Genomic DNA, 922746 nt, shown 5'->3' on the forward strand with positions numbered 1-922746 from the left:
GGTGGCGCGCTTCGGTGACTTCGGCGGCGACGTCTCGCACCTCAACCTGCACAAGACCTTCTGCATCCCGCACGGTGGGGGCGGTCCGGGCGTGGGTCCGGTCGCGGCCAAGGCCCACCTCGCGCCCTTCCTGCCCGGTCACCCGATGGCCCAGCAGGCCGACCGTCGCCCGGGTTCGGCCCCCGCGGCCGAGGGGGACCGTCTCGCCCACGCCGGCGTGCCCGTCTCGAGTGCTCCGTACGGGTCGCCGAGCATCCTGCCGATCAGCTGGGCCTACGTGCGCATGATGGGCACCGAGGGCCTCACCCGGGCGACCGGGGCGGCCGTCCTGGCGGCCAACTACGTCGCCGCCCGCCTCCGCGAGCACTTCCCCGTGCTGTACGCGGGCGAGAACGGCCTCGTCGCGCACGAGTGCATCCTCGACCTGCGGCCGTTGCGCGACGCGACCGGGGTCACCGTCGACGACGTGGCCAAGCGCCTCATCGACTACGGCTTCCACGCCCCGACCATGTCGTTCCCCGTCGCGGGAACCCTCATGGTCGAGCCGACCGAGAGCGAGGACCTCGCCGAGATCGACCGCTTCGTCGACGCGATGATCGCGATCAAGGGCGAAGCCGACGCCGTGGCGGCCGGTCGGTACACCGCCGAGTCGAGCCCGTTGCGCGGTGCGCCCCACACGGCCGAGTCGGTCGTCGTGGGCGAATGGACCGCCGAGTACGGCCGCGAAGAGGCCGTGTACCCGGTCCGCTCGCTCGTGCGCAGCAAGTACTGGCCGCCGGTGCGTCGCATCGACCAGGCCTACGGTGACCGCAACCTGTTCTGCAACTGCCCGCCGGCCGAGGCGTTCGCCTAGATCGCGTCGGGCGCCGACCGCGCCTCGGACGGGAAACCGCCAGCACCCGATCCCGTCGAGTGCTGGCGGTTCCCTCTGGGTCCCTCGGGCGTCGGCCGCCGAGTGTCGCGGAGGGCGTTCACGTAGCGGCGACCGTCCCGATCGACGCCCGGGGGACAGCTCACGCTGTGTGGCTAGCTCGGGGTGCTCCGACCCGTGGGTCCATCAGACTCGCCCCCCGAACGAGTGTCAAGACCCAGTTCCGCCCGCGAGCGTCCCCGGCGTTCCGTCCCGGTGCGTCAGGACGGCAGCCCGAAGAGGGTGGGGAAGGTCGTGGCGGCCCACGGGTAGCCCACGAAGACGGCCGCGTCCATCAGGACGTGAGCGACGACGAGCGGCAGCACCCGGCCGAACCGTACGTAGAGCCAGCCGAAGGCGACGCCCATGACCACGTTGCCGACGAAGGCGCCGAACCCCTGGTAGAGGTGGTAGCTGCCGCGAAGCAGGGCCGCCGTCACGATGATCGACCACGTGCGCCAACCGAGGTCGCGGAGGCGCGCGAAGAGGTACGCGACGACGATCACCTCCTCGGTCACCCCCGCCCGCAACGCCGACAGCAGCAGCACGGGGACGGTCCACCAGTGCTCGCCGAGGTTCGTCGGCACGACGGTGACCGTCAGGTCGAGCGCCTTGCCCACGAGGTAGAGGCCGATGCCGGGGATGCCGATGGCGAGGGCCAGCCCGACGCCGCCGAGGGTGTCCCGTCCGGCACGCGAGAAGTCGACGCCGAGACGTCCCAGGTGGGGTCGTTCCTCGCGCCACAACAGGAAAGCCACGAGCGCCACCGGCACGAGGTCCACCGCGACGCCGAGCACCTGGTAGGCGAGGTCGAAGAACTCCCGACTGCTCAGTGGTGAGTTCAGCGTGGCGGTCTGCTGCGAGAGGGCGGTCTGCTGGGTGAGCCGGTTGACGATCGAGAGCACCGAGTACACGGCCGACGCGCCGAGCGAGAGGCCGAGGACGATCGCGATCTCGACCCGGAGGCGCGCACGGGTCATCGGGGCCGGGCGCGGTGCGAGGGCATCGCGTGGTGTCACGGCGGAGGCGGGGTCCTGGGGGCGGCTCACGGGGGCGATCGTACGGGACCGGCGTGGGTGGGCCGACCCGCGCCTCCTGCCGTGGCGGAGAACAATACCTGCCAGGTGGCGGATTTCTCGCAGCCGATTCATGCGAACTTCAGGCCCCACGCGCAACGAACCGGGTGCCGACGCAACGATCCGGCGAGTTGGTTTCCGTCGTGTAACCGTTGACGTCGGGGTTTGGTGATGCCCGAACGGGGTGCCTAGGCTCACACCATCCAACGCGGCACGGCCCCTGGGCACAGTGCTGCGTCCTTTCCCGCATCAGGAGGAACATTGAAGAAGACGCGCATGGGCCTGTCGGCCGTCGCCGTCGTGGGGACGGCAGCACTCGTCCTCACCGGTTGCGCCAGCGGCAGCGGGGACGACGACACGTCGTCCGGTGACGCTACCGCGATCATCAAGACGAACGGCACCGAGCCCGAGAACCCGCTCGTCCCGTCGAACACCACCGAGACCGGTGGTGGCCGCATCGTCACCTCGATCTTCGCCGGTCTCGTCAGCTACAACGCCGACGGCACCACCAAGAACGAGGTGGCCGACAGCATCGAGAGCGACGACGCCACCGTGTGGACCGTCACGCTCAAGGACGGCTGGAAGTTCACCGACGGCACCGACGTCACGAGCGAGTCGTTCACGAAGGCCTGGAACTGGGCGGCGAGCTTCGACAACGTCGCGAACTCGTCCGGCAGCTCGTTCTTCGAGAACTTCAAGGGCTACAGCGACACCGAGCAGAGCGACCTCGACCTCACCGTCGAGAGCCCGACCGAGTTCACGGTCACGCTCAACACCCCCGAGGCCGACTTCCCGCTGCGCCTCGGCTACTCGGCCTACTCGCCGCTGCCCGAGTCGTTCTACGCCGACCCCGCCGCGTTCGGCGAGAACCCGGTCGGCAACGGCCCGTACATGCTCGACGGTGAAGGCGCCTGGACGCACAACCAGGGCATCAAGCTCAAGACGAACCCCGACTACGACGGCAACCGCAAGCCGAAGAACGGCGGGCTCGACATCAACTTCTACACCTCGCTCGACTCGGCCTACGCCGACGTGCAGGGTGGCAACCTCGACGTGCTCGACCAGATCGGCCCGGCGGCGTTCCAGACGTACCAGAGCGACTTCCCCGACACGAACGTCAACCAGCCCGCCGCGGTCTTCCAGGGCATGACGATCCCGCAGTACCTCGCTCACTTCGGTGACGACGAAGAGGGCGACCTGCGTCGTCAGGCCATCTCGATGTCCATCAACCGCGACGACGTCACGAAGGTCATCTTCCAGGGCACGCGGACGCCGGCCAAGGACTTCACCTCGCCCGTCATCCCCGGTTACACCGACGAGCTCGAGGGTGAGAGCGTCCTCTCGTTCGACGCCGACAAGGCCAAGGACCTCTGGGACCAGGCCGACGCGATCTCGCCCTACGGCGACACCACGTTCACCATCGGCTACAACTCCGACGGTGGACACCAGGAGTGGGTGGACGCGGTCACCGCGAACATCTCGAAGACGCTGGGCATCAAGGCCGAGGGCAAGCCCTACCCGACCTTCGCCGAGTTCCGCACCGACGCCTCGGGTGGTGCCATGACCGGTGCCTTCCGTTCGGGATGGCAGGCCGACTACCCGTCGCTGTACAACTTCCTGTACCCGACGATGGCCACCGACGGCAGCTCGAACGACGGCAAGTACTCGAACCCCGAGTTCGACGACCTGCTCGCCGAGGGCAGCGCCGCGAGCGACGTGGACGACGCGAACGCCTCGTACCAGAAGGCCCAGGAGGTCCTGCTCAAGGACCTGCCGATCATCCCGCTGTGGTACGCGAACGTCAACGGCGTCTGGGCCGACACGGTGAGCAACGTCGAGTACGGCTGGGACTCCGTGCCGATCTACGAGAACATCACCAAGTAACCAAGTAAGGTCGTCGCTCACGCGCTCGACCGACGCTCGACGGGGTCCGGGCAGTGTTCGCACTGTTCGGACCCCTTCGGCGGGCCCACCCACCTCTCCCTCCACACGATTGCGATAACGATGCACGCGCAGACGTCCGAGGAAGCCTGATGCTCTGGTACACCGGACGCCGGCTCCTCCAACTGATCCCCGTCTTCTTCGGGGCGACGTTCCTCATCTACTTCATGGTCTTCGCGCTGCCCGGTGACCCCGTGGCGGCGCTGTTCGGCGACAAGACCCCGTCGCCGGCCGTCATCGAGGCCATCCGCGCCGAGTACAACCTCGACCAACCGTTCATCGTGCAGTACCTGCTGTACATCGGCGGCCTGTTCACCGGCGACCTCGGCACGACCTTCTCCGGGCGCCCCGTGGTCGACGAGCTGATCCGCGCGTTCCCGATCACGTTCCGGCTCGCGATGCTCGCCCTGCTCTTCGAGGCCGTCGCCGGCATCGTCGTGGGCCTGATCGCCGGGCTCCGCAAGGGCAAGCTCTTCGACACGAGCGCCCTCGTCGTCAGCCTGCTGCTCATCTCGGTGCCGACGTTCGTCATCGGCTTCCTGCTGCAGTACGTCTTCGGCATCCAGCTCGGCCTGTTCCGCACGACGGTCAGCTCGCAGGCGCCCTGGGACGAACTCGTCCTGCCGGCCATCGTGCTCGCCTCGGTGTCGTTCGCGTACATCGTCCGCCTGACCCGCGCCTCCGTGTCCGAGAACTCGAGCGCGGACTTCGTGCGCACCGCGTCGGCGAAGGGCCTCACCCGTGGCCGCGTCGTCACGGTGCACATCCTGCGCAACTCGCTCGTCCCCGTGGTCACCTACCTCGGCGTCGACATCGGTTCGCTGATGGTCGGTGCCATCGTCACCGAGGGAATCTTCAACATCCAGGGCGTCGGCGGAACCGTCTACCGGGCGATCACGCTCGGCGAGGGCCCCACCGTCGTCTCGTTCGTCGCCGTGATGGTGATCATCTTCATGATCGCCAACCTCCTCGTCGACCTGCTGTACGCCCTTCTCGACCCGAGGATCCGCTATGCCAAGTAACGACTCGTCGGCGTTGTCCGCCGACCACTTCGTCGCCGATCTCGACGAGACGCCCGTCAAGGCCGTCGACGCGATCGACGAGTCCGAGAAGCCCCGCAGCAGCTGGAACGACGCGTGGGACGCCATGAAGCGTCGCCCGACGTTCTGGATCGCGGCGTTCCTCATCGTCGTCGTCATCATGGTGGCGCTCTTCCCCGGGCTGTTCACCAGCGTCTCGCCGACGGCCGCCGACCTGCCCCGCAGCAACGAGGGCCCGTCGGCCGGTCACCTGCTCGGTTTCACCTTCCAGGGAACCGACGTGTTCGCCCGCATCGTCTGGGGCACCCGTGCCTCGTTGACCGTCGGACTGCTGGCGACGATCATCGTCACGATCGTCGGCATCGTCATCGGGTCGCTCGCCGGGTTCTACGGCGGATGGCTCGACGCGATCGTCTCGCGCCTGGGCGACATCTTCTTCGCGATCCCCACCGTCCTCGGTGCCATCGTGTTGATGTCCATCCTGCCGACCAGGACGCCCCTCACCGTGGCCCTCGTGCTGTCGGTGTTCGCCTGGCCCCAGATCGCGCGCGTCATGCGTGGTTCGGTCCTCAGCGCCCGGGCCGCCGACTACGTCACGGCCTCCGCGGCGCTCGGCGTGTCCCGCTTCCGCATCCTGGTCCGACACGTCGTGCCGAACGCCATCACCCCGGTCATCGTCGTGGCGACCGTCTCACTCGGCACGTTCATCGTGGCCGAGGCGACGCTGTCGTTCCTCGGCATCGGGCTGCCGCCGAGCACCATGTCCTGGGGCAACGACATCAACGCCGCACGCAACTCGCTCCGCGTCGCGCCGATGCCCCTCTTCTGGCCCGCAGCGGCGTTGTCCGTGACGGTGCTGTCGTTCCTCCTCATGGGCGACGTCGTGCGCGACGCCCTCGACCCGAAGGCGAGGGCACGTCGATGACCGACACCTCAACCCGACCCGAGACGGCGGGCACCGCGTCGTCCTCGACGCCCCTGCTCGAGATCAAGGGCCTGAAGATCGGCTTCAAGACGCAGGCCGGGTACGTCGACGCCGTGCGCGGGGTCGACCTGACGATCCGCCAGGGCGAGAGCCTCGCGATCGTGGGCGAGTCCGGCTCGGGCAAGTCGACGACCGCCACGTCGATCATCGACCTGCTGCCCGGCACGGGAGAGGTCACCGGCGGCCAGATCCTCTTCGAGGGCAAGGACCTCACGAAGGTCAGCGCGTCCGAGATGCAGGCCATCCGTGGTCGCGACATCGGCTACGTGCCGCAGGACCCCATGTCGAACCTCAACCCCGTCTGGAGCATCGGCTTCCAGGTCGAGGAGGCCATCCGGGCGAACGGCGTCGCGACCGGCAAGCAGGCCGTGCGCCAGCGAGCCATCGACGTCCTGAAGGAGGCCGGGCTCAACGACGCGGGCGACCGCCTCAAGCAGTTCCCCCACCAGTTCTCGGGCGGCATGCGCCAGCGTGTGCTGATCGGCATCGGCCTGTCGTCGCGGCCCAAGCTCCTAATCGCCGACGAGCCCACCTCGGCCCTCGACGTGACCGTCCAGCGCCGCATCCTCGACCACCTCGAGACCCTGACCCGCGACTACGGCACCTCGGTGCTCTTCATCACGCACGACCTCGGCCTCGCCGCCGAACGGGCCGAGAAGCTCGTCGTCATGTACAAGGGTCGCGTCGTCGAGTCGGGGCCGTCCAAAGAGATCCTCGCCAATCCTCAGCACCCCTACACGCAGCGACTCGTCGCCGCCGCTCCTTCGCTGGCCAGCCAGCGCATCCAGTCGAGCATCGCACCCACGCACTCCCACGGGCTCGCGATCTCCGACGAAGGCGCCGACGACGCCGAGCTCATCGCTCGCGCCCGTCAGCGGGAGGAGGCCGGCAAGAAGGACTCCGAGTACATCTCGGTGACGAACCTGTCCAAGGTCTACAAGATCCGCCAGGGCGGCTTCAAGACGACCGAACTCCGGGCCGTCGACGACGTGTCCTTCTCGATCCCGCGGGGCACGACGATGGCACTCGTGGGCGAGTCCGGTTCGGGCAAGTCGACCGTGGCCAAGCTCGTGCTCCAGCTCGAGTCGATCACCTCGGGCACCGTCGCGGTCGGCGGCCAGAGCGTCGGGGCGCTGAAGGGCCGCGAGCTCTTCGACTTCCGTCGTCGCGTCCAGCCGGTCTTCCAGGACCCCTACGGTTCGCTCGACCCGATGTACAGCGTGGGCAACACCATCGCCGAACCGCTCGTCACGCACGGCATCGGCGACCGGGCCAGCCGTCAAGCCCGCGTCCGCGAGTTGCTCGACCAGGTGTCCCTGCCCGCGTCGACGGTCAACCGGTACCCGAACGAGCTCTCCGGTGGTCAGCGCCAGCGCATCGCCGTCGCTCGGGCGCTCGCCCTCAAGCCCGACGTCATCGTCCTCGACGAGGCGGTCTCGGCACTGGACGTCCTCGTCCAGGGGCAGATCCTCGACCTGCTCACCGACCTGCAGACCGAACTCGGGCTGACCTACCTCTTCATCACGCACGACCTCGCCGTCGTCCGCCTCATCGCGGACAACGTCAGCGTCATGCAGAAGGGTCGCGTCGTCGAGGCCGGCACCACGGACGACATCTTCGCGAACCCGGCGCAGCAGTACACCCGCGAACTGCTCGAGGCGATCCCCGGCGCGAACTTCGAGTTCGGCCGGTAGTCGACCCGCGCCTCCTGGTGTCGAAGGGGCCCCTCCGCCGTGCCGAGAGCACGGCGGAGGGGCCCCTTTACCACGTGCCGTAGACTGTTCTGGCCGGGCTCCGACCCGTCCACTTCCCCCTCTCTCTTCTCGTAAGGAATACATCCATGGCGACTGCCATCCGCAGCGACCTGCGCAACGTGGCGATCGTGGCCCACGTCGACCACGGCAAGACGACCCTCGTCGACGCCATGCTCAAGCAGACCAACTCGTTCGACGCGCACTTCGACACCGAAGACCGCATGATGGACGGCAACGAGCTCGAGCGCGAGAAGGGCATCACGATCCTCGCGAAGAACACCTCGGTGCTCTACAACGGTGCCCACGCGACCGACGGCCCCATCACCATCAACGTCATCGACACCCCCGGCCACGCCGACTTCGGCGGCGAGGTCGAGCGCGGCCTGTCGATGGTCGACGGCGTCGTGCTGCTCGTCGACGCGTCCGAGGGCCCTCTGCCCCAGACGCGCTTCGTGCTGCGCAAGGCCCTCGCGGCCAAACTGCCCGTCATCCTGCTGGTCAACAAGACCGACCGCCCCGACGCGCGCATCGACGAGGTCGTCGCCGAGAGCCAGGACCTCCTCCTCGGTCTCGCCAGCGACCTGAGCGAAGAGGTCGACGACCTCGACCTCGACGCCATCCTCAACGTCCCCGTGGTCTACGCCTCGGGTCGCAACGGCGCCGCGTCGACGAACAAGCCCGACGACGGCTCGCTCCCCGACAACCCCGACCTCGAGCCCCTCTTCGAGGCGATCCTCACGCACGTGCCGGCGCCGCGCTACGACGACGAGCACCCCCTGCAGGCGCACGTCACCAACCTCGACGCCTCGCCGTTCCTCGGTCGTCTCGCGCTCCTCCGCGTCTTCCACGGCACGCTGCAGAAGGGCCAGACGGTCGCCTGGGTCAAGTCCGACGGCTCCGTCCAGAACGCACGCATCACCGAGCTGCTGATCACGAAGGCGCTCAGCCGCTACCCCGCCGAGAGCGCGGGCCCCGGCGACATCGTCGCCGTCGCCGGCTTCGACACCATCACCATCGGCGAGACGCTGTCCGACCCCGACGACGTGCGCCCGCTGCCGACCATCACGGTCGACGACCCGGCCATCTCGATGACCATCGGCACGAACACCTCGCCGATCATCGGCAAGGTCAAGGGCCACAAGCTGACCGCCCGCATGGTCAAGGACCGCCTCGACCGCGAACTGGTCGGCAACGTCTCGCTCAAGGTCCTCGACGTCGGTCGTCCCGACGCGTGGGAGGTCCAGGGTCGCGGCGAGCTCGCACTGGCCATCCTCGTCGAGCAGATGCGCCGTGAGGGCTTCGAGCTCACCGTCGGCAAGCCGCAGGTCGTCACGCGTCGTGACGAGAACGGCAAGCTCCAGGAGCCGTTCGAGCACATGACCATCGACGTGCCCGACGAGTACCTCGGCGCCGTGACGCAGCTCATGGCCGCCCGCAAGGGCCGCATGGAGAACATGGCGAACCACGGCTCGGGCTGGGTCCGCATGGAGTTCATCGTCCCCTCGCGCGGCCTGATCGGCTTCCGCACGCAGTTCCTCACCGACACGCGCGGCACCGGCATCGCCAACGGCATCAGCCACGGCTACGGCCCCTGGGCCGGCGAGATCTCGACCCGCACCAACGGCTCGATCATCGCCGACCGCTCCGGCGTCGTCACCCCCTTCGCGATCATCAACCTGCAGGAGCGCATGTCGTTCTTCGTGCAGCCGACCGAAGAGGTCTACGAGGGCATGGTCGTGGGCGAGAACTCGCGCGCCGACGACATGGACGTCAACATCACCAAAGAGAAGAAGCTGACCAACATGCGTCAGTCGACGGCCGACAACTTCGAGTCGATGACGCCCTCCAAGGTGCTCTCGCTCGAAGAGGCCCTCGAGTTCGCCGGTGACGACGAGTGCGTCGAGGTCACCCCCGACGCGATCCGCATCCGCAAGGTCGAGCTCGACGCGAGCGCCCGCCAGCGCAGCACCGCTCGCCTGAAGAAGCAGAACGCGTAAGCAGCACCGCTCCACCGCACCACCCATCGAGGAGGCGGTCCGCACCACTGCGGGCCGCCTCCTTCGTGCATCGTCGGCACGTTCCACGCCCACCCTCAGCGACCGCGGTTAGCCTCGCGAGGTGCTGATCCAGAAGACGACCCTCGCCCGCTCCGCCGCCACGCTCGCGCTGGCGGCCGGCCTCGTGACCGGCCTCACCGCCTGCGGCGCGGGCTCGCCCGTCGACAACATCGTGGGTGGCGCGGTCGACAGCGGCATCGAGAGCCTCAAGGGCACGGCGCAGAAGGCCGTCGAGGACGCCGCCGGGGAGGCGCTGAACGGTGCCGGCATCACGACCGACGGCACCCTGCCCGCGAGCTTCCCGACCGAGGTCCCGCTCGTCCCCGGGACGACTCGCGGTGGGGGAGCCGGTCCCGACGGCACCGGCTGGGTGGCCCAGATCGCCGTCTCGGGTGCCGACCAGTTCACCGTCGCCCAACAGCAACTCGAGGCCGCCGGGTTCACGGCCTCCGGTGTCGACACCGACGCGGAGAGCGGCTTCGGCACGTTCACGGGTACCGCCTACCGCGTCGTGCTCACCGTCTCGACCGACAGCGAGGGCAAGGCGATCGCCACCTACGTCGTCACGTCCGTCTGAGCGACCGCGGCGCATCCCGACGGACTGCGCGGGTCCCGCGGGTCTCGGCGAGTCCCGGGGCCCGACGGTCGCGTCAGGCGAAGAGGGTCTCGCCCACCCAGCCGTCCTGGGACGCCCCCGGTGGAACGGCGAAGATGCCCGATCCGACGTGCTTCACGTACTCGTTCATCCGGTCGTTCCGCGACAGCGCCTGCTGGATGGGCACGTACTGCCGCCGCGGGTCCCGGTTGAAGGCGATGAAGAACAGCCCGGCGTTGAGGCGGCCGAGCTCGTCGTTGCCGTCGACGAAGTTGTAGCCGCGACGCAGCAGCGTGGCCCCGTCGTTGTTCTGGGGGTGCGCCAGGGCGACGTGCGAGTCGGGTGCGATGGCCGGCCCGCCACCGGTCGGGCCGGCGACGGCGAAGTCGGGGGCCGTGAACTCGGTGCCGCCCGAGAGCGGAGCCCCTTCGCCCTTGTCCCGACCCACGACCGTCTGCTGCTCGGCCAGCGAGGCGTGGTCCCACGTCTCGATCGTCATGCGGATCTTGCGCGCGACGAGGTACGAGCCGCCGCTCATCCACCCGGCGCCGTCGGACGCGGTCGCCCAGACGCCGTCCTCCACCGCGGTGACGTCCTCGGCCTTGACGTTGGCCGTGCCGTCCTTGAAGCCGAAGAGGTTGCGGGGCGTCGTCTGGCCGCGGGTCGTCGACGAGGTCCGACCGAATCCCAGCTGCGACCACCGCAGGGAGGCGCGGCCGAAGGCGATCCGCGAGAGGTTGCGGATCGCGTGCACCGCGACCTGCGGGTCGTCGCTGCAGGCCTGTACGCACAGGTCGCCGCCGCTCGCGGCCGCCACGAGCTGGTCGCCCGAGAAGTGGGGCAGGTCGACGAGGGCCGGAGGCCGCTTCGAGGCGAGCCCGAAACGGTCGGTGCCGTCGCTCGTGGTGAACAGCGACGGACCGAACCCGATCGTCACGGTCAGCCCGGCCGCGGGCAGACCCGTGGCCTCGCCCGTGTCGTCCGGCGGCGCCAGGGGGCTGCCGCCCGTGGCGCCCGTCGGGCTGACGTCGAGGCCGGCCGTCAGCCTCGACGCGGCGTAGCTCCAGTCCTTCAGCAGCTCGACGAGTTCGGCGCGGGAGACCCCGTCCGCGACGTCGAACGAGGCGAAGTGCAGGCGGTCCTGCGCGGCGGTGACGATGCCCGACTGGTGCCGACCGAAGAACGGGTACGACGCCGAGGCCCCGGAGGACCCGTCGGCATGGGCCTGCACGGCTCGGTCCGTGCCGATTCCGACCCCGAGGCCGAGGACGCCGGCTCCGACGCCCGTCCCGACGAGCCCCAGCAGACCGCGTCGCGAGAGGCCGCCTCCCTCCGTCACTGTCAGGCGACCAGCGCGGAGGTCAGCTCGCTGAGCGGCTCGCTGAGGGCGTTGACGGCATCCGACAGCTTCTTCTTGTCGGCGTCGGTAAGGTCGGTGTACGACGGGTACCCCGTGTCGAGGCTGCCGTACCCCGCGAGCAGCGTCTCGACCTTCGTCAGCCGGTCGTCGATGGAGGTCGCCAGCTCGGGGTCCTTCTGGTCGACGATGTCGCGCACGCCGTCGAACGCAACCCGGGCGCCCTCGAGGTTGCCCTGGAAGTCGTAGAGGTCGGTGTGCGACCAGATCTCTTCCTCGCCGGTGATCTTGCCGGTGGCCACCTCGTCCATCAGGCCGACCGCACCGTTGGCGATCGCGTCGATCCCGACCGTGAAGTCGTCCGCGGTGACCTCGTCGTAGAGGTCCTTCGTGTCGCTCGTCAGCAGGCCGGCGTAGTGGGCACGTTCGTCGGCCGTCAGGGGGACGTACGCCGCGCCTCCGTTCTCGGACGCCGCGGGCTGCCAGAGGTCCTTCTCGATGCGGTGCCATCCGGTCCACTCGGTGCCGGCTTCGACGTCGGCCTCGCGGAAGTCGATCTTCGGGTCGAGGTCGCCGAACGACTCGGCCACCGGCTCGATGCGCTCGTAGTGCGCCCGCGCCGACGGGTAGAGCGACCGGGCCTTCTCGTCGTCGCCGGCGGTGTACGCGGCGAGGAACTCGTCGGTCGCCGTGACGAGCTGCCCGGTCTGGTCCTTCACGTAGCCCACGTACGCCGTCGCCGCGGCGTCGATCTGCTGCTTCTCGCTGCCCGTCGCCTCGACGGCCGCGCCCGAGTCGGTCACCGTGAAGGAGGCGCGGACGCCTTCTCCGACGAGTCCCGGGACGCAGGCGGTGTAGTAGTCGCCGGCCGGCACCGAGACCGTCATCGAGCCCGTCGTGCCGGGGCCGATGTTCTCCTTCTCGCTGATGATGCGGAGACCGTCGTCGGCGAGCAGTTCGAACTCGCTGTTGTCGCTGCCGGTGTTCGTCATGGTGAACGTGACGGGGCCGCTCGGGACCGAGGTGGTCGAGAGCGAACACGTGTCGTCGGAGCCGTCGACGGTCACGGCGGTGGCCGCGGAGGAGCCGGCGGGAGCGTTCGCGACGCAGCCGGTCAGGGCCAGCGCGAGGGCGGCGACGCCCGAGGCGACGGCGAGGGGGCGGAGGGGGCTGGCGATCATCGTGATGCTCCTGCGGTGCGGGGTGACGGGGTGGTCGAGGGGGCGGACGTGCCGAGGGTCGCGGACGAGCCGGACGGGGTCGTGGTACCGGGTCGACGTCGGCGGGTCGCCCGCACGAAGAGGGGGACGACGACGGCGAGGTAGGCGAGCCAGACGACGACCTGCAGCCAGCTCGGCGTCGGGGTGAAGTTCACGAGCCCCTGGAGCAGGGTGCCGTACCAGCTGGTCGGCGGAACGGCAGCGCTCACGTCGAAGGCCAGGGAGGCGCGGCCCGGCAGCACGGACGCCTCCTGCAGGTCGCCCACCCCGTAGGCGAGGACGCCCGCCGCGACGACGACGAGGAAGTAGCCGGTCACCCGGAAGAACCGGGCGACGTCGAGGCGGACCACGCCACGGTAGATCGCCACCTGGACGGCGACCGCCGTGACGATGCCGAGGAGCGCGCCCACCAGCGGCGTCGCGCCGCCACCGGTCGACTGCACGGTGGCCCAGACGAAGAGAGCGGTCTCGATGCCCTCGCGACCGACCGAGAGGAAGGCCAGCGCGACGACCGCCCAGGCGCCACCGCCGAGGGCTCGCCTGAGGCCCGACTCGAGTTCGCCGCGCAGGCCGCGCGCGGTGCGGGCCATCCAGAAGACCATCCAGGTCACGAAGCCCACCGCCACGATCGAGAGACCGCCACCGATGATCTCCTGGGCCTGGAAGGTCAGCCCGTAGGTGCCGAAGGTGAGCACGGCGCCGAGGCCGAGCGAGAGGACGACCGCGGCGCCCACGCCCAGCCAGAGGCGGGGGAGGACGTCGCGTCGGCCGACCTTGACCACGTAGGCGATGAGGATGCCGACCACGAGAGCGGCCTCGAGGCCCTCTCGGAGTCCGATGAGGTAGTTGGCGAGCACGGGGACGGCTTTCTCGGGGGAGTGGAGCTCGTCGTCGAGCAGGATGAGGATCAGGGACGCGGGCGACCGGTCGGACCGTCGAGGGACCGAACGGGCTGGTATGGTTAGGCTAACCTCACTTAGGGCGCCCTGAGCCAGACCGACAGTAGTGCGGCGCGGCATATCCTGTCCAGTGATGAACTCCTCCGCCTCGCCGACGCCCGCGTCGCCCTCGACCGCCGGCGACCCTCGGCTCGAGCGCGTGCTCTTCGTCCACGCCCACCCCGACGACGAGACCATCACCACGGGTGGCACGATCGCCGCGATGGTCGAGGCCGGTGCCGCGGTCACCGTCGTGACCTGCACCCGAGGCGAACTGGGCGAGGTGATCCCCGACGACCTCGCCGCCCTCCGGGCCGACCAGGCCGCCCTCGCCGTCCACCGCGAGGGCGAGATCGCCGCCGCCATGCGAGACCTCGGCGTCGACGACCACCGGTTCCTCGGTTCGGCCGGTGCCCGCACGCCGGGGCTCCCCGAACGGGTCTATCGCGACAGCGGCATGGTCTGGCGGTCGGACGGCGTGGCCGGGCCGACGCCCGACCTGCACCCCGCGGCGTTCTGCGCCGCCGAGTTCGGCGAGGTCGTGAGCGACCTGTCGGCCGTCGTCCAGTCCGTGCGCCCGACCGCGATCATCAGCTACGACGAGGACGGCGGGTACCACCACCCCGACCACGTCCGGGCCAACCGGGTCGCCGTGCGTGCCGCCCGCCTCGTCGGCGTGCCGTTCTTCGCGATCGTGGCCGGTGCCGAGTCGGCCGTGGGGGCGGAGGCCGAGGCCCTCGCCACCGACGACACCGTGCTGACGACCGACACGCGTCACGTGGCTCCTCGCAAGCTCGCCGCACTCCGCGACCACCGCAGTCAGGTCGAGGTCGTCGACCTCCCGGGTGGCCGGGCCGGCATCCGGTTCCCCCACGGCGCCGTCGAGCCCGTGACGGTCCGCGAGTCGTTCCGCTTCGTGCCCGAGCCGACGGTGGACGAGGGCGATTCCGAGATGGCCCGGATGACGACGGGCGGACGCGTCGTCGCGCTCGTCCTGGCGCTCGCCGCCGGGGCCGTGTTCGGCACCATCGGCACCGTCATGCACCAGTCGACGATCACCGTCGCCGGCTCGCCGTTCTGGTCCGGGCTCGTGCTCGCGTTGCTCATGAGCCTCACGCTCCTCGCCGGTCTCCGCTCGGTCTTCGGCTCGCGGGCGATGGCCGGGGCCGCCGCCGTCGGTCTCATCGGGGCGCTCGTCGTCCTGTGGCAGGCGAGTCCCGGGGGGTCGATCCTCGTGCCCGACAACACGCCCGCCCTGGTCTGGCTCGGCGGAGTGTTCCTGATCTGCCTCGTGGTGCTCGGGTGGCCGCGATTGCGGGGCCCGGCCGCCGGGGGAGCGACGCCGCCCCGCGACGCGGCCCGCGCCTCCTCGGTCGAGGCACAGCCGGCAGACGATAAGCTGGACGCCCTGCCCGACGCGAAGGGAACCCCCCAGACGTGACGTACGTGATCGCACTTCCCTGTGTCGATGTCAAAGACCGTGCCTGCATCGACGAGTGCCCCGTCGACTGCATCTACGAGGGCGAACGCTCGCTCTACATCCACCCCGACGAATGCGTCGACTGCGGTGCGTGCGAGCCCGTCTGCCCGGTCGAGGCCATCTACTACGAAGACGACCTGCCCGACAAGTGGGCCGAGTACTACAAGGCCAACGTCGAGTTCTTCGACGAGATCGGTTCACCCGGCGGCGCGGCCAAGGTCGGCGTCATCGCCAAGGACCACCCCGTGATCTCGGCGCTGCCCCCTCAGGGCGCCGGCGCCTAGGACGGCCCCCGTGGCGCTCGACCTGCCCGAGTTCCCCTGGGACGCCCTGGTGCCGTACGCGGCCACCGCCCGGCGCCACCCCGGAGGCATCGTCGACCTCAGCGTCGGTTCGCCCGTCGATCCGACGCCCGAGGTCGTCCGTGAGGCCCTCGCCGTCGCGACCGACGCGCACTCCTACCCGCAGGTCGCCGGCACCCCGGCTCTGCGGTCGGCCATCTCGGAGTGGTACGCGCGCCGCCGAAGGGTGACCGGACTCGACGACTCGAACGTCCTGCCGACCATCGGCTCGAAAGAACTCATCGCCGGCATGGCGCTCTGGCTGGGCATCGGTCCGGGCGACACGGTGGTCTACCCGACGAACGCCTACCCGACCTACGCGCTCGGCGCCGCCCTCGTCGGCGCGACGGCCCTCGCCTCCGACGACCCGGCCGAGTGGCCCGTCTCGACGAAGCTGGTCTGGTTGAACAGCCCGGGCAACCCCGACGGGGCCGTGCTGGGCTTCGAGGCGCTCCGCGCCGCCGTGGCCCGCGCGCGCGAACTCGGTGCCGTGATCGCCGGCGACGAGTGCTATGCCGAACTCGGGTGGACGGGCGAGTGGGCCGACCGCCCCACGCCCTGCATCCTCGACCCACGCGTGGTCGGCGACGACCTCCGCGGCGTCGTCTCGGTCTACTCGCTCAGCAAGCAGTCGAACCTCGCCGGGTACCGCGCGGGCTTCGTCGCGGGCTGCGACCACGTGCTCGGGCAGCTCCTCGCCGTGCGCAAGCACGCGGGCCTCATGCCGCCGGCCCCGGTGCAGCAGGCCATGGTCGTCGCCTTGGCCGACGAGGCCCACGTGGTCGAGCAGAAGGCGCGGTACGCGGCCCGCCGAGCGCACCTCCTGCCCGCTCTCGAGGCAGCGGGGTTCCGCATCGACCGCAGCGAGGCCGGCCTCTACCTCTGGGCCACGCGGGACGAGGACGCCTGGGCCTCGGTGTCCTGGCTCGCCGAGCGTGGCGTGCTCGTCGCCCCGGGGTCGTTCTACGGGCCCGCCGGTGATCGCCACGTCCGCGTGGCACTCACGACGACCGACGAGCGCATCGACGCCGCCGTGGGGCGACTCGGCGGCTGACCGCTAGGCTGACCGGGTGACTGACACTGCCAACGACGCCCAGAAGGCCACGCTGCAGTTCCCGGGGGGAACAGCCGAGTTCCCGATCGTCGCGAGCACCGAGGGTGCCTCGGCGATCGACATCTCGACGTTCACCAAGCAGACCGGTTACACGACCCTCGACACGGGTTTCGTGAACACCTCCAACGCCCGAAGCACGATCACCTACATCGACGGTGATCAGGGCATCCTGCGCTACCGGGGCTATCCGATCGAACAAGTCGCCGAGAACTCGACCTACCTCGAGACGGCCTGGCTGTTGATCTACGGCGAACTGCCCACCCCCGACCAGCTCGCCGACTTCGACGCGCGCATCCGGCGGCACACGCTGCTGCACGAAGACCTGCGCCGTTTCTTCGACGCCCTGCCGCACAACGCCCACCCGATGTCGGTGCTGTCGAGCGCCGTCGGTGCACTGTCGACGTTCTACGAAGACAGCATGAGCGTGCACGATCCCGAGCAGGTCGAGCTCCAGACCGTCCGACTGCTGGCGAAGCTGCCGGTCATCGCGGCGTACGCGCACAAGAAGAGCCTCGGCCAGGCGTTCCTCTACCCCGACAACTCGCTCAGCTTCGTCGACAACTTCCTCAAGCTGAACTTCGGCACGATGGCCGAGCCGTACGAGGTGAACCCCGTCCTGTCGAAGGCGCTCGAACGCCTGCTCATCCTCCACGAGGACCACGAACAGAACGCGTCGACCTCGACCGTGCGTCTCGTCGGCTCGACGCAGGCCAACATGTTCTCGTCGATCTCGGCCGGCATCAGCGCCCTCTACGGGCCGCTGCACGGCGGGGCCAACGAGGCCGTCCTCAAGATGCTCGCCGAGATCCGCGACAGCGGCCAGGGTGTCGAGCGCTTCGTCGAGCGGGTCAAGAACAAAGAGGCCGGCGTCAAGTTGATGGGCTTCGGCCACCGGGTCTACAAGAACTACGACCCGCGCGCCAAGCTCGTCAAGGAGAGCGCCACCGAGGTGCTCGAGTCGCTCGGCGTGAAGGACGACCTGCTCGACATCGCGATGGAGCTCGAGGGCATCGCCCTGGCCGACGACTACTTCGTCGAGCGCAAGCTCTACCCGAACGTCGACTTCTACACGGGCGTCATCTACAAGGCGATGGGGTTCCCGCCCCGCATGTTCACGGTGCTCTTCGCCATCGGTCGCCTTCCCGGCTGGATCGCCCACTGGCGCGAGATGAACACCGACCCGACGACCAAGATCGGCCGCCCCCAGCAGTTGTACCTGGGCGCGACCGAACGCGATTGGCCGCAGCGCTAGTCCGCCGGAACGATCGGCACGACGCGAAGGGGTGGGCACGACGCCAGGTTCAGACCTGGAGTCGTGCCCACCCCTTTCGGTCGTGGTGCTCGTCGAAGACCTATGCGTGCAACTGCGAGTTGAGCGTGATGCCGTGGCCCTTGCGGGGCAGCACCTCGACGGCGCCGGTCAGCGAGTTGCGGCGGAAGAGCAAGCCCGGCTGGCCCGAGAGCTCGACGGCCTTGACCGTCTGCGGCGAACCGTCGTTGGTCGGGGTGCCGCCCACGACGACGACCTTGGTGCCCGCCGTCACGTAGAGCCCGGCCTCGACGACGGTGTCGTCGCCGATCGCGATGCCGATGCCGGCGTTGGCGCCGAGCAGGGCGCGGGCGCCGATCGTCACCCGCTGGGTGCCGCCGCCCGACAGCGTGCCCATGATCGAGGCTCCGCCGCCGATGTCGGACCCGTCACCCACGACGACGCCCTGGGAGATGCGGCCCTCGACCATCGACGACCCGAGCGTGCCCGCGTTGAAGTTCACGAACCCCTCGTGCATGACCGTGGTGCCGGGGGCCAGGTGGGCACCGAGCCTCACCCGCGACGCGTCGGCGATGCGGACGCGGTCGGGCGAGACGTAGTCGAGCATGCGGGGGAACTTGTCGATGCCGGTCGCGACGATGCCGGCACGCTGCAGCATCGGACGGAGCCGTGCGAAGTCGTCGGGGTGGACCGGCCCCGCGTTCGTCCAGGTGACGATGGGCAGGTGCGCGAACACGCCGTCGAGGTTGACCGTGTTGGGCTCGACGAGGAGGTGGCTCAGCAGGTGCAGTCGCAGATACGCGTCGGGCGTGGATGCAGGAGGCGCGCTCAGGTCGATCTCGACGGTCACCGGGACGAGGTCGACCGCGCGGCGCTCGTCGGGTCCGGCCGCGTCGGCCAGCTCGGCCGGGACGATCTCGGGGTCGCGGTCGGCCGGGAGGGTGCCGAGCCGGGGGGAGGGGAACCAGGTGTCGAGCGTGGTGCCGTCGTGCGAGACGGTCGCGAGGCCGTACCCGTAGGCGTGGGTCGGGGCGGTGGCGGTGGCGTCGGAAGTCATGGACCCGAGCGTATCGGCAGCCGCCGACGGACCGCTTCGGAGGTGACCCGTGCCCTGGCCCCGTAAACTCGCCCGCATGGCACCGATCGACCTCTCCGTCTCGCCCGTCGACGTCACCAGGCAGCTCTGCGACATCCGGTCGGAGTCGGGTGACGAACGCCTCGTCGCCGACGAGATCTGGGCCACGCTCGACGGTTGCGACCACCTCGAGTTGTTCCGCGACGGCGACGCGATCGTCGCCCGGACCCGGCTCGGCCGGGCCTCGCGGGTCGTCATCGCCGGTCACATCGACACGGTGCCGATCAACGACAACGTGCCCACGCGCTACGAGACCGAGGACGGGGTCGACTACCTCTGGGGTCGCGGCACCGTCGACATGAAGGCCGGCTGTGCCGTCCACCTGAGGCTCGCGGTCGAGTTGACCGAGCCCGGCGTCGACGTCACCTGGGTCTGGTACGACCACGAAGAGGTCTCCGACGCCCTGAACGGCCTGGGCCGCCTCGCGCGCGTCCGACCCGACCTGTTGGCCGGCGACTTCGCCGTCCTGGGAGAACCGAGCAACAGCGGGGTCGAAGGGGGCTGCAACGGCAACCTGCGCGCCGAGATCCGCACCTTCGGCGCCCGCTCGCACAGCGCCCGCTCGTGGGTCGGCGACAACGCCATCCACAAGGCCGCGCCGATCCTCGACGTGCTGGCGGCCTACGAGGCGCGAGAGGTCGAGGTCGACGGGCTCGTCTACCGCGAGGGCCTCAACGCCGTGGGCATCACGGGCGGCGTGGCCGGCAACGTCATCCCCGACGAGTGCATGGTGCACGTCAACTACCGGTTCGCCCCGAGCCGCAGCGGCGACGAGGCCGTCGCCCACGTCCGCGAGCTCTTCGAGGGCTTCGACGTCACGATCGTCGACCTCGCCCCCGGGGCCCGGCCCGGTCTGGACGCCCCGCTGGCACAGCAGTTCCTGCGTGCCGTGGGCGGCGAGGCCAAGCCCAAGTACGGGTGGACGGACGTCGCGCGGTTCTCCGCGCTCGGCGTCCCCGCGGTCAACTACGGTCCCGGTGACCCGATGCTGGCCCACCACGACGACGAGCGGGTGCCCGTGCAGCAGATCCTCGACAACGAGCGCGGACTGCGGGCGTGGCTGACGGCCTGACCGTCGACGACGCGAGTCGCGCCTCCTCGTCCCCGTCGACGCGGCACGATCCCCGACGACCGACCTCGGCGTCGAGGCCCCTCTTGCTGCGCTACCGGCTCACGCCGTGGTGGGCCCGGGTGCTCGTGGTGTTCGTCCTGTCGCGCGTCGTCAGCACGATCGCGCTGCTCACCTTCGCCGGTGCCCAGCAGGCCAACGCCTGGACGCTCGCGAGCCCTGATTACGGCAGCTTCGCCACGATCTGGGACGGTCACTGGTACAACATCATCGCCGTGGTGGGGTACCCGCGCGACCTCCCCATCACCGGGGACGGCCACGTCGGAGAGAACGCCTGGGCGTTCATGCCCGCCTACCCGTTCGTCGTCCGTGGGCTGATGGGCCTGATGGGCCTGCCGTTCGCGACGCTGGCCGTCGTCGTGTCGGTCGCCTGCGCCGCGGGGGCGGCCCTGTTGTTCTACCGCCTCATGCGGCACGCGCTGCCCGAGTCGACCTCGTTGTTCGCGGTCGTCCTGTTCTGCGTGGCGCCCCTGTCGCCGCTGCTGCAGGTGGCCTACGCCGAGTCGATGTTCCTGCTGCTGCTCTGCGCGAGCCTGCTCATGCTGGTGCGGCGGCAGTACCTGGCGATGCTGCCGGTCGTGCTCATCATGTCCTTCACGCGGCCTGGAGCCCTTCCGCTCGCCCTGGCGATCGGTCTCCACGGGGTGCTGCGCTGGTGGCGCCGGCACGACGATCCCTTCCCGGTGCGCGAGCGCGTCCGGGTGGCGGTGTCGGCGGCGGCCACGGGCGTGTTCGGCGTCGCCTGGCTCGTCGTCGCCGGCGCTGTCACGGGCGTGCCGGGTGCGTACACCGAGACCGAACTCGCCTGGCGGGCGCCCTACATCGGCTACGGACCGCTCGTGCCGTTCACCCCGTGGGTCGACGGGGCGAACTGGTGGTTTCCGGGTGGTTCCGGCATCGCCCTCCTCGTGGTCACGCTCGTGGCGTTCGGAGCCCTGCTGCTGTCGCCGTGGGCACGCCGGACGAGCACCGACCTGAGGCTGTGGGGCGTCGCCTACGGGCTCTACCTGCTGGCGGTGTTCTTCCCGCAGTCCAGCACCTTCCGGCTCCTGATGCCGCTCTTCCCCCTGCTGGGCGTCCTCGCGGTGCCGCGCTCGAAGGTCTACCGGGCGCTGCTCGTCGCCGTGTTCGTGGCGGCACAGTGGGTGTGGCTCTACTACTGCTGGTGGGTGAACGGGTACGACTGGACGCCGCCGTGATCGGCCGGGGAACGGCGTCGTTTAGGTCGGGGGCCCGAAATCACGGATAATGGGACCAGCAACTTGCGAAAGGGGACTATCTGATGGCAGCCATGAAGCCGAGGACCGGCGACGGGCCTATGGAAGCCGTTAAGGAGGGCCGTCTCATCATCGTGCGTGTTCCGCTCGAGGGTGGGGGACGCCTCGTGGTGTCGGTCAACGACGACGAAGCCAAAGAGTTGCACGACGCCCTCGCCGGCGTCGTCAGCGCCTAGTCGGCCGCCTCCTTAATAACCCCGGACGCCCCGCCCGCCGCACCTGCGGCGCGCGGGGCGTCCGTGCGCGTGCCCGCCTCCGTGCGCTGGCTACCGCGCCGGTTGCCTGCTGCACGGGCAGGGAGCCCGGCGGGGGAGCGTCACCGCTTGATCAGCGAGAGCAGCCCGTCGCCCGCCGTCGAGAGCGAGCTGATCACGGCCGGTGAGGTGGACACCTCGGTCAGCAAGGTGCGGAAGCCCGTGGTCGTGCTGTCGCGGACGGCGGGATTGGCCACCCGTCCGTGCCAGAGTGCGTGCGCGACGAGGACGAGTCCGCCCGGGCGGGCGAGGCGCAGGCCGTGCTCGACGTACTCGATGACCGAGCCGGGGTCGGCGTCGACGAAGACGATGTCGTACGAGTTCTCGTTCATCCGGGGCAACACGTCGGCGGCACGGCCGGCGATCATGCGGAAGCGGCTGGCAGGGATGCCCGCCTGCAGGTAGGCGTCCCGGGCGGCCTGCTGGTGCTCGATCTCGCGGTCGATGGTCGTCAGGACGGCCGCGGGGGCGCCCGAGAGCAACCAGAGCCCGCTGACGCCCAGGCCCGTACCGACCTCGATGATCGACGAGGCGTTCGAGGCGGCGGCGACGACCGCGAGCTGGGCGCCGACCGCCGGCGAGACGGCCTCGACCCCGACCTCCAACGAATGCTGTCGAGCCTCGGCGATCGCGTCGCTCTCGGTGACGAGTTCTTCCGCGAACTTCCAACTTGACTCTATCTGCGACACACCCACTCCTCGAAAGGCCAACTCTAGGGGGTTCCCCGAGTCGTCACCGGTTAGTCTGCTTGCGTGTCCATGTTCGGTCTGACGTTCGACAAGCTGCTCATCATCGGTGTGCTCGCGGTCTTCCTGCTCGGTCCCGAACGACTGCCCGGCTACGCGGCGAAGCTCGCCCAGCTCGTCCGGACGGTGCGCGACATGGCCAACGGTGCGAAGACGCGCATGCGCGACGAGATGGGCCCCGAGTTCGACGACGTCGAGTGGCAGAAGCTCGACCCCCGTCAGTACGACCCGCGGCGCATCATCCGCGACGCCTTGCTCGACGGCACGGATGGCGCTCCCAAGCCCTCGGCGCCGAGCATGGCGACGGCCGGTGCCGCCGCCGCGGCTGTGTCCGCAGGATTGCCGGGGGGTCGTTCCCCCGCACAGGTGGTGCCGCTCGCGACGGGCGAGGTGCCGCCGTACGACTCCGAGGCGACCTGACCCGCCTGCGGCACCGCACCGCCTGACCTCGTCGCCCGCCTCGTGGTCTGCCGCGTGGCTCCTCGCCTCCAGCCCCTCACTCGGTCTCCACGCGGCCCGTGGGCGGCGTGATGGTCAGACGCCTCCGTGCAGTGCCGCCACGCGTGAGGCCTCGGCCCTGAGCGCGTCGACGACCCGTCGCACCGAGGGACGCTCGGCCCGGTCGCGCCGCATCACGGCGGACACCCAGCGCACGGCCCGGATGCTCTCGAGCGGCACGAGCACCATGTCGTCCCGGGCGTCCTTGGCGGTGAAGCGCGGCAGCACGGCGATGCCGAGGCCGGCCCCGACGAGCGACTCGGTCACCTTGGTGTCGCTGAAGCGCTGGGCGACGCGGACGGGGCTGCCGGTCACCCGCTCGATCTCGCGGTAGACCCACTCGAACGGGAAGTCGTGTGGGACGCCGATCCAGTTCTCGCCCTCGAGGTCGCCGGGTGCGAGCGAGGCGCGACCGGCGAGACGGTGGTCGGCGGGCAGGGCGATGTCGAGGGGCTCGGTCAGCAGGGGGACGGTGACGAGTCCGCGTCCGGGCCACGGCTTGTCGTCGGACGAGTGCGCGACGACGACGTCGTGGTCGGCGGCCAGCTCGGGGAACTCGCGGATCGACGGGTCGTGGTCGCTCGCGACGACCACCAGGCCGGGGGTCTCGGCCACCGTGCGCAGCAGCCCCGGCAGCAGCATCTGCCCGCCCGTGGGGAAGGTGGCCAGCGTGACCTCGCCCTGGGGGGTGGCGACGAAGTCGTCCCAGACCGCCTGGGCTCGTTCCAGTGCCACGGCGACGTCGGTGGCCGTCTGGGCCAGCACGCGCCCGGAGCCGGTGAGCACGATGCCGCGTCCCACCCGCTCGGTCAACGCCACGCCCGCCTCGCGCTCGAGCACCTTGAGCTGCTGCGAGACGGCACTCGGGGTGCGGTGGGTGGCTCGGGCGACGGCGGCCACGCTGCCTCGTTCGGCGAGTTCGCGGAGCAGTTCGAGACGCTTGACATCCATGTAGCAAATCTACGCTGTTTCGGTAGAAACGTGAGATTGATCTACCGCTTCTCGGGGCGCATCATTGAGGAGTCCCCGGAGCGCGTCGTAGCGCTCCCGAGCTCCGGTCGACCTGGTCCCGGGCTCGGTGGCGAATCCATCCCACCACGCAGAATCGCGCGTCGAACCGCGCCAGAAAAGAGTCCCCCATGCTCACCGGAATCATCGTCCTCGCCATCGCCGCAGTCGTCGGAATCGCCGGCTCGCTCGTCTCGGTCGCCCGAGACGGTTTCCGCGCCATCCCGACCAAGACCTACAACCGCTGGTCCTAGTCCACTTCGCGGTGGTCGGCGCGTCTCCCTCCTGAGCGTACCGCCACCGCGTGTGCCGCCTCCGTGCTGGGGTGCGGCACGAGCACGTCGCCGCCCCCCGGGCGAGACGCTGTGACGAAAGGGCACCTCGCCACGCGAGGTGCCCTTTCTGCACATCCGGGGTGCTCGACCCCGGTCAGGTGACGCTGAGTCCGAGCTTCCGGCCGGCCAACCCCCGGGCCCGCACCGACAGTCGACCCGCCAACTCGTCGATGGCCGTGGCCGCAGGATCGTCGGGAGCGGCGAGCACGACCGGTACGCCGTCGTCGCCCCCCTGGCGCAGGCCCAGACTGAGCGGCACGCTGGCGAGCAACGGCACCTCGGCTTCTTGACCGGACGACAGTCGGCGGGCCGTCTCGACGCCACCACCGGAGCCGAAGAGCTCGAGGACGCTGCCGTCGGCCTGGGGCAGACCCGCCATGTTCTCGACGACCCCGAGCAACCGCTGACCCGTCTGGCGTGCCACGAGCCCGCTGCGCTCGGCGACGTCGGCGGCGGCCGGTTGAGGGGTCGTGACGACCAGCACCTCGGCGTGCGGCAGCAACTGCCCCACCGAGATGGCGACGTCGCCCGTCCCGGGCGGCAGGTCGAGCAACAACACGTCGAGGTCGCCGAAGTACACGTCGGTCAGGAACTGCTGGATCGTCCGGTGCAGCATCGGCCCGCGCCAGGCGACGGCGGTCGAGGCGTCGTCGACGAACATGCCGATCGAGATGACCTTCACGCCGTGGGCGACGGGCGGCAGGATCATGTCGTCGACGCGGGTGGGCTTCACCGAGGCGCCGTCGGGGCCGACGAGGCCGAGGAGTCCGGGGATGCTGAAGCCGTACACGTCGGCGTCGACGATGCCGACGGCGAGGCCCCGGGCCGCGAGGGCGACCGCGAGGTTGGCGGTCACGGTGGACTTCCCCACGCCGCCCTTGCCGCTCGTGACGGCGTACACGCGGGTCAGCGTGTCGGGGCCGAACTGCATGCCGCGCGCCGCCCGGCCCGCCCGCAGCTTCTCGGTGAGGGCGTGTCGTTCGTCCTTGGTCATGACGGTCACGTCGACGGTGACGTCGGTGACGCCGGTCACCGAGCCCGTGGCCTCGCGGACGTCGCGTTCGATCGTGTCGGCTGCCGGGCACCCCACGATCGTGAGCTTGACGGCCACCGTGGCCGCGCCTCCTGCGTCGACGACGACGTCACCGATCATGTCGAGTTCGGTGACGGGCTTGCGGATCTCGGGGTCGAGCACCCGCGCGAGCGCGCGACGGACGTCGTCCGGCGTCGCGGGGCGGGTGGCGGCGACCGGCTCAGCCACGGTGGTGGCCGTCGCGCCGGGCATCGCGTCGTGACGACGAGGAGGTGCGGGTCGGCTCGACCGCGGGACTCTCGTCGTCGTCACGCCGGTCGAGCTCGTCGAGCAGCGAGCGGAGCTCGGCTCGGATGAAGTCCTTGCTGGCCATGTCGCGGATCGCGATCCGGAGCGCGACGACCTCACGGGCCAGGTACTCGGTGTCGGCCAGGTTGCGTTCGGCGCGCTGACGGTCCTGTTCGAACTGCACGCGGTCGCGGTCGTCCTGCCGGTTCTGCGCGAGCAGGATGAGGGGAGCGGCGTACGACGCCTGCAGCGACAGGATCAGCGTCAGGGCCGTGAAGCCGATGGCGGCGCTGTCGAAGCGGATGTCGATCGGGGCGACCGTGTTGTAGATCATCCAGACGACGCAGAACAGGGTGAGGGCGATCAGGAAGTAGGGCGTGCCCATGCCCCGGGCGATGGACTCGGTCGCCCGACCGAAGCGGTCGCTGCTGACCCGCTTGCGCCCGGGCAGCACGCGGGGGCGCAGACCCTTGGGGGCGTCGAGGCGGACGTCGTTGCGGTTATCGCGGGCCATCGTCGCTCCTCGTGCTCTGGCCGATCGCGGGGCGACGGGCGCGGCCACGCGGTCGGCTCGGGGTCAGCGGTTGGTCGGGGTCCTGACTGCGCCAGTCGTCCGGCAGGACGTGGTCGAGGACGTCGTCGATGGTGACGACGCCGACGAGGCGGTGCGCCGAGTCGACGACGGGGACCGAGACGAGGTTGTAGGTCGCCATGACCCGCGTGACCTCGAGGGCCGTGGCGTCGACGCGGACCGGTTCGGTGGTCTGGTCGAGGATCGTGCCCAGGCGCTCGTTCGGCGGGTAACGGAGCATCCGCTGGAAGTGCACCATGCCGAGGAACCGGCCGGTGGGCGGTTCGTAGGGTGGCAGGACGACGCAGACCGCCGCGCCGAGCGCCGGGGCCAGTTCGTGACGACGGATGAGGGCGAGGCCCTCGGCGACCGTGGCGTCGGCCGAGACGATGACGGGCTCGGTCGTCATCAGTCCGCCGGCGGTGTCGGAGTCGTAGCTGAGCAGCATGCGCACGTCGTCGGCCTCGTCGGGCTCCATCAGCGTGAGCAGCTGCTCGGTGCGTTCGTCGGGCAGCTGGGCGATGAGGTCGGCCGCGTCGTCGGGCTGCATCTGGTCGAGGACGCTCGCCGCACGGTGGTCGTCGAGGCCCGTGAAGATCTCGACCTGCTCGGCCTCGGGCAGCTCTTCGAGCACGTCCGCGAGTCGGTCGTCGGACAGTTCGCCGGCGACCTCGAGCCGCCGCTCGGGCGTGAGGTCGAGCAGGGTGTTCGCGAGGTCCGCGGGCACGAGGTCGGAGTACGCGGCGATCAGGTGCTCGGCGCTCTGCGCCTCGCCCGGTCCGGCCTCCTCGACGACGTCGTCCCACGCCGCGAACGCCGTCGGCGCCTTGACGAACGGCGACGGCGACGTCTTGGGCTTGCGCAGGAAGAGCTGGCCGACCTCCCAGTCGCCCTCGCTCACCTCGTCGATCGCCACGTCCTCCATGGTGGCGTGGCCGCCACCGTGCCGGAACGACACGCGACGACCGAGCAGGTCGGCGATGACCCGGGTCTCGCCGCCACGCTGCTCGAAGCGGCGGAGCGTGATGACGCCGTTCGTGATGATCTGGCCCGAGCCGATGCTCGTGACGCGTCCGATCCCCACGAAGACCCGGCGCTTGCCGGGGACCTCGACCACGAGGCCCACCACGCGCGGCGCCCCGGTGCGGCGGTAGACCACCAGCACGTCGCGCACCTTGCCGACCTTGTCGCCCGCAGGGTCGAAGACGGAGCAACCGGCCAGCCGGGCGACGAAGACTCTGGTTGCACTCACGCGTCCAATTTAGTCGCTCGCGGGGTCGCCGCCGACGGGTGCCCGGCAGGGGCACCGTGTTTAATGCAGGGATGACGAACCCGGGCCCCGTGGGCCGCCGCCCGCCGATGGTGCCCACCCTGCCGCGGGGCGACGTCCTCGGCACCTACGACACGTATCCCGAGGCGCAGCGCGTGGTCGACCGGCTGTCACAGGCCGAGTTCCCGATCAAGCGGCTGGCGATCATCGGCAACGACCTCAAGACCGTCGAACGCGTCACCGGTCGCCTGAGCTACGGGCGCGCCGCGCTGGCCGGGGCCGTGACCGGACTCTGGCTCGGCGTCTTCTTCGGGCTCGTCATGCTCGTCTTCGCGACCGAGACCGCCACCGCGGCCACCGTCGGGGCGGCCGCCCTGCTCGGAGCCGGCTTCGGCATGCTCTACGGAATCGTCAGCTTCGCGATCACCCGTCGCCGCCGTGACTTCACCTCGACCCACCAGGTGCTCGCGTCGAACTACCAGATCGTGGTCGACCCCGAGGTCTCCGGGCGGGCGCACGAGATCCTCGCGCGTCCCGAGACCCCGCGCCGCTGACGTACCCTGGTGTCGACATGGCACCCCGCGACCCCTCCTCGACGGCCACCCGGGCCGAGCGCTTCGCGCGTGGTTGGCTGACCGCCGGTGCGTCGACCCTGGTCGCGGCCTTCTCCCACGTGGCCGGCGGTGGCATGGAGCCCGGACTGCTCGGCGTCGTCCTCGCCCTGTCCGTGGCCGTGCCCGTCTCGATCGCCCTGGCGGGCGTGCACCTCTCGACCGTGAGGCTCGCCGTCGCGGTCGCGCTCAGCCAGGTCGCGTTCCACCTGCTGTTCTCCCTCGGAGCCTCGGACGGCGGGGGCGCCTCGGCGACGGGCGGGCACCACTCCGCACTCGTGATCTCGACGATCGCCGACGGGGCCGCGTCCGGTGGCGGCGTCGGCCAGGCCATGGTCATGGGGGGCCCCGCCATGTGGCTGGCCCACGCGCTCGCGGCCGTGGTCACGATCGTCGCCCTCCGGCGTGGCGAGGGCGCCGCGTGGGCCCTCGTCCGACTGGCCGTCCGCGGTCTGGCCGTCGCGCGCCTCCTGACCGCCGGGCACCGGCCCGAGGCGCCCGTCGTCCGGCGCCCGCCGGCTCCGGTCGGCGTCCTTCCGTGCCCGCCCGGCCGACGACACCTCACGGCCCGACCCCGTCGCGGTCCGCCCTGCCCTGCCTGACCCCGCACACCGCCGACCTCCGTCGCCGGTGACCCCGTCGGACGCGCCCGTCGCGCCGTCGGGCCCCATCGTCATGCACCGCAGACCGATCGCGCTCGCGATCGAGAGGACCAGATCCATGAACCGCAGCACCAACCCCATTTCCGTCGCGTCCCGCCGTCCCCGGTCGTCCGCCGTCGTCGCCCGTTCGGCAGCGGCCCTCGGCGCCGCCGCCCTGCTCGCGTTGGCCGCGCCCCTCGCGGCCTCGGCCCACGTCCACGTCGAGCCCGGTCAGGCCGAGGCCGGTTCGTACGAGACGTTGACCTTCAAGGTGCCGAACGAGTCGGCGACCGCGGGCACCGTCGGGCTCGTCGTCGACCTGCCCATCGACACCCCGTTCACCTCGGTGTCGTACGAGCCCCTCCCGGGGTGGACCACCGAGGTCACCACCAGCACGTTGCCCGAGCCGGTCGAGCTCGACGGCACGACGATCACCGAGGCGCCGACGCAGGTGACCTGGACGGCCGAGGGCGACACGCAGATCGCACCCGGACAGTTCCAGCAGTTCGTCATCTCGGCCGGTGCGGTGCCCGACACCGGGTCGATCGCGCTGCCGGCCCACCAGCGCTACTCGGACGGCACGGTCGTCGACTGGGCCGACGCGACTCCCGCCTCGGGAGAAGAGCCCGAGCACCCCGCACCGACCCTCTACGTCAACGACGCGCCGCCGGCCGACGAACACGCCGGCCACGCGACGGACGACGACGCGACGACCGCGGGCGTCGGCACCTCCGGCGACTCGGCGTCGGGCTCCGGCGACGGCGCGGTCGGACCGCTCTCGATCGGCCTGGGCATCGGTGGTCTCGCCCTGGGTGCGCTGGCGCTCGTCGTCTCGGTCGTGGCGCTGACCCGTCGGCCCCGGGCGACCGCGTCCCGCACCTCGACGAACGGCGGGGTGGACGCGTGACGGCCGCGCGCTCGCGGACACCGCGCCTCCTCGGCGTCCTCGTGACGGCCGGGCTGGGTACCGCGGTCGGTGCCCTCGCCCTCGTACCGGCGGGATCGGCCGCAGCGCACGACTACGTCGTGAGCAGCACGCCGGCCGCGGGCTCGACCGTCGACTCGTCCCCGGCGACCGTGTCGATCACGTTCAACGACGTGATCCTCGACCTCTCGGGCACCGGCAGCTCGAACGTGCTCGAGGTGACGGACGCCGCCGGTCTGCACTACGAGGACGGCTGCTCGACGACCTCGGGACCGACGCTGACGACCGGTGTCGCGCTCGGGTCGCCCGGCGCCTACACGATGACCTACCAGGCCGTCTCGGCCGACGGCCACACGGTCTCGGACGCCGTCCCGTTCACCTACGCCCCCGCCGCGGGCACCGCGGAGGGGGCAGGCTCGCCGACCCGTCCGAGCTGCGGCAGCGCAGGAGGCGCGGCTGGCGGTGCCGGCGCCCCCACCGGTGACGAGACCGGGGCGGCCTCGCCCTCGGCCTCGTCCGAGCCCGAGATGACGACCATGGCGACCCCGGGTGACGACACCGTGGCGACGCCGTCGGCTGCGCCCGAGTCGGGCTCGGTGAACGCCGGACTCGTCATCGGCATCGCGGTCGCGATCGTCGTGCTGGCCGCCGCCGGTGTGGTCGTGGCCATCGTCACCGGCCGGCGACGTGACGGGACACCGTCCGAGACCGACGACACGTCGGCCCCGGACGGCGACTCGTCGTCCGACGGTCGATGACCCTGCCTCGCTGATCGGGGTGTGAACGGGCGAAGGGCCCCGGGTGCGACGCACCCGGGGCCCTTCGGTGTCGGACCTCAGTCGCGGGAGATCCACGCCTCGACGTCGGCGACCGTGCGGGGGATGCCCACCGAGAGGTTCTCGGCCCCGTCGGCGGTCACGAGGATGTCGTCCTCGATGCGCACGCCGATGCCGCGGAACTCCTCGGGCACGGTGAGGTCGTCGGGCTGGAAGTACAGGCCGGGTTCGATCGTGAACACCATGCCGGGCTCGAGCACGCCGTCGAGGTAGAGGTCGCGACGGGCGGCGGCGCAGTCGTGCACGTCGATGCCGAGGTGGTGGCTCGTGCCGTGCACCATGTAGCGGCGGTGGTACTGGTGGTCGGGCTGCAGCGACTCCTCGGCGGACACCGGCAGGAAGCCCCATTCGGCGGTGCGTTCGGCGATGACCTTCATGGCCGTCGCGTGGATCTCGCGGAACGCGATGCCCGGACGCACGATCGCGAACGCCGCGTCGGCCGCCTCGAGAACGGCTTCGTACACGAGACGTTGCACGTCGGTGAACCGGCCCGAGACGGGCAGCGTGCGGGTGATGTCGGCCGTGTAGAGGCTGTCGAGTTCGATGCCCGCATCGATGAGGATGAGGTCGCCGTCGCGGACGACGCCGTCGTTGCGGGTCCAGTGCAGGACGCAGGCGTGGTCGCCCGACGCGGCGATCGTGTCGTAGCCGACCGTGTTGCCGTCGGCGCGGGCCCGACGGTTGAAGGTGCCCTCGACGAGCCGCTCGCCGCGCGGGTGCGCGACGATGTCGTCGAAGTCGGCGATCACGTCGGTGAACCCCTTGCCCGTCACCGTCACGGCCTGACGCATCTGCGCGACCTCGTACGCGTCCTTGACGAGACGCAGCTCGCTCAGGTCACGGGCCAGGTCGGCGGAGGTCGCCCGCTCGCGGGGGCGGTCGTCGTCGGAGATCACGACGGCCGTAGTCCCCGCCGAGACGGGGGACTGCTCGGCGGCGGCCTCGACGACGGCGTCGAGACGGCGGGTCAGGTCGGGGTCGGCTTCGCGGACGACGAGGGTGCCGGCGTCGATGGTGCCGACCACGGCCTCGAAGTCGGCCAGGTCACGCGTGGCGAGACCCAGGTCGGCGGCGACCTGCGTCAACGACGGGCGCGGGCCGATCCAGAACTCGCCGATCTCGGGGTTGGCGTAGAACTCGTCCGAGTCACGCCCGGCGCTCGCCCTCAGGTACAGGGTGGCGTCGTGGCCCTCGGCCGTGGGCTCGAGCACGAGCACCGAACCGGGCACGGTGTCGGAACCCCAGCCCGTCAGGTGCGAGAACGCCGAGTGCGCACGGAAGGGGTAGTCGCAGTCGTTGGACCGGACCTTGGCGGAGCCGGCCGGCACGACCAGGCGGGTGCCCGGGTGCAGCGCGGACAGCCGCGCGCGACGGTCGGCGGCGAACGGCGCCTGCTCACGCGGCTCGGGGAGGACGTCGGGGCGGTCGGCCCACTGCGACGAGATGTAGTCCTTGAACGTGTCCGACCCGGGGGTGGTGGAGCGGTTGGTGGTCGCGCGCGGCGCCTTCTGATCTGCCATGCCCACCATTGTCCCGCCAATCGGGCCGGACGCCCAGTCGGTGGGCTCAGGCTCCCGTGCGACTGAGCTGGGCGACGACCGCCCGGTGGTCGCTGCCGGCGTCGTCGAGCTCGGTCACGACCCGGAAGCCGGTCGGCAGCCACTGCTCGGTGGCCATGACGTGGTCGATCGGCGCACCGAGGAGGGGAGGGACGTCGGTCGGCCAGGTCCCGACGCCGGCGTTCGCGGTCGCCTCGGCGGCATCGCGGCAGGCGCCGAGCGCTCCACCGTCGCTGCCGAGCCCGGCCATGTGGTCGAGGGTGGCGTTGAAGTCACCCGCCATGATCACGTCCCCCGACCGGCAGACGTCGGCGAGGTACCCCAGGCCGGCACGCCACTGCCCCATGTGCTCGGGCGTCGGCGACACGGGATGGGCGGCGACGATCGTGGGGCCCTCGCCCGACACGGGTGTCGCGACGACCGTCGGGAGGACGGGCGTCGTCCGTGCGTCGGTGGTGCCGTCGTCACCGATCGCGACCTGGTAGTCGCCCAGCGCGGCACTGATCAGGAGGGTCGTCGAGCGGCCGCTCGCGATCTGGTCGTAGGCCACCGTGTGCACCCACATGGGCTTGCCGGCGGCGGCCATGGCCTCGGCGACGGCGACGCCGACCTCCTGGCGGGTCTCGGGCAGGGCGATCACGTCGGCACCGACCTCGGTCGCGAGGGCGACGACGGCGTCGGCCCCGGTCGCCGCGCCGAGGGTGTTCCACGACAGGACGGTGACGTCGGTGGGCGTCTTCTCGACGAAGTCGGTGCGGCCCAGGCCGCGAGCCGTCACGACGCCCGCCGAGAGGACGCCGAACACGAGCAGCAGCACGGCCGCGCTCGCCGTGAGCGACCGGATCGGCCTCGCGACCAGGCCCAGCACGAGCAGCAGCACCATCAGGACGATCGCGACGGCCCCGGCGACGAGGCGGAACGACACCACCTGACCGACCGGGAAGACGCGCTGCAGCCCGACGGTCTGGGGCCAGAGGGCGGCCAGGAGCACGGCGGCGACGGCGAGGACGAAGACGAGGGCGACGAGACGACGGATCATGGCCCCTGGAGCCTAGGGGAACCCCCGACCGCACGTCGGGCGCCGCACGGACGGCTCGGATGCGCGCCGCCTACGATGGGGGGATGCCCACGCGCCTGGTCGACCTGCACACTCACTCGAGCGTGTCGGACGGCACCGAGGCGCCCGCCGCGCTGGTCGCGTCGGCCGTGCGCGCGGGGCTCGACACCGTCGCCCTGACCGACCACGACAGCACGGCCGGGTGGTCCGAGGCCACGGCCGCCGTCGCCGGTACCGGTCTCACCCTCCTCCCCGGCATGGAGCTCAGCACCCGGCTCGGACTGAACAGCGTCCACATGCTCGGCTACCTCTTCGACCCCGCCCACCCGGGCCTCGTCGCCGAGACGGCCCGCCTGCGCGACAGCCGTCTGCACCGGGCCGAGCGCATCGTCGAACGCATCGCCGCCGACTACGACCTCACCTGGGGCGACGTCCTCGCCCAGGCCAGCTCGGGGGCGACCCTGGGACGGCCGCACATCGCCGACGCCCTCGTCGCCAAGGGCTACGCGCCCGACCGCAGCGCCGCCTTCGCGGGCATCCTGCACTGGCGGTCCGGGTACTACGAGCCGCACGAGGCACCCAGCCCCCTGATCGGCGTCCGCCTGATCCGGGAGGCCGGGGGCGTCCCCGTCATCGCCCACCCGGCGACGCGGGGTCGCGAGCCGAACGTCTCCAGCGAGGGTTTCGAGGCCCTCGTCGACGCCGGCCTGCTCGGCGTCGAGATCGACCACCGCGAGAACACCTCGGCCGGTAAGGTGCGGTTGCTCGAGCTCGCCCGACGGTACGACCTCATCGTGACCGGGTCGAGCGACTACCACGGCGACGGCAAGCCCAACCGGTTGGGTGAGAACACCACGGCTCCCGGACAACTCGACCGGATCGTCGACGCGGCGACCGGGTGGGTGCCCGTCCGGGGTTGAACCGGCCCGCGCCTCCTCGTCCGGACGGCTCCCTGCCGGGCGATGACGTGCCGGACGGCGGCGTTCCGGACGGTGACGTGCCGGACGGCGACGTGCCGGACGCACGAGACCCCCTCGCCGCGGACGGTCGAGGGGGTCTCGTGCTAAATCGGTCGTCAGCCCTGCGGCTGTGACGACGAGTCGCCGGCGGGACGACGGCGACGGTTGCGGCTGCGCTTGCGCGGGGCCTCACCCGTGCCCTCGCCGGCCGGAGCCGCCGCGTCGGGCGCCTGTGCGGCGCCGCGGCCCGTGGTCGAGGGCTCACCAGAGGCCCGCACGGGAGCGTCGCCACGACCGCGACCGCGACCCCTGTCACGATCGCCCTGGGGGCCGCCGGTGCGCTCGCGCGAGCCGACCGAACCCGCCTTGACAGCCGACAAGGAGCTCGCGCGCAGGCGTCCCTTCGTCCCGGCGGGGATGTCGAGGTCGGCGAAGAGGTGCGGGCTCGACGAGTAGGTCTCGACCGGCTCGGGCTGGCCCATGTCGAGGGCCCGGTTGATCAGGGCCCACTTGTGCAGGTCGTCCCAGTCGACGAACGTCACGGCGATGCCGGTCTTGCCGGCGCGGCCGGTACGGCCGGCGCGGTGCAGGTAGGTGTCGTGGTCGTCGGGCACGGTGTGGTTGATCACGTGCGTGACGTCGTTCACGTCGATGCCTCGGGCCGCGACGTCGGTCGCGATCAGGATGTCTTTCTTGCCCGCCTTGAACGCGGCCATCGCGCGCTCGCGCTGCTCCTGGTTGAGGTCACCGTGGACGGCCGCCGCGTTGAAGCCGCGGTCGTTCAGCTCTTCGACGAGCTTGGCGGCCGCGCGCTTGGTCCGGGTGAAGACGACGGTCTTGCCACGCCCCTCGGCCTGGAGGATGCGCGCGATCACCTCGTCCTTGTCGAGCGAGTGGGCCCGGTAGACGACGTGCTTGATGTTCGCCTGCGTGAGGCCCTCGTCGGGGTCGGTCGCGCGGATGTGGATCGGCTTCGACATGAACCGGCGTGCCAAGGCCACGATCGGGCCGGGCATGGTCGCCGAGAACAGCATGGTGTGACGGGTGGCCGGCACCTGCTGGAAGATCTTCTCGATGTCGCTGAGGAAGCCCAGGTCGAGCATCTTGTCGGCCTCGTCCAGCACGACCTCTTGCACCTCTTTGAGGTTCAGGAGGCGCTGGCCGGCCAGGTCGAGGAGGCGCCCGGGGGTGCCCACGACGATCTGCGCGCCGGCCTTGAGTTGCTCGACCTGGCCCTCGTAGGCCTTGCCGCCGTAGATGCTGACGATCTTGGTCGCCCGGTTCGAGGTGGCGAGCTCGAGGTCGTCGGCCACCTGGACGCAGAGTTCGCGGGTCGGGACGACGACGAGCACCTTGACGCCGGGGGCCGGGTCGAGGCCGATGCGCTGGATGATCGGGAGGCCGAAGCCGAAGGTCTTGCCGGTGCCCGTCTTGGCCTGGCCGATGATGTCCTGCCCGGCGAGGGCGAGGGGGATGGTCTGCGTCTGGATGGGGAAAGGTTCGAGGATCCCCTTCGACGCCAGAGCGTCGACCATGTCGGGGTCGATCGCGAGGTCAGTGAATGTCAAAGTGTTGCCCTGTCTCATATAGGGGGATGCGTCGAGTTTAGCCCGTCGCGACGGGCGGCCCCTCGGACCCCGTAAGATGTGGGCGTGGTGTCCTGGCCCGGTCGAGGTGCGAAACGCGGCGTCCCGTCCCTGCAGTGGCCGCGGCCCGCGGCGAAGCCGACCCCCGCGGCCCGGGTCGAGCTCGACCAGTTCACCCCCGACCTGTTGGTCTTCCTGGGGCACGCGGCCTACCTCGAACTCGCGCTCTTCGAGACGCTGGGCCGCTCGTCGGCCTTCGCCCCCGACGTCCGTGCGAAAGAGACCACCGGCCGCATCGCCGAGACGACCTTGGCCCGACACCGCGGCCTGGTGGCCGAGATCGAACGGTCCGGCCACGACGCCACCGAGTCGATGGAGCCCCACATCGCCGCCATCGACGAGTTCCGGGCCCGGACCGGAGGCACGGACTGGTACGAGGCGATCGTCGCGGACTACGTCGCGGCCGGCCTGCTCAACGACGTCTTCGTGCGGTTGGCGGCCGGACTGCCGGCGGACCACCACAAGCGGATCGTGGCGGTGCTCGAGGCCCACGACGACGCACCGCTCGTGGTGCGAGAACTCTCCGCGGCCATCGAGGCCGACCCGCGGCTCGCGTCACGGCTGGCCCTCTGGGGGCGCAGGTTGGTGGGAGACACCCTGTTGGTCGCTCGCGCCGCGGTGTCCGCGTCGCACGTGTCCGCCGACGACGAGCGTCTCGAACCCGTCTTCACAGAACTCATCGCCGCCCACACGCGCCGCATGGACGCCCTCGGACTCACCGCCTGAGCGCTGACCGCTGGTAGTCCTCCGGCTGGCGGGACTGTTCTCGGCGACCTGGCGTGGCCGCCCTGGGCGACCGGCCGTGCATCGAGGGCATGGCGGAGGCGCGGCGTCAGGAGGCGGAGCGCACCAGGCGGGCGAAGTGCTCGCTGTCGTGAGCCCGGCGGCGAGCCGCCGCGACACGGCAGACCACGAATGCGACGACGGCGGGAAGGACGAGTGCTGCCACCCAGATCCATCCGCCGTCGGCGGGCCATCCGGCCCAGGTCAGGACCTCCCACACGATCGCCGCCACGACGGCGCCGGACGCGGGCGCGAGCAGGACGCCGCGGGTGTCGCCGTCGGGCAGCGCGTAGTGGAGGACGAACCCGAGGATGGCGCCACCCAGGACGACGAAGAGGAGTTCCACGACTAGCTGACGAACCCGACCTTGCGGCTCTCTTCGCTGCCGACCTCGACGTAGGCGAGCGATGCGGTGGGGACCAGGTAGGTCTTGCCCTTGGAGTCGGCGAGGGTGACGTACGACTTGCCGCCGTCGAGCGCGTCGCCGACGACCTTCTCGACCTCGTCGGCGGTCTGGGCCGTCTCGAAGCTGATCTCACGGGGGCTGTTGGTGATGCCGATGCGAATGTCCACGAGGTCACGATATCCGACCTCGCCGTCCCGACTCTGCACGTTCTCTGTCGGCGCACACGGGGTGGCCCGTCGGGCCGTCGAGGGTCCACGCGACCGACCTCGATGTCGGTGCCAGCCGGTAGCGTCGGGACATGGCCTCGACCGTCTCACCGCCCCTCTCGAGTCCGGCCCGAGCCTCGGTGTCGCCGGTGCTCGACGACTCGCAGCGGGCCGTGCTCGACCTGGCCGACGGGCGATCGGCCGCGGTCCTGGGTGCCCCGGGCTCGGGCAAGACCCGGACGCTCGTCGAGTTCGTGGTGGACCGCGTCGAAGGGCGCGGTTGGGGTCCGGCCGCCGTCATGGTGCTCGCACCGACGCGCTCGACGGCGACGACGCTCCGTGACGTCATCGCGTCGAGGCTCACCGTGCCGACTCCGGGGCCCCTGGCCCGCACCGTCTCGTCCCTGGCGTTCGACGTGGTCGGCCATGCGGCGCGGCTCGTCGGCCTGCCCGCGCCGACCCTGCTGACGGGCGGTGACCAGGACAGCATCGTCCGTTTCCTCCTCGAGGGGCACGAGGTCGACGGCACGGGTCCGTCCTGGCCCGAGGGGCTCGGCCCGACCGTTCGTCGACTCCGCGGCTTCCGCACCGAACTGCGCGAAGTCCTCATGCGGTCGACCGAGCATCGCATCGGGTCCGAGGGGCTCCGACGAGCCGCCGAACGGGCCGACCGGCCCGAATGGGCGGCGGTGGCCGACTTCCGCGACGAGTACCTGAGCGTCCTCGACGCGGCGCGGGGGCAGCACCTCGACTCGGCGGACCTGGTCGACTACGCCGTCGCCGCCCTCGACCGCGGCGAGACCTCCCCGGTCGTCGAGGGGCTGCGGGTCGTCCTCGTCGACGACGCGCAAGAAGCGACCGAGTCGACCCTGGCGCTGCTCCGCGCCCTGACGCGGCGGGGTGTCGCCGTGGTCGCGTTCGGCGACCCCGACCTGTCCACCAGCGCGTTCCGCGGGGGCACGCCCGACGTGCTCGGTCGTCTCGGCCCTCGGCTCGGCCTGTCCGACGTCGAGACCCTGTACCTCTCCACGGCCCACCGGCACCAGCCTCCGTTGCGCGATCTCGTGCAGCGGGTCACCTCGCGCATCGGGACGGCCGGCGCCGGTCGCCAGCACGCCGCGGTGGCGGCTCCGGCGATCGAGCCCTCCGAGGCCGGGGGAGCGGCGGACCCGGTGGCGGTCCCGATCGTGACCGTCCGGGCCGACAGCCCGAGCCACGAAGTGGCGTCGGTGGCCCGCCTGCTGCGCGAGCACCACCTGGTCCGCAGGGTGCCGTGGTCGCGCATGATGGTCGTCGTCCGCAGCGGTGGGCAGGTGGCCGGAGTCGCCCGGGGGCTGCAGCTCGCCGAGGTCCCGACCCGCACCTCCGTCGCCGGACGCGCCGTGCGCGACGAACACGCGGCCCGCCACCTGTTGCTCGCCGCCGCCGTCGCCGTCGGTCGCGACGAGCTCACCGTCGAGCTCGCGACCGAGCTGCTGCTGGGGCCGCTCGCCGGCTTCGACGCGTTGTCGCTCCGACGCCTGAGGCTCGCCCTGCGAGCCGACGAGCTCGGCACGGGCGGCGTCCGCTCGGCCGACGACCTGCTCGTCGAGGCGCTCGAGGGGGCCGGTCGCTTCGTCACGATCGACTCGAGGTTCGCGGCCCGAGCCGGGCGTTTCTCCACCAGTCTCGACGCGGCCCGTCGTGCAGCCGCGACCGGCGCCAGCATCGAAGAGGTGCTCTGGGGCCTCTGGGAGCGCAGCGGACTCGCGGCCGAGTGGTCGGCCCAGAGCGACGGTCGCGGCATCGTGGCCGCCGAGGCGGACCGTCACCTCGACGGTGTCGTCGCCCTGTTCACGGCCGCCAAGCGCTTCGTCGAACGCACCCCCGAGGCACCCGCCGGTGCCTTCCTCGACTCGCTTCTCGGGGCCGAGGTGCCCGAGGACACCCTCTCGCCGCAGGCGACGGCCGAGACCGTGTTGGTGTGCTCGCCGTCGAACGCCGTGGGCATCGAGGTCGACGTGGTCGTCGCCGCTCGGCTGCAGGACGGCGTGTGGCCGAACCTCCGGGTCCGGGGCGGGCTGCTCGCCCCCGACGAGCTGGTCGACCTCGCCGAGCGCGGCCTGCTCCGCGGCGGTCCGATGGACGACCACGACCACGACGACGAGCCGGCAGCCCCCTCCGACGCGCGGGCCACGGTGCTCTCCGACGAGCTGCGCATGTTCGCCCTCACCGTGTCGCGGGCCACCCGACAGGTCGTGCTCTCCTGCACCTCGAACGACGACGAGGGGCCCTCGCCGTTCTTCCGGCTGCTGCCCGACGGCTGCCCCGAGGCACCCGCCGGGCACCCCCTGTCGCTTCGAGGACTCGTGGGGCACCTCCGTCACGTGCTCGTCTCGGCGCCTCACGGACCACGGGCCGACGACGCGGTCGAGGCGTTGGCCCGACTCGCCGGCGAAGGCGTGGCGGGGGCGTCGCCGGACGACTGGTACGGGTTGCTCGACCCCAGCACCGTCGAGCCGCTCATCGACCTGGAGGCTCCCGAGGCCCACGTGCCGGTCTCGCCGTCGCAACTCGGGTCGTTCGAGGAGTGCCCCCTGCACTGGTTCGTCGACCGGTTCGGCGGGTCCCCTCCCAACGCGGCGATGGGTCTCGGCACGGTGCTGCACGACGTGATGGAGCACGCCGAGGGCACCGACGTCGACTCGCTCTGGCAGTCGGTCGAGGGGCGCTGGCCCGAGCTCGAGTTCGAGTCGGCCTGGATCGCTGAGGCCGAGAAACGCCGGGCGCGCGACATGACCGAGAGCCTCTCCTCCTACCTGCGGGACTTCGAGGCGTCGGGCGGGAGCCTGCTCGGCGCCGAGTCCACCTTCAGCCTCGACATCGGGCCGGCACGTCTGCGCGGGTCCATCGACAGGGTGGAGCGCACCCGCGAGGGCGCCGCCGTGATCGTCGACCTCAAGACGGGCCGGTCGGCCCCGACGTCGCCCCAGGCCGTCGCCGAACACCCCCAGCTGGGCAGCTACCAGGTCGCCCTCGCCGACGGTGCCGTCGAGGCCGTGCCCGAGGGCACACCTCCCGGCGGGGCGAAGCTCGTGATCGTGTCGTCGGGCGTCCGGGGCAAGCTCTACCGGGAGCCCGCCCAGGGGGCGTTCGACGACGACCGACTCGCGGCCTTCCGTGCCCGGGTCGTCGACGCGGCCGAGCACATGGCGGGCCGGGTGTTCGTGGCCCGCCTCGACGACCACTGCGAAGGGCGGCACGGCGGATCGTGCCGCATCCACGTGGTGGGCGAGGTGAGCGGCTCGTGACGGCCGGAGGCCGCGCCGCCGACGGGGGTGGCGCCGCGGGCACGCGTGACGGGGTGGACGGTCGTGGCGTCGACGGCACGACGCGCGCCTCCTCGTCCCGGCTCGGAGCAGCCGAGATCTCCGAGGCGCTCGGGCTTCCCACGCCGACCCCCGAGCAGCAAGCCGTCATCGAGGCCCCTCTCGAACCCGCCCTGGTCGTCGCGGGCGCCGGCAGCGGCAAGACCGAGACCATGGCCAACCGCGTGGTGTGGCTGCTGGCCAACCGTCTCGTCGGCGTCTCGCAGGTGCTCGGCCTGACGTTCACCCGCAAGGCCGCCGGCGAACTCGGTGAGCGGATCGAGCGGCGCATCGGCCAGCTCGCCGCCGTCGGACTGCTCGGCGACGAGGCCGATCCCTTCGACGTGCCCACCGTCTCGACCTACAACGCGTTCGCCAACGCGATCTTCCGCGACAACGCCCTGCGGGTCGGTCGAGAGAGCGAGTCGCAGGTGCTCGGCGATGCGTCCGCCTGGCAGCTGGCACGCTCACTCGTCGTGGGCAGCCACGACGAGCGCCTCGCCGGGCTCGGTCGAAGCGTCGACGGCATCACCGAGGCCGTCCTCCGCCTGAGCCACGCCCTCAGCGAGAACGTCACCGGGCCCGAGCCCGTGGCACACCTGGCCGACCGGTTCCTCGACCTCGCGAGTCTTCCGTCGACCAAGGGCAGCGCCTACAAGTCGGTCGTCGACGCCGTCGGCGCGGTGTCGGCGCTCCCGCCGCTGCTCGACCTAGCCGTGGCCTTCGCCGACGAGAAGGCCCGTCGGGGCCTCGTCGAGTACTCCGACCAGGTGGCCCTGGCCCTCGAGGTGTGCGACACGGCGCCGAACGTCGTGGCCGAGTTGCGCGACCGCTACCGCGTCGTGTTGCTCGACGAGTACCAGGACACCAGCGTCGTGCAGACCACCTTGTTGTCCCGCCTCTTCGAGGGCACCGGGGTGATGGCGGTCGGGGACCCCCACCAGTCCATCTACGGGTTCCGGGGTGCCAGCGCCGCGAACCTCGGACGGTTCCCGGTGGACTTCGGAGCCCGGCCCGATGCGGTGTTCAGCCTCTCGACCAGCTGGCGCAACGCGTCACGAGTGCTCGACGCCGCGAACACCGTCGTGGCCGAACTCGCGCGGTCCTCCGGGGCGGTCGTGGGCGAGCTGCGAGCCCGGCCGGGTGCGCCCGAGGGGCGCGTCGAACTGCTCTTCGACCAGACGCTGCCGGGCGAGGCCGACCAGGTCGCGGCCTGGCTGCAGAGCGAGCTGGCCGTGCCCACGATCGTCGACGGCGAGCCCGCCCGCCGAACGGCGGCGTTGCTCTTCCGATCGAAGAAGACCATGCCCGTCTTCGTCGAGGCCCTCGCCGCTCGCGGCGTCAGGTACCACGTGCTCGGCGTCGGTGGTCTCCTGCAGCGGCCCGAGGTCGTCGACCTCGTGTCCTGCCTCCGGGTGCTGCACGACCCGTCGGCCGGTTCCGAGGCGATCCGTCTGATGGCCGGTGCCCGATGGCGGATCGGCGTTCGAGACATCGCCCGGCTGCGCGACGTCGCCTCGTGGCTCTTCTCGCACGACCACGCCCAACAGCGCCTCGACGACGAGGTCGCCGCCGGGTTCCGGGCGTCGGTCGCCGCGGGTGAGCACGGGTCGATCGTCGACGCCCTCGACTTCGTGGCCACGGCGCCCGTCACGCATCGGCAGCTCTCCGAGTTCAGTGACGAGGGGCTCGTCCGCCTGAGGCGGCTGGGCTCGCAGCTCGCCTTCCTCCGCGCCCGCACCGGTCTCGATCTCGTCGACCTGGTCACGCTTGTCGAGCACGAGATGCTGCTCGACGTCGAGGTGGCGGCGGCTACCGGCGCGCCGTCGGGGGGCGCGTGGCTGCAAGCCTTCGAAGACGAACTGGCGGGGTACGTCGCGACCGACGAGAACGCCGGCCTCGGGGGCTTCCTGTCGTGGCTGGCAGCAGCCGAGCGGCGGGACGACATGGGTCCGCGGTCCGAGCAGGCCGAGCGGGGCACCGTCCAGCTCCTGACCATCCACGGCTCCAAGGGGCTCGAGTGGGACGTCGTCGCGGTGCCACGACTCGTCGAGGGCGAGTTGCCCGGCACCTCCCGCGAAGGCGTGGGGTGGCTCGGTTTCGGCGAACTGCCGTACGAGTTCCGCGGCGATGCCGCCGAGCTGCCCGTGCTCGGCTGGCGGGGCGTGGCCGACCAGAAGGAGTTCGACCAAGCGCTGAAGGCGTTCAAGGACGAGTTGATCGTCCGGCACCAGGCCGAGGAGCGGCGTCTGGCCTACGTCGCACTCACCCGGGCCCGTGACGCCCTGCTCGTGAGCGGCTCCTTCTGGACGAGTGCCGTCCGCCCCCGCCCTGCCAGCCGGTTCGTCGTCGAATTGGCCGAGCGTGGGCTCGTACCGACCGGAGACCTCCCCGAACGACCCGACGACGACGAGAACCCCCTGGCCGCCGCGTCCCGAGAGCTCAGCTGGCCGCTCGACCCCTTGGGGCAACGCCGCGCGGTGGTCGAGGACGCCGCTGCACGGGTCACCACGGCCGTCGACCGGCGCTCACGAGACGAGCCCGCCGACACGCAGCAGCCAGGCACCGCGTCGAGATGGTCGTCCGACATCGACCTGCTGCTGCTCGAGCGCGACGCCGCGCGAGCGGGCGCCGGGGCGGTCCCCCTTCCCCAGCGCATCCCGGCCTCGAGGTTCAAGGACTACGTCGACGACCCCGCCGCGGTCGCCGCCGCGCTCCGTCGTCCCCTGCCCGAACGGCCCTACCGGGCGACCCGCCTCGGCACGCTGTTCCACGAGTGGGTCGAAGAGCGCTTCCGGCCGACGGGTCGTGCCGAGACCCTCGACGCCTGGGGTGACGAGAGCGATCTCGACGACGAGCGGGTCGGCTCACCCGGGTCGGGGCCGATCGATCCCGACGACGCGAGGCGGTTCGAGCAGCTGGTGACGACCTTCGAGCGCTCGGCCTGGGCATCTCTCGAACCGACGGACGTCGAGCTCGAGATCCACCTCCCCTTCGGCAGTCGCACCGTCATCTGCAAGATCGATGCCGTCTTCGAACGCGACGGCCGGTTCGAGGTCGTCGACTGGAAGACGGGCAAGGCACCCACCGACGACGCCGACCTCGAGCTCAAGCAGCTCCAGCTGGCGCTCTACCGCGAGGCCTACGCGCGATTCAGGGGTGTCCCGGCGGACACGATCGACGCGGTCTTCTACTTCGTCGCCGACGACGTGGTGCTGCGGCCCCGGCACGTGGCCGACCGCGACGAGCTCGTCGAACTCTGGCAGCGGGTCGAGGCGTCGACTCAGACGTGACGGCGCTCGGTGGCCTCGAGCAGGTCCTCGACGCCGTCCACGTCCAAGGCCGCGGTCGAGCCCGAGCCGATGCCGGCCCGTCGGTCACCGGGCAAGGAGTCGACCAGCTTCGTCATCATCTCGACGGCGTCGTCGACCACCGACGTGTTCTTGGTGCCGGTGCCGTGCAGCAGCCACTTCGCCAGGTCGAGTTCGCGGTAGAGGGTCGCCCGGTGCCGCAGCTGGTGGTCGCTCGTGCCGCGAGCGGTGTTGTAGGCGTCGAACGCCGTGTCGACCGCCGTCGGGCTCGGGGCACCCAGCAACCAGGCGAGGTCACGGGCGGGGTCACCGACCTGGAGGTCGTGCCAGCCGAGCACACCGCTGACCGTGTCGCCGAGGACGAGCACCGAACCGGCGTCGAGGGAGCCGTTGACGACCGTGGGCTGGAACTGCCACAGCACCGAGTCCTGGATCGCGGCTTCCCATCGCTCGAGCAGCGCGGCCGGCAGGAGGCGGGTCGAGGCCGCACGATCGACCAAGGCCGCCGACGAGCGCATGGCCTCGAACGGGGTGTGACTGATCAGCCCGGCGTCGGTCACGAAGCTCGTCGGCAGCGAGTGGATCGCCGCCACGGCACGGCCGAGTGCCGTCGGGAGGTCGCTGGTGGCGGTCAGTCGCGAGATCGACAGGTGCTCGCCGGGGACGACGTCGTAGACGATGCCGCGTGTGCGGCCGATCGGGGCCTGACCCCGGTAGGCCGGCACGTCGAACGAGAGCCGCCCTCGGACGCCTGCGCTCAGGGCACGGAGGGCGACGAGATCGGCCGACTGCTCGGCCTCGGCCCGTTGCGAGCGAGGGACGCGGACGATGCAGTGCTCTCCGCCACGGCCGTCGACGAGTGCGGAGTCGAAGTCGCCGCCCGTCTCGCTGCCGTGGCGTGACGCACGCGTGACGTCCAGGTCCGCGACGGCGGCCGTGGCCAGCGCGGCTAGAGTGAGATGAGATCTGGCCATGCCCTCAGGGTAGGCCGCCGCACGCGATGCCCTGCCGTGCGCCACGCTGTCAACTCGCGATGATTGGTCGTCCGATGTCCTCGCCTCTCACGTCCCGGCTCCCGCTGTCCCGACACCAGGTCGACCGGGACTACCTCACCCGTGAGCGTGACGGAGTCGTCGACGAACTGCTCGCGTCGGAGGTGACCCGTGTGCTCCCGGTCTGGCGGGGGCGGACGTTGATGGCCTCCCCGGATTCCCTCGCGCTCCTGCCGGCTGCCGCGGTGCCGGCCGCCGACGACTACGTCTACCTCGGTGTCTCGAAGGACCCCTCCGCCGTCGAGCCGGTGGGCACACCCGTCCTCGCGGCGCTGCTCGACGACGAGCGCGCGCGGTCGCTCTCGTCCGACGACTCCGCCTGGGGCAGCCCGCGGGTCTCGGGAACGGCGTTGAGTGCCCGGGACGCGGGCCTCGCCGTCGAGGCCGTCGCCGTGGCGAACTGGCACGACTCGCACCGGTTCTCGCCGCGCACCGGCCGCCGCCTGGTCACCGACAAGGCGGGCTGGGTCCGTCGCGACCCGGATGACGGCCACGAGGTCTTCCCCCGGACCGATCCTGCGATCATCGTCGGCGTCACCGACGCGGACGACCGACTCCTGCTCGGCTCGAACGCCCTGTGGGAGCAGAACCGGTACTCGTTGCTCGCCGGCTTCGTCGAGCCCGGCGAGTCCCTCGAGCACGCGGTGCAGCGCGAGATCTTCGAGGAGTCCGGCATCAACGTCGTGTCGCCTCGATACGTCGGCTCGCAACCGTGGCCCTTCCCGGCGAGCCTCATGCTCGGCTTCCGGGCCGAGGTCGACGCCGACGACCCGGGGACGCTCACGCCTGACGGAGCCGAGATCCTCGACCTGCGCTGGTTCAGTCGTGACGACCTGGTCGCCGGCCTGGGCGAGATCGTCCTGCCCGGACGGACGTCCATCGCCCGGGCGATCATCGAGGACTGGTTCGGCGGCGAGATCGACCAGTGACCGAGGCCGCCGACCTGATCGCGGGGCTCGACGAACAGCAGCGCCGTGCGGCGTCGAAACTGCTCGGCCCCGTGTGCCTCCTCGCGGGTGCCGGTACGGGCAAGACCCGTGCCATCACCCATCGCATCGCCTACGGGGTCGCCACCGGCGTGTACGCCCCGAAGCGCGTCATGGCGCTCACATTCACCTCACGCGCGGCCGCCGAACTGCGCGGCCGTCTGCGTCACCTGGGCGCCGGGGGAGTCTCTGCACGGACCTTCCACGCCTCGGCCCTGTCCCAGCTGTCGTACTTCTGGCCGCAGACGATGGGTGGTCAGATGCCGCGCCTCCTCGACAGCAAGGCCAAGGCGCTCGCCCACGCCGCCGAGTCCCTGAGGCTCAAGATCGACACGGCGGCGCTGCGCGACCTCGCGGCCGAGATCGAGTGGCGGAAGGTCTCTCGGCTCACCCTCGAGGACTATGCCGAGGCGTTGCCGAGCAGGTCGTTGCCGCCGGCCATCAGCGTCGAGAAAGCCGTCGACCTGCACCGTGCCTACGAGGCCGTCAAGGACGAACGGCGACAGCTCGACTTCGAGGACGTCCTGCTCGCGACGGTCGGCATGCTCGAGCTCGAGCCGCGGGTGGCCCAACAGGTGCACGAGCAGTACCGCTTCTTCGTCGTCGACGAGTACCAGGACGTCTCGCCCCTCCAGCAGGACCTGCTCGACCTGTGGCTCGGCGGCCGGAACGACCTCTGCGTGGTCGGCGACGCCAGTCAGACCATCTACTCGTTCGCGGGTGCGTCCTCGGACTACCTGCTCGGGTTCGGTTCACGGTACGACGACGCCACGGTCGTCCGTCTCGAGCAGAACTACCGCTCGTCGCGGCAGATCGTCGACACGGCGAACCAACTCATGCGGGGCCGTCCGGGTGCCCTGCACCTCCACCCGGCCGTCGAGACGACGGGCCCGGTGCCGCCCGTGACCGAGTACGCCAGCGATTCGGCCGAGGCCAGGGGCATCGCCGAGACCATCGCCGACGAGATCCGGTCGGGCGTCGCGCCGGAGGAGATCGCGGTGCTGTACCGGGTCAACGTCCAGGCGGCGGCGATCGAGCGTGCACTCGCCGACGTCGGCGTGTCGACCCGCATCCACGGCGCGACGCGCTTCTTCGAGCTCCGTGAGGTGAAAGAGGCCCTGATGATGATGAAGGGCGCGGCGGTGAGCATCGTGGGCGAGCCGCTCTTCAAGACCGTCAGCGACGTCCTCCGGTCGCTCGGCTGGACCCAGGACGCACCCGACCAGAGAGGCGCGATCCGCGACCGCTGGGAGTCCTTGAACACGATCATGGGCCTGGCCGAGGCATCACCCCCCGGGACGACCCTCCGCCAGTTCGTCGACGAGCTCTTCGCCCGCCAGGCCGGTCAGCACGAGCCGACCATGGCCGCGGTCACCCTGGCGACGTTGCACTCCGCGAAGGGCCTCGAATGGCGCAGCGTCTACCTGATCGGCCTCAGCGAGGGCCTCGTCCCGATCAGCTACGCGAAGGACGACGCGGCGATCGACGAGGAGCGCCGCCTCTTGTACGTCGGCGTCACGAGGGCGCGTGAGCGGCTCCGGTTGTCGTGGAGTCGCTCGGGGCAGGGGCGCGGCGGCGAACGGCGGGTGAGCCGGTTCGTGGAAGAGCTGCGCACCCGCACTCCGGGTGCGGCGGCACGTCCGCGCGAGTGACCAGCCCGTCGGCGATCGAGATCGACTCGACCTCGGAGTCCTCGGGGGCGCCGTCCGCGCCGGTCAGACGGGACCACAGCCGGCGGGCGGTTCTCGTGGCGACCTCGTGGACGGACAGCAGCGGAGGCGCGGTGAGGGGACGGGCGCTCAGCTGACCGGCGATCGCGGGCCAGGCACGGTCGGCCTCGCCGGCGTGGAGGTCGAGACATCGGGCGCAGGCCGTCGAACCGGGCACCGTCACGGGGCCGATCCGCGCGTGACGATCGCCCACGCGTACGACGAGGTGCGTCAGGTCGGACCTCACCCACTCTCGGACGACCCCGGGGTCGAGCACGTGCCCGCCGACCAGGACGCCCGTGGCGTGCCGCGGCGGAGCCAGGTCGGCGTCGGCCCGTCGGACGTCGGCACCGCAGGAGCCGAGGAGGCGCGCGACGGCATCGGCGACGGGGCCCGGCCCGCCGACGACGACGGTCGGCGGGACGACCGACCGGGTGTCGCCGCCCAGCGCGGGTCGCAGGCGCTCGACGGAGGCTTCGACCGCGGCGCGATCCAGGCCGAGGTGGGCGACGAGGGTGGGCAGGCCCCCGCGCCGTGCCCCGAGGCGAGGGCCGCGACCACCCGCTCGTCGAGCCTGCTGACCGGACTCAGGACGAGCGTGGGGCGGTCGACGCCGACCTGGAGGGTCGACGGATCGCGCCAGACGACGGGGATGCGGGGATCGAGGACGAGGGGCATCGTCCGATCATGTCGTGGGGCCGGGCGGATGAGGAGTTGTCCACAGGTCCGCCCGGGCCCCGGTGACGGTGTCCGTCAGGACCGGGGGGCGTCCTGGTCGGGCCCGGACTCGCCGGGCTCGGTCGCCGAGCCGTCGTCCCCCTCGCGGGGGCGGTCGTCGGTCGTGTCGTCGAGCAGGTCCTGGATCGCCTGGTCGACGTCGTCGAAGGTGGGCACGTCCGACGTCAGGCGGGCCACGAGGGCCTGCGGGTCGTCGACGTCGGCGCTGGTGGGCACGATGTCCGGGTGCGACCAGAGGTCGTCTCGGCGCTCGGCACCGACGGCGTCGGTCACGGTCTGCCAGAGGACGGCCGCCTCGCGGAGGCGCCGCGGCCGCAGTTCGAGGCCGACCAGGGTGGAGAAGGCCGACTCGGCAGGTCCGCCGGCGGCCCGGCGGCGGCGGACCGTCTCGGCGATCGCCGCGGACTTCGGGAGGCGCGCCGTGGCCTGGGCGGTCACCACGTCGACCCAGCCCTCGATCAGGGCCAGGGTGGTCTCGAGCCGGGCGAGGGCGGCGAGCTGCTCGTCGGTCTTCGGGGGGATGAGGGCCCCGCTCTTCATGGCCTCCTGCAGGTCGCCGGGGTTCGAGGGATCGAAGTCCACCGCGAGTTCTTCGAGCCGGGAGGTGTCGATGCGGATGCCCTGGGCGAACTCGCGGATGGACGAGATGAGGTGCAGGCGCAGCCATCGGGCGTGCCGGAACAGGCGGGCGTGCGCGAGTTCGCGGACCGCCAGGTAGAGCTGTACCTGGTCGGCCTCGATGTCGAGGCCCTCGCCGAAGGCGGCGACGTTCTGGGGGAGCAGCGCCGCCTGCTGCTCGTCGAGGAGCGGGATGCTGACGTCGCCGCCGGACACGACCTCGGTCGAGAGCTGGCCGACGACCTGTCCGAGCTGCATGGCGAAGAGCGTGCCGCCGACGCTGCGCATGACCTGGCTGGCCCCGGCGAGCATCGAGCGCATCTCTTCGGGAGCCTGCTCGCTGAGCACGCCGGTCAGGGAGTCGGCGATCGACGTGGCCACGGGCTCGGCGAGCTGGCTCCACACGGGCATGGTGAGCCGGGCCCACTCGGCGCGGGTCACGAGGCGGGGCGTGGCGGTGAGCTCGGCCACGAACGTGACGTCGTCGAGCCACAGTGCGGCGACGTGAAAGGCCTGCTCGAGGGCGGCGGTCTCGGCCGCGGTCGGCACGACGGCGCTCTGGGCGCCCACGGCGGTCGCCTGTTCGGTGGCGATCGACCAGTCGATGCCGTCACCGCTGCTGTTGACGGCGTTCTGCAGCTGACTCATGAGTCGCGCCACGAAGGCCGGGTCGTCGGGCAGCCCGGCGGCCCCGGCGAGCTGCGACGGATCGATCTCGGAACCGCCGGACAGGAACTGCCGCAGCATGTCACGGAACTCGTCCTCAGGCCCGCGCGGCGAATCATCGGTCATGCTGACTACGCTAGCTGCTGGCCGCACGAAGATCCTGGGATTCGGCCACCGCTCCGGGGGCGTCGCTCCGCTCGTGGCGAACGCGACCCGCGCCTCCCCGGCCGATCCCGAAAGGACCCTCCGTGGCCTTCTTCACGCCCCCGCGCACCGCCCCCTCGTCAGCACGCCGAGCGAGTAGGTTCGGCTGGCCCCTCCTGGGTGTCGCCGTCGTCTCGGCCGTGGTCCTGAGCCTCCTCCCGGGGCCCTACCTGATCGAACAGCCCGGCCCCGTGTTCGACACCCTGGGCAGTGCCGAGTACGAGGGTTCGTCCCAACCCCTGATCACCGTGTCGGGCCACGAGACCTACCCCACCGCGGGCACCCTCGACCTGCTGACCGTGAGCGTGCAGGGCAACCAGGACGTCCGGCCGGGCTGGGTCGACGTCGTCCGCGCGTGGTCGGACCGTAGCCGTTCGGTCATCCCGGTCGAGGCCGTGTACCCGTCGGGGGTGTCGAACGACCAGGTCGACGAACAGAACGCCGTCGACATGCAGAACTCCCAGAAGTCCGCGATCGCCGCGGCGCTGATCCACGAGGGATACGCCGTCCCCAGCGCCGTGACCGTCAGCCAGGTCTCCGAGGGGAGCCCTGCCGAGGGCGTCCTGCGCGAGGGAGACGTCCTGGTCAGCGTCAACGGCACCAGTCTCGCCACCGATGCGGACGTGGACGTCCTCCGCGGCCTGGTGGCGGCGAACGGGGCGTCGACGCCGGCGGAGGTGGTCCTCGAACGCGCGGGGACGAGCATGACCGAGCAGGTCACCCCGCAAGAAGTCGACGGCACGCCGCTCCTCGGCGTCGGGGTCAGCGTGGACTACACGTATCCCTTCGACGTCACGCTCAAGCTCGACCAGGTCGGTGGACCGAGTGCCGGCATGATGTTCGCGCTCGGCATCATCGACAAGACGACACCCGGCGAGCTCACCGGCGGCGCGAAGGTCGCGGGCACGGGCACGATCACGGCCTCGGGCGAGGTGGGTGCCATCGGCGGCATCCGACAGAAGCTCTACGGTGCTCGCGACGCCGGGGCGACCGTCTTCCTGGCGCCGTCCACGAACTGCTCCGAGGTCGTCGGGAACGTGCCCTCCGGGCTGGACGTCTACTCGGTCGCCACGTTGGACGATGCGGTCACGGCGCTCGAGACGGTCGCGGACGGCGGCGACACGTCGTCCCTGGCCACCTGCACGGCCGGTCGATAGCGTTCGTGCAGCCCGCGCAAAGCTGAGAAGGGGACGCTGAGTCGGCCAGGCTCGACACGTAGGATGGCCGTCCACGTCCCCGTCAGCCAGGAGTCCACCCTTGACGTCACCCGCATCGTCGCGAACCGCACGACGCTCGCCCCGATTGCCCGTCCTGGTCACGGTGGCCGTCCTCGCCGCCCTGGTCATCGCCTTCTTCATCTTCTCGTCGCTGCTGACCGACTACCTCTGGTACCAGCAGCTCGGGTTCACGGGAGTGCTCACGACACAGTGGATCTCCCGCCTCGTGATGTTCGCGGTGGGCTTCGTGGCCATGGCGGTGCCGGTGTACGTCAGCATCGAGGTGGCCTTCCGGTTCCGGCCGGTGTACGCCAAGTTGAACTCCCAGCTCGACCGCTACCAGCAGGTCATCGAGCCCCTGCGCCGGGCCGTCGTCATCGGCGTCCCCGCCGTCCTCGGCCTCTTCGCCGGCATCGCCACGTCGACGCAGTGGCAGACCGTCCTCGAGTGGATCAACCGCACCCCCTTCGGTCAGACAGACGCGCAGTTCGGGCTCGACATCGGGTTCTACGTCTTCGAGCTGCCGCTCTACCAGGCCGTGGTCGGCTTCGCCTCGGCCGTCGTGCTCATCGCCGGCATCGCCGCCGTCGCGACCAGCTACCTCTACGGTGCCCTGCGCTTCACCGGTCGCGAGGTGCGCATCTCGAAGGTCGCGCGCATCCAGTTGGCCGTCACGGCCGCCGTCTACCTGCTCCTCCAGGGCGTGAGCCTCTGGCTCGACCAGTACGCGACCCTGTCCGACGGAACGAACAAGCTCCTCACGGGTGCCACGTACACCGACGTCAACGCGGGCATCCCCGGCAAGCAGATCCTGGCCGGGATCGCGGTGGTCGTGGCCGTCCTGTTCATCGTGACCGCGATCGTCGGCCGCTGGCGCCTCCCGGTCATCGGTACGGCCGCGCTCATCATCATCAGCATCATCGTCGGGGGCATCTACCCCTGGATCGTCCAGCGCTTCACGGTCGAGCCCAGCGAGCGGACCGTCGAGTCGCCGTACATCGAGCGAAACATCCAGGCGACGCGTGAGGCGTACGGCGTGGCCGACGTCGAAGAGCAGACCTACGATGCGAAGTCCGACGCCGAGGCCGGTGCCCTGGCCGGTGACGCCGTCACCACCGCGAACATCCGCATCATCGACCCCGCTCTCGTGACCGACGCCTTCGCCCAGCTGCAGCAGTACCGCCAGTACTACAGCTTCCCCGAGCAGCTCGCGGTCGACCGGTACACGATCGACGGCAACGTGCAGGACACCGTCATCGCCGTGCGCGAGCTGAACACCTCGCAGCTCGGCAACTCGGCGACCCCCTACAACACGACCTTCGTCTACACGCACGGCTACGGCGTGGTGGCGGCCTACGGCAACCAGCGGTCGGCGGACGGCCAGCCGGTCTTCCTCGAGTCCGGCATCCCGGTGACGGGTGCCCTCGGCGACGCCGGCGACTACGAACCGCGAATCTACTTCGGCCAGGAGTCGCCCACCTACTCGATCGTGGGTGGCGACGGCGGCAACGACATCGAGCTCGACTACCCGTCGGGCAGCAACGACAACGGCACCAACGAGACGACGACCTTCGAGGGCGACGGTGGGCCCAAGCTCGACAACGTCTTCAAGAAGCTCATCTACGCCATCAAGTTCCAGTCCGAGCAGATCTTCCTGTCCGACGCGGTGAACGACCAGTCGCAGATCCTCTACGACCGTGACCCCACCGAGCGCGTCCAGAAGGTCGCTCCCTACCTCACCATCGACAGCGCGCCGTACCCCTCCGTCGTCGACGGCAAGGTCGTCTGGATCGTCGACGGCTACACCACGACCAACGAGTACCCGTACTCGAAGCCGCAGGCGTTGTCCGACGCGATCGCCGACACGTACAACGACCGCCCGGTGTACGCCTCGAACAACATCAACTACATCCGCAACTCGGTCAAGGCCACGGTCGACGCGTACGACGGTTCGGTCAAGCTCTACGCGTGGGACACCAGCGACCCCATCCTGCAGACCTACGACAAGATCTTCCCCTCCACGCTGTCGCCGCTGAGCGACATGTCGGCCGAACTGCTCCAGCACGTCCGCTATCCGCAGGACATGTTCAAGGTGCAGCGGGCGATCCTCGGCACGTACCACGTGACGGACGCCGACTCGTTCTACTCGAGCGACGACGCGTGGGTCACGCCCAACGAGCCGACGAGCAACGCCCAGAACCCGCCGTTGCAGCCTCCGTACTACCTGACGCTGCAGCTGCCCGATCAAGACCCTGCGTTCTCGATCTACTCGACGTACATCCCGCAACAGTCGGGTGAGAACGCCCGGAACGTGCTGACGGGCTATCTCGCGGCGAATGCCGATGCCGGGTCGACGCCGGGCGAGATCTCGTCGGACTACGGCAAGCTGACGCTGCTGGCCCTGCCGCGCACCGACACGCTGCCCGGTCCCGGACAGGTGCAGAACAACTTCAACACCGACACGGCCGTGGCCAACCAGCTCGCTCTCCTCACCCGGGGTGACACGAGCGTCGTCCGAGGCAACCTGCTGACCCTGCCGGTCGGCGGTGGTCTGCTCTACGTCCAGCCGATCTACGTGAAGTCGAACTCCGAGACGTCGTACCCGGTCCTGCAGCGCATCCTGGTCTCGTTCGGAGACAAGATCGCCTTCGAGGACACCCTCGACGGCGCCCTCGACTCGCTGTTCGGCGGCAACTCGGGTGCGACCGCCGGAGACAACGGCGTGCCGACCACGGGTGACGGGACCGACGGCACGGGCACCGGCACCGGCGACGGAGCGACCGACGGTGGCACGGCGACCCCCGACACCGGCGGCACCGGATCGGGTACCGACAACGCGGCGCTCGACCAGGCCCTGGCCGACGCTCAGCAGGCCCTGACCGACCGTGCCGCGGCCTACGCCGACAACGACCTGGTCGCGGCGGCGGAAGCCGACACGCGCCTCCAGACCGCGCTCGAGGACGCGGTCGCCGCCAGCGGTCAGTAGGCCCGAGCGGTGATCGTCGACCCCCCTTCCGGCATGCCGGGAGGGGGGTTCGTCGTCGATCCAGCGTGGTGGGTGCCTCTTCCGGTGGCTCGATTGGACGGGGGCCGAACGGCGTGCTAGAGTCATTTCTTGTGCCGCGGGGTGGAGCAGTTCGGTAGCTCGCTGGGCTCATAACCCAGAGGTCGTAGGTTCAAATCCTGCCCCCGCAACAAGAACGATGAAGGCCCCGGTCGAATGACCGGGGCCTTCTTCGTGTCCTCGTGCGCGTGATCGGGTCTGTGCCCCGGCCGCCGATCATGCCAAGGTTGAGGCATGTCGAGACTCCGGGTGGTCATCGCGCCCGATTCGTTCAAGGGATCCCTCGGCGCACCAGAGGTGGCGGCGGCCCTCGCTGCCGGCTGGTCACGATCACGGCCGGACGACGTCGTCGTCACCCTGCCCTTGGCGGACGGCGGCGAGGGCACCCTCGACGCGTTCGAGCGGGCGTGCCCCGGGAGCGTCCGCCACGAGAGCGTCGTGGAGGGCCCTGACGGCCGCCCGGTCGACGCCCCCTGGCTCACGCTGCCCGACGGTACGGCCGTCGTCGAGCTCGCCTCGTCCTGCGGGCTCGGCCTGCTGAGCTCACCTGCGCCGCACGACGCGAACACCCGCGGCCTGGGTGACGTCATCCGTGCGGCCGTCGACGCCGGAGCCACCCGACTCGTCGTCGGCCTCGGAGGCAGCGCGTCGACGGACGGGGGAGCGGGCGCTCTGACGGTCCTCGGTGCCCGCATCGTGGATTCCCTGGGGGAGCCCGTCGCCTCGGGCAACCACGGCCTCACGACAGCCGCCCGGGTCGATCTGTCGGGTCTCATCGCCCTCCCGCCCGACGGCGTCACGCTGTTGGTCGACGTCGACAGCCCCCTGCTCGGTCCCGACGGTGCCGCGGCCGTGTTCGGGCCGCAGAAGGGTGCCTCCGTCGACGACGTCCTCGCACTCGAGCAGGGTCTCGAGCGTTTCGCGAGCCTCGTCGACGTCGATCCCACGACGCCCGGGGCCGGGGCCGCAGGAGGAACGGGTTTCGGTCTGCTCGCCTGGGGTGCCCGTCTGCAACCCGGAGCGGTCGCCGTCGCCGAGACGGTCCGTCTCGCCGAGGCCCTGGCCCACGGTGACGTCGTCGTCACCGGAGAAGGATCGTTCGACGGTCAGACCGCCGCCGGGAAGACCGTGTCGCTCGTGCGTCGGATGGCCGACGCCGTCGGAGTACCGGTCGTCCTCGTCGCCGGTGCGGTCGACGCGCCTGCGGACGGCTTCGCGGACGCCGTCTCGACCACGCAGGTGGCCGGGGGCGTCGCCGAGTCCACGACCCGCGCCTCCTACTGGGTGGGCGAGGCCGCCGCCCAGGTGGCGGGGCGGTGGGCGCGATGAGCGCCGGCAGGACACCCGAGGTCGTCGTCGCGGTCGTGCAGACCGCACCCGGCGACGACCCGGCGAGCAACCGGCGGACCATCACGGACCTCACCGAGGAGGCGGTCCGCCGCGGAGCACAGGTGGCGGTCTTCCCTGAGTACTCGTCGTATTTTTCCCCCGACCTGGGCCCGGCGTACCTCGAGGCCGCGGAACCCACGGACGGGCCCTTCGTGCGCCATCTGACCGCGCTGGCCGACCGGCTCGGCGTCGTGGTCGTCGCCGGCCTCGTCGCCGTCTCGCCCGACCCGGCCCGGTTCGAGAACCTGCTCGTGGCCGTGGCGCCCGGTCGGGGCGTCGTCGCCCGCTACTCGAAGCAGCACCTCTACGACGCGTTCGGTGGGCAGGAGTCCCGGTGGATCGTGCCGGGCCCGTTGGCCGTCGCCGCGACCTTCGAGGTCGGCGGGCTCGTCTTCGGTCTGCAGACCTGCTACGACCTGCGGTTCCCCGAGGTCACGCGGACGCTCGTCGACGCCGGGGCCGACGTCGTCCTGATGCCGGCCGAATGGGTGCGCGGGCCGCTCAAGCAGCACCACTGGACGACCCTCCTGACCGCTCGTGCGCTCGAGAACACCGTGTACGTCGCCGCCGCGGACCACGCACCGCCGATCGGCGTGGGCTGCAGCACGATCGTCGACCCGACGGGCGTGGCCGTCGCCTCGGTCGGGGACGAGGTCGACGTCATGGCAGTGGCCGGGGTCTCGGCCGACCGGATCGCCGCCGTGCGGCGCCTGAACCCGTCCCTGGCCCTGCGTCGGTACGACGTGGTCCCGCGCCGCGTGGGGGCCGGCGAGACCTCCACGGAGCGCTCAGACCGAGAGTGACGCGAGTCGGGCCGCGGCCTGCTCGAGCACCTCGACGCGCTTGCAGAAGGCGAAGCGGACGAGGGACGACTGCTCGGCGGCGAGCGCCGGGTGGCAGAAGGCGCTGATCGGCAACCCGACGACTCCGACCGATTCCGGGAGGCGCCGGCAGAGCTCGGCCGCGTCGTCGAACCCCAGCGGAGCGGCGTCGGCGACCACGAAGTACGAGCCGCGGCTCGCGCGCACCGCGAAGCCGGCCCGACGCAGCCCGTCCGACAGCACGTCTCGCTTGTGGGCCAGCGTGCGAGCGATCCCGTCGAAGTAGGCGTCGGGAAGTCCGAGTCCGACGGCGATCGCGGGCTGGAAGACCGAGCCGTTCACGAAGGTCAGGTACTGCTTGACGGCGACGATGCGGTCGACGAGTTCGGCCGGACCGGTCAGCCAGCCGATCTTCCACCCCGTCGTGTTGAAGGTCTTGCCTCCCGACGAGATGCTGATCGTCCGGGCCGCCGCTCCGGGCAGAGTGGCGAACGGCACGTGTGCCGCTCCGTCGAAGAGCAGGTGCTCGTAGACCTCGTCGGTGACGACGAGCGCGTCGTGCTCGACGGCGAGTTCGAGCAGGAGGCGCCTGGTCGCGTCGTCGAGGACGCTGCCCGTGGGGTTGTGCGGGTCGTTCAGCACGACGAGGCGGGTGCGCGGTCCGAAGGCCCGCCGCAGTTCGTCCGGGTCGACGACCGAGTCCGGACCCCGGAGCGGGACGGTGACGTGGACGCCGCCCGCGAGCCCGATGACGGCTCCGTAGGCATCGTAGAAGGGCTCGAGCGTCACCACCTCGTCACCGCGGTCGACGAAGGCCAGGATCGTGGCCGCCAGCGCCTCGGTCGCCCCCGCGGTCACGAGCACCTCGCGTCGCGGATCGAGGTCGATGCCGTAGAACCGCCTCTGGTGGGCGGCGACGGCGTCGAGGAGGACGGGCATGCCCCGGCCCGGCGGGTACTGGTTGAGGCCCGAGCGCAGTGCCTCGTGCGCCGCCTCGAGGACCTCGACCGGGCCGTCCTCGTCGGGGTACCCCTGCCCGAGGTTGATGCTGTCCGTCGCCGTGGCGAGCGCCGACATCTCGGCGAATATGGTCGGGGCGAGTCGACCGGCGCCGTCGAGGAGCATGGCGCCGCTCGCCGCGCGTTGCCAGGGTGCTTGAGGAGTCATGATCCCGTCACCGTAGCCGCGCTGGAGGGGCTCGGGGGAGGTCCCGTCCAGCCGCCGCATAAGCTGGGCGCAGTCCGCTCACAGGCTCGCCGTATGATCCGCCCAGCTTGGGCGACCAGGCTGTCAGGGCTTGGAAGGAGCACCATGACCGACACCCCCCGCCACGACGACGCCGACGACGGCGCACCGCGCACGCCCGAGGGCACCGCCGCCGGTTCGCAGGGCGTCCCGGGCGACGACCGGGCCACGAACGACGGTGCCCAGCCCACGACGCCGTACCCGGCGGACCAGGGCGTCACCTACGGTGCTCCGCCTCTCCCCGGCAGCACGCCGCGAGCGGGCGAGTTCGAGTCCGGCCCCGACGGGCGCCGGAACGACGACTCGCAGCCTCGACCCGGCTCGTTCCCGCATCCGTCGTCTCACCAGCAGGCGGGTCCCTACCAGCAGCCCGCTTCGTACCAGCAGATGGGTTCGTACCAGCAGTCCGGGGACCCTCAGCAACCCGGTTCCTACCAGCAGCCCGGTTCGTACCAGCAGCCGTCCTCCTACCAGCAACCCGGGTCGTACCAGCAGCCGTCCTCCTACCAGCAGGCCGGGACCGACCCCTATCGGCAGCCGGACTCCGACCCGTCGGCGTTCGCGTACGACACGACGAACTCGTACGCAGCGGCTGGTTGGCGGGCGCCTGCGGAGAAACCGAAGAAGAGCCGGCGTGGTGCGGGGTCCGTCGCGGCGGCCCTCCTGGTCGGCGTCCTCGTCGGAGGCGCGGCGGGCGGCGGCGTCGCCGCGGTGCTGTCCCGCGACTCCGGGGCCGGCGTCTCGGCCACGGGTCAGTCGCGAGACCTGACGGTCAACGACTACGACGACGCGACGGTCGTCACGGCGGTGGCGGCGAAGGCCACGAAGTCGGTCGTCACGATCAACGTGACGGCGGGCGAGTCCGGCGGCACCGGCTCGGGCGTCATCCTGAGCGACGACGGCTACATCGTCACGAACACGCACGTCGTCACCCTCGACGGGGCGAGTGCGTCGGGTTCCGTCACCGTCACGCTCAGCGACGGCAGCATCCTGCCGGCCGAGGTCGTGGGCCTCGACCCCACCGTCGACCTCGCCGTGCTGAAGGTCGACGCGACCGGGCTCACCCCCATCGCCTTCGCCGACTCGTCGGAGCTGAACGTCGGCGACACCGCCGTGGCCATCGGCGCACCGCTCGGTCTGTCGAACACGGTGACCGACGGCATCGTCTCGACCCTCAACCGCAGCATCACCGTGCAGTCCTCGGCCGCCCCGACGGACGGCAGCGACCAGGGCCAGCAGAACGACAACAACGGCCAGGGGCCCTTCTCCTTCAACAACGGGGACGGCGGCACGCAGAACCAGGCCAGCTCGGTCATCTCGCTGCCGGTCATCCAGACCGACGCGTCCATCAACCCGGGCAACTCGGGCGGTGCGCTGCTCGACTCGCAAGGAGAGCTGATCGGCCTCAACGTCGCCATCGCCAGTTCCGGAGAATCGTCCGGCAGCATCGGCGTCGGGTTCTCGGTGCCGTCGAACCTCGTGCAGCGCGTCGCCAAAGAGATCATGGCGAACGGGAAGGCCAGCCACGGCCTCCTCGGCGCCAGCGTGAACGACGCCACGAGCGACGCGGCCGCCACCCGGGTCGGGGCGCTCATCGTCCAGCTGAGCCCTGGTGGTGCGGCGCAGAACGCCGGCCTGCGGCAGGGCGACGTCGTGACCGAGTTCAACGGCGTGCCGATCAGCGACCGGACGGACCTCACGGCGCAGGTCCGGTTCCTCGCCGGTGGCGCGACGGCCGACCTCACCTACGTCCGGGACGGGAAGACCGACACCACGAAGGTGACCCTCGACACCTTGACCTCCTGAGGCTCTGCCCGGTCGGTGCGGCGGGGGTCGGGACGCGACGGCGTCCCGACCCCCGTTGGGGTGTTGCTAAGCTCGCCACGATCCCTGCGGCCGTCCGCAGTCCCGACCCGCGCCTCCCCGGCGCTCACGAGCCCGAGGAACGCGATCCATGCAAGCAGGCGACGCCACCCGACCCGGTGTCTCGTACGTCATGCCCGTCCTCAACGAAGAGCACGAGATCCGGGCGGCGGTCGAGAGCCTGCTCGACCAGGACTACGAAGGCCCGTTCGAGGTGATCCTGGCCCTGGGTCCGAGCGTCGACCGCACGAACGAGGTCGTGGCCGAGATGTCGACTGCCGACCCGCGTGTCCGCAGCATCCCCAACCCCGTCGGTTCGACGCCTGCCGGGCTCAACGTGGCCATCCGGGCTTCGGTCCACCCCGTCACGGTCCGCGTCGACGCCCACTCGGTGCTGCCTCGCGACTACACGCGCATCGCGGTCGAGACCCTCGAACGCAGCGGGGCCGACAACGTGGGCGGCATCATGGCCGCCGTCGGGCGCACCCCCTTCGAAAAGGCCGTCGCCCGCGCCTACGGCAGTCGGGTCGGCCTCGGTGGGACGCCGCACCACGTCGGTGGGGCCGAGGGGCCGACCGACACGGCCTACCTGGGGGTGTTCCTGCGGCACCGTCTGATCGAGGTCGGCCTCTTCGACGAGGGCGTCAAGCGCGGTCAGGACTGGGAGCTCAACCGCCGGCTCCGGGCCACGGGCGGCATTGTCTGGTTCACCCCGCGGCTCGTGGTGACCTACCGTCCGCGACCGAGCCTGCGCAAGCTGGCGCGCCAGTTCGTCGCCACCGGGCTCTGGCGGGGCGAACTGGCCCGACGCTTCCCCAAGGCGAACACCGTGCGGTACCTGGTCCCTCCCGCCATGGTGCTCGGCGTGGCGCTCGGCCTGGTGGTCGGCCTGACCGGCCTGGTCGGCCTCGCCCTCGGCACCGCCCTCGGGTGGGCCACGCTCGCCCTCGTCGTACCCGGTGTCTACGTCGTCTTCGTGCTCGCGGCCGCTCTGCTCGCCGCCCGCGGCGACGACCTCCGCACCCGGCTCTGGTTTCTCGTAGTCTTGCCTTCCATCCACTTCGGGTGGGGCGTCGGCTTCGTGCTCGGCTTCCTCGACCTCACGAAGAACATCACCGCCCAGACCGGAAGGTAGCCGCCGATGACCGCGCTGCCCACCAGACCGAGCTCGATCGCCGAGCTGCGACGCGTCGCCCAGCCGCCCGAGGTGCGCAGCCGCGCGAACGCCGAGCACTGGACGGCCTCGCTGTACCTGCGCGACGTCTCGCCCTACCTGACCTGGTGGCTGCTCAAGACCAGCGTCTCGGCGAACGGCGTGACCGGGTTGATGATCCTCGTCGGCTGGTGCACCGCCCTGTCGCTGCTCGTGCCGGGCATCACCGGTGCCCTGCTCGCCCTCGTGCTGGGCCAGCTGCAGATGCTCGTCGACTGCTGTGACGGCGAGGTGGCCCGCTGGCGCGGAACGAGTTCGCCGGCCGGGGTCTTCCTCGACAAGGTCGGCCACTACTCGACCGAGGCGCTCATCCCGATCGTGCTGGGCGTCCGTGCCGCCGGATTCCCCTTCGAGACCCCGGACGACTTCCTCTGGACGACCGCCGGCTTCGCCCTGGCCCTCGTGATCGTGCTCAACAAGGCCCTCAACGACATGGTCCACGTCGCCCGGGCGAACGCGGGCCTCGCCCGGCTCGAAGACAAACGAGGAGGCGCGACCCAACCGAGCGGGCGCCTCCTGTCCCGACTGCGCAGCGCCGCGCGCTTCGTGCCGTTCCATCGGCTGTACCACTCGGTCGAGCTGACGATGCTCGTCTTCCTGGCCGCGATCGTCGGCCTCGTCGTGGGCGGTGTCACCGCCGACCGCGTCCTGCTCGTCGCCCTGCTCCCGCTGTCGGTGCTGGCGTTGGTCGGCCACTTCGTCGCCATCATGGCGTCGAAGCGGGTGCGCTCCTGAGCGAGGTCCGGCCCCGGGTCGGAGTCGTGAGCCTGACCCAGGGGCGACGTCCGCGCGACCTGGCTCGGGGATTGGCCACGATGCTGGCCCAGCGCGACGTCGAGCTGGACGTCGTCTGCGTGGTGAACGGACGAGACGCCGCGACCGCCGAGGTCGAGGTCCCGACCGGGGTCCGTCTGCTCGAACTCGCCGAGAACGTGGGCATCCCCGCCGGCCGCAACCGAGGAGCCGAAGCGGTCTCGGGCGAGTGGATCTTCTTCCTCGACGACGACGCGAGCCTGCCCTCCGAGCGGTTCCTCGCCGACGCCGTCGCGTTGATGCGGGCCCGACCCGAGATCGGGCTCCTGCAGCCGCGGGTCGTGGACCCCGACGGCGCCGCGAACCCCCGCCGCTGGACGCCTCGACTGCGCAAGGGCGACCCTCGCCGCTCGAGCGACGTGTTCTCCGTCTGGGAGGGGGCCACCCTGCTGCCCCGCGACGTCTTCGACGCCTGCACCGGCTGGGGGGAGCCGTACTTCTACGCGCACGAGGGCATCGAGCTGGCGTGGCGGGTCTGGGCCCAGGGCAGGCGCACCTGGTACGAGGGCTCGCTCGTGGCGAACCACCCGGCCATCGACCCGGCGCGCCACGCGGACTACTACCGTCTGAACGCCCGGAACCGGGTCTGGCTCGCCAAGCGCAACCTGCCCTGGCCGTTGGTCCCCGTCTACGTCGCGTCCTGGACCGGGGTCCAGCTGCTGCGCTGGGCACGCACCCCGCAGCGCCTGCGGCCCTGGTTCGCGGGCTGGGTGGAGGGGTGGCGAGAGGCGCCGGGCGGTCGACGGTCCATCGGTTGGGTAACGGTCCTCCGCATGTCCAGGGCCGGTCGACCTCCGGTCCTCTAGGCTTTCCGGGGTCCGGCGCCGATCGGGTGACGGACCGACCCGAGGAGGGCATGTGCCGCTGACCCGAGACCTGGGGCTCGCCTGGAGCCTCGCCCGCCGTGCCGTCCGTTCACGCAGCAGTCGACGTCGGCTCGAGCGCGACCCGCGGGTCGCGGTGACGCCGGCTCCGGGCACCGTGCGCGTCGCCGTGTACTTCGCCGACACGGCCGTCAACATGTACCAGATCCGCCAGTGGTACGCGCCTCTCGCCCACCTGGCCGAGACCTTCCCCGTCGCCATCGTCGTCCGTTCGCCGGGCACCATGGTGACCATGCTCGACGAGAGCCCGGTGCCGCTGGTCTACGCCCGCAAGGTGGCCGACCTCGAGGACTTCGTCGCCGCTCAGCCGCTGGCCCTGACCCTGTACGTCAACCAGAACGCCAAGAACTTCCAGATGATGCGGTACGGCCGCATGTGGCACGTCTTCGTCAACCACGGCGAGAGCGACAAGATGTACATGACGACGAACCAGTTCAAGGCCTACGACTACGCCTTCGTCGCGGGCGACGCCGCCAAGGACCGCCTCGCCGCCAAGCTCTGGGACTACGACCTCGAGAAGCGCGCCGTGCCCATCGGCCGCCCGCAGGCCGACCACTTCTCGGGCGAGGTGCCGTACCCCGACGACGACCGCCTCGTCGTGCTCTACGCCCCGACCTGGGAGGGTGACCGTCCCGCGGCCGCGTACGGGTCGATCGCGACGCACGGCCTCGCCCTCGTCAGGGCTCTGCTGGCGTCGGGGCGTCACCGGGTCGTCTACCGGGCGCATCCGCGGAGCGGCGTGCTCGATCCCGAGTACCGGCGGGCGCACGAGGCGATCATCCGGGCCCTCGGCGAGGCGAACGCGCGTGATCCCGACGCCCACCACGTCCACGACGTGGGGCCCGAGCTCGGCTGGCAACTGGCCGCGGCCGACGTCGCCGTGACCGACATCTCGGCGATGGTCTACGACCGCCTGGCCACGGGCCGTCCCCTCGTCGTGACCCGTCCGGTCGCCGTCGAGGCCGACGTCGACGAATCGGGCTACCTCGGTGACGCCGAGTGGTTGACGGCCGACGGTGCGGGCGACATCGTCGCCCTCGTCGATCGGGTCGTCGACGATCCGGAGGCGCGGGGTCGCCTCGAGCACTGGGTCCGTCGTCACTTCGGTGACACGTCGCCCGGAGCGGCCACGCATCGGTTCGAGAGCGCGGTGGCGCGCCTCGTGCAGCTGCGTGACGACTACGCGGCGCGCCGGCCGTCGACCGATGACCCACGTTCGACCGGTTCGGCGGGCGACGCCGAGCAGGAGGCCGGCGACGCGGAGGCGTCCGACCTCTGACCCCCGGCACCGCACGCGAGGGGTCTGAGGCACCAGGGCTTTCATGTCTCGGTGCCGTGGACTCTGGATGTCAGACGCTGAGCAGCGTATCCATGAGGCATGCCTGAACCGACGTCCGCCGCCGCCCGCCTCTTCGGAGAACGCATCCGTGACGAGCGTCTGCGCCTCGGGCTGAGCCAGGACGAGGTGGCGCACCTGGCGGGCATGAACGTGTCCAACTACGGAAAGATCGAGCGCGGCATCGGCAACCCCGTGTTGCACACGATCGTCCGTCTCGCCGTCGTGCTCGGGGTCGACCCGGGCGTGCTGGTCACCGACCTCGGGGCCGATCACCTGCCGCCCGTCCTCGAGGCCTTCACGGCTGCGGACTACGTCGCCGAGAGACGCGCTCGGCTCAGCAGCTGACCCGCCACCTCACGGGAAGGGCTCGTCGGCCAGGGTTCCGTCGACCAGGCTCAGAAACTGAACCGCCAGAGGTACTCGTCGCCGCCGGGCCGGAACCATCGCACGACGGCGATCGCACTCCGGCTCAGTTCGACGCCTAGCACGCAGAGGTCGACGGACTGGGCGGGGTCGAGTCGGGTGGTCGCGACGGGGACGAGGAGCCCGGTGCCCACGAGGGTGACCCTGACGCCCGTCACGGTCTCGGGGGAGTCGTTGACCAGCCGGTAGACGCGGGGTGCGCGGGAGCGGTCGAGGCTGAAGGGGACGGTGTAGGCAAGGGTCGACGTCGTCATGTCGTCGACCCTAGGAGCGACCGACGCGGGTCGACGCGCGTTCTTGTGGACGACGGCTGACTGGGGAGGACCCGTCGCGGGACGGGTCGCCGCCTCGCGCGAGGCCCGCGTGGCCGCCTCGCGGACGCCGGGTCGCCCTGGCGAGGGGAACGGTCAGAGCGACAGGTCGAGGGGGAATTCGGCAGGGGCCGCACCGAACGCCGTGCGGGCCGTCGTGACGACCTTGCGTCCGAGGAGGTGGTTGCCCGTCCCTCCCACGACGGCACCGATGCCGAACGGAAGGGCCCTGCCGAGGACCGAAGCCCCCTGCGACGCCGCGAACCGTCGGATGAACTGCTTGCGGATCGTGTCGGTCAGGCCACTCATGGCCGCCTTGGGGAGTTTCGAGGTCACGAGCTCACCCCAGAACGCGGTCCTGGCCGGGGCCGTCCCCATGGCCTCGCCCGCGAACTGTCGGACGAGGCTGGCACCCGGGCCGCCAAGCAGCATCGCCATGACGAGGGCCCGGGCGCGGTCGGGGTCCGAGACGGCGATGCCGTGGACCTCGGTCACGGACTGCGCGAAGAGGGCGCTCGCCTCGAGGAAGCCCGCGGTCTCGACACCCGAGAGGGCCAACGACACGCCCCAGCCGACACCGGGGATCACGGCGCTGGCCCCGACGGCGGCCCCGCCGGTCGTCACCGCGGCGAGGTACTCGCGTTCGAGGATGGTGATCAGCTTCTGTGGCGTCGCCTTCTTGTGCCGACGGCGCAGCGTGGCGACGTGCTTGACGACCACCGGACGTTGGACGGCCAGCAGCTTGTCGAGACGGCGCACCCAGGCGGTGTCCTCGGACCTGTCGGGCGCGGACGTCTGGTAGTGGTACTCGGTCGAGTTCCCGGCGTCACGGGCGACGAGTCGTCCGTCCGCCGTCGAGGCGTCGTGGTCGGGGCTGTGGGACTGACTGCGTTCGGGCACGCCTCGACCCTACGCCGAGGGGCGGGGAGGGTGATCGGTGGCGTACCGGGCCAGGGCGTCGTCGAGGGGGCCGTCGAACACCAGGGCGCCCTTGTCGAGGTAGAGGCCCCGTCGGCAGAACCGTTTGAGGTCGCGTTCGTTGTGCGACACGAGGAAGAGCGTCCGACCGTCGGCGAGCATCTCGCCGATCCGGGCGTAGCACTTCTCACGGAACGCCTTGTCGCCCACGGCGAGCACCTCGTCGACCAGCACGACGGGCTCCTCGAGCCGAGAGATGACGGCGAAGGCGATGCGGACCTTCATGCCGCTCGAGAGGTGTTTGTAGGGCGTGTCGACGAAGTCGCCGATCTCGGCGAACTCGATGATCTCGTCGAATCGCCGGTCGATCTCGGGGCGGGACATGCCGTGCAGGCCGGCGGTCAGGTACACGTTCTCCCGGACGGTGAGGTCGGCGACGAAGCCACCGGTGATCTCGATGAGCGGCGCGACGCCGCCCGTCACCTCGACGGTGCCGGTGTCGGGCAGGATCACCTCGGCCACCAGCTTCAGCAACGTGGACTTGCCCTGGCCGTTGCGTCCCACGACGCCGATGGCCTCGCCCGGCTGCACCTCGAAGCTGATGTCGCGCAACGCCCAGAACTCGCCCGGCCGCGACCGCCTGCCGCTGTCGGCGAAGAGGTCCTTGAACGACCGTCGGCCACGTCGGTTGCGGCGGAAGCGGATTCCGACCCCGTCGACGCGGATCACGGGGCGAGGTCCGGTGACGGTCATCAGATCTCCTTCAGGACGGCACGTTCGCTGGCTCGGAAGACGAGCAGCCCGACCGCCAGGACCACGACGCACACGCCTCCACCGACGAGCACCTCGGTGAGGTCGAACTGCTCCGGGAAGAACGCCGACCGGTAGAGGCCGAAGATGCCGCTCAGCGGGTTGAACGCCGCCAGCAGGTGGAGGCTCTCGGGGAGGTCCTGGGTGCCGTAGATGATGGGCGAGGCGTAGAAGGCGAACCGGAGGGCGAGCTTCGTGGCGCGCTCCAGGTCGCGGAAGAACACGACGAGCGGCGCGACGATCAGCCCCACCCCGGCGACGAGCACGGTCTGCATGACCATGGCCAAGGGGAAGAACACCACCTGCCACTGCAGGTGCGCGCCGCCTACGACGGCGAACAAGGCCAGGACGGGAAGGCTGAGGGCGAACTCGATGCCCTTCGAGCCGACGAGCCGGAACACCCAGATCGTCCGGGGGATCTTGGTCGACCGGACGAGCTTCGCCTCGCGGATGAACGCCCGGGTGCTGTCGGACACCGCACCGTTGAACCACATCCAGGGCAGGAGGCCCGAGAGCAGGAAGACGATGTACGGCTCGTCGCCGACCGACCGCTTGAAGACGACCGAGAAGACGAAGAAGTAGATGCCCGACATGACGAGCGGGTCGAGGATCGACCAGAAGTAGCCGAGTTTCGACGTCGAGTACCGGACCTTGAGGTCGCGGCTCGTCAGCAGCCACAGCGTCTGTCGGTACCGCGCGAAGCCGCTACGACGGGGCCGTTCGGCCAGGTCAGTGCTCACGGACGTCCTTCTCGTTCAGGACACCAGGCACCGGCGCGCAGCCGTCGGGAGACGGCTCGGTTCAGACGAACAGGTTCGCGCGCTCGAGGTCTTCGGCGAAGTCGACCTCGACGGCGTAGAGGTCGGAGATGTCCACGGGCTCAAAGCGTAGCCCGTCCTGGCCGATGGCCAGTTCGATGCCACGCTCGAAGTAGTCCTGGTTGTCGACCTTCGAGAGCTGGTGCATGAGCGTCGCCTTGTCGGCCTTCGACACGAAGTTGATGCCGACGGCCTCGCCCAGACCACCCTTGACCTGCTTGGACAACTCGGCGATGTAGCCCTCGGCATCGGTCGTGTACTTGACCTCTTCGTCGGACACCTTCGAGGTGTTGACGGTGACGAACGACTGGTCGTCGCGGACCAGGCGGGCCGCGCGAGTCAGGGCCGTGGGGTCGAAGACGACGTCGCCGTTCATCCACAGGACGCCACCGGAGGCGCTGGCCCGCAGGGCGCGGAGCAGGCTCTTCGACGTGTTGGTCTGGTCGTACATCTCGTTGTAGACGAACGAGGCCGACGGGAACGCCTCGACGATGTGCTCGAACTTGTAGCCCACGACGACGGTCACCCGGGCGTCGGGCCCGAAGGCGTCCCGGATGTTGTCGAACTGTTGCTGCATGATGGTGCGGCCGTCGTTGAGCTCGGTCAGTGCCTTGGGCAACGAGCGGCCGAGGCGGCTGCCGAGCCCGGCGGCCAGGATGACGATCTGCTGGCGGTGGTTCGTGTCGTTCTTGCTCACGCTGGTCTCCTCACAAGGGGCGAGCCCATGCGGGACGGGCTCTGCGGTGGCCCCGGCGGTGCGGACCGGACCCGTCTCTGGGTGCGATTCGCCTCGTGTTCGAGCGGTGTTCACCGCGGAGCATCGATCTGGACACGTCGTCGTGCTGTTGCAGACTACCCGATGGGGCCAGGAGCGGCCAGGGACCGTGCCCGAAGCGTGTCCGTTTCGTGATATGAGTCACCCGTCGACCGGTCGGCGTCGCGGCCTTGGTACGGTGGGGCGATGGCTGGACGGCGCGAGGACGAATTGGGTGACATCGCCCCCGACTCGACACCGGGTGACGACACGGTCGGGGCGGTGGGCGCGTCCGACCAGGGGGAGAAAACAGTGGACGACGACTCGACGACCGCGGGGGACGTGGCCGAGGGGACGGCTGAGTCGACGGAGGCCGCGACGCCCCGCGTCCCGGTGACGAAGTCGTCGACCGCGCGCAAGCCCCCGGCACCCCGGAAGCCCTCGTCGCCCCGCAAACCCTCGCAGCGCACCGCCGCCGACCGGTCGGCGGCGGCCAAGAAGGCAGCAGCAACCCGTGCCGCGAACGCGCGCGCCCGGGCCGAGGCGGCGGCGAAGGCCGCGGAAGAAGAGGTCGTCGCCGAACTCGCCGACGCGGGTGCCACGACGGACGGTACGGTCGTCGTCCCCGTCTCGGCCGACGACTACTTCGGCGACGCCCTGACGGCCGAGGAGGAATCGGCGGTCGCCCCGGACGACACGCTCGCCGCCGACGCACCGACGACCGCCGGCGCGACCGCCCCGGCCGACGAGGCCACCGTCGAGGTCCCCGAGGCCGACGGCGGCGACGTCGAGGCCCTCGACAGCGAGGGCGACGTCCGACCGACCCGCCAGGTCGACGTCGAGGCGCCCGTCGTGCTGTCGATCTCGGGGCTCATGAAGCGCTACGGCGGCACGGTCGCCGTCGAGAACGTCGACCTCGAGGTGCGGGCCGGGTCGTTCTACGGCATCGTCGGTCCGAACGGGGCCGGCAAGACGACGACCCTGTCGATCGTGACCGGCCTCCTGCGTCCCGACGCCGGCACCGTGACCGTCCTCGGGGCCGACGTCTGGCGAGACCCGGCCGCGGCGAAGCGAAGCCTCGGCGTCCTCCCCGACCGCCTGCGGCTCTTCGACCGGCTGACGGGTGCCCAGCTCCTCTACTATTCCGCGACCCTGCGGGGGCTCGACGGCGTCACGGCGCGCAAGCGCTCCTCCGACCTCGCCACCGCGTTCGGGCTCCACGACGCGCTCGGCCGTCTCGTCAGCGACTACTCCGTGGGCATGACGAAGAAGATCGCCCTGGCCGCCGCGATCATCCACTCGCCCCGGGTCCTCGTCCTCGACGAGCCCTTCGAATCGGTCGACCCCGTCTCGGCCGCGACCGTGACGGACGTCCTGCAGCGCTACGTGGCCGGGGGCGGGACGGTGCTGCTCTCGAGCCACAGCATGGACCTGGTCGAGCGCATCTGCGACAGCGTCGCGGTGATCGTCGACGGCCACGTGCTCGCCAGCGGCACGGTCGACGAGGTTCGGGCCGGACGCTCCCTCGAGCAGCGGTTCGTCGAGCTCGCCGGCGGGCGCGCGGTCACGGAGGGCATGGAATGGTTGCAGAACTTCTCCGACTGAGGCTCCAGACGATCGGCAACACGGTCCGCTTCGGGCCCCGCCGACTGACCGTCGCCGTGGCGTCCGTGCTGGCCGTGCTGATCGTGACCATCGCGGTCGCGAGCCTCGTGAGCGGCCTGCGTGATGCGCCCCTCGACGACGTGCGCGCCCTCGCGGTCGGCGGGGGAGCCCTCTTGCTGGTCGGATTCGCCGTCGTCCCCTTCGCGACGGTCCGTCCTGCCTGGAGCGACCCCCGCCGCCTCGCCGTCCTCGGCGTGCCCGAGGGGCGGGCGGCGATCGGACTCGCGCTCGGTGCCGCGGTCGGACTCCCCACGCTGGCCCTGCTGGTCCTCTCGACCGGGTACGTCCGGGCCTGGGGCGAGGGCACCGGCGTCGCCGCCGTCGCGGTCGTGGGGGCACTCGTCGCCGGCGTCACCGCGCTGTTGTTGGCCCTCGTGGCCTCGACGCTGAACAGCGTCGTCCTGACCTCCCGTCGCGGTCGCGAACTCGCACTCGTCGGTGCCGTGCTCGTCGTGCTGCTCGCCGTGCCCGTGGTCGTCGACCTCGTCCGTCTCTCGCTGCCCGGCCGTTCGGGCACCGGCGTGGTCGCGGACGCCCTCGCCTGGACGCCCTTCGGAGCCGCGCTGGCGCTCCCCGGTCACGTCGCCGCAGGTCAGACCGGTCGCGTCGTGGCCGACGTCGCCATCGCCGCCGTCACGCTCGTGGCGCTCTGGCTCGCCTGGCGGGCACTCGTCGCGCGCGCGTTCGTCGACCGACCCGAGCCCGAGGAGGTCGACGACGGCGACGGACTCGGGTGGTTCGAGTACGTCAGGGCCTCGCCGACCGGAGCCGTGGCGGGCCGCAGCCTCACCTACTGGATGCGCGACGCCCGCTACCGCATGTCGCTCGTCATCATCCCGTTCCTCCCGTTGCTCGTCGTCCCCCTCGGCATCGCGGGTGTCAGCTGGAACTGGCTGGCCCTCGTCCCGGTGCCGATCATGTGCCTGATCCTGGGGTTCCTGCCGCACAACGACGTGGCCTACGACAGCACGGCGCTCTGGATGCACGTGGCGTCCGACACGCGGGGTCTGGCGGACCGGGTGGGTCGACTCGCGCCTCCTCTGCTGATCGGCGTCCCGCTCGTGGTGCTCGGCTCGGTCGTCGCCACCTGGTTGTTCGGCGACTGGCAGGCCCTGCCGTCCGAGCTGGGGGTCAGCGCCGGCTTCCTCCTCAGCGGCCTCGGTCTCTCGAGCCTGGTGTCGGCCCTCCTGCCGTACGCCACGGTCCGACCGCACGACGACCCGTTCCAGCAGCCGCAGTCGAACGGCGCGACCGCGGCCTGGGCCCAGACCGTCATGATCGGGGGAGCCGTCCTCGCCACCGCACCCGCCCTCTGGTTCGCCGGTCGCGGGCTCATCACGGGCTACCCCGCGGGTGGCACGTGGGCGCTGGTCCTCGGCGTCGGCATCGGACTCGTCGTGCTGGTCGCGGGTGTCGCCCTGGGTGCCCGGGTCTTCTCGCGGCGGGCTCCCGAGCTGCTGGCGTTCGCCCTCCGCAGCTGAGCCGAGGTCGACGTACGATGTCTGCATGACTGACACGCAGACGGGCGGCGGCCTCGACGTCATGGACCGCGAGCTCGAGAAGCTCCTGAACGACGAGGCGATCGACCCGGGCGACCACGAGCGCTTCTCGCACTACGTGAAGAAGGACAAGATCATGGAGTCCGCGTTGAGCGGCAAGCCCGTCAAGGCGCTCTGCGGCAAGAAATGGACGCCCGGTCGCGACCCCGAGAAGTTCCCGGTGTGCCCGACCTGCAAAGAGATCTACGAGAAGATGACGTCCGAGTGAGCTCGGCGCCTGATCACGCGTAGACGGTCGGCACGACCGGCTCGCCACGACCGAGCCGCAGCGCCTGGTCGGGTAGCTCGGCCACGGCCGCGGCTCGGTGGAGGCGCGCGCGAGCGACACCCTCCGGCCCGGTGTGCCGGGCGTCGATCTCGCCGGCCGTGACGAGCGGGACGTGCAGCGACCGTTCACCGGACGCCGTCTCCGACGACCCGACGCGGATGAGTTCGCGGGTGGCGACCCCGTCCACGATGACGCGCACGGGGGACTTCCGTCCACCCACGGAGGCCTTGTCGGCCGACTTCTTCGCCACGGAGACCCACTCGCCGTCGTCGCCGCGACGGGCGACCAGTTTGAAGACCATGCCGGCGGCCGGGTGGCCCGATCCCGAGACGACCGAGGTGCCGACGCCGAACGAGTCGACCGGGGCCGCGCGCAGGGCGGCGATCGTGTACTCGTCCAGGTCGTTCGTGACGGTGATCTTCGCCGCCGTCGCGCCGAGCTCGTCGAGCTGAGTGCGGACCTGGCCCACCAGCGACGGCAGGTCGCCGCTGTCGATGCGCACGGCCCCGAGCGACGGCCCGGCGACCCGGACGGCCGTGGCCACGGCTTCGGGGATGTCGTAGGTGTCGACGAGCAGGGTGGTGCCCGGCCCCAAGGTGTCGACCTGGGCGCGGAAGGCGTCCTCTTCGGTGTCGTGCAACAGGGTGAACGCGTGGGCGGCGGTGCCCATCGTCGGGACGCCCCACGACCGGCCGGCCTCGAGGTTGCTCGTGGCACCGAAGCCCGCGATGTAGGCGGCCCGGGCAGCGGCCACGGCGCTGCGTTCGCCCGTCCGCCGTGAGCCCATCTCGGCGAGCGGGCGACCGTCGGCGGCCGAGACCATGCGTGCCGCCGCGCTGGCCACGGCCGAGTCGTAGTTGAAGACGCTCAGCGCCAGGGTCTCGAGCAGCACGGCCTCGGCGAAGGTCGACTGGATGACCAGCAGCGGCGACCCCGGCAGGTAGACCTCGCCCTCGGCGTAACCCCAGATGTCGCCCGAGAACCGGTAGTCGGCCAGCCAGTCGGCGGTCGTCGCGTCCACGACCCCCGCCTCGCGCAGCCAGGCCACCTCGTCGTCGCCGAACCGGAAGTCGGCGAGCAGCTCGAGGAACCGACCGGTGCCCGCGACGATGCCGTAGCGCCGCCCCTCGGGCAGACGTCGCGCGAACACCTCGAACACGCTGTCGCGGTGGGCCGTGCCCGCCTTGAGGGCGGCCTCCACCATGGTGAGCTCGTACCGGTCGGTCAACAGCGCGCTGGTCACCCCGCCAGCCTAGGCTCGCCCGGTCGTCGAGGGGGTCGCGGCTCGCGCCGGGTAGGCTTCGTGGTCGTGACGGACGCACCCATCGGAGTCTTCGACAGCGGCGTCGGCGGGCTGACCGTGTCGAGGGCGATCATCGACCAGCTGCCCCACGAGTCGATCCGGTACGTCGGCGACACGGCCCATTCGCCGTACGGGCCGAAGCCGATCGCCCAGGTGCGCGGCTACGCCCTCGCCGTGATGGACGACCTCGTCGCCCAGGGTGTCAAGTTGCTGGTCATCGCCTGCAACACCGCCTCGTCCGCGGTGCTGCGCGACGCCCGGGAGCGGTACACGATCGGCGCGGGCATCCCCGTCGTCGAGGTGATCCAGCCCGCCGTGCGCGCGGCGGTGCAGCAGACGCGCAACGGCCGCATCGGCGTCATCGGCACCGAGGGCACGATCAACTCGCGCGCCTACGAGGACGCGTTCGCGGCGGCCGCGGGTCTCGAGCTGATCACGCAGGCCTGTCCCCGCTTCGTCGAGTTCGTCGAGGCGGGCGACACGTCGAGCCCCGAGCTGCGGGCAGTCGCCGAGGGGTACCTCGCCCCGCTGCGCGACGCCGGCATCGACACCCTCGTCCTGGGCTGCACGCACTACCCCCTCATGTCGGCGGCCGTCCAGTACGTCGTGGGCCCCGACGTCCGTCTCGTGTCCAGCGCGGAAGAGACGGCAGCCGACGTCTACCGCACCCTCGTCCAGCACGGGCTCGAGCGCACCGACCGGGGCGAGCCGCACCACGAGTTCGAGGCGACCGGGCCCGACGAGAAGTCGTTCCTGCGCCTGGCCCGCCGGTTCCTGGGTCCCGAGGTCTCGCGCGTCGGGCACCTCGAGACGGGGGCGATCGAGTTGCCCCCGGGCCTCCGCACCGTCGAGCGGACCTGACCCGCGCCTCCTGCGCCCGCGGGGTCGACGACCCCGCCCGCCACCCGTCCATCCCCAGCCGAGAGAAGGCACCATGACCGACACCACGAGCACGACCGTCCGCGCCGACGGGCGCAGCACGACCGACCTGCGCCCCGTCACGATCGAGACCGGGTGGAGCGCCCACGCCGAGGGCAGCGCCCTCATCACCTTCGGCGGCACGAAGGTGCTCTGCACGGCGTCCTTCACGAACGGCGTGCCCCGCTGGCTGACCGGCAAGGGCAAGGGCTGGGTCACGGCCGAGTACGCGATGCTGCCCCGGGCCACCAACTCGCGCAACGACCGCGAGAGCGTCAAGGGCAAGATCGGCGGTCGCACGCACGAGATCTCGCGCCTGATCGGCCGCAGCCTCCGCGCCGTGGTCGACACCAAGGCCCTCGGAGAGAACACGATCGTCCTCGACTGCGACGTCCTGCAGGCGGACGGCGGCACCCGCACCGCCGCCATCACGGGTGCCTACGTCGCCCTCGCCCAGGCGATCGAGTGGGGGCGCGAGAAGAAGTTCGTCGGGCAGAAGGCCACGCCCCTGACCGACAGCGTCTCCGCCGTCTCGGTGGGCATCATCGACGGCGAGCCGATGCTCGACCTCGCCTACGTCGAGGACGTCCGGGCCGAGACCGACATGAACGTCGTCGTCACGGGCAGCGGATCGTTCGTCGAGGTGCAGGGCACGGCCGAGGGCGCGCCGTTCGACCGTCGCGAGCTCGACTCGTTGCTCGACCTCGCCGTCGCCGGCGCCGTCGACCTGAGTCGCTTCCAGCGCGAGGCCCTCGGCCGATGACCCGTGTCGTCATCGCCACGCACAACCAGGGCAAGGTGGCCGAGCTCCGGCTGCTGCTCGCCGAGACGGCGCCGGGCGTCGAGCTGGTCGCCTACGACGGCCCCGAGCCGGTCGAGGACGGTGACTCGTTCGCGGCCAACGCCCTGATCAAGGCGCGTGCGGCAGCACGTCACACCGGGCTGCCCGCCCTCGCCGACGACAGCGGGATCTCGGCGGCGGCCCTGGGCGGGGCTCCCGGCATCCACTCGGCGCGCTACGCCGGTACCCGCGACGCGGACGACAACATCGACAAGCTGCTGACCGAGCTCGACGGTGCCGACGACCGCTCGGCCTGGTTCTCGTGCGCCGCCGCCCTCGTCGTGCCGTCGGCCGTCGGTGTCGAGGGCTCCGACGGGCCGCCCGACGCGAGCGCGTGGGTCGAGCACGTCGAGTACGGCGAATGGCACGGCGAGGTGCTGGAGGCGCGGGTCGGCTCGAACGGGCACGGTTACGACCCCGTGTTCCGCCCCGAGGGCGAGAGCCGCAGCGCGGCCGAGCTCACGGCGGACGAGAAGAACGCCGTCAGTCACCGCGCCCGGGCGTTCCGGGCGATCGCGCCCCGGGTGGCCGCGCTCGCGGACTGAGCCGCGCGCGCCTCCTCGGGGCCTCGGCCATCGGCCGACGGGCGCCTGGGTGCCCGCGGTGGTCAGGCGTCGTGCGGCGCGGACGACACCTGCGGCGTCTCGACCTCGCCCGAGGCCTCGGCCTTCTTGGCCTGGTGCACCCCGTGGAAGTAGTGGATCGCGATGGGGATCACCGTCGCCAGCACGGCCCCGAGCAGGATGAGGTCGATGTACGAGCTGACGAAGTCCGCGACGGGCGGGATGTGTCCGATGCCGAAGCCCGCCAACGTGATGCCCATGCCCCAGACGACGGCGCCGACGGCGTTGAACAGCGAGTACCGCCGGTAGCTCATGTGGCCGACTCCGGCCATGATCGGCGCGAAGGTGCGGATCACCGGGACGAACCGGGCGATGATGACGGCCATCGGGCCGAACCGCTCGAAGAAGGCGTTCGTGCGGTTGACGTTCGCGACGCTGAACAGCCCGCTCTCCTTCCGCTCGAAGATGCGGGGGCCGACCTTGTGGCCGATGAGGTAGCCGAGCTCGCCGCCGGCGAACGCGGCGATGCTGATGAAGATCGCGATCAGCCAGATCGGCAGGCCGAGGGCGCCGGGGTTCGTCGCGGCGAGGATGCCCGTGATGATCAACAGCGTGTCACCCGGGAACAGGAAGCCGATCAGCAGGCCCGTCTCGGCGAAGACGAGCAGGCAGACGCCGAGCACGGCCCACGGTCCGAAGGACGTGAGCAGGTACTCGGGGTTCAACCAGGGGATGGAGACGAGGGGCAGCATCGGGTGTTCTCCGGTCGTGGTGGCCGGCCTGCCGGTCTCGCTCAGGGTACCCGTGCGGGTGGAGGGACGTGAACCCTGGCGGGAGGGAGCACGTCGAAGTCGTCATCTGTGCGGGAGAAGGGACGTGAACCCTGGCGGGAGGGGGCACGTCGTGACGGCGCTCTGTGTGCGGGAGAAGGGACGTGAACCTTGGCGGGAGGGGGCACGTCGTTACGGCGCTCTGTGTGCGGGAGAAGGGACTTGAACCCTCACGCTCGAAAGCACAGGAACCTAAATCCTGCGTGTCTGCCAATTCCACCACTCCCGCGGCAGCACCGAGTGTACCGACGGCGACCCTCGGCGGGAACGGGGACGAGGAGGCGCTAGCGCTGCGAGCGGGGCACGTGCGGTGAGTAGCGGGGCACGTAGCGCACGAGGATCGCCGCACCCACGAGGCCGAGGACGCCCATCACCCCGCTGGCGAGCGAGATCGACACGACCGCGGTCACCCCGGAGATGAGCAGGGGCGCCGCAGCGCTGCCCGCGTCGCCGGTGAAGCGCCAGGCGCCGAGGAAGGGTGCGGGGTCGCCTTTGTCGGCCAGGTCGGCACCGAGCGTCATGAGGATGCCGCTGCCGACGCCGTTGGCCAGGGACATCAGGATCGCGACGGCGACGAACCATCCGACCCTGGCGTCGAGGTCGTGCGTGAACGACAGGGCGAGGTACGAGAGCCCGAGGCCCACCATGCAGGGGACGGCGCTCCAGAGGCGCCCGAAGCGGTCCATGATCTGTCCGCTCGTGTAGAAGAGCGCGAAGTCCACGGCGCCGGCGATGCCGATGATGATCGCGGTCTCGGACGCCCCGAGGCCGATGCTGACGGCCCAGAGGGGCAGCATGACCTGGCGACCGGAACGCATGGCGCCGATCAGGGCCGCCCCGCTGCCGAGCTTCAGCAGCACGCCTCGATGACGCCAGAGGGTCGCGAAGAGGCCGTGTGCCTCCCGGGCGACGAGGTCGGCGCCGTCCTCCGTGCCGCTGCCCGGCCGGACGCCGAAGGCAGCCGACGGGTCGCGCAGGACGAGCAGCGCGATCGCCGCGCCGAGGCAGCCGACGATGTGGACGACGAACGCCGATTGCACGGACCCGGTCAACTCGATGACCCCGGCCGAGAGGAACGGGCCGACGAAGTAGCCGAGTCGGAAGACTCCGCCGAGGCTCGACAGCGCCCTGGCGCGGATCTCGACGGGCACGAAGCTGGTCATGAAGGCGTGCCGTGCGAGGGCGAAGACCGCGGTCGCGAGGCCGATCACCAGCACGCCGACGGCGAGGACGATCTCGTTCGGCGCCAGCAGACAGGTGACGAGTCCGCCGATGCTCACGAGCGAGGCACCGATCATCGCGGTGCGCTCGCCGATGCGGCTGACGAGCCATCCGCTCGGGATGTCGCCGATCAGCTCGCCCACGAGGATGAGCGCGGCGACGAAGCCGGCGAAGGGGAGCGAGGCACCGAGCTCGCTCGCCACGACGGGGATGATCGGGATGATGGCCCCCTCGCCGATGGCGAAGAGCGCCGCGGGCAGGAACGCCGCGAGGGCCACCGACCGCATGCTGAAGGCGGGGGAGGAGGAAGACATGTCGCTCGCCACCCTAGGCCCGCTGCGTACACTTGTCGGATGAAGGTCTTGGCAGCGATGAGTGGTGGAGTCGACTCGGCGGTGGCCGCGGCGAGGGCGGTCGAGGCCGGCCACGACGTGGTGGGCGTGCACCTGGCCCTCAGCCGGATGCCGGGAACGCTCCGAACGGGCAGCCGTGGCTGCTGCACGATCGAGGACTCGATGGACGCCCAGCGCGCCGCCAACAAGATCGGCATCCCCTACTACGTGTGGGACTTCTCCGAGCGCTTCAAGCTCGATGTCGTCGACGACTTCGTCGCCGAGTACACCGCAGGCCGCACGCCCAATCCCTGCATGCGCTGCAACGAGCGCATCAAGTTCGCCGCCCTGCTCGAGAAGGCGCTCGCGCTCGGCTTCGACGCGGTCTGCACGGGTCACTACGCGACCGTCGTCACCGACGACCGGGGCAACCGAGAGCTGCACCGCGCCTCCGCCTGGGCGAAGGACCAGTCGTACGTTCTGGGCGTGCTCACCGCCGAGCAGCTCGCGCACTCGATGTTCCCGCTCGGGGCGACGCCCTCCAAGGCCGAGGTGCGGGCCGAGGCCGCCGAGCGCGGCTTCAGCGTGGCGTCCAAGCCCGACAGCCACGACATCTGCTTCATCCCCGACGGCGACACCCGCGGGTGGCTCGCCGAGCGGGTCGGTGCCGAGACGGGTGAGATCCTCGATCGCAGCGGTGCCGTGGTCGGGTCGCACGAGGGGGCGCACGCCTTCACGGTCGGCCAGCGCAAGGGCCTCAACATCGGCTTCCCGTCCGACGACGGGAAGCCGCGCTTCGTGCTCGAGGTGCGACCGGTCGACAACACGGTCGTCGTCGGACCGAAGGAGGCCCTCGACATCGCCGAGATCGCCGGCGGCTCGTACACCTGGGCCGGGCTCGCCCCGGTCGACCCGACGGTCGCGTTCGACTGCGACGTGCAGATCCGTGCCCACGCCGACCCCGTACCCGCCGTCGCGCGGGTGTCGGAGGTCGAGGGTAAGAAAGAACTCGTGATCACACCTCGCGAACCCCTCAACGGCGTCGCCCCCGGGCAGACCGCCGTCGTCTACGTCGGCACCCGCGTCCTCGGTCAGTGCACGATCGACCGCACGGTCAGCGCCGTGCCCGTGCCCGCAGACGTCACCGTCTGAGGCGACCACGATGAGCGAGACCGGCGACGACGCCTCCGCCTCCGGGCCCGCGGTCGAGACCGACGGCGTCCCCGACGACCTGTCCCAGGCGCGAGACGAGGCCGAACGTCTGACGACCCGCATCCTCGAGCTGCGTGACCAGTACTACGAGGGCAACGGCTCGACCGTCTCCGACGCCGACTACGACGGCCTCGTGCGACGCCTCGACTCCCTCGAGCGGGCTCACCCCGAGCTGCAGAAGCCCGACAGCCCCACGCAGACGGTCGGTGGCCGGGCCGAGACCACGCAGTTCGCCCCGGTCGAGCACGCCGAGCGCATGCTCAGCCTCGACAACGTGTTCAGCGACGACGAGCTCGCCGAGTGGGCGGGCAAGGTCCAGCGCGACGCCGGGGCCGAACGCGTGCGGTTCCTCACCGAACTGAAGATCGACGGCCTGGCGATCAACCTGCGGTACGAGGACGGCGTGCTCGTCACCGCCGCCACCCGTGGCGACGGCGTCGTCGGCGAGGACGTGACCGGCAACGTGCTCGCCATGGGCACGATCCCCGAACGGCTCGAGGGCACCGGCCACCCGCCGCTGGTCGAGGTGCGAGGCGAGATCTTCTTCCCGGTCAGCGAGTTCGACGAACTGAACGCCCAGCAGCGCGAGGCGGGAGAACGCGTCTTCGCGAACCCCCGCAACGCCGCCGCCGGCTCGCTGCGTCAGAAAGAAGAGGGCAAGAGCCCCGAGAAGCGCGAGTTGATGCACGCACGCCTGCGCCGCCTGCGGATGCTCGTGCACGGCATCGGCGCGTGGCCGGTCCGCGAACTCGAGCGTGCGACCGAGGTCCGGTCGCAATCCGAGGTCTACGACCTGCTGGGCGGGTGGGGCCTGCCCATCTCGACCCACTACCGCGTCTTCGACACCGTCGACGAGGTCGAGGCCTTCATCCACGACTACGGGGTGCGGCGCTCGTCGGTCGAGCACCAGATCGACGGCATCGTGGTCAAGGTCGACGACCTCGCCCTGCACGAAGAGCTCGGGGCCACGAGCCGGGCTCCCCGGTGGGCGACGGCGTTCAAGTACCCGCCCGAAGAGGTCAACACGACGCTGCTCGACATCGTCGTCAGCGTCGGACGCACGGGCCGAGCGACGCCCTTCGCCGTCATGGAGAAGGTCGAGGTCGCCGGCAGCGAGGTGCGCCAGGCGACCCTGCACAACCAGCAGGTCGTCAAGGCGAAGGGCGTGCTGATCGGCGACACCGTCGTGCTGCGCAAGGCGGGCGACGTCATCCCCGAGGTGCTCGGCCCGGTCATCGAGCTGCGCGACGGCACCGAACGCGAGTTCGTCATGCCCGTCGACTGCCCCGAGTGCGGCACCCCGCTCAAGCCCGCCAAAGAGGGCGACATCGACCTGCGCTGTCCCAACGCCGAGAGCTGCCCTGCCCAGGTCCGCGGACGCGTCGAGCACATCGCGTCCCGCGGCTCGCTCGACGTCGAAGGTCTCGGCGAGGTCGCGGCGGCCGCGCTGACGCAGCCCGTCGAGCCGGCCACGCCGCCCCTGCGCACCGAGGCCGGCCTCTTCAGCCTGACGATGGCCGACATCTTCCCCGTACGGGTCGTCGTCCGCGACACCGAGACCGGCATGCAGAAGCTCGAGGCCGACGGGCAGCCGAAACTCGTCACCCCGTTCCGCCGGAAGCGCGCCAAGCGCGACGGCGCCTTCGACCCCTCGGCCACCGAGTTCTCGGGTGACGAGACCTCGGTGCCGTCCAAGACGGCGATCGAGATGCTCGCGAACCTCGAGAAGGCGAAGACCAGCCCGCTGTGGCGGTTCCTGGTCGGTCTGAGCATCCGACACGTCGGGCCGGTCGCGGCCCGGGCGCTGGCCAACCACTTCGGCTCGCTCGACGCCATCCGAGCCGCCTCGCGGGACGAGCTCGCGGCCGTCGACGGCGTGGGCGGCATCATCGCCGATGCGCTGCTCGCCTGGTTCGACGTCGACTGGCACGTCGAGATCATCGATCGGTGGACGGCGGCGGGAGTGCAGTTCGCCACACCCGGTCATCCCGGACCGGGTGCCGCCGAGGCGGCGGGTGGCGTGCTCTCGGGCGTGACGGTCGTGGCGACAGGGAGCCTCGAGGGGTTCACGCGCGAGGGCGCACTCGAGGCCATCGTCGAGGCCGGCGGCAAGGCGGCGAGCAGCGTCAGCAAGAAGACGGACTTCGTCGCGGCCGGACCCGGCGCCGGATCGAAGTTGTCGAAGGCCGAGCAACTCGGGGTACGGATCATCGACGCGGAGCAATTCGCTGTCCTCCTTAAGGAGGGCCCGGCGGCTCTCGTTGTCCCCCAGGTGGGGGACGAGGAGGCGCCTGAATCATGATTTCCCTGGTCAGGGGCACTTTCGTTTCCTAGGATGTGAGGACGTGTCGTTCTCCAGCAGTAGGGAGCCGGGGTACAGGCACGTGACTAGGGGGAAGACCCGACGTGCTGTTCCTCGCTGCAGCAATGCTCTCTGCCTCGGTGCACCTTGCCGGGGTGGCCGACGCTCCGACCGTGCCGTCGGCGACCGCCGTGACGCTCGACCGCCCGGCGACCGGACCACTCGTCGTGGCGTCGCCGGACGGCGTCCCGGGGATCGCACCGGTACGGGACGGGCGTGCCGTGCCCGAGCTCGACGGCTGCCGGGAGGTCGAGGCGACCGCCTTCTCGGCCGAGGCCTGCCTCGACCAGCTGGCCCGCGCCTCCTCGGCCGGAGTCGAGCGCTTCGCCGACACCCTCGACGCCGACGGTGACGACGCGACGGCGCTGACGGCGGTGCTCGGTGAGCAGGTCGCACCCGAGGTGACGGCCGCCTGGTGGACCGGGCTGGGCGACGGTCGGCAGGCGGTCCTCGCGCGCAGCGTGCCGGGCGTCGTCGGCAACCTCGAGGGCGTCCCGTACTCGGTGCGCGACACCGCCAACCGGCAGCTCCTGCGGTACGCGACGGTCGCCGTCTCGCAGCGGATCGGTTCGGACGACGAGGAGCCGGGTGACGCCCGTCGTCTGGCCATGCTCCAGCAGGTGCGGGCGACGCTCGACGGGGCGACGAACGACGTCCCCTTCGCCGGGGCGGCCGATCGACACCTCGTGGCGCTCGACACGGTCCTGTCCGGACGCGCGGCCGTCACCGTCGGGGACCTCGACACCGCCGACGACGTCAGCGTGCTCGTCCCCGGCATGCTGTTCACGGTGTCGGACCAGCTCGTGGACTGGACCAACACCGCCGGCGCCCTCCACGACGAGCAGGCCACCTGGGCGACGTTGCTGGGCCGCGGTGGCCCCGGCCCCGTGCCGACCGTCGCCGTCGTGGCCTGGATGGGCTACCAGACGCCCGACCTGACCAACTTCTACGACCTCGGCCTCGCTCGGCAGGGTGCGTCCCACCTCGTGGACGCGCTCGACGGGCTCGACGCGGCCCGGGCGGACGACGAGCCGCGGGTGTCGGTCATGGCGCACTCGTACGGCTCGACGACGGCGACGATCGCCCTGTCGTCCGGACGCGTGTCGGTCGACTCGCTGGTGCTGCTCGGATCGCCCGGCAGCGTCGTCTCCGACGCCGGGGAGCTCGCGGTCCGCGGTCACGACGTGTACGCCGCAGCCGGCAGCTTCGACCCCGTGGCCGGGAGCGGCTTCTTCGGGGCCGACCCGGCGACGGGCGCCTTCGGCGCCGTCGTGCTGCACCTGAGCGGTGGAGCCGACGCGGTGACGGGACACGCCCTGGCCTCCGCCCTCGGGCACAACGACTACTTCCGGGCCGGCACCGAGTCGATGCGCAGCCTGGCCCTCATCGGGCTCGGGCACGGCGCACTCGTCGACGGTCGCACCGGCCAACCGGGCGAGGGCGGTCCGGAGGCGCCCGCCCTCACGCTCGTGCGGCCGCAGGACGTCTACTTCCGCGACTGAGGGTCCGACGCCGCGACCCCCCCCACGACCCCGCGCGTCGGTGCCGCCCCGTAGAATCGTGCGGTACCGCCGCCGCGGTACCCCCGCACGACCACGTGAGAGAGAAGCATGTCCGAAATCACGCGCGAGCAGGTGCAGCACCTCGCCGGTCTCGCCCGCATCGCCCTCACCGAGGCCGAGATCGACACGATGACCGCCGAGCTCGGCCACATCGTCGACAGCGTCGCCAAGGTCCGAGAGGTCGCGACCGACGACGTCCCGGCGACCAGCCACCCGATCCCGCTCGAGAACGTGTTCCGGCCCGACGTCGTGGGCGAGACGCTCACGGCCGAGCAGGCCCTGTCCGGCGCCCCCGACCACGACGGCTCGCGCTTCCGGGTGAGCGCGATCCTGGGAGAAGAGCAGTAGCCATGACCGACACCACCTCGCTCGTCCACCTGTCCGCCGCCGAGCTGTCGACCCGCCTCGCCGCCGGCGACGTGTCGTCGGTCGACGTCACGCGCGCCCACCTCGATCGCATCGAGGCGGTCGACGGGGACGTCCACGCCTTCCTGCACGTCAGCACGGCCGCACTCGACACGGCGGCCGACGTCGACCGCCGCCGCGCCGCGGGCGAGGCCCTCGGCCCGCTCGCCGGCGTCCCGATCGCCATCAAGGACGTCCTCTGCACGATCGACATGCCGTCGACCTCCGGCAGCAAGATCCTCGAGGGTTGGGTGCCGCCGTACGACGCCACCGTCGTCGCCAAGCTGCGCGCGGCCGACCTCGTCCCCCTCGGCAAGACCAACATGGACGAGTTCGCGATGGGCTCGTCGACCGAGTTCTCGGCCTACGGACCCACGCACAACCCCTGGTCGCTCGACCGCATCCCCGGTGGCTCGGGTGGTGGCTCCGCGGCCGCCGTCGCCGCCTTCGAGGCGCCCCTCGCCCTCGGCAGCGACACCGGCGGGTCCATCCGCCAGCCCGGTGCCGTCACCGGCACCGTCGGGGTCAAGCCGACCTACGGGTGTCAGCCGCTACGGCGCGATCGCCCTGGCCAGCTCGCTCGACCAGGTCGGCCCGGTCAGCCGCACGGTGCTCGACAGCGCCATGCTGCACGACGTCATCACGGGGCACGACCCCCGCGACTCCACCTCGCTGCGCGACGCCTGGCCCTCGTTCACCGAGGCGGCCCGCACCGGTCTCGCCGGCGGTGCCCTGCAGGGCGTCCGCATCGGAGTCGTCCGCGAGCTGAACGGCGAGGGCTTCCAGGCCGGCGTCAAGACCCGCTTCGCCGAGGCCCTCGAGCTCATGAGCGCGGCCGGTGCCGAGATCGTCGAGATCTCGGCCCCCAGCTTCGAGCACGCGATCAGCGCCTACTACCTGATCCTGCCGGCCGAGGCGTCGAGCAACCTCGCCAAGTTCGACTCGGTGCGCTTCGGCCTGCGGGTCGTCCCCGAGGGAGGCGGCACCGTCGAGGACGTCATGGCCGCCACCCGCGAGGCCGGCTTCGGCCCCGAGGTGAAGCGCCGCATCATCCTCGGCACCTACGCGCTGAGCGCGGGCTACTACGACGCCTACTACGGCAGCGCGCAGAAGGTGCGCACCCTCGTGCAGCGCGACTTCGCGGCGGCGTTCGACCAGGTCGACGTCCTCGTCTCGCCGTCCGCGCCCACCACGGCGTTCCGGCTCGGCGAGAAGATCGACGATCCGCTGGCCATGTACCTCAACGACATCACGACGATCCCGGCCAACCTGGCCGGCATCCCCGGCATCACGGTGCCGATGGGCCTGGCCGCCGAGGACGGGCTGCCGACGGGGTTGCAGTTCATGGCCCCCGCGCGCGGCGACGCCCGCCTCTACACCTACGGTGCCGCCCTCGAGCAGCTGCTCGAGCAGGGCTGGGGCCACACGCTCATCTCGCGCGCGCCCGACCTGAGCGCGACCGAGCAGACCGCCGCCACCGAGGGAGTCATCTGATGGCCAAGGCAGACCTGATGGACTACGAGAAGGCCCTCGAGCAGTTCGAGGTCGTCCTCGGCTTCGAGGTCCACGTCGAGCTCGCGACCAAGACCAAGATGTTCTCGGACGCCCCGAACTTCTTCGGTGGCGAGCCCAACACCAACGTCACCCCGGTCGACCTGGGTCTGCCCGGGTCGCTGCCGGTGGTCAACGAGCAGGCCGTGCGCTACTCGATCAGCCTCGGCTTGGCCCTGGGCTGCTCGATCGCCGAGAGCTCGCGCTTCGCCCGCAAGAACTACTTCTACCCCGACAACCCCAAGAACTACCAGGTCAGCCAGTTCGACGAACCCATCGCGTTCGAGGGCGAGGTCGAGGTCGAGCTGCCGGACGGGACCGTCTTCGCGATCCCGATCGAGCGCGCCCACATGGAAGAGGACGCCGGCAAGCTGACGCACGTCGGCGGGTCGACCGGTCGCATCCAGGGCGCCGAGTACTCCCTCGTCGACTACAACCGCGCCGGCATCCCGCTCGTCGAGATCGTCACCAAGCCGATCATCGGCGCGGGCGCCAAGGGTCCCGAGCTGGGTGCGGCCTACGTGTCGACCATCCGTGACATCGTGCGGGCCCTCGGCGTCAGCGAGGCCCGCATGGAGCGCGGCAACCTGCGCTGCGACGCCAACGTTTCCCTGCGTCCGCACGGGCAGGAGAAGCTCGGCACCCGCACCGAGACCAAGAACGTCAACTCGTTCCGTTCGGTCGAGCGCGCGGTCCGCTACGAGATCCAGCGTCAGGCCGCGATCCTCGCCGCGGGCGGCACCATCACGCAAGAGACGCGCCACTGGCACGAAGACACCGGTCGCACCTCGGCGGGCCGCCCCAAGAGCGACGCCGACGACTACCGGTACTTCCCCGAGCCCGACCTGCTGCCCGTCGTCCCTCCTCGCGAGCTCGTCGAAGAACTGCGTCTGGCCCTTCCCGAGGCGCCGGTCGCCCAGCGTCGCCGGCTCAAGTCCGAGTGGGGGTTCGCCGACCTCGAGTTCCAGGACGTCGTGAACTCCGGCCTGCTCACCGAGCTCGTCGAGACCGTCGCCGCGGGTGCCTCACCCCAGGCCGCACGCAAGTGGTGGACCGGCGAGATCGCCCGCCTCGCCAACGCGCAGGGCGTCGAGGCCTCGAGCCTCGTGTCACCCCTGCACGTCAGTGAGCTCATCGCGCTCGTCGAGAGCGGCGAGCTGACCGACCGACTGGCCCGTCAGGTGCTCGAAGGCGTCGTCGCCGGCGAGGGCAGCCCGTCCGAGGTCGTCGAGGCCCGCGGGCTGAAGGTCGTCTCGGACGACGGCGCGCTCATCGCCGCCATCGACGAGGCCCTGGCCGGTCAGCCCGACGTGCTGGCGAAGATCCGCGACGGCAAGGTCCAGGCCGCCGGTGCCGTCATCGGCGCCGTCATGAAGGCCATGAAGGGGCAGGCGGACGCCGCGCGCGTCCGCGAGCTGGTGCTCGAGCGGGCGCAGGCCTGATCGACGTGACCACGGCCGCGGCAGGGAGCGGCGCACGATGAACCTCGTCGCGCGTCTGCGCCCCGCCGTGCCCGTGGCCGTCGCCCTCGTCGGCGTGCTCGTGACGCTCGCGGTGGCCTCGCGCGTCCTGCCCGGCCGGGTCGTGATGGTCCACCTCAGCGAGACGGGTGGGTCGGCGTTCGCGGCGAGCCGTGACGACCTCGTCCTCCTCGGCGCCGTGCTCGTGGTCGGCATCGTCGTGACCTGGTCGGTGTCGGCTCTGTTCCTCGCGGTCACGCCCGCCCGCCACGTGCTCGTCCCGCACGCCGCCTTCTGGAAGAACCCGGCCAACCGGGCCGAGATGAGGCGCCGGTACCAGCGCTACCTCGCGGTGGCGACCAGCGCCTCCCTGTGGTTCGTCGCGGCGCTGTTCGTCCTGGCCCTCGTCTCGCAGGGTGGGCCCCTCGCGGCCTGGTGGCTGCCCGCGGCCGTGTCGGCCGCGTTCGTGCTCTTCGTCCTGGGTGGTCTGATCTGGGTGTTCACGGTCGGCTTCACGCCGACCCCGGCGGGCGTCGCGGTCCGCACGGCCGCATCCGACCGCGAGGCGCGGGTCGCGTCGTCACCGTCCTCCACCCGCGTCGCTCTCCCGAAGCCCGACGCGTCGGCGGCGCGTCCGCCGAAGGTGAGCCAGCGCCCGACCGAGGCGACTCCACGGAGCGGCACCGCGCCTCCTGCTCCGTCCCCCCGGCCGGGCCGCACGTCCGGGCGTCCCGAGACCGCACCCGCCGACGGCCCGCGAAAGGGCCCACCCCGCCCCTACCAACCCCGACCACGCTCCGGAGGCCCCCGTGGATGACGACCGGTACGGTGCCGACGTGCTCGCCGGCGACTGGAAGCGCTCGACGAAGCCGGCGCCGACGCCGACCGACGCGGTCCGCGACCTCGTGGTGGAAGAGGTCCGGTCGGGCTTCACGGGCGCGATCGTCCGCGTCGAGGCCGGCACCGTCGAGCTCGAGGACTGGAAGGGCCGGGTGCGGGCCTTCCCGATGTCGGGCTCGTTCTCGATCGACGGCGCCCCCGTGGCGCTGCGGGTGCCGCGGGCGGCGCCTCAGGGTCGGGCGCGCACGGCGTCCGGCTCGTTCGCCGTCGAGGGGGCCAAGGCCCGGGTCGCCCGTCAGAGTCGCATCTTCGTCGAGGGGCGGCACGACGCCGAGCTGGTCGAGAAGGTCTGGGGCTCCGACCTGCGGGTCGAGGGCGTCGTCGTCGAGTACCTCGAGGGCGTCGACCACCTGGCCGACGTGCTCCGCGACTTCCGGCCGGGGCCCGAGCGACGCGTCGGCGTGCTCGTCGACCACCTGGTGCCGGGCTCGAAAGAGAGCCGGGTCGCCGAGGGCATCGCCCGAAGTCCGCTCGGCCGCCACGTGTTGGTGGTCGGGCACCCGTTCGTCGACGTCTGGCAGGCCGTCAAGCCGGGGCGGCTCGGTGTCGAGGCCTGGCCGGTCGTGCCCCGATCGGTCGAGTGGAAGCACGGCGTGTGCGAGGCCATGGGCTGGCCGCACGAGGACCAGGCGGACATCGCGCGGGCCTGGCAGCACATCCTGTCGCGCGTGCGGAGCTATGCCGACCTCGAGCCGTCGGTGCTGGGCCGGGTCGAAGAACTCATCGACTTCGTCACGTCGGGCTGAGTCCCGGCGTCGACGCCAGGGACGCGGCCCGACTCGCGCACCGCCGTCGGCTCCGCCGGGCTGCTCGGACACCTCGATCCCCGGGAATCGCCCGGGCGTGTCGGCGTCCCGGCCGCTTTTCGCCCTAGATTCGAGGCATGGCCGAGCAGATCGAGGGACGTGTGAGCTCTGCCGTCGACGCCTGGCTGCGCTGGCTGCCCCGGTGGCACATCGGCACCGCCCGCGGTCGCACGCGACCGTGTCGGATGTGCCTCGGCTCGCCCGTCGCCACCGCCGCCGGATTCGATCACGACGTGCCGCACGCCGTCCAGCACGCGCTGCTGAACCGGATGCGGCAGATCGTCGACGACGACGTCGACGAGTACACGGCCCGCAACCTCCCGCTCGTCACGCGCGAGCTGCGACTGGCCGAGGCCCAGGAGGCGCGGGGCTACCGACCCGAGCAGGGTCTCGACCCCGAGTTCCAGGGTCTCGATCTCGACCCCGAACCCGAACCGGGCCAGCCGTTCCTCTTCACGCTCGCCGGGCTCGCGGGGATGCCGGCGGACGCCGGCATCGTCCCGCCCGACCCGACCGTCGTGGGCGGGTCCACCGGAGCCACCTCCACGACCGAGCCCGACGTCGCGGCCGCGTCGTTCGACCCCGACGACCTTGACGGCTGGCTGCTGCCGCCGGACGCGGTGACGCCGACCGACGCGCCCGTGCCGGACGTGCCTCGCCCGGCCGCAGGATCGGAACACCGACCGGGTCCGACCCCACGACCCGAGCCCGAGCCCCAGCCCGAGTACTCGGACGAGGCCAAGGCCGCGCTGCGACACGAGATCACCTTGGCGGGCGACCACGCCGAGTCCGTCGGAACGAGCCTGTGCCTGGCCCTGGTGCAGCACCGTCCGCGCATCGCCGAGGCCCTCGACCGCCTCGTGGCCCCCCAGGTCGACGAACTGCTGGCAGAGTTGTCGCGCGCACTCGAGCAGCCGCGGTCGCGCTGAACCCGAGCGACCCGGTCCGCGGCGCGTGCCGACGTCACGAGAGGACACCGAGATGACCCGCACCAGCCCGACCTCGTCCCCGACGACCCGGCGGCGGGAGGTCGGCCCGGCCTGGTGGCCGATCGTCGTCGACCTCGTCGCGGTCCTGGCCTTCGTCGTCATCGGCCGTCGCAGCCACGCCGAAGGCCTTGACCTGCCCGGCCTGCACGGCACGCTGTGGCCGTTCGTGGTCGGCTCGGTCGTCGGCTGGGCGAGCGTGACCGGCGTCCGCTGGCCGCTGTCGGCCGTCCGCTCGGGAGCGGTCGTCTGGGTCTCCACCGCCGTGATCGGCGTGCTGCTCCGTGTGGTGAGCGGTCAGGGTGTGCAGGTCAGCTTCGTCGTCGTGACGGTCGTCGTGCTCGGCGTGTTCGTCGTGGGGTGGCGAGCGGTCGCCGCCCTCGTCCGCCGCTGACGCGGAGACGTCAGACGACGCGGACCGAGCGGGCCTCGATGCCCACGTTTCCCCGGCCGTCGAGCGCGTAGACGTAGATCTTCCACACCCCGGGGCGGGGCGGGGCCTGTACCGTCATGGTCCCCGGCCCCGTGGTGGTCGCCGGCAACGGCCGGAGGGACTCGTCCCCGTCGACGTACCGGCTCGTGGCGTAGACCCGGTAGGTCACGGGGTCGCCGTCGGGGTCGGTCACCGAGGTCGTCAGCGTGACGGGTGCGCCCGGGCGCACTCCCGAGGCCGGGGACAGCGTCATGGAGCGCACGACGGGCGACGTGTTGGTGGGCGCTTCCCCGCCGTAGGCGCGTTGGACCGCGAAGTACGACAGCCGACGGAGGCCGTCGGTCCGGAGGTTCAACCAGACGCCGGGCTCGTCGTTCTCGAGGCCGTAGTTGAAGACGGTGGCCCCGAGGGCGACGCCGGGATGGGACAGGACGGCCTGCCACGCGGCGGTGTAGGCCCGGGCCTTGGCCTCGTCGCCGGGTTCGAGCGGGATGCCGTTCGCGTCGTCGGGGACCTCCCACGAGCCGGCCGGACCGGTCTCGGTCACCAGGTAGGGCTTGGTGTAGCCGCCGGAGATCCACCCGTCCTCGAGGTACCCGACACCGCCGTACGAGTTGACCGAGTAGAAGTCGAGCGACGGAGCGTGCTCCTCGTAGTACGAGAGGGCGCCGATCCAGGCGTCGGTCGAGGTGACGGGGTGGCCCGGGTCGATCGAGTGGATCGTCCGGGCGACCTCGTCGACGAAGCGGGCGTAGGCGACACGTTGGCTCTCGCCCTGCCCCAGCATCACCTCGTTGCCCACGTCCCATGCCAGGAGGCTCGGCCGATCCCGGTAGGCGGCCACGGTCGAGCGGATGGTCGCCAGGGTGGCCGTCTTGTACGCGGTGTCGCCGACGTAGTCGACGCCGTGGTCGAGCCACAGGCCGGCGACGACGTGGAGACCGGACGCCGACGCGGCGTCGAAGAGGCGCCCCGAGCCCGTGTCGGTGCCCCAGGTGCGGACCGTGTTGGCGCCCATCGAGGCGATGTCGGGGAAGTGGGTGGCCGCCTCGGCGACCGGGGCGCCGTAGGTGACCCCCTCGACCATGAAGGGCCGCCCGTCGACCTCGAGGCGCCACGAGCCGGCACCACCGGCGAGCCGGACGCCCGGAGTGGTGGACGGCGACCCGGTCCGGGACCCACGCACCGTCAGCTCGGACAGCGAGTACCCCGTGCCCGTGGCCGAGACCGTCGCGAGCACCCGGACGTGCCTCCCCGTCCCCGCCACGTCGTACGTGTCCGTGCCGCCGTCACCCCGGGTCGTCGACGCCAGCGTGCGCCAGGTCTTGCCGGTCGACGAGATCTGGACCTCGTAGGCCGTCGCCGGGGCGTCACCCCACTGCAGCGAGACCTGCGACACGTCGACCTGCGGCCCGATGCTGACCTGCAACCACTGCGAGCCCGCCCGCGCGCTCCTCCAGCCCGTCCGCCCGTCGCCGTCCACCGCGGCCGCTGCCGGGGTGGACCGCGAAGCGACCGACGAGGCCCCCGCACTGCGTCCCTGCGAGAGGACGGCGTCCGAGGCCCGGGCCGCGACGGAGGCCTGGGCCGTCACGAGGGCCGCGACCAGGGCGACCGTCATCATCGTGGCGATCGCCAGACGGCCCGCGCTCGCGCGCCTGGCACCCTGCATGACCGCCCCCTCCGTCGCCGTCGGGCCCACGGTACGGAACGGACCCGAACCGGGTCAACGCCTCGAAAGGGGGGAGGCGCGGGTCAGCCGCGTCGCTTGGCGCTGTTGTCGAGACTGGGCTCGTCGGTGAGGACGAGGCCGGACGAGCTGTTCGACGAGGCCGTCAGCTCGGTGAGCCAGTCACGGTTGATCGACGGCACCCGGCCGCCGGAGTACTTGAAGTAGAGCGGGATGCCGGCGTCCAGCCAGATGCTGCTGCGACCGTCACCGACCTTCTGCGTGTCGCGCCACGAGAAGAAGAACGACTCGCGGCGACGCAGCTTGGTGGCGATGACGATCTGGAGGTGTTCGAGCACGCGGTCCTCGAACTCGACCTCGATGCCCGAGGTTCCGTAGATGAGCGATCCCATTGGGGTCCTGTTTCGTGAGTGTGTCCGGCGTCGGAAACCAAGCCGACACAGGTCAATGTAGCAAGCGATGCGGTGTTCCCCGTCAGGCGCAGCCCACCCGGGCGTTGTGGGCGGACGCGCAGGCTGCCCCGCCATACTCGGGGCTGCCGATCCGTTGCGCCCCCGAGCGCCCGACCGACCACCTGGGACCCATGACCTCGACAGCCCTCGTCCTCCGCGCCTCCTCGTCCTCGAGCCAGGACGTCGTCGCCGACCTCGACGGCCTCGTCGGGTTCGCCGCCCGCGTCATCGACGCCCTCGGCGAGTGGGGCGTCGCCCTGCTGACCTTCGTCGAGACCGTGTTCCCGCCGATCCCCAGCGAGGTCATCCTGCCGCTGGCCGGGTTCCTGGCCGGCGCCGGGTCGATGAACATCGTGCTGTTGATCGCGCTGAGCACCCTCGGCGCCTACCTGGGCGCCCTGGTCCTCTACGGGCTCGGGGCCGGTCTCGGCCTCGACCGCAGCATCCGGTGGCTGGCCAAGCTGCCGCTGGTCGACCGCCACGACTTCGAGAAGGCGGCCGGCTGGTTCGAGCGCCACGGACGGTCCGCGGTGTTCTTCGGCCGGTTCATCCCGGGCGTGCGCAGCCTCATCTCGCTTCCCGCCGGTGCCGAGCGCATGCCCCTGCTGGTCTTCTCGGTCTTCACGATCGTGGGCAGCGGCCTCTGGAACGGGCTGTTGATCGGGTTGGGCGCCGCCCTCGGCACCCAGTACGAGCTCATCGACCGGTACGCGAAGTACCTGGACTACGTCGTGTACGCCGCCATCGCGGGCGTCGTGGTGTTCCTCGTCGTCCGGTCGGTGCGCCGCCGTCGAGCCGGCGTCGACGACGCGTCGCGTGACGCCGTCGATCAGGACGTTCGCGGCTGACGTTCCGTCGCCGTCCAGGCGGCGGGCCGGGACGATCCGTACCGTGGTGGGCAGACCGACGTCGCGCCCCGCGTGCGGCACCGAGCACACGATCCGACAGGACACCACCATGGGAATCCTCGACCGCCTCCTCGGCCGCGAGCCGCAGCAGGGCCAGCCGCAGCAGCCCTCCGCTCCGCAGGGCTACCGGTACGGGCAGCAGAGCTACGAGCAGCCCGCCGCCCCGCAGCAGGGGTACGGCCAGCAGGGGTACGACCAGCAGGGCTACGGCCAGCAGTCGCCGGTCCCGGCCTCGTCGGCCGGCACCGGCCCGGCCCGCAGCGACGACGAGATCGCCGTCGAGCGGTATCGCTACCTGCTGAAGACCGCCCCGCCCGAGACCATCGAGCAGGTGCACGCCGAGGCGTTCGCGAAGCTCAGCCCCGAACAACGCCGTCTCGTCTTCGACCAGCTGACGGCCGAGTCGAGCCCCGGCGAGGCACCGCGCGGCGACGACGCCGGCTCGCTCGCCCAGGCCGCCACCCGGTCCGAGCTGCGTCGACCCGGGACCCTCGAGCGCACCCTCGGCGGCGGCCCGGACGGACGGCAGCAGATCGGGCCGAACGGCCAGCCCCTCCGTCAGGGCCCCGGCATGGGTTCGATCATCGGCGGATCGATCCTGGGCACGGTGGCCGGTTACGTCATCGGGTCGACCCTGATGAGCGCGTTCCTGCCCGACGCCGGGGCGACGGCGGACGGCGGCGAGGGTGACGACGCCGGCGGCGACCAGGGCTCCGAGGGCGAGGGCGGTGCGGACGGCGGTGCCGACGCCGGCACCGAGACGGCCAGCGACGGCGGCGGCGACTTCGGTGCCGACGGGGCCGGCGACTCCGGCGGGGGTTTCGGGGACTTCGGGGGAGGCGACTTCGGGGGAGGGGACTTCGGCGGAGGCGACTTCGGCGGAGGCTTCGACATCTGACACCTGGGCATCACCCCCGGGACGGACCTCCGGTCGCGGACTAGCGTCGGGGGTCCGTCCACGATCCGCCGAGAGGCCCGAGGGAGCACCATGACCAGCACGAGAACCGCCGTCGTCACCGGAGGGTCCGCGGGACTCGGCCGGGCCACCGTCCGAGAGCTCGCCGCGCGCGGATGGGACGTCGCGATCCTCGCTCGGGGACAGGACGGGCTCGACGGGGCCGTCCGCGACGTCGAGGCCGCCGGTCGCCGTGCGCTGGGCATCTCGACCGACGTGGCCGATCGCGCCCAGGTCGAGTCGGCCGCCGATCGCGTCGAGGCTGAGCTCGGGCCGATCGACCTCTGGGTCAACGACGCCATGGTCGGTGTGTTCGGCGAGTTCCTCGAGACGGACCCCGACGACTTCGAGCGGGCCACGGCCGTCAACTACTTCGGCTTCGTCAACGGCACTCGTGCGGCCCTGTCGCGCATGGTGCCCCGCGACCGCGGGCAGGTCATCCAGGTGGGATCGGCGCTCGCCCACCGAGGCATCCCGCTCCAGGCCTCGTACTGCGGCGCGAAGCACGCCGTCCAGGGCTTCACCGAGTCGGTGACGACCGAGTTGATCCACAACAAGAGCTCGGTGCGGATCAGCACGGTCGACATGCCGGCCCTCAACACCATCCAGTTCAACTGGGTGCGCTCGACCCTGCCCGAGCACCCCCAGCCCGTGCCGCCCATCTTCGAACCCGAGGTCGGGGCCCGGGCGATCGCCGACGTCGCCGACAAGCCGCGTCGCCGGACCTGGCTTGGCGAGCCCACCGTCATGACGGTGCTCGGCAACCGGTTCGTCGCGAACTTTCTCGACGTCTACCTCGCCAAGAGCGGGTACTCCGGCCAGCAGGCTCCCGACAAGAGCGAGCCCATGCTGCCCGACAACCTCTACGAGCCCACGGCCGGTGACCACGGGGCTCGCGGCATCTTCAGCGACCGCGCGCGCACCACGAGTCCGCAGGTCTGGTACACCCGCAACCGCGCCCTGACCGTGGGGGCCGTGGTGGGGGCGTCCGCGGCCGCCACCGCCGCCGTGGTGGGTCGGGTGACCCGCGGGCGTCGGGCATGAGCGCCGCGCCCGAGGTGGACGCGGTCGTCGTCGGTGCGGGGCCCAACGGTCTCGCGGCGGCCGTGGTGCTCGCTCGGGCCGGTCTCCGCGTCGAGGTCGTCGAACGGGCCGACACGATCGGTGGGGGAGCGCGCACCCAGGAGGCGACCCTGCCGGGCTTCCGCCACGACATCTGTTCGGCCGTGCACCCCATGGCCCTCGCGTCGGGGTTCTTCCAGCGGTTCCAACTCGACCGCCGGATCGAGCTGACGGTCCCCGACATCTCGTACGCCCACCCGCTCGACGGCGGACGTGCCGGCATCGCCTACCGGGACCTCGACCGGACGGCGGACGGGCTCGGTGTCGACGGGGCCGCCTGGGCGCGCCTCCTGCGGGGTCTGGTCGAGACCGAGCCCCGCATGGCGAAGTTCACGATGCGCGAGCTCGTCCGGGTGCCGGACGACCCGGTGACCCTCGCACGCTTCGGTCTGGCCGCCCTGTCACAGAGCGGCCCCTGGTGGAACGCCGGGTTCTCGGGTGACGAGGCCCCGGCCATGCTCGCCGGGGTGATGGCCCACGCGATCCGCCCGATGCCGAGCCTGTCGACCTCGGCCGCCGGACTCGTCCTGGCCGTCCACGCGCACGCCCGGGGCTGGCCGGTGCCGACCGGTGGCAGCCAGTCGATCGTCGACGCCATGGCCGACGACGTCCTGGCCCACGGAGGCACCATCACGACGGGCGTGGACGTCACGTCGATCGACGAGCTGCCGAGGGCGAAGGCCACGATCTTCGACACGAGCGCCCGTGCCCTGGCCGACATCGCGGGCAGTCGTCTGCCCGACCGGTACGAGCGCGCCCTGCGGCGCTTCCGGTACGGGAACGCGGCGGCCAAGGTCGACTTCGCGCTGTCGGGGCCGGTGCCCTGGGCGAACGACGAGGCCCGGCGCAGCCCCACGCTGCACCTCGGGGGGACGCGGGCCGAGATCGCCTCGGGCGAGCACGACGTCGCCTCGGGTCGACACGCCCGCACGCCGTACGTCCTGGTGGCCCAGGCGGGCGTGGTCGACGGCACGCGCGCCCCCGACGGTGAGCAGGCCCTGTGGGCGTACACGCACGTGCCGCGCGGGTCCACGGTCGACCAGACCGAGACCGTCATCGCCGGCATCGAGCGCTTCGCGCCGGGGTTCCGTGACACGATCCTGGCCACGAACAGCCGCACAGCGGTCGACCTCGAAGCGCACGACCCCAACTACATCGGCGGCGACATCGCCGCCGGGGCCCCGAGCGTCTGGCAGCTGGCGGCACGGCCGACGCTGTCGACCGAACCGTGGCGCACGCCGACGCCTGGCCTCTACCTGTGTTCGTCCTCGACCCCGCCGGGCCCCTCGGTGCACGGGCTGGGTGGCGCCTACGCCGCGCGCAGCGCCCTGAAGCACGAGTTCGGCATCGACCGGCTGCCGTACCTCGGAGTCGACTCCTGATCGCGTCGACTCCCGACGGGGGAGGCGCCCGACGCCCGATCTGATCCACGGCGGCAGGGGCGCGTCAACGGGGTGCGCCGCGCGCGGGGACCGTGCCAGGATCGACGGATGAGCACCACGCACCGCTTCATCGAGGCCTCACCCCACGACGTCTTCGACGTGCTGAGCGACGGGTGGCTCTTCACGAGCTGGGTCGTCGGGTCGGCGCGCATCCGCGAGGTCGAACTGACCTGGCCGAGCGTCGAGGCCAGGGTCCACCACTCGTTCGGAGTCTGGCCGTTGGTCATCGACGACGAGACGACCATCCTCGAGTGGGACCCTCCGGTCCGGGCCGTGTTCCACGCCAGGGGCTGGCCGATGGGCGAGGCCCGGGTCGAGATCGACGTGCGCAACCGCATGGGCGGCTGCTTCGTCACGATGACCGAGTACGCCGTCGCGGGCCCCGGTCGGCTGGTGCCGAAGGCCCTGATGGACCCGCCGCTGCACTGGCGCAACAGAGAAGCGCTGCAGCGACTGGCCTGGTTGGCCGAGGGTCGCATGACGGATCGCGTCTCGCCCAGCTGAGCCGCGCCTCCTGAACCGCGGCCGCGGGTGGACCGACCCGCACCTGCCGACCGTCGTCCGGTCGAGGAGGCGCGGGTCCGGTCTCAGCGCTCGGCCAGCGAGTCGCGTACCTTGCGGCGCAACACCTTGCCGATGAGCGACCGGGGGAGGTCGTCGACGACGACGATGCGCCGCGGCACCTTGTACGGCGTGAGGTGCTTGCGCGCGAACGAGCGCAGGGCCGCGACGTCGACGTGGGCGCCCGGCTTCACGACGATCGCGGCGGCCACCTGTTCGCCGCCGGGGGTGGGCAGACCCACGACCGCGGCTTCGGCGACGCCCTCGAACCGGGTCAGGACCTCTTCGACCTCGGACGGCGAGACGTTGAAGCCGCCGGTGATGATGAGCTCCTTGATGCGGTCGACGATGCGGACGAACCCGTCGTCGTCGATGGTGACGATGTCCCCGGTGCGGAACCAGTCGCCGTCGACGAAGACCTCGCCCGATTCTTTCGGCTTGCGGTAGTACCCGCTGAAGACCTGCGGGCCACGGACGATCAGCTCGCCGCGTTCACCGGCCGCCACGTCGACCGTGGGGTTCTCGGGGTCGACGACGCGCACCTCGGTGCCCGGCAGGGGCAGACCGACCGTGCCGGCGCGGCGCGTCGGACCGACGGGGTTGGCCATGAGGACGGGCGAGCACTCGGAGAGCCCGTAGCCCTCGACCAACCAGCCGCCGGACTCGGCCTCCCACGGCTCGACGACGTCGGCCGAGAGCGGCATGGCCCCCGAGATCGCGACGTCGACGCCCTTCAGTGAGACGCCGGCGTCGTCGGCGGCCTTCTGCAGACGGGCGTAGATCGGGGGGACCGCGGGCAGGAAGGTCGGCGGGTGCTTCTTCATGACCTTGAGCACCAGCGCCGGGTCGAAGGCCGGGAAGAGCACGAGTCGGGCGCCCATGCTCATCGCGAAGGTGAGGCAGAGCGTCAGGCCGTACGCGTGGAACATCGGCAGCACCGCGTAGACGACGCAGGTGCCGCGCTCGATCGTCGGCACCCAGGCCTGGGCCTGCGCGGCGTTCGACAGGAGGTTGTGGTGCGTCAGCTGGGCACCCTTGGGCGCGCCCGTGGTGCCGCTCGTGTACTGGATGACCGCCAGGTCGTCGGTGGCCGGTCGCGGGTGCCTCGCCTTGATGCGGGACGAGCCGACGACCTTCTCCCACGGCGTGGTGCCCGTCACGGTCGTCGTGAGGCGCTCACGGGACTGGCGGGCCTTCTTGATCGGCAGGGCCAGGGCCGCCCGCGTGGTGAACGGCATCGCCCGGGTGACGTCGACCGAGACGAGGTGATCGACGGCCACGTCGTCGGGGAAGGCCTGGATGGTCTCGACCACCTTGTTCCAGGCGATGGCCACCTTGGCGCCGTGGTCCTCGAACTGGTGACGCAGCTCGCGCGGCGTGTAGAGCGGGTTGTGCTCGACGACGATCGCGCCGAGGCGCAGCACCGCGTAGAACGCGACGACGTGCTGCGGACCGTTCGGCAACACGATCGCGACGGTGTCGCCGTGGCCGACCCCGAGCTTGCGCAGCCCCTCGGCCGCCCGCGCGATCTGGTCGACGAGCTCGGAATAGGTGGTCGTCGCCCCGAAGAACTCGAGCGCCACCGCCCTGGGGTACCGCGCCGCGGAGGCCTCGACCAGGTCGAGCAGCGAGCCGTCGACCGGTTCGAGGTCGTGCGGCACGCCGGGTGCGTAGGAGTCGAGCCAGGGACGAGCGCTGTCGGTGGTCACCGGGCCACTCTATCGACCGCCGGGCGTACCCCGTGGGCTCGGTGCCGGCTGGCAACCTGACCGCGGACGAGGAGGCGCGGCGCAGCATGGTCCTCGACATCACGAAGAGAGGAACGACACATCGTGAGCAAGGTCTGGTTCATCACCGGTGCATCCAAGGGCTTCGGCCGCGAGTGGGCCGAGGCGGCCATCGAACGCGGCGACAAGGTCGCGGGCACCGCACGGAAGATCGACGACGTCACGCCCCTCGTGGACGCGTACGGCGACTCCTTCCTGCCCCTCCAGCTCGACGTCAACGACCGTGCGGCCGACGTCGCCGCGGTGCAGAAGGCCGCCGAGCACTTCGGACGACTGGACGTCGTCGTGAACAACGCCGGCTTCGGCCATTTCGGCATGATCGAGGAGATCACCGAGGACGAGGCCCGTGCCCAGCTCGAGACGAACCTGTTCGGCGCCCTCTGGGTGTCACAGGCGGCGCTCCCGATCATGCGCGAGCAGGGCTCGGGTCACATCGTCCAGGTGTCGAGCATCGGCGGCATCAGCGCCTTCCCGACGGTCGGCATCTACCACGCCTCGAAATGGGGGCTCGAGGGCTTCAGCCAGTCGCTGGCCCAGGAGGTCGCGGGCTTCGGCATCAAGGTGACCCTCGTCGAGCCCGGCGGCTACTCGACCGACTGGTCGGGCCCCTCCGCCTCGCGCAGCGACGAACTCGAGGCCTACGCCGACGTCCGTGAGGCCGCGTCGAAGCGTCCCTCGGCCGCCGACCCCGGCGACCCCACGGCCACCCGTTCCGCGATCCTCACGGTCGTCGACGCCGACGAGCCGCCGCTGCGCGTCTTCTTCGGCAAGGCGCCGCTCGAGATCGCCACGAAGGACTACGAGTCGCGTCTGAAGACGTGGAACGAGTGGCAGCCCGTCTCGATCGAGGCTCACGGGAACTGAGACCCACCCCGAGTCGCACGCCGCGCCTCCTGCCCCTCCCCGGGACGCAAGAGGCGCGGCGTGCGTCCGGCGGGACCGCAGACGGCGTCCGCCGCGAGCGTCCAGCCACCGCGGCGCATGATCGAGGCATGCCCGCACTGACCGAACCGCTCCGCGCCCGCCTGCAGTACACCTTCAACGGGCAGTACACGGGCACGCCCGAGTGGGTCACCGACCTCGAGAAGGGCGACGACGAGGGGTTCTTCCTGCCGGGCTCGGCGGTGTGGGCCGTGCACGGCGCCATGTCGACCATCCCCGCCGGCGTGCGGGCACTGCTCGTCCAGGCGCTGCACCCGGGGGCGCTCGCCGGCGTCCACGACCACTCGCGTTTCCGCGAGGACCCGCTCGGCCGTCTCGCCGGCACCATCCGCTGGATCTACACCGTCTCGTACGGCAGCCGCGAGGCCGCCACCCACGCGTCGAACTGGGTGTCACGCCTGCACACGAAGGTCGTCGGCACGTACGACGACCGGAACGGCGTGACCCACGACTACGCCGCCAACGACCCGGAGCTGCTCAGCTGGGTGCACATGGCCTTCGCCGACTCGTTCCTCGCCGCCTACCTCGAGTGGGGCCACGAGCCGATCCCCGGGGGACCCGACGCCTACATCCGCGAGTGGGCGACGGCCGGCGAGCTGATGGGCGTGCCGAACCCGCCGCGCAGCGTCGCCGAGATGCAGTCACAGCTGATGGACTTCGACCGCCGGGGCGTGCTCGAGCGCACCGCGCGCACCGACGACGTCGTGAAGTTCATCAAGCGGCCCCCGCTCTTCCCCGCCCTGAAGGTCGGCTATCCCGTGCTCTTCAACGGCGCGGTGGGCACGCTGCAGCCGCGCTTCCGCGAGTTGCTCGGGCTGCGCGCGCCGCACGTCGGCCCGATCGGCATCCCGACCCGGGCGCCGGCGCAGGCCATGCTCGCGGGCGTCGGGGGAGTCCTCGGCAAGCGACCCGTCGCCGAGGAGCACGCCCTCGCCCGGCTCGACCGCATCGGATGGACGGCCGCCTGACGGACGACCCGGGGCACCGGGACCGTGGCCCCACGGCCCCCTGACCGGGGAGGGCGGACGCGGGCACGCGCTGACAGGATGAGCCGGTGACCGACAGCAGCCCCCTCGCGGACGCGACCGACGAGGGCGAGGGGACCCGCGCCTCCGGGATCCGCCGGAACCCCACGGGCCGGTGGCTGCTCGAGTTGCTCGCGATCGTCCTGGTGGGGCTGTTGCTGTCGTGGGGCGTGCGGACCTTCCTCGTGCGCAGCTTCTCCATCCCGTCGGGATCGATGGAACGGACGCTGATGATCGGCGACCGGATCATCGTCAACGAACTGGCACCCGGACTCCTGCCGTTGCACCGCGGCGACATCGTCGTCTTCGAGGACCCGGGCGGGTGGCTCGGCTACGGCGACGACGCCGGTCAGGACCTCGTCAAGCGCGTCATCGGCCTGCCGGGCGACCACGTCAGCTGCTGCGACGCGGACGGCCACGTGCTCGTCAACGGCCGGGCCCTCGACGAGCCGTACCTCACGCTCGCCGACGGCGGACCCCGCGCCTCGGCGACCGACTTCGACGTGACCGTGCCCGAGGGGGCGCTCTGGGTGCTCGGCGACAACCGCGACCGGTCGGCGGACTCGCGCGCACACCAGACCGGGCCCTACGCGGGCTTCGTTCCCGTCGACGACGTGATCGGGCGGGCGTTCGTGATCAGCTGGCCGGTCGACCGGTGGCAGGGCCTCTGACCACGCCGACCGGACACGCCGACGGGTCCTGCCGACGGGGCCCCGTCGGCAGGACCCGCCCGGAGGGTCAGCCCGCAGCGATGAGCCGGTCGCGCACCTCGCGCCGCAGCACCTTGCCGATCAGCGACTTGGGCAACTCGTCGAGCCGGACGACCCGCCGCGGCACCTTGTAGGCCGCCAGCTGGCCGCGTGAGGCGTCGCGGATGGCCTCGGCGTCGAACTCGGCACCCGGCTCGAGCACGACGGCCGCCACCACGTCCTCGCCGCCGCCCGACCGGGGCAGGCCGACCACGGCCACCTCGGCCACGCCGGGGGCGTTGCGGACCGCCTCCTCGACCTCGGAGGGGGCGACGTTGAAGCCACCCGTGACGATGAGCTCCTTGATGCGGTCGACGATCGTGACGTACCCGTCGGCGCTCATCGTGACGATGTCGCCGGTACGGAACCAGCCGCCCTCGAGGAAGGCCTCGGCGGTCTCGTCGGGTCGGTTCCAGTAGCCGCGGAACACCTGGGGGCCCCGCAGCAGCAGTTCTCCGGCGGCCCCGGCGACGACCGGGCGGCTCGGATCGGGGTCGTCGCGGTCGACGACCAGGGCCTCGGTCGACGGGAACGGCACGCCCACGGTGCCGACGCGACGGGTCGGGCCGATCGGGTTGCCGAGGGCGACGGGCGAGGTCTCGGTCAGTCCGAACCCCTCGACCAGCATGCCGCCCGTGACGCCCTCCCAGGCCTGGACGACGGCGCTCGGCAGGTTCATCGCGCCCGAGATCGCGAACCGTGCCGACGACAGGTCGACGCCGCGCTCGCGGGCCGCGTCGGCGAGGCGCTGGTAGATCGGCGGCACGGCCGGCAGGAAGGTCGGCGGGTGCTTCTTCGCGGCCTTCAGCACGAGGTCGACGTCGAACTTGGGGAAGAGGACGAGGCGCGCCCCGATGCTCATCGCGAACGTCAGGCAGAGCGTGAGGCCGTAGGCGTGGAAGAAGGGCAGCACGCCGTAGACCGTCTCGTCGCCGTCGACGAGGCCCGGCACCCAGGCGCGTCCCTGCGCAGCGTTGCTGCGGAGGTTGCGGTGGGTGAGGATCGCGCCCTTGGGCGAGCCCGTGGTGCCGCTGGTGTACTGCAGCAGGGCGATGTCGTCGACGTCGGGTCGGGGGTGCTTCTTGCGCAGCGGACGGTTCGCGAGCAGCCCCTGCCAGGTGACGTCGCCCTCGGCTCCGTCGGTGAGGGCCGCGCGGCTCTTCTTCGCGGCGGGCACCGGCAGCTTGAGGGCGAGGCGCGTGCCGAGGGGCATGCCCTTCGTCACGTCGACCGAGACCACGGTCGAGAAGCCGATGTCGGCGGGCAGGGAGCGCAGTCGGTCGACCAACTTGTCCCAGGCGATGGCGATCGTGGCGCCGTGGTCCTCGAAGAGGTGGCGCAGCTCACGGTCGGTGTAGAGCGGGTTGTGCTCGACCACGACCGCGCCCAGGCGCAGCACCGCGTAGAACGCCACCACGTGCTGCGGGCTGTTCGGCAGGATCAGGGCGACCCGGTCGCCGCGACCCACGCCGAGCCTCCTGAGGCCCTCGGCCGCGCGGGCGACCTGGTCGCCCAGGTCGCGGTAGCTCGTCTCGCGGCCGAAGAACTCGAGGGCCGGCTTCTGCCGGTACGTCGACACGGCGTCGTCGATGAGGTCGACGAGGCTGCCCGTCACGGGCTCGATGTCGGCGGGGACGTCGGGGGCGTAGCTGTGCAGCCACGGGCGATCGATCGGGGCGGTCATGCCACCACCTTGGCAGGGCCGGGTGATGAACCCCCGGGAGGCGCGGGTCGCGTCGCCGAGGACGCCCACCCGGGTGGGCGGACGGCTCAGCGGGCGTCGCGACCGGTGAGGGCGAGCAGGCGGATGCGAAGCGGCGCGTCGTCGTCGACCGGGACGGGGGACGCGAAGAGGCCCGAGGCCTCGAGAGCGTCCTTCTGAGGCGCGAACACGCCCCAGACGGCCTCGACGAGCGCGTCGTCCAGCTCTTCGTCGGTCCCCACGGCACGGGCGAGGTCCCAGGTGTGGATCGTCACGTCGGCGACCTGCTCGGCGAGGTACTCGTGGACGGGCACGACGTCGGCGCTCAACCGCACCTCGGCGTGGGGGTCGGCCGCGCTCCAGGCGGCGGTGGCGGCACCGGACCACCGGTGCCAGGCCTCGACGAGGTCGTCGCCGAGCGGCTCGATGGAGTTCTCCGCCTCGGAGGGGTCGCCGCCCTCGAGCAGCAGCGGCACCCACTGCTGCTCGCGCGTGACGTGACGCACGAGGTCGCGCACCTTCCACTCGGTGTCCGGCGTCGGGGCGTCCCAGTCGGCCACGGCCTCGACGCGACGGGCGAACTCGTCGTGGGCGGTCTTCTGCAGGGTGATCCAGTCGACGGTCATCGGGAGTCCTCTCGGGGCGGGGCGGTGGCTCTCGGCGTCAACCGCGTGGGACGGCACGGTGTTCCCGAGGGCACTGCCCCGATGGTAGGACCGTCGGCTAGGGTCGTCGGCATGACCCTCGGCCTCTCGATGCTGGCGCCCCTCGCGGCGTTCGTCGAGGCCGTGCTCTCGTCCGGCGGGGCGCCGCTGTCCGCGGTCGTGCTCGTCGGCCTGCTCGGTGCCGCCACCGCGGTGGCCGCGCTCGGCGTCGCCCGCGTCGTGCTCACGCTCTGCGGGCTGGCCGGGGCGGTGCCCGAAGTGACGCTCCGTGAAGAAGCCGGCACGCGCCTCCTCGTCTGGCGACGCGACCCCGACGCCCGCGGGCACGTGCGGTCCCGGGCTCCCGGGCGGGCCGTCCCGGCCGCCTGAGCGCACCCGCGCCCGCGTCGACCCGACGCCCCTCGGCGGCCAGAAGACACCCACCGTCTCTCTGACCGAGGAGTCCGCATGGACCTGTCCACCTTCCCCCCGATCGCCGTCGTCCTCGGCGGTCTGCAGTCGCTCGTCACCACCCTCGGCGTGCTCGTCGAACCGGTGGCCGGGTCGTCCGCCGCCGCCCTCGGCGTCGTGCTGCTCACCCTGCTCGTCCGGCTCGTGCTCGTGCCCGTGGGCGTCTCGCAGGTGCGCGCCGAGGTCGCCCGTCGCCGCCTGGCCCCCGCGATCGCCGACCTGAACCGCCGGATCACCGACCCCGCGGCCCGCAGCAAGGCGCTGATGGCGCTGTACGCGTCCGAGAAGGCGTCCCCGCTGGCCGGCTGCCTGCCGACGCTCGCGCAGGCACCCGTGCTCACGGCGGTCTACTCGCTGTTCGCGCACTCCGAGATCGCCGGGCACGCCAACGCCCTCTTGACGGACACCCTCGGCGGAGCCGCCCTCGGCGCCAACCTGTTCGCGTCTCTCGCGGTGGGACTCCCGGCGATCTGGCCGTACCTGGTGCTGCTCGCGCTGCTCGCCGTCGTGGTCGAGACGAGCCGGCGCGCCACGCTGCGCTTCACCGGCACGGTCACCGTCCCGACGGCCGGGCCGGGGCAGGAGGCGCTCCCGGGCATGGCGGGCCTGGTGCGCTGGCTGCCGTTCGTCAGCGTGTTGTTCGCGGCGTTCGCCCCGCTCGCGGCCGCTCTCTACCTCGTGACGAGCGCGGCCTGGACGCTGGGGGAGCGCGCCGTGCTGCGGCGCGTCCTCGCGGGATGACGCGGAAGGGCCCGCCCTCGCCGAGCGAGAGCGGGCCCTTCGTGGTGCCGGTGCCTACGCGGCGAGCGTGAACTGGATCTCGAGCGTGACGGTGACGTCGTTGCCCAGCGTGAAGCCGCCGGCCTCGAGGGCCGCGTTCCAGGTGACGCCGAACTCGGTGCGGTCGATCTTGGTGGTCGCCGAGAAGCCGAGCTTGGTCTGGCCGTAGCCGTCGACGACGAGGCCGCCGAACTCGCTCTTCAGGGTGACGGGCTTGGTGACGCCGCGGAGGGTGAGGTCGCCGTGCACGAGGAACGCGTCGTCGCCCTTCTCCTCGATGCTGGTCGACACGAAGGTCATCTTGGGGTGCTCTTCGGCGAGGAAGAAGTCACCGGTCTGCAGGTGGCCGTCGCGGTCCTTCTGGTTGGTGTTGACCGAGGCCACGTCGATCGAGGCGGTGACCTTCGAGGCGGTGTGGTCCTCGGCCGTGACCAGCGAGGCGTCGAAGGACTCGAACGAGCCCTTGACCTTGCTGATGGCCAGGTGGCGGACGCTGAACGAGACCTCGCTGTGGGTGGGGTCGAGGTTCCAGGTGCCGGCGGGGATCTTCTCTGCGGTGATGGTCATGGTGTTCTCCTGAATCTGTGAGGTCGAGGTCGATGACGTGTCATCGAAGCTGGTACGAGTATATGCAAGCGCATCCAGCGGGACAACATTCCCGGGGTGTCCGGACGATGTCCAGGGGATGTCCTGCGGACCGGCCCGGGTCGGGCCGGTCGGGCGTCGGGCCGGACGGGCGTCAGGCCGGACGGGCGTCAGGCCGGGTGGCGCTCGGGGGAGACGGTCTTGCCGGGGTCCTTCTCGGCGAGGTCGCCGAGCGCCTCGTCGATGCGGGCCATGACGTCGGCGGGCACCGTGACGCCCGCCGCCTTGACGTTGTCGGCCACCTGCTCGGGACGCGAGGCCCCGATGATCGCGGAGGCGACGTTGTCGTTCTGCAGCACCCATGCGATGGCCAGCTGGGCCATCGAGAGGCCGAGGTCGGCGGCGATCGGCTCGAGCTTCGCGACGCCGGTGAGCACCTCGTCGGTGAGGAAGCGCTTGATGGTGTCCGCGCCTCCCTTGTCGTCCGTCGCGCGGCTGCCCGCGGGCAGCTCGGCTCCGGGCTTGTACTTGCCGGTCAGGACGCCCTGGGCGACGGGCGACCAGACGATCTGGCCGAGGCCGTGCTGCTTGCTCGCCGGCACGACGTCGGACTCGATGACGCGCCAGAGCATCGAGTACTGGGGCTGGTTCGAGATCAGCTGCACGCCGTGCTTCACGGCGAGCTCGTGGCCCGCCCGGATCTGCTCGGCGGTCCACTCGCTGACGCCGATGTAGAGCGCCTTGCCGGCGCGGACCACGTCGGCGAACGCCTGCATGGTCTCTTCGAGCGGGGTCTCGTGGTCGTAGCGGTGGGCCTGGTAGAGGTCGACGTAGTCCGTGCCGAGGCGGCGGAGCGACCCGTCGATCGACTCGAGCACGTGCTTGCGGCTGAGGCCGACGTCGTTGTGCCCGCGGGGGCCGGTGGGCCAGTAGACCTTCGTGAAGATCTCGAGTCCCTCGCGACGCTCACCCTTGAGGGCGTCGCCGAGGACCTGCTCGGCCGCGGTGTTCGCGTAGGCGTCGGCGGTGTCGAAGGTCGAGATGCCGGCGTCGAGGGCCGCACGGACGCATTGCGTCGCCACGTCGTTCTCGACCTGGGACGCGTGCGTCAGCCAGTTGCCGTAGGTGATCTCCGAGATCTTGAGTCCGCTGTCGCCGAGGTGTCTGAATTCCATGACCCCACGCTACGCGTCGCAGGGGACGCGGCGAAGGCCCTTGCGGTCGACTGAGGAGGCGTACAGTGACGATTCATCAGATCATGTCCCCCGGCTGGGGGACACGATCCGTCGGACGTCGCGGTCCCCTGGGGGACCGGACGTCCGAGGCTCCCGCTGCCCCGACCCGACTGGATCATCACCGTGACCTCCGCACCCGCCTTCGCGGCGCCCGGCCCCGTCCTGACGCCGACGCTGCCCGCGACGCCGACACCGTTCGTGCCGAACCGGGGCGGCCTGCCCTCCGTCCCGGGGGAGGACGTCTCGGCCGCCCTGCCGTGGGCGGACTGGTCGAGCCTGCAGTGGGCCGGCACGGCGCTGCTGGTCGTGCTCGTCGCGCTGGTCCTGACCGTCACCATCGGTCGCATCGTGCGCAGGCTCTACCTCGTCCGCGAGCAGGAGGAGCTCGGCCACGGCGACCTCGACGGCCCGGTGCTGCCCCCGGCGCACGCGTTCACGGCCCTGGTGCCCGCGCACGGGCCGGCCGGCCTGGCCGTGACGCTGGACCTGCTGGCCCGGCAGCGACACCCCGACGTGCGCGTCCTCGTGGCCGTCGACGCCGATGACCCCCTGACCCTCGACGTCGCCACCTCCGCCGTCCGGCGTCATCCGGAGCGGGTCCGGATCGTCAGGACCGGCCCGCTCGCCGGGCGGACGCCCGTGGCCGCCTCCGCCCTCGCGGACGAACTCGTCCCCGACGGTGACGGCATCGTCGGCGTCTTCTCCGCGGGCGACCGACCGCACCCCCGCCTCTTCGCCCTGGTCGACTCGGTGCTGACCCGCACGGACGCCGACGCGGTCCAGCACGCCAGCCGCCCGGCGTTCTGTCCGACCCCCTGGTGGACGCCCCGGTCGACCGTCGACCGCTGGTGGTGGTCCCGGTCGGTGGTCCGCTCCCACGGTCGCGCCGGCTTCGTGCCGCTGTCGGACAGCACGCTCTTCGTGCGTCACGCGTGGCTCGCCTGGGCGGGGGGCTGGGACGCCTCCCGCGTCGAGGCGGGCCTGGCCCTCGGCGTGCGCATGACGGCGGCCGGTGCCCGGATCGTCATCGCGACCTCGGCCGAGGCGACCACGGTGGAGCGGTCGCCGGGTGGGCTCCGCGACCTGGCCCGCGCCCGGGCGACGTGGGTCCGCGGCTGCCTGCAGGTGCTGGGGCAGGGCGACTGGCGTCGGCTCCGGCCGGGCGCGCGGCGCCGCGCCCTCGGCGTCCTCACCGAGCCGCTGGTCGACGCCGCCGTGACGGTCCTCACGGCCACGACGGTCGCCTCGACGGTCCTGGTCGGTGCACCCGTCCTCGTCGTCGCACTCGCGGCGCTCCCGGTGCTGCCCTGGATGCTCTCGCAGCTCCTGGACGTCGGGGCCACGACGGAGGCGGCTGCGGAACAGGGGCGGCGCGCGACGAGCCGGGAGCGCCTCCTGGTCGTCGTCGGTTCGGTGCCGGACCGGCTGGTCACCCTCTGCGCGGTCGTCACGGCGGTCGCGGCCGAACTCGCGATCGTCCGCCCGCGGGTCGTCGGCCCGTCGACGAGCGCCCCGGTCCTCGCCGGGCAACCCGTCGGGCTGGACGAATCCGCCGTCGGATGACCGGCAGATGTCGCCTGTCTGGCAGTTGGCCCAGATCTGCGTACCCCGACCAAACCGATCCGGCGACGTCCCCCGAACCGGTGTCATGCCCGAACCAGAGTCCCCCGTCCAGGGGGCACGTCCCGACCGTGCCGCCACGACGAACCCGACGCCACCCCTGCGCCTCGTCGCACGGGTGAAGGAGCTCGCGACGTTCGGCGCCGTGGGCGGGATCGCCTTCGTCGTCGACGTCGGCGTGTACAACCTGCTGCGCGCCACCCTGCTCGACGACAAGCCCATCGGAGCCAAGGTCGTCTCGGTGATCGTCGCGACGGCCGTCGCCTGGCTCGGCAACCGGTACCTGACCTTCCGGGAAGGACGCAACCAGGCCGTCGTCCGTGAGGCCGTCACCTTCGGCCTCGTCAACGTGGGCGGCTTGCTGATCGCCTCGGCCTGCCTCTTCGTCTCGCACTACCTGCTGGGCTTCACGAGCCAGCTCGCCGACAACGTCGCGGCCAACGGGGTCGGTCTCGTCCTCGGGACCGCCTTCCGCTACCTGGCCTACCGCCACCTCGTCTTCCGCGGCTCGCCCGCGGTCACCACCACGGCCGACACCCCCGACCCGTCGGCCGCGCTCGCCACCGTCATCAGCCCCCGGCCGACCGACGACCCCATCCCGAAGACCACCTCGCAGGCCCACCTGCACCCGACCCCCTGACTGGAGAGTGATCCTGTGTCGACTGACCCGACCCAGATCCCGACATCACATCTCGCAGCGGGCGAACCCGCCCCGTTGCTCACCCCGCAAGCCCCCGCCGACCCGTCGCAGTTCGTCCCGAACCGTGGCTCGACCGGTGCCGCCGACTCGATGATCGGCTTCCAGCTACCCGACTGGTCGCCCCTCGAGTGGATCGGCTACTCGTCGCTGATCGTCGTGACGATCCTGCTGACCGCGGTCGCCGTGTCGACCCTCTGGTGGATGCTGCACGCCTGGCGGTCGAAGGACAACCTCGACGACAGCCAGTTCAGCGAGAACCCCCTCGACGCCGCCCACTCGTTCACCCTGCTCGTGCCCGGCCGGCACGAGGAGGAGGTCATGGGCCAGACCCTCGACCGCCTCGCCCAGCAGGACCACCCCGACTTCGAGATCATCGCGATCGTCGGCCACGACGACCCCGGCACCGAGCGGGTCGCCCGTGAGGCGGCCGCCCGTCACCCCGAGCTGATCCGCGTGGTGGTCGACTCGAGCGTGCCGAAGAACAAGCCCAAGGCGCTGAACCTGGCCCTCCAGTCGTCGCGCGGTGAGATCGTCGGCGTGTTCGACGCCGAGGACGAGGTGCACCCCCGCCTCCTGACGCTCGTCGACTCCCGGTTCACCGAGACCGACGCCGACGTGGTGCAGGGCGGCGTCCAGCTGATGAACTTCCAGAGCAGCTGGTGGAGCCTGCGGAACGTGCTCGAGTACTACTTCTGGTTCCGGTCGCGCCTGCACTTCCACGCCAAGGAGAAGTTCATCCCGCTCGGCGGCAACACCGTCTTCGTGCGCAAGGACTGGCTCGACTGGTCCGAGGGCTGGGACGCCGAGTGCCTCGCCGAGGACTGCGAGCTCGGCGTCCGCCTCTCGAGCGCCGGGGCCAAGGTCGTCGTGGCCTACAGCCCCGAGGTCGTCACCCGCGAGGAGACCCCCGGCACCTTCGTCTCGCTGCTCAAGCAGCGCACCCGCTGGAACCAGGGCTTCATGCAGGTCTACGGCAAGGGCGAGTGGAAGAAGCTGCCCCGCCTGCGCCAGCGCCTCATGGCCCGCTACCTGCTGACCATGCCGTTCATCCAGGCCGCCACCGGTCTGCTCATCCCCGTCTCGATCGTCCTGATCCTGACCACGAAGGTGCCGACCGCCATCGCACTCGTGTCGTTCGTGCCCCTGGCGCCGACGCTCGTGCTGTTGGCCGTCGAGTTCACCGGCCTGCGCGAGTTCGGGCGGGTCTACGGCCAGAAGGTCCGGGCCCGCGACTACTTCCGCCTCGTCTGGGGACTGCTGCCGTACCAGATCTTCCTCGCGCTCGCCGCGGTCCGGGCGGTCTTCCGTCAGCTGCGCGGCCTCAACGCCTGGGAGAAGACCGAGCACACCGGCGCGCACCGCGACGAGGTCGCGACCGAACCGCAGGAGGCGCCCCGCGCCTCCTCGACGGAGCCCGCCCTGGCCATGACCGGAGGTGACCGATGACCAGCACGCTGAACCGCCCCCGCGCGGCCGGCACCACGGTGTCGAACGGACCGGGAACCCCCGTGGTCCCCACGAAGGATCCGAGGGGTGCCCGGCCCGCGTCGTGGTTGCGTCGACACGGCGCGAGCCTCGCCTGGCTGCTGCCCGTCCTCGCCATCGCCGCGGTCGTCATGGCCTTCAACATGGACGGCTCGCCGCAACGCATCGACGACGAGGGCACCTACGCCGCCCAGGCCTGGGCCATCCAGAACCTCGGCGAGATCACCCACTACACCTACTGGTACGACCACCCGCCGGTCGGTTGGCTGCAGATCTCGGCCTACACGGCCCTGACCGGCGCCTTCTCGCGGTACGACGTCGCCGTGCTCGCCGCTCGCGAGGCGATGCTGTTCTTCACGGTCGTCTCGGTGGCCCTCGTCTGGCTGCTCGGCCGCAAGCTCGGCCTCAGCCGTCCCGCGGCCGCCGTGGCCGGTCTCGTGTTCGCCGTGTCGCCGCTGGCCCTGCAGTTCCACCGCACGGTCTACCTCGACAACGTCGCCACCCCGTGGCTGCTGGCCGCGTTCGTCTTCGCCCTGAGCAAGCGCTACCAGCTCGCCGGCTTCGCGGCGGCGTCCCTCTCGTTCGGCATCGCGGTGCTCTCGAAGGAGACGTACCTGCTGGCGCTGCCCTTCCTGGCCTGGATCATGTGGCGCGGGGCCGACAAGTCGACCCGTCGGTACACGTTGTCGATCGCGGGCAGCCTGCTCGTGCTCGTCGGCCTCGGCTACGTCGCGCTCGCCGCGGTGAAGGGCGAGCTGCTGCCCGGTGCCGGCAGGGTGAGCCTGCTCGAGGGCATCCAGTTCCAGCTCGCGACCCGTGAGGCGAGCGGCTCGGTGTTCGACACCGGCAGCCTCTTCTTCGCGACCGTGTCGCAGTGGTGGCAGCTCGACCAGGTGCTCATCGTGCTCGGCACGCTGGCCTCGGTCGTCGCGGTCTTCGTCAAGAGGCTGCGCCCGCTCGGCGTGATGATGGTGTTCCTGATCGCCTTCATGTTCCGTCCCGGCGGCTACCTGCCGGTGCCCTACGTGATCATGCTGCTGCCGTTCGCGGCGCTGCTCGTCGCGGCCGTCACCGACCACGCGGTCCGGGCGTTCCGTGCCCGTCGGGCCGGCGCGCTCTCGACCGCGGCGTCCCGCACCGGTTCGGTGGCCTGGCTCGCCCTGACCCTCGCGGCCGTCGTGGCGATCGTCCCGCTCTGGGCCGTGCAGTTGCGCGGCTTCCTGGACAGCGACCTCGACGCGCCCATGCGCAACGCCGAGAGCTGGGTCGAGACGAACGTGCCGAAGGACAGCCGCCTGCTGGTCGACGACGCGGTCTGGGTCGACCTGGTCAAGGCCGGCTTCGCCCGCGACAACGTGATCTGGTTCTACAAGATCGACACCGACGGTGCCGTCCAGGCGCAGTCGCCGAACGGCTGGCGCGACTCGGACTACCTCTTCGAGACCGAGTCGGTCCGCACCTCGGGGCCGACCTCGCCCGAGATCCGCGAGGCCCTCGCGAACTCGACCGTGATCGCCTCGTTCGGCGACGGCGACCAGCAGGTCAACGTCCGGCAGATCGACAGCCAGGGGGCCGCGCAGGCGCAGACCGAGGCGGACGACTCCGCGTCGGCCCGTTCGCAGGCCGGTGCCGAACTCGCCCAGAACCCGAACCTGCAGATCTCGTCGACCCTGTCGACGGCGCTCTCGGACGGTCGCCTCGACCCGCGCGCGATCATCGTGCTCGGTCAGCTCGCCGCCCTCGGGCCGATCTCGGTCGCCGACCCCGCGGCCCTGCCGGGTGAACAGGACGCCCTGTTCCGGCAGTTCGACGTCACCCCGCAGGGCGGTCAGTCCGTCGACGAGGTGCAGACCACGCTCGAGGGCCTGGGCAGCGTCTACGTCCCCGAGTCGGTCGTCCCCTCGGGTGACGGACTGCGCGTCACCTTCTCGGCCGTCGCACCGACGGGCGTCCTCTCGAACTGATCGCCACGCCGGCGTCCGTCCTCCCACGGGCGCCGGCACCTCCTCACCGCGTCCCACCCGTCCCGGGTGGGACACCCGACCGGAAAGGACCAGCCATCGTGGCTTCCCTCTCACGCACCACCACCGCACCCGCCGCCGTCACCGGCGTCCCGTCCCGACGCCGCCGTCTCGCGACGGTGCTCGCCCTCACCGCCGCCACCGGGGTCGCCCTCGCCGGCGCCCTCGTGGGCACGTCGCCCGCGCACGCCGCCGACGGGGACGGCTGGGTCCGCGTCGGCCACCTCTCGCCCGACACGAAGGCCGTCGACGTGACGCTGACCTCGCTGAAGGGCGGGCAGGTCGTCATGGACCTCGACGACGTCACCTACGGCCAGGTCAGCCCCTACCAGGCGCTGGCCGCGGGCACCTACGTGGTCTCGATGACGGCCGCGGACGCACCCACCAGTGCCAAGCCGGTCATCACGTCGAACATCACGGTCGACAGCGGCCAGCCGATCACCGCCGTCGCCTACGGCCCGAACGACGACCTGAAGACCCAGGTCTTCACGGACGACCTGACGGCCCCGGCCGACGGCCAGGCCAAGGTCCGCCTCGTGCAGGCCGCGAACGTCAGCAAGACCGTGACGGTCGCGACGAGCACGGGCACCACCATCGCCGAGGACGCGCCCTTCGGCAGCGCCAGCGGCTACGCGCAGGTGGCGGCCGGCCCCTGGACCCTCGACCTGACCGGCAAGAAGGTGACCGGCACGAGCGACGTCGACCTCGCGGCGGGCAGCATCAACACGCTGTTCGTGCTCGACAACTCGACCGGCGGTCTGACCGTCGTCCCGGTCGTCGACAGCGCGGCCACGGCGCAGGCGCCCGTCGGTGGTGTCCAGACCGGTGGCGGCTACCTCGCCGAGCACCCGCAGAAGAGCGAGACCAAGGGCCTCTGGGCCACCGTGCTCGGCTGGTTCGGGGCCTGACGCCCGGCACCACCCGACAGGACGAGGAGGCGCGGTGAGCGACCCGTCGCACCGCGCCTCCCCGGCACCGATCGCGTCCCGTGCGTCGACCGGGTCGACCGACCGCAGCACCGAGCAGGAGAAGAGAACGACATGACGAAGAAGACGAAGGCGCTGCTCGCAGCGGCCGTCGTGGTGGCCCTCGCCATCACCGCCGGCATCGCCTCCCTCGTCGTCGGAGGGGCCGGCGGCCCCTCGACGGACCAGGCAGGCGCGGACGCGACCGGCACCCCCGGGACGGGTACGGCCACTCCTCAGCCACGGACGGCCGCCGAGATCGGCAAGGACTTCCTCGACGGGTACGTCGACGACGACGGCCGCGTCGTGCGTCGCGACCAGGGCGACGACACCGTCAGCGAAGGGCAGGCCTACGGGATGCTCGTCGCCGTCGGAGTGGGCGACGAGGACCGTTTCGACGCGATCTGGGACTGGACGAAGAGCAACCTGGTGCGCCCGGACGGCCTGCTGGCCTGGCAGTGGAAGGACGGCGAGGTCGTCGACGACATGCCGGCCAGCGACGCCGACGTCGACGCGGCGCGGGCCCTCGTGCTCGCCGGCTCGACCTTCGACCGCTCCGACCTCACGATCGAGGGCGTCGACCTCGGCACCGACGTGCTCGACGAGATGACGGTCTCGACCGACGTCGGCCGCATCCTGCTGCCCGGACCGTGGGCGATGGGCTCCGGCCCGTGGTCGTACAACCCCTCGTACGCGTCGCCCGCGACCTTCGCGCAGCTCGGCGAGGCCAGCGGCGACCCCCGATGGGCCGAGCTCGAGACCGGCTCGCGAGCCGTGACCACGAACATCCTCGCCTCGACCGCCCTCCCGAGCGACTGGGCCCAGGTGCAGCAGGACGGCACGACGGTCCCGCTGCCGAGCGCCGACGGGTCGTCGGGCACCGTGCAGTACAGCTACGACGCCGGTCGACTCGCCCTGCGCTACGCCGAGTCGTGCCAGCCCGAGGACGTGGCACTGGCCTCGAAGATGGCCGGCGTGCTGCAGCGCTACGACGAACTGCCCATGCAGCTCGACCTCGGCGGGCAGTCGGTCGGTTCGGACCAGAGCCCCCTCGCCTACGCCGCCCGTGCCGCCGCCGAGGCCAGCGACGGCCAGCACGAGCGGGCGACGGCCGACCTGCGGACCGCCGACTCGCTGTCACAGTCGACGCCGACCTACTACGGCAGCGCCTGGGCGGCGCTCGCCGCCCTGCAACTCGAGGGTTCGAGCCTCGGCGCCTGCACCCCCCTGGTGGTGAACGGATGAGCCTCTCGACCTTCGTCGCCGGTCACCGCGCGGCGGTCCTCGCCGCGGTCGCCGCCGTCGTCCTCGTGGCCGGTGGCGTGACGGTGGCCGCGGTCGCCGCCCGGCCCGACGCGGACGCACCCGGCCCCGTCGCCACGGCCCCCGCCACCACCGGTGCGACGCCGGATGCGGCGAGCGGAGCGGCCGGTGCCTTCCAGGACCCGGCGGCCCCGTCGTACACCTCGCCCCCGGCCGACGCGACGCCGGTCCGCCTGCAGATCCCCTCGATCGGGGTCGACTCCGGCCTCGAAGACCTCGGCCTCGGCGCCCAGGGCGAGCTCGACCCGCCGAAGGAGTGGCTGTCGGCCGGGTGGTACCAGGACGGCGTCGTGCCCGGCGCGGTCGGGCCGGCCGTGATCGCCGGACACGTCGACTCGGGTGACGCCCCCGCGGTGTTCGTCGACCTCGCGAAGCTCGTGCCCGGCGACGAGGTGCAGGTGACGCTGTCGACCGGCTCGGTCGAGACCTTCCGCGTCACCGGCAGCGAGCGCACCCCGAAGGCGACGTTCCCGACGAGCGACGTCTACGGGGCCAGTCCGACACCCGGCCTCCGGCTGATCACCTGCGACGGCACCTTCGACCGGTCGACCGGGCACTACGTCGACAACCTCATCGTGTTCGCGGACCTCGTGGCCTCGTGAGCTGACGCCCGACCGACGCCTCCGACACCCGATACACGACACCCGACACCCGACACCTCCGACTCCCACCCGACGGGAAAGGACCCCACCATGAACGACGCCCTCGTCATCATCCCGACCTTCAACGAGCGCGAGAACCTCGACTGGATCGTGGGGCGCACCCTCGCCTCCGGCGCCGCGGTCGACGTGCTCGTCGTCGACGACGGCTCGCCCGACGGCACCGGAGAGCTGGCCGACGCCTACGCCGACCGCGATCCCCGCGTGCACGTGATGCACCGCACCGAGAAGGCCGGCCTCGGCGCCGCCTACCTCGCCGGCTTCGCCTGGGGGCTGGAGCGAGGCTACGACGCCCTCGTCGAGATGGACGCCGACGGCTCGCACCACCCCGAGTACCTGCCCGGCATGCTCGAGCTGCTGCGCGAGAACGACCTCGTGCTCGGCTCACGGTGGGTGCCCGGCGGCGCCGTCGAGAACTGGCCCCTCCGCCGGGAGCTGCTCAGCCGTGGCGGCAGCTGGTACACGCGGGGAGCCCTGGGCATCCGCGTGGCCGACACGACCGGTGGGTTCCGGGTGTTCCGCTCGTCCGCGCTGCGCCGGATCGACCTCGACCGGGTCGAGTCGCGGGGGTACTGCTTCCAGGTCGACCTGCTCTGGCGCGCGCTGCAGGCGGGCTTGCGGGTCGTCGAGACTCCGATCACGTTCACCGAGCGCATCCACGGCGCCTCGAAGATGAGCGGCTCGATCGTCCGGGAGTCGCTGACCAAGGTGACCCTGTGGGGTCTGCGTCGACGGTCCCGCGCCGTCGTCGAGTTGGTCGTGCGACACCGTCGCCTGCCGAGCGTCCGCGCGACCTCGCACCGGGTCGGGCCCGTGCGTGGCGGCGTGTCGACGCGCTAGCAGGGAGGCGGCACGCGCGCGCCCGGGGTGGTCAGCCCCGGGCGCGCGTCATCTGTCGTGGCCCCGGTCGGGCCCGCGTCGGCCGTGCCCGCGTCAGCGGACGATCGCGACCGAGTGCGCCGGGAGCAGCAGGCTCGACCCCGCGGCGATCGAGGCGTCGCTGGCGAACAGGACGGTCTCGGCGCTCACCGCGACCCGCGCCTCCTGGTCGGCGAGGTTGATCGCGATCCTCAGGTCACCGCGCGTCAGCACGAGCCAGCGGGCGTCGCCGTCGTACTCGACGCCCGTCTCGCCGAAGCGGGGGTCGGTCAGGGCGGGCTCGCTGCGGCGCAGCGCCCCCAGACGGCGGTACGCGTCGAGCAGCACCGCGTGGCGGCCGGTCTCGAGCTCGGACCAGTCGAGCTTGCTGTCCTCGAACGTCGAGGGCTCCTGCGGGTCGGGCACGGACGACTCGTCCCAGCCCATCTTCGCGAACTCCTCGATGCGGCCCTTCGCCGTCGCCTCGCCGAGGTCGTGCTCGGGGTGCGAGGTGAAGAACTGCCACGGGGTCGAGGCGCCCCACTCCTCGCCCATGAAGAGCATCGGCGTGTACGGACCGGCCAGGGTCAGCGCCGCGGCGATGATCAGCTGCCCGTCGTCGAGCGTCGCGGCCAGGCGGTCGCCGATCGCCCGGTTGCCGATCTGGTCGTGGTTCTGGTTGGCCACGACGAGGCGCCAGGTCGGCATGTGCTCGGTGTCGACCGGGTACCCGTGCGTCGCCTCGCGGAACGACGACCAGGTGCCGTCGTGGAAGAAGCCCTTGGTCAGCACCTTGGCCAGGGCGCCGAGCGGCTCGAAGTCGGCGTAGTAGCCGGTCGTCTCGCCGGTGAGCGCGACGTGCACGGCGTGGTGGAAGTCGTCGCTCCACTGCGCGTCGAGGCCGTAGCCCTGGCGGTGGTCGGGGCCGAAGCCGCCGCCGTCGCGCGGGGTGACGAGGCGCGGGTCGTTCAGGTCGCTCTCGGCGATCAGCGAGAGCGGCCGGCGCAGGTGGCTGCTGAGGGCGGCGGTCCGCTCGGCGAGCTCTTGCAGCAGGTGGACCTCGCTGTCGTCCTTGAGGGCGTGCACGGCGTCGAGGCGCAGGCCGTCGACGTGGTAGTCGTCGAGCCACATCGCCGTGTTGTCGAGGATGAACTCGCGCACCTCGTGGGCGCCGTCGTCGTCGAGGTTGACGTTGTCGCCCCAGGTGTTCGCGTGCTTGCTCGACAGGTACGGCCCGAACAGCGGCAGGTAGTTGCCCGACGGGCCGAGGTGGTTGTACACGACGTCCTGCACGACGCCGAGACCTGCCGCGTGCGCGGCGTCCACGAAGCGCTGGTACGCCTCGGGACCGCCGTAGTTGTCGGTCACCGTGAACCAGTCCACGCCGTCGTAGCCCCAGTTCCAGCGGCCGTTGACGCCGTTCACCGGCAGCAGTTCGACCAGGTCGACGCCGAGGTCGACCAGGTGGGGCAGCTTCTCGATCGCCGAGTCGAGCGTGCCCCCGGGCGTGAAGGTGCCGACGTGCAGCTCGTAGACGACCGATCCCGCCAGCTGGCGGCCGGTCCACGCGTCGTCGGTCCACGCGAAGGCGCCCGGGTCGTAGGTCTCGCTCAGGCCGTGCACGCCGTCGGGCTGGCGACGCGAGCGGGGGTCGGGCAGCGGCGTCTCGCCCTCGGGGGAGTCGCCGCCGTCGAGCACGAAGCCGTAGCGGTGCCCCGGGCCCCGGTCGAGGTCGGCGGGGGCGCGCCACCAGCCGGTGTCGGGCTCGGCGGACAGCGGCAGCAGCTCGCCGTCGAGGTGCAGGTGGACGGTGGTCGCTTTCGGGGCCCAGACGTCGTAGACGCTCATCGGTCTCCTCGGGTTCGGAAGGGGCGGGGGAGGGGGCCGAGAAGGCACGACATGCCGCTCACGTCGAGAGGTGAGCGGCATGTCGTGACGTCTCGCCCGGGGGCGACGGTAGTCGGGCGCGACGGGGCGCGACCCGACGGGGTCAGTCCTCTGCGGGGATCAGCAGGGCGACGGGGTACGTGTCGAGCACGTCGGCCAGCCGGAGGCGACCGCCTTCGTGCCGACGGCCGGTGAGCACGTCGCGGTACGCGCCTCCTGCGGTCAGGACCACGGTGTCGTCCCAGCCGCCGGCCTGCTCGAGGGCCACGGGCAGGCGGGTCGCGATCGCGAGCGCCCCGCCGCGGTCCACGGCGACGGCCGACGCGGCCTGCTCGCCGAAGACCGGCAACGCGGCGTAGCGCGTGAACAGGTCGGGTCGGTCGCGGCGCAGCGTCAGGGCGTGGTGCGTCACCACGAGCTTGGCGGCACCGGTGTCGTCGATCGCCGGCGTCGCGCCGCCGCGGACCTCGTCCAGGAGGCGCCGGCGGAGGGCGAAGTCGACCTCGCGTCGGTTGTCGGGGTCGACGAGCGAGAAGTCCCACAGCTCGCCGCCCTGGTAGACGTCGGGGCTGCCGGGGCCGGTCAGCTGCATCAGCGCGACGCCGAGGGAGTTGCTGTAACCGGGTGCACGCAGCACGTCGACGATGCGCTCGACCTCGTGACGCACCTCGTCGTCGTCGAACGCGGAGTCGACGGCGGCGTGCATCCGTCCTTCGAAGGCCTCGGCCTCGTCGGTGCGGTCGGTCCACGTGGTCGACGTGCTCGCCTCGCGGGACGCCTTCTCGGCGTAGGCGTGCAGGCGCTCGCGCGACGCGGGCCACGAGCCGACGATCGTCTGCCAGAGGATGTTCTCGAACGGGCCGTCGCCGACCGGGGCCAGCTCGCGCAGGCGTTCGAGGGTCGCCGCCCACTCGGTGGCGACCTCGGCCAGCACCGAGACGCGGGCGCGGACGTCGGCGCTGCGCTTGGTGTCGTGCGTGGAGAGGGTCGTCATGCCGAAGGGACGCTCGGCGAGGCGGACCTGCTGACGCGCGTGGAACTCGTCAGGCGTGACGGAGAACTCGCTCGGATCGGCGCCCACCTCGGTCAGCGTGGCCAGGCGGCTGTAGCGGTAGAAGGCGGTGTCCTCCACGCCCTTGGCCATGACCATGCCGCTCGTCTGCTGGAAGCGCACGGAGGCGGGGTGCGACTCGTCGCGCAGCACGGCGACGACGCGTCCGACGGCGTCGGCCAGGTCGGGGCGGTGGGTCGTGGCGACCTCGGCGGCCTCGGTCAGCCATTCGGCACCCTGCGGCAGGTAGCTGCGGTACACCGGGAAGGCGGCGGCGAGCTCGGCCAGCGCGTCGACCACGGACGGGTCGACGGTGTCGCCCTCGGCGATCAGCCGGGCGAGGCGGTTGATCTCGCTGCCGAGGATGCCGTCGGCGATGCCGCGCTTCGTTCCGAGGATCATCTCGTGCCAGTCGACGGGCTCGTCGCCGGTGGTCTCGTCCGCCCCGGCGGCGTGCTCGTCGGCGTCTACGCCGCGGGCCCGGCGCAGGCGCGCGTCGAGGGCGTCGAGGGCGGGTGCGCCGTTCGGGTCGACGAAGAGGCGGTCGAGGTCGGCGAGGGCGTCGTAGCCCGTCGTGCCGGCCGTCGCCCAGTCCTCGGGGAGGCGCTCGTCCCCCTCGAGGATCTTCTCGACGAGCACGTGGGCGTCACCCGTCAGGGCCGCGAGCAGGTCGAGGTAGCGCTTCGGGTCGGCCAGTCCGTCCGGGTGGTCGACGCGGAGGCCGTCGACCAGGCCCTCCGAGAACCAGCGGCCGATCTCGGCGTGGGACTCGGCGAAGACTCCCTCGTCCTCGACGCGGATGCCCGCGAGGGTGTTGACCGCGAAGAAGCGGCGGTAGTTCAGGTCGGTGTCGGCGCGCTTCCAGTGCACGAGCTCGTAGTGCTGCCGCGAGTGCACGGTGGCGGCGTCGTCGCCGGGAGAGCTCGTGCCCGGGGCGATCGGGTACACGTTGTCGTAGTAGTGCAGCTCGTCACCGTCGACCGTGAGGCCCTCGATCGAGCCGTCCGCCGCGGCGGGCTCGCCGAGCACCGGCAGCAGCACCTTGTCGCCGCCGGCGGCCCAGTCGACGTCGAACGCGTCGGCGTAACGGGACGCGCGGCCGTGGGTCAGGAGGTCCCACCACCAGACGCTCGCCTTCGGGGTGGCGACGCCGACGTGGTTCGGCACGATGTCGACCAGGACGCCGAGTCCTGCCGCGTGGGCGCGGGTCGACAGCTCGTCGAGCCCCTCGGCGCCGCCCCGCTCGGGGTCGACCTGGCTGTGGTCGACGACGTCGTACCCGTGGTCGCTGCCCGGTTCGGCGGCGAGGATCGGGGACAGGTAGACCCAGTCGGCACCGAGGTCGCGCAGGTAGGGCACCAGCTCGGCTGCCGCGTCGAGATCGAAGGAGGCGCGCACCTGCAGGCGGTACGTCGAGCGCGGGTGCATGGTCGGTTCGTGTCGGGTCACAGTTCTTCCTCGGCCGTGGCACGCAGGACGACGAGCGAGCGACCCGCCACGGGGAGTCGATCGCCGGCCCGCAGGGCCGCGGGGGCCTGCGGGGTCGAGGGCGGTTGGGTGGTGGTGGCGGCGCGGGTGGCCGTCGGGGTGCGGGGTGCGGCGCTGGCGGGCGGCGGAGGCGCCGTCACGGTGCTGTCGACCACGACCTCCCAGCCCTGGGCGTACTCGTCGGGCGGGAGGACGAAGGTGACCGTCTCGGCGCTGGCGTTGAAGTACAGGACGAAGTTGACGTCGGTGATGCGACCGCCTCGGGCGTCACGGCCACGGATGCCGTTGCCGTTGAGGAACATGCCGATCGCCTTGGCGTAGGACTCGTTCCACTCGCCCTCTTGCATGGCGTCGCCCTCGGTCGTCAACCAGACGATGTCGGGCAGGGGCTCGCCCTCGCCACGGGTGACGGGACGGCCGTTGAAGTACCGCTGGCGGCGGAAGGTCGGGTGGTCGTGGCGCAGCTTGATGACCTCGGCGACGAACTCGATCAGCTCGCGGTCGGCGTTGGGCCAGTCGATCCAGCTGATCTGGTTGTCCTGTGCGTACGTGTTGTTGTTGCCGCCCTGCGTGCGACCGAGCTCGTCGCCGTGCAGCAGCATCGGCACGCCCTGGCTGAGCAGCAAGGTGGCGAGGAAGCTGCGCTGACGCTGCTCGCGCAGGGCGCGGATCTCTCCGTCGTCGGTCTCGCCCTCGACCCCGGAGTTCCACGAACGGTTGTGGCTCTCGCCGTCGTTGCCGTTCTCGCCGTTGGCGTCGTTGCGCTTGTCGTTGTAGCTGACGAGGTCGCGCATCGTGAAGCCGTCGTGAGCGGTGACGAAGTTGATGCTCGCGACCGGGCGTCGCCCGTCGCGTTCGTACAGGTCGGCGGAGCCGGTGATCCGGCTGGCGAACTCGCCGAGCGTCGAGGGCTCGCCGCGCCAGAAGTCGCGGACGGTGTCGCGGTACTTGCCGTTCCACTCGGTCCACTGGGGCGGGAAGTTGCCGACCTGGTAGCCACCGGGGCCGACGTCCCAGGGCTCGGCGATCAGCTTGACCTGCGAGACGATCGGGTCCTGCTGCACGAGCTCGAAGAAGGTCGAGAGACGGTCGACCTCGTAGAACTCGCGGGCGAGCGACGCGGCGAGGTCGAAGCGGAAGCCGTCGACGTGCATCTCGGTGACCCAGTAGCGCAGGCTGTCCATGATGAGCTGCAGCGAGTGCGGGTGACGGACGTTCAGGCTGTTGCCGGTGCCCGTGTAGTCCATGTAGTGCTGCTGGTCGCCGTCCATCAGCCGGTAGTAGGCGGCGTTGTCGATGCCCTTGAACGAGAGGGTCGGACCCAGGTGGTTGCCCTCGGCCGTGTGGTTGTACACGACGTCGATGATGACCTCGATGCCGGCGTCGTGCAGCACCCGCACCATCGTCTTGAACTCCTGCACCTGCTGGCCGATGTCGCCGGTGGCCGAGTAGGCGGCGTGCGGGGCGAAGAACCCGATGGTGTTGTAGCCCCAGTAGTTGCTGAGGCCCTTCTCGAGCAGGGTGTTGTCCTGCACGAACTGGTGCACGGGCATCAGCTCGAGGGTCGTGATGCCGAGCTTCTTCAGGTGGTCGATGATCGCCGGGTTCGCGACGCCGGCGTACGTGCCGCGTTCTTCCTCGGGGATGTCGGGGTGCGTCTCGGTGAGGCCCTTGACGTGCGCCTCGTAGATGACGGTCTCGTCGTAGCTGTACTTGGGGGCGCGGTCGCCCTGCCAGTCGAAGAACGGGTTGATGACGACGCCCAGCATCATGTGCGGGCCGCTGTCCTTGTCGTTGCGCGAGTCGGGGTCGCCGAACGTGTAGGCGAACAGCGCCTCGTCCCAGTCGATCTCGCCGCAGGTGGCCTTGGCGTAGGGGTCGAGGAGGAGCTTGTTCGGGTTGGCACGCGAGCCGTTCGCGGGGTCGTACTCGCCGTGCACGCGGTAGCCGTAGCGCTGACCGGGTTGCACGGTGGGCAGGTAGGCGTGCCAGACGTAGGCGTCGACCTCGGTGAACTCGACCCTCGTCTCGGTGCCGTCGTCGTCGAACAGGCACAACTCGACCTTGCTGGCGGCTTCGCTGAAGATCGCGAAGTTGGTGCCGCTGCCGTCGTAGGTCGCGCCGAGGGGGTAGGGGTTGCCGGGCCAGGTGTGCATCGAACCTCCGATTGGGACTCGCTCAGCCTAGGGGCGAACGGGCGCCCCGTCCGCGCGAGGACGGGGCGCCCGCCGGGCCGCACGGGCCGGGCGGGCGCCCCGTCGGGGCGGTGCTCGCTCTGTGGTGCTCCTCCTGCTGGGTCGGCTACTTCGTCACGGCGGCGAGGGCGTCGACGATCCCCTCACCGAACCAGCCGTTGTCGGCCGGCGTGCCGGTGCAGGTGGTCGTGCCGGTCGGACACGGGGTGTCGGTCGCCTGTCGCTCGAGCAACCCGACGAGGTCCGTGCCGCCGAGACGCGGGTGGGTCGACTTCAGCAGGGCCAGCACGCCGGCGACGTGCGGCGAGGCCATCGAGGTGCCCGACTTGGTCCCGTAGCCCCCGCCGGTCACGGTCGAGAGGATGGCCGAACCGGGGGCCGCGACGTCGACGACGCCCTCGCCGTAGTTCGAGAAGCCCGACTTCGCCCCGGCCGAGGTGGTCGACGACACGGTGACCACGCCGTCGAGCTCGGTCGGGATGTCGAGGCAGCGTGAGTCGATCGGGCGGGTCGTCGGCGTGGTGTCGTTCGGGCTGTCCGTGTCGACCGTCTTGTTCGCGAGGTCGATCGACGAGTTGCCGGCCGCCGCGACGTTGACGATGCCCTTCTTCTGGGTGAACTGCACGGCGCGGTCGACGGCGGTCAGCACGGCCGCCTGGTCGACGTCCGAGCCGCACCAGAACTGCCACGGGTCGACGTAGTAGCTGTTGTTCGTGATGTCGGCACCGGTCGCAGCGGCCTGCATGAAGCCGCAGATCGCGGCCTCGGGGTAGATGAAGCCGTCGTCGCTGACGACCTTGACGGCCGACATCGTCACGCCTGGGGCGACGCCCACGATGCCGACGCCGTTGCGGGCCGCGGCGATCGTGCCGGCCACGTGGGTGCCGTGGTCGCTCGTCGTGGGCTGCCAGGCGGCGTAGCTCGAGTCGGGCGTCCCGGTCAGGCAGCTCGCCGAGGCGGCCACGTCGATGTTCGGCTGCAGGTCGGGGTGGTCGCCCTCGATGCCCGAGTCGAGCACGGCCACGAGCACGTCGCGGCTGCCGTCGGTGACCTGGTGCGCCTGGTCGGCCCCGATGGCCGTGAGGTCCCACTGCTGCGCCTCGAGGGGGTCGGCGACGACGGTCGTGGCCTCTTCGAGCCGCTGCTCGGGCGAGGTCGCGGCCTTCGGCTTGCCGGGGTGTCCGGGACCACCGGGCTTGCCTGGACCGCCCGGGTGGCCGGGCCTGACGGGCTTGCCCGGGCCCGGGGCGGTCGTGCCGACGCCGTAGGTCGGGTCGGTCTCGGCGACCGCGGCGGTGCGGGTGGCACCGGCCGACGAGACGGCCTTGTCGCTCCGCACCGAGGGGGCGAAGTTCGCGTTGCTCGACTGCGCGACGACCACGCCGAGCTCGGCGTACGCGGCGATGACGCTGCCGCCGGCCGCGGCGACCGCCCGCTCGACCTGCTTGGTCGCGCCGGGGTTGGCCTTGCCCGCGTTGACGACGTAGTTCATCACCGGCCCCTCGACGACCGGCAGCGTCGGGGCGGGACCCGGCTTGCCGGGTGCGGCGGGTGCACCGGGCGCGGCCGTGGGAGGCGCGGCGACGGCGGCGCCGGAGCCCACGGCGACGAGTCCCAGGGTCAGGGACGCCGCGAGACAGACGGTCGTGACGCGGCGGCGGGTGCCGCGGGCGCGGGGGTCGGTGAAGGTCATGGTTCTCCTCGTCGGGTCGCGCGTGCCGGATGGGACGCGCGGAGCGGATGGCTCGTCGCGGGCCGTGCCCGATGATCCGACGAGCCGCCGTGCTCCTCAGAGGAAGTCTGGAGAATCCGGGGCCACGGCGCAGTGGGCACTTGAGGGGACGCCGCGTGACCCCCGTGTGGGGTACACCGCTGTCGGGGGTGCCGGGTAGCGTCGAGCCATGTCCTCCGATGCCGTGCGCAGAGCTGCCACCCTTCGTCCCCGCCGTCCGTTCCCGGCCCTCTCGATCGTGTCGGGGGTCGCGTCGTGAAGATCGTCGTCATCGGGTCCACCGGCCACGTGGGCGGATTCCTCGTCCCGCGACTCGTCGAGGCCGGCCACGAGGTGGTCGCCGTCAGCCGGGGGGAGTCCGAGCCCTACCGGTCGCACGCGGTGTGGTCACGCGTGACGCGCCTCCTGCTCGACCGCGAGGCGGGCGACGCCGACGGCACGTTCGCGGGCGAGATCGCCGCGCTCGGGGCCGACGTCGTGATCGACATGATCTGCTTCACGGTCGCGTCGGCGCGGCAGATGGTCGACGCCTTGCAGGGCACGGGCACCGTGCTGGTGCACTGCGGCACGGTCTGGGTGCACGGTCCGTCGCGTGAGGTGCCGATCACCGAAGAGGACGAGCGCACCCCGTTCGGCGAGTACGGCACGCAGAAGGCCGCCATCGAAGAGTTGCTGCTCCGCGAGTCACGGCGCCCGGGCGGAGTGCAGAGCATCGTGCTGCACCCCGGGCACATCACCGGCCCGGGTTGGCCGATGATCAACGCCGTCGGCAACCTCGACCTCTCCGTCTGGGAGGCCCTCGCCGCCGGGCGCGAGATCGCGATGCCGGGCCTCGGGCTCGAGACCGTCCACCACGTCCACGCCGACGACGTCGCGCAGGCGTTCCAGCTCGCGGCCGAGCGGCACTCGCAGGTGGTCGGTGAGGCCTTCCACGTCGTCAGCGAGCGGGCGATCACGCTGCGCGGTCTCGCCGAGGCGATCGCGCGGCACCACGGGCAGGAGGCGCGGCTGCGGTTCGTCTCGTGGGCCGAGTTCCGAGACCAGACGTCCGACGAGAACGCGGACGCGTCCTGGCAGCACGCGTCGCGCAGCCACTCGATGAGCATCGCCAAGGCGCGCCGTCTGCTCGGCTACTCGCCGCGCTACACCTCGGTCCAGGCCGTCGTCGAGGGCCTCGAGTGGCTCGAGGCCGACGGGCAGCTGACGCTGGGCTGAGCCGGGTGGTGATGGTCTGCCGTCATGGCGGACGGGGCCGCTCCGATCGCCGACACCCGGGCCCTCCGCCGGGGTTTCCCGGGCGGCACCACACGTGCGGCCGTGGTCAGCCGCGGCGGAGCAGGTGGGCGGTGACGGCGGCCTGCCACGAGTGGCCGTAGCGGGTGGTGCCGGCCGCGGTGCGGACGACGAACGCGCCGGCGCGGTAGGCCAGTCGCCCGTGGCTGACGAGCTGCTCGCCGAAGCGCTCGGCGATCGACCACGTGTCCGACGACTCGAAACTGATCGCCACGGGGAACCGCGAGCGGGGCAGGTGCACCTCGACGGGCGCGGCGTGGGGATGCGTCGGGAGGCGCCCGAGGAGCATCGGGGGAGTCAGGGGGGAGGCGGTGGGGACCATGGGGCTCCGTTCGTCGGTCGGCCGCGTGGCCAGGGCAGAGGAAACCCCCTCGCGCAGGGGAGCGCGAGGGGGGCCACCGGGATGACCGGTCCTCGACGAAAGGTGAGGGCCGGTGCGTCGCCATGGAGACGACCCGGAAGCCTGCCGACCCGGAGGTCGGCAGGCGGGGGTGTTACTCCGTGGCGGCGGTGATCTTCGCGACGCCGACGAGCATCTCGTCCTGGACGGCGTCGGTCTTGAAGGTCTGGTTCAGCAGGGCGGCGGCGTCGGGGCTGACGTGGACCGTGGTGCCCTCGAGGACCGCGTTCGAGCCCTCCATCTGGATGGGCTTGAGCGTGCCACCGTAGAGGTTGAACAGGTAGGCGTCCTCGGCGGCAACGGTGCCGTTGGCGGTCACGGTGCCGTAGAGCTTCGACTCGCCCGGGTCGATGCGGAAGTCGGTGAGTTCGACGACGGTGCCGTCGGCGGCGGTCAGCGACAGGCCGGAGCCGTCGTGGTCGATCTCGCCCTGGACGTAGGGGCGCACGTCGCTGTCGGGGCCGTAGTAGTCGACGTTGCCGCCCGTGATCGGGAACGCGAACGTGCCGTCGGTGAAGGTCGCGGTGCCCACGACGCCGGGGGTCAGGCCCAGGCTCGTGAGGGCGTCGACGAAGGACGCGTCCACGGCGACCTGGGTGTCGACGCCGTTGCTGAGGTCGGCGATCGACGCGGCGGGCGTCGACGCGGCGCTGGGCTCGGAGGACGACGAGCTCGACGAGGAGGACGTGCCGGTCGAGGTGCCGGAGTCCATCGAGCACGCGGCGAGGGAGAAGAGCAGGGCGCCCGAGGCGACGAGGCCGAGGGTGGTCTTGGTGATGTTCTTGCGAGTGAAAGCGTTCATGGTGAAGCTCCTTGTCAGTTGGTCCCGGTGGGGATGTACTGGGTTCGCCACCGGGCCCGAAAAGGATTGGAACGCATCTACTTCGTTACCCCGCCGTGACCTCCACCGCCTCGTCGGCTTCACCCGGCGAGGAACTCGTCGGTGTCGTCGGCGATCCGAGTCGACTGCGTGTGGTGCAGGTAGTGGTCTCCGTCGAGCTGAACGACCTGACCGCGGTCGACGCTCGCCGCCTGCTTCTCGTGCAGCTCGAGCCAGCCGTCGTCGTCGGTGCCGTCCTGCACCACGAAGAGAAGGACCGGCAGGTCCGCCGGGAACGTCCGTCCGCTGACCGAGGCGACGTTGCTCGCGGTGTGGTCCATCTCGTCGAGCAGGGTCGGGGCGGTCGCGTTCTTCGTGATGAGGAAGCGCATCTGTTCTTTCGTGCCCTCGTCGTAGGGCAGTCCGGCGTAGGCGTCGCCGGCGAGTGCGCTCGCCACGCGGAGCAGACCCAGGCCGCGAAGCGTGGTCAGTCCGTCGGTCGGCACGGGGTCGTCCGTGCCGGGCTGGTCGGGGACGCTGCTGTCGATCCCGATGAACGCCGTGAGTTCGTCCCCGAAGAGCCTGCTGTACTCGAGGGCGTAGACGCCCGAGATCGAGTGCCCCATGAGCGCGTAGCGGTCGATGCCCAGTCGGCGGAGCGCCTCGTGCACCTCGCCCGCGATGTTCTCCGCCGTGCGGGGGGAGTCGGTCTGGTCGCTCAGCCCGGTGCCGAACGGCTCCACGGCGACGACGCGATGGGTGTCGTCGAGCTCGGAGATCAGTGGCTGGAAGTCCAGGCCGGGTGCCGCCGTCCCGAGGCCCGGAAGCAGGACGATCGTGTCCGCGCCGGACCCGCTGACGACGACGTTCATCTCCCTCCCGTCGACGGACACGAGCTCGCCGTACGAGGTGATGGCGGCCAGCTCCGACCCCGTGGCGACGACGTCGACGATCGACGTGGTCGCCAGCGTCAGGACGGGCAGGGCCACGAGGGCGCCGACGGTCCGCAGGATCACCTTGAGGGATGTACGCACGGGGTCCTCTCTCCGGGCGTCCGGGTCGGGTCCGGACGCTCCTCCGGAAGCACACCAGAAGGTGACGTCCTCGAGAAGTGCCGAGGCGTCACCACATCGTGTGACGGATGTCATCACCGGCCGTTCCCGCCCTCGCGGGTCGTCGCCCTCCGTTATTTTCGTGGGGTGATGAACTCTCGTGGCTCCCGTTCCCCCGACGGTCGCGGACGGACGGGCCTCGACCTCACCGGCCGCGACCTCGCCCGCAACCCCGACGTCGTGGTCCGCGACGTCGAGGTGACCTCGGACGGCTGGCACGTGCTCCGCCGCACCACCTTCGACGTGCGCGGTCGCGACGGGCGGTGGTCGACCCAGCAGCGCGAGACGTACGACCGCGGCAACGGGGCGACGATCCTCCTGTTCGACCCGCGGCGGGCGACGGTGCTCCTGACCCGGCAGTTCCGGTTCCCCGCCTACGTGAACGACCATCCCGACGGGATGCTGGTCGAGACCGCCGCGGGACTCCTCGACGAGGACGATCCCGAGACCGCGATCCGCCGAGAGACGCGCGAAGAACTCGGGGTCGAGGTGGGCGGGTTGATCCACGTTTTCGACGCCTACATGAGCCCGGGGTCGGTGACCGAGCGCGTGCACTTCTACGCCGCCACGTACTCGGTGGCCGACCGCACCGGTGACGGGGGTGGCGTCGAGGAGGAAGGAGAGGACATCGAGGTCCTCGAGCTGCCGTTCCGGGACGCCCTCGAGATGATCGCCGACGGGCGCATCGTGGACGGCAAAACGATCATGCTGTTGCAGTGGGCCGCCCTGAACCCGGGCCGCCTCGACCTCCCGTCCTGACCCGCGATGGTCAGGCGTCGGCCTCGGCGCCCGTCGTCGAGCTGAGCACGGGCGCGAGCACGATGATGCCGGCGCCGAGGAGGCTCACGGCCGAACCGACGAAGTCCCACGTCGTGGGCTTGAACCCGTCGACCACGATGCCCCAGGCGAGCGAGCCCGCGACGAACACGCCGCCGTAGGCCGCCAGCACCCGCCCGAAGTCCGCGTCGGGTTGGAACGCGGCGACGAAGCCGTAGGCACCCAGCGAGACGATGCCGAGCAGGGCGAAGAGCCAGCCCCGGTTCTCCCGGACGGCCTGCCAGATCAGCCAGGCGCCACCGATCTCGGCGACGGCCGCGAGGGCGAAGAGCAGGAGGATCCGGGCGACGGTCATGCTGCATCTTGACAGGCGGACCGGGGCGGCACGGTGGACCGACCGAGCGCGCCTCCTCGGGGCCGCGCGGCGTAGCGTCGTCCCGGTGGATGCTCCGGCCCTCGGCGCATCCCTCGATCGGGGGAGCGCGTCATGAAGGTCGTCATCACGGGATCACGAGGCAAGGTCGGCCGTGCCGCCGTCCGCCGGTTCGTCGAGGCCGGGCACGACGTCCTCGGCGTCGACCTCGTCCGACCCGTCTTCGACGCGGGCGTCGACGTGCCCGGCCGGTACGTGATGGGCGACCTGACCGACGCGGGGACCGCCTTCTCGGTCGTCGCGGGGGCCGACGTCGTCGTCCACGTCGCGGCCATCCCGCAGCCCACCGCGAACCCGGCCCACGTCGTGTTCCACACCAACCTGATGTCCACGTTCAACCTGGTCGAGGCGGCCGTGCGGTTCGGCGTGCCCCGCTTCGTCAACGTGTCGAGCGAGAGCATCGTGGGCAACTTCTTCCCCGAACGACCCTTCCTGCCCGACTACGTGCCGGTCGACGAGGAGCACCCCCTCCACCCGCAGGACCCCTACGCCCTCTCGAAGGCGTTCGGCGAACAGCTGATGGACGCCGCCGTCCGCCGCTCCGACCTGCGCGCGATCTCGATCCGCCCGAGCACCGTCCACGACGCCAGCAACTACGAGGCCAACCTCGGCCCTCAGGTGCGCGAGGCCGACCCCGACAGTGCGAACTTCGGCAGCTACGTCGACGCCGACGACCTCGCCGACGCCCTCCTGCTCGCCGCAGAGTCCGACCTGCCGGGTCACGAGGTCTTCTACATCGCAGCAGCCGACAACGCCGGCGGCCACGACTTCGCCGCCACGCTCCGTCAGCACCACGGCGACCGGGTCGAGTTGCGCGAACTCGCCCGGGCCGACGCGTCGGGCATCTCGACCGCCAAGGCGGCCCGCATGCTCGGCTGGAGGGCGAAGCGCTCCTGGCGAGACCACCTCGACACCGAGGGTCACGCCCTGCCGAAGGCCTGATCGGCCGCCGAGCGTCAGAACAGCTCGGCCAGCAGGGCGAAGGTCCGGTCGGGTGCCTCGAGGTGCCTGTCGTGGTGGACGCAGGGCGGACGACGGATTCGCCAGGCATGTCACCATGGGGCGTACGCCGACCCGACCGAGCCGACGCACGCACGCACGCACGAGAAGGGCACGATCATGGCCGACGCCGGGTTCAGCAAAGAAGAGAAGGCCGCCATGAAGCAGCGCGCCGCCGAACTGCGGGCCGAGGCGAAGCGTCAGAAGCTGGCCGACAAGTCGGCCGCCGAGGCGCAGGACGCCGCGGACGCCATCGCGGCCATGACCGATGTCGAGCGGCCCATCGCCCAGATGGTGCACGAGGTCGTCGCCGAGCACGCCCCGAACCTCGCCCCCAAGACCTGGTACGGCTTCCCCGCCTACGCCCGGGAGGACGGCAAGGCCGTCGTGTTCTTCCAGCCCGGCGCCAAGTTCGGCACGCGCTACTCGACCCTCGGGTTCCAGGACGGTGCCCGGCTCGACGACGGCACGCTCTGGGCCACCTCGTACGCGGTGACCGGCGCCGACGACGCGACCCGCGCCTCCGTCGCCGCCCTCGTCCGGAAGGCCGCCGGACTCTGACGCGTCAGTACGCGTCGGCCGAGAGGGCGATCAGCAGGTAGGCGACCGGCCCGGCGACGGCGAGGAGCACCGCCAGGGTGACGGCGGTGATCGGCAACCCCATCAGGCGCTGTCGGAGGGCGAGGGAGACCACGCCGACGACGACCGTCACGACCGCGAGGACCCAGCACAGCACCGATGCCACCGTCGCGACGCCGAAGGCGTGGATGCCGTACGCCGCCGCCTCACCGCGGTAGGAGTGGATCATCGGCTGGAGGACGACGAAGGGGACGACCCCGGTGACGACCACGAGCACCACCGAGGTGATCGGCAGGACGAGCCGGGCGGGGTGGCGTGGCCGAGGGCGGGCCGGGCCCGGCGGCGGAGCCGGAGGCGCGGGCGGTGCGACGGGAGGCCAACTCATGCCGCCACCCTAGGCGGACCGTTCGGTCGACGCCGTCGCGGACGCGTCCCTCGGCCCGGCGCTATGATCGTCCCCACAACACACGGGAGTCCGGTGAGCCGGGCTGAGAGGAAGCGAACCACGCTTCGACCGTCGAACCTGATCTGGGTCATGCCAGCGCAGGGAGGAGAAGAACAGATGTCCACGTCCACGCCCGAAAACCGTTCCACGGCGGCTCGCGACGGGTCGACCGTCTTCACGCCGAAGGCTCGCACCACCCCCACCCGGCGTTGGCGCGTCGTCGACATCGTGGTGGCCAGCGTCATCGGCGTGGCCGCCGGTGTCGTCTTCTGGGCCTGGGGCCTGGCCTATACCCCCATCGACAGCGTCCTGAGCTTCTCGGGCGGCTTCGAGGGCATCCTCAACGGCGGCTGGCTCTTCGCCGGCGTCCTGGGCGGCATCGTCATCCGCAAGCCCGGGGCCGCCGTCTACACCGAGGTCGTCGCGGCGGTCGTCTCGATGCTGATCGGCACCCAGTGGGGCTTCTCGGTGCTCATCTGGGGCATCGTCCAGGGCTTGGGCGCCGAGATCGTGCTCGCGGTCTTCCTCTACAAGTCGTGGCGGATCGGCACGGTTCTGCTCGCGGGTGCCGTCGCCGGCCTCGCCGTCGGCCTGATGGACACGAGCTTCGCCTCGGCCGCCGCCTACGCCGCCGGTTCGAAGACGATCTACGTCGTGACCTCGGTCGTCTCGGGCACCGTCATCGCCGGCCTGCTCTCGTGGCTCGCGGCCCGCGGCCTCGCCCGCACGGGCGCACTCTCGCGGTTCGCCTCGGGACGCTCGGCGGACGCCCGGATCTAGGCGCGCCTCCTCGTGGTCCTTCCCGTGAGCGGAACGAGCGGCGGACGACCGGCGGTGGACGCGGGTGCCCGCGTCACCGCCCGGGGCTGGGGGTGGCGGCACGCCGGTCGTCGCCTGCCCGCCGTCTCGCAGCTCGACCTCGACGTCGCCCCCGGTGAGCGCGTGCTGCTGCTCGGCGCGTCCGGCGCCGGCAAGTCGACGCTGCTCGCCGGCCTCGCCGGGGTGCTGGGCGGAGACGACGAGGGCGACGAGGCCGGCGACCTGCTGGTGGACGGTCGCACGCCCGCCGAGCAGCGCGGCCGGGTCGGCCTCGTCCTGCAGGACCCCGACTCGCAGGTCGTCCTCGCCCGCTTGGGCGACGACGTCGCGTTCGGCTGCGAGAACCTCGGCGTGCCCCGCGACGAGATCTGGCGTCGCGTCGGGCACGCCCTCGACGCCGTCGGGCTCGACCTGCCGCCGTCCGCGTCCACGTCCGAGCTGAGCGGTGGCCAGAAGCAGAGACTGGCGCTGGCCGGGGCCCTCGCCATGCGTCCTGGCCTGCTGCTCCTCGACGAGCCGACGGCCAACCTCGACCCCGAGGGCGTCGTGGAGGTGCGCGACGCCGTGGCCCGCGTCGTCGCCGACACGCAGGCGACGCTCGTCGTCGTCGAGCACCGCGTGTCGGTCTGGCTGCCCGTCGTCGACCGCGTCGTCGTGCTCGACTCCGGTGGAGGAGTCCTGGCCGACGGTCGCCCCGACGACGTCCTGCGTGCCGAACGCGACCGCCTCGTCGCCGCCGGGGTCTGGGTGCCCGGCGCCGCGCCTCCTGCGCCCGTCCGGTCGCGCACGACCGGTGACCGGTTGGTGACGGCGTCGGGTCTCGACGTGGGGCACAAGGGGCCCAAGGGCCGCGCGGTCGCCACGGGCATCGACCTCACGGTCGTCGAGGGGCGGGCGCTCGCGGTGACCGGCACGAACGGCTCGGGCAAGTCCACGCTCGCCCTCACCGTCGCGGGGCTGCTCGCCCCCGTCGCCGGAGTCCTCGAGGCGACGCCGTCGTTCGCCGACGGCGCCGGTCCGTCTCCGATCCGATGGAAGCCCCGACAGCTGCTCACCCGCGTCGGCACCGTCTTCCAGGACCCGGAGCACCAGTTCCTGACGGCGACCGTCCGTCGTGAGCTGGCGGTGGGTCCGGAGGCGCTGGGCGCGTCCCCGACCGAGGTCGCGTCGCGCGTCGACCACCTCCTCGACCGCCTGCGGCTCGACCACCTGGCCGGTGCGAACCCGTTCACGCTCTCGGGCGGCGAGAAGCGCCGGCTCTCGGTCGCGACCGTGCTCGCCTCGCGCCCGTCGGTGCTCGTGCTCGACGAACCGACCTTCGGGCAGGACGCCCGCACCTGGCACGAGCTCGTGGTCCTGCTGGCCGACCTGCTCGACGAGGGCCGCGCGGTCGTCGCCGTGACCCACGACGCCGAGTTCGTGGCCGCCCTAGCCGACGACGTGCTCGACCTGAGCGCCCACGCCCGCCGCGCCGACCCCGTCGAGGCGCGTCGATGAGCGTGCTCACCCCGGTCGCGGCGACCGGCGTGGTCGGGCGCGTCAACCCGGTCGCGAAGCTGCTCGCCGCCGTCGTCCTCGCGCTCGCCCTCCTGCTGTCGATCGACTGGGTCTCGGCCGGCACCGCTCTGCTGCTCGAGGGGCTGTTGCTGCCCTTCGCCGGTCTGTCGGCCCGGCAGCTGCTCGCCCGCACGGCGCCGCTCTGGATCGCCGCCCCGACGTCGGTCGTCGCCATCGCCCTCTACGGACGCGACGGCGGGGCGTCGGTGGTCGAGTGGGGGTTCCTCTCGGTGACCGAGGGGTCGCTGGCCCTCGCGGGTGCGATCGGCCTGCGCATCCTCGCCGTCGGCGTGCCGGGCATCGTGCTGTTCGCGACGACCGACCCGACCGACCTGGCCGACGGTCTCGGGCAGGTGTTGCGGCTGCCGGCGCGTTTCGTGCTCGGGGGACTCGCCGGGTTGCGTCTGGTCGGGCTGTTCATGGACGACTGGCGCCAGCTCGCGTTGGCCCGACGGGCCCGGGGCGTCGCCGACTCGGGCGGTCCGATCGGTGCGCTGCGGCGATTCGGGCAGCAGGCGTTCGCGTTGCTCGTGCTGTCGGTCCGACGCGGCAGCAAGCTCGCCACCGCCATGGAGGCCAAGGGCTTCGGCAGCGACGCCCCGCGCACCTGGGCGCGTCCGTCGTCGTTCGGCCTGCGGGACGTCGTCCTCGTCGCCATCGGCGTCGTCATCGCCGCCACCTCGGTGACCGCGGCCGTCCTGGCCGGTACGTGGGAGTTCGTCCTTGCCTGAGCACGTCGCCGTCGACGAGGCCGTCGACGTCCTGCTCCGCCGAGCCGAGGAGGCGCGGGTCGGCTCGCGTCGCCTGGTCCTGTTGATCGACGGCCGCTCCGGTTCGGGCAAGACCACGCTCGGCCGTGCGGTGGCCGCCGCGTGGCCCGACGACCGACTGGGCCCTGCACGGCTCGTGCACCTTGACGACGTCTACCCGGGCTGGTACGGGCTCGAGGCGGCGTCCCGGGCGCTCGGGACGTCCATCCTGTCGCCGGTCGCTCCGGGATGGCAGCGGTGGGACTGGGAGCACGACCGCGCGGGGGCGTGGGAGGTGCTCGACCCGGCCGTCTCGCTGATCGTCGAAGGGGCCGGGGCGGTGACCCGCGCCTCCTCGTCGCTCGCCGACGTCCGCGTCTGGCTGGAGCTCGACGCCGACACCCGTCGGCGACGGGCCCTCGACCGCGACGGTGCCGCCTTCGAACCGTGGTGGGACGTCTGGGCCGCTCAGGAGGATCGGCACCTCGCGCGCTCGTCGCCCCGGGAGCTCGCCGACGTGGTCGTCTCGGCCGGGTGGTCGCCGACCTCAGAGCACGCCCCGGGCTCGGAGCAGGTCGCCCAGGACGGGTGACACGGCGAGTGCGAACGCGGTCGTGAGGTGGACGCGATCCTCTTTCACGGGGACGTCGCCGACGAACGCCGGACAGAGGTCGCTGACGCAGGTCAGCACACGCAGGTCGACCAGCACGCCGCCGATCGACTCGAGCACGTCCTGATCGGCGGCCGCGCGGTCGATCCAGGTACGGGACGTCCGGGAGATGCAGTCGACGGGGCTGCCGCCGCGCCGGAAGCACGACGCGATGTCGGCGTCGTCCGGCGGCGGCGTGAGGACGGCGACGGACCCCGCGGCCTCGGCCAGGCGCCGGGCGTAGGCGCCGAAGCCCTCGGACCACCGATCGGGCGTGATCGTGCCGCCTCCGTCCTCGGAGAGCGTCTGGTACGAGTTGGTCACGAGGACGACGTCGGGGTGGGTCTCGTCGATCAGGGCGAGGGTCTCGTCGTTGTGCGCCCGGCAGGACTCGAGGATGCCGGTGACGTCGTTCTGGACGCGGATGTCGACGAACGGGCAGGCGAACTTGGCCCGGTTGACGAGGGTGAACCCGTTCTCGGCCGACTCGGCCAGGGGGACGAGCGCGTCGAGGTGATGCATCGCCGTCGAGTCCCCGACGAGCACGACGGTGGTGCTCGCCGAGGGAGAGGTCCACGAGCAGTCGTCCGGGGTGAGGCCCTGGGCCTCGGCGTCGCCGCAGGTGAGGTGCGGGCTGCCGGTCCGCGTCCCGTCGAGGACCGACTCGATGCTCGGGTCGAGCTCGGGCCACGAGGTCGCCGACAGCGCCCTGCCCACCTCGCCGGACCACTCGTCGACCGACGGGACGTCGAGGCCGTCGAGGCCGTCCGTCCCGCCGGGCTCGCCGGGCCCGCCGGTCTCGCCGGTCGTCCCCCCTTCGGCGCCGTCGGGGCCCCCGTCGGTCGCCGCGGAGGGCAGGACGGGTGGAGCGGCGGCGGGGCGGACGGCGTCCACGGCGAGGACGGTGGCCGTGAGGGCGGCCACCGCGAGCAGCGCAGCACCTCCGCGCCGGTAGGTCGATCGATGGTCTCGTCTCCACCGTCGCCAGGCGTGCCCGGGTGGTCCCGGCTCGAGCAGGGGCGAGGTGATGAGCGGCCGTTCGACCAAGTGGTAGGTCAGGGCGGACAGGACGAGGGTGGACACGAGGACGGCCGGCCAGAGCCGGGTCGGTTCGTCGCCGAGCAACGACCTGCCGACGACCAGGGCGACGAAGTGCCAGAGGTAGATCGAGTACGAGAGGTCTCCCACGATCATCACGGGCCGGCCGGCGAGGGGCCCGAGCCACGGTGTGCCGGCGCACCCCGTGCCCGAGGCGAGGACGAGCAGCGTGGCCGCCACGGGCAGCAGGGCGCCGGGGGCCGGGAACGGGACGGTGCTCGTCGTGACCCAGGCCGAGGCCACGACGCCGACGATTCCGACCCACGCCAGGGCCGGACGGAGGACGGCGGGGAGCCGGGTCATCGCGGGGGCCGCCGTCGCGAGGAGCGCTCCGAGCGCGAGCTCCCATGCGCGGGTCAGGCTCGAGAAGTAGGCGACGGTCGGCGACGTCGTGGACTGGTGCCAGGCCCACGCCAGCGATCCGAGCACGAGCACCAGCAGCAGGACCCCCAGGGCGACCCTCGGGACGGTCGGCCCCTTCCGTCGCCGGGCGACGGCGACCGCGGCGACGACCACGACGGGCCAGACCAGGTAGAACTGCTCCTCGACGGCGAGGGACCAGTAGTGCTGGAAGGGCGACTCGGGGCCCTGGGCGGCGAAGTAGTCGGTCCCGGTGGCGGCGAAGTGCCAGTTCGCGAGGGACGCGACGGACCAGAGCGCGTCGATCGCCGCCGACGCCCCGCGGGACGAGCCGACGACGAGCCAGGTGGCCGCCGTGCCCAGGACGAGCACCAGGACGCTCGCCGGCACGATGCGGCGGATGCGTCGTCGCCAGAAGGCCGCGATCGAGATCCGTCCGTGACGATCGGCCTCGCGCAGCAGGAGCCCCGTGATCAAGAACCCCGACACGACGAAGAACACGTCGACCCCGACGAATCCACCGGCGGGCCGCCCCGTGACGTGTTCGAGGACCACCATCGTCACGGCGAGGGCCCGGAGGGCCTGGACGTCGAGACGGTGGGCGGGGGCGGGACGGCGAGAGGCGATGTTCTGGTCGATGGTGTGCACCCGATCTTCTGACGACATGTGGTGAGGCATATATTACCCACGCTCGTGTACCCTGCCGTCATGACCGATCCACTCGACCAGACGCCGATCCGATCGCGTCGCGGTTTCCTGCTCGTCGGTGCGGCGGGCATCGCGGCGGCCGGTGCCGCGGCCGTCGCCCCCGGCGCCCGTGCCGCTCGCGCCGACGACGGGCCGGCCTCCGACGGGCCGCCTGCCGACGGTTCCGGGGCGGCGCCGGCTGCGGAGGTCGGGACGTCGGACGACCGCACGGGGGTCGACGTCCGTGACCACGGTGCCGTCGGCGACGGTCTGACGGACGACACCGCCGCCTTCGCCGCGGCCGTCGAGGCGGCCAGGGTGGTCCGGGGGCGTGTGCTCGTCCCGGCGGGCACCTACGTCGTCGACTCCGTCACGGTGCCCCTGTTGGTCTCGATCCAGGGCACGGGGGCCGATGTCAGTCGCTACGGGGCCTCGACCGACGGTGGCGTCACCATCCGGCACCTCGCCCGTTCGACGAGGCCGATGGTCGTCGTCGACGGGAACGGTGTCACGCTCGAGGGGCTGACCCTGCAGGGCAACGGCTCGGCGGCACCCCTCGTCCAGGTCGTGAACGGGTTCGAGTCGCGCTTCGACAGGGTGCAGTTGGCCGGCGTGGCCGGAACGGCCCTCCTCGTCGAGCGCGTCAACAACAACCTCTGGTCGGACCTCTTCGTCAACAACTGCGGGTCGGCCGACGCGGCCGCGGTCGTCGTGCGGTCACCGGCGTCGGGTGGGTCGAACACGAACACGTTCACCTGCGTGAACCTGCACATCGAGGGCAGTGCGAACGTCGCCCTCGATCTCGCCTGGGGTTCGACCGCCGAGTACTTCGTCGAGTTCGTGAGGCTGATCGCCCCGCACATCGAGACGTTGCAGCGGGCTGGATCGGGCGGTGACGCGACCGTGCGCATCGGCAACGTCCGGCAGATCGAGTTCGTCGCCCCGACGATCTACGGTGGCCCGGGTCCCCTGATCGAGCACGACGAGAGGCGACGTCGTGGCGTCGACATCGACGGCGGCATCCGACTGCTCGGCGGTGCCCTGCTCGGCGCGGACCCTGCCCAGGTCGGAGCGTCGACCGTGCTGGTGCGGCTGACCAAGGGCGACGACTTCGCCCTGGTGGGCACCCGTCTCGGTCGCTTCACGCAGGCAGGGGTCGAGTTGGGGGAGGGGTACGGCTCGCGGTTCGCCGTCGATCCGACGACACGGATCGCCACGACCGGCTCGGCCGTCGACGTCGTCGACCGACGAGAGGTCGAGGCTCGGCCGCTCTGGGCCTGGGGTGGCGACCTCGCGGTCGGACGTCGGTTGCTGGGTGCCCTCGGTGGCCCCTCGCCCGTGGCGTCGGCCATGGGGCGGAACGGCGACGGCGCCCCGGTTCCCACCCTGTCGGGTTCCGATCTGAGGGGAACGGTCGGCTTCGGTTCGGGTCGGGCCCGTCGTCCCGGCACGCAGGTGCGGGTCCGCTATTCGAAGCCCTTCACCACGGCGCCGGTGGTCTCGATCTGTCCGGCGTCGAACACGGCTGCGTCGGCCCAGTTCTTCGTCGTCTCGCGACCCGACGCCTTCGACGTCGAGATGGTCGGTGACCTCGAGGAGGGCCTCCCGGCCGACGCCTACCGGTTCACCTACCAGATCATCGGCTGACGGCGGCCTCCGTCAGGCCCAGCCGAGTTCGTGCAGTTGGTGGTCGTCGATCCCGTAGAAGTGGGCGATCTCGTGGACGAGCGTGACGTGGATCTCGTCGGCGAGCTGGTCGAGGTCGTCCACGGCGGCGAGGTGCGGTTCGCGGTAGAGGATGATCCGGTCGGGTAGTTCGCCGAAGCCGTACTGTCCACGCTCGGTCAGGGCGACGCCGTCGTAGAGGCCGAGCAGGTCGAGCGTGCCGTCCTCGGGGCGGTCTTCCGTGACGAACACGACGTTGTCGAGCCCGTCGACCATGTCGTCGGGCAGCAGATCGAGTTGGTCGACCACCATCGCGTCGAACGCCTCCGCGCTCACCTCCGCCGGGTCGATGCCTGCTGCCGGTCGTTCGTCGTCCACGTCACGACCCTCCCACGCCGACGTCCTGGCCCCCTGAGCCGACGAGTGAAGCTGAGTCGCCATCGCACCGCCCTGAACGTGACGAGCGCAGCGAAGTCCTGACCCTCGACGTCTCGGATGCGCTCGCGCATCCGAGACCAGAAGGCCCCAGAACCCAAAAAATCCCCTGCCCATCGGAGGGCAGGGGATTTCATTTGGGTGAGTAACGGGGCTTGAACCCGCGGCCTCCTAGACCACAACCAGGCGCTCTACCAGCTGAGCTATACCCACCATGTGTCGTTTCCGACGATGCTGTCGACTGCCGAGGCGATCGCAACGAGAAGACTCTACTACAGCCGGGGGGCCCATTCGTCCACGACGGCCTTCGAGATCGCCTGGACGTCCTCGGTGGTGGGACCCGGGTCGGCGACGAATCCGGCACGGCGGTAGTACTCGAGTTCGCGGATGGATTCGAGGATGTCGGCCAGGGCCCGGTGTCCGCCGTGTTTCTGCGGAGCGTTGAAGTACACGCGGGGGAACCAGCGGCGGGCCAGCTCCTTGATCGAGGACACGTCGACGCTGCGGTAGTGCAGGTGGCCGTCGACGCGCGGCATGTACTTGGCGAGGAAGGCGCGGTCCGTGCCGATGGTGTTGCCGGCGAGGGGCGCGTGCTGCTCGGTGGGCACGTACTTCAGGATGTACTCGAGCACCTCGAACTCGGCCTCGGCGAGGCTGACGCCGTCCGGGATCTCGTCGATGAGGCCGGACGAGCGGTGCATCTCGGTGACGAACTCGCCCATGTTGTCGAGGGCGGACTGGTCCGGCTTGATGACGATGGCGAAGCCGGGGTGCACGGGCTTCAGGTCGAAGTCGGTCACGACCACGGCCACCTCGACCAGTTCGTCGACCGAGAGGTCGAGCCCGGTCATCTCGCAGTCGATCCAGACCAGTCGGTCGTTGCTCGTAGCCATTCCGCGAGTCTAGTCCGGTGCCCTTCCGGCACCGCGCCTCCTGCACGGGACCAGGGCAGGAGGCGCGGTGCGGTCCGGTCAGATCGCCTCGCCGGCTCCGATGGCCTCGGCTTCGACACGAGCCGGTTCGGGGCCGTCGTCGACGCGGCGCAGGGCCCCGCGGGCGGCGACCACGACGACGAAGGCGACGGCGACGCTCGCGGCGGCGAACACGTAGGCGGCACTCGGATCGATGGTGTCGGCGAGCAGCGTCGCGACGGGCGGGGCCACGGCGCCGCCGAGGAAGCGCACGCCCGAGTAGGCGCTGGACGCCACCGAGCGGGGCAGGTCGGTCGCCTCCATGACGGACTCGGTCAGCACCGTGTTGAGCACGCCGAGCACCAGGCCGCCGACCACCACGCAGACCACGAGGGCGGCCGGCGTCCGGACGACGACCGCGGCGGCGACGAGGTCGAGCGCGAGCAGGGGGAGTGCGATGCGCAGCACGGTCGTCCGACGCAGGCGTGCGGTCAGCAGCGGGGCGACCCAGACCGAGGTGATCGCGAGGCCGACGCCCCAGCCGAAGAAGGTGAACCCGATGCCGAGAGCCCCGAAGCCCAGCGGATACGGCGTGTACGCGAGCAGGACGAAGAATCCGATGTTGTAGAAGAGGGCGGTCGCCGCGAGGGCGCCGAGGGCCGGGCGACCCAGGGCGCGGAACGGGGCCGACAGCGTCGTGGGCGTGGGTTTCTCCATGGCGTCGCCCTTGAGGAACAGCACGATCGCGATGAAGGCGATCGCCATCAGGGTGGTGACGCCGAAGAACGGGCCGCGCCAGCTGACCGAGCCGAGCAGGCCGCCGATCAGGGGGCCGATGGCGATGCCGAGTCCGAGGGCCGCCTCGTAGAGGATGATCGCCGAGGCCGTGCCGCCGGATGCCGCGCCCACGATCGTCGCGAGGGCGGTCGAGATGAACAGGGCGTTGCCGAGCCCCCAGCCGGCACGGAAGCCGATGATCGACCAGACGTCGCCACTGGTGGCGGCGAGCAGGGCGAAGAGCACGATCAGGGCGAGCCCGATCAGCAGGGTGCGCTTGGCGCCGAGTCGACTCGACACCCAGCTGGTGAAGAACATCGCCACGCCCGTGACGGCGAGGTAGCTCGTGAAGAGCAGTTCGGTCTGGGTCGGGCTGGCCTTCAGCGACTCGGCGATGGCGGGGAGGATCGGGTCGACGAGCCCGATGCCCATGAAGGCGACGACGCAGGCGAAGGCGATGGCCCACACGGCGGTCGGCTGCTTCAGGATGCTCGGCCCGGCACCGTGCGCGGCGCCGGACGAGGAAGAAGGGCTCGAGGCAGAGGCGCTCACGCGAACACCGCCTCGGCGTCGGAGTGGACGTCGGCGTGGCCGGCGGCGCGATGGCCGACCCGTGACGCCAGGAGGCGGGTGGCGTGCTCGAGCACGGCCCACTCGTCGTCGTCCAGGTCGGCGAAGAGGCCGCCGAGCGAGTCGGCGAGTTGCCCCCGCCACTCGACGAGCGCCGCCGTGCCCTTGTCGGTGATGGCGATGAGCCACGCCCGGGAGTCGTCGGTGTCGGCGATGCGCTTGACGAGCTCGTCCTCGGCGAGGCCCCGGAGGAGCTTGGTCATGGTGGGCTGCGACACGCGGCTGGCCCGGGCGAGGTCTCCGACGCGGAGCTCGCCGTCGGTCGTCAGGATCGAGAGCGTGCGCCACACGGCGGGTGAGGTGGTGCGGCCGGTCTCCTGCGCGGCGATGCGCGTCAGGCGATGGGTCGACGTCAGGAGGGACTCCAAGATGTCTGTCGGCTGGGGAGTCATCCCTCAAGTGTATAGCCAAGCTATATAGCTTGGCTATGCGGTTTCGCCTAACGAAGCTGGGCGCCGACTCCGTGCCTCCTGGTAGACCTGTGGACATGACAGACAGCAAGCCCACCGTGGCCGAGGGTTCCGAGTACGTCGTCTTCTTCGACGGCGGTCCGAGCGACGGCTCCACCGACACCCGCATCAGCACCGACGGCTCGTACGACGAGCAGATCACCGATTTCGTGTTGGTCGACGGCATGGAGACCGGCATCGTCTACACCGCCACCGAGGCCAAGATGGTCGGCGAACAACTGCAGGTCCACTACTCGCTCGACGCGAAGGACAGCGACCCCGTCGTCGACCCGGAAGACCGAAACGACGACCGCGACAACTGACGTCGGCGGCCTCGGCCGCACCGACTCACCAGACCGCAGGAGGCGCGGGGGAAGATTCCCCCGCGCCTCCTCGTTGTCCCCGGCATGATGCTCGAGCTCTACACGTCGGCCTTCTGCGGTCCCTGCCACGCGGCCAGGGCGGTCGTCGCCGAGGCGAAAGGCCTCGTGCCCTCGCTCGTCGTCGACGAGGCCGACGTCGCCGCCCGGCCCGCCGACGCCGAACGGCGCGACGTCCGCAGCACGCCCACCATCGTGGTCACGCGGGACGACGGCGAGGTGGTCTTCCGCTCACCGGGCGTGCCGACGTTGGACCGCCTGCTCGGGGCCCTGTCCCTCGCGATCTGATCGCGGGACCCCCGTCATGGGAGGCTCATAGGATCTCCGCGGCGTCGCCATCGACTGATGCGAGGCCGCTGATGGCGTGGCGACCGATCGTGGTCCCATGCCTGACACCGACATCCTGCGTCTCGACATCGTGGTGCCCGTCTTCGACGAGGCTGCCACCCTCGAGGCCAGCATCACGAGCCTCCATGACCATCTGACCCGCCACGTCACCGAGACCTGGCGCATCACCGTGGCCGACAACGCCAGCACCGACGGCACGCCGGCCCTCGCCGACGACCTCGCCCGACGCCTGCGGTGCGTGACCGCCGTCCACCTCGCCGAGAAGGGCCGAGGCCGTGCCCTCAAGCAGGTCTGGGCGGCCTCGCCCGCCGACGTGCTGGTCTACCTCGACGAAGACCTCTCCACCGACCTCTCTGCGCTCGGTCCGCTCGTCGCACCGTTGCTCTCCGGCCACTCCGACCTCGCGATCGGCACCCGGTTGAGCCGGTCGTCGCGGGTCGTGCGCGGCGGCACGCGGGAATTCGTCTCGCGCAGCTACAACTTCCTGCTGCGTCGCACGATGGGGGTCGGGTTCAGCGACGCCCAGTGCGGCTTCAAGGCGATCCGGCGCGAGGCCGCCGAGCGACTGCTGCCCCTCGTCGAGGACACCGGGTGGTTCTTCGACACCGAACTGCTGATCCTCGCCGAGCGCTCGGGCCTGCGCATCCACGAGGTGCCGGTCGACTGGGTCGACGACCCCGACAGCTCGGTCGACATCGTCTCCACGGCCGCCGCCGACCTCAAGGGGATGCTGCGCGTGGGCACGGGCATCGCCCGGGGCGCGATCCCGGTCCAGGCGGTGTACGACGCGATCGGGAGGCGTCCGTTCGAGCCGCCCGCGCCTCCGACGTTCTTCTCGCAGGTCGTGCGGTTCGGCGTCGTCGGGGTCGCCTCGACCGCCGCGTACGCGCTGCTCTACCTCGGCGCGCAGCAGGTGATGCCGGCCCAGGCGGCGAATTTCGTGTCGTTGCTCGTCACGGCCGTGGTCAACACGGCCGCCAACCGGCGGTTCACGTTCGGGGTACGGGGGGCGTCGGGCGTGGCGCGACACCAACTGCAAGGGCTGATGGTCTTCGTCCTCGCCTGGGCGCTGACCTCGGGGTCGCTCGTCGTGCTGCACGCCGCGGCTCCCGCGGCCGACGCGCAGGCCGAGCTGCTGGTCTTGACGGCCGCGAACCTCGTCGCGACCGTCCTGCGCTTCGTGCTCCTGCGCGTCTGGGTGTTCCGGTCGGAGGCGACGCACGTGACGCCGGGACCGGCCGACGAGCGGGTCGGTGTCGCCGACCCCGTGTCCGACCTCGCCACCCGCGTCGCCGCCGTGGCCGGCGACGACGACGTCACGGTGGTCGGTCGATGAGCGCCGGGACGACGCCGGTGCCGCTGACCGATCGACGCTCGCCGTCCGGGTCGGCCGGCCCGCGCCTCCGTCCGCTCGCTCGTCGCCTGGTGCGCGGGCGTGAGGACGCGGCACGGTGGGAGCGACCGGCGTTCCTCGCGCTGCTGGTCGCCACGGGGGCTCTCTACCTGGTGAACCTGTCGGCGAACGGCTGGGCGAATTCGTTCTACTCGGCCGCGGTGCAGGCCGGTTCGCAGAACTGGGAGGCGTTCCTCTACGGCTCGTCCGACGCCGCGAACTCGATCACGGTCGACAAGCCGCCCGCGAGCCTGTGGGTCATGGCGTTGTCGGTCCGGGTGTTCGGACTGTCGTCGTTCAGCATCCTGCTGCCCGAGGCCCTGATGGGCGTCGCGACCGTCGGACTCGTCTGGGCCACGGTGCGGCGGCACTTCTCGGGCGTCGCCGCGTTCGTCGCCGGTGGAGTCCTCGCCCTGACCCCGGTCGCCGTGTTGATGTTCCGCTTCAACAACCCCGACGCGCTGCTCGTGCTGCTGCTGACCCTCGCCACGTACCTGACGCTGCGCGGCGTCGAGACGGGCCGCGTCCGCTGGGTCGTCTGGGCCGGCGTGGCGATCGGCTTCGGCTTCCTGACCAAGCAACTGCAGGCGTTCGTCATCCTGCCCGTACTGGCCGGGGTGTACCTCGTCGCGGCGCCCGTCCTGCTGCGCAAGCGGGTGCTGCACCTGCTGGCCGCGCTCGGTGCGGTCGTGGTGTCGGCCGGCTGGTGGGTCGCCCTCGTCGAGCTGGTGCCCGCGCGCATGCGGCCGTACGTCGGCGGCTCGCAGACCAACTCGTTCCTCGAGTTGACCTTCGGCTACAACGGCCTCGGACGGCTCACGGGTGACGAGACCGGCAGCGTGACGGGCGGGGGCGGCGGCACCGGTGCCGCCACGACAGGCATGTGGGGCGAGACCGGCATCACCCGGCTCTTCACGGGCGAGTTCGGGGGCCAGATCACCTGGTTGCTTCCCGCCGCCCTCGTGATCGGCGTCTCGGCACTCGTGCTGCTCGGCTGGCGACACCGGACCTCGGCCCGTCGGGCGACCCTGCTGCTGTTCGGGGGCTGGACGGTGCTGACCGCCCTCGTCTTCAGCTTCATGTCGGGCATCTTCCACGCGTACTACACGGTGGCGCTCGCCCCGGCCATCGCGGTCACCCTCGGGGCTGCGGCCGACGTGTTGTGGCGACGACGGGCCCGGTCGTGGGTGCGGATCGTGCTGGCGGCGTCGGCTCTGCTCACGGGCGTCTGGGCCTGGGTGCTGCTCGGTCGGGCGGAGTCCTGGCAGCCGTGGCTCCGGTACGTCGTCGTCACGCTCGCCGTCGTGGGCGCCGTGCTCGTGCTGCTGCCGCGACGGGGCCGAGCGCTCACGGCGGCGACCCTCGCCGTGCTGCTCACGGGCGGCCTGCTGGCTCCGGCGGCCTACTCGGTCGAGACCGTGTCGACGGCCCACACCGGTTCGATCGTCACGGCCGGGCCGACCGTGTCGGGCGGCACGGGCGGGTTCGGCGGTGGTGGCGCGGGCGGCGCGGGCGGCTTCGGCGGTCGCGGCGGGGCCGCTGGTGGCGGGCCCGGTGGCGCGGCTGGCGGAACGCCCCCGCAGCTGCCGGGCGGCACCGGCGGGGGAGCGGGCACCGGCACCGGCACCGGGGCCGGAACCGCAGGAGGCGCGGGTACGGCCACGCGCGGACTCCCCGGTGGCGGGGGCGGAGCCGGCTCGCTGCTCGGCTCGGGCTCGGTCAGCGACGAGCTCGCTGCCGTGGTCGGTGCGGACGCGGACCGGTACACCTGGGTCGCCGCGGCCGTCGGGTCGAACAGCGCGGCGGGCTACCAGCTCGCGACGGGCGACCCGGTCATGGCGGTCGGGGGGTTCAACGGCAGCGACCCGTCACCGACCCTCGCGCAGTTCGAGCAGTACGTCGCCGACGGGCAGATCCACTGGTTCGTCGGAGGTACCGTCGGGCAGTCGAACGGCGGCAGCTCCTCCTCGAGCGAGATCGCGGCCTGGGTCGAGGCGAACTTCTCCTCGACCGAGGTCGACGGGGTCACGCTGTACGACCTGACCAGCTGACCGACCGGACGTCGCCACCGCTCCGCCCGGCCGTCCCGCACCTCCGGGGCGCGCGAGACACCGCGTTTCGTGCACCGCACCGCGACTAGTCGGGGCGCGGTGCACGAAACGCGGTGCGGAGCGTGGCTGGACCGCTACCGGGACGGAGGAGCGGGCACGGTATCGTGGTCGGGTTCGCCCCCGTAGCTCAGCGGATAGAGCAGGAGCCTTCTAATCTCTTGGTCGCAGGTTCGATTCCTGCCGGGGGCACCACGCCACCCATGATCTACGCGGTGCTTCTCGTCTCTTGGTCGCAGGTTCGATTCCTGCCGGGGGCACCACGCAGCCCATGATCTACGCGGTGCTTCTCATCTCTTGGTCGCAGGTTCACGGTGTTGATGACGCTGGCTGCCGGGGGCACCACGCGACACCCCCCCCGCACGACGACGCGCCCCCGACCGAGGTCGGGGGCGCGTGGTCGTTCGTTCGCCGGGTCAGTCGTCCGCGCGTTCGGGTGTCGTCCGGCGTCGGACCTGGCTCGCACTGACCGGCTGCTCGAAACGCTCGTCGTCCATCGCATCGTCGCGGGTGTCGTCGTGGCTCGCGTCACCCGGCGTGACCGCCGGTGCCTCGGGCGCGGACACCGGCGATGGTCCGGCCAGCGGGGCGGGAGCCGTCGGTGCCCGGTAGGCCTCGTCGCCACCGCGAATCGGGGCATCGTCGAGGGCCGCGGGGCGGAGCGCTGCCGAGGGTGCGGCACCCGAAGGCGCGGAGGCCTCGGCACGACGCTGCTCGGTCGCCGCCGCAGCCCGCTGCTCGGCCTCCCAGGCCTTCTGCTTCGCGGCCGTGTCTCGGTCGACGTCGGCTTCTTCGTACTTCCAGCGGGCGAGATCGTCGCGGAAGAGCTTCTTGGCCCGCCCGGGGCGGTTCTGCCACTCGACGAGGCGGTCGCGGAGTTCACCCAGCGTCTGCTCGGACTGGAAGCTGAAGGACGCCGAATTGCGCTTGATCTCGGCCAGTTCGTGAGCCGCCCAGTCGGCGGCGAGGGTGCTGCCGGTCGCGGGCGACAGCCGCAGTCGGACGTCGGCTTCGTGGCCGAGGTGATCGGCATAGGCGCGCTCCTCGACTCCGAGCGAGCTGTAGACGGCACCCTTGCGGGCCGCCGAGACGAGGGCCGCGACCGCCGCCGCTTTCGCCTCGTCCTCGTGCAACGACACGACCCGCCGCGTGCTCGCCCGGCCGATGAGGGCTGCGACGATGCCTGCCACGACGATGGCGACGAAGGGGATCACCGCATCGGTGACGACACGCCACCCGTTGTCCGAAGAGAGCCATTCGACGAGATCGTTCCACCACTGCATGGGGCGAACACTACAGCCGAGGTCGAAGGTTGCATGGCTGCGACATGCTGTCGAGCCCGCCGTCGGGGACGCCGTCACGGTGCTCCGGCGGAGGCGTCGGGATCAGGCGAACCGGAAGCAGTCGGTGGCGTCGTCGCGACTCCAGAACTCGCCGATCTCGACGAACCGACGCTGACGGGGCAGGAACCGCTTGGCGCGGTAGCGATCACCCTGCGGGTCGTCGAAGCGCTCGACGTAGCCCACGATCTCGCCACCGGGTCGGGTCACCCGGGCGAGGTCGTCGTGCACCTGGACGAGCTGTAGGCCGCCCCGGGTCGAGCGCAGGGAGGGGAGGGGAACGCCCGCGTGAGCGTGCGGCGCAGGCGGGACGATCGCGTGGTCGAGGGTGCTGCTGGTCATGAGGTGCTCCTGAGGTCATCCGGCCGATGCTGTCGAGAACACCCCTGACGCTAGGGGCGACCACCGACATCGACGTCGGACACCTCGGACACCTCGGACACGTCGGACGCGTCGGACGCCTGGAGGGCGCGGTGCCCCGTCGGCACCGCGCCGTCCGGTCAGCGGCCGGTGCCGTCGACCGCCAGCGGCTCGATCGCCGCGAGCTCGTCCTCGGTCAGCTCGGCACCGTCGAGCGCGTCGAGGCTGTCGTCCAGCTGGGCCACCGACGAGGCGCCGATGAGGGCGCTGGTCACGGCGGGTTGGCGCAGCACCCAGGTGAGCGAGAGCTGCGCGAGCGACTGGCCCCGCGCCTCCGCGATCTCGTTCAGGCCGCGGACGCGGGAGAGGTAGGTCTCGTCGAGGGCGTTCTCGGAGAACCACCGGCCCTCGGCAGCGCGCGAACCCGCGGGAGCACTGCCCGAGAGGTAGCGGTTCGTCAGGAGGCCCCCGGCCAGGGGCGAGAACACGATCGAACCGACGCCGCGGGTCAGGAGGGTGTCGAAGAGCCCTCGCTCGGGCCGGCGGTCGAACATGTTGTACCGCGGCTGGTGGATCAGCAGGGGCACGCCCTCGGCGGCCAGGGCGTCGATCGCGGCCTCGGTCTGCGCCGGGTCGTAGTTGGAGATGCCGGCGTAGAGCGCCTTGCCCTGCCGGACGGCCGTCGCGAGCGCCCCCATCGTCTCGTCGATCGGGGTCTCGGGGTCGGGGCGGTGCGAGTAGAAGATGTCGACGTGGTCCATGCCGAGCCGCCCGAGGCTGGCCTCGAGCGAGTTGAGCAGGTACTTGCGCGACCCCCCGTCGCCGTACGGCCCGGGGGTCATGTCGTAGCCCGCCTTCGACGAGACCACGATCTCGTCGCGGTAGGGGCGCAGGTTCGCCGCGGCGATGCGACCGAACTGTTCTTCGGCCGAGCCGTAGGGCGGGCCGTAGTTGTTCGCCAGGTCGAAGTGGGTGACCCCCCGGTCGAACGCGCGCAGCACGATGTCGCGCTGCGTCTCGAGGCCCCGGTCCGAGCCGAAGTTGTTCCAGAAGCCGAGGGAGATGCGGGGCAGCCGGAGTCCGCTGCGGCCGGTACGGACGTAGTCGAGTCGTGAGTACCGTGCGTCGTCGGCGACGTAGGGCGTGAAAGGTGATCTCATGCGGTCAGCCTAGGGCGGGCCCTCGGCTCGGGAGTAGGTTCACGGGCATGACGACGTTCGTTCTGGCCGGTGGGTGCTTCTGGTGCCTCGACGCGGTCTACCGCACCCTCGACGGCGTCACCGAGGTGGTCTCGGGTTACACCGGCGGAGACACCGAGCGGCCGAGCTACGACGACGTCTGCACGGGCCGCACGGGTCACGCCGAGGCCGTCGCGGTCGGCTTCGACCCCGAGAAGCTCCCCGCCGACGTCGTCCTCGACGTCTTCTTCACCCTGCACGACCCGCGTCAGCTGAACCGGCAGGGCGCCGACGTCGGCACCCAGTACCGCTCGGCGATGTTCGCCGCCGACCACGACCAGGAGGCGCTCTTCCAGGCGGCCCGTGACCGCGCCTCCGAGGCCTGGGGCGGCGGTGTCGTCACGACGATCGAGCCGCTGTCCACCTGGTACGACGCCGAGGAGCACCACCAGGACTTCTTCGCCAAGAACCCCGGCCAGGGCTACTGCACCGCCGTCGCGCTGCCGAAGGTCACCAAGATCCGCAAGTCGTACGCGAAGTACGTGCTCGCCTCGTAGACGGGTCACGCCGCCCGGTGTGACCGACCGAGAAAGAGGAAAGGGGCGCTCGACGATGAGTGACCAGAACACCTTGCACCGACAGACCTGGGTGGCCGTGGGCCCGGCAGGCGCGGTCGGGACCATCCTGCGGACAGACGACGGCTTCACGGTGCGTCTGTCCGCGAAGGGAGCCGACGGCGGCGTCTACCCGAGCCTGGCCGTGGCCAAGAGCGCCCTGTTCGCGGCGTTGGGGCCCGGCGCCGACTACCCGGAGTTCCACGAACACTGAGGCCCGATCGTCCCCGGTCGTCCCCGGACGACCTGTCGTCGTGTCGTCCCCCGGGCGGCCCCCGCGCCTCCTTCTCCACAAGGAGGCGCGGGTGCCGTCCCGGGGGTCCCTCGCCCCCGCGAGACTCCCGTCATGACAGACACCATCACCCTCACAGGGATCATCGCGACCGACCCCCGGGCCCTCGTCACGCAGACCGGCCTCTCCATCACGAGCTTCCGACTCGCCTCGACGCAGCGACGGTACGACCGCGTCAAGGGCGAGTGGGTCGACGGCGAGACCAACTGGTACACCGTGACGTGCTTCCGTCAGCTCGCCGACAACGTGCTGGCCAGCCTCCGCAAGGGGCAGCGGGTCGTGGTCACGGGGCGCGTCCGCATCCGCGCGTGGGAGTCGGGCGAGCGCAGCGGCATGACGGTGGAGGTCGACGCGGACGCGGTCGGTCACGACCTCGTCTGGGGCAGGTCGACCTTCGAACGGCGGGTGGCGTCCGCTTCGTCCGCCACGGCGGGCTCCTCCCCGGCCGCGGGCGGGGGCGATCCGACCGTCGCCTCCGACGAGAGCGGCTCGGCACCCGAGACGGAGGCGGACCACGGAACCGGTCACGGAGGCCCCTCGGACGGTGCGGCGACGGATGCGTCGTCGGACCCCGACCGGGTGGCGGTCCCCGACGACGGCGCGGACTGGGGTGCTCCCGCGGCCGTCGGCGCGGACGAGGTGGCGGCCCCGTTCTGACCACCCCGGTGACGCCCGTGTCCCGGGCCCGTGGGTCGGCACGCCGTAGACTCCTCACGGCTCGCCGACCCGCGGCCGCCGCCAGCGACGAAGGGCCCCCGTGACCGGTTCGAGACCTCCACGCGGCCTGGCGATCGCCGCGATCGTGCTGGCCGTGGCGATCCCCCTCGTGGGGTGCACCTCGTCGCCCGAGCCGTCACCGACGACGTCGTCCGTCGCCCCGTCGACGGACGCCCCGCCGTTCTCCTCCACGTCCACGACGGCCGAGGCGCTGGCCCACTTCGACGAGGTGAACGCCGCGACCGTCGCGGCGAACGCCCGCCCGGGTGGGCGCGCCGTCGTCGACGCGCTGGTGGCCGCAGGCTTCGACAAGTCGACGATGCAGGTCACCGCCGACACGACCTCGATCGGCCGCGACGCCGACAGCGTGCAGTTCTCGGTGCTCTGGGGTCAGGACTGCCTGATCGGGCAGGTCTCGGGCGCGGGCTACAGCAGCCAGACGGCGCCGGTCCTCGGCACGGGCGCCTGCCTCGTCGGGTCGACCCGAGCCATCGACTGGTGACGTCGGGGGCGGGGCCCCGCCCGATAGACTCGCTGCCATGGCCGAATACATTTACTCGATGGTGCGCGCCCGCAAGGCGGTCGGCGACAAGCTGATCCTCGACGACGTCACCATGTCGTTCATCCCGGGGGCGAAGATCGGTGTCGTGGGGCCGAACGGCGCCGGCAAGTCGACGATCCTCAAGATCATGGCGGGGCTCGACACCCCCAGCAACGGCGAGGCGAAGCTCAGCCCCGGCTACTCGGTCGGCATCCTGATGCAAGAGCCCGAACTCGACGAGACCAAGACCGTCCTCGAGAACGTGCAAGAGGGCGTGGGGCCGATCAAGCAGAAGCTCGACCGCTTCAACGAGGTCTCGGCCGCCATGGCCGAGCCCGACGCCGACTTCGACGCGTTGCTCGCCGAGATGGGCACCCTCCAAGAAGAGATCGACGCCGCCGACGCCTGGGACCTCGACTCCCAGCTCGAGCAGGCCATGTCGGCCCTGCGCACGCCTCCGGGCGATGCCGAGGTCGCGAACCTCTCCGGTGGTGAGAAGCGTCGCGTCGCGCTGTGCAAGCTGCTGCTGCAGAAGCCCGACCTGCTGCTCCTCGACGAGCCCACCAACCACCTCGACGCCGAGAGCGTGCTCTGGCTCGAGCAGCACCTCAGCAAGTACCCCGGCGCCGTGCTCGCCGTGACCCACGACCGGTACTTCCTCGACCACGTCGCCGAGTGGATCGCCGAGGTCGACCGCGGCCGCCTCTACCCCTACGAGGGCAACTACTCGACCTACCTCGAGAAGAAGGGCGAGCGCCTCCAGGTCCAGGGCAAGAAGGACGCCAAGCTCGCCAAGCGCCTCGCGTCCGAGCTCGAGTGGGTCCGGAGCAACGCCAAGGGCCGTCAGGCGAAGTCGAAGGCACGTCTGGCGCGCTACGAAGAGATGGCGAACGAGGCCGAGCGCACGCGCACCTTGGACTTCGAAGAGATCGTGATCCCCGTGGGCCCGCGTCTCGGCTCACAGGTCATCGACGCCAAGAAGCTCCACAAGTCGTTCGGCGAGCGTGTGCTCATCGACGACCTGTCGTTCACGCTGCCCCGCAACGGCATCGTCGGCGTCATCGGGCCGAACGGCGTCGGCAAGACCACCCTCTTCAAGACGGTCGTCGGGCTCGAGCCGCTCGACGGTGGCGAGCTCAAGGTCGGCGAGACGGTCGACATCTCGTACGTCGACCAGAGCCGTGGCGGCATCGACCCCAACAAGAACCTGTGGGAGGTCGTCTCCGAGGGGCACGACTACATCCAGGTCGGCAAGACCGAGATCCCGTCGCGGGCCTACGTGTCGCAGTTCGGCTTCAAGGGTCCCGACCAGCAGAAGAAGGCCGGCGTGCTGTCGGGTGGTGAGCGCAACCGCCTCAACCTGGCGCTGACGCTCAAGCAGGGCGGCAACCTCCTCCTGCTCGACGAGCCCACCAACGACCTCGACGTCGAGACGCTGGGCAGCCTCGAGAACGCGCTCCTCGAGTTCCCCGGCTGCGCCGTGGTCATCACACACGACCGGTGGTTCCTCGATCGGATCGCCACGCACATCCTCTCGTGGGAGGGCCTGAACGACGACGGCACGCCCAACTGGTACTGGTTCGAGGGCAACTTCGAGGCGTACGAAGAGAACAAGGTCGAGCGCCTCGGCGCCGACGCGGCGAAGCCGAGTTCGGCCACGTACCGCAAGCTCACGCGCGACTGACCGGCACCGCACCGTCATGACCCGCCTGCACGTGCCGACCCGAGTCCGCTGGAGCGATCTCGACGGGTACCGTCACGTGAACAACGCGTCGATGCTGCGCCTCCTCGAGGAGGCGCGCATCGACGCGTTCTGGTCTGCCGACGGGGCGATCGACGAACGGTCCTCGGCCGCCGTCCTCGACGGCAGTCCGAACGCCGCGACGATGACGCTCATCGCCCGGCAGGAGCTCGAGTACCTCGTCCCCATCCCGTACCTGCGGGCCCCGCTCGACGTGCAGATCTGGGTCGGGCGACTCGGCGGGGCGAGCCTCGAGGTCTGCTACGAGGTCTGGTCGCCCGAGGGCGTCGAGCCCCGGACGCTGTTCACGAAGGCCGCCACCACCATCGTGCTGGTCGACTCGGCGACGAATCAGCCCCGGCGCATCTCCGACGTCGAGCGCGACGCCTGGTCGCCGTTCGTCGAAGAACCCCTGGCCTTCCGCCGGCGCTGACCAGGAACGTGGCGGGTCAGCCTCGCGGCACCCGCACCATGCCCTCTTGTGCGACGCTCGCCACGAGAGTGCCCGCGCGGTCGTAGATGCGCCCGAGCGAGAGGCCACGTCCGCCCACCGCATTGGGGCTCTCTTGCACGTAGAGAAGCCATTCGTCGACGCGGGCGGGACGGTGCCACCACATGGCGTGGTCGAGGCTCGCGGCCTTGAGCCCGGGGGTGACGAACGCGACGCCGTGACGGCGGTAGATCGGTTCGAGGAGCGTGTAGTCGCTCGCGTACAGCAGGGCGGCGCGGTGCAGGTCGGCGTCGTCGGGCAGAGGGCCGGTGGCCTTGAGCCAGACGGCCTGGTGCGCGACGTGGTCGCCCTCGACGCTGAAGAAGACCGGCGACGGCACGTGGCGCATGTCGAACGGCCGCCGGGCCCACGACTGGGCGACGGGGTTGTCGACCGCGGACAGCAACTCGGCGTCGCTCGGTACGTCCTCGGGATCGGGCAGGCCGGAGGGCATGTCGACCTGGTGGTCGAGCCCCTCGTCGGGGGTCTGGAAGGACGCGATCATCGAGAAGATCGGCACGCCGTCCTGCGACGCCTGGGTGCGACGGGTCGCGAACGACCGGCCGTCGTGGATGCGGTCGACCGTGAACGTGATGGGGATGGTGAGGTCGCCGGGCCGCAGGAAGTACGAATGCAGCGAGTGGACGTCGCGTCCGCCGCCGACGGTGCGCTGGGCGGCGACGAGGGCCTGCGCGGCGACCTGGCCGCCGAACACGCGACCGAGCGGCTCGGGCTGTGACCCACCCGTGAAGACGTCCTGACCACCGACGTTGCCCGCCGGCGAGAGGTCGAGGGTGGACAGCAGGCTCTGCAGCGGATCGTCGGTCACGCGATGTAGTTTAGGGGGCCGATGAACGACGCATTCACCCTCCCCGACTCCCTGTCCCTCAGCGATCTCGCGACCTATCTCGGGCGTGCGGGCCGGGTGGAGGACGGCTCGGTCCGGCTCATCGCCGGCTCCGGTGTCCTGGCCGTCTACGTCGCCGTGTTCTACCCGATGGGTCTGCTCGACTCGAGCCCTACCGTGCTGGGGCTCCGCACCTTTCAACTCGACGACCGCCCCGAGTTCGACGCCGTGGTCCCGGTCCGGTCGCTGAAGGAGCGCCTCGTACGCCTGCAGAACGACGTCGTCGACCCGACCGCTGCGGTCACCGTGTCCGTGCCCGCCACGGTCAACACCGTGACCTGGGCAGCGATCTCGCCGCCGCGCGGGGGCTGGACGCGACTCGGCCCGATCGAGGCCGACCGCCTCCGATCGACCGCCGAGGCCGGAATCGCCCGCGTCGCCGAGGCGATCCCTACGGGCACCGGTGAGCAGATCGTGCACCGGGTGCGAGCCGACGTGTGGTCGGCCCCCGTCGAGGGTGCCGAGGGGGTTCCCGCCGGAGCCGGCTTCGGTGCCCTCAGCCTGGGATTCCTCGACGGCGAGGACGAGGTCGCCGTGTTCGAGACCGGCACCTGGACCCGCCTCACGACGCCCAAGGGCCACGTGCTCGTCAAGCGGCGATCGTCCCTGCTCTGACGATCGGCCCGGCGGTGGGCGGTCCGAGGCGGGCAGCCCGGCGGTGGGCGGTCAGCGCTCGAACGTGTTGACCATGGCCTGCGCGGCGCGATCCAGGTAGCCCCAGAGCATCGCGTCGTCGAGCGGAGCGAGTTCGAGTTCGTCGACGGCCACCCGCATGTGCTGCAGCCAGTGGTCACGTGCCTCGGGCGTCACCCGGAACGGCATGTGCCGCATGCGCAGGCGGGGGTGCCCGCGCTCCTGGCTGTAGGTGGTGGGGCCGCCCCAGTACTGCTCGAGGAACCCCGTCAAGCGTTGGATCGCGCCCTCGAGATCCGCTTCCGGGTACATCGGCCAGAGCACCTCGTCGGTCCGGACGCCCTCGTAGAAGCGGCGGACCAACTTCTCGAAGGTCGGCCGCCCACCGATCTGCTCCCAGAAGTTGCCCTGGGCGGCGTCGTCACCGAGGCCCCGCCGGACGGTGACCGGCACGGCCGACGGCGGGGGAGTCACGGGCTGAGCGGTGGACGGGCGCGGCGTCAGCGGCAGGTCGGTCATTTGCGCTTGCTCCGCGGCACGTGGGGCGTCGGCGCCGTGCGGGGCGCCCGGGCGCCCTGGACCGAGGAGGCGCTGTCGAAGCCGGTGAGGACGACGCTCGTCAGCGAGGGCAGCACGATGTCCATGGCATCCAGGGTCTTCTTGAGACGGGACCGCAGCTCCCGGTCGACGTTGTCACGGTCGGCGGACCGTGTCTTGGCGACGATGCGGATGACCACGTGCTCCTCGGCGATCGACTGGATTCCCCAGACCTCGGGCTGGTCGATGATGGCGCGCCTCCACTTCGGGATCGCGGCGAGCTCGTTCGCGGTGTTCAACATGGCGTCCTGCACCTGGTCGACGTCGGCGGAGTACGGCACGGCGAGGTCGATGACCACGCGCGTCCAGCCTTGCGACATGTTGCCCACGCGCAGGATCTCGCCGTTGCGGACGAACCACAGCACGCCGTTCACGTCGCGGATCTGCGTGACGCGGATGCCGACGGCCTCGACGACGCCGGCCGCGGGCCCGACGTCGACGACGTCGCCCACCCCCAGCTGGTCTTCGGCGACCATGAAGATGCCATTGAGCATGTCCTTGACGATGTTCTGGGCGCCGAACGCGAGTCCGGCACCGACCACGCCCGCCGCGCTGACGATCGCGACGGCGTTGAAGTTCAGTTCGCCGAGGATCAACACGAGCGCGATGCCCGCGACGACGACCGTCACCACGTTGTTCAGCACGCTGCCGAGCGTGCGGGTGCGCTGGACGACCCGGACGGCCTGCAGCGGCGAGGCCATGAGGGCCTGCGTGTCGTCGACGTTCTGCTTCCGCTTGATTCCGTTCACGACCTGGTCGACGACCCGCCGGATGGTGAAGTGCAGGGCGACGCGCAACAGCACCGCGACGAGCAGGATCGCCACGATGCGGATGGGAACGCGCCACATCGTCCAGAAGGCGTCCCAGTCGAAGGCGATCGGGGCGGCGGGGTCGGTGGCGGCAGCGAGGAGGAGGTCCATATGAGCGACAAGTCAAGCACGCCACCGCAACCCCACCCGGGAGGTGCCTGGACGCCGGAACGGCGGGCCCTGTGAGAGGGCCCGCCGTCCGGGTCGGTCGTCGGGTCGTCGCGCGACCCGGGGCACGACTACTGCTGGTCGACCGCCTGCACCCGCAGGGCCCGCTCGACGCCCGCGACGCTCTCGCTCACGATGCGGCGCAGGGCCGGCGTCTCGGGGTTCGCCTCGAGCCACGCGTACGACGCGTCGACGAGGGCCTGGTCGGCGAGGCCGGCCGGGTACAGCCCCGAGACGAGGGTGTCGGCGATGTGGTAGCTGCGCGACTCCCAGATGCCGGTGAGGGACGAGAAGTAGCGCTCGACGAGCGGCTGCAGGATCGCCGGGTCGTTCGTGTGCTGGAACCCGAGGGTCGTCGCCCGGACGATGGCGTTGGGCTGCTCGGCGCTGTCGACGACCGACGCGAAGGCGGCGAGCTTGCCCTCGGTGGTCGCGATCGTCGCGCGGGCCCGCGCGGCGGCCTGGGCGCCGTTCGCCGTGTTGTCCTCGGCGAGGGCGGCGTCGATCTCGGCCTCACCGGCACCGCCGACGAGCACGAGGCCCTCGAGCAGCTGCCAGCGCAGGTCGGTGTCGACGGTGAGGCCCTTGAGAGCGAGCGATCCGTCGAGCAGGCCGGCCAGCGCCTCCCGGTGGGTCTCGGTCGACGCGATCGCGGCGAAGAAGGTGACGAACTGGAACTGGGCGTCCGACCCGGCCTCGGCACCCTGGGCGAGGGCCCAGAGGCCGTCGCCGACCTCGGTGATCGTGGAGGTGCGGCGCGCGGGGGCGACGTAGCTGCGGGCGGTCTGCAGCAGCTGTGAGAGCGTGGTGCGGATCGTCGTCGACTCGGTCTCGGTCGCGATGTTGTCGAGCACGAGACGCACGTAGTCCGAGGCCGAGGTCTCGGCGTCGCGCGTCGCGTCCCAGACCGAGCCCCAGACGAGGGCGCGGGCCAGCGGGTTCGAGATCTTCGAGAGGTGGGCGATGGCCGTGGCGAGCGACACCTCGTCGAGTCGGATCTTCGCGTAGGCGAGGTCGTCGTCGTTGATCAGCACGAGGTCGCCGCGGTTCAGGCCGACCAGCTCGGGGACCTCGGTACGGGTGCCGTCCACGTCGATCTCGACGCGGTCGGTGCGGACCAGGGCGTCGCCCTGCAGGGCGTAGAGGCCGATGGCGAGGCGGTGCGGGCGGATGGTGGGGTGGTCGGCGGCTGCCTCCTGGAGCACGGCGAACGAGGTGATCACGCCGTTCTCGTCGACCTCGAGCTCGGGACGCAACGTGTTGACGCCCGCGGTCTCGAGCCAGAGCTTCGACCAGCTGGTCAACTCGCGGCCCGAGGTGGCCTCGAGTTCGACGAGCAGGTCGCTCAGCTCGGTGTTCGAGTGGTGGTGCTTCTTGAAGTACGCGGCCACGCCGGCGTAGAAGGCGTCGATGCCCACCCAGGCGACGAGCTGCTTGAGCACCGACCCGCCCTTGGCGTAGGTGATGCCGTCGAAGTTGACCTGGACGTCCTCGAGGTCGTTGATCGTGGCGACGACGGGGTGCGTCGACGGCAGCTGGTCCTGGCGGTAGGCCCAGCTCTTCTCCATCGCCTGGAAGGTGGTCCAGGCCTCGGTCCACTCGGTCGCCTCGGCGGTCGAGATGGTCGAGGCCCACTCGGCGAACGACTCGTTCAGCCAGAGGTCGTTCCACCACTTCATCGTGACGAGGTCGCCGAACCACATGTGCGCGAGCTCGTGGAGGATCGTGACGACGCGGCGTTCCTTGATGGCGTCGGTCACCTTGCTGCGGAAGACGTAGGTCTCGACGAAGGTGACGGCACCCGCGTTCTCCATGGCACCGGCGTTGAACTCGGGCACGAAGAGCTGGTCGTACTTGTCGAAGGGGTACGCGTAGTCGAACTTCTCTTCGTAGTAGGCGAAGCCCTGACGGGTCTTCTCGAAGATGTAGTCGGCGTCGAGGTACTCGGTGAGGGATCGGCGCGTGAAGATGCCGAGCGGGATCGTGCGGCCGTCGGAACTGGTGAGGTCGCTGCGGACCACGTCGTACGGGCCGGCGATGATCGCCGTGACGTAGCTGGAGAGCACGGGCGTGGGCGAGAAGGTCCAGGTGCCGGTCTCACCGTCGACGACGGGTTCGGGCGTGGGCTGGTTGCTGACGACCTGCCAGCGTGTGGGTGCGGTGACCGCGAATTGGAACGTCGCCTTGAGGTCGGGCTGCTCGAAGACCGCGAAGACGCGGCGGCTGTCGGGCACCTCGAACTGCGAGTAGAGGTAGACCTCGCCGTCGACCGGGTCGACGAACCGGTGCAGGCCCTCGCCGGTGTTGGTGTACTCGGCATCGGCGACGACCTCGAGCACGTTCTCGGCGGCCAGCTCGGCCAGCTGGATGCGCACGCCGTCGGAGACCGCGTCGACGTCGAGCGCGGTGCCGTTGAGGGTCACCGAGTGCACGGTGCGGGTGAGCGCGTCGATGAAGGTCGACGCTCCGGGGGTGGCGGTGAAGCGCACGGTGGTCGAGCTGCCGAACACCTCGTCGCCGCGGGTCAGGTCGAGGGCGATCTCGTACGACTGCACGTCGACGACGTTCTTGCGCTCTTGCGCCTCGACGCGGGTGAGGTTCTCTCCGGGCACGCTGGCTCCATCCGTCTTGGGGGTGAGGGGGGACTCGTGGTCCGCTGAAAGCCTAGACCGGCTGTACGACGCCGGGGTGTTGACTGAGGGCATGACCGACACCCCCGCTCCCGCGTCCCACACCGTCGTCGACTTCTGGTTCGACCCGTCATGCCCTTGGGCCTGGATGACCAGCCGCTGGGTCGACGAGGTCGCGAAGCACCGTGACCTCGACGTCACCTTCCACGTGATGAGCCTCGCGGTGCTCAACGAGGACGCCGAGGTCAGCGACGAGTACAAGGCGAACTTCGCCCGCATGCTGCGCTACACGCGGCTCGTCACGGCCGCAGGTGAACTCCACGGTCAGCAGATCGTCAAGCCGCTCTACGACGCCCTCGGCACCCGCATCCACCACGAGGGCGAGAAGGACGGCGACGTCGTCATCGCCGGTGCCGTGGCCGAGGTCGGACTGCCCGCCGACTTCGCGCGGTACGCGGACGGCGACGAGTACGACGAGCAGATGCGTGCCAGCCACTTCGACGGCATCGGCCGAGTCGGCCAGGACGTCGGCACGCCCGTCATCTCGGTCGACGGCGTCGCCTTCTTCGGCCCCGTCATCTCTCCGGCGCCGAAGGGCGAGGAGGCGCTGCGGCTGTGGGACGGAGTCGTCGCCGTGGCCTCGTACCCCGGCTTCTTCGAGATCAAGCGCACGCGCACGGTCGGGCCGATCTTCGACTGAGCCGGTCGTAGGATCGTCTCCATGCGCATCCACGTGGCGACCGATCACGCCGGCCTCGACTTCAGCACGACCGTCATCCAGCACCTCACCGACGCGGGCCACGACGTGACCGACCACGGTCCGACGAGCTACGAGCCCCTCGACGACTACCCGTCGTTCTGCATCGCGGCGGCCCGGGCGACCGTGCGCGACCAGCGTGCCGGCCACGAGGCGCTGGGCGTCGTCTTCGGCGGCTCGGGCAACGGCGAGCAGATCGCCGCGAACAAGGTCGAGGGCGTCCGTGCCGCCCTGGTCTGGAACGACTCGACCGCCAAGCTCGCCCGCCAGCACAACGACGCGAACGTCATCGCGATCGGGGCGCGCCAGCACACCGAGGCCGAGGCCCTGGCGTTCATCGACGCCTTCGTCGCCGAGCCGTTCAGCCACGACGAACGCCACGTGCGCCGCATCGCGCAGGTCGGCGAGTACGAGACCACGGGCGCCATCGCCGGTCACCCGGTCGACTGACGACGTAACGTCGAGAGCGGCGGGACCCCGACCGGGGCCTCGCCGCTCCGTCGTCTCCGGCGTCACGCCCGAGACCGTTCCATCGACCACCGAGAGAGGTGTCGCCGTGCCCGAGGGCCATTCCGTCCACCGCATCGCCAACCAGTTCGAGCAGAGCTTCGTCGGCCACCGAGTCCGGGTGAGTTCGCCCCAGGGTCGGTTCGCCGACGGGGCGACCAGGCTCGACGGCGCCACGATGGTCGACTCCAAGGCCGTCGGCAAGCAGATGTTCCTCGAGTTCGACAACGGCCTGTGGCTGCACGTGCACCTCGGGCTCTACGGTGCGTGGGACTTCGCGGGCGCCATCGCCACGGGCCATTCGATGGCCGAGTCCCGGACTCGCCGGGCGGCCACCCGCAAGGCCGAGAACGCCCCCGACGACGACGGCGAGGACTCGATGGCCAGCATCGGGGCGCCACGCCGGTCTCGCGTGCGCATGGCCGAGCAGGAGAAGACCGAGGACGACATCGACTCGTTCCCGCCCGAGCCCGTCGGGCAGGTGCGCGTGCGGCTGTTGACCGACACCGCGGTCGGCGACCTCCGTGGCCCGACGAAGTGCGAGGTGCTCGACGCGGCCGGGGTCGACCTGGCGATCTCCAAGCTCGGTCCCGACCCCCTCGTCGACTCGCCGAAGAAGGGCGCCGACCGCTTCGTGTCGATCGCGGGCAAGAAGCGCACCCCGATCGGCCTGTTGCTGATGGACCAGAGCGTGGTCAGCGGCATCGGCAACATCTACCGGGCCGAGCTGCTGTTCCGGGCCCGGCTCGACCCGCACACTCCCGGCAACCAGGTCCCCGAAGAGGTGCTGCGCGCCCTCTACAAAGACTGGACGAAGCTGCTCAAGAGCGGCGTGGAGCTCGGCCAGATGATGACCATGGACGGTCTCACCAAGTCCCAGCACGCCAAGGCCCTGCGCAGCCGGGCCGACCGGCACTGGGTCTACCACCGCGAGGGTCTGCCCTGCCGGGTCTGCGGGACGAACGTCGTGATGGAGATGGCCGCGGGTCGCAAGCTGTACTGGTGCCCGACCGACCAGACTTGATCGCATGCGGCACACCCCCACGTTCGTCCTGTCCGACGTCGACGAGGTCAAGAGGCTGATCCACGAGAACCCGTGGGCGACGATCGTGTCGCACACGGCGGCCGGTCTCGTCGCGTCGCACTACCCCGTCGTGCTCGAGCAGGACGACGCCGACCCGGGGGCCATCGTGCTCGTCAGCCACGTCGGTCGTCCGGACGAGCGCTCGCACGAACTGGGCGAGCACGAGGTCATGGTGATCGTCCAGGGCCCGCACGGCTACGTCTCACCCGGCTGGTACCCGGCCGAGCAGATCATCCCCACCTGGAACCACGTCACGGCGCACCTCTGGGGCACCCCCGAGATCCTCTCGGACGACGAGAACTTCCGCGTGCTGGGCGAGCTCGTCGACCACTTCGAGCGCGTCATGCCCGAGCCCTCGACCCTCACCCTCGACGACGAGGGCTCTCGCCGGGTCGCGAAGGGCACCGTCGGCATCCGGCTGCGCGTGACCCGGTTCGACGCCCGCGCCAAGCTGAGCCAGAACAAGGCACCCGAGGTCGTCGACCGCATCGTGGACGAGCTCGAGCACGGCGAGCACTACGCGCAGCCGGCGCTCGCCGCCGAGATGCGCCGGGTGCGCGACCGATGACGGTCGGCGCAGGAACCCGGGCCGAGGAGGCGCGGCGCACGCTCCTGACGGGCGCCCGCCTGGTCGGCGGCGGACCCGCTCCCGTGGACGTCCTGCTCGACGGCGGCCGGGTCGTCGCCCTCGCGTCCGGCCCCGCCCCCGTCGGTGCCGAGGTGGTCGACCTCGACGGCCGCTGGCTCGCCCCGGGCCTCTGGGACTCCCACGTCCACATGGACCAGTGGGCGTTGGTGCGCCGACGACTCGACCTGTCGCGGGCACGGTCCGCCGCCGAGGCGGCCTCGATCGTGGGGGAGCGCCTCCGCGTCAAGCCGGTCGAGGCGGGCGGGACCCTCGTCGGCTACGGCTTCCAGGACGCCCTCTGGCCCGATGCTCCGAGCCGCGCGCTCCTCGACTCGGTGGCCGGTGACGTGCCGGTCGTCCTCGTGAGCAACGACCTGCACTCCGTCTGGCTCGACTCGTCCGCCCTGGCCCGTCACGGTCACGCCGACCACCCGACCGGCCTGCTGCGCGAGCAGCCGGCCTTCGACGTCAGCGCCGCGGTGAGCGTCGTACCGGACGAACAGCTCGACGGGTGGGTCGCCGAGGCCGTCGACGCGGCCGCCGCACGGGGGGTCGTCGGCGTCGTCGACCTCGAGATGACGCTGTCGCTCGACCGCTGGACACGTCGGGTGGCCGGAGGCACGCGGGGCCTCCGCATCCGTCCCGGGGTCTACCCCCGCGACCTCGACGCCGTCGTCGCCCGCGGGCTGCGCACCGGCGACGTGGTCCCGGGCACCGAGGGCCTCGTCACCATGGGGCCGTTCAAGATCATCACCGACGGCTCCCTCGGCACCCGCACCGCGTGGTGCCACGACCCGTACCCCGGGCTCGAGGGCGACCCGGCTGCTCGGGGGGTGCGCATCTACGAGACCGACGAACTCGTCGGGTGGCTGCGCCGCGCCTCCTCGGCGGGACTCGTCCCGGCCGTGCACGCGATCGGCGACGCCGCGAACGCCCAGGCGCTGGACGCCCTCGAGCTGGTCGGCTGCGGGGGCAGCATCGAGCACGCCCAACTGCTCGACCTGCACGACGTCGACCGGTTCGCGCGCCTCGGCATCGTGGCCAGCGTGCAGCCCGAACACGCCATGGACGACCGCGACGTCGTCGATCGGCTCTGGGTGGGCCGCTCCGAGCGTGCCTACGTCTTCGAGAGCCTCGTCGCCGCCGGCGTCCGCCTGCAGCTCGGTTCGGATGCGCCGGTCGCCCCGCTCGATCCCTGGGTGGCGATGGCCGCGGCGATCTCGCGCTCGCGCGACGGACGCGAGGCGTGGCACCCCGAACAGCGACTGGTCGCCTCGGCGGCGCTCGCCGCCTCGACGGGCGGTCGAGCCACGGTCGAGGTCGGCTCCGTCGCCGATCTCGTGGTCACCGAGGTCGATCCGCTCGCCGCGTCGGACGACCAGCTGCGCCGGATGCCCGTCGTCGGCACGGTCCTGGCGGGTCGGTGGACGCACCGCACGCTCTGACGAGGCGGCGTCGACCCGACACGGCGAAGGCCGCCACCCCGTGCGGGGTGGCGGCCTTCGTCCGTCCGGCGGGACGGGTCAGCCGGCGACGTGCGCGGCGAGGAACCAGCGGTCCTTCTCGAGGCCCCGCGAGATCTCGATGGCGACGTCCTGGCTCGAGGCGTCGAGCTCGCCGAGCTCGTCGATGGCCTCGCGGACGGCGACGAGCGAGGCGTCGATCTGGGCGACCAGCTCGGCGATCGTGACGTCGATCTGGTTGAAGCCGGGGGAGGTGGGGGGGATGACCGTCTTGGCGGCGACGGTCTCGATGCGTCCGTCGACCGGCAGGCCGAGGGCGACGACGCGCTCGGCGGCGAGGTCGGCCCACTCGCGGGCGTGGTCGACGACCACGTCGATGAGTTCGTGGACGGCGACGAACGCGATGCCGCGCACGTGCCAGTGGGCCTGCTTGCCGTTGACCGACAGGGCCGTCATGTCGGTGACGATCTGGCTGAGGAACTGGGCGACGCCGGCGGCGACGTCGGGGTCGACGGAACCCTGGGGGACGGTGCGGGTGATGTCGGTCATGACGTGGTCCTTTCCTAGACGATGGAGGCAACGCTAGACGTCTGGGAGAATTCCGCAAGCAAGCTGAGGCTCGGCTCACCTAGGCCAGCCTCACCTCACCACGGGTCGTGAGGGGGGATAACCCCACCGGCGGTCCGGGCGCTGGCACCATGGGGTGGACGCCCCGTCCGGACCAGGCTCGAAGGCATGATCCAGGAGACCACCATCACCGCCGCCAACCCCTACCTCTCGCCCCCGCCCCCACCCGGTGGCTACCGACGCCGTTGGCGCGAACTGCCCCGTGAACTCGGCTACGTCGCCCTGTCGGCCGTCCTCGTCGTCATCGTGACGGTGGCCGCCTCGTTGTTCCTGCACACGGTCAGCGGGTCGAGCGACTCGCTGTTCACCCTCGTCTTCCTCGCGATCGTCGTCTTCGGCGCGCTCTGGATCGCCCGGTGGTTCGGCACCTTCGAGGTGCTCCGCCTGCGGTGGGCCAGCGACCGACCCATCCGCCCCGTCGACTGGACTCCCAACACCGCATGGGGTCGGTCCACGAACCGCTTCGTGCGGGCGGTCTCCGTCTTCGCCAACCCGCACTACTGGCTGTACCTGCTCTACGGCGTCGTGGTGTTCCCGATCGTGGCGGGCTTCACGTCCTTCGTCCTCGTGGGTCTCCTGGCCGGCCCGGTGCTCGCCGTCCTGGGGGTCGTGCTCGTCTTCCAGGCGTTGCCGCCGTTCGACACCTTCAACTGGGCGTCCGCGATCGGCAACGGCGGAGGCGCGGTGCTCGTCGTCCTCGCCCTCGCGCTCTTCGCGGGCGTCGTGCTCGTCTATCCCTACGTCGTGCACGGGTTCGTCGTCATGCACCAGGCGATCGCCGCCGTCATGCTCGGGGGGTTCCGCAGCGAGCAGCTCGAGGTCGAGCTCGCCGACCGTGAGATCTCGCGCACGGCCGCCCTGTCGGCCGAGGGCACGGCCCTCCGCCGGCTCGAGCGCGACATCCACGACGGACCGCAACAGCGTCTGGTGCGTCTGCAGATGGACCTCGCCGCGGCGTCCCGCGCCGTCGACACCGACCCCGAGAAGAGCAAGACCCTCATCGAGGAGGCGCGGGTCCAGTCCCGCGAGGCCCTCGAGGAGCTGCGTGCCCTGTCCCGCGGTTTCGCGCCTCCGTTGTTGATGGACCGGGGCCTCGTGGCGGCGCTCGAGTCGCTCGTCGACCGCTCGGTGGTGCCCACCACGATGCTCGACCGGGTGCCCGCGCACGTCGTGATCCCGAGCGACATCGAGCGCAACGCGTACTTCATCGCGTCCGAACTGGTGACGAACACGGGCAAGCACGCCGGGGCGGCCAGCGCCGACCTCGTGCTGCGCACGAGGCAGGCTCCCGACGGCATCGGCACCCTGCTCGAGCTCGTCGTGACCGACGACGGGCGCGGCGGCGCCGGCCTGCGCGACGGCCACGGTCTCGCCGGGGTGCAGGAGCGACTGGTGGGCCTCGGCGGCTTCCTCGACATCAGCAGCCCGCAGGGCGGGCCGACCATCGTCACGGTGAGCATCCCGATGACGATCGAGGTGCCGAGCAACCCGACGCTGCCGCTGCCGACCGAGCCGCTGTCGCCGTTCTCGTCGACGGCCGTGACCGAGCCGCTGTCCGACGCCGCGCTGCCCGACGGGCCGCTCGACCCGCCGGCCGGGCCGCCCGCGCGACCGTAGTCCGTGGGCCGCGCCCGTAGTCTGGACGCGTGAGTCTCGAGAGCCCCTCCCGTCAGCCCCTCCGTGTCGTCGTCGCCGACGACTCGGTGCTGCTGCGGGAGGGGCTCGTCCGACTGCTCGACGAGATCGGGGTCGACGTCGTGGGGGCGTACGGCGACGCCGACGCCTTGCTGGCCGACCTCGACGAGGTCCGTCCCGACATCGCCGTGCTCGACGTCCGCATGCCGCCCACGCACACCGACGAGGGCGTCCGGGCCGCGATCGAGGCGCGACGCCGTCGGCCCGACCTCGGCATCCTGCTGCTGTCGCAGTACGTCGAGGTGGCCTACGCCCGCGACCTGCTCGAAGCGGGCTCGGGCGGGGTCGGCTACCTGCTCAAGGACCGCATCGCCTCGTTCGACGAGTTCCGTGACGCGCTCGGGCGGGTGTCCGACGGCGGCACGGTCCTCGACCCGCAGGTCGTCTCGCAGTTGCTGGGCCGTCGCAGCGATCCGCTCGCCGCGCTCACGCCGCGGGAGCGGGAGGTCCTGACGCTGATGGCCGAGGGTCGCACGAACGCCGCCATCGCGGCCGAACTGGTCATCGGAACGGGCGCGGTGGAGAAGAACGTCACCTCGATCTTCCAGAAGCTCCTGCTGGAGGACAGCGGCACCGACCACCGCCGGGTGCTCGCCGTGCTGGCCTTCCTGCAGCACTGAGTCGACGCGTCCCCCGCGTCGGCATCGCGCCCCTGACCGGGCGGCCGAGGTCGAGGACGGGCGTCGTCAGCTGGTCGTGCCCGGAGGGGTGTCGGCCGGGTCGGCGGGGAGTCCGCCTGGGGGGCGACGACCCGGGAGCCGGCGACGTCGAGGACGACGTCGCGCAAGGCGTGGCCGACGGCTTCGTACCCGGCCGTCGTGGGGTGGATGCCGTCGACGGTCGTGCCGGCGGCGAAGACGTCGCCCGCCCGCGCGAACCCCCAGGGGTCGGTGAAGGTCCACCCCTTGTCGGCGACGTAGCGTTCGAGCTGTGCCTCGTACCGGGCCGCGGCCCGGGGGGCACGGTCGTAGGGCGGGATCGCGGCCACGACGACGTGCTCCGGCCGGATCGTGTCGACGATGGCGTCGTACGACGAGGCGGACTCGGCGAAGCTCGTGCCGAGGCGCACGTCGTTCGTGCCCGACATCAGGACCAGGACGTCGACGTCGGCGACGGGCCGCACCGCGGCGGCCTGTTCCTGCACGGTCGAGCCGCCCTTCGCGTAGCCGCCGACGTAGTCGACGCCGTCGCCCTGGGCGTAGGTCATCCAGGTGTCGGCGGTGAGCCCCTCGCTCAGCAGGCGACCTCCGCCGGCCGTGAGCGAGTCGCCGACGATCGCGACCCGCACCCCGCCCGAGGTGGGTGCCACGGCCACGCCGGGCCCGGCCGCGGCCTGCGCGATCGCGCCGGACCCGGACCCGGACCCGGACCCGGAGGCGCTGGTCGCCTCGGTCGGTGGGGCGGCGCACCCGGCCGCCAGGGTGGCCACGACCGCACCGACCAGCGCGACCCGTGCGAACGTCGCGCGTCTCATGTGGCCATCTTGGGTCACGTCGCGCCGGGAAAAATCATCCGCCAGCACGACTTCCCCCCGAGCTGGCCGAGAGACCCCTGAAGAGCGCCTGCGCCGACGCCTGCATGCGAGGCCCGGAGAACATCTCATCGAAGGCGCCTGCCGGCGTCGACGCCTGCGTGCAAGGCGCGGAGAAGATTTCATTCGAGGCGCCCCCGGCGCCGGACGCCAGAGGCGTCGAACAAACACAGAGGGGATGACGGGAATCGAACCCGCGTGATCAGTTTGGAAGACTGAGGCTCTACCATTGAGCTACATCCCCGTGAGCGGCCTGGCCGCACGGGTGAGACCAGCATAAGGCATCCGACGAGGTCGCTCAGTCACGGCCCCTCGGTGTCGGCTAGACTCGACGCGGCCTTCACGTACCCGACCTCAACGGGGATCACGCGTGCCGGCCGGTTCCAGGCTGATACACGGGGCGTAGCGTAGTGGCTAGCGCGTCCGTTTTGGGGGCGGAAGATCGCAGGTTCGAGTCCTGTCGCCCCGACGATCGTCTACCTGCTGTCTCGGATGTGAGTTCAGCGCCACCAACACAGGAGAAGCCCCACATTGGTCCAGACCACGGTTGAGAAGCTCAGCCCCACGCGCGTCAAGCTCAACATCGTCGTCACCCCCGACGAGCTCAAGCCCAGCGTCACGCACGCCTACGGTCACATCGCCGAGTCGGTCAACATCCCCGGGTTCCGCAAGGGCAAGGTGCCGCCGCCCATCATCGACCAGCGCGTCGGTCGTGAAGAGGTGTTGAACCACGCCGTCAGCGAGAGCCTCGACAAGTTCTACCGCGAGGCCGTGACCGAGACCGAGATCCGCGTCCTCGGCCGTCCCGAGGCCGACGTGGTCGAGTGGCCGAACGTCAAGGACTTCTCCGGCGACCTGAAGATCGCCGTCGAGGTCGACGTGCGTCCCGACTTCGACCTGCCCGAGTACGACGGCCTCGAGCTGACGGTCGACACGGTCGACATCACCGACGACGAGATCGCCGAAGAGCTGACGAACCTGCGTACCCGTTTCGGCACGCTGGTCACCGTCGATCGCCCCGCCACCACGGGTGACTTCGCGCAGATCGACCTGACGGCCACCATCGGCGACGACGTCGTCGACACCGCCAAGGGCATCTCGTACGAGCTCGGCTCGGGCGAGCTGATCGAGGGCATCGACGAGGCCCTCGAGTCCCTCACCGCCGGTGAGAGCACCACCTTCGAGTCGAAGCTGCTCGGCGGGGACCGCGAGGGCGAGACCGCCCTCATCGCCGTCGACGTCACGGCCGTCAAGGAGCGCGAGCTGCCCGAGGCCGACGACGACTTCGCCCAGATCGCCAGCCAGTTCGACACGATCGACGAGCTCAAGGGCGACCTGAAAGAGCAGCTCGCCAAGTCGAAGACCTTCGGTCAGGGTGCCCAGGCACGCGACCAGGTCGTCGAGAAGCTGCTCGAGGCCGTCGAGATCCCCGTCCCCGAGAAGCTCGTCGAGGACGAGGTGCACCGTCACCTCGAGCAGGAGAACCGCCTCGAGGACGACGAGCACCGCGCCGAGGTGAAGGAGAGCAGCGAGAAGGCCTTCCGCAACCAGATCCTCCTCGACGCCATCGCCGAGAAAGAGGCCGTCAAGGTCGAGCAGGACGAACTGACGCAGTACCTCATCCAGGGTGCGGCGCAGTACGGCATGGAGCCCGGCGAGTTCATCAAGGTCCTCGACCAGAACGGCCAGATCCCCGCCATGGTCGGCGAGGTCGCCCGCAGCAAGGCCCTCGCGGTCGTGCTCAGCAAGGCCAAGGTCGTCGACGGCAAGGGCGACTCGGTCGACCTGTCCGCCTTCACGGCGACCGCCGGCGTCGGCGGCGACGACGACGACCACGCGGGTCACGACCACGCGTAAGCGAGAGCGGTGGGTCGGCTGACCCGTCACGTCCGAGAGGGCCGGGTGCGAGTGCGCACCCGGCCCTCCGTCGTTCCCGGCCCTCCGTCGTTCCCGGCACCGCGCCTCCCGGGCTCGTGGACGGGCCCCCGACGAGGCCGGGGAGGCGCGGTATCTGCCGTGGGCGAACAGCCCGGAACCCGTGCGTTGGCTCCGATAGATTCGACGACAAGCGACAACGAATGGGAGCTCCACCATGGCCGACGTGACACTGCCCAACAGTGTTTTTGACCGACTGCTCAAAGACCGGATCATCTGGCTCGGCTCTGAGGTCCGCGACGAGAACGCCAACGAGATCGCCGCGAAACTGCTGCTGCTCGCTGCGGAAGACAGCGAGAAGGACATCTACCTCTACATCAACTCGCCCGGCGGGTCGATCACGGCGGGCATGGCGATCTACGACGCCATGGAGTTCGTTCCGAACGACATCGTCACCGTCGGCATCGGCATGGCCGCCTCGATGGGCCAGCTGCTCCTGACGGCCGGCACCAAGGGCAAGCGCTACATCACGCCGAACGCGCGTGTCCTGCTGCACCAGCCGCACGGCGGGTTCGGCGGCACCTCGTCGGACATCCAGACGCAGGCGCAGCTCATCCTCTCGATGAAGCGTCGACTGGCCGAGATCACGGCCGCACAGACGGGCAAGACCGTCGAGCAGATCAACGAAGACGGCGACCGCGACCGCTGGTTCACCGCCGAGGAGGCCCTCGAGTACGGCTTCGTCGACCACATCCGCGGCTCGGCCACCGACGTCGTCGGCGGCGCCGGCACCGACCAGGCCTAGGCCCTCCGCCCCTTCGTCAGAACGAGAAAGAGAAGAACTCATGGAACTCCCGATGATGGGTGGCGCGGGTCGAGTGCAGACCCCCAGCTCCCGGTACATCCTGCCCAGCTTCGAAGAGCGGACGGCCTACGGCTACAAGCGTCAGGACCCGTACGCGAAGCTGTTCGAAGACCGCATCGTCTTCCTCGGCGTGCAGGTCGACGACGCCTCGGCCGACGACATCATGGCCCAGCTGCTCGTGCTCGAGAGCATGGACCCCGACCGCGACATCACGCTGTACATCAACTCGCCCGGTGGCTCGTTCACGGCCATGACGGCCATCTACGACACGATGCAGTACATCCGTCCCGAGATCCAGACGGTCTGCCTCGGTCAGGCCGCCTCGGCCGCGGCCGTCCTGCTCGCCGCGGGTCAGCCCGGCAAGCGTCTCGCCCTGCCCAACGCCCGCGTGCTGATCCACCAGCCCGCGACCGGTGGCAGCAGCGGCGGCCAGGCCTCGGACATCGAGATCCAGGCCGCCGAGGTGCTCCGCATGCGCACCTGGCTCGAAGAGACCCTGTCGAAGCACTCGAACAAGACGCCCGAGCAGGTGAACCGCGACATCGAGCGCGACAACATCCTCGGTGCGCAGGAGGCCCTCGACTACGGTCTCGTCGACCAGGTCCTCGGTTCGCGCAAGAACCAGCCGGCGGCGCTCACGCGCTGATCACGGCACGACGACGACGGCCCCGGGCACCCGCCCGGGGCCGTCGTCGTGTCGACGGGCGGAGGGACGCCCCGGCGTCCGTCCGCCACCACCGCGGATGTGCTCGAACCCCCCGGGTCGGTCCGTGAGTGTCGGCGGATCGGGTTAGGCTCGTCCCACACGACGACCGGTCCCGGTCGATGACCTCAGCCAATCAGGGAGGCCGAGCATGGCGCGCATAGGTGAGAGTGCCGATCTGCTCAAATGCTCGTTCTGCGGCAAGAGCCAGAAGCAGGTCCAGCAGCTGATCGCCGGTCCCGGCGTCTACATCTGCGACGAATGCGTCGAGCTCTGCAACGAGATCATCGAAGAGCGCCTCGCCGAGGCCGGCGACGAACCCGCGAGCGAGTTCGACCTGCCCAAGCCCCGCGAGATCTACTCGTTCCTCGAAGAGTACGTGATCGGTCAGGACGCGGCGAAGCGTGCGCTGTCCGTGGCCGTCTACAACCACTACAAGCGGATCCGTGCCGCCTCCACCCTCACGGCCGCCGAGTCGCTGGCCGACGAGGTCGAGATCTCGAAGTCGAACATCCTCTTGATCGGCCCGACCGGCTGCGGCAAGACCTACCTGGCCCAGACCCTCGCCAAGCGACTCAACGTGCCGTTCGCCGTCGCCGACGCCACGGCCCTGACCGAGGCGGGTTACGTCGGCGAAGACGTCGAGAACATCCTGCTGAAGCTGATCCAGGCTGCGGACTACGACGTCAAGCGGGCCGAGACCGGGATCATCTACATCGACGAGATCGACAAGATCGCCCGCAAGGCCGAGAACCCGTCCATCACGCGAGACGTCTCGGGCGAGGGCGTGCAACAGGCACTCCTCAAGATCCTCGAGGGCACCGTGGCCTCGGTGCCGCCGCAGGGTGGCCGCAAGCACCCCCACCAAGAATTCATCCAGGTCGACACGACCAATGTGCTGTTCATCGTCGCCGGGGCGTTCGCCGGACTCGAGGACATCATCTCGAACCGCGCCGGCAAGCGCGGCATCGGCTTCGGCGCCCCGCTGCACAGCAAAGAGGACGAGGCGGCCCTCTTCAGCGAGGTCCTGCCCGAAGACCTGCACAAGTTCGGTCTGATCCCCGAGTTCATCGGCCGTCTGCCCGTGGTGACCACGGTGACGCAGCTCGACCAGCCGGCCTTGATGCAGATCCTCACCGAGCCCAAGAACGCCCTCGTGCGGCAGTACCAGCGCATGTTCGAGATCGACGGGGTCGAGCTCGAGTTCGATCGCGGCGCCCTCGAGGCGATCGCCGACCTGGCCGTCCTGCGCCAGACCGGTGCCCGTGGTCTCCGCGCCATCCTCGAAGAGGTGCTCGGGCCGATCATGTTCGACGTCCCGTCCGACGACACCGTCGGGCGCGTCGTCATCACGCGGGCGTCGGTGCTCGAGAACGCCGCGCCCACGATCGTGCCGCGCCTCGTCGAGCAGCGCACCGAGAAGTCCGCCTAGCAGCGACGTCAGAACGCCCCGGCCGGTTCGGCCGGGGCGTTCTCGTGTCAGGCGAGGCCGCGCCGCGCGAGCAGCGGCTCGACCCGGGCGTCCCGCCCGCGGAAGTCGCGGTAGGCCTCGAGGGGGTCCTTCGAGCCGCCGACGCCCAGCAGGCGTGCGCGGAACCGGTCGCCGTTCTCGCGGGTCAGCCCGCCGTTCTGCTCGAACCACTCGACCGTGTCGGCGTCGAGCACCTCGCTCCAGATGTACGAGTAGTAGCCGGCGTCGTAGCCCCCCGAGAAGGTGTGCGCGAAGTACGTGCTCGAGTAGCGGGTGGGGACCGACGCGAGGTCGAGGCCGACCGCGGCCAGCGCCTCCTGCTCGAACGCCTCGACGTCGGTGACCGCCGCGGCCTCGGCCGACGAGAGGGCGTGCCAGGCCTGGTCGAGCAGGGCCGCCGCGAGGTACTCGCTCGTCTCGAAACCCTGGTTGAAGCCCTGGGAGGCGAGGAGGGCGTCCACCAGTCGTTGCGGCAGCCGGTCGCCGGTCTCGTGGTGAACGGCGTAGTTCGCGAGCACCTCCGGCCAGAGCATCCACATCTCGTTCACCTGGCTGGGGAACTCGACGAAGTCGCGGAAGACGTTGGTGCCCGAGAAGCTCGGGTAGGTCACCCGGGCGACGAGACCGTGCAGGGCATGCCCGAACTCGTGGAAGAACGTGGTCACCTCGTCGAGCGTGAGGAGGGTCGGCTGGTCGGCCGGCGGCTTCGGGACGTTGAGGTTGTTCACCACGACGGTGGGCAGCCCGGTGAGCGACGACTGCGAGACGAGCGGGTTCATCCAGGCGCCGCCGCGCTTGCTGTCGCGCGTGTAGAGGTCGAGGACGTAGAGGCCGACGTCGCCGCCGTCGGCGTCGGTCACCTCGAAGACCCGCGCGTCGGGGTGGTAGCCCGTCAGGTCGGCGCGTTCGGCGAACCGCAGGCCGTAGAGCAGCCCCGCGGCGAAGAAGACGCCGTCCTGCAGCACGCGCTCGGCCTCGAAGTACGGGCGCATCGCGGCCGTGTCGACGTCGTGCTCCTCGGCGCGCACCCGTTCGGTGTAGAAGGCCCAGTCCGAGGCCCGGATCGTCCGGCCGGCGACGCGCTCGAGTTCGGCCTGCTCGGCGCGGGCGTTCCGGGCGGCAGGAGGCGCCAGTCGCCCGAGCAGGTCGGCCACCGCCCCGGGGGTGCCCGCGGTCTCGCCCGCCGTGACGTAGGCGGCGTGCGACGCAAAGCCGAGCAGTTCGGCCCGCTCGGCGCGCAGCCGGGCGATCTCGAGGACGAGTTCGCGGTTGTCGTGGTCGCCTCCGCGCCGTCCACGCGAGAGCGACGCCTGCATGATCCGATCGCGGAGTCCCTCGTCGGTCAGGCTCGCCAGGTAGGGGTGCCCGCTGAAGAGGACGAGCGTGATGACGTAGCGGCCCTCGAGCCCTCGCTCTCGGGCCGCCTCGGCGGCGGCCGCGATCGCCCCGGCGTCGAGTCCGTCGAGTTCGGCGACGTCGTCGACCACGACGGCGAGGTCGTTCGTGTCGGCCAGCAGGTTCTTCTCGAACCTCGTGGACAGGGTGGAGAGCCGGCCGTTGAGGTCGCGGAGGCGGACCTTGTCGTCGTCGGCGAGGGCGGCTCCCGAGCGGGTGGCCTCGGCGACGAGCCGCTCGACGAGGTAGCGCTGCTCGGCGGTCAGGTCGAGGGCGTCGCGGCGCTCGTGCACGCTGCGGAGACGGGCGAAGAGCCGCGGGTCGAGTCGGATCGCGTCGGCGTGCGCCGCGAGCCGCGGGGCGAGTTCGAGTTCGAGGGCGTCGGTGGCCTCGGTCGAGTCCGACGAGGTCTTGTTGAAGAAGACGTGCTGGACACGGGTGAGGATGGCGCCGCTGCGTTCGAGGGCGGCGACCGTGTTCTCGAAGGTCGGCTCGGCCGGGTCGGTCGCGATCGCCTCGACCTCGGCCAGCTGTTCGGCGAACCCGGCGTCGAACGCGGGGCCGTAGTCGTCGTCGGTGATGCTCGCGAACGGCGGCAGGGAGTACGGCAGCGTGCTGGGGGAGAGGAACGGGTTCGTCATCAGCCCACACTAGGAGGCGCGCTAGGGTCGCCGCATGAGCGAACGCCCCGAGACGCCCGCCCGGTACACCCATGGCCACCACGAGAGCGTGCTACGGAGCCACGCGTGGCGGACGGTCGAGAACTCCGCCGCGTACCTCGAGCCGCACCTCGTGCCCGGGGTCAGCGTCCTCGACGTCGGGTCGGGGCCGGGGACCATCACCGTCGACATCGCCGGCCGCGTCGCGCCCGGTCGCGTGATCGGCATCGACGCCGCCGCCGGCATCGTCGAGCAGGCGACGTCGCTCGCGGTCGGGGCCGGGCTCCACAACGTCCACTTCGAGACCGCCGACCTGTTCGCCCTGCCGTTCGACGACGACGCCTTCGACGTGGTGCACGCGCACCAGGTCTTGCAGCACGTCGGCGACCCGGTCGCCGCCCTGCGCGAGATGCGCCGGGTGGCGCGGCCCGGGGGAGTCGTCGCCGTCCGCGACGTCGACTACCACGGCTGCGTCTGGGCACCCGAGAACCCGGGTCTCGACCGGTGGATGGACGTCTACCAGACCGTGCACCGGGGCAACGGCGGTGAACCCGACGCCGGGAGGCGCCTCAAGGGGTGGGCGCTCGAGGCGGGCTTCGTCGACGTGGCGAGCAGCGCCTCCGTGTGGTGCTTCGCGTCCGACGAGGACCGCACGTGGTGGGGCGACAGCTGGGCGGCCCGCGCGACGGAGTCGGCGTTCTACGCCGACGCGATCGAGAAGGACGCCGCCACGCACGACGAACTGCACGCGATCGCCGACGCCTGGCGCTCCTGGCGTGACGCCCCCGACGGCTGGTTGATCATGCCGCACGGCGAGCTGCTCGCCCGCGCCTGACGGCTCACGACGTCCCCGGTGGACGCGACGTGCCGCTCACCTCGAGAGGTGAGCGGCACGTCGTGGCTCCGAGGACGGGCCGGTTCAGTCGTCGTCGCCCTCGGCGTCGACGGGCTCGTGGATGCGGGCCTCGCCGGTGACGGCGTCGACCCGGATGACCGTGCCGTCGTCGAGCTCGACGACGGGGCGACGCTCGAGCCAGGTCAGCGTCCAGCGCCACGACGTGGCGTCGACGCCCTGGTCGGACAGTTCCCGCTCGACCTGGGCGACCGCCCCGAGGACCGCGGTGGGCAGCTCGGCCGGAGCCGCGCCTCCGACGCTCCACCGCGTACCGAGCTGCATCAGGCACCCGCCGTCGGGGCCGGAGCGGCCGTAGTGCCGGCACCGGAGGCGGACGCGCCGGCGTCGGCCGGCACCTCGGCGAACACGATGTCGCCGACCGCCAACTCGTCACCCTCGGCGAAGGACAGCTCGGCGATCTTGCCGACCGCGGCGAGGTCGCCCGCCGCGAGCTTCACGAGGTCGAGCTGGGCCGAGGGGCCCGTGATGACGGCCGAGGCCACCGGGGTCTTCTGCGAGGCCTTGGCGTCCGACTTCGCCCGCCGGACGAAGATCAGTGCCTGCCCGACGAGCCCGACGAGGCCGGACGAGGTCTCGCCCTCGGAGAGTCCGAGCTCGTCGACCGTCGGCCACGCGGCCCGGTGCACCGAGTCGTCGTGCGTCCAGGACCAGACCTCTTCGGTCGCGAACGGCAGGTAGGGCGCGAGCAGACGCAGCAGGCCCTCGAGCACCGTGCGCAGCGCGAGCACGGCCGAGGCCTGCTCGGCCGGCGTGGTGGCGCCGTAGGCGCGCTCCTTCACGAGTTCGAGGTAGTCGTCGCAGAACGTCCAGAAGAACTTCTCGGTCGTCTCGAGCGCTCGGGCGTGGTCGTAGCCCTCGAGCGCCTCGGTCGCGGTCTCGATCACGGCGGCGAACGATGCGAGGAGGTCGCGGTCGAGCGGCTGGGTGATCTCGAACTCACCCGACGGCAGTTCGAACGAGTACACGAACTTGGCGGCGTTGAGCACCTTGATCGCCAGACGGCGACCGATCTTGATCTGCTTGGGGTTCTGGGGGTCGAACGCCGCGTCGGTGCCCAGGCGGCTCGACGCCGCCCAGTAGCGCACCGAGTCCGAGCCGTGGTCGTCGAGCATGGCGGCCGGGGTCACCACGTTGCCCTTCGACTTCGACATCTTCTTGCGGTCGGGGTCGACGATGAAGCCCGAGATCGACGCGTTCTTCCACGGCACGGTGCCCGACTCGAGCTGCGACCGCAGCATCGTCGAGAAGAGCCAGGTGCGGATGATGTCCTGCCCCTGGGGGCGCACGTCGTACGGGAACACGAGGTCGAACAGCTCGGGGTCGCGCTCCCACCCGCCGGCCAGCTGCGGGGTGAGCGACGAGGTCGCCCAGGTGTCCATGACGTCGACCTCGCCGACGAATCCGCCGGGCACGCCCCGCTGCGACTCGTCGTATCCGGGGGCGGCCTGGGACGCCGGGTCGATGGGGAGCTGCGCCTCGGTGGGAACGATCACCTGGTCGAAGACGGGGTTGCCGTCGCCGTCGAGCGGGTACCAGACCGGGATGGGCACGCCGAAGAAGCGCTGGCGCGAGATCAGCCAGTCGCCGTTGAGGCCGTTGACCCAGTTGTCGTAGCGGACGCGCATGAAGTCGGGGTGGAAGGCCACCTCACCGCCGCGCTCGAGGAGCGAACCCTTCAGCTGCTCGTCTCGGGCGCCGTTGACGATGTACCACTGACGCGTCGACACGATCTCGAGCGGCTTGTCACCCTTCTCGAAGAACTTGACCGGGTGCGAGATCTTGCGGATCTCGCCCACGAGCTCACCCGACGCGGTCAACTGCTCGACCACGGACTGCTTGGCGCTGAAGACCGTCTTGCCGGCCAGCTGCGCATAGGAGGCGCGCCCCGCCTCGGACGTGATCGCCTCGGGGGCCTCGCTGACGAAGCGGCCGTCGAAGCCGATCACGGCACGGTTCGGCAGCTGCAGCTCGCGCCACCAGACCACGTCGTTGGTGTCGCCGAAGGTGCAGACCATGGCGATGCCCGATCCCTTGTCGGGCTGTGCGAGGTGGTGGGCCACCACCGGCACCTCGACGTCGAACAACGGCGACCGGACGGTCGTGCCGAACAGCGCCTGGTAGCGCTCGTCGTCGGGGTGCGCGACGAGGGCCACGCAGGCCGGCAGCAGCTCGGGCCGCGTGGTGTCGATCAGCACGTCGCCCTGACCGTCGGTGCGGTGGAACGCGAGCTTGTGGTAGGCCCCGGGCATCTCTTTGTCCTCGAGCTCGGCCTGCGCCACGGCCGTGCGGAACGTGACGTCCCAGAGCGTGGGGGCGTCGGCCTGGTAGGCCTCGCCGCGGGCCAGGTTGCGGAGGAACGCCTTCTGGGCGATGGCCTGCGAGTCGTCGTCGATGGTGCGGTAGCTCTGGGTCCAGTCGACCGAGAGGCCGAGCTTCCGCCAGACGTCCTCGAACTGCTTCTCGTCCTCGACGGTGAGCCGCTCGCACAGCTCGATGAAGTTGCGGCGCGAGATCGGCACCTGGTCGGCGGCCTTCGACGACTTGTTGTCGCCCCCCTCGAAGGGCGGGGTGAAGTCGGCGTCGTAGGGCAGCGACGGGTCGCAGCGCACGCCGTAGAAGTTCTGCACGCGACGCTCGGTCGGCAGGCCGTTGTCGTCCCATCCCATCGGGTAGAACACGCGCTTGCCGCGCATGCGCTCGAACCGGGCCTTGACGTCGGTGTGCGTGTAGCTGAACACGTGGCCGATGTGCAGGCTGCCCGAGGCGGTCGGCGGCGGGGTGTCGACCGAGAACACGGAGGCGCGGGTCGCGTCGGTGCGGTCGAAGCGGTAGGTGCCGTCGGCCTCCCAGACCTGACCCCAACGGGCCTCGAGTCCTTCGAGGGCGGGCTTCTCGGGCATCGCTGACGGCATGGTCTTCTCCGGTTCTGTGGACGGCACCGTGTCGGTGGGGAGGTGCCTGGTTGTGGGACTCCGACCAGTGTACGCACCCCCGCGAGGGCTCCTCGTGGACCGCCACCCTGCCTCCTGCGCGCTGCGGTGGCTGCACGCCTGCACACCCTGCACTGGTACTGACATGGCGGTTCTGTTAGGCTCGACGGGTTTTTTGCCGACGCTGGGGTCGACTGCCACCGCCCGACGACCTGGAGGCCTCACCCGATGTCAGCCAAGAAGAACGACAGCACGAAGCCCGCCCGCCGCAGCCTGACCACCGACGACGTCACCGTCGTCGAAGAGGGTCTGCTCAAGCGCGCGGTCAGCGCCGCAGCCCTCGGAAACGCCATGGAGTGGTTCGACTTCGGCGTCTACGCCTACATCACGACGACCATCGCCCAGGTGTTCTTCCCGCCGGGCAACGACGCGCTCAACATCCTGTTCACCTTCGGCACGTTCACCGCCGCGTTCATCGTGCGGCCGATCGGCGGCGCGTTCTTCGGCCCGCTCGGCGACCGCATCGGACGCCAGAAGGTGCTCGCCCTCACGATGATCCTGATGGCAGCGGGGACGCTCGCCATCGGCCTGATCCCGTCGTACGCGACCATCGGCCTCTGGGCGCCCGTCCTGCTGCTGTTGGCGCGCCTCCTGCAGGGCTTCTCGACCGGCGGCGAGTACGGAGGCGCGGCCACGTTCATCGCCGAGTACTCGCCCGACAAGCGCCGCGGCTTCATGGGCTCGTGGCTCGAGTTCGGCACGCTCGCCGGCTACGTGCTCGGCGCCTCGCTGGTCACCGGCCTCCAGCTCGGCATGAGCGAGGAGGCGCTGCTCGCCTGGGGCTGGCGCATCCCGTTCCTGATCGCCGGACCGCTCGGCCTGATCGGGCTCTACCTGCGCCTCAAGCTCGAAGAGACGCCGGCCTTCCAGAAGCAGCAAGAAGAAGCCGCCGGTCGCGAACACGTGAAGGTGCCGCTCGTGAAGCTCTTCGCCGAGAACTGGCGGGCGTTGATCGTCTGCATCGGTCTGGTGCTCGTCTTCAACGTGACCGACTACATGCTGCTGTCGTACATGCCGACCTACCTCACCAACACGCTGGGCCGCAGTGCGACCTCGGGGCTGTTGCTCGTCATCGTCGTGATGGTGCTGATGATGATCGTCATCACGTTCAGCGGGCGCCTGAGCGACCGGTTCGGCCGTCGACCGGTGCTGTTCGCCGGCTGCATCGGATTCCTCGTGCTGTCGTGGCCGGCACTCAAGCTCGTGCAGTCCGAGAGCACGCCGCTCGTCTTCGTCGGCCTGCTGGTGCTCGGCCTGGTGCTCGTCACGTTCACGTCGACCATGCCGTCGACGCTGCCCGCGCTGTTCCCGACGATCATCCGCTACGGCGCGCTCGCCATCGCGTTCAACGTGTCCGTCTCGCTCTTCGGCGGCACCACGCCCCTGGCCACCGAGGCGTTGGTCGTCTGGGCCGAGGGCGAGGGCTTCTCCTGGGCCCACGACATCCCCGCCTTCTACCTCATGGCCGCGGCCGTCATCGGCCTCGTCGCCGTGTGGTTCACGAAGGAGACCGCCAACGAGCCGCTGCTCGGCTCGGGCCCCTCGGTCGCGACCGACGACGAGGCGCGCGAGCTGGTCGAGGCCTACGCCGACGAGTCGAGCGAGGTCGCGAAGTCGGACTGGGCGCTCGAGTGGGCGCAGTCCGGCCTCATCGACGTGGTCGACCCGAAGGCCGCCGAGGCCGACGCCACCCGCCGCGGCTGAGGCGGCTGCCCGCCCCGGCGGGCCGGGCCGCGTTCGCCCCGGGGCAGGGGCAGGCTAGGGTCGGGCGGCGAGCAGGGCGCGGGTGTGGGCGTGCTGCGGGGCGGAGAACACGTCGGCCGTGCGGCCTTGCTCGACGACCCGGCCCTCGTGCATCACGGCGACGCGATCGGACATGTGCTCGACGACGTCCAGGTCGTGCGAGATGAAGACGTAGGCGAGCCCGTCCTGTCGCTGCAACTCGTCGAGGAGGTCGAGCACCTGGGCCTGGACCGAGACGTCGAGGGCCGAGACCGGCTCGTCGCAGACGATCACGCGGGGCCTCGGGGCCAGGGCGCGGGCGATCGCCACCCGCTGCCGCTGTCCGCCCGACAGGGTGTCGGGCCGCCGCGTCACCGTGTCGGCGTCGAGTCCGACCCGTGCCAGCAGGGCGACGACGTCGGGCTCGACGGGACCGAGGCGCGTGCTGCGGCCCGACGTCAGCGCGTCGGCCAGCAGACGGCCGACCGTGAACCGGGGGTCGAACGAGCTCGCGGGGTCCTGGTAGACGGCGCCGAGGTCGCCGCGGCGGGGACGACGGTCGCGCTCGCGGGCCGGGGCCCAGGACGTGCCGAGCAGGTCGACCGTCCCGGCGTCGGGGTCGTCGAGGCCGAGCAGCAGGCGGGCCGTCGTCGTCTTGCCCGAACCCGACGCACCGACGAGGCCGGGCGTCTCGCCGGCCCCGAGCGAGAGCGAGACGTCGTCCACGGCGACCCGGTCGGGCCCCCGGCGCCCCGGGAAGACCCGGCGCAGGCCCGTCGCCACGAGGACGGGGCCGGACGGGGGCGTCGTCGCCGCGACCGGCGTCGACGGGCCGGGAGCGCCTCCTGGGCCGGGCGCGTCGGAGGCGACCGGCGTCGTCGACGCGGGCGCGCCTCCTGCGTCCGGGCCGTCGGAGTTCGCGGGGGCGGAGAGGCGGCGACCCCGCGGGGCCCCTCCCGGCAGGGCGGCGATGAGCATGCGCGTGTAGTCGGCCTGCGGCGAGTCGAGCACGGTCGCCGTGTCACCCTGCTCGACGACGTGCCCGTCGCGCATCACGACCACGCGGTCGGCCAGGCGCCGGACGACCCCGAGGTCGTGACTGATCGCGAGGACGGCCGTGCCCGTGTCGCGCAGGGCGGCGAGTCGGTCGACGACGAGACGCTGCACCTCGGCGTCGAGGGCGGTGGTGGGCTCGTCGGCGACGATCACGCCGGGTCGCAGGGCGAGGGCCGCGGCGATGAGCGCCCGCTGCCGCAGTCCGCCCGACAGCTCGCCCGACCGCAGGCCCCGGCGCACCTCGGGGTCGGGCATGCCGACCTCGGTGAGGGCCTCCCGCACGCGGGCTCGGCGGGCGGCCGGCGAGAGTCGGGTGTGCAGTCGCAGGGCGTCGTCGATCTCGCGGCCGACCGGGCGCAGGGGGTCGAGCGAGACCAGGGCGTCCTGCAGCACGAGTCCGATGCGCGGTCCCCGCAGCCGACGCCAGCCCCGTTCGGACAGGGTGAGCAGGTCGTCGTCACCGAGTCGCAGGGCGTCGGCCGTCACGGTGCCACCGGTCAGCCCGAGCAGGGCCCGCGCGGTCACGCTCTTGCCCGAGCCGGACTCGCCGACCAGGGCCACGCACTCGCCGCGACCCATCGAGAACGACACGTCGTCGACGGCCGTCACCCCACCGAAGGTGACGTGCAGGCTGTCGACGACGAGGTCGTCCGAGGAGGCGCGGTGCCGGTCGTGGGGAGCGGCACCGGTCGCCAGCGGGTCCGTGGTCATCGCCGTCCTCCTCGTCCGCGTCGTGCGAGACCTCGCCCCAGCACCGTGGCCGAGGCAGCGGTCACCACGACGGCGAGCCCCGGGAAGACGGTCATCCACCAGGCGACCGCGAGGTACGTGCGCCCGGCCGAGAGCATCGCGCCCCACTCGGGTGCCGGGGGCGGTGACCCCAGCCCGAGGTAGCTCAGCGACGATGCCCAGACCACGGCCTGACCGAGACCCAGCGTGGCGAGCACGACCACGGGGGCGAGGGCGTTCGGCAGCACGTGACGCACGAGGACGAGCCCGGGGCGACGGCCGAGCACGGTCGCGGCCTCGACCATCGGCGACCGGCGGACGGCCGCCACCTGGCTGCGGACGATCCGCGCGTACCCCGGCGCGGTCGCGAGGCCGACGGCGATCGTCGCCGGCACGGCCCCCGGCCCGGTGAAGGCGATGACGACGAGCGCCAGCAGGAGGCCGGGCAGGGCGAAGAGCACCTCGAGGACGCGGCTCACGCCGGCGTCGGTCGCGCGGCCGACGAGGCCGCGACCGCCGAGGCCCGCCAGGACGCCGAGGACCACGCCGAGTCCCGTCCCGATCATCGTGGCGACCAGGCCGATCGTCAGCGAGGCACCGGCTCCGTGGACGACGCGGGTCCACACGCCTCGCCCCGACTCGTCGGTGCCGAACGGGTGCGTGAGCGACGGACCGGCGAACGCGTCGGTCGGCGATACGGCGAGCGGGTCGGCGGGGGCCAACAGGCCCGGTGCGACCGCCATCACGACCAGCAGCGAGAGCAGTGCGGCCGCCACGAGTTCGGTCGGGCCGAGCGGCAGGCGCCGCCGGGGGGTGCGGGACGAGGAGGCGCGGGCCGGGTCGGCACCCCGGGGCAGGTCGGGCAGCGCCGTCATGCCGCGCGTCCTCTCGGGTCGACCGCGCGTTCGGCCAGGTCGCCGAGCGCGACCACGACGACGTAGGCGAGCGCGGAGACCAGGGCGACGCCGGTCACGAGCGGGATGTCGCGCAGCGTGACCGCGCCGAGCAGGGTGCGACCGAGACCCGGGCGGGCGAAGACCGACTCGACCACGACGGCGCCGCTGAGCAACGAGCCGAAGGCCCAGCCCGACAGGGCGAGCCCGGGCAGCGCCGCGTGTCGGAGCAGGTGGCGGACGAAGAGTCCCGACGGGCCCTCGCCCCGGGCACGTGCCGAGAGGGCGAACGGGGTGGCCGCCGCGTCGAGCAGCGAGTCGCGGGTGACCTGCCCGAGGAACCCGGCGACGGGGATCGCCAGGGTGACGACCGGCAGGACGAGTCCCGCGGGGGTTCCCGTGCTCACCGGGGGCAGCAGCCCGAGCCGGGTGCTGAAGACGAGGATGAGCAGACTCGCCAGCCAGAAGTGCGGCACGGCCGAGGCGACGACCTCGAGACCCGACGACACCGCGGAGGCGATCCGGCCGGCGAGGGTCGCCCACCAGGCCGTCGCGATCGCGATCGACCAGGCCACCACCAGGGCGAGGAGCGCGAGACCGATCGTGCCCGGCAACTGGTCGAGCAGCAACCGGCCGACGTCGGTCCGCAGCGAGTACGACGTCCCGAGGTCGCCCGTGGCGAGCCGTCCGAGCTGCGCGAGGTACTGCACGAACAACGGCTGGTCCAGGCCGTACTGCCGACGGACGGAGTCGAGGGCCTCGGCCGAGGCCTGCGACCCCGGACCGCCGAGGATCGCCTCGGCCGGGTCGCCCGGGACGAGCCGGATGGCGAAGAAGATCAGGGTCGCGACGGCCCAGAGCACGAAGACCGCGCCGAGCAGGCGGCCGACGAGCCACCGACCCGCCCGTCGCCACCGCCCCGGACGCACTCGATCAGCTCGTCTTGTAGGCGTCGTACATCGTCGGTGCCTGGACCGTCGGCAGGGCCCGGACGCCCTGGACGGCCGAGCGCACCAGGTAGTGGTTCTGCTGGTCGTACAGCGGCAGGACGTGCCATCCCTCGAGGATGGTCTGCTGGGCCTGCTGGTAGAGGTCGGCGCGCTCGTCGGCGTCGCTCGTCCGGGAGGCGCGGGTCAACAGGTCGTCGAGAGCCGGGTCGCTCGTCTGCGAGAGGTTGGCGAAGTAGCCGCTCGGGGCGGGGGTGATGCCGTCGCTGTCGTAGAGGATGCGCAGCACGTCGGGGCCGACCTTCGTGTAGGGCGCGCTCACCAGGTCGTACTCGTTCGCCGCGAGGGCGCCGTACCAGCTCGAGAGGTCGAGGGGTTCGAGGGTGACGTCGAAGCCCAGGTCTTTCGCGCCGGCCTGGACCTGCTCGAACAGCGACTGCTCGGCGGGGATCGACTGGTTCGTGCTCACGGGGAAGGCCGCGGCGAGTCGCACGCCGTCCTTCGTGCGGTACCCGTCCGCGTCGCGGGTGCTCCACCCGGCCTCGTCGAGCAGGTCGTTCGCCGCGTCGGTGTCGACGTCGAAGAGCGACTCGTCGGAGAACGCCAGCGGCTCGACGCTCGACAGTGGACTGTACGACCGCTTCGCCGTGCCGAAGAACAGCGAGTCGATGCCCGAGTCGACGTCGACACCGCGGATGAACGCCTCGCGGACGCTCGCGTCGTCGAAGGGCGCCTTGCCGGCGTTGAGCTCGATGCGGTTGGAGGCGCCGGGGCGCGGGGCGTCGATCTCGTCGAGCGAGTCGTCCTTCGCCGCGGCGACGAGGGTGTCGGGCTGGGCGTTGTCGATCACGTCGACCTGGCCGGCCTGCAGCGCGGCGTAGCGGGACGCCGAGTCGGGGATGAAGCGCCAGACGATCTCGTCGAGGTGGGCGGGCCCCTGGTGCCCGGCATCGGCCGGCGGCGAGCTGTAATCGTCGTTGCGGGTGAGCACGACCTGTTGCTGCTTGGTCCACGACTCGACCGCGAACGGACCGGTGCCGACCGGTGACTCGCAGTTGACCTCCTGGCTCCGGGTCAGGGCCTCGGGTGACTCCATCGCGAGCCAGGGCTGTGAGAGGGACTCGAGCAGGGCGCTGTCGGGCTCGCTCAGGTCGAAGCGTGCCGTGCGCGCGTCGACCGCCTCGACGCCGGTGACCTTCCCGAGGGCGAGGTACCCGGTCGACGACAGCGTCGCGGGGTCCTGGAGATGGGCGACGTTGGCCGCCACGGCGGTGGCGTCGAAGGGGGTGCCGTCGGTGAACGAGACGCCGTCCTTGAGCGTGAAGGTCCAGCTGAGGCCGTCGGAGCCCTCTTGCCACGAGTCGGCCAGCCACGGGACGATGTCGCCGTTGGCGTCCTTCGAGACGAGCGACTCGAGGTACTGCGTCGACACGAGTGCCTGCGGGTAGTTGCCGCCGACGTGGGGGTCGAGGCAGGTCGGCTCGGCGTCGCCCGAGGCGTAGGTCAACGTCCCCCCGGCGACCGGGGTGGACGAGGTGTCCGGGTCGCCCCCGCTCGTGCAGCCGGCGAGCACGAGGCTCGCAACGGCGGTGGCGGCGATCAGGACGGGCAGGCGGCTGCGCATGGGGCTCCGGGGGAGTGACGGGACGTCGGATGGGATCCGACGACGCCGAGACGAGGCGGCATTCGTGGACCGGGTGCAACAAGTGCGCCGTCGAGTCTAGCGGCATGATGGTGGCCATGTCAGATGGACCAGACGCCACCCGCCCTCGGCGGCCGGTCGGCCGACCTCGCCGCTCGTCCGCCGAGATGCTGGCGGACGCCGCGGCCGAGTTGTTCCTCGAGAACGGCTACGCCGGGACGACCGTCGACGACATCGCCCGTCGGGCCGGCGTCAGCCGTGGCACGTTCTTCAACTACTTCGAGGCCAAGTCCGACCTCTTCTGGCTCGACCTCGACCAGAGCCTCGCCGATCTCGGCGACCTCCTGCGCGCCTCCTCCGAGCTGTCGCCGGTCCGCGCGGTCGAGGCCGCACTCGTCGCGCTCGCCGAGGCCCACGACCCCGAGCGCGTGCCCTGGGCCCTGACCCAGTCCGAGGCGATGGCCCTCGGCGACGACCTCGTCGCCTCGGCCGCGGTCCGGTTCGTGCGTCAGCAGGGGGCGGTCGCATCGTACGTGGCCGAGCGGTCGGGGCGGGATCGGTCGGATCTCGCGGCACAGGTGATCGGGTTGACGTTGATCGCGGCGGCGGCGGCCGCCATCGCGAACTGGGCGCGTGCCGGGGTGTCGCGCGGCCCCCTCGGGCCGGTGGTCGCGGCGGCCGTGGGCCCCGTCGCGGACGGACTCGACGCCCGGGAGGCGCGCTCGGCCTAGACCGTCGGCGTCGGTGACGTCGACGGGGACGTCGGCGAGAGGACGTCCACGAGCTCGGCGCGCTTCGGGAAGACCCACTTGTTCATCGCCCAGTACCGGAACACCATGGCGAGCATGGTGCCGATGATCGGCCCGCTGACGAAGTCGGCGATCTCTTGCGTGGTGCGCGAGACGTTCGGCACCTCGAGGCCGAATCCGTAGCGCGAGAGGTAGAGCGGCGCGGAGTTGAGGCCGACCCCGATGACGCTGACGATGACGAAGAGCAACATCTCGTGGGCGGTGTGACGCTCGCCCCGGTCGTCGAACGACCACTTCTTGTTCATCCAGTACGAGAAGACCGTCGCGACGATGATGCCCAACGCGAGGGCGGTGACGGGGTGCTGAGGGATGACGAACAGCTTGAGCCCGTAGTTGATCACCATGGTGATCACGAAGCCGATGCCCCCGACGACGAGGAACCTCGCCGCGGAAGGGTGCTCTCTGATGAGCTTGATGACTGCTTGCACTGCATCACGGTAGCCGAGGGCGCGCGGAATCGGCTGAAAGCGACCACGGGATGCGTCACAAATCACCCCCCGAACGAGAGGGTGAGCCCGCTCGGCGCCGGAGGATTGAGGACGGCTCAACCTTGCGGATGACTTCTCGTCACGGCCTGGTCACGGCGTGAGGATCCGTCGCCCCCGGTGGCTAACGTCGTGCTCGTCGGACCGGATCACCGGGACGGCGACCGGTCGCCCCGGGGTGGGTCAGGGCGACCGGTCCACCCTGACTCACTGAAGAGGACACCACTCATGAAGAAGACCGTGTCGACCGCCACCGTGCTGTCGACGGCCATCGTCATCGCCCTGGGGGGCATCGCGCTGAACGGACAGGCGGCTTCTGCCGAGCCTGCGCCGCTGGATCGGACGGCGACGGCGTCCGAGGTCGAGCCCGAGGTCGGGGGCCCGGCCGTGCTCGAGGACGTCGAGGACGCGCCGGCGGTGACGCCGACGCCCGAGATCGACGACGAGGCGGGGCCGGCCGCGCCCGCCGTCGGGCCCGGGGCCGACGCCACGACCGGCCCGTCGGACGAGTCGGGGGACGGCTCCGGGGTGACCGACGACGGCGCGACGGCCCCGTCGGCGCAGCCGTCCGCGGCGGCCCCCAGTGCGGCCGAGGGTGCTGCTGCACCGGCGGCACGGTTCACGGTCGCGAGCCCCCTGGACGGTGCGGTCTACGCGACCCTGGGCTACGAGCTCGTGATCGAGGCACCCGATGCCCGGTTCTCGTACGAGGTGTTCGACTCCGCGGGACAGTCGGTCCGGGGCGAAGCGGACGTGGCCGGTCCGCGGGCCGTCCGGTACGTGCACCTGCCCCAGGACGCAGCGCCCGAACAGTCGATGACCGTCGTCGTGTCGAACGCGGACGGTTTCGTCCTCGGTTCCGAGACGCGGTCCTTCCGGGTGGAGGTCCCGACCTCTCCTGCCGTCACCATCGGGTCGCCGCGGCAGGGGGAGACGCTGCGAACCCCCGCGACCACGTGGCCGGGGGGCGGCTCGTTCGTGCTCGAGGGCACCGGCCAAGCGGGCTCGTGGCTGCACTACTCGTACGAGGCGCTCTCGGAGCAGACCGGGTGGGGCAGCGACTACGACTCACCGATCGTGCGTGCCGACGGCACGTGGGCCATCGGCGACGGCCTGCCGTACGGCTCGTGGCGTGCCACGGTCCAGCAGTACGCGGGCGCGGGCGACCCGAGCCTGGGGGGAGTCCAGCAGCCCTCGCGGAGTCGGCTGTCGGCACCGGTGACCGTCGACTTCACGTTGGCCGCACCGGTCGTCGTCGCCGCTCCGTCCGAGCCGGCCGTGGTGTCCGTCGCCGTGCCCCCCGCGGCTCGACCGTCCGTGCCGATGCCCGCACGGGTCGTCCCCGTGGCGCACCGCTCCGACCTCGCCTACACGGGCTCCTCCGAGACGACTCCGTGGGCGGGTCTCGCCGGCATGGTCCTCGTGGGGCTCGGGGCGGCGACCGTCCTCGTCACGCGGCGCCGCGCCTCCCGGGGCTGAACCGCAGCGCGGCCGTCAGCGACGAGCCGGGTCGGACGCCCTCCGTGGCGTCAGGCTCGGCTCGTCCGGCGTCGAGAGTGTGAGCACGGCCTCCTCGACGGCGTCGTGGTCCTCGAGCTGCCGCTCGACGCGGCGCAGGGCGACGGCGACGTGCTCTTCGCGGTCGTCGCCCGTCATGTCGACGGCGGCGACGAGGTAGAACCGACCCGGACCGACGAACTCGGTGTGCAGGTAGGTGACCCGCTCGATCTCGGGGCGCGCGAGCAGACGTTCGAGCACGGTCGACTCGAGCTCGTCCGAGGGGCTCTCGCCGACGAGGAACCGCCGGTTGCGGTCGATCAGCACCAACGCGACCACCCCCAGGAGCACGCCGACGGCGATGGACCCGATCGCGTCGAACACCGCCGAGCCGGTGACCTGGTGCAGGAAGATCCCGAGGAAGGCGATCAGCAGGCCGATCAGGGCCGCCGCGTCCTCAGCGAACACCGCCCGCAGGGTCGAGTTCGAGCTGCGCAGCACGTGCCGCAGCGTCGGCACCTGCCGTTCGGCCGCCGATCCGCGGGCCTGACGGAACGCCTGCAGGAAGGACGTGCCCTCGAGCACGAAGGCGATGGCCAGCACGACGTAGTTGATCAGGTAGTTCTCGGCCTCCTCGTCGGCGGTCAGCTGGGAGATGCCGTGCTGGATGGACACGACGGCGCCGACGGTGAACAGGCCGAACGCGGCGAACATCGACCAGACGTAGGTCTCCTTCCCGTAGCCGAGGGGGTGCGCGTCGTCCCGTCGCTTGACGCCCCGCTTGTCGGCGACGAAGAGGAAGATCTCGTTGCCCGTGTCCGCCCACGAGTGCGCGGACTCCGCCACCATCGACGCGGAGCCGGTGAGGAAGGCGGCGACCGTCTTGGCGACGGCGATCAGCAGGTTGGCGACGAACGCCACGATCACGGTGACCGTGCTCTCGGGCTTGACCGGGGGGTCGGACGGGGTGGAGGACATGGCCTCGATCCTGCTCCTCGGGACGGCCTCGCGCCTCCTCGGCTCTGACGGTAGGATCGAGCACGCATCGATCCGGCCATCACCGGGGAGCACCCGGAAGAAAGCGAGCGGCGGGCCCAGGCCCGGTGGTCGTCGGTAGAACCGGGCGGGGCAGGCCCGTCACAGCCGCAGCAGAGCGGTCGCGGTCGCCGTCCGAGAGGACGACGACGGCGGCAAGCGGGGTGGTACCGCGCCACCCGGGTCAGGCACCCGGACGGCGTCCTCGTGGTCAGAAGGTCCCTCGGCCAGCGCAGCGGGGGCGACCCACCGCACGACCTGGAGAACCGATGACCTACCCCAAGGGTTCCGACGCCACCGGCGTCCCCGCCTCCCCGCGATTCCCCGAGATCGAGACCGGCGTCCTCGCCTTCTGGAAGCGCGACGACACCTTCGCCGAGTCGATCCGTGCACGCGAGGGTTGCGACGAGTGGGTCTTCTACGACGGCCCGCCGTTCGCCAACGGCCTGCCGCACTACGGACACCTCCTGACGGGTTACGCCAAGGACGTCTTCCCGCGGTACCAGACCATGCGCGGCAAGCAGGTGCACCGCCGCTTCGGCTGGGACACCCACGGCCTGCCCGCCGAGCTCGAGGCGATGCGTCAGCTCGGGCTGACCGAGAAGCACGAGATCGACGACATGGGCATCGACGTGTTCAACGCCGCCGCCCGCCGATCGGTGCTGCAGTACACCGACGAGTGGCAGCGGTACGTCACCCGCCAGGCGCGCTGGGTCGACTTCGACCACGACTACAAGACCCTCGACGTCGACTACATGGAGAGCGTCGTCTGGGCCTTCAAGCAGTTGCACGACAAGGGACTCGCCTACGAGGGCTTCCGTGTGCTGCCCTACTGCTGGCACGACCAGACCCCCCTGTCCAACCACGAACTGCGCATGGACGACGACGTCTACAAGAACCGTCAGGACCAGACGGTCACCGTCGCCTTCCCCCTCGTCGGCGCCAAGGCCGAGGCGCTCGGCCTGACCGGCGTCGAGGCGCTGGCCTGGACGACCACCCCGTGGACCCTCCCGACCAACATGGCGCTGGCCGTGGGGCCGGGCATCGACTACGTCACCGTGCCCCACGCCCTCCTGCCGGGCGAGCGCACCGGCGACCAAGAGCTGTTGACCGGCAGCGTGTTCCTGCTCGCGGCCGACACGCTCGGCGCCTACGCGCGCGACCTGGGCTACGAGTCCGCCGAGTCCGCCCAGGCCGCCGTCACCGCGACCTTCACCGGTGCCGAGCTCGAGGGCGTCGAGTACGACCGCATCTGGGACGTCTACGCCGACACCGAGGCCTGGGGCACCGAGAACGCCTGGCGCGTGCTGGTCGCCGACTACGTCGCCACCGGCGAGGGCACCGGCATCGTGCACCAGGCCCCGGCCTACGGCGAGGACGACCAGCTGGTCTGCGCCGCCGCGGGCATCCCCGTGATCGTCTCGGTCGACGACGGTGGGCGCTTCCTGCCGATGTTCGACGAGCTGGGGGTCGCCGGTCTCCAGGTCTTCGAGGCCAACAAGCCGTTGGTGCAGCGCCTCCGCGCCGACGGTCGCCTGGTGCGCCTCGCCAGCTACGAGCACAGCTACCCGCACTGCTGGCGCTGCCGCAACCCCCTGATCTACAAGGCGGTGTCGAGCTGGTTCGTGCGCGTCACCGAGTTCCGCGACCGCATGGGCGAGCTGAACCAGCAGATCACCTGGGTGCCCGACAACGTCAAGGACGGCCAGTTCGGCAAGTGGGTCGGCAACGCCCGCGACTGGTCGATCTCGCGCAACCGCTACTGGGGTTCACCGATCCCGGTGTGGAAGAGCGACGACCCCGCCTACCCGCGCGTCGACGTCTACGGCTCGCTGGCCGAGATGGAGGCCGACTTCGGCCGCCTGCCGCTCAACGCCGACGGCGAGCCCGACCTGCACCGCCCCTACATCGACGAGCTCACCCGACCGAACCCCGACGACCCGACCGGGCAGAGCACGATGCGCCGCATCGAGGACGTCCTCGACGTCTGGTTCGACAGCGGCTCGATGCCGTTCGCACAGGTGCACTACCCGTTCGAGAACCAGCAGTGGTTCGACGAGCACAGCCCTGCCGACTTCATCGTCGAGTACATCGGCCAGACCCGTGGCTGGTTCTACACGCTGCACACGCTCTCCACCGCGTTGTTCGACCGCCCGGCCTTCTCGAACGTGGTCAGCCACGGCATCGTGCTCGGCTCCGACGGTCAGAAGATGTCGAAGAGCCTGCGCAACTACCCCGACGTCAGCGAGGTCTTCGACCGCGACGGGGCCGACGCCATGCGCTGGTTCCTCATGTCGAGTTCGGTGATCCGCGGCGGCAACCTCGTCGTCACCGAAGAGGGCATCCGCGAGGGCGTCCGGCAGTTCCTGCTGCCGCTCTGGAGCACCTGGTACTTCTTCTCGCTCTACGCCAACGCGGCGTCCGGAGGCGCGGGTCGTCACGCCGCCCCCGGTCACGACGCGCAGTGGCGAACCGACTCGGGCGACGTCCTCGACCGCTACCTGCTGGCGAAGACGCGCCTCCTGGTCACGGACGTCGGGGCGGCCCTCGACGCCCTCGACACGCCGCGGGCCACCGCGACGCTGCGCGACTTCGCCGACGTCCTGACCAACTGGTACGTCCGACGCTCGCGTGACCGGTTCTGGTCGGGCGACGACGTCGACGCCTTCGACACCCTCTTCACGGTGCTCGAGACCCTCACCCGGGTCGCGGCCCCGCTCGCGCCCCTCGTCGCGGACGAGATCTACAAGGGACTCACCGGGGGTCGCTCGGTGCACCTGACCGACTGGCCCGACGCCTCGGCGTTCCCGGCCGACGACGCCCTCGTGGCCGCGATGGACGCCGTTCGCGCGGTCGCGTCGAGCGGCCTGGCGCTGCGCAAGGCCCAGGGGCTGCGCGTCCGCCTGCCGTTGGCCCGTCTGACCGTCGTCACGCCCGACCCCGCGGGCCTCGAGGCGTTCGCCGACATCGTGCGCGACGAGCTCAACGTCAAGCAGGTCGTCGTGACCCGCCTGACCGAGGAGAGCCTCGGAGAATACGGCGTCACCCGCAAGCTCACCGTCAACGCCCGGGCGGCCGGTCCGCGCATCGGCAAGCAGGTGCAACAGGTCATCCCGGCGGCGAAGAGGGGCGACTGGCAGCCCGCGGGCGAGAACGTCGTCGTCGGCGGCGTCGAGTTGCTGGCCGGCGAATTCACGCTCGAGCTGGCCGTCGCCGACGCGTCGAGCGCTCTCGCCTTCGTCGGCGACGGCGGCTTCGTGCTGCTCGACACCGCGACCACGCCCGAGCTCGAGGCCGAGGGCCTGGCCCGCGACGTCGTGCGTGCCGTGCAGCAGGCCCGGAAGACCGCCGACCTCGACGTGTCCGACCGCATCGTGACGACGCTCACGACCGACGCCGTCGCGGCGGCCGCCGTCGAGGCCCACCGTGAGCTGATCTCCCGCGAGACCCTGACCACCGAGCTGATCGTCGACGTCCAGGAGGGCGTCGGCGAGCGGCCCGAGAAGACCGTCGTCGGATCGGGCTCCGGCTCGGCCGTCGTCGTGGAGGTACGACGCGCATGACCCCGAAGAAGAACGACCGTCAGGGCGATCCCGCCGACGAGCAGGGAGGCGAGTTCGCGGCCGGCGCGCAGCGCGTCCACGACGAGCTGCTGGCACGCATCGGCGAGCAGGCCCCGCAGCCGCGGCTCGAGCCGACCCGGCGAGCCGTCGAGCTGCTGGGCGACCCGCAGCGGGCCTATCCGGTGATCCACCTCACCGGCACGAACGGCAAGACGTCGACCAGCCGGATGATCGAGAGCATCCTGCGGGCGCACGGCCTGCGCACCGGGCTCATGACGAGCCCGCACCTCGTGCACCTCAACGAGCGCATCGTGGTCGACGGCGAGCCGATCAGCGACGAGCGCCTGGTCGCCAACTGGGACGACATCCAGCCCTACCTGACCATGGTCGACACCGATCTCGAAGCGGCGGGGGAGCCCACCCTGACCTTCTTCGAGGCCCTGACGGTGCTCGCCTTCGCCTGCTTCGCCGACGCTCCCGCCGACGTGGTCGTGCTGGAGGTCGGCATGGGGGGCGAATGGGACAGCACGAACGTGGCCGACGGCCAGGTCGCCGTCTTCACCCCCATCGCCCTCGACCACCAGAACCGTCTCGGCTCGACCGTGGCCGAGATCGCCCGCACCAAGGCCGGGATCGTCAAGCCCACGGCCGCCGTGGTCTCGGCGTCGCAGACCCCCGAGGCCCTGGTCGAACTCGAACGCGCCGTCGAGTTGAGCGAGGGGTCGCTCGCGGTCGAGGGCACCGCCTTCGGCGTCGAGTCCACCACCGTCGCCGTCGGCGGCCAGGTCGTCACGATCCGCGGGCTCGCGGGCCGGTACGACGACCTGCTCCTGCCGCAGTTCGGTGACCACCAGGCCCAGAACGCCGCCGTCGCGGTCGCGGCCGTCGAGTCCTTCCTCGGCGGTGGGTCGCAGCCGCTCGACCACGAGGTGCTCGCCGAGGGACTCGCGAGTGCGACGTCGCCCGGCCGCCTGCAGATCGTCGCCAACGAGCCGACGATCCTGGTCGACGCGGCGCACAACCCGCACGGCGCCCGCGCCCTGGCCAAGGCCCTCGACGACTACTTCCAGTTCGGCGGCGTCGTCGCGGTGCTCAGCGTGTTGGCCGACAAGGACGCCGCGGGCATCGTCCGCGCCCTGGCGCCCACGGTCACCCAGTTCGTCGTGACGAGCTCGAAGTCCGACCGGGCGATCGACGCCGACGAGCTCGCCGCCATCGCGGTGGGCGTCGTGGGTGCCGACCGCGTCGTCGTCGAGACCGACCTCGTGGCGGCCCTGCGCACGGCGCGCGACCTGGCCGACGAGGTCGAGGGCGACGAGCCCGGCGGCGTCGTCGTGACGGGGTCGATCACGCTGGTCGGCGACGTCATCGCCCTCTCGCAGCAGCCCGAGGGGCTCTCGTGACGACGCCACCGCCTCCCGGCGGAGCCGGAGCCGGAGCCGGCGGGCGCGCGCCGCGCCCCCGTCGACGTCGTGGGGCGGCCGAGAGCCTGCTCTCGATCGTCCTCGTGCTCGAGGCCATGACGCTGTTCTTCGTCACCCTCGTGGTCTTCGGGCGGCAGTTGCTGCCGGCCGGCGTCGCCTGGGGCGCAGGCCTCGCCGCGATCGTCCTGACGCTGCTGATCTCGCAGACCCTGCGCTGGCGGTGGGGCGTCGCCCTCGGCTGGCTCGTCCAGCTGGGTCTCGTGGCCTGTGGGTTCCTCGATCCGGTCATGTTCGTCGTGGCCGCCCTGTTCGTGGCCATCTGGACCTACTGCCTCGTCAAGGGCACACAGCTCGACCGCATGAACGCCGCGCGGCTGCGCGACGCGCCCGGTGACGTGGCCTGAGCCGACACCCACCGACCCGTCCTCCGGGCGCCCGCCCGCGAGCCATCCGCCACCCACCGAGCCATCCGCCACCCACCGAAAGAGGAGCAATGTCCGATCTCGAAGAAACCCTCGTCCTCGTCAAGCCCGACGGCGTCGCCCGCGGCCTGACCGGCGAGATCCTGCGCCGCATCGAGGCCAAGGGGTACTCGCTCGTCGACGTCCGCCTCGTGCAGGCCGACCGCGACCTGCTCGCGAAGCACTACGAGGAGCACGTGGGCAAGCCGTTCTACGAGCCCCTCGTCGAGTTCATGCAGAGCGGCCCGACCGTCGCGCTGCGCATCGCGGGCGACGCCGTCATCGCGGGCTTCCGCTCGCTCGCCGGCACGACCGACCCGACGACCGCGGCCCCTGGAACGATCCGTGGCGACCTCGGCCGCGACTGGGGCCTGAAGGTCCAGCAGAACCTGGTGCACGGCAGCGACAGCCCCGAGAGCGCCACGCGCGAGCTGGCCCTCTGGTTCTGAGCCGCCGACCGGCGTGACGCCGGAGACCACCGAGCCCGCGCCTCCTGAGTCCATCAGGAGGCGCGGGCTCGGTCGTGTCGACGGGTCGCGTCGTCAGGGGGTCGGCGTCGCCGTCGAGCCCTCGGTGTCGCCCGTGCTGGTGTCACCGGTCGGGGCGCCGTTCTGCACCTCGGCGACGAACTGCGCGAAGGTGCTCGCGTCGGTCAACGAGCCCTGGTACTGCTGGCCGTTCACCAGGACGAGCGGGGTGCTCGCGAGCTTGTCGAGCGACGAGTTCGGGATCGGGTCGTTCAACGCCCGCTGGGTGGCCGAGGCGACCCAGTCCTCGAAGTCGCCCGCCTTGATGCACGACGGGATCTGGTCGTCGGTCGCCCCGGCACCCTGCACCAGGGTGACGAGCTCGTCGTTCGTCAGGCCCCGGGTGTTCTCCTCGGGTTGCTGCGCGAACAGGGCGGTGTTGACGTCGAGCGCCTTGTCGGGCTCGTGGTTCGCGACGCAGGCGAAGGCGTTGGCGGCCCGCGTCGAGTACCGGCTGCCCTGCGAGGCGTTGTCGAGGAACCCGATGGGGTGGATCGCCAAGGTGGCGGCACCGCTCGAGACGGCTTCCTCGAGCTGCTGGGCGTTCGTCGTGTCGAACTGGCCGCAGAACGGGCACATGTAGTCGAGGTAGACCACGATCGACGGCACGTCGCCCGAGGCGCTCGGGGCCGGGGTCGGGGTCGCGTCGGCGGCGAGGGCGCCACTCGGCACGGCGGTCACCGCCCCGTTCGAGCCCTCGAGCACCAGGCCGTCGCTCGCCATGTTCGCAGGGCCGGGACCGGCCGGCTTGATCGACTGCGTGATGACGAGCGCGACGATCGCGAGCACCGCCACGATGCCCACGACCAGGCCGCCCTGCAGGAGCCACTTGTTGCGTCGTCGACGTCGGGCCTCGGCCTCGCGCGTGACGCGGGCCTTCTCGCGGGCTGCTTCTCGGCGTTCCTTCTTGCTGGCGGGGGAGTCGGTGGGTGGCGTCATCAGTCCTCGTCGTGGCTCGGGGGTCGTCGGTCAAGACTGGCGAGGCCGACCCTGATTCGGCTGGGAGCGACCTGAGTGCGACTGACGGGGCGGGTGGGCCCGAGCCGGGGACGCGAGGAGGCGCGGCTCACCCGAACAGCGTCGGCAGCAGCAACGGGAACACGACGACGATGGTCGTGGCGACGACGATGTAGTTGAGCACCGGCAGCACCCACGAGTAGGGGAGGAAGCGTGCCGCCGCACGTCGGAGCGGCCCGTCCGGGACGGTGACGCCGCGAGCCGCGCCCCACACCGTGAAGACCCAGAACAGCGGGATGGTGAAGAGCCAGACGAGCATGCACCACGGGCAGAGCGCGCCGATGACGAACACGGTCTGGGTGAAGAGCCAGGTGATGAAGATCCAGGCGAGCAGCAGCCCGAGGTTGAAGGCCAGCCAGAACCACCGGGCGAAGCGCGCACCGGCGAGCAGGCCCAGGCCCACCGCCACGGGGGCCGCGAAGCCGATCAGGCCGAGGATCGGGTTGGGGAAGCCGAAGAGCGAGGCCTGCCAGCTGTTGATGACGGGTGAGCAGCCCACGAACGGGTTGACGTCGCACCCGAGCGCCGCGCCCGGGTTCTCGAGCAGCCGGAACTTGTCGAGGGTCAGGGCGAAGGCCCCCACGAGTCCGCCGAGACCGGCGACGACGAGCAGCACGGCCGCGACGAACGGGGTGCGGCCGGTGGGCAGGGTCACGGCCCGAGGCGTCTCGACGGTCACGTCCAGCAGTATCGCACGGGCCGTCGGGGCGTCCGCTTTGACCCCGGACCGACGTGGGCGTGCGATAATCGAGCCAGTCGTGGGGCCCAGGCCCCGAGATCCAGGCTTACCGGGCAGTGCCGGCCGTCGTCGTCACGCGAGAGATCGCGTGGTCGACCAGGTCGAGCGGAATCCGGGCCAGAGCGCAGGCGCTCATCGTCGGATGGCCAGTTCCGAACCAGCAAGGCGACACGAAGAACAGCACGTCGACGAACGACATCGAGGGCGACGACCGCAGGTCGGTCGACACCCCGGGTGACCGAACGTGACGTGTCCGACAAGGCGCGCCGTGAGAGGGCGCGGTGGTCAGGGGCAGGTGCCACGTCACCGCCCGGCCACGACACGAGAATTCCTGCCGACGGCATGGCCTCGGCGGGGCGAGGAGCGCACCGCAAGTGGTGAACGACAACACAGACAACGACGGACGTCCGAAGAAGAGAAGGGGATTGTTCGCAGGCCTCAGGGCTCGCCAGGCGGCGGTCGACGCCGCCCCGGCGACGGCCCCCGCCAGGCAGCAGGCAGCACTCCCTTCACCCGTCCGGACGACAGACGACGCCCAGGAGGCATCACCCGTGACCCACGAGACCGAGACCACCGACGAGCAGGTCGCGGCCCAGGCCCCGACCTCCCAGCAGAGCGAGACCGACGCCGTCGCCGAGGCGTTCGTCGCCGCGGCGACCCAGCCGTCACGGGCCGCCGACGCGGCGGCCGACGACGAGACGACCGACGGGGCGTCGCCGATCCCGGCGAACCTCACGACGACGTCGTTGATCTTCCACGCACCCGAGATCACCGTCCTGCCGGCCCGCCCCGGTCGACGACAGCGCGACGACCGTGACGACCGGTACGACCGCGACGACTCGTGGGACGACGACCGCGAGGGCGACGACGACGACCGCGACGACCGTGACGAGCGCGACGACCGCGAGCAGCAGCCCGCCTCGCGTCGCCGCCAGCGCGGCCGCTCGCAGGACCGCGAGGAGCGCGACTCCGAGCCCCGTGGTCGCGACCGCGACCGTGCCCCGCGTCAGGCCGAGCTCATCACCGAGCCGCAGCGCATCAAGGGCTCCACGCGTCTCGAGGCGAAGAAGCAGCGTCGTCGCGACGGCCGGGACGCCGGACGCCGTCGCACCGTCATCACCGAGGCCGAGTTCCTCGCCCGTCGCGAGAGCGTCGACCGCAAGATGATCGTCCGCTCGTCGGGCGACCGCATCGAGATCGGCGTCATGGAGGACGGCACCCTGGCCGAGCACTACGTCGCCAAGGCGCAGAACGTCTCGTTGATCGGCAACGTCTACCTCGGCCGCGTCCAGAACGTGCTGCCCAGCATGGAGGCCGCCTTCGTCGACATCGGACGCGGTCGCAACGCCGTGCTCTACTCGGGCGAGGTCGACTGGGACTCCCTGTCGACGGGCAACCAGCCCCGTCGCATCGAGCTGGCCCTCAAGCCCGGCGACCGCGTGCTCGTCCAGGTCACCAAGGACCCCGTCGGCCACAAGGGCGCCCGTCTCACGAGCCAGATCTCGCTGCCGGGCCGCTACCTCGTCTACGTGCCCAACGGCTCGATGAACGGCATCAGCCGCAAGCTGCCCGACACCGAGCGCGCGCGTCTGAAGAAGATCCTCAAAGAGGCCCTGCCGGAGAACACCGGCGTCATCGTGCGCACGGCGGCCGAGGGCGCGACCGAAGAGCAGCTGACCCTCGACGTCAAGCGCCTCACCAACCAGTGGGCCGACATCGAGAAGAAGGTCGCGGCGGGCAACGCCCCGAACCAGCTGCACTCCGAGCCCGACCTGCTGATCAAGATCGTGCGCGACGTCTTCAACGAGGACTTCCACGAGATGGTCATCGACGGCGACGAGGCGTTCGAGACGCTGCAGTCGTACCTCTCGGCCGTGGCGCCCGACCTCATGGACCGCGTCAAGCGCTACGAGGGTGACAAGGACGCATTCGACGAGTACCGCCTCAACGAGCAGATCGAGAAGGCTCTCGACCGCAAGGTATGGCTGCCCTCGGGCGGTTCCCTCGTCATCGACCGCACCGAGGCGATGACCGTCGTCGACGTCAACACCGGCAAGTTCGTCGGTTCCGGCGGAAACCTCGAGGAGACGGTCACGAAGAACAACCTCGAGGCCGCCGAAGAGATCGTCCGGCAGCTGCGCCTCCGCGACATCGGCGGCATCATCGTCGTCGACTTCATCGACATGGTGCTCGAGTCCAACCGTGACCTCGTGCTGCGTCGCCTGGTCGAGTGCCTCAGCCGCGACCGCACCAAGCACCAGGTGGCCGAGGTCACGTCGCTCGGGCTCGTCCAGATGACGCGCAAGAAGCTGGGTCTCGGCCTGGCCGAGTCGTTCTCCGAGGCCGGCAGCGCCGCGCGCGTCCAAGAACAGCAGCCCCGCAAGGGCGGCCAGCAGGGCGACCGCCGACGTGGCGGCCAGGCCGGCGGGTCCGGCAAGTCGGGCGGCAACGGCCACAACACGGGCGCCGGTGCCGGCACCGCGCCGCAGTCCGGTCGCGGCGGCCCCTCGGCGCCGACCGGCGGGGCTCACCCCACGACGGGTACGCACGCCATCACCGACGACGTGAAGAACGCCCTCTCGCGCATCGCGGCGAGCACCATCGCCCATGCCGAAGAAGGCGGCACCAAGGACGGCGACGCGGCCAGCCAGGCAGCCGCGGCGGTCGAGGCCGCCATCGACGCCGCCGCCGCGAGTGCCACGAAGGCCGAGCCGGCCGCCGAGGCAGCCGGTGACCAGGCCGACGAAGGCCGTCGCGGGCGTTCGGGCCGCAAGGGCCGCCGTGGATCGTCACGTGCCGCGCGCGAGACCGGCGAGGACGCCGCCGAGTCGGCTCCTGCCGTGTCGTCGCCCGCCGAGTCCGCTCCCGCCGACTCGAGCGCCGGTGTGATCGAGGTCCCCACGGCCGCCCCGGCCGAGCGGTCGGCTCCGGCCGCCGCCGTGGCCGCACCCGTCGACGAGCCCACGGAGGCGCCGGTCGCCAAGGCCACGGAGCGTCGCCGGTCGTCGGCCACGGTCTCGACCCCGGACGCCACGGTCGCGATCCTCGACATCCCCGTCGCGACCACGCGTCGCGAGCCGCGTCGCATCAGCAGCCAGGACGCCGAGCAGCTGCTCGACTCGGTGCTGGGTGCGCTGCCCGAGCCGAAGCAGCCCGGGCAGGGGCGTTCGCGTTCGCGCCGCGCCTCCAGCCAGGGCACGACCGCAGCGGCTCCGGCCGAGCCGACGACGACCGGCGAGTCCGGTCCGTTCATCCTCGGCGTGGGGGTCAGCTCCGACGATCTGTAGGTCGTCTAGGGTGACTGCGTGCCTCTGACCCAGCCCGGACCCCCGACCGTCAGGTCGAGGCTCCGGGCTGCGTCCGTCTCGGCCTCGGGGCCGGAGGGACGCGAGCGCCTGCTCGTGGCGGCCACGGCCCTGGTCGTCGTGCTGGTGGCGCGTTTCGCCCTCGGCCTCGTCGCGCTCGTCGGTTCGGCGGTCGGCTTCTCGGTGACGGCGTTCCCCAGCGGGTTCGTCGCGACGCCGGTCGGGCAGTTCCTCGGCAGCTTCGTGCTCTACCCGTTCCCGTTCTACCTCGCCTCGTTCGTCGTGCTCGCCACGATCAGGCCGCTGACGCCGCGGTCCGACCTCCGGACGGTCGTGCGCCACGCCGTGGTCGCGGGCGGAGCGGGAACCCTCGCGCTGGCCGTCGTCGGGATCGTCCCGGGCATCGTGCTCTCGATCGACGGCGGTACGTGGGTGAACCTCGCGCTCTACCTGACGACCATCCCGCTGTCGGCGGGCATCGTCGACACGGCCCTGCTCGTGGCCGGGGCCGTGCTCGCCCGGTTGTGGCTGGGCGGCGGCCACGGCGACGAGGTCTGGGCGGTCGAGCCCGCGCCCCGGGTCGCCGAGGCCGGGGAGGGTGACGACGCGGGCGACGTCGAGGACGACGTCGCGCCTCCTGCCGTCCGGGGCGATCGCTCCACCCGCCTCCCGACGACCGTCGCCGCGGCGCCGTCGGCCCCCGTCGTCCCGCCCGAGCGCCCCGTCGTGCCGTCGCACCCGGCCCCCGCACCGGACGACTGGTCGCGCTTCGCGCCCCCGGCCGGTCCGAACGAGGACGAGCGGTGAGCGCTCCCGTCCGGGAGCGCACCGACCACGCCGGGCACGGCGCGGGACGGCGTGCGCGTCGGGCACCGTCGCGCGTCCCGCTGCTCGTGGCCGGTGGGCTCGTGCTCGCCGTGCTCGTGGCGGTCCGCCTGGCCTCGCCCCTCCTCGGCCCGGGCCTGCTGCCGAACGCGCTGCAGGACTTCGTCACGCTGACCATCAGCGTCATCGTCGAGTCGATGCCGTTCGTCCTGCTCGGCATCGTCCTGTCGATCATCGTGCAGGAGTGGCTGCCGCAGGCGTTCTTCTCGTCGTGGCTGCCGAAGCGGGGGCTGCCCCGTCGCGCGGTCATCTCGTTCCTCGGCATGTTCCTGCCCGTCTGCGAGTGCGGCAACGTGCCCTTGGCGCGGGGGCTCGTGCTCAAGGGCTTCACGGTGTCCGAGTCGATGACCTTCCTGCTCGCGGCGCCGATCCTCAACCCGATCACCATCATCACCACGCACCAGGCGTTCGGGTGGGACGACGGCATCCTCGTGGCCCGGTTGATCGGCGGGTTCGTCATCGCGAACCTGATCGGCTGGCTGTTCAGCAAGCACCCGAACCAGCAGAGCCTGCTGACCTCCTCGTTCGCGGCCGAGTGCCGGGTCGACGACGGCCATGCGCACGGCCGGGGCCGCACGGCGAAGAGCGTCGACCTGTTCCGCCGCGAGATGTCGACCATGATGCCCGCGCTCTTCATCGGCGCGGCCATCGCGGGCGCGATCCAGACGATCGTTCCGCGGTCGGTGCTCGTCACGCTCGGCAGCAACCCGGTCTGGTCGGTGCTGGCGATGATGGTGCTGGCCTTCGTCATCTCGATCTGCTCGAACGTCGACGCGTTCTTCGTGCTGCCGTTCGCCTCGACGTTCATGCCCGGCGGCATCGCCGCCTTCCTCGTCTTCGGCCCCATCATCGACGTCAAGATGCTGGCCCTGCTGCGGACGACCTACACACCCAAGGTGCTCGGGCAGGTCACCCTCGTGGTGGCCCTGACCAGTGCCGCGATCGGACTGGTGGTCAACTATGTCGCCTAGCCCTGCTCCTCGCCCCTGGCGCCGACTGCTCGACCGGTGGCAAGGGGTGCTGCTGACGCTCGTCGTCGGCGTCGCCACCCTCTGGCTCGCCGCGACCGGGCAGCTCGTGCTGTACATCCACCCCCGGTACGACGTCTTCACAGTCGTGATGATCCTCATCGGCATGACGCTGTCGTTGGCCACGCTGGCGTTCTCACCGGTCCGGGGCGACGACGCGCACGACGGCCACGACCACGATCCCGGGGCCGGGCACGGCCACGACGGCCGCCTCGACGCGGCCGAGGTGCCCGCGGTCGAGGACGGCCTCCGGCCGCGCCGGCGTCGGCCGGTCGCCACCGGCGCCCGACGTCTCGCCTTCTCGGCGGGCGTCGCCGTCACCGCCGCCATCGCGATCGCCGTCGTCGCCCTGCCCCCGGCCACCCTCACCAGCGCCACGGCCGGCCAGCGCGACGTCAACTCGTCCACCGCGGCGCTCGACCGTACGACCGTGGCCGACGCGACCAGCGCCTCCTCGGACGCCTACCGGTCGTTCAGCGTCCTCGACTGGGCCGGCTTGCTGAGGCAGACGACCGACCTCGCCTTCTACGAGGGCAAGACCGCCGACGTCGTCGGGTTCGTCACGCCGTCCGACACCGACCCCGACGACGTGTTCTACGTGTCGCGCTTCGTGATCACGTGCTGCGCGGTCGACGCCCAGCCCGTCGGCGTGCCCGTCTACCTGCCGGGGTGGCAGGACCAGGTAGCCGCCGACGACTGGGTCGAGGTCACGGGCGGCTTCGACACCAACCGCAGCAGCTCGAGCCAGGACCCCGTCGCCCTCGTGCCCGACGACGTCACCACCGTGGGACAGCCCAGTGACCCGTACCTCTACTGAGGGCGGACGGGGCCGGGGCGCGACGGGAGGGGCTGCCACGCCCGATCCGTTCGCGTCCGACCCCGTGTTCCTCACCGAGCAGGACGCCCGTGAGGCCGGTGCCCGCTGGCGCACGCGATGGGTCGCCGTCGTCACCGTCCTCGCGGTGGTCTGTGCCGCCTTCGTGGGCCTGACCTACTTCCAGGGCCCCAAGGCCGGCGAGACGCAGGTCGACACGACGGCCGTGGTCGAGCGTCCCGGTCAGCAGCTGCGGGTGTTCGCCAACCAGGCGCTCGCGCACGTCGACGCCTCGCAGGTGGTCGTGACGCCCGCGGCCGCCTTCACGGTGCAGACGTCGGGTGACGTGGTCGCCGTGACCTTCACCGGCCGGCTCGCGTACGACACCGACTACCACGTCCGCGTCGACGGGGTCTCGAGCGTCTACCAGCGACAGACCTCGACCCTGGAGGCGCGGTTCAGCACGCCCCCGGCGACGGCGTACCGGCTCGTGCGCGGCACGTCCGGGGCCGACGACCGCATCGAACGGGCCGGGCTCCGGGGCTCGGACAGGACGACCGTCTGGTCCGCGCCGCGCATCCAGGCCTACGAGGTGTTCGACTCGGCCGTCGCGGTCGTGACGGACGACGGGACGCAGAGCAGCCTCAGCCTCGTGTCGCTCGACGGGGCCGCCGTCGAGACCCTGCCCGTGCCCGAGGCCCCCGGCCTGATCACCCGCTTCGCGGCCGACCGTGCCACGACCACGCTGGCGTTCTCGTTCCGTCCGACCGGTTCGGACGTCGAGACGTTGTACACGCTGCCGCTGCAGGGGGAGCGGGCGGTGGCCCCGGTCCTCGGCCTGTCCGGGCAGCCCGTCGAACCCACCGACTGGGCCTTCGTGCCGGGTGAGGACGACGTCGTCGTCCAGGCCGTCGACGACTCGGTGAGCGTCATCGACCTCTCGGGAGTGGACCCCGTGCGGCCCGTGGGGACGTACTCGCTCTTGCAGGGGGTGTCGCTCGACGGCACCACGCTGATCGCCGCGTCGGCGATCGCCTCCATGGTCGTCGACCTCGCCACGGGGGACGAGCGCCCCCGTGCCCCCGCCCCGGTCGACGGCGTCCTCCCGTTCGCCGGACCGCTGGTGGCCCTCGACCCAGGCCACGTCGTGCAGCAGGTGTCGGTCCCGTCCGACGACGGGCTCACGTACCGGACGCTCGTCGTCGCCGACGACGGTGCCACGTCACGGACGCTCTGGCAGCCCCCGAGCGCATCCGGTGTGATCGAGGGCTTCGACGTCTCCCCGAACGGGCAGTACCTGGCTGTCCAGTCGGTCGGGGACGCGACGACGCCGACCGACTACTCGTACACGATCGACCCCGTGGCCGACGGGGTCACGACCACCATCGTCGAGATCGCCTCGGGCGCGGTCGTGGCCAGCTACGAGGGCTTCGACACGAGTTGGTGACCGCGCGGCTGCGGCCGGGGCGGACGGAACCGGTCAGGCCGTGAGGCCGCGTTTCACCCGCTGGGACACCCTCAGCCCGCTGCGTTCGAGACGGCGGGCGAGGTCGAGGCCGGTCACGGCGACGGCCCCACCGGCGATCAACTCCGCCCGTCGGGACTCGGGCACGTCGTAGTGGTCGTGGTCGAACCCTCGGCGGGGGATGCCGTGACGGGCGGCGAAAGCGTGCAACTCGTCGTACGAGTCGTCGCTCACCAGGTGTGCCCACAACGTGTCGTGGGCCGGCCACACGGCCTCGTCGATCAGGATCACGCCCTGGATGCTAGTCGTCGGTCCGCCTGCCGGTGCGGGGGTCGTGGACGGAGGAGGCGCGGCGCCCGTCGGAGGACGCGTTGACGGCCCTAGCGGCCCCCTGTACGATGGGCGGTTGGTGCGCGCTGGCTGGAGGCCGCGTCGTGCCGGACACCCCAACTCTTAAGGAACAGACATGGTCTACGCAGTCGTGCGCGCCGGTGGTCGGCAGGAGAAGGTCGAGGTCGGCACGATCGTCACCCTCGACCGCCTCAAGGCCGCCGAAGGCGACTCCATCACCCTCCCCGCCGTGCTGCACGTCGACGGTGACACCGTCACCTCCGCCGCCGACGCCCTGGCAGGGATCACCGTGACCGCCGAGGTGCTGAACGACCTGCGCGGCCCGAAGATCGTCATCCAGAACTACAAGAACAAGACCGGTTACAAGCGTCGCATGGGCTTCCGTGCCGACCTGACCCGCGTCAAGATCACCTCGATCAACTGAACCAGGGGCTGAGAACACATGGCACACAAAAAGGGCGCATCGTCCACCCGAAACGGTCGTGACTCGAACGCACAGCGCCTCGGCGTGAAGCGCTTCGGCGGCCAGGTCGTCCTCGCCGGCGAGATCATCGTCCGCCAGCGCGGCACCCACTTCCACCCCGGCGTCAACGTCGGCCGCGGCGGAGACGACACCCTCTTCGCCCTCGCCCCCGGCTCGGTCGAGTTCGGCGCCAAGGGCGGCCGCAAGGTCGTCAACATCGTCGCCTCCGCGACGGCGACGGTCTAGCACCACCACGCGGCGTCGGCACACGACCCGCATCGGCGGCCCCTCGCGGGTCGCACCGTCTGGGGCGAGCATCCTGCTCGCCCCAGACGTGTTTGACCCGGGCAGCTCGCACCGGCACGCACAGACAAAGAGATCAAGCACCTCATGGCCACATTCGTCGACCAAGTGACCCTCCACCTCCGCGCCGGCAACGGCGGCAACGGCTGCGTGTCCGTCAAGCGCGAGAAGTTCAAGCCGCTGGCCGGCCCCGACGGCGGCAACGGCGGTCACGGCGGAGACGTCGTCATCGTCAGCGACAGCGGCGTCACGACGCTGCTCGGGTTCCACCGCGCACCGCACCGCTCGAGCGACAACGGCGGCTTCGGCATGGGCGACCACCGGGCCGGCACCAACGGCGAGACCCTCGAGCTCGTCGTGCCGGTCGGCACCGTCGTGAAGTCCGCCGACGGCGTCGAGTTGATCGACATGGTCGAACCGGGCATGCGCTACGTCGCCGCCGAGGGCGGCATCGGGGGCCTCGGCAACGCGGCCCTCTCGTCGACCAAGCGCAAGGCGCCCGGCTTCGCCCTGCTGGGCACCCCCGGCTGGGCCGGAGACGTCCTGCTCGAACTCAAGGTCGTCGCCGACATCGCGCTCGTGGGCTACCCGTCGGCCGGCAAGTCGAGCCTCGTCGCCGCCCTCTCGGCCGCCAAGCCGAAGATCGCCGACTACCCCTTCACGACGCTGCACCCCAACCTCGGCGTCGTCGAGTCGGGTGACACGCGCTACACGGTCGCCGACGTCCCCGGGCTCATCGAGGGGGCCAGCGAGGGCAAGGGCCTCGGGCTCGAGTTCCTCCGGCACGTCGAGCGCTGCTCGGCCCTGCTGCACGTGCTCGACTGCGCGACGCTCGACCCGGGCCGCGACCCGTTGACCGACCTCGACGTCATCCTCCGCGAGCTCGAGGCGTACCCCGTCCCGGACGGCCAGAAGCCGCTGCTCGACCGCCCGCAGCTGATCGCGCTCAACAAGGTCGACGTGCCCGACGGTCGCGAGCTGGCCGACTTCGTCACGCCCGAGCTCGAGGCCCGCGGCTACCGCGTCTTCGAGATCTCCGCCGTGAGCCACGAGGGCTTGCGCAACCTGTCCTTCGCCCTGGCCGAGGTCGTCGAGGCCAGCCGCGCCGAGATCGCGGCGCGACCCGCGCCTCCTCGCATCGTCATGCGCCCCCGCGCCGTCAACGAGAAGCCCTTCGTCATCAGGGTCGAGGGCGGTACCTACGGCAACGTGTACCGCATCCTGGGCCAGAAGCCCGAGCGGTGGGTCGTGCAGACCGACTTCAACAACGAGGAGGCCGTGGGCTACCTCGCCGACCGGCTCAACGCCATCGGCGTCGAGGACGCGCTGTTCAAGGCCGGTGCGCAGGCCGGTTCGACGGTCGTCATCGGCCCCGAGGGCGGCATCGTCTTCGACTGGGAGCCCACCCTCACCTCGACGGCCGAGCTGATGACCAGTGCCCGCGGCACCGACCCGCGCCTGATCCAGAACGACCGCCCGACCCGCAACCAGCGCCGCGAGGAGTACTTCGAGCGCATGGACGCCAAGGCCGAGGCCCGCGCCGAGCTGCAGCGCGAACGCGCCGCCGGCCTGTGGACCGACGACGAAGGGTTCCTCGTGAAAGAGGGCGACGACGTCGAAGGCGACGAGCGGGCGTGACCGGGGGCGTCGTCGACCGTGCCGGCCTCGGCACGGCCCGCCGCATCGTGGTCAAGGTCGGCTCGTCGTCGATCAGCGGTGAGAACGCCGGACAGATCGAGCCGCTGGTCGACGCCCTCGCCGCGACCTACGGGCGGGGTGCCCAGGTCGTGCTCGTCTCGTCCGGGGCCATCGCCACGGGCCTGCCGCACCTGCGCGTCGACTCCCGCCCGACCGACCTCGCGACCCAGCAGGCGGCCGCCGCCGTCGGGCAGAACGTCCTGATCTACCGGTACCAGCAGAGCCTGCGCCGCTTCGGCATCGTGGCGGGGCAGGTGTTGCTGACCGCCGGGGACATGCAGAACCCGACGCACCGCAGCAACGCCCAGCGCGCCATGGAGCGCCTGCTCGAGCTGCGCATCCTGCCGATCGTCAACGAGAACGACACGGTCGCCACCCACGAGATCCGCTTCGGCGACAACGACCGGCTCGCGGCGCTGGTGTCGCAGCTGGTCGGTGCCGACGCGCTCGTCCTGCTCAGCGACGTCGATGCCCTGTACACCCGCCCGCCGCACGAACCCGGCGCCGTCGCCCTCGTCGACGTGCCCTTCGGCGACGACCTCGCCGGGGTCACCTTCGGCGCGGCCGGTGCGGCCGGCGTCGGCACCGGAGGCGCGGGCACGAAGGTCGCGGCCGCCCGGTTCGCGGCCGAGGCCGGCACCCCCGTCCTCGTGACGAGCGCCGCCAACGTCGCCCGGGCCCTCGCGGGCGAGCAGGTCGGCACCTTCTTCGAGGCGGCGGGAGCCGCGGGGTCGGGACCTGCGGCGGGGGACTCCGGGAGCGCGGGCGGGCGACCGGACTGACCCGCGCCTCCTCGGGGGCGTCCGCGCCGCCGCGGTGACCGCCGGAGCGGTCTCGCGGGACGGGGAGCGGCGCATAGGCTTCGTGCATGTCGCTCATCGATGCCCCGGCCCCGTCGCTCACCGACAAGCTGACCGCCGCGAAGGCCGCCTCCCGCGTGCTCGCCACCGCGACGGCCGACCGCAAGGACGCGGGTCTGCGCGCCGTCGCCGCCGCCCTGCTCGCCAACGTCGACCGGATCGTCGCGGCGAACGAGCTCGACCTGGCGAACGCGCGCGAGAACGGCATCGGCGCATCGCTCCAGGACCGCCTGAGGCTCGACTCCGGACGACTGGCCGGGCTCGCGGCCGCCACCGAGCTGGTGGCCTCTCTGGTCGACCCGGTCGGCGAGTCGGTGCGGGGCAAGGTGCTGCCGAACGGGCTGCGCCTCGACCAGGTCCGCGTGCCGTTCGGCGTGGTGGGAGCCATCTACGAGGCCCGGCCCAACGTGACGGTCGACATCGCCGCGCTCGCCCTGAAGAGCGGCAACGCGGCCGTCCTGCGCGGCGGCAGCGCGGCGCAGCAGTCCAACCGCGTGCTGATCGAGGTGATGCGCGAGGCCCTCGCCGAGGTGGGACTGCCGGCCGACGCCGTCGTCACCATCGACGAGTTCGGCCGCGACGGGGCGGCCGACCTCATGCGGGCCCGCGGGCTGGTCGACGTCCTGATCCCCCGGGGCAGCGCCGAGCTGATCGACACCGTGGTCCGCGAGTCGACGGTCCCCGTCATCGAGACCGGTGCCGGGGTCGTGCACGTCTTCCTCGACGCGAGCGCCGACGAGGGCTGGGCCGTCGACATCGTCCAGAACGCCAAGGTGCAGCGTCCGAGCGTGTGCAATGCCCTCGAGACGTTGCTCGTCCACCGCGAGGCGGCGGAACGCCTGCTGCCGCCGGTGTTGGGTGCCCTGCGCGCCTCCGGGGTGACGATCCACGGCGACGAACGGACGCTCGAGGTCTTCCCCGACGGGGTCCCGGCGACCGAGGACGACTGGGCGACCGAGTACATGGGTCTCGACCTCGCCGTCCGGGTGGTGGCCGACGTCGACGAGGCCATGGCGCACATCGCCCGGTGGTCGACGCACCACACCGAGTCGATCGTGACCAACGACCTGGTGACCGCCGAGCGGTTCCTGGCCGAGGTGGACAGCGCCGTCGTCATGGTCAACGCCTCGACCCGCTTCACCGACGGCGGCGAGTTCGGCTTCGGGGCCGAGGTCGGCATCTCGACCCAGAAGCTCCACGCCCGCGGACCGATGGGGCTCGCCGAACTCACGAGCACCAAATGGGTCGTGCGGGGTCAGGGCCAGGTCCGCGGGTAGACTGACCGACGATCGTCACCGCCTGAACGGGAGAACCCATGCTCGACGCCTCGCTGCTGCTCGCCGAAGCCCACGAAGAACTCGCACCGCTGATCGCGCCGGCACCCGTCATCGCCGGTGTCTTCGCCGTCGCGTTCCTCGTCCTCGGCTACGTGGTGTTCAGCTACCGCGACGTCGCCAACCGTTCGCTGCGCAAGGCGAACAAGCTCGACCACCACGACGGTCCGATCGACGAGTTCGGTCACCCCGAGAACCACTGACCGCCGAGGTCGGCGAGATGGTCGTGGCGGGCGCCACCGTGCCCGACGGCGAGGGCGTCAGGCGACCCCGCGTCGGCATCATGGGCGGCACGTTCGACCCGATCCACCACGGGCACCTGGTCGCGGCCAGCGAGGTCGCGCAGTCGTTCCACCTCGACGAGGTCGTCTTCGTGCCGACTGGCCAACCGTGGATGAAACCCGAGGTCAGCGAGGCGGAGCACCGCTACCTCATGACGGTCATCGCCACGGCGTCCAACCCGACGTTCACGGTCAGCCGCGTCGACGTCGACCGCGAAGGGCCGACCTACACGATCGACACCCTGCGCGACATCCGACGCCTCCGTCCGACGGCCGAGCTCTTCTTCATCACCGGCGCCGACGCCGTCGCCCAGATCCTCGACTGGAAAGACGTCCAAGAGCTCTGGGACCTCGCCCACTTCGTCGCCGTGTCCCGGCCGGGGCACGACCTCAGCGTTAGCGGTTTGCCCGAGAGCGACGTAAGCTTGCTCGAAGTCCCCGCACTGGCCATCTCGTCGACCGATTGCCGCGCCCGGGTGGGTCGAGACTTTCCGGTGTGGTACTTGGTCCCCGACGGCGTCGTCCAGTACATCTCCAAGCACCATCTGTATCGGAGCGTTTCATGAGCACGTCCGACGGTCAGCCGCCCCTCACCCGGCGACAGATCCGCGACCTCGAGCGAGCCCGCGAGGCCGGTCAGGCCATCACCGGCGCCGTGCCCGTGGTGCCGGCCTCGACGTCCGCTCCCGCCCCGCGGCCCGCGACCACCCCCACGGGTGACGTGCCGATGCCGACTCCCGTGCCGTCGGCTGCCGCCCTGCGCGACGTGCCGCCCCCCGCACCCGGCTCGGTCGTCGACCCCGGCACCGGCCTGACCCGCCGCCAGATGCGCGCCCTGCGCGACGCGAGCCAGAGCCGCGACGCCTCCCCGGTGCCTCTGCAGGCACCGGCTCCCGAACCCCGTCGTCCGTTGGCCGACGCGCTCAACACCGTCGACGAGATCGCCCCGGCCGCCGACCGACCGGCCTCTGCGCCCGGTGCGTCCGCGCCGGCCTCGGCGGCCCTCCGTCCCGCCTCGGCCCCCGTGCCGTCCGCCGTGTCGGACGTCGACCCGTCGGACGACGACGACTCGTCGGACGACGTCCCCGGGCCCCGACGCACGGGTGCGACCGGCGCGGCGACCCCGGTGTCCTCGACCCCCACCCCGACGTCGACGCCGACGGTGTTCCCGTTCGCCCTGTCCGACGAGCAGGACCGCAGCGGACAGGACTCGCCGAGTGCGCCTCCTGCCCCGTCCCGTCCCGTGTCGTCGGCGCCGCGACCGTCCGGCGTCGGTCCGTCACGCGACCAGCGCGACGACTCGTCCGACGCCGCGCCGGTCGTCCCGTCCGGCCACTGGTCCACCCAGTCCGACGAGCCCGACGCGGAGTCCGTCCCGGGCCGCCAGCTCGGCACCAGCACCGGTCAGCAGAACGCCTTGATCCTCACCGACGCGCAGGTCGCCGACGTGACCGGTGCGCTGAACGCGACCGGCGAGATCATCATCACGGGCTCGATCGACCTGCCGCGCAGCCTGGCGTCGACCGGCTCGCAGGCACGCATCGACAACTCCGACATGGACCGCATCCTCGAACAGGGCGACGCCGAGCAGGCGTCGAGCGACGCCGAGCCCGTGCGCGCCAGCCGGGCCATCAGCACGCACACGTCCACCCGTGCGGTCGTGCTGGCCGCGTCGCAGCCCAAGGGCAACCACCTGCCGCTGATCCTCGGCATCTCGGGCGGCGTCGTGGGCCTCGGTATCATCGGCTTGATCATCGGTGGCTTCGCCACCGGGGTGCTGGGCTGAGGCCCGACCCACCCGAACCGACCCCGGTCGGCCCGCATCACCACCTACCCCCTAAGGAACACGTGACAGCCACCCCTCGTGCCATCGAGCTGCTGCAGATCGCCGCACGCGCGGCCGACGACAAGCAGGCCGACGACCTCGTCGCCCTCGACGTGTCCGGCCCCCTGCCCCTGACCGACGTGTTCCTGCTGGCCACCGGCCGCAGCGAACGCAACGTGGTCGCCATCGCCGGCGAGATCGAGGACAAGATGCTCGAGGCCGGCGTCAAGACCCTCCGTCGTGAGGGTCGTGCCGAGGGCCGCTGGGTCCTCCTCGACTTCGGTGACGTCGTCGCCCACGTCTTCCACGACGAGGACCGTCAGTACTACGCGCTCGAGCGCCTCTGGAGCGATTGCCCGACCATCCCGCTCGACGTGCTGACCGAGTCGGCCACCGCTCCGGCCGAGGTCGGAGCCGACGCACCGGCCGAGGCCTAGCCTCCCCGCGCCTCCTGGGCCCCGCCGTGTCGGCGGGGCCTCATGACATGCCGCTCACCTCCCGAGGTGAGCGGCATGTCGTGTCTTCTCGGCCGCGCTCGAGCAGGGTCGAGGGCGGGTGAACGTGCGCGGTCGAAAAGTGTAGTAATGTAGACGAGTTGCTTCCGACGGGGTGAAAACCTCCGAAGGGCAGCAGTTCTGGGTCTGTGGCGCAGCTGGTAGCGCACCTGCATGGCATGCAGGGGGTCAGGGGTTCGAGTCCCCTCAGATCCACCAGAACCACCGAAAGCCCCTCCTCGTGAGGGGCTTTCGTCGTTGTCGGGCCGTCTGTTCGAAGGCCATGGCCCCGAAGACGCCACGAAGTGGACACCCCGCCACGACATTGCGTGGCGGGGTGTCCACTTCGTGGCGCGAAAGCGGGCCGGGTGGATCGGGCGGCCACGGGACCCACGCCGAGAGGCGCAAGGAGGCGCGGGTCGCGTCAGACGCGGGCGCGCAGCTCCGCCGACGCCCGGGCCGCGCCCTCGGCGAGCAGACCCTGGTCCGCGTGGACGAGCTCGCCGTCCGCCACGACCGCGTCGCCGCCGACCCAGAGCCGGGCCAGCGGCGGCATCGAGGCGAGCCCCAGGGCGGCCACCGGGTCGGCGATGCCCGCGAACTCGACCCCGTCGACGCGCCAGAGGGCGAGGTCGGCGAGCTTCCCGACCTCGATCGAGCCGAGGTCCGCGTCGCGTCCGAGCACGCGGGCACCGCCGATCGTCGCCAGGCGCAGGCCCTGCCGGACCGAGAACGCGTCCGCCCCGGAGCGCAGGCGCCCGAAGAGCACCGCCTGCCGGATCTCGGTGCCGAGCTGGCCGGACTCGTTGGACGCGGCACCGTCGACCCCGAGCCCCACGGGCGCCCCCGCGCGCAGCAACGACGCGATCGGGGCGATGCCCGCGGCGAGACGACCGTTCGACGAGGGGCAGTGCGCCACACCGGTCCCGGTCGCGGCGAACCGTCCGACCGCGTGGTCGTCGAGGTGGACGCAGTGGGCCATCCAGACGTCGTCGCCGAGCCAGCCGAGGTCCTCCAGGTACTGGGTCGGCGTGCGGCCGAACCGCTCGAGGCAGAACGCGTCCTCCTCCACGGTCTCGGAGCCGTGGGTGTGCAGCCGGACTCCGAGCTGCCGCCCGAGGACGGCGGCCTCGCGCAGCAGGTCGGGCGTCACCGAGAACGGCGAGCAGGGCGCGATCGCGATCTGGACCCGCGCGTCGCCGGACGGGTCGTGGAACCGCGCCACCGCCTCCTGGCTGGCGCGCAGCGCGGCGTCCGTGGTCTCGACGGCGAAGTCCGGGGGCAGGCCGCCCTGCGACCGACCGAGGTCCATCGAGCCGCGCGTGGCGTGCAGACGGACGCCGACGGTCCCGGCGGCCCGGACGATGCCGCCCAGCAGATCGCCGGCACCGGCCGGGAAGACGTAGTGGTGGTCGCCGACGGTCGTGCACCCCGACCGGGCGAGCACGGCGATCGCGGCGGCGGCCCCGGCCTCGACGAGCGGCTCGTCGATGCGCGCCCAGGTCGGGTAGAGCGCGACGAGCCAGTCGAACAGGATGGAGTCCTGCGCGACGCCACGGGTCAGCCATTGGTAGAGGTGGTGGTGCGTGTTGACCAGGCCGGGGGTCAGCAGGTGTCCCCGGCCGTCGACGCGCTCGACCGCGATCGGTGCGGCATCCGGCCCGGCTGGCTCAGAAGCAGGCCCGCCCGACCCGGGAACCGACCCGGCCGCCCAGCCGGGCGGGGCCAGCCCGGCGGTGCACCACGCGGGGGCGGGTCCCGGCCCGACGGCGACGATGCGCGATCCGTCGACGACGACGTGCCCGCCGGCGTGCTCGGTGTCGTGGGCGTCGACCGTCGCGACGTGGGCGCCCTCGACGACCAGGCGCCGGATGGGCGGGGTCACGCCGCCAGCCACGCCGCGATCTCGCCGGCCGCCCGCTCCTTGAGCCCGTCGCTCGCCCCCGAGCACTCGATCGAGCTCAGCGCGCACGCGGCGAGCTGCTCGTCGGAGAGGCCGAGGGTGGTCCGGGCCAACTCGTACTCGGCGAGCACGCCCGGCCCGAACAGGATGGGGTCGTCGGCGTTGATCGAGCACCGCACGCCGGCCTCGACGAGGCGCTTCAGCGGGTGGTCCTCGATCGTCGGGATCACCGAGAGCAACACGTTCGAGGTGAGGCACACGTCGAGGCAGACGCCCTCGGCGGCCAGCCGGGCCATCAGCGGTGCGCTCCGCACGGCCGTCACGCCGTGCAGCACACGGTCGGCACCGAGGACGTCCAGCGCCTCCTCGATCTGGTCCGGGCCGGCGAGCTCGCCGGCGTGCGGCGTCGAGAGCAGGCCCGCGTCCTTGGCGATGCGGAACGCCTCCTCGTAGCGCGCCGCCGGGTTGCCGCGCTCGTCGTTGGCGAGGCCGAGCGAGACGACGCCGCGGTCGGCATAGGCGGAGGCCAGGTGGGCCAGCTCGTTCGCGGCCTCGACGCTCTCGGTGCGGTCGACCGTGATCATCAGGCCGACCTCGACGCCCCATCGCTCGCCGCTCTCGGCGCAGGCCGCGAGCATCGCCCGCAGCGAGTCGTCGAGGGACCCGAAGGTGGCGACGTAGAACTGCGGGCTCGCCCCGAACTCGACGTAGGCGACGCCCTCGACGGCGCAGTCCTCGATCGCCTCGTCGATCAGGCGGAAGAGGTTCTCCCTCTCCGCCACGACCACGAGCATGCCCTGGTACGTCGCACTGAACTCGCTGAAGTCGCCGAAGCTGGTCGGCATCGGCACGACGACGCCCGACGCCGCCGCCATGTCGGCCAGCGAGTCGGGGCGGATCGCCGCCTCCATGTGCAGGTGCAGGTGGCCCTTGGGCAGGGCGCGCAGGTCGCGCACGACGGCGCCGGCGGGTGAGGGGGTGGCAGCCGAGGAGGCGCGGGTCGCGTCGGCGGGGGAGGTGGTGGTCACGAGCGGGCTCCGTGGATCAGGGCGTCGACGAACGACGGGAGGAAGAGGTCGGTGTGGACGGCGGTGACCGCCGTCGTGGGGGTCGACGGGCCGCCGGTCGGCACGGGGCCGTCCGGGTGCCAGTCGACCCCGGCGCCGTCGGCCGTGCGCAGCACCCGGCCGCGGGTCGCGAAGCCGTCGTTCGTGATGCCGACGGGGCCGGTGACGCTGTCGGCGATCCACTCGGGGTGGACCATCAGCGCGGCGGCGAGTCCGTCGTGCACGGGGCTGACGCGGCGGCCCCAGGCGTTCCGGTAGAAGTCCAGGTAGGTCGCCAGGACGTCGGCGGCGAACGTGCCGGTCGGCGTGCCCGAGCCCCGGAGCGCCGCGACGTGCGACTCGTCGGTGATCACCTGCGACGTCGCGTTCACGCCGACCATGAGGCGGGAGGTCGCCGGGGCGGCGAAGACCTCCCGCGCGGCCACGCCGTCGTTCTGCACGTTCGCGTCGACCATGTCCGTGCGGCCGAGGGGAGGGAACGGCCCGCTGCCGCCCATGACCGTCACCGACCGGAAGAGGGTCAGGAGGCGCGGCTCGGCCCTCAGCGCCAGGGCCACGTTGGTGAGCGGCCCGAGGGTGAGCAGGTCGATCTCGCCCGGGGACTCCCGGGCGACCTCGACGAGGCGTCCGGCCGCCGGGGTGTCGAGCAGCACGCGCGGGAGCGGCCGGTCGGCGACGACGTCACCGAGACCGTCGTGACCGTGGACGTAGTGCGCGATGTGCGCCTCCGCCTCGAGGGGGCCCTCCGCGCCCCGGGCGACCGGGACGTCCTCGAGTCCGACGAGCCGCAGCACGTGTCCGACGTTCCGCAGGGCGTCGTCGACGGCGCAGTTGCCGTAGACGACGGTGATGCCGACGATCTCGACGTCGGGCTGCGCGGCGAGCCAGAGCAGCGCGAGGGCGTCGTCGATGCCGGTGTCGGTGTCGACCAGCACGCGGCGCGTCACGAGGCGGTCGCCTTGCCGGCGTTGGGGCCCCACTTCGCGAGCACCGCCGTCTCGACGAACGTCGTGACCGTGTAGAGCACGATCGAGACGAGGGTGATCAGCACGACGATCGCCCAGATCTCGCCGTACTGCGACTGCGACTTGGCGGCCGTGATGGCGGCGCCGAGGCCCTCGTAGGTGAACAGCCACTCGTAGAGCATCGCGCCGGTGATGGCTCCCGGCACGGCGATGCGCATCGAGGCGAAGAAGTACGGCAGGGCGGTGGGGAACGCGACCTTGCGCATGATCGTCCACCGGCTCCCGCCGTAGACCCGGATGAGGTCGACCGACTGGGCGCTGACCGAGCGGAAGCCGAGGGTCAGGTTCACCAACAACGGGAAGAACACGACCACCCCGCCGATGAAGCCGGCGGTGACGATGCCGTTGCCCAGCACGAGGTAGATCACGGGCGCCATCGCGAGCAGCGGGACGGTGCGCAGCAGCATGGCGATCGGCATGAACATGAACTCGACCGGGCGGATCAGGGTGAACACGATCGCCACGACGAGGGACCCGCCGACGCCGAAGACGAAGCCGATCGCGGCGTGCCACAGGGTCACGCCGAGCAGGCCTGCGATGTGCACGCGGTTCTCGGCGGCCGTGGTCCGACTGAGTTCGGAGTCGACGAAGAACCAACGGAACACGTCGGCCGGGGTCTTCGCGATGAACGCGTTGGCCTGCAGCACGACGATGGCGAGGTTCCACAGGATGCCGAGGATGACCGCCGAGATCGCGATCGTCAGCACGGTGCGGCCGATGCGCCGCAGGACGAACCGGGCGGTCGAGGAGGCGCTGGTCGAGACCGCGGGGGCGGTGACGCGGGTGCCGGTGCCCGTGGGCAGGGTCGTGGCCATCAGAACCCCTCTCCGGCGCGGCTGTCGCCCGCCGACCAGGGCGTGACCAGTCGGCTGATCCGCCCGATGACGAAGTAGGCGATCCCGGCGATGCCGCCCGAGATCAGGGCCAGCGCCCAGAGCTTGACCGACGCCGCCGTGGCCTGCGCCGCGAGCAGCAGGATGCCGAGGCCCTGGTCGACGCCGATGAGGAAGTACTCGCCGAGCACCGCCCCGAGGAACGCCGCGGGGGCCGCCAGCTTCAGTGCCGCGAGGATGCTGGGCAGGGCGGCGATCAGACGGACCTTGACCAGCTGCGTCCAGCGCGAGCCACCGTAGGCCGTGATGACGTCGAGCTGGGTCTCGCTCGCGGCCCGCAGGCCGAGCAGGGTGCCGATGACGGTGGTGAAGATCACGCTGAGCGCGGCCAGGAAGATCGACGTCGTCCGGCCGCCGGCGGGCGACATGAGCGTGACGATCGGGGCGATCGCGGTCAGCGGGATGCACGAGCAGACCACTGCGAGCTGGGTCGAGAGGCCCTCGAACCACGGCACGAGCAGCACGGCGAAGGCCAGCGCGAACGCGATGAGGTTGCCCCAGAGGAAGCCCCACGCCGCGCTGCCGGCGGTCGCGCCGATGGCACGCCAGTAGACGAGGTCGCTGAGGTCGGTGACGAGCTGGACGAGCACCTGGCCGGGTGGGGGCACCGAGCCCGTCACCGAGAAGAGCGTGACGGCCACGACCTGCCAGATCGCGACGATGAGCACGATCCCGACGAGGGCGCCGACCCACGGCGGGGCAGCCGCCATCGAGCCGAGCACCGACCGTCGCTCGCGACCCCGGACGGTCTCGGCCTGGAGCGCCACGCTCTGGCCCAGCTCCGCCTCGACCTCGACCTCGCGCTCGGCCGTCTCGCGGGGCGACGTGTGCAGGTCAGTCATCGGCGGCCGCCCCGTGCGAGCCGAACAGGATCTCGGAGATGCGGTCGACGTACGCGTGGAACTCCGGGGTGCGGGTCAGCTCGGGCAGACGCGGTCGGGGCAGGTCGATCTCGACCACCTCGGCGATGCGGCCGGGCCGGGCGCTCATCACGGCGACGACGTCGGACAGGAACACGGCCTCGGCGATGCCGTGCGTCACCATGAGCGTCGTGGCGGGCTTCTCGCCCCAGATGCGCAGCAGCTCCACGTTCATGCGCTGCCGCGTCATGTCGTCGAGCGCGCCGAAGGGCTCGTCGAGCAGCATGATGGTCGGCTGCACGGCGAGGCAGCGGGCGATCGAGACGCGCTGGCGCATGCCGCCCGACAGCTGCGCCGGCTTGGCCTTCTCGAAGCCCTTCAGGCCGACGAGGTCGATCAGGTCGTCGATCAGGCCGGCCGGGGGAGTCAGCCCGGCGACTTCGAGCGGCAACCGGATGTTGTTCTCCACGCTGCGCCAGGGCAGCAGGGCCGAGTCCTGGAACGCGATGCCCGTCTCGTGCCCGCGCTGCACCTCGGCCGCGGTCTTGCCGTTGATCACGACGCTGCCCGAGGTGGGCGTCTCGAGCCCCGCCAGGATGCGCAGGATGGTCGACTTGCCGCAGCCCGAGGGGCCGAGCAGGCTGAGGAACGAGTCCTTCTTCGTGCCCAGGTCGATCTGCGTCAGGGCCTGCACGCTCTTCCGACCGAGCTGGAACGACTTGGTCAGCCCCTGGATGTTGATGCCCGTGGCGAGTTCGGGTCGGTCGGCGGGGTCGCCCGTGGCCGTCGTGAGCGGCAGCGTGGTGCGCGCGGTCGTGGTGCCGTCCGTCATGGTCATGCCGTGGGGATCTCGAAGGTCGTGACGAGGTCGGGGTTCTCCTCGTAGACCTCCTTGATGATGCTGAGGTCGAAGAGGTCGTCGGCCGACACGTCGGTGCCCATGGCCTTGAGCGAGGCGATGTTCTCGGCGACCAGCTCGTCGGTCATCGTGAACAGGCCGTTGGCGTTGACGTCCTCGGTGAGGATCAGCGTGTTCTGCGCCTCGGCCTCGGCCGTCTGCTCCTCGACGTCGAGGTCCTGGTCCTTGCCGTACTTCTCGGCGGCGTACTTCGCGCTCTGCTCCGGGTCCTTCACCGCGTCGGTCCAGCCCTTGATCTCGGCGACCAGGAAGGCCTTGAGCATGTCGCGCTCGTTGTCGATGGTGTCCTGCGTGACGGTGAAGGTCTCGGCGACGAAGGGAAGTCCGTTGTCGGCGAAGCCGAGCACGACCGGGGTGAAGCCGTCCATCTCGGCGAGGATCGGCTCGTTCGTGATGTACGACATGTGCGCGTCGTAGGCGTTCGTCTCGAGCGGGGCGATGTCGTACTGCGTGGCGACGAGCTCGACGTCGTCCAGCGTCATGTCGTTGGCCTTGAGGAAGCCCTCGAAGATCGTCTGGTTGCCGCCGGACTGCACGCCGATCTTCTTGCCCTTGAGGTCGGCCAGGGTGCGGATCGGCTCTCCCTCCTCGAGCGAGAGCAGGCAGAACGGGTTCTTCTGGAACGTCGTGCCGATGATCTTGAGGGCGGCGCCCTGAGCGACCGAGGGGCCGGTGAGCGAGGCCGACGACAACCCGACCTTGGCCTGCCCGGCGAGCAGCGCCTCCTCGGCTCCGGTCTGCCCGCCGCCCGCGAGCAGCGTGACCTCGCTGAAGCCGGCGTCGGTGTAGTAGCCCTTCTCCGTGGCGAAGTACTCGCCCGCGAACTCGATGTTCTTGATCCACGAGAGCTGGACGGCGATGGTGCCGAACGACCCGCCGGACGCGGCCCCGCCGGTCGCCGCGCCCGTCCCGGCCGACGAGTCGGTGCAGGCGGCGAGCAGGGCGGTCGTGCCGACGACGAGGGCGGCCGACCCGCCCAGGCGCAGGAACCCGCGGCGGTCGAGGGAGGTGGAGCGGAACGCGGGAGGAACGGAGAGAGGGCTCATGGGGGAACTCCTGAGGTTCGTTCGGGTGAGGTGTCGAAAAGCTAGACCCGGACTGTTTCATCGTCGTTTCGGTCGTGTTGCCGTCGTCGCCGACCTCGCGAGACGTTAGTTTCGGGGTCATGGCCACGCGTGAGTCGTCCGACAAGAGGGCCGAACTGCTCGAGCGCGTCGTCGACCACGTGCTCGAGAACGGCGTCGGCCAGCTCACCCTGCGCGCCCTCGCGACGGCGGTCGGCTCGAACAACCGCATGCTGCTGTACTACTTCGGCAACCGCGAAGAACTGGTCGTCACGGCGCTGCACGGAGCCGAACGGCGGTTCCCGGGCATCGTCGGGGTCGTGGACCACCTGGCCGGGCCGGACCTGCCCCTCGACCAGCGCCTCCTCGCCGTCTGGCGGACGGTGTCCGATCCCGTCAACCAGCCCTTCAACCGCCTGTTCTTCGAGGTGTTCGGCCTCGCGAGCTTCGATCGCGAGCGCTACGCCTCGCTGCTCGGCGACATCGGCTCCGAGTGGGTGGGTCAGGTGGCGGCCGCGTACCGCGCCGAGGGCGTCGAGGAGGCGCGGGCCGAGTCGCTCGCGCACGAGACGGTCGCGCTCTGGCGCGGTCTCCAGGCGACGCTGCTCAGCGCCGGGGCGAGCGCGGCCGTCGACCGCGCGGCCGTCGACGCGACCGCGGCGCTCGTCGCCCGCGTCCGCGCCGCCGCCGTCCCCGCCTGAGGGGAGTCCCGTGTTAAGACCTTGTTTCGGGGCTGGACTCTGGGTGAACCATCCGGTTCACTGACGTCATGAAGCAGATCCGTCTCGGTGTGTTCGAAGTCGCCGGCCCCCAGGTCGGCGGCACCCTCAGCTGGTCCCACCCGCGCAGCGACTCGCTCGGCTACCACGGGCTCGACCTGTGGATCGGCATGGCGAAGCTGCTCGACGCGGCCGGCTTCGACTTCCTGTTCTTCGCCGACGGGTTCGGTTACCCGTCGGTCGACGGCGACCTGCCCGAGACCGCGGCGCGGGGCGGCATCAACTTCCCCGGCATGGACCCGGCCCTGCTGATCCCGACCCTGGCCCGCGAGACCGAACGGCTCGGCTTCGTCGTCACCTCGTCGACCGGCCTCGACCACCCCGTGCAGTCGGCCCGCCGCTTCGCCACGCTCGACCACCTGACGGGCGGCCGCATCGGCTGGAACATCGTCACGGGCGCCTCGCAGAACACCGTCGCCGAGCTGTTCGGCCACGACCAGATGCGCGGCCACGACGCCCGCTACGACCAGGCCGACGAGTACGTCGACCTGGCGATCACGCTCTGGGAGGGCTGCTGGGAGGACGGCGCGTTCCGCGGCGACGCCGAGGCGGGCGTCCTCGCCGACCGAGACCGGATCCACCGGGTCGAGTTCGCCGGCGAGCACTTCCGGTCGTCCGGCTACTTCACGGTCGCCCCGTCGCCGCAGCGGACGCCCGTCCTGTTCCAGGCCGGCACGTCCGACCGGGGGCGCGCCTACGCCGCGCGCAACGCCGAGTGCGTCTTCGTGCAGGGCACGACGGTGCCGAAGACGGCCGCGAACGTCGCCGACATCCGCGCGAAGGCGGCCGCCCTCGGCCGCGACCCCGAGTCGGTCAAGATCATGGTCGGGCTCACCGTCACGGTGGCCCCGACCCACGACGAGGCCGTCGCGCTGCGGAAGGAGTTCGACGACCTGCAGACCGACGAGGTCGTCGCCGTCCTCTACGCGGGCAACACGGGCATCGACCTGCTCTCGCTCGACCCGTCCCGCGACCTGACGCAGCTGCAGGACGACGGAGGCCCCGTCGGGCAGATGGGTCAGAGCAACATCGACCGGTTCCTGCCGAAGGACGGTTCGCCGGCCCCGACCGTGCGCGAGATCCTCGACGACCTGCGAGGCAAGGGCACCCGGGGGCTCCAGCTGGTCGGCGACCCCGTCGAGGTCGCGGACGAGCTCGAGCGGCTCGTCGACGAGACCGACCTCGACGGATTCCTGATCGAGCCGATCTTCGGCACGGCCGACCTGGCCGACTTCGCCGACCTCGTCGTGCCCGAACTGCGTCGCCGCGGCCGGATGCCGGCCGAGCCGGCCACGGGCACGCTGCGGGAGCAGATGCTCGGCCGTCCCGGCGCACACCTCTCGGCCGACCACCCGGGTGCCCGCTTCGCGGTGGTGCGGGCGACGGTCTGACGCCGACGCCGACGCCGCCGGGTGGTGCGCCTCCCCGGGGACCGTGTCCCGGCGGCGCGGGCGGCTCAGGGCGTGCGGCTGGTCCGGGGAGGCGCGGCTCGGCTCAGGAGGCGCGTCCCGCCCAGGCGCGGATCGCCGGGTACAGCTCGGGCAGCGTCCCCGCGCGATGCGTCGGCCGGGCGTCCGCGGAGGGGAACCGCTCGACCAACGCGGTCGGCGAACCCTGGGCGGCGGCCGGTTCGAGGTCGTTCGGCCAGATGTCGCCCACGCTGAGCAGGCGGTCGGGGTGGCCGGCGAGACCCGCGTCGGCGCGGAGCCGGTCGAGCACGGCGGGCAGCCCGGACGGTTTGCGCGCGTCGGTGACGATCTCGTCGACGCGGTCGGCGAGGCCCAGTCGTTCGAGGGGCTGGACGACGCCGTGCTCGGGGGAGTTCGTCACGAGCACGACGCGCACGCCGTCGGGCAGCGAGTCGAGCAGTTCGGCGAGCCCGTCCGGAGCCTCGATCTCGAGGCGGCCGTCCGCGAGGGCCGCCCGGGCCCCGGCGTACGCGGCCGAGCGGGCCGCGTCGGCGACGCCGAGGGCGCGTGAGACCCGCTCGGCGACGACGTACCCGTCGGGCGACCCGTCGGCCTCGGCCAGGGCGGCGTCGACCCCGGCGGGTTCGTCGGCGAGCGGGCTGCCGACGAACCGGGCCAGCACCGCTTCGACCAGCCGGGGTGGGTGCCGCTCGTCGGTCGCTGTGAGGGCCTCGTCCAGGAGGCGCGCGTAGGTCAGGACGGCGCCATCGCCCAGGCAGACGGTCCCGTCGAAGTCGAGCACGAGGACGTGGGTGGTGGTCATCCGTCGATCCTGCCCCACGTGACCGACACCCGAGCGTGGGAGGGGCCGTGGTGCGGCCGATGGGTCTGGGAGCGGGCCAAGGAATGCTGTGGGCCGTCTGTGCATTCCCTCCGCGTCGACGCGGGCGCGATAGAACGGGAGCATGAGCAACGAGCAGGACACCACGCCCACCCCCGACGACCGCCCCCGCCCCGCGTACGGCGAGTACGCACCGCAGTCCGCCGGGCAGCAGCCGGCAGGCGACCAGGGTCGGCAGGCCGGGCAGGCCCCGGGCCCGTCGGGCACCGTGCCGGGTCAGGGCGACCAGTCGGGTGCGCCGTACGGCCAGCCCGGCTACGGCCAGCCCGGGCCGCAGGCCACACCGACGACGGGCACCCCGGGCCCCGGCGGCATCGGCGCCTTCGCGGGTGCGGGTTACCCCCAGGTGCTCGCCTCGTTCACGAAGTACGAGGACGCCCAGTCGGCCGTCGACCTCTTGTCGGACGAGGGCTTCCCCGTCGAGAGCGTGTCGATCGTCGGGCACGACATCCGGACCGTCGAGAACGTGTCGGGTCGGTTGACCTCGGGCAAGGCCGCGGGACGCGGCGCCGGTGGCGGAGCGTGGTTCGGCCTGTTGCTCGGCTTGCTCTTCGGCATCTTCGCCCCGTCGGGTGCCTGGATCGGCGTGCTGCTCGTCGCCGTCGGCCTCGGTGCGCTGTGGGGGGCGCTGTGGGGCTTCGTCGGCCACAAGATGCTGCGTGGTCGTCGCGACTTCTCGTCGGTCCGCACCATGGAGGCCGGCCGGTACGAGGTGCTGGTCCGCGGCGAACTCGCCGCCCGGGCGCACCAGACGCTGGCGCAGGGTCGCAAGGTCGCCTGAGCGACGCCACCCGCGCCTCCTCGGTTCCGCCGTTCCGCGCCCGCCCCGTTCGTCGGGGCGGGCGCGGTCGCGTCTCCACCGGCCGTGGCCCTGTCGTTGGGGCACCAATCGTTGGTAGGCTCACCATCATGACGAGACCCGAGCGGCACCACGACCACGGCAGCAGGTTCGGCGACCTGGTCGAGCGCATGAACGCCCGACTGCGTCCCTACATCGGCGGCGCGCAGCTGGGGCTGAAGAACGAGGCGCCGGCGGTGGCCCCCCAGCACGGTGGCGCCTGCCCGCTCTGCGGCGCCCCGATGGACGAGCACGTCGTCGACCGCACGGGCGTCCGCACCATGGTGCACTGCCCGGCGCCGCGGGCATGAGCGCCGCCGGCGCCGATCCGCTCGAACTCGAGAGCCAGATCTGCTTCGCGCTCTCGGTCGCCTCGCGGGGCGTCGTGGCGGCCTACCGTCCGGTGCTCGAGCCGCTGGGGCTGACGCACCCGCAGTACCTCGTCATGCTGGCCCTCTGGCAGCACGCACCGCTGTCGGGTCGTGAGCTCAGCCGTCTGCTGCGGCTCGACCCGGGTACGCTCAGTCCGCTGCTCAAGCGGCTCGAGGCCCAGGGCATGCTCACCCGAGCGCGCCGGGCCGACGACGAGCGCGCGCTGTCGATCGAGCTGACCCCGGCCGGTGCCGCGTCGAGGCGTGAGGCCGAGAGCATCCCCGCCCGCATGATGGCGCGGCTCGGGGTGACGCCCGACGAGCTCGTCGTGCTGCACCGCACGATGACGAAGCTCATCGCGGCCGCCGACGCCGAGGGGGACTGACCCCCTCGGCTCCGCCGTGCCTCAGCGCAGCGGCGCGGGGACGCTCGCCGAGCGCGACCACACGACGTCGACGGTGCGCCCGAGGACGCGGGTCGCGATCTCGCCCGCCAGCGCCTCGCGGAAGTGCGACGCGGCCCGCTCGTCCGAGACCACGACGTCGACCCGCAGACCCGCGAGCTCGTCGGTCACCAGGGCGGGACCGTCGGCGAAGCGCACGAGGTACTGGTGGTCCGTGACGGGGACGTTCTCGTAGTGGTCGCGGAGGCTCTTCTCGAGCAGGCGGACCGAGTGGATTCCGTCCTTCGGCTTGACGAGGGCGCTGAGCGAGATCATGCGTCGATGCTCCACCCTGGGGGCGACCGGTGCGTGAACGGGACGTGACGGGCGCCTGTGCGTCCACCGCGCCTCCTCGGTGAGTCGGCCGTACGCGCCGATGGCGCGGCCGGGACGAGGCGGGCGGCTGTGGCCGAGCAACGGCCACGGCCGGACGGGCGGCCGGGCCGATCAGGCGGCGGGGGAGCCGCCCGACTCGGCCACGAACTCGTCGACGGTCGTGTCGATCAGCCGCCACGAGCGGGAGAAGGCCTCGTCGGCGTCGCCGGCCCGGATCGCGAGGGCGAGGTCGAGGTGCAGTCCGGCCGCCGCGGGCGTGTACTCGGTGATGGTGAAGCGGCGCTCTTCGGTCCGGGTGCGCAGCAGGGCCTCGACGGTGGACGCGAAATGGCCGATGACGTCGTTGCCCGAGCCGCGCAGCACGGCGGTGTGGAACGCGACGTCGGCCTCGAGGTAGGCGCGGCCGTCACCGGACGCGGCGGCGGCGACCATCGTGCGGGCGGCGTCCTCGACGGCGGAGGCCTGGTCGGGGGTGAACGCGAGCGCGCTCAGTCGGGCCGCGACCGGCTCGAGGCCGAGCCGCAGCTCGAGCAGTTCGCGCATCTGGACGAAGTACTCGGGACTGCGACCGCGCCAGAGGATGATCTGCGGGTTCATGAGGTCCCACGAGGTGCGGGGGAGCACCTGCGTGCCGATGCGCTGACGCGGCTCGACCATGCCGAGCGACTGCAGCACGCGGAGGGCCTCGCGCAGCACCGAGCGGGACACCGTGAAGCGGACGGCCAGGTCGTCGAGGTTCAGGATGGAGCCCACGGCCAGTCGACCGTCGACGATCTCGCTTCCGAGGACGTCGACCACCCGGGCGTGCAGGCCGCGTTCTCGTGATGCTGCGAGGCCGGGGGTCATCGACGACTCCTTGATCGAGGGGGGGTGGGCAGGCAGGTGGCGGGGTGGTGCCGACTGTGGCACACTCCATAAGTCTGATTATTCACACTAATCAGATTCGTTCGTGGGACAAGACTGCCAGACATCCGTTCGGCGCCGACGGACGACAACCCCCCGGGCTCCGGCCCACGACGAAGAGGTCGCAGTGAAGCGTCCTCGGAAGGACGCGACGGAATGCACCTCCTCGCAGCGGCCACGGCCGCCCCCACGCCCTCGGGCACCGACGCGCAGTTGATCATCGCGGCCCTCGTGGGCATCGTCGTGATCGTCGGCCTCATCACCTGGCTCAAGGTCCACCCCTTCCTGGCGCTGCTGCTCGGCGCCGTCGGGGTCGGCATCGGCGCCGGCCTCGCCCCGGGCGACGCCGTCACGAGCTTCGGCACGGGCTTCGGATCGACCATGACGAGCGTCGGCATCCTGATCGGGCTCGGCGCGATGTTCGGCAAGCTGCTCAGCGACTCGGGCGGAGCGGACCGCATCGTCGACACCCTCATCTCGCGCTCGTCGCAGAAGGCGCTGCCCTGGGTGATGGCCCTGATCGGCGCGCTGATCGGCCTGCCGATGTTCTTCGAGGTCGGCCTCGTGCTGCTGATCCCCGTGATCGTGCTCGTCGCCCGCCGGTCGGGCCTGCCGCTCATGCGCATCGCGATCCCGGCGCTCGCCGGCCTCTCGGCGATGCACGCCCTCGTGCCCCCGCACCCCGGCCCGCTGCTCGCCGTCTCGACCGTGGGCGCCGACCTCGGCCTGACGCTCGGCCTCGGCGTGCTCGTCGCGATCCCCACGGTGATCGTCGCCGGCCCGCTGTTCTCGACGCTCGCCGCCAAGTGGGCGCCCGTGCCGGTCCCCGACCTCTTCGTCTCGAAGGAAGAGGACGGCGGCGAGGGCTCGGCCCGCAAGCGCCCGAGCTTCGTCAACGCCCTGATCGGCATCCTGTTGCCCGTCGTGCTCATGCTCGCGCGCTCGATCCGCGAGGCTGCGCTGCCCACGGCGACCGGCTCCTGGGTCGACCTGCTCGAGTTCCTCGGGACGCCGATGGTCGCGTTGACCGTCGCCGTGCTCTACGCGATGGTCTTCTACGCCCGCGCCGGGGGCATGGACAAGGCCGCCGTGTCGAAGACGCTCGGTTCGTCGCTGCCCGACGTCGCCGGCATCCTGCTCATCGTCGGCGCCGGTGGCGGGTTCAAGCAGGTCCTGATCGACACGGGCATCGGGACCGTGATCGGTGACGCGGTGTCGGAGTCGGGCGTGAGCGTCCTGCTCGTCGCCTGGGTGGTCGCGGCGCTCGTCCGCGTCGCCACCGGGTCGGCCACCGTCGCCACGGTCACGGCCGCCGGCATCATGGCCCCGCTCGCCGCCGACATGTCGACCCCCGAGGCGTCGCTGCTGGTGCTCGCCATCGGTGCGGGTTCGGTCTTCCTGTCGCACGTGAACGACGCCGGCTTCTGGCTGATCAAGGAGTACCTCGGCACCACGGTCGGCCAGAACTTCAGGACCTGGAGCCTGATGGAGTGCGTCCTCAGCCTCACGGCCCTCGCCGGGGTCATGCTCGCGAGCGTGTTCATCTGATGACCGTCCTCGAGAACGCGGACCCCGCCTCCTCGGCTGCCGCGCCGGATGCGGGAGGCGCGGTGCCGGCGGGCGGTCCGTACGCCGCCGACCCCGTGCTCGTCGTCATGGGCGTGTCGGGTTCGGGCAAGTCGACCGTCGCGGCCCTGCTCGCCGAGCGGCTCGGCTGGGACTCGTACGAGGGCGACGACCTGCATCCCGACGAGAACGTCGAGAAGATGGCGGCCGGCACCCCGCTCGACGACGACGACCGGGCACCCTGGCTCGACACGGTCTCGTCCTGGATCGTCGAACACGCCCTGGCGGGCGTGCCCGGCGTGATCACCTGCTCGGCGCTGAAACGGAAGTACCGCGACGTGCTGCGCGAGCACAACGTCGTCTTCGTCTACCTGCGCGGCAGCCGCGACCTGCTCGGCGACCGCATGGCCGCCCGCGAGGGCCACTTCATGCCGACCGCCCTGCTCGACTCGCAGGTCGCGACGCTCGAACCGCCCGAGGCCGACGAGCGGCACGTCGTGGTCGACGCCGGCCGGTCGCCCGAGGACGAGGCCGACGACGTGATCCGGGCGCTGGGGCTGACGCCGGTCGCCTGACCCGGGCCGCGCCTCCGTCGCTCCTGCCGGTGCTCGTGACCGGGGCCCGAGCGGGCAGGAGATGCTGGTCACGGGGTGGGCGACGGCATCTTCCGCCCACTCGACGGTGCGGCGCGTTCACCGGGTGGACGCCCGCCGTTCGCCGGACCGCCACCCGCCCTGCCTAGGGTCGTGGCGTGCACCGGAGGCCGGGTGCGAGGGGTGGGGGACGATGTCGAGGGCGACGCAGGCGGGGCGGCCGCGGGTCGACCCGATGCGTCCCGTGCTCGACGGCCACGACGTGTGCCTCGACCCGCCGGCGTCGGCACAGGTCTGGCTCGGCGCCGGGGTCGCAAGCGGACACGGCTTCAGCGAGATCGCCGTGCCCGGGGTGCGCCTCGCGCGCGGGGACGCCCTGGTCGCCGTCGAGCTCACGGCCGTCCGCCTCGACGTGGTGCGCTCCCTCGGCGATCGGGGGCGGCCTGCCTGCCCGTGGTGCCGGGCGGCTCGGCGGTCGGGCAGGTCGTCGAGGCCGACGAGCACGCCCGCGCCCACGACGGCCGACGGCTGCGGCCCGGCATGCGCGTCGTCTGGTCCGGCACGGTGGCGTGCGGTCGGTGCGTCCCGTGTCATCGGGGTCTGACCTCGGCCTGCGTCTCGGGGGAGCGGTACGGCGAGGAGCGCACGCGGCGCAGCTGGCAGTTGTCCGGCACGGTCGCGAGCCACGTGCACCTGCGCCGGGGGACCACCGTGGTGGTCGTCGCCGACGACGTGCCCGCGGCCGTGCTCGCCCCGGTGGCGGGCGTGACCGCGACGGCCGCGGAGGTGCTGCACCGCGCCTCCTCGGTGCTCGGACTCTCGGGGGTGCCGTCACTCGCGGGCCAGGTCGTCGTCGTGTCGGGAGCGGGTGCCGTCGGACTGGTCGCGACGGCGATGGCCACGGACGCCGGGGCGCGCGTCGTGGTCGTCGACCCTGAGGAGGCGCGGCGCGAGCGGTCGCGCGCGTTCGGCGCCGTCGCCGTGGCCGACCCCGGGGCGGAGACCGGGCCGCACGCCCTCTCTCGCGTGATCGCGTCGGTCGACCGGTCGGGGCGTCACCGCACGGTGGGGCTCGCCTTCGACGGGGTCGCGGCGGCGTCGGCCCTGGTCGAGCGGGTGGCCGTCGGGGGAGTCGTGGTGCTGGCGGGGGCGGCAGCGCGCGGCGGGGAGGTCGGCGTGAGCGGTGCCCGGCTGGTCGAGGGGCTCGTCACGGTCGGCGGCGTGCGCGACGCGGAGCCGGAGCGGCTCGACTCGTCCGTGGCGTGGGCGACCGAGGCGTGGCGGCGGTGGCCGCTGGGGTCGCTCGTGGGCGGGACGATCCCGCTGGCGGAGGTGGGCACGGTGCTCGCCGCGGCGGACGTGGACGACCGCCTGGTCGGGGTCGAGCCCGGGTAGGCCACAGGGTGGGGCCGGTCGCGTCTCGCGTGCCCCCTGCCTCGGCGGTCCGTCGCCCGGAGCGGCGTCGCCGGTGGCGCGGGTCAGGAGGCGCGGCTCAGGCGGTACAGCACGTGCGGTCGGAGAGCGTGGCCCGGCGGGAGGGCGGGGTGCTCGAAGTCGTCGGCGGGGTCGTGCGTCATGCCGAGGCGGCGCATCACGCGGCGGGACGGTTCGTTGGTCGCCGTCGTGAAGCTGACCAGGGCGGGCAGGTCGGCGCCGGCCGGGTCGAACGCGAACCGGACGACCTCCCGGGCGGCCTCGGTGGCGACGCCCTGACCCCAGGCCTCGCGGGCGAGTCGCCACCCGATCTCGACCTGCCCCACGAGCGCGGGGTCGAACGAGGGACGGGACAGCCCGACGAAGCCGACGAACGCACCCGAGTCGCGACGCTCGACGGCCCACAGCCCGAAGCCGTCCGCCTCGATCGCGGCGTCGAGCCGGTCGACCAGGGCGTCGCTCTCGGCACGGGTGCGGGTCGAGGGGAAGTACCTCATCACCTCGGGGTCGGCGTTGAGGGCCGTGAACGGCGCACGGTCGGACTCGTGCCAGCGGCGCAGCAGCAGGCGGTCGGTGGTGAGCACCCCGTGACGCTAGCAGCGGCTGCGCTCAGGTGACGCAGCGCCGATGCGACGACGAACCCCGTTCCGAACGATGCACCCGGAGGAAGCGGGGTGCGTCGTTCGACACGGGGTTCGTGGAGGAGGCGCGGTGCGGCGGGGCCCGTCAGCCGCGGTCGCGAGTCCGACGCAGCCGCAGGGCGACCCCGAGCGCCACGATCAGGAACGCCGCGAGGGCGATGCCGATCCACTCGCCCGAGCCGGTCCAGGCGAGCCCGACCGGCGACGCCACGACGGTGCCGCCCGAGCCCGAGCCCGTGCCCGACCCGCCGCCACCCGGCGTGCCCGGCGTGCCCGTGCCCGGCGTCCCGCCACCCGGCGTCCCCGGGTCGCCCGGCACCGCCGCGGCGAGCACCGTCAGGGTGGCCCGGGCGATCTGTCCCGTCCCCTCGAGCTCGACGACGTGCGTCCCGGGTTCGAGGTCGGCCGGCACGACGAACCGCAGCACGCCGACCCCGGCCGCCGTGGCCGTCGTGGCACCGATCGACTGCGGCTCCGAGAACACGGTGCCCGCGAGGTCCTCCCCGGCGACGAACCCGGTCGCCGTGATCGACACCGTGTCGCCCGGGCGGGCGGTCGCGGGGTCGAGCGTGCCGGGCACGACGACCTTCGTCGGCTCGACGACGTCCAGGTCGATGCCGAGCACCGTCGCGAACCCGGCCAGCGCCACGTCCGGCAGACCGCGCTGCAGCGCGTTCTCGGCGTCGGCCGTCAGGGCCGCCGACCCGTCGACCGCCGTGCCGTCCACCATCGCCTGCTGGGCGAGGTCGCGGGCGACCGACACGAGGGCGTCCGCCGTGGACATCGCACCGAGGTCGGTCCCGCCGACCGGGGCGACGGCGGCGAGCAGGAGGCGCAGCGCGGCGGCGGCGTCCGTCACGGCACCGTCGCCGTCCCACACGTCGGCGTCGAGCACGGCCTGCACCGCCGCTCGGGAGGCGCCCTCGGGCAGGGAGGCGACCAGCGCCTCCAGACGCTCGCGGGCACCGTCGGTGCGCAGGCCCCAGCCGTACGGGTAGAGCGGCTCGTAGTCGGCGTCGCCCACGTTGATCGGCACCTGGTCGGCACGGGCCGCCCAGGTCACGGGCAGGCGCCCGGTGAACGGTCGATCGCCGAACAGCACGTCGGCGACGCCGGCGCCCTCGGAGCCCGGCAGCGACGACGCGACGACCGCGTCCGCGACGCTCACGACGTCGCCGAGCAGTTGCGGTCGGCCCGAGACCACGAGCACCACGCACGATGCGGCAGCGGCGCAGACCGTGTCGACGATCGCCTGGTCGGAGGCCGTCAGCGACAGGCTCGAGCCGTTGTTCGGCACGTCGCCCTGACCCTCGGCGTACGGACGCTCGCCGACCACGACGACACCGGTCTGACCGGCGCCGATCGGTGCCGAGGCGTCGGGGCTGAGGGTGACCGAAGCGCCGGGAGCGACCTCACGGATGCCCTCGGCGATGCTCGTGCCCGTCGTCGTGTCGCCCGATCCGCCCTGCCAGCTGATCGTCCAGCCGCCCATCTGGCGGCCGAGGTCGTCCGCGCTGGAGCCGGCCACGTACAGGTCGGCGTCCGCGGCCAACGGCAGCGCGCCTCCGGCGTTCTTCAGCAGCACCTGCGACTCGCCGGCGGCCTGACGGGCGACGGCGCGGTTCTCGGCCGAGCCGACGCCGTCGACGTTGGTGCGGTCGGCGAACGGCTGCTCGAACAGGTTGAGGTCGAACTTCTGCGTGAGGATGCGACGCACGGCGTCGTCGACCCGCGACTCGGCCACGTCACCGGAGCGGACGGCCGCCACGATCGCGTCGATGAACGCGCCGTAGTTGTACGGCGCCATCGCCATGTCGAGCCCGGCGTTCACCGAGCGCACGGCCTTGTCGGCGTAGCTGCCGCCGGGCAGCTTGTCGATGCCCTCCCAGTCGCTGATCAGGAAGCCCTGGAACCCCAGGTCGCCCTTCAACAGATCGTCGTTCAGTGCCGCGTTCTCGTGCATGCGCACGGGCCCGTCGCCCAGGTCGACCGCCGAGTACGACGGCATGATCGTGCCCACGCCCGCCTCGAGTGCCGGCAGGTACGGGTCGACGTGCAGCCGGGTGAAGTCCTCGAGCGAGTCGGCGTGCGTGACGCCCTGGTCGATCGGGTACGCACCCGTGCCGGCCACGGATTCGTCGTAGCTCGTGCCGCCGTCTCCGGCCCAGTGCTTGGCCGTGGCCAGCACCTCGTCGGCGCCGCCGATGTCGGTCGGGTCCTCACCCTGCAGGCCGATCACCGACGGGGCGGCGAAGGTGCGAACCAGGTCGGGGTCCTCGCCGAACGACTCGTAGCTGCGGCCCCACCGCTCGTCGCGGGACACGCAGAGGCAGGGGGCGAAGGTCCACGGCACGCCCGTCGCGCGCACCTCGGTCGCCGTGACCTCGGCGATCCGCTCGACGAGGGCCGGGTCGCGGGTCGCGCCGAGGCCGGTGTTGTGCGGGAAGATCGTCGCGCCCACCACGTTGCTGTGGCCGTGGACGGCGTCCACGCCGTAGACCATCGGGATCTGCAGGCGAGTCGACAGCGCCTCGCGCTGGTACGCGTCGACCATGTCGGCCCAGGCCACCGCGGTGTTGCCCTCGGGCACCGAGCCGCCACCGCTCAGCAGCGAGCCGAGCGCGCGTCCGCTGACGTCCTGCGGCGACGACAGGCCGAGCCGCTCGGCCTGCGCCATCTGGCCCACCTTCTCGTCGAGCGTCATGCGGCCGAGCAGGTCGGCGACGCGGTCGGCCGTCGGCAGCGACGGGTCGAGGTACGGCAGGTCGTGCGCGCCGATCACGACGCGCGGACCGTCACCGACCTTCGCCGTGGTCGAGGCCAGCGTGACCGCGAACTCCTTCGACTCGGCGGCCCCCGAGGAGGCGCGGGTCGACACGGTCACGGGTTGCGCCGTCCCCGAGGCGGTCCCCGCCGCGAAGGTCACGGTGCCCGAGGCCGCGTCGTAGTCGGTGCCCTCGACGGCCGTGCCGTCGGCGGTCGACCAGTCGACCGACACGTCCGACGCCAACGGCTCGTCGCCCGCCGTCGTCACGGTCAGCGGGATCTCGACCGAGCCGCCGGCGTCCACCAGGTAGACGTCCTGCGACGGGTCGACCGTGACGGACGCGGCGCTCGCCGGGGTGCCGTAGAGCTGCGTGTCGTCGAGGGCGTAGCCGACCGGGGCGGGCGTGCCCGGGGTGAAGGTGAACGAGTAGCCGAACGCGCTCGTCAGGTCGAGGGTGCCGTTCGTCGTCGCGGCGTCACCCGGCTGGTAGCCGGACGGCGTGAACGCCGAGAAGGGCAGCTCGACGAGCTTCCAGCGGTTGGTGCTGCTGCCCCAGTTGTCCTTGAAGGTCGTCGCCCACAGCTCGCTGGTCTCGGCGCTGTCGCCGCCGGCCGGGTCGCCGTCCTTGAGCTCGACCTTGATGTCGGCGCCCGCCGTCGGGGAGGCCGGGTTGTTCGCCTGCGAGGCGTACCACCAGAAGCGCAGGCCCTGGTAGCTCGACCAGTCCTGGCTGTCGGCGAGGTTGTGGCTGAGGCCGCCGTAGCCGCCGGCCGGGATCGACGAGGTGCCGCTCAGCACGTGGTTGTCGGCGCGGCCGTCGCGCTCCTGCACGGTGACGTCGCGGCTGATGGTGGGCTCGAGCGGCGCGGGTGAACCCCAGGTGAAGAAGCCGAGCGGGTCGGCCGTCGTGCCGAGCGGGACGTCGCCTTCGAAGTCCTCGATCATCGTCGCGCGCTCGAAGAGGGCGACGTCGTCGACCTGCCAGGTGCCCGCGCCGAGGCCGGTCAGGGTCACGGCGAAGCCGGTCGACGCCGACGGGTCGAAGCGCAGGTCGCTGGACGGCTGGCCCTTCTGACGGAGGTCGGCGAACAGCACGCTGACCTGCTTCCAGTCCGCGCTGTCGTCGACGACGGTCTGCTCGAAGAGGGCGCCGTCGCCGTTCTTCAGCTCGTAGCGCAGGGGCAGGCCCGAGGCGGCGCCCTTGAACCAGAACGAGAAGCCGTCGTGGTCGCTCCAGTCCGTGGCGGGGACGTCGTGCGAGAAGCCGAACCAGCTCTCGGCGGTGGTCGGGCCGACGACGGTGACGCGCAGGGCCTGGACGCCGGTCGCTCCCTCGCGCTGCGCCTCCCCGGTCTCGAGGGTCGGGGTGACGGCAGGGCTCTGGCCCCAGCCGAAGTAGCCGCTCGGCACGCCGCCCTCGAAGTCGTCGAGCACCGTGGTCGCGCCGACGTTCGGCAGGGTGCCCGTCGGGGTGAGCGCCACGGTGAGCGTGGCCCGCGTGCCGACGACCGTCGGGTCGCTCGGCTCGGACGCGGTCAGCTCGATCGACCTGCGGGGCGTGAGGGCGCCCGTCGAGGTCGTGACGAGGTCCACGGAGGCGCTGGTCTCGCCGGGCGCGAACGTGACGGTCTCGTCGAGCGCCGTGTAGTCGGTGCCCGCCACCGCCGTGCCGCCGGTGGAGCGCACCCGGACGGTGACCGGCTCGTCGCTCGGACCGGTCAAGCTGAGGCCCGCGGTCAGGGTCTGGCCGGCCGCGACGGTCGCGGTCGACCGGTCGAAGGTGACCGAGCGCGTCTCGGCCTCACCGAAGACCTGCAGGCCGAAGGCCGAGTAGCCGTAGAAGTGGGGGCGCGCCGGGTCCCAGGTCGCAGCCGACCGGTGCAGCATGCTGACGCGCACGTACCGGGCCTCGGTGGGCGTCGACAGGGTCACGTCGTCGCGGCCGCCGTCGCTCGCGACGGTCTGCGCGGTGGTCCAGCTCGCCGGCAGGGTCGGGTCGCCCGACGTGACGTCGACCGTGTAGTCGGTCGCGTACGAGGCCTCCCAGTCGAGGCCGATCGCGTCGACGCGGGCGGTGCCGCCGAGGTCGACGATCACCGACGCGGTGAACTCGACGTCCTCGTCGGGCCCGTTGCCGCTCGCCCAGCGGGTCGCCGGATCGCCGTCGATCAGGGCCTCGGCCGGGAACGTGCCGTCGCCGTCGGCCTGGCTCGCCGAGGCGGTCACCGTGCCGAAGCGGGCGAGGTCGACCGGTGCGGCCTGCGCGGCGATCGCGGGCAGGCCGCTGAGCAGCAGCGCCGCGGCGGCGGTCCCGGCGGCGAGCGCGAGACCGCGACGCGGACGGCGCGGGGCTCGCGACCGAGGGGTCGAGGAAGAGCGGGCAGGGGCAGCGGACACGATTACTCCCTTGTAATCACGGCTGTCTCACGACATAGCTGGAGCCACCCCCGAACGAGGGCGGCTCACGTCTGGCTCATCGTAGGGTCACAGGCGACTCGAGGGCAATGGGGCCCGTGGGGGCTTGACGCGACCGGCCGACAGCGCACCGCGTCCCGTGCACGGCACCTCGTCTCGACCGGGTGCGGTGCACGACACGCGGTGCGGTGACGGACGCGGCGCGGCGGGGCGGCACGCGGCGTCAGGCCGACGCGGTGCCGGGGGTCCGGCCGCTCGCGGCCCGGGCCCGCGCGGTGTCGCTGCGCGGACCGACCGGCACCGACCTGGTCGCCCGGGCCAGCCCCGACGGCGCCATGCCGACGTACATGCTCTCGGCGCGCTCGACCACGAAGGTCTCGTGCCAGATGCCGACGGCCCCCGGGGCCGTGCGTGCCCGACGGTTGAACGCCATCCAGGCCGGCCGGTGCGCCTGCTGCGGCGAGCTGGCATAGGCGTAGAGCTTCTCGAGCGAGGTCCAGTACTGCACGAGCACCGGCCCGCCACGTCCGAGCGTCAGCCTCATGCCCGCGAGCCCGCTCTCGGGATCACGGAACAACTCGGTGAGCATCGGTCCCATCGCCGCGAACACCGGCCCCCACTGGTCGGGCCGCCACCAGCGGTTGACGGTCATGCCGATCAGGAAGACGACGAGTTCGCCGTCGTGCTCGTGCGTGGTGCGGCCCGGGTTGACTCTCGACATGATGTCTCCTTAGATGGATAGTGGCGCTCTCCAATATTGGAGAGTCGCGCTATCCAATGTCAAGGGGCAGTCCGTGCGCATCTCCCAGCTCGCCGAGACGACCGGGGTGCCGGTCGCCACGATCAAGTACTACCTGCGCGAGGGGCTGCTGCCCGAGGGCGAGCGCACCAGCGCCACCCAGGCCCGGTACGGGGACGACCACGTGCGCCGCCTGCGGCTCGTCCGGGCGTTGCTCGGCGCGGGCGGGCTCAGCGTCGCCGGCGCGCGCGCCGTCCTCGGGCAGCTCGACGGTGAGCACGAGACGGTCGCCGAGGTGCTCGGCGTCGCCCAGTCGGCCGTCACGACGACGGCCCCCGAGGGCGTCGACCTGTCGCGGGCCGAAGCGCTCGTGGCCGGGTGGGGGTGGACGATCGATCCGGGGTCGGCCGACGTGCTCGCCGCCCTCGAGGTCGCGGTCGACGGACTCGAGGCCGCAGGGTTCGAGCTGCCCGACGCGACGCTCGACGGCTACGCGCGGTCGATGGCCGAGGTCGCCGAGGCCGAGATCGCGGGCATCCCGGTCGATTCGGTGGACGCCGCGGTGCAGTACGTCGTGCTCGGCACCGTGTTGGTCGAGCCGCTCCTGCTCGCCCTGCGCCGCCTGGCCCAGCAGGACGCGTCCTGGCGCCGCTTCGGGCCCTGACGCCGCGCCTCCTGCTGGTCGCGTGCGGCTGGTCGCCTCGCGCCGGCGCCCTCAGGAGGCGCGGGTGCGGTCGCGCAGACCGACGAACGACACCAGCGCGCTCACCCCGAGCAGCACGGCGACCACGATCACGACGCGATGGAACCCGCCCACCGTGAGCGCGCCTCCGGCGATGACCCCGAGGAACGCGACCGCGACGAGCCCGGCCACGCGCGAGATGGCGTTGTTGACGGCGGAGGCGATGCCCGACTGGCCGGCCGGGATCTGCGACAGCACCGTCGAGGTGAGCGGAGCCACGGTCACCGACAGGCCGAAGCCGAAGAGGACCACGCCGGGCACGACCTGCCACCAGACGTCGATCGGATCGGCGACCATCAGCATCCAGAGGAACCCGCTCGCCGTGATCAGCGGCCCGGCCGTCATGAACGGGCGCGGGCCGTGGGTGGCGGCGAGCGTGCCGAACAGGGTCGAGAACAGCAGCGACACGATCGTCGTCGGCAGGGTGACGAGCCCGGCCAGGGTCGCCGTCAGACCCGCCAGTTCTTGCACCACCAGGGGGATGGTCAGGGTGCCGAGGCTGAGGGCCGCGTAGATGCCGACGGTGGCCAGGTTGCCGACGGTGAAGGTACGGGTCCGGAACAGCGTCAGCGGCATCATCGGAGCGGGTGAGCGGCGCTCCCACCAGACGAAGGCGGCGAGCGCGGCGAGGCCGACCACGAGCGGCGTGACGACGAACCAGGTGCCGAACCCGACGCGCTGCCCCTCGATGAGCGCGAAGACCGGTCCGGCGAGGCCCACCGCGGCCAGCACGGCGCCCACGACGTCGACCCGCGGGGGAGCACCGTCGCGCCCCCGGTGGGCGTCGCCGGGCAACCGGGTCATCAGCACGAGGGTGAGGACGACGGGCACGACGACGACGGCGAAGACCCAGCGCCAGCCGAGCGTGTCGACGAGCGCGCCCCCGGTCAGCGGACCGATCAGGAACGCGACGCCGGTCCAGGCCGTCCAGCTGCCGATGGCCTTGCCCTGTGCCGGGCCGCTGAAGGTCGAGGTGATGAGGGCGAGGCTGCTCGGCACGAGGAGGGCCGCGGTCACGCCCTGCAGGGCCCGGGCGGCGATCAGCAGGCCCGGGTCGGGGGCGAGGGCGGCGAGCACGCTCGTCACGGCGAAGCCGATCAGGCCCGCGCGCAGCACCCGCACCCGGCCGAACGTGTCGCTGAGCGAGCCGGCGACGAGCATGAGCGATCCGAGCGTCAGCAGGTAGGCGTCGACGACCCATTGCTGCAGGGCGAGGCCCGCGCCGTCGTCGGCCGTCGCGCCGCCTCCCGTGCCGGTGCCGAGTTCGCGGGCGATCGCGGGCAGCGCCACGGTGACGATCGAGCCGTCGAGGAACGCCACGAACGAGGCCAGCACGGCAACCACGAGGACGACCCGCCTGCCGCGCAGGGTCGCGGCGTCGCTCGGGGCGGGGGAGGTGTGCTCATGCTGCACTCAACACCCGCCGGGCGCCGATCGATGCCCCGTCGTCCGACGGCCCGGCCTCACCCCTCGCGGACGACGTCGTCCGGCGACTTGTCGGGCCGCCACCCGCGCCAGCTCGGCTGCCGCAGCCGCCCGGTCGAGGTCCACTCGGCGATCGACACCTCGACCACCCGCGACGGGGTGACCCAGTGGGCGCCGCGGGCGTCCACGGCGGGCACGCCCACCAAGGGGCTGGTCTTCCGCTCGGCGGCGCGCAACGCCGGCAACAGCTCGTCGAGCTCGCGGTCGGTGAACCCCGTGCCGACCCGGCCGACGTAATGCAGCCCGTCCTCGCCCGGCACGCCCATCAGGAGCGAGCCGACGCCGTCGGCCCTCCGGCCGGCACCGGCGCGCCAGCCCGCGATCACGACCTCCTGCGTCTGGTGGTGCTTCATCTTGATCCAGGCGCGGGACCGTCGACCGGCGCTGTACGTCGCGTCGCGCCGCTTGGCGACCACGCCCTCGAGGCGCAGGCGCTTCGAGGTGGCGACCGCCGCCTCCAGGTCCCCGTCGAACGCCGGGGGCACGTCGACGGCCCCGCCGCTCTCGACGATCCGCTCGAGCACCTCACGCCGGTCGTCGTACTCGTCCTTCACGAGCGAGCGCCCTTCGGCCCGCATGACGTCGAACAGCAGCAGCTTCACCGGCGCGCCCGCGGCGGCTCGCGCCACGTCGCGCGACCGCGTCAACCCCATGCGCGTCTGGAGCAGGCCGAAGTCGGGGCGACCCTTCTCGTCGACGGCCACGATCTCGCCGTCGAGCACCGCGCCTCCTTCGCTGTCGACCCGCTCCGCCAGCACCTGCAGCTCGGGGTAGGCCGGGGTGAGGTCGTTGCCGTTGCGGCTGGTCAGCGTGACCGCGCCGTCGTGGACGACCGCCACGGCGCGGATGCCGTCCCACTTCATCTCGAACGCCCACCCGCCCTCGGACACGTCGTGCGCGTCGCCCGTCGTCGCCAGCATCGGCGCGACCGGGTCGGGTGCCGGGAACTCCTGCTTCCCGTCGCGAGCCGAGGAGGCGCGGCCCGAGGTCTCGGGGGAGCCGCCGGTCGCGTGCGGCGTGCGTGAGGAGTTACGGGCGTCGCCTCGTCGATTCGCCCGCGCGGACGGCGGCAACTCAGGGGATCGCGCGTCTTCGGTCGTCTTCCGGGCTCGATGCGGTCGTCCTCCTGAGTTGCCGACGGAAGCGCCGTCGTGCGAGCCGACGTCGCCCGCGTCGTCCTTCATGCGGTGGATCAGCCAGTTCGATTCCGCCCGCCCACCGCCGTGGCCGGTGTGGATCAACGCGACGCGTCGGGTGCCGCGCTGCTCGCCGTGCAGCACGACGATCACCTCCTTGCCCTCCCGCCACTTCTCGAGCTCGTACTCGCCGGAGTCCCAGATGGTCACCTCGCCGGCGCCGTACTCGCCCTTGGCGATCGTGCCCTCGAAGGTGCCGTACTCGAGCGGGTGGTCCTCGGTCTGGACGGCGAGGTGGTTCGTGCCCGGGTCGTCGGGCTCGCCCTTCGGCAACGCCCAGCTGACCAGCACGCCGTCGTGCTCGAGGCGGAAGTCCCAGTGCAGCGAGCTGGCGTGGTGCTCCTGGATGACGAAGCTCGTGCCGTCGGTCGAGGCAGGGGCCTCGGCGGGCACGGGCTCGGCGGTCTTCGACGCGTCGCGCTTCGAGCGGTAGACCTCGAGGCGGTCGCGCACCTTCTCGGTGGGGTCGTGGTCGGGGGCCTCGGTGTTGCGGAAGTCCTCGCCCAGCTCGCCCGAGGGCACCGGCACGTGCGCCGAGACGTCGGCCAGGGGGTCGCCGCGCCGCTTCAGGCGCGAGAGCACGTCGGTGTACTCGAGCTGCGCCAGGGTCTTCGACGCGAGTTCGCGCCAGGTGCGAGGCATCGCCACGGTCGGCCGGGACCGACCCCGCAGCGAGTACGGGGCGACCGTCGTCTTGTTGCCGTTGTTCTGCGACCAGTCGAGCAGCACCTTGCCCCGGCGGTCGGCCTTGCCCATGGTGCTGAGCACGAGGTCGGGGTGGTCGGCCTCCATCGCACGGGCCAGTTCGTGGGCGACCTCGCCGACCTGGGCACTGGTCTGCCTCCCGTCGAGCCGGGCGTACAGGTGCACGCCCTTGCTGCCGCTCGTCACGGGCATCAGCTCGAGGCCCATGCCCTCGACGATCGGCTTGAGCAGCTGCGCCACGGCGACGCACTCGGCGAGGCCGACGCCTTCGCCCGGGTCGAGGTCGAGCACCAGCCGGTCGGGGTTGCGCTGCGCCCCCTTCGGGCCGAACCGCCACTGCGGCACGTGCACCTCGAGCGCGGCGACCTGCGCCAGCCAGGTGAGCGTCGCGACGTCGTTCACCATCGGGTAGACGTTGGCGTGGTCCTTGTGCTCGAGGGTGTGCCGGGCGACCCAGTCGGGCGCGGAGTCGGGCAGGTTCTTCTCGAAGAACACCTCGCCGTCGACGCCGTTCACCCAGCGCTTGCGGGTGGCCGGCCGACCCTCGACGTGCGGCAGCATCCACTCCGCGACGGCGGCGTAGTAGCCCAGGACGTCGGCCTTGGTCGTGCCGGCGTCCGGGTAGAGGACCTTGTCGAGGTTCGTCAACTGCAACCGGTGCCCGCCGACCTCGACCGTCTCGCCGCGTCCCTTGCCCGCCATCGCGCGCCTCCCTGTCTCGTGTGGTTCTCGTTCTACCCGGCTGTGGGTCCGTGTCGTCGGCGACGGGTCGGCGCCGACCCGCCGCCGACGACGGGGACCCGCCGGATCGACCACGGCCCGCCTCCCCGCGGGGCGGGACGACGGGCCGTGGCGTCGTCGGGACGACGGAGCCGAGGAGGCGCGGATCAGACCGCGGGCATCGCTCCGGCGATCGTGATGGTCGCGCCCGAGGTGTAGCTCGACTCCGGGCTCACCAGGTGCACGTACGCGGCGGCGAGCTCGGCGGGCTGGCCGGGGCGACCGAACGGCGCCTGGCCGCCGAACTGCGACACCGTCTCGGCGTCGTCGGAGCCGGGCTGCAGGGGCGTCCAGACCGGGCCGGGGGAGACCTGGTTGACGCGGATTCCCTTGGGCGCGAGCTGCTGCGCGAGGCCCGAGGTGAAGACGCCGATCGCACCCTTGGTGAGCGCGTAGTCGATCTTGTCCGGGCTCGGCTGCGTGCCCTGCACCGAGCCGGTCGTCACGATCGACGAACCGGGCTCGAGGTGGGGGATGGCGGCCTGGGTCAGCCAGAACAGCGAGTAGACGTTGGTCTTGATGGTCGAGTCGATGTCCTCGGTGGTGAGCGTGAGGATGTCGTCGTTGCTCTTCATCCGACCAGCCACCATGACGAGGGTGTCGAGCCCGCCGAACTCGTCGACGGCCTTCTGCACGAGGTCCTTGCAGTACTGCTCGTCCGAGATGTCGCCGGGGACGAGGACGGCCTTGCGCCCCTCGCCCTCGAGCAGGTCGCGCACCTCCTCGGCGTCCTTCTGCTCGCTGGGAAGGTAGCTGAGCACGAGGTCGGCGCCCTCGCGGCTGAGCGCGATCGCGGCGGCGCGACCGATGCCCGAGTCCGCGCCGGTGACGACGCCGCGGAAGCCGGTGAGGCGCTCCTTGCCGACGTAGCTGGTCTCGCCGTGGTCGGGCTTGGGGTCCATCTTCCAGGCCTCGCCCGGCAGCGACTGCTCCTGCTTCGGGAACGGCGGCGCGGGGTAGAGGTCGACCGGGTTCTTCTTGTCGTATTGGCTCATGACGTCCACGGTGCCCTCGCCGCGCCTCCGCCGCTCGGGGGTCTGTACCCCACCGGTGGTCATTCGGATCGCACGCGGAGAAAGATGAGCGTCATGCGATCGATCTGGAAGGGCGCGATCACGTTCGGGCTCGTCAACGTCCCCGTCAAGTTGTACAGCGCCACCGAGGACCACGACGTGTCCCTGCACCAGGTGCACGACGCCGACGGCGGCCGCATCCGGTACCAGCGGAAGTGCGAGATCTGCGGCAAGGTCGTCGACTACGAGCACATCGACAAGGCGTACGACGACGGCGACCGCACCGTGGTGATCACGGGTGACGACCTGAAGTCGCTCCCCGAGGAGCGCTCGCGCGAGATCGACGTGCTCGAGTTCGTCCCGAGCGACCAGGTCGACCCGATCATGCTCGACCGCAGTTACTTCCTCGAGCCGGACGGCACCTCGCCCAAGGCCTACGTGCTGCTGCGCCGGACCCTCGAGGAGACCGACCGCACGGCCATCGTCCACTTCTCGCTGCGGCAGAAGACCCGGCTCGCGGCCCTGCGCGTCCGCGGCGACGTGCTGATGCTGCAGACCCTGCTCTGGGACGACGAGGTGCGCGAGGCACGGTTCCCGGCGCTCGAGAAGCAGACGCGCGTCAGCGACAAGGAGCTCGACATGTCGTCGTCGCTCGTGGACTCGTTGAGCGACGACTTCGAGCCCGCGGACTTCAGCGACGACTACCAGGAGCAATTGCGACAGCTGATCGACGCGAAGCTGGAGGAAGGTGAGTCGCTCGACACGGACGCCACCTTCGGCGAGAAGCCCGAGGACGACGACGAGGGCGGCGAGGTCATCGACCTGATGGAGGCGCTGCGTCGGTCGGTCGAGAAGAACCGGTCGGGCGGACATCCGAAGCCGACCAAGAAGGCCGCGTCGACGTCGGCGACGAAACCCGCCGCGAAGAAGTCGCCTGCGAAGAAGGAGCCCTCGAAGCAGGAGTCCTCGCGGTCGACGTCCGGAGGGTCGGGTTCCGCGGCGAGGAAGAAGCCCGCCTCGTCCGCCTCCGGCAAGAAGGCGGCCCCGAAGAAGAAGGCCGGCTGACCGCGACGGTCAGTGTTCGCGGAGCGCCTCGATCAGGTCGGCCTTCTTCAGGTCGGAGTAGCCGGTCACGCCGAATTCCTTCGCGCGTGCCTTGAGTTCCTCCACCGTCCAGTCGTCGTACGACCCGGACTTCCCGCCCTTGGCGGCCACCTTCTTCTCGCTGTTGCCCTTCTGGGCGGCGGCGTTCGAGATGCGCGCGGCCTTCTCCTTCGACGCCCCCTCGTCGCGGAGTGCCTCGTACATGTCGGGGTTCTTCAGCTGCGGGGGAGTCTCGTCCTTCGGTGTCATGCGCCCGACCGTACGCCCGGCGCGGCGGCTTGTCGCACCCCTAGGCGCCGAACTGCCAGCCGGTGACGTCGGGGTGGTCCTCGCCGTGCTCGTAGGCGTACGCCCGGGCCGCCTCGCGCCGCGACTCGACGTCCGCCACCAGCTCGGGGTGCTCGTCGGCCAGGCCCGGTACGCGGTGGAGCACGTCGAGCACCAACCGGTAGCGGTCGATGTCGTTGAGCATGGCCATGTCGAACGGCGTCGTGGTGGTGCCCTTCTCCTGGAAGCCGCGCACGTGCAGGTTCGCGTGGTTCGTGCGGCGGTAGGTGAGCCGGTGGACGAGCGACGGGTAGCCGTGGAAGTCGAAGACGATCGGCTTCGAGGTCGTGAAGAGTGCGTCGAAGTCGTCGTCCGTGAGGCCGTGCGAGTGCTCCCTCGCGTCCTGCAGCCGCATCAGGTCGACCACGTTGACGACGCGCGTGGTCAGGGACGGCAGCACCTGACGGAGCAGGTCGGCGGCCGCCACGGTCTCGAGGGTCGGCACGTCGCCCGCGCAGGCCAGCACCACGTCGGGGTCGACCCCGTCGACGGGAGTCCCCTCGGTGCCTGCCCACTCCCAGATGCCGACGCCGCGTCGGACGTGCTCCTCGGCCTCGGGCAGCGACAGCCAGGCGGGGGATTCCTGTTTGCCGGCGACGATCACGTTGACCGTGTCGGTCGTGCGGAACGCGTGGTCGGCGACGGCGAGCAGCGTGTTGGCGTCGGGGGCCAGGTAGATGCGCACGAGGTGCGCCTGCTTGTTGACGACGACGTCGAGGAACCCGGGATCCTGGTGCGAGAAGCCGTTGTGGTCCTGCCGCCAGACGTGCGACGACAACAGGTAGGTGAACGACGAGATCGGCGCGCGCCAGTCGATCTCGTCGGCACTCTCGAGCCACTTCGCATGCTGGTTGAACATCGAGTCCACGATGTGCACGAAGGCCTCGTAGGTGTTGAGCAGCCCGTGGCGCCCGGTCAGCAGGTAGCCCTCCATGAGTCCCTGCAGCAGGTGCTCGCTCAGCACCTCCATCACGCGGCCGCTTCGGGCCACGTGCTCGTCGTCGGGCCAGATGTCGGCCGCCCACACCCGCTCGGTCACGTCGAACACCGGGTCGAGTCGGTTGGACACCGTCTCGTCGGGCCCGAAGAGACGGAAGGTCGACGGGTTGTCGCGCACGATCTCGGCGAGCCACCGGCCGAGGACGCGTGTGGCCTCGGCCTGGGTGCGGCGATCGTCGGAGGTCTCGACCGCGTGCGCACGGTAGTCCGTGAGGTGCAGGTCACGACGCACGAGACCACCGTTGGACGCCGGGATCGCGCTCATGCGCTTCGCTCCCCGCGGGCGGAGTCCGTCGAGCCAGGCCACCGGCCGACCCGTCTCGTCGAAGAGCTCGTCGGCGCCGTACGACCGCATCCAGTCGTCGAGCTGCGCCCGGTGACCGTCGTCCTCGCGCACGCCGCTGAGCGGCACCTGGTGTGCGCGCCAGGTGCCCTCGACGCGCTCGCCGTCGACGACCTTCGGGCCCGTCCACCCCTTGGGGGTCCGCAGCACGATCATGGGCCACCGCGGGCGTGCGGTGCCGTCGCCGTCGCGGGCCTCCCGCTGCAGCTCGTCGATGCGGAGGAAGGCGTGGTCGAGGGCGGCGGCCATGCGCTCGTGCACCCGCATCGGGTCCTCGCCGTCGAAACCGCCCGCGACGACGAGCGGCTCGTATCCGTAGCCCCGCATCAGCTCGAGCAGTTCGCCCTCGGGGATGCGCGAGAGCACCGTCGGGTTGGCGATCTTGTAGCCGTTGAGGTTGAGGATCGGCAGCACGGCCCCGTCGTGTCGGGCGTCGAGCAGCTTGTTCGCGTGCCAGCTCGTCGCCAATGGCCCGGTCTCGGCCTCGCCGTCGCCGATGACGCAGACGGCCACCAGGTCGGGGTCGTCGAGCACCGCACCGTAGGCGTGGCTCAACGAGTACCCGAGTTCACCGCCCTCGTTGATCGACCCCGGGGTCTCGGGTGCCGCGTGCGACGGGATGCCGCCCGGGAACGAGAACTGCGTGAAGAGCTTCTGCAGTCCCGCCGCGTCTTGCGTCACCTCGGGGAACAGCTCGCTGTAGGTGCCCTCGAGGTACGTGTTGGCGACCATGGCCGGCCCGCCGTGCCCCGGGCCGCAGACGTACAAGAGGTCGCGGTCGTCGCGCCGGATCACGCGGTTGAGGTGCGCGTAGACGAAGCTCAGCGCGGGCGACGTGCCCCAGTGGCCGAGGAGGCGCGGTTTGATGTCGTCGCGCGCGATCGGCCGCGTGAGCAGCGCGTTGTCCATCAGGTAGATCTGCCCGACGGTCAGGTAGTTGGCGGCCCGCCACCACGCGTCGACGAGAGCGAGGTCGTCGGGGGTCGCCGGTGGCATCGGCGTCGAGTGGTCGTTCGTCACTGGCCCTCCATGTCGTCGGTGGTGCCCTCACGGCTCATCTCGTCGATGGTGATCGCCGCGTTGACGAGGGCGAGGTGGCTGAGGCCCTGCGGCACGTTGCCGAGGAACTGCCCGTCGTCGGCGCTGATCATCTCTGTCAGCAGGCCCACGTCGTTCGGCTGCTGCACGAGCTGGTCCATCAGCTCGACCGCTTCCTCCTGACGGCCCACGCACGCCAGGGCGCTGGCGAGCCAGAAGGCACAGGCCACGAACGTGCCTTCCTCCTGATCGACCTCGCTGTAGCGGAACAGCAGGGGGCCGGCCGAGAGCCCGCGCTGCATCGCGTCGATGGTGCGGGACATGCGCTCGCCGCGGTCGAAACCGCTGGGGGCGTGCAGCAGCACCGACGCGTCGAGCTTCTCGCTGCCCGGGTACATGACGTACGAGCCGATCTTCTCGTTCCAGCCGTGCTCGGCGACCCAGTCCTCGATCAGGTCGCGGTTCTTCCGCCAGAAGACGACGTCCTCGGGGTCGGGGTGCATCTGGCCGACCTCGGTGAGGTGCAGGGCGGCGTCGATGGCCTGCCAGCAGCCCATCTTGCTGCTCACGTAGTGCTGCTCGTCCGGCAGCTCCCACATGCCCGAGTCCTTCTCCTGCCAGCGGCGGCAGGCGTCGTCGGCGAAACCGGCGAGCAGGTCGCCGGTGGACTCGTCGAGGATGTTGCCGTCGGCCGCGTACTGGCTCATGATCGCCAGGATGTCGGCGTAGGTGCCGAGCTGCAGCTGCTCGCCCGCCGGATTGCCCTTGTAGACCGGGCCGATGCCGCGCCAGCCCTCGGACCCCGTCTCGTGGGTGCCGTCCGGCACCGAGCCGTCGAGGTTGAGGAAGATGTGCATCGTGCGGCCGTTGGCCTTGAGCGCCGAGAGCAACCACGAGACGGCTGCCTGGGTCTCTTCTCGCAGGCCGAAGCGGACGAGCGCGTTCACCGTGTAGGCCAGGTCGCGTACCCAGGCGAAGCGGTAGTCCCAGTTCTTGTCCCCGGTGAAGTTCTCGGGCAGGGCCGCCGTGGCGGCTGCCGCGATCGCGCCGGTGGGGCTGAAGATCAGCAGCTTGAGCGCGAGGGCGCTGCGCTGCACGGCGTCGGACCACGGGCCGACCCAGTTGAACTCGTCCGACCAGGTCTGCCAGTTGCGGACCGTGCGGTCGATGCCCTGGTCGACCACGTGCGGGTCGGGCAGGTGCAGGGGTTCGTCCTCGACGCCGCAGAGACAGATCAACGAGCGCGACCCCTCGTGGGTGGTGAACTCGCCCCAGAACCGGTGCGGCCCGCCGTGGGCCTCGCCGTCGCCGGGTTCGACCGAGTCGAGGCGGCCGTGCTCGAAGCCGACGAGCGCCAGGTTGATGTCGGCGGCGCGCAGGACCGGCCCGTGCAACGTGTCGACCCGGCGAATCGGGTGCGTGCCGAACGTGTTGCCCGGGATCACCGCCCAGCGCATGGCGACCGACCCCGTCACGCCCTCGATGCGGCGGGCGAGCTCGGCCCAGGGCAGGCGCCCCGCGATGCCGGTGACCAGCGCGTCGGTGATCTGGACGACACCCGTGGAGGTGCGGAAGCGGGTCACGAGGACGTTCGTGTTCTCGACGTACTCGCGCTGCACCTCGAAGTCGTCGTCGACGGGACGCAGCTCGATGCGTCCGCCCTTGCCGGCGTCGACGATGCCGGAGAACACCGGGTCGCTGTCCATGTCGGGCATCGGCAGCCAGTCGATCTGGCCGTCGCGGGCGATGAGGGCGACGGTCCGACCGTCGCCGATCGCCCCGTAGGAGCGCAGCGGCACGTAGCCGTCGTCCCGGGGGTCGGGGCGGTGCCATTCGCCGGCGGCGGCCGTCGTCGCGCCGAAGTGGTCGGCCTGGATGTCGTCGGTGGTCTCGAGGGTGTCCGTCACGCCTCCTACGGTGGCCCAGCGCGCCTCCTCGTGCCCGTCCCTCGCAGTGTTCTGTGTGCCAACAACGGCCTCCGTACCCCTGGGGGCGAGAAAAGGAGCCGGTGGACATGTCGGGCGGGTAGACCGGTCGGATGCCTCTTCCGACCGGAACCACGTCCGAGCCCCGCTTGTTCTTCGACGCGAAGGCCACGCTCGGCGAGAGTCCCGTCTGGGACGTCGACGCCCACGAGCTGGTCTGGACCGACATCACGAACGGCCTCCTGCACCGCACGTCGGCCGACGGCACGAGGGACACGACCGTCGTCGTCGACCCGCCCCTGCCGAGCTTCCAGCGTCGGCGCGGCGGTGGCCTGATCGCGGCCCTCGACGACACCGTCGTCGTCATGCGGGACGACGGGACCGAGCAGCGGACGATCGCGACCGTCGACCACGCCGACGAGCGCCTGCGCCTCAACGAGGGCAAGTGCGACCCGTTCGGCGCCTTCGTCGTCGGTGCGACCGACCCCGAGGGCAGCCCCGTGGCCGGTCTCTACCGCGTGGCCCCGGACGGCACGCTCACGCAGCTCCGCGACGACTTCGCCACGACCAACGGGTTCGAGTGGAACGACGACGGCAGCGAGATCTACCTCACCGACACCGGCGACGACACGATCTACCGAGCCTCGTGGGATGCCGACGGCACCCTGGGCGAGCTCGTCCCGTTCTCGTCCCAGGGCGCCCACGACGGCCTGGCCCGCGACGAGCGGGGAGAGTTCTGGGGTGCCATCTACGGCGAGGGCAAGGTGGTGCACCTGGACGTCGACGGTGGTCTCGTCGACGAGATCACCCTCCCGGTGCCGAACGTCACCGGCATCGGCTTCGGTGGTGACGACCTGCGGACGTTGTTCGTGCTGTCGGCCCGCGAGGGGCTGAGCGACGAACAGCTCGAGGAGTTCCCGCTGAGCGGCGGCATCTTCGCGCTGGACCTCGACCGGGCGGCTCGCCCGCCGTTCCTGTTCGGCTGAGACCGCCGCCCGTGCGGGCGGGCCCCCCGGGGACGCCCGGCCCGTCGCCCCTGCGACGACCCTCCGACGCGACGACGCCCGCCCGGTCAGCCGATCGGGCGGGCGTCGTCGTGCCGACGGCGCGTCCTCAGATGCGCCCCACGAGCTCGTCGCGCGGCACGACGCCCGCCGCGATGACGGTGCGGGCCGCGTCACGCGCCTCCTCGACGTTCCAGAGCAGCACGCCCTCGACCGCGCCGTCGTCGCCCAGGTAGTACGCCACGGCCTCGCCCTCGCCCTTGTCGTCGACGATCGTCTCGAGCGACGCGTCGAGCGTGCCGACGGCCTCGTACGAGAGGTCGAAGACCTTCGAGTAGTAGTACGGCGTGTGGTCGTAGACCTCGTCGGCGCCGGTCATGTTGCGACCGACGACGGGGCCCTGCGACTTCGCGTTGTCGACGTGCTCGACGCGGCGGCGCCCGAGGATCGCGTCCGGGTACGAGGCCACGTCGCCGGCGGCGAACACGTTCGGGTCGCTCGTCCGCAGGTGCTCGTCGACCACGATGCCGTCGTCCACGGCCAGACCCGCGTCGGCCGCGAGCTGGTCGTCGACCGAGATGCCGAGCCCCACGACGACCGTGTCGGCGTCGAGGGTCGAGCCGTCGTCGAGCCGGAGGTGGACGCCGGCGTCGTCGGCCGTGCCGCTCTCGACGCGACGTCCGCGCGCCAGCTCGACCCGCGCCTCCTCGAATCTCTTCTCGAACGACGAGGCGAGGGACGCGGGGAACACCGATCCGCCGAGCACGTCGTCGGGGAAGACCAGCGTCACGCGGGTGTCGTTCTGCACGAGGGCCGCGGCGAGCTCGGTGCCGATGTAGCTGCCGCCCACGACGACGACGTGCCGGCCGCCGCCCGAGAGCGAGCGGAGTCGGCGGTAGTCCTCGGCGGTCCGGAAGTACACGACGCGGTCGTCGTCCGGCAGGTCGAGGGCGACGGGGCTGCCTCCGGTGGCGAGCAGCAGGGCCCCGTAGCCGATCACGTCGCCGCGGTCGGTGGTCACGGTGCGGGCCTCGCGGTCGATCGACTCGACGAGCGTGCGCAGCCGGATCTCGGCACCCGAGTCGGCGACGGTGCCGAGAGCGTTGTCGGCCTCGGTGTAGTCGGGGTCGGTCCAGAGCTTCTTCGACAGCGCCGGGCGCGTGTACGGCGCGTCGACGTCGGCGCTGACGATCAGCACCGACGCGTCCGGGGTGGTGTCGTGGATGGCCTTCGCGGCGGCGTCGGCGGTCATGCCGCCGCCCACGATGACGTGGTCGAACGATTCGGTCATGGGGTCGTCCTCTCGACGAGAGAGGGCACCGCCCGGGAGGCGCGGGTGGCGCGCTCCCGGACGGTGCCCTCGTGAGGTGGTCGGGTCAGTTGGCGACGGCGCCGACGCGGTCGAGGCCCTCGGCCGCGGCGTCCTCGTCACGCTGACGCGTGTCGTCCTGGCGGGCGTCCTTCTCGGGGTGGCGGTTCTCGGCGCCGGTCATCCAGGCGAGCTGCTCGAGGCGCTCGAGGATGCTGTGCAGCACGTCGGCCGTCGTGGGGTCCTCGTCGTCGACGTCGTCGTGGACCGTGCGCATCGTGCCGGTGACGGCGTACATGCGGTCGACGATGAGGTCGACCACCGCGGTGGTCTCGACGGGGCCCGCGGGGAACTCGGGCAGGCTCGTGCCGCGGGTGACGGTCGAGGTGCGGCCGTCGGGGATCAGGTAGACGGCGCGCATGCGCTCGGCCACCTCGTCGCTGAACTCGCGGGCCGCGTCGACGATCTCGTCGAGCTGCAGGTGGAGGTCGCGGAAGTTCGAGCCGAGCAGGTTCCAGTGCGCCTGCTTGCCCTGGACGTGCAGCTCGATGAGGTCGACGAGGACCTTCTGCATGTTGTCGCGGAGTTGGTCGGATCCCTGGAACATGATGTCTCCCGTTCGTCGTGGGTTCGTGCGGAGTCGTCGCACCGGTGGGTGCGACGTGGACGGTAGACCGTCGGCCCGGGCGACGGCTCAGCCTTCGGGGGACAGCTCGACCGACGACGGGTGGGGACGCCGGGGCGCGTCGGCCCGAGGGGTCGCCGGCGCCTGCCGTCCCGAGCCGGTCCAGGGGGTCGCTCGCCGCCGTGATCCACTCGTGATCGAGGGTGCTGGAGCCCGGACCGTACTGGATGGTATGTTCGCCTGCATCGGCACCGAAGCCGACGCCCGGCCGTGGGTACCCGATCCGTGGCCATGCTCTGAGGGGGGCTGACATGGCACGAGCGGTACCCGGACGCGCCGACCGTCACGGTTTCGACGCGGTCGAGATCACGAGGCTGCGACGAGAGATCGAGAGCGCCTGGGGGGCGTTCGACGACATCGAGCAGATGGACTTCGCCCACCGGGTGAGGGTCGTCCACGGGCTGACCGACTCCCTGCCGGACGCGGCGAGCGCGGCGGCCCGCGCGGGGCTCGGGCGACTCGCCCTGGCGCTGCTCGACGACGCGTCGGAGTTCCCGCCGCCGTGGGCGTCGATCTGCGGCCGCTGGGACGTCACGCTCGAGATCGCCCGGGCCGCGGTCGAGTCGATCGCCTGGCCGGAGGGCGAGCCCTGGGGCGAGCTGCCCCTGGTGGGCACCGCCGCCTGACGTCGCCTAGCGTGGCGGCATGAGCTCCACACCGTCGCGTGGCCACGGACGTCGCCGGGTCGGCCTCTGGCGCTTCGTCCGCACGGTCGTGCTCGACTACCGGTACGTCTGGTGGGTGCACCTCGTCCCGCGGTCGGGCCGGGTGGTGCCGCGTCGCTACCGTGACGGCGACCGTGAGCCCGTCCTGCTGCTGCCCGGCGTCTACGAGACCTGGCGCTTCCTCCGACCCGTGGCCGACCGGCTGAACGATCGGGGTCACCCGATCGTCGTGGTGCCCGGCATGGGCCACAACCGTCGTCCGATCGCGGCCACCGCCGAGGTGGCCCAACGCATCCTCGACGCCCACGACCTGCGGGACGTCGTCGTGCTGGCCCACAGCAAGGGCGGGCTCGTCGGCAAGACCATGATGGTCTCGACCGACGCCGAGCGACGCATCACCCGCATGGTGACGGTCAACAGTCCCTTCTCGGGGTCGCGCTGGGCGAGGGTGCTGCCGGTCAGGGCGCTGAGGCCCTTCTCGCCCCGGGACGCCGACCTGTTGCGGCTCGCCGGACAGCGTGAGGCGAACGGGACCATCACGTCGATGGCGTCGCGGTTCGACGCCCACGTCACCGAGGGCAGCGTGCTGCCGGGGGCCGTCAACCTCGAGTTCCCGGTCGACGGCCACTTCCGGCCGCTGGGCCACGCGCGGTGCGTCGCGATGATCGTGCGCGAGGTCGAGGCCGGAGCGGGCTCGGCGGCGTCGGCCGAGGCGTCCTAGCCCTCCACCCAGCCGAGCGCCCGCAAGGTCTCGTGGGGCCGTTCGACGTGGGCGAAGTGCCCGCAGTCGGCGAGCAGGGTCGTCCGGGCGTGCCGCACGACGCCGGCCAGGCGGTCGAGGTCGGACGACCGGGCGAAGACGTCGTCGGCTCCGCTGACGGCGGCGACGTCGCAGTCGATGCCTCGCCACCGGGTCGCGTCGTACCCCTGCCCCGACCTCGAGGCCGCCAGGAAGCCCCGGGGCCTGAGCTCGGCCACGAACGCCTCGAGCACCGAGCGCGGGACGCGGTCGACGTGGCGGAACACGGGCGACGACAGCGCTCGCAGCAGTCCGATGCGGGCCGCGCCGCGCAAGAGGGACGCGGAGGCGCGGGGCAGCACCCCGAACGCCGCACGCAGCAGCGTGAAGGCCGGCAACCGAACGAGGCCCCGCACCGGGTGCGTCACGGCGTCGATCGCCGAGAAGGACGTGGCCGACACGACCGAGACGCTGAGCACCAGGTCGGGTCGGACGGCGGCCAGGTGCAGGGCGACGAACGCGCCCATCGAGTGTCCGACGAGGTCGAACTCGGTGACGCCCAGCGCCTCGGCGACCTCGACCACCACGGCGGCGGCCGACTCGACGTCGAGGCCCGGGTCCGGCTCGGGCGAGGCGCCCCACCCCGGCAGGTCGATCAGCACCGGGCGGGAGACGACCGCGTCCACCTCGCGGGCGGCCTGCAGCAGGGGGGTCCACGTCGTCCACGAACCAGCCGCCCCGTGCAGCAGGACGGTCGCCCGGCGGCGCGAGGACCGGTCGGCCGACGCCGTCGCGTGGTGCACGACCGTCCGGCCGTGTGCCGTCTCGATCGTCGAGCGGGTGAGCCCGAGGGCACCGGGCTCGGTGACCAGCGCGAACGGGGCGTAGCGGTCGAGGGTCGGGTCGGCCACCCCTGTCGCCCGGCCCCGTCGCATCGTCGGATGCTACCCGATGATCTCCTCGCGCACGCGGCGCAGGTCCTCGAGCAGCGACCCGACCAGCACCCAGTTGGCCGGGTCGGGGCGCAGCACGCTCACCGGCGACGTGAGCGCCGGGCCGTCGTCGTGCCCGGTGCCCGTCGCGGGACCGCCCGTGGCGTCGGGGAGGCGGGAGGCGCGCCCGGCCGGCAGCGCCTCCTCGGTGGTCCGCGCCAGCAGGCGCACGTCGTGGGCGGCTCGTCGGAGGTCTTCGGCGATGCTCTGCACCACGGGGTCGTCTGACAGCCCGGGGTCGTAGTTGTCGTGGACCGACCGCACCATGCCCACCACCCGGTTGACGAGCACGCTGAGGCGCCGCAGCAGCGCCGCGTCGGCCTCGAGGACGCTGCGGTTGCGGCTCGCACGGGGGTTGAGCTGGAGGCTCTCCTCGCCCGCGGTGACCGCGTCGACCGCCCGGGCCTGGGCCACCCTGAGCTCGCGGGCCCTGGTCAGGCCCGTGGCGAGCCGCGACCCGTCGACCGGGTCGTCGAGCACGGCGGCGGTCTCGTCGAGCACGGACGCGATGTCGCGCGCGAGCCGTCCGACGGCGAGGTGCGCGGGGGCGAGGGCGACGGGAGGCACGATCAACGCGTTGATCGCGAGCGCGATGGCCGCACCGATGATCGTCTCGAGCACCCGGTCGAGCGCGTAGTCGGGGGTCTGGGCGCCGATCGCCAACACGAGCATCGCCGAGATCGGCACCTGGTTCGCCGAGCTCGGCGTGAGCCGGAAGGCCCAGGCCACGAGCAGGCTCACCACGACGATCGCCAGCACGATCCAGGTCGCGTCGCCGAACAGCTGGCCGGCCGCGAAGGCGATGAGCACGCCGGCGATGACGCCGACGCTGCGCTCGAGGCCGCGCACGAACGACTGGTTGACGCTCGGCAGCACCACGAGCAGGGCCGCGATCGCGGCGAAGAGCGGCAGGGGCTGCTGCAACAGGGCCACCGAGGCGAACCAGGCCGCCATCACCGCGACGCTCGTCTTCACCACCTGGAGCAGGGGCGTGCGCTTCGTCTGCCGGATGCGCGAGACGACCTTCACGCCCTCCAGGGTAGACGGGGAGGCGCCGCCCGCGTCGCGACGTCGCGACAGGTCACGAAACGGTCACCCCGCCCGCGCCTCCCCACCGATCGGTCCGGCTGCTGGTTGACTGCCTCCTCGTGTGGCCCAACTCCGCCGAGGTGCTCCCCGCCGCGTTCGCGAACTCGGGGCTGACCGTCGTCGCCTTCCGACCCCACTCGGTCGAGCCCTCGGGCGCCGGGTTCCTCTACGGCTACGAGGTCGACACGGTCGACCCGGTCGGCGCGACCTCGACCGTGCTGACCTTCATCGACACCGACACCCGGGCCGCCGACGAGTCCTCGGTGCTCACCCGCGACCCGACCACCGGTCAGCCGCTCGCCGTCTGGGCCTACCCGGCCGACCCGATGCTGCCGGCGCTCGCCGGGGCCACGTATCCCGACCGGGTGGCCGACGCGCTCGCGGCGCTCGGCGTCGTCGTCACCGAACCGCGGCTGAGCGTCGCGGCGTACCGACCCGGCAAGCGCGCCGTCATCCGACTCGACGCCGCCGAGACCACCGTCTTCCTCAAGGTGGTCCGCCCCGACCGGGTGGCACCGATCGTCGCCCTGCACGAGGCGTTCCGGGCGCAGGGGCTGCCGGTGCCCGCCGTGCTCGCCTCGCGGGCGGACGGCCTGCTCGTCCTCGAACGCGTCCCGGGGGTGCCGGCCGGGCAGCGCGTCGTCGAGCTCGTCGACGACCCGCGGTTCGTCGAGCAGATGGTCGACCTCGGGACGCGCATCGCCCGCGTCGACGTGGTGGCGCGGGCGCAGTCCGACGCCCTCGACCACGGAGCCTGGCACCGCTCGACGCTGCGCGCCGCGCTGCCCGACCGGGCGACCGAGATCGACGGCCTCTACGACGAGATCGACCGGCGCCGCGCCTCCTCCGCCTCGGACGCCCTCGCCGTGATCCACGGCGACCTGCACCTCGAGCAGCTCTTCGTGCACCCGTCCGAGCCGTGGCGGGTCACCGGTCTGCTCGACGTCGACACCGCGGGGCTCGGGCACCCGGCGCGCGACGCGGCGGCCCTCGTCGCCCATCTGGTCGTGACGGGACAGTGGCACCGGGGCAACGGCGACGAGGCCGAGGCCCGGGCCTGCGAACGCCTCGCCGACGACGTGACGCGCGCCTGGGTCGAACGCCTGCCCGGCCTGGCCGACCGGCTCGCGCCGGGCGTCGCGTCGCAGCTGCTCGCCCACGCCGGCGGACAGGCCACGCTCGGCACCGACACGGGCCGCCGCAAGGCCGTCCAGCTGATCGGTGCCGCCGCGGGCACCCTCGCCCGCCCCGCCTGACCGCCCGCCCCTCCGCCGCCCACCCACGGACGGGTCCGCCGCGCACCCACGGACGGGCCGACGGGCCTACCGTGGCGCGCAGCACCCACCCGCGCACCCGGAGGCCCCCATGCCGTCACCCTGGCTCGACGCCGCTCCCGACGTCACCACCGACAGGATCGACCCCGAGACCGTCTACGACGACGTGATCGTCGGCGGGGGCCTGACCGGACTCGTCACCGCCTTGTTGTTCGCGCGTCGCGGTCACCGGGTCGCCGTCCTGGAGGCGCGCACGGTGGGCAACGTCGCGAGCGGCAGCGGGTCCGCGTCGATGTCGCTGCTGCAGGGCAGGCAGCTCCAGCGCATCCGCACGAACACGTACCAGAGCGTCGTCGACGCCTACGTCGCGGCCAACCGGGCGGGCTTCGACTGGATGGTCGACTACCTCGACGAGGCCGGCGTCGAGGTCGAGCGCCGGGACGCCTTCAGCTACGCGACGACCCGGGCCGGGATCGCCACGGTCGACGACGAGTACCTCGTCGCGAGGAAGGCCGGCCTCCCCGTCGTCAAGGAGTTCGGCCTCGACCTCCCGTTCGGCACGACCGGCGGACTCCGGTTGCCCGACCAGGCGCAGTTCGACCCCGTGCAGGCGATCGTCGCGCTCGTGGCGGACGTCCGGGCGCTCGGTGGCGTCGTCGTCGAGGGGGTGCGCGTCACCGGCATCGACGCGACGAACCCGACGGTGACCCACAGCGACGGTCCCGACGTCCGCGGCCGCCGCGTGCACGTCACGACGGGCAGCCCCGTGCTCGACCGCGGCCTCTACTTCGCCAAGCTCCGCAGCGAGCGCTCCTACGGCCTGGCCTTCGAGGGCGTCGACGACCTGCCGGACGGCATGTACCAGGCGGTCGACGGTCCCACCCGGTCGTTCTCCGCGGTGGGCGACCGCCTCGTGACCGGCGGCAACCGGCACCCGGTGGGTCGCGCCTCCTCGACGATCGCGATGGTCGACGACCTCGCCGAGTGGACGACGCGCCACTGGCCGGGTGCGCGGCCGACCCACTCGTGGAGCGGTCAGGACTACGGCACGCCGCACCACGTGCCGTTCGTCGGCTGGCTGCCGCGGGGTCGGGGTCGGATCTACCTCGCGACCGGGTACGAGCACTGGGGGCTGACGAACGCGGTCCAGGCCGCGATGACCCTCGTGTCGGACGTGCTCGGCGACCCGCAGCCCTGGATGACCACGCTGCACGGGCGGGTCACGACGCCGATCGCCATCGCGTCGGGGATCGGCATCAACGCGGCCGACGCGTGGTGGGCGGCCAAGGGCTGGGCCGGGGCGATGACCCGCCGTCTGGTCGCCGTCGCACCCGCCGAGGGCCAGGGCGAGGTGGGCCGGTCGGGCGGCTTCGCCCCCGTCGCGCGCTCGACCGTCGACGGCGAGGTGTGCACCGTCTCGGCGATCTGCCCGCACCTCGTCGGGATCGTCACCTGGAACGACTCCGAACGGTCGTGGGATTGCCCGCTGCACGGGTCGCGGTTCGCCGCCGACGGCAGCGTGCTCGAGGGGCCGGCGACCCGCGGCCTGCGTCGTCGCGGCTGACGCGCCGCCGGCCCGTCGCCACCTGGCCCCGAGACACGAGGAGGCGCTGGTGGCGTACCGGCGCGTCGTACGCGTAAACTGTCCCCAGCTTCACCGCCCGGGTGTTCTCCGGTCCGCGCCTCCTCCGGTGCGAGTCGACACCTCGGCGTGACGGGGCTTCGGGGCACGTGCCGTCGTCGGACTGCCCGCCACGAAGGTCGCCCGTCGCGAAGCCGGTACAGCTGTCCATCGCGCGGCACCCCGCCCCGCACGCATCCGGCGCGACCCTCTCGGTCGTCGTCCGTCCGGGTCGCCGAGCCTCTCGGCGTCTCGCGCAGCACCCTCCGCCGACACGGCGGCACAGCACCGTCGACGTCCCGCGTCGACCACGAGGAGGAGCCTTGGCTCGACCAGGCCAGCGTCAATCGGGTGGTACCCGCACCGCCCAGCGTCCGAACCGTCGCCGCGAGGTCGACAACGACGGGCTGATCCCCGTCCTCGCCCGTGCGGTGCGTGAGGTCGAGGCCGCCGCGCAACGCGGTCAGGTGAAGCCCTCGAGCCGCACCAAGTTCCAGGTCATCGCCCTGCTCATGCGCGAGGAACGCGCCCGGGTCAAGGTCGACAAGGCCATCAGCGAGTCCGAGCGCGCCGAGCAGATGAAGCGCCTCGACGGCGTCGCCCAGATCCTGGCCAAGACCGCCGCCCGCGACACGTCGCTGATCACCCTGCTGGGCGACGCGGCCACGGTCAGCGAGGCCGCCAAGACGCTCAAGCGCGACATGCAGATGTCGGCCGGGCTCGAGCTCGAGCCCGAGCAGCAGATCATCGTCACCGAGGCGGCGCCGGTCGCGCCGACCTCGGAGCGACAGGTCGTCCCGCAGTCGGTCATCTCGCGGCAGCTGGCGAACCCGTTCCTGCCGCCCGACTTCGCGCTCGCCGAGGTCGCCCGCGAGGCGCACCCGCGCCGGCTCGCGAACTGGGAGCTCTTCGGCCCCCTGTTCAAGTCCTTCGAGTACGGCGCCGGGGGAGGCTCGGCCTGCATGCCGCTGCCCGAGCCCACCACGGTCGATGCCCCCGCGGGCGCCACCCTGATGCACCACCAGGCGCAGCTCGTCGAGTCCGCCCGCCAGGGCCACCGCACCTACCTGCTCGCCGACGAGCCCGGCCTCGGCAAGACCGCCCAGGCCCTGCTCGCCGCCCAGGCGGCCGCGGCGTACCCGCTGCTCGTGGTCGTGCCGAACGTCGTCAAGACGAACTGGGCCCGCGAGGTCCAGCTGTGGACGCCGACGCGCACGGCGACCGTCATCCACGGCGACGGCGAGAAGCTCGACGCCTTCGCCGACGTGGTCATCGTCAACTACGAGGTGCTCGACCGTCACGTCGGCTGGCTCGGCGAGCTCGGCTTCAAGGGCATGATCGTCGACGAGGCCCACTTCATCAAGAACAAAGAATCGCAGCGGTCGCGGCACGTGCTGCAGCTCGCCCAGCGCATCCGCTCGCGCACCGCCCACCCGCTGCTCATGGCGCTGACCGGCACCCCGTTGATCAACGACATCGAGGACTTCCGCGCCATCTGGGAGTTCCTCGGCTGGATCGGCGACAAGAAGCCCGCCGCCGAGTTGATGGAGCGCCTCGAAGAGGTCGGCCTGACCCCCGCCGACCCCGGGTTCTTCTCGTCGGCGCGCGAGATCGTGATCGACCTCGGCATCGTCCGTCGCAAGAAGGTCGACGTCGCCTCCGACATCCCCGCCCGCCGCATCGCCGACCTTCCGGTCGAGCTCGACGACGAGGTGGGCCGGTCCATCCGCGACGCCGAACGCGAGCTGGCCCGCCGCATGGTGCAGAAGTACCGCACCGCGCTCACCACCCGCACGTCCGGCGTCCGCGTCGAGGGCATCGATCACGACCTCGTCCGCCAGGTCGCCAAGTGGGAGCTCGAGGACGCCAGCGCGTCGAGCACGGGTGAGAACGTCTTCAGCATGGTGCGCCGCATCGGTCAGGCCAAGGCCGGCCTGGCCGCCGACTACACCGCCCAGCTCGCCCGCAACGTCGGCAAGGTGGTGTTCTTCGCCAAGCACATCGACGTCATGGACGTCGCCGAGGCCACCTTCGCCAAGCGGGGCATCAAGTACTCCTCGATCCGCGGCGACCAGACCCCGGCCGTCCGTCAGCGCCAGATCGACGCCTTCGTGAACGACCCCGAGGTCGAGGTCGTCGTCTGTTCGCTGACCGCGGCCGGCGTGGGGCTCAACCTGCAGGTCGCCTCGAACGTCGTGCTGGCCGAGTTGTCGTGGACGGACGCCGAGCAGACGCAGGCCATCGACCGCGTGCACCGCATCGGCCAGGCCGAGCCGGTCACGGCGTGGCGCGTCATCGCGGCGCAGACGATCGACACGAAGATCGCCGAGCTGATCGACAGCAAGGCCGGCCTCGCCGCCCGGGCACTCGACGGCGACGACTCCGAGGTCGTCGACTCCGTCGACGTGCAGCTCTCGGCCCTCGTCGCCCTGCTCACCGAGGCCCTCGAAGCCTGACCCGCCCTCACCGCGCTGCACCTCGACGCACCGCGCCGCACCGTGCCGCACCGTGCCGCGCCGCGCCGCGCCGCACCGCGCCGCACCGCGTTTCGTGCACGGCCCCCCGACTAGTCACGGTGCCGTGCACGATTCGCGGTGTGGACGCGCGGGAGGCCGGCTCGCTCGAGCCGTGTGACGATCCGCTGCGGACGCGCGAGATCGCGCCAGACGGTTCGTGTCACCCGGTTCACGTAGGGCAGCCCCCTCAGCCGGTCTTCACGGACCTTCTCGAGGACCACGATCTCCTCCGCCGTCAGCCCGTGCCGCATCTCGCGGTCGAGGTACTTCACGAAGCCGTCGAACTCGTCGTACACGCCGTAGGCCTCCCACCCGAAATCGGTGAACCCGATGAGCCCTTCGTCGTCGACGTGCCGTTCCTGGAGACGGGGTGCCGGGAATCCGAGACCGTCCAGGGCGACCCGGTAGACCGATTCACCGGCGGAACCGGCCAGGGGGCTGGCGAACTCGGCGACCCAGGAGGCGCGGGTCGAGCCCCGGACACGGTCTCGTCCCAGCAGGCACGCCTGGTACTCGGCCAGCGTGCACAACCGACGTCGCAGGCAGTGGTCGAGGACGGCCACGGCCTGGCTGCGTGTCCCGCTCAGAGCGACGTCCACGGCCGTCCGGGCCGGCGTGGTCACGAGGAGACCCCGATGAGGGGTGATCTCGTCCGAGAGCAGCGGTGCCGCATGTCTGGTCACGTGCGCACCCGTGTGGGTCCGGGCGCGCGCCGGGTCGGTCGTCGAGACGCGGGCGAGCGGCGGGCCGAGCACAGGCATGCCCCACACCGCGGCCGCCGAGGTGTGGGAGACGACGACCGCGTCACGCATCCGGCCGACCGCGGCCGCCGTTCGGACGGCGTGGCGTTCCTCGCGGCGCAGGCCCCGCCAGGCCGCCGACTCGACGTAGCGTCCGGGCGCGACGCGCACGAGTTCGCCACGCGCGTGGGCTCGGCGTTCCGACGGATCGTCGAACCGCGAGCGGATGAGGAGGGAACGAAGGTCTCGTTCGTGGGTGGTCACGCGTCGATCGTCTCGGGCTCGAGCGGACTCCGGGATCGGATCTCGCCACCCTGTGGAGGGATGCGGGGGACGGCGGAGCGCGGGACGAGAGGCCGTTCTCAGTCGAGGCGAGTTCGGTGGGTCGGAGAACACCCGACCACCGAAGGAGCACCCCATGCCCGAACTCTCCGGCTACGCCCACGTCGCCATCACCGTCTCCGACCTCGACACGAGCCTCGCCTTCTACGAGAAGCTGCTCGGCGCCGGCCCCGTCGGCCGCATCGAACTCGACGGCCTCGATCGCCGCATCTTCTCCGTCGGCAACGGGCAGATCCTCGGGGTGACGGCCTACACCGGGGGATCGAGCGCGGCCTTCGACCCGACCGTCCCCGGGCTCGACCACATCGGCCTGGCCGTGACCGATCGTGACGGCGTCGTCGCCTGGCAGGAGCACGCCACGTCGGTCGGCATCGAGTCCGACCTGCAGGACGCGGACTTCGGCCACGCCCTCATGATCAAGGACCCCGATGGCAACCAGATCGAGTTCTTCGCCCCGACCGCACAGAGCTGACACGGGCCGCCTGCCGCGACGGCACCGCGTTTCGTGCACTGCACCGCGACTAGACGGTGTGTGGCGCACGAAACGGGGTGCGGAGGCGCGGGGGCCTTTCACCCAGGACGCGCCGGACCGGGCCGCCTGCCGGCATCGCACCGCGTTTCGTTCACCGCACCGCGACTAGAGGGAGCGTGCTGCACGAAACGCGGTGCACTGCATGGCGGCGGGTGGCGTGCGACGAGCGCTGCGTGGCTTGCAGAGACCGGCAGAGCGCGGGTCGGTCTCAGCGGTCGCGGGCGGCGGTGAGCAGCTCGCGTTCGTCGGCGGGCTCGAGCCCCGCGCCGTGGGAGCCCGCCGGGCCGGGACGCGAGAGTTCCCACGCGAGGACGTCGCGCAGCGTCTCGTCCACGGGGCGCGGCACGAGCCCGGCGGCCCGGCCCGCGCCTCCTGACCGGGCGCCGAAGCCCGCGTGCGTGGCGACGGGCACCCAGAGGGGCATCGACCGGGGCCCGGCCCACGGCCCGACCCCGTGTGCGTCGAGCCAGGGCTCGTCGACCGGTACGACCTCGCCCGTGTGGCCGGCGACCCGGCGCGCCACCGCGAGGTGGTCGGCCAGCGACTGCCGATCACCCACCGCGTCGAACGTCCCCGAGAGACCTCGCTCGACGGACGCGACGATCCAGCTCGCCAGGTCCCGGACGTCGACCGGCTGCACGTCGAGGCCGGGCACGTCGGGCACGAGCACGGGATCGGGCTCCGAGGACGCGGCGGCCAGGGCGAAGCGCAGCGGCCACCAGCCCGTGCGGCCCGTGTGGTCGCCCGGTCCGCCGATGAGGCCCGCCCGGACGAGCAGTGACCGGTCGGCACCGAACGCCTCGACGACGGCGCGCTCGCCCGCGACCTTCGACCCGCCGTAGTCCGACTCGTCGGCGTCGACGAGGGCCGCCGTCTCGTCCGCGCCGGTGGTCGCGGTGTCGGCGTAGACGCTGACGCTCGAGACGAAGACGAAGGAGGCGCTGGCGGGTTCGAGCACCGAGACGGCGTCACGCACGTGCGACGCGTCGCGGCTCAGGTCGACGACCGCGTCCCAGCGTCGTCCGCCCTCGAGCACGGCGTCGTACGCCCCGGGCGTGCGACGGTCGGCCCGGACGAACGCCGCGCCCTCGGGGACGTCGCCGGACGACCCGCGGGCGAGACACGTGACGTCGTGGCCGCCGGCGAGGGCGGCCTCGACGATCGTCCGACCGAGCCAGGCGGTGCCGCCGAGGATCAGCAGCCGCAGGGGGCGACGTGCCGAGGAGGTCGTGCCGGTCGGGCCCACGACGGCGTCAGAGACCGAGCTTGGCCTGGACGTCGGCGAGCGAGGGGTTCGTGGCCGTCGAGCCGTCGGGGTAGACGATCGTCGGCACGGTCTGGTTGCCGCCGTTGGCCTTCTCGACGATCTCGGCCGTGCCGGGGACCTCTTCGATGTTGACCTCGGTGAAGGCGATGCCCTGCTTGCCGAGTTGCTGCTTGAGGCGGGCGCAGTAGCCGCACCACGAGGTGCTGAACATGGTGATGGTGCCGGACTCGGGGACGTACGTGCTCGCGATGTCGCTCATGACCCCAGGTTAAGCCCGGTCGGCGGTGAGCGCCGGGGGAGTTGTCTGGGAGGCGTACCAGCACGCACCACGAAGGGAACACCATGGCAGACACGGTCGCCGACCAGATCATCGCCCAGCTCGTCACCGCCGGCGTCCGCCGGATCTACGGCATCGTCGGCGACAGCCTGAACCCGATCGTCGACGCCGTGCGTCGCACGGGCGGCTCGGCGAAGGGCGGGATCGACTGGATCCACGTCCGCAACGAGGAGGCCGCGGCGTTCATGGCCTCGGGCGACGCCCAGATGAGCGGCGAGCTCGCCGTCTGCGCCGGGTCGTGCGGCCCGGGCAACCTGCACCTCATCAACGGGCTCTACGACGCCAACCGCAGCCGTGCCAAGGTCCTGGCCATCGCCAGCCACATCCCGAGCACGATGATCGGCTCGGACTACTTCCAGGAGACCCACCCCGACCGCCTCTTCGTCGAGTGCTCGGGCTACAGCGAGATGATCTCGTCGGCCGAGCAGTCGCCGATGGTCGTCGCCAGCGCGATCCGGCACACCCTGGCGGGCGAGGGCGTCAGCGTGATCACGCTGCCGGGCGACATCGCCGAACTCGACGCGGGCGGCAAGGTGCCCGCCTACGTCAGCGTCCGCCCGCCCGAGCTCGTGCCCGACCGGCACGACGTGCAGGCCCTGGCCGATGCCGTGAACCAGGCCGACACCGTCGCGTTCTTCGTCGGCGAGGGCGGTCGTGGGTCGCACGACGAGATCATCGCCCTGGCCGACCTCGTCGGTGCCCCGATCGGGCACAGCCTGCGGGGCAAGGACGTCATCCAGTACGACAACCCGTTCGACGTCGGCATGACCGGCCTGCTCGGCTACGGTGCCGCCCACGCGGGCATCCACGACGCCGACCTGCTCGTGCTGCTCGGCACCGACTTCCCGTACCCGCAGTTCCTGCCGGACGCCTCGACGGTCACCATCGCCCAGGTCGACGTCGACGCCGCCGTGATCGGTCGTCGCGCCGACGTGCAGGTGCCCGTCCACGGGGCGATCGCCCCGACGCTCCGGGCGCTCATGCCGCTCGTGAAGCGCAAGAAGAACCGCAGGTTCCTCGAGAAGACCCTCAAGAAGCACGAGAAGTTGATGACCGGTGCGGTCGGGGCCTACACGAAGAACGTCGAGAAGATGCGGCCGATCCACCCCGAGTACGCGGCCTCGCTGCTCGACGAGGTCGCCGCCGACAACGCCATCTTCACGGCCGACACGGGCATGGGCAACGTCTGGGCCGCGCGCTACGTCACCCCGACCCCGCGGCGGCGCATCTTCGGCTCGTACCTACACGGCTCGATGGCCAACGCCCTGCCGCACGCCCTAGGCGCGCAGATGGCCTACCCCGATCGCCAGGTCGTCTCGATCTCGGGCGACGGCGGGCTGTCCATGTTGATGGGCGAACTCGTCACGGCGCAGATGTACCAGCTGCCGGTGAAGATCGTCGTGTTCAACAACTCGACGCTCGGCCTCGTCAAGCTCGAGATGCTCGTCGACGGGTTCCCCGACTTCGGCGTCGACGTGCCCTACACGGACTACGCCGCCGTGGCACGCGCCATCGGCATCCACGCCGTCCACGTCGACGACCCCCGCGACCTCCTGGCGGCCTACGAGGCAGCCTTCGAACACGACGGTCCGGCGCTCGTCGACATCGCGACCGACCCGAAGGCGCTCTCGCTGCCCCCGACGATCACGGGCGCCCAGGTGAAGGGCTTCTCGCTCGCCATGTCGAAGATCGTCATGAACGGCGGCGCGGGCGAGGCCGTGGCCATGGCGCGGTCGAACCTGCGCAACGTGCCGCGTCCCTGAGGTCGGCGCCGCGCCTCCTGCCCCCTCGCTGTCGAGGGGTCAGGAGGCGCGGGGCGCACGCGGGGGACGCCTCGCGACCCTGCCCGTCCGGCTCAGCCGGCGGCGGGGGCGCTGCGTGCGGCGAGCCGGGCGACGGCCGCCAGCGGGATGTCGATCCAGTCCGGCCGGTTGCGGCTCTCGTAGATCGCCTCGTACACGGCCTTGTCGATCTCGAACGCGTCGAGCAGGGCCCGGGCGGCCCGGACGTCGACGCCGGACGAGGCGACGTACCCGTCGACGAACGCGCGGCGGGCGTCGTGCGCCCAGGCCGCGGCGTCCACCGGGACGGCCTCCTGCGCCAGCGAACCGGCCACGTAGTCGAACGACCGCAGCATGCCCGCGATGTCGCGGATCGGCAGGTCGGGGCGCGAGCGCTCGGGCATCGGCCGCAGGGGCTCGCCCTCGAAGTCGATGAGCATCCAGCCGCGCTCGGGCGAGAGCAGGGCCTGACCGAGGTGGAGGTCGCCGTGGATGCGCTGCAGGTCGGGCCAGTGCAGGTGCTCGGCCGCGTCGTAGACGGCTCCGATCGCGGCGGCGTGCTCGGCGATCTGCGGCACCTCGCGCGACGCGGTCGAGATGCGTCGACGCATGCTCGTCAGGGCCCCTGCGATCTCGTCGTCGCCCGCGGGGACCGTGCCCAGGTCGGCGGCGAGGGTCGCGTGCACCTCGGCGACGGCGACGCCGAGCGCGTGGGCCTCGGCGGTGAAGTCGGTGCCGTCGGCCGCCGCCGTCAGGGCCACGCGCCAGGCGTCCTCGAGGCCGGGGAGGAACTCCTGCGAGAAGGCGAGGTGGCCGGTGGCCGTCCCGCCCTCGCGCCCGACGTCGGGCCAGGTCGCGCGCAACGAGCCGAACGACGAGGGGACGTGCGTCGACCCGCCACGGGTCAGGGCGGCCTGGGTGGTGACGTCCGGGTTGTCGCCGTGGTGCAGCACCCGGAAGACCTTCGCGATGACCTGGTCGACGGGGCCGCCCTCGACGTCGTAGACGATCGAGGTGTTCGACTGTTCGCCCGAGAGCACGCGCGAGCGACGCACCTGCCCGGGGTCGACGATCCGCGTGCCGTCGACCGTGACGTCGGCACCCACCACGTGCGCCTCGGCGGACATGGTGCGCAGCAACTCCCGGGCGTAGGCCGGGTCGTGGGGACCGTCGTAGAGGTAGCGTCCGTCGGCCGAGCCGATGAAGGCCGCGTCGCCGCCGGGCAGGGGGGTCGCGCGGCTGACGAGGGGCACCTGGTAGAGGACGGGGACGTCCGCCGCCTCGTCGATGATCAGCAGCGTCATGGTGAGGGCGTCGTCCACCTCGGCCTCGAACGATCCGATCACCCGCAGGGCGGGCGTTCGTCCCTTGGTCGCGTACCAGCGCTGACGCGCCATCCATCCGGCAAGAATCGGTGCCACATCGCTCATGCGACGACCCTACGCCGGGCCGCCCCGCGGGGTCCGGAGGGCCGGCCACCAGGCCTCCCGACTAGAACGGAGGCATGAGCACCGCATCACCGCGCCGCACCGAACAGACCGAGATCGAACGCAAGTACGACGTCCACGAGACCGCCGGGGTGCCCGACCTGGTCGGGGTGGGGGGCGGCGCCGCCGAGGCGCTCGTCGTCGACGGCGTGGGGCACGACGACCCCGTCGAGCTCGCCGCGACCTACTGGGACACCGTCGACCACACGCTGCTCGGGGCCCGGACCACCCTGAGGAGGCGCGAGGGCGGTGGCGACGCCGGATGGCACCTCAAGCTGCCGCCGTCGGCCGGCACGACCGGGCGCCGCGAGGTCCACTGGCCGCTCGGCGACCCCGGCGAGCCCGTGCCGGACGCCCTGCGCCGGCTGGTCGAGGCGCGGCTGCGGGGCCGACCGGTGCACCCTGTGCTCCGACTCGAGACGACGCGCACCGTGACCCGCCTGCTCGACGGCTCGGACCGCGAGCTGGCCGAGCTCGCCGACGACGTCGTGCGGGCGTCGAACCCCGACACGGGCGTGCTGCGCACCTGGCGCGAGTGGGAGGTCGAGCTCGCGCCGGGCGTCGACGGCGACGAGGGCGAGCGGCTGCTCGACGCGGTCGCGGAGCGGCTGGAGGCGGCCGGCGCGTCGCTCTCGTCGTCGAAGTCGAAGCTGGCCCGAGGGCTGGGTTCGGAACTCGCGGTGCCGGCGGCGTCGGGTGACGGCGCCGGCGGGGCCGCCTCGACGGTCGTGCCTGCCCCGGCCACCCCGGCCCCGAAGAAGAAGTCGGCCGCGGCTTTCGTGGCGTCCGCTGCGTCGGGACTCCGTGACGAGCTGCTCGCGGTCGACGCCGCCGTGCGCGACGGCCGGCCCGATGCGGTCCATCGGCTGCGGACCACGACCCGGCGGCTGCGCGCCCTGCTGACCGTGTGGGACGGCGTCCTCGACCCCGGGCTCGCCGCCGCCGTCGTGGCGGGTGCCCGCCACGTCGGCCACGTCTCGGGTGCCGCTCGGGACGTCGAGGTGGCGCGAGGCCGGGTGGCGACCCGCGCCTCCTCGGCTCCGGAGGGCTTCGTGGCCGCCCAGGTCACGGGGCGGATCGACGCCCGGCTCGGCGAACGACTCGACGAGGCCGTCGGTGACGTGCGTCGCCTGCTCGACTCGGGCGCCTGGTTCGACCTGCTGGACGCGGTCGACGCGCTCGTGGCGGCCCCGGCGACGGGGGACCACGCCACCGACCCGGCCGCCGACCTCTCGGCCGCGCGGCTGCGGGCTGAGCGGAAGCGGACGAGGCGGGCGGTCCGGGCAGGGCTGGCGGCCGTGGACGCGACGGACCGCGCAGGCGCCGTGGACGCGCTCCCGGTCCTGCACGACGCGCGGAAGGCCGCCCGACGACTGCGGTACGCCCTCGAGGCCGACCGGGCCCGCAGCGGATCGGGCCGCGGCCGGGCCCGCCGGGCCGAGGCCGTCCAGGACGCCCTCGGCGAGCACCGCGACGCCCTCGCGGCGGTGCGGACGATGCGCGAGGTCGCGACGCTCGCCCACCGGTCGGGCGAGGACGCCTTCGGCTACGGCGTGCTGGCCACCCTCGAGTCCGCCCGTGCCGACGACGCCCTCCGCCGCTTCCGCCGCGCCGCCGCCGACCTCTGACGTCGGGACGTCGACCTCTGCCGTCGGACCTCGGGCGCGGAAGGGGTCAGACGGAGCGGCGGGCGAGCAGCGCCTCGAGCTTGCGCACGGTCGCGTCGTTCCGGGCCGTGACCGGAGTCGGCAGCCCCCGCCACCAGGCCGCCGGCACCCGCGAGGCGAGCACGCCTGCCGGCAGCCACTGGCGGACGGCGTCGGGCGAGACCACGATCTCTTCGTCGCCCAGGTCGACGTCGGGAGGCGCCACCCCGTCGAGCGTGCCCGGCACCTCGGCGAACGCGACCGACAGCAGCTTCGGCTCGCGCTCCTCGCGTCGGAGGGGGTTCGCCACGGCCAGCCGCGTGAAGCGCTCGGCGTCGAGCAGCACCAGGTCGGCGTCGACGCCGGTGGCCCGGGCGATCGCCGCCCGGAGCCCGGCGGCGTCGTCGGCACCGAGCCGCGACGACGCCCCGAACACCAGGTTGCCGCTGTTGAGCAGCGTCTCGGGGCGCTCGAAGCCGAGGTCGGCGGCCACGCGTCGCAGGTCGGCCATGGCCACCCGCTTGGCCGTGCCGACGTTGACGCCCCGCAGCAGCGCGACGTGGTCCACGCTCGTCAGGCCCGCCCGAGGACGTCGAGGATCCACGCGATCTCGAACGCCCGCTCGCGCCAGGACTCGTACCGTCCGCTGACGCCGCCGTGCCCGGCCGACATCTCGGTCTTGAGCAGCACGGGGGCGTCGACCTCGCGCAGCCGCGCCACCCACTTGGCGGGTTCGACGTAGAGCACCCGGGTGTCGTTGATCGAGGTCACGGCGAGGATGCGCGGGTAGGTCACGTCGTCGCGCACGTTCTCGTACGGGCTGTAACCGCGCATGTACTCGTAGACCTCGGCGTCGTGCAGGGGGTCGCCCCACTCGTCCCACTCGATCACGGTGAGCGGCAGGTCGGGGTCGAGGATGCTCGTCAGGGCGTCGACGAACGGGACGGCCGCGACGATGCCGGCGAACCGGTCGGGGGCGATGTTCGCCACCGCCCCCATCAGCAGGCCGCCCGCGCTGCCGCCCTCGGCCACCATCAGCTCGGGGGTCGTGCGACCCTCGGCGATCAGGTGGTCGGCGACGGCGACGAAGTCGGTGAAGGTGTTCTTCTTGGTGAGCGTCTTGCCGTCCTCGTACCAGGAGCGTCCCAGCTCGCCGCCGCCGCGGACGTGGGCGACCGCGAAGACGACGCCGCGGTCGAGCAGCGACAGGCGGGCGACGCTGAAGCCCGGGTCGATGCTGTGCTCGTACGAGCCGTAGCCGTAGAGGTGCACGGGCGAGGGCCCCTCGGCGGGGACGGCGTCACGGCGCCAGACGAGCGAGACGGGCACGCGGGTGCCGTCGGTCGCCGTGGCCCACTCGCGGGCCTGGTCGTAGTCGGCCGGGTCGTAGCCGCCGAGCACGTTCTGACGCTTGAGGAGGTGACGTTCGCCCGTGCGGACGTCCAGGTCGTAGACCGTCGACGGCGTGACGAACGAGGTGTACCCGAAGCGGACGGTCGGCTGGTGGAACTCCGGGTTGCCGCCCGCGCCGGCGGCGAACAGCGGCTCGTCGAAGCCGACCTCGGAGACCTCGCCGTAGCCGTCGGGACCGAGCGGCACGACCGCGAAGCGCGGCAGCGCGTCGCGGCGGTACTCGACCACCAGGTGGCCGGAGAACGCGTCGACGGACTCGAGCCGGACGGAGGCGCGGTGCTCGACGATCACGCGGCGGTCGGTCGTCGAGGTGGGGTCGTCGGCCGGCACGTCGACGAGCTCGAAGTTCTCGGCGCCGTCGTTGTGGACGATGAGCAGGCGGTCGCTGCCCGCGACGATCGCGTGCTCGACGTCGTACTCGACGCCCTCGCGGCGCGGCCAGACGACCCGGAACTCGCCGGTCGGGTCGGCCGCGTCGAGCAGCCAGGTCTCGCTCGTGATCTTCGACCCGACGTCGACGACGAGGTACTGGCGGCTGCGCGTGAGGCCCACCCCGATCCAGTAGCGGTCGTCGGTCTCGGTGAACACCGTGACGTCGTCGCCGGGGTGCCCGACCTCGTGACGCCAGATGGTGTCGGGCCGCCAGGACTCGTCGACGGTGGGGTAGAAGACGTACCGGCCGGTGGCGTCGAACAGGGCGCCGGCGGCCGTGCCGGTGACCACGTCGTCGAGGTCGCGGCCGGTCGCCAGGTCGCGGATGCGCAGCGTGTAGCGCTCGTCGCCCTCGACGTCGACCGCGTAGGCGAGCAGGGAGCCGTCGGGCGAGACGTCGAAGCTGCCGATCGAGAAGAAGTCGTGTCCCTCGGCCTCGGCGTTGCCGTCGAGCAGCACCTGCTCGCCCTCGGCGGCCTCGCCCGCCTCGATCGACGGGGGAGTCCAGTCGTCGGGCCCGGCGATCGGGGCACGGCAGTGGATGCCGTACTGCTGCCCCTCGGCCGTGCGCGAGTAGTACCACCACGAGCCCTCACGGACCGGGACGCCCAGGTCGGTCTCTTGCACCCGGCCCTTGATCTCGTCGAAGACCGTCTGCCGCAGACCGGCGAGGTGGGCCGTCTCGGCCTCGGTGTGCGCGTTCTCGGCCTCGAGGTGCGCGACGACCTCGGGGTCGTCCTTGGCACGGAGCCACTCGTAGTCGTCGACGAAGTCGTGGCCGTGGTGCGACCGGGTGACGGGCTTCTGGGGGGCACGGGGAGCGGGAACGGAGGCCATCACCCGAGCCTAACGGCGGCTCAGACGGAGCGGTCGCTGGCCGTGATGCCGTTGAAGGCCGGCACCTCGGGGTACTCGTCCGAGGCGACGTGGACGTCGGCCGGGTCGGGCGCCTCGCCCTCGCGGGCCTCGTCGATCGCCTGCTCGGGGGTGCCGGCCTTCTCGGCGGCCGACTCGGAGTGCGTCCCGGGGACGGTGTACGTCGCGTCGACGTCGTGCCCGGCCGGGTCGACCGTCTCGCTCGCGCCGGACGCGTCGTCGCGGGGGGTGGTGTCGGGGGCCGGGGTCTGGTCGCGGTCGCTCATGCGGGGGACGGTACCCGCGCCTCCTCGGTGACGTCCGGCCAGGCCGTCGGTCGTCGGCCGGCCCTGACGGGGGTCGACGTCCGACCCGGCGGCGGTCAGTCGTCGACGGGCAGGGCCGTGGTCGGCGCGGCCAACCCCTGGACGGTGGCCCCGAGGTGTGCCTCGCCGGGTTCGAGGTCGGAGATGGACCGGCGGTCGGACCTCAGTCGTCGGACCGAGGCGTTGAGCCGGGCGTGCAGCTGCATGAGGTGCAGCCGGTAGCGCTCGGGGGCGTCGTCGCTGTCGTCGAGGAAGGTGTTGCACGCCAGCGTCATCTCGTTGAGCACGGGCAGGGCCGACGAACGGGGACGGAGCGCCCGTCGCGCCCGCCGGATCTCACCCCGCAGGGCCGAGATTGAATGACGCGCCTGCTCGTAGACGGGGTCGAGGGCGCGGGGGTTGGGGCTGAGCCTCGGCGCCACCCGGCGCAGCACGCGCCGGAAGTGGATCTCGGTGATCAGCTCGTTGAGCGCCGACGCCTCGCGTCGGCGCGACTCGATCAGCCGCACGAGCAGGTTCGACGCGAACGCCGCCCCGGCACCCACGAAGGCACCCACGGTCACGGTCACGACGTCCCACCAGCTCATGGGGCCACGCTACGGCGGACCACCGACAGCCGGGTCGGGCGAGGCGCGGTCAGCGAGAGGCGTCGTCGAGCCGCCCCATGAGCGACCAGACGGCCCGTGACAGCTCGGGGTGCCACAACGCGATGGTGCGCAGGTAGCCGAGCTCGTCGGCGAGACCGAGCCCCGTCGCGGTCGGCACGCCGTCGGTTCCCAGGGCGTCGGCCCGCAGCGAGATGACGACCTGCTCGTCGACGGTGGGGAGCCCGGGGATGACGTCCCAGGGGTCCTCGCCGTTGCGGCAGCGCAGTTCGATCAGGGCGGAGAGCTCGTCGTGGGCCTCGGCGCGCAGCACCTCGAGGCTCCGGCCGGCACCGCGGAACTCGGGCCCGGGGCGTCGCCTCCCGCTCGATCGTGCTTCGGACATGCCGACGAGCCTACGCGCGAGGCGTCGAGCGGTTCCCGGGGACGCGGCCCGCGCCTCCTGCCGTCCGCCCTCCTGCCGTCCGCCCTCCCGCCGTCGGCCCTGTGGGCGGGACGACAGCCGGTACCCTTCCGGCATGCCGGTCTACCGCGTCTGCGTCGCCTACCTGTTGCGGGAGCACGAGGGGCGTCAGCAGGTCCTGCTGGGACGCAAGAAGCGCGGACTCGGCACGGGGCACTGGGTGGGCCTCGGGGGCAAGCTCGAGCCGGGGGAGGGCGTGCAGGAGGCGATGGTCCGCGAGATCGCGGAAGAGAGCGGCGTCGAGGTGCTCGCGTCGGACCTCGACCGGAGGGGCGACCTGCTCTACCTCTTCCCGCACCGTGAGAGCTGGAGCCAGCGGTCGACGGTCTTCGTCGTCACCGCGTGGCGCGGCGACCCCGCCGAGAGCGACGAGCTGGTGCCCCGGTGGTTCGACCTCGACGAGCTGCCCCTGGACGAGATGTGGGACGACGCGTCGCACTGGCTGCCCGGTGTGCTCGCCGGGGGACGGGTCGCCCGGACGTTCGTCTTCGCGGCCGACCTCTCGACGGTGGCCTCCGACGCTCCGCTGCCGGCGGAAGACGCCGGCCCCTGAGGCGTTCCGGTCCGGACGCCTGGCCCTCGCAGAGGGGGGCGCGGTGGCGCCCGTGCTCCACCTAGGGTCGGTTCCGAGACGGATCACGGGGAGATCCCCGCCGTCGGACGGATCTCACGGGGAGCGACATGACCAGCTACGACGGCCTGACCACGACCACGCTCCGGAGCCCGGCCCGCACCGCCGTGGCGCCCCGCCAGCTGTCGTTGCCGCTCTGGCTGCCCGCGGTGGCCTGGGCCCTCGGCCTCGTCGTCGTCGTGGTGGGGGCCGCCTTCGGCGGCGTCCTGCTGGCGCTCTCGAGCCTCGGCGTGGTCGCCCTCGTCGCGGGCATGGCCGCCACGGCCGCGCGGTGGCAGCGCATCGAACGCCTCGCGGCGATCGAGCTGGCCGAGCGACGTGCCTCGACCGCCGAGGCACGACTCGTCTGAGCCCGACACCCCGTCCGGGCGGGGTCAGCGTCCCCGTCGGGTCCCGGTGCGCGACAGACCCGCGCGTACGAAGAAGTCGACGACGCCGGTGAGCACGGCACCGACGACCGCGAACCAGGCGTAGCCGACGAAGCGCGCCGCCACGTCGGGACCGCCCTGTGGTGCCAGCGTCACCGAGAGGACGTAGAGGGCCCCGGCCGCGACGAGCAGCAGGACGGCGAGGGCGACGAGCAGGCGGTGCAGGGTGGTCGTGGTCACGAGCGTCGAGGGTACCGCCTCAGCGCGCGACGCCGTCCTCGCGCCCGGGGTGCCCCGACCCTGTGCGGTCGCTCGGGACGACGCGCACGGGTCGCGTCGCGAGCTCGTCGTTCTCGAGCCCGCCGGGTGCACCGAGGAACATGTCGCCCCGCTCGCCGGGGTCACCGAGGTCGTCGCGTTCGTCCGCCGGGATCGTGTTGATCGTGCCCGTGTCCGTCGCCACGAGGCCGTGGCGGGCGAGCACCTCGTCGCGCTCGGCGACGAGGAACTCGCGGTTCGCGTTCTGGGCGTCGGCGAACATCGTCGTGCGGCCGGACACGATGCGGGCGATGCGGCGGCTCTCCCACCAGCGCTTGCCGACGAGCATCAGCACGATGCCGAGAGCGGCGTAGCAGAGCATCATCGTCACGCCGCGGCCGTAGCCGGGGCCCACGCCGTAGAGCACGCGCTTGAGCATCTCGGTGATGCCGCTCCCGACCACGACGGCGTTGAGCCACGCGAACGGTTGGGGCATGAACCATGCGGGGTAGGCGGCGCCCGAGGACGGCATGGACAGGAAGACGAACACGATCATCGCGGGCAGGGCGACGAACCGTCCGACGAAGTAGCTGATGCCGTTGACCGCGAGGCCGATCGCGATGATCCAGGCCCAGGCGATGAAGAAGAGCGGCACGAAGTGCCCGTCGACGGCCCCGATCACCGGCCCGGCGAGGACGTTCGTCACGAGCGAGATCACGCCGCCGCCGACGCCGATCACCGTCATCCGGGTGCGGTGGCGGAGCGGGGCGCCCATCAGCCCGATGAACATCGCCACCATGTAGCCACCGATGCACCACGAGAGCATGAGGTACATCGACACGGTGCCGTACTCGTCGTTCGCGGGCAGCGGTGCCAGGTCCGTGACGGTGGGCGTGACCCCCTGGGCCTCGAGCACGGGGGTGATCGTCGCCGGGATGAGGGCGGCGACCTGGTACTGGTGGGCGCTCGCGGTGTAGATCGTGGTCTCGGCCGGGTCGTAGGCCACGGCGACGCGTCCGGCGAGCACCGCCTCCTCGGCCTCGTCGGCGGAGCCGTAGGCGCGGACGTCGATCACGCCGGGGCGGGCGTCGTCGAGGCCCGTCTGCAGGTCGGCGGCGGCCGACGAGGACCCGACGACCGCGACGGGGACGTCGTGCGGGTGGGGGGCGTGGAAGGCCGCGATGTAGCAGAGGCAGAAGCCGACGATGAAGAACAGCGGCAGCCAGAGCTGCAGGCCGATCAGCTGCAGCGACGGGTGGAGGGTCGAGTACCAGCGACGGTACCGTCCGAATTCGGGCTTGGGCGGCCCTCCCGCGTCGTCCGTGGTCGTTTGGTTCGTCGTGGTCGCCACGGTGCCGCGCCCTCCTGCTCTCGGTCGTGTTCCCGTCTCGTCGCCGGTCCCGCTCACGATACGCCGCGGCGGCGTCACGACCTCGTGCTCGTGAAGGCCGAGGTGTCCATGGCGAGCTCCTCGGCGTCGAGCCCGAGCAGCACGCGCCTCATGACCTCCTCGTCGAGGGCCCCGGCGTCGCGCTCGCGCAGCACCACCTCGCGGCGTTTGGCGAGCAGCTCGCGTCGGATCGAGCCGAGCGCCTGGGGCGCCGCTCGACGGCGGGCGCGCTGGGCGGCCGTCGCCCCCGAGACGTCCCGTTCGTCGGCGTCGTCGACGGCCGTGCGCTGCAGCGCCTCGTTCTGCCGCAGCAGCCGCGTCGTCGCGAGCAGGACGGCGCGTTCGGTGAGCTCGGGACCCCAGCGCTTCTCCCAGTCGGCACGCCGTTCCGCGACGTAGGCCATGGTCTCGTCCGTGCTCGTCGCGAAGACCGCCAGCTCGGCGGCGAGGTCACGGTCGCGCTGCGTGTCGTCCCGGACGCCGAGCACCCTGATGACGACCGGCAGCGTGAGCCCCTGCAGCAGCAGGGTGCCGACCGTGACGATGAACGCGATGAGGAACATGGTGTCGCGCGCCGGCACGGGGATGCTCGACTCGGTGACGGCCGGGATCGACACGGCGGCGGCGAGGGTCACCACGCCCCGCATGCCGGTCCACGAGATGACGCTCAGCTGTCGCCAGTCCATGCGGGGTTGCGGGTGGTAGCGCAGCGTCCGCAGAGCCGGCGCCCGCCGCAGCCGGCGGAGCGCGGGCACCCGGCGGAGCTTCCGCAGCACCGTCGAGAGGAAGAGGTACCGGCCGGCGCGGGCCGCGTGGTAGGTGCCGAACACGAAGACCGGGCGCACGAGGACGACCACGGCGAGGACGGCGAGGGCGACGCCGACGCTCTGTCCGAGGCCGCGCTCGCTCTCGCTGACGTCGAGCACGACGGCACGCAGCTGGAGGCCGATCAGGGCGAACACGAACCCTTCGAGCAGGACGTCGGCGGCGGACCAGAACGGGCGCTCCTGCAGCCTGGTCGCGTAGCCCGTGCGGGGCGAGTTGAAGCCGACGTAGAGGCCCGCGGCCACGACCGCCAGCACGCCGGAGCCGCTCAGCTCCTCGGCGGCGATGTACGCGATGAACGGCAGCAGCAGGCCGATGACGTTCTCGACCACGGGGTCGTCGATCCGCATGCGCACGCGGTGGGCGACGAAGCCGAGGACCAGACCGACCGCGACGCCGACGCCGATCGCGAGGCCGAAGATGCCGAGGTCGTCCCAGAGCGTGAGGCTGGCACCGCCCACGATCGCCAGGAACACCTTGACCAGGGTGAGCGACGCGGCGTCGTTGATCAGGCTCTCGCCCGACAGCACGGTCATCACCTTGCGCGGCAGGCCGAGCTTCCGGCCGATGGCGGCCGCCGACACGGCGTCGGGAGGCGCGACCACCGCCCCGACGAGGAGGGCGGCCGGAAGGGTCATGTCGGGGATCATCACGTAGGCGACGCCCCCTACGGCGAAGGCCGTCACGATCACGGCACCGACCCCCAGTCGGGCGATCTGCACGCGGCTCTCCCGGAAGTTCAGCAGCGAGACGTCGAGGGCGGCCGAGTAGAGCAGCGGCGGCAGGACCACGGTCAGGATGACCTCGGAGTCGATCTCGATGTCGGGCACGCCGGGGATCAACGACACGAGCAGGGCGACGCCCACCGTCAGCAGGGGAGCGGGCAGGCCCCGCCAGCGGGCGAAGGCGGTCACGACGAGCGACCCGGTCAAGATGATCAGCAGCTCGCCGAGTTCCATGTGAGCCGGGCTCCGTCCAGTCGTCGGGGCAGCCGTGCGATGTGCATCGACTGCAAAGTCCCGACCATCCTCCCAGGCACCCCCTAGGAGAACGTCGGGTGAACGGCCCCGGTCGACCGTCCGACCACCCGTAGCATCGCTCCGTGACCGCACAGCCCCGGGCGACCGTCCCGGCCCCCGACCTCGTCCGCACCACCCGCTCGGGCGAGGTCCGCGGCGTGCGGGAGCGCGGCGTGCTCGCCTGGCGCGGCATCCCCTTCGCCGCACCACCCGTGGGGCGCCTCCGTTTCCGGGCCCCCGAGTCCCCGGCTGCGTGGACGGGCGTCCGCGACGCCGGCCGGTTCGGACCCGCAGCCCCGCAGGACCGCGTGCAGTTCGTGGGCGTCGACGCCACCACCCCGCTCAGCGAGGACTGCCTGACGGTCAACGTGGTCGCACCGGAGGGCACGGCATCGGGCGACGGGCTGCCCGTCCTCGTGTTCGTCCACGGAGGCGCGTACAGCGTGGGGTCGTCGCGAGAGTTCCCGAGACAGGGCGAGACGCTCGTCCGTGAGGGCGGCATCGTCTACGTGAGCCTGAACTACCGGCTGGGCGCCTTCGGCTACCTGGACTTCAGCCACTGGGCGACCGAGGACCGCCCGTTCGACTCGAACCTCGGGCTGCGCGACCAGGTCGCCGCCCTCGAGTGGGTCCGCGACAACGTCGCCGCGTTCGGCGGCGACCCCGGCCGGGTCACCGTGTCGGGCGAGAGCTCCGGCGGCAACGCCGTGACGACCCTCATGACGGTGCCGCGCGCTCGCGGCCTCTTCCGGGGGTCGTCGCCCAGAGCGCACCGCCGAACGCCATCTACCCGCCGGACGTGACGCGGCGCTGGGCGGGCGAGTTCCTCGAGCTGCTCGCCCACGACCTGCGCGACGACGACCTCGAGGCCACGAGCGTCGACGACGCGGCGACGATGCTCGCCGAGGCACCGACGACGGCGATCGTCCGGGCCGCCAGCCGGTTGCAGTTGCGCACCCCGGACGAGGACCCGGGGACGATCTGCTTCAGTCCGGTCATCGACGGCGACTTCCTGCCCGAACGCCCGCTCGACGCCTTCAAGGCGGGCCGCGCCCACCCGGTGCCGCTGATCATCGGCACGAACGACCGCGAGGGGTCGGTGTTCACCGGCCGCCGCGACATCCTCGCCACGACGAAGCCCCGCATCCGGGCCATCTTCGCCGCGACCGAGAAGAAGGCCCGGAAGGCGATCAAGAAGCACTACCCGGGGCTGCCCGCCCGCCCGGCCGCCCTCGACTTCGGCGGTGACTACGCGTTCTGGTTCCCGAGCGTCAAGGTGGCCGAGCGGCACGCGGTCCACCAGCCGGTCCGGTTCTACCGCTTCGACGCCACGACGCGAATCCTCCGCACGGTCGGGGTCGACGCGTTCCACGGTCTCGAGCTCTGGGCGATCTACGACCGGATGGGCTCCGCCTTCGGGTGGGCGATGAGCCTCCTGGGCGGTCGTCGGGCGTTCCTGCGCACGGCGGCGCGGACGCGTTCCCGCTGGCTCGAGTTCGTCCGCACCGGGGCGGTCGCCGACTGGCCGACCTACGACCCGCACCGCCGACGCACCCTCATCATCGACGCCCGCGACCGCGTCGAGCACGATCCGCGGGGCGAACGGCGACGGGCCTGGCAGGACTTCGTCCCGCACGTGTGAGGCGCGCCCCGGCCGCGCGACGGTCCGCGTCACCCGCCGTTCACCGGGATGTACCCCGCAGGTCACCACCGAGTTGACCCGCGTCCACCCACCTGTGACACTCAGGCCGGTGGACATCACACTCATCGTCGTCCTGGTCATCGCGCTGGCTCTCTTCTTCGACTTCACGAACGGGTTCCACGACACGGCCAACGCCATGGCGACCCCGATCGCGACCGGCGCGATGAAGCCCAAGGTCGCCGTCACGGTGGCCGCGATCCTCAACCTCGTCGGCGCCTTCCTCAGCACCGAGGTCGCGAAGACCGTCTCCGGCGGCATCATCCGCGAAGGGGACGGCGGGGTGCAGATCACCCCCGAGATGATCTTCGCGGGCCTCATCGGCGCCGTCGTCTGGAACATGTTCACGTGGTTGCGGGGGTTGCCCTCGAGCTCCTCGCACGCCTTGTTCGGCGGGTTGATCGGTGCGGCGATCGTCGGTGCCGGCATGGGGTCGGTGGACTTCGGCGTCGTGCTGTCGAAGGTCGTGCTGCCCGCCCTGCTCGCGCCGTTGATCGCCGGCGTCGTGGGGTACACCGCCACACGGCTCGCCTACACGATCACCCGACGCCGTGACGACAAGAGCGAGCGCGGCGGGTTCCGCTACGGCCAGATCTTCACGTCGTCGCTGGTCGCCCTCGCGCACGGCACGAACGACGCGCAGAAGACCATGGGCGTCATCACGCTCACGTTGATCGCGGGCGGGCTGCTCACGCCCGACTCCGGCCCGCCGTTCTGGGTGGTCGTCGTCTGCGCGTTCGCCATCGCCCTGGGCACCTACACCGGCGGCTGGCGCATCATCCAGACCATGGGCGGCGGTCTGACCGAGGTCAAGCCCACCCAGGGCTTCTCCGCCGAGGCGTCGACGACCGCGACCGTGCTGGCCTCCAGCCACCTGGGCTTCGCGCTGTCGACGACGCAGGTCGCGAGCGGATCGATCATCGGTGCCGGCCTCGGACGCCGCGGCTCGAAGATCCAGTGGGGCACCGCCGGCAAGATCGTCGTCGCCTGGTTCATCACGTTGCCCGCCTCGGCGGCGGTCGGCGCCGTCGCGGCCCTGATCGCCACGCTCGGCGTCGCGGGGCTCGTGATCGACGCCGCCGTCGGTGCCGTCGTCATCGCGGGGATCTTCGTCATCTCCCGCCGCCGGCCGCACGACCAGGGCTCGGCCATCGAGGTCGACGTCGCCGCCACCTCGGTGCTCTCGCGTCGCCGTGCCCGACGAGCGGTCCGCAAGGGCCGCGTCGACACGCCCGCGTCCGGGGTCGAGGCCCCGTTCGTCCGGATGGACGACCCACCCGAGCCCGTCTCCGCCCCCCGGGGTCCGGTCCCGACCGACGACGAGGTGCGCTGATGATCGACTGGTCCGCCTTCCTCGTGGTCGCGCTCGTCGCGCTCTTCTCCGCGGCCGCCCTCGTCTCGCTCTACTCGCTGGGCCTGCGCCTCCTGACCGTCGAGGGCCGCACGCCCGTCCGCACCGCCGCGGGGTACGCCTGCTTCGTCGTCTGCGCCCTCGGCGTGCTGTACGGCATCTACCTCATCGTCCCGGGCTTCCACCGCTGACCCCCGGCCACCCCGGCTCGTCTCGTCCCCAGGTCGGGACCCTCTCGGACGGCCGCCCCGCGCCTCCTCGGGCACGACCCGTCCGCGGTCCCGCCGGTAGGCTCGACGGAAGCGTCCGGTCGACGACGACCGGGCCCCGACTGACGACGGAGGCTCACCACACGTGACGACCGAGACAGCAGCACCGACCCGCACCGAGACCGATTCGTTGGGCAGCCGCGAGGTGCCCGCCGACGTCTACTGGGGCATCCACACCGCCCGGGCGCTCGAGAACTTCCCGATCTCGCAGCGGCCGATCTCGGTCTATCCCGACCTCGTCACGGCCCTCGCCCTCGTGAAGCAGGCGGCGGCCCGCGCCAACGTCGAGATCGGCGTGCTCGACCCGGTCAAGGCCGAGGCCATCGAACGCGCCTGCGAAGAGATCCGCGGGGGCGCGCTGCACGACCAGTTCGCCGTCGGGGTCATCCAGGGCGGCGCCGGCACGTCCACCAACATGAACAGCAACGAGGTCATCGCCAACCGCGCCCTCGAGCTGCTCGGCCACGCCAAGGGCGAGTACCGCCACCTGCACCCGATCGACGACGTCAACCGCAGCCAGAGCACCAACGACACCTACCCCACCTCGATCAAGATCGCGATGGTGCTCACCCTGCGCCGCCTCCTGGTCGAGCTCGACCTGCTCGCCGACTCGTTCGCCGCCAAGGGCGCCGAGTTCCACGACGTGCTCAAGGTCGGCCGCACCCAGTTGCAGGACGCCGTGCCCATGACCCTCGGGCAGGAGTTCACGGGCTTCGCGCACACCCTGGCCGAGGACGTCCAGCGTCTGCGCGACGTCGTGCCGCTGCTCGGTGAGATCAACCTCGGCGCCACGGCCATCGGCACGGGCATCACGGCGGACCCGCTCTACGCCGACGCCGTCCGGCGACACCTCAGCACGCTCTCGGGCATGGACCTCGTCACGGCCCCCGACCTCATCGAGGCGACGAGCGACACCGGCGTCTTCATGACGCTGAGCGGCGCCCTCAAGCGCAGCGCGATCAAGCTGTCGAAGATCTGCAACGACCTGCGGCTGCTCTCGTCCGGTCCGCAGGCCGGCATCAGCGAGATCACGTTGCCGCCGCGCCAGGCGGGGTCCTCGATCATGCCGGGCAAGGTGAACCCGGTGATCCCCGAGGTGGTCAACCAGGTCGCGTTCTCGGTGGCCGGGGCCGACGTGACGGTCACGATGGCCGCCGAGGCCGGCCAGCTCCAGCTCAACGCGTTCGAGCCCGTGATCACCCACTCGGTCATGCAGAGCCTGCAGTGGATGACCTACGCCTGCCAGACCCTGCGGATCAACTGCGTCGACGGGATCGAGGCGAACCGCGCCCGCCTGACCCAGCAGGTCGAGACGAACGTCGGCAGCGTCACGGCGCTCACGCCCTACATCGGCTACACGGCGGCGGCGGCCATCGCCCACACGGCGCTGACGACCAACGCGGCGATCGCGCCGCTCGTCGTCGCGGCCGGCCTCATGACCGACGAGCAGGTGCGCAAGGTGCTCTCGCCCGCCCGACTCTCGGGGCTCGCGCCGATCACGAGCGCCATCACCGTCATCGACGTCGAGGACCCTGCCGCGGCGGTGGCCCGGGCGGCCAACACGACGGGCGCCCGCAACCCGGGCGACGAGACCGCCGGCTGACGCGACCACGTCGAGGAGGCGCGGTGACGGTCGACCGGCACCGCGCCTCCTCGAGGCGCGGCCTCTACGACGTCGAGGGGGCGTGGGTGGTCGGGTCGACCTGGTCGGCGCGCTGAGCGGCCTGCGGCCGTTCGTCGGCCGGCCGGTCTCGATCACCCCGGAGGTGGACGCGCCGGAGTTCGTCGGGTTCGAGCACGCCGCCGTTCTCGCGCAGGGCACGCTCGCGGATCGCCCGGCCCACCCGGACGTCCCAGGCGAGGTTGCGAGCCAGGATGTGGTTGCGCGCGGTGTCACGGAGCGGCAGGGGGATGACCTCTTCGGCCTGCACCCCGCGACGGAGCTGGCGCATCCGCAGGATCTCGCTGTCGAGCTCCCCGCCGAGGACGAGCACGAAGTTGCTGATGTACGCGTAGAGCAACACGACCACGACGCCGCCCACCCAGCCGTAGAAGCGGTCGTAGTTCGACACCGTCGCGACGTAGACCGCGAAGCCGACCGTGGCGAGCGCCCAACCGCCGAGGGCGACCATGGCGCCGTACGACACCCAGCGCAGCCGCGGTGGCCGCACGTTGGGCGTGAAGAAGTAGAGCATCGCGACCGACAGCACGGCCAGGGCGACGAGCACCGGCCACTTGACGACGTCGTAGAGGTCGGTCCAGGGGCGGCCGATGCCGAACCGTGCGGCCACCGCGTCGCTCAACGTGGGCGTCACCAGCAGGATGACGGCGATGACGGCGAACGACACCATCAGGACGAGCGTGACGATCATCATGTGGCCGCGGAACTTCCAGATGCGGCGCCCCTCCTCGACCTCGTAGGCGGTGTTCATGGCCCGGCCGAACGCCGTCGTGTAGGCCGACAGTGACCACAGCGTGAGCCAGAGGCCGATGCCGAACGCGACGCCGGGGTTCGACAGGCTGAGCATCTGTTCGAGCGGCCAGCGCAGGGTGTCGATCGCGTCGGGGGTGAGGACGTACCGGGCCACGGAGAGGATCTCGTCCACGGCGTCTCCGTCGTCGACGAACAGGGCGACCCCCGAGACGAGGGCGAGCGCGCCGGGCACCAGGGCGAGCATCGAGAAGAAGGTGAGCGACCCGGCCGCGTCGATGGTGCGATGGCGCAGGAAATCGTGCCAGACCCGCATCACCACGTACCGGACCAGCGACGGGTCCTCGGGCAGGGAACGCGTCGAGGCCATCCTGCGAGATTACCGGGCCGTCCGGCTCGTCGCGGCCCGCCCGCAGGCTGCGCCGACCCCGGCGGCAGGCTGCGCCCGCAGGCTGCGCCGACCCCGGCGTCAGCCCGTAGGGTCGGGGGATGACCTGGTCCGATCCCCGCGGCGTCGGACACGACGCGTACGGCCGCCCGCTGACGCCGTACGCCGACCCCTCCTCCGTCACCCCGGGGGCCGCTCCTGGCTGGTCGGCGCATGCTCCCGCGGTCAACCCCGAGCCGGTCTGGTACCCCGTGCAGCCGGTCTTCGTCCAGCCGACGCCTCGTCGCCGAGTGGCCAGTGCTGTGGCGCTCGCCGTCGGGTTCACCGTGATCGGCACCTTCGCCCTGGCCGTCGGCCTGTACTTCCTGGTCTTCGTCCAGCCCGCTGTCCTGCTGGCCGGGAGCCTGCTCGCCTTCGTCCCGTTGGCCATCGTCCTGGTCGGCATCTGGTTGGTCGACCGCTGGGAGCCCGAGCCACGGGTGGCCCTGCTGTTCGCGTTCCTCTGGGGCGCTGCGGTCGCGGTGGGGACCGCTCTGATCGTCGACTACGCCCTCGAGACGGCTCGGGCCGTGCTCGGCGTCAGGTCCGGCGAGCTGGGGGACGTGCTCGGGGCGGTGGTCCAGGCCCCGCTCGTCGAAGAGGGTGCGAAGGGACTCGGGGTGCTGCTCGTCCTGTGGATCTTCAGACGGCACTTCGACGGCCCGGTCGACGGCATCGTCTACGCGGCGACGGTCGCGGCGGGCTTCGCCTTCGTCGAGAACATCCAGTACTTCGCCCTGCAGGTCGGGGAGGACCTGGCCACGGGCAGCCAGGGCCTCGCCTACGTCTTCTTCGTGCGGGCCCTGATGTCGCCGTTCGCCCACGTGATGTACACGGCCTGCACGGGCTTCGCCCTCGGTCTCGCGGCACGGCGGACGGGCCCGTACGGCGCGATCGGCTGGTTCTTCGTCGGCCTCGTCCCCGCGGCGGGACTGCACGCGCTCTGGAACGGTGCCCTCTTCGTGGTCGGCGACGGCTTCTTCGTCTACTACCTGCTCGTGCAGGTGCCGATCTTCGTGGCCATGGTGTTGCTCGTGGTGTTCCTGCGACGCAACGAGCGGAGGGTCACCCACGACCGGCTCGCGGAGTACGCCGCGGTCGGCTGGTTCAGCGCCGACGAGGTCGGCATGCTCTCGTCGAGCGCCGGTCGCCGCCGCGCGCGGTCGTGGGCCGCGTCACGGGGCATCCGACCCGCCATGAAGGTCTTCATCTCGAATGCGACGCGCCTCGCCTTCACCCGCCAGCGGCTGGTGAAGGGCCGCCGCGCGCTCGACGAGGCCGTCCAACGCGACGAGGCCGAGCTGCTGCAGGCCTTGACCGCGAGTCGCGTCGCCCTGCAGGCTCCACCGACGGCCTTCGTCGGGTACCCGCAGCACCCGGGGTGGCCGTCGCAGGTGACCGGGCCGCCGCACTCGGGCCCCGGGTGGTGACGCGCTCGCGACGGCGACGGCGACGGCGGTGACGGCGGCAGCGGCGACCGTGGCCGCCGCCGCGGGTCAGGGCGTCGGCGCCTCCGCGTCGTAGCGCCCGAACGCGGGCGTCAGCCGGGCCACGAGCGCGACGAGGGCGACGACCACCAGACCGCCGAGCAGCGGCGGCCAGAAGACGGCGATGCCCGCGACGAGTCCGACGAACAGGTCGCCGACTCGCGGCCCGCCCGTGACCACCACGATGAAGATCCCCTGCAGGCGGCCCCGCATCGCGTCCGGCGCGGCCGACTGGAGGATGGTCGAGCGGAAGATCGAGCTGACGTTGTCGCTCGCACCCGCTCCGGCCAGCGCGAGGGCGGCCCCGCCGAGGGCGGCCAGGTTCGCCTGGTCGAGTCCGGCCGTGACGCCGCCGCCGTGGGCCGGCGTCACGAGCAGCACGACGCCGAAGGCGGCGATGCAGAGACCGTAGGCGGTGATAGCCCACCGCACGGCGACACCCTGTCGGCGCACGTGGCCGAGGCGTCCCGAGAACACGCTGCTCAGCAGGGCGCCCACCGCGAACGAGGCGGAGAGGACGCCGACCGTCACCGCGCCTCCTCCGATCACGAGCGTGCCGACCACCGGGTAGAGGACGCGGGGCATCCCGAACGTCATCGCGACTATGTCCATGACGAAGGTCGTCCGGATGTTCGGCGACCGCTTCAGGAACGCCAGGCCGAAGCGCAGCGACTCGAGCCCCGGACGTTGGGTCTCGCCCTCGGGACGGATCGGGGGCAGCGTGACGATCCCGAGGAACGCCGTCGAGAACAACACGACGTCGACCGTGTACGTCAGCGGGAACCCCACGCCCGCCACGAGCACGCCGGCCAGGGCGGGTCCGACGGTGAGCATCAGACCCATGCTGATGCCGCTCAGTGCGGAGGCGGCGGGCAGCAGCTCGCGGGGCAGGAGGCGCGGCACGATCGAGGCGCGCGAGGTCGCGATCATCGTGCCCGCCACGGCGTTGACCGTGGTCAACAGGTAGAGCAGCCACACCTCGTGCAGCCCGAGGTACGCGTGCAGCGCGATGGCCGCGGTCGAGAGCCAGGCGAAGACGGCGGCGACGAGCGCGACCTTCCGACGGTCGAAGGCGTCGGCGAGCATGCCGCCGTAGAGGCCGGCCAGGATCATCGGGACGAGCGAGACGACGCCGACGAGCGCGACGGCGAAGGTCGACCGGGTGATCTCGAAGATCTCGAGCCCGACGGCGACGAGCGTGAGCTGCGTCCCGATGCCACTGATCGCGCTGCCCGCGAAGAGGCGGGCGAAGGCCGGGCTCGTCCGCAGCGGGGTGACGTCGACGAACAGCGGGCGACGGGCGGGCGCGGCGGGGCCGGACGGCGGAGGCGGGGTGGCGGACAAGCTGCCATTCTTGCCGATCGTGCAGGTTTCCGCAGGCCGACGGCGGCCGCGGCGGCAGCCGGTGCGGCTCCCGGCGCCGACCGGCCCCCTGCCCCGGCGCCGCCCGGGCCCCCGCCCCCAGCCGCGGCGCAGCCCGATCGATTTGGCGTCCCGTCACCGTCGGAGTAGCGTCCATGTGTTCGCATCGATGACGTCATCTCGGTGCGGATGTCGGGTCGGCTCCTCGAGCCTCGCAGGGAGGACGCGAGTGGCCGACCCGCCCCCTCGGCCCGTCGGTGGTTGGATGGTCGGCATGACTCACGATCCCCAGACCAAGCCCGAGATCGACGCCCCGACCGGCCCCGCCCCCACCGAGCTGACGATCACCGACATCACCGTCGGCGACGGAGCCGAGGCGCAGTCCGGCTCGACCGTCAACGTCCACTACCTCGGCGTCGAGCACGACTCCGGCGAGGAGTTCGACTCGTCCTGGAGCCGTGGCGAGGCCATCAACTTCCCGCTGCAGGCCCTGGTCCGCGGGTGGCAGGAGGGCATCCCCGGCATGAAGGTCGGCGGACGCCGCGAGCTCGTCGTGCCGCCCCACCTGGCCTACGGCCCCGCCGGCGGCGGGCACCCGCTCTCGGGCAAGACGCTCATCTTCGTCATCGACCTGCTCGGCGTCAGCTGATGACGGTCGCCCCCTCGGTCGGCCTCAACGACGGGCGCACCCTGCCGCAGCTCGGCCTCGGCACCTACGGGCTGAACGGCGACGAGGGTACGGCGCAGGTCGTCCAGGCGATCTCGTCGGGCTACCGTCTGCTCGACACGGCGCTGAACTACGGCAACGAGGCGGCCGTCGGGGCGGCCATCCGCGAGACCGACGTGGCCCGTGACGACCTGGTCGTCACGACGAAGCTGCCCGGCCGACACCACGGGTTCGACGAGACCCTGGCGAGCTTCGACGAGAGCCGGGCGAACCTCGGCCTCGACTTCGTCGACCTCTACCTGATCCACTGGCCCCTCCCGCGGATCGACAAGTACGTCGAGGCCTTCAAGGCCTTCGTCCGGTTGCAAGAAGACGGCCTCGTCGGCTCGGTCGGCGTCTCGAACTTCACGGCCGAGCACCTGCAGCGCGTCGCCGACGAGACGGGTGTGGTGCCCGCGGTCAACCAGATCGAGCTGCACCCGTACTTCCCCCAGGCCGAGCTGCGTGCCGTGCACGAGAGCATGGGCATCGTCACCGAGAGCTGGAGCCCGCTCGCGAAGCAGAGCGAACTCCTCACGGAGGCGCGGGTCACCGACATCGCGCGGGCCCACGGCAAGACGCCCACGCAGGTCGTCCTGCGCTGGCACGTCCAGCTCGGCGCGGTCCCCGTCCCGAAGTCGGCCGACGCCGGTCGTCAGCGCGAGAACCTCGACGTCTTCGACTTCGAGCTCACGCCCGACGAGGTCGAGTCGATCAGCGGCCTCGAGCGGGGCCGGCTGTGGGACGGCGACCCGCTGACCCACGAGGAGTTCTAGGCCCGGCTCCACCGCGGCCACCCCAGGAGGCGCGCTCGTCCCCCGAGGACGAGCGCGCCTCCTGCGTCCCGGGTCGGATTCCCGGGCCTCGCCGTCGGTGGTCGGAAGCTAGACTGGCGTGCCGACTTTTCCCGAAGGGTACGAACACCTGTTGTCATCCGAGATCGACCGCGAACGCGCCTATGTGGGCACCCTCTACGAACGCCTCGACGAGCTGAAGGCCGACGCCCGCGTCCGTCTCGAACGGACCCGCCGCGAGACCGTCGGCGGCAACCACCAGAGCCGCAGCGAGCGCGACGCCTACGCGCGCCTGTACGAAGACACCATCGTCCAGCTCGGCTCGGTCGACGAACGGCTCGCGTTCGGTCGCCTCGAGCTCGAGACGCCCGACCTGCTCGGCCAGACCGGCGACGTCGACCGCCCGGCCGAACCGGGCGAGGGCGGGCGGTACCGCTACATCGGCCGCATCGGCCTGCGCGACGAGGCCCACCACCCGATCCTGCTCGACTGGCGCGTCCCCGGGGCCAGCGCGTTCTACCAGGCGACGGCCGCAACGCCCATGGGCGCCCGGGCCCGTCGTCACCTGACCCTCGACGGCCGCACGGTCACCCGCCTCGAGGACGAGGTCTTCGACCCCGACCTGCTCGATCGCGACGACGTGCAGCTGCAGGGCGAGGGGGCGCTCATGGCCGCCCTGACCGCCCAGCGCACCGGCCGCATGACCGACATCGTCGCCACCATCCAGGGCGAGCAGGACCGGATCATCCGCTCTCAGCTCGACGGCGTGCTCGTCGTCCAGGGCGGCCCCGGCACGGGCAAGACGGCCGTCGCGCTGCACCGGGCCGCGTACCTGCTCTACTCGCACCGCGACCGGCTCAAGGGTTCGGGCGTGCTCGTCGTCGGGCCGTCGCGGTCGTTCCTGCGCTACATCGAACAGGTGCTCCCGTCCCTCGGCGAGAGCGGCGTCGTCCTGTCGAGCCTCGGCGGCCTGTACCCGGGCGTCGAGGCCCAGACCGACGATGCGCCCGACGTCGCCGCCCTCAAGGGGTCGGCCGAGATGGCCGAGCTCATGCGTCGCGCCGTCCGGTCGCGGCAGGTCCGCCCGGCCGAGCCGACGACCATCGACATCAACGGCGAACGACTCGTGGTGCGACCGGAGCTCGTCGGCGAGGCCATGCGCAAGGCCCAGGAGCGCGGCAAGCCCCACAACGTGGCCCGGGTCACCTTCAACAAGGCGGCCCTCTCGGCCCTGACGCGCCAGCTGGTCGACCAGATGCGCGAGCACGGCACGACCGTCGACGAGTCCGACGAGGCCGTCCTCCGGGAAGACATCCGGCAGTCGTACGACGTGCGCGTGCTGCTCAACACGGCCTGGCTGCCGCTCAGTGCCGAGAAGCTCGTCGAGGACCTCTTCGCCCGGCCGAACTGGCTCGCGTCGATCACCCCGCGCTGGACGCCCGAGCAGCGCGCCCTGTTGCGGCGTGAACGCGGAGCGGGCTTCACGGTGTCCGACGTGCCGCTGCTCGACGAGGCCGCCGAGTTGCTCGGCGAGTTCCAGACCGGTGTCGACCCCGAGCGCCTGGCCCGCAAGGCCCAGCGCAAGCGCGACATCGAGAACGCCGAGCGGGCAATCGAGAACATGGGCGTCGAGGGCATGGTCAGCGCCGAACAGATCGCCGGCGGCTTCGCCGAGCGGGCGGCGTCGATGACCACGGCCGAGCGGGCCGCTGGCGACCGTACCTGGGCGTTCGGCCATGTGGTGGTCGACGAGGCGCAAGAACTCTCGCCCATGCAGTGGCGACTGCTCTCCCGGCGCTGCCCGCTGCGGTCGTTCACCGTCGTCGGCGACATCGCCCAGGCGTCGAGCCCGGCGTCGGCGACCTCGTGAGACCGCGCCCTCCAGGCCCTGCTCGGCCGTCGTCGCGGCGGAGGCGCCCAGGGCACGTCGGCTCCGTGGCGGCTCGAAGAACTGACCGTCAACTACCGCACGCCGGCGCAGATCGTCACCTACGCCGAGGGCGTCGCGACGGCGAGCGGTCTGCAGATCACCCCGAGCCGATCGGTGCGCTCGAGCGAATGGCCGGTGCGCGAGGTGACCGGCGCCTCCTCGAAGGACGACTTCGTCCGTGCCACCGTCGACGCCGTCCGGGCCGACCGCGCGATCGACTCCGAGGGCACGCTCGCGGTGATCGCCCCCGAGCAGGCCGTCTCGACCCTCGTCGAGGCCCTGTCGGCCGAGTTCGACGGTCTCGTGGCCGCCGGCACGGCGTCGTTGACCAAGCCGATCTCGGTCTTGAGCCCGGCGACGTCGAAGGGTCTCGAGTTCGACTCGGTCGTCGTGGTCGACCCCGAGCGCGTCCGACTGGCGAGCCGACGCGGCAACGCCAGTCTCTACGTGGCGATGACCCGGCCCACGCAACGCCTCACGGTCGTCTCGTAGGCCGGGCCGTCTCGCAGGCCGGGTCGGGGCGCCGGGGCCGGCCGGCTCGGCCTGTGCCGGCTCGGCCTGTGCCGGCTCGGCCCCCGCGCCGGCTCGGCCTGTGCCGGCTCGGCCCCCGCGCCGTCTCGGCCCCTGACCGGGTCAGGCCCCGGCCACCCCGAACTCGTCGTCGAGGGCCGCCAACTCCCGGTCGACGCGTGCCCTCAGGGCGTCTTTCTCGACGGCGGGCAGCCAGCTGGCGTCGACGCCCGCGGAGGCCATCGAGCGCACCTGGTCGGCGGTGGCCCCGATCTGTTCGTGCACGATGCGGTACTCGGCGGCGAGGGTCGTCGGGAACATGCCCGGGTCGTCGGAGGCCGGCACGACGTTCAGGCCCGCCTCGAGCATGGCCTCGATGGAGGCGCGGCGCCAGGGACGCCACGACCGTCGGGAGGTCGTCGACACGACGGTGAACGCCACCTGCTCGTCGCGCACGCGCGCGACGACCTCGTCGTCCTCGAGCACGTAGTACCCGTGGTCGATGCGGTCGCAGCCGAGCTGGTCGAGGCACGTGATCGTGTTGACCGCCGTGGGGGAGTGCTCGGACGAGTGGGCCGTCCGGCCCAGCCCGGCCTCGCCCGCCAGCCGGTAGGCGTCGACGAAGCGCTCGGGTGGCCCGCTCGTCTCGAGGTTGTCGAGGCCGATCCCGGCCACGTACTCGTGCGGGTGGTCCACCACCTGACGGACGAGTTCGAGGGCGTGCTCGCCGCTCCTGCTGCGGTCGATGCCCTGGATCATGCGCCCGGTCATGCCGAAGTCGCGCTCGGCGAGCCGGATGCCCTCGGCGTAGGCCTCCACCGAGCCGGTGTAGCCGAGCGACGCGAGGTGCGGCGGGACGGCGTCGAAGAACAGCTCGAGATGCCGCGTCGCACTCGCGTGGTGCGCGTCCTCGAAGGCCTCGTAGACGATCCGGGTGAGGTCGTCCGCGTCGCGGAGCACCTCGACGACCCAGTTCGAGGCCTGGAACAACGAGTACGACACCTCGGGCTCGTCGACGCTGCGCCCCTGCGGCACGGGGATGCGCGTGTCGCGGTAGAGAGCCGGGTCGGGCGGGAGCGAGTTGATGTCGGCGAAGATCCGCTCGGGCTCGTCGGGCAGGTCGAGACCCTCGCGGCGGGCCAACTCGGCGAAGGTGCTCGCGCGGACCGTCCCGATCAGGTGGCAGTGCAGGTCGACCTTGGGCATGCGGTCCAGGTAGGCCGGGGGCAGGGTGGTGTCCGTCACCGCGAGGTCACCTCGCGGGCGAAGCGGTCGACCCAGTCCGAGCGGGTGGGGACGAGTTCGGTCGGGTCGAGGGTCGAGTAGCCCGCCGCGACCGGGTCGGCGGCGATGTCGCCCACGACGGCCTCGATCGTGTCGGGCACCGTGGCGCCCGGGGCGACCGGCAGGTCGCCGACGATCTCGGCGGACGAGGTCTGCGCCTCGACCGAGAGCAGGTAGTCGATGAACTGGTTCGCACCGTCGACGTTCTCGGCGCCGGTCGGGATCATCGCGCGGTTGGTGGCCATGTAGCGGCCCGTCGCGGGGGCCGTCCAGGCGATCGGTTCGCCGGACTCGACGAGGTCGGTCGCGAAGCCGCTCAGGGAGTCCGCGGCGACGATCTCGCCCTGCGTCAGCAGGTTGGTCACCTCGGTGGAGGAGCTGTAGAACTGCAGCACGCCGGGGGCCCACTCGCCGAGCCGGTCGAGGGCCGCGTCGATGTCGTAGGGTCCGTCGCCGTACTCCTCCGCGACGCCCGAGACCATCAGCTGGCCGGCCGTCACCGAGATGTCCGGCAGGGCGACCTTGCCCGAGAGGTCCTCCTCGCCGTACAGGCTCCACTGCGCGGCCTCGTCGGCGGTCAGTTCGTCGGTCGAGTACATCGTCCCGTTGAGCTGGTAGCTGTAGGCCGGGCCGAGGTACGAGTCCTCCTTCGCGAAGTCGGCGATCTCGTCGAGCGACGGCACGGCCGAGGCGTCCACCTGCTGGAAGAGGTCGTCCTCCTGGCCGAGTGCCGCGTAGTAGTCCGAGATCAGCATGACGTCCACGTCGGGCTGCCCGCCCGCGACCTGCAGCTGGGACAGGCGGTCGGAGTTCGATCCGGTGTCGACGACCACCTCGATGCCGGTCTTCTCGGTGAACGGGTCGATGACGGCTTCCTGGAACTCCTCGACGCCGAACGGGAAGGTGCTCACGGTGATCGTGTCGGCGTCGGACTCGCCGCCGCCGTCGGCGGAGCAGCCGGCGAGCACGAGGGTCGTCGCGGCGACGCCGGCGACGATCGCCAGGCGGGTGCGGAGGGTGGAGGTCATGGTCGTGTCCTTTCGGGGCGGTCTCGGCGAGACCGGGCGGTGTGGAACGCGGGCGGGTGGGACGGTGGAGGGGAGACCCGAGGAGGCGCGCGCGGCTCCGCGCACCGGGCGGGTCAGTCGGCGAGGGCCACGAGCCGCGACGCCGGCGCCGAGACGGTCACCCGGTCGCCGATCGCGACCGTCTCGGAGCCCGTGCTGCGGACGTCCGACAGCAGGCGCACTTCGGCACCGGCGGCGTCGACGGCCTGCACGGTGACGAGCAGGTCGACCCCGCGGTACGCGACGTCGGTGACGACCCCGGCGAGATGCAGGCCGTCGGGCACCGCGCCTCCTGCGGGGGGCTCGGGGACGACCCCGAGGTGCTCGGGGCGGATCGCGAGCAGCGTGCCGTCGGCCGCCGTGACGAAGTTCTCGTAGCCGAGGAAGTCGGCGACGAAGCGGTTCGCCGGGTTCGGGAACACGTGCTGGGGCGAGCCCTGCTGCATGATCCGGCCGGCCCGCATGAGCACCATGTCGTCGCTCATCTCGAGCGCTTCGTCCTGGTCGTGCGTGACCAACACGACGGTGAGGCCCGTCTCGCCCTGGATGCGGCGGATCTCGGCGCGCATCTGGACGCGAAGGCGCGCGTCGAGGTTCGACAGGGGTTCGTCGAGCAGCAACAGCTTCGGCCGGATGGCGATGGCGCGGGCCAGCGCGACGCGCTGTTGCTGGCCGCCCGAGAGCTTCTTCGGCTTGCTGCCGGCGAGGTGGGCCAGGCCGACCAGGTCGAGGGTCTCCATCACGCGACGGCGGCGCTCGGCGGTGTCGACGCCGCGCAGCTTCAGTCCGTAGCCGACGTTGTCGGCGACGCTCAGGTGCGGGAACAGCGCGTAGGACTGGAACACCATGCCCAGGTCGCGCTTCTCGGGTGGGGTGCGCGTGCTGTCGACGCCGGCGATGCGGATCGTCCCCGACGTCGGGGCGGCGTAGCCGGCGAGCATGCGCAGGCTCGTCGTCTTGCCACATCCGCTCGGGCCGAGCAGCGTCGTGAGCTTGCCCTCGGCGATCGACAGGTCGATCGAGTCGACGGCGGTGAAGTCGCCGAAGACCTGGCTGACGGCGACGAATTCTGCTGCGGTGCTCATCTGTTGATGCCTCCGAAGATCTTGGCGAAGCCGACGGTGCGTTCGGCGATGACGGCGATGACGACGGTGCCCGCGAGGATCAGCGTGGCCATCGCCGCGACCATGGGGTCGTAGCTCTGCTGCACGTAGTCGAGCATCGTGACGGGCAGGGTGCGGAAGTCGCGGCTCTGCAGCAGCAGCGACAGGGGCACGTTGTTGAACGAGGTGACGAAGCTGAGCAGCGCCGCCGAGAAGATGCCGGGCCGCAGCAGGGGCAGGGTCACCGTGACGAAGGCCCGCAGGGGAGACGCGCCGAGACCGCGGGCGGCCTCCTCGAGGGCGGGGTCGGCCAGTGCCAGGGAGGCGCCGGTCACGCGGACCGCGTAGGGCAGCATCAACACGGTGTGCCCGATCAACAGCACGGGGAAGGCGTCGAGCCGGAACCCGATGACGAGCTGCTGGTAGAGCGCGAGCCCCACCACGAGCTCGGGGACGATCAGGGGCGACAGGAACAGGGCCTCGACGAGGCCCTTGCCCGGCAGCCTGCCGCGATGGATCGCCAGGGTCGCGGGGATGCCGACGAGCAGGGCGAGCACGGTGGCGATCAGGGCCAGCTGGAGGCTCGAGACCAGGGCCTGGGTGAACGGGTCGTAGCCGAAGGCGGCCTCGAACCAGCGCAGCGAGAACCCCTGGGGCGGGAAGCGCAGAGTGCGTTCACTCGTGAACGCGGTGGCGACGACGAAGAGGATCGGGACGATCATCACGACGTAGCCGGCGACGGCGAGCGTGCCGGCGACCGGGCGGCGGGTGGTCACGAGGTGGCTCCCTTCCGGGCGACGAGCGACGACAAGCCGGAGACGACGAAGACCAACACGGTCATGATCAGGGCGGTGGCCGAGGCCCCGGCCCAGTCGATCGTCACGCTCGAGTACGAGAAGAGCTGGGTGGCGAGCATGCGTTGGCCCGAGCCGCCGAGCAGGTACGGGGTCGTGTAGGCGGTGACCGAGCCCGCGAAGACGAGGGTGGCCGCGACGACGACGCCGGGCAGAGAGAGGGGCACGACGATGCTCCAGAAGGTTCGCGTGCGGCTCGCGCCGAGTCCGCGGGCGGCGTCGTCGAGGCCCGGGTCGACCTGGGCCACGGCCGAGTAGCACGAGATGATCGCGAGCGGCAGGAACAACTGGGTCAGACCCAGCACGATCGCCAGCTCGGTGTAGAGCAGCTGCGGGGCCTCGTCGACCAGGCCGAGCGTCGTGAGCAGTTGACCGATGGCGCCGTTCTTGCCGAGCACCACGAGCCACCCGAAGGTGCGGACGACGTTGCTGAGCAGCAGCGGGAAGATCGCCAGGGCGAGCAGGACGCCCGACCAGCGCGAGGTCGAACGGGCCAGCAGGTAGGCGATGGGGAAGCCGAGGGCCACGCAGATGACCGTGACGACCAGGCCGAGCCCCACGGTGCGACCGATGATGCGCAGGTCGAACGGGTCGGTGAGCATCTGGCCGAGGCGGCCGACGATCTCGCCGGCGGTCACGCCGGGTGGGGCGAACAGCATCGCGAGCGACGGCACCGCGAATCCGATCAGCAGGAAGGCGAGGCCCGGCAGCAGCAACAGCAGCGCGGGTGTGCGGGACGTCACGGGTTGTCCTCCGATCGGTGTGGCCTCTGGGGGGATGCCGACCCCACCTCGGGTGAAACCGGTTACATCGACCCTAAGGGCGCTGGTCGCCTGCGTCGGCCCCGCAGTGTAAACACCTTGTTACAAGCGTCGGACCACCGCGCGGGACCGGTTTCACGGAGGCCCTAGGGTGGTGGGCATGACTGGGGCAGGGCGGCTCGCGACGCTGGCGGACGTGGCGACGCTGGCGGGCGTGTCGAAGGCCACCGCCTCTCGCGTCCTCAGCCGCCCCGAGCTGGTGTCGCCCGACACGGCCGGACGCGTGCTCGCCGCCGCCGAGAAGCTCGGCTTCGTGCCCAACCGGGCGGCCCGTCAACTGGCGAGGGGGCGCACGGGCGTGGTCGCGCTCGTCGTGCCGACCCTCGACAACGCGTTCTTCACGCCGATCATCGCCGGGGCCCAGGCCGCGGCGGGCGAGGCCGACCTCCAGCTGACGGTCGCCGTCCACCCGCTGGCCGAGGCGGGTGAGCTGGCGGCGTTCGAGCGGCTGTCGCACCAGGTCGACGGGTTCATCGTCGTCGCCCCGCGCGGGGCCGACGACGTCGTGCGGGCCGCGACCGGCCACAAGCCGACCGTGCTCGTCGACCGCGAGGTGGCCGGGGTGTCGTCGGTCGTCGCCGACACGGCTGCCGCCTTCGGCTCGCTCGTGTCGCGCTTCGTCGCCGAGGGGCACGAGCGCGTCGTCTACCTCGGCGGGCCCGACGGCTCGTGGCAGAACACCCAACGCACGGCCGCGGTGGTCGACGCGGCGGCCGGCCGGGCCGAGCTCACGGTGCTGGGTCCCTACCCGTCGACCTTCGAAGCCGGCGTCCGGGCGAGCGACCACGTCCTCGCCTCCGGGGCGACGGCTGTCGTGCCCTACGCGACGGCCATCGGGCTCGGCCTGATGTTCGTCCTCCGGGCCGACGAGCACCGCGACCGCTCCGTCACGGTCAGCTCGGAGCGCATGGTCGTCGACGCCCTCGGTCTGGTCGGCGTCCCGGCGATCGACGTCGACGGCGAGCACCTGGGGCGGGTCGCGGCCGGCCGCCTGCTCGAGCTGCTGGCACCGGGTGGGCCGTCCGAGCCGACCTCCACGCGCCTCCCGGTGCCGGTCCGCTGGCCCTGACCTCGCCGACGGGCTGCGGAGCCCGACGCGGCTCGGCGGGAGGCGGCCGGGCCGGAGGAGGCTCGGCGGTGGGCGCCGGGCGTCGGGCGTCAGGCGTCGGGCGTCGGGCGCCTCAGCGGGAGGCGCCTCAGCGGTAGTCGGCGGGCCAGGCGAAGGCCGGAGGCGCGGTGACGGTGTCGCCGATCGGCGCGAGCACGAGGTCGATGCGTTCGAAGTCCCGCAGCGGGATGCCGGCCGGGTCGGACGTGTAGGGGCTGCCGCCGACGAAGGTGTGCAGTTCGAGCCCGTCGTCGTGCCCGAGCGACCCGACCCCGCGTCCGTCGAGGGCGACGTCCCACTCGCTGAACAGTTGGCCCAGCACGAACGTCTCGCGGGTGGGGGACTCGACGTGCACGATGCCGCTCGTGTCGTGCGTGTGGATCTCGGCGGCGAACTTCGCGTCCGAGTCGTGCCCGATGTCGCCGGGGACGGTCACCGCCTGCCCGTCGACGGTGATCGAGAGGTGCGTGTGCACGTGCATGGCGAGGTCCTGGCCCCAGACGTTCTCGAGACCGGCGGCGGCGGCCCGGGTCTCGAGCCGGTCGGTGGCGGGTCGACCCCACGGAGGCGCGGTGACGGCCCCTCGGACGTTCAGCGGGTTGCCGCTCTGCACCACGGCCACCCCGACCCCGCCCGCCACGAGGACGACGAGGGCGAGCAGCCCCGCGAGCACCTCGCCCGAGAGACGCCGACGAGGTCGGCGCGCGCGGTCGCTCATCGGGTCGGACCGGCCTCGGCCTCGGAGGTGCTGCGGACGCTGTCCACGAGCTCGCGCCACGGGCCCGTGACCTGCTGCTCGGGCAGTTTGGCCTTGCGGGTGGGCCGGGTCTCGGCCGTGATGACCCAGACGAAGCGATCGGGCTGCACGGCCTGCGCGGCGGCCGGGGCCTGCGACCAGGGCACCTGGTCGATGAGGACGAGCCACGACTCGGTGTCGGGCTCGGAGTCGACGTCGACCGTCCAACTGCGGGTGAGACCGGCGAAGCCACCGGAGCGCGACACGGTGACCTTCATGGGCGCGATGCTACCCCGGCCGTGTCCGGGGCAGCAGGGTCTCGTGCCGGTCGGCGTCAGCTGGCCGGGGTGACCCCGACGCCCGCCCACCCGGCCGACGTCGCGCGGGTCTCGTCGGAGTCCGCTCCGTACCGTGTGGTCGCCGCCTCGACGGTGGCCGCCGCGAACTGCGCGAAGGTCGCCTCGGTCGACAGCGTGCCGCCGGTGAGCGTGTCGTACCAGATCTGCCCGGCCCGCAACCAGGCCTCGCCGCCGAGCGCCTCGGCGACGAGGTAGAAGGCCCGGTTGGGGATGCCCGAGTTGAGGTGCACCCCGCCGTTGTCGTCGGTGGTCTCGACGTAGTCGTCCAGGTGGGCGGGTTGGGGGTCCTTCCCGAGGACGTCGTCGTCGTACGCGGTGCCCGGGGCCTTCATCGACCGCAGCGCCCGCCCCTGCACCTCGGCGGTGAAGAGCCCTTCGCCGATGAGCCACGTCGCGTCGTCGGCGGTCTGCCCGAACAGGTGCTGCTCGACGAGCGCCCCGAACACGTCGCTGACCGACTCGTTGAGCGCACCCGACTGCCCCTGGTAGGTGAGGTTTGCGGTGTACTGCGTGACGCCGTGGGTGAGCTCGTGCCCGATGACGCTGACCGAGGCCGTGAAGCGCCCGAAGACTTCGCCGTCGCCGTCGCCGAACACCATCCGCTCGCCGTTCCAGAAGGCGTTGTCGTAGTCCTGGCCGTAGTGGACGGTCGCGTCGAGCGGCAGCCCGGCGCCGTCGATCGACGAGCGCCCGTAGACCTCGTGGAACAGCGCGTAGGTCGCGCCGAGGGCGTCGTACGCCTCGGTGGCGGCGACGTCGTCGGTGGCGGGTTCACCCTCGCCGCGGACGCGGACGCCCGGCAGCTCTTCGGTGCCCTGCGCGTCGAACACCGAGCGCTCGAGCACGGACTCTGCGCCGAGCGCCCCCGGACGACCGGGGGAGTCGCGTTGCGGTCGACGGCCTCCATCGCGAGCAGGCCGTTGCGCGCGGCCTGCGGTGCCCGGTGCAGGCGGGGCGAATCGGCTTCGGCGAGGTGGGCGAGCAGGTACGGGGGGACGATGAACCGCGACATGCGTGCACTCTCGCACGCGCCTCCGACATCGGGCCCGACTGTTCACACGATCGTGACGTACCGGTCGGTCGCGCGTCGCGGGGACGGACGCAGCAGGCCTCGAGGGGCGGGGGGCGCCGTCCGCCCGACTACCGTTGAGGGCATGACCGTCACCGATGCCTCCTCGTTCGTCGACAGCAAGATCGCCGTCGTCCCCGACTTCCCGAAGCCCGGCATCCTCTTCCGCGACGTCACCCCGCTCTTCTCCGACGCCGACGCCTTCGCCACCGTGACCACGGCGCTCTCCGAGCCGTTCGACGGCGGGTTCGTCGCCGTCGCCGGCATCGAGGCGCGCGGCTTCGCGCTCGCCGGGGCCATCGCGATCGAGCAGGGCGTCGGCGTCCTCACGGTGCGCAAGGCGGGCAAGCTGCCCGGCGAGGTCCTCAGCGAGAGCTACGCCCTCGAGTACGGCGAGGCCACGCTCGAACTGCGTCCGAACCAGATCCCGGCGGGGTCGAGCGTCCTGATCGTCGACGACGTGCTGGCGACCGGCGGCACGGTCGAGGCGACCGTCACCCTGCTCGAACGAGCGGGTTACGTCGTGGCCGGCGTCGCCGTGCTGCTCGAGCTCGACGGTCTCGGTGGCCGGGCCCGCCTCGAGGGCCACGTCCCCGTTCACGCCCTGTCGTCCGCCCCCGCCTGACCTCTCGCGTCGGCCGCCGGGCGCCGGTGGCCGTCCGACCTCAGGCGAACGACCGAGCGACCTCGAGCGCACCGGGGAAGAGCAACCCCGCCCCGCCCAGCAGGCAGCCCAGGGCGACGAGCACGAAGACCCCGACCCAGACGACGCCCGGCACCCGGGTCAGCCCGGCGAGCTGGTCGGCGTCCGACGCGGTCGAGCGTGAGCGCCGCCGGCTCCGTTGCAATTCGAGCGACGCCCGCAGCGCGCCGAAGCCGAGGACCGACGTCACGACGAGTCCGAACACCGCCTGCCAGGTCGGCGACGCGAAGAACGTCACGGCGACGACGAGGGCGGCGCCGAGCAGCACCACCCAGAGCCCGAACCAGTTGCGGATCTGCACGAGCATCAGCGCGAGCAACAGCAGCAGGGCCCAGAGCAGCCCGGCCGCGTAGCCGGCCGACAGCAGCCACGCGGCGCCCAGGGCGGCGATCGCGGGTGCGGTGTAGCCGGCGAGCAACGTGACGACCATGCCCGCCCCGGTCCGCGGCCCTTTCGACACGGTCAGGCCCGAGGTGTCCGAGTGCAGTCGGATGCCCGTCAGCCGACGACCGGTCAGCACCGCGGCGAGGCCGTGCCCGCCTTCGTGCACGACGGTGACGGCGTGCCGCACCGTGTGCCAGGTGCCCGGCAGCAGCACGAGCAGGAGGCCGGTGGCGACGCTGCCGAGCAGCCACGAGCCGGGCAGAGGGGCGGCGAGCTGGCTGATCCGGGCCCAGAAGTCGGTGAGTGCGTCCACCCGACGAGCCTAGGAGGCGCGGTGCGCGGGGTCGCGCACCGCGCCTCCTCGGCCTTGCCGCGGTCGCCCCCGGGGCGGGTCGTCCTCCAGGCTGATCTTCGGCCGTTCCGGGCGTCCTCCCACCGACCGGTGCCGCACCATGGACGGATGCGTCGCGCCGTCCTCCTCCTGCTCACCCTCGTCTACCTCGCCGGGGTCGCCTGGATGACCCTGCGACCGAGCGTCTACGACGCGGACACCGGGGCGTTGCTCTGGCGGGCGCTCGACGTCTTCGCCCGGCACGACGAGACCTCGTGGATCACCTTCGCCCGGGTCGAGGCCGCGGCGAACGTGGCGATGTTCGTCCCGATGGGCATGTTCCCGGCGCTCCTGCTGCCGAAGCGCTTCTGGTGGGTCGGCATCGTGGTCGGGTTCGCCGCGACGGTGGGCATCGAGACCTTCCAGGCGACGTACCTGTCGGCCACGCGCTTCTCCGACCCGCAGGACCTCGTCATGAACACCCTCGGGGCCGCGATCGGCGCGGCGTTCGTCGGACTCGTCCTGCCCCGGCGGCGTCGGGGTCGGGGACGGGGCCGATCGCGACAGGGGTCGGCGGCGCCCGTCTGGTAGGCTCCTCAGGTTGCCGTCTGAACGGCCGCGGAGAAAGAGAGCTCGCACATCCGGTGACGAGCACCGCGCAACGAACTGAAAGGGGATCCCTCCATGGCACTCGCACCTGACGTCAAGACCCGGATCATCGAAGAATACGCGACCCACCCCGGCGACACCGGATCCCCCGAGGTCCAGGTCGCCGTGATGACGCAGCGCATCCTCGACCTGACCGAGCACCTCAAAGAGCACAAGCACGACCACCACTCGCGTCGTGGCCTGCTGCTGCTCGTCGGCCAGCGCCGTCGCCTCCTGGGCTACCTGTCCAAGGTCGACATCGAGCGCTACCGCACGCTCATCGGTCGTCTCGGCCTGCGCCGCTAGTCCTCGCGCTCCGGACGTCTCGACGACGGCCCCCTCGGCACCCAGCTCCGGCTGCACGCCGAGGGGGCCGTTCTCTCGTTCCGGGGGAGGGGCGGTGCCCGTGCCCGAGGGCAGGTGCGGCGCTCAGTACCAGTTGTTCGCGACCGAGTGCGCCCACGCGGCGCACATCGTGCCGTAGCGGCCCTGGATGTACCCGATGCCCCAGTCCACCTGGGTGCGGTAGTTCGTCTGCCAGTCCAGTCCACTCGAGGCCATCTTGTTGCCGGGCAGGGCCTGGGGGATGCCGTAGGCACCGCCCGACGGGTTGGTCGCGTTGGTGCGCCAGCCCGATTCTTTGTTCCAGAGCTGGACGAGGCAGGTGTACTCGGCCCCGGACCCGACCTTCGTGGCCGCGTAGGCCTTGGCGCCCGCCGGGTCGTTCACCGCTCCGGTCGGGGGAGGCGTCGCTCCGCCGGGACGTCCCGTGCCGGGGACGGTCGCCCCGCCCCCGGACGATCCACCACCCCCGGACGATCCGCCACCTCCGGACGATCCGCCACGTGACGGCGCCCTCGCGGCGGCGGCGGCCTGGGCCTTCGCCGCGGCCTCCTGCGCCGCGTACGCCTGCTGCGCGGCGACCCCGGCCCGGTACTGCTGTTCGAGCTCCGCCGTCGAGTCCTTCAGGGCGGCGAGCTGGGCGTAGAGGTCGGACGACCTCTGGGTGGCGCTGGCCACCTCGGCGTCCGCGGTCGCCTGCGCCGCGGCGGCCTGGTCGGCCGCGGCCCGGGCGTCGCGCGCGAGCGAGTCGCGCCGGTCGGCCGCGGTCGTCGCCTGCTCGCTGAGGGACGACACCGTGTTGCTCGCGGTCGTGGCGTCGGCGAGCACCGTCTGCCACCGGTCGCCGAGCTGCGTGAGCGAGCCCAACTGGTACAGCGCGGCCCCGGGGTCGGGCGACGTGAAGAGGTCGGTGCCCAGGGTCTGCGTGCCGCCGGTGCGGAACAGGCTGCCGGCGAGCTGGCCGGCCTCCCGCTCCGCCGTGTGGGCGGTGGCCCGCGCACGCTCGGCGTCGGCCGAGAGCTCGTCCGCTCGCTGCGACGCCGCCGCGAGGTCGGACTGCGCCGCCGCGTCGGCCTGGTCGGCGAGGACCGCCTCGTCGCTGCGGTCGGACGCGGCCTTCTCGAGGCTGTCGAGCGACGCGTCGATCAGGTCGACCTGCGCCTGGGTCGCCGCGGCGTTCCCCTCCGCGGCCTCGACCTGGGCCCAGGTCGGGTACCCCGCGGCGGACGCGGCGGACGGCGCCACGAGCGTCGTCAACACGAGAGCCAAGGAGGCGCCGGTCGCCACCGCGAGGCGGCTCGCGCGACGATCCCGGCCGGACCTGTCGTGAGCACGCATGGAGACGACCCTAACGCCGTCCCCCCGGCACCGCGCCTCCCCGTCCGGGCGACACCCGCGTCGCGGACCCCGGCCGGACGGGTCCGAGTGCTAGGATCGCGCTCGGAGCAGGCCGGTACGGCTGCTGGTCACCGGTGGTGACAGGCGGAATGCCCCGACCGACGCCGAGCGTCCGGGTCGGGTGCGGGGTCCGACCGTTTCTACTGTTGGCCAGACGTGCCACCGCCTCCGTCGCGTTGTTGCACGTGCATGTCGCCATGCCGTCCACGCCGCCCGCTCCGGTACACATCGATGCCCACACGGGGCCTCGATGCAAAACAAAGAGGAGTAGCCCCCACATGGAGGGTCCAGAGATCAAGTTCGGCGAAGCCGTCCTCGACAACGGCAAGTTCGGCAAGCGCACCATCCGATTCGAGACCGGTCGTCTCGCCCAGCAGGCTCAGGGAGCCGTCGCTGCCTACCTCGACGAAGACACCATGCTCCTGTCGGCCACGAGCGCCAGCAAGAAGCCGAAGGACAACTTCGACTTCTTCCCGCTCACCATCGACGTCGAAGAGCGTTCGTACGCCGCGGGCAAGATCCCCGGCTCGTTCTTCCGCCGCGAGGGTCGCCCCTCGACCGAGGCCATCCTGGTCTGCCGCCTCATCGACCGGCCGCTGCGTCCCTCGTTCGTCGAGGGTCTGCGCAACGAGGTCCAGGTCGTCATCACGGTGCTGAGCATCGCTCCCGACGAGTTCTACGACGCCCTCGCGATCAACGCGGCCAGCGCCTCCACCCAGATCTCGGGTCTGCCGTTCTCCGGCCCCATCGCCGGTGTGCGTCTCGCCCTGATCGGTGACCAGTGGGTCGCCTTCCCCAAGGCCAGCCAGCTCGCGGACGCCGTCTTCGACCTGACCGTCGCGGGCCGTGTCGTCACCGACGCCGCCGGCAACGAGGACGTCGCGATCATGATGGTCGAGGCCGAGGCCACCGAGCACGCCTGGGGTCTCATCCAGGGCGGCGCCACGAAGCCCGACGAGGCGATCGTGGCCCAGGGCCTCGAGGCCGCCAAGCCCTTCCTCAAGCAGCTCGTCGACGCCCAGGCGACGATGGCCGCCCAGGCCGCGAAGGAGATCGCCGACTACCCGGTGTTCCTCCCCTACACCGACGAGGTGCTCGAGGCCGTCACGGCCGCCGCCGGCACCGAGCTCGCCGAGGTCTACAAGATCGCCGGCAAGATCGAGCGCCAGGACGCCGACGACGCCCTCAAGTCGCGTGTCAAGGACGCGATCGCCGCGAAGGTCGACGCGGGCGAGTTGCCCGACACGGCCCTCGGCCAGGTCGGTGCCGCCTACAAGTCGGCCACGAAGAAGGTCGTCCGCGACCGCATCCTCACCGAGCAGATCCGCATGGACGGCCGCGGCCTCGCCGACATCCGTCCGCTCGACGCCGAGGTGCAGGTCATCCCGCGCGTCCACGGCTCCGCCATCTTCCAGCGCGGCGAGACCCAGATCATGGGCGTCACCACGCTGAACATGCTCAAGATGGAGCAGCAGATCGACTCGCTGAGCCCGGTCACCAAGAAGCGCTACCTGCACCACTACAACTTCCCGCCCTACTCGACCGGTGAGACCGGCCGCGTCGGGTCGCCGAAGCGTCGCGAGATCGGGCACGGCTTCCTCGCCGAGCGCGCCCTCGTGCCGGTGCTGCCCAGCCGCGAAGAGTTCCCCTACGCGATCCGTCAGGTGTCCGAGGCCCTCGGCTCCAACGGTTCGACGTCGATGGGTTCGGTCTGCGCGTCGACCCTGTCGCTGCTCAACGCCGGTGTGCCCCTCAAGGCCCCGGTCGCCGGCATCGCCATGGGACTCGTCTCCGACACCGTCGACGGTCAGACCCGCTACGCGGCTCTGACCGACATCCTCGGTGCCGAAGACGCTCTGGGCGACATGGACTTCAAGGTCGCCGGCACGAGCGAGTTCGTCACGGCGATCCAGCTCGACACCAAGCTCGACGGTCTGCCGACCGCCGTGCTCGACGCCGCCCTCAAGCAGGCGAAGGAGGCGCGCACCGCCATCCTCGGCGTGCTCAACTCGGCGATCGACGCCCCCGACGAGATGGCCCCGACCGCGCCCCGCGTGATCTCGGTCCAGATCCCGCAGGACAAGATCGGCGAGCTGATCGGCCCCAAGGGCAAGACGATCAACGCCATCCAGGACGAGACCGGCGCCGACATCAGCATCGAAGAAGACGGAACCGTCTACATCGGTGCCGTCGACGGCCCCTCGGCCGAGGCCGCCCGCGCCCAGGTCAACGCGATCGCCAACCCGACCAACCCCGAGATCGGCGAGCAGTTCCTCGGCACGGTCGTCAAGATCGCGTCCTTCGGTGCGTTCGTCTCGCTCCTCCCCGGCAAGGACGGCCTGCTGCACATCAGCGAGGTCCGCAAGCTCGCCGGCGGCAAGCGCGTCGAGAACGTCGAGGACGTCCTCGGCGTCGGCCAGAAGATCCTCGTCGAGATCACGAAGATCGACGACCGCGGCAAGCTCTCGCTCGCCCCGGTCGTGGCGGAAGAAGCCGACACCGACTCGAGCGGAGCGACCGAGCAGTCGACCGACGAGTCCGTCGACGCGTAGTCACCGCACCACGAAGGGCCCGCCCCGACCTCGGTCGGGGCGGGCCCTTCGCCGTCCCGGCGGGGCTCCCTGGTCGCTGCCGGAGCAGGAGGCGCGTCCCCCGGATCGGGGCGGCGACACGGCGTAACGATTGGGTGCGGCGGCGGCGGAAACCGGGCGCGTGGCCGTATTCTTGATCGTGGAGGGCGAACCATACCCCATGCGATCGCACAGAGTCGCATCGGGAGTTCGCGACGAGGAAGGAACGGCGTGACCGAGACGACGGCCGAGCTCGCCCGTTCTGCCACGTCCGACTTCGCCGCCGCGGCCGCCATCGCGGCCGCCGCCGCCCGGGCCTCCGCCGCCCAGCCCACCGTTCCCGTCGATCTCGGCATCATCCAGCCGCGCCGCCGTCTGGGCCTCTCCGACCTCAAGGTCTTCCCCCTGGCCCTCGGCGGCAACGTGTTCGGGTGGACGGCCGACCAGGCCGAGACGACCTCCGTGCTCGATGCCTACTTCGATCTCGGCGGCAACTTCGTCGACACGGCCGACTCCTACGCCGGGGGTCGCAGCGAGATCATGATCGGATCGTGGATGCGCTCCCGTCGATCACGCGACGACATGGTCGTGTCCACCAAGGTGGGCAAGAGCGCCGACAACCCCGGTCTGACCCCCCGCGCGATCGAGCGGGCCGTCGACGCGTCCCTCGAGCGGCTCGGAACCGACCACATCGACCTGCTCTACTTGCACGTGGACGACACCGAGGTGGCGTTCGAGCGCACCCTGCTGGCCGTCGACCACCTCATCCGGGTGGGCAAGGTCCGATGGTTCGGCGGTTCCCACCACTCGGGCAACCGCCTCTACGAGGCCCGCATCGCGGCGGGGATGCTCGGAATCGCCCCGATGGTGGCCCTGCAGAACCAGTACAACCTCCTCGACCGGTCCGAGTACGAGAAGGGCCTGGCGCACGTCGCCGCGCAGCAGCGACTCGCCGTCATGCCGCGCTTCGCCCTCGCCAGTGGGTTCCTCACGGGCAAGTACCGTTCGCGCTCCGACTTCGCCCACAGCCCCCGTCGCCGGGCGCTCGCGAAGTACTTGTCCAAGAGGGGCCTCAAGGTCGTGCACGAGCTGGACCGCATCGCGTCCGTCCACGAGGTCTCGAGTGCTGCGATCGCGCTGGCCTGGTTGCTCGCCAAGCCGAACGTCGTGGCACCGGTGGCCAGTGCGACGAACGCCAAGCAGGTCTACGAACTCGCCCAGGCCGCGCGGGTGCAGCTCACACGCAACCAGGTCCTCGACCTCGACCGCGCCTCGGCCTGACCGCCAGGCGACGTGGTCGGCCCGTACCTGGGGGTACCCGACGACGACGTCCGCGGGGACGGCGCCACGGTGACGCGTTGCGGGGGACAGCGCCCATGGTGACGTCGATGTGCGGCGTCGTCCGCCGATGACCTAGGCGGCGACGAGGAGCCGCTCCGCCGTGCGGCGCAGGGAAGCCGCCGCGGCGATGGCGTCGCCGGCGTAGGCGCCCACCTGGGCGCCGTCGAGGGCGAGGACGAGATCGTCTGCTGCGTCGCCCGGCAGGGGGTGGCCCGCGACCTTGAAGAGGGAGACCATCTCGGCCGTCAGCCACTCGCGGTGCTCGGCGATGGCGAGACGGACGGGGTGGGTCGGATCGCTGAACTCGGACGCCGCGTTGGCGAAGGCCGAGCCTCGGAACGAGACGGTCTGGAGTCGGGCGCCGACCGCCTCGAGGTACGCCTCGAGGGTCGCGCGGCCCCCGTCGTGGGCCTCGACCAGGGCGGACAGCTCGGCTGCCTCGAGGTCGTGACGACCGGCGAGGTACTCGAGCACGAGGGTGTCCTTCGCGCCGAAGTGCTTGTAGAACGTCGCCTTGGTCACCGACGACTCGGCGATGAGGCGGTCGACGCCGACGACGCGGACGCCCTCGTCGTAGAACAGGCGGTCGGCGGTCGTCAGGACGCGGGATCGGGCACCGGGGACGGGGGAGTCGGCGCGAGGGCGACCAGGGAGACGCTGGACGGCCGGTTGGGGGGAATCGACCGTCACAGCGTGGCTCCTTGGGACGTCTCGGCTAGAAGCCGCGTGGGGGACGCGCGCTCCGGACCTTCTGACGACGTCCGACCAGCCGCCGACGACGACCATCAGGGGGGATGGGGTCGTCGTCGGTGGTCTGACTCTAGCACCGATGAGGACAAACAGAGTTGTCTGTTTGTCCCCAGAATCGTCCCCCAGTTCGGGTGCCAGCCGTCCCGTGGGGCTCACGGACTACCGCAGGGAGGGTCGCCTAGGCTCGACATGATGAACGGCCCTGTCTCCTTCCCGCTCGACGAGGTCGAGATCTCCTTCCGCGCCACGGGCGACGCGCTGGTGAGGCGCACGGTGCTGCCCTCGGGCGTCCGGGTGCTCAGCGAGCGCATGCCCGGGGCGCGCAGCACGACCATCGGTCTTTGGGTGGCGGTCGGGTCCCGTGACGAGTCGGACGCCGAACGGGGGTCGACCCACTTCCTCGAGCACCTCCTCTTCAAGGGCACCCCGACCCGTTCCGCCCTCGACATCGCGGTGTCGTTCGAGTCGGTGGGTGGCGAGCACAACGCCGCGACGGCCAAGGAGTACACCTGCTACTACGCCCGGGTGCGCGACGTCGACCTCGACGACGCGATCGACGTGCTCACCGACATGGTGACCTCGTCGACCCTCGACCCGGCCGAATTCGAGACCGAACGAGGGGTGATCCTCGAAGAACTCGCCATGGCGGAGGACGATCCCGCCGACATGGCCGGTGAGCGGCTCTTCGAGTCGGTCTTCGGCGACCACCCGCTCGGTCGTCCGATCGGGGGTTCGCCCGAGAGCATCCGTGCTGCGGCCCGCGACGACGTGGACCGGCACTACCGAGCGAACTACCGTCCGCAGGATCTCGTCGTGTCCATCGCCGGGGCGGTCGACCACGACCGAGCACTCGAACGGTTGACGGCGGCGCTCGACCGGGCCGGGTGGCCCACCGAGGCGGCGTCGCCCGTGCCCCGTCGCGACGACGCGCCCGTCGGGCTCGTCGCGGGCGAACCGCTCCAGGTGATCCGGCGTCCCCTCGAGCAGGCCACCGTCCTGCTGGGGCTGCCGGGCATCTCCGTCGGGGACGACCGTCGACCCGCCCTGGCCGTGCTGAACTCGGTGCTCGGCGGGGGCATGTCGTCTCGACTGTTCCAAGAGATCCGTGAGCGCCGGGGACTCGCCTACTCGGTCTACTCGTTCGCCCCGAGCTACTCCGACGCCGGTCTCTTCGGGCTCTATGCCGGGTGCACGCCCGCCAATGCCGGAGAGGTCGCCCGGCTCATGCTCGGCGAGCTCGAAGGCCTCGCCACCGACGGCATCACCGACGACGAGCGCCGACGAGCCCTCGGCCAACTCGGAGGGGCGGCGGCCCTCGCCCTCGAGGACAGCGACACCCGGATGAACCGCCTCGGTCGGGCCGAGATCTCGACGGGTGAGTTCGTCGACCTCGACACGTCCCTCGCCCGGGTCGAGGCCGTGACGTCCGACGACGTCCGGACGTTGGCGGACCGTCTCCTCTCCGGCCCCTTGTCGACCGTGCTGGTGGGCGAGGTCGACGAGACGTCCTTCCCGATCCCGATCCCGACGACGACGTCGGGAGCGACCCCTCGATGAACCAGGAGACGACGGTGTCCCATTACCTCTACCTCGTCCGGCACGGCGAACAGCAGGACGCCGAGCACGGACTGCCCGACGGTCCACTGAGCGAACGGGGCAAACGCCAGGTGCGCCTCCTCGCCGAGCGCCTCGGGGGAGTCCCCTTCGACGCAGCGTGGCACTCCCCGCTCGAGCGTGCCGAAGAGACGGCCGCGATCATGACCGAGCGCATGCCGGCACTCGAGTCACAGCCGTCGACCCTCCTCTTCGACTGCGTGCCGTCCGGTCCGACGGCCGACATGCCGTCGTCCTACAAGCCGTTCTTCGGCGGGGTCACGGACGAGCAGATCGAGGCCGGGCAGGCCCAGATGTCCGACGCGGTCGCCGAGTGGCTCACCCCGGCCCGAGAGGATCGCCATGATCTCCTGATCACGCACAACTTCGTGATTGGGTGGTTCGTCCGCGAGGTGTTCGGAGCACCCGACTGGCGGTGGATGGGCGTCAACCAGGCCAACGCCGGGTTGACGATCATCCGGGTGCGATCGGCGAAGCCGCCGGAGCTCGTGACGCACAACGACCTCGGGCACCTGCCCGTCGAGCTGCGCACCGGCCTTCCGGTCGAACAACCCTTCTGAGCTCTTCGTCCGCCGGTGGCACCCCCCTCAGGCGGTCCCGCGCGGGTCCTCTGCCCGGACGGCCTTGCCGTACCACGTCGTGGCGTTCGGGTTCGCGTTGTAGGGCTCGATCGTCGTGTACCCCGCGCTGCGGTAGAGCCCTCCGGCAGCCGCCAGGCTGTCGTTCGTGTCGAGCACGATCTCGTCGGCCCCGAATGCGGACGCCCGACGTTCGAGTTCGTCCAGCAAGGCCCGACCGAGACCCAGTCCCCGGCCCGCGGGACGCACGTAGAGGTGCTTGACCTCGTACCGCACGGCCCCCGAGGCCGAGGGGGCGATGAGTCGGATGCCGCCGCACGCGGTCGGCTCGGAGGCCCGACCCGCGTCCGGGTCGGCCGCTTCTCCCTCGACGACGACGAACACGCCGCCCGGCGGCACGAAGGCCGTGGCGTCGGGCAGGGTCGTCGTGTACGTGCCCTGTGCCGAGGGGAAGGTGCTCTCGCGCTCGGTGAAGTACTCGGTCAGGAGGGCGGCGGCATCGGGGGAGGAGACGCTCGTCTCGCGGAACCTGGGCATGCCGTCCATGCTAGGTCGCGGCGCGGCCCGGTCCGTCGTGGTGCCCCCGGTAAGTTGGACGGCATGACTTCGCGCATCGCCGTGGTGGGAGCCACCGGCACCCTCGGTTCGTTCATCGTCGACCTCGTCGAGCGCACCCCGGGGCTCGAGCTCCACGCCGGTCTCTCGTCCCGCGACGATCTCGACGACGTCCTCGGGGCCGACCTCGTCGTCGACGTCACGCACCCTGCCGTCAGTCCGGGGATCGTCGAGCACGTCGTCCGCGCGGGCATCCCGGTGCTCGTCGGAACCTCGGGCTACAACGCCGAACGCCTGGCCCGTCTCTCGACGGTCGTCTCCGACGCGGACGGCCCCGGCGTCCTGGTGGTGCCGAACTTCTCGATCGGTTCGGTGCTCGCGACGCGGTTCGCCACCCTCGCGGCGCGCTTCTACGAATCCGTCGAGATCGTCGAGGCGCACCATCAGGGCAAGGTCGACTCGCCGTCGGGCACGGCCGTGCGCACGGCGGAACTCATCGCCGAGGCTCGTCGGGACCTCGGCCCGGTGTCGGCGCCGCACGCGGACCAACGGGCCAGGGGTCAGCAGGTGGCGAGTGTGCCGGTGCACAGCATGCGCCTGCGCGGCGTCGTCGCGAGGCAGGAGGTCGTCTTCGGCGGTGACGGCGAGACCCTCACTCTCACGCACGACACGCTCTCGCAGCGCGCGTACGAGAAGGGGCTCCTCGTCGCCATCGAGGCCACCCCGGGCGTGACCGGGGTCGTCGTGGGGCTCGACGCCGTCCTGCCCCTCGAATCGTGAAGGGGCGTGCGGCCGCGCTCCTGATGGCGCTGCTCCTGCTCCTCTACGTCGTGCTGGTCGGTCAGCGGGCCGTCCTCTTCCTGTCGACGGGCGAACCGGTCGCCATCGCGCTCGGCGTCGCCCTGCTCGTCCTCCCCCTCCTGGGATTGTTCGCCTTGGTGGTCGAACTGCGCTTCGGTCTGCGCACACAGCAGATCGTCGCGCAACTCGCGGCCGAGGGCGGATTGCCGGTCGACGACGTGCCACGGCGTACCTCCGGTCGGTACGAGCGCGAGGCGGCCGACGCGGCGTTCCCCGCCTACAAGACGGCCGTCGAGGCGGCACCCGACGACTGGCGCGCGTGGTTCCGCCTGGGCCTGGCCTACGACGCCTGCGGTGACCGCCGACGAGCTCGTCAGGCCCTGCGCTGGGCCATCAAGCTCCGGCGCGAGACGGCCGGCTGAACCCGCCCGCCCGAGTCGTGCCCGTGCTCAGAGCGCGTCGACGAACGCGGTCAGCGCGTCCTCGACCGTGCGGTGCCTGAAGGTGAAGCCGTCGCGCTCGAGCACCTCGGGCACGACCTGCTGGCTCGGCAGCAGCATCTCCCGCCCGGCCTCCTGCATGGCGGTCGAGATGACGGCCTCGGGAACGCCCAGCAGGTAGGGACGGTGCAGGTCGGCCGCCAGGGTGCGCGTCACGAGGTCGCTCGTCGCCGGCGTGGGGCCGACCAGGTTCACGGGTCCCGAGACGGACGACGTGAGGAGGTGCACGATCGCGGCGGCCTCGTCGTGCAGGCTGATCCAGGGCCAGAACTGGTCGCCGGTGCCGAGTCGCGAGCCGAGCCCCAGCTTGGTGAGCGGCAGCAGGGGCTTGAGCGCGCCTCCTCCGGGGCCGATGACGATGCCGGTCCGCAGCATCACGACGCGCGTGGTTTCGGGGGCCTTCCGGGCGGCGGCCTCCCAGGCGACGACGACGTCGCTCAGGAACCCCTCACCCCGGCCGCTCGACTCGGTGAGTCGTTCGCCGGGCCGATCGCCGTAGACGCCGACGGCCGAGCCGCTGAGGAACGTCGAGGGCGCCGTGGACGCCGCCGCCATGCCGTCGACGAGCGTCGACGTCGCGGCCAGACGTGACTCGAGGATCTCGCGCTTGTACCCGGCCGTCCAGGGCAGACGACCCAAGGAGGCGCCGGCCAGGTTCACGACGGCGTCCGCGCGGGCGATCAGGTCGTGGTCGACGATGCCGGCGCTGGGCACCCAGGTGTACTCGTCGTCGGCCCGGGGTTCGCGACGCACCAGCGAGAGCGGACGGTGGCCTGCCTCGCGCAGCTGGCGGGTGAGTTCGGTGCCGATCATGCCGCTGGCGCCGGAGATCAGGACGGTGAGTGCGTCGGTCATGGGGACACCGTATTCCGGCCCGCTGGGGGAGCGTCCGCCGGTGGCGCGGGCGCTTCCCGTCGGGAGCGCCCTGCGAGGTAGAGTCGACGCCGTGCCCGAGACCGAAGCCACCCCCGCCGTGCCCGCCGACAAGACCCCCGAGTTCCGTTCCGACGTCACCGTCGAGCTGGTCCGCTCGAGTGCCCACGACTCCGACGTGCTGTTCGCGGCCCGGGTCTCCACCATGGGCGAGCTCACACTCGACGGCGCGCAGGCGTCGGCCGACGGGGCCCAGGCGACCAAGGGTGCCGGCCTGATCAACTACCTGATGCGCGACCGTCACGGCTCGCCGTTCGAGCACAACTCGATGACCTTCTACGTGCAGGCGCCGATCTTCGTCTTCCGCGAGTTCATGCGTCACCGCATGGCCAGCTACAACGAAGAGAGCGGTCGTTACCGCGAGCTGAACCCGGTCTTCTACGTCCCCGCTCCCACGCGCAACCTGCAGCAGGTCGGCAAGCCCGGCGCCTACGACTTCCTGCCCGGCACACCCGAGCAGTCCGCGCTGGTCGACGAGGCCACCCGCGCCGCGTCGGTGCAGGCGTTCGAGGCCTACCAGCGCATGCTGGACGCCGGCATCGCCCGCGAGGTCGCGCGGATCGTGTTGCCGTTGAACATCTACTCGTCGATGTACGTGACCGTGAACGCACGGTCCCTGATGAACTTCCTGAGCCTCCGGACGAAGCGCGAGGGCACCCACTTCCCGTCGTTCCCGCAGCGCGAGATCGAGATGTGCGCCGAGAAGATGGAAGACCTCTGGGCCGAGCTCATGCCCCTCACCTACGCGGCGTTCGGGGCGAACGGGCGCGTCGCCCCCTGACGGCCGTCCTCGCCGACGCGACCGGCGCCTCCTGACCGGGGCGTCCGACGCCTCACGAGGAGGTCGGGCCCGACGCGAGCCAGTACGCTGGAGGGCGTGTCGAACATCAGCAACCCCTTCGGTCAGGTCCTCGTCGCCCTCGTGACGCCGTTCACCGCTGACGGCGAGGTCGATTGGCCTGCTGTCGAGAAGCACATCGACGACTGCATCAGCGCCGGGGCCGACGGCATCGTCGTCACGGGCACGACGGGCGAGACCAGCACGCTGACCGACCCCGAGAAGCTCCGACTCGTCGAGGTGGGCAAGTCGGTCGCCGCAGGCCGGGCCAAGATCATCACGGGTGGCGGGTCGAACGAGACGGCGCACGCCATCCAGCTCTACAAGGCCAGCGAGAAGGCCGGCGCCGACGGCGTCATGATCGTCACGCCTTACTACAACAAACCCACGCAGGCCGGTGTGCTCACGCACTTCCGCATGATCGCCGACGCGACCGACCTGCCGGTCATCCTGTACGACATCCCGGGCCGCACCGGCATCCCGATCAAGTACGAGACCCTGCTCCGGGCCGCCAAGCACCCGAACATCGTCGCCGTGAAGGACGCCAAGGGCGACTTCGCCGAAGTCAGTCGCGTCCTCAACCAGACCGACCTCCTCTACTTCTCGGGCGACGACGCCAACGTGCTGCCCCACCTCGCCATCGGCGCGTCGGGCCTCATCGGCGTCACCGCGAACATCGCCGCGGCGCCGTACCGCACCATCGTCGACGCCGTGAACGCCGGCGACCTGCACACCGCGACCGAGGCCCACCAGATGCTCGAGCCGCTCGTCCGCGCCGTCATGACGCACGTGCCGGGCACCGTCGCGGCGAAGTACATCCTGCACGGCCTCGGGCGCATCTCGAGCCCCCGCGTGCGCCTCCCCCTGGTCGGCCCGGAAGACAGCGAGGCCGCCCTGATCGAGGACGAGCTGTCGCACGTGGGCTCGATCCCCGGCCTCGACCTCAGCCGCTTCCGGCCCGACCGCAACGCGGCGGCCGGCGGTGCGCTGCCCAAGGTGCACGGCACCACGCGCTGACCTCCTGATCCCCGCCGACGACGACGTCGGCCGCAGACCTCCCGCACAGAGGGGCACGAGCCCCACGCCAACCGAAGGAACAGATGCCCACGACAATCCACGCCCCCCGAGAACTCGCCAAGGGCACGCTCCGCGTGATCCCGGTCGGCGGGCTCGGCGAGATCGGCCGCAACATGACGGTCTACGAGATCGACGGCAAGCTGCTCATCGTCGACTGCGGAGTGCTCTTCCCCGAAGAGCACCAGCCCGGCGTCGACCTGATCCTGCCCGACTTCTCGCCCATCCGTGATCGCCTCGACGACATCCTCGCCGTCGTGCTGACGCACGGCCACGAGGACCACATCGGCGCCGTGCCCTACCTCCTGCGTCTCCGCAAGGACATCCCGCTGATCGGTTCGCAGCTGACGCTCGCGCTGATCGAGGCGAAGCTCAAAGAGCACCGCATCACGCCTTACACCCTGGCCGTCAAAGAGGGTGGGCGCGAGTCGCTCGGGCCGTACGACCTCGAGTTCATCGCGGTCAACCACTCGATCCCGGACGCTCTCGCCGTCGCCATCCGCACGTCGGCCGGCACCGTGCTGCACACCGGCGACTTCAAGATGGACCAACTGCCGCTCGACGACCGCATCACCGACCTCCGGGCGTTCGCCCGCCTCGGTGAAGAGGGCGTGGACCTCTTCCTGCCCGACTCGACGAACGCCGACGTGCCCGGGTTCACCGCGCTCGAGCGGGACATCGGGCCCGTGCTCGACGACGTGATCCGCCGGGCTCCGCGTCGCGTGGTCGTCGCGAGCTTCTCCAGCCACGTGCACCGCGTCCAGCAGGTGCTCGACGCGGCTCACGCCAACGGTCGCCGCGTGGCCTTCATGGGCCGCTCGATGGTCCGCAACATGGGCATCGCGGCCGACCTGGGGTACCTCAAGGTGCCGGACGGCGTCCTGATCGACGCCAAGAAGGCCAAAGACCTTCCCGACGACCGCATCGTCTACATGAGCACCGGGTCACAGGGCGAGCCGATGGCCGTCCTCGCCCGCATGGCGAACCTCGAGCACCAGATCGAGATCGGCGCGGACGACACGATCATCCTCGCGTCGAGCCTGATCCCCGGCAACGAGAACGCGGTCTACCGCGTCATCGACGGCCTCACCAAACTCGGGGCCAAGGTCGTCCACAAGGGCAACGCCAAGGTCCACGTCTCGGGGCACGCCTCCGCCGGCGAGCTGTTGTACTGCTACAACATCCTGCGGCCGAAGAACGTCATGCCCGTCCACGGCGAGCACCGGCACCTGTACGCGAACGCGGCGTTGGCGGTCCGGACCGGCGTGCCGCAGAAGAACACCATCCTCGGCGAGGACGGCATCGTCGTCGACCTGCGCGACGGAGTCGCCGAGGTCGTCGGCCAGCTCGACATCGGTTACGTCTACGTCGACGGCTCGACCGTCGGCGAGATCACCGACGCCGATCTCAAGGACCGCCGCATCCTGAGCGAAGAGGGCTTCATCTCGGTCTTCATCGCGATGGACGCGTCCACGGGCCGTGTCGTGGTCGGACCCGAGATCCAGTCGCGTGGCTTCGCAGAAGACGAGCGGGTCTTCGACGACGTCAAGCCCAAGATCATCGCGGCCCTCACCGAGGCGGCGGAGAACGGCACGCGCGACACGCATGCCTTCAGCCAGGTCGTGCGGCGCACGGTCGGTCGCTGGGTGAACACGCAGCACCGTCGTCGTCCGATGATCGTGCCGGTGGTCATCAGCGCCTGACGCGCAGGCACACGACGACGGCCCACGGGAGACCCCGTGGGCCGTCGTCGTACCCCGGGCGCGAGGCCGGCACTCTGATGGTCCTCGAGGAGGGCATCGCGGGCCCGCAGTCATCCTCGGGGGTGAGGCGGCGACACCCGGCGCGTCGATACGGTGACGTCTGACACGTCAGTACATCGACCGGGGGTAGCCGTGCGCATCGCCAAAGTCTGGGTCTTCCCGATCCTGCGCATCCTGATCTTCATCGCCATCGCGGCGGCACTCGTCAAGCTCGCGTTCTTCGCGGCGCCGGCCGTCGGCGACGACACCGTCGCCGTGCCGACCGGCGAGCTCGTCGAACCACAGGTCGCCGTGGCCGTCGGCACCATCACGAACGACGTGGTGGTGGACGCGAGCGTCGTCGCCGACCCCGCGGCTCCCGTGCCCGCGACGCTGGCGGGCACGGTCACCGGCGTCGACGTCGCCAAGGGACAGGCGGTCGCGGCGGGGGACCGACTCGCGACGCTCCGGTCCGAGACGCCGCAGGAGCCCCTGGTGGCCGCCGACGGCACCGTGACCGAGCGCAAGCCGATCGTCAAGACGGCCGTCATCACGGCACCCGTGGCCGGGACGATCTCGGCCGTCGCGGTGATCAAGGACCAGACGGTCGTCGTGGGTGACGCGGTCGCGCAGGTCGCGCCTCCCACCTTCCACGTGACGGGGTCGCTCGCCGCGGACCAGCTGTACCGTCTCGTCAGCCGCCCGACCGAGGGTTCCGTCGCGATCACCGGGGGACCGGCACCGTTCCCGTGCACGGCGCTCACCGTCGGGGGGAGCACCTCGTCGTCCGCCGGGCCGGACGACGGCGGGGACGCCGGGGCGCCGACGGGGGACTCGTCGGGCCAGAGCGTCTCCTGCGTCGTGCCGGGCGACGTCACCGTGTTCAGCGGACTCGCCGCCAGGCTGACCATCCCTGCCGGTGTCGCCACCGACGTCCTGACCGTGCCCCTCACGGCCGTGGAGGGCGCGGCGGGCAAGGGCGTCGTCTCGGTCGTCGGAGCGGACGGTTCCACCGAGGAGCGCGACATCACGCTCGGCATCAACGACGGCACGATCGTCGAGGTCACGGGTGGCCTCGCCGAGGGCGACCAGGTGCTCGAGTTCGTCCCGGGTGCCGCCGCCGCACCACAGGGCGACTGCGTCGACCCGGCCACGGGCGCGGACCTCTGCGGCTGATGGCGCTGATCAGGCTCGAGGCGGTCACCAAGACGGTGCCCCTCTCCGACGACCGGACGCTGGACATCCTGACCGGCGTCGACCTCGAGGTCGACGCCGGCGAGCACGTGAGCATCGTGGGTCGTTCGGGGTCGGGCAAGTCCACGCTGCTCAACATCCTCGGGCTCATCGACGAGCCCACCACGGGGACGCACTGGTTCGACGACGTCGACGTACGCTCGATCCGGCGCGGACGGCGCGACCGGCTGAGGGGTGCCCAGGTCGGGTTCATCTTCCAGCAGTTCAACCTGCTCCAGGGGCGCTCGGCCCTCGAGAACGTCATGACCCCCCTGCTCTACTCGTCGGGTTCCGAGTTCTGGCGTCGCCGGTCCATCGCGGGCGAGATGCTCGAGCGCGTGGGTCTCGGTCACCGGGCCGACTCCATGCCCCATCGCCTGTCGGGTGGCGAACAACAGCGCGTGGCGATCGCCCGGTCGCTCGTGCGACGGCCGCGCGTCATCCTCGCCGACGAACCCACCGGTGCCCTCGACGTCGAGACGGGCGCCGGGGTGATGACGCTGCTCGACGGCATCGCGACCGAGAACGAGGCCGCCCTGGTCACCATCACCCACGACCTCGCCGTCGCCGCCCGGGCCTCGAGGCACTACCAGCTCGACACCGGTGTCCTCTCGGCGTCGGTCGACGGAGCTCTCGGAACACCGACGCCGACGTCGTCGTCTCCCGCGTCGACGTCGTCCCTGCGGGACGAGGTCGACGCGTGAGGCGTGTGGTGGCCGACGTGGTGGGGGCTTTCGCCGAGGCCTGGGCCGAACTGCGCGTCAACAAGCTCCGCGTGCTGCTCAGCCTGATCGGGGTCGCAGTCGCCGTCGCGGCCCTGACCGGCGTGGTCGCCCTCGGCGGGCTCGCCGAGCAGTCCTCCCGCGAGAACGCGGAGCGGTTCGGTGGCCGTCCCGCGAACTACTACGTCAACGCCTATTCCAACGGCGCCACGTCGCCGAGCACCGAGGCGATCGCGGACGCCTTCGCCACGACGACGGCACGCTACGGCATCGAGCAGACCAGCCGCGTCGTGTACGGCAATCGAGCCGTCCAGCTGCCCGACGGGGTGACCGAGGTCGGGGCCGTCACGGTCGACGTCCCCTACGGCGAGATGCACCGGGTCGTCATGACGGAGGGGGCGTGGTTCACCGACGGGGACGCGTCACGTCTCGCGCCGCCCGTCATCGTCAACGAGGTGCTCTGGCGGCAGCTCGGCTCCCCACCGTTGTCGTCGCATCCGACCCTGCTGGTCCGAGGGGCGGATTCGGCGACGCTCGTCGTCACCGGAGTCTCGGCCGCGACCGAGTACGACGGTCCGCAGATGTACCTTCTGCCGATCACCGACCACGACCTCGCCCTGGCGAGCTACGGCGCCGAGACCCCGCAGTACGAGATGTGGCTGCCGCCCGAGACCAGCGATGCCCTGAGCGCTCAGGTGGCGTCCGACATGGGGGCCAGCCTCGGCGACGACGTGCAGGTCGACGTGTCGCGACAGGACTACGCCGCAGGCGGCGACGCCGACCCCTTCGGTCCCATCAAGCTGATCATCACCGGGGTCGGTGTGCTCGTGTTGTTGCTGGGCGGTCTCGGCCTCGTCAACATCGCGCTCGTGACCGTCCGTCAGCGCATCCGCGAGATCGGCGTGCGCCGGTCCTTCGGGGCCACGGCTCCTCGGGTCTTCTTCTCGGTCATGCTCGAGAGCGTCGTCGGCACGGTCGTCGCGGGAGCCGTCGGCGTGATGGTGGCCGTCCTGGTCGTCGAGAACCCGACGGTCCAGGGCTTCATCGCGCAGGGCGCCGTCAGCGATCTCCCGCCGTTCCCGGTCGAGGCGGCCCTGATCGGTCTGGCGTCGGCCACGGCGATCGGAGCGGTGGCCGGTCTCCTGCCTGCTCTCGTGGCGATCCGCGTCAAGGTGATCGACGCCATCCGCTACTGACACACACCGGAGCACCTCCGGCCGCTGTCGGTGCCGAGAGGTACCTTGGAGCCCATGGCCACGCCCACCAAGTCGACCGCGCGCGCTCGCTCGTCGTCGCGAGCGTCGCAGACCTCCGGCGTCACGAAGGCGACCAAGAAGCTGCCCGCGTCCCGTCAGCCCGACCCGGTCCCGGACGGTCCAGGGCCGTTGGTGACGGCGTGGATGGGGCTCGCGCACCTGACCGGGGGCGCGTTCCGGCTCCTGGGCAAGGAGTCCCTGGCGAAAGACGAGCGGCGAGACGGCGTGCCGTTCCTGCTCGTGCTGCTCGCGATCGCCGGGGCTGTCGTCGAGTGGCTCAACCCGACCAGCCCCCTCGCAGTCGGCTTCGACGCCTACACCTTCGGCGGGCTCGTGGGGCGGGTGGCCTACGCCCTGCCGGTCATCATGATCCTTTTCGCGGGCTGGCTCTTCCGGCACCCGGCGTCCGTCCACGACAACACCCGCATCGGCATCGGACTGGGCCTGTCCATCGTCTCGATCAGCGCTCTGTGCCACATCTTCGGAGGGCAACCCGAGGCCGCGGCCGGGCTCCGGGCCCTCGCCACCGGTGGCGGCGTGCTGGGTTGGGTCGTGGCGTCCTGGCTCGTCGCTCTCGCCACCGAGTGGGTCGCGGTCCCTCTCGTCGTGATCCTCCTGGCGTTCTCGCTGCTCATCATCACCAAGACGCCGCCGAACCGCATCCACCGCCGTCTGGGCGAGCTCTACTCCTACCTCTTCGGCGAGACGACCTCGGCTGCGGACGGGGCCGACGCCGATCCCGACCTCGTCGACCTGGCAGAGTCCGAGTCGTTGCCCTGGTGGCGGCGGAACAAGGACCAGCGCGAGGACGACCCCGCATACGACACCCCACTCGTGAAGGCGGACGAGTCGTCCGCCACCGAGCCGTCAGGACGACGTCGACGGAAGAAGCCCGTCTTCGAGCCGAGCGTGGACGACGCGGGCAGCGCCGCCGCGGCGGGTGCGGCAGGCTCCGCCGCGCCGACGACGGCTCCGACCGACGTCTTCTCCGCCGACCTCCTCGGCGACCTCGATCGGGCAGAGGACGCCGTCCGTGCCCAGGGGTTCGACGTCCCGTCCGTTCAGCCCACCGCGTCGACCACGGTGCTCCCGGTCGTCCCGGTCGTCCCGGCCGAGCCCGTCGGCGAGAGCGACGCAGCGGCCGACTTCCTGGCGGTCGACCCCGACGAGGCGGCACCGCCCTCTCTCGACGAGGTCGACGACGGTGCCGAGAGCGCCCCGTATCGCCTCCCCGCCGCCTCGAGCCTGTCGGTCGGCGAGCCCGCGAAGGCCCGCAGCGAGGCGAACGACGCGATCGTGGCCGCCATCAGCCAGGTGCTCGACCAGTTCAACGTCGACGCCAAGGTGACCGGCCTCAAGCGCGGTCCGACCGTCACGCGGTACGAGATCGAACTCGGTCCCGGCGTCAAGGTCGAGCGGGTCACCGCCCTGACCAAGAACCTCGCCTACGCGGTGGCCTCCAACGAGGTCCGCATCCTGTCGCCGATCCCCGGCAAGAGTGCGATCGGCGTCGAGATCCCCAACACCGACAAAGAGATCGTCGCCCTCGGCGACGTCCTGCGGTCCTCAACGGCGAGCAAGAGCGTCCACCCGCTCACGATCGGCGTCGGCAAGGACGTCGAGGGCGGCTACGTCGTGGCCAACCTGGCCAAGATGCCGCACCTGCTCGTGGCCGGCGCCACCGGGTCGGGCAAGTCCAGCTTCATCAACTCGATGATCACCTCGTTGTTGATGCGCGCCAAGCCGACCGACGTCCGCATGGTGCTGATCGACCCCAAGCGGGTCGAGCTCTCGATCTACGCCGGTGTGCCGCACCTGATCACGCCCATCATCACGAACCCCAAGAAGGCCGCCGAGGCCTTGCAATGGGTCGTCAAAGAGATGGACATGAGGTACGACGACCTCGCCAGCTTCGGCTTCCGGCACATCGACGACTTCAACCGTGCCGTCGTCGGTGGCGAGATCGTCCTCCCCGTCGGCAGTCAGCGCAAGCTCAAGCCGTACCCCTACCTCCTCGTGGTCGTCGACGAGTTGGCCGACCTCATGATGGTGGCTCCGCGCGACGTCGAGGACAGCATCGTCCGCATCACCCAGCTGGCCCGTGCGTCCGGAATCCACCTCGTTCTCGCGACGCAACGCCCCTCGGTCGACGTCGTGACCGGACTCATCAAGGCGAACGTCCCCTCGCGCTTCGCGTTCGCCGTCTCGAGCGTCACCGACTCGCGGGTGATCCTCGACCAGCCCGGGGCCGACAAGCTCATCGGTCAGGGCGACGGGCTGTTCCTCCCCATGGGTGCTTCCAAGGCCATGCGCGTCCAGGGCGCCTGGGTGCAAGAGAACGAGATCGCCCAGGTCGTGGCCCACGTCACCCGCCAGGCGCGACCCGACTACCGCCCCGACGTCGCCGCGGTGGTCGAGAAGCGCGAGATCGACGGTGACATCGGCGACGACCTCGAGTTGCTCCTCGCGGCTGCCGAGCTCGTGGTCAGCACGCAGTTCGGTTCGACGTCGATGCTCCAGCGCAAGCTGCGCGTCGGGTTCGCCAAGGCCGGCCGCTTGATGGACCTCATGGAGTCGCGAGACATCGTCGGTCCGTCCGAAGGGTCGAAGGCTCGCGACGTGCTCGTCACCACCGAGCAGCTCCCCGGTGTGCTCGCGAAGCTGCGCGGGGGCGACGCGGCCTCCGACGCCGGCGCCGGCCGCGCCTCCTCGGGGTCCTCTTCCGCCGCGCGCGCCGACGCCGGTGACTACGACGGCGATCCGGTCGAGGCCATGACCCGTGGGTACACCGAGGACGACGACGCCGGCAGCGAAGACGCCTGGCACCTGACCGGCAGGGAGTAGACCATGAGCCACGACGACGCCTCCCGCCCGACGGCACCACGCTCGGCCTTCTCGTTCCGAGGGCGGGTGGCCTCGAGAGGGCCCGGGCCCGCCAGCACCGGCAACATCGCGAACGTGATCACCGTCGTGCGCATACTCATGGCGCCGCTGTTCATCGCCTGGTTGCTGATCGACGACGGGGCCGACGGCTCACTCCGCGTCTGGGCCGCTGCCCTGTTCGTCGTCGCGATCCTCACCGACAGCCTCGACGGCATGCTGGCCCGTGGCCTCGACCTCGTGACCGACTTCGGCAAGATCGTCGATCCGATCGCCGACAAGGTGTTGATCGGTGGCGCACTCGTCTCGCTCACCATCCTCGGTGAGCTGCCGTGGTGGGTCACCGCCCTCATCCTCGTCCGCGAGGTCGGCATCACCGTCTACCGCTTCGCCGTCCTGCGGGACCGGGTGATCCCGGCCTCCCGCGGCGGCAAGGTCAAGACCGTGCTGCAAGCCGTCGCGGTGACGCTGGCGCTCTTCCCCCTCTGGAACGTCGTCGGAGAAGGCATGCACTGGGTCAACGGCGTGCTCATGACGGCGGCCACGGTCGCCACCCTCGTCTCCGGGGCGGACTACCTGCGCGTGGCGATGAAGCACGGACGGACCGCCGCATGACCGTGGCTGCCGACCTCGTGGCCGAGTTGACGAGCAGGGGGCTGACGGTCGCCGTAGCCGAGTCCCTCACCGGCGGTGCCCTGGTCGCCGAACTCGTGTCCGTGCCCGGAGCCTCGGCCGTCGTCCTGGGCGGGGTGGTCGCTTACCAGACAGAGCTCAAGCACACGCTCCTCGGAGTCGATCCAGGACTGCTCGCGCGACACGGACCCGTGCATCCCGACGTCGCCGCGTCCATGGCCGTCGGGGTTCGGGATCGGTTGGCCGCAGGCGGTCACCCGGCCGACATCGGTCTCGCGACCACCGGCGTCGCCGGTCCCGACCCCCAGGGCGGTCACGCACCCGGAACGGTCTTCGTCGGTCTGGCGGTGCCCGGTGACGTCCGCGTCGCCGAGCTCTCGCTCGCGGGCGACCGGCAGGCCATCCGAAACGCCACCGTCTCCGAATCCCTCGCAGCACTCGATCGATGGCTGGTCGAGACGAGGGAATAGCCGGCGTTTCGGTCTCGTTACATCTCTCGAGTTCACAACAGGTGCACAGTCCCCGATGGCTACAGTCGTGGTCAGTCGGTCCGAGCACCACCCGCCGTCCCCCATCTGCAACCATCCCGGCAGATGGGTCGTCCCCGAAGGAGGGTCCCATGGTCCTGGTACGTCAAGAAATCGGCGACGTCCTTCGCGACTTCCGTCTGCAGAAGGGTCGCACGCTCCGTCAGGTCGCGAGCAAGGCCAGCGTCGCCCTCGGTTACCTCAGCGAGGTCGAGCGGGGTCAGAAAGAAGCGAGTTCCGAGATCCTCGCGTCCGTCGCGGACGCCCTCGAGACGCCCATCTCGGTCATCATGCGCGAGGTCGGTGACCGCATGGCCGTCATCGAGGGGCTGAACCGGATCCCCGACACGCTTCCGGACGACCTCGTCGCCGAGTTCGACTCCGACCTCGCGGTCCGCTGACCGTCCTTCGTCGCCACGAACGCCCCCGGCTCCCGCCGGGGGCGTTCGTCGTCCGGGGTACCCTCGTCTGATGCGCAAGAGCGAGTTCGCCCGGGCCGTCGAGGACGAGTTCGGAGAAGCCTACGGTCGGGTGGTCACCCGGGATCTCGTGATCCAGTCGCTCGGTGACAGGACCGCCGACCAGGCGATCGCGCAGGGCGAGTCACCCCGCGACGTGTGGCTCGCCCTCTGCGACGCCGAGGGCGTCCCCATGGGCCGTCGCCACGGTGTGGGGTTGCCCGAACCGACGGACTGAGGCGCAGTCCGGTCGGGCGTGTGTTCGACACGCCGAGGCCGATGGGTCGAACACCTGTTCGGACGGGTGGTAGCGTCCTCCACAAGGACGTGGACGAGCGAGTTCTGTACGTCGGGCCCCCACCGCCACTGCGATGTCGGAGGTGGCCCGTAGCGTTTCTCGCATCGACGTCCCGCGTCACCGGCACATGCCGGCGACACCAGCCTTGTCGTAGCGACGACGACCTTGCACTACCGGTCGGCGTCGACGCGACAGCCTACAGGCGCACGGACGACCACCACGAAGGAGAACGACATGCCCTCAGTTGAAAACCGCGAGAAAGCACTCGAGACGGCTCTCGCCCAGATCGACCGCCAGTTCGGCAAGGGCGCCGTCATGCGCCTCGGCAGCGACGAGCGTGCTCCCGTGGCGGTGATCCCCACCGGCTCGATCGCCCTCGACGTCGCTCTCGGCATCGGTGGCATCCCTCGTGGCCGCATCGTCGAGATCTACGGTCCCGAGTCGTCCGGTAAGACGACCCTGACCCTGCACGCCATCGCGAATGCCCAACGCAACGGCGGCATCGCTGCGTTCATCGACGCCGAGCACGCTCTCGACCCCGAGTACGCCAAGAAGCTCGGCGTCGACATCGACGCGCTGCTGGTCTCGCAGCCCGACACGGGTGAGCAGGCTCTCGAGATCGCCGACATGCTCGTCCGTTCGGGGTCGATCGACCTCGTCGTCATCGACTCGGTCGCCGCGCTCGTGCCGCGTGCCGAGATCGAGGGTGAGATGGGCGACTCGCACGTCGGTCTGCAGGCTCGACTCATGTCACAGGCATTGCGCAAGTTGACCGGTGGGCTCAGCCAGACCGGCACCACGATGATCTTCATCAACCAGCTGCGCGAGAAGATCGGTGTCTTCTTCGGCAGCCCCGAGACGACGGCCGGCGGAAAGGCGCTCAAGTTCTACGCGTCCGTACGTCTCGACATCCGCCGCATCGAGACGTTGAAGGACGGTACCGACGCGGTCGGCAACCGCACCCGCGTCAAGGTCGTCAAGAACAAGATGGCTCCGCCCTTCAAGCAGGCCGAGTTCGACATCCTCTACGGTGTAGGCATCTCGCGCGAGGGCAGCCTCATCGACTTCGGTGTCGAGCACGGCATCGTCCGCAAGTCGGGTGCCTGGTACACGTACGAAGGCGACCAGCTCGGTCAGGGTAAAGAGAACTCGCGCAACTTCCTCATCAAGAACGCCGCCATCGCTCAAGAGATCGAGCAGAAGATCCTCGCCAAGCTCGGAGTCGGTGGTGCCAAGCCCGTCGAAGCGCCCGTCGAGTCGATCGAGGCCAAGATCGCCGCTCGCAAGGGCGCATGACCACGCGCGACGACGACGCCACGGGGGCGGGTCCCGCTGTCGACGGCGTCGACAGCGGGCGGCTCGCGCCGGTCACGCCCCTCTTCGGTGTTGCAACCGGATCGTCGACGTCCGGCGAGAGGGTCGCTCCAGCGGCTTCGGACGCTCCGTCCCACGATTTCGAAGCCGGCCTGACGGCCATCAGCGCCCACTGGGTCGGCGACGCGTCCCCGCTGGCCTCGGAGGCCGACCACCCGTCCGCGCGAGGTTCTCGGGCGGGCGCGGCCGGTCGGCCCAAGGCCACCGGGTTCGACGATCAGCCCGATGACGGGCCGGAGGACCTCGAAGCGCAGAAGCGACGGGCGGAGAACGTCAGCCTGCACGCCCTCTCGCGCCGTGGTGTGTCCTCTCACGAGATGGAGAAGCTGCTTCTCTCGCGTGACCTCGATGAATCGGTCGTCGCCGACGAGATCGCTCGGCTCGAGCGGGTGGGCCTGCTCGACGACAGCGAACTGGCCGCGACCCTGGTCCGGTCGAAGCAAGAGCGCAAGGGGCTGGGCCGCGGGGCCGTCACGTCCGAACTCCGCGCCCGTGGAATCGATCCGTCGATCATCGACGAGGCGCTGTCCGACACGGACGACGACGAAGAGCAAGAACGTGCCGACGAATGGGCTCGCAAACGGGCCGGTTCGTTGCGCGGGCTCGACCGCGAGACGGCGGAGCGTCGTCTCAACGGGTACCTGATGCGCCGCGGGTACCGGTCCGAGGTCGTGCGTCGTGCCATCGAGAAGGCCCTGCCTCGGGGTGGCAGCGGTCGTGGCGGCGTCCGCTTCGAGTGATCGGCTCGGGGGTGGCGGCGATCTACACTGAGTCACCATGACGACGGTCGCCACCACCAGCATCCCCTCGCCCGTCGACGGCCCGGCCCGCACGTACGAGGTCCGTACCTTCGGGTGCCAGATGAACGTGCACGATTCGGAGCGGTTGAGTGGTTCACTCGAGGCGGCCGGCTACGTGGCCGCCGACGGAGCCGAGGCCGACATCGTCGTCATCAACACCTGCGCAGTACGCGAGAACGCCGACAAGAAGCTCTACGGGACCCTGGGGACCCTCGCCGGCCTGAAGAAGAAGCACGAAGGCATGCAGATCGCCGTCGGCGGGTGCCTGGCCCAGAAAGACAAGGACGTCATCCTCGACAGGGCGCCGTGGGTCGACGTCGTCTTCGGTACGCACAACATGGGTGCCCTGCCCACGCTGCTCGAACGCGCGCGGCACAACGACGAGGCCCAGCTCGAGATCCTCGAAGCGCTCGACGTCTTCCCTTCGACCTTGCCGACCAAGCGCGAGTCCACGTACAGCGGCTGGGTCTCGATCTCGGTCGGCTGCAACAACACCTGCACCTTCTGCATCGTCCCTTCGCTCCGAGGCAAGGAGAAGGACCGCCGCCCCGGCGACATCCTCGCCGAGGTCGGGGCGCTCGTCGACGACGGGGCCGTCGAGGTGACGCTGCTCGGGCAGAACGTGAACTCGTACGGTGTCGAGTTCGGCGATCGACTCGCCTTCGGCAAGTTGCTGCGGGCCGTCGGCGCGATCCCCGGGCTCGAGCGGGTGCGCTTCACCAGCCCGCACCCGGCGTCCTTCACCGACGACGTCATCGCCGCCATGGCCGAGACGCCCGCTGTGATGCCCCAGTTGCACATGCCCCTGCAATCGGGGTCCGACCGGGTGTTGCGGGCCATGCGACGCAGCTACCGCAGCGAGAAGTTCCTCGGCATCATCGATCGTGTGCGCGCGGCCATGCCCGACGCCGCGATCAGCACCGACATCATCGTCGGGTTCCCCGGCGAGACCGAGGACGACTTCGCCGAGACCCTCCGGGTCGTCGAACGATCCCGGTTCGCCTCGGCGTTCACGTTCCAGTACTCGGTGCGCCCCGGGACGCCCGCGGGCGAGATGGCCGACCAGATCCCGAAGGCCGTCGTCCAAGAACGGTTCGAGCGGTTGACGGCGGTTCAGGACCGCATCTCGGCCGAAGAGAACCGTCGCCAGGTCGGGCGTCCCGTCGAGGTCCTCGTGGCCACCGGCGAGGGGCGGAAGGACGCCTCCACCCACCGTCTCTCGGGTCGCGCCGAAGACAGCCGTCTCGTCCACTTCGAGGTGCCGACGGGTGCTGCCGTTCCACGACCCGGCGACGTCGTCAGCGTGAGGATCACCGACGCCGCGCCGTTCTACCTGCTCGCCGATGCGGTCGAGGGTCCCGAATCCCTCTACGAGGTCCGTCGCACGCGGGCGGGCGATGCCTGGGACGCCGCGCAGGCCGCCTCGTGCGGGGTGCCGTCCGGGGGTGACGCGACCCGCCCCTCCTCGGCTCGGCCGGCGAGGGTGAGCCTCGGTCTGCCCACGCTGCGGGTGGCGACGACGCCGATCTACAGCACGACCGACGACCTCCGCTGACGTGCTGGTCGCGATCGTCGGGGCGACCGGCACGGGGAAGTCCGCCTTCTCGCTGGACCTCGCCGAGGCACTGTCCGCCCGGGGCGAGGCGGTCGAGATCGTCAACGCGGACGCCATGCAGCTCTACCGGGGCATGGACGTCGGCACGGCCAAACTGCCGGTCGCCGAACGGCGAGGCTTCGCGCATCATCTCCTCGACGTCCTCGACGTCACCGACGAGGCGAGCGTCGAATGGTATCAACGCGAAGCCAGGGACCTCATCGACGGCATCGTCGCGCGCGGGGCGGTGCCGGTCCTCGTCGGTGGGTCCGGGCTCTACGTCTCGAGCGTGTTGTTCGACTTCCGGTTCCCCGGCACCGACCCTGCGATCCGGAGTCGCTACGAGGCGATCGCCCACGAGCAGGGGCCAGGGGCGCTGTACGACTTGTTGAGAGAGCGCGATCCGGCGTCCGCCACGTCGATCGGGCCCTCCAACGCCCGACGTCTCGTCCGGGCGCTCGAGGTCGGGGACCTCACCGGCCGTCCCCTCTCGGGAACGCTGCCCGAGAAGTCGTCACCGTGGCGGCCGTCGATCGTCTTCGGCGTGGCCGAGGAGCGCCCCGTGCTCGTCGAACGTCTCGACCGACGCGTCGACCAGATGTGGCGAGACGGCCTCGTCGACGAGGTGCGGGGTCTGCTTCCCCTCGGGCTCGAGCGAGGGGTCACGGCGAGCCGGGCGATCGGTTACGCGCAGGCCGTCGCCCAGATCCGGGGTGAGCTCGGCGAGGGGGACGCCATCGATGCCACGGCAGCCCTCACCCGTCGCTACGCCCGCCGCCAGGCGAGCTGGTTCCGCCGGTACGACGACGTCGAGTGGTCCCGCTCGGGCGACGCCCAGGCGGTCGACCGGGCCGTGGCTAGAATCCTGGGGTGACCACCACGCTGCAGTTCACCAAGGGGCACGGCACGGGCAACGACTTCGTCTTGTTCACCGATCCCGATGCGGGCACCGACCTGAGCCCTGCCATGATCCGGGCCCTGGCGGACCGGAGGTTCGGGGTGGGCGGGGACGGGGTCATCCGTGCGGTCCGCACGGCGGCGTTGTCCACCGAGGCGGGCCTGCTCGAGACCGAGCCCCGCGCCGAGTGGTTCATGGACTACCACAACGCCGACGGCAGCCCGGCCGAGATGTGCGGCAACGGCATCCGTGTCTTCGCGCGCTACCTCCTCGAGCGGGGGCTGGTGCAGCTGGGCGAGGACGACGTGCTCGTCGTCGGCACACGGGCCGGCGCGCGTGAGGTGCGTCGTGACGGCACGGGCTTCCGCGTCGACCTGGGGCCGTGGAGGCTCGGCGACGACGATCCGGTCGTGCGGGCGCGCGAGCTGCACGCGGCGCGTCCCGGCCTGCCGATCTCGGTGGGCAACCCCCACGTGGTGGTGGCACTCGCCGGCGACGACGAACTGGACGGTCTCGACCTGACCTACGTGCCGATCGTCGACCCGGCCCCGGCCGACGGGGCGAACGTCGAGTTCGTGGTCCCGGCGGACCCGCTCGTGGTCGACGGGCTGGGTCGCATCCGCATGCGTGTCCACGAGCGGGGCAGCGGCGAGACCCTGTCGTGCGGCACCGGTGCGGCAGCGGCCGCCCTGGCGACGCGGTACTGGGCAGGAGCCTCGGCACCCGAGGCCTGGTTGGTCGAGGTCCCCGGCGGCGTCGTGGGCGTGTCGGTGAGTCATCACGCCGATGGTGAGCACGTCTCGCTCAGTGGGCCGGCCGAACTGGTCTTCACCGGCGCGCTCGAGCTCTGAGCCGCGCCGGGGGCGGCGTCCAGACCTCGGCGAGAAGTCCGATCAGTCGGCGTCGGTGAGTCGCTCGGCGCGCAGTATCCGGTATCCCTTGCTGGTGGAGGCGCGGGTCACGTCCACGACGCCGGTCATGGTCTCGTTCATCCAGCGCTGCAGGGAGTCGGCCCCCAGGTTCTTCTGCACGACCAGCCACGCGTCCGACCCCGCGTCGAGGCGGGGGAGCCACCGTTCGAGCAGGGAGTGCAGCTCGGCCTTGCCGACCCGGATCGGCGGGTTCGACCAGATCGTCGCGAAGCGCAGATCGTCGGGAACACCGTCGGGGGTCACGGCGTTGACGTTCTCGAGGCCGACCGACCGCGCGTTCTCGCGCACGAGGTCGAGCACTCTCTCGTTCACGTCGACGGCCCAGACCGTCGCGTCGGGTGACGACAACGCGAGGCTCAGTGTGATGGGGCCCCACCCGCACCCGACGTCCAACAGATGGCCCGCCCTCGGCGGCGTCGGCGTGCCCCCCAGCAGGACCGAGGTGCCCGGGTCGACGCGGCCGGGGCTGAAGACGCCGGCAGCCGTGGTCAGGGTCAGCTCCCGGCCCGCGAGGACGACCTCGATCGTCCGGGGCTTGGCCGCGCTGCCGGGCTGGGGGGAGAAGTAGTGCTCGCTGGCCATGGTCGCCAACCTACCGAACATCGGGCAGGGCCTCGCTCCCTGCTCTCCGCACACCGAAAGGGTTAGTATCACCCCGATGACAGACCACACCACGACCCCGCTCGATCCGGAGCGGAACGACCAGCCCGACGACGTCGTCGCGCGCGTGCTCGATCGTGCGGCCCAGAGGGCATCCGGCTACACCGTCTTCTCGCCGGCTCAGGCCATCCAGACCCGCTCGTTGCACCACGACGGCGACTCCGACGGCGATCAGTCCGAGCGCGACGACCGCCAGGCCCTCCGCCGCGTGGCGGGCCTGTCGACCGAACTGCAGGACGTCACCGAGGTCGAGTACCGCCAGTTGCGCCTCGAGAACGTCGTCCTGATCGGCGTCTACTCGCAGGGGTCGATGGCGGATGCCGAGAACTCCCTCCGCGAGCTCGCTGCCCTGGCCGAGACGGCGGGGGCGGTCGTGCTCGACGGACTGCTGCAGCGACGGCCGAACCCGGACCCGAGCACCTACCTGGGCAAGGGCAAGGCCGAAGAACTGCGCGGAACGGTCGCGGCCCTCGGCGCCGACACCGTCATCGCCGACACCGAGCTGGCCCCCAGCCAGCGACGGGCCCTCGAGGACGTGGTCAAGGTCAAGGTGATCGACCGCACGGCCGTCATCCTCGACATCTTCAGCCAGCACGCCAAGAGCCGGGAGGGCAAGGCGCAGGTCGAACTGGCCCAACTCGAGTACCTCCTGCCCCGTCTCCGCGGTTGGGGCGAGTCGATGTCCCGCCAGGCCGGTGGACAAGTCGGAGGCGCGGGTGCCGGAATGGGCAGCCGCGGGCCCGGTGAGACCAAGATCGAGCTCGACCGGCGCCGCATCCACACCCGCATGGCCCGGCTCCGCAAGCAGATCAAAGAGATGAAGCCTGCCCGCGACGCCAAGCGGGCCAACCGTGACCGCAACGAGGTGCCCACCGTCGCCATCGCCGGATACACGAACGCCGGGAAGTCCAGCCTCCTGAACCGGTTGACGAGCGCGGGCGTCCTCGTCGAGAACGCGCTGTTCGCGACCCTGGACGCGACGGTCCGCAAGAGCGTGACGGCCGACGGTCGTCCCTTCACGTACGCGGACAACCGTCGGATTCGTGCGGAACCTCCCTCACCAGCTGGTCGAGGCATTCCGATCGACGCTCGAGGAGGTCGAGGCGTCCGACGTCATCGTGCACGTCGTCGACGGGTCGCACCCCGACCCCGCCGCCCAGCTCGCCACCGTCCGTGACGTCATCGCCGAGGTCGACGGTCGTGACATCGCCGAGATCGTCGTCTACAACAAGAGCGACCTCGTCGACGACGACCAGCGTCTCGTCCTGCTCGGGCTCGAGCCGACGGCGGTCTTCGTCTCGGCACGGACGGGTGAGGGCATCGACGAGCTGCTGGCCCGCATCGCAGCCGTCCTGCCCGAACCCGAGATCGAGCTCGACCTGTTGGTGCCGTACGACCGCGGCGACGTCGTCTCCCACCTCCACGACTCGGGCCGCATCGTCAGCACGGACTACGAAGAAGAGGGCACCCGCGTCCACGCGCGTGTCTACCCGAGTGACGTCGCCGGGCTCACGCCCTACGTGGCTCCCGTGGGCGTGGGGCGCTGACGCCGAGCCGCACGTCCTCGAACGACGAAGCGCCGACCACCTGTGGTGGTCGGCGCTTCGTCGTTCGCGGGGCGGGTCGCCACCGTCGAGAAGAGATCAGACGGAGCGCAACACGGCGACGACCTTGCCGACGATCTGCGCATGGTCGCCGACGATTGGTTCGAACGCGCTGTTCCGGGGAAGCAGCCAGGTGTGGCCGTCTCGCTGGCGGAACACCTTGACGGTCGCTTCGTCGTCGAGCATGGCCGCGACGATGTCGCCGTTCTCGGCGTCCTGCTGCTGCCGCACGACGACCCAGTCCCCGTCGCAGATGGCCGCGTCGATCATCGAGTCGCCGACCACCCGCAACATGAACAGTTCGCCCTTGCCGACGAGTTGACGCGGCAGGGGCATCACGTCCTCGATCTGCTGCTCGGCCGTGATGGGGATGCCGGCGGCGATCCGTCCGACCATGGGGACGTGAGCCGTGTCGCCGTCGTCACTCGTCGTGAAGACGGTGGCCGGGGCGACCGCCGGCGCCGTCGCGTCCACGAGGACCTCGAGGGCTCGGGGTCGGTTCGGGTCACGGCGGATCTTGCCGGCGAGTTCGAGCTGGTTCAGCTGGTGCGTGACGCTCGACAGGGACTTGAGGCCGACGGCGTCGCCGATCTCGCGCATGCTCGGGGGATAGCCGCGGTGTCCGATGCTCTCGGTGATCGCGGCGAGGATCGACGCCTGCTTCGCCGTCAACTCCTTGCGGGGGAGGACGCCCGGATCGAGCTGACGGGGGGCGTCGGTGGCCGCCTGCGGGGTGCGCTTCGGGTCGCTCATGGGTCTCCTGCCGTCGATGTCGGTGGTCCCTGTTTGACTCCTACCACCGATCGAAACCGTATCCGATCGGGCGGTGTCGACAAAACACATGTTCGAGTGTGTCGCGTTATCGCTTCCCGATCCACAGCGATTCCGTCCTGCGATACCCGTCGCGGGGGTTGAAAGCCTCGGCAATCGAATGTATGTTCGGAACACGTCTTCGTGCCCGGCATTCCCGGCCGAGTGCCGGGCACGAACTCGTCCCCTGTCTTCCACGGTGAAAGGACCACCTCATGAGCGTCACCTCAGCATCAGCAGTTGCGTCCCCCGTCGACTCGACCCGAGTCGTGCGCACGCGTCTGCGCATCACCCGGCGGGGCCGCGCGGTCGTCGCCGCGCTCGTCGCGGTCCCGCTCGTCGTCGTGGCGGGTGCGCTCGTCCTCAACGGTGGCGGCGCCGTCGCGTCCGACACGACGGGTCGCGCGGACTTCCAGCACGTGACCGTCGACGGTGGCGAGACGCTCTGGCAGGTCGCGTCCGAGATCGACCCCGACGCCGATCCTCGCGACGTCATCGCCGACCTCGTCTCGCTCAACAACCTGCCGAGCGCCGAGGTCTCCGCCGGGCAGAGCCTCGCCGTCCCCGCTCAGTACGCTCGCTGAACTGCCGTCGCCGACGAGGTGGGTGGCCCGGCCCACTGACATCGTGTTCGTTCGGTGGCGACCGACCCGACACACCGTCGGCCCGCCCGTACGATGGTGGGGTGTCCTTCAGTCTCGACGACCTGCCCATCCGTGACGACCTCCGGGGGCTGACGCCCTACGGCGCTCCCCAGAAAAAGGTCCCGGTCGCTCTCAACGTCAACGAGAACACGCATCCCATCCCCGAGGACGTCGCTCGCGACATCGTCGAGTCGGTGGCCCGGGCGGTCCTCGACGTCAACAGGTACCCCGATCGTGAGTTCACGACGCTGCGCGATTCGCTGGCGGCCTACCTCGGGCACGATCTGACCCGCGACAACATCTGGGCGGCGAACGGCTCCAACGAGGTCATCCAGCAGCTCCTCCAGGCCTTCGGAGGCCCGGGCCGCTCCGTCCTGGGGTTCCCCCCCACGTATTCGATGCACTCGATCATCGCCACGGGCACCGGCAGCCGGTGGATCGAGGGTCGTCGTGACGAGGGGTTCCGCATCTCGCCCGAGACCGCGATCTCCGAGATCGAGCGCACCCGTCCCGACATCGTCTTCTTCTGCGGACCGAACAACCCCACGGGCACCCCTCTCGATCTCGCCACGATCGAGGCTGCCTACGACGCGACGGACGGCATCGTCTTCGTCGACGAGGCCTACGCCGAGTTCATGCCGGCCGACCAGCCGACGGCACTGACCCTCCTGGCCGGCCGCGAACGTCTGGTCGTGTCCCGCACGATGAGCAAGGCGTTCGCGTTCGCCGGTGCCCGGGTCGGCTACCTGGCCGCGCACCCGGCCGTGGCCGACGCGCTGCGTCTGGTGCGCCTCCCGTACCACCTCTCGTCCCTGACGCAGGCGGCGGCCGTCGCAGCGCTCTCGCACGCCAGCGAGATGCTCGCCATGGTCGACGACATCAAGGCCCAGCGTGATCGCATCGTGCACGAGTTGACCGAGCTCGGGTACGAGCCGTGGCCCACCTGGTCGAACTTCGTCCTCTTCGGCGGGGTCGACGATCCGACCGACGTCTTCGAGCGCCTGCTCGAGCGGGGCGTCATCGTCCGCAACCTGGGCATCCCGAACCACCTGAGGGTCAGTGCGGGCACCGAGGCCGAGACCACCGCGTTCCTCGAGGCGCTCCGCGACATTAGGCTCTCTTCGTGACCGAGACGACCCGCGCCGCCCGTACCGCTTCCCTCTCGCGCGAGACGAGCGAGTCCAGCATCGCCCTCGCCCTCGACCTCGACGGTTCGGGCCGATCGACGATCGACTCGTCGGTGCCGTTCTTCGACCACCTCCTGACGGCGTTGTCGAAGCACTCCCTGATCGACCTCGAGGTCACCGCGAAGGGCGACACGCACATCGACGTCCACCACACCGTCGAAGACATCGGCATCACGTTCGGCACCGCGCTGAAGCAGGCGCTCGGCGACAAGTCGGGCATCTCGCGCTACGGTGACGCGCTCGTCCCGCTCGACGAGGCCCTCGTGCAGGCGGTCGTCGACGTGTCGGGGCGTCCGTACCTCGTCCACACGGGCGAGCCGGAGGGGTTCGAGTACCACCTCATCGGCGGGCACTTCACCGGCTCGATGGTCCGCCACGTCTTCGAGGCGATCACCTTCCACGCCGGCATCACCGTGCACGTCCGCGTGCTGGGCGGGCGTGATCCGCACCACATCGCCGAGGCCGAGTTCAAGGCGTTCGCCCGGGCGCTCCGCCAGGCGGTCCAGCCCGACCCGCGCGTCAGTGGCATCCCGTCGACGAAGGGTGCCCTGTGACCGGCGCGCGTCCCTCCGTCGTCGTCCTCGACTACGGCAGCGGCAACGTCCACTCGGCCGTCAAGGCCCTCGAGTTGGCGGGTGCCGACGTCGAGCTGACGTCCGATCGCGCCCGGGTGCAGGCGGCCGACGGCCTCTTCGTCCCCGGCGTCGGTGCGTTCGCAGCCGTCATGAGCCAGCTCGAGTCCGTCCGCGGTGGTGAGCTGATCGACCGACGGTTGGCCGGCGGGCGTCCGGTCATGGGCATCTGCGTCGGCATGCAGGTCTTCTTCGAGGGCGGCGTCGAACGCGGCAACAGCACCGGTGGCCTCGGGGCGTGGCCCGGCGTGGTCGACGAACTGAAGGCCGACGTCCTGCCGCACATGGGCTGGAACACCGTCGACGTTCCCGAGGGCAGCGTGCTCTTCGACGGGGTGGCCGACGAGCGGTTCTACTTCGTCCACTCGTTCGCCGCACAAGAGTGGTCCCTCGACGTGATCCGACCCTTCGCCGAACCGCACGTCACGTGGGCCGACCACGGCGGCCGTTTCGTCGCCGCCGTCGAGAACGGCCCGCTCTGGGCGACGCAGTTCCACCCCGAGAAGTCGGGCCGGCCGGGCATCCGGCTGCTCTCGAACTGGCTCGGCACCCTCTGACCCCGGCGCGACCGACCCGATCGCGCCTCCTGACCCTGCGGTGCCCGGCGCCGTGAGAGAGACGACATGAGCGAGTTCTGCACCACCCCCGCCCTGACCCTGTTCCCCGCCGTCGACGTGGCGGGCGGTCAGGCCGTGCGCCTGACCCAGGGTGAGGCCGGCAGCGAGACGAACTACGGCGACCCGGTCTCGGCAGCCGACGACTGGGCGAGCCAGGGCGCCGAATGGCTGCACCTGGTCGACCTCGACGCCGCCTTCGGGCGCGGAGACAACCGCGCCGTCATCAAGAGGGTCATCAAGCAGGTCAAGGGCGTCAACGTCGAGCTCAGCGGTGGCATCCGCGACGACAAGTCCCTCGAGGACGCGTTGAGCACCGGCGTGAAGCGCATCAACCTCGGCACCGCGGCCCTCGAGAACCCCGAATGGGCCGCCCACGTCATCGCCGAGTACGGCGAGGCGGTGGCCGTCGGGCTCGACGTCCGGGGCACCACGCTGGCGGCGCGGGGTTGGACCGAAGAGGGCGGCGATCTCTGGACCGTCCTCGCGCGGCTCGAAGAGGCCGGCTGTGCGCGCTACGTCGTGACCGACGTGACTAAGGACGGCACGCTCCAGGGTCCCAACGTCGACCTGTTGCGTCAGGTGATGGAGCACACCGATCGTCCGGTGATCGCCTCGGGGGGCATCTCGAGCCTCGACGACCTCGTGGCTCTGCGTGAGCTCGTGCCGCAGGGGCTCGAGGGCGCCATCGTCGGCAAGGCGCTCTACTCGGGAGCCTTCACCCTCGGCGCAGCCCTCGACGTCGCGTCGAACTGATGACGACCGCGCCGGGCGGACCGGGGCACGCACACGACGATCCCGGTCCCGGCGGAGACAGCGCCGGGCGTCCGTGGGCCGGGCGAACCTTCGACCATCACGACACGGCGCACGCCGGAGACGACGGGTCCGCCGACCCGGACCTGCTCGACGCCCTCCTCGGGTTCCGCGAGGGGCGGCTCGGAGAGAGCGACGTCGTCGACGCCCTCCGTCCGGCGCGCCTGCTCGTGCCTCTGGTCGCCGTGGCGGGGGACGAAGGTCTCGACGACCACGATCGCCGCGTCGACAAGACGCAGGAGCTCTCCATCGTCACGGTCTCCGGTCCGGACGGCCGGGACGTGTTGCCGGCATTCACCTCGGTCGAGACCTTGACGCGGTGGCGCCCCGCTGCCCGACCGGTGCCGGTGGAGGCTCGGCGCGTGGCCCTCGCGGCCGCCTCGGAGTCGACCGACCGCATCGTGGTCGACCCCGGATCGATCACCGAGTTCGGTCTGCGTCGTCCGGCCGTCTGGGCCGTCGCGCAAGACCTCCCGTGGGTGCCGAGCCACCACGACGAAGACGTCCTGCGCGCGTTCCTCGACGCGTCACGTGACGAGGAGGCGCTGGTCAGCCTGGTCGTCGCGCCCGGCTATCGAGACGCCCGGCTCGGTGCCCCCGAGATCGTCGTCCAGCTGGGCGTGGCGCCGGGTCTGGACCGCGACGCCCTGCACGCGTTGCTGCAGCGACTGCAGGCGGCCTGGGCCGCCGATCCGGTGATCGCCGACCGGGTCGACAGCATGTCGGTGAAGGTCGTCCCGGGCTGAGGACGAGCCGTCCGTCAGGGTGCGGGAGCCGGACGCGCGGTACGGGGGACGCGCCGTTCAGTTGACGGGGCCGGTGTACTTCTCGCCGGGGCCCTGGCCGATCGCGTCGGGGATGGCCGACGCTTCACGGAAGGCGAGTTGCAGCGATCGCAGGCCGTCGCGGAGCGCCCGGGCGTGCTGGTCGCCGATCTCGGGTGCGCTGGCGGTCACGAGTCCGGCGAGGGAGGTGATGAGCTTGCGGGCCTCGTCGAGGTCGGTCTGTCGCTGCGGATCGTCGGCCAGGCCGACCTTCACCGCGGCGGCGCTCATCAGGTGGACGCAGACGGTGTTGATGACCTCGACCGCGTTGACGTCGGCGATGTCACGGGCGGCGTCGTCACCGAAGTGCAGATCGTCCTCGAACCGCGCCGTCGCGGGGGAGGTGTCGGGCGACGTGGCCGGTGCCGGATCGCCGAAGCGGGCGTCGGGAATGGGTGCGTCGTCGGGGGAGTGGCTCACGAACTGATCCTCTGCTAAACTCGTCCAGGCTCGGAGCGTCTGCTCCGTGCGAAAGTGGAGATTCTCCCACCCGCGCTTGACCGTTAGACAAGGTTACCGGGTTGTTGGCACCCCGTTCGATCAGCACCACCGTTCCACCTCGTTCCTCGTCAGAGGCATCGGGCAGACGGTGATCGAGCAGCCAGGGTGCGGTGTGATGCGTCGTCAGACGGTGCCCGCACGAAACTCCTCTTTCTCTGGCGAGGCCGTCCGGCCCCGCCAGATGCAGAAATGACGACAGAGGAGTTCCGCATCAGCGATCCCCGTACGAACGACCGTATCCGCGTCCCCGAGGTCCGCCTCGTCGGGCCCGCAGGTGAGCAGATCGGCGTCGTTCCCATCGCCATGGCCCTGCGTCTCGCCGCAGAGGCCGAGCTCGACCTGGTCGAGGTGGCCCCCAACTCGAAGCCTCCCGTGGCCAAGATCATGGATCACGGAAAGTTCAAGTACGAGGCTGCGCAGAAGGCGAAAGAAGCCCGTCGCAACCAGGCGAACACGATCCTCAAAGAGGTCCGTTTCCGCCTGAAGATCGACAAGCACGACTACGAGACGAAGCGCAAGCGCGCCGAGGGCTTCCTCCAGGGCGGCGACAAGGTCAAGGCCATGATCCTGTTCCGTGGTCGCGAGCAGTCGCGTCCCGACCAGGGTGTCCGCCTGCTCCAGCGCTTCGCCGAAGACGTCTCCGAGTGGGGCAGCGTCGAGTCGACGCCCACCATCGACGGCCGCAACATGGTGATGGTCATCGGCCCGCACAAGAACAAGTCCGAGGCCAAGGCCGAGGCAGAAGCTCGCAAGGCGGCCAACAAGCCGCCGAAGCACCCGACGTCCGACGAGGTCCCGGCCGATGCACCGGCCGAGCGACCGACAGAAGAAAGTAAGTAAGACATGCCCAAGCAGAAGACCCACTCCGGCGCCAAGAAGCGCTTCAAGGTCACCGGTTCCGGCAAGATCATGAAGCAGCAGGCTGGCATGCGCCACAACCTCGAGGTGAAGAGCGCCAAGCGCAAGGCTCGCCTGAACCAGGACCAGGTGCTCGCTCCCGCCGACGCCAAGGTCGCCAAGAAGCTTCTCGGTCACTGACCGCTGACACGAACGTAGAGGAACAAGAAAATGGCAAGAGTCAAGAGAGCGGTCAACGCCGCCAAGAAGCGTCGCGTCATCCTCGAGCGTGCCGAGGGTTACCGCGGTCAGCGTTCGCGCCTGTACCGCAAGGCCAAAGAGCAGGTCACGCACTCGCTCGTCTACTCGTACCGTGACCGTCGTGCGCGCAAGGGCGAGTTCCGTCGTCTGTGGATCCAGCGCATCAACGCCGCGTCGCGTGCGAACGGCCTGACCTACAACCGCCTCATCCAGGGTCTGTCCCTGGCCGGCGTCGAGGTCGACCGTCGCATCCTGGCCGAGCTGGCCGTCAACGAGCCCGCCACGTTCGCGTCGCTCGTCGCCACCGCCAAGGCCGCGCTGCCCGCCGACACCTCGGCCCCCAAGGTCGCCGCGTAGTCGCACCCGCACCACCCTCGAGGCCCGACGGCCCGACACCCACCCCGGTGTCGCCGTCGGGTCTCGTGCGTCCGCGGCAGGCGGTGGTCCTCGTGCGGCATCATGGACGGGTGCCCCACGACTCCCTGCTCGACAATCCCCGTTCACCCCGAGTCCGGGCGGTGGCCAAGCTCTCGAAGCGCGACGCTCGCACCGAGACCCGCACGTTCCTGCTCGAAGGGCCGCAGTCCGTCGGTGAGGCCCTGGCCTTCCGGCCCGAGCTGATCGTCGAACTCTTCGGCACCCCGACGGCTCTCGAGCGTTACCCCGAGGTGGCGGTCGCCGCCGGGGCGGAGGGCATCGACGTCCAGTTCGTCACCGAGCCGGTGCTCGAGGCCATGGCCGACACGGTCACGCCACAGGGCATCGTCGCCGTCTGTCGGCAGTTCCCCACGTCGGTCAAGGACGTCTTCGCCGCCGAGCCGAAGCTCGTCGTGATCCTCGAGGAAGTCCGCGACCCCGGCAACGCGGGCACCATCATCCGGGCCGCGGACGCCGCGGGTGCCGACGCCGTCATCATGACCGGTCGCAGCGTCGACCTCTACAACCCCAAGGTCGTCCGGTCCACGACGGGTTCGCTGTTCCACGTGCCGGTCGCCGTGGGCGTCGAGTTGCCGGCGATCGTCGACCGGTGTCGTGAGATCGGCCTCCAGGTGCTCGCCGCCGACGTCAAGGGAGACGACCTGCTCGCCGCCCGCACCGAGGGCGTGCTCGCCGAGCCGACCGCCTGGCTCTTCGGCAACGAGGCCCGGGGTCTCACCGACGCCGACCTCGCGCGTGCCGACCGCACCTTGGTCGTGCCCATCTACGGTCACGCCGAATCGATGAACCTCGCGACGGCGGCCTCGGTGTGCCTCTACGAGAGCGCCTTCGCCCACCGCGGCTAGCGCCTCCTCGTCTCGCAGGAGGCGCGGGTCGGGTCGGGCACTCTGGTCGCGGTGGGACGCGTCGTTTCGTTTTCATTAAGAATCCACTGTGAATTTGACCCCGACCTGGGGGTCTGTTTGTGTGGGCGCATGGAACCCCTCGTCGTGGTCGACCACGTCAACAAGCACTTCGGTGACCTCCACGTCCTGAAGGACATCACCACGACGGTGGGCAAGGGTGAGGTGGTCGTCGTGATCGGCCCGAGCGGTTCGGGCAAGTCGACCCTCTGCCGGGCGATCAACCGCCTCGAGACCATCGACGACGGCGTCATCACGATCGACGGCACGCGTCTGCCCGAAGAAGGTGCGGCTCTCGCCCGCCTGCGCGCCGACGTCGGCATGGTGTTCCAGAGCTTCAACCTCTTCTCGCACAAGACCATCCTCGAGAACGTCATGCTGGGCCAGCTCAAGGTGCGGAAGCGCACCAAGGCCGAGGCGCGCGAGCGGGCGATGCAGTTGCTCGAGCGGGTCGGCGTCGCGAACCAGGCCGACAAGATGCCGTCCCAGCTCTCGGGCGGGCAGCAGCAGCGTGTCGCGATCGCCCGGGCACTGGCGATGGACCCCAAGGTGATGCTCCTGGACGAGCCCACCAGCGCACTCGACCCCGAGATGATCACCGAGGTGCTCGACGTCATGGTGCAGCTCGCGAAGGACGGCATGACGATGATCGTCGTCACCCACGAGATGGGGTTCGCGCGCAAGGCCGCCGATCGCGTCGTCTTCATGGCCGACGGTCAGATCGTCGAAGAGGCGACGCCCGAGAAGTTCTTCACCGACCCCCAGTCGACCCGCGCCCAGGACTTCCTCGCGAAGATCCTCACGCACTGAGCGGGCGCGGCCGAGTCCGCGACCCGTTCCCCGGCACCCGAACAGCCGGCCCACGACACCCGATCGCCGCCCGGCGTCCGGGTCACCCAGCAAGGAGATCAGAATGCGACTCAGCAAGGGATTCGTCGCCGTAGCCGCAGCAGCCGCCGTGGTCCTCGGCCTCTCGGCCTGCACCGACTCGTCGGCCCCGGCCGTCGACGTCGAGACGCCGGCCGACTTCGCCGAAGGCAGCACCATGGCCCGCCTCGCCGACGCCGGTGAGATCACCATCGGCACCAAGTTCGACCAGCCGCTGTTCGGCCTGGCCAACCCCGACGGCGTGCCCGAGGGCTTCGACGCCGAGATCGGCAAGCTCGTCGCCGCGAAGCTCGGCATCGAAGCCGACAAGATCACGTGGGTCGAGACCGTCTCGGCCAACCGCGAGCCGTTCATCCAGAACGGCCAGGTCGACCTCGTCATCGCGACCTACACGATCAACGACGATCGCAAGAAGGTCGTCTCGTTCGCCGGCCCGTACTACACGGCCGGTCAAGACCTGCTGGTGCTCGACGGCAACCCCGAGGGGATCGAGTCCGCCGACGACCTGGCCGGCAAGAAGGTCTGCACCGTCAGCGGCTCGACCAGCGAGAAGAACGTGGCCGAGTACACCACCGACATCCTCGCCACCGACACGTACTCGAACTGCCTCGAGCCCCTCCGCACCGGTGCGGTGTCGGCCGTGACGACCGACAACGTCATCCTGGCCGGCCTCGCCGACCAGAACGAGGGCGAGTTCGAGGTCGTGGGGGAGACCTTCACCGAGGAGCCCTACGGCATCGGTCTGGCCCTCGACGACACCGACTTCCGCATGTTCGTCAACGACACGCTCCAGGACGCCGAGGACGACGGCACCTGGGACGAGCTGTGGGAGAAGACCGCGGGCAAGGTGCTCGACACCCCGACGCCCCCCACGATCGACCGCTACTGACACCGCGCGGGCACCCGGGGCGACCAGCCCCGGGTGCCCGCGTCCTGCCCCGACCGAAGGACCCTGTTGAACCCCTTGGACGTCATCCCCGGCTTCGACGCCGTGACCGACAACTGGCCCCGCTTCTGGGACGGCTTCGTCACGACGCTCCAGCTGCTCGTTCTGTCGGGCCTCGGGGCCCTCGTGATCGGTTTCTTCGTCGCGGCTCTGCGCATCTCGCCCGTGGCGTCCTTCCGCACGTTCGCGACGGTCTACACCGAGGCGCTGCGCAACATCCCGCTCACGCTCGTGCTCTTCTTCTGCGCCTTCGTCCTGCCGTACCTCGGAGTCGACTTCGGCACGTACTTCCCGTTGGCCGTCATCGGCTTGACGGCGTACACCTCGCCGTTCGTCGCGGAGGCCATCCGGTCGGGCATCAACGGCGTCCCCGTCGGGCAGGCCGAGGCGGCCCGCAGCATCGGCCTCGGCTTCGGCCAGACGCTCGGCCACGTGATCCTCCCGCAGGCCATGCGCATGGTCGTGCCCCCACTGATCAACGTCTTCATCGCCCTCACCAAGAACACCTCGGTGGCCGGTGGTTTCTTCGTGGCCGAACTCTTCGCCGCGGGGCGCTACATCGCGAACGATCGTGGTGACGCCGTCATCACGACGCTGCTCGCCGTGGCGTCCTTCTACCTGCTCGTCACCATCACGCTCGGCCGTCTCGCCGCCGTGGTCGAGAAGAAGGTCGCAGTCCTCCGATGAGCACCTCCGTCCTCTACGACGCCCCGGGGCCGAGGGCCCGCCGCACCTCGCGGATCATCTCGGTGGTCGGCGTCGTGCTCGTCCTGGCCCTGGTCGCCTACCTCGTCTACCTCCTCGGCCGCCCCCGCATCAGCGCGAACGGTGCCGAGAGTCCCGGCGTGCTCGACGCGTCGCGGTGGGACATCCTCGGTGACCTCGCGCTCTGGCGGGCGATCGGTCGGGGCTGGTTGGCGACCATCCAGGCTGCGGCCGTCGCGTCGGTCCTCGCGGTGGTCATCGGCGTCCTCTTCTCGTTCCTCCGGACGGCGCGGTCCGCCTGGGTGCGCGTTCCCACGACGGTGCTGCTCGAGTTCTTCCGCGGCATGCCCGTCCTGCTGATGATGCTGTTCATCCTGTTGGTCTTCTCGACCGGCGCCTTCTGGGCCGTGGTCGCGGCGCTGGCGGTCTACAACGGGGCGCTCATCGGCGAGGCGCTGCGCGCGGGCATCGCCTCGCTGCCGAGGGGACAACGCGAGGCCGGCCTCGCGATCGGGCTCACCCCGATCCGTACGCGCTTCGCCATCGAGTTCCCGCAGGCCTTCCGTCAGATGCTGCCGATCATCCTGGCCCAGCTCGTCGTCCTGTTGAAGGACACCTCGCTCGGCTACATCGTCGGCTACGTCGAACTGACCCGGAGCGGTCTCACGCGTCTGGGCACCTATTACGGCAGCACGTACACGTTCACCCTCTTCGCGGTCGTCCTCGTCGTCTACCTCGCCACGAACCTCCTGCTCTCGTGGGTCGTCCGCGTCGTCGACCGACGGACGGGGCGGCGTGCGGTCGTCGCCAAGCGCCCGGGCACGCCGAAGGACCCGGGCATGTTCGGACGCGGTGGTCGCTACGAGTCCGACCACGTGTCGGGCCGCGCGACCTGACCCGGTCCGTCCACCCGATCCCAGCCCGCGCCTCCTCGTCCGTCACGACCAGGAGGCGCGGGTCGCCTCCCAACGATCGCTAAGCTTGGTTCTCGTGTCAGACTCCGTCCCCCTCTCCGAAGACGCCGTCGCGTCGGCGGTCGACGCCGCCCTCGCGGCGATCGCCACGGCGGCCACCGTCGCCGAGCTCAAGACCGCCCGTGCCCAGCACGTCGGCGAGGCCTCGGTGCTGGCCCGCCTGAACGCCGGTCTGCGCGATCTGCCGAACGACCAGAAGGCGGCGGCGGGCAAGCTCGTCGGTCAGGCCCGGGGCCGGGTCGGTCAGGCCGTCGCCACGCGCGAGGCCGAGCTGGCCGTGATCGAGGAGTCCGCGCGGCTCGAGGCCGAGGCCGTCGACGTCACGGCTCTGCCGTCGCGCCGTCGCGCCGGGGCCCGCCATCCCCTGACCTTGCTGCAAGAGCGCATGGCCGACCTGTTCGTCGGCATGGGGTGGGAGGTCAACGAGGGCCCCGAACTCGAGCACGAGTGGTTCAACTTCGACGCCCTGAACTTCGACGCCGACCACCCGGCCCGGGCCATGCAGGACACGTTCTTCGTCGACCCCGTCGACCGTCACCTGGTGTTGCGCACGCATACGTCGCCGGTGCAGATCCGCACGCTCCTCTCGAAAGAGCTGCCGGTCTACAACGTCGCGCTGGGCCGGGTGTTCCGCACCGACGAGCTCGATGCGACGCACACGCCCGTCTTCACCCAGCTCGAGGGCATCGCCGTCGACGAGGGCCTCACCATGGCGCACCTGCGCGGAACCCTCGAGCATCTCGCCCGCTCGATGTTCGGCGCCGAGGCGCAGATCCGGCTGCGCCCCAACTACTTCCCCTTCACCGAGCCCAGCGCCGAGATGGACGTCTGGCAGCCGAACGCCAAGGGCGGCGCACGGTGGGTCGAGTGGGGCGGTTGCGGGATGGTCAACCCGAACGTGCTGCGGGCGGCCGGCATCGACCCCGAGCGCTACCAGGGTTTCGCCTTCGGCATGGGCATCGAGCGCACCCTCCAGTTCCGCAACGACCTCAACGACATGCGCGACATGGTCGAGGGTGACGTCAGGTTCAGCGAGCAGTTCGGGATGGTGGTCTGATGCGGGTTCCGCTGAGTTGGCTCGGTGAGTTCGTCGAGCTGCCGGGCGATGTGTCGCTCGAGAGCGTCCACGCCGCCCTCGTGTCGGTCGGGTTCGAAGAAGAAGACGTCCACGTCGGCGACGTGACCGGGCCCCTCGTGGTCGGTCAGGTGCTCGAGTTCACGCCCGAGCCGCAGAAGAACGGCAAGACGATCAACTGGTGCCAGGTCGCCGTGGGCCCGAACGCCTCGACCGAGCCCGATGACGTCCGCGGCATCGTCTGCGGTGCCCACAACTTCGTCGTCGGCGACAAGGTCGTCGTGTCGTTGCCCGGTGCGGTGCTGCCCGGGCCGTTCCCGATCGCCGCCCGCAAGACCTACGGGCACGTCTCCGACGGCATGATCGCCTCGTCCCGCGAGCTCGGCCTCGGCGACGAGCACGACGGCATCCTCGTCCTCTCGTCGCTCGGCCTCGATCCCGAGGTCGGCACGGACGCGATCGAGCTGCTCGGCCTCGACGAGGCCGCGGTCGAGATCAACGTGACGCCCGACCGGGGCTACGCCTTCAGCATCCGGGGGGTGGCCCGCGAGTACTCGCACGCCACCGGGGCGACCTTCCGCGACCCCGCGTCGCTCGTCTCTCCGACCCCGTCGTCCGGCTTCCCGGTCGTCGTGGACGACCAGGCCCCCGTGCGCGACCGGGTCGGCGTGCAGACCTTCACCACCAAGGTGGTCCGCGGCATCGACGCGACCCGTCCGACCCCTCCGTGGCTCGCGTCGCGCTTGCGACTGGCGGGGGTCCGCAGCATCTCGCTGCCGGTCGACGTCACGAACTACGTCATGTTCGAGCTCGGCCAGCCGATCCACGGCTACGACCTCGACAAGGTCAGTGGTGGCCTCTCGGTCCGCCGGGCCGCACCGGGCGAGCGCCTCGAGACCCTCGACGGCCAGGTGCGCGACCTGCACGCCGAGGACCTCGTGATCGCCGACGAGTCGGGTGCCGTCGGCCTGGCCGGCGTCATGGGCGGCGCCTCGACCGAGATCGGCGCCAGCACGACCGACGTCCTCGTCGAGGCCGCGACCTTCGACCCCACGTCGATCGCCCGCACCGCCCGCCGCCACAAGCTGCCGAGCGAGGCGTCCAAGCGCTTCGAGCGCGGTGTCGACCCGCAGGTGGCCGAGGCAGCCGCCCAGCGCGTGGTCGACCTGCTCGTCGAGCTCGCCGGCGGCACGTCCGACGCGCTCGGGTCACGGTGGGACGCCTCCACCCCTCCCGACACGATCACCCTGCCGGTCGATCGAGCCGCCCGCCTCATGGGCGTCGACTACACGGACGACGAGGTCTCCGGTGCCCTCACGGCCATCGGGGCGAGCGTCGAGCGAGCTGGTGACGACTGGCTCGTGACCCCGCCGACCTGGCGCAGCGACCTGGTCGACTCCGCGTCGCTCGTCGAAGAAGTCGCTCGCATCACGGGTTACGACCGCATCCCCTCCGTCCTGCCCGTCGCCCCGGCCGGTCGTGGGTTGTCGCGCGAGCAGCAGCTGCGTCGGCAGGTGTCGAACGGGCTCGCCGCGGCCGGCTCGACCGAGGTCGCCGCGTACCCGTTCGTCTCCTCGGCCCAGAACCTCGCCTTCGGCTCGGCCGACGGCACCGGGCTGCCCGCCGTCCGACTCGCCAACCCCCTCGACTCGGCAGCGCCCGAACTCCGTCGGTCACTGGTGCCGGGGCTGCTCGAGGTCGCCCGTCGCAACCTCGGTCGCGGTCTCGTCGACCTCTCGGTGTTCGAGGTGGGCACGGTCTTCCTGCCTGACGAGGGCGTCGTCTACGGCAGCGACGAGGTCCCCTTCGGGGCCGCCCGCCCCGACGACGCCACGCTGGGCGCCCTTGCCGACGCCCTGCCGCTCCAGCCGCGACACCTCGGCCTCCTGACGGTCGGCACGGTCGTCGATCGCGCCCCCGGGCAATCCGCCGTCCCGGCGTCCCTCGCCGACGTGCTCGACGCCGTGCGCGTCGCGGCGTCGGCCGTGGCCGCCGAGGTCACCTTCCGACAGGCCCGGCACGTCTCGCTGCACCCGGGCCGCACGGCCGAGGTGCTCGTCGGCGACGAGGTCGTGGGCATCGCGGGCGAGCTGCTGCCCAGCGTGGCTGCCGAGCTCGACCTGCCTCGGGTGGTCGCCGTGGCCGAGCTCGACCTCGACCGCCTCATCGACCTCGCCGTCGCCGAGCCGGCCACCTCGGCCCTCTCGTCCTACCCCGCGGCGACCCAAGACCTCTCCCTCGTGGTGGGCGTCGACGTCCCCGCGGGCGACGTGCTCGCGACCGTGCGCGAGGGTGCGGGCCCCCTGCTCGAGACGGTCCGGCTGGTCGACGACTACCGAGGTGCCGGGTTGCCCGACGCGTCGAAGTCGCTCACCTTCGCCCTGCGCTTCCGGGCCGGAGACCGCACCCTCACCGCGGCCGAGGCCTCCGAGGCCAAGTCCGGCTCCGTCCGCCTGGCCGGCGAGCGATTCGGGGCGGCGCTCCGCGACTGACACTCGCCCGGCGCCGCCGCCCCTGATCCCAGGCCGAATTCGAACATTAGGGTGGACGCATGCCTTTCTCCGTTGCCGTGGCCGGCGCGAGTGGTTACGCCGGTGGTGAGCTCCTGCGCTTGCTGGCCGAGCATCCCGACTTCGAGGTGCAGACCGTCACCGCGTTCCAGAACGCCGGTCAGCCACTCCTCGCGGTCCAGCCGCACCTGCGCTCGTTGGCGCACCTGACCCTGGTCGACACGACCCCCGAAGCCCTCTCGGGGCACGACGTCGTGTTCCTCGCCCTGCCCCACGGCAAGTCGGGGGCGATCACCGCCCAGTTGCCCGACGACACGCTCGTCGTCGACTGTGGTGCCGACCACCGGTTGACCGACGAGTCCGCCTGGCAGTCGTTCTACGGTGGCGAGTTCTACGGAGCCTGGTCGTACGGCCTGCCCGAACTCGTCCTCGGTGACACCCCGGGTCGCCAGCGCGACGTCCTGGTCGGGGCCAAGCGCATCGCGGTGCCCGGCTGCAACGTCACCGCGGTGACCCTGGGGCTGGCCCCCGGCGTCCAGGCGGGCGTCGTCGAGACCGCCGACATCGTGACCGTGCTGGCCGTCGGTCCGTCCGGGGCGGGCAAGGCGCTCAAGACCCACCTGTTGGCCAGCGAGTTGATGGGGTCGGCGTCGGCCTACGGGGTGGGCGGCAGCCACCGGCACATCCCCGAGATCCAGCAGAACCTCCGGGTGGCCGGCGCGACGGAGGTGAACGTCTCGTTCACCCCGGTGCTCGTGCCGATGGCGCGGGGCATCCTCGCCACGACGACGGCGCGTCTCGCCCCGGGCGTCACCGCCCACGACGTGCGATCCGCCTGGCAGCAGGCCTACGCGAACGAGCCCTTCGTGCACCTGCTGCCGGACGGCGAGTTCCCGCGGACGGCCGACACGATCGGTGCCAACACCGCCCTGATCGGACTCGCCGTCGATGAGGCCGCCGACCGCGTCGTCGTGGTCACCGCCCTCGACAACCTCGTGAAGGGCACGGCCGGTGCCGCCGTCCAGTCCGCCAACATCGCGCTCGGCCTGGCCGAGACCACCGGCCTCGGCCAGAACGGAGTCGCCCCGTGAGCGTCACCGCAGCAGCCGGTTTCGAGGCCTCCGGCGTCGTCGCCGGCCTCAAGAGCTCGGGCGCGCCGGACGTCGCCCTGGTCGTCAATCGAGGTCGCAGCACGGCTGCAGCGGCCGTCTTCACCAGCAACAGGGCCAAGGCGAACCCCGTCCTGTGGTCCCAGCAGGTCATAGCCGACGGTCGCGTCGACGCCGTCGTCCTCAATTCCGGAGGCGCGAACTGCTTCACGGGAGCCTTCGGCTTCCAGACGACGCACTCCACGGCCGAGACCGTGGCCGCCGCCCTCGGAGTGTCGGCGACGGACGTCCTCGTCTGCTCGACGGGCCTCATCGGCGTCGGCGACCAGACCTTCCGCGACAAGGTGCTGAGCGGCTCCACGGCCGCGGCCGACGCCCTGTCGGTCGACGGCGGCCTCGATGCCGCCACGGCCATCATGACGACCGACACCAAGCCCAAGCAGGCCGTCGTCTCGGGTGACGGCTGGGTCGTCGGCGGAATGGCCAAGGGTGCGGGCATGCTCGCCCCCGGACTCGCCACGATGCTCGTCGTGCTCACGACGGACGCCGACGTCGACGCGTCCGGTCTCGATTCCGCACTCCGCGAGGCGACCCGGGTCACCTTCGACCGTCTCGACTCGGACGGCTGCATGTCGACGAACGACACCGTCGTGTTGTTGGCCAGCGCCGAGTCCGGTGTCGCGCCTCCTGCCGGCGACTTCGCGGCGGCGGTCACGGCGCTCTGTGCCGACCTCGCCGAGCAGTTGCAGGCCGACGCCGAGGGTGCCTCGCACGACATCCGCATCGAGATCGTGGGGGCGGCATCCGACGACGACGCCGTCGAGGTGGGCCGTTCGATCGCTCGCAACAACCTCTTCAAGGCAGCCGTCTTCGGCAACGACCCCAACTGGGGCCGCGTGCTCGCCGCCATCGGCACCACGTCGGCCGAGTTCGACCCCTACGACGTCGACGTGACCATCAACGGCGTCCGCGTCTGCCACGCCGGGGCACCCGATCGGCCGAGCGACGACGTCGACCTGACGCCGCGAGCGGTCCACGTGCTCGTCGACCTGAAGACGGGGCCGGTCGAGGCGACCATCCTGACGAACGATCTCACGCACGACTACGTGCACGAGAACAGCGCGTACTCCAGCTGATGGGCGTCCACACGAGCACCGGTGCGACGGCGGCCGACGAGCAAGAGCTCGCGGCGGTCAAGGCCTCGACCCTGATCGAGTCCCTGCCCTGGCTGAAGCGCTTCTCGGGCAAGGTCGTCGTCGTCAAGTTCGGCGGCAACGCCATGGTCGACGACGCCCTCAAGCAGGCGTTCGCCGAGGACATGGTCTACCTGCGGTACGCCGGGTTGCACCCGGTGGTCGTCCACGGCGGGGGGCCACAGATCTCCGCCGCCCTCGACGCCGCCGGCATCGAGAGCGAGTTCCGGGGCGGCTACCGCTACACGTCGACCGAGGCGATCTCGGTCGTGCGCGACGTCCTGGCCGGCGAGGTCAACCGCGAGATCGTCGACCTGATCAACGAGCACGGCGACCTGGCCCGCGGTGTCTCCGGCGAGGGCTCGACCTTGTTCGAGGGTCGCAAGCGCGGTGTGGTGGTCGACGGCGAGACCTTCGACCTGGGACACGTGGGCGACGTGACACACGTCGACCCGTCGTCGGTGCTGGCCGAGATCGAGGCGGGGCGCATTCCCGTGGTGTCGTCGATCGCGACGAACACGATCGACCCGGAACACGCCCTCAACGTCAACGCCGATGCGGCGGCGGGGGCCCTGGCCATCGCCCTCGGTGCGGCCAAGCTCGTCGTCCTGACCGACGTCGCCGGGCTCTACGCCGACTGGCCGAACCGCGACTCGCTCGTCGAGGCCATCACGGTGTCGGCCCTCACCGACATGCTCCCGACCCTCGAGTCGGGCATGATCCCCAAGATGCGCGCCTGCCTCGACTCGGTCGTCGGTGGCGTCGGAGGAGCGACCATCATCGACGGTCGCATCCCGCACTCGATCCTCCTCGAGGTGTTCACCCAACGCGGGTCGGGCACCGAGGTGGTTCCCGACGACCGGGCGGCGTCGACCGGCGCCCCCGTCGTCACCTCGTTCGGCACCCCCGCCGGCGAGATCGTCACCACCGGGGGCACCGCTCCGGGTGGCCCTGCCGTGAGCGGCACCGACACGAAAGGACAGTCGTGACCATGATCCAGACCCAAGGCGGTACCTGGCAGCGCCGATTCGGCGACTCGATGATGCGTTCGCTGTCCACTCCGAAGGTGATGCTCGACCGCGGCGAGGGCTGCCAGGTCTGGGACGTCGACGGCAAGCGTTACCTCGACTTCCTGGCGGGCATCGCCGTGAACGCCCTCGGACACGCCCACCCGGTGCTCGTCGAGGCGCTCACCGAGCAGGCGAGCAAGCTGATCCACGTCTCCAACTACTTCGCGACGGCCCCGCAGGTCGAGCTCGCCGAACGGCTGACCCGCATCAGCGGTGCCGGCGAGCGTGGGCGCGTCTACTTCGGCAACAGCGGAGCCGAAGCCAACGAGGCCGCGGTCAAACTGGCCCGCCTCAACCGCGGTGACGGCTCGCGCACCCGCATCCTCGCCCTGCAGAACTCGTTCCACGGGCGCACCATGGGCTCGCTCGCGCTGACCGGCAAGCCGGCGCTGCGCGAACCGTTCGAGCCGATGATGCCCGGGGTCGAGCACATCGACACGACCGTCGAGGCACTCGAAGCGGCCCTCGACGGTACGGTGGCCGCCCTGTTCGTCGAGCCGATCAAGGGCGAGGCCGGCGTCGTCGACCTGCCCGAGGGCTACCTCGAGCGTGCCCGCGAACTCACCACGAAGCACGGGGCCCTGCTGATCCTCGACGAGATCCAGACCGGCATCGGCCGGACCGGCTCGTGGTTCGCCTTCCAGCAGCACGACATCGTCCCTGACGCCATCACCGTCGCCAAGGGCATCGCCGGGGGAGTCCCCATCGGTGCGCTCATCACCTTCGGCGACACGTCCGACCTGTTCGAGGCCGGTCAGCACGGCAGCACCTTCGGCGGCAACCCGCTCGCGACCGCCGCGGCCAACGCCGTGCTCGGCGAGATCGAGTCGAGCCAGCTCGTGCTCAACGCGATCGTCCGGGGCGACCAGCTCCGCGCGGCCGTCGAGTCGATCGGTTCGCCGCTCGTCCGCGAGATCCGCGGCAACGGCCTCCTGATCGGCCTGGGGCTGGCGCAGCCCGTCGCGGCCCAGGTCGCCGCCGACGCCCTCGAGGCCGGCCTCATCGTCAACGCCCCCAACGACTCGAGCATCCGTCTCGCGCCTCCCCTGATCGTCGGTGACGACGAGATCGCCGAGTTCACCCAGATCATGACCACCGTCCTGAAAGGCCTCGAATGACCCGCCACTTCCTCCGGGACGACGACCTGACCACCGCCGAGCAGCTCGAGGTGCTCGATCTCGCCGACGAACTCAAGCGCGACCGCTGGTCCCAGCGCCCGCTGGCCGGTCCGCAGACCGTCGCCGTGATCTTCGACAAGTCGTCGACCCGTACCCGGGTCTCCTTCGCGGTCGGCATCGCCGACCTCGGCGGCAGCCCGCTGATCATCGCCACCGCGAACAGCCAGCTCGGCGGCAAGGAGACCCCGTCCGACACGGCGCGCGTGCTCGAGCGCATGGTGTCCGCCATCGTCTGGCGCACCTACGCGCAGTCCGGCCTCGAAGAGATGGCGGCGGGGACGACCGTGCCCGTCGTCAACGCGTTGAGCGACGACTTCCACCCGTGTCAGCTGCTCGCCGACCTGCAGACCATCCGCGAGAAGAAGGGCACGCTCGCCGGCCTCTCGGTGGCCTTCGTCGGTGACGGGCGCTGCAACATGGGCCAGTCGTACCTGCTGGCCTGCGCGACCGCGGGCATGCACGTCCGCATCGGTGCCCCCGAGGGCTTCCTGCCCGACCCGACCGTCGTGGCCGACGCCGAGGCGATCGCCGCGCGGACGGGCGGCTCCGTGCTCGTCACGACCGACGCGGTCGAGGCCGTCGCCGGGGTCGACGTCGTCGTGACCGACACCTGGGTCTCGATGGGCAAGGAGGACGAGAAAGACGAACGGGTCGCCGTCTTCGGATCGTTCAAGGTCGACCAGGCCTTGATGGCCCAGGCCGACCCCGACGCGATCTTCCTGCACTGTCTCCCCGCCGACCGCGGGTACGAGGTCACGGCCGACGTCATCGACGGCCCGACCAGCGTCATCTGGGACGAGGCCGAGAACCGGCTGCACGCCCAGAAGGCGCTGCTCACCTGGCTGCTGGCCCGCTGAGCACCCCCACCACCTCACACACACGTAGCCACACCCACACCACTCAAGGAGAACCATGGCGGAACGCGTCGTCCTCGCATACTCAGGAGGCCTCGACACCTCGGTCGGCATCGGCTGGTTGGCCGATGCCACCGGAAAAGAGGTGGTCGCCCTCGCCGTCGACGTCGGACAGGGCGGAGAGGACATGGAAGACATCCGACAGCGTGCCCTCGACTGCGGTGCGGTCGAATCGGTCGTCGTCGACGCCAAAGAAGAGTTCGGCACCGATTACCTGATGCCGGCCCTCAAGGCCAACGCGCTGTACCAGAAGACCTACCCGCTGGTGTCCGCCCTCAGCCGTCCGCTGATCGCCCGCCACCTGGCGTCGGTCGCGAAGGAACTGGGTGCGAACAGCGTGGCCCACGGGTGCACCGGCAAGGGCAACGACCAGGTCCGCTTCGAGGCGGCCGTCGCGGCCCTCGCCCCCGACCTGACGAGCATCGCCCCGGTCCGTGACCTGGCCCTCACCCGCGACAAGGCGATCCTCTACGCGGAAGAGCACGCCCTTCCCATCCGCCAGAGCGCCAAGAACCCCTACTCGATCGACAAGAACGTCTGGGGCCGTGCCGTCGAGACCGGGTTCCTCGAGGACCCCTGGAACGCTCCCATCGAGGACCTGTACGAGTACACGCAAGACCCGGCCGTCGTCAAGGACGCCGACGAGGTCGTCATCAGCTTCGAGGCCGGAGTCCCGACGGCGATCGACGGCGTGGCGTTCACCCCGCTGGGCATCGTCGAGCGCATGAACGAGCTCGCCGGCAAGCACGGCGTCGGCCGCATCGACGTCGTCGAGGACCGGCTCGTCGGCATCAAGAGCCGCGAGGTCTACGAGGCCCCCGGCGCGATGGCGCTGATCGCCGCGCACGAGGCGTTGGAGGCCCTGACCATCGAGCGCGACCTCGGCCGGTACAAGCGTGGCGTCGAGGCCGAGTGGTCCAACCTCGTCTACGACGGCCTGTGGTTCTCGGGTCTCAAGCGGTCGCTCGACGTCTTCATCGACGACACGCAGAAGTACGTGTCGGGCGAGATCCGTCTCAAGCTGCAGGGCGGGCGCGCGGTCGTCACCGGTCAGAAGAGCGACGCGAGCCTCTACGACTTCGACCTCGCGACCTACGACACGGGAGACACCTTCGACCAGTCCCTGTCGAAGGGCTTCATCGAGATCTGGTCGCTGCCCAGCAAGATCTCGGCTCGTCGCGACCTGGCCCACGGGGCGTGACCGACGCGAGCGGGCTCGGCGAAGGGTCGGGCAAGAACGAGCGAGCAGGCGAGGCGGGCGCCCTCTGGGGCGGCCGCTTCGCCTCCGGGCCGTCCGCCGAGCTCGCCGCGCTCAGCAAGTCCACGCAGTTCGACTGGCAGCTGGCCTCGTACGACATCGCCGGGTCGCGGGCACACGCCAGGGCTCTGGCGGCGGCGGGATACCTCGACGCGTCCGAGCTCGAGGCCATGCTGTCGGCGCTCGACCGGCTCGAGTCGGACGTGCTCGACGGCACGTTCACCGCGGCCGAGACCGACGAGGACGTGCACTCCGCCCTCGAGCGGGGCCTCATCGGCATCGCCGGCGCCGAGCTCGGCGGCAAGCTCCGGGCGGGGCGTAGCCGCAACGACCAGATCGCGACGCTGGTGCGCTTGTACCTGCGCGACCACGCCCGCGTCATCGGCCGGCAGGTCGTCGACCTGGTCGACGCGATCGCCGGTCAGGCGACGGCCCACCCGTCGGCCGTGATGCCCGGCCGGACGCACCTCCAGCACGCCCAGCCGGTGCTGTTGGCGCACCACCTCCTCGCCCACGCCTGGCCTCTGGTCCGCGACCTCGAGCGCCTGCGCGACTGGTCGCGTCGGGCCGGTGCCTCGCCGTACGGAGCGGGTGCCCTCGCGGGTAGCTCGCTGGGGCTCGACCCGCTCCTCGTGGCGACCGATCTGGGCTTCGACCGCACGACCGAGAACTCGATCGACGCGACGGCCAGTCGTGACGTCGTGTCGGAGTTCGCGTTCGTCACGGCGTCCATCGGCATCGACCTCTCGCGGCTGGCCGAAGAGATCATCCTCTGGAACACCCGCGAATTCGGCTTCGTCCGTCTGCACGACGCGTTCTCGACCGGGTCGAGCATCATGCCGCAGAAGAAGAACCCCGACATCGCCGAGCTCGCGCGCGGCAAGTCGGGGCGGCTCATCGGCAACCTGACGGGTCTGCTCGCGACGCTCAAAGGGCTGCCGCTGGCCTACAACCGAGATCTCCAGGAAGACAAAGAGCCGGTGTTCGACTCGGTCAGCCAGCTCGAGGTGCTGCTCCCGGCGTTCACGGGCATGGTGGCGACCCTCGATTTCGACGAGGTCCGCATGGCCGAGCTCGCGCCGCAAGGATTCTCACTCGCGACCGACGTCGCCGAGTGGCTGGTCCGTCAGGGGGTCACGTTCCGCGACGCACACGAGATCAGCGGCGAGCTGGTGCGGTTCTGTGAACAGCACGACCTCGAGCTGCACGAGCCCACCGACGAGCAGTACCGGTTCGTCTCGGCGCATCTCACACCCGAGATCCGCCCCGTCCTGACGGTCGAGGGCTCGATCGCCAGCCGTCGAGGGGCCGGCGGCACGGCTCCCGAGCGGGTCGCCGAGCAGCTCGCGCAGCTGACCGAGCAGATGCGCCACCTGGTCCGGTCCCTCGCCCCGGCGGCAGCGTGACCCGTCGACGACCGGGCGCTCGTGACGACCGGCCGGTCCGTGCCTGGGTGGTCCCCGTCGTCGTCGCGATCGCCGTGGCGGTGCTCGTCGCCGTCGCGGTGATCGCGGTCGCCAGTGGTCAGCGCTTCTTCTGAACGAGACGATCGCGGTGAGCACGGGGGAGCGGTGACGACGACACCCGACGACGACGTGCTCGAGGCACTGCTGGCCGAACCGGCGCTGGCCGTCGCGCCGCGCCTCCTGGGCTCGGTCTTCTGGTCGGGCGGCGTCGGCATCCGCCTGACCGAGGTCGAGGCGTACCACGGTCAGGGGCAGGACCCCGGCTCGCATGCGCACCGGGGCCGGTCGGCGCGCAACGACAGCATGTTCGAACGCGGCGGAACGCTCTACGTGTACCTGTCCTACGGCATCCACCGCTGCGTCAACATCGTGTGCGGGCCCGAGGGCTTCGCGTCCGGTGTCCTCTTGCGTTCGGGCGAAGTGGTGGCCGGCGTCGACGAGGTCCGGGCGCGCCGGACCACGTCGCGGACGTCGGCCGACCTCGCCCGAGGTCCCGGCCGTATCGGCTCCGCACTCGGCATGGAGCTCGGCGACGACGGCTCACGCCTCGTCGCCGACACCCCCGGTCAGGAGGCGCGGTTCCGCCTTCGCCTCCCGTCCGCACCGGTCGGTCCGATCGCCGCCGGCCCGCGTGTCGGTGTGTCGGGTCACGCCGGTGGCGACGCGTTCCCGTGGCGCTTCTCGCTCGAGGGTGATCCCTCGGTCTCCCCGTACCGCGCCGCCGTCTCGCGACGACGCGGTGGGGCGTGAAGACGGTGACGGAGGCCGCTGGTACCGTTTCCGACGTGACCAGTGAAACGACTGCAGACGTCCTGGCCGCCCAGAGCAACGACCCCTCGTTCGACGACGTGTGGGACGAGATGCAGTGGCGCGGCCTGGTGCACGTGTCGACCGATGCCGACGCCCTCAAGACCCTTCTCGCCGGTGCGCCGATCACGTACTACTGCGGTTTCGACCCGACGGCCCCCAGCCTCCACCTCGGCAACCTCGTGCAGTTGCTCACCATGCGCCGCCTGCAGCTCGCCGGTCACCGGCCCCTGGGACTCGTGGGCGGGTCCACCGGCCTCATCGGCGATCCACGCCCCACCGCCGAGCGGGTGCTCAAGACGCCCGAGCAGACGGCCGAGTGGGTCGACCGCATCCGCGTCCACGTCGAGAAGTTCCTCTCGCCCGACGGTGACAACGGTCTCCGAGTGGTGAACAACCTCGACTGGACGTCTCCGCTCAGCGCCATCGAGTTCCTGCGCGACATCGGCAAGAACTTCCGCGTCAACACCATGCTCAAGAAAGACGCCGTGGCCGCGCGTCTCAACTCCGACGCCGGCATCAGCTACACCGAGTTCAGCTACCAGATCCTCCAGGGCCTCGACTTCCGCGAGCTCTACCGCAGCTACGACTGCGTCCTGCAGACCGGCGGCAGCGACCAGTGGGGCAACCTCACCAGTGGCACCGAACTCATCCGCCGCACCGAAGGCGTCTCGGTCCACGCGATCGGCACGCCGCTGATCACCAACACCGACGGCACCAAGTTCGGCAAGAGCGAGGGCAACGCGGTCTGGCTCGACGCCGAGTTGACCAGCCCGTACGCGATGTACCAGTTCTGGCTCAACACCGACGACGCCGACGTCGTCCCTCGGCTCAAGGTCTTCACGTTCCTCTCGCGTTCCGAGATCGAGCGGCTCGAGAGCGCCGTCGCCGACGAACCGTTCCGTCGGGAGGCGCAGCGAGCGTTGGCCTGGAACGTCACGTCCCTGGTCCACGGCACCTCGGCCACGCAGTCGGCCATCGACGCAGCCGCCGCCCTCTTCGGGCAAGGAGACCTCGCGGTCCTCGACCCGCGGACTCTCGCCAGTGCCATCGCCGAGTTGCCGGCGGCCGAGGCCGATGCGTCGACCACGATCGCTCAGGCGTTGGTCGACACCGGACTCGTCGTGTCGTTGGGTGCCGCCCGCCGGGCGACGGCGGAGGGTGGCGTCTACGTGAACAACACCCGGGTCGAGAACGGTGATGCTCTGGTCGCCGACTCGAGCCTCGACGGGGGAGTCGTCGTGCTCCGACGCGGTAAGAAGACGCTGGCCGGCGTCACCGTCAAGGTCTGACCCCGAATCGACCTCCGGACGACGGAAGCCCGTTCCCTCGTCGAGGGGGCGGGCTTGACGTCATCCCACGGCAGGGGACGCACGCGGTTGGCCGTACTTTCAGGGATTCAGTCACGCGACACGCCCGGGATGCCTCGACATTTGGAGGTGCGACCGGTGAGCTGTGTAAAGTAATCCGAGTCAGCCCAAAGGTGCGGCGGAACGGCTAGGACAGCGACCAGCAATGGTTCTGCTCCGGAGTTCCCCGGCCTCAAGTGGTGACATCCTCCCCGAAGCCAAGCCGTTTACGGCTTGCGATTCGTGTGGTAGGGTTTCAAATCCATCCTCTGGTCAAAGCCAGGTGCTGGTCCTCACCGCGTGGGGGCTGGAAATCGAGTCGTTCCGACTTGGTCCATCAGGATGGTACGGTTCCACAGCAGCTTCGAGCGAAGGTCTTTCCGGCCGGGCCTCGAGTGCGTTTGGTCCTTGAGAACTCAACAGCGTGCACATTGTCAAATGCCAAATTATACCCTGGCATTGCTTGTGGCTTCATCTTTGGTGGGGTTGTGAGTGGTGTTTAGGTTTCTTTGAGATTGATGGACAACAACAATCGTCAGATTGTTTTGTTCTTTAGTCAGCATCAAATTCAGCAGTCATGGCCTATTCCGGTTGTGCTGTTTTTTCTTTTACGGAGAGTTTGATCCTGGCTCAGGACGAACGCTGGCGGCGTGCTTAACACATGCAAGTCGAACGATGAACTGGAGCTTGCTCCAGGGATTAGTGGCGAACGGGTGAGTAACACGTGAGTAACCTGCCCTTGACTCTGGGATAAGCGCTAGAAATGGCGTCTAATACCGGATACGAGCTTCAGCCGCATGGCTAGGAGTTGGAAAGAATTTTGGTCAAGGATGGACTCGCGGCCTATCAGCTAGTTGGTGAGGTAATGGCTCACCAAGGCGACGACGGGTAGCCGGCCTGAGAGGGTGACCGGCCACACTGGGACTGAGACACGGCCCAGACTCCTACGGGAGGCAGCAGTGGGGAATATTGCACAATGGGCGAAAGCCTGATGCAGCAACGCCGCGTGAGGGATGACGGCCTTCGGGTTGTAAACCTCTTTTAGTAGGGAAGAAGCGAAAGTGACGGTACCTGCAGAAAAAGCACCGGCTAACTACGTGCCAGCAGCCGCGGTAATACGTAGGGTGCAAGCGTTGTCCGGAATTATTGGGCGTAAAGAGCTCGTAGGCGGTTTGTCGCGTCTGCTGTGAAATCTGGGGGCTCAACCCCCAGCCTGCAGTGGGTACGGGCAGACTAGAGTGCGGTAGGGGAGATTGGAATTCCTGGTGTAGCGGTGGAATGCGCAGATATCAGGAGGAACACCGATGGCGAAGGCAGATCTCTGGGCCGTAACTGACGCTGAGGAGCGAAAGCATGGGGAGCGAACAGGATTAGATACCCTGGTAGTCCATGCCGTAAACGTTGGGAACTAGATGTGGGGGCCATTCCACGGTCTCCGTGTCGCAGCTAACGCATTAAGTTCCCCGCCTGGGGAGTACGGCCGCAAGGCTAAAACTCAAAGGAATTGACGGGGGCCCGCACAAGCGGCGGAGCATGCGGATTAATTCGATGCAACGCGAAGAACCTTACCAAGGCTTGACATATACCGGAAACGTCCAGAGATGGTCGCCCCGCAAGGTCGGTATACAGGTGGTGCATGGTTGTCGTCAGCTCGTGTCGTGAGATGTTGGGTTAAGTCCCGCAACGAGCGCAACCCTCGTTCTATGTTGCCAGCACGTTATGGTGGGAACTCATAGGAGACTGCCGGGGTCAACTCGGAGGAAGGTGGGGATGACGTCAAATCATCATGCCCCTTATGTCTTGGGCTTCACGCATGCTACAATGGCCGGTACAAAGGGCTGCGATACCGTAAGGTGGAGCGAATCCCAAAAAGCCGGTCTCAGTTCGGATTGAGGTCTGCAACTCGACCTCATGAAGTCGGAGTCGCTAGTAATCGCAGATCAGCAACGCTGCGGTGAATACGTTCCCGGGCCTTGTACACACCGCCCGTCAAGTCATGAAAGTCGGTAACACCCGAAGCCAGTGGCCTAACCCTTGTGGATGGAGCTGTCGAAGGTGGGATCGGTGATTAGGACTAAGTCGTAACAAGGTAGCCGTACCGGAAGGTGCGGCTGGATCACCTCCTTTCTAAGGAGCATGTACTCGCCCCGCGGTATACACGGGGGTCAACGAGTCAAGTCGGTTTCGAAGCGAATGTCTTCGGCCGGCGCTCATGGGTGGAACATTGACAATGGCTCTTCGCGGAGAGCATCAGCGCTAGTACGGCACCTTCGGGTGTCTGGAAGGTGAGGGTGTTCGAGGTGGGGGGCGTGCACGCTGTTGGGTCCTGAGGGACCAAGCACCCATGCTTTGAGTGTGGGGGTTTTTCCTCTGGGCCATGAAAGTCCTGCATCAATCGCAGGGTGATCATGGTGCCGCCCGTATTTTGAGAACTACACAGTGGACGCGAGCATCTTAGTCGCAAGCAGGGCCGGCCTTCGGGTTGGTTGTTGTTTGTGATACTAAGTGCAATTTCTTAGACCAATCCGCCCTTTGGGTGTGGTTGGCGAATGAGATAACACTGAGCTGTCAGTCTTTGGCTGGCAGCAACTTTGTGGTCAAGTTTCTAAGAGCAAACGGTGGATGCCTTGGCATCTGGAGCCGAAGAAGGACGTAGAAATCTGCGATAAGCCTCGGGGAGCTGATAATCGAGCCCTGATCCGAGGATTTCCGAATGGGGAAACCCCGCCAGGCGTTATGTCTGGTGACTCCCGCCTGAATATATAGGGCGGGTAGAGGGAACGTGGGGAAGTGAAACATCTCAGTACCCACAGGAAGAGAAAACAACAGTGATTCCGTCAGTAGTGGCGAGCGAAATCGGAAGAGGCTAAACCGGTCATGTGTGATAGACGGCGGTCGTTGCATGGTCGGGGTTGTGGGACCCGTTGTCCTGTTCTGCCGGACAGGAACAGTTACAGCGCAGTATAGGCGAACAGCTTTGAATGGCTGGTCATAGAGGGTGCGAACCCCGTAGCCGAAATGCTGGCGCTGGCTGAATGGGGATCCCAAGTAGCTCGGGGCCCGAGAAATCCCGTGTGAATCTGTCAGGACCACCTGATAAGCCTAAATACTCCCAGATGACCGATAGCGGACAAGTACCGTGAGGGAAAGGTGAAAAGTACCCCGGGAGGGGAGTGAAATAGTACCTGAAACCGTTTGCTTACAAACCGTTGGAGCCTCCTTGTAGGGGTGACAGCGTGCCTTTTGAAGAATGAGCCTGCGAGTTAGCGATATGTGGCGAGGTTAACCCGTGTGGGGTAGCCGTAGCGAAAGCGAGTCTTAATAGGGCGATCCAGTCGCATGTCCTAGACCCGAAGCGAAGTGATCTATCCATGGCCAGGTTGAAGCGACGGTAAGACGTCGTGGAGGACCGAACCCACTTAGGTTGAAAACTGAGGGGATGAGCTGTGGATAGGGGTGAAAGGCCAATCAAACTTCGTGATAGCTGGTTCTCTCCGAAATGCATTTAGGTGCAGCGTTGCGTGTTTTCTTGCCGGAGGTAGAGCTACTGGATGGCCGATGGGGCCCAAAAGCTTACTGACGTCAGCCAAACTCCGAATGCCGGTAAGTGAGAGCGCAGCAGTGAGACGGTGGGGGATAAGCTTCATCGTCGAGAGGGAAACAACCCAGACTACCAACTAAGGTCCCTAAGCGTGTGCTAAGTGGGAAAGGATGTGGAGTTGCATAGACAACCAGGAGGTTGGCTTAGAAGCAGCCACCCTTGAAAGAGTGCGTAATAGCTCACTGGTCAAGTGATTCCGCGCCGACAATGTAACGGGGCTCAAGCACACCACCGAAGTTGTAGATTTCGTATTATAGACAAGCCTTCGTGGTTCAGTCGTACGGAGTGGTAGGAGAGCGTCGTGTGGCCAGTGAAGCGGCGGTGTAAACCAGCCGTGGAGGCCACACGAGTGAGAATGCAGGCATGAGTAGCGAAAGACGGGTGAGAAACCCGTCCTCCGAAAGACCAAGGGTTCCAGGGCCAGGTTAATCCGCCCTGGGTAAGTCGGGACCTAAGGCGAGGCCGACAGGCGTAGTCGATGGACAACGGGTTGATATTCCCGTACCGGCGAAGAACCGCCCAAGCTAATCCAGTGGTGCTAAGAGTCCTAACCCGGCTGAGTGGATCCCTTCGGGGTGATGCCGGCCGGTCTAACGCTCGACCCCATGCTGGTGCGGTTAACGTATTAACAGGTGTGACGCAGGAAGGTAGCTGAGCCAGGCGATGGTATCCGTAAGGTGAACCTGGTGTAAGGATGTAGGGCTGACGATAGGCAAATCCGTCGTCAATGCGCCTGAGATCCGATGCGTACCCCGATTGGGGGAAATCAGTGATCCTATGCTGCCGAGAAAAGCATCGACGTGAGGTTCAAGCCGCCCGTACCCCAAACCGACTCAGGTGGTCAGGTAGAGAATACCAAGGAGATCGAGAGAATCGTGGTTAAGGAACTCGGCAAAATGCCCCCGTAACTTCGGGAGAAGGGGGGCCGGAACCGTGATGGGATTTACTCCCGGAGCGGGAAAGGCCGCAGAGACCAGTGGGAAGCGACTGTTTACTAAAAACACAGGTCCGTGCCAAGTCGCAAGACGATGTATACGGACTGACGCCTGCCCGGTGCTGGAAGGTTAAGAGGAAGGGTTAGCGCAAGCGAAGCTCAGAATTTAAGCCCCAGTAAACGGCGGTGGTAACTATAACCATCCTAAGGTAGCGAAATTCCTTGTCGGGTAAGTTCCGACCTGCACGAATGGCGTAACGACTTCCCAGCTGTCTCAACCGCGAACTCGGCGAAATTGCACTACGAGTAAAGATGCTCGTTACGCGCAGCAGGACGGAAAGACCCCGTGACCTTTACTACAGCTTGGTATTGGTGTTCGGAGTGGCTTGTGTAGGATAGGTGGGAGACTGTGAAGCTTGGACGCTAGTTCAGGTGGAGTCATTGTTGAAATACCACTCTGGTCACTTTGGATATCTAACTACGAACCGTGATCCGGTTCTGGGACAGTGCCTGGTGGGTAGTTTAACTGGGGCGGTTGCCTCCCAAAAAGTAACGGAGGCGCCCAAAGGTTCCCTCAACCTGGTTGGCAATCAGGTGTCGAGTGTAAGTGCACAAGGGAGCTTGACTGTGAGACTGACAAGTCGAGCAGGGACGAAAGTCGGGACTAGTGATCCGGCAGTGGCTTGTGGAAGCGCTGTCGCTCAACGGATAAAAGGTACCTCGGGGATAACAGGCTGATCTTGCCCAAGAGTCCATATCGACGGCATGGTTTGGCACCTCGATGTCGGCTCGTCGCATCCTGGGGCTGGAGTAGGTCCCAAGGGTTGGGCTGTTCGCCCATTAAAGCGGTACGCGAGCTGGGTTTAGAACGTCGTGAGACAGTTCGGTCCCTATCCGCTGCGCGCGTAGGAAATTTGAGAAGATCTATCCCTAGTACGAGAGGACCGGGATGGACGAACCTCTGGTGTGTCAGTTGTTCTGCCAAGGGCACCGCTGATTAGCTACGTTCGGAACGGATAACCGCTGAAAGCATCTAAGCGGGAAGCCGGCTTCGAGATGAGATTTCCATACCCTTAGGGGTGAGAGGCTCCCAGCTAGACTACTGGGTTGATAGGCCGGATGTGGAAGTGGGGACTAACGACCCATGGAGCTGACCGGTACTAATAAGCCGATAACTTGACAACACTCCCTCCCTGTAGAGGTGGGGGAAAGCTGCTTGCGTCCACTATGTGGTTCCCGAAATACGGTCGGGAACAACTCAACAGACAAGTCGCCACATCTGTAACGGATGGGGTGCATGGTCTGAAACAGACTTCACCACCAGTGATGGTGTGTGGTAAATGTTTCGGCGGCCATAGCGAGAGGGAAACGCCCGGTCACATTCCGAACCCGGAAGCTAAGACTCTCAGCGCCGATGGTACTGCAAGGGGGACCTTGTGGGAGAGTAGGACACCGCCGGACTCCTTTTAGTGCGAACAGCACACGAAACACCAGAAGAGCCGCCCCAGTTGGGGCGGCTTTTCTGCGTTACGGGACGAATCTCGCCCAGCCGAACCGCGCCTCCTGCAGTCGTGGTCGCTTTGGTAGAGTCGACCCTTCACAACTCGACAGCTGGCAGAGAACAACAGAGGAGCACTTCGGTGACTGATCGCGACGACGACGACCGCAAGGACGGCCCACGCCGTCCCTCCTCGGGCTCTGGCAGCAGTGGGGCGAACCGCGGTGGGGGCACAGGCCGGCCCTCATTCGGTGACCGGGGCCGATCGTCGAGCGATCGCCCGGCCGGCGGGCGTTCTCCGCGCGGCGAGCGTCCGTCCGAGGGACGTCCCTCCAACGGACGCCCCAGCGGGGGGCGACCCTCGAGCGGCGGGCCACAGCGCGGGGATCGTCCGTCCTACGGTGATCGGCCCCAGCGAGGGGATCGTCCCTCGCATGGTGACCGGCCTCAGCGGGGAGATCGTCCGTCGTCGGGCGACCGTCCGCAGCGCGGTGGTCGCCCGGGTGGCGACGATCGTCGCGGAGCAGGGCCTCGTACCGGTTCGACGGGACGTGGTGATCGTCGAGAGGGCTGGACGCCCCGCGAGACCCCGGAAGACCGTGACCCGTTCGGCATCAAGTCGGTCCGTCCGGCGCAAGAGGTCGCGCACGTCCCGGATGACGTCGAGCCCCGTGATCTGGACAAGGTCGCCCGTGGTGAGCTCAAGACGCTCAGCAAGGAGAACGCGGACTGGGTGGCCAAGCACCTGGTCATGGCTGGTCGTCTGATCGACGAGGACCCGGAGGAGGCCCACAAGCACGCCCTCTCGGCAGGACGTCGGGCCGGGCGCATCTCCGTCGTCCGCGAGACGATCGCCATCACGGCCTACCAGGTGGGGGACTACGCCCTCACCCTCCGCGAACTACGCACCTACCGTCGCATCTCGGGCCGTGATGACCAGTTGCCTCTCATGGTCGACAGTGAACGAGGTCTGGGTCGTCCCGAGCGGGCGCTCGAGCTCGGGCGGTCCGTCGACGTGTCGACACTCGACGTCCAGGTGCGCGTCTCACTGGCCATCGCGATGTCGGGTGCCCGTCTCGACCTCGGCCAACCCCAAGCTGCTCTGGGCGAGCTCGAGATCCCCCAACTCGACCGGATGACAGCTTTCAGCTACAGCCCGGCCCTCTTCGCCGCCTACGGCACGGTCCTCGAGGATCTGGGTCGCCCCGACGAGGGGGAGAAGTGGCTCGAACTCGCCGACCGGGCCGAGGACGCTCTCGCGGCCCTCGAACACGGTGGCGCCGACGGCGAGACCGTGGAGATCGTCGAGGAGGACGTCGAATTCTCCGACGAACGACCCGTCGCCCTCGACGAGCCCGGTGAGCTGACCATCGAAGAGTCGGATGAACCGATGTCTGACGAGCCCGGTGAGCTGGCGCTCGGCGAGCCCGACGGCGTGCCAGGGGAGTCCCACGGCGGCGCCGACGACCTCGACGGACCCGAGCATCGTCCGGACGACCGCGCGGACGAGCAGCACGACGAGGAGCAGGGCCACCACGATGAGACTGCCGATCCCGAGACGACCCCGCAGGGCACGGACCACGTCGACGACCACCGTGCCTGACGCGGTGACGCCTCTCGACGGCGTCGACACCGTCCTCGCCGACCTCGACGGGGTCGTCTACCGGGGGCGGCACGCCATCGACCACGCGGTCGAGAGCCTGACGGACCTGGCTCGTACCCGTCGCGTCGGGTACGTCACGAACAACGCGTCGCGGACCGCCGAGACGGTGGCCGGTCAACTGGCCGGTTACGGACTCGAGGTGGACGCGGACGACGTGGTGACGTCCCCGCAGGCCGCCGTGCGCCTCCTCGTCGATGCCGTGCCCGCCGGCTCGACGGTGCTGGTCGTCGGCGGCGAGGGCCTGACGTCGGTGCTCGAGGCCGAGGGCTTCGTCGTCACCCGTTCGGCCGACGACGCGCCCGCGGCGGTCGTGCAGGGTTTCAGCCCTGACGTCGGATGGGCGCAGCTCGCCGAGGCGTCCTTCGCCTTGCACACGGGCATCCCGTGGATCGCGACGAACACGGACTGGACGATCCCGCAGGAGCGTGGTGTCGCGCCCGGCAACGGAACGCTGGTGTCCGCGGTCCACACGGCCGTCGGGCGCCTGCCCGTGACCGCCGGCAAGCCCGAGACCCCGATCTTCACCGCGGCCGTCGAGAGGTTCGGGGCGACGAAGGCCGCGTTCATCGGGGACCGGCTCGACACCGACATCGTCGGCGCGAATGCCGCGGGACTCGTCTCGATCCTGGTGCTGACCGGCATCGACGGCGCGAAGCAGGTGCTCGCCGCCGACGCGAAGTCCCGGCCGGACTTCATCGTCGGCGACCTCCGTGAGTTGGACCAGCCGTATCCCGACACCGTCGAACACGACGAAGAGGACGTGCACGTCGTCACGGTCCGTGGGGCGAGCGTCGCCGTCCGCGGTCACGTGGTGCGGGTGTTGTCCGACGGAGGCGACCCCGTCGACCTGCTGCGCGCGGGGGCCGCCGCGGTGTGGGGGACAGGCAAGGCCATCTACGGGCTCGACGTCGACCCGAAGCTGCACGCCGACGGCTGATCGCTCCCGACCCGACCGTCAGGGGCGGCGGCTAGTCTGGTCGGCACCATGAGCGACCATCCCGACGCGACCGTCCGCGGCGACACCGACCTCGACGTCGTGGACGCCGCAGACCGTCAGGAGGCGCAGGTGGCGTCTGCCGAGCAGCTGTCGGGCATCGAGTCCCTCCCCTTGTCCTCGCGGGCCGAGGCCTTCGCCGCGATCCACGACGAGCTCCGCGCCGTGCTCGAGGGCACCACCGACGACATCGGTCAGGGCGGTCGATGACGGCCGCCGAAGCGCCGGGGGATCGACTCGACTCGGTCCTCGCCCGGCGTGGTCTCGCCCGGTCACGGACGCATGCCGCCCGCTTGTTGTCGGACGGATTGGTGACCGTCAACGGCGTGGGAGTGGTCAAGGCGTCCGCTCGGGTGGGCGAGTCGGACGACGTCGCCGTCGCCGGCCTCGACCACTACGTGAGTCGTGCGGCACACAAACTCCTGGGTGCGCTCGACGCGTTCCGGGTCGACCCCACGGGCCGGACGGCCCTCGACGTCGGAGCGTCCACGGGCGGGTTCACGCAGGTCCTCCTCGAGCGCGGGGCCGAGCACGTGGTCGCCCTCGACGTCGGCCACGGTCAGTTGGCCAACCCGGTTCGTTTCGACCCGCGAGTCATGATCGTCGAGGGCGAGAACGCGCGCTACCTGACGGCCGAGCGGTTCGCGGCGTTGACGACCCGTGCCTCCTCGGTGTCGCTCGTGGTGGCCGACGTGTCGTTCATCTCCCTGACGATGGTGCTGCCCGCACTCGTGGCGAGCGTGGGTGTGGACAACGACTTCGTCCTGCTGATCAAGCCGCAGTTCGAGGTCGGCCGACAGGGCGTCCGGGAGGGTCTCGTGCTCGACCCCGTGCTGCGGAACGAGGCCGTCACCACGGTGTTGTGGGCCGCCCACGACCTGGGGCTCGGCACGGCCGGGCTCATCTCGTCCCCGATCGTCGGCGGCTCGGGCAACCGCGAGTACTGTGTGCACTTCTCGGCCTCGGTCGGGACGAATCCGACAGAATGGCTCAGCACGGCCGACAGCTTGACGAGAGGGTGAACGACATCTCTTCGACACGACACATCCTGGTCGTCTCGCACACGGGGCGTCCCGACTCCATCGACGCCGCCCTCGAGGTCTGCGGGTTGTTGGGCGACGCCGGTGTGGTTCCCGTCCTTCCCCGCGACGAGTGGGACGACATCCGTCGGGCCCAGCCCACGGCCGCCATCGACGACGTCGAGATCCTGTTCGACGGCGTGGCCTGCGACGACCTCGAATGCGTCATCGTCCTGGGTGGCGACGGCACGATCCTCCGTGCCGCCGAGTTGATCCGCGGTACCCGCGCTCCCATCGTCGGGGTCAACCTCGGCCACGTCGGGTTCCTGGCCGAGAGCGAGCGCGACGAGATGGCCGACACCGTCGCCCGCGTCCTCGCGGCCGACTACGAGGTCGAGGAGCGGTTCGCGCTCGACGTCAAGGTCACCAACGGTGACGAGGTCGTCTACGAGACCTGGGCCATGAACGAGGCCACGGTCGAGAAGGCCTCACGCGAGCGCATGCTCGAGGTCGTCATCGAGGTCGACGGTCGTCCTCTGTCGTCCTTCGGTTGCGACGGCGTGGTCATGTCCACGCCGACCGGCTCGACGGCCTACTCGTTCTCGGCCGGCGGCCCGGTGGTGTGGCCTGCCGTGCAGGCGTTGCTGCTCGTGCCGCTCAGTGCCCACGCGCTCTTCGCCCGACCACTCGTCGTCGGGCCCGACTCGGTGCTCGCCGTCGAGGTGCTGAGCCGCACGGACGCTCGCGGCATCCTGTGGTGTGACGGTCGCCGCGAGCACGACCTGCCCCCGGGGGCCCGGGTCGAGTGCAGCCGCTCCGACCAGCCCGTGCGACTGGCCCGCCTGCGGACGGGCCCGTTCACCGATCGCCTCGTGGCCAAGTTCCAGCTCCCCGTCACGGGCTGGCGCGGACCGGCCACCGTCGAGGACGTCGCCGTCGGGGCCACCATCAGCCCGACCACGTCCGATCCGGCCCGCGAGGGCGACCGATGATCGAAGAGATCTCGATCCGCGACCTCGGCGTGATCGGTCGCGCGACCCTGCCGCTCGGCCCCGGCTTCACGGCCGTCACCGGCGAGACGGGGGCGGGCAAGACCATGGTCGTCTCGGCGCTCGGCCTGCTGCTCGGTCAGCGTGCCGAGAGCGGTGTCGTCCGCTCGGGCAGCCCCCAGGCCGTCGTGGACGGGCGCTGGCTGGTCCCTGCCGAGGGGGCCATCGTCGAGCGCGTCCGGGACGCGGGCGGCGACGTCGACGACGGCGAGCTCTTCCTCAGTCGCGTGGTCTCGGCCGAGGGACGTAGCCGTGCGGTGGTCGGCGGACGCACGGCCCCGATCGGCGTGCTCGGCGACCTCGCCGACCACCTCGTGGTGGTCCACGGCCAGTCCGAGCAGATCCGACTGAAGTCCGCTGCCGCCCAACGCGCGGCCGTCGACGCGCACGGCGGGGCCGCCCTCGCCGAGGCCGCCGCACACTACCGTGGCGCGTACGACGCCTGGCTGGCCGCCCGAGCCGAACTCGACGAGATCACCCGCGACCGCGACGCCCGACGTGACGAGGCCGACACCCTGCGGGCCGCGATCGACGAGATCGAGGGCCTCGCCCCCGTGGCCGGCGAACTCGACGAGCTCGATGCCGCGGCCGAGCGACTCAGCAACGCCGAAGACCTCAGGCTGGCAGCCGGCCTCGCCCACGAGGTGCTCTCGACCGACGCGGTCGACGGGACCCGCGACGTCGTCTCCCTCGTGGAGGAGGCACGCCGTCAGATCGAACGCGTCGCCCCGCACGACCCGGCGCTCGAGCCCATCGCCGACCTGCTGGCCGAGGTCAGCGTGCAGGTCGGCGAATCCGCCTCCCGACTGTCGAGCTACCTCGGCACCCTCGACGCCGACGTGGCCGTCGAACTCGAGTCGGTGCAGACCCGGCGCGCGGACCTCGCCGGGCTCGTCCGCAAGTACGGCCCCACCCTCGACGACGTCATCCGCCTCCTCGACGACGGCAGCCGACGCCTGGTCGAGCTCGACGGCGACGACGACCGCCTCGCGCACCTCGACGACGAGGTCGCCGAGCTGCGGGCCGAGGCCGAACGACGGGCGGGCGTCCTCGGGGACCTGCGCCGCGCCTCCGGGGCCGACCTCTCGACGCGGGTCAGCGCCGAGCTGAGCGCCCTCGCCATGACCGGTGCCGAGATCGTCGTCGAGGTCTCGCCTCGGGACGAGCTCGGGACGAGCGGCGGCGACGTCGTCTCGCTCCTGCTGAGGCCGCACCCCGGCAGCGAGCCCCGCCCCCTCGGCAAGGGCGCGTCCGGCGGCGAACTCTCGCGCGTCATGCTCGCGCTCGAGGTCGTCATGGCCGGGTCGAGCGACGTGCCCACCTTCGTCTTCGACGAGGTCGACGCCGGCGTCGGCGGTTCGGCCGCGATCGAGATCGGCCGACGCCTGGCGGCGCTCGCCGAACGGGCACAGGTCATCGTGGTGACGCACCTGGCCCAGGTCGCCGCGTTCGCCACCAACCACCTCCGCGTCGTCAAGGACGCCTCGGGCGAGGTGACGGCGAGCAGCGTGCACCAGCTCGAGGGCGACGAGCGAGTCGCCGAGATGGCCCGCCTGCTCTCAGGGCTGCCCGACAGCTCCAGCGGTCTCGAACACGCCCGTGAACTGCTCGAACTCGCCTCGTCGGCCCGCCGACCGGCCACGGCCGACACACGTTCGTAACAGGCGTGGCCTGTCGGAACGGCTCGGTGTGACATAGGATGGAATCCCGTGGTGAACGTTGAGAACTCGGGTCCAGATGCCAGCACGACGAAGCACATCTTCGTCACCGGAGGCGTCGTCTCCTCCCTCGGAAAAGGCCTGACGGCCGCCAGCCTGGGCAATCTGCTCACGGCCCGCGGGTTGCGGGTCGTCATGCAGAAGCTCGATCCGTACCTGAACGTCGATCCGGGCACCATGAACCCGTTCCAGCACGGTGAGGTCTTCGTCACCGACGACGGCGCCGAGACCGACCTCGACATCGGGCACTACGAGCGGTTCCTCGACATCGACCTCGGTCAGTCAGCGAACGTCACGACGGGGCAGATCTACTCGACCGTCATCGCGAAGGAACGACGCGGCGAGTACCTCGGTGACACCGTGCAGGTCATCCCGCACATCACCGACGAGATCAAGCGGCGCATGCGCCAGCAGGCCGACGACGACCCCAAGCCCGACGTGATCATCACCGAGGTCGGCGGCACGGTCGGCGACATCGAGAGCCAGCCGTTCATCGAGGCCGCCCGTCAGGTGCGCCACGAGCTCGGTCGCAAGAACGTCTTCTTCGTGCACGTCTCCCTCGTGCCCTACATGGGCGCGTCGGGCGAGCAGAAGACCAAGCCGACCCAGCACAGCGTCGCGGCCCTGCGCTCGATCGGCATCCAGCCCGACGCCCTCGTGCTGCGCAGCGACCGTCCGGTCAGCGAGAGCAACAAGAAGAAGATCGCCCTGATGTGCGACGTCGACGAGGACGCCGTGGTCAACGCGAAGGACGTCGCGAGCATCTACGACATCCCGGCCATGCTGAACGACCAGGGGCTCGACGCGTACATCATCGACCACCTGGGCCTCGGCGAGAAGGCCGGCGAGGTCGACTGGTCGGGCTGGCAGCCCGTCTTGACCGCCGTCCACGAGCCGAAGCACGAGGTCACGATCGGCCTGGTCGGCAAGTACATCGACCTGCCCGACGCCTACCTCTCGGTCACCGAGGCCCTCAAGGCCGGCGGGTTCGCACACCAGACCAAGGTGTCACTGACCTGGATACCCTCCGACGACTGCGAGACCGCCGAGGGCGCCGCGAAGGCCCTCAGCAAGGTCGACGGCATCTGCGTGCCCGGTGGCTTCGGCATCCGCGGCATCGAGGGCAAGCTCGGCGCGCTGCGCTTCGCGCGCGAGAACGGCCTGCCGGCGCTCGGCCTGTGCCTCGGCCTGCAGTGCATGGTCATCGAGTACGCGCGCAACGAGGCCGGCCTGACCGGCGCCTCCTCGTCCGAGTTCGACCCCGACACCGAGTACGCGGTAGTCGCGACCATGGCCGAGCAGGTCGACATCATCGCCGACGGTGACCTGGGCGGCACCATGCGCCTCGGCCTCTACCCGGCCGCGTTGACGCCGGGCTCGCTCGCCGCCGACCTCTACGGGTCCGAGCTGGTGTCCGAGCGTCACCGCCACCGCTACGAGGTCTCGAACCAGTACCGTCAGCAGATCGCCGACGCGGGCCTGCGCTTCTCGGGCACCTCACCCGACGGCACGCTCGTCGAGTACGTCGAACTCGACCGCGACGTCCACCCGTTCTACATCGGGACGCAGGCCCACCCCGAACTGCGGTCCCGCCCCAACGACGCGCACCCGCTGTTCGCCGGGCTCGTGGCGGCGTCGCTCGAGCGCCACGATGCGAGCAAGCTGTTCGCCGACGAAGCCGACGCCGCCGAGGTCGTGGCGTGACCGACACGACCGGTGAGCCGCTCGCCGACGAACCAGCGTCGCCGACGATCACGAAGTCCGAGGTCGTCTTCGAAGGCGCGGTCTGGAACGTCAAGCGCGACACCGTCGACTACAACGGCTCGCCGATGGTGCGCGAGTACGTCGCGCACACCGGTGCCGTGGCGGTGCTGGCCGTCGACGACCAGCAGCGCGTGCTCGTCATCAAGCAGTACCGGCACCCGATCCGCTCCCGCGACTGGGAACTGCCCGCCGGCCTGCTCGACGCCGAGGGTGAGAGCAAGCTCGACGCCGCGAAGCGCGAGCTCGCCGAAGAGGCCGACCTGCAGGCGACGAACTGGGACGAGCTCGTCTCGTTCCACACCACACCCGGCGGCAACGACGAGATGGTCACGGTCTTCCGGGCGACCGGCGTCGGCGCCACGGCGGACGCGTTCGAGCGGAGCGACGAAGAAGCCGACATCGAGAAGCGCTGGGTCTCGCTCGACGAGATCGTCGACGGAGTGCTGGCCGGCCGGCTGCACAACTCGATCCTCAGCATCGCGGCGCTCGCCGCGGTCGCGTCCCGCTGAGGCGTGCGTCGCCGAGGTGGCACGGCGGTCCCGGCCGTAGCCTGACCTCGTGACGATCGAGGAGGCGCTGGACAGGTACCTGAGGCACGTCTCGGTCGAGCGTGGTCTCAGCCCGAACACGACCGCCGCGTACCGCCGCGACCTCGTCCTCTGGCGAGCGCACCTGGCGGAGGCCGGACGGCGCACCCTGGACGAGGTCGAGGCCGCGGACGTCGCGACGTTCCCCGCGGCTCTGGTGACCCGCGTCGAGAAGCCGCTCGGCGCCTCCTCGGTGGCCCGGGTGTTGTCGTCGGTGCGCGGTTTCCACCGCTTCGCGCTCGAGGAGGGGCTGGTCGCGGTGGACGTGGCGGCCACCACCCGCCCGCCCAAGCTGCCGAGTCGCCTGCCCAAGGCGATCTCGGTGGGTCAGGTCGAGGCGCTGCTCGCCGCGACGGACGGTGACGAACCGACCCGGCTGCGCGACAAGGCCCTGCTCGAGCTGCTCTACGCGACGGGGGCACGCGTGAGCGAGGCCGTGTCGCTCAACGTCGACGACGTGATCGAGGGCGACGTCGTGCGCCTGTTCGGCAAGGGGAACAAGCAGCGCGTCGTCCCGCTCGGCAGCTACGCGCGCCGGGCTCTCGACGCCTACCTGGTGAGGGCCCGACCGGTGTTCTCTCCGCGGGGAGACCCGACGCCCGCGCTGTTCCTCGGCACGCGCGGGGCCCGGGTGTCCCGGCAGAACGCGTGGCTGATCATCCAGGCGGCGGCCGACCGGGCGCAGCTCGGCGTCGAGGTGTCGCCGCACACGTTGCGGCACTCGTTCGCGACGCACCTGCTCGAGGGCGGGGCCGACGTCCGGGTCGTGCAGGAGTTGCTCGGGCACTCGTCGGTCGCGACGACGCAGATCTACACGCTGGTGACGGCGGACGCGCTGCGGGACGTCTACTCGACGGCGCACCCGCGTGCCCGGTGGGCGTCGTCACCCGCGTGACGACCCGGCGACGACCCGACGACGACCCGGCGCCCACCAGGCGGGGACCCGAGGCCGACCCGGCCCCGACCCGGCCCCGACCAGGCGCTGACCAGGCAAAACCCTCAAGCAAGGCATGAGGCTTCCTGGTGACGGGCCGGGCGCGGCAGCCCGTCGGCGTCGGGGGGCGCCGGTACTCTCGTACCCGTGAGCACCAAGCCGACCTCGAGCACCCCCGCCCTCTTCGAGAGCGCTCCGGCGACCGTCCCCGCGAACGGCCCCACCGGGCGCCCGCGCACCGAGTTCCCGACTCCCGCGCCCCTGTCGAGCCACGGCCCGGCCCGCATCATCACCCTCTGCAACCAGAAGGGCGGCGTCGGCAAGACCACCACGACGATCAACCTCGGTGCCGCGTTCGCCGAGTACGGCCGTCGCGTGTTGGCCATCGACTTCGATCCGCAGGGTGCGCTGACGGCCGGCCTCGGCGTGCAGTCGCACGACCAGGCCACGATCTACGATCTGATGATCGGTGCCGTGAAGGACGCGCACGACGTCATCGTGCCCACCCGCGTCGACAACCTCGACGTCATGCCGGCCAACATCGACCTCTCCGCCGCCGAGGTGCACCTCGTCAACGAGGTCGCCCGCGAGCAGATCCTCGCGCGCATCCTGCGCCAGGTCAGCGACGAGTACGACGTCGTCCTGATCGACTGCCAGCCCTCGCTCGGCCTGCTGACCGTCAACGCCCTCACCGCGGCGCACGGCGTGCTCATCCCGCTCGAGTGCGAGTTCTTCGCCCTCCGCGGCGTCGCCCTGCTCGTCGAGACCATCGAGAAGGTGCGCGACCGGCTCAACCCCGCGATCACCCTCGACGGCATCCTGCCGACCATGTTCGACTCGCGCACGCTGCACAGCCGCGAGGTGCTCGAACGCGTCGTCGAGGCGTTCGACGACCAGGTGCTCGAGACCGTCATCGGCCGCACCGTGAAGTTCCCCGACGCCTCGGTCGCCGGCACCCCGATCACCAAGTTCGCCCCCGAGCACCCGGCGGCGCAGGCCTACCGCCAGCTGGCCCGAGAGCTGATCGCGCGTGGTGCCGCGGCCTGAGTCGGCGACCGCCGAGGCCGGCACCGACGAGACCGCCCTCGCGGGCCCGGAGGTCTCGCCGGGCTTCGAGGTGCGGCTCGAGAACTTCAGCGGGCCGTTCGACCTGCTGCTCTCGCTGATCAGCAGGCGCGAGATGGACATCACCGAGGTCGCCCTCAGCGCCGTGACCGACGAGTTCCTGTCGTTCCTCCGTCGCATCGACACCGACGAGAACCTCGACCAGGCCAGCGAGTTCATCGTCGTCGCGGCGACGCTGCTCGACCTCAAGGTGGCGGGGCTGCTGCCCCAGGGCGAGCTCGTCGACGCCGAGGACGTCGCCCTGCTCGAGGCGCGCGACCTGCTCTTCGCCCGGCTGCTGCAGTACCGGGCCTTCAAGCAGGCCGCCGAGTGGTTCGCCCAGCACGGCGCTGCCGAGGCGGCGCGTCACGCCCGCTCGGTGCGGCTCGAACAGAAGTACCGCGTCACGACCCCGGAGCTCGTCTGGACGCTCTCGCCCGACGACTTCGCGGCGCTCGCCACCCTCGCGCTGGCGCCGCGCGAGACACCCACGGTCGGCCTGGACCACCTCCACGCCCCCCTGGTCAGCATCCGCGAGCAGGCGGCCGTCGTCGTGGCGCTGCTCCGTCGTGGGTCGGTCCTCACCTTTCGCCAGCTCGTCGCGGGAATCGACGAGAAGGGCGTCGTCGTCGCCCGGTTCCTCGCGCTGCTCGAGTTGTACCGCCACGCGTCCATCTCGTTCGAGCAGGTCGAGCCGCTCGGTGAACTCAGCGTGCGCTGGGTGGCCGAGACCTGGACCGAAGAGAACCTCGCGGCGCTGGGGGCCGACTATGAGGGCTGACGCGACCCGCGCCTCCTCGGCCGTCGACACGGCCGACGACGACGTCGTCCAGGACGTCGACGAGTCGCCGTCGTCACCCGATGCCGTCGCACGTCGTCTCGAGGCGTTGTTGATGGTGGCCGACGAGCCGCAGTCGCTCGTCGACCTGGCGACCGCCGTCGGCGCCCCCGTCGCCGCGGTGCGGCAGGCGATCACGACGCTCGTGGCCGATTTCGACGGTGTCGACGGCACGATCCGACGGGGTTTCGAGCTGCGTGAGGTCGGTGGCGGCTGGCGATTCTACGTCCGTGACGAGCACGATCCGGTCGTGCGCGATTTCGTGCTGACGCAGAACCCGACGAAACTGTCCTCAGCGGCTCTCGAGACGCTGGCGGTCATCGCCTACAAGCAACCCATCACCCGCAGCAGCATCGCCCAGATCCGGGCGGTCAACGTCGACTCGGTCGTCCGTACGCTGTTGGGTCGCGGTCTGATCACGGAGTCGTCCACCGACCCCGAGACAGGCGCCATCAACTACGAAACGACAGGCCTCCTCTTGACCCATCTCGGCATCAACTCGCTCGATGAGCTGCCGCTCATCTCGCCCCTGCTCTCGGACGGCCAGGGGGGGTTCGACGATGTCGCGTAGTCAGTTCTCCTCCGACGACTCCGAGCTGGCCTCGGGCGAGCGCCTGCAGAAGGTCATGGCGGCCGCGGGCGTGGCCTCGCGCCGGGTCAGCGAAGACATGATCGCCGCCGGGCGGGTGACGGTGAACGGCAAGGTCGTCACCGAACCCGGCCGCCGCATCGACCCGACCAAAGACAAGATCGTCGTCGACGGCAGCGCCGTGCAGCTCGACGCCACGCGTCGTTACGTCATGCTCAACAAGCCGGTCGGCATCGTCAGCACCCTGAGCGACGAGAACGGCCGGCCCGACCTGCGTCAGTTCACCGAGCAGTACGAAGAGCGCCTCTTCAACGTCGGCCGCCTCGACGTCGAGACGAGCGGCCTCCTCGTGTTGACCAACGACGGCGAGCTCGCGCACGTTCTCGCGCACCCGTCGTTCGGCGTCACCAAGACGTACATCGCGAAGGTCAAGGGCGTCGTCACGCCCGCCGTGCTGAACGAGCTGATGACCGGCGTCGAACTCGACGACGGCCCGATCGCGGCGGACAAGGCGACGCTCGTCGCCGGTGGCGCGGGTCTCTCGCGTTCGTCCGACTCGTCGCTGATCGAGATCACCCTGCACTCCGGGCGCAACCGCATCGTCCGTCGCATGCTCGAGGCCGTCGGCCACCCGGTCATCGACCTCGTGCGCCGGTCGTTCGGCCCGCTGCACCTCGGCACGCTCAAGGTCGGCCACATGCGCTCGCTGACCAAGGTCGAGCTCGGGGCCATCCTCACCATCTCGCGCGACGCCACGGCCGACTCGACGGTCGACGCCGCCCCGATCACCGAGAGCCCCGACGCCCCCGTCGACGAGGCCGACGTCGTCGAGCTGGCCCTCGCCGACGACGAGGTCGAGAAGGACTACTACGACGAGGACGACGAAGAGTACGACCCCGCGACCGATGCCCGTGCCGAGCGTCGCCGTGCCGCGGCCCGTGACCAGGCCGAGTCGACCTCGCGCCGGGCGCAGGTCCGGCGAGAGCAGGAGGCGCGCCGCGGTCAACGCGACGAGAGCCCGACCCGAGGTGGGTACCAGGGCAACCGGCACGACGGACGCTCGGGCGATGAGCGTCCCGTGCGCGGCTACCAGGGCAACAACGACGACGGTCGCGGACGCGAGGGACGACCGGCTCGCACCGGTTACCACGGCAGTGACGCGCGTCCCGCTCGCGGCGGGTACCAGGGACGCGACGACCGCGCTGGATCTCGTGGTGGCTACCAGGGCCGCAACGACGACGGCCGCGGCGAGTCTCGTGGTGGCTACCAGGGGCGGAACGACGACGGCCGCGGGCGCGACGAGCGTCCGGCCCGTGGCGGGTACCAGGGACGTGACGACCGCGGTGGAGCACGACCGGGGTACCAGGGCCGCAACGACGACGGCCGCGGTCGTGACGATCGCGGTGGGTTCGTGTCACGCGACGATCGCGGCTCGCGCGGCGGGTTCGTCTCGCGCGACGACCGTGCGCCGCGAGGTGGCGGAGACCGTCCGCTGAGCCCTGGTGAAGAGCGCGCGGCGGGGTACCCGAACCGTGACGCCAACCGCGACCCGCGCACCGGACGCCCCTCGGGCATCCGTGCCGGCGGCAAGGCGACCAACCGCGGATGGGTCGACCGCGGCGCAGCGGAGCGGGGCGAAGACGACCGTGGCGCGCGTGACGACCGTCGTGCCGGTGCCGGTGCCGGTGCCGGTGCCGGTGGCTACACGGGTGGGCGCGATTCGCGCGACGACCGTGGGGGCTCGCGTGGCGGGTACCAGGGCCGCGACGACCGGAGTGGACGTGACGATCGTGCCGGTCGTGCCGGTCGTGACGACCGTGGTGGTTCGCGCGGTGGGTACCAGGGTCGCGACGACCGTGGTGCGTCGCGTGGCGGCTACCAGGGACGAGAACAGCGTGACGACCGCGGAGACTCGCGCGGTGGCTACCAGGGTCGTGACGACCGCGGTGGCTCGCGCGGTGCCGGCTACCAAGGTCGTGACGACCGCGGAGACTCGCGCGGTGGCTACCAGGGTCGCGACGACCGTGGAGGCCGCGACGGGGCGCGCAGCGGCGGCTACCAGGGCCGTGAGCAACGCGACGACCGCGGGGGTTCGCGCGGCGGACCCGCCCGTGGCCCGCGCGACGACCGCGGAGGCCGCGACGACCGCGGAGGCCGCGACGACCGTGGCGGTCGCGACGACCGCGGCGGCGACCGTCCGTACCGTGGCCGACCCGACGCCGGGGGACGTGGTCCCCGAGGGGGCGGACGGTCGTGACCGACGCGCACCGCGCCTCCTCGTCCGACGACGCCTTCGGGTCTGACGCGCTCCTCGCTCACGCACCGTCGGCCGACCCTTCGACGGTCGGCGTGCTGACGGCGGGCAGCCGCCGGCTGGCAGGCCAGGTGCGCATCGTCGGTTCGGGTCTGCTCGGTGCCAGCATCGGTCTGCGTCTGCGCCAGCACGGCGTCGACGTGATCCTCGACGACGTGTCACCGGCGGCGCGCAGCCTCGCCGTCGACTACGGCGCCGGGCGGCCCCCGGCCGACGGCGACGCCCCCGGGCTCGTCGTCGTCGCCGTGCCGCCCGACGTCACCAGCGACATCGTCGCGCGCGAACTCGACGCCTGGCCCGAGGCGCTCGTGACCGACGTCGCATCGGTCAAGGTCGCCCCGCTCGCCGAGTTGCGTGCGCGCGGCGCCGACGTGTCGCGGTACATCGGATCGCATCCCATGGCCGGCCGCGAACGCGGGGGAGCCGTCTCGGCTCGCGCCGACCTCTTCGTCGGCCGCCCGTGGGTCATCGCGGGGCACGACGACATCACGTACCGTCGGGCGGCCGCCGTCGAAGACCTGGCGCTCGACCTCGGAGCGACCCCGATCGAGATGACGCCGGAGGAACACGACGCCGGCGTCGCCCTCGTCAGCCACGCGCCGCAGGTCGTCGCCTCCCTCATGGCGACGCGTCTGCGCGACGCACCCGACGCCTCGCTCGGCCTCGCCGGTCAGGGCGTCCGGGACGTCACGCGGGTCGCGAGCAGCGACCCGGCGCTCTGGACGCAGATCCTGGGGGCGAACGCCTCCCGCGTGGCCGTCGTGTTGCGCGACCTGCGCGCCGACCTCGACCGCGTCGTCGAGGCCCTCGAGGCACCCGACGCGCCGGGCAGTCGCCGCGCCGTCGCCGAGAGCATCGGCGCCGGCAACGTCGGCGTCGCCCGTCTGCCCGGCAAGCACGGGCAACAGACCCAGTTCAGCTCGGTGATCGTCATGGTCGACGACACTCCCGGGCAACTGGCCCGCCTGCTCACCGAGATCGGTGAGATCGGCGTCAACCTGGAAGATCTGCGGCTCGAGCACTCGCCGGGCGCGCAGGTAGGACTCGCGGAGGTATCGATCGTGCCCGAACAAGAAGACCGACTCGTCACCGAACTCGAAACCCGGGGTTGGACCGTCGTGGGGGCGTTCGCGTGAGCGGCGACCAGGGCGGCACGAGCCCCGTCGGCTCGTCGGACGTCGACCCCGAGCGCTCGCCGGGTGAGCACGGCGTCGGAGGTCCCGCCGGCGAGGCCCACGTCGAAGAGTTGCGGGCCGAGACCGCCGAGGCCGTGCACCGCCACGTGGTCGTGGCCGTCGACGGGCCGGCCGGGAGCGGCAAGTCGAGCGTCAGCCGCGCCTCCGCAGCTTCCCTCGGCTTCGACTACCAAGACACAGGGGCGGCCTACCGGGCCTTCGCCCTGCACGCGCTCGACAGCGGCGTCGACCTCGACGACGCCGAGGCCGTCATCGCGACGCTGCCGACGTTCCACTACGCGATCGGGATCGACCCGGCCCGCGCCTCCTCGGTGACGATCGGTGGTCGCGACGTCACCGACGAGATCCGCACGCCACGCGTGACGAACGCCGTCAGCCACGTGGCCAAGCTGCCCGAGGTCCGTCGGTTCATGGTCGACCTGTTCCGCCGCATCATCGCGTCGACCGACAAGCCGGGCATCGTCACTGAGGGGCGCGACATCACGACCGTCGTCGCACCGGATGCCCAGGTCAGAATCCTGTTGACCGCGAGCGAAGCCGCTAGAATGGCCAGGCGTTCGGCCGAGGTGACCGGGCAGAGTGCCGAAGAGACAGCTCGGCAGCTCTCGACCCGCGACCGGCTCGACAGCAAGGTCGTCGACTTCATGACCGCCGCACCCGGCGTCTCCACCGTCGACTCCACCCAACTCGACTTCGACCAGACCGTGCAGGCCGTGGTCGAGCTCGTGCGAGCGAGCACCCCCATTTCTTAAGGAAGTCCCCATGGCAGACGACGACAAGTACCCCGAGCTCGACGAGCAGATGGTCGACCGCATCCAGACGATGCCCGACGAGGACGCCGACCAGCGCGCCCGAGCCCTCCGCGCCGGCCTGACCGACTACGACCTCGACGAGGGCGACATCGACGTCCTCGAGGGGGCCGACTGGGACCCCGACGCACTCACCTACGCCCCGGCCCTGCCGGTGCTGGCGATCGTCGGCCGACCCAACGTCGGCAAGAGCGCCATGGTCAACCGCATCCTCGGGAGGCGCGAGGCCGTCGTCGAGGACAAGCCCGGCGTCACGCGCGACCGCGTCTCGTACAAGGCCGAATGGGGCGGACGCCGCTTCACGCTCGTCGACACCGGCGGATGGGAGCCCGACGCGATCGGCATCGACCGCTCGGTCGCGATGCAGGCCGAGATCGCGGTCGACCTGGCCGACGCCGTGCTGTTCGTCGTCGACGTCAACGTCGGGGCGACGGCCACCGACGAGGCCGTCGTGCGCATGCTCCGTGCCTCGCACAAGCCGGTCATCCTCGTCGCCAACAAGAGCGACGACGCCCGGAAAGACCTCGAAGCCGCGTCACTGTGGTCGCTGGGGCTGGGCGAGCCCTTCCCCGCGTCGGCGCTGCACGGTCGCAACGTCGCCGACCTGCTCGACCTGTGCATGACCAAGCTGCCCGCGGTCTCGACCGTGGCCAAGCAAGAGATCGGCGGCCCTCGTCGCGTCGCGATCCTCGGTCGACCGAACGTCGGCAAGAGCTCGCTGCTGAACAAGACCGCGGGCGAAGAGCGCGTCGTCGTCAACGAGCTCGCCGGCACGACCCGTGACCCCGTCGACGAGCAGGTCGAGATCGCCGGTCGCGTGTGGACCTTCGTCGACACCGCAGGCATCCGCAAGCGCGTCCACCTGCAGCAGGGCGCCGACTTCTACGCGTCGCTGCGCACCTCGGCCGCGCTCGAGAAGGCCGAGGTCGCGGTCGTCGTGATCGACGTCACCGAGCAGATCTCGACGCAGGACCTGCGCATCATCGACCTCGTGCTCGAGTCGGGTCGCGCGCTCGTGCTCGCCTTCAACAAGTGGGACCTCCTGGACGACGACCGTCGTCGCTACCTCGAGCGCGAGATCGAGCAGGACCTCGACCACGTGTCGTGGGCCCCGCGCGTGAACATCTCGGCCCGCACGGGTCGTCACCTCGAGAAGCTCGTGCCCGCCCTCGAGCTCGCGCTCGAGTCGTGGGACACCCGCATCCCGACCGGCAAGTTCAACGCCCTGCTCGCCGAGCTCGTCGCCGAGCACCCGCACCCGCTGCGGTCCGGCAAGCAGCCGCGCATCCTGTTCGGGACCCAGGCCGCGAACCGCCCGCCGACCTTCGTGCTCTTCACGACCGGGTTCCTCGACCCGCAGTACCGTCGCTTCATCACGCGACGCCTGCGCGAGATCTTCGGCTTCGAGGGCACGCCCATCACGGTCAACATGCGCGTCCGCGAGAAGCGCAAGCGCCCGTAGTCCTTCTCCCGTGCCCGTCCCGTCGACGGATCGGTACCGCCCTCAGGCCCGCCTGTGGACTGAACGCCCGGTTGTGGATCGTTTCCACACCGGGCGTTCTGCATTGCTAGGGTGGCTCCCATCGACAGCGATATGTGAATGTCGCATGATGGAGGGCGAGGGTGCATGGCAGACCTGGTGGTGGACGAGAAGACGCTGACGTCGGTTGCGTGGCGGGTGTCGACGGCGGCCGTCGACGCCGAGGTGTCGGCGACGCTGACGCTCGGGTCGGTGGCCGACGTCGGCTCACCGAGCGTGGCGGGGGTCCTCGACGAGGCGACGGGGCAGCTGGTGAGACGGGCGGGGTTGGCCGTCGAGGCGATCCAGGCGGTGGGCGACTTCACGACGACGTTCGTGCGCGAGTTCGAACAGGTGGAGTCGCGGCTCGCCGCCGGCTTGCCGGTGGACGACCTGGCCGGGGTGGGGTCCAAGTGAGTGCCGACGCCGACCCGGGGGTCGGGTCGGTCGAGGGCATCCGGCAGCTCGCGACGACGAGGCGGACCGAGGTCGACGATCTCGAGGTGGCGGCTTACCGGTTGGCCGAGGCGGCGAGCTGGGGTGCCGAGTGCTGGCGGGGACGCTCGGGCGAACAGTTCGTCGCGTCCATGACGGACGTGTCCGCCGAGGTGACTGCTGTGGCTCGGGGCCTCGAGCACCACGCGGCGGCGCTCGAGGCGTACGCGGTCGACGTGTCGTTGATCCAGGGGTCGCAGCAGACCCTGGAGGCGCGGCGCGCGATGGCCGAGCAGGACATCCTCTCGACGGGGGTCGCCTTGAAGACGATCATGCGTGAGGCGCAGGAGGCGGCGCGGGACGACCTGATCGGCATCGTCGTGGAGTCCGAGTACCGCTCGGGTGAACGGTCGACCTTGCAGCGTCGCATCGACGACGAGCAACGCGAGCTCGAGGTCGTCGCGGGCTTGTGGGCCGACCTGGTCGAAGAGCGGGCTGCGGCCGATCGTCGGTGCATCGCCGCGCTGCAGAGCCCCGAGGCGATGGGGCCCCTGCCGCAGGTCACCGGGGAGGCCCTGGCCGCGGGGTCGTCCGAAGAATTGCTGGCGCTGCTGGCAGGGCTCTCGGCCACCGAGCTGACGATGTTGCTCGAGCAGCACCCCGAACTGGTCGACGAGGCGTTCCTGGCCGATCCCGAGCTGGTGCGGGCCTGGTGGGACGAGCTCGGCCAGCAGGGTGCGCGGAACGCTGATGGGCTGACCGCGGTGCAGGTGGCTCTGGTGCGAGGGGCTCCGGCGATCATCGGGGCCCTCGACGGTCTGCCGCCGTCGGTACGGGTCGCGGCGAACGTGTTCAACGCGAAGCGGCGGATGGCCGAGATCGACGAGATGGTGGGGCCGATCGGGCGGCGGGGGCTGCACGGCGACGATGAGCTGCTGGCCGCACTGGCGCGCGAACGAGCGTACCTCGGGCGAGCGGTGGCGGAGCCGCCGACGGTTCAGTTGTACCTCTTCGACCCGACGAAGAGTCGCATCATCGAGATGATCGGCGACTGGAACGAATCGACCAGGACGGTGCTGACCTACGTGCCGGGGACGCTGACGAACATGGACTCGTTCTACGGGAAGAACGGAAGTCTGCAGCAGATGGCGAAGTGGCTGGAGGCGAACGATCCGGATGGAACGTCCGTGGCGTTCGTCTTCAAGGACGGAGTCTTCCCGGGTGGCGCCGAAGGCAGCAAGAACCCGGCCGAATTCGTCGGGGCTTTCGCGCAAGCCAACGACCCCGAATTCGCGCGCGGGACGAGCAAGGCGCTGTACGACTTCCAGCGGGGGCTGGCCGTGGATCCGATCAGAACGGAACCCGGATACCGCGACGTGGCCATCGGGCACAGTTGGGGGTTGGCGAACATCACGTCCGCCGAGGTCCACGGGGCCACGTACGACAAGGTGATCTCCCTCGCGGGTGCCGGGATGCCGCCGGAGTGGGAGCCGCGAGCGGGCACGACCTACACCGACTACAGCTACTGGGACTTCCTGATGGAGGCTCAGTCAACCGGTGGTGTCTGGGGCGGGCGGAACCCGAACCGGTCCGACGACTTCGACTCGCGTGGGTACTACCAGAGTCCGCATGACGTAGAACTCGAGCAGACCGGGGCAAGCTACACCCCGGTCTGGAAGCTGGACGACAACCATGCGCTCGTCGCTGAATCGAGTGACGACAATGCGCCGGTGCGCGATGCGCTCACGGACGAGATCTATGAGGAACAGCATGACTAGGCGACGCGGAGTCTGTGTGGCAGCTGCCCTCGTCTTTGGATTGATCGGCCTATCGGGCTGCAACAGCGAAATGCATGACAACGCGAAAAGGACGCTCTACATGGACGAAGAGACCGATCGAGTCGACCTGCCGGCCCTGAGACGGGACATCATGGATGTCCAGCGACGTTTCGCGTCGATGGGTCCTGAGGATCAGATAGTCGGAATCCTCGAACCGCCGGACGGCGTCCTGATGTCGTGTTCGGACGGTCGATTCCAGTGGACGGGCTCGACCACTGTCGAGTACTCGACCGTTCCGGAGGAACAGGGCTACTTCGAGGGACTGGAGGCGGAGCTTGCTGACGACGAGGCGTTCAGTACCAATCGCCAACTTTCCCCCGATGGCGAGAGCGAGCGCCTCATTGTCATGAGCGAGGACGGCACTCGTTACTCGGTCAGGGTATGGACGGGCCGCTCGAAGGTCCAGGTGTCCTCGAGTTCATGGTGCTTCACGCTGCAGCCCGGGCAGGCAGAGGGTGGTCAGTTCTGAGGGCGGAGTAGGGCACCATTGGTGTTCGTGAGACGAGCGGACGGGGTGCGAGGGTGACGGGCACTGGGCTGTGGCACCGCGCCTCCTCGGGGTTGGGCTTGTCGGCCGCGGCCGACCGGGTGTGGCAGCGGCTGCAGCTCGACCGGCTGGCCGGGGGGCGACACTCGGGCTACGTCATCCACGAGGACATGCAGCGGCACCCGCGCACGGTCCGTAGCTTCGTCGGCATCCGGTGGCTCCTGTTCGGCGAGACCGTCGTCGGGCTCACCGCCATCTTCATCGCCGCCGTCCTCACCAGCCGAGGCGAACACGTCCCGTGGGCCGTGTGGTTCCGCTCCACGGTCGTCCTCTTCATCACCGCCTCGCTGTACGTCTTCGCGTGGCGCGCCCAGCTCGGCTACTACTGGGCCTACTCGCGCCTCCGCCTGTTCAGCCGCATCTTCCCGATCGTGACGCTGATCATCGCGACCATCCCCGGGCTCTACCCCGGGTGGATGGTCGTCGAACAGATCGTCTTCTCGCTGCTGATGATCGGCATCGGCGACCTGCTCACCAGCGACCACATGCGCGCGGCCTTCCCGCGACCGGCCAAGCCCGACGCGGTCGACAGCACGGGCTGAGAGTCCGGACTCCTGTCACCACGCCACGCCACGCCACGCCACGCCACGCCACGCCACGCCACGAGATAAACACCCCGCCATTCGATTCTGTAGCGGGGTGTTTAGTTCGTGGCCGGCAGGCGGGCAGGCGGCAGGCGGCAGGCGGCAGGCGGGCGCGGCGGAGGGCTGGGAGCCGGGTGGCGGGCTGGCAGACGGGCCGGCGGGGCTGAGGGCTCGCTGCCGGGTGGCGGGTTCGGAGGTGGGCGGAGGGGCGGCTGCCCGACGGGCGACCGGCGCGCTGCCGGGCGGGCTTCCGCGCTGACAGGCGGGGCGGCCGCAGGCCCGAGGAGGCGCGGCCTAGGCGCCCGCGCTCAGCACCATCTCGACGTCGGCGGGTTCGACCTCGCGGCCGTCGCCCGTGACGAACGCGACCCGCACGGGCTCGCCCGAGCCGGCGACGCTGAACCGGCGTGCGGCGCCGTCGGGGTGCGGATCGTGCTCGTCGCCCCAGACGGCGAGGGCGGCCAGCACGGGGGAGAGGTCGCGGCCGGCGTCGGTCAGCAGGTACTCGACGCGCTCACGGGCCCCGTCTTCCCGGTAGGTCGAGCGCTCGAGCACGCCGGCGGCCACGAGCGACTCGAGCCGGGCCGTCAGCACGTCGGGCGACAGGCCGAGCCGCGCCCGGAACTGCGAGAACCGGGTGTGCCCGAGCAGCGCCTCCCGCACCACGAGCAGGGCCCAGCGCTCGCCGAGCAGGTCGAGGCTGCGCGCGATGCCGCAGCGCGGGTCCAGGGGTCCACGAGAAGCCATGCCGACAGCCTACCTCGATAGGCTTTTCGTATCCAGAGTGCTAGCGTCGCCGTCATGCCCCGCGACCTCGCTGCCTCCGTCCGTCCCGACGGGCCGGACCGGCTCGCGTTCTGGACCTGCGCCTCCGTCCTCGCCCTCGCCTTGTGGACGAGCGGCGCCGCGACGCCGGTCTACCCGCTCTACGCGACCGACTGGCAGCTGACGCCGTTCGTCACGACCGCGATCTTCGCCGTCTACCCGCTCGTCCTCGTCGTCGTGCTGCTCGTCTTCGGCAGCCTCAGCGACACGATCGGTCGGCGGATGAGCATCCTGCTCGGCGTGAGTGCCTCGATCGTCGGTGTGCTGCTGTTCGCGCTGGCGCCGGACGTCGGTTGGGTGCTGGTCGGCCGCGGGTTCATGGGCCTCGGCGTCGGCCTGTCGCTCAGCCCCGCCACCGCCGCGATGATCGACATCGCCGGTCCGGTCAACTCGGCGCGCACCGGAGCCATCAGCACCGCCTCCACCGCCGTGGGCCTCGTCTTCGCGACACTGCTCGGCGGAGCGCTCGTCCAGTACGCGCCCGAACCGCTGCACCTCACGTACTGGGTTCTCCTCGTCGTCGAGGTGGGCGTGCTCGTCCTCGTCTGGCGGCTGCCGCGGGACCGGGACGCGCTGGCCGGGCGCTGGAGGCCACGGTGGCCGAGCGTGCCGCGTGCGCTCCTCGGGGCGGTGGGCGCCGCGGCCGTCTGCGTCAGCGCCTCCTACGCTCTCGGGGCCGTGGTGCTCTCGCTCGGTGCCGAGATCGGCGTGACGCTGATCGGCAGCGACAACGCCTTCGTGACCGGCGCGGTGATCGCCCTGTCGATGGTGGTCATCGCGGTCGTGGCGCTGGCGTCACGACGCGTCCCGGTGGTCGTCGCCGTCGTCGTGGCGGCGGTGGCGACGGCGCTCAGCTTCACGGCGCTGGTGCTGGCCGCGGCACAGCAGTCGTTGGGGCTGTTCCTGGCGTTCTGTGTGCTGTCGGGAGTCGGCTACAGCCTCTTCTTCGCGTCGGGGCTGGGGATCGTGTCGCGATTCGCTCCGGAACACCACCGGGCGGGGACGCTGTCGGCCGTGTACCTCGTCGCCTACCTGGTGCAGGGGGCGACCGCCCTGTGGCTCGGGGCGCAGGCGACCCGCGGAGGGCTCGAGAGCGCCGTCGACGTCGGAGCCCCGGTGATCGTGGGGCTGGCGCTCGCGGCGATGGTGGCGGTCGTCGTGGTGATGCGCGGGCGGGAGCGGCGGCGGGTCGCGGCGTAAGGGCAACATGCGGCCACCGGTCAGCGGCCAGCGGCGGCGGGCGGCGGGCGGCCGGCGGCACAGCTCGCGGCGGGCAGCAGAGCCCGCGGGCCGCGACCCGCGGGCGGCATTCAGCACAGCTTGCGGTGGTCGGCACAGCCTCCCCGGGTAGGTCCGCCTACAGGGCGGCAAGGAGCGGAGTGCAGGAGGCGCGGGCCGGGCAGGACGCGCGGCGTGCGGATGGGGCGAGTGCAGGAGGCGCGGGGTGGACAGGACGCGCGGCGTGCGGATGGGGCGAACGTCGGAGGCGCGGGCCGGGCAGGGTGCGCGGCGTGCCGACGGCAGGTGCTCGGCTTGCATCACGCCACGAGGTACACACGCCGCCACGCGATGTCGTGGCGGCGTGTGTACTTCGTGGCGGGGCGGGCCACGGCGCCAGGAAGTGGTCACCGCGCCAGGCTTAGTCCTGGCGCAGTGACCACTTCCTGGCGTCATGCCCGGGCGGCACGGCAGACCGCCCGCCGCCCGCCGCCCGCCGCCCGCCGGCCGCCGCCCGCCGCCCGCCGGCCGCCGGCCGCCGGCCGCCGGCCGCGGCGGCCTACCGCCAGCGCCGCAGCGCCACGCGCTGCACGACGTTCAGCACGGTGTCGCTCAGCGTCCCGAGCAGCGCCAGCAGGACGATGGCGAGGAAGATCCGGTCGACGCGTCCGTTCGACTGCGACTCGGTCAGCAGGAAGCCGAGGCCCATCGACGACGCGATCAGCTCGGCCGCGACCAAGAACAGCCACGCCTGCGCCAGCGCCAGCCGCAGCCCCGACACGAGCGAGGGCAGCACGGCCGGCAGCTGCACCCGGGTGAAGAGCGACACCCGCCGCAGGCCGTAGGCGCGCCCCGCCTCGACGAGCTGCGGGTCGACGTGCCGCAGCGACCCCGCGACCGTGGTGAAGACGGGGAACGCCGCACCGATCGCGATCAACGTCACCTTGGAGTCCTCGCCGATGCCGAGGTACAGGATCAGCAACGGCACCCAGGCCAGCGACGGCACCGCGCGCACGGCCGCGATCGACGGCGCGAGCAACGCCTCGCCCACCCGCGACAACCCGACGACGGCGCCGACGACCAGCCCGATCACGGACCCGACCACGAACCCGATCAGCACCCGCTGCACCGAGATGGCGACGTAGAGGCCGAGCTGACCCGTGGCGGCGAGGTCGACTCCTGCCCGCGCCACGTCCGCGGGGGACGGCAGGCGGTACGAGGGCACTCCGCCGACGGTGGTGGCGAGCACCCAGGCGGCGAGCACGGCGGCCGGCAGGAGCACCCCGAGCAGTGCCAGGCGGCGGGGAGGGGTCGCGCCCGGGGTGCCCGGGCGTCGCGGGGCGGGCGACCCGGACGAGGAGGCGCGGCGTCCGTCGTCGGCGACCCGCGCCTCCTCGGCTCGGGGGTGGCGGTCAGGGTGCTGCTCACGAGGTGGACGCGGCCGTCGCGTACGAGTCGTCGAAGAGCGAGTCGAGGGCGGCGTCGACGTCGTCCTGCGAGGGGACGTCGCCCGACTCGACCAGGATCGGGCCGACGGTCTCGAGGACGGCGCGCTGGTCGGCTCCGGGGGCGGGGTCGATGTCGAGGTGGGTGCGGTCGATCACCGTGGTGGCGACGGCGGGGTCGATCGCTGCGGCCTTCGCGAGGATCGCGGCGGTCTCGTCCGGGTTGTCGAGTGCCCAGGCGCGGGCCTTCTCGTACGAGTCGACGACGACCTGCGCGACGTCGGGCGACGCCTCGAGGAACGACTCGGTGGCGTTGAGGAACCCGTAGCTGAGGAAGTCCACGTTGCGGTAGAGCAGCTTCGTGCCCGACTCGGCCTCGCTCGCGGCCATGATCGGGTCGAGCCCGGACCAGGCGTCGACGCTGCCGTTCTCGAGGGCGGCGCGTCCGTCGGCGTGCTGCAGGTTCTGGATCGTCACGTCGGAGGCGCTGAGGCCGGCCTGGTCGAGCGCCTGCAGAAGGAAGAAGTACGGGTCGGTGCCGCTGGTGGCGGCGATCGTCTTGCCGCGGAGGCCCTCGACGTCGGTGATGGTCGAGTCGCCGGGGACGACAAGCGCGGACCACTCGGGCTGCGAGTACACGTCGATGGTCTTGATGGGGGAGCCGTTCGAGCGGGCGAGCAGCGCGGCCGAGCCAGCGGTCGAACCGACGTCGACCGCTCCGGCGCGCAGCAGCTCGTTGGCCTTGTTCGAGCCGGCCGACTGGGTCCAATTGACGGTGACGTCGTCGCCGAGGGCGTCCTCGAGGTACCCCTGGTCCTTCACGACGAGGCTGAGCGGGTTGTAGGTCGCGAAGTCGATGTCGAGCGTGTCGGTCGACCACTCGCCGTCGCTCGACCCGGCGCCGCCTGCCGCGTCGGCCGCGCCGGTGCCGGCGTCCTCACCCGCGACGCAGCCGGTGAGGAGCAGGGCGCTCGCCGCGGCGAGGGCGAGACCGCCGGCCCAGGAGGCGCGGGTGCGGGTGGTGGGGGAGGGGCGGAAGGTCATCGGTTCGTCTCCGTGCTGTCGGGGGCGGTGCGGTGGTCTGCGGGGGTCGGTGCGGGTGCGGTCTCGGTCCGGGTGCGTCCGGCGGTGGCCGTCGCGGTCAGCGTTCTGGTGGTCGTGTTGCCGGCGTGCACGCGGTGGACGCCGAGGTCGGCGAGCAGCTGGAGGCGCAGTTCGGCCAGGGCGGGGTCGTCGCGGTCGCGGGGGCGGTCGCCGGGCACGATGACGATGCGCTGGATGCTGGGAGCGCCTCCTGCGGTGTCGGCGTGCGCCGCGCCTCCTGCGGTGACGTAGGCCGTGCCCGTGGCGCCGGCGGGCGGCTGCTGCGAGAGGTCGGAGAGGACGACGATGCGGTCGGCGAGGTAGAGCGCTTCGTCGACGTCGTGGGTGACGAGCAGGACGGTGGTGGGTTCGGCGCGGTGGATGTCGAGCAGCAGGTCGTGCATGCGGAGGCGGGTGAGGGCGTCGAGGGCTCCGAACGGTTCGTCGAGCAGCAGCACCTTGGGGGCCCGGGCGAGGGCGCGGGCGAGGGAGGTGCGTTGGGCCATGCCTCCGGACACCTGGCGGGGGCGGAGGCCGGCCGAGCTGCCGAGTCCGACGAGGTCGAGTAGTTCGGTGATGCGGGCCCGGCCGGTGGCCTTGTCCGGTTTGCTGCCTCGGTCGCCCTTCGGCAGGCCGAGTTCGACGTTCTGGCGGAGGGTGCGCCAGGGCAGGAGGCGCGGCTCCTGGAACGCGATGGCGCAGCGTTGGTCGGTGGGCCGGGTGGGGGAGTCGTCGATGTCGACGGTGCCGGCGTCGGGCTGGTCGAGGCCGCCCACCTGGCGCAGCAGGGTCGACTTGCCGCAGCCGGAGGGGCCGACGATGGCGATGATCTCGCCGGCCGTCACGTCCAGGTCGAGGGCGTGGAGGACGGGGCGCTCGCCGAAGCGCCTCCCGACGCCGCGCAGACGGATCGGCAGGGCCGAGGAGGCGCGGGTCGTCGAGGTGGGCATGTCACGACGGTAGGTGGGCGGCGTGCCTGCCGTCCCGTGGGGTGTAACGGGACGAAACACTCCGTTCGGTCCGCCCTGCCCCGGCTCTGTCTCAGGCACACCGATTCATCGGCTATAGTTGTGGGGTTGCCTCGGTCGGGGCAACACCAAGACCTGGGTTGCTTTTTGGAACCCGGATCTCGGGCTGTGGCGCAGCTTGGTAGCGCACTTGACTGGGGGTCAAGGGGTCGCAGGTTCAAATCCTGTCAGCCCGACCATGAAATGCGCAGGATGTCCAACGCCGGCAGCTTTGCCGGTTGTCCTGACTAGGTCTTAGACACGCGCCATGATCTCCACGCGTTGGTGCCGGAAATTAAGGCCGTGGATTTGAAGGCTGTTCGAGATGGAGAGCCTGTCAAGCCCAAACGTGGCGGTATCGTCGAGTACCCCTCCGTTCCCAGAAGAGATTAACGCGGTGCCGCGGTGACAAATGCTTCGAAGGCGCCCCAGCAACTCTGTTACGGGCAGGTGAGCCCACGAAGGATGTCGGTGGGCTGTCGCTTGCTCGGTTCCAGGGCTACCCATTCCTTATGCCGAGGACACACGATCCTTCTGTGTATCAATAACACACCGCGCCCCAACGGGCAGCTCACGGCATCTGAGCCCATAGGATTCCGTCAGCAACCATTGGTTGGAGCCACACTGCATAAGGGGTTGCGCTCTCAGTTTTGAAAGGAACTCACCGTATGACCTACGGGGTAAAGTTGCGCAGATCACCGCCGCAAAGTCACGGACGCCACCCCGACGCGGTCACGTCATCTTCATTTAAGGAATGGTGCCTGCGCGAAAGTAAGAATCGACCTCTCGCCCTTGACCTGTTCTCAGGGGCTGGTGGTCTCGGGCTGGGCGCGGAGGCTGCGGGTTGGACGGTCGTGACAGCCGTGGATCACAATGAAAGAGCTCTCGCTACCCACGATGCAAACTTCCGCGGCGAGTCTCTACTCATGGATCTATCCCAGCCCTCTAGCGCGGACGTTCTGCGGACAAAACTTGAGGGAATACCTATCGACCTCATCGTCGGGGGGCCTCCGTGCCAACCGTTCAGCCGAGCCGGCATGTCAAAGATTCGGCATCTGGTCCAGGCTGGCATTCGAAGCCACTTTGATGCTCGTCGAGAGCTGTGGCGCACATTTGTAGAGGTCGCTACAACTATTAGACCACGCGTCCTTTTACTCGAGAATGTTCCTGATATGGCTCTCGGGGATGAGCTAGGGGTGGTCCGGTTAATTGACAGCCTGCTCAACGAGGCGGGCTACACCGTTGACTACAGGTTGTTAGACGCATGGCGACACGGCGTTCCGCAACATAGAAAACGATTTATAATGCAAGCACGGCGCGACGGTCACCAAATAACATGGCCAGTCGATGCCGGCGACCGTGCCTCGGTTCGAGATGCCATATTCGATCTCCCGCGGTTAGGCGAGACTCAAGGCAGTTCAGAAATGGCCTATGCCGAATCGCCAGAAAGTGAGCTTGGTAAAGCCCTTCGGGGCAATCAGCGAGACGTCCCCCTCTACGACCATGTCACGCGACCGGTTCGGGCTGACGATCGGGAAGCATTTGAGCTGATGGACTCGACCACGCTCTACTCGGATCTTCCCGAGCGACTCAAGCGGTACCGATCAGACACGTTCGACGATAAGTACAAGCGACTGGGATGGGACTCCCTGAGTCGTACGATCACTGCTCACATGGCAAAAGACGGCTACTGGTATATCCATCCTGAGGAGTCCCGTTCTTTGACCGTTCGAGAAGCTGCTCGTTTGCAAACCTTTCCCGATTCCTTCCGCTTCTCGGGAACTCGAAGCGATGCCTTCCGACAAATTGGCAACGCTGTCCCTCCTCTGCTTGGGCAAGTCGTGGCGCAACAGCTTCGACCAAGTTCAGAGTTGCCGGAAGACTTTACGGCTCCTGATGCTGCTGCGGTGCGAGATCGACTGTCCGCTTGGGGTGAGGAGGCAAGACGCGAGCGTTGGTGGCTTTTTCCGGGTGACAAAATGACAGGTGATCGCGCAATCTTGGTTGCTCTTCTGCGCCTGCATGTGATGGCTACCGGTCGGGCCAGAGCAGTGGCGGACTTGGTCGAGTCCAGGGGAGACGATCTTCTGCATCAACTGGCGGATCTGTCGTCTTCGCCACTAAGCGATTCGCAGAAGAGGCGATTAGCGCAAATGTCAGCTGCAACAACCGGTGCCGCGGACGAGCTGCACCTCGTGCCGAGACTGTCTTCTCTCGAGGAGAAAACCGTTCGTTTGCTTAGCGGGGAAAATGTTCTCTTGCAGAGCAGTCGCGTTGGAATGAACGTATCTGTTCTTCGCGACTTGCCTAGAGAAGAATTCGGTCTACACGGTGGGTTAAAAGTCGGTCTTGCGCAGCTAGTTGGAGTGGGCCCACGAGCAGCATTGAGGATGTCTGCTTTGAGAGCCATGACTTCTTCCGAAGCCTACAAACTGAAGGCGTAATCCTTCGGTGTAACCGCGGCCTAGGCTATGAAGACCCGACATGCCGAAGCTTGGCACAACCGGGCTGACAACTGTTTCGACGAGATGGGGATCGAATATGACAGTTCAGAGCGTCGAGTCTTTTTTTCGACCGCGAGCTAGGCTGTTGCAACTCCTTGGTGATCAACTTATCGGTAGCGCTCGACTTGCCATCTTCGAACTAGTGAAGAATTCCTACGATGCGGATGCAAGCGAGGCCATCGTCACCATGTCGGGGCTTCGCTCTGACTCGCCCCAGATTGAGGTACGCGATGACGGCTCGGGGATGTCTTTAGCGACCTTGCGCGACATTTGGCTTGTACCTGGCCACGACCATAAGGCCCTTGACCGAGCTTTTGGCAGACGCAGCCCAGGAGGCCGTCTTCCCCTTGGGGAAAAAGGTGTTGGTCGTTTCGCAGTCCACAAGTTAGGAGCCCGAGTAGAAGTCGTCAGCAAGCGCGCTGGTCACGCCGAGTGCATCATGTCTATCGACTGGGACGTAATCGCCGATTCTGAATTCTTGGACGAAGCCGAAGTAACAATTCGCGAGAGACCTTCGGAGGTCTTTGTCGGAGACGGCGAGACCGGGACGGTCGTAACCGTTGCGTCACTCAAGGGTGATGAGTGGACCCGAGGCGAGATTCGGAAGCTCTATCGACAAATAACGTCGATATCGTCCCCATTTACGGAACGAACTGACAAATTTACTGCTCAATTGAGACTTCCAGATGAGCACCAGTGGCTTGACGAGATGCCCAATACTGCCACGTTGCTCGAGAGTGCTCCCTGGAAATTCACATTCACTCTAGATGGCAACCAATTCACGTGGGAGTTTAGTTTTCTAGGTTTCTCCGGCGTTAGCCTTGAGCCACGAACCGTAGCTGGATCGGACTACGGAGTGCTTCTCGACCCCAAGGACCTGCCAGAACGAGATCAAGCCAGGCTTGGAGTCGATGGTGCCAAGCTCCCGAAGGTTAGCCGAAGCAGTTCTGTGAATCAGACCGGCATCGGCCCAATTTCGGGGACATTTTACGTCTTTGACCGAGACCGCGACGTCTTGGCAAAGATCGGTCATAGCGCGTCAGTGCAGGAATTCCTCAACGAAAGCGGGGGAGTTCGGGTCTACAGAGATGGTATACGCGTATACAACTACGGCGAGCCAGGCGATGACTGGCTAGGGCTGGATATTCGTCGCGTAAACGCCCCAAGCAAAAGAATCAGCAATAATATTATTGTCGCCGCTGTCGACTTGTCATTGGCCGAAAGTTACCGCCTCGCGGAGAAGACTAATCGGGAGGGCTTCGTCGAGGGACCTTCCCTCTCGCGACTGCGGGCCTTCATACGTGGCGCTCTTGCAGTATTGGAAGCGGAGAGAAATAAAGATAAAACAAACCTTCGACGTCTGCTCGGGAAGCAGCGATCAAGCCTGAAGGGTGGCATTGAAAGGCCTCTGAAGCAGATCCGCACTTTGGCTAAGAAAAACAGTCTTTCTGACCAAATAGACCCCCTGATCGATCGGGCACAAAAAGCCTACGACGATATGCGCGAGATCATGCTGAGGTCGGGAATATCTGGTATGTCTCTAGTTATCGTTTATCACGAGATTGACCATGGTGTCCGTCTCCTGCACAAGGCTTTGAGGGCTGGCAGCGACGTGGAGAAGGCGGTCGAACAGGCCAGGGATCTGGTTGGAGTACTCGACAGTTTCGGGGACCTGCTCCGGCGCGGTGAATCCCGAGAGCAAGATTTACGCAAGCTTGCCGAGCGGGCTGCTGCGCTGAATTCGGTTCGATTTCAACAGCACGGGATCGATTTCGCGATCGACATTGATCGGGGGTCTGAGTCCGAGCCTGTCATGTCGTTCTTTCCTTTCGGGTTGGTTCTCGGCGCCTTGACGAACCTCATTGACAACAGCATTTACTGGCTGGGAGCGCGGTGGCCGGATGCGGTCAGCAGCGGGAGCAAGCGGCTTCTTCTCCGTGTCGACATTGATAGTTTTGCGGGGCCTGCGATCGTCATTGCAGACAACGGTCCAGGGTTCAGCGACAGCTTTGGGGACTCATTGGAGCCGTTCTTCACCAGGCGACCTGATGGTATCGGGGTTGGTCTTTACTACGTGAATCTCATTATGAACACAATCGGGGGTCAGCTTCTTGAGGGTGTCGACCTGGCAGGTGTCGATGTTAACAAATATGGCGGTGCGGCCTTAGTTCTTGTCTTTCCTAGGGGGAAATAATGTTTTCTGCTCCGCGATTTGTAGTAGTCGACGATAATGCTCTACACATGCATGCCATTGGTGACGCTATTCAAGGACTTGGTTCGGCGTGTGCTCGAGTTCTTTACTCGGCCGAGCAAGACCCCGATCCGATCCTTTTTCTAGGAGTTCGTGGTCTTTTCATGGACCTGCAGCTCCAGGATCGCGCAATGACGAGTGACTTCAACCGTCACTACGCAGAGATTGCACGCATTCTGAGTCATGTGATTAGCGAACAGGGCGGTCCCTACGTCCTCGTGGTCTGGACCGACAACCCTCAGCACGTAGACGACCTCCAGCCCTATCTCTCAGAGCTATTCGACGCTAAGCCATATCTAAGACCCGTTGCCATTCTGCCCCTTTCCAAGACGGATTATATTGATACAGATTCTGGTGAGGCGGCTGGTGCATCCCTTCGCGAAGAAATCCTTTCCATCTTGCGAAGGGACGGGGGTGTTAGCGCCCTCGTCCAGTGGGAAACAGAAGTGCTGGAGGGCGCGGCTCGCGTAACTGCTGACTTACAGAAGCTGGCCCGTGGCTGGACCGATGAAAAGAGCGTTGCGACTTTGTTACGACGTCTGGCAGATGAAGCAGTTGGTGCAGGTAATGTGGAGGAGGATCACAGGTCTGCCATCCACCTGGCGTTGACGCCTCTTCTTCAGGATCATCTTCAAGCCCCACTTCCTACGTCTGATGGGGCTTTTCCTTGGGCGGACATCTTTGCTGAAGTGCCTGATGTGCTGCCGGCCCTAATCAAGACGCAAGTCGCGGCCCTAAACGCTAGTTTGCACTGGATTCAGAAAACTAACGAATATGGTGTCTTGCCGACGGCATGGGGTGCCGTCTCCAAACTGGAGGACGCTTTCGACTGGACAGAATTTGGGTTAGATGACGAAGCAGACTACTTTGCGAATGTTGTCCAGAAGAATGTCAAGGGTTGCCCCGACAGGCAAGCTGTCGCCTTCCAAGTCCTGCAAATTCGTATCGGCGCTGCTTGCGATTATGCGCAAAAAGCGTCAGGACCTATTCCCGTCGCTCTGGTTGGTGTTCTAAAGGCACGGGACGAGCCCAGGCCGCGAGAACTGAACCCAAGATCGACGAGCTGGCTATCTCCAGTTCTCAACATATCTAAAGAGCAACCGGTCCAATTTTTTATCGATCCGAGATTTGTACGCGTACGAGGGTCTTCAGCTGTGGCGTCCTTTGAGGTCCTGGGTCGACTACGTGAGCAATTGCTTCTCGAACTTGTGGCGACCGTCTCGCAGCATGGTTCGCGACCTGGGATCGTGAGGTTCGTGGAGAAGTGACCGCTGACTCGGCAGCAACATTGAGCTCAATGTTGTATATAAATTTGATTTGGGTCTAGTGGGTGGATGTCTCAGGCTTCCATAGCTGAGGTTGGAGACATTCCCCCTGGTAAGCGATGACAGGTGTGCTTTGTCCGATCGCGCTTTCCAACGGACGAGCATTTCTAGGCCTTGGGCCGGTGCATAGAAGACTTCGATTTCTGACTCGAATGACGTGTTCACGCCCGCGCGACTCAGAGTAGGCGACTTGGGCCTAGCGCGAGCTTGTGCTAGACGTGAGCTGCGGAAAGGTTTGCCGCTTCACTGTTCCCTTTTAGGCCCGCAGGCAAGCGCCACGGCCGAAAACTGCATCAAGAAAGCGCAAGCTGCGGCACTTGATTCGCAGCTTGGGAGTTGCCTGCCTCATCTACGTTGCCGCCCTGTTCGCCAATCGCATCGACTCGGCTGTCTGCCGGCGAGGTATGCCAGCGCCCTCGGCGCGTTTGGCGTCATCGGGTGGTCACCATTCAGCGGCTCCAACATGTTCGAACAGAGCAGGCGTTGATTTGGGAGAGCCGGATCTGCATTCTCCCCCGTTGCTGCTGCCACGCCGGAGTAGGACTGCGACGAAGCTGACGCATGGCTGCATCGGATCGAATCGACTGTGTCTCAGGATGGAGCGATCGAAGAAAACAGTCGTGATGTAAGTGCCAGTGCCAGTGCCAGTGCCAGTCCCAGCGCCGGCGTCGAGTTCAAAAGCCTAGCGACAACGCCGACCGCGAGGCACGGCAGCGGTTTTGAGGAAGCTGTGCCCTCCTGTGCTCGTGGCCGCGCTGTAGAAAGGGTGGCGGGGCGTAATAAGCGAGGGCCTCCTCGGGGCGCGGCTCTTGATGCAGCAGACTATGTCTCCGAGCATTGGGCCGCTTCCACAATTTTTCCTAGTATGGCCTCTCCGGTCATCACTCGTACGCGCGGAGTGGGCCAAGAAGGTGCCGGCGATAGATGCCCTTCGGCATGCCCTAAAGTCCATTCATGGGAATAAAGCGAGGGCTACTCGAGCAACACATCGCGGTCTTCGGCGAGAGCGGCAGCGGCAAGACCGTGCTGCTTTCCTCGTTCTACGGTGGAGCGCAGGAGCCCGCATTTCGCGAGGAAAGTATATTCGGCATTGTGGCGGACGACAGCGGTCAGGGCACACGCTTGCACCAGAATTATCTAGGCATGAGAGACGCAGGTCGTAGGCCCTCCACGACGAGGTTCTCTTCGACGAGTTATACCTTTTCATTCCGTCGGCGGGATCGCATGGCCGCGGAAATGAAGAAGAGAAAGCCTTCGGGTGACCTCAGACTCGTATGGCACGACTATCCAGGTGACTGGTTCATCGAGGAGCCTAGTAGTGCACAGGAGGCAGAGCGTCGCGTTCAGACGTTTCGAGCTCTTCTTAGCTCGAACGTCGCCCTCCTGCTTGTGGATGGACAGCGTCTTGCTGAGAACTCGGGGGAAGAGGAGCGCTATCTCAAGGTGCTCTTCTCGAACGTTCGTAATGGCATCCACAGGCTTGAGGCGGAACTCCTCCGAGGCCGTAAGCCATTTGCGCAGTTCCCTCGAATTTGGATCATCGCCTTATCGAAGGCTGACTTGCTGCCAGATCTTGACGTTGTGGCTTTCCGCGACCTTGTTATCGGAAAGGCAGGCGGCGAGTTAAGTGACCTACGTGGGGCTCTGCAGGGACTTATTCAGAGTCCCGAGGCACTGTCTGTTGGCGAAGATTTTGTCCTCCTATCCTCTGCCAAGTTCGAGCCGGATGGCATTCATTTTGCCAAACGTGTAGGCCTCGATTTGATCTTGCCCATCGCTGCAGTCCTCCCTTTCATTCGAAACGAGCGTTGGGCCCGGGGGCTGGAGAAGGGTGGAGAGGCAGCGTCCATCTTCTCGCGTCGAGCAAAGGAATTTGCCGCTTTCATAGGCAACAAGTCGAACTTTCGCGGACCCATCGGGCAGGTCCTAAATGTGTTCGCAGAACCTGCCGCAGAAATTGCGGCCAAGCTTGCGACGGATAAGCTTGCGGATCTCAACCATGCTGCCATCGCGAGGCACGACTTCATGGCCGCTGTTCTGACTGGATTCAAGATGGATCTTGACCGCGGTGAGCACGACCGGGTTCTGATTCAAAGCCTTAGATGAGATTCATTTGGGCGTCCCGAGGAGCAAAGTGGGGATTCCGCTTTCTCAGCAGTGCTGGCCTTGCTGACCCATTGCCTGTGTACGAGGCAGCCTTTGGCGCTGTGGGCGACAATCCGGACGTAATACGCAAATCCATCAATTCTGTGGCACTCCGTTTTGACGATCCCCTCCAAAGGCGCGATCAAGCCGGACGAGTCATTCCACACGAATTTGTTCTCTTCGTCGATCCGAACCTTGGTCCGCTCCCTTGACGACGGTCGTCGCCTCATCTGGCCAGAGGTTGCCGGACGCTTTGCCAGGATTTGGAACGAGAAAGAGCCGTCAGGCTGTGACTTGTAAGCTCCCGAATTCCGTTCCTGATCAGACCAGCCCCTAAAGTGGGCGATTCGTCGTCGCTGCCAACCCGCATGGATCGGTGTGCGCCTCCTTGTCTCATTTTGGGTCAGGCTCCAGTTGTCGTCCTAGGGGCGCAGGGCCGGTACGTCGTCGCGACAGCGCCGGAGGCGAGGGCGTGGCGGGCGGTCGGGGTGAGGTCGAGGGGGTGGGGGAGGCCGGCGAGCAGGTAGGGGCCGTGGCCGGCGACCCAGGGGTAGACGGTGAACTCGTACTCGTCGACCAGGCCCCAGCCGACGACGTCGGTGGCGAAGGTGGAACCTCCGAGACGGAGCGGGCCCCCGGGACGGCTCTTCAGCTCGAGCACCGCCTCACGCACGTCGCCGCCGAGCAACTCGGCGTTCCAGTCGACGCTCTCGAGCGTCGTCGACGCCACGTACTTAGGGATCTTGTGGATGGTCCGCGCGAAGGGCTGCATCCAGTCCGGGAAAGCATCGGAGGCGGGCGGCCGCCAGGCCTGCTCCATCAGCTCGTAGGTGACCCGCCCCAACAGCAGACCGTCGGCCTGCTCGAGAGCCTCCGTGGCCAACTGGTGGACCTCGGCGTCCGGCCGGCCCTCACGGTGATCGATGCAGCCGTCGAGCATGACGTTGATGGAGTACGTGAGCGTCCTCATGTCGGGGAGGCTAGCCCCGCGACGGAGGCGCCGCCAGAGGCACGAAAGCTAGCGCCCGCCTGCCCAGTGCGTCGGCCGCGCGAAGCCCTCGGGCAGGCGCGTCGCCCCATCGCCCCGGGCGCTGTTCACCTGCATCTGCGTCAGGTAGATCGCCCCCGACAGGTCCGCCCCACCGAGCTCGGCGTCGCGCAGATCGACACCGAGTAGATCGCACCGGCCGAGATCGGCCCCGCGCAGGTCCGCCGCGATCGCGATGCTGCCGCGGAGCGTCCGACCCCGCAGATCCGCCCCGGCCAGAGCCGCACCCATCAGGTCGCTCCCCGGCTCGAGCCTCGGCCCCTTGTCCCTCGACCGCCGAGGAGGCGCGGGCACGGACGCCCGGGCGACCTCGCTCGCCTGCACCAACAGCGGGCGCGCCGCGTCGTACTCGGCGTCGACGTCGAGGGCGGCGAGCTCGTCGGGGGAGCCGTCGGTCAGGCGCCGGACGTGCTCGAAGGCGGCGAGCCACGGGGTCGGGTCTGGGGTGGTGGCGGTGCGGCGGCGGCCGTGCTCGGCCGCCTGTGCGCGCTCGCCTTCGCGTGCGCGCTCGCGCTCGACCAGCGTGATCGCCTCGTCGAGGTACCAGAGCAGCTCGTGCAGCCGCCTCACGAGCGGGAACGTCGAGAACATCGCCTCACGCGTCGCGGGGTCGTCACGCCACGATCGCCCGGCGAACGTCTGCCGGCTGACCTTCTGCCCCGCCCCGAAACAGTCGAACACCGTGCAGCCCTTGAACCCACGCTCACGCAACTGCGGGTGGATGCGGCAGCCGTCGTGCTCGTCGAGGTTCGTGCACGGGTCGCCGGCCGGCTTGTCGAACGGGAAGTCGGCGCTCTTCGTGAACGCCAGCGCGACGCAGCAGAGGCCGAAGCAGTTGGCGCAGTCGGCTCCGAGGTCGGCGCGGCGGCCCAGCTCGATCCGGGTGCGGGTGCTCATCGCGGGCAAGGCTAGCGGGCGTCACGTCCGGGGGTGGTGGAACAGGGGTGGCTCACTTGTCCCACACCGGGGCCGCAGGGAGGCCACGAGCCGTCCGCTCGTCGGTGACGAGGTCGGCGATCAGATCCGTCTTGGCGGCTGTGTAGGCGCGTCCGTCGGCGAGGCCGGCCAGCGCCTCCTTGAGGGTCGCGTAGCGCCGTCGCGCGACCGGGTCGCGCAGCAGGCGGTCGCGGAACAGCCGCTGGTGGCAGTCGTCCCACTGGTCGGGGCGGAAGACGTGGAGGATGTGCGTGCGTCGCGCTCCGTCCAGCCGGACGTAGACCGCGTGGGTCTTCGGGCCCGCTGCGTGTCGTTCGTAGCCGAGGTCTACCAGGTCGGCGCCCAGGGCGAACGAGTCGGTGCCGGGAGACGTCCGGGCGGCGACGTCGATGATCGGCTTCGCGAGGAGGCCGGGGACGGCCGTGCTGCCGATGTGCTCGACGGCGTCGACCCGGGTGCCGAGGGCGACCGCGAGACGCTCGGCCTCACGGCGGTAGTCGTCGGCCCAGGTGGGGGAGTGCGGCTGCAGATCGACCATCGGGGCGATCGTACGGGGTGTCACTCTCGGCGGGTCGGGGTCGAGTGGTCCTGGATCGTCGTTCTCGGGGAGGGGAAGGACGATACGGGACCATTCGATGACCGGTGGGGCGAGCGTGGACCGACCCGCGCCTCCTAGGGGGTGGGCGGGCGGAGGTCGTCGAGGGGGCGTGACCAGGCGACCTCGCGGGCGAGTTGGCCGGAGGCGCGGAAGAGCTGCACCTGGTGCGTGTCGGGGAGGGCCGCGGCGAGGGCGTCGCGGTCGGCGGGGGCGAAGCCGAGCGTCTGCCAGAACGGTCCGGAGCGGCGGGAGAAGAGCCAGGCGTGGCGGGCTCCGTGCGTGGCGGCGTCGGCCAGGGCGTGGCGGGCGAGCCGGGAGCCCGCGCCGCGCGCGCGGGCGGCGGGGGCGACGGCGACGCTGCGGATGAGGGCGTGCTCGCCGTCGGCGCTGAGCTCGTAGCCGGTGCTGCCGACGACGGTGCCGGTGGCGTCGCGGTCGACCCAGAGCCGGAGGCGCGGCGAGGGGGAGTCGAGACCGGCGAGCGTGAGGTCGGCGGCGGCGAGGAAGGCGCGGAGGTCGGCTCGGGCGTCGGCATCGGCATCGGTCGGGGCGATGGGGACGAGGGGCATGGGGCCATTCTTCCTGGGGCGCGTCGCGCTCGTCGGGCTCGAGTGGGCAGAAAGTGTCCTTCGGGGGCGGCGGAAGGACACTTTCTGCCCACTCGATGATGCCGGGGTGGGTTACGGCGGCTCAGAACGGGCCGCGCGGGGGAGTCGCGTCCGGAGGCGCCGACCTAGCCTGGTGGGATGCTCGTCGTCGTTCCGCTCATCGTGTTAGCCGGGTGCACCGTCGTCTTCTGGACGACGCTCGCCGCCGCCCGGGGACGGCTCGGCGTGAACCACCTCGCCGGCATCCGCTTCCGGCACGTGATGGCATCGCCCGAGGCGTGGCGGGCCGGGCACCGGGCAGCACTCGTGCCGGTGACGGTGGGATGCGCGCTCGCCGTGGGGTCGATCGTGGTGCCGCTCGTCATGGGCCCGTCGGAGGACGCGATGGCCATCTGGGCGATCGGGAGCATGGTCGCGCTGCTGTTCGGCACGCTCGTCGGGGCGTGGCGGGCGGATCAGGCGGCCACAGACGTGCTCGGCTCGCCGTAGGCGCCCGTGACCCCGTGCTGGTGCTGGAGCCGCTGCTGCTGATCGGGTCGTCGAGTGGTCAGAAACTGTCCTTCCCGCGCGGCGGAAGGACAGTTTCTGACCACTCGATCGAGCCCTCCGACCCGGGCGCGGGCTGACCTCCCCAACGGGGGCTCGTCTGCGCGTCACGTGTCGCCCTACCGTGTGGGCAAGGGGGAAACATGAGCGAGACCGTGGCGCGCGGAAGCGTGGCGATGACGTTGAAGGCCCGGCGGCCGGCCTACTCGGTGATGCAGGAGTGCCTGCGCGTCCAGGCCGAGGCGCCCGCACTGACCCGGCGGCAGCGCCTCTTCGGGCACACGCCCCTGAGCGCCGACGCCCAGAGTTGGTACCAGGGCGCCCTCGGTGAGATCGAGGTCGCGCGCGTGCTCGCCGAGCTCGGGCCCGAGTGGACCGTGCTGCACTCCGTCCCGGTCGGCTCGGGCGAGTCCGACATCGACCACGTCGTCATCGGGCCGACGGGCGTCTTCACCGTCAACACGAAGCACCACGCCGGCAAGAAGGTCTGGGTCGGCGGCGGCTTGGTGACGGTCGGCGGACACCGGACCGACCACTCTCGCAACTCCCTTCACGAGGCGGCCCGCGCCTCCCGGTTGATGTCGAGGGCGGCCGACTTCGAGGTCGTCGTCACGCCCGTCATCGTGCTCGTGGGCGAGGCCTCGCTGTCCGTCGGCAAGAAGGCGCCGACGGTGCCGGTGGTCGTGGTTGCCCGCCTGCGCAAGTGGCTGATGAACGGGCCACGGGTGCACTCACCCGAGGCGCTGGCCTACCTGGCCATGGTCGCCGAAGAACGCGGTACCTGGCACACGGAGGCGCTGGTGCTGACGGACACGCTCCGTCACGAACACCGCTTCGAACGCCTGCGCCGCGACATCGACGACGCGGCTCGGCGGCGTCGGCGGTGGCGGGTGGGCACGGCGCTCGGCGTTCTCGGGACGAGCGGGGGAGTCGCGATCGCGGTGGTGGCGACGGTCACGAGCACGGTCGTCTCGACCTTCGGGTAGGTGCCCTGCGCCGTGGGCCCTCAGCCGCGGGCCCTGAGGCCTTGGCCCAGAGACGGCAAGGCCGCCCGTGGTGATCCGGTACGTACCGGATCACCGCACGAGCGATGACACCACGCGGGCGGCCGCCGCGGTCACGGCGGCAAGAGCTGCGGCGATCAGTGCGAACGCCGACCAGACGGCGAGGTCGGCGTGCTGCAGGTGCAGGCCGACGAGGAACGCGGCGAGCGCGACCACGGCGACGGCTGCCCAGACCGCCAGAGCGCGGGCACTCCACCGGCGCGCCCGGGTCGTCGTTCCGCCCCCTGCCGACCAGGCCACTGCGAGAGCGGCCACGGTGAACAATGCGGGGATGAGGGCGACGAGGTTGATCACGGGAATCCGATCAGGAGGGTCGAGGCGGTCAGTCGACGAACATCCACCGCACGAGAACGATGAGCCCGAGCACGAGCGCCGTCGGCAGGGCGATGACTGAGAGCCCCCACAGCAGGCCGCCGACGGTCAGCATGATCGTGAACCAGTCGATCGCCGGGGCGGTGGAATAGCGGGCGGCACCGCTCATGCCGGGCGCCACCTCGTTGATCACCATCAACCCGACGGCGGCGGCGACGCCCACGATGCCGAAGACGAGGGCGAGACGGCCGAGGCGGCGACGACGCCTGGCGGGAGACGAAGCATCCATCTGCTGAGGCTAGGTGCTCGTTCGTGGCTCCACCAGACCGGACGATCAGGAGGCGCGACCACCGCGGCCGGGACGCGCACTGACCAGCCGGTGCACGAGCGTCACCACCAGCAGCGCGACCGCGAACCCGATCGAGAGGACCGCGATGAGCAGCAACGGTCCGCCAATCGTCTGCACCACGTCGAACCCCTCGAAGCCGTCCGCCGACGAGACCACGACGTACCTGACCGGAGCGGACGGACGGGTGAACGTCCACCATTTGAAGGCCGTATCCGAGAGGAAGGCGAACACCCCGAGAAGCCCGAAGGCGAGAGCGGGTCGCCCCAGCGCGAGGCGGGGCGTGGTCGGGGTGGCCATGAGCCGAGACTAGGGCGCGGCTCGGCTCCGGACGGAGTCCCGCTTCGAGGGGCACGCCGGTCCTCCGGGCCGACCGAACCGGGCGAGTGGGCAGAAGATGCTGCCCGGCGGTCCTCGACGAGCAGGTTCTGCCCACTCGAGCCGTCGCGAGGGTGACGGGCGCGGGCGGGCCGACCCGCGCCTCCTGCTCGGACGTCGCCTCGGCGAGTCGATCGAGTGGTCCGACAACGTTCTTCGTGGGGCGGGGGGGACGTTTGGGGACCACTCGACCGAGACGAGCGGGCGAAGCCGAGGAGGCGCGGGTCGCGTCGGCGAGGCGCCCTCGTGTAACGAGTGGGTGAAGACTGCAGCCCGTGCACGCTGCCGCACGAGCACGACCGCATCCGCGGCGGGGCGCGGAGAACGGGGGCTGCGGGGGAGTCCCGAGCCGCGCCTCCGGGGCTCCGGCGAGCTGGCCGCCGCCGCGAACCTCCCTTATCGTTCACCCGAACGATAAACGGAAGGCCATCCCCGCATGACACCGATCGTCCCCGAACACCGACACGCGCTCCGCCCGGCGCGAGACGCCGGCAGCGGCACCGACAGCCGCGCAGACCGCAGCACCGGCCCGAGCCGCCGCACGGTCCTCGCCGGCGCCGCAGGGCTCGCCGGCCTCGGCCTGCTCACCCTCGCCGGCTGCACCCCCGCCCGCAGCACCCCGACCATCCCCGAGGCCGCCGCCACCGGCACCCCCGCCCGCGGCGGACGCCTGCGCATCGCGCGCCCGGCCGCCTCCGCCGCAGAGACCCTCGACTCCGCCAGCTCGCTCTCGGCCTACGAGTACCTCGGCGCCCTCTACAACCGGCTCGTCAAGCTCGACGACGCCGGCGTCACCGTGCCCGACCTCGCCGACGACTGGTCCGCCAACGCCGACGGCACGAGCTGGACCTTCCGCCTGCGCGAAGGCGTCCGCTTCCACGACGGCCGCCGCTTCACCGCCGCCGACGCCATCTACTCGATCGAGCACATCCTCGACCCCGACACCGCCTCACCCCAGGGCGAGGTGCTCGCCGCGATGATCGGCCCCGGCGGCATGACCGCCGTCGACCCGCTCACCCTGCGCTTCGACCTGCTGACGCCGAACGCCGAGTTCCCCTCGCTGCTCACCGCGTACCAGTGCTACATCGTCCCCGAGGGCAGCGCCGACCCGAGCCAGGGCGGCGGCATCGGCCGCACGGGCATCGGCACCGGACCGTTCCGCCTGTCGAGCTTCGAGCCCGCGGGCACCGGCAGCGTCGAGGCCTTCGAGGACCACTTCGCCGGCCGCCCGGTGCTCGACGGCATCGACTTCTTCTCGATCCAGGACACCACCGCCCGCGTCAACGCCCTCCTCGCCGGCCAGATCGACCTGATCAGCCAGACCAACCTCGACTTCGCCACCGCCCAGGTCGTCAGCGCTTCGGCCGGCGCCACCGTCGCCCGCGCCCCCGACGCCCAGTGGTACACGATCCCGATGCTCGCCACGAGCGCCGAGTTCAGCGACCCGCTCGTCCGCCAGGCGATGAAGCTCGCCTACGACCCGCAGGCCATCGTCGCCACCGCCCTGCAGGGCACCGGCTCGCCCGGCTGGGACAACCCCGTGCCTCCCTCGCAGGCCGTCTGGCTCGACGACCAACGCGCCTACGACCCCGACCAGGCCCGCGCCCTGCTCAAGCAGGCCGGACGCGAGGGGCTGAAGACCGAGATCTACACCTCCAGCTACGAATCCGTCTTCACCCCGATGGCGGTCGCCTACCGCGACGCCGTCCGCGACGCGGGCATCGACCTGACCGTCCGCAACGCCTCGTCGGACTCGTACTACACGCAGATCTGGATGCAGAAGCCGCTCATGGTCAGCTACTGGTTCACCGGTCGCCCGATCGACCAGCTGCTCAACCAGATCTTCCGCACCGGCTCGTCGTACAACGAGAGCGCCTGGTCGAACCCGACCTTCGACGGGCTGCTCGACGACGCCCGCGCCGAGATGGACGACACGCGCCGCATGACGCTCTACCAGGATGCCCAGCGCATCGTCGTCGAGGACTCCGCCGACATGACCCCCATGTTCGGCGACCGCCTCGTCGGCCTGTCCCGGAACGTCCTGAACTACCGCGAGTTCGGCTTCGAGTTCGACTACCTGCAGATCGGACTCCGCGCATGAGCCCCACACCGACCGCCAGCCGCCCGAGCACCGGCGGCCCGACCGCCGACGGCACGACCGCCAGCGGCCCGGGCGCCGGCGGCCCGCACCCCACGTCCGCGGTCGCCGCGACCCTGATCGTCGTCGCCCGCCGCGTCGGCACGGCCCTCCTCACCGTGCTGCTCGCCTCGTTCTTCGTGTTCTTCGCCGTGCAGGCCCTGCCCGGCGACGTCGCGCAGCAACTGCTCGGTCAGGACGCCACCCCCGACGCCGTCGCGGCCCTGCGCGAGACGCTCGGCCTCGACCAGAACGTCTGGGTCCGCTACGGCCAGTGGCTGCTCGGTGCGGCGCACGGCGACTTCGGCGTCTCGCTGGTCAGCGGCCTGCCGGTCGGTCCCGACCTGCTGATCGCCTTCCGCAACAGCATGCTGATCGCGCTGCCCGCCATGATCGTCGGCGTCACCCTGTCGCTGACCCTCGGCGTCATCGCCGGCGTCCGCCGCGGACGCCCGAGCGACCACGCGATCTCGCTGATCAGCCTGGTCGTCATGAGCGTGCCCGAGTTCATGGTCGCCACCGTGCTCGTGCTGCTGTTCGCCATCGCGCTGCCGATCTTCCCGGCGGTCGTCCTGCGTGGCCAGGACGCGACGGTCGCCGAACTGCTGCCGAGCATCTGGCTGCCCGTCATCGTGCTGACCCTCGCCATGGCCGCCTACATCGTGCGGACGGCGCGCTCGTCGACGATCGACGTGATGGCGAGCGAGTTCGTCACGACGGCCGAGCTCAAGGGCCTGTCGACGCGCCAGGTCGTCTGGCGTCACGCCGTGCCGAGCGCGCTGCTGCCGACGCTCAACGTCGTCGCTTTGAACGTCGCCTGGCTCCTCGGCGGCGTCGTGGTCGTCGAGAACGTCTTCAACTACCCGGGCATGGGCAAGCTCATGCTCGAGTCCGTCTTCAACCGCGACCTGCCGACGATCCAGGCGATCGCCGTCGTCAGCGCCCTCGTCTACGTGGTGTGCAACCTCGCCGCCGACCTCATCGCGCTGGCCCTCGACCCGAGGCTGCGCACCCGACGGAAGGCCCGCTCATGAGCCCCGCACACGACCGGACCCCGCCCGCCGACAGCGGCCAGGGCATCACCGGACACCGCACCGCCGAGGAGGCGCGGGTCGCCACGACCGCGGACCCCGCCACCCCGGGCGCGCAGGTCGGCGGCCCGGCATCGGCCGGCCCCGAGGCCGCGGGCGGCTGGCCGAGGCGACTGCGCGCGAGCGCGACGTCCCTGACCAGCAGCCTCAGCGCCTCCTCGGCCTTGAGCATCGGGCTCGGCCTGATCGCGCTGCACGTCCTGCTGGCGCTGCTCGCCCCGGTGCTGACCGGCCACGACCCGGTCGCCACCGACTCGGGAGCCGCCCTGACCGGCACCAGCTGGGCCCACTGGCTCGGCACCGACCAGTACGGTCGCGACATCCTGTCGCGCACGCTGAACGGCGGCCGGTACGCACTCGTCGTCACCTTCCTCGCCACGACGATCGCGGTCGGCATCGGCACCGTGCTCGGTTGCGTCACCGCCTACGCCGACAACTGGTTCGACGAGGTCGTCATGCGCATCGTCGACGCCCTGCTCAGCGTGCCGTCGATCCTGGCGCTGCTCGTCGTCGTGACCGTGTTCGACTCGGGCCTCTGGGTGATCGTGCTCGCCGTCACCGTGATCTACGCGCCGGCCGTGACCCGCGTCGTCCGCGGTGCCGCCCGCACCGTGATCACGCAGGACTACGTGACCGCCGCCCGCGCCCGCGGCGAGAAGCCGCTGAGCATCGTGTTCCGCGAGATCGTGCCCAACGTCACCGACGTGGTGCTCGTCGAGTACGCGATGCGCGCCTCCTGGATCGTGCTGCTCATCTCGACCCTGTCGTTCCTCGGGTTCGGCGCCAACCCGCCGACGCCCGACTGGGGCCTCATGGTGCAGGAGAACCGCACCGCCCTCACCGTCGTCCCGTGGGGCACGCTCGCCCCCGTCGTCGCCCTCGCCACGCTCGTCATCGGGCTCAACCTCAGCGCGGACGGGCTCAGCAAGTCGCTGGGCGTCGACCGCGCACAGAAGGGGGCGGTCTCGTGAACGAGCCCCTCACCACCGCCGGTACGACCGCAGGAGGCGCGGGTCGCCTCGTCGACGTCGCCCCCGATCCCGTCGTCCGCGTCGACGACCTCTCCATCTCGTACGCCGCCGGTCGCCGCGAGGTGCCGGTCGTGCGGGGCGTGAGCTTCGACGTCGCCGCCGGACGCGCGCTCGGCCTGGTCGGCGAGAGCGGCAGCGGCAAGTCCACCGTCGCCCGCACCCTGCTCGCGCACCTGCGGCGTGGGTCGCGGGTCGTGTCGGGCAGCGTCCGCGTCGCCGGGGACGACGTCTTCGCCCTCGACGAGCGGGCGCGCCGGGCCCTGCGCGGTGGCACGGCGGCCCTGGTCGCCCAGAACGCCGGTCAGGCGCTCACCCCGTCGATGCGCGTCGGACGCCAGCTGCGCGAGGCGCTCGAGAGCCACGGCCTGCCCGGAGGCGACGACCGCGTGCTCGAACTCGTGCGCCACGTCCGCCTGCCCGACCCCGAGACGATCGTGCGGCGCTACCCGCACCAGCTGTCGGGTGGGCAGCAGCAGCGCGTCGCGATCGCGATGGCCATCGCCGCGCGGCCGAAGCTGTTGGTGCTCGACGAGCCGACCACCGCACTGGACGTCGTGACGCAGTCGGCCGTCCTCGAGCTGATCCGCGACCTGGCCGTCGAACTCGGCATGGCGATCGTGCTGGTCAGCCACGACCTCGGCGTCGTGTCGACCATGGCCGACGAGATCGCCGTCATGCACGAGGGCCGGATCGTCGAGCACGCGCCGACCGCGTCGCTCTTCGCGGACCCGCAGCACGAGTACACCCGCGAGCTGCTCGCGAGCATCCCGCGCGTGCACGCCGACGCCAGCGCACCGCGTTCCGTGCACGGCACCGCGACCAGTCGGGGTGTGCAGCACGAAACGCGGCGCGACGGGCGTGCGGCACCGGCGGCACCCGACGCACCCGCCGCACCGCGTTCCGTGCACGACACCGCGACTAGTCACGGTGTGCAGCACGAAACGCGGCGCGACGCGGAGGACGCAGCAGCAGGAGGCGCGGCGCAGGAACCGGGGACAGCACCCGGCACCGCGCTCGGCGAGGTGGTGACCGACGTCACCGCACCGCGTTCCGTGCACGGCACCGCGACCAGTCGAGGTGTGCAGCACGAAACGCGGCGCGACGATCCCGCGGCACCCGCGGCATCCGCCACGGGGCCGGTCGTCACGGCGAGCGACCTCGTCGTCCGGTACGGGCGCGGCCTGCCCGCCGCGGTCGACGGCGTCTCGTTCACCATCGGCCGCCGCGAGACCCTCGCCGTCGTGGGGGAGTCCGGCAGCGGCAAGTCCACGCTCGCCACGGCCCTCGCCGGGCTGATCCCCGCCGAGTCGGGTCGGTTCGCCTTCCACGGAGCCGACGGGGTCGAGAGCGACCTGACGCGGCCCGTCGCCGGGCGCACGGCGACGCTGCGCCGATCGATCCAGCTGATCTTCCAGAACGCCGACACCTCGCTCAACCCCCGCCGCACCGTCGGCGCCGCGATCGCCCGACCGCTGAAGCTATTCACAGGCGAGTCCAGCCCTGAACGCGTCGGCGAACTGCTCGTCGAGGTCGGCCTGCCGCCCGAGTTCGCCTCACGCCTGCCCGCCCAGCTCTCGGGCGGCCAGCGCCAGCGCGTCGGCATCGCCCGGGCGCTCGCCGCCGGACCCGAGCTGATCATCGCCGACGAGATCACGACGGCGCTCGACGTCCGCGTGCAGGCCGGGGTGCTCGACCTGCTCGCGGGGCTCCGCGACGAGAAGGGGCTCAGCTGCCTCTTCATCAGCCACGACCTCGCGGTCGTCCGCGGCGTCGCCGACCGGGTCGCCGTCATGACCGGTGGCCGCATCGTCGAGGTGGGCCCGACCGAACGTGTCTTCCAGGGGCCGAACCACCCGTACACGCGCACCCTGCTCGACGCGACGCTCGACCCGGGCACGACCGAGCTCCCCGACGTCGGCGACGCGCGGCCCCGCTGGCGGGACGCCACCGGCTGGGACGACCACGGCGGCGGACACCACGTGAAGCGCTGGGAGGCGATGTGAGCACGAGCGGCCGACCCGACCCGGGCCCCCGAGGCGACGAGCGGGGGGACGGCGCACGCGACCCGCGCCTCCTCGGCGACCCGCGCCTCCTGCAGGAGCCCGCGTGGGCCGGGGGAGTCCGCACCCTCGGAGCCCCGCGCGCCGACCTCGCCGACGCCCCCGGGCGGCAGGATTCCGACCGCCCGCACGGCAGCGGCCCACTCGAGGTCGAGGTGCGCGACGAATGGGTGCCGATGCCCGACGGGACGCGACTGCACGCCCGCATCTGGGCCCCCGTGGTCGACGAGCCCGTGCCGGTGCTGCTCGAGTACCTGCCCTACCGGCTCGACGACTGGACGGCTCCGCGCGACAGCGAGCGGCACCCCTGGTACGCCGCGCACGGCTACGCGTCGGTGCGGGTCGACATCCGCGGCACGGGGTCGAGCGACGGCCTCTTCGACGACGAGTACTCGGTGCAGGAGCTCGACGACGGCATCGCCCTGATCGAGTGGCTCGCCGCCCGGCCCTGGTCGACCGGCGCGGTCGGCGCGTTCGGCATCTCGTGGGGCGGGTTCAACGCGCTGCAGCTCGCCGGGCGGGCTCCGGCGGCCCTCAAGGCGATCGTCACCGTCTGCTCGACCGACGACCGCTACGACAACGACGTGCACTACATGGGCGGCGCCGTGCTCGGCATCGACATGGCGTCGTGGGGCGGCACGATGTTCGCATTCAACTCGCGCCCGCCGCGACCTGAGGTCGTCGGCGCCGACTGGGTAGCCCGCTGGCGCGAACGCCTCGAACACAACCGACCGATGACGACGACGTGGCTCTCGCACCAGGAACGCGACGACTACTGGCGGCACGGCAGCGTCTGCGAGGACTACTCGTCGATCACGGCCGCCGTCCTCGCCGTGGGCGGCTGGGCCGACCCGTACCGCGACGCCGTGCTGCGCCTGGTCGAGAACGTCGACGCACCGGTCAAGGGCATCATCGGGCCGTGGTCGCACCAGTACCCGGACCGCGGGCTGGCGCCCGGCCCGGGCATCGGGTTCCTGCAGGAGACCCTGCGCTGGTGGGACCGCTGGCTGCTCGACTGCCCCAACGGCGTCGACGCGGAGCCCGCGCTGCGCGCCTGGATCAACGACTCCGAGCCGCCGGCGACGTACTACGCCGAGCGGACCGGGCGCTGGGTCGCGGCCTCGACCTGGCCCGCTCGCGAGACCGAGGACCGGGTCGTGCCGCTGGACTCGCTGCGTGGCGGGGCGGACGGCCCCGTCGTCGTGCGCTCGCCGCAGAGCACCGGCCTCGACGCGGGGCGGTTCTTCCCGTTCGGCAACGCGACCGACCTGCCGCCCGACCAGCGCGCCGAGGACGGCCGCTCGGTCTGCTTCGACCTGCCGGTCGACTCGCCGCTGGACGTCCTGGGCAGCGTCGTCGCCGACCTCGCCGTGGCGAGCGACGTGCCCGACGGCACGGTCGTCGTGCGCCTCTGCGACGTCGCCCCCGACGGTTCGTCGACGCTCGTCACCCGCGGCGTGCTCAACCTCAACAAGCGGAACGGACGCGACCGCGCCGACGACCCGATGGAGGCGCGGGTCGAGCAGGTCGTGCGCGTCGCCCTGGTCTCGACCGGGCACTCCTTCCCGGCCGGCCACCGCCTCCGGATCGCCGTGTCGAGCGCCTACTGGCCGTGGGTCTGGCCGCACCCGGTCGAGGCGACCCTCACGCTCGACCCGACGCGCAGCAGCGTGACGCTGCCCGTGTGGACGCGCGGGCCCGGCGACGGGTCGGCGGAGCACCCGGTCGACGACGGCGTCGCGTTCGAGGCGCCCGAGCGGGCCGAGCCCCTCGCGATCCGCGCCCTGCCGCCGGCCACGGACCTGCCGCAGCGCAGCGTCTCGCACGACGTCGGCACGGGCGAGTGGCTGCTCGACGTCGACCCCGGCTACGGCGGCGGACGCGAGTACCCCGACGGCCTGGTCTTCACCGAGGACAGCCGCGAGACCTACCGCATCGTCGACGGCGACCCGCTGTCGGCGTCGGCCGAGTCGCGCTGGGCGATCGGGCTCGAGAAGCCGACCTGGAAGGCGTGGCTCGAGACCACGTCCCGCGTCACGGCCTCGGCGGAGGCCTTTCGCGTCGAGAACACCGTGCGCGCCTGGGCCCGGGACGGCGGTCCCGAGGCCGAGACGGTGCTCGTCGCCGACCGGACCTTCGACGAGCTCGTGCCCCGGACGTCGGCGTGAGCGGCGCGGGCGGCGCGGGCACCGGCCGCCCGGGCACCGGCGGCGCGGGCGGCGGGGGCACCGGCGGCGCGGGCGTGCGGCAGAAGCCGGTCGTCCGGCGGGCGTCGATCGTCGAGGCCGCCCGCGAGGTGATCGTCCGCGAGGGCATGGGGGCGACCCGGCTGCGCGACATCGCCGCGGCGGCCGGGGTCTCGGTCGGCACCGTGACCTACCACTTCGACGGCGTCGCCGAGATCCTCAACGAGGTCGTCGTGCTCGAGACCGCCCGGTTCTACTCGTCGATCATCGAGGCGGTCGACGTCGAGCCCGACCCGGTCGTCGGGGTGCGGATGCTCGTCGAGCCCCTGTTCGCCGACACCGACGCGACCGACGAGCACTGGCGGCTCTGGTCCGACTACTGGACGGCCGTGGCGCGCAAGCCCGCGGTCGCCGCCGAGTACGTCGAGCGCATCCGCGTGTGGGAGGCCTGCCTGACCCGCACCCTGCGCCGCGGGGTCGAGCAGGGCCGGTTCGCGACGGCCGACCCGTCGGCGCTCGCCCTCAAGCTCGCCGCCTACAGCGACGGCCTCGCGACCCAGCTCGCCCAGAAGGCGCCCGGCCTCACCCCCGGCCTCGCGCTCGACTGGATGTGGACGCTGCTGGAGCACGAGACCGGGGCGTCCTTCCGGGGCTGACCCGCGCCTCCTCGGCCTCACTCGTAGCGCAGCGACTCCACCGGGTCGGCCTTCGCGGCGCGCGCGGCGGGCAGCGTGCCGGCCAGGAACGCGATCACCATCACCACGACGATGATCAGCGCGATCGACACGGGGTCGAACGCGATCAGCGTCAGCCCGGGCAGGTTCGACAGCAGCGACCCGGCCAGGGTGGCGCTGACGACGCTGCCTGCGATCATCGCGACGCCCACGCCGATCGCGCTGCCGAGGAACCCGATGAACGCGGCCTCGAGGCTGAACAGGCCGAACACCTTGCCGCTGCCCATGCCCATGGCCTTCATCAGGCCGATCTCGCGGGTGCGCTCCTGCACGCTCATCAGCAGCGTGTTGACGATGCCGAAGCTCGCCGCGAGCAGGGCGATGATCGCGAAGGCGTTGAGCACGAGCACGATGCCGTCGATCACCGTGGTGAACGTGCCCAGCTGGTCGGCGACGGTGGTGCCGGTGTAGCCGGCGGAGGCGAGACGGTCCTTGATGTCGCTCACCTGCCGGTCGGACGCGTCCGCGGCGAACCGCACCGTGGCCTGCGCGTAGCGGTCGACCTGGTCGGCGGGCAGCCCGACGTTCTGCGCGTCGAACAGGGCCGTGCCGAGGGCCGCGTTCGGGGTGACCGCCGCTCCGGCGGGCGAGGCGATGCTCTCCTCCGCGACGCCGACGACGGTCGCGGTGACCGTGTGCTGCGTGCGCGTGGCGTCGGTCACGGCCAGCGTGACGGACCGACCGACGGCCGCCTCGTCGTCGCGGTACCCCAGGGGACCGACGTACTACGTCGGGACGACCACCTGCAGGTCGGTCGCGTCGTCGTCGGGCTGGGCGCCCGCCGTCAGGGTGAGCTGCTGCCCGGGCACGAGGGCGCTCGCCGAGACGACGTATTTCGTCCCGCTCTCGCCCTCGACGTAGTCGGTCGCGAGCGCCTCGGTCGGCTGCACGGCCAGCACGCCGTCGACGCCCTCGAGGGTCGTCACGTCGTCCGGGGTCAGGGCGACGACGGTCGCCCCGGGGGCACCGAACCCGCCCGCGGCGACGGTGTCGGGGTCGTACTCGGCCGGGCCCGGGTTCGCCCCGCCGAGACCCTGCGCGTCGTCGGAGGCCTTCGTGACCGTCATCGTGTCGGACGAGCCCACGGCCGAGACCGTGTCGTCGATGTAGGCGTTGATGCCGGTGCCCAGCCCGCTCGTCAGCGTCAGCGTGAAGGCGCCGACGAAGATCGCCAGGACGGTCAGGATCGTCCGCGTCTTCGACCGGAACGTGTTCGAGACGGCGGTCAGCAGCAGGTCGAGGGTCGTCATGCCGCCACCTCGGTCTCGTCGTCGACGATCAACCCATCGCGGATCACGATGCGCCGGTCACAGCGCGCCGCGAGCTCCTCGTCGTGGGTCACCACGATCAGCGTGATGCCGCTCTCGCGGTTCAGCGAGAACAGGATGTCCTCGACGACCGCCCCGGTCGCCGTGTCGAGGTTGCCGGTGGGCTCGTCGGCGAAGATGATGCGCGGGTCGTTGACCAGCGCGCGCGCGATCACCGTGCGCTGCTTCTGACCACCCGACAGGTTCAGGGCCTTGTTCTTCGCCTTGTCGGCGAGCTCGAGCTGCTCGAGGGCCGCCAGGCCGCGGCGACGGCGTTCGCCGCGGGGCACGCCCGCGATCTTCATGGGCAGCACGACGTTCTCGAGCACCGACGAGCTCGACGTGAGGAAGAACTGCTGGAACACGAAGCCGAACGTCTTGTTGCGCGTCCGGTTGAGGCGCCCTCCCTTGAGCGTGCTCGTGTCGATGCCCTCGAGCTCGACGGTGCCGGTCGTCGGGGCGTCGAGCAGGGCGAGCACGTGCATCAGGGTCGACTTGCCCGAGCCGCTCTTGCCGACGATCGCGACGCTCTCGCCCTCGGCGATGTCGAAGCTCACCCCCTTCAGGGCCTCGAACCGGTTCGGGCCGCGCCCGTACGAACGGTGGACGTCTCGGACCGAGATGATCGGCGCCATGGTGCTCCTGTCGCTGACGGCCCCGGTGTCTCCGGGGCCGAGACCCACCCTCGCGGGCCGCGCCGACCGGGTCGTCCCCCCACCGCGGACACCTGCCGGCCGTCGAGTACCGCACCTGCGGTACGCGACGTCGGGCCAGAGGGGGACTCGGCCACCGCCGTTCCAGGGCACGATGGGGTCATGACGACGACGGACGGCAGGAGGCGCGAGCCCGCCTACCCGCGTCCTCGCGTCCCCTGGTGGCTGGGCGACACGATCGCCGCGGTGCTCGTCGTCGGTGCGGCGTTCGCCCCCTTCCCCGTCGCGGGGTTCCGGCCGACCGGCGGGCTGGCCGTCGCGGTCGTGGTCGCCCCCGTCGTCCTGCTGCCGTTCCGTCGTCGACGCCCCGTCCCGGTGCTCGCCGCGATCGTCGGCCTGTTCGGCATCGCCGCCCTGCTCGGCACGCTCGCACCGGGCGTCGTCCTCGCCACCGGCATCGCCGTCTTCGCCGTGGCCGCGCGGACCCCGCGCCGCCGCACCATCGTCGTGACGGTCGCCACGGTCCTGGCCGTCGCCCTGCTCGGCCTGCTGGGCGTGGGGGGACGCGTCGTCGACCTGCCCGTGGTCCAGTTCACGCTCCTGGTCGCCTTCGCCGCCGCGGCGGGCGACGCCAGCCGCTCCCGACGGGAGTACATCGAGGCCGTCACCGAACGCGCCGAACGAGCCGAACGCACCCGTGAGGCCGAGGCCTCGCGCCGGGTGGCCGAGGAGCGGTTGCGCATCGCCCGCGACCTGCACGACGCCGTCGCCCACCAGATCTCGGTGATCAGCCTCAACGCGGGCGTCGCGTCGTCGGCGATCGAGACGCGACCCGAGAAGGCGGTGACGGCCCTCGCGACCATCCGCCGCGCCTCCCGGACCGTCCTCGGCGAGATCGGCGACCTGCTCGAGGTGCTGCGCGCCGGGGACTCCGAGCGGGTCGCGTCGCCGCAACCGGGCCTCGCACGACTCGACGAGCTCGTGGCCGGGTTCGCCGACGCGGGCCTCGTCGTGAGCACGCGGGTCGAGGGCCCGCTCGCCGCGGTCACGGGCGCGGTCGACCTCGTCGCGTACCGGGTCGTGCAGGAGGGGCTGACGAACGCCGGCAAGCACGGTGCCGAACACCGTGCGCACGTGCTCGTCGCGGTCGACGAGCACGAGGTGTCGGTCGTGGTGACGAACCCCGTGCCGGCGTCGAAGGACGCGCCCGAAGCGGTGGACGTCCGTGGCGGGTACGGGCTGCTCGGTCTGTGCGAACGCGTCGCCTCGGTTCGGGGCGTCGTCGAGACCGGGCCGACGCCGGGCGGCTACCGGTTGGCGGCCGTGCTGCCGGTGACGCGTGGGGTCGACGTGGCCGGTTCGTCGGGCTCGTCGGGCTCGGCCGGCTCGTCCGGCTCGTCCGGTGGGAGCGGGGGAGCCTCGTGACGACCGTGCTCGTCGTCGACGACCAGCCGCTGATCCGTCAGGCCGTGACCGACATCCTCGACGGTGAGGACGGGGTAGAGGTCGTGGGCGACGCCGTGAACGGCCGGGAGGCGGTGATGCGGGCGTCGGCGCTGAGGCCGGATGTGGTCGTGATGGACATCCGCATGCCCGAACTCGACGGCATCGGCGCGACGGCCGAGATCTGCGCCGACCCGCTGCTCGCCGGGACGAAGGTGCTGATCCTCACCACGTTCGAGGAGGACGAGTACCTCGTCGGGGCCCTGCGCGCCGGGGCGAGCGGGTTCATCGGCAAGGGCGCGGAGCCCGACGAGATCGTCCGGGCGGTGCGGGCCGTCCACGCGGGGGAGTCGCTGCTGTCACCCGTCGCGACCCGCAGCCTCATCGAGAAGTACGTGCTGCCGAATAGCGGCGGGGCGGGATCGGTCCCGGGGACGACGTCGTCAGGGGAGTCGTCGTCGGGGGCGTCGTCGCCGGCCGTGCCGGCCGGGCTCGCCCACCTGACCGACCGTGAGCGCGAGGTGCTGCTGCTCGTCGCCCGGGGTCGCGCCAACGCCGAGATCGCCGGCGACCTGGTCATCTCGCCGCACACCGCGAAGACCCACGTCAACCGCATCATGACCAAGCTCGACGCCCACGACCGGGCGCAGCTGGTGATCCTGGCCTACGAGACGGGCTTCCTCGCGCCGGGCGCCGCGTAGCGCCCCCTCCCTGCCCACTCGGACGGAGGGGGACGAGGAGGCGCGGGTCAGGCGAGCGCGGCGGGGTCGAGTCCGTGCTGCTCGACCTGGATCGCCTGCCGGATGGTCAGGGGGTAGATGCGCGAGAGCTCGGGGTTCGACGGATCGCTCGAGATGTACGCCACGCTCTCGACGTGCTGCTCGAAGGCGTTGACCTTGTCGCGCGGCGCGCCCACCACGAGCTGGAAGCCCAGGGAGGTCAGCGCCGCCAGGGCCCGGCCGGTGTACTCGGCGTCGGCCTTGACGAAGCCCTCGTCGAGGACGATCGGCGCGTAGGTCGGCACCCGGTCGGTGCCGTCTCCCAGCCGGAACCGCAGGGCGGCCCCCAGCACGAACGCGATGAGCTCCTGCCCCTCGCCGCCGGACTTGCCTGCCACGCCCTCGTGCACGATCTGCGTCCCGTCGGCGCGGGTCTCGATCGCCCGGAACTGGTAGTGCTCGCGGGCGTCGAGCACCCGGCGGCGCCAGGCGTCACCGACCTTCGACTTCTCCTCGAGGTGGGCGAGGTCGCGGCGGAGCCTCAGGAACCGGCGCTCGACCTCGGACGCGTCCCGCGCCTCCGGGGCCCGTCCGTCCGCGGAGCGTGCCTCGGACGTGCCCCCGCTCCCGGCCCCGCCGGTGTGCTCGCGCAGCGTCCGCTTGAACTCGAGCAGGTCGCCGTTCGACACCGGCCGCGGCTCGATGTCGAGCGTCGAGCCCTGTCGGAACTCGATCGACCGCAGGGCCTGCGAGATGGGGCGGACGCCGCGGCGGATGACGTGGCCGTCCTCCTCGATCTGGACGAGCAGCGCCCGCAGGCTGTCGCCCACGTCGCTGCCGGCCCTCTCGAGCCAGCGCTGTCTCGCGTGCGGCAGGTCGTCCTCGACGAGCTGCCGGTGGATCGCCCGGACCGCCGGCAGGCTCTCGATCGTGGCGTCGATGCCCGCGGTGCGGTCGAGTTCGAGGTACCGCTCGAAGACGACGACGAGCGTCGACTCGGCGTTCGCCCGGTCGCGGTCGTGCGCGTCGACCTGGGCCCGCAGCTGGGACGCCGCGTCCCGGTACAGCCGCACGACGTCGGTCGCCTCACGCGGTGCCGCGAACGGCAGCGGGGCGAGGAGTGCCCGCTCGTCGTCGGTCAGGGGGTCGGCGTCGGCGGCGTCCGCGAACTCGTCCTCGATGTCGACGAGCGTCGCGTGCTTCTCGTCGAGCTGCGCGAGCACCTGGTCGATCTCGGCCAGGCGGCGCGTCGCGGCCGAGCGGTCGTCGTCGTGCTGCGCGGCCTCGGCCTGCAACGTGGCCAGTTCGGGACGCTCGACGGCGATGCGGTCCAGCTGGGCGCGCAGGTCGTCGAGCCTCGCCTGCGCGGGGGCGGTGTCGAGCTCGTCCCAGGTGAACTCCTTCGCGCGGGCGACGGCGTCGGCGACGCGGCGGCGTTCGACCGCCTCGGCCTCGATCGCGTCGTACTCGCCGCGGACCCGGGCCAGCACGGCCTCGAGGTCGACGATCTCGTCGCCGAGCTCGGCGATCCGGGCCGCGTTGTCGAGCCCGATCCACGAACGGGTCGACCGGTCGTCCTTGATCACGCGGTCGCGCGAGCCGGTGCGGAGGCCGCGCCGGGTCACGGCACCGCGGGTGCCGGACGGGCGCGGGCCGCCGAGGTCGTCGGGACCCTCGACGCAGAGCACGCTGCGGTCGGCGACGAGCTCGTCGTGCAGCCAGCCACGGAACGGGCTGGCCGGGTCGAGCCGCACCATGGCGGGCACGGTGCGGTCGACCGGGGTGAGCGTCGGATCGGCCCCGGTGGTCGCCGGCACGAGCGTGACGCGTCCCCGCACGTCGTTCTCGTCCACCCAGCGGCGCACGGCGTCGAAGTGCGCGCGGTCCACGAGGAGGTGCGTGGCGAGGTCGCCGAGCACGCGCTCGATCGCGACGGCCCACCCGGCGTGCTCGGGCGCGACCTCGAACAGCTCGCCGGCGTAGGGCAGCTCCGACACCGGCACGCCCGCCCCCTCGGCGATGCGCCGGCGTCGCTCGATCGCGTCGTCGGGCACGTTGCTGCGGCGCTGTTCGAACGACCGCTTCTGCTTCTCGAGGGCGGCCAGCGAGCGCTTCGTCTCGCCGATGCGGGCGGCGAGGTCGCTGCGGGCGTCGGCGGTCGCGGCCCGGGCGGCCGCGTCGTCGGCCGCGAGGCGGTCGGCACGTTGCCCGAGCGCGGCGAGTTGTTCGTCGTCGCGGGGGAGGGACGCGCCGGTCCCGTCGAGCGCGGTGGCGAGCCGGCCGCGGGTGCGCTCGACGGCGGCGAGCTCGGCCTCGGCGGCGGCCACGTGCTCGCGGAGCGACTGCGTGGGGTCGCCCCCGAGCTCGCTGATCCGCGCCAGGGCCTGTTCACGGGACCGGAACGCGAGCTGCTCGTCCGCCTGGGCGCGCCTCCGGCGTTCGCCCTGCTCGCGCTTCTCGGTCGTGACGCGGTCGACCTCGCCGCTGACCCAGCTGCCGACGCGTTCGGCCAACCAGACGCGGAGGCGGCTGGGCCCGTCGTCGTCGACCAGCAGGCGGCGCTTGGCCGAGCCGTCGCGTCCGGCGAGCTCGTACCGGTCGGCGAGCGTCGGCACGGCCTCGAGCACGTCGAGCTTCTTGCGGGTCGTCTCGAACACGTCGTAGAGCGCCGAGGCCTCGCGGTAGGTGGCGAGCGTGGTCTCCCAGCGGCTGAGCGCCTGCGGCTGCACGAGAACGAACTGCTTGAACAGGTCGTCGATCGAGAACACGCCCTTGGACGCCTGCGCCCGACGCAGCAGGGTCAGGGCCTTGAGCTGCGACTCGTCGCTGCCGCCGATGCCGAGCTGACCGCACAACCGCACCCGCAGCTCGGGCTGCGACGAGGTCGCGAGGTCGTGGGCGGGGTCGAGCAGGCGGGCGAGGGAGCCACGGGTCAGGGGGTTCTGGCTCGTGCCCTCGCGCGTCACCTCGGCCAGGCGGCTGAGGTCGAAGCGACCCTGCACGAGGAGGTAGACGCTCGCCTGGGTGACGTCGTCCTGGCTGGCGGTGTCCTCGCCGATCCAGGCGACGCGGACGGCCGTGACCGTCTGGCCGAGCTCGGTGGACCAGGTGATGGCCGCACCGCTCGGGAACGCCTGGCCGAGCGGACGCAGGAACCGCGTCGTCGTGCGGTCGGAGGCGGCGTCGCGGACCTCGTCGGTCTTGCCGCGCGCGTAGCTGTAGACGGTGCGCTCGGACCGCTGCCGGCTGTCGTCGCGGGCGGCGCGGTTGAACTCCTGCGGGTTGGGCATGATGACCGCGGCCATCGCGTCGAGCACGGTCGACTTGCCGCGGCCGGTCGGGCCGAGGATGGCGATGCCGCCGCGACCCACGGGCATGCGGTGCAGGCCGGCGTAGCTGCCCCAGTTGAGCAGCTGCACCTGCTCGATGCGGTACTGGCCCGAGTGGAACATGCCGAGGTCGGGCGGGGTGTCGGCGATGCTCATGCCTGGGGTGCTTCCGGGTCGGTGTCGGTGCCGGCGTCGTGCGCGGGCGCGGGCGCGAGGTCGAGGTCGAGGTCGAGGTCGAGGTCGAGCGGGACGGCGGTCGGGTCGGGTTCGGCGTCGGGGGTGTCCTCCACCGTGTCGGCGGGGTCGTCGTCGGTGGGATCGGGTTCGGGCTCGACCTCGACCTCGGGCTCGACGACGTCGGCGTCGGCGTCGACCTCCGCTTCGGCCGCGTCGACGTCAGCGGGGGTGCCGACCTCGTCCCCGTCGGTCGGGTCGCCCTCGACGCCTGCCGCCTCGAGGTACACCCGCTCGAGGTGCGCGAGTCGGTCGGCGGTCATCAGCGGCACGATCGCGGGCGAGACCACGAACAGTTCGGGGTCGTCGGGCTCGGCCGTCAGCAGGTCTCGGGCGACGAGCGCGGCGATCGCGGCGTCGACCCGGCGGCGGGCGCGCACCTCGTCGGAGCCCGAGTCGTCGTGGTACCGACCGAGGAACTCGGCCACGGCGTCCTTCGAGATCACGACCGCCTCGTCTTGCCCGTCCGTGAAGGCGTGCTCCCGGCGGGCGAAGACCATCAGCAGCGAGGCGTCCCGCGACAGCGGCTTCTCGCGGCGCAGCAGCACGGGCACGTCGTCCTCGCCGCCCTGTCGCTTGAAGGCGACCTCGTGGTCGTGGTCGACGACCAGCACCAGGAACAGCTCCTCGAGCCGCGCCCGGATCTCGGGTTCGTGCGCGAGTAGGCCCGCCCAGGCCTCCTGCTGCCGCGCGCGGGACACGAACCGGTGGGTCAGCAGCGTGACGAGCGCCTTGCGTCCGGCCAGCGGTAGCGCGTCCGGGACGCCACCGGCCGCCGCGTCGTCGGCGTCGCCGTCGTCGAAGGCATCGCGGGAGGCGCGCGCCGACTCGTCGGGGGAGGTGGCGGTCGCCTCGGCCGAGGAGGCGCGGGTCGCCTCGTCGACGCCGGTCTCGTCCCAGGGGGCTGCGGGGCTCATGCGAGGTCCTTCGTGCTGGTCGTGCCGGTCGTGGGGTCGGGGGCGTCGGGCTCGACGCCCGGCTCGGCCCCGGGCGGACCCGCGGGACCGCGTCGGAAGACGAGGCGGGGCAGCGTGACCTGCCGACCCGCGCCTCCTGACGTCGTGGGGTCGGCGGGATCGCCGACGAGCTCGACGGTCTCGGTGTCGTCGCCGACGACGCCGCGCTCGAGCGCGAGGTCGAGCATGCTGAGGACGAGCGCGAGGCGGCGGAACCCGGGCTCGGTCGCCTGGTAGACGTCGACGCTCGTGACCTCGTCGCGGTCGACGAGCAGCCGGTCGATCGTCGCCGACACGGCCGCCGTGCTCGTGCCCGAGGTGAGGCGGAGGGCGGCCCGGTCGGCCTCCGGCAGGGACGCGTCGCCGATGGTCACCTGCACGTCGACCGTCGGCCGCGCACGGTCGGTGTGCAGCTGCACCTGGCTGACGTCACGGACGTCGAGCGCCCCGAGGCCGAGCCCGTCGCCGTGCTCGACGGGCAGCATGGCGTGGCCCGGCCGGCGCTCGGCCCAGACGCCGCCCGCGTGAAGCGCCCGGTCGGCGAGGGTGAGCAGGCGCTGCTGCTGGTCGGAGCCCGACCGGCTGAGGAAGCGCCGCAGCGAGGACGTCCACCGGCCGTACGTCTCTTGCACGCTCTGCTCTTCGGCGAGCAGCGACGAGATGAGCGACTCGAGCTGCGTGCGCTGCCGCTCGGTGAGCTGTGCGGCCGCGTCGGGCTGCGCGAGGACCTTCTCGATGTCGGCGCGCATGACGTCGATCCCGCGCGACGACAGCATCTGGGCGAAGCCGCGGTAGGCGCGTCCCTCGGGGGTCTGCTCGAGCAGGTCGTTGTCGCGCAAGTACTGGTCGACGAGCGCGCCCTTGCCGACGTGTTCGGACGAGGCCCGGCGCGCGACCTCGCGGTGCCGCTGCTCGACCATGGCGCCGAGCTGGCGGAAGTCCTCGGGCAGCGACGCGGTCAGACGCACCACCTCGCGGACCTGACGGCGCAGCACGTCGGGAGCGGTGGGTTCGGTGCCGTGCCGCTCGATCTCGGCCTTGCGGCGCTCGAGCTCGGCGATCTGCTCGTCGAGCCGGGAGAGCTGCGACTCGCGGCTGGGGTCGGCGAGGCCCGCGAGCTGCCCGACGGCGTGGGCGATGCTGCCGAGGCGGGCCTCGCTGACGGCGTTGTCGCGCTCGACGAGGTCGCGCACGAGGCGCAGCGCCTTGAGCGCGTGCGGCGACAGGCGGTACTCGGCACGGGCGTCCGGTCCGGAGGCGCGGGTGCGGGTGCGGACGAGCCAACGGCTCTCGACCCAGCTGCGGCAGTACTCGGCCGGGGTGGTCTTCTGCTCGGCGGGGGCCGGCGTGGCGACGGGCGTCGGGGACGCGGGCGGCGCCTCCTCGGGGTCCCGCTCGGTCGTCGCCCGCTCGGACGCCGGGTGCTCGGGGGCGGCCTGCTCGGACGCCGCCTGCTCGAGCGCGACCTGCTCGGACGCGGCCTGCTCGGCGGCGTTCTGCTCGAGGGCGTCGGCGACCTGCCGGTGGAACCAGTCGGCCGACACCGGACCCTCGGCGTGCTCGAGGTGGCGGGAGAAGAGCGGCAGCATCCAGCGGGCGTTGTAGCCGCGGAGCAGGGCCCAGGTGGGGTCGTCTTCGTACGCCGCGCGCACGTCGTCGCGGCTCAGGGCGTCGTCGTGCCCCGACGGGTGGTTCACCAAGCAAGACCTCCGGCAGTCGTCGGACGACGATACCAACTGGTGACGCTCCGCTCGGCGACGGTGTCGCTCCTCGTCCGCAGCGGCCAGGATGGGGGGATGGGGATGGGGATGGGAATGGGAATGGGGATGGGCATCAGGTCGAGGCGGGGCGTCGTGGCGACCGTCGTCGTGGCCGTCCTCGCGCTCGCCGCCGGATGTGCCAGCTCGAGTGACCTGCTCCAACGGTTCGAGTCGCTCATGGACGGTGTCGGTGGCGTGGTCGAGATCGAGACGGCCGGGACCGACTCTCCCCTCGGCGTCGCGGAGGCCCAGGCCACGGTCGTGGTCGAGGACGACCTCTCCGACGACGACCTCGAAGCCGTCGCCGAGCGCATCAGGCCGTTCGTGGCCCGCAACGTCGGTGACTCCTCCGGCTGGCGGTTCGTCGACGTCCGGCGAGGCACCGTCTCGTTCGAGGTGCTCGCCGACGAGGGCGACACGGCGGCCCAGCTCGACCTCGCCCGTCGCGTCGCGGACGACCCGGTCTTCGCCGAGGTGTCCCTCGCCACGCACGCGTTCGGCGAGGACGGGGCGACCGGGGACGACTCCCCTCGGCGAGGGTTCGGGATCACGGTGGTCCCGTCGGAGTCGTCGGACGTCCTCTCGGCCTGGCAGCGGGCACGCTCCCTTCGGGACGCCGCGGCCCAGCTGACCGACGTCGACGTGACGGCGTGGAGCCCGGACACCCGCCGGTTCGTGACCGAGAACGTCTCCGGGTTCCCCTCGGTCCTCGACGATCCCGCGACGTCCGACGTCGTCCTCGACGCCGCCGACCAGGCCCGTCTGCTCGACGCCGTGGTGGCTGCGGATCTCGGGGGCGGGCGGGTCGAGGTCCTGCCGGAGGGCATCCGGGTCGACCTCGACACACCGAGCGTCACGGGTCACCACTCGCGCGACGAGGTGGCGGAGGCGTCCCCGCGAGCGGCACGGATCGCCGGCGTCCTCGTCGGGATGTCCGAGGTACCCGGCACCTCGATCGGCTTCGTCTCGTCACCGGACGAACGGCGAGAGCTCGACGGCGACCTGTCCGCCGCCGAGTCGCTGGTGGACGTCGTCGCGTCCGACACGGTCACCTACTCGGCGATCAGCGCCCGGTCGGTCGAGGTATGGACGTCGGGGCTCGAGGGCGTCGTGCCCGCGATGCAGGCCATCGGTGGTTCCGCGGCCGTGTCCGGGATGGACGAGATCCGCGTCTCGTCCGGTGCAGCCGACCGCAGGGGTCTCTCGTTCTCGGGTCGGCCCGAGGCACTCGCCGTGCTCGCCACCGTCACGGGCGCCATCGTGGCCGCACCCCGGATCGAGGGCGTGGCCGTGACCGCCACGGAAGGCCGCATCAGCATCGAGCTCGACGACGACGACGACGCCGCCGCCACCGACGCCGCCGTGGCGGACGTCGTCGGCGCGGTTCGGACGGCACCGGCCGGGACCGTCGTGACGTTCCGGCGAGACGTGCGCGGGGCGGCCGACCTCGCCACCGAGACGGTCGGCCAGGCCGCGACGGGCGAGTGCTCGACGCTCGCCGACGACGATGCAGCACTGTGCGCGATCGTCCGGTCCGCATGGGGCGTGTGATGGTCGGTGCTGGCACCCCGGGCCCGATGGGTGCACGATCGAACGATGACCTCGCCGATCGACCACGCCGACCCGACACCCGTCGTGCACGTGCTGCACGACAACGCCGGGTGGCTGCCGCCGCTCGTCGCCGCGCTCGACGCCGCGGGGGTGCCCCACCGCGAGCACCTGCTGGACGGGACGTCCTTCGACCTCGCGGCCGCGCCTCCTGAAGGGGTGTTCTGGTCGCGGCTGAGCGGCTCGGCCCACACGCGCGGCCGGGGGACGGCCAAGGAGGTCGCGCGAGCGACCCTGCGCTGGGCCGAACGGCACGGGCGCCGGACCATCAACGGCAGCGGTGTCGTCGAACTCGAGGTGAGCAAGGTGGCGCAGTACCTCGCGCTGGCGTCCGCCGGGTTCGACGTCCCCGCGACGACCGCCGTGTTCGGCACCGCCGACCTCAAGGCCCGGGCACGCGAGCAGAGACTGCCGTTCATCACGAAGCACAACCAGGGCGGCAAGGGCCTCGGTGTGCGGCGCTTCGACGATCTCGACTCGTTCGACGCGTACGTCGACGGCCCCGACTTCGAGGTGCCGGTCGACGGGATCACCTTGCTGCAGGAGTTCCTGCAGGCCGAGGAGCCCTTCAACACGCGCGTCGAGTTCGTCGGCGGGCGCTTCGTCTACGCGGTGCGCGTCGACACCTCGGCCGGCAGCTTCGAGTTGTGCCCCGCCGACGCGTGCGTCGTGCCCGACGGTGCCGACCCGGCCACGTTCGCGCCGTTCGCGGTGCGCCCGTCGGTCACCGCGGAGCACCCGCTCGTACGGGGACTCGAGGCTTTCGTCGCCGAGCACGGCATCGAGGTCGCCGGCATCGAGTTCATCGAGACCGTCGACGGCCGCTTCGTGCCCTACGACGTCAACACGAACACCAACTACAACCCGGACGTCGAGCGGTCGTCGTCGGTGTCGGCCGCCGCGACGCTCGCCGCGTGGCTGGGCGAGGTGTTGGCGGCGGAGTACGCCGCGACCCCGGCCTAGCGCCGTTCACGTCGACACCGCCGGGCTCCGTCGACGACGTCATCCAGCCACGGTACCGACCCGGGGCCGCGCGTCACCCCGGGCCGTGGGTGAGCCGTCCCTGGTGCCCGCCCGGGGTGAGCACCGATCGAGTGGGCAGAAATGGTCCTTCGTCGGGCCGGGAAGGACCGTTTCTGCCCACTCGACGAGCACGACCCGAGCGGACGTCGAACGGGGTCAGCGGCGTGCAGGAGGCGCAGGAGGCGCGGGCGGCGCCGGCGACGTCGCGAACGCGACGGCCGCGAGGCCGGTCAGCACGACCGCACCGATCGTCACGGGTGCGAGCGGCCCGGCGAACGCCGCCGCGAGCCCCTGCGTCGTGCCGAGGCCGACGACGAGCTGGCCGATCACCAGCAGCACGAGGCCGAACGCGGCACCCAGCAGGCTCACCCGGGCCAGGTCGTGCAGTCGGCGGGAGTCGTCGGCGAGGCGGCGCGTTCCCGGCGTTCCCGGCAGGCCGGCCGAGAGCCGACGTCTCATCCGGACGAAGAGCACGAGCGCGACGACCGACAGCAGCAACGGGATCGCGCTGCCGATCGTGAGGGCGGTCTGCACGACGCCGAACAGCGCGTCGGTGCCACCGGGGGAGGGCGGGGTGCTCATCGGACTCCGTTCGGCGGGGACGGTGGGTTCACGGGCGAGTCCGTGGTGGACGGGCGACTTAGGCTGACCGGGGTCGACGAACTCGCCCGTGCGCGACCGCTGGTCGCCGACGAACCGCCCGGACACGACGACGCCGACCAGGCGGAAGGCGAGGTCGGCGTCGTGGGCCGTGCGGCCGGGTGTCTAGTAGCGGGGCTTGCGGGCGGGCCGCTCGCCACCCTGCGACCGGTCGGGGCGGTCGTCGCGGCGGGGCGCGCCTCCTCGGCGGTCGGGCTTGATCTCGATGAGCTTGCCGCTGATGCGGGTGTCGCTCAGGCGGTCGAGCATGTCGCTCGAGACGTCCGAGGCGAGCTCGACGACCGAGAAGTCGGGGCGGATCTGGATCGCCCCGAAGTCGTCGCGGCTCAGGCCGCCCTCGTTCGCCAGGGCACCCACGATCTGACGCGGCTCGACACGGTGACGACGACCGACCTCGATTCGGTAGGCGGTCATCGGCTTCGACGTCCGCGGGCCACGCTCACGGCGCTCGCCCCGGTCGTCGTCGCGACCAGCGCGCGGGGCACGGTCGTCGCGCTCGCGCAGCGGACGCTCGTCGCGCTGCGGGCGCTCGTCCTTCGGGTCGAGCAGCAGGGGCGTCTCGCCCTGGGCGACCACGGCGAGTGCGGCGGCGACGTCGGCCTCGGGCACGTCGTGGTGCTCGACGTAGTGGCTGATGATGTCGCGGAACGCCGAGATGCGGCTGTCCTGCGACAGGGCCTCGGTGATCGCGTCGTCGAAGCGGGTGAGGCGCGTGCTGTTGACGTCCTCGACCGTCGGCAGCTGCATCTGCGTGAGCGGCTGGCGGGTGGCCTTCTCGATCGCACCCAGCAGACGACGCTCGCGCGGCGTGACGAAGCTGATCGCGGCACCGCTCCGGCCGGCACGGCCGGTGCGGCCGATGCGGTGCACGTACGACTCGGTGTCGATCGGGATGTCGTAGTTGACGACGTGGCTGATGCGGTCGACGTCGAGACCGCGGGCCGCGACGTCGGTCGCCACGAGGATGTCGAGCTTGCCGCTCTTCAGCTGGTTGACCGTGCGCTCGCGCTGGGCCTGGGCGACGTCACCGCTGATCGCCGCGGCCGAGTAGCCGCGGGCACGCAGCTTCTCGGCGAGGGTCTCGGTCTCGCTCTTCGTGCGGACGAAGATGATCATGCCCTCGAAGTTCTCGACCTCGAGGATGCGCGTCAGAGCGTCGACCTTCTGCGGGTACGACACCATCAGGTAGCGCTGGGTCGTGTTGACCGAGGTCGTGGTCTTGGCCTTGACCGTGATCTCTTCGGCGTCGTTGAGGTACTGCTTCGAGATGCGACGGATCTGGGGCGGCATGGTGGCCGAGAACAGGGCCACCTGCTTGTCGTCGGGGGTGTCGGCGAGGATCGTCTCGACGTCCTCCGCGAAGCCCATCTTCAGCATCTCGTCGGCCTCGTCGAGCACGAGGTACTTGAGTTCGCTGAGGTCGAGGGTGCCCTTGGCGAGGTGGTCCATGATGCGACCGGGCGTGCCGACGACGACGTGGACGCCGCGGCGGAGCGCGCTCAGCTGGACGCCGTACGCCTGGCCGCCGTAGACGGGCAGGACGTGGACGCCGCGCATGCCGGAGGCGAACTGCTCGAACGCCTCGCAGACCTGCAACGCGAGTTCGCGCGTCGGCGACAGCACGAGGGCCTGCGGCTTCTTGGCCGACACGTCGAGGCGCGAGAGGATGGGCAGGGCGAAGGCCGCGGTCTTGCCGGTGCCGGTCTGCGCGAGTCCGACGACGTCGCGGCCGTCGAGCAGGGTGGGGATCGTGGCGGCCTGGATGGCCGAAGGGGTCTCGTAGCCGATCTCGCGGATGGCCTTCAGGACCTGGTCGCTCAAGCCCAGATCGGCGAACGTCGGCGTCGTGTCGGCTTGCTCTGTGGCGTCGCTCGGGGCTTGCTCGGTGGTGTCACTCATGGTGCAACGGTAGCTTGTCCGGGCCCTCTGCTGTTGCTCCCGCCCGCGAGGCGGGCCGAGTCAGGTCGGTGCGAGGGGCAGCACCGTCGCGACGAGCGTGGTCACGACGACCACCGTGGTCAGCGCGGAGGTCGCGACGGCGAGTCGGCGCAGGGCCCGGGACCGGCCCGGCCGTCGCCCGACCGTGGCCGACACGAGGGCCGTCACGGCGAAGGCCGCCGAGGTCAGGCCGAGCACGGGCGTCGACGCTCGGCGACCTCGAGCGAGGTCCAGCGGCAACCCGGTTGCTCCCTCGTCCAGCTCGCCCCAGCCCCACGCGACGTACCCGGCGGCGGCGACCGCCGACAGGGCCAGCGCGAGTGCGGGCTGGTGGGGGATCGGCTCGCGGTGGACGGAGACGCTCGGCGGGCCTCGTCGAGGGGGACGCCGGGGGCGGAGGATCGGGTCGCCGGGGTCGAGGGTGTCGTCGAGCAGGAGTCGGCCCCGACGGCGGAGCACGATCACCTCGTCGACCGGACGGGGTTGCCACGAGTCCGGTTTCTGCTCCTTCGCAGGGGGCGACACGGTCGTTAGCCTACCGGTCGTCAGCCGAACGGACGGGCCTCCGTGTCGGCGGCCCGAAGTAGTCTTCTCGACGACCGATCCCGCCCCGCGACACCCCGAAGGACGATGTGCAACCGACGTACCGCACCGCCAGCGGTCGACTCTTCCAGGCCGACTGCCTCGAGGTCCTCGCCGAGCTCGACGACGAGTCCGTCGACCTCGTGTTCGCCGATCCGCCGTTCAACCTGGGCAAGGTCTACGGCGCGGGCATCGACGACTCGCTCGACGAAGACGCCTACCTGGCCTGGTGCGGTCGGTGGATCGCCGAATGCGTCCGCGTGCTCCGGCCGGGCGGTTCCTTCTACCTGTTCAACCTCCCTCGCTGGAACATCGAACTGGGCCACGTGCTGAACGGCGAGGGCATGACCTTCCGTCACTGGGTCGCGGTCGACATCAAGTACGGTCTGCCGATCCCCAACAAGCTCTACCCGTCGCACTACTCGCTGCTCTACTACAGCAAGGGCAAGCCGTCGCGCTTCGTCCGTCCCCGCCTGCCGATCCAGGTCTGCCGGCACTGCGGCCGGGACATCAAGGACTACGGCGGTCACCGCAGCAAGCTGCACCCGGACGGCATCAACCTGACCGACGTCTGGCTCGACATCCCGCCCGTGCGACACCGGGCGACGAAGACCCGCGGGGCGAACGAGCTCAGCGAGAAGCTGCTCGAGCGCGTGTTGACCATCAGTTCCGAGCCCGGCGACCTCGTCCTCGACCCCTTCGGCGGGTCGGGCACCACCTACGCCGTGGCCGAGAAGATGCACCGACACTGGGTCGGCGCCGAGATCGGCGACGTCCAGCCGATCATCCGCCGCCTCGAGGGCGAGGACGCCCAGGTCGAGCTGCCGGGGCGCGGCGACACGGGGCGCGGCGACACGGGCCGCGGGGACGCCGGGCGCGGGGTGACCGCCGGGGCCGAGCGCTAGCCGTTCGAGGTCGCCGCGTCTGCCGGGGGCTCTGCGGATCGGACCGGAGTCGAGAGAGCGACCCCGGGCAGGCGGGGGGCCGTGGGGTCCGCGAGGCGCGGGCGTTCAGGGGTGGGGCTCGGCTTCGAGACCGTCTCGGTGGCCGACGGCACCACGGGGATCGGTGCGGTGGGCGTGGGCGCGGGCGACGCGACCGACGGCTCCGCGACGCGGGGCGACGCGACCGACGGCTCCGCGACGGGTGCCTCCGCGGCGACCGTCGGGACGATGATGCTGATCGGCGTCGTGTCCGTGTGGAGCGACTGCACCCGCACGCGCTTGGCCCGGCGCAACCACCGGCGCGCGCCCGGGGTCGCGAGCAGGCTGCCGAGCACGAGTCCCGCGCCGATCGCGAGGGTCGTCAGCATCGAGAACACGAAGTCGACCTCGGCGCCGTCGTTGCCGGCCATGAAGTTGAGCAGCGACGACGCGACGGCGAGCGACGGCAGCAGCGACCCGCAGAACGCCGGCACGGCGATGACCGTCGCCGCCGTCCGCAGACGAGCCGCGGCCACGGTCGAGAGCGCTCCGAGCAGGGTCGCCGCGACGAACGTGGCCCCCATGAGCGGCAGGCCGAGCTGGCGCAGGGTGAAGAGCGAGAGGTTGCCGACCAGGGCGACGCCGATCGTGATCGGGATCATGCGTGCGGTCGACCCCTGCGCGATCGAGTTGGCCGACGCGGCGGCGAAGCTCGAGATGAGCGAGAGCCAGAGCGGCAGAGCCTGCAGGGTGATGTTCGTCGGGTCGACCTCGATGTCCGCGAACCGTGCGGTCACGGCGAGTCCGGCCGGGATGCCGCACACGACCCCGGCGACGATCAGCCCGATCACCAGGGCGCGCCCGACCGCCATCGACCGGAAGCCCGAGATCGCGTCCTGGGCCCAGGTGACGATCGTGGGGTGCGGCAGGACGAGGACGACCACGGCCGCGACCAACGCCGCCGCGCCTCCCGGGGTCAGCAGCCCCGCCCAGATGCCGAGCGTGCCGAGTGCGGCGGTGGATGCGGCCTGCAGGCCGATGACGAAGAACTGGGGGATGCCGCGGGCGGTCAGCCCCCGGCCGGACGTCATGATGCCGATCATCACCACGAAGGCGCCGACGGCGGCCTGCCACGTGCCGCCGGCCTGCAGCGTCACGGAGACGCCCAGCAGGCCCATCGCCAGGTCGGTCATCCATGAGGGCCACCTGGGCGGGGACTTCAAGACCTCGACGAGGCCGGCCACCGCCTCGGTCATGTCGCGGTCGTCGTGCAGCAGGTCGTCGACGATCTGGTAGACCCTCGACAGCCGGTGCAGGTTCGAGCCCTCGGCGTAGATGACCCGGGTCTTGACCAACGGGTTGACGCCGGCCGGGGCGTACTGGATGGTGATCGCCGTGCCCGTGATGTCGAGCTCGAGCGGGGCCAGGTTCCACTTGGTGCTCACGGCCACGATCGCGACCTCGGTGCTGCGGACGTCGGCACCCGACGACAGCATGACGTCGCCCAGGTCGAGGCAGAAGTCGACGATCTGACGGGGCGAGTAGAGGTCGCCGCCGATGCCGTGCTCGGGCGTCGTGCCCTCGTAGATGGTGCCGCGCAGTCGCGCCCGGACGTCGCGCAGTTCGTGCTGGTTGACCAGTCGTGACTGGGCGGGCCCCTTCGGCCTGCCCTTCGGGGCCTTGGGCACCCGCGGCGGTCGGGGCTTGACCGGGGTGGGCCGCTCAGGGCGCCTGGTGTCCGACACGCTGACCTCTTCCTCGCTCACGACCGTCGGGCCGGGGCACCGCCGAGGCGGTCCCCGCGGACCCGTCCGTCGAGTCTAGGAGGCGCGGTGCCGGACGTCCGATCCCGTCGCGTCGAGCAGGTCGTCGCCCCTAGGACGCGTGGTCGGCGTCGTCGTCGTCGCCGCGCTCGGCCCGCGCCTCGCCCGCCTCGCCCCGCTCGCGTCCGGCGTCGGCCATGTCGCGGCGACCGTGGTCCGCACGCGTGGGGGCGTCGTCGCCGTCCCGCTCGGCGGCGTGCGCCCGGGCGTCGCGTTCGGCCTGCGCGACGAGCTCGGGGTCGTCGTCCATGTCGTCCTGCCCGCCGGCGAACGGCGACTGCGTCTGGGCCACGATGGCCTGCGAGGTCGAGCCGAGGATCACTCCCGGGTCGACTCCCTTCTCGTGGGCGAGGGCGGCGGTGAGGCCGGCCGCAAGGCTGCCGCCGGCGGTGCCGAGGGTCGCCATGACGTCCTCCTGTCGAGGCGTCAGCGGTTCGTCGGTCAGCTCGGCGACGACCCCGCGGAGGTTCTCGTCGCTGGCCTCGACGGCCTCGGGGTCGCCCTGCGTGATGGCCGCGGCCTGGGACACGATGGCGAGCGCGAGGGCCGCCGCCTCGTCTTCGGGCGTGCGACCGGCGGGCTCGTTCGTGTCCTGATCCATGGGCCGACCGTACGCCCGGGCCTCGTGCGGCCTGTCAGGCGGGAGGGGCGGGGTACGTCGGTGTGGACGCGCCGGCCGGGAATGCCGGGAGGCGCGATCGGCTTGGACCACGGATGAGCACCACCGAGACCCCCCAGACCGACAGCACCCGGCCCGCCGCCCCGACGGTTCCGGGCACCGCCCTCGTGGTGGGCGCCAGCGGCATCACCGGCACCGCCCTCGTCGAGCAGTTGACGCGCGAGGGGTGGGACGTCCTGGCCCTCTCGCGCCGCGCCTCCTCGTCCGACGGGGTGACGGGCATCGCCGCCGACCTGACGAGTGCCGAGAGCCTGCGCACGGCGCTGGCGGACGCGAAGCCGACCCACGTGTTCTTCGCCGCCTGGCAGAAGCGCGACACCGAGGCGGAGAACATCGCGGTGAACGGCGCCATGGTCCGCGACCTGCTGGCCGCCCTCGACCACGCCCCCGTGCGACACGTGTCGCTCGTCACCGGGCTGAAGCACTACCTCGGCCCGTTCGAGGCCTACGGCACGGGCGACATGCCCGACACGCCCTTCCACGAGGACGAGGAGCGCCTGCCCTACCCGAACTTCTACTACGCGCAGGAGGACGAACTCTTCGCCGCCGCCGAGCGCCAGGGGTTCACCTGGTCGGTGCACCGCTCGCACACCGTCATCGGGTTCGCCGTCGGCAACGCCATGAACATGGGGCTGACCATCGCCGTGCAGGCCGCGCTGAGCAAGCGCCTCGGCCGCCCGTTCACGTTCCCGGGCAGCGAGACGCAGTGGAACTCGCTCGTCGACGTCACCGACGCGGGCGTCCTCGCCGAGCAGATGATCTGGGCCGCGACCGACCCCGCCGGTGCCGACGAGCCGTTCAACATCGTCAACGGCGACGTGTTCCGCTGGCGCTGGCTGTGGCCCCGCCTGGCCGGCCACCTCGGCATCGACCCGGCCCTCGTCGAGGGCTTCGAGGGCGAGCCGCGTCCGCTCGAGCAGCAGATGGCCGGCCTCGAGCAGGAGTGGCGCGACCTCGTCGCCGAGCACGACCTCGCCGAGCCCGACCTGTCGCGCGTCGCCTCGTGGTGGCACACCGACGGCGACCTCGGTCGCGACATCGAGGTCGTCACCGACATGGGCAAGGCCCGCGACGCCGGGTTCACCCGGTACCGCCGCACCGAGCAGGCGTTCGTCGACCTGTTCGAGCGCTACCGCGCCGCCCGCCTGATCCCGTAGGCCTCGATCCGCCGAGGAGGCGCGGTGCCGGTGGCGAGACCGGCGCCGCGCCTCCTGCCGTCTACGCCCGGGGGTCGGCGCGCTCGGCGTCGGCGATCGCGTCGCTCGGCACCGGCTTCCCCCGCCGCGACACGAAGGTCACGAGCCAGAGGACGACGCCGATCGCGAGCAGGCCGCCGGCGATCGTGTACTGCTCGGCGCCGCGACCGGAAGACACCGGCAGCACCAGCCAGAGGCAGGCCACGACGCCGACGATCGGCAGGACCGTGCCCGCCCGGAAGTGTCCGTGCGACACCGTGTCGCGACGCAACACGAGGACGACGACGTTGACCAGGGCGAACACCGTCAGCAGCAGCAGGGACGTCGTGCCTCCGAGCACGGCCACGATCGGGGACTCGGGCGAGAGCGAAACGTAGCCGATCAGCACCAGGCTGAGCGCCGTCGTGAAGACGATCGACGCCCACGGGGTCTGCCGCTTCCGGTGCACCCTGCCGAGGAAGCCCGGCAGCACGCCCTGCTTGCTCATGCCGTAGAGCAACCGGCTCGCCATCATCATGTTGATCAGGGCGCTGTTGGCGACGGCGAACATCGAGATGAACGGCAGCAGCCCGCCGATCGGGAAGTCCGGGGCGGCGGTGTTCACCACGGTGACCAGGGGGGTCTCGTTGTCGGCCAGGTCGCCGATCGGCACGATCGCCACGGCGCAGATCGAGACGAGCACGTAGATCACGGCGGTGATGCCGAGGCCGGTCAGCATGACCCTGGGGAAGACGCGGCTCGGGTCCTTGGTCTCCTCCGCCATGTTGACCGAGTCCTCGAAGCCGACCATGGCGAAGAAGGCGAGCGACGTCGCGGTGCTGACGCTCAGCAGCAGCGACTTGTCGCCCGGCGTCTCGAAGAGCACCACCTGGCCCCAGTCCGCGTTGCCGCCGGCGATGAACCAGAACCCGATCAGGATCACCATGACGAGGCCCGACAGCTCGATCAGGGTGAGGACGACGTTCGCCTTGACGCTCTCGCTGACCCCGCGGAAGTTCACGGCCATCACGAGCAGCATGAACGCCATCGCGATCAGCATCACCGCCGAGTTCGACAGGTCGACGCCGATGCCCGCCGCCAGGTTGGCCGCGAACGCCCGTGACGCCGTCGACGCGCTCGTGATGCCCGAACACATCACCACGAAGCACACGATGAACGTCACGAAGTGGATGCCGAACGCCTTGTGCACGTAGAGGGCCGCGCCGGCGGTCTGCGGGTACTTCGTCACGAGCTCGAGGTACGAGAACGCCGTCACGAGGGCCACGGCGAACGCGATCAGGAACGGCAACCACGCCGCACCGCCGACCTCGGCCGCGACCTGCCCGGTCAGGGCGTAGACGCCCGTGCCGAGGATGTCGCCGACGATGAACAACAACAGCAGCTTCGGGCCGATCGCCCGCTTCAGCTCGGTGGGGCTCTCGCCCGTGTCGGTCGTGGGCGGCTGCGCCTGGTTCGCGGACCGGGGGTTCGGGGGCTGCTGGTTCGTCGTCGACATGCTGACCTCCGGGGCGCATCGGTGTGTCTCGGGCGTTCCGGTCATCCTGCTCCCGCCGGAGCGGCAGCGGAAGAGGCGGCCGGACATCGTCACACCCCCGACACAGAGGCGGCGTCCGCCCGACACCAGGAGGCGCGTCCCCGGTTGCCGGGACGCAGGCGGTTCCCGAGCCACGCGTCGTACCCTGAGCCCATGTCGGTCCGCCTGTCCCCACCCGAGTCGTCGACGTCCGGCCCCGCACCGACGCCCGGCCCCACCGACCCGATGACCCCCCGCGCCGCCGGGCTGTGGGCCACCCTCGCCGGCATCGTGTCGATGGCCGCGTTCCTCGCCGCCGCCGAGGTCGTCGCCCTCGTCACCGGGCCCACCGGCAGCCCGCTCTTCGCCGTCGGCTCGGCCGTCGTCGACCTCGCCCCCGCCGGCGTGAAGGACGTCATGGTTTCCCTGTTCGGCACCGGCGACAAGGTCGCCCTCTTCGTGCTGATGGGCGTGCTGCTCGTCGTCATCACCGGCGCGGCCGGCTACGGCGAGTACCGCCGCCAGCCGATCGGCAAGATCGCCTTCGTGGCGGGCGGGGCGCTCGCCGTGATCGCGGTCCTGACCCGCGCGGACGCCGGCCAGGTCGACGCCATCCCGAGCCTCGTCGGCACCTTCGCCGCCGTGCTGCTGGTCGACAAGCTCGCCTCGCGCCTCCGTCGGTGGGTCCGTTCGACGTCGGCCGGGTGGGCGGAGCAGACCCAGCCCGTCCCGCCGTTGCGCGGGCCCGGTCTCGAACGCCGGTCGTTCCTCACGTACACGGTCGTGACCGGCGTGGCCGCCGTCGTCGTCGGCACGGGGGCCCGCGTCGTGAACGCCGGCCGGGCGAACGCCGCGGCCCTGCGGCGCGCCCTGACGCTGCCCCGCGCGAGCGTGACCGAGGCCGCGGTCCCGGCCGGCGCCTCCTTGGACGTCGAGGGCATCACGCCCTACGTCACGCCCGCCGCCGACTTCTACCGCATCGACACGGCCCTGCAGGTGCCGTCGATCGACCCGGCCGACTGGAGTCTGCGCATCCACGGCCTGGTCGATCGCGAGGTGACGATCTCGTTCGACGAGCTGCTCGCCCTGCCGCTCGAGGAGCACATGGCGACCCTCAGCTGCGTCTCGAACGACGTCGGCGGCGACCTGATCGGCAACGCGCTCTGGCTCGGCTACCCGATCCGCTCGCTGCTCGAGCGCGCGGGGCCGAACGGCGGCGCCGACATGGTGCTGTCGCGCAGCATCGACGGCTTCTCGGCCGGTACGCCGCTCGACGTGCTGCAGGACGACGGCACGGACGCCCTGCTCGCGGTCGGCATGAACGGCCAGCCGCTGCCGATCGAGCACGGCTTCCCGGTGCGGATGGTCGTGCCCGGCCTGTTCGGCTACGTGTCGGCGACCAAGTGGGTCGTCGAGATGGAGGTCACGCGGTTCTCCGACGCCCAGGGCTACTGGACGCCTCGCGGCTGGGACGCCCTGGGGCCGGTCAAGCTCGAGTCGCGCATCGACGTGCCCCGCGACGGGGCATCCGTCGACGCCGGGACGGTCTCGATCGCGGGGGTCGCCTGGCAGCCGCACACGGGCGTCGAGGCGGTCCAGGTGCGGATCGACGGCGGCTCGTGGCTCGACGCGACCCTGGCCGACTCGGTCTCGGCCGACACGTGGCGCCAGTGGGTCCATCGCTGGGACGCCGGGGCCGCGGGCTCGGGGTCGCACACGATCGACGTGCGGGCGCAGGGCGCGGACGGCACCTGGCAGCGCGAGCAGTACGTCCAGCCGGCTCCGAACGGGGCCGAGGGCTGGCACCGCGTGACCGTCGAGGTCGCCTGACCCGGCGGACGAGGAGGCGCGGGTGCCAGGGTGGGAGGTCGCGGCCCGTCCGCCGCGCGGCCCGCTCCCGGGGCCGCCGCCCGATCGAAGGGACCACCATGTCCACCATGTCCACCACCGTCCACCTCGAACTGCACGTCGACCCCGCCCGGCTCGACCTCGCCCACGAGATCGCCCGCGAGACCCTCGTCGCCACGCGCGCCTGGCCCGGCTGCCAGGGGCTCGAGGTGCTGATCGACGACGCCGACCCGTCGGTCATGATCGTCGTCGAGACGTGGGCCTCGTCGGCCGACCACGACGCCTACGTCGCCTGGCGCGCCACGCCCGAGGGGGCCAACCGCCTGCCCGAGGTCTTGCTCGCGCCGCCGACCACGCGGACCTTCGCCGAGACGGTGTCGCTGGCCTGACGCCCGCCTCGGCCCGGCCCGGCTCGGGTCAGGCGTCGAGCAGGCCGCGGATGTCGTCGGCGGTGAGCGCCGCGCTGAACACGGCGTCGTCGTCCATCACGGCGTCGAACAGCTGGGACTTCTGGGCCTGGAGGGCCAGGACCTTCTCCTCGATGGTGTCGTTCGCGATCATCCGGTAGACCATCACGTTGTCGGTCTGCCCGATGCGGTGCGTGCGGTCGACCGCCTGGGCCTCGGTGGCCGGGTTCCACCACGGGTCGAGGATGAACACGTAGTCCGCCTCGGTCAGGTTGAGCCCGAACCCGCCCGCCTTCAGGCTGATGAGGAACGCGGGTGCGTCGCCGGTCTTGAACCGGTCGATCACCTCGGCCCGACGTCGGGTCGACCCGTCGAGGTACTCGAACGCGACGCCACGCTGTTCGAGCCGGGCGGCGACCTTGTGCAAGAACGTCGTGAACTGGCTGAAGATCAAGGCGCGGTGCCCCTCGGCGACCACGTCCTCGAGTTCGTCGAGCAACTGGTCGAGCTTCGCCGAGGGGATGTCGACGTAGGCCTCGTCGACGAGTGAGGCGTCGAGCGAGAGCAGGCGCAGCAGGGTGAGCGACCGGAAGACGATGAACCGGTTGCGGTCGAGGTCGTCCATCAGGCCGAGCAGCTTCTGTCGTTCACGCTGCAGGAAGGCGTCGTAGAGGTCGCGGTGCGCGGGGTCGAGGTCGACGCGGAGGACCTGCTCCTGCTTGGCGGGCAGGTCGGACGCGACCTGTTCTTTCGTCCGGCGCATCATCAGGGGTCGGATGCGCCGGCGGAGCTTCTGGAGCAGGTCGGGTGCCTCGCCCGTGGCGATGGGCTTGACGTAGTCGTCGGCGAAGCGGACGCTGCTGCCGAGCAGTCCGGGCGCCACCACGTGCAGCAAGGACCACAGGTCGGTCAGGCTGTTCTCGAGCGGCGTGCCGGTGATGGCGAGCTTGAACGGCACGTCGAGGTCGACCGCGCACCGGTGGGCCTGCGAGGCACGGTTCTTGACGAACTGTGCCTCGTCGAGGATCAGCCCCGCCCACCCTTCGGCCTGGTAGGCGGCGAAGTCGAGGCGGAACAGGGCGTACGAGGTGACGACGACGTCGGCACCCCGGGCGAGGTCGTGCACCGAACCGCGTCCGCCCTTGGCCTGCGTGGCGGTCACGGCGCGGACGGTCAGCCCTGGTGTGAAGCGGGCGGCCTCGGCCACCCAGTTCGACACGACCGACGTCGGGGCCACGACGAGGAAGGGCGCGGGAGGAGCGCCGGGACCGTCGGCCGCGGCCGGGGCCGGGGCCGCCTCGGCCGGGGCCGCCTCGGCCGTGGCCGCTAGCGGGTCCGGGGCCGCTGCCGGGTCCGCGGCGGCTGCCGGGCCGCCCACCCGCATCCGTTCGGTCTCGCGCACGTGCGCGACGAGGGCGAGCGTCTGCAGGGTCTTGCCGAGGCCCATGTCGTCGGCCAGCACCCCGCCGAGCCCCTGCTCGTGGAGGAAGGCGAGCCAGGCGAACCCCTCGTGCTGGTACGGGCGCAGGGTCGCGTCGACCGTGGCCGGCACGGGGGTCGCCGTGGCGGCTGCGAGGCCGCCGGCGTCGGCCAGGGCGAGCAGTCCGCCGACCGACCGCTGCCACTCGGCGGCGGGCACCGTCTCGTCGGCGAGTTCGTCGAGCTCGGACCAGAGGCTGGCCTGGTAGCGGTTGATGCGCGGCGCGACCTCCCATTCGTCGAGTGCCGACGCCTCGTCGATGAGCCTCTTGAGCTCGTCGAAGGCCGGGTGGTCGAGGGACAGGTACGAGTGGTCGACCAGCAGCAGCTTCTTGCGCCCCTTCGCGAGGGCGGTGATGAGCGGCGTGAAGGGCACGGTCCGTCCCTCGACGGTGACCAGCACGCCGAGGTCGAACCAGTCGCGCTTGTCGGTCGGCATCGTGGTGATGGTCAGTCGGGGCTCGTCGGTCAGCTCGTGGTAGTCGGGCCGCGTGCCGACGAGGTCGACCTGTACGTCGGGTCGCGCCTCGAGTGCCGGCAGCGTGCCGGTCGCGAACTCGGCTGCCGTCACCCCCTTCAGCACCTGGTCGCGGGGGACGGCGTCGAGCTCGACCAGGTCGGGGACGGGGGAGTGGGCCGTCAAAGGTCGGGGTGCCCCGTCGATCGTCCACCGCCAGGTCAGGCGGATCGTCTGCCCCTTCTCGAACCCGACGGTGAGCGTCAGCACGGGCGGCACGATCGTCGGGAACTCGATCGACGCGTCCGAGCTGACGACGTCGACGCGCCGGCGCAGGGTGGGGTAGTAGTCGCGGAGGAACTCGTCGGAGTCGGCGGCCGGGACCACGACCTCGGGCGTGATGGTCAGCAACCGCCGTTGCTCGTCGTCGAGCGGCCCCGCGGTCGGCGCGAGCGTGAAGGTCGGTGCGGGTTCGTGGGCGACGCACCACACCCCGTGGTCGGCGATGACGCCGGTCGACTCCGCGCGACGGGCCACGCCGTCGACGGTGACCCCGGCGGTCAGCAGCATCGAGCCGTCGTCGCCCCGCACCGCGTCGACCGTGACGCGGGCCTCGTCGCCGACGACGACGTCGGTCGCGCGCTTGCCCGTCACGAGCGAGATGCCCAGGCGACCGGCCTCGGCCAGCAGCGGCCACAGCAACGGGCTGGCGAAGTCGTCGACGAACAACCAGTCGGCGTCGCCCGGCGTGTAGGTCGAGACCGCCGACCGGTGGAGCGCCGCGAACTGGCCGAACCAGGCGTGCTGATCGGGCTCGATGGCCAGCCGGTTGAGCTGGTACGGCAGCGACGTCCAGGTCAGGTTGCCGCGCACCCAGTTGCCCGTGCCGCTCAGGGTGACCGGCCGCACGCCGAGTCGCTGCACCGTCGGTCCGCCCTGCCGCCGGGCCGAGGGCGCGACCGCGCGCCCCCGGGTCGAGTGCGCCCGGTCGCGCAGTTCGAAGAGCAGACCCATGCGCGTCGTCCGGACCGAGGAGGCGCGGGTCGGCTGCCCGATCGCCCCCACCGTCGACCGCCAGTCGCTCGCTCCCGTGCCGGACCGGGCCGCCCCGAGCGCGGTCACGCCCCCGGTCGTCAGTTCGTCGACGGTGGGGGCCGGGGCGCTGCGATCGGCCACGGCCCGGGAGTTGCTCTGCAACAGCGTCGCCGCGACGTGCTTGCAGTCGCTGCCGATCGGGCAGGTGCAGCGGCTGCGGACCGGGCGGCTGTACTCGCCGCGAGTCGCCCGCAGGTCGACGACGACCTGGTAGGGCGTCGACTCGGCCCCTCGGACGGTGCCCTCGAGGCGCTCGTCCGCCGGGTGCCAGGCGGTGTCGAGCACGGCTCCGTCGCGGACGTATTCTTTCGCCCGGTTGAAGGCGCGCGGCCCGACGAGCCGGATGACGTCGACGGCGTCGACCATCGGCACGGCCGTCGAGTGGACGGGGCCGTCGGCGTCGCCGTCACCGGCCGGGAAGCCGTCGTGCACGTCGAACTCGTCGCCCAGGTCCATGCCGCCCATGATGTCAGCCGCCGCCGACACCTCCGGCTCGCTCCCCAGGTGTCGTGGTCCTCCCCGGGATCGTCCGCCGGCCCCCGTCGTCCCGCCCACAGGGCGTGCGTCGTCCACACCCCCGGACGTGTGGCTAGGTGTCGGGGCGCAGCGGTGCCACACTTGACCCGTGGGGCCCACCCCGCACCACCCCGTCGGCACAGCAGCTGGCCCGCACCACCCGCTCGTCCCGTCGCCCCGCGTCATCGTCCTGCCCGAAACGTTCCCGCCTCACCGGCACCGAGCCGTCGTCGCCCCGGTGCCTCTCACCCTGCCCGCACGCTCGAAGGGATCGGCACCCCGTGTCCATCGCCACGCCCCGCGACGCCTCGCGCCTCTCGCACCTCCGCGCCCTGCTCTTCGACCTGGACGGCGTCCTGACGCCGACCGCCGAGGTCCACATGCGCGCGTGGGCCCGCCTCTTCGGCGACTACTTCGCCGCGCACGACCTCGCGCCCTACACCGAGGCCGACTACTTCGAGCACGTCGACGGTCGGCCCCGTTACGACGGCGTCCGGGCGATGCTCGCGGCCCGCGACGTCGTCCTGCCCGAGGGGTCACCCGACGACGACCCCGAGGCCGAGACGGTGTGCGGTCTCGGCAACCGCAAGAACGCGGCCTTCGCCGCCGAGCTCGCCGAGAACGGCGTCACGCCGTACCCGGGGTCGGTGGCCTTCCTCGACCGGGCCCTCGCCGAGGGCGTCCGGGTCGCCGTGGTCTCCAGCTCGCGCAACGCCGTGCCGGTGCTCGAGGCCGCGGGCCTCCGCGACCGCTTCGACGTGATCGTCGACGGCGTCGTGGCCGCGGCCGAGGGCATCGCCGGCAAGCCCGCCCCCGACACGTACCTCGAGGGCGCCCGCCGCCTCGGCCTCACCGCCGACGACTGCGTCGTCGTCGAGGACGCGCAGTCCGGCGTCGAGGCCGGTCGCCGCGGTTCCTTCGGCCTCGTGCTCGGGGTCGACCGCGGCACGGGCGCGCAGACCCTGCTCGACTTCGGGGCCGACCTGGTGGTCGACGACCTCGGCGAGTTGGTCGAGGCGCTCGACCGAACCCGCGCCTCCTCGGCTCCGAATCCCGACCAGGCGACACCGGGCACCCCCTCGACCAGCAGCAGCACCACCGGCACCACGGAGGCACAGTCGTGAACCACATCACGTCCGACCCGCTCGACCGCTCGCGGTTCCCCGTCGACGAGTGGGCATTCGTCGAGGACGAGTACATCCAGGGCGACGAGGGCCTCACCGAGACCGTCTTCGCGGTCGGCAACGGGTACCTCGGCCTTCGCGGCAACCCCGACGAGGGGCGCGGCGGTCACTCGTTCGGCACCTTCGTCAACGGCTTCCACGAGACCTGGCCCATCCGGCACGCCGAAGAGGCCTTCGGGTTCGCCCGGGTCGGCCAGACGATCGTCAACGTGCCCGACGCGAAGGTCATCCGCCTCTACGTCGACGACGAACCGTTCGTGCTCTTCGAGGCCGACATCCTCCGCCACACGCGACGCCTCGACTTCCGCGACGGCGTCCTCACCCGCGAGATCGACTGGCGCACGCCCTCGGGCAAGCGCGTCCTGGTGACCAGTCGCCGCCTGGTGAGCTTCGAGGACCGCCACCTGGTCGTCATCGAGTACGAGGTCACGATGCTCGACTCGTCGGCGTCGCTGCTGATCTCGAGCCAGATCCTCAACCGTCAGGACATGGGCGACCAGTACCACGCCGGCATGCGGGCCGCGGCCGAGGCGTTCGACCCGCGCAAGGCCGAGTCGTTCGACGACCGGGTGCTGCAGCCCGTGCTCAACCGCAACGGCGGCACGCGGGCCGTGCTCGGCTACCGCACCACGAACTCGGGCATGACGATCGCGGTCGGAGCCGAGCACCGCATCGAGACCGACGCCGAGTGGGACCAGTCCTCGCAGATCGACGACGACATCGCCAAGCACGTCTACCGCGTGAAGGCGCAGGCCGGCCAGAAGGTCCGCCTGACCAAGACGATCACCTACCACACGAGTCGCGGCGTGCCGCCTCGCGAACTGGCCGACCGGTGCGACCGCACCCTCGACCGGGCCGCCGAGACGCCCACGGCCGAGATCTTCGAGCACCAGCGCGCCTGGCTCGACGACTTCTGGCAGCGCAGCGACGTCCAGGTCGCCGGCCAACCCGAGATCCAGCAGGCCGTCCGCTGGAACCTCTTCCAGCTCGCGCAGGCGACGGCCCGGACCGACGGTCAGGGGATCGCGGCCAAGGGCGTGACGGGGTCGGGCTACGGCGGACACTACTTCTGGGACACCGAGATCTACGTCCTGCCGTTCCTGACGTACACCTCGCCCAACGTGGCCCGCAACGCCCTGCGGTTCCGTCTCGGCATGCTCGACGCCGCCCGTGACCGGGCCGTCGAGTTGAACCAGCGCGGCGCGCTGTTCCCGTGGCGCACCATCAACGGGCTCGAGTCGAGCGCGTACTACGCCGCCGGCACGGCCCAGTACCACATCGACGCCGACATCAGCCACGCCCTCAGCCAGTACGTCCAGGCGACCGGCGACGAGGACTTCCTGCAGAGAGGTGCCGTCGACATCCTCGTCGAGACGGCGCGACTGTGGGCCGACCTCGGCTTCTGGCGCTCGAACGGCGACCAGCGGTTCCACATCGACGGCGTCACCGGGCCCGACGAGTACACGACCGTCGTCGACGACAACCTCTACACGAACGTCATGGCGCGCGCGAACCTGCGGGCGGCCGTCCGGGCGGTCACCCGCCTGAAGGACGACTCTCCCGTCGCGTTCGACCGGATGGTCGACCGCCTCGGCCTCGAGGAGCACGAGATCACGGGGTGGCAGCTCGCCGCCGAGGCGATGCACATCCCGTACGACGACCACCGGGGCATCCACCCGCAGGACGCCCAGTTCCTCGACAAAGAGCTCTGGGACCTCGAGGCCACCCCGGCGAACAAGCGACCGCTGTTGTTGCACTACCACCCGCTGGTGATCTACCGCTTCCAGGTGCTCAAGCAGGCGGACGTCGTGCTCGCGCTCTACCTGCAGGGCGACGAGTTCACGCCCGAGCAGAAGCTGCGCAACTTCGAGTACTACGACGCGCTGACGACGGGCGACTCGACCCTGTCCGGCGTCGTGCAGTCGATCATCGCGGCCGAGGTGGGCCACCACCAGTTGTCGCAGCAGTACTTCCTGTCGTCCCTGTACGTCGACCTGGCCGACCTGCACAAGAACACGTCCGACGGCGTCCACGTGGCGTCGACCGGCGGCATCTGGAGCGCGCTGGTCAACGGGTACGGCGGCATGCGCGACTGGCTCGGCTCGATCACCTTCGACCCGCGCCTGCCGGCCGACTGGGACGAGCTCTCGTTCCGCGTCGCGATCAAGGGCAGCCGGGTGCGCGTCGACCTCGCCCAGCACGAGATCGTCTTCACCGTCGAGACGGGCGACGCCGTGACGTTGTCCGTCCGCGGCGACGAGTTCCGGGTCACCCCCGAGGCTCCGGTGCGGGTGGCCCTCGAGGGTCAGGGGCCGCGCATCACCACGCGCGTCCCCACGACGAGCGACCTCCGAGGGCTGATGCGAGCCGACGGTTCCGTCATCACGGCGTCGATCCCGACGATCAGCGTCGACCGCTACGACGAGGACGAAGCCGCGTCCTGACCGACGCGACGTCCGTCGCCCGGACGACCCGCGCCTCCCCGGCCCCTAGGGGTGAGGAGGCGCGGGTTGTCCGGGCTAGGGGGTCGCGTCAGTGCACCGGGACCGGTGCGTCCACGGCGGGCGAGGCCGACGCGTCCACGTCGTCCGACTGCGGGACGCGGCGACGGAACAGCAGGGCCGCGATGACCGCGCCGACCGCGAAGAACCCTGCTCCCCACCAATACGCCGTGGCGTAGCCGGTCACGGCGGCCTCGGCCGCGACGGCTCCGGTCGCGGGCAGGTGGTCGGCCACGTAGTTCGCGGCCGCGGTCGCCGCCAGGGTGTTGAGCAGTGCCGTGCCGATCGACCCGCCGACCTGCTGGCTCGTGTTGACCATGGCCGAGGCGACGCCCGCGTGTCCGCGGTCGACGCCGAGCGTGGCGGTCTGGATCGACGCGGGCATGATCGAGCCCATGCCGAAGCCCAACACCATCAACGCCGGCAGGACGTTGGCGGCGTACATGCTCTCGAGGTCGAGCCGGGTGAGCAGCAGCATGCCGACCACGCCGAGGGTCATGCCGAACGGCACCATGATCTTGGGCCCGAAGCGCGGCACGAAGATGTTCGTCGACAGCTGGGCCGCGAGGACGAGCATCGCAATCATGGGCAGGAAGGCCAGGCCGGTCTTGGTCGGCGTGTACCCGAGCGAGGTCTGCAGGTAGTACGTCACGAACAGGAAGATGCCGAACATGCCCGCACCCGCGATGGTCACCGACGCGTAGGCGGCACCCCGGTTGCGGTCGAGCACGATCGACAGGGGCAGCAGGGGGTGCTCGGCCCGGCGCTGCCACGCGACGAACGAGGTGAGCAGCACGACGGCCGCCGCCAGGAAGCCCCAGGTCAGCGGCGAGTCCCAGCCCTGTGTCTCGGCGTTCGAGAAGCCGTAGACGAGCGAGAAGAGCGCGCCGGAGACGAGCAGCGTGCCGGGCACGTCGAGCTTGGGTCGCGGTCCGGTGCGGGTGACGTGCGACACGAAGATCGCGGCCCCGACGATCGCGACGGCGGCGATGACGACGTTGATGTAGAGGTTCCAGCGCCACGAGGCGTACTGGGTCAGGAACCCGCCGAGGAGCAGGCCGATGGCCCCGCCGGCACCGGCGATCGCCCCGAACACGCCGAACGCGCGGGCGCGCTCCTTCGGGATCGTGAAGGTGGTGGTCAAGACGGCGAGGGCGGTGGGGGCGAGCAGGGCGCCGAACGCGCCCTGCAGGGCGCGGGCGAAGACGAGCAGCCCGAAGGTGCCGGCCGCACCGCCGAGGGCCGAGGCGAGGGCGAAGCCGATCAGGCCGATGATGAACGTGCGCTTGCGGCCGATCAGGTCGCTGACGCGACCGCCGACGAGCAGCAGGCTGCCGAAGGCGAGCGAGTAGGCGGTGATGATCCACTGCCGGTCACCGTCCGAGAAGCCGAGGTCGGTCTGGGCGGCGGGCAGCGCGATGTTCACGACGGTCGAGTCGAGGACGACCATCAGTTGGGCGAGGGCGACGGTGGTGAGGGTCCACCAGCGCCGGGACGGCGGCGGGGTGGCAGAGGACGAGGAGGCGCGGGTCGCGCCGTCAGGGGAGGTGGAGGCCTGAGACATGAGCGCGAGCATATACGAGTCTCGCGAGTTTCGGATACAGGCAGTTTCGTAAACATCCGAGGTAGAGTCGCCCCCATGACCGACAGGGAAGGCGTGGCGACGACGCCCGCCGAGACCGACCCCGCGACCCCCTCGCGACCGGGTCGCAAGCGCGACCACAGCCGCGACCCCGAGATCCTCCGGTGCACCATCGACGTGCTCGCCGAGACCGGTTTCGAGGGCATGACCATCGAGATGGTGGCCGCGCGCGCCAAGGCCGGCAAGGCCACGCTCTACCGTCGCTGGGCCTCGAAGGGCGAGCTCGTCGTCGACGCGGTGGCCTGCCTCAAGCAGGGGGCCGTCGACCTCGACGGCCTGCCCGACACCGGCACGCTGCGCGGAGACCTCCTGGCGATGATCAAGCCGCACAGCATTGACGACGCCGAGAAGAAGATGCGGGTCATGGCGGGCGTCGTGACGATGCTCTCGACCACGCCCGAGCTGGCCGAGGCCGTCGACGCCGCGATCGTCCAACCCCGTGCCGAGGCCAACCGCCTGCTGCTGCGCCGCGCCCTCGAGCGAGGCGAGATCGCGGCCGACACCGACATCGAGGCACTCGCCCTCGTCACCCCGTCGATGGTGTCGTACCGGGTGCTCGTCCTCCGGAAGCCCGTCGACCGCGACTACCTCGTCGGGCTCATCGACGGCGTGCTGCTGCCCGCCGCGGGGGTGCGCCAGACCGCTCGGGTCTGACTCCGCGGCCGACGGGGCCGCGCCTCCTCGTGACCCGTTCATGTGAAATCCTCATGAAGAGGCGGGCAGAACCGGGCCACGCCCGTACTGTGCAGGCATGAGCGCAGAGCTGACGCTGGGGGCGGAAGAAGAACTGCACCTGATCGACCTCGAGACGGGGCGTCTGTCGGCCAGGGCGCCGCACCTCCTCGCCCGGCTGCCTGCCGACCGCTACGGGGCCGAACTGCAGCGCACCACGATCGAGACCAACGTCCCGGTCGTGACCACGCTCGACGACCTGCGGCGTGAGATCCTGACCCTCCGTCGGGACCTCGTCGAGGTGACGACCGCCGAGGGGCTCGCCATCGGCGCCGTCGGCACGGCCCCGCGCAGCGAGGTCGCCGACTTCGAACTGACCACGACCGGGCGCTACGGGCGCATGCACGAGCAGTACCGCCTGCTCGTCGACGAGCAGCTGATCTGCGGCCTGCAGATCCACGTGGGCGTCGCCGACCGCGACCTCGCCGTGGACGTCGCCGGGCGGATCGCCCCGGTGCTGCCCGCCCTGCTCGCCCTGAGCGCCAGCTCGCCCTACCTCAACGGGCAGGACACCGGTTACGCGAGCACCCGCTCGCTCATCTGGCAACGGTGGCCGAGCGCCGGGGCGACCGGCCCGATGGCCGACGCCGCCGAGTACGACCAGCTGCTCGCCGACCTCATCGGGTCGGGCGTGATCGCCGACAGCGGCATGGCCTACTTCGACGTCCGGCCCTCGAGCCACGCGCCCACCCTCGAGCTGCGCACCTGCGACGCCTGCCCGCTGGTCGACGACGCGGTGCTGATCGCCGGCCTCTACCGCGCCGCGGTGCGCCGGGCCGAGACGGACGTCGAGGCCGGCCGCCCCGCCCGGCACCGGGCGGCGCCGCTGCACCGGGCCGCGATGTGGCAGGCGGCGCGCAGCGGGCTCGCCGGCGAGCTGCTCGACCTCGAGCAGCACCCCTCGCGGTTGCCCGCGGCCGAGGCCGTCCGGCAGCTCGTGACCCGGCTGCGGCCACAACTCGAGGAGTTCGGCGACTGGCAGACCGTGTCCGACCTCGCCGAGGCCACGCTCGCCCGGGGCAACTCGGCCGACCGGCAGCGCGCCGCCTTCGCCGAGAGGGGACGGCTCGACGACGTGGTCGACCTGGTCGTCCGCGAGACGCACGGCCCCGCCGCCGGGCTCGACGACCCGGCGCCGACCCTCGTGGGGTACCGGTTCCGTGCCGGCGACGAGGCGATCGGCCCGGGACTCCACCCCCGCCCGGCCTACCGGGACGTCGCCGGCTTCTTCCAGCAGCTCGGCGCGACGGAGGCCCGCGCCCGCGCCGTCGCGCGGGACGCCTGGTGCGAGCGGGCCGGTCTCGGGTTCGGCGTCGGCGGCGACCACCGGGCGTTCCACTGCGACCTCGTGCCCCGCATCGTCACGCGGCACGAGTGGAGCCGCCTCGAGGCCGGCCTGACCCAGCGCGCCCGGGCGATCGAGGCGTTCCTCCGCGACGCCTACGGTGAGCGCCGGGTCGTCGCGGACGGCGTGCTGACCCACGAGCAGGTCGTCGGCGCGGCGGGGTGGCGGACCGAGGCCACCCGGCTGCCCGCGGATGCCGTGCGCGCGGCGGTGCAGGGTTTCGACCTCGTGCGCGACGAGCTCGGTGACTGGCGCGTGCTCGAGGACAACGTCCGGGCACCGAGCGGGGCCGCGTTCTCGATCGCGGTGCGACGGCTGCTCGACGAGGTGGTGCCGGACGCTCCGCGGCCGGCGGGGCTGCTCGACCCGACGAGCGTGTTCTCGGTGCTGAGGGCGAGGCTGCTGGCGCACACCGCGCCTCCTCGGGGCGGGGGCGAGCCGGTCGGCGCGCTCCTCAGCGAGGGCCCCGCGAGCCCGGCCTGGTACGAGCACCGTACCCTCGCCGAGGGCGCGGGGCTGCTGCTGCTGCAGGCCGACGACGTCGAGGTCCGGGAGGCGCGGGTCGTCGACCGCAGGACCGGCGCCGTCGTCGACGCGCTCTACCTGCGGCTCGACCGCGAGCTGGTCGACGTGCACGCGCCGCACGACCCGTTGCTCGGCGAGCACCTGATGGACGTGGCGGCGGCGGGCGGCGTCGTGCTCGCCAACGCCCCCGGCAACGGGCTGGTCGACGACAAGGCGATGTACTGCGCGGTACCCGACCTCATCTGGTACTACCTGGGCGAGCGTCCGCTGCTCGAGTCGGTGCCGACCTACCGGACGGGCGACCCGGCCGAGCGGCTCGCGGTGCTCGACCGGGTGGGCGAGCTCGTCACGAAGCCGGTCGACGGCGAGGGGGGTCGCGGCGTCCTGATCGGCCCCTCGGCCAGCGCGGCGGTCGTGGCCGAGCGTCGGGCCGAGATCGCCCGGGACCCGTCCGGCTGGGTCGCGCAGGAGGTGGTGACGTTGTCGTCGCACCCGACCCTGACCCCGACCGGGCTGCAGCCCCGGCACGTCGACCTCCGCTGCTTCGTGTACCTCACCGGCACCGGGGCGGGTGAGAGCGTGCTCGCCGACCTGGCTCTGACCCGCGTGGCGCCCGAGGGCAGCATGATCGTCAACTCGTCGCAGGGCGGGGGCGCGAAGGACACCTGGATCGTGGGCGTCTGACCCGTCGGCGCCCCCGAGGGAGGCGCGGTGTCGGCCCGTGCCCCGTCACCGGTCAGAAGGGCCCGGCGGCCTTCGCGATCGCCTCGAACAGGGCGGTCGTGTCGTCGTCGCGGCGCTTGACCGACGTGCCGATCGTGCCGCCGGGGGAGTGGACCTCGGCCGAGACCCGGCTGCCCTTGTCGGACGCCGCGAAGTCGAGCCTCACGGTGTCCGTGCCGCTGGCCGACGCCGACCGACGCAGAAGCGTGGCCCCCGTCTCGTCGGCGTCGCCCAACGAGAACGTGGGGCTCGCCTGCAGTGCTCGACGCACGAGGCCGGGCAGCATCGCCACCGGCAGCTTCAGGTCGAGCGTCGCCCGGGTCACCTCGGGGTCGCCTCGGACGATCTGGGGTCCACGCGTGTCGGCCATGGTCGGAGCGTAGTGCCGACGGACGGCTCCGTCGATCACCTGGGGCGCGCGACGCCGTCGCTGCCACCGCGGAGCCGCGGCGGGGTCGCAGCGGGCACCGCTGCCGCACCCGGGCCTCACCCGGCCGGCCGCCCTACGCTGGACCGATGCCGAGCCCCGACCCCTCCGACCCCCGCCGTCCGTCGAGCCGTCGCGGCCCGTCGGGCACCGCAGCACTCACCTGGGGAGTCGTGCTGCTCGCGATCGCCGTCGTCGGGTCGCCGATCGGCGCGTCGGTGCTGCTCGTCGGGCTCGTGGCGCCCGGTCGGCAGTCGTCCGTCGACGTCGTGGTCGCCCTCGCCGTGGTCGCCGTCCTCGTCGCCGGCGGCATCGTGCTCGTGAGGATCGGTCTGGGACAGCGCCGTCGAGCCCGGCTCGAGAAGGTCGTCGACCGGGCGGCCCCGCCGGCGGGACCGACGCCGGTGACGCGGCCCGCGCCTCCTCGGGTGGCTCCCGGCAGCGCGGCACCGGTCGTCGTGCCGCCCCCTGTGGTCGACGCGACGCCGGTGCGGACCACGGCCGTCGTGGTCGACGACCCGGTCGCCCTGTGGCGCTCGGCGTTCCGACTCGAGGCCTGGTGGTTCGTGGACCGCGGCACGGCCGGGGCCTCGAGGCCCTTCGCCGTCGTGGACGAGGGCACCCCGACCCTGCTCGCCTTCACCTCGCCCGAGCGTGCCCGGGACGCCGCCCTCGCCCGCGGCCTCGACGCGTCGTCGGCCGACCGGCTGGTCTGGCGCGCGCCCGCCGACTTCGTGGCCGACGTCGGCACCTACACGCGTGCCGGGTTGAGGCGTCTCGCCCTCGACCCCGACCAGCACGGGGCATCCGGCACCCTCGCGGCGCTGCCCGAGATCGCGCGGCTCGTCCGGCGCTGACCCGCAGGACAGGCCGTCCGCTCAGTTCCAGCGGTAGCCGTGCTCGGGTCGGCCCGGGCTGCCGTACCGGGGCTCGCGGGTCGCCGCCCCCGTGTCGGCGAGGTGCTCGAGGTACCGGCGGGCGGTCACCCGCGACACCCCGGCGGCGTCCGCCACCTCGCCCGCGGACGGCGATCCGCCGCGACGCAGCACCGCCACGACCTGCTCGAGCGTGGCCGGTGCGAGGCCCTTGGCCAGCGTCGGTGCCGATGCCCGGCGCAGGGTGGCGAACCCCGAGTCGACGTCCGACTGGGTCACTTGTCCCTGCCCGGTCGCCAGCGACTCGCGGAACGCCCGGTAGGCCCCGAGCCGGTCGGCGAACGTCGCGAAGGTGAACGGCTTGATCAGGTACTGGACGATGCCGAGCGACACCGCGGTCCGCACGACGGAGGCGTCCCGCACGGCCGTGATCGCGATGACGTCGACGCTCGACCCCGCCGCCCGCAGGGCCCGGCAGAGCTGCAGACCGTGCGTGTCGGGCAGGTTCATGTCGAGCAGCACGAGGTCGAGACCGCGCCCGTGGGGGCCGCCGAGCGCGCGGACCGCGTCGAGGGTCTCGCGTCCGTCCCGCGCCCGGCCGACCACCTCGAAGCCGTCCAGCCGGTCGAGGTACGCGACGTGCGCCTCCGCGGTCAGGGGCTCGTCCTCGACGACGAGCACGCGGACCGGGTCGACGGACGAGGAGGCGCCGGTCACGACCGCACCCCACCCCGACGTCGGGCGGTGGTGTCGACGTCGTCCGGCCGCCGGTCGGGCAGCAGCACCGAGAAGGTGGTCCCGTCGGGTCCCGTGGAGACGTCGAGCCGACCGCCGACCCGACCCACGGCCTGGCGGACGAGCGCGAGGCCGATGCCCCGTCCGCCCGCCGACGTCGGCTTGGTGCTGAACCCCCGCCGGAAGGCGAGCTCGACGTCGTCGAGCCCCGGACCGTCGTCCTCGACGTCGAGCTGGACGCCGCCCTCGACCCGGGCGACGGTCACCTCGACCCGGGGCGGACGGGCCGGGCGGCCGGTGGGATCGGGGGAGGGGGCCGGGGCGTCGAGGGTCGGGGCGACCGCGTCGAAAGCGTTGTCGACGAGGTTGCCCAGGATCGTGACGAGGTCCCCGGGCTCGACGTCGATCGTCCCCAGGTCGGGCTCGACGTCGACGCGCAGGTCGATCGACCGTTCGCGGGCCTGCGCCGCCTTCCCGAGCAGCAGGGCGGCGAGCGTCGGCTCGTCGATCGAGGCCACGACCCGGTCGGCGAGCCGCTGGCCGAGGTCGAGCTCGTCGGCCGCGAACCGGAGGGCCTCGTCGCCACGCCCGAGCTCGATCAGCGACACGATCGTGTGCAACCGGTTCGAGAACTCGTGGGTCTGCGAGCGCAGCGCGTCCGAGAGGGTGCGCATGGTCTCGACCTCGCCGGTGAGGTGGGTGAGCTCGGTGTGGTCGCGCAGGGTCGTCACGGTCCCGAGCGTGCGGCGGGAGCGCGGGCGGGTGGCGCCGGTGACCGGTGCCGCGCCTCCTGACGGTGTCGCGCCTCCTCGTCCGGTCGAGGGCGACGGGTGGGACGGGCCCTCGGTGGGTTCGGTGACCTCCTGGTTCACGACCAGCACGCGGTCGTCGGTCACGTGCACCTCGTCGGAGGCGCGGCGTCCGGAGGCGAGCAGCTCGCGGAGCGAGTCGGGCAGCTGCAGGTCGGTCAGCGGGACGGGAGCGGCGATGCCCCCGGGCGGCAGGTCGAGCAGCTCGGCCGCCTGGTCGTTGTAGAGCGTCAGTCGGCCGCGGTCGTCGACGAGCACGAGACCCTCGCGCACGGAGTGCAGCACGCCCTCGTAGTACGCGAACATCCGGGCGAGTTCCTCCGGACCGCGGCCCCAGGTCACCCGCCGCAGGTACCGGCTGAGCAGCCACGAGACGACGCCGCCGAGCACCACGGTCGCCCCGGCGGCCGCGAACACGAGCGGCAGCCGCTCACCGACCGACTGCGTGATGGTGTCGACCGTGACCCCGGCCGACACGAGGGCGACGACCTCGCCGTCGCCCTCGATCGGCACGACCGCGCGCACCGACGGGCCGAGGGTGCCGGCGTAGGTCTCGGTGAACGACTCCCCGCGGAGGGCCGGGGCGATCGTGCCGACGAACGGGCGGCCGATCTCGTCGGGGTCGGGGTGCGTCAGGCGCGTGCGGTCGGGCCGCATGATGGTGACGAAGTCGGTCGACGTGTCGCTCATCAGGGCCACGGCGTAGGGCTGCAGACGGGCGCTCGGGTCGGACGTCCCCATCGCGTCGACGACGTACGGGTTGTCGGCGATCGAGGTGGCGAGCGCCAGGCAGGCCCGTGCCGCCGAGCGATCGGCGTCGTCGCGGGCCGACCGGATCGTCCAGGCCGTCGCCAGCAGGGTCACGGCGACGACGAAGACCACGAGCAGGGCGAACAGCCGGGTGGCGATGCTCCACCGGGTGGGGTCGACGGTCATCTCGGGCGGGCTCCTCGCTGCGCTGCGGCCGGGGTCCATCATGACGCACCACCGGCGCGACCAGTATGACCACAACGTCGACGCCCACCCGGCGACCGGCGAGAGTCGCGGCGACGAACCCCGCACGACCGTCGACGACGACGCCGCCGGTCACGAGCTCGAGGAAGACCCCCATGGCAAAGACGCACAAGGGCCCGCAGACCCCCACACCCGGCGGAACGACGACGACGGGCGGCGTCCGCCCCCGGCGCCGGATCGACCGCTCGCACTGGCTCTACATCGCGGTGATCGTGGCCGTCGCGGCCGGCATCGTCGTCGGCCTCACGGCACCCGAGGTCGCCGTGCAGCTGAAACCGATCGGCACCGCCTTCGTGTCGCTCATCTCGATGATGATCGCGCCGGTGATCTTCTGCACGATCGTGCTCGGCGTCGGCTCCATCGCCAAGGCCGCGACCGTCGGCAAGGTGGGCGGGCTCGCGCTCGGCTACTTCATCGCGATGTCGACCTTCGCCCTGGCCATCGGCCTCGTGGTCGGCAACCTGATCCACCCGGGCGAGGGCCTGATGATCGGCTCGACCGGATACGAGGCGCCCGCCGCCGAGGAGGCCGGTGGCACGGCGGGCTTCCTGCTCGGCATCATCCCCGAGACGCTGGTGTCGTCGCTGACCAGCGGCTCCATCCTGCAGACGCTGTTCGTGGCCCTGCTCGTCGGCTTCGCCCTGCAGCGCATGGGCGATCGCGGCGCGACCATCCTCGAGGGCGTCCGCAACCTGCAGGTGCTGGTGTTCCGCATCCTCGCGATGATCATGTGGGTCGCCCCGATCGGTGCGTTCGGTGCGATCGCCGCGGTGGTCGGCGAGACCGGCGTCGCCGCCATCGTGGCGCTCGGCACCCTGATGGTCGCCTTCTACATCACGTGCATCCTCTTCGTCGCCGTCGTGCTCGGCACGATCCTCAAGCTCGTCACGGGCGTCAACATCTTCCGGGTGATGAAGTACCTCGGACGTGAGTACCTGCTGATCGTCTCGACCTCGTCGAGCGAGGTCGCGCTGCCCCGCCTCATCGCCAAGATGGAGCACCTCGGCGTCTCGAAGCCCGTCGTCGGCATCACCGTGCCGACCGGCTACTCGTTCAACCTCGACGGCACCGCGATCTACCTGACCATGGCGTCGCTCTTCATCGCCAACGCCATGGGCACGCCGCTCGACGTCGGCGAGCAGGTCTCGCTGCTGCTGTTCATGATGATCGCCTCGAAGGGTGCCGCCGGCGTCACGGGTGCCGGCATCGCCACCCTCGCGGGAGGCCTGCAGGCACACCGCCCCGACCTGGTCGACGGCGTCGGCGTCATCGTCGGCATCGACCGGTTCATGTCCGAGGCGCGCGCCCTGACCAACTTCACGGGCAACGCCGTCGCGACGATCCTCGTCGGCACCTGGACGAAGCAGATCGACAAGGACCGCGTCGAGACCGTGCTGTCGGGTCGCGCGCCCTTCGACGAGGCGACCATGAACGCGGACGGTCACGGCGCCTCCTCGGGGTCGGACTCGGGCTCGGGTTCGGACTCCGCTTCGGCCGGCCCGGCCGCCGCGCGCCTGCTCGACGGTCGCGCGGGTGGGCTGGGCTCGCTCGAGGGCACCTCGCCCGACCGCATCTCGACCGGCTCGTTGCACGCCATGGTCGGCACCGACGGTCGGCGGGCGGACGAGCACCTCGCCGACGCCGCCGCGGACGACGAGCCCCGTCGCGGGTAGGACCCGCCTCGGACCCCGGATCGTCGCCGAGACCCCCGTGAGTGCGCGGGGGTCTCGCCGACGTCCCGGGGTCTCGCCGTCGGCCCGCCGACCCGCGGCGGGTGCAGCGTGCAACATCCGTGTCGGAGGCGTACCGTCGCACCCGATGTGCGGTCACGCCCCACGGTCAGAGCCGACCGACCGGGCCCCGCAGGACGGAGCCACCATGCTCGCCGGACGCCTCGACGTCAGCACCCGCCACTTCTCGGTCACCGAGGTGCCCACCCCCGACGCCGGCCCGGGGCAGGTGCGCATCGCCGTCGCCGCCGCCGGCGTCTGCCTCAGCGACGTGCACCTGATCCAGGGGTCGCTCACGCCGCTGCACCTGCCGGGCGACACCGTCACCCTCGGCCACGAGGTGGCCGGCACGGTCGACCAGGTGGGCGACGGCGTCACGCACGTCGCCGTCGGCGACCGCGTCCTGCTGCAGGCCGGCGAGGAGCGCGACGGCCAGGTCTTCACCCGCGGCGTCGACTACGACGGCGGGTGGGCCGAGTTCGCCGTGGCCCGCGCCGACACGGTCGTGAAGATCCCGGACTCCCTGCCGTTCGAGCAGGCCTGCTTCATCCCCGACGCCGTGTCGACTCCCTGGGCTGCGCTCACCACGACCGCCGACACCCGGCCCGGTACGGCGGTCGGCGTCTGGGGCGTCGGCGGCCTCGGTGCCCACGCCGTCCAGCTGCTCTCCCTGCTCGGAGCCGCGCCGATCGTCGCGGTCGACCCCCTGCCCGGTGCCCGGGCCCGGGCGCTCGAGTTCGGTGCGGACCTCGCGCTCGATCCCGCCGACCCGGACTTCGCCGTGGCGCTCGGCCGGGCGACCGGTGGCCGCGGACTCGCCCGGGCCTTCGACTTCGCGGGGGTGCCCGCCGTGCGCGAGCAGGCCATCGCCTGCCTCGGATACCGGGGACGGTTGACGCTCGTCGGCCTGTCGGACCAGCCGATCACGATCACCGACGGCACGAAGTTCAGCTTCCTGCAGCAGCAGGTCCTCGGCCACTACGGCTCCGAGCCCGCCGACGTCACGACGCTCGTCGCGCTGACGGCCCGGGGGAGGCTCGAGTTCTCCCGGTCGGTGAGCGCCACCGTGCCGTTGGCCGAGGCCGAACGGGCGGTGCAGATGCTCGAACGTAAGGAAGGCGACCCGATCCGGCTCGTGCTGGTCCCGTGAGCGACGCGACCCGCGCCTCCTCGGTCCCGGGCGAAGGCGACGACCGCCCCGCCGGTGGTGACGACCGCCCCGCCGGTGGTGACGACCGCCCCGCCGGGGGAGGCGTCGAGCACGTCGACCTGCTCGTCGTCGGCGCCGGCCTGTCCGGGGTCGGCGTGGCGGCCCAGCTCCGCCGGGACTTCCCCGGTCGCAGCCTGGCCGTCGTCGAGGCGCGTGCGGCGGTCGGTGGCACCTGGGACCTCTTCCGCTACCCGGGGGTCCGGTCGGACAGCGACATGTTCACCCTCGGCTACGGGTTCCGACCCTGGCGCGACGCGCGGGCGATCGCCCCGGGCGAGGCGATCAGGGAGTACGTCCGTGACACGGCCGACGAGACGGGCGCCGCCGGGCTGATCCGGTTCGGGCACCGCGTGGTCGCCGCCGACTGGTCTTCCGCCGAGGCCCGGTGGACCGTCACGATCGAGGTCGCGAGCGCGGTGGCAGCGGACGCGTCGTCCGCCGCCGGCGAGGAGCCGAGCGCAGGAGGCGCGGGTGCCGCCCCGGCGGCTCGTCGCGTCACGATCACGTGCTCGTTCTTGTTCGTCTGCTCGGGTTACTACCGCTACGACGAGGGCTGGTCGCCCGCGTTCCCGGGGCAGGACTCGTTCGCCGGACGCGTCGTGCACCCCCAGCACTGGCCGGAGGACCTCGACGTGAGCGGCAAGCGCGTCGTCGTGATCGGATCGGGGGCGACGGCGGTGACCCTGGTGCCCGCCCTCGCCGAGAGCGCCGAGCAGGTCACCATGCTGCAACGTTCGCCGACCTACGTGCTGTCCCTTCCCTCGCGCCGGAAGGAGCCCCGTGCGTGGCGTCGACTGCTGCCGCAGGCCGTCGACGACCGGCTGATCCGGTGGCGCAGCATCGGCATGGCGCTGCTCAGCTTCCAGACGAGCCGACGTTCGCCCGAGAAGATGAAGGCGTTCCTCCGGGCCCAGGTGGCCCGGCGCCTGCCGGACGACTTCGACGTCGACCGGCACTTCCAGCCGAGCTACGACCCGTGGGACCAGCGACTCTGCATCACCCCGGACGGCGCCCTGTTCCGGGCGTTGCGCTCGGGGTCGGCGTCGATCGTGACCGACGACATCGACTCGTTCACGGCCGGCGGCGTCCGGGTCGCGGGTCGCGACGGCCAGCGGGTGCACGAGCTGCCCGCGGACGTCGTCGTCACGGCGACCGGTCTCAACCTGTTGCTGTTCGGCGGCATGCGGTTGTCGGTCGACGGGGTGGAGGTCGACCCGGCGACCCGGCTGACCTACAAGGGGTTCATGCTCTCGGGGGTGCCGAACCTGGCGTTCGCCATCGGGTACACGAACGCGTCGTGGACGCTGAAGATCGACCTCGTCGTGCACTACGTCTCCCGGCTGCTGCGTCACGCCGATCGTCACGGGTACCGGTCGGCCGTGCCGATCGCGCCGGAGCGGCCGGGACCGACGAGCCCGCTGATCGACCTGACGAGCGGGTACGTGTCGCGCGGGGTGCACCTGATGCCCCGGCAGGGATCGCGGTCACCGTGGCGGATGCACCAGAACTACCCACGCGACGTCTGGTTGATGCGGCACAGCACCCTGACCCGGGACGGCATGCGGTTCGAGCGCTGAGCGAGCCCCGGCGGTCTCGCGTCGGACGACGCGGTGGCCCGCCGGGCGACGACGCGGCGGCCCGCCGGGGACGACTCAGCCGACCACCGCGAGGGCGAAGGGCAGCACGGCGGGGGCCCCGGCGCGGCGCAGGTCGCGTCCGGCCACCGTGAGCGTCCAGCGGCTGTCGACCAGGTCGTCGACGAGCAGCACCGGCCCGGACACGTCGGCGAGGGCCGCGGCCAACTCGGGGCCGACCTCGAAGGACTGCCAGACGTCGGCCAGACGGTAGACGCTGTTGCCGCCCTGGCCGCGGCCGGCCGAGGGGCGGGCGCTGCCGAGCGTGCCGAGCAGCGGCAACCGCCCGACGGTGCTGATCGCCTCGGCCAGCGACCCGACGAGCTGCGGCCGTGACGTCGACGGCATCGCGACGACCCCCACCGGGCGTTCGGCCCACGGCCACTCCTTCAGGACGCGCACGACCCGGTCGAGCAGGTGCTTCGACAGGGGAGCGTCGGGGGCGGTCGCCGCGAAGACCTCGCGTAGGGTGTTGCCCCACCCCAGGTCGGTCAGTCGGGCGAGCGCCCGACCCGGCTCGACCCGTTCGCCCTCGGGGATCTTGCCCTTGACGGCGACCCCGGCCCGGTCGGCGCCCGTGGGCCACTGGGCCCGGGGGTCGATCTCGACGCCGACCCGGTCGAGGGTGCTCGCGGCCGAGGTCGCCGCCTCGCCGACGATGTCGGTCGGGTACCAGGTGCCCGCGCAGACGTCGCACCGCCCGCAGGGCTCGGCGGCCGGATCGTCGAGATCGACCTGCAACATCTGCATGCGGCAGGTCTGGCCGCGCTCGAACGCGAGCATGGACTCTTGTTCGGCGACCCGGGCCGCGGCGATGCGGTCGTAGCGTTCGGCGTCGTAGACCCAGGGCTGGCCCGTGCTCACCCAGCCGCCCTGGACCCGGCGGACGGCACCGTCGACGTCGAGCACCTTGAGCATCAGTTCGAGCGGGGTGCGCTTGACGTCGACCCGCGCCTCGAGGGCGGGCGTCGACAGCGGCGTCTCGCCCAGCTCGGCCAGCACGGCCGCCGCCCGCGCCTCGGAGGGCATCGAGGCCGTGGCGAAGTACTGCCAGATCTCGGCGTCCTCGGTGCCGGGCAGCAGCAGCACGTCGGCGTTGTCGGTGGCGCGACCCGCTCGGCCGATCTGCTGGTAGTACGCGACGGGCGACGACGGCGCGCCGAGGTGGATGACGAAGCCGAGGTCGGGTTTGTCGAAGCCCATGCCGAGGGCGCTCGTGGCGACCAGTGCCTTGAGGTCGTTGCCCTTGAGGCGCTGTTCGAGCTGTTCGCGTTCTTCGGGGTCGGTGCGGCCCGAGTAGGACCGCACGTCGTGCCCGGCCTCGCGCAGCAGTCGGGCGGTGTCGTCGGCCGCCGAGATCGTGAGCGTGTAGATGATGCCGCTGCCGGGCAGGTCGGCGAGGTGGCTGAGCAGCCAGCCGAGTCGGTCGCGCGAGGTCGGCAGCTGCAGCACGCCGAGACGCAAGGAGGCGCGCGCCAGCGACCCCCGGATCGTCAGCACCTCGTCGCCCGGCCCCACGGCGAGTTGCTCGGCGACGTCGGCCACGACGCGGGCGTTGGCCGTGGCCGTCGTGGCCAGGACGGGCACGCCCGAGGGCAGGGTGCGGATGAGGTCGGCGAGGCGACGGTAGTCGGGCCGGAAGTCGTGGCCCCAGTCGGAGATGCAGTGCGCCTCGTCGACGACGAGCATGCCGAGCCGGGCGATGAGCACGGGCAGCTGCTCGTCGCGGAACCGCGGGTTGTTGAGTCGTTCGGGGGAGACGAGCAGCACGTCGATCTCGTCGTCGACGAGCTGCTGCTGGACGTCGGACCACTCGTGGGCGTTCGCCGAGTTGACCGCGACGGCCCGGACCCCGGCCCGGGCGGCGGCGGCGACCTGGTCGCGCATGAGGGCGAGCAGGGGGGAGACGAGCAGCGTCGGGCCGGTGCCGCGTCGACGCAGCAGCAGGGTGGCGATGAAGTACACCGCCGACTTGCCCCAGCCGGTGCGCTGGACGACGAGGGCCCGGCGACGATCGGCGACGAGCGCCCGGATGGCCTCGAGCTGCCCGTCGTGGAAGACGGCGTCGTCGCGCCCGGTGAGCGCCCGCAGCAGGTCGAGTGCCTCGGCGTCGATGTCGGTCGCGGTGCTCGTCGGTGTCATGGCCCCATGCTCGCAGAGGCCACCGTCACCCGCCGGACGGACGGAGGGCGCGACCACCCGACGTCGGGGGTCGCGCCCTGGGGACGAGACGAGGGAGGCGGGTCAGCCCGCCGAGGAGTCCGAGCCCGGCTCGGCCGGGGGAGTGGCCCGCTTGCCGAGCTCGACCGCCACGAACGAGGCGACGACGCCGGCGACGAGCGCGAAGACCGTTCCGCCGGCACCCCACGACTTCTTGCCGAAGAGCTGGTCGACCGACGGCCCGCCGGGGCCCGAGGCCAGGGCGGCGGCGGCGGCGATCAGGACGGCGTTGTACTCGTAGCCGCCCTCGGTCACCCACGGGCCCTTGGAGAGGTGCACCTTGCGGACGGCGGTGACCATCGTGCCGACGATGCCGGCGGCGGCGAGCGGGGTCGCCGCGCCGAGGGCGAGGGCGGCACCGCCGGCGGTCTCGGTGACCGCGACCAGACGGGCGTTGCGGGCGGCGGGGTGCATCCCCGTGCCGGCCATCATCTGCTCGGTGCCGGCGAGTCCGGGACCGTCGAAGGCGCCGGTCAGCTTCTGGAGTCCGTGGCCGACGAAGAAGCCGCCGACGGTCAGGCGGAGGAGGGTGGATGCGAGGCTCATGCACCGTTCCTACCCGGTGTGGGCCGTCGCCGTCCGCGGCGGGGAGCGTCCGGTCCGCCCGCTCGTGTCAGGATCGGGGGATGCGCGCCGTCCAGTACGACCAGTTCGGGTCGATCCCGACCATCGTCGACCTCCCGGCACCCGTGCCGCCCGCCCACGGCGTCGTGGTCCGCGTCGCGGCCACGGGGGTGTGCCGGAGCGACTGTCACGCCTGGAAGGGTCACGACGACTCGGTGCGCCTTCCCCACGTGCCGGGCCACGAGTTCGCGGGCGTGGTGACGGCGGTGGGTGCCGACGTCGCCCGGGTCGCCGTCGGCACCCGCGTGACCGCCCCGTTCGTCTTCGCCTGTGGCACGTGCGACGAGTGCCGTGCCGGTGCCACCCAGGTGTGCTCGCGTCAGCAGCAGCCCGGCTTCACCCTTCCCGGCTCGTACGCCGAGTCGTTGGTCGTCCCGCACGCCGACGTGAACGTCATCGCCCTGCCGGACGAGGTCGGCTTCGTCGAGGCGGCGGCGCTCGGCTGCCGCTTCGGCACGGCGTACCACGCCCTGCACGCCCGGGCCCGCGTCCGGGCGGGTGAGTGGGTCGCCGTCTTCGGCTGCGGCGGAGTGGGTCTCTCGGCGGTCGCCGTGGCGGTGGCCGCCGGTGCTCGCGTCGTCGCGTCGGACATCTCGCCCGCCGCCCTCGAACGGGCCGCCGAACTGGGTGCCGAGACCGTCCCCATGGACGACCTCGCCGTCGACCGGGTCCGAGCCCTCACCGGGGGAGGCGCCGACGTCGCCCTCGACGCGTTCGGCAGCCGGGTGACGTCCGTCGCGTCCGTCGCGTCCCTCCGTCCGCGGGGTCGACACGTCCAGGTGGGCCTGCTGCTCGACGACGACGCCGCCCCGGTGATCCCGATGGGGCGGGTGATCGCCGACGAACTCGAACTGTTGGGCAGTCACGGCATCTCGGTGGGCGAGTACGCCGCGATGCTCGACGACGTCGTCGCGGGCCGACTGCGTCCGCAGGAGTCCATCGGTCGGATCATCGCCTTCGACGACCTGCCCGACGCCGTGGCCGCCATGGACCGGCCGGCGACCACCGCCGGCATGACGGTGGCCGTGTTCTGACCCGATCTACCTCAGTCCTCGAAGGTTGGTGACGCTCAGCCAGATCAGGCAGAGCATGCCGATCAGCGTGAAGTACGACCCCGACTTCCCCGGATCGAGGACGATCAGGACGATCGAGGCCGCCGCGATCGTCACGGCGACGGCGAGGAGGACGCGCCACGTGGTGCGGCCCGTCGGGGGCGGGGGATTCGAGGTCATCCTCCATGCTGTCATCCCTCCCCGGCGTCCGCGAGGGGCCCGGTACGGGGAGGATGGCCCCATGACTGCACTCCAGGGAATCGACGTCGCGGCCGAACTCCGACAGGTGACCGAGCACTGGACGCCGCGGGTCGTCGGGCAGGTGAACGACCAGTACGTGAAGGTCGCGAAGCTGCTCGGCGAGCTCGTCTGGCACGCGCACGACGCCGAGGACGAGATGTTCCTCGTCGTCTCGGGCACCTTGCGCATCCAGCTCCCCGACGACCACGAGGTGCTGCTCACCTCCGGGCAGTTCCACGTCGTGCCTCGGGGAGTGCCGCACAACCCCGTCGCCGACGACGAGGTCGAGATCGTGCTGATCGAGACCACCACGACGGCCCACACCGGTGACGTCGTCGTCGACCGCACCGTGCCCGTCGACCGTCAGGTCGGCGACTTCCGCTGACGACGACCGGCCTGGCATCCGCCCTCGCACCCGCTCGGGCACTCGGCCTCGGGACCGCACCCGGCAGGCCGCCCCGGCGTCGCCAGCGGGCGGCGACTCAGGTGAGATCGCGGGAGAAGCTCGCGATGTCGGCCGCGAGCAGCTCGGGTTCTTCGTGCGGTGCGAAGTGTCCACCCCGCGGCATCTCGGTGAAGCGGACGACGTCGTGGGTCCGTTCCGCCCAGCGGCGCGGGGGATGCACCAGGTCGCGGGGGAACACCGCGACCGCCGTCGGGACGCTCACCCGGATCACCGGGGTCGTGTGCCCGGCAGCGTGCTCCCAGTACGGGCGCAGGGCCGTGGACGCCGCGCCGGTGAACCAGTACAGCGAGGCGAGCTCGAGGAGGTAGTCGTCGCTGAAGCGCGTCGAGACGTCACCGGCGCAGTCGCTCCAGGCGCGGTGCTTCTCCAACAGCCACGAGAGCAGGCCGACCGGTGAGTCCGACAGGGCGGGTGCCAGGGTGAGCGGGCGCGTCCGTTGCTGGTGTTCGTAGGCGCCCTCGGTCGCCGACCACGAGGCGACCTCGTCGAGGTGTGCGCGTTCGTCGGATGCGAGACCGGCAGGGTCGTACTCCGGGGGACCGCCCACGGCGAGCAGGTGGATGCCGGCCACCTCCTCGGGGTGGCTCTGAGCGAGTCGGGAGGTGATGCCCGCCCCGAGATCGCCGCCGTGGGCGACGTAGCGGGAGAACCTGAGCTCGTCGGTCATGAGACGGTGCCACAGCTCGTGCGTCTGGTCGCCGAGCGTGGGTCGGGGCGGCGAGAACGGGAACCCCGGCAGCGCGGGGACGATGACCGTCATCGCGTCGTCGGGGTCGCCTCCGTGCTCGGACGGCCGTGACAACCGCCGGGCGAGCTCGACCAGTTCGAGTGCCGTGCTCGGCCAGCCGTTCGTGAGCACCACGGGCAGTCGCTTCGAGTCCTCGCCCTCGAACCGGAGGTACGACAGCGCGGTGCCGTCGAGGTCCACCGAGCCCCACGGCAGCGACGCCATGCGGCTCTCCCGGGCTCGCCAGTCGAAGCCGGTGACCCAGTGCCGCGCAAGGCGGCGCAGGACGGCTTCGTCGGTCCCCGCCTGCCAGGCGTCCACGGGCCAGCCGGTCGCCCATCGGGTCGATCCGACACGGTCGAGGAGGTCGGTCAGGTCGGCGTCCGACACGGAGAGGTCCATGGCCTCATCTTCCCGTGATCAGGCCGTCGACCCCGAGGAGGCGCGGGGCGCGTTCCCGAGGACGGCGCGAGCCACCGTGTCGACGGCGTCCTCGACGAGCGCGTCCCGGGCGTCGGCGTCGTCTCGCTCGGACTCGTGCACGACGATCGTCGCGCCTCGCCGGGCGCCGACGTAGTCCACGATCCCGTGCTCGATCTGCGTCCGCATCGCCGTCTCGTAGCCGTGCCGTTCGTACGTCCCGGCCGAGTCGCCGGCCACGGCGAGGAGGTGCACGGTCAACCTGCCGAGCCGGCGGCGCGTACCGCCCTCGGGGTCGATCTCGAACGCCCACCCGTTGACGAAGACCCTGTCGATCCAGCCCTTCATCAGGGCGGGCATCGACCACCAGTAGACGGGGAACGCCAGGACGAGGTGGTCCGCCCGGTCGATCCGCTCCTGTTCGCGCACGACGTCGGCGGGAACGGTCCGGTGGCCACGGTAGGCCGCGCGGTCCGCCGTGCCGAAACGTGGGTCGAACCCTTCCGCCGCGAGGTCGGCCAGCTCGACCGTGCCCGGCGGCAGGGCCTGCACGAGCCGTCGGGCGACACCGGAGGTCAGTGAGGCGTGATCGGGATGGGCGGTGACGATGAGCGTGTTCACGGCGACCAGTCAATCCGGTCCCGCTGGGCACCCGTCGACTGGGCAGGGCAGGGCAGGACCGGACCGGACAGGACAGGACAGGACAGGACAGGACAGGACAGGGCAGGGCAGGGCAGGTCAGCCGCCGCGGGTCCACTCCGCGACGAGCGAGACGGTGTGGGCGTACTCGGCCAGCCGGGGCCGGTTCAGGAAGGCATGGCGGGTGCCCGGCAGGACGTGGTGCCGCACGTCGACCCCCGCGTCGGCGAGCTCCCCGGCGAACACGTCGCCCGAGGCGCGCATGTTGTCGCGCTCGGCATTCACCACGAGCGTCCGGGGGAACCCCGTGAGGTCGTGACCTCCGGGGAAGGCGAGCCGGTCGGCCAGCGCGGTCCGCGAGCCGGCGTAGTTGCGGTTCATCACGTCGAGCGCCCACCTCGCGTGGCTGAGTCCCCGGTGGCCGCCCGACCGGTGGCGTGCCTCCGCCACCCGGGGGTGCGCGGGGTGGAAGAGGCCGTAGGCGAAGACGGCGCCGACCGGAGGGCGACCCTCGTCGATCGTGCGGAGGGTGGCCGCCGCGGCGAGGCACGCCCCCGCGCTCGCGCCTCCGACGATGACGCCCTCGGGCGACCGGTCGGCCACCTCGCCGTAGGCCGTCACCACGTCGTCGAGTGCCCCCGGGTACCGGCTGCGCGACGGCATCAGCCGCCCGGCCACGAGACCGAGACCCGGAGGAGGCGCGAGGCGGTAGTCCACCGTGGCGACCCTCACCCCGCGTGCGGCGAGCGACCGCGCCACGTCGTGCGCCTCCGGCTGGTCGAGCCCCCCACGGAAGAACCCACCGCCGTGCAGCCAGAGCAGCGTCGGCCCGGGCGAACCCGTCGACACCGGCCACGGCTCGTACCAGCGGACGGGCACGGGGACCCGGACGGTCCCGCCACCCGGGGCGGCGAGTAGTCGGCTCATGCCCCGTCGACCGCGTCGTCGGGCAGGACCACCAGGTCGAGGTGGTCCCGCAACTGCTGCACCACGTCGATGCGGTCCGGGTCGAGCAGCCACTGCAGCTGGATGCCGTCCCACAGGGCCACGAGCCCGGACGCCGCCCGGTCGGGGTCGACCCCGGGGCGCAACCGACCCCGCGCCTCCAGCGCTCGCAGGGCGTCGCCGTACTCGGCACGCAGACGCTCGAAGCGCTCACGCACGTAGTCGCTGCCGGGGTTGCCGGTCGTGACCGCCTCGCCCGCCAGCACCGCGTAGAGCGCGATGAGTCCGGGCACCGTCTCGTTGTGTCGCGCCTGCCCGAGGACGGTCCCGATCAGGTCACCCCGGTCGGGAGGCTCGGCCGAACGGTCCGAGACCGTGTCGCGACGTTCGAGCACCGCGAGCAGCAGCGCGCTCTTCGACGGGAAGTAGTGCAGCAGGCTCGTCTGACTCATGCCGACGACGTCCGCCACGTCACGGAGCGACCCGCCGACGTAGCCCTTGGTCGAGAACACCTCGAAGGCCGCCTCGACGATCGCGAGCCGGCGTTCGGCCGACTTCGCGTACGGGCCGCGACGCGTGGGACGAGAACCGTCGGCACCACCCGCGGGCGCGCCTCCTGGGTCGCTCGTCGTCGAGCCGGTCGTCGTCATGATCGGCCACTCTACGACCTCCCGGACACCTCGCCCGTGAAATTCGAGCGACCACTCGAATTTGTGTTAGCGTCGCTGACGCCACGGCCCCACGACGAAGTGAGATGAACATGAGCCCGATTTCCCGACGGCAGTTGCTCGGCCTGGGGGTGACCGCCGGCGCCACTGCCATGCTCGCCGGCTGCGCCACGCCCGGGACGACCTCCGTGAACTCCCTGCCGACCATCCCCGCGGCCGACGGCCCGGTCAAGCTCCAGTACTGGGCCTGGCTCAAGGGCCTCGACCAGGTCACCGCCTTGTACAACAAGAGCCAGTCGCGCGTCCAGGTCGAGACCGTCTTCATCCCCGGCGGCAACGCGGGCGGCTACCAGAAGCTGTACTCGGCGCTCGCCGCGGGGGCCGGGCCCGACATCGCCCAGGTCGAGCTGCGCTCGCTGCCCGAGTTCCTCCTCGCCAACGGCGTCGTCGACCTGAAGCGCTACGGCGCCGACCAGTACGCCGACCTCTACGACCCCACGCTGTGGAACCAGGTCAGCTACACCGACGGCGTCTACGCGATCCCGCAGGACAGCGGCCCGATGGGCATGTTCTACCAGCCCGCCGTCTTCGACACCGTCGGCGCCGGCGTCCCCGCCACGTGGGACGAATGGGCCGCGGTCGGCACCGAACTCAAGGGGGCCGGCGTGCTGATGGACTCCTTCCCGCTCGCCGACGCCTCGCTGTTCGCCGCCTACGCCACCCAGGCCGGTGCCTCGTGGCTGCGCGCCGAGGACGACGGCTGGGTCATCGACATGACCGACGAGGCGACCCTGACCGTCGCCCGGTTCTTCGACAAGGCGATCGACGACGGCATCGTCACGACCGCCTACGGCGCCTACACGCCGGCCTGGTTCTCGGCCGCCAGCGCGGGCACGATCGCCTCCGTCGCGACCGGCTCGTGGGGTGACGCCCTGATCGAGGGCGTCAGCGGCGCCGAGGGCAAGTGGAAGTGCGCCCCGCTGCCCACCTGGCAGACCGGCTACGCGTCGAGCTTCCTCGGCGGCTCGACCGCCGCGATCCTCGCGAACAGCCAGCACCCCCAGGAGGCGCTGGACTTCGCCGTCTGGATGACCACGACCCCCGAGGGCATCAACGCCCTCATCGAGTTCTGCGGCATCGGTTGGTCGCCGGCCCGCGACGTCGTCGGCTCGCTGCGCGAGCAGCCCAGCCCGTTCTTCAGCGGTCAGAACTACAACCAGGAGGTCTTCGTGCCCGCCACGAAGGAGTCCTCGCAGAACCAGGACTGGAGCTGGTGGCCCATCACCCAGCAGTCCTTCAACATCCTGAGCGACGGGTTCCGGGGCAAGGCGTCGGGCGGCACGCTCGTCGACGCCGTGGCCCAGGCCGAGAAGGACATCATGGCCGTCTTCCAGAACAAGGGCCTCACCATCCGGAAGGCGAACGCATGAGCGCCGCGACCGACACCAGGCCCGACGCGGCGACCGACTCGACCCGCGCCTCCTCGGGGCCCCGCCGCAGCAGCTCGAAGGGCGCCGTCAAGCGGGCGCCCTGGGTGCTGCTCGCGCCGTTCCTGGCGCTCTTCGCCCTGACCTTCGTGATCCCGATCGTCATCGCCCTCTTCTCGAGCTTCACGAAGGTCACCCGCAGCGGCCTGTTCGGCGAGGGCGGCGTGACCAGCGGCTTCGCCGGCTTCGACAACTACGCCCAGGTCATCGGCGACCCCAACTTCGTCGCCTCGATCGGCCGCATGTTCCTGTTCGGCATCGTCCAGGTGCCGGTCATGCTGATCCTCTGCACGGTGCTCGCGCTGCTGCTCGAGTCGGCGTCGGCGAAGTGGCCGGGCGTGTTCCGCGCCGCGTACTTCCTGCCGTACGGCGTGCCCGGCGTCATCGCGACCATCCTCTGGTCGTTCCTGTACGTGCCCGGTCTCAGCCCGATCATCGACATCGGCGAGGTCTTCGGCGTCACCCCCGACTTCCTCGGGGCGAACACCGTGCTGTGGTCGATCGCGAACATCGTGACCTGGAGCTACACCGGCTACAACATGCTGATCATCATCGCCCAGCTCAAGTCGATCCCGGTCGAGCTGTACGAGGCCGCCAAGGTCGACGGTGCGTCGTCGTTGCGCGTCGCGTTCAGCATCCAGCTGCCGCTGATCCGACCGGCCCTGCTGCTCACCGCCGTCTTCTCCATCATCGGCACCCTGCAGCTGTTCGCCGAGGCCCAGGTGCTGCAACGCGTCTCGCCGGCGATCGACAGCCAGTACACGCCCAACCTCAGCGCGTACACCACGGCCTTCGCCTACAACGACTACAACGTCGCGGCCGCCCAGTCCGTGCTGATCGCCCTCGTCGCGTTCGCGCTGTCGATCACGTTCCTCAGCATCACGAACAGGAAGCAGAAATGAGCCTCTCGACGAAGGGCGCCGAGCACGCCACCGAGACCGAGTCCATCGTGACGGCCCAGGGTCGCGGCCGCGGCGCCGAGAAGCCCGCCCGCCGCCGCGCCCGGAGCGCCGGCCCCGACCGCACGGCGGGACGCTCGAAGGCGTCCACCATCATCGTCACGGCCGTCCTGGTCGTGGTGGCGCTGTACTTCCTGGTGCCGGTCTACTGGGTCGTCGTCGCGGCGACCAAGACCACGCCCGACCTGTTCGGCACGTTCGGCTTCTGGTTCGCCCCGACCTTCTCGCTCTGGGACAACCTCGGCCAGGTGCTGACCTACGGCGACGGCATCTTCGTGCGGTGGGTGCTCAACTCGGTGCTCTACGCCGGCGTCGGAGCCCTGATCGCGACGTACTTCGCCGCGGCCGGCGGCTACGCGCTCGCCAAGTACGAGTTCCGCGGACGCAACGTCGTCTTCGGCACCATCCTCGGTGGCGTGCTCGTGCCCGGCACCGCCACGGCCCTGCCCCTCTTCCTGCTGTTCAGCCAGATGGGCATCGCCAACACCTACTGGAGCGTGCTGCTGCCGTCGCTCGTGTCGCCGTTCGGCCTGTTCCTCTGCCGCATCTACGCGCAGGCCACGGTCGACACGTCGCTCATGGAGGCCGCCCGCCTCGACGGCGCCAGCGAGCTGCGCATCTTCCACACCCTGGGACTGCGCATCCTCACCCCGGCGCTCGTCACGGTGTTCCTGTTCCAGCTCGTGGGCATCTGGAACAACTACTTCCTGCCCCTGGTCATGCTGAGCGACGTGGACAAGTTCCCCGTCACGCTCGGCCTCAACAACTGGCTCAGCCAGACCGACCGCCTGCCCGAGTTCTACCAGCTGACGACCGGCGGCGTGCTGCTGTCGATCATCCCGCTGGTCATCGCCATGGTCGTCCTCCAGCGCTTCTGGCGCGGCGGCCTCACCGAAGGAAGCGTCAAGTGACCCCCAGCACCACACCGTCCACCGTCTCCGCCGACTACCTCACCGACACCGGCCCGGGTCAGGGTGGCCGCACCCCGGCGCGGTCGTGGCTGCACACCGACGCCCCGACGCTCTCCCTCGACGGCACCTGGTCGTTCCGCCTGCTGCCCGGCGCCCCCGGCACGCTGGGCGGCCGCGGCGTGCTGCCCGAGGGCGAGCCCGTCGACGGCGTCGGCGCGGTCGACCTCGACGAGTCGTCCTGGGGCGAGATCGAGGTGCCGTCGCACTGGGTGCTCGGCGGCGACGGTTCGCGCGGCGCCCCGATCTACACCAACGTGCAGTTCCCGTTCCCGACCGAGCCGCCCTTCGTGCCCGACGCGAACCCGACCGGCGACCACCGCCGGACGTTCGAGCTGCCGTCGTCCTTCGACGGCGCCGAGCGCGTGCTGCTGCGGTTCGACGGCGTCGAGTCGCGCTACGTGGTGTGGCTGAACGGCGTCGAGATCGGCATGGGCGTCGGCAGCCGCCTCGCCCAGGAGTTCGACGTCACCGACGCCCTGCACCCGGGCGAGAACGTGATCGCGGTGCGCGTGCACCAGTGGTCGGCGTCGAGCTACGTCGAAGATCAGGACCAGTGGTGGCTGCCCGGCATCTTCCGCAGCGTCACGCTGCAGGCCCGCCCGGTCGGCGGCCTCGACGACGTCTGGCTGCAGACGCCGTTCCACGGCACGGCCGGTCAGGGCGAAGGAGGCGCGGCGATCGTCCCCGAGATCACCGCCGGCGAGGCCGCCTACCCGGTCACCCTCTCGGTGCCCGAGCTCGGCGTCGAGGTGACCTGGGCCACCCCGGCCGACGTCGCGTCGGTCGAGCTGGACGCCGTCGAGCCGTGGTCCGCCGAGACCCCGCGCCTCTACGACGCGACCGTCACGAGCGCGGGCGGCGCCGAGACCGTCTCGCTGCGCCTCGGCTTCCGCACGGTCCGCATCGTGGGCGACCAGTTCGAGGTCAACGGCCGCCGCGTGGTGTTCCACGGCGTCAACCGCCACGAGACCCACCCCGACCGTGGCCGCGTCTTCGACGAGGAGTGGTCGCGCCGCGACCTCGCCCAGATGAAGCGGTTCAACGTGAACGCGATCCGCACGTCGCACTACCCGCCGCACCCGCGCCTCCTCGACCTCGCCGACGAGCTGGGCTTCTGGGTCGTCCTCGAGTGCGACCTCGAGACCCACGCCTTCGAACGCCAGGAGTGGATCGGCAACCCCAGCGACGACCCGGACTGGCACGACGCCTACGTCGACCGCATGGTGCGCACGGTCGAGCGAGACAAGAACCACCCGAGCATCGTCCTCTGGTCGCTCGGCAACGAGGCGGGAACGGGCCACAACCTCGCGGCGATGGCGGCGTGGACCCACGCCCGTGACGGGGGCCGTCCCGTGCACTACGAGGGCGACTACACGGGCGCCTACACCGACGTCTACTCGCGCATGTACTCGTGGATCGACGAGACGCGCGCCATCGGGTCGGGCGACGAGTCCGTCCCGCTGCTGGGCTGCACGCCGGCCGAGGCCGCGCGCCAGCGCTCCAAGCCGTTCCTGCTCTGCGAGTACGTCCACGCGATGGGCAACGGCCCCGGCGCGATCGACGAGTACGAGGACCTGGTCGACGCGTACCCGCGCCTGCACGGCGGCTTCGTCTGGGAGTGGCGCGACCACGGCCTGCGCACGCACACGGCCGACGGCGTCGAGTACTTCGGCTACGGCGGCGACTTCGGCGAGGTCGTCCACGACGGCAACTTCGTCATGGACGGCATGGTGCTGAGCGACGACACCCCGTCACCGGGCCTCTACGAGTGGGCCCAGGTCGTTGCCCCGATCCGCCTGCGCTTCGAGACGCCCACCGTCGACGGTCGACCGGGGCTCGTCGTGTCGAACCTGCGGCACTCGGCGAGCGCCTCCGACGTCGTCTTCCGCTGGGTCGCGTCACACGACGGCGGGGAGGTGCGCTCGGGCACGCTCGACGTGGTCGGCCTCGACGGCGGCGCCCTGGCCGCCCACGAGACGGTCGCCGTCCCGCTGCCCGAGGTGCCCGTGTCGGGCACCGGCGAGACGTGGTTCACGGTCACCGCCGAGCTGGCCGACGCCACCGTGTGGGCGGACGCGGGTCACGTGCTCTCGACCCAGCAGCTCGACCTCACGCCGGCACCGGTGCGGGTCGCGACACCGCGCCCCGCAGTCGTGGGCGACGTGCGCGACCGCGTGGCCCGCGCCTCCTCGGGGCGCGTCGAGCTCGGTCCGGCCGTCTTCGACGACGGACGGCTGGTCTCGCTGGCCGGACGGCCGGTCGACGGCGCCCGTCTCGAGCTGTGGCGCGCGCCGACCGACAACGACCGCGGCGAGTGGCTGACGCCGAAGGACCGCGACCGCGACGTGATGCGCAACCGCCACCGCGTCGACCTGTACGAGGTCGGCGTGCTGCCCAGCTCGCAGGACACCTGGCTGCTCGCCGGGCTCGACCGGCTCACCGCGCGCGTCGAGTCGGTGAGCGTCGCGCCGGACTCGGTCCGGGTGCGGACGCGCTACGCCGCGGCCGACACGCGCAACGCCGTGACGACCGACGAGCAGTGGCAGCTCGTCGGTGACGACCTCTGGCTGTCGGTCGACATCGTCCCGACGGGGTGGTGGGACATGGTCTGGCCCCGAGTCGGCGTGCGCTTCGACCTGCCGGGCGACGTCGACCACGCCTCGTGGTTCGGCACCGGTCCGCGCGAGTCCTACCCCGACAGCCGTCACTCGGCGTTCGTCGGACGCTACGAGGCGGGCATCGACGACCTGTCGGCCGGGTACGCCCGCCCACAGGAGACGGGGCACCGCAGCGACCTGCGCACGCTCGACCTCGGCCCCGCCGGTCAGCCGTGGCTGCGCGTGGAGGCGGTGCCGAGCGCCACGGGTGGACGACCCGGCTTCACGCTGAGCCGCCACACGGCCCAGCAGATCGGCGTGGCCGAACACCCCCACGAGCTGCCCGCGAGTGACCGCACCCACCTGTACTTCGACGCCGCCCAGCACGGCGTCGGGTCGCGGGCGTGCGGGCCGGACGTCGCGTCGAGGCACGTGCTGCGTCCGGCCGCGCACCAGCTGCGCCTGAAGTTCAGCGCGCTGTAGCGGGCCGACCCCGCCGAGGACGGGCGGGTCCGTACCGGGCGGGCGTCTCAGGACGCCCGTGCCGGACGGACCCGCCCGTCCTGCGCGCGGCCGCGGCCGCGTCCGCGTGCCGCCCGGGCGGCGTCGACCTCAGCCCTCCCGGCGCGTGGCGCGGACGACCACGTCGGCCACGTGCCAGACCTCCCCGTCGGGGCCCGTCATGTCACGCGGGCGCACCTCGGCGACGTCGACCCGCCACGAATCGGGGGAGAGCCTGCCGACCACCTCGCCGACGGTGAAGAGCATGCCCGGGTCGCCGTGCTTCCCGGCGCCGCCCGGCAGGGCGTCGACGTCGTGGCCGACGATCAGCAGGGTGCCGCCCGGTGCCACGCCGTCGGCCAGTGCCGGGAACAGCCGCTCGCGGTCGGTGGGCGGCAGGTGCATGAAGTGCGCCGTGACGAGGTCGAAGGAGGCGCGGGTCGGGCTCCACTCCGTCAGGTCCGCCTGCTGCCAGGTGAGGTGGGCCGGGTCGACGTCCTCCTGCTCGCGGGCGAGCGCGGCCGCCTTGTCGAGGGCGTTCTGCGAGATGTCGACGCCCGTCACCCGCCAGCCCCGCGAGGCGAGCCAGAGGGCGTCGCCGCCCTCGCCGCTGCCGACGTAGAGTGCGCGACCGGCGCCCAGCTGTGCGACCTCGGCGACGAGGGCGGCGTTGGGGCGTCCGCTCCAGGCGCGGCCTGGCTGCCCGTAGCGGTCCTCCCAGTAGTCGCGGTCGAAGACGGGGTGGGCGTGCCCGTTCCCGTGTCGCTCCTGCTCGTGCTCGTGGTGGTGCTGCTGCTGCCCTCGCTCCGCCTCGCTCATGCGTCGATCCTCTCCCCGGTGCGCAGGGCGGCGACGGCCGCCGCGACCTCGTCCGTCACCAGGTCCATGTTGATCGCTGCGCCGGCCATCGTGCCCGCTGCGGCCGCCGCGACGACCTGCGCCATCGGTTCGGTGACGTTGCCCGCGAGCCAGACCCCCGGCACGGCCGATCGGCCGGTGAGCGGCTCGATCGTGGCGAGGTGGGTGCCGACGCCGGCGGGGTGCTCGGTCGCCTCGAGTCCGAGGGCGGCGAGGAAGTCCGCCCGCGAGCGCACCCGGGCCATGACGGCCAGGGCGCCGACGTCGACCGTGCGACCGTCGTCGAGCGTCACGCCGGTGAGGGCGTCGTCCTCGACCCGGAGGCGCGCGACCGGGCCGTCGACCACGGTGACCCCGCGGGCCCGCAACTGCTCGGCCTGCTCGTCGTCGGGGGTGAACGAGGCGTTGGTGAACAGGACGATCTCGCGGCTCCACTGCCCGAAGAGCAGGGCCTGGTGCATCGCGAACGGGCTCGTGGCCAGCACGCCGATCACGCGGTCCTGCACCTCCCAGCCGTGGCAGTACGGGCAGTGCACGGCGTCGCGGCCCCAGCGCTCGGCGAGGCCGTCGACGGCGGGCAGCTCGTCGACGAGGCCGGACGTCACCAGGAGGCGCCGGGCGCGCACCTCGGACGCGTCACCACCCCTGCCGGTGACGGTCACGACGAAGGGGGCGACGGGGTCGTCGTCGCGGCGGACGCGGGTCACGGTGCCCGACGTGATCGCGCCTCCGTACGCCCCGACCTCGGCGCGACCGAGGCGGGTGAGCTCGCGCGGGGCGACGCCGTCGCGGGTGAGGAACGCGTGGACGCCCTCGGCGGGAGCGTTGCGGGGCCGGTCGTCGTCGACGACGAGCACGGTGCGGCGGGCGCGGACGAGCGACAGGGCGCCGCTGAGTCCGGCGGGACCGCCGCCGATCACGACGACGTCGTGGACGACGTCGTGGACGGCGCCGACCGGGTGGGTGTTCTGGTTCATGGTGTGACCTCCTGACCCGATCCTGCGACCTGGGCCGTCGGGCTGGCAAGCTGTGTTGCCGAAGTGGCAAGATGACCGGCATGGACCACCCCACGAACGCCCCCGGTGCCGACGCCCCGAGCACCGACGACGTCCTCGCCGCGGTCGGCCCGCGCCTCCGTGCCCTGCGCGCGCGGCGCGGCGTGACCCTCGCCGAACTGGGGGAGCGGACCGGCATCTCGGTCAGCACCCTGTCTAGGCTCGAGTCCGGGCTCCGGCGGCCGACCCTCGAACAGCTGTTGCCGCTCGCCCGCGAGCACGGGGTGCCGCTCGACGACCTCGTCGGCGCGCCCGAGACCGGCGACCCCCGCGTGCACCTCACGCCGCGGCAACAGCACGGCATGACGGTCGTTCCGCTCTCGCGCGGCGGCGGCGCGATCCAGGCCTTCAAGATGGTGATTCCTGCGGACTCGCCTCGAAGCGAACCCGTGCTCCGCACGCACGAGGGCTACGACTGGCTGTACGTGTTGCGTGGACGCATCCGGCTCGTGCTGGGCGACCTCGACCTCGTGCTGCCCGCCGGCGAGGCGGCCGAGTTCGACACGCGCACGCCGCACTGGTTCGGCCGGGCCGACGACCGGGCCGTCGAGGTGCTCAGCCTGTTCGGTCGGCAGGGCGAGCGGCTGCACCTGCGGACCGCGCCCGGCTCGCCCGCGTGAGGCGTCCCGGGGTGTCGGTGGCGCCTCCTAGGCTCGGGGCGGGCGTCCAGGCCGCGTCCCGACAGAAGGAGTCCGCGTGTACCTCGACGACGACCGGGTGGTCACCAGCCCGTCCGACCTGACGACCTGGGCCGCGTGCGAGTGGTCGTTCCTCCGACGGCTCGACGCGAAGCTCGGCCGGTTCGACGCCGTCGCCGACGCGTCCGACGACATGCTCGACCGCACGGCCCGGCTCGGCGACGCGCACGAGCTGCGGTACCTCGAGGCGCTGCGGGCGACCCGTGACGTCGTCGAGTTCGACCGTCCGGCCCCGTCGGGCTACGCGGCGGCCGCCGAGGAGGCGCGGCTCGCCATGGCCTCCGGGGCCGACGTGCTCTTCCAGGCGACGTTCTTCGACGGATCGTTCATCGGCTTCAGCGACTTCGTGGTGCGCACCGACGACGGCACCTACGAGGTCTACGACACCAAGCTCGCCCGCCACGCGAAGATCCCCGCCCTGCTGCAGGTCGCGGCCTACACCGACCAGATCCGGGCGCTCGGGCTGCCGTCGGCCGACACCGTGCGCCTCGTGCTCGGCGACGGCAGCGAGAGCGTGCACGACGTCGCCGACGTGCTGCCGGTCTACCGGGTCCAGCGTGACCGGCTGCGGGCCGCCCTCGCCGAGCGGCTCGCCGCCGAGGGGCCGCTCGCCTGGGGTGACCCGGGCGTCACCGCCTGCGGGCGCTGCACGGCTTGCCAGGCCCAGGTCGACGAGCACCGCGACCTCGTGCTCGTCGCCGGCCTGCGCGGCGAGCAACGTCAGCGGCTGCACCTGGCCGGCGTCGCCACGATCGACGAGCTCGCCGAGTCGGACGGGCCCGTCGCCGGCATCGGGGCGACGGCCCTCGCCCGGCTGCGGGGGCAGGCCCGGGTGCAGCTCGCCACCGAGCGCGACCACACCGGCGCGCCCGCGGTCGAGGTCGTCGACGCCGACGCCCTGCGGACGATCCCGCGGCCCGACGCCGGCGACGTCTTCTTCGACTTCGAGGGCGACCCGCTCTACACCGAGGGCGACGGGCGGGCTTGGGGCCTCGACTACCTCTTCGGGCTGGTCGAGGCCGACGGCACCTTCCGGGCCTTCTGGGCTCATGACTTCGCGGGCGAGCGGCAGGCGCTGATCGACTTCCTCGACTACCTCGCCGAGCGCCGCCGGCGATTCCCCGACCTGCACGTGTACCACTACGCCTCGTACGAGCGCAGCCACCTGCTCTCGCTGGCGGCGCGCCACGGCGTCGGCGAGGACGCGGTCGACGACCTGCTCCGCGACGGCGTGCTCGTCGACCTCTACCCGGTCGTGCGGCAGGCGTTGCTCGTCGGGTCGCACAGCTACTCGCTCAAGAAGCTCGAGCCGCTGTACATGGGTGACGACCTCCGGCAGAGCGACGTCAAGACGGCCACCGCCAGCATCACGATGTACGTCGACGCCATCGCCGAACGCACGACCGGCGACGCGTCGCGGGGTGACCAGATGCTCGACGAGGTCCGCGACTACAACGAGTACGACTGCCGGTCGACCCTGCGGCTGCGCGACTGGTTGCTCGAGCTGGCCGACCGGCACGGCACCCGGGGCGACGACCCCGACGGCCCGACCGCGCCCGACCCGCTCGAACTCGCCCGCGTGCCCCGCGAGCCGAACCCGGTCGCCGTCGGCCTCGCGGCGCACGTGGCCGATGTCGACCCGCTCGACCGCACCCCCGACCAGACGGCCATCGCCCTCGCGGCGTCGGCCATCGACTACCACCGCCGCGAGGCCAAGACGTTCTGGCAAGAGCACTTCGACCGCCTCCGCGACCCGGTCGACGACTGGGCCGACACCCGCGACGTGTTCGTGGTCGAGACGGCGTCGGTCGAGCGCGAGTGGCAGAAGCTGCCCCGGGCCCGCAAGCTCAGCCGCGAGGTGCGGCTGCGCGGCCGCCTTGCACCCGGCAGTCGCTTGAGCGAAGGAGGCGCGCCCTACGCCGTCTACGACGCCCCCGTCCCGCCCGGGGTCGCCTCGCTCGGCCCCGGGCTGCGGGGTGCCGTCGGGTCGACGGTGGTCGAGGCCGGCCCGAACGGCGACCGGCACGAGGTCGTGCTGCTCGAGCGCGTCACCGGCGACGACGACCGGCACGACGCGTTCCCGGTCGCGCTGACGCCCGCCGCGCCTCCCCGGGCCACTCCGCAGCCCGAGGCGATCGCCGAATGGGGTGGGCACGTGCTCGACGCCCTGCCCGAGATGCTGCCCGACCCGGCGTTCGACCTGCTGCGGCGGCAGCCGCCGCGTCGGCGGTCGGGTGGCGGGCCCGCACCCGTGGTCGGGAACGACACCGTCTCGGCCGTCGTCGAGACCCTGCTCGACCTCGACCGCTCGTACCTCGCCGTCCAGGGCCCTCCCGGCACGGGCAAGACCTACGTCGGTTCGCGGGTCGTCGCCCGGCTGGTGCGTGAGCACGGCTGGCGTGTCGGGGTCGTCGGGCAGTCGCACGCCGTGGTCGAGAACGTCCTGCGGGCGGCGATCACGGCCGGGGTCGATCCCGAGCGCGTGGGCAAGGTGCCGAAGTCGGGCACGACCGCCGAGCAGGCCGACGAGCAGCCCTGGCGTGCCCTGAAGTCCGGCGGTGAGGCCGCGTTCCTCGCCGAGGCCGACGGTGGCGCGGGCGGTGCCGGGGTCGACGGCGGCGGGCAGGCCGTCGGGGCCGTGTTCGGGGCCACCGCCTGGGGGTTCGCCAACGCCGACAAGGTGGCCCGCGCCTCCCTCGACCTGCTGGTCGTCGACGAGGCCGGGCAGTTCTCGCTCGCCTCGACCGTGGCGGCCTCGGTCGCCGCGACGCGGTTGCTGCTGCTCGGCGACCCGCAGCAGCTGCCGCAGGTCAGCCAGGGCAGGCACCCCGAGCCGGTCGACGAGTCGGCCCTCGGCTGGTTGGCCGACGGCCACGACGTGCTTCCGGCCGAGTACGGCTACTTCCTCGCGACCACCTGGCGCATGCATCCGGCGTTGTGCGCCCCGGTCAGCGAGCTGTCCTACGGCGGGGCACTGACCGCCCATGCCTCCGACCGCCGGCTCGAGGGCGTCGCACCCGGCCTGCACGTCGAACCGGTGACGCACGTCGGCAACACGACCTCGTCGGTCGAGGAGGCCCGGGAGGTCGTCGAGATCGTGCGGTCGGTCGTCGGGCTCGACTGGTCGGACGCCGACGGCACCCGGCCCCTGACCGCGGCCGACGTCATCGTCGTCGCGCCGTACAACGCCCACGGCGCCGTGCTGCGCGAGCACCTCGACGCGGCCGGCTTCGACGAGACGCCCGTCGGCACGGTCGACCTGTTCCAGGGGCAGGAGGCCGTCGTGGCCGTCGTCTCGCTGGCGGCGTCGAGTGCCGCCGACATCCCGCGCGGGCTGGACTTCCTGCTGATGCCGAACCGGTTGAACGTGGCCTTGTCGCGGGCGAAGTGGGCGGCGTTCCTGGTGCACTCCCCGCTGCTCGCGACGGGCTTGCCCACCTCGATCGCGGGGCTCGGGCTGCTGAGCGGGTTCCTGCGCCTGACCGGGCAGGGTCAGCCGGCCGTCGAGGGTTGAGCCGGTCCGTGCGGTCGGGCTAGCGGACGGGGCGCCGCGTCAGCACCTCGGCGCCGTCCTCGGTGATGGCGATCGTGTGCTCGCTGTGGGCCGTCCGGCAGCCCGTCGCGCTGCGCAGCGTCCAGCCGTCGGCGTCCGTGACGAGCTCGTCGGTGTCGGTCATCACCCACGGTTCGAGCGCGAGCAACAACCCCGGCCGCAGGCGGTAGCCCCGCCCCGGGCGCCCGGTGTTCGACACGTGCGGGTCCTGGTGCATGGTCGAGCCGATGCCGTGGCCGCCGAACTCGACGTTGATCGGGTAGCCCGCGTCCGACAGCACCGAGCCGATCGCGTGCGACAGGTCGCCGATGCGCGCCCCCGGCCCGGCCGCCGCGATGCCGGCCTCGAGCGCCCGCTCGGTCGTCTCGATCAGGCGGACGCTCTCGGCCGGACGCGAGTCGCCCACGACGAAGCTCACCGCCGAGTCGGCCGCCACCCCGTCGAGCACGACGGCGAGGTCGAGCGTCAGCAGGTCGCCGTCGACGAGTCGTCGGTCGTGCGGCAGCCCGTGAAGCACGGCGTCGTTAACGGCCGTGCAGACGTAGTGGCCGAAGGGGCCCCGGCCGAACGACGGCGCGTAGTCGACGTAGCAGGAGACAGCCCCGGCCTCGTCGATCATCGTCTGGGTCCACGAGTCGACGTCGAGCAGATTCGTGCCGACGGTCACCCGGTCGCGCAGCGTCTGCAGGATGGTGCCGACGAGTGCGCCGGTCGCCCGGGCCCGTTCGATCTCGGAGGGGTTCAAGATCTCGATCATGGGTGTCCTGCCGTTCGTGCCGAAGATCATCCCGGTAAAGGTATCCCACTCGGGCCTCCGGCGCACTACGCTCGGGGCATGGTCCGTCTGCCGCTCACGCCCGCCGAGATCGAACGCGGTCGCCGCCTCGGGGTGCTGCTGAGGCGGGCCCGTGGCTCCCGGCCGATGCTGCAGGTCGCCCTGGACGCCGGGCTGTCGCCCGAGACCCTGCGCAAGATCGAGACCGGTCGCGTGGCGACCCCGGCCTTCTCGACGATCGCCGCGATCGCCGCCGTCGTCGAAGTGTCGCTCGACGACGTCTGGGCCGAGATCACGCGCGACGGAGCCGGGGGAGCAGCCGACGCACCGTCCGTCGTCGACGCGGCCCGCGCCTCCTGACCCCGTCGGGGTGTCGCTCGTGTGCCGGGGCGAGCGTCCCGTCGTGACGGCTCGGTCACCCGAGGAGGCGCGGTGTCAGCCCTGCGGACGCGCCAGCGACCCGAGGTCGAGCCGGGTCGACACCTCGTGCCAGACGGCGTCGGCGAGTTCGTCGGTCGAGCGGTCGGCGTCGACCGTGACGACGACCTCGTCGGCCCGCTCGATGGCCTCGGCGTAGCGTTCGCGGGCTGCCCGGAGCCGCTCGTCGACCTCGAACCGGTCGGTGGTCGTGCGTCCGCTGGCGAGGCGCTCGAGGGCGACCTCGGGCGAGACGTCGAGGTAGATCGTCAGGTCGGGCAGCATCAGGTCGGTGCTGATGGAGTTCGACGAGGCGATCCAGTCGCTGCCCACGTCGGACGCCTGGTAGGCCTGTGACGACAGGTGGTACCGGTCGCAGAGGACGGTCGTGCCCCGCTCGACGATGCCGAGCATGCCGTCGTGGGCGTTGGTGATGTGGTCGAGGCGGTCGGCGACGAAGAGCGACGCGATGACGCGGTCGTCCAGGTCGACCCGGCGGTTGAAGCCGTTGCGGATCAACGTGCCGACGGGGCCGTTCGTCGGCTCGGCCGTCTGGTGCACCGGCACGGCCGCGTCCTGGAGGCGGGCGGCGAGCAGACGCGCCTGCGTCGACTTGCCCGACCCGTCGATGCCCTCGAACACGATGAACGCCCCACGGGCTGCCTGATCCGTCACCCGGCGAGCCTACCGATCGTCGCACCCGCCGCGGGACGGACCGCGATGCGGACGTCTGCCGACGGAGGCAGCCCCAGGAGGCGCGGTGAGGTCCCCGATCCCGCCCTCGACGTCTCCGGTCAGCACACGGTGGTGAACGATGCAGGGTGCGCGATCACCGGTGATCGGTGCGGGGCTGAGTGGTGACGACGTGAGTCGTGGCGCTGCCCTCCGCGCCTGCAGGGTGACCGGGATGACCGCCGGTCTCGGTTCGTGCTCGCCCCGGTGACGTCTACCGACTCACCGCGCAGCTCAGTTCTGCAGTTCGGCCTCCCAGTTGGTCTTCTGGATCTCGACGTCGAGTTCGCGGAGGTCCTTGGCGACGGCGTCGGCACGGTCCCGCAGCTCGGCGACCGGCAGGGCCGAGAACATCCGTAGCTCGCTGCGGAGCTGGCGGTAGCCGCCGGAGGCGCCGCGGGCCGCGTCGGAGGCGGTCACGAGCAGTGCGTGGGTGGCGCGCAGGGTCTCGCGGCGGGCCAGGGCAGCGGTCATCGTGCTGCCGTCGGCGAGGGTCGTGCGGGCGTTGGTGAGGTTGACGCGCACGACGAGCGACTCGAGGACGGCGAGGGTGTCGACCGCCTGGCGCAGCAGCTCGGCGGCGTCCTCGGTGGGCTCTTCGCCCTCCTGGTAGCGGGCGTTCGCGGTGACGCGGTCACGCAGCTGGTCGACCCGGCGCTGGGCGTCGGACCGTTGCAGGAGGGCTTCGGCGAGCTTCATGATGAGAAATCCTACGCAGGTCGGGTGCGCGGCGCGTCGTGCGTGTCGCCGGCGCCCGGTCGCCGGTCGTTCATCGGGACACTCTTCACGACCGTGTTTGGCCGGCTGAGGTCAAATGGCGCCTGGCCTGCGGATTCGCATATGCCTGTCCCGCAAAAATGCCCGGTGACGGGGGTCTAAACGCTACAGTCGTCGGATGCTCATCGGATACGCCCGTGTGTCGACCTCGGGACAAGATCTCGCAGCACAACGCGACGGTCTCGCAGCACTGGGTGTTGATGATCAACACGTGCATGTTGACCACGGGCTCTCGGGCACGACTCGAGCGCGGCCAGGCCTCCGGGAGGCCCTTGCTGCATGCAGGGCCGGCGACGTCCTGGTGGTCACGAAGCTCGACCGTCTTGCTCGGTCGCTGCGTGATGCGACCGACATCGCGGACGAGCTGACGAAGAAGGGTGTCGCGTTGAACCTCGGGGGAGCGGTCTACGACCCCACCGACCCAGTGGGCCGGCTCCTGTTCAACGTCCTCGGCATGGTCGCCGAGTTCGAGGCCGACCTGATCCGGGCCCGCACCCGGGAGGGCATGGCGATCGCGAAGGCTGCCGGCAAGCTCCGCGGCCGGAAGCCCAAGCTGACCACCTCGCAGGAGAAGCACCTCGTGCAGCTACACCGCACCGGCGAGCACACCACGAGCGAGATCGCCGAGCTGTTCGGGGTTGCTCGTTCGACGGTCTATCGTTCGATTCAACGAGGGGAGCAGTCGTGAACGCGTCTGATAAGGGCTCGGCCTCCGAGCCGGTCCACTTCGAGCTCAGTGATGAGGAGCGAAAGTTGTTGTGGCAAGGTCTCGGGCAATGGGGAGGCCTTGCTGATCTCACGGATGCGATGGCCGTCGCTATGGGGTTCGCAAGCACGGCTGATTTCTTCGAAGAGGAGAAGAGGTTGTCGGCTGCGTTGAAGGAGAAGGCTGCGCTGCCTCCGGCGGATTGGCGCCGCATCCTCCTGGCAACGGAGATCGTGTTCGCTTCGGACATTGTCGGTGCCGGCTACTTATGGCAGACGGTCACGGGCTTGGACGATGAGTCCACCCTTGGCGTTCTCCGGCGCTTGCAGCATCGGTTCCCGGCGTCTCTTCGTTGATGGCGCCTTGATCCTCGACGCAGCTGCCTCGAGATGGCCGATGGAGGATGGCGGTTTCAGGGGGTCGTTGCAACGGGTGGTTGTTTCGGGTCCGAGAGTAGCTCCTGGAACGCTTCTGCCGGTGTCCGGAAGTCGAGGGTTTTGCGGGGTCTGCCGTTGAGTTCTGTGGCGACTTCGAGGAGTCGTTCCGGGCTGTGAACAGTGAGGTCGGTGGACTTCGGGAAGTACTGCCGGAGAAGCCGATTGGTGTTCTCGTTCGAGCCGCGCTGCCAGGGCTTGTGGGGGTCGCAGAAGTAGATAGCGAGGTCAGTGGCGAGGGTGATGTCTTTGTGCCGGGCAAGCTCCGTGCCCTGGTCCCAGGTCAACGACCGGCGCAGGTGTTCGGGCAGGGTCTTGATCGTGGGGATCATGGCGTCGCGGACGGCGTCGGCGCTGTGCCCGTCTGGCAGGTGCAGCAGCATCACGTAACGGGTGGTCCGCTCAACCAACGTTCCGATGGCGCTCCGGGCGTTCGTGCCGACGATGAGGTCTCCTTCCCAGTGCCCGGGAACGGCGCGGTCTTCCACCTCGGCAGGGCGTTCGCTGATCAGGACCATGTCGCGGATCTTCGACCACGACGCCCGCCTGGCCTCGCCCCGGTGTCGGCGGATCGCCCTGCCGGTGCGGAGGTGTTTATGCAGGTCAGCGCGCAGGTGCCCGCGCCCCTGGACGAACAGGGTTTGGTAGATCGTCTCGTGGGACACGTGCATCTCCGGCCGGTCAGGGAAGGACCTGACCAGGTCATCACGGATCTGCTCCGGGGACCAGTTCCGCACCAGCCGAAGCTCGACCTGCAGGGCAAGCTCGACCCGGTCCAGCTTCCGGGGCTTCGGGCGCCGCGCCCGTTCCCGGGATCGCTTCTGGGCGGCGTAGGGGCGGTAAGCGCCGCCGCGTGAGCTGTTCCGGGTGAGCTCCCTACTGATCGTCGAGGGCGCCCGACCGAGCTCGGCCGCGATCCGGCGGACGCCTGCGCCGCCGAGGTGGAGGTCAGCGATCTTGAGCCGTTCCTCCTCGCTCAAGTACCGGCCCGACCGGGCGGCGCGCTCGAACGGATTCTTCCCTTGAGCGGCTTTGAACCATCGGTAGCCCTGACGCGGATGCACGCCGACAGCATCGCAAGCAGCCGGCCTGCTCAAGCCCTGTCCGAGTAGCTCCCAGAACCAAGCCTCCCGGGCACGTTGTTCCAGCCTCGATCCCATCTGCAGCACTCCGATTCACGGTGGTGTTGCAACGACCACCTGAACCCAAGGATACCTCTTCGGACGGCACCTGCCCTTGGCGGTATCTTGCGAAGGGTTGTGTCCCGAACCGACCTCCTCAGTGCCCGAGCTTCTCCCTTGCGATCGATATGGATCAACTGATGCCCTCCAAGATGCCTCACTGGCGAAAGCTCATGGGCGTGGCCTCGATCTTCTATCTCCTCGGGGCGACGCTATTCATCCTGAAGGCGTTTGAGGCGCTGCCTAACCCCCTCGCATTCCTAGGTGTGGGGCTGATTGCGATCGGCCTTTACTTCAATGTCCGAGCCATGGCTGAGATGCGACGCTAACCGCCACTGGGGTGAAGGGCCGATCTGCAGCGGCTACGGGCCCTGTCCCGATAGCCGATCGGCCAGCGGCCGCTAGGTCAACCGGGGATCACGCTGGGCAGAGAGCCCATTCTTCAAGGCCCCGCTATGAGGGTGACGAGCACGAAGAGTGCCGGCACGCAGACGAGCCCGAAGAGGGCTGAGCCCACAGCCCACACGACCTTGCTGTTCACGCCGACCTTTTGGTCGAGAAGTGCGGCAAGTGTGCCCCCGAAAGCCAGGAGGGGAGGGAGGGGCAGAAGGAACAACGCGAGTCGCGCGCCGCCCGAGACGTAGGGACTAGGCAGCAGAGGGAGCAAGACGAGGAGTACGAAAGCTGCCGCGAGAAGCGCAGCAGCGATGCGAGGGACCCGTCGCTGCTGAAGGCGAGACTGGGTGCCGTCGTCGTAGGACATGACCCATCATTTCTCTGAATCGGTGGCAGCTAGGTCGCAAGACTTGGTCTGCCCGATTGAGGATCGGTTCACGAGACAGCCCAGACCTGGCAGCTGCCCCTTGCAGTTCATAACAGACGGTTGTGTAGCGAGCCGACCTCCTTCTAGTAGCGGGGGCCGTAGGCATGTCGATACGGCAGAGCGCCCGTCAAAGGAGGGGTGTGCGATCGCGATAGGTGGGTCACTTGGGAAGGCGCAACGACACCACCGTCAGGCCTTCGGCAGGAACATCGCAATCTTTCAAGCCGTCATAGGGCATTTTTTGGCCCTCGAACTCGGCTCGAATAGTGGTGACGCCGGCGGTCATTCCGTCTGGTCCGTCGAATCGGATAACTTCACCAAATTGACCATGGTTTTGGTTGGCGACCGTGAACCCCTGGTCTTCTAGGACTGATGTCGCTCCAGGAATGAGGTTCTCGTCTCTCAGGGCGATATGTCTGCTGAACTCGTTGCCCGTTTGGTCAAAGGGTCCTGGCTGAAACCGATAATCGCAACTGGCCTCGCCAAGACTGCCGAGGTCGAGCTGCTCGAAGCGGCTGTCGATGGCCGCCATCTGGCGAGCCTCGCTCGAAGCGCATCCGGTCTGAATCAGCGCCAGGCCTGCGACGACGAGCGTGATGCAGCTCTTTGCTTTCACTTTGGCTCCTTGTCAGCCGGATTGTGAGTGGCTTCGGTGTGCGCGCACACTTTCGTCGGTTCAGTGTCCGGGACTGCATGACTCGTCGTGAGCGGCGTTCCGCTGGACGATATTGCATCGTTTTCGTTCGGGTGTGGTGGAAACTCGTTTCTTGTGCCCGATAACCGATCGGTGGTTGGCCTCGTCCGAGGGCTCTCCTACGTTCTCGTTGTCAGCTCGCAGTGGTTGCGGGCTGAAGCTGCGACCGTAGATCGTTGACTTGGTGGCCTGGACGCCGAGCGCCGCCCGATAGGGGATCAGCTTCCGGACGCGCCCAGAAGTCAGAGGTCGAGTTCCCCGTTGTCCCTACGGAAGCTGGGATGGGGGCTGCTGCCCCCAGAACGGCTTACGCGATAGTGACGCGGATACCGTCGTCGCTTGCTACGTAGCGCTCATCTGACGTCCCTCTTTCGATCGCGAAGGATTCGTCGGAAGAGTAGGGAGTTAGAACGACTAATTGGTGCAAGCCGCCCTTTTCTCGTTCCCAGACCTGGTTGAGAGAGTCGTCTGCCGTGAACCCGGCATCGGTGAGGCCCTGAGCTACTTCTTCTCCCACGTCCGTTCCTTCGAGGAAGTACTTCAGTGTTGTTGGCGTTGGGCCGCCTCCCGTGCCGGAAACTGCAGCAACGGAGTCGGAGTCGTCGAGACCAATGTCACTCGCAATGAGCAGTTGTGAGGCAAATCGCTCTTCGAAGGTGTCCCTACTGCACGCGCTCAGTCCGAAGGTGCTTGCCACGAGGGCAAGCAGGGCAACGATAAGTCGAACGCGTCGAGACATGACTCCCCTTGGCTTGTGGCCTAGTTGGCAATCATGCACCACGACATCGTGTCGCCAGCCATGGACATCAATGGCTCGACCGAGTACAGCGACTCCGGTGGCAAGACCGATCAGAAGACAGGCCCAAGCGACTCGCCCCAAGAATTAATCGACATACGAAAATTGTCGGTCAAGCAGGTTTATGGATGAGCATGTTTCTGCTTGCTCCATGAACGATCGTTTCTGACTGCCTGATAGGGGATCGACCATCGGGCGATCCCTGTAGTGGCGTCAGTCGACCGGCACAAGTCCTCGGTCGTCCTCGTGGTTGAAGCCCTTCTCGTACAGGTCGACGTCCACTTCGACGATGTCGATGCGGAACTGGTCGAGGAACCGGCGGAAGCCGGGATCGAGGCGGAGGCTCCTGATTGCGCGTCGTGCCTCATTCTCGGAGGTGAAGTAGCCGATCTGTTTGAGGTTGACCAATGGCCACTCGGTGTTCTGCCCTCGGGGGCGGAGGTGTGTCACGGAGTAGACCTTCATCCCTCTCGGCCCTCAGCGTCATAAGAGAAGAAGCCTCCACGCCATGCGACGTCGTCGAGGCCGTACCGGTACACCGTGAGCTCCTCCTGGGCGTCCACCGGCCCGAGGCGGCCGTCAAAGCCGAGCTGGAGCCGGGCCCTCTCGCGGGCCTCGTTCGCTCGTTCTTCTGTCGAGTAGACACCGAACACGCGAGGGAATTCGACCTCTTCATAGCTAGAGACGGTCGCCGTGTAGAGATGTTCTACTGTCCAGACAGACCGGCGTCCCGTGGCCGGTGCGCTGTGGTTGGTCATTCGACCAGGCTAGGACGTCGCCGGAGATGCCCGATAGCCGCTCGGTTGACGGTCGGCGGGCAGGTCTTTAGTTCTCGTTTACGACGAGGATGACGAATCCGACGCCGAAGACTAGCCAAGAAGTGACGATCCACGGGAAGACAATGGCTTTGCGTCCCTCGAAGGGTCTTCCGCCCGTCTTGCGGTGCTGAACCTGTTCGTAGATGACAGCCGACCCGAATCCGGCGAAGCCAATTGCAACTAGGACGAAAACCACAGGCGTCATAGCAGAACGCTAATGCCCTTTAGGGGATCGGTCAGCGGTCGAGGCCGCCCCAGGCATCATTGAGGTGTGAGAGCGAGGACAGCTACCTACAAGACGACTCTCGCTGGTGTCTTGGCTGTTCTCAGCGATGTAGATCCGTACGGTCTCGAGCCTGGTTCGCCCGAAGGCGCTCCGTTGGATGAGTACGAGATGGAGGCGGTTGATCTGGTTCGCATGCTTCTCATGGCCGGCGTCGTCACTGCCCAGGATGTCGAAGCGGTCTGGATGCACTGGTTCTCGGAGTCGCTCGTCCTTCGACTAGGACCGCCCCGAATGGCGCACCTGGTCGATCGCTAAAACGCACTCGTGAACGGCGCCCGATAGGGAACCGGCTACTGACTCGGCATGAGCCTGAATTGATGGCCGGCTGGGTCTTGATGCCGCAGGATGATCGCATGGCACCGGTCCCCGATGACGTCACCAAGCGGTTCGACGTCTTCGCCACTCGCGCCCGTGAAGAGTTCGGTAGCGCCGTCCGGTCAAAATCCCTCGGGTCAGGCAGTTCGACACCGCCGATGCTTCACGTGGGCCCGTTCTCGGTCGTCGCGGCTGACGGGCTGGTGATCGACATCGCCCCGACCTCAAGAGTGCCAGCCCGGCGGTGGGAGCTCGGTTGGGACGAGGCTGACTTTGCGGAGGCCTGGTTCCTGCTTGCGGACCATCTTTTGACCGAACGCCTCGAGCCTGGCAGTCTCGACGGGTTCGTTGCTCGGGTCATCGCGACTGTCGGGGAGGCTGGTGACGTCAAAGTCTCGACCGTTCAGGCCGAGTTCGACCGTGTCCTGACCGTGACCCCGCGCCGGCACGGGGCCCTGCCTTTCGAGGTCCTGGTGATCAAGGACGACTCGGTCGTCGTCAGCGGTAAGGACTTCGGCTGGTGGGATCTGGGCGGTGACGGCGATGACGGTCTGGTCGAGGCGCTCCGCGTTGTGACGCAGTTCGTGGTCAGAGGTGGGACCGTTCGCAGCACGTGGCGTACGTGTGACCTACTGGACGTTGGCGGCGCTGTCGTCGGCGGCTCGTACCGGGACGGGGTGCATCGGCTGCGTCCCCGTCAGCTGCACTTTCTCCCTTACGTGCTTGGCCCCGCTGCTAAGACCGTGCACCCGTCTCACTAGACGATCGTTGACTGCGAAGCATTCCGCTGGGATGCTTCTCGGAACCGACGGAGGTCGTCATGTTAGAGGAACGCGGGTGGTTTTCCGAGGCTGACGCGAGAGCGCTAAGGCCCGCCGACTCGGTGAACGACGTCGATCATCGTGGCGATCCTCCCCAGTCCGAGCACCGGCCTGAACCCGTCCGCCTCCGTCCACTCGATCGCCTGTTGCGCGGCTTTCCTTGGCATGACCGGATTCACCGACTGCGCCATTAGCTACTAACCCGCGTCCGCCCGTTAGCCGATCGATCAGCAGACCGGTAGGACTCGCTACCGGGGCGCTTTGCCGAGATTGATCCAAATGACCGTGCCACCGCCGATTAGGCAGATCGTCGCGATTAGAGGGGGCAACCACGAGACGAAGCCCGTGGCGGCGGCGAAAATCGTAAAGGCGAGGAACAAGATGGCAACGGGTCCAAGAATCCAAGCGAGCATGCGTCTGTACCTGTTCACGGTCGACCCCCAAAAGGTTCCTTCGTCGCTCAGGACGACATCCGTCAGTGACCGCGGTCGCGCGCCGGAAACGACCGTGGTGCCCGATAGACGATCCCCCTACCGCTGGCCTCGGCTAAGCCATTACTCAGGGGTCTGTGCGTGACTCCTTCGAGCTATCCAGGTGTGAACATCGCCGCAACTACGGCTTGTTGGCAAGGAAGCCCCGTAGTCCAATCACGAACAGAACGCACGAAGGCCCAATGAGCAATAGGCCGACCAACCAGACCGGTAAACCTCGAAACGTGATGTCCGACCAATCGGGGTTGAAGATGAGCCAGGCCGCGCCAAAAGCCCCGAGCCCCAGACCGAAGACCATCGTCCCGATATTTTGCTTCTCGGTTCGCGGTTCTGATGGCTTTCCCTGCGGCATAGGCCGATCCAACCATGAGGCGTGGGAGCGGTGTCCCGTTAGGCGATCCGTGCCTGGAATGCTTGCGAGGTCGGGTCAGGTTCGTCGTTCCATGCAGATCAGGTCAGGACGCGGGTCCCATGAGGCAACGGCTTGAAAGCCGCGTCGGGAGTAGAGCCTGATCGCGTCATCGCGCCACCTCCACACTGTCAGCCGGAGCGGGCGCTGCTCGTCACGTGTCAGCGCTGCGTTGAGGAGTGCGGATCCTGCGCCAGTTCCGCGAGCAGCTGGATCGACCCACACTCTCTTCAGTTCGTCCGCGTCCTGGTCGCCAAGGACCACAGCGACGCCGACTAGGTGGCCCTGCAACTCAGCCACGTACACGTCGGCAGAGGCATACGCGGAGCAAGGCTCGTCGACCTCATGGCGGTACTTCTCAGGCAATGGCGTCGGACCGTGGGCGCCGTCTAGGTGCTCGGCCTTTTCCCGCTCGGTCTGGATGAGGTAGTCGGCGACGAGCTTTCCTACCTGCGCTGCGTCACTTCCGGTGGGATCCGCACGACGGACGGTCGGCACGAGTTGCTCGGGGGTGGACATGCCACCATCATTTCGTGCCGCGCGGAACAAACGTGCACTGCCCGATAGACGATCGATCATGGCGACATAGCTGGCACGATGCCGACGCTGCCAGTCACGCGGCCGATACGTTGAGGCCATGAAGCCCACGTCGCCCGGGAGGATCTATCTTCCTTGCGGCTTGGGGGTCCTAATCGGCGTCGTCTTGCTTTTCTGGCTTGAGGGACCTTTCATGGTCCTTGCATCAGGGCCCATAGGTTGCTCGTTGGGAATTGCGCTTCGCAATTGGTGGACGGGGCACGGCTGGAATCCCGGCATCACTGTCGTCGAGGACAAGCCCAAGGAAAATGCGCCGCTGGACGATGACCACCATCGAGGGCCGTGAACGAACCCTGCCCTTCGATTGCTTCGCGCAGCACGTCTGACTCTGTGTCACTAGAGGATCGGTTTCTGGGTGGATGGGGACGGAGACTCTGGCTGGCAGTCGAGCGGTACGCCCTTGCTGTTTGTCTGTCCAACACGGCAGCGTCTACCCCCTGCCGCTTGTTGCCCTGTGTCTGCGAACGAGGCGGGCAGTGAGAAAGATTAGGAAGGTGGCCACCGGGAGGAAAGCAAGAGTGGGCATCGACAGCTGGAGCCCGAGTGCAATCAGCAGGAAAGCGACACCGACGATCACTGCCAGCAGGATGTCTTTCATCGTAGGAGTCATCGATCTACCTTTCAGGATGCGGTGTGGACGGTCAAGGCGGGCCTGCGGCTGCTTTTCACCGGTGCACAAGTCCTCTGCCCGGTAGGCGATCCCTCAGCGGTGCCATGGATCAGGGGCTGCACTTTGACGACGAGGGCGGACGCGACTGTCCCAATGATTGCGAAAGCGGCAGCATTAGCGTGACCCCATGACCGAGACGAAGCGTGCGATTCCTTGGCTGACTGTCGCCTTCATCTCTCTCTCGTTTCTGGCTTTTCTACTGGTGCCCGTGTCCGGTCTCAACGGTGTCAGTTTCTTTCGCGGCCAGTCGGACGGCACGGTCTTTCTCTTCGCTGTCGTAGTTTTCAGCTTTGCGGGCTTCTTAAGCGCGTTGTTAAGCAAGTCGCTCGGCTCGGGCGCTCGTTCTATCTGGGCCGCCATTGCAGCTTGCAGTGGTGTGGCCGAAATCGTGCTGAGCTCCGTGATCATCACCTTGATATACGGCCCGTAGTGACGAGAGCCGTCTATCCCTCGCCCGTGATGGGCTGCCCGTGAGGGGATCGGCCATCGAGATCAGTGTCGGATTGACTTCTCGAGACACCCGGCGCCCTGTAGCTGCGGGTGAGCGGCTAGCCTCCACCGGTGATCGGTGACCGACCGCTTACTGACTCGAAGTGAGAGTCGGTCCAATGCCTGGTCGATGATGATCTATGGTTCCCACGTCACCCCTAGGAATCGCGCGTCCGGAAACGAGCCCGGTTAGGCTCTGGCTCACGAACGAGGAGGATGTGTGTCAAAGGCGCCGCAGGCAACGCCGTATGAGGAAGCAATCATCGCCATCTGCTTGGGCCTTTTCTTCATCGGCATCGGCCTCTTCATGAGGTTCACGAGTCACGACCTCGGTGAGCCGATGGGCCGGGTAGGACTCCCGGGCTGGGCTCTTGTCGGACTGCTGTGGATCAGCGGCGCCGGTGCAGTCGGGGTGGGCGTTATCCGGCTCCTCAAAGGTGCTCGTCCCTGAATTAGATGCCCGATTGGGGGATCGACCATCGGCTTGGGCGCTTGCGAGTCAGCTCAGCGCGGCGCCGACGCCAGCTACGAGAATTCCGGTCCCCAATCCGATCATGATCGTCATGGTGAGGAAGGAGCGGCTCCCTACTTGGACCCTTCCCCGTTTCCTGAGCTTCGAGGCGTAGGCGAAACCCGCCACGACGACGAGAGCGCCGATGATGGTGATGACGAGCGGAACAGTCTCCATGATTTGAACCGTAGTGCAGGGCTGTCAACGGCTTGGCCGCGCGTTCGCGTTCGCCGCCCGATAGGGGATCGGCCACCGGCCGCGTTGCTTAGTTGGATACCTCTGGTGGGGTTGGATCTTCGTAGGCCTCGTAAGGGAGGGCTCGCAGGTAAAAAGTGACCTTGAGGAGCATGGCGCCGGAGATGGCGCCTGCCCCTACGCCGAGCCAGAAGATCCACATGCCCGTGACCAACGCAGCGAAGACGAGCAATCCGGTGCAGAGGCCGGCCGCGGTCGCACCCAGGTATGTGATCTCACGAGGTATGAACCCCCAAATCTTTCGATCTTCGAGAATCGTCAGGCTCATGGTCGTCTCCTTCTGGGGCGTTCTTAGATGCAACCCTCTCTCAGCCAACCGAATTTGCATCCCGTCTGACCTTTTCGTCACACCGGTCGGTGCCCGATAGACGGTCGGCTACCGGGAGGCCGACGGGCTGCCGCGGCGCAAGCCGCAGCGGCCTACGTGAAAAGCGCCAGGGGAAGCGACACCACGAAACACACGGGCGGTACGATCGCGATGCCACCACAGACGCCGGCCCATCGGCCAGTGCGGCCGCCTAGCGCGCCGGCGATGAGCGCGAGCACAATCGAGGCGACCAGCAGGAATGGCACGGCGAACCAGACCATTGAGGTCCACTCTGCGGCGGAGAACCAGAGCCACGAACCCTCGGCGCAGGCCGTGACGAAGCAGACGATGAGGGTCAGCGGGGCGAGCAATCGAGCCCGACCGGTCGGCTCGGACTCGGCCGTCGCGGCCGCCTTCCGACCAGGCAGACGAGTCAGCGAGGGAGTGACGGTGGGGGAGCGCTGCCACCTCCGCCTCAGCACGGCGGAGCAATTCGCGGTCGGCGTCGTTCATGCCCTGACCCTAGCGCCGGCGTGGCCACCGGCCGCGTTAGCACCCTCGAATTTGCCTCGCATCCTCGATGACTCGACTCCAGAGCGTGTCCGATAGGGGATCGGTCAGCGGTCGGCATCGGGTTTCTTTTTGCGCCAGACCTGCCGGCGCAAGATGAAGCCGGACACGATGTTCGTGGCGCCGGCGACGCGCCTTTCGGTACGTCGTCTACCTGGAATAGGTGTCTGTAGCATCGGACGACCTCAGTTGGATAGGTCATCAGTTGCTTCGGCATGGGCTCTACGTTGAGGGAGTTGGCTCCGCCCATGATGGCGGAGCCAACGCCGTTTGGCGGCATGCCGGGATTGGCTGTCGACGTTGTGCGCCCGAACCTTGAGGTCATTTGCCCGACAGGGGATCGTTTTACGGGCCGGACGAGGCCGGGCTAGAGGTCCCGAACCGATAGCAGTGAACGAAGCGTGAGGGATCGACGAAGAGATGTCCTTTCGAGGCCGTCTACGACAATCGCTGCCCCGACCCACGACGCGCCGCTCATCTTGACCAGGCGGTGGCAGGCTTGGGCCTGTGCCCCCGTCGCGATCCAGTCGTCGACGAAGAGCACCCTGTCGCCGGCTTTCAGAAGGGCCCGGCGCACTCCGAGGTGGAGGTTCCGATCTTGGTAGTCGGGGCCCGTGACGGTCTCCCACCAGGCGTCGCTGTCCGCTGCTCTTTCAGGATTCTTTCGCACCTCGGCGAAGCCGGTGTGAAGGTGCTGTGCAGTGAGGACCCCGAGCAGACTGCCTCTTGATTCGGTCCCCATGACGACGGTCGGTGAAGCGTCAGGGAAGAGCTGTGCCAGACCTGGCCCCAGTTCGTTGAGCGTGTCGGCATCGCGCCACCACCGCGTGACATCGGCCCGAGAAACAGAGTCTGTTCGATCACCTCGCCACAAGAAAGCGTGCTTGAGTCGCTCAATGACAGGGGGTTCGGCATGCACACAACGATCATGCCAGTGAGCTGTGGCGACCTCGCTCGAGCCGTCCCGAGAGATGATCGGTGGCTGTAACGAGAGTCGACTTTGAGAACGAGGCAGCAACACCATGCCGACGAAAAACGTTGCGATCACCGCCAGGGCAGACAGGGCTAGGACGATCCTGCTGTCTTGAACGAACTTCTTGTCTGGCGTTTGGCCGGCTGCTCGGGACCTGCGAACTTGAACCATTCGAACAATGGACCACACGAAAAAGCCCAACGACACGATGGCAACACTGCCCAGCACCTGCTGAGAATGGCAGGCGCAGAGATGAGCAGCCGCAGAATGCCCGTCGGGTAATCCGATAGGGGATCGCTCTGTGGGTCTTAGGTCGCGGGTCGGTTGATGGTGTCGCCGTCCCAGGAGAGGTCGGAGTCCTGGTCGACGGGGTAGGCCTCGAAACGGCCCTCGGTGAGGACCGCATCGACGAGCGCTTTTGAGCCGGCGACGATCGTGGAGTCCCAGTCGATCTCGGTGGCGAGCACCCAGGCGTGGTCCTCGGGCCAGAGCAGCTGCAGCGGCTCATCGGAGCGGTGACCTATTGCCCGGCCCCAGCCGGGTTCGGCGAGCTCTGCCGTGCTCGTCTGGGCGAGGACGTAGTCGTAGCGGTCGATGAACGCTGTCGCACCGGCCCTGAGGCCGTGGCCCGAGCCGCCTGCCCAGTACGCGGCAACGGCGTCGTCGGGCGTGGTGGTCGCGGCGCCGAGCAGCGGCGCAAGGGCGGCGAGGATCTGAGGGTCGAGGAACCCGACGTCACTTGTCCCACCGCGAGGTTCGTCGTGGCCGAGCAGTCGTTCCCATTGCACGAGCGGGTGCATGACCTTGCCGGCGGCGGACGCGACGTCAGCCCAGCGGCGGCGTTCCCAGGCGCCATTCCCGGTTGGTCGGGGGTGGAGGATGCGCGCGTAGGCCTCGAAGTCGTATCCGGCGACCCCACCGACCCGTGCCCAGCTGTGCTCCCGTTGCATTCGGCGCCCCAGCCACGCGGCCCGCTCAACGTCGTCGATGATCTCCATGGTCGCGACCATGCCATGTCGAGGGAGCCACGCCAAGGAACAAAGCCGGCTACCCGTATCGTGGCGGAGTCTCAAAAGGGGATCGCCTGCCGGGCTATGCGCCGATGAGGTGAGCTAGAAGCAGATGGAACGAGGACGGACACGCGAGGTCACGCGAGGTAGGAGGGCAAGATGAGTGCCATGGCACCCGCAGGCCTCCTCCTTGCGATCGGGCTCGTATGCGTTGTAATCGCCGTTGGGATGAACGTGGTCACGGCCGCTCATGTCAGTGGTGGCAAGGCGATGTCGAAAGAGCGTCGCATCCGCTCTGCTGTGCTCACGGTCTCTATCGCTGTTGTGGGGCTGGTTTGCATGGTCGCTTGGTTCGTGCAGTCTTAGTTGCTTTGCCGGGCAAGCACGGGGCCGTCGTGTGCCCGATGGATGATCGGTTTCCGGCACGGTGGGGACGATTCAGGGCCACGTCGCTTGGACGCCGCGATCGGTTCCGAACTGAGTGGCGATGTCGTTGTGCACGGCGAGCAACTCCGCCATGGGCACGGCCCGCTTGCTGGCGCTGCTGACGTCCTTTCCCTCTGCCGTGAACGGATAAGGGTAGAGAGACAAGCCTTGCCTCGGCTGCAGTGTGGCGATGTCGGCCTGCCACCCCGGCCACCGGAGGGACTCGTAGAAGCTCGTGGTCGCACCAGCGAGCATCCTGGTCACAAAGGCCGCGTGGCCCAACTCGAGGTCCTCCCAACTCAATGAGTCGACCGAGAAGTGGTGGACGGAGCCGTTGCCTGTGCCGAGGGCACCCCCGTCCAGGGCGAAGACGCCGCCCAATACGTCGATCGCAATCACCAGCAGCCCCGTGGTGGCGGCACTGGCCTGGTCGAGACCAGGCAGGCCATCGGCGCTGGAACTACCTCCGAGGAGGCGCAGCCACCCGTCGTCCACGATGACGCCAGAAGTGTTGCGAGCGAACGCGCCGAGAAAAGAGCCTGTGCCAAGTCCCAGTGTCGCCGCGGTGGCTGAGGCGTCGTGTGGTGGGCACACCATCACATTCAGGGGCGAGGTGGCGATGAGTCTCGACAACTCGGACCACGCGTCACCTCGAGTATCGACCATGCCTCGATTGTGGTCCACCGTCGGGTCTTCTCGCCGTCGGGGCGGGAGCTTCTGCCCGCACAAGGGTGACCTACCGGTCACGTCGGCGTCGTGTCCTCTCCGACATGGCCCTCTTGCTCGTTCCCGTCTTCGTCGTCGAAGTCGACGACACCCAAGCCTTGACGCATCTCGCGCGTTGTCGCGCTTCGGCTCCATGAGTATGCGCCCGGCCAGTCGCTGGGAGGAAGCCAGGGTGCAAGCCAATCGGCGAGGGTCGCAGCGTCGTCTGGGTCGCACAAGACGACGTCGACGCCGCCGTCGTAAGCACTGATCGCCCAGCTCAGGTCCTCGGCCAAGAGGATGAGGTCGTCGTCTTGTTCGTGGACGAGCATGACCAAGGCGTCGAGGAGGCGATCCTCGACTGGGCCTGTCGTGAACGAGTGCGTCGGCAGCGGCCACTCCTTCCCGTCCTCGTCTTCCCCGTCCTCATCCCGGTCGGAGTCTTGCCAGTCCACGTCGGTCCCGAAATCCATGGGCGGGTCGGTGACCCATGATTCGAGGTGGGGAAGAACTGACAGCGCCCGATCGCGCAAGGGCCCGGGCCGAGGGTCGTCGGCAAACACGATCACCATGGCGGGCAGATCCGTCAGTTGCTCGACAGCGCGGACGATTCGTCGGAAGCGACGGCGGACCGCCCGGGCATCACGACGGTGACGAATCTGTTGCCTGCCCTCTGTCAGCGTGTGGAAGCGCACCCATGCCTCCGGCCGCGCTTCTCGGGGTGCCCACCGCCAGGGCAGCACGCCCTGCCATTGGACATTCCACCGGTCGAGGAGGGCCTGCGCTCGAGGGGACCCGCCGGGTGTCAGCGTGAGCGGTGGCGTCGAGTCGGTGTCGGTCACGGGGCGATCCTTCCATGGGGCGGCACGCGGTCGGCGAGGTGGCTGCCGGTAAGTGGCCCGCGCACAGGAGTTGGTCGTCTGGGCCATCCTCATCACATGCAGTTCTCGTGGTGGACCTGGTCGGGGCTCGTGATCGTCGCCCTCGGGGGACTCGGGCTGATCGGACGCGCCTGTGTGATGGCCGTTCGCCGAGACGGCATCGCGGGGGCCAGGGCGGAACGCGGTCCGAGCGCTCCGTGGTTCTGGTCCGGAATCGGGTTGCTCGTAGTGACCGGTGTCGTACTGGCCCTCTGGGTCCTTGCGCTCGACAGCTGACTGGCTCACGTGCAGCTCTGACCGGGCGGCCAGCCGTCCGGATGGACGGTCGTTCATCGGACCCCATCTGAGACCGAGGTCTGCTGCGGTGGAGGTGATGATCGGGACTGGGGCCCCGAGGTGTTCTGTCGTGAGGGTGTCGGCTGTTTGTCGGGTCCGTGTCGTGGACCTCGGGGCTGGTCGTTCTTAGTGTGAGGTGCATGAACGAGACACGGATCGTCGATCTCCGGACCCAGATGGGTTGGACCCAGGAACGCCTCGCAGACGCGAGCGGCGTGACCGTCCGCACCGTCCAGAGGCTCGAGGCGGGCAATGACGGGAGCCTCGACACGCTGTCGCGGGTGGCGAAGGCCTTCGGCGTACCAGTCCGTGACCTCTTCGTCACCGTCACCGAGGACGACTACGGCCGCTCGGTCACCGCTCTCGACGAGCGGACGACTCGCCAGCAGGATCGGCGAGGCCGGGTCGAGGAGGGCTTCCGAGCCCTGTACTACGGCGTGGGCGTGCTCTTCACGATCACCGTGGTCGTCGCAGTCGCCACCGACGTCGCGCCGAACGTCGTGATCTTCTCGATTCCCGCCTACTGGATCGCCGGGTGGTTGCTGTCGATGTTCTTGTTCCTCGTCGTCCTCAGCCCCCGCCTGGACCGCGCCTATCCCCTCTCCCGTGCCGCCACGGATGAGGCGACGAGCGGGTAGCCACCGCGTGTCGATGGGAACTCGAAGCGCGTTACCGCCGTCAGTCGACGGGTCAGTCCGAAGAGGGACGTGCCGGGTGGCTGAACTGGATCATCCGATCTGCTGGCGGTGGGCCGGCCGTCGGATTCGTCCAGGCGACGCTCACCCGCGAGGGCGCTGACCTCGTCGCTGATCTCGCGTGGCTGGTCACGGCCTCGGAACAGGGTCGCGGTCTCGCCGGGGAGGCGGCGACAGTCGTCGTGACGTGGCTGACCTCGCTGGGTGTCGGGCGCCTTCAGGCCTACGTCCACCCCGACCACGAGGCGTCAGCTCGGGTGGCCCGTCGGCTCGGGCTCGTACCCACGTCGACGGTCGTCGACGACGAGATCCTCTGGGAAGCCGTCGTCGCTCCCATGGCACAGCGGCACGAGGGCGGCCGTCAGTCGATCGTCCAGCGGGGGTAGGTGCGGATCGGCCGTCGGGGATCAGCCTCGTGGTGGAGTCGGGGCTCGTCCGGCCATCGCGATCGGTCGCCCGACGGCAGGTCCGTGCGCTCTCGGGCGACCCGGTGCGGCGTCCCAGCCCCGCGGCGCATCATGAGGCCATGCCCGCCTTCCGCCGCCCCTCCCGTCCGTCCCACCCCGTCCGCGTCGAGCCCGGTCCCGGGCAGGAGTCCGTGTGGGACTACCCCCGCCCGCCGCGCGTCGAGCCCCGCACCGAGCGCGTCGTCGTCCGTCTCGGCGGAGTCGTGGTGGCCGACACGACGGCCGCGATCCGCGTGCTCGAGACGAGCCACCCGCCCGTCTACTACCTGCCCCGCTCGGACTTCGCCGCAGGAGCCCTGTCGCGCGCCGAGGGACGCAGCCTCTGCGAGTTCAAGGGCCAGGCCGGCTACCTCGACGTGACCGGCGGGGGAGTCGTCGCGCGCCGCGCCGGCTGGTCCTACGCCGAGCCCTGGCCCGGCTACGAGTCCCTCGTCCACCACGTCGCGCTGTACCCGGGCGCCATGGACTCCTGCGAGATCGACGGCGAGGTGGTCCAGGCGCAGGAGGGCGACTTCTACGGCGGCTGGATCACCGCGAACCTGGTCGGTCCGTTCAAGGGCGCACCGGGCACGATGGGCTGGTAGGGACGAGGGCCCCGACAGGAGGAGACTGGACGGATGTCCAGACGACCCCGCCCCCGCCCCACGTCCCTCGCCCGCACCCTGGGCCGCATCGCCCTCGGTGGCGCCCTGGTCTTCGCCGGCACGAGCCACCTCACGTTCGCCCGCGAGCCGTTCCAGGCCCAGGTACCGGAGTGGCTGCCGCTCGACGACGACTTCGTCGTGCTCGCCTCCGGCGTCGTCGAGATCGGCATCGGCGCGGCCCTCGTCGTCGCCCCCAAGCACCGCGTGACCGTCGGCTGGGTCGCCGCGGCGTTCTTCACCGCGATCTTCCCCGGCAACATCTCGCAGCTCGTCACGCACACCGACGCGTTCGGCCTCGACACCGACGGCAGGCGCGCCTTCCGCCTGGTCTTCCAGCCGCTGCTCGTCCTGCTGTCGCTCTGGTCGACGGGCGCCTGGCGCGACCGTAGCAGCATCGGCCGCCGCGCCAAGTAGTCACGGTCGGCCCCGACGGGCCCCGACGGGCCCCGACCGGCTCCGACGGGCCCCGACGGGCCCCGACCGGCCGACCGGCCCCGACCCGAGGAGGCGCGGCTCAGCTCGACAGCGCCGCCACGACCACCTCGGCGTCGGGGAACCACTTCGTGTAGTGGTCGGGGTCGGCGTTGACCTGGACGGCGTGCGCCGCCTGGGTCGGGGTGAGGTCCTTCCAGCCCGGGATGGCCACGAGCTTCGTGAAGAAGCTGGTCGCCGCCGTGTAGGGGTCCATCCGCTGCTCGTAGGTGCCCCACTGGCCGTTGTCCCGTTGCTGGAAGAGCCCTCGGCTGTCGGGCCCGACGGCGTCGCCGTAGTCGATGTTGCGGAGGCTCGACTCACCCATGGCGGTCATCACCCCGATGGCCTGGGTGTGTTCCCCGATGCCCTGCGCCCGGGCGGCCAGCATGATGTACGCGGCGTTCACCAGCCGGTCCTGGCAGTACCCCGCGACCGGCCCGGCCGGCACCTCGATGTCGCCGACCATCACCGGGTCGACCTCGGGGCAGGCCGGCACGGGCGTCGACGTGATCGCCGTGACGTCCTCGTCTCGGGGCGCCGTGAGCGCCGAGACGACCATCGCGACGGCGACGACGAAGGCGACGAGCCCCACGCCGAACACGACGGAGACGGCGATCAGCACGCGGCGCACGGCGGGCCTCCTGAGGGTCGGGTGGGGTGGCGATCAGCGGGCGGCGACCGGCACGGAAGTCGTCGTCGAGGATAGGCGATCCGCTCGGCAGTTCGTCCCGCGTCGGCTGGGCGGTGGGTGTGCCTCCCTCCGAATGCCCTGGCAATCCGCCGCCGACATGCCGGTAGCGTTGCCCGCCGTCGACCCGACCACTCGGGCCGCGGCAGCCGGGCACCGCCCCTCCGCAGCTCGATCGCCGCGGCGCCCGTCCCTGCGACCGGCGCCCGAGATCCAGAGGAACGTCGTTCATGGGAACCCCACCCACCCCTGCCCGCGAGACCCGTCCCGACCGCCCGACCCGCGCCTCCGGACGGAGGCGCCCGCGGCGTCTGCGCGTCGACGACGTCACCGTCGTCGACCCGGCGATGATGAAGCGCGCCATCGGCGGCACCGTCGTCGGCAACACCATGGAGTGGTACGACGTCGGCGTCTACGGCTACCTCGCCGTCACGATGGGCCGGGTCTTCCTGCCCGAGGCCGACCCGTCGCTGCAGATCCTCTTCAGCCTCGGCGTCTTCGCCTCGACCTACGTCGCGCGTCCGCTCGGCGGGGTCGTCTTCGGCCGCCTCGGCGACCGGGTCGGACGTCAGAAGGTGCTCGCGACCACGCTCATCCTGATGGCGGGCGCGACCTTCCTGATCGGCGTGCTGCCCGACTTCGCCGCGATCGGCGCCCTCGCCCCGATCGCCCTCGTCGTGCTCAAGCTGCTGCAGGGCTTCTCGACCGGTGGTGAGTACGCCGGGGCGACGACGTTCGTCAGCGAGTACGCACCCGACAAACGGCGCGGGTTCTTCGCGAGCATCCTCGACCTCGGCAGCTACCTGGGCTTCGCGCTCGGCGCCGCGGTCGTGTCGGTGCTGCAGCTGCTGACCACCGAGCAGCAGATGCTCGACTGGGCCTGGCGGCTGCCCTTCCTGCTGGCCGGCGTGCTCGGCGTCGTCGCCATCTACTTCCGCCTGAAGATCGAGGAATCGCCCGCGTTCCAGGCGACACAGGACGCTCAAGAGAACAAGGTCGGCGAGATCGCCGACGCGCAGGGCCGTCCGCGCAACACCCTCGCCCTCGTCCGGCAGCACTGGCGTCCGATCGTCATCGCGATCGGCCTCGTCGCCGCCTCCAACACCGTCGGCTACGCGCTGACCAGCTACATGCCGACCTACCTGACCGACTCGCTCGGCTACGACCCGCTGCACGGCACGCTGCTGACCATCCCGGTGCTCGTGCTGCTCGCCCTGCTGCTGCCCGTCGCCGGGCGCCTCAGCGACCGCATCGGTCGACGTCCCGTCATGTGGCTCGGTGCCGCATCGGTGCTGCTGCTCGCCCTGCCCGCGTTCCTCCTGATCGGCGTCGGCAGCATCGCGACGACCCTCGCCGGGCTGTCGCTGCTCGCCGTGAGCGTCGCGCTCTGGGTGTCGAGCCAGGCGTCGTCGCTGCCCGCGCTCTTCCCGACCGCGAGCCGCTACGGCGCGATGGGCGTGTCGTACAACGTCGCGATCGCCGTGTTCGGCGGGACGACGCCCCTGATCATCCAGGCGCTGCTGCAGGCGACCGGCAACGAGCTCGTGCCGGCGTTCTTCCTGATGGCGACCTCGCTGGTCGGAGCCGTCGCGGTGTGGTTCATGAAGGAGTCGTCGCAGCGCCCGCTGCCCGGCTCGATGCCGAGCGTGGCCACCGAGGCCGAGGCGCACGAGCTCGTCGAGACGCAGGACGCCAACCCGAACATCGACCTCGGCGACCTGCCCTTCCTCGACGCAGAGCCCGCCCAGATCGTCGACCCCACCGAGCCTGACGAGCCCGCGACGACGACCGCGTCCGTTGCGTCGCCCTCGCGGGGGACCGCGCGCTAGAGCAGTTCGGCCCGATCGGCGAGGTACGCGGCGAGATCGCGGACCTCGCCGGTCGCCGTGCCCCACCGCACGAGGGCGTGCCCGTCGCGGACGAGGAGGCGCTGCTCGCCGCCCTGCAACGCCGCGGTCGACAGGTCCACCGGCTCGTACCCGTAGTTGACGACCTCGCCCTCGGCGAAGTGGCCGCGCACGGCCGCCCGCCGTTCGGCCTTGCGCTGCTCGACCTGGGCGGACAGGTGCTGGGAACGGGTCGGCGTGACCGCCCGGGTGATGCGTCCGGTCTCGAAGACGCGGCCGTCGGTGCCGAGCAGCAGCACGCCGAGTCGCCAGGCGCGCCCGGCGGGCTCGAGCGACTCGGCGGTCTTCACCACGACGATGCGCCGGGCGGGCTTGTGGCGGGCGAGGGCCTCGGTGCGCGCCCCGCGCGCGGCCAGGTCGTCGGTCGCCTGCTCGACGAGGGCACGGAGCGAGGCGGCCGCCTCGTCGTCGGACGGGGACTCGGGGGCCGGCACCGCGCCTCCTGCGGTCGGGTCGTCCACGTGATGCTCGGGCGGTGGGCTCAGGCGTCGTAGCCGTGGTCGAGGAAGTCCTCGATCACGTCGACGACGAACGCGTGGTCGTCGGCCTGCGGCAGGCCGGAGACGCCGGCCGAGCCGACGACGCCGACGCCCGTGACCCGCACGGGGAACAGCCCGCCGTGCGCCGCGTAGAGGCCGGTGTCGAGGCGCGACTTCTCGTCGAACGTGCCGCCCTGCACCCGGAACGACTCGCCCACCCGGTACGAACCCTGCCCGTAGCGCTCGACCACGCGGGCCTTGCGGTCGAGCCACTCGTCGTTGTCGAGGCTGCTTCCGGGCAGGGCCGCGTGGAACGCCCGCTGCCGACCGTGCCGCACGGTGACCGCGACGGCGAGGTCGCGGCGTCGGGCCTCGGCCAGGAGGTGCGCGCCCAGGTCGAGGGCGACGTCGAGGGTGAACCGCCGGAAGACGAGGCGCTCTTCTTGTTCGATGAGGGTCTGGAGCAGGGTGTCGTCGGTCATCGGTGGCCTCCTGGGGTGGTCGGGCGAGCTGGTGGGTCGGCACGGGCGCGCGGCGGCGCGCCGTCGCGGGACGACCCGAGCCTAGGCCCGGCCCCCGTCAACGGGCTGGTGGCGCCGGGAGGGGTCAGGCCGAGGCCGCGGCGCAGGGCGACCCCTGGCGGGCGAGCGACCCGCAGTAGACGCCCACGAGGTCGTCGGCCGAACGCGACCACGGGTGGTCGAGGGCGTGGGACCGGGAGGCGCGCGAGAGCCGGTCGCGCAGCCCGGCGTCCGCGAGCACCTGCGTCATCGCCCGGGCCCAGGCCTGCGGGTCGCGCTGCGGCAGCACGATGCCCGTGACGCCGTCGACCACCGATTCGCGGAGGCCGCCCGACGCCGCGGCGATCACCGGGACCCCGCTGGCCGCGGCCTCGAGAGCGATGAGCCCGTAGGTCTCGGAGTGGGAGGGCACGAGCACGAGGGCTGCGTCGCGCAGCAGTGCGGCGAGGCCGGGCCGTGACCGCGGGCCCAGGAAGTGCACGGTGAGGTCGAGGTCGTCGCTCAGGGCGCTCAACTCGGACTCGTACCCGGCGAACTCGGTCGAGGCGCCTCCGGCGATGACGAGGTCGGGGCGCACCTCGGCGGGGACCGCCGCCACCGCGCGCAGGGCGAGGTCGGGTGCCTTGAGCGGTTCGAGTCGCCCCGCCACGACGACGTACGGGCGGCCCGGGGCGGTCCGGCCCGCCTCGGCCGGGTGGAAGAGCTCGCCGTCGACGCCCGGCAGCACGACGTGGACGCGGTCGGGCGAGCCGCCGAGACGGGAGGTGACGGTCCCGGCCTCGGCGTGGCTGATCGCGACGACGGCGTCGGACTCGCGGGCGAGCCGTTCTTCGCCGGCGATCCTGCCGGGGGACTCGGCGCGTTCGCCGTGTGAGAGGGGGGTGGAGTCGTGGGCGGCGATCGAGTGGAAGCTCTGCAGGTGGGGCACGCCGAGGGCACGGGCCACGGGAAGCGCGGCCATGCCCGAGAACCAGTGGTGCGAGTGGACGACGTCCCACGGGCCGAGCTCGGCGAGCCGGTCGCGGAACTCGTCGACGTAGAGCTCGTTGCGCCCCTTCGTGACCGGTTCGGCCGGGCCGGCGTCGAGGAACCGCAGCGTGACGCCGGGGGCGAGGACCAGGCTCGCCGGCTCGTCGGGCGAGGACCGGCGGGTCAGGATCTCGACCTCGTGGCCCGCGGCGCCGAGCGCCTCGGCCTGGTTGCGGACGACGACGTTCATGCCGCCGACGTCGCCCGACCCGGGCTCGGCACCGGGAGACGTGTGCAACGACACGAGGGCGATGCGGAGCGGGGAGGAGGCGGTGGTCACTTCCCGAGGGTACCGGCCCACCGCCCCCGCGGTCTGCGCGTCGCCGGTCAGGCGACCCCGCCCGCCCAGAAGGCTCGGACGTCGTCGAGCACGGCCTCGGCCTGTCGGCGGCCGGCCTCCGCCGCGGGGCGGCGGGTGGTCGTCGCGAGGACGTCGGTGCCGAACGCCTGCAGGGACTCGGCGTCCGCCTGGACGACCAGGACGTCCCGGCCGGCGGTGCGGCGCGCCTCGACGACCTGCGGCAGCGTGGGCCCGAGCGGCGAGACGTCGAGCTCGGGTCCGCACGACAGCACGAGCACCCGGTCGTAGTCGTCGGCGAGGTCGGCGTTGGTGCCCGAGCGCACGCCGCCGTCCATGGTCGGGCGGCCGTCGACGTCGACGGTGGGCCAGACGACGGGCACCGAGCAGCTCGCGGCCACGGCCCGGTACAGGTCGACGCCCGAGCCCGCGTCCAGCGGACGGAACGAGCCGTCGGTGGCGTCCACGGTGCAGACGGTCAGGGCGGCGTCGGGCCAGGCCACGCCTCCGAAGCGCTCCCGCATGGCCGTGACGAGTTCGGGTTCGTCCGCGACCACGGGCGTCTCGCGCGCCAGGGCGCCGATGCGGGCCCGCGCCTCCTGCTGGTCGGTCGCCCCGGCGAGGGCCTGCCCGAGGGTCTGCTGGAACACCTCGGGGTCGATCGAGCCCGACGGAAGCTCGGTCACGGCCTCGAATTGCTCCCGCAGGCCCTCGTCCACGCGGCCGAGCCGCACCATCGTCCCGACGACCGATCCGGCCGAGGTGCCGACGACGAGGTCGGCCTCGTCCACGGGCACGCCCGCCTCGAGCAACCTCGACAGCACGCCGAGCTCCCAGGCGATGCCGGTGATGCCGCCACCGCCCAGGACGAGGGCGGTGCGGGTGGGGGTCGTGGTCGTGGTCGTGCTCATGTCTCTCCTCGGTCGTGGTGGCGGTCCGGGCAGGAGGCGCGGTGCGTCCCCCGGGGCCGCGCTCGACACTAGGCCGGTCACCTCGCCACGTCCTCGGGCGGGTGTCAGGCGGCGCGCAGCTCGTCGGCGCGGCCGAGGTCCTGCACGTGCCACTCGGTCTGTGCGAGGGCCGAGCCGAGCCGGTAGCCGTGCAACGAGGCGATGCCGCCGCTCCACGACATCCGCTCGGCGACCTGCCACACCGTCGGCCGGTCGAGCGCGTCCAGGGCGGCGGCCGCGTCACGGCTGCGGTCGGCGCGGTGCGCGATCAGGGCCTCGGCCCGTGCGCGGAGGCCGACGAAGCGGTACTCGTGGCCGGGGCACACCTCGAGGGCGTCGGGGCCGGCGACGTCGAGCGCCACCATGCGGTCGAGCGAGGCGAGGTAGTCGGTCAGCGGGTTCTCTCCCGTGCGCCCGCCGAGGCCGATGCCGGGGTTGATCCGCGGCAGCACGTGGTCGCCCGTGAAGACGAGTCGCTGCTCGGGCTCGACGAAGCAGAGGTGGCCCGCCGTGTGGCCCGGGGTGTGCACCGCCCGCAGCAGCCGTCCCGCGACGGGCAGCACGTCGCCGTCGCCGAGCAGCAGGTCGGCGGTGAGCACGGGCAGGTGGCGACCCGACCCCCACGACGCGACCAGCGCCTCCTGGTCGTCCCGGGGCGCGCCCCACCGGGCGATGTCGGTGTCGGCGGCCGCGGCGTCGGACGGCCGTTCGCCCAGCGCGCGCTGCTCGGCGGCGTGCAGGGCGATCCGGGCGCCGGAGGCCCGACGCAGCGCCTCGGCTCCGCCCAGGTGGTCGGCGTGCAGGTGGGTCACGGCGATCAGGTCGACGTCGGCCAGCGAGTGGTCGACGTCGGCGAGGGCGCTCTCGAGGCGGTCGAGGTTGGCCTCGACTCCCCACCCGGGGTCGATGACCGTCAGGGCGCCGTCGGAGCCCTCGACGACGTAGCCCAGCGAGTGGTCGTCGACGCCGTCGCCGAACTCGAACGCGACCGACCAGACGCCGTGCCGGACCTCCTCCACGGGCGGCAGCGCGCCGTGACGGACGGCGTCGGCCTGCACGGGGCTGAGCGGGACGGGAGGGGCAGGAGGCGCGGGTCGGCTGGTGGCGTCGGTCACCCCGCGAGCCTAGCCAGCGCCGCCCGCGCCGCCCCGCGTCCGTCGAGGCGGCGCCGGGCCATGCGGAGCCCGTCGTCGACGCGGCGCCGGACTATGCGGCGCCCGTCGTCTACTCGGCGGAGACCTCGATCAGCACCTTGCCGACCACGTCGCCCTCGACGGCTTCGTGGGCGGCGGCCGTGTCGGCGAGCGGGAAGGTGTGCAGCGGCAGGCCGGCGGCCTCGCCGACCGGCAGCACGCCGTCGCGCAGGGCCGCGGTGACGTCCTCGACGGCGGCCTGCAGCGCCTCCTCGCCCACGGTGTAGAGCAGGACGAACTGGAACCGGGTGTTCGTGATCATGTTCGCCCGGATCGGGATGGTCGTCGTGTCGCCGCCGTTGTCGGCGTAGATCGCCACGGAGGCGCGGTGGGCGACGACGTCGGCCAGCAGGTCGGCGTTCTGCGAGATCGCGACCTCGACGACGACGTCGACGCCGGCGGGGGCGATCTCGCGGATGCGGGCGGCGGCGTCGTCCGTGCGGTAGTTGACGACGTGGTGGGCGCCGGCGGCCGTGGCCAGGGCGGCCTTCTCGTCGCTGCTGATGGTCGTGACGACGGTGGCCCCCGCCCAGCGGGCGAGCTGGATGGCGGCGTGACCGACCGCACCCGCGCCTCCGGCGACGAGGACGACGGCGCCGTCGAGGCTGCCGGGGGTCAGGCGGCTCGGGCCGTCCTCCCACACGGTGAGCGCGCGGTGGGCGGTCATGGCGGGGACGCCGAGGCTCGCACCGACGTCCAGGCCGACGCCGTCGGGCAGCGGGACGACGCGGGACGCGGGCAGGACGGTGAACTCCTGCGCGGTGCCGGTGGGGCGCTGGTGGGCCGAGAGGTAGGTCCAGACGCGGTCGCCGACCGAGAGGCCGGTGACGCCCTCGCCGACGGCGTCGACGACGCCCGAGCCGTCCTGGTTGGGCGTGACCTCGGGGAACGGCAGCGACTCGCCGGGCCCACCGCCTGCGCGGGACTTCCAGTCGGTGGGGTTGACGCCCGAGAACACGACGCGCACCCGCACCTCGCCGGCGGCGGGTTCGGGCAGGTCGCGGTCGACGAGCTGCAGCACGGTGGGGGCGGGTCCGGTCTCGGAGTACACGATCGACTTCATGCCCGGAGCCAACCAGACCCGGCCCCGCCGTGTTCCCGCCCGGGACGCCACCGAGTGGACACGGCACCGCTGCACGTCACGGTGTCGTGCCCACTCGACGGCGTCGTGTGGTGCGCGGGCCGGCTCAGGACCCGGCGCCGCGGAACAGGGCGAGCGCCAGCAGGTCGTCCTCGAACCCGCCGCCCTCGTGCCCGTTGTACGGCCACACCGTGACGTCGGCCGCCCCGGCGTACGCGTGGAACGCGCCGAACACCGTCGACGGCGGGCAGGTCGGGTCCATCAGCGCCGTCGTGAACAGGGCCGGGGCCGTGGCCCGCCTCGCGAAGTTGACGCCGTCGAAGTACGCGAGGACGTCGTGCACCGAGGAGGCGCGGTGCCGGTGGACCGCCAGGTAGCGTCCGATCTCCTTGTACGGGTCGGCGTCGGTGATGACGGTCGCGCGCCGGAAGTCGCAGAGGAACGGCACGTACGCCGCGACGGCGGCGAGGTCGGGGACGAGTCCCGCGACGGCGAGGGCGATGCCGCCGCCCTGGCTGCCGCCGACGACGGACACCCGGGAGGCGTCGACGACGTCGAGCCCGCGCGCGGCCTCGACGGCGCGGACGGCGTCGGCGAACACCCGGCGGTAGTAGTAGGTCTCGCGCGAGTCGATGCCCCGCGTCATGACGCCGGGGTGAGCGGGACCCGAGCCGTCCGGGTCGGGGGTGGCGCCGAGGCTCCACCCCGAGCCCTGGCCGCGGGTGTCCATCTGCAGGTGAGCGAAACCGGCCGACGACCAGAAGAGGTTCTCGACGGCGGCGCCGCGACCGCCGCCGTAGCCGACGAACTGCACGACCGCCGGCAACGGTCCCTCCGCCCCGGCGGGCACGCGCAACCAGGCCCGCACGGGCTGACCCGCCCATCCGGCGAACGTCACGTCGTACACGTCGACCGTCGTCAGCCCCGTGTCGACCCGATCCACCCGCAGGTCGAGTGGGTGCGCCCGCGTCTCGGCGAGCGTCGTCGCCCAGAACTCGTCGAAGTCGTCGGGGTCGGTCTGGGTGCTGCGGTACTCCCGCAGGGCGGGTTCGGGCAGGTCGGTGAACATGCCCCCTTGTCTACCGCAGCCCGCGACGACAGCCGAGGAGGCGCGGTACAGGAGGCACGGCTCAGCTCGCGCGGGCCAGGTTCGGCACCCAGCCGAACGCGGGCGCGACGTGGTCGGCGACCGTCTGCAGCAGACGGGCGTTGTAGGCGACCCCCAACTGGTTCGGCATAAGTATTGATGTACATTTGACGCATGGACGCGGGGGCTGGCAGGCGAGCAGCAATTTACGCCCGGATCAGCCGGGACAAGAAAGACGAAGGCAGAACCATCGAAGGGCAGCTCGACCTCTGTCGAGCGCTTGCCCGGAGGCACGGCCTAACTGTGGTCGCCGAATATCCCGAAGCAGACGGCACAGGAGCGTCCGAGCAGTCCAAGGCCAAGGAGCGTGAGCGGTACGGCGCCATGCTCGCGGCCGCCCGGGATCGCGAGTTCGACACCATCATCGCCTACTCAGACGATCGGCTTACCCGCAGGCCCCTCGAACTCGAAGAGCTAATCAAGCTTGTGGACCAGACCGGCCTCAGCATCCGCACGGTCAGGACGGAAAACTACGACCTTTCCACCACCCAAGGGATCACATTAGCTCGCATTCTCGGAGCCATCGCGGCGGGAGAGGCCCGGACGATCTCGGAGCGCCAGAAGGTCACATTCGAGCGCAACGCCTACGCCGGTCGGCCCAAGCGGCAGCGCCAGCGGCCGTTCGGCTGGGAAGACGATGCGATTACCATCCGCGAGGAGGAGGCGCACCACATTCGCAAGGCCGTCGAGGAGATCAAGGGCGGAGCGTCCGTCGCCAGCATTGCGCACGGCTGGAATGAGGCAGGAATACGAACTGCCGTAGACCCAGCTCAGTCGAAGAAGGAAGAGAAGCCCGCTGGTCAATGGGAATGGTCGGTGGTCTACCGCGTGCTGCTGGGTTGGCGTACCGCTGGCGTCCGCACCTACAGGCGCGAGCCTCTCTACGATGCCGAGGGCAAGCTCGTCATGGGGGCCTGGGCTCCGATCATCAGCCTCCAGGACCGAGATCAGGCGCTCGCCATGCTTAGTCGCCTCTCACGGACCAAGCTTCGGACTGGTAGCTGGCCACTCGCAGGAATGCTGCGCTGCGGCGAGTGCTCCAAGCCCCTCTACGGGCAGCTGCCTTCTGGTTCTCGGGGCAGAGCCCTCTACGGATGTAAGCAGGGCCATGTCGGCATCTCTGCGGGGCTCCTTGAACAGCATCTGATCCGGGAGACCGTCGAGCGCGCCGTTCGAGCCCATCAAGCTGGGGCCAGCGCCGAGGAGACTCAACCCAAACAGCCCGCCGACTGGCCAGATTTTGTCCTGCTCACTGCCGCGACCGAGAAAATCTGGGAGCTCTTGGAGGCGTATCGAGCCAGTCAGCTCCCCGCCAGCATCGTCTTCCCTCAAGTTGGCGAGCTGGAGAAGGAACAACGAGAACTCCAGAAAAGCCTGGACGCGTTCCTCATGGAGGGTGCGGCACCTCCCAGCCCACTGAGGAGAAGCACCGAGGCTCTGGAATGGCTCCTGGGTGTTCAGGGGCAGTTCCTCCGGATCACTCCGCGACAGGCCAAGGATGGCGAGAATCAGCTCTGGGGCGCTCCCGCCGCCGCTGCGGCCCAGGGAGACGACCGGACTCAGGAGCTGCCCTACGCGGCAAGTCCCGAGGAGACCGAAGAACTCAACCGGCTTCTGCGTGGCGAGCTTGAGATGGTGGTCATAAAGAAGGGCAAGGCGGGCCGACAGAGCGAGGCCCAGTTCAGATCTCGCATCGATCCCGTCTGGCGTAAGTAAGCAGGGCTGAACAGACAGGCCGGGCATTCCTAGGAGTGCCCGGCCTTCGTCGTAGCTGCCCGCCTCCGCGACGCTCACGCGTGGATCGCCGGATCATGCCGACTGCACTCCTCGGGGCTGAGTCTCCGTGCTCCGGGCTGCGATTGGTACCTCTGCGCTCACGACACGCCCGAGATGCAACTCCGCCCCGGTCTTGACCAAATTGGTTCTTTAAAAGAAGTGCAGAACCGACATTGCACCCCCATGATTCCGGCCCCAGATCGGGCATTTTCCCCAGTGCCTTGGACCCCGTAGCGCGGTGGTCAATAGGTCCATTTCAGCTTCCGTAATGTCATTTTCAAGACGCCCCGGGGAGGAAACGAAGAAGCGGGGCGAGCTTCTGAATCTTGAAAACTGAATTCAAAAAATGGAGAACGGCCGCAACCGGCCGCGCTCGTCGGCGCCCTATGCGCCGATACCCGGCGGGCTCTGGCTCGCCCCGAAGACATCGGCAGAGCACAGGTTCTGTCCGACCCAAAGAGAAGAAGCCGAACCGGTCGGCCGCGCCGGCCACCACCACCATCGAAAGGAACTAACCAAAATGATGACTTCCAAAGAACGCTACGAGCATCTGATCGCGACGAGTGAAAGTCAGTCGAGTGTCAAAGCGGTCGAAGAGAGAAAACCTGGAGAGTACGAGCATCTAAGCGCGGCCGTCGACCTCGTCGTGTACGAGCTGGCCGAGTTCTTGGCCGACTACGACCCGGAGAGTTGGCCTTCACTCATCGCGGAATTGCGTGCCCCTAATGACTGGACTGAGCGGCGAATCAGCGACTTTTCGAAGCGCCACGCCGAGCGTGCTCGGATGGCGAGTTTCAAGCCATGGGTGCCGCGAATTCTAGTTCCCGCTGAAGAGTTCGCGCGGATGGCCATCCATCACCGGAGCACCGGGGCTGCCTGATTTCGTCTTGACGGGAGGCTCTGTGCCCTCGTTGAAAAGTACCGATACGCCGAAAACAAGATTGAAGGGCCGCTCACGAGGTGAGGCGGCCCTTCTCAAACCGAAAAGGAAGACAAATGAAGATGAACGCTTATATGGCCGACCGAGCCGCCTCGGGGCATGCGCCATGGGATCTGGTCGAAGGAGCTCTTGTCAGCCCCGCAGGCATCGCGTGGGACGGTTGCCACAGTATCCATGTACTCACGGACCCTGAAGAAGTGGGGCGGACGCGCAGCTATGGATATGGCGAGAAAGACACGCATCTCACTGTCCGAGGGTTGAGAAACACAGAGGAGCTGCTTAACACCGTTCGCAATTGGTTCGATGACTCGTGCGGCATGCGCTTCGTTAGCGCTTCGGGAACGAAGGACGGCCAACACGAGATCACGACATTGATTGCTCAGTTTGAGGAGGCTTTCTGATGGCCACCAGCCTCAAGACAACCGACGCACAGATCATCAAGTTCTTCGCGAAGAATTTCGAATTGTCGGAAGAGGAGCGGAACATCGACGGGTGCTGGAACGCATTGATGAACGAGATCGTAATTCCCTTGGAAGATCCCGATGTGCTCATGGGCGGCTTCCGCGAACAACTCGCTGACACGGAGCGATCTCACTGCGATCACACCTGCGATTGCGCCTACTTTCAACGAATCCAGCAGGCGGCCGTTCTCTTCGGTCTGACCGCCGAGCAGATCGCGGATGGCGACTACGAGCTTGAGCCGCGATTCGCGGAGCAGATCTCATAAGGCGCTGACAAAGGCGTGGTGCCACAGCGTGCGATTTGCGAGGACACGAAGAGCCCCCGGCCATCTGGCCGGGGGCTTTTGCCGCTTCAGGGTTTGGAGGGCTAGTTGCCGTCCTTCTTGATCGCGTCGATCTTCTCGGCCGCCTGGCTGAGCAGCGCGAGGGCCGCGTCACGCTTGGTGACGGCCTCCTCCTTGCTGGCGGCGTAGAACGGACGCGAGCGGTGGGCGTCGTTGACCAGCTCGCTGACTTCGTGCTTGAGCCGAGCGAAGCTGCGCGTCACGCTGGTGCGGTCGAACTCCTCGGCCTTGGGAGCGGAGGTCTGGGTCTGGGTTGCGTTCGCCATGATGTCTGCCTTTCGAGCGGTTGCGGTTCGTTGTGGATCATCATTGTTGGCTACTAGTAGGTGTCAACCATTTCTCCAAAACTGATCCTGACCAGCTGTTTTCCTGACCGTTGAGCCTGGGCTGAAACTGCGTTCTAAGCGCGCAGCCTAGAGCCCCGGAGTCATCGTCCCTCTAGGCTGCCCTCTCGCGCTCCTCGGGCAACCATGGCCTGAGAGTGACCATCCTGGACAACGACGCACAAGGTATCCCTTTCTTTAGGAAGTACCGCCATTGAGCGGGCACAGCGAAGGGCGACGATTCGACCGAAATCGAATCGCCGCCCTGGAGCCTCGAGCTGCTGCTAGAAGCGACCGAAGCCGCCGCCTTCGTTGTTGCTTTCATGGAGTACCAACGGCTCGTAGTCGAAGCCCCCGGTGTCTGCGTCATCGTCGCCGATGGCGTAGGTCGGCGCGATGGCCTGGGCGGGAGTTGACCGGCCGACCTTGGGGTATGTCTTGATCAGTTCAGCGATGTCCTCATCCGAGCTGTAGGCGAAGCGAACCTTGACGGGCTTGCCAGTCTCTTCCTTGACGAAGCCGATACCTGCGTAGGCGTAGCCGTTGGCCTTGGTGCTCAGTGGGATGGCCGTCGAGTCGAAGCCAGCCGCCCGTGCTCCCTCTCCGAGGAAGAAGTCGTTAAAGTACTCGCTCGGCTGCTTCAGGAGAATGATGTTGGCAAAGTTGCCGCGCATTCTGCCGAGGAGATCCTTGTCGGCCTCCTGGGTTGCAGCAACGACATAGACCCCAAGAGAACGACCCTGAGCCAGGACCTCGACGAGAAGCGTGGTTGCGGCCTTTCCCGGCTTTCCCATTGCTTGTAGCGCGATGAGGAGCGACAGGAACTCGTCGATGAAGAGGACGACCATCGGGTTCTCCCTGGTGGCATCCAACGAGCGACCGAGGTCGGCGTTCTCCACATCCACCCGCTTGTGCTTCGCCCGGTGCTTCATCACCTTGTGAACCTCCGCGATCACATCGACTGCACCTGCGTTCTCGTAGACCAACTCTTCGAAGAGCCTTGATTCCTCGTAGGGACGAAGCTCCGACGCCTTCGGATCGATGCCGTAGAACACGGCCGTCCCTCGCTCAACGAACGGAGCAAGCTGACGGATCAGCCCATTGAGGGGTGAACCCTTTCCTGAGCCGGTCATGCCGATGATGAGCAGGTGGTGCATGGCCAGAGCCCAGAGCTTGCCGTTCTCGCGAACCGCGAGCGGGATGAGGTGTGCCACCTTGGCCGCGTTCTCCCTGAAGAACTCGATACCCGCCTTGAGCTTCATCAGGGGGTCGCCCGGGATCGACTTGTGTGCGGCGTAGCTCAGCGTGAAGTTGTCCTCCGTCTCGAACTCCTGGAGAGACTTGAGCCCGAGCTGAGAGACGATCTTGCCCTCCAGCCGTCGCACTTCAGCCGGGTCTCGACCGTCGAGAACGATGTCGATGCGGAAGTGATTCTCGCGAAGCTTCCGCTCCTCCTTCCTTTCACGCTTGAGCTTCTGCTTCGGCGTCTCGCCCTCAGGGATCTTGGACGGTTCCAGCTCCACGACCCGGTGAGTCTCAGGAAGCTCCCGCACGACGAAGTACTTGGCGGCCTCCGCGACATGCTGGTGAACCAGGTATCTCTTACCCCGGGCGGCACCTCGGTGAGCCTTGACCATGGCTCGGACGGGGCGGGAGTGAGGCGAGAGCCATGCGGGCTTCCAGGTAGATCCGCCGTCCTCCTTCGGCGTGAGGAACGCATTGATGTCGGCCGCTGAGTCCACGAGTCCCTTGTTCGACAGCAACTCGTTCTCGATGTCGAAGTAGATCTTCGGCTCTGCCTTGAACCAGGAGGCAGGCTTCCAGCCGCGCTTTTCCCGGTAGTTCTTCCAGCGCTGGTGGCGCTTGATTACCTCGGCCACGGCGGTGCAGACCAGCACCACGACGACGAGTAGAGAGATTCCGATTGCCGGCAGGTGATCGATGACCGGTGCTGCGGCGTCTTTCGCTGAGTTGAATAGAGCGATCATGGTCAGTTACCCCCGACCTGGACTCGGTTGCTGAATGTGAATGGTGCGCCGTCCCTGTGGAGCAGCGGGAGGATCAAGAGTCGGCCTGATTCGATGAGGTTGTAGCTTCCGCCTGCGTTTACGCGGCGCAATAGGCTGGGGATCTGGGTTCCGTGGGTGAAGTAGATGGCCCTGTCGTAGATGCTTCCCTCTTCGAGTTCGGCCTTGAGCGTGGCGAAGATGGCGTCGTACTCTTCCCAGCTCTTCTTGCTGATCTCGACCTCGACGAGGAGGTTCTTGGCGCGGGAGTCAGTGCGATCACCGTCGAGGATCACCGCAAGGTCTGGCTGATGGACGGCCTTGAGCTTTGTGTTGCCGCGCTGAGGAGCTCCGAGAGTGAGCAGCGCGGGCCGTGCTTCAACGATCTCTGACCACCGAAGCCGACCGCTTCCCACTGCCGAGATGGCGGAGCTGATCACATCGTTTCGCCACCTACCGAAGTCGCCTCGGTGGTCAACGCTCGCGTCTGCGTCGATCTCTTCCTTGAGCTTTCTCTTGACGACATCGAAGGAGTTCCGCATCATTTTCTCGCTGACGAGGTTGTCGATCGGCACTGGCTCGACCCCCAGGCTGTCCCGGAAGAAGCCCTGGGGAGAGGCGAACTGGGCTGCTACATGGGCGATCATCTGGTAGTGAGTGAGCCGAGACTTGCTGAGATTGTCGAGCTTGTCTGGCCTCTCGAGGGCGTGGCCGAAGCTCCAAGCCGCACCGATCCCGCTGTCCGTGATGCCGTAATGGACGACCTTGGAGGCCATGTTGGTGGTGCGCTTCATGGCGCCGACGCGGACGATCTTGTCGAGTCGAGCCTTGGTTCCCTTGATGCTCGGCAGCTCCCCACCGGGGGCGAAGCGTGTCTCCTGGCGAAAGCTGAGCATCGATAGCCCCTCCGCGTCGATACAGGGGAACATGCCGGTGAAGGCTACGAGCCGTGAATTTCCCTCGGTGATGTGTGCGCCGCTCGGTCGCTTGGGCCTCTCCACCTCTGTTGAGGGAGCAGCTACCGGGGTCGGTTCAATTGCCGGAAGCGGCTGAGCTTCGATGGTTGGGACGGGTAGAGCCATGGTCTTTCTCCTTGTGTCTGGCTCCCTTTCGGTGTGCTGTCGGCTGCCTATTGCAGCTCGTGGCGGGAGCAAGACTCATATCGCTCTGACCTATTGCAGCTCCTATTGCAGCTCCTATTACTCGGCCTATTGATTCACTCGGCAATAGCTCAAGCGTTGAGATCTCACGCCTAGAGCCACCAAATGGGCGCGAATAATGTCTCCCTCGTTTTCTAGAGGAGATCACCACTTCTAACACTTTGGATTCGGCCCGCCTCAGCCCGCGCCCGCAGTCCTGCCGTCAGCAGCCAGCAGCCTGTCTTCAGCTTCAGCCAGCCCTCTCCTCAGCCTCAGCAGTAGTCCTCCTCAGGCCAACCCCAGTTCCGCTCCCGCTCCACCAGGTTCCGCTCCCGCTCACTCAGCCTCAGCACGGTCAGCAGTGGCGTCACACCACGCTCAGCACCATCGCCGCAGCAGTGGCGTCACACCACAGCAGCTCAGTCATCAGCCATGGTGGTGTCACACACGAGTCGGAGAGCCGGGCTGTGGGTGTGCGACACCACGACGCAGTCTGGTTCTCTCAGCAGTGGTGTCGCGTCTCAGTGCCGGGCCTTCGAGCCAGCGGTGGTGTCGCGTCACGGTGCCGGACGAGGAGTCGTGGTGGCGTGACACAACTGCCCCGAAGCGATATGAAGCGCTGGTGCTGGTGGGCATCGCCTCCTCTGGTAGATGAGCCGGAGTAGCTCGGTTCTTTCTCTCTCTGCTACTCCGGCTCTTTCTCTGTGTGCTGTAGCGCCAGTGCTTCGGTTTTGGTCGTTTTGATATGGATGCCGATCGCACACAACTGAGGAGATCACCATGGCAAAGACCATCACCCCCAAGGCCGCCGAGTCAGCACAGGCTGGGCCGAAGAGCGAGCGAAGGAAGCAGGCGCCACTGCTCATCGCGGCGGCCGGCCTCCTGCTCGCACTCGTCGCTTCACCTCTGCTCGCTCCCGGAGCGGATGCCGCGAGAGACGCTGGCGGCTTCTGTATCCAGGCCGTGAGCGATGAGGGTGAGTTCACCGGTACGGGGGGCGGCTGCGTTGTGGCCCCCAGCGAGCCCGCACCGGCGGGAACCACTGAGATGACTATGTTTCAGAAGTTCACCTGGGACCTCGACCTGACTGAGATCGGCCAGGTGACTTGGCTCGATGGAAAGAGCTACGACTTTGACATGGAAACTGCCAGTTTCACCAATGGTCTACCAGCCTTCCTGAAGCAGACCAAGGCAGGAACTGGTCAGCCGAATTTCACTTATCCCTCCATTGCCTGCGCGGACTCCTATGACTCCTGCGGCGTTCGGACCACCGTCGTCGACACAAGAACAGGCGAAGTCATCGCAGAAGCAGAGGATACGAACTACCTGGGCAATGGTCAGAGCTGGCAGACCCTGCCAATGCTCGATATGGGCGGATTCAAGGATGGCCATTTCAGCACGGTCGTTGATGGAATCCTGAGCTTGGAAGAAGCCCTGGCTCTCCCCGAAGTTGGTCAGCGCTACGACGCCGAATTCCTTCGGGGTGACACAGTGTTCTTCGCCGTGAAGAACGGCGAGGAGATTCCCATGGGCACCACGACGAATTCCTTCGGCTGTGAGGACTTCGAATTCGAGTCCGAGAATGCCAACGGTAACAAGGACCTGCTGATGAACCGAGACTGCAGAATCGCATAACTCTCTCGGAAGGCGGCGACTCCCACCCCGGAGTCGCCGCCTTTTTGCGGTCTGCTCGGAGTCGCTTCTGACATCCTGAGCGCGCAGCCTAGAGCCCCGATGGGATCGACGCTGTAGCTCGTCCCTCTTGCCCTAGGAGGCGACCTCGGGCTGTAGCCATCCTCCTGGCATCGTTGTGCGCGAGGGGCGATCTACGGGCAGAAGTCGCGAGCTTCGGGCTGACGCACGGATGCTATGCCTAGCGGGTCTCCGTCGCCTCGAGGATATTGATTGCTGCCTGGTACAGCGAGGAGGTCAGGTCAGCGTTTGGGAATGTGACCATCTCCACGAAGGCGTTGCCCTTGTGGAATGAGGTCTCGATGATGGCCACTTCTTCGCCCACGAGCACTGGCAGGCTCTGGTGGTCGCCTCGATAGGGGTTCGAGGTATAGCCAGGGGCGTGGCTGTCGTTGCTGCGGAAGTGGTGCGCGAGCGCGAAGACTGGGTGAACCTCGGTCTCGTCGGCCATGGTCTGGGTTGCCACCACCAGCGTGTTGGTAATCCGGTCGTCATAGCTCAGGCTGCTCCGCTGCGGTGTTCCAAACTCCGGAACCATGGCCTCGAAGGCTGCGCGAAGCTCGGGGGTGCGGTCAGTGGCGTCCATAAGTCATTTCCGTTCTCGGGAAGTGGCTTCTGCGGCAGCGTGCTCGGCTACCGTCAGAAAATAACGACTAAGTCTACCATGGCGGGTGTTTCGCTTGTAGGAGGGACCGAAGCCCGGCGGCTCGCTAATATTACCTTTAGGAGCACCTATGTCGCGAGTGTCGCAGTCCCGATGAGTTCGGGGCTCTAGCCCGGAGTTGCGACACTTTCCTACTTACATGTGTCGCAAGAAACGCCTAGAGGTCCGCTTCCTCGTAGATTGACCGTCTCCACCTGTGTCGCAGGATCTCACTTGTGTCGTGAGATTCTGTCGCCGGAGTCTTGTGGTTGTTTTGATATAAGAACATGCACCGCGAGGGGCTTAGGGTTTGGCCGCCTAAAGCTCAGGCTCGGGGTGGCGGGTTGAGTTGGGTTCCTGTATCCCTCGGTTTCCTCCCCGCCGCTCCGGGCCTTTCTCTCGTTTTGGCCGTTTTGATATGAGTCTCAACTCCCTACGGCCTGGGAGCTGAAACCATCAATTCGGAGGACCTATGTCCATACAGACCGACAGCCAGCGCGCCTACTTGGATAGGCGCGAGCAGGAGCGGAAGTCCATTCTCGGCTCGAACTACAAGCCTCTCGGGGGTTGGGATAGCTCGGAGCAGGAAGCAGCTTTCAAGGAGAGCCTCGGAGGAGATGAGGAGCGAAGGCCGGGGCTGGAGCCCATCGCCTCACCTGCGGCTCCATCGACCGTGCCGAGGAGCAACAAGAAAGACTCGGAGTCTCGTCGCTGGATACTGACTCTCCCCGAGAGTGAGTACAGCGAGGCGGATGTGACGAAGCGCCTCGGCAAGTACAAGGCGGTCGTGGGTCAGCTCGAAGCAGCTCCGACGACGGGCTATCTGCACTGGCAGCTCTACCTCGAATCCAAGTCCGCCATTAGGTTCTCGACTCTGCGGAAGCTCTTCCCCAAAGGCTGGTACAAGGTTGCTCGGGGAACTCGCTTTCAGGCCGTTAGCTACGCCACTAGAGAAGACAAGCGCTTCGGGGATCGAACCCTGACTCTCGGCTCCATCGACTTCACTGTCAAGCAGGGAAAGCGCACCGACCTGGACTCATACAGCGAGCAGATCATGCTCGAAGGAAAGTCGGCCGACGAGGTCATCCATGACGATCCTCGCGCGGTGGTCTACTCCAATCACCTCCGTCAGCTCGAACTGATCAGGGATCGCGATAAGTGGGGAAACCTCTTTCGGCATGTCGAAGTCCACTACATCCACGGCGAGACTCGAACTGGCAAGACCTCGGCACTTTTTGAGACTTACGGCTACGGCCCGGTCTACCGTGTCTCCAACTGGAAGAACCCCTTCGACAGCTACAAGGGCCAGGACATTTTGCTTCTCGATGAGTACAACACGAGCGTGCCGATCGTCGACATGCTCAAGATCATGGAGGGCTATCCACTCGAAGTGTCTGCGCGCTACGCGGACAAGATCGCAAAGTTCACAACCATCTTCATCGTCTCGAACCTGTCCCTAGCCAAGCAGCACAAGACCATTCAGGACGAGCATCCCGAGCAGTGGGAAGCATTCAAGGCGCGACTGACCTCCGTGTCGGAAATGGTCCACGGCGGCAAGCTCCTGGTGAGCAAGGGCACACCTCCGCAGCTCGACCACCACTTGACTCAGAAGCCGGTGGAGATTGTTCTCCCGGCCCAAGGTGCGGCCCCCGCGCCCGCTGCCCCCCGAACCGTCACCATCACAGCCGCCGATACCGACGACCTCGCCTTCGACTCCGAGGTCGATGAGCTTTTCCCCGACCTCGACTGACCTACCACCACCCCACCCAGCACCATCACACCTGGCCTAGGCCGGGAAAGGAAACCATGAGAAATGAGAATCGTAAACGCAATGGATACCACTGTCCCCACTGGCGAGTTTGAGGGAATGGACCTCCAGCAGTTCGCCCAGGAGCACACTTACGCCGCTCGCGAGCTACTGAAGGATTCCGGCTTCCGCCGAGAGTTCACCGACCACTACTACGACTTGGACTTCTACCTCCGTGGCGTACCCAAGGCTCGGCGCTGGATGAGCGGTCACTGAGCTAGCCGTTGTGTCGCACCACGAGAGCCCACGGACTATTCAGTCCGTGGGCTCTTGGTCGTTTTGATATGAACATCAGGCCGATCGTCGGCCGTCCAGAGATAGGAGCATCCCCATGCGCACTATGCCCAACAGTTACATCCTTCCCACCGACGATGGGCAGGCAGTGGAGATCAGCCGGACCGACTACGACGCCCTGCTCGGAGACGGTGGGCTCACTCAGCGCCGAATGAGCACCATCACCGCAGCAGCCCGCATTCTCTCCGTCTTCGTAGACGACGAGCCAAGGAAGTTTCAACAGATCGTGGAGGGCATCTACGGCAGTCCGGAGGCTCTGGGTACTTCGGCCCTCCGTAGGGGCATCACTGCGCTAGTCGATGCAGGGCTGCTGGAGCAGATCGGCAGGACATCAACTGCCCGCTACCGTCTCCCCGTTACTGACTGAGCCGTGGGTGTGCGACACCACGAGGGCCACGATCCATCTTCGGATCGTGGCCCTTTTGCATGTGTTGCCTCTACAGCGGATAGACCGACAGCGTTTCGTTACTGTTCGACCATTCTGAACAGGCTGGGTGAGACGACAACCATCCGCGGACGCCGGTCAAGGCGCCGATCACTTCTTGCAGGAGGTTGATTTGCTGGTGAATGTAGGTGCGATCGTTCAGGTTCTCTCGCACTGCGTGGGCTGGTTTTTGCCGGGCCTTCCGGATCTGTCGGAGGGGCTCAAGTACCTTTCGTGCCTCGGACTCTGTGACGCCATGGTTCTGCATGAATCGGTCTAGACGAACCAAAGTGCCGAGTCTCTGACCCGTAGGGTCCTCGGACGGAATGCCAACCTGGTCGAAGAACTGAGGGCGAAGATTGTCGGACAGAGCTTTGTCGAGCTGTAGCACGAAGTCGTCCCACTCCCTCTGCGATGGGCGAAGCAACCAACCAAGATCGGCTGGCTTCTCTGTGTACCGAAACATCGGCTCGCTGAAGGCAAGGGTAGACAGCTCATTGAGGTTTTCGAGCTCCAGAAAGAGATGAGAAAACGGACCCACGGCGTCGCCCCAGTGCCCCATCTGAGAACCCCACCAGATGGGATGCAGTTCCAGATTGTCCTCCGGCACCTCGTATGTCTCCCAGCGTCGTTGGTGCTCAGGAGTGAGGGTGCAGAGATCCGAATAGAACACTGCCACCCGGCGCTCAATGGGCGAGGTCAGGTCGCCAGCGTCATAGCGCGAGAGGTCGTAGGCGAAGCCCATATGGCTCAGCCCGACATGGTCACGCTCGAACACATCGTCATCGTCCGATGCCTCGTCGGTGAGCCACATGCTTGCGCCACCGTCGCCGAAGTTGAAACGAAAACGACCATCGTTTCGATACTGCTCGAGAACGGCGAACTCAAAGTAGGCCGTCTCTAGGGTGCCCCTTCCTCTTGCCATGGCGCGCGCATATGGACGACCAGTCAAGCGGCCAGGGAGCCGGACGCCCCTCATACCGGCAGAAAGGGGATACAGGCACACGCCATAGTCGTCAAGAGTCAGCTCTTCGAGGTCCTGTAGCTGCGAGTCAACCGTCCTCTTCGAGGGCCACGGGCGGATGTGGATGTTGAGGTAATCGGCGCCCGATACGACCTGAGCTAGTCCTAGCTGCACCAGTTCGATAGCTGCTGGGCGCGACGCGACTCCGTCGTCTCCGTACAAGTGGAGCCCGTTGAAGTGGGCAGAGTCTAGATAGCGGTCTCGCAGCCGATCAAGCAAGTGGGTTGCGGCGCTACTCAGATCATCCTTCGTTTTGGCCCCCGATGTCGGCATGCCCGCCCTCGTGCCCCTGGCTCCTCGCATTTCAGATTCGCAGGTCCCGCGTAATCCATGTCGCGACCTCGCGCTTTACGGAGTTTTCGATGTCGTACCCGTCGAACTCCTTGTAAAGGCGGTGGACAACATCGGACGGCATGTTGGGCAACCGCTTCTCCTTCAAGAGGAGCGTGCGTTTCCCGCGTCCCATGAGGTAGCCGAGCTCAAGAGAGACATTCGGGTTGTAGTCACGCTGCTCAATGTCCTCAAAAACGGCGATGCCGTACTGGCAGCCAGTGAGGTAGACTTCGATGTTCGACCACAACTCGCCTGTGTAGTCACGGTCATCGGCGCGAACAGCATTCATTCCGTGCTCCGCAAGGCCGGCCACGATGGCGCTGTGAATCTGAGTCATCTGCTCGCTGGCGCCGAATCGCATCATGATGAAGACATTGCGGCTGGGCTCAGGATGATCCTCGAGGAAAGTCCTGAGGTCGGGCTCCAGATGCCTCACATGGTCGATGTTTCCGAGCTTGCTGAGGGCGCTCATAGTTTCTGCTTCCTTCGCATGCGCCGCAGCTACGGCTTCCACTGATTCGGCGCGACGAGGGTCGTTTGCTAGGGGCAGAGCAACAATCGCACTTGGCTTCCAGTTGAGCCTGCCCGTTAGCAACGAAGCCATCTCCGCGGGAGGAAAAATGCCAGCCGCGTGATCTATCCAGAAGAGCTCCGACACCCCTGATGCAGCTGCCAGCCCCAACAAGACTTGACTCTCGTCTCGAGAGATGACGAGCGAAAACGGGCGAAAGAACGGCGAGGCGTACTCAGGCAGACCGAGCCTTGCCAGGTTCCGGGCGAGAGCGTCACCGAACTCGTCGATGAGCTGCTTCGTCTCGATCCGAGCCTCATCTCCCATGTCGCCGCCGACGCTGCTTACTCCCGGCCAGTTCAGTCCCATACGCATCCCCACTCTCGTGCATCTCATGTTGCCGGTTTCCACCGACATCGGTGCGGTGGGCTGCCTGGCGAGTCTCCAGTTATGTGAAGGCGCCTTCGGCCGTGTTGCTCTAGGCCATCGTCTCCGGCGACGGCGCCTCTTTTCCTCCTTCTCGGAAGAAATGTGCCGCTTTGATATGGCACTTCGTGTAGTTCGACGCAAATGCATGACGACCACGACTCAGGAGTACACCATGACCGATAACACCACCCCCGACACCGTGCGGAGAACAGTCGCGGAGGTCACATTTCGATCCAAGGTGCTCGCCGCGCTGAACGACGATCCCAGCGTGGGTGATCTCGGCAGCTACGAGACCGAGTGGATGGACGGAGCTACACCCGAGCTTGTGGCGTTTCACCTTAACTGGCTCTTCGACGCCCAGACCGAATGCAGGAAGGCAGGCGATCTCGTTTCGGCGGAGCACTACTTCAGCATCCGTCTCACCATCGAGAACGCCTTGGAGTCTCGGGGGTGCCAGGTGCTTTATGCCGTTGACCCCATGGAAGGTGACCTTACCGCTGAGATGAAAGGTGAGCTGATCGTCACCGGCTGGCCCGCTCCCGAGGCAAAGCGATGAGCCGCCCACCCGCCTCGGTGATCGCTGCTCAAAAGCTCATCATCTGTAACGCCGGCATCCGCATTCCGCCTCGCCTCGTGAGCTTCGAGCTGACCACTGAGCCCGACCAGTACCGGGTCCACTACCTCCGAACCCGCTGGCGCAAGGCTCCCGTGGCCTACTCGCTGGTCCCCACCATCACCATGACCCCGGCGGAGTTCCGCGAGTGGGCAACCTGGCACGCTGCCGCCACTGCTGGCCGCGTCCGTCGCATCGAAGGAGCACGACCATGACCGACACGGCAACCAAGACAGGACAGCGTGTCGTCTACATCCGGGTATCTACGGAGGATCAGGACACTGCCCGGCAGCAGGAAATGACGAGGACAGCAGATCGTGTCTTCGAAGAGCAGCGAAGCGGCAAGAGCATCGAGGGGCGGCCAGCGCTCCAAGAGGCTCTGGCCTATGTGCGTTCGGGCGACACGCTCGTCGTTTGGAGCCTCGACCGCCTAACGCGGTCGCTCTCAGACCTGGATCGGATCGTCAACGATCTCAGCAGCAGAGGGGTCACGCTTGAACTGTTAAGCGAGCGGATGACTTTTCCAGGCGGCGAGGAGATCGATCCCTTCTCTGAGGCGATGCTCTATTTGCTCGGCATCTTTGCTCAGTTCGAACGGCGTATGAAGTCAGCCGCTTCCCGCGAGGGCATTGCCATCGCCAAGGAAGAGGGCCGGTTCAAAGGTAGAAAGCCCGTGCTCACCAACGCTGATGTGCAGAAGCTCCGGGATCGTGCCGACACGGGAGTGCCCAAGGCAAAGCTCGCGCGGGAGTTCGACATCTCCCGGGACACGGTCTACCGAGCACTGAGCGGCGACTACATGACGGCTGAGAGGTGGATTGAGGCAACCGCTCAGATCAAGAAGGACAAGAGGGCGCAGGGCGCCAAGAGAAGGGAGAAGACCAATGCGTGATCGCACTAACGACGCCCGTCTGAGGCGAGAGAGGAATGAGCGCATCGCGCGGGTACGCGAGCGGGACATGGTTCGGGCTCTTGCGATGGACATCCCTCCTGCTCTGACCTTCGAGCAGACGGGCGAGATCGATGATGTCGCCTACTACGCCGAGGTCAACGGGGCTCCTGATCCCACGGTGGAGCAGGTACGCGAGGCGACCGGCATCGGTGTGGAGGTCGTGGCTTCCTACCTTGCTGATCCTCACTACCTGAATCGTGACCGTTGGGCACAGCTGAGAGAGGAAGTCGACAATGCGTAAGCCAAATCTCGCGAAGCATCCGAAGAAGTTGGCCGGTCGGCTCTATGCTCGGCTGCCCTGGCACGGGAAGCTTCTGGTTCCCTTTGTCGTCATCGCTCTCGGGCTCTACGCGCTCGACTGGATGGTGAGCCTATTCATCTGATCGCAAGAAACAGCAGGGCCGGGGTTACATGGGGGTCGCCCCGGCCCTTCGCTGCGCCCGGAGCGCGCGAGGAGTCCGATACCGATCAGCTCGTAGGCTGACCCCCGAGCCGAGCCTAGAACTGCCAGCCGTAGGACCTGATGTAGTCGAAGAATTTGGCCGTCTGAACCCGATGCTCGTCGGCAATATTCGGGATCTTCTGGTTCTTGTCCTCCGTGCCGGGACCCTTCCGGTTTTCTTCGGTCACGATGACCGACCGCTCTGCCTTGGCGTGGGCGATGACGAATGGGTCAGCCTCATTGAGCTGTCCCTGGACCCAACCAGGGTGCACCGACGCGATCTGCGCGACGGTGATCAGTTCGGCGTCAGTGACTGGACAGACAAAGCCGGAGAGATCCTTCGCCCAGTCATGGAGGTCATCGCCTCCCCGATGAACCTCTCGAAGAATCGCCTCGCAGATGCAGCTCTCTCCGTCAGCCACCGAAGCCTCGATGTTGGTCCACATGGCGGGGAAGATGTCCCGCGGGTAGCGCTGCACAAGTCCAATTAGGATGTTGGAATCGAGTGTGTAATTCACTCCGCACCACCCGTGCGGTAGTACTCGCTGAGCATCTGCTCCACCATCGGGAGCCGAGCGTTGAGAAGGTAGGTGGCGTCCATCATGTCCACTCGCCGGTCCTCAAGGGCTCGGGCCACGGTGCCGATGTAGGTGGGCCCGAGGTCGCGGTATCTCAGCCTCCATGGGGGCACGAAGCCGTCTTTCTGCTTCAACGCCTCTCTAGCCCGCTCCCAGGTCTCCTCGCTCGCAGCTCGAACCTCATCCAGGTCCTCGTCGTCGATCAGATCGAGCCGGCGAAGTCGAACTGCCGCCGCTAGGTTGCTCACCTTGAAGTGCCGGGCAAGGTGCTCGGCCGCTACTGGGGGATTGTCCTGGAACCGTAGATTCGCGCGAACAGCGGTTTCAGGCATTAGGAAGTTGGCGGCGAAGTTGTTGGCGATCGCTTCCTCGTCAACCGACTCTCGTAAGGCGCAGAGCCCGCTAGTCCGGTTAACTAGATGGGCGACCTCATGGAAGAGAGTGAAAGTGCGTCCGGCGGGGCTGTCTCCGCCGTTGACCATCACGACGGGAAGTTCGTCGTGGTGAACGGAGAGGCCACGGAAAGTGTCGAGGGAAATTTTCGTCGTCTGAAAGACCAAGACTCCGCTGTGCTCAAGTAGCCCACGCCAGAAATTGAACACCTGGCTGTTGGCAGACTCTGGGGGCACGAAGACATCGGTAAGACCGAATTCTTCGCGAAGTTGGCTGGCTCGCTTGGCCAGGTTTTTCCAACCGATGGACCCGCTCTTGATCCCGCGTTCGGGCCGTCCACCGAGATCAAGCATGGCGTCTCGATGCTGTTCTGCCCGTCGCATCTCCTTTGCCAGATCCGCGGGAAGAGTGGCATGCGCCCGTCCGCGGAAGTCAGCGGTCGTAGGCACATCCGCGGCCGCGGGAGGGGCCGCAAAAAAGAAACCCAGTGGTCGATCGAGCTTGGTCGCGAGGAGGGTGAGCTGCCTAAAGGTAGGAAGAGTTTCGCCGCTCTCGAATTCGTCAATGCGCGGCGGTTTGACCCCTACAGCAGTAGCGAGTTCTTCAACCGTCACATGGCTGATCTCCCGCGCCCAGGTCAGAGTCTGAGGATCGATGGGCGCCCTTGCCATGAGTCGACCTCCCCGGAGTCTCGGCGTTAATAATGCAGGCCTCAGGCGAGTCTAGAGTGAGCAGCCGTCTCAGAGCCGCGCCGCTCCGCGTTCAGTGGTGTGGCTGCTGCCCCTAGTTCGGGTTCCAAGCAACACAACGGCCCGAGCCTGCCGCCTGAGGCATGTAGAGCTACCAGTCGCAAATGCGCACGCGCGCGAGCTGTCGCGCTGTTAGAACGCGACCAGCCGATCGGTTGTCGGGAGGTTTGGCTCCCATCCAAACGCCGGTGCGACCTCGCGTGCGATGACCTCGAGCATATGTACACAAAAATCAACGCCCAACTGGTTGGGCACCGTCAGCAGGATCGTGTCGGCGTCGCGGACCGCGGCGTCGGCGGCCAACTGCGCGGCGATGACGTCGGGTTCGCCCACGTAGCTCTTGCCGAAGCGTGACTGCACGCCGTCGAGCAGGCCGACCTGGTCCTGCGAGTCGGCCTGGGCGCGGACGCCGAAGTAGCGACGGTCCTCGTCGGTGGTGATCGGGATCACGCTGCGGCTGACGGACACCCTCGGCTCACGGGCATGCCCGGCGGCGCGGTAGGCCTCCCGGTACAGCGCGATCTGCTCGGCCTGCAGTTCGTCGAACGGCACCCCCGTGTCCTCCGTCAAGAGGGTGCTGCTCATCAGGTTCATGCCCTGCTCGCCGGTCCAGACGGCCGTCGTCCGGCTGCCGGAACCCCACCAGATGCGCTCGCCGAGGCCGGGGGAGTGCGGCTCGACCGAGAGCCCGTGCGACCAGCCGGTCATCTTGGGGTCCGACTCGGCGACGTCGGCGCCGTCGATCGCCGCCCGGAACGCCTCGGTGTGTCGACGGGCGAGGTCGGCGTCGCTCTCGCCCTCGAGGGGGACGTGGCCGAAGGCCTCCCAGCCGCGCAGGGCGGGCTCGGGTGATCCGCGGCTGACGCCGAGCTGCAGGCGCCCCGCGCTGATCAGGTCGGCGGCCGCCGCCTGCTCGGCCATCGAGAGCGGGTTCTCGTAGCGCATGTCGATCACGCCGGTGCCGAGCTCGATGCGGGTCGTCCGCGCGGCCATCGCCGCGAGCAGCGGGAACGGGTTGGCGGCCTGGCGCACGTAGTGGTGCACGCGCACGGCGGCCACGTCGACGCCGATCTCCTCCGCGGCCTCGGCCAGCTCGATCGACTGGACCAGCGCCTCCCGGGCGGTCGGCGTCGCCGAGCCCCGCACGTCCTGGTAATGGCCGAACGACAGGAACCCGATGCGCTTCTTCATGACCGGGCAAACCCCCGACGTCGCCCGGCCATTCCGTCGGGCGGCCGTGCTGGGTAGCGTGGTGCCGTGGAGAACCGCTTTCGCATCGACGGTGACGACCTCGGCATCGACCTGCGCGCCTCCTCGGTCACGCTCGGAGACGACGGCGTCGTGGACGCCCGCATCGTCGCGGGTCGGGTGCCCGAGGTCGCGGACTGGTCCGACGAGCCGCCGTCGCTGGTGTTCCGTGACGTGCCCGTGAAGTTCGACGGTGCCACCTTCGGCGCCACGGTCGACGACGACCTGCTCGACGAGCACGAGATCGTCTTCCGGCTCGGCGAGAACCTCGACGTGCACGGGGTGCTCAGCCTCGGTGCCGGCGACCGGCTGCGCTTCGTGGGCACCACGCACGTCTCGGGCGAGCCGAAGGCCTGGCGCCTCGACGTCTCGATCGGCTTCGGCGGATCGGCGCGGCGCACCGCGATCTGACGCGGCTCGCGGTCGACGCCGGGAGGGGCGGGTCGTGCCCCTTCGACGGCTTCCGACCGGGAGTGGGGTGCGGGGTGCGCGACCGGCCTGGGGACGTGGTGAGGGTCGGACGGTCGCGCACCCGCGCGTTCTCCTGATGCTTCGGGTTCACCAGGCGATCACGATGGTAGCGCCTGGATACCCGCCGGTATGCGCCTTCTCCGGGGGCGGCGCGGGTGACTTCTGAGGATCACCCGCACCCGTTAGGGTCGCAGCATGGCCACCACCTCCGGGGCTCCGATTCCCCGCATCCCACGAGCCGAGGTCAAGCAGCGGCTGCTCGACGCGGCGGCCGAGCTGTTCTCCCGACGCGGGGTGCACGCGACCACCCTGGACGACGTCGCGCGGGCCGCCGGGTTCAGCAAGGGTGCGGTCTACTCGAACTTTTCGTCGAAGGACGACCTGGTCCGCAGCCTCATGCGTCGCGAGACCGACGGCGCGCTCGGCGCCCTCGAGGGCATGTTCTTCCCGGGCACCTCGCTCGACCAGCTGCCCGAGAAGATCGGCACGGCGTTCGCGCCCTACGGCCCCGGGCAGGTCGAGGACTTCGCGTTGATGAGCGAGTTCCGCGCGCACGCCCTCTCGCACCCCGAGGTGATGGCCGACTTCGTCCGTCAGCGCCGCGAGGTGCTCGACGCCCTGCACGGCCTCGTCGAGGAGGTCTTCCAGGGGCAGACCGTCCCCGTGACCGGTCTCGAGCCGCGGACGCTCGCCCGCGTCCTCATCTGCATCACGCTGGGCGTCGCCTTCGACTGGCCTGCCACGGGTGAGCAGGCGGCCGGCGACGTCATGGGCGACGTCGTCGCCGCCCTCACCCGCGGCGTGACCGCCTGACGCCCGCCCGGCCTAGCGCTGCTCGATCGTGACGACGGGCACGTGCCAGCGGGTCCGCACCTGGAGGGTCAGCTGCCCTCGCCGGGCGAGCACCAGCGCCGTCACGGCGGCGGCGACGGCCGGCACGCCGCCCGAGACGATCATGCCGACGTGCGTGCCGAAGGTCTCGACGATCACGCCCATCAGCGGTCCGCCGATCGCCTGGCCGCCGAGCAGCACGAGGATGTACAACGACATCACGCGCCCCCGGATCGCGATGTTGCTCGACATCTGCACCAGCTGGTTCGCGGCCGTCAAGAACAGCAACGACGCGAGCCCGACGCCGACGAGGACGACGGCGAACGGCACGAGCGAGGGCATCGAGCCGGCCACGGCCTGCAGCACGCCGGTGACGAGCACGCCCAGCACGATGGTGCGCAGCCGGATCGTCGCGCGCCGCGTCGACAGCAGGGCGCCGGTCAGGGCCCCGACGGCGATCATCGAGTTGAAGAGGCCGTACCCGCCGGGCCCCACGTCGTAGACGTCCGCCGCGAACGACGCGAGCAGCACGGGCATCGTGAGGCCGAACACGGCGTAGACGCCGACGAGCAGCACCGGCACGACGATGGTCGGCTTCGAGCGGGCGTAGGCGAGGCCCTGCCGCAGCTGGCCGCGGCCTCGTGCCGACGAGGCGACCCGGGTCATCTGCGCGGTCCGCAGCATCGTCAGCATCACGACGACCACGAGGCAGGCGACGCCGTTGACGACGAACGCCCATCCCGCGCCGACCGCCAGCAGCAGCACGCCGGCGATCGCGGGGCCCACCATGCCGCCCAGCTGGAACACGCTCGAGTTGACGCTGATCGCGTTGCGGAGGTGGGTGTGACCGACGAGCTCGGTGACGATCACCTGTCGGGCCGGGTTGTCGACGACGGTCACGAGGCCCGTGGCGAAGGCGATGGCGAAGACGTGCCAGGCCTCGACGACGCCCGCCAGGGTCAGGGAGGCGAGCCCCAGGCTGAGCACGGCGAAGACGCTCTGCGTGACGAGCATGAGGGCGCGCTTCGAGAAGCGGTCGACGATGACCCCGCCGAGCAGGCCGAAGAACAGCATCGGGGCGAACTGCATCGCCACGGTGATGCCCACGGCGGTGGCGCTGCCGGTCAGTTCGAGCACGAGCCAGTCCTGGGCGATGCGCTGCATCCACCCGGCGGTCATCGCGACGACGTTGCCGGCCGTCCAGAGACGGAAGTTCGGCACGCTGAGGGCGATGAAGGTGTGCCGCCACGGCGGGCGGGTCGTGCTGATCGGGAGCGGGGCGGTCGGGGGGAAGTCGGTGCGGGGCGGGGCGGACATCACGTTCCTGCGCTGGTGGTTCGGTTCACGGTCTGCACCAACGGTAGGGCCGGCCTGGTCATTCGGACCCCGGTGGGGGATGATCAATCACATTGGCTTCGTGAATGACGAGGACCGAGACCCTTCGACGGAGGAGGCGCGGTGTACGACCCCACGCTGCTCGCGACGTTCCTCGTCGTGGCCGAGACGCGCAGCTTCACCCGGGCCGCGCAGCGCCTCGGCATCAGCCAGCCGACGGTCAGCCAGCAGGTCGGCCGGCTCGAGAAGGCCGCGGGCCGCACGCTCGTCGCCCGCGACACCCGGGACGTCCGACTGACCGACAACGGCGACGCCATGGCCGGCTTCGCGCGCACGATCCTCGCCGCGCACGCCGCCGCCGAGAGCTACTTCAGCGGCTCGGCCATGCGGGGCCGCCTTCGCTTCGGGGCCGCCGACGACCTCGCCATCACCCAGCTGCCGCGCATCCTGCGCCACTTCCGCCAGCTCTACCCGCAGATCAACCTCGAGCTCACCGTCAACCAGTCCGCGCCGCTGCGCCGTCGTCTGGCCGCGGGCCACCTCGACCTGATCTTCGTGAAGCAGACCGCGGGCGAGTCCGACGAGGGCACGCGCGTCGCGGGCGACGCCATGGTCTGGATCGGCCAGGAGAAGCTGGTCGTCGAACCCGGCCAGCCCGTGCCGCTCATCGCCTACCAGGCGCCCAGCCTCAGCCGGCAGATGGCCATCGACGCCCTCGAGCGCGCCGGCCGCACCTGGCGGATCACCTGCAACACCCGTGACGTCAACGGCGTCCTCGCCGCCGTGAGGGCCGGCATGGGGGTCGCCGTGTTCCCGTTCTCGCTGATCCCGACCGACCTCGTCAAGGTCAGCGACCGGTTCTCGCTGCCCACCCTCGGCGACGTCGACTACGTGCTCGTCGCCAACCCGGGTGCCGCCCGTGAGCCCGTCGACGCCCTCATGTCGGCCATCACCAGCCGGGGCGTCAGCCGCGCCGTCTGACCCGGTCCGACGGGACGCACCGGTCAGCCACTCCGGCGCGCCGCCCCCGCCCGACCCCGGGAGGCGCGCGCAAGATGGTCGCATGAGTCACCGCCCCACACGCCGTCAGAAGTCCGCCGCCCGTCGGGACGCCCGCGTCCTCGCCGCGATCCTGGGCGGTTCCGGCCTCCTGCACCTCGCCACACCCGCGGTCTACGACGCGGTCGTCCCGAGGAGCGTCCCGGGCCCCGCGCGGTTCTGGACGATCGGCTCGGGTCTCGCCGAGGTCGGCATCGCCGCCGCCCTCCTCGCCCCGCGCACGCGTCCGGTCGGCGGGCTCGCCGCCGCCGCGCTCTTCGTCGCCGTCTTCCCGGCCAACGTCTCGATGGCCCTCCGCGCCCTGACGAGCGAGCGGGCCACGATGGCTCGCCGGGTCGTCACCCTCGTGCGGCTGCCGTTGCAGGTGCCGCTGGTGACGCGCGCGCTCGGCGTGCACCGCGCCTCCTAGGCGTCCGGGCGCGTCGGCGGTCGCGGAGCGGGGTCGTTGCTGGGTGCACCCGGGGCACGCCCTATCCTGTTCTCTTCCCCCTCGACATCCGATCTCACCGGAGACGCATCGCCATGGCCACGAACGCCCCCGTCACCACCCCGCCGAGACCCGGAGTCGGGGGCACCCTCGACCGGTTCTTCGAGATCACCCATCGCGGCTCGACCTGGGCCCGCGAGATCCGGGGCGGCGTCGTCACCTTCGTCACGATGGCGTACATCGTCATCCTGAACCCGTTGATCCTCGGCGGCTTCAGCGCCGACCAGGCCGCCAAGGACGTCGCCGGCAACTGGCTGCAGAACGGTCAGGTGGGCGCGGTCACGGCCCTCACCGCGGGCGTCATGACGATCCTCTTCGGAACCGTCGCGCGCCTCCCGTTCGCGTTCGCCGCCGGACTCGGCATCAACTCGTTCCTGGCCGTCAACGTCGTGCAGGACGTCACCTGGCCCGAGGCCATGGGTCTCGTGGTGATCAACGGGCTCGTCATCACGATCCTCGCCGTGACCGGTCTGCGCAGCATGATCTTCACCGCGGTGCCCGCAGCGCTCAAGACCGCGATCACGGTCGGCATCGGCCTGTTCATCGCGTTCATCGGCCTGGTCGACTCGGGCTTCGTGCGCACCAGCGGGACGTCGTCGCCGCCCCTGCAGCTCGGTGACTCCGGCTCGGTGGCGACCCTCCCGACCATCACCTTCGTCATCGGCCTGCTCGTCATCGGCGTGCTGATGGCCCGCAAGGTGCGGGGGGCGATCTTCATCGGCATCGTCGCGTCCACCGTCATCGCCATCGCCCTGCAGGCGATCTTCCAGGTGCCGCCGTCGAACGGCCAGAACCTCGACGACTGGAACCTCAACGCCCCCGTGCTGCCCACCCAGATCGTGGCCCTGCCCGACCTCTCGCTGGTGGGCCAGTTCAGCTTCGGGGCCTTCGCCCGCATCGGCGTGCTGTCGGCGGTCATGCTGGTCTTCACGCTCGTCTTCACCAACTTCTTCGACGCCATGGGCACGATGACCGGCCTGGCCAAGGCCGGCGACGTCGCGGACGCCGACGGCACCTTCCCCCGCCTCCGCTCGGCCCTGATCGTCGAGGGCGTCGGCGCGGTCGCGGGCGGTGCGACGAGTTCGTCGTCCAACACCGTGTTCGTCGAGTCGGCCTCGGGCATCGGTGAGGGCGCCCGGACGGGCTTCGCCTCGGTCGTCACCGGTGCGCTGTTCCTGCTCGCCATGTTCTTCACGCCGCTGACCCAGGTCGTCCCGCTCGAGGTCGCCGCCTCGGCGCTCGTGATCGTCGGCGCGCTCATGGTGTCGCAGATCAGCCAGATCGACTGGACCGACTTCTCGGTCGCCCTGCCGGTGTTCCTGACGATCATCACCATGCCGCTGACCTACTCGATCGCGAACGGCATCGGCGTCGGCTTCGTCAGCTGGGTTGTCGTGCGGGCGTTCGCGGGCAGGGCCCGCACGATCAGCCCGCTGCTCTGGATCGTCGCGGCGGGGTTCCTGGTCTACTTCGTGCGCGGCCCGATCGAGGCGCTGATCGGCTAGGCGTCCACCGGGACGTCACGACGGGCCGCTCGGCGTTCCGGGCGCGCGGCACGTCGTGAGGTCTCGTGCGGCGATCCGCTCCGCAGTACGCTGACCGGCAGCAGGCGGCGACGGCGCCGCCTGCCCACCCCGAGGAGGCGCGTCATGCCCCGCATCACCCCCACGCTCTGGTTCGGTCGTGACGTCGAGACCGCAGCCGACTTCTACGTCACCCTGTTCCCGTCGTCGCGCGTCACCGACGTGTCGCGCTATCCCGACGACTTCCCCGACGAAGCGATGGCCGGTCAGGCCCTCGTCGTCGACCTCGAACTCGACGGCCAGCCCTACCGCCTGCTGAACGGCGGCGACGGAGGGCCGAGGCCGACCGAGGCCACGTCGTTCTCGATCTCGGTCGAGTCCCAGGACGAGCTCGACCACTACTGGGACGCCTTCGCGGCCGACGGCGGCCAGGAGGGGCGGTGCGGCTGGGTGACGGACCGCTGGGGCTTCTCCTGGCAGGTCGTCCCGTCGGTGATGGACCGCTACCTCGGCGGGCCCGACCCCGAGGGCGCCGCTCGGGCCATGACCGCGATGATGGGCATGACGCGGTTGGTCATCGCCGAGCTGGCGGCGGCCTACGAGGGGTGACCGACGCGCTCGCCCGCGCCGCGCCTCCTCGTCACCAGTCGTGGACGGTCCCGTCCGCGAGGCGGTTGTAGGGCAGGTAGGCCTGCGCGTAGGGGTACGCCGCGGCGGCCCGCTCGTCCAGCTCGACCCCGATGCCGGGCTGCTCACCCGGGTGCAGCATGCCGTCCTCGAACGTGAAGCTCTGCTCGAAGACCTCGTCCGTCCTCGCGCCGTGCTTCATGTACTCCTGGATGCCGAAGTTGTGGATCGCGAGTCCGAGGTGCATCGCGGCCGCCATGCCGACCGGTGAGATGTCGGTCGGACCGTGCATGCCGGACTTGATCTGGTACTGCGAGGCGTACTCGAGCACCTTCTTGAGGTGGGTGATGCCGCCCGTGTGCGTGACGGCGCTGCGGACGTAGTCGATCAACTGCTCGCGGATGATCTGCTGGTAGTCCCACACGGTGTTGAAGATCTCGCCGATGGCCAGCGGGGTCGTCGTGTGCTGCCGGACGAGTCGCAGGGCCTCGGGGTTCTCGGCCGGGGTGACGTCCTCGAGCCAGAAGAGGTCGAAGGGCTCCAGGCTCTTGCCGAGCCTCGCCGCCTGGATCGGCGTCATGCGGTGGTGACCGTCGTGCAGCAGGGGGATCTCGGGGCCGAACTCGTTCCGCACCGCCTCGAACACGGTGGGCACGTGCCGCAGGTACGAGCGGGTGTCCCAGTCCTCCTCGTTCGGCAGGGCCCCGCGTTGGGCGGGCTCGTGGTCGTAGCGCACGCCGCTGTTGGCGTCGAAGGTGGCGTTCGAGGCGATGCCGTAGATCGACTTCAGGCCGGGCACACCGGTCTGCACGCGGATGGCCTTGTAGCCCTGTTCCTGGTGGTCTCGGACGCTGTCGAAGAGCTCCTCGAGGTCCTTCCCCGAGGCGTGGCCGTAGGTCAGCAACCCCGTGCGCGAGGCTCCGCCGAGCAGCTGGTAGAGGGGCAGGCCGGCGACCTTGGCCTTGATGTCCCAGAGGGCGACGTCGACCGCGGCGATGGCGGCCATCGTGACCGGCCCGCGCCGCCAGTACGCGCTGCGGTAGAGGAACTGCCAGGTGTCCTCGATGCGGGCCGGGTCGCGCCCGATCAGCAGGGGCACGACGTGTTCGGTCAGGTAGGCGACGACGGCGAGTTCGCGCCCGTTCAGGGTGGCGTCGCCGAGGCCGGTCACGCCGTCGGAGGTCGTGATCTTCAGCGTCACGAAGTTGCGGTCGGGGCTGGTGACGATCACGTCGGCTCTGTCGATGATCATGCGGTGTCCTCTGGAGCTCGCGTCCGGGTGACGTCGATGTCACCCGGGCTGGTCCCTCCACTCTGGCGCATGCGCGAGCGCGAGGCGAGCCCGTCGGGTGCATGCGCGAGCGCGAGGCGAGCCTGGGAGGCGCGGGTCAGCGCATCTCGAGCGGCACCCTGGTCGTCGGCGCGGGGAACGCGCGCTCGAGCTGCACGAACGCCTGGTCGTCGAGGTCGACGGCCAGTGCGGCCGCGTTCTCGAGGGTGTGCCCGGCCGTGCCCGCCTTGACGGCGACCATGAGGTCGGGCACGAGGCGCAGCACCCAGGCGAGGGCGAGCTGCGCCGACGAGACGCCGAGATCGGTCGCGACCTGCTCGAGCACGGGGTGACCGAGCAGCTCGCCGCCGTCGACGGGGGAGTACGAGGTGAGCGGCACGCCGTGCTCGCGCGCCCAGGGCAGCAGGTCGAACTCGGGTCCGCGACGGGCCAGGTTGTACAGGACCTGGTTCGTCTGGACGTTCTCGCCACCGGGCACCGAGAGCAACTCGTGCAGGTCGTCGACGTCGAAGTTGCTGACGCCCCAGCCGCCGATCGCGCCCTCGGCGACCAGCGCCTCCAGGGCCTCGACGGTCTCGGCGAGCGGGTGGCGACCCCGCCAGTGCAGCAGGTAGAGGTCGAGGCGGTCGGTGCCCAGGCGCCCGAGGCTGGCGTGGCAGGCCTCGACCGTGCCCCGCCGCGAGGCGTTGCCCGGCAGCACCTTACTCACCAGGAACACCTTGTCGCGCCGGCCCGCGATCGCCTCGCCGACCAGCTGTTCGGACCGCCCGCCGCCGTACATCTCGGCGGTGTCGATCATGGTCAGGCCGGCGTCGAGGCCGGCCCGCAGGGCGGCGACCTCGTCGGCGCGGCGCCGTGGGTCGTCGCCGATGTTCCAGGTGCCCTGGCCGAGGGCCGGGACGACGCGCCCGTCGGGCAGGGCGACGGCGGGATTGGTCGGAGTCGCGGGGGTGGTCATGCCGGGGGATGGTAGTCGTCGCGCGGGAAGGGTGTGGCCGGCCCCGCCGTGGTCGGGCCCGCCGTGCTCGGTCCCGCCGTGGTCGGGCCCGCCGTGGTCGGGCCCGTCGTGACCTCGCGGGCCAGCAGGGTGGCCGCGGCGACGGCCGCCGGCATCACGAGCACGGCCCCGAGGGGGACGAAGAACAGGAGGTAGGTGGCGGTGCCCAGCCCCAGGGTGCGCGCCCGGTTGACGGCGAGGCCATGGCGGCGCTCGGCGAGCGAGCGGCCCCGGGCGTCGAAGGCGTACCCGGTGAGCTCGACCGCCAGGAACCATCCGCCGGTCAGGGCGCCGAGCACGGGGACGACCGTCTGGCCGAGCACCGGGACGAACCCGCCGACGAACAGGAGGACGCCCACGCCGGCCGTGGCCAGCAGCAGTCGGAGCGAGTCGCCGGCACTCCGGGCGAGCCCGCGCCAGAAGCCCCGGTCGACGTCGGCCGGCGGGTCGCCCTCTCGCTCCTCGACGCGACGCCAGATGCGCTCGTAGAAGGGATCGCCGACGAGGAGCGTGACGGCGGTGAACGCGACGACCGCGAGCAGCACGGCCAGGGCCGCGACGGCCAGGCCGCCGCCGAGACGCACGAGGGTGCGGGACCACTCGGGCCATCCGTCGGCGAACGGCGTCAGGGTGCGGGCCAGGTCGTCGGCGGCGAGGCCCACGCCCACGAGGGCCGCGGCGAAGACCGCACCCACGACGAGGGCGGGCACCGCGCCCAGCAGCATCAGCCGCGGGGACGTCGCCCACAGGCGCAGGCCTCGGCCGAGCAGGCCCACCCCGCCGAAGAACTCCCCGATCACCGACACGGGGCGAGCGTACCGAGTGCCGGAGGCGCGGGTGCGGTCGGACGACGCGTCACGGCGCGGGGGCGGCGCGTAGCGTCGACGGCGTGCCGCATCGAGGCGGCACCACCGAGAAAGGTCGTCCATGAAGTTCAGGTACCTCGGCAACAGCGGGCTCAAGGTCAGCGAGCTCACCTACGGCAACTGGCTCACCCACGGGTCCCAGGTGGAGAACGACACGGCGACGCGCTGCGTCCGTGCGGCTCTCGACGTCGGCATCAGCTCGTTCGACACGGCCGACGTCTACGCGAACACGCAGGCCGAGACGGTGCTCGGTGAGGCGCTGAAGGGCGAGCGGCGCGAGTCGCTCGAGATCTTCACCAAGGTCTACGGTCCCACCGGGCCCAAGGGCCACAACGACACGGGCCTCAGCCGCAAGCACGTCACCGAGTCGATCAACGGGTCGCTGAAGCGCCTGCAGACCGACTACGTCGACCTCTACCAGGCCCACCGGTACGACGTCGAGACGCCCCTCGAGGAGACGATGGAGACCTTCGCCGACCTGGTCCGCCAGGGCAAGGTGCTCTACATCGGGGTCTCGGAGTGGAACGCCGAGCAGCTGCGCGAGGCGCACGCCCTGGCTCGCGAGCTGAAGATCCAGCTCGTCTCGAACCAGCCCGAGTACTCCCTGCTCTGGCGCGTCATCGAGGACGAGGTCGTCCCGGCCTCGGCCGAACTCGGCATCTCGCAGATCGTCTGGTCTCCCGTCGCCCAGGGCGTCCTGACCGGCAAGTACACCGTCGGTGCCGAGCTGCCCGCGGGCAGCCGGGCCACCGACCAGAAGGGCGGTGCGGGCATGATCGAACGTTGGATGCGCGACGACGTCCTCGACGCCGTGGCCCAGCTCGAGCCGATCGCGTCCGACCTGGGGCTGACCCAGGCGCAGCTGTCGCTGGCGTGGGTGCTGTCGAACGAGAACGTCGCCTCGGCGATCATCGGGGCGTCGCGTCCCGAACAGGTCGAGTCGAACGCGAAGGCGTCGGGCGTCACCCTCGAGGCGGACGTCCTGTCGCGCATCGAGTCGATCTTCGACGGCCTCGCCGAGACGGACCCGCGCAAGACGCAGATGCCGGCCGGCCGCGAAGCCTGATCGGCCGTCGTCCGACGCGGCGACGCCCCGCCACGAGATCGTGGCGGGGCGTCGTCGTGCGTCGGCTCGGCGTGCGACCGCCCAGGCCCCGGGCTCAGGCCCCGGGGACCTCGAACGTCGCGGAGATCACCGCGCGGGCCAGCGTGTGGAAGTGCAGGTTGAAGCCGAGGTACGCCGGGCTGGCGGTCTCGTCCACTCCGATCTTCTCGACGTCGAGGGCGTGCACCGCGACGAAGTACGTGTGCGGTCCGTGGCCCTCGGGCGGTGCCGCACCGACGTAGCGGGCGAGCCCACCGTCGTTCTTCAGCTGGAGGGCCCCCTCGGGCAGGCCCGAGCCCTGGTCGTCACCCGCACCGGAGGGCAACGACGTCGTGTCGGCGGGGAGGTCGGCCACGGCCCAGTGCCAGAAGCCCGAGCCCGTCGGGGCGTAGGGGTCGTAGACCGTCACGGCATAGCTCTTGGTGCCCTCGGGGGCGCCGGACCAGCTCAGCTGGGGGCTGGCGTCGTCTCCGCCCGGGCCCATGATGCCGCTCACCTGCGCGCGCTGCAGTTCACCCCCGTCGGTGAGGTCCGTGCTCGAGAGCTCGAACCCGGGCACGATGCCGATGATGTCGTAGGGGCGGGTCAGGTTGGCGTCGGCCATGGCTGTCTCCTGTTCGTCGGGGATGGTCGTGACGGTGCGCCCGCCCCGAGGGGCGGGCGCACCGGGTGTGCGATCAGGCGGCGTCGAGCCGCTGGATCTCGTCGGTCGAGAGCTTGATCGACGTCGCCGTCGCCGAGTTCATGATCGTCTGCGGTCGGGTCGACCCCGGGATCGGGATGACGAGTTCGGACTTGGCGAGCTCCCAGGCGAGCGTCAGCACCTGCGGCGTGACCCGTCGGGCGTTGGCGATCTCGGCGAACACGGCGTGCTTCGCTCCGAGCTCACCGGCGTTCGTGATGCCACCGAGGGGGCTCCACGGCAGGAACGCGATGCACATCTCGTCGCACAGCGCGAGCTCCACCTCACTCGACCGGAACGCAGGCGAGTACTGGTTCTGCACCGACACGAGTCGGTCGTCCAGCACCTCGTTCGCTTCGCGGATCTGGTCGGGCGTGGCGTTCGAGATGCCCGCCATGCGGATGACGCCCTCGTCGAGCAGCTCCACCAGGGCGCCGATCGAGTCGGCGTAGGGCACCGCCGGGTCCGGTCGGTGGAATTGGTACAGCCCGATCGTCTCGACGCCCAGCCGTTTCGCGGAGGCCTTGGCGGCCTCCTTGAGGTAGGCCGGGTCGCCGTTCTGCGCCCACGCCCCCGCCTCGGGGCGGAGGTGTCCACCCTTCGTGGCGACGAGCACCTGGTCGGTGTCGGCGTGGTAGCTCTTCAGCGCCTTGGCGATGAGCAACTCGTTGTGCCCGACCTCGTCCTTGCCCGCCTGGTGGTAAGCGTCGGCCGTGTCGATCAGGGTGATGCCCTGCTCGAGTGCAGCATGGATGGTCGCGATGCCCTGCTTCTCGTCGGGTCGGCCCTCGATCGACAGGGGCATGCCGCCCAGGCCGATCGCACTGACCGTCACGTCTCCGATTGTCCTGGTCTTCATGTCGTCCTCCGGTTCACCACGCGTAGTCCTCGGGCGACGTCTCGTGCCCGGGGAAGATCTCGTCCAGCCGCGCCAGCGCGGCCTCGTCAAGCTCGACGTCGACGGCGGCGACCGCCGACTCCAGTTGCGCCATCGTCCGCGGGCCCGTGATCGGCCCGGTGACGCCCGGCTGGTGCAGCAGCCAGGCGAGGGCGACCTCGCCGGGCGCGTGGCCCAACTCGCGGGCGAACGCCTCGTAGGCCTCGAGCTGGTCGCGGTGTTCGGCGACGTACTCCGCGCTCCGCCCCTCGAGTCGTCGTGAGCCCTCTTCGGTCTTCTCGATGACGCCGCCGAGCAGACCGCCGTTGAGCGGCGACCACGGGATCATCCCGAGACCGTAGTGACGGGCGGCGGGCAGGGTCTCGCGCTCGACGTCCCGCACGATCAGGTTGTAGATCGACTGTTCGCTCACGAGGCCGCTGAAGTGACGTGCCTTGGCGGCTTCCTGGGCCTGCGCGATGTGCCAGCCGGCGAAGTTGCTGCTGCCGACGTAGAGGACCTTGCCCTGCTGGACCGCGACCTCCATCGCCTGCCAGATCTCGTCCCACGGCGTCTCGCGATCGACGTGGTGGAACTGGTAGAGGTCGATGTGGTCGGTCTGCAGACGCGTCAGGCTCGCGTCCAGCGCTCGACGGATGTTCAGGGCGCTGAGCTTGCCGTCGTTGGGCCAGTCGCCCATGTCGCCGTACAGCTTCGTGGCGAGGACGGTCTTCTCCCGTCGCCCGCCCCCACGGGCGAACCACCGACCGATGATCTGCTCGGTGATGCCTTCGCCCTTCTCCCAGCCGTAGACGTTGGCCGTGTCGAAGAAGTTGACGCCGAGCTCGTGGGCCCGGTCCATGATCGCGTGGGAGTCGTCTTCCGTGGTCTGGGGCCCGAAGTTCATCGTGCCGAGGACGGCCCGTGAGACGGACAACCCTGTGCGTCCGAGGTGTGTGTAATCCATGTTCCCTGGCTACCCCCTCCCGGGCCGTGCTGCTCACAGGAACGCCCCCTAACGTCGCCGTCATGGACGAGCAGCCCGAGAGCCCGGACGGCGTGCCCCTCGACGAGCGTCGCGGGGCCGGTCCGCACCGCGGTGCTCGGCGCCGTGCACTGCGCGACGGTCACGCGAAGATGCGCCTGAGGCTCGACGCGCACCCTCGGCTCCGGTTGCTCTACAAGATCGGCGTCGGGGTGCTCGGAGCCCTGATCGTCGTCGTAGGCCTCATCCTGGTCCCGCTGCCCGGACCCGGTTGGCTCGTCGTCTTCCTCGGGGTCGCCGTGCTGGGCACGGAGTTCCCGGCCGCCCACCGCATCACCCTGTGGGTGCGTCGACTCGTCGGCCGCGCCCGTCTCCGGTGGCGGGCGTGGCGGGTCGCCCGGTCGGCGCGGCGGGCGTCGACCGTGAAGCCCTCGGCCGCCCCGTCGCGGTGAACCATCGGGCCCACACGGTCCCGGCGGCCGTCGACCGGACGTCCAGCGCACGTTCGGTAAAGTCGCCGTCGTGACGCCCAGTCCCGCCTCCGCCACGCCCTACGAGGTGCTCGGCGTGCCGTCGACGGCGTCGACCGACGACCTCCGTCGCGCCTATCGACGGCTGGCCCGCCAGACCCACCCCGACCTCGGCGGCACCGCGCAGGCGTTCCGCGACGTGCAGCACGCGTGGCAGCAGGTGGGCACGCCCGAGGCCCGCGCCTCCTACGACCAGGGGTCGGCGTCCCGGAGCACCGCCCCCTCGGGCAGCGCGCGGTCCGCGGGTTCGAATGCCCCCGGCTGGTCACCGCCGCCCCGGGAGCCGGCTCGCACCGATTCGAAGCCCAAGGCCCGGGTGCACGGCCACCCCGGTGGTGCGAACCGCGAGCGGTACCTCGGCCTGATGCGTGAGTGGGTCGGTCGGGGAGTCCCGCTCGACGATCCGTACGACGAGCGCCTCGTCCGGAGCGCGCCTCCCGAGATCCGTCACGTGCTCGCCGACGCGATGGCCGAAGAGGCCACCGTCGCGGCCGTCACCGAACTCGGCATCGGCTTCACCATCTGGAGCGACGTCGACGCGGGTGTCGAGGGCAAGCTCGACCACGTCGTGCTGGGGCCGTCGGGCCTCTTCGCCATCCAGTCCTCCGACTGGGGCAGCGAGGTGCAGGTGTCGCGCGGCGAGCTCGTCGGCAGGGGCATCCCCGCCGACGAGGAGCCCGTCCGCGACCTCACGCGTCAGGCCCGCGCCGTGCGACGGGAGACCCGCGTGTCGTTCACGGCCCAGTTGATCGTGGTGCCCGACGACGACTTCGGGCCCGCCCTCGAGAAGGTCGGGCGTCGTGCCGGGGGCACCTGGGTCGTGCGTCGCTCGCTGCTGCCGCAGGTCCTGCGTCACGGTCCCGAGCTCGGCGACCGCACGAGCATCTCGGACGTCTTCGAGGTCCGGGCCCGGCTGCAGCAGGCCATCCGGTTCGTCTGACCGAGGCTGGCGCCCGGGCCCGGCAGGGTCCACGCTGGGAGCGAGACGCCGGCGTCCGTCGGCCGTCCCGCGTCAGAGAGGGGCCACCCGTGTTCCGTCCTCGGTCCGGCTACTCCGGGTTCAGCGTCGACGACGTGGCGGCCGCCACGTCCTTCTACCGCGACGTCCTCGGCCTCGAGATCGAGGTCCTCGTCGACGGTCAGATGTTCCGGCTCCGCCTCCCGGGAGGCGCGGCGTGGGTGTTCGTCTACGGCAAGCCCGACCACGCCCCCGCGTCGTACACCGTCCTCAACCTCGTCGTCGACGACGTCGACGCCGCCCTCGACGCGCTGGCCGAGCGGGGCCTCGAACCGCTCCACCTCGGCGGGTACTCCGACGAGCGGGGCGTCATGCGGGGGCGCAGCGTCGACCTGGGCCCCGACATCGCCTGGTTCACCGACCCGGCGGGCAACGTCTTCTCCGTCCAGCAGCCCTGATCGCCCGGTCCGACGCGCGAGCCGGGGAGGCGCGGTGCCGGACCCGGGGGAGGGCTGGCCCGACATCGGGTTCCGGGCCAGCCCCAGGTGTGCCTTCGGAACTGCCGCACCCATCGGTTTGGTCGCCCGCCATCGGGTCGACCCGTCGACGTGACGTCGTGCGCGCGACGCGGCCACCGCCTCCTCGTCCCTGTGGCAAGCTCGACCGTGTGAACACGCACGAGCCCGCGGACGGCTGGGTCGAGGCCCCCGACGGGCGTCGGTTCTGGGGCCGCGCCGGTGCCGCGGGCCTGCTCGTCGTCGACCCGGACGACCGGGTGCTGTTGCAGCACCGGGCCGACTGGAGCCACTTCGGCGGCACCTGGGGGCTCCCCGGCGGAGCCCGCCACCACGACGAGAGCGCGGTACAGGGCGCTCTGCGCGAGAGCGGCGAAGAGGCGGCGGTGCCGGCCGACGCGCTGCGCCTGCTGTTCGCCGCCGAGCTCGACCTCGGCTTCTGGTCGTACACGACCGTCGTGGCCCGGGCCGTGCGCCCGTTCGAGCCCGTCGTCTCGGACGCCGAGAGCATCGCCCTGAGCTGGGTGCCCGTCGACGAGGTGTCCGACCTCCCGCTCCATCCCGGATTCGCCGCGTCGTGGCCGAGGCTCCGATCCGAACTCGGGGGCCGGGTGCACGTCGTCGTCGACGTCGCGAACGTCCTCGGCTCCCGTCCCGACGGGTGGTGGCGCGATCGGGTCGGTGCCACGACTCGGTTCCTGGAGGCCCTCTCGCGGGGTGCCCGGGACGGAGTGGCCGAGGCGCTCGTCGCACCGGGTGGCGGCGGGACCCCCGCGGCGACGGGTCGGCCGGACGCCGACGACTCGCCGACGGACGCCGGGGCGTTCGCGGACGGTTCCACCGGCGAGCCTCCCGGGGCGCCCACGTGGCGGTGGCCGGACGTGACGGCCGTCGTCGAGGGCGAGGCCCGTGCCGTCGGTGGGTCGTTCCCCGGCCTGACCGTCGTCCGGGCCGAGGCCGACGGCGACTCGGCGATCGTGGCCCGCGTGCACGACCTGCGGGACGTGCCCGGCGTGGCGCCGCGCGTCGTCGTCGTCACCGCCGACCGGGGCCTCGCCGACCGGGTCCAAGCCCTCGGGGCCACCCTCGTGCGTCCAGGCGCCCTCCGCCGCGCGGTCGGCCTCGACTGACACGGGCGAACGGCCCGCTCCACCGGTCGGTGGAGCGGGCCGTTCGCGTCCGGTCCCGGGTCAGGCGGCGGGGCCGTCGCCCAGCGTGACGGTCGCGGTGTGGGACGCACCCGTCGTGTCGGTCCAGGTGACCGAGACCTGGTCACCCGAGTCGTGCGCCTGGATCGCGGCGGTGAGTGCGGACGCGTCCGCCACGGCCGTGCCGTCGATCGCGGTGATCACGTCCCCGGCGACCAGGCCGGCCGACGCCGCCGCGCTGCCCTCGACCGTGCCGGCGATCGTGACGCCGCCCGCGGTGCCGGTCGCCGTGCTCGAGATCTGCGCGCCGAGGAAGGCGGGCAGGCCGATCTGCACGGTCGAGCTCCCCGTGCCCGACTGGATCTGCTTGGCGATGGCCAGGGCGTGGTCGATCGGGATGGCGTAGCCGGTCACCGTCGACGATCCCTGCGAGGCGGCCGTCACGATGCCGACGACGTCGCCGTCACCGTCACGGAGGGGACCGCCGGAGTCGCCCGACACCACGTCCGCGTCGACCTCGATGAGACCGGACAGCGACTCGGTGCCCGATCCGGACTCGCTCTGCACCGTGATCGACTGGTCCGTGGCGAGGACGGTCCCCTCGGCGGTGACCAGGTCGCCCGTGCCCTCGGCGTTGCCCGTCGAGTGGACGACGTCCCCCGTGGCGACGTCGCCGGACGCGTCGAAGCTCACCGGGGTGAGGCCCGTCGCGTCCTGCAGCTTCAGCACGGCCACGTCGTTCGTGGCATCCGTGCCGACGACGTCGGCCGTGTAGGTCGTGCCGGTGGACTCGACGGTCACCTGGATGCTGGTCGCGCCCTGCACGACGTGGTTGTTCGTCAGGATGAGCCCTCCGGAGGTCAGGATCATGCCCGTGCCGGCGGATTTGTACGAGGCGTCGTAGTTCAGCGTCGACACGATGGTCACGACGCCGGCCGTCTCCTCGGCGGTGGCCGCGGTGGCGCTGGTCTGGGTCGAGGTGCCCTGCGACGAACCGTCCTGCGACGACCCGTCCTGGGGGCTCGAACCCCCGAAGGGCGATGCCGGGTCGCTCGATCCACCTCCCGGCCGCGTGAGCTGGGGGAGCAGCTCGAGCGCCTGGCGTTCGCTCGCGGCCTGGGCCGCCGCGGTGCCGGCGGAGCGACCGGCGGCGTAGGCGCCGCCGCCCGCCGCACCCGCGACGATGACGACGGCGGCGGCCGCACCGGTGAGGGCGAGCCACTTCTTCGAGCGGCGCGGCCTCGGGGTGCCGCCGAAGGCCGGGGGCACCGTGCCGTCCGCGCCGTCGCCACCCCGCTCCGTCGACGCGCCGGCCGCCGCGTCGTAGGCCTGGTGGGCGTCGTCGCGGGCCATCCAGGTGGGAGCCGCCGACACGTAGCGTGCGTCCGACGCGCCGGTGACGTGGGGGAGCGTGTGGGCCTCGGCGGGCTGCTCGACGCCCTCGCCGGCAGGCGGGGCGGTCGACGGGGAGGGCGTCACGGGCGTGGCGTCGTTCGGGGTGCCGGTCGTGTTGTCGCCGTCTCGGTCGTTCATGGTGTGCCTCCTGTGGCGGTGGTTATGACGTGGGGTCCATGGAACGGCGTGACCCCAAGAGATCCCTATGACCGGACCGTGAGGCGGTGGGGAGTCCCATGAGGAGGCGCGGTGAACGGAGCCGAGATCGCCTCACCATCACTCGAAGCGCGATCTGCAGGGGTCGGTCCCCGAAATCGGTTCCCGACGAGGGTCGGAGTTCCGATACGCTGGGACGCCAAAGGAGGTCCACGATGGCAGAGCCCGCCAACCCGGCACCCGGCAAGCAGGACCGCGCTCCCGGCGCCCCTCGCGAGGTCGACACGACCCTCAGCTTCAACGAAGAGTTCCAGGCGCAACTGGCCGCTCTCGAGAGCGGCGTGTCCACCGACGAGCGTGACGCCGTCGCCGCACTGCCTTCGGGCTCCGCGCTGCTCGTGGTCCGTCGTGGCCCCAACATCGGCGCCCGGTTCCTCCTCGACTCGGCCGTCACGGTCGCCGGACGTCACCCCGAGGCCGGCATCTTCCTCGACGACGTCACGGTCAGCCGCAAGCACGCCGAGTTCCGTCGCGAGGGCAGCACCTTCAGCGTGCGCGATCTCGGGTCGCTGAACGGCACCTACTTCGACGGCGTCCGCATCGATGAGGCCCGGCTCTCGGACGGAGCCGAGGTCCAGGTCGGCAAGTTCCGCCTCACGTTCTACGCATCGCGGGTCGACCTCGCGAACCTGGCGATCAAGTAGTCGTGCCCCGCACCGCCACCGCCCGGTCGTCGCAGACCGGGCCGTCCGACCTGCTGACGATCGGGCAGGTCCTCTCACGGCTCAAGCCCGAGTTCCCCGACCTGTCGAACAGCAAGCTGCGCTTCCTCGAAGAGCGCGAGTTGGTCACACCGGTGCGCACCCCGTCCGGCTACCGCAAGTTCTCCCCGGCGGACGTCGAGCGGCTCCGCTTCATCCTCGGTCTGCAGCGCGACCACTACCTGCCGCTCAAGGTCATCAGGCAACACCTCGCCGACCTCGACGCGGGCCGACCTGCGTCGCTCCCGTCCGGGGCGGCGCCCGTCTCGATCCTGACCCACGGTCGGCGGCTCGGTCGCGACGAGTTGCTCCGCGAGACCGGCGCCACGCCCGCCCTGCTCGACGAGGCCGTCTCGGCGTCTCTCCTCCCGTCGGCGGGGCACTACGGCGACGAGTCGATCTCGGTGTTGTCGGCCCTGGTCGAGCTGGGCAGGTCGGGCATCGAGCCTCGTCACCTCCGGACGGTCCGGGCCTCGGTCGACCGCGAACTCGGCCTGATCGAGACGGCCCTCGCGCCACTCGCCCGGAAGCACGACGCGGCCTCCCGGGCGCGGGTCGCCGAGCTCTCCCGTGAGCTCGCGGCGCAGGTCGACGTCGTCCGGTCGGGGCTCGTCCGCTCGGCTCTCGGGCGACTCGACGCCTAGACGTCTGCCCTCCGGGCGAATATCCTCGACACGCCGACCCGTCGATGCGAATGTCGCCCAGGCAGCTCCCCGTTGTGGGTACCGTGAGTCCTGTACAACCATCAACCCGATGTTGAACGTTGAGCTCCGGAAGTAGAACGTGGAAGGCAACAGCATGAGTGAGTCAGGTTCCTCCGAGGAATCCCGCTACGAGCTGGGTCTGCTCTTCACGGACGGCCTGCCCGAACACGACGCCGACAGCGGCTACCGCGGTACCGTCGCGGCCAAGGCCGCCGGCATCAGCTACCGCCAGCTCGACTACTGGGCCCGCACCGAACTCGTCGAGCCGACCATCCGCGGCGCGGCCGGCTCCGGTTCGCAACGCCTCTACGGTTTCCGCGACATCCTCGTCCTCAAACTCGTCAAGCGCCTCCTCGACACGGGCATCTCGCTCCAGCAGATCCGCACGGCCGTCAACCAGCTCCGTGAGGCCGGGGTGAACGACCTCGCCCAGACGACCCTGATGAGCGACGGTGCGAGCGTCTACCTGTGCACGTCGGACGACGAGGTCATCGACCTCGTCAGCCGCGGTCAGGGCGTGTTCGGCATCGCCGTGGGCAAGGTCCTCCGCGAGGTCGAGTCGAGTCTCGTCGAGATCGACAGCACCCCCGCCGCGGATCCCTCCGACGAGCTCGCGGCGCGACGCGGCACCCGAGCCAGCTGACCACACCTCGACCGCGAGTGGCGGTCGAGCACGACGAAGGCCCCGCACGAGATCGTGCGGGGCCTTCGTCGTGTGCAGCTGGGACCGGAGGTCAGCGGGCGGCAGGCTCGGCGTAGTCGCCGATCTTGGCCGTCCGCATGATGCGTTCGAGGAGCTGGTCGAAGTTGCGGGCCATCTCCTGGGCGCTCTCACCGGGCCAGGCGTGCAGCGGCTTGGCGGCACCCTGTGCCTGTTGCAGCGACGTACGCTCGGGCAGCTGGGGTGACAGGACGAGGGGGCCGAACATGTCACGCAGCTCCTTGATGCGGAACTGGTGCTCGAGGGACTGCACCCGGGCCCGGTTGACGATGATGCCGAGGGGCTGGAGGCGCGGTGACAGGCCTCGACGGATCTCCTCGATCGCCCGGAGCGCCCGGTCGGCGGCGGCCACGCTGAACAGACCCGGTTCGGTGACGACCGTCACGCGGTCGGATGCGGCCCAAGCCGTGCGCGTGAGGGCGTTGAGCGACGGGGCGCAGTCGATCAGGACGAGGTCGTAGTCGGCCTCGACGTTGGCGAGGGCCTCTTCGAGCTTCCAGATGTCGCGGATCGACGGGTGCGGGCCGTCGAAGTTGATGGCCGAGGGGCTGCCGATCATGACGTCGACCTTGCCCTGGCGGCCCTTGGTCCACCCGCTGGGGGCGATCGCCGCCCGGACCGTCTTCTCCTTGGGCGACGCGAGGACGTCCGCGACGTTGAGGTGGCCCGAGACCGTGATGTCGAGGCCGGTCGAGACGTCGGACTGGGGATCGAGGTCGACGACGAGGGTCCTGAGACCTTTGGCGAAGGCGGCCGACGTGAGTCCGAGCGTCACCGTCGTCTTGCCGACGCCCCCTTTGAGAGAGCTGACGCTGAGTACATGCACGACACAGACGATACCTTCACTACTGTTGAATCACCCAACAGCCACGTCGATGCGGCGTGCGTCGGCTTCTGCGAAGCGACGGCACCAGCCCACCCGTCGTCGTCACGGTGTCGCGACCCGTCGTCCGCACCACACCCCGACCCACCCCAGGAGGCGCGCCGTGAGCGTGAGACCCATCCGCCTGTTCGGCGATCCCGTCCTACGATCGGCGTCCGACCCCGTGACGGTCGGAGATCCTCGGCTCGCGTCCCTGGTCGAGGACCTCCTCGACACCGTTCGCGAGCCGGGACGAGCCGGGGTCGCGGCCGCCCAGATCGGCGTGTCGCTCCGAGCCTTCAGCTACAACGTCGACGGTGAGGTCGGATACGTCCTCAACCCCGTCGTCGTCGAGGTGTCCGGAGAGAAGACCCTCGTCGACGAGGGGTGCCTCTCGGTGCCGGGGTTCTGGTTTCCCACCCCCCCGCTACGAGTACGCCCGTGTCGAGGGGGTCGACCTCGACGGCCAGAAGGTCGTGCTCGAGGGCACGGGACTCATGGCTCAGGCCCTCCAGCACGAGACGGACCACCTCGACGGCACGCTCTACGTGCTCACCCTCGAACCCGAGACGAAGCGCGAGGCCATGCGAGAGATCCGCGCCGCCGACTGGTGGCGCGCCTGATCACCGTCCCCGTGCGGTGACCGTGCGCACCGACTCGGTGTCGGGGTGGGCGGTGTAGATGTCGGCGATCTGCTGGGCGAAGTCGTTCAGCACGACGGCACGCTTGACGCTCATCTTGGGCGTGAGATGCCCGCCGGCCTCGGTGAACTCGACCGGCAGGATCTCGAACATGCGGATCGACTCGGCGCGCGACACGGCGGCGTTCGCACCATCGACGGCTCGTTGGACCTCGGCGCGGACCTTGGGGTGCCGGGCGGCCTCGGCCAACGGCATGTCGGCTGCTTCACCGGCGTTGTTCAGCCACACCGGCAGCATCTCCGTGTCGAGGGTGACGAGGGCCGCGACGAACGGCCGCTGGTCGCCCACGACGACGACCTGGCCGACCAGGGGATTGGCCCTGATCGGGTCCTCGAGGGCGGCAGGGGAGACGTTCTTGCCTCCCGCGGTGACGATGATCTCCTTCTTGCGACCGGTGATCGTCAGGTAACCGTCGGCGTCGAGCGAGCCGAGATCGCCGGTGCGGAACCAGCCGTCGTCGAGGACCTCGGCCGTGGCCTCGTCGGCCTTCCAGTACCCCGCGAAGACGTTGACGCCCTTGACGAGCACTTCTCCGTCGGCGGCGATCGTGATGCCGACGCCGGGGAGTGCCGGGCCCACCGTTCCGATCTTGAACTTGGAGACGAGGTTGACGGCCGCAGGCGCCGTGGTCTCGGTCAGTCCGTACCCCTCGAGGATGCGGATGTCGAGACTCCGGAAGAAATGACCCAGTCGTGTCCCGAGCGGAGCCGAACCCGAGACGGCGTAGCGGATGTTGCCGCCCATGGCCTTCTTGAGCTTGCTGTAGACCAGGCGGTCGAACAGTGCGAAGCGGAGCTTGAGTCCCAGGGGCACGGTGCCCTCGTCGAGCGCGCGACTGTGGGCGATCGCGACGGCCACGGCCTGCCGGAAGATGCCGCCCTTGCCCCCGGCCTCGGCTTTCTGCTCCGCCGAGTTGTAGACCTTCTCGAAGACGCGGGGGACCGCGAGCAGGAAGCTCGGCTTGAACGAGGCCAGCGACGGCAGCAACTGCTTGGTGTCCGCCTGGTGCCCGACCTTCACGCCGGCGTGGACCGACATCACGGCGATGAAGCGCGCGAAGACGTGCGCGGTCGTCACGAACAAGAGGGTGGAGGAGCCGGGCGCCACGACGTCGCTCATGGCGACGGCGGCGTTCCGGCTCGTCTCGACGAAGTTGGCGTGGGTGAGCACGCAGCCCTTGGGCCGGCCGGTGGTGCCCGACGTGTAGATGATCGTCGCGACGTCCGCGGCGACGGCCGCGCTCCGGCGGCGTTCGAGTTCGTCGTCGGACACGTCGACACCGGACGCGGCCAGCTTGTCGAGGTCTCCGAGGTCGACCTGCCAGACCCGTGTCACGGCAGGCAACTCGGGGTGCACCTCGTCGAACCGCGAGAAGTGGTCCGCGGTCTCGACGATGACGGCCACGGCCTCGGAGTCGCTGAGGTTCCAGTGGACCTGTGCCGGCGACGACGTCTCGTAGACGGGGACGAGCAGGGCGCCTGCGAACCAGGTCGCGAAGTCGATGAGCGTCCACTCGTAGCGCGTGCGGCACATCAGGCCGATCTTGTCGCCCGGTTCGACGCCCGCGGCGATCAGGCCCTTCGCGAGTGCGCGCACCTGCTCGAGGAACCGAGCCGCCGTGATGTCGCGCCAGCCACCTCGTCCGTCCGGCACGGAGAAGAGTGGTTCGTCGGGCGTGGCCGCCGCCCGCGCGAGCAACAGGTCGGTGGCGTTCGCGGACGGGTCGGCGGGGACGGCGGGGGGGACGATGTGTTCGTTCACGGCAGCTCCTTCGGTACCGAACGATGGTCCGACCACCCTAACGCGGCCTCGCAGGAGCGGGTGCCCGAGGTGGAGGGTCGTCGAGGATAGACTCGATCCTCGTGCAGGCAATCGGAATCGACATCGGTGGGACGAAGATCGCGGGCGGGGTGGTCACCGAGTTCGGCGAGATCGTCGACGAAGAGCGCGTGGCGACGCCCGCGGGCGACGCGGGTGCGATCGTCGACGCGGTCGTCGAGATGGTCACCTCCTTGCAGGCACGCCACCCCGACGTCGCCGCCGCCGGTGTCGCGGCGCCCGGCTTCATCGACGCCGCACAGTCGACCGTGTACTACACGCCCAACATCGCGTGGCGCAACGAGCCCCTCCGGGCCCGGCTGTCCGAACGGCTCGACCTGCACATCACCATCGACAACGACGCCAACGCCGCCGGCTGGGCCGAGTTCCGGTTCGGGGCCGGTCGTCTCGCCAGCGACATGACCATGCTCACCATCGGCACGGGGGTGGGCGGTGCCATCGTGGCGCAGGACCGCCTCCTGCGCGGAGGATTCGGCACGGGTGGCGAACTCGGCCACATGCGCATCGTGCCCGACGGTCTGCCCTGCGGCTGCGGGGCCCGTGGGTGCATCGAGCAGTACGGCTCGGGGCGCGCACTGCTGCGCATCGCCGGTGAGGTGGCCGACGAGGGCGGCCTCGGCCGCGGTCTCGCGGACGTCCGCACGGCGAACGGCGGCGAGCTCTCCGGTCACGACGTCAGCTTGTTGCTGCAGTCCGGTGACGACGGTGCCGTCGAGGCCCTGCGCCGCCTCGGGACCTGGCTCGGACAAGCCGCCGCGTCGCTGAGCGCGATCCTCGATCCGCAGGTGTTCGTCTTCGGCGGCGGGGTCGCGCAATCGGGCGAACTGCTGCTGGCACCCGTCCGCGCGGCCTACCTCGAGCACCTGCCCGCTCGCGGTTACCACCCCGAGCCCGAGTTCGTGATCGCCGAGCTGGTGAACGACGCGGGGGTCGTGGGCGCCGCCGACCTCGCCCGCCTCCACGCCAGCGACCGCTAGACTCCCGACGCCCCGACGAGAGGAGCACCGATGCTCTACTGGTTCCTGAAGACGATGGTCGCGAGTCCGCTCGTCCTGTCGATCTTCCGACCGTGGGTCAGCGGTCGCGAGCACGTCCCGGCCTCGGGTGCCGTCATCTTCGCGAGCAACCACCTCTCGTTCGTCGACTCGATCTTCCTGCCGCTCGCCCTCGATCGGCGCATCTCCTTCCTCGCCAAGAGCGACTACTTCACCGGCAAGGGCATCAAGGGGTGGGCCATCCGACTGTTCTTCACGGCCACGGGTCAGCTCTCCATCGACCGGTCCGGGGGCAAGGCCTCCGAGGCGTCGCTGGCGACGGGCCTGTCCGTCCTCCGTCGCGGCGAGCAACTCGGCATCTACCCCGAGGGCACCCGCAGCCCCGACGGCAAGCTGTACCGCGGTCGGACGGGCGTGGCGCGCATGATCCTCGAGGGTCACGTGCCCGTGATCCCCGTCGCCATGATCGGAACCGAGAAGGTGATGAAGACCGGTACCAAGATCCCTCGCCTGCACCGGGTCGGGATCGTGTTCGGTGAACCCCTCGACTTCAGCCGCTTCGAGGGCATGGAAGGCGACCGCTTCATCCTGCGGTCCATCACCGACGAGATCATGTACGAGCTCAACGCCCTCAGTGGCCAGCAGTACAGCGACGTCTACGCGACCAGCGTCAAAGAGAAGCGCCCGACCCTTTCACGGTAGGCTCGCCTGTCGAGGTCGTTCGGCCTCGAGACCGTCAAGTGGCAAGGAAGACCGTGGCCCAGCTCACCGAACCGTTCGTCGTCACCGATCCCGACGTGATCGACGGTCTCGACCATTGGCGCACGCTCCCCATCAAGCAGCAGCCCACCTGGCACGACGGTGCAGCCGTCGAGGCCGCCTCGGCCGAGCTGTCCACCCTGCCTCCGCTCGTCTTCGCCGGCGAGGTCGACACGTTGCGCACCAGGCTGGCGTCGGCGGCCCGGGGCGAGGCGTTCCTGCTGCAGGGTGGTGACTGCGCCGAGACCTTCGCGGGAGCGACCGCGGACCAGATCCGCGACCGCGTCAAGACCATCCTGCAGATGGCCGTCGTCCTCACGTACGGCGCGTCCGTCCCCGTGATCAAGATGGGCCGCATGGCCGGCCAGTTCGCCAAGCCGCGCTCGAGCGACACCGAGACCCGGGACGGCGTCACCCTGCCGGCCTACCGCGGTGACATCGTGAACGGATACGACTTCACCCCCGAGTCCCGACGTGCGGATGCCTCGCGGCTCGTGAAGGGCTACCACACCTCCGCCTCGACCATCAATCTGATCCGGGCCTTCACGCAAGGCGGGTTCGCCGACCTCCGCCAGGTGCACAGCTGGAACCAAGGCTTCGCCCGCAACCCGGCCAACGCCGAGTACGAGCACCTCGCCCGCGAGATCGACAAGGCGATCCGGTTCATGGAGGCGGCGGGGGCCGACTTCGACGAACTGAAGCGCGTCGAGTTCTACACCAGCCACGAGGGCCTGCTCATGGACTACGAGCGCCCCCTGACCCGCATCGACTCGCGCACGGGTACGCCGTACGTGCTGTCGTCGCATTTCGTGTGGATCGGCGAGCGGACCCGCGACCTCGACGGTGCCCACGTCGACTTCCTTTCCCGGGTGCGCAACCCGATCGGCGTCAAGCTCGGCCCGACGACGACGGCCGACGACATGTTGCGCCTCATCGACAAGCTCGATCCCGAGCGTGAGCCCGGGCGCCTGACCTTCATCACCCGCATGGGGGCGGGCACCATCCGGGATGCCCTGCCTCCCCTCCTCGAGGCCATCAAGAAGGCCGACGCGACGCCCCTGTGGGTCAGCGATCCGATGCACGGCAACGGTCTGACGACGCCTACGGGCTACAAGACCCGGCGCTTCGAAGAGATCATGGACGAGGTCAAGGGGTTCTTCGAGGCACACCGTGCCGCGGGCACCCACCCGGGCGGAATCCACATCGAGCTGACCGGCGACGACGTCACCGAGTGCCTGGGTGGTTCCGAGCACATCGACGAGGCGACGCTCGCCACCCGCTACGAGTCGCTCTGCGACCCCCGCCTCAACCACATGCAGTCGCTCGAACTGGCCTTCCTGGTGGCCGAGGAACTCGCGGCCGACTGAGCCCGGTCGACACGGCGACGGCCCCGAGACCCTCGGTCCCGGGGCCGTCGCCCTGTCGGTGCCCTCGACCTCGGAGCCCGTCGGTGCCCTCGGCCTCAGGGGAGGCCGGGACTCATTCCACCCGGTACGTGAGCGTGATCGTCGCACCCTTGGTCGCGGTCAGGCCGGCGACGGGGTTCGTCTCGGTGACCGGCAGGCGGGCCTCCCAGTCGTAGAACGCACACGTGAAGGCCGTGCAGGTCGGGTAGCTCACCCGGAAGCCGAGACCCTGCAACTGGGACGTGGCCGCGTCGATGGTCTTGCCTCGGACGTCCGGGATGGTGATGGGCGGCGGACCCTTCGACACGACGAGGTTGACCGTGTCGCCGTGTCGGAGCGGCCCCTCGGCCTGCTGTTCGTACCGGATGACCTCCCCGGAGGCGACCGCATCGCTGAATTCCGTTCCGCTCTCCACACCCGTCAACTGTGCCCCCGCGAGAGCGCCCTGCGCGTCCGCCACCGAGAGGCCCGCCACGTCCGGGACGGGGCCGAGCGAGACGGTGAGCGTCACGGGTCGTCGTTCTCCGTACTGGGCTGCTCCGGCGAGATCGACCGGCGTGTCCGCGTCGTCCACGCCACTGATCCCGAGGACGGTGCCGGCGGCCGACTCGTCGAACTGGCTCGACGTCGGCTGCAGTGTGAAGTCCGAGAGCGCTTCGGTGGCCGCGGTCTCGGTGTCGCCGACGACGGTCGGAACCGGGAGTTGCCGGGGCCCCTGGGAGACGACCAGGGTGATCGTGGACCCCTTCTGCACACGGGTCGTGGCGTCGGGGTCCGTGCGCGCGACCTGGCCCGAGGGCACCACCGGGGAGAAGTCCGTCTGGGGATCGGGGGCGACCACGAAGCCGGCCGACGTGAGGGCGGCCGTCGCCGCGTCCGGAGCCCGTCCTGACACGTCGGGGACGGACGCCTGCGCCCCGGGACCCGAGCCGAACCACCAGCCGGTCCCTCCGGCGAGCAGCGCGACCGCGACGACGACGGCCATGAGCACCCGTCCCCGCCGCCGACGGCGGTCGGCGACGGCCGCGAGCGTCGTGGCGGCGTCGTCGGGTGCGGCCTGGACCGGCCCGGTCCGGTGTCGCGCCTTGGGCAGGATCTGCGTCTCGCCCGTGCCGCCGGACGGCAGGACGGAGGTCGCGCCCGCGGCAGGGAGCACCATCGTCCGGTTCGCGGGTGGTCCCGAGGGATCGGCCAGGACCCGTTGCACGTCGAGGAGTTGGTCGAGCAGGGCCCGGGCGTCCCTCGGTCGCTGTTCTGGATCGCGAGCGGTCGCCCAGAGGACGAGCTCGTCCAGCTCGACCGGCACGCGGGGGTTGGCGGAGCTCGGGGTGGGGACCGTGTCGTTGGCGTGCTGGTAGGCGATCTGCATGGGCTGGTCGCCCTTGTAGGGCTGCTCGCCCGTGAGCATCTCGTACATCATGATGCCGAGCGCGTAGATGTCGCTGCGGGTGTCGGCGATGCCGCGGGTCACGAGCTCGGGGGAGAGGTACGCGATCGTCCCCAACAGCGCGGCACCCGTGGCGGTGTTGGCCGTCGCGGCCCGCGCCAGGCCGAAGTCGCCGATCTTGATGCGTCCGTCGTCGGCGAGGAGGACGTTCTCGGGCTTGAGGTCGCGGTGCACGATGCCGGCGCGGTGGGCGGCGGCGAGACCGGCGAGGACGGCTTCGAGGATGTCCATCGCCTGCTCGGGCGTCAGCACCTTGTGGTCCTGCAGGAGTTCGCGCAACGTGATGCCGGGCAGGTACTCCATCACCAGGTAGGCCGACTCGTCGTCCTGGCCCTGGTCGAAGACGTTGACGACGTTGGGGTGGGCCAGGCGGGCGGCCGAGCGCGCCTCCTGGATGAAGCGCTCCTTGAACGACGCGTCGTCGGCCAGGTGGCCGTGCATGATCTTGATCGCGACGCGACGTTCGAGTCGCAGGTCGGTGGCCAGGTACACGGTGGCCATGCCACCTCGGGCGATGCGCGAACGGACCTCGTACCGGCCCTCGATGAGACGGCCGATCATCGGGTCAGTCTGGTTCACGCTCACCTTCGTGATTTTACGGACCGACGGCCGTGCGGGTGTCCCAACTCACCGCACGGCGGGAAACCGCCCGGCAGGTGGGTCGTCCGGGGTTCAGCGCAGGGTCGCGAGCCAGGTGGTGGCCGGAGCTTCCCACTTGGCGTAGGCATCCGGGAACGCCGAGTACTGGACGGCCTGGGCCGCCTTCGTCAGGGACATCGACTGCCACCCCTTGACGTCCAGGAGGCCGCGCGTCTTGCCGGTGTTGGGGTTGCTCGCGCCACCGAAGAAGAGCTTGGTCGCGTGCACCGGGTCGCGCAGCTGGGCGGGGGTGCCCCACCCCGTGCTCGGACGCTGTTGGAAGAGGCCGAGGGAGTCACGGTCGCCGTGGTCGAGGTTGCGCAGGCTGCTCTCCTGGGCGGCCGCGGCCAGGGCGATCACGATCGCACGGTCTCCCACCCCGAGCTGGCGTCCGACCGAGATGATGATCCGGGCGTTGGCGGCCTGCTCGGCGGTCAACGTCGCGCTGACGCCCAGGGGTGCGGCCGACGTCGACGCGACGACGGTCGTGGCGGTCGGCGCGGAGGCGCCGGGGAGGGTGAGGGTCTTGCCGGCGTAGATGGTGCTGGTGAACGAGAGGCCGTTCGCGGCGAGGAGGGCCTTGACGCTCGTCCCCGACTTCGAGGCGATCGAGGCGATGGTGTCACCCCGCTGGATGACGTAGCTGCCCACCGCGGGCCCCCCGGCGGGGGCCGGTGTCGGGGCGGCGGCGGAGGCGCCCGTCGGGACGGTCAGGGTCTGGCCCGGGTAGATGATGCTCGACAGTCCCAGCCCGTTCGCCTGGATGAGCGCGCTGGTCGTGACGCCGTGCGCACGCGCGATGGAACTCAGCGTGTCCCCACGGACGATGACGTACCGGCCGCCCGTCGCCTTGGCCGGGGCGGGCGCGGCGGACGGCTTGGCTGCGGCGCTCGTGGCGGCGCTCAGGCTCAGGGTCTGGCCCGGGAAGATGGTGGACTTCCAGCTGAGGCCGTTGAGGGCGAGCACCGACGCGGTGCTCAGGCCGAACGAGCCGGCGATGCTCGCGACCGTGTCGCCCGACTTGACGGTGTACGTGGCGGGGGCCGCGCCGAAGACCGTGGCAGAGGTCGCGGCCGTCTCGACCGTGGCCGCGGTCTTCTGCTCGGGCGCGGACAGTCGAGGAGGCAGCACGGGACGCGGTGACGCGTCGGGCTTCTTCGTCGGGTTCTGGTCGAGGGCGAACACGGGGCCCGTGACGCCCATGCTGAGGGCCATCGAGCCCGCCAGGACGATCGGGACGGTGTTGAGCATCGACCGGGCCATGCGGGAGAGGGGCTTGCGCTCGTCTCCGCCACCGAGGGGGCCGAAGGCGCTGGTCGACCGGGCGTCCTGGGTCGTCACGGATTCGGAGTCGGGGCGGGCGGAACTGACGTCGTTCATGGGCTGATCCTCGGTTCGGGGGCGGGGACACGGTCGCTGGGTGATCGGTGAGCCGCGGTGCCACGTCGTCCAAAGTTGGCACACGCGGATATCCAAGTCAATCAGCGTGACGGATGTTGCGCATGTGACTCGACCCACGTGAGGGAGACAAGGAGGCGCAGCGACGGCCACGAACCCGTGGCAAGGTTGTGGCGTGACCGATCTCTCTCAACGCCCCTGGTTCGCCGACACCGAATGGCTCACCGTGCCCGACCTCGTCGAGCGGCTCGGCCTCGGCGTCAGCCGCGTCCGGCGCCTCCTCGAGGAGCACGTCCTCGTCGGGACACGCGTGGACGGCGTCACGAAGGTGCCGGCCGTCTTCCTCGACGGCTCCGAGCCGAGGCACGACCTCCGGGGCACCCTGACGGTCCTGTCGGACAACGGGTTCGACGACGACGAGGCCCTCGACTGGATGCTGTCGCACGACGAGGCCCTCGGCACGAGCCCCGTCGCCGCCCTCCAGGCCGGACGCAAAGCCGAGGTCCGGCGCATCGCGCAGAGCCTCCTCTAGCCCCGATCCGCGCCTCTGGCGGCTGCCGGTCCTCGGCCGCCACGGCTCAGAGGGCGTCAGGAGGCGCGGCGCGTGACGGTCTCGGCGAGTCGCGTCAACTGCGTCCGGGCCGACGGCGCGAGTCCCGACCTCTCGAGTGCATGGACGGCACGCTCCACCTGATCGGTGATCGTCTGCTCGACGGCGTCGACGGCACCGCTGTCGCGGAGCGTCGCCTGGAGCATGCTGATCTGGTCGTCGTCGAGTTCGGGGTCACCGAGGAGTTCGTCGAGCAGGCGGACGGCCCCGGGGGGCAGGGCTCGGCGGGCCGTCGCCACGAGGACTGTGCGCTTGCCCTCTCGGAGGTCGTCGCCCGCGGGCTTTCCCGTGACCGAGGGATCGCCGAAGACGCCGAGGAGGTCGTCGCGCAGCTGGTAGGCGATGCCGAGGGGCAGCCCGAAGTGCCGCAGGGACTCGAGGGCTGGTCGGTCGGCCCCGGCCATGGCCGCGCCGACGGTCAGCGGGGCTTCGACGCTGTACTTCGCCGACTTGTAGACGATGACGCGCTGGGCACGCGGCAACAGCTGCACCTCGTCGACCGTCCGCCAGGCGTTCTCCTCGAGGATGTCGAGGTACTGGCCCACCGTGACCTCGGTCCGCATCCGGTTGAGCTCGAGGCGGGCCGCGCGGGCGGCGTCACGGGACGGGAGGGAGTCCAGGGCCTCGCTGAGGAGCTCGTCGCTCCACGCCAGGAGGAGGTCTCCCATGAGGAGGGCTCCCGAGCGACCGAACGCCTCAGGGGACCCGAGCCAGGCCCCCTCGCGGTGCAGGGACTCGAAGCGCCGATGCGCCGCCGGGAGTCCGCGGCGCGTGTCCGAGTTGTCCATGATGTCGTCGTGCACGAGCGCGGCGGCGTGGAAGAACTCGAGCCCCGCCGAAGCGGTCATGACGGCGTCGATCTCGCGTTCGTCGCGGGGCTCCCCGAGGGGATCGAATCCGGTGTCGAGCCCGGCGACGGACTGCCAGCCCCAGTAGCAGAACAGAGCCCGGAAGCGTTTCCCGCCGCGGAGCAGATCGCCCGAGTAGAGGGAGAAAGGATCGAGGTCGGGAGCGATGCCCATGAGGGCCGGTCGCTGACGCTCGAGGAACCGATCGATGCGCTCTTGAACGACGTCCACTAACCGCGTACTCTCAGCCACGCTGCCTAGCCTAGCGATAGCTGTCGGGCATACACTCGCAGCTACTCATCGCGTCGATCCCGAGGCTCCCGCCTCGCGCTTGAGAGCCCGTGCTCGAAGGGAACACCAAGATGCCACTTTCCGAACAGGAGCAGCGGCTCCTCGAAGAGATGGAGCGGAGTCTCTACAACAACGACTCCGACTTCGTGGCGACGGTCGGGACCCGCGGCGCCAGACCCAACTACACGCTGGTCGTGGTCGGGGTCCTCGGGGCGCTCGTCGGAATCGCCGTGATCGTCGCGGGCGTCATCTTCCGCCAGCCCTTGGTCGGCGTGGCGGGGTTCGTGGTCATGCTCGCCGGCGTGTTGTTCGCCATCGCGCCCCCCAAGCGGAAGGGATCCTCGACGGCCTCGATGCCGTCGGCTCCCCGTTCCTCCACCTCCCGCCCCGCGCATCCCGCCAAGGGGGGCCTGATGGATCGGCTCAACGACCGGTGGGACCGCCGCCAGGACGGCGACGAGCGCTCCTAGGCGCCACCAGCACCACGACCACAGGGGTCGGCCTTCGGGCCGGCCCCTTTTTTTGGTGCGCCCGTCCACCCCGCGGGAGGCGCGCGACACGCAGGACGCGCCTCCTCGTGGTCCTTTCCCTCCACCGTCCTCCACCCGTGTGGCCCCCGAACTGGAGCGGATCTCAGGCCGGACGCGCAGCGGAGGACCCGCCTTTTCATTGTCTGGTGGTGGGTTGTGGAGTAAAGTGGAGGTACGTGCCACAGACGGGGTGCGGGGCGAGGGGAGACGGGCGCATGTTCCTCGGCACCTATTCGCCCAAGCTCGACGAGAAAGGGCGCATCATCCTCCCCGCGAAATTCCGTGACGAACTGGCTTCCGGCCTCGTCATGACCCGTGGGCAAGAGCGGTGCGTCTACGTCTTCAGCCAGCGCGAGTTCGAAGACATGCACTCGCGCATCCGCCAGGCGCCCGTCACGAGCAAGCAGGCCCGCGACTACATGCGCCTCTTCCTCTCGGGTGCGAGCGACGAGATCCCCGACAAGCAGCACCGGGTCACCATCCCGGCGACACTGCGCGAGTACGCCGGCCTCGGCCGTGACCTCACCGTCATCGGCGCGGGAAACCGTGCCGAGATCTGGGCCACCGACGCCTGGAACACCTACTACGAGGCCCAGGAGGCCGAGTTCGCCAACACCACCGAGGAGGTGATCCCCGGGCTCTTCTAGCCCGTGGGCCCCGACCCTCAGCCGTCAGCCCTGGCGCACCTTCCCCGGTGCCAGGTCCCGACGGATGGGGATCAGGGCCGACGAGCACAGCCCGTGTCGTCATGGCCGATCAGATCCACACCCCCGTCCTCCTCGAGCGGACCCTCGAACTCCTCGCCCCGGCCGTCTCGCGTCCCGGCGCCGTCGTCGTCGACTGCACCCTCGGCATGGGTGGCCACAGCGAAGCGATGCTGCAGGCCTTCCCCGAGCTGACCGTCGTCGGCCTCGACCGCGACACCGAGGCACTCGCCCTCGCCGGCGAGCGGCTCGCACCCTTCGGCGACCGGGCTCGCCTCGTGCACACGACGTACGACGGCATCGCCGACGCGCTCGACGACCTCGATCTCGACACCGTCGACGGGGTGCTCTTCGACCTCGGCGTGTCGTCCCTGCAGCTGGACCGGGTCGAGCGCGGTTTCTCGTACTCCAAGGACGCGCCCCTCGACATGCGCATGGACCCCACCTCGCCCGTCACGGCGGAGCGCGTCCTCGCCGAGTACCCCGAGAGCGAGCTCAGGCGCATCTTCTACCAGTACGGCGAAGAGAAGCTGGCTCCGCGCTACGCCCGGCGGATCGTCGAGCACCGGGCCGACGCCCCGCTCACCCGCAGCGGCGAGTTGGTCGACCTCCTGATCGCGGCGACGCCCATGGCCCTGCAACGTGCCGGTCACCCCGCCAAGCGCGTGTTCCAGGCGCTCCGCATCGAGGTGAACGGCGAGCTGGCCTCGCTCGAGGCGGCCGTCCCGGTCGCCCTCGACCGTCTCGCCGTCGACGGGCGGATCGTCGTCCTCGCCTACCAGTCCCTCGAAGACCGTTTCGTCAAGCGGGAACTCGCCGCTCGGACGACCTCAACGGCGCCGCAGGGCCTCCCGGTGGAGTTGCCGGAGCACCGTCCCGACTTCCGCCTCCTCGTCCGAGGGGCCGAGCTGGCTTCCGACGCCGAACGCGACCTCAACCCCCGAGCCAAGCCCGTGAGACTGCGCGCCGCTGAACGAATTCGGAGAAAAGCATGAGCAGCAACCTGGCCATCGCGACCCCGTCGAGCCGTCCGCAGCCGTCGTCGACCCCGACGGCGCGCCCGGTCGAGATCGTCACGAGTCGGTCGCAGCGACGGGCCCGTCCGAAGATCGCCTACGCGCTGATCGCGACGGCGGCGCTGTTCGTCCTCCTGCTGGCCCAGCTCGCCATCAGCATCGCCTTGAGCGACGGCGCCTACAAGATCTCCGACCTGCAGGCCGCGAAGACCGAGCTCGTCCGCGACCAGCAGAAGTTCAGCGAGCAGCGCGACGTGCTGTCCTCGCCGCAGAACCTCGCCGCCAACGCCGACGAACTCGGCATGGTCCGCAACTCCAACCCCGTCTACCTCGATCTGGCCACGGGCGCGGTCCACGGCTCGCCCGCCCCTGCGGCGGGGGCGGACGAGGCGACGTCCGGCAACCTGATCCCCAACACCCTGCTCGAGGGCGTCCCGCTGACGACCAAGGCCCCCGCGACCGCCGCCGACGGCACGGCGACCACCGACTCCTCCGCCTCGTCGGTCGGTGCTCCGACCACGGCGGGCGCCGTGGCCGTTCCGACCGACGCAGGCGCGGCGGACGGGGGATCGGCCGGCGAGTCGGTAGCGTCGGGCGCGAACGAGCTGGCGGCTCCGCAGACCCGCTAGCGGCGTGCCGTCACCGGTACATCGAACGACGACAGCGGGTCGGGCAGGCGCCCGGCCGCGGTGAGGAACCTCTCGTGAAAGCAGCTCCCCGAAGCCGCCGTCTCCGCGCGACGCTGGCGATGGCGCTGATCATCGCGCTCGTCGGCGTCTTCGTGGTGCGCCTGGCGGACATCCAGCTCGTGCAGGCGGCCGAGCTCAACGAGCAGTCCCAGAACAAGCGCGAGATCGTGCAGACGACCTACGGCGATCGTGGCGACATCACCGACGTCGACGGCACCGTGCTCGCCGGCAGCGTCACCCGGTACAACATCACGGCCGCTCCGGCCTTCGCCACGACGGCCAAGGTCAAGGGCGACGACGGCACGACCACCGAGCTGACGGTCGACCAGGTGGTCGAACGCATCGCCGAGATCACCGGGGGTGACGCCGCGACCATGACGAAGGCGTTGACCACCGACCCCGAGGCGAACTTCGCGTACCTGGTCAAGGGCGTCGACGTCGACGCGTTCCGCGAGGTCCGCGAGATGGACGTGTCGTGGGTGTACTTCCAGCGCCAGGCCGCGCGCACCTACCCCAACGGCGCGGTGGCGGGCAACCTCACGGGCTTCATCGGCACGGACGGGCCGCAGGCCGGACTCGAGCTCAGCCAGGACGCGTGCCTGGCGGGCACCGACGGCTCGGAGACCTACGAGCGCGGAGCCGACGGGGTCCAGTTGCCCGGCAGCACCGTCACGACCAAGAAAGCGGTCGCCGGGGGCACGCTGCGTCTCACGGTCGACAGCGACCTCCAGTACATGACCCAGCAGGCGCTGGGCGAACAGGCCGAGGCCATCGGGGCCGAGTCGGCCACGGCCGTCGTCATGAAGGCGAGCGACGCCTCGCTGCTCGCGGTCGCCGACTACCCGGCCGTCGACCCCAACGACGTCAACGGCACCGCCGTCGACGACCTCGGCAGCAAGGCCTTCACCTACTCGTACGAGCCGGGTTCGACCTTCAAGGCGATGACCGCCGCCATGCTGCTCGACTCGGGCAAGGCCGATCCCGCGACGCGGGCGACGGTGCCGTACTCCCGCACGTTCCCCTGGGGCGGCGAGATCCACGACGCCACCTTCCACCCGACCGAGAACCTCACGCTGACGGGCATCCTGCGCGACTCGTCGAACGTCGGCATCTCCCTGCTCGGCCAGTCGCTCTCGGCCCAGCAACGTCACGACTACATGGTGAAGTTCGGTCTGAACGACCCGACCGGCGTGGCCTTCCTCGGTGAACCCACGACGGGCATCCGGCCGGCCTCCCAGTGGGACCAGCAGACGAGCATCAACACGATGTTCGGACAGGGCGTCTCGACGACCGCCATCCACATCGCGAGCATCTACCAGACGCTGGCCAACCACGGCACCCGGTTGCCGGTCAACCTCGTCGCCGGGTGCACCGCCCCCGACGGCACCGTCACCGACGCGCCCTCCGCCGAGGGCACGAGCGTCGTCTCGCCGTGGGCCGCCGACACGACCGTCAACATGCTCGAGAAGGTCGTCAGCGACGGCGACCTCAAGGACGTCCTGTCGATCCCCGGCTACCGCGTGGCGGCCAAGACCGGCACCGCCGAGGTCGCGCGCTCCGACGGAACCGGCTACGGTTCTGACCGCATCGTCTCGGTGGCGGGCATCGCTCCGGCCGAGAACCCGCAGTACGTCGTCGTCGTGACCTTCACCAAGCCCAGTACCATCAAGACGTCGGCCGCTGCGGCGCCGACCTTCAACAAGATCATGTCCCAGGTCCTCGAGATGTATCGGGTCCCTCCGTCGACGGAGCCGGCACCCAGCCTGCCCGAGACCTGGTGAGAGAAGAGGATTCTTTGAGCGCCCGGATCCCCCCGGTCCTTCGACCGGAACATCCGTCGGCGAGGTCACTCGCCCAACTGGTCAGCGAGTTCGGACTCGAGCACGAGGGTTCCCTCGACGGCATCGAGATCACCGGCATCACGCTGAGCACGGCGGACCTCCACCCCGGCGACCTGTACGTGGGCGTGCCCGGTGCGCACCGGCACGGAGCCGAGTTCGCCGACCAGGCACGTGACGGTGGCGCGGTCGCACTGCTGACCGACGCCGCGGGGGCCGAGCTGGCCCGGTCCAGCGGTCTCCCCGTCGTCCTCGTCGACTCGCCCCGGGCGGCCCTCGGCGAGCTCTCGGCATGGATCTACCGCACCGACAGTGACGACGCACCCCTCCTCCTCGCGGTCACCGGCACCAACGGCAAGACCAGCACCTCGTACCTGCTCGAAGGCGTCCTGCGACAGCTGGGCCTCGTCACCGGCCTCAGCAGCACGGCCGAGCGCCACATCGGCGACCTCACCGTCGTCAGCCGCCTCACCACCCCCGAGGCCAGCGAGATGCACGCCCTGCTGGCCCGCATGCGTGAGAGCGAGGTGCGCGCGGTGGCCGTCGAGGTCAGTGCCCAGGCACTCAGCCGCAACCGCGTCGACGGCCTCGTCTTCGACGTCGCCGCCTTCACGAACCTGAGCCACGACCACCTCGACGACTACGCCGACATGGAGGAGTACTTCCAGGCCAAGTTGCCGCTCTTCCAGCCCGACCGTGCCCGTCGTGCCGTGGTCTCGCTCGACTCGCCCTACGGACAACGCGTGGTGGACAACGCCCGCATCCCCCTGACGACGATCACGATCCTCCCCGACGTCGAGGCCGACTGGACGGTCCAGATCCTCGACGAGCAGGCCGCCTACACCGAGTTCCGTCTGTCGGGCCCCGAGCAGCGTTCGCTCGTGACGCGCGTCCCGCTGATCGGGTGGCACATGGTCGCGAACGCGGCCCTGGCGATCGTCATGCTGGTCGAGGCGGGCTTCGAGCTCGAGGCCATCGGCCAGGCGCTCGACGCCGACGGCGGCATCGTCGCGTACCTGCCCGGGCGCACCGAGCGGGTGTCCGGCGACACCGGCCCGAGCGTCTACGTCGACTTCGGCCACAGCCCCGACGCGTTCCTGACCACCCTGGCCGCGGTGCGCACCTTCACACCCGGCAAGGTCATCATGCTGTTCGGTGCGGACGGCGACCGCGACACGACGAAACGCGGCGAGATGGCCCGGGTGGCCGCGGCCGGTTCCGACATCCTCGTCGTGACCGACCACCACCCCCGTTTCGAAGACCCGGCCTCCATCCGCAAGACGCTCGTCGACGCCGCCCGCGAGGCGTACCCGGAGCACGAGATCCACGAGGTGAGCCCGCCCGAGGCTGCCATCCGGGCGGCCGTGGCCCTGGCCCGAGAAGGCGACTCGATCCTCTGGGCCGGCCCCGGCCACCAGGACTACCGCGACATCCGTGGTGAGCGCACCCCGTACTCCGCTCGCGACGAGGCCCGTGCCGCCCTGCGCGAGGCCGGGTGGTCCGAGTGATCGCGCTCACGCCTCGCCAGATCGCCGACATCACCGGCGGGCGCCTGGTCCACCCCGAGGAGGCGCGGGTCGCGACCCCGGTCGACGGCACGGTCGAGACCGACTCGCGTCTGGTCACCCCGGGGTCGATCTTCTTCGCCCTGCGCGGTGAGGTCACCGACGGGCACCTCTTCGTCGATGCCGCCACGTCGAACGGCGCCGCCCTCGTGGTCGCCGAGCGCGAACTCGAGACGACCGCACCGCTCGTCGTCGTCGACGACGGGGTCGTCGCGCTGTCCCGACTCGCCGCCGCCGTCGTCGACCACGTCCGGCGCCTCGGACGCTTGAAGGTCGTCGGCGTCACGGGTTCCAACGGCAAGACGAGCACCAAGAACATGCTCCGCGCGGTACTGGGCGACGTCGCGCCGACCGTCGCCCCCCAGGGGTCGTTCAACAACCACGTCGGTGCCCCGATCTCGATGCTGCGCATCGACGAGACCACCGAGTACCTCGTCGTCGAGATGGGTGCGAGCGGCCCGGGCGAGATCGCCCGGCTCGTCGACATCGCCCGTCCCGACACCGGGGTCGTGCTCAAGGTCGGCCTCGCCCACGCGGGCGGCTTCGGCGGCATCGAGGGCACCCGTGCGGCGAAGGCCGAGATGGTGACCGACCTGCCCGCCACGGGGACGGCCGTCCTCAACGCCGACGACGACCGCGTCGCCGGCATGGCGGCCGTGACGGCCGCACGGGTCGTCACCTTCGGTCAGGGTCCCTCGGCCGACTACCGGGCGTCCGACATCGACGTCTCGGCGTCGGGCACCTCCTTCACCTTCGAGCACGGCGACGTGAGCCGCCGGGTGTCGCTGCGCATCTTGGGCGAGCACCACGTGATGAACGCCTTGGCGGCCCTCAGCGTCGTCGGCGAATGGGGCGTCGACCTCGATCGGGCCGTGACGGTCCTCGAGGGCGTGACACGGGCCGAGCGCTGGCGCATGGAGGTCCTGGACGCGCCCGGCGGCGTGACGGTCGTGAACGACGCCTACAACGCGAGTCCCGACTCGGTCGCCGCGGCGTTGAAGACCCTCGCCCAGATCACCGGCCCCGACCACCGCTCGGTGGCCGTGCTCGGCGAGATGGCCGAGCTCGGCGAGTACGCGCGTGACGAGCACGACCGCGTCGGCCGCCTGGTCGTCCGGCTCAACGTCGGCCAGCTCGTGGTCGTCGGCCACGAAGCACGACACATCCACATGGCGGCGGGCCTCGAAGGCTCGTGGGACGGAGAAAGCGTGCTGGTCGACACGATCGACGAGGCGTACGACTTCTTGCAGGGCACCCTGCGAGCCGGGGACGTCGTCCTCGTGAAGTCGTCCAAATCGGCCGGCCTGCGCCTCCTGGGTGACCGCCTGGCCGGGGTGACCGCATGATCGCGCTGCTGATCGGCGGTGGGTTCTCCCTCGCCTTCACGCTGCTGATGACGCCGGCGTTCATCAAGCTCTTCCACCGTCTCGGGTGGGGTCAGTTCATCCGCGACGACGGCCCGCAGTCGCACCACACCAAGCGCGGCACGGCGACCATGGGCGGCATCGTCCTGATCATCGGCACCGTGCTCGGCTACTTCATCGGTCACCTGGTCGGCGGGGACGAGCTCACCCTCAGCGGCATGCTCGTGCTGTTCATGATGGTCGGCCTCGGCGTGGTCGGGTTCCTCGACGACTTCCTCAAGGTGCGCAACCAGCGCAGCCTCGGGCTCGGCGGGTGGGCGAAGATCGCCGGGCAGGTCGTCGTGGGGGCGGTGTTCGCCGTCCTGGCGCTCTCGTTCACGAACGATCGCGGGCTCGCCCCCGCGTCGACGATGATCTCGGGCCTGCGCGACATCCCCTGGCTCGACTTCATGTTCTTCGGCACCATCGTCGGGGGCGGGCTGTTCCTGATCTGGGTCGTCCTGATCACCGTCAGCACCTCCAACGGCGTGAACGTCGCGGACGGCCTGGACGGTCTCGCCACGGGCGCCTCCATCCTCGCGATCGCGTCGTACATCTTCATCGGCTTCTGGCAGAACAACCAGCTCTGCACGAGCGTGCGCCTCGACGAGGCCACGCGGGCGGCCTGCTACCAGGTGGCCGACCCGCTCGACCTGGCCGTGGTCGCCGCCTGCATCTGCGGTGGCCTCATCGGGTTCCTCTGGTGGAACACCTCGCCTGCACAGATCTTCCTGGGCGACACCGGTTCGTTGGGCCTCGGCGGGGCGCTGGCCGCCCTGGCCATCCTCAGCCGCACCGAACTCCTGCTCGTGCTGATCGGTGGTCTCTTCATCGTGGTCACCGGCTCGGTGATCCTGCAGCGGGCGTACTTCAAGATCACGAAGGGCAAGCGGATCTTTTTGATGAGCCCCCTGCACCACCACTTCGAACTCAAGGGCTGGGCCGAGGTGACCGTCGTGGTCCGTTTCTGGATCATCGCCGGGCTCTTCGTCGCCGCCGGCGTCGGCACCTTCTACCTCGAATGGATCCTCCGCACCTCATGAGCGACGGCAGCACCGCCCCCCTCGCCGAGCGGCTCGCCGGGCTCGACAGCTGGCACGCCGACTGGTCGGGCCTGCGCGTGGCCGTCCTCGGGCTCGGCGCGACCGGTTTCTCGGTGGCCGACACCCTGGCCGAACTGGGCGCCGACGTCCTCGTCGTGGCCCCCGCGGTCGACGCCGACAAAGCCGAGCTGCTGCAGCTGATCGGGGCACGTCTCGACGAGGTCGAGTCCACCGACACACCGTCGGCCACGCTCACGGCCTTCGACGCGCACCTCGTCGTGGCCAGCCCGGGCTTCGCCCCGCACCACCCCCTGGTCCGCTGGGCCGTCGACTCGGGGACGGCCGTGTGGGGTGACGTCGAGCTGGCCTGGCGCGTACGCGACAAGGTCGAGCGCGTGGCCGAGTGGGTGCTCGTCACCGGGACGAACGGCAAGACCACGACAACGCAGCTGGCGTCGGCGATGGCCGGCGCCGACGGTCGCCGCGTGGCGGCCTGCGGCAACATCGGCGTCCCCGTCCTCGACGCGGTGCGCGACCCCGACGGCTTCGACCTGTTCGTCGTCGAGCTCTCGAGCCACCAACTGCACTACCTGCCGACCGGGGGAGCCGGTGCCCTCAGGCCCCGGGCCTCCGTGTGTCTCAACCTCGAGGCGGACCACCTCGAGTGGCACGGCGGGGCGGACGCTTACCGTGCCGCGAAGGCCAAGGTGTACGAGAACACGGTCGTGGCGTGCGTCTACAACAAGGCGGACGAGGCGACCCTGCGCATGGTCGAGGAAGCCGACGTCGAGGAGGGCTGCCGCGCCGTGGGCTTCGGCCTCGACGCCCCGGGGCCCAGCGAGGTCGGCATCGTGACCGGCGACGGGGTCTCCGTCCTGGCCGACCGCGCCTTCCTCGCCGAGCGCCACACGCGAGCGCTCGAACTGACCACCCGGGAGGCCCTCGAGGGCGTCGGCCTCGGCGCCGACCACCTCGTCGAGGACGTGCTCGCCGCCGCCGCGCTCGTGCGTGCCGTGGGCGTCGCTCCCGTCTCGATCCGCGACGCCCTCGCCGGTTTCGCGGTGGACCACCACCGCACCGAGGTCGTGGCCGAGTCCGGCGGCGTGACCTGGGTCGACGACTCCAAGGCGACGAACCCGCACGCCGCGCGCGCCTCCCTGACGTCCTTCCCGTCGGTCGTCTGGATCGTCGGAGGCCTGTTCAAGGGCGTCGACGTCGAGCCGCTCGTCCTCGAGTCCACGGACGCCGTCCGGGCGGCCGTGTTCGTCGGCGTCGACCGTGAGCCGCTCCGCCGGGCCTTCTCCCGACACGCGCCCGGCATCCCCGTCTTCGAGGTCGACGCCACCGACACTGGGCAGGTGATGCCGACGGCCGTGCGCCTCGCCGCGAGCGTGGCCCGTCCCGGGGACACCGTGCTCCTCGCCCCGGCGGCGGCGTCCATGGACCAGTTCACCGACTACACGGCCCGAGGGCGATCCTTCGCCCAGGCCGTACACGAACACTTGAGGGGTGACGTCGATGGCCAACCCGCCGTCCAGCCTCCCGCGCCGTCGGCCGACTGAGTCGAGCCGCACGCGCTGCGGGCCCGTCCGACCGACCGACGACGCCTCGAGCGGCCTGGGTTCCTCGAAGCGCACCGCCGGCGCCGTCGTCCGCGTCAAGAAGCTCTTCGCCGCCGAGACGGGCTCGTACTTCGTCATCCTCGGGACGACGTTGTTCATGGTCGTGCTCGGGCTGGTCATGGTGCTCTCGTCGTCCTCGGTCGAGCAGTACATCTCGTCACGACACACGTCGTTCTTCGGCGCGTTCATCCGACAGGGCACGTACGCGGCCGTGGGCATCCCGCTCATGCTCATCGTGTCCCGGCTGCCGGTGTCGTTCCTCAAGCGCTGGGCGTGGCACGTCCTGGGGGCGACCATCGTCCTGCAACTGCTCGTCTTCTCGCCCCTCGGCTACGAGATCGGCGGCAACCGCAACTGGATCGACCTCGGCTCGTTCACGGCGCAGCCCTCCGAGGCCGTCAAGCTCGCGTTGGCGATCTGGCTCGGCATGATCCTCTCGGTCAAGCGCGACCTGCTCGACGACTGGAAGCACCTGGCGATCCCGCTCGTGCCCGTGGCCGGCGTCGCGATCGGCCTCGTCGTGCTCGGTGGCGACCTCGGGACGACCATGATCATGCTCCTGCTCGTCTTCGCGGCCGTCTGGTTCGCCGGCGTCCGGCTGCGCTACCTGCTGGCGCCCCTCGCGTTCCTCGCGGTGGTCGTGCCCCTGATCGCCCAGGGGTCGAGTTCGCGCAACTCACGCATCGCCGCGTGGCTGTCGGGTTGCTCGGACTCGAGCCAGTACCAGGCCGAGTGCTGGCAGACCCTGCACGGAACGTGGGCGCTGGCCTCGGGGGGACTCTTCGGCGTCGGTCTCGGCAACTCGAAGTCGAAATGGTCCTGGCTGCCCGAGGCCGACAACGACTTCATCTTCGCCATCATCGGCGAAGAGCTCGGATTGATCGGAGCGATGGTCGTGTTGGCCCTCTTCATCGTCCTCGCCGTCGGTTTCGTCAAGATCATCCGCCGGACGAACGACCCCTTCGTCCGTGTGACGACCGGGGCCATCACGGCGTGGATCATCGGTCAGGCGCTCGTCAACATCGCGGTCGTCCTGGGGCTGCTGCCCGTCTTGGGCGTCCCCTTGCCGCTCATCTCGGCCGGTGGATCGGCGTTGATCGTCACGCTCGTGGCCATCGGCGTCGTGCTCTCGTTCGCCCGGGTGCCCGAAGAGTCCGCGACGCCGCAGGGGCTCCCGCGACAGCGGGTAGGGTCTCTGCGGTGACGACGTATCTCCTCGCCGGCGGTGGCACCGCCGGGCACGTGAACCCCCTCCTCGCCGTGGCCGATCGGCTCCGTCGGCGCGAGCCCGACGCGACCGTGCTCGTGCTCGGCACCGCCGAGGGGCTCGAGGCACGGCTCGTCCCGCAACGCGGGTACGAACTGCTCACCGTGCCGCGGCTGCCCTTCCCCCGCAAGCCCTCCGCGGCGGCGCTGCGATTCCCCGGCCGACTCGCCGGCGCGATCGACGGCATCCGGTCCTTGCTCGCACAGCACGACGTCGACGTCGTCGTCGGATTCGGCGGCTACGCAGCCGCCCCGGCCTACGTCGCGGCCTGGCGGTCGAAGGTGCCCGTGGTCGTCCACGAGGCCAACGCGAAACCCGGCATGGCGAACGTCCTCGGCTCGTTCCTCTCGTCCCACGTCGGCGTCGTCTTCCGCTCCACCCGACTCCGGGGCGGACGGCAGGTCGGCATGCCGTTGCGCGACGAGATCGAGTCCCTCGACCGACGGGCCCACCGCGACGAGGCCGTCGCGGCCTTCGGCCTCGACCCGGCGCGGCCGACCCTGCTCGTCACGGGTGGTTCGACCGGTGCGCGGCGGCTGAACGAGACCATGTCGAGGGCGGCCGTCGGCGTGCTCGGCGCCGGCTGGCAGATCCTGCACATCACGGGTGAGAAGTCCGATCTCACCTCGACCGACCTCGACGGCCACCACCTCCTCCGGTACTGCGACCGCATGGACCTCGCGCTCTCGGCGGCGGACTTCGTCGTCTCCCGGGCCGGCTCGGCCACGGTCAGCGAGCTCACCGCGCTCGGGTTGCCCTCGGTGCTCGTCCCGTACCCGGTGGGCAACGGCGAACAGCGACACAACGCCACCGACGTCGTCGGTGCCGGGGGAGCACTGCTCGTCGCCGACGCCGACTTCACGCCCGCCTGGGTCGAGCGCACGCTCGTCCCCCTGCTGCTCGACCGGGCCGTCGTGGCGGACATGGCCGTCCGCGCCGCCTCGGTCGGGGTGCGCGACGGAACCGACCGCACGGTCGACCTCGTCCTCGACGCCGTGGGCCGCGCCTCCTCGTCCTCCCCGAACCCCGACCTCAGCGAGACATCATGATCAAACCCGACCTCGACCAGCCGATCCCCGCCGAACTCGGTGCCGTCCACTTCGTCGGCATCGGCGGTTCGGGGATGAGCGGCATCGCCCGGGTCTTCCTCGCCGCCGGCCACCGTGTCACCGGGTCGGACGCCCGCGACAGCGCGGCCGTCGAGTCGCTCCGGGCGGCAGGCGCCGAGATCGCGATCGGCCACGACGCGGCCAACGTCGGCGACGCCGACACGCTCGTGGTGACCGGCGCCCTCTGGCAGGACAACCCCGAGTACCAGCTCGCGCTGTCGAAGGGACTGCCCGTCCTGCACCGCTCGCAGGCGCTCGCCTGGCTCGTCGGGCAGCAGCGGCTCGTCTCGGTCGCCGGGGCGCACGGGAAGACCACGTCCACCGGCATGATCGTCACCGCCCTGCTCGCCGCAGGGCACGACCCGAGCTTCGTGAACGGCGGGGTCATCCAGTCGTTGGGCGTCAGCGCCCGTGGCGGTGACGACGACCTGTTCGTCGTCGAGGCCGACGAGTCCGACGGCTCGTTCCTGCTCTACGACACCTCGGTCGCCCTGATCACGAACGTCGACGCCGACCACCTCGACCACTACGGCTCGCACGAGGCGTTCGACGACGCCTTCGTCCGGTTCGCGTCGGCAGCGCGCGAGTTCGTCGTCGTCTCGAGCGACGACGACGGTGCCGTCCGTGTCACCGAACGCCTCGACCACCCGCGCGTCGTGACCTTCGGCGAGGCCGCCGACGCCGACGTCCGCCTGAGCGACGTCGCCACGACCGGTCCGGTCTCGTTCACCCTGCACGCCGAGGGTCGTTCGTGGCCCGTGCAGTTGCGCGTGCCCGGGCGGCACAACGCCGTCAACGCCGCCGGTGCCTTCGCGGTCCTCGTCGGCCTGGGCGTCGACGCGGAGGCCGCCATCGCGGGTCTCGAGACCTTCGGCGGCACCGAGCGGCGGTTCGAACTGCACGGCGTCGTGCGGGGCGTCAGCGTGTACGACGACTACGCCCATCACCCCACCGAGGTCGCCGCCGCGCTGCAGGCGGCGCGTTCCGTGGTCGGCGACGGGCGCCTCATCGCCGTGCACCAACCCCACCTCTACAGCCGCACGCGGATGATGGCCGGCGAGTTCGCCGAGACCTACGAGCGACTCGCGGACCACACCATCGTGCTCGACGTGTACGGCGCGCGCGAGGACCCCGAGCCCGGCGTCACCGGCGCGCTGGTGTCCGAACGCTTCGCCGACCCCGACCGCGTCGACTTCGTGTCCGACTGGCAGGCCGCGGCGGACCGGACGGCCGAGGTCGCTCGAGAGGGCGACTTCGTCATCACGCTCGGCTGTGGCGACGTCTACCGCATCGTGCCGCAACTGCTCGGCTCACTCGACGCGGCCCACGAACCCGTCGTCGCCGTCGCGGAGGACTCCGCGGAGTGACTCGTCACGACAGGTCCGTGGTGTCGGGGGCCCTCCGATGAAGCGGCCCGACGGATTCGACGAACCAGAACACACCCCGACTCCTCCGGCGGCGCCCAACCGACGCCGTCGGGGACGGGACCCGGAGGCCACCGGGCCCGTCCCCGTCGTCGGTGCCTCGCGGCCTCCCCGAGGTGCTGCCGGTGACTCGCGGGCGGCCGACGCCGACGCATCCGATCCGTCGTCCCCGTCGTCGCTCAAGGGCCGCCTCGGGTCGATCACCGGAGCCCCCGCGGCCTGGCGGGACCGCCTGACGAAGCCCTCGACCTCCGACGCGAGCGATCACCCCGGGCGGGTCGCACCTCGGGGCTCCGAGCCTCCGCGCATCGTGGCACCCGACGGCACGGCCGCCGAGGCCAAGTCGCGAGCCGTCGCGGCACGCCGGCAGGCGCGTCGGGCGTCGAGCGAACGGAGGCGCGTCGAGCGCGTCGAGGTCCGTCGCTTCACGCGTCGCAGCCGACACCGTCGGGCGACCCTGGTGTCGCTCGGGGCCGTCGTGCTCCTCCTCGTCGCGTCCGTCGCGGTCGCCGTGTTCACGCCGCTCCTGTCGTTGCAGACCATCCGTGTCGAGGGGACGGACCGCGTCGACGCCGCGGCCGTGCAGACCGCCCTCGACGGGCAGCTCGGCACGCCCCTCGCCCTCATCGACTTCGACGAGGTCACCCGCGAGCTCGGGGCGTTCCCCCTGATCGCCAGCTACGTGACCGAGACCGCTCCGCCCCACACGCTCGTCGTGCGCATCCAGGAGCGGCAGCCCGTCGCCACGGTCGCCGCGGGGGAGGGGTTCGACCTCGTCGACCCGGCTGGCGTCGTGGTCCAGACGCTCGACGCCCGGCAAGAGGGAGTACCCCTGGTCGACGTCGGGGGAGCAGCCCTCGACGGCCCCGCGTACCGTTCGGTGGCCGAGGTGCTGCTGGCCTTGCCGGTCACGTTGCGTTCGACCGTCGACACCGTGACGGCGTCGACGGCCGACGACGTGACCCTGCAACTCACCTCGGGTGAGCGGGTCGTCTGGGGCAGCGCCGACGAGTCGGCGAAGAAGGCCCAGGTGCTCACCGGACTCATCGCCGACCAGGCCCGGCGCGACCCGGGCGCGAGCGTCGAGTACGACGTGTCCGCGCCCGACAACGGGATCATCAGGACGAGATGAGAGGGTGTGTTCGCGACACGCTGGCCACCCTGGCGACAGCGCCTGCGGCGCACCCATACCTTGTGACTGCAGAACTTGCATACCATGTACAACTTTAACCTTCAACTGCAGAGTTAAGGTTCAAGCGGAGGCCCGGACGTGACAACGAACCATAACTACCTAGCCGTGATCAAGGTCGTCGGTGTCGGCGGCGGTGGCGTCAACGCCGTCAACCGCATGATCGAACTCGGGCTCCGCGGGGTGGAGTTCATCGCCATCAACACGGATGCCCAGGCGCTGCTGTTGAGCGATGCCGACGTCAAGCTCGACGTCGGTCGCGAACTCACCCGGGGCCTCGGCGCCGGTGCCGACCCCGAGGTCGGACGCCGCGCGGCGGAGGACCACGCCGAAGAGATCGAGGAAGCCCTCGCGGGTGCCGACATGGTCTTCGTCACGGCCGGCGAGGGCGGTGGCACCGGCACGGGCGGGGCCCCGGTCGTCGCCCGCATCGCGAAGTCGATCGGCGCACTGACCATCGGTGTCGTCACCAAGCCCTTCGGCTTCGAGGGCAAGCGCCGTCAGGCCCAGGCCGAGGCCGGCGTGGCCGCCCTGAAGGACGAGGTCGACACCCTCATCGTCGTCCCCAACGACCGCCTGCTCGAGATCAGCGAACGCGGCATCAGCATGGTGGAGGCCTTCGGCACGGCCGACCAGGTGCTCCTCGCCGGTGTCCAGGGCATCACCGACCTGATCACCACGCCCGGTCTCATCAACCTCGACTTCGCCGACGTCAAGTCGGTCATGCAGGGTGCCGGTTCGGCCCTCATGGGCATCGGATCGTCGCGGGGCGCGGACCGCGCCATCAAGGCGGCCGAGCTGGCCGTGGCGTCTCCGCTCCTCGAGGCGAGCATCGACGGCGCACACGGGGTGTTGCTGTCCATCCAGGGCGGTTCCAACCTGGGCATCTTCGAGATCAACGATGCGGCGCGCCTGGTGCAGGAGGCCGTCCACGCCGAGGCCAACATCATCTTCGGTGCCGTGATCGACGACACCCTCGGTGACGAGGTCCGCGTGACGGTCATCGCGGCGGGGTTCGACGGTGGTGAGCCCTCGACGAAGGTGAAAGATCGCCGGTCGAGCTTCGTCGACTCCGACGGCCCCACGGCGACCTCGGTCGCCGGTGTCTCGGCCATCGCCGACAGCGGGGCGACGCACGAGCCCGCCGCGTGGAAGCGGCCCGAAGAGCCCGCGACCCAGGCCGTCGACCCGGCCTTCGACGACGGTGACGACGACCTCGACGTCCCGGACTTCCTCAAGTAACGACGCGTGACCGATCCGACGGACGTCGACGGCGACCTGGGCGAGCGTCTCGCCCGGGTCGCCGCGGCCGTCGACGACGCCTGCACCGCTGTGGGACGCTCTCCGGGCGAGCTCACGACGATCGTCGTCACGAAATTCCATCCGCCCGGGCTCATCAGGGCGTTGTACGCCCTCGGGGTCCGCGACGTCGGCGAGAACCGTCACCAAGAGGCGCAGACCAAGGCCGTCGAATTGGACGACCTCGACGGACTCCGGTGGCACTTCGTGGGCCAGTTGCAGTCGAAGAAGGCGCGCCAGGCCCGGCGCTACGCGAACGCCGTCCACTCGCTCGACCGTGACTCGGTCGTCGGTGCGCTCTCGGACGACTCCGGGTCCCTCGTCGACGGATTCGTCCAGGTCAACCTGACCGACGACCCCGGCCGCGGGGGAGTGGCCGAGCACGAGGTCGAGCGGCTCGCCGAGCGGGTGCTCTCGACCCCGGGGCTGCGACTGCGCGGCGTCATGGCCGTGGCCCCCCTGGGTGAGGAGGCGCGTCCGGCCTTCGCGCGCCTCCGTGCGGTCTCCGAGAGGGTGCGGTCCCTCGAGGCCTCGGCCGACGCGATCTCGGCCGGCATGTCTCCCGACTTCGCCGAGGCCGTCGCCGAGGGCGCGACACACCTACGGATCGGCACGGCAATCACGGGTTCTCGGCCCGATGCTCGTTAATGTCGGTCCTGACGATCCACTGACTCGGAGGAACACCATGGCCAACCCGCTGCGCAAGACGATGGTCTATCTGGGCCTCGCCGACGAAGAGCTCGAGTACGACGAGCAGCCTCACGAACGAGCGCAGCCCCAGCAGTCGCCGCGACCGCAGGCGGCCGCCCAGGCTCCGGCTCCCGTCGCCCCGGTCCACTCGGCTCCCGCTGCCGCCCCCGCGCCCACCCGCGCCCCCGTGACGCCGCTGCGTCGCTCCTCGACCCCGAAGAACACGGTGCCCCACGACATGAACGAGATCCTGACCGTCCACCCCCGCGAGTACAAGGACGCCCAGGCGATCGCCGAGAGCTTCCGTGACGGCATCCCGGTGATCATCAACCTGTCACAGATGACCGAGGCGGACGCCCGTCGTCTGGTCGACTTCGCCAGCGGTCTCTCGCAGGGGTTGTACGGCAAGATCGAGCGCGTGACCAACAAGGTCTTCCTGTTGTCGCCGGCGCACATCGCGGTGAGCGGTGATCAGGCTGAGGTAGAATCCGACATCGAAGCGTCGTTCTTCGCCCAGTCGTGACGAGCCCGTCGTCGCGGCTTCTCTGCGTCGACGTGACGACCTGCCCGTCCGCGAGTCTCCTCGCGCCGACTCGTGTGAGCTGATGACCCCCCGATGATCACTTACCTGATCGCCACGATCGCGTACTACGCGTTGCTGATCTTCTTCCTGCTCATGTGGGCCCGCTTCGTGCTCGACCTCGCGCAGTCGTTCAGCCGCGGGTGGCGCCCCAAGGGGCCGGTGCTCGTCATCGCCGAAGTGGCCTACACGGTGACCGACCCGCCCATCCGCCGCGTGCGGAAGATCCTGCCCCCCGTGCGCCTCGGATCGGTCGCGCTCGACTTCGGCTGGAGCATCATCATGCTGGCCGTCATCATCCTGATGAGCGTCGCCTCCGGGCTCCGCACCTTCGGCTGACCACGTCGTCCGTGGACGACAGGGTAGGCTCACTGCAGCGCCCGAACGGCACGATCCCGGCCCGACCGGGCCCCGCTCCTCTACGGTGTAGAAGAACGACCCAGACCACGATCACACGATCCAACAGATGCACGAGGTGACGGCAATGGCTTTGACGCCGGAAGACGTAGTCAACAAGCGGTTCCAGCCGACGAAGTTCCGCGAGGGATACGACCAAGACGAGGTCGACGACTTCCTCGACGAGGTCGTCGCCGAGCTGCGACGTCTCAACCAGGAGAACGACGAGCTGCGTCAGCGCCTCTCGTCCGGCGACTCCGCCCCCGTGGCGCAGGCCGCTCCCGTCTCGGCTCCGGTGGCCAGCGCGCCGGCTCCTGCGTCGGCACCGGCTCCCGCGTCGGCCCCCGAGGCCGTCGAGCCCGAGCCGGTCGTCGAGTCCGAGCCCGTCGTCGCGGCCCCCGCCGCCGTCGCGTCCGCTCCGGCCTACTCCGCTCCCGCGGTGTCCGAGGCCGACGAGACCAGCAGCACCAACAGCCTGCTGCAGCTCGCTCGCCGTCTGCACGAAGAACACGTCCGCGAGGGCGTCGAGAAGCGCGACCAGCTCATCGCCGAAGGCCACGCGACCGCGGCTCGTCTGGTGTCCGAGGGCGAGGCCCGCCAGCGTGAGGTCGTCGCCGAGGCCGAGACGAAGTCCCGCGACATCATCGGTGCCGCCGAGACCCAGCAGCGCGAGATCCTCGACCGCCTCAACACCGAGCGGTCGAGCGTCGAGCGTCGCATCGACGACCTGCGCTCGTTCGAGCGTGACTACCGCTCCAAGCTCAAGAGCTACATCGAGGGTCAGCTGCACGAGCTCGACGGCGAGGGCACCGGCGAGGCCGGTCGGCCCACTCCGGCCAGCGCCCAGGGCTTCGGCTCGAACTAAGGACTTGTCGAGCGACAAGCCCGCCACGAAGGCCAGCGTCCGCGTTCTCGCGACGCTGGCCTTCGTCGCTGTCGTGGCCTACGGCCTCGACCAGGGCACCAAACTGCTGGTCACCCGGACTCTCGTCGAAGGAGGTTCCGTCGACGTCGTCGGCGAGTTCTTCCAGTTGCACTTCGTCAAGAACCCCGGTGCCGCCTTCTCGTTCGCGAGCGGGTCGACGTGGATCTTCTCGATCGCCGCCGCCGGCGTCGCCGTCGCGATCCTGGTCGTGGCCCGACGCATCAGATCGCTGGCCTGGTCGATCATGCTGGGCATGCTGCTCGGCGGCACCCTCGGCAACCTGACGGACCGCCTGCTCCGAGAGCCGTCGTTCGGCCAGGGGCACGTGGTCGACTTCATCTACTTCCCCTCCCTGCTGCCGGCCATCTTCAACGTCGCCGACGTCTTCATCGTGTCCAGCATGGGATTGCTCCTCCTGCTCACGCTGCTGGGCATCGGGCTCGACGGCACGCGCACGCCGAGCACAGGCAAGTCGGCTCGACCGGCGGGCGACGGTCGCGACGGCGACCCTCAGGTGGCCGGCTCCACGGCCGTCAGCGACCCGGGCACGTCCGGTGACGAGCCCAGCGGTCCCGTCGACACGACGCCTCCTGCCGATCACCGGAGCGCCTCGTGAGCGAGACCCGCGCCCTCCCGGTCCCCGACGGGCTCGCCGGCGAACGTGTCGACGCCGCCCTGGCCAAGCTTCTCGGCTTCAGCCGGACCTTCGCGGCCGAGGTCGCCGCCTCGGGCGGGGTGACGGTCGACGGGCGCACGGTCGGCAAATCGGACCGGCTCGAGGCCGGTGCGTGGCTCGACGTCACATGGTCACCGCGTGAGGCACCGGCCGTGGTCGCCGTCGAGGTGCCCGGCATGGCGGTCGTCCACGACGACGACGAGATCGTGGTCGTCGACAAGCCGGTCGGAGTCGCAGCACACCCGTCGGTGGGCTGGACGGGACCGACGGTGCTCGGCGGACTCGCCGCCGCGGGCTTCACCGTGTCGACCTCGGGGGCGTCCGAGCGTGCCGGCATCGTGCACCGCCTCGACGTCGGAACGAGCGGCCTCATGGTCGTCGCCAAGACCGAGCGGGCCTACACCCTGCTCAAACAGGCCTTTCGCGAACGCACCGTCGAGAAGATCTACAACGCGGTCGTCCAGGGCCACCCCGACCCGTTGACCGGGACGATCGACGCACCCATCGGGCGGCATCCGTCGTCCGACTGGAAGTTCGCCGTGGTCGTCGACGGCAAGCCGTCGGTCACCCACTACGAGACCGTCGAGGCGTTCCCGTCGGCGTCGCTGCTCGAGATCCACCTCGAGACGGGTCGGACCCACCAGATCCGCGTCCACATGGCCGCCCAGCGACATCCGTGCGTCGGTGACGCGACCTACGGAGCCGACCCGACGCTGTCGGCGACCCTCGGTCTCACGCGGCAGTGGCTGCACGCCGTGCAGCTCGGATTCCGGCACCCCGGCACGGGTGAGCCGGTGGTCTACCGCTCGACCTACCCCACCGACCTCCAGCAAGCCCTCGACGTCCTCCGTCACGGTTAGGCTGTTCCCCTAGTCGCCAGATCCACCACCAGACGAGGAGCCCCGTGGCCTCGAGCAAAGACTCATTCGTCCATCTGCACGTGCACAGCGAGTACTCGATGCTCGACGGCGCCGCCCGGGTCAAACCGTTGGTCACCGAGGCCGCGGCACAGGGCATGCCCGCGGTGGCGGTCACCGACCACGGCAACGTGTTCGGCGCGTACGACTTCTGGAAGACGGCGACCGAGGCGGGCGTCAAACCCATCATCGGCACCGAGGCCTACATCACGCCGGGCACGCACCGGGGCGACAAGACTCGCGTGCGCTGGGGCGACGGTGGACGAGACGACGTGTCGGGCTCTGGTGCCTACACGCACATGACGCTGTTGTCCGAGAACACCACGGGCATGCACAACCTGTTCCGGCTCTCGTCCCGGGCCTCCCTCGAGGGCTACTACTTCAAGCCGCGCATGGACCGCGAGCTGCTCTCGCAGTACTCCGAGGGCCTCATCGCGACGACCGGCTGCCCGAGCGGCGAGGTCCAGACCCGCCTGCGGCTCGGCCAGTACGACGAAGCGCTCAAGGCGGCCTCCGACTTCCGCGACATCTTCGGCCGTGAGAACTACTTCGCCGAGATCATGGACCACGGGCTCGGCATCGAGCGGCAGATCATGGGCGACCTGTTGCGCCTGGCGAAAGACCTCGACCTGCCCCTCGTCGCGACGAACGACCTCCACTACACGCACGAGCACGACGCGACCAGCCACGCGGCTCTCCTCTGCGTCCAGTCCGGCTCGACGCTGAACGACCCCAACCGGTTCAAGTTCGACGCCGACGAGTTCTACCTCAAGTCCGCCCAGCAGATGCGGCATCTCTTCCGCGACCACCCCGAGGCCTGCGACAACACGCTCCTCATCGCCGAGCGCTGCGACGTGCAGTTCAACACCTCGGCCAACTACATGCCGCGTTACCCGGTGCCCGAGGGCGAGACCGAAGAGACCTGGTTCATCAAAGAGGTCGAGAAGGGGCTCGTGTACCGCTATCCCGCGGGCATCCCGGACGACGTGCGCAAGCAGGCCGAATACGAGATCGGCGTCATCACCGGCATGGGCTTCCCCGGCTACTTCCTCGTGGTCGCCGACTTCATCAACTGGTCCAAGGAGAACGGCATCCGGGTCGGTCCGGGCCGTGGTTCGGGGGCCGGCTCGATGGCCGCCTACGCCATGCGCATCACCGATCTCGATCCTCTGCGCCACGGTCTGATCTTCGAGCGGTTCCTCAACCCCGATCGCGTGTCCATGCCCGACTTCGACGTCGACTTCGACGACCGTCGTCGCGGCGAGGTGATCCAGTACGTCACCGAGAAGTACGGAGACGAACGCGTCGCCCAGATCGTCACGTACGGCACCATCAAGGCCAAGCAGGCCTTGAAAGACAGTTCACGGGTGCTCGGGTTCCCCTTCGGCATGGGTGAGAAGCTCACCAAGGCCATGCCCCCCGCCGTGATGGGCAAGGACATCCCGCTCACCGGCATCTTCGACAAGCAGCACGAGCGCTACAAAGAGGCCGGCGACATCAGGACGGTCGTCGAGTCCGACCCCGAGGCCAAGACCGTCTTCGACACGGCGTTGGGGCTCGAGGGCCTGAAACGTCAGTGGGGCGTGCACGCCGCAGGCGTCATCATGTCCAGCGATCCGCTCATCGACATCATCCCGATCATGAAGCGCGAGCAGGACGGGCAGATCGTCACGCAGTTCGACTATCCGGCCTGCGAGTCGCTGGGCCTGATCAAGATGGACTTTCTGGGGCTGCGCAACCTCACGATCATCAACGACGCCCTCGACAACATCAAGACGAACCGCGGTTTCGACCTCGTGCTCGAAGACCTCGAGCTCGACGACCGGGGGGCCTACGAGTTGCTGGGTCGCGGCGACACGCTCGGGGTGTTCCAACTCGACGGCGGGCCCATGCGCGGGCTCCTCCGGCTGATGAAGCCCGACAACTTCGAAGACATCTCGGCCGTCATCGCGCTGTACCGCCCGGGGCCCATGGGCGCGAACTCGCACACGAACTACGCGCTCCGCAAGAACGGCGCGCAAGACATCACCCCGATCCACCCCGAGCTCGAAGAGCCGCTCAAAGAGATCCTGTCGACCAGCTACGGCCTGATCATCTACCAAGAGCAGGTCATGGCCATCGCGCAGAAGGTCGCCGGCTTCTCGCTCGGTCAGGCCGACATCCTCCGGCGGGCCATGGGCAAGAAGAAGAAGTCCGAGCTCGACAAGCAGTACGCCGGGTTCGAGCAGGGCATGTTCGACAACGGCTTCTCGCCCGAGGCCGTCAAGATGCTCTGGGACATCCTGCTGCCCTTCTCGGACTACGCCTTCAACAAGGCGCACTCCGCGGCGTACGGCGTCGTCTCGTACTGGACGGCCTACCTCAAGGCCCACTACCCGGCCGAGTACATGGCCGCCCTGCTCACCAGCACGGGGGACTCCCGCGACAAGCTGGGTCTCTACCTCAACGAGTGTCGCCGCATGGGCATCAAGGTGCTGCCACCCGACGTCAACGAATCCATCGGCTTCTTCGCGGCCGTCGGCGACGACATCCGCTTCGGCATGGGTGCCGTGCGCAACGTCGGCTTCAACGTCGTCGACCATGTCATCGCCGCGCGCAAGAAAGAGGGGGCGTTCACCTCGTTCCACGACTTCCTGCGCAAGGTGCCGCTCCCCGTGGCGAACAAGCGCACCGTCGAGTCGCTCGTCAAGGCCGGCGCATTCGACTCCCTGGGGTCGACGCGGCGTGCCCTCGTCGAGATCCACGAGTCCGCCGTCGAGGCGGCGGTCAGCGAGAAGAGGGCCGAGGCGAACGGTCAGGTCGGCTTCGACTTCGACTCCCTGTGGGACGAGCCGCAGGACGTCCAGCACGTGCCCGAACGTCCTGAGTGGTCCAAGCGCGACAAGCTGGCCTTCGAGCGCGACATGCTGGGCCTCTACGTCTCGGACCACCCGCTCGCGGGCCTCGAGCTCCCCTTGGCCAAGCATGCCCAGACGACGGTCACCGACATCCTGGCGAGCGACCCCGCGACCATCGACGGCGAGACGGTCACGATCGCGGGGCTCATCACCAGCGTGCAGCACCGGGTCGCACGCAACTCGGGCAACCCCTACGGAATCATCACCGTCGAGGACTTCGGGGGCGAGATCTCAGCCATGTTCCTCGGCAAGACCTACCAAGAATTCGGGCCGTCGCTCGTCGGGGACTCGATCATCGTCCTGAAGGGTCGGGTCAGCGTCCGCGACGACGGCATGAACATGCACGCCGCGAGCATGTTCATGCCCGACCTCGGTGTCGGCGTGAACCACGGGCCGCTGCTCCTGCAGATGCCCGAGCACCGGGCGACGCACGACACGGTCACCGAGCTGGCAGCGGTGCTCGGGCGTCACGCCGGCGGCACCGAAGTCCGTCTCCGACTCGTCAAGGGCGAAGCCGCACGGGTCTTCGAGATCCCCATGCCGGTCGACGTCACGGCCGACCTGTTCGGCGAACTGAAGAGCCTGCTGGGCCCCGGCTGCCTCGTCTGAGGTGGCCGGTGCTCCGTCGGGTCCTGGTGCCCCGACCGGTTCCGGCGCCCGGCACCCGTTCGGCGTCAGTCCTCGAGATGGACCGGTCTCAGGTACCGACGGTCGTGGTACAGCAGGGCGTCGTCGTCCTCGCCGACCCCGCCGGTTCCGATGCGCACGACCACGACGGCGTTGCCGTGGACGGGCACCCGCTCGACGATCGTCCCGGTCATCCACGCGGTCACGCCCGTGAGCAGAGGTACCCCGTTCGGACCGTCGGTCCAGTGGTCGCCCGCGAAGCGTTCGGCGGCGGGTCCCGCCATGCGGCGGGCGAGGTCGCGGTTGCGCAGGCCGAGCAGGTGCACGATGACCTGGTCCGTCTCCGAGACGGCGGGCCACGAGCTCGCCGTCCTGGCCATGTTGAACGTCGCGAGGGGCGGCACGGCGGCCAGCGACGCCAGCGACGTCGCCGTGAACCCGACCGGTGTGCCCTCGCCGTCACGCGCCGTGACGATGGCCACGCCCGCGGCGTGTCGTCGGAAGGCCTCCTTGAACACCTCGAGAGAGTCGTCGGGCCGCGGAGCAGCCGCGTTGTCGTCCGTCATGCTCCCGACCCTACTGACTAGGCTGGACGAGCCATGATCCAGACCACAGATCTGCGCGGTCTCGCGCCGACCCACGCCCAGCTGCTCGACCTCGTCCCCCGGTCCCACGCCGACGTGGGCGCCGCGACGGACGCCGCCCGGCGACTCGTCGACGACGTCCGCGAGCGGGGCGCGGCCGCACTGCGGGACCAGGCCGCGCGCTTCGACGGTGTCCGTCCCGATGCCCTGCGCGTCACGACGCAGACCATCGACGAGGCCGTCGCGGCCCTCGACCCGCTGGTCAAGGAGGCGCTGGTCGAGTCGATCGCGCGCGTCACCCAGGCCAGCCGCGCCCAGGTCCCGGCACCGACCACGACCCGCCCGGCGGCGGGGGCCACCATCGAGCAGCGGTGGCAGCCCGTCACGCGGGCCGGCGTGTACGTCCCCGGCGGCAAGGCCGTGTACCCCTCCAGCGTGGTGATGAACGTCGTTCCGGCTCAGGTCGCGGGGGTGTCGTCGATCGCCCTCGTCTCTCCGGCGCAGCGCGAACACGGCGGGGGAGTCCACCCCGTCATCCTCGGGGCCGCCGGCCTGCTCGGCATCGACGAGGTCTACGCGATCGGGGGTGCCGGAGCGATCGGCGCGCTCGCCTACGGTGTGCCCGAGCTCGAGCTCGAGCCGGTCCAGGTCATCACCGGTCCCGGCAACAACTTCGTCGCCGCGGCGAAGCAACTCGTGCGCGGTCGTGTCGGCATCGATTCGGTGGCCGGTGCGACCGAGATCCTCGTCATCGCGGACGACTCGGCGGACGCCACGTTGGTCGCCGTCGACCTCATCAGCCAGGCCGAGCACGACGAGGAGGCCTCGGCCGTCCTCGTGACGGACTCCGCGCCCTTCGCCGAGGCCGTCGTCGCCGAACTGACCAGGCTCGTGCCCCGCACCCTCAGCGCCGCCCGGGTCCGGACGGCCCTCTCCGGTCGGCAGTCGGCGGTGGTCCTCGTCGACGACCTCCGGCAGGCTGCTGCCTTCAGCAACGCCTACGGCCCCGAGCACCTCGAGGTCCAGACCCGTGACGACGACGCGGTCCTGGCCGACATCACCGATGCCGGAGCGATCTTCGTGGGGCCCGACACGCCCGTCAGCCTGGGTGACTACCTCGCCGGGTCGAACCACGTCCTGCCCACCAGCGGTCAGTCGCGCTTCTCGTCGGGGCTCGGGGCGTTCACGTTCCTCCGACCACAGCAGATCGTCCGGTACGACGCCGAGGCCCTCGGTGCCGTGGCCGAGCGGCTCGTGGCGTTGTCGAACGCCGAGCTGTTGCCCGCCCACGGCGAGGCCGTCGCGGCTCGGTTGTCGCGCCCCTGAGCCGGGCGGGGCCTTCGCGATCCGGTGCTCGGGTGGCCCTGGCGTCCGACGTCGAGCCCGCCGTCCGATAATCTGGCCCCACCATGTTCTGCCCCTTCTGCCGCCACCCCGACTCACGAGTCGTCGACTCCCGGACCAGCGACGACGGCACGTCGATCCGACGTCGGAGGCAATGCCCCAACTGCGGTCGTCGGTTCAGCACGACCGAGACCGCGAGCCTCAACGTCGTGAAGCGCAACGGCGTCCTCGAACCGTTCAGCCGCGACAAGATCATCTCGGGTGTCCGCAAGGCCTGCCAAGGGCGCCCGGTGACGGATGGCGATCTCGCCGTGCTGGCACAGAAGGTCGAAGAGGCCGTCCGGGCGAGCGGTGCGTCGCAGATCGAGGCGAACGACATCGGTCTGGCCATCCTCCCTCCGCTCCGCGACCTCGACGAGGTGGCCTACCTCCGGTTCGCGAGCGTCTACCAGGCCTTCGACTCGCTCGAGGACTTCGAGGCCTCGATCGGACAGCTGCGCGAAGAGCACGCGTCCCGGCCGCTCTCCACCCGATCGGTCGACGAGTGAGGACCCCGTACCGCGTCCTCTTCGACGTCGTCTTCGCGAAGATGGACCCCGAGGACGCCCACCACCTCGCCTTCCGGGTCATCAAGGCGATCCCCAAGCTGGGCCTCGCCGGCCTCGTCGGGCGCTTCACGGCCCCGGCCCCGTCCCTGGCGGTCGACGCGCTCGGACTCCACTTCCCCTCGCCGTTCGGTGTCGCAGCCGGTTTCGACAAGGACGCCAAGGGCATCGCCGGCCTCGGCGCTCTCGGGTTCGGGCACGTCGAGGTGGGGACGGTGACCGCTCGACCGCAGCCCGGCAACGAACGACCTCGTCTCTTCCGACTCGTTCCGGACCTCGCGGTCGTGAACCGCATGGGGTTCAACAACTCCGGGGCCCACGCGGCGGCCCTCGAACTCAGCCGGGCTCGGTCGGCTCCGTCACGGCCCGTGATCGGCGTCAACATCGGGAAGAGCCGCGTCGTCGACGTCGACGACGCGATCGACGACTACCTGGCCAGCACGCGCCTCCTGGCTCCTCTGGCGGACTACCTCGCCGTGAACGTCAGCTCGCCGAACACCCCGGGGCTCCGCGGGTTGCAAGAGCTCGAGAGGCTCGCTCCACTCCTCGAGGCCGTGCGCGACGCCGCCGGGCACACTCCGGTGTTGGTCAAGATCGCTCCCGACCTCGACGACGACGGCGTTCGTCGGATCGGTGCCCTCGTCACCGAGCTCGGCCTCGCGGGCGTCATCGCGACCAACACGACGGTGTCCAGGGAAGGCCTCGCCACCGAGGGGGCGGTCGTCGAGGCCGCCGGAGCCGGCGGTCTGTCGGGTGCCCCGCTCGCCGTCCGGTCGTTGGAGGTCCTCAAGCTGGTCCGTGAGTCCGTCCCGAGCAGCATGTGCGTCATCTCGGTCGGTGGGGTCTCGAGCGCCGCCGACGTCGACGCGAGGCTCCGGGCCGGGGCCACGCTCGTGCAGGGTTACACGGCGTTCCTCTACCGAGGGCCCCTCTGGGCCCGACAGGTCAACCGGGGGCTCGTCGCCCTGGATCGGCGTCGACGCGCCACCTGACGAAGCACGCGGTCGGCGAGGTCGAGAACGCGAAACGGCGCCACCCACCGGGGGCGACGCCTTTCGTCGTACGGGGAGCCGCGTCGGCTACGCGGTCGGGTACTCGCCCCGCTTGACCTGCGGCTTCGGCAGGCGCATGGGCTTGAGCTGCATCGCCCGCATCGCCGCGTACCAGCGGTTGCCCTTCCGGACGTTCTCCGCGCCGTACTTGGCAGCCAGCTTGCGGTTGACGCTCCGGCCGACGATCAGGCAGTCGACGACGGCGAGGGCGAAGAATCCCCACAGCACGAGCAGGGTGATCGACTGGATGGCCGCAGACTGCACGAGCGTCATCGCGATGACGACGACCATGATGGGGATCATGGCCTCGCCGACGCTGTAGCGGGCGTCGACGTGGTCGCGGATGAAGCGGCGCTGCGGCCCCTTGTCGCGGTCGGGCAAGAAGCGCTCCTCGCCGTTCGCCAAGCCGACGCGGGCGCGGTCACGCTGTTCGGCGAGACGGGCACGCTGGGCCTTCTGGGCTTCTTTGCCCGAGGCCACCAGGGGCCTCTGGTTGGCGGCTTCGCGCTCGCGTCGCGTGGGCGTCGGGCGACCCTTGCCGACCGCGGTCGACTCGGGCTCGGCGACGGTGGTCGTCTCGGTCGTCTTGCTGTCTGGCTTGGCCACGGGAGATCCTCAGGGTTGTCCGAGTTCCTAAGATTACCTGCATGAGCGACTCGCAGCATCCCGTCCGACCGACCGATCCCCGTACTGTCAGCGAACTCGCGGAGGCCGTGCACGCGGGTCTGCCCGCGACGATCGCCGACCTGGGTGCCCTCGTGCGCATCCCTTCCGTCTCGTGGGACGCCTTCGACCCCGAGCACGTGAGACGTAGTGCCGAGGCCGTGGCCGCCCTGGTCGAGGGGACGGGCCTCTTCGACGAGGTGACCGTGAGCCGGGCGCCGATCGGCGAGGGCGGCCCCCTCGGCCAGCCCGCCGTGCTCGCCCGACGCCCGGCCCGCGAGGGCAAGCCGACCGTCCTCCTGTACGCCCACCACGACGTGCAGCCGCAGGGCGACGACGCCGACTGGGACACCCCTCCGTTCGAACCGACCGTGAAGGGCGACCGGCTGTACGGGCGTGGGGCGTCCGACGACAAGGCCGGCGTGATGACGCACGTCGCGGCGCTGCGCGCGGTGCACGAGGTGCTCGGAGACGACCTCGGTGTCGGCGTCTCGTTGTTCATCGAGGGCGAGGAGGAGTTCGGTTCCCGCTCCTTCGCCGACTTCCTCGTGCAGCACGAAGACGAGCTCCGTGCCGACGTCATCGTCGTGGCCGACTCCGACAACTGGAGCACCACCGTCCCCGCCATCACCGTGGGCCTGCGCGGCAACGTGACCTTCCGCCTGACCGTCCGCACCTTGGCCCACGCCTCCCACTCGGGCATGCTCGGCGGCGCCGTCCCCGACGCCATGCTGGCCATGGTCAAGCTCCTCGCGACCCTGCACGACGACGACGGCAGCGTCGCCGTCGCCGGGCTGACGAGCCGCGAGGCCGACCACCCGGAGCAGAGCGAGCAGCAGCTGCGCGACGAGAGCGGCCTGCTCGAGGGGGTGACCCCCATCGGTCGGGGACCGATCCTGAGCCGGGTGTGGTCGCAACCGTCGATCACCGTGACGGGCATCGACGCCCCGTCGGTCGCCAACGCGTCGAACACCCTGAGTCCCGAGGTGTCCGTCCGCATCAGCGCCCGCATCGCTCCCGGGCAGACCGCCGAGGACGCCTACGCCGCTCTCGACGCGCACCTGCACGCGCACGCACCGTTCGGCGCCCACGTCCAGATCGACGACGTCGACCGGGGTGACCCCTTCCTGGTGGACACCACGGGCACGGCGATCGCCGACGCGACCGTCGCGATGACCGAGGGGTGGGGCGAGGCCCCGGTCCAGACGGGCATCGGCGGGTCGATCCCGTTCATCGCCGACCTCGTGCGCACGTTCCCCGAAGCCCAGATCCTCGTGACCGGCGTCGAGGACCCCGACACCCGAGCGCACAGCCCGAACGAGTCCCAGCACCTCGGAGTCCTCCACCGGGCCGTCCTCAGCGAGGCGATCCTGCTGGCGCGCCTCGACGCGAGGGGCTGACCGGCACGACCCGCGCCTCCTCGGCACCGTTGTCGAGCGGGGGAGGCGCGGGTCCGGAACAAAACCGGCCCACGGCTGCTTACACTGGTCGACGACGAGTGCCCCGCACTCGACCCGGCCCGAAGGAGGCACCATGACCGACATCGCAACCGCTCCCGTCGACGCGAAGGCGCACGGCGTGACGATCACGTCCACCGCCGCGGACAAGGTGAAGAGCCTGCTCACGCAAGAGGGTCGGGACGACCTTCGCCTCCGCGTGGCGGTCCAGCCCGGCGGCTGCTCGGGACTCATCTACCAGCTGTACTTCGACGAGCGCATGCTCGACGGCGACGCGACCGTCGACTTCGACGGCGTCGAGGTCATCGTCGACAAGATGAGCGTCCCTTACCTCGACGGTGCGGCCATCGACTTCGAGGACACCATCCAGAAGCAGGGGTTCACCATCGACAACCCCAACGCGCAGGGCAGCTGCGCCTGCGGCGACAGCTTCCACTGATCGTCGAGGGGCGGCTCCGGTCGTCGAAGGACGACTCCGGGCCGTCCGTCGCGGTTGAGCCGGCGTCACCGAGGGGACCATCCGACAGGGTGGTCCCCTCGGTCGTACCACGACGGTTCTCGCTCGACGTCGAGAGGCTTCCGGCGCGTGCCGTGCGTTGGGGAGGCGAACCTGCGAGTAAGCTAGGCAGGTCCCCGTCAACACTGGGAACACCCCCACTGTCGTGTCATCCGAGAGGTAACAGTGCGTTCTAACCGCCGTCTTCGTTGGGCTGCCGCCCCCATGGCAGTCGTCCTGGCTCTCGTGCTAGCGGGGTGCACCACCGACCAGCTCCAGGGGTGGCTGCCCACCACCGCGGGCACGACCAACCACGTGGACCGTGTGATCGGACTCTGGGTCACCTCGTGGATCGTCCTGCTGATCGTCGGCGTGATCGTGTGGGGCCTGATCATCTGGGTCTGCGTCGCTTACCGGCGTCGCAAGGGCCAGACCGGCCTCCCGGTCCAGCTTCGCTACAACATGCCGATCGAGATCTTCTACACCGTCGTCCCCCTGATCCTCGTGCTGGGCTTCTTCGCCTTCACGGCCCGCGACCAGGCTGCCATCGAGGCACCCACCGCGAGCCCCGACGTCAAGATCGACGTCTACGCCAAGCGCTGGGCGTGGGACTTCAACTACATCGACCAGCAGAACGAAGACGAGAGCGTCTACTACCAGGGCATCCAGGCGCAAGAACTGGGTGACGGCACGATCGACGAGAGCCAGCTCCCCGAGCTCTACCTCCCTGTCGGCAAGACGGTGCAGATCGACCTCAAGTCCCGCGACGTGGCTCACTCCTTCTGGATCATCGACTTCCTCTACAAGAAGGACACGATCCCCGGCAAGACCAACTCGATGTACTTCACGCCCGAGAAAGAGGGCACGTTCAGCGGCAAGTGCGCCGAGCTGTGCGGCGAATACCACTCGTTGATGCTGTTCAACGTCAAGGTCGTGTCCCAGTCCGAGTACGACCAGTACATCCAGTCGCTCGATGCCGAGGGAAACACCGGCCTGCTGGGCGACCAGTACAACACCAACACCAACCAGCCCGGCACCGAGGCTCCCGCCAACGCCGCCGGCACCGAAGACTCCGAGAAGTAAGGCACGGTTCGATGAGCTCAGCCACCGCCACCCGTCCCACCACCGGCGGGACCTCGTCCGGTCAGAACTTCGGCGCCACGAAGGTCGGCCGCAAGGGCAACGTCGTCGTCAACTGGATCACGTCGACCGACCACAAGACGATCGGGTACATGTACCTGATAACGTCTTTCCTCTTCTTCTGCCTCGGTGGGGTGATGGCGCTCATCATCCGCGCCCAGCTCTTCGCACCGGGCCTCGAGATCGTGGCCACGAAAGAGCAGTACAACCAGCTCTTCACCATGCACGGCACGATCATGTTGCTCATGTTCGCGACCCCGCTCTTCTCGGGATTCGCCAACGTGCTCATGCCGCTGCAGATCGGTGCACCGGACGTCGCCTTCCCCCGCCTGAACGGCTTCGCGTTCTGGCTCTACTCGTTCGGCTCGATCATCGCCGTCGCCGGCTTCCTCACCCCGCAGGGTGCCGCATCGTTCGGCTGGTTCGCCTACGCACCGCTGAGTGACACGACGTTCTCTCCAGGGCTCGGCGGCAACCTGTGGGTGTTCGGTCTCGGCCTCACCGGCTTCAGCACGATCCTCGGTTCGGTGAACTTCATCACAACCATCGTCTCGATGCGCGCTCCGGGCATGACCATGTGGCGCATGCCGATCTTCACCTGGAACACCCTGATCACCTCCATCCTGGTGATCATGGCGTTCCCCGTGCTGGCGGCCGCACTCTTCGGCCTCGGGTTCGACCGCGTCTTCGACGCGCAGGTCTTCAACCCCGCGAACGGTGGCGCCATCCTCTGGCAGCACCTGTTCTGGTTCTTCGGTCACCCGGAGGTCTACATCATCGCCCTGCCGTTCTTCGGCATCGTGTCCGAGGTGTTCCCGGTCTTCAGCCGCAAGCCGATCTTCGGGTACAAGACGCTCGTCTACGCCACCATCTCGATCGCCGCCCTGTCCGTCACCGTGTGGGCCCACCACATGTACGTGACCGGCTCGGTCCTGCTGCCCTTCTTCTCGCTGATGACCATGCTCATCGCGGTGCCCACCGGCGTGAAGATCTTCAACTGGATCGGCACCATGTGGCGCGGTTCGGTGACGTTTGAGACGCCCATGCTCTGGGCCATCGGATTCCTCATCACGTTCACCTTCGGTGGTCTCACCGGCGTCATCCTGGCCTCGCCCCCGCTCGACTTCCACGTGTCCGACACGTACTTCGTCGTGGCTCACTTCCACTACGTGGTCTTCGGTACCGTCGTCTTCGCGATGTTCTCCGGGTTCTACTTCTGGTGGCCGAAGTGGACCGGCAAGATGCTCAACGAGCGTCTCGGCAAGATCCACTTCTGGATGCTGTTCGTCGGTTTCCACACCACGTTCCTCGTGCAGCACTGGCTCGGCGTGATGGGCATGCCCCGTCGCTACGCCACCTACCAGCCGGAAGACCACTTCACGTGGATGAACCAGCTCTCGACCATCGGCGCCATGTTGCTCGGTGTCTCGATCCTGCCGTTCCTCTACAACGTCTACATCACGGCTCGGCGTGCGCCCAAGGTCGAGGTCAACGATCCCTGGGGTTATTCTCGCTCGCTCGAGTGGGCCACCTCGTGCCCGCCGCCGCGACACAACTTCACGTCGATCCCGCGCATCCGTTCGGAGTCGCCGGCATTCGACCTCAACCACCCAGAGGCCGGACTGCCCGTCGGCATCGGGCCGGTGAAGGATGCACCTGACGCCCCCACGTACGACGCGTCCAGCGAGAAAGTGAAGTAGACCTGATGAAGACCAACGCGACGCTGTTCTGGATCCTCGCGATCTTCTTCTTCCTCATGTGTGCGGTTTACGTGCTCTGGAGCCTCCTCGACACCGGTCAGGTCGAATGGGCCGGTACGCTCGGCATCGGTCTGGCCGGCATGCTCGGAGCATTCCTGGCGTTCTACATGGGTCGCTCGCACGCGACCCAGGGAGGCGAGCTTCCCGAGGACCGTCTGGACGCCAACATCGACGACGGTGACCCCGAGATGGGCTTCTTCAGCCCCTGGTCGTGGTGGCCCATCATCTTGGCCGCCGGTTGCAGCCTGATCTTCCTGGCGCTGGCCGTCGGCATGTGGATCATCTACATCGGTGCGGCCCTGACGGCCGTTGCCTTGGTCGGCTGGGTCTACGAGTACTACCGCGGAAACTTCGCACACTGACATCACTGCTCCCTCGAGTGTGAAGGGCGTCGGTCTTCGGGCCGGCGCCCTTCGTCGTGTTCGCCACGGGTGTTGTGGCCAGAGGCGAGGAATGCAGATCTGAACTGATGAGTGGCCACTAGGCCTCTCGTTCCCACGTGCGGGACAGGCCGCCCTGGGCCGGCCCAGACGACCAGTTTGGTGATCGTGTGAGTCATGCGTCAGCCGCTGTCCGCTGTCCGCTGTCAGCTGGCCTCCGTCCGATGGCCGCCGCCCGCCGCCCGCTGGCCTCCGCCCGATGGCCGCCGCCGCCCACGAGCCGCTGCCGCTGCCTACGGGCCACGGGTTGCTGCCTTCGGCCACTGGCCGCTGGTCGGTGCCGAGCGCGGGTGGACAAGCGCCGGTAGCCGTAGCCTTCCCGTGGCAGTGCCTGGGCCTGGCCCGGGCCTCCGCCTGTGCTGTCGCTCTGGCTCCGCATGCGTCCGTCCCGGTGGCGACGGCACCGGCGGTACCGGATTCCTTGCTCCACACGGCTTCGTTGGGTTCGGTCGGAGGGCCGGGTTTTGGTCGTCACGGTGTCCACCGGGGTCGCGGTCGCTCCTGGTGCTGGTCGACGCGTGGTCCTGAGGCGCGGGGACGCGGCCAGGAGTGGGAGGTAGGCGCCATGGCCCTGAGGTCCGGACGACGTGAGTGAGGCTGGGGGAGTGCTGCCCGAACCACGGTTGCCGTTCTCGCCGAGCCGGGTGTGGCTCTGGATCTCGTAAGGCGACCGATGCATCGTCGGCTGTCCGGGCCAGGGAGAGCCGGCTCAGGGACGTTTACAGGCTTCCTCGCGGGTGCCGTCCTGATGGGGAACGTGGGCCTTGTCGCTGGGGACGACAGCGCCTGTGTGGTCGATCGTGACGATTTCATGCGGTCGTCAGCTGGGGTTGGTGAGCACGCCCCTCGAGGGAGCTGACATCGGTCCTCCGAGCCCGGAGCGAGTGGTGGGCGGAGCCAGAGTCATCCTGAGGGCTCGCGTGGAGTGGGCACAGGGAGCACACGAGGTCGAGAATCCGGGCGATGATCGCCACTGCCGACCGTGACATGCGCTCAACCGAGGGTGTGACGTCGTGGCTGAGAACCTGGCCGCAGGCCGCGGTGATGTACCGATCACCGTCGCCGGGATCACTGTGTCAACTCCGTGCAGGACTGGAGGAGTCATCATAGCCAGGTACCACGCAGCATCCTTCGGAGGAGGCCCGCTCGTGCGGTCGGCCGGGATGTCTCAGCCTCGACCGCTCTGAGGGAGAAGCAGTCGCGGCGTCTCGACACTCGATCCGATGACGTCCAGAGGTATTGTCGCCGGAGATCCCATCTCACCCAACGGTTGGACTCGTCGGCTGCGCGAGGGTGGGCCGACTGAACTGCCGTTCGCCACTCCAGGAACGCCGAAGGCCCGGCCGCACACGATGTGCGACCGGGCCCAAGGGCTACCGAAGGTCAGTGTCCTTCGTCGTGGTGCGATGCCTCGATCTCGGAACGCTTCACGGGGGCGATGCGGTCCTCGAAGAAGAACGACGACGCTGATGCTCGGGCCCGCTGCAGAGCCGTGATCTTGCCGTTGGCGTTCGGTCGGACCATGAGGGGCTCGTACTCGTTGAAGTCGAGCAGGCGCCAGCGCTCGTACTCGTCGAGCTGCTCGTGCACCTCGATGTACTCGCCACCCGGCAGGCGAACGATGCGTCCCGACTCGTAGCCGTGGAGAGCGATCTCACGGTCCTTCTTCTGAAGGGCGAGGCAGACCCGCTTCGTGACCCAGAAGGCGATGAACGGCCCGATGATCAGGGCTGCCTGGCACGCGTGGATGACGTAGTTCAATGACAGGTGGAAGTGCGTCGCCATGATGTCGGAGCTCGCCGCTGCCCACAGGCTGGCGTAGAACACGATGCCGGCGGCGCCGATCGCGGTGCGCGTCGGAGCGTTGCGAGGCCGGTCGAGGATGTGGTGCTCGCGCTTGTCGCCGGTCACCCAGGCCTCGAAGAACGGGTACAGCAGGACGACGACGATGAAGAGACCCAGGACCGTGATCGGCACGAGGATGTTCATCGAGACCGTGTAGCCGAAGGCGACGAACTCCCAGCCCGGAGGAACGAGACGAAGGGCACCGTCGGCGAAACCGATGTACCAGTCGGGTTGCGTACCTGCCGACACGGGGGAGGGGTCGTACGGGCCGTAGTTCCAGATGGGGTTGATCGTGAACAGCGAGGCGATCAACACGATGACACCGAAGACGATGAAGAAGAATCCACCGGCCTTCGCCGCGAACACGGGCATGACGGGCACGCCCACGACGTTCTGGTTCGTCTTGCCGGGGCCGGCGAACTGCGTGTGCTTGTTGATGATGAGCAACAGCAGGTGCACGCCCAGGAGGGCGATCAACAGTGCGGGCAGCAGCATGATGTGCAGCGAGTAGAACCGGCCGACCATGTCGGTACCCGGGAATTCTCCACCGAACACGAGGTACGAGATCCAGACGCCGATCACGGGGATGCCCTTGATCATGCCGTCGATGATGCGGGCACCGTTGCCGGAGAGGAGGTCGTCGGGAAGCGAGTATCCGGTGAAGCCCTCGGCCATCGCGAGGATCCAGAGCGTGAAGCCGACGACCCAGTTGATCTCGCGGGGCTTGCGGAACGCGCCGGTGAAGTAGACGCGCAGCATGTGCAGCATGATCGCGGCCACGAACAGCAGAGCGGCCCAGTGGTGGATCTGGCGGAACAGGAGGCCGCCACGGATGTCGAACGAGATGTCGAGCGTCGAGGCCATCGCCGCCGACATGTTGAGGCCCTTGAGCGGAACGTACGAACCGTTGTAGTTGACCTCAGCCATCGAGGGCTGGAAGAAGAACGTCAGGAACGTGCCCGAGAGCAGGATCACGACGAACGAGTAGAGAGCGACCTCGCCCAACATGAACGACCAGTGGTCGGGGAAGATCTTGCGACCCACCTCTTTGACCAGGCCGGACATGCTCGTGCGCTCGTCGATGTAGTTGGCCGTCGCGCCGAGGAATTTGTTCGTCTTCGTCGGTGCGAAGGCAGGAGCCTTGCCGATGTTCTCGGACGTGGCCGGTTCGGCACCGTGTGCCGGGGTGGTGGTGATCACTTTTCGCGCTCCCAGAAGCTCGGGCCCACAGGTTCGTGGAAGTCGCTCTGCGCGACGAGGTACCCGTCGGCGTCGACCGTGATGGGCAGCTGCGGCAGGGGGCGCTTGGCGGGCCCGAAGATGACTTCGCAGTTGTTCGTCACGTCGAACGTGGACTGGTGGCAGGGGCAGAGCAGGTGGTGTGTCTGCTGTTCGTAGAGGGCCACGGGGCACCCGACGTGCGTGCAGATCTTGGAGTAGGCGACGATTCCGTCGTACTGCCAGTCTTCGCGTCCCTCGGCCGGGTTGAGGTCTTCCGGCTTGAGGCGCATGAGAAGGACGGCCGCTTTGGCTTTCTCTTCGAGCAAGTGTTCTGATTCGTTGAGGTTCTCGGGGATGACGTGGAACACGGAACCGAGGGTGACGTCCGACGCCTTGATGCGGGTTCCGGAGGGGTCGGCGGCGAGGTGCATGCCTTCTTCCCACAGCGTGTGGCGGAGGACCGCGTTGGGGTCTTCCGCAGGTGCGAGGTCGCGGAACAGCACCACGGCGGGGAGGGGCGTCGCGACGAGAGCGCCGATGAGGCTGTTGCGGATGAGCGAACGACGACCGAAGCCGCTCTCGTGGTTGCCCAGTGCAAAGACCTCGACGGCCTTCTCACGCGTCGGCTCGGAGCCACGCGTGTCGTGGCGCATCTCGGTGATCTCTCGCGCCGGCATGAGCGTTTTGGACCAGTGCACCGCACCGATTCCGACGGACAACAGACCGAGGGCGATCCCGAGACCCAGGAACAGGTTGTTCAGGCGGACAGAGCCGGAGTCACCCGACGTGATCGGGAAGGCCACGTACGCGCCGATGGCCGCGATGCTGCCGACGATCGACAGGAAGAAGAACAGGCTGACCTGACGCTCCGCACGCTTCTCGACCTTGGGGTCGATGTCGGTGACGCGGTCGCGGTGGGGCGGTTCACCCGGGTTCTGGAACACGTCGGACGTGACGACCGCCGTGCCGGCCGAGACCTGTCGAGGCTCACGCTTCTCGACAGCCGAGCCCGCCGTGGGGGCCTCGTCGTCGTGCTCTGCCATTGATTCTGCCTTTCGTGAAGTACGGAGAGAACGCGGGTCAGTTCGACCGGGCGGTCAGCCAGATGGTGATCGCGACGATCGCACCGAGCCCGAAGATCCAGATGAAGAGACCTTCGGCGACGGGGCCGAGGCTCCCGAGCTCGAATCCACCCGGCGACGGGTTGTTCTCGACGTACTTGAGGTACGTGATGATGTCGGCCTTGTCTTGGGGCGACAGGTTGAGGTCGTTGAAGACCGGCATGTTCTGCGGGCCCGTCTGCATGGCCTCGTAGATGTGGTGGGCGGTGACGCCGTCGAGTGCGGGGGCGAACTTGCCCTGGGTGAGCGCGCCACCCGCACCGGCCACGTTGTGGCACATGGCGCAGTTGATGCGGAACAGCTCGGCGCCGTTGGTCGTGTCGCCGTCGGCCTGGAGCAGGGACTCGTCGGGGATGGCCGGACCCGGGGCGAGGGAGGCGACGTAGGCGGCCATGGCGGCGACCTGCTCGTCGGAGAACTGCGTGGGCTTCTGCTCGGCCTGAGGACCGTTCACGGCCATGGGCATGCGACCGGTGCCGACCTGGAAGTCGACCGAGGCCGCCCCGACGCCGATCAGGCTGGGACCGCTGTCGGTGCCGGCGGCGCTCAGACCGTGGCAGGTCGCACAGTTCGAGGCGAAGAGCTTCTGACCCTCGTCGATGCTCTGCTGCGACGTGGCGGTGGCGCTGCTCTCGTCTGCCGAGGCGGTCGAGGAGAAGAGCGCGTAGGCACCGCCCGTGGTGAGCAGACCGACGAGCAGGAGGGAGGCGGTGGCGACGGGGCCGCGACGGCCGGCCTTCTTGGTGCGTCGGGAGGACGAGGTTCTGGAGAACATGCTGTGCAGACGATCCAATGCCTATTTGAGGAGGTAGATGACGATGAAGAGGCCGATCCAGACGACGTCGACGAAGTGCCAGTAGTACGACACGACGATGGCCGTCGTGGCCTCTTTGTGCCCGAAGTTCTTGACTGCGTAGGCACGACCGATGGTGAGCAGGAAGGCGATGAGGCCACCGATGACGTGCGCGCCGTGGAAGCCGGTCGTCATGTAGAACGCCGAGCCGTAGGCGCTCGAGCTGAGGGTGACGTGCTCGGAGATCAGCGTCGCGTACTCGAACACCTGGCCGCAGACGAAGACCGCGCCCATGGCGTAGGTGAGGAAGAACCACTCGACCATGCCCCAGCGGCCGACCTGGAACAGGCGGCCGGTACGGTGCGGCTGCATGCGCTCGGCCGCGAACACGCCGAACTGGCAGGCGACCGAGGACAGCACCAGGGTGATGGTGTTGGTCAGCGCGAACGGCACGTTGTGCAGCGCCGTCTGGTCGGCCCACAGGCCCGGAGACGTCGAGCGGAGCGTGAAGTAGATCGCGAAGAGGCCGGCGAAGAACATGACCTCGCTGCCGAGCCACACGATGGTTGCCCACGGCAACCGTGCTGGGTCGATTGACGACGGGGCCGCCAGAAGGTCTCGAGAGAGAGGTACTTGTCACGAGGTCCATTATGCCTGGTAAGTCGCTTTGGGTTTGCGCTCGAAACCCCGGGTCGGGAATTTCCCTTGACGCCGAGACATCGGAGCCGCCCGTGCTCCGCCGGTAGCCTGGGCGCATGACCTCCGAGCTCACCTGGCCCCTGATCATCGACGCGCTCCTCGTCGGTCGCGACCTCTCGATCAGCGAGGCGACGTGGTCGATGGAGCAGGTCATGACCGGCGATGTCACCCCGGCCCAGCTCGGGGCGTTCCTCGTGGCCCTGCGGGCCAAGGGGGAGACAGTGGACGAGATCGTGGGATTCCGCGACGCCGTCCTCGCCCACGCCGTGGCCCTGCCGGTCGACAGCATGGCCGTCGACATCGTCGGCACGGGCGGAGACCGTTTCGGGACGGTCAACGTCTCGACCATGGCCTCCGTCGTCGTGGCGGCCACCGGCGTGCCCGTCATCAAGCACGGCAACCGGGCGGCGAGTTCGTCGTCCGGTTCCTCGGACGTCCTGTCGGCCCTCGGCATCGACCTGACCATCGGCGCCGACCGTGTGGCCGAGGTCCTGCGCGAAGCCGGGCTGACCTTCGCCTTCGCGGCCGCCTTCCACCCGGGCTTCGGCAACGCCGCCGCCGTGCGGCGTGAGATCGGCGTCCCGACGGTCTTCAACTTCCTGGGGCCCCTCGTGAACCCGGCACGACCCGAGGCGAGTGCGGTCGGCGTCGCGTCGCTCGACAAGGTGCCGCTGATCGTGGGCGTGTTCCAGACCCGGGGCGCCACGGCGCTCGTGTTCCGCGGCGACGACGGCCTCGACGAGTTGACCACCACCGGTCACAGCCACATCTGGGAGGTCACCGGAGGCTCGGTGACCGAGCACGACCTCGACCCGCTCGAGTTGGGCATCCCGCGGGCGCGCATCTCCGACCTCGTCGGCGGCGACGCGGCGTACAACGCGGCCGTCGCCCGCGTGGTGCTGGCGGGGGAGCGCGGCCCCGTCCGCGACATCGTGCTGCTCAACGCGGCGGCCGGACTGGTCTCGTACGGGCTGGCCGCGGACCCGGGCCAGCGCGAACGGCCGCTCCTCGCCCGCTTCCGGGAGCAGCTGGACGTCGCGGCCCGCGCCGTCGACTCGGGGGCGGCGATCGCGAAACTGGACCAGTGGGTGGCGGCGACCCGCGCCTCCTGAGACGAACCGTGCCTCCTCGTCCTCGGGCGGGCGGACGACGAAGGGCCCGTCCGATCGGACGGGCCCTTCGCGCGGAGGATCAGTTGACGTCGTCGTCGACCCAGTCGAAGGTCTTCGTGACGGCCTTCTTCCAGAGACGCAGCGTGCGGTCACGCTCGTCGGCGTCGATGTTCGGCGTCCAGCGCTTGTCCTCCTGCCAGTTGGCACGGAGGTCGTCGAGCGTCTCCCAGAAGCCGACCGCGAGACCGGCCGCGTAGGCCGCTCCGAGCGCGGTGGTCTCGGCGACCACGGGACGGACGACCGGGACGTCGAGGATGTCGGCCTGGAACTGCATGAGCGCGTCGTTGGCGGTCATGCCACCGTCGACCTTGAGCTCGGTCAGGTCGACGCCGGAGTCGGCGTTGACCGCGTCGAGCACCTCGCGGGTCTGGAACGCGGTCGCCTCGAGGGCGGCGCGGGCGATGTGGCCCTTGTTGACGTAGCGGGTGAGGCCGACGAGGGCACCACGCGCGTCGGACCGCCAGTAGGGCGCGAACAGGCCCGAGAAGGCGGGCACGAAGTACACTCCGCCGTTGTCCTCGACGGTCTTGGCGAGCTCCTCGACCTCGGGGGCGGAGCCGATCATGCCCAGGTTGTCGCGCAGCCACTGGATCAGCGAACCCGTGACCGCGATGGACCCCTCGAGGGCGTAGTGGGGTGCGGCGTCGCCGAGCTTGTAACCGAGCGTCGTGAGCAACCCGTTCTTCGAGTGGACGATCTCTTCGCCCGTGTTGAAGATCAGGAAGTTGCCGGTACCGTACGTGTTCTTCGACTCGCCCTGGTCGAAGGCGGCCTGGCCGAAGGTGGCGGCCTGCTGGTCGCCGAGGATGCCGGCGATGGGCACCTCGCGCAGCAGGCTCGAGGCCTCGACCGTGCCGTAGACCTCGGACGAGCTCTTGATCTCGGGGAGCATCGACCTCGGCACGTCGAAGGCCTCGAGGATGTCGTCGCGCCACTCGAGTGTCTCGAGGTCCATGAAGAGGGTGCGCGAGGCGTTCGTCACGTCGGTGACGTGGACGCCGCCGTCGGTGCCGCCGGTGAGGTTCCAGAGGACCCAGGTGTCGGTCGTGCCGAAGAGCAGGTCGCCCGCCTCGGCCTTCTCGCGGGCGCCCTCGACGTTCTCGAGGATCCAGACGACCTTCGTGCCCGAGAAGTAGGTCGCGAGCGGCAGGCCGACGATCGGCTTGAAGCGCTCGACGCCACCGTCGGCGGCCAGGCGGTCGACGATGGACTGCGTGCGGGTGTCCTGCCAGACGATGGCGTTGTAGACGGCCTTGCCGGTGGTCTTGTCCCAGACCACGGCGGTCTCGCGCTGGTTGGTGATGCCGACGGCCTTGATGTTGTGGCGCGTGATGTCGGCCCGGGAGAGGGCCTGACCGATGACCTCGCGGGTGTTCTCCCAGATCTCGGCGGGGTCGTGCTCGACCCAGCCGGCACGGGGGAAGATCTGCTCGTGCTCTTTCTGGCCGGTGGCCACGATCGAGCCCGAGTGGTCGAAGATGATGGCGCGGGTGCTGGTCGTTCCCTGGTCGATGGCCAGGATGTAGTCGGTGTCGCTCACGGGTGGAACTCCTTCGTCGTTGATGGATGCGGCTCGCACGGAGGCCCGGGTCGGTCCAATGGAGCGGACGGGCCCGAGCCTCTGCGGGGAGCGGGTGGATCGATGGGCGTCGGACGGCGCGGGGGAGCCGGCCTCGGCCGATCAGCGGATCGCCGGGTCAGGCGGCCAGGGGGAGGAGCGGGAAGGACAGCAGTGCCGCGAGGGCGCCGCCGACGAGGGGGCCGACGACCGGCACCCAGGCGTAGGACCAGTCGCTGCCGCCCTTGCCCTTGATGGGCAGGAAGGCGTGGGCGATGCGCGGGCCGAGGTCGCGGGCCGGGTTGATGGCGTAGCCCGTGGGACCACCGAGCGAGGCGCCGATGCCGACCACGAGGAGTGCGACGGCCAGGCCGCCGAGCGGGCCGAGGTTCGCGGCGTTCGGGGAGGCGCCGTTGGTGATGGCGATGATCGTGAAGACCAGCACGAAGGTGCCGATGATCTCGGTGACGAGGTTCCAGCCGTAGTTGCGGATGGCCGGGCCGGTCGAGAACACGCCGAGCTTGGTGGCCGGGTCGGGCTCCTCGTCGAAGTGCTGCTTGTAGGCCAGCCAGACGACGACCGCACCGATGATCGCACCGACCATCTGCGCCGCGACGTAGACGAGGAATGCGGCGAACGTGATGTTGCCGAGGATCAGCTGGGCGATGCTGACGGCCGGGTTGAGGTGCGCCCCGGACGAGTACGAGGCCAGGATGCCGACGAAGACCGCGAGGCCCCAGCCGAAGTTGACCATGAGCGTGCCGCCGTTGAAGCCCTTCGTCTTCGTGAGGGCGACGTTGGCGACGACTCCGCCACCGAGGGTGAGCAGCAATGCGGTGCCCACCGTTTCTGAAAGAAAAATCAATCCCAGGTTCACGTCGACCTTCCTTGTCGTACGGCGGGGCGACAGTGCACCCGCGGTGAGCGTGTGTCAACACCTTAGTGCGGTGATCACACGTGATGAGAAGGAAAGATCCGGTGATTGCACATATGTGCATCAGGGGGTGCCGGGAGTAGGTTGAGCGGCAGCCTGGTGCACCAGAGCACCGTTCCCGGCGCCGAGAAAGGGACTTCGATGAAGAAGCTCATCAACGATCCGTCCGACGTCGTCGCCGAGGCCGTGGCCGGCTTCGGCGCGGCTCATGCGGACCTCGTGGTCGTCTCGCACGACCCGACGTTCGTCCGCCGATCGGCGGCTCCCGTGGCCGGCAAGGTCGCGATCGTGAGCGGCGGCGGCAGCGGTCACGAACCGTTGCACGCGGGGTTCGTCGGCTTCGGCATGCTCTCGGCCGCCGTGCCGGGTCCGATGTTCACGTCGCCCACGCCCGATCCGATCGTCGCCGCCACGCAGGCGGTGGACGCCGGAGCGGGCGTCCTCTACATCGTCAAGAACTACACGGGCGACGTCCTCAACTTCGAGACGGCTGCCGACCTCGTGGAGGCCGAGGGCATCCAGGTGCGCTCGGTGGTGGTCGACGACGACGTCGCGGTCAAGGACTCCCTCTACACCGCCGGTCGCCGAGGCGTCGCCGGCACGGTCGTGGTCGAGAAGACCGCCGGTGCCGCGGCCGAGCGGGGCGATTCGCTCGACGCCGTCGCCGAGGTGGCTCGACGCACGAACGCGGCGACCAGGTCGATGGGCGTCGCCCTCACGGCGGGCACCGTCCCCCATGCCGGTGAGCCGAGCTTCACGCTGGCCGACGACGAGGTCGAGATCGGGATCGGCATCCACGGCGAACCGGGGCGGGAGCGCATCCCGCTCGAACCGGTCGACGCCATCGTCGACCGGTTGCTCGACGCCGTCACCGACGATCTGGGACTCGCCTCTGGCGAACGGGTGCTGCTCTTCGTCAACGGCATGGGCGGTACGCCGCTCGTCGAGCTCTACATCGCCTACCGTCGTGCGGCCGAGGCCCTCGAAGCACGAGGCGTCGAGGTGTACCGCAGCCTCGTCGGCTCGTACGTCACGTCGCTCGAGATGCAGGGCATGTCGATCACGGTGACCCGCCTCGACGACGAGCTGGCCGAGCTCTGGGACGCCCCGGTCGAGACCGCGGCCCTGCGCCGGGGCCGGTAGGCGTCCGCGTGGATGCCGAGAGCAGGGCACGCCGCGCCGCATCACCGAACCACCGCACGATGAGAGGAACGACCACCGCATGACACTCGACGCCACCTGGACCCGGGCCTGGATCGACCGGACGGCCGACGTCGTCGCCGCCCACCACACGGCCCTCAGTGAACTCGACCGCCAGATCGGCGACGGCGACCACGGCGAGAACCTGTCCCGCGGCTTCACCGCCGTGCGCGCCCGGCTCGCCGACCTCCCCGCCGACGCGACGCCCGGAGCAGCCCTCAAACTCGTCGCCACGACGCTCATCTCGACGGTCGGCGGCGCGTCGGGCCCCCTGCTGGGCACGGCGTACCTGAAAGGGTCGGCGGCCCTGGGCGACGCCACGGAGCTGGACGCGGAGGCTCTGGTCGCCTTCCTGACGGCGGCCCGCGACGGTGTCGTGCTGCGGGGCAAGGCCGAGGTCGGCGACAAGACCATGATCGACGCGTGGACCCCGGCCGTCGACGCAGCAGCCGCCGCAGCTGCGGACGGTGCCTCGCCCGCAGGCGTCCTCCGTGCCGCAGCGGACGCCGCGGCGACCGGTGCCGCCTCGACCGAACCCCTCGTCGCCCGCAAGGGCCGAGCCAGCTACCTCGGCGAGCGTGCCGTGGGTCATCGCGATCCCGGCGCGCAGTCGTCGTCCCTCATCATCGCCGCCGCGGCCGACGCCGCGGACGGCTCGAGCAAGGAGTCCTGAGCATGCCCACCATCGGAATCGTCGTCGTCTCGCACAGTGTCAAGATCGCCGAGGGCGTGGTCGACCTCGCTCGCCAGATGGCCCCCACGACCACCCTCGTGGCCGCCGGAGGGACGGACGACGGGTCCATCGGCACCAGCTTCGACAAGATCTCCGCCGCCCTGGCCGAGGCCGGGCGGGACGGCGGTGCGGTCGTGCTCTGCGACCTCGGTTCCGCCATCCTGACGAGCGAGACGGCCGTCGACTTCCTCGACGACGCCGACAAGCAGCGGGTGCTCATCGCCGACGCGCCACTGGTCGAGGGAACGGTCGCCGCGGCCGTGTCCGCCGAGACCGGAGGAGACCTCGAGGCCGTGGCGGCGGCCGCCCGGACGGCCACCGGAGTCGCCGACGCGCACGCCGACGAGCGCGACCTCCGAGGTGGCGACGCCGTCGAGCGCTCGGCCGTCCTCGTCAACGCGTCGGGGCTGCACGCCCGTCCCGCCGCCGACCTCGTCACGCACGCGTCTCGGTTCCAGGCCGACGTCACGGTGAACGGTGTCGACGCCAAGAGCCTGCTCCGCATCATGGGGTTGAACGTGGGCGTCGGTTCGACGGTGGCCGTCATGGCGACCGGTCCCGACGCCGCGGCCGCCGTGGACGACCTCATCGCCTTGATCGAAGGCGGTTTCGGCGAGAAGGCGAGCTGATCGCCCGCGGAGCCCGCGCCTCCTGACCTCGCGTCGCGCGGCCGCGACCTGGCGCCGTCGCGACCCAGCGCCGTCGCGACCTAGCGCCGTCGCGACCACTTCGTGAGGAGCATGTCGCCCGACACCAGGACGTGGTCGAGGGCGAGGCCGCGCAGGGCCATCTCGTCGCGGGCCGCGACGATGCGCGGGCCGGCTCCGCCCTCGAGGTTGGGCGACACGGTGAGGCACAGCTCGTCGACGACGTCGGCGGCGACGAGGTCGCCGAGCAACGCCGGGCCTCCTTCGGTGTGGATCTGGGGAAGCCCTCGCTCGACCAGGACCCGGACGAGGAGGCGCGGGTCCACCCGGTCGCGACCGCACGACACGACGTCGGCGACCTCGTCGAGTCGGGCCCGAGCCGCGCGAGGTGCCGCGTCGTGGGTGAGCACCAGAGGGCGGACCGGGGCGTCCGCGAACACGCCGCTCGCCGGGTCGAGGCCGAGTCCGCTCGAGACCACGGCGAAGACGGGGTGGTCGGACAGGCCCGCGGCCCGACGCCAGGCGACGGCCTCGTCGTCGAGTCGCATCGGGCCGTAGCCCTCGTCGCGGACCGTGCCCGCCCCGACCACGACCACGTCGCAGAGTCGGCGCAGCAGGTCGAAGACGAGCAGGTCGGCCGGCCCGCCCAGGTCGCGCGTCCTGCCGGCCGCCGTCGCCGATCCGTCGACGCTGGCGACGAAGTTCGCCCGCACGGACGGCGTCGTCCGGTCGTGGGGCCGGTGGAGCTCGACGAGGTCGTCGATCGTCAGTGCGCCACGGCCGACCGGGGGAGCGGGGTGCAGCTGCACGAGGGTGGTCGCGGTCACAGGGCGTCCTCGTCGAGGTTGTGGCGCTCGACGAGGGGGTCCCGCCAGCCGAGGATCGCCTCGACCATCCGGACGGCGTCGACGCTGGCCCGGACGTCGTGCATGCGGACGATGCGCGCGCCCTGCAGCACGCTCACCGTGGCCGCCGCGAGCGAGCCCGCCAGGCGGTCGGGCTTGTCGCGACCGAGCGACTCGCCGACGAAGTCCTTGTTGGACACCGCGGCGAGCGTCGGGTGACCCAGGGCCGCCACCTCGGACAGGCGCCGGGTGAGCTCGAGCGAGTGTCGGGTCGTCTTGTTCAGGTCGTGCCCCGGATCGACGACGAGTTTGTCGTCGGGCACGCCGTGGGCACGGGCGACGTCGACCCGCCGTGCGAGGAACTCGACGACCTCGGCCACGACGTCGCCGTAGTGCGGACGGGGGTGCGGACGCCGTGGTGCCGCGAGGCTGTGGGTGACGACGAGCGTGGCCTCGCTGTCGGCGACCACGTCGGCCAGGCGCGGATCGTGGAGCCCCGTGGTGTCGTTGACGACGTGCGCCCCGGCGGCGATGACGCGCTCGGCGACCTCGGGGCGGAAGGTGTCGACCGAGATCACGACGTCGGACCGGCTCGCGAGCGCCTCCACCACGGGCAGCACCCGGTCGAGTTCGTCAGAGGCGGACAGCTCGGGCCCGGGCGCGAAGGGGACGCCCCCGATGTCGACCCAGTCGGCGCCCGCCTCGGCCGCGTCCACGGCGGCCTGCACGGCGCGGTCGAGGGCGAAGGTCGCGCCACGGTCGAAGAACGAGTCGGGCGTGCGGTTGACGATCGCCATGACGGCGACCTGGTGCGAGAATTCGAAGGTCCGTGACCCGATGCGACGGCGGGGGACGAGGAGGGGCGGCACGGCGAATCCGGCGGGGTGGGCCGCGGGGGAGGGAGCGGCCGCCTCAGCCACGGGAGGTGCCGATCAGGGCGACCGCCTCGGCCCGCGCCGACGGCGTGGACAGGACGCCCCGGCTCGCGAGCGTCACCGTCGTGCTGCCCGTCTGACGGGGGCCCCGGGTCGTGACGCATCCGTGCGAGGCGTCGAGCACCACGAGGACGCCGTCGGGGCGGGCGCCGGTCTCCACGGCCTCGGCGATCTCCTCGCCGAGTCGCTCCTGGAGCTGGGGGCGCGAGGCGACCGCGTCGACCACGCGGGGGAGCGCACCCAAGCCGACGATCGTCTCGCCCGGGACGTAGGCCACGTGAGCGACGCCGACGAAGGGCAGCAGGTGGTGCTCGCACACCGACCGGAACGAGATGTCGCGAACGATCACGACCTCGCCCAGCTGGTGCGCTTCGGCCGGGACGGTGGCTTGGCGGACGAGATCGGCCGCGTCGACCGTGAGCCCCGAGAAGAACTCGGCGTAGGCGTCGGCCACGCGTCGGGGGGTCGACTCGAGCCCGGGCCGGTCGACGTCCTCGCCGATCGCGGCGAGCAGTTCGAGCACGGCGGCCTCGATGCGGGGCCCGTCGATCGGCGGAGGAGTCATCGCACCATCCTCTCAGGCGGAGGGGCCGACCGCGCCGTCGGTGCTGCTCCCGAGGTCGACGGCGGACTCGCGGGGGAGCGCCTCGTGGTGGCGCCGTCCGTGGCTGCGCCGCGCCTCCTTCATCTCGGCCTCGAAGAGGTGCTTCTTGCCGTCCGCCAAGGAATCACGTACGTTCTTCTCATGGTCGCGGAACGCGGCGTAGTAGCCGTCGTCGTAGTCCTCGACGAGTTGGTACGTCCAGCGTCCCTCGACGACGTTGCGACCGACGAGGTCCCGGTCCAGCAGGTCGGCGATCTCGTCGTGCCCGGCTCGGCGAAGCGATTCCACGGCATCGCCGAGGGCGAGGTCGGCCTTGCCGGTCAGTCGGTGGAATCCGTAGAGGAATCCACGGGCCTGCTCGACGATCTCGAGCGCGGCGGAGAGTTCGCCGAGCGCAGCAACGGTGTCGTCGTCGAGCCCGTGGGGTCGGCGATGCGCGTCGTCGGGCGGCGTGGGGGTCGTGTCGGTCGTCATGCGACCAGGAAACTCCGAGGAGGCGCGGCGTGCGTCAGCGGGGAGCGCTTCCGTCGCCCCTCTCGACGTTACTTGACATAATGATCATTATCAGTCACGCAGGGATGACGCCGGAAGGGGTGCGCGGTGGCTCGGGTGGCGCCCCGCCCTCACGCCCCGGACGACTCGGCCAGCACCCGACGCAGCAGCTCGGCCAGGTCGCCGGGTTCGACCGGCTCGTCGGTGGTCGCCAGCTCGTCGAGGGTGAACCAGCGCGACTCGACGATGTCGCTGCGCTCGTCGTCGGTCCAGTCGTCGTCGACGACCTCGAAGTGCGGAAGGCGGACGACGTAGAACTCGGCGTGACCGTGCGTGTGGTCGGCGTCGTCCCAGGACACCTCGAAGTCGTCCACGCGCACGACGTCACCGACCTCGGTGACCACCTGTCCGGTCTCTTCGTGCAACTCGCGGATCGCCGCCTCGACATGGGTCTCGCCCGGGTCGACCCCGCCACCCGGCGTGATCCAGCGAGCGAAGCGACTCGTGTCGGGCGCCACCGTCTTCATCAGCAGCACGCGGTCGTCGTCGTCGAGGACGAGGAGGCGCGAGGTCGGTCGGACGATGCGCTCGGTCACGAAGGGGCCCGTCTCAGACGATCGGGGCGAAGTCGCTGGTGTCGCCCACCAGGCGGGTGTGGTCGGCCGGGACGGGGTCGACGGCGGCCGACGCGACCTCGGCGGCGAACTCGGCGACGTTGTAGAGCTTGCCCGCGCTCTCTTTCCGCGACGAGATGGCACCGGGGTTCGAGCGTTCGAGCAGGGTCGCCGTGATCGTGCCCTCGATCATGTCCCCCGAGACCACGACGAACTCGACGCCCGCGGTCTCGAGCTGCGGCAGCATCTCGCGCAGGGCGTCCTCGCCGGCACGCTTGCTGAGGGCGACGGGGAGGTACTCGGGCATCGTCTCGGTCGTGCGGATGAAGTGCGCCTGGTGGCTCGTGACGAAGACGACGCGCGACCCCGGGGCGAGCAGCGGCAGGGCCGCGGTCAACAGCGCCACCTGGGCGTCACGGTTGAGCTTGAGCGCGTAGTCCTCGGCCATGCCCGTCTCCATGCCGCCCGAGGCGTTCATCACGAGCACGTCGAGGCCGCCCCAGGCGTCACGCACCGTGTCGAACATCGCCGCCAGGCTGGCCTCGTCGGTGAGGTCGGCCCCGATGGCGATCGCCTCGCCGCCCGCCTGCTCGATGGTCGAGACGAGCTGCAGTGCGCGCTTCTCCTTGTTGCGGTAGTTCACGACGACCTTGGCTCCGGCCTCGGCGAAGTAGCGCACGGTGTCGGCACCGATCCCCCGGGACGATCCGGTGACCAGGACTCGGGCTCCGGCGAGGGACTCTGCGGCGAGGGGGTTGGACAAGGCGTGCTCCAGACTGTGCGGGGATCGATCGGCCCGTGGACCGGACTCGACCCTACCAATCCCCCTCGTCATCGTCAGGGGCGGGTGATAGTTTTCATAACAGGGGAACGAGAGAAGGTCGACGTGGACGTCTTGAACGATTACGCATGGGTCGCGTGGATCGCGCTCATCCTGGTGTTCGTCATCGTCGAGGTGACGACGCTCGAATTCACCTTCCTCATGCTCGCCATCGGCAGCGTCGGCGGGCTGCTCGCCGGCCTCTTCGGTGCCCCGTGGTGGCTGCAGGCGATCATCGCGGCCGTCCTCGCGGTCCTGTTGCTGTTCACCGTGCGGCCGCCGTTGCTGCGGGCGCTCCGCCGCGGGGGCGATCCGACCCCCAGCAACGTCGAGGCGCTGCTCGGGCTGCGCGGCACGGTCGTCGTGCCCATCGGCTCCGACCCCGGCCAGGTCAAGCTGTCGAACGGCGAGACCTGGACGGCCCGCGTGCTGTCCTCCCCCGCGACGTCGGCAGGCCCCGACCTCGCACTCGACACCGGGGCCCCGGTCGTCGTGACCGCCATCGAGGGGTCGACCGCCTTCGTCGCCCCCGCAGAGAGGTCCTGAAGCCATGGACACCATCAGTGCCGGAACCGTCGTCACGATCGTGGTCGTCGCGATCGTCGTCGTGCTCGTCCTCGTCATCCTCTTCCGCTCGGTCCGCATCATCCCGCAGGCGAGTGCCGGCGTGGTCGAACGTCTGGGGCGGTACCACAAGACCCTCTCCCCCGGGCTCAACCTGCTGGTGCCGTTCATCGACCGCGTGCGGCCGCTGATCGACATGCGCGAGCAGGTCGTCTCGTTCCCGCCGCAGCCCGTCATCACCGAGGACAACCTGGTCGTCTCGATCGACACGGTCGTGTACTTCCAGGTGACCGACGCCCGGGCGGCCACCTACGAGATCGCCAACTACCTCGGGGCCGTCGAACAGCTCACGACGACCACGCTGCGCAACGTGGTCGGAGGGTTGAACCTCGAGCAGGCCCTCACCAGTCGCGACAACATCAACGGCCAGCTGCGCATCGTGCTCGACGAGGCCACCGGCAAATGGGGCATCCGGGTCGGTCGCGTCGAGCTGAAGGCCATCGATCCGCCCCTGTCGATCCAGGACTCGATGGAGCAGCAGATGCGTGCCGAGCGCAACCGTCGCGCCGCCATCCTCACCGCCGAGGGCACCAAGCAGTCCCAGATCCTCGAGGCCGAGGGGTCGCGACAGTCGTCGATCCTCAAGGCCGAGGGCGACGCCAAGGCCCAGGTGCTGCGGGCACAGGGCGAAGCCGAGGCCATCGCGACGGTCTTCAACGCCATCCACGCCGGCGACCCCGACCCGAAGCTGCTCGCGTACCAGTACCTCCAGACCCTGCCGAAGATCGCGGACGGCTCGGCCAACACGATGTGGATCATCCCGAGCGAGTTGACCGAGGCCCTGAAGGGCATCGGGCAGGGCTTCTTCGCCCCGCGCGACCCGAACGCCCCGGGGTGGACCCCGACCGAGGCCCCCAAGGTCTCCGAGATGGACGTCACGCCCGACCTCGCATCGACCGTCGACCTCGAGGCCGAACCGGACCTCGGCTTCCCGACCGTCACCACGCCCGGTGAGACCGGCTCCGGTGTCGGTTCCGGAGGCGCGGGTGCGGCCGGCGCTGACCGGCCGGCTCCCGGGGCGGGCGCGTCGGACACCGGGCCGACCACTCCTCCGGCGACCTCGTAGTGCCGTCCGCTCCCCCGGTCTCGGCCGGCTGGTTCGCTCCGGCCGGCCCCCGGGTGTTGGCGCACCGGGGCCTGGCCGTCGACGCCCCGGAGAACACGATGCTGGCGTTCGCCCTCGCCGTGTCGGCCGGGGCGACGTACGTCGAGACCGACGTGCACGCCACGCGCGACGGCATCGCGGTGATCAGCCACGATCCCGACCTGACGCGGCTCGCGGGACGTGAGGAGCGCCTCCTCGACCTCGACCTCGCGGAGGTCAAGATGGTCCGGCTCGACGGTGAGCACGAGATCCCCACCCTCGACGAGGCGCTCGACGCCTTCCCGGAGACCCGGTTCAACATCGACCTCAAGTCGGACGAGGCCGTCGCACCGGCCGTCCGAGCGATCGCCCGCGTCCGGGCGACGGATCGCGTCCTGGTGACCTCGTTCGACCACCGGAGGCGTCTGCGGGCGGTCCGGGCCCTGCCGGGAGTCGCGACGTCGGCCTCGTCCCGGGGCATCGTCGCGGCGGTTGCCGCAGGCCTCGTCCCCCTCCCCCGTCTCCGGCGGTCGCTGGTGCGGCGCGCCCTCGCCGGGTGCCGGGCCGTCCAGGTCCCCGAGCGCAAGGGCCCGGTCCGCATCGTCACGACCGCGCGCGTGGCCGAGTGGGCGGCCCTGGGTGTCGAGACGCACGTGTGGACCGTCAACGAGCCTGCCGACATGGTGAGGCTGCTCGACCTGGGCGTGCACGGCATCGTCACCGATCGCACCGACCTGGCGCTCGACGAGGTGCGTCGGCGCGCCGTGTGACCCCGTCCCGAGACTGCCCGGGCACTGTGAAGGGACTGTGAAATCGCACGGCCCGGAACGGCGGAGGGCCAGAACGGGTTACAACGGGTGATTGCAACGCGAGAGGAGACCACACAATGGCAGATCGCAGTTTGCGCGGAATGAGGCTCGGCAGCCAGAGCCTGCAGAGCGAAGAGGGCGTGGAGTTCTCGCCCCGCAAGAAGGCCGTCTACCAGACGACCGACGGTCAGACGTTCGACATGGTGTTCGCTGCGGACGCCGAGATCCCGGACATCTGGCAGTCGCCCAAGAGCGGCCAAGAGGGTCGTCTGCTCTCGGCCGACGGCAAGCCCGTCGAGATCGACGCCGGAGACGTGAAGGTCCCCCGGAGCCACTGGGACATGTTGCTCGAGCGACGCAGCCGCGACGAGCTCGAGGAGCTCCTCCAAGAACGACTCGACTTCCTCAGGGCCCGAAAGGGTCAGCACAAGATCGGCGCCTGACGACCCGTCCGGCAGCGATCCGACGAGAAGGCCCGACCACCTCACGGTGGTCGGGCCTTCTCTCGTCCCGGCGGAGCCGGACCGTCAGTCGACGACCCGCCACCGCGGCAGGATCGGGTCGGGTGCCTCGTCGAGCCGGCGTCGACGAGTGGAACGCCGGGTCCCGATGAAGAGGCGCGACAGCAGCAGCATCGCGAGACCGAAGAACGACACGAGGAGTTCGATCGCTCGACTCGCCACGACGGCGGGCGTCGTCCCGGTACCGAGGTCGACGACAGCCACCATCGTTCCGGGCTCGTAGTCGGGGATGCTCGCGGTCGTCCTGCCCGAGGCGTCGATGGCCCGCGTCGAGGCGACGGTCGAGACGTTGACGAGGGGACGCGCCGTCTCGATCGCCCGCAGGCGTGCGATGGCGAGCTGTTGCTCGTTCTCGTCGGTCTGCCCGGGACGGGTCCCGAAGTCGGCGTTGTTGGTCTGGCCGATGATGACCTGCGCGCCCTCGTCCATCATGTTGGTGATGAGCTGGTCGTCGACGATGTCGAAGCAGATCGAGATCCCGGCACGGAAGTCACCGAGGTCGAAGACCTCGTCCCGCGTGCCCGGCGTGTAGTCCCGCCCGATGAGGTCGATCAGGTCGGGAGCGAAGGGCCGCCAGAAGGCGCGATCGGGGACGTACTCCCCGAACGGGACCGGGTGCTTCTTGTCGTACTGGTCCGCCACTCCACCGTCCGACCAGAGCAGGGACGAGTTGTGGACGGTCTCACCGTCGTCGCTCTCGGTGATGACGCCCGACACGAGGGGGGCGTCGTAGCCACGGGAGATCGCGTCGAAGACGTACTGGCCGGTGGCGTCGCGGGTGGGATCACGGTCGCTGCCTCCCTCGGGCCAGACGATCATGTCGAGGGAGCGCTGGTCCTCCGGCAGCCGTGCGAGCTGGGCCTGCAGGTCGCTCATCGCGAGGACCTGGGCGTTGGTCAGGTCGCCGTACTGCCGGTCGGCGAAGTAGCCGGCGTCGCCGTCGCCCTGGACGGCGGCGATGGTGGCGGTGCCCGAGGAGTGCGTCGGCCAGTGCGGCACCGCGAGGGCGGCGACCACGACCGTGGCAGCGGCGAGCACGCGGGTCGAACCCCGGACGGTCGTCTGCAGGGCGAGCTGGATCAGTGCGGCGACGATCGCCACCATGAGGAACGACAGCCCCGAGATGCCGAGCCAGGCGACGAGACCGGCGAACGGGCTCTCGGACTGGCTGAGGGCCACGCGACCCCAGGCGAAGCCGCCGTAGGGCCAGTTGCCGGCGACGAACTCACGGAGCGTCCAGAGCCCCCCGACGACGACGGGCAGGAGGACTGTGCGGCCCAGGGTGCCGGGCCAGATGAGCGGGACCCAGCGGTACGCGAGGGTGATGAGCATCGCCCCGGCGGCGAAGAAGAGCGCCTCGAGGGTCGACAACGCGGCCCAGGGCACGACACCGAGGAAGAGCGTCGCCCACGAGATGTGGATCAGGTAGAAGGACAGGCCCGCCACGAGGCCGACCAGGAAGGAACCGCCGAGCGACCGGCCCCGGAGGGCCACCAGCACGAACCCGATGCCGACGAAGGTCAGCGGCCAGACGTCGCCGTCCGGGAAGCCGCCGTCGAGGACGGCGCCGGCACCGAGGGCGACGATCAGGGCGAGCCAGAGGGGCAGTCGGACGTCGGTCGCTCGGGAAGACACCCCGCGATTCTAGGTGGCGGCGTCTGGGAGGCCGGTCGTCCTCGGCGGACGTCCGGCCTCGTCGGGGAGGAGGGTCAGGGGCCGACCGCGGTGTAGGCCACGATGCCGCGACGGACGGCGTCGAGCGCCTGCCGGGCCGTCGGACCGACCGGCAGGTCCCCCACGACCGACAGCTGGTCGAGCAGGTCGATCGTCTGCTTCGTCCAGCGGACGAAGTCGCCGGCGGCGAGGTCGGCGTCGTCGAGCACCGAATCGAGTGCGGCACCGCGGGCCCAACGGTGCATCGCGAGGGCGAGACCCGGTGCCGGGGGCTGGCTGCCCGGAAGGTGGTGCTCGTGCTCGAGGTCGTCGAGTTCCGCCCAGAGCAGCTGCGTGGCGTCGAGCGCGGCACGGAACTCGCCGCGAGGCAGGAATCGCTCGGAGAGCTGGCCTTCGTCCCGACGGGGCTCGTACACGAGGGTGGCCGCCATGGCCGCCATGGACGGCACGTCGAGCATGTTCCACACACCGAGGCGCAGGCTCTCGGCCACGAGCAGGTCGCGATCGCCGTAGATGCGCCGCAACGTGCGACCGGTCGGGGCGACGGTGACCTCGACGTCCCGCGGGACGCGACCCGCCCCTCCTGCGTTCGTGCCCGTGGGGACGAGGTAGCCGCGGTCGAGCAACACGTCGGTGACCCGGTCGAAGACCTTGGCGACGGCGCCGGTCCGACTGCGGATCTGCGCCGACAATTGGTCGGTCTGCTTCTTCAGCTTGAACCAGCGCTCGGACCAGCGGGCGTGCTGTTCGCGCTCCGGACAGGCATGGCAGGGGTGCGTCCGCACCTGCCGACGCAGTTCGCCGATGCGACGCTGACGCTTGTCGCGCTCGGCCCGCGACTGCGAGTCGGCCCGGGCCGCCCCCTGCTTCTCGAGGTCGCCGACCTCTCGACGCAGCATCGTGTACTCGCCGAAGTCACCCAGGTGGCACGCCATCGACGCGGCGTAGCCGTCGAGTGACTGCTGCTGCGATCGCACCTTGCGGGCCAGGTCGACGACCGAGCGGTCGGCCTGGAACTGTGCGAACGACGTCTCGAGCACCTCGCGGGTGCGGGATCGCCCGAACTGCTCGATGAGGTTGACGGCCATGTTGTACGTCGGCCGGAAGCTGCTGTTCATCGGGTAGGTGCGCCGCGAGGCCAACGAGGCGACGGCCTGCGGGTCGAGACCCTGCTGCCACTGGATGAGCGAGTGGCCCTCGACGTCGATGCCCCGGCGACCGGCACGACCGGTCAACTGGGTGTACTCGCCGGGCGTGATGGGCACCCGAGCCTCGCCGTTGAACTTCTCGAGCTTCTCGAGCACGACCGTGCGGGCCGGCATGTTGATGCCGAGCGCCAGCGTCTCGGTCGCGAACACGACCTTGACGAGCTTCTTCTGGAAGAGCTCTTCGACGACTTCCTTGAAGGCCGGCAACAGGCCGGCGTGGTGGGCCGCCACACCTCGCTCGAGCCCGTCGAGCCACCGCCAGTAGCCGAGGACCGCGAGGTCTTCGTCGCGCAGGGTGCGACAACGGGCCTCGACGATCTCGCGGATCTCACGACGCTGGTCGGCGGTCGTGAGACGGATGCCCGACCTCAGCACCTGGGACACGGCCTGGTCGCAGCCGACCCGGCTGAAGACGAAGAAGATGGCGGGGAGCAGGTTCTGGTCGTCGAGCATCTCGACGATCTTCCAGCGGTCGAGGCGACCGGGACCGCCCTGCGTCGGAGGTACGACGTGGCCCCGGGGGCCGGTCCGACCCACCGAGTGGCCGTCTCGACGACCACCGCTCCGCCCGCCGCGTCGACCGAGCGAGGTCGCGCGCAGGAGCTCGGGGTTGACCCGGTTCGTCGCGGCCTGCCCCGAGGAGTCGAAGAGGTCCAGGAACTTGCCCCCGACCAGGACGTGTTGGTCGAGGGGCACGGGACGGTCCTCGGAGACGATGACCTCGGTGCTCCCCCGGACCGTCTGGAGCCAGTCGCCGAATTCTTCGGCGTTCGACACCGTGGCGCTCAACGAGATGAGCCGCACGTCGAGCGGCAGGTGGATGATGACTTCTTCCCAGACCGCGCCGCGGAACCGGTCGGCCAGGAAGTGGACCTCGTCGAGGACGACGTACCGCAGGTCGGTCAGCATCTCGGACCCGGCGTAGATCATGTTGCGGAGCACCTCGGTCGTCATCACGACGATGCGCGCCCGGGAGTTCACGTTCGTGTCACCGGTGAGCAGCCCGACCTCGGACGCTCCGTACTCGGCCACGAGTTCTTGGAACTTCTGGTTGCTCAGTGCCTTCATGGGTGCGGTGTAGAACACCTTGGCCCGCGGGTCCTGCATGGCGAGGTGGATCGCGTACTCGGCCACCAGGGTCTTGCCGGCGCCGGTCGGTGCCGCGACGAGGACGCTGTCGCCCGCTTCGAGGGCGGCGCACGCGGCGAGCTGGAACGGGTCGAGGGCGAAGCCGAGACGGGACCGGAAGGCCTGGAGCTTGGGGGTCTTGTCTCGCGTCTTCGCCGCGGCGAAGCGTTCCGCGGGACTGAGGTCGGGGCTCACCGGGTCACCCCGCCGCGAGTTCGGCGTCGAGCGCGGCTGCCCGCTTCGCGACCCGGCGGTCGTGCAGCCAGGCGACGCCGGCGGCGAGGAAGAACAGCACGATCATGGGGATGGCCAGGAGGAACATCGAGAAGATGTCGGCCGACGGGGTCGCGATCGCGGTGAACAGGACGATGACGAGGATGGCCACCCGCCAGCCCTTGACGATGGCGGCGGCCGAGACGACGCCCACGAAGTTCAACAGCACCAGGAACACCGGCATGACGAAGGCGATGCCCACGGCGAGCACCAGCTTGAGGACGAAGTCGTAGTAGACCTTCGACTCGATGATCGTCGCGTCCTGGGTGTCGACGAAGCCGGTCATGACCTCGACGATGTGGGGCAGCACGTACCATCCCGCCAGGCAGCCGCCCAGGAAGAGCGGGATGGCGGTGCCGATGAAGCCGACGGCGTAGAGCTTCTCTTTGCGCACGAGGGCGGGAACGATGAAGGCCCAGACCTGGTACAGCCAGACGGGACTCGAGATGACGACGCCGACGGTGACCGCGATCTGGAGCTTGAGGTCGAAGGCGCCCGTGATGTTCGAGTAGTTGAGGGTGGTCTCACCCGTGCGTGCCGCCGCGATCGCCTCGACCGGCGACCTCAGGGCGTCGAGGACGAAGGGCGCGAGGAACCAACCGGCGACAGCAGCCAGGATGAGGGCCAGGGCGGAGATGAAGAGTCGCTTGCGCAACTCGAGCAGGTGTTGCCCGAGGGACATCTTGCCGTCACGGCCTCGGCTGCGGCCCGTGCCCCTCCCCTGGGTGCTGTCGCCACGAGTCGTCGTCGTGGCCACGCGTCAGGACTTCGGCGGGACGTCGCGGTTCGGCGACGGGTACGAGTCGTCGACGCGTCGTGCGGTCGGACCGTCGGTGTACCGGGCGGACGAGTCGTCCGGACGACGGACGGGACGGTCCTCGAGGTCGTCGTCGACGGCCGACTCCTTCTTGTCGCTGTTGACCTCGTTCTTGAAGATGCGCATCGACTGGGCGATGCTCTTCGCGAGGGCCGGGAGCTTCGGCGCACCGAAGAGCAACAGGACGATCGCCAGGATGATGATCAGGTGCCAGCCTGAGAGCGCGTTTCCGAACATGATGGGGTCTCCTTGCGGGGCAGGGTGACGTCCACTCTACCGTGCGGCCTCGTCTGCGGCAGGCACGGCGCAGGCGATGCACAGGGCGTGCCGCAGCCGGACGTTCAGGGAGTGACGGACGGGTCGACGTCGTAACGCTCGATCGCCCGACGCGCCCAGTCGGCCACGGCCGAGCGCGCCGACTCGGGCCCGACGACCTCGGGGTGACCCGGGAGTCCCGCCACGAGGCGACAGAGCGTGCCGAGTCGGTTGACGCGCAACCGGAGGCGCACGCGGTCGTGCGGGAGGGGTTCGGGTTCGTCGGGACCGTAGTCCGCGAGGAGCGGCGCCGCGGCGGCGTCGAGGTCGAGCACCACGACCAGGTCGTCCGGAGACCCCTCGAACAGCGTCTCGGGCAGGGTGACGTCGTCGGCCCGGTGAGCGATCGGAGTCGCGGTGAGCGCCGGGGAGGCGATCCGGTCGAGTCGGAACGTCCGGGGAGCCTCGCGCAGGTGGTCCCAGGCCCTGAGGTACCAGTCGGCGTCGACCGACTCGACCCGCAGCGGGTCCACCCGCCGTCGTTCCGCGACCCCCCGGGTGCCGCGATAGTCGAACTCGAGCTGGACGCCCGCCTCGACCGCCCGGCCGACGAGCCCCAGGACCTCGTTCGTCTCGGACTGGTCGACGGCCACCTGGCTCGGTTCGCTGGACGCCCCACGCGACAGCTTGCTCATCAGTGTGGCGATGGCCGCGCGGTCCGCGTTCTCGGGCAGCGACGAGAGGTACTGCAGGCCCGCGATGAGGGCGGCGGCTTCGCGGGCGGAGAACCGTGGCGAGTCGTCGATGGCGACGAGGTTGGTCAGCACGATGACGTCGTTCTGCTCGAAGTCGTCCCACGCGATGTCGAAGAGGTCGCCGTGCTGGTACTGCGTCGTCTCGCCAGGGACGCCCGAGACGGCGATCAGCTCGACCGCACGCCGGATCTCGCCCACGCTCACGCCGAAGTGCGCGGCCGCCTCGGCCACGCTGACTCGCTCGTGGTCCATGAGCCACGGGACGAGCGACAGCAGGAAGGCGAGCTTGTCGGCCGCGTGGAGGGCACCGCGGGGCTCAGCCACGGGCACCCCCGTCGACCGGGCCGGTGGTGTGGGCGGCGAGCACGGCCTCGAGGCGGGTGCGCACCAGGGCACGGAGACCGTCGGGTTCGACGACGGTGACCTCGGGACCGAAGGAGGCCAGCTCGTCGGCGAGCAGGTTGTCGTCGGTCCAGTGGACGAGGAGCGTGTCGGCATCGAGACGGGTCGTGCCACGGCGCTTGCCGAGTCGGGTCTCGGCGTCGGACAGGGGCTCGACGCGGACGGTCGCGGTGCGATCGCGCCAGACCTGCTCGAGGTCGGCCAGCGCGCGCTCGGCCGTGGCGTCGTTGGGTCTCGTGTACGGGGTGGTGGTCAGCTGGACGGGGCCGACGACACGGGACAGGAGGAAGGTCTTGAGTGCCCCCGTGCCGACCTCGACCGCCGACACCAGCCACCGGCCCTGGTGCTGCACCAGGGCTGCCGGGGCGACCTCGCGCCGGCGGGCGGACTCGTCACCGGGCTTCAGGTAGTCGAACCGGACGACGACGCCCCGGTCGAGCGCCGTCCGCAGCGGCTCGAAGGCCGCGTCGCGGGAACGGAGCCGAGGGGCGTACTCGAGCTCGGGAACGCTCGCCGCGCCGCCGAGCGAGCGCAACTTGAGGAGTGCCCGTCGGGACTCGTGCGAGAGCGACCCCTCGCGCCACACCATCGCCGCCAAGGTGAGGAGGGCGGTCTCCTCGGACGAGAACGAGATGTCCTCGGGCAGCTCGTACGCGCCCCGCGGGATGCGATAGCGGAGTGCCTGGTTGTTGCCTGCCGCCGCCGGGTCGTCGATCGTCTCGAGGGGGACGCCCAGTTCGCGGATGTCGTCCTTGTCCCGCTCGAACTGCCGCTCGAGCGCGGCGTTGTCACCCGAGCGCGAGTACTTCTGGCGGTACCCCTGGACGGTCGACAGGATCTCGGTCTTGCTCAACCCGGAGTCCGTCGCGAGCAAGGCCAACACGAGGCTGAAGAGTCGCTCTTCGACGGGGACGCGGGGGGTGCGGGCAGTGGGCACGGCGACCGGCTCAGCAGGGCCGGGTCATCGGATCGCCCCGAGCACGTCGAACACGTACACGTAGGCGGAGCCACCGCTGTCGGACGTCGCGGGGAGCACGACCATGACCTGCGAGCCGACCTGCTGGCCCACCAGGGCCGAGCGGATGTCGTCGGGGATCTGCTCGTCGCCGAGGTCGACCGGCGTCGCCGAACCGCCGTTGGTCCAGGTCGACCCCGCGACCGTGGACGGCTGGCTCCAGGTGACGGCCGTGAACTGCACGACGGCGGAGTCGTCGGCGGTCAACGTAGGACCGTGCCCCTTGCGGACGAGGTGCACGACCTCGTCGGTGGGGGCGTCACCCGCGGGGATCGTGATGCCGGGTGCACCGTCGGGGGCGGTGACCACCGCGGGCAGGCCGTCCGCGCCGAGCTGGAGGGCCCCGTCGGCCTTCGCGAGGAACGCCCGCTTGACGTCGACGACGGCGACGTAGGCGGCGTCGGGATCGTCGTTCGGGGTCGACGCGGCGCCGTTGATCGATGCCGAGAGGTCGCTGGCCTTGACGGCGACCGCGACGCGCGACCCCACCGTGGAGCACTCCAACGCGTCGACGAGCGGGGCGAGCGTCTGCCCGCCCACCGTCAACGGGACGTTCGTCGAGCCGTCGTAGCCGCTGTCCTCGAGTTCCTGGCCCGTGCTGCCGTCGAACAGGGTGTAGTCGATGACGACCGGGGTGCCGTCGACGAGTCGCTGACCGTCGCCCTCGATGAGCGTCGAGACCTCGGTCTTCTTGGTCACGATCGGCGTCGGCACGTCGACGTCGGGCTTCGTGCCGAAGTCGCCGGTCGCGGTGACGACCGAGGCGGCGTCACCCGTGGGAGGGCAGCCGGCGGAGCCGGGGCCGGCCGTGCTCGAGCAGGCCGTCATCGAGGCGAGCAGGCCGACCGTCACGACGAGGGCGGGGATCTTGCGCACGGGGACTCATTTCGTGGAGGCGACCGGGGGGTCGGGTGGGGCGACCGGTCGGGTCGTTCGGATGCGGGGACAGCTTAGCGGGGGTGGTCGGAGCCCTCGACGATGCTCAGGCCGGGGTGGAACCGGTCGACGTGCCGTCGGCGCCGGCTCCGTCGGTGGTGCCGTCGACGGCCTCGGTCGCCGCGATCGCGGCCTCGGCCGCCGTCCGGGCCTGGCGTGCCGTCTTGCGCAGCTTCTTGTCGCTGGCCGACCGCTCGCCGAGTGCGCCGGGCGTCCAGGCCTCGACGTCGGCATCGCTGTAGTCGGACTTGGAGGGGCGTCGTTTGAGCTGCGGGAGCACCGCTCCCGGTGCCAGCCGGCGGGCGGTGAGGAGGAAGCCGGTGTGCCCGATCATGCGGTGGTCGGGGCGGACGGCGAGGCCCTCGACGTGCCAGCCGCGGACGAGCGTCTCGGACGCGTCGGGCTCGGTGAAGGCCTCGGAGGCGCGCAGGGCCTCGGCCGTGCGCGAGAGCTGTGTCGCGGTGGCGACGTAGCAGATCACCAGACCGCCCGGCTTGAGGGCGTCGGCCGTGACGTCGACGTTCTCCCACGGCGCGAGCATGTCGAGCACGACCCGGTCGACCGTCCCGTCGGGCATCGCCGCGGGCAACTCGTCGGCCAGGTCGCCGACCGTGACCGTCCAGTTCTCGGGCTCGGCACCGAAGAAGCTCGCGACGTTGCCCTCGGCGACGTCGGCGAACTCCTGTCGGCGCTCGAAGGACGCCAGGCGACCCTCGGGGCCGACGGCCCGCAGCAGCCAGAGCGACAGCGCACCCGAACCCACGCCCGCCTCGACGACCGTCGCGCCGGGGAAGATGTCGGCGAACGCCACGATCTGGGCGGCGTCCTTCGGGTAGACGATGGCCGCGCCCCGGGGCATGGACATCACGAAGTCGCTCAGCAGCGGACGGAGGGCGAGGTACTCGTCGCCCGTCGTGCTGGGGACGACGGACCCGTCGGGCAACCCGACGACGTCGTCGTGCGCGATCATGCCGCGGTGCGTGTGGAACACGGCGCCCGGGGTCAGCACGATGGTGTTCATCTTGCCCTTGGGGCCCGTGAGCTGGACCTTGTCGCCTTCGACGAAGGGGCCGGACTGGCGGCGGAACGCGGTCATGCGAGGGTGCTGCTTTCGGTCGGGTCGCACCCCGAGGGGTGCAGGAGGCGCGGCGTGCGCACCGGGGTCAGGAGTCGGAGGTCGCCTGGTCGCGGACGGCACGGCCGGCCCGGTGCAACGCGCGGAGGTCGTCGACCGTGGTGCCGACGAGGGTGTCGCGGCGGATGTAGGGGCCGTCGTCGGCGAGCGGTGCGTGGTGCTCGACGCCGATCGCGACGGTGCCGGCGGCGACGGCCGAGGCCAGGCCGGGCGTGCTGTCCTCGATGGCGATGCAGTCGGCGGGGTCGACGCCCAGCAGGGCGGCGCCCCGGAGGTAGGCCTCGGGGTGCGGCTTGGCGTGCTCGACGTCGTCGCCGGCGACGATCGCGTCGAAGGCCTCGAACTCGATGGCGTCGACCATGAACTGGGCCATGCGGCGGATGGACATGGTGACCAGGGCGGTCGGGACGCCTTCTCGGCGGAGCTCGGCGAGGAGTTCCTTCGCCCCGGGACGCCACGGGATCTCGACCGCGGCGCGCTCGAGGACCGCGGTGGTCAGGCGGTCGATGATCTCGTCCTCGGTCAGGTCGACCCCGTGGGACTGCAGGACCCGGGCGGACTGCCACAGGCCGCTCCCGATCATGGCGTCGCCGTCCTCACGGCTCCAGGTGCCGCCGAACGACTCGACCAGTTCGACCTGGCAGAGGAACCAGTACGGTTCGGTGTCGACGAGGGTTCCGTCCATGTCCCACAGGACGGCGGCGGGCAGGGTTTCGGTCACGGCGGACGAGTCTACCGGGCCTGGTCGACGTGGCCTCCCGGCCCGCGCCTCCTGGTGGCGGTCACGGTCTATCGTGGAGGGTCAAGCGCCGGACGCCCTTCCGGCACGGTGAGGACTCAGGTTGACGAACACGTCGGATTTCGCTGCGGGACGCCTGCTGGTGGTCGCCTTCGAGGGCTGGAACGACGCCGGCGAGGCCGCCAGCGGCGTCGCGCGCAGCCTGGTCGAGACCCTCTCGCTCGAACCGGTGGCCGAACTCGACGGCGAACGGTACATCGACTACCAGTTCAACCGCCCGCAGGTGGGGCTCGACGACGACGGGGTGCGAACCCTCGTGTGGCCGCGCATCCAGCTGCACGCGGCCGCCGACGCCGCGACGGTCCTCCCCCGCGACCCGTCGTCGCCCACCACCGAGGTGCTCGTGCTGCTCGGTGCCGAACCGTCGCGGAGCTGGCGCGGCTTCGCCGCCGAGATCGTCGACCTGATCGACGTGCACGACGTCACGGGCGTGGTGTTCCTCGGAGCCATGCTCGCCGACGTCCCCCACACGCGGCCCATCTCGGTCTTCGTCAGCAGCGAGAACGAGGCCGTCCGCGACGAGTACACCCTCGAGCGCAGCACCTACGAGGGGCCGGTGGGCATCTTGTCGGTCCTCGCCGACGCCGTCGAGGCCGCGGGCGTGCCGACCCTGTCGATCTGGGCCTCCGTCCCCCACTACGTCCACAACGCCCCGTCGCCCAAGGCGACGCTCGCGCTCATCGAGAAGCTCGACGAGCTCTCGGGCGTGACGATCCCCCGCGGCGAGCTCGCCGCCGAATCGACGGCCTGGGAGTCCGGCATCGACGCCCTCGCCGCCGACGACGAGGACATGGCGGGTTACATCGAGCAGCTCGAGCAGGCCCGCGACACGGTGGACAGCCCCGAGGCGAGCGGTGAGGCCATCGCGCAGGAGTTCGAACGGTACCTCCGTCGGCGCGACGGCAAGGGAGGGGACGGACGACCGGACGACCCGCGGTACCCCCCGGTCCCCTGACCGGTCCGCCGGCGACGACCCGTCAGGAGGGGCGGGGTGGGGCCCGATACGACGGCCCCGGTCAGGTGGCGGGCCCGCCCGGGACCGCGACGCCGTTCTCGTAGGCGAACACCACGGCCGCCGTCCGGTCGCGGAGGCCGAGCTTGCCGAGCACGTTGGAGACGTGCGTCTTGACCGTGGCCTCGCCCAGGAACAGCCGGCGGGCGATCTCGGCGTTGGAGGCCCCCGAGGCCAACCGGTCGAGCACCTCGCGTTCGCGTTCGGTGAGGGTCGCCAGTGCGGGGCTGGGGACGACGACGCGCGTCGTCGCGGGGTCGCCCACGGCGCGTTCGACCACGGCACGGGTGAGTTGGGGCGAGAGCAGGGCGTCTCCGCGGTGGACGACGGCGATCGCCTCGATCAGGTCCTCGGGCGTCGCCGTCTTGAGCAGGAAGCCGCTCGCCCCCGCCTGCAGGGCCCGGAAGACGTAGTCGTCCCGGCCGAAGGTCGTCAGGACGAGGACCGCCGGGCCGCCCCCGGGTGACTGCGCGAGGATGCGACGCGTGGCCTCGAGTCCGTCGAGGACGGGCATCTCGATGTCCATGACGACGACGTCGGGGCGGAGCCGCCGGACGAGGTCGACGGCCTCGAGCCCGTCGCAGGCCTCGCCGACGACGCGGACGTCGGGTGCGGTGTCGAGGATGATGCGGAAACCCGTGCGGACGAGGTCCTGGTCGTCGACGAGCAGGACGGAGACGGGGGCGGTCGTGTCGGTCATGGTCTCTCGGAGGGTTCGGCGGCGGTGACGTGGTCGAGGGGGCGGGCGTCGGCGCAGGCGTTCACGGGCAGGACCGCGCACACCCGGTAGCCCCCGCGCGGGCGGCGGCCGAGCTGGAGCTCGCCCCCGTGCAGGTCGACCCTCTCGCGCATGCCCCGCTGGCCCAGTCCGGGGCCGGTCGCCGTCGATCCCTGCGGGATTCTCGCGCCGGGATAGGGCATGGGGCCGGGACGACCGTCGTCGACGACCTCGACCTCGATCGTCCGGTCGCCGTAGCGGAGGTGCACCTCGGCGAGGGAGGCGTTGCCGTGCTTGAGGGTGTTGGTCAGGGCCTCCTGGGTGATGCGGTACAGGGTGACCCCGATGCTCTCGGGGACGTCGCGGGCGTCGCCGTGCACCGAGAACCGGACGTCGAGGCCCAGGGCCCGCGTGTCGGCCATGAGTTCGGGCAGGGCGCCGAGGCCCGAGGGGCCGGACCCGGCCTCGCCGTCCCGCGAGCGCAGGACGGACAGCAGGCGGTCGAGCTCGTCGATGGTCGTCCGCGCCGTGCCCTCGACGGCCGAGAGGGCGCCTCGTGCGATGTCGGGCCGGTCGAGCGTCCGCCGGGCGGCGCCCGCCTGGATGCCGATGACGGCCACGCGGTGGGCGACCACGTCGTGCAGCTCACGGGCGAGGCGGGTGCGTTCTTCGTTGATGGCCCGATCGCCGGCGACCTCGTGGGCGGCGCGCAGCTCGACCCCCGTGCGTTCGAGGGCGTGGAGCCGGGTGGCCGACACGCGGGCCGCCCGGCCGAACGCGATGGCCGTGACGAGGACGATGCCGTTCGACACGAGCGTGTAGGCGATCGTGGCGAGGGTCACGGGGTCGGGTGCCTCGGCGTCGGACACGTAGACGGAGTGCAGCCACACGCCGAGCCAGACGAACATGACCGCGGTCACGACGACGCTGACGACGAGCGCACGGGCGCGCCGGGCGGCCCAGGCGTTCGCGGTGAAGATGACCACGAACTCGACGATCGACGGGGTGAGGGTGTCGGGGTAGCCCCGCAGCTGGGCGGCCAGGAACACGGCCGACACGACGACGAGGACGGCCACGGGACGCTGCCGTCGGAAGGCGAGCGGGGCGCAGAGGCCCAGGAGCCACAGCACGCTCTCGAGGGTCGAGGGCGAACCCGCCCCGTCGGCGTCCTCGACGATGACGGCGCTGAGCCAGAGCGTGACGAGGCCGAGCGCCGCGGTGAGGGCGGTGATCCAGAGGTCGACGCGGGTGTCGCGTCGGGTGAGCGGCCGGCGGGCGTCGCCCGGCGTCGCGGCCGGGGCCGGGGCGGTCGTCGACGTCTCCACGCCGACCATCGTAGGGCAGACGGGCGTGCTGATTGAGGAAGACTCATGCATGCGCATGGAGAACGGGATGGACGACCCGTTTCGTCCGGGTGCCGGGACGGACCGGTCGCCTCGGCGCCGTCGGCGGCGTTCAGGTGCGCAGGTCGATGCCCAGCAGCGCCTGCACGGCGTCGACGTCGACCTCGGACGGGGCCGTTCCCCGGGCCACGACGGCGTCGACGGCGTCGAGGGCCGAGGGCGTGTCGAGGTCGTCCGCCAGCGACGAGCGCAGGCCGACGACCAAGGGGGTGGGGGCCGGGACCGGCACCGCGCCTCCTGCTCTCGTGGCTGCCCAGGCGAGCCAGCGCTCGAGACGACGTTCGGCGGCGACGAGGTCGGCGTCGAACCACTCCCAGTCGGAGCGGTAGTGGTGCGCCAGGAGGGCGAGCCGGACGGCGCGGGGGTCGCGGCCCGCGGCGACGAGCTCGCTGACCTTCACGAGGTTGCCGAGCGACTTGCTCATCTTCTCGCCCTGGTAGCCGACCATCCCGGTGTGCGTGTGGTGGACGGCGTAGGGGCGGCCGGTGAGGGCCGTGCCGTGCGCCGTGCTCATCTCGTGGTGCGGGAACACCAGGTCGCTCCCGCCGCCGTTGACGGTGACGGGCACGTCGAGGTGCTGCTGGGCGATGACGGTGCACTCGATGTGCCAACCGGGTCGGCCGGCGCCCACGGTGGTGGGCCACGACGGCTCGTCGTCGCGGGCCGCGCGCCAGAGCAGCGGGTCGAGGGGGTCGCGCTTGCCGGCGCGATCGGGGTCGCCGCCGCGCTCGGCGAAGAACCGGGCCATCGTCTCGGCGTCGTAGCGACTCTCGAGCCCCAGGTGCCAGTCGGTGTCGCGCTCGGCGGCCCGGACGTCGAAGTACAGGTCGTCGCCGGCGCTCGAGGCATCGGTCGGCACGGGGTACGCGAGACCCCGGTCGAGGAGGCGCGCCACGGCGTCGGCGACGTCGGTCACCACCTCGGTCACCGCGACGTAGTGCGTCGGCGGCACCACGGCCAGGTGCTGCATGTCGCTGCGGAAGAGGTCGGTCTGGCCGTCCGCGAGCTCCCGCCAGTCGACGCCGGTGGCCGTCGCCCGCTCGAGCAGCGGGTCGTCGACGTCGGTCGTGTTCTGCGCGTAGACCACCTCGACCCCGGCGTCGCGCCAGACGCGCAGCAGGGTGTCGAAGGCCAGGTAGGTCGACGCGTGACCCAGGTGGGTGGCGTCGTACGGCGTGATGCCGCACACGTAGAGACCGGCCCGCGACCCGTCGACCTCGGTCGGGTGCACCGTGCCGGTCGACGTGTCGTGGAGCGCCGGGAGGTCTCCCAGGCCCGGGAGGCGCGGGACGTCGGGTTCTGCCCAGGACCTCATGCGGCCACCACGCCCGTGCCGAGCAGGACGAGCAGGACGACGCCGAGCACGATGCGGTAGGCCACGAACGGGGCGAAGCTGCGGCGCGAGATGTAGTTCATGAAGAACGCGATGACGACGAAGCCGACGACGAACGCGACGACCGTGGCGGCCAGGGTCTCGCCCAGCGAGTAGGGCCCGGGGTCGCTGAAGCTCTGGACGAGTTCGTAGAGACCGCTGCCGAAGACGGCGGGCACGGCGAGCAGGAACGAGAACCGGGCGGCGGCGGGACGCGTGTAGCCGAGTGCGAGTGCCGTGGTCGTCGTGGCACCCGACCGCGAGACGCCGGGGAAGAGCGCCAGCACCTGGGCGACGCCGACGGCGATGCCGTGGCCGTAGCGCATGTCCTCGAAGCGCTCGGTCTTCTTGCCGAGACGATCGGCCAGTCCGAGAAGGACGCCGAACACGATCAGGACGATCGCCACGATCCAGAGCGAGCGGAACACCGTGCGGATGTACTCCTGGGCGACGTACCCCACGAGCACGATCGGGACGGTGCCGATGATGACGAGCCAGCCCATGCGGACGTCGGGGTCGGTGCGGGGGATCTTGCCGGTCACGCCCGCGAACCAGCGCGAGACGATGCGGGTGATGTCGCGCCGGAAGTAGATGACGACCGCGAGCTCGGTGCCGAGCTGCGTGATCGCCGTGAAGGTGGCGCCCGGGTCGAACTCGGCCGCCGCCCCGGGATCGCTGAAGAACAGGCCGACGAGCCGCAGGTGGGCGCTCGACGAGACGGGGAGGAACTCCGTGAGGCCCTGGACGAGGCCGAGCAGGAGTGCCTGGAGGAGATGCTCCACGCGGGTGACCCTTCTGGTGCGGGGGTTGCTAGTACGTCGACAACAAGTCCCGCAGGACGCGACTGCCAAAGGATAGTGCGTCGAGCGGGACCCGTTCGTCGACGCCGTGGAACATGGCCGGGAAGTCCATGTCCTCGTCGAGCCGGAGCGGGGCGAAGCCGTACCCGGCGATGCCGAGCAGGCTGAGGGCCTTGTTGTCGGTGCCGCCCGAGAGCAGGTAGGGCAGGACGGGTGCTCCCGGGTCGTGCCGGTCGAGGGTGGCGGTGATGGCGTCCACCAGGGGCCCCGAGAAGGGCGTCTCGAGCCCGATGTCGGTGTGCATCGTCTCGATCTCGACGTCGTCGCCGATCAGGGCCCGGACCTCGGCGAGCACCGCCGCCTCCTGCCCCGGCATGCACCGGATGTCGACCAGGGCCTCGGCCGTGTCGGGCACGACGTTGTGCTTGTAGCCCGCCGTCAGCATCGTGGGGTTGGTCGTCGTGCGCAGCGAGCCGCGGATGAAGCCCTTGGCGGTGCCGGTGCGCAGGACCAGTTCGTCGGGTGCGACCTCGTGCACGTCGACGTCGAGGATGCGGGCCACCTCGCCCAGCAGGGCGGTCGTCGTGTCCGTCAGCACGATCGGCCACTGCTGGCGGCCGAGGACTGCCACCGCCTCGGCCAGGCGCGTCACGGCGTTCGCCTCGATCATCTGCGAGCCGTGGCCGGCGGTGCCCCGAGCCCTGAGCTTGATCCAGATCAGGGCCTTCTCGCCCGTCTGCAGCAGGTACGAGCGTCGACCGTCGATGAAGGTCGAGTAGCCACCGACCTCGCTGATCGCCTCGGTGGCGCCGTCGAACAACCCGGGGTGTTCCTTCACCAGGAAGTGCGAGCCGAGGACTCCCCCGGCCTCCTCGTCGGCGAGGAAGCCCAGCACGAGGTCGCGGGCCGGTCGTTCGCCCGCCCGCAGGATGTCGCCGACGGCCGTCAGCATCATGGCGTCCATGTTCTTCATGTCGACGGCGCCGCGCCCCCAGAGCATGCCGTCGCGGACGACGCCGCCGAACGGGTCGACCGACCAGTTCGCGGGGTCGGCGGGCACGACGTCGAGATGGCCGTGCACCACCAGTCCGGGCTTCGCCGGCTCGGCGCCCTCGACCCGGGCGATCACGCTGACCCGGCCGGGTTCGGACTCGAACAGCTGCGGCTCGAGGCCGAGGTCGCGGAGGGCCGCCTCGACGTACTCGGCGGCATCCGCCTCGCCGTTCGACCGCCCACCGCCGTAGTTCGACGTGTCGAACCGGATGAGGTCGCGGGCGATGCGGGCCGTCTCGTCGAGCTCGGGCTCGGTCGGGCCGGTGCTCGTGGGGGTCGTCGTCATGCGCCCCACGCTACCTGCCGCGCCGCTCACGCCGACGGACGTGGCCGTGGTCACGAGGGCCCTCCGAGCCGTGCTAATCTTTCGTGTCGGCTTCGGTCGGCACCATCCAGTCCGGGTGGCGGAAATGGCAGACGCGCTAGCTTGAGGTGCTAGTGCCCGTATAGGGCGTGGGGGTTCAAGTCCCCCCTCGGACACTCGAAACACTCTCTCTCCAGAGGCGTTTCACCAGATCTGTGTTGAGACAGATGCTTGTTCGCAAGCGACGGAAGGCCCGCACACCCCGGTGTGCGGGCCTTCCTTGGTTCTCCGGCCTTCGTCGGTCGTCAGACCGCGCTGCCGGGGTTGCCGCTGGCGACGATCGAGCCGTTGATGCCCTGCGGGAAGAACCCGCCCTTGTCGATCTGGTTCGGCGTCAGGTACACGACGTTGAGCACGCGCTCGGCGGTCCGTCCGTAGACGATGGCGTTGGCGTCGGTCGGCACGAGGTTCTGGACGCCACCGAGGGTCAGACCCTGGTCGTCGTCCGTCGACCCGTCGAGGGAGTCGCGGGCGTCCGAGATCTTCGTCGCGGGCACCTGCAGTCCCTTGGCGTTCAGCGTGGTGCGGATGATGCCCGCGTGGTACGCCTCGACCGCGAGGATGCCGGCGGCCGCGCCGAGGTAGGTCTTGTTGTAGATCAGGGGTGCGGCCCCCTTGTAGGCGGTCACGCCGACGTCCTCGAAGATGAACGCCCCGAGCAGGAAGTTCTCCTCCGAGGCGAACGGGTCGAAGGTCTGGCCCGGCGTGATGACACCTGCCGCGAGGGCCGCCGCCGTGAAGCTGCTCTGCAGGTCGATCGCCGGTCGCGACACCTTCGCGCCCCCGAGCGCCGACCGCAAGAAGGAGACGTGCGCCTTCTCGTCCGCCGCGATCTCCTGCGCGATGCGCTTGACGATCGTGGTCTTGAACGGCACGGGTGCGCCGCCGACGACGCCGCCCTGGGGGTCGATGCCCGTGATCTGGTCGGCGGGCAGCCCCGAGCCGGTGACGGCCCGCAGGTAGAACTCCGCCTCGAGGTACTCGAGGTTGAGTGCGAAGTTGAGGATCGTCGCATCACTGATCACCTCGTCGGAGGGCGACACGGCGGCCGCGGACTGGGCGGGCAGCGTCGCGGCGACCGCGGCGAGCCCCGTGCCGAGGCCCGTGACCCCGGCGGCGGCGAGCAGCCGTCGTCGATCGATCGGGGTCTCGGCGCTCCGGGAGATGGCACTGCTGATGAAGCGTGTGTCGAACATCGTCGTTCCTTCGGGTGTGTTCGTGCAGCGAGGTGTGCCGTCGGTGCGCGCTCCCAGATGACGGCACCGGCGACGTCGGGGTCGGGTGACCCGTTCGGGGGACAAGCTAGCCCCCTCGCCTCCCGTCCGGTAGCCCCCGCCTCCCCTGGTCGTCCCCGGCGCCCGTAGGGTCGGGTCATGTCGCTCTCGATGGCCGCGACGCGTGCTCTTCTGCGCCTCCGGCTCCGCCTCCGCCCCCGCTCGACCGAGTCCGAGGACTCGCTCGTCCGCTCGGTCGCCCGTCAGGGCTCCGCCGCGCCGGTCACGCGAGCGGTGCACCGCGTCGCGACCGTCGAGGAGGCGCGGGTCGGTGGTGAGCGCGTCGTCACGCTCCGTCCGCGTCGGGCCCCGAGCGGCGTCCACGTGGTCTACCTGCACGGCGGTGCCTACGTGCACCCCGTCCTGGCCACGCACTGGAACCTGCTCGCGGGTCTCGTCCGCGCCTCCGGGGCCGTCGTCACGGTGCCCCTCTACGGGCTCGCCCCGGCCCACGACGTGGACGACGCGCTGCCGCTGCTGGACGCCGTCCTCGAGGACGTGCGACGCGCCTCCCCGTCCCGCGTCGTCGTGGCCGGCGACTCGGCGGGCGGGGCGCTCGCCCTCGTCGCGGCCATGAGGGGACGCGACGCCGGCCGACCGGCACCCGACGCCCTCGTGCTCTTCTCGCCGTGGGTGGACGCCCTGCTCGACTCCCCCGCGATCGACGAGGTCGCACCGCTCGACCCGATGCTCGCCCGCGACGGTCTCGTCGCCGCGGGTCGGTGGTGGGCCGGCGACCGTGATCCGGCCGACCCCCTCGTCAGCCCGGTGCGCGGCGACCTCTCGGGTCTCCCGCCCGTGTTCGCCTACGCCGGCGATCGCGACCTGCTGACGCCCGACGTGAAGCGGCTGGCCGCCGGCGTGACCGCGGCGGGTGGACGCGTCGAGCTGCGGCTGTACCGCGGTGCCTTCCACGACTTCGTCGGCGCGCCCTGGACCCCGGAGGCGCGGCGGGCGCTCCGACACGCCGCCTCGGTGATCCGAGGGGACGCGTCGATCGCGGGCCGGACCGCGCCGCCCCGCGCGTAGGGTCGCAGTCGGCGCGGGCGTCGGTGCCCCGCCTCGACGACGAGAGGTGCCACACATGGAGTACGCACGACTGGGCACGAGCGGCCTGACCGTCTCGGCGGTGACCCTGGGGTGCATGAGCTACGGCGTGCCCGACCGCGGGACGCACGAGTGGAGCCTGCCCGAGGACGAGAGCCGCCCGTTCATCTCGCGGGCGCTCGAGCTCGGCATCACGACCTTCGACACCGCCGACGTCTACTCGGACGGCACCAGCGAGGAGATCGTCGGGCGGGCCCTGCGGGACTTCGCGACCCGCGAGGAGGTCGTCCTGGCGACCAAGGTGCACGGCCGCATGCGTCCCGGCCCGAACGGGGCCGGGCTCAGCCGGGGGCACGTCATGAGCGCGATCGACGACAGCCTGCGCCGGCTCGGCACCGACTACGTCGACCTGTACCAGATCCACCGCTTCGACCCCGAGGTGCCCGTGGAGGAGACGATGGAGGCGCTCCACGACGTCGTCAAGGCCGGCAAGGCCCGCTACATCGGCGCCTCGAGCATGTGGGCCTGGCAGTTCGCCTCGATGCAGCACGCGGCCGACCTCGGGGGCTGGACGCGTTTCGTCTCGATGCAGGACCAGTACAGCCTGATCCAACGCGAGGAAGAACGCGAGATGCACCCCTACTGCCTGGACCAGGGCGTCGGCGTGCTGCCCTGGTCGCCCCTGGCCCGCGGGAAGCTGACCCGGGACTGGGACGCCACCACGGCCCGGACCGAGACCGACCGCTTCGGTCAGACGCTCTACAAGCAGCGCGAGGACGGTGACCGCCTCGTGGCGCAGGCCGTCGCCGACGTCGCGGAGGCGCGGGGCGTTCCTCGCGCGCAGGTCGCGTTGGCCTGGGTGCGGCAGCAGGACGCGGTCACGTCCCCCATCGTCGGCGCCACGAAGATGCAGCACCTCGACGACGCCGTGGCCTCGGTCGACCTGTGGCTCACCGACGACGAGCTCGACGCGCTGGAGTCGCCCTACGTGACCCGCGAGAACGAGGGGTTCTGACGGCACGGTCCCGCCCGGTCGACCGGCACCACGTCGGTCTAGGGTGAGCCGCACGGGCGGCGACGACGCCGACCGACCTCGACGAAGGGCATCACCCATGGGCAGCGACGCCAACCACCACGAGCACGACCGGCCGAGCACCGGCGGACCCACCTCGGGCGAGGACGGCTCGTACGTCGACGACGACCTCGACGGCGGCACCCGCACGCGCGGGCCGCACGACGGTGAGGCCGACGGCACCTACACCGAAGAGGCCGACACGAGCGAGGCCGACGGCACCTACACCGAAGAGGCCGGCACGAGCGAGGGCGACGGGTCGTACGTCGACGCGCAGGTCCCGGACGAGCCGGCCGCCGACGGCGGTCCCCACGACGGCGAACCGGACGGGTCGTTCACGCAGAGCGACCTCGACGGCGGTCGCTGACCCCACCGGCCGACGCGTGGCCGTGCCCGGCCCGGCCCCCGAGGGGTGCCGGGCCGTTCGGCGTGTGGCGTTCCGGCAGGCGGCCCCGGGGGTACGGTCGTCTGAGGGAGGAACACATACATGACCAAGCGAATCGTAATTCTCGGCGGCGGTTCCGCCGGGCTCACCACTGCACTCGAACTGCAGAAGCGACACCCACCCCAGGCGGCGAGCATCACCCTCGTCGACCAGGCCCCGTACTTCACCTACCAGCCGTTCTTGCCCGAGGTCGCCGGTGGCCACATCGCCGCGCGCGACGTCACCGTGCCGCTGCGCAAGACGCTCAAGCGCACGAAGGTCGTCGAGGCGTCGGTCACCGGGCTCGACAGCGAGGCCAAGAAGGTCACCGTCACGAGTGCGGACGGCGAGTCCAGCGACATCGCCTACGACCAGTTGGTCGTCGCCCTCGGCGCGGTCACCCGGACCTTCCCGACCCCGGGCCTGGCCGAGAACGGCGTGGGCTTCAAGAGCGTCGAAGAGGCTCAGTACGTCCGCGACCGCATCCTCGGCAACATCGCCGAGGCGGCGAGCGTCAAGGACCCGGCCGTCCGCCGCAAGCTCCTCACCGTCGTCTTCGTCGGTGGCGGCTACACCGGCGTCGAGGCCCTCGCCGAACTGTCCGACGCCGCGAACTCCGCCGTCGACACGTTCCCGAACCTGTCGCGCGACGAACTGCGCTTCGTGCTCGTCGAGGCCCTGGACCGCGTCGCCCCCGAGGTCGGTCCCGAGCTCTCGAAGTGGACCCTGGGCCAGTTGCGCGGTCGAGGCATCGACATCCGCCTCAAGACGACGATGCCCTCGTGCGTCGACGGCGACGTCGTGCTGAGCGACGGCGAGACCATCCCCGCCGGCACGATCGTCTGGACGGCCGGCGTCAAGCCGAACCCGGTGCTCGGCGACATGGGCCTCCCCCTCGGCCCGAAGGGACACGTGAACGTCAGCGCGACCCTGCAGGTCCAGACCGAGGACGGCCACAAGCTCGACGGCGTCTGGGCCCTCGGCGACGGCGCGCAGGTCCCCGACCTGCTGGCCGAGAAGCAGCCGGCGTACTACCCGCCGAACGCACAGAACGCCGTGCGCCAGGCGGTCACCGTGGCCGACAACGTCATCGCGACCCTGTCGGGAGAGCCCGTCAAGGAGTACCGACACGAGTCGCTCGGCACCGTGGCGAGCTACGGCATCGGCAAGGGCGCGGCCAGCATGTTCGGCCTCCAGCTGAAGAACGTGCCGGCCTGGATGGCCCACCGTGGCTACCACCTGTACGCGATGCCGACGCTGAACCGGAAGTTCCGCATCCTGTCGGGCTGGGTGACGAACTTCGTCGGCGGCCGCGACACGACCCCGCTGGTGGGTCTCGGCGACCCGCGCGCGGGATTCCTCAAGGTGACGCCGAAGGTCGACGCGAAGAAGTAGTAGCGACCGACCTCGAGAAGGAGGCGCGTCCCGGGTGACCGGGGCGCGCCTCCTTCGTCGTCGGTGCGGTGGAACGGCCCGGGGCCCGGCTCAGGCCGTGGTGAGGCGCCGCACGGCCTCGCGCACGATCTCGCGTTGCAGGGCGGGGTCGAGCACCACGCCCGGATGCGCCTCGCCGAGACCGGGCAGGTTCTGCCAGGCGCAGGCGAGCGACATGACGAGGGCGAAGATGTCGTCGCTGCTCCAGGACACCGTCACGGCGGGGTCGCCGCGAAGGCGGTCGAGCTGCGACAGGGCGGCGTCCTGGACCGAGCGCAGGGTGGGCACCGAGGCCTCCCAGTCGTGCTCGCCCTCGAGCCGGGCCCAGGCGAGCAGCCGGTTGTGGTCGGGGTGGGCCTGCATGTGGTCGAAGACGGCGAGGGCGAACTCCTCGACGCTCGCGGCCGGGCGGGACGCGGCCTCGCCCATGGTCTCGAAGGTGCCGTTCAGGACGGTCGTGAAGAGCGACCTCTTGTCACCGAAGTTCGCGTAGAGGCGCTCCTTGCTGCAGCCGGCCTCGGCTGCGATGCGGTCGACGCGCGCCCCGGCCAACCCGTGTCGCGAGAACTCGGCGGTCGCGGCCTCGAGGATGGCTCGACGGGTCTCGGCGGCATCGGTTCGCATCGGATCACCGTAGCCGACTTACGAACCAACCAACTAGTAGGTAGGGTAGTTCGTCGTCCCCCAGAGAAACAGGTACCGCAGTGACCACCGTCGCCCCCGCCCCCACCGAGACGCGTTCGTCGCGCCGTTGGTGGGTGCTCGTCATCGTCGCCCTCGCGCAACTCGTCGTCGTCCTCGACGGCACCATCGTCAACATCGCCCTGCCCGACGCCCAGGCCGACCTCGGCCTCAGCGACGAGAACCGCCAGTGGGTCGTGACGGCCTACGCGCTCGCCTTCGGCGCGCTGCTGCTGCTCGGTGGTCGGATCGCCGACTTCTGGGGCCGTAAGCGCACCTTCATCGTCGGGATGGTCGGCTTCGGTGCCGCCTCCGCGTTCGGCGGGCTCGTGCAGACCGGTGGCGAGCTGATCCTCGCCCGTGGCCTGCAGGGCGTGTTCGCGGCCCTGCTCGCCCCCGCGGCCCTGGCCGTGCTCACCACCACCTTCGCGTCGGGTCGCGACCGGAACACCGCCTTCGCCGTCTTCGGCGCCATCTCGGGCGCCGGCGCGGCCGTCGGGCTCGTGCTCGGCGGCGTGCTGACCGAGTTCGTCAGCTGGCGCTGGTGCCTGCTCGTCAACGTGCCGATCGTGCTGGTCGCCATCGTCGCCGCCGCCTTCGTCGTGAGCGAGAGCCGGGCCGAGGGGCGGAACCGCCTCGACGTCGTCGGCACGATCGTCGTCGCGGCCGGCCTCGCCAGCCTCGTCTACGGCTTCACCCGGGCCGAGGACGGCTGGGGCTCGGCCGTCGTCATCGGCTTCATCGCCCTGGGGGCCGGTCTGCTCGCCCTGTTCGTCGTCGTCGAGCGACGGAGCGACCACCCGCTGCTGCCGATGCGCGTGCTCGCCGACCGCGTCCGTGGCGGTGCCTTCCTGGTGCAGTTGATCGTCGGGAGCGTCATGATCGGCGCCCTGCTCTACCTGACCTTCCACCTGCAGATCGTGCTCGGCTTCGGCCCGCTCGAGGCGGGGCTCGCCAGCCTGCCGATGACGCTGGTCATCATGGTCTGCGCTCCCCTGCTGACGAAGGCGCTGCCGATCGTCGGCCCCCGCCCGATGATGATCGTCGGGCCGCTCGTCGCGGGGGCCGGGCTGCTCTGGCTCGCCACGCAGATCACGGCCGACGGCTCGTACGCCGTCCAGGTGCTGCCGGCCCTGCTCGTCATGGGCGTCGGCCTCGCCGGCATCTTCGTGCCCATGCAGAACCTGGCGCTCAGCCGGGTCGCGCCGCACGACGCCGGTGCCGCCAGCGCGACCTCGAACGCCATGATGCAGATCGGCGGATCGATCGGTCTCGCCGTCTTCACGAACCTGTACGCGGGGGCCGTCGCGTCCTCGACGTCGACGGTGGGCGGGCCGCTCGGTCCGCTGGTCGACGGCTACTCGGTGGCCTTCCTCGCCGCCGCGATCGCCATGCTGCTCGCCGCGCCGATCTCGTTCTTCCTCATCCGCGGCCGCAAGGAGGACCTGCTGCCCACCGAGGTGCCCGTGCACCTCGGCTGATCAGGCCGGGGTCGTCGTGCCGGTGGCGGTCCGGGGCAGGCGGATCGCCGCCCCGGCCGCCACGGCCAGCAGGACGGCCGCGACGCCGAACGCCGCGGGGTACGAGACCGTGTCGACGAGCAGGCCCGCGACGAGCGGCCCGGCGATCGCCCCCACGTCCGAGCACATCGAGAAGATCGCGACGGGACGACCACCGCGGGCGCCCGCGGCGTCGCCGACGAGTGCCGCGGGCGCGGTGCCCATGAACGCCGTCGCGACGCCGTAGACGCAGAGCAGGGCGCCGAGGGTCCAGACGTCCGGGGCGAGGGACACCGCGAACAGGGTCACGGCCGCCACCGCGAACGCGCCGATGACGGCCGGTCGACGGCCGACGGTGTCGACGAAGCGCGCAGCCGGTGCCAGCGCGATGGTCTGGGCCACCGCCGACGCGGCGAAGAGCAACCCCGTCCAGGCCGTCGGTCCGCGCAGTACCTCGACCACGAGGACGGGGACGAGGGCGCTGCGCACCCCCAGCGACGACCAACCCTGTGCGAAGTTGGCCACGCACGCGGTCCGGAACCGCACGTCGCGCAGCACGACCCCGAGGGGCACCGGAGGCGCGGTGACGGTCGTCGAGGAGTGCTGCGGTGCCCGGCGCAGGAGCACGACGCCGACCAGGCCGGCCACGGCGAGCGTGCCCGCGTAGAAGAAGAACGGCGCCGTCAACGAGATGGTCGCGAGCAGCCCGCCGAGGGCAGGACCCGCCATGCCGCCGACGAGGAACCCGCCCTGGTAGAAGCCGACGGCCCGGGCCCGGAGCGACGGGTCGGTCGCGCCGAGCAGCAACGTCATCGCCGCGATGCTGAACATGGCCGAGCCGATGCCGCCCGCCCCCCGGAGCAGGAGGAGCTGCGGGTAGGTCTGGGCGAGCCCGGCGAGTCCGCTCGACAGCGCCACGATGCCGATGCCCACCGAGAGCACGACCCGCTCGCCCATCAGGTCGATGAGTCGACCCACGAACGGGCTCGCCACGAGGCGCATGAGGGCGAAGGCCGAGAGGACGGCACCCACCAGGGCGTGGTCGACGCCGAAGCTGCGGGCGTAGACCGGCAGGACCGGGACGACCACCCCGAAGCCGACCATGACGAAGAAGGCGATCACGCCGAGGACGTAGACATCGCGGGTGAGACGGGGGCGGTCGACGTCGGTGACGTGGCTGCGGAACGGGAGCACCGACACAGGCTACGGGGCGCGGAGTGTGACCTCGTGTGTCGGCGAGGACGACAGCACGGGCCCGGGTCGTGATGATGGCCTCATGACTCGACGAATCCGGTTCAACGCCTTCGACATGAACTGCGTGGGGCACCAGTCCCCCGGTCTCTGGCGGCACCCCGACGACCGCTCGGCCGACTACACGAAGCTGAGCTACTGGACCTCCCTCGCGCGCCTCCTCGAGAAGGGCGTCTTCGACGGGCTCTTCATCGCCGACGTGCTCGGCACGTACGACGTCTACGGCGGCAACCACGACGCGGCGTTGCGCAACGGCACCCAGACCCCGGTCGGCGACCCGGTGCTGCTCGTCTCGGCCATGGCCGCCGCGACCGAGCACCTGGGCTTCGGCATCACCGCCGGCACGGCCTACGAGCACCCCTACCCGTTCGCCCGGCGCATGTCGACTCTCGACCACCTGACGGAGGGGCGGATCGGCTGGAACGTCGTCACCGGCTACCTGCCGAGCGCCGCCCGCAACATGGGGGCCGACGACCAGCTCGACCACGACACCCGGTACGACCAGGCCGACGAGTACCTCGAGGTCCTGTACAAGCTGTGGGAGGGGTCGTGGGAGGACGACGCGGTCGTCCGCAACCGTGAGTCCGGCGTCTTCACCGACCCGGCCAAGGTGCACGAGATCAGGCACGACGGCACCTATTACAAGGTGCCCGGCATCCACATCGCCGAGCCCAGCCCACAGCGCACCCCCGTGATCTACCAGGCGGGTGCCTCGCCGCGGGGCATCCGCTTCGCCGCCGGCAACGCCGAGTCGATCTTCGTCGCGGCCCCGACCAAGGAACGCCTGGCCGCGACGGTCGGCAAGATCCGGGACGCGCTCGAGGCCGCGGGCCGCGGCCGCTACTCGGCGCGCATCTACACGTTGCTGACGATCATCACCGACGCCACCCCCCAGGCCGCCCGGGCCAAGCACGACGAGTACCGGCGCTACGCCTCGCACGAGGGCGCCCTGACGCTCATGTCGGGCTGGATGGGCGTCGACCTCTCGACCTACTCGCTCGACGACCCGGTGGGTGACGTCGAGAGCAACGCCATCCAGTCGGCCCTCGCGAACTTCCAGGCGCAGGCGGGTGACACGGGCGCGGAGTGGACGATCCGCGACATCGCCGAGGCGGCCGGGATCGGCGGTCTCGGGCCCCGCATCGTCGGGTCCGGCGAGGAGATCGCCGACCAGCTCCAGGAGTGGGTCGACGAGACCGACGTCGACGGGTTCAACCTCGCCTACGCCATCACTCCGGGCACGTTCGAGGACGTCGTCGAGCACGTGATCCCCGTGCTCCAGGCGCGGGGCGTCTATCCCACCGAGTACGAACCGGGCACGCTGCGGCAGAAGCTGTTCGGGCGCGGAGACCGGTTGCCGGACGAGCACCACGGGGCGCGGTACAAGGTCTCGACCGGAGCCCGCGTCGGCTGACGGAGGCCCTGCGGGGCGAGGATCTGAGGATCGTTACAACGGCGTGTCGGCGAAAGTCGACACGCCGTTCCCATCGGGGCTTTCATCTGCCGGATTTCATAACGGCAGGCGACTCCCGGGCTCCCGGACGGGTGGTCGGCGACATGACGCGGCGTGGGGGGCGTGGTTAGTGTGGACGCCGGTCGCCTCTCGGGGAAGCGACGATTCGGACTGATGGTCGTTGCTCAGAGGAGATGGTCTGCTTGGCGTGGGATTTCGTGGTGGACCGGTGGAGCCAGATCTGGTTCGCCTCATGGCAACACTTCTCGCTCGTGGTGCAGTGCCTCGTCCTGGCGGTCGTCGTCTCGGTCGGCCTCGCCGCCCTGGTGCACCGCAACCCGACGCTCTACGCGCTGGCCAACGGGGTGTCGGCCGTGGGGCTGACCCTTCCGTCGTTCGCGCTGGTCGGCCTGCTCATCCCCTTCGCGGGGTTCGGCGTCGCGCCGTCGGTCATCGTCGTCACGTTCTTCGCCGCACTGCCGATCCTGCGGAACGCCGTCGTCGGCCTCCACGAGGTCGACGGTTCGCTCGTCGAGTCGGCTCGCGGCATCGGCATGGGGCGCTTCCGGACCCTGGCGACCGTCCAGATGCCCCTCGCCTGGCCGATCATCCTCACCGGCGTGCGCGTCAGCGCGCAGATGGTGATGGGCATCGCCGCGGTCGCGGCGTACGCGCTCGGCCCGGGCCTCGGCGGCTTCATCTTCTCGGGCCTGTCCCGACTGGGCGGCGCGAACGCGCTCGCCTCCGTGGTCACGGGCGTGGTGGGCGTGGTCCTCCTCGCCCTCGTCCTCGACCTCCTCCTCGTCGGCCTCGGCCGCCTGACCATCTCGAGAGGCATCCGTGTCCAGAACTGACCCCACCCGCGCCTCCTCGTCCCCCTCGGACGAGGTCTCGGGCCGCAGCATCACCCTCGACCAGGTCACCAAGCGGTACCCCGGCCAGGCCGAGCCGGCCGTCGACGGCATCACGCTCGAGATCCCGGCCGGCAAGATCGTCATGCTCGTCGGACCGTCGGGGTGCGGCAAGACCACGACCCTCAAGATGATCAACCGGCTGATCGAGCCCACCGAGGGGCGGATCGTCCTGGACGGCGACGACGTCACCTCGATCGACGGCGACGAGTTGCGCCGCCGCATCGGCTACGTGATCCAGGCCGGCGGGTTGTTCCCGCACATGACCGTCGGGGCGAACATCGCCATCGTCCCGAAGATGCTCGGTTGGTCGAAGGAGCGCATCGCCGCCCGCGTCGACGAGCTGCTCGAACTCGTGTCGCTCGATCCGGCCACGTACCGCGACCGTTACCCGCGTGAGCTCTCGGGTGGTCAGCAGCAGCGCGTCGGCGTCGCGCGGGCACTGGCGGCGGACCCGCCCGTGTTGCTGATGGACGAGCCCTTCGGTGCCGTCGACCCCATCACCCGCCAGCGCCTGCAGGACGAGCTGATCAACATCCAGCACGAGCTGCAGAAGACCATCGTCATCGTCACCCACGACTTCGACGAGGCCGTGAAGCTCGGCGACTGGATCGTCATCTTCTCCGAGGGCGCGCACATCGTGCAGTACGACACCCCGGAGCGCATCCTCGCCGAGCCGGCGAACGAGTTCGTCGAGAACTTCATCGGGTCGGGGGCCGGCCTCAAGCAGCTGACGCTGACGCGCGTCCGTGACGTCGACCTCGCCGAGGCCGTCGTCGCCCGAGCGGGCGACTCGGCCGCCGACGTCCTCGCCCGGGTCGAGGCGGCCGGTCACGGCCACGCGGTCGTCGTGGACGACCGGGAACGCCCCGTCTCGTGGCCCTCGCGCCGCCAGCTCGGCCGTCTCGACGTGCTGGGCTCGTCACCCGACGCCGACCTGCCGGTCATCGGCAGCGGCGCCACCCTCAACGACGCCCTGGACACGATGCTCGTCTCGAGTGCGGGTGCGGCCCTCGTCACCGGTCGACGCGACGCCTTCATCGGCGTCATCACGGTCGAGGTCGTCATGGAGGCCATCACGCGGGCGCGCGCGTCGGCCGCCGAGGCCCACCACGACGCTCCGGTGGGCACCAACACGGGCTCCTTCGACGTCGTGCCGGGAGCCCCCGTCGACGAGAAGGACGCGGCGTGACCGCCTCGGTCGCCCTGGCCTCGGTCGACGGACGCTCGTCCGGCCGGCGGGGGCCCCGCCCGGCGTGGCTCGGACTGCTCGTGCAACCCGTGGCCGTGTTCGCCGTGTTCGCGGCATTCGTCGCGTGGTTGACCACGGCCGACCTGACGACGGCCGAACGGACCACCCTCAACCCCTCCGACCTGCTGGCCTACACGGGCGAGCACCTGGCGTTGACCTTCGTCTCCGCGGCGATCGTCCTCGTCCTCGCCATCCCCCTCGGCGTGCTGCTCACCCGGCGGCCGTTCGTGCGCATCAGCGGTCCCGTCCTGGTCCTCGCGAACTTCGGCCAGGCCGCGCCGGCCATCGGACTCATCGTGCTGCTCGCGTTCTGGCTCGGCTTCACCTTCTGGGCTGCGGTGGTCGCCCTCGTGCTGTACGCGGCACTTCCGGTGCTGCGCAACACCATGATCGGACTGCAGAGCGTCGACGCCCGCCTCGTCGAGGCCGGTCGGGGCATGGGGATGAGCGCGTCGTCCGTCCTGCTCAAGGTCGAGCTGCCGCTGGCCGTCCCCGTGATGCTCTCCGGCATCCGCACGGCCCTCGTGCTGCTCGTGGGGTCGGCGGCCCTCGCCACGTTCATCGGTGCCGGCGGCCTGGGGCTGCTGATCACCACCGGGGTCAACCTGTTCCTGCCGCGGGTCCTCGTCTCCGGGGCCCTGCTCATCGCCCTGCTCGCCCTCTTGATCGACTGGCTGGGCCGTGTGGTCGAGTACGTCGCCCGTCCGAAGGGACTCCGCGCATGACCGTCTCCCGCCTCCCCCGACGACTGCGTCGCGCCTCCTCGTCCCTCGCCGTGATCGGCGCCGCGACGCTCGCCCTGACCGGGTGCGGCCTGCAACCGGCGACGGCGTTCGTGCCCGCTGTGGCGCCCGGCTCGATCCGAGCCGTCGAGGGGTTGCCCGACGACGCGGCGATCACCGTGACGGCGAAGAACTTCACCGAGCAGTTGATCCTCGGGAAGATCGCCGTGCTCGCCGCGCAGGCCGCGGGCTTCGAGGTGACCGACATGACGAACGTGCCCGGGTCGGTGGCGGTGCGACAGCTGATGCTCGACGGGACGGCCGACATGACCTACGAGTACACCGGCACCGCCTGGCTGACCTATCTCGCCGAGGCGGAGGGCATCCCCGACCAGCAGGAGCAGTACGAGGCCGTCCGCGACGCGGACGCCGACAACGGCCTGACCTGGCTCGAGCCGGCGCCCCTCAACAACACCTACGCCATGGCGGTCCGGGCCGAGGCCGTTCCCGAGCTCGGCGACATCACGTCGCTCTCCCAGATCGCCGACCTGCCCGTCGAGCAGCGCACCTTCTGCGTCGAGGCCGAGTTCAACTCGAGGGCCGACGGGTTCGCGCCCATGCTCGCGGCGTACGGGCTCGAACTCGGCGCCGCCGACGGCGTGCCGACGAGCAACGTGAGCATCCTGGACACGGGCACGGTCTACACCGCGACCGACCGGGGCAGCTGCAACTTCGGCGAGGTCTTCACCACGGACGGCCGGATCGACTCGCTCGACCTCGACGTGCTGGAGGACGACCAGGGCTTCTTCCCCGCCTACAACGCGGCACCCGTCCTCTCGACGGCCACCCTCCAGGAGTACCCGCAGCTGGCCGAGGTGTACGACGAGATCTCGCCGGCCCTCACGGACACCGAGATGCGACGACTCAACCTGGCGGTCGACGTCGAGGGTGAAGAGCCCGCCGACGTGGCCTTCGACTGGATGGTCGAGCAGGGATTCGTCACCCGTCCGTGACACGCGGACGAGGGTGATTGTGACGGGTGATGCGCCCCCCGGCCGAAGGGCCGGGGGGCGCTGTCCGTCTGTACCCCACCTGCGCCCCACACACCGGGGGTGACGGGAGATGAACGACACCTGTCGGGGTGGTGAACGGCGCGGACGGCGGCGTGTCGACCGTCGGTCCGGACGTGGTGTCACCGGCCTGAACAGGTCTTTTGCGTGTCACGCGCCGCGCGCCACCGCCCGCCTGGAACGGGACGCGCCATGGCCGCGCTTTTCACGGCTTCTTGTCATCCCCGCACGGGTGACATCGCGGGGTCCGAGGGTCACCCGTTCGGGTGTCGGCAACAGGGGGGACACGATCGCCCCCGAACGGGGGGTCTTGTTAGACTCCTGTGGCGGGTGCCCCCCGAACTAGAGTCACAGCATCCTCCTGGTCGACCCGAAATCGCCAGGAACCGAGAAACCCGACCCTCTCCACCGGGAGCATCTGCTCCCGTCACCGCACCGACCCGAATCGTGCGTCGAGCAGACCCGCTGCCCGGCGCGCCCGTCGCCGCCCGGCCGACGTCGCGCACCATCGTGACGTCCGTGCTCCGGCGCGACGCCTGGGCGGTCGATCGAACCCGAACCTCGATCGACCGCCCGCCACCGCCCCCGTCGTCACCACCGACGTGGGCGTGCCGTCGCCTACCCGAACCCGAGACCCGATGTCCAGCACGCAGAGCGAACTCCGCTCACTCCTGGTCGGACCGTCGTCACCCCGACGGATCGATCCCCCGTTCGACCTGACCGAGTCGGACGGCCCCCTCGCGGCGCCCGCCGCGACGCACGACGCCGAGTCCGGCGCCGCCTGGGCTCGCCGCTACCGGCGCCGGCTCCGCCTCGTCGACACGGCCGTCCTGACCCTGAGCATCGTCGGTGCCGTCGTGGTGGACGCCGCGAGGGCCATCGCCGCCGGTCGGGGCTCGGACGCGTCCACCCTGATCGAGTCGGTGGGTTCTCCCGTGCTCCCCGTCGTCGTCGGGCTGGTCTGGACCTTCTGCCTCACGCTGCACCGCACCCGCGACCTCGCGGTCGTCGGCAGCGGCGTCGTCGAGTACAAGCGCCTCCTCACGGCGAGCGTCTGGGCCTTCGCCGTCGTGGCGATCGGGTTCGCCTCGGTCGGCCACATCGGCGGCGAGGGCTACTTCCTGGTGGCGCTGCCCGTCGGCGGTGCCGGCCTGGTCGTCGGCCGGTGGACCATGCGGCGCTGGCTCGAACGCCAGCGGGCCAAGGGCCACTACCTGTCGAGAGCCGTCATCGTGGGATCGCGCGACGACATCGCCGACGTCGTCCGTCGCATCGACAAGACGAGCGGTGCCGTGTACGACGTCGTCGGGGCGGCCGTCCCGGACGCCGACCCGAGGGGCATCGTGGTCGGAGGCCGCACCGTCCCCGTGGTGGCGGACCTCGACGGCGTCCCGCGTGCGGTCTGGCGCCTGGGCGCCGAGAGCGTGATCGTCGCCGGCGAACCGGGTCGTGGCCGGGAGTACCTGCGCGACCTCGGATGGTCGCTCGAAGGACGAGCGACGGAGCTCGTCATCGCCTCGCGACTGACGAACGTCGCCGGGCCCCGCATCCACTACCGCCCGGTCGAGGGTCTCCCCCTCATGCACGTCGAGCTGCCGCAGTTCGACGGCCCGCGACACGCCCTCAAGCGTCTGTCCGACCTCGCACTGGCGTCCGCCGCGCTCGTCGTCCTCGCGCCGGTGTTCGCCGTCGTCGCCCTCGCGGTGCGGCTCGACGGTCCCGGCCCGGTGCTGTTCCGTCAGCGCAGGGTCGGCCGTGACGGGCGCACCTTCGAGATGCTGAAGTTCCGCTCCATGGTCGTCGACGCCGAGAGTCGGCTCGCCGGCCTCGCGCAGGCGGACGAGGGAGCCGGCCTGCTCTTCAAGATGAAGTCCGACCCGCGGGTCACCCGCGTGGGTGCCGTCCTCCGTCGGTGGTCGCTCGACGAGCTGCCCCAACTGTGGAACATCGTCCGAGGCGACATGAGCGTCGTCGGGCCCCGGCCGCCCCTCCCTCGCGAGGTCGAGGGGTACGAGGACCACGTCCACCGACGCCTGTACATCAAGCCCGGACTCACGGGCATGTGGCAGGTGAACGGACGCAGCGACCTCAGCTGGGAGGAGAGCGTCCGCCTCGACCTCTACTACGTCGAGAACTGGTCGCTGACGGTCGACTTCGTCATCATGTGGCGCACCGTCCGGGTCCTCTTCGAGCACCGGGGAGCGTATTGACCCCCACCAGCAGCATCCGAGACCACCGCGGGCCGTTCACGGGCCCGGACCACGCTCACGACGACAGGGGAGAGAGCATGTCCGTCGACATCAGGCACTACCGGGACCGCGAGTCCGCACCGGCGACGACCGCCGCACCGATCCTGCGGGAGGACGCCCGGACGGGCGTCGACCTGCCCGAACTCCCCCGCCGCCGGAGGGGATCGCGGCGCAGCCGGGTGCTGCTGGTGCACTCGTCCGACGAGATGTACGGCTCGGACCGGATCGTCCTCGAGGTGGTCGGTGAGCTCGCCGCCCGCGACGACCTCGACGTGACGGTCTGGCTGCCCTCCGACGTGTCCGTCGGGCCCCTGGGGCCGAGGCTGCGCGAGCTCGGGGCGCGCGTCGAGCGCACGCCCCTCCCGATCCTGCGCCGGACCCGGCTCGGACCGCTCGGACTCGTCCGCCTGGCCCGCGACGCGGCGCGCACGGCGCTGAGACTGTCCGGGCGCCACTTCGACCTCGTCTACTGCGCCACGAGCGCCTGCCTGATCGTCGCGCCCGTCGCCCGGGCCATGGGCGTCCGCCGCGTCGTGGGGCACCTGCAGGAGCCCTGGAGCGACGGGGACCGTCGAGGCCTCCGTCCCCTGGCCCGCGCCTGCACCTCGTTGGTCGCCGTGTCGCGGTCGGTGCTCGACTCGTCCGGCCTCTCGGAGGACTCGCGCGCCGTCGTGGTCCACAACGGCGTGTCGGACCGCTCGATCGCCGTCACCGACCGTGCCGAGGGTCGCGCGCCCCAGTACGTGGTCGCGAGTCGCTGGAACGGCCACAAGGGCCACGCGACGCTCCTGACGGCCTGGAACGCGGCAGGCTGCCCCGGGCAGCTCGTCATCCTGGGCGGCCCGCCGGCCGTCGGCTCCTCCGTCGACGTGCCCGGTCTGGTCGCGGCGATCGTCTCGCGACCCGAGACCGTCACCGTCGTGGGAGAGGTCGACGACGCGTCGCCCTACCTCCGCGACGCCGACGCGGTCATCCTGCCGACCGATACCCTCGAGGGCTTCGGACTCGTCACGCTCGAGGCGTTCAGCCAGGGGCGTCCCGTCATCGCCAGCCGCTCCGGCGGCCCGGAAGAAGTCGTCGACGAGGGTCACACGGGCTGGCTCTTCGACCGTCGCGACGTCGACGGCCTGACCGAGATCCTGGCGTCGATGGACGTCTCCACCCTGGCCGTCGCCGGGCGCCACGCCCGCGAGGCCTACCTCCAGCGGTTCACACCGGAACGCATGCGTCGCCGCATCGGCGCGGTCGTCACCCGCGAGCTGCACACGGCCGACGTCGACTCCCTGGCGGTGGCCTCGTGACCGACGCCCCCGCGACCGCCGAGGCGACCTCGGCCCGGCCCGCCGTGCCCCGCGCCGTGCGTCCCGCCCTCGCCGCGCTCGCGTCGGCCCAGAAGCCGTCCACGGGTGCGCCCGCCTATTCGCGCTTCGTCAACCGCCGACTCGGTCGATGGGCCGCCGCGGTGGCCTACACCGTGGGTGCCACGCCGAACCAGGTCACGGCGCTCAGCGCCGCGTGCACCTTCGCCGGCATCGCGGTCCTCGCCTTCGCGCCGTCCGGCATCGGGACGGCCCTGGCCGTCGTCCTGCTGCTCGTCGTGGGTTACGCCCTCGACTCGGCCGACGGACAGGTCGCGCGCCTCCGGGGCGGCGGCAGCCCCGCGGGCGAGTGGCTCGACCACGTCATCGACGCGACCAAGATCGCGGTGCTGCACCTGGCGGTCTTCGCGTCGTGGCTCCGTGAACCGGAGGGTCGCGAAGCCCTGCTGGCCGCGCCGCTCGTCTACCAGGTCGTGGCGACGGTGGCGTTCTTCGCCATCGTCCTGACCGACCAGCTCCGCCGGGCGGAGGCGGCCCGGACCGGCGTCGCCGCGCCCGTCGGACGTCGCACGGGACTGCTCTACTCGCTGGCGGTCGTCCCGACGGACTACGGCCTGATGTGCCTCGCGTTCGTCTTGTTGGCCTGGCCGCCGGCGTTCACCGTCGTCTACCTGGCGCTCCTCGTCGCGAACGCCGGCTACCTCGTCCTCGCCCTGCCGAAGTGGTTCCGCGAGCTGAAGTCCCTGACTCCCCCGTCGATCGGTTCGAGGTCGTGAGGCACGAGGTCGCCCCGGTCCGTCGTGCCGTCGCGGGGGGTCTCGGTCGCGCCGTCTCGCGCCATGCCGCGCTCATCGGCGTGGCGGCGCTCCTCGGGGTGGCCGCGGGCGTCGGCGCATCGCAGCTCGCTCCGGCCGACTGGCGCGCCGAGGCGACGCTCCTCGTCCGGGTCGAGTCCCCGGGCTCGGGCCTCGCGGCCCGCGGTCAGTTCGCCCAGCAGCGCGTGGCGTCCTACGCCGAGCTCGGCACGAGCCCGGAAGTCCTCGGACCGGTCGCGGCCGACCTCGGCCTGCCCGTCGACGAGCTCGCCGAGCGGGTCTCGGTGGTCAACCCGGACGGCACCGCGGTCCTCCGCGTGCAGACGACGGCCGGAACGCCCGACGGGGCCGCCTCGCTCGCCGACGACGTCGCCGAGAGCCTCTCGGCGGTCGTGGATCGCGCCGAATCGGACGCCGGGTCGGACGGTCAGACCGTCGCGCTCGACCTCACCTCCCCCGCGGCCGTCCCGACGACGCCCGACGAGCCGGGCCTCGCGCTGACGGTCCTCTCGGGTCTCCTCGCCGGCCTGGCGGTCGGTCTCGCCGGCGCGCTCGTCCTGGCCCGTGCCCGGCCCACGGTCGACACGGTCGACGACGTGCGCCGCATCACGGGGCTGCCGGTCGTGGGACAGCTCCCGGGGGCCCTCCGGCAGGGCGACGACCCGGTGACCGGAGCCTCGTCCGCCCGGACCCGCACGGCCCTGCGCGAGGTCGTGCAGAACACGAGGGCCCTCCGGGGTGGCTCGCTGCCCGCCACGCTCCTGCTGGCCCGGACGGACTCGGTCCGCGAGGCGGTCGGCGTCGACGGCGGCCTCGCGCGCGCCGTCGTCGAGCTCGGCGCCACGTGCGCCCTGGTCCAGTCCGACTTCGACACCCGCACGCTGTCCCGTCCCTCGACGGTGCCCGTGGGCGCCGTGCCCGAGGAGGTCGAGGCCGATCGGCACGGCTACGACCGCGTGCCGGTGTCCGACGGGGTCGTCGCGTCGTCCCGTCACCTGGTCCGTTCGGGAACCCACGCCTTCTTCGCCGCCCTGCGCGAGGACTACGACGTCTCCGTCGTCCAGGCCTCCAGCGACTCGCATCCGCTCGCGCTGCGCAGCGTGACCGACGAGGTGGACGGCGTGCTGCTGGTCGTCCGGTCCGGGGTCACGACTGTCGAGTCCCTCCGGAGCCTGAGCGCCGAGCTCGTCAGCCTGGACGTGCAACCCGTGGGCGTCGTGCTGACCGGGGTGCCCCCGTGGCGCCGGGTCCTGGTGCGTGCCACCTGGCTCGACGACGACGTCCGTCACCCCGTCGAGGAACCCGCGCCCTCGTTCAGCATCGCCGACCTCGTGGACCACGCGGGCGCCGCCCGCCCGCTGCAGGACCTCCCCCGCCTCCGACGCCGGCCCGGTGCCCTGTCGTGAGCACCTCCGAGCACCATCCCGATGAGAGGACCACACCCGTGGACGTCATCCCCACCCCCGCCACCGGCCTCGCCCTCGACCCCGTCGACGGCGGGAGCGGACGAGGAGGCGCGGGCCGGGTCGGCTACGCGGCCGGCGCCTTCGACCTGTTCCACATCGGCCACCTGAACCTGCTGCGGCACGCGTCCGCGCAGTGCGACCACCTCATCGCCGGCGTCGTGTCCGACGAGATGTTGCAGGTGACCAAGGGCATCTCCCCCGTCGTCCCGCTCGCCGAACGGCTCGAGATCGTCCGCCACATCGACGTCGTGGACGGCGTCCACGCCGAGACCGTGCCCGACAAGATGGACGTCTGGCGCGAGCTCCGCTTCGACGTCTTCTTCAAGGGCGACGACTGGCGGGGCACCGAGAAGGGCCTCCGGCTCGAGCGAGAGTTCGGGGCGGTCGGGGTCGAGGTCGTCTACTTCCCGTACACCATGAGCACGTCCAGCACGGTGCTCCGCAGGGCGCTCCGGGCACTGTCCGGGGCGCCGGGCCAGGGCGGCGAGACGGTCGCCGTCGGCGACTCCGTGCGACTCCAGGGCTGATCGGTCCTCCCCAGCCCCGCGTCGATCCTCGTCGATCGATGCGGCTGGGGAGAACCGTCCGGGAGCGGTGGCGGCCCGAGATGCTCGACCCATGACACTCACCTCGGTCCTCGACACCACCCTCGACCGCCCTCCCGCCGACCCGGTCGCAGCCTTCGCCACGTCCGATCCCGGATGCGTCCCCGATCCGCACGCCCCCGTCCAGGACGTCGACGACCTCGTCCGCCACGTCGAGGCCATCGTCCCGTCGGCGGTGCGTCGCCAGCTCTGGACGTTGTTCTTCGACGACGACGACGTCCCCCTCCCCCTCATGGTGCCCCTCGAGGGCATCCCCGAGGTGCCCGACACCGCCGCCCTCGACCACTACGGCGATGCCCTGGCCGCCGTCGCCACCGAGTTCGGCGCCACGACCGTGGCGTTCGTCCTCGAGAGGGTCGGCGCCGCGTCGCCCCGTCCCTCGGACCGCCGGTGGGGTGACGGCCTCCGGGCGCTCGGGCGAGGACGGCCCTTCGAGGTCCGACCGGTGCTGCTGTGCGGCGACGAGGGTGTCTCGGCGCTCGTCCCGAGCGGGGGCACCAGGGTGCGCCAGGCCCCGAACGGCCTCCCTCAGGCGTCCTCGAGGCCCGTCCGCCTGGTCGACATCGTCCGCCTGCCCTGACCCCGCTCGCGGTCGACGAGTCTCCACCAGGCGGTCTCGGCGAGCTCGGGGGACGTGTAGACGCCCAGGCGGGCCGGCTCGGCGTCGGTCGGGCTCCACCGGCTCAGTCGGTAGCCGCCGCCGAAGCGCTCGACGACCGCCTCGGGTGCCCCCTCGGGGTCGGCGCGCACGGTCCACCGGTCGGGGACGTTCTCGTCGAGCATCGGTCGATCGTACCCGGGTCAGGCGCGCTGGCCGAGGCGGCCGCGCAACACGTCGATTCGCTTCTGGATCTGTTCGGTGCTGGCCTGAGCGACGGACGGGCCCCCGCTGATGCGCCTGAGGTCTGCGTGGATCAGCCCGTGCGGTTCGTTCGAGTGCCGCGACCAGATCGACACGAGCCGGCTGAGCTCTTGCCGCTGCTCTTTGATGGTCTGGTAGAGGGGTCGGGCCTCGTCGACCGGAGCGGTCGTGGGCAACCCGGTCTTCGGAGCCCGTCGTCCCTGGGTGGCCTGCCGCTGCCGCAGCAGGTCGCGGACCTGGTCGGGCTCGAGCAGACCGGGGATGCCGATGAAGTCGAGTTCTTCGAGGCTGCCGATCTCGCCTCCGGTGCCGAACTCGCCGCCGTCGTAGAGCACCCGGTCGAACGAGGCCTGCGAGTCCAGGGCCTCGAACGGTTGCTGCTCGAGGAGGCTCGACGCCTTCTCGTCGCGGTTGGCCGCGGCCATCATGTCTTCTTCGGGGGCGAACAGGCCGTCGTCGGCGTCGGTGGGTCGGTCGAGCGCGTGGTCGCGCTGCAGTTCGAGCTGGTTGGCCAGGGCCATCAGGCTGGGCACGCTCGGCAGGAAGATCGACGCGGTCTCGCCCCGTCGGCGGGCTCGGACGAACCGTCCCACGACCTGGGCGAAGAAGAGCGGCGTCGAAGCCGAGGTGGCGTACACGCCGACGGCGAGACGCGGGACGTCGACGCCCTCGGAGACCATCCGGACCGCGACCATCCAGCGGCTGTCGCCGTCGGAGAAGGCCTGGATGCGGTCGGAGGCGGCCTTCTCGTCGCTCAGGACGACGGTGGGGCGTTCACCCGTGAGCTTCTGCAACACGGCTGCGTACTGCCGAGCCGCGGTGTGGTCGGTGGCGATGACGAGACCCCCCGCGTCGGGCACGCCCCGGCGCACCTCGGTGAGGCGCTTGTCGGCCGCCGAGAGCACGGCCGGGATCCAGTCGCCCTGCGGCGACAGCGCCGTACGCCAGGCCTGGGCCGTGATGTCTTTCGTCACGGCTTCGCCGAGGGACGCGCTCATCTCGTCGCCCATCCGGGTGCGCCAGCGCATCTGGCCGGCGTACGCCATGAAGAGGACGGGTCGCACCACCCCGTCGGCGAGGGCACGGCCGTAGCCGTAGGAGTAGTCGGCCCTCGAGGTGCGGATGCCGTGCTCGTCCGGGGCGTACTGCACGAACGGGATCGGAGCCGTGTCGGACCGGAACGGGGTGCCCGTCAGCGAGAGACGGCGGGTGGCCCCGGTGTAGGCCTCCCGGATGCCGTCGCCCCAACTGAGCGCGTCGCCGCCGTGGTGCACCTCGTCGAGGATGACGAGGGTTCGACCGGCCGTCGTGATGGCCTTGTGCACCTCGGGCTTCATGCCGACCTGGGCGTAGGTGACGGCGATGCCGTGGTAGTGGCGCCCGAAGGTGCCGTCGGCGTTCTTGAACATCGGATCGAGGCGGAGGTTGACCCGGTCGGCGGCGTCGGCCCACTGGCGCTTCAGGTGCTCGGTGGGGGCGACGACCACGACGCGGTCGACCTCGCCGCGGGACAGGAGTTCGGTGGCGAGGCGGAGGGCGAACGTCGTCTTGCCGGCGCCCGGTGTGGCCGCCGCGAGGAAGTCCCTCGGCAGCGTCGAGAAGTAGAGCTCGAGGGCGTCGGCCTGCCACGCGCGCAACTTGCTGGCGGTGCCCCAGGCGGCCCGCTCGGGGAATGCGGGCGAGAGGTGTTCGGCGGCCGAGTTGCCTGCCGAGACGCCGACGTCGAGAGGTTCGGACGAGAGGCCGTCGAGGTGCTGCTCACCCCCGGCGGGGTCGGATGCGTTGGCGGTGCTCACTCGAACCGAGTTTACCCTCGACCGGCGTCGTCGACGGACGCGGCACCCGCATCTCGACCGGAGGTGCCGGGTCGACGCCGCGAGGTGCCGAGCAGCGAGGCCGGCGTCAGCATGGCCGAGCCGAACTTGGCCCGGAGGGCGTCCATGGTCGACTCCGCCTCGCGCCAGTCGGCGTCGTCGTCCCACAGGCCGAGCGAGTCACCGCCCGTCCCCTCGCTGAGCTGCTCGACGCGCACGCCGACGAGCCGGATGCGTTCGTGCTGCTTGCCCGTTGCCTCGTAAAGGGACACGACCTCGTCGTAGATGCGTCGCCCGAGGTCGGTCGGGTCGGCGAGCGTCCGGGACCGCGTGATCGTCACGAAGTCGGTCGTCCGCAACTTGAGCACGACCGTGCGACCGCTCACGCCTGCGGCCCGCAGACGGGTGCCGACCTTGTCGCTCAGGCGGAGGAGTTCACGTCGGACGACGACGGGGTCGACGACGTCGGTGCCGAACGTGTTCTCGTTGCCGACGCTCTTCTCGGCCGTCTCGGTGTGGACGCTGCGGGGATCGCGACCCCACGCCAGGTCGTGCAGCTTTGCGCCCGCTGCCGGCCCGACCGCGTGGACGAGCATGTCGAGAGGGGCCGCGGCGACGTCGCCGACCGTTCGCAGGCCGCGGTCGAGCAGCACCTGTTCGGTCTTGCCGCCCACGCCCCAGAGCGCGCTGATCGGCCGCGGGTGCAAGAAGGCCAGGGTGTGGCGGTGCGGTACGAGCAGGAGCCCGTCGGGCTTGGCGACGCTCGACGCGAGCTTGGCGACGAACTTGGTCGACGCGGCCCCGATGCTGCAGTGCAGCCCGGTCTCGGCGTGGACCCGACGACGCAGTGCCGTGGCGATCTCGAACGGCGAACCCATCAGGCGGATCGACCCGCTGACGTCGAGGAACGCCTCGTCGATGCCGAGGCGCTCGACCAGGGGCGTGACGTCGTCGAACATCGACATGACTCGTGAGGACCAGTGCTGGTACTTCTCGAAGTGCGGTTCGAGCACGACGGCCTGCGGGCAGCGACGTAACGCGATCGCCATGGGCATCGCCGAGTTGACGCCGTACTTGCGGGCCTCGTAGGTGGCGGCCGTGACGACCGACCGGTCGGAGCGGTGCCCGATGACCACGGGTCGGCCCCGGAGCTCGGGGTGGTCGAGCAACTCGACGGACGCGAAGAAGGCGTCCATGTCGACGTGGAAGATCGGCGCGGTCGCGTCGTCGGTCGGCACCGTCGTGACGATCCGCCCGCTGCCGTCTTGTTTGCTCACCGGAGCATCCTCACACGCGCCACCGACATCGTCGTCGCCCGGGGCGCGGCCCCCGGTGCGGCCGCGTGCGTCGACCCGTCAGGAACCCGGCCCGAGGAGCGCCGCCGCGATCGTCGCGTGCGCCGAGTCGGTGTTCGACGGGTGGAAGCGTCCGGCGAGGACGTCGCGTTGCAGGCGCCCGAGCTCGGACGACGCCCGGTACGAGGACCCCCGGCCACCGTGACCGCCTGCTCGACCACCGCGCGGGCCGTCCCGGTGGCGCGCGTCTTGAGCCCGACGACGAGCCGCGGCCAGTCGGCCCCGTGGTCGACGAGTTCGTCGACGTCGCGGGCCACCCGGTCGACCTGCGGCTCGAGTCCGTCGACCGCCAGTCCGGCGTCGGCGACGCGCCAGCGGACGACGGGGTCGAGCGCCCTCGCCGCTCTCCCCGGCACGCCGCGAGGTCGTCCCGAGTGCCGACTCGACGGCGAGCTCGAGGGCCCGGCGGGCGATGCCCCGGTACACGGCGGCCACGGTCGTCTCGAAGACGGCGAAGACCGCGAAGACGAACGGGTCGGCGCTCGGGCCGACGGGCAGTCGACGGACGATGCGTGAGGCGGGCACCTCGACCCCGGTCAGCCGGGTCGTGTGGCTCTGCGTCGCGCGCATGCCGATGGTGTCCCAGTCCTCGAGCGAGGCGTGGCCCGGCTGCTCGCGGTGGACGAACCCGTGGACGAGGGCCGGCGCCTCCGGGTCGGAGTCGTCCCGGCCGAAGACGCCGAGGCGCGTCCAGACCGGCGAGAGCGACGTGGAGACCTTGGTGCCGGTGAACCGGTAGCCGCCGTCGCCCGTGGGTTCGGCCGAGGTCACCGAGTCGGACAGGACGAGGTCGTTGCCGGGCTCGCTCACCCCGAAGGCGAAGACCTCGTCGTGCGCGGCGTCCTCGAGGACAAGGTCGAGCGAGTCGTCGCCCCGGGCGTGCAGCACGGCCGCGCACCCGGTCCAGACCAGGTGCATGTTGACCGCCAGCGCCGTGGCCGGGGCCGCCGCCGCGAGGCGTGACTGCAGGGACGCGACCTGCTCGAGTCCGAGACCCGCGCCTCCTCGGTGCTCCGGGACGAACGCCCTCAGGTAGCCGCGCTCGCGCAGCTCGGCGAGGTCGTCGTGGGGGAACGTGTTCTCGCGGTCGTGGTCGGCGGCCCGCCCCCGGAAGCGCTCGAGCAGCTCGTCGGGCAGCAGCTCGCCGGGCGACCAGGAGGCGCGGGTCGGGTCGGACGGAGGGGCGGGCTTCGGTGCGGGCACGCGTCGAGAGTAGTTTGGTGGCATGAGTCAGCAACACCCGTGGTCCCGTTACGTCGCCCTCGGCGACTCGTTCACCGAGGGGATCGGCGACCCCGAGGAGCGCTCCCCCGGGGGGCACCGGGGCTGGGCCGACCGCGTCGCCGAGGTGCTGGGCTCCTCGACCGAGGACTTCGCCTACGCCAACCTCGCCGTCCGGGGCCGCCTGCTGAAGCAGATCATCGACGAGCAGTCCGAGGCCGCGCTCGCCCTGCGGCCCGACCTCATCTCGGTCTCGGCCGGGGGCAACGACATCATCCGTCCCGGCACCGACCCCGACGAGGTCGCCGCGGGCTTCGAAGGACTGGTCGCACGACTGCGGTCCGACGGTGCCACGGTCGTGGTCTTCACCGGGCCCGACATCGGCCTCACCCCGGTCCTCGGTCGTCTCCGCGGAAAGGTCGCGATCTACAACGAGCACGTCCACGCCATCGCGCTGCGACACGACGCGGTGGTCGCGGACATGTGGGCGTTGCGTCAGCTCGTCGACCCACGGATGTGGGCGCCCGACCGGTTGCACTTCAGTCCCCTCGGCCACCACACGATCGCGCGGATGGTCCTGCAGGCCCTCGCGGTCGAGAACGACCTCGCGCCCTACGAGCCCGAGCCGCTCGAGCGTCGCCCCTGGCGCAACGCACGGGCCGACGACATGGGCTGGGCCCGCGAGTACCTCGTGCCCTGGGTGGTACGGCGCATCCGGCACCAGTCGTCGGGCGACCTGGTCCGGGCCAAGCGACCGGACGCCGTCACCGTGGTCCACCGCACCGACGACTGACGCTCGGGTCAGAACACCTCGTCGGGATGCGTCAAGCGCCACCAGGCGCCCGGCTCGCCGATGCCCGCGTCGAGTTCGAGGGGCACGACGTGCCGTTCTCCGTCGACGGTGAAGGTGACGTCGCCCACGCGCGTCCCGACCGGGGCCGCGCCCACGTCGTCGGTCTCGACCGACGCCTGCACGGTCTCGTCGCCCCAGACGAGGACGGTGGCGTCCTCCGCGGCCACCGCTCGGGCCTCGTCGCCCCAGGGCAGTTCGTAGTCGGCGAAGGCGTCGCCGCGGCTGGTCAGCGTGATGGTCCGGAAGCCCTCCGCGACGCTCGCGAGCGGGGCCTGCACGTCGCGGTCCAGCTGGTCGTGGTCGACGCCGCCGAGCATGGCGCCCACGACCGTGACCCGTCGCCCGCCGATCGTGTAGTCGGCCGCGAACAGCAGGCAGGCGCCGGCCTCGTCGAGCGTCCCTGTCTTGATGCCGACGACGCCGTCCAGCCCGAGCAGTTCGTTGCTGTTGCTGATCTCGCCGATGCCGGGCACGGACGTCGTCGCCGTGCCGACCGTGCGGGCGACGTCGGGGTCGGCCAGGGCGAGTCGGCCTAGCGCGATCAGGTCGGTCGAGGTGCTCGTGTTCTGCGGCGACAACCCGGTGGGCTCGACGAGCGTGGTCGACGAGAGGCCGTGGCCGTCGAGCCAGGACCGCGCCGCGTCGACGAAGGCCTGGTCGCTGCCGAACGCCCACCGGGCCAGCACCTCGGCGTAGTTGTTGGCGGACTCGATCAGCATGACCTCGAGCACCTGCCGCTCGGTGAGGACCTGCCCGGCGGCCATCGGTGCCACCTTGCCGTTCCGTGCGCGGTACGCGTCGACCAGGGCCGCCTCGGCCGGGCCGAAGGTGAGGGACGGGCCGTCACCGCCGTCGAGGGGTTTCTCGTCGAGGACGACGAGGGCCGTGACCACCTTGCTGATGCTCGCGATCGGACGGGGTCGTTCGTCGCCGCTCGTCGTCAGGCTGTCGTCCCAGCCGATCGCCTCGACCGCCGTCGCGCCGTAGGCGGGGAAGGTCAGGTCGGGAGCCTCCTCGGCCGGTGCGGCGTACGAGGCGACGTCCGCCGCGGCGGGCGCCAGCGGGCTGAGCAGTGCCAGGGGGACGTAGCCGCCGACCGCGATTACCAGGGCGAGCAGCGCGACCACGCCCACGCGCCTCCGGACCACGCCGGGTCGACGACGCCCGTCGACTCCGGTCACGCGACCGGTCACGCGACCGCCGCCGACCCGTCCGCCGGCAGACGCAGGGCCCAGAGGGCCACGGCCGAGGCGGCGGCCACGTTGAGGCTGTCGACGCCGTGCAGCATCGGGATGGTCACCACCGTGTCGGCGGCCCGCAGGGCGGCCCGGCTGAGCCCGTCGCCCTCGGTGCCGAGCAGCAGGGCGACGCGGTCCGGAGGCGCGGCCGCGTAGGCGTCGAGGGTGACCGCGTCGTCGCTCAGCGCCAGGGCGGCCACCTCGAACCCCGCCTCGCGGAGCAGCCCGGCACCGGCCGGCCACTCGGGGAGGCGCGTCCACGGGACCTGCAGCACGGTGCCCATGCTGACGCGGACGCTGCGCCGGTAGAGCGGGTCGGCGCAGCGCGGGGTGATCAGGACGGCGTCCGCCCCCAAGCTGGCGACGGCTCGGAAGATCGCGCCCACGTTCGTGTGGTCGACGATGTCCTCGAGCACGACGACGCGCCGCGCGCCGTCGAGCACCGACTCGACCGTGGGCAGCTCGGGACGGTGCATGGCGGCGAGGGCCCCCCGGTGCAGGTGGTAGCCGGTCAGCGTCTCGAGCAGGGCCGCGTCGCCGACGAAGATCTCGCCCTCGTGGTCGGCCACGAGGGGTTCGATGTCGGGCAACCACCGGTCGGTCATCAGCACCGACCGGGGCACGTGGCCCGCCCGCAGCGCCCGCTCGATGACCTTGGTCGACTCTGCGATGTAGAGGCCGCCCTCCGGCTCGGTCACGCGCCGCAGGGCGACGTCGGTGAGCCGGTTGTAGTCGGCGAGTGCCTCGTGGTCGAGGTCGGTGATGCGGGTGACGTGCACGGTGCTCCACGGGGGACGGCCCCGGCGGACGGGCGACCGCTGGAATCGAATCGGAGGGGGACGCGTTTAGGCTAGCGTCACCGCACCCGAAGGAGCCCCACCCGTGTCGAACGCCCCCGCGGCCCCCACCGACGAGCAGGCCCTCGAGGCCGCGGTCGAGGCCCTCCGCGGGCGCCGCGTGGCCGTGCTCACCGGGGCGGGGGTCAGCACCGACTCGGGCATCCCCGACTACCGGGGCGAGGGCGCTCCGCCCCGCAACCCCATGACCTTCCAGCAGTTCCTCTCGAGCGAGAGCTACCGCAAGCGCTACTGGGCCGGCAGCCACCTCGGCTGGAAGTCCTTCCGTGCCGCCGGGCCCAACGAGGGGCACCGGGCGCTGGCCCGGCTCGAGGCCGCCGGCGTCACGAACGGCGTCATCACCCAGAACGTCGACAACCTGCACGTCCGCGCCGGGTCGCGCCGGGTCGTCGACCTGCACGGCACCGTCGACCGTGTCGTCTGCCTCACCTGCGGGCAGGCGTTCGCCCGCGACATGGTGGCGGCCCGCCTCGCCGCCGAGAACCCCTGGATCGACGAGCCCGACCAGGTGCGGCTCGCCCCGGACGGCGACGTCGAGGTGCACGACATCGACGCGTTCGTCGTGCCGACCTGCACGGTGTGCGGCGGCCTGCTCAAACCCGACGTCGTGTTCTTCGGCGAGTTCGTGCCCACCGAGCGGTTCGCCGAGGCGCGCTCGATGGTCGTCGGTGCCGAGGCGCTGCTCGTCGCCGGCTCGTCGCTCGTCGTCAACAGCGGCATCCGCCTGCTCGACCAGGCGACGCGCCGCAAGCTACCCGTGGTCGTCCTGAACCGCGGCGTCACCAAGGGCGACTCGCGGGCCACGGTTAAGCTGGACGCCGGCACGTCGGAGACCCTGGCGGCCCTGGCCGAGCACCTGGGCGCCTGACCCCCGGGCCGTGCCCACCGGAGGAACGATGACGCTCTTGTACCTGGTCCGCCACGGCGAGACCGACTGGAACCGCGCCCGACGCATCCAGGGCTCCACCGACATCCCCCTGAACGACCTCGGTCGGTCGCAGGCCCGAGAGACCGGCGACCTGCTCGCCCGGCGTCGGTTCGACGCCGTCGTCACCAGCCCTCTCTCGCGGGCCGCCGAGACCGGGTCCCTCATCGCCGAGCGCCTGGGCCTGGCCGCGCCCGAGCTCGTCGCCGAGGTCGCCGAGCGTCGCTACGGCGACGCCGAGGGGCTGACCGGCGAGCAGGTCGAGGCACGGTTCCCCCACGGCACCCCGGTGCCCGGTCGTGAGAGCCGCGGGGCCCTCGTCGCACGGGTGCTGCCCGCCCTCGCCGCGATCGCGGCGCGGCACGGCGCCGGCTCGTCCGTGGTCGTCGCGACGCACGGCGCGGTCATCAGGGCGGTCGTGAACCACGTCTCCCCCGACACCGACGCGCACCTGGGCGTGCCCATCCGCAACGGGTCCGTCCACTCGTTCGAGTTCACGGGCGACGCCCTGACGCTGCGGGAGTTCGACGACCCGATCGAGGTCGAGTCCGAACGCGCCGGCACCTACTCGTTCGAGTACCAGAACCCCCTCGAGCGCGACGCGGCCGAACCGGCCTGAGCCGCCGGCCCCGGCCGCCGACGGGTCAGCGTCCCGGGCGCCGGTGGGTCAGCGTCCCGGGCGTCGACGCCGGTGGCCGCCCGCTGCGGCGACGTCGGCCAGTAGGCGCAGCAGCACGTCGGCCGAGTCACGCCAGCTGAACCGGGCGGCCTGCTCGACCGACGCGGCCGAGCGCGCCTCCCACTCGCCCTCGAGTCGTCGGACGGCGGCGGCGATCGACGCGGGCGACGACGGGTCGAAGTAGAGCGCCGCGTCTCCGCCGATCTCGCGGAAGATCGGGATGTCGCTGACCACGGCCGGCGTGCCGAGTGCCATGCCCTCGACGAGCGGGATGCCGAAGCCCTCGGCACGCGAGGCCGTCACGACGGCCGTCGCCCCCAGCAGGGTCTCGCGGTACTCGTCGTCGCTCGCCCCGTCGTGGAAGACCAACGACCCGGCGGGTGCCAGGGCCGTCAAGGAGGCGCGCTCGGCCCCGGACACCCGGCTCATCAGGTGCAGTCGGTACCCGTCGAGCAACGGCAGTGCCCTGGCCAGCGCGGCCACGTTCTTGTACGGCATGAACGACCCCATGTAGACGAGGTCGCGGCTCGCCGGCGCGGTGCGGGGCTCGACGGGGTCGACCGGGTCGGCCGCGTTGTACACCACCGTCACGGGACGCCGGGTCAGGCGGTGGCGACGCATCTCGTCCCGCGTCGTGCGGCTCACGGTGACGACGGCGTCGGCCCGGTTCAGGAGCACCCGCTGCGGCCACCAGGCCAGGTGGTACAGCCGCCAGAGCAGCTTGATCGGCCAGGCGAACTCGGGTGGCGGCGTGCGGTTCGTGTAGTAGATCAGGTCGTGCAGGGTCAGGACGAGCGGGTACCGGCGTCCGGCGGAACCCATGGTCTGCATGGGCGACCAGACGACGTCGGGGCGCAGCGCGTTCACCTGCCGGGCCACGAGCGGCTCGAGGACGCTCGTGGGCGCGCTGACGAGCAGGTGTGGTGCGTCGGGCAACGCGTGGAGCTGGCGGGGGTCGCTGACCAGCATCGTCACCTCGTGGCGCTCGGCCAGCGCCGACACCACGCCGGCGCTGAAGCGGCTGATGCCGTCGTGGCGTCCGACGCGGACGTAGCGGCAGTCGACGACGATCTTCATCGGACGAAGGCCTCGATCGCGGCGGCGGCCTGGCGCGGCTTCTCGTAGTGGATCAGGTGGCCCACGCCCTCGATCACGTCGAGCGTGGCGTCGGGGAAGAGCGCCTGCAGTCGGTGCTGGGCGGGCAGGGCGGTGATGTCGTCGCGGTCGGCGGCGACGAGGAGGGTGGGGACGGTGACGCGGGCGGCGTACGTGCTCACGTCGCTCGAGACCGATGCGCGGAACGCGTCGAGCACCACGCGACGGTCCGAGAACCGCGAGAAGAAGCTGTCGTGCTGGTCGTGGATCCACCGGCGCAGGGCCCGGTCGTGGGTCTTGACCATGGCGAGGCTGGTGAACCTCGTCACGGCCGCGTTCTGCAGCACCTGCTGACCGGCACGTTCGGGCAGGGCCGCGCCGGCCCAGTAGTAGAAGACGGCCAGACGCGTGACCACGCCGCGCGGGCCCTGCAGGGCAGGGGCGGCGATCGGGTTGACCAGGATCAACCGGGAGGCGCGGAGCCCGTCGGCCACCGCGGCCGCCGTGACGATCGAGCCGAACGAGTGCCCCAGCACCACGACGTCGTCACCGAGCGAGAGGGTCGCCACGAACGCGGTCAGCCAGCGCGCGTACGCCGCGACGCTGTGCTCGCCGTCGAGCGGGGTCGACTCGCCGAAGCCCGGCAGGTCGGGCATGACCACCCTCACGTGGTCGAGGTGCGCCACGACCGGTTCGAGACCGTGGTGGTCGCCCCGGAAGCCGTGCACCGCGACGACGGTGACCCGCGCCTCCTGCCCCTCGGGCGGCTCGTACGTCCAGTAGCGGGTGAGGCTGCCGGCGACCTCGACGGCGTCGTCGCGCACCGGTCGGGCGTCGAGGCGGGCACGGTAGGGCGACTTCACGCGCGGGGGTCGGACGATCACGAGCCCGAGTCTACGAGCGACGCGCTGGTCGGAGTGCGCGTCCCGGGGCGCGCGCCCGTAGGGTGGGCGGGTGAGCTTCACTGCCCCGATCCAGCAGCCCGGACTGACCCTCGACCCCAACTGGCACCGCCGTGCGGTGTTCTACGAGGTGATGGTGCGGTCGTTCGTCGACAGCAACGGGGACGGGGCGGGCGACCTCCAGGGTCTGCTCACCCGCCTCGACTACCTGCAGTGGCTCGGCGTCGACGCCCTCTGGCTGCCGCCGTTCTTCCAGTCGCCCCTGCGCGACGGCGGGTACGACATCCAGGACTACAAGGCGATCCTGCCCGAGTTCGGCACACTCGACGAGTTCCGCGACCTGGTCACGAAGTCGCACGAGCGCAACATGCGCATCGTCATCGACATGGTGCTGAACCACACCAGCGACCAGCACGAGTGGTTCCAGCAGAGCCGCGAAGACCCCGAGGGCCCCTACGGCGACTTCTACGTCTGGCGCGACACCGACGACGAGTACTCGAACATCCGCGTCATCTTCGTCGACACCGAAGAGTCGAACTGGACGTTCGACCCGGTGCGTCGTCAGTTCTTCTTCCACCGCTTCTTCTCGCACCAGCCCGACCTCAACTTCGAGAACCCCGCCGTCCAGGAAGCGGTCTTCGACGTCGTCCGTCACTGGCTGGCGATGGGCGTCGACGGGCTCCGCCTCGACGCGATCCCGTACCTGTTCGAGACCGAAGAGGGCAACGGCGAGGGCGAAGCGGCCACGCACGAGTTCATCAAGCGTCTGCGCGCCATGGTCGACGAGGAGTTCCCGGGTCGCGTGCTCATCGCCGAGGCGAACCAGTGGCCCGCCGAGACGGCGGCGTTCTTCGGCACCGAGGACGAGCCGGAGTGCCACATGGCCTTCGACTTCCCGGTCATGCCCCGCATCTTCTACTCGCTGCGCGCCCAGAGCGCCGACGAGCTCAAGCGCATCCTCTCCGAGACGACCGAGGTGCCCCCGGGCGCGGCCTGGGCCGTCTTCCTCCGCAACCACGACGAGCTCACCCTCGAGATGGTCAGCGAGGAGTACCGGCAGGCGATGTACGGCTGGTACGCGTACGACCCCCGCATGCGCTCGAACATCGGCATCCGTCGTCGCCTCGCTCCTCTGCTCGACAACTCGCGCGCCGAACTCGAACTCGTCCACGCACTGCTCTTCTCGCTGCCCGGCAGTCCGTTCCTGTACTACGGCGACGAGATCGGCATGGGCGACAACATCTGGCTGCCGGACCGCGACTCGTCCCGCACGCCGATGCAGTGGACGCCCGACCGCAACGCCGGCTTCTCGACCGCCGACCCGGGCAAGCTCTTCCTGCCCGTCGTCCAGTCGCTCGTCTACAACTACAACCTGGTCAACGTCGAGAGCCAGCTGGCGCAGTCGCGGTCGCTGCTGCACTGGGTCCGCAACGTCATCCACGTGCGCAAGGCCCACCCGACCTTCGGCCTCGGCACCCTCGAGGTGCTCGAGACGAACCAGGAGTCCGTCCTGTCGTTCGTCCGGTCCTACGAGGGGGCCGGCACGCAGTTCGGCGACTCGGCCGAGGACATCCTCTGCGTCTTCTCGTTCGGTCACAACCCGACCTCGGTCGACATCGTGGCCCCGCAGTTCGCCGGGCGCACGTTGGTCGACCTCTTCGGCGGAGCGCAGTTCCCCTCGTTCGACGACGAGGGCAAGGTCACCCTGACCCTCGGCACGCAGGCGTTCTTCTGGCTGCACGTCGGCGACGTGCCCGTGGCGGCGGCACCCGCCGTCGGTGGCGCCTCCTAAGCTCACAGAGTGACTGACACCGACACGACCGGCACCGCCCCCGACCTCGCGGCCGTGGGCGAGCCGCCGGCCGCCTGGTGGCAGGCCCTTGGCGTCTTCGACCTCGAGACGACGGGCATCGACGTCGAGACGGCCCGGATCGTCACCGCGCACGTCGGCCTGATCGACGCCACCGGTGCGACGGTCGCACACGGCGAGTGGTTGGCCGATCCGGGCGTCGAGATCCCCGAGCAGGCCAGCGCCGTCCACGGCATCTCGACCGAGCGAGCCCGAGCCGAGGGGCGACCGGCCGCCGAGGTCGTGGCCGAGATCGTCGCGGCCATCCGTGCCGTCTTCGCCCGCGGCGTGCCGTTGGTCGTCTACAACGCGCCCTACGACCTCACGCTGCTCGACCGTGAGGCCCGCCGCCACGGTGTCGAACCTCTCGGCGAGGTGGGCGAGATCGGCTGCGTCGTCGATCCGCTCGTCATCGACAAGGCCGTCGACACCTACCGCAAGGGCAAACGCACCCTCGAGGCCGCCGCGGCCGTCTACGGCGTCTCGCTCGACGACGCCCACGACGCCGGGGCCGACGCGATCGCCGCCGGCCGTGTCGCCCAGGCGATGGCCAAGCGGTATCCCGATCGCCTCGACGTGCCCGTGACCGAGTTGCACGACCTCCAGGTCGGGTGGTGCTCGACCCAGGCCGAGAGCTTCCAGCAGTACATGCGCCGTGCGAAAGACCCCACCTTCACCGCCCACGGTGACTGGCCGCACCGCCCACTGCCGTTCGCCTGAGCACGAACGCCCCACCGCGCCTCCTGGGCTCACCCGCGCCTCCGCCTCCTGGGCTCGCCCGGGCCTCCTGCGGTGCGGTGTCCTGTCGGCGTCCACCCTCTCGGTCGGGCACCCTCACCCGGGCGCACGAAAGAGGCGGCCCACCAGGTGGACCGCCTCTTTCGGGCGTGTGGGCTGTGGCCTACTTGCCGAAGTTCTTGTAGCGCGAGTTGAACTTCTCGACGCGACCGGCCGAGTCGAGGATGCGCTGCTTGCCCGTGTAGAACGGGTGCGACTCGGACGAGATCTCGACGTCGATGACCGGGTAGGTCTCACCGTCGAGCTCGATGGTCTTGTCGCTGGTCGTCGTGGAGCGCGTGAGGAACGTGGCGCCCGACGCGAGGTCCCGGAAGACGATCTGCTTGTACTCGGGGTGGATGTCGGTCTTCATGATTGTCCTAGGTCTAGCGAACGAGTGATGATGGTGAGTTCAGGAGGCGCGTGCAGCATCGCTGCGGGCCAGCTGTCAACGATACCAGACCGACGGCCCGGATCGTAGGAGGCGCGGTTCAGCCCGCGGCGCGGGCCGAGTACCGGCCCCCGTCGGACTCGACCCGCAGTTCGACGCCGAACGTGGCGCCGAGGGTCTCGGCCGTGATGACCTCGTCGAGGGGGCCGGCGGCCACGACGGAGCCGTGGTCGAGCAGCAGGGCGTGCGTGAATCCCTTGGGGATCTCCTCGACGTGGTGGGTCACCATGACGATGGCCGGAGCGCCCTCGGACGAGGCGTAGCCCGAGAGCATCTGAAGCAGCTCTTCGCGGGCGCCGAGGTCGAGGCTCGCGGCCGGCTCGTCGAGCAGCAGCAACTCGGGGTCGGTCATGACCGAGCGGGCGATCTGGACGCGCTTCTGCTCGCCGTCGCTCAGCTCGCCGAAGGTACGGTCCGAGAGGTGGTCGAGCTTCCACTCGTCGAGAACGCGGTGCGCCCGACGGACGTCGACGCCCTCGTACTCTTCGTTCCAGCGCCCGGTGACCGAGTAGGCGGCCGTCAGGACGACGTCGACGACCTTCTCCTTCGCCGGGATGCGCCGGGCGATGGCCGTCGAGGCGAAGCCGATGCGTGGCCGCAGGTCGAACAGGTCGACGGAGCCGAGGTCGGAGCCGAGGATGCTGGCCTCGCCCGAGGACGGGTGGCTCTGCGCGGCGGCGACCTGCAGCAGGCTCGTCTTGCCGGCACCGTTCGGGCCGAGCACGACCCAGCGCTCGTCGGAGTCGACCGTCCAGGTCAGTTTGTCGACGACGGCTGTGCCGCCTCGGACGATCGAGACATCGGTGAGCTGCAGGACGGTAGGCATGGTCCTCAGCCTAGTTGAGCAGGCCCTCGTAGATCCCCAGCGTCTGCTCGGCGATCCGCGCCCACGAGAACTCTTCTTCGGCCCTCATGCGGCCGGCTCGTCCCATGAGGCGGGCGAGTGCCGGGTCGGAGACGACCTCGGTGAGGGTGGCCGCCAGGTCGGCCACGAAGCGGTCGGGGTCGACCGGGGTGCCGGTGCCGTCCTGCACCTGGTCGAGGGGCACGATCCGGCCCGTCAGACCGTCCGCGACGACCTCGGGGATGCCGCCCGTGTCGGACCCGACGACGGGGACGCCACAGGCCATCGCCTCGAGGTTGACGATGCCGAGGGGTTCGTACACCGAGGGGCAGACGAAGGTGGTGGCGGCGCTCAGCACCGCACTGAGCTGGTGACGGGGCAGCACGGTGTCGATCCACACGACACCGGTGCGCTCCTCTTGCAACTCTCGGACGAGACCCGTGACCTCGGCCATGATCTCGGGGGTGTCCGGCGCGCCGGCGCAGAGCACGAGCTGCACGTCGGCCGGCAGCAGCTTGGCCGCGCGCAGCAGGTACGGCAGGCCCTTCTGGCGGGTGATGCGACCGACGAAGACGACGGAGGGGCGGTCGGGATCGACGCCCAGGCTGCGGACCAGCTCGGCGTCGTCGACGCGCTTCCAGCCCTCGAGGTCGATCCCGTTGTACACGACCTGGACCTTCGACTCGTCGATCGACGGGTAGGAGCGCAGGATGTCGCGGCGCATCCCGTCGCTGACCGCGATGACGCGGTCGGCGGTCTCGTAGGCCTGACGCTCGATCCAGCTCGAGACGCGGTAACCGCCTCCGAGCTGTTCGGCCTTCCAGGGTCGGAGCGGTTCGAGGCTGTGGGCCGTCAGGACGTGCGGGACCCCGTGCAGCATCTGGGCCAACTGGCCGGCCGCGTTCGCGTACCAGGTGTGGCTGTGGACGACGTCGGCTCCGGCCACGTCCTGGGCCATGCTGACGTCCACGCCGAGGGTGCGCAGCGTGGCGTTGGCCTGGTCGAGCTGGGGCAGGTCGGGGTACCCGGTCGTGTCGGGTTCGGGGTCGACCTCGCCGAAGGCACGGACCTGCACCTCGACGCCCTGACGCAGGGCCTTGACGAGTTCGACGACGTGGACGCCCGCTCCCCCGTAGACGTTGGGCGGGTATTCCTTGGTGATGACATCGACTCGCACGTGGTTCACCGTAGTCGTGCGACCGCGAATCGTGCCATTCTGGCCCCATGGCATCAAAGAAGATCTTCGGCATCGTCCTGGCTGGTGGCGAGGGCAAACGCCTGATGCCGCTGACCGCCGACCGCGCGAAACCCGCTGTCCCGTTCGGTGGCAACTACCGTCTCATCGACTTCGCCCTGTCGAACCTGATCAACTCGGGTCTCCGGCAGATCGTCGTCCTGACCCAGTACAAGTCGCACAGCCTCGACCGCCACGTGTCGCAGACCTGGAGCATCGAGGGCCTGCTGGGTGCCTACGTCGCCTCGGTCCCGGCCCAGCAGCGGCTCGGCAAGCGATGGTTCGCCGGCAGCGCAGACGCGATCCTGCAGAGCCTGAACCTCCTGCGTGACGAGAAGCCCGACATCGTCGTCGTGGTGGGTGCCGACCACGTCTACCGCATGGACTTCTCGCAGATGATCGAGGCGCACATCGCCTCGGGCGCCGGGGTCACCGTCGCCGCCATCCGTCAGCCCATCTCGCTGGCCGACCAGTTCGGCGTGATCGAGGTCGACTCGGACGACCCGACCCGCATCGGCCGGTTCCTCGAGAAGCCGACCGACGCCACGGGCCTGCCGGACTCCCCCGACGAGATCCTCGCGTCGATGGGCAACTACGTCTTCGATGCGGACGTCCTGATCGACGCCGTGCTGCGCGACGGTGAGAAGCCCGACTCCAACCACGACATGGGCGGGGACATCGTCCCCGACTTCGTCTCCCGGGGCGACGCGGCGGTGTACGACCTCAACCGCAACGAGGTGCCCGGGTCGACCGAGCGCGACCGCTACTACTGGCGCGACGTCGGCACCATCGACTCGTTCTACGACGCGCACCGCGACCTGATCTCGGCCCTGCCGATCTTCAACCTCTACAACACCGACTGGCCGATCTTCAGCCAGCAGCTCAACTCGCCCCCCGCGAAGTTCGTCCGCGACGGCCACGGCAACCTCGGCACGACGATCGACTCGATCGTGTCGCTCGGTTCGTTGCTCTCGGGAGCGCACGTGGAGCGCAGCGTCCTGGGGCCATGGTGCACCCTCGACAGCGGCTCGCGGGTCGTCGACTCGGTGGTCTTCGAGCGGGCCCACGTCGGCCCGAACGCCGTCGTCAACCGGGCGATCCTCGACAAGGACGTCGTCATCGCGGCCGGCGCCTCCGTCGGCGTCGATCCCGAGGCCGACCGGGCCCGCGGGTTCACCGTCACGCCCTCCGGCATCACGGTGGTCGGCAAGGGCGTCCGGGTCGACCAGTAGACGCCCGGAGTCACACGAGCGGCGCGGTGCGTCGGCGGCCCTAGGCTGTCGGCGTGCCGCGTTTCCTCATCGTCCTCGACGTCGACTCCACCCTCATCGAGGACGAGGTCATCGAACTCCTCGCCGACGCCGCCGGCACCCGGGCACACGTCGAGGACGTGACCTCCCGGGCCATGGCCGGCGAGCTGGACTTCGCCGCGAGTCTCGCCGAGCGCGTCGCGACCCTCGAGGGTCTGCCCGAGTCGGTCCTCGCCGAGGTCCGAGCGCACCTCACGCCGACCCGCGGCGTCCGTGAACTCGTCGACGGCGTCCATGCCGCCGACGGTCTGGTGGGCGTCGTGTCCGGTGGGTTCCACGAGACCCTCGACCCGCTCGCGGACGACCTGGGGCTCGACTTCCGCCGGGCCAACCGCCTCGAGCTCCGAGGGGGCAGGCTGACCGGACGGGTCTCCGGTCCCGTGATCGACGCGCACGCCAAGGCCGCCGCTCTTCGCGGATGGGCCGAGGAGGCGCGGGTCGACCTCGCGCACACCGTCGCGGTCGGCGACGGGGCCAACGACCTCGAGATGATGGCCGTGGCAGGGCTCTCTGTGGCGTTCAACGCCAAGCCGCGGGTCCGGGAGCGCGCCGACGTGGTCGTCGGGACGAACGACCTGTCGCAGGTGCTGCCCCTGCTCGGGCTCCGGGGCTGAGCCACCGGACGAGGCGGGCGCCCGTCGGTGGTCGACCCGCGCCTCCTGCCCGGTGGGCCTAGTGGCCCATGCCGAGGCCGCCGTCGACGGGGATCACGGCACCCGAGATGTAGGCGGCGTCGTCGCCCGCGAGCCACGTGATCGTCTTCGCGACCTCCGCCGTCGTGCCGTACCGGCCGGCGGGGATGCTCTTCTTGTACTCGGCCTGCTGAGCCTCGGGCAGGACGGCGGTCATGTCGGTCTCGACGAAGCCGGGGGCCACCACGTTGGCGGTGATGCCGCGGGCACCGAGCTCGCGGGTCAGGGAGCGGGCGAAGCCGACGAGGCCCGCCTTCGAGGCTGCGTAGTTGGCCTGACCCGGTCCGCCGTAGAGGCCGACCACGCTCGACACGAGCACGATGCGCCCGAACCGGGCCTTGAGCATGCCCTTGGACGCCCGCTTCACGACGCGGAAGGCCCCGCCGAGGTTGGTGTCGACGACCGAGGTGAAGTCGTCCTCGGTCATGCGCATGAGCAGACCGTCCTTCGTGATGCCGGCGTTGGCCACGACGACCTCGACCGGGCCGAGCTCGGCCTCGACGGTGCTGAAGGCCGCGTCGATCGAGGCGGCGTCGGTGACGTCGGCGACGACGGTCAGCGTGCCCTCGGGGCCCTGACCGCTCCGGGCGGTGACGGCGACGCGGTGTCCCTGGGCGACGAACTCCTCCGCGATGGCGAAGCCGATGCCTCGGTTGCCGCCGGTGACGAGGACGGTGCGGGGCGTGGTCATGGGTGGTCTCCTCGGGGGCGATCTCGACGGCCACCGCTCGGTGCGGCGGACTCACGGCGAACCTGTGATCGGCAGGCCGCCGACCAGCCTACTGTCGGACCCGGGTCTTAGGATCGAGGCGGTCCCCCGGACGTCTGGTCCCCGAGATCGATCCGGCACCCGTCCGTGGTGCGTCCACCCTCCTCCCGACATCGAGGTGTGCCCCGTGAAGGCCTCGAACACGATCACGTCCCTGCCCCCCTCCCCCACCGACGACCGGCACTCCCGCATGGTCAAGTACCTGGTGGCGATGGGCATCAGGTTGGTCTGCATCGCCCTCTGCTTCGTCTTCCCCCTCGGGTGGTGGACGTTGTTGCCCGTCATCGGTGCCGTCGTCATCCCGTACATCGCCGTGGTGTTCGCCAACGTCGGTCACGAGTCCGGCGACGCGGTCGAGAGCCCCGGCGGCATCGAGCTGTACCGCGAGCCCCAGGCGCCGTTCCGACCGACGGTGGTCGACGGCGACGCCGGTCCTGCGGGCCCCGCAGCCCCGTCCGACGACGATCCCGGCGAGCCCGACCACGATCGGCCCACCGTCTGATGCTCGGTCTCGATCCCGTCGGCGTCCAGTGCTCTCGCGCCTCCTGTCGAGCCGAGGCACGGCATAATGTCCACTGGCGCAACCCCAAGATCCACGGCATCGACCGGGTCAAGGTGTGGTCGGCATGCGACGAGCACGTCGACTTCCTGCGCGAGTTCCTCGCGGCACGTGACTTCCCGGTCGTCGTGACGGGGGTGTCAGAGGTCGTCGAACAGGTCGGAACGGAGGCGCGGTGACGAACATCCGCTTCGCCCTCTCACGCAGATGGCTGGGCTACCTCGCCGTCGCCGTCGCGTTCGCGATCATCTGCGTGTTCCTCGCGCACTGGCAGTGGTCCCGACACGACGAGAAGCTCGCGGTCGTGCACCAGCTCGAGCAGACCTACGACGCCGACCCGGTCCCCCTCCACCAGGCCCTGCCCGAACTGTCGTCCTACGACGCGGCCCAGGAGTGGCAACCGGTCGAGATGACGGGGCGCTACCTCACCGACGACGAGTTGCTGGTCCGCAACCGTCCGCTCAACGGCCAACCCGGCTTCGAGGTCCTCGTCCCGTTCCGCACCACCCAGGGCGACGTCTTCGTGGTGGACCGCGGTTGGGTACCCACCGGCAACGCCCAGGACTCCCCCGACGTCGTGCCCGCGCCTCCTCCGGGCGACGTCACCGTGGTCGCACGCCTGAAGCCGGGCGAGCCGGCACTGGGCGACCGCACGGGCGTCCCCGGGACGAACCAGATCGCGACCATCCAACTCAGCGAGGTCGAATCGCGAGTCGGGCAGCCCGTCTACTCGAGCGCCTACGGTCTGGTCGTCAGCGAGAGCCCCGCGCCGGCCACGGCACCCGTGCCGTCCACGAAGCCCGAGATCGACACCGGTCTGAACCTGTCGTACTTCGTCCAGTGGCTCATGTTCGCGGTCGGTGCCTTCGGGTTCCTGTTCTACGTGTTCCGCCAGGAGTACCGCAACCAGAACGCGGACGACGACGAACTCGTCGAACGCGAGGCAGAACGCCAGCGCCGTCGTGACGCCCGACCCCGCCACGACAACGACGTCGAGGACGAGATCCTGGACGGCGCTCACCGCTGACCGGACCGCCGGCCGGGACCGGGTGGACCGGGGCCCCACGGCACCCAGGGCCGGGAGCCTGGGGCCTGGGGCCTGGGGCTTGGGGCTTGGGCCGGTGCCCGGGTCAGGCGAGGTTGATCAGGTCGGAGTAGTCCGGGGTCCAGTGGTCCTCGGTGCCCTCGGGCATGATCAGCACTCGCTCGGGGTTCAGGGCCTCGACGGCACCCTCGTCGTGGCTCACCAGGACGACGGCCCCCTCGTAGTTGCTCAGGGCGTCGAGGATCTCGAGTCGGCTCGCGGGGTCGAGGTTGTTGGTGGGCTCGTCGAGCAGCAGGACGTTCGCCCCCGAGACGACGATCATGGCCAGCGCCAGTCGCGTCTTCTCGCCGCCGGACAGCACGCCGGCCGGCTTCGCCGAGTCGTCGCCCGTGAAGAGGAACGAGCCCAACACGCGTCGCGCCTCCATCTCGGTGATGTTCGGAGAGGAGGACACCATGTTCTCGAGGACGCTGCGCTTGACGTCGATCGTCTCGTGCTCCTGGGCGTAGTAGCCGACCCGCAACCCGTGGCCCGGTTCGAGCTGCCCGGTGTCGGGAGCGTCGACCCCGGCGAGGATGCGGAGCAGCGTCGTCTTGCCCGCACCGTTCAGGCCCAGGATGACGACCTTCGAGCCGCGGTCGATGGCGAGGTCCACGGCCGTGAAGATCTCGAGGGAACCGTAGCTCTTCGAGAGGTTCGAGGCCATCAGCGGCGTCTTGCCACACGCGACCGGCGTCGGGAAGCGCAGCTTCGCCACGCGGTCGACCGCGCGGACCTCGTCGAGGCCGGAGAGGAGCTTCTCGGCCCGTGCCACCATCTGGTGGGCCGCCGCGGCCTTGGACGCCTTGGCGCCGAACCGGGCCGCCTGCTTCTGCAGGGCCGAGGCCTGCTTCTCGGCGTTCGAGCGCTCTTTCTTGCGGCGCTCCTCGTCGGCGGCGCGCTGTCGCTGGTAGTTCCGCCAACCCATGTTGTAGACGTCGATCGCCTGTCGATTGGCGTCCAGGTAGAAGACGCGGTTGACGACCTCCTCGACGAGTTCGATGTCGTGGCTGATCACGATGACGCCGCCCTGGTAGGTCTTCAGGTACTCGCGCAGCCAGACGACCGAATCGGCGTCGAGGTGGTTCGTCGGCTCGTCGAGGATCATCGTGTCGGCCGCCGAGAAGAGGATGCGGGCCAGCTCGATGCGCCGGCGCTGACCACCCGACAACGTCGACAGGGGCTGGTCGAGGATGCGGTCGGGCAGGCTGAGGTTGCTCGCGATGGACGCCGCCTCGGCCTCGGCCGCGTACCCGCCGAGCGCGTTGAACTGGTCGTCGAGGTCGCCGTAGCGCTTCATGGCGCGGGCGGCGACGGCGGGGTCGGGGTCGCCCATGGCCAGGGTCGCCTCCTGGATGCCGAGCAGCAACTGGCCGAGACCTCGGGCGTCGAGGATGCGCGTCCGGGCGAGGTCCTCGGGGTTGCCGCTGCGGGGGTCCTGCGGCAGGTAGCCGATCTCTCCGGAGCGCTCGATCTTGCCGCCCGTCGGGAGGGTCTCGCCGGCCAGCGTCTTGGTCATGGTCGTCTTGCCGGCGCCGTTGCGGCCGACGAGGCCGATCTTGTCGCCCCGGTCGACCCGGAACGAGACGTCGGCCATGAGGAGGCGCGCGCCGACGCGGATCTCGAGATCGTGCACGGAGAGCACAGCAGATGTCCAATCGATTGGTGAGGAGTCCACAACGGGGCCCGGAAGGGGGCCGCCCATAAGATGGGGACGTCGTGTGGAGAGGGTCGCAGCACTGCGCTGCCGACCAGCCGCTCGGCCGATCAACCTACCCATTCTAGGAGTCCCCATGACGAACACTGCCGCATCGACCTCACGGCCGGTCCTCGCCGACCGTCTGGTGGCCCGGGGCGCCGCCGCCGACGTGGCCCTCGTCCTCGGTGGAGTCGCCGTCGTCTCGGCGCTCGCGCAGGTCCAGGTGCCGCTCTGGCCGGTGCCCGTCACGGGACAGACGCTCGGCGTCATGCTCGTCGGCGCCTCCCTCGGGGCCCGTCGAGGGGCGCTGTCGTTGGCCACCTACCTCGTGCTGGGAGTCGCCGGCCTGCCGATCTTCGCCGAGTTCTCGGGCGGTCCCCTCAGCGTCCTCAAGCCGAGCTTCGGCTTCGTCATCGGATTCGTCGTGGCGGCTGCCGTCATCGGCTGGCTCTCCGAGCGCGAATGGGACAAGAAATGGTGGCGTTCTGCCGCCGCGTTCTTCCTCGCGAGCCTGATCCCCTTCGCCGTGGGCCTCCCCTACCTGGCCGTCGTGCTCGGATCGCTGGGCCTGCCGAACGACCTGCCGAGCGTCCTCGCCGCCGGTCTGTACCCGTTCATCGTGGGCGGGATCGCCAAGTGGCTGATCGCGGCGGCGGCCCTGCCGCTCGCCTGGCGTGCGCTGAAGCGCATCGGCGACTAGCTGCCTCCCGCTCCCCCGGCGTGCCCGGCGAGGGACGCGACGACGAAGCCCCGCCCCTCTCGGAGGGGCGGGGCTTCGTCGTGTCGCGTCGTCGGGCGACTCTCAGATGGAGAACCCGATGGCTCGCATCATGTCGCGTCCGTCGTCCGTGATGCGGTCGGGGCCCCACGGCGGCATCCACACCCAGTTGATGCGGAACGCGTCCACGACCCCGTCCAAGGCGTTCGCCGTGTCGCCCTCGATGACGTCCGTCAACGGGCAGCCTGCACTCGTGAGCGTCATGCTGATGATGAGGGCGTTCTCGTGCTCTTCGTCCATCGCCAGGTCGTAGATGAGACCGAGGTCGACGATGTTGACGCCCAGCTCGGGGTCGACGACCTCTTTCAGGGCCTCGATGGTCTGGTCGAACTTCTCGGGGCTGAGTGCGACGGCCATGGTCAGACCGCCGAGGTCGCGGCGGCCTCGGCGGCGGCTGCCGTCACGTACCGGTCGTAGCCCTCGTTCTCGAGACGGTCGGCCAGCTCGGGGCCGCCCTCGTCGGCGACGTGGCCGTCGACGAAGACGTGGACGAAGTCGGGCTTGATGTAGCGGAGGATGCGCGTGTAGTGCGTGATGAGCAACAGACCGAGGCCGGTGTTGGCCTTCGCGCGGTTGACACCCTCGGACACGATCTTGAGGGCGTCGACGTCCAGACCGGAGTCGGTCTCGTCGAGGACGGCGAACTTCGGCTTCAAGAGTTCGAGTTGCATGATCTCGTGGCGCTTCTTCTCGCCACCCGAGAAGCCCTCGTTGACGTTGCGCTCGGCGAAGGCCGAGTCCATCTTGAGGGCGGTCATCGACTCGCGGAGGTCCTTGATCCAGCCGCGGATCGCGGGGGCCTCGCCGTCCAGGGCCGTCTTGGCCGTCCGGAGGAAGTTCGAGACCGTGACGCCGGGGATCTCGACGGGGTACTGCATGGCGAGGAAGAGGCCCGCCTTGGCACGCTCGTCGACGCTCATCTCGAGCACCTCGCGACCGTCGAGCAGGATCGATCCGCCGTCGACGTTGTAGCGGGGGTGGCCGGCGATCGTGTAGGCGAGCGTCGACTTGCCCGAGCCGTTGGGGCCCATGACGGCGTGGATCTCGCCCTCGTTGATGGTGAGGTCGACGCCCTTGAGGATGGGCTTGGGGCCGGCGTCGGTGTCGATGCTGACCTTGAGGTCACGGATCTCGAGAGTGGACATGCGTTCTGTTCCTTTACTGTGCGGCGTCGGTGGAGGTCGAGGTGGTGTCGACGTACACCTCGCCGTCGATGACGGAGACCGAGAAGACCGGTACGGGTTCGTAGGCGGGCAGCGTGAGCGGCTTGCCGGTGGTGAGCTCGAATTTCGAGCCGTGGGCCCAGCATTCGAGGGTGTCGTCCTCGACGAAGCCCTCGGAGAGCGAGATGTCGCCGTGGGTGCAGGTGTCGCCGATGGCGTGGATCGTGCCGGCGCTGTCCTTCACGACGGCGATCGCGACGCCGTCGACGACGACGCGATGGGCCTGGGAGGGGCTGACGTCGTCGACGCCGCAGACCTTCGTCGCCATCAGGCGATCGTCTCGGTCGAGGTCGCCTCGCCCGCGGCCAGTTCGACCTCGATGGCGTCCACGAGGCGGGCCTGCAGGTCGGCGTCCCCGATCTTCTGGATGACCTCGACGAGGAATCCGAGGACGACGAGGCGACGCGCCTCGTGCTCGGAGATGCCGCGCGACTGGAGGTAGAAGAGGTGCTCGTCGTCGAAGCGACCCGTCGCGCTGGCGTGACCGGCGCCTTCGATGTCGCCGGTCTCGATCTCGAGGTTCGGGATCGAGTCGGCGCGCGTGCCCTCGCTCAGCACCAGGTTGCGGTTCTGCTCGTAGCTGTCGGTGCCTGGTGCCGTCCGACCGATCAGGACGTCGCCGATCCACACCGTGCGGGCACCGGCACCCTGCAGGGCGCCCTTGTAGTTCACCCGGCTCCGCGTCTTGGGGGCGTCGTGGTTCACGTACACCTGCTGTTCGAGGTGCTGACCGGCGTCCGCGAAGTACACGCCGTAGAGCTCGGCGTCCGCGCCCTGCTCGGCCAGGTGGGCCGACGGGTTGACCCGGACGACCGAGCCACCCAGGCTGACGACGAAGTGCTTCAGCTGGGCGTCGCGCCCGATCCGGGCGTGGTGGCTCGCGACGTGCACGGCGTCGTCGTCCCACTCCTGGAGCGTGACGACGGTGAGGTGCGCGCCCTCGTCCACGACGATCTCGACGTTCTCGACCAGCTGGGCCGATCCGGTGTTGCGGAGGACGACCATGGACTGGCTGTTGGCCTTGGCGTGGATCAGCGTGTGACCCGCCCGTGGTTCACGGTCGAGGCCCGAGCGGCCGATGGTGATGGCCGACGGTTCGTCGCCGTCGAGGGTCACGACGAGCACCTTCTCGACGCTCGACCACGCGTTGGCGGCGGCCTTGTCCTCGGGAGTGCCCGCCGTGCCGACACGGGAGTCGGACCGGTCGACCCATTCGACGGTCGCGCCGGGCGTCTCGCGGGCCAGGTAGGCGTAAGGCGAGCCGTCGAGGTCTCCGTCGATCAACGGACGGAGGCGCGACACCGGACTGAGCTTCCAGTCCACCTCGCGACCGGTCACGTCGGGGAACGCCGTGGGGTCGACCGAGGTGAACCGCTCGGAACGCGTCTGGACGGGCACGAGGCCCCAGCCGCCGTCACTGTGGGCACCCGCGCCGTGCTGGACGCCCGGCGTGGTGGTGGACTCTGGTGTGGTGGTGGGTGCTGCGGCGGACATCTAGCCGACTGATCCTTCCATGCTCATCTCGATGAGCTTGTTGAGTTCGAGCGCGTACTCCATCGGGAGTTCGCGGGCGATGGGCTCGATGAAGCCACGGACGATCATGGCCATGGCCTCGTCTTCGGCCATGCCGCGTGACATGAGGTAGAAGAGCTGCTCTTCGCTGACCCGCGACACCGTCGCCTCGTGACCGAGCTGGACGTCGTCGACGCGGATGTCGATCGCGGGGTAGGTGTCGGAACGAGAGATCGTGTCGACGAGCAGGGCGTCACAGCGGACCGTGTTGGCCGCGTGGTGGGCGGCCTCGTCGACTCGCACCTCGCCACGGTAACCCGCGCGACCGCCGCCTCGCGCGATCGACTTCGACACGATGGACGACGTCGTGTAAGGCGCCATGTGGATCATCTTCGCGCCGGCGTCCTGGTGCTGACCGGGGCCCGCGAAGGCCACGGACAGGGTCTCGCCCTTGGCGTGCTCACCGACCAGGTAGATGGACGGGTACTTCATCGTCACCTTCGAGCCGATGTTGCCGTCGATCCACTCCATGGTGGCGCCCTCGTGCGCGATCGCCCGCTTGGTGACCAGGTTGTACACGTTGTTCGACCAGTTCTGGATCGTCGTGTACCGCACTCGGGCGTTCTTCTTCACGATGATCTCGACCACGGCCGAGTGCAGGGAGTCCGACTTGTAGATCGGGGCCGTGCAGCCCTCGATGTAGTGGACGTAGCTGCCCTCGTCGGCGATGATCAGCGTCCGCTCGAACTGACCCATGTTCTCGGTGTTGATGCGGAAGTACGCCTGGAGCGGGATCTCGACGTGGACGCCCTTGGGCACGTACACGAACGAGCCGCCCGACCACACGGCGGTGTTCAGCGCCGCGAACTTGTTGTCACCGGCCGGGATGACCGTGCCGAAGTACTCCTGGAAGAGTTCGGGGTGCTCGCGCAGCGCGGTGTCGGTGTCCATGAAGATGACACCCTGCTGCTCGAGGTCCTCACGGATCTGGTGGTAGACCACCTCGGACTCGTACTGGGCGGCGACGCCGGCGACGAGGCGGGTTGCGCTCGGCCTCGGGGATGCCGAGCTTCTCGTAGGTGTTCTTGATGTCGTCGGGCAGCTCGTCCCAGGTCGTCGCCTGCTTCTCGGTCGACCGGACGAAGTACTTGATGTTGTCGAAGTCGATGCCCGACAGGTCGGCACCCCACGTCGGCATGGGCTTGCGCTCGAAGAGCGTCAGGCCCTTGAGCCTGTTCTTGAGCATCCACTCGGGTTCGCTCTTCAAGTTCGAGATGTCGGTGACGACCTCGGGTGACACCCCACGGCGCGCCGAGGCGCCCGCGGTGTCGGAGTCGGACCAGCCGAACTCGTACTGCCCCAGGCTCTCGAGCTCGGGTCGATCGATCAACACGTCTGACATGACTACCTCTTTCTCTGCCGGACCGAACACGGGTCGGCCGAACGGCATTCCCCGGGTGGTGGAGCGGCCCAGCTGCTCGCCCTGCGAGTCGAACACGTCGGCTGCCGCCGCTCCGTCCGCCGACGCTCGACATGATCGAGACGTCAGGTGGCGTTGCTTAGACTGTTGATGAAGGCCGCGTCCCGCTTCTGCGGATCTCACGTCCTTCGGATGTCTCCGTCGACACCCTGCCGGGTCGTGTTCCTGAACCCGTTGATTCTACAGGGCCGACCGCCGAAAGTGACGAAAGGCAGCAAGTCGTGAGCAACGCACAGGTGGGCGCCACCGGAGTCCTGACCCGAGCCTGGTCGTGGCTCCCCACGACCGTCGATCGCCGGGTCCGTTTCGTCGCGTGGGCGTCGTTCGTCTGCCAGGTGCTGCTGATCGGCACGGGAGGTGCGGTGCGGCTCACGGGATCGGGGCTCGGCTGCCCCACCTGGCCACGCTGCACCGCCGACTCCTTCGTCAGCACGCCCGAGATGGGCATCCACGGGGTCATCGAGTTCGGCAACCGCCTCCTGACCTTCGTGCTCACGCTCGTCGTCATCCTCGCCTTCCTTTTCGTGCTGCGGATGCGGAAGGTCCGCCGCGACTTCTTCTGGCTCACCCTCGTCCAGGGCCTGAGCATCCCCTTCCAGGCCGTGCTCGGGGGGATCACCGTCCTCACCGGTCTGAACCCGTACATCGTCGGGGCACACTTCGTCGTCTCGATCGTCCTCGTCGCCCTCACCACCACCCTGCTCTGGCGCGTGTACCGCGGGCCCCGTGGGCACCACGCCGCCACTCCGCGTGGTTATGCGCGACTCGTCCACGTGACGGCCGCCGTGGTCGGCGTCACCGTGATCGTCGGCGTCCTGACGACCGGCTCCGGCCCGCACGCCGGCGATGCGGCGACCCCCCGCAACGGCCTCGACCCGGCGATCATGGACCACGTCCACAGCTGGCCGGCCTACGCGACCCTCGCTCTCACCCTGGCGGTCCTCGCCTGGACCCTCCAGGCGGGCCTCCCCCGTCGGTTCCCCGTGGCCCTGCTGGGCGTCGAACTCGTCCAGATCGCCGTCGGCATCACCCAGGCTCGCTCCGGACTGCCGCCCCTGCTCGTGGGGAGTCACATGGTCCTGGCCGCGCTGCTGGTGGCCGCGACGACCGCCGTGGTGCTGTCGCTGCGCAACGACCAGGCTCCCGACGAGGTCGAGCCGATCGTCGAGGCGGCCGCCGCCCGCGTCTGACCCGGGCGACCGGGGGTCTAGCCCCGGCGCATGACGGTGTCGACGTCGTCCTGCTCGACGACGACGAAGCCCGTCCGCTCGTAGAGCGACACGGCTCGGCTTCCCGTGAGCACGTCGAGGGTGACCGACCCCGTGGTGACCGAGTCGATCGCCTGCGAGAGGAGGGTCGTCCCGATCCCGTGACCCCGCGCCTCCTCGACCAGGTAGAAGTGACGGAGCCAGGTCGTGTCGCCGTCCGGGTGAAGCGCGATGCAGCCGAGGAGGCGCTGGTCGCCTTCGACGACTCGTGTCTCGTCGGCCACGTACTCGCGGACGAATCGAGCCCGGTGGCGGGCCGGGTTCCAGATGCCGAGCCTCTCGAACTCGGGTCGGAGCACCACGAGCTTGAGAGCGGTCAGCTGTTCGAGGTCGTCCGGGCGCGCCGGACGGACGGTCCAGTCGGACGGCCTCACGGGATCAGAACGGCAGCAGGGGGTCGACCCCGACGGCGACGAACAGGAGCGTGAGGTACGTGATGGAGCTGTGGAAGACGCGCATCGGACGGACCTCGGCGACGTGCTGGATGGCCCGGCTGTAGAGCCGGTGCGACTCCCAGACGAACCAGGCCCCGCTCGCGAGTGCCACGACGGTGTAAAGCGCGCCCATGCCGGCGACGGGGACGAGGATCAGGGAGCAGACCACGGTGGCCCAGGCGTAGAGGATCACCTGCAGGCCGACGATCGACCGGCCGCGCACCACGGCGAGCATGGGGACGTCGGCCGCGGCGTAGTCGTCGCGGTACTTCATCGACAGCGGCCAGTAGTGCGGCGGCGTCCAGAGGAAGATGACCATGAAGAGGATGACGGCCGACCAGGACAGGTCGTTCGTGACGGCGGCCCAGCCGATGAGCACCGGCATGCACCCGGCGATGCCGCCCCACACGATGTTCTGCGGCGTGCGGCGCTTCAGCCAGAGCGTGTACACGACGACGTAGAAGAGGATCGCCCCGAGCGACAGCGCCGCCGAGAGCAGGTTGACCGTCAGGCCGAGCCAGACGATCGACGCGACGCCGACCACGTACGAGAAGATCAACGCCTCGCGGTCGCTGACCTCGCCGGTCACGAGGGGTCGGCCCTGCGTCCGCTTCATGATGCGGTCGATGTCGCGATCGATGTAGCAGTTGAAGGCCGAGGCCGAACCGGCGCTGAGCGCACCACCGATCAGCGTCGCGGCGACGAGCCACAGGTTGGGGATGCCGCCCTGGGCCAGGAACATCGTCGGCGCCGTGGTGACGAGCAGGAGCTCCATCACGCGGGGCTTCGTGAGGGCGACGTACGCCCGAGCCTTGCGACGGAAGCCCCGGGGTGACGTGTCGGGGCGGATGTCAACGGCTGCGGTCATGAGTCCTCTAACGAGACGAACGGTTTGCCCAAGGAGTCTAGGCGATGAACGTCGACGCTGACGGCGAACCCTCGGCCGATGCGGACGGGCGAAGGGGGTTCGTCCCTATACTTACAGGTGCTTGCCAGTCGTACGCCCTCTCGGTCCCGAATCACCGGACGAACCGTCCCGATCTCCGCCCCGGCGTGTGTGCGACCCAGCCGACGACGTCTCGGCAGGCGCACGTCAGCGCGGGAGCGAATCGACCCCGCGCAGTTCGCATCAAGAAGGGTCAACTTCCAGTGGCAGATCTGCAATGGGAATCCATTGACAACAAAGCAGTAGACACGGTCCGCGTCCTCGCGGCCGACGCGGTCGAGAAGGTCGGCAACGGTCACCCCGGCACCGCGATGAGCCTGGCGCCCGCCGCGTACCTGCTCTTCCAGAAGGTCATGCGTCGTGACCCGAGCGACAGCACCTGGATCGGTCGCGACCGGTTCATCCTGTCCGTCGGCCACAGCTCGCTGACGCAGTACATCCAGTTCTACCTGGGCGGCTACGGTCTCGAGCTCGACGACCTCGAGGCCCTGCGCATCTGGGGCTCGAAGACCCCCGGCCACCCCGAGTACGGCCACACGGACGGCATCGAGATCACCACCGGTCCGCTGGGCCAGGGCTTCGCCAGCTCGGTGGGCTTCGCCTACGCCGCCCGTTTCGAGCGCGGCCTGTTCGACCCCGACGCCGCCCCCGGCACGAGCCCCTTCGACCACTTCGTGTACGTCATCGCCGGTGACGGCGACATGCAAGAGGGCGTCACGAGCGAGGCCGCGTCGCTGGCCGGGCACCAGAAGCTCGGCAACCTCGTCGCCATCTACGACTCGAACCAGATCTCGATCGAGGACGACACCAACATCGCCTTCACCGAGGACGTCCACAAGCGCTTCGAGTCCTACGACTGGGACGTCCAGGTCGTCGACTGGAAGAAGACCGGCGAGTACGTCGAGGACGTCGCCGAGCTGCACGACGCCATCGAGAAGGCCAAGGCCGTCACCGACAAGCCCTCCCTGATCATCCTCAAGACGATCATCGGCTGGCCCTCGCCCAAGAAGCAGAACTCCGGCAAGATCCACGGTTCGGCCCTCGGCGCCGACGAGGTCGCCGGCCTCAAGTCGGTCCTCGGGTTCGACCCCGAGAAGTCCTTCGACGTCGACCCCGCCGTCCTCGAGCACACCCGCAAGGCCGTCGAGCGCGGTCAGGCCCAGCACGCCGAGTGGGACGAGAAGCTCGCCGCCTGGGCGTCGGCCAACCCCGACAAGAAGGTCATGCTCGACCGCATCCTCGCGAACGAGCTGCCCGAGGGCGTCGAAGAAGCGCTCCCCGTCTTCGAGGCCGGCAAGGACGTCTCCACCCGCGCCGCCTCCGGCAAGGTCATCAACGCCCTCGCCGGCGTGGTCCCCGAGCTCTGGGGCGGGTCGGCCGACCTGGCCGAGTCGAACCTGACGACGATCACGGGCTCGAAGTCGTTCGTCCCCACCGAGTGGTCGACCGACGAGTGGAGCGGAGACCCCTACGGTCGCGTTCTGCACTTCGGCATCCGCGAGCACGCGATGGGCGCCATCCTCAACGGCATCACGCTGCACGGCAACACGCGCCCGTTCGGTGGCACGTTCCTGATCTTCAGCGACTACATGCGCCCGGCGGTCCGCCTCGCGGCACTGATGAAGTCCCCGGCGATCTACGTCTGGACCCACGACTCCGTGGCCCTGGGCGAGGACGGTCCGACGCACCAGCCGATCGAGCAGCTCGCGTCGCTCCGCGCGATCCCCGACCTCGACGTCGTGCGTCCCGCCGACGCCAACGAGACGGCCTGGGCCTGGGCGACGATCCTCGAGCGCCACCACGGCCCCGCCGGCATCGCGCTCAGCCGTCAGAACCTGCCCGTCTTCGAGCGCGGCACCGGTGACGCCGAGGGTGACACCTTCGCGTCGGCGAAGAACGTGGCGAAGGGCGCCTACGTCCTGGCCGAGGCACCGGGCGGAACGCCCGACGTGATCTTCGTCGCCACGGGTTCCGAGGTGCAGATCGCCGTCGAGGCCCGTGAGGTCCTGCGCGGCGAGGGCATCAACGCCCGCGTCGTCTCGGCACCGAGCATCGAGTGGTTCGACGAGCAGAGCGACGAGTACAAGGAGGCGGTCCTCCCGGCCGCCGTCAAGGCCCGCGTCTCGATCGAGGCCGGTGTGGCCATGCCGTGGCGCGGCATCGTCGGTGACGCCGGTCGCAGCGTGTCGATCGAGCACTTCGGTGCTTCGGCCGACTACAAGACGCTGTTCAAGCAGTTCGGCATGACGACCGAAGCCGCCGTCGCCGCCGCCAAGGACTCGATCGCCGCTCTCTGAGCGACGACGAAGGAAAGAGAAGAACACCATGACCGATTCCAACACCGCACAGCTGTCCGCCGCAGGCGTCAGCATCTGGCTCGACGACCTCTCGCGTGAGCGCATCAACGCGGGCGGCCTCCAGAAGCTGATCGCCGAGCGCAACGTCGTCGGCGTCACCACCAACCCCACGATCTTCGCGTCGGCTCTCGCCAAGGGCGAGGCCTACGACGACCAGGTCGCCCTGCTCGCGAAGACCGGTGTCAGCGTCACGGACGCCGTCTTCGAGATCACGACCGACGACGTCACCCGCGCCTGCGACATCTTCCGCGAGCTCTACGACACGACGGACGGCTTCGACGGCCGCGTGTCGATCGAGGTCGAGCCCGGTCTCGCGCACGACGCGCAGGGCACCATCGACCAGGCGGTCAAGCTCGCCGCCAAGGTCGGTCGCCCCAACGCCCTGATCAAGATCCCCGCGACCGTCGAGGGCCTCGAGGCCATCACCGCCGTGATCGCCCAGGGCATCAGCGTCAACGTGACCCTGATCTTCAGCCTCGAGCGCTACCGCGCCGTCATCAACGCGTACCTCACGGGTCTCGAGCAGGCCAAGGCCGCCGGCATCGACATCACCGAGATCCACTCCGTCGCCTCGTTCTTCGTGTCGCGCGTCGACACCGAGATCGACAAGCGTCTCGACGCGGTCGGGACCGACGAGGCCAAGGCCCTGAAGGGCAAGGCCGGCGTGGCCAACGCCCAGCTCGCCTACGAGGTCTACCAGCAGGCCTTCGACACCGAGCGGGCCAAGGGCCTCCTCGCCGCCGGCGCCAACAAGCAGCGTCCCCTCTGGGCTTCCACCGGTGTCAAGGACCCCGCCGTCCTCGACACCACGTACGTGGTCGAGCTCGTCGCCCAGGACGTCGTCAACACGATGCCCGAGAAGACGCTCGAGGCGACCTTCGACCACGGTGACGTCCGTGGCGACACGATCAGCGCCTCCTACGCCTCGGCCAACGAGACCATGGACGCGATCGCGGCGCAGGGCGTCTCGTACGACGACGTGACCGAGGCCCTCGAGAAAGAGGGCGTCGAGAAGTTCGTCGTCTCGTGGAACGAACTGCTCGACACGGTCACCGCTGCCCTCGAGGCCGCCAAGCCCGCCGGGGAGTCCAAGTGACCATCACCATCGCTGCCAGCGGCGACGCCGCACAGGCGGTCGAGACGGTCGTCCCGCAGCTCGTGAGCGACCTCGTCGCCTCGGGCATCACGGCTCAGAACCCCACCCTGTGGGGCCCTGACGCCGAGGACGAGTCCGCCAAGCGTCTCGGCTGGACCGAGGCCGTCGTGGTCTCGACTCCGCTGCTCGACGAGATCGACTCGCTCCGGGACGAGCTCGCCGCCAAGGGCGTCGATCACGTCGTGCTCGCGGGCATGGGTGGATCGTCGCTCGCGCCCGAGGTCATCACCCGCACCTACGGCGTCGAGCTCACCGTGCTCGACGCCACGGAGCCCGGTCAGGTCCTCACGGCCCTCGCCGACCGTCTCGAGCGCACCGTGCTCGTGGTCTCGTCGAAGTCGGGTTCCACCGTCGAGACCGCCAGCCAGCGCAAGACCTTCGAGAAGGCGTTCACCGACGCCGGCATCGACCCCGTCGAGCGCATCGTCGTGGTCACCGATCCCGGATCGCCCCTCGACGGGCAGGCCCGTGAGGCCGGTTACCGCGTCTTCAACGCCGACCCCAACATCGGCGGGCGCTACTCGGCCCTGTCGGCGTTCGGCCTCGTGCCGTCCGGCCTGGCCGGCGCCGACATCCGCGAGCTGCTCGCCGAGGCCGACGCCGTCACGGTCGAGCTGGCCCAGGACCGCGCCGACAACCCGGGTCTCGTGTTGGGTGCCGTCCTGGCAGGCACCTCGCCCCTGCGCGACAAGATCGCCATCGTCGCCGACGGCACCCACATCGTGGGGTTCCCGGACTGGGCCGAACAGCTCATCGCCGAGTCGACCGGCAAGCAGGGTCGCGGCCTGCTCCCCGTCGTCATCGGCACCTCCGCCCCCGAGATCACGGCGGGGCTGCACGACGTGCAGGTCGTCCGTCTCGTGGCGAACGCCGACGAGACCCGTGAGGTCGCGCCCGGCGAGGTCGAGATCTCGGGTTCGCTCGGTGGCCAGATCATGGTCTGGGAGTACGCCGTCGCCGTGGCCGGGCGTCTGCTCGACATCAACCCGTTCGACCAGCCCGACGTCGAGTCGGCCAAGGTCGCGACGCGGGCGTTGCTCGACGACCGTCCCGAGCCCACTCCCCCGGCCTTCACGGCCGAGGGTGTCGAGGTCCGCGAGGTCGGGGGAATCGAGCTGGGCGACTCTCTCGAGTCCGCCGTGGCCGCGCTCCTCTCGCACCTGAGCGATGACGGCTACGTCTCGATCCAGGCCTACGTCGACCGCGTGGCGAACCCCCAGCTCGAAGAGGTCCGCGACCTCCTCGCGATGCGCACGCAGCGTCCCGTCACCTTCGGATGGGGTCCGCGCTTCTTGCACTCGACGGGTCAATACCACAAGGGTGGGCCGGCCAACGGGGTGTTCCTGCAGATCACGCAGGTCCCCGCGACCGACCTCGAGATCCCGGACAGCCCGTTCACGTTCGGGCAGCTCGTGCAGGCCCAGGCCGCCGGTGATGCCAAGGTCCTGGCCGAGCACGGTCGTCCCGTGCTCACGCTGACGGTGACCGACGTGGCGGCCGCGCTGCCGGTCATCACCGCCGCACTCCGCTGAGCCGAAAGGGCCGGCGTCCCCAGGGGCGCCGGCCCTTTCGCCTTGCCACCGGTGTTCCCGGCCGTCTCCGCCCGTCCCGACCGGAACACCTTCGAACCACAGAACGGAACATCATGTCACCGGTGCCGATCACGCCGGAGTCCAACCCGCTCCGGTTGCCCTCCGACCGACGTCTCAACCGCATCGCGGGGCCCAGCGGTCTCATCATCTTCGGTGTGACGGGTGATCTCTCCCGCAAGAAGCTCATGCCCGCCGTGTACGACCTGGCCAACCGTGGCCTGCTGCCCCCCGGCTTCGCGCTCGTCGGCTTCGCCCGTCGTGAATTCGAGGGCCAGGACTTCGAACAGGTCGTGTACCAGGCCGTCAAGGAGCACGCTCGCACGCCTTTCGACGAAGACGTCTGGCGTCAACTCAAAGAAGGCTTCCGTTTCGTCCAGGGGGTCTTCGACGACGCCGACGCGTTCGCTCGGCTCAAGGACACCATCGAAGAGCTCGATCGTGAGCGCGGGACGATGGGCAACCACGCCTTCTACCTCTCGATCCCGCCCAAGGCGTTCCCCATGGTCACCGAGCAGTTGCGCAACTCGGGCCTCGCCGAGGAGAAGGACGGTGCGTGGAGACGCGTCGTCATCGAGAAGCCCTTCGGCAGCGACCTCACGACGGCCCGCGAGCTCAACGCCGTCGTCGAGACCGTCTTCGAGCCCGACAGCGTGTTCCGAATCGACCACTACCTCGGCAAAGAGACGGTGCAGAACCTCCTCACGCTGCGGTTCGCCAACCAGATGTACGAACCTCTCTGGAACTCCAACTACGTCGACCACGTGCAGATCACCATGGCCGAGGACATCGGCGTCGGCGGCCGCGCCGGTTACTACGACGGCATCGGCGCCGCTCGTGACGTCATCCAGAACCACCTCCTCCAGCTCCTCGCCCTGACGGCGATGGAAGAACCGGTCACCTTCGCCGCCCGTGACCTCCGGGCCGAGAAGGAGAAGATCCTCTCGGCCGTCCGCCTCCCCGCCGACCTCGCCGCGGGAACCGCGCGGGGTCAGTACGCCGGGGGGTGGCAGGGCGGAGAGAAGGTGCTCGGATTCCTGGACGAAGAAGGCATGAATCCCGAGAGCACGACCGAGACGTTCGCCGCCATCAAGCTCGAGATCGCGACCCGGCGGTGGGCGGGAGTCCCCTTCTACCTCCGGGCCGGAAAGCGTCTCGGCCGTCGCGTGACCGAGATCGCCGTCGTCTTCAAGCAGGTGCCCGAGAACATCTTCGGCACGCAGACGTCGCTGGGGCAGAACGCCCTCGTGATCCGGGTCCAGCCCGACGAGGGAGTGACCCTGCGCTTCGGGTCCAAGGTGCCCGGGATCGGCACGCAGGTCCGTGACGTCACGATGGACTTCGGATACGGGCACGCCTTCACCGAGGCGAGCCCGGAGGCCTACGAGCGTCTCATCCTCGACGTCCTCCTGGGCGACCCGCCCCTGTTCCCCCGGCACGAGGAGGTCGAGCTCTCCTGGAAGATCCTCGACCCGATCGAGGAGTTCTGGGCGACTGAGGGTCAGCCCGAACAGTACCGACCCGGCACGTGGGGACCCGCCTCTGCCGACGAACTCATGGCCCGTGACGGCCGTACCTGGAGGCGTCCGTGATCGTCGACCTGCCCGACAGCACCATCAGCCGCGTCCAGAAGACGCTGGTCAAGATCCGGGAAGAAGGAGGCGCGGTCGCGCTGGGCCGAGTCCTCACCCTGATCATCTCCACCCGTCTCGGTGACGAGGAGGAAGCCATCGAGGCCGCGAACGACGCCTCGCGAGAGCACCCCATGAGGGTCATCGTCGTCTCCACGTCGACCGACCTCGATCTCGACGAGGTCGACGGGCGACTGGACGCGCAGATCCGGGTGGGCGGCGACGCCGGTGCCAGCGAGGTCATCCTGCTCCGGGCCTACGGAGAGACCGCGAGCGACGAGGAGGGGCTCGTGACCGGGCTCCTGCTGCCCGACGCTCCCGTCGTCGCCTGGTGGCCGAAGACCGCTCCCGCCGTCGTCTCCGAGTCTCCCCTCGGGCGCATCGCGCAACGGCGGATCACGGATGCGGCGAGCCAGTCCAACCCACGCCAGTCGATCATCGACCTCGCCCGGAGCTACGCTCCCGGCGACACCGACTTCGCCTGGACCCGGCTCACCCTCTGGCGGGCGCAACTGGCTGCCGTGCTCGACCAACCGCCTTACGAATCGGTCACCGAGGTCGGTGTCTCCGGCGCACCCGATTCTCCGTCGACTTTGCTCTTGGCCGCCTGGTTGCGTCTGCAGCTCCAGGTACCCGTCGACGGTGAGCTGACGACCCGGGCGACGGGATCGAGCGGCATCCACGGTGTCCAACTGGTCCGCGCCTCCGGGTCCATCGTCCTCGAACGCTCCCTGGACGACGTGGCGACGCTCACCCAACCGGGTCAACCCACGCACGACCTCGCGCTGCCACGCCGCTCGCTGCGCGACTGCCTGGCCGAGGAACTCCGTAGACTCGACCCCGACGACCTGTTCGGGAACGTCGTGAGACACGGGGTCGGCCAACTGAGCGAACCCGTCCAGAGCAACTAGAGCAGATAGAGAACCGTGACGAACGAACGCCGGGTGCTGGTCCACCCCGACAAAGAATCGCTGGGTGCCTCCGTGGCCGCCCGCTTCATCACCAAGATCATCGACGTGCTCGAAGAGCAAAACTACGCGTCGGTCGTCGTCAGCGGTGGCTCGGTGAGCACCCTCGTGCTGGCGGCCATCAACGCGTCGCCGGCTCGTGACAGCGTCGACTGGTCGAAGGTCTCGATCTGGTGGGCCGACGAGCGCTGGGTCCCCGCAGGGGACGCGGACCGAAACGACACCCAGGCCGGCATCGACCTGCTCGACCACATCGGGTTGCTGCCCGAGAACGTCCACCGATTCGGTGCGGTCGGCGACTTCGACGACGTCGAGGCGGCCGCCGACGCTTACCGGAACGAGTTGCTGCAGCACGCACAGGCCGACGACGCGGCCCCCCGCTTCGACATCACGCTCCTCGGGGTCGGTCCCGACGGTCACGTCGCCTCGTTGTTCCCGGACAAGGCACAGATCCGTCAGCTCGAGCCGACCGTGCTCACGATCGACGACTCCCCCAAGCCTCCGCCCGTACGCCTCACGTTGAGCCTGCCGGTCATCAACAACTCCCAGCGCGTCTGGATGATCCTCGCCGGAGCCGAGAAGGCTTCGTCGTTGGGGCTCGCCCTGGCGGGTGCCGGCGCAGACCAGGTGCCGGTGGCAGGGGTCAAGGGACGCAAGCGGACGGTCTTCTTCGTCGACCAGGACGCGGCGGCTGAGGTCCCCGAGAACTTGATCGCCTCCACCTACTGAGTCCCGCCGCGGGCGCACCGACGCCGGCATGACGAAGGGCCCCGCAGCTCGCGGCTGCGGGGCCCTTCGTCATGTCCGGTGTGGAGACACCGGGAGGCGCGATCGGCTGGATCAGGCCTTGCCGCGTCGGACTCGCAGCTGCTGCAGAGCCTCTTCGAGCAACTGCTCGGCTTCTTCTTCGGTCCGTCGCTCTTTGACGTACGCGAGGTGCGTCTTGTACGGCTCCAGCTTCGCGACCGTCGGCGGGTTCGCCTTGTCGCGCCCTGCCGGCAATCCACTCGAGGGTGAGTCGACGGTCTCGGGGATCTCTTCGTCGGGCACGTTGGCCGCGAAGTGACGGACGACCTCGTTGCCGAGGGCATCCCAGTACGAGATGGTGATCCGCTCGGCGTGGAAGCCGCGATCTTGCTCACCCATGGGACCTGCGCCGACGCGCGAGCCGCGGATTGCGCTACCGCCCGAGGCCATCAGCTGACCGCCGCGAACTTGGTGATGAGGCCCAGGACCACGATGCAGGTGATCCAGACGAGACCCAGGAAGACCGTGATGCGGTTGAGGTTGCGTTCGGCGACGCCGGATGCCCCGAGGTTGCTCGTGACGCCACCGCCGAACATGTCGGACAGACCGCCACCACGGCCGCGGTGGAGCAGGATGAGGAGGGTCAACAGGAGGCTCGTGATGCCGAGCAACACCTGCAGGATGACCTGGAGAATTTCCACGTAGGACCTTTCGATGCGGTGAGACCGCTGAACAGTATAACCGCGAGAGGCCGTCGCCCTGGCAGGCCGAGTCGGAGGGGCGCCGACGGGCGACGCACCCGGCCCGTCAGACGCCGACGTGCGCCTGGAAGCGGACGATGTTGGCGAACTCGGACACGTCGAGGCTCGCCCCACCGACGAGGGCTCCGTCGACGTTGGGCTCTCGCATGAACGATGCGATGTTCGTGGACTTGACCGAGCCGCCGTAGAGGACGCGGGTGGTGGCGGCGGCGTCCGGACCGACGATCTCGACCAGGGCCGCCCGCAGGGCCGCGCAGACCTGCTCGGCCTGCTCGGCCGTGGCGGCCTGTCCGGAGCCGATGGCCCAGACGGGCTCGTAGGCGACGACGATCTCGGCGGAGGCCGGCACCTGGGCGAGCGCCGCACGGAGCTGGGCCACGGGCACCGCGCTGGGGCCGTGCTGCTCGAGATCGTCGGCCGTCTCACCGACGCAGACGACGGGGACGAGGCCCGAGCGATGCGCGGCGGCGACCTTCGTCGCCACGACCTCGTCGTCCTCGGCATGGAGCGTCCGACGCTCAGAGTGCCCGACCAGGACGTAGCGCACGTCCAACTTGGCGAGGAACTGCCCCGAGATCTCGCCCGTGTAGGCGCCCGAGTCGTGAGCGGACAGGTCTTGGGCTCCGAGAGCCAACTCGAGCTTGTCGGCGTCGAGCAGGGTCTGCACGCTTCGGAGGTCGGTGAACGGCGGGAACACCGCGGTCTCGACCGCGTCGAAGTCGTGCTTGGCGTCCTTGAGGGACCATGCGAGCTTCTGGACGAACGCGATCGCCTGCAGGTGATCGAGGTTCATCTTCCAGTTGCCGGCGATGAGGGGCGTGCGTGTGGTCACCATCCGAGGACCTCCAGTCCGGGGAGTCGTTTGCCCTCGAGGAACTCGAGGCTGGCTCCACCGCCGGTGGAGATGTGGCCGAACTGGTCGTCGGAGAACCCCAGGGCACGAACGGCCGCGGCCGAGTCGCCGCCGCCCACGACGCCGAGACCGGAGACCCGGGTCAACGCGTCGGCGACCTTCTGGGTGCCGTGTGCGAAGGCGGGGAACTCGAAGACTCCCATCGGACCGTTCCAGAAGACCGTGGACGACGTCTGGACGGTCTCCGCGAAGCGCGCGGCCGTCTCGGGGCCGATGTCCAGGCCCAGTGCCTCGGAGCCCAGAGCAGAGGATTCGATGCCGTCCGAGGCGACCACCGTGTGCTCGGCGTCCGCGCTGAAGGACGAGGCGACCACCACGTCGACGGGGAGCACGAGGTTGACGCCCCGGCGCGCGGCCTCGTCGACGTAGCCGCGGACCCGGTCGAGCTGGTCCTTCTCGAGCAGGCTCTTGCCGACGGGGAGTCCCTGGGCGGCGAGGAACGTGAAGAGCATCCCTCCACCGATGAGCAGGTTGTCGACCCGGGGAAGGAGGTGCTCGATGACGCCGAGCTTGTCGGAGACCTTCGAGCCGCCGAGGACGACGCTGTAGGGGCGCGTGGGGTTCTCGGTCAGCTTGTCGAGGACCTCGAGTTCACGCGAGATGAGCGTCCCGGCCGCGCTCGGGAGGAGCGCGGGCAACTCGTACACACTCGCCTGCTTGCGGTGCACGACCCCGAAGCCGTCGGAGACGAACACGTCACCGAGCTCGGCCAGGCGTGCGGCGAACTCCTGACGCTCGGACTCGTCCTTCGACGTCTCGGCGGCGTTGAAGCGGAGGTTCTCGAGGACGACGATCTGGCCGTCGGTGAGGTCGTCCACTGCTGCGGCGGTCTCGTCACCCACGGTGTGCGCGGCGAAGCCGACGCTCTTCCCGAGGAGTTCGCTGAGGCGTTGGGCGACCGGTCTGAGGCTGTACTCGGGCTTCGCCTCGCCGTCGGGGCGGCCGAGGTGCGAGATGACCACGACCCTGGCCCCCTGGTTGATCAGCAGGTCGAGGGTCTCGAGGGAGGCACGGATGCGGCCGTCGTCGGTGATCTCGCCGTCCTTCAGAGGGACGTTGAGGTCGCATCTGACGATGACGCGTCTGCCCGACAGGGGACCGAGGGAATCGAGGGTACGCAGGCTCATGGGTTCGTTTCGGGTTCGGAGGAAGGTGCCCCGGCCCGTGAGGGCCGGGGCACCGAGGTCGGACTAGAGGCGGTCGGCCACGTACTTCGTCAGGTCGACGAGACGGTTCGAGTAGCCCCACTCGTTGTCGTACCACGAGGTGATCTTGACGAGGTTGCCGATGACCTTGGTCAGGCCCGAGTCGTAGATCGACGAGTGCGGGTCGGTCGTGATGTCCGTCGACACCAGAGGGTCCTCGGAGTAGGCCAGGATGCCCTTGAGCTCACCCTCGGCGGCGGCCTTGTAGGCGGCGTTGATCTGCTCGACCGTCACCGGCGTGCTGGTCTCGAGGGTCACGTCGGTGATCGAGCCGGTGGGCACGGGCACGCGCAGGGCGTAACCGTCGAGCTTGCCGGCGAGCTCGGGGATCACGAGGCCGATGGCCTTGGCGGCGCCGGTCGACGTCGGGACGATGTTGAGCGCGGCGGCACGGGCACGGCGGGGGTCCTTGTGCGGACCGTCCTGCAGGTTCTGGTCGGCCGTGTACGCGTGGACCGTCGTCATGAGACCGCGCTCGACGCCGAAGTTGTCCAGGAACACCTTCATCAGGGGGGCCAGGCTGTTCGTCGTGCAGGACGCGTTCGAGATGATGTGGTGGTTGGCGGGGTCGTAGATGCCCTCGTTCACACCCAGCACGATGGTGGCGTCGTCACCCGTGGCCGGAGCCGAGATGAGGACCTTCTTCGCGCCGGCGGTGATGTGCTTGCGTGCGTCCTCGGCCTTCGTGAAGAAACCGGTCGACTCGACGACGATGTCGACGCCCAGCTCGCCCCAGGGCAGGTTGGCGGGGTCGCGCTCGGCGAGGACCTTGATCGGCTTGCCGTCGACGACGATCGAGTCGCCGTCCAGCTCGACGGTCGCGTCGAGACGTCCCGTGATCGAGTCGAACTTGAGGAGGTGCGCGAGGGCGGCGTTGTCGGTCAGGTCGTTGACGGCGACGATCTCGATGTCGGTTCCCTTGGCGAGCGCCGCGCGGAAGTAGTTGCGGCCGATGCGACCGAAGCCGTTGATGCCGATCTTGACGGTCAATGAAACTCCTGATGATCAGGCGTCGTGGGGACGCGTGGAGGGTGTGGGCGACCAGGCCCGTGGCGACGCCCGAATTCTCGATGACCTCGGGTCGGACACCGCTTACGACAGTAGCAGCAGCCCTCCGGAATTCGTCCTCCGGTGACGTCGTGAGAACCCTCCGCCGCCCCTCAGTCGAGGTCGAGGTCGTGCGGCAGGTTGGCGTCCGTGCCCGGCAGCCCCAGGTCGCCGGCCTTCTTGTCGGCCATGGCGAGCAGGCGACGGATCCGACCCGCGACGGCGTCCTTGGTCATCGGGGGGTCGGCGTGGTGGCCGAGTTCGTCCAGGCTGGCGTCGCGATGGGCCAGTCGCAGCTCGCCCGCGTACTTGAGGTGCTCGGGGATGTCGTCGCCGAGCAGTTCCATCGCCCGGTCGACGCGGGCGCACGCGGCCACGGCGGCCTGGGCCGACCGTCGCAGGTTGGCGTCGTCGAAGTTGACGAGTCGGTTCGCCGTCGCGCGCACCTCGCGGCGCTGGCGCATCTCTTCCCAGTCGGTGACGCTCTTCTCGGCGCCCATCACCTTGAGCATGGTGCCGATGGCCTCGCCGTCGCGGATGATGACCCGGTGCACGCCGCGGACCTCTCGGGCCTTCGCCGCGACGCCCAGTCGGCCGGCGGCCCCGACGAGCGCCATGGCGGTCTCGTTGCCGGGGCACACGACCTCGAGCGAGGCGGACCGACCGGGATCGGTCAACGAGCCCTGCGCGAGGAACGCCCCTCGCCAGATGGCGGCGAGATCGTCGCGCGAGCCGGTCGTGAGCCGGTTCGGCAGGCCACGGACGGGTCGTCGGCGGGCGTCCATGAGCCCGGTCTGACGGGCCAGCGTCTCACCGGCCTCGTGGACCCGGACGAGGAACCCGGGGGTGCGGCGTGAGCCGGAAGGAGCCGTCATCGCGACGTCGCTCCTGGCTCCGTACAGCTCGGCCAGGTCCTTCCGGACCCGTCGGGCGATGAGCGCGGAATCGAGTTCCGCCTCGACGGCGATCCGACCGGAGATGAGGTGCAGTCCCCCGGCGAAACGGAGGACGGTGGCGAGCTCAGCGGCCCGGATCGTCGTCCTGCTCACCTCGACGCGGGCGAGTTCTTCTTTGACGTCGGCAGTCTGGGCCACTCCGGTTGTTCCTTTTCGTCAGGTCGAGGTGTCGTCGGTACACGGGCGTGCTGAAGCACCTCGGTGGGTCATTCTCGGCCGAGGTCGCGGTGTTTCACGCTGACGGCCACGCCGGGGAGTCCACGCAGACGCGCCGCCAGTTCACCCACGAGGGTGACCGATCGATGTTTGCCCCCGGTGCAGCCAATGGCGATCGTAGCGTGTCTCTTGTTCTCACGCTGATAGCCCGACAAGACGGGGACGAGCGAAGCGGCGAAGGCGTCGACGAACTCCCGGGCCCCGTCCTGCTGCATGACGTACGACGTGACCGGCTCGTCGAGCCCGGACTGCTGCCGGAGCGCGGGCACCCAGAACGGGTTGGGGAGGAACCTCGCGTCGCCCACCATGTCGGCGTCGGTGGGCAGGCCGTACTTGAACCCGAAACTGAGGACGGTCACCTGGACCCCGGCGCGGTCGGACTCGGCGAACTTCTCGGAGATCGTCGTGGCCAACTGGTGGATGTTGAGTTCCGACGTGTCGATGATCACGTCGCTCGTCTCGCGGAGCTCTTCCATGCGCGCACGCTCGGCGAGGATGCCGTCGAGCAAGGTGCCGTCACCCTGCAACGGGTGCGGTCGCCGGACCTGCTCGAAACGCCGGACCAGCGCCGCGTCGGTCGCGTCGAGGAACAGCACCCGCACCTTGCTGGGCATGCTCGCCCGCAAGGTGCGCACGGCCTCTTGGGCCTCACTGAAGAGGCGTCCCCCGCGGACGTCGACCACGGCAGCGATCTTGGGGAGCGAATCCCCCGCACGTTCGGCCAGGTCGAGCAGCGGTCGCAACATCTGCGCCGGCAGGTTGTCGACCACGTACCAGTCGAGGTCCTCCAGGGCGTTGCCGACGGTCGACCGCCCGGCGCCGGACATCCCCGTCACGATCAGGACCTCTTGCTGTTCGCTGACGTCGCTCATGTCGGTGGTGTCCTCCGGGTCGGCGTGCGGTGCATCGAGTCTAGGCGGGGCTCGTGGGGGGCACGACGTCGGCGGCCGCCACGTCGTCGGCCGCCACGTCCTCGGCCCCGCGCAGCCGCTCGACGACTGCGGCGGCGAGCGTCGGGCCGATGCCGCGGATGGCCGAGATGTCCGCTGCCTCGGCGTCCTTCAAACGCTTGACCGAGCCGAAGTGCTTCAGGAGCACGGCCACCCGGGAGGGCCCCAACCCCGGGATCTCCGCGAGCTGCGTCGAGATGTCGCGCTTGCGACGCTGCCGCTGGTGCGTGATCGCGAAACGGTGGGCCTCGTCGCGGATGCGCTGGATGAGGAACAGCGCGTCGCTGTTGCGAGGGAGGATGACCGGGAAGTCGTCGTCGGGCAGCCAGATCTCCTCGAGCCGTTTCGCGATCCCGCAGAGCGCGATGTCCGTGACGCCGGCGTCGTCGAGTGCTCGTCGGGCCGCCGCCACCTGGGGTTGTCCGCCGTCGACGATGAGGAGGTTGGGGCGGTAGGCGAACCGTTTGCGTTGCTCTCCCACCTCCTCGACGGGAGCGAGTTCGTCGTCGAGGCGAGAGAGGCGGCGGCTGAGCGTCTGGTAGATCGACTCGGTGTCGTCGGTCGACCGGGGGATGTTGAAACGCCGGTACTGGTCCTTCCGCGGCAGGCCGTCCTCGAAGACCACCATCGAGGCGACGATGTTCGTGCCCGAGAGGTGGGACACGTCGTAGCACTCCATGCGCAAGGGCGCGTCGCTCATGCCGAGGGCCTCCTGGATGTCGGCCAGGGCGGTCGACCGGGTGGCGAAGTCGGCGCTGCGACGGGTCTTGTAGAGCATGAGCGACTGCTGCGCGTTGAGGGTCGCCGTCTGCATCAGGTTGGCCTTCTCGCCGCGCTGTGCCGTGTGGATCTGGACCCGTCCCCGACCGCGGAGGGTGCTGAGCACGCTCTCGAGGGCGTCGTTGTCGTCCGGCGTCTCGGTCACGACGATCTCGCGGGGAAGCTCCGCGCCGGCGGTGTAGATGCCCTGCAGGACCTGCTCGACGAGGTCGCCGGTCGAGATGTCGATCTCTTTGTCGACGACCCAGCCGCGGGAGCCACGGATGCGACCGCCCCTCACCGTGAAGAGCTGGACGGCGGCCGCCAGCTCGTCCTCGGCGAGGGCGTAGAGGTCGAGATCGACGTTGTCGCGGAGGACGACCGCCGACTTGTCGAGCACGGCCTCGAGGGCCTGCACCTGGTCGCGGTACGTGGCCGCGTCCTCGAAGCGCTGCTCCGTGGCGGCCGTCTTCATGGAGCGCTGCAGGTCGGCGATCACCCTCTTGTCGTAGCTGCCCATGAACTTGACGAACTCGTCGACGATCGCCCGGTGCTCGTCGATCGACACCTTGTGCGAACACGGCCCCCCACAACGACCGATCTGCCCCGGGAAGCAGGGCTTGCCCGTCTGCATGGCCTTCTTGTAGCTGCTGTCGGAACAGGTCCTGATCGGGAAGACCTTGATCATCAGGTCGATGGTGTCGTGGACGGCCCAGATCTTCGGGTACGGCCCGAAGTACTTGGCCCCCTTGATGCGCGGGTTGCGCGTGACCATCACCCGAGGTGCCTCGTCGGCCAGGGTGACGGCCATGAACGGATAGGTCTTGTCGTCGCGGAACTTGACGTTGAAGGGCGGGTCGAACTCTTTGATCCACGTGTACTCGAGCTGGAGGGCCTCGATGTCGCTGCCCACCACGGTCCATTCGACGGATCGAGCGGTGAGGACCATTCGTCGGGTGCGTTCGTGCAGCGACGGAAGCGGTGCGAAGTAGTTGCTCAGCCGGGCCCGGAGGTTCTTGGCCTTGCCGACGTAGAGCACCCTCCCCCGCTCGTCACGCCAGCGGTAGACGCCGGGGTCGGTGGGGATCTCGCCCGCTTTCGGACGCCAGGAGACGGTGTTGCTCATCGTGCTTCGACGGCCTCCCGGCGTCGAGTCGACGTGGCCTTCTTCTTCTGCACCCGGGGCACGGTGTGACCCGATTCGAGGATCTCCTTCAGGAAGACGCCCGTGTGGCTCTCGGGCACGGTCGCGAGGTGCTCGGGGGTTCCGGTGGCGATGACGGTGCCGCCACCCGCGCCTCCTTCAGGGCCCATGTCGATCAGCCAGTCGGCGGACTTGATGACGTCGAGGTTGTGCTCGATCGTGATGACGGTGTTGCCCTTCTCGACCAGACCGTTCAGCACGAGGAGGAGCTTGCGGACGTCCTCGAAGTGCAGGCCGGTCGTCGGTTCGTCGAGCACGTAGACGCTGCGCCCGTTGGAGCGCTTCTGCAGCTCGGTCGCGAGCTTCACGCGCTGGGCTTCGCCCCCGCTCAGCGTGGTGGCACTCTGGCCGAGTCGCACGTAGCCCAGGCCGACGTCGACCAGCGTCGACATGAACCGGGAGATCGCCGAGATGGGGGCGAAGAACTCGGCGGCCTCGCTGATCGGCATCTCGAGGACCTCGGAGATGTTCTTGCCCTTGTACCGCACCGCCAGGGTGTCGCGGTTGTACCGCGCACCACCGCACACCTCGCAGGCGACGTAGACGTCGGGAAGGAAGTTCATCTCGATCTTGATCGTGCCGTCACCTGCGCAGTTCTCGCAGCGGCCGCCCTTGACGTTGAAGCTGAACCGGCCCGGCAGGTAGCCGCGGGCCTTCGCGTCGGTCGTCTCGGCGAAGAGGGTACGGATGCGATCGAAGACACCCGTGTAGGTCGCCGGGTTCGAGCGCGGGGTGCGACCGATCGGCGCCTGGTCGACGTGGACGACCTTGTCGAGGGCGTCGAGGCCCGTGACCCGCGTGTGCTTGCCGGGGATCTGACGGGCTCCGTTGAGCTGGTTGGCCAGGACCTTGTACAGGATGTCGTTGACGAGCGAGGATTTGCCCGAGCCGCTGACGCCTGTCACCGCGACGAAGGTGCCCAAGGGGAAGTCGACGGTGACGTCGCGCAGGTTGTTGGCCTTGGCGCCCACGACCGAGATCATGCGCTTCTTGTCGACGGGGCGACGGCTGGTCGGGGTCTCGATGGAGCGCCGCCCGGCGAGGTAGTCGCCGGTGTACGAGTCGGTGTTCGCGACGAGGTCCTCGTAACTGCCCGAGTGCACCACCGTGCCGCCGTTGACGCCGGCACCCGGGCCGATGTCGACGACCCAGTCGGCCGTCTTGATGGTGTCTTCATCGTGTTCGACGACGATCAACGTGTTGCCGAGGTTCTTGAGTTTGACCAGCGTGTCGATGAGTCGGCGGTTGTCACGCTGGTGGAGGCCGATGCTCGGCTCGTCGAGGACGTAGAGGACTCCGGTGAGACCCGACCCGATCTGGGTCGCGAGGCGGATGCGCTGGGCTTCTCCACCGGAGAGGGACCCCGCGGCGCGGGCCAGGGAGAGGTACGTGAGACCCACTTCCAGCAAGAACTCGAGTCGGACCCGGATCTCACGCAGCACCTGGGCCGCGATGCGCGCCTCGCGGGTCGTGAGGGTGAGGCTGTTCATGAACCCGAACGCGTCGGCGAGGCTGAGTTCGGACACGCTCGCGATGTCGTGCCCGTCGACCAGGACGGCGAGGACCTCGGGCTTGAGCCGCTTGCCCTTGCAGACGACGCACGGGATCTCGCGGAGGTAGGACGCGTAGCGCTGGCGCTGCGTGTCGGTCTCGGCCTCGGCGTACTTGCGCTCGATGTAGGGCATGACACCCTCGAAGCCCGTCGAGTAGGTCATCTCTCGGCCGAAGCGGTTGCGCCACTTCACGGTGACCTCGAAGTCGTTGCCCTGCAGGACGGCCTGTCGGACCTTCTCGGGCAGCTCGTGCCAGGGCGTCTTGAGGCTGAAGCCCAGATCACCGGCCAAGCCCTCGAGGAGCTTCTGGAAGTAGTTGTAGAGCCCCTTGCCGGATTGGGTCCAGGGCAGGATGACTCCGTCGGCGAGGCTGAGCTCGGGGTCGCCGAGCAGCAGGTCGGAGTCGACCGACATCTTCGTGCCGAGTCCGGAGCACTCGGGACAAGCGCCGAAGGGGGCGTTGAACGAGAACGTGCGGGGTTCGATCTCGGTGAGCTGGACCGGGTGGTTGTTCGGGCACGAGAGCTTCTCGGAGAACGTCCGGTACTTGCCGGCCGCGCCCTCGTCGGTGTCGACGAAGTCGATCGTGACCAGGCCGTCCGTCAGGCGCAGGGCGGTCTCGAGCGAGTCGGTCAGACGGGTCAGCGCCTGGTCGGAGGCGACGAGGCGATCGACCACGACCGAGATGTCGTGCTTGATCTGCTTCTTCAGCTTGGGCGGCGAACTGAGCTGGATCTGCTCACCGTCGACGATGGCCCGGGAATACCCCGTGGACGCGAGCTCGGCGAACAGGTCGACGAACTCGCCCTTCTTCTGCGAGACCACGGGGCTCAGCACCTGGTACCGGATGCCCGACTCGAGGGTCATGAGCTGGTCGGCGATCTGCTGCACGCTCTGCTTGCTGATCTTCTCGCCGCAGACGGCGCAGTGCGGAACGCCGATGCGTGCCCAGAGGAGGCGCATGTAGTCGTAGATCTCGGTGATCGTGCCGACCGTGGACCGCGGGTTGCGGTTCGTGGACTTCTGGTCGATGGAGACGGCCGGGCTCAGGCCCTCGATGAAATCGACGTCGGGACGGTCGACCTGACCCAGGAACTGCCGCGCGTAGGCCGACAGGGACTCGACGTACCGACGTTGCCCCTCGGCGAAGATCGTGTCGAACGCCAGGGACGATTTGCCCGAGCCGGACAACCCGGTGAAGACGACCAACGAGTCACGTGGGATCTCGAGGTCGACGTTGTTCAGGTTGTGCACTCGGGCACCCCGGACGCTCAGCGTGGAGGAACCTTCTACAGGTGAGATGGACACTCTTACCATTCTGTCGATGTGGACGACACTCGTCGTCGTGGCGGGCGGGCCCGCGGGAGGTGCAGCCGGCGGCGCGGGGTCAGGGGGCCGGGGACGAGACGGTCGGATGGACGCCCGTCAGGCCGGCGGACACCTGCCACAGACGCGAGGCCACCGACTCGTCACGGCTGTGACGTTTCGCGGGCACGCGTGCCGGAGCGCCGGTCAACTGGAACCATCCGGCCGGACCCCAGTATTCCCCGCCGTGGACGTCTTCGCCCACGAGGGCGTGGACGAGAGGCTCTGCTCCGACCTCCTTGCCCTGGGAGAAGACGTGCATCATCGAGGTGAGGACGGCGGGAGGGCGGCGGGGCTCGACGACGGGCGGGCGCGGGTCGCTGAGCGAGTCCCACGAGAACCCGGGGTGGGCGACGACGCTGGAGACCGAGGATCCGGCGGCCCGGAGGCGACGGTCGAGGTCGAAGCCGAAGGTCATGACCGCGAGCTTGGAACGTGCGTAGGCGACCGCGCCGGAGTAGCTCGAGACCATCATGGGATCGTCCAGGTCGAGTCGCACCCACCGATGGCTGATGCTTCCGAGGTGCACGACTCGAGCCCGCCCTGCCGACTCGAGGGCCGGCATGAGGTGCGAGACCAGGGCGAAGTGGCCGAGATGATTGGTGCCGAACTGGAGCTCGAACCCGTCGGTCGTCGTCTGACGCCGACGGGAGCCGACGACGCCGGCGTTGGCCAGGAGGCCGTCGACCGGTCCGCCGGCGGCGATGGCGGATGCACCCGTGCGGACCGACGCGAGGTCGGCCAGGTCGAGGGCGACCGTGTCGACGTCCGCCCCGGGCACGCGGCTGCGGAGGAGATCGGCGGCCCGCACGGCCCTCTCGGCGTCGCGGGCCGCGAGGACGACCTGGTGACCGGCCGCGACGAGCCGCTCGGCGGAGTAATAGCCGAGCCCTGCGGTCGCACCCGTGACGACGACGCGTCGACGATCACCGGGCATGACCGGCCGCCTCCATCTGTCGCAGATCTTTCTTCAGGTCGGCGACCTCGTCGCGGAGCCGACCGGCCAACTCGAACTTGAGCTCGGCCGAGGCCTGCAGCATCTGCTCGTTGAGGTCGGCGATGATCGCTTCGAGGCCGTTCGCGGCGCTGGCGGCCTTGCCCTCGCGGCGGAGGTTCGGCGTGGGGGCGCGCTTGCCACCCTGGCGATCCGCGAGGAGGCGTGCGGTGTCGGCACCTTCTCGGGCCAGGACCTCGGTGATGTCGGCGATCTTCTTGCGGAGCGGTTGGGGGTCGATGCCTCGCTCGAGGTTGTAGGCGACCTGCTTCTCTCGACGACGATCGGTCTCTTCGAGCGCCTGTTTCATCGAGTCGGTCATCACGTCGGCGTACATGTGGACCTGACCCGAGACGTTTCGTGCCGCACGGCCGATTGTCTGGATGAGTGACGTGGACGAACGGAGGAAGCCCTCCTTGTCGGCGTCGAGGATCGCGACGAGCGACACCTCGGGGAGGTCGAGGCCCTCACGGAGCAAGTTGATGCCGACGAGCACGTCGTAGACGCCCTGCCGCAGTTCGGTGAGCAGTTCGACCCGCCGGAGCGTGTCGACGTCGGAGTGCAGGTAGCGGACTCGCACTCCGGCCTCGGTGAGGAAGTCGGTGAGTTCTTCGGCCATCTTCTTGGTCAGGGTGGTGACCAGGACACGTTCATCGATCTCGACCCGTGTGCGGATCTCTTCGAGCAGGTCGTCGATCTGGCCCGCGGACGGCTTGACCACGATCTCGGGATCGATGAGCCCGGTGGGTCGGATGATCTGCTCGACGACGCTGTCGGTGATGCCCAGCTCGTACTTGCCGGGCGTCGCCGAGAGGTAGACCTTCTGGCCGACCCGGTCGAGGAACTCCTCGAACTTGAGGGGTCTGTTGTCGAGGGCGCTGGGAAGCCGGAAGCCGTGGTCGACGAGGGTGCGCTTGCGCGAGGCGTCGCCTTCGTACATGGCGCCGATCTGGGGCACGGTGACGTGCGACTCGTCGATCACCACGAGCAGGTCGTCCGGGAAGTAGTCGAGCAGGCAGTGGGGTGCCTCGCCGGGCGACCGACCGTCGATGTGCGCGGAGTAGTTCTCGATGCCGTTGCAGAAGCCGATCTGTTCCATCATCTCGAGGTCGAAGGTCGTGCGCATGCGCAGGCGCTGGGACTCGAGGAGCTTTCCCTGCTTGTCGAGCTCGTCGAGGCGGGTGGCGAGTTCGTCCTTGATGGTGCCGATGGCGCGGTGCATGACATCTGTGCCCGCGACGTAGTGCGAACCGGGGAAGACCGAGACGGCGTCCATCGTCTTGACGACGTCGCCCGTGAGCGGATGGAGGGCGTACAGCGCCTCCACCTCGTCGCCGAACATCTCGATGCGGATGGCCAGTTCTTCGTACATCGGGATGATCTCGATCGTGTCTCCCCTCACGCGGAAGTTGCCACGGGAGAAGTCGATGTCGTTCCGCTGGTACTGCATCGAGACGAACCGCCGGATGAGCGTCTCGCGATCGATCCGCATGCCGACCTGGAGGGCGATCATGGCCTCCATGTAGCCCTCGGGGGTGCCGAGCCCGTAGATGCAGGAGACCGTCGAGACGACGATGACGTCGCGTCGGCTCAGCAGCGAGTTCGTCGTCGAGTGCCGCAACCGCTCGACCTCGGCGTTCACCGAGCTGTCCTTCTCGATGAAGGTGTCGGTCTGCGGGACGTAGGCCTCGGGCTGGTAGTAGTCGTAGTACGAGACGAAGTACTCGACGGCGTTGTTCGGGAAGAGCGATCGGAACTCGTTCGCCAACTGGGCCGCGAGCGTCTTGTTGTGGGCGAGCACGAGCGTGGGCCGTTGCACCTGCTCGACGAGCCAGGCGGTGGTCGCCGACTTGCCCGTTCCGGTGGCGCCGAGCAGGACGACGTCGGTCTCGCCGGCGTTGATGCGCCCCGCCAGTTCGGCGATGGCGGCCGGCTGGTCGCCACTGGGTTCGAATTCGCTGATGACTTCGAACGGGCGCACACTGCGGGTCGGTTCCATGGATTCCAGCTTAGGAGGGACCACCGACACTCGTGTCGTGGGAGGCCGCCTGCTTCGCCGCTGACAGCGAACGCAGACGGTCGTAGAGGTCGTCCGCCTGTTCCAGCGTGCTCTCGAGCGAACCGGAGGAGTCGACGACGAGGTCCGCCACGGCGAGCCGCGTCCGGTCGTCCGCCTGCGCGTCCACGCGACGCCGCGCCTCCTCGTCGTCCATCCCGCGGAGCTCGACGAGTCGCCTCAGGCGGACCTCGCGCGGGGCGTGCACGACGACGATCACGTCGAAGCCGTCGGTCCCCCGCGATTCGACGAGCAAGGGCACGTCGTAGACGACGACGCGACCCGCGTCGTCCGCGACGGCGTCGGACATGCGCCGGACCGAGAGCTCGTGCACGGCCGGGTGGGTGATCCCTTCGAGGTCACGGCGTGCAACGGCGTCGGCGAAGACGATCGTCCCCAGGGCGGCTCGGTCGAGGGAGCCGTCGGGCTGCAGGACGTCGGAACCGAAGCGGGCGACGACGGCGGCGAGTCCGGCGGATCCGGGCTCGACCACCTCGCGGGCGAGGGCGTCGGCGTCGATGTGCGCCGCGCCCCGTTCGGCGAGTCGACGGGCCACGACCGATTTGCCGGCGGCGATGCCACCGGTCAATCCACAGACGAACACGACGTCGAGACTACGCCGGAAACGCCGGAAGGCGGCTCCCCCGAGGGGGAACCGCCTTCTGGTCGAGACCGGAGGGACTCAGTTGTTGTTCGACAGCTTCTCGCGCAGAGCGGCGAGCGACTCGTCGTCGGCGAGGGTGCCGGCGCCCGAAGCGGACTCGGCCGAGAACGACGAACCCGTGGGAGCGTCGAACGTCGTCTCTTCGACGAGCGAGGCAGCGACCTGCTTCTTGTGGGCTTCCCAGCGCGCCTGGGCGGCAGCGTAGTCCTGCTCCCACTTCTCGCGCTGCGAGTCGAAGCCCTCGCGCCACTCGTTCGTCTCGGGATCGAAGCCCTCGGGGTACTTGTAGTTGCCCTGGTCGTCGTACTCGGTGAGCATGCCGTAGAGCGCCGGGTCGAACTCGGTGCCTTCGGGGTCGACGCCCTCGTTGGCCTGCTTGAGGCTCAGCGAGATGCGACGGCGGTCGAGGTCGATGTCGATGACCTTGACGAACACCTCGTCGCCGACGGCGACGACCTGCTCGGCCAGCTCGACGTGCTTCGCCGACAGCTCGGAGATGTGCACGAGGCCCTCGATGCCGTCGGCCACGCGGACGAACGCACCGAAGGGGACGAGCTTGGTGACCTTGCCCGGAGCGACCTGACCGATCGCGTGCGTGCGGGCGAACACCTGCCACGGGTCTTCCTGGGTGGCCTTGAGCGAGAGCGACACGCGCTCACGGTCGAGGTCGACCTCGAGGATCTCGACGGTGACCTCCTGGCCCACCTCGACGACCTCGCTGGCGTGCTCGATGTGCTTCCAGCTGAGCTCGGAGACGTGCACGAGGCCGTCCACGCCGCCCAGGTCGACGAACGCACCGAAGTTGACGATCGACGAGACGACGCCCTTGCGGACCTGGCCCTTGTGGAGGTTGTTGAGGAAGGTCGTGCGGCTCTCGGACTGCGTCTGCTCGAGGAGGGCACGGCGCGACAGGACCACGTTGTTGCGGTTCTTGTCGAGCTCGAGGATCTTGGCCTCGATCTCCTGGCCCAGGTAGGGCGTGAGGTCGCGGACGCGGCGCAGCTCGATGAGCGATGCGGGGAGGAAGCCACGGAGGCCGATGTCGACGATGAGGCCACCCTTGACGACCTCGATGACCGTACCGGTGACGACGCCGTCGGCGTCCTTGATCTTCTCCACGTCGCCCCAGGCACGCTCGTACTGAGCGCGCTTCTTGGACAGGATCAGACGGCCTTCTTTGTCTTCCTTCTGGAGGACGAGGGCCTCGACCGTGTCGCCGACCTCGACGACCTCGGTGGGGTCGACGTCGTGCTTGATCGAGAGTTCGCGCGAGGGGATGACGCCCTCGGTCTTGTAGCCGACGTCGAGGAGGACCTCGTCGCGGTCGATCTTCACGACGGTGCCCTCGATGAGGTCGCCGTCGTTGAAGAACTTCAGGGTCTTCTCGACCGCGGCCAGGAAGTCATCAGCGGATCCGATGTCGTTGATGGCGACCTGCTTGGGTGCCTTGGTCGTTACGGTTGTCATGTAGTTAGTGCTCCAGTACGGGCATGAATCGGGCCGTGCTCGTCCCTCGAACGGTGTCCGGGAGGGTGTGTCGAACGCGGCGTGCGGAAATGTCGACGCAGATAGCGCTCGGTCATCTTAGCGCGGCGCCGCAGGTGTGGGCAACGGCGTGTCGCGGGTCGCGGCGACTCACGCGAGCAGTGCCCGCCTGAGCGTGTCGAGCCCGACCCCGCCCAGCTGAAGGGCGTCGCGGTGGAAGGCCTTGACGTCGAAGGTGGCGCCGTCTCGACGGGCTCGTTCGGCACGGAGGTCTTCCCAGATGCGCTGACCGACCTTGTACGACGGCGCCTGCCCCGGCCAGCCGAGGTACCGGTCGACCTCGAAGCGCACGAACTCGGTGTCCATGTTGACGTTCTCCGACATGAAGGCGAAGGCGTTCGTCGCGTCCCATCGCCCGCCGCCGCCGGGGAACGGCTTGCCGAGGTGGACACCGATGTCGAGCACGACACGCGCGGCACGCATGCGCTGACCGTCGAGCATGCCCAGCCGGTCGCCCGGGTCGCCGAGCCAACCGAGCTCGTCCATCAGCCGTTCCGCGTACAGGGCCCAGCCCTCGGCGTGCCCCGAGGTGCCGGCCAGCTGGCGACGCCACGTGTTGAGCGTGGCCCGGTTGTGGACGGACTGACCGAGTTGGAGGTGGTGACCGGGGACCCCCTCGTGGAAGACCGTCGTCGTCTCACGCCACGTGCCGAAACGGGTGACCCCCTCGGGCACGGACCACCACATGCGGCCGGGACGCGAGAAGTCGTCGCTGGGGCTCGTGTAGTAGATGCCACCGTCCTTGGTCGGTGCGATGCGGCACTCGAGCCGGCGGACCGGCTCGGGGATGTCGAACTGGTCCCGACCCAGCTCGGCGACCGCGCGGTCGCTGAGCTCCTGCATCCAGGCGCGGAGGGCGTCGGTGCCGTCGAGCTGGCGTGCGGGGTCGGCATCGAGCAGCTCGATGGCCCGGGAGACCGACGCCCCGGGTTCGATCTGCCGGGCGACCTCTTCTTGTTCGGCCGTCATCCGGGCGAGCTCGTCGATCCCCCACTCGTAGGTCTCGTCGAGGTCGACCGTCGCTCCGAGGAACCGTCGCGAGTGCAGGGCGTAGGCGTCGCGCCCGACGGCGTCGTCGGCGGTCGCCGCGGGGAGCAACTCGTCGAGCAGGAAGCGTCGGAGGTCGACGTAGGCCTCCGCCGCCGACGAGGCGCCCGACGAGAGGTCCCGGCCGAGCGCCGTCCCGGGTTCGGTGCCGTCACCGAGCCGAGCGTCCCGCACGAACTCGGCGAAGAAGCCGTCGTCGGCACCGATGCGGGCACACTGCTCGGCCACCTTCTCGACCTGGCGCCGGGCGGGGGTGACTCCCCCGGCGATGCCCGCGCGCAACGTCTCGACGTACTGGTCGACGGCGGTCCGTACCCGGCCGAGGCGGGTCGCGACGTCGACCCAGTCGCGCTCGGAGGCGGTGGGCATGAGGTCGAACACGTCGCGGATGCCCTGGGCGGGTGACGCGATCACGTTGAGGTCGCGCAACTCGAGGCGCTGTTCGGCGTAGAGCAGCTCGAGCTCGAGCTCGCTCGTCAGGTCGTCCCGGGTGACCCGGTCGACGTCGTCCACGGGGGTGGTGGCCCGCAGTTCGGCCAGCGTGGCCCGGACGGCCTCGACGCGTCGGGCATGGCCGTCGGGCGAGTAGTCGCCGTACTCGCCCGTCCGGCCCTCACGGCCGATCCAGGTCGCGGTCGTGGGGTCGAGCTCGCAGAGGGTGTCCACCCAGCGTTCGGCGACCCCGTCGACGGGGGTGGGCGTGCGAGGGGTCGGCGTCGTCGCGGCATCGGTCATGCCGACGAGCCTAGTGACGCAGGAGGCGCGGTGCAGGGGGCCCCGCACCGCGCCTCCTCGGCTCCCACGACGAACGGGACGCCCGCCGACTCTCGTCGGCGGGCGTCCCGTTCTGGTGTCGGTACCTACTCTTTGTCGAGGTCGGTCGCCAGGAGCGCGACGAGTTCGTCGAGGGCGGCCTCGGCGTTGTCGCCCTCGGTCGCGACGACGACCTCTTCACCGTGGCCGATGCCCAGCGAGAGCACGCCGAGGATGCTGGCGGCGTTGACGCTCTTGCCGGCCGCGGAGGTCAGCGTGACCTTGGCGCCGGTCTTGCCGGCGGCCTGGCTGAACAACGAGGCGGGGCGGGCGTGCAGCCCGACGCTCGAGGCGATGGTGACGGAACGTTCTGGCATGTCTTCTCCTCTGGAGGGGGTGGGGATCAGTCGTCGTCGTCGGTCGACGCGAGCAACTCGTAGACCTCGGCGGTCGTGGTCGACCCGCGCAGGGCGGCGGCCTTGTCGGGGTCCATCAGGATGCTGGCGAGCTGGCTGAGGATGGCGATGTGGCCGTTGCCCTTGGCGGCGATGCCGACCGTGACCGAGACCTCGTTGCCGTCCCAGTCGACCGGGGTCGGGAACCGCAGCACGACGAGGGCGTCCTCTTTGACCGAGTCCTTGCCGGCGAGGGTGCCGTGCGGGATCGCCACACCCTCGCCGACGTAGGTGGACACCGAGTTCTCGCGCTCGAACATGGCGTCGACGTACGACTCGTCGATCGCACCCGCGTCGATCAGGGCCCGACCCGTCTTGCGGATGGCCTCGTCACGCGAGGCGGCGACCTCGTCGAGTCGGATGGACGACTCCGCGAGGAGCGCCGAGAGCTCGGGTGCCTGCTGGTCGGTCATCGTCAGACCTCGACCGTCGAGCCGTCCTGGATCGCCTTGACGACCTTGGCGACGTTGGGGTCTCCCATGAACAGCTGGAACGGCACGACGGGCACGTTCGGCACGACGCCGCGGGCACGCTCGGCGAGGTTGTTCTGGGTGACGACGACGTCGGCGTCCGACGGGATCGACGCGACGGGCGAGTGCTCGACGGTGACACCGCTCTTCTTCAGCTGCTTCTTGAGCGTGGACGCCAGCATGACGCTGCTGCCCATGCCCGCGTCGCACGCGACGATGAGTTTCTTGATGCTGGAACCGTCGAGGGTTGCCATGACCTTCTCCTTGTGTGGTGGTGGTGCTGACTGGTGGTGCGGGCGGGCTAGGCGGTGGGTGCCGCGGTGCCCTTGCTGGTGGCCTTGTTGGCCGCGGTGGCGGCCTGGGCGTCGGCGAGAGCCTGCTCCTGTGCGGCGGAGTCCTCGGCACGGGCCTCGCGGTTCTCCTTGCGACCGAAGCCCATGAGGAGGGACGAGACGACGAACGAGACGGCCGCCGAGAGCAGGATACCCAGGTAGATCGGGAGAAGGTCCCCGCGGGCGGCGACGAGCGTGTAGGCGATGATGCTGCCGGGCGAGGCAGGGCCGACGAGGCCGACGTTGAACAGGGCGAAGGTCGCGATGCCGGTCGCTCCACCGAGGACGGCGGCGACGAGCAGGATCGGCTTCATCAGCACGTACGGGAAGTAGATCTCGTGGATGCCACCGAAGAAGTGCACGATGATCGCGGCCGGGGCCGAGGGGCGGATGGCGCGCGGACCGAAGAAGAGGTACGCGAGGAGGATGCCGAGACCCGGGCCGGGGTTCGACTCGAGCATGAAGAGGATCGACTTGCCGGCCTCCTGCACCTGCGTGCCACCGAGGGGGGTGAGGATGCCCTGGTTGATGGCGTTGTTGAGGAACAGGACCTTGGCCGGCTCGATGATGATCGACGCCAGGGGCAGCAGGCCACGGTCGACGAGGAAGCCGACGGCGCCGCCGAAGACGTTCGTGATCGCGGTGGTGACCGGGGCCAGGCCGAAGAAGGCGAGCACGCCCATGGCGCCACCGATGATGCCGAGCGAGAAGTTGTTGACGAGCATCTCGAAGCCGGACTTGATGCGGCCGTCGACGAGCTTGTCGAACTGCTTGAGGACCCAGGCGGCGAGCGGGCCGACGATCATCGCGCCGAGGAACTGGGGCACGTCGGTCGCGACGATGACGCCCATGACGGCGACGGCGCCGATGACGGCACCGCGCTGACCGTGGACCATGCGACCACCCGTGTAGGCGATCAGGATCGGCAGCAGGTACTTGATGATGGGACCGACGAGGCCGGGCCACGGGGTGCCGTCGGACATCTCGCCGAAGCCGCCGAGCTGGGGCACCGGCGTCCAACCGGTCTGGATGAACAGGGCCGTGATGAGGCCCCAGGCGATGAAGGCGCCGATGTTCGGCATGATCATGCCGGCCAGGAAGCCGCCGAAGCGCTGGACGCGCGCTCGGGCTCCCGTACCGGTGACGGTGGGGGTGAATTCGGACATGGTGACGACTTCTCCTTGTTTCTCTCAGCGACGAGAGGGGTGTGGGGTGATGGAGGTGGTGCGAGGTGCTGTGGTGCGTCGGGAGGGAACGAGGGGGGCCGGTCGGAGTCGCGTCATGCGATCACGACCCGGGGGCCGGCCTGTTCGACGTCGTCGGCCAGCTCGGCGTCCACGCCGGAGTCGGTGATGACGGTGTCGACGTCGGTGAGCGGTGCGACCTTGGCGAAGTCCTCGCGACCGAACTTGGTGTGGTCGGCGAGGACGACGGTGCGTCGTGACGCGGCGATGAGCGCGCGCTTGACCCGCGCCTCCGCCAGGTCGGGGGTGCTGATCCCACGCTCCACCGAGACGCCGTTCGTCCCGATGAACGCGACGTCGGCGAAGACGTCGGCGATCTGGGCCCGCGTCCAGTCCCCCACCGCGGAGTACGTGCGGGTGCGGATGAGGCCGCCGAGCAGGTGGAGCGTGACGTTCGGTCGGCTGATGAGGATGGTGGCGACGGCGAGCGAGTGGGTGACCACGGTCAGCTCCCGGTCGAGGGGCAGGAGTTCGGCCAGACGGATGGTCGAGGTGCCGGCGTCGACGATGATCGAGCCGCCGTCGGGCAGTTCGTCGAGGGCGGCCCGGGCGATGCGCTCCTTCTCGGACGCGGCCGTTCCCTCCCGGTCGACCACGGGAGGCTCGATGCCGAGGCGCTCGACGGCGATGGCGCCTCCGTGGACGCGGCGGAGGACGCCCCGGCGCTCGAGGGCGGTCAGGTCGCGGCGCACGGTCTCGGGCGCGACCGAGAGCTCTCGTGCGAGACCGGCCACCTCGACTCGGCCCCGGGACAGGGCCGTGTCGAGGATCTGCTGGTGACGCTCCGGTGCGTACATGGGAGACCTCGTCGTCGGACTGCACGGCCGCCTCGGGGGCTGACCGGTGGTGCGGAAGTGCGGAAGGAGTTCAACTGTTGTTGATCTGCGCTTATATAAGTCCGTTTGTGTGGCCCGGTCAAGTCTGTACCGCGTGTCGTGTCCGTTTGTGCCCGAGTGGGGCGTCGATTGGCTGCCCGATGGGCAACCGATGCCCGATGAACGGGCAGCACGTGCCCGAGCGGGGCCGCTCGGGCCGGGTCGTAGGACCCCGGGGACAGGAGGCGCGCGCAGAAGGGCAGGACGGACCGTCTCGGCGACGTGCGACGGGCGACGGGCGACGTGCGACGTGCGACGTGCGACGTGCGACGTCGCCGAGATGGACCTCAGGGTCCGTGGCCGTTCGGCGCCGCGGCGCCCGGGGCTCAGTGGGCCGCTGCGTCCCAACTCTCGCCGAGGCCGACGCTGACGTCGAGCGGCACGCGCAGGTCGGCCGCCCCGCTCATGCGCCGACGCACGATCTCGCGCACGTCGTCGACCTCGCCCGGTGCGACCTCGACGATGAGTTCGTCGTGCACCTGCAGCAGCACGCGCGACCCCATCTCTCGCTCGTCCAGTTCGGATCGGACACCGAGCATCGCGATCTTCATGATGTCGGCGGCCGAGCCCTGGATCGGGGCGTTCAGGGCGGCCCGCTCGGCGTTCTCGCGCAGGACGCGGTTCGGGGACTTGAGGTCGGCGAAGGGGCGGCGCCGACCGTAGATGGTCTCGGTGTAGCCGTCTTCGCGCGCCTGCTCGACGACGTTGCGGAGGTACTCCCGTACGGCACCGAACCGGGCGAAGTAGTCGGTCATGAGCTGGCGTGCCTCGGCGGTCTCGATGCGCAGCTGCTTCGACAGGCCGAAGGCGCTGAGCCCGTAGGCGAGGCCGTAGGACATGGCCTTGACCTTCGTGCGCATGGCCGGGCTGACGTCGGCGGGTTCGACCCCGAAGATGCGGGCACCGACGAACCGGTGCAGGTCTTCGCCCTCGTTGAACGCCTGGATCAGCCCCTCGTCGCCCGAGAGGTGCGCCATGATGCGCATCTCGATCTGCGAGTAGTCGGCCGTGAGGAGCGTCTCGTAATCGGGACCGTGCACGAACGCGGCGCGGATCTCGCGACCGACGGCGGCCTTGACCGGGATGTTCTGGAGGTTCGGGTCGACGGACGAGATGCGCCCGGTCGTCGTGCCCGTCTGGTCGTACGTCGTGTGGATGCGCGCGTCGTCGGCGATCGACTTCTCGAGGGTCTCGATGATCTGGCGCAGCTTCGTCGCGTCGCGGTGCTTCAGGAGCAGGTCGAGGAAGGGGTGCGGGTGCTTCTCCTGCAGATCGGCCAGGGAGGCGGCGTCGGTCGAGAAGCCCGTCTTGGTCGCTCGGGTCTTGGGCATCTGGAGTTGCTCGAACAGCACCTCTTGCAGCTGCTTGGGTGAGCCGAGGTTGACCTCGCGTCCGATCTCGGCGAACGCCGCCGCGGCCAGTTCGCCGGCCTGTTCACCCAGACGGAGCGAGAGCGCCTTGAGCGTGTCGCGGTCGGCGGCGACACCGGTGAGTTCCATGTCTCCGAGCACCGGCACCAGGGGCAGCTCGATCTCGGTGAGCACCCGACGGGAGCCCTCGTCGAGGGCGGCAACCAACGACTCGGACAATCGGAGGACGTACCAGGCCTCGGAGGCCACGTTGACGTCGTCGTCCGCCGACACGAGCTGGTTGGGATCTCCGACGGGCAGCGTTTCTCCCAGTTGCTCGTAGACGAGGTCGGACAGGGCGAACGAGGTGCGGCCCGGGCGCAGCAGCCAGGCGGCGATCCGCGGGTCGCCGGCGATGCCCGTCAGCGTGAGGCCGGCCCGCGACAGCGCCTTGTAGGCGCGCTTCGCGTCGTGGACCACCTTGGGCGTGGCGTCGTCCAGCCAGGCCTCGAGGGCCACGTAGTCGCCGCGACCCGCGGCCCAGGGCACGTACGCCGACTCGTCGAGGGACGAGATGCCGAGCCCGACGATGCCGTCCGCGCCGTACTCGACCGTGAGGCCGACGGGCTTCTCGGGGTCGGACGCATGCTTCTTCAGCCAGAAGGCCAGTTCTTCGTCGATGAGGGTCCGGACGACGGGGAGGCCTTCGGGGGCCGCCGTCACCGCTGTCTCACCCGCGTTCGCCGCGGAGGGCTCGGTCGATCCCGACAGGGCCAGGACGCGCTCGAGCAGGGTGCGGAACTGCAGTTTGTCGAAGAGCTCTCGGACGGCCGCCTCGTCGATCGCCCGGCGCTCGAGGTCACCCGGCCCCACCGGGAGCTCGACGTCGGTCACCAGCCGGTTGAGCCGGCGGTTGCGGATGGCGTTCTCTTTCTGCTCGCGGAGCTTCTGCCCGACGACGCCCTTGATCTCGTCCGCACGAGCGATGATCTCGTCGAGACCCCCGTAGAGGTTGATCCACTTGACGGCCGTCTTCTCCCCCACCTTGTCGATGCCGATGAGGTTGTCGCTCGTCTCGCCGACGAGAGCGGCGACCTCGGGGTACTGGTGGGGTTCGATGCCGTATCGCTCGAAGACCTTGTCGCGGTCGTACCGGGTGAGTTCGCTCACGCCGCGGGCCGAGGGATAGAGGAGGGTGACGTCGTCGTTGACCATCTGGATGGCGTCGCGATCGCCGGAGACCACCAGGACCCGGTACCCGTCGTCGCGACCGCGGCTCGCCAGGGTCGCGAGGATGTCGTCGGCCTCGAAGTCCTCTTTGGTGATCGTGGTGATGCCCATGGCGTGCAACGCCTCTTGGAGAAGCGGTATCTGGCCCACGAACTCGGGCGGGGTCTCGGACCGCGTGCCCTTGTACTCGGGGTACTCGCGGGTGCGGAAGGAGAAGCGAGAGATGTCGAAGGCGACGGCCAGGTGCGTCGGTTTCTCGGCCTTGAGCAGGCTGAGCAGCATCGAGATAAAGCCGTGGATGGCGTTGGTGTGCTGACCTTCGCGGTTCACGAAACTGTCGACCGGGAGGGCGTAGAAGGCCCGGAACGCCAGGGAATGGCCGTCGATGACCAGGAGGGTAGGCTTCGTGTCGTCCGTCACCACGTCAGCCTAGCGGGCACCCCCGACACCGTCGCCGGGCGCCCCGGTCCGATCCACCGGAGAACCATGAGCACTCCGTCCGCCGTCCCGAACGACGCCGAGAGGACCGTCGCGTCGGACGCGTCCCTGAGCGATGCCGCCGTCGAGTTGTTCCGACGACGGGGTGTCGGTGCCCTGGCCGAGAAGATGGGCATCGTGATCGACGAGATGAGCGCCGAGCGTGCCGTGGGTCGGATGCCCGTCGACGGCAACACCCAACCCGTCGGCATCCTTCACGGCGGCGCGCACGTCGTCCTGGCCGAGACCCTCGGGTCCGTGGCGGCGAACGTGCACGCGGGAGCGGGACGCGTCGCGATGGGCATCGAACTGAACGCGAGCCACAGCCGCTCGGCGGCGACCGGGTGGGTGACGGGCACCTGCACGGCCATCCATCTCGGTTCCACGCTCACGACGCACCAGGTCGTCATGACCGACGATCGCGGTCGGCTGTTGTCGACGGTCCGCATCACGAACTTCCTCACGGACGCCCGCGACCGGTGAGCCGACGAGAGAAGGCCCGCCCCGATCGTCGGGGCGGGCCTTCTCTCGTCGCGGACGACTACTTCTTGGCGCTCAACTGTTCGATGATCGCCTGGGCCACGTCGTGCATCGTCAGGCGGCGGTCCATGGACGCCTTCTGGATCCATCGGAAGGCCTCGGGTTCGGTGAGCCCCATCTTCTCGTTGAGGAGCCCCTTCGCCCGGTCGACGAGCTTGCGGGTCTCGAAGCGCTCGACCAGGTCGGCGACCTCGGCCTCGAGGGTGATGATCTGTGCGTACCGCGAGAGGGCGATCTCGATCGCGGGCAGCAGGTCGTTGGGGGTGAAGGGTTTCACGACGTAGGCGAGGGCGCCTGCCTCGCTCGCCCGCTCGACGAGCTCTTTCTGGCTGAACGCGGTCAGGAGGACGACCGGCGCGATGTGCGCCTTCGAGAGCCGCTCGGCGGCGGAGATGCCGTCCAGTTGGGGCATCTTGACGTCCATGATGACGAGGTCGGGGCGCAACTCGGTGGCGAGGGCGACGGCGGTCTCGCCGTCCCCGGCCTCTCCCACCACCTCGAAACCGTTGTCGCGGAGGATCTCGACGATGTCGAGGCGGATGAGGGACTCATCTTCGGCCACGACGACGCGACGGGGTGCTGCTGGGGTTGCTTCCTGGTCACTCACGACGTGAAGCCTACGGTATTGTCGACCTGGTTGTTGTGCGCCGGATTGGCGGAATGGCAGACGCGGAGCACTCAAAATGCTCTGTCCGTGAGGGCGTGTGGGTTCGAGTCCCACATCCGGCACCAGCCCCGGCGCGAAGCCGACCGACGAGATGTGGCTCTCCTTGCCTCGTCCGGTCATCGGGCCGACACACCGACACGAGTTCTGCTCAGAGGGTGTGTTCGTGGGCATCCGTGCACTACGCTGATGGAACTGGTTGTTGTGTTACGCATTTGTATCTCGCGACGTGCCGAAGGCCTCCTCTCACCGAGAGGGGTTCCGACGGTGGCGTCGTTCTCAGAGGGAGCGGACAAAAAGGCACCGCGACGAGCGATCTCGAAATCGAGATCGACAACTCTGATTGAAGGAACAAGAAAAATGGCAACAGGCACCGTTAAGTGGTTCAACTCCGAAAAGGGCTTCGGCTTCATCACCCCCGACGACGGAACCACTGACGTCTTCGCGCACTTCTCCGCGATCGCCGGCGACGGCTACCGCAACCTGGAAGAGAACCAGAAGGTCGAGTTCGACACGGCTCAGGGCAACAAGGGCCTCCAGGCCGAGAACATCCGCGTCATCTGACTCGGTGGCGTCCTCGTGACGCCGTCAGTCGGCGGGCTCGCCCGCCACTGAACCGAAAGCCCCGATCCGCTCCGGCGGGTCGGGGCTTTCTCCGTTCCCGTCTCGGGTGGGAGGGTCGGCCATCTCACGGCAGGGGAAAGCCGAGGAGGCGCGCCACCGGCTCGTAGTCCCGGCTCGCAGTCCGGTAAGCGCTCTCCCATTCGGCGATCCGTGCTCCGGCCTCCCTCGGGTCGGTGAACCGGTCGTCCTCGCCGCCACCGGCGACGAGTGCTTCCCGCGCCTCGCGGTATCGGCTGGTCAAGGTCGCCCAGAGGACCAGTTCGTCCCCGGTGGAGTCCTCGGGCGCCGCCCGGGCGACGTCCCACGGCACCTCGACGGCAGGCAGAGGTCCTTCCGGTGGACTCGGCGCCGCGGTCCCACGAGCCTGGTCACCCGCACCCTCCTGGAAGATCGTCCGGGTGCCGATCGCCAGCACGGCCCCGACCGCAGCGCCGAGGACGAAGATCAGCGAGAGGGCCCAGAGGCCGTCGACCCGCCACACCGTCGCCGCCACTCCCCCGAGGAACGAGCCGCCCACGAGGGCACCGAGAGTTGCCCACCGGCCCACCCCCGCGCCTCCTCGGCTGGTCTCTCGGATCTCGGGGCCGAGGCTGCGACGAGTCTCGACCACACCGTGACCGCTCCAGGACGGCACCACGTACAAGCGGGCCTCGAACTCGAAGCACGAGGGATGACGGGCGTCCACGGACATGCCGTGAGCGTACGCCCCGCCGACACGACGAAGCCGGGACGATCCGAGGGGATCGCCCCGGCTTCGCCAGGGGTGTCGCGGTGCGTCAGGGCTGCGACGCGTAGGCCGGAGCGGCCTCCCCGTGGGCGTCACCCACGCGGTGCACCCGGAGATCGTTCGTCGAGCCCGCGATCCCGGGAGGGGACCCGGCGATCACGATGACCTTGTCGCCCGATTCGGCGAGGTCGTTGCCGAGCAGGATGTCGTCCACCTGCGCGAACATGGCGTCGGTGTGCGTGACGGTCTCGACCAGGTAGGACTGGACGCCCCAGCTGATCGCCATGCGGCGTCGGATCGCCTCGTTGGGTGTGAAGGCCAGGATGGGGATCGAGTGACGCAGGCGCGACATGCGACGCACCGAGTCACCCGATTCGGTGAAGACGCAGAGGAACTTCGCCTGGACGAAGTCGGCGACGTCGGCCGCTGCCAGGGTGATGGCGCCGCCCTGCGTGCGCGGACGCGTGCCGAGCGGAGGGATGCGCTCGAGCCCGTGCTCTTCGGTGGAGGCCACGATGCGCGCCATGGTCTGCACCGTGATGACCGGGTACTCGCCGACGCTCGTCTCGCCCGAGAGCATGACCGCGTCGGTGCCGTCGAGGACGGCGTTGGCGACGTCCGAGGTCTCGGCGCGGGTCGGGATCGGGCTCGAGATCATGGACTCGAGCATCTGGGTGGCGACGATGACCGGCTTCGCCATGCGACGCGAGAGCTCGACCGCGTGCTTCTGCACGATGGGCACGGCCTCGAGGGGCAACTCGACGCCCAGGTCGCCACGGGCGACCATGATGCCGTCGAACGCGTCGATGATGGCCTCGAGGTTGTCGACGGCCTGGGGCTTCTCGATCTTCGCGTAGACGGGGACCTTGCGGCCCTCTTCGGCCATGATCTCGTGCACGCGCACGACGTCGTCCGCGTCGCGCACGAACGACAGGGCGATCAGGTCGGCGCCGAGTCGGAGACCCCAGCGGAGGTCGGCCTCGTCCTTGTCGGAGAGGGCGGGCACGTTGACCGCCACGCCGGGGAGGTTGATGCCCTTGTTGTTCGACACCGTGCCGGCGACGACGACCTCGGTCGTGACGACGGTGCCGTCGGTCTCGAGGACGCGGAGCTTGACACGGCCGTCGTCGATCAGGAGCGGGTCTCCCGCCGTGACGTCGTCGGGGAGGCCCTTGAACGTCGTGCCGCAGATCTCCTTGGAACCCAGGATGTCGTCCGTGGTGATCTTGAACACGTCGCCGACCTCGAGGTCGTGCGGACCGTCGGCGAACTTGCCGAGGCGGATCTTGGGGCCCTGCAGGTCGACGAGGACCGCGACGGCGCGGCCCGAGTCGGCCGACGCCTGGCGGACGTTCGCGTAGACGCCTTCGTGGACGTCGTAGCTGCCGTGGCTGAGGTTCATGCGGGCGACGTCGACGCCGGCGTCGATGATCGCCCGGATGTCGTCGTAGCTCGACGTCGCCGGCCCGAGGGTGGCGACGATCTTTGCGCGTCTCATGTGTTCCGTTCGTGTGGGGGGAAAGGGGGTGGGACGACTACAGCCCGACTCCCACCCTATTCCCGTCGGATGGCCGGATCAGACCGAGATGGACCGATCGGTGGGCTTCACCGGGAAGGGCAGCACGGTCTGGCCCTCGAGGTAGGCGTCGACGGCGGAGGCCGTGGCGCGGCCCTCGGCGATCGCCCAGACGATGAGCGACTGACCGCGCCCGGCGTCGCCGGTCACGAAGACGCCGGGTTCGCCCGTCTCGTAGGTGGCACCGCGCTCGAGGGAGCCGCCACCGTCGAAGGTGAGCCGCAGCTGCTCCTCGATGGTGTCGCGCTCGGGTCCCGTGAAGCCGAGGGCGAGCAGGACGAGGTCGGCGGGGACCTCGCGCTCGGTGCCCGCCTTGGGGACCCGTCGCCCGTCGACGTACTCGGTCTCGGCGACGCGGATGGCCCGCACCTCGCCGACCTCGTTGGTCAGGAACTCGACCGTCGACGCGAGGTAGACCCGCTCGCCGCCTTCTTCGTGGGCGCTCGACACCTCGAACAGCGTGGGGAACATCGGCCACGGCTGTGCCTCGGGGCGTTCTTCCGGGGGCTGCTGGCCGATCGCGAGGTTGGTCACCGAGAGGGCACCCTGCCGGTGGGCGGTACCGATGCAGTCCGCACCGGTGTCGCCGCCGCCCAGCACGACGACGTGCTTGCCCTCGGCCGTGATCTGGTCGGCCACCGTGTCGCCCGCTCCGGCCCTGTTCTGCTGCACGAGGTAGTCCATGGCGAAGTGGATGCCGGACAGGTCGCGTCCCGGGATCGGCAGATCACGGGGAACCGTCGCGCCCGTCGCGACGACCACGGCGTCGTAGCGGGCCCGGAGGTCGTCCCAGGCGATGTCCCGACCGATCTCGACCCGGGCGCGGAAACGCGTGCCCTCGGCCTGCATCTGGGCGATGCGCTGCTCGATCTGCTTCTTCTCCATCTTGAAGTCGGGGATGCCGTAACGCAGCAGGCCACCGATGCGGTCCTCGCGCTCGTAGACGGCGACCGTGTGGCCGGCACGCGTGAGCTGCTGGGCGGCGGCCAGCCCGGCGGGGCCGGAACCGACGACGGCGACCGTCTTGCCCGTCAGGCGCTCGGGCGGGTGCGGGGTGACCCATCCGTTGGCGAACGCCTGGTCGATGATCGAGACCTCGACCTGCTTGATCGTCACCGGGGGCTGGTTGATGCCCAGGACGCAGGAGGACTCGCACGGCGCGGGGCAGAGACGACCGGTGAACTCCGGGAAGTTGTTGGTCGCGTGCAGGCGCTCGACGGCCTGACGGCCCTCTCCACGCCACATGAGGTCGTTCCACTCGGGGATCAGGTTGCCGAGCGGGCAGCCCTGGTGGCAGAACGGGACGCCGCAGTCCATGCAACGGCCCGCCTGACGTCGGAGCTCGCCGCTCTCCTGCTGCTCGTAGACCTCTTTCCAGTCCATGAGCCGGACCGACACGGGTCGGCGCTTGGGCAGCTCGCGGGTCTGCGTCTTCAGGAAGCCTTTGGGGTCAGCCACCGGTCACCTCCAGGATTCTCTTCCATGCTTCGTCGCCATCGGGGTCGAGACCCTCGTCGACGGCCGTCTGCCGGGTGGCGAGGACGGCGGCGTAGTCGCGGGGCAGCACCTTCACGAACTCGGCCACCGTGGCGTCGAGGTCGTCGAGCATGTGCTCCGCCACGGGTGACCCGGTCTCGGCGAGGTGCCGGCGCAACAGGTCGGTCAGGATCTCGACGTCGGCGCTGCCGAGGGGGTGGAGTTCGAGTTCACCCGAAGCGAGCGCCTCGGCGTTGACCCGTTCGGGCTTGAGCCGGTGCACGTAGGCCGTCCCTCCGGACATGCCTGCTCCGAGGTTGCGGCCCGTGTCGCCGAGGATGACGGCGAGACCGCCCGTCATGTACTCGAGCGCGTGGTCGCCCACGCCCTCCGCGACCGCGCTGGCCCCCGAGTTGCGGACCAGGAAGCGCTCCCCCACGATGCCCCGCAGGAACATGCTGCCCTGGGTCGCGCCGTAGCCGATGACGTTGCCGGCGATGACGTTCTCCTCGGCGGCGAAGGCGCTGCCGCGGGGCGGACGCACCACGACGTTGCCGCCGGAGAGGCCCTTGCCCACGTAGTCGTTGCTGTCGCCCTCGAGGCGCAGGGTGATGCCGGCGGGCAGGAACGCACCGAGCGACTGACCGGCCGAACCACTGAGGTTGATCTCGATGCTGCCGTCGGGCAGGCCGTGCTCACCGTGTCGCAGGGTGACCTCGTGCCCGAGCATGGTGCCGACCGCCCGCTCGGTGTTGCGGATCGGGAGCGTGATCTCGACGTGCCCACCGTTCTCCAGCACGTCGGCACTGCGCTCGATCAGCTGCACGTCGAAGTGCTCGTCGAGGCCGTGGTCCTGCGAGGTGCGGTTGCGTCGGGGCTCGTCGTCGGAGAACGTCGGACCGACCAGCACCGGGGCGAGGTCGAGACCCGAGGCCTTCCAGTGGTCGACGGCGCGGTCGACGTCGAGGACGTCCGTCCGGCCGATGGCCTCGTCGAGACTGCGGAAGCCCAGCGCGGCGAGGTACTCGCGCACCTCCTGTGCGAGGAACTCGAAGAAGTTGACGACGAACTCCGGCTTGCCGGAGAAGCGGGCACGGAGCTCGGGGTTCTGGGTCGCCACACCGACCGGGCAGGTGTCGAGGTGGCAGACCCTCATCATGATGCAGCCCTCGACGATCAACGGCGCCGTGGCGAAGCCGAACTCCTCGCCGCCGAGCAGGGCGGCGATGAGGACGTCGCGGCCGGTCTTCATCTGACCGTCGACCTGGACGACGACACGCTCGCGCATCCCGTTCAGCATGAGGGTCTGCTGGGTCTCGGCGAGGCCGATCTCCCAGGGCGTGCCCGCGTGCTTGAGCGAGTTCAACGGGCTCGCGCCGGTGCCCCCGTCGTGGCCGGACACGAGCACGACGTCGGCCAGGGCCTTCGTGACCCCTGCCGCGACCGCGCCGATGCCGGACTGGCTCACGAGCTTGACGTGGACGCGGGCCTTGGGGTTGGCGCGCTTGACGTCGAAGATCAGCTGCTTGAGGTCCTCGATCGAGTAGATGTCGTGGTGCGGCGGCGGCGAGATGAGACCGACGCCGGCCGTCGCGTGACGCGTTCGTGCCACCCAGGGGTAGACCTTCGTCGGCGGGAGCTGACCGCCCTCGCCCGGCTTGGCGCCCTGGGCCATCTTGAGCTGGATGTCGGTGGCGTGCGTGAGGTACATGCTGGTGACCCCGAAGCGCCCGGAGGCCACCTGTTTCACGGCGCTGCGGCGCTCGGGGTCGAGGAGGCGGTCGACGTCCTCTCCGCCCTCGCCGGTGTTGGATTTGCCGCCGAGGCGGTTCATCGCGATGGCGAGGGTCTCGTGCGCCTCCTGCGAGATCGAGCCGTAGCTCATCGCCCCCGTCGAGAACCGCTTCACGATCGACTCGATGGGCTCGACCTCGTCGAGCGGGACGGCCGGGCGGACGCCGTGCTTGAGCCGGAACAGCCCGCGCAGCGTCATCAGCTGCTCGGCCTGGTCGTCGACGAGCTTGGTGTACTCGCGGAAGATGTCGTAGCGGCGGGTGCGCGTGGCGTGCTGCAGCCGGAACACGGTGTCGGGGTTGAAGAGGTGCCGGGGACCCTCGCGGCGCCACTGGTACTCGCCGCCCGTGGCCAGCCGCTCGTGCGCGATGACGGAGCCGTCGCTGGGGTAAGCGCTCGTGTGTCGCTGCTTGTTCTCGGCCGCGATGACGTCGATCCCCACGCCTCCGAGCATCGACGAGGTACCGGTGAAGTACGTGTCGACGAACTCCTGGCTGAGGCCCACGGCCTCGAACGCCTGCGCCGCGGCGTAGCTCGACACCGTCGAGATGCCCATCTTCGACATGATCTTGAGCACGCCCTTGCCGAGAGCCTTGATCAAGTTGTGCACGGCGTCCTCGGGGCTCAGCCCGGTGATCATCCCGGCCCTCACGAGGTTCTCGCAGGTCTCCATCGCGAGGTACGGGTTGACCGCGGACGCGCCGTAGCCGATCAGCGTGGCCACGTGGTGCACCTCGCGCACGTCACCGGCCTCGACGATCAGGCCGACCTTCATGCGGTTCTCGGTGCGGATCAGGTGGTGGTGCACCGCGGCGATCATGAGCAGCGACGGCACCGGGGCGAAGTCGGCGTTCGAGTCGCGGTCGGAGAGGACGATGAACTCCGCACCGGCCTCGATCGCGTCGTCCACCTCGTTGCACATGGCGGCGATGCGCTTCTCGAGTGCCCGCGGGCCCTTGTCGGCGCGGTACAGCCCGCGGATGGTCGACGTCTTGCGGGAGCCGGGGCTCGGGTCGATGTGCTGGATCTTGGCGAGCTCGTCGTTGTCGATGACGGGGAAGTCCAGGATCACCTGGCGGGCGTGCTCGGGGGTCGCGGCGAGCAGGTTGCGCTCGGGACCGAGACCCAGCTTGAGCGACGTGACCACCGACTCGCGGATGGAGTCGAGCGGAGGGTTCGTCACCTGGGCGAACTGCTGCGTGAAGTAGTCGAACAGGAGGCGCGGGCGCTCGGACAGGACGGCGATCGGCGTGTCGCTTCCCATGGCACCCAGGGGCTCCGCGCCGGTCTTCGCCATCGGCGTCAACAGGATGCGGACCTCTTCTTCGGTGTACCCGAAGGTGCGCTGACGGCGGGTGACCGACGCCGGGGTGTGCACGATGTGCTCGCGTTCGGGCAGCTCCGAGAGGTGGATGCGCCCCTCGGCGAGCCACTCGCCGTAGGGCGCGGCCGTGGCGAGGTCGCGTTTGATCTCGTCGTCCTCGATGATGCGGCCGGCCTCGGTGTCGACCAGGAACATCTTGCCGGGGCGGAGCCGTCCCTTGCGGACCACCTTGGCGGGGTCGACGTCGATGACGCCGATCTCGCTCGCGAGGACCACGAGGCCGTCGTCGGTGACGAGGTAGCGGCCCGGCCGCAGGCCGTTGCGGTCGAGGGTGGCGCCGACGTGCGTGCCGTCGGTGAACGTGATGGCCGCGGGGCCGTCCCACGCCTCCATGAGCATCGAGTGGTACTCGTAGAAGTCGCGCAGGGTGGGGTCGATGTCGACCTGGTTCTCCCACGCCTCGGGGACCATCATCATGACCGCGTGCGGCAGGGACCGGCCGGTCAGGCTGAGCAACTCGACGACCTCGTCGAACGACGCCGAGTCGCTCGCCCCGGGGCTGACGATGGGGAGGATGGGCTTCAGGTCGCCGATGAGCTCGTTCTCGAGCTGGGACTGCCGGGCACGCATCCAGTTGCGGTTGCCCCGGACCGTGTTGATCTCGCCGTTGTGGGCGATCATGCGGAACGGCTGTGCCAGCGGCCACGACGGGAACGTGTTCGTCGAGTAGCGCGAGTGCACGATCGCGAGTTTCGAGGCGAAGCGCTCGTCGCTCAGGTCGGGGTAGAACGGCTCGAGCTGAAGTGTGGTGACCATGCCCTTGTAGACCATGGTCCGGCTGCCCAGAGAGGTGAAGTAGGCCGAGAGTTTGCGCTCGGCACGCTTGCGCAGCCGGAACGCCTGGCGGTCGAGCGCGACGCCGGCGAGCGGGACGCCGTCGGCGTCGTGGTGCCTGCTGGCGACGAAGAGCTGCTCGAAGGCGGGCATCGCGTTACGCGCCAACGTGCCGAGTTCTTCGGGGCGCACGGGGACCTCGCGCCAGCCGAGGACGTCGAGGTGCTCGAGGTCGGCGATGCGCTCGATGCCCGTCTTCAGCTCGGAGCGCTCCTGCTCGTCGAGGGGCAGGTAGGCGATGCCCACCGCGTACTGGCCGGCCGGCGGCAGGTCGAAGTCGACCTCGTGGCGCAGGAACTCGTCGGGCACCTGGCAGAGGATGCCCGCACCGTCCCCGGTGCCGGCGTCGGAACCCACGGCACCTCGGTGCTCGAGGTTCCGGAGGGCCCGCAGGGCGGTGTCGACGATGTCGTGACCGGGGGTTCCACGGAGGGTCGCCACCATGGCGAGGCCACAGGCGTCCTTTTCGTTGCGCGGGTCGTAGAGGCCGCTGGCCTCGGGGACCGTGCTGAACTGCTGGTGTGCTGGCGTGAGAGCCATGGAATCCGTCCTCACGAAGAGATCCGACAGGGGGCGGGACGACGTCGGCCCGAGGTGCCTGACGGGGCCGGCTTCTGTGGGCGGCCCCGACTCGGCGGGAGAGGTCGGCTCGTGGCGACCGTGGGCGTGCACGCCGGCGGGAGGGGCCGACTGCGCTCGATCTTACGAGGCGCGGGTGCGTGCACGGGACCGTGTCGCGGGCGGATCGTTCGCACCGGGATGGGGTGGAGGGGATCGGGCGCCACGACGGTGGGGCGCCGGGCCCGCGGTCGTCGTGGAGTGGACGACCTAGGGACGCGGTGAGCGATCGGTGTTGTCGTCCGATGCGCCGACGGTGACCAACTCGGGTTCGTCGTTCTCCGTGTACGTGCCGTCAGAGTCTACAGCAGCCGCCCGCTCGCTCGGCGCACGGCCGGGCACGTAGGGGCCGGGGACCGTGCCGGTGTGGCGGCGGGAGGCGAGGACGAAGAGGACGATCCCGAGGACGATGGCGAAGAAGCTCATCCAGACGTTGGTGCGGATGCCGAAGAAGAGCAGGCTGGGATCGGTGCGGATCGACTCGAACCAGGCCCGTCCGATGCCGTACCAGACCAGGTAGAAGGCCAACGACCGACCCCACTGCATGGGGGCCTTCTTCTCGAGGAGCACGAGGATCGCGACGCCGGCGAGCATCCAGACGATCTCGTAGAGGAAGGTCGGGTGGAAGAGCGTGCCCTCGGGCAGGCCGGTGGGGTAGGCGGCGTTCGTGGACTCGATCTCGAGGCCCCAGGGCAGGTCGGTCGGCATGCCGAAGAGCTCGTGGTTGAACCAGTTGCCGAGGCGTCCGAAGGCCTGCGCGACGAGCAGGCCGGGGGCGAGGGCGTCGGCGAAGACCGTGAACCGGAGACCGGTGAAGCGGCAACCGAGCCAGACGCCGACGGCACCCAACAGCAGGGCGCCGTAGATGGCGAGGCCGCCCTCCCACACGAAGAGGACGTGGATGTACTGGTCGGGCGAGGAGAAGTAGTCCGCCGGGTGGGTGATGACGTGGAACAGGCGTCCCCCCGCGATGCCGAACACCACGGCCCAGATGGCCACGTCGATGACGATGCCCTTCTCCGCCCCCTGCCGGTTCAGACGGTGGTTCGTGATGACCACCGCTGCGACGATGCCGACGAGGATGCAGATCGCGTAGGCGTGTATCCGCAGCGAGCCGGGCAACGACGCCCCGAAGGTCGAGTTCAACCAGGCGGTGACGTCGAAGTACTGCCAGGCGGCCGACGGGCTCGGGATGCTCAAGGGAACGAACACGGGCGTGATGCCTTTCGGAGGGGGTGCGGAGCGTCGGTCACCCGACGGGTGACGACTCTAGCGCGAGGGCGTCGGACCCGAGGGGGTCAGGAGGCGGAGGGGGCCGCGCCGGACGACAGGTCGGCGGAGACCTCGGCGAGGCGTTCGACCCCGCCGTCGGCGAGGGCACGGACGAAGGCCGAACCGATGATGGCACCGTCGGCGTAGTCGAGCACCTCGCGGACCTGCTGGGCCGTGGAGATGCCGAGACCGACGCAGGCGTTCTCGACGCCCACCTCGCGGAGTCGGGCGACGAGGGTGCTCGCCGCCGCGTCGACGTCGGTTCGGGCTCCTGTGATGCCCATCGTCGAGACGGTGTAGACGAAGCCGCGACTACTGGCCACGGCCTGCCGGAGGCGCGAGTCGCTGGACGACGGAGCGGCCAGGAACACCCGGTCGAGGTCGGCGGCCTCGGCCGCGGACATCCACGCGTCGGCCTCGTCGGGGATGAGGTCGGGGGTGATGAGCCCGGCACCGCCCGCGGCCGCGAGGTCGTCGGCGAACCGCTGGACGCCGTACTGCTCGACCGGGTTCCAGTAGGTCATCGGGATGACCGGGGCGTCGACGCGGGAGGTGATCTCACGGATCGCCGTGAAGACGTCGCGCACGCGGAACCCCTCGGCGAGGGACCGCTGTGTGGCTGCCTGGATGACCGGGCCGTCCATCACGGGGTCGGAGTACGGGATGCCGAGTTCGATGACGTCGATGCCGTTCTCGGCCATCGCCACCGCGGCCTCGATGCTGGTGTCGAGATCGGGGAACCCGACCGGCAGGTATCCGACGACGGCGCCGCTCCCGGCGTCTCGCCGGGCCCGGATCGCGTCGCCGACCTTGCTCGTCCCGGCGGGGACTGCGGCGGTCACAGCTGCTGTGCCTTCTCGTCGAGGACGCCGAAGTACCGGCTCGCGGTCGAGACGTCCTTGTCGCCACGGCCGCTGAGCGAGACCAGGATCGTCCAGTCGGGGTGCTCCAGACCGAGCTTGATCGTGCCCGCCAGGGCGTGTGCCGACTCGATCGCGGGCATGATGCCCTCGGTCTGCGAGAGCAGTCGGAAGGCCTGCATCGCCTCGTCGTCGGTGATCGGCTGGTACTCGGCCCGGCCCGACTCGGACAACCAGGCGTGCTCCGGGCCGACGCTCGGGTAGTCGAGGCCCGCGGAGATGGAGTGGCTCTCGAGCGTCTGACCGTCTTCGTCCTGCATGAGGTACGACTTGGTGCCCTGGAGGTTGCCGATGCGGCCGAGGGTGATCGACGCCGCGTGACGGCCCGTCTCGACGCCGTCCCCGCCGGCCTCGAAGCCGAACAACCGCACCGAGGGGTCGTCGAGGAACGCGTGGAAGATGCCCATGGCGTTCGAGCCGCCGCCGACGCAGGCCGTCACGGCGTCGGGCAGTGCTCCGGTCAGGTCGAGGACCTGCTGGCGGGCCTCTTCGCCGATGATCTTGTGGAAGTCGCGCACCATGGCCGGGAACGGGTGCGGACCGGCGACCGTGCCCAGCACGTAGTGCGTGGTGTCGACGCTGGAGACCCAGTCGCGCATGGCGTCGTTGATGGCGTCCTTGAGGGTGCGGGAGCCCGTCGTGACCGAGACGACCTCGGCTCCGAGCAGGCGCATCCGCGCGACGTTGAGCGCCTGGCGCTCGGTGTCGACCTGCCCCATGTACACGACGCACTCCATGCCGAAGAGGGCGGCGGCGGTGGCCGTCGCGACGCCGTGCTGACCGGCTCCGGTCTCGGCGATCAGGCGAGTCTTGCCGAGCTTTCGGGCCAGCAGCGCCTGTCCGAGCACGTTGTTGATCTTGTGGGACCCCGTGTGGTTGAGGTCTTCACGCTTGAGGATGATGCGGGCACCACCGGCGTGCTGGGCGAACCTCGGAACCTCGGTGATGATCGACGGCCGGCCCGTGTAGGTGGCGTGGAGAGCCGTCAGCTCGGCGGCGAACTCGGGGTCGACGGCCGCGGCCTTGTAGGCCGCGTCGAGCTCGTCGAGGGCGGCCACCAGGGACTCGGGGACGAAGCGACCCCCGAACGAACCGAAATACGGACCTGTCTCGTCGCGCAGTGCCATGGTCAGACCTCCAGGAAGCGGGTGATGGCGTCGGCGGGGTCGCCGTGGGTCACGAGGGCTTCGCCCACGAGCACGACGTCGGCACCGGAGCGACGGTAGTGGGCGACGTCGTCGGGCGACGAGACCGCCGACTCGGCGACGCGGGTGACGCCCGTCGGGATCGAGTGCGACAGGCGACCGAAGAGGTCCCTGTCGAGTTCGAAGGTCGTGAGGTCGCGGGCGTTGACGCCGAGGACGGTGGCACCGGCGTCGAGGCCGCGCGACACCTCGTCGGCGGAGTGCGCCTCGATGAGTGCGGTCATGCCCAGTTGCCTCACGAGGTCGTGCAATTCGAGGAGGCGGGGCTGTTCGAGCCCGGCGACGATCAGCAGCACGAGATCGGCACCGGCCGCCCGGGCCTCGAACACCTGGTACGGGTCGGCGATGAAGTCCTTGCGGAGGACGGGCACGTCGACTGCGGTGCGAACGGCCTCGAGGTCGGCGAGGGAGCCCTTGAACTTCCGGCCCTCGGTGAGGACGCTGATCGCGCTCGCTCCCCCGGCCGCGTAGGAGCGGGCCAGAGACGCCGGGTCGGCGATGGTCGAGAGGTGGCCCCGTGACGGGCTGGCGCGCTTCACCTCGGCGATGACCTTGACACGGTCGCCGGGGGCGAGGGCGGTGCGGGCGTCAAGTGCGGGCTCACGAGAGAGCGCCGCTGCCTCGACGGCGGCGAACGGGAGGGACTCGCGGCGTGCTGCGGCGTCGGCCACGGCACCCGCGTAGAGGTCGTCGAGCACCTAGTTGTGGGCCTTCGGCACGTAGCGGTGACCACCGACGCCGTAACCGGCCTTCTTGAGCACGAGACCGACGATCAGTCCGACGACGACCAGGCCGGCCGACGCCCAGACGATCCACGGGACGTCGAGGAAGAAGGCCAGCGTGCCGATGGCGAAGCCGACCAGCATGATGACGACGGCGGTCCAGGCGGCGGGCGAGTTGCCGTGCCCGAGGTCGTCGGCCGTCTCGGTGTCGCGGCCCTTCGAGCCGGAGTCGACCTTCGCGGGGGCGTTCGCGAGGGGCGCGTCGCCACCGGACGGGGTGCTCGTCGTGTTCGTGCTCACAGTGCTCCTTGGATCAGGTCGGTACGAGGGCTGAGTCTACCGGGTACGACCCGGCTCGGTGGGGCCCGACCCGCCCCCGTCGAGGTGCGCCGGGTCGTCGGTGGGATCGTCGCCACCCGACAGCGCGTCCCAGGCGGCCGCCGGATCGGCCGAGGGATCCGCGGCGACCAGTCGCGTGGCGGAGTACTTGCGGGTGGCCTGGGGCCAGGCGCCCGCGAGGAGCACGGTGGCGACTCCGAGGAGCGCGGCGAGGACGCCGGCCACGAGCCCGAGCCAGGGCCAGGCCGTGGGCTCCACCGAGGAGACGATGGCCCGGATCGAGTCGGTGCCGTCGACGCCCGTGGCGGTCGTCACGGCGCTCCCCGAGGCGCGCACGGGGTCGGCCAGGGCGGTCGACGTCGTGACGACCACGCTGACGCCCAGTGCCACCTGGAGAACCCCCAGGACGACGCGGAAGACGCGGCCGGCGATCGTGAGCGCCCCGAAGAGCGCCAGGCTGGCCAGCGACAGGGCGGACAACGGCGCACCGGCGACGTCGCCGGCGACGTCGAGCGGGAGGTCTCCGCCCTGGGGGGAGGCGACGACGACGTGGAACCAGTCCTGCGTCCAGGACAGCAGGGCGAGTCCCGCGAGCAGGATGCCCCCGAGGATCGTCGTGAGCTTCAGGCGACGAGCGGGCATCAGCGGAGCCGTGCCATGGCGTTCGCGACCGCGACGGCACGCAAGGGGGCCGCGGCCTTGTTGCGCGCCTCCTGGTTCTCGGCGACCGGGTCGCTGTCGGCGACGAGACCGGCACCCGCCTGCACGCGGGCCACGCCGTCCTGCAACAGGACGGTGCGGATCGCGATCGCGACGTCGGCCGAGCCGGCGAAGTCGAAGTAGCCGACCACTCCCCCGTAGACGCCCCGCTGGGCGGGCTCGAGTTCGTCGATGATCTCGAGGGCCCGGGGCTTGGGAGCACCCGACAACGTGCCGGCCGGGAAGGTGGCACGGAACGCGTCGATGGCGTCCTTGCCGGGAGCGAGGTCGCCCTCGACGCTCGAGACGAGGTGCATGATGTGGCTGAACCGTTCGACCTGCATGAACTCGGTGACCTCGACGGTTCCCGGCGTGCACACCTTGAGCAGGTCGTTGCGGGCGAGGTCGACGAGCATGAGGTGCTCGGCGCGTTCTTTCTCGTCCGAGGCGAGTTCGTCGGCGAAGCGCTGGTCCTCGTCGGGCGAGGCTCCGCGGGGCTTCGACCCGGCGATGGGATGCGTGTAGGCCCGCCGGCCGTCGACCTTGACCAGCGCCTCGGGCGACGAGCCCACGATGGTGTACGGCCGGCCCTGCACGTCGTCGAGGGTCACCAGGTACATGTACGGGCTCGGGTTGAGCGTCCGCAGCACCCGGTAGACGTCGAGCGGCTCGGCCGTGACCTCGTGGTCGAAGCGCTGGGAGACGACGACCTGGAAGACGTCGCCGTCGTGGATGAACTGCTTCGACCGCCGGATCGCGTGCGCGTACTCGTCGTCGGTCGAACGGCGGGTCGGCGTGGCCTCGATCGTCAGGTCGACGTCGGACAGGAACGCCTCGCTCGGGGCCGCGAGTCGGGATTGGAGGTCGTCGAGTCGGGACTGCGCGTCGGCCCACAGGACGTCGGGCTCGTCGGTTCCGTCGTTCAACGCGGTGGCGACGAGCAGGACGGCACCCGTGCGGTGGTCGAGGGCCACGAGCTCGGACACGAAGCTGAGCGCCTGGGAGGGCACCGTGAACTCGGCCGGCGGCGCGTCGGGAAGGTGTTCGAGCTCGCGCACGGCCTCCCAGCCGATGAACCCGACGAGGCCGCCGGTGAGGGGCGGCATGCCGTCGATGCGCGGGGTCGCCCACCGGTGGTGCAGGGCGGAGAGCACCTCGAGGGGACGGCCGACGGCATCGCCCAGCGCCCGGTCGCGGTCGATGCCGTAGTCGATCCAGCGGGCCTCGCCGTCGTCGGTCGTGAGCACGCCGAACGACGAGACGCCGACGAAGGACCACCGGGACCAGATCCCGCCCTGGGCCGCCGACTCGAGGAGGAAGCTGCCGGGCCTGCCGTCGGCGAGCTTGCGGTACACCCCCACGGGCGTCTCGCCGTCGGCGAACAGGTCGCGGACGACCGGGACGACCCGGTGCCCGGCCAGCCGCTCGTCGAACTGGGCCCGGGTCGTCGAGGTGCGGATCGGGGCGTCAGCCACGGAGGCCTCCGGTGGGGTCGGTGTCGCCGGACGGCAGGGACGAGGAGGCGGTGGCCGGCTCGAGCGGGTCGACCTCGAAACAGGAGTGCGAGCCCGTGTGGCAGGCGGCGCCGATCTGTTCGACCGTGACGAGCAGCACGTCGTCGTCACAGTCGAGGGCGGCGGCGCGGACGAACTGCGCGTGACCGGACGTGTCGCCCTTGCGCCAGTACTCCTGTCGAGAGCGGGACCAGAAGGTGACGCGCCCCTCGGTGAGGGTGCGGCGGAGCGCCTCGGCGTCCATCCACCCCATCATGAGCACGTCTTTCGTGCCCTCTTGTTGGATGATGGCGGGCAGCAGGCCCGACGCGTCGAACCGGGCACGGGCGACGACGGGCTCGACCGTCTCACGCGTCAGCTGGTCGGTCATGGTGTGCTCCTCGATGCGATGCGATGCGATGTCGGCTGGTCGGCTGCGGCCCGGTGCGGTGACGGCCCGCCTCAGCGGACGACGGCCCCCGACCGGGCCAGCTCGTCCTTGACCTGGCCGATGGTGAGTTCGCCGTTGTGGAAGACCGACGCCGCGAGCACGGCGTCGGCACCCGCCTCGATGGCCGGGGCGAAGTGCTCGAGCCGACCTGCCCCTCCGGACGCGACGACCGGCACCCGGCTGAGCTCGCGAATGGCGCGGACGAGTTCGAGGTCGAAGCCCTGCTTGGTGCCGTCGGCGTCGATCGAGTTGACGAGCAACTCACCCGCCCCGCGTTCGATGGCCTCACGCGCCCAGGCGAGCGCGTCGAGGGTCGTCTCGGTGCGACCGCCGTGGGTCGTGACGACGAAGCCGGAGGGGGTGCCGCTCGAACGCTTGACGTCGAGCGAGAGGACGACCGCCTGGGCTCCGAACCGGTCGGCGATCTCGCCGATCAGGTCGGGCCGCGCGATGGCGGCGCTGTTCACGCCGATCTTGTCGGCCCCCGCCGCCTGCAGCCGGGCGACGTCGTCGGTGGTGCGCACGCCGCCCCCGACCGTCAGCGGGATGAAGACCTGCTCGGCCGTCGCCCGGACGACGTCGTAGGTGGTCGACCGCTCGTCGACCGTGGCGGTGACGTCGAGGAAGGTGATCTCGTCGGCACCCTGCTCGTAGTACGTGCGGGCCAGCTCGACCGGGTCGCCCGCGTCGCGCAGGTCGAGGAAGTTGACGCCCTTCACCACGCGGCCGGCGGCCACGTCGAGGCACGGGATGACCCGGACGGCGAGGGAGGCGTCGGCGGCGACCGCGCCGGGGACGACCGCGTCGTCGGCGGTCACGGCTACAGCCTCGCGGCGTGGATCGGGCTGACCAGGATCGCCCGGGCGCCGAGGTCGTAGAGGGCGTCCATGACCTGGTTGGTGTCGGACCGCGGGACCATCACGCGGACGGCTGCCCAGTCGCGGTCGTGCAGCGGGGAGACGGTGGGCGACTCCATGCCGCCGGCGACGGCGGTCGCGGCGTCCAGCTTGTCGACCGGGACGTCGTAGTCCATGAGGACGTACTGCCGGGCCACGAGGACGCCCTGCAGGCGACGGTGGAGGACCGCCAGACCGTCCACGTCGGCGTCGGACGAGATGAGGACGGCCGTCGATTCGAGGATGACCGGCCCGAAGATCTCGAGCCCGGCCGCCCGCAGGGTCGCACCGGTCGACACGACGTCGGCCACGGCGTCGGCGACGCCCAGCTGCACGGCGCTCTCGACCGCTCCGTCGAGCGGCACGAGGGTCGCGGTCACGCCGTGGCTCTCGAGGAACGAGCCGACGAGGCCGGCGTAGCTCGTCGCGACCCGGGTGCCCTGCAGCTGACGGAGGTCGGCGAAACGGCCGGGAGGGCCCGCGAAACGGAAGGTCGAGCCGCCGAAGTCGAGGGGTGCGACCTCGTGTGCGGGCGAGTGCGAGTCGAGCAGCAGGTCGCGACCCGTGATGCCCACGTCGAGGGCGCCCGACCCCACGTAGGTCGCGATGTCGCGCGGGCGGAGGTAGAAGAACTCGACGCCGTTGCGCGGGTCCTCGACGTGGAGGGTCTTGGGGTCTCGGCGACCGGTGTAGCCGGCCTCGGCGAGCATGGCGGAGGCGGTCTCGCTGAGCGATCCCTTGTTGGGCACTGCGACGCGGAGCATGGGGTTCTCTGTCTGCTGGGGTGCCGCGCGAGCGGCGTGACGAACGGGGGTGACGGAGGCCGACTCAGAGATGTCGGTAGACGTCGGCCGGGGTGATGCCCTTGGCGATCATCATGACCTGCAGGTGGTAGAGCAGCTGGGAGATCTCTTCGGCGGTCGCGACGTCGCCCTCGTACTCGGCGGCCATCCAGACCTCGGCGGCCTCTTCGACGATCTTCTTGCCGATCTGGTGCACGCCGGCGTCGAGTTCGGCCACGGTGCCCGACCCCTCGGGCCGGTCGCGGGCCTTGTCGCTGAGCTCGAGGTACAGGTCGTCGAAGGATTTCACGACGTCAAGGCTACCGTCGCGGCGGCGGCCCGGAGTGCAGCGATGTTGTCGACGGGCGACCCACCGTAGACTGCGGACCCGGCGACCACCGTGTCGGCACCGTTCTCGACGGCCGTGACGATGGTCTCGGTCGTGATGCCGCCGTCGACCTCGAGCCACACGTCGAGCCCGGAGGCGCGCACGGCCTCACGGGCACGGGCCAGCTTGGCCATCGTCTCGGGCATGAAGGACTGCCCGCCGAAGCCCGGCTCGACCGTCATGACGAGGATCATGTCGTACGCGTCGAGGGTCTGGAGGTAGGGCTCGAGGTCGGTGCCCGGCTTCACGGCGACGGAGGCGCGGGAGCCGTTGCTGCGGATGGCCTGCGCCGTCGAGACGGGATCGGACGCCGCCTCGGCGGAGAAGGTCACCGAGAAGGCGCCCGTCTCGGCGTAGCGGGGTGCCCAGCGGTCGGCGTCGTCGATCATCAGGTGCAGGTCGAGCGGTACGGGGCTGACCTCGCCGAGACGCTGCACGACGGGGAGTCCGAGGGTGAGGTTGGGCACGAAGTGGCCGTCCATCACGTCGACGTGCACGAGGTCGGCGGTCGAGATGCGCTCGAGGTCGCGCTCGAGGTTCGCGAAGTCGGCCGAGAGGATGCTGGGGCTGATGCGGATCGACACGGGACGAGCCTACCGTCCGGCACGTTTCTCGATCAGGGCGACGAACATGGCGTCGGTGCCGTGACGGTGCGGCCAGAGCTGGACGAACGGTGCCGACGCCAGGTCGACGGCGCGGCCGGCGATGCGCTCGACGCCGGCCGTCGCGTCGAGCAGGACGAGATCGTCGTCGCGGCCTCGGAGGCCCGCCTCGACGACTCCGCGCGTCTCGGCCGTGTGCGGGGAGCAGGTCACGTAGGCCAGGACCCCCCCGGGCGCCAGCGCGTCCAGGGCGCTGGCGAACAGGCGCGACTGGAGGGCCGTGAGCTGACCGACGTCGGCCGGCTGCTTGCGCCACCGGGCCTCGGGTCGCCGCCGCAGGGCCCCGAGGCCGGTGCAGGGCGCGTCGAGCAGGATGCGGTCGAAACCTCCTGGCCGTTCCGCCCCGAAACGGGTGGCGTCACCCTCGAGGACCTCGACGTCGCCCGGGACGGCCTCGAGCGCCTCTCGGACGAGCCCCGCCCGTGCCGGGACGAGCTCGTTGGCGACGAGGTGGGCACCCGCCCGAGCGGCCTCGGCACCGAGCAGGGCGGCCTTGCCGCCGGGTCCGGCGCACATGTCGAGCCACCGTTCTCCGGGTGTGGCGGGGCGGTGTCGACTGAGGAGGAGCGCGGCGAGCTGCGACCCTTCGTCCTGCACGCGGGCACGCCCCTCGCGGACGGCCGTCTGCTGGGCCGGATCGCCCCCACCACTCGTCGCCGCCAGTGGCGACAGGCGCCCGCTCGGGGCGCCGAGCTCGGACACCTCGGCGAGCCCCGGCAGGGCGACGAGGCTGACCTTCGGGGCGTCGTTGTCGGCCGACAGCAGATCGACGAGCTCGCCCTCCCGCCCCTCGGCGGCCAGCGAACGACGGAACGCCCGCACCACCCAGGCGGGGTGCGACCACTCCGCGGCCAGACGGTCGTCGTCCCCGGTCGTGTCGGCGAGGACGCGCTCGCGCCACTCGTCGGGCGTGGACCGTGAGATGGTGCGCAGCACGCCGTTGACGAATCCAGTGCCCGATCGGCTGCCCACCTGACGTGCGAGCTCGACGCTCTCGTCGACGGCCGCGTGGACCGCCACGCGCGTCGAGAGGAGCTGGTGCGTGCCGAGGCGGAGGACGTCCAGGAGTGCCGGGTCGATCGCGTCGGTGCCCCGACGGGCGGCCAGCGCGATGACGCGGTCGTAGTAGCCCCGGAGGCGCAGGGTGCCGTAGGTCAGTTCGGTCGCGAGCCCTGCGTCCTGGGCTCCGAGACGGGCCCGGACGATGCGCTGCGGCAGCAGGAGGTTGGCGTAGGCGTCGTCCTGCTCGACGGCCCGGAGGACGTCGAGGGCGACCTGGCGGGCGGGTTGGACTCGGCTCATGAGGTGCTCTTCGGGTCGGTGTCGGTGGTGATGTCGATGTCAGCCGGGACGGGCGGGGTGGGCGGGGTCACGCGACGGTCGACCCCGCGGGGCAGCCCCCGCCACCAGTCGGCCGCCGACATCTCTTTCTTGCCCGCCGGTTGCACCCGGACCAGCTCGACGGGCGAGGAGGCGGTGCCCAGCAGCACACGGCGGCCCCGGGACTCGAGGCGACCGGCCTCGAGAGGTGCCTCGTCGGTCGACGTCGTCCGCGCCTCCGTGATCTTGAGGCCCGAGCCGTCGAGGTCGACGCGGGCGCCGGGCTCCGGCGTGACGCCTCGGAAACGGGCGATCACCTCGGTCGCCGGTCGCGAGGCGTCGAGGACGCCGTCGGCGAGGGTCAGCTTGGGGGCGAGCGTGACCGCGCCGGTCTGGGGCGTCGCCGTGGCCGTGCCGTCGGCGAGGCGGTCGACGACGTCGACCAGCAGGCCGGCACCGGAACGCGCGAGCTCGGCGAGGAGCTGGCCTGCGGTCTCGGTGCCGTCGAGGAGGCGCTCGAGGGTGCCGTAGACGTCCCCCGCGTCGAGCTCGGGGACGAGCTGGAACACCGCGGCGCCCGACACGGCGTCGCCCGCCATGAGCGACCGCTGGACGGGGGCGGCGCCGCGCCAGGCGGGGAGGAGGGAGAAGTGCAGGTTGACCCAGCCGAGCCGGGGGGCGCCGAGGAGGGGCTCGCGGAGCAGGGCTCCGTAGGCCACGACGACGCCGAGGTCGGGATCGAGTCCCGTGAGCTCGGCCGTGACCTCAGGCGTGATGCGGCGGGCCTTGACGACGCGGAGACCGAGGCGGTCGGCCTCGACGGCGACGGGGGTGGGGGTCAGGACGCGTCTGCGTCCCTGCGGGGTGTCGTCGCGGGTCAGCACGGCGACGACCTCGTGAGGACCGTCGGCGAGGGCGGTGAGCGAGGGCACGGCAGCGGCGGGGCTGCCGGCGAAGACGAGGCGCATGGGGTTCCTGGCGGGTCAGTCGGCGAACGGCTCGACGTCGTCGAACCGCACTCTGAGTGTAGGGACGGCCCGCGCACGCTTCTGACCGAGCGCCTTGCGTCGGTCCGTGGCCGCCCAGATGACCTGGGAGCGGAGAGCCAGCGCCACGTCGTGACCACGCGAGTAGTCGAAGCGGACGATGGCGCGGACGCCGGCGGACTCGACGTCCACCGGACCGAGGGTCTCGGCACGGACCTCGTCGGGCAGGTCGTCGAGCGCACGCGCGACGGTGTCGACCGTGCCGGTCACGGTGGCCACGCGGACGGCCGGGGGGAAGCGCAGGACGCGACGGTCGGCGAGCTCCGAGGAGACGAAGCGGGCGAGCTCCCACGTCGCGAGGGCGGAGGCGATGGCGCCACCCACCCCGACCAGCACGACCGGGGCGCGACGTGCGGCCAGGGCCGTGGCGTTGGCCCACCAGCGGAGGCAGTCCTCCGCGACGCGGAGGCTCTCTCGGGCGAGCATGCGCTCACCGTCGAGCAGCAGCACGGCTCGGTAACCGCCGGGGGCGATCGGCTCGGCCCCGCGGGTCGCGACGACGATCGCCGGGTCGGCGTCGACGTGGGTCAGGGCCCTCGCGCCGTCCGAGACGATGACGCGCACCCCGGGGAACGCCTTGCCGAGTTCGTCGGCCGTCCGCGACGCGCCGGTGCCGACGGCCCGCATGCGCGTTCCCTCGCAGGTGCGGCAGTGCCACGAGACGGCCAGGGCGCCACACCAGGCGCAGGCCGGGGTCGCCCCTCGCTCGCGTTGCTGGAGGGGGCCGTTGCACCGCAGGCAGCGGGCCGTGTCGCCACAGTCGACGCAGGCCAGGCGTGGCGAGTAGCCGGGCGAGGCCACCTGGATCAGGACCGGTCCGTGCTCGACCGCGGCCCGCGCCTCGGCGTAGGCCGAGGAGGGGATGCGGGCCTGCGCGGCGAATCCGTCCGTGGCGGCCTGACGGACGGTCGGCACGACCCGGGGCTGGTAGCGCGGATCGGGACGCACCTCGGCCAGGAAGCCGATCTCGACCAGGCGCTGCACGTCGGTGCTGCGGGAGTGGCCGAGGAACACCAGGGCGCTGTCTTGTTGGGCCTGCCGGAGCAGCGCGGTGTCGCGGGCGTGCACGTACGGGGCGAGCGGCTCGCCGAAGGACGGGTCACCGTCGTCGAACACCACGACGACCCCGAGCCTGGCCGAGGGGGCGAGCAGGACGGACCGGTTGCCGACGACGACCACGGGCTCGTCGCCTCGGGCACGGAGGAGCGCTCGGTAGCGGTCGGCGTTCGACTGTCGGGAGTCGAGCCGGACGACGCGGTCGGGCGGGAGGACGGCGGCGAGGGCCTGGAGGACGTGCTCTTCGTCGCGGTAGTCGGGGACGGCGACCACGGCGTTGTCGCCCGCGCCGACGGCGACCGCAGCGAGCTGGGCGGCCGTGAGGGCCCAATGACCCACCCATGCCCCGTCGGGCAGTTCGACCAGCAGCGGAACGGCGTCGACCGCCGCGCGACCGCGGGCCGCAACGAGCCCGGCGAGGTCGGTCGACCGATAGCCGACGACGACCGGGACGGGTTCGGGGTGGGCGTCGGCGTCGTGGTCGGGAGTCGAGGGTGCCACGGGAGCCACGGTCGGGGCAGTGGGGCCGGTGGGGCCGGTGGCCGGTGAGGACGAGTTGTCGGCGGCGGCCAGGTGGGCCTTCTCGACCCGGACCTGACGCGGTGGGATCGCGAGCCGCACGACGTCGCTGGCCGATCCGCCGGCCCGGTCGGCCACGGCGCGCGCGAGGCGCCACACCTCGGGTGCCAGGACCGACACGGTCGACACGACGTCCTCGATCTCGGACAGGTCGCCGCCGTGCTCGGACGACGACGCGACCTCGACGACGAAGCCGTCGGCGATGCGCCCGGCGGAGCGGAGCGGAACCTTGACGCGGATGCCCGGGGCGATCTGGTCGCGCAGCCGCTCGGGCACGGCGTAGTCGAACAACCGGTCGAGTTGCGGCAGCGGCGATTCGACCATCACCCGGACGACGCGCGGCACGCTGTCGACGGGGACGTCGGCGACCGCCGCCACGGTCAGAGCCCGGCGGCGGCCCGGAGGGCGTCGACGCGGTCGAGCGCCTCCCAGGTGAAGTCGGGCAGGTCGCGACCGAAGTGGCCGTAGGTCGACGTCGCCGCGTAGATCGGCCTCAGCAGGTCGAGGTCGCGGATGATCGCCGCCGGGCGGAGGTCGAACACGCTCTCGATGGCGGCCGTGATGACGTCGTCGCCGACGTGCCCGGTGCCGAAGGTCTCGACGTAGAGGCCGACGGGTGCGGCCCGCCCGATCGCGTAGGCCACCTGGAGTTCGAGCCGGTCGGCGAGGCCCGCGGCGACGGCGTTCTTGGCCACCCACCGCATGGCGTACGCGGCGGACCGGTCGACCTTCGAGGGGTCCTTGCCCGAGAACGCGCCCCCACCGTGACGGCTCGCCCCGCCGTAGGTGTCGACGATGATCTTGCGGCCGGTGAGTCCGGCGTCGCCCTGCGGGCCGCCGATCTCGAACCTGCCGGTCGGGTTGATGATGAACCGGGTGTCCGTGGACGAGAACCCTGCCTCGTCGAGGACGGGGCGGATGACGTGCTCGATGACGTCGGACTCGAGCTGAGCGCTCGAGACCGCAGGCGAGTGCTGGGTCGACAGGACGACGGTGTCGACGGTCGTGGGCACGACCCCGTCGTAGCCGACCGTCACCTGCGTCTTGCCGTCGGGCCGGAGGTAGTCGAGGGTGCCCGACTTGCGCACGGCCGCCAGTCGCTCGGCGAGCCGGTGGGCCAGCCACACGGGGAGCGGCATGAACTGGGGGGTCTCGTTGGTGGCGTAGCCGAACATGATGCCCTGGTCGCCGGCACCCTGGCGGTTGAGCAGGTCGTCGTCGCCGCCACGCGCCTCGAGGGCGGTGTCGACGCCCTGGGCGATGTCGGGCGACTGGGACCCGATCGACACCTCGACGCCGCAGGTACGGCCGTCGAAGCTCACGGCCGACGAGTCGTAGCCGATGCCCACGATGAGGTCGCGCACGATCGTGGGGATGTCGACGTAGCCCTTGGTGGTGACCTCGCCGGCCACGTGCACGAGTCCCGTCGTGACCATGGTCTCGACCGCGACCCGGCTGGCGGGGTCGACAGCCAGCAGCGCGTCGAGGATGCCGTCCGAGATCTGGTCGCAGATCTTGTCGGGGTGGCCCTCGGTGACCGACTCGGAGGTGAAGAGTCGAAGGGAGGTCGATGCCGTCGGGGCGGGGGCGGTCGTCGTGTCGGTCGGGGTCACGGTGTTCCTCTGGGTGTCGTTCTGGGTGGGGACGCGATGAGGCCCCGCGGGATGGACTCCCGGGGGCCTCGTCAGATGATAGGACCGACCACCGTCAGAGGGGCTGGTCGTGTCGCCCCGCTACTCGGAGGGGACGGCGAGCGGCTTCACCTCGAGCTTGTCCTCGTTGATCTCGTGCATCGCGACCGACAGGGGCTTGTCGTCGATGGAGCTGTCGACCAGGGGGCCGACGTTGTCGAACAGGCTGCCCTCGTGCAGGTCGGCGTAGTAGTCGTTGATCTGACGCGCGCGCTTGGAGGCGAAGATGACGAGTGCGTACTTCGACTCGACCTTCGACAGCAGCTCGTCGATGGGGGGATCGATGATGCCCTGGTTCTTGTCGGCCATTGGTTGCTCCTCGTGTCGATGGGGGACGGTGCCGGCTCCGCTCGGGACGAGCGTGGGCACCAAGATGGGGGCGCGGGTCACGCGCGGGTGCGGCCCGGTTCGGGCGCAGTCATTAATTCTACGACCTCCCGGGCCGCTTCGGCCACGTCGTGGTTCACGACACGCGCGTCGAACTCGTCCTGGGCGGCCAGTTCGACCTTCGCGGTCTCGAGTCGGCGTTGCTGTTCGGCAGCGTCCTCGGTACCCCGACCGATGAGTCGACGGACGAGTTCGTCCCAGGTCGGGGGCAGCAGGAACACGAGCACGGCCTCGGGCATCGCGGCCCGGACGAGTCGAGCGCCCTGCAGGTCGATCTCGAGCAGCACGCTGCGCCCCTCGTTCAACGCGGCGTCCAACGGAGGGCGGGGCGTGCCGTAGCGGTACGAGTTGTGCACCGTGGCGTACTCGAGCAGTTCGCGGTCGCGGATCATGCGGTCGAACTCCGCGTCGTCCACGAAGTAGTAGTGGACCCCGTCGACCTCGCCGGGTCGCGGGGCACGGGTCGTCGCCGACACGCTGAGATGCACGTCGGGGTAGTTCTCGCGGATGTAGGTCGAGACCGTGCCCTTGCCCACGGCCGTGGGGCCCGCCAGGACGACCAGCCGGGACCGGAGGCGCCCCTTCGACTCGCGGACGGCCAGCCAGTCGCCGAGGATGCGGCGTTGCCTCACCCCGAGTCCGCCGACGCGCTTCGACTCGGCGATGCCGAGCTCGGTCATGATGCGGGCGACGCGGGTCGGACCGATGCCCGGGATGCTGGTCAGGAGTTCGCGGACCCTGAGCGACCCCTCGGGGCTCGTGGGTTCACCGGCCCAGGCGGACTCCGCGACGTCGAGGGCGCTGCGGGTCCGGGAGGCGACGGCGTTCTTGACGGCGGCGCGACCGCGACGCGCGGCCACGGCGGCTCGGGCCGCCGCGGCACGGTCGACGGGAGGCGGGGTCAGACGAGGCACGAACGCACCTCGTCGGCATCACGACGGACCGCGTCGGCGAACCCTTCCGGACCCGCCGAGAGGAGGGCTCGGGAGGCGGAGACGAGCACGGCACCGGCCGCGGGGCCGAAGAGCCGCGGCAGGTCGGCATAGGTCGCGCCCTGGTGGCCGAACCCCGGGGCGAGCACCGGCGTCGTCGTCAGTCGGGCGGCGTCGATGCCGTAGTCGTCGAGGTCGACGGTCGCGCCGAGCACGAGGCCGACGCTGCCGAACGGAGCGTCGCCCGCCGTCTGGTTGTCATGGAGCACGTCGTCGACGATACCGCTCGCGACGGTGCCCTCCGCGCCGTGGTCGTCCGTCCGGACGGCCGTCTGGGTGGCGAGGGCCTCGACGTTGGACGTCGCGGCCAGCACGAAGACGCCGGCGCCGACGGCCCGTGCCCGGGTGACCAGTCCGGTCATGGAGTCGAAGCCGAGATAGGGCGAGACCGTCAGCGCGTCGACCCGCAGCGGTGACGACGCGTCGAACCAGGCCTCGCCGTAGGCGTCCATCGTCGAGCCGATGTCGCCCCGCTTCGCGTCGCCGATCTGCACCAGGCCCCGCTCGCGACCGGCCTCGAGGACGTCTTCGAGGGCTGCGAACCCCGCGGAGCCCCACCGTTCGAAGAACGCGACCTGCGGTTTCACGATCGTCGCCGAGCCGACCAGACCGTCGAGGACGCGTAGGCCGAACTCACGGACACCCGAGGCGTCGGACGGCAGGCCCCACTGGTCGAGGAGATAGGGATGCGGATCGATGCCGACGCAGAGCGGACCGGTCGCGGCGAAGGCCGCCGCGAGCCGGTCGCCGAACGACGAGCTCACCGTCGGGCCGCCCGGGCGAGGCCGTAGTCCTGCAGGCTCGTCACCTCGAGGTCGCTCTGGACGGCCTCGATCGAGGCGACGGCCGCACCGAGCTGGGCGATGGTCGTGAAGAGCGCCTTGTCGGCTGCGACCGTCGCCGCACGGATCTCGTAGCCGTCGGCCCGGGCGCTCGAGCCGCTCGGGGTGTTGATCACGATGTCGACCTCGTCGGCGTTGATCAGGTCGACGACCGAGTGGCCTCCGGCGCTGAACTTGTCGACGGTGTCGGCGTGGATGCCGTTGCGGACGAGGACGGTGGCCGTCCCCTCGGTCGCCAGGATGCGGAAGCCGAGCTGCTGGAGGCGCAGCACCGGCAACACGATGGCCCGCTTGTCACGATCGGCGACGCTGACGAAGACGGTGCCCGAGGTGGGGAGGCCGCCGTACGCCGCCGTCTGGCTCTTCGCGAACGCCCGGGGGAAGTCGCGGTCGATGCCCATGACCTCGCCCGTGGAACGCATCTCGGGGCTGAGGACGCTGTCGACGACCTGGCCCTCCTTCGTGCGGAACCGCTTGAAGGGGAGCACGGCTTCCTTCACCGAGATCGGCGAGTCGAGGGGGACGTCCGAGCCGTCCTGCTCCGGCAGCAGGCCGGTCTCCACGAGGTCGCGCACGCTGTGGCCGACCATGATGAGCGAGGCCGCCTTGGCCAACGGGATGCCGAGGGCCTTCGAGACGAAGGGCACCGTGCGGCTCGCCCGGGGGTTGGCCTCGATGACGTAGAGCACGCCGGCCGCGATCGCGAACTGCACGTTCAGCAGACCGGACACGCCGATGCCCTTCGCGATGGCGAGGGTCGCGTCGCGGACGCGGTCGATCTCGCCCTTCCCGAGCGTGACGGGCGGAAGGGTGCAGCTCGAGTCACCGGAGTGGATGCCAGCTTCCTCGATGTGCTCCATGATGCCGCCGACGTAGAGCTCGGTGCCGTCGTAGAGCGCGTCGACGTCGATCTCGACGGCGTCGTCCAGGAACCGGTCGACCAGCAGGGGTGCCTCCGGTCCGATGATGGCCTGGTCGGCGACCCGCTCGAAGTAGTCGGCGAGCGAGGGGCTGTCGTAGACGATCTCCATGCCGCGGCCACCGAGCACGTACGACGGGCGCACCAGCACCGGGTAGCCGATCTCTTCGGCGACGGCGACGGCGCTGTCGTAGTCGGTCGCCGTGCCGTTGCGCGGCGCGAGCAGGCCGGCGGCGTCGAGGATGCCCTGGAAGAGGCCTCGTTCTTCGGCCGAGTCGATCGCGTCGGGCGTCGTGCCGAGGATGGGCACGCCCGCGGCCTCCAGGCCCTTCGACAGGCCGAGGGCCGTCTGGCCGCCGAGCTGCACGACGACGCCGACGAGCTCGCCGCTGGCGCTCTCGGCGTGGACCACCTCGAGGACGTCCTCGAGGGTGAGCGGCTCGAAGTACAACCGGTCGCTCGTGTCGTAGTCGGTCGACACCGTCTCGGGGTTGCAGTTGATCATGATCGTCTCGAACCCGGCGTCGCTCAGGGCGAAGCTCGCGTGGACGCACGAGTAGTCGAACTCGACGCCCTGCCCGATGCGGTTCGGCCCGGAGCCGAGGATGATCACCTTGCGGCGATCGCTGGCCACGACCTCGGTCTCGGCGTCGTAGCTCGAGTAGTGGTACGGCGTCAGCGCGGGGAACTCCCCCGCGCAGGTGTCGACGGTCTTGAAGACGGGACGCACGTCGAGGGCGTGCCGGTGATCGCGGACCTGCTGCTCGGAGAGACCGCGCAACTGGCCGATCTGGTCGTCGCTGAAGCCGTGGTCCTTCGCGAGCACGAGCACGTCCGCGTCGAGCTCGGCCGCCGCGGCGACCTGCTCGGCGACCTCGTTGATCAACACGACCTGGTCGATGAACCAGGGGTCGATCTTCGTGGCGTCGAAGACCTGCTCGGCGGTGGCGCCGGCCCGCAGGGCCTGCTGGACGGTGACGATGCGGCCGTCCGTGGGCGTCGACGACAACGCGAGCAGCGCCTCCTCGTCTCCGGGCTCGCCCTGCCAGTGGAAGCTCGAGCCACGCTTCTCGAGCGACCGGAGCGCCTTCTGCAGCGCCTGCGTGAAGTTGCGGCCGAGGGCCATGGCCTCGCCCACGCTCTTCATCGTCGTGGTCAGCGTCGTGTCGGCCGCCGGGAACTTCTCGAAGGCGAACCGGGGCACCTTGACGACGACGTAGTCGAGCGTCGGCTCGAAGGAGGCGGGGGTCACCTTCGTGATGTCGTTCGGGATCTCGTCGAGACGGTACCCGAGGGCGAGCTTCGCCGCGATCTTGGCGATCGGGAAGCCGGTCGCCTTGGACGCCAGGGCGCTCGAGCGCGACACGCGGGGGTTCATCTCGATGACGATGACGCGGCCGTCCGCGGGGTCCACCGCGAACTGGATGTTGCAGCCGCCCGTGTCGACGCCCACGCGACGGATGATGTCGATGCTGATGTCGCGCAGGTTCTGGTACTCGCGGTCGGTCAGGGTGAGCGCCGGGGCGACGGTGATCGAGTCGCCGGTGTGGACTCCGACGGGGTCGACGTTCTCGATCGAGCAGACCACGACCGTGTTGTCGGCCGTGTCCCGCATCATCTCGAGCTCGTACTCCTTCCAGCCGAGGATGCTCTCCTCGAGGAGCACCTCGGTGGTCGGGCTCTGGTGCAGGCCGTCCGTGACCATGCGGACGAGCTCGTCACGGGTGTAGGCGAAGCCCGATCCGAGCCCGCCCATGGTGAACGAGGGCCGGATGACCAGCGGGTACCCGAGGTCTTCGGCGTACTCGACGGCCTGGTCGACCGTCGTGGCGATGTACGACTTGGCGACGTCGGCACCGGACTCCAGCACGAGCTTCTTGAAGAGCTGGCGGTCCTCGCCCTTCTGGATGGCCTCGACCTTGGCGCCGATCAACTCGACGCCGTGCTTGGCGAGGATGCCTTCTTCGTCGAGGGCGATGGCGGCGTTCAGGGCCGTCTGCCCGCCGAGGGTGGGCAGGATCGCGTCGGGGCGCTCCTTCACGATGATCGCCTCGAGCACCTCGGACGTGATGGGCTCGATGTACGTCGCGTCGGCGAAGTCGGGGTCGGTCATGATCGTGGCCGGGTTCGGGTTGACGAGGATGACCCGGACCCCTTCTTCACGCAGCACGCGGCACGCCTGGGTGCCCGAGTAGTCGAACTCGGCCGCCTGGCCGATGACGATCGGCCCGGAGCCGATCACGAGGACGGAGTTGATGTCGTCACGCTTGGGCATCAGTTGCTGCTTTCGATGTCGGAGCCGAAGTCGACGGCCTGGCCGTTCGTGCGGGCGACGACCGCCTCGCGGAAGCGGTCGAAGAGGTGGTTGCTGTCGTGGGGGCCCGCGGCGGCCTCGGGGTGGTACTGCACCGAGAACGCGGGGATGTCGAGGGCACGGAGGCCCTCGACGACCTGGTCGTTCAGGCTGTAGTGGCTGACCTCGACCCGACCGAAGCCGGCCGGGGAGTCGAGGACGCCGTCGATGGGTGCGTCGACCGCGAAGCCGTGGTTCTGGCTGGTGATCTCGACCTTGTTCGTCGTCTTGTCGAGCACGGGTTGGTTGATGCCACGGTGGCCGAAGGGCAGCTTGTACGTGCCGAATCCCAGGGCCCGGCCGAAGAGCTGGTTGCCGAAGCAGATGCCGAAGTAGGGCAGCCCGTCCCGCAGGGCACCCTGCAGCAGTTCGACCTGGGAGTCGCTCGCCGCCGGGTCGCCCGGGCCGTTCGAGTAGAAGAGCGCGTCGGGGGCGAGGGCACGGAGCTCGTCCAGGGTCGTGGACTGCGGCAGCACGTGCACCTCGAAGCCGCGCTGCGCCAGGTAGCGGAGCGTCGAGGTCTTCACGCCCAGGTCGAGCACCGCGACGGAGCCGATGCGGTCGCCCTCGGCGTGCAGGACGTACGGCTCGACCGTCGACACCTGGCTCGAGAGGTTGAGGCCGCGCATGTCCGCCCCGGCGGTGACGAGGGACAGCTGCTCGTCGGGGTCGAGCTCCGCGTCGGGACCGCTGAAGACCCCGCCCTTCATCGAGCCGACCTCGCGCAGACGGCGCGTGACGGCGCGGGTGTCGATGCCGCGGATGCCGACGATGCCGTCGGCGACGAGCTGGTCGTCGAGGCTGCCCTGCGCCCGGTGGTTCGAGACCACCCGGCTCGCGTCCCGCACGACGTACCCGGCGACCCAGATGCGGCGTGACTCGGGGTCGGTGTCGTTCACGCCCGTGTTGCCGATGTGCGGTGCCGTCATGACGACGATCTGCCCGGCGTACGACGGGTCGGTGAGGGTCTCCTGGTAGCCGGTCATGCCGGTCGCGAAGACGACCTCGCCGAGGGTGCGTCCGACGGCGCCGTAGGCACGGCCCGTGTACCGGGTGCCGTCGGCGAGGACCAGCACGGCCCTCTCGGTGGTGGCGGCGTCAGTCAATGGTCTTCTCCTTGGTGGTGCCGGCCCCGGGGGCCGTGGGGACGAGGGGGCGGATCGCGGCGACGACGGGTGCCGGGTCGTCGGTGATGCGCAGGTAGGTGTCGAGGTCGACGTCGCCGAGGCGCCAGCCGACGAGGACGAGGCCGTCCCGCTCGACGACGCGGTCGATGGTCCAGGTCGCACGGTCGACGCCCCGCAACGAGGAGGCGCGGATCAGCACGGCCGGTTCGCCCGCGATCTCCAGGCGCACGCCCTCGGCGTGGACGGACACGATCGCCCGACCGCGGAACCCGAGGCCGTGCACGACGACGCGGTCGAGCGGGTCACCGCCCCGTGACGTGGCGACGTAGAGGGCATCGACGGCGAGGACGGGGGCCGAGAGGTCGTCGGGCGCCCGGTCGGGGGCGGGGATGTCGGACTGACGCCGCCCCCTGGCGCGCCAGGACCGGGCCATCAGACCGATCAGCAGTCCGACGCCGACGAGGATGAGCGCGGCGATGATCCACTGGCTCATCGGGCGGGCGTCCCCTCGGAGGCGAGGGCGGCGGCGCTGTCGACGAGTCGAGCCGCGTGGGCGACGACCTCGCTCTCGACGACGTGCCCGTCGACCACCGTCGCGTAGCCCTGGTGGAAGGTCGCCCGCACCCGTCCGGGCAGGACGCGACCGAGGTAGGGCGAGTTGCGGCTCTTGCCCGCGAGGTGCTCGGTCGAGAACGTGCGGGTCACCCCACGATCGTAGAGCGTGAGCTCGGCGGGCTCGCCCACGGCGAGGGGACGACCGTGGCCGGCGACCTGCCCGATCTCGGCCGGGGCGATCGACATGACGCGGGCGACGTCGGCCCAGCCGACGAGCCCCGTGTCGACCATCGTGTGGTGGACGACCGACAGGGCCGACTCGAGGCCGACCATGCCGTTCGCGGCGGCGTCCCACTCGCAGCACTTGGCCTCGGACGTGTGCGGGGCGTGGTCGGTGGCCACGATGTCGATCGTGCCGTCGGCCAGGGCGGCACGCAACGCCTCGACGTCTTCCGAGCGACGCAGCGGCGGATTGACCTTGAACCGTGAGTCGTAACCCGACACGAGGTCCTCCGTCAGCAGGAGGTGGTGCGGCGTCACCTCGGCCGTGACCTCGATGCCGCGCGACTTGGCCCAGCGGATGACCTCGACGCTGCCCGCCGTCGACACGTGGCAGACGTGCAGCCGGGCGCCGACGTGGTCGGCGAGCAGGACGTCGCGGGCGATGATGGCCTCTTCGGCGACCGCGGGCCAGCCTCCCAGGCCCAGTTCGGCCGACAGTGCGCCCTCGTTCATCTGGGCGCCCTCCGTGAGCCTCGGCTCCTGGGCGTGCTGGGCGAGGACTCCCCCGAACCCCTTGATGTACTCGAGGGCCCGACGCATCAGCAATGGGTCGGCGACGCAGGAACCGTCGTCGGAGAAGACCCGGACGGCGGCCCGCGAGCGGGCCATGGCACCGATCTCGGAGAGGTGGGTCCCCTTCAGCCCCTGGCTCACGGCGCCGATCGGGCGGACGGTCACGAAGCCGGCCCGCTCCCCCAGCGCCTGCACCTGTTCGACGACCCCCGCGGTGTCGGCCACGGGTGACGAGTTGGCCATCGCGTTGACCGCGGTGTACCCGCCGGCGGCCGCTGCGCGCGATCCGGTCAGGACGGTCTCGCTGCCCTCTCCCCCCGGCTCGCGCAGGTGGGTGTGGAGGTCGACGAGGCCGGGGAGCAGGAGCAGGCCGTCGGCGTCGGTGACCGTCGCACCGGCGGCGGTCAGGCCGGTGCCGAGTTCGGCGACGACGCCGTCACGGACGACGACGTCGGTGCGGGTGCCGTCGACGGTCTCGGCGCCCCGGATGAGGTGGGTGGTGGTCACGATGCGTCCTCCCGGTCGCCGGCGAGGGTGAGGTAGAGCACGGCCATGCGGACGGCCACGCCGTTCGTGACCTGCTCACGGACGGTGGACCGCGGCGAGTCGGCGGCCTCGTCGCTGATCTCGAGGCCTCGGTTCATCGGGCCGGGGTGCATGACGAGCGTGGACTCGGGCAGAGCCCGGAACCGCATCGCACCCAGCCCCCAGGACCGGGCGTACTCGCGGGGGTTGGGGAAGAACGCGTCGTTCATGCGCTCCTGTTGGATGCGCAGCATCATGACGACGTCCGGTCGCACCTCGGCCAGGGCCTCGTCGAGGTCGTAGCGGACGGAGACGCCGAAGCGGCTGACGTCCACCGGGATCAGCGTGGGAGGCGCGACCACCGTGACGTGCGCCCCGAGCGTCCGCAACAACCACGCGTTGGAACGGGCCACCCGCGAGTGCAGGATGTCACCGACGATCATCACCTCGACGCCGTCGAGGTCGCGCCCCCGGCTCGCCGCGCCGTGGACGCGCCGGCGGATCGTGAACGCGTCGAGCAGGGCCTGCGTGGGGTGTTCGTGGGTGCCGTCGCCAGCGTTGACGATGCCGGCGTCCACCCAGCCGCTGTCGGCCAGCACACGAGGTGCGCCGCTCGACGGGTGGCGGATCACGATGCCGTCGGCCCCCATGGCGGCGAGGGTCTGGGCCGTGTCCTTCAGGGACTCGCCCTTGGAGACGCTCGACCCCTTGGCGGCGAAGTTGATGACGTCCGCACTGAGCCGCTTGGCGGCGGCCTCGAACGAGATGCGCGTACGGGTGCTGTCCTCGTAGAACAGGTTGACGACCGTGATGCCGCGGAGCGTCGGCAGCTTGCGCACCTCGCGGGTGGCGACGTCCGCCATGTCCTCCGCGACGTCGAGGACGCGGATCGACTCGTCGCGCGAGAGGTCGGCGGTGCTGAGCAGGTGCCTCATCGGTTCGCCCCCGGGGTGGTGACGGGCGCGGAGGCGGCCCCCGCGCCTCCTGCGGTCGTGGCGTCGTCGATGGCGACGAGTTCGTCGTCGTCGACGCCGTGCAGCCGAACGAAGATGCGTTCGACGGTCGAGGTCGGCAGGTTCTTGCCCACGAAGTCGGCACGGATGGGCAGCTCTCGGTGGCCTCGATCGACGAGGACCGCGAGGCGGACGGCCCGGGGTCGGCCGATCGAGCTCAGGGCGTCCAACGCGGCACGGATGGTACGGCCCGAGTAGAGGACGTCGTCGACGAGGACGACGGTCTTGCCGTCGATGCCGCCGGAGGGCACCGAGGTGGGTCGGGGCGACCGGGTGGGCTGGCGCCGGAGGTCGTCCCGGTACATCGTCACGTCGACCGACCCCACGGGAACGGTGCTGCCCGAGATGGACGAGAGGGTCGCGGCGAGCCGATCGGCGAGCACGACCCCCCGCGTCGGGATGCCCAGGACGACCAGGTCGTCGGCACCTTTGTTCGACTCGAGGATCTCGTGCGAGATGCGCGTGAGGGCACGCGCGATGTCAGCCTGACTCAGCACGGTACGGGTGCTCAATCGGACCTCCTTCCCCGCCTCTCGGGACGGAATTTAAAGGATGTCGGTGTGGGTCGCTCAACCCTAACGGTTCGTCGGACGCCCGACGAGCCGGCTGGCGACGACGGCGGCCGGTCGGCGGTCAGTCCGCGGTCGCGATCCGACCGAGCAGTCCGTTGACGAACGAGGCGGAGTCGTCGGTGCTGAGGGTCTGGGCCAGTTCGACGGCCTCGCTGATCGCCACGGCGTCGGGGATCTCGTCGTTGTGACGCAGCTCCCAGATGCCGATCCGGATGATGCCGCGGTCGAGGGTGGGCATGCGCGCGAGGGTCCAGCCCTGAGAGTACGTCTCGATGAGTTCGTCGATCTCGTCGCGGTGGTCGATGACGCCCTGCACGATGTCGCGGGCATAACCCCAGCTCGAACCCCGCTCGGGCTGGTCGAGGGCCCGCTGGGTCTCGGCGACGAGTGCGTCGGTCATGCTGATCTGACGGATGTCGGCGACGTACAGGACGTCGAGGGCGCGCTTGCGCGCCTTGGTGCGTGCGCTCACCGACTAGTCGTTGACGCGGCCGAGGTAGCCGCCGTCGCGGGTGTCGACCTTGACCTTGGTGCCGGTCTCGAGGAACAGCGGCACCTGGATCTCGTAGCCGGTCTCGACGGTGGCGGGCTTCGTCCCGCCGGTCGAGCGGTCGCCCTGGAGGCCGGGCTCGGTGTACGTGACCTCGAGGATGACGGAGGCGGGAAGCTCGATGTACAGCGGGTCGCCGTCGTGCAGGGCCATCTGCACGTTCTGGTTCTCGAGCATGAAGTTCTTCGCGTCGCCGACGATCGTGGCGGGCACGTTGATCTGGTCGTAGTCGCTCGTGTCCATGAACACGTAGCCGTCGGCCTCGGCGTAGAGGTACGTGTACTCACGACGGTCGACGTTGGCGAAATCGATCTTGGTGCCGGCGTTGAACGTCTTGTCGACGACCTTGCCCGACATCACGTTCTTCATCTTGGTGCGGACGAACGCGCCACCCTTGCCCGGCTTGACGTGCTGGAACTCGATGACGTTCCAGAGTTGACCGTCGAGGTTGAGGACGGCACCGTTCTTGATGTCGTTGGTAGTCGCCATGCGCGGATGATCCGTTCGGGGTGGTGGGAGGTCGGCCGGAATCGGCCATCGTCGAGTGTAGCGGACGCCCCGAAGGGCCGAAGGGCTACGAACCGATCTCTTGGTACGCCGCGAAGAGCAGGCTCTGGTCGGGCCCCTGCAGCACGGTGGGCCGACCGATCTCGTCCAGGACGATGAAGCGCAACAGGCCCGCGCGCGCCTTCTTGTCCCGTTGCATGGTCGCGAGCAGGGTGTTCCAGCGCCCGAGCGGATACGAGACGGGAAGGGTCAGCGACTCGAGGATGCGGCGATGACGGTCGACCGCCTCGTCGGACAGTCGGCCGGTCAGGCGGGCGAGTTCTGCGGCGAACACCATGCCCACCGACACCGCGGCCCCGTGACGCCACTGGTAACGCTCGGCGTGCTCGACGGCGTGGCCGAGGGTGTGGCCGTAGTTCAGGATCTCGCGCAGGCCCTGCTCGGTGAGGTCTTCGCCCACGACGCGGGCCTTGAGCCCGATCGCCAGTTCGACCACCCGCCGGAACTCCGGCGTGGTCGGGTCGGTCGCCCGGTCGACGTCCGCCTCGACGATGTCGAGGATCTCGGGTTCGGCGATGAACCCAACCTTCACGACCTCGGCGAAACCGGCGAGGATCTCGTTCTTCGAGAGCGTGTCGAGGTGGTCGAGGTCGGCGAGCACCGCCACGGGCGGGTGGAAGACACCGACGAGGTTCTTGCCCTCGGCCGTGTTCACTCCGGTCTTGCCGCCGACGCTCGCGTCGACGAGCCCCAGCACGCTGGTCGGCATCTGGACCAGCGGGACGCCTCGGAGCCAGGTGCCGGCAACGAAGCCCGCCAGGTCGGTGATCGCCCCGCCGCCGAGACCGATGACGGCGTCGGTGCGGGTGAAGTCGGCCTGGCCCAGCACCTGCCAGCAGAAGGCGGCGACCTCGACGCGCTTGGCGTCCTCGGCGTCGGGCACCTCGGCGATGAGGGCCTCGTAGCCGGCCGCCACGAGGGCGTCGCGCACCTCTCCGGCCTTGCGGCCCAAGGTGGGGGCGTGGACGATCAGGACCTTCTTGGTCTGCGGGTGCAGGACCGCCGGCAGGTGGCCGGTGAGGCCCCGACCGATCAGGACGTCGTACGGGGCGTCTCCCCCGACGTGGATGGTGGTGGTGTCGGTCGCGTCGGTCATGCGGTGCCTCTCTCGGAGTCGAGCCAGGTCTCGATGTCGTCGACGACGGTCGAGACGGGTCGGTGGGACGTGTCGAACACGGCGGACGCCAGTGCCCGGTAGACCGGATCGCGCTCGGCGGCGATGGCCCGCCAGGCCTCGATCCCGCCTCTCTGCAGCAGCGGCCGGGTGCTCCCGGCCAGCCTCGACTCGACGGCCTCCGCCGTCACGGTCAGCAGGACGACGGGCAACCCGGACAAGGAGGCGCGCGTGCGTTCGTCGAGGACGGCTCCCCCACCCAGCGACACCACCCCGTCGCCGGTCAGGGCCTCGACCACGGCCTCGTGTTCGAGTGCCCGGAAGTGGGCCTCGCCGTGACGGTCGAACAGGTCGGCGATGGGCCCGTGCCGCCGGACGACGAGACGGTCGCTGTCGACGAACGGGACGCCGAGACGACGGGAGAGCTTCTTGCCGATGCTCGTCTTGCCCGCCCCCATGGGCCCGATCAGGACGACCGGCCGCGCGACCGTCACTCGGCGGCGGACGCCGGCTGAGTCCGCAGGTTCTCGGGGATGGCGTCGAGGTAGCCCCGCAGGTTGCGCGCCGTCTCCCCCAGCGAGTCGCCGCCGAACTTCTCCAGGACCGAGTTCGCGAGGACGAGGGCGACCATCGACTCGGCGACGACGCCGGCGGCCGGGACCGCGCAGACGTCCGATCGCTGGTGGTGCGCCTTGCTCTCTTCGCCGCTCGTGACGTCGACGGTGGCCAGCGCCCGGGGCACGGTCGCGATGGGCTTCATGCCGGCACGCACGCGGAGGACCGTGCCGGTGCTCATGCCCCCCTCGGTGCCGCCGGCTCGGTCGGTGTCACGCGAGATGACCCCTCCCGTGCGGTGGAGCTCGTCGTGGGCGACGGAACCGCGCCTCCGGGTGGTCTCGAAGCCGTCGCCGACCTCGACTCCCTTGATCGCCTGGATGCCCATCAACGCGGCGGCCAGCTGCGAGTCGAGACGACGGTCCCACTGGACGTGCGAACCGAGCCCGGGCGGCACCCCGTAGGCGAGCACCTCGACGACGCCGCCCAGGGTGTCGCCGTCTTTCTTGGCGGCCTCGACCTCGTCGACCATGAGGGCGCTGGTCGCCTGGTCGAAGCAGCGCAACGGGTCGTCGTCGAGACGGTCCACGTCCGTCGGGACGGGCACCGGGCTGCCGTCGGGCACGCGCACGGGCCCGATCGACAGGGTGTGGCTGACGAGCTCGATGCCGAGCTCGGCGAGGAACGACCGGGCGACGGCTCCGAGCGCGACGCGCGCTGCCGTCTCGCGTGCGCTCGCCCGCTCGAGGATGGGACGGGCCTCGTCGAAGTCGTACTTCTGCATGCCGACGAGGTCGGCGTGGCCGGGACGGGGTCGGGTGAGGGGTGCGCTCCGCCCCCGGGAGGCCTCACTCACCTCGACGGGCTCGGGGTTCATCACCTCGACCCACTTCGGCCATTCGGTGTTGCCGATCCGCAGGGCCACGGGGCTGCCCATGGTCAAACCATGACGGACGCCGCCCGAGATGTTGAGTTCGTCCTGCTCGAACTTCATGCGGGAACCGCGGCCGTAGCCCAGTTTGCGTCGGGCGAGGTCGGCACGGATCGCGTCGAGCGACACCGGCACGCCGGCCGGCAGCCCTTCGAGGACGGCGACGAGCTCGGGCCCGTGAGATTCTCCAGCGGTCAACCAACGAAGCATGGTGTCGATCTTCCCACAGAGAGAGGGGCCGACCGACCGTGTGACGGTCGATCGGCCCCTCGGGACCGGTGGGTCTGCCCAGGGGTCCCGTGGGTCGGTCACTGGTACTCGGGGTGCTCCCGCATCCAGGCCTGCCACTGCTTGACCGCGGCCTGGTGCTCCGCGAACGTGGTCGAGAACGCCGTCTCGCCCGAGTCGAGATCGACCGTGACGAAGTAGAGCCAGGTCCCGTCGGCCGGCTTGAGGGCGGCGTTCAGGGCGAGATCACCGGGGTTCGAGATCGGCCCGACCGGCAGACCCTCGTGGACGTAGGTGTTGTAGGCGTTGTTCGCGTCACCGCGCTCTTCGTCGGTCGTCGTGACCCGGTGGGTGTTGCCGGTGCCGTAGGCCACCGTCGCGTCGGACTGGAGGAGCATGCCCTGGTCGAGACGGTTCTGGAAGACCCGCGCGACCTTCGGGTAGTCGTCGGCCAGACCGGCCTCTTTCTGGACGAGCGACGCGAAGACGATGGTCTTCTGGTATTCGGCGGGCTGTGCGCCGGCGGACTGCAGGTGCTGGGTCATGGTCGTCACCATGTCCTGCAGGTAGTCGTGGGCGGTCTTGCCCGGGTCGAGTTCGTAGGTCGCCGGGAAGAGCCATCCCTCGAGGCTCGTGGCCTCGGCGGGCAGCCCGAACGTCGTGTAGTCCGCAGCGGCGGCCTGGACGTCGGCGATGGGGATCGACGTCGCGGTGGCCAGGAGTTCGTAGACGTCCGCCGCCACGGTCCCCTCGGGGATGACGACCTTGTTGGTGATGCGGTTGGCGCTGTCCTGCAGTGCATCGAGGGCCGACTGGGCGCTCATCTGCTGCTGCAGGGTATAGGTGCCCGGTTGGAAGGTCATCGACGGGTTGGACAGGAGGAGCGAGTAGGCCGACTCGTAGCTCTGCGTGACGCCCGCGTCCGCGAGGTTCTGCGCGATGTCGGAGCCGACCTGACCTGAGACGATGGCGAACTCGACGGGCGTGCCGTTCCCGCTGCCGGCGTAGTCGGCCGGTTCGTCGTCACCCGTGAACTTGGCGATCAGGGGCTGTACCTGCCCCCAGGCGGCGGCGACGCCGGCGGTTCCGCCGGCCAGGACGAGCACGAGGATGGACGCGAGGACGATCGGGCCCTTCTTGGAACGCCGTTCGCGCGGTTCGCGCGTCGTGCGTCCGCGGGGGCGGTCCCCCCACCGTCGGAGGAGGGAACGACGGCGGGTTCGGCCTGTCGCTCGCGCTCACGCTGTTCGCGGCGGGACAGGGCGGGGGCGTCGACGTGGGTGCTGCGGCGGAGGGGTGCACCGTCGGCGTCGCCCGGTCGACCATCACCCGGATCACCCCGTCGTCGTCCGGAGGTGTCGGCAGGGCGGTCGTTCTGGGGTTGGGACGCGAAGATGTCGTCCCAGTCGGGTTCGTCGGCCACGAATCACTGTCTCTCGTCGGTGGCGGGTGCGGCACCGTCGCCGCTCGCCTCTCGGGTCACGTCGACCATCCGCCCGGGCGGTCGACCGCTCGAGCGCTCGAGGTCGAGCGCGTGCTGGACGATGATAACAGCGGCCACTTGGTCGATGACGGACCGCTGGCTCCTGCCCTTCCGGCCCGAGGCCCGGAGGGCGCCCTGGGCGCTCACGGTCGACAGGCGCTCGTCGACGAGGCGCACGGGCACGGCCACGGCCTGGGCGACGGCCGCGGCGAAGTCCCGGGCGTCCTGGGTGGAGGCCGTGTCGCGACCCGATAGGGCGATGGGCAGCCCGACGATCACCTCGAGCGCGTCGAGTCCGACGACGAGGTCCCGGACGGCACCGATGTCGGCCACGCCGTCGGCCGAACGCGCCAGCGTCTCGACCGGGGTGGCGAGCAGACCGTCGGGATCGGTGCGGGCGACACCGACCCGGGCCTTGCCCACGTCGATGCCGATCCGGACTCCGCGCCGCACGAGCGTCCTCAGGACCCGAGCTCGGCGACGATGCCGGCCAGCGCGGTGGGGATGGCCGAGACGTCGGATCCGCCGCCCTGGGCGAGGTCGTCCTTGCCGCCGCCCCCGCCACCGAGAGCCGCGGCGGCGCCCTTGGCGAGACGGCCGGCCTTGACGCCGGCCTGGCGCGCGCCGTCCGTGGTGGCCACGATCACGGCGGGCTTGCCCGCGACGTCGGCTGCCAGGGCGACGACGGAGGCGCTGGACGCGCCCAGGCGTTCGCGGACCGACAGGGCGAGCGACCGCAGGTCGTCGGTCGAAGCGAGCGACCCGACCGATTCGGCGACGACCGTGAGGTCGCCGATCCGACTCGCCGTCTCGGCCAGCGCCGGGACGCGGGTGGCGAGGCGGGCGGACTCGAACTCGGCGATCTTCTTCTCTGCCGTCCGGAGGCTCGTGACCAGGTCGCCGATGCGGTCGGCCAGCTGATCACGGGGAGTCTTGAGCGACGAGGTCAGTTGGGACACGAGAGCCCGCTCGGCGGCGAAGTCACGGAATGCGTCCATGCCGACGAGGGACTCGACGCGGCGGTTGGTCGACCCCACCGAGCTCTCGCTGACGAGGTTGATGAGGCCGACCTGCGAGCTGGTCGAGACATGGGTGCCCGCGCAGAGCTCGCGCGACCAGGGACCACCGATGTCGACCATGCGGACCGTCTCGCCGTACTTCTCACCGAACAGCGCCATGGCGCCCAGCGCGCGGGCGTCGTCGAGGGGCATCTCGCGGGTGACGACCTGCAGGTCGTCGCGGATGGCGTTGTTCGCGATCTCCTCGATCTCGGAGCGTGTCTGCGGGCTCAGCGCCTGGTTCCAGTTGAAGTCGAGCCGCATGTATCCGGCCTTGTTATACGACCCCGCCTGGTGCGCCTCCGGGCCGAGCACCTCCCGGAGGGCGGCGTGGATCAGGTGCGTCGCCGAATGCGCCTGCGTCGCGCCGCGGCGGTAGGCCGGGTCGACCACGCTGGTCGCCGTGTCGCCGACCCCCACCTCGCCGGACGTCACCTGGACGCGGTGGCTGATCAGCCCCTTGACGGGCTTCTGCACGTCGAGGACCTCGAGGTCGAAGCCCACGCCGACGATGCGGCCCGAGTCAGCTTCCTGACCGCCGGACTCGGCGTACAGGGAGGTCTCGGCGAGGATCACCTCGGCGATGTCACCCGCCACGGCCCGGTCGACGTCGGCCCCGTCGACGATCAGGCCCAGCACGCGCGTCTCGGTGTCGAGCTCGTCGTAGCCGGTGAAGACCGTCTCGCCCTGGGCCCGGAACGCGCTGTAGACGCTCAGGTCGGCCAGGGCCACCTTCCGGGACTTGGCATCGGCCTTCGCCCGGGCACGCTGCTCGGACATGAGTCGGTCGAATGCCTCGCGATCGACCGTCAGACCGCTCTCTTCCGCGATCTCGAGCGTCAGGTCGATGGGGAACCCGAAGGTGTCGTGCAGGAGGAACGCCGTGTCGCCCTGCAGCTGCGGGGTCGTGCCCGCCGAGGCACGCTGCTTCGTGTCGTCGACGGCGATGTCGAGGATGTTCGTCCCGGCGGCCAGGGTGCGGAGGAAGGTCTCCTCCTCGGCGTAGGCCAGGCGCGAGATGCGCTCGTAGTCGGTCTCGACCTCGGGGTAGGCGGCCTTCATCGCGTCGCGGGACTCGGGGAAGAGCGAGGGGAACGTGGGGCCGTCGACGCCGAGCAAGCGCATCGACCGGACCGTGCGGCGCAGGAGGCGGCGGAGGATGTAGCCCCGACCCTCGTTGGACGGGCGGACCCCGTCGGACATCAACATGAGCGAGCTGCGGACGTGGTCGGCGATGACCCGCATCCGCACGTCGTCGTCGTGGACGGCTCCGTAGCGCCGTCCCGACAGCTCGGCGGCCTTGTCGAGGACGGGGCGCACCTGGTCGATCTCGTACATGTTGTCGACGCCCTGCTTGAGGAACGCCACGCGCTCGAGACCCATGCCGGTGTCGATGTTCTTGTTCGGCAGCTCGCGGACGATGTCGAAGTCGACCTTCGAGCGCACGTTCTCGATCTGGTACTGCATGAACACGAGGTTCCAGATCTCGACGTAACGGTCGTCGTCCGTCGCCGGGCCACCGTCGGCGCCGTAGGCGGGACCACGGTCGAAGAAGATCTCCGAGCACGGACCTGCGGGCCCCGGCTGGCCGGTGTGCCAGTAGTTGGAGTCCTTGCCGAGTCGCTGGATGCGCTCGTCGGGCAGACCGGCGACCTTCTTCCAGAGGGCGATGGCCTCGTCGTCCTCCTCGTACACCGTCACCCAGAGGTCGTCGGGCGAGAACGCGAGTCCTCCGTCGGCCTCGCTCGAGGTCAGGAGCTCCCAGGCGTAGCCGATCGCCTCTTCCTTGAAGTAGTCGCCGAACGAGAAGTTGCCGTTCATCTGGAAGAACGTGCCGTGCCGCGGCGTCTTGCCGACCTCTTCGATGTCGTTGGTGCGGATGCACTTCTGGACGCTGGTGGCACGCGGGTACGGCGTCGGGACGAGCCCCGTGAGGTACGGGATGAACGGGACCATGCCCGCGACGGTGAAGAGCAGGCTGGGATCGTCGCTGACCAGGGACGCGGACGGGACGACGGTGTGGCCCCGATCGCCGAAGTAGTCGAGCCAACGGCGGCGGATTTCGGCGGTCTGCATGGTTCTCCCGAGGGTGGGTTGGTCGTGTGTCAGGACGAGGAGGCGCGGCGGCGCGCTCAGGACTCGTCGCGGTCGGAACGCAGTTCGGCTTCGCGGGCCTTGTAACCGTCTACCACGGCGGCACGGAACGACTTCACGTTGCCGTCGAGGTCGCCGAAGAACTGCTGACCCCGAGATGTCTTGTTGAACTGGTGGGCGACGGCGAAGCCGCCGACGACACCGACGGCGAGCAGGAACAGGCTCTTCACGGGGACTCCTCTTGGGGCTGGTGCCGCGACGTGCGAGCGCGACGACTCGACAGCTTACCCGGCCCCGGGAACGCGAAAGGAGCGGGCCACGACCGTGGCCCGCTCCTGACGGGGTGACGAGTTCTAGCGCGCGGCGTAGTACTCGACGACGAGCTGGACCTCGCAGGTCACCGGGACCTCGACGCGCTTCGGGCGACGCACGAGGCGGGCCTGCAGCTTGTCGATCTCGACCTCGAGGTAACCGGGCACCTTGGGCAGCAGGTCGACGTGACCGCCGGCCGCGGCGACCTGGAAGGGCTCGGTCTTCTCGCTGCGCTCCTTGACGTGGATCATCTGACCCGGCTTGACGCGGAACGAGGGGCGGTCGACGAGCTTGCCGTCCACCAGGATGTGGCGGTGGACGACCATCTGACGGGCCTGGGCCGTCGTGCGGGCGAAGCCGGCACGGAGGACGAGGGCGTCGAGACGGGTCTCGAGGAGCTCGACCAGGTTCTCACCGGTCAGGCCCGAAGCCTTGCGGGCCTCGTTGAAGACGATCTTGAGCTGGGCCTCGCGGATGCCGTACTGGGCGCGCAGGCGCTGCTTCTCACGCAGACGGACGGCGTAGTCGCTGTCGGTCTTGCGCTTGGTGCGGCCGTGCTCGCCGGGAGCGTAGGGGCGCTTCTCGAGGTAACGAGCAGCCTTCGGGGTCAGGGCGATGCCGAGGGCACGCGAGAGACGGGTCTTGCTGCGGGTACGTGACTTGGTGGACACTTGTTCCTTTTTCTTGTCGGTGGTTCGTCAGGGACCGCCCCAGCGCGCGAGCGCCGGGCGGCGTAACAAGAGGGGTGAGTGCCGCGGTGGCGACCGGCTACAGGTCGTCGCACCTTGATCGGGTCGTCGTCAGCAGCCGCGCGTCGACGCCCGAGAACAGGCAACCCCCCGAGCATACAGGAGCTCGGGCGCCGATGCGAGCAGCCGGTCGGTCGTGCCGTCAGTGCCCGCGGGTGATCCGGCGCAGCTTCTCGAGACGGGCCGCCACGTCGCGTTCGTTGCCGTTGGCGGTGGGATCGTAGTACTCGTGGCCGACGAGTTCGTCGGGGAGGTACTGCTGCTCGACCACCCCGAACTCGGAGTCGTGGGCGTAGCGGTAGCCCTTCCCGTGCCCGAGGCGCCGTGCCCCGGGGTAATGGGCGTCGCGCAGGTGCTTGGGCACGCGGCCCGCCTTGCCGGCCCGGACGTCCGCGATCGCGGCGTCGAGGGCGGAGTAGGACCGGTTCGACTTGGGTGCGGTCGCCAGGTAGACGACGGCCTCGGCCATCGGGATGCGTCCCTCGGGCATGCCGATCATCTGCACGGCGGTCGCGGCCGAGACCGCGACGGTGAGTGCGTTCGGATCGGCCATGCCGATGTCCTCACCCGCCGACACGATGATCCGACGGCAGATGAAGCGGGGGTCCTCACCCGCCTCGATCATGCGGGCGAGGTAATGGAGCGACGCGTCGACGTCGGACCCCCGGATGGACTTGATGAAGGCGCTGATGACGTCGTAGTGCTCGTCGCCGTTGCGGTCGTACCGCAGCAACGCCCGGTCGACCGACTGGGCGACGATCTCGGACGTGATCGTCGGACGGTCGTCGTCGGGATCGTTCTCGTCGTACTCGGCGTCGGGATCGAAGTCGGCGTCGGACGCGTCGTCGGCCGAGGCCGCCGGCACCGCGTCGGCCTCGAGCTTCGTGGCCCACGCCGACTGGGCGGACGCCTCGAGGGCCGTGAGCGCACGTCGGGCGTCACCGGAGGCCAGTCGGACGATGGTGGCCAGGGCTTCGTCGTCGAGGCGCACGGATCCGTCGAGACCGCGGGGGTCGCCGACCGCCCGCTGGACCAACTGGGCCAGGTCGTCGTCGCTGAGCTGTTCGAGCGTCAGCAGGAGCGAACGGGACAGCAGGGGCGTGATGACCGAGAAGGACGGGTTCTCGGTGGTGGCGGCGATGAGGATGACCCAGCCGTTCTCGACGCCGGGCAGCAGGGCGTCCTGCTGCGCCTTGGTGAAGCGATGGATCTCGTCGAGGAAGAGCACGGTCGTCGTGCCGTAGAGGTCACGGTTCGACAGGGCCTTCTCCATCACCTGTCGGACGTCCTTGACTCCCGCGGTCACGGCTGACAGCTCGATGAACTGTCGGCCGGAGCTGCGGGCGATGGCCTGGGCGAGGGTGGTCTTCCCCGTACCCGGCGGACCCCAGAGGATGACGGAGACGGCCCCCTGGTCGGCACCCGTGCCGGACGCCAGGGTGACCAGAGGCGAGCCGGGCCGCAAGAGGTGCCGTTGACCGGCGACCTCGTCGAGGGTGGTGGGACGCATGCGGACCGCGAGAGGGGTCGAGCTCTGCGGGAGCGGGCTCATGGTGACCCATGCTAGACCGGCCCTCCGATACAGTGCAGGCTGGACATCACCGAGCTGGAGGACCCGTGGCACCGAGCAAGAACCCGGACCGTGAGAGCCGGGACCGGCTCCGCAGGTACACCGCTCGTCAGCAGGTGCACGCGACGCAGGTCGCCCGACGCCGTCGGGACAACGTCCTCGCCGTGACCGCCGTCGTGGTCGTGGTCGGAGTCGCGGCCGTGTCCCAGGTGTTCTGGTCGACCAGCGGTCCCGGTGCCCCCGCGGCGGCTCCGTCTGACGCGCCCAGCGCCTCCTCGACGCCCGCCGCCGGCGAGAACGTCGGGGACGTGCCCAGCGAGGCGATCGCCGACGGCCGCTCCTGGACGGGCGGCCTCACGCTCAATGACGGCGTCGAGCTCGGGATCGAACTGGACGGGGCGAAGGCCCCGCAGGCGTCGAGCGTCGTCATCGACCTCATCCAGAAGGGCTTCTACACGGGGACGACCTGCCACCGCATGAGCGACGCCGCGACGGCGAAGTTCATCCAGTGCGGGTCCGCCAACGGCGACGGGACGGGCGACGCCGGTTTCACCTTCGGCCCACTCGAGAACGTCCCGTCGGACGGCGTGTACCCGACGGGGACGATCGCCATGGCTCGGAGCACCGACCCGTACTCGCAGTCGACGCAGTTCTTCATCACCTACGGCGACACCACCCTCGACGGCTCGACGGGTGGTTACACCGTGGTCGGACGCGTCACGAGCGGACTCGACCAGCTCGAGGCGCAGATCACGGACGCGGGCCTGACTCCCGGTACGAGCGAGACCGACGGCGCTCCCGTCGTGCCGACGACGATCACGGGCGCGACCATCGAGTAGTCCGCCGCGGTCCGCTGTGCAATAGGCTGAGCACCCATCGTGGTGGCCTGTCCTGGTCCCGCGACGAGCACGTTCAGCAAGGGATAAAAGTGGCTACTGACGATCAGGCACCCTGGGGCCGCGTCGCCGACGACGGCACGGTCTACGTCCGCGAGGGCGACGGCGAACGCGCCGTGGGGCAGTACCCCGACGCGACGCCCGCCGAGGCTCTCGCGTACTACGAACGCAAGTTCATCGAACTCGCCGGGCAGGTGACGTTGCTCGAGCAGCGCATCAAGCGCGGCGCATCGGCGGGCGACGTCGTCAAGACGGTCACCCACCTGCGCGAGCAGCTCGTCGAACCGAGCGCGGTCGGGGATCTCGAGGCCCTGCGCCTTCGGGTGTCGGCACTCGACTCCACGGTCGACGAGCTGACGCAACAGCAGAGCGCCGAGGCACAGAAGGCCCTCACCGAAGCGGTCGCCTACCGCACCGCTCTCGTCACGGAGGCCGAGGCCCTGGCGGCCCAGGACCCCGCCCGCGTCCAGTGGAAGCAGGTCACGGCCACCCTCGACGACATCTTCGCCCGGTGGCAGAAGCATCAACAGGACGGTCCTCGCATCCCGAAGGGCGAGGGCAACGACCTCTGGAAACGATTCCGTGCTGCGCGCACCACCATCGACCAGCACCGCAAGGCCTTCTACGCCGAACTCGACGCGACCCACCGTGACGCTCGTCAGCGCAAGCAAGCCCTCGTCGAAGCGGCCGAGGCCCTGGCGCCGAAGGGTGTCGACGGCATCTCGGCCTACCGGGGGCTGCTCGACGACTGGAAGCGCGCCGGCCGTGCCGGGAAGAAGTACGACGACGCCCTCTGGGCGAAGTTCAAGCGTGCAGGCGACGTCCTCTACGCAGCCAAGTCCGAGGTCGTCGCGCAGGACACCGCCGAGTACGAGGGCAACCTCGAACAGAAACTCGAGCTGCTCACCGAGGCCGAGAAGATCCTGACGGTCACGGACCGGGTCCCGGCGCGCGAGGCCCTCACCTCGATCCAGCTGCGATGGGACGAGATCGGTCGCGTTCCTCGCGAGCAGGTCCGGGTGGTCGAGGATCGCCTCCGCAAGGTCGAGTCCCACGTGCGTCAGCTCGACGAGCAGTTCTGGGAGAAGAACAACCCCGAACGCCAGGCACGGTCCCAGGGGCTCGCGAGCCAACTGCACGACGCCATCAGCAAGCTCGAAGACGAACTCGCGACGGCCGAGGCCAGCGGCGACGCTCGTCGTGTCCGCGAGGCTCGTGAAGCTCTGGACGCCCGGAAGGTCTGGCTCGACGCCCTGGGCTGACCGTCCGGGGCCGACCGCCCACCGACGTCGCGAACCGTCCGATTCTCCACAGGGAGGGTCGGGCGGTTCGTCGTCGTCGGCAGGGTCGGCCAGGCTGGGCGCATGCCTGCTCGTCTCCCCCTGGTCCTGACCGACGACGACCTGCCCGAGCCCGAACTGCGTGCGGCTGCACTGGACGGGCAGGTCTACGCAGTCGGTGGCTCGTGGCGCAGCGTGGCCGAGATCGACGATGCCGGGGGCCGGGCGATCGCGATCGGGATCGCCCTCGGCGCCGGAGTCGTCGCGGCCGAACGGAGTGCCGCCTGGGTCTGGGGTGCCCGAGGCCCGGCACCACTCCCCCACTCCGGGCTGGTGGTGTCGCCGGCCAGGGTGAAGCATCGTGGTCGGGGTTCGATCGTCCGACAGGTCGTCATCGACGAGGGCGAGATCGTCACCGTCCAGGGTGTGGCCGTCACCACACCGGCCCGGACCGTCGTCGACCTCGCTCGCTGTGAGGGCTGGGCGTCTCAGGACGAGACGGCCGCGCGGGACGTCGTGTCTCAGCAGGGCGTGACGTACGCCGACGCGATCGCCGTCCTCGATCGACGTGGACGGCTCCCCCATCGAACGCGAACCGTGGAGCGGCTCGGTCGAGTCTGTTCAGCCGGCGCCGACGCGGCCCTCGTCGACGACGAGGTGCGACGAGACGCAGGCCCACCCGGTCCGTCGGAGGAGGCAGCGTCTCAGCCGGCGCTGACCCGGTAGACGTCGTACACGGCGTCGATGCGTCGGACCGCGTTCAGGACGCGATCGAGGTGGGTGGTGTCACCCATCTCGAACACGAAGCGGCTGAGGGCCAGGCGTTCGTCAGAGGTCGAGACGCTCGCCGACAGGATGTTGACGTGGTGCTCGCTCAGGACCCGGGTGACGTCCGACAGCAATCCGCTGCGATCGAGGGCCTCGATCTGGATCTGCACCATGAACACGCTCTTGGACGACGGAGCCCACTCGACCTCGATCATCCGCTCGGGCTCTTTCAACAGACCTTGGACGTTGTGGCAGTTCGCCTGGTGGACGCTGACGCCCTGGCCGCGGGTCACGAATCCGACGATCTGGTCGCCCGGCACGGGCGTGCAGCACTTGGCGAGTTTCACCAGGATGTCCGGGGCCCCTCGGACCAGCACGCCCGAGTCGCTGTTGCGCAACGGCCGTGCTCGACCTTGGCTGGGGAACTCGAACTCGCCTTCGTCGACCTCGGTCTGCGTGTGGACCGCGGCGAGGATCTTCTCGATGACGGACTGGGTCGAGATGTGGCCCTCGCCGACGGCCGCGTAGAGACTCGACACGTCGTCGTACCGCATGGTGGCGGCGACTTCGGCGATGCTGTCCTGGGTCATCAGCTTCTGGAGCGGCAGGTTCTGCTTCCGCATGGCACGGGCGATGGCGTCCTTGCCCTGCTCCATGGCCTCGTCGCGGCGTTCTTTCGTGAACCACTGCCTGATCTTGTTCCGGGCGCGGGGGCTCTTGACGAAGGCGAGCCAGTCCTGGCTCGGCCCCGAGTCAGGATTCTTCGAGGTGAAGACCTCGACGACGTCGCCACTCGACAGGACGCTCTCGAGGGGCACGAGGCGACCGTTGACCTTGGCGCCCATCGTGCGGTGTCCGACCTCGGTGTGCACGGCGTAGGCGAAGTCGACCGGGGTCGCTCCCGACGGCAGGCCGATGACCTTGCCCTGAGGCGTGAAGACGTAGACCTCCTTCGCGCCGATCTCGAAACGGAGGCTGTCCAGGAACTCACTGGGGTCCGCCGTCTCGGCCTGCCAGTCCGAGATGTGGGCGAGCCAGGCCATGTCCGTCTCGGTCTTCGCTCCGCCCTGGTCGTCGCGCCCGCCGTTCATGCGCTGCTTGTACTTCCAGTGGGCGGCCACGCCGAACTCGGCCCGCTGGTGCATCTCGTGCGTGCGGATCTGGATCTCGACGGGACGTCCCTTGGGACCGATGACGGTCGTGTGCAGCGACTGGTACAGGTTGAACTTCGGCGTGGCGATGTAGTCCTTGAAGCGGCCGGGGATCGGGTTCCAGCGGGCGTGGATCGAGCCCAACACGGCGTAGCAGTCGCGAAGCGAGTTGACGAGGATGCGGATGCCGACGAGGTCGTAGATCTCGTCGAACTCCCGACCCCGGACGATCATCTTCTGGTAGATCGAGTAGTACTGCTTGGGCCGACCCATGACGTCGCCGCGGATCTTCGTTGACTTGAGGTCGGACTTGACGGCGTTGATGACGTTCTGCACGAACTGCTCGCGTTGCGGCGTGCGCTGTTTGACCAGGTTGTCGATCTCGACGTAGAGCTTGGGGTGGAGCACCGCGAACGAGAGGTCCTCGAGCTCCCATTTGATGGTCTGGATGCCGAGCCGGTGCGCCAGGGGGGCGTAGATCTCGAGGGTCTCGGTGGCCTTGCGGGTCGCTGACGCCGACTCGACGAAACCCCAGGTGCGAGCGTTGTGCAGCCGGTCGGCGAGCTTGATGACGAGGACCCGGATGTCTTTCGACATGGCCACGACCATCTTCCGGACGGTCTCGGCCTGAGCGCTGTCGCCGTACTTGAGCTTGTCGAGCTTGGTGACCCCGTCGACGAGCATCGCGATCTCGTCCCCGAAGTCGCGCTGGAGCATGGCCAGTGTGTAGTCGGTGTCCTCGACGGTGTCGTGCAGCAGTGCAGCCGCGACGGTCTTGGCGCCGATGCCCAGATCGGCGAGGATCTGCGCCACCGCGACGGGATGGGTGATGTACGGTTCGCCGCTCTTGCGCAGTTGACCCGTGTGCGCCTTCTCGGCCACCGAGTAGGCCCGCTCGATGATGACGATGTCGGCCTTGGGATGGTGCATGCGCACGGTCTTGATCAACCGGTCGACGGCGCCTGCCGGCTGGCTGCGCGAGAAGAGTCGAGGCAGGAGCGTCCGCAACGAGGCCGTGTTCTGACCGCCGGGCGTCTCGGGCGGTGCGGAGTTGTTCCGTGTGGTGATCTCGGTCACGGCTGCACCTCGTTCTCTCGGGTCGGAGCGCCACCGCCGGCCGTCGTGGTCGGACGTGGACTCCGTGGGGTCAAGGGTACCCGTCGGCCGTCAGTCGACCGACGCCCCGGGGTGGCCGTCGTCTGCCACGACCGTGCCCCCCGCGTCCCGCCAGGCGAGCATCCCACCGACGACGTTGCGGGCGTCCACGCCGACGCCTCGCAGGGCGTCCGTCGCGCGAGCCGACCGCATGCCGGAGTGGCAGACGACGAGGACGGGGCGGTCGGTGGGGACCTCCCCGACCCGTTCGTTCAGCTCGGACAGTGGGATGGACGTCGCGCCGGGCGCATGACCTTCATCCCATTCGTGCGGTTCTCGGACGTCGAGCACGTAGGTGCCGTCGGACAGGGCGCCGATGGCGGCGTCGGCCCCGATCTCGGGTCGACGGTGGTCGCCGATCATGCGCCCACCGTCTCGTCGACGGTGAGGGGCTCGGTCTTCTGTGCCTCGAGCTTGCCGGCATCGCGTTTCGCGATGTCCGGCTCACGGAGGCGGAGCGTGGCGTAGAGCGGTGAGGCGATGAAGATCGTCGAGTAGGTCCCGACCAGGATGCCGATGAAGAGCGCCAGGGAGATGTCGCGGAGGGTGCCCGCTCCCAGGACGAATGCCCCGATGAAGAGGATCGCCGCGACGGGGAGGAGCGCCACGACCGACGTGTTGATCGACCGGACCAACGTCTGGTTGACGGCCAGGTTCACGGACTGTCCGAACGTGCGTCGTGAGCCCTCGCCGTCGTCGGCGGTGTTCTCGCGGATCTTGTCGAACACCACCACGGTGTCGTAGAGCGAGTAGCCGAGGATCGTCAGGAAGCCGATGACCGCCGCCGGGGTGACCTCGAAGCCGACGATGCCGTAGATGCCCGCGGTCAGCACGAGGTCGTGCAGCAGGGCTGCCATGGCGGCCAACGACATCTTCCAGGTTCGGAAGTACAGCGTCATGCCGATCGCGGCGAGGATCAGGAAGATCACGAGACCCTTGATGGCCTGGCTCGTGATGTCGGCACCCCATGAGGCACCGATGAAGGACGAGGTCACTCGATCGTCGGGGACGTCGTACGCGGTGGCCAACGCCGCCGCCACGTCGTTCGTCTGAGCGGCTTCCAGCTGCGAGGTCTGCACGCGGATCGTGTCGGTGCCGACCTGGGTGACCCGCGGGTTCGAACCGGGTACGACCTCGTCGACGGTCGTCGTGGCGACGTCCTGGTCGAGTTCGGCCGGCTGGGCGACCTGGAACTCCGACCCGCCCGTGAACTCGATGCCGAAGTGGAAGCCGCCGCGGAGGAACGGGACGGTGACCGAGATGAGGATGACCAGGGCGGCGATCCAGTACCAGCGGCGGCGGTGGCCGATGATGTCGTACGACCGGGCACCCGTGTAGAGGTCGTTGCCGAATTTCGAGAAACTGGCCATCAGGAGTCCTTCTTCCCTTCACCGGCGGTCGACGAGTCGACGCGCTCGGTGTTCTTCTCGGCGGCTTTGCGCTCGGCGATGGTCTGACGCTTGACGGCCTCGCGACCGCCCGCTTGCTTGCGGCCGACGACGGCCGGGGTTCGGAACTGCGCCCGCCCCCGGTAGACGGCGCCGAGGGCGCGTGGGTTGAGCCCGCTGAACGAGTGGCCTTCGCCGAAGAACCGCGTCCGGGCGATGAGCTGGAGCATGGGGTGGGTGAACAGCGAGACCACGATCAGGTCGATCACCGTGGTGATGCCCAAGGTGAGCGCGAAGCCCTTGACGTTGCCGACCGCGAGGATGAAGAGCGTGATGGCCGCCAGGAAGTTCACCGTGTCGGACGCGATGATCGTGCGGATGGCGCGCTTCCAGCCCGATTCGACGGCGCTCTCGAGGATGCGACCGTCGCGGAGTTCGTCCCGGATGCGTTCGAAGTAGACGATGAATGAGTCGGCCGTGATGCCGATGGCCACGATCAGACCGGTCACCCCCGCCAGCGAGAGGCGGTAGCCCTCTCGCCAGGACAGGATGGCGATCACGAGGTAGGTGAGCACGGCGGCGATGACCAGCGACAGGACGGTCACGAAGGCGAGGGCCCGGTACTGGATCAGCGAGTAGATGACCACCAGGATCAGGCCGATGAGGCCGGCGATCAGGCCGCTGATCAGCTGGGTCTGTCCGAGGGTCGCGGTGATCGTCTCGTTGCTCTGGACCGAGAAGCTGAGCGGGAGGGCACCGAACTTCAGCTGGTCGGCGAGGGTCTTCGAGGAGTCCTGCGTGAACTGGCCCGTGATCTGGGCCCGGCCGTCGGTGATGGCGGCGTTCGCGGACGGCGCCGTGATGACCTGGTTGTCGAGGGTCACGGCGAACTGGTTCTGCGGCGCCTGCAACGAGACGAGGCGCGAGGTGACCTGGGAGAACCGGTCGGTGCCCTGGCCGTTGAACTCGAGGTTCACGGCCCAGGTGTTCGTCGAGTTGCCCTGCGAGTCGGCGGCGAGACCGTTCGTGGCGTCGCTGATGTCGGAACCCTGCACCTCGACCGGGCCGAGGATGTACTTGGCCGTGCCGTCGGTGGAGCAGGTGACCAGTGGCTCGTCGTCACGGGCCGTGGCCAGGTCGTTCTCGGCCGCGCAGTCGTAGTTCTGGTAGAGGTCGGCGAGCTGGGGGGTGATCCACGCCAGGTCGGACGCGTTCGTCGGGGACGCGGTCGGCGTGCTCTCGAGCTCGGGGTTGGGGGTGTAGGGCGTGGCGCTCGGGCTGGCCGTGGCGCCGTCGCCTTCTCCGCCGACCGCGGCGTTCGAGACCGCCTCGGTGTAGAGCACGGGGCGGAAGGTCAGCTTGGCCGACGCCTCGATGCGTTCGAGGGTCGCGTTGTCGGGTCGTCCGGGGATGGACACGACGATGTTCTGCGTGCCCTGCTTGGTGATCTCGGATTCCGAGACGCCGGCCGAGTCGATGCGCTGCCGGATGATCGTGACCGCCTGGTCCAGCTGCTCCGACGACACCGTCTCGCCGCTCTGGAGCTGGGCCGCAAGGGTGATCTGCGTGCCGCCCTGCAGGTCGAGGGCCAGTTCGGGCACCCAACTCGCTCCGTTCCACCACCCGTCACGACCGGAGTCGTTCAGGAACGTGGCCGTGCCGTTCAGGGCCGTGAGGCCGGCGATGATGACCAACAACCAGGTCAGGGATCGTATTGCTTTCTTCACCGGCGTCGAGCGTGCCACGGAGGAACTCTGCTTTCTCATGGGAGCGCGCGCTCACGTGGAGCGCGCGCCGTGGATCGGACCCGGCCGCGCAAGGCGGCCGAGGCGGTCGTCGGGTCAGGCCTTGGTGTCGGAGTCCTTGGCGACCGTCGAGTCGACCGGTGCGGACGTGGCGCGTTCACCGAACTCGGGAGCGTCGTCGATGACGCGGTCGTGCTTGGTGGAGCCGTCGGCCAGCGAGTCGGCGTCGTCGGCGACGGGCTCGTCGATGACCGGTTCGACGACGCGACCCAGGGTCTGACGGTGGACCTTGAGGACGGTGCCGGGCGAGACCTCGACCTCGGCGACGTTGTTCTCGTCGTCGATGGAGACGACGGTGCCGTAGACGCCGAACGAGAGCATGACCTCGACGCCGGGGACGAGCTTGTTCTGCAGTTCTGCCTGCTGACGGTCGCGCTTCTTCTTGTTGCGGAACATGAAGACGACGAGGACCACCAGGAGGAGGACCATGATGAGGGTTGCGGGATCCATGCGGAACTCCCTTTCGCTGTTGGGGGTGTGGGCCGAGCGGGACTCGCTTCAGCGAGCGAAGGCCTCGGACCTGCAGGAATTATAGGTCATCGCCGAAGAGCGCCCCTGAGGCGTGCGCCAGACCGAAGTGCCGCCAGGCCTCGGGAGTGGCGATGCGTCCCCGCGGCGTCCGGGTGAGCAGGCCCACCCGGACGAGGAACGGCTCGACGACCGACTCGATCGTGTCGGCCTCTTCTCCCACCGAGACCGCAAGGGTGTTGAGGCCGACGGGTCCGCCGCCGAACCGGGTCAGCACCGTGCGGACGACCTCACGGTCGAGCCGGTCGAGCCCCAGCGAATCGACGTCGTAGAGATCGAGCGCTTCGCGCACGGTCGTCAGGTCGGCATCCCGCCCGTGGACGAGCGCGTAGTCGCGGACGCGTCGGAGCAGGCGGTTCGCGATGCGAGGCGTGCCCCGGCACCGTCCGGCGATCTCGGCCAGGGCGGCACCGTCGATGACGATGCCGAGGAGGGACGCCGCCCGGCGGAGGACCTCGGTCAGCTCGGCCTCGTCGTAGAACTCGAGGTGCGCCGTGAAGCCGAACCGGTCGCGCAGGGGGTTGGGCAGCAGCCCGCTGCGGGTGGTCGCACCGACGAGGGTGAAGGGCGACAACTCGAGGGGGATGCTGGTCGCTCCTGCCCCCTTGCCCACCATGATGTCGATCCGGTAGTCCTCCATTGCGAGGTACAGCATCTCTTCGGCCGGCCGCGCCATGCGATGGATCTCGTCGATGAAGAGCACCTCCCCCGGCACGAGCGCAGAGAGGACCGCGGCCAGGTCGCCCGCGTGCTGGATCGCGGGACCCGACGACATCCGCAACGGCCGAGCCCCTTCGTGGGCCACGATCATGGCCAGGGTCGTCTTGCCGAGCCCGGGCGGTCCGGCGAGCAGGATGTGGTCGGGGGTGCGGCCCTGCATCGTCGCGGCCTTGAGCAGCAGCTCGAGCTGGCCCCGCACCTTGGACTGCCCGACGAACTCGCCGAGCGAGGTGGGCCGCAGCGCCCCTTCGAAGGCCAGCTCGGCCTCGGACTCGAGCGTGGGACGGGTCAGGTCGTCGTCGCTCACGCTCGGGCCCCGGTGGACTTCTGCGGACCGAGGTGACCGAGTGCGGCACGCAGCAACTGCGGCACGGCCACCGCGACGGCGTCGCCACGGTCCGCCACGACGGCGTCGATGGCGGCCTGCGCCTCACGGTCGGACCACCCGAGCCCGACCAACGCGACGAGCACGTCGGCAGCCGTCGTCGACGCCGCCGTGACGGTCGGCGCGGTCGGTGCCACGTCGAGCTTGCCGGTCAGCGAGAGGACGATGAGCTTGGCCGTCTTCGGCCCGATGCCCGAGACGCGTCGGAACGCGGCGTCGTCGTCGTCGGCGACGGCGGTGGCGACCTGATGGGGCGTGAGCGTCGACATGACGCCCTGGGCCGACTTCGGACCGACGCCGGTGACGCTGCGGAGCAGGTCGAAGACCTCGAGTTCTTCGCGGTCGGCGAAGCCGAAGAGCGAGAGGTCGTCTTCTCGGACGATCAACGCCGTGTGGACGAGCGCCTGCTCGCCGACGCGGACCGTCAGTGCGAGCTGTGGGGTGACCGAGACACGGAGGCCCACCCCGCCGACCTCGACCACGACCGATGTGCCGGACGCGGACAGGACGGTACCGCGGACACTCGAGATCATGCCCCCAGCCTAGGAGTGCGCACCGACTTCTCGGCGTCGCGCCACGCTCGCTGGGCCGGCGTGAGGGAACCCGAGGAGGCGCGGGCAGCGACGGGCGCACCCCGCCAGGCATGGCAGATGGCCAGGGCCAGGGCGTCGGCGGCGTCCGCCGGCCGGGGCGCCTCGGCCAGCCCGAGCAACCGGGCGACCATCGTGCCGACCTGCTTCTTGTCGGCCGACCCGTACCCGGTCACGGCAGCCTTCACCTCGGACGGCGTGTGCAGCGTGACGGGGATCTCGCGTTCGGCTGCGGCACGCAGGGCGAGGCCGCTGACCTGTGCCACCCCCATGACGCTGCGGACGTTCTGTTGGGCGAAGACCCGCTCGATCGCCATGGCGTCCGGCCGGTGCTCGTCGATGAGCGCCTCGAGACCGCGACCCAGGGCGAGGAGACGCAACTCGAGGGCGAGGTCGGGGGCGGTGCGGATGACCTGCACGTCGACCAGGGTCGCACGCCGCTGGGCGTCGACCTCGACCACCCCGACCCCGCATCGGGTGAGCCCGGGGTCGATGCCGAGCACCCGGAGCGTCACCGCGGCGGCCTATTCTTCGTCGTCGAGCGCGGCCTGCACGTCGGCGGGGACGTCGTGGTTCGCGTAGACGTTCTGCACGTCGTCGTCGTCGTCGAGGGCGTCGATGAGTCGGAAGACCTTGCGTGCCGTCTCGAGGTCGACCTCGATCTTGAGCCCGGGCACGAACTCGATGTCGGCCGAGTCGTAGTCGATGCCGGCGTCCTGGAGGGCCGAACGGGCCGGGACCAGGTCGGAGGCCTCGGTGACGATCTCGAAGCCTTCACCACGATCGGTGACCTCTTCGGCTCCGGCGTCGAGGACGGCGGCGAGGACGTCGTCTTCGGTGAGGTCGTCCGTCTTCATGACGGCGATGACGCCCTTGCGGCTGAAGTTGTAGGCCACGCTGCCGGGGTCGGCCATGGTGCCGCCGTTGCGCGACATCACCGTACGGACGTTGGCGGCCGCGCGGTTCTTGTTGTCGGTGAGGCACTCGATCAACAACGCGACGCCGTTGGGGCCGTACCCCTCGTACATGATCGTCTGGTAGTCGACGCTCTCGCCGCTGAGACCGGCACCGCGCTTGACGGCCCGGTCGATGTTGTCGTTGGGGACCGAGGTCTTCTTGGCCTTCTGGACGGCGTCGACCAGCGTGGGGTTGCCGGACATGTCGGCCCCGCCCTGCTTGGCCGCGACCTCGATGTTCTTGATGAGCTTGGCGAACGACTTGGCACGTCGACTGTCGATGACGGCCTTCTTGTGCTTGGTCGTTGCCCACTTGGAATGCCCGGACACGGTGCTCCTTCAGACTGCTGACGTGGATCGCGACGAGTCTACCGCGACGCCCGCGCGCGGGCCTTGTCGAGGAACCGCGAGTGGAACCGCAGGTCGTCGGTGACCTCCGGGTGGAACGAGGTGCCCATCAGGAGACCTTGCTCTACGGCGACGACCCGGCCGTCCTCGAGGACGCCGATCGCCGTCGCGGCCGGCCCGACCGCGTCGACCACCGGGGCGCGGATGAAGACCGCGTGCACGGGTGGACCGTCGAGCACGGGGACGTGGACATCGGTCTCGAACGAGTCGGTCTGGGAGCCGAACGCGTTGCGCCGGACCGAGACGTCGAGGCCCCCGATGCTCTGCTGGCCGGGGATGCCGTCGACGATGCGGTCCGCGAGCATGATGAGGCCGGCGCAGGTGCCGTAGACGGGCAACCCCGACCCGATCGCCCGTCGGAGCGGCCCGTCCAGGTCGAACGTCCGGGACAGCTTGTCCATGACGCTGGACTCGCCACCCGGGATCACCAGACCATCGATCTCGTCGAGCTCGGTGGCTCGGCGTACGGCGACGGCCTCGGCCCCCAACGAGGTCAGGACGGCCAGGTGTTCACGAAAATCGCCTTGCAGGGCCAGGACGCCGACCCGGGGCGTTCGTTCGGGCATCACCGACGATCGACCCCCGAGGTCACCAGCCGCGCTCGGCGAGGCGGTGCGGTGCGGGGAGGTCGGGCACGTTGATGCCGACCATCGCCTCGCCGAGACCGCGCGACGCGTCGGCCACGACCTGGGGGTCGTCGAAGAAGGTGGTGGCCTTGACGATCGCCTTGGCACGCTCGGCGGGGTTGCCCGACTTGAAGATGCCCGAACCGACGAAGACGCCGTCGGCACCGAGCTGCATCATGAGAGCCGCGTCGGCGGGTGTCGCGACGCCGCCCGCGGTGAAGAGGACGACGGGGAGCTTGCCGGTCTCGGCGATCTCTTTCACGAGCTCGAAGGGAGCCTGCAGTTCTTTCGCGGCGACGTAGAGCTCGTCGGACTTGAGCCCACGGAGCTGGGCGATCTCTTTCGAGATCGTGCGGATGTGCTTGGTGGCCTCGGACACGTCACCGGTGCCGGCCTCGCCCTTGGAGCGGATCATGGCCGCGCCCTCGGTGATGCGACGCAGCGCCTCGCCCAGGTTGGTGGCCCCGCAGACGAAGGGGACGGTGAAGTTCCACTTGTCGATGTGGTTGACGTAGTCGGCCGGGCTCAGCACCTCGGACTCGTCGATGTAGTCCACGCCGAGGGTCTGGAGGATCTGGGCCTCGACGAAGTGGCCGATGCGGGCCTTCGCCATGACGGGGATCGAGACCGCCGCCACGATCTCGTCGATCATGTCGGGGTCGCTCATGCGGGCGACACCGCCCTGGGACCGGATGTCGGCGGGAACGCGCTCGAGGGCCATGACGGCCACGGCCCCGGCGTCTTCGGCGATCTTCGCCTGCTCGACGTTGACGACGTCCATGATGACGCCGCCCTTGAGCATCTCGGCGAGACCGCGCTTGACGCGGCTCGAACCGGTGGTGGAGGACTGGTGGGAGGCAGAGGTCGTGTCGCTCATGATGGCCCCTATCTTAGGCCCGATCAGACCGCCGACGCCGCCGTCGGCGTCGTGCCGTCGCCGTCCCTCGGCCAGGCCTCGGAGACGGCGACGCGGACGTCGCCGAGCAGCTGCGTGACGGCCTTCGTCTGAGCGATGATCGGGAAGAAGTTCGAGTCGCCGCCGTAGCGCGGCACCACGTGTTGGTGCAGGTGGGCCGCGATGCCGGCTCCGCCGACCTGCCCCTGGTTCATGCCGATGTTGAAGCCCTGCGCGTGGGACACCTGTGTGAGGACCCGCATGGCGGTCTGGGTCAGGGACGCGATCTCGGCCACCTCGTCGGAGGTGGCGAGGTCGTAGGTGGAGACGTGCCGGTACGGGCAGACCAGCAGGTGCCCCGGGTTGTAGGGGTAGAGGTTGAGCAACACGTAGGCGTGTTCGCCCCGGGCCACGATGAGCGCGTCGTCGTCCGACCTCGAGGGGGCGCTGCAGAACGGGCAGGAGTCGTCGTGGGCGCCCTGGCCCGCCTCGACGTAGACGGCGCGGTGCGGCGTCCAGAGTCGCTGGAACGCGTCCGGGACCGCGGCGAAGTCGGCGGAGGACTCGGCCGCAGACCCGTCGGCGACCACGCTCAGACCTGGGCCTTGGTCTCGATGGCGGCGACGATCTTGGCGATCGCCTCGTCGAGCGGCACGCCGTTCTCCTGCGAGCCGTCCCGGTAGCGGAAGCTGACGGCCCCGGCCGCGCGGTCGTCCTCGCCGGCGATCAACTGGAACGGCACCTTGGCCTTGGTGTGCGTGCGGATCTTCTTCGGCATGCGGTCGTCGCTGTGGTCGACCTGCGCCCGGACGCCGACCTCGCGCAGACGCGCCACGACGCCGTCGAGGTAGTCGCCGTATTCGTCGGCGACGGGGATCGCCACGACCTGGACGGGCGCCAGCCAGACCGGGAAGGCCCCGGCGTAGTGCTCGGTGAGCACGCCGAAGAAGCGCTCGATCGAACCGAACAACGCCCGGTGGATCATGACCGGACGCTGACGCGAGCCGTCGGCCGCCGTGTACTCGAGGTCGAAGCGCTCGGGCAGGTTGAAGTCGAGCTGCACCGTCGACATCTGCCAGGTGCGTCCGATCGCGTCACGTGCCTGGACCGAGATCTTCGGCCCGTAGAACGCCGCGCCGGCCGGGTCGGGAACGAGTTCGAGGCCGGTCTCTTCTGCGACCTGCCTCAGCGTCGCCGTCGCCTCGTCCCAGGTGGCGTCGTCGCCCACGTACTTCTCGGGGTCCTTGGTGGACAGCTCGAGGTAGAAGTCGTCGAGGCCGTAGTCGCGCAGCAGGCTGAGGACGAAGTCGAGCGTGCCCTTGAGCTCGGCCGCCATGTCGTCACGGGTGGTGAAGATGTGCGCGTCGTCCTGGGTCATGCCGCGCACGCGGGTGAGCCCGTGGATGACGCCGGACTTCTCGTTGCGGTACACGGTGCCGAACTCGAACAGGCGCTGTGGCAGGTCACGGTAGGACTTGGCCGACGAACGGTACGCCAGGATGTGCATCGGACAGTTCATCGGCTTGAGGTAGTAGTCCGCACCCTGACGGGTGATCTCGCCCTCGTCGTTGCGTGCCTCGTCGAGGTGCATCGCCGGGAACATGCCGTCCTTGTACCAGCCCAGGTGGCCCGAGGTCTCGAACAGGGCCGCCTTGGTGATGTGCGGCGTGTAGACGAACTCGTACCCGGCCTTCTCGTGGCGTTCGCGCGAGTAGTCCTCCATCTGGCGACGGATGATGCCGCCCTTCGGGTGGAAGATCGCGAGACCCGAGCCGATCTCGTCGGGGAACGAGAAGAGGTCCAGCTCGGCGCCGAGCTTGCGGTGGTCGCGCTTGGCGGCCTCCTCGAGTCGGGCCTGGTAGGCGCGCAGGTCGTCCTTGGTGGGCCACGCCGTGCCGTAGATGCGCTGCAGCTGGGGGTTCTTCTCGGACCCGCGCCAGTAGGCGGCCGCCACGCGCATCAGCTTCGTGGCGTTGCCGAGGAGGCGCGTGCTGGGCACGTGGGGACCGCGGCAGAGGTCGAACCAGACGACCTCGCCGGTCTTCGGGTCGAGGTTGTCGTAGACCGTGAGCTCGGCCCCGCCCACCTCGACCGACTCGCCGTCGGCGCCGAGCTCGTCGGCCGACCCGCCCTTGAGCCCGATGAGCTCGAGCTTGAACGGTTCGTGGGCGAGCAGCTCGCGGGCCTCGTCGTCGGTCACGACGCGACGACGGAAGCGCTGGCCCTGACGGATGATGCGCTCCATGCCCTTCTCGATGGCCTTGAGGTCGTCGGGGGTGAAGGGCTCCGCGACGTCGAAGTCGTAGTAGAAGCCGTCGGTGACGGGCGGTCCGATGCCGAGCCTGGCCTCGGGGTTGATCTGCTGCACCGCCTGGGCCATCACGTGCGCAGCCGAGTGCCGGAGGATGGCCAGGCCGTCGGGCGAGTCGATCGTGACCGGCTCGGCCACGTCGCCCGCGTGCAGTTCGGTCGCGAGGTCGCGGAGCTCGCCGGACACGCGGACGGCCACGACCGACTTGTCGGTGAACAGCTCGGAGCCGGTCGTCGTCGCGGTGGCCTCGACGGCCGAGAGGCCGGTCGCGGCTGAGGAGGCGGTCGGGTCGATGTCGGTCTGGTCGGACACGGCGGTGGTTCCTATCGTCGAGGGGCGGGGACCACTTTAGTCGCCGACCGACCGCCGACCGGTCGACCAGGGCCTCGACGGGCGACGAGGCCCGGGTCGGCTCAGACGGCGCGCAGTTCGGTCGAACAGGCCTCCGCCGCGACCCACGCGAGCACGCCGCACTTCACCCTCATGACGAACTTCGAGACCCCGTGGAACACGACCGCGTCGCCGAGGACCTCGTCGTCGGGCTCCCCGGCGCCCCGGGACCGCATCATCTCGCGGAACTCCCCGACGAGTGCGTCGAGCTCGGTCAGCGTGCGACCCGGAGCCAGCTGCGCCAGCACCGAGGCGGAGGCCATCGAGATGCTGCAGCCGGCGCCCTGCCAGCGGAGGTCGGCGATGCGGTCGGTCCCGGGCTCGAGGGCGACGCGGACGGTGATCTCGTCACCGCAGGTCGGGTTGCGTTCGTGGTGCTGCGCGTCGGCCCCGGGCAGCTCGCCGTCGCCGTGGCGCGCCTTGGCGTGGTCGAGGATGACCTGCTGGTACAGGCCGTCGAGGGCGGCGCTCACCGCGCCTCCTCGGCCTTCTCGTCGACGGGCTCCGGGCCGACGACGCCGAAGTAGCCGCGGACCTCGGCGACCCCGGCGACCAGCCGGTCGACCTCGTCGCTCGACGAGTACAGGTAGGTGCTGGCCCGCGTCGTGGCCGTCACCCCGAGACGCCGGTGCAGTGGCTGGGCGCAGTGGTGGCCGACCCGCACGGCGATGCCGAGCGCGTCGAGGAACTGGCCCACGTCGTGGGCGTGCACCCCGTCGACGACGAAGCTGGCGAGTCCCGATCGCGGCACGCCGGCGGGCGGGCCCACGACCGTGACGCCGTCGACGGCCTCGAGGCCGCGGACGAGCAGGTCGGCGAGGGCCTCCTCGTGGGCGCGCACCCGGTCCATGCCGACGGCGTCGAGGTAGCGCACGGCCTCGGCCAGGGCGACGGCCTGGGACACGGGCTGCGTGCCGGCCTCGAAGCGCTGCGGAGCGGGGAGGTACTCGGAGCCCTCCATCGTCACCGTCGTGATCATCGAGCCGCCGGTCCGGAACGGCGGCAGGGCGTTCAGCAGTTCCGCCCGGCCGTAGAGGACGCCGATGCCCGTGGGCCCCAGCATCTTGTGGCCCGAGAAGGCGGCGAAGTCGACGTCGAGGTCGTGGAGGTCGACGGGGCGGTGCGGGACCGACTGGCAGGCGTCGAGGACGACGAGGGCGCCGACGTCGTGCGCCAGCGCCACCAGCTCGGCGACGGGCGCGACGAGGCCGGTGACGTTCGAGACGTGGGCGAAGGCGAGGAGGCGCGTGCGGGGTCCGATCACGGCGGCCGCGTCGGCGGTGGTCCAGGTGCCGTCGTCGCGGACCGGCACGAATCGCAGGCTGGCACCGGTCGTCGCGGCGAGTTCTTGCCACGGGACGAGGTTCGCGTGGTGTTCGGCCTCGGTGACGACGATCTCGTCGCCGGGCGCGAGGGCGAAGCGTCGCGCGGCCTCACCACCCCGCCCGTGCGTCGCGTTCGCGACGCCGTACGCGAAGAGGTTGAGGGCGTCGGTGGCGTTGGAGGTCCAGACGATCTCGTCGACGTCGGCACCGACGAAGCGGGCGACCGTCTCGCGCGCCTCTTCGTAGGCCTCGGTCGACAGGGCGGCGAGCGTGTGGGCGCCCCGGTGCACGGCCGAGTTCGTCGTCTCGAGGAAGCGCCGCTCGGCGTCGAGCACGGATGCCGGCCGTTGGGCGGTCGCCCCCGAGTCGAGGTAGGCGAGCGGCTCGCCGTTGACGTCCTGCCCGAGGAGCGGGAAGTCGGCGCGCAGACGGCGGGCGTCGTCGTCGGACAGCCCCGGACGGTGGGTGGATGGTGCGGAGGAGGTGGTGGTCACGGTGTCCCTTCCCGTCGATCGTACCGAGGCCCCCCGAGGGGCCCGGCTCCGGCCGACACGGGACGCAACGGCTGACGGCCGCGCGGTGTTCCCGACCCCGTGGCTGTGACGCCCCGTGTCGCGGACGTCGCATACGTCGGGGGTCGGGGCCAGAGTGGTGGCGACGAACGGAGCACACCATGACGACCACCCCCGGCCGCATCGAGACCACCCACGCGGGAAGCCTGCCGCGCACGCCCGAGCTGATCGCGGCGAACGACGCGCGCGCGCTCGGCGTGGACGGCTTCACCCTCGAGCGCACGCCCGAGTTCGACGCCCTGCTGACCGACGCCGTCGTCGATCTCGTCCGGCGCCAGAACGATCTCGGCATCACCATCGTCGGCGACGGCGAGTACGGCAAGGCGATGACGAGCGCCGTCGACTACGGCGCCTGGTGGTCGTACTCGTTCCAGCGCGTGAGCGGTCTCTCGTTGACGGGGTCGGACATCTTCAGCCAGCCGGCCGTGCGGTCCTCCCCCGGCGACGTGCGGCTGACGTCGTTCCCCGACCGTCGCGACTGGCAGACGTTCCACGACGCCTACACCGACCCGACCTCGGGCATCGGCACGGGCTCGGGCGCGACGCCGTTCCCGAGCACGACGGGCCCGCTGGCCTACGTCGGACACGCCGCCATCGCCTCGGACATCGCCAACCTGAAGGCCGGCCTCGAGGCGAGCGGTTCGCGCTCGGGCTTCATCACCTCGCTGTCACCGGGAAGCGGAGCCCGCATCGCGAACGACTTCTACGCCACCGACGAAGAGCACATCTGGGCCTGGGCCGAGGTGCTGCGGGAGGAGTACACGGCGATCGTCGAGGCCGGCCTGACCGTGCAGATCGACGACCCCTCGATCGCCGAGAACTGGGACCAGATCAACCCGGAGCCGAGCGTCGAGGACTACCGGGCGTTCACCCGAATCCGCGTCGAGGCGCTCAACCACGCCCTCCGCGGCCTGCCGCCGGAGCAGGTGCGCTTCCACCTCTGTTGGGGCTCGTGGCACGGTCCCCACACGACCGACGTCGAGTTCCGTCACATCGTCGACCTCATGCTCGAGATCGACGCCGGCTCGTACTCGTTCGAGGCGGCCAACGTCCGTCACGAGCACGAGTGGAAGCTCTGGCGCGACGTCGAGCTGCCGACCGGCAAGACGATCGTGCCGGGTGTCGTCAGCCACGCCACGAACGTGGTCGAACACCCCGAACTCGTGGCCGACCGCATCGAACGGTTCGCCTCGCTGGTCGGCCCCGAGAACGTCGTCGCCTCGACCGACTGCGGCCTGGGCGGTCGCATCCACCCGCAGATCGCGGTGGCCAAGCTGGCCTCGCTCGGCGAGGGCGCGCGCATCGCCTCGCACCGCCTGTTCGGCTGAGCGTCCGCGGCGGAGTCGACCCGCGCCTCCTGGTCCCCGATCGAGGAGGCGCGGGTCGCTCGTCGCGTGGACGTCCCGTCAGTCGTCGAGCGGCTTGAGCACCCGTTGCAGGAACTGCTGCGTGCGGGCCTCGCGGGGGCGGGACAGCACGTCGGCGGGACGGCCCCGCTCGACGACGACGCCGGCGTCCATGAAGAGCAGCTCGTCGGCCACCCGGCGGGCGAACTCGAGCTCGTGGGTGACGACGATCATCGTCCAGCCCTCGTCGGCGAGTTCCTTCACGACGGTGAGCACGTCACCGACCAGTTCGGGGTCGAGGGCCGAGGTCGGCTCGTCGAAGAGCAGGAGTTCGGGCCGCAGGGCGAGCGCGCGCACGATGCCCACGCGCTGCTGCTGGCCGCCCGAGAGCTCGGCCGGGTAGGCGTCGGCCTTCTCGACGAGGCCGACGCGCGCGAGGAGTGCCTCGGCCTCGGCCCGCGCCTCCTTCGGATCGCGTCCCTGGACGCGCACCGGTCCCTCGACGACGTTCTCCAGCACCGTGAGGTGCGGGAACAGGTTGAAGTGCTGGAACACCATCGACGAGCGATCGCGGAGGGCCAACAGGTCGCGCTTGCCGACCGTGGTGCCGAAGTCGATCGAGCGGCCGTCGGAGAGCGTGACGACTCCGCCGTCGGGCACCTCGAGGCTGTTGAGCGACCGCAGCACGGTCGTCTTGCCCGAGCCCGAGGGCCCGATGATGGCGACGACGCGTCCGCGGCGCACCTCGAGGTCGATGCCGCGCAGCACCTCGTTCGAGCCGAACGCCTTGTGCAGCCCCCGGACGGTCAGCACGGGGGCACCGGTCTCGTCGGCCGGCCGGGGCGGGGTGACGTCAGCGGGCAACGTGGCGGTCCAATCTCTTCTCGAGGGCGTCCTGCCCGAACGACAGGATCAGGCAGATCACCCAGTAGACCAGGGCGGCCTCGAGGTAGATCAGCAGGAACTGGTTCGAGACGGTGGCGATCTGCTCGGCCTGACGGAACAACTCGACGACGAGGATGACGCTCGCCAACGAGGTGTCCTTGACCAGGCTGATGAAGGTGTTCGACAGCGGGGGCACCGAGACGCGCGCCGCCTGCGGCAGGATGATCCGCCGGAGGGCGAGCCCCCGCGACATGCCGATCGTGTGGGCGGCCTCCCACTGGCCCTTGGGCACCGAGAGGATGGCCGCGCGGATGACCTCGGCCGCGTACCCACCGACGTTCAAGGAGAACGCGATGATGGCGCTGGGCCACGGATCGAGCTTGACGCCGATCGACGGAAGGCCGTAGAAGACGACGAAGAGCTGCACGAGCAGCGGCGTGCCCCGGATGATCGAGATGTAGACCCGGGCGATGCCCGCGAGCGCCGCCTTGCCCGACAGGCGCATCAGCGCGATGACGACGGCGATGACCAGCCCGATCGCCATCGATGCGAAGGCGAGCGGGATCGACGCGACGAGCGCCCCCGACACGATCGGCCAGAGCGACCGCCAGAAGAGGTCGAGGGAGGACTGCACGCCTACTCGCTGACGTCCTGGCCGAAATACTTCTCGCTGATGGTCGCCAGCGTGCCGTCGGCCTTGAGCTCGGCGAGGGCGTCGTCGATCGCCGACACGAGGTCGTCGCTGCCCTTCGTGGTGACCAGGGCCGAGCGCGAGACGTCGTCCGTGGTCGCCGCGATCTTGATGCCGGCGGCCTGGTCGGGGTTGGTCTTGACGTAGTCGAGGAAGGTCAGTTCGTCGTTGACGGTCGCGTCGATGCGACCCTGCTCGAGGAGCGCGACCGACTGGGCCCAGCCGTCGACGACCTGCACGTCCGCGCCCGCGTCCTTGGCGGTCGTGTAGAAGTTGCTCGACTGCGACTGGGCCGTCGTCTTGCCCTCGAGGTCGGAGAGCGAGGTGATGTCGGTGTTGTCGGCGGCCGTGATCACGACACCGCGGCTGACCGTGTAGGGCGTCGAGAAGTCGTACGTGGCCTCACGCTCGTCGGTGATCGAGATCTGGTTGGCCACGAGGTCGAAGCGGCCGGCGGTGAGTCCGGCGAGCAGGGCGTCGAACTGCGTCTCCTCGAAGGCCGGGGTGACGCCGAGCTTCTCGGCGACGGCCGTGGCGACGTCGACGTCGTAGCCGGTCAGCGCGCCGGCCCCGCCCTCGTGGTAGGTGAAGGGCTGGTAGGTGCCCTCGGTGCCGATGACGAGCTCGCCGGCCGCCTGGATGTCGGACAGGCTCTTCGCCGCGCTCGTGTCGGCGGTCGCGCTGCCGGTGGACTGGACGACCCCGTCGGTGGAGGCGGGCGCGCAGGCGGCCAGGGCGACGGCGGCGGCGGCGACGACGCCGACGGAGGCGAGGCGACGGACGGTGCGGACGGCGGTGATCTTCACGAGGGTTCCTTTGCTGCGGCTCGGGGGTCGGACGAGCCTCCCGACACTAACGCCGCGGGGGCGGGCGTGATTCCCGATGACTCCGCATGACCTTGCGGCCACGGAGGCCGGGCGTCGTCGCACACCCGTCGGCGTCGCCACGCGCCCGTCAGCGTCGCGCGATCGCCTCCCCCACCGAGGGGGCGCCGTCGAGCCGCACGTGCCGGTGGGCCACGTCGTCGGCCGAGACGGCGACGGTGCTCAGCGACAGCGAATGGAAGAGGCGTCCGTCGACCAGGTCGGCCCGCACGAGCGCGTCGTCGTCGTCCGTCGGCAGGGCGCTGCTCTCGCGCAGCAGGTCGAGCCACGGCGTCCAGCTGCCCTCGCCCTCGGCCCCCGTCGGCAGCGGACCGGTCGGAGGCGCGACGTCACGGAACCGGGGCAGCCAGCGGTCGACGCGCGGCACGGACCGGTCGTCGGGGGCGGCGTGCGTGAGCAGGTGCACCCCGGCGGCGAGGCGGGCCGTATCGGTGGCGGTGCCGTCCCAGACGGAGTGCACCGCGCCTCCTGCGTCCGCGGTGAGCAGGTTGAAGGTGCGGGTCGTCTGCGGCCCGTCGGGCAGGACGCCGTCGGCGGCCGCCCGGAGGGGCAGGGCACCGCGGGTGGTCCATCCGCCGGGCGGCGACGCGGGCGCCTCGTGACGGTTGAGCACGACGCTCGCCCGGCTCGGGCCCCGGGCGGTCGCCAACCAGGCCCCGCCCGCCTCGCGGTCGTGCACCCCGGTCACCCGCTCACCGAGGTCGGGCCACCAGGCGCCGGGCTCGTCCCAGGGGCGGTCGGGTGACTCGTCCCGGAGCCCGAGGAAGACGACGGGCCAGGGCGCGTCCGGCTGGACGGCGACGACGACGGTGCACATGGGGTCCTCAGGGTGGGGGCTCGTCGGGACGGGTGCCGACGCTCGACCGCGGGATGCGGCATCGTGGTGGGCAACGCTACCGACCCGGCACCGGGTCGGCCGACCGACGCATCGATCGACGAGGCCCACCGTGACGCACGACCACCCCCGCTCCTCCCCCGCCGACGCCCCGCGTCGCCTGTCCGTCGTCGTCGGCGTCTCGGGCGGCATCGCGGCGTACAAGGCCGTCGGGGTCGTCCGCGGCCTCGTGCTGCGGGGGCACGACGTCCACGTCGTGCCGACCGAGGCCGCCCTGCGCTTCGTCGGGGCGCCCACCTGGGAGGCCACGAGCCGCAACCCGGTTCACACGTCCGTCTTCGACGACGTCGCGGAGGTGCGGCACGTGGCCCTGGGGCAGCGCGCCGACCTGATCGTCGTGGCCCCCGCGACCGCCCACACCCTGGCGAAGATCGCCCACGGCCTGTCCGACGACCTGCTCGGCACGACGATCCTCGCGAGCACCGCGCCGCTCGTCGTCGCGCCCGCCATGCACACCGAGATGTGGCGGAACCCGGCGACGGTCGCGAACGTCGACCTGCTGAGGTCGCGCGGGGTGACCGTCGTCGGGCCGGACGACGGGCCGCTGACCGGGGGCGACGTGGGGCCCGGCCGGCTGAGCGAACCCGACGAGATCGTCGCCGCGGCACTCGCCCTCGTGACCGGCCCGGGCTCCCCCGACGCCCCGCGAGCCGTCGCCCCGGGTGCTCGGGACCAGGAGGCGCGGGTCGGCGACCTGGACGGCCTCCGGTTGGTCGTCTCGGCCGGCGGCACCCGTGAGCCCCTGGACCCCGTGCGGTTCGTCGGCAACCGGTCGAGCGGTACGCAGGGGGCGGCGCTCGCCCTCGGGGCGGCCCGCCGCGGTGCCCACGTCACCGTCGTCGCGGCCGCACTCGACGGAGCCGTGCGGCAGACGCTCGAGACGGAGGGGACGATCGACGTCGTCGAGGTCGGCACCGCCCTCGAGCTCGACGCCGCGATGGGCGAGCACGCCCCGGCGGCGGACGTCGTGATCATGGCGGCCGCGGTGGCGGACTACCGGCCGTCGTCGGTGGCCGACGGGAAGATCCGGAAGGACGACTCGGGCGACGAGCTGACCGTCCGTCTCGTCCGGACCCCGGACGTCCTGGCCGGGCTCGTCGCCCGTCGGGCCGTGGGGCAGGTGGTCGTCGGCTTCGCGGCCGAGACGGCCGCCGACCGGGACGAACTGCTCTCGCTCGGGCGCGCCAAGCAGCGGCGGAAGGGAGCGGACCTGCTCGTCCTCAACACGGTGGGCTGGACGACCGGCTTCGGCAGCGACGACACGGCCGTCGTCGTGATCGACGCCGACGGTGACGTGGTGTCCGAGGCCGAGGGGTCGAAGACCGCCGTGGCCGAGACGGTGCTCGACGCCGTGGTGTCCCGTCGGGTCGCGAGTCGGGGGTCGGGTGGCAGCACTCCTCCCGTGCTCCCCGGCGCGTCGACGGGAGCGGGCGCATGAGCCCCCGCGAGCAGGCCGATCCCCGCCTCGGCACGACCGTCGGCGGTCGCTACCGCCTCGACGCGATCGTCGGGCGCGGAGGCATGGGGGCCGTCTACCGGGCGAGCGACCTCGAGCTCGGCCGGGTCGTCGCCGTCAAGCTCTTCTCCTCGGACGGGCACGACGTCCACGACCTCAGCCGCCAGGTCAGCGAGGTGCGCCTCCTCGCCTCCCTCAACCACCCGGGGCTCGTCACGCTCTACGACGCCCGGGTCGAGGGCGACGGCCACGACGACGACGCCTACCTCGTGATGGAGTACGTCGACGGCCCCACCCTGCAGACCGTGCTCGCCGACGGTCCGTTGTCGCACGCCGAGGCCGCGGCGGTGCTCGGCGACGTCGCGGACGGCCTGGCGGCGGTGCACCGCGCCGGCGTCGTCCACCGGGACGTCAAGCCCGCGAACATCCTGCTCGCCGCGCCGCACCACGAAGGCGACCCCCGACGGGCCAAGCTCGCCGACTTCGGCATCGCCTACCTGATCGACTCGACGCGGGTGACGGCCACGGGAACCCTGATGGGCACCGCCGCCTTCGTCAGCCCGGAGCAGGCCGAGGGGCGTCCGCCGGCCCCCGCGTCCGACGTCTATTCGCTCGGGTTGGTGCTGGTCGAGGCGCTGACCGGGCGGCGCGTCTTCACGGGGTCGGTCGTCGAGTCGGTCATGGCCCGTCTCACCCGCGACCCCGAGATCCCGGCCTCGATCGGCTCGGGGTGGGCGGAACTGTTGACGCGCATGACCGCGCGAGCACCCGACGACCGTCCGGCCGCCGCCGAGGTCGCCCGAGCGGCCCGCACGCTGGCCGTCGAGGGCGCCGGGTCGACCGAAGCCGTCACGCGCGTCATGGCCGCTCCCGACGTGCCGACGGCTGCCCTGCCCGGAGGCGACGCCCCCACTCGCGTCCTGGCCCGGGACGATGCCCGCACGCAGGTGTTCGGGGCGGGGGCGGCCTCCCGCGCCGACGCCACGGACCTGGTCGCCGACGTCACGGCGGACGACGGGACCCGGAAGCGTCGGCGTTGGCCCCTCGTGCTGGCGGCGATCGTCGTCGCCGGGCTGCTGGCGGCGGGCATCGGTTGGGCCGCCACCCGCGACGGTGGGACGGTGGACCCGACGGAGAGCACGAGTCCGAGCGTCGAGACGGATCCGTCGACGACGCCGTCCGAGTCGTCGGACGTCGACTCGCCGTCACCGTCCGACGACTCCACCGACGACTCACCGGTCGACCCGGCTCCCTCGGACGAGGTGAGCCCCACCCAGGAGGCGCCGGTCGAGCCGACGACGCAGCCGACCGTCGACCCCGTGACGCCCCCGACGGTCGACGTCCCTGGCGTCGACGTCCCCGGAGGGAACAGCGGGCCCGGCAACAGCGGCAACGGCGGCCCGGGCACCAACGGGAACGGGAACGGGAACGGCCGGGGCAACGGGGTCGGTCTCGGGACGGGGACCGACACCCCCTAGGCGGATGCCGCGGGACGTCACGACCCGTCGCTCGCATCGTGAGGTGGGCGACAGGTCGTGGCCTCTCGGCAGGAGAGGCGGGCCACCCCGTGAGAGAAGAAGCCCGGACATGACGAAAGCCCCGGCCGAGGCCGGGGCTTTCTGTGTGTGAGCGATACTGGGATCGAACCAGCGACCTCTTCCGTGTCAGGGAAGCGCGCTACCGCTGCGCCAATCGCTCATGTCTCAACGATCCGAGAATCTTCCCTCGAACCGCACTATTCAATTGCAACATAGAGTCTAGACCTAGGTCTAGATCGAATGGAGGTGGAGACGGGATTTGAACCCGCGTGAACGGCTTTGCAGGCCGGTGCCTCGCCTCTCGGCCACTCCACCATACGAGTAGCCCCCCAGAGGGAGGCCACCAGTCGGTGGACCACCCTCTGGTGAGCATTACACTCGAGCGGATGACGAGATTCGAACTCGCGACCCTCACCTTGGCAAGGTGATGCGCTACCGCTGCGCCACATCCGCATTTCGCTTTGCATTTCTGCGTGCAAAAGAACAATACCCACACCCCGGGGCAGAAACCAAATCGAGGGAAGTTCGTGTCTTGATCGATCACGGGGCAGCTCACGACGGTGACCTCGACGACCGGCCGAATGGCGTTCGAGCACCGCGATGCACTAGCATCGTCGAGTCCCACACGGGCGATTGGCGCAGTTGGTAGCGCGCTTCCTTCACACGGAAGAGGTCATCGGTTCGAGCCCGGTATCGCCCACGATCACCATCGAAAGGCCCTGCTCCTGCAGGGCCTTTCGTCGTTCCTGGCCCGCGATCCCCGGCCCGGTGCCGCCGTCGGAGCATCGACGCCGCCCACTGCCGAGACGTGGCATCCTCGCCCCATGACCGACTCCCCCACCTCCCGCGCCGCCGCGACCCGCCCCACGCCCGTCCCCGACGCCGACTGGTGGCGGCAGGCCGTGGTGTACCAGGTGTATCCGCGCAGCTTCGCCGACGCGAACGACGACGGCATCGGTGACCTGGCCGGCGTGACCTCGCGCGTGCCGTACCTGCAGCGGCTCGGGGTCGACGCCGTCTGGCTGAGCCCCTTCTATCCGTCACCGCTCGCCGACGGCGGGTACGACGTCGCCGACTACCGCGACGTCGACCCCCGCCTCGGCACCCTCGACGACTTCGACGAGATGGTCGCCGCCCTCCACTCGGCCGGGCTGAGGGTCGTGGTCGACATCGTCCCGAACCACACCTCGAGCGACCACGAGTGGTTCCGTGAGGCGGTGGCGTCCGAGCCCGGCAGCGCCGCCCGTGGCCGGTACGTGTTCCGGGACGGCCTCGGCGAGGGAGGAGACACTCCCCCGTCGACCTGGGTCTCGAACTTCGGCGGTGGCGCCTGGACCCGCCTGCAGCGCCCCGACGGCACGCCCGAACAGTGGTACCTGCACCTGTTCGCCCCCGAGCAACCCGACCTCGACTGGAGCAACCCCGAGGTCCGCACCGACTTCGAACGCACGCTGCGGTTCTGGTCGGACCGTGGCGTCGACGGATTCCGGGTCGACGTCGCCCACGGGCTCGCGAAGGACCTCACCGAGCCCCTCCGCGACGCGGCCGAACGTCAGCTCCTGCCGGTCGACGGCAGCGATCCGCTCTACGACCGTGACGAGGTGCACACGATCTTCGAGGGGTGGCGCCGGGTCCTCGACGAGTACGACCCGCCCCGGAGCGCCGTGGCCGAGGCCTGGGTGCAGCCCGAGCGGGTGCCGCTCTACGCCCGCCCCACCGAGCTCGGCCAGGCCTTCAACTTCGCCCTGACGCGCGCCGACTTCGACGCCGACCAGTACCGGACCATCATCGCGTCGACCCTCGAGCAGGCGGCCGTCAGCGGGGCGACGAGCACGTGGGTGCTCTCGAACCACGACGTCGTCCGTCACGCCACGCGCTACGGCCTGCCGAAGGGGCAGGACCTCGACGCCTTCGTGCTGAGCGACGGTCGCCGACCCACTCTGAACCCCGATGCGGGCCTCCGTCGGGCCCGTGCGGCGACGCTGCTCATGCTCGCCCTCCCGGGTTCGGCCTACGTCTACCAAGGAGAAGAACTGGGCCTCTTCGAGGTGGCCGACCTGCGTCCCGACGACCTGCAGGACCCGGTCTGGGTCCGCACGGGCCACCGGCGCAAGGGCCGTGACGGCAGCCGGGTGCCGCTGCCCTGGGACACGAGCGAGCCCGCCCTGGGCTTCGGGGACCACGCCCCGCACCTGCCGCAACCCGAGTGGTTCGAGGACCTCGCCGTCTCGGTGCAGGACGACGAGGACGAGTCCACGTTGTCGATCTACCGACGCGCCCTCGCCCTCCGCCGCGAGCTGCAGCGCGGTGAGGCCTTCCTCTGGGCCGACGACACCTCGGAGGACGTCGTGCGCTTCTCCCGCCACGAGGGGTGGCACTCGCTGACGAACTTCGGCGGCGGCCCGGTCGACCTGCCCACCGGGGCACGCGTCCTGGCCTCCAGCGAGCCGTTGCACGACACGCTCGCCGGCGTCACCGAGGTGCCGGGCGAGACCACGGTCTGGTTCTCGCTGACCTGAGACCCGGGCCCGGTCCGACCGGGCGACCACCCGCAGGAGGCGCGGTGCGACGCGGTCGCGCACCGCGCCTCCTGCGTTCTGCCGCGGTCGGGACGCAGAACGGCCCCGGTCCGAGGACCGGGGCCGTTCGTCGTGCGACGTGGGTCAGGCGCGCGAGTTCTCGAGGACGTAGCCCTCTTCACCGTGCAGGGCGAGGTCGATGCCGGCCACCTCGTCCTCGTTCTTCACGCGGAAGCCGATGGTCTTCTCGATGACGAAGCCGATGACGAAGGCCAGGACGAACGAGTAGAGCATGACGGCCAGGGCCGAGAGGGCCTGGATGCCGAGCTGCGTGAAGGTGTGCGAGAAGATGAGGCCGGTGTCGTTCGCGAAGATGCCGAGGTACAGCGTCCCGATGAGGCCACCGACGAGGTGGATGCCCACGACGTCGAGGGAGTCGTCGAACCCGAGCTTGAACTTGAGGTCGATGGCGAGGGCGCAGACGGCACCCGCGACGACGCCGAGGACGACGGCCCACCCCGGGGTGAGGGCGGCGCAGGCCGGGGTGATGGCGACGAGGCCGGCGACGGCACCCGAGGCGGCGCCGACCGAGGTGGCCTTGCCGTCCTTGAGCTTCTCGACGACCAGCCAGCCGAGCACGGCGGCGGCCGGTGCGGCGATGGTGTTCAGGAACGCCAGGGCGGCCACGCCGTCGGCCGCGAGCTCGGAGCCGGCGTTGAAGCCGAACCAGCCGAACCAGAGCAGCCCGGCACCCAGCAGGACGAAGGGCGGGTTGTGCGGCTTGTCGGCACCCTTGGCGAAGCCGACGCGCTTGCCGAGGACGAGTGCCAGGGCGAGGGCCGCGGCACCGGCGTTGATGTGGACGGCCGTGCCGCCGGCGAAGTCGATGACGCCCATGGCGGCGATCCAGCCACCGACGGTGTTGCCGTCGGCGTCCTTCGTGAAGTTGAAGACCCAGCTGGCGACCGGGAAGTAGACGACCGTGGCCCAGACGCCGGCGAAGATCATCCACGCCCCGAACTTGGCGCGGTCGGCGATGGCGCCCGAGATGAGGGCCACCGTGATGATCGCGAAGGTGGCCTGGAAGGCGGCGAAGGCGATCGTCGGGTAGGCGCCGGTCGGGTCCAGGCTGTCCTCGAAGGCGGCGCCGAGGCCGAGGTTCGCGACGTCGAGGCCGATCAGGCCCTGGACGCCCACGAAGCTCTCGCTCCCACCGGGGATCGAGGTCGGGTTGCCGAAGGCGATCGCATAGCCGAAGAGCACCCACAGGACGCCGATGAGGCCCATCGCGCCGAAGCTGAGCATCATCATGCTGATGACGCTCTTGGCCTTGACGAGGCCGCCGTAGAAGAAGGCCAGGCCGGGGGTCATGAGCAGCACGAGTGCCGCGCAGATCAACATGAAGGCGGTGTTGCCTTGGTCCATGGGTGGGTCACCTCTCGAGTTTCGGAGCCGGGGAGGCACCGACGTCGAGGTCGACCGTGTGGGTTCACGGGCTGTGGTGACGAACGCTCTCGTCCGGTGCGGCCCCCAGTGTCGCGGGGAGAGGTTTCGGGCCGTGTGCGGGATTGTTTCCCCGATGTAACACGATTCGGGCGCAGGTAAACAACGTGTTACCGGATGCCCGGTGCGGGGTGGGGATCCCGTCAGAGCGAGGTCAGGGCCACCAAGCGCGACACGGCGCGCAGGTACTTCTTGCGGTAGCCGCCGGCGAGCATCTCGTCCGAGAAGACCTGGTCGAGGGGCGTGCCCGAGGCGACCACCCGGATCTGCGCGTCGTACAGGCGGTCCACGAAGGCCACGAGGCGCAGGGCGTCCACCTGGCTCGTGAGGACGTGGACGTCACGGAGCCCCACCGCGTCGAGGTCGTCGACGAGCTTCACGTACTTGCTGGGGTGGACCGTCGCGAGGTGGGCGACCACGCCGTCGAAGTCGTCGAGCGACACGGTCCCGCCGAGCGCGGCCGCCGCCGCGTCGACGTCGTCGACCACGTGCGCCCGGGCCTCGACCTCGCGACGCCGGTAGTCGTCCCCGTCGATGCGCAGGGTGAAGAACTTGTCGCTGAGCCCTTGGATCTCGCGGAGGAAGTCGGCGGCGGCGAACCGGCCCTCACCGAGGGCGTTGGGCGGCGTGTTCGAGGTGGCGGCGATGCGCGTGCCGTCGTCGGCCAGGTCGCCGAGCAGTCGGGTCATCATCATGGTGTCGCCCGGGTCGTCGAGCTCGAACTCGTCGATGCAGACCAGGGCGGCGCCCTTCAGCTGCGACGCGGCCCCGGCGTAGCCGACGGCGCCGACCAACGCGGTGAACTCGATGAAGGTGCCGAAGTACCGCCGGCCGGGCGTGCGGTTCCAGAGGGCGGCGAGCAGGTGGGTCTTGCCCACGCCGAAGCCGCCGTCGAGGTACAGGCCGGGACGCACGGCCGGGGCAGCCGGCTTCTTGCGGAACAGGCCCCTCCGCGGCGCGTCGGGACCCGCGCCTCCGAACGCCGTCACGGCGGCCACCGCCTCGGCCTGGGAGGCGAAGGCCGGGTCGGGCCGGTAGTTCTCGAGCGAGGCCTCCGCGAACTGACGAGGAGGCACGAGTTGCGTCACGATCTCGGCCCCCGTGATCGTCGGGGTGCGGTCGCTCAGCGAGACGAGGGTGCTGACGGATTCGGGGGGCATGGGCGCGGCCTCGCGGTGGGGTGGGCGGGGATCTGTGTCAGAGTCGTACGGTTCCCGGGCGACGGTCACGCGGCATGCGTAACCTCGACGGGGCCGACCAGAGGCGATCCTACGCCGCCGGGCACCACGCGTCGCCCGGCGTCGGCTCCACCCCGACCCCCGCACAAGGAGACACCATGGCCGTCGAGCACGACACGTCCGCCCGCTTCGGCGAGTACGCCCATCCCGAGCGTCTCGTCGGCACCGAGTGGCTGCAGCAGCACCTCGGCACCCCCGGGCTCGTCGTCGTCGAGTCCGACGAGGACGTCCTCCTGTACGAGACCGGCCACATCGCCGGCGCCGTCAAGATCGACTGGCACCTCGACCTCAACGACCCGGTGCAGCGCGACTACGTCGACGGCGAGGGCTTCGCCGCGCTGATGAGCCGCAGCGGCATCACGCGCGACAGCACGGTCGTCATCTACGGCGACAAGAACAACTGGTGGGCCGCGTACGCGCTGTGGGTCTTCTCGCTCTTCGGGCACCAGGACGTCCGTCTGCTCGACGGCGGCCGCGCGAAGTGGGAGGCCGAGGGACGCGACTACACGACCGAGGCGCCCGAGGTCGAGGCCACCGACTACCCCGTCGTCGAGCGGGACGACAGCGTCATCCGCGCCTACAAGGACGACGTGCTGGCGCACCTCGGCAAACCCCTGATCGACGTGCGCTCGCCCGAGGAGTTCTCCGGCCAGCGCACCACGGCCCCGGCCTACCCCGACGAGGGCGCCCTGCGTGCCGGTCACATCCCGAGCGCCCAGAACGTGCCGTGGGGCAAGGCCGCGGCCGACGACGGCACCTTCCGGCCTCTCGCCGAACTCGACGCCATCTACCGCGACGGGGCGGGCCTCTCCGACGGCGACGAGGTCGTCGCCTACTGCCGCATCGGTGAGCGGTCGAGCCACACCTGGTTCGTCCTGACGCACCTGATGGGCTTCGAGGACGTGCGCAACTACGACGGCTCCTGGACCGAGTGGGGCAGCGCCGTGCGGGTCCCCATCGTGCAGGGCACCGAGCCGGGCGAGGTGCCGGCCCGGTGACCGACGCGGCCCTGCCCGAGGCGCTCGTCGAGATCCGCGAGGAGTTCCTCGCCCTCGACGTGCGGAACCGTCTTCAGTTGTTGCTCGAGTTCTCGAACGAGCTGCCCGAGCTGCCCGCCCGGTACGCCGACCATCCCGACCTGTTCGAACGGGTGGTCGAGTGCCAGTCCCCCGTGTTCCTGTTCGTCGAGGTCACCGACGGTCGGGTGCACCTGCACGCGACGGCACCGCGCGAGGCGCCGACGACCCGGGGCTTCGCCTCGATCCTCGCCCAGGGGCTCGACGGACTGACCGTCGAGCAGGTGCTCGACGACGTCCCCGACGACTACCCGCAGACGATCGGCCTGACCGAGGCCGTGAGCCCGCTGCGCATCCGCGGCATGACCGCGCTGCTCGGCCGCGCCAAGCGTCAGATCCGCGAACGGACCGCCGTCGCGTGACGCTCCGGGTGCTGCACGCCCTCGGACGTCCCGGCGACGTCGGGCTCGAGCTCGAGATCGACGAGGACTCGACCCCCGCCCGGATCCGCGAGCTGTACGCCCCGCCGAGCGAGACGTGGCTGCGACTCAACCTGATCGCGGCGGTCAGCGGTGACGCCGCGGGGTCCGACGGCACCTCCGAGACGCTGAGCAACGCCACCGACCGCACGATCCTGGCCGCCATCCGCTCGCTCGCCGACGGTGTCCTCGTCGGTGCGGCGAGCGTGCGCGCCGAGGGCTACCGGGTGCCGAAGTCCTCGCGACTCGTCGTCGTCACGGCGTCGGGCGACCTCTCCGGCCACCGGATGGACCCGGCCGAAGCCGAGCGGGTCGTCGTGGTCTGCCCCGAATCCGCGCGGGCACGGGTCCGCGAGACCCTCGGTGAGGCGATCTGGGCGGCCGCCCGCGTGTTGTCGGCGACCGACGACGGCGGCCGGTTGGAGCCCGCCGCGATCCTGCGGTGCCTGCGCGAGCAGCGCCTCCGTTCGCTCGTCTGCGAGGGCGGTCCCTCGCTCGCCGGGCAGTTCCTCCGGGACGGCCTCGTCGACGAGCTGTGCCTGTCGACCTCGCCGGTCGTGATCGGCAGCGGCCTGCCCGTCTTCGGTCGCGAACGTTTCGACCCGGCGTCGCTCGTGCTCGGCCAACTGCTGGTCGACGAGCAGAGCACGCTCTACGCGCGGTGGTCGGTGGACGGTGGCCCCGCGAGTCGGTGACGGTCGAGCCATCGACCGATCGCCCCCTCGAACCGCTCGGGGTCGAGGTTCCAGAGCTTGGTGTGCCGGGCGACGTCGAACACCTCGAAGGTGACGATGTCGGGCCGCGCCTCGGCCAGCGCGTGTGACGCGGTGGACGGCACGAAGCCGTCGTCGTCGCTGTGCAGCACCAGCACCGGGAGGTCGAGCTCGCCCGCGCGTGAGACGAGGTCGAGCCGGTCGAAGTCGATGGGCTCGGCGCTGCCGGCCAGCCGGCAGAGCAGGGGCGATCCCAGGAGGCGCAGCACCAGACCCTGGACGACCCCCGGCACCCGCATGGCCGCGCCCTGGTAGGCGAGCGTCGTCCGCCAGTCGACGACGGGCGACTCGAGCACGAGACCCGAGACGGAGCCGCGCAGGGTGGAGCGGGTGGCGGCCTGCAGCACCAGCGCTCCACCCATGGACCAGCCCATCAGGACGACGGACCTCGCCCCGTGGTCGAGGGCGAACCGGATCGCCGCCTCGACGTCGCGCCACTCGGAGTCGCCCAGCGCGTAACGGCCGTCGGGCGAACGGGGCGCCTCGCCGTCGTTGCGGTACGACACGAGGAGCGAGGTGAAGCCCTCTCGCCGGAAGACCGGTGCCGCACGGATCGTCTCGGCGCGCGTCACCCCGCGACCGTGAACCCCGATCATCCACGGGCCGTCGAGCCCGCCCTCGGCGGGGACCAGCCAGGCGGGGGCCGGACCGACCTCGGTGTCGACCACGACCTCGTCGGCCGTGAGGCCCGCGTCGTGCGGCGTCGGGTACAGCCAGCCGCCGATGCGACCCCGGTGGGCGCGCCGCAGGCCGGATGCCTCGACTCCTTCGACGCCCCCGACGCCGTCCTCGTGTTCGACCCGACGTTCGACGTACCGGCCGTCGTCGTGCACCACCTCGCCGATGCGGGCGTGCCCTCGGCCCCTGTCGTACCAGAAGCTGTAGCGACCGGGGAGGCGCGTGTCGGGCGTCGAACGCAGGGTGATCGTCCCGGCCACGGCGTCGTGGGCCTCGATGCGCACGTCGTCGCGTCGCCTCCGGGCAGGGGTGACGATCTTCCGGGCCATGGCGACGATCCCCGAGACGAGGGCTGTGGACGACACCACCACGGTGCCCCCGACCGCGATCGAGACGACGGCGAGCGGGCCGACGCCCCGTCGACCGGTGGATGCGGGGCGGTTCACGGGCGGCTCCTCGGACGGCGTGAGACGGAGCGGGGAGACCTGTGGATCTGCTGAGCCGGGCGCGGCGTGCCGCGGGGGTCGCCCTCGGGATCGACCCTAGTCTTCCAGGGTGTCCGAGATCCCCCCGACGTCGACCCGCCCGCCCGCGTTCGCCGCGGCCGTCGAGTCCGTCCACCGTGCCGCCGCGCGGGACGCCCTCGCCGTGACCGAGATCCCCGCTCCGAACGGCCTCGCCCCCCACGCCCTGGCCCTCGCCGGGGACGTCATCGGCGCGTCCGGTCGCCCGGACCCCGACCTCGGCACCGGACGCTTCGTGCTGCTCTACGACGACGACGAACCCGAGGCGTGGGGCGGACCCTTCCGGGTCGTCAGCTTCGCGCAGGCGCCCCTCGAGACCGAGATCGCCCTCGATCCGTTCGTGGCCGACGTCGCGTGGTCCTGGCTCGTCGACAGCCTCGACGCCCGCGGTGCCGTCTACGACCGGGCATCGGGCACCGCCACCAAGATCCTCTCGACCGGATACGGTGAGCTGGCCAACCACGGTGACGGGGCCCAGCTCGAACTCCGGGCGTCCTGGAGCCCCGCCACCACCGACCTGGCCCCGCACATCGAGGCCTGGAGCGAGCTGATCTGCACGCTCGCCGGCCTGCCCCCGACCGTCGAGGGCGTCACCCTCCTCGCCTCGAGGCGGGTCGGACGAGACTGAACCACCGGAACAGAACAGCGCCCCCGGAGAGAACAGCGGAGACATGACCACAGCGACACCAGACGAGGCCGCACCAGACGCGGCGGCGGCCGACGCGGCAGCACCCCACGGCTCCGAGCCGCGCGACACCCGCCCCCGGGTCTCCGTCCGACCCGTCGTCGAGACCGCCGACTCGCAGCACGGCGAGGTGACCGTCATCGACGACCGCGAGGGGTACCTGGCCGCCGTCGAGGCGATCCGCGCCGGGACCGGGCCGGTCTCGATCGACGCCGAGCGCGCCTCCGGCTATCGCTACTCGCAGCGGGCCTACCTCATCCAGGTGTTCCGACGCGGCTCGGGGGTGTTCCTCCTCGACCCACCCGCCATCGGCTCGTTCGCCGAACTGCAAGCCGTCATCGGCGACGAGGAGTGGGTGCTCCACGCCGCCAGCCAGGACCTCGCGTGCCTGCGCGAGGTCGGCCTCGATCCGAGCCGCATCTTCGACACCGAACTGGGTGCGCGCCTCGCCGGGCTCCCCAAGGTCGGGCTCGGAGCCGTCGTCGAACAGCTCCTGGGCGTCCACCTCGCGAAAGAACACAGTGCCGCCGACTGGTCGACGCGACCGTTGCCGCAGAGCTGGCTCGTCTACGCCGCTCTCGACGTCGAGCTGCTCGTCGACCTCCGGGACGCCATGGAGGCGGTCCTCGCGGACGCGGGCAAGCTCGAGATCGCGCGCCAGGAGTTCGACGCGACCCTGAGGCGGGAGGCAAAGCCCGCGAAGGTCGACCCGTGGCGTCGACTGACCGGGCTGCACAGCCTGCGCGGGTCCCGGTCCCTCGCCGTGGCTCGTGAACTCTGGCAGGCGCGGGACGACTACGCGCGCGAGATCGACACGGCCCCGGGCCGTCTCGTCCCGGACTCCTCGCTCCTGGCCGCCACGAAGGCGATGCCCACCGACAAACGGTCCCTCGCCGGCATCAAGGAGTTCGTCGGCCGGGCCAGTCGCAGTGAGCTGGACCGCTGGTTCGCGGCGATCGAACGCGGCCGTGAGACGACGGACCTGCCCTCGCACCGGGGGCCGGCGAGCGACACCCTCCCCCCGCCCCGATCGTGGGCGGACAAGAACCCGCTGGCCGACGCGCGCTACAAGGCCGTCCGCCCCAAGGTGACCGAGATCGCCGAGGGGCTCGACCTGCCGGTCGAGAACCTGCTCACACCCGAGACCCTGCGCCGGCTGTCCTGGGACCCGCCCATCCCCTTCGACGCACCGACCATCGCGGCCGCACTCGTCGAGCTCGGTGCGCGGACCTGGCAGGTCGAGGCCGTGGCCGAGGCGGTCGCCGAGGCCTTTGTCGATGCCCACCAAGAGCCCGAGGCGACGGGCGACGGCGCTTCGTAGGATTGCTCGAACGATTCTCGGGCCCCCGGCGTCGTCCCTAAGATCAGGACCAGATCCTGACACTGGAGGCACTGTGGCCGAGAGCAACGATGTCGTGTTCGTCGACGGGGTACGCACCCCGTTCGGTCGGGCCGGCGACAAAGGCATGTACTGGCAGACCCGCGCCGACGACCTGGTCGTCAAGGCGATGAAGGGTCTGCTCGAACGCAACCCGTCCCTGCCGCCCGAACGCATCGACGACGTCGCCATCGCGGCGACCACGCAACAGGGCGATCAAGGCCTCACCCTCGGACGCACGACGGCGCTCCTCGCGGGTCTCCCCCAGTCCGTGCCCGGGTACGCCATCGACCGGATGTGCGCCGGTGCCATGACGAGCGTGACGAGCGTCGCCGGCGGCATCGCCTTCGGCGCGTACGACGTCGCGCTCGCCGGCGGAGTCGAGCACATGGGGCGTCACCCCATGGGGTTCGCCGCCGACCCCAATCCGCGCTTCGCCGCCGAGAAGCTCGTCAGCGGCGAGGCCCTGAACATGGGCAACACCGCGGAGCGCATCCACGACCGGTTCCCCCAGCTCACCAAGGAACGCTCCGACCGGTACGCCCTGCGATCGCAACAGAAGCTCGCAGCGGCCTACGACGCCGGCCAGATCCAACCCGACCTCGTCCCGGTGGCCATCAAGACGGACCAGGGCTGGGGGCTCGCCACCCGAGACGAGGCGCCTCGACCCGAGACCACGATGGAGGGTCTTGCCGGGCTACGCACTCCCTTCCGGCCGCACGGCCGCGTCACGGCGGGCAACTCGTCGGGTCTCAACGACGGGGCGACGGTCAGCCTGATGGCGTCGGGTGCCGCCGCGAAGGAACTCGGGCTCACCCCCAAGATGCGTCTCGTCAGCTTCGCCTTCGCCGGCGTCGAGCCCGAGATCATGGGCATCGGTCCCGTGCCGTCCACCGAGAAGGCCCTCCGCAAGGCGGGGCTGTCGATCGACGACATCGGCCTCTTCGAACTGAACGAGGCGTTCGCGGTGCAGGTCCTCTCCCTGCTCGACCACTTCGGCATCGACGACGACGACCCGCGCGTGAACCCCTGGGGCGGGGCCATCGCCGTCGGTCACCCCCTCGCGTCCTCGGGCGTGAGGCTGATGATCCAGCTCGCCCGCCAGTTCGAGCAGCACCCCGAGGTGCGGTACGGCCTCACGGCCATGTGCATCGGCCTCGGTCAGGGCGGCAGCGTCATCTGGGAGAACCCCCACTACTCGAAGAAGGCGGCACGCGCATGAGCACGGCGACCGAACAACTGACCGAGCTGTCGGCCGACGAGGTCGTCACGCACTCTTACGTCCGCGACGTGCCGTTGCCCTCTGGCGGCGTCATGGCCCTCATCACCCTCGACAACGGCCGCGACCACACCCGGCCGAGCACGCTGGGGCCCGCGACGCTGCACGAGTTCGGCGCGACCCTCGACGCCGTCCGCAGCCGCGCCTCCTCGGGTGAGATCGCGGCGATCGCCGTCACGGGCAAGCCGTACTTCCTGGCGGCGGGTGCCGACCTCAGCAAGGTGAGCGCCATCCCCAGCCGCGAGGTCGCCTGCGAGCTCGCCCGGCTCGGCCACGCCGTGCTCGGCAAGCTGCACGACGCCCCGGTGCCCACGTTCGTCTTCGTCAACGGGCTCGCCCTGGGCGGTGGCGTCGAGATCGGGCTGCACGCCGACTACCGGACGGTCGACTCCTCGGCCGCCGCCATCGCCCTGCCGGAGGTCTTCCTCGGCATCATCCCCGGGTGGGGTGGCGCCTGGTTGTTGCCGAACCTGATCGGCATCGAGAACGCCCTCAAGGTCGTCATCGAGAACCCCTTGAAGAACAACCGCACCCTGAAGCCCGCCCAGGCGCTTGAACTCGGCATCGTCGACGCGATGTTCGGCCCCGCGTCCTTCCTCGAGGACAGCATCCGGTGGGCCGACGGGGTGCTGACCGGCCGCGTCGGCGTCAAGCGGCCGAACGTTCCGGGCAGGCTCGAGCGTGCCGTCAAGTGGGACGTCGCGATCTCGGTGGCGCGCAAGTCGCTCGAGTCGAAGATCGGCACCGTCGCGAAGTCGCCCTACGCCGCTCTCGACCTGCTGAAGGCCGCGAAGAACACCGACCGGACGACCGGCTTCGCGGCCGAGGACGAAGCGCTGGCCGACCTCGTGGCAGGCGACCAGTTCCACGCCAGCATGTACGCCTTCGATCTCGTCCAGAAGCGGGCCAAGAAGCCCGCCGGTGCGCCCTCCCCCGACCTCGCCCGGAAGATCGGCAAGGTGGGCATCGTCGGCGCCGGACTCATGGCGAGCCAGTTCGCGCTGCTCTTCGTGCGCCGTCTGCGCGTCCCGGTCGTCATCACCGACCTCGACCAGGCTCGGGTCGACGCGGCACTCGCCCGCATCAGAGGCGAGATCGACGAGTTGCAGGGCGGGGGTCGGATCTCGCGGGACGAGTCCAACCGCCTCAAGGCACTCATCACGGGCACGACCGATCTCGCCGACTTCGCCGACGCCGACTGGGTCATCGAGGCCGTGTTCGAAGAGCTGTCGGTCAAGCAGGAGGTGTTCGCGAACGTCGAGGCCGTCGTCTCGGACACCACGGTGCTGGCGACCAACACGTCGTCGCTCAGTGTCGAGCAGATCGGGGCGCGCCTCGCTCATCCCGAGCGACTGGTCGGATTCCACTTCTTCAACCCGGTCGCGGTGATGCCCCTCGTCGAGGTCGTCAAGACCCCGGCGACCGACGACGAGACGCTGAGCACGGCGATGGTGACGGCGAAGGCCCTGCGGAAGAACGCCGTCATCACGGCCGACACCCCGGGGTTCGTGGTCAACCGCATCTTGGCCAAGCTGCTGGGCGAGGCCATGCACGCCGTCGAGACGGGGACGCCGTTCGAGGTCGTCGATCGGGCGACGGCGCCGTTCGGCCTCCCGATGACGCCGTTCGAGTTGCTCGAGCTGGTGGGACTGACCGTCGGGGCGCACGTCCTGGACACCCACCATGCCGCCTTCCCCGACCGGTTCTTCGCCAGTGACGGACTGCACCGCCTGGCCGAGCACGGCACGATCTTCGAACGCGACTCGAAGGGCCGTCGCAAGGGATTCGACAAGAAGGCCGTCGCCCTCGCCGCCGGACCGGGAACGGCCCTGACCGACGACGAGTTGCGCGTCCGCATCGAGGACGGTCTCGCCGACGAGGTCGGGCGCATGCTCGACGACCACGTCGTGGCCGCGGCCGAGGACGTCGACCTCTGCCTGATCCTCGGCGCCGGGTACCCGTTCCAGATGGGCGGGGTCACGCCGTACCTCGACCGGGTCGGTGCCTCACGTCGGGTGCGGGGACGCGACTTCCACGAACCCGCGATCCGCGGCGTCGAGTAGACCACCCACGCCGAACGCCCCGTCTCGAGAGGGACGGGGCGTTCGACGTCTGTCGTGTGGCGTGACACCGCACCGGGGCTCAGTCGTGCCGGGCATCCTCGTGCCGAGACGCGGCAGCGGTCTCGTCCAGTGGCCTCGCCACCGGGATTCGGCTGCCGAGCACCTGGGCGACGACGTCGCGAGCGATGTGCTGCGGCGTGAGGCCGGCCTCGTCGAGGATCTCGGCCCGGGACCCGTGTTCGAGGAACTCGTCGGGCAGTCCCAACTCGGTCACGGCCGTGTCGACGCCTGCGCCACGGAGGTCCTGTCGCACACGGGTGCCGATCCCGCCCACCCGCACGCCGTCCTCGATCGTGATGACGAGCCGGTGGGCCGCCGCCAGCTCGATGATGCTGGCCGGGACGGGGACGACCCATCGAGGATCGACGACCGTGGCACCGATGCCCTGGGCCTCCAGTCGTTCGGCGACCTCGAGTCCGATGCCGGCCATCGGGCCGACGCAGACGATGAGGACGTCGTCACGGCCGGTGCGTCGCAGCACCTCGACACCGTCCTCGAGTCGTTCGACGGCGTCGTGCTCGACGCCGACGGCGCCTTTCGAGAACCGGATGACGGTGGGAGCGTCGTCGACCGCCACGGCCTCCCGGAGCTCTTCGCGGAGTCGCGTCGCGTCACGAGGGGCGGCCAGACGGATGTGCGGCACGATCTGCAGGAGGGCGAGGTCCCACATTCCGTGGTGGCTCGGGCCGTCCGGTCCGGTCACACCGGCGCGGTCCAGGACGAAGGTGACACCGGCCCGGTGGAGGGCGACGTCCATCAGCACCTGGTCGAAGGCTCGGTTCACGAAGGTGGCGTACAGCGCGACGACGGGGTGCAGTCCACCGAACGCGAGACCCGCGGCACTCGTGACCGCGTGCTGTTCGGCGATGCCGACGTCGAAGACCCGCTTCGGGAACCGTTCGGCGAGCTTGTGCAGGCCCACCGGACGCAGCATCGCCGCCGTGATGCCGACGACCTTCTCGTCGTGCTCGGCGATGTCGACGATCTCGTCGGCGAAGACCGACGTCCACGACGGCGAGGTGGCCGCCTCGAGGGGTTCGCCCGTCTCGGGGTCGATCTGCCCGACCGCGTGGAACTGGTCGGCGACGTCGGCGCGCGCCGGATCGAATCCCCGGCCCTTCTCGGTGATGGCGTGCACGATCACGGGCGCCCCGTAGTTCTTCGCCTGGAGCAGCGCTTCTTCCATGGCGACCTGGTCGTGACCGTCGACCGGCCCGATGTACTTGATGTCCAGGTTCGAGTAGAGGGCCTCGTTGTTCGTGAACCGGCTCAGGAAGCCGTGCAGACCACCCCGGACGCCGCGGTAGACCGCACGACCCGGATGTCCGAGTCGGTCGAAGACGGCCCTGCTGCCGACGTGGAGCTCGCGGTAGGCCTGGCGGGTGCGGACCGTGTTGAGGAAACGGGCCATTCCTCCGATCGTCGGGGCGTAGGACCGGCCGTTGTCGTTGACCACGATGGTGAGGCGGCGGTCGTTGTCGTCGCTGATGTTGTTCAGGGCCTCCCACGTCATGCCCCCGGTCAACGCGCCGTCGCCCACGACGGCTACCACGTGCCGATCGTCCCGGCCCGTCAGTTGGAAGGCCCGGGAGATGCCGTCGGCCCACGAGAGCGAACTCGAGGCGTGTGAGCTCTCGACGATGTCGTGCTCGGACTCGGACCGCTGAGGGTATCCGGCGAGACCGCCCCGGAGCCGGAGCCCCGAGAAGTCCTGGCGACCGGTGAGGAGCTTGTGGACGTACGACTGGTGGCCGGTGTCGAAGACGAAGGCGTCGTGCGGCGAGTGGAACACCCGGTGCATGGCCAACGTCAACTCGACGACGCCGAGGTTCGGCCCGAGGTGGCCCCCGGTCTTCGACACTTCGGTCACGAGGAACCGGCGGATGTCGGCGGCCAGTTCGACCATCTGTTCGTTCGTCAGGCGGTCGAGGTCACGAGGCCCCGTGATCGTCTGCAGCAGGCTCATGCTGGCCTTCCCTCTCGGCCCTCTCGGGCATCACGCAAGTCTAGGCACGCGACCGGCGAGAACGCCGTGCGACCCCCGGACGACGCGGGCGATCGTCCGGGGGCCTGGTCACTGCGGGGTCCGTCGCTCAGACCAGGCTGCGCAGGACGTACTGCAGGATGCCACCGTTGCGGTAGTAGTCGGCCTCGCCGGGGGTGTCGATGCGTACGACGGCGTCGAACTCGACCGGCTGCTTGCCCGCGGGCGAATGGGTGGTGGGGGTCGCCGTGACGTGGACCGTCTTCGGCGTCGTGCCCTCGTTGAGCTGCTCGATGCCGACGATGTCGATCTGCTCCGTGCCGTCGAGACCGAGCGACTCCCAGCTCTCGCCCTGCGGGAACTGCAGGGGAACCACTCCCATGCCGATCAGGTTCGACCGGTGAATGCGTTCGAAGCTCTCGGTGATGACCGCCTTGACCCCGAGCAGGCTCGTGCCCTTCGCGGCCCAGTCCCGGGACGAGCCCGAGCCGTACTCCTTGCCGCCCAGGATGACCAAGGGCGTGCCCTGCTCCTGGTAGCGGGCACTGGCGTCGTAGATGAACGACTGCGGCCCCTCGGCCTGGGTGAAGTCGCGGGTGTAGCCACCCTCGACCCCGTCCAGCAACTGGTTCTTGAGGCGGATGTTCGCGAACGTGCCCCGGATCATGACCTCGTGGTTGCCTCGACGGGACCCGTACGAGTTGAAGTCCTTGCGGTCCACGCCGTGCTCGTCGAGGTAGTGGCCGGCCGGGCTGTCGACCTTGATCGACCCGGCGGGGCTGATGTGGTCGGTCGTGACCGAGTCGCCGAGCTTGGCCAGCACGCGGGCGCCCTGGATGTCGGTCACCGGCGTGGTCTCGATCGTCATGCCCTCGAAGTACGGAGGTTTGCGCACGTAGGTCGACTCGGAGTCCCACTCGAAGGTGGCGCCCGTCGGGGTCGGCAGGGAGCGCCAGCGCTCGTCGCCGTCGAACACCCCGGCGTACTCGTGGGTGAACATCCCCGTGTCGATGGACGAGTCGATCGTCTGCTGCACCTCGGCCGCGTCGGGCCAGATGTCGCGGAGGTAGACGTCGGAGCCGTCGTCGGCGGTGCCCAGGGCGTCGTTCTCGAAGTCGAAGTTCATCGACCCGGCGAGGGCGTACGCGATGACGAGCGGCGGGCTGGCGAGGTAGTTCATCTTGACGTCGGGGTTGATGCGACCCTCGAAGTTGCGGTTGCCCGACAGGACGGCCGTGACGGCGAGGTCGTTGTCCTGCACCGCCGTCGAGATCTCGTCGAGCAGCGGGCCCGAGTTGCCGATGCAGGTCGTGCAGCCGTAGCCGACGGTGTAGAAACCGAGGTCCTCGAGATAGGTGGTCAGGCCGGCCTTCTCGTAGTAGTCCGTGACGACCTTCGACCCGGGCGCGAGGGTCGTCTTGACCCACGGCTTGGCCTTGAGCCCCTTCTTGCTGGCGTTGCGGGCGAGCAGGCCCGCGGCGAGCATGACGGAGGGGTTCGACGTGTTCGTGCACGACGTGATGGCAGCGATGGCCACGGCGCCGTGGTCGAGCGTGAACGTCGAGCCGTCGCCGAGTGCCACGGAGGTGGGCTTGGAGACCTTGGCCGGTGCGTGCGACGTGTGCGAGATCGAGTGCGGCTGGGCGTCGTCGTCGTCCTCGGCCGTGAAGCCGATCGGGTCGGAGGCCGGGAACGTGCCCTCTACCGCGGCGTCGACGTGCGAGTGGTCCGTCGTGGCGTAGTTCTCGAGGTCGACCTCGAACTGCGACTTGGCCTCGGTGAGCTCGATGCGGTCCTGCGGACGCTTCGGCCCGGCGATGGACGGGACGACCGTCCCGAGGTCGAGCTCGAGGTACTCGCTGAACACGGGTTCGGTCGAGGGGTCGTGCCACAGGCCCTGCAGCTTGGAGTACTGCTCGACGAGGTCGATCTGCTCCTCGGAGCGCCCGGTCAGACGCAGGTAGTCGAGGGTCACGTCGTCGATCGGGAAGATCGCCGCCGTCGAACCGAACTCGGGGCTCATGTTGCCGATGGTCGCCCGGTTGGCCAGGGGCACCTCGGCGACGCCTTCGCCGTAGAACTCGACGAACTTGCCGACGACGCCGTGCCGGCGCAGCTGCTGCGTGATGGTGAGCACCACGTCGGTCGCCGTCACGCCGGTCGGGATCGAGCCGGAGAGCTTGAAGCCGACGACCTTGGGGATCAACATCGACACGGGCTGACCGAGCATCGCGGCCTCGGCCTCGATGCCCCCGACGCCCCAGCCGAGCACGCCCAGGCCGTTGACCATCGTCGTGTGCGAGTCGGTGCCGACGAGGGTGTCGGGGTACGCCTGCAGCACTCCGCCGACCTCGCGGCTGTAGGTGACCCGCGCCAGGTACTCGATGTTGACCTGGTGGACGATGCCGGTGCCCGGCGGGACGACCTTGAAGTCGTCGAAGGCCGTCTGCCCCCAACGGAGGAACTGGTACCGCTCGCCGTTGCGCTCGTACTCGATCTCGACGTTGCGTTCGAGCGCGTTCTCGGAGCCGAAGAGGTCCGCGATGACGGAGTGGTCGATGACGAGCTCGGCCGGTGCCAGCGGGTTGATCTTGGTCGGGTCTCCGCCGAGCTCGGCGACGGCCTCTCGCATGGTGGCGAGGTCGACGATGCAGGGCACCCCCGTGAAGTCCTGCATGACCACGCGCGCCGGCGTGAACTGGATCTCGGTGTCGGGCTCGGCGGTGGGCTGCCACGAGCCGAGGGCCCGGATCTGGTCACCCGTGACGTTCGCACCGTCCTCGGTGCGGAGCAGGTTCTCGAGCAGGACCTTGAGGCTGAACGGAAGCTTCGAAGAACCCTCGACCGCGTCGATGCGGTAGACCTCGTAGTCGGTGGACCCGACCGTGAGGGTGTTCTTCGAGCCGAAACTGTTGATTGCAGACACGTGCCGTCTCCCTTGCTGACTACGCCCTCATCTTGGCCGGTGCGCGCGACGCCCACCAGCGAGGTCAGCCTAAGTCCGCGGGGTGTCCCCGGGGCCGATCCCAGCGATTTGTCTCGATGTCAAGACAAAACATAGCACCAGGAGGCGCGGGTCAGGCCGAGGGGCCCCGCGCGTCGTCCGCCGCCTCGCGTCCGCGGTAGACCGTCCGCACGAGGAGCCAGGTCACCCAGAGCAACCCCGCGTAGAGCGGCACGCCCATGACGAGCTTGAGCGTCCCGAGAAGAGCGACGTCCCCGGCCAGCCACAGCGGCACCTGGACGGCGAGGCGGGCGGCGAACAGTCCGGCCCACAACCAGGTGGCCAGGACGAGGACGCGTCGTTTCGCCCGGTCCCCCCGCCAGCCCGTGCCGTCGTTCGTGAGGAGTCCGACCACGATGCCGATGAGCGGCCAGCGCACGGCGATGCTGACGAGCATCGCGGCGAGCGACGCGGCGTTGATCAGGAGGCCGGGCACGAAGTTGTTCTCGGCACGGCCGGAGAGCAAGGCGATCCCCGCGGAGAGGGCGATGCCGAAGACGCCCGCGAGGGCCTGGGCGACCGGACCGCGCTGGACCGCGCGCGCGACGACGAACGCCACGGCCAGGACCAGCGGGATGAGGACCGACGGGACGACGTCCTGCGTGATCGTGTAGACGACCACGAAGCCGAGCCCGGGCACGATGGACTCGACGAGCCCCCGCACCCCGCCGATGGCGGTGAGCAGCGCCGACGCCGTCGGGACCTCGCCAGGGGCGACCTGGCCGATGCCGGCCCGTCGGGCGGCGGCCTGCAACTGGGCCGCGAGCGACACCCGGGGGTCGTCGAGCGGCGACGGATCAGCCGGATCGGGCCGGTCGTCGGACGCGGACACGTCGGGTCAGACGACCGAGGGCGTGGTGCCCGGGGCGTCGGTCGGGCCGGCCTTCGGCATCGACAGCGGGATCAGCTCGCGCGGTGGCATCGGGGTCGTCCCGCGGACCACGACGATGCTGCGGAAGAGTTCTTCGATCTTCTCGGCAGCGTCGCCTTCGTGAGCCGCGTCGCCCGCGATCACGCCGCGGAGGAACCAGCGGGGCCCGTCGACGCCGATGAAGCGTGCTCGTCGGGTCGTGCCGGGGTCACCGCCCATCACCGGGATCTCGGCTCGGACCTCGGGACCGAAGGGCCCCTCGACCTCGGCCGTCGTGCCGCCCTGCTTCTCGATCTGCTCGCTGATCTGACCTCGGATCTCGTTCCAGAGTCCGGTCGTGCGCGGCGCCGCGAACGGCTGCACCTGCAGCGTCGACTTGGCGAAGTCGAGACCGACGGCGACGACCCTCTTGCTTCCCTCTTCGACTTCGAGTCGGAGGTGGAGCCCTTCGCGGGGCAGGATCTTGACGCCACCGAGATCGACGTACGGGCGGACGGGGTTGGCCTCGGTCTCGTCCAGCGGGCCCACCTCGGAGCGGTCCGCGGGTGCCGACTTGGAATCGTCGAACACCTCGACCTCGGCGTCGTCGAGGGACTCGATGTCGATCTCGACGTCGGCGACGTCGGCCGACTCGACGTCGATCTCGACTGCGGCCAGTTCTTGCTCGCGGCGTTTGGACTTCCTCACGCGGTGCCTCCTGGGTTGTGTGCGTATCCGGTGGATCCGTGACCGTCGGCCCCTCGGACGCTCTCGGGGAGCGTCGCGACGGGAACGAAGGTCGCGCGGACGACCGGCATGATGACGAGCTGGGCGATCTTGTCACCGACGGCGACGTGGTGCTCGGCCTCGAGGTCGGTGTTGAGCAGCGAGACCTTGATCTCTCCGCGGTACCCCGCGTCGACGGTGCCCGGGGCGTTCACGACGGTGATGCCGTGCTTGGCGGCGAGGCCGCTGCGGGGCATGACGAACGCGGCGAAACCCTCGGGAAGGGCGATGGAGACGCCCGTGCCGACCAGGGCGCGGTGGCCGGGCCTCAGCACGAGGTCCTCGGTCGAGACCAGGTCGGCGCCGGCGTCGCCCGGGTGGGAATACACGGGCACCGACATCGCCTCGGCGGCGATGAGGACGTCGAGGGTCTGGATCACGTGTCGAGGGTAGTGCAGAAGTCTGGTCGAATGGACGTCATGAACCCCTACCGTGAGCGCCTGCTCCCGCCGCTCTCCGTCTTCGTGGCCTGCGCGCTCCTCGTCCCCGCCACCCTCCTGGTCTTCCTGCCGATCAACTCGACGGTCGGCGTGGTGATGGCCGTCGTGTTCTACGCGGCCGCCGTCGTCCTGCTCGTCCTGACCTCGCCCGTGCTGACGATCGACGACGAGGGCTTCACCGCGGGGCGGGCCCGTCTGTTCCCCCACGAGATCGGTGACGCCGAGGGGTTCACCGGCGCCGACGCGACACGAGAAAGAGGGCCCCGGCTCGACGCGCGAGCCTGGACCCTCTTCCGGGGGTGGGTGCGACCGGTGGTCAAGATCTCGTTGACGGACCTCGACGACCCGGCGCCCTACTGGTTGGTGTCGACCCGTCGACCCGACGAGGTCGTGCGACGGTTGGAGGCGCTCAGGCGGCGCACTCCCGGCAGATAGCGCCCAGCTTGGTCTCGTGGTCGAGCTGCGAACGGTGCTTGACCAGGAAGCACTCGACACAGGTGAACTCGTCGACCTGCGGGGGGAGGACGACGACGTCGAGGTCGAGGTCCGAGAGGTCCTGCCCGGCGAGCTCGAACGAGCCCGGGTTGTCGGCGTCGTCGTCGACGACGCCGGTCATCTTGTCGGGGACCCTCTCTTTGAGCCCCTCGATCGACTCCGAGCCGTCGTCGTCGTTCTTGCGAGGTGCGTCGTAGTCGGTGGCCATGCCCATCCAGTTCTTCGGTGATTCGTGTGCCCGATTCGGCGGGTGCAGTTTGCATCACTCGTTGTCGAATAGCAAACCAGTTCCCACGGCCTTTCAGCCGCCTCGGAAGAACTGACGGCACGCCCGTCGTATTCCCGTGAGAACGGCCGCCGACGTGCGACTCTTGGCACCGGATCACGACGGTGAAAGGCGTGGAAAATGCAGGATCTCAGGGTCATCGGCGTCCAGAGCGGAGCTCTGCTCGTCGCCACCGACGCCGGTGGCGAGTACCGCCTTCCCGTCACCCACACCCTCCACTCCCAGCTGAGGGCGGCCAGCCCCGGCGACGCCCCGGTCGAACGGAAGGCACCGCCCCGTGAGATCCAGGCCCTGGTCCGGGCGGGCAAGACCCCTCAGCAGGTGTCCGACCTGACCGGCGCCGACCTCGACTACGTGCACCGGTTCGAAGGGCCGGTCCTCGCCGAGCGCGCCTTCGTGCTCGAAAGCGCCAGGGCCGTCCCGGTGTCCGTCGACGACGACGCGGCGTCCGGTGTTCAGGCGACCACCTTCGGGGCCGTCATCGACGAGCGACTGGACGGTGCCGAGACCTCCCAGCGCGAATGGAGCGCCTACAAGGACGCCGAGCACGGCTGGGTGGTCCACCTGGCCTTCGTCACGCACGAGGTCGAGCGCGACGCGACGTGGCGCTTCGACCCGAAGAAGTCGGTCCTCGCCCCCCTCGGCGGCGACGCCCATCGCCTCTCGCAGCACGGCGAGGACGTCGGTCCACTCGTCCCTCGTCTCCGGGCCGTCTCCCGTGAGCCGCGCCACGACGACACCTCGGGCCGTTTCGACAGCGGCGCCTTCCTGGTCGAGCAGGCCGACGCGGTCGAACTGCCGGCCGAGACCGCGACCGACCGGTTGCGTCCCGGCGTCCGCAGCACCGCCTCCTTCGCCGCCGCCAACCGGGCACCCGACGACGAGAGCGGGCACGACCAGACCGCGGACCTCCTCGAGGCGCTGAGACGCCGACGCGGAGAACGCGAGGCCGCCCGGTTCTCCGACGACGACGGGCGCCCGGACCACCAGGCCACCGGGGCGATCCGCGTGATCGACGTCCCCCTGGACGACTTCGACCTGCCCGAAGGGGCCACCAAACCCACACCCGTGCTGCCCGACCGGTCGACCCGAGGTGACGCCCCGGCGGGCGACGCACCGGTCCAGCCCACGGGCATCCGGGGCAGCCGGGGACGCGCTGGCCGACGCGAGATGCCCAGCGCGGCCCAGTCGACCAAGAAGGCGCGGGGGCGCACCTCGATGCCGAGCTGGGACGAGATCGTCTTCGGAGCGCGTACGGACGACGACCCCGCCTGACCCTCCTGGCCCGCCCCGGCGGCCACGATCACCGCCGGTAGGCGCCGAACGTCCTCAAGGGCACGAGCGTCTCGTCGTCGGACCACGATCCGTGGTGACCGACCATGGTTCCCGGAGCACCACCGCGATCTCGTCCGTCGTAGTAGGCGACGCCCCGCCGGGCGGCGACGATCACGTCGCCGATGCGGGGCAGGACCGCCGGGTCCACGGCCCCGAACCAACCGGCGTCGACGGCCTCCGACCGGGACAACACCCAGGCTCGGTCGCCTTCGGCTGCTCGCCACGCGTCGAGCACCGCATCCCGGCGGCCCTCGTCGGCATCGGGCTCGAGGTGCAGTTGCAGGCAGCGGGGCTCCCCCGCCACGTGCCTCACCCCGTCGACCAGGGCGGGCATGCCCCCGAAGACGATGCGCCTCCGTTCGGCCACGTCGACGATGCCGTGGTCGGCCGTGACGATCACCCCGACGTCGGGCGCGACCGAGGCCTCCAGCCTCCGGACCTCGCCGTCGACGCCTTCGAGGGCATCGATCCATTCGTCCGATTCCCAGCCGGCACGGTGAGCGATCATGTCGAGCTCGGGGACGTAGAGGTACACCAAGGAGGCGCGGGTCGAGTCGACGAGCATCGCCGCGGTCGCGAAGCGGTCGGCCACGCTCTCCGCCACGTCGTAGGTGGCGCCCCGGAGGATGGCCTCGGTCAGGCCGGACGATCGGTAGCGCTTGGGGCCGACGGCGTGGGACTCCACGTCGGTGGCCGTCTCGAACAGCGTGGGACGCCGCTGCCACTCGTCGGGCCGCATGCGATCGTCCCACCCCGAGAGCTGCTTCACCACTCGATCGTTCTCGGGGTCGAGGGCCGAGTAGCCGACGAGGCCGTGCTCGCCGGGGAGCACCCCGGTCGTCAGCGTCGTGAGCGCCGCGGCGGTGGTCGTGGGCCACCCGGACCACAGGCTGCCCTTCACCCCCGACAACGTCCGGGCGTGGCCCCGACGGGCGCCGAGGGCCGCCTGGCCGAGACCGTCCACCAGGACGACCACCGCGGCCCGCGCGGCGGGCAGGCGGAGCGCGTTCGGCTCGCCCCGCAGGGACGCGAGACTCGAGGGCACCACGTCGGCCAGGCTCACGGCCCCTCTGGGGCGCGCCGGTACGATGGAGGACACCGGCCCCAGTCTGGCACAGCGACGATCGGGTGCCCCGTCCACCCCGATCCGTGAGAAGTGCATGACCACCACCGAGAACACGAGCAGCTCCGACCACGGCGAACGCATCGAGGACATCGACGTCTCGCTCGAGATGCAGGGGTCGTTCCTCGAGTACGCGTACTCGGTCATCTACTCCCGAGCGCTGCCCGACGCCCGGGACGGCCTCAAGCCCGTCCAGCGTCGCATCCTCTACCAGATGTCCGAGATGGGCCTCCGGCCCGACCGGGGCCACGTCAAGAGCGCGCGCGTCGTCGGTGAGGTCATGGGCAAGCTCCACCCGCACGGCGACACCGCGATCTACGACGCCATGGTCCGTCAGGCGCAGCCCTTCACCATGCGGGTGCCGCTCATCGACGGGCACGGCAACTTCGGCTCGCTCGACGACGGGCCGGCCGCACCGCGGTACACCGAGGCCCGTCTCGCCGAGGCGTCGCTGGCCATGACCCAGGGACTCGGCGAGGACGTCGTCGACTTCGTCCCCAACTACGACAACCAGTTGATGCAGCCCGAGGTGCTTCCGGCAGCCTTCCCGAACCTGCTCGTGAACGGTGCGAGCGGCATCGCGGTGGGCATGGCGACCAACATGGCGCCCCACAACCTCGTCGAGGTCGTCGGTGCCGCCCGGCACCTGATCGACCACCCCGACGCCAGCCTGGACGACCTGATGGCGTTCGTGCCGGGTCCCGACCTGCCGACCGGCGGCACGATCGCCGGGCTGGCCGGGGTCCGCGACGCCTACGCCACGGGTCGAGGCAGCTTCAAGACCCGGGCGCGGGTCGGCGTCGAGAGCATCACCGCACGGAAGAACGGTCTCGTGGTCACCGAGCTGCCGTACCTCGTGGGGCCCGAGAAGGTGATCGAGAAGATCAAGGACGGGGTGCAGGCGAAGAAGCTCACCGGCATCACGGACGTCACCGACCTGACCGACCACAAGCACGGTCTCCGTCTCGTGATCGGCATCAAGACGGGTTTCAGCCCCGAGGCGGTCCTCGAGCAGCTCTATCGCTACACCCCGCTCGAAGACGGCTTCAGCATCAACAACGTCGCCCTGGTCGAGGGGCAGCCGCGGACCCTCGGCCTGAAGGAGATGCTCGAGGTCTACGTCGCGCACCGCCTCTCGGTCGTCACACGTCGCAGCCGCTACCGGCTGGCCAAGAAAGAGGACCGCCTCCATCTCGTCGAGGGCCTCCTCGTCGCCATCGTCGACATCGACGAGGTCATCCAGGTGATCCGGACGAGCGACGACACGCCTGCCGCCCGGGCACGCCTGCGCGAGGTCTTCGACCTCAGCGAGATCCAGGCCGAGTACATCCTCGACCTGCAGCTGCGCCGACTCACCAAGTTCAGCCGCATCGAACTCGAAGCCGAGCGCGACGAGCTGCTCGCGGCCATCGCCGACCTCAAGGACCTCCTGGCCGACCCCGCCCGCCTCCGGGCCCTCGTCTCGAGCGAACTCGCCGACATCGCCGAGCAGTTCGGCACGCCGCGTCGGACCCTGCTCACGGAGGCCAAGGCGAGCGTCGCGACGACCGGTCGCGGCAGCAGGTCGGCACCGGTGCTCGAGATCGCCGACACCCCGACCCGGGTGTTCCTCTCGACGACGGGCCGCGTCCTGCGGGTGGACCACCTCGACCCCGACTCCGCGGCCCCCACTCCCCCGACCCGGCGCACGAAGCACGACGCCGTCCTCTCGTCGATCGACACGACGACGCGGACCGAGATCGGCGCCGTGACGAACCTCGGCCGCCTCGTCCGGTTCACCCCCGTCGACCTCCCGTCCGTGCCGCCCACGTCCGTCCAGCTGGGTGCGGGGGTGCCCATCCGGGACTACATCGGCGTGGTCGACAAGAAGGAGCGCGTGCTCGGGCTCGTCTCGCTGACCGCCGACCGGAGCATCGCGCTCGGCACGGCCCGCGGGGTCGTCAAACGGGTCGCGACCGGCCAGTACCCCGCCCGACCCGACTTCCCGGTCATCACCCTGAAGAAGGGCGACCAGGTCGTCGGCGTCGCCCAAGGGGTCGACGAGGACGAACTCGTCTTCGTCACGTCCGCCACGCAGTTGCTCCGGTTCACCGCCTCCGCGGTCAGACCGCAGGGGCCCGCGGGCGGCGGGGTGGCCGGCATCAACCTTCCGGACGACGCGACCGTGATCTTCTTCGGTGCCGTGCCCGCGGGCCGCGAGGCCGTCGTCGCGACGGTCTCGTCGAGCAGCTCGACGATCGCCGGCACCGACCCCGGACGTGCCAAGCTCAGCGCGTTCGACGAGTACCCGGGCAAGGGGCGTGCCACGGGCGGCGTCCGGTCCCATTCGTTGCTGAAGGGCGAGGACGCCCTGTCGCTGGCCTGGGTCGGCCCGGCTCCCGCTCAGGCGGTCGGGCCGGACGGTTCGGTCCGCACTCTGCCCGCCGAGCTCTCACGCCGTGACGGATCGGGCACGCCCCTGGACGCGCCCGTGGGCTCGGTCGGCGCCTCGGTGGCACACATCGCCGATTCGGCCACCGGCCTCGAGGCAGGTGCCGAACCGGACGAGTGACCCCTCGACGGACCGACCGAGGCGGCGGCCTCGACGTCGAGACAGGGCGTCCTCGTTCTCGGTGACGGCCTGATCAGGACTCAGACGTCGATGCGGTCCCGGCTGAGACCGGCGCCGTCGATGATGAACTCCTTGCGAGGAGCCACGTCGTTGCCCATCAGCAGTTCGAAGACGCGGGCGGCGTTCTCGGCGTCGTCGACCTTGACGCGCCGCAGCATGCGGTTCTGGCGTTCCATCGTCGTGGTGCGGAGCTGTTCGGCGTCCATCTCGCCGAGTCCCTTGTACCGCTGGATGGGGTCCTGGAACTTCTTGTTCGTGCGCTTGAGCCCTGCGAGGACACCGTGCAGCTCTTTCTCGGAGTACGTGTAGATCGTCTCGTTCGGCTTGCTGCCGGGGTGCATCACGACCACTCGGTGCAGAGGGGGGACGGCCGCGAAGACGCGACCGGCTTCGATCATCGGTCTCATGTACCGAAAGAACAGCGTCAGCAGCAGCGTCCGGATGTGGGCACCGTCCACGTCGGCGTCGCTCATGATGATGACCTTGCCGTAGCGGGCCGCCTCGAGATCGAAGGACCGTCCGGACCCGGCTCCCAGCACCTGGATGATGGAGGCGCACTCGAGGTTCGAGAGCATGTCGCTGACCGAGGCCTTCTGCACGTTCAGGATCTTGCCGCGGATGGGCAGGAGTGCCTGGAACTCGCTGTTCCGGGCGACCTTGGCCGTGCCCAGCGCGGAGTCCCCTTCGACGATGAACAGCTCGCTGTTCGCCACGTCGTTCGACCGGCAGTCGACCAGTTTGGCCGGCAGGGTCGAGTTCTCCAGGGCGTTCTTGCGACGCTGGGTCTCTTTGTGCGCCCGTGCGGCGATGCGGGTCTTCATCTCGGCGACGACCTTGTCGAGCACGAGGGCGGTCTGCGCCTTGTCTTCTCGCCGGGTCGACGTGAACAACGCGCCCAACTCGTTCGCCACGACGTTCGCGACGATCGCGCGGACGGCCGGTGTGCCCAGGATCTCTTTCGTCTGGCCCTCGAATTGCGGCTCGGGCAGGCGCACCGTCAGGACCGCCGTCAGACCGGCCAGGACGTCGTCCTTCTCGATCTTGTCGGTGCCCACCTTGAGGCGACGGGCGTTGGCCTCGACCTGCTGCCGCACGAACTTGAGCAGCCCGGCCTCGAAACCGGTCTGGTGCGATCCGCCCTTCGGCGTCGCGATGATGTTGACGTAGCTGCGGAAGACCGTCTCGTACCCCCCGCCCCAGCGCAGGGCGATGTCGACGTCGCACTGGCGTTCGAGTTCGGTGGCGATCATGGCACCACCGTCGGTGAGCACGGGTACCGTCTCGGTGTAGGTGCCCGACCCGGTCAGACGCCACGTGTCGGTCACGGCGGTGTCGGGAGCGAGGAACTCGACGTATTCGCTGATGCCTCCGTCGAAGCGGAAGGTGCTCTCGAGGGGGAAGCCGCCGTCCGTGAGCGAACCCACGCGTTCGTCGCGCAGGGTCAACGTCAGCCCCGGGATGAGGAAGGCCGTCTGCCGGGCCCTGGCCGACAGCTCATCCGTCTGGAACGAGGCCCCTCGGGTGAAGATCTGGCGATCGGCCCAGTAACGCACCCGGGTGCCGGTGACGCCACGCTTGGTCTTGCCCACTTCTCGGAGCACGCTGCCGGACACGAAGGGGGTGAACGGTGAATCGGGGGTGGGTTCGTCGACGTCCTCGAAGGTGCCGGGTTCACCGCGTCGGAACGACATGGCGTACGTCTTGCCGCCCCGGTCGACCTCGACGTCGAGCCTCTCGGACAGTGCGTTGACGACGGAGGCACCGACGCCGTGGAGGCCGCCGGACGACGTGTAGGACCCGCCGCCGAACTTCCCGCCGGCGTGGAGCTTCGTGAACACGACCTCGACACCGCTCAGACCCGTCTTGGGTTCGATGTCGACGGGCACCCCGCGTCCGCTGTCGCGGACCTCGACGCTGTCGTCGGGGTGCAGAACGACGTCGATGGTGTCGCCGTGCCCGCCCAGCGCCTCGTCGACCGAGTTGTCGATGATCTCCCACAGACAGTGCATCAGGCCCCGGGAGTCGGTCGACCCGATGTACATGCCGGGGCGTTTGCGCACGGCCTCGAGGCCTTCGAGCACCGAGAGGTGCCGGGCCGAGTAGTCGGAGGCGGGGGCGGACGAGGTGGGGGGCATTGTTCTCCTGAGGGGCCCGCCGCCATCTCTCGACGACGGGAATGCGGGGAGGCGGTGACCGCGTTACAGCCTACCGAGGGCCGCCGACACGGCAGTCCCGACACTCGACCGGCCCCTCGCCGCTACGCGATGAGCGAAATCCGGTGCCGATGGCACGCGATACCGACGTCGGCGTGTTTTGATGAGTGTCTCACCCACCGCACCACCGTCAGGAGGAGCATCACATGACTCAGATGGCCACCGACCAGACCGCCGTCGACGAGCTCGGCTCCCGTTACCAGTTGAGCGCCGCGGACCGCTGCGACAGCTGCGGAGCCCAGGCCTACATCCGCGCGACCATGGCCACCGGCGAACTGCTCTTCTGCGCCCACCACGGCGCGAAGTTCAAGGAGAAGCTGCAGCCCACCGCCATCGAGTGGCTCGACGAGAGTTCGAAGCTCCTCGCCCACTGAGACGCCGCGCCTCCCCGGACCACAGCCCGGGCCGGCGGTACGACGAAGGCCCCGCATCCGATCGATGCGGGGCCTTCGTCGTGTCTGCGGACCGACGTCGTCACATGGCCTTGAACGAACGCTCGAGGTTGTCGGCGATGACCTTCTGCGACGCGGCGGCGTACTCGTCGAGCTTCGCGTGCCCGGGGCCTGCCGAGTAGGAGATCATCCGGCGGCTCAGGGCGACGCGGAGCACCCGGTCGGTGAGGGCGGGGTTGAGCGGCAGGACCGGGCCCTTCAGCTGCGTGCCGAAGGAGACCCCGCGTCGGACGCCCTCGCGCCCGTCACCGTTCCCGCCTCCGTGGACGACGGTCCCGAAGGGCTCCGCGTCCACGCCGAGTTCGAGATGCGCGGCATGATCCTCGAAACCGAAGAGGGTGACCTCGTCGCCCTGGTAGTCGGTCGTCACCTGCAGGTAGTTCGTCCGTCGCGGAGCCCCGCGGCGGACCACGGCGTCGAAGAAACCGACTCCCTCGACCGTCGCCCCGTCGACGTCCTCGACGCCCCGACTGAGGAGCTCGAGACCGCCCCCCACCGCCACGACCGGCACCCCGGACGCCGCGAACGACTTGAGCGTCGGCGCGAGGCGGCGAGCGTCGGCGGCGACGGCTCGCACGCCGGACAGGGGGCCGTGCCCCACGACGACCACGTCGGCGACGGTCGGCACGTCGTCGCCCACGCGGTACTCGAGCACGCGGCTGTCGATCCCGGCCCGGTTCGCGCGCACCGAGAGCGACGTCACGTTGCCCCGATCGCCGCTCACGCCGAGCTCTTCCGGGTAGAGGTGGACGATTCGGAGGACGTCGTCGCTCACGCGGTCTTCTCCAGGTCGGGGTGGCCGAGGATGCGACGGGCCAGCATCATCTGCTCGTAGTTCGTCACGAAGTGCTTCGTCTTGTCGCTCGGGGACGGAAGGGCTCGCATCAGACGGATGGCCTTCGAGATGTCTTCTTCGATCACGTGGACCGGGATGCCCTCGTGCTCGAGCCTCAAGGCCAACTGCCAGGCCTTCGCGCCGGCGAGGACGTCGACGTGGTCGAGGTGCGAGAAATCGATGTCGTAGATCCACGAGATGTCGGGCGTGCCCTCGTCGATGGCCAACATGACCTGCTCGACGCCCTGCGGGAGTGCGTCGAGGTTCATCTGGAGGCTCGCCGCGTTCTTGAACATGATGAACTCGGCTTCGTCGGCGCCGAGGGACATGCGCTCACCACGGCCGTAGGCCGGCTTCATGCTCTCGAACGCCCGCCGGACGGCGGCCGGGTCGACCGGGTGCCCCAGGACGACCGAGGCCGTCTGGAGCGCCGCTGCCGCGTCGACCGCGTAGTGGAGACCACGGGCCGGCAGCCGGACGTCGATCGGAGTGCCCGAGACCGTGATGGTGGCACCGGTGCCCGTGAGTGCGGTCACCTCGGTCTCCGCGGTCAACGAGGAGTCGGCCTCACGCCTGAAGTCGTGCGCGTTCTGCAGGCCGTTGGGTGACGCGGAGACGACCTCGGAGGAAGCGCCGAACCGGGTCACCGTCTGGCGACCGACCGGCTGGTAGGGGCCGAGGTGCTGGTCGTCGCGGTTCGTGACGACCGCGACCGTCGCCTCGGCGGCGGTGTCGGTCATCATCGTGCCGACCCGCTCGGTCTCGAAGAACCGGTACAACTGGTCGACCTGCACGTTGAGCATGAGCACCGTGGAGGGGTGCAGGGACTTCGTCAACTCGACCGCGAAGGCCTCGTCGACCTCGATGACCCCGATGTCGTCACGGACGCGACCGAAGGGCGTCACCTCACGGAGGAAGGCCGACGCGATGCCCTGCGGGAGGTTGGCACCCGTGGGGTTCGTGAACACCTTCAACCCGTGGGCACGAAGCGTCTCGGTGAGCATCATCGTGGTCGTCGACTTGCCGTTCGACCCGAGCACGAACACGACGCCGCGATCGAACTGGGACGACACATGGGTGAGGAAGTCGGGCGCGAGCTTCAGGACCGTCTGCCCCGGGTACGCCGACCCGCCACCACGCAACCGGGCGACCGCCCGGACGAGACGGCCGGCCAGCACGGGGACCAGGTAACGCACGGGCCTACTCGAGGTAGTCGCGGAGCGACTGTGAACGCGACGGGTGGCGAAGTTTCGCCATCGTCTTGGACTCGATCTGGCGGATGCGCTCGCGCGTCACGCCGAACGTGTCACCGATCTGGTCGAGGGTCTTCGGCATGCCGTCACCGAGCCCGAAGCGCATGCGGATGACACCGGCCTCGCGCTCGGACAGGCTGTCGAGCAGCGATTCGAGCTGTTTCTGCAGCATCGTGAACCCGACGGCGTCGGCCGGCACGACGGCCTCGGTGTCCTCGATGAGGTCGCCGAACTCGCTGTCGCCGTCCTCACCCAGGGGCGTGTGGAGCGAGATGGGCTCGCGGCCGTACTTCTGGACCTCGACGACCTTCTCGGGCGTCATGTCGAGTTCACGCGAGAGCTCTTCGGGCGTGGGCTCGCGTCCCAGGTCTTGCAGCATCTGACGCTGGACACGGGCGAGCTTGTTGATGACCTCGACCATGTGCACCGGGATGCGGATGGTGCGAGCCTGGTCCGCCATGGCCCGCGTGATGGCCTGACGGATCCACCAGGTGGCGTAGGTGGAGAACTTGAAGCCCTTGGTGTAGTCGAACTTCTCGACGGCGCGGATCAAGCCGAGGTTTCCCTCTTGGATCAGGTCGAGGAACTGCATGCCACGGCCCGTGTAACGCTTGGCGAGGCTGACCACGAGTCGGAGGTTGGCACCGAGCAGGTGGCTCTTGGCCCGCTGACCGTCGCGCGACACCCAGCGCAGCTCACGCTCGAGCTCGCGGCTCAGGCCGGTGCTGTTCGCGAGCTTGTCGTCGGCGAAGAGACCCGCCTCGATCCGCATGGCGAGCTCGACCTCTTCGGCCGCGTTCAACAGGGCGACCTTGCCGATCTGCTTCAGGTAGTCCTTGACGGGGTCGGCCGTCGCACCCGTGATCGTCGTCGAGTAGACGGGCATCTCGTCGTCGTCGTCCTGCGAGATGACGAGCGCGCCGGTGGGGAGGATCTCGGGGACGGGCTTGGCGCCCTCGCCGTCCGCGTCGTCGGCGGCAGCCGGGTCGACCGCGGCCTCGGCGTCGACCTCGTCGTCGGCGGGTTCGGCTGCGGCGGCCTTCTTGGCCGCGGCGGTCTTGGCCGGAGCCTTCGTCGCCGCCTTCTTGGCGGGAGCCCTCTTGGCCGGCGCCTTCTTGGCGGGAGGAGCCGTGGTCTCGGCCTCGACGGCCGTGTCGTCGGTCACGGCCTCGTCGGGGGCCGTGGTCGCCTTGCTTCGTGTAGCCATGCGAACACCTTTCAGTTCTCGGTACGTTCCGGACCGGACGCGATCGTCGCGTTCACGTGCGCCGGTGGGGACGTCGACCGGCACTGGGCGTCGGCCGAATTCGGGCAGTACTAGGACCCATGTCAAGTCCTCGATCGAATGCGCGTCGACGACGTCGACGCGGTAACTCGATCGATGGACATGAACGGGTCCGTATCCCATTATTGCACGTCCGACCGGTGCCGAGCGACAAGGGCGACCTCAGGCGGTCGGTCCCCTCCGGGCCCGGGTGCGTGCGGCATGCCATCTCTTGTTGAGGGCAACCCAGAGCGGCGCCACCTCTATTCCTTCCTCCAGCCGCAGGCCCCGGCGGGTGCGCCGACGCTCGACGAGCAGAGCCACCACGCCACCGCCGATCACCACGTACTGCACGAGCAGCGCGATGCGGAACGACTCGAACGCGAAGAGGTCGCTCGGCTGGCCCGAGGCGATGCGGGCGGCATCGAGTCGATCGAGCACGACGCCGATGAGGAACATCATCACGAAGCTCGCCAGGAAGCCACCGACGTTGACCACCCCGTTGGCCACGCCGAGGCTGCGAAGCGGGTTGAAGGTCCGCGCGAAGTCGAAGCCGATCAGGGAACCGGGCCCGCCCACTCCGAGCACGACCACGAGCACGTAGGCGAGCCAGTGCGGGGGTATCCCCGGCCACGCGAGCAGCGTCGTCCAGACCACGGCCAGCACCGTGACGATGCCGAGGACCAGGTTGGAGCGTCGCATCGGGTACCGGGCGACCAGCACCCCGAGGACCGGCCCCGCCACGACACCGGACAGCACGAGGAGGGAGAGCATGCCCGAGGCCTCGGCGGTCGTGAAGCCCAGACCGCCCACCAACAGGGGGACGCCCCACAGCAGGCTGAAGACCGTGCCCGACGACTGCGTCACGAAGTGCGACCAGAACCCCAGCCGGGTCCCGGGACGCCGGACGCTCTGTCCGAGCTGTCGCCCCGCGTCGGCCCAACTGACGACCGTCTCGGAGCGGACGCGACCGGTCGGCGACTCCTTGACGACCATGAGCACCACCACGGCGGCCACGACCGACAACGCCGCCGCGCTGAGGAAGGCCGGGCCCCACCCCGCCCCGTGCAGGACGATCGACAGCGGCACGGCCGACAGCACCTGACCCAGTTGTCCGACGTTGCCGGTCCACTGCGACACCTGCGGCAGGATCGGACCACGGAACCACGAGGGCAGCAGACGGATCACCGAGATGAAGGTCATCGCGTCGCCGGCGCCGACGAGCACGCGGCCCACGACGGCCACGCCGATCGTCGGGGGCGAGAGCGCCACGACCAGCTGGCCCGCCGCCAGCATGACGGCCCCTGCGACGATGAGCCTCTTGGGCCCCACCCGGTCGAGCAGGACGCCGACCGGGATCTGCAGCCCGGCGTAGACGACGAGTTGGACGACGGCCAGGGTCGACAGGCTGGAGGCGGAGACGCCGAAGAGCTGCTGGGCCTCGACGCCCGAGACGCCAAGTGACGACCGCTGCAGGACGGCGACGACGTAGGCGAAGACGGCGGCGCCCCAGACGAGCCAGGCGCGTGCGGAGTTCACCCCGTGACCCTAGCCGACCGGGCGCCGGACGCCGGCCCGCGCCTCCTGCGTCCGCGGATCGGAACGGACCCGGGAGGTGCGGTGCCGGTCAGGCGCGGTCGTCGCCCTCGCCGTCGACCCGCCGGGTGGCGAGGAACTTCTCGAGTTCGGCCGCCAGTGCGTCGGCAGTGGGCACCTGGCCGTCCTGGTCGGTCAACGGCGACGGCAGCGGGTTTCCCTGCATGTAGGTGTCGTGACGTTCCTCGAGCGTGGCGACCAGGCGGGAGAGCTCGTGGTTGCCGGCGACCTGCTCGTCGACCTTGACCATGAAGTCACGACCCTCTTCGCGGAGGCGGTCGGTCGGGAAGATCAGCCCCGTGGCGGCACTGATGCTCGACAGCGCCGCCACGGCGGCGTCGGGGAACTCGGTGTCGGCGAGGTAGTGCGGGACGAGCAGGACGAAGCCCGCCGTGGGGTGACCCGTCTCGCCGAGCCGGTGTTCGACGAGGTGCAGAGCGTTGGCTGGGGCCTGGGTCACGGGCTTCCAGACGGACATCGCCTCGACCAGGTCGGACCGGTTGCCGCTGACCGTCACGCCGATGGGACGGGTGTGGGGCACGGGCATCGGGATCGAGTGCACCCAGGTCGTGGTCGAGACGCGGTAGCGCTCGACGAGCTGCACGACGGCCGCGGTGAAGCGCTGCCACTGGAAGTCGGGTTCGAAGCCCGCCAGGAGGAGGAACCGCTGACCGAGGTCGTCGTGGACGAGGTAGAGGGAGAGGGTCGACGGCTCGATCTCGGAGATGTGGTCCTGGTCGAACGTGAAGGTCGGGCGACGGGCCCGGTAGTCGAGGAGCTCGTCGGCGTCGAACGTCGCCACGAGGGTGTGGTCGAGGGTGTCGAGGACGTACTCCGCGAGCTGGCTCACCGCCGAGCCCGCGTCGGCGAACCCGGTGAGTCCGGCGACGAGCGGGAGGCCCTCGGGCACGCCGTCGGCGTCGGGGGTGAAGTCGTAGAGAGCTGCGGGGTCGTGCATGGTCTCCATGCTAGGCACCGGTCGTCGCCAGGAGGGCCCGCGACCACGTGCCGAGAGCGAACACCACGGTGGATACGATGGATGGATGACCGTCGCCACCCTCTCCGTCCTGTCGTCCGATCCGATCACCGCCGAGGCCGACGTCCTCGTCGTCGGAGTGGTGAAGGGGGCCGACGGTCCCGAGCCGACCCTCGAGGTCCCGGGGCTCGCCGAGTCCTTCGCCGCCCTCGGTGTGACGGGCGCCCGGGACGAACTCGTCAAGGTCCCCGCGTCCGGCGTCACGGCCACCATCGTGGCGCTGGTCGGCCTGGGCGACGCCGTCACGGCCGAGAGCCTGCGCTACGCCGCCGGCTCGGCCGTCCGTCAGCTCACGGCCGTCGACCGGGTCGTCCTGGCCCTGCCCGTGGGCGACGCCGCCGACGCACTGGCCGCCCTCGAGGGCGCCGCGATCGCCTCGTACGAGTTCGACGCGTTCCGGCACTCCTCGGCGTCCGACACCCGTCGACACGCTCGCGACATCGCCCTCGCGACGGCCACGGAGGTCCAAGAGTCCGTCCTCGACCGTGCCGCCGTGGTGGCCGAGGCGGTGCACACCGTCCGTGACCTCGCCACGACTCCCCCGCAGCAGATGTACCCCCAGGCACTCGCCGACTTCGCCGTCGCGCACGCGTCGGACGACGCCCTCTCGGTGACCGTGCTCGACGAGGACGGCCTCCGTGACGGCGGGTACGGGGGCATCCTCGGCGTCGGTCAGGGCTCGAGCCGCGGTCCCCGACTCGTCAAGGTCGAGTACTCCCCCGCCGGAGCCGCCAAGCACCTCGCCCTGGTCGGCAAGGGCATCACGTACGACACGGGCGGGTTGTCCCTCAAGCCCGCCGGGAGCATGCTCGGCATGAAGGACGACATGACGGGGGCCGCCACGGTCCTCGCCGTGACGGTGGCCGTGGCCAAGCTGCGGCTCCCCGTGCGGCTGACCGCCTGGCTCTGCATCGCCGAGAACATGCCGAGCGGCACGGCGATCCGACCCGACGACGTCCTCACCATCAAGGGCGGCACGACCGTCGAGGTGACGAACACCGACGCCGAGGGCCGCCTGGTCATGGCGGACGGGTTGGTCGCGGCGAGCGACGAGCAGCCCGACGCCATCGTCGACGTGGCCACCCTCACGGGTGCCCAGGTCGTCGCCCTGGGCATGCGATACGTCGGCGTCATGGGCAACGACGACCTCGCGTCCGAGATCGTGTCGCTCGCCGACGCGGCCGGAGAGACCTTCTGGCGCATGCCGCTGGCCTCCGAACTCCGCGCGCGCCTGAACTCCGACGTGGCCGACCTCGTGAACGCGACCCCGGGCAACACGGCCGCAGGCATGCTGCTCGCCGGCGTCTTCCTCAACGAGTTCGTCGGCTCGCGGGAGGGCACGACGACGCCGATCCCCTGGGCCCACCTCGACATCGCCGGTCCGTCCAACAACAAGGGCGGCGGATACGGCTACACGGCCAAGGGCTCGACGGGCGTGACCGTCCGTACCCTGATCGAGCTGGCCGACAAGTTTTCTGCTGCGTAGTAGGGTCGAGGGGGCGGGAGAAACCCGCTGAGATCGGTCCCCCGAGAGCATCCTCCGACGCGCGTCACGACGACGCCGCCGGACGATGCGGTCGGTTCGGGGACGGGCGTCGTCGCCACCGCGACGGCCCCGCCTCGGCGTCGGGGCACCGCGGACGCACGAGGGAGTTGCTGGGTGTCGGAACAGAATTTTGACCTGGTGGTGCTCGGTGGCGGGAGCGGCGGATACGCCGCAGCGCTGCGAGCGAGCGAGTTGGGCCTGAGCGTCGCACTCGTCGAGAAGGACAAGGTCGGGGGCACCTGCCTCCACCGAGGCTGCATCCCCACCAAGGCGCTGTTGCACTCGGCCGAGGTGGCCGACGTGTCGCGCGAATCCGCCAAGTACGGCGTCAACACCGATTTCCACGGCATCGACATCGCCGCCGTGACCTCGTACCGCGAGGGCATCGTCGCCAGCAAGTACAAGGGTCTCCAGGGGCTCGTCAAGGCCCGTGGCATCACGACCGTCGAAGGCGAGGGCAAGCTCACGTCGCCCTCGACCGTCCAGGTCGGCGAGACCACGCTCAAGGCCAAGAACGTCGTGCTCGCGACGGGTTCGTACTCGCGGAGCCTCCCCGGTCTCGAGATCGGCGGCAAGGTCATCACCAGCGAGCACGCCCTCGCGCTCGACCACGTGCCGAACAAGGTCGTCATCCTCGGCGGCGGCGTCATCGGCGTCGAGTTCGCCAGCGTCTGGAAGAGCTTCGGCGTCGACGTGACCATCGTCGAGGCCCTGCCGCACCTCGTCCCCAACGAGGAGGAGTCGATCTCGAAGCAGTTCGAGCGCGCGTTCCGCAAGCGCGGCATCGCCTTCTCGCTGGGCGTCCGGTTCCAGGGCGTCGAGCAGAACGAGGACGGCGTCGTCGTCACCCTCGAGGACGGCAAGACGTTCGACGCCGACCTCATGCTCGTCGCCGTCGGCCGTGGCCCCTCGACCGCCGGTCTCGGCTACGAAGAGGTCGGCATCACGATGGACCGCGGTTTCGTCCTGACGAACGAACGTCTCGCGACGAACGTCCCCGGCGTCTACGCCCTGGGCGACATCGTGCCCGGCCTGCAGCTCGCGCACCGCAGCTTCCAGCACGGCATCTTCGTCGCGGAAGAGATCGCCGGCCTCAAGCCGCAGGTGATCTCCGACGTGAACATCCCCAAGGTCACCTACTCCGACCCCGAGGTCGCATCGGTCGGCCTGACCGAGGTCAAGGCCGCCGACCAGTACGGCGCCGACAAGGTCACCAGCTACGACTACAACCTCGCGGGCAACGGCAAGAGCCACATCATCGGGACCAGCGGCTCGGTCAAGGTGGTCCGCGTCGTCGACGGACCCGTCGTGGGCGTGCACATGATCGGCGCCCGTGTCGGCGAACTGATCGGTGAGGCACAGCTCGCCGTCAACTGGGAGGCCTACCCGGAGGACGTCGCTCCCCTGATCCACGCGCACCCCACGCAGAACGAAGCCCTCGGCGAAGCCATGCTGGCCCTCGCGGGCAAGCCGCTGCACGCGATGTAGATCCCTGGCACCATCGCTCCTGCTCAGCAGGGGCCCGCACCACCACCACAGCAACCACAGACACACATGTCGTCAAAGGAGCCCCACAGATGAGCGAATCCGTCAACCTCCCGGCACTCGGAGAGAGTGTCACCGAGGGTACGGTCACCCGCTGGTTGAAGAACGTCGGTGACCGCGTCGAGGTCGACGAGCCGCTGCTCGAGGTCTCGACCGACAAGGTCGACACCGAGATCCCTTCGCCCGTCGCCGGCGTGATCGAGGAGATCCTCGTCGCCGAGGACGAGACCGTCGAGGTGGGCACGGCCCTCGTCCGCATCGGAGACGGCAGCGCCTCCGAGTCGCCGGCGGACGAGCCGGAAGCCGCCGAAGAGCCGGAGCAGGCACCCTCGGCACTCGCCGAGCCGGAGGCCGAGGAGCCCGAGCTCCCGTCGTCCGCGGCCCCTGCCCCGGGCGAGGACTCCGCCGCCAGCGCGCCCGAGCCCGCCCCCGCGGTGGACCCCGCGCCCGCCGCCCAGCAGGACGGCGCACAGCAGGACGCCGCCGGCCAGCAGCCGGCCGCCGCACAGCCCCAGGCCGCCCGGCCCAGCAGCGAGCAGCCGGCCCCGTCGGCACCGACGCCGTCGCCCGCCACGGGCTCGTCCGAGACGTCGGCACCCGCCACGCCGGCCCCGAGCAGCGGTGCGCCGGTCGGTTACGTCACCCCGCTCGTCCGCAAGCTGGCGAACGAGAAGGGTGTCGACATCTCGACCCTGTCCGGCAGTGGCGTCGGCGGTCGCATCCGCAAGGAGGACGTCCTCGCCGCCGCCGAAGCCGCCGCGACCTCGACGACCTCGGCGCCGGCCTCCTCCGGTCCCGCCCCGATCGAGGTGTCGCCGTTGCGCGGCACGACCGTTCCGATGTCGCGCCTCCGCAAGGTCGTCGCCGAGCGTGCGGTCCAGTCGATGCAGGCCATGGCCCAACTCACCAGCGTGGTCGAGGTCGACGTCACCAAGGTCGCGGCCTTCCGCGACGCCAACAAGGGTGCCTTCCTCGAGAAGACCGGCAACAAGCTGTCCTTCCTGCCGTTCTTCACCCTGGCGGCCGCCGAGGCGCTCAAGGCGCACCCGAAGCTGAACGCCACCGTCGACGGTGACTCGATCGTCTACCCCGACCACGAGCACGTTGCCATGGCGGTCGACACGGAGCGCGGCCTGCTGACGCCGGTCATCAAGAACGCCTCGGACCTCGACCTCGCGGGCATCGCCGGCCAGATCGCCGACCTCGCGCAGCGCACGCGTGACAACAAGCTGAAGCCCGACGAGCTGGCCGGTGGCACCTTCACCGTCACCAACACGGGATCGCGCGGCGCCCTGTTCGACACCCCCGTGGTCTTCCTTCCACAGGTGGCCATCCTCGGCACCGGCATCGTCGTCAAGCGCCCCGTGGTCATCAAGGCAGACGGTTCGGAGTCCATCGCCATCCGGTCGATGGTCTACCTGGCCCTGTCGTACGACCACCGCATCGTCGACGGCGCCGACGCGGCGCGCTTCCTGGTCGCCGTCAAGGAGCGCCTCGAGGGCGGGGACTTCACGTCCAAGCTCGGCATCTGACGCCCCTCGCGTGAGGCCCGACCGGCCTCACCGATCGACGATCACGTCGCGAAGCCGCCAACCGGCCTCGGTCCTCATCATGAGGACCGAGGCCGTTTCGCCGTGTGGTCCCGTCGCCTCGAAGAACACCGTCCCCCCGGTTCGTGACATTCGTCCCGTGAGCTCGAGAGGGACCGTCGCCGCCGCGGCGAGCGAGGGGTCGTCGAGCACGTCGGCGTCCCGGAGAGCGATCGGCGAACCGGGTTGATCGACGGCGTCGAGACAACTCGGCGTGACGTCGCGCAGGCACGTCAGCCGTGCCTGCAGGAGCACCTCGGCGGCCGCACCGGCATCGTCACCCCCCACCAGGGCTTCGACCTCGCCGGGCGTCACCGCCCCGCCCGTCCGAGCGGGTGCAGGCGTGCGGGTGTCCGCGGAGTCGCCGGACGGGCTCACCGGCGCCGACGACTCGGACCGGGGCGCGACCGGACCCACCCCGTCGGACGGTCCGTCCTGACGTGGAACGTCATCACGTCCCGAGGCGGCCGGTCCGAGGACGAGAGCCACCCCGGCGACGACGACGCCCGCGGCCGCGAGCAGTCGGTATCGCCGACGGACGGCTCGCAGGGCGTCGACCAGCCGCCGTGGGCGGAGGTCGGCCACGCCCGCGATCACCCGGTCGATCGCCTCCGACTCGGGCAGGAGGGCGAGCCAGCCCGGCATGACCCGTTCGTCCGCTGCGACCGACTCGACGCGTTCGCCCTGGGGGACCTCGTCGCCCTCGACCACGGCGTCGACACTCGAGAGCGGGACAGCCTCGCCGAGGTCGAAGACCGATTCGACGAGGGACTCGAAGCTCGTCGAGTCCAGGACCGGCGGCGAGGATCGCGAGGCCGGTCGCACCGCCCGCTCGACCAGGGCCCGGGCGAACTCCGCCGCCACGGGCAGCGAGGTGCGCTCGGCGTCCGGCCCCGCATCCGACCCCGCGTCCACAGGATGGACGCCGACCAGGACGGGTGCCCCGCGGGCGTCGATCTCGACGTCGTCGACGTCCAGCGCATGCACGGCCGTGCCCCGACGGGCCAGATGCTGGATGGCGCCGAGCACGGGGACGACGAGGGTGATGACCTCCCCGGTCTCGGGTCGACCGCGGGCGGCCAGCCACGAGGCGAGTGGGTCGCCCCCGACGTCCGAGAAGACGAGCACGACCTCGCCGGACGGGTCCGTCACCACGTCGACGAGGGTGGCGACGTGGGCGTGGTCCGCCCGGGAGAAGGCGACCGCCTCGGCGACGGGAGAGCGCCCGGTCGGACGCGACCCGCGCCTCCTGAGCACGACGCGTGAGCCGTCGGGTGCCTCGGCGAGGATGCGCTCCACCCCGCCGTCGAGGCGCCGGGAGAGCACGCGGTAGGGGCCGATCGACTCGTTCGTCATGAGGCGATGGTGTCGTCCGGTGGTCGTCGGCGCCCTCCCGCCGGGGAACCCTGTCGACCGGCGACGGACCGGAGTCCCTGGGGAGGATTCGTCGGGACCGCCGACCCCGTATCCTGGTGCACATGGCTCGACGCACGTCTCCCGAGAACACGTCCCCGAAACCGCCGAAGGAACCCGGCCGTTTCAAGCAGATGTGGCAGGTCTTCCAGATGACCCGCCGCGTCGACAAGACGGCGCTGCCGATGATGCTGCTGGCGTTCTTCGTGCCCGTGCTGCTCGGCGTGGCCGCGGCGCTGCTGCTCACGGGTGGCAACGTGCTCGCGCTGGTGCTCTACATCGTCGTCGGCGTCATGCTCGGGTTCCTGCTGCTGCTGATCGTGCTGGGTCGGAAGGCCGAGCGCGCGGCCTACTCGCAGATCGAGGGGCAGCCGGGTGCCGTCGGTGCCGTCATGAAGAGCGGCCTGCGTCGTGCGTGGCGCGCCGCCGAGATGCCCGTCGCCGTCCAGGGGCGCAGTCAGGCCGCGGTGTACCGCGCGGTCGGCCGGCCGGGCGTGGTGCTCATCGCCGAGGGCGGCGCCGGCCAGACCCGCCGACTCGTCGACGAAGAGCGTCGCAAGGTCACGCGCATCCTGCCGAACGTGCCGGTCCACGTGCTGAACGTCGGCCCCGATGCGGACTCCGTGCCCCTCCACAAGCTCGCCGGACGCATGAACAAGCTCAAGTCGTCCATCAACCGCAACGAGGTGCTGGCCGTCAGCAACCGCCTCCAGTCCCTCGGCCAGAACGGCCTGCCCATCCCCAAGGGTGTCGACCCCTTCAAGGTGCGGTCGGGCCGTCCGCGCTGACCTGGCGACCCCCGCCTCGACCTGACGTGACGACGGCGCCCCTCCGACCAGGAGGGGCGCCGTCGTGCGTGCGGGACGGGTGCCTCAGACGCGGACGAGCAGCGTCCCGGCGACGCGATCGTGCAGCCCGCGCTGGTCGAGGTCCCAGACGACGGCCGGGATGACGAGCACGAGCAGCACCGACCGCAGGACCGGCCGGCCGACGCCGATGCGACCGCCCGCCATCGGCACGAGGCGCATGCCCAGGGCGAGGTGCCCCAGGGTGCCGCCGAAGAGCACCAGGAACAGGATCTGCATCAGCAGGAAGACCCCGGTGATGGCCAGGCCCTCACCGCCGAAGAAGAGTGCGGCGACGGCGTAGGCGATCGCCCAGTCGACGGCGAGCCCCGCCACGCGCCGTCCGAGTCGGGCCACGGAGCGCGGCCCCTTCTCGGGCAGCCCGAGACGCTCGCCCGGCCAGCGTTGCGCGCCGTCGTCGGGGCCGCCCACGGAGGCGGGACGAGAAGGAGGCGCGGTGCGATCGGGCATGCATCGAGCCTACCGAGGGGCCGAGCCGTAACATGCCCGAAACATCAGGGACACCGCAGCGAAACGGCCCCTCCGTAGCCTCGACGGAGGCTGCGTCCCGCATCCGATCCGTTCCAAGCCCATTGGAGAGACATCTAGATGTTCACTGATTCTTCCGAGGTGCTGAAGTTCATCAAGGACACCGACGTCAAGTTCCTTGACATCCGCTTCACCGATCTTCCCGGTGTCCAGCAGCACTTCAACATCCCCGCCTCCACGGTCGACGAGGAGTTCTTCTCCGTCGGACAGCTCTTCGACGGGTCCTCCATCCGGGGCTTCGCCTCGATCCACGAGTCGGACATGCAGCTCATCCCCGACGTCACGACCGGGTACGTCGACCCGTTCCGCGCCGAGCGCACGCTCGTCCTCGTGTTCGACATCTTCAACCCGCGCAACGGCGAGCTGTACAGCCGTGACCCGCGCCAGGTCGCCAAGAAGGCCGAGAAGTACCTCGCGTCGACCGGCATCGCCGACACCGCCTTCTTCGCCCCCGAGGCGGAGTTCTACATCTTCGACGACGTCCGCTACGAGGTGAAGCAGAACGCCAGCTTCTACAGCGTCGACTCCGAAGAGGGCGCCTGGAACACCGGCCGCGTCGAAGAGGGCGGCAACCTCGCCAACAAGACGGCGTACAAGGGCGGCTATTTCCCCGTCAGCCCCGTCGACAAGACGGCCGACCTGCGCGACGACATCAGCCTCAAGCTGATCGACTCGGGTCTGGAGCTCGAGCGTGCGCACCACGAGGTGGGCACCGGCGGCCAGCAGGAGATCAACTACAAGTTCGACACGATGGTCCACGCCGCGGACGACATCCTCAAGTTCAAGTACATCGTCAAGAACACCGCCGAGCAGTGGGGCAAGGTCGCGACCTTCATGCCGAAGCCCCTCTTCGGCGACAACGGCTCGGGCATGCACACCCACCAGTCGCTCTGGAACGACGGCAAGCCGCTGTTCTACGACGAGAACGGCTACGGCGGCCTGTCCGACCTCGCCCGCTGGTACATCGGTGGCCTGCTCAAGCACGCTCCCGCCGTCCTCGCCTTCACGAACCCGTCGATCAACTCGTACCACCGTCTGATCCCGGGCTTCGAGGCCCCCGTGAACCTGGTGTACTCGGCCGGCAACCGTTCGGCGGCCATCCGCATCCCGATCACCGGCACGAACCCGAAGGCCAAGCGCATCGAGTTCCGCGTCCCCGACGCCGCCTCGAACCCGTACCTGGCGTTCGCCGCGCAGCTGATGGCCGGCCTCGACGGCATCCAGAACCGCATCGAGCCGCACGAGCCGGTCGACAAGGACCTCTACGAGCTGCCGCCCGAGGAGGCGAAGAACATCCCGCAGGTGCCCGCGTCGCTCGAGGGTGCGCTCGACGCGCTCGAGGCCGACCACGAGTTCCTGACCAAGGGCAACGTGTTCACCGAGGACCTCATCGAGACCTGGATCGCCTACAAGCGCGAGAAGGAGATCCTGCCCATGGCGCAGCGTCCTCACCCCTTCGAGTTCGAGCTGTACTTCGGCGTCTGACGCCGTCGCACCACGAGAGGCCCGCATCCCCGAGGGGGTGCGGGCCTCTCGCGTCGCTGCCCCAGCGGGCCTCGGGGTGACGACCCGCGCCTCCTCTGGGTCACCCCGGACCAAGAGGCGCGGGGGCGCACGCAGGACGGGCCGCCTCCCGAGGGAGGCGGCCCGTCAGCCCGTGCCCGACGATCCGGTCAGGCGGGTACGGCGGTCGGCGTCAGCACGCGACGCTGGGCCGGCGTGCGACGGCCGCCCAGCGGACGGACCTCCCAGCCGGCGGCCGACCAGACCTCGGCGTCGAGCACGTTGCGCGCGTCGATCACCACGGGGTTGGCGGCGAGCTCGGCGAGCCCGGCCGCGTCCGCCCCGACGAACTCGGGCCACTCGGTGAGGAGCAGCACCGCGTCGGCGTCCGTCACGGCCTCGGCGGCCGAGTCCGCGAACGACAGCGTCGGGAAGCTCCGCTGGGCCGTCTGCGTGGCCTCGGGGTCGACGACGAGCACCTGGGCGCCCCGGAGGTGCAGGGCCGCCGCGACGTTGAGGGCCGGCGAGTCGCGCACGTCGTCGGTGTGCGGCTTGAAGGCCGCCCCGAGCACCGCGATGCGCCGGTTGAGCACGGAGCCGCCGCAGGCGTCGATCGCCTGGTCGATGACCCGCTGGCGCTGGGCCATGTTGATCTCGTCGACCTGTTGCATGAGCCCGACGACGCGGTGGGCGGACAGCTCGTTGGCCCGGAACATCAGGGCACGGATGTCCTTCGGCAGGCACCCGCCGCCGAAGCCGAGCCCCGCGTTCAGGAACTTGCGTCCGATGCGGTCGTCGAAGCCCAGCGCGTCGGCGAGGGTCGAGACGTTGGCACCGGCCGCCTCGCACAACTCGCTGATGGCGTTGATGAACGAGATCTTCGTCGCGAGGAACGCGTTGGCGCTGACCTTGACGAGTTCGGCGGTCGGCAGGTCGCACGAGATGACGGGCGTGCCCGTGGCGATCGGCAGGGCGTAGACCTCACGCATCAGGGCCTCGGTGCGGACGTCGGTGCCGCCGAAGACGATGCGGTCGGGACGCAGCGTGTCCTCGACGGCATGGCCCTCGCGGAGGAACTCGGGGTTCCAGACGAGGTCGGCCGAGACACCGGCGGGGACGACGCCCGCCACGATCTCGCGCAGGTGCGCCGCCGTTCCGACCGGGACGGTCGACTTGCCGACGATGAGGCCGTCGTGGCTCAGGGCGGCGGCGACGTTGCGGGTCGCCTCCTCGACGTACGAGAGGTTCGCGGCGTGACTCCCCCGGCGCTGCGGCGTGCCGACGCAGATGAAGTGCACGTCCGACAGGGCCACGGCCTCGGCGAGGTCGGTGGTGAAGGAGAGTCGACCGGAACCCACGTGCTCGAGGATGAGTTCGGGCAGGCCGGGCTCGAAGAACGGCACGCGCCCCTCGGCCAGGGCGGCGACCTTGGCGGGGTCGGTGTCGACCCCGATGACGTCGAAGCCCATCTCGGCCATGGCCGCCGCGTGCGTGGCGCCGAGGTAGCCGGTGCCGATGACGCTGATTCGGGGCTTCACCGAGGTGGCGTCGGCCCCCGTCGCGGCGACGGCGGACTCGGGGGTGGTGGCGTCTTTCTTCATGATGCGCTCCTGGGGATGGGGAAGAGGCGGGAGAAGGGGAAGGTGGTGGCTGTCGTCACGGCGACGGCTGCAGGTCGTAACCGACGTCGCGTCGGGTGATCCCCGCGGTGAAGGCGGCGAGGCTGTCGGACCGGGACGTGAGGCGCCAGTCGTTGGTCGACCGCACCCCGTCCACGACCGTGGTGGCGACGAGGTCGAAGTACGAGAAGCCGATGATGTCCGCGTTCGCCGGATCGGCCAGCGCGGCGAACAGCGAGTTGAACCACTGCGCCTTCTCGCTCGTGGCCGTCGGATCCGACGAGCCACCCGTCTCGCTGGCGCCGATCTCGGCGAGCAGGATGTTCTTGCCCGGTGCGATCGCCCGGAGCTGCTTCAGGGTGGCCCCGAAGGTGCTGTCGAAGGTCGGCTTGGACTTGTCGTCGTACGGCGGGCGGTAGTAGCCCGACATGCCCACGATGTCGACGTACTCGGGGCCCGGGTAGAGGGTCGCCAGGAAGGCCTCCGTGGTGTGGTTGCTCCCGCCCGTCTTGCCCGTGGCCAGACGGTCGACCCGCGTGGGCGCCCAGATCCAGGCGACCAGGTCGTTCGCACCCTGCCGCTCGAACAGGTCGTGGACGTGCTGCCAGGCCTTCACGTAGTCCGCGGGACCGTTGCCGTTGACGGCGCCCTTGCTGTTGCCGTAGTCGGTGCTCCAGGGGTACCAGGTGCCGTTCATCTCGTGGTCGAACCGCAGGGCCAGCGGCATGCCGTTGGCCACGATGTCGTCGGCGTAGGTGGTCAGGTACGAGTCGAAGCTGCCGTCGATGATCTTCGTCAGGCTGTAGTCGGGCTGTTCGGGCTCGTTGTTGCCGGCCTTGATCGGCTGCGACTCCCACGTCAGGACGGGCAGCTTGCCCCGCGACCAGGACGAGCGGACGGCGTCGGCACGGAACTCCTGGTCGAAACCCTGGAAGTACCCGACCATGTTGGCCTCGGAACCGACCGCCGCCTCCTGCGCGTCGTAGGTCGCCCAGTTGAACGGTGCCTGGTCCGTGAAGAGCCCGAAGTACCGCGAGTCGGGGTCGATGATCGAGGCGAGGGACGGCGTCTCGACCGTGACGGGGCCCGTGGCACCGCCTCCGGTCGATCCGTTCGACCCCGTGCCACCCGACCCGGAGCCGGTCGACGCGCCGGTCCCCCGCCCGCCGGCGGTGCCTGCGGCGCCCGACCCGGTACCGGTGCCCCCCGAGTCCGCGGCGGACTGTGCCTGGGCCAGTGCCGACTCGGCGGAGGCGAGCTTCGCCTGCGCCGCGGTCAGCTGTCCCTCGGACGTCCAGGCCTGCTGCTGCACGTCGGCCAGGGCGGCCTTGCTCTCGGCGAGCTGCTTCTTCGCGGAGACCAGCTGGTCGAGCAACGCGGACCGGTCCGCCTTGAGCGACGAGACGTTGATCGAGGGGTCGACGCCCGTGACCTCGGTGACGGCACTGCGGACGATGTTGTCGGACGGCGAGACCCAGATGAGCCACGAGATCATCGCGAGCAACACCACCACGGCGGTGGCGCCGAGCGCCGTGCGCCGGGCGTTGCCGTGCGAGGTGGCCCACCAGGCGCCGGAATGCATGTGGACGGGGGTGACGAAGTCCTGTGTCGAGTCAGACAATGAAGAAGACCTCCAGGGCGATGATGGCGGCGCCGATCAGGTACGGGAATCCGGCTTTGGGGTTGAGGCGACGACGAGGAGGCGCGGTGGCGGTGACCACGGCGGCCACCGGTGCCGGAGTGGTCGCGCCGTCGGCCTCGGCGGCCAGGGCCGCCTTGCGGCTCCGGACGAGGACCGCACCCTGTTCGTCCGTCTCGTCGGCCGTCGAGCCGAAGTCGAAGAGCGTGTCGACCCCGGGGTCGACGCCGTCGCGGAACTGCCGTTCGAGGGCGTCGATGGGGGCCTCCTCGGCCACCTCGTCGAGCGCACCCTGCATCTCGTCGTTCGCCGCGCCTCCTGCGTAGGCCCCGGCCCGGGTGCCCCAACCGCTGGCGTGACCCATGCGGAAGAACCCGATGACCCGGATGGGCATGAGGAAGAACGTCGACACGATGATGAACACCGGGAGGCGGAAGAAGTCCGAGGGCTTCTCGGCCAGGTGGCGCATCTGACGGATCGACATGCTGAGCACGGACGAGACCACCATGAGGACGACGATGCTGATGAGACCGGTCTGCACGCCGTACTCCTCGAGGATGCCGCGGTACAGGTTCACGCCCTGGCCGGTGATCCCCCGGTAGATCCAGCCGCCGATGACGCCCATGAGCATGAAGGGCAGCACGATGTCCATGGCGAAGAAGAACGCGAGGAGCGGGGCGTGCCCGACCATCCACGGCATCATGCGGAGGGTGTTGTACTGGCTCCCGCGAGCCCAGCGCAGCTGCTGCTTGTAGAGCTTCTTGACCTGGAGCGGGGCGTCCGTGTAGACGAGGCTGGTGTGCTGGTAGACGGTGCGGTAGCCCTCCTTGAGCGTGAGGTTCGTCAGGGTGCGGTCGTCACTGACCTCGAGGAACACGCCCATGAACTTCTCCGTCATGAACTTGTCCATGACCCGGACGAGGATCTCGCGGCGGAAGGCGATGGTGCGGCCCGGCAGGCAGCCGATCTGCCCCAGCACGCTCTGCGCCGGCATCGAGTAGAGGGCACGGGAGTTCTCGAGCCAGTCGGCCCACCGCGTGATCCAGCTGCGCTCGGGCTCGAGGATGCGCTGGCGGGTGGTGACTCCCCCGACGTTCTCCTGGGCGAACGGACGGAGCAGCTCGGAGAGGGTGCCCGGCGTCCAGACCGTGTCGGAGTCGACCAGGACGGTGATGTCTCCCCGGCTGAGCTCGGTGCCGATCATGACGGCGTTGCGCTTGCCCGGGATCGGCGTGTGCACCCACCGGACGAGCGGCCCGAACTCCTCGCAGACGGCGGCGAGCTCGGGGTTGGGCTTGCCGTTGATGACGACGATGATCTCGCCGGGACCCTGTTCGACCATGCGGCCGATGACGTCCCGGAAGAGGTCGAGCGGTTCGTCCACGACGGGGACGACGACGCTGGTCGTGCCGCGGAACTCGCCCGTGAAGGGGCGGTAGCGGCGGGAGAGCAGGACCTTGATGATCCAGAGCACCCAGATGAGGGCGCTGTAGGCGGCGAAGAGGTAGATCTCGGGGTATCCGCCCGCCATGGATCGGATCTGCAGGATGAAGGTCAACACGATGGCCACCTGAGGTGTGAGAAGGGATCGGCTTCCGCAACGCTGGGGAATTGGTCTATCGGGTTGAGGGAATTCTCAGTCACTCACGGGCGGCTCACAACCACCCCCCGACCGCGGGTGGCCGGGCGCGCCGGTCGGGGTACGTCGGGTCGGGCAAGGTGCTGTCGACAGAAGTGCTGACACGTCGGTGAGGGCTCGACGTCCGAACGGAACCGTTCGATCGGTCCGCAGGTGGGACGGGCAGCCGTGATCCGACGCCGAACGAAAAGCCTGGTCACGAGCCCGGAATCAGCGCCCGGCACGGGCGTTGCCCAATGGGCAGCGATGGGCCTCGACGCCGCCGTCGACGACCACCCCCCACCCGTGGGTCATCTGCCCGAAATCCGATGGACACGTGCACAGGGGTACAACACCGCCAAACGGGGTACAGCGAAATGGCCCGACGTCGACCCGAGCGGATCGACCGCCTCCGGCGCAGCCCGGGCGTGTCGCACGTCCCGGACGGGTCAGCCGAGCGGCTCGGGTGCCTCGTCGATGCCGTAGAACTCGCGCTCGAAGACGGCGCGTGACCGACGGGTGGCCGCGAGGTAGTCCTCTTCGAGGGTCGTGGCGGAGCCCGGCGGGTACTCCATCAGGCGCGCCACGCCTTCCAGCTGCCGACGGTCCCGTGGCAGGACGTCCTGTGTCCGGGAGGTCCAGAGGGTGACCGCCGAGCGCGCCCGGGAGGCCATGATCCAGGCGTCGTGCAGCCGCCGGGCGTCCTCGTCGGCCACCAGGCCGGCGTCCACCGCCGCGGCGAGGGCGTCGAGCGTCGACGGGGTCCGGAGGCCGGGCACGTCCACCCCGTGCTGCAGCTGGAGCAGTTGGACGAACCACTCGACGTCGCTCAGCGAGCCCCGACCGAGCTTGAGGTGACGCGAGGGCTCGGCGCCCTTGGGCAGACGCTCGGACTCGACCCTGGCCTTGATGCGCTTGACCTCGCGGATCTGCTGCTCGGTCAGCTCGGCGGGGTACCGCACCGCGTCGGCGACGGCCATGAAGTCGTCGAGGAGCGTCTCGTCACCGGCCACGGGCCGGGCGCGCAACAACGACTGGGCCTCCCAGGTGAGCGACCAGCGAGCGTAGTAGGCCCGGTACGAGGACAGCGATCGGACCACCGGCCCGTTCTTCCCCTCGGGGCGCAGGCCGGTGTCGAGGTCGAACGGCACGAGGGCGTCGGACGTGAGTCGGCTCATCTCGGCGGCCACCGTGAGGGCACGCCGATGGGCCGTCTCGTCGCCCTCGGGAGCGCGGTAGACGTAGAGCACGTCGGCGTCGGAACCGAACCCGAGTTCTTCTCCCCCGTACCGGCCCATGGCGATCACGGCGAACTCGAGGTCGCCGGCGTCCCGGCGGGCGAGGGCCAACGCCCCGGTCACCGAGGCCGTCGTCACCGCGGTCAGGCCCCGGGCCAGGGTGCCGATGTCGAGGATGCCCAGGATGCCGCCCACGGCGAGCCGCAGGATCTCGCGGCGCCGCGCCTGCCGCAGGACCGTCGCCGCCGCGTCGGGCGAACGGTGCCGCGCCAGGGTGGCGGCCGTCTCGTCGAGGAGGCTCGAGAGGGAGCGGGCCTTGAGCTCCGCGTCGTTCTCGAGCCACGCCGCGGCCTCGGGGATGCGCTCCAGCAGGTCGGCGGCGAAGGTCGACGACGACAGGACGGTCGTCAGTCGGTGGGCGGCCCCCGACGAGTCCCGCAGCATGCGGAGGAACCAGTACGACTCGCCGAGGCCGTCGCTCAATCGCCGGAACGCGAGCAGACCGAGGTCGGGGTCGGTGCCGTCGGCGAACCACTGCAGCATGGCCGGCAGCAGGTGGCGCTGGATGCTCGCCCGGCGGGAGACGCCGGCCGTCAGGGCGGCGATGTGACCGAGCGCGCCCTTCGGGTCGGCGAATCCGATGGCCGCGAGCCGCGCCGACGCCTGGTCGGAGCTGAGCGCCAGGTCTTCTTCGGGTCGCGCCGCGACGGCCGACAGGAGCGGGCGGTAGAACAGCCGCACGTGCAACGTACGGACCCGACGCTTCACCCCTTGCCACAGGTCGACGAGTTGGGCGGCACCCGGCGCGAGACCGGTGCCGCGGGCGAGGACCCGGAGGGCGTTCTCGTCCGTCGGCATGAGGTGCGTGCGCCGCAGTCGCGTCAGCTGGATGCGGTGCTCCAGCAGGCGCAGCACGCGGTAGTCGCGGTCGAACTCCGCGGCCTCGGCTCGTCCGACGTAGCCCCGCGCGGCCAGGGCGCCCAACGCGTCGAGCGTCGAGCGCTGGTGCACGCGTTCGTCGGCCTGCCCGTGGACGAGCTGCAGCAGCTGGATGGTGAACTCGATGTCGCGCAGTCCGCCGGGACCGAGTTTGAGCTGCTGGTCGACCTCGCCCGCCGGGATCAGGGCCGTGACCCGTTCGCGCATGGCCTGGACCGACTCGACGAAGTTCTCGCGTGAGGCGGCCGACCAGACGAACGGCGCGACGGCCGCGACGTAGCGCTCGCCGAGGTCGACGTCGCCCGCGAGGGGCCGCGCCTTCAACAGGGCCTGGAACTCCCACCCCTTGGCCCAGCGCTCGTAGTACGCGACGTGCGACTCGAGCGTGCGGACGAGGGCGCCGTCCTTGCCCTCCGGCCGCAGGTTCGCGTCGACCTCCCAGAGGTCGGGTTCGACGGCGAGGTCCGAGATCGCCCGAGCCGCGTGCATCGCGAGACGGCTGCCGATCTCGACGGCCCGACCGTTCTCGAGCCCGTCGACGCCCTCGGCGACGTAGACCACGTCGACGTCGCTGAGGTAGTTCAGCTCGCGGGCCCCGGCCTTGCCCATGCCGATGACGGCGAGCCGGGTGCGCTCGACGTCGGCGGCGGGGAACGGGACCTCGCGTCGGGCCACGTCGACGGCGGCGTCGAGGGCGGCGCCCGCGAGGTCGGCGAGGGCGGCGGCCACGCGGGGCAGGACCTCGACGGGGTCGTCGGCCTCGAGGTCGAACGACGCCAGCTGCAGCAGGTGACGCCGGTACCGGACCCGGAGCGCGACGCGCGCCTCGTCGCCGGTCAGCCCGGTCGCCGCCCGACGGACGTCGTCACGGTACGTCGCGGCCGGCGGTGGTTCGTCCAGCGGTTCGAGCAGGACGCCCGCCTCGGCCGGGCGACGCGCGACGAACTCGGCAAGGCCCTCGGAGGCACCGAGCACCCTCAGGAGGCGCGGGCCGGCCTCGCCGTCGAGCAACTCGACCACGCCGGCACGATCCCGCTCGACCGATCGCTCGAGGTGCGCCAGGGCCGCGTCCGGGTCGGCCACCGTGGCGAACCACGGGACGAGGTCGCGCACCTGGGGCACCTCGGCGACGAGGCGGTCGAGCCGGTCTCGCCCGGCACCGAGGTCGGAGAACCCGAGCCGCGCCAGCTCGGAGAGACCGGTCGCGGATCGGGGCATGAGGGCGGGGTGGCCGGTCGACTAGAGGATCTCGAGGTTCGAGCGCAGCTCGAACGGCGTGACCTGTGCCCGGTACTCTTTCCACTCTTGTCGCTTGTTGAGGAGCACGTAGTTGAAGACCTGCTCGCCCAGCGTCTCGGCGACGAGTTCGCTGTTCTCCATGATCGACAGGGCGTGGTCGAGGCTGGCGGGCAGCTGACGGTAACCCAGGGCACGACGCTCGGCGTCGCTCAGGCCCCAGACGTTGTCCTCGGCCTCGGCGGGCAGCTCGTAGCCCTCTTCGATGCCCTTGAGCCCCGCCGCCAGCATCAGCGAGAAGGCCAGGTACGGGTTCGCCGCGGAGTCGATGGCACGGTACTCGACCCTGCTCGAGTTGCCCTTGTTCGGCTTGTAGAGCGGGACGCGCACGAGCGCCGAGCGGTTGTTGTGGCCCCAGGTCACGAAGCTCGGCGCCTCGTCGCCGCCCCAGAGGCGCTTGTAGCTGTTGACGAACTGGTTCGTCACGGCCGTGATCTCGGGGGCGTGCTTGAGCAGGCCCGCGATGAACTGACGACCGATGGTCGACAGCTGGTACTCGGCGCCGGCCTCGTAGAAGGCGTTGGAGTCGCCCTCGAAGAGCGACATGTGCGTGTGCATGCCCGAACCGGGGTGCTGGCTGAACGGCTTCGGCATGAACGAGGCGAAGACGCCCTGCTCGATGGCGACCTCTTTGATGACCGTCCGGAAGGTCATGATGTTGTCGGCCGTCGTCAGCGCGTCGGCATAGCGCAGGTCGATCTCGTTCTGACCGGGCCCCGCCTCGTGGTGGCTGAACTCGACCGAGATGCCGAGGTCTTCGAGCATGCGGACGGAGCGGCGACGGAAGTCGTGGGCGGTCCCGCCGGGGACGTTGTCGAAGTAGCCGGCCGAGTCGACCGGCTGGGGGCCGTCGGCGCCGAGCTGCGCGCTCTTGAGGAGGTAGAACTCGACCTCGGGGTGCGTGTAGAAGGTGAAGCCGCGCTCGCCCGCCCGGGCCAGGGTTCGCTTCAGGACGTTGCGCGGATCCGCCACGGCGGGCTGGCCGTCGGGCGTCGTGATGTCGCAGAACATGCGGGCGGTCGGATCGATCTCGCCCCGCCAGGGCAGGATCTGGAAGGTCGTCGGGTCGGGTTGCGCGAGGACGTCGGCCTCGTACGAGCGCGTCAGTCCCTCGATGGCCGAACCGTCGAAGCCGATGCCCTCGGCGAACGCCCCCTCGACCTCTGCCGGGGCGATGGCGACGGACTTGAGGGTGCCGATCACGTCGGTGAACCAGAGGCGGATGAACTTGATGCCGCGCTCTTCGATCGTGCGGAGGACGAAGTCCCTCTGTTTGTCCATGCCACGGCCTTTCTGCTCCGCCACTACGGTAGTGGACATGCCCCGACTCCGCTTGGCGCTCGCGCAGACCAACCCCGTCGTCGGCGACCTCGCCGGCAACTCCGCCCAGATCGTCGAGGCGGCCCGCCGGGCCCACGCCGCCGGCGCCGACCTCCTCGCCGCGGGCGAGATGAGCGTCACGGGGTACCCGATCGAGGACCTGGCCAGCCGGCCGAGCTTCCTCCAGGCCAGTCGGCACGCCGTCGAGGTGCTGGCCGAGACCCTCGAGGCCGAGGGCCTGGGCGACCTCCCCGTGGTGGTCGGCCACGCCGACGGACCGTTCGAGCCGCGCCTCCTGGGCACGAGCAACGCCCCGACCGCGATCGCGAAGAACTGCGCCAGCGTCCTGCAGGGCGGTCGCGTCGTGACGACCACCGCCAAGTACCACCTGCCCAACTACTCGGTCTTCGACGAGTACCGCGTGTTCATCCCCGGCGACGAGTTGCTCGTCGTCCGCGTGGCGGGCGTCGACGTCGCCCTCGTGATCTGCGAGGACCTCTGGCGCGACGGTGGCCCCGTCGAGCGCGTGCTGCACGCCGACGCGGGCCTGCTCGTCGTGATCAACGCGAGCCCGTTCGTCCGCGACAAGGACGAGGTGCGCCTCCCCCTCGTCACCCGCCGGGCCGTCGAGAACGACACCCTGGTGGCCTACGTCAACATCGTCGGCGGTCAGGACGACCTCGTCTTCGACGGCGACAGCGTGGTCGTCGACGGCAGCGGCACGATCCTGGCCCGGGCCCCGCAGTTCGACGAGCACCTGCTCGTCGTCGACCTCGACCCCGAGCCGGCCACGGACACCGAGCTGCCCGAGGGCATCCGCCGCGTCGAGCTCGACCCGGCGTCCGACGCGACCGTCGGTTCCGGTGGCTCCGGGCCGGACGCCGGGCGCGCCTCCTCGTCCCCGGTCGAGCGCGACGTCGCCGACCTGCCCGACGACCGCCAGCAGCTCTGGAACGCCCTGGTGCTGGGCACTCGCGACTACGTGCGGAAGAACGGGTTCCGCAGCGTGATCCTCGGACTCTCGGGCGGCATCGACTCGGCCGTGTGCGCGGCGATCGCCGCCGACGCCATCGGGGCCGACGCCGTGTACGGCGTCTCGATGCCCAGCCAGTGGTCGAGCGAGCACAGCCGCAGCGACGCCGACGACGTCGCCGAGCGGATCGGCGTGCGGTACTCGACCGAACCGATCGCCGGCCTCGTCGCACCGTTCGAGGACCAGTTGCACCTCACCGGCCTCGCCGCCGAGAACGTCCAGGCCCGCGCCCGGGCGCTCGTGCTGATGGGGTTGTCGAACCTGCACGGCCACCTCGTGCTGACCACGGGCAACAAGACCGAGCTCGCCGTCGGCTACTCGACGATCTACGGCGACTCGGTCGGTGGGTTCGCCCCGATCAAGGACGTCCCCAAGACGATGGTCTGGGAGCTCGCCCGGTGGCGCAACGCCCACGCCGAGTCGATCGGCGAGACCGCGCCCATCCCCGAGAACTCGATCACGAAGCCGCCGTCGGCCGAGCTGCGGCCGGACCAGAAGGACGAGGACTCGTTGCCGCCCTACGAGGTGCTCGACGGCATCCTCGAGGGGTACATCACGAACGCGCTCGGGGCGGCCGACGTCGTGGCGCTCGGCTACGACGCGGACACGGTGGCCGAGATCACGAAGCTGGTCGACCGCTCCGAGTGGAAGCGCCGCCAGGGGGCGATCGGCCCGAAGATCTCGGGCATGGCCTTCGGCCGGGACCGCCGTCTGCCGATCACCTACCGGCCGACGACGGTCTGACGCCCGATCGGCCCGTCGGCGACCGGTCGTCCCGACGGCGACGCGCCGACCGGACGACCGGACCGGTCAGTCGTTCGCGGCCTCTTCGGCGTCGAGGGCGGCGTTGCGGGCCTTGATCGTCTCGATCGCCCGGGCCGCCTCGTCGCGGGTGGCGTAGGGCCCGGCGCGGTCGACGGCCGGAGAGACCTTGCCCTCCTCGACCTCGTGCGTCTTCGTGTTGAACCAGAACTCGGCCATGGTGTCGTCCTCTCGGTGCGGCTGTCGAGAACGCGAGCCCGTCGCGCTCCCCCTAAGCTTGATCGTATGCCCCGGGACTCCCACGGATTCTTGACCCCGGGCCGGATCTCAGCGCAGCGTCCGGTCCCCCCGTCGATCGCCCGACCCGAGTACGTCGGCAAGGCCGCTCCGGCCGAGTACACCGACGGCGACGTCTACGACGCCGAGACCGTCGAGCTGATCCGCGAGAGCGGCCGCATCGCCTCGCAGGCCATCGACGCCGTCGAGGCCGCCCTCCGCCCCGGCGTGACGACCGAAGAACTCGACCGCATCGCCCACGAGTTCGTCGTCGCCCACGACGCCTACCCGTCGACCCTGGGGTACCGCGGGTACCCCAAGTCGGTCTGCACCTCGGTGAACGAGGTCATCTGCCACGGCATCCCCGACGACACCGTCCTGGTCGACGGCGACCTGATCAACGTCGACATCACGGCGTTCAAGAACGGCGTCCACGGCGACCTGAACCGCACCTTCGTCGTCGGCGAGGCCGCCCCCGAGACCGTCGACCTGGTCGACCGCACCCGTGAGGCGCTGAGGCGCGGCATCAAGGCCGTCGCCCCGGGGCGTCAGGTGAACGTGATCGGTCGGGCGATCGAGTCGTACGCCAAGCGCTTCGGCCTGGGCGTCGTGCGCGAGTACACCGGCCACGGCGTCGGACGCGCCTTCCACTCCGGCCTGATCATCCCCCACTACGACGCGCCGCAGTACGACGACGTCATCGAGGTCGGGATGGTGTTCACCATCGAGCCCATGTTGACCCTCGGTGGCATCGAGGCCGACGTCTGGGACGACGACTGGACCGTCACCACCCGCGACAAGAGCCTCACGGCCCAGTTCGAGCACACCCTGGTCGTCACCGAACGCGGTGCCGACATCCTCACGCTCTCCTGAGAAAGGACCACCCATGGCACGCACCGCAGTGGGAATCGACATCGGCGGCACAGGCATCAAGGGGGCGATCGTCGACCTCGACAGCGGCGAGCTCCTCTCGGACCGCATCAAGAAGAGCACTCCCGAGGGCGGCGAACCCGACGCCATCGTCGCGGTCGTCCGGCAGATCGTCGACGAACTCGGCCTCGACGACGCCTCGGTGCCGGTCGGCGTCTGTTTCCCGGCCGCCATCATGGACGGCAAGACCCTCTCGGCCGCCAACGTGTCGAAGAAGTGGATCGGCTTCGAGGCCGAGAAGCTCTTCGAGACCACACTCGGCCGCGACATCCACTTCGTCAACGACGCCGACGCCGCAGGCTACGCCGAGACCCGTTTCGGGGCCGCGAAGGACGTGAAGGGCCTCGTCGTCATGACGACGCTCGGCACGGGCATCGGCACCGCCCTGATCAACGACGGCGTGCTCATCGTCAACGCCGAGCTCGGGCACCTCGAGATCGGTGGCAAGGACTACGAGACCAAGGCCTCGTTCGCGGCGAAGGAGCGCGACGACCTCAGCTGGAAGCACTGGGCGAAGCGCCTGCAGAAGTACTACTCGCACCTCGAGGCCCTGCTCTACCCGCGCCTGATCATCGTCGGCGGCGGCGTCTCGAAGCACCACGACGAGTTCTTGCCGCTGCTCGACCTGCGGGCCGAGATCGTCCCGGCGAAACTCCGCAACAACGCCGGCATCATGGGTGCCGCCGCCCTGGCCGCCGACTCGAACCCGGCGTTCTGAGGCGAGACGCGACCGACGCGAGACGACCCCGGCCGAGGAGGCGCGCCTCCTGGGCCGGGGTCGTCTCGCATGAGGCGAATGGGCCGACTGCTACGCCGGGTTCTGTCCCGGTGCCGAGGCACCATGGACGGCCATCTCTCTCGGAACTACGTTGCCGCAGCTCTCTAGCGGTCTACCCGGGGACTCGGCGAGCAGCCTCGTCGTCCCCTCTTTGACCTTGCTCCGGGCGAGGTTTACATAGCCGGCCGGTCACCCGAGCCGCTGGTGGTCTCTTACACCGCCGTTTCACCCTTACCCCGTGTCGCACCCGGAGGTGCGACGCGTGGCGGTCTGCTCTCTGTTGCACTTTCTCGCGGGTTGCCCCGGGTGGGTGTTACCCACCGCCCTGCTCTGTGGAGCCCGGACGTTCCTCGGCGACGGGCTCTCGCCCGCCGACGCGACCGTCTTGTCGACCCATTCGCGACCCCGAGCCTAGCGGTGCGACGCCCCTCCGTGTGCCACGGCTCGTGCGGGGGCCCCGCCCCTGGTCAGAGGCCTGATTCGTAGGTGCGGACGAGGACCGCGTTGCTGTCGGGGCAGAGCACGACGTCGTCCTCGGCGGCGGCACGCACGGCCGCGAGGTCGCTGCCCGTCAGGGCCACGCCACTCGCGCTCGACACGCCACCACGCAACAACGAGGCACCCACGCCGTAGCGGTCCCGCTGACGCTCGTAGAGGGCCAGCAGGTCGGCGGGCACCGTGGCGGCGATCGTCTCGCGGTTGGCGACGACCTCGGCCCGGTCGGCCTCGAGCTCGGCGAGCTTCGCGTCGCGCCCGGTCTCGGCGTCGATACGGCGGGTGTCGAGCTGGTCGAGCTCGCCCCGCGTCACCGCCGCGACGGCACCCAGGCTCTCGACGCGTTCCATCACCTCGAGCTGGAGGTCCTCCAGGTCGGAGCGTCGCTTGGCGAGGGCGGCGAGCTCACCCTCGAGGGCGGCCACGTCCTTCGAGGACGACGACGAGGCGATGCGCTGTTCGTCACGGACGACGCGCGCCTCGACGACGGCGACGTCGGACTCGATGCGTTTGAGCTCGCTCTGCGCGTCCTCCCAGGCGCCCTGCTCGGTCGCGAGGCGGCTGCGGAGGCGAGAGCCGTCACCCTCGAGCGACGCGAGGACGGCGATCTCGGGGAGGTTCGCCCCCTTGTGCGCGATCTGGCGGAGTGCGGTGTCGAGTTGCTGCAGGTCGAGCAGCAGGGCCTGGTGCTCGTAGCTGGCTTTCATCAGGGGCATGGGGACTCTTCTCGGGGTCGGGGGGAGGCAGGGACGGGGCGACGAGGAGGCGCGTGCCGCGAGGTCTCGCGGGTCGCGACCCGGCGACGTCGCGACGGGCGGCTCGGCGTGCTCACTGCACGACGGCGAAGTCCCACGGGTCGGTGCGCAGGTCGCTGAGGGTGACCTCGACGTCGTGCAGCTCGCGGCGGAGCTGCGCGGCCGCCGTGTCGAGCCAGAGCCACTCGGCCGCCCAGTGCGACACGTCGACCAGGGCGGGGCCGCGGCCGAGCCTCATGAGTTCGCGCGCGTCGGAGGCGGGGTGGTGGCGCAGGTCGCTGGTGACGTACACGTCGGCCGCGAGCACCGCCGGGTCGGCCAGCAGCGAGTCGCCGGCACCGGCGCAGAGGGCGACGGTCTCGACGACGCGGTCGGCGTCACCTGCCACACGGATGCCGGACGCGGTCGGGGGCAGCACGTCGCCGAGCTGGCGGGCGAGGGCCACGAGCGTCATGGCGTGCGGCAGGCGCCCGACGATGCCGAGTCCCGTGTCGTCGGTGGCGCCCGGGGTGATCGGGCGCTGGTCGACGAGGCCGAGCTGGTGGGCGAGCACGCGGGACGTGCCGGTCTCGACGACGTCGGCGTTGGTGTGGGCGGCGACGAGGCCGCACCCGGCACGGACGAGCCGTGCGACGACCGCACCCTTGGTGGTGTCCTCCGACACCGTCGAGACGCCGTGGAACAGCAGCGGATGGTGGACGAGCAACAGGTCGGCCCCCATGCCGACGGCTTCGTCGACGGTGTCGAGCACGGCGTCGACGGCCAGGTGCACGTGGGTCACGGGCCGGTCGGGGTCACCGACGACGAGACCGGGAGAATCCCACGACGACGCGCCCGCGAGAGGCCAGAGACGTTCGATGACGGAGTTGACCGAGGCGAGGGTGGACACCTCGACAGCCTAGTCGCGAGCCGTCGAGCGGAACCCCGTGATCATGACCGCGACGATGAACGCGACGACCGAGGCGCCGAGCAGGGCGACAACCACCGAGACGGACGTCGACAGGCCGGTGAGGCCCACGGCCCGGACGACGAAACCCTGCCAGGCGAACGAACCGAGGTCGCTCAGGAGCAGACCGAAGCCGACGACGGTGCCGACCACGACGCCGGCGACGACGCCGACCGGCCCGCGGCGGGCGACGCGGGTGGCGTCGTCGGGGCGGGTCGAGACCGAGGCGAGCGCGGTCAGGCCGACGAGGCCGGTCGCGACGGGGACGGCGACGGTGGCGAGGACGGCCGAGGCCACGGCCAGGGCGGGGACGAAGGCCAGCACGACGGCCGCGACGACGATCAGCGCGGCCGTGGCGGCGACCACGAGCGCGAGGGGACGACGCAGCAGGGGCGGGACGGGGGCGGAGGCGACCGTCTGCCCGTCGGAGGCCGACCGGGTCGGCGCGACCAGCGCCTCCTGGTCGGCTGCCGCCCGGGCGTCCGGGGCGTCGGTGGAGTCGGCGGAGTCGAGCGCGAGGGGACGGGGGCCGGTCGACGGGACGACGACGGGAGCCGAGGTCGGGGTGGCGTCGGCCGGGCGCGCGTCGCGGTCGGCGTCCGGCGCGTGGCCCGCCTCGACGACAGGCCTGGCCTGACGGATCGCCCCGGGCGTCACGACGGGCAGGACCCCGGTGAACCGGAGGCGCGTGGCCTCGAGGGCGCGAGCCGCCTCGTCCGTGCCGACGCGGGTGATCTCGTCCTCCCAGGAGGCGAAGCGCGCGGCCTCGACCTCGCGCAGGGCCAGCTGGGCCTGGACGACGGCCATCAGGTCGATGGTCGCGGTGTCCTCGAGGCGCTTCTCGACCAGGCGGGCGAGCACCTCGTCGTCGAGCGTCATGCGCTCCGGTGGCTGGGGCAGATCGTCGGGCACCGACACGGCGAGCACCGGCAGGGTGATCGCCGAGGTGTCGACCGAGTGGCGGGCCACGCTCGCCGGGCGGGCCTCGAAGGCGTCCGTGGGCACGACGTCGTCGAGGACGACGTCGGCGCGGTGCGAGGGGATCGAGACGGGACGGGGCACCACGGGAGTGGCGGAGTCGACGGGGCGGGCCTCGGTGTGGCGCGTCTCGGCCTGACGTGTCTCGGCCTGACGGTCCTCGGTCGTCTCGTCGAGCCGGTCGACGAGGGCCTCGGCGGCCTCGGAGGTCTCGGAGGTCTCGGGGGCGAGGGTCTGGTTCACGGGGTGGTGCTCCTGCTGGTCCGGGCGAGCGGAGGGCTCGGGGACGGTGTCGTCGAGGGGTGCGACGAACGTCACACGGCGCCGGTGGAACGTGACGTCGTCGTCGAGGGGTGCGATGCCCCCGACGCTCGCGGTCTGCACGTTGTCGGCCATGCTCGGATGGTAGGTGACGAACGGCCCCGCGACGGGCGGACTCGCCGGTCCGACCGGCACATTCGTCGTCCGGGGTCCCCTGGCCGACCCCCGGGCGACCCAGGGGCGTCCGCGACGCCCCGGGCGTCAGGAGGCGCGGGTCAGGTGGGCGAGCACCTCGCGGGACACTCCTCGCGAGCCCAGGCCGAGGTGGCCCGACCGGGGGTGCACGGCGAGCGTCGCGTCCGGCAGGCCGGCGACGGTCCGCGCCACCAGGTCGAGGGGGTAGAAACCGTCGGCGCCACCGGCCACGACGAGCGTCGGGGCCGTGACCTCGCCCAGGCGGTCGCCCACGTCGAACGAGTCCTCGGCGTCCAGCGTCACGACCAGGTCGTCGTGTCGGTCGCCGACGACGAAGTGGTGTGCCACCCGTCCGAGGCGCCGCAGGGCGTTCGAGGACGGGACGCCGGTGGTCGTCTGACCGAGCATCGCGGCCGAGGCACCTCTCGCGTCACCGGCCCGGAGGCGCTCGGCCGTGCGCTGCTGGGCCTCGCGCCCGGCCTCGCCCAGCCGGTGGGCGGAGGACACGAGGACCAGTCGACGGACGAGCTCGGGGTGGTCGACGGCCAGTCGGAGCGCAATGCTGCCGCCCGTCGAGGTGCCGACCACGTCGATCGGGCCGTCCGCGATCTCGGCCGCGGCCCGGGCCACGTCGTCGGCGAGGTCCTCCATCGTCGTGCCCTCGGGCAACCCGCGGCGACGACCGAGCGTCCACAGGTCGAGCCGCCGGACGAGCGGCGCCGTCTCGAGCCGCAGCAGGGTCCGGTCCCAGGTCGAGGGGTGGTGGCGACCGGGGCCGACCCCGGGCAGCAGGATCGTCGGGACGCCGCTCCCCCGGCGCACGAAGGGCAGGCCCGCCACGGTGCCCCTGGTCGTCGCGCTCCGGGGGCTCACGGCCGGCCCAGCCGCCGGAACCGCGCGGGGGCGTCGCCGCCCTCGACGAGGTCGACGAGGATCGACCCCACGAGAGGCGTGAACTTGAAGCCGTGCCCGGAGAACCCCGCCCCCACCACGACGGGGCCGACCCGGTCGAGCACGAAGTCCTCGTCGTCGGTGGTCGTGTACGTGCAGCTGATCGGGTCGGCGGTCTCGGCGTCGACGCCGGGCAACCACTCGCGGGCGTACCGCCGCAGCTGCTCGAGCTGCCCGGGGTCGGGTTCGAACGACCGGCGGTCGGGGTGCACGACGGGTCCGGCTCCGTGCCAGCCCGCCTTGACGCCCTCGCCCGGCGTGAGCATGCCGTAGACGACGCCCGGCCACCACGACTCGCCGGGTCGGTCGGGGTCGGGACGGTGGTTGACGCTCGGCCACACGGCCTCGGCGTCGGTCACGGTGAAGTGCGCCGGTTGCTCCTGGGTCACGGTGAGGCGGGGGAGGCGGACGAGGCCCCCGACGACGTCCTCGGTCCAGGCGCCCGCCGTCACCACGACCCGCCGGGCGACGATCTCGTCGTCCGCCGTGACGACCCGGACGCGCTCCGGCCCCTCGACGTGCAGGCCCGTGACCGGCGTCGACCAGCGCAGTCGCGCCCCGTGGGCCTCGGCCGCCCGGGCGAGGACCGTCAGGGCCTCGGCGGCCCGGATGCGTCCGCTGCCCGGCACGTGCAGCACCTCGGTCTCGAAGCGGATGCCCCTCCCCCGCTCCCCCGCCTCGGCGGCGTCGACCAGTTCGCTGGGGACGCCCGCGTCGACGTGCAGGGCCCGCATCCGACGGAGCATCGCCGGGCGACCGTGGTTGACCACCCCGACGAGGTCGAGCAGCGGGGTGCCGGTCTCGTCGGCCAGCGCGTCCCACCGCCGCCGCGCCTCCTGCACGAGGGCGACGTAGTCGGCGTCGTCGTAGGCGACGTTGAGGTTCCGGGTCGCGCCGTGGGAGGCACCCCGGTGGTGCCCCTGCTCGAAGCGCTCGACGAGCACGACCTCGTGTCCGCGCGACGCGGCCTGCCAGGCCGTCGCGAGGCCCATGGCGCCGCCGCCGACCACGACCAGGTCGACGTCGACGCGGGACGGACTCGGCTGACCGGACGACATCCCCCGAGCATAGGAGGCGCGGTGCGGCGGCGCCCCCGGCTCACGCCCCGTGGCACGCCCGTCCCCTGGCCCGCCGACGGGGGCTGCTGTGGCCGGGCCGCGTGCCGGTAACATCCCTCGACGGCCGCCACGGGACGCGGCTCGCGCAGCAGCAGGGGGAACTCGTGGACCGACCAGACGACCGGACGACGACCGAGGGGGCCTCGGACGCGACCCCCGTGTCCGTCGTGGCCGAAGGACTCGTGCAGCGGTTCGGTCCGCTCGAGATGCGCGTCCTGCCGAGCGACTACCCCGCCGGCGCCGTCGGGGTCCCGGGAGCCGGCCACCCCGAGATGCTGCGCGTCCGGCTCGGCGCCACCGAGTTCGTCGACCTGGGGCACGACGGATCGCACTGGTTCGCGGTGCCCCTGCGCATCGACGCCTCGGGGCCCACGCCCCTCGAGCAGCGGCGCCGGGACCCCCTCGTCGTCGGGGTGGGCGAGGAGACGTCCGTGGTGCTCGACGCGGCCTCGGCCATGGTGCGACGGTGGGCCGCCCTGGTCCCGCCCGCGTCCCGTCTGGGCACGGCCTGGCCCGCACCGCAGGCGTTCGCGTCCGGTGCCGTCGCGGGTGCCCCGGCACCGAGGCGACGGCGGGGCGTGCTCCTCGGCGTGCTGGGTGCGGTGGGCGTCCTCGCCTTCGGCGGGATCTGCTTCGCCCTCTACCAGGCGAACGGGGGCGAGGGAGGCGTGATCGAGACCGGTTCCGAGCTCGTGAGCGAGCTCACCACCGGGGACTGCTTCGACATGACGGAGGGGATCGACGACGAGTACCAGACGTTCGTCGACGTGACCGCCTGCGGCGAGGTGCACCACTTCGAGGTGTTCGCCGAACCGGTCCTGGACGACGAGGCGTTCCCCGGCGACGACGAGGTCGGGCAGCTCGGCGACGACGCGTGCTTCGAGGTCTTCGACGACTACGTCGGGTCCGCCTGGGAGGACTCGGCCCTCGACTACGGCTGGTTCACGCCGACCGAGGACACCTGGGCCACCGGCGACCGCGAGGTCACCTGCTACCTCGCGACCGCACCCGAGGGTGAATCGGCCAGCCTGGCGGGCAGCGGGCGCTGACCTGCGCGGCGGGGTCGAACCGGCGACACGAACGGGGCGGCCCCGTCCGCCGTCGACCTGCGATGATCGGCGGATGACCTGGCGCAAGCTCCTCAAGGCGTTCCCCACCGTGATCCTGGTGGTCGACATCCTCATCAGGATCGTGTCGGTGGCGGTCGTGCCGCGCAACCGGCGACCGAGTTCGGCCATGGCGTGGCTGCTGGCGATCTTCGTCGCCCCCATCCCGGGCAGCGTCCTCTACGGTCTCCTCGGCAGCACCAAGCTGCCGAAGGACCGGCGGGACAAACAGCGTGAGATCAACTCGCTCATCCTCGAGAACACGCAGGGTCTCGACAACCGCGTGCCGACCGACACCCAGCCTCCGTGGTTCGGGACGGTCGTCCAGCTGAACCGCACGCTCGGTGCCATGCCCCTCATCCCCGGCAACACGACGCGGCTGCTGCCGGACTACGCCGGATCGATCGCGGCCATGACCGAGGCCGTCGACGCGGCCGAACGATACGTGCACGTCGAGTTCTACATCTTCACGCGCGACGAATCGACCTTCCTCTTCTTCGATGCGCTCAAGCGTGCCCACGACCGTGGCGTGAAGGTGCGGGTGCTCTACGACCACTGGGCCACGATCCGCAACCCCCAGGGCCGGGTGACGCGCACCTGGCTCCGCGACTCCGGCATCCGTTTCGAGGAGATGCTGCCGTTCCACCCCACGAAGGGCATGTGGCGCCGACCCGACCTGCGCAACCACCGCAAGATCGTGGTCGTCGACGGCGACGTGGCGTTCACCGGCTCGCAGAACATGACCGACCCCAGCTACAACAAGCGCGGCAACATCCGACGCGGCCTGCAGTGGAAGGACCTCATGGTGCGGCTCGACGGTCCCGCCGCGATCGGCCTCAACGCGCTCTTCATCACCGACTGGTACAGCGAGACGGACGAGTTGCCCACGGACGCCGGGGCCGAGCCGCCCGTCGAACGACGCGGGGGCGACGACGCCTACGAGTGCCAGGTCGTGCCGAGCGGACCCGGGTTCGACGGGGAGAACAACCTGCGGTTGTTCAACGCCCTGGTCTACGGCGCGCAGGAACGCCTCATCATCGCGAGCCCCTACTTCGTGCCCGACGAGTCGATGCTCTACGCCATCACCACCGCGGCGGAGCGCGGGGTGGACGTGCAACTCTTCGCCTGCGAGGTCGCCGACCAGTTCCTCGTCTACCACGCGCAGCGCTCGTACTACGAGACGCTGCTGCGGGCCGGGGTGCGGATCTTCCTCTACGAGAAGCCGATCGTCCTGCACTCGAAGCACTTCACGGTGGACGACGACGTCGCGGTGATCGGCTCGAGCAACATGGACATGCGGTCGTTCAGCCTCAACTTCGAGGTGTCGCTCATGGTGCGCGGAGCGGGCTTCGTCGACCAGGTCCGCGAGGTCGAGGCGGACTACCGCGCGAAGTCGCACGAGATCACCCTGGCGAGCTGGCTGACGAGGCCCGCTCCCCTGCAGGTGCTCGACAACGTCGCGCGCCTCACGGCGGCGGTGCAGTAGGTCCGCCGTCTCCGGGCTGCCCGGCCAGGGGCGGTCGGCCGGTGGACGGTCGACGCCCTGAGGGGCAGAGTGTCGGCATGGACCAGAAGGAACACCTCAGCCGGTACCTGACCCGTTCGCGCGACGACCTGGTGCGCAAGCTCGACGGACTGTCGGAGTACGACGTCCGTCGCCCGCTGGTGCCGAGCGGCACCAACCTGCTCGGGCTGGTCAAGCACGTCGCCACCGTGCAGCTCGGCTACCTCGGCGACGTCTTCGGGCGACCGAGCGGCATCGAGACGCCGTGGTTGACCGACGAGAGCGAACCCGAGGCCGACCTGTGGGCGACTCCGGACGAGAGCCGCGGCTTCGTCGTCGACCTCCTGCAGCGGTCGAACGCCCACGCCGACGAGACCGTCCGGGCGTTGCCGCTCGACGCGCCCGGCGACGTCCCCTGGTGGGGACCCGACCGCCGTGCCGTCACGCTGCACCAGATCCTCGTGCACCTGACCGTCGAGACCGCCCGGCACGCCGGCCACGCCGACGTCGTCCGCGAGTTGATCGACGGCGGCCTCGGCAACGGCCCCGCCGACCCGAACGTGCCGGACCGCGATGCCGACGGATGGCGACGACACCACGACCGCGTCGAGGCCGCCGCCCGCGCCGCAGGCCACTGACCGCCCCGCGCCACCGTTCACCGCCGGCCCGCGCGCCCCGACCCGTGACGTCGGCAATTCCTGCCTCCCGTCGCGAGACCGGCCTGACCGCCCCGCGGGCGGCACGTGCCGCCGCAGGGACCAGGAGTTGCCGACGCACGGGTCAGGCGAACAGCTTGCCGACCTCGGTCGCGAGCTGCTGCGCACCCAGCACGACGAAGAGCACGGCGCAGATCCCCATGAGCGAGTTGCTCACCCACCGGCTGCGCCACTCGGCCGGCGTGCGTGACGAGTTCAGCAGCCAGAGCAGGGTGATCGCGAGGAACGGCATGAAGAGCGCCCCGAGCACCCCGTAGAGCACGATCAAGCCGATCGGCCGGTCCAGGAAGAGGATCGCCATCGGAGGAACCGTGAGCCAGACGACGAAGACCCGGTAGTAGAGGCCGCCGATGCGGCGTCGGGGGTCGTCCGCGTCGAGACCGCGAAGGGTGCCCACGAAGTCGGCGAACATGAGCGACACGCCGTTCCACACGCCGAGGATCGACGAGAACGAGGTCGCGAAGAACCCGATCAGGAAGAACCAGGTCATGAAGGTGCCGTAGCGCTCGCCGAGGACGGCCGCGAGCTGGACCAGCCCCCCTTCTCCGTCGGCCAACGCGATGCCGCCGGAGTACAGGAGCTCGGCCCCGACCACGAGCATCGCGAGGACGAAGACGCCGCTCACGACGTAGGCGACGCCGTTGTCGAGTCGCATGACCTTCATCCAGCCCGGACTGTGCCAGCCCTTCTCGCGCAACCAGTAGCCGTAGGCGGCGAGCGTGATGGTGCCGCCGACCCCGCCGGTGACGCTGAGCGCGACGACCAGCCCGTTCTCGGGGATGGTCGGCACGAGACCGGCCGCGAGTTCGCCGAGGTTCGGCAGGGTGACGATCGCCGAGCCGACCACCGTGACGAACATGAGGCCGACGAAGAAGGCGATGACCTTCTCGAAGAACGAGTACTTGCCGAACCACACCATGACGCCGCCGAGCACGCCGGCGCCGATCGCGAACACCTTGAGGTCGACCCCCGGGAAGAGCGCCTGCAACGGCAGCGCGGTCGAGCTCATCGCGGCGGCCCCGTAGACGAAGCCCCAGACGACGACGTAGACGCCGAAGTACACGCTCGTCCAGCGCCCGAGCGATCGCCACCCCTCGAAGATCGACCGCCCCGTGGCCAGCGACCAGCGCCCGGCGCCCTCGACGAGGGCGATCTTGACGACGACGCCCACGACCACGGTCCAGGCGAGGGCGTAGCCGAAGCGGGAGCCCGCGACGAGGGTGGCGACGAGGTCTCCCGCCCCGATGCCGGTGGCCGCGACCACCAGCCCGGGGCCGATGACGCGCCATCTCTTCGTCGAGACGGGGGTCGTGAGGTCGGGTGTCCGGAGGGCGTCGTCGTCGGCAGCCATGTCGGCCAGTCAACCGGCTCCGACGAGAGGCGACCACCGTCGCGCGACGGATGTCGTCGAATCGTGACGTCTCGGCAAGCTCGCAGGAGGCGCCCCTCGCCAGGTCCGGGTCGGGAGCGTAGCGTCACCGGGGTGATGCCTCCCTCCGCGAGAACCGTCGGCGAACTCAGGCGCTCGGGGCACGTCCCCAAGCCCCTCCGCACCGAGATCCGAGACAACCTGCTCGACGCCCTGCGCGAGGGACGTGATCCCTGGCCGGGACTCCACGGCTTCCGGTCCACGGTCATCCCGCAGCTGGAACGGGCCTTGATCGCGGGCCACGACATCGTCCTGCTGGGAGAGCGCGGTCAGGGCAAGACCCGCCTGCTCAGGACGCTCGCCGGTCTGCTCGACGAGTGGTCCCCCGTGATCGAGGGGTCCGAGCTGGGCGAGCACCCGTTCGAGCCGATCACGAGCGAGAGTCGCCGTCGCGCCGCCGAGCTCGGCGACGACCTGCCCGTCGCCTGGCGGGGACGCGACGAGCGCTACGTCGAGAAGCTGGCGACGCCCGACACGAGCGTCGCCGACCTGATCGGCGACGTCGATCCGATGCGGGTGGCCGAGGGACGCAGCCTCGGCGATCCCGAGACGATCCACTTCGGGCTCATCCCCCGGGGCCACCGCGGCATCGTCGCGGTCAACGAGTTGCCCGACCTCGCCGAGCGCATCCAGGTGGCGATGCTCAACGTGATGGAGGAGCGCGACATCCAGATCCGCGGTTACGTCCTCCGCCTCCCGCTCGACGTGCTCGTCGTGGCCAGCGCCAACCCCGAGGACTACACCAACCGCGGGAGGATCATCACGCCCCTCAAGGACCGCTTCGGTGCCGAGATCCGGACTCACTACCCGGCCGAGCTCGCCGACGAGGTCGCGGTCGTCCGTCAGGAGGCCGACCTCGTCGCCGAGGTGCCGGACCACCTCGTCGAGATCCTGGCGCGCTTCACGCGCGCGCTCCGCGAGTCCCCCTCGGTGGACCAGCGCAGCGGCGTCAGCGCCCGCTTCGCGATCGCCGGAGCCGAGACCATCGCGGCCGCCGCCCTGCACCGCGCGACCCGACAGGGCGAGGACGAGGCCGTGGCACGACCGATCGACCTCGAGACGGCCGTCGACGTGCTCGGCGGCAAGATCGAGTTCGAGTCCGGAGAAGAGGACCGTGCCGAGGAGGTCCTCGAGCACCTGCTGCGGACGTCCACCGCCGAGACCGTCCGTGCCCACTTCCGCGGGCTCGACTTCGACGGGCTCGTCGACGCCCTCGAGTCGGGCGTCATGGTGACCACCGGTGAGCAGGTCACCGCCCGGGAGTTCCTGGCCGGTCTGCCCTCGCTCGGCGAGGACGACCTCTACGACCGCGTCGCCGAACGGCTCGGCGCGACGACCGACGGCGGTCGGGCCGGCGCCGTCGAGTTGGCGCTCGAGGGCCTCTTCCTGGCCCGACGCGTGAGCAAGGAGAGCGGCGACGGTGAAGCGGCCTACGGGTTCTGAGGTGCGACGTGGCTAGGGCGAACCGTCGCCTGCACCGGGCCGCGCGCTACCAGAGGTACGCCGACGGGCCCGACCCGCTCGCGCCTCCTGCCGATCTCTCCGAAGCACTCGACGCCGTCGGACGGGACGTCATGGCGGGCACGAGCGCCGAGGCGGCGCTCCGTGAGTTCCTCCGGCGCGGTGGTCGCGACCAGACCGGTCTCGACGACCTCGCCCGCCGGGTCGCGGAACGTCGGCGGGCCCTGACCCGCGACCACCACCTCGACGGCACGCTCCACGAGGTCCGTGAGCTCCTCGACCGGGCCCTACGGGCCGAGCGCGCCCAGCTCGCCCGGGACGTCGACCTCGACGACGGCGACCGCGCGCTCGCCGAGCTCCAGCTCGACAGCCTTCCGCCGTCCCCCGCCGGCGCCGTCGCCGAGCTGTCGGAGTACCGGTGGCAGAGCCGGGAGGCCCGGGACGCCTACGACGAGATCAAGGACCTGCTCGGTCGCGAGATGCTCGACCAGCGCTTCGCGGGGATGAAGACCGCCCTCGAGAACGCCTCGGACGCCGACCGCGAGGCCGTGGCCGAGATGCTGCGCGACCTCGACGACCTGCTCGACGCCCACGCCCGTGGTGACGACACCCCTGAGCAATTCGACGACTTCATGGCGAAGCACGGGGCGTCGTTCCCCGAGCAGCCGGGCGACGTCGACGCGTTGATCGACGCCCTGGCCGCTCGTGCGGCCGCCGCCCAGCGCCTCCGCAACTCGATGACGGCCGAGCAACGGGCCGAGCTGGACGCCCTGGCCCAGCAGGCCTTCGGCTCCCCCGACCTGATGCAGTCCCTCGAACGGCTCGACGGCACCCTGCGTGCGCTCCGACCAGGGCAGGACTGGAGCGGCTCCGAGGGCATGGACGGCGAACAGGGCCTCGGGCTCGGCGACGGCACGGGGGTCTTCCAGGACCTCGCCGACCTCGACGCGCTCGCCGAGCAGCTGGCCCAGCAGTCGAGCGGCTCGTCGCTCGACGACGTCGACCTCGACGCCCTGCGCCGCCAACTGGGCGAGCAGGCCGCCGTCGACGCCGCGGCCCTGCGGCGGCTCGAGAAGGCCCTCCGCGACTCGGGTGCCCTCCGCCGCCGGGCCGACGGCACGCTGGCCCTGACGCCCCGGGCCATGAGGCAGCTCGGCAAGGACCTGCTGCGCGACGTCGCGGCGAAGATGTCGGGACGAGCGGGGAGGCGCGAGTTGCGGTCCGCGGGAGGCCTCGGCGACCGCTCCGGCGCGAGTCGTGAATGGGCCTTCGGCGACACCGAGCCGTGGGACGTCACCCGGACGATCACGAACGCGGTCACGCGGACCGCCGCCGGGGGCGGCCGGACCGGCGGCGGGGTGCGGATCGAGATCGGCGACGTCGAGGTGCACGAGACCGACGCCCGGACGCAGGCCTGCGTCGCCCTGCTCGTCGACACGTCGTTCTCGATGGCGATGGAGGACCGCTGGGTGCCGATGAAGCGCACGGCCCTCGCCCTGCACACCCTGATCACGTCGCGCTTCCGCGGCGACGACCTGCAGCTCATCGGGTTCGGCCGGCACGCCGAGGTCATGCCGATCGAGCAGCTCGTCGCCCTCGACGCGAAGTGGGACAAGGGTACGAACCTCCACCACGCCCTTCTGCTGGCGAATCGGCACTTCCGCAAGCACCCGACCGCGCAACCCGTCCTGTTGATCGTCACCGACGGCGAGCCGACCTCCCACCTCGAGCCTGGCGGTGAGGTCTTCTTCGACTACCCGCCGCACCCCGTGACCATCCTGAGGGCCGTGGAGCAACTGGACGTGGCCCGCCGCCTCGGCGCGCACACGACGTTCTTCCGGCTCGGCGACGACCCGGGGCTCGCCCGCTTCGTCGATGGGATGGCGCGGCGCGTCGACGGCACGGTGACCGCCCCCGACCTGGACGACCTCGGAGCGGCCGTCGTCGGGTCGTACGTCAGAACACGGGCCACGGAACCGCCGGCATAGGGCCGTGCGGCTCGGGGAAGACGGAGGACGCGAGCAGGCGGGCGCAGCGGTCGTCGAGCGCCTCGAGTTCGTCCGACGTCACGAGCGGCGCGAGGGCCGTCCCCAGGCCACCGGACAGACCGGCCCGGACGCGCTCGACCCCGGCGAGTTCGTCGGTGGTGAGCGGATCGCCGATCCAGCCCCAGAGCACGGTGCGCAGTTTGTGCTCGGCGTGGAAGGTGAGTCCGTGGTCGACGCCGTGCCGCCGCCCGTCGGGCAGCGCGAGCACGTGGGCGCCCTTGCGGTCGGCGTTGTTGACCACGACGTCGAACACGGCCATGCGTCGGAGCGCCTCGGTGTCCTCGTGGATCAGGGCGACCGGTCCGTCGTCGCCGTCCCCCTCGAGGACGAGACGCCATCCGTCGTCGGGCAGGTCGTGGGCCGGCACGAGGTCCACCGCGTCCTGCTCCGGGTCGACGTCCTGCCAGAGCTGGACCATGCCTTCGCCGAGCGGACCGTCACGGAGCCAGGTGCGCGGCACGACGTCCCAGCCCATGGCCTCGGAGACGAGGTAGGCCGCGACCTCACGGTCGGCGAGCCTCCCGTCCGGGAAGTCCCAGAGCGGCCGTTCACCGGCGACGGGCTTGTAGATGACCGACACGTCACCGAGGCGGGCCAGGAAGGACGCATTGGACGCCGTGCGGATGCGACCGGTGAGCTCGAGCTCGACGTCGTCGGACGGAACCGCGTCGGGCACGTCGGCCGGCGCGTCCTCGGTCGACGCCGAGGACATCAGGCCTCGCCGGACAGGATGCAGACGTGGCCCTCGGGGTCGATCGGTTGGCCACAGAAGGGGCAGAGGGGCCGACCGGCCCCGACGATCTCGAGGGTCCGAGCCGCGAACGCCCTCGCCGTGCCGACGGGGATGCGGACGACCAGGACCTCGTCGGGCTCGAGCTCGGCCTCGTCGACGTCGGCGCCGTCCGCCACCTCGACCAGCGGGAACGCCTCGATGACGACCTGGGCGGTGGACGGGTCCCAGCCGAGGCTGAGCGCTCCGGCCCGGAACTCGGGTTCGACGGGTTGGTCGAGCGGCTCGTTGTCGACGAGCTCGACCGGGATGCCGGTGGGCACGCTGACCGGGTTGCCGTCGGCGGCCATCACCTGGTCGAGGATCTCGTCGATCTTCTCGGCGAGTGCGGCCGATTGCATCTTCTCGAGGCCGACGCTCGTGACCCGCGACCCGTCACGGGCCTGGAGGTAGAACGCGCGGGAGCCGGGACGGCCGATGGTCCCGACGACGACCCGATCCGGCCAGTCGAAGGTGTGGACGATGGAGGGCATGCCGCGAGTCTACGAGCGCCCCGCCGCCGACGCTCAGGTCGCGGGAGGCTCGTCGCCGGCGGCGTCGCCGCCCGCCGGACCCGCGCCTCCCCCGACGGCGGCGTCGGCGGCGGGAGCCGCCTGCCGCAGCCACGAGAGGTCGCCCGAGTCCGTGTTCGTCGCGACGACGTCGGGCCGGTTCGGCCCGTAGCGCACGATCGACACCGAGGCCGGGCCGACGCTGATGCGCTGGAACAGGTCGAGGTGCATGCCGTAGGCGTCGGCGAGGATCGACTTGATGATGTCACCGTGACTGACGGCGACCCACACGGCGCCCGGACCGTGTTCGGCCTCGAACGCGGCGTCGTGCCGGCGGACCGCGGCGACCGCCCGGGACTGCATGGTCTGCAGCGACTCGCCGCCCGGGAAGACCGCGGCGGACGGTTGGTTCTGCACGACGGACCAGAGGGCCTCGCCGGCCAGGTCCTTGAGCGGCCGACCCTGCCAGTCGCCGTAGTCGCATTCGGTGATGCCCCGCTCGACGGGCGTCGCCGGCGTCCCGGTCTGACGGTCGAGGATCGCCCGGGACGTCTGACGGCAGCGTTCGAGAGGACTCGACACGACGCCGACGAGCGGCACGACGGCGAGCCGGTCGGCGGTCCGCCGCGCCTGCTCGCGTCCGACGTCGTCGAGCCGGACGCCGGCCGTCCGTCCGGCGAGCACGCCGCTCGCGTTGGCGGTGGTGCGTCCGTGTCGGACGAGGACGAGGGTGGCCATGCGTCGAGCCTAGACACCGGGACCCGCCGTCGACGCCGGACGCCGGCCGCTCGGCGCCGGGGAGGGGCCGACGAGGAGGCGCGGTGCCCGGACGACCGGAACCGCGCCTCCTGCGGGCTGCCGCCCCGGCGTCTCGGCGGAACTACGCGGTGGCGGCGGTGAGGGCCTCGACGAGCGGGGTCGTCGGACGGCCGATCAGGCGGGCGAGGTCGCCGCTCGTGTCGGCGAGCAGCCCGTCGCGGATGTTCCCGTCGAGCGCGACGACGAAGCCGACCGTGCCCTCGTCCAGGCCGAAGCCGCGCAGGCGCTCGGCGTGCTGCTCGGGCGTGAGCGACTCGTAGCGGACGGGTCGGCCCGTGACGGTCGTGAGCGCCTCGGCGAACTCGTCGAAGTCCCAGGCGTGGTCGCCGGACAGCTCGAAGGTGCGACCGGCGGTCGACTCGTCGAGGGCCGCGACCGCGGCGGCCTCGGCGTAGTCCCGACGGCTGGCGCTGGCGAGACGGCCCGCCCCCACGCTCGCGGCGACCACGCCGGAGTCGCGGGCGGTGGCGATCTCGCCGACGTAGTTCTCGGTGTACCAGCCGTTCCGCAGCAGCGTGACGGGCACGCCGGAGGCGGCGAGGTGCTCCTCGGTCGCCTTGTGCTCGGGCGCGAGGATCAGGGGCGAGGTCGAGGCCGCGAGGACGCTCGTGTAGACCATGCGGGCGGCACCGGCGGCCTTCGCGGCGTCGATCACGGCGGCGTGCTGCGGGACGCGCTGGCCCACGGCGTCGCTCGAGATCAGGACGACGACGTCGCCCGCGTCGATGACGGCCGCGATCGTGTCGGGTCGGGTGTAGTCGAGCTCGGCGGTGCGGACGCCGCGCTCGGCGAGGTCGGCCAGCTTCGAGACGTCGCGCGACGTGGCGATGACACTGTCGGGGGCTGCGCCGCGGGCGAGGAGGGACTCGACGACGAGGCGGCCGAGCTGACCGGAGGCGGCGGTGACGATCGTGGACATGGTGTTCCTTTCGGTTGCGTGCCTGGGACAACGACGACGGTCCACCGGGACTTCCCATCTGCAGGTACGCACCTTTTCGTAAGCTACTGACGTGGACGTCGGAATCGTGAACCCTGCCCGCCCTGCACCCTCGGGTCGTTTCCCGGCGGAGTGCCCGAGCCGCGTGGTGCTGACCCACGTGACGAGTCGGTGGGGAGTGCTGATCCTGCTGGCGCTCGAACGCGGGCCGATGCGGTGGGGCGAGTTGCGACGCGAGATCGAGGGCGTCAGCGAGAAGATGCTCGCCTCGACCCTGAAGACCCTCGAGGCCGACGGCATCGTCCATCGCGCCGCCCAGCCGACGATCCCGCCGCGGGTCGACTACTCGCTGACCGAGCGCGGCACCGACCTGGCCGCCCGCCTCGTGCCGCTCATGGACTGGATCCTCGACAACGCCGACGAGATCGTCGCGGGCCGGTGAGCGATCGATCGACCGATCAGGACGACGCCCCCGCTGCCAGGTACGTGGACGCGAGGTAGGCCGTCGCACCCACGATGAAGACGACGAAGATCGGCATCGCGACCAGCAGGAACGTCCTCTCGCGGGGCGGGACGTAGGCACTCGACGCCCGCAGTGTCGACGCGAGCATCCCGACCCCGAGGCCGGGGAAGAGCAACAGCGCGAAGGTCGGCAAGGAGTGTTCGACGCCGTGTCGCCGGTACGGGGTGGTCGTCCACACCGGGACCTGGGTCCAGACGAACACGACCAGGCCGAGCGAGAGGACGATGCCGACGACGAGGGCCACGCGCATCCACCGGACGAGCACCCGACCCCGAGCGACGTCGTCGTCCGTGAGCGGCACCGTGCGGGGCGTGCCGTCGGGCCGGGTCGTCTTCAGGTCGATGGTCACGTGGTCATGCTAGCGAGTCGGGACGGACCGGTCTGCTCGTCCGCCTCGACTCGCCTGCACGGGCGTCCGCCCATCCGCAGCTGGTTGAGTTCGACCTGACGACCGACTCGACGAAGGGGCAGGCAGCACATGGGCATCTCGGAGAAGGACTACGACGTCGCCGTCATCGGCGCCGGTCCGGCGGGCACCGCGGCGGCCCTGCGCGCAGCCGAACTCGGGGCCCGCGTCGTCGTCCTCGAGGCGGGGCGCGAGGGAGGCACCTGCGTGAACACCGGATGCGTGCCCACCAGGGTGCTGGCCAAGACGGCCCGGCTGATCCGCGAGACCCGGCACGCGGACGTCTACGGCGTCGGCGTCGCTCCCCCGACGATCGACTGGGCGACGACCGTCGCGCGCGTCCGGGAGCGCGTCGACGCGGTGCGGTCGATCAAGCGGGAGGCCGAGCGGTTCGAGGCCGCGGGCGTCGAGCTGGTCCACGAGGGCAGGGCCCGGTTCGTCGACGACTCGACCCTCGTCCTCGACAGCGGGCGGACGATCTCGGCGGCGTCGATCCTGATCTGCGTCGGCGGTCACTCGCGCCGACTGCCGATCCCGGGCAACGAGTTGGCGACGGTCCCCGAGCACGTCCTCGACCTGCCGTCCCTCCCCCACCGGGTGGCCGTGATCGGCGCGGGCAACACGGGCGTACAACTCGTGACGGTGTTCGACGCGTTCGGCAGCGACGTGACGCTCCTCGACGTCGCCCCGCGGGTGCTGACGACGTCGGACGCGTCGATCTCGGAGGCGGTCTCCGTCGCGTTCACCGAGCAGGGCATCGACGTGCGCACCGGGATCGACGGCGTCGAGAGCCTCGCCCGAGCCGACGACGGCTCGATCACCCTGACCTGGCGGCAGGACGACGCGCACGCCCGGGCCGACTTCGACGTGGTCGTCATGGCCACGGGGTGGCCGGCGGACGTCGAGGACCTCGGCCTGGAGAACGCCGGGATCGAGGTGGAGCGCTCGTCCGTCCCCGTCGACCGGTACTTCCGGACCGTCGTCCCGCACGTCTTCGCCGTGGGCGACGCCAACGGCCGCGACATGCTCGTCCAGGCCGCCCAGTTCGAGGGGGAGGCCGCCGCCGAGAACGCCGTCCTCGGCGCCAACCGCCGCACGCCGCACCACCTCCTGCCCGCCGGTGGGTTCACCGACCCGGACTACGCCGGCGTCGGCCTCACCGAGGACGAGGCCCGCGAAGCGGACGAGTCGTGCGTGGTCGTCACGATCCCGTACTCGACCGTGGACCGGGCCGTGATGGACGACCGCGAGACGGGGTTCCTCAAGCTGATCGCCGACCGCCGTCGTGAGCTCGTGCTCGGTGCCCATGCCGTCGGTGAGAACGCCGTCGAGGTGGTCCAGGCGGTCACCACCGCCATGGCCGGCGGTGTCGACGTCGCCACCCTGGCGGAGGTGCGGTTCGCCTACCCCACCTACAGCGCGGTGATCGGGATGGCGGCCCGGGCCGTGCTGGCGGATCGCACCGCGCGCTAGGAGTCGGCGGGCGCCGTGACACGATGGACGCTCCGCCCCGACCGAAAGCCACGATGCGCCTCCTCCTGATCCGCCACGGCGAGACCGCCGACAACGTCGCCCGCACCATCGGCTCGCGCCCCCCGGGCCCGCCGCTGTCCCCGCTCGGCCGCGAACAGGCCGCCGACCTCGGGACGGCTCTGGCGGGCGAAGCGATCGTCGCCGTGCACTCCTCGCGCCTGCGCCGGGCCGGTGAGACCGCCGCGATCGTCGCCGAGGGTCGCGGCCTCCCCCACCACGAGGTCGATGGTGCCCACGAGATCGACGCCGGCGACCTGGAGGGTCTGCCCTACGCCGAGGCCCTGCCCCGGTACGCCGGCACCATGCAGCAGTGGTGGACCGACCCGGAGGCGCGCATCCCCGGTGGTGAGAGCGGCAGCGAGTTCACGGCCCGGTTCCGCGGGGCGGTCGATCGGGTCGTGGCGTCGACACCGGCCGACTCGACCGCGGTGCTCGTCTCGCACGAAGCCGCGATCTGCGTCTGGGCGGCCGACACCGCCCGCAACCTCGACGCCGCGTTCAGTCGCACCCACGGACTCCGCAACACGGGGTCGGTCGTCCTCGAGGGCTCGACCGAGGCCGGCTGGGTCGCCGTCTCGTGGGACGGCGAACCCCTGGCGCACTGACGCGCGCGTCCGTCGACGGCGCCGCAGCGCCTCCTAGGGGCCGCCGAGCCAGTGGTCGATCCGGTGGTGGTCCGGCCGGAAGCCGTTCTGGACGCCCCACAGCACCGCCTGCGTCCGACTCGTCGCGCCGATGCGCCGGTAGACCGACCGGATGTACGACTTGACCGTGTTCGGACTGAGGTAGGTCAGTGCCGCGACCTCGGCGTTGCTCTTCCCCTGGGTGATGAGGGCCAGGATCTCGGACTCGCGGTCGGTGATGCCCTCGCGGCGGCCGGGCCAGTCGAGGCCCGGTGCACTCGGCGCCCGCCCCCGCACCTCGCTGACGACGCGCTCGCCCCGGTGGACCGCCTCGAGCGCCTCGACCAGCTCGCGGGCACCGAGGGTCTTCGACAGGTACCCGTGCACGCCCTGCGCCAGAGCCGACTCGACGAGCTCGGGGTGGAAGTTCCAGGTGTAGACGACGACCTTGCCGGCCGCCGGGTTGGCGACCAGCTCGGCGAGCTCGTGGTGGTCGGACTCGGGCTGGGCGAACGAGTCGTACAGGACGACGTCGACCCGGTCGGACAGGGACGTCGTGGCGTCGATCTCGGCGACGACGACCCGGTCGCGGTAGCGGTCGAACATGTGGGCGAGACCGGCGAGCACGACGTCGTAGTCGTCGACGAGTGCGACGGTGATCGACCGGGTCGGAGCAAGGGGCATGAGGACACCATCCCACCCCGAGGGGTGTGCCGCCACACCTCCAGGGGTGGTCTGCTGGGTCCTGCGACACCACGGCACCGACGGTGCCGGTCGCCCATCTCTCCCGGAAGGAGAACACCATGATCGGTCTCATCATCAGCTTGCTCGTCGTCGGCCTCATCGCAGGGTTCATCGCCCGCGCGGTCGTCCCGGGTCGCCAGGGCCTCTCGATCGCCATGACGATCCTGCTGGGCGTCATCGGTTCGTTCGTCGGAGGGTTCCTCGGCTTCCTGCTGTTCCAGCACGACCCCACGGACGGGTTCTTCCAGCCCGCCGGCATCATCGGCTCGATCATCGGCGCGATCGTCGTGCTGGTCGTCTGGGTCGCCGTCTCGGGCCGCCGCGGCGCCGCTCGCCGCTGACCCCGGTCCCGGTCGGGGCGGCCGCGGACGGCCGCCCCGGGGGCATCCTCCTGCCGGCGGCATCCACTGCCCGCAGGACGGAACGACGACCTCGTGCTCAGGCGGGCTCCTCCGCGCTCGTGGTGTGCGGTGCCCCGACGGGCTTGGACTCACTCGAGCCACGCTGGCGGAGGAAGATCGAGAACACGATCATCGCTCCGACCGCCAGGAACTCCGACTGCCAGTTCTGCAGGGTCCTGTTCCAGAAATCCGGGGACGTGACGTACTGGAGCCAGGTCTCGGGTGGTGCGCCGTGTTCCGCGTTCTCCTCGTTCGCGACCACGGTCCCGCCGAGGGACTGTGCGAGCCAGGACGACACGAAGAGGGCGCCCATCACCATTAGGAGCGAGTTCGAGTACACGCTGGATGCCCATCCGCCCCGGCGCGCCCACGCGGGCGACCCCGGCCGCGCGTGGTCTCCGACCGATTGTGCCTCGTCGCTGCCGACGCTCTCGTCCCCCGGTCGCTTCGACTCGGGCGACCCGCGTTGCACCAGCCAGATCGTCGCGGCGACGAACAGGAAGAACTGCAAGAACTCGGACTGCCAGTTCTCGGCCACGTCCACCAGGAAACTCGACGACGACACGAAGTCCCAGTAGGCCACGGGCGGAAGACCGTGCCCCGCGAGTTCCTCGTTGGTGGCGGCGAACCCGGCGAACGACTGGCCCACGAGGGCGGCGACGAAGATCACGAGGAAGGCCGTGCTGAGCCCCTGGTCTCGGATGGCTCGACGCATCCTCGTCACCGAGCCGTCAACGGGACGGCGATCATCACGACGAGTCCCGCGACGATCACGCTCATCCACAGCCAGAAGACGGCGCGCATCCCCCGCGTCGATCCGGCGTCGTCGTCCTGCTGATCGCTCACCTGGTCACCCTCCTCGACGGGAATCGCCACGAGGCAGTCCTACGTCACCGACTGCGCGGCGACAAGGGGCTTGCTTTCTCCTCCGGGTGCTGCTGTCGGACCGTCGCCAGCCACGCGCCGACGACGACGCCCGCAGGCGCGGCCCGACACGGAGTCCGTGCCCCGACGGGCCGTGCGACCGAGGAGAACCGTGGTCGCCCGACCACCGTTCGTGAGGTGGGCCCTACCGGGCTCGAACCGATGACATCCACGGTGTAAACGTGATTAGGGGCTTACATTCTTGCTGCTAGTTGCGCGAAACTGCCGGTTTTCCGGGATTTAGAGTGCAGTTCGGCGCAAGTAAAAGCAGCGCCGCGCAGCCCTTCACCAACACCACACCAACACGACTCAAGACTTGCATCCAGGCCCAGCGGGCCATAGTCAGGAACGCCGAGGGGCTCTCAACTCAGGCATCGCGGATGTGTTAGTCAGATGAGGTCGAGGTGTGCCCGAGTGTGCGCCGTGACGACATCAAACCCGGCCTCGAGGGCTGCATTGATGCCCGGCATTTTGCCGGATGTCAGCTCAAGTGCAGGCTTCGCATTGGCCGGGGCGTCGAACAGGGCGATGAGCGTGACGCGTTCGTGGTCAACGAAGGATGACGCGTAGGAGACGCCGTCGAAGCCTGCGGCGTCGAGCCGAGCTGCCAGCGTTCTCGTGACGGCGAAGGCAGGGAGACCCTTGTGCTCAGGAAGGTCTAGGCCAGCCTTCCGAGCCTTGGCGTGGTCCACGCTCGCGAGCTTGAAGGGCCGGCGGATGACCATGCTGGTCACGACAAAGCGCCTGGCCTGCTCCTCGGTCACAGCGCGGGCCCGGCCGGCTATGGGGCCGAGAAGCTCCGTGATGGCGGCTTCGGCTTCTGTTGCGAGGTAGGTCGTGATCCTCGGCGCGGCGAGGTCGAACGGGCCGCGCTGGTGCTGCGCGGTTGTGAGGGGCGAGGCCGAGACGCTGTGCGATCGGTAGACCGTGGTGCCCTTCCGCAGGTAGCGGACCGGCAGGGATGCGAGGTCGATGCTGTTCAAGCCGACGCCGCAACCGTCGGGTCGTCACCGTCGACCTTCGACACGTACTTGCGCGCGGACGCGATGACGGCCTTGCTGGGGCGGCCGTGGCGCAGCCACTTCGCGGGAGTCTCGCCCCCGAGGTCACCGTTGGGGGTGACGAGCCACATGGCCTGCGTCGCTGGCTCGAGCTGGTTCTCGAAGATGGCGACGAGCTCGGGCATGTGCGGTAGGACTGCTCCCTTGCCGCCGAACTGGAACGACGGGTAGACCTTGTGTCGGTCGGCCGTCGTGAGAGACAGGATTCGACGCTGCCGGACGAGCTCGTGAACGTACTGCCGGGTCACGCCGAGCCACCTCGTCAGCGATGCGGTCGTGTAGAACGGACCCAGCTCGAGGTTGATGGGTGACGACCTCGGGATGCCAGCCACGACGCGGTCTGCAAGGACGGCAATGTCCCCGAGGTTGCGCGGTTCGCGGCCGCTCTCTTCGAGGTTGTCGAAGACGGAATCGAGTCGCTCAGCGATCGCGTCGATGAGCTCTTTCTTGTAGTCGCTGATCTGGTTCATGGTCGGCCCTCCTCGCCCTGGGAGCTGGTTGCGCTCCCCTGCACCACGGCTCATTCCGAGGGGCGCCACCCAGCGCTCAGAACTCCCCGGTTCGGGGCTGCCGTACTCCCATTCTGGTCGAAGGGACCGTCATTTTCGACCAGATCCACGAACCGGTCCGCCCCATTTCGGGGGCACGTCGGCGGGGCGGCAGGTGTTGCGCAACCCACTCCGTGTAGCTACGCCTTCCGCGGCCTGTCTCAGGCGGGGAAGTTCTCCGGGTCGAAGCTCGTGAACAGCCGGCGGAGGAAAGCGTCGACGTCGTCCTGCTTCGCGCCGAGGGGCTGGTTGTGCCACGCTGCGGTCTGCTCCAGCTGAGCTGGCAGCGTCTCGGCGAGGGCCACCCGCTCCGCCTCGGCCGCTTCGAAGTCGACGACGGTCTTGGTGTTGAACTCCGACACCGCGGCGCACTCGTTGGCGACCCAGGCGCTGATGAGGGCCTTGGCGTGCAGGTCCCAGTCGTGTCCGGCGGCGGCCATCTTCGTGGCGCTGATCGCGCGAGCGACGACGTCGCGAGAGGGCTTGGGGGCGAGCATGGCCTCGGCAAGGGCGATCGTGTGGGCGACGGCCGGGCGCAGCTCGAGGAGGTCGTCGGCTTGTTCGAGGGTGAAGTCGTCCCAGAGTCCGAGAAGACGGTCGTCGATGTCGGCGCGGGGGTTGCCTCGGCCTGACACGACCGCGACCCAGGCGTTGAGGGAGGCGTAGGTCTCCATGATGTGCGTGAAGCGGGCCTCGCCGGCGGCGTCAGTCTCTGCTCCGAGGTAGCTGATGAGCCATGAACGGTCCGCGGGCGCTTCGGGGATGACGAGAGGAGCGGTGATGGCGTAGGCCTCGCGCAGGGTGCGCGCGTTCCGCTTCGTCTGACCGGTCCGGCGCAATGTCCGCGACTCCGGTGCCATGCTGTTGAACTGCTCGGTGAAGTGGCCGTCTTCGATGGCGATGTCGGCGCCGCTGACTGACGCCTGGGCGTAGGCCATGCCCGAGAAGGATGTCGTCTCGGCAGACGCTGCGTTCGTCGGGTCGACGAGGGCTTCGTGGCTGTCGACGAGCCGGATGTCGCGCATCTTGGACGGGACGGCCGAGCGGAGAAGCTGCCGTGCCCAGGCGTTGATGTCGGCGCCTTCGCGGATGCGCTCGAGGTCGAGGCTCTGGCTGAACCCGCCTGTGCCTGTGACGCGGCCGAGCATCATCTCGCTCAGCAATGAGGCCAGGTCACGGCGGTGGCGGTCGGTGATGCCCTGCACTTCTCGGGCCACGGCCACTGGTACGTTCGAGGCTTCGATGACGCCGGCGAGCTTCAGGCGGGCCTCGCGCTCGTCCAGATCGCCGTCGTTGAGACGGTCGAGGATGTCGCGAGCGGCAGTGGCGGGATCGAAGGCTTTTTGGAGGTTCACCCCAAGGTCATGCGCGGGGATCCCCGGAAAATCAGGCCTCTAGGACCGCGCAAAAGGGGCCGTTTGTGGGTTCACACAAACGACCCCTGCCTCCCACGGAATTGACGGTGAGAAGTGCTCGACTTGGCCTACTCGGCGGCCAAAGTCTGGAGGTTCCATGCATCGAGGTCGAGGCGGTTCGTCGAAGCCCGCTTGAGGAAGCCCGGCGAGAGCTTCACCTCGACCGGCACAGCGCGGCCGGCAAGGTCCGAGGTGATGAAGACGGTGCCTCGGAGGTTGTTGCGAGTGCCTGGCTCGTAGAGGGGGCGGAGAGAGTTCCAGTTCGGGGCCACGTCCTCGCCGGTCGAGCCCATCGACTTGCGAGCGGTGATGCGTCCGAGGCGCTCGGGCGTTGCCTCGAGCTTCGCGATGGTCAGCGCGGCGCGCGCCTGCACCTCGTCGTCCAGCGGCCCGATCGCGACGCGGGAGACGTGGTTGACGAGCTTCGAGTCGATGGCGCCCGTGAGGTCCTGCGAGTAGAAGATCGGCAGGAAGCGCTGGCTTCGTGCCAGTCGTCCGGCGCGCTCTGCCTCTTCGGGCGTGGTGCCGGTGACGACCCAGGCCTCGTCCTGGTGGATGACGCCGTCGCGGCCGGTCAGCGCCAGCCCAGCGCCGGTGAACATCATCTTCACCGTGGCCACGGCCATGCGCTGCGGGAACGACATCGCCTCACGCGGGGTGTCGGGGCTGGGCAGCTCGAGGCGGTAGTCGCCGACCTTGATGAGCGTCGTGCCATCGGCGACGCGAAGGCCGCGGCTCTGCGGGTTGATGCCGAAGAACGAGCGGAAGAGCGCTGACGTCCCCGCGATGCGGAACAGCGGGTCGATCATCTCCTTGAGCTGGGCCTTGTACTTCTCGTTCGTCTCGTCCTCGTAGGCGAGCTGCAGCGCCTGGCCGGTGCAGGTCGCCCCCAGCTCGACACCGCGCCCGATGGCCGTGTAGAGGGGCACCTCGTACTTGTGCACGTCAGGGCCCCACGGGTTCACCGTGATGATGGCCGAGGCTGCCATGTCGACGCCGACCGCCGGCGAAGCGGCGAACCGGAGGGCGTCCAGGGCGCCGTCCGAAGAAGTGAGGTCGTCGAGGCTGATGACCTGCCCGCCGGAGGCGAGCACTGACGGCGAGTGGTCGCTGCCGACCTTCGGGTCGATGATGACGTTCGGGATGCCCACGCGAGCCTGCTGGTCGGCGAGGTTCAGCAGCAGCATCGTCTTGCCCGAGCCCGATCCGGCAGCGACGAGGAAGACGGGAGGGGTGTCCTCGTCGGCGACCGCGACGGGGCTCAGCCAGACCGGCTGACGGTCGCGCTCTGTGAGGCCGAACAGAGCGCCTGTGCGGTCTCCGACGTTGGACAGGCTGGGCAGGCCGGAGTAGGCGATCGTCGAGGACGGGAGGTCCTCGAGGTACGGGTTGGCTCGGATGGAAGACGCGACCATCATCTCGGCCCAGGCGCCCGGCTGACGGTTCTGCATGGCGCTCATCTGCAGCTGGTATGCACCGGTGTCGTTGACGTCTTCGACGATGCCGCGGAGAGCGACGATCGTTGAGGTCTCGATGAGCGTGGCCGGGGCGTTGCCGTTCGAGCCGGCGTAGGCGCGCTCGACGTTGTCGAGCTCACCGAGCTTCTCGTCGAGCTCGGCACGGTCGAGCTTGTTCTTCTCCTGCCGCTCGGTGAGCTCAGCTCGGTAGTTGACGATCTGCTTGCGCATGACCTCGCGCGTGACGACGGGCGGCTCGACCAGGCCGCGAATGCTGATGGCGAGGGCGTCCGACTCGACGAGGCGGGATGCCCACCGGCCAGCGTCCTCGGTGGCCGAGACGTAGGGCAGCTCGAAGCTCTCCACGGCCGAGAACGTGATGGCGTGTGTGCCGTCCATGTCGCGCCAGCCGGAGCAGTCGTTGATGTCGATCTCTTCGGCGATGCGCGCGGTGGCGCTGCTCGAGAAGTAGTGGACGTGCTCGTCGTGGTACGTGTAGGGCACGTCGGCGTTGGCACCGTAGTTCCACCAGGCGTTGGCGTAGCGGAAGTCGGTGCTCGACGGCTTTGTGAGGCCGGCGCGCGTCAGGATGGTGTCGACGGCCTTGAAGTCGGCGTCGAAGTCCGACATCGGCGTGCCGCCGGAGGCCAGCGACTCCACCGCGGACTCCCATGCGCTCCGCAGCGTTCCGTCGCCCAGCTGTGGGGTGAGGCGGACGCCGAAGAGGAGGACGCGGTTGTAGGTCGTGAGACCCACGTGCTCGCTGTCGAGGTAGTCGCGGATGGGGTTGTCGATGGGCGTCTTGAAGTACGTCGGGACGTTCGACAGCAGCAGGTGCACCTGGCGATAGCTCTTCTGGTTCAGGGCGCGCTGCTTGTTGCGGAGCTTCGTCATCCGGGAGAGCTCGTTGATGGCTCCCTGGATGGCACCGCCGGCAGCGACGGCGTCCTGTGCTGTCCGGGCCTCGCTGACGGGGCTGAGAGGCACCGAGCGGTACAGCCAGACGCTGTTGTCGATTCCGACGATGCGGCCGTCGGTGTAGCGCTTCTTCACCATGGTGGGGAAGTCGGGGGTGGCGCCGGCGGCAGTGTTGCCGACGCGAGGGGGCTTCGCCATGGTCAGTCCTTCGTGAGTTCGCGGTCGGTGATGGCCTGGTCGTAGGCCTTGAGGGACGTGCCGGAGCCCGCGCCGCCCCACGAGACGACGACGGGGGTGGCGGTGTCGGCCTTGTCGATGAGGAGGTCGTAGGTGATGGACGAGTCGCCGTTCTGGTCTCCCGGAACGGCGGGGCCGGTGGCTGCCCATTCGAGCTGGACACGCACCTGGACGATCAGCTGCTTGGCGGCCTTCTTCGACACGACCCCGTCCTCGATGACGGGCACGGAGGCCGCGGCGAGGATGGTCGGGGTGGCGCCGGAGACACCCGTGAGGGGCATGTAGCTGTGCGCTGGGTCACCATCTCCGACGGTGCTGCGGAGCACGGCGGGGTCGCCCGAGGTGAAGGCCTTGGCCCACTGGTTGACGGCGACGTTCACGTCTTCGGACGCCTGCTCGGTCTTGAGGCCGAACCACGTACCCGAGCTGTCCCAGCCAGTGGCAGCCGGGGCGACAGGCGACAGCGACGGTGTGGAGAGCGCGGAGGTGCCGTTCACCTGGTCGACGGCGACTGCGACCTCGGAGGTGTAGCTGAAACCGGATCCGTCGACGAGCGTGAAGTGGTGGACCTCGATGGTGTACTCGGGGCTGACGATGTCGCGCTCGAGGGCCTTGTCGATCTTCGGCTTCGGCTTGGTGTCGAAGCCGTTCCAAGCGACGACTCGGCCGTTGACGAGCGGTGCGGGCTTCGCGTCGAGCCACTCGTTCATGGCGAGGATGGCCGCCGTCTTGCCGGCCGAGTCCACCTGGTTGGCCACCTTCTGCGTGTCGACAGGGACGGGCGCGTTGACGTCGGACCAGAGGCTGAGCACGACGATGGCGAAGATGGGGAACGAGAAGACGGACACCTTCGTGTAGGTGCGAACGACGCGCTGCCACTTGTCGGACAGGCGGACGGCCGTCGACTTCGGCGACGGTGCTTCGGCGAGGTGCTCGTCAGCCCAGATGTCGGGCTGCGCGCTGCGCTTCGTGCGGGTCTTGGGCATGGCGGCGCTCCTAGCGGTTGGCCCACGGGAGGGGCGCCTGAGTGCCTGGGGTCCCGTCGAATCGGATGAGTGGTCGTGGCGTGATGCGCGCTGCTTCGCGGTGGTCGCGGCGCTCGGTCACGAGGTTCTGGGCCGTGAGGGCTACGGAGTAGTCCGGGTCCTGGCTGAGGATGCGCAGCGTCTCGTCGAGGGCGCCTTCCTCGAGAGCGAGGGCGCGGCGGATCTCAGGCGAGGGGTTGGTGAGCAGCCCCTGGTAGCAGTCGCTGCAGCGCTTGGCGTCGAAGGGGACGATCTTGTTGCAGGCGCGCCAGCAGCGTCGGCACGTGCCTGGACGGCCGGGGATGGGGTGCTTGCGGTGCGGGACGTAGCGCCACGCTTGGCAGCGCGCGACTTCGGTGGTCACTTCTTCGCCAGCGCGAGAACGGCGGTGATCTCGTCGAGGTTGTCCTGGCTGATGTTGCCCGCGGCCTTGGCGATGGCGCCTCCGGCGGCGATGTCGGAAGCGGGCAGATTCCCCTGCACGGCGCCGAACTCGTTGAGCACAGACCAGACACCGCGGATGCGGGCGCGACCGAGTGCGGTCGCGCTGATGATGCCGTCGTAGGGGTCCATCGGCTGGCTGAGGGCGACGGTGTCGTTCAGCGCCGCCAGGGCCGTCCGGTTGCCCGCCATGACTGCGACGGTGAGCTCGACGGGCGTGTTCGCCACGCCCAGGGCGGTGCTCAGGAGTTCGAGGTGGGCGGGCTCAGCGACCCGGAGCTGCTCGAGCTTCGCAGCGACGCGGCGGATGGCTGCACGCTCGGGGTTGCGCTTGCCGCTGCGCGAACGGGTCGCCTTCTCCTCGGTGTCGGCCGGCTCGTCGACCTTGGCGGCAACCGGAGCGAGTGCCGTCACCGAAGTCTCGGGCGCGGGGGCGGCCACCGGAGCCGCGGTCGGGGCCGGGATGCTGGCGAACGCCGCCTCGGGCGCCGGGATGGCAGCGGCCTGCGGCGGCGCAGCGAAAGTGGCCGGCAGAGGAGCTGCCGTGGGCGCGGAAGTCGGCGCGGGCATGTCGAAGGCCGGGATGGCGTCGAAATGGGGGTGCGGTGCGTCGCTCACGGTGGTGCCTTCGTCTCTTCGGGATCGATGGGGATCGTCACGAAAGAGACATGCGGCGGAATCAGTGGGTCGCCCACACCGTCGCGATGACTGAGCCGAGGTCGACGCCCACGAGCGCGAGCGCTGCGTGGATCACGCCGTACGCGGCGTAGAGGCTGATCGGGATGAGCAGCAGCCACTCGCGGAAGGAGCCGGCGTTGCCGAGGATGGGCATGGCCATGTAGCCGTTCTTCTGCCACACGTTTTTGAGCACGGGGATCTTTGCCCAGGCCCTTGGCGGCTTCGGCACCCACGGCCAGAGCAGAGGAAGGCCGCCTGTCGTGAGGAAGTCGCCAGCGAGGTGGACGGCGTAGCCGAGGGTGAAGCAGACGACGAACCACGACTGCTGCTCAGGGGCGAACAGGGTGATGAAGGCTGCGATGGCCGTTCCCATGAGCCAGGCCAGACCCCACGACCCGCGGGAGAGCTTGAGCGCCTTGAGGGCGAAGGTCATGATCGCGGCGCTCATCACCGCGGTGCCGATGCTGATCGGCGCTCCCCACCAGTCGGGCTGGATGACAACGAAGCCGAGCCCCGTGGCGAGAAGCCATGCGCACAGGACTGCGAGCAGGCAGTGGAGGCCGTGTCGGTGGCCGCCACTGGCCTGCTCGATACCCCGAGTGACGACCTTCCCGAGCACAGGGACGGAGTGCGCGATCGTGGCGGAACTGTGGTCGGCGTCGGCGGCAAGAGCAGCGCCGGCGCAGAGGAGAGCTCCGGCGATGGTCCCTACCGGGGTCACCGGGTAGAGGCCCATGCCGTGGCCAGCGGTCGCGGTGACCGCGATCCATGCTGCGGCGCCCGTGGCCGCGTGGTGCCCACCCATCATGCGTGGTCCTGCCTTTCAAAGTCAGGCAGGAGACATGCGGCGGGGCTGGCCTACGTGGGGCTGTGCGGGACCAGGAAGTAGCGACCGGTGTCGCCGACGACGGTTCCGGTTGCTTCCTCGCCCATGACCCTTAGGGCTCCTCGAGCGTCGGTCTCGGCGATGACGAGAACCGTGGAGGAGTCCCGAGCGTTGACCATGGAGGAGCGGTTCGCGGCGACGATGACGGTCGCATCCGACTCGCCGCTGACGGTGACGTCGAACGGGTGGCCTGCGTCAACGCGGATGACCGCTCGGCCCTGCATGACCTTGAGGTGGCCGTTGTCGACGCTGGGGCTGACCTCGATGAGGATCGGCGTGCCGTCGTACGGGCCGTACACCTCGAGGTCGTCGAAGCTCATGAGCCCCCTCGCCAGGCGAACCCGTCGGACGCGACCGTGCTTCTCGGGCTCCTCGTTGTCGAGAGCTTCGAACAGGTCGTCCTGCGTGATGGGCGTCACGCTCCTGACTTCGGCGGCCGCGACGAAGTCTCGAACGTCGGTGCTGCCGAGGCCTCCCATCGGACTGAGTTCAACTTCCGGGCCGTGCTGCATCTTGGTGGTGAAGAGGCCGGCAGTGGTGCGTGGGTGATCCATTTCCTGGAACGCCATGGTGCTCTCTCTGTGCGTGGGGCCTGGCGCGGGAACACCGTCAGCCCCGAGGTTTGGTTAGAGCGCTCGGGTCACACCTCCTCCGCTGCCGGGCCCGCGCTGGAACCGGCTGCGCTGTTGAGTTCTCGGTGGTCAGAAGTTGGGTCGACGAAGCGGCCGAGCGTGGGTGCTCGGCCGCGGGCATCTCGTCGAGGTGGCATGGCTGCTACGTGTGCGGCGTGAGCCGAACTGCTGTCTCCTCGTCGTCGTCGTCGTGCTTGGTGTGGAGCCGGTGAGGTGCGCTTACCGGGTCACGAGGAAGTCGACGACGCCGTCCATCACAGCGTCGAGGACGTCACGGACGCGCTCGCGCCCGGTTCGCTTGCCGTCTCGGATTCCCTCATCGACGTCCGTGCTGTCCTTCGAGAACCGGGGGTCTTCGACGAGGACGAACTCGTTCGTGGACGGGTCCATCCGGAACTCGGGCTTCTGCAGGTCGGAGTGGGCGGGCGCGGCGTTGCTCATGGAGGTCCCATGCGCGGCATCAGCGGTCATTGCGGCCGCTCCGCTGGCTCCTCAGGGTGCGCAGACGCCGGTCGGTCGTGGCGAGCTCGCCTTCTTCGTCCGGGGTCAGGTGGCTCTTCGAGGCGAGCTCTTCCCACCGCTCTGCGACGGCCGTGCGCTCCTTCTTGACCTCGTCGACGACGCGGAAGATGCGCTCCTCTTGGGCCCGGAGTCGATCGAGTCCCCCGTCGCGCTTGCCCTTGGCGATGAGCTTCTTCCGCCAGGTGGCTCGGAGGTCGTCGACGGTGATGCCCCGCTTGTGGGAGATGGCGTCCTCCACGTTTGCGGCCTGGATTGCCCAGGACTCCTCGTCGGGGTGGTTCCCGTACCAGGCCATGTCGAAGAGGCCGCCGACGGCTGCGACTTCTGCTGCGCGCTCGGTCTTGAACACGGAGCCCCAGGTGCCGCCGAGGTCTTCCCCCTCGGCGCTTGTGATGCCGGCCGCTGCCTTCTTGGCGGCGCGTTCGGCCGCAGCCTGCTCACGCTCGACGCGCGCCTCGCGCGCTGCGGGAGTCTCGAGGCGGCTGGCGCGCGGGGCGCGCTTGTCGACGACTGGTGCGGAGGGCATGCAGACGGTGCAGGCCTCGTCGCCGGCGAGCTCCACGAGCTCGTCTTCGCTCATGCCTGACTGGTCTGTGAGCCAACCGAACTCGGTCGTCGGCCTGCAGGTGCTGCACGATCGCGTGTTGTGGACGTGCGGGTCGCTGCCCGTGGTGACGAAGTACCTCGTCCAGCCCCCGCGGCTGTTGAACTCGGCGGTGATCGGCGCGATGAGCGCGCGGGCCGCCTCGATGGGGGCCTGTGCGTCGTCGATGCGCTTCTGCGCGCTGGCGATCTGCTGCTCGGGTGTGACCGCCCAGCGGTGCTTGCGGACGCCTGTGCGCGCGAACTCGTCCTCCTCGGCGGTCACCTTCTCGATGAGCTGCTCTGCGTTGTGGACCTGCGATGTCCACCGGTGGAGTTCCTGGTAGTGGCCGACGAGCTCGCCGTCGATGTCGGAGGGCTCCATGTCGGCGTAGGTCGACCTGGCGAGGCTCAGCTCGGGCTTGCCCTGCTGCTTGTCGGTGAAGGTTCCGGCGGCTGCCCGAGGGTGCTCGTGTTCCTTGAATCCAGACATCAGTTGCTCCCCTGCAGTTCACGCTCGGCATCGTCGATGCCGGCTGAGATGTGCTCCTCGTACAGAGCGGTGATGTCGTCGGCCGTCAGAGCGCCGAAGGTAGAGTCGGACACCGTCTCTCGGTCTCGCAGCACCGACAGCACCTCGCCCATCACCTCGAGACCTGCCTCGCGTGCGACGCGAGTCAGGTGGGCGCGGACGTCCGATGCTTCGGCTGTGGCCGTCCGGTTGCTGAGGTCGAACTCGGCCGCGTCGATCGCTGGCGCGATGTGGTCGTCGTAGAGCGCGGTGATGTCGCCGGCCTCGAGATCCATGAGGTCCTCCTGCGAGACGTTCTCGCGGTCGTGGACGACGTCGAGGATCTGCGGCATGACTCCCCCGAGCCCAGCCTCGGTGGACGTCGTTCGAAGCCTCTGCTCGAAGACCTCACGAGAGGTCAGTGACACCTGCGGTTCGGACTGGCGTTTCTCGGTGAAGGCACCGTCCGCTGCACGTGGATGCTCGGACTCGTTGAAGTTGGTCATGGCTCGTACGTGTGCGGCGCCGGCCGGCTAGCTGTCGGTGGTGATCTTGGCTCGGGTGAGGACCGTCTGGAACGTGTCGCGGTACATCTGGTGGGCCTTGACCGTGCCTGTGGTGACGGTCACCTTGTCGCCGGGGCTGACGTCCTGCTGGCTGCTCGACTGCCACTTGAGGACGTGGCCGTCGTTCGTCCTGAGGACGAGGAGCGTGGTGTTCTTCGGCCGAGGTCCGAAGTACGAGGTGTCGTGGTAGGCGACTTCGACCGTGGCGACGAGGTCCTTGACCTTCTCCCCCACCGGCGCGAGGTACTCGCGCTTCTCGGCGGCCTTCGTTTCCTCCCTCGCCTTCTTGACCGCCGCCTTCTCCTGGTCACGCCGGTAGGCGGAGATGGCGCTGACTGCGAGGCCGACGTGCTTGCGGCGGACGATCTGGGTGTCCTTCGATCCGGCCAGCACAGCCTTGAGGTTCGAGACGTAGTCGCTTCCGGAGTCGTCGACCGACTTGGCCCAGCGGATGATTTTCCGAGCGAGGGCGCGGCGCGCTCGGGTCTCGCCGTCGGCGAGCAGCCTGTCGAACTCGGCGATCGTCGTCGCGGCGGTCGGCGGCTGCTGCCAGTCTCCTTCGCTGGCCGTGACGAAGTTCTTCCCGTCGTCCGATGCGGCCAGCGCTGCGATGAGCAGCTCCTCGGTGGCGTAGGCCTGATTGGCGCTGCCGTACGTCTCGTAGCCGCCCCGTGCGAGGTCGTCGAGCTCGAGCTCGGAGGTCAGGGCCCAGAGGTTGCCCGGGGTGATGCCGAGGAAGGCCTTGAGGCAGCTCTGGCCGACCTGCATGGTGCCCTTCTCGGGGTGCTCGACGGTGTAGACCCTGGTTCGTGCCCGGTTGGCGCCGCAGTGGTCGCAGCGGTTGTCCACCACGTCCGGTGCGCTGCTCTTCGCCCAGAAGTTCAGGACCTTGCCTGCTGGGGTGAAGTCGTGCGCGCCGGCGAAGGCCCATCCGCCGAAGCTGATGCTGGGCCTGTTGAGCTTGAGCTCAGAGAAGAGGTACTGGCGCCCGTTGCGCATCTCGATCACCTCGGTGAGGTCGTACGTGAAGCGCTCGTCGATGCCGACCTTGGCGAGCCGCTCGTTGGCGCGGTCGATCTTCTTGACGGCGAGCTCGACGAGGTTGTCGGGCAGGCGGTAGGTCGGGTTGTACTCGTACCCGTCGTCGGAGTCGTCTTCGGTGGACGCCGCCAGTTCGAGCTCGGGAGCCCCCTGCAGCTTGTCGGTGAAGGTGCCGTCACCGATCCGTGGGTGGTGAAGCTCGTTCCAGGTGGCGGGCGCTGCCGTGATCGTCATGTGCCCTACGTGTGCGGCTAGACGCCGTGCAGCCAGCCGGCTGGGGTGGTGACTTCGACCGACGGCGCTGTTGGCTCGGCAGCGTCGAGGTCGAGCACAGCTGCGTACTCGTCGGCCAGTTCGAGGTAGGCCTCGTGCTTCATGTCCCGCTTGGCGCGCAGCGCGTTGAGCGTGGCGCCATCCGTCCGTCCGCGGCGCCGTTGGAACTCGTCCTCCGCCTTCTGCCAAGCGACGCTTGCTCGGTCGCGGCGGTGCTTGATGGCGATGCCTGGCTCGCTGAGGTCGGGGACGGACACCGCTCGGGCGACGAAGGGCGGCACGGTCGTCGTCTGGCCATGGCTGTCGTGCAGCTGCCACAGGAGGCGCGGCGGGGCGCCGCGGCGCTCGAAGACGATGTCCTGCTGCACGTGGATGGCCGAGAGCGCCTCGTAGGTCTCGGCGTAGGTCCGACCCGTCGCCGGGTCCACATCCTGCAGGTGGTCGTCGAGCTTCTGCGCCACTGCCGGGCTAAGAGCGCTCCGATCCAGTTGCAGCGGCGCGGCATCGGTCAGGCTGACGGCGGGCGCTGACTGCTGCTTCGTGGTGAACTCGCCGCTGGGGGCGCGTGGGTGGTCCAGCTCGGTGAAGGTCATGCGCCGTGAGTGTGCGGCTCAGGCCGCGAGGCCGAGGTCGCGTCGCTTCTGCCGGTCCCGCATGAACGCCGTCACAGCTGACAGCTCCGACGTCTTCTGTCCGTAGACATCGACGGTCTTCATCATGTCGCGGCGCGCGGTCTCCTCGTAGGTGAAGACGTGGTTCTTGAGCATCCGCGGCTCGAGGACGGCAAAGACACCGCGGTCGTTCTCGCCGCGAATGAGACGCCCGCGAGCCTGACCCATCAACTCGATCGAGTCCGCGACGTAAACGAGGCGTCGGGCGGTCCATTCGGCCGCCTTGCCGCCGCCGAGGCGCTCGACGATCAGCTCGACGCGAGCGTCATCGACAGCGTTCGCGGCTGCCCGCGGGGGTCGGTCGAGGATGACGAGGGAGCAGGTCTCGCCAGGTGCGTCGACACCGGTCATGAGGCCTTGGGTGCCCACCAGGACGCCCGTCGTGTCAGCCTTCCACTTCGCGAGAGTGAGGCGAGGTGCGCCGGCGTCCCACTGCGAGTACACGTTCCAGCGACCGGCCGCGTGGGCTCTGAGAGCCTGGGCGTACTTCTTGCCCGTGTCGCCCTTGGCGGCGAGCACGAGAGCGTGCCCGCCGTTCGCGTCGACGAGCTCGTACATCTGCTTGAGCGCCCAGTCGGCGTGCTTGTCGGTGCTGAATCGGCGCCGTCCACCGAAGCCTTCGACGGTCAGGTCGAGGACGTCGTCCGTCCCTTTCGCGCTGGGGATGTAGAGCATGGACTGGGCGTAGGCGGCCTGGAAAGGCAGCTCGTACTCGACGTTCTGGCGGACGTTCAGGCCGGCGTCCATGGCGAAGCCCGGGGGCAGCGTGCCGCTCATGCAGGTGACCGACGGGCTGATGTCGACGACGTCGCCCGTCTCTTCGTCTTCGACCGTCTGCGTCCACAGGTTGCCGCGGAGCAGCCCGCCCACCTCGACTGGCGCGGCCTGGACCGCGTACCAGGGCTTGATCGGTCGCCGGCGTCCGATGACAGGGGTGGCCTTGGGCGGTGCTTGCAGCCACCGGGCCTGCCCGTTCTTGTGCTTGCGCACAGCGGTCACGTCAGCGATCAGGCTGTCGATGCCACCGGTGGCTCGGCGTCCCGCCATCACGAGGTTGTTGCGGCCGCTCTTCTGGGCGTCGAGGACGGGCTTCTTGATGAGGCGTGACGCGACCCGGGCCCAGGCGATGACACCCTCACCGGTGCGTGCGAGCGGGTCGTCGGTGTCGGTGAGGCGACCGACCTCGCCGGAGGAGCGCTCCGTGAAGATGCCGTGCAGCTCGTTCTCCACGAGCTCGGCGATCTGGTGGCCCTGCTCGATCCACGTGGAGACCCGGCTGTCGCTGTCGTTCGCCACGGCGCGGACGAGCCGGATCAGGCCCGACATGCGTCGTCCGGACACCGAGCACTCACCCTGGCTGCGGACGGTCTTGGGCAGCTCGTGTGCCTCGTCGACGATGATGTGATCGAAGCGGCCGAGGGTCGCGTTCCCGAGGATGACGGGGACGCCGATGGAGGCCTGCACGGCGAGGATGGAGTGGTTCGTCACCACGACGTCGGCTTCTGCCGCCCGGGTGCGGGCCCGGTCGCTCTTGCAGAACTCCGCGAACGGGCACTCATCGAGCCCGACGCACTCCTCCGGCGAGACGGAGACGGCCTTCCATGCGTCATCGCTGGCTTCGCCGTCGTAGGTGTCCTTGTCACCGCTGGTGCCGTCGTTGAGCATCTGCTGCAGAGACCAGAGAACGAGTGGCTTCACCTCGGCGAGGTCGACTGTGCCGCCCTCGATTTTGATGGTGCCGTCGTCGGGGAGCTTCCGAACGCGGGCCATGAGCGGCTTGATGGTCGACTGGCCGGGGAAGCCGAAGACGTCCTCGCCGATGAGCGCCGAGGCGAGCTCGTAGGCCCGGTTGCCGCAGACGTAGTTGCCCCAACCCTTGAGGACGGCGGCGGTGAAGCCCTTGCCCGTCTCGTCGGCGACCGCCTGTGACACCACCGGGGCGTCCTTGTCGACGATTTGCGCCTGCAGGGGAAGCGACTTCGTGGAGAACAGCGTCCTCTCGCCATACAGCGACGCGCGAAGGCCCGCGTTGGTGAGTCCGACGTAGCTCTTGCCGATGCCGACTCCGGCCTGTCCGGCGAGGTGCCCGCGGCCGCTGGGGCCGTCTCCGATCTTCGTCTGGATGGTCGCGACGTCACGGGTGGCAGCCAGTTGGCCGGGTCGAGGGCGTGCGTCGGGCGACCCGACTCCGAGGATGACTGCTCGCTCGAGCACCTTCTCGGCGCGGTCTTCGATCGGCATGGAGGAGGTCATGACGAGGCCATGCGCGGCAGGGTCAGATGGTCAGGGCCACGAGCCCGACGAACGCGGCGGCCAGGATGAGCAGCCCGATCAGGGGCAGGAGCTGCGCGTAGGACAAAGCGAGCCCGACGATGCCGAGCCCTCGGCCTCGAAGCTGCGGCTCCCGCGCGGCGGCGCGGAGGCTCAGGTGACCGGCGACGACGCCCAGGAGGACGAACAGGACCGAGAGGAAGACGAACCCAGGCACTCCGCTGAGCAGCACGGTGAGGGGCGACGCGAAGGCGGCGACGAACGAGGTGAGAGCCCACTCGTTCCAGCCGGCCTTCGTCGCCGGCTGCGGCTGATCCACTCCGAGGGGTGCTGCGAGAGCGTCAGCTGACGTGGAGACCGGCTCGTCGGCCGGGACGGGAGCCGAACCGGTCTCCGCACCCTTCGCTTCGTCGACCGGTACCTCATCGGAGTCGAGCGGCTCGGCGGGGTGGTGCTCGGTGAGTGACGACATGGGGCTCCTGATGCTCCGCTAGGCCACGCGCGCCGCGGCCGTTGCGGAGAAGACATGCGGCGGGGCGCAGCCGCCCACAGCCGTCGTTCGCGTAGCGGCACAGAGCCTGCATGGACTCCCCCGCCGCCAGGCCCGTCGTCGACACCCGCATCTGGGGCAAGCTCGGTGCCGCACCACACGCCCCGTACCCGCTGATCAACCACCTCCTGGACAGCGCAGCGGCGGCGCAGGTCGTGTGGAGCAGGTGGCTGCGTCCGGGCCTCCGCGACCTGCTCACGGAAGCTCTCGCCCCCGGCGACCCGGACGCGGCGTGCGCCCTCGTCTCTGCGCTGACCGGGCTGCACGACATCGGCAAGGCCAACGTCGTCTTCCAGACGCAGGCGTGGGCGAAGGACCACGACGGGTATCGCGGCGACTTCCACCCGGGGCACCAGGCCGCGCTCGAGCAGGACGGCTACAACGTCACGCTGCCGACGACGGGCCGGCTTGGCGGCGAGCTCTCCCCTGACGGGACGGCCGGCAAGGTCGTCGGCCGCCATGAGGGCATCAGCATGCTGGTCGTCGCCGGTCGCTGGCCGGGCAGCTTCGACCCGGTAGCTGATGCCTGGGCACCCGCCGTCCTCGGCGCTCACCACGGCCAGTACCACCCTCACGACGATGCGCTGGCACAGACGCTCAGCGCTGAACACCGCTCGACCGAGCGGATACTCCGGCAGTTCATGGACGGGCGGTGGGGCGAGCAGCAGCGTGCGCACTTCGACGCCGTCCTCGAGGCAACCGGGACGACAGCCGCGCAGCTCCAGCACCGTCTCGCAGCTCACCACTCCGTCGCCGTCATCCTGCTCAGCGGCATCGTCACCCTGGCCGACTGGCTTGCATCCACGTCCAAGGCGATCGCGACAGGGCGTCGCGCTGGTTCTGCAGTGGACGACTCCAAGGTGTGGCTCGAGACTCGCCGTGCCTGGTTCGACAGCTACATCGAGGACACCCTCGGTGTCTACCAGCCCATCGTCGACCCCGTGACCGACGTCATGGGGAAGCACGCGCACAGCATGTCGGACCTGCAGAAGCAGGCCCTCGACGTCGGCGCCGGCCTGTGGGTCGTGGCTGTCCCGGCTGGCGACGGCAAGACGGAAGCTGCCCTTCTCCGACACGCGACACTGCCTGAACAGGAAGGGCTGCTCCTCGCCCTGCCCACTCGAGCGATGACCGATGCGATGTGGGCGCGCGTCCGCCGTTTCTTCCACCGGACGAAGAACTACGCAGCGCTCCTCCATGGCCACGCCCGGCTGAACAGCTTCTACTCTGGCGCCGACACTGACGCAGCGGTCGAGCACATCGACAACTGCGGTCACGACGCGGGCCTCACGCCCAACGACTGGCTTTCGGGCACTTCGCGCTCGCTCCTCGCACCCCTCAGCGTGTCCACGTGCGACCAGGTCCTCGCCGCAAGCCTCCGTCAGCGGCGCTCGTTCCTACGCCTGCTCGCTGTGGCCAATCGCCACCTCGTGCTCGATGAGGTGCACACCTACGACACCTACCAGGCAACGCTCCTCGCCGAGCTGCTCACCTTCCTCAGCGCCACACGGACGAACGTCACCCTGCTGTCGGCCTCCCTCCCCACCCACAGGCTGCAGCAGTTCACGACGGCCTACGCGCAGGCCGCACCCGACGGGGCCATCTACCCCGGCACCACCACCGCACGGGCAGGCCACGTCGAGCAGACCTCGGTGACCTCGCGCCGCTCCTTCGACCTCAGCTACCGCATCCACGAGACGCGAGCTGAGAACCTCGAGAACGCCCACACCAACCTCGCCCGCCGCTACCGGTCCGCGTCGGAGAACGCGCGGATCGGCGTTGTGGTCAACCAGGTCGACCGCTGCATCAACGTTGGCCGGCAGCTCAGCAACCTCGGCGAGGACGTCACCGTCTTCCACTCCCGCATGACCGCCGGCCACCGAGCTGAGATCTCCGGCCGTCTCACAGAGCTGCTCGGCCCGGAGAGCGCTACGGGAGGCGTGACGGTCGTCGGAACGCAGGTCATCGAGGCCTCGCTGGACATCGACTTCGACTGCATGGTCTCCGACCTCGCCCCCGCGGCGTCCCTCGTGCAGCGCAGCGGACGTCTGTGGCGACACTCGCAGCCCACGAACGGCACCTGGGAGCACGTCAGGCCCCGCCGCGGCGCCTCCCCGGTCGTCGACGTCGTCGCTGCCCTCGACGACCACGCCGCCAGCGGGCTGTCCCCCATCGCCCGCTACCCGTACCTGATGGCGGAGCTCAAGCGGACACTGGCAGCCCTGCGAGCTCGAGGAGGCACCCTCAGCATCCCCGGCGACGTCCAAGCGCTGGTCGACGCCGCGGCCATCACTGCCGAGGACCTCGACGACGAGATGAACCTCGCCGAGGCTGACATCGACGATGAGTACCGCGAAGACTTCCGCCGCCTCCGCAAGGCCGCCAGCGTCGTCATCCACTTCCGCGGCCACGGCTTCCACGAACCCATCCTCGACGAGGAGATGAGCTTCGAGACCCTGTCCGCCATCACCACCAGAGCCGAAGCGGACGACGCCAGCACCCGGTTCATCGACCAGGACCAGCAGACATTCCTCCTGCTCAGTGCCGATGGCCAGACCCCCTACGCATGGCACGGGACGGCCGACGATGCCGCCGAAGTCCGCGGCGGAGCCGACGCCAACGCCCTCCTCAGCGCCACCTTCACGATGAGCCTGTCCCGACGTCGCCAGATGCCGGGCCTCATCGACGCCATCGCCATGGACGACTGGAAGCCAGCGAACGCCATGTTCAAGCAGGTGCAGCCCGTCTTCCTCCTCGACCCCACCGACTACGACCCGCTGCTGGGGCTCGTCGCCGGCATGCGCTGACTGGTGCCGCGCATGGCCACGGCGTGACCCCCACGCCCCACCACTCCCTGCGCACCATGCGCTGGCTCCCCGTCATCACGGCGGCCGGCCTCGAACACGTCACGCTCGACGAGGCGCTCGAACGAGCCGCCAGCATCAGGGGTATCGGAGTGCGGGACCCCATCGTGCGCGCCGCCCTGAACCGCTTCCTCATCGCGGTCGGCACCCTCGTTGCGAGGGAGGCAGGAGTCACCCCGCGCAACGTTGCCGGGCATGCCCGCACAGGCTTCACAGCCGCCGCCGTGGCCAGCGCACTTGACCTCATCGACGAGCACCTCTGGCTCGTCCACGAGACGACCCCGTTCATGCAGCTGCCCGACCTCGCACGACTCGCGGACGAAGGAGGAGCGCCCGTCCGGCCGGCGGCCGAGCTCTTCCCCCGCACCCCGGGCGCTACCGGCAAGGCCTGGTTCGACGTGGCCGGTGACATCTACAACCCTGCCAACCTCACGCCGGAGCAGGCAGCCATCGGCCTCATCACGCACTGGCACTACTCCCCCAAGTCCAACGTCGCCGCACTCGAAATGGCTACCGTCATCGGGCCTGACGGCACCGTGGCAGAGAAGACCTTGCGCTGGGCGCACCTGGGCAGTGTCGGCATGGAGGGCCTCCACCTCGAGCGGTCCTTGACGTTCTGGCACCGCGGCACCACCCTCGCTGAGTTCCTGCTCCTCAACCTCTCAGCAGCGTGGCTCGCCGACGACACTCTGCCAGCGTGGGCATCTCCGTACTCGACCGAGCTCCCCGTCCACAGCCTGGCCAGCAGCACCTACACGGCCAACGCAGCCCTCCTCGTCAGCGAGGACGAGCACACCTTCGCCGGAGTCCTCCGAGGAGGCTTCCCGCACAGCTCCGACGTCGAAGCGGCCAAGAAGGCCGCCAACGAGCAGCTAGTCGCCAGCAATGCCGAGGACCCCAGCCGGGTCTGGCAGGACGTCACCGGGAAGACAGGGCCGACCCAACGGAAGCTCTTCACCGGCTTCGACCTCGGCCACTCGACCGCCCAGAACCTCCGAGCCTGGATTCTCGACGCCGGCATCCCCGACATCAAGCACGGAGTCCTCCCCAGCGGTACCGGCGCCATCGACGTCCTCTACCTCAGCGCAAGCATCAACTTCCGCATGCCCAACCTCACCGCGGCCGCCTGGCTCACCTTCAACGGTGCACACCTCGAGCCTGACGACATCGCGCGTGAACTGGTCATCGAGCTGGCGAACACCGTCGCCCGCGAACCGGAACGCGCCCTCGACGAAGCCATCCGGAAGGTCTTCCCCAACCCTGCCTCAGCCCGCGTTCGCACCCCAGCCCACAAGAGCGCCCTGCGGTCCGCGGTTCGCTCCTTCCACAACAGCCTCGAGCCCCTCTTCGGTCAAGCGATCGCTGATGCGGCCGTCGGCGTGACACCGGCGAACCTCATCGACGACATCCAGGCCGCCAAGGCCCACGCCTTCGACGAAGCAATGAAGCCGTACGTCAACGCCAAACTCACACCCCTCATCAGCCGTGCACGAGCCGACCTCGCAGACCAGGTGCGCCGAAGCCACGCGCAGGCTGACACCACCACCGCCTTCGTCGGACGGTTCATCTCGCAGCGACAGACCGACACGCGCTTCCGAGTAGCCCTCGCCGGCGGCAGCCACCCCTCCACCGTCAAGCGAGCCGAGCAGCACCTCAGCCATCTCGAGCTCGCCGGTACAGAGCTCATCGGCGTGACACGCGCGCTCGGCCTCCTGGCCCGGCACCGGCACCTCCACCACGGCGACAACAGTCTCGGCCGAGCCCTCGGACGACTCGCCACCACCGGCGGCCGTTCCACCGCAGAGCTCACCGGCATCCGCCGCAAGGTCGAACTGCTCACCGCCCTCGACCTCGAGCAAGCAGTCATCGTCCTCGACAGCCTCCTCGGACGGCTCACCCAAGCCGGCATTCCCGTCGACTTCTACGACGTCGTGCGAACCCTCCGCCACTGGGACAGCATCGCCGACCCCCGCCACCGCATGACCCTCACCGACGCATTCCACCTCACCCCTCAGAAAGCTGCAGCCTGATGTCGTTCAACTTCCTCACGGTCCACTCCCTCACCGCCCTCCCCGTGCACAACGCCAACCGTGACGACGCCGGCCAGCCCAAGCAGCTCCGCCAGGGCGGAACCTCGCGCGGAGTGCTGTCCTCGCAGTCCATCAAGCGCGCAGCCCGCATCGGCTTCGAGAGAACAGCAGCTGACCTCGCCCCCAACCTCGGCAGCATCCGCTCGCGCAGCATCCCCCAGGCCGCAGTCGACCGCGCCACCACGCTGGCCAGCAACGCCGGGATCCCCTTCGACGCCGAGGAGGCCTACCTCCGCGCGACCAAGACCGTGACGCAGCTCGTCAGCAACACGGCTGCCAAGGAGGTCAAGGCGATCGAGAAGGCGAACACCGACCGGGCCCGCCACCTCAAGAAGGCCCCCGCCGGCACCGACGCCGACAGCTACATGGCCGACTACGACGCCAAGGTCGCCGAGAAGGCAGCCGCAGCTGGCGACTCGACCACCACCGACACCGTCATCTACGTCTCCGCCGAAGAGGTCGAATCGCTCGCCGTCGCGCTCGTCGAGTCGACCGACGACATCGCCACCGACTCCATCTTCCGACGCCGCACCGGCAGCCTCGCCCTCGCCGGCTTCGGACGCATGACCGCCAACGCTCCCCACCTCCGCGTCGAAGCCGGGATCGCCGTCAGCCCCGCCGTCACCACGCACGCCATCACCGTCGACATCGACTACTTCACCGCCACCGACGACCGCAGCAGCGCCGGTGCCGCCCACCTCGACCACGCCTTCCAGACCAGCGGCGTCTACTACCGGAACCACACCTACGACCGCCGCCAGATCCGCAACAACTGGACCGGCTGGGACTCAGCCGACGTCGACGAGCTGCTCCGCCACTTCGTCCTCGAGAACGTCCTCGCTCTCCCCCAGGGTCGGAAGAACTCCTCCGGCGCGCAGCCGTTCCCCGACGTCATCATCGCCGAACAGCAGATCGCCCGCCGCGGTTACAGCTTCGACCAGGCCGTCCAGCCCGCGCCCGGCGGTGGGTACCTCACCCCGTCCGTCGACGAGCTCTACCGCATGAGCGCAGCCGCTCGGAGCTTCTACGGCGACGCCTTCGGAGACACCGTCATCTCTGGCCTCGCAGCCGTCGGTCAGGCCAGCAAGCTCCCCGGAGCCGGCGTCGTCACCATGACCGGTGTCACCGACTTCATCACCAGCTGGCTCCGAGCGTGACGAAGACACTCCTTCTCCGGTTCGCCGGCGACGCTCAGTCCTGGTCGTCATCGTCGGGGCGCAACAAGCACACCGAAGGCGTCCCCACGCGTAATGGAGTCCTCGGTCTCCTCGGCGCCTCCCTCGGCGCCGAACGCGGCGAGATGCCCGCATGGCTGCACGCGACCGACATCGTCGCTCGCGTCGACCGGCCTGGCACCGTCGTCGTCGACTTTCACACGGTGAGCAACCCACCTGAGGACGTCGGCCGCACCAGGACCCGACAGCGCATCGCGAGTGGCACAAGCAAGGCCCTCGCTGCCGCCAACTACACCGTCCCGAACGGGCAGGGTCGACGGTGGGGCGACGCGTCCATGCTCACCGAACGGGCCTACCTGTCCGGCGCCGAGTTCCTCGTCGCCATCAGCCACCCCGACGACGACCGGCTCGATCAGCTCGCTGCTGCTGCCTGGGAGCCGGTCTTCATGACCTACCTCGGCCGGAAAGCCTTCGCCCCGTCGTTCCCCTTCTACCTCGGCGTCCACCACCGTGCCGCGCATGACCTTCTCGCCACGATCCCGACGTCCACCGCCGGCGGCCGGCGCTTGCCCATCCACGCGATCGAGCAGGACCGGAACTACGCCAACAGCTACGTCACCCCCACGGTCGCGGTCACCCAAGACGACCTCTGGAAAGGATGGCGCCCCGAATGACCTTCCTCACCCGCCTGCCCACCGCGACCTTCGACGGGAGCACGCGCAGCCGCCACGAAGACGTCATGTCGCTGTTCCCCGCAGTCCTCCCCGGCAGCGAAGACCGCCGCCGATCCGCGAACGGCATCCTGTTCGGAGTCCACGGCGAGACCGTCGTCGTTCGTTCATCCGTCCGACCGACCCGCGACGTCCCCGGCCTCGTGACCACAGCCGAGGGAAGAACCCCCGGCGCCGGACGTCGCGTCCACTTCACCGTCACCCTCAACGCGGTGCGACGGCGCAAGAGCGGCGGCGTCACCCCCGTGGACGACGTCGGAAGCTGGTTCGCCGAGAAGGCGGCCGGTGCACTCGACAGTGTCGACATCGCCCGCCACACGCTCGAGCAGACCCACAGCGGCCGCTCGAACCTTAAGATCGACACCCTCACAGGCACCGCCACAGTCACCGACCCGGAAGCACTCAGCCACCTCCTCCGACACGGCATCGGCCGAGCCAAGTCCTACGGCGCAGGCCTCCTGCTCGTGAAGGCCGCCTGATGCGCGCAGCACCAGTGACCTGGTCCAAACACGACCCGATCACCTACGCCCACACCGACTACGCACGCATCGTCCGCGCCCGCGGAACAGCCGTTCTCGTCGGTGAGGAAGACGACGGAGAGACCGCGCGACAGCTCATCACCCAGCCCGGTGACCTCGCCGTCGTCGGCCTCGGCCCAGAGTCATCCGCCACCCGAGCTTCGGCTGACCTCCTCGCGGCCGCCGGTGTCCGCCTGGTCTCGACGGTGGGCGACAGCCTCCCCTTCGAGCCGCTTCCTATCACCGCCCTCGCTCACGCACAGGCAGGGGCCTTCTTCGACGACGTCCTCCGTGACGCAGCTATCCGCCGCCTCTACGCCGGCCGCTTCGTCGACTCCACGCTGCTCGGAACGGCGCCCGTGAAGCGCCTCAGATTCCTCGACGAGGAACTGCGGGAAGAGACGTACGCGAAGTACGTCAAGCGCTTCCGCCCCGCCCGCTTCACGCGGAAGCCCGCCGGCACCGACAAGACGAACGTGGCCCTCACCTGGACTGAGGGCGCTGTCACTCGAGTGGCGACCGACGTCGTCAAGCTGCTCGGTCTCAGCCCGGCACTCGGCCTCATCCGCACCGACAGCCACCTCGCTTTCGCGCAGGACCTCGCCGACGCCTTCCGGCTCGACGTGACCATCCCCGTCGGCTTCCTCACCGGCGGCCAGAAGCTCCCCGAGGACGAAGCTCAGGCGTTCGCCGCCGAACAGCTGCACCGACACCGACTCATCCCGAAGATGGTGACTCTCGCCACCGCAGTCGTCGCGGCCGCGGACTGACATGCCCGGACTCCCCACCACCGAGAAGCAAGTCGCCGTCGCCGGCGACTGGCACGGCAACACCCTCTGGGCGCTCAAGCAGCTTGAGACGATGGCGCGCCACGGGATTACCACCTGCCTGCACGTCGGCGACTTTGGGCTCTACCGGACGCCCTTCTGGCGCCGGTACCTCGACACCGTCGATGCCGCCGCAGCAGCTCACGGCATCACCATCGCCGTCACCGACGGCAACCACGAGGACCACGCCTGGCGGCTCGAGCTCGCCAGGAAGCACGGCGATTCCCCCGCGCCCGTCCGCGACAACATCTGGCTCCTCCCCCGCGGCCACCGATGGACAGCCGGCGGACGGAGCTTCCTCAGCCTCGGTGGGGCACCGTCGATCAACTTCGAAGGCCTCACCCCCCGGTGTCTCCTGGTGGCCCGAGGAGATGCTCAGCGACAACGACATCCTCTGGGCCACCCTCAATGGCCACGCCGACATCATGCTCAGCCATGACGCCCCAGCACCCGCAGGCCGACGCGTCGAGCACCTACGAGCCACCAACCAGGCAGGCTGGTCCGCTACCGCGCTCGGGTACGCCGCTGCCGGCGCCGAGCGCATCACGCGCGCCTACGACGCCGTCGCACCGGACATCCTCTTCCACGGCCACTTCCACCTCGCCGAGGCCAGCCGCAGACCCAGCGGGCAGCGCATCATCAGCCTCAACCGAGACGGCGAGCTCGGGAACGTCGCCCTGCTCAACCTCGAGGACCTCAGCGTGACCGCCCTGTTCCGACAGCCGGACGACCCCCGGGCCGTCAGCCTCTTCGCCTGACGACCCGGGGGTCGTCCGGCTGTCAGCCTCTTCGCCTGACGACCCGGCCGCCGCGCATGAGACAACCATGACGCAGAGCACTCTCCCGTTCGACGGCCCGCTGGCCAACCTCTACCTGCAGGCCTTCTCCTACTCGCCGAAGCACTTCACGCTCGACGAGACCCGGGACCTGTTCGACCTGAACCCGCCGTACCAGCGCGCGAGCGTCTGGGATGACGACCGCCGCCGACTTTTGGTCCGGAGCCTCTTGCTCGGGATCCCGGTCGGCGCCATCATCCTCAACAAGGCCTCCGACACCGTCGCCATGGACGTCCGCCCGTACACGGTCATCGACGGCAAGCAGCGCATCGAAGCGCTCCGCGCCTTCGTCGACGACGAGCTCGCCATCCCCCTCAGCTGGGTCGACGACGAGCACATCCTCCGCAGCGCCCCCGTCGACGGTTGGCCCGTGCCGGGCGTCCGCTGGTCCGACCTCAACATCGTCTTCCAGCGCCGCTTCTACATGCGCTCCTTCGCCGTCGTCGAAGCGACCGGCAAGACCCTCCAGGAGCAGGCCGAGATCTTCCGCCTCATCAACGCCGGCGGTGTCGACCAGACGGCCGTAGACCTCGCTCGCGCCGCCGCCATCGAGCAGCGCTGACACCTGCCGCGCATGAACCACTGGGCTCGCCCACACCACCAGCACCCAGGAGCAGCATGACCGACCGCAGCACCCCCGGCACCGTCCCCGACCTGGCCGCCGCGGCACGCCAGAACACCGACGTGTTCGCCTCCCTCGCCGACACCCTCGGAGACGACAACGCCACCGCCGACGAGAAGAAGGCTGCCGGCGACGTGCTCGCCAAGGCCTTCCCCACCAATGACGCCGGGCCCGGCCACTGGTCGAACGCGCCGGTCGACTAGGCGGTGAGCGGGCGGGTTCGCCCCATGTCTTCACCGTGCGCCCACGAGGCGCCCACCGCACCCGCGCCACCCGCGCATGAACAGGGAGCAGACCATGCCCCACCCGACCGCGACGACCGAGCCCATCACCCCGGCCATCGCTGACGCCCTCACCGACCTCGCCGACGACACCGAGATCATCGAGGCCGTCACCCTGACCCTCCACCCCGACTGGGAGCCGTCGCCGGCCGGCGTCGACGACAAGCAGCTCGCTCACGGCCGCGCCCACTGGCGCGGCGTCGTCGACCTGCTCACGCGAGACGGCGGGGTCGCCGCAGAGGCTTTCCCCGCCGCGGCCGCCGACTTCCGGTAGCCGCCCTCCCCGCAACGCGGGGGTGTTCCGAACGAGCAGTCAGGGCGCTACGTCCTTCCCCGCCACCGCGGGGGTTCCTACCGAAAGCGAGAAGCGATGCGAGCTGTCCTCCGGGCACTTCGTGCTGACGCGACCGCACGACTCGGCTCCGTCGGCACGCGCACCGTCGCAGTCTCGATCGTCGTCGTCTGCGCGGTCGCAGGAATTCTCGTCGCACCTCTCCGGAACACCGTCACCCTCATCGTGCTCGTCATCGCGGGCTGCGCCCTTCTGTACGCCCACCGCCTGAACCGAATCGCCGACCTCAAGGTCGACCTAGAAGAGAGATCCCCCTCATGACCGACACCACCTTCCGCAGCGACGTCACCGTCAAGCTCGTCCGAGCAGCCGCCACCGACTCGGACGTCCTCTTCGCTGCCCGCGTCTCCACGGTCGGCGAGGAGACCCTCGAGCGTGCTCTCGCCACCGACGACACCGAGCTCACCAAGGCTGACGCCGGCCTCATCAACTACCTCATGCGGGACCGCCACGGCTCGCCCTTCGAGCACAACAGCTTCACCTTCTACGTCGAGGCGCCGATCTTCGTCTTCCGCGAGTTCATGAGGCACCGCATGGCCTCCTACAACGAGCAGAGTGGCAGGTACGGCGTCATGGCCCCAACCGCCTACACGCCCGGCCCCGACCGCGCCCTGCAGCAGATCGGCAAGCCCGGCGCCTACGAGTTCATCGCCGGCACGCCCGAGCAGCACGACATCGTCCAGAAGGAGATCCTCGAGGCCACCACGCAGGCCTTCGAGGCCTACCACCGCATGCTCGACGCCGGCATCGCCAAGGAGGTCGCCCGCATCGTGCTGCCGGTCAACACCTTCTCGGCGATGTACGTCACGGTCAACGCCCGATCGATGATGAACTTCCTCAGCCTGCGCACCAAGCGCGAGGGCTCCCACTTCCCGTCGTTCCCGCAGCGCGAGATCGAGATGTGCGCCGAGGAGATGGAGAAGGCCTTCCAGGAGGCCATGCCCGTCACGCACGCCGCCTTCCAGCGGAACGGCCGCGTCGCCCCGTAGGGCCCGCACACGTACCCGTCATGAGCACCTTCAACGAGACCGAGCACCCGCGCGCCACCACCGGCGTCTTCACCGACAAGACCCAGAGCGCTCCGGAGACGACCCTCTCCCGGGCGCACCTCGAGTTCGGCCCCGGTGACGAGCTGCCGAACCTCGGCCCGAACAGCGTCGTGCGCATCGACGGCGAGACCGCCTACCGCGTCGGCTACCCGTTCAGCCGCAGCGACTGGATCACCGGGGACGGCCGTGAGGTCACGACCGAAGGCGCACACGTCACCGTCGGACCGGAGGACGTCTTCGAGGGCGAGAGGTCGGTCATGTACCAGCCGGCCGCCGCCCTCGTCGCCGGTGACCTCCTCTACGACACGGAGGACGACCCGGAGCCGAGCGGCACCGTCGTCAGCGTCTACCGCTGCCGTACGAGCATCGAAGAGGTCACCGTGACGTTCACCGACCCGGACGGCGAGAAGCGCACCCTCGTCGTGCCGCCCAGCGGGGAGCTCATGGCTCGACGAACGGCGAACCCGTACCGGTACGACGCGGAGCACGGCTCCTACTGGGACAACGTCCGCGGCGTCTCCAGCGAGGAGACCACGGCGGCCGACCTGGACGTCATCGTCTCGAAGGAGTCCGAGGACGACTTCATGCTCGCCGTCATCGGCAACCCGAACGCGACGGCCGAGCACATCGAGAAGGCGTCGCAGCACAGCAGCTTCACCGTCCGTCGCGCGGCCGTCTTCGACCCGCGCACGTCGGCCGAGACGCTCCGCCGCATCGAAGCTGAGGCCATGGCGGCGTCCACCGCGGAAGCACACCTCCGGAAGGAGGAGGGCATCAGCCCGAACACCAGCTACCGCGACGCCGCCATCCGCTCGAGCGACAGCCTCGCCCGCGCCGCCCGGCAGCAGCTGAGCCGGCGGTGACTGCCGCGGACCCGATGGCGAGGAAGCTCACGCTCCTCGACAAGGTCGACCTCAGCGTGTTCTTCGTCGTGACCATCACGCACATGGTGACGGTCCTTGCTGCGGTCGCCGTCGGCGGGCTCGTCGTCCTCGGCCTGGTCAGCAACGTCATGCCGCTCTTGACACTTGCCTCGGTCGCTGTGGCGTCGAAGGTCTACCTCCTCGTGGCCATGCGGCTCGCGCGACGGCGCCGGCCAAGACCTGCTGCATCTCGCGCACCAAAAGCCCTCTAGCCATCGACTACCGGCTTCGAACAAGCCTTGAGCTCAGGCGGTCGATGCCGGTCCTCATCCACCCTGACGGGCCTGAGAGAGCTGCGGTGGCTAGCAGTCCGAGAACGAACAGGAGTAGCCATACCCACGCCCGGCCAAGGAAGCCGAAGGGGCGCCAATCAGTAGTCAGCGTAAGTTCCTGGTCCTTGGTCATGTCGCCGACCGTGATGAACTTGTCTGGGCTTGTTTCCTCGATCTCCCCGTAGGCCGAGACGATTGAGCATGAGGGGCAGACCGAAACCTGAACGGGAGGGATGTAGGTCGTCACGCCGTCTTCGGGCGTGTAGTTCTTCATGTCCTTGCTGTCGACCGTCACCCAGCGGGGCGCTTCGACTCCCTCGGATGACCAACCCACCGTCCAGACCTGCTGCCAGTCTCCGTCATGGCGAATCTGCGAGGTCACTGGAGCATCAATGTCTAGCTCCAGGTAGAACGAGACGTAGACGCGATCGCTGCCGGGCGTCTCTTGGACGAATGGCGTGATGTCGAAGGGAGCGACGGGCCCGTCACTCCTATCCGTGGGTTGAAATGTCCACTCGGCAAGCTCCTTGCGACCGTCGGCGTCTAGGCCTACCTGGTAGCGCAGGCCTAGAAAACGCTTGCTCACATTCACTTGCCATGACAGATACTCCTCGGAGACATCGCGTCCGGCCGGCAACGAGAACTCGGCCTCGATAATGATGCGCGGGGTCCGTTTCGCGCCCAGCTGTTGAGCAAACGATCGGCGCTCCTCCACCGTCATGAAGACCTGCGTCCCCACAGCCCCCGCTGAGTAGCCAGTCGGGTTCTTCGGTGTCACCGAGACTGAGAAGGGCTCTGACCGTGGAGCATCCGTGGTACTGAGCAGCTGAGGAATCACCGCTCCCCCGAGTGCGATCAGGACGCTGACCGCGAGAGCCGTGACGAACGCAGCGCGCCGGACGAGCCGTGTCAGTCGCGCGGAGAGCGCAGCCACGGCAGCGTCGTGGGTCTCCTGGGCTGCGCGCTCCTGGGCGACGCGAGCTGCCTCTGCTCGCGCCAGTCGGTCACGGCGCGCAACTTCAGCCTCGACGGCCGCACGTTCGGCCGCCTGCTTCTTCGCTTCGCGGGCAACTCGTTGCGCTTCCATACGGACGAGTTGTCGAGCTCTGTGGTTCATGTGCCCCCGTCGCTACGCCTAGGCATGACAATGCAGCACTGGGACGCTCTGCGCTAGCCCATGGTGGCAGCTGGCCCCGCCTCTACAAGGAGACGCCGCTTTCGAGTTGGGCGATCTTCGCGAGTGCCTGGGCGAGCTTGAGCTGGGCGATGTCCCGCTCGAGCTCTGCGATCTCGCGAGCGACCAGCACCTGCGGGAGAACCTTCTCGGCGACGATGCGGGCGACGTCCGCGGGATGGAACTGAGGGGTGATCTCGTGGCACTCAGGGCCCCACACCTTCTCGGCGTACGCGGCTGCCGCGGCAGTCAGGCGGGCGGTCGCAGCGGTGTGGGTCTCGGGCATCGTCGTCAGTTCCGTAGTCGTCTTCACGGGTGATCCATGCGCGGCGTCATGCGGATTCGCGGCGGTTCATCGCGCCACGCAGAAGCCCCGCCGTGCACCGAAGCGCAGGCGGGGCCCGACGGATGCTAGCTAGCTAACTAGCTAGCATCCGTCCTAGCTGCTGACCGCCTCGTCGGCCGGAGCGACAACCGGCACGCTGTCGTAGCCGAGCGGGGCGGCCGGCAGGAACCGGTCGTCCTTCTCCGGCGACGCGATGCTCAGCTCGAGCAGGAGCAGGCCGTACGTCGCAGCCAGGGCCAGCTGCGGCAGGTCCGTCTCGGAGTCGACGTTCTCACCCGACCAGTACTTGGTCGCGTGGTCCTGCATCTGCCCGTAGAGGTGGCCGAACGTCAGCTCGTCGTCCTCGAGGAGGTGGGCCAGGTACGTCTTCGCTCCGAAGACTTCGGCGACCTGCGCGTACGGGTACAGCGGCAGCAGGTCGTGGCGGAAGTCGGTCGAGATGACCTGCGGCGCCGGTGCGATGGACAGCTGTCCGCCGTCGGGGTGCAGCGGCCCGCTGGCGGCGAAGTTGGCGGCGCCGTACGGTCGGTCGTCGAACTCCGGGTGGGTGAGGTTCGACTCGAGGATCGTGAAGCAGTGCCACACGAACGACGCCAGGTGGTGGCAGTCCGTCTCCGAGTCGTAGTTCTCCCCCGACCAGAACAGGATGGCGTGACGCTGGCCGGCGCCGTACGACTTCGACGTCTCGTAGCCGAGGCGGAAGTTGTTCGGGGCATACTTCTTCGCCCCGCGCCCGTAGAGCTTCGTGAGCTCAGCGATCGCGCGCGGCGGGATCAGCTCGAAGCGCTGCTTCTTCACGCCCTTCTTCGCGCCGGTGCTGCTGACGGTGGTGACTTCGGCGCTCATCGAGCGTCCTCCTTGCGGTCGGCGGGCGTGCCCGCAGTGATGGGGTTGGTGACGTGCATCAGCGGGGAGCGCGGACCGGCCAGGATCCGTCGATGACGATGTCCGGGTCCTTCGTGCGCCGGAAGTAGTCCTGCAAGCCGGCGGCCTGCATCTGCGCCCAGGTGACCTGCTGCTGCGTGAGTTGGGCGCCGGTGGTCTCCGGAGGCATCCGGTCGAGGAGGGCCCATGCGACGCGTCCGGTCGCGACGGCGTCCGCCTCGGCGTCGTGGGCGCTCTCCTCGCTGAGGACGACACCGAGGTGCTTCGCGGTGTCGACGAGCTTCCGGCTGCCCTTCCGGTACCGGTCCACGCCCTTGTCGATGACGAGCGGGTCGATGACGACGACGCCCGAGAAGTCGATGGGCTCATGGCCGTACCGGCGGGCCTCCGCGTTCAGCATCGACAAGTCGAAGGCGGCGTTGTAGGCGGTGATGGGGCGTCCGGCGGCGATGGACCGGCGGAGCACCGTGAGGATCTCGAGTGCGGCGGTGGCCGGGTCCTGGCCCTCCGCCTGGGCGCGCTCGTTCGTGATGCCGTGGATGGCGGCGGCACCGTCGGGGATGTGGACCCCGGGGTTCACCAGCCAGGAGTACGCGCCCTTGACGGTGCCGTTGCGAAGGACACGACCGACGAAGGCGGTCACAATCCTGTCCTCGTGAACGTCAACACCAGACGTCTCCAAGTCGAAGACGCAGAGGCTCGGGTACTCCCTCAGGGAGCTGTCCGGAGACAGCTGGGGTGTGGGGGTGATGGTCATGCACTGGCCATGCGCGGCAGCACCTGCACGTGCCGCGCATGAGCGGTGAAGCGATGCCCGGTCCGGCCAGCGACCCGTTCAACGAGCCGGACGTCAGCCACCTGCCGCATGTCTCACCGCTGTTCACGGCCAGCTAGAGGAGACACCCCATGACCGAACTCGACCTCACCGAGCACGAGTACCCGACCAGCAGCTTCCGCGTGAACGCCGCGGTGTTCCTGCTCCTGTCGGTGACCTTCGTCATCGGCGTCGTCCTGTCAGTGTGCAAGCTCGCTGGCTGGCTCGACTGGCCGGTCATGCTCGCCACCGCCGGGCTCTGGCTCCCCGCCGTCGGCATCGGCATCGCCGCCCTCATCCGACGACTCACGAAGCGACGCTGATGTTCCTGCCCCCGAAGCACCCCCGACCGAAGCCCCGCCCCGCCGAAGACAACCCGCGCAGCGCGCACCGCACCGGCATCGACCGTGTCGCCAACTGGGCCGTCTGGTCCTTCACTGCTGCCGCAGCGCTACTCGTGGTCCTCACCGGCGTCGGCGGCACCCTCGCCACAGGCCTGCTCGCGAGCGGCATCAGCTCCGCCGCCATGCTCGCGTGGCTCCTCACCGGCGTCACCGCCCTCTACATCCTCGTGACCGGTCGGCCGTCCTGGTTCCGCGTCCGCCGCGGCCGCCGCTCCGCCCTCACCGTCGCCGGCATCAGCGCCGGATGCTTCGTCGTCGCCAGCATCCTCATCGCCGCCCTCGAGCAGGCGTAACAGCCGCCCCCGACGAGCGCGCACAGAGAGGGAGAAGCCACCTCGGCTCCGACCCCGAGAACAGGACCCCTCCGTGACCCAGCTCCACCGCCACGAGGCCAGCCGATGAGCCGCCGCAAACCGACGCTCGTCAGCCTCGACGAGCTCTTCAACGACGCCACCATCGACGTCGTCGAAAAGCCCAGCCGCCCCGTTCTCGCGCTGCTCGGCTTCGTCGCCACAGCGGCAGCCCTCGGCTTGTTCGCCGGCGCCTTGACCAGCCCCGCCATCGTCGCGGCCGACGCCGCCACCGGCAGCACTGTCGACGCCTGGAACTCGCTGCCGAGCGACCTGCCCATCGAACAGACCCTCCCCCAGCACACCGTCCTGCTGGACAAGGACGGCAACGAGTTCGCCCGCTTCTTCTCAGAGAACCGCATCGACGTCGGCGGCGACCAGATCAGCGACAACTTCAAGCACGCACTCGTGGCCACCGAGGACTCCCGCTTCTACGAGCACGGCGGCGCCGACGTCCGCGGCATCGCCCGCGCCATGGTGAAGAACGTCGTCGGCGGTGCCCAGGAGGGTGCCTCCACCATCACGCAGCAGCTCGTGCAGAACGTGCTCATCTCCAACGCCACCACCGACGAGGAGCGTGAGGTCGCCGCGGGGACCAGCTACCGCTCGAAGATCCTCGAGATCCGCTTCGCCTCCGAGCTCGAGAAGCAGTACACCAAGGACGAGATCCTGACGATGTACGCCAACGCCGTCTTCCTCGGCAACCGCGCCTACGGCGTCCAGGCCGCCGCCCGCGTGTACTTCAACACCGACGCAGCCAGCCTCACCGTGCCCCAGGCCGCACTCCTCGTCGCGCTCCTCAAGAGCCCCATCAAGTACGACCCCTACGTCAACCCCGACGACGCCAAGCTTCGCCGCGACACCGTCATCAACCGAATGGTGTCCGAGTCGTACCTGACCGCCGACGAAGCGGCAGCGGCGAAGGCCACCCCCATCGAGCTGAGCCGGGGCACCATCGCATCCGGATGCGACGCCTCCGCCTACCCGTACTACTGCGCCCTCGTCCGAGACGAAGTCCTCGAGAACCAGGCTTTCGGCAAGACCGCCGAGGAGCGACAGGAGACCCTCCGCCGCGGCGGGCTCACCCTCACCACCGGACTCGACCGGCACGCGATGGACGTCAGCCAGACCGCCGTCAACCACGCCCTCGGCACCGACAACCGCGTCGCCGCCGGCACCGCCGTCATCGTGCCCGGCACCGGCGTCATCGCTGCCGTCGCCCAGAACCGCACCTGGGACCAGACGCAGATCGTCTACGCCAAGAGCCAGTTCCAGCCCGGCTCCATCATGAAGCCGGTAACCCTCGCAGCAGCGCTCGAGCAGGGCTACCCCCTGACCACCACCTTCTCGTCGAACGGCCCGTACTTCTCCCCGTCCCTCGACGAGCCGAACGGCGGCTTCCGAAACGCCGGCAACGAACAGCCCGGCACCATCGACGCCCGAGACGCCGTCCGGAAGTCCATCAACGTCTACTTCGTCAAGCTCATCGAGAAGACCGGCGTCCAGCCCGTCGCCGACATGGCGAAGCGGCTCGGCATCACCACCCTCCCCGAGATGCACGGCCGTGAAGCCTCCCTCGCGCTCGGCACCTTCGAGGTGACACCGCTCGAGATGGCGAACGTCTACTCCGTCTTCGCCTCAGGCGGCATCAAGTGCAACCCCGTCGCCATCGTGTCCGGCGTCCGCACCAGCAGCGGCGCCCAGGTCCCCGTATCCGACGCTGACTGCCACCAGGAGCTCGACCCGAACATCGCCGCCCTGATGGACGACGCGCTCCAGGGCCCCTTCCAGGCCGGAGGCACCCTCTCCACCGTCGGCGGCCCTGCCGGACGGCCGGCCGGCGGCAAGACCGGAACGACCGACAACTCCGGTGCGAACTGGACCGCCGGGATGACGCCGCAGTACGCCACCGTCGTCTGGGTCGGTGACCCTCGCGGTGGCCAGCGCTACCCGCTGACGCAGGTCCGCGCGTACGGACGGACCCTCTACAACACCTTCGGCGCCTCGATCGCAGGCCCCGTCTGGAAGGAAGTCATGACCGGCATCCACACCGGTCTCCCGGCAGCTGCGTTCCCGGCCGCTGACCCGTCACCGCTTCGGTCCATCACCACCAAGCGCGTCCCGGACGTTCGCGGGATGACGACCAGCGCCGCCGTCAGCGCCCTCCGCACGGCAGGTCTCAAGGTCACCATCAGCGACACCACAGCCCCCGACGACGGGCTCAGCGATCGGGACATCGTCGCCGGGCAGAGCCCCGCCGGCGGCAGCAACGCCGGCGCCGAGAACACCATCACCCTGACCCTCAGCCACGGAAGTGACACCCATGTCCAGCTCCCCGCAGACCAGTAAGGTCCCCGCCCAGGGGCGACCCGTCCTCTGGCTCATCGCGTCTCTCACCGCCTGCGCCGTCGTCGCCGGTGTCTCGCTCGCCGGGCTCCACGCACTCGGCCTCACCAGGACGGAGCCACCCGCCGCGGCCGCAGCTCCCGAGAAGGCTGCGGTCACCGTTTTCAGCCTCGAGGACAGCCCCGCCGCCAACGTCCTGAACCAGGTCCTCGCCGCAGCGCCCGCGGAGTGGAACCGCTCCGGCAGCCAGCAGGCATCTGTCGCCGCACCGTTCCCGTTCAACTGCGCCACACCCGGCACCGCCCCCGCGCTCTCCCAGGGGCAGGACTTCACCGTCGACGGGCAGCCCGTCCAGGTCGTCCTCACCGCGCACACCGCCGGTCTCGCCGCCGAAGCGGTGACCCTGCAGAACGCCGGCATCCGCGGCTGCAAGCTCGACACCGACTCCGTCTCCCAGGCCGTCATCGCAGGGCTCGGTTCCGAGGCCTACACCGCGACCGCGCGCCGCGGCGGCGCCACGGCCACCATCACCACGGTCCGCCGCGGCGACGTCATCAGCTACGTCACTAGCTCGAGCAGGGCCGCCGCCGACACCACCGCACGCACCCTCGATGGCCTCCTCGCCGGCCAGCTGGCGAGCGTCTGCGTTGCCGAGCAGTCGAGTGCGGCGGACGCCACCCGATCCCTCTGGGCCCAGGCGACCTACCAGCCCTTCCAGGCGGACAAGACCGTCGACGTCAAGGACCCAGGCCTGCCGAAGGTCCCCGCCGGCGCGACCTACGAAGCCCGTGACCTCAGCGCCCCAGCTCCCGCGCCTGTCGCAGCTGTCACCCCAGCTACCAAGCCCGAGTACCCCGTCTGGCCCGCCATGCCCGCAGCTGTCCCGCGCCCCGGCACGCTCACCGTTCCGGCCGCCGACTCGCCCCACACCACCAGCATCAAGATCCCCGCCGATGACGTCGACGGTCCTGGGTGCGGGTGGGCGTTCACCGGCATGGCTGCCCCTGCGTTCGACGAGGCAGCAGCGAAGGCCACGACGAAGAAGTCCGTCGAGGACACAAAGGTGAGTCTCACCAGCGGTGTCAAGACATGGTCGAAGAGCGTCCTCGACTACTGGGCTGCCTACGACAAGCAGGCAGCCGCCGTCGCCGCGTACGACAGCTACGCCGCCACCGTCACGCAGGTCAACGCCGCGTGGGACGCCATCTCCCGCCAGTGGGCCACCTACCGCGCGAACCTCGCCGCCTGGCAGAAGCAGGTCGACACCCGAGCGAAGTTCGTCACCGACCAGGCCGCCGCTCAGACGAGCTTCGATGACGCTGTAGCTGCCTGCGAGACGATGACCGGTGCGGGGAGCGAGCCGGGCACCACCGCCGCGCCGACCCCGTCACCGTCGGGTACCGCGACCCCTCAGCCGACGTCGGCACCGAAGCCGAAGGCGCTGTCCGAGACCGACAAGAAGCGAGCGATCGCGGAGTGCGTCGTCAGCGTGGAACGTCCGGACATCCTCGACCAGGCGCCTCCCTTCGTCGGACCTGAGCCGGTCAAGCCCGCAGACCCGCGACCGGAGGGCCAGCGGGGGTAGGGCGGGTACAAGAAGGGGCGGGTGGCCTACCACCCGCCCCTTCCGGCTGTTCTACGCGGAGCGTCGCCGCCGTCGAACAATGAGGACGATGAGGCCAGCCAGGATGAGCCCGCTACCCGCGTAGAGCCAGGGCGCGGCGGCAGAGCCGGTCCAGGCGAGGTCGTCATCGCCGTCAGCTCGAGGGCGGATCACGGAAGCAGCAGGCGTCGCCCCGGGAGTGGGGTTGCTTGCCGTAGGCGCTGTCGGTGCGGGCTGACCGGCACCGGAACTGGGCTCAGGCTCAGGCGACTCGTCACCTGGGGTCGTTACCGGAGGCACCGGCACTGCTGCGGCGGCGTTGATGGTCACGGTCGCTAGCTCGCCGACGACTCCTGTGGATGTGACCGCAGCCACGCCGATGATCACCGGTGCCGAGCGGTCTACATCTGTGACTGTGAAGCCTTCGGAGGTGTTCAGGTCTGAGGTCCCGAGTGGCACATCGTTGACGCTGATGCGCCATCGGTCGGCCAGCTGGTCGCCGGGGCTCCACCGGAGTGCAACGGAACTCGTTCCATCGACAGGGTCTGTGGCTGCACCGGTCAGGTCGAGAGGCGCCTGCGGGACAGTCTCCCTCGCAATGGGCCCGTCAGCGATCGTCACGAACGCGGAGGCGCTGGCGACACCACCTTCGGTGTCAGTGACGCGAACCTGCATGGTTCCGTCGAATGGTGCGTCATAGACATGGCTGGCTGTCAGGTCGGTGCCCACTTGCTCGAAGATGCCGTCGCCGTCGAAGTCGAAGGACACCTCCTGGATAGCCCCTGACTCCGCATAGGACGCCGAGGCGTCGAACGTGAAGGTCTCGCCGGGCTGGCCGGCGTACGAGACCAGGGGCAGGAGCACGGTCGGCCGGTTCTGGATGGCGGTCAGAGCGTCAGTTAGTGCGCCTGCCGTGTCGCCGTCGTCGACGATGACCTGGCCGCTCGTCCCCTCGGCGAGTGGAGCGTAGTAGTCCGCGAGGTAGCTAGGGACGACGGGGTAGACGTTCACGGGGTCGATTTCCAGCGACCGAAGGAACACGTCGGCGCTGGTCCAGCCCCCGGCGACGTCGGGGTCATGGAAGTCTGCGTCGGTCAGTACGACGGAAGCCTTGGTGGCACCGTCTCGCCACTCGAGCCCGTTGAACGCGGTCATGAGGGCGGACAGCAAGGCCTCGGGGGTGTCACCGCCACCGTCCACCGTCAACGCATCGAGCGCGGAGGTGAAAGCAGCAAGATCGGTGGTGAGAGGGGTCCTGATGACGCTGACGAAGTCATCTCCAGCGTCCCTGTACTCGACCAGAGCGACGCGGCCGCGAAGTCCCGTGATCGTCTCGCTCATTGTTCGTGCGTAGGCGCGGGCCGACTCGATCTGGGAGCTCATCGAGCCCGTGGTGTCGATGACGAAGACAACGTCGAGCCCTGTCGTGCCTTTGCCGTAGCCAGTCCACGTGATGTCGAGATTGGACCGATCGCCAAGGGTCATTCCGAGGTGCTCGACCGCCTCGAGCATGCCATTGTCAATGTCGCCACCCTCGAGCGGGTACTTACCGTGCCCTGGGTTTGGCCAAGGGATGACCGTTGACCCGCAGACGAAGTCGTTCAGCTGGCAGTAGAGGCCTGTCTTGTCCTCGAAACCGGCCGGGAGGTAAGGGTCACGGGCCAAGAGGCGGCCTGCGTCCGTCGTGCATTCCGGAACGGCGCGGCGCCACTCAGAAAGGTCTTCGCCGCGGCAGGCGGCCGGGTTGTAGCCCTTGCCCTCGGGAAGGCTGAGCTTCGGGTCGCCGACCAGGATGTTCCACACGATGCGTTCACGCAGGGCTACCGGCATGTCGGCATACGCCTGCCCGACCACCTGAGCGCCCTGCGAGTAACCGCCCAAGATGAAGAGCATGTCAGGGCATTCGGCAGCGCGTGCACCCATGTAGGTGACGAGCTCAAGCGCCCCTTCATCGACGCTCCTGCCGTAGGTGAAGGATTCCCCCGCGCTCACGGCAGCTCCGGCGATGTTGACCTGGCCTACCCCCAAATCCGTGATGGTCACTGCGGGGTAGCTTGCGCCCCCATGTGATTCTGAGCCGAGCTCGTAGAAGGATTGCGTGAGCGGTGCTTTCACCCGCTTCTCAAGCTGTGTCCGGAAGCGTTCTGCTTCGTCTCGCCTGAGAGGCTGTCCCGAACCGCGAGCGAAGACGCCCTCCACCGTTGCGCATCCCTTGTTCGGCGGGTTTTGGGCTGCCGTCGCCGCCGTCCCGGCAAAGACGCCACCCGACAGAAACACGACGACCGCAGCAGCGACGGCAAGACCTTTGAAACGCTTCCCCATGAAGCTCCCCCTAGCTGTATTGAGCAGCAGTCAGCTTAGGGCGAGGGGCGCACCTCGAGGTCGACATAGCCAACGTCCTGCCCCGTTGTGGGGGTGCTGTAGCTGATCCGCACGTGGAGCCCGTCGACGACACCTCTGGCTGAGCAGCCGACCTGCGAGCCCAGGCCATTGGGTGGGTTCCGACACGTTCCCTCGACATCGAGGTCGTAGCCCGCGTCATCGACGAGTTCTTGGAACGACTTCGGGTCAGGCGGCTGCGGCGCCTCCCAGGAAGTGAAGTACGAAGGGCATGCTCCGCCGTCGAGGCAGAGCAGGGTGTTGCCCTGCGTCTCCTCGAGGGTTCTGGTCCAAGTGGGGGCACCGACGAAGGCTTGGCCCACACGCTCGACCTCACTGGCCCCGTGTGCCGACCAGGCAAAAATCCCTGCGGCAGCTGAGGCGATGACCACCACAACTGCACCCATGACGATCAGGCTTGTCTTCACGTTCCCCCTCTGTCTCACCCAACCATGCGCGGACAGCTCGCGATTCCCCAGCCCCAATCCGGGAGTGGGGCCAAACCCAGCCGTCACGGCCCAGCGCGCACAGAGGCGGTGTGGAAGCGATCCTTCAAGGCACCTACCGACACCCGCAGATCCTCGTGCAGTTCGGGTGGGGCGAGACCCTGCCCTCCGGCCGCCCCGTGCAGGACTGGGTGAAGGGACTCCCCGGCCGGGTCTTCGACCGCGGCAACAAGACGTGGACCATCACCGGCCTCGGCCCCGACCCGCAAGCCGTCCTCGACCGTGCCGGCGTCACCCTCGACTACGGCCACATTGGACCTGACTCCGACCTCGACGGCAGGACACTCCCCGAGCTTGTCGACCCCATCTGCATGCTCAAGAAGGGCGGGCGCCGCGTTCTCGTCCGCCACCGCCTCCTCGGCTACGACCTCGCCGTCGAGCGCCTCGGCCAAGGCGCCACCTGGGACAAGGTCAGCGGCCGGTTCGAGCTGCCCGTGACCGACGTCCTACTCGGCGGCAGCCCGCGACCAGGCATCATCCACGACCAGCGAGCCATCGACCGCGCCTACGAAGTCAGGGCGCTCCCCCTCACCCGACCTGAGGACGCCGCGGTCGTCGCCGCCGCTGGCAGCGCCGCCTCGATGGACGACCTCACCGCCGAGCAGATCGCGCACCTCCGCAGTATCAACGGCGTCGTCCCCGCCTGGTTCGGGCTGCCGATGTACCCGTTCCAAGAGGTCGGCGCCCTCGCAGTCGCCGCCGGGCACACAGGCCTCTTCGACGAGCCCCGAGTCGGCAAGACGCGCACATCCCTCGCCGCAGCGACCCTGCTCCGCAGCCACCGCACCCTCATCATCTCCCCGCCGCTGGTCGTCACCAACTGGGCCCGGAACGCCGAGGAGTCGCAGCTCGCGACGCGAGGCGGCAAGACCGACGGCAAGGTCGCCGTCTTCCGCTCTGGCCGCAAGGAGCCCGAGCTGCCCACGACCGGCATCGTCATCGTCAGCGACTCCCTCATCGCCGCGCGCCCCGACCTCCGCCAGCGGCTCATGGACTGGTCTCCGCAGGTGACCATCCTCGATGAGGCACACCGCGAGAGCACCTACGGCGCCAAGCGCACTGAGGCGGTGCTCGAGCTCGGGCACGCCACCGAGAAGCGTGCGATCGCGCTCACCGGCACACCCCTGTTCAGCTCCCCCGCCGAACTCGTTCCGCTGCTCGAGCTGACAGGCCACCTCGGCCCCGTGTTCGGCAGCGTCGACGAGTACCTGACGACGTACACCAAGCAGGACCGCTTCGGCAGGAACCTCCCCAAGAAGAGGGACCTCCCCCAGCTGCAGGCGCTGCTTCGCGAGCACGTCTGGGTCCGCCGCAGCAAGAAGCAGGTGGGCATCGGCATGCCGTTCACCCACGACCCCGAGGTTGTGGACGTCGACCTCAAGCCGTTCCGGGAAGCCCACCAGGATGTCCTCGACCGCGTCGAAGACTGGCTGGACCAGTTCGTCGCCGACCACGACCGGAAGCCGAACGACGAGGAGATGGCCGAGTTCTCCTCGGAGAGCATCGGCTTCATCAGCATCCTGAGGAAGGCCGCCGGCATGGCCAAGCTGCCCGCCGCAGTCCAGATGGTCAAGGACCACGTCCAGTCGACAACCACCTACGTCGACGGCAAGCCCATCTACAACCGGCCCCTCATCGTCTGGACCCATCACCGTGAGGTGTCCGAAGCGATGGCCGGAGCGCTCGGCGACGAGGTGGCCGAGTCGGCCATGATCATCGGCGGCATGTCGATGACCGCGAAGGACGAGGTCGTTGACCGATTCCAGCGTGGTGAGATCCCCGTCATCGCCTGCTCCATCATCGCGGCCGGCGTCGGGATCGACCTCACACGGTCCTCCGACGTCATGTTCGTCGAGACCGATTGGACGCCCGCCAACGTGCAGCAGGCCCTCGACCGGGTCCAGGGCGTGAACCAGAAGGCGAACGTCACCGCCTACACGCTCATCGCACCCGGCACCCTCGACGAACGCCTGCAGAAGGTTCAGCACACGAAGGGGCAGACGCTGAGCGCTGTCCTCGGAGGAGACCACGACGTGTCCGTCGCCGAGAACATCGACGAGATGCGGGCCCTGTCCGACATCCTCTTCGACCTCGTGGCCGGGGTCGTGAAGAAGAAGCGTCTGCCGAGGAAGGTGTGACTGCCGCGCATGAGCCCTCCGTGACCGACACCAACGACCAGCCCGCCGCTGCCACCGAACCCGAGACCGTCCGGGCAGCGGGTCTCGCTCGAGGTGCCGTCTTCCGCGACAAGAAGGGCGTCCTGTGGCGGGCGGGCGTGCGCTTCTCGGCGCACCGCATCGACCAGAACGGCAACCGCCTCGACGGGCACCCCTGGCAGCGCCAGGCTGTCTCGGAGGTGTTCGGACCCCTGACGATCGACGAGCAGACCAAGCGGCTCACCGAGACGACAAAGTCGTGAACGCCGCACGCGGACGAGGCATGACCAGCCGCTCCTCGGCCCTCGCCACGGGCATCATGGCTGCATACGACGCCTGCCCTTCCTGCCGAGGAAGCAAGATCCGCGAGTGCTCGAACGCCGAGATGCACAGCCGCATCAGCGGCCTTGACGCCAGCACGCATGCGGTCCTGCCCACCCCGCTGCCGACCCAGCCCGGCATCTACTCATCTCAGCCGTTCGACGTCGACGGCTACGTCTACCGCCTCTACAGCGACGGGGTCTGGATGAGCGAGGAGACCAAGGAGCGGCTCTCCCCCGACGCCCTGCCCCGTGACCTCGTGCGTCTCGTCCCCGTCCGTCCGGGGCTCACCCGCGGCGCCGTCGAAGCCGAGCTGCGCGCAGCCGGTGCGTTCACCGGCACCGGCATGCGAGAGCTGACGGACAAGCTCTGGGCGCTCCTGACGATGGAGGAGACCCATGACTTTGTCTTCTGACCAGCTGTCCGTCATCGACAAGACTGTCGACGCGCTCGAGCGGCCCGTCGAGACCGGCCGCTACGCCGAGTCGGGGCCGAACGACAGCTTCAACGACGGCCTCACCACGGCCAGGGACGCCATCACCGACGCCCTCGAGGCCCAGCCCGACCCCATCGACGCGTTCCTAGTCTCCATCCCGCCCCGCATCACCACCCTCGCCGGCCGCGGCGGCCTCCGCGAGTGGGCGAAGACCTACCGGCAAGCGGAGGTCGCCGCCAAGCGCTGACCAGCGTCTCAAGGACCTGCCGCGCATGAGGTCTGCATGACGCAGAGCACCCTGACCGCCCCCGCACCCCTCACCGCCACCGCCCGCGGCCTCATCGTCGGCTCGACCCTCCTCGCCATGGGCATCGCCCTCGGCATCTACCGCTTCGTCACCCTCTCCGCCACCACGGACAGCGCCTTCATTGGCAGCCTCCTCACCACCGCCATCGGCGCCAGCATCCTCGCCCGACTCCTGTACCGCGCCACACGAAAGGACCCCCGTGGTCACTAGCCCGCCACCGGCGTTCCGCGCCGCCGAGATCGCTTACGCCTGCCTCAAGAAGAACCGCGAGACCACGTGGGCGGGCCTGATGAAGTCCGGCAAAGACACCAGGCTCACCCCGGAGCAGCTCGCACTCGTCCAGCAGGAGATGCACGTCGTCGGCCAGATGTCGCTCGCGACCGGCCGCAGCGTCACCGTCACCTACTGCACCGAGTGCGCGCGCATCGCGTTCCTCGGCTCGTCGGCAACGAAGCCCGCAAAGTGCTCGCTCACCGACGGCTGCACCGGCACCCCGGTGAAGGTCGCCACTACCCCGCCGAAGGGCCCCGCCGAGCTCGCCACCGCCGAACGTGCCGCCGTCCGGAAGGCCGAGAAAGAGGCCGCCGAAGCCGCCGAAGCGGAGCCCGGATCGTCCACCGACCCGGCGACCGACCCGGCCACCGACACCGCCCACACCGACGAAGGCGAGGCCACCGAGTGACCACCCCAGCCAGCACGCCCGCACCCGACTTCGTCCCGGTGGTCGGCGACCGCGTCATCTACGCCCGCGGCGGCGCCACCGCCTACCTCGGACGGATGGGCACCGTCGTTGAGCCGAAGCGTCAGAGCCTGCCGTCTGGTCTCCGCGAGGTCTACTTCCCCGAGAAGGGCTTGAACGCCGTAGTCGCCGCCGACGGCCTCGACCCGGCCCCCGAGAGCGCGGGCAGCTGAGATGGCGACCTACTACCGCCCGACTCAGAAGATGATCACGGCCCTGCTGCTCAGCGCTGGGTTCACGGAGCAGGTCATCGCACCGGCCGACCGCATCGGCGGCGCAGTCTTCCACCGCGAGCACGCCGACGGCCGCCAGCAGATGGCCTACGTCTTCGCGTGGAGCAACTTCAGCATCGCCGAGAAGGAGGGCATCCTCCCCTGCCGGCTCTGCATCCGCATCACCACCGACGTCCCCGCGCCGGGCCCCGAAGCGTGGAAGTCCGCACCTCTCGGCAGCCACGTCTACATCGCCTTCGAGAAGGACGGCTGGGACCACGTCGAGAAGACGTTCACCAGCCACATCCTCCCCGTCTACGACGCAGCCGCGGACGACGCCGACGACATGCTCATCACTCTGCAGAACGAACTCGACATCGCACCCCGAGCAGCGAAGGTCAGCGCATGATCGCGCTCACCCGGCGCGAGCGTCTCAAGCGCCTCCGACTCCGACACAAGCGGGCCAAGAAGGCCATCAAGCTCGAGACGAGCACCAGCTCATCGGAGCGGGCCTGGGCAGCCAAATACTGGCGGTTCGTCAGGCAGCTCGACAGGGAGATCCGAGACGGAGGACCCACGCATGACTGACGCAGCCGCCACCACGGCGCACACCGCAGAACGTGCCACCTGGCCCGCCACAGCAGAGGACGTCGAGACGCTTCGCGAGGCGGCAGAGCTCATCGGGGAGCGAGCCGGCCAAGGCCGAGTCCACGAGCTTGGATTCGCCGATGTCGACCTCGCCGCCGCCACCAAGGACTGGCTGCTCGGCGAGTACACCGGCCTCAAGTCACTTCCCGGCTGGGTCGCGCTCACGCAGAAGGTCATCGGGGAGGCCATGGAACGTAGCGGCCGCGAGTACGTGCGCCTCATCATGGCTCGTGACGAGCAAGGTCGGCTGCAGTACCGGTCGGACACACTCGTCGCAGCCCTCCGCGTTGCACGCCGACTGCTCGATCTGGCGGGGACGCCGCACACGTAGGAGGGCATGAGCACCTTCACCGAGTCCGAGCACCCGCGCGTCGCCAACGGCACCTTCACCGACAAGGAGCAGACGGCCCCGGAACTCAGCCTCACCTCCGAGCCCGAGAAGAGCCACCTCGAGGCCATCTACGACATCTACATCGCCGACGGCGGCTACGGGCCGCAGGTCGCTCGGCAGCTCGCCGAGCAGCACCTCAACGACGCCGACGAAGCCGGCGTGCCCCGGCAGTACCTCGTCGACTACCTCGACACGTTCGGCAACAACCGCGCCTGGTCCGTCCCCAACGCCCGCGACCTCCACGCCGCCGGCTGGACGCCCGCCGAGGCGAAGGCCCTCATCGACTACGACGGCAACTCCAACCTCGCCCGCAGCTGGCACAGCGGCCACTTCGAGCGCCTCATCGAAGCGAACCTCCACCCGGAGCGCATCGACGCGCTGGTCACCGCCGGCGTGCCGAAGCGCTACGACGCCCTCGTCGCCCTCGGGCACCTCGAGCCCGACGAAGCAGCTGCATGGGTGGTCGCCGCCCGTGCCAACAAGGATCTCGTACGCCTCGCAGGCGGCAACTGGGAAGGACTCGGTCAGCTCGTCCGCTCCGGCATCAGCCGCGAGGACGCCGCCCGCTACGCCGGCACCGGCATCGACCTCGAGACCGTCATCAGCCACCGAGACAGGATCACCCCCGAGGAGGCCGCAGCCTTCTCCGCCGCCTCCGGCCACAAGCCCGACGTCGTCAGCCGGTACCTCCGCCACAACGCCGACACCCCGCGCGAGGACAACCTCGACGCAGCCACCGCCAAGGCCTACGGAACCCGCCTCCACCCGAGCGAAGTCCTCGAACTCGTCAACGCCGGCGTCTCCGGCAAGGTCGCTCGGAGCATCATCGCCGCCGACCAGGACCTCGGCCCGAAGACGATCATCCGCCTCACGAAGGCCGGCGTCACCTCCGGCAAGGAGTTCAAGCAGTGGCGCGAGCTGACCAAGCCCCGCATGGGTAGCGCCGTCGGCAGCGGACGAGCCTCCGACATCAACCCCTACAGCCAGCGCAACAGCAGCTACGTCGAGCGGGTCATCGGCGGCAAGGAGTCCGGCGTCGCCCTCGAGACAGCCGAGCACTACGTCGCCGCGAAGCTCTACGACCCGGAGCACTGGAAGGCGCTGAACACCGCCGGCATCACCGACATCACCGACTGGGCCGAAGTCACCCGGGAGAACCACCGGACGAACGACGCCGATCTGTACGGTCACCCCGGAGGCCGCGAAGACCTCGTCGTGCACGGGTTCGCCGCGTTCAAGAACGCAGGCGGCACCCCCGATGAACTGCGCCGCATCCAGCGCGTCGGCGTGCCGATCGGCATCGCCCACACCTTCATCGGAGTCGACAACCTCTGGGACGCCGCGGAGAAGCACCGCACGGCCGTCCTCGCCGCCGAGAGCGACCGCGTTACCCGCTGGGGTGGCACCCCGTCGCCGTGGCACTGGACCGCCGCCGACGTCGCGTAGAAGTCGCCGCACACATAGGTCGACATGAAGAAGTTCGACGAGGCCAACCACCCGCGCGCTGCGGCTGGCACCTTCACCGACAAGGCACAGACCACCCCCGACATCTCCCTCCACGCCGCGTCCGCGCGGATGCCCAACTACGACTCCGTGGAGGAGACGGCCGGGGCCACCTGGCACTACGACGCTGAGGGACAGCCGCACCGCACGGACGGGCCCGCACTCCTCCTCACCGACGGCGACGACCACGCGTACTACCTCCACGGTCAGCACATCGTCCCGCCCGGCGACGACATCGACCTCGGACACGTCACGGAGGACGGCACGCAGCACTGGACCTCCGGCGGCGGCAACACCACCGTCACCGTCGAACCCGACGGCAAGGTCAGCTGGCGCCGCGACGGCGACCTTCACCGCACCGGCGGGCCCGCCGTCATCGACAGCGACGGCACCCAGCACTGGTACCTCAACGACAAGCCCGTCCCCGCACCGCTGCCTGCCGAGCCCACCGTAGAGAAGAAGCCTTTCGGCCCCGACGGTGAGCTGATCACCATCACCGGCGCCAAGCACGTCGCCCTCGCGCCCGGCGAACGGAACGCAGCCGCGGTCCGCACAGCCGCGAACATCCGCACCGACCTCGCCGCTGCCGTTGCCGCCGGTGTCCTGAACGACGGCACCATCACCGGCGCCAAGTACACCGTCCGGACGAAGACCCACCCCGGCTTCGAGACACCGACCATCACCATCACCGTCGACGGCCTGCAGGAGAGCTTCATCACCCCGCAGCGCGGACCACTCGCCCACCCAGGAGGGCTCACCCACGAGGCGCTCCACCTGCGCCAGACCATCCGGGACATCGCCGGCGCCTACAACAAGGTCACCCACGACACCGGAACCGACTACCTCGCCGAGGACTTCGACCTCGTCGTCCACCTCCGACCCACCACCACCAAGTAGGAGCACACCATGACCACGACCTTCCTCGAGACGGAACACCCTCGCGCCGCCACCGGCGTCTTCGTCGAGAAGAGCCAGTCGGCCCCCGAGCTGGCAGGTCTCGCCGCCGCTCCCGCCACCCGCTCCGAGCAGGCCCGCGCCGCTCTCCGCACCTACACCGACAACACCCGACGCCCCTTCGAGGACCTGCCCGCAAGCAGCGACCGCGGCTTCGCCGGCAAGCCCGACGCTGCCCGCGTCGCCGCACTCGCCACCGCCGAAGGCATGCAGGGCATCGTCTCCGAAGACGGCAACGACGGCGTCGAAGACCACCACCTCGTCGTCCTCGCCCGCGTCGACGACGACGGCATCAGCCACACCGTCGAGGTGCCGTTCCGCACCCCCGCCGGCCAGGCACCGGACGCGACCACCGTCCTCGACGCGCTCCTGTCCGACTCCGCCGGCCTGAACGACGTCGACGACGTCGAAGAGTGGGCCGACCAGTACGGCTACGACATGGAAGGCGAGGCCGCGCAGGTCACCGCCTCCTACGAGGCCGTCCTCGAGCAGGACGCCAAGCTCCGCGCGTTCCTCGGCGAGAAGCACGACGAGTACCTCTGGGGCGACCAGTGATACTCAAACCTGACCCGTCGTTCGAGGCGTGGGAGCACGGCGTCATCAAGCTGCCGACCGCCGAGCTCCCCCGCCTCCGGCAAGCCCTCGCCGACGCTCAGACGGCGCACCAGGAGGGCCTGTTCGCGCGCGCCCAGGAGTTCTGGCTCAGCCTCAGTCGCAAGCAGCGTGGTTCCCTGTCGCTGTACCTCGCCGCCTACGCGTCGTTCCGCAGCGACCAGGAGGCGGCCGGAGCTCCCGTCCCCTTCGAGCTCGACGACCTCGTCGGCGCCGGAGTCCAGCCGACGCGCATCCCGCGACGTGTCCGCCGCGACGACCTCGACCTGCCCACCAACCGGACCACCCGCTTCGACGACGAAGACGTGCACATCGTCTTCGACCGAGACAAGGCCACCGTCACCTGGGACGTCGACCCGAGCGGCGACGCCGTCGCCCGAGCTCGCGACTCTCACCTGGCCAAGGCGTTCTTCCCCCTCCTCGCCACGGTGAAGTGGACCCGCCAGACCGGCGGCGCCCTCTACGGCAACGACTCCGAACTCGTCGCCGCGGCCGCCGACGGCTACGGCACGGGGAACGACTTCCCCACCGCCGGATTCGGGCCGCTCGGAGCGAAGATGGCACCAGCCGAGACGTCGCCGTACACGCTCGCCGACGGCACGACGGTGGAGTGCGACGACTTCCGAGCCAACGTCGTCGAAGCGGAGCGCCAGGCACGATTCCAGCGCCGCCACGCGGAGAGGCAGCACCGCCGCGCGGCGCAGCACAGCTCCGGTGGCGCGCAGGGACGCGTCCCCGCGGGGGCCGGCATCACCGGTGGGCAGTTCGCCGACAAGGCCCAGAGCCTCCCCGAGGTCAGCTTCCTCGCCCTCGCCTCCTGAGGCCGAGCCGCACACGTACGGGTGCATGACGTTCTTCACCGAGCTGCAGCACCCCCGCGCAGTGACCACCGCGTTCGACTTCAAGGCCCACTCCCACCCCGAGGCCCGGTCCGAGACAGATGACCGGACCTCGGAGTGGGAGGCGACCTACGACCAGCTCACCGGGGCAGCCGGGCACGCCAGCCCCATCAGCGCCGCCCTCCTCCGCCACCTGACCCGCGACGAAAGCCTCCCCATCGCCGCCGCAGCACAAGCTGACGCCCGCACCACCGCTGGGGAGCTGCAGACCCTCATCGACGACCGCCTGCACGTCAACATCGGGCTGCTCCTCAACCCGAACTTCGGCCAGCTCCCCATCGACACCCAGCTCGCCATCCTCGACGAAGCGTTCCCGGAAGAGCGCCTCCTCGCCGCCCGGAACGCCTCCCTGCCCGCCTACCTCCTCGACCACCTCGCCGAGGACGATGACGACAACGTCCGCTTCGCCGCAGCCGACACCCTCGCCGCCGCAGCCGACGACGTGCCGCGCATGGGACAGGCATGAACGAACCGAGCGCACCCACGAACCTCTACGACGTCGACGGCTTCACGCCGGTGGGCGCGACGCCGCCCTTCTAGGGAGACGTACCGTTGGACCTGAACGACGCAAGGGCACTCCTCGAGGCACCTCGACGGGACCTCGACAGCTTCATCGCGCTCCGGGACACCCTCGACCGCCTGCGCGATCGCGATGACCAGGAGGGTCGCCACCTCCTTCGCCACTCAGCAGAGAGCGCGACCCTCGACCGGATGATCGGTCGGAAGCGGACGGAGCTGAGCTCACTCACAGCCCTCGTCGAAGAGCTCGTGACCCGTCAGGAGGCGCGCCCGTGACCAACACCATCTCGCCGTTCCGCATCTCCGAACACGCGGCCCGCATCGCCCGCATCTACGACCTCGGCAGCGACACCGCCGTCGATGTCGCCGAGCTGGTGCGCACCCTCGGCGGCACCATCGACGTCGTCGCCGGCGCCCTCGAAGGGGAGCACGCGACCGGTGGTCGGCACGCCCTGACCGTCCGCGGCAAGGGCGACTTCACCGTCTCTCTCCAACCGCTCACGTCGTCCGCCCACGACCGGTTCGAGATGGCCGCCAGCGTCGGCCGGTACCTCCTCCACTGGCGCCGCCTCGGCCTCGAGGCCGAGGCTGCCACCGAGCGCCGCCGCGACTACCCGTACAGCTCCGGCGAGGGCTGGACCGAGGGGTACCACTTCGCCATGGCGCTCCTCATGCCCGAGGACACGTTCCGCTGCGTGCACCTCGAGCACGGCGGGGATACCGCAGCGATCGCCGGAGCGTTCGACGTCCCGGCAGGGAAGGTCACCGCCCGGGCGAGCGCGCTCAGGCTGCCGCTTCTGCGTCGGTAGCAGCAGCAGCAGCAGCAGCAGCAGCACGCCGTCGGTGTCGGTCGGCCGTGCTTGGATTGGTCCATGGACCTGACGCCCCACCACTTCAACCCCGCGGGGCGGCTCTTCGAGTTCCTGCGGCACAGCAAGCAGCAGTCCCGCGTCGGCGTCGCAGCGACGTGGTCTGGCTACCTTGGCGTCGACGAGTACAGCGTCGACTTCTTCGCGGGCGTGAGTGAAGTTCTGGCCCTTCCCGACCACGCACGTGACGCCTTCGCTTCACTCCCTTCGAGGGTCAAGCAGTACCTCGACGAGGATGACCTCGAGGGAGCCCTGACCCAGGCCTCGACTGCCCTGGACCAGGGAACGCGCATGCTGCATGGCGCTGTCGACGAGTTCACACGTCTGTACGGCGACGACGCCGTGACCGAGATCAAGGGCCTCAGCAACTTCCTGCGAGGGGAGTTCCAGGGACGAGATGGAGACGCCGCAGCCATCGAAGCCGCCACCGACACCTTCACAACTGTCAGGGATCTGGCTGACGAGCTGGTCAAAGCGCTCGATGACGACGATGACCTAGCCCCCGATCTTCGGCTACTTCTCCTGAACCAGGCTCTTGCCTTCCGTCAGGCCGTTTCACTCAGTCGTGCCGGTGGTATCGAAGCAGTCGGGCTCGAGCGCGACCGTGCCGTCGGGCTCATCGTTGCGCACCCCACGGTTGCCGCCGAGCTCCGCCGGAAGCCGAAGCTGCGTATCAAGCTGCTCGCGCTCATTGCGGCCGCTGGCGTCGTGGCGAGTGCGTTCAACTCCGTCATCGAGTCCGCTGAGAAGGTCGATCACCTCGTCGGAATCGTCATGGCTGAGCCTGACGACCCGAAGGCCGTGACCGACCTCCCGCCCAGCTCCGAGGAGGGTGCGGCCCCGTCAGCTCCCGCCGCCCCGACCCCCTAGCTCAGCCCGTCCTACCAGCGCCCGCCGGCCCCCGCCGGCGGGCGCTTCGTCGTCCCCGGGGCACCACCCACTGACCCTCTGACAGACCCACCGCAACACCTCGAAATCGTCGCCGCACACATACGTCGGCATGACGAACTTCGAGACCCTGCACCCGCGCATCACCGACGGCACGTTCACCGACAAGCCGCAGACCGCGCCCGAGCTCACCCTCGCCCCCACCGACACCACCGACGAGGCCCCCAAGGTCCGCGTCGCCCGCGAGTTCGCGGACCAGATGCGCAGCGACGACAAGCGCGAAGCTCGCGAGGCCACCGCCGACCTCCTCGCCGAGGTCACCAGCACCGTCCGCAGCCTCCGCCGCGCCCGCGGCCTCTCCGAGGACCAGGTCGAAGACAGCATCGGCGAGGTCATGATCGAGCTGCTCAAGCGCGTCAACCGCGGCCAGAGCGTCCAGGGCGGCCTCGTCAACACGACCGCACGCACCGTCACCTCGCGTCACGTCAACGGTCCCGTCCGTCACGAGACGGCGAAGGCGATCCGCATCCTCAAGGAGCGCATCGACATCACCGAAGCCGAGCGCGGCGAACACCTCACGTCCCGCCAGATCGCCGAGCTCGCCGACGACATCCGCATGGGCGACGACTTCAACCACCGCCACCGCCCGGCCGAGAACTTCCACCTCATCGAAGGCTGGGTCCGCCCGACGTCGTTCTCGCAGTTCCCCGACTCGTACATCGACGAGCAGATGCACGCGTTCGGCTACGGCGCCGGAAGCTCCTTCGAGGGGATGGACAGCGCCGCCGACCAGCTCGCTGCCCGCCTCGAGAAGCAGGGAACCGCCAAGGCCGAGGTCACGAAGGCCGAAGCCATGAAGCAGCTCTGGGACGTCTTCTCCGACGACCAGGACCTGCCCAAGGCCACCCCTGACCGCCTCAGCGCCGTCGACGCCGAGAACGTCGAAGCGTGGATGCGCGGACCGAAGCGCGCCGACGTCGACATCGACGGGATGGACGAAGACGAAGCAGCCGCCGTCCTCCGCGCCGACCGACTCGCCGCCAACGAGCGCATCTTCAAGGCCATCCGCGACAGCGAAGACGGCCTCGAGACGAAGTCGGTCGTCGCCCTCTTCGCCCCGTTCGCCGGCATCACCCCGACACAGCGGGAGAACGTCACCTCGTTCCTCCGCCGCCACCCGGAGCGCGCCGTCGACATCTGGTCCAGCGCCCTCAGCAGCGCCACCCAGGGCGTCCGCAAGACCTCCACCCGGAAGTCGCGGGCCGCCGCCACCGCCTGACCCACCACGACCACGAGACGGGCTGAGAAAAGCCCAGCCCGTCTCCCCCGGACCTGCGGATCTGCCGCATGTCTTCAACACGACAAGACGCCCCGACCTCCGGTGCTGTCGAACGAAAGGACACCATGAAGCAAGTCGACCTCGTGGGCAGCTGGAACACCTTCTGGGGAACCGTCAGCTCCGTCATCACCGGCCCGGTCAAGACGACGATCGTCATCGTCGGCGTCGCGCTGATCCTGTTCAGCGTCATCAAGTACATCTGGGACAAGCGCCGCGGCGGCGGCGCGAAGACGTCGCCGATGTGGTGGACGCTCGCCATGGGCGGCATCCTCATCGCCCCCGACGTGCTCCTGCCGCTGTTCCTGTCCATCCTCCAGTGGGTCATCAACCTGGGCATCACCGCCGCCCAGAAGGCCGGCTGGGCGTAAGGGGTAGCCGGTGTCGCTCTACTCCCTGACCCACCTCACGGGGCGTCAGCGGAACGCGGACCGGAAGATCATCATCGCCACGGTCGAGACGAGCAAAGCAGGATTCGTTGTCTCGATCGTGGCGGTCGGCGCCAGCATCATCCCCACGGCGATTGCCGTCGCCATCTTCGGCCCACCCGCTCTCGTCATCGTCCCGCCGCTGTTCATCGCGGCCGGCCTGTGGCTGTTCCGGTCCCGGTCGCAGAAGGGCCTCCGCCTCCCGATGTACAAGACGCTCCTCGACAAGGGAGCAGCCAAGCGCATCAAGGGGCAGATCCTCATCTGCGGCGTCCCCATCCCCACCCGGGCCACCATCGGCAAGCTGTCGTACAGCAGCGAAGCCCGGCAGGCCACCACCAAGCCCAACCAGCACGTCGAAGAGGCCCGGCCCGCACACGGCAAGGCCCCCAAGCCGTCGAAGACAGCACCACCAACCGACGACGGACCGTCCGCCATCTGGTCCTGAACACAGAACGGCCCCGCACAGCTCGTGCGGGGCCGTTCGTCGTCGCGTGCGCTAGATACCAGGCCACTCGAGTTGCGCTCGTCGGGCCTTGATCCACTCCTCGCGTCGCACGCGGCGAAACCAGCCGAGCAGAACTCCGCCGCTAGCAAGCGCGAGGGCCCCGGAGTGGAAGGCCCACGGCCACGCCTCGTCCAGCTGGTTGAGCACCAGCACCACCCAGGTTGCGAAAGCCAGCAGGCCCAGGAACACACAAGCAGTAGCGGTGAAGAGGAGCCCAAGATACTTCGGCGACTGCGGAGCTAGAGCCCACGTGAATGCGCGCGTGTCTCGCTCCTTCGCTAGCACATCCCGGGCCGGGCCCGGCGGCATCGAAGAGACGATGGACGACAACTTCTCGAGCACGCCCACTTCACGGCGGTCCGCGCTGAGCGCGAACGCGATAGTCACGACAGCCACAGAGGTGGTGAAGACGCCGAACACAGCCTGCGCGGCGTCGTTGATGGTGCCCCAGTTCATGCGCCTATGCTGGCAGCAAACTTGTGCCAGCGAGAGACGCTTTTGCGCAGATCCGCCGCATGTCTCAACTGCATGAGCCTCAGCCCCTTCGCACTCCTGCGCGCCCGCACCACCACTCGCGCGAACACCACGGCGAAGGCCGCACACGTACCCGGCATGAAGCACGCACCCACCAAGCGCAGCCGCCGCCCCGTCCGCGGTGTCGCCACCGTCGTCGGCACGCTCATGCTCCTCGGACTCGCCCCCGCAGGAGCCTTCGCCGCCGGCATGACCGACAGCGCAGCCGGCTCGGTCAGCGTCTCGGCGAGCGGGCCGGTCAGCGGAGCGGAGTCGGTGAACGGGCAGGGGTCCGGAGCGGGGGACGAGCCGACGGTCATCGCCGCCGGGCTGCCGACCACGATCCTGGCGGCGGACCCGGATGCCGGGGCTGCGCCTGGGAAGGACACCGCTGGCTCGGACAGCTCGTGGATACCCCTGAACCGCTGGTCGTCGGGCGTCGCCAACCTCCACGTCCGCCCGAACTCCGTCGACCCCGTCGACAGTGCGGCCAAGGCCCTGAAGGTCAACCAGCAGAACGGCTTCATCGGAGCGATCACCACCATCTGGGTCGGGACGGCCTCGCTCAGCGACTTCGCGGCGAACCTCCAGCCTATAAATGCGGTCGGAATCGTCGTCGACCGCGCCGCGGCCTCCATGGGAGCCGTGATCATCGCCAACCCGATCGTCTTCGTTCTCGCCGGCCTAATCGCCATCGTTGCGGACATCTGGAAGAAGAGCCGAGGCGGCAACGGCGGGTTCAAGCAGGCCATCTCCGTCGTTCTCGTCTTCATCTTCCTGGGTGTCACGACGGTCGGTGCTTCCGCCAGCACCGCGAACGACGACAACACCAACTACCGCCCCGGCCTCGCGAGCCCCGGATGGTTCGTGACCAAGATCAACACCACGGTCTCGGCCGCTGCGGACGGCGTCCTGGCTGGCTTCAACCGGATCGACTTCCGGTCCGTCGCCTCGGGCCCGGGCGCCGCGCCGACGACGATGTCGTGCGTCAACTACCTGCAGGGCATCAAGGGCCAGTTCAACGACCGCAAGAAGGGTGGGACGGCCTCCGTCTACGCCATCAGCACGATGTGGGAGCCCGTCGGCCTCGAGGCCTACAAGTCCGTCCAGTACGGGCCCGCCAGCAAGTGGGTCGACAAGACCTGGTGCCACGGCCTCGAGCAGAACACCGGAATCGGCACGGTTCAGCAGCGCGAGATGACGGCCCACGGGACCACCAACAGCATCGAGCTGTTCAAGAACCTGAGCCCGAACAGCAAGGCATTCACGACCGGCAGCAAGCTGGACCTCGATAAGTCGCTCATTGCTTACGCCGCCTGCAACTGGGATGGGTCGAAGTTCTACGTCGAGCCCGAATGGAGCAAGAAGCTCAACAAGGAAGGCGAGCGGACCGACGAGTGGATCACGGACGCCAACTGCCGTGAGTTCTTCACCGGCGACCAGGGAACTGACCTCGACAAGCTCAACCTAAACATCGGAACGGGTGAGCCTCTGAAGCCCACCATCCGCGAGCTCACCGACGACGAATCCATCATCAAGTTCGTCCAGGCGTGGCAGGGCACCAACACCGGCGCCGCCGCGGGAACGACGCTTGTGTGGGCGGCACTGGCCAGCCTCGTGCTTTTCGTCATCCTCGGTCTGCTGCTGTCCGGCGTGGTCGTCCTGGCCAAGATCCTTTCGGTCGTCGCCATGGCGAGCGTTCTGCTGGTCCTCATCGGCAGCCTCTTCACGCGCCAGGGCCCCGGTCCCAAGGTCGTCGACCTCCTCAAGAAGGTCTTCGGCTACTCCCTCCTCGCCGCCGGCTCGTCAGTCATCGTCCTGCTCGTGACGTGGATGACGCAGCTCATGATCTCGCTCGGTACCGCAGTGCTGGCGCCGGGAAGTGTCGCGGCCCTCATCTGGACCGGCGCGTCGCCGATCGTCGCACTCGTAGCCCTCTCCATCATCGCGAAGCAGTTCAAGGTCCCGAACCCCCTGACCGTCAAGGGCGCGCTCGCATACGGTGCCGCAGGCGGCGCAGCTGGCAGCATCATCGGCGGCGGCATCGCCAACCGCCTCGCCAACCAGGG

844 protein-coding genes, 14 tRNA genes, 3 rRNA genes, 1 other RNA gene, 11 pseudogenes and 1 riboswitch (2 of these 874 cut by a window edge) are annotated in these 922746 nt (G+C 70.4%); of the genes and pseudogenes, 466 read left to right on the forward strand and 407 right to left on the reverse strand.

Going from position 1 to position 922746, the window contains the following annotated elements:
* Positions 1–853: the end of an aminomethyl-transferring glycine dehydrogenase gene (gcvP, locus tag OVA02_RS06010; RefSeq protein ID WP_233568505.1), read on the forward strand. Its footprint begins 1967 nt before the window's first position; only the last 853 of its 2820 coding nucleotides appear in the window; the start codon falls outside the window, past its left edge; its stop codon occupies positions 851–853.
* Between the two features lie 278 nt (positions 854–1131).
* On the opposite strand, the gene OVA02_RS06015 is transcribed toward gcvP, so the two are convergent.
* Positions 1132–1890 carry a CPBP family intramembrane glutamic endopeptidase gene (locus tag OVA02_RS06015; RefSeq protein WP_267659685.1) on the reverse strand — a complete coding sequence of 253 codons (759 nt, stop codon included), beginning with the start codon at positions 1888–1890 and terminating at the stop codon, positions 1132–1134.
* 357 nt (positions 1891–2247) lie between these two features.
* Between OVA02_RS06015 and OVA02_RS06020 the strand changes: the two genes are divergently transcribed.
* The 6 genes from OVA02_RS06020 (at position 2248) to OVA02_RS06045 (ending at position 10340) form a co-directional block, all read left to right on the forward strand.
* On the forward strand, positions 2248–3870 hold the full coding sequence (locus OVA02_RS06020; RefSeq protein WP_056048711.1) for a peptide ABC transporter substrate-binding protein: 1623 nt from the start codon (positions 2248–2250) through the stop codon (positions 3868–3870).
* A 149-nt stretch (positions 3871–4019) separates the two neighbouring features.
* Complete coding sequence (locus OVA02_RS06025; RefSeq protein WP_043595472.1) at positions 4020–4949, forward strand: ABC transporter permease; 930 nt, start codon at positions 4020–4022, stop codon at positions 4947–4949.
* Entirely contained in the window at positions 4939–5892 is a 954-nt protein-coding gene (locus OVA02_RS06030; RefSeq protein ID WP_056048708.1) for an ABC transporter permease, read from the forward strand. Before OVA02_RS06025 ends, OVA02_RS06030 begins: the two co-directional genes overlap by 11 nt.
* Positions 5889–7646, forward strand: coding sequence for a dipeptide ABC transporter ATP-binding protein (locus OVA02_RS06035; RefSeq protein ID WP_123571558.1), 1758 nt, complete (start codon positions 5889–5891; stop codon positions 7644–7646). The genes OVA02_RS06030 and OVA02_RS06035 overlap by 4 nt, the downstream gene beginning before the upstream one ends.
* A gap of 146 nt (positions 7647–7792) precedes the next feature.
* On the forward strand, positions 7793–9703 hold the full coding sequence (typA, locus tag OVA02_RS06040; protein ID WP_043595466.1) for a translational GTPase TypA: 1911 nt from the start codon (positions 7793–7795) through the stop codon (positions 9701–9703).
* 121 nt (positions 9704–9824) lie between these two features.
* Complete coding sequence (locus tag OVA02_RS06045; protein ID WP_267659417.1) at positions 9825–10340, forward strand: hypothetical protein; 516 nt, start codon at positions 9825–9827, stop codon at positions 10338–10340.
* Between the two features lie 73 nt (positions 10341–10413).
* Here the strand turns inward: OVA02_RS06045 and efeB are convergent, their stop codons facing one another.
* From efeB to efeU, 3 genes are read right to left on the reverse strand one after another with little or no spacing between them, the layout of a single operon-like run.
* Positions 10414–11703, reverse strand: coding sequence for an iron uptake transporter deferrochelatase/peroxidase subunit (gene efeB, locus OVA02_RS06050; protein ID WP_420709651.1), 1290 nt, complete (start codon positions 11701–11703; stop codon positions 10414–10416).
* Positions 11700–12896, reverse strand: coding sequence for an iron uptake system protein EfeO (efeO, locus tag OVA02_RS06055; protein ID WP_056048703.1), 1197 nt, complete (start codon positions 12894–12896; stop codon positions 11700–11702). Before efeO ends, efeB begins: the two co-directional genes overlap by 4 nt.
* The gene (gene efeU / locus OVA02_RS06060; protein ID WP_267659419.1) at positions 12893–13792 is read right to left on the reverse strand and encodes an iron uptake transporter permease EfeU; all 900 of its coding nucleotides are present in this window, start codon (positions 13790–13792) and stop codon (positions 12893–12895) included. The genes efeO and efeU overlap by 4 nt, the downstream gene beginning before the upstream one ends.
* A gap of 175 nt (positions 13793–13967) precedes the next feature.
* On the opposite strand from efeU, the gene OVA02_RS06065 reads away from it, so the two are divergent.
* From OVA02_RS06065 to OVA02_RS06080, 4 genes are read left to right on the forward strand one after another with little or no spacing between them, the layout of a single operon-like run.
* Complete coding sequence (locus tag OVA02_RS06065; RefSeq protein WP_159827120.1) at positions 13968–15314, forward strand: PIG-L family deacetylase; 1347 nt, start codon at positions 13968–13970, stop codon at positions 15312–15314.
* Entirely contained in the window at positions 15311–15637 is a 327-nt protein-coding gene (fdxA, locus tag OVA02_RS06070; RefSeq protein ID WP_043595461.1) for a ferredoxin, read from the forward strand. Before OVA02_RS06065 ends, fdxA begins: the two co-directional genes overlap by 4 nt.
* Before the next feature lie 10 nt (positions 15638–15647).
* Positions 15648–16748: a succinyldiaminopimelate transaminase gene (dapC, locus tag OVA02_RS06075; RefSeq protein WP_267659420.1), complete on the forward strand. Its 1101-nt coding sequence runs from the start codon at positions 15648–15650 to the stop codon at positions 16746–16748.
* Positions 16749–16764: 16 nt separating this feature from the next.
* On the forward strand, positions 16765–18060 hold the full coding sequence (locus tag OVA02_RS06080; RefSeq protein ID WP_082460573.1) for a citrate synthase: 1296 nt from the start codon (positions 16765–16767) through the stop codon (positions 18058–18060).
* A 100-nt stretch (positions 18061–18160) separates the two neighbouring features.
* Here the strand turns inward: OVA02_RS06080 and dapD are convergent, their stop codons facing one another.
* Positions 18161–19135 (reverse strand): 2,3,4,5-tetrahydropyridine-2,6-dicarboxylate N-succinyltransferase, encoded by a 975-nt coding sequence (dapD, locus tag OVA02_RS06085; protein ID WP_123571554.1) that lies wholly within the window; start codon positions 19133–19135, stop codon positions 18161–18163.
* A gap of 76 nt (positions 19136–19211) precedes the next feature.
* Between dapD and dapE the strand changes: the two genes are divergently transcribed.
* The 3 genes from dapE to OVA02_RS06100 all read left to right on the forward strand — a co-directional run bounded on the left by dapE (position 19212) and on the right by OVA02_RS06100 (position 21795).
* On the forward strand, positions 19212–20285 hold the full coding sequence (dapE, locus tag OVA02_RS06090; protein WP_173152744.1) for a succinyl-diaminopimelate desuccinylase: 1074 nt from the start codon (positions 19212–19214) through the stop codon (positions 20283–20285).
* A complete protein-coding gene (locus OVA02_RS06095; protein WP_267659421.1) occupies positions 20270–21541 on the forward strand; it encodes a hypothetical protein in 1272 nt (423 codons plus the stop codon). Before dapE ends, OVA02_RS06095 begins: the two co-directional genes overlap by 16 nt.
* A gap of 83 nt (positions 21542–21624) precedes the next feature.
* Positions 21625–21795 carry a DUF3117 domain-containing protein gene (locus OVA02_RS06100; protein ID WP_071256769.1) on the forward strand — a complete coding sequence of 57 codons (171 nt, stop codon included), beginning with the start codon at positions 21625–21627 and terminating at the stop codon, positions 21793–21795.
* A gap of 140 nt (positions 21796–21935) precedes the next feature.
* Here OVA02_RS06100 and OVA02_RS06105 read toward each other — a convergent pair whose 3' ends face one another.
* Positions 21936–22562: an O-methyltransferase gene (locus tag OVA02_RS06105; protein ID WP_159827108.1), complete on the reverse strand. Its 627-nt coding sequence runs from the start codon at positions 22560–22562 to the stop codon at positions 21936–21938.
* Between the two features lie 69 nt (positions 22563–22631).
* Between OVA02_RS06105 and OVA02_RS06110 the strand changes: the two genes are divergently transcribed.
* Entirely contained in the window at positions 22632–23039 is a 408-nt protein-coding gene (locus OVA02_RS06110; RefSeq protein WP_056048676.1) for a hypothetical protein, read from the forward strand.
* A gap of 114 nt (positions 23040–23153) precedes the next feature.
* On the opposite strand, the gene OVA02_RS06115 is transcribed toward OVA02_RS06110, so the two are convergent.
* Positions 23154–24068 (reverse strand): LysR family transcriptional regulator, encoded by a 915-nt coding sequence (locus tag OVA02_RS06115; protein ID WP_056048675.1) that lies wholly within the window; start codon positions 24066–24068, stop codon positions 23154–23156.
* Between the two features lie 188 nt (positions 24069–24256).
* Between OVA02_RS06115 and OVA02_RS06120 the strand changes: the two genes are divergently transcribed.
* Positions 24257–24379 (forward strand): hypothetical protein, encoded by a 123-nt coding sequence (locus tag OVA02_RS06120; protein WP_255350805.1) that lies wholly within the window; start codon positions 24257–24259, stop codon positions 24377–24379.
* Between the two features lie 175 nt (positions 24380–24554).
* On the opposite strand, the gene OVA02_RS06125 is transcribed toward OVA02_RS06120, so the two are convergent.
* From OVA02_RS06125 to OVA02_RS06135, 3 genes are read right to left on the reverse strand one after another with little or no spacing between them, the layout of a single operon-like run.
* Entirely contained in the window at positions 24555–25721 is a 1167-nt protein-coding gene (locus OVA02_RS06125; RefSeq protein ID WP_267659422.1) for an Mrp/NBP35 family ATP-binding protein, read from the reverse strand.
* A complete protein-coding gene (locus tag OVA02_RS06130; RefSeq protein WP_056048668.1) occupies positions 25714–26295 on the reverse strand; it encodes a DUF1003 domain-containing protein in 582 nt (193 codons plus the stop codon). The genes OVA02_RS06125 and OVA02_RS06130 overlap by 8 nt, the downstream gene beginning before the upstream one ends.
* Entirely contained in the window at positions 26282–27604 is a 1323-nt protein-coding gene (locus tag OVA02_RS06135; protein WP_267659423.1) for a magnesium transporter MgtE N-terminal domain-containing protein, read from the reverse strand. Before OVA02_RS06135 ends, OVA02_RS06130 begins: the two co-directional genes overlap by 14 nt.
* 71 nt (positions 27605–27675) lie before the next feature.
* On the opposite strand from OVA02_RS06135, the gene OVA02_RS06140 reads away from it, so the two are divergent.
* The 4 genes from OVA02_RS06140 to OVA02_RS06155 all read left to right on the forward strand — a co-directional run bounded on the left by OVA02_RS06140 (position 27676) and on the right by OVA02_RS06155 (position 30557).
* On the forward strand, positions 27676–28176 hold the full coding sequence (locus tag OVA02_RS06140; RefSeq protein ID WP_056048662.1) for a general stress protein: 501 nt from the start codon (positions 27676–27678) through the stop codon (positions 28174–28176).
* Positions 28177–28193: 17 nt separating this feature from the next.
* Positions 28194–28835, forward strand: a complete 642-nt coding sequence (locus OVA02_RS06145) for a hypothetical protein (protein WP_267659424.1) — start codon at positions 28194–28196, stop codon at positions 28833–28835.
* Between the two features lie 118 nt (positions 28836–28953).
* Positions 28954–29781 carry a YcnI family protein gene (locus OVA02_RS06150; protein ID WP_267659425.1) on the forward strand — a complete coding sequence of 276 codons (828 nt, stop codon included), beginning with the start codon at positions 28954–28956 and terminating at the stop codon, positions 29779–29781.
* The gene (locus OVA02_RS06155; protein WP_236557028.1) at positions 29778–30557 is read left to right on the forward strand and encodes a copper resistance CopC family protein; all 780 of its coding nucleotides are present in this window, start codon (positions 29778–29780) and stop codon (positions 30555–30557) included. The genes OVA02_RS06150 and OVA02_RS06155 overlap by 4 nt, the downstream gene beginning before the upstream one ends.
* 77 nt (positions 30558–30634) lie before the next feature.
* Here OVA02_RS06155 and OVA02_RS06160 read toward each other — a convergent pair whose 3' ends face one another.
* Together OVA02_RS06160 and OVA02_RS06165 are read right to left on the reverse strand one after the other, a co-directional pair.
* Complete coding sequence (locus OVA02_RS06160; RefSeq protein WP_267659426.1) at positions 30635–32155, reverse strand: aminopeptidase P family protein; 1521 nt, start codon at positions 32153–32155, stop codon at positions 30635–30637.
* Positions 32156–32201: 46 nt separating this feature from the next.
* A complete protein-coding gene (locus OVA02_RS06165; protein WP_123571550.1) occupies positions 32202–33233 on the reverse strand; it encodes an endonuclease/exonuclease/phosphatase family protein in 1032 nt (343 codons plus the stop codon).
* A gap of 83 nt (positions 33234–33316) precedes the next feature.
* Here OVA02_RS06165 and OVA02_RS06170 point away from each other — a divergent pair, with 83 nt between their 5' ends.
* Complete coding sequence (locus OVA02_RS06170; RefSeq protein WP_056048649.1) at positions 33317–34171, forward strand: PHP domain-containing protein; 855 nt, start codon at positions 33317–33319, stop codon at positions 34169–34171.
* Between the two features lie 155 nt (positions 34172–34326).
* Here the strand turns inward: OVA02_RS06170 and OVA02_RS06175 are convergent, their stop codons facing one another.
* A complete protein-coding gene (locus tag OVA02_RS06175; RefSeq protein WP_123571548.1) occupies positions 34327–35778 on the reverse strand; it encodes a DEAD/DEAH box helicase in 1452 nt (483 codons plus the stop codon).
* A gap of 84 nt (positions 35779–35862) precedes the next feature.
* On the opposite strand from OVA02_RS06175, the gene OVA02_RS06180 reads away from it, so the two are divergent.
* Positions 35863–36582: a ferritin-like fold-containing protein gene (locus OVA02_RS06180; RefSeq protein ID WP_082460613.1), complete on the forward strand. Its 720-nt coding sequence runs from the start codon at positions 35863–35865 to the stop codon at positions 36580–36582.
* Positions 36583–36688: 106 nt separating this feature from the next.
* Here the strand turns inward: OVA02_RS06180 and OVA02_RS06185 are convergent, their stop codons facing one another.
* Together OVA02_RS06185 and OVA02_RS06190 are read right to left on the reverse strand one after the other, a co-directional pair.
* The gene (locus OVA02_RS06185; RefSeq protein ID WP_056048642.1) at positions 36689–36985 is read right to left on the reverse strand and encodes a hypothetical protein; all 297 of its coding nucleotides are present in this window, start codon (positions 36983–36985) and stop codon (positions 36689–36691) included.
* A gap of 2 nt (positions 36986–36987) precedes the next feature.
* On the reverse strand, positions 36988–37212 hold the full coding sequence (locus OVA02_RS06190; RefSeq protein WP_043595511.1) for a DUF3107 domain-containing protein: 225 nt from the start codon (positions 37210–37212) through the stop codon (positions 36988–36990).
* A gap of 131 nt (positions 37213–37343) precedes the next feature.
* Here OVA02_RS06190 and OVA02_RS06195 point away from each other — a divergent pair, with 131 nt between their 5' ends.
* Positions 37344–40541, forward strand: coding sequence for a UrvD/REP family ATP-dependent DNA helicase (locus tag OVA02_RS06195; RefSeq protein ID WP_056048639.1), 3198 nt, complete (start codon positions 37344–37346; stop codon positions 40539–40541).
* Positions 40542–40594: 53 nt separating this feature from the next.
* Positions 40595–43891 (forward strand): UvrD-helicase domain-containing protein, encoded by a 3297-nt coding sequence (locus OVA02_RS06200; RefSeq protein WP_420709652.1) that lies wholly within the window; start codon positions 40595–40597, stop codon positions 43889–43891.
* Here OVA02_RS06200 and OVA02_RS06205 read toward each other — a convergent pair.
* Positions 43882–44883, reverse strand: coding sequence for a phosphotransferase (locus tag OVA02_RS06205; protein WP_056048636.1), 1002 nt, complete (start codon positions 44881–44883; stop codon positions 43882–43884). The two genes, OVA02_RS06200 and OVA02_RS06205, sit on opposite strands and share 10 nt — an antisense overlap.
* A 74-nt stretch (positions 44884–44957) precedes the next feature.
* Here OVA02_RS06205 and nudC point away from each other — a divergent pair, with 74 nt between their 5' ends.
* On the forward strand, positions 44958–45890 hold the full coding sequence (nudC, locus tag OVA02_RS06210; RefSeq protein ID WP_123571544.1) for an NAD(+) diphosphatase: 933 nt from the start codon (positions 44958–44960) through the stop codon (positions 45888–45890).
* Positions 45887–47599 (forward strand): ATP-dependent helicase, encoded by a 1713-nt coding sequence (locus OVA02_RS06215; protein WP_267659427.1) that lies wholly within the window; start codon positions 45887–45889, stop codon positions 47597–47599. The genes nudC and OVA02_RS06215 overlap by 4 nt, the downstream gene beginning before the upstream one ends.
* Before the next feature lie 300 nt (positions 47600–47899).
* Here the strand turns inward: OVA02_RS06215 and OVA02_RS06220 are convergent, their stop codons facing one another.
* Together OVA02_RS06220 and OVA02_RS06225 are read right to left on the reverse strand one after the other, a co-directional pair.
* Entirely contained in the window at positions 47900–48334 is a 435-nt protein-coding gene (locus OVA02_RS06220) for a hypothetical protein (RefSeq protein ID WP_267659428.1), read from the reverse strand.
* 75 nt (positions 48335–48409) lie between these two features.
* On the reverse strand, positions 48410–49804 hold the full coding sequence (locus OVA02_RS06225; RefSeq protein WP_267659429.1) for a zinc-dependent metalloprotease: 1395 nt from the start codon (positions 49802–49804) through the stop codon (positions 48410–48412).
* Positions 49805–49926: 122 nt separating this feature from the next.
* On the opposite strand from OVA02_RS06225, the gene OVA02_RS06230 reads away from it, so the two are divergent.
* From OVA02_RS06230 to OVA02_RS06250, 5 genes are all read left to right on the forward strand, one after another.
* On the forward strand, positions 49927–51039 hold the full coding sequence (locus OVA02_RS06230; RefSeq protein ID WP_267659430.1) for a PDZ domain-containing protein: 1113 nt from the start codon (positions 49927–49929) through the stop codon (positions 51037–51039).
* A 154-nt stretch (positions 51040–51193) separates the two neighbouring features.
* A complete protein-coding gene (locus OVA02_RS06235) occupies positions 51194–54085 on the forward strand; it encodes a UPF0182 family protein (RefSeq protein WP_056049181.1) in 2892 nt (963 codons plus the stop codon).
* A 135-nt stretch (positions 54086–54220) separates the two neighbouring features.
* Positions 54221–54294, forward strand: a tRNA-Met gene (locus OVA02_RS06240).
* 103 nt (positions 54295–54397) lie between these two features.
* Positions 54398–55492 carry a glycerate kinase gene (locus OVA02_RS06245; protein ID WP_267659432.1) on the forward strand — a complete coding sequence of 365 codons (1095 nt, stop codon included), beginning with the start codon at positions 54398–54400 and terminating at the stop codon, positions 55490–55492.
* Positions 55489–56355 carry a carbon-nitrogen hydrolase family protein gene (locus tag OVA02_RS06250; protein WP_267659433.1) on the forward strand — a complete coding sequence of 289 codons (867 nt, stop codon included), beginning with the start codon at positions 55489–55491 and terminating at the stop codon, positions 56353–56355. Before OVA02_RS06245 ends, OVA02_RS06250 begins: the two co-directional genes overlap by 4 nt.
* Here the strand turns inward: OVA02_RS06250 and OVA02_RS06255 are convergent.
* A complete protein-coding gene (locus OVA02_RS06255; protein WP_056049175.1) occupies positions 56341–57540 on the reverse strand; it encodes an aminotransferase class I/II-fold pyridoxal phosphate-dependent enzyme in 1200 nt (399 codons plus the stop codon). The two genes, OVA02_RS06250 and OVA02_RS06255, sit on opposite strands and share 15 nt — an antisense overlap.
* A gap of 144 nt (positions 57541–57684) precedes the next feature.
* On the opposite strand from OVA02_RS06255, the gene OVA02_RS06260 reads away from it, so the two are divergent.
* From OVA02_RS06260 to OVA02_RS06285, 6 genes are all read left to right on the forward strand, one after another.
* Complete coding sequence (locus OVA02_RS06260) at positions 57685–59424, forward strand: S1C family serine protease (RefSeq protein WP_267659434.1); 1740 nt, start codon at positions 57685–57687, stop codon at positions 59422–59424.
* 148 nt (positions 59425–59572) lie between these two features.
* Positions 59573–60616 (forward strand): glycosyltransferase family 2 protein, encoded by a 1044-nt coding sequence (locus OVA02_RS06265; protein ID WP_267659435.1) that lies wholly within the window; start codon positions 59573–59575, stop codon positions 60614–60616.
* 6 nt (positions 60617–60622) lie between these two features.
* Positions 60623–61429, forward strand: coding sequence for a CDP-alcohol phosphatidyltransferase family protein (locus OVA02_RS06270; protein WP_056048611.1), 807 nt, complete (start codon positions 60623–60625; stop codon positions 61427–61429).
* Positions 61426–62313: a glycosyltransferase family 2 protein gene (locus OVA02_RS06275; protein WP_056048607.1), complete on the forward strand. Its 888-nt coding sequence runs from the start codon at positions 61426–61428 to the stop codon at positions 62311–62313. Before OVA02_RS06270 ends, OVA02_RS06275 begins: the two co-directional genes overlap by 4 nt.
* A 52-nt stretch (positions 62314–62365) precedes the next feature.
* Entirely contained in the window at positions 62366–63670 is a 1305-nt protein-coding gene (locus OVA02_RS06280; protein WP_267659436.1) for a CDP-glycerol glycerophosphotransferase family protein, read from the forward strand.
* Positions 63671–63769: 99 nt separating this feature from the next.
* Positions 63770–64075: a helix-turn-helix domain-containing protein gene (locus OVA02_RS06285; RefSeq protein ID WP_056048603.1), complete on the forward strand. Its 306-nt coding sequence runs from the start codon at positions 63770–63772 to the stop codon at positions 64073–64075.
* 50 nt (positions 64076–64125) lie between these two features.
* Here OVA02_RS06285 and OVA02_RS06290 read toward each other — a convergent pair whose 3' ends face one another.
* From OVA02_RS06290 to OVA02_RS06310, 5 genes are all read right to left on the reverse strand, one after another.
* Positions 64126–64407, reverse strand: coding sequence for a hypothetical protein (locus OVA02_RS06290; RefSeq protein ID WP_200412305.1), 282 nt, complete (start codon positions 64405–64407; stop codon positions 64126–64128).
* Between the two features lie 153 nt (positions 64408–64560).
* Positions 64561–65364 (reverse strand): hypothetical protein, encoded by an 804-nt coding sequence (locus OVA02_RS06295; RefSeq protein WP_267659437.1) that lies wholly within the window; start codon positions 65362–65364, stop codon positions 64561–64563.
* 9 nt (positions 65365–65373) lie between these two features.
* The gene (locus tag OVA02_RS06300; RefSeq protein ID WP_159827051.1) at positions 65374–66135 is read right to left on the reverse strand and encodes an ABC transporter ATP-binding protein; all 762 of its coding nucleotides are present in this window, start codon (positions 66133–66135) and stop codon (positions 65374–65376) included.
* Entirely contained in the window at positions 66135–66932 is a 798-nt protein-coding gene (locus OVA02_RS06305; RefSeq protein WP_267659438.1) for an ABC transporter permease, read from the reverse strand. The genes OVA02_RS06300 and OVA02_RS06305 overlap by 1 nt, the downstream gene beginning before the upstream one ends.
* A 61-nt stretch (positions 66933–66993) precedes the next feature.
* The gene (locus OVA02_RS06310) at positions 66994–67707 is read right to left on the reverse strand and encodes a phosphocholine cytidylyltransferase family protein (RefSeq protein WP_267659439.1); all 714 of its coding nucleotides are present in this window, start codon (positions 67705–67707) and stop codon (positions 66994–66996) included.
* 264 nt (positions 67708–67971) lie between these two features.
* Between OVA02_RS06310 and OVA02_RS06315 the strand changes: the two genes are divergently transcribed.
* Genes OVA02_RS06315 through OVA02_RS06325 form a run of 3 tightly spaced genes read left to right on the forward strand, consistent with a single transcriptional unit; the run spans position 67972 to position 71196 of the window.
* Positions 67972–69369 (forward strand): ABC transporter ATP-binding protein, encoded by a 1398-nt coding sequence (locus tag OVA02_RS06315; protein WP_267659440.1) that lies wholly within the window; start codon positions 67972–67974, stop codon positions 69367–69369.
* Entirely contained in the window at positions 69345–70910 is a 1566-nt protein-coding gene (locus tag OVA02_RS06320) for an ABC transporter permease (RefSeq protein ID WP_267659441.1), read from the forward strand. Before OVA02_RS06315 ends, OVA02_RS06320 begins: the two co-directional genes overlap by 25 nt.
* A 25-nt stretch (positions 70911–70935) precedes the next feature.
* Entirely contained in the window at positions 70936–71196 is a 261-nt protein-coding gene (locus tag OVA02_RS06325; protein WP_043595414.1) for a DUF3039 domain-containing protein, read from the forward strand.
* Between the two features lie 13 nt (positions 71197–71209).
* On the opposite strand, the gene OVA02_RS06330 is transcribed toward OVA02_RS06325, so the two are convergent.
* Positions 71210–72460: a nicotinate phosphoribosyltransferase gene (locus OVA02_RS06330; protein ID WP_207114073.1), complete on the reverse strand. Its 1251-nt coding sequence runs from the start codon at positions 72458–72460 to the stop codon at positions 71210–71212.
* Between the two features lie 105 nt (positions 72461–72565).
* On the opposite strand from OVA02_RS06330, the gene murI reads away from it, so the two are divergent.
* The 3 genes from murI (at position 72566) to OVA02_RS06345 (ending at position 74863) form a co-directional block, all read left to right on the forward strand.
* On the forward strand, positions 72566–73420 hold the full coding sequence (gene murI / locus OVA02_RS06335; RefSeq protein WP_173152677.1) for a glutamate racemase: 855 nt from the start codon (positions 72566–72568) through the stop codon (positions 73418–73420).
* Between the two features lie 73 nt (positions 73421–73493).
* Positions 73494–74240: a ribonuclease PH gene (gene rph, locus OVA02_RS06340; RefSeq protein ID WP_043595412.1), complete on the forward strand. Its 747-nt coding sequence runs from the start codon at positions 73494–73496 to the stop codon at positions 74238–74240.
* On the forward strand, positions 74237–74863 hold the full coding sequence (locus OVA02_RS06345) for a non-canonical purine NTP pyrophosphatase (protein WP_267659442.1): 627 nt from the start codon (positions 74237–74239) through the stop codon (positions 74861–74863). Before rph ends, OVA02_RS06345 begins: the two co-directional genes overlap by 4 nt.
* Before the next feature lie 62 nt (positions 74864–74925).
* Here the strand turns inward: OVA02_RS06345 and OVA02_RS06350 are convergent, their stop codons facing one another.
* From OVA02_RS06350 to OVA02_RS06360, 3 genes are all read right to left on the reverse strand, one after another.
* Positions 74926–75633: a DedA family protein gene (locus OVA02_RS06350; RefSeq protein WP_056048583.1), complete on the reverse strand. Its 708-nt coding sequence runs from the start codon at positions 75631–75633 to the stop codon at positions 74926–74928.
* A gap of 225 nt (positions 75634–75858) precedes the next feature.
* A tRNA-Leu gene (locus tag OVA02_RS06355) sits at positions 75859–75940 on the reverse strand.
* 55 nt (positions 75941–75995) lie between these two features.
* Positions 75996–77246 (reverse strand): MFS transporter, encoded by a 1251-nt coding sequence (locus tag OVA02_RS06360; RefSeq protein ID WP_267659444.1) that lies wholly within the window; start codon positions 77244–77246, stop codon positions 75996–75998.
* Positions 77247–77285: 39 nt separating this feature from the next.
* Between OVA02_RS06360 and mnmA the strand changes: the two genes are divergently transcribed.
* The 10 genes and pseudogenes from mnmA (at position 77286) to OVA02_RS06410 (ending at position 88902) form a co-directional block, all read left to right on the forward strand.
* A complete protein-coding gene (gene mnmA / locus OVA02_RS06365; protein ID WP_267659445.1) occupies positions 77286–78416 on the forward strand; it encodes a tRNA 2-thiouridine(34) synthase MnmA in 1131 nt (376 codons plus the stop codon).
* Between the two features lie 10 nt (positions 78417–78426).
* A complete protein-coding gene (gene ligA / locus OVA02_RS06370; protein WP_267659446.1) occupies positions 78427–80778 on the forward strand; it encodes an NAD-dependent DNA ligase LigA in 2352 nt (783 codons plus the stop codon).
* A gap of 155 nt (positions 80779–80933) precedes the next feature.
* Entirely contained in the window at positions 80934–82340 is a 1407-nt protein-coding gene (locus OVA02_RS06375) for an alpha/beta hydrolase (RefSeq protein WP_267659447.1), read from the forward strand.
* A 108-nt stretch (positions 82341–82448) separates the two neighbouring features.
* Positions 82449–82748 (forward strand): Asp-tRNA(Asn)/Glu-tRNA(Gln) amidotransferase subunit GatC, encoded by a 300-nt coding sequence (gatC, locus tag OVA02_RS06380; protein WP_043594160.1) that lies wholly within the window; start codon positions 82449–82451, stop codon positions 82746–82748.
* A gap of 2 nt (positions 82749–82750) precedes the next feature.
* A pseudogene (gatA, locus tag OVA02_RS06385) lies at positions 82751–84299 on the forward strand (Asp-tRNA(Asn)/Glu-tRNA(Gln) amidotransferase subunit GatA).
* Positions 84299–85798 carry an Asp-tRNA(Asn)/Glu-tRNA(Gln) amidotransferase subunit GatB gene (gatB, locus tag OVA02_RS06390; protein WP_056048565.1) on the forward strand — a complete coding sequence of 500 codons (1500 nt, stop codon included), beginning with the start codon at positions 84299–84301 and terminating at the stop codon, positions 85796–85798. Before gatA ends, gatB begins: the two are co-directional and overlap by 1 nt.
* Positions 85799–85835: 37 nt before the next feature.
* Positions 85836–86633, forward strand: coding sequence for a hypothetical protein (locus OVA02_RS06395; RefSeq protein ID WP_123571523.1), 798 nt, complete (start codon positions 85836–85838; stop codon positions 86631–86633).
* Complete coding sequence (locus OVA02_RS06400; protein WP_192122713.1) at positions 86626–87462, forward strand: DUF3097 domain-containing protein; 837 nt, start codon at positions 86626–86628, stop codon at positions 87460–87462. The genes OVA02_RS06395 and OVA02_RS06400 overlap by 8 nt, the downstream gene beginning before the upstream one ends.
* A 137-nt stretch (positions 87463–87599) precedes the next feature.
* Positions 87600–88451 (forward strand): spermidine/putrescine ABC transporter substrate-binding protein, encoded by an 852-nt coding sequence (locus OVA02_RS06405; RefSeq protein ID WP_267659448.1) that lies wholly within the window; start codon positions 87600–87602, stop codon positions 88449–88451.
* 52 nt (positions 88452–88503) lie between these two features.
* Positions 88504–88902 (forward strand): DUF3054 domain-containing protein, encoded by a 399-nt coding sequence (locus OVA02_RS06410; protein ID WP_267659449.1) that lies wholly within the window; start codon positions 88504–88506, stop codon positions 88900–88902.
* Positions 88903–88912: 10 nt separating this feature from the next.
* Here OVA02_RS06410 and OVA02_RS06415 read toward each other — a convergent pair whose 3' ends face one another.
* Together OVA02_RS06415 and OVA02_RS06420 are read right to left on the reverse strand one after the other, a co-directional pair.
* Positions 88913–90613, reverse strand: coding sequence for a discoidin domain-containing protein (locus tag OVA02_RS06415; protein WP_267659450.1), 1701 nt, complete (start codon positions 90611–90613; stop codon positions 88913–88915).
* 83 nt (positions 90614–90696) lie between these two features.
* A complete protein-coding gene (locus tag OVA02_RS06420; protein ID WP_056048554.1) occupies positions 90697–91023 on the reverse strand; it encodes a hypothetical protein in 327 nt (108 codons plus the stop codon).
* A 191-nt stretch (positions 91024–91214) separates the two neighbouring features.
* On the opposite strand from OVA02_RS06420, the gene OVA02_RS06425 reads away from it, so the two are divergent.
* The 5 genes from OVA02_RS06425 (at position 91215) to OVA02_RS06445 (ending at position 96014) form a co-directional block, all read left to right on the forward strand.
* Complete coding sequence (locus OVA02_RS06425; RefSeq protein WP_123571520.1) at positions 91215–91931, forward strand: DedA family protein; 717 nt, start codon at positions 91215–91217, stop codon at positions 91929–91931.
* A 109-nt stretch (positions 91932–92040) separates the two neighbouring features.
* A complete protein-coding gene (locus OVA02_RS06430) occupies positions 92041–92889 on the forward strand; it encodes a hypothetical protein (protein ID WP_267659451.1) in 849 nt (282 codons plus the stop codon).
* 90 nt (positions 92890–92979) lie between these two features.
* Positions 92980–93990 (forward strand): SDR family oxidoreductase, encoded by a 1011-nt coding sequence (locus OVA02_RS06435; protein WP_043594173.1) that lies wholly within the window; start codon positions 92980–92982, stop codon positions 93988–93990.
* Positions 93987–95450, forward strand: coding sequence for a phytoene desaturase family protein (locus tag OVA02_RS06440; RefSeq protein WP_267659452.1), 1464 nt, complete (start codon positions 93987–93989; stop codon positions 95448–95450). Before OVA02_RS06435 ends, OVA02_RS06440 begins: the two co-directional genes overlap by 4 nt.
* Positions 95451–95558: 108 nt before the next feature.
* Positions 95559–96014: an SRPBCC family protein gene (locus OVA02_RS06445; RefSeq protein WP_267659453.1), complete on the forward strand. Its 456-nt coding sequence runs from the start codon at positions 95559–95561 to the stop codon at positions 96012–96014.
* A gap of 83 nt (positions 96015–96097) precedes the next feature.
* Here the strand turns inward: OVA02_RS06445 and OVA02_RS06450 are convergent, their stop codons facing one another.
* Entirely contained in the window at positions 96098–97780 is a 1683-nt protein-coding gene (locus OVA02_RS06450) for a long-chain-fatty-acid--CoA ligase (protein ID WP_123571517.1), read from the reverse strand.
* 123 nt (positions 97781–97903) lie between these two features.
* Here OVA02_RS06450 and OVA02_RS06455 point away from each other — a divergent pair, with 123 nt between their 5' ends.
* From OVA02_RS06455 to lepB, 3 genes are all read left to right on the forward strand, one after another.
* Positions 97904–98722: an SDR family oxidoreductase gene (locus OVA02_RS06455; RefSeq protein WP_267659454.1), complete on the forward strand. Its 819-nt coding sequence runs from the start codon at positions 97904–97906 to the stop codon at positions 98720–98722.
* 128 nt (positions 98723–98850) lie between these two features.
* The gene (locus tag OVA02_RS06460; protein ID WP_267659455.1) at positions 98851–99768 is read left to right on the forward strand and encodes an oxygenase MpaB family protein; all 918 of its coding nucleotides are present in this window, start codon (positions 98851–98853) and stop codon (positions 99766–99768) included.
* Between the two features lie 86 nt (positions 99769–99854).
* Positions 99855–100496, forward strand: coding sequence for a signal peptidase I (lepB, locus tag OVA02_RS06465; RefSeq protein ID WP_267659457.1), 642 nt, complete (start codon positions 99855–99857; stop codon positions 100494–100496).
* 67 nt (positions 100497–100563) lie between these two features.
* Here lepB and OVA02_RS06470 read toward each other — a convergent pair whose 3' ends face one another.
* Together OVA02_RS06470 and OVA02_RS06475 are read right to left on the reverse strand one after the other, a co-directional pair.
* Positions 100564–102258 (reverse strand): long-chain-fatty-acid--CoA ligase, encoded by a 1695-nt coding sequence (locus tag OVA02_RS06470; protein ID WP_192122706.1) that lies wholly within the window; start codon positions 102256–102258, stop codon positions 100564–100566.
* 86 nt (positions 102259–102344) lie between these two features.
* Entirely contained in the window at positions 102345–102902 is a 558-nt protein-coding gene (locus tag OVA02_RS06475; RefSeq protein WP_056048524.1) for a TIGR03086 family metal-binding protein, read from the reverse strand.
* Between the two features lie 111 nt (positions 102903–103013).
* Here OVA02_RS06475 and OVA02_RS06480 point away from each other — a divergent pair, with 111 nt between their 5' ends.
* Together OVA02_RS06480 and yidC are read left to right on the forward strand one after the other, a co-directional pair.
* Positions 103014–103310 carry a DUF6412 domain-containing protein gene (locus OVA02_RS06480; RefSeq protein WP_056048521.1) on the forward strand — a complete coding sequence of 99 codons (297 nt, stop codon included), beginning with the start codon at positions 103014–103016 and terminating at the stop codon, positions 103308–103310.
* Between the two features lie 78 nt (positions 103311–103388).
* Positions 103389–104132 (forward strand): membrane protein insertase YidC, encoded by a 744-nt coding sequence (yidC, locus tag OVA02_RS06485; RefSeq protein WP_267659458.1) that lies wholly within the window; start codon positions 103389–103391, stop codon positions 104130–104132.
* A gap of 54 nt (positions 104133–104186) precedes the next feature.
* Here yidC and OVA02_RS06490 read toward each other — a convergent pair whose 3' ends face one another.
* Positions 104187–104738 carry a YceI family protein gene (locus OVA02_RS06490; protein WP_054144994.1) on the reverse strand — a complete coding sequence of 184 codons (552 nt, stop codon included), beginning with the start codon at positions 104736–104738 and terminating at the stop codon, positions 104187–104189.
* A 188-nt stretch (positions 104739–104926) separates the two neighbouring features.
* Positions 104927–105931 (reverse strand): aldo/keto reductase family protein, encoded by a 1005-nt coding sequence (locus tag OVA02_RS06495; protein WP_267659459.1) that lies wholly within the window; start codon positions 105929–105931, stop codon positions 104927–104929.
* A gap of 183 nt (positions 105932–106114) precedes the next feature.
* Here OVA02_RS06495 and OVA02_RS06500 point away from each other — a divergent pair, with 183 nt between their 5' ends.
* From OVA02_RS06500 to OVA02_RS06535, 8 genes are all read left to right on the forward strand, one after another.
* Positions 106115–107554 (forward strand): glycosyltransferase, encoded by a 1440-nt coding sequence (locus OVA02_RS06500; protein WP_267659460.1) that lies wholly within the window; start codon positions 106115–106117, stop codon positions 107552–107554.
* An 85-nt stretch (positions 107555–107639) separates the two neighbouring features.
* On the forward strand, positions 107640–108251 hold the full coding sequence (locus tag OVA02_RS06505; RefSeq protein ID WP_159826990.1) for a GtrA family protein: 612 nt from the start codon (positions 107640–107642) through the stop codon (positions 108249–108251).
* Between the two features lie 15 nt (positions 108252–108266).
* Positions 108267–109757 carry a glycosyltransferase gene (locus OVA02_RS06510; protein WP_233568480.1) on the forward strand — a complete coding sequence of 497 codons (1491 nt, stop codon included), beginning with the start codon at positions 108267–108269 and terminating at the stop codon, positions 109755–109757.
* Positions 109754–111760 (forward strand): ArnT family glycosyltransferase, encoded by a 2007-nt coding sequence (locus OVA02_RS06515; RefSeq protein WP_267659461.1) that lies wholly within the window; start codon positions 109754–109756, stop codon positions 111758–111760. The genes OVA02_RS06510 and OVA02_RS06515 overlap by 4 nt, the downstream gene beginning before the upstream one ends.
* A 98-nt stretch (positions 111761–111858) precedes the next feature.
* Positions 111859–112725 (forward strand): DUF4397 domain-containing protein, encoded by an 867-nt coding sequence (locus OVA02_RS06520; protein ID WP_056048509.1) that lies wholly within the window; start codon positions 111859–111861, stop codon positions 112723–112725.
* 132 nt (positions 112726–112857) lie between these two features.
* Entirely contained in the window at positions 112858–114027 is a 1170-nt protein-coding gene (locus OVA02_RS06525; protein ID WP_267659463.1) for a glycosyl hydrolase family 8, read from the forward strand.
* On the forward strand, positions 114024–114707 hold the full coding sequence (locus tag OVA02_RS06530) for a class F sortase (RefSeq protein WP_267659464.1): 684 nt from the start codon (positions 114024–114026) through the stop codon (positions 114705–114707). The genes OVA02_RS06525 and OVA02_RS06530 overlap by 4 nt, the downstream gene beginning before the upstream one ends.
* Positions 114708–114797: 90 nt before the next feature.
* Positions 114798–115604: a polyprenol monophosphomannose synthase gene (locus tag OVA02_RS06535; protein WP_056048503.1), complete on the forward strand. Its 807-nt coding sequence runs from the start codon at positions 114798–114800 to the stop codon at positions 115602–115604.
* Between the two features lie 93 nt (positions 115605–115697).
* Here OVA02_RS06535 and treZ read toward each other — a convergent pair whose 3' ends face one another.
* From treZ to OVA02_RS06555, 4 genes are all read right to left on the reverse strand, one after another.
* Positions 115698–117470 (reverse strand): malto-oligosyltrehalose trehalohydrolase, encoded by a 1773-nt coding sequence (treZ, locus tag OVA02_RS06540; protein WP_267659465.1) that lies wholly within the window; start codon positions 117468–117470, stop codon positions 115698–115700.
* A 142-nt stretch (positions 117471–117612) separates the two neighbouring features.
* Positions 117613–119988: a malto-oligosyltrehalose synthase gene (gene treY / locus OVA02_RS06545; RefSeq protein ID WP_267659687.1), complete on the reverse strand. Its 2376-nt coding sequence runs from the start codon at positions 119986–119988 to the stop codon at positions 117613–117615.
* Positions 119989–120005: 17 nt separating this feature from the next.
* Positions 120006–122204, reverse strand: coding sequence for a glycogen debranching protein GlgX (glgX, locus tag OVA02_RS06550; protein WP_082460561.1), 2199 nt, complete (start codon positions 122202–122204; stop codon positions 120006–120008).
* A gap of 145 nt (positions 122205–122349) precedes the next feature.
* Positions 122350–123936, reverse strand: coding sequence for a S8 family serine peptidase (locus OVA02_RS06555; RefSeq protein ID WP_267659466.1), 1587 nt, complete (start codon positions 123934–123936; stop codon positions 122350–122352).
* 294 nt (positions 123937–124230) lie between these two features.
* On the opposite strand from OVA02_RS06555, the gene OVA02_RS06560 reads away from it, so the two are divergent.
* Complete coding sequence (locus OVA02_RS06560; protein WP_267659467.1) at positions 124231–125190, forward strand: NAD-dependent epimerase/dehydratase family protein; 960 nt, start codon at positions 124231–124233, stop codon at positions 125188–125190.
* A gap of 106 nt (positions 125191–125296) precedes the next feature.
* Here the strand turns inward: OVA02_RS06560 and OVA02_RS06565 are convergent, their stop codons facing one another.
* From OVA02_RS06565 to OVA02_RS06575, 3 genes are all read right to left on the reverse strand, one after another.
* Positions 125297–125590, reverse strand: a complete 294-nt coding sequence (locus tag OVA02_RS06565) for a hypothetical protein (RefSeq protein WP_192122697.1) — start codon at positions 125588–125590, stop codon at positions 125297–125299.
* Between the two features lie 172 nt (positions 125591–125762).
* Complete coding sequence (locus OVA02_RS06570) at positions 125763–126470, reverse strand: hypothetical protein (RefSeq protein ID WP_267659468.1); 708 nt, start codon at positions 126468–126470, stop codon at positions 125763–125765.
* 119 nt (positions 126471–126589) lie between these two features.
* Complete coding sequence (locus tag OVA02_RS06575; RefSeq protein ID WP_267659469.1) at positions 126590–127522, reverse strand: alpha/beta fold hydrolase; 933 nt, start codon at positions 127520–127522, stop codon at positions 126590–126592.
* 168 nt (positions 127523–127690) lie between these two features.
* On the opposite strand from OVA02_RS06575, the gene OVA02_RS06580 reads away from it, so the two are divergent.
* Positions 127691–128359 carry an NUDIX domain-containing protein gene (locus tag OVA02_RS06580; RefSeq protein WP_173152604.1) on the forward strand — a complete coding sequence of 223 codons (669 nt, stop codon included), beginning with the start codon at positions 127691–127693 and terminating at the stop codon, positions 128357–128359.
* A gap of 10 nt (positions 128360–128369) precedes the next feature.
* Here OVA02_RS06580 and OVA02_RS06585 read toward each other — a convergent pair whose 3' ends face one another.
* Positions 128370–128732, reverse strand: a complete 363-nt coding sequence (locus tag OVA02_RS06585; RefSeq protein ID WP_173152601.1) for a YnfA family protein — start codon at positions 128730–128732, stop codon at positions 128370–128372.
* Between the two features lie 132 nt (positions 128733–128864).
* Here OVA02_RS06585 and OVA02_RS06590 point away from each other — a divergent pair, with 132 nt between their 5' ends.
* Both OVA02_RS06590 and OVA02_RS06595 read left to right on the forward strand, forming a co-directional pair.
* Positions 128865–129752, forward strand: a complete 888-nt coding sequence (locus OVA02_RS06590; RefSeq protein ID WP_267659470.1) for an NAD-dependent epimerase/dehydratase family protein — start codon at positions 128865–128867, stop codon at positions 129750–129752.
* A gap of 177 nt (positions 129753–129929) precedes the next feature.
* Positions 129930–130370 (forward strand): hypothetical protein, encoded by a 441-nt coding sequence (locus OVA02_RS06595; RefSeq protein ID WP_267659471.1) that lies wholly within the window; start codon positions 129930–129932, stop codon positions 130368–130370.
* A gap of 4 nt (positions 130371–130374) precedes the next feature.
* Here the strand turns inward: OVA02_RS06595 and OVA02_RS06600 are convergent, their stop codons facing one another.
* Positions 130375–130773, reverse strand: coding sequence for a hypothetical protein (locus tag OVA02_RS06600; protein ID WP_267659472.1), 399 nt, complete (start codon positions 130771–130773; stop codon positions 130375–130377).
* A gap of 73 nt (positions 130774–130846) precedes the next feature.
* Positions 130847–130955: riboswitch (TPP riboswitch) on the forward strand.
* Between OVA02_RS06600 and OVA02_RS06605 the strand changes: the two genes are divergently transcribed.
* The 4 genes from OVA02_RS06605 to OVA02_RS06620 all read left to right on the forward strand — a co-directional run bounded on the left by OVA02_RS06605 (position 130951) and on the right by OVA02_RS06620 (position 134550).
* Entirely contained in the window at positions 130951–131613 is a 663-nt protein-coding gene (locus tag OVA02_RS06605) for an ECF transporter S component (protein WP_267659474.1), read from the forward strand. It overlaps the preceding riboswitch by 5 nt.
* A 24-nt stretch (positions 131614–131637) precedes the next feature.
* Entirely contained in the window at positions 131638–133149 is a 1512-nt protein-coding gene (locus OVA02_RS06610; RefSeq protein WP_267659475.1) for an ABC transporter ATP-binding protein, read from the forward strand.
* Positions 133146–133940: an energy-coupling factor transporter transmembrane component T family protein gene (locus OVA02_RS06615; protein WP_267659476.1), complete on the forward strand. Its 795-nt coding sequence runs from the start codon at positions 133146–133148 to the stop codon at positions 133938–133940. The genes OVA02_RS06610 and OVA02_RS06615 overlap by 4 nt, the downstream gene beginning before the upstream one ends.
* On the forward strand, positions 133933–134550 hold the full coding sequence (locus tag OVA02_RS06620) for an ATP-binding protein (protein WP_267659477.1): 618 nt from the start codon (positions 133933–133935) through the stop codon (positions 134548–134550). The genes OVA02_RS06615 and OVA02_RS06620 overlap by 8 nt, the downstream gene beginning before the upstream one ends.
* On the opposite strand, the gene OVA02_RS06625 is transcribed toward OVA02_RS06620, so the two are convergent.
* Positions 134506–136731 (reverse strand): acyltransferase family protein, encoded by a 2226-nt coding sequence (locus tag OVA02_RS06625; RefSeq protein WP_267659478.1) that lies wholly within the window; start codon positions 136729–136731, stop codon positions 134506–134508. The two genes, OVA02_RS06620 and OVA02_RS06625, sit on opposite strands and share 45 nt — an antisense overlap.
* Before the next feature lie 42 nt (positions 136732–136773).
* Here OVA02_RS06625 and OVA02_RS06630 point away from each other — a divergent pair, with 42 nt between their 5' ends.
* Positions 136774–138399, forward strand: coding sequence for a glycosyl hydrolase family 28-related protein (locus tag OVA02_RS06630; RefSeq protein ID WP_267659479.1), 1626 nt, complete (start codon positions 136774–136776; stop codon positions 138397–138399).
* 12 nt (positions 138400–138411) lie between these two features.
* Here OVA02_RS06630 and OVA02_RS06635 read toward each other — a convergent pair whose 3' ends face one another.
* The 5 genes from OVA02_RS06635 to OVA02_RS06655 form a co-directional block, all read right to left on the reverse strand.
* Positions 138412–138729 (reverse strand): metallopeptidase family protein, encoded by a 318-nt coding sequence (locus tag OVA02_RS06635; RefSeq protein WP_056049129.1) that lies wholly within the window; start codon positions 138727–138729, stop codon positions 138412–138414.
* A 263-nt stretch (positions 138730–138992) separates the two neighbouring features.
* Positions 138993–139065, reverse strand: a tRNA-His gene (locus OVA02_RS06640).
* 59 nt (positions 139066–139124) lie between these two features.
* On the reverse strand, positions 139125–139745 hold the full coding sequence (orn, locus tag OVA02_RS06645) for an oligoribonuclease (RefSeq protein WP_056048454.1): 621 nt from the start codon (positions 139743–139745) through the stop codon (positions 139125–139127).
* A gap of 78 nt (positions 139746–139823) precedes the next feature.
* Positions 139824–141092: an MFS transporter gene (locus OVA02_RS06650; RefSeq protein WP_420709638.1), complete on the reverse strand. Its 1269-nt coding sequence runs from the start codon at positions 141090–141092 to the stop codon at positions 139824–139826.
* On the reverse strand, positions 141089–141562 hold the full coding sequence (locus OVA02_RS06655; protein WP_056048448.1) for a MarR family winged helix-turn-helix transcriptional regulator: 474 nt from the start codon (positions 141560–141562) through the stop codon (positions 141089–141091). Before OVA02_RS06655 ends, OVA02_RS06650 begins: the two co-directional genes overlap by 4 nt.
* A gap of 95 nt (positions 141563–141657) precedes the next feature.
* On the opposite strand from OVA02_RS06655, the gene OVA02_RS06660 reads away from it, so the two are divergent.
* The 5 genes from OVA02_RS06660 (at position 141658) to OVA02_RS06680 (ending at position 146043) form a co-directional block, all read left to right on the forward strand.
* A complete protein-coding gene (locus OVA02_RS06660; protein WP_157485491.1) occupies positions 141658–141942 on the forward strand; it encodes an oligoribonuclease in 285 nt (94 codons plus the stop codon).
* Positions 141943–142026: 84 nt separating this feature from the next.
* Positions 142027–142287: a thioredoxin family protein gene (locus OVA02_RS06665; RefSeq protein ID WP_056048442.1), complete on the forward strand. Its 261-nt coding sequence runs from the start codon at positions 142027–142029 to the stop codon at positions 142285–142287.
* 97 nt (positions 142288–142384) lie between these two features.
* A complete protein-coding gene (locus OVA02_RS06670) occupies positions 142385–143683 on the forward strand; it encodes a bifunctional glycosyltransferase family 2/GtrA family protein (protein ID WP_173152577.1) in 1299 nt (432 codons plus the stop codon).
* Complete coding sequence (locus OVA02_RS06675) at positions 143680–145791, forward strand: ArnT family glycosyltransferase (RefSeq protein WP_267659480.1); 2112 nt, start codon at positions 143680–143682, stop codon at positions 145789–145791. The genes OVA02_RS06670 and OVA02_RS06675 overlap by 4 nt, the downstream gene beginning before the upstream one ends.
* Positions 145792–145967: 176 nt before the next feature.
* Positions 145968–146043: transfer RNA gene (locus OVA02_RS06680), tRNA-Arg, on the forward strand.
* Between the two features lie 221 nt (positions 146044–146264).
* On the opposite strand, the gene OVA02_RS06685 is transcribed toward OVA02_RS06680, so the two are convergent.
* From OVA02_RS06685 to OVA02_RS06695, 3 genes are all read right to left on the reverse strand, one after another.
* Positions 146265–147131, reverse strand: coding sequence for a hypothetical protein (locus OVA02_RS06685; protein ID WP_267659481.1), 867 nt, complete (start codon positions 147129–147131; stop codon positions 146265–146267).
* Between the two features lie 102 nt (positions 147132–147233).
* Positions 147234–147530, reverse strand: a complete 297-nt coding sequence (locus tag OVA02_RS06690) for a hypothetical protein (RefSeq protein ID WP_236557023.1) — start codon at positions 147528–147530, stop codon at positions 147234–147236.
* Between the two features lie 158 nt (positions 147531–147688).
* Positions 147689–148708, reverse strand: coding sequence for an aldo/keto reductase (locus tag OVA02_RS06695; RefSeq protein ID WP_267659482.1), 1020 nt, complete (start codon positions 148706–148708; stop codon positions 147689–147691).
* 47 nt (positions 148709–148755) lie between these two features.
* Between OVA02_RS06695 and msrA the strand changes: the two genes are divergently transcribed.
* The 6 genes from msrA (at position 148756) to OVA02_RS06725 (ending at position 153064) form a co-directional block, all read left to right on the forward strand.
* Complete coding sequence (gene msrA / locus OVA02_RS06700) at positions 148756–149283, forward strand: peptide-methionine (S)-S-oxide reductase MsrA (RefSeq protein ID WP_159826945.1); 528 nt, start codon at positions 148756–148758, stop codon at positions 149281–149283.
* Between the two features lie 55 nt (positions 149284–149338).
* Positions 149339–149554: a methyltransferase gene (locus OVA02_RS06705; protein ID WP_159826943.1), complete on the forward strand. Its 216-nt coding sequence runs from the start codon at positions 149339–149341 to the stop codon at positions 149552–149554.
* Positions 149555–149686: 132 nt separating this feature from the next.
* Complete coding sequence (gene ssb, locus OVA02_RS06710) at positions 149687–150289, forward strand: single-stranded DNA-binding protein (protein ID WP_267659483.1); 603 nt, start codon at positions 149687–149689, stop codon at positions 150287–150289.
* A gap of 100 nt (positions 150290–150389) precedes the next feature.
* Positions 150390–150851 carry a DUF6993 domain-containing protein gene (locus OVA02_RS06715; RefSeq protein WP_267659484.1) on the forward strand — a complete coding sequence of 154 codons (462 nt, stop codon included), beginning with the start codon at positions 150390–150392 and terminating at the stop codon, positions 150849–150851.
* Between the two features lie 37 nt (positions 150852–150888).
* Positions 150889–152574, forward strand: coding sequence for an energy-dependent translational throttle protein EttA (gene ettA, locus OVA02_RS06720; RefSeq protein WP_056048420.1), 1686 nt, complete (start codon positions 150889–150891; stop codon positions 152572–152574).
* 16 nt (positions 152575–152590) lie between these two features.
* Positions 152591–153064 (forward strand): acyl-CoA thioesterase, encoded by a 474-nt coding sequence (locus OVA02_RS06725; protein WP_056048417.1) that lies wholly within the window; start codon positions 152591–152593, stop codon positions 153062–153064.
* 16 nt (positions 153065–153080) lie between these two features.
* On the opposite strand, the gene OVA02_RS06730 is transcribed toward OVA02_RS06725, so the two are convergent.
* The gene (locus OVA02_RS06730; protein WP_236557022.1) at positions 153081–153950 is read right to left on the reverse strand and encodes an acyl-CoA thioesterase; all 870 of its coding nucleotides are present in this window, start codon (positions 153948–153950) and stop codon (positions 153081–153083) included.
* 21 nt (positions 153951–153971) lie between these two features.
* Between OVA02_RS06730 and OVA02_RS06735 the strand changes: the two genes are divergently transcribed.
* Positions 153972–154643 carry a hypothetical protein gene (locus OVA02_RS06735; RefSeq protein WP_056048412.1) on the forward strand — a complete coding sequence of 224 codons (672 nt, stop codon included), beginning with the start codon at positions 153972–153974 and terminating at the stop codon, positions 154641–154643.
* Positions 154644–154694: 51 nt separating this feature from the next.
* Here the strand turns inward: OVA02_RS06735 and OVA02_RS06740 are convergent, their stop codons facing one another.
* The 3 genes from OVA02_RS06740 to pepN form a co-directional block, all read right to left on the reverse strand.
* The gene (locus tag OVA02_RS06740; RefSeq protein ID WP_123571867.1) at positions 154695–155180 is read right to left on the reverse strand and encodes a globin; all 486 of its coding nucleotides are present in this window, start codon (positions 155178–155180) and stop codon (positions 154695–154697) included.
* Positions 155177–156178 carry a mechanosensitive ion channel family protein gene (locus OVA02_RS06745; protein WP_056048409.1) on the reverse strand — a complete coding sequence of 334 codons (1002 nt, stop codon included), beginning with the start codon at positions 156176–156178 and terminating at the stop codon, positions 155177–155179. The genes OVA02_RS06740 and OVA02_RS06745 overlap by 4 nt, the downstream gene beginning before the upstream one ends.
* 128 nt (positions 156179–156306) lie before the next feature.
* On the reverse strand, positions 156307–158847 hold the full coding sequence (gene pepN / locus OVA02_RS06750) for an aminopeptidase N (RefSeq protein ID WP_192122680.1): 2541 nt from the start codon (positions 158845–158847) through the stop codon (positions 156307–156309).
* A 91-nt stretch (positions 158848–158938) separates the two neighbouring features.
* Between pepN and OVA02_RS06755 the strand changes: the two genes are divergently transcribed.
* The 5 genes from OVA02_RS06755 (at position 158939) to OVA02_RS06775 (ending at position 163286) form a co-directional block, all read left to right on the forward strand.
* Positions 158939–159565, forward strand: a complete 627-nt coding sequence (locus OVA02_RS06755) for a DsbA family protein (RefSeq protein ID WP_267659485.1) — start codon at positions 158939–158941, stop codon at positions 159563–159565.
* A 21-nt stretch (positions 159566–159586) separates the two neighbouring features.
* Positions 159587–160072, forward strand: a complete 486-nt coding sequence (locus OVA02_RS06760) for a ribose-5-phosphate isomerase (protein WP_043597130.1) — start codon at positions 159587–159589, stop codon at positions 160070–160072.
* A 106-nt stretch (positions 160073–160178) separates the two neighbouring features.
* On the forward strand, positions 160179–161153 hold the full coding sequence (locus OVA02_RS06765; protein WP_123571865.1) for an Fpg/Nei family DNA glycosylase: 975 nt from the start codon (positions 160179–160181) through the stop codon (positions 161151–161153).
* Positions 161154–161157: 4 nt separating this feature from the next.
* Positions 161158–161781, forward strand: coding sequence for an FMN-binding negative transcriptional regulator (locus OVA02_RS06770; RefSeq protein WP_123571864.1), 624 nt, complete (start codon positions 161158–161160; stop codon positions 161779–161781).
* Entirely contained in the window at positions 161778–163286 is a 1509-nt protein-coding gene (locus tag OVA02_RS06775; RefSeq protein ID WP_267659487.1) for an amidohydrolase, read from the forward strand. Before OVA02_RS06770 ends, OVA02_RS06775 begins: the two co-directional genes overlap by 4 nt.
* A 78-nt stretch (positions 163287–163364) precedes the next feature.
* On the opposite strand, the gene OVA02_RS06780 is transcribed toward OVA02_RS06775, so the two are convergent.
* Positions 163365–163853 carry a Dps family protein gene (locus tag OVA02_RS06780; protein WP_043597026.1) on the reverse strand — a complete coding sequence of 163 codons (489 nt, stop codon included), beginning with the start codon at positions 163851–163853 and terminating at the stop codon, positions 163365–163367.
* A 186-nt stretch (positions 163854–164039) separates the two neighbouring features.
* Here OVA02_RS06780 and OVA02_RS06785 point away from each other — a divergent pair, with 186 nt between their 5' ends.
* Both OVA02_RS06785 and OVA02_RS06790 read left to right on the forward strand, forming a co-directional pair.
* On the forward strand, positions 164040–165548 hold the full coding sequence (locus OVA02_RS06785; protein ID WP_267659488.1) for a sensor histidine kinase: 1509 nt from the start codon (positions 164040–164042) through the stop codon (positions 165546–165548).
* Between the two features lie 29 nt (positions 165549–165577).
* Complete coding sequence (locus tag OVA02_RS06790) at positions 165578–166246, forward strand: response regulator (protein ID WP_056048385.1); 669 nt, start codon at positions 165578–165580, stop codon at positions 166244–166246.
* 224 nt (positions 166247–166470) lie between these two features.
* Here OVA02_RS06790 and OVA02_RS18135 read toward each other — a convergent pair.
* Both OVA02_RS18135 and OVA02_RS06800 read right to left on the reverse strand, forming a co-directional pair.
* Positions 166471–167283 (reverse strand): annotated as a pseudogene (locus tag OVA02_RS18135) (SGNH/GDSL hydrolase family protein); the annotation flags it as partial.
* 47 nt (positions 167284–167330) lie between these two features.
* Positions 167331–167401: transfer RNA gene (locus OVA02_RS06800), tRNA-Gly, on the reverse strand.
* 152 nt (positions 167402–167553) lie between these two features.
* On the opposite strand from OVA02_RS06800, the gene OVA02_RS06805 reads away from it, so the two are divergent.
* The 5 genes from OVA02_RS06805 (at position 167554) to clpX (ending at position 172032) form a co-directional block, all read left to right on the forward strand.
* Positions 167554–167626 (forward strand) — tRNA-Pro (locus OVA02_RS06805).
* A gap of 62 nt (positions 167627–167688) precedes the next feature.
* A complete protein-coding gene (tig, locus tag OVA02_RS06810) occupies positions 167689–169014 on the forward strand; it encodes a trigger factor (protein ID WP_056048379.1) in 1326 nt (441 codons plus the stop codon).
* 235 nt (positions 169015–169249) lie between these two features.
* Positions 169250–169837: an ATP-dependent Clp protease proteolytic subunit gene (locus OVA02_RS06815; protein WP_043597035.1), complete on the forward strand. Its 588-nt coding sequence runs from the start codon at positions 169250–169252 to the stop codon at positions 169835–169837.
* A 40-nt stretch (positions 169838–169877) separates the two neighbouring features.
* The gene (locus tag OVA02_RS06820) at positions 169878–170543 is read left to right on the forward strand and encodes an ATP-dependent Clp protease proteolytic subunit (RefSeq protein ID WP_056048376.1); all 666 of its coding nucleotides are present in this window, start codon (positions 169878–169880) and stop codon (positions 170541–170543) included.
* 208 nt (positions 170544–170751) lie between these two features.
* Entirely contained in the window at positions 170752–172032 is a 1281-nt protein-coding gene (gene clpX / locus OVA02_RS06825; protein WP_043597039.1) for an ATP-dependent Clp protease ATP-binding subunit ClpX, read from the forward strand.
* Between the two features lie 47 nt (positions 172033–172079).
* On the opposite strand, the gene OVA02_RS06830 is transcribed toward clpX, so the two are convergent.
* Positions 172080–174107 (reverse strand): M3 family metallopeptidase, encoded by a 2028-nt coding sequence (locus OVA02_RS06830; protein ID WP_267659490.1) that lies wholly within the window; start codon positions 174105–174107, stop codon positions 172080–172082.
* Positions 174108–174141: 34 nt separating this feature from the next.
* Between OVA02_RS06830 and OVA02_RS06835 the strand changes: the two genes are divergently transcribed.
* The gene (locus OVA02_RS06835; protein ID WP_159826923.1) at positions 174142–174960 is read left to right on the forward strand and encodes a methyltransferase domain-containing protein; all 819 of its coding nucleotides are present in this window, start codon (positions 174142–174144) and stop codon (positions 174958–174960) included.
* An 84-nt stretch (positions 174961–175044) separates the two neighbouring features.
* Here the strand turns inward: OVA02_RS06835 and OVA02_RS06840 are convergent, their stop codons facing one another.
* Entirely contained in the window at positions 175045–175302 is a 258-nt protein-coding gene (locus OVA02_RS06840; protein WP_267659491.1) for a hypothetical protein, read from the reverse strand.
* A complete protein-coding gene (valS, locus tag OVA02_RS06845; RefSeq protein WP_173152515.1) occupies positions 175302–177941 on the reverse strand; it encodes a valine--tRNA ligase in 2640 nt (879 codons plus the stop codon). The genes OVA02_RS06840 and valS overlap by 1 nt, the downstream gene beginning before the upstream one ends.
* Before the next feature lie 258 nt (positions 177942–178199).
* Between valS and proP the strand changes: the two genes are divergently transcribed.
* Positions 178200–179735, forward strand: coding sequence for a glycine betaine/L-proline transporter ProP (gene proP, locus OVA02_RS06850; protein ID WP_267659492.1), 1536 nt, complete (start codon positions 178200–178202; stop codon positions 179733–179735).
* A gap of 54 nt (positions 179736–179789) precedes the next feature.
* On the opposite strand, the gene OVA02_RS06855 is transcribed toward proP, so the two are convergent.
* From OVA02_RS06855 to OVA02_RS06870, 4 genes are read right to left on the reverse strand one after another with little or no spacing between them, the layout of a single operon-like run.
* Positions 179790–181520: a dipeptide ABC transporter ATP-binding protein gene (locus tag OVA02_RS06855; protein WP_267659493.1), complete on the reverse strand. Its 1731-nt coding sequence runs from the start codon at positions 181518–181520 to the stop codon at positions 179790–179792.
* Positions 181517–182413 (reverse strand): ABC transporter permease, encoded by an 897-nt coding sequence (locus OVA02_RS06860; RefSeq protein WP_420709639.1) that lies wholly within the window; start codon positions 182411–182413, stop codon positions 181517–181519. The genes OVA02_RS06855 and OVA02_RS06860 overlap by 4 nt, the downstream gene beginning before the upstream one ends.
* Positions 182410–183360 (reverse strand): ABC transporter permease, encoded by a 951-nt coding sequence (locus OVA02_RS06865; RefSeq protein ID WP_267659494.1) that lies wholly within the window; start codon positions 183358–183360, stop codon positions 182410–182412. The genes OVA02_RS06860 and OVA02_RS06865 overlap by 4 nt, the downstream gene beginning before the upstream one ends.
* A gap of 4 nt (positions 183361–183364) precedes the next feature.
* The gene (locus tag OVA02_RS06870) at positions 183365–185002 is read right to left on the reverse strand and encodes an ABC transporter substrate-binding protein (RefSeq protein ID WP_267659495.1); all 1638 of its coding nucleotides are present in this window, start codon (positions 185000–185002) and stop codon (positions 183365–183367) included.
* 116 nt (positions 185003–185118) lie between these two features.
* Between OVA02_RS06870 and OVA02_RS06875 the strand changes: the two genes are divergently transcribed.
* On the forward strand, positions 185119–185751 hold the full coding sequence (locus OVA02_RS06875) for a TetR/AcrR family transcriptional regulator (RefSeq protein WP_267659496.1): 633 nt from the start codon (positions 185119–185121) through the stop codon (positions 185749–185751).
* Here the strand turns inward: OVA02_RS06875 and OVA02_RS06880 are convergent.
* Positions 185748–186257, reverse strand: a complete 510-nt coding sequence (locus tag OVA02_RS06880; RefSeq protein ID WP_056048350.1) for a GtrA family protein — start codon at positions 186255–186257, stop codon at positions 185748–185750. The two genes, OVA02_RS06875 and OVA02_RS06880, sit on opposite strands and share 4 nt — an antisense overlap.
* Positions 186258–186542: 285 nt before the next feature.
* Here OVA02_RS06880 and OVA02_RS06885 point away from each other — a divergent pair, with 285 nt between their 5' ends.
* Positions 186543–187793, forward strand: a complete 1251-nt coding sequence (locus tag OVA02_RS06885; protein ID WP_056048345.1) for an LAETG motif-containing sortase-dependent surface protein — start codon at positions 186543–186545, stop codon at positions 187791–187793.
* Between the two features lie 15 nt (positions 187794–187808).
* Here the strand turns inward: OVA02_RS06885 and OVA02_RS06890 are convergent, their stop codons facing one another.
* Positions 187809–188789 carry a cation diffusion facilitator family transporter gene (locus OVA02_RS06890; RefSeq protein WP_267659497.1) on the reverse strand — a complete coding sequence of 327 codons (981 nt, stop codon included), beginning with the start codon at positions 188787–188789 and terminating at the stop codon, positions 187809–187811.
* Positions 188790–189115: 326 nt separating this feature from the next.
* Here OVA02_RS06890 and ileS point away from each other — a divergent pair, with 326 nt between their 5' ends.
* From ileS to ndk, 4 genes are all read left to right on the forward strand, one after another.
* A complete protein-coding gene (gene ileS, locus OVA02_RS06895; RefSeq protein WP_267659498.1) occupies positions 189116–192409 on the forward strand; it encodes an isoleucine--tRNA ligase in 3294 nt (1097 codons plus the stop codon).
* Positions 192406–193812: a bifunctional folylpolyglutamate synthase/dihydrofolate synthase gene (locus tag OVA02_RS06900; protein WP_267659499.1), complete on the forward strand. Its 1407-nt coding sequence runs from the start codon at positions 192406–192408 to the stop codon at positions 193810–193812. Before ileS ends, OVA02_RS06900 begins: the two co-directional genes overlap by 4 nt.
* Positions 193809–194237, forward strand: a complete 429-nt coding sequence (locus OVA02_RS06905) for a DUF4233 domain-containing protein (protein WP_267659500.1) — start codon at positions 193809–193811, stop codon at positions 194235–194237. Before OVA02_RS06900 ends, OVA02_RS06905 begins: the two co-directional genes overlap by 4 nt.
* Positions 194238–194326: 89 nt before the next feature.
* Positions 194327–194743 carry a nucleoside-diphosphate kinase gene (gene ndk / locus OVA02_RS06910; protein ID WP_056048334.1) on the forward strand — a complete coding sequence of 139 codons (417 nt, stop codon included), beginning with the start codon at positions 194327–194329 and terminating at the stop codon, positions 194741–194743.
* A 93-nt stretch (positions 194744–194836) separates the two neighbouring features.
* On the opposite strand, the gene OVA02_RS06915 is transcribed toward ndk, so the two are convergent.
* The 3 genes from OVA02_RS06915 to OVA02_RS06925 all read right to left on the reverse strand — a co-directional run bounded on the left by OVA02_RS06915 (position 194837) and on the right by OVA02_RS06925 (position 196806).
* The gene (locus tag OVA02_RS06915) at positions 194837–195760 is read right to left on the reverse strand and encodes a DsbA family protein (protein ID WP_267659501.1); all 924 of its coding nucleotides are present in this window, start codon (positions 195758–195760) and stop codon (positions 194837–194839) included.
* A gap of 127 nt (positions 195761–195887) precedes the next feature.
* Positions 195888–196517, reverse strand: a complete 630-nt coding sequence (locus tag OVA02_RS06920) for a vitamin K epoxide reductase family protein (RefSeq protein ID WP_233568524.1) — start codon at positions 196515–196517, stop codon at positions 195888–195890.
* Positions 196518–196623: 106 nt separating this feature from the next.
* Positions 196624–196806, reverse strand: a complete 183-nt coding sequence (locus OVA02_RS06925) for a hypothetical protein (RefSeq protein WP_056048330.1) — start codon at positions 196804–196806, stop codon at positions 196624–196626.
* Between the two features lie 322 nt (positions 196807–197128).
* Between OVA02_RS06925 and OVA02_RS06930 the strand changes: the two genes are divergently transcribed.
* From OVA02_RS06930 to OVA02_RS06950, 5 genes are all read left to right on the forward strand, one after another.
* A complete protein-coding gene (locus OVA02_RS06930; RefSeq protein WP_324289774.1) occupies positions 197129–199864 on the forward strand; it encodes an Rne/Rng family ribonuclease in 2736 nt (911 codons plus the stop codon).
* Positions 199865–199882: 18 nt separating this feature from the next.
* Complete coding sequence (locus OVA02_RS06935; RefSeq protein WP_200413103.1) at positions 199883–200689, forward strand: hypothetical protein; 807 nt, start codon at positions 199883–199885, stop codon at positions 200687–200689.
* Positions 200686–201738 carry a permease gene (locus OVA02_RS06940; RefSeq protein ID WP_159826906.1) on the forward strand — a complete coding sequence of 351 codons (1053 nt, stop codon included), beginning with the start codon at positions 200686–200688 and terminating at the stop codon, positions 201736–201738. The genes OVA02_RS06935 and OVA02_RS06940 overlap by 4 nt, the downstream gene beginning before the upstream one ends.
* Complete coding sequence (locus OVA02_RS06945) at positions 201728–202612, forward strand: TIGR03943 family putative permease subunit (protein ID WP_267659503.1); 885 nt, start codon at positions 201728–201730, stop codon at positions 202610–202612. Before OVA02_RS06940 ends, OVA02_RS06945 begins: the two co-directional genes overlap by 11 nt.
* 64 nt (positions 202613–202676) lie before the next feature.
* Positions 202677–204056, forward strand: coding sequence for a hypothetical protein (locus OVA02_RS06950; RefSeq protein ID WP_056048313.1), 1380 nt, complete (start codon positions 202677–202679; stop codon positions 204054–204056).
* A 33-nt stretch (positions 204057–204089) separates the two neighbouring features.
* On the opposite strand, the gene OVA02_RS06955 is transcribed toward OVA02_RS06950, so the two are convergent.
* Positions 204090–204365 (reverse strand): DUF4031 domain-containing protein, encoded by a 276-nt coding sequence (locus OVA02_RS06955; RefSeq protein WP_369794401.1) that lies wholly within the window; start codon positions 204363–204365, stop codon positions 204090–204092.
* Positions 204366–204540: 175 nt separating this feature from the next.
* Here OVA02_RS06955 and rplU point away from each other — a divergent pair, with 175 nt between their 5' ends.
* The 10 genes from rplU to OVA02_RS07005 all read left to right on the forward strand — a co-directional run bounded on the left by rplU (position 204541) and on the right by OVA02_RS07005 (position 211902).
* Positions 204541–204849 carry a 50S ribosomal protein L21 gene (rplU, locus tag OVA02_RS06960; protein ID WP_056048310.1) on the forward strand — a complete coding sequence of 103 codons (309 nt, stop codon included), beginning with the start codon at positions 204541–204543 and terminating at the stop codon, positions 204847–204849.
* Positions 204850–204867: 18 nt separating this feature from the next.
* The gene (gene rpmA, locus OVA02_RS06965) at positions 204868–205134 is read left to right on the forward strand and encodes a 50S ribosomal protein L27 (RefSeq protein WP_123571842.1); all 267 of its coding nucleotides are present in this window, start codon (positions 204868–204870) and stop codon (positions 205132–205134) included.
* Between the two features lie 144 nt (positions 205135–205278).
* Positions 205279–206829 (forward strand): GTPase ObgE, encoded by a 1551-nt coding sequence (gene obgE, locus OVA02_RS06970; protein WP_123571841.1) that lies wholly within the window; start codon positions 205279–205281, stop codon positions 206827–206829.
* On the forward strand, positions 206826–207671 hold the full coding sequence (gene proB / locus OVA02_RS06975; RefSeq protein ID WP_267659504.1) for a glutamate 5-kinase: 846 nt from the start codon (positions 206826–206828) through the stop codon (positions 207669–207671). Before obgE ends, proB begins: the two co-directional genes overlap by 4 nt.
* Positions 207672–207757: 86 nt before the next feature.
* Positions 207758–209026 (forward strand): glutamate-5-semialdehyde dehydrogenase, encoded by a 1269-nt coding sequence (locus tag OVA02_RS06980; protein WP_267659505.1) that lies wholly within the window; start codon positions 207758–207760, stop codon positions 209024–209026.
* Between the two features lie 38 nt (positions 209027–209064).
* Positions 209065–209286, forward strand: a complete 222-nt coding sequence (locus tag OVA02_RS06985) for a hypothetical protein (RefSeq protein ID WP_056048301.1) — start codon at positions 209065–209067, stop codon at positions 209284–209286.
* A 17-nt stretch (positions 209287–209303) separates the two neighbouring features.
* A complete protein-coding gene (gene nadD / locus OVA02_RS06990) occupies positions 209304–209930 on the forward strand; it encodes a nicotinate-nucleotide adenylyltransferase (protein ID WP_082060195.1) in 627 nt (208 codons plus the stop codon).
* Entirely contained in the window at positions 209927–211150 is a 1224-nt protein-coding gene (locus OVA02_RS06995) for a hypothetical protein (RefSeq protein ID WP_056048298.1), read from the forward strand. The genes nadD and OVA02_RS06995 overlap by 4 nt, the downstream gene beginning before the upstream one ends.
* 62 nt (positions 211151–211212) lie before the next feature.
* Positions 211213–211626 (forward strand): ribosome silencing factor, encoded by a 414-nt coding sequence (gene rsfS, locus OVA02_RS07000; protein ID WP_123571838.1) that lies wholly within the window; start codon positions 211213–211215, stop codon positions 211624–211626.
* A gap of 200 nt (positions 211627–211826) precedes the next feature.
* A tRNA-Ala gene (locus OVA02_RS07005) sits at positions 211827–211902 on the forward strand.
* 205 nt (positions 211903–212107) lie between these two features.
* Here the strand turns inward: OVA02_RS07005 and OVA02_RS07010 are convergent.
* From OVA02_RS07010 to OVA02_RS07040, 7 genes are read right to left on the reverse strand one after another with little or no spacing between them, the layout of a single operon-like run.
* Positions 212108–213568: an 8-oxoguanine deaminase gene (locus OVA02_RS07010; RefSeq protein WP_267659506.1), complete on the reverse strand. Its 1461-nt coding sequence runs from the start codon at positions 213566–213568 to the stop codon at positions 212108–212110.
* A complete protein-coding gene (gene add / locus OVA02_RS07015; RefSeq protein WP_267659507.1) occupies positions 213565–214614 on the reverse strand; it encodes an adenosine deaminase in 1050 nt (349 codons plus the stop codon). Before add ends, OVA02_RS07010 begins: the two co-directional genes overlap by 4 nt.
* Entirely contained in the window at positions 214611–215600 is a 990-nt protein-coding gene (locus OVA02_RS07020) for a nucleoside hydrolase (RefSeq protein ID WP_267659508.1), read from the reverse strand. The genes add and OVA02_RS07020 overlap by 4 nt, the downstream gene beginning before the upstream one ends.
* A complete protein-coding gene (locus OVA02_RS07025; protein WP_267659509.1) occupies positions 215597–216493 on the reverse strand; it encodes an ABC transporter permease in 897 nt (298 codons plus the stop codon). The genes OVA02_RS07020 and OVA02_RS07025 overlap by 4 nt, the downstream gene beginning before the upstream one ends.
* Entirely contained in the window at positions 216493–217413 is a 921-nt protein-coding gene (locus OVA02_RS07030) for an ABC transporter permease (RefSeq protein WP_267659510.1), read from the reverse strand. Before OVA02_RS07030 ends, OVA02_RS07025 begins: the two co-directional genes overlap by 1 nt.
* Positions 217406–218269, reverse strand: a complete 864-nt coding sequence (locus OVA02_RS07035; RefSeq protein WP_267659511.1) for an ABC transporter ATP-binding protein — start codon at positions 218267–218269, stop codon at positions 217406–217408. Before OVA02_RS07035 ends, OVA02_RS07030 begins: the two co-directional genes overlap by 8 nt.
* Positions 218266–219396: an ABC transporter substrate-binding protein gene (locus OVA02_RS07040; RefSeq protein WP_056048287.1), complete on the reverse strand. Its 1131-nt coding sequence runs from the start codon at positions 219394–219396 to the stop codon at positions 218266–218268. Before OVA02_RS07040 ends, OVA02_RS07035 begins: the two co-directional genes overlap by 4 nt.
* A 119-nt stretch (positions 219397–219515) precedes the next feature.
* Here OVA02_RS07040 and OVA02_RS07045 point away from each other — a divergent pair, with 119 nt between their 5' ends.
* Both OVA02_RS07045 and OVA02_RS07050 read left to right on the forward strand, forming a co-directional pair.
* Positions 219516–220115 carry a TetR/AcrR family transcriptional regulator gene (locus tag OVA02_RS07045; protein ID WP_267659512.1) on the forward strand — a complete coding sequence of 200 codons (600 nt, stop codon included), beginning with the start codon at positions 219516–219518 and terminating at the stop codon, positions 220113–220115.
* Positions 220116–220183: 68 nt separating this feature from the next.
* Complete coding sequence (locus OVA02_RS07050) at positions 220184–221584, forward strand: NtaA/DmoA family FMN-dependent monooxygenase (protein WP_200413189.1); 1401 nt, start codon at positions 220184–220186, stop codon at positions 221582–221584.
* Positions 221585–221687: 103 nt separating this feature from the next.
* On the opposite strand, the gene OVA02_RS07055 is transcribed toward OVA02_RS07050, so the two are convergent.
* Complete coding sequence (locus OVA02_RS07055) at positions 221688–222425, reverse strand: HAD family hydrolase (protein ID WP_267659513.1); 738 nt, start codon at positions 222423–222425, stop codon at positions 221688–221690.
* A 142-nt stretch (positions 222426–222567) separates the two neighbouring features.
* Between OVA02_RS07055 and OVA02_RS07060 the strand changes: the two genes are divergently transcribed.
* The 3 genes from OVA02_RS07060 to OVA02_RS07070 all read left to right on the forward strand — a co-directional run bounded on the left by OVA02_RS07060 (position 222568) and on the right by OVA02_RS07070 (position 224098).
* Complete coding sequence (locus OVA02_RS07060) at positions 222568–223284, forward strand: general stress protein (protein ID WP_267659514.1); 717 nt, start codon at positions 222568–222570, stop codon at positions 223282–223284.
* A gap of 128 nt (positions 223285–223412) precedes the next feature.
* Positions 223413–223652 carry a hypothetical protein gene (locus OVA02_RS07065; protein WP_123520256.1) on the forward strand — a complete coding sequence of 80 codons (240 nt, stop codon included), beginning with the start codon at positions 223413–223415 and terminating at the stop codon, positions 223650–223652.
* On the forward strand, positions 223649–224098 hold the full coding sequence (locus tag OVA02_RS07070) for a MarR family winged helix-turn-helix transcriptional regulator (protein WP_056048272.1): 450 nt from the start codon (positions 223649–223651) through the stop codon (positions 224096–224098). The genes OVA02_RS07065 and OVA02_RS07070 overlap by 4 nt, the downstream gene beginning before the upstream one ends.
* Positions 224099–224119: 21 nt before the next feature.
* Here the strand turns inward: OVA02_RS07070 and OVA02_RS07075 are convergent, their stop codons facing one another.
* Positions 224120–224431: a hypothetical protein gene (locus OVA02_RS07075; protein ID WP_056048270.1), complete on the reverse strand. Its 312-nt coding sequence runs from the start codon at positions 224429–224431 to the stop codon at positions 224120–224122.
* 171 nt (positions 224432–224602) lie between these two features.
* On the reverse strand, positions 224603–225337 hold the full coding sequence (locus OVA02_RS07080; RefSeq protein ID WP_162234613.1) for a FadR/GntR family transcriptional regulator: 735 nt from the start codon (positions 225335–225337) through the stop codon (positions 224603–224605).
* Between the two features lie 213 nt (positions 225338–225550).
* On the opposite strand from OVA02_RS07080, the gene OVA02_RS07085 reads away from it, so the two are divergent.
* From OVA02_RS07085 to OVA02_RS07095, 3 genes are all read left to right on the forward strand, one after another.
* Positions 225551–226942 carry a GntP family permease gene (locus OVA02_RS07085; RefSeq protein WP_267659515.1) on the forward strand — a complete coding sequence of 464 codons (1392 nt, stop codon included), beginning with the start codon at positions 225551–225553 and terminating at the stop codon, positions 226940–226942.
* Positions 226942–227535, forward strand: coding sequence for a gluconokinase (locus OVA02_RS07090; RefSeq protein ID WP_420709640.1), 594 nt, complete (start codon positions 226942–226944; stop codon positions 227533–227535). Before OVA02_RS07085 ends, OVA02_RS07090 begins: the two co-directional genes overlap by 1 nt.
* A 471-nt stretch (positions 227536–228006) precedes the next feature.
* Positions 228007–228948: a zinc-binding dehydrogenase gene (locus OVA02_RS07095; protein ID WP_267659516.1), complete on the forward strand. Its 942-nt coding sequence runs from the start codon at positions 228007–228009 to the stop codon at positions 228946–228948.
* 83 nt (positions 228949–229031) lie between these two features.
* Here the strand turns inward: OVA02_RS07095 and OVA02_RS07100 are convergent, their stop codons facing one another.
* The 3 genes from OVA02_RS07100 to OVA02_RS07110 all read right to left on the reverse strand — a co-directional run bounded on the left by OVA02_RS07100 (position 229032) and on the right by OVA02_RS07110 (position 235531).
* Entirely contained in the window at positions 229032–229571 is a 540-nt protein-coding gene (locus tag OVA02_RS07100; protein ID WP_056048258.1) for a GNAT family N-acetyltransferase, read from the reverse strand.
* 142 nt (positions 229572–229713) lie between these two features.
* Complete coding sequence (locus OVA02_RS07105) at positions 229714–234792, reverse strand: glycoside hydrolase family 3 N-terminal domain-containing protein (RefSeq protein WP_267659517.1); 5079 nt, start codon at positions 234790–234792, stop codon at positions 229714–229716.
* A 241-nt stretch (positions 234793–235033) separates the two neighbouring features.
* Positions 235034–235531, reverse strand: a complete 498-nt coding sequence (locus tag OVA02_RS07110; RefSeq protein ID WP_056048252.1) for a DUF4188 domain-containing protein — start codon at positions 235529–235531, stop codon at positions 235034–235036.
* A gap of 73 nt (positions 235532–235604) precedes the next feature.
* Here OVA02_RS07110 and OVA02_RS07115 point away from each other — a divergent pair, with 73 nt between their 5' ends.
* Positions 235605–236213 (forward strand): MerR family transcriptional regulator, encoded by a 609-nt coding sequence (locus tag OVA02_RS07115; RefSeq protein WP_056048249.1) that lies wholly within the window; start codon positions 235605–235607, stop codon positions 236211–236213.
* Between the two features lie 51 nt (positions 236214–236264).
* Here OVA02_RS07115 and OVA02_RS07120 read toward each other — a convergent pair whose 3' ends face one another.
* The 3 genes from OVA02_RS07120 to OVA02_RS07130 form a co-directional block, all read right to left on the reverse strand.
* Complete coding sequence (locus tag OVA02_RS07120; protein ID WP_267659518.1) at positions 236265–237704, reverse strand: MFS transporter; 1440 nt, start codon at positions 237702–237704, stop codon at positions 236265–236267.
* Positions 237705–237754: 50 nt separating this feature from the next.
* Positions 237755–240379 (reverse strand): ATP-dependent DNA ligase, encoded by a 2625-nt coding sequence (locus OVA02_RS07125; protein ID WP_267659519.1) that lies wholly within the window; start codon positions 240377–240379, stop codon positions 237755–237757.
* 185 nt (positions 240380–240564) lie between these two features.
* Positions 240565–241452 (reverse strand): SDR family oxidoreductase, encoded by an 888-nt coding sequence (locus OVA02_RS07130; protein WP_267659520.1) that lies wholly within the window; start codon positions 241450–241452, stop codon positions 240565–240567.
* A gap of 93 nt (positions 241453–241545) precedes the next feature.
* Between OVA02_RS07130 and OVA02_RS07135 the strand changes: the two genes are divergently transcribed.
* Complete coding sequence (locus OVA02_RS07135) at positions 241546–242535, forward strand: Ku protein (protein WP_267659521.1); 990 nt, start codon at positions 241546–241548, stop codon at positions 242533–242535.
* Positions 242536–242544: 9 nt separating this feature from the next.
* On the opposite strand, the gene OVA02_RS07140 is transcribed toward OVA02_RS07135, so the two are convergent.
* Genes OVA02_RS07140 through OVA02_RS07150 form a run of 3 tightly spaced genes read right to left on the reverse strand, consistent with a single transcriptional unit; the run spans position 242545 to position 247080 of the window.
* Complete coding sequence (locus OVA02_RS07140) at positions 242545–242823, reverse strand: DUF7218 family protein (protein ID WP_267659522.1); 279 nt, start codon at positions 242821–242823, stop codon at positions 242545–242547.
* A gap of 40 nt (positions 242824–242863) precedes the next feature.
* Entirely contained in the window at positions 242864–245239 is a 2376-nt protein-coding gene (locus tag OVA02_RS07145; RefSeq protein ID WP_267659690.1) for a phosphoketolase, read from the reverse strand.
* Between the two features lie 20 nt (positions 245240–245259).
* Positions 245260–247080, reverse strand: coding sequence for a glycoside hydrolase family 15 protein (locus tag OVA02_RS07150; RefSeq protein WP_267659691.1), 1821 nt, complete (start codon positions 247078–247080; stop codon positions 245260–245262).
* A gap of 239 nt (positions 247081–247319) precedes the next feature.
* Between OVA02_RS07150 and OVA02_RS07155 the strand changes: the two genes are divergently transcribed.
* The gene (locus tag OVA02_RS07155; protein WP_159826868.1) at positions 247320–248192 is read left to right on the forward strand and encodes an SMP-30/gluconolactonase/LRE family protein; all 873 of its coding nucleotides are present in this window, start codon (positions 247320–247322) and stop codon (positions 248190–248192) included.
* Positions 248193–248319: 127 nt separating this feature from the next.
* Here the strand turns inward: OVA02_RS07155 and OVA02_RS07160 are convergent, their stop codons facing one another.
* Both OVA02_RS07160 and OVA02_RS07165 read right to left on the reverse strand, forming a co-directional pair.
* Positions 248320–249501, reverse strand: coding sequence for an NAD(P)/FAD-dependent oxidoreductase (locus OVA02_RS07160; protein WP_267659523.1), 1182 nt, complete (start codon positions 249499–249501; stop codon positions 248320–248322).
* A gap of 85 nt (positions 249502–249586) precedes the next feature.
* The gene (locus OVA02_RS07165; RefSeq protein ID WP_082460542.1) at positions 249587–250126 is read right to left on the reverse strand and encodes a Dps family protein; all 540 of its coding nucleotides are present in this window, start codon (positions 250124–250126) and stop codon (positions 249587–249589) included.
* A 329-nt stretch (positions 250127–250455) separates the two neighbouring features.
* On the opposite strand from OVA02_RS07165, the gene OVA02_RS07170 reads away from it, so the two are divergent.
* Positions 250456–250830 (forward strand): hypothetical protein, encoded by a 375-nt coding sequence (locus OVA02_RS07170; protein ID WP_267659524.1) that lies wholly within the window; start codon positions 250456–250458, stop codon positions 250828–250830.
* Between the two features lie 19 nt (positions 250831–250849).
* The gene (locus tag OVA02_RS07175; RefSeq protein WP_159826866.1) at positions 250850–251590 is read left to right on the forward strand and encodes an esterase/lipase family protein; all 741 of its coding nucleotides are present in this window, start codon (positions 250850–250852) and stop codon (positions 251588–251590) included.
* Here OVA02_RS07175 and OVA02_RS07180 read toward each other — a convergent pair.
* The gene (locus tag OVA02_RS07180; protein WP_267659525.1) at positions 251587–252543 is read right to left on the reverse strand and encodes an alpha/beta fold hydrolase; all 957 of its coding nucleotides are present in this window, start codon (positions 252541–252543) and stop codon (positions 251587–251589) included. The two genes, OVA02_RS07175 and OVA02_RS07180, sit on opposite strands and share 4 nt — an antisense overlap.
* A gap of 9 nt (positions 252544–252552) precedes the next feature.
* Positions 252553–253629, reverse strand: coding sequence for an FUSC family protein (locus OVA02_RS07185; protein ID WP_267659526.1), 1077 nt, complete (start codon positions 253627–253629; stop codon positions 252553–252555).
* Positions 253630–253748: 119 nt separating this feature from the next.
* Here OVA02_RS07185 and OVA02_RS07190 point away from each other — a divergent pair, with 119 nt between their 5' ends.
* The 3 genes from OVA02_RS07190 to OVA02_RS07200 all read left to right on the forward strand — a co-directional run bounded on the left by OVA02_RS07190 (position 253749) and on the right by OVA02_RS07200 (position 259040).
* Positions 253749–254945, forward strand: coding sequence for a phosphotransferase family protein (locus OVA02_RS07190; RefSeq protein WP_123571814.1), 1197 nt, complete (start codon positions 253749–253751; stop codon positions 254943–254945).
* 109 nt (positions 254946–255054) lie between these two features.
* A complete protein-coding gene (locus tag OVA02_RS07195) occupies positions 255055–256527 on the forward strand; it encodes an FAD-dependent oxidoreductase (protein WP_267659527.1) in 1473 nt (490 codons plus the stop codon).
* Between the two features lie 380 nt (positions 256528–256907).
* Positions 256908–259040: a DEAD/DEAH box helicase gene (locus OVA02_RS07200; RefSeq protein WP_056048208.1), complete on the forward strand. Its 2133-nt coding sequence runs from the start codon at positions 256908–256910 to the stop codon at positions 259038–259040.
* Between the two features lie 110 nt (positions 259041–259150).
* On the opposite strand, the gene OVA02_RS07205 is transcribed toward OVA02_RS07200, so the two are convergent.
* The gene (locus OVA02_RS07205) at positions 259151–260104 is read right to left on the reverse strand and encodes a hypothetical protein (protein WP_200413509.1); all 954 of its coding nucleotides are present in this window, start codon (positions 260102–260104) and stop codon (positions 259151–259153) included.
* Positions 260105–260258: 154 nt separating this feature from the next.
* Here OVA02_RS07205 and OVA02_RS07210 point away from each other — a divergent pair, with 154 nt between their 5' ends.
* Positions 260259–260654: a VOC family protein gene (locus OVA02_RS07210; RefSeq protein WP_158612927.1), complete on the forward strand. Its 396-nt coding sequence runs from the start codon at positions 260259–260261 to the stop codon at positions 260652–260654.
* A 268-nt stretch (positions 260655–260922) separates the two neighbouring features.
* On the opposite strand, the gene OVA02_RS07215 is transcribed toward OVA02_RS07210, so the two are convergent.
* Together OVA02_RS07215 and OVA02_RS07220 are read right to left on the reverse strand one after the other, a co-directional pair.
* The gene (locus OVA02_RS07215; RefSeq protein WP_267659528.1) at positions 260923–261960 is read right to left on the reverse strand and encodes an NAD-dependent epimerase/dehydratase family protein; all 1038 of its coding nucleotides are present in this window, start codon (positions 261958–261960) and stop codon (positions 260923–260925) included.
* A gap of 7 nt (positions 261961–261967) precedes the next feature.
* Positions 261968–262240, reverse strand: a complete 273-nt coding sequence (locus OVA02_RS07220; protein ID WP_056048200.1) for a mycoredoxin — start codon at positions 262238–262240, stop codon at positions 261968–261970.
* Between the two features lie 83 nt (positions 262241–262323).
* On the opposite strand from OVA02_RS07220, the gene OVA02_RS07225 reads away from it, so the two are divergent.
* On the forward strand, positions 262324–264081 hold the full coding sequence (locus OVA02_RS07225) for a pyruvate dehydrogenase (RefSeq protein WP_159826861.1): 1758 nt from the start codon (positions 262324–262326) through the stop codon (positions 264079–264081).
* A 92-nt stretch (positions 264082–264173) separates the two neighbouring features.
* Here the strand turns inward: OVA02_RS07225 and OVA02_RS07230 are convergent, their stop codons facing one another.
* Complete coding sequence (locus OVA02_RS07230) at positions 264174–265529, reverse strand: maltokinase N-terminal cap-like domain-containing protein (RefSeq protein ID WP_267659529.1); 1356 nt, start codon at positions 265527–265529, stop codon at positions 264174–264176.
* Between the two features lie 74 nt (positions 265530–265603).
* On the opposite strand from OVA02_RS07230, the gene OVA02_RS07235 reads away from it, so the two are divergent.
* Positions 265604–267214, forward strand: coding sequence for a CYTH and CHAD domain-containing protein (locus OVA02_RS07235; RefSeq protein ID WP_267659530.1), 1611 nt, complete (start codon positions 265604–265606; stop codon positions 267212–267214).
* A 46-nt stretch (positions 267215–267260) separates the two neighbouring features.
* On the opposite strand, the gene OVA02_RS07240 is transcribed toward OVA02_RS07235, so the two are convergent.
* From OVA02_RS07240 to OVA02_RS07260, 5 genes are all read right to left on the reverse strand, one after another.
* Positions 267261–267800: a DUF1697 domain-containing protein gene (locus tag OVA02_RS07240; protein WP_267659531.1), complete on the reverse strand. Its 540-nt coding sequence runs from the start codon at positions 267798–267800 to the stop codon at positions 267261–267263.
* Between the two features lie 5 nt (positions 267801–267805).
* Positions 267806–269914, reverse strand: a complete 2109-nt coding sequence (locus tag OVA02_RS07245) for a S9 family peptidase (RefSeq protein WP_267659532.1) — start codon at positions 269912–269914, stop codon at positions 267806–267808.
* Between the two features lie 20 nt (positions 269915–269934).
* Positions 269935–270219, reverse strand: a complete 285-nt coding sequence (locus OVA02_RS07250) for a hypothetical protein (RefSeq protein WP_159826851.1) — start codon at positions 270217–270219, stop codon at positions 269935–269937.
* 95 nt (positions 270220–270314) lie between these two features.
* On the reverse strand, positions 270315–270845 hold the full coding sequence (locus OVA02_RS07255; RefSeq protein ID WP_192122641.1) for a hypothetical protein: 531 nt from the start codon (positions 270843–270845) through the stop codon (positions 270315–270317).
* A 49-nt stretch (positions 270846–270894) separates the two neighbouring features.
* Positions 270895–271248 (reverse strand): hypothetical protein, encoded by a 354-nt coding sequence (locus tag OVA02_RS07260; protein ID WP_043596433.1) that lies wholly within the window; start codon positions 271246–271248, stop codon positions 270895–270897.
* Positions 271249–271381: 133 nt separating this feature from the next.
* On the opposite strand from OVA02_RS07260, the gene OVA02_RS07265 reads away from it, so the two are divergent.
* Complete coding sequence (locus tag OVA02_RS07265) at positions 271382–271879, forward strand: 8-oxo-dGTP diphosphatase (protein ID WP_267659533.1); 498 nt, start codon at positions 271382–271384, stop codon at positions 271877–271879.
* A 128-nt stretch (positions 271880–272007) separates the two neighbouring features.
* Positions 272008–272307 (forward strand): hypothetical protein, encoded by a 300-nt coding sequence (locus OVA02_RS07270; protein ID WP_056048172.1) that lies wholly within the window; start codon positions 272008–272010, stop codon positions 272305–272307.
* Between the two features lie 24 nt (positions 272308–272331).
* Here OVA02_RS07270 and OVA02_RS07275 read toward each other — a convergent pair whose 3' ends face one another.
* The 3 genes from OVA02_RS07275 to OVA02_RS07285 all read right to left on the reverse strand — a co-directional run bounded on the left by OVA02_RS07275 (position 272332) and on the right by OVA02_RS07285 (position 275757).
* On the reverse strand, positions 272332–272565 hold the full coding sequence (locus OVA02_RS07275; protein ID WP_056048171.1) for a hypothetical protein: 234 nt from the start codon (positions 272563–272565) through the stop codon (positions 272332–272334).
* Between the two features lie 19 nt (positions 272566–272584).
* Positions 272585–273934 (reverse strand): ABC transporter permease, encoded by a 1350-nt coding sequence (locus tag OVA02_RS07280; RefSeq protein ID WP_267659534.1) that lies wholly within the window; start codon positions 273932–273934, stop codon positions 272585–272587.
* Positions 273935–274008: 74 nt separating this feature from the next.
* On the reverse strand, positions 274009–275757 hold the full coding sequence (locus OVA02_RS07285; protein WP_056048167.1) for a cation:proton antiporter: 1749 nt from the start codon (positions 275755–275757) through the stop codon (positions 274009–274011).
* 143 nt (positions 275758–275900) lie between these two features.
* Here OVA02_RS07285 and OVA02_RS07290 point away from each other — a divergent pair, with 143 nt between their 5' ends.
* The 5 genes from OVA02_RS07290 (at position 275901) to OVA02_RS07310 (ending at position 280739) form a co-directional block, all read left to right on the forward strand.
* Positions 275901–276620, forward strand: coding sequence for a carboxylesterase family protein (locus tag OVA02_RS07290; RefSeq protein WP_267659536.1), 720 nt, complete (start codon positions 275901–275903; stop codon positions 276618–276620).
* Complete coding sequence (locus OVA02_RS07295; RefSeq protein WP_267659537.1) at positions 276617–277459, forward strand: carboxylesterase family protein; 843 nt, start codon at positions 276617–276619, stop codon at positions 277457–277459. Before OVA02_RS07290 ends, OVA02_RS07295 begins: the two co-directional genes overlap by 4 nt.
* Before the next feature lie 109 nt (positions 277460–277568).
* Entirely contained in the window at positions 277569–278849 is a 1281-nt protein-coding gene (locus OVA02_RS07300) for an inorganic phosphate transporter (protein WP_082460534.1), read from the forward strand.
* The gene (locus tag OVA02_RS07305) at positions 278849–279058 is read left to right on the forward strand and encodes a hypothetical protein (protein WP_056048161.1); all 210 of its coding nucleotides are present in this window, start codon (positions 278849–278851) and stop codon (positions 279056–279058) included. The genes OVA02_RS07300 and OVA02_RS07305 overlap by 1 nt, the downstream gene beginning before the upstream one ends.
* Before the next feature lie 163 nt (positions 279059–279221).
* Complete coding sequence (locus OVA02_RS07310) at positions 279222–280739, forward strand: aspartate ammonia-lyase (RefSeq protein WP_056048158.1); 1518 nt, start codon at positions 279222–279224, stop codon at positions 280737–280739.
* 64 nt (positions 280740–280803) lie between these two features.
* Here OVA02_RS07310 and OVA02_RS07315 read toward each other — a convergent pair whose 3' ends face one another.
* A complete protein-coding gene (locus OVA02_RS07315) occupies positions 280804–281937 on the reverse strand; it encodes a YihY/virulence factor BrkB family protein (protein WP_267659538.1) in 1134 nt (377 codons plus the stop codon).
* 119 nt (positions 281938–282056) lie between these two features.
* Here OVA02_RS07315 and OVA02_RS07320 point away from each other — a divergent pair, with 119 nt between their 5' ends.
* Positions 282057–283424, forward strand: coding sequence for a PrsW family intramembrane metalloprotease (locus tag OVA02_RS07320; protein ID WP_082460532.1), 1368 nt, complete (start codon positions 282057–282059; stop codon positions 283422–283424).
* Positions 283425–283490: 66 nt separating this feature from the next.
* On the opposite strand, the gene OVA02_RS07325 is transcribed toward OVA02_RS07320, so the two are convergent.
* Positions 283491–284825, reverse strand: a complete 1335-nt coding sequence (locus OVA02_RS07325; protein ID WP_249407718.1) for an MFS transporter — start codon at positions 284823–284825, stop codon at positions 283491–283493.
* A gap of 292 nt (positions 284826–285117) precedes the next feature.
* On the opposite strand from OVA02_RS07325, the gene OVA02_RS07330 reads away from it, so the two are divergent.
* The 3 genes and pseudogenes from OVA02_RS07330 to OVA02_RS07340 all read left to right on the forward strand — a co-directional run bounded on the left by OVA02_RS07330 (position 285118) and on the right by OVA02_RS07340 (position 288765).
* Positions 285118–285492 (forward strand): FKBP-type peptidyl-prolyl cis-trans isomerase, encoded by a 375-nt coding sequence (locus tag OVA02_RS07330; RefSeq protein WP_043596717.1) that lies wholly within the window; start codon positions 285118–285120, stop codon positions 285490–285492.
* Positions 285492–286325 carry an aldo/keto reductase gene (locus tag OVA02_RS07335; protein ID WP_192122637.1) on the forward strand — a complete coding sequence of 278 codons (834 nt, stop codon included), beginning with the start codon at positions 285492–285494 and terminating at the stop codon, positions 286323–286325. Before OVA02_RS07330 ends, OVA02_RS07335 begins: the two co-directional genes overlap by 1 nt.
* Positions 286326–286473: 148 nt before the next feature.
* A pseudogene (locus tag OVA02_RS07340) lies at positions 286474–288765 on the forward strand (HelD family protein).
* Between the two features lie 141 nt (positions 288766–288906).
* On the opposite strand, the gene OVA02_RS07345 reads toward OVA02_RS07340, so the two are convergent.
* From OVA02_RS07345 to OVA02_RS07365, 5 genes are all read right to left on the reverse strand, one after another.
* On the reverse strand, positions 288907–290028 hold the full coding sequence (locus OVA02_RS07345) for an adenosine deaminase family protein (RefSeq protein ID WP_236557010.1): 1122 nt from the start codon (positions 290026–290028) through the stop codon (positions 288907–288909).
* Positions 290025–291095, reverse strand: a complete 1071-nt coding sequence (locus tag OVA02_RS07350; RefSeq protein ID WP_159826841.1) for an extracellular solute-binding protein — start codon at positions 291093–291095, stop codon at positions 290025–290027. The genes OVA02_RS07345 and OVA02_RS07350 overlap by 4 nt, the downstream gene beginning before the upstream one ends.
* Before the next feature lie 113 nt (positions 291096–291208).
* Positions 291209–292219, reverse strand: coding sequence for an ABC transporter ATP-binding protein (locus OVA02_RS07355; protein WP_159826840.1), 1011 nt, complete (start codon positions 292217–292219; stop codon positions 291209–291211).
* Positions 292216–293013: an ABC transporter permease gene (locus OVA02_RS07360; RefSeq protein ID WP_233568518.1), complete on the reverse strand. Its 798-nt coding sequence runs from the start codon at positions 293011–293013 to the stop codon at positions 292216–292218. The genes OVA02_RS07355 and OVA02_RS07360 overlap by 4 nt, the downstream gene beginning before the upstream one ends.
* Positions 293010–293834: an ABC transporter permease gene (locus OVA02_RS07365; RefSeq protein ID WP_267659539.1), complete on the reverse strand. Its 825-nt coding sequence runs from the start codon at positions 293832–293834 to the stop codon at positions 293010–293012. The genes OVA02_RS07360 and OVA02_RS07365 overlap by 4 nt, the downstream gene beginning before the upstream one ends.
* A gap of 178 nt (positions 293835–294012) precedes the next feature.
* Here OVA02_RS07365 and OVA02_RS07370 point away from each other — a divergent pair, with 178 nt between their 5' ends.
* Positions 294013–294981, forward strand: a complete 969-nt coding sequence (locus tag OVA02_RS07370; RefSeq protein WP_159826838.1) for a LacI family DNA-binding transcriptional regulator — start codon at positions 294013–294015, stop codon at positions 294979–294981.
* Positions 294982–295108: 127 nt separating this feature from the next.
* Here OVA02_RS07370 and OVA02_RS07375 read toward each other — a convergent pair whose 3' ends face one another.
* The 3 genes from OVA02_RS07375 to OVA02_RS07385 are packed head-to-tail and all read right to left on the reverse strand — an operon-like array spanning position 295109 to position 296960.
* Positions 295109–295738 (reverse strand): hypothetical protein, encoded by a 630-nt coding sequence (locus OVA02_RS07375; protein WP_267659540.1) that lies wholly within the window; start codon positions 295736–295738, stop codon positions 295109–295111.
* Positions 295735–296034, reverse strand: coding sequence for a protealysin inhibitor emfourin (locus OVA02_RS07380; RefSeq protein WP_267659541.1), 300 nt, complete (start codon positions 296032–296034; stop codon positions 295735–295737). Before OVA02_RS07380 ends, OVA02_RS07375 begins: the two co-directional genes overlap by 4 nt.
* A 56-nt stretch (positions 296035–296090) precedes the next feature.
* Complete coding sequence (locus OVA02_RS07385; RefSeq protein ID WP_267659542.1) at positions 296091–296960, reverse strand: M4 family metallopeptidase; 870 nt, start codon at positions 296958–296960, stop codon at positions 296091–296093.
* Positions 296961–297269: 309 nt separating this feature from the next.
* Here OVA02_RS07385 and OVA02_RS07390 point away from each other — a divergent pair, with 309 nt between their 5' ends.
* Positions 297270–297809, forward strand: coding sequence for an adenine phosphoribosyltransferase (locus OVA02_RS07390; RefSeq protein WP_054147222.1), 540 nt, complete (start codon positions 297270–297272; stop codon positions 297807–297809).
* 40 nt (positions 297810–297849) lie between these two features.
* Here OVA02_RS07390 and OVA02_RS07395 read toward each other — a convergent pair whose 3' ends face one another.
* The gene (locus tag OVA02_RS07395) at positions 297850–298584 is read right to left on the reverse strand and encodes a M50 family metallopeptidase (protein WP_267659544.1); all 735 of its coding nucleotides are present in this window, start codon (positions 298582–298584) and stop codon (positions 297850–297852) included.
* Positions 298585–298731: 147 nt separating this feature from the next.
* Here OVA02_RS07395 and OVA02_RS07400 point away from each other — a divergent pair, with 147 nt between their 5' ends.
* The gene (locus tag OVA02_RS07400) at positions 298732–299193 is read left to right on the forward strand and encodes a VanZ family protein (protein ID WP_192122632.1); all 462 of its coding nucleotides are present in this window, start codon (positions 298732–298734) and stop codon (positions 299191–299193) included.
* Between the two features lie 93 nt (positions 299194–299286).
* Positions 299287–299556, forward strand: a complete 270-nt coding sequence (gene rpsO, locus OVA02_RS07405) for a 30S ribosomal protein S15 (RefSeq protein ID WP_043596660.1) — start codon at positions 299287–299289, stop codon at positions 299554–299556.
* 123 nt (positions 299557–299679) lie between these two features.
* Here rpsO and OVA02_RS07410 read toward each other — a convergent pair whose 3' ends face one another.
* Positions 299680–300930 carry a coiled-coil domain-containing protein gene (locus OVA02_RS07410; protein ID WP_157485484.1) on the reverse strand — a complete coding sequence of 417 codons (1251 nt, stop codon included), beginning with the start codon at positions 300928–300930 and terminating at the stop codon, positions 299680–299682.
* A gap of 338 nt (positions 300931–301268) precedes the next feature.
* On the opposite strand from OVA02_RS07410, the gene OVA02_RS07415 reads away from it, so the two are divergent.
* Entirely contained in the window at positions 301269–303542 is a 2274-nt protein-coding gene (locus OVA02_RS07415) for a polyribonucleotide nucleotidyltransferase (protein WP_056048130.1), read from the forward strand.
* A gap of 249 nt (positions 303543–303791) precedes the next feature.
* A complete protein-coding gene (locus OVA02_RS07420; RefSeq protein WP_157485482.1) occupies positions 303792–304841 on the forward strand; it encodes an aldo/keto reductase in 1050 nt (349 codons plus the stop codon).
* Between the two features lie 132 nt (positions 304842–304973).
* Here OVA02_RS07420 and OVA02_RS07425 read toward each other — a convergent pair whose 3' ends face one another.
* On the reverse strand, positions 304974–305591 hold the full coding sequence (locus tag OVA02_RS07425; RefSeq protein WP_056048127.1) for a TetR/AcrR family transcriptional regulator: 618 nt from the start codon (positions 305589–305591) through the stop codon (positions 304974–304976).
* Between the two features lie 252 nt (positions 305592–305843).
* On the opposite strand from OVA02_RS07425, the gene OVA02_RS07430 reads away from it, so the two are divergent.
* On the forward strand, positions 305844–307208 hold the full coding sequence (locus OVA02_RS07430; protein ID WP_267659692.1) for a M16 family metallopeptidase: 1365 nt from the start codon (positions 305844–305846) through the stop codon (positions 307206–307208).
* A gap of 14 nt (positions 307209–307222) precedes the next feature.
* On the forward strand, positions 307223–307825 hold the full coding sequence (locus OVA02_RS07435) for a histidine phosphatase family protein (protein ID WP_056049062.1): 603 nt from the start codon (positions 307223–307225) through the stop codon (positions 307823–307825).
* 27 nt (positions 307826–307852) lie between these two features.
* Here the strand turns inward: OVA02_RS07435 and OVA02_RS07440 are convergent, their stop codons facing one another.
* Positions 307853–308380, reverse strand: a complete 528-nt coding sequence (locus tag OVA02_RS07440) for a GNAT family N-acetyltransferase (RefSeq protein ID WP_056049058.1) — start codon at positions 308378–308380, stop codon at positions 307853–307855.
* Between the two features lie 63 nt (positions 308381–308443).
* On the opposite strand from OVA02_RS07440, the gene dapB reads away from it, so the two are divergent.
* Complete coding sequence (gene dapB / locus OVA02_RS07445) at positions 308444–309178, forward strand: 4-hydroxy-tetrahydrodipicolinate reductase (RefSeq protein ID WP_056048121.1); 735 nt, start codon at positions 308444–308446, stop codon at positions 309176–309178.
* Between the two features lie 23 nt (positions 309179–309201).
* Entirely contained in the window at positions 309202–309621 is a 420-nt protein-coding gene (locus OVA02_RS07450; protein ID WP_056049054.1) for a tetratricopeptide repeat protein, read from the forward strand.
* Positions 309622–309648: 27 nt separating this feature from the next.
* Here OVA02_RS07450 and OVA02_RS07455 read toward each other — a convergent pair whose 3' ends face one another.
* On the reverse strand, positions 309649–310554 hold the full coding sequence (locus OVA02_RS07455; protein WP_056048119.1) for a TIGR01777 family oxidoreductase: 906 nt from the start codon (positions 310552–310554) through the stop codon (positions 309649–309651).
* Positions 310555–310645: 91 nt separating this feature from the next.
* Here OVA02_RS07455 and thyX (OVA02_RS07460) point away from each other — a divergent pair, with 91 nt between their 5' ends.
* The 16 genes from thyX (OVA02_RS07460) to dapF all read left to right on the forward strand — a co-directional run bounded on the left by thyX (OVA02_RS07460) (position 310646) and on the right by dapF (position 327810).
* On the forward strand, positions 310646–311413 hold the full coding sequence (gene thyX, locus OVA02_RS07460) for an FAD-dependent thymidylate synthase (RefSeq protein WP_233568516.1): 768 nt from the start codon (positions 310646–310648) through the stop codon (positions 311411–311413).
* A gap of 96 nt (positions 311414–311509) precedes the next feature.
* Positions 311510–312487 carry a 4-hydroxy-tetrahydrodipicolinate synthase gene (dapA, locus tag OVA02_RS07465; RefSeq protein WP_173152341.1) on the forward strand — a complete coding sequence of 326 codons (978 nt, stop codon included), beginning with the start codon at positions 311510–311512 and terminating at the stop codon, positions 312485–312487.
* An 83-nt stretch (positions 312488–312570) separates the two neighbouring features.
* Positions 312571–314247, forward strand: coding sequence for a ribonuclease J (locus tag OVA02_RS07470; RefSeq protein WP_043596674.1), 1677 nt, complete (start codon positions 312571–312573; stop codon positions 314245–314247).
* 192 nt (positions 314248–314439) lie between these two features.
* Positions 314440–315462, forward strand: a complete 1023-nt coding sequence (locus tag OVA02_RS07475) for a hypothetical protein (RefSeq protein ID WP_267659545.1) — start codon at positions 314440–314442, stop codon at positions 315460–315462.
* A complete protein-coding gene (locus OVA02_RS07480) occupies positions 315462–316223 on the forward strand; it encodes an ABC transporter ATP-binding protein (RefSeq protein WP_056048110.1) in 762 nt (253 codons plus the stop codon). The genes OVA02_RS07475 and OVA02_RS07480 overlap by 1 nt, the downstream gene beginning before the upstream one ends.
* Positions 316220–317437 (forward strand): ABC transporter permease, encoded by a 1218-nt coding sequence (locus tag OVA02_RS07485; protein WP_056048107.1) that lies wholly within the window; start codon positions 316220–316222, stop codon positions 317435–317437. Before OVA02_RS07480 ends, OVA02_RS07485 begins: the two co-directional genes overlap by 4 nt.
* 54 nt (positions 317438–317491) lie before the next feature.
* Positions 317492–320341 (forward strand): FtsK/SpoIIIE family DNA translocase, encoded by a 2850-nt coding sequence (locus OVA02_RS07490; protein ID WP_056048104.1) that lies wholly within the window; start codon positions 317492–317494, stop codon positions 320339–320341.
* 3 nt (positions 320342–320344) lie between these two features.
* Positions 320345–320992 (forward strand): CDP-diacylglycerol--glycerol-3-phosphate 3-phosphatidyltransferase, encoded by a 648-nt coding sequence (gene pgsA, locus OVA02_RS07495; protein ID WP_056048101.1) that lies wholly within the window; start codon positions 320345–320347, stop codon positions 320990–320992.
* Positions 320989–321480 (forward strand): CinA family protein, encoded by a 492-nt coding sequence (locus tag OVA02_RS07500; protein WP_056048098.1) that lies wholly within the window; start codon positions 320989–320991, stop codon positions 321478–321480. The genes pgsA and OVA02_RS07500 overlap by 4 nt, the downstream gene beginning before the upstream one ends.
* A 149-nt stretch (positions 321481–321629) precedes the next feature.
* Positions 321630–321938: a helix-turn-helix domain-containing protein gene (locus OVA02_RS07505; RefSeq protein WP_056048097.1), complete on the forward strand. Its 309-nt coding sequence runs from the start codon at positions 321630–321632 to the stop codon at positions 321936–321938.
* 70 nt (positions 321939–322008) lie between these two features.
* Positions 322009–322233, forward strand: a complete 225-nt coding sequence (locus OVA02_RS07510; protein ID WP_056048094.1) for a DUF3046 domain-containing protein — start codon at positions 322009–322011, stop codon at positions 322231–322233.
* A gap of 294 nt (positions 322234–322527) precedes the next feature.
* Positions 322528–323589, forward strand: coding sequence for a recombinase RecA (recA, locus tag OVA02_RS07515; RefSeq protein ID WP_056048091.1), 1062 nt, complete (start codon positions 322528–322530; stop codon positions 323587–323589).
* Positions 323586–324407 carry a regulatory protein RecX gene (locus tag OVA02_RS07520; RefSeq protein WP_267659546.1) on the forward strand — a complete coding sequence of 274 codons (822 nt, stop codon included), beginning with the start codon at positions 323586–323588 and terminating at the stop codon, positions 324405–324407. The genes recA and OVA02_RS07520 overlap by 4 nt, the downstream gene beginning before the upstream one ends.
* A 37-nt stretch (positions 324408–324444) precedes the next feature.
* The gene (gene miaB, locus OVA02_RS07525) at positions 324445–326022 is read left to right on the forward strand and encodes a tRNA (N6-isopentenyl adenosine(37)-C2)-methylthiotransferase MiaB (protein ID WP_267659547.1); all 1578 of its coding nucleotides are present in this window, start codon (positions 324445–324447) and stop codon (positions 326020–326022) included.
* 1 nt (position 326023) lies between these two features.
* Entirely contained in the window at positions 326024–326935 is a 912-nt protein-coding gene (gene miaA / locus OVA02_RS07530; RefSeq protein ID WP_267659548.1) for a tRNA (adenosine(37)-N6)-dimethylallyltransferase MiaA, read from the forward strand.
* Entirely contained in the window at positions 326932–327810 is an 879-nt protein-coding gene (dapF, locus tag OVA02_RS07535; RefSeq protein ID WP_056048080.1) for a diaminopimelate epimerase, read from the forward strand. The genes miaA and dapF overlap by 4 nt, the downstream gene beginning before the upstream one ends.
* Before the next feature lie 42 nt (positions 327811–327852).
* Here dapF and OVA02_RS07540 read toward each other — a convergent pair whose 3' ends face one another.
* Positions 327853–328473 carry a class I SAM-dependent methyltransferase gene (locus tag OVA02_RS07540; RefSeq protein ID WP_123571781.1) on the reverse strand — a complete coding sequence of 207 codons (621 nt, stop codon included), beginning with the start codon at positions 328471–328473 and terminating at the stop codon, positions 327853–327855.
* Positions 328474–328549: 76 nt separating this feature from the next.
* Here OVA02_RS07540 and hflX point away from each other — a divergent pair.
* A pseudogene (hflX, locus tag OVA02_RS07545) lies at positions 328550–330098 on the forward strand (GTPase HflX).
* A 96-nt stretch (positions 330099–330194) separates the two neighbouring features.
* On the opposite strand, the gene lexA reads toward hflX, so the two are convergent.
* On the reverse strand, positions 330195–330908 hold the full coding sequence (gene lexA, locus OVA02_RS07550) for a transcriptional repressor LexA (RefSeq protein ID WP_192122620.1): 714 nt from the start codon (positions 330906–330908) through the stop codon (positions 330195–330197).
* A gap of 272 nt (positions 330909–331180) precedes the next feature.
* Between lexA and OVA02_RS07555 the strand changes: the two genes are divergently transcribed.
* The 6 genes from OVA02_RS07555 to OVA02_RS07580 all read left to right on the forward strand — a co-directional run bounded on the left by OVA02_RS07555 (position 331181) and on the right by OVA02_RS07580 (position 335601).
* Positions 331181–331549, forward strand: a complete 369-nt coding sequence (locus tag OVA02_RS07555; RefSeq protein WP_200412501.1) for a hypothetical protein — start codon at positions 331181–331183, stop codon at positions 331547–331549.
* Positions 331550–331650: 101 nt separating this feature from the next.
* Positions 331651–332736 carry a histidinol-phosphate transaminase gene (locus OVA02_RS07560; RefSeq protein ID WP_173152304.1) on the forward strand — a complete coding sequence of 362 codons (1086 nt, stop codon included), beginning with the start codon at positions 331651–331653 and terminating at the stop codon, positions 332734–332736.
* On the forward strand, positions 332733–333350 hold the full coding sequence (gene hisB / locus OVA02_RS07565; protein WP_056048065.1) for an imidazoleglycerol-phosphate dehydratase HisB: 618 nt from the start codon (positions 332733–332735) through the stop codon (positions 333348–333350). The genes OVA02_RS07560 and hisB overlap by 4 nt, the downstream gene beginning before the upstream one ends.
* A complete protein-coding gene (gene hisH, locus OVA02_RS07570) occupies positions 333347–333985 on the forward strand; it encodes an imidazole glycerol phosphate synthase subunit HisH (protein ID WP_192122619.1) in 639 nt (212 codons plus the stop codon). The genes hisB and hisH overlap by 4 nt, the downstream gene beginning before the upstream one ends.
* Before the next feature lie 66 nt (positions 333986–334051).
* On the forward strand, positions 334052–334798 hold the full coding sequence (gene priA / locus OVA02_RS07575) for a bifunctional 1-(5-phosphoribosyl)-5-((5-phosphoribosylamino)methylideneamino)imidazole-4-carboxamide isomerase/phosphoribosylanthranilate isomerase PriA (RefSeq protein ID WP_043596701.1): 747 nt from the start codon (positions 334052–334054) through the stop codon (positions 334796–334798).
* On the forward strand, positions 334798–335601 hold the full coding sequence (locus tag OVA02_RS07580) for an SseB family protein (protein ID WP_267659549.1): 804 nt from the start codon (positions 334798–334800) through the stop codon (positions 335599–335601). Before priA ends, OVA02_RS07580 begins: the two co-directional genes overlap by 1 nt.
* Before the next feature lie 57 nt (positions 335602–335658).
* Here the strand turns inward: OVA02_RS07580 and OVA02_RS07585 are convergent, their stop codons facing one another.
* The gene (locus OVA02_RS07585; RefSeq protein WP_043596743.1) at positions 335659–335991 is read right to left on the reverse strand and encodes a DUF1844 domain-containing protein; all 333 of its coding nucleotides are present in this window, start codon (positions 335989–335991) and stop codon (positions 335659–335661) included.
* Positions 335992–336369: 378 nt separating this feature from the next.
* Here OVA02_RS07585 and infC point away from each other — a divergent pair, with 378 nt between their 5' ends.
* The 43 genes and pseudogenes from infC (at position 336370) to OVA02_RS07800 (ending at position 383552) form a co-directional block, all read left to right on the forward strand.
* Positions 336370–337020 carry a translation initiation factor IF-3 gene (gene infC / locus OVA02_RS07590; protein WP_082060163.1) on the forward strand — a complete coding sequence of 217 codons (651 nt, stop codon included), beginning with the start codon at positions 336370–336372 and terminating at the stop codon, positions 337018–337020.
* A 3-nt stretch (positions 337021–337023) separates the two neighbouring features.
* The gene (gene rpmI, locus OVA02_RS07595) at positions 337024–337218 is read left to right on the forward strand and encodes a 50S ribosomal protein L35 (protein WP_043596704.1); all 195 of its coding nucleotides are present in this window, start codon (positions 337024–337026) and stop codon (positions 337216–337218) included.
* Between the two features lie 30 nt (positions 337219–337248).
* Complete coding sequence (gene rplT / locus OVA02_RS07600; RefSeq protein WP_043596706.1) at positions 337249–337635, forward strand: 50S ribosomal protein L20; 387 nt, start codon at positions 337249–337251, stop codon at positions 337633–337635.
* Positions 337636–337760: 125 nt separating this feature from the next.
* A complete protein-coding gene (locus OVA02_RS07605; RefSeq protein ID WP_159828623.1) occupies positions 337761–338561 on the forward strand; it encodes a TrmH family RNA methyltransferase in 801 nt (266 codons plus the stop codon).
* A 129-nt stretch (positions 338562–338690) separates the two neighbouring features.
* Complete coding sequence (locus tag OVA02_RS07610) at positions 338691–339428, forward strand: amino acid ABC transporter ATP-binding protein (protein ID WP_043596708.1); 738 nt, start codon at positions 338691–338693, stop codon at positions 339426–339428.
* Positions 339429–339531: 103 nt separating this feature from the next.
* Positions 339532–340395 (forward strand): glutamate ABC transporter substrate-binding protein, encoded by an 864-nt coding sequence (locus OVA02_RS07615; protein WP_056048049.1) that lies wholly within the window; start codon positions 339532–339534, stop codon positions 340393–340395.
* Between the two features lie 75 nt (positions 340396–340470).
* The gene (locus tag OVA02_RS07620; protein ID WP_267659693.1) at positions 340471–341139 is read left to right on the forward strand and encodes an amino acid ABC transporter permease; all 669 of its coding nucleotides are present in this window, start codon (positions 340471–340473) and stop codon (positions 341137–341139) included.
* The gene (locus OVA02_RS07625) at positions 341136–342053 is read left to right on the forward strand and encodes an amino acid ABC transporter permease (protein ID WP_082452458.1); all 918 of its coding nucleotides are present in this window, start codon (positions 341136–341138) and stop codon (positions 342051–342053) included. Before OVA02_RS07620 ends, OVA02_RS07625 begins: the two co-directional genes overlap by 4 nt.
* 94 nt (positions 342054–342147) lie before the next feature.
* Positions 342148–343188: a phenylalanine--tRNA ligase subunit alpha gene (gene pheS, locus OVA02_RS07630; RefSeq protein WP_056048045.1), complete on the forward strand. Its 1041-nt coding sequence runs from the start codon at positions 342148–342150 to the stop codon at positions 343186–343188.
* A complete protein-coding gene (gene pheT / locus OVA02_RS07635; protein WP_267659551.1) occupies positions 343188–345698 on the forward strand; it encodes a phenylalanine--tRNA ligase subunit beta in 2511 nt (836 codons plus the stop codon). The genes pheS and pheT overlap by 1 nt, the downstream gene beginning before the upstream one ends.
* A 59-nt stretch (positions 345699–345757) precedes the next feature.
* Positions 345758–346807: an N-acetyl-gamma-glutamyl-phosphate reductase gene (gene argC, locus OVA02_RS07640; RefSeq protein ID WP_267659552.1), complete on the forward strand. Its 1050-nt coding sequence runs from the start codon at positions 345758–345760 to the stop codon at positions 346805–346807.
* On the forward strand, positions 346804–347961 hold the full coding sequence (argJ, locus tag OVA02_RS07645) for a bifunctional glutamate N-acetyltransferase/amino-acid acetyltransferase ArgJ (protein WP_267659553.1): 1158 nt from the start codon (positions 346804–346806) through the stop codon (positions 347959–347961). Before argC ends, argJ begins: the two co-directional genes overlap by 4 nt.
* A complete protein-coding gene (argB, locus tag OVA02_RS07650) occupies positions 347961–349007 on the forward strand; it encodes an acetylglutamate kinase (protein WP_137847534.1) in 1047 nt (348 codons plus the stop codon). The genes argJ and argB overlap by 1 nt, the downstream gene beginning before the upstream one ends.
* Before the next feature lie 2 nt (positions 349008–349009).
* The gene (locus OVA02_RS07655) at positions 349010–350206 is read left to right on the forward strand and encodes an acetylornithine transaminase (RefSeq protein ID WP_123571770.1); all 1197 of its coding nucleotides are present in this window, start codon (positions 349010–349012) and stop codon (positions 350204–350206) included.
* On the forward strand, positions 350203–351123 hold the full coding sequence (gene argF / locus OVA02_RS07660; RefSeq protein ID WP_123571769.1) for an ornithine carbamoyltransferase: 921 nt from the start codon (positions 350203–350205) through the stop codon (positions 351121–351123). The genes OVA02_RS07655 and argF overlap by 4 nt, the downstream gene beginning before the upstream one ends.
* 55 nt (positions 351124–351178) lie before the next feature.
* Entirely contained in the window at positions 351179–352381 is a 1203-nt protein-coding gene (locus OVA02_RS07665; RefSeq protein WP_267659555.1) for an argininosuccinate synthase, read from the forward strand.
* Complete coding sequence (gene argH / locus OVA02_RS07670; protein WP_267659556.1) at positions 352378–353844, forward strand: argininosuccinate lyase; 1467 nt, start codon at positions 352378–352380, stop codon at positions 353842–353844. Before OVA02_RS07665 ends, argH begins: the two co-directional genes overlap by 4 nt.
* Complete coding sequence (locus tag OVA02_RS07675; RefSeq protein ID WP_192122614.1) at positions 353841–353978, forward strand: hypothetical protein; 138 nt, start codon at positions 353841–353843, stop codon at positions 353976–353978. Before argH ends, OVA02_RS07675 begins: the two co-directional genes overlap by 4 nt.
* A gap of 31 nt (positions 353979–354009) precedes the next feature.
* A complete protein-coding gene (locus OVA02_RS07680; protein WP_157485480.1) occupies positions 354010–354654 on the forward strand; it encodes a DNA-3-methyladenine glycosylase in 645 nt (214 codons plus the stop codon).
* Between the two features lie 110 nt (positions 354655–354764).
* Positions 354765–356003, forward strand: a complete 1239-nt coding sequence (gene tyrS / locus OVA02_RS07685; RefSeq protein WP_082460607.1) for a tyrosine--tRNA ligase — start codon at positions 354765–354767, stop codon at positions 356001–356003.
* Between the two features lie 664 nt (positions 356004–356667).
* Positions 356668–358187, forward strand: a 16S ribosomal RNA gene (locus tag OVA02_RS07690).
* 468 nt (positions 358188–358655) lie between these two features.
* Positions 358656–361779, forward strand: a 23S ribosomal RNA gene (locus OVA02_RS07695).
* Between the two features lie 160 nt (positions 361780–361939).
* Positions 361940–362056, forward strand: a 5S ribosomal RNA gene (gene rrf, locus OVA02_RS07700).
* Together the 16S, 23S and 5S rRNA genes form the textbook arrangement of a ribosomal RNA operon.
* Before the next feature lie 788 nt (positions 362057–362844).
* Positions 362845–363696, forward strand: a complete 852-nt coding sequence (locus OVA02_RS07705) for a hypothetical protein (protein WP_200922571.1) — start codon at positions 362845–362847, stop codon at positions 363694–363696.
* A gap of 4 nt (positions 363697–363700) precedes the next feature.
* Positions 363701–364693, forward strand: a complete 993-nt coding sequence (locus OVA02_RS07710) for an HAD-IIA family hydrolase (RefSeq protein ID WP_235452434.1) — start codon at positions 363701–363703, stop codon at positions 364691–364693.
* A 48-nt stretch (positions 364694–364741) separates the two neighbouring features.
* Positions 364742–364960: a hypothetical protein gene (locus OVA02_RS07715; protein WP_056044884.1), complete on the forward strand. Its 219-nt coding sequence runs from the start codon at positions 364742–364744 to the stop codon at positions 364958–364960.
* Complete coding sequence (locus OVA02_RS07720) at positions 364957–365772, forward strand: TlyA family RNA methyltransferase (protein ID WP_056044882.1); 816 nt, start codon at positions 364957–364959, stop codon at positions 365770–365772. The genes OVA02_RS07715 and OVA02_RS07720 overlap by 4 nt, the downstream gene beginning before the upstream one ends.
* A 5-nt stretch (positions 365773–365777) precedes the next feature.
* On the forward strand, positions 365778–366761 hold the full coding sequence (locus OVA02_RS07725; RefSeq protein ID WP_235452437.1) for an NAD kinase: 984 nt from the start codon (positions 365778–365780) through the stop codon (positions 366759–366761).
* Positions 366758–368479: a DNA repair protein RecN gene (gene recN, locus OVA02_RS07730; RefSeq protein ID WP_056044880.1), complete on the forward strand. Its 1722-nt coding sequence runs from the start codon at positions 366758–366760 to the stop codon at positions 368477–368479. Before OVA02_RS07725 ends, recN begins: the two co-directional genes overlap by 4 nt.
* A gap of 51 nt (positions 368480–368530) precedes the next feature.
* Positions 368531–370240 carry a CTP synthase gene (locus OVA02_RS07735; RefSeq protein WP_082460201.1) on the forward strand — a complete coding sequence of 570 codons (1710 nt, stop codon included), beginning with the start codon at positions 368531–368533 and terminating at the stop codon, positions 370238–370240.
* Complete coding sequence (locus OVA02_RS07740; RefSeq protein WP_056044878.1) at positions 370237–370809, forward strand: NUDIX domain-containing protein; 573 nt, start codon at positions 370237–370239, stop codon at positions 370807–370809. Before OVA02_RS07735 ends, OVA02_RS07740 begins: the two co-directional genes overlap by 4 nt.
* A 49-nt stretch (positions 370810–370858) precedes the next feature.
* Positions 370859–371782 (forward strand): site-specific tyrosine recombinase XerD, encoded by a 924-nt coding sequence (gene xerD, locus OVA02_RS07745; protein ID WP_056044877.1) that lies wholly within the window; start codon positions 370859–370861, stop codon positions 371780–371782.
* Between the two features lie 186 nt (positions 371783–371968).
* Positions 371969–372868 (forward strand): ParA family protein, encoded by a 900-nt coding sequence (locus tag OVA02_RS07750; protein WP_056044876.1) that lies wholly within the window; start codon positions 371969–371971, stop codon positions 372866–372868.
* Positions 372852–373706, forward strand: coding sequence for a segregation and condensation protein A (locus OVA02_RS07755; protein ID WP_056044875.1), 855 nt, complete (start codon positions 372852–372854; stop codon positions 373704–373706). Before OVA02_RS07750 ends, OVA02_RS07755 begins: the two co-directional genes overlap by 17 nt.
* The gene (scpB, locus tag OVA02_RS07760) at positions 373696–374334 is read left to right on the forward strand and encodes an SMC-Scp complex subunit ScpB (RefSeq protein WP_056044874.1); all 639 of its coding nucleotides are present in this window, start codon (positions 373696–373698) and stop codon (positions 374332–374334) included. The genes OVA02_RS07755 and scpB overlap by 11 nt, the downstream gene beginning before the upstream one ends.
* A pseudogene (locus tag OVA02_RS07765) lies at positions 374324–375118 on the forward strand (pseudouridine synthase); the annotation flags it as partial. The gene scpB and the pseudogene OVA02_RS07765, both read left to right, overlap by 11 nt.
* A gap of 1586 nt (positions 375119–376704) precedes the next feature.
* Positions 376705–377802, forward strand: coding sequence for a prephenate dehydrogenase (locus tag OVA02_RS07770; protein ID WP_123570740.1), 1098 nt, complete (start codon positions 376705–376707; stop codon positions 377800–377802).
* 134 nt (positions 377803–377936) lie between these two features.
* Entirely contained in the window at positions 377937–378614 is a 678-nt protein-coding gene (gene cmk, locus OVA02_RS07775; RefSeq protein WP_267659694.1) for a (d)CMP kinase, read from the forward strand.
* Between the two features lie 70 nt (positions 378615–378684).
* Positions 378685–380133, forward strand: coding sequence for a ribosome biogenesis GTPase Der (der, locus tag OVA02_RS07780; protein WP_420709653.1), 1449 nt, complete (start codon positions 378685–378687; stop codon positions 380131–380133).
* A 165-nt stretch (positions 380134–380298) separates the two neighbouring features.
* Positions 380299–380607, forward strand: coding sequence for a hypothetical protein (locus OVA02_RS07785; RefSeq protein ID WP_056044872.1), 309 nt, complete (start codon positions 380299–380301; stop codon positions 380605–380607).
* Between the two features lie 86 nt (positions 380608–380693).
* On the forward strand, positions 380694–382403 hold the full coding sequence (locus OVA02_RS07790) for a hypothetical protein (RefSeq protein ID WP_267659558.1): 1710 nt from the start codon (positions 380694–380696) through the stop codon (positions 382401–382403).
* Positions 382404–382503: 100 nt separating this feature from the next.
* A complete protein-coding gene (locus OVA02_RS07795; RefSeq protein WP_267659559.1) occupies positions 382504–382932 on the forward strand; it encodes a hypothetical protein in 429 nt (142 codons plus the stop codon).
* A 53-nt stretch (positions 382933–382985) separates the two neighbouring features.
* On the forward strand, positions 382986–383552 hold the full coding sequence (locus tag OVA02_RS07800) for a hypothetical protein (protein ID WP_267659560.1): 567 nt from the start codon (positions 382986–382988) through the stop codon (positions 383550–383552).
* 336 nt (positions 383553–383888) lie between these two features.
* Here the strand turns inward: OVA02_RS07800 and OVA02_RS07805 are convergent, their stop codons facing one another.
* The gene (locus OVA02_RS07805; RefSeq protein ID WP_267659561.1) at positions 383889–384341 is read right to left on the reverse strand and encodes a winged helix-turn-helix transcriptional regulator; all 453 of its coding nucleotides are present in this window, start codon (positions 384339–384341) and stop codon (positions 383889–383891) included.
* Positions 384342–384395: 54 nt separating this feature from the next.
* Between OVA02_RS07805 and OVA02_RS07810 the strand changes: the two genes are divergently transcribed.
* Entirely contained in the window at positions 384396–385619 is a 1224-nt protein-coding gene (locus tag OVA02_RS07810) for an MFS transporter (protein ID WP_267659563.1), read from the forward strand.
* 577 nt (positions 385620–386196) lie between these two features.
* Here the strand turns inward: OVA02_RS07810 and OVA02_RS07815 are convergent.
* The 3 genes from OVA02_RS07815 to OVA02_RS07825 all read right to left on the reverse strand — a co-directional run bounded on the left by OVA02_RS07815 (position 386197) and on the right by OVA02_RS07825 (position 389115).
* Entirely contained in the window at positions 386197–386919 is a 723-nt protein-coding gene (locus OVA02_RS07815) for an ABC transporter permease (protein WP_420709642.1), read from the reverse strand.
* Positions 386920–387061: 142 nt separating this feature from the next.
* On the reverse strand, positions 387062–388126 hold the full coding sequence (locus OVA02_RS07820; protein WP_267659564.1) for an aliphatic sulfonate ABC transporter substrate-binding protein: 1065 nt from the start codon (positions 388124–388126) through the stop codon (positions 387062–387064).
* A complete protein-coding gene (locus OVA02_RS07825) occupies positions 388123–389115 on the reverse strand; it encodes an ABC transporter ATP-binding protein (protein WP_267659565.1) in 993 nt (330 codons plus the stop codon). Before OVA02_RS07825 ends, OVA02_RS07820 begins: the two co-directional genes overlap by 4 nt.
* 180 nt (positions 389116–389295) lie before the next feature.
* On the opposite strand from OVA02_RS07825, the gene OVA02_RS07830 reads away from it, so the two are divergent.
* The 5 genes from OVA02_RS07830 (at position 389296) to OVA02_RS07850 (ending at position 397358) form a co-directional block, all read left to right on the forward strand.
* Positions 389296–389372, forward strand: a tRNA-Pro gene (locus OVA02_RS07830).
* A gap of 468 nt (positions 389373–389840) precedes the next feature.
* Complete coding sequence (locus OVA02_RS07835; RefSeq protein WP_267659566.1) at positions 389841–391616, forward strand: DNA cytosine methyltransferase; 1776 nt, start codon at positions 389841–389843, stop codon at positions 391614–391616.
* 97 nt (positions 391617–391713) lie between these two features.
* On the forward strand, positions 391714–393870 hold the full coding sequence (locus OVA02_RS07840) for an ATP-binding protein (RefSeq protein WP_267659695.1): 2157 nt from the start codon (positions 391714–391716) through the stop codon (positions 393868–393870).
* Between the two features lie 47 nt (positions 393871–393917).
* A complete protein-coding gene (locus tag OVA02_RS07845; RefSeq protein WP_267659567.1) occupies positions 393918–395195 on the forward strand; it encodes a hypothetical protein in 1278 nt (425 codons plus the stop codon).
* Between the two features lie 1011 nt (positions 395196–396206).
* Positions 396207–397358, forward strand: a complete 1152-nt coding sequence (locus tag OVA02_RS07850; protein ID WP_267659568.1) for an ATP/GTP-binding protein — start codon at positions 396207–396209, stop codon at positions 397356–397358.
* Between the two features lie 442 nt (positions 397359–397800).
* Here OVA02_RS07850 and OVA02_RS07855 read toward each other — a convergent pair whose 3' ends face one another.
* The 4 genes from OVA02_RS07855 to OVA02_RS07870 all read right to left on the reverse strand — a co-directional run bounded on the left by OVA02_RS07855 (position 397801) and on the right by OVA02_RS07870 (position 400548).
* Positions 397801–398367, reverse strand: coding sequence for a dihydrofolate reductase family protein (locus OVA02_RS07855; protein WP_267659569.1), 567 nt, complete (start codon positions 398365–398367; stop codon positions 397801–397803).
* Between the two features lie 48 nt (positions 398368–398415).
* Positions 398416–399342, reverse strand: a complete 927-nt coding sequence (locus tag OVA02_RS07860) for a pentapeptide repeat-containing protein (protein ID WP_267659570.1) — start codon at positions 399340–399342, stop codon at positions 398416–398418.
* Positions 399343–399394: 52 nt separating this feature from the next.
* Positions 399395–399919 carry a GrpB family protein gene (locus OVA02_RS07865; protein ID WP_267659571.1) on the reverse strand — a complete coding sequence of 175 codons (525 nt, stop codon included), beginning with the start codon at positions 399917–399919 and terminating at the stop codon, positions 399395–399397.
* Positions 399920–400053: 134 nt separating this feature from the next.
* A complete protein-coding gene (locus OVA02_RS07870; RefSeq protein ID WP_267659572.1) occupies positions 400054–400548 on the reverse strand; it encodes a GNAT family N-acetyltransferase in 495 nt (164 codons plus the stop codon).
* Positions 400549–400725: 177 nt separating this feature from the next.
* Here OVA02_RS07870 and OVA02_RS07875 point away from each other — a divergent pair, with 177 nt between their 5' ends.
* Both OVA02_RS07875 and OVA02_RS07880 read left to right on the forward strand, forming a co-directional pair.
* Positions 400726–401076, forward strand: coding sequence for an SdpI family protein (locus OVA02_RS07875; RefSeq protein ID WP_267659573.1), 351 nt, complete (start codon positions 400726–400728; stop codon positions 401074–401076).
* 200 nt (positions 401077–401276) lie between these two features.
* A complete protein-coding gene (locus tag OVA02_RS07880; protein ID WP_267659574.1) occupies positions 401277–402119 on the forward strand; it encodes a nuclease-related domain-containing protein in 843 nt (280 codons plus the stop codon).
* A gap of 90 nt (positions 402120–402209) precedes the next feature.
* Here the strand turns inward: OVA02_RS07880 and OVA02_RS07885 are convergent, their stop codons facing one another.
* From OVA02_RS07885 to OVA02_RS07895, 3 genes are read right to left on the reverse strand one after another with little or no spacing between them, the layout of a single operon-like run.
* Entirely contained in the window at positions 402210–402491 is a 282-nt protein-coding gene (locus OVA02_RS07885; protein WP_267659576.1) for a hypothetical protein, read from the reverse strand.
* A gap of 28 nt (positions 402492–402519) precedes the next feature.
* Positions 402520–402798, reverse strand: a complete 279-nt coding sequence (locus OVA02_RS07890) for a hypothetical protein (RefSeq protein ID WP_157489944.1) — start codon at positions 402796–402798, stop codon at positions 402520–402522.
* Between the two features lie 45 nt (positions 402799–402843).
* The gene (locus OVA02_RS07895; RefSeq protein WP_267659577.1) at positions 402844–403155 is read right to left on the reverse strand and encodes a hypothetical protein; all 312 of its coding nucleotides are present in this window, start codon (positions 403153–403155) and stop codon (positions 402844–402846) included.
* A 514-nt stretch (positions 403156–403669) separates the two neighbouring features.
* On the opposite strand from OVA02_RS07895, the gene OVA02_RS07900 reads away from it, so the two are divergent.
* Genes OVA02_RS07900 through OVA02_RS07925 form a run of 6 tightly spaced genes read left to right on the forward strand, consistent with a single transcriptional unit; the run spans position 403670 to position 412394 of the window.
* Positions 403670–405334 (forward strand): ABC transporter substrate-binding protein, encoded by a 1665-nt coding sequence (locus OVA02_RS07900; RefSeq protein ID WP_267659578.1) that lies wholly within the window; start codon positions 403670–403672, stop codon positions 405332–405334.
* Complete coding sequence (locus OVA02_RS07905) at positions 405331–406404, forward strand: ABC transporter permease (RefSeq protein WP_267659579.1); 1074 nt, start codon at positions 405331–405333, stop codon at positions 406402–406404. Before OVA02_RS07900 ends, OVA02_RS07905 begins: the two co-directional genes overlap by 4 nt.
* Positions 406401–407432: an ABC transporter permease gene (locus OVA02_RS07910; RefSeq protein ID WP_267659580.1), complete on the forward strand. Its 1032-nt coding sequence runs from the start codon at positions 406401–406403 to the stop codon at positions 407430–407432. Before OVA02_RS07905 ends, OVA02_RS07910 begins: the two co-directional genes overlap by 4 nt.
* On the forward strand, positions 407429–409495 hold the full coding sequence (locus tag OVA02_RS07915) for a dipeptide ABC transporter ATP-binding protein (RefSeq protein WP_267659581.1): 2067 nt from the start codon (positions 407429–407431) through the stop codon (positions 409493–409495). The genes OVA02_RS07910 and OVA02_RS07915 overlap by 4 nt, the downstream gene beginning before the upstream one ends.
* Positions 409492–411720: a CocE/NonD family hydrolase gene (locus OVA02_RS07920; RefSeq protein WP_267659582.1), complete on the forward strand. Its 2229-nt coding sequence runs from the start codon at positions 409492–409494 to the stop codon at positions 411718–411720. The genes OVA02_RS07915 and OVA02_RS07920 overlap by 4 nt, the downstream gene beginning before the upstream one ends.
* Positions 411717–412394: a TetR/AcrR family transcriptional regulator gene (locus OVA02_RS07925; RefSeq protein ID WP_267659583.1), complete on the forward strand. Its 678-nt coding sequence runs from the start codon at positions 411717–411719 to the stop codon at positions 412392–412394. Before OVA02_RS07920 ends, OVA02_RS07925 begins: the two co-directional genes overlap by 4 nt.
* A gap of 17 nt (positions 412395–412411) precedes the next feature.
* Here OVA02_RS07925 and OVA02_RS07930 read toward each other — a convergent pair whose 3' ends face one another.
* The 3 genes from OVA02_RS07930 to OVA02_RS07940 form a co-directional block, all read right to left on the reverse strand.
* Positions 412412–413134, reverse strand: coding sequence for an ABC transporter permease (locus tag OVA02_RS07930; RefSeq protein ID WP_267659584.1), 723 nt, complete (start codon positions 413132–413134; stop codon positions 412412–412414).
* 63 nt (positions 413135–413197) lie between these two features.
* A complete protein-coding gene (locus OVA02_RS07935; protein WP_267659585.1) occupies positions 413198–413722 on the reverse strand; it encodes an ABC transporter permease in 525 nt (174 codons plus the stop codon).
* A complete protein-coding gene (locus tag OVA02_RS07940; RefSeq protein WP_267659586.1) occupies positions 413719–414414 on the reverse strand; it encodes an ABC transporter ATP-binding protein in 696 nt (231 codons plus the stop codon). The genes OVA02_RS07935 and OVA02_RS07940 overlap by 4 nt, the downstream gene beginning before the upstream one ends.
* A 180-nt stretch (positions 414415–414594) precedes the next feature.
* On the opposite strand from OVA02_RS07940, the gene OVA02_RS07945 reads away from it, so the two are divergent.
* A complete protein-coding gene (locus OVA02_RS07945; protein WP_267659588.1) occupies positions 414595–415857 on the forward strand; it encodes a sensor histidine kinase in 1263 nt (420 codons plus the stop codon).
* Positions 415854–416576: a response regulator transcription factor gene (locus OVA02_RS07950; RefSeq protein WP_267659590.1), complete on the forward strand. Its 723-nt coding sequence runs from the start codon at positions 415854–415856 to the stop codon at positions 416574–416576. Before OVA02_RS07945 ends, OVA02_RS07950 begins: the two co-directional genes overlap by 4 nt.
* 47 nt (positions 416577–416623) lie before the next feature.
* On the opposite strand, the gene OVA02_RS07955 is transcribed toward OVA02_RS07950, so the two are convergent.
* Genes OVA02_RS07955 through OVA02_RS07965 form a run of 3 tightly spaced genes read right to left on the reverse strand, consistent with a single transcriptional unit; the run spans position 416624 to position 422810 of the window.
* Positions 416624–420079 (reverse strand): ATP-binding protein, encoded by a 3456-nt coding sequence (locus tag OVA02_RS07955; protein WP_267659592.1) that lies wholly within the window; start codon positions 420077–420079, stop codon positions 416624–416626.
* A complete protein-coding gene (locus tag OVA02_RS07960; protein ID WP_267659593.1) occupies positions 420076–421074 on the reverse strand; it encodes a DUF4194 domain-containing protein in 999 nt (332 codons plus the stop codon). The genes OVA02_RS07955 and OVA02_RS07960 overlap by 4 nt, the downstream gene beginning before the upstream one ends.
* The gene (locus OVA02_RS07965) at positions 421071–422810 is read right to left on the reverse strand and encodes a DUF3375 family protein (protein WP_267659594.1); all 1740 of its coding nucleotides are present in this window, start codon (positions 422808–422810) and stop codon (positions 421071–421073) included. The genes OVA02_RS07960 and OVA02_RS07965 overlap by 4 nt, the downstream gene beginning before the upstream one ends.
* 156 nt (positions 422811–422966) lie before the next feature.
* Between OVA02_RS07965 and OVA02_RS07970 the strand changes: the two genes are divergently transcribed.
* Both OVA02_RS07970 and OVA02_RS07975 read left to right on the forward strand, forming a co-directional pair.
* The gene (locus tag OVA02_RS07970; RefSeq protein ID WP_267659595.1) at positions 422967–424424 is read left to right on the forward strand and encodes a hypothetical protein; all 1458 of its coding nucleotides are present in this window, start codon (positions 422967–422969) and stop codon (positions 424422–424424) included.
* A gap of 45 nt (positions 424425–424469) precedes the next feature.
* The gene (locus tag OVA02_RS07975) at positions 424470–425444 is read left to right on the forward strand and encodes an ATP-grasp domain-containing protein (protein ID WP_267659596.1); all 975 of its coding nucleotides are present in this window, start codon (positions 424470–424472) and stop codon (positions 425442–425444) included.
* 216 nt (positions 425445–425660) lie between these two features.
* Here OVA02_RS07975 and OVA02_RS07980 read toward each other — a convergent pair whose 3' ends face one another.
* The 3 genes from OVA02_RS07980 to OVA02_RS07990 all read right to left on the reverse strand — a co-directional run bounded on the left by OVA02_RS07980 (position 425661) and on the right by OVA02_RS07990 (position 428627).
* Positions 425661–426086 (reverse strand): hypothetical protein, encoded by a 426-nt coding sequence (locus OVA02_RS07980; RefSeq protein WP_267659597.1) that lies wholly within the window; start codon positions 426084–426086, stop codon positions 425661–425663.
* 183 nt (positions 426087–426269) lie between these two features.
* On the reverse strand, positions 426270–428063 hold the full coding sequence (locus OVA02_RS07985; protein ID WP_056044815.1) for a DEAD/DEAH box helicase: 1794 nt from the start codon (positions 428061–428063) through the stop codon (positions 426270–426272).
* Positions 428064–428123: 60 nt separating this feature from the next.
* Positions 428124–428627 (reverse strand): hypothetical protein, encoded by a 504-nt coding sequence (locus tag OVA02_RS07990; RefSeq protein ID WP_267659598.1) that lies wholly within the window; start codon positions 428625–428627, stop codon positions 428124–428126.
* A gap of 107 nt (positions 428628–428734) precedes the next feature.
* Here OVA02_RS07990 and OVA02_RS07995 point away from each other — a divergent pair, with 107 nt between their 5' ends.
* Positions 428735–429589, forward strand: coding sequence for a DNA-methyltransferase (locus OVA02_RS07995; protein WP_157485268.1), 855 nt, complete (start codon positions 428735–428737; stop codon positions 429587–429589).
* On the opposite strand, the gene OVA02_RS08000 is transcribed toward OVA02_RS07995, so the two are convergent.
* On the reverse strand, positions 429586–431352 hold the full coding sequence (locus OVA02_RS08000; protein ID WP_267659599.1) for a threonine/serine ThrE exporter family protein: 1767 nt from the start codon (positions 431350–431352) through the stop codon (positions 429586–429588). The two genes, OVA02_RS07995 and OVA02_RS08000, sit on opposite strands and share 4 nt — an antisense overlap.
* 130 nt (positions 431353–431482) lie before the next feature.
* A complete protein-coding gene (locus tag OVA02_RS08005) occupies positions 431483–432031 on the reverse strand; it encodes a hypothetical protein (RefSeq protein ID WP_267659601.1) in 549 nt (182 codons plus the stop codon).
* Positions 432032–432144: 113 nt separating this feature from the next.
* Between OVA02_RS08005 and OVA02_RS08010 the strand changes: the two genes are divergently transcribed.
* Positions 432145–433266 carry an SDR family oxidoreductase gene (locus OVA02_RS08010; protein WP_267659602.1) on the forward strand — a complete coding sequence of 374 codons (1122 nt, stop codon included), beginning with the start codon at positions 432145–432147 and terminating at the stop codon, positions 433264–433266.
* 61 nt (positions 433267–433327) lie between these two features.
* On the opposite strand, the gene OVA02_RS08015 is transcribed toward OVA02_RS08010, so the two are convergent.
* Complete coding sequence (locus OVA02_RS08015; RefSeq protein ID WP_267659603.1) at positions 433328–434800, reverse strand: APC family permease; 1473 nt, start codon at positions 434798–434800, stop codon at positions 433328–433330.
* 192 nt (positions 434801–434992) lie between these two features.
* Here OVA02_RS08015 and OVA02_RS08020 point away from each other — a divergent pair, with 192 nt between their 5' ends.
* Positions 434993–436648: a molybdopterin-dependent oxidoreductase gene (locus OVA02_RS08020; RefSeq protein ID WP_324289777.1), complete on the forward strand. Its 1656-nt coding sequence runs from the start codon at positions 434993–434995 to the stop codon at positions 436646–436648.
* A gap of 107 nt (positions 436649–436755) precedes the next feature.
* On the forward strand, positions 436756–437055 hold the full coding sequence (locus tag OVA02_RS08025) for a putative quinol monooxygenase (RefSeq protein ID WP_056044807.1): 300 nt from the start codon (positions 436756–436758) through the stop codon (positions 437053–437055).
* A gap of 28 nt (positions 437056–437083) precedes the next feature.
* On the opposite strand, the gene OVA02_RS08030 is transcribed toward OVA02_RS08025, so the two are convergent.
* Complete coding sequence (locus OVA02_RS08030; RefSeq protein ID WP_267659605.1) at positions 437084–440560, reverse strand: DEAD/DEAH box helicase; 3477 nt, start codon at positions 440558–440560, stop codon at positions 437084–437086.
* 341 nt (positions 440561–440901) lie between these two features.
* On the opposite strand from OVA02_RS08030, the gene OVA02_RS08035 reads away from it, so the two are divergent.
* Positions 440902–441744 (forward strand): HAD family hydrolase, encoded by an 843-nt coding sequence (locus OVA02_RS08035; RefSeq protein ID WP_233568305.1) that lies wholly within the window; start codon positions 440902–440904, stop codon positions 441742–441744.
* Positions 441741–444248: a glycoside hydrolase family 65 protein gene (locus OVA02_RS08040; RefSeq protein ID WP_267659606.1), complete on the forward strand. Its 2508-nt coding sequence runs from the start codon at positions 441741–441743 to the stop codon at positions 444246–444248. Before OVA02_RS08035 ends, OVA02_RS08040 begins: the two co-directional genes overlap by 4 nt.
* Positions 444249–444336: 88 nt before the next feature.
* On the opposite strand, the gene OVA02_RS08045 is transcribed toward OVA02_RS08040, so the two are convergent.
* Positions 444337–445869 carry an MFS transporter gene (locus OVA02_RS08045; RefSeq protein ID WP_056044896.1) on the reverse strand — a complete coding sequence of 511 codons (1533 nt, stop codon included), beginning with the start codon at positions 445867–445869 and terminating at the stop codon, positions 444337–444339.
* Between the two features lie 75 nt (positions 445870–445944).
* Here OVA02_RS08045 and OVA02_RS08050 point away from each other — a divergent pair, with 75 nt between their 5' ends.
* Positions 445945–446601, forward strand: a complete 657-nt coding sequence (locus OVA02_RS08050; RefSeq protein WP_056044801.1) for a TetR/AcrR family transcriptional regulator — start codon at positions 445945–445947, stop codon at positions 446599–446601.
* A 97-nt stretch (positions 446602–446698) separates the two neighbouring features.
* A complete protein-coding gene (locus OVA02_RS08055; RefSeq protein WP_267659608.1) occupies positions 446699–449233 on the forward strand; it encodes a carboxylate--amine ligase/circularly permuted type 2 ATP-grasp protein in 2535 nt (844 codons plus the stop codon).
* Between the two features lie 52 nt (positions 449234–449285).
* On the opposite strand, the gene OVA02_RS08060 is transcribed toward OVA02_RS08055, so the two are convergent.
* A complete protein-coding gene (locus tag OVA02_RS08060) occupies positions 449286–449642 on the reverse strand; it encodes a hypothetical protein (RefSeq protein ID WP_157485264.1) in 357 nt (118 codons plus the stop codon).
* A gap of 146 nt (positions 449643–449788) precedes the next feature.
* Between OVA02_RS08060 and OVA02_RS08065 the strand changes: the two genes are divergently transcribed.
* On the forward strand, positions 449789–450556 hold the full coding sequence (locus tag OVA02_RS08065; protein ID WP_056044796.1) for a hypothetical protein: 768 nt from the start codon (positions 449789–449791) through the stop codon (positions 450554–450556).
* 21 nt (positions 450557–450577) lie between these two features.
* On the opposite strand, the gene OVA02_RS08070 is transcribed toward OVA02_RS08065, so the two are convergent.
* The gene (locus OVA02_RS08070; protein ID WP_267659609.1) at positions 450578–451291 is read right to left on the reverse strand and encodes a response regulator; all 714 of its coding nucleotides are present in this window, start codon (positions 451289–451291) and stop codon (positions 450578–450580) included.
* Positions 451288–453054: a sensor histidine kinase gene (locus OVA02_RS08075; RefSeq protein WP_267659610.1), complete on the reverse strand. Its 1767-nt coding sequence runs from the start codon at positions 453052–453054 to the stop codon at positions 451288–451290. Before OVA02_RS08075 ends, OVA02_RS08070 begins: the two co-directional genes overlap by 4 nt.
* Before the next feature lie 173 nt (positions 453055–453227).
* Between OVA02_RS08075 and OVA02_RS08080 the strand changes: the two genes are divergently transcribed.
* The 3 genes from OVA02_RS08080 to OVA02_RS08090 all read left to right on the forward strand — a co-directional run bounded on the left by OVA02_RS08080 (position 453228) and on the right by OVA02_RS08090 (position 457649).
* The gene (locus tag OVA02_RS08080) at positions 453228–454805 is read left to right on the forward strand and encodes a cation:dicarboxylate symporter family transporter (RefSeq protein ID WP_267659611.1); all 1578 of its coding nucleotides are present in this window, start codon (positions 453228–453230) and stop codon (positions 454803–454805) included.
* Between the two features lie 205 nt (positions 454806–455010).
* Positions 455011–456012, forward strand: coding sequence for an alcohol dehydrogenase catalytic domain-containing protein (locus OVA02_RS08085; RefSeq protein ID WP_267659612.1), 1002 nt, complete (start codon positions 455011–455013; stop codon positions 456010–456012).
* Positions 456009–457649 (forward strand): flavin-containing monooxygenase, encoded by a 1641-nt coding sequence (locus tag OVA02_RS08090; RefSeq protein ID WP_267659613.1) that lies wholly within the window; start codon positions 456009–456011, stop codon positions 457647–457649. The genes OVA02_RS08085 and OVA02_RS08090 overlap by 4 nt, the downstream gene beginning before the upstream one ends.
* 75 nt (positions 457650–457724) lie before the next feature.
* On the opposite strand, the gene OVA02_RS08095 is transcribed toward OVA02_RS08090, so the two are convergent.
* Entirely contained in the window at positions 457725–459848 is a 2124-nt protein-coding gene (locus tag OVA02_RS08095) for a RecQ family ATP-dependent DNA helicase (protein WP_267659614.1), read from the reverse strand.
* A 102-nt stretch (positions 459849–459950) separates the two neighbouring features.
* The gene (locus tag OVA02_RS08100; RefSeq protein ID WP_056044783.1) at positions 459951–460472 is read right to left on the reverse strand and encodes a DoxX family protein; all 522 of its coding nucleotides are present in this window, start codon (positions 460470–460472) and stop codon (positions 459951–459953) included.
* 80 nt (positions 460473–460552) lie between these two features.
* On the opposite strand from OVA02_RS08100, the gene OVA02_RS08105 reads away from it, so the two are divergent.
* Positions 460553–461584, forward strand: coding sequence for an alcohol dehydrogenase catalytic domain-containing protein (locus tag OVA02_RS08105; RefSeq protein ID WP_267659615.1), 1032 nt, complete (start codon positions 460553–460555; stop codon positions 461582–461584).
* 6 nt (positions 461585–461590) lie between these two features.
* Here OVA02_RS08105 and OVA02_RS08110 read toward each other — a convergent pair whose 3' ends face one another.
* Positions 461591–461782 (reverse strand): hypothetical protein, encoded by a 192-nt coding sequence (locus tag OVA02_RS08110; RefSeq protein ID WP_056044780.1) that lies wholly within the window; start codon positions 461780–461782, stop codon positions 461591–461593.
* 61 nt (positions 461783–461843) lie between these two features.
* Here OVA02_RS08110 and OVA02_RS08115 point away from each other — a divergent pair, with 61 nt between their 5' ends.
* Complete coding sequence (locus tag OVA02_RS08115; RefSeq protein WP_267659616.1) at positions 461844–462227, forward strand: cupin domain-containing protein; 384 nt, start codon at positions 461844–461846, stop codon at positions 462225–462227.
* 97 nt (positions 462228–462324) lie between these two features.
* Here the strand turns inward: OVA02_RS08115 and OVA02_RS08120 are convergent, their stop codons facing one another.
* The 4 genes from OVA02_RS08120 to OVA02_RS08135 form a co-directional block, all read right to left on the reverse strand.
* On the reverse strand, positions 462325–463437 hold the full coding sequence (locus OVA02_RS08120) for an epoxide hydrolase family protein (protein WP_056044776.1): 1113 nt from the start codon (positions 463435–463437) through the stop codon (positions 462325–462327).
* Positions 463438–463455: 18 nt separating this feature from the next.
* A complete protein-coding gene (locus tag OVA02_RS08125) occupies positions 463456–464076 on the reverse strand; it encodes an NAD(P)H-dependent oxidoreductase (protein WP_056044774.1) in 621 nt (206 codons plus the stop codon).
* A 117-nt stretch (positions 464077–464193) separates the two neighbouring features.
* Entirely contained in the window at positions 464194–465021 is an 828-nt protein-coding gene (locus OVA02_RS08130; RefSeq protein ID WP_267659617.1) for an alpha/beta hydrolase fold domain-containing protein, read from the reverse strand.
* On the reverse strand, positions 465018–465689 hold the full coding sequence (locus OVA02_RS08135; RefSeq protein WP_192123807.1) for a TetR/AcrR family transcriptional regulator: 672 nt from the start codon (positions 465687–465689) through the stop codon (positions 465018–465020). The genes OVA02_RS08130 and OVA02_RS08135 overlap by 4 nt, the downstream gene beginning before the upstream one ends.
* Positions 465690–465799: 110 nt before the next feature.
* Between OVA02_RS08135 and OVA02_RS08140 the strand changes: the two genes are divergently transcribed.
* From OVA02_RS08140 to OVA02_RS08155, 4 genes are read left to right on the forward strand one after another with little or no spacing between them, the layout of a single operon-like run.
* The gene (locus OVA02_RS08140) at positions 465800–467137 is read left to right on the forward strand and encodes an extracellular solute-binding protein (RefSeq protein WP_056044890.1); all 1338 of its coding nucleotides are present in this window, start codon (positions 465800–465802) and stop codon (positions 467135–467137) included.
* Entirely contained in the window at positions 467134–468096 is a 963-nt protein-coding gene (locus OVA02_RS08145) for a carbohydrate ABC transporter permease (RefSeq protein WP_056044767.1), read from the forward strand. The genes OVA02_RS08140 and OVA02_RS08145 overlap by 4 nt, the downstream gene beginning before the upstream one ends.
* Positions 468093–469064, forward strand: coding sequence for a carbohydrate ABC transporter permease (locus OVA02_RS08150; protein ID WP_082059946.1), 972 nt, complete (start codon positions 468093–468095; stop codon positions 469062–469064). The genes OVA02_RS08145 and OVA02_RS08150 overlap by 4 nt, the downstream gene beginning before the upstream one ends.
* The gene (locus OVA02_RS08155) at positions 469061–472204 is read left to right on the forward strand and encodes a glycoside hydrolase family 2 TIM barrel-domain containing protein (protein ID WP_267659618.1); all 3144 of its coding nucleotides are present in this window, start codon (positions 469061–469063) and stop codon (positions 472202–472204) included. The genes OVA02_RS08150 and OVA02_RS08155 overlap by 4 nt, the downstream gene beginning before the upstream one ends.
* Before the next feature lie 129 nt (positions 472205–472333).
* Here OVA02_RS08155 and OVA02_RS08160 read toward each other — a convergent pair whose 3' ends face one another.
* Complete coding sequence (locus OVA02_RS08160) at positions 472334–473041, reverse strand: class I SAM-dependent methyltransferase (protein ID WP_267659619.1); 708 nt, start codon at positions 473039–473041, stop codon at positions 472334–472336.
* Positions 473038–474057 (reverse strand): NAD(P)/FAD-dependent oxidoreductase, encoded by a 1020-nt coding sequence (locus OVA02_RS08165; protein WP_267659620.1) that lies wholly within the window; start codon positions 474055–474057, stop codon positions 473038–473040. The genes OVA02_RS08160 and OVA02_RS08165 overlap by 4 nt, the downstream gene beginning before the upstream one ends.
* An 80-nt stretch (positions 474058–474137) precedes the next feature.
* On the opposite strand from OVA02_RS08165, the gene OVA02_RS08170 reads away from it, so the two are divergent.
* Positions 474138–474755 carry a helix-turn-helix domain-containing protein gene (locus tag OVA02_RS08170; protein ID WP_056044888.1) on the forward strand — a complete coding sequence of 206 codons (618 nt, stop codon included), beginning with the start codon at positions 474138–474140 and terminating at the stop codon, positions 474753–474755.
* Between the two features lie 76 nt (positions 474756–474831).
* Complete coding sequence (locus OVA02_RS08175; protein WP_267659621.1) at positions 474832–478347, forward strand: TM0106 family RecB-like putative nuclease; 3516 nt, start codon at positions 474832–474834, stop codon at positions 478345–478347.
* A gap of 19 nt (positions 478348–478366) precedes the next feature.
* On the opposite strand, the gene map (OVA02_RS08180) is transcribed toward OVA02_RS08175, so the two are convergent.
* Positions 478367–479143, reverse strand: a complete 777-nt coding sequence (gene map, locus OVA02_RS08180; RefSeq protein WP_159825165.1) for a type I methionyl aminopeptidase — start codon at positions 479141–479143, stop codon at positions 478367–478369.
* Between the two features lie 78 nt (positions 479144–479221).
* Between map (OVA02_RS08180) and OVA02_RS08185 the strand changes: the two genes are divergently transcribed.
* Positions 479222–479521, forward strand: a complete 300-nt coding sequence (locus OVA02_RS08185) for a helix-turn-helix transcriptional regulator (protein WP_267659622.1) — start codon at positions 479222–479224, stop codon at positions 479519–479521.
* A gap of 75 nt (positions 479522–479596) precedes the next feature.
* Here OVA02_RS08185 and tmk read toward each other — a convergent pair whose 3' ends face one another.
* Together tmk and OVA02_RS08195 are read right to left on the reverse strand one after the other, a co-directional pair.
* Complete coding sequence (tmk, locus tag OVA02_RS08190; RefSeq protein WP_267659623.1) at positions 479597–480253, reverse strand: dTMP kinase; 657 nt, start codon at positions 480251–480253, stop codon at positions 479597–479599.
* A gap of 291 nt (positions 480254–480544) precedes the next feature.
* A complete protein-coding gene (locus OVA02_RS08195; protein ID WP_267659624.1) occupies positions 480545–481009 on the reverse strand; it encodes a DIP1984 family protein in 465 nt (154 codons plus the stop codon).
* A 196-nt stretch (positions 481010–481205) separates the two neighbouring features.
* On the opposite strand from OVA02_RS08195, the gene OVA02_RS08200 reads away from it, so the two are divergent.
* Both OVA02_RS08200 and OVA02_RS08205 read left to right on the forward strand, forming a co-directional pair.
* Positions 481206–481775 (forward strand): recombinase family protein, encoded by a 570-nt coding sequence (locus tag OVA02_RS08200; protein ID WP_056044752.1) that lies wholly within the window; start codon positions 481206–481208, stop codon positions 481773–481775.
* Entirely contained in the window at positions 481772–482149 is a 378-nt protein-coding gene (locus tag OVA02_RS08205) for a hypothetical protein (RefSeq protein WP_056044749.1), read from the forward strand. Before OVA02_RS08200 ends, OVA02_RS08205 begins: the two co-directional genes overlap by 4 nt.
* 56 nt (positions 482150–482205) lie before the next feature.
* Here the strand turns inward: OVA02_RS08205 and OVA02_RS08210 are convergent, their stop codons facing one another.
* The gene (locus OVA02_RS08210) at positions 482206–483387 is read right to left on the reverse strand and encodes an IS30 family transposase (RefSeq protein ID WP_420709654.1); all 1182 of its coding nucleotides are present in this window, start codon (positions 483385–483387) and stop codon (positions 482206–482208) included.
* Positions 483388–483548: 161 nt separating this feature from the next.
* Here OVA02_RS08210 and OVA02_RS08215 point away from each other — a divergent pair, with 161 nt between their 5' ends.
* The gene (locus OVA02_RS08215; protein WP_056044921.1) at positions 483549–483737 is read left to right on the forward strand and encodes a hypothetical protein; all 189 of its coding nucleotides are present in this window, start codon (positions 483549–483551) and stop codon (positions 483735–483737) included.
* A 113-nt stretch (positions 483738–483850) separates the two neighbouring features.
* On the opposite strand, the gene OVA02_RS08220 is transcribed toward OVA02_RS08215, so the two are convergent.
* The 3 genes from OVA02_RS08220 to OVA02_RS08230 form a co-directional block, all read right to left on the reverse strand.
* Positions 483851–484171 carry a hypothetical protein gene (locus tag OVA02_RS08220; protein WP_056044923.1) on the reverse strand — a complete coding sequence of 107 codons (321 nt, stop codon included), beginning with the start codon at positions 484169–484171 and terminating at the stop codon, positions 483851–483853.
* A gap of 220 nt (positions 484172–484391) precedes the next feature.
* Positions 484392–484847 carry a hypothetical protein gene (locus OVA02_RS08225; protein WP_157485286.1) on the reverse strand — a complete coding sequence of 152 codons (456 nt, stop codon included), beginning with the start codon at positions 484845–484847 and terminating at the stop codon, positions 484392–484394.
* Positions 484848–485232: 385 nt separating this feature from the next.
* Complete coding sequence (locus OVA02_RS08230; protein WP_267659625.1) at positions 485233–485622, reverse strand: hypothetical protein; 390 nt, start codon at positions 485620–485622, stop codon at positions 485233–485235.
* A 75-nt stretch (positions 485623–485697) separates the two neighbouring features.
* Between OVA02_RS08230 and OVA02_RS08235 the strand changes: the two genes are divergently transcribed.
* Positions 485698–485853 (forward strand): hypothetical protein, encoded by a 156-nt coding sequence (locus OVA02_RS08235; RefSeq protein ID WP_267659626.1) that lies wholly within the window; start codon positions 485698–485700, stop codon positions 485851–485853.
* 81 nt (positions 485854–485934) lie between these two features.
* Here OVA02_RS08235 and OVA02_RS08240 read toward each other — a convergent pair whose 3' ends face one another.
* Together OVA02_RS08240 and OVA02_RS08245 are read right to left on the reverse strand one after the other, a co-directional pair.
* Positions 485935–486171 carry a hypothetical protein gene (locus tag OVA02_RS08240; RefSeq protein WP_157485288.1) on the reverse strand — a complete coding sequence of 79 codons (237 nt, stop codon included), beginning with the start codon at positions 486169–486171 and terminating at the stop codon, positions 485935–485937.
* An 11-nt stretch (positions 486172–486182) separates the two neighbouring features.
* Positions 486183–486479 carry a hypothetical protein gene (locus OVA02_RS08245; RefSeq protein WP_157485290.1) on the reverse strand — a complete coding sequence of 99 codons (297 nt, stop codon included), beginning with the start codon at positions 486477–486479 and terminating at the stop codon, positions 486183–486185.
* Positions 486480–487142: 663 nt separating this feature from the next.
* Here OVA02_RS08245 and OVA02_RS08250 point away from each other — a divergent pair.
* Complete coding sequence (locus tag OVA02_RS08250) at positions 487143–487901, forward strand: hypothetical protein (RefSeq protein ID WP_157485292.1); 759 nt, start codon at positions 487143–487145, stop codon at positions 487899–487901.
* Between the two features lie 978 nt (positions 487902–488879).
* On the opposite strand, the gene OVA02_RS08255 is transcribed toward OVA02_RS08250, so the two are convergent.
* Positions 488880–489380, reverse strand: coding sequence for a GNAT family N-acetyltransferase (locus OVA02_RS08255; RefSeq protein ID WP_056044931.1), 501 nt, complete (start codon positions 489378–489380; stop codon positions 488880–488882).
* An 875-nt stretch (positions 489381–490255) separates the two neighbouring features.
* Between OVA02_RS08255 and OVA02_RS08260 the strand changes: the two genes are divergently transcribed.
* Positions 490256–490558, forward strand: a complete 303-nt coding sequence (locus OVA02_RS08260) for a hypothetical protein (RefSeq protein WP_056044933.1) — start codon at positions 490256–490258, stop codon at positions 490556–490558.
* Between the two features lie 558 nt (positions 490559–491116).
* Here the strand turns inward: OVA02_RS08260 and OVA02_RS08265 are convergent.
* From OVA02_RS08265 to OVA02_RS08295, 7 genes are all read right to left on the reverse strand, one after another.
* Positions 491117–491305, reverse strand: coding sequence for a hypothetical protein (locus OVA02_RS08265; RefSeq protein WP_056044937.1), 189 nt, complete (start codon positions 491303–491305; stop codon positions 491117–491119).
* Positions 491306–491393: 88 nt separating this feature from the next.
* Positions 491394–491651: a hypothetical protein gene (locus OVA02_RS08270; RefSeq protein ID WP_157485296.1), complete on the reverse strand. Its 258-nt coding sequence runs from the start codon at positions 491649–491651 to the stop codon at positions 491394–491396.
* A 152-nt stretch (positions 491652–491803) separates the two neighbouring features.
* Positions 491804–491971 (reverse strand): hypothetical protein, encoded by a 168-nt coding sequence (locus OVA02_RS08275; protein WP_267659627.1) that lies wholly within the window; start codon positions 491969–491971, stop codon positions 491804–491806.
* Positions 491972–492627: 656 nt separating this feature from the next.
* Positions 492628–493179 (reverse strand): phosphoribosyltransferase family protein, encoded by a 552-nt coding sequence (locus OVA02_RS08280; protein ID WP_267659628.1) that lies wholly within the window; start codon positions 493177–493179, stop codon positions 492628–492630.
* 362 nt (positions 493180–493541) lie between these two features.
* On the reverse strand, positions 493542–494231 hold the full coding sequence (locus OVA02_RS08285; RefSeq protein ID WP_157485298.1) for a hypothetical protein: 690 nt from the start codon (positions 494229–494231) through the stop codon (positions 493542–493544).
* Positions 494232–494681: 450 nt separating this feature from the next.
* On the reverse strand, positions 494682–495335 hold the full coding sequence (locus OVA02_RS08290; protein ID WP_162234597.1) for a DUF2625 family protein: 654 nt from the start codon (positions 495333–495335) through the stop codon (positions 494682–494684).
* Positions 495336–495412: 77 nt separating this feature from the next.
* The gene (locus OVA02_RS08295; protein ID WP_157485300.1) at positions 495413–496216 is read right to left on the reverse strand and encodes a DUF3885 domain-containing protein; all 804 of its coding nucleotides are present in this window, start codon (positions 496214–496216) and stop codon (positions 495413–495415) included.
* Between the two features lie 96 nt (positions 496217–496312).
* Between OVA02_RS08295 and OVA02_RS08300 the strand changes: the two genes are divergently transcribed.
* From OVA02_RS08300 to OVA02_RS08320, 5 genes and pseudogenes are all read left to right on the forward strand, one after another.
* Positions 496313–496531: a hypothetical protein gene (locus OVA02_RS08300; protein WP_056044946.1), complete on the forward strand. Its 219-nt coding sequence runs from the start codon at positions 496313–496315 to the stop codon at positions 496529–496531.
* A gap of 200 nt (positions 496532–496731) precedes the next feature.
* The gene (locus OVA02_RS08305) at positions 496732–497229 is read left to right on the forward strand and encodes a helix-turn-helix transcriptional regulator (protein ID WP_056044948.1); all 498 of its coding nucleotides are present in this window, start codon (positions 496732–496734) and stop codon (positions 497227–497229) included.
* 32 nt (positions 497230–497261) lie between these two features.
* Positions 497262–497672, forward strand: a pseudogene (locus OVA02_RS08310) (GNAT family N-acetyltransferase); the annotation flags it as partial.
* A gap of 140 nt (positions 497673–497812) precedes the next feature.
* Positions 497813–498337, forward strand: a complete 525-nt coding sequence (locus OVA02_RS08315) for a DUF427 domain-containing protein (RefSeq protein WP_056044950.1) — start codon at positions 497813–497815, stop codon at positions 498335–498337.
* Positions 498338–498370: 33 nt separating this feature from the next.
* Positions 498371–498811, forward strand: a complete 441-nt coding sequence (locus OVA02_RS08320) for a hypothetical protein (protein ID WP_056044953.1) — start codon at positions 498371–498373, stop codon at positions 498809–498811.
* 100 nt (positions 498812–498911) lie between these two features.
* On the opposite strand, the gene OVA02_RS08325 is transcribed toward OVA02_RS08320, so the two are convergent.
* A complete protein-coding gene (locus OVA02_RS08325) occupies positions 498912–499502 on the reverse strand; it encodes a hypothetical protein (RefSeq protein ID WP_056044955.1) in 591 nt (196 codons plus the stop codon).
* Between the two features lie 287 nt (positions 499503–499789).
* Here OVA02_RS08325 and OVA02_RS08330 point away from each other — a divergent pair, with 287 nt between their 5' ends.
* The gene (locus OVA02_RS08330; protein ID WP_056044958.1) at positions 499790–501388 is read left to right on the forward strand and encodes an MFS transporter; all 1599 of its coding nucleotides are present in this window, start codon (positions 499790–499792) and stop codon (positions 501386–501388) included.
* On the opposite strand, the gene OVA02_RS08335 is transcribed toward OVA02_RS08330, so the two are convergent.
* The 7 genes from OVA02_RS08335 to OVA02_RS08365 all read right to left on the reverse strand — a co-directional run bounded on the left by OVA02_RS08335 (position 501385) and on the right by OVA02_RS08365 (position 508086).
* Entirely contained in the window at positions 501385–501927 is a 543-nt protein-coding gene (locus tag OVA02_RS08335) for a hypothetical protein (RefSeq protein ID WP_082460203.1), read from the reverse strand. The two genes, OVA02_RS08330 and OVA02_RS08335, sit on opposite strands and share 4 nt — an antisense overlap.
* A 20-nt stretch (positions 501928–501947) precedes the next feature.
* Positions 501948–502427 carry a heme-degrading domain-containing protein gene (locus tag OVA02_RS08340; RefSeq protein ID WP_056044960.1) on the reverse strand — a complete coding sequence of 160 codons (480 nt, stop codon included), beginning with the start codon at positions 502425–502427 and terminating at the stop codon, positions 501948–501950.
* A 124-nt stretch (positions 502428–502551) separates the two neighbouring features.
* Positions 502552–503775: a glycosyltransferase gene (locus OVA02_RS08345; RefSeq protein WP_056044962.1), complete on the reverse strand. Its 1224-nt coding sequence runs from the start codon at positions 503773–503775 to the stop codon at positions 502552–502554.
* Between the two features lie 47 nt (positions 503776–503822).
* Complete coding sequence (locus tag OVA02_RS08350) at positions 503823–504704, reverse strand: patatin-like phospholipase family protein (RefSeq protein WP_056044964.1); 882 nt, start codon at positions 504702–504704, stop codon at positions 503823–503825.
* A gap of 104 nt (positions 504705–504808) precedes the next feature.
* On the reverse strand, positions 504809–505858 hold the full coding sequence (locus tag OVA02_RS08355; RefSeq protein WP_082460204.1) for an MBL fold metallo-hydrolase: 1050 nt from the start codon (positions 505856–505858) through the stop codon (positions 504809–504811).
* A gap of 109 nt (positions 505859–505967) precedes the next feature.
* Entirely contained in the window at positions 505968–506999 is a 1032-nt protein-coding gene (locus OVA02_RS08360; protein WP_056044968.1) for an NADPH:quinone reductase, read from the reverse strand.
* A gap of 124 nt (positions 507000–507123) precedes the next feature.
* Complete coding sequence (locus OVA02_RS08365; RefSeq protein ID WP_173150790.1) at positions 507124–508086, reverse strand: acetylxylan esterase; 963 nt, start codon at positions 508084–508086, stop codon at positions 507124–507126.
* A gap of 192 nt (positions 508087–508278) precedes the next feature.
* Between OVA02_RS08365 and OVA02_RS08370 the strand changes: the two genes are divergently transcribed.
* The 4 genes from OVA02_RS08370 (at position 508279) to OVA02_RS08385 (ending at position 511607) form a co-directional block, all read left to right on the forward strand.
* Positions 508279–509880 carry a recombinase family protein gene (locus OVA02_RS08370; protein WP_267659629.1) on the forward strand — a complete coding sequence of 534 codons (1602 nt, stop codon included), beginning with the start codon at positions 508279–508281 and terminating at the stop codon, positions 509878–509880.
* 406 nt (positions 509881–510286) lie between these two features.
* Entirely contained in the window at positions 510287–510820 is a 534-nt protein-coding gene (locus OVA02_RS08375) for a hypothetical protein (RefSeq protein WP_267659630.1), read from the forward strand.
* Between the two features lie 116 nt (positions 510821–510936).
* Positions 510937–511281, forward strand: a complete 345-nt coding sequence (locus OVA02_RS08380) for a hypothetical protein (RefSeq protein WP_267659631.1) — start codon at positions 510937–510939, stop codon at positions 511279–511281.
* Positions 511281–511607, forward strand: a complete 327-nt coding sequence (locus OVA02_RS08385) for a hypothetical protein (protein WP_267659632.1) — start codon at positions 511281–511283, stop codon at positions 511605–511607. The genes OVA02_RS08380 and OVA02_RS08385 overlap by 1 nt, the downstream gene beginning before the upstream one ends.
* A gap of 101 nt (positions 511608–511708) precedes the next feature.
* Here OVA02_RS08385 and OVA02_RS08390 read toward each other — a convergent pair whose 3' ends face one another.
* The 3 genes from OVA02_RS08390 to OVA02_RS08400 all read right to left on the reverse strand — a co-directional run bounded on the left by OVA02_RS08390 (position 511709) and on the right by OVA02_RS08400 (position 515096).
* Positions 511709–511951, reverse strand: a complete 243-nt coding sequence (locus OVA02_RS08390; protein WP_267659633.1) for a hypothetical protein — start codon at positions 511949–511951, stop codon at positions 511709–511711.
* Between the two features lie 341 nt (positions 511952–512292).
* Positions 512293–513996: an FtsK/SpoIIIE domain-containing protein gene (locus OVA02_RS08395; RefSeq protein WP_267659634.1), complete on the reverse strand. Its 1704-nt coding sequence runs from the start codon at positions 513994–513996 to the stop codon at positions 512293–512295.
* A gap of 2 nt (positions 513997–513998) precedes the next feature.
* The gene (locus tag OVA02_RS08400) at positions 513999–515096 is read right to left on the reverse strand and encodes a hypothetical protein (RefSeq protein ID WP_267659635.1); all 1098 of its coding nucleotides are present in this window, start codon (positions 515094–515096) and stop codon (positions 513999–514001) included.
* 837 nt (positions 515097–515933) lie between these two features.
* On the opposite strand from OVA02_RS08400, the gene OVA02_RS08405 reads away from it, so the two are divergent.
* Entirely contained in the window at positions 515934–516788 is an 855-nt protein-coding gene (locus tag OVA02_RS08405) for a hypothetical protein (protein WP_267659636.1), read from the forward strand.
* A gap of 238 nt (positions 516789–517026) precedes the next feature.
* On the opposite strand, the gene OVA02_RS08410 is transcribed toward OVA02_RS08405, so the two are convergent.
* Positions 517027–517431 (reverse strand): hypothetical protein, encoded by a 405-nt coding sequence (locus OVA02_RS08410; protein WP_267659637.1) that lies wholly within the window; start codon positions 517429–517431, stop codon positions 517027–517029.
* A 529-nt stretch (positions 517432–517960) separates the two neighbouring features.
* Here OVA02_RS08410 and OVA02_RS08415 point away from each other — a divergent pair.
* The 3 genes from OVA02_RS08415 (at position 517961) to OVA02_RS08425 (ending at position 519956) form a co-directional block, all read left to right on the forward strand.
* A complete protein-coding gene (locus OVA02_RS08415; RefSeq protein ID WP_267659638.1) occupies positions 517961–519238 on the forward strand; it encodes a hypothetical protein in 1278 nt (425 codons plus the stop codon).
* Between the two features lie 81 nt (positions 519239–519319).
* A complete protein-coding gene (locus OVA02_RS08420; protein ID WP_267659639.1) occupies positions 519320–519511 on the forward strand; it encodes a hypothetical protein in 192 nt (63 codons plus the stop codon).
* 115 nt (positions 519512–519626) lie between these two features.
* Entirely contained in the window at positions 519627–519956 is a 330-nt protein-coding gene (locus tag OVA02_RS08425) for a hypothetical protein (protein ID WP_267659640.1), read from the forward strand.
* Between the two features lie 70 nt (positions 519957–520026).
* On the opposite strand, the gene OVA02_RS08430 is transcribed toward OVA02_RS08425, so the two are convergent.
* Positions 520027–521199, reverse strand: coding sequence for a hypothetical protein (locus tag OVA02_RS08430; RefSeq protein ID WP_267659641.1), 1173 nt, complete (start codon positions 521197–521199; stop codon positions 520027–520029).
* 142 nt (positions 521200–521341) lie between these two features.
* On the reverse strand, positions 521342–522292 hold the full coding sequence (locus tag OVA02_RS08435; protein ID WP_267659642.1) for a hypothetical protein: 951 nt from the start codon (positions 522290–522292) through the stop codon (positions 521342–521344).
* A 190-nt stretch (positions 522293–522482) separates the two neighbouring features.
* On the opposite strand from OVA02_RS08435, the gene OVA02_RS08440 reads away from it, so the two are divergent.
* The 4 genes from OVA02_RS08440 to OVA02_RS08455 all read left to right on the forward strand — a co-directional run bounded on the left by OVA02_RS08440 (position 522483) and on the right by OVA02_RS08455 (position 524116).
* Complete coding sequence (locus OVA02_RS08440) at positions 522483–522866, forward strand: hypothetical protein (protein WP_267659643.1); 384 nt, start codon at positions 522483–522485, stop codon at positions 522864–522866.
* A gap of 77 nt (positions 522867–522943) precedes the next feature.
* Positions 522944–523138, forward strand: a complete 195-nt coding sequence (locus OVA02_RS08445) for a hypothetical protein (RefSeq protein WP_267659644.1) — start codon at positions 522944–522946, stop codon at positions 523136–523138.
* Positions 523135–523815: a recombinase family protein gene (locus OVA02_RS08450; protein WP_267659645.1), complete on the forward strand. Its 681-nt coding sequence runs from the start codon at positions 523135–523137 to the stop codon at positions 523813–523815. The genes OVA02_RS08445 and OVA02_RS08450 overlap by 4 nt, the downstream gene beginning before the upstream one ends.
* Complete coding sequence (locus OVA02_RS08455) at positions 523808–524116, forward strand: hypothetical protein (protein ID WP_267659646.1); 309 nt, start codon at positions 523808–523810, stop codon at positions 524114–524116. Before OVA02_RS08450 ends, OVA02_RS08455 begins: the two co-directional genes overlap by 8 nt.
* 257 nt (positions 524117–524373) lie before the next feature.
* On the opposite strand, the gene OVA02_RS08460 is transcribed toward OVA02_RS08455, so the two are convergent.
* The 4 genes and pseudogenes from OVA02_RS08460 to OVA02_RS08470 all read right to left on the reverse strand — a co-directional run bounded on the left by OVA02_RS08460 (position 524374) and on the right by OVA02_RS08470 (position 527228).
* Positions 524374–524835: a DUF4411 family protein gene (locus OVA02_RS08460; RefSeq protein WP_267659647.1), complete on the reverse strand. Its 462-nt coding sequence runs from the start codon at positions 524833–524835 to the stop codon at positions 524374–524376.
* Positions 524832–525641, reverse strand: coding sequence for an ImmA/IrrE family metallo-endopeptidase (locus OVA02_RS08465; RefSeq protein ID WP_267659648.1), 810 nt, complete (start codon positions 525639–525641; stop codon positions 524832–524834). Before OVA02_RS08465 ends, OVA02_RS08460 begins: the two co-directional genes overlap by 4 nt.
* 138 nt (positions 525642–525779) lie before the next feature.
* Positions 525780–525959, reverse strand: a pseudogene (locus OVA02_RS18140) (helix-turn-helix domain-containing protein); the annotation flags it as partial.
* 210 nt (positions 525960–526169) lie between these two features.
* Positions 526170–527228, reverse strand: a complete 1059-nt coding sequence (locus tag OVA02_RS08470) for an LLM class flavin-dependent oxidoreductase (protein WP_267659649.1) — start codon at positions 527226–527228, stop codon at positions 526170–526172.
* A gap of 66 nt (positions 527229–527294) precedes the next feature.
* On the opposite strand from OVA02_RS08470, the gene OVA02_RS08475 reads away from it, so the two are divergent.
* Together OVA02_RS08475 and OVA02_RS08480 are read left to right on the forward strand one after the other, a co-directional pair.
* The gene (locus tag OVA02_RS08475; protein ID WP_056044973.1) at positions 527295–527696 is read left to right on the forward strand and encodes a hypothetical protein; all 402 of its coding nucleotides are present in this window, start codon (positions 527295–527297) and stop codon (positions 527694–527696) included.
* A 255-nt stretch (positions 527697–527951) separates the two neighbouring features.
* Positions 527952–528569 (forward strand): TetR/AcrR family transcriptional regulator, encoded by a 618-nt coding sequence (locus OVA02_RS08480; protein ID WP_056044976.1) that lies wholly within the window; start codon positions 527952–527954, stop codon positions 528567–528569.
* A gap of 12 nt (positions 528570–528581) precedes the next feature.
* Here OVA02_RS08480 and OVA02_RS08485 read toward each other — a convergent pair whose 3' ends face one another.
* The gene (locus OVA02_RS08485) at positions 528582–529904 is read right to left on the reverse strand and encodes an MFS transporter (protein ID WP_056044978.1); all 1323 of its coding nucleotides are present in this window, start codon (positions 529902–529904) and stop codon (positions 528582–528584) included.
* Between the two features lie 141 nt (positions 529905–530045).
* Here OVA02_RS08485 and OVA02_RS08490 point away from each other — a divergent pair, with 141 nt between their 5' ends.
* The 4 genes from OVA02_RS08490 (at position 530046) to OVA02_RS08505 (ending at position 533600) form a co-directional block, all read left to right on the forward strand.
* The gene (locus tag OVA02_RS08490) at positions 530046–530903 is read left to right on the forward strand and encodes a LysR substrate-binding domain-containing protein (RefSeq protein ID WP_043594893.1); all 858 of its coding nucleotides are present in this window, start codon (positions 530046–530048) and stop codon (positions 530901–530903) included.
* Positions 530904–530985: 82 nt separating this feature from the next.
* Entirely contained in the window at positions 530986–531390 is a 405-nt protein-coding gene (locus OVA02_RS08495; protein WP_056044979.1) for a hypothetical protein, read from the forward strand.
* A 113-nt stretch (positions 531391–531503) separates the two neighbouring features.
* On the forward strand, positions 531504–532973 hold the full coding sequence (locus tag OVA02_RS08500; protein ID WP_173150795.1) for an NCS2 family permease: 1470 nt from the start codon (positions 531504–531506) through the stop codon (positions 532971–532973).
* Between the two features lie 144 nt (positions 532974–533117).
* Positions 533118–533600: a VOC family protein gene (locus OVA02_RS08505; RefSeq protein WP_056044983.1), complete on the forward strand. Its 483-nt coding sequence runs from the start codon at positions 533118–533120 to the stop codon at positions 533598–533600.
* 31 nt (positions 533601–533631) lie between these two features.
* Here the strand turns inward: OVA02_RS08505 and manD are convergent, their stop codons facing one another.
* The 3 genes from manD to OVA02_RS08520 form a co-directional block, all read right to left on the reverse strand.
* Positions 533632–534870, reverse strand: coding sequence for a D-mannonate dehydratase ManD (manD, locus tag OVA02_RS08510; protein WP_056044985.1), 1239 nt, complete (start codon positions 534868–534870; stop codon positions 533632–533634).
* Between the two features lie 136 nt (positions 534871–535006).
* Entirely contained in the window at positions 535007–535867 is an 861-nt protein-coding gene (locus OVA02_RS08515; protein WP_056044988.1) for an aldo/keto reductase, read from the reverse strand.
* Positions 535864–536712, reverse strand: a complete 849-nt coding sequence (locus OVA02_RS08520) for an EI24 domain-containing protein (protein WP_200922573.1) — start codon at positions 536710–536712, stop codon at positions 535864–535866. Before OVA02_RS08520 ends, OVA02_RS08515 begins: the two co-directional genes overlap by 4 nt.
* Before the next feature lie 121 nt (positions 536713–536833).
* Here OVA02_RS08520 and OVA02_RS08525 point away from each other — a divergent pair, with 121 nt between their 5' ends.
* A complete protein-coding gene (locus tag OVA02_RS08525) occupies positions 536834–537838 on the forward strand; it encodes an aldo/keto reductase family protein (RefSeq protein ID WP_056044991.1) in 1005 nt (334 codons plus the stop codon).
* Between the two features lie 94 nt (positions 537839–537932).
* Here OVA02_RS08525 and OVA02_RS08530 read toward each other — a convergent pair whose 3' ends face one another.
* The 3 genes from OVA02_RS08530 to OVA02_RS08540 all read right to left on the reverse strand — a co-directional run bounded on the left by OVA02_RS08530 (position 537933) and on the right by OVA02_RS08540 (position 540403).
* Positions 537933–538481: a YbhB/YbcL family Raf kinase inhibitor-like protein gene (locus OVA02_RS08530; RefSeq protein ID WP_056044992.1), complete on the reverse strand. Its 549-nt coding sequence runs from the start codon at positions 538479–538481 to the stop codon at positions 537933–537935.
* Positions 538482–538554: 73 nt separating this feature from the next.
* Complete coding sequence (locus OVA02_RS08535; protein WP_267659650.1) at positions 538555–539418, reverse strand: aldo/keto reductase; 864 nt, start codon at positions 539416–539418, stop codon at positions 538555–538557.
* Between the two features lie 13 nt (positions 539419–539431).
* Positions 539432–540403: an aldo/keto reductase gene (locus OVA02_RS08540; RefSeq protein WP_056044998.1), complete on the reverse strand. Its 972-nt coding sequence runs from the start codon at positions 540401–540403 to the stop codon at positions 539432–539434.
* 62 nt (positions 540404–540465) lie between these two features.
* Between OVA02_RS08540 and OVA02_RS08545 the strand changes: the two genes are divergently transcribed.
* The 4 genes from OVA02_RS08545 to OVA02_RS08560 all read left to right on the forward strand — a co-directional run bounded on the left by OVA02_RS08545 (position 540466) and on the right by OVA02_RS08560 (position 543554).
* Positions 540466–540873, forward strand: coding sequence for a TIGR02611 family protein (locus tag OVA02_RS08545; protein WP_082460206.1), 408 nt, complete (start codon positions 540466–540468; stop codon positions 540871–540873).
* A gap of 70 nt (positions 540874–540943) precedes the next feature.
* Positions 540944–541891: a J domain-containing protein gene (locus tag OVA02_RS08550; RefSeq protein WP_056045000.1), complete on the forward strand. Its 948-nt coding sequence runs from the start codon at positions 540944–540946 to the stop codon at positions 541889–541891.
* Positions 541892–541980: 89 nt separating this feature from the next.
* The gene (locus OVA02_RS08555; RefSeq protein ID WP_056045002.1) at positions 541981–542367 is read left to right on the forward strand and encodes a VOC family protein; all 387 of its coding nucleotides are present in this window, start codon (positions 541981–541983) and stop codon (positions 542365–542367) included.
* Positions 542368–542576: 209 nt separating this feature from the next.
* Complete coding sequence (locus OVA02_RS08560) at positions 542577–543554, forward strand: NUDIX hydrolase (protein ID WP_056045004.1); 978 nt, start codon at positions 542577–542579, stop codon at positions 543552–543554.
* 60 nt (positions 543555–543614) lie between these two features.
* Here the strand turns inward: OVA02_RS08560 and OVA02_RS08565 are convergent, their stop codons facing one another.
* On the reverse strand, positions 543615–545105 hold the full coding sequence (locus OVA02_RS08565) for a S1C family serine protease (protein WP_267659651.1): 1491 nt from the start codon (positions 545103–545105) through the stop codon (positions 543615–543617).
* Positions 545106–545338: 233 nt separating this feature from the next.
* Here OVA02_RS08565 and OVA02_RS08570 point away from each other — a divergent pair, with 233 nt between their 5' ends.
* From OVA02_RS08570 to OVA02_RS08580, 3 genes are all read left to right on the forward strand, one after another.
* Complete coding sequence (locus tag OVA02_RS08570) at positions 545339–545827, forward strand: FHA domain-containing protein (RefSeq protein WP_267659652.1); 489 nt, start codon at positions 545339–545341, stop codon at positions 545825–545827.
* 2 nt (positions 545828–545829) lie between these two features.
* Positions 545830–546528 carry a MerR family transcriptional regulator gene (locus OVA02_RS08575; protein WP_056045008.1) on the forward strand — a complete coding sequence of 233 codons (699 nt, stop codon included), beginning with the start codon at positions 545830–545832 and terminating at the stop codon, positions 546526–546528.
* Positions 546529–546682: 154 nt separating this feature from the next.
* On the forward strand, positions 546683–547231 hold the full coding sequence (locus OVA02_RS08580; RefSeq protein WP_056047373.1) for a MerR family transcriptional regulator: 549 nt from the start codon (positions 546683–546685) through the stop codon (positions 547229–547231).
* 91 nt (positions 547232–547322) lie between these two features.
* Here OVA02_RS08580 and OVA02_RS08585 read toward each other — a convergent pair whose 3' ends face one another.
* On the reverse strand, positions 547323–548135 hold the full coding sequence (locus OVA02_RS08585; RefSeq protein ID WP_054146774.1) for a ParA family protein: 813 nt from the start codon (positions 548133–548135) through the stop codon (positions 547323–547325).
* A 160-nt stretch (positions 548136–548295) separates the two neighbouring features.
* On the opposite strand from OVA02_RS08585, the pseudogene def reads away from it, so the two are divergent.
* A pseudogene (gene def, locus OVA02_RS08590) lies at positions 548296–548794 on the forward strand (peptide deformylase).
* Here def and OVA02_RS08595 read toward each other — a convergent pair.
* Positions 548795–550633, reverse strand: coding sequence for an AMP-dependent synthetase/ligase (locus tag OVA02_RS08595; RefSeq protein ID WP_267659653.1), 1839 nt, complete (start codon positions 550631–550633; stop codon positions 548795–548797).
* A 101-nt stretch (positions 550634–550734) separates the two neighbouring features.
* Between OVA02_RS08595 and OVA02_RS08600 the strand changes: the two genes are divergently transcribed.
* From OVA02_RS08600 to OVA02_RS08610, 3 genes are all read left to right on the forward strand, one after another.
* Positions 550735–551688, forward strand: coding sequence for an ROK family glucokinase (locus tag OVA02_RS08600; protein WP_192123710.1), 954 nt, complete (start codon positions 550735–550737; stop codon positions 551686–551688).
* Positions 551689–551718: 30 nt separating this feature from the next.
* A complete protein-coding gene (locus tag OVA02_RS08605; protein ID WP_056045016.1) occupies positions 551719–552408 on the forward strand; it encodes a lysophospholipid acyltransferase family protein in 690 nt (229 codons plus the stop codon).
* 95 nt (positions 552409–552503) lie between these two features.
* On the forward strand, positions 552504–553832 hold the full coding sequence (locus tag OVA02_RS08610; protein WP_056047376.1) for a class II 3-deoxy-7-phosphoheptulonate synthase: 1329 nt from the start codon (positions 552504–552506) through the stop codon (positions 553830–553832).
* Positions 553833–553944: 112 nt separating this feature from the next.
* Here OVA02_RS08610 and pknB read toward each other — a convergent pair whose 3' ends face one another.
* The gene (pknB, locus tag OVA02_RS08615) at positions 553945–555903 is read right to left on the reverse strand and encodes a Stk1 family PASTA domain-containing Ser/Thr kinase (RefSeq protein WP_123570012.1); all 1959 of its coding nucleotides are present in this window, start codon (positions 555901–555903) and stop codon (positions 553945–553947) included.
* 87 nt (positions 555904–555990) lie between these two features.
* Complete coding sequence (locus OVA02_RS08620) at positions 555991–557337, reverse strand: muramidase family protein (RefSeq protein WP_267659654.1); 1347 nt, start codon at positions 557335–557337, stop codon at positions 555991–555993.
* Positions 557338–557530: 193 nt separating this feature from the next.
* Here OVA02_RS08620 and OVA02_RS08625 point away from each other — a divergent pair, with 193 nt between their 5' ends.
* Positions 557531–557887 (forward strand): Rv2175c family DNA-binding protein, encoded by a 357-nt coding sequence (locus OVA02_RS08625; RefSeq protein ID WP_056045021.1) that lies wholly within the window; start codon positions 557531–557533, stop codon positions 557885–557887.
* 56 nt (positions 557888–557943) lie between these two features.
* Here the strand turns inward: OVA02_RS08625 and OVA02_RS08630 are convergent, their stop codons facing one another.
* Entirely contained in the window at positions 557944–559065 is a 1122-nt protein-coding gene (locus OVA02_RS08630) for a polyprenyl synthetase family protein (protein ID WP_056045023.1), read from the reverse strand.
* 110 nt (positions 559066–559175) lie between these two features.
* Between OVA02_RS08630 and OVA02_RS08635 the strand changes: the two genes are divergently transcribed.
* From OVA02_RS08635 to dnaE, 21 genes are all read left to right on the forward strand, one after another.
* Positions 559176–559574: a DUF3040 domain-containing protein gene (locus OVA02_RS08635; RefSeq protein ID WP_056047377.1), complete on the forward strand. Its 399-nt coding sequence runs from the start codon at positions 559176–559178 to the stop codon at positions 559572–559574.
* 275 nt (positions 559575–559849) lie between these two features.
* On the forward strand, positions 559850–560281 hold the full coding sequence (mraZ, locus tag OVA02_RS08640; RefSeq protein WP_055973040.1) for a division/cell wall cluster transcriptional repressor MraZ: 432 nt from the start codon (positions 559850–559852) through the stop codon (positions 560279–560281).
* A gap of 101 nt (positions 560282–560382) precedes the next feature.
* Positions 560383–561333, forward strand: a complete 951-nt coding sequence (gene rsmH, locus OVA02_RS08645) for a 16S rRNA (cytosine(1402)-N(4))-methyltransferase RsmH (RefSeq protein ID WP_056045024.1) — start codon at positions 560383–560385, stop codon at positions 561331–561333.
* Positions 561330–561983: a hypothetical protein gene (locus tag OVA02_RS08650; RefSeq protein ID WP_056045028.1), complete on the forward strand. Its 654-nt coding sequence runs from the start codon at positions 561330–561332 to the stop codon at positions 561981–561983. Before rsmH ends, OVA02_RS08650 begins: the two co-directional genes overlap by 4 nt.
* A 74-nt stretch (positions 561984–562057) precedes the next feature.
* On the forward strand, positions 562058–563824 hold the full coding sequence (locus OVA02_RS08655; RefSeq protein ID WP_233568309.1) for a peptidoglycan D,D-transpeptidase FtsI family protein: 1767 nt from the start codon (positions 562058–562060) through the stop codon (positions 563822–563824).
* 14 nt (positions 563825–563838) lie between these two features.
* Entirely contained in the window at positions 563839–565389 is a 1551-nt protein-coding gene (locus OVA02_RS08660) for a Mur ligase family protein (protein WP_056045031.1), read from the forward strand.
* Positions 565386–566792 carry a UDP-N-acetylmuramoyl-tripeptide--D-alanyl-D-alanine ligase gene (locus OVA02_RS08665; RefSeq protein WP_056045033.1) on the forward strand — a complete coding sequence of 469 codons (1407 nt, stop codon included), beginning with the start codon at positions 565386–565388 and terminating at the stop codon, positions 566790–566792. Before OVA02_RS08660 ends, OVA02_RS08665 begins: the two co-directional genes overlap by 4 nt.
* Complete coding sequence (gene mraY / locus OVA02_RS08670; protein ID WP_043594922.1) at positions 566789–567892, forward strand: phospho-N-acetylmuramoyl-pentapeptide-transferase; 1104 nt, start codon at positions 566789–566791, stop codon at positions 567890–567892. Before OVA02_RS08665 ends, mraY begins: the two co-directional genes overlap by 4 nt.
* On the forward strand, positions 567889–569454 hold the full coding sequence (gene murD / locus OVA02_RS08675; protein ID WP_056047378.1) for a UDP-N-acetylmuramoyl-L-alanine--D-glutamate ligase: 1566 nt from the start codon (positions 567889–567891) through the stop codon (positions 569452–569454). The genes mraY and murD overlap by 4 nt, the downstream gene beginning before the upstream one ends.
* Positions 569411–570718, forward strand: coding sequence for a putative lipid II flippase FtsW (ftsW, locus tag OVA02_RS08680; RefSeq protein WP_056047380.1), 1308 nt, complete (start codon positions 569411–569413; stop codon positions 570716–570718). Before murD ends, ftsW begins: the two co-directional genes overlap by 44 nt.
* Positions 570715–571830, forward strand: coding sequence for a UDP-N-acetylglucosamine--N-acetylmuramyl-(pentapeptide) pyrophosphoryl-undecaprenol N-acetylglucosamine transferase (locus OVA02_RS08685; RefSeq protein WP_192123696.1), 1116 nt, complete (start codon positions 570715–570717; stop codon positions 571828–571830). Before ftsW ends, OVA02_RS08685 begins: the two co-directional genes overlap by 4 nt.
* Positions 571827–573257, forward strand: a complete 1431-nt coding sequence (gene murC, locus OVA02_RS08690) for a UDP-N-acetylmuramate--L-alanine ligase (RefSeq protein ID WP_056045036.1) — start codon at positions 571827–571829, stop codon at positions 573255–573257. Before OVA02_RS08685 ends, murC begins: the two co-directional genes overlap by 4 nt.
* A 367-nt stretch (positions 573258–573624) precedes the next feature.
* Complete coding sequence (locus tag OVA02_RS08695) at positions 573625–574446, forward strand: FtsQ-type POTRA domain-containing protein (RefSeq protein WP_056047382.1); 822 nt, start codon at positions 573625–573627, stop codon at positions 574444–574446.
* 138 nt (positions 574447–574584) lie between these two features.
* Positions 574585–575745: a cell division protein FtsZ gene (ftsZ, locus tag OVA02_RS08700; protein ID WP_043594926.1), complete on the forward strand. Its 1161-nt coding sequence runs from the start codon at positions 574585–574587 to the stop codon at positions 575743–575745.
* 6 nt (positions 575746–575751) lie between these two features.
* A complete protein-coding gene (locus OVA02_RS08705; protein WP_056045038.1) occupies positions 575752–576450 on the forward strand; it encodes a YggS family pyridoxal phosphate-dependent enzyme in 699 nt (232 codons plus the stop codon).
* A gap of 37 nt (positions 576451–576487) precedes the next feature.
* Positions 576488–577015: a cell division protein SepF gene (locus OVA02_RS08710; RefSeq protein ID WP_056045041.1), complete on the forward strand. Its 528-nt coding sequence runs from the start codon at positions 576488–576490 to the stop codon at positions 577013–577015.
* Positions 577016–577108: 93 nt separating this feature from the next.
* Positions 577109–577411 carry a YggT family protein gene (locus tag OVA02_RS08715; RefSeq protein WP_056045042.1) on the forward strand — a complete coding sequence of 101 codons (303 nt, stop codon included), beginning with the start codon at positions 577109–577111 and terminating at the stop codon, positions 577409–577411.
* A 145-nt stretch (positions 577412–577556) separates the two neighbouring features.
* Positions 577557–578333, forward strand: a complete 777-nt coding sequence (locus tag OVA02_RS08720; protein WP_056045044.1) for a DivIVA domain-containing protein — start codon at positions 577557–577559, stop codon at positions 578331–578333.
* A gap of 4 nt (positions 578334–578337) precedes the next feature.
* The gene (gene lspA / locus OVA02_RS08725) at positions 578338–579009 is read left to right on the forward strand and encodes a signal peptidase II (protein WP_082460209.1); all 672 of its coding nucleotides are present in this window, start codon (positions 578338–578340) and stop codon (positions 579007–579009) included.
* The gene (locus tag OVA02_RS08730; RefSeq protein WP_056045046.1) at positions 579006–579929 is read left to right on the forward strand and encodes an RluA family pseudouridine synthase; all 924 of its coding nucleotides are present in this window, start codon (positions 579006–579008) and stop codon (positions 579927–579929) included. The genes lspA and OVA02_RS08730 overlap by 4 nt, the downstream gene beginning before the upstream one ends.
* Before the next feature lie 98 nt (positions 579930–580027).
* Positions 580028–583492, forward strand: coding sequence for a DNA polymerase III subunit alpha (gene dnaE / locus OVA02_RS08735; protein ID WP_420709655.1), 3465 nt, complete (start codon positions 580028–580030; stop codon positions 583490–583492).
* Positions 583493–583557: 65 nt separating this feature from the next.
* Here the strand turns inward: dnaE and OVA02_RS08740 are convergent, their stop codons facing one another.
* Positions 583558–584076, reverse strand: a complete 519-nt coding sequence (locus OVA02_RS08740; protein ID WP_056045048.1) for a flavin reductase family protein — start codon at positions 584074–584076, stop codon at positions 583558–583560.
* Positions 584077–584109: 33 nt separating this feature from the next.
* Between OVA02_RS08740 and hisD the strand changes: the two genes are divergently transcribed.
* The 3 genes from hisD (at position 584110) to OVA02_RS08755 (ending at position 587035) form a co-directional block, all read left to right on the forward strand.
* Entirely contained in the window at positions 584110–585420 is a 1311-nt protein-coding gene (hisD, locus tag OVA02_RS08745) for a histidinol dehydrogenase (RefSeq protein WP_056045050.1), read from the forward strand.
* 83 nt (positions 585421–585503) lie between these two features.
* Positions 585504–585986 (forward strand): transcriptional regulator NrdR, encoded by a 483-nt coding sequence (gene nrdR, locus OVA02_RS08750; protein ID WP_054146163.1) that lies wholly within the window; start codon positions 585504–585506, stop codon positions 585984–585986.
* A complete protein-coding gene (locus tag OVA02_RS08755) occupies positions 585983–587035 on the forward strand; it encodes a quinone-dependent dihydroorotate dehydrogenase (RefSeq protein WP_255350781.1) in 1053 nt (350 codons plus the stop codon). Before nrdR ends, OVA02_RS08755 begins: the two co-directional genes overlap by 4 nt.
* Before the next feature lie 87 nt (positions 587036–587122).
* On the opposite strand, the gene OVA02_RS08760 is transcribed toward OVA02_RS08755, so the two are convergent.
* Complete coding sequence (locus OVA02_RS08760; RefSeq protein WP_056045052.1) at positions 587123–587701, reverse strand: DUF3043 domain-containing protein; 579 nt, start codon at positions 587699–587701, stop codon at positions 587123–587125.
* A 41-nt stretch (positions 587702–587742) separates the two neighbouring features.
* Between OVA02_RS08760 and OVA02_RS08765 the strand changes: the two genes are divergently transcribed.
* The 5 genes from OVA02_RS08765 to OVA02_RS08785 all read left to right on the forward strand — a co-directional run bounded on the left by OVA02_RS08765 (position 587743) and on the right by OVA02_RS08785 (position 592973).
* Positions 587743–589158, forward strand: a complete 1416-nt coding sequence (locus tag OVA02_RS08765; protein WP_056045053.1) for a dipeptidase — start codon at positions 587743–587745, stop codon at positions 589156–589158.
* A gap of 133 nt (positions 589159–589291) precedes the next feature.
* Positions 589292–589654, forward strand: a complete 363-nt coding sequence (gene erpA, locus OVA02_RS08770; protein ID WP_043594936.1) for an iron-sulfur cluster insertion protein ErpA — start codon at positions 589292–589294, stop codon at positions 589652–589654.
* A gap of 282 nt (positions 589655–589936) precedes the next feature.
* Entirely contained in the window at positions 589937–590794 is an 858-nt protein-coding gene (coxB, locus tag OVA02_RS08775; RefSeq protein ID WP_082460210.1) for a cytochrome c oxidase subunit II, read from the forward strand.
* Between the two features lie 11 nt (positions 590795–590805).
* Positions 590806–592551: a cytochrome c oxidase subunit I gene (gene ctaD, locus OVA02_RS08780; RefSeq protein WP_082460211.1), complete on the forward strand. Its 1746-nt coding sequence runs from the start codon at positions 590806–590808 to the stop codon at positions 592549–592551.
* 5 nt (positions 592552–592556) lie between these two features.
* Positions 592557–592973: a cytochrome c oxidase subunit 4 gene (locus OVA02_RS08785; protein ID WP_054146161.1), complete on the forward strand. Its 417-nt coding sequence runs from the start codon at positions 592557–592559 to the stop codon at positions 592971–592973.
* A gap of 1461 nt (positions 592974–594434) precedes the next feature.
* Here OVA02_RS08785 and OVA02_RS08790 read toward each other — a convergent pair.
* Genes OVA02_RS08790 through OVA02_RS08805 form a run of 4 tightly spaced genes read right to left on the reverse strand, consistent with a single transcriptional unit; the run spans position 594435 to position 598610 of the window.
* Positions 594435–596045: a cytochrome b gene (locus tag OVA02_RS08790; RefSeq protein ID WP_043595069.1), complete on the reverse strand. Its 1611-nt coding sequence runs from the start codon at positions 596043–596045 to the stop codon at positions 594435–594437.
* 47 nt (positions 596046–596092) lie between these two features.
* Positions 596093–597160: a ubiquinol-cytochrome c reductase iron-sulfur subunit gene (locus tag OVA02_RS08795; RefSeq protein WP_043594939.1), complete on the reverse strand. Its 1068-nt coding sequence runs from the start codon at positions 597158–597160 to the stop codon at positions 596093–596095.
* A 37-nt stretch (positions 597161–597197) separates the two neighbouring features.
* Complete coding sequence (locus tag OVA02_RS08800; RefSeq protein ID WP_056045057.1) at positions 597198–598013, reverse strand: c-type cytochrome; 816 nt, start codon at positions 598011–598013, stop codon at positions 597198–597200.
* Positions 598014–598034: 21 nt separating this feature from the next.
* Complete coding sequence (locus OVA02_RS08805; protein WP_267659656.1) at positions 598035–598610, reverse strand: cytochrome c oxidase subunit 3; 576 nt, start codon at positions 598608–598610, stop codon at positions 598035–598037.
* Between the two features lie 176 nt (positions 598611–598786).
* On the opposite strand from OVA02_RS08805, the gene trpD reads away from it, so the two are divergent.
* Positions 598787–599842 carry an anthranilate phosphoribosyltransferase gene (trpD, locus tag OVA02_RS08810; protein WP_056045059.1) on the forward strand — a complete coding sequence of 352 codons (1056 nt, stop codon included), beginning with the start codon at positions 598787–598789 and terminating at the stop codon, positions 599840–599842.
* 79 nt (positions 599843–599921) lie between these two features.
* On the opposite strand, the gene glpK is transcribed toward trpD, so the two are convergent.
* On the reverse strand, positions 599922–601442 hold the full coding sequence (glpK, locus tag OVA02_RS08815; RefSeq protein WP_056045060.1) for a glycerol kinase GlpK: 1521 nt from the start codon (positions 601440–601442) through the stop codon (positions 599922–599924).
* Positions 601443–601599: 157 nt separating this feature from the next.
* The gene (locus OVA02_RS08820; protein ID WP_123517649.1) at positions 601600–602337 is read right to left on the reverse strand and encodes an MIP/aquaporin family protein; all 738 of its coding nucleotides are present in this window, start codon (positions 602335–602337) and stop codon (positions 601600–601602) included.
* A 198-nt stretch (positions 602338–602535) separates the two neighbouring features.
* Between OVA02_RS08820 and dhaK the strand changes: the two genes are divergently transcribed.
* The 3 genes from dhaK (at position 602536) to dhaM (ending at position 604956) form a co-directional block, all read left to right on the forward strand.
* Positions 602536–603537 (forward strand): dihydroxyacetone kinase subunit DhaK, encoded by a 1002-nt coding sequence (gene dhaK, locus OVA02_RS08825; protein ID WP_056045061.1) that lies wholly within the window; start codon positions 602536–602538, stop codon positions 603535–603537.
* 79 nt (positions 603538–603616) lie between these two features.
* A complete protein-coding gene (gene dhaL / locus OVA02_RS08830; protein ID WP_056045063.1) occupies positions 603617–604267 on the forward strand; it encodes a dihydroxyacetone kinase subunit DhaL in 651 nt (216 codons plus the stop codon).
* Between the two features lie 2 nt (positions 604268–604269).
* Positions 604270–604956 carry a dihydroxyacetone kinase phosphoryl donor subunit DhaM gene (gene dhaM / locus OVA02_RS08835; protein WP_056045065.1) on the forward strand — a complete coding sequence of 229 codons (687 nt, stop codon included), beginning with the start codon at positions 604270–604272 and terminating at the stop codon, positions 604954–604956.
* A gap of 80 nt (positions 604957–605036) precedes the next feature.
* Here the strand turns inward: dhaM and OVA02_RS08840 are convergent, their stop codons facing one another.
* The 6 genes from OVA02_RS08840 to OVA02_RS08865 all read right to left on the reverse strand — a co-directional run bounded on the left by OVA02_RS08840 (position 605037) and on the right by OVA02_RS08865 (position 609227).
* Positions 605037–605801: a pyrimidine reductase family protein gene (locus OVA02_RS08840; RefSeq protein WP_056045067.1), complete on the reverse strand. Its 765-nt coding sequence runs from the start codon at positions 605799–605801 to the stop codon at positions 605037–605039.
* Positions 605798–606739, reverse strand: coding sequence for a dihydropteroate synthase (gene folP / locus OVA02_RS08845; protein WP_056045069.1), 942 nt, complete (start codon positions 606737–606739; stop codon positions 605798–605800). The genes OVA02_RS08840 and folP overlap by 4 nt, the downstream gene beginning before the upstream one ends.
* A complete protein-coding gene (gene folE, locus OVA02_RS08850) occupies positions 606732–607319 on the reverse strand; it encodes a GTP cyclohydrolase I (protein WP_056045070.1) in 588 nt (195 codons plus the stop codon). Before folE ends, folP begins: the two co-directional genes overlap by 8 nt.
* A gap of 12 nt (positions 607320–607331) precedes the next feature.
* Entirely contained in the window at positions 607332–607832 is a 501-nt protein-coding gene (locus OVA02_RS08855) for a hypothetical protein (RefSeq protein ID WP_056045073.1), read from the reverse strand.
* Positions 607833–607981: 149 nt separating this feature from the next.
* Positions 607982–608446: an NUDIX hydrolase gene (locus tag OVA02_RS08860; RefSeq protein ID WP_056045075.1), complete on the reverse strand. Its 465-nt coding sequence runs from the start codon at positions 608444–608446 to the stop codon at positions 607982–607984.
* A gap of 13 nt (positions 608447–608459) precedes the next feature.
* The gene (locus OVA02_RS08865; RefSeq protein WP_056045077.1) at positions 608460–609227 is read right to left on the reverse strand and encodes an SDR family oxidoreductase; all 768 of its coding nucleotides are present in this window, start codon (positions 609225–609227) and stop codon (positions 608460–608462) included.
* Between the two features lie 123 nt (positions 609228–609350).
* Between OVA02_RS08865 and OVA02_RS08870 the strand changes: the two genes are divergently transcribed.
* From OVA02_RS08870 to OVA02_RS08885, 4 genes are all read left to right on the forward strand, one after another.
* Positions 609351–609830 carry an NfeD family protein gene (locus tag OVA02_RS08870; RefSeq protein WP_056045080.1) on the forward strand — a complete coding sequence of 160 codons (480 nt, stop codon included), beginning with the start codon at positions 609351–609353 and terminating at the stop codon, positions 609828–609830.
* A gap of 4 nt (positions 609831–609834) precedes the next feature.
* Positions 609835–610974, forward strand: coding sequence for an SPFH domain-containing protein (locus OVA02_RS08875; RefSeq protein ID WP_082460214.1), 1140 nt, complete (start codon positions 609835–609837; stop codon positions 610972–610974).
* Positions 610974–611762, forward strand: coding sequence for a glycerophosphodiester phosphodiesterase family protein (locus tag OVA02_RS08880; protein ID WP_056045082.1), 789 nt, complete (start codon positions 610974–610976; stop codon positions 611760–611762). Before OVA02_RS08875 ends, OVA02_RS08880 begins: the two co-directional genes overlap by 1 nt.
* A gap of 116 nt (positions 611763–611878) precedes the next feature.
* On the forward strand, positions 611879–612244 hold the full coding sequence (locus tag OVA02_RS08885; RefSeq protein ID WP_043594952.1) for an RNA polymerase-binding protein RbpA: 366 nt from the start codon (positions 611879–611881) through the stop codon (positions 612242–612244).
* 84 nt (positions 612245–612328) lie between these two features.
* Here the strand turns inward: OVA02_RS08885 and lnt are convergent, their stop codons facing one another.
* From lnt to OVA02_RS08930, 9 genes are all read right to left on the reverse strand, one after another.
* Entirely contained in the window at positions 612329–613957 is a 1629-nt protein-coding gene (lnt, locus tag OVA02_RS08890; RefSeq protein WP_082460215.1) for an apolipoprotein N-acyltransferase, read from the reverse strand.
* Positions 613958–614031: 74 nt separating this feature from the next.
* Positions 614032–616527, reverse strand: coding sequence for a DEAD/DEAH box helicase (locus OVA02_RS08895; protein ID WP_056045084.1), 2496 nt, complete (start codon positions 616525–616527; stop codon positions 614032–614034).
* 4 nt (positions 616528–616531) lie between these two features.
* Positions 616532–617287, reverse strand: a complete 756-nt coding sequence (gene tatC, locus OVA02_RS08900; RefSeq protein ID WP_056047397.1) for a twin-arginine translocase subunit TatC — start codon at positions 617285–617287, stop codon at positions 616532–616534.
* 78 nt (positions 617288–617365) lie between these two features.
* Positions 617366–617659 (reverse strand): twin-arginine translocase TatA/TatE family subunit, encoded by a 294-nt coding sequence (gene tatA, locus OVA02_RS08905; protein ID WP_056045086.1) that lies wholly within the window; start codon positions 617657–617659, stop codon positions 617366–617368.
* A gap of 104 nt (positions 617660–617763) precedes the next feature.
* Complete coding sequence (locus OVA02_RS08910; RefSeq protein WP_056047399.1) at positions 617764–618756, reverse strand: helix-turn-helix transcriptional regulator; 993 nt, start codon at positions 618754–618756, stop codon at positions 617764–617766.
* Entirely contained in the window at positions 618749–619771 is a 1023-nt protein-coding gene (locus OVA02_RS08915; protein WP_056045087.1) for a helix-turn-helix transcriptional regulator, read from the reverse strand. Before OVA02_RS08915 ends, OVA02_RS08910 begins: the two co-directional genes overlap by 8 nt.
* A 24-nt stretch (positions 619772–619795) precedes the next feature.
* On the reverse strand, positions 619796–620725 hold the full coding sequence (locus tag OVA02_RS08920; RefSeq protein WP_056045089.1) for a hypothetical protein: 930 nt from the start codon (positions 620723–620725) through the stop codon (positions 619796–619798).
* Positions 620726–620831: 106 nt separating this feature from the next.
* On the reverse strand, positions 620832–621881 hold the full coding sequence (locus OVA02_RS08925; RefSeq protein WP_056045090.1) for a tRNA (adenine-N1)-methyltransferase: 1050 nt from the start codon (positions 621879–621881) through the stop codon (positions 620832–620834).
* 67 nt (positions 621882–621948) lie between these two features.
* A complete protein-coding gene (locus OVA02_RS08930) occupies positions 621949–622641 on the reverse strand; it encodes an HAD family hydrolase (protein WP_233568315.1) in 693 nt (230 codons plus the stop codon).
* Positions 622642–622762: 121 nt separating this feature from the next.
* Here OVA02_RS08930 and OVA02_RS08935 point away from each other — a divergent pair, with 121 nt between their 5' ends.
* Positions 622763–623674 (forward strand): proteasome assembly chaperone family protein, encoded by a 912-nt coding sequence (locus tag OVA02_RS08935; RefSeq protein ID WP_056045092.1) that lies wholly within the window; start codon positions 622763–622765, stop codon positions 623672–623674.
* A gap of 61 nt (positions 623675–623735) precedes the next feature.
* Here OVA02_RS08935 and OVA02_RS08940 read toward each other — a convergent pair whose 3' ends face one another.
* The 5 genes from OVA02_RS08940 to OVA02_RS08960 form a co-directional block, all read right to left on the reverse strand.
* A complete protein-coding gene (locus OVA02_RS08940) occupies positions 623736–624431 on the reverse strand; it encodes a response regulator (RefSeq protein ID WP_056045093.1) in 696 nt (231 codons plus the stop codon).
* Positions 624428–625774 carry a sensor histidine kinase gene (locus OVA02_RS08945; protein WP_267658015.1) on the reverse strand — a complete coding sequence of 449 codons (1347 nt, stop codon included), beginning with the start codon at positions 625772–625774 and terminating at the stop codon, positions 624428–624430. Before OVA02_RS08945 ends, OVA02_RS08940 begins: the two co-directional genes overlap by 4 nt.
* Positions 625775–625904: 130 nt before the next feature.
* Positions 625905–627167, reverse strand: a complete 1263-nt coding sequence (gene mshC / locus OVA02_RS08950) for a cysteine--1-D-myo-inosityl 2-amino-2-deoxy-alpha-D-glucopyranoside ligase (RefSeq protein ID WP_267658016.1) — start codon at positions 627165–627167, stop codon at positions 625905–625907.
* Positions 627164–628006 (reverse strand): undecaprenyl-diphosphate phosphatase, encoded by an 843-nt coding sequence (locus tag OVA02_RS08955; protein ID WP_056045103.1) that lies wholly within the window; start codon positions 628004–628006, stop codon positions 627164–627166. Before OVA02_RS08955 ends, mshC begins: the two co-directional genes overlap by 4 nt.
* Positions 628007–628034: 28 nt before the next feature.
* Entirely contained in the window at positions 628035–629363 is a 1329-nt protein-coding gene (locus tag OVA02_RS08960; RefSeq protein WP_056045105.1) for a M20/M25/M40 family metallo-hydrolase, read from the reverse strand.
* Between the two features lie 109 nt (positions 629364–629472).
* Between OVA02_RS08960 and OVA02_RS08965 the strand changes: the two genes are divergently transcribed.
* A tRNA-Leu gene (locus OVA02_RS08965) sits at positions 629473–629557 on the forward strand.
* Between the two features lie 129 nt (positions 629558–629686).
* Here OVA02_RS08965 and OVA02_RS08970 read toward each other — a convergent pair.
* Complete coding sequence (locus tag OVA02_RS08970; protein ID WP_043594964.1) at positions 629687–630637, reverse strand: ferritin-like domain-containing protein; 951 nt, start codon at positions 630635–630637, stop codon at positions 629687–629689.
* A gap of 177 nt (positions 630638–630814) precedes the next feature.
* Here OVA02_RS08970 and OVA02_RS08975 point away from each other — a divergent pair, with 177 nt between their 5' ends.
* The 4 genes from OVA02_RS08975 to OVA02_RS08990 all read left to right on the forward strand — a co-directional run bounded on the left by OVA02_RS08975 (position 630815) and on the right by OVA02_RS08990 (position 634653).
* Positions 630815–631744 (forward strand): alpha/beta hydrolase fold domain-containing protein, encoded by a 930-nt coding sequence (locus OVA02_RS08975; protein ID WP_056045108.1) that lies wholly within the window; start codon positions 630815–630817, stop codon positions 631742–631744.
* A 55-nt stretch (positions 631745–631799) separates the two neighbouring features.
* The gene (locus OVA02_RS08980; RefSeq protein ID WP_056045111.1) at positions 631800–632777 is read left to right on the forward strand and encodes an aldo/keto reductase; all 978 of its coding nucleotides are present in this window, start codon (positions 631800–631802) and stop codon (positions 632775–632777) included.
* 97 nt (positions 632778–632874) lie between these two features.
* On the forward strand, positions 632875–633201 hold the full coding sequence (locus tag OVA02_RS08985; RefSeq protein ID WP_056045115.1) for a hypothetical protein: 327 nt from the start codon (positions 632875–632877) through the stop codon (positions 633199–633201).
* A gap of 120 nt (positions 633202–633321) precedes the next feature.
* A complete protein-coding gene (locus tag OVA02_RS08990; protein WP_056045118.1) occupies positions 633322–634653 on the forward strand; it encodes an NAD(P)/FAD-dependent oxidoreductase in 1332 nt (443 codons plus the stop codon).
* 90 nt (positions 634654–634743) lie between these two features.
* Here OVA02_RS08990 and OVA02_RS08995 read toward each other — a convergent pair whose 3' ends face one another.
* Positions 634744–635316, reverse strand: a complete 573-nt coding sequence (locus OVA02_RS08995; protein ID WP_192123668.1) for a TetR/AcrR family transcriptional regulator — start codon at positions 635314–635316, stop codon at positions 634744–634746.
* An 80-nt stretch (positions 635317–635396) separates the two neighbouring features.
* Between OVA02_RS08995 and OVA02_RS09000 the strand changes: the two genes are divergently transcribed.
* Positions 635397–636854 (forward strand): MFS transporter, encoded by a 1458-nt coding sequence (locus tag OVA02_RS09000; protein ID WP_267658019.1) that lies wholly within the window; start codon positions 635397–635399, stop codon positions 636852–636854.
* On the opposite strand, the gene OVA02_RS09005 is transcribed toward OVA02_RS09000, so the two are convergent.
* Positions 636855–638066 carry an MFS transporter gene (locus OVA02_RS09005; protein WP_267658021.1) on the reverse strand — a complete coding sequence of 404 codons (1212 nt, stop codon included), beginning with the start codon at positions 638064–638066 and terminating at the stop codon, positions 636855–636857.
* An 82-nt stretch (positions 638067–638148) separates the two neighbouring features.
* Here OVA02_RS09005 and OVA02_RS09010 point away from each other — a divergent pair, with 82 nt between their 5' ends.
* The 11 genes from OVA02_RS09010 to OVA02_RS09060 all read left to right on the forward strand — a co-directional run bounded on the left by OVA02_RS09010 (position 638149) and on the right by OVA02_RS09060 (position 650565).
* Positions 638149–639537: an LLM class flavin-dependent oxidoreductase gene (locus OVA02_RS09010; RefSeq protein WP_192123667.1), complete on the forward strand. Its 1389-nt coding sequence runs from the start codon at positions 638149–638151 to the stop codon at positions 639535–639537.
* Positions 639538–639779: 242 nt separating this feature from the next.
* A complete protein-coding gene (locus OVA02_RS09015; RefSeq protein ID WP_233568317.1) occupies positions 639780–640430 on the forward strand; it encodes an ABC transporter permease in 651 nt (216 codons plus the stop codon).
* Entirely contained in the window at positions 640417–641679 is a 1263-nt protein-coding gene (locus OVA02_RS09020; RefSeq protein ID WP_056045134.1) for an ABC transporter ATP-binding protein, read from the forward strand. Before OVA02_RS09015 ends, OVA02_RS09020 begins: the two co-directional genes overlap by 14 nt.
* Positions 641680–641693: 14 nt before the next feature.
* On the forward strand, positions 641694–642464 hold the full coding sequence (locus OVA02_RS09025) for an ABC transporter permease (protein ID WP_192123966.1): 771 nt from the start codon (positions 641694–641696) through the stop codon (positions 642462–642464).
* The gene (locus tag OVA02_RS09030; protein ID WP_056045137.1) at positions 642461–643474 is read left to right on the forward strand and encodes a glycine betaine ABC transporter substrate-binding protein; all 1014 of its coding nucleotides are present in this window, start codon (positions 642461–642463) and stop codon (positions 643472–643474) included. Before OVA02_RS09025 ends, OVA02_RS09030 begins: the two co-directional genes overlap by 4 nt.
* 695 nt (positions 643475–644169) lie before the next feature.
* On the forward strand, positions 644170–645741 hold the full coding sequence (locus OVA02_RS09035) for a sugar transferase (RefSeq protein ID WP_056045139.1): 1572 nt from the start codon (positions 644170–644172) through the stop codon (positions 645739–645741).
* Positions 645742–645818: 77 nt separating this feature from the next.
* A complete protein-coding gene (locus OVA02_RS09040) occupies positions 645819–647081 on the forward strand; it encodes a glycosyltransferase family 4 protein (protein ID WP_056045142.1) in 1263 nt (420 codons plus the stop codon).
* Entirely contained in the window at positions 647078–647875 is a 798-nt protein-coding gene (locus OVA02_RS09045) for a CDP-alcohol phosphatidyltransferase family protein (protein ID WP_233568318.1), read from the forward strand. The genes OVA02_RS09040 and OVA02_RS09045 overlap by 4 nt, the downstream gene beginning before the upstream one ends.
* Positions 647872–649320 carry a hypothetical protein gene (locus OVA02_RS09050; protein WP_158612830.1) on the forward strand — a complete coding sequence of 483 codons (1449 nt, stop codon included), beginning with the start codon at positions 647872–647874 and terminating at the stop codon, positions 649318–649320. The genes OVA02_RS09045 and OVA02_RS09050 overlap by 4 nt, the downstream gene beginning before the upstream one ends.
* A 146-nt stretch (positions 649321–649466) precedes the next feature.
* The gene (locus tag OVA02_RS09055; protein WP_056047412.1) at positions 649467–649907 is read left to right on the forward strand and encodes an adenylyltransferase/cytidyltransferase family protein; all 441 of its coding nucleotides are present in this window, start codon (positions 649467–649469) and stop codon (positions 649905–649907) included.
* Positions 649908–649998: 91 nt separating this feature from the next.
* Positions 649999–650565 (forward strand): hypothetical protein, encoded by a 567-nt coding sequence (locus OVA02_RS09060; protein ID WP_267658024.1) that lies wholly within the window; start codon positions 649999–650001, stop codon positions 650563–650565.
* Here the strand turns inward: OVA02_RS09060 and OVA02_RS09065 are convergent.
* The 4 genes and pseudogenes from OVA02_RS09065 to OVA02_RS09080 all read right to left on the reverse strand — a co-directional run bounded on the left by OVA02_RS09065 (position 650514) and on the right by OVA02_RS09080 (position 655243).
* The gene (locus tag OVA02_RS09065) at positions 650514–650768 is read right to left on the reverse strand and encodes a hypothetical protein (RefSeq protein WP_056045153.1); all 255 of its coding nucleotides are present in this window, start codon (positions 650766–650768) and stop codon (positions 650514–650516) included. The two genes, OVA02_RS09060 and OVA02_RS09065, sit on opposite strands and share 52 nt — an antisense overlap.
* 18 nt (positions 650769–650786) lie before the next feature.
* Complete coding sequence (locus tag OVA02_RS09070; RefSeq protein ID WP_267658025.1) at positions 650787–652643, reverse strand: DEAD/DEAH box helicase; 1857 nt, start codon at positions 652641–652643, stop codon at positions 650787–650789.
* An 11-nt stretch (positions 652644–652654) separates the two neighbouring features.
* A complete protein-coding gene (gene dinB, locus OVA02_RS09075; RefSeq protein WP_192123662.1) occupies positions 652655–653938 on the reverse strand; it encodes a DNA polymerase IV in 1284 nt (427 codons plus the stop codon).
* A 78-nt stretch (positions 653939–654016) separates the two neighbouring features.
* Positions 654017–655243: pseudogene (locus OVA02_RS09080) on the reverse strand (acyl-CoA dehydrogenase family protein).
* On the opposite strand from OVA02_RS09080, the gene OVA02_RS09085 reads away from it, so the two are divergent.
* Positions 655242–656030: an SGNH/GDSL hydrolase family protein gene (locus tag OVA02_RS09085; RefSeq protein WP_056045163.1), complete on the forward strand. Its 789-nt coding sequence runs from the start codon at positions 655242–655244 to the stop codon at positions 656028–656030. The pseudogene OVA02_RS09080 and the gene OVA02_RS09085 sit on opposite strands and share 2 nt — an antisense overlap.
* Positions 656031–656038: 8 nt before the next feature.
* Here the strand turns inward: OVA02_RS09085 and OVA02_RS09090 are convergent, their stop codons facing one another.
* On the reverse strand, positions 656039–657271 hold the full coding sequence (locus OVA02_RS09090; protein WP_267658026.1) for a D-alanyl-D-alanine carboxypeptidase family protein: 1233 nt from the start codon (positions 657269–657271) through the stop codon (positions 656039–656041).
* 8 nt (positions 657272–657279) lie between these two features.
* Positions 657280–658107: a TrmH family RNA methyltransferase gene (locus OVA02_RS09095; protein ID WP_267658027.1), complete on the reverse strand. Its 828-nt coding sequence runs from the start codon at positions 658105–658107 to the stop codon at positions 657280–657282.
* Positions 658108–658210: 103 nt separating this feature from the next.
* Between OVA02_RS09095 and OVA02_RS09100 the strand changes: the two genes are divergently transcribed.
* Both OVA02_RS09100 and OVA02_RS09105 read left to right on the forward strand, forming a co-directional pair.
* Entirely contained in the window at positions 658211–659053 is an 843-nt protein-coding gene (locus OVA02_RS09100; RefSeq protein WP_056045171.1) for an NAD-dependent protein deacetylase, read from the forward strand.
* A gap of 28 nt (positions 659054–659081) precedes the next feature.
* Entirely contained in the window at positions 659082–659729 is a 648-nt protein-coding gene (locus OVA02_RS09105) for a histidine phosphatase family protein (RefSeq protein ID WP_267658028.1), read from the forward strand.
* Positions 659730–659777: 48 nt separating this feature from the next.
* On the opposite strand, the gene OVA02_RS09110 is transcribed toward OVA02_RS09105, so the two are convergent.
* Both OVA02_RS09110 and OVA02_RS09115 read right to left on the reverse strand, forming a co-directional pair.
* On the reverse strand, positions 659778–660866 hold the full coding sequence (locus OVA02_RS09110; protein WP_200412179.1) for a glycosyltransferase family 4 protein: 1089 nt from the start codon (positions 660864–660866) through the stop codon (positions 659778–659780).
* Entirely contained in the window at positions 660863–661768 is a 906-nt protein-coding gene (locus OVA02_RS09115) for an alpha/beta fold hydrolase (protein WP_267658031.1), read from the reverse strand. The genes OVA02_RS09110 and OVA02_RS09115 overlap by 4 nt, the downstream gene beginning before the upstream one ends.
* A gap of 70 nt (positions 661769–661838) precedes the next feature.
* On the opposite strand from OVA02_RS09115, the gene treS reads away from it, so the two are divergent.
* The gene (gene treS, locus OVA02_RS09120) at positions 661839–663578 is read left to right on the forward strand and encodes a maltose alpha-D-glucosyltransferase (protein WP_267658032.1); all 1740 of its coding nucleotides are present in this window, start codon (positions 661839–661841) and stop codon (positions 663576–663578) included.
* Positions 663579–663632: 54 nt separating this feature from the next.
* Positions 663633–664355: a 3'-5' exonuclease gene (locus OVA02_RS09125; protein WP_052505248.1), complete on the forward strand. Its 723-nt coding sequence runs from the start codon at positions 663633–663635 to the stop codon at positions 664353–664355.
* A gap of 181 nt (positions 664356–664536) precedes the next feature.
* Here OVA02_RS09125 and OVA02_RS09130 read toward each other — a convergent pair whose 3' ends face one another.
* The 3 genes from OVA02_RS09130 to glgA form a co-directional block, all read right to left on the reverse strand.
* The gene (locus OVA02_RS09130) at positions 664537–664785 is read right to left on the reverse strand and encodes a type B 50S ribosomal protein L31 (protein ID WP_043594989.1); all 249 of its coding nucleotides are present in this window, start codon (positions 664783–664785) and stop codon (positions 664537–664539) included.
* 118 nt (positions 664786–664903) lie between these two features.
* Positions 664904–665689, reverse strand: coding sequence for an ABC transporter ATP-binding protein (locus tag OVA02_RS09135; protein WP_056045184.1), 786 nt, complete (start codon positions 665687–665689; stop codon positions 664904–664906).
* A gap of 10 nt (positions 665690–665699) precedes the next feature.
* On the reverse strand, positions 665700–666884 hold the full coding sequence (gene glgA / locus OVA02_RS09140) for a glycogen synthase (protein WP_267658035.1): 1185 nt from the start codon (positions 666882–666884) through the stop codon (positions 665700–665702).
* A gap of 47 nt (positions 666885–666931) precedes the next feature.
* Here glgA and OVA02_RS09145 point away from each other — a divergent pair, with 47 nt between their 5' ends.
* Positions 666932–668173 (forward strand): glucose-1-phosphate adenylyltransferase, encoded by a 1242-nt coding sequence (locus OVA02_RS09145; protein ID WP_054146106.1) that lies wholly within the window; start codon positions 666932–666934, stop codon positions 668171–668173.
* Between the two features lie 53 nt (positions 668174–668226).
* Positions 668227–668865, forward strand: a complete 639-nt coding sequence (gene serB, locus OVA02_RS09150; RefSeq protein WP_056045188.1) for a phosphoserine phosphatase SerB — start codon at positions 668227–668229, stop codon at positions 668863–668865.
* 58 nt (positions 668866–668923) lie between these two features.
* On the opposite strand, the gene fabG is transcribed toward serB, so the two are convergent.
* Complete coding sequence (fabG, locus tag OVA02_RS09155; protein ID WP_056045191.1) at positions 668924–669634, reverse strand: 3-oxoacyl-ACP reductase FabG; 711 nt, start codon at positions 669632–669634, stop codon at positions 668924–668926.
* Between the two features lie 205 nt (positions 669635–669839).
* Between fabG and OVA02_RS09160 the strand changes: the two genes are divergently transcribed.
* The 3 genes from OVA02_RS09160 to OVA02_RS09170 are packed head-to-tail and all read left to right on the forward strand — an operon-like array spanning position 669840 to position 671298.
* Positions 669840–670214, forward strand: a complete 375-nt coding sequence (locus OVA02_RS09160) for a DUF3099 domain-containing protein (RefSeq protein WP_267658038.1) — start codon at positions 669840–669842, stop codon at positions 670212–670214.
* Positions 670214–670450 carry a hypothetical protein gene (locus OVA02_RS09165; protein ID WP_056045199.1) on the forward strand — a complete coding sequence of 79 codons (237 nt, stop codon included), beginning with the start codon at positions 670214–670216 and terminating at the stop codon, positions 670448–670450. The genes OVA02_RS09160 and OVA02_RS09165 overlap by 1 nt, the downstream gene beginning before the upstream one ends.
* The gene (locus OVA02_RS09170; protein ID WP_267658039.1) at positions 670447–671298 is read left to right on the forward strand and encodes an SURF1 family protein; all 852 of its coding nucleotides are present in this window, start codon (positions 670447–670449) and stop codon (positions 671296–671298) included. The genes OVA02_RS09165 and OVA02_RS09170 overlap by 4 nt, the downstream gene beginning before the upstream one ends.
* 103 nt (positions 671299–671401) lie before the next feature.
* Here OVA02_RS09170 and OVA02_RS09175 read toward each other — a convergent pair whose 3' ends face one another.
* Complete coding sequence (locus OVA02_RS09175) at positions 671402–673000, reverse strand: ABC-F family ATP-binding cassette domain-containing protein (protein WP_056045204.1); 1599 nt, start codon at positions 672998–673000, stop codon at positions 671402–671404.
* 148 nt (positions 673001–673148) lie between these two features.
* Here OVA02_RS09175 and OVA02_RS09180 point away from each other — a divergent pair, with 148 nt between their 5' ends.
* Positions 673149–673754 carry a biotin transporter BioY gene (locus OVA02_RS09180; RefSeq protein WP_056045207.1) on the forward strand — a complete coding sequence of 202 codons (606 nt, stop codon included), beginning with the start codon at positions 673149–673151 and terminating at the stop codon, positions 673752–673754.
* 102 nt (positions 673755–673856) lie between these two features.
* Here OVA02_RS09180 and OVA02_RS09185 read toward each other — a convergent pair whose 3' ends face one another.
* From OVA02_RS09185 to sufB, 5 genes and pseudogenes are all read right to left on the reverse strand, one after another.
* The gene (locus tag OVA02_RS09185; RefSeq protein ID WP_043594998.1) at positions 673857–674189 is read right to left on the reverse strand and encodes a metal-sulfur cluster assembly factor; all 333 of its coding nucleotides are present in this window, start codon (positions 674187–674189) and stop codon (positions 673857–673859) included.
* A 2-nt stretch (positions 674190–674191) separates the two neighbouring features.
* Positions 674192–674977, reverse strand: coding sequence for a Fe-S cluster assembly ATPase SufC (gene sufC / locus OVA02_RS09190; RefSeq protein WP_056045210.1), 786 nt, complete (start codon positions 674975–674977; stop codon positions 674192–674194).
* Positions 674978–674990: 13 nt separating this feature from the next.
* Positions 674991–675323 carry a non-heme iron oxygenase ferredoxin subunit gene (locus OVA02_RS09195; RefSeq protein WP_082460222.1) on the reverse strand — a complete coding sequence of 111 codons (333 nt, stop codon included), beginning with the start codon at positions 675321–675323 and terminating at the stop codon, positions 674991–674993.
* Positions 675323–676549: a Fe-S cluster assembly protein SufD gene (sufD, locus tag OVA02_RS09200; protein ID WP_082460223.1), complete on the reverse strand. Its 1227-nt coding sequence runs from the start codon at positions 676547–676549 to the stop codon at positions 675323–675325. Before sufD ends, OVA02_RS09195 begins: the two co-directional genes overlap by 1 nt.
* Positions 676550–677969: pseudogene (sufB, locus tag OVA02_RS09205) on the reverse strand (Fe-S cluster assembly protein SufB).
* A gap of 299 nt (positions 677970–678268) precedes the next feature.
* Between sufB and OVA02_RS09210 the strand changes: the two are divergent.
* Positions 678269–679237 (forward strand): COX15/CtaA family protein, encoded by a 969-nt coding sequence (locus tag OVA02_RS09210; protein ID WP_267658044.1) that lies wholly within the window; start codon positions 678269–678271, stop codon positions 679235–679237.
* Between the two features lie 17 nt (positions 679238–679254).
* Here OVA02_RS09210 and OVA02_RS09215 read toward each other — a convergent pair whose 3' ends face one another.
* Both OVA02_RS09215 and OVA02_RS09220 read right to left on the reverse strand, forming a co-directional pair.
* On the reverse strand, positions 679255–679689 hold the full coding sequence (locus OVA02_RS09215) for a GNAT family N-acetyltransferase (protein WP_267658046.1): 435 nt from the start codon (positions 679687–679689) through the stop codon (positions 679255–679257).
* Between the two features lie 4 nt (positions 679690–679693).
* On the reverse strand, positions 679694–680617 hold the full coding sequence (locus OVA02_RS09220) for a heme o synthase (RefSeq protein WP_056045215.1): 924 nt from the start codon (positions 680615–680617) through the stop codon (positions 679694–679696).
* A 281-nt stretch (positions 680618–680898) separates the two neighbouring features.
* On the opposite strand from OVA02_RS09220, the gene tkt reads away from it, so the two are divergent.
* The 6 genes from tkt (at position 680899) to pgl (ending at position 689125) form a co-directional block, all read left to right on the forward strand.
* On the forward strand, positions 680899–682992 hold the full coding sequence (gene tkt / locus OVA02_RS09225) for a transketolase (RefSeq protein WP_056045218.1): 2094 nt from the start codon (positions 680899–680901) through the stop codon (positions 682990–682992).
* Between the two features lie 28 nt (positions 682993–683020).
* Positions 683021–684148, forward strand: a complete 1128-nt coding sequence (tal, locus tag OVA02_RS09230; RefSeq protein WP_056045222.1) for a transaldolase — start codon at positions 683021–683023, stop codon at positions 684146–684148.
* Entirely contained in the window at positions 684145–685740 is a 1596-nt protein-coding gene (locus OVA02_RS09235) for a glucose-6-phosphate isomerase (RefSeq protein WP_056045225.1), read from the forward strand. Before tal ends, OVA02_RS09235 begins: the two co-directional genes overlap by 4 nt.
* A gap of 113 nt (positions 685741–685853) precedes the next feature.
* Positions 685854–687389, forward strand: coding sequence for a glucose-6-phosphate dehydrogenase (gene zwf / locus OVA02_RS09240; protein ID WP_056045228.1), 1536 nt, complete (start codon positions 685854–685856; stop codon positions 687387–687389).
* Positions 687386–688339: a glucose-6-phosphate dehydrogenase assembly protein OpcA gene (locus OVA02_RS09245; RefSeq protein ID WP_056045231.1), complete on the forward strand. Its 954-nt coding sequence runs from the start codon at positions 687386–687388 to the stop codon at positions 688337–688339. Before zwf ends, OVA02_RS09245 begins: the two co-directional genes overlap by 4 nt.
* Positions 688340–688354: 15 nt before the next feature.
* Positions 688355–689125, forward strand: a complete 771-nt coding sequence (gene pgl, locus OVA02_RS09250) for a 6-phosphogluconolactonase (RefSeq protein ID WP_056045234.1) — start codon at positions 688355–688357, stop codon at positions 689123–689125.
* A 111-nt stretch (positions 689126–689236) separates the two neighbouring features.
* On the opposite strand, the gene OVA02_RS09255 is transcribed toward pgl, so the two are convergent.
* The 20 genes from OVA02_RS09255 to polA form a co-directional block, all read right to left on the reverse strand.
* Positions 689237–689593, reverse strand: a complete 357-nt coding sequence (locus OVA02_RS09255) for an RNA polymerase-binding protein RbpA (protein ID WP_043595011.1) — start codon at positions 689591–689593, stop codon at positions 689237–689239.
* On the reverse strand, positions 689593–689844 hold the full coding sequence (gene secG, locus OVA02_RS09260; protein WP_043595012.1) for a preprotein translocase subunit SecG: 252 nt from the start codon (positions 689842–689844) through the stop codon (positions 689593–689595). Before secG ends, OVA02_RS09255 begins: the two co-directional genes overlap by 1 nt.
* 106 nt (positions 689845–689950) lie before the next feature.
* Entirely contained in the window at positions 689951–690739 is a 789-nt protein-coding gene (gene tpiA / locus OVA02_RS09265; RefSeq protein ID WP_056045237.1) for a triose-phosphate isomerase, read from the reverse strand.
* Positions 690733–691944, reverse strand: a complete 1212-nt coding sequence (locus OVA02_RS09270) for a phosphoglycerate kinase (protein WP_056045239.1) — start codon at positions 691942–691944, stop codon at positions 690733–690735. The genes tpiA and OVA02_RS09270 overlap by 7 nt, the downstream gene beginning before the upstream one ends.
* A 63-nt stretch (positions 691945–692007) precedes the next feature.
* Positions 692008–693012 (reverse strand): type I glyceraldehyde-3-phosphate dehydrogenase, encoded by a 1005-nt coding sequence (gene gap, locus OVA02_RS09275; protein ID WP_043595015.1) that lies wholly within the window; start codon positions 693010–693012, stop codon positions 692008–692010.
* A gap of 170 nt (positions 693013–693182) precedes the next feature.
* A complete protein-coding gene (gene whiA / locus OVA02_RS09280; protein ID WP_159826586.1) occupies positions 693183–694163 on the reverse strand; it encodes a DNA-binding protein WhiA in 981 nt (326 codons plus the stop codon).
* A gap of 68 nt (positions 694164–694231) precedes the next feature.
* Positions 694232–695113, reverse strand: coding sequence for an RNase adapter RapZ (gene rapZ / locus OVA02_RS09285; protein WP_056045245.1), 882 nt, complete (start codon positions 695111–695113; stop codon positions 694232–694234).
* A 40-nt stretch (positions 695114–695153) separates the two neighbouring features.
* Positions 695154–697076, reverse strand: coding sequence for an excinuclease ABC subunit UvrC (gene uvrC, locus OVA02_RS09290; RefSeq protein ID WP_267658049.1), 1923 nt, complete (start codon positions 697074–697076; stop codon positions 695154–695156).
* The gene (gene uvrA / locus OVA02_RS09295) at positions 697073–700024 is read right to left on the reverse strand and encodes an excinuclease ABC subunit UvrA (RefSeq protein ID WP_123570081.1); all 2952 of its coding nucleotides are present in this window, start codon (positions 700022–700024) and stop codon (positions 697073–697075) included. The genes uvrC and uvrA overlap by 4 nt, the downstream gene beginning before the upstream one ends.
* Before the next feature lie 70 nt (positions 700025–700094).
* The gene (locus OVA02_RS09300; protein WP_056045248.1) at positions 700095–701009 is read right to left on the reverse strand and encodes an SDR family NAD(P)-dependent oxidoreductase; all 915 of its coding nucleotides are present in this window, start codon (positions 701007–701009) and stop codon (positions 700095–700097) included.
* On the reverse strand, positions 700999–703065 hold the full coding sequence (gene uvrB, locus OVA02_RS09305) for an excinuclease ABC subunit UvrB (RefSeq protein WP_043592809.1): 2067 nt from the start codon (positions 703063–703065) through the stop codon (positions 700999–701001). Before uvrB ends, OVA02_RS09300 begins: the two co-directional genes overlap by 11 nt.
* A gap of 10 nt (positions 703066–703075) precedes the next feature.
* On the reverse strand, positions 703076–703726 hold the full coding sequence (coaE, locus tag OVA02_RS09310; protein ID WP_267658054.1) for a dephospho-CoA kinase: 651 nt from the start codon (positions 703724–703726) through the stop codon (positions 703076–703078).
* A gap of 78 nt (positions 703727–703804) precedes the next feature.
* A complete protein-coding gene (rpsA, locus tag OVA02_RS09315; RefSeq protein ID WP_043592805.1) occupies positions 703805–705253 on the reverse strand; it encodes a 30S ribosomal protein S1 in 1449 nt (482 codons plus the stop codon).
* 168 nt (positions 705254–705421) lie between these two features.
* Positions 705422–707113, reverse strand: coding sequence for a DUF885 domain-containing protein (locus OVA02_RS09320; RefSeq protein WP_267658055.1), 1692 nt, complete (start codon positions 707111–707113; stop codon positions 705422–705424).
* A 125-nt stretch (positions 707114–707238) separates the two neighbouring features.
* Positions 707239–707508, reverse strand: a complete 270-nt coding sequence (locus OVA02_RS09325) for an HPr family phosphocarrier protein (protein ID WP_043592801.1) — start codon at positions 707506–707508, stop codon at positions 707239–707241.
* Positions 707509–707534: 26 nt separating this feature from the next.
* Positions 707535–707999 (reverse strand): PTS sugar transporter subunit IIA, encoded by a 465-nt coding sequence (locus OVA02_RS09330; protein WP_056045258.1) that lies wholly within the window; start codon positions 707997–707999, stop codon positions 707535–707537.
* Between the two features lie 2 nt (positions 708000–708001).
* Entirely contained in the window at positions 708002–708310 is a 309-nt protein-coding gene (locus OVA02_RS09335; RefSeq protein WP_054146078.1) for a PTS lactose transporter subunit IIB, read from the reverse strand.
* A 47-nt stretch (positions 708311–708357) separates the two neighbouring features.
* Complete coding sequence (locus OVA02_RS09340) at positions 708358–709554, reverse strand: PTS mannitol transporter subunit IICB (protein WP_056045261.1); 1197 nt, start codon at positions 709552–709554, stop codon at positions 708358–708360.
* 113 nt (positions 709555–709667) lie between these two features.
* Positions 709668–710429 (reverse strand): DeoR/GlpR family DNA-binding transcription regulator, encoded by a 762-nt coding sequence (locus tag OVA02_RS09345; RefSeq protein WP_056045263.1) that lies wholly within the window; start codon positions 710427–710429, stop codon positions 709668–709670.
* Positions 710430–710833: 404 nt separating this feature from the next.
* Complete coding sequence (gene polA / locus OVA02_RS09350) at positions 710834–713506, reverse strand: DNA polymerase I (RefSeq protein WP_056047436.1); 2673 nt, start codon at positions 713504–713506, stop codon at positions 710834–710836.
* Between the two features lie 186 nt (positions 713507–713692).
* On the opposite strand from polA, the gene OVA02_RS09355 reads away from it, so the two are divergent.
* On the forward strand, positions 713693–714046 hold the full coding sequence (locus OVA02_RS09355) for a PaaI family thioesterase (protein ID WP_233568385.1): 354 nt from the start codon (positions 713693–713695) through the stop codon (positions 714044–714046).
* Positions 714047–714104: 58 nt separating this feature from the next.
* On the opposite strand, the gene OVA02_RS09360 is transcribed toward OVA02_RS09355, so the two are convergent.
* Positions 714105–714710, reverse strand: coding sequence for an ANTAR domain-containing response regulator (locus OVA02_RS09360; RefSeq protein ID WP_043592796.1), 606 nt, complete (start codon positions 714708–714710; stop codon positions 714105–714107).
* A gap of 39 nt (positions 714711–714749) precedes the next feature.
* Between OVA02_RS09360 and OVA02_RS09365 the strand changes: the two genes are divergently transcribed.
* Positions 714750–714835, forward strand: a tRNA-Leu gene (locus OVA02_RS09365).
* Between the two features lie 292 nt (positions 714836–715127).
* Complete coding sequence (locus tag OVA02_RS09370; protein WP_043592793.1) at positions 715128–715331, forward strand: cold-shock protein; 204 nt, start codon at positions 715128–715130, stop codon at positions 715329–715331.
* A 124-nt stretch (positions 715332–715455) separates the two neighbouring features.
* On the opposite strand, the gene OVA02_RS09375 is transcribed toward OVA02_RS09370, so the two are convergent.
* The 40 genes and pseudogenes from OVA02_RS09375 to OVA02_RS09570 form a co-directional block, all read right to left on the reverse strand.
* Entirely contained in the window at positions 715456–716082 is a 627-nt protein-coding gene (locus tag OVA02_RS09375) for a hypothetical protein (RefSeq protein ID WP_056045265.1), read from the reverse strand.
* 85 nt (positions 716083–716167) lie between these two features.
* Positions 716168–717616: a pyruvate kinase gene (gene pyk, locus OVA02_RS09380; RefSeq protein ID WP_056045267.1), complete on the reverse strand. Its 1449-nt coding sequence runs from the start codon at positions 717614–717616 to the stop codon at positions 716168–716170.
* Between the two features lie 78 nt (positions 717617–717694).
* Complete coding sequence (locus OVA02_RS09385; protein ID WP_123570084.1) at positions 717695–719152, reverse strand: glutamate synthase subunit beta; 1458 nt, start codon at positions 719150–719152, stop codon at positions 717695–717697.
* Positions 719145–723722: a glutamate synthase large subunit gene (gene gltB / locus OVA02_RS09390; RefSeq protein ID WP_056045274.1), complete on the reverse strand. Its 4578-nt coding sequence runs from the start codon at positions 723720–723722 to the stop codon at positions 719145–719147. The genes OVA02_RS09385 and gltB overlap by 8 nt, the downstream gene beginning before the upstream one ends.
* A gap of 288 nt (positions 723723–724010) precedes the next feature.
* On the reverse strand, positions 724011–725012 hold the full coding sequence (gene lgt / locus OVA02_RS09395; protein ID WP_233568323.1) for a prolipoprotein diacylglyceryl transferase: 1002 nt from the start codon (positions 725010–725012) through the stop codon (positions 724011–724013).
* 86 nt (positions 725013–725098) lie between these two features.
* Positions 725099–725914, reverse strand: a complete 816-nt coding sequence (gene trpA / locus OVA02_RS09400; RefSeq protein WP_056045280.1) for a tryptophan synthase subunit alpha — start codon at positions 725912–725914, stop codon at positions 725099–725101.
* Positions 725911–727119 (reverse strand): tryptophan synthase subunit beta, encoded by a 1209-nt coding sequence (trpB, locus tag OVA02_RS09405; RefSeq protein ID WP_056045283.1) that lies wholly within the window; start codon positions 727117–727119, stop codon positions 725911–725913. Before trpB ends, trpA begins: the two co-directional genes overlap by 4 nt.
* A gap of 2 nt (positions 727120–727121) precedes the next feature.
* Positions 727122–727895 (reverse strand): indole-3-glycerol phosphate synthase TrpC, encoded by a 774-nt coding sequence (gene trpC, locus OVA02_RS09410; RefSeq protein WP_123570085.1) that lies wholly within the window; start codon positions 727893–727895, stop codon positions 727122–727124.
* A pseudogene (locus OVA02_RS09415) lies at positions 727896–728111 on the reverse strand (DUF6704 family protein); the annotation flags it as partial.
* A 144-nt stretch (positions 728112–728255) separates the two neighbouring features.
* Entirely contained in the window at positions 728256–728900 is a 645-nt protein-coding gene (locus tag OVA02_RS09420; RefSeq protein ID WP_267658060.1) for a Trp biosynthesis-associated membrane protein, read from the reverse strand.
* Complete coding sequence (locus OVA02_RS09425; RefSeq protein ID WP_369794370.1) at positions 728900–730432, reverse strand: anthranilate synthase component I; 1533 nt, start codon at positions 730430–730432, stop codon at positions 728900–728902. The genes OVA02_RS09420 and OVA02_RS09425 overlap by 1 nt, the downstream gene beginning before the upstream one ends.
* The gene (hisI, locus tag OVA02_RS09430; RefSeq protein WP_054146066.1) at positions 730425–730841 is read right to left on the reverse strand and encodes a phosphoribosyl-AMP cyclohydrolase; all 417 of its coding nucleotides are present in this window, start codon (positions 730839–730841) and stop codon (positions 730425–730427) included. The genes OVA02_RS09425 and hisI overlap by 8 nt, the downstream gene beginning before the upstream one ends.
* Before the next feature lie 71 nt (positions 730842–730912).
* Complete coding sequence (hisF, locus tag OVA02_RS09435) at positions 730913–731719, reverse strand: imidazole glycerol phosphate synthase subunit HisF (protein ID WP_056045295.1); 807 nt, start codon at positions 731717–731719, stop codon at positions 730913–730915.
* A 2-nt stretch (positions 731720–731721) separates the two neighbouring features.
* The gene (gene hisG / locus OVA02_RS09440; RefSeq protein WP_056045298.1) at positions 731722–732561 is read right to left on the reverse strand and encodes an ATP phosphoribosyltransferase; all 840 of its coding nucleotides are present in this window, start codon (positions 732559–732561) and stop codon (positions 731722–731724) included.
* 64 nt (positions 732562–732625) lie between these two features.
* Entirely contained in the window at positions 732626–732889 is a 264-nt protein-coding gene (locus OVA02_RS09445; RefSeq protein ID WP_043592769.1) for a phosphoribosyl-ATP diphosphatase, read from the reverse strand.
* The gene (gene rpe, locus OVA02_RS09450; RefSeq protein ID WP_056045300.1) at positions 732886–733551 is read right to left on the reverse strand and encodes a ribulose-phosphate 3-epimerase; all 666 of its coding nucleotides are present in this window, start codon (positions 733549–733551) and stop codon (positions 732886–732888) included. Before rpe ends, OVA02_RS09445 begins: the two co-directional genes overlap by 4 nt.
* A gap of 9 nt (positions 733552–733560) precedes the next feature.
* Positions 733561–734931 (reverse strand): RsmB/NOP family class I SAM-dependent RNA methyltransferase, encoded by a 1371-nt coding sequence (locus OVA02_RS09455; RefSeq protein ID WP_056045302.1) that lies wholly within the window; start codon positions 734929–734931, stop codon positions 733561–733563.
* A complete protein-coding gene (gene fmt / locus OVA02_RS09460) occupies positions 734928–735917 on the reverse strand; it encodes a methionyl-tRNA formyltransferase (protein WP_082460228.1) in 990 nt (329 codons plus the stop codon). Before fmt ends, OVA02_RS09455 begins: the two co-directional genes overlap by 4 nt.
* Before the next feature lie 15 nt (positions 735918–735932).
* On the reverse strand, positions 735933–738008 hold the full coding sequence (locus tag OVA02_RS09465) for a primosomal protein N' (protein ID WP_235452478.1): 2076 nt from the start codon (positions 738006–738008) through the stop codon (positions 735933–735935).
* A gap of 2 nt (positions 738009–738010) precedes the next feature.
* Positions 738011–739243, reverse strand: a complete 1233-nt coding sequence (metK, locus tag OVA02_RS09470) for a methionine adenosyltransferase (protein WP_056045305.1) — start codon at positions 739241–739243, stop codon at positions 738011–738013.
* A 120-nt stretch (positions 739244–739363) separates the two neighbouring features.
* On the reverse strand, positions 739364–739630 hold the full coding sequence (gene rpoZ, locus OVA02_RS09475; RefSeq protein ID WP_056045308.1) for a DNA-directed RNA polymerase subunit omega: 267 nt from the start codon (positions 739628–739630) through the stop codon (positions 739364–739366).
* Positions 739631–739707: 77 nt separating this feature from the next.
* Positions 739708–740622 (reverse strand): guanylate kinase, encoded by a 915-nt coding sequence (gene gmk / locus OVA02_RS09480; RefSeq protein WP_056045311.1) that lies wholly within the window; start codon positions 740620–740622, stop codon positions 739708–739710.
* Entirely contained in the window at positions 740610–741464 is an 855-nt protein-coding gene (gene pyrF, locus OVA02_RS09485; protein ID WP_056045314.1) for an orotidine-5'-phosphate decarboxylase, read from the reverse strand. Before pyrF ends, gmk begins: the two co-directional genes overlap by 13 nt.
* Positions 741461–744736, reverse strand: coding sequence for a carbamoyl-phosphate synthase large subunit (gene carB, locus OVA02_RS09490; protein WP_056045319.1), 3276 nt, complete (start codon positions 744734–744736; stop codon positions 741461–741463). Before carB ends, pyrF begins: the two co-directional genes overlap by 4 nt.
* Positions 744736–745920 (reverse strand): glutamine-hydrolyzing carbamoyl-phosphate synthase small subunit, encoded by a 1185-nt coding sequence (gene carA, locus OVA02_RS09495; protein ID WP_056045322.1) that lies wholly within the window; start codon positions 745918–745920, stop codon positions 744736–744738. Before carA ends, carB begins: the two co-directional genes overlap by 1 nt.
* The gene (locus OVA02_RS09500) at positions 745913–746434 is read right to left on the reverse strand and encodes a hypothetical protein (RefSeq protein ID WP_056045324.1); all 522 of its coding nucleotides are present in this window, start codon (positions 746432–746434) and stop codon (positions 745913–745915) included. Before OVA02_RS09500 ends, carA begins: the two co-directional genes overlap by 8 nt.
* A complete protein-coding gene (locus OVA02_RS09505; protein ID WP_056045327.1) occupies positions 746431–747798 on the reverse strand; it encodes a dihydroorotase in 1368 nt (455 codons plus the stop codon). Before OVA02_RS09505 ends, OVA02_RS09500 begins: the two co-directional genes overlap by 4 nt.
* The gene (locus OVA02_RS09510; RefSeq protein ID WP_056045330.1) at positions 747795–748751 is read right to left on the reverse strand and encodes an aspartate carbamoyltransferase catalytic subunit; all 957 of its coding nucleotides are present in this window, start codon (positions 748749–748751) and stop codon (positions 747795–747797) included. The genes OVA02_RS09505 and OVA02_RS09510 overlap by 4 nt, the downstream gene beginning before the upstream one ends.
* Positions 748748–749341, reverse strand: a complete 594-nt coding sequence (gene pyrR, locus OVA02_RS09515; RefSeq protein ID WP_056045333.1) for a bifunctional pyr operon transcriptional regulator/uracil phosphoribosyltransferase PyrR — start codon at positions 749339–749341, stop codon at positions 748748–748750. The genes OVA02_RS09510 and pyrR overlap by 4 nt, the downstream gene beginning before the upstream one ends.
* 121 nt (positions 749342–749462) lie before the next feature.
* Positions 749463–749873: a transcription antitermination factor NusB gene (gene nusB / locus OVA02_RS09520; RefSeq protein WP_043592748.1), complete on the reverse strand. Its 411-nt coding sequence runs from the start codon at positions 749871–749873 to the stop codon at positions 749463–749465.
* A 3-nt stretch (positions 749874–749876) separates the two neighbouring features.
* Complete coding sequence (efp, locus tag OVA02_RS09525) at positions 749877–750440, reverse strand: elongation factor P (RefSeq protein ID WP_043592746.1); 564 nt, start codon at positions 750438–750440, stop codon at positions 749877–749879.
* An 85-nt stretch (positions 750441–750525) separates the two neighbouring features.
* The gene (gene aroB, locus OVA02_RS09530; RefSeq protein WP_056045338.1) at positions 750526–751614 is read right to left on the reverse strand and encodes a 3-dehydroquinate synthase; all 1089 of its coding nucleotides are present in this window, start codon (positions 751612–751614) and stop codon (positions 750526–750528) included.
* The gene (locus tag OVA02_RS09535) at positions 751611–752090 is read right to left on the reverse strand and encodes a shikimate kinase (protein WP_056047447.1); all 480 of its coding nucleotides are present in this window, start codon (positions 752088–752090) and stop codon (positions 751611–751613) included. Before OVA02_RS09535 ends, aroB begins: the two co-directional genes overlap by 4 nt.
* A 32-nt stretch (positions 752091–752122) precedes the next feature.
* Complete coding sequence (gene aroC, locus OVA02_RS09540) at positions 752123–753328, reverse strand: chorismate synthase (RefSeq protein ID WP_056045343.1); 1206 nt, start codon at positions 753326–753328, stop codon at positions 752123–752125.
* 98 nt (positions 753329–753426) lie between these two features.
* A complete protein-coding gene (gene mltG, locus OVA02_RS09545) occupies positions 753427–754452 on the reverse strand; it encodes an endolytic transglycosylase MltG (protein WP_082460386.1) in 1026 nt (341 codons plus the stop codon).
* 320 nt (positions 754453–754772) lie between these two features.
* On the reverse strand, positions 754773–755282 hold the full coding sequence (gene ruvX / locus OVA02_RS09550) for a Holliday junction resolvase RuvX (RefSeq protein WP_056045348.1): 510 nt from the start codon (positions 755280–755282) through the stop codon (positions 754773–754775).
* Between the two features lie 8 nt (positions 755283–755290).
* Positions 755291–757963, reverse strand: coding sequence for an alanine--tRNA ligase (alaS, locus tag OVA02_RS09555; protein WP_056045351.1), 2673 nt, complete (start codon positions 757961–757963; stop codon positions 755291–755293).
* Positions 757964–758019: 56 nt separating this feature from the next.
* The gene (locus tag OVA02_RS09560) at positions 758020–758211 is read right to left on the reverse strand and encodes a hypothetical protein (RefSeq protein WP_056045353.1); all 192 of its coding nucleotides are present in this window, start codon (positions 758209–758211) and stop codon (positions 758020–758022) included.
* Between the two features lie 123 nt (positions 758212–758334).
* On the reverse strand, positions 758335–758964 hold the full coding sequence (gene rpsD, locus OVA02_RS09565; protein WP_043592736.1) for a 30S ribosomal protein S4: 630 nt from the start codon (positions 758962–758964) through the stop codon (positions 758335–758337).
* 220 nt (positions 758965–759184) lie between these two features.
* On the reverse strand, positions 759185–760594 hold the full coding sequence (locus OVA02_RS09570) for a replication-associated recombination protein A (RefSeq protein ID WP_082460229.1): 1410 nt from the start codon (positions 760592–760594) through the stop codon (positions 759185–759187).
* Positions 760595–760659: 65 nt separating this feature from the next.
* Here OVA02_RS09570 and OVA02_RS09575 point away from each other — a divergent pair, with 65 nt between their 5' ends.
* The 3 genes from OVA02_RS09575 to OVA02_RS09585 all read left to right on the forward strand — a co-directional run bounded on the left by OVA02_RS09575 (position 760660) and on the right by OVA02_RS09585 (position 763514).
* A complete protein-coding gene (locus tag OVA02_RS09575) occupies positions 760660–761451 on the forward strand; it encodes a peptidylprolyl isomerase (RefSeq protein ID WP_082460230.1) in 792 nt (263 codons plus the stop codon).
* A gap of 89 nt (positions 761452–761540) precedes the next feature.
* Positions 761541–762770, forward strand: a complete 1230-nt coding sequence (locus tag OVA02_RS09580) for a DUF349 domain-containing protein (RefSeq protein WP_056045363.1) — start codon at positions 761541–761543, stop codon at positions 762768–762770.
* A gap of 102 nt (positions 762771–762872) precedes the next feature.
* On the forward strand, positions 762873–763514 hold the full coding sequence (locus OVA02_RS09585) for a hypothetical protein (RefSeq protein WP_056045366.1): 642 nt from the start codon (positions 762873–762875) through the stop codon (positions 763512–763514).
* Here the strand turns inward: OVA02_RS09585 and OVA02_RS09590 are convergent.
* From OVA02_RS09590 to OVA02_RS09660, 15 genes are all read right to left on the reverse strand, one after another.
* On the reverse strand, positions 763493–765637 hold the full coding sequence (locus OVA02_RS09590; RefSeq protein ID WP_235452715.1) for a RelA/SpoT family protein: 2145 nt from the start codon (positions 765635–765637) through the stop codon (positions 763493–763495). The genes OVA02_RS09585 and OVA02_RS09590 overlap by 22 nt on opposite strands.
* 237 nt (positions 765638–765874) lie before the next feature.
* Positions 765875–766225 carry a rhodanese-like domain-containing protein gene (locus OVA02_RS09595; protein WP_056045369.1) on the reverse strand — a complete coding sequence of 117 codons (351 nt, stop codon included), beginning with the start codon at positions 766223–766225 and terminating at the stop codon, positions 765875–765877.
* Entirely contained in the window at positions 766222–767232 is a 1011-nt protein-coding gene (gene secF, locus OVA02_RS09600) for a protein translocase subunit SecF (protein WP_267658068.1), read from the reverse strand. Before secF ends, OVA02_RS09595 begins: the two co-directional genes overlap by 4 nt.
* Positions 767232–768995, reverse strand: a complete 1764-nt coding sequence (gene secD, locus OVA02_RS09605; protein ID WP_056045374.1) for a protein translocase subunit SecD — start codon at positions 768993–768995, stop codon at positions 767232–767234. Before secD ends, secF begins: the two co-directional genes overlap by 1 nt.
* A 96-nt stretch (positions 768996–769091) precedes the next feature.
* Entirely contained in the window at positions 769092–769505 is a 414-nt protein-coding gene (locus OVA02_RS09610; protein ID WP_056045376.1) for a preprotein translocase subunit YajC, read from the reverse strand.
* A 79-nt stretch (positions 769506–769584) separates the two neighbouring features.
* On the reverse strand, positions 769585–770610 hold the full coding sequence (gene ruvB / locus OVA02_RS09615; RefSeq protein WP_056045381.1) for a Holliday junction branch migration DNA helicase RuvB: 1026 nt from the start codon (positions 770608–770610) through the stop codon (positions 769585–769587).
* Positions 770607–771221, reverse strand: a complete 615-nt coding sequence (gene ruvA / locus OVA02_RS09620) for a Holliday junction branch migration protein RuvA (RefSeq protein ID WP_056045385.1) — start codon at positions 771219–771221, stop codon at positions 770607–770609. Before ruvA ends, ruvB begins: the two co-directional genes overlap by 4 nt.
* Complete coding sequence (gene ruvC / locus OVA02_RS09625) at positions 771218–771793, reverse strand: crossover junction endodeoxyribonuclease RuvC (RefSeq protein ID WP_043592720.1); 576 nt, start codon at positions 771791–771793, stop codon at positions 771218–771220. The genes ruvA and ruvC overlap by 4 nt, the downstream gene beginning before the upstream one ends.
* A 9-nt stretch (positions 771794–771802) precedes the next feature.
* Positions 771803–772564 carry a YebC/PmpR family DNA-binding transcriptional regulator gene (locus tag OVA02_RS09630; protein WP_056045387.1) on the reverse strand — a complete coding sequence of 254 codons (762 nt, stop codon included), beginning with the start codon at positions 772562–772564 and terminating at the stop codon, positions 771803–771805.
* Between the two features lie 38 nt (positions 772565–772602).
* A complete protein-coding gene (pdxT, locus tag OVA02_RS09635; RefSeq protein WP_056045389.1) occupies positions 772603–773208 on the reverse strand; it encodes a pyridoxal 5'-phosphate synthase glutaminase subunit PdxT in 606 nt (201 codons plus the stop codon).
* 22 nt (positions 773209–773230) lie between these two features.
* Positions 773231–774145: a pyridoxal 5'-phosphate synthase lyase subunit PdxS gene (gene pdxS / locus OVA02_RS09640; protein ID WP_056045394.1), complete on the reverse strand. Its 915-nt coding sequence runs from the start codon at positions 774143–774145 to the stop codon at positions 773231–773233.
* A gap of 23 nt (positions 774146–774168) precedes the next feature.
* A complete protein-coding gene (locus OVA02_RS09645; RefSeq protein ID WP_369794371.1) occupies positions 774169–774753 on the reverse strand; it encodes an HIT family protein in 585 nt (194 codons plus the stop codon).
* A 2-nt stretch (positions 774754–774755) separates the two neighbouring features.
* A complete protein-coding gene (gene thrS, locus OVA02_RS09650) occupies positions 774756–776693 on the reverse strand; it encodes a threonine--tRNA ligase (protein WP_199859613.1) in 1938 nt (645 codons plus the stop codon).
* A 194-nt stretch (positions 776694–776887) separates the two neighbouring features.
* Entirely contained in the window at positions 776888–777337 is a 450-nt protein-coding gene (gene sufU / locus OVA02_RS09655) for a Fe-S cluster assembly sulfur transfer protein SufU (RefSeq protein ID WP_056045401.1), read from the reverse strand.
* The gene (locus OVA02_RS09660) at positions 777334–778641 is read right to left on the reverse strand and encodes an aminotransferase class V-fold PLP-dependent enzyme (RefSeq protein ID WP_056047456.1); all 1308 of its coding nucleotides are present in this window, start codon (positions 778639–778641) and stop codon (positions 777334–777336) included. Before OVA02_RS09660 ends, sufU begins: the two co-directional genes overlap by 4 nt.
* A 221-nt stretch (positions 778642–778862) precedes the next feature.
* Between OVA02_RS09660 and OVA02_RS09665 the strand changes: the two genes are divergently transcribed.
* Positions 778863–780089: a cobalamin-independent methionine synthase II family protein gene (locus tag OVA02_RS09665; RefSeq protein WP_267658074.1), complete on the forward strand. Its 1227-nt coding sequence runs from the start codon at positions 778863–778865 to the stop codon at positions 780087–780089.
* Between the two features lie 78 nt (positions 780090–780167).
* Here OVA02_RS09665 and OVA02_RS09670 read toward each other — a convergent pair whose 3' ends face one another.
* The 4 genes from OVA02_RS09670 to OVA02_RS09685 all read right to left on the reverse strand — a co-directional run bounded on the left by OVA02_RS09670 (position 780168) and on the right by OVA02_RS09685 (position 783384).
* Positions 780168–780971, reverse strand: a complete 804-nt coding sequence (locus OVA02_RS09670; RefSeq protein WP_056045408.1) for an amino acid ABC transporter ATP-binding protein — start codon at positions 780969–780971, stop codon at positions 780168–780170.
* The gene (locus OVA02_RS09675) at positions 780961–781626 is read right to left on the reverse strand and encodes an amino acid ABC transporter permease (RefSeq protein WP_056045410.1); all 666 of its coding nucleotides are present in this window, start codon (positions 781624–781626) and stop codon (positions 780961–780963) included. The genes OVA02_RS09670 and OVA02_RS09675 overlap by 11 nt, the downstream gene beginning before the upstream one ends.
* A 2-nt stretch (positions 781627–781628) precedes the next feature.
* Positions 781629–782483, reverse strand: coding sequence for an amino acid ABC transporter substrate-binding protein (locus tag OVA02_RS09680; protein ID WP_056047459.1), 855 nt, complete (start codon positions 782481–782483; stop codon positions 781629–781631).
* A 154-nt stretch (positions 782484–782637) separates the two neighbouring features.
* The gene (locus OVA02_RS09685; RefSeq protein WP_056045413.1) at positions 782638–783384 is read right to left on the reverse strand and encodes an NRDE family protein; all 747 of its coding nucleotides are present in this window, start codon (positions 783382–783384) and stop codon (positions 782638–782640) included.
* Positions 783385–783562: 178 nt separating this feature from the next.
* On the opposite strand from OVA02_RS09685, the gene coaBC reads away from it, so the two are divergent.
* Entirely contained in the window at positions 783563–784900 is a 1338-nt protein-coding gene (coaBC, locus tag OVA02_RS09690) for a bifunctional phosphopantothenoylcysteine decarboxylase/phosphopantothenate--cysteine ligase CoaBC (protein ID WP_056047462.1), read from the forward strand.
* Entirely contained in the window at positions 784897–786396 is a 1500-nt protein-coding gene (locus tag OVA02_RS09695) for a serine/threonine-protein kinase (protein ID WP_056045416.1), read from the forward strand. Before coaBC ends, OVA02_RS09695 begins: the two co-directional genes overlap by 4 nt.
* 148 nt (positions 786397–786544) lie before the next feature.
* Here OVA02_RS09695 and OVA02_RS09700 read toward each other — a convergent pair.
* The 3 genes from OVA02_RS09700 to OVA02_RS09710 all read right to left on the reverse strand — a co-directional run bounded on the left by OVA02_RS09700 (position 786545) and on the right by OVA02_RS09710 (position 786909).
* Positions 786545–786616: transfer RNA gene (locus tag OVA02_RS09700), tRNA-Val, on the reverse strand.
* An 81-nt stretch (positions 786617–786697) separates the two neighbouring features.
* Positions 786698–786771, reverse strand: a tRNA-Cys gene (locus OVA02_RS09705).
* Between the two features lie 66 nt (positions 786772–786837).
* Positions 786838–786909 (reverse strand) — tRNA-Gly (locus OVA02_RS09710).
* Positions 786910–787083: 174 nt separating this feature from the next.
* Between OVA02_RS09710 and OVA02_RS09715 the strand changes: the two genes are divergently transcribed.
* Positions 787084–787156, forward strand: a tRNA-Val gene (locus tag OVA02_RS09715).
* Between the two features lie 124 nt (positions 787157–787280).
* Positions 787281–788975, forward strand: coding sequence for an alpha-amylase family glycosyl hydrolase (locus tag OVA02_RS09720; protein WP_056045420.1), 1695 nt, complete (start codon positions 787281–787283; stop codon positions 788973–788975).
* 144 nt (positions 788976–789119) lie between these two features.
* Here OVA02_RS09720 and OVA02_RS09725 read toward each other — a convergent pair whose 3' ends face one another.
* Together OVA02_RS09725 and zapE are read right to left on the reverse strand one after the other, a co-directional pair.
* On the reverse strand, positions 789120–790400 hold the full coding sequence (locus tag OVA02_RS09725) for an ammonium transporter (protein ID WP_056045424.1): 1281 nt from the start codon (positions 790398–790400) through the stop codon (positions 789120–789122).
* A 221-nt stretch (positions 790401–790621) separates the two neighbouring features.
* On the reverse strand, positions 790622–791638 hold the full coding sequence (gene zapE / locus OVA02_RS09730; RefSeq protein WP_056045427.1) for a cell division protein ZapE: 1017 nt from the start codon (positions 791636–791638) through the stop codon (positions 790622–790624).
* A 176-nt stretch (positions 791639–791814) separates the two neighbouring features.
* Here zapE and OVA02_RS09735 point away from each other — a divergent pair, with 176 nt between their 5' ends.
* The 3 genes from OVA02_RS09735 to OVA02_RS09745 are packed head-to-tail and all read left to right on the forward strand — an operon-like array spanning position 791815 to position 793906.
* Complete coding sequence (locus OVA02_RS09735; RefSeq protein ID WP_056047468.1) at positions 791815–792714, forward strand: sulfurtransferase; 900 nt, start codon at positions 791815–791817, stop codon at positions 792712–792714.
* Positions 792711–793154 carry a SufE family protein gene (locus tag OVA02_RS09740; RefSeq protein ID WP_056045431.1) on the forward strand — a complete coding sequence of 148 codons (444 nt, stop codon included), beginning with the start codon at positions 792711–792713 and terminating at the stop codon, positions 793152–793154. The genes OVA02_RS09735 and OVA02_RS09740 overlap by 4 nt, the downstream gene beginning before the upstream one ends.
* The gene (locus tag OVA02_RS09745) at positions 793151–793906 is read left to right on the forward strand and encodes a dihydrofolate reductase family protein (protein ID WP_056045434.1); all 756 of its coding nucleotides are present in this window, start codon (positions 793151–793153) and stop codon (positions 793904–793906) included. The genes OVA02_RS09740 and OVA02_RS09745 overlap by 4 nt, the downstream gene beginning before the upstream one ends.
* Here the strand turns inward: OVA02_RS09745 and OVA02_RS09750 are convergent.
* Positions 793864–795108 carry an alpha/beta hydrolase family protein gene (locus OVA02_RS09750; protein WP_267658079.1) on the reverse strand — a complete coding sequence of 415 codons (1245 nt, stop codon included), beginning with the start codon at positions 795106–795108 and terminating at the stop codon, positions 793864–793866. The genes OVA02_RS09745 and OVA02_RS09750 overlap by 43 nt on opposite strands.
* Before the next feature lie 109 nt (positions 795109–795217).
* Here OVA02_RS09750 and OVA02_RS09755 point away from each other — a divergent pair, with 109 nt between their 5' ends.
* The 4 genes from OVA02_RS09755 (at position 795218) to OVA02_RS09770 (ending at position 800591) form a co-directional block, all read left to right on the forward strand.
* Positions 795218–795814 carry a DUF3000 domain-containing protein gene (locus OVA02_RS09755; protein ID WP_267658081.1) on the forward strand — a complete coding sequence of 199 codons (597 nt, stop codon included), beginning with the start codon at positions 795218–795220 and terminating at the stop codon, positions 795812–795814.
* Positions 795815–795857: 43 nt separating this feature from the next.
* Positions 795858–797192, forward strand: a complete 1335-nt coding sequence (locus OVA02_RS09760) for an HRDC domain-containing protein (RefSeq protein WP_267658082.1) — start codon at positions 795858–795860, stop codon at positions 797190–797192.
* 73 nt (positions 797193–797265) lie between these two features.
* A complete protein-coding gene (locus tag OVA02_RS09765) occupies positions 797266–798471 on the forward strand; it encodes a thiolase family protein (protein WP_123570125.1) in 1206 nt (401 codons plus the stop codon).
* Positions 798468–800591, forward strand: coding sequence for a 3-hydroxyacyl-CoA dehydrogenase NAD-binding domain-containing protein (locus OVA02_RS09770; RefSeq protein ID WP_267658084.1), 2124 nt, complete (start codon positions 798468–798470; stop codon positions 800589–800591). Before OVA02_RS09765 ends, OVA02_RS09770 begins: the two co-directional genes overlap by 4 nt.
* A gap of 79 nt (positions 800592–800670) precedes the next feature.
* On the opposite strand, the gene dxs is transcribed toward OVA02_RS09770, so the two are convergent.
* The 5 genes from dxs to dut all read right to left on the reverse strand — a co-directional run bounded on the left by dxs (position 800671) and on the right by dut (position 807655).
* Positions 800671–802617 carry a 1-deoxy-D-xylulose-5-phosphate synthase gene (gene dxs / locus OVA02_RS09775; protein ID WP_056045446.1) on the reverse strand — a complete coding sequence of 649 codons (1947 nt, stop codon included), beginning with the start codon at positions 802615–802617 and terminating at the stop codon, positions 800671–800673.
* Between the two features lie 127 nt (positions 802618–802744).
* Positions 802745–805561, reverse strand: a complete 2817-nt coding sequence (gene acnA / locus OVA02_RS09780; RefSeq protein ID WP_056045449.1) for an aconitate hydratase AcnA — start codon at positions 805559–805561, stop codon at positions 802745–802747.
* A gap of 151 nt (positions 805562–805712) precedes the next feature.
* The gene (locus tag OVA02_RS09785) at positions 805713–806471 is read right to left on the reverse strand and encodes a DUF3159 domain-containing protein (RefSeq protein WP_056045452.1); all 759 of its coding nucleotides are present in this window, start codon (positions 806469–806471) and stop codon (positions 805713–805715) included.
* 6 nt (positions 806472–806477) lie between these two features.
* A complete protein-coding gene (locus OVA02_RS09790) occupies positions 806478–807116 on the reverse strand; it encodes a DUF3710 domain-containing protein (RefSeq protein WP_123570779.1) in 639 nt (212 codons plus the stop codon).
* 77 nt (positions 807117–807193) lie between these two features.
* Positions 807194–807655 carry a dUTP diphosphatase gene (dut, locus tag OVA02_RS09795; protein WP_200922575.1) on the reverse strand — a complete coding sequence of 154 codons (462 nt, stop codon included), beginning with the start codon at positions 807653–807655 and terminating at the stop codon, positions 807194–807196.
* Between the two features lie 30 nt (positions 807656–807685).
* On the opposite strand from dut, the gene OVA02_RS09800 reads away from it, so the two are divergent.
* Entirely contained in the window at positions 807686–808150 is a 465-nt protein-coding gene (locus tag OVA02_RS09800) for a DUF3093 domain-containing protein (RefSeq protein ID WP_267658086.1), read from the forward strand.
* Here the strand turns inward: OVA02_RS09800 and OVA02_RS09805 are convergent.
* On the reverse strand, positions 808125–808418 hold the full coding sequence (locus tag OVA02_RS09805) for a DUF4193 domain-containing protein (RefSeq protein ID WP_043592858.1): 294 nt from the start codon (positions 808416–808418) through the stop codon (positions 808125–808127). The genes OVA02_RS09800 and OVA02_RS09805 overlap by 26 nt on opposite strands.
* Positions 808419–808616: 198 nt before the next feature.
* Here OVA02_RS09805 and sepH point away from each other — a divergent pair, with 198 nt between their 5' ends.
* Positions 808617–809771, forward strand: coding sequence for a septation protein SepH (sepH, locus tag OVA02_RS09810; protein WP_056045456.1), 1155 nt, complete (start codon positions 808617–808619; stop codon positions 809769–809771).
* A gap of 28 nt (positions 809772–809799) precedes the next feature.
* Here the strand turns inward: sepH and OVA02_RS09815 are convergent, their stop codons facing one another.
* Positions 809800–810894 carry an alkaline phosphatase family protein gene (locus OVA02_RS09815; RefSeq protein WP_235452488.1) on the reverse strand — a complete coding sequence of 365 codons (1095 nt, stop codon included), beginning with the start codon at positions 810892–810894 and terminating at the stop codon, positions 809800–809802.
* Between the two features lie 97 nt (positions 810895–810991).
* Here OVA02_RS09815 and OVA02_RS09820 point away from each other — a divergent pair, with 97 nt between their 5' ends.
* Positions 810992–813505, forward strand: a complete 2514-nt coding sequence (locus tag OVA02_RS09820) for a DNA gyrase/topoisomerase IV subunit A (protein ID WP_192123588.1) — start codon at positions 810992–810994, stop codon at positions 813503–813505.
* An 80-nt stretch (positions 813506–813585) separates the two neighbouring features.
* On the opposite strand, the gene OVA02_RS09825 is transcribed toward OVA02_RS09820, so the two are convergent.
* Complete coding sequence (locus OVA02_RS09825) at positions 813586–815700, reverse strand: DNA gyrase/topoisomerase IV subunit B (protein ID WP_056045466.1); 2115 nt, start codon at positions 815698–815700, stop codon at positions 813586–813588.
* 224 nt (positions 815701–815924) lie between these two features.
* Here OVA02_RS09825 and OVA02_RS09830 point away from each other — a divergent pair, with 224 nt between their 5' ends.
* The gene (locus OVA02_RS09830; protein WP_043592677.1) at positions 815925–816152 is read left to right on the forward strand and encodes a DUF7455 domain-containing protein; all 228 of its coding nucleotides are present in this window, start codon (positions 815925–815927) and stop codon (positions 816150–816152) included.
* 100 nt (positions 816153–816252) lie between these two features.
* On the opposite strand, the gene OVA02_RS09835 is transcribed toward OVA02_RS09830, so the two are convergent.
* From OVA02_RS09835 to OVA02_RS09855, 5 genes are all read right to left on the reverse strand, one after another.
* Positions 816253–817005 carry a hypothetical protein gene (locus OVA02_RS09835; protein ID WP_056045471.1) on the reverse strand — a complete coding sequence of 251 codons (753 nt, stop codon included), beginning with the start codon at positions 817003–817005 and terminating at the stop codon, positions 816253–816255.
* Positions 817002–818261, reverse strand: a complete 1260-nt coding sequence (locus OVA02_RS09840; protein WP_056045474.1) for a MurT ligase domain-containing protein — start codon at positions 818259–818261, stop codon at positions 817002–817004. Before OVA02_RS09840 ends, OVA02_RS09835 begins: the two co-directional genes overlap by 4 nt.
* A 4-nt stretch (positions 818262–818265) precedes the next feature.
* A complete protein-coding gene (locus OVA02_RS09845; RefSeq protein ID WP_056047486.1) occupies positions 818266–819525 on the reverse strand; it encodes an RNA polymerase sigma factor in 1260 nt (419 codons plus the stop codon).
* A 240-nt stretch (positions 819526–819765) separates the two neighbouring features.
* Positions 819766–821121 carry an MFS transporter gene (locus tag OVA02_RS09850; RefSeq protein ID WP_056045476.1) on the reverse strand — a complete coding sequence of 452 codons (1356 nt, stop codon included), beginning with the start codon at positions 821119–821121 and terminating at the stop codon, positions 819766–819768.
* Between the two features lie 88 nt (positions 821122–821209).
* Positions 821210–822136: a proteasome assembly chaperone family protein gene (locus tag OVA02_RS09855; RefSeq protein WP_056047489.1), complete on the reverse strand. Its 927-nt coding sequence runs from the start codon at positions 822134–822136 to the stop codon at positions 821210–821212.
* Positions 822137–822221: 85 nt separating this feature from the next.
* Between OVA02_RS09855 and OVA02_RS09860 the strand changes: the two genes are divergently transcribed.
* From OVA02_RS09860 to sucB, 3 genes are all read left to right on the forward strand, one after another.
* Positions 822222–823700: a leucyl aminopeptidase gene (locus tag OVA02_RS09860; RefSeq protein WP_056045479.1), complete on the forward strand. Its 1479-nt coding sequence runs from the start codon at positions 822222–822224 to the stop codon at positions 823698–823700.
* A 174-nt stretch (positions 823701–823874) separates the two neighbouring features.
* Positions 823875–825248, forward strand: a complete 1374-nt coding sequence (gene lpdA / locus OVA02_RS09865) for a dihydrolipoyl dehydrogenase (RefSeq protein WP_056045482.1) — start codon at positions 823875–823877, stop codon at positions 825246–825248.
* Positions 825249–825337: 89 nt separating this feature from the next.
* On the forward strand, positions 825338–826837 hold the full coding sequence (sucB, locus tag OVA02_RS09870) for a 2-oxoglutarate dehydrogenase, E2 component, dihydrolipoamide succinyltransferase (RefSeq protein WP_056045486.1): 1500 nt from the start codon (positions 825338–825340) through the stop codon (positions 826835–826837).
* A 27-nt stretch (positions 826838–826864) separates the two neighbouring features.
* On the opposite strand, the gene OVA02_RS09875 is transcribed toward sucB, so the two are convergent.
* Positions 826865–828250, reverse strand: a complete 1386-nt coding sequence (locus OVA02_RS09875) for a hypothetical protein (RefSeq protein WP_200412972.1) — start codon at positions 828248–828250, stop codon at positions 826865–826867.
* A gap of 122 nt (positions 828251–828372) precedes the next feature.
* On the opposite strand from OVA02_RS09875, the gene OVA02_RS09880 reads away from it, so the two are divergent.
* Complete coding sequence (locus OVA02_RS09880; RefSeq protein ID WP_056045492.1) at positions 828373–829095, forward strand: DUF4191 domain-containing protein; 723 nt, start codon at positions 828373–828375, stop codon at positions 829093–829095.
* A gap of 84 nt (positions 829096–829179) precedes the next feature.
* Here the strand turns inward: OVA02_RS09880 and OVA02_RS09885 are convergent, their stop codons facing one another.
* Positions 829180–829623: an RDD family protein gene (locus tag OVA02_RS09885; RefSeq protein ID WP_123570140.1), complete on the reverse strand. Its 444-nt coding sequence runs from the start codon at positions 829621–829623 to the stop codon at positions 829180–829182.
* A gap of 138 nt (positions 829624–829761) precedes the next feature.
* Between OVA02_RS09885 and glnA the strand changes: the two genes are divergently transcribed.
* A complete protein-coding gene (glnA, locus tag OVA02_RS09890) occupies positions 829762–831186 on the forward strand; it encodes a type I glutamate--ammonia ligase (RefSeq protein ID WP_043592663.1) in 1425 nt (474 codons plus the stop codon).
* A 188-nt stretch (positions 831187–831374) separates the two neighbouring features.
* Here glnA and OVA02_RS09895 read toward each other — a convergent pair whose 3' ends face one another.
* The 5 genes from OVA02_RS09895 to OVA02_RS09915 all read right to left on the reverse strand — a co-directional run bounded on the left by OVA02_RS09895 (position 831375) and on the right by OVA02_RS09915 (position 840834).
* On the reverse strand, positions 831375–832805 hold the full coding sequence (locus OVA02_RS09895) for a UDP-glucose dehydrogenase family protein (RefSeq protein WP_082460236.1): 1431 nt from the start codon (positions 832803–832805) through the stop codon (positions 831375–831377).
* A 55-nt stretch (positions 832806–832860) separates the two neighbouring features.
* The gene (locus OVA02_RS09900) at positions 832861–834444 is read right to left on the reverse strand and encodes a glycoside hydrolase family 26 protein (protein WP_267658096.1); all 1584 of its coding nucleotides are present in this window, start codon (positions 834442–834444) and stop codon (positions 832861–832863) included.
* Positions 834437–836023 carry a glycosyltransferase family 2 protein gene (locus tag OVA02_RS09905; RefSeq protein WP_267658097.1) on the reverse strand — a complete coding sequence of 529 codons (1587 nt, stop codon included), beginning with the start codon at positions 836021–836023 and terminating at the stop codon, positions 834437–834439. Before OVA02_RS09905 ends, OVA02_RS09900 begins: the two co-directional genes overlap by 8 nt.
* Positions 836024–836529: 506 nt before the next feature.
* The gene (locus OVA02_RS09910; protein WP_159826501.1) at positions 836530–839475 is read right to left on the reverse strand and encodes a bifunctional [glutamine synthetase] adenylyltransferase/[glutamine synthetase]-adenylyl-L-tyrosine phosphorylase; all 2946 of its coding nucleotides are present in this window, start codon (positions 839473–839475) and stop codon (positions 836530–836532) included.
* 21 nt (positions 839476–839496) lie between these two features.
* Positions 839497–840834, reverse strand: coding sequence for a glutamine synthetase family protein (locus OVA02_RS09915; RefSeq protein WP_043592660.1), 1338 nt, complete (start codon positions 840832–840834; stop codon positions 839497–839499).
* A 37-nt stretch (positions 840835–840871) separates the two neighbouring features.
* On the opposite strand from OVA02_RS09915, the gene OVA02_RS09920 reads away from it, so the two are divergent.
* Positions 840872–842650, forward strand: a complete 1779-nt coding sequence (locus OVA02_RS09920; RefSeq protein ID WP_123570142.1) for an NAD+ synthase — start codon at positions 840872–840874, stop codon at positions 842648–842650.
* 66 nt (positions 842651–842716) lie between these two features.
* On the opposite strand, the gene OVA02_RS09925 is transcribed toward OVA02_RS09920, so the two are convergent.
* The gene (locus OVA02_RS09925) at positions 842717–842887 is read right to left on the reverse strand and encodes an SPOR domain-containing protein (protein WP_123570143.1); all 171 of its coding nucleotides are present in this window, start codon (positions 842885–842887) and stop codon (positions 842717–842719) included.
* A gap of 66 nt (positions 842888–842953) precedes the next feature.
* On the opposite strand from OVA02_RS09925, the gene map (OVA02_RS09930) reads away from it, so the two are divergent.
* Together map (OVA02_RS09930) and ppgK are read left to right on the forward strand one after the other, a co-directional pair.
* Positions 842954–843817: a type I methionyl aminopeptidase gene (map, locus tag OVA02_RS09930; RefSeq protein ID WP_123570144.1), complete on the forward strand. Its 864-nt coding sequence runs from the start codon at positions 842954–842956 to the stop codon at positions 843815–843817.
* A gap of 13 nt (positions 843818–843830) precedes the next feature.
* Positions 843831–844592: a polyphosphate--glucose phosphotransferase gene (ppgK, locus tag OVA02_RS09935; protein ID WP_056045514.1), complete on the forward strand. Its 762-nt coding sequence runs from the start codon at positions 843831–843833 to the stop codon at positions 844590–844592.
* Between the two features lie 75 nt (positions 844593–844667).
* Here the strand turns inward: ppgK and rnpB are convergent.
* The 6 genes from rnpB to OVA02_RS09965 form a co-directional block, all read right to left on the reverse strand.
* Positions 844668–845048: RNase P RNA component class A (gene rnpB / locus OVA02_RS09940), an RNA gene on the reverse strand.
* Between the two features lie 71 nt (positions 845049–845119).
* Entirely contained in the window at positions 845120–845863 is a 744-nt protein-coding gene (locus OVA02_RS09945) for a zinc ribbon domain-containing protein (protein WP_267658101.1), read from the reverse strand.
* 112 nt (positions 845864–845975) lie between these two features.
* Positions 845976–846791: a Nif3-like dinuclear metal center hexameric protein gene (locus OVA02_RS09950; RefSeq protein WP_056045517.1), complete on the reverse strand. Its 816-nt coding sequence runs from the start codon at positions 846789–846791 to the stop codon at positions 845976–845978.
* 9 nt (positions 846792–846800) lie between these two features.
* A complete protein-coding gene (locus tag OVA02_RS09955) occupies positions 846801–848222 on the reverse strand; it encodes a hypothetical protein (protein WP_267658102.1) in 1422 nt (473 codons plus the stop codon).
* Positions 848223–848348: 126 nt separating this feature from the next.
* Positions 848349–849122 (reverse strand): alpha/beta fold hydrolase, encoded by a 774-nt coding sequence (locus OVA02_RS09960; RefSeq protein ID WP_056045523.1) that lies wholly within the window; start codon positions 849120–849122, stop codon positions 848349–848351.
* A gap of 29 nt (positions 849123–849151) precedes the next feature.
* Complete coding sequence (locus OVA02_RS09965) at positions 849152–850291, reverse strand: FAD-dependent oxidoreductase (protein ID WP_267658103.1); 1140 nt, start codon at positions 850289–850291, stop codon at positions 849152–849154.
* Positions 850292–850455: 164 nt separating this feature from the next.
* On the opposite strand from OVA02_RS09965, the gene OVA02_RS09970 reads away from it, so the two are divergent.
* The 3 genes from OVA02_RS09970 (at position 850456) to OVA02_RS09980 (ending at position 853599) form a co-directional block, all read left to right on the forward strand.
* Positions 850456–851400: a septum formation family protein gene (locus tag OVA02_RS09970; protein WP_267658105.1), complete on the forward strand. Its 945-nt coding sequence runs from the start codon at positions 850456–850458 to the stop codon at positions 851398–851400.
* Between the two features lie 73 nt (positions 851401–851473).
* Positions 851474–852943 (forward strand): cardiolipin synthase, encoded by a 1470-nt coding sequence (gene cls / locus OVA02_RS09975; protein ID WP_056045533.1) that lies wholly within the window; start codon positions 851474–851476, stop codon positions 852941–852943.
* A gap of 77 nt (positions 852944–853020) precedes the next feature.
* On the forward strand, positions 853021–853599 hold the full coding sequence (locus OVA02_RS09980) for a DinB family protein (protein WP_173150915.1): 579 nt from the start codon (positions 853021–853023) through the stop codon (positions 853597–853599).
* A 142-nt stretch (positions 853600–853741) separates the two neighbouring features.
* Here the strand turns inward: OVA02_RS09980 and OVA02_RS09985 are convergent, their stop codons facing one another.
* Positions 853742–855028 (reverse strand): Nramp family divalent metal transporter, encoded by a 1287-nt coding sequence (locus OVA02_RS09985; protein WP_173150916.1) that lies wholly within the window; start codon positions 855026–855028, stop codon positions 853742–853744.
* Positions 855029–855163: 135 nt separating this feature from the next.
* Between OVA02_RS09985 and OVA02_RS09990 the strand changes: the two genes are divergently transcribed.
* Together OVA02_RS09990 and OVA02_RS09995 are read left to right on the forward strand one after the other, a co-directional pair.
* The gene (locus OVA02_RS09990) at positions 855164–856549 is read left to right on the forward strand and encodes a hypothetical protein (protein WP_056045542.1); all 1386 of its coding nucleotides are present in this window, start codon (positions 855164–855166) and stop codon (positions 856547–856549) included.
* An 8-nt stretch (positions 856550–856557) separates the two neighbouring features.
* On the forward strand, positions 856558–858555 hold the full coding sequence (locus tag OVA02_RS09995) for a vWA domain-containing protein (RefSeq protein WP_192123562.1): 1998 nt from the start codon (positions 856558–856560) through the stop codon (positions 858553–858555).
* Here the strand turns inward: OVA02_RS09995 and OVA02_RS10000 are convergent.
* The 4 genes from OVA02_RS10000 to OVA02_RS10015 form a co-directional block, all read right to left on the reverse strand.
* The gene (locus tag OVA02_RS10000) at positions 858524–859327 is read right to left on the reverse strand and encodes an SCO1664 family protein (protein ID WP_267658107.1); all 804 of its coding nucleotides are present in this window, start codon (positions 859325–859327) and stop codon (positions 858524–858526) included. The two genes, OVA02_RS09995 and OVA02_RS10000, sit on opposite strands and share 32 nt — an antisense overlap.
* Complete coding sequence (locus OVA02_RS10005; RefSeq protein WP_159826473.1) at positions 859327–859878, reverse strand: DUF3090 domain-containing protein; 552 nt, start codon at positions 859876–859878, stop codon at positions 859327–859329. The genes OVA02_RS10000 and OVA02_RS10005 overlap by 1 nt, the downstream gene beginning before the upstream one ends.
* Before the next feature lie 33 nt (positions 859879–859911).
* A complete protein-coding gene (locus OVA02_RS10010) occupies positions 859912–860634 on the reverse strand; it encodes a histidine phosphatase family protein (RefSeq protein WP_159826471.1) in 723 nt (240 codons plus the stop codon).
* 142 nt (positions 860635–860776) lie between these two features.
* On the reverse strand, positions 860777–861634 hold the full coding sequence (locus tag OVA02_RS10015; protein ID WP_267658109.1) for an NAD(P)H-binding protein: 858 nt from the start codon (positions 861632–861634) through the stop codon (positions 860777–860779).
* 91 nt (positions 861635–861725) lie between these two features.
* Here OVA02_RS10015 and OVA02_RS10020 point away from each other — a divergent pair, with 91 nt between their 5' ends.
* A complete protein-coding gene (locus OVA02_RS10020; RefSeq protein WP_159826467.1) occupies positions 861726–862094 on the forward strand; it encodes a winged helix-turn-helix transcriptional regulator in 369 nt (122 codons plus the stop codon).
* Positions 862095–862110: 16 nt separating this feature from the next.
* On the opposite strand, the gene OVA02_RS10025 is transcribed toward OVA02_RS10020, so the two are convergent.
* Positions 862111–862524 carry a hypothetical protein gene (locus tag OVA02_RS10025; RefSeq protein WP_267658110.1) on the reverse strand — a complete coding sequence of 138 codons (414 nt, stop codon included), beginning with the start codon at positions 862522–862524 and terminating at the stop codon, positions 862111–862113.
* A gap of 129 nt (positions 862525–862653) precedes the next feature.
* Here OVA02_RS10025 and OVA02_RS10030 point away from each other — a divergent pair, with 129 nt between their 5' ends.
* Both OVA02_RS10030 and OVA02_RS10035 read left to right on the forward strand, forming a co-directional pair.
* Positions 862654–864054: a dihydrolipoyl dehydrogenase family protein gene (locus tag OVA02_RS10030; RefSeq protein ID WP_267658112.1), complete on the forward strand. Its 1401-nt coding sequence runs from the start codon at positions 862654–862656 to the stop codon at positions 864052–864054.
* A gap of 53 nt (positions 864055–864107) precedes the next feature.
* The gene (locus OVA02_RS10035; RefSeq protein WP_267658113.1) at positions 864108–864719 is read left to right on the forward strand and encodes a histidine phosphatase family protein; all 612 of its coding nucleotides are present in this window, start codon (positions 864108–864110) and stop codon (positions 864717–864719) included.
* A gap of 33 nt (positions 864720–864752) precedes the next feature.
* Here the strand turns inward: OVA02_RS10035 and OVA02_RS10040 are convergent, their stop codons facing one another.
* Positions 864753–865421: a DNA-binding response regulator gene (locus tag OVA02_RS10040; protein ID WP_043592622.1), complete on the reverse strand. Its 669-nt coding sequence runs from the start codon at positions 865419–865421 to the stop codon at positions 864753–864755.
* A gap of 119 nt (positions 865422–865540) precedes the next feature.
* On the opposite strand from OVA02_RS10040, the gene OVA02_RS10045 reads away from it, so the two are divergent.
* The gene (locus tag OVA02_RS10045) at positions 865541–865822 is read left to right on the forward strand and encodes a GlsB/YeaQ/YmgE family stress response membrane protein (RefSeq protein ID WP_056047508.1); all 282 of its coding nucleotides are present in this window, start codon (positions 865541–865543) and stop codon (positions 865820–865822) included.
* A 97-nt stretch (positions 865823–865919) separates the two neighbouring features.
* On the opposite strand, the gene OVA02_RS10050 is transcribed toward OVA02_RS10045, so the two are convergent.
* From OVA02_RS10050 to OVA02_RS10135, 18 genes are all read right to left on the reverse strand, one after another.
* Complete coding sequence (locus tag OVA02_RS10050) at positions 865920–866597, reverse strand: DUF6766 family protein (RefSeq protein ID WP_267658115.1); 678 nt, start codon at positions 866595–866597, stop codon at positions 865920–865922.
* Between the two features lie 5 nt (positions 866598–866602).
* Positions 866603–866758 carry a hypothetical protein gene (locus OVA02_RS10055; protein WP_267658116.1) on the reverse strand — a complete coding sequence of 52 codons (156 nt, stop codon included), beginning with the start codon at positions 866756–866758 and terminating at the stop codon, positions 866603–866605.
* Between the two features lie 437 nt (positions 866759–867195).
* Complete coding sequence (locus OVA02_RS10060) at positions 867196–867789, reverse strand: RES domain-containing protein (RefSeq protein WP_267658117.1); 594 nt, start codon at positions 867787–867789, stop codon at positions 867196–867198.
* On the reverse strand, positions 867786–868337 hold the full coding sequence (locus tag OVA02_RS10065) for a hypothetical protein (RefSeq protein ID WP_267658118.1): 552 nt from the start codon (positions 868335–868337) through the stop codon (positions 867786–867788). The genes OVA02_RS10060 and OVA02_RS10065 overlap by 4 nt, the downstream gene beginning before the upstream one ends.
* A 239-nt stretch (positions 868338–868576) precedes the next feature.
* Positions 868577–869770 carry a hypothetical protein gene (locus tag OVA02_RS10070; protein ID WP_267658119.1) on the reverse strand — a complete coding sequence of 398 codons (1194 nt, stop codon included), beginning with the start codon at positions 869768–869770 and terminating at the stop codon, positions 868577–868579.
* A gap of 128 nt (positions 869771–869898) precedes the next feature.
* Positions 869899–872403 carry a hypothetical protein gene (locus tag OVA02_RS10075; RefSeq protein ID WP_267658120.1) on the reverse strand — a complete coding sequence of 835 codons (2505 nt, stop codon included), beginning with the start codon at positions 872401–872403 and terminating at the stop codon, positions 869899–869901.
* Between the two features lie 2 nt (positions 872404–872405).
* Positions 872406–873428, reverse strand: a complete 1023-nt coding sequence (locus tag OVA02_RS10080) for a hypothetical protein (RefSeq protein ID WP_267658121.1) — start codon at positions 873426–873428, stop codon at positions 872406–872408.
* Between the two features lie 10 nt (positions 873429–873438).
* The gene (locus OVA02_RS10085; protein ID WP_267658123.1) at positions 873439–873831 is read right to left on the reverse strand and encodes a hypothetical protein; all 393 of its coding nucleotides are present in this window, start codon (positions 873829–873831) and stop codon (positions 873439–873441) included.
* Positions 873828–874526 carry a hypothetical protein gene (locus OVA02_RS10090; RefSeq protein WP_267658124.1) on the reverse strand — a complete coding sequence of 233 codons (699 nt, stop codon included), beginning with the start codon at positions 874524–874526 and terminating at the stop codon, positions 873828–873830. The genes OVA02_RS10085 and OVA02_RS10090 overlap by 4 nt, the downstream gene beginning before the upstream one ends.
* Before the next feature lie 61 nt (positions 874527–874587).
* On the reverse strand, positions 874588–875394 hold the full coding sequence (locus tag OVA02_RS10095; protein WP_267658126.1) for a metal-dependent hydrolase: 807 nt from the start codon (positions 875392–875394) through the stop codon (positions 874588–874590).
* 50 nt (positions 875395–875444) lie between these two features.
* Positions 875445–876041: a hypothetical protein gene (locus OVA02_RS10100; protein WP_267658127.1), complete on the reverse strand. Its 597-nt coding sequence runs from the start codon at positions 876039–876041 to the stop codon at positions 875445–875447.
* Between the two features lie 282 nt (positions 876042–876323).
* Positions 876324–876545, reverse strand: coding sequence for a hypothetical protein (locus OVA02_RS10105; RefSeq protein WP_267658128.1), 222 nt, complete (start codon positions 876543–876545; stop codon positions 876324–876326).
* A gap of 19 nt (positions 876546–876564) precedes the next feature.
* Positions 876565–877701 carry a hypothetical protein gene (locus OVA02_RS10110; protein ID WP_267658129.1) on the reverse strand — a complete coding sequence of 379 codons (1137 nt, stop codon included), beginning with the start codon at positions 877699–877701 and terminating at the stop codon, positions 876565–876567.
* Positions 877701–878225 (reverse strand): hypothetical protein, encoded by a 525-nt coding sequence (locus OVA02_RS10115; protein ID WP_267658130.1) that lies wholly within the window; start codon positions 878223–878225, stop codon positions 877701–877703. Before OVA02_RS10115 ends, OVA02_RS10110 begins: the two co-directional genes overlap by 1 nt.
* A 27-nt stretch (positions 878226–878252) precedes the next feature.
* Complete coding sequence (locus OVA02_RS10120; protein WP_267658131.1) at positions 878253–879560, reverse strand: hypothetical protein; 1308 nt, start codon at positions 879558–879560, stop codon at positions 878253–878255.
* A gap of 17 nt (positions 879561–879577) precedes the next feature.
* Positions 879578–880192: a hypothetical protein gene (locus OVA02_RS10125; protein ID WP_267658134.1), complete on the reverse strand. Its 615-nt coding sequence runs from the start codon at positions 880190–880192 to the stop codon at positions 879578–879580.
* Positions 880193–880210: 18 nt separating this feature from the next.
* Positions 880211–882523 carry an ATP-dependent DNA helicase gene (locus OVA02_RS10130; RefSeq protein WP_267658135.1) on the reverse strand — a complete coding sequence of 771 codons (2313 nt, stop codon included), beginning with the start codon at positions 882521–882523 and terminating at the stop codon, positions 880211–880213.
* A gap of 22 nt (positions 882524–882545) precedes the next feature.
* Positions 882546–883013 carry a hypothetical protein gene (locus OVA02_RS10135; protein WP_267658136.1) on the reverse strand — a complete coding sequence of 156 codons (468 nt, stop codon included), beginning with the start codon at positions 883011–883013 and terminating at the stop codon, positions 882546–882548.
* 110 nt (positions 883014–883123) lie between these two features.
* On the opposite strand from OVA02_RS10135, the gene cas3 reads away from it, so the two are divergent.
* The 14 genes from cas3 to OVA02_RS10205 all read left to right on the forward strand — a co-directional run bounded on the left by cas3 (position 883124) and on the right by OVA02_RS10205 (position 895571).
* On the forward strand, positions 883124–885898 hold the full coding sequence (cas3, locus tag OVA02_RS10140; RefSeq protein ID WP_267658137.1) for a CRISPR-associated helicase Cas3': 2775 nt from the start codon (positions 883124–883126) through the stop codon (positions 885896–885898).
* A 23-nt stretch (positions 885899–885921) separates the two neighbouring features.
* Complete coding sequence (locus OVA02_RS10145; RefSeq protein ID WP_267658139.1) at positions 885922–887985, forward strand: type I-E CRISPR-associated protein Cse1/CasA; 2064 nt, start codon at positions 885922–885924, stop codon at positions 887983–887985.
* A complete protein-coding gene (locus tag OVA02_RS10150; protein WP_267658141.1) occupies positions 887985–889202 on the forward strand; it encodes a type I-E CRISPR-associated protein Cas7/Cse4/CasC in 1218 nt (405 codons plus the stop codon). Before OVA02_RS10145 ends, OVA02_RS10150 begins: the two co-directional genes overlap by 1 nt.
* On the forward strand, positions 889199–889894 hold the full coding sequence (gene cas5e / locus OVA02_RS10155) for a type I-E CRISPR-associated protein Cas5/CasD (RefSeq protein WP_267658142.1): 696 nt from the start codon (positions 889199–889201) through the stop codon (positions 889892–889894). The genes OVA02_RS10150 and cas5e overlap by 4 nt, the downstream gene beginning before the upstream one ends.
* Positions 889891–890430: a type I-E CRISPR-associated protein Cas6/Cse3/CasE gene (locus OVA02_RS10160; protein ID WP_267658143.1), complete on the forward strand. Its 540-nt coding sequence runs from the start codon at positions 889891–889893 to the stop codon at positions 890428–890430. The genes cas5e and OVA02_RS10160 overlap by 4 nt, the downstream gene beginning before the upstream one ends.
* The gene (locus OVA02_RS10165; protein ID WP_267658144.1) at positions 890430–891239 is read left to right on the forward strand and encodes a hypothetical protein; all 810 of its coding nucleotides are present in this window, start codon (positions 890430–890432) and stop codon (positions 891237–891239) included. The genes OVA02_RS10160 and OVA02_RS10165 overlap by 1 nt, the downstream gene beginning before the upstream one ends.
* Position 891240: 1 nt before the next feature.
* Entirely contained in the window at positions 891241–891735 is a 495-nt protein-coding gene (locus OVA02_RS10170; RefSeq protein WP_267658146.1) for a hypothetical protein, read from the forward strand.
* Positions 891722–892054, forward strand: a complete 333-nt coding sequence (locus OVA02_RS10175) for a hypothetical protein (protein ID WP_267658147.1) — start codon at positions 891722–891724, stop codon at positions 892052–892054. The genes OVA02_RS10170 and OVA02_RS10175 overlap by 14 nt, the downstream gene beginning before the upstream one ends.
* 67 nt (positions 892055–892121) lie before the next feature.
* Positions 892122–892694, forward strand: coding sequence for a DUF262 domain-containing protein (locus tag OVA02_RS10180; protein WP_267658152.1), 573 nt, complete (start codon positions 892122–892124; stop codon positions 892692–892694).
* A 56-nt stretch (positions 892695–892750) separates the two neighbouring features.
* On the forward strand, positions 892751–892957 hold the full coding sequence (locus OVA02_RS10185; protein ID WP_267658153.1) for a hypothetical protein: 207 nt from the start codon (positions 892751–892753) through the stop codon (positions 892955–892957).
* Positions 892958–893051: 94 nt separating this feature from the next.
* On the forward strand, positions 893052–893309 hold the full coding sequence (locus OVA02_RS10190) for a hypothetical protein (protein ID WP_267658154.1): 258 nt from the start codon (positions 893052–893054) through the stop codon (positions 893307–893309).
* Positions 893310–893644: 335 nt separating this feature from the next.
* On the forward strand, positions 893645–894376 hold the full coding sequence (gene thyX, locus OVA02_RS10195) for an FAD-dependent thymidylate synthase (RefSeq protein ID WP_267658155.1): 732 nt from the start codon (positions 893645–893647) through the stop codon (positions 894374–894376).
* A 20-nt stretch (positions 894377–894396) separates the two neighbouring features.
* Positions 894397–895299: a hypothetical protein gene (locus OVA02_RS10200; protein ID WP_267658156.1), complete on the forward strand. Its 903-nt coding sequence runs from the start codon at positions 894397–894399 to the stop codon at positions 895297–895299.
* Positions 895296–895571, forward strand: coding sequence for a hypothetical protein (locus tag OVA02_RS10205; RefSeq protein WP_267658158.1), 276 nt, complete (start codon positions 895296–895298; stop codon positions 895569–895571). The genes OVA02_RS10200 and OVA02_RS10205 overlap by 4 nt, the downstream gene beginning before the upstream one ends.
* A 7-nt stretch (positions 895572–895578) precedes the next feature.
* Here OVA02_RS10205 and OVA02_RS10210 read toward each other — a convergent pair whose 3' ends face one another.
* The 4 genes from OVA02_RS10210 to OVA02_RS10225 form a co-directional block, all read right to left on the reverse strand.
* Positions 895579–896748: a hypothetical protein gene (locus tag OVA02_RS10210; RefSeq protein ID WP_267658159.1), complete on the reverse strand. Its 1170-nt coding sequence runs from the start codon at positions 896746–896748 to the stop codon at positions 895579–895581.
* Positions 896749–896830: 82 nt separating this feature from the next.
* Positions 896831–897118, reverse strand: coding sequence for a hypothetical protein (locus OVA02_RS10215; protein ID WP_267658160.1), 288 nt, complete (start codon positions 897116–897118; stop codon positions 896831–896833).
* Positions 897119–897244: 126 nt separating this feature from the next.
* Entirely contained in the window at positions 897245–897997 is a 753-nt protein-coding gene (locus OVA02_RS10220; protein ID WP_267658161.1) for a dATP/dGTP diphosphohydrolase domain-containing protein, read from the reverse strand.
* A 58-nt stretch (positions 897998–898055) separates the two neighbouring features.
* Entirely contained in the window at positions 898056–898793 is a 738-nt protein-coding gene (locus OVA02_RS10225) for an exonuclease domain-containing protein (RefSeq protein WP_267658163.1), read from the reverse strand.
* 149 nt (positions 898794–898942) lie between these two features.
* Between OVA02_RS10225 and OVA02_RS10230 the strand changes: the two genes are divergently transcribed.
* The 4 genes from OVA02_RS10230 (at position 898943) to OVA02_RS10245 (ending at position 903535) form a co-directional block, all read left to right on the forward strand.
* Positions 898943–899173 (forward strand): hypothetical protein, encoded by a 231-nt coding sequence (locus tag OVA02_RS10230; RefSeq protein ID WP_267658165.1) that lies wholly within the window; start codon positions 898943–898945, stop codon positions 899171–899173.
* Positions 899173–899547: a hypothetical protein gene (locus tag OVA02_RS10235; protein WP_267658166.1), complete on the forward strand. Its 375-nt coding sequence runs from the start codon at positions 899173–899175 to the stop codon at positions 899545–899547. Before OVA02_RS10230 ends, OVA02_RS10235 begins: the two co-directional genes overlap by 1 nt.
* Positions 899548–899652: 105 nt before the next feature.
* On the forward strand, positions 899653–901953 hold the full coding sequence (locus OVA02_RS10240; protein WP_267658168.1) for a penicillin-binding protein: 2301 nt from the start codon (positions 899653–899655) through the stop codon (positions 901951–901953).
* Complete coding sequence (locus OVA02_RS10245) at positions 901928–903535, forward strand: hypothetical protein (RefSeq protein ID WP_267658170.1); 1608 nt, start codon at positions 901928–901930, stop codon at positions 903533–903535. Before OVA02_RS10240 ends, OVA02_RS10245 begins: the two co-directional genes overlap by 26 nt.
* Positions 903536–903586: 51 nt before the next feature.
* Here OVA02_RS10245 and OVA02_RS10250 read toward each other — a convergent pair whose 3' ends face one another.
* Together OVA02_RS10250 and OVA02_RS10255 are read right to left on the reverse strand one after the other, a co-directional pair.
* Positions 903587–905875 (reverse strand): cutinase family protein, encoded by a 2289-nt coding sequence (locus tag OVA02_RS10250; protein WP_267658171.1) that lies wholly within the window; start codon positions 905873–905875, stop codon positions 903587–903589.
* A gap of 35 nt (positions 905876–905910) precedes the next feature.
* Entirely contained in the window at positions 905911–906360 is a 450-nt protein-coding gene (locus OVA02_RS10255; protein WP_267658172.1) for a hypothetical protein, read from the reverse strand.
* A 110-nt stretch (positions 906361–906470) separates the two neighbouring features.
* On the opposite strand from OVA02_RS10255, the gene OVA02_RS10260 reads away from it, so the two are divergent.
* From OVA02_RS10260 to OVA02_RS10355, 20 genes are all read left to right on the forward strand, one after another.
* The gene (locus OVA02_RS10260) at positions 906471–908576 is read left to right on the forward strand and encodes a DEAD/DEAH box helicase (RefSeq protein ID WP_267658173.1); all 2106 of its coding nucleotides are present in this window, start codon (positions 906471–906473) and stop codon (positions 908574–908576) included.
* Positions 908577–908596: 20 nt separating this feature from the next.
* Positions 908597–908857 (forward strand): hypothetical protein, encoded by a 261-nt coding sequence (locus OVA02_RS10265; RefSeq protein WP_267658174.1) that lies wholly within the window; start codon positions 908597–908599, stop codon positions 908855–908857.
* A 20-nt stretch (positions 908858–908877) separates the two neighbouring features.
* A complete protein-coding gene (locus OVA02_RS10270) occupies positions 908878–909330 on the forward strand; it encodes a hypothetical protein (RefSeq protein WP_267658176.1) in 453 nt (150 codons plus the stop codon).
* Positions 909314–909598, forward strand: a complete 285-nt coding sequence (locus OVA02_RS10275; protein WP_267658177.1) for a hypothetical protein — start codon at positions 909314–909316, stop codon at positions 909596–909598. Before OVA02_RS10270 ends, OVA02_RS10275 begins: the two co-directional genes overlap by 17 nt.
* A gap of 36 nt (positions 909599–909634) precedes the next feature.
* A complete protein-coding gene (locus OVA02_RS10280) occupies positions 909635–909868 on the forward strand; it encodes a hypothetical protein (protein WP_267658179.1) in 234 nt (77 codons plus the stop codon).
* The gene (locus OVA02_RS10285) at positions 909858–910340 is read left to right on the forward strand and encodes a hypothetical protein (protein ID WP_267658180.1); all 483 of its coding nucleotides are present in this window, start codon (positions 909858–909860) and stop codon (positions 910338–910340) included. Before OVA02_RS10280 ends, OVA02_RS10285 begins: the two co-directional genes overlap by 11 nt.
* Positions 910337–910570, forward strand: a complete 234-nt coding sequence (locus OVA02_RS10290) for a hypothetical protein (protein ID WP_267658181.1) — start codon at positions 910337–910339, stop codon at positions 910568–910570. Before OVA02_RS10285 ends, OVA02_RS10290 begins: the two co-directional genes overlap by 4 nt.
* A gap of 1 nt (position 910571) precedes the next feature.
* On the forward strand, positions 910572–911018 hold the full coding sequence (locus tag OVA02_RS10295; RefSeq protein WP_267658182.1) for a hypothetical protein: 447 nt from the start codon (positions 910572–910574) through the stop codon (positions 911016–911018).
* Positions 911015–911197: a hypothetical protein gene (locus OVA02_RS10300; protein ID WP_267658183.1), complete on the forward strand. Its 183-nt coding sequence runs from the start codon at positions 911015–911017 to the stop codon at positions 911195–911197. The genes OVA02_RS10295 and OVA02_RS10300 overlap by 4 nt, the downstream gene beginning before the upstream one ends.
* Complete coding sequence (locus OVA02_RS10305; RefSeq protein WP_267658184.1) at positions 911190–911588, forward strand: hypothetical protein; 399 nt, start codon at positions 911190–911192, stop codon at positions 911586–911588. The genes OVA02_RS10300 and OVA02_RS10305 overlap by 8 nt, the downstream gene beginning before the upstream one ends.
* A gap of 6 nt (positions 911589–911594) precedes the next feature.
* On the forward strand, positions 911595–913094 hold the full coding sequence (locus OVA02_RS10310; protein WP_267658186.1) for a hypothetical protein: 1500 nt from the start codon (positions 911595–911597) through the stop codon (positions 913092–913094).
* 24 nt (positions 913095–913118) lie between these two features.
* A complete protein-coding gene (locus OVA02_RS10315) occupies positions 913119–914048 on the forward strand; it encodes a hypothetical protein (protein WP_267658188.1) in 930 nt (309 codons plus the stop codon).
* Between the two features lie 9 nt (positions 914049–914057).
* Positions 914058–914660: a hypothetical protein gene (locus OVA02_RS10320; RefSeq protein ID WP_267658190.1), complete on the forward strand. Its 603-nt coding sequence runs from the start codon at positions 914058–914060 to the stop codon at positions 914658–914660.
* On the forward strand, positions 914657–915538 hold the full coding sequence (locus tag OVA02_RS10325) for a hypothetical protein (RefSeq protein ID WP_267658192.1): 882 nt from the start codon (positions 914657–914659) through the stop codon (positions 915536–915538). The genes OVA02_RS10320 and OVA02_RS10325 overlap by 4 nt, the downstream gene beginning before the upstream one ends.
* A gap of 25 nt (positions 915539–915563) precedes the next feature.
* The gene (locus OVA02_RS10330) at positions 915564–916082 is read left to right on the forward strand and encodes a hypothetical protein (protein ID WP_267658194.1); all 519 of its coding nucleotides are present in this window, start codon (positions 915564–915566) and stop codon (positions 916080–916082) included.
* A 325-nt stretch (positions 916083–916407) separates the two neighbouring features.
* The gene (locus tag OVA02_RS10335; RefSeq protein WP_267658195.1) at positions 916408–916944 is read left to right on the forward strand and encodes a hypothetical protein; all 537 of its coding nucleotides are present in this window, start codon (positions 916408–916410) and stop codon (positions 916942–916944) included.
* Between the two features lie 63 nt (positions 916945–917007).
* Positions 917008–917874 (forward strand): hypothetical protein, encoded by an 867-nt coding sequence (locus OVA02_RS10340; protein WP_267658196.1) that lies wholly within the window; start codon positions 917008–917010, stop codon positions 917872–917874.
* Positions 917875–918004: 130 nt separating this feature from the next.
* Positions 918005–919171, forward strand: coding sequence for a hypothetical protein (locus OVA02_RS10345; protein ID WP_267658197.1), 1167 nt, complete (start codon positions 918005–918007; stop codon positions 919169–919171).
* Positions 919172–919296: 125 nt separating this feature from the next.
* A complete protein-coding gene (locus OVA02_RS10350) occupies positions 919297–919599 on the forward strand; it encodes a hypothetical protein (protein ID WP_267658199.1) in 303 nt (100 codons plus the stop codon).
* A 10-nt stretch (positions 919600–919609) separates the two neighbouring features.
* On the forward strand, positions 919610–920104 hold the full coding sequence (locus tag OVA02_RS10355) for a hypothetical protein (protein WP_267658200.1): 495 nt from the start codon (positions 919610–919612) through the stop codon (positions 920102–920104).
* 51 nt (positions 920105–920155) lie between these two features.
* On the opposite strand, the gene OVA02_RS10360 is transcribed toward OVA02_RS10355, so the two are convergent.
* Entirely contained in the window at positions 920156–920620 is a 465-nt protein-coding gene (locus OVA02_RS10360; protein ID WP_267658201.1) for a hypothetical protein, read from the reverse strand.
* 72 nt (positions 920621–920692) lie between these two features.
* Between OVA02_RS10360 and OVA02_RS10365 the strand changes: the two genes are divergently transcribed.
* Positions 920693–922746: the 5' portion of a hypothetical protein gene (locus OVA02_RS10365; protein ID WP_267658202.1), read on the forward strand. The gene runs 1252 nt beyond the window's last position; the window shows 2054 of its 3306 coding nt (coding positions 1–2054); its start codon is at positions 920693–920695; the stop codon falls past the right edge of the window.

This window comes from Frigoribacterium sp. SL97, from assembly GCF_026625765.1.
Classification (GTDB): Bacteria; Actinomycetota; Actinomycetes; order Actinomycetales; family Microbacteriaceae; genus Frigoribacterium.

Excerpts from the sequence above, each read along its gene's own strand:
- OVA02_RS06570 (WP_267659468.1), bottom strand. The coding sequence starts at position 126,470 with ATGAACGCTTTCACTCGCAAGAACATCACCAAGACCACCCTCGGCCTC.
- OVA02_RS07805 (WP_267659561.1), bottom strand. The coding sequence starts at position 384,341 with ATGGCTTCTCGTGGACCCCTGGACCCGCGCTGCGGCATCGCGCGCAGC.
- OVA02_RS07665 (WP_267659555.1), top strand. The coding sequence starts at position 351,179 with ATGGCGGAACGCGTCGTCCTCGCATACTCAGGAGGCCTCGACACCTCG.
- OVA02_RS06410 (WP_267659449.1), top strand. The coding sequence starts at position 88,504 with ATGACCCGCACCAGCCCGACCTCGTCCCCGACGACCCGGCGGCGGGAG.
- gatC (WP_043594160.1), top strand. The coding sequence starts at position 82,449 with ATGTCCGAAATCACGCGCGAGCAGGTGCAGCACCTCGCCGGTCTCGCC.
- OVA02_RS07145 (WP_267659690.1), bottom strand. The coding sequence starts at position 245,239 with ATGCCACCGGCGACCCCCGACGACCTCGCTCTCGTCGACGCGTGGTGG.
- OVA02_RS09320 (WP_267658055.1), bottom strand. The coding sequence starts at position 707,113 with ATGACCGATGCCGCGACGACGCCGACCCCTCGCACGCCCACCCCCGTC.
- OVA02_RS07980 (WP_267659597.1), bottom strand. The coding sequence starts at position 426,086 with ATGAGCACCCCGCCCTCCCCCGGTGGCACCGACGCGCTGTTCGGCGTC.
- OVA02_RS08380 (WP_267659631.1), top strand. The coding sequence starts at position 510,937 with ATGAAGATGAACGCTTATATGGCCGACCGAGCCGCCTCGGGGCATGCG.
- OVA02_RS09920 (WP_123570142.1), top strand. The coding sequence starts at position 840,872 with ATGCCCCGACTCCGCTTGGCGCTCGCGCAGACCAACCCCGTCGTCGGC.
- thyX (WP_267658155.1), top strand. The coding sequence starts at position 893,645 with ATGACCGACACCACCTTCCGCAGCGACGTCACCGTCAAGCTCGTCCGA.
- OVA02_RS08375 (WP_267659630.1), top strand. The coding sequence starts at position 510,287 with ATGGAGAACGGCCGCAACCGGCCGCGCTCGTCGGCGCCCTATGCGCCG.
- OVA02_RS06690 (WP_236557023.1), bottom strand. The coding sequence starts at position 147,530 with ATGACCAGCAGCACCCTCGACCACGCGATCGTCCCGCCTGCGCCGCAC.
- OVA02_RS07490 (WP_056048104.1), top strand. The coding sequence starts at position 317,492 with ATGGCCACGCCCACCAAGTCGACCGCGCGCGCTCGCTCGTCGTCGCGA.
- sucB (WP_056045486.1), top strand. The coding sequence starts at position 825,338 with ATGAGCGAATCCGTCAACCTCCCGGCACTCGGAGAGAGTGTCACCGAG.
- OVA02_RS06555 (WP_267659466.1), bottom strand. The coding sequence starts at position 123,936 with ATGACCTTCACCGACCCCCGCGCCCGCGGCACCCGCCGCCGCGTCACG.
- OVA02_RS09990 (WP_056045542.1), top strand. The coding sequence starts at position 855,164 with ATGCCTCCCTCCGCGAGAACCGTCGGCGAACTCAGGCGCTCGGGGCAC.
- OVA02_RS10320 (WP_267658190.1), top strand. The coding sequence starts at position 914,058 with ATGACCACGACCTTCCTCGAGACGGAACACCCTCGCGCCGCCACCGGC.
- OVA02_RS06770 (WP_123571864.1), top strand. The coding sequence starts at position 161,158 with ATGCGGCACACCCCCACGTTCGTCCTGTCCGACGTCGACGAGGTCAAG.
- OVA02_RS09370 (WP_043592793.1), top strand. The coding sequence starts at position 715,128 with ATGGCAACAGGCACCGTTAAGTGGTTCAACTCCGAAAAGGGCTTCGGC.
- ettA (WP_056048420.1), top strand. The coding sequence starts at position 150,889 with ATGGCCGAATACATTTACTCGATGGTGCGCGCCCGCAAGGCGGTCGGC.
- OVA02_RS06915 (WP_267659501.1), bottom strand. The coding sequence starts at position 195,760 with ATGACGCCACCCACCGACTCCCCCGCCAGCAAGAAGGAACGCCGAGAA.
- OVA02_RS08795 (WP_043594939.1), bottom strand. The coding sequence starts at position 597,160 with ATGGCAGAGCACGACGACGAGGCCCCCACGGCGGGCTCGGCTGTCGAG.
- OVA02_RS08300 (WP_056044946.1), top strand. The coding sequence starts at position 496,313 with ATGCAGTTCTCGTGGTGGACCTGGTCGGGGCTCGTGATCGTCGCCCTC.
- OVA02_RS06225 (WP_267659429.1), bottom strand. The coding sequence starts at position 49,804 with ATGACCGATGATTCGCCGCGCGGGCCTGAGGACGAGTTCCGTGACATG.
- OVA02_RS07065 (WP_123520256.1), top strand. The coding sequence starts at position 223,413 with ATGACGAGACCCGAGCGGCACCACGACCACGGCAGCAGGTTCGGCGAC.
- OVA02_RS07130 (WP_267659520.1), bottom strand. The coding sequence starts at position 241,452 with ATGAGCCAATACGACAAGAAGAACCCGGTCGACCTCTACCCCGCGCCG.
- OVA02_RS08415 (WP_267659638.1), top strand. The coding sequence starts at position 517,961 with ATGTCCATACAGACCGACAGCCAGCGCGCCTACTTGGATAGGCGCGAG.
- OVA02_RS06535 (WP_056048503.1), top strand. The coding sequence starts at position 114,798 with ATGAACGACGCCCTCGTCATCATCCCGACCTTCAACGAGCGCGAGAAC.
- OVA02_RS07820 (WP_267659564.1), bottom strand. The coding sequence starts at position 388,126 with ATGACCTTCCGCCCCTCCCCCACCACCCGCACCCGCGCCTCCTGGGCC.
- OVA02_RS06885 (WP_056048345.1), top strand. The coding sequence starts at position 186,543 with ATGAAGAAGACCGTGTCGACCGCCACCGTGCTGTCGACGGCCATCGTC.
- OVA02_RS10275 (WP_267658177.1), top strand. The coding sequence starts at position 909,314 with ATGACTTTGTCTTCTGACCAGCTGTCCGTCATCGACAAGACTGTCGAC.
- OVA02_RS09500 (WP_056045324.1), bottom strand. The coding sequence starts at position 746,434 with ATGAGCCAGTGGATCATCGCCGCGCTCATCCTCGTCGGCGTCGGACTG.
- OVA02_RS10100 (WP_267658127.1), bottom strand. The coding sequence starts at position 876,041 with ATGGCGTTCCAGGAAATGGATCACCCACGCACCACTGCCGGCCTCTTC.
- OVA02_RS08265 (WP_056044937.1), bottom strand. The coding sequence starts at position 491,305 with ATGGAGACTGTTCCGCTCGTCATCACCATCATCGGCGCTCTCGTCGTC.
- OVA02_RS08120 (WP_056044776.1), bottom strand. The coding sequence starts at position 463,437 with ATGGACCTCTCCGTGTCGGACGCCGACCTGACCGACCTCCTCGACCGT.
- rpoZ (WP_056045308.1), bottom strand. The coding sequence starts at position 739,630 with ATGGCCGACAAGAACCAGGGCATCATCGATCCCCCCATCGACGAGCTG.
- OVA02_RS07350 (WP_159826841.1), bottom strand. The coding sequence starts at position 291,095 with ATGACCTCCACCCTCCGCACCCGCCTGGCGATCGTCGCCGGCGTCGCC.
- OVA02_RS06595 (WP_267659471.1), top strand. The coding sequence starts at position 129,930 with ATGGCCGACGCCGGGTTCAGCAAAGAAGAGAAGGCCGCCATGAAGCAG.
- OVA02_RS09180 (WP_056045207.1), top strand. The coding sequence starts at position 673,149 with ATGACGAACACTGCCGCATCGACCTCACGGCCGGTCCTCGCCGACCGT.
- OVA02_RS07430 (WP_267659692.1), top strand. The coding sequence starts at position 305,844 with ATGAACGGCCCTGTCTCCTTCCCGCTCGACGAGGTCGAGATCTCCTTC.
- OVA02_RS07265 (WP_267659533.1), top strand. The coding sequence starts at position 271,382 with ATGCCGGTCTACCGCGTCTGCGTCGCCTACCTGTTGCGGGAGCACGAG.
- sufC (WP_056045210.1), bottom strand. The coding sequence starts at position 674,977 with ATGTCCACTCTCGAGATCCGTGACCTCAAGGTCAGCATCGACACCGAC.
- OVA02_RS06525 (WP_267659463.1), top strand. The coding sequence starts at position 112,858 with ATGACGAAGAAGACGAAGGCGCTGCTCGCAGCGGCCGTCGTGGTGGCC.
- OVA02_RS06100 (WP_071256769.1), top strand. The coding sequence starts at position 21,625 with ATGGCAGCCATGAAGCCGAGGACCGGCGACGGGCCTATGGAAGCCGTT.
- OVA02_RS08135 (WP_192123807.1), bottom strand. The coding sequence starts at position 465,689 with ATGACGACGACCGGCTCGACGACGAGCGACCCAGGAGGCGCGCCCGCG.
- OVA02_RS09035 (WP_056045139.1), top strand. The coding sequence starts at position 644,170 with ATGTCCAGCACGCAGAGCGAACTCCGCTCACTCCTGGTCGGACCGTCG.
- OVA02_RS06430 (WP_267659451.1), top strand. The coding sequence starts at position 92,041 with ATGGGAATCCTCGACCGCCTCCTCGGCCGCGAGCCGCAGCAGGGCCAG.
- mnmA (WP_267659445.1), top strand. The coding sequence starts at position 77,286 with ATGAAGGTCTTGGCAGCGATGAGTGGTGGAGTCGACTCGGCGGTGGCC.
- clpX (WP_043597039.1), top strand. The coding sequence starts at position 170,752 with ATGGCGCGCATAGGTGAGAGTGCCGATCTGCTCAAATGCTCGTTCTGC.
- argB (WP_137847534.1), top strand. The coding sequence starts at position 347,961 with ATGGGCGTCCACACGAGCACCGGTGCGACGGCGGCCGACGAGCAAGAG.
- OVA02_RS07455 (WP_056048119.1), bottom strand. The coding sequence starts at position 310,554 with ATGACCGACGCACTCACCGTCCTGATCTCCGGCGCCAGCGGCATGATC.
- OVA02_RS08855 (WP_056045073.1), bottom strand. The coding sequence starts at position 607,832 with ATGACGACCGACACGACCCCCACGCCGCCCGACGACGCGCATCGCCGA.
- mraY (WP_043594922.1), top strand. The coding sequence starts at position 566,789 with ATGATCGCGCTGCTGATCGGCGGTGGGTTCTCCCTCGCCTTCACGCTG.
- OVA02_RS07210 (WP_158612927.1), top strand. The coding sequence starts at position 260,259 with ATGCCCGAACTCTCCGGCTACGCCCACGTCGCCATCACCGTCTCCGAC.
- OVA02_RS08315 (WP_056044950.1), top strand. The coding sequence starts at position 497,813 with ATGCCCGCCTTCCGCCGCCCCTCCCGTCCGTCCCACCCCGTCCGCGTC.
- OVA02_RS07615 (WP_056048049.1), top strand. The coding sequence starts at position 339,532 with ATGCGACTCAGCAAGGGATTCGTCGCCGTAGCCGCAGCAGCCGCCGTG.
- OVA02_RS08540 (WP_056044998.1), bottom strand. The coding sequence starts at position 540,403 with ATGGATTACACACACCTCGGACGCACAGGGTTGTCCGTCTCACGGGCC.
- OVA02_RS08250 (WP_157485292.1), top strand. The coding sequence starts at position 487,143 with ATGGCCGGCTGGGTCTTGATGCCGCAGGATGATCGCATGGCACCGGTC.
- OVA02_RS08330 (WP_056044958.1), top strand. The coding sequence starts at position 499,790 with ATGGGAACCCCACCCACCCCTGCCCGCGAGACCCGTCCCGACCGCCCG.
- OVA02_RS09325 (WP_043592801.1), bottom strand. The coding sequence starts at position 707,508 with ATGCCAGAACGTTCCGTCACCATCGCCTCGAGCGTCGGGCTGCACGCC.
- pdxS (WP_056045394.1), bottom strand. The coding sequence starts at position 774,145 with ATGAGCGACACGACCTCTGCCTCCCACCAGTCCTCCACCACCGGTTCG.
- OVA02_RS08800 (WP_056045057.1), bottom strand. The coding sequence starts at position 598,013 with ATGTTCTCCAGAACCTCGTCCTCCCGACGCACCAAGAAGGCCGGCCGT.
- sepH (WP_056045456.1), top strand. The coding sequence starts at position 808,617 with ATGCAGGATCTCAGGGTCATCGGCGTCCAGAGCGGAGCTCTGCTCGTC.
- OVA02_RS06625 (WP_267659478.1), bottom strand. The coding sequence starts at position 136,731 with ATGTCGTCAGAAGATCGGGTGCACACCATCGACCAGAACATCGCCTCT.
- tal (WP_056045222.1), top strand. The coding sequence starts at position 683,021 with ATGACCGATTCCAACACCGCACAGCTGTCCGCCGCAGGCGTCAGCATC.
- OVA02_RS10220 (WP_267658161.1), bottom strand. The coding sequence starts at position 897,997 with ATGAGCGCCGAAGTCACCACCGTCAGCAGCACCGGCGCGAAGAAGGGC.
- OVA02_RS06830 (WP_267659490.1), bottom strand. The coding sequence starts at position 174,107 with ATGACGAACCCGTTCCTCTCCCCCAGCACGCTGCCGTACTCCCTGCCG.
- OVA02_RS08570 (WP_267659652.1), top strand. The coding sequence starts at position 545,339 with ATGGCAGAGCCCGCCAACCCGGCACCCGGCAAGCAGGACCGCGCTCCC.
- OVA02_RS09130 (WP_043594989.1), bottom strand. The coding sequence starts at position 664,785 with ATGAAGACCGACATCCACCCCGAGTACAAGCAGATCGTCTTCCGGGAC.
- OVA02_RS08465 (WP_267659648.1), bottom strand. The coding sequence starts at position 525,641 with ATGCTTGATCTCGGTGGACGGCCCGAACGCGGGATCAAGAGCGGGTCC.
- OVA02_RS09725 (WP_056045424.1), bottom strand. The coding sequence starts at position 790,400 with ATGGACCAAGGCAACACCGCCTTCATGTTGATCTGCGCGGCACTCGTG.
- OVA02_RS06025 (WP_043595472.1), top strand. The coding sequence starts at position 4,020 with ATGCTCTGGTACACCGGACGCCGGCTCCTCCAACTGATCCCCGTCTTC.
- OVA02_RS10225 (WP_267658163.1), bottom strand. The coding sequence starts at position 898,793 with ATGACCATCACCCCCACACCCCAGCTGTCTCCGGACAGCTCCCTGAGG.
- OVA02_RS06630 (WP_267659479.1), top strand. The coding sequence starts at position 136,774 with ATGACCGATCCACTCGACCAGACGCCGATCCGATCGCGTCGCGGTTTC.
- OVA02_RS06130 (WP_056048668.1), bottom strand. The coding sequence starts at position 26,295 with ATGGCCCGCGATAACCGCAACGACGTCCGCCTCGACGCCCCCAAGGGT.
- OVA02_RS09375 (WP_056045265.1), bottom strand. The coding sequence starts at position 716,082 with ATGTCCGTGGACGCCCGTCATCCCTCGTGCTTCGAGTTCGAGGCCCGC.
- nrdR (WP_054146163.1), top strand. The coding sequence starts at position 585,504 with ATGTTCTGCCCCTTCTGCCGCCACCCCGACTCACGAGTCGTCGACTCC.
- pyk (WP_056045267.1), bottom strand. The coding sequence starts at position 717,616 with ATGAGACGCGCAAAGATCGTCGCCACCCTCGGGCCGGCGACGTCGAGC.
- OVA02_RS08370 (WP_267659629.1), top strand. The coding sequence starts at position 508,279 with ATGGACGCGGGGGCTGGCAGGCGAGCAGCAATTTACGCCCGGATCAGC.
- OVA02_RS10330 (WP_267658194.1), top strand. The coding sequence starts at position 915,564 with ATGACGTTCTTCACCGAGCTGCAGCACCCCCGCGCAGTGACCACCGCG.
- OVA02_RS07865 (WP_267659571.1), bottom strand. The coding sequence starts at position 399,919 with ATGGTCGATCTGCAGCCGCACTCCCCCACCTGGGCCGACGACTACCGC.
- OVA02_RS10050 (WP_267658115.1), bottom strand. The coding sequence starts at position 866,597 with ATGCGTCGAGCCATCCGAGACCAGGGGCTCAGCACGGCCTTCCTCGTG.
- OVA02_RS10125 (WP_267658134.1), bottom strand. The coding sequence starts at position 880,192 with ATGACCTTCACCGAGCTGGACCACCCACGCGCCCCCAGCGGCGAGTTC.
- OVA02_RS08580 (WP_056047373.1), top strand. The coding sequence starts at position 546,683 with ATGAGTGAGTCAGGTTCCTCCGAGGAATCCCGCTACGAGCTGGGTCTG.
- OVA02_RS09590 (WP_235452715.1), bottom strand. The coding sequence starts at position 765,637 with ATGCACCATCCCAAGGCCGACATCGTCATCATCGAGCGGGCCTACTCG.
- dxs (WP_056045446.1), bottom strand. The coding sequence starts at position 802,617 with ATGAGCCTGCTGCAGACGATCACGGGGCCTCGTGACCTCGACCGCCTG.
- secF (WP_267658068.1), bottom strand. The coding sequence starts at position 767,232 with ATGGCCAGTTTCTCGAAATTCGGCAACGACCTCTACACGGGTGCCCGG.
- OVA02_RS09220 (WP_056045215.1), bottom strand. The coding sequence starts at position 680,617 with ATGACCGCAGCCGTTGACATCCGCCCCGACACGTCACCCCGGGGCTTC.
- OVA02_RS09510 (WP_056045330.1), bottom strand. The coding sequence starts at position 748,751 with ATGAGGCACCTGCTCAGCACCGCCGACCTCTCGCGCGACGAGTCGATC.
- tpiA (WP_056045237.1), bottom strand. The coding sequence starts at position 690,739 with ATGGTGACCACACGCACGCCCCTCATCGCCGGCAACTGGAAGATGAAC.
- OVA02_RS09845 (WP_056047486.1), bottom strand. The coding sequence starts at position 819,525 with ATGGCTACACGAAGCAAGGCGACCACGGCCCCCGACGAGGCCGTGACC.
- OVA02_RS08340 (WP_056044960.1), bottom strand. The coding sequence starts at position 502,427 with ATGACCGACGACACCCTGCTCCAGACCCTCATCGAACAAGAAGAGCGC.
- OVA02_RS06120 (WP_255350805.1), top strand. The coding sequence starts at position 24,257 with ATGCTCACCGGAATCATCGTCCTCGCCATCGCCGCAGTCGTCGGAATC.
- ndk (WP_056048334.1), top strand. The coding sequence starts at position 194,327 with ATGTCCGATCTCGAAGAAACCCTCGTCCTCGTCAAGCCCGACGGCGTC.
- OVA02_RS10065 (WP_267658118.1), bottom strand. The coding sequence starts at position 868,337 with ATGAACCAGATCAGCGACTACAAGAAAGAGCTCATCGACGCGATCGCT.
- OVA02_RS07390 (WP_054147222.1), top strand. The coding sequence starts at position 297,270 with ATGACCGTCACCGATGCCTCCTCGTTCGTCGACAGCAAGATCGCCGTC.
- OVA02_RS08140 (WP_056044890.1), top strand. The coding sequence starts at position 465,800 with ATGAGCCCGATTTCCCGACGGCAGTTGCTCGGCCTGGGGGTGACCGCC.
- OVA02_RS07090 (WP_420709640.1), top strand. The coding sequence starts at position 226,942 with ATGACCGTCCTCGAGAACGCGGACCCCGCCTCCTCGGCTGCCGCGCCG.
- OVA02_RS07195 (WP_267659527.1), top strand. The coding sequence starts at position 255,055 with ATGCCGTCACCCTGGCTCGACGCCGCTCCCGACGTCACCACCGACAGG.
- trpD (WP_056045059.1), top strand. The coding sequence starts at position 598,787 with ATGACCTCCGAGCTCACCTGGCCCCTGATCATCGACGCGCTCCTCGTC.
- OVA02_RS08605 (WP_056045016.1), top strand. The coding sequence starts at position 551,719 with ATGCTCTACTGGTTCCTGAAGACGATGGTCGCGAGTCCGCTCGTCCTG.
- OVA02_RS08400 (WP_267659635.1), bottom strand. The coding sequence starts at position 515,096 with ATGGCTCTACCCGTCCCAACCATCGAAGCTCAGCCGCTTCCGGCAATT.
- OVA02_RS07355 (WP_159826840.1), bottom strand. The coding sequence starts at position 292,219 with ATGAGCACCGCAGCAGAATTCGTCGCCGTCAGCCAGGTCTTCGGCGAC.
- ligA (WP_267659446.1), top strand. The coding sequence starts at position 78,427 with ATGAGCGAGACCGGCGACGACGCCTCCGCCTCCGGGCCCGCGGTCGAG.
- OVA02_RS07220 (WP_056048200.1), bottom strand. The coding sequence starts at position 262,240 with ATGAGCGACATCGCGAGCACGTACGTCCCCGAGTCCGGCACCATCACC.
- OVA02_RS08350 (WP_056044964.1), bottom strand. The coding sequence starts at position 504,704 with ATGAGCACGACCACGACCACGACCCCCACCCGCACCGCCCTCGTCCTG.
- OVA02_RS10010 (WP_159826471.1), bottom strand. The coding sequence starts at position 860,634 with ATGGCCACCCTCGTCCTCGTCCGACACGGACGCACCACCGCCAACGCG.
- OVA02_RS09030 (WP_056045137.1), top strand. The coding sequence starts at position 642,461 with ATGACCGTCTCCCGCCTCCCCCGACGACTGCGTCGCGCCTCCTCGTCC.
- OVA02_RS08765 (WP_056045053.1), top strand. The coding sequence starts at position 587,743 with ATGAGCGACTCGCAGCATCCCGTCCGACCGACCGATCCCCGTACTGTC.
- scpB (WP_056044874.1), top strand. The coding sequence starts at position 373,696 with ATGAGGGCTGACGCGACCCGCGCCTCCTCGGCCGTCGACACGGCCGAC.
- OVA02_RS06755 (WP_267659485.1), top strand. The coding sequence starts at position 158,939 with ATGACCGACACCCCCGCTCCCGCGTCCCACACCGTCGTCGACTTCTGG.
- OVA02_RS06195 (WP_056048639.1), top strand. The coding sequence starts at position 37,344 with ATGGCCTCGACCGTCTCACCGCCCCTCTCGAGTCCGGCCCGAGCCTCG.
- treZ (WP_267659465.1), bottom strand. The coding sequence starts at position 117,470 with ATGAGCGTCTACGACGTCTGGGCCCCGAAAGCGACCACCGTCCACCTG.
- OVA02_RS06900 (WP_267659499.1), top strand. The coding sequence starts at position 192,406 with ATGACCCCGAAGAAGAACGACCGTCAGGGCGATCCCGCCGACGAGCAG.
- OVA02_RS10250 (WP_267658171.1), bottom strand. The coding sequence starts at position 905,875 with ATGGGGAAGCGTTTCAAAGGTCTTGCCGTCGCTGCTGCGGTCGTCGTG.
- OVA02_RS07050 (WP_200413189.1), top strand. The coding sequence starts at position 220,184 with ATGAAGCAGATCCGTCTCGGTGTGTTCGAAGTCGCCGGCCCCCAGGTC.
- OVA02_RS09695 (WP_056045416.1), top strand. The coding sequence starts at position 784,897 with ATGAGCCCCCGCGAGCAGGCCGATCCCCGCCTCGGCACGACCGTCGGC.
- zapE (WP_056045427.1), bottom strand. The coding sequence starts at position 791,638 with ATGCCCCCCGAATCCGTCAGCACCCTCGTCTCGCTGAGCGACCGCACC.
- miaB (WP_267659547.1), top strand. The coding sequence starts at position 324,445 with ATGACGACGGTCGCCACCACCAGCATCCCCTCGCCCGTCGACGGCCCG.
- OVA02_RS07480 (WP_056048110.1), top strand. The coding sequence starts at position 315,462 with ATGGCGCTGATCAGGCTCGAGGCGGTCACCAAGACGGTGCCCCTCTCC.
- OVA02_RS08650 (WP_056045028.1), top strand. The coding sequence starts at position 561,330 with ATGAGCAGCAACCTGGCCATCGCGACCCCGTCGAGCCGTCCGCAGCCG.
- ctaD (WP_082460211.1), top strand. The coding sequence starts at position 590,806 with ATGAGCTCAGCCACCGCCACCCGTCCCACCACCGGCGGGACCTCGTCC.
- OVA02_RS09165 (WP_056045199.1), top strand. The coding sequence starts at position 670,214 with ATGCTCGGTCTCGATCCCGTCGGCGTCCAGTGCTCTCGCGCCTCCTGT.
- map (WP_159825165.1), bottom strand. The coding sequence starts at position 479,143 with ATGATCGAGATCTTGAACCCCTCCGAGATCGAACGGGCCCGGGCGACC.
- OVA02_RS10170 (WP_267658146.1), top strand. The coding sequence starts at position 891,241 with ATGCCCGGACTCCCCACCACCGAGAAGCAAGTCGCCGTCGCCGGCGAC.
- OVA02_RS07170 (WP_267659524.1), top strand. The coding sequence starts at position 250,456 with ATGGCACGAGCGGTACCCGGACGCGCCGACCGTCACGGTTTCGACGCG.
- OVA02_RS09885 (WP_123570140.1), bottom strand. The coding sequence starts at position 829,623 with ATGCCCGATCGCACCGCGCCTCCTTCTCGTCCCGCCTCCGTGGGCGGC.
- OVA02_RS06580 (WP_173152604.1), top strand. The coding sequence starts at position 127,691 with ATGAACTCTCGTGGCTCCCGTTCCCCCGACGGTCGCGGACGGACGGGC.
- OVA02_RS08985 (WP_056045115.1), top strand. The coding sequence starts at position 632,875 with ATGGGCAGCGACGCCAACCACCACGAGCACGACCGGCCGAGCACCGGC.
- OVA02_RS06015 (WP_267659685.1), bottom strand. The coding sequence starts at position 1,890 with ATGACCCGTGCGCGCCTCCGGGTCGAGATCGCGATCGTCCTCGGCCTC.
- glgX (WP_082460561.1), bottom strand. The coding sequence starts at position 122,204 with ATGCACACCTGGCCCGGCAACCCCTACCCCCTCGGCGCGACCTACGAC.
- OVA02_RS06490 (WP_054144994.1), bottom strand. The coding sequence starts at position 104,738 with ATGACCATCACCGCAGAGAAGATCCCCGCCGGCACCTGGAACCTCGAC.
- OVA02_RS07470 (WP_043596674.1), top strand. The coding sequence starts at position 312,571 with ATGCCCACGACAATCCACGCCCCCCGAGAACTCGCCAAGGGCACGCTC.
- OVA02_RS06435 (WP_043594173.1), top strand. The coding sequence starts at position 92,980 with ATGACCAGCACGAGAACCGCCGTCGTCACCGGAGGGTCCGCGGGACTC.
- OVA02_RS09720 (WP_056045420.1), top strand. The coding sequence starts at position 787,281 with ATGACCGACTCCCCCACCTCCCGCGCCGCCGCGACCCGCCCCACGCCC.
- OVA02_RS07850 (WP_267659568.1), top strand. The coding sequence starts at position 396,207 with ATGGGAATAAAGCGAGGGCTACTCGAGCAACACATCGCGGTCTTCGGC.
- msrA (WP_159826945.1), top strand. The coding sequence starts at position 148,756 with ATGACGACGTTCGTTCTGGCCGGTGGGTGCTTCTGGTGCCTCGACGCG.
- OVA02_RS07855 (WP_267659569.1), bottom strand. The coding sequence starts at position 398,367 with ATGAGGACGCTCACGTACTCCATCAACGTCATGCTCGACGGCTGCATC.
- OVA02_RS09455 (WP_056045302.1), bottom strand. The coding sequence starts at position 734,931 with ATGAGCCGAGTCCAACCCGCCCGCCAGGTCGCCCTCGACGTCCTCCGG.
- OVA02_RS09875 (WP_200412972.1), bottom strand. The coding sequence starts at position 828,250 with ATGACGAACGAGTCGATCGGCCCCTACCGCGTGCTCTCCCGGCGCCTC.
- ftsW (WP_056047380.1), top strand. The coding sequence starts at position 569,411 with ATGGCCAACCCGCCGTCCAGCCTCCCGCGCCGTCGGCCGACTGAGTCG.
- OVA02_RS08480 (WP_056044976.1), top strand. The coding sequence starts at position 527,952 with ATGGCCACCACCTCCGGGGCTCCGATTCCCCGCATCCCACGAGCCGAG.
- OVA02_RS07400 (WP_192122632.1), top strand. The coding sequence starts at position 298,732 with ATGCGTCGCGCCGTCCTCCTCCTGCTCACCCTCGTCTACCTCGCCGGG.
- dapE (WP_173152744.1), top strand. The coding sequence starts at position 19,212 with ATGGCACCGATCGACCTCTCCGTCTCGCCCGTCGACGTCACCAGGCAG.
- rpmI (WP_043596704.1), top strand. The coding sequence starts at position 337,024 with ATGCCCAAGCAGAAGACCCACTCCGGCGCCAAGAAGCGCTTCAAGGTC.
- OVA02_RS07505 (WP_056048097.1), top strand. The coding sequence starts at position 321,630 with ATGGTCCTGGTACGTCAAGAAATCGGCGACGTCCTTCGCGACTTCCGT.
- OVA02_RS08010 (WP_267659602.1), top strand. The coding sequence starts at position 432,145 with ATGAGCACCACCGAGACCCCCCAGACCGACAGCACCCGGCCCGCCGCC.
- OVA02_RS06945 (WP_267659503.1), top strand. The coding sequence starts at position 201,728 with ATGTCGCCTAGCCCTGCTCCTCGCCCCTGGCGCCGACTGCTCGACCGG.
- OVA02_RS09985 (WP_173150916.1), bottom strand. The coding sequence starts at position 855,028 with ATGGCTGCCGACGACGACGCCCTCCGGACACCCGACCTCACGACCCCC.
- OVA02_RS08030 (WP_267659605.1), bottom strand. The coding sequence starts at position 440,560 with ATGGACCTGGGCGACGAGTTCGACGTGCACGACGGCTTCCCGGCCGGT.
- OVA02_RS07810 (WP_267659563.1), top strand. The coding sequence starts at position 384,396 with ATGCCCCGCGACCTCGCTGCCTCCGTCCGTCCCGACGGGCCGGACCGG.
- OVA02_RS09340 (WP_056045261.1), bottom strand. The coding sequence starts at position 709,554 with ATGTCCGAATTCACCCCCACCGTCACCGGTACGGGAGCCCGAGCGCGC.
- gatB (WP_056048565.1), top strand. The coding sequence starts at position 84,299 with ATGGCCAAGGCAGACCTGATGGACTACGAGAAGGCCCTCGAGCAGTTC.
- OVA02_RS08990 (WP_056045118.1), top strand. The coding sequence starts at position 633,322 with ATGACCAAGCGAATCGTAATTCTCGGCGGCGGTTCCGCCGGGCTCACC.
- OVA02_RS10345 (WP_267658197.1), top strand. The coding sequence starts at position 918,005 with ATGACGAACTTCGAGACCCTGCACCCGCGCATCACCGACGGCACGTTC.
- OVA02_RS06890 (WP_267659497.1), bottom strand. The coding sequence starts at position 188,789 with ATGTCCTCCACCCCGTCCGACCCCCCGGTCAAGCCCGAGAGCACGGTC.
- OVA02_RS08245 (WP_157485290.1), bottom strand. The coding sequence starts at position 486,479 with ATGACCAACCACAGCGCACCGGCCACGGGACGCCGGTCTGTCTGGACA.
- gltB (WP_056045274.1), bottom strand. The coding sequence starts at position 723,722 with ATGGCTCTCACGCCAGCACACCAGCAGTTCAGCACGGTCCCCGAGGCC.
- OVA02_RS08940 (WP_056045093.1), bottom strand. The coding sequence starts at position 624,431 with ATGACCGACACGACCGCCCCCGTCTCCGTCCTGCTCGTCGACGACCAG.
- OVA02_RS08635 (WP_056047377.1), top strand. The coding sequence starts at position 559,176 with ATGCCACTTTCCGAACAGGAGCAGCGGCTCCTCGAAGAGATGGAGCGG.
- OVA02_RS06330 (WP_207114073.1), bottom strand. The coding sequence starts at position 72,460 with ATGGTGGAGGCCGCCCTCAAGGCGGGCACGGCCCACCGCGACAGCGTG.
- OVA02_RS08075 (WP_267659610.1), bottom strand. The coding sequence starts at position 453,054 with ATGACCGTCGACCCCACCCGGTGGAGCATCGCCACCCGGCTGTTCGCC.
- OVA02_RS06415 (WP_267659450.1), bottom strand. The coding sequence starts at position 90,613 with ATGCAGGGTGCCAGGCGCGCGAGCGCGGGCCGTCTGGCGATCGCCACG.
- OVA02_RS09040 (WP_056045142.1), top strand. The coding sequence starts at position 645,819 with ATGTCCGTCGACATCAGGCACTACCGGGACCGCGAGTCCGCACCGGCG.
- OVA02_RS09820 (WP_192123588.1), top strand. The coding sequence starts at position 810,992 with ATGACCACCACCGAGAACACGAGCAGCTCCGACCACGGCGAACGCATC.
- rpsO (WP_043596660.1), top strand. The coding sequence starts at position 299,287 with ATGGCACTCGCACCTGACGTCAAGACCCGGATCATCGAAGAATACGCG.
- OVA02_RS09335 (WP_054146078.1), bottom strand. The coding sequence starts at position 708,310 with ATGGCAACCCTCGACGGTTCCAGCATCAAGAAACTCATCGTCGCGTGC.
- OVA02_RS07235 (WP_267659530.1), top strand. The coding sequence starts at position 265,604 with ATGAGCACCGCATCACCGCGCCGCACCGAACAGACCGAGATCGAACGC.
- OVA02_RS06260 (WP_267659434.1), top strand. The coding sequence starts at position 57,685 with ATGACCGACACCCCCCGCCACGACGACGCCGACGACGGCGCACCGCGC.
- OVA02_RS06255 (WP_056049175.1), bottom strand. The coding sequence starts at position 57,540 with ATGACTCCTCAAGCACCCTGGCAACGCGCGGCGAGCGGCGCCATGCTC.
- OVA02_RS08095 (WP_267659614.1), bottom strand. The coding sequence starts at position 459,848 with ATGACACCGACGAGCACCGCGACCGACATCGACGCCGAGGCACTCGAC.
- rph (WP_043595412.1), top strand. The coding sequence starts at position 73,494 with ATGACCGACACCACGAGCACGACCGTCCGCGCCGACGGGCGCAGCACG.
- OVA02_RS07075 (WP_056048270.1), bottom strand. The coding sequence starts at position 224,431 with ATGATCTCGCTCAGCGCCCTCGTCAAGCCGAAGGACGGAATCCACTCG.
- OVA02_RS08420 (WP_267659639.1), top strand. The coding sequence starts at position 519,320 with ATGGATACCACTGTCCCCACTGGCGAGTTTGAGGGAATGGACCTCCAG.
- OVA02_RS08145 (WP_056044767.1), top strand. The coding sequence starts at position 467,134 with ATGAGCGCCGCGACCGACACCAGGCCCGACGCGGCGACCGACTCGACC.
- nadD (WP_082060195.1), top strand. The coding sequence starts at position 209,304 with ATGGTCGTGGCGGGCGCCACCGTGCCCGACGGCGAGGGCGTCAGGCGA.
- OVA02_RS06635 (WP_056049129.1), bottom strand. The coding sequence starts at position 138,729 with ATGGTGGTCGACCAACTCGATCTGCTGCCCGACGACATGGTCGACGGG.
- OVA02_RS06835 (WP_159826923.1), top strand. The coding sequence starts at position 174,142 with ATGAGCGAACGCCCCGAGACGCCCGCCCGGTACACCCATGGCCACCAC.
- OVA02_RS08320 (WP_056044953.1), top strand. The coding sequence starts at position 498,371 with ATGTCCAGACGACCCCGCCCCCGCCCCACGTCCCTCGCCCGCACCCTG.
- OVA02_RS07625 (WP_082452458.1), top strand. The coding sequence starts at position 341,136 with ATGAGCACCTCCGTCCTCTACGACGCCCCGGGGCCGAGGGCCCGCCGC.
- OVA02_RS10130 (WP_267658135.1), bottom strand. The coding sequence starts at position 882,523 with ATGACCTCCTCCATGCCGATCGAAGACCGCGCCGAGAAGGTGCTCGAG.
- OVA02_RS06445 (WP_267659453.1), top strand. The coding sequence starts at position 95,559 with ATGAGCACCACGCACCGCTTCATCGAGGCCTCACCCCACGACGTCTTC.
- OVA02_RS10190 (WP_267658154.1), top strand. The coding sequence starts at position 893,052 with ATGCCCCACCCGACCGCGACGACCGAGCCCATCACCCCGGCCATCGCT.
- OVA02_RS08440 (WP_267659643.1), top strand. The coding sequence starts at position 522,483 with ATGACCGATAACACCACCCCCGACACCGTGCGGAGAACAGTCGCGGAG.
- uvrC (WP_267658049.1), bottom strand. The coding sequence starts at position 697,076 with ATGAGCAACACCGTCTCCTGGCGTCCGAAAGCGGGCGAGATCCCCACC.
- OVA02_RS08100 (WP_056044783.1), bottom strand. The coding sequence starts at position 460,472 with ATGAGCCTCGCATCCACCCTCCTCCGCCTGACCGTCGGCGGCTTCTTC.
- dnaE (WP_420709655.1), top strand. The coding sequence starts at position 580,028 with ATGCTCGACGGCGCCGCCCGGGTCAAACCGTTGGTCACCGAGGCCGCG.
- OVA02_RS08470 (WP_267659649.1), bottom strand. The coding sequence starts at position 527,228 with ATGAAGAAGCGCATCGGGTTCCTGTCGTTCGGCCATTACCAGGACGTG.
- OVA02_RS07510 (WP_056048094.1), top strand. The coding sequence starts at position 322,009 with ATGCGCAAGAGCGAGTTCGCCCGGGCCGTCGAGGACGAGTTCGGAGAA.
- recN (WP_056044880.1), top strand. The coding sequence starts at position 366,758 with ATGATCGAAGAGATCTCGATCCGCGACCTCGGCGTGATCGGTCGCGCG.
- OVA02_RS10270 (WP_267658176.1), top strand. The coding sequence starts at position 908,878 with ATGACCAGCCGCTCCTCGGCCCTCGCCACGGGCATCATGGCTGCATAC.
- OVA02_RS06320 (WP_267659441.1), top strand. The coding sequence starts at position 69,345 with ATGGTTGCAGAACTTCTCCGACTGAGGCTCCAGACGATCGGCAACACG.
- OVA02_RS09825 (WP_056045466.1), bottom strand. The coding sequence starts at position 815,700 with ATGCCCCCCACCTCGTCCGCCCCCGCCTCCGACTACTCGGCCCGGCAC.
- OVA02_RS06725 (WP_056048417.1), top strand. The coding sequence starts at position 152,591 with ATGACCCGCCTGCACGTGCCGACCCGAGTCCGCTGGAGCGATCTCGAC.
- OVA02_RS07180 (WP_267659525.1), bottom strand. The coding sequence starts at position 252,543 with ATGCGACGGGGCCGGGCGACAGGGGTGGCCGACCCGACCCTCGACCGC.
- OVA02_RS07580 (WP_267659549.1), top strand. The coding sequence starts at position 334,798 with ATGACGACCGCGCCGGGCGGACCGGGGCACGCACACGACGATCCCGGT.
- OVA02_RS06265 (WP_267659435.1), top strand. The coding sequence starts at position 59,573 with ATGCAAGCAGGCGACGCCACCCGACCCGGTGTCTCGTACGTCATGCCC.
- OVA02_RS09065 (WP_056045153.1), bottom strand. The coding sequence starts at position 650,768 with ATGCTCGACGAGAACGTCCCCGACCGGTGGACCGTGCGCGCCGACCCC.
- OVA02_RS10315 (WP_267658188.1), top strand. The coding sequence starts at position 913,119 with ATGAAGAAGTTCGACGAGGCCAACCACCCGCGCGCTGCGGCTGGCACC.
- OVA02_RS08210 (WP_420709654.1), bottom strand. The coding sequence starts at position 483,387 with ATGGGATCGAGGCTGGAACAACGTGCCCGGGAGGCTTGGTTCTGGGAG.
- zwf (WP_056045228.1), top strand. The coding sequence starts at position 685,854 with ATGTCACCGGTGCCGATCACGCCGGAGTCCAACCCGCTCCGGTTGCCC.
- trpB (WP_056045283.1), bottom strand. The coding sequence starts at position 727,119 with ATGGCACTGCGCGACGAGACAGGTCCGTATTTCGGTTCGTTCGGGGGT.
- OVA02_RS06590 (WP_267659470.1), top strand. The coding sequence starts at position 128,865 with ATGAAGGTCGTCATCACGGGATCACGAGGCAAGGTCGGCCGTGCCGCC.
- OVA02_RS09760 (WP_267658082.1), top strand. The coding sequence starts at position 795,858 with ATGACCACAGCGACACCAGACGAGGCCGCACCAGACGCGGCGGCGGCC.
- OVA02_RS06615 (WP_267659476.1), top strand. The coding sequence starts at position 133,146 with ATGAGCGTGCTCACCCCGGTCGCGGCGACCGGCGTGGTCGGGCGCGTC.
- OVA02_RS06315 (WP_267659440.1), top strand. The coding sequence starts at position 67,972 with ATGGCTGGACGGCGCGAGGACGAATTGGGTGACATCGCCCCCGACTCG.
- OVA02_RS08285 (WP_157485298.1), bottom strand. The coding sequence starts at position 494,231 with ATGGAGATCATCGACGACGTTGAGCGGGCCGCGTGGCTGGGGCGCCGA.
- OVA02_RS09595 (WP_056045369.1), bottom strand. The coding sequence starts at position 766,225 with ATGATCGGCGACCACCGTCGACCCGAGATCGGGGCCGACGCCGCCATC.
- OVA02_RS06350 (WP_056048583.1), bottom strand. The coding sequence starts at position 75,633 with ATGCTGCCCCTCGTCTCCATCCCCTGGTTGAACCCCGAGTACCTGCTC.
- OVA02_RS08620 (WP_267659654.1), bottom strand. The coding sequence starts at position 557,337 with ATGAACGACGTCAGTTCCGCCCGCCCCGACTCCGAATCCGTGACGACC.
- OVA02_RS08260 (WP_056044933.1), top strand. The coding sequence starts at position 490,256 with ATGACCGAGACGAAGCGTGCGATTCCTTGGCTGACTGTCGCCTTCATC.
- OVA02_RS06515 (WP_267659461.1), top strand. The coding sequence starts at position 109,754 with ATGACCAGCACGCTGAACCGCCCCCGCGCGGCCGGCACCACGGTGTCG.
- OVA02_RS06860 (WP_420709639.1), bottom strand. The coding sequence starts at position 182,413 with ATGACGGCGCTGCCCGACCTGCCCCGGGGTGCCGACCCGGCCCGCGCC.
- dhaL (WP_056045063.1), top strand. The coding sequence starts at position 603,617 with ATGACACTCGACGCCACCTGGACCCGGGCCTGGATCGACCGGACGGCC.
- OVA02_RS10150 (WP_267658141.1), top strand. The coding sequence starts at position 887,985 with ATGTCGTTCAACTTCCTCACGGTCCACTCCCTCACCGCCCTCCCCGTG.
- OVA02_RS10075 (WP_267658120.1), bottom strand. The coding sequence starts at position 872,403 with ATGGCGAAGCCCCCTCGCGTCGGCAACACTGCCGCCGGCGCCACCCCC.
- OVA02_RS09735 (WP_056047468.1), top strand. The coding sequence starts at position 791,815 with ATGGCCGTCGAGCACGACACGTCCGCCCGCTTCGGCGAGTACGCCCAT.
- OVA02_RS08785 (WP_054146161.1), top strand. The coding sequence starts at position 592,557 with ATGAAGACCAACGCGACGCTGTTCTGGATCCTCGCGATCTTCTTCTTC.
- OVA02_RS08925 (WP_056045090.1), bottom strand. The coding sequence starts at position 621,881 with ATGACCGCGTTCCGCCGCCAGTCCGGCCCCTTCGTCGAAGGCGACAAG.
- nudC (WP_123571544.1), top strand. The coding sequence starts at position 44,958 with ATGTCCTCGCCTCTCACGTCCCGGCTCCCGCTGTCCCGACACCAGGTC.
- OVA02_RS08365 (WP_173150790.1), bottom strand. The coding sequence starts at position 508,086 with ATGTTCACCGACCTGCCCGAACCCGCCCTGCGGGAGTACCGCAGCACC.
- OVA02_RS10095 (WP_267658126.1), bottom strand. The coding sequence starts at position 875,394 with ATGATGGGTGGGCACCACGCGGCCACGGGCGCCGCAGCATGGATCGCG.
- OVA02_RS08385 (WP_267659632.1), top strand. The coding sequence starts at position 511,281 with ATGGCCACCAGCCTCAAGACAACCGACGCACAGATCATCAAGTTCTTC.
- OVA02_RS07160 (WP_267659523.1), bottom strand. The coding sequence starts at position 249,501 with ATGACCGAATCGTTCGACCACGTCATCGTGGGCGGCGGCATGACCGCC.
- OVA02_RS08270 (WP_157485296.1), bottom strand. The coding sequence starts at position 491,651 with ATGAGCCTGACGATTCTCGAAGATCGAAAGATTTGGGGGTTCATACCT.
- efeO (WP_056048703.1), bottom strand. The coding sequence starts at position 12,896 with ATGATCGCCAGCCCCCTCCGCCCCCTCGCCGTCGCCTCGGGCGTCGCC.
- OVA02_RS06530 (WP_267659464.1), top strand. The coding sequence starts at position 114,024 with ATGAGCCTCTCGACCTTCGTCGCCGGTCACCGCGCGGCGGTCCTCGCC.
- OVA02_RS10040 (WP_043592622.1), bottom strand. The coding sequence starts at position 865,421 with ATGCCCCTTGCTCCGACCCGGTCGATCACCGTCGCACTCGTCGACGAC.
- carB (WP_056045319.1), bottom strand. The coding sequence starts at position 744,736 with ATGCCCAAGCGTGACGACATCAACTCCGTCCTCGTGATCGGCTCCGGG.
- OVA02_RS07720 (WP_056044882.1), top strand. The coding sequence starts at position 364,957 with ATGACGGCCGCCGAAGCGCCGGGGGATCGACTCGACTCGGTCCTCGCC.
- OVA02_RS07875 (WP_267659573.1), top strand. The coding sequence starts at position 400,726 with ATGCTCGTCGTCGTTCCGCTCATCGTGTTAGCCGGGTGCACCGTCGTC.
- tyrS (WP_082460607.1), top strand. The coding sequence starts at position 354,765 with ATGCAGTGGCGCGGCCTGGTGCACGTGTCGACCGATGCCGACGCCCTC.
- murC (WP_056045036.1), top strand. The coding sequence starts at position 571,827 with ATGATCAAACCCGACCTCGACCAGCCGATCCCCGCCGAACTCGGTGCC.
- recA (WP_056048091.1), top strand. The coding sequence starts at position 322,528 with ATGCCCTCAGTTGAAAACCGCGAGAAAGCACTCGAGACGGCTCTCGCC.
- OVA02_RS10245 (WP_267658170.1), top strand. The coding sequence starts at position 901,928 with ATGTCCAGCTCCCCGCAGACCAGTAAGGTCCCCGCCCAGGGGCGACCC.
- OVA02_RS07955 (WP_267659592.1), bottom strand. The coding sequence starts at position 420,079 with ATGAGCATCGCCGACACCCCGCCCGACCTCGGCATGTTCCACTCGGGC.
- obgE (WP_123571841.1), top strand. The coding sequence starts at position 205,279 with ATGGCCACATTCGTCGACCAAGTGACCCTCCACCTCCGCGCCGGCAAC.
- sufD (WP_082460223.1), bottom strand. The coding sequence starts at position 676,549 with ATGTCCGCCGCAGCACCCACCACCACACCAGAGTCCACCACCACGCCG.
- OVA02_RS06460 (WP_267659455.1), top strand. The coding sequence starts at position 98,851 with ATGCCCGCACTGACCGAACCGCTCCGCGCCCGCCTGCAGTACACCTTC.
- OVA02_RS06815 (WP_043597035.1), top strand. The coding sequence starts at position 169,250 with ATGGCCGACGTGACACTGCCCAACAGTGTTTTTGACCGACTGCTCAAA.
- OVA02_RS07940 (WP_267659586.1), bottom strand. The coding sequence starts at position 414,414 with ATGGCGCCGATCATCTCGGTCCGAGACGTCCACCGTTCGTACGGGCGC.
- OVA02_RS08065 (WP_056044796.1), top strand. The coding sequence starts at position 449,789 with ATGCCGAGCCCCGACCCCTCCGACCCCCGCCGTCCGTCGAGCCGTCGC.
- typA (WP_043595466.1), top strand. The coding sequence starts at position 7,793 with ATGGCGACTGCCATCCGCAGCGACCTGCGCAACGTGGCGATCGTGGCC.
- fmt (WP_082460228.1), bottom strand. The coding sequence starts at position 735,917 with ATGCGCCTCGTCTTCGCCGGCAGCCCCGCCGCTGCCGTGCCCTCGCTC.
- OVA02_RS06675 (WP_267659480.1), top strand. The coding sequence starts at position 143,680 with ATGAGCGCCGGGACGACGCCGGTGCCGCTGACCGATCGACGCTCGCCG.
- OVA02_RS07055 (WP_267659513.1), bottom strand. The coding sequence starts at position 222,425 with ATGACCACCACCCACGTCCTCGTGCTCGACTTCGACGGGACCGTCTGC.
- OVA02_RS06220 (WP_267659428.1), bottom strand. The coding sequence starts at position 48,334 with ATGCCCCTCGTCCTCGATCCCCGCATCCCCGTCGTCTGGCGCGATCCG.
- OVA02_RS07110 (WP_056048252.1), bottom strand. The coding sequence starts at position 235,531 with ATGTCGAGAGTCAACCCGGGCCGCACCACGCACGAGCACGACGGCGAA.
- OVA02_RS07520 (WP_267659546.1), top strand. The coding sequence starts at position 323,586 with ATGACCACGCGCGACGACGACGCCACGGGGGCGGGTCCCGCTGTCGAC.
- OVA02_RS06660 (WP_157485491.1), top strand. The coding sequence starts at position 141,658 with ATGACAGACAGCAAGCCCACCGTGGCCGAGGGTTCCGAGTACGTCGTC.
- OVA02_RS09610 (WP_056045376.1), bottom strand. The coding sequence starts at position 769,505 with ATGGATCCCGCAACCCTCATCATGGTCCTCCTCCTGGTGGTCCTCGTC.
- OVA02_RS07305 (WP_056048161.1), top strand. The coding sequence starts at position 278,849 with ATGATCGACTGGTCCGCCTTCCTCGTGGTCGCGCTCGTCGCGCTCTTC.
- OVA02_RS07035 (WP_267659511.1), bottom strand. The coding sequence starts at position 218,269 with ATGACCATGACGGACGGCACCACGACCGCGCGCACCACGCTGCCGCTC.
- folE (WP_056045070.1), bottom strand. The coding sequence starts at position 607,319 with ATGACTCCTCCGCCGATCGACGGGCCCCGCATCGAGGCCGCCGTGCTC.
- OVA02_RS06110 (WP_056048676.1), top strand. The coding sequence starts at position 22,632 with ATGTTCGGTCTGACGTTCGACAAGCTGCTCATCATCGGTGTGCTCGCG.
- OVA02_RS07230 (WP_267659529.1), bottom strand. The coding sequence starts at position 265,529 with ATGAGCGATGTGGCACCGATTCTTGCCGGATGGATGGCGCGTCAGCGC.
- OVA02_RS09685 (WP_056045413.1), bottom strand. The coding sequence starts at position 783,384 with ATGTGCACCGTCGTCGTCGCCGTCCAGCCGGACGCGCCCTGGCCCGTC.
- OVA02_RS07255 (WP_192122641.1), bottom strand. The coding sequence starts at position 270,845 with ATGAGCTGGTGGGACGTCGTGACCGTGACCGTGGGTGCCTTCGTGGGT.
- OVA02_RS07540 (WP_123571781.1), bottom strand. The coding sequence starts at position 328,473 with ATGGCCAGCGAGCACTACTTCTCCCCCCAGCCCGGCAGCGCGGCCAAG.
- OVA02_RS10305 (WP_267658184.1), top strand. The coding sequence starts at position 911,190 with ATGACTGACGCAGCCGCCACCACGGCGCACACCGCAGAACGTGCCACC.
- mshC (WP_267658016.1), bottom strand. The coding sequence starts at position 627,167 with ATGAGGTCCTGGGCAGAACCCGACGTCCCGCGCCTCCCGGGCCTGGGA.
- OVA02_RS06480 (WP_056048521.1), top strand. The coding sequence starts at position 103,014 with ATGACCCTCGGCCTCTCGATGCTGGCGCCCCTCGCGGCGTTCGTCGAG.
- OVA02_RS08405 (WP_267659636.1), top strand. The coding sequence starts at position 515,934 with ATGGCAAAGACCATCACCCCCAAGGCCGCCGAGTCAGCACAGGCTGGG.
- tatA (WP_056045086.1), bottom strand. The coding sequence starts at position 617,659 with ATGTTCGGAAACGCGCTCTCAGGCTGGCACCTGATCATCATCCTGGCG.
- OVA02_RS07410 (WP_157485484.1), bottom strand. The coding sequence starts at position 300,930 with ATGCGTGCTCACGACAGGTCCGGCCGGGATCGTCGCGCGAGCCGCCTC.
- OVA02_RS09860 (WP_056045479.1), top strand. The coding sequence starts at position 822,222 with ATGACCGTCGCCACCCTCTCCGTCCTGTCGTCCGATCCGATCACCGCC.
- uvrB (WP_043592809.1), bottom strand. The coding sequence starts at position 703,065 with ATGGAACCGACCCGCAGTGTGCGCCCGTTCGAAGTCATCAGCGAATTC.
- OVA02_RS06655 (WP_056048448.1), bottom strand. The coding sequence starts at position 141,562 with ATGACTCCCCAGCCGACAGACATCTTGGAGTCCCTCCTGACGTCGACC.
- OVA02_RS09805 (WP_043592858.1), bottom strand. The coding sequence starts at position 808,418 with ATGGCCACCGACTACGACGCACCTCGCAAGAACGACGACGACGGCTCG.
- OVA02_RS06290 (WP_200412305.1), bottom strand. The coding sequence starts at position 64,407 with ATGACGACGTCGACCCTTGCCTACACCGTCCCCTTCAGCCTCGACCGC.
- OVA02_RS07330 (WP_043596717.1), top strand. The coding sequence starts at position 285,118 with ATGACTCACGATCCCCAGACCAAGCCCGAGATCGACGCCCCGACCGGC.
- pdxT (WP_056045389.1), bottom strand. The coding sequence starts at position 773,208 with ATGCCCGAACGAACGCCCCGGGTCGGCGTCCTGGCCCTGCAAGGCGAT.
- OVA02_RS08500 (WP_173150795.1), top strand. The coding sequence starts at position 531,504 with ATGGCCACGAACGCCCCCGTCACCACCCCGCCGAGACCCGGAGTCGGG.
- OVA02_RS06035 (WP_123571558.1), top strand. The coding sequence starts at position 5,889 with ATGACCGACACCTCAACCCGACCCGAGACGGCGGGCACCGCGTCGTCC.
- OVA02_RS10160 (WP_267658143.1), top strand. The coding sequence starts at position 889,891 with ATGACCTTCCTCACCCGCCTGCCCACCGCGACCTTCGACGGGAGCACG.
- OVA02_RS08390 (WP_267659633.1), bottom strand. The coding sequence starts at position 511,951 with ATGGCGAACGCAACCCAGACCCAGACCTCCGCTCCCAAGGCCGAGGAG.
- OVA02_RS10235 (WP_267658166.1), top strand. The coding sequence starts at position 899,173 with ATGTTCCTGCCCCCGAAGCACCCCCGACCGAAGCCCCGCCCCGCCGAA.
- OVA02_RS10300 (WP_267658183.1), top strand. The coding sequence starts at position 911,015 with ATGATCGCGCTCACCCGGCGCGAGCGTCTCAAGCGCCTCCGACTCCGA.
- OVA02_RS08545 (WP_082460206.1), top strand. The coding sequence starts at position 540,466 with ATGGACGAGCAGCCCGAGAGCCCGGACGGCGTGCCCCTCGACGAGCGT.
- OVA02_RS08720 (WP_056045044.1), top strand. The coding sequence starts at position 577,557 with ATGGCTTTGACGCCGGAAGACGTAGTCAACAAGCGGTTCCAGCCGACG.
- OVA02_RS06840 (WP_267659491.1), bottom strand. The coding sequence starts at position 175,302 with ATGCAGCTCGGTACGCGGTGGAGCGTCGGAGGCGCGGCTCCGGCCGAG.
- OVA02_RS08515 (WP_056044988.1), bottom strand. The coding sequence starts at position 535,867 with ATGACCACCCCCGCGACTCCGACCAATCCCGCCGTCGCCCTGCCCGAC.
- OVA02_RS06360 (WP_267659444.1), bottom strand. The coding sequence starts at position 77,246 with ATGTCTTCCTCCTCCCCCGCCTTCAGCATGCGGTCGGTGGCCCTCGCG.
- OVA02_RS06665 (WP_056048442.1), top strand. The coding sequence starts at position 142,027 with ATGATGCTCGAGCTCTACACGTCGGCCTTCTGCGGTCCCTGCCACGCG.
- OVA02_RS06115 (WP_056048675.1), bottom strand. The coding sequence starts at position 24,068 with ATGGATGTCAAGCGTCTCGAACTGCTCCGCGAACTCGCCGAACGAGGC.
- OVA02_RS06150 (WP_267659425.1), top strand. The coding sequence starts at position 28,954 with ATGAACCGCAGCACCAACCCCATTTCCGTCGCGTCCCGCCGTCCCCGG.
- dhaK (WP_056045061.1), top strand. The coding sequence starts at position 602,536 with ATGAAGAAGCTCATCAACGATCCGTCCGACGTCGTCGCCGAGGCCGTG.
- OVA02_RS10105 (WP_267658128.1), bottom strand. The coding sequence starts at position 876,545 with ATGAGCAACGCCGCGCCCGCCCACTCCGACCTGCAGAAGCCCGAGTTC.
- OVA02_RS07045 (WP_267659512.1), top strand. The coding sequence starts at position 219,516 with ATGGCCACGCGTGAGTCGTCCGACAAGAGGGCCGAACTGCTCGAGCGC.
- lexA (WP_192122620.1), bottom strand. The coding sequence starts at position 330,908 with ATGAGCGACCCGAAGCGCACCCCGCAGGCGGCCACCGACGCCCCCCGT.
- OVA02_RS07380 (WP_267659541.1), bottom strand. The coding sequence starts at position 296,034 with ATGAAGGTCACCGTGTCGCGCTCCGGTGGCTTCGCCGGTCTCACCCGC.
- OVA02_RS07835 (WP_267659566.1), top strand. The coding sequence starts at position 389,841 with ATGACCTACGGGGTAAAGTTGCGCAGATCACCGCCGCAAAGTCACGGA.
- OVA02_RS07985 (WP_056044815.1), bottom strand. The coding sequence starts at position 428,063 with ATGAGTGACACCACCGAGCAAGCCCCGAGCGACGCCACAGAGCAAGCC.
- OVA02_RS07260 (WP_043596433.1), bottom strand. The coding sequence starts at position 271,248 with ATGTCCGAAGCACGATCGAGCGGGAGGCGACGCCCCGGGCCCGAGTTC.
- OVA02_RS09345 (WP_056045263.1), bottom strand. The coding sequence starts at position 710,429 with ATGTACGCACCGGAGCGTCACCAGCAGATCCTCGACACGGCCCTGTCC.
- glnA (WP_043592663.1), top strand. The coding sequence starts at position 829,762 with ATGTTCACTGATTCTTCCGAGGTGCTGAAGTTCATCAAGGACACCGAC.
- OVA02_RS09855 (WP_056047489.1), bottom strand. The coding sequence starts at position 822,136 with ATGCACGACCCCGCAGCTCTCTACGACTTCACCCCCGACGCCGACGGC.
- OVA02_RS08525 (WP_056044991.1), top strand. The coding sequence starts at position 536,834 with ATGAAGTTCAGGTACCTCGGCAACAGCGGGCTCAAGGTCAGCGAGCTC.
- OVA02_RS07890 (WP_157489944.1), bottom strand. The coding sequence starts at position 402,798 with ATGGATGCTTCGTCTCCCGCCAGGCGTCGTCGCCGCCTCGGCCGTCTC.
- ssb (WP_267659483.1), top strand. The coding sequence starts at position 149,687 with ATGACAGACACCATCACCCTCACAGGGATCATCGCGACCGACCCCCGG.
- rpsA (WP_043592805.1), bottom strand. The coding sequence starts at position 705,253 with ATGACAACCGTAACGACCAAGGCACCCAAGCAGGTCGCCATCAACGAC.
- treY (WP_267659687.1), bottom strand. The coding sequence starts at position 119,988 with ATGCACCCGCGCTCGACGTACCGCCTGCAGGTGCGCGCCTCCTTCGAT.
- dhaM (WP_056045065.1), top strand. The coding sequence starts at position 604,270 with ATGCCCACCATCGGAATCGTCGTCGTCTCGCACAGTGTCAAGATCGCC.
- OVA02_RS10175 (WP_267658147.1), top strand. The coding sequence starts at position 891,722 with ATGCTCAGCCATGACGCCCCAGCACCCGCAGGCCGACGCGTCGAGCAC.
- OVA02_RS08980 (WP_056045111.1), top strand. The coding sequence starts at position 631,800 with ATGGAGTACGCACGACTGGGCACGAGCGGCCTGACCGTCTCGGCGGTG.
- OVA02_RS07060 (WP_267659514.1), top strand. The coding sequence starts at position 222,568 with ATGAGCAACGAGCAGGACACCACGCCCACCCCCGACGACCGCCCCCGC.
- OVA02_RS10165 (WP_267658144.1), top strand. The coding sequence starts at position 890,430 with ATGCGCGCAGCACCAGTGACCTGGTCCAAACACGACCCGATCACCTAC.
- OVA02_RS08115 (WP_267659616.1), top strand. The coding sequence starts at position 461,844 with ATGACTGCACTCCAGGGAATCGACGTCGCGGCCGAACTCCGACAGGTG.
- OVA02_RS07135 (WP_267659521.1), top strand. The coding sequence starts at position 241,546 with ATGCGATCGATCTGGAAGGGCGCGATCACGTTCGGGCTCGTCAACGTC.
- OVA02_RS08025 (WP_056044807.1), top strand. The coding sequence starts at position 436,756 with ATGTCCACCACCGTCCACCTCGAACTGCACGTCGACCCCGCCCGGCTC.
- mraZ (WP_055973040.1), top strand. The coding sequence starts at position 559,850 with ATGTTCCTCGGCACCTATTCGCCCAAGCTCGACGAGAAAGGGCGCATC.
- OVA02_RS06875 (WP_267659496.1), top strand. The coding sequence starts at position 185,119 with ATGTCAGATGGACCAGACGCCACCCGCCCTCGGCGGCCGGTCGGCCGA.
- OVA02_RS08170 (WP_056044888.1), top strand. The coding sequence starts at position 474,138 with ATGGACCACCCCACGAACGCCCCCGGTGCCGACGCCCCGAGCACCGAC.
- OVA02_RS07320 (WP_082460532.1), top strand. The coding sequence starts at position 282,057 with ATGACCTGGTCCGATCCCCGCGGCGTCGGACACGACGCGTACGGCCGC.
- OVA02_RS07975 (WP_267659596.1), top strand. The coding sequence starts at position 424,470 with ATGACCTCGCCGATCGACCACGCCGACCCGACACCCGTCGTGCACGTG.
- OVA02_RS08290 (WP_162234597.1), bottom strand. The coding sequence starts at position 495,335 with ATGGTCGATACTCGAGGTGACGCGTGGTCCGAGTTGTCGAGACTCATC.
- OVA02_RS06735 (WP_056048412.1), top strand. The coding sequence starts at position 153,972 with ATGAACGACGCATTCACCCTCCCCGACTCCCTGTCCCTCAGCGATCTC.
- ppgK (WP_056045514.1), top strand. The coding sequence starts at position 843,831 with ATGGCACGCACCGCAGTGGGAATCGACATCGGCGGCACAGGCATCAAG.
- efp (WP_043592746.1), bottom strand. The coding sequence starts at position 750,440 with ATGGCGACTACCAACGACATCAAGAACGGTGCCGTCCTCAACCTCGAC.
- OVA02_RS06775 (WP_267659487.1), top strand. The coding sequence starts at position 161,778 with ATGACGGTCGGCGCAGGAACCCGGGCCGAGGAGGCGCGGCGCACGCTC.
- OVA02_RS06270 (WP_056048611.1), top strand. The coding sequence starts at position 60,623 with ATGACCGCGCTGCCCACCAGACCGAGCTCGATCGCCGAGCTGCGACGC.
- OVA02_RS08360 (WP_056044968.1), bottom strand. The coding sequence starts at position 506,999 with ATGAAGTCGATCGTGTACTCCGAGACCGGACCCGCCCCCACCGTGCTG.
- OVA02_RS09570 (WP_082460229.1), bottom strand. The coding sequence starts at position 760,594 with ATGAGCCCGCTCCCGCAGAGCTCGACCCCTCTCGCGGTCCGCATGCGT.
- OVA02_RS09830 (WP_043592677.1), top strand. The coding sequence starts at position 815,925 with ATGACTCAGATGGCCACCGACCAGACCGCCGTCGACGAGCTCGGCTCC.
- OVA02_RS06405 (WP_267659448.1), top strand. The coding sequence starts at position 87,600 with ATGGCCGAGCAGATCGAGGGACGTGTGAGCTCTGCCGTCGACGCCTGG.
- OVA02_RS07375 (WP_267659540.1), bottom strand. The coding sequence starts at position 295,738 with ATGAGCGACCGCGCGCGCCGACCTCGTCGGCGTCTCTCGGGCGAGGTG.
- OVA02_RS07960 (WP_267659593.1), bottom strand. The coding sequence starts at position 421,074 with ATGAGCCCCGCAGCCCCCTGGGACGAGACCGGCGTCGACGAGGCGACC.
- OVA02_RS08020 (WP_324289777.1), top strand. The coding sequence starts at position 434,993 with ATGTCGGTCCGCCTGTCCCCACCCGAGTCGTCGACGTCCGGCCCCGCA.
- OVA02_RS08275 (WP_267659627.1), bottom strand. The coding sequence starts at position 491,971 with ATGGTCTGGTTCGCCGTGCCATTCCTGCTGGTCGCCTCGATTGTGCTC.
- OVA02_RS06470 (WP_192122706.1), bottom strand. The coding sequence starts at position 102,258 with ATGACCGCCCCGATCGATCGCCCGTGGCTGCACAGCTACGCCCCCGAC.
- OVA02_RS07825 (WP_267659565.1), bottom strand. The coding sequence starts at position 389,115 with ATGCCCACCTCGACGACCCGCGCCTCCTCGGCCCTGCCGATCCGTCTG.
- OVA02_RS07175 (WP_159826866.1), top strand. The coding sequence starts at position 250,850 with ATGAGCTCCACACCGTCGCGTGGCCACGGACGTCGCCGGGTCGGCCTC.
- OVA02_RS07910 (WP_267659580.1), top strand. The coding sequence starts at position 406,401 with ATGAGCCCCGCACACGACCGGACCCCGCCCGCCGACAGCGGCCAGGGC.
- OVA02_RS08045 (WP_056044896.1), bottom strand. The coding sequence starts at position 445,869 with ATGTCTCAGGCCTCCACCTCCCCTGACGGCGCGACCCGCGCCTCCTCG.
- OVA02_RS06495 (WP_267659459.1), bottom strand. The coding sequence starts at position 105,931 with ATGGAATTCAGACACCTCGGCGACAGCGGACTCAAGATCTCGGAGATC.
- OVA02_RS06855 (WP_267659493.1), bottom strand. The coding sequence starts at position 181,520 with ATGACCACGGACCCGCTGGCGACCGGTGCCGCTCCCCACGACCGGCAC.
- OVA02_RS07935 (WP_267659585.1), bottom strand. The coding sequence starts at position 413,722 with ATGACGACCCTCGACCTGCTGCTGACCGCCGTCTCGAACACGTTCCGG.
- OVA02_RS07840 (WP_267659695.1), top strand. The coding sequence starts at position 391,714 with ATGACAGTTCAGAGCGTCGAGTCTTTTTTTCGACCGCGAGCTAGGCTG.
- coxB (WP_082460210.1), top strand. The coding sequence starts at position 589,937 with ATGGCAGTCGTCCTGGCTCTCGTGCTAGCGGGGTGCACCACCGACCAG.
- OVA02_RS08220 (WP_056044923.1), bottom strand. The coding sequence starts at position 484,171 with ATGTCCTACGACGACGGCACCCAGTCTCGCCTTCAGCAGCGACGGGTC.
- OVA02_RS07785 (WP_056044872.1), top strand. The coding sequence starts at position 380,299 with ATGGCAGACCTGGTGGTGGACGAGAAGACGCTGACGTCGGTTGCGTGG.
- OVA02_RS07070 (WP_056048272.1), top strand. The coding sequence starts at position 223,649 with ATGAGCGCCGCCGGCGCCGATCCGCTCGAACTCGAGAGCCAGATCTGC.
- uvrA (WP_123570081.1), bottom strand. The coding sequence starts at position 700,024 with ATGGTAAGAGTGTCCATCTCACCTGTAGAAGGTTCCTCCACGCTGAGC.
- OVA02_RS09185 (WP_043594998.1), bottom strand. The coding sequence starts at position 674,189 with ATGGCCGTCGCACTCAGCCCCGAGAAGTTCGACCAGACCATCGAGGCC.
- OVA02_RS07025 (WP_267659509.1), bottom strand. The coding sequence starts at position 216,493 with ATGGCCACGACCCTGCCCACGGGCACCGGCACCCGCGTCACCGCCCCC.
- cls (WP_056045533.1), top strand. The coding sequence starts at position 851,474 with ATGACCTGGCGCAAGCTCCTCAAGGCGTTCCCCACCGTGATCCTGGTG.
- cas3 (WP_267658137.1), top strand. The coding sequence starts at position 883,124 with ATGGACTCCCCCGCCGCCAGGCCCGTCGTCGACACCCGCATCTGGGGC.
- OVA02_RS07030 (WP_267659510.1), bottom strand. The coding sequence starts at position 217,413 with ATGACTGACCTGCACACGTCGCCCCGCGAGACGGCCGAGCGCGAGGTC.
- OVA02_RS08160 (WP_267659619.1), bottom strand. The coding sequence starts at position 473,041 with ATGAGCGAGGCGGAGCGAGGGCAGCAGCAGCACCACCACGAGCACGAG.
- OVA02_RS08995 (WP_192123668.1), bottom strand. The coding sequence starts at position 635,316 with ATGCGAACCGATGCCGCCGAGACCCGTCGAGCCATCCTCGAGGCCGCG.
- OVA02_RS09110 (WP_200412179.1), bottom strand. The coding sequence starts at position 660,866 with ATGAAGATCGTCGTCGACTGCCGCTACGTCCGCGTCGGACGCCACGAC.
- OVA02_RS09980 (WP_173150915.1), top strand. The coding sequence starts at position 853,021 with ATGGACCAGAAGGAACACCTCAGCCGGTACCTGACCCGTTCGCGCGAC.
- OVA02_RS09965 (WP_267658103.1), bottom strand. The coding sequence starts at position 850,291 with ATGTCGTCCGGTCAGCCGAGTCCGTCCCGCGTCGACGTCGACCTGGTC.
- OVA02_RS08970 (WP_043594964.1), bottom strand. The coding sequence starts at position 630,637 with ATGTTCGACACACGCTTCATCAGCAGTGCCATCTCCCGGAGCGCCGAG.
- OVA02_RS08530 (WP_056044992.1), bottom strand. The coding sequence starts at position 538,481 with ATGGCCGACGCCAACCTGACCCGCCCCTACGACATCATCGGCATCGTG.
- OVA02_RS09010 (WP_192123667.1), top strand. The coding sequence starts at position 638,149 with ATGACTCGACGAATCCGGTTCAACGCCTTCGACATGAACTGCGTGGGG.
- OVA02_RS07500 (WP_056048098.1), top strand. The coding sequence starts at position 320,989 with ATGACCGTGGCTGCCGACCTCGTGGCCGAGTTGACGAGCAGGGGGCTG.
- hisI (WP_054146066.1), bottom strand. The coding sequence starts at position 730,841 with ATGACCGACCAGCTGACGCGTGAGACGGTCGAGCCCGTCGTCGCCCGT.
- OVA02_RS08200 (WP_056044752.1), top strand. The coding sequence starts at position 481,206 with ATGCTCATCGGATACGCCCGTGTGTCGACCTCGGGACAAGATCTCGCA.
- pheT (WP_267659551.1), top strand. The coding sequence starts at position 343,188 with ATGCGGGTTCCGCTGAGTTGGCTCGGTGAGTTCGTCGAGCTGCCGGGC.
- OVA02_RS06785 (WP_267659488.1), top strand. The coding sequence starts at position 164,040 with ATGATCCAGGAGACCACCATCACCGCCGCCAACCCCTACCTCTCGCCC.
- OVA02_RS08410 (WP_267659637.1), bottom strand. The coding sequence starts at position 517,431 with ATGGACGCCACTGACCGCACCCCCGAGCTTCGCGCAGCCTTCGAGGCC.
- OVA02_RS06605 (WP_267659474.1), top strand. The coding sequence starts at position 130,951 with ATGTCCACGTCCACGCCCGAAAACCGTTCCACGGCGGCTCGCGACGGG.
- hisG (WP_056045298.1), bottom strand. The coding sequence starts at position 732,561 with ATGCTCCGCGTCGCAGTGCCCAACAAGGGATCGCTCAGCGAGACCGCC.
- OVA02_RS07225 (WP_159826861.1), top strand. The coding sequence starts at position 262,324 with ATGGCAGACACGGTCGCCGACCAGATCATCGCCCAGCTCGTCACCGCC.
- OVA02_RS10310 (WP_267658186.1), top strand. The coding sequence starts at position 911,595 with ATGAGCACCTTCACCGAGTCCGAGCACCCGCGCGTCGCCAACGGCACC.
- OVA02_RS06440 (WP_267659452.1), top strand. The coding sequence starts at position 93,987 with ATGAGCGCCGCGCCCGAGGTGGACGCGGTCGTCGTCGGTGCGGGGCCC.
- OVA02_RS10200 (WP_267658156.1), top strand. The coding sequence starts at position 894,397 with ATGAGCACCTTCAACGAGACCGAGCACCCGCGCGCCACCACCGGCGTC.
- OVA02_RS08050 (WP_056044801.1), top strand. The coding sequence starts at position 445,945 with ATGACCGACAGGGAAGGCGTGGCGACGACGCCCGCCGAGACCGACCCC.
- argF (WP_123571769.1), top strand. The coding sequence starts at position 350,203 with ATGACCCGCCACTTCCTCCGGGACGACGACCTGACCACCGCCGAGCAG.
- OVA02_RS08130 (WP_267659617.1), bottom strand. The coding sequence starts at position 465,021 with ATGAGCCGACTACTCGCCGCCCCGGGTGGCGGGACCGTCCGGGTCCCC.
- OVA02_RS07250 (WP_159826851.1), bottom strand. The coding sequence starts at position 270,219 with ATGAGCGACCGCGACCAGACCCCGGCCCCCGACACCACCCCCCGCGAC.
- OVA02_RS07125 (WP_267659519.1), bottom strand. The coding sequence starts at position 240,379 with ATGGCGGGCAAGGGACGCGGCGAGACGGTCGAGGTCGGCGGGCACCGG.
- OVA02_RS07900 (WP_267659578.1), top strand. The coding sequence starts at position 403,670 with ATGACACCGATCGTCCCCGAACACCGACACGCGCTCCGCCCGGCGCGA.
- OVA02_RS08975 (WP_056045108.1), top strand. The coding sequence starts at position 630,815 with ATGTCGCTCTCGATGGCCGCGACGCGTGCTCTTCTGCGCCTCCGGCTC.
- OVA02_RS07870 (WP_267659572.1), bottom strand. The coding sequence starts at position 400,548 with ATGCCCCTCGTCCCCATCGCCCCGACCGATGCCGATGCCGACGCCCGA.
- OVA02_RS06870 (WP_267659495.1), bottom strand. The coding sequence starts at position 185,002 with ATGCGCAGCCGCCTGCCCGTCCTGATCGCCGCCACCGCCGTTGCGAGC.
- OVA02_RS07845 (WP_267659567.1), top strand. The coding sequence starts at position 393,918 with ATGCATGCCATTGGTGACGCTATTCAAGGACTTGGTTCGGCGTGTGCT.
- OVA02_RS09585 (WP_056045366.1), top strand. The coding sequence starts at position 762,873 with ATGCCTGCTCGTCTCCCCCTGGTCCTGACCGACGACGACCTGCCCGAG.
- OVA02_RS09255 (WP_043595011.1), bottom strand. The coding sequence starts at position 689,593 with ATGGCCTCGGGCGGTAGCGCAATCCGCGGCTCGCGCGTCGGCGCAGGT.
- OVA02_RS07555 (WP_200412501.1), top strand. The coding sequence starts at position 331,181 with ATGAGCGTCACCTCAGCATCAGCAGTTGCGTCCCCCGTCGACTCGACC.
- OVA02_RS07040 (WP_056048287.1), bottom strand. The coding sequence starts at position 219,396 with ATGAGCCCTCTCTCCGTTCCTCCCGCGTTCCGCTCCACCTCCCTCGAC.
- OVA02_RS06585 (WP_173152601.1), bottom strand. The coding sequence starts at position 128,732 with ATGACCGTCGCCCGGATCCTCCTGCTCTTCGCCCTCGCGGCCGTCGCC.
- OVA02_RS07705 (WP_200922571.1), top strand. The coding sequence starts at position 362,845 with ATGGCTGGTCGTCTGATCGACGAGGACCCGGAGGAGGCCCACAAGCAC.
- manD (WP_056044985.1), bottom strand. The coding sequence starts at position 534,870 with ATGATCATCGACAGAGCCGACGTGATCGTCACCAGCCCCGACCGCAAC.
- OVA02_RS08215 (WP_056044921.1), top strand. The coding sequence starts at position 483,549 with ATGCCCTCCAAGATGCCTCACTGGCGAAAGCTCATGGGCGTGGCCTCG.
- OVA02_RS06475 (WP_056048524.1), bottom strand. The coding sequence starts at position 102,902 with ATGACCGTCGACTGGATCACCCTGCAGAAGACCGCCCACGACGAGTTC.
- OVA02_RS09955 (WP_267658102.1), bottom strand. The coding sequence starts at position 848,222 with ATGGCCGACAACGTGCAGACCGCGAGCGTCGGGGGCATCGCACCCCTC.
- OVA02_RS09355 (WP_233568385.1), top strand. The coding sequence starts at position 713,693 with ATGGGCATCGTGATCGACGAGATGAGCGCCGAGCGTGCCGTGGGTCGG.
- OVA02_RS06030 (WP_056048708.1), top strand. The coding sequence starts at position 4,939 with ATGCCAAGTAACGACTCGTCGGCGTTGTCCGCCGACCACTTCGTCGCC.
- OVA02_RS06140 (WP_056048662.1), top strand. The coding sequence starts at position 27,676 with ATGACGAACCCGGGCCCCGTGGGCCGCCGCCCGCCGATGGTGCCCACC.
- OVA02_RS10005 (WP_159826473.1), bottom strand. The coding sequence starts at position 859,878 with ATGCCCTCCATCGTCCACACCTTCGACTGGCCGGATCGGGTCGTCGTC.
- OVA02_RS07085 (WP_267659515.1), top strand. The coding sequence starts at position 225,551 with ATGCACCTCCTCGCAGCGGCCACGGCCGCCCCCACGCCCTCGGGCACC.
- OVA02_RS06145 (WP_267659424.1), top strand. The coding sequence starts at position 28,194 with ATGGCACCCCGCGACCCCTCCTCGACGGCCACCCGGGCCGAGCGCTTC.
- OVA02_RS09105 (WP_267658028.1), top strand. The coding sequence starts at position 659,082 with ATGACGCTCTTGTACCTGGTCCGCCACGGCGAGACCGACTGGAACCGC.
- OVA02_RS07245 (WP_267659532.1), bottom strand. The coding sequence starts at position 269,914 with ATGGCCTCCGTTCCCGCTCCCCGTGCCCCCCAGAAGCCCGTCACCCGG.
- OVA02_RS09800 (WP_267658086.1), top strand. The coding sequence starts at position 807,686 with ATGGACGTCATGAACCCCTACCGTGAGCGCCTGCTCCCGCCGCTCTCC.
- OVA02_RS10120 (WP_267658131.1), bottom strand. The coding sequence starts at position 879,560 with ATGACGATCACGGCAGCGCCCGCCACCTGGAACGAGCTTCACCACCCA.
- OVA02_RS06740 (WP_123571867.1), bottom strand. The coding sequence starts at position 155,180 with ATGACCGACCTGCCGCTGACGCCGCGCCCGTCCACCGCTCAGCCCGTG.
- dapB (WP_056048121.1), top strand. The coding sequence starts at position 308,444 with ATGACTTCGCGCATCGCCGTGGTGGGAGCCACCGGCACCCTCGGTTCG.
- OVA02_RS06670 (WP_173152577.1), top strand. The coding sequence starts at position 142,385 with ATGCCTGACACCGACATCCTGCGTCTCGACATCGTGGTGCCCGTCTTC.
- OVA02_RS07715 (WP_056044884.1), top strand. The coding sequence starts at position 364,742 with ATGAGCGACCATCCCGACGCGACCGTCCGCGGCGACACCGACCTCGAC.
- OVA02_RS07450 (WP_056049054.1), top strand. The coding sequence starts at position 309,202 with ATGGCGCTGCTCCTGCTCCTCTACGTCGTGCTGGTCGGTCAGCGGGCC.
- OVA02_RS08485 (WP_056044978.1), bottom strand. The coding sequence starts at position 529,904 with ATGTCCGCCCCGCCCCGCACCGACTTCCCCCCGACCGCCCCGCTCCCG.
- OVA02_RS09770 (WP_267658084.1), top strand. The coding sequence starts at position 798,468 with ATGAGCACGGCGACCGAACAACTGACCGAGCTGTCGGCCGACGAGGTC.
- OVA02_RS08305 (WP_056044948.1), top strand. The coding sequence starts at position 496,732 with ATGAACGAGACACGGATCGTCGATCTCCGGACCCAGATGGGTTGGACC.
- OVA02_RS06980 (WP_267659505.1), top strand. The coding sequence starts at position 207,758 with ATGTCGCTCATCGATGCCCCGGCCCCGTCGCTCACCGACAAGCTGACC.
- OVA02_RS09085 (WP_056045163.1), top strand. The coding sequence starts at position 655,242 with ATGAGTCAGCAACACCCGTGGTCCCGTTACGTCGCCCTCGGCGACTCG.
- OVA02_RS08565 (WP_267659651.1), bottom strand. The coding sequence starts at position 545,105 with ATGAACGACCGAGACGGCGACAACACGACCGGCACCCCGAACGACGCC.
- hisD (WP_056045050.1), top strand. The coding sequence starts at position 584,110 with ATGATCCAGACCACAGATCTGCGCGGTCTCGCGCCGACCCACGCCCAG.
- OVA02_RS09880 (WP_056045492.1), top strand. The coding sequence starts at position 828,373 with ATGGCTCGACGCACGTCTCCCGAGAACACGTCCCCGAAACCGCCGAAG.
- OVA02_RS10295 (WP_267658182.1), top strand. The coding sequence starts at position 910,572 with ATGGCGACCTACTACCGCCCGACTCAGAAGATGATCACGGCCCTGCTG.
- OVA02_RS06425 (WP_123571520.1), top strand. The coding sequence starts at position 91,215 with ATGACCTCGACAGCCCTCGTCCTCCGCGCCTCCTCGTCCTCGAGCCAG.
- OVA02_RS09145 (WP_054146106.1), top strand. The coding sequence starts at position 666,932 with ATGGCATCAAAGAAGATCTTCGGCATCGTCCTGGCTGGTGGCGAGGGC.
- OVA02_RS08055 (WP_267659608.1), top strand. The coding sequence starts at position 446,699 with ATGAGCGCAGAGCTGACGCTGGGGGCGGAAGAAGAACTGCACCTGATC.
- map (WP_123570144.1), top strand. The coding sequence starts at position 842,954 with ATGCCCCGGGACTCCCACGGATTCTTGACCCCGGGCCGGATCTCAGCG.
- erpA (WP_043594936.1), top strand. The coding sequence starts at position 589,292 with ATGACCGACATCGCAACCGCTCCCGTCGACGCGAAGGCGCACGGCGTG.
- OVA02_RS08015 (WP_267659603.1), bottom strand. The coding sequence starts at position 434,800 with ATGTCGACGACGAACCAGCAGCCCCCGAACCCCCGGTCCGCGAACCAG.
- OVA02_RS09060 (WP_267658024.1), top strand. The coding sequence starts at position 649,999 with ATGACACTCACCTCGGTCCTCGACACCACCCTCGACCGCCCTCCCGCC.
- OVA02_RS09665 (WP_267658074.1), top strand. The coding sequence starts at position 778,863 with ATGACGACCACCCCCGGCCGCATCGAGACCACCCACGCGGGAAGCCTG.
- OVA02_RS08085 (WP_267659612.1), top strand. The coding sequence starts at position 455,011 with ATGCTCGCCGGACGCCTCGACGTCAGCACCCGCCACTTCTCGGTCACC.
- OVA02_RS08165 (WP_267659620.1), bottom strand. The coding sequence starts at position 474,057 with ATGAACCAGAACACCCACCCGGTCGGCGCCGTCCACGACGTCGTCCAC.
- OVA02_RS10185 (WP_267658153.1), top strand. The coding sequence starts at position 892,751 with ATGACCGACCGCAGCACCCCCGGCACCGTCCCCGACCTGGCCGCCGCG.
- OVA02_RS06345 (WP_267659442.1), top strand. The coding sequence starts at position 74,237 with ATGACCCGTGTCGTCATCGCCACGCACAACCAGGGCAAGGTGGCCGAG.
- yidC (WP_267659458.1), top strand. The coding sequence starts at position 103,389 with ATGGACCTGTCCACCTTCCCCCCGATCGCCGTCGTCCTCGGCGGTCTG.
- aroB (WP_056045338.1), bottom strand. The coding sequence starts at position 751,614 with ATGACCGACGCGACCGACACCACCACCATCCACGTCGGGGGAGACGCC.
- orn (WP_056048454.1), bottom strand. The coding sequence starts at position 139,745 with ATGGCTACGAGCAACGACCGACTGGTCTGGATCGACTGCGAGATGACC.
- OVA02_RS08195 (WP_267659624.1), bottom strand. The coding sequence starts at position 481,009 with ATGAAGCTCGCCGAAGCCCTCCTGCAACGGTCCGACGCCCAGCGCCGG.
- OVA02_RS10180 (WP_267658152.1), top strand. The coding sequence starts at position 892,122 with ATGACGCAGAGCACTCTCCCGTTCGACGGCCCGCTGGCCAACCTCTAC.
- OVA02_RS07415 (WP_056048130.1), top strand. The coding sequence starts at position 301,269 with ATGGAGGGTCCAGAGATCAAGTTCGGCGAAGCCGTCCTCGACAACGGC.
- proP (WP_267659492.1), top strand. The coding sequence starts at position 178,200 with ATGTCAGCCAAGAAGAACGACAGCACGAAGCCCGCCCGCCGCAGCCTG.
- OVA02_RS09895 (WP_082460236.1), bottom strand. The coding sequence starts at position 832,805 with ATGAAGAAAGACGCCACCACCCCCGAGTCCGCCGTCGCCGCGACGGGG.
- OVA02_RS08875 (WP_082460214.1), top strand. The coding sequence starts at position 609,835 with ATGGACACCATCAGTGCCGGAACCGTCGTCACGATCGTGGTCGTCGCG.
- OVA02_RS06705 (WP_159826943.1), top strand. The coding sequence starts at position 149,339 with ATGAGTGACCAGAACACCTTGCACCGACAGACCTGGGTGGCCGTGGGC.
- OVA02_RS08255 (WP_056044931.1), bottom strand. The coding sequence starts at position 489,380 with ATGTCCACCCCCGAGCAACTCGTGCCGACCGTCCGTCGTGCGGATCCC.
- OVA02_RS07285 (WP_056048167.1), bottom strand. The coding sequence starts at position 275,757 with ATGGAACTCGGCGAGCTGCTGATCATCTTGACCGGGTCGCTCGTCGTG.
- OVA02_RS06995 (WP_056048298.1), top strand. The coding sequence starts at position 209,927 with ATGAGCACGTCCGACGGTCAGCCGCCCCTCACCCGGCGACAGATCCGC.
- OVA02_RS08080 (WP_267659611.1), top strand. The coding sequence starts at position 453,228 with ATGGCAAAGACGCACAAGGGCCCGCAGACCCCCACACCCGGCGGAACG.
- pgsA (WP_056048101.1), top strand. The coding sequence starts at position 320,345 with ATGAGCCACGACGACGCCTCCCGCCCGACGGCACCACGCTCGGCCTTC.
- OVA02_RS10210 (WP_267658159.1), bottom strand. The coding sequence starts at position 896,748 with ATGAACCACAGAGCTCGACAACTCGTCCGTATGGAAGCGCAACGAGTT.
- OVA02_RS07655 (WP_123571770.1), top strand. The coding sequence starts at position 349,010 with ATGATCCAGACCCAAGGCGGTACCTGGCAGCGCCGATTCGGCGACTCG.
- OVA02_RS08740 (WP_056045048.1), bottom strand. The coding sequence starts at position 584,076 with ATGACGGACGACAACGCGGCTGCTCCGCGGCCCGACGACTCTCTCGAG.
- OVA02_RS10340 (WP_267658196.1), top strand. The coding sequence starts at position 917,008 with ATGGACCTGACGCCCCACCACTTCAACCCCGCGGGGCGGCTCTTCGAG.
- OVA02_RS06985 (WP_056048301.1), top strand. The coding sequence starts at position 209,065 with ATGCTCGACGCCTCGCTGCTGCTCGCCGAAGCCCACGAAGAACTCGCA.
- OVA02_RS10045 (WP_056047508.1), top strand. The coding sequence starts at position 865,541 with ATGATCGGTCTCATCATCAGCTTGCTCGTCGTCGGCCTCATCGCAGGG.
- OVA02_RS07270 (WP_056048172.1), top strand. The coding sequence starts at position 272,008 with ATGACCAGCTACGACGGCCTGACCACGACCACGCTCCGGAGCCCGGCC.
- OVA02_RS06395 (WP_123571523.1), top strand. The coding sequence starts at position 85,836 with ATGAACCTCGTCGCGCGTCTGCGCCCCGCCGTGCCCGTGGCCGTCGCC.
- OVA02_RS09945 (WP_267658101.1), bottom strand. The coding sequence starts at position 845,863 with ATGCCCCTGATGAAAGCCAGCTACGAGCACCAGGCCCTGCTGCTCGAC.
- OVA02_RS10080 (WP_267658121.1), bottom strand. The coding sequence starts at position 873,428 with ATGCCCAAGACCCGCACGAAGCGCAGCGCGCAGCCCGACATCTGGGCT.
- OVA02_RS08535 (WP_267659650.1), bottom strand. The coding sequence starts at position 539,418 with ATGAAGACCAGGACAATCGGAGACGTGACGGTCAGTGCGATCGGCCTG.
- OVA02_RS08425 (WP_267659640.1), top strand. The coding sequence starts at position 519,627 with ATGCGCACTATGCCCAACAGTTACATCCTTCCCACCGACGATGGGCAG.
- murD (WP_056047378.1), top strand. The coding sequence starts at position 567,889 with ATGAGCGACGGCAGCACCGCCCCCCTCGCCGAGCGGCTCGCCGGGCTC.
- OVA02_RS06820 (WP_056048376.1), top strand. The coding sequence starts at position 169,878 with ATGGAACTCCCGATGATGGGTGGCGCGGGTCGAGTGCAGACCCCCAGC.
- OVA02_RS08960 (WP_056045105.1), bottom strand. The coding sequence starts at position 629,363 with ATGACGACGACCCCCACGAGCACCGGCCCGACCGAGCCCGAGCTCGAC.
- OVA02_RS09300 (WP_056045248.1), bottom strand. The coding sequence starts at position 701,009 with ATGCCCGGTGATCGTCGACGCGTCGTCGTCACGGGTGCGACCGCAGGG.
- OVA02_RS07860 (WP_267659570.1), bottom strand. The coding sequence starts at position 399,342 with ATGAGCACCCGCACCCGGATCGAGCTGGGCCGCCGCGCCGACCTCGGA.
- OVA02_RS09330 (WP_056045258.1), bottom strand. The coding sequence starts at position 707,999 with ATGACCGACCAGCAGGCACCCGAGCTCTCGGCGCTCCTCGCGGAGTCG.
- OVA02_RS08505 (WP_056044983.1), top strand. The coding sequence starts at position 533,118 with ATGCCCCGCATCACCCCCACGCTCTGGTTCGGTCGTGACGTCGAGACC.
- OVA02_RS06420 (WP_056048554.1), bottom strand. The coding sequence starts at position 91,023 with ATGGGATCGCTCATCTACGGAACCTCGGGCATCGAGGTCGAGTTCGAG.
- OVA02_RS08710 (WP_056045041.1), top strand. The coding sequence starts at position 576,488 with ATGGCCAACCCGCTGCGCAAGACGATGGTCTATCTGGGCCTCGCCGAC.
- rapZ (WP_056045245.1), bottom strand. The coding sequence starts at position 695,113 with ATGAGCGACGTCAGCGAACAGCAAGAGGTCCTGATCGTGACGGGGATG.
- OVA02_RS06325 (WP_043595414.1), top strand. The coding sequence starts at position 70,936 with ATGACTGACACGCAGACGGGCGGCGGCCTCGACGTCATGGACCGCGAG.
- OVA02_RS06685 (WP_267659481.1), bottom strand. The coding sequence starts at position 147,131 with ATGCAGTGGTGGAACGATCTCGTCGAATGGCTCTCTTCGGACAACGGG.
- OVA02_RS10135 (WP_267658136.1), bottom strand. The coding sequence starts at position 883,013 with ATGTCGTCACTCACCGAGCACCACCCCGCCGAGCCGCTCGACTCCGAT.
- OVA02_RS08110 (WP_056044780.1), bottom strand. The coding sequence starts at position 461,782 with ATGACCTCGAATCCCCCGCCCCCGACGGGCCGCACCACGTGGCGCGTC.
- OVA02_RS06565 (WP_192122697.1), bottom strand. The coding sequence starts at position 125,590 with ATGGTCCCCACCGCCTCCCCCCTGACTCCCCCGATGCTCCTCGGGCGC.
- OVA02_RS10035 (WP_267658113.1), top strand. The coding sequence starts at position 864,108 with ATGCGCCTCCTCCTGATCCGCCACGGCGAGACCGCCGACAACGTCGCC.
- OVA02_RS07880 (WP_267659574.1), top strand. The coding sequence starts at position 401,277 with ATGAGCGAGACCGTGGCGCGCGGAAGCGTGGCGATGACGTTGAAGGCC.
- OVA02_RS10240 (WP_267658168.1), top strand. The coding sequence starts at position 899,653 with ATGAGCCGCCGCAAACCGACGCTCGTCAGCCTCGACGAGCTCTTCAAC.
- OVA02_RS10360 (WP_267658201.1), bottom strand. The coding sequence starts at position 920,620 with ATGAACTGGGGCACCATCAACGACGCCGCGCAGGCTGTGTTCGGCGTC.
- OVA02_RS06300 (WP_159827051.1), bottom strand. The coding sequence starts at position 66,135 with ATGACCGTCACCGGACCTCGCCCCGTGATCCGCGTCGACGGGGTCGGA.
- OVA02_RS09270 (WP_056045239.1), bottom strand. The coding sequence starts at position 691,944 with ATGAGCCTGCGTACCCTCGATTCCCTCGGTCCCCTGTCGGGCAGACGC.
- OVA02_RS08455 (WP_267659646.1), top strand. The coding sequence starts at position 523,808 with ATGCGTGATCGCACTAACGACGCCCGTCTGAGGCGAGAGAGGAATGAG.
- OVA02_RS07440 (WP_056049058.1), bottom strand. The coding sequence starts at position 308,380 with ATGCCCAGGTTCCGCGAGACGAGCGTCTCCTCCCCCGATGCCGCCGCC.
- OVA02_RS06205 (WP_056048636.1), bottom strand. The coding sequence starts at position 44,883 with ATGGCCAGATCTCATCTCACTCTAGCCGCGCTGGCCACGGCCGCCGTC.
- OVA02_RS06170 (WP_056048649.1), top strand. The coding sequence starts at position 33,317 with ATGCCCACGCGCCTGGTCGACCTGCACACTCACTCGAGCGTGTCGGAC.
- OVA02_RS07165 (WP_082460542.1), bottom strand. The coding sequence starts at position 250,126 with ATGTTCCAGGGATCCGACCAACTCCGCGACAACATGCAGAAGGTCCTC.
- infC (WP_082060163.1), top strand. The coding sequence starts at position 336,370 with ATGACGACAGAGGAGTTCCGCATCAGCGATCCCCGTACGAACGACCGT.
- OVA02_RS06600 (WP_267659472.1), bottom strand. The coding sequence starts at position 130,773 with ATGAGTTGGCCTCCCGTCGCACCGCCCGCGCCTCCGGCTCCGCCGCCG.
- OVA02_RS06250 (WP_267659433.1), top strand. The coding sequence starts at position 55,489 with ATGAGCGCCGGCAGGACACCCGAGGTCGTCGTCGCGGTCGTGCAGACC.
- OVA02_RS06760 (WP_043597130.1), top strand. The coding sequence starts at position 159,587 with ATGCGCATCCACGTGGCGACCGATCACGCCGGCCTCGACTTCAGCACG.
- OVA02_RS06780 (WP_043597026.1), bottom strand. The coding sequence starts at position 163,853 with ATGACCGACATCACCCGCACCGTCCCCCAGGGTTCCGTCGACCCCGAC.
- OVA02_RS08495 (WP_056044979.1), top strand. The coding sequence starts at position 530,986 with ATGAGTCACCGCCCCACACGCCGTCAGAAGTCCGCCGCCCGTCGGGAC.
- rplU (WP_056048310.1), top strand. The coding sequence starts at position 204,541 with ATGGTCTACGCAGTCGTGCGCGCCGGTGGTCGGCAGGAGAAGGTCGAG.
- OVA02_RS08715 (WP_056045042.1), top strand. The coding sequence starts at position 577,109 with ATGATCACTTACCTGATCGCCACGATCGCGTACTACGCGTTGCTGATC.
- valS (WP_173152515.1), bottom strand. The coding sequence starts at position 177,941 with ATGCCCGAGAAGCCCGCCCTCGAAGGACTCGAGGCCCGTTGGGGTCAG.
- alaS (WP_056045351.1), bottom strand. The coding sequence starts at position 757,963 with ATGCAGACCGCCGAAATCCGCCGCCGTTGGCTCGACTACTTCGGCGAT.
- OVA02_RS10000 (WP_267658107.1), bottom strand. The coding sequence starts at position 859,327 with ATGTCCTCGGCGTCGACCGAGGACGCGCCGGCCGACGTGCCCGACGCG.
- OVA02_RS06745 (WP_056048409.1), bottom strand. The coding sequence starts at position 156,178 with ATGGACCTCCTCCTCGCTGCCGCCACCGACCCCGCCGCCCCGATCGCC.
- OVA02_RS10110 (WP_267658129.1), bottom strand. The coding sequence starts at position 877,701 with ATGTCTGGATTCAAGGAACACGAGCACCCTCGGGCAGCCGCCGGAACC.
- OVA02_RS10230 (WP_267658165.1), top strand. The coding sequence starts at position 898,943 with ATGACCGAACTCGACCTCACCGAGCACGAGTACCCGACCAGCAGCTTC.
- dapD (WP_123571554.1), bottom strand. The coding sequence starts at position 19,135 with ATGACTTCCGACGCCACCGCCACCGCCCCGACCCACGCCTACGGGTAC.
- priA (WP_043596701.1), top strand. The coding sequence starts at position 334,052 with ATGAGCGAGTTCTGCACCACCCCCGCCCTGACCCTGTTCCCCGCCGTC.
- der (WP_420709653.1), top strand. The coding sequence starts at position 378,685 with ATGCCCGACGAGGACGCCGACCAGCGCGCCCGAGCCCTCCGCGCCGGC.
- OVA02_RS08060 (WP_157485264.1), bottom strand. The coding sequence starts at position 449,642 with ATGGCCGACACGCGTGGACCCCAGATCGTCCGAGGCGACCCCGAGGTG.
- OVA02_RS07140 (WP_267659522.1), bottom strand. The coding sequence starts at position 242,823 with ATGACACCGAAGGACGAGACTCCCCCGCAGCTGAAGAACCCCGACATG.
- OVA02_RS10350 (WP_267658199.1), top strand. The coding sequence starts at position 919,297 with ATGAAGCAAGTCGACCTCGTGGGCAGCTGGAACACCTTCTGGGGAACC.
- aroC (WP_056045343.1), bottom strand. The coding sequence starts at position 753,328 with ATGCTTCGTTGGTTGACCGCTGGAGAATCTCACGGGCCCGAGCTCGTC.
- OVA02_RS06065 (WP_159827120.1), top strand. The coding sequence starts at position 13,968 with ATGAACTCCTCCGCCTCGCCGACGCCCGCGTCGCCCTCGACCGCCGGC.
- OVA02_RS07155 (WP_159826868.1), top strand. The coding sequence starts at position 247,320 with ATGCCTCTTCCGACCGGAACCACGTCCGAGCCCCGCTTGTTCTTCGAC.
- OVA02_RS09195 (WP_082460222.1), bottom strand. The coding sequence starts at position 675,323 with ATGGCGACGAAGGTCTGCGGCGTCGACGACGTCAGCCCCTCCCAGGCC.
- OVA02_RS10280 (WP_267658179.1), top strand. The coding sequence starts at position 909,635 with ATGACGCAGAGCACCCTGACCGCCCCCGCACCCCTCACCGCCACCGCC.
- OVA02_RS07905 (WP_267659579.1), top strand. The coding sequence starts at position 405,331 with ATGAGCCCCACACCGACCGCCAGCCGCCCGAGCACCGGCGGCCCGACC.
- OVA02_RS07370 (WP_159826838.1), top strand. The coding sequence starts at position 294,013 with ATGACTGGGGCAGGGCGGCTCGCGACGCTGGCGGACGTGGCGACGCTG.
- OVA02_RS09925 (WP_123570143.1), bottom strand. The coding sequence starts at position 842,887 with ATGGCCGAGTTCTGGTTCAACACGAAGACGCACGAGGTCGAGGAGGGC.
- OVA02_RS08885 (WP_043594952.1), top strand. The coding sequence starts at position 611,879 with ATGGCAGATCGCAGTTTGCGCGGAATGAGGCTCGGCAGCCAGAGCCTG.
- OVA02_RS10015 (WP_267658109.1), bottom strand. The coding sequence starts at position 861,634 with ATGTCCACGATCGTCACCGCCGCCTCCGGTCAGCTCGGCCGCCTCGTC.
- rsmH (WP_056045024.1), top strand. The coding sequence starts at position 560,383 with ATGGCCGATCAGATCCACACCCCCGTCCTCCTCGAGCGGACCCTCGAA.
- OVA02_RS08005 (WP_267659601.1), bottom strand. The coding sequence starts at position 432,031 with ATGGATCAGGACACGAACGAGCCCGCCGGTCGCACGCCCGAAGACGAG.
- OVA02_RS08235 (WP_267659626.1), top strand. The coding sequence starts at position 485,698 with ATGCACCACGACATCGTGTCGCCAGCCATGGACATCAATGGCTCGACC.
- fabG (WP_056045191.1), bottom strand. The coding sequence starts at position 669,634 with ATGACCACGCCCCGCACCGTCCTCGTCACCGGCGGCAACCGAGGCATC.
- OVA02_RS06245 (WP_267659432.1), top strand. The coding sequence starts at position 54,398 with ATGTCGAGACTCCGGGTGGTCATCGCGCCCGATTCGTTCAAGGGATCC.
- OVA02_RS07335 (WP_192122637.1), top strand. The coding sequence starts at position 285,492 with ATGACGGTCGCCCCCTCGGTCGGCCTCAACGACGGGCGCACCCTGCCG.
- OVA02_RS08185 (WP_267659622.1), top strand. The coding sequence starts at position 479,222 with ATGGTCCGTCTGCCGCTCACGCCCGCCGAGATCGAACGCGGTCGCCGC.
- OVA02_RS07795 (WP_267659559.1), top strand. The coding sequence starts at position 382,504 with ATGGACGAAGAGACCGATCGAGTCGACCTGCCGGCCCTGAGACGGGAC.
- OVA02_RS06285 (WP_056048603.1), top strand. The coding sequence starts at position 63,770 with ATGCCTGAACCGACGTCCGCCGCCGCCCGCCTCTTCGGAGAACGCATC.
- OVA02_RS06165 (WP_123571550.1), bottom strand. The coding sequence starts at position 33,233 with ATGATCCGTCGTCTCGTCGCCCTCGTCTTCGTCCTCGCCGTCGCCGCC.
- argC (WP_267659552.1), top strand. The coding sequence starts at position 345,758 with ATGCCTTTCTCCGTTGCCGTGGCCGGCGCGAGTGGTTACGCCGGTGGT.
- OVA02_RS09915 (WP_043592660.1), bottom strand. The coding sequence starts at position 840,834 with ATGGACAAACAGAGGGACTTCGTCCTCCGCACGATCGAAGAGCGCGGC.
- OVA02_RS06505 (WP_159826990.1), top strand. The coding sequence starts at position 107,640 with ATGCCCGAACCAGAGTCCCCCGTCCAGGGGGCACGTCCCGACCGTGCC.
- tatC (WP_056047397.1), bottom strand. The coding sequence starts at position 617,287 with ATGTCCCTCGGGCAACACCTGCTCGAGTTGCGCAAGCGACTCTTCATC.
- OVA02_RS09135 (WP_056045184.1), bottom strand. The coding sequence starts at position 665,689 with ATGCCTACCGTCCTGCAGCTCACCGATGTCTCGATCGTCCGAGGCGGC.
- OVA02_RS08395 (WP_267659634.1), bottom strand. The coding sequence starts at position 513,996 with ATGATCGCTCTATTCAACTCAGCGAAAGACGCCGCAGCACCGGTCATC.
- OVA02_RS10115 (WP_267658130.1), bottom strand. The coding sequence starts at position 878,225 with ATGACCAACTTCAACGAGTCCGAGCATCCACGTGCAGCGGACGGTGCC.
- rpmA (WP_123571842.1), top strand. The coding sequence starts at position 204,868 with ATGGCACACAAAAAGGGCGCATCGTCCACCCGAAACGGTCGTGACTCG.
- OVA02_RS08105 (WP_267659615.1), top strand. The coding sequence starts at position 460,553 with ATGCGCGCCGTCCAGTACGACCAGTTCGGGTCGATCCCGACCATCGTC.
- OVA02_RS10030 (WP_267658112.1), top strand. The coding sequence starts at position 862,654 with ATGGGCATCTCGGAGAAGGACTACGACGTCGCCGTCATCGGCGCCGGT.
- OVA02_RS08150 (WP_082059946.1), top strand. The coding sequence starts at position 468,093 with ATGAGCCTCTCGACGAAGGGCGCCGAGCACGCCACCGAGACCGAGTCC.
- OVA02_RS09910 (WP_159826501.1), bottom strand. The coding sequence starts at position 839,475 with ATGCCCCGATCCGCGACCGGTCTCTCCGAGCTGGCGCGGCTCGGGTTC.
- OVA02_RS08450 (WP_267659645.1), top strand. The coding sequence starts at position 523,135 with ATGACCGACACGGCAACCAAGACAGGACAGCGTGTCGTCTACATCCGG.
- OVA02_RS06695 (WP_267659482.1), bottom strand. The coding sequence starts at position 148,708 with ATGAGATCACCTTTCACGCCCTACGTCGCCGACGACGCACGGTACTCA.
- OVA02_RS07610 (WP_043596708.1), top strand. The coding sequence starts at position 338,691 with ATGGAACCCCTCGTCGTGGTCGACCACGTCAACAAGCACTTCGGTGAC.
- OVA02_RS07895 (WP_267659577.1), bottom strand. The coding sequence starts at position 403,155 with ATGGCCACCCCGACCACGCCCCGCCTCGCGCTGGGGCGACCCGCTCTC.
- OVA02_RS09420 (WP_267658060.1), bottom strand. The coding sequence starts at position 728,900 with ATGCCCGCTCGTCGCCTGAAGCTCACGACGATCCTCGGGGGCATCCTG.
- rplT (WP_043596706.1), top strand. The coding sequence starts at position 337,249 with ATGGCAAGAGTCAAGAGAGCGGTCAACGCCGCCAAGAAGCGTCGCGTC.
- OVA02_RS07315 (WP_267659538.1), bottom strand. The coding sequence starts at position 281,937 with ATGGCCTCGACGCGTTCCCTGCCCGAGGACCCGTCGCTGGTCCGGTAC.
- ruvA (WP_056045385.1), bottom strand. The coding sequence starts at position 771,221 with ATGATCTCGAGTGTCCGCGGTACCGTCCTGTCCGCGTCCGGCACATCG.
- OVA02_RS09535 (WP_056047447.1), bottom strand. The coding sequence starts at position 752,090 with ATGGGGGCGGGCAAGACGAGCATCGGCAAGAAGCTCTCCCGTCGTCTC.
- ileS (WP_267659498.1), top strand. The coding sequence starts at position 189,116 with ATGACCTACCCCAAGGGTTCCGACGCCACCGGCGTCCCCGCCTCCCCG.
- OVA02_RS07080 (WP_162234613.1), bottom strand. The coding sequence starts at position 225,337 with ATGACCCCCGGCCTCGCAGCATCACGAGAACGCGGCCTGCACGCCCGG.
- OVA02_RS06160 (WP_267659426.1), bottom strand. The coding sequence starts at position 32,155 with ATGGCAGATCAGAAGGCGCCGCGCGCGACCACCAACCGCTCCACCACC.
- OVA02_RS07945 (WP_267659588.1), top strand. The coding sequence starts at position 414,595 with ATGACGACGACGGACGGCAGGAGGCGCGAGCCCGCCTACCCGCGTCCT.